Source organism: Thauera sp. SDU_THAU2, from assembly GCF_038260575.1.
Lineage (GTDB): Bacteria > Pseudomonadota > Gammaproteobacteria > Burkholderiales > Rhodocyclaceae > Thauera.
The window spans coordinates 3,042,412-3,952,036 of sequence record NZ_JBBWUN010000003.1 but is presented as its reverse complement, the minus strand read 5'-3'; the positions used below and the strand labels follow the sequence as shown (position 1 = coordinate 3,952,036).

At 66.2% G+C, this 909,625-nt stretch carries 806 protein-coding genes, 6 tRNA genes, 2 other RNA genes, 49 pseudogenes, 1 CRISPR repeat array and 3 riboswitches (2 of these 867 running past the window's edge); of the genes and pseudogenes, 496 read left to right on the top strand and 367 right to left on the bottom strand.

What is annotated here, in order from left to right:
* The 3 genes and pseudogenes from AAFL97_RS20195 to AAFL97_RS20185 form a co-directional block, all read left to right on the top strand.
* Positions 1-2,484, top strand: a pseudogene (locus AAFL97_RS20195) (efflux RND transporter permease subunit); it begins 670 nt to the left of the window's first position.
* Positions 2,485-2,497: 13 nt separating this feature from the next.
* Positions 2,498-3,916, top strand: coding sequence for an AdeC/AdeK/OprM family multidrug efflux complex outer membrane factor (gene adeC, locus AAFL97_RS20190; RefSeq protein WP_341646448.1), 1,419 nt, complete (start codon positions 2,498-2,500; stop codon positions 3,914-3,916).
* Positions 3,913-5,040: a CobW family GTP-binding protein gene (locus AAFL97_RS20185; RefSeq protein ID WP_341646447.1), complete on the top strand. Its 1,128-nt coding sequence runs from the start codon at positions 3,913-3,915 to the stop codon at positions 5,038-5,040. The genes adeC and AAFL97_RS20185 overlap by 4 nt, the downstream gene beginning before the upstream one ends.
* A gap of 37 nt (positions 5,041-5,077) precedes the next feature.
* Here AAFL97_RS20185 and AAFL97_RS20180 read toward each other — a convergent pair whose 3' ends face one another.
* The 3 genes from AAFL97_RS20180 to AAFL97_RS20170 form a co-directional block, all read right to left on the bottom strand.
* Entirely contained in the window at positions 5,078-6,004 is a 927-nt protein-coding gene (locus AAFL97_RS20180; RefSeq protein WP_341646446.1) for a ketopantoate reductase family protein, read from the bottom strand.
* A gap of 130 nt (positions 6,005-6,134) precedes the next feature.
* The gene (locus tag AAFL97_RS20175; RefSeq protein WP_341646445.1) at positions 6,135-6,608 is read right to left on the bottom strand and encodes a hypothetical protein; all 474 of its coding nucleotides are present in this window, start codon (positions 6,606-6,608) and stop codon (positions 6,135-6,137) included.
* 52 nt (positions 6,609-6,660) lie between these two features.
* A complete protein-coding gene (locus AAFL97_RS20170; protein WP_341646444.1) occupies positions 6,661-7,137 on the bottom strand; it encodes a bacteriohemerythrin in 477 nt (158 codons plus the stop codon).
* A gap of 299 nt (positions 7,138-7,436) precedes the next feature.
* Between AAFL97_RS20170 and AAFL97_RS20165 the strand changes: the two genes are divergently transcribed.
* The 3 genes from AAFL97_RS20165 (at position 7,437) to AAFL97_RS20155 (ending at position 11,544) form a co-directional block, all read left to right on the top strand.
* Positions 7,437-8,906 carry a DUF2868 domain-containing protein gene (locus AAFL97_RS20165; RefSeq protein ID WP_341646443.1) on the top strand — a complete coding sequence of 490 codons (1,470 nt, stop codon included), beginning with the start codon at positions 7,437-7,439 and terminating at the stop codon, positions 8,904-8,906.
* Entirely contained in the window at positions 8,903-10,282 is a 1,380-nt protein-coding gene (locus tag AAFL97_RS20160) for a GTPase/DUF3482 domain-containing protein (RefSeq protein ID WP_341646442.1), read from the top strand. The genes AAFL97_RS20165 and AAFL97_RS20160 overlap by 4 nt, the downstream gene beginning before the upstream one ends.
* Before the next feature lie 203 nt (positions 10,283-10,485).
* Positions 10,486-11,544: a hypothetical protein gene (locus AAFL97_RS20155; protein WP_341646441.1), complete on the top strand. Its 1,059-nt coding sequence runs from the start codon at positions 10,486-10,488 to the stop codon at positions 11,542-11,544.
* Positions 11,545-11,688: 144 nt separating this feature from the next.
* On the opposite strand, the gene AAFL97_RS20150 is transcribed toward AAFL97_RS20155, so the two are convergent.
* Entirely contained in the window at positions 11,689-13,005 is a 1,317-nt protein-coding gene (locus AAFL97_RS20150) for an enoyl ACP reductase FabMG family protein (RefSeq protein ID WP_341646440.1), read from the bottom strand.
* A 74-nt stretch (positions 13,006-13,079) separates the two neighbouring features.
* Entirely contained in the window at positions 13,080-14,732 is a 1,653-nt protein-coding gene (locus AAFL97_RS20145) for an ATP-binding domain-containing protein (protein ID WP_341646439.1), read from the bottom strand.
* A 221-nt stretch (positions 14,733-14,953) separates the two neighbouring features.
* On the opposite strand from AAFL97_RS20145, the gene AAFL97_RS20140 reads away from it, so the two are divergent.
* The 6 genes and pseudogenes from AAFL97_RS20140 (at position 14,954) to AAFL97_RS20115 (ending at position 23,317) form a co-directional block, all read left to right on the top strand.
* A complete protein-coding gene (locus AAFL97_RS20140) occupies positions 14,954-16,966 on the top strand; it encodes a TonB-dependent receptor plug domain-containing protein (protein ID WP_341646438.1) in 2,013 nt (670 codons plus the stop codon).
* Positions 16,967-16,974: 8 nt separating this feature from the next.
* Positions 16,975-17,901 carry an ABC transporter substrate-binding protein gene (locus AAFL97_RS20135; protein WP_341646437.1) on the top strand — a complete coding sequence of 309 codons (927 nt, stop codon included), beginning with the start codon at positions 16,975-16,977 and terminating at the stop codon, positions 17,899-17,901.
* The gene (locus tag AAFL97_RS20130; protein WP_341646436.1) at positions 17,898-19,220 is read left to right on the top strand and encodes a diguanylate cyclase domain-containing protein; all 1,323 of its coding nucleotides are present in this window, start codon (positions 17,898-17,900) and stop codon (positions 19,218-19,220) included. The genes AAFL97_RS20135 and AAFL97_RS20130 overlap by 4 nt, the downstream gene beginning before the upstream one ends.
* Before the next feature lie 60 nt (positions 19,221-19,280).
* Positions 19,281-22,112 (top strand): annotated as a pseudogene (gene recC / locus AAFL97_RS20125) (exodeoxyribonuclease V subunit gamma); the annotation flags it as partial.
* On the top strand, positions 22,012-22,695 hold the full coding sequence (locus tag AAFL97_RS20120; protein ID WP_341647211.1) for a hypothetical protein: 684 nt from the start codon (positions 22,012-22,014) through the stop codon (positions 22,693-22,695). The pseudogene recC and the gene AAFL97_RS20120, both read left to right, overlap by 101 nt.
* 13 nt (positions 22,696-22,708) lie before the next feature.
* On the top strand, positions 22,709-23,317 hold the full coding sequence (locus tag AAFL97_RS20115; RefSeq protein WP_341646435.1) for an IMPACT family protein: 609 nt from the start codon (positions 22,709-22,711) through the stop codon (positions 23,315-23,317).
* 83 nt (positions 23,318-23,400) lie between these two features.
* Here AAFL97_RS20115 and AAFL97_RS20110 read toward each other — a convergent pair whose 3' ends face one another.
* Positions 23,401-23,895, bottom strand: coding sequence for a Dps family protein (locus AAFL97_RS20110; RefSeq protein ID WP_263460362.1), 495 nt, complete (start codon positions 23,893-23,895; stop codon positions 23,401-23,403).
* A gap of 267 nt (positions 23,896-24,162) precedes the next feature.
* On the opposite strand from AAFL97_RS20110, the gene recB reads away from it, so the two are divergent.
* From recB to AAFL97_RS20090, 4 genes are all read left to right on the top strand, one after another.
* Entirely contained in the window at positions 24,163-27,954 is a 3,792-nt protein-coding gene (gene recB / locus AAFL97_RS20105; RefSeq protein ID WP_341646434.1) for an exodeoxyribonuclease V subunit beta, read from the top strand.
* Positions 27,951-30,050 carry an exodeoxyribonuclease V subunit alpha gene (gene recD, locus AAFL97_RS20100; RefSeq protein ID WP_341646433.1) on the top strand — a complete coding sequence of 700 codons (2,100 nt, stop codon included), beginning with the start codon at positions 27,951-27,953 and terminating at the stop codon, positions 30,048-30,050. The genes recB and recD overlap by 4 nt, the downstream gene beginning before the upstream one ends.
* Positions 30,047-31,072, top strand: coding sequence for an extracellular catalytic domain type 1 short-chain-length polyhydroxyalkanoate depolymerase (locus AAFL97_RS20095; protein WP_341646432.1), 1,026 nt, complete (start codon positions 30,047-30,049; stop codon positions 31,070-31,072). The genes recD and AAFL97_RS20095 overlap by 4 nt, the downstream gene beginning before the upstream one ends.
* A gap of 88 nt (positions 31,073-31,160) precedes the next feature.
* Positions 31,161-32,060, top strand: coding sequence for an LOG family protein (locus tag AAFL97_RS20090; RefSeq protein ID WP_341646431.1), 900 nt, complete (start codon positions 31,161-31,163; stop codon positions 32,058-32,060).
* Between the two features lie 130 nt (positions 32,061-32,190).
* Here the strand turns inward: AAFL97_RS20090 and AAFL97_RS20085 are convergent, their stop codons facing one another.
* Positions 32,191-32,556: a DUF488 domain-containing protein gene (locus tag AAFL97_RS20085; RefSeq protein WP_341646430.1), complete on the bottom strand. Its 366-nt coding sequence runs from the start codon at positions 32,554-32,556 to the stop codon at positions 32,191-32,193.
* Positions 32,557-32,664: 108 nt separating this feature from the next.
* On the opposite strand from AAFL97_RS20085, the gene AAFL97_RS20080 reads away from it, so the two are divergent.
* On the top strand, positions 32,665-33,936 hold the full coding sequence (locus AAFL97_RS20080; RefSeq protein ID WP_341646429.1) for a class I SAM-dependent methyltransferase: 1,272 nt from the start codon (positions 32,665-32,667) through the stop codon (positions 33,934-33,936).
* A 78-nt stretch (positions 33,937-34,014) separates the two neighbouring features.
* Here AAFL97_RS20080 and AAFL97_RS20075 read toward each other — a convergent pair whose 3' ends face one another.
* A complete protein-coding gene (locus tag AAFL97_RS20075; protein WP_341646428.1) occupies positions 34,015-35,424 on the bottom strand; it encodes a fused MFS/spermidine synthase in 1,410 nt (469 codons plus the stop codon).
* A gap of 57 nt (positions 35,425-35,481) precedes the next feature.
* Positions 35,482-36,903 carry an MFS transporter gene (locus AAFL97_RS20070; protein WP_341646427.1) on the bottom strand — a complete coding sequence of 474 codons (1,422 nt, stop codon included), beginning with the start codon at positions 36,901-36,903 and terminating at the stop codon, positions 35,482-35,484.
* 264 nt (positions 36,904-37,167) lie between these two features.
* On the opposite strand from AAFL97_RS20070, the gene AAFL97_RS20065 reads away from it, so the two are divergent.
* The 9 genes and pseudogenes from AAFL97_RS20065 (at position 37,168) to AAFL97_RS20030 (ending at position 47,559) form a co-directional block, all read left to right on the top strand.
* Positions 37,168-38,556 (top strand): MFS transporter, encoded by a 1,389-nt coding sequence (locus AAFL97_RS20065; RefSeq protein WP_341646426.1) that lies wholly within the window; start codon positions 37,168-37,170, stop codon positions 38,554-38,556.
* 115 nt (positions 38,557-38,671) lie between these two features.
* Complete coding sequence (locus AAFL97_RS20060; protein ID WP_341646425.1) at positions 38,672-39,652, top strand: LysR family transcriptional regulator; 981 nt, start codon at positions 38,672-38,674, stop codon at positions 39,650-39,652.
* Positions 39,645-41,048, top strand: coding sequence for an aspartate ammonia-lyase (locus AAFL97_RS20055; protein WP_341646424.1), 1,404 nt, complete (start codon positions 39,645-39,647; stop codon positions 41,046-41,048). Before AAFL97_RS20060 ends, AAFL97_RS20055 begins: the two co-directional genes overlap by 8 nt.
* Before the next feature lie 297 nt (positions 41,049-41,345).
* Positions 41,346-41,867 (top strand): YbaK/EbsC family protein, encoded by a 522-nt coding sequence (locus AAFL97_RS20050; RefSeq protein WP_341646423.1) that lies wholly within the window; start codon positions 41,346-41,348, stop codon positions 41,865-41,867.
* Between the two features lie 92 nt (positions 41,868-41,959).
* On the top strand, positions 41,960-42,193 hold the full coding sequence (locus AAFL97_RS20045; RefSeq protein ID WP_341646422.1) for a hypothetical protein: 234 nt from the start codon (positions 41,960-41,962) through the stop codon (positions 42,191-42,193).
* Between the two features lie 129 nt (positions 42,194-42,322).
* Positions 42,323-43,525, top strand: a pseudogene (locus tag AAFL97_RS20040) (sigma-54 interaction domain-containing protein); the annotation flags it as partial.
* A gap of 143 nt (positions 43,526-43,668) precedes the next feature.
* Positions 43,669-43,830, top strand: a complete 162-nt coding sequence (locus AAFL97_RS24795; RefSeq protein WP_445954514.1) for a helix-turn-helix domain-containing protein — start codon at positions 43,669-43,671, stop codon at positions 43,828-43,830.
* A 308-nt stretch (positions 43,831-44,138) separates the two neighbouring features.
* Positions 44,139-45,527: a GntP family permease gene (locus tag AAFL97_RS20035; RefSeq protein ID WP_341646420.1), complete on the top strand. Its 1,389-nt coding sequence runs from the start codon at positions 44,139-44,141 to the stop codon at positions 45,525-45,527.
* A gap of 24 nt (positions 45,528-45,551) precedes the next feature.
* Positions 45,552-47,559 (top strand): annotated as a pseudogene (locus tag AAFL97_RS20030) (acyl CoA:acetate/3-ketoacid CoA transferase).
* A gap of 96 nt (positions 47,560-47,655) precedes the next feature.
* Here AAFL97_RS20030 and AAFL97_RS20025 read toward each other — a convergent pair.
* From AAFL97_RS20025 to AAFL97_RS20015, 3 genes are read right to left on the bottom strand one after another with little or no spacing between them, the layout of a single operon-like run.
* Entirely contained in the window at positions 47,656-47,823 is a 168-nt protein-coding gene (locus AAFL97_RS20025; RefSeq protein ID WP_341646419.1) for a hypothetical protein, read from the bottom strand.
* Between the two features lie 12 nt (positions 47,824-47,835).
* Positions 47,836-49,011: a YeeE/YedE family protein gene (locus AAFL97_RS20020; RefSeq protein ID WP_341646418.1), complete on the bottom strand. Its 1,176-nt coding sequence runs from the start codon at positions 49,009-49,011 to the stop codon at positions 47,836-47,838.
* A 36-nt stretch (positions 49,012-49,047) separates the two neighbouring features.
* Positions 49,048-50,037, bottom strand: a complete 990-nt coding sequence (locus AAFL97_RS20015) for a sulfurtransferase (protein ID WP_341646417.1) — start codon at positions 50,035-50,037, stop codon at positions 49,048-49,050.
* Positions 50,038-50,277: 240 nt separating this feature from the next.
* Here AAFL97_RS20015 and AAFL97_RS20010 point away from each other — a divergent pair, with 240 nt between their 5' ends.
* Positions 50,278-50,910: an arylesterase gene (locus AAFL97_RS20010; protein WP_341646416.1), complete on the top strand. Its 633-nt coding sequence runs from the start codon at positions 50,278-50,280 to the stop codon at positions 50,908-50,910.
* A gap of 34 nt (positions 50,911-50,944) precedes the next feature.
* Here the strand turns inward: AAFL97_RS20010 and AAFL97_RS20005 are convergent, their stop codons facing one another.
* From AAFL97_RS20005 to AAFL97_RS19980, 7 genes are all read right to left on the bottom strand, one after another.
* Positions 50,945-51,652 carry an MgtC/SapB family protein gene (locus AAFL97_RS20005; protein WP_263460381.1) on the bottom strand — a complete coding sequence of 236 codons (708 nt, stop codon included), beginning with the start codon at positions 51,650-51,652 and terminating at the stop codon, positions 50,945-50,947.
* A 41-nt stretch (positions 51,653-51,693) separates the two neighbouring features.
* Positions 51,694-52,407: an ABC transporter ATP-binding protein gene (locus tag AAFL97_RS20000; RefSeq protein WP_341647210.1), complete on the bottom strand. Its 714-nt coding sequence runs from the start codon at positions 52,405-52,407 to the stop codon at positions 51,694-51,696.
* A complete protein-coding gene (locus AAFL97_RS19995) occupies positions 52,407-53,258 on the bottom strand; it encodes an ABC transporter ATP-binding protein (protein ID WP_341647209.1) in 852 nt (283 codons plus the stop codon). The genes AAFL97_RS20000 and AAFL97_RS19995 overlap by 1 nt, the downstream gene beginning before the upstream one ends.
* An 11-nt stretch (positions 53,259-53,269) precedes the next feature.
* Entirely contained in the window at positions 53,270-54,604 is a 1,335-nt protein-coding gene (gene livM, locus AAFL97_RS19990; protein ID WP_341646415.1) for a high-affinity branched-chain amino acid ABC transporter permease LivM, read from the bottom strand.
* Complete coding sequence (locus AAFL97_RS19985) at positions 54,604-55,305, bottom strand: ABC transporter permease subunit (protein ID WP_445954513.1); 702 nt, start codon at positions 55,303-55,305, stop codon at positions 54,604-54,606. Before AAFL97_RS19985 ends, livM begins: the two co-directional genes overlap by 1 nt.
* A 5-nt stretch (positions 55,306-55,310) precedes the next feature.
* Positions 55,311-55,520 (bottom strand): ABC transporter permease subunit, encoded by a 210-nt coding sequence (locus tag AAFL97_RS24790; protein WP_445954512.1) that lies wholly within the window; start codon positions 55,518-55,520, stop codon positions 55,311-55,313.
* 162 nt (positions 55,521-55,682) lie between these two features.
* The gene (locus tag AAFL97_RS19980) at positions 55,683-56,780 is read right to left on the bottom strand and encodes a branched-chain amino acid ABC transporter substrate-binding protein (protein WP_341646414.1); all 1,098 of its coding nucleotides are present in this window, start codon (positions 56,778-56,780) and stop codon (positions 55,683-55,685) included.
* Positions 56,781-57,140: 360 nt separating this feature from the next.
* Here AAFL97_RS19980 and gshA point away from each other — a divergent pair, with 360 nt between their 5' ends.
* From gshA to AAFL97_RS19955, 5 genes and pseudogenes are all read left to right on the top strand, one after another.
* Positions 57,141-58,439, top strand: a complete 1,299-nt coding sequence (gene gshA, locus AAFL97_RS19975) for a glutamate--cysteine ligase (protein ID WP_341646413.1) — start codon at positions 57,141-57,143, stop codon at positions 58,437-58,439.
* Positions 58,436-59,379, top strand: a pseudogene (gshB, locus tag AAFL97_RS19970) (glutathione synthase). The gene gshA and the pseudogene gshB overlap by 4 nt, the downstream one beginning before the upstream one ends.
* Positions 59,379-60,458, top strand: a complete 1,080-nt coding sequence (locus tag AAFL97_RS19965; RefSeq protein WP_341646412.1) for an FAD:protein FMN transferase — start codon at positions 59,379-59,381, stop codon at positions 60,456-60,458. The pseudogene gshB and the gene AAFL97_RS19965 overlap by 1 nt, the downstream one beginning before the upstream one ends.
* A 28-nt stretch (positions 60,459-60,486) precedes the next feature.
* Positions 60,487-61,269 carry a ZapG family protein gene (locus tag AAFL97_RS19960; protein WP_341646411.1) on the top strand — a complete coding sequence of 261 codons (783 nt, stop codon included), beginning with the start codon at positions 60,487-60,489 and terminating at the stop codon, positions 61,267-61,269.
* A gap of 81 nt (positions 61,270-61,350) precedes the next feature.
* Positions 61,351-62,217 carry a DUF6279 family lipoprotein gene (locus AAFL97_RS19955; protein WP_341646410.1) on the top strand — a complete coding sequence of 289 codons (867 nt, stop codon included), beginning with the start codon at positions 61,351-61,353 and terminating at the stop codon, positions 62,215-62,217.
* A gap of 48 nt (positions 62,218-62,265) precedes the next feature.
* Here AAFL97_RS19955 and eco read toward each other — a convergent pair whose 3' ends face one another.
* On the bottom strand, positions 62,266-62,748 hold the full coding sequence (gene eco / locus AAFL97_RS19950) for a serine protease inhibitor ecotin (protein WP_341646409.1): 483 nt from the start codon (positions 62,746-62,748) through the stop codon (positions 62,266-62,268).
* A 109-nt stretch (positions 62,749-62,857) separates the two neighbouring features.
* On the opposite strand from eco, the gene AAFL97_RS19945 reads away from it, so the two are divergent.
* From AAFL97_RS19945 to AAFL97_RS19935, 3 genes are all read left to right on the top strand, one after another.
* Positions 62,858-63,040 carry a hypothetical protein gene (locus AAFL97_RS19945; RefSeq protein WP_341646408.1) on the top strand — a complete coding sequence of 61 codons (183 nt, stop codon included), beginning with the start codon at positions 62,858-62,860 and terminating at the stop codon, positions 63,038-63,040.
* A gap of 102 nt (positions 63,041-63,142) precedes the next feature.
* Complete coding sequence (locus AAFL97_RS19940; protein WP_341646407.1) at positions 63,143-64,036, top strand: DMT family transporter; 894 nt, start codon at positions 63,143-63,145, stop codon at positions 64,034-64,036.
* Positions 64,037-64,100: 64 nt separating this feature from the next.
* A complete protein-coding gene (locus tag AAFL97_RS19935) occupies positions 64,101-64,709 on the top strand; it encodes a 2-hydroxychromene-2-carboxylate isomerase (protein WP_341646406.1) in 609 nt (202 codons plus the stop codon).
* A 93-nt stretch (positions 64,710-64,802) separates the two neighbouring features.
* Here the strand turns inward: AAFL97_RS19935 and AAFL97_RS19930 are convergent, their stop codons facing one another.
* Positions 64,803-65,543 (bottom strand): hypothetical protein, encoded by a 741-nt coding sequence (locus AAFL97_RS19930; RefSeq protein WP_341646405.1) that lies wholly within the window; start codon positions 65,541-65,543, stop codon positions 64,803-64,805.
* 87 nt (positions 65,544-65,630) lie between these two features.
* Here AAFL97_RS19930 and AAFL97_RS19925 point away from each other — a divergent pair, with 87 nt between their 5' ends.
* Positions 65,631-67,562, top strand: coding sequence for an ATP-binding cassette domain-containing protein (locus tag AAFL97_RS19925; RefSeq protein ID WP_341646404.1), 1,932 nt, complete (start codon positions 65,631-65,633; stop codon positions 67,560-67,562).
* A 164-nt stretch (positions 67,563-67,726) separates the two neighbouring features.
* Here the strand turns inward: AAFL97_RS19925 and AAFL97_RS19920 are convergent, their stop codons facing one another.
* Entirely contained in the window at positions 67,727-68,923 is a 1,197-nt protein-coding gene (locus tag AAFL97_RS19920) for an HD-GYP domain-containing protein (RefSeq protein ID WP_341646403.1), read from the bottom strand.
* A 185-nt stretch (positions 68,924-69,108) separates the two neighbouring features.
* Between AAFL97_RS19920 and thrH the strand changes: the two genes are divergently transcribed.
* Both thrH and purU read left to right on the top strand, forming a co-directional pair.
* Positions 69,109-69,720: a bifunctional phosphoserine phosphatase/homoserine phosphotransferase ThrH gene (thrH, locus tag AAFL97_RS19915; RefSeq protein WP_341646402.1), complete on the top strand. Its 612-nt coding sequence runs from the start codon at positions 69,109-69,111 to the stop codon at positions 69,718-69,720.
* A gap of 94 nt (positions 69,721-69,814) precedes the next feature.
* Complete coding sequence (gene purU, locus AAFL97_RS19910) at positions 69,815-70,690, top strand: formyltetrahydrofolate deformylase (protein ID WP_341646401.1); 876 nt, start codon at positions 69,815-69,817, stop codon at positions 70,688-70,690.
* 362 nt (positions 70,691-71,052) lie between these two features.
* Here purU and AAFL97_RS19905 read toward each other — a convergent pair whose 3' ends face one another.
* Genes AAFL97_RS19905 through AAFL97_RS19895 form a run of 3 tightly spaced genes read right to left on the bottom strand, consistent with a single transcriptional unit; the run spans position 71,053 to position 73,457 of the window.
* Positions 71,053-72,351 carry an ammonium transporter gene (locus tag AAFL97_RS19905; protein ID WP_341646400.1) on the bottom strand — a complete coding sequence of 433 codons (1,299 nt, stop codon included), beginning with the start codon at positions 72,349-72,351 and terminating at the stop codon, positions 71,053-71,055.
* Between the two features lie 14 nt (positions 72,352-72,365).
* Complete coding sequence (glnK, locus tag AAFL97_RS19900) at positions 72,366-72,704, bottom strand: P-II family nitrogen regulator (RefSeq protein WP_068639083.1); 339 nt, start codon at positions 72,702-72,704, stop codon at positions 72,366-72,368.
* Between the two features lie 30 nt (positions 72,705-72,734).
* The gene (locus AAFL97_RS19895) at positions 72,735-73,457 is read right to left on the bottom strand and encodes a TorF family putative porin (protein ID WP_341646399.1); all 723 of its coding nucleotides are present in this window, start codon (positions 73,455-73,457) and stop codon (positions 72,735-72,737) included.
* Between the two features lie 259 nt (positions 73,458-73,716).
* Here AAFL97_RS19895 and AAFL97_RS19890 point away from each other — a divergent pair, with 259 nt between their 5' ends.
* Entirely contained in the window at positions 73,717-73,986 is a 270-nt protein-coding gene (locus AAFL97_RS19890; protein WP_341647208.1) for an accessory factor UbiK family protein, read from the top strand.
* Positions 73,987-74,085: 99 nt separating this feature from the next.
* Complete coding sequence (locus AAFL97_RS19885; RefSeq protein WP_341646398.1) at positions 74,086-75,585, top strand: YifB family Mg chelatase-like AAA ATPase; 1,500 nt, start codon at positions 74,086-74,088, stop codon at positions 75,583-75,585.
* Positions 75,586-75,604: 19 nt separating this feature from the next.
* Here AAFL97_RS19885 and AAFL97_RS19880 read toward each other — a convergent pair whose 3' ends face one another.
* The 12 genes from AAFL97_RS19880 to cas1f form a co-directional block, all read right to left on the bottom strand.
* Complete coding sequence (locus AAFL97_RS19880) at positions 75,605-75,997, bottom strand: rhodanese-like domain-containing protein (RefSeq protein WP_263460411.1); 393 nt, start codon at positions 75,995-75,997, stop codon at positions 75,605-75,607.
* A gap of 222 nt (positions 75,998-76,219) precedes the next feature.
* Positions 76,220-76,954 carry an ABC transporter ATP-binding protein gene (locus AAFL97_RS19875; RefSeq protein ID WP_341646397.1) on the bottom strand — a complete coding sequence of 245 codons (735 nt, stop codon included), beginning with the start codon at positions 76,952-76,954 and terminating at the stop codon, positions 76,220-76,222.
* Complete coding sequence (locus tag AAFL97_RS19870; protein ID WP_263460413.1) at positions 76,944-77,717, bottom strand: ABC transporter ATP-binding protein; 774 nt, start codon at positions 77,715-77,717, stop codon at positions 76,944-76,946. The genes AAFL97_RS19875 and AAFL97_RS19870 overlap by 11 nt, the downstream gene beginning before the upstream one ends.
* Positions 77,714-78,811, bottom strand: a complete 1,098-nt coding sequence (locus AAFL97_RS19865; RefSeq protein WP_341646396.1) for an ABC transporter permease subunit — start codon at positions 78,809-78,811, stop codon at positions 77,714-77,716. Before AAFL97_RS19865 ends, AAFL97_RS19870 begins: the two co-directional genes overlap by 4 nt.
* Before the next feature lie 15 nt (positions 78,812-78,826).
* Positions 78,827-79,759: a branched-chain amino acid ABC transporter permease gene (locus AAFL97_RS19860; RefSeq protein WP_263460415.1), complete on the bottom strand. Its 933-nt coding sequence runs from the start codon at positions 79,757-79,759 to the stop codon at positions 78,827-78,829.
* Between the two features lie 76 nt (positions 79,760-79,835).
* Positions 79,836-80,951 (bottom strand): branched-chain amino acid ABC transporter substrate-binding protein, encoded by a 1,116-nt coding sequence (locus tag AAFL97_RS19855; RefSeq protein WP_341646395.1) that lies wholly within the window; start codon positions 80,949-80,951, stop codon positions 79,836-79,838.
* Positions 80,952-81,468: 517 nt separating this feature from the next.
* A CRISPR array of direct repeats spans positions 81,469-89,194; the repeat unit is 28 nt; unit sequence TTTCTAAGCTGCCTATACGGCAGTGAAG.
* Between the two features lie 130 nt (positions 89,195-89,324).
* Complete coding sequence (gene cas6f, locus AAFL97_RS19850) at positions 89,325-89,888, bottom strand: type I-F CRISPR-associated endoribonuclease Cas6/Csy4 (RefSeq protein WP_341646394.1); 564 nt, start codon at positions 89,886-89,888, stop codon at positions 89,325-89,327.
* A gap of 3 nt (positions 89,889-89,891) precedes the next feature.
* A complete protein-coding gene (gene csy3 / locus AAFL97_RS19845; protein ID WP_263460418.1) occupies positions 89,892-90,938 on the bottom strand; it encodes a type I-F CRISPR-associated protein Csy3 in 1,047 nt (348 codons plus the stop codon).
* A gap of 21 nt (positions 90,939-90,959) precedes the next feature.
* On the bottom strand, positions 90,960-91,931 hold the full coding sequence (gene csy2, locus AAFL97_RS19840) for a type I-F CRISPR-associated protein Csy2 (RefSeq protein ID WP_341646393.1): 972 nt from the start codon (positions 91,929-91,931) through the stop codon (positions 90,960-90,962).
* Positions 91,924-93,300, bottom strand: coding sequence for a type I-F CRISPR-associated protein Csy1 (csy1, locus tag AAFL97_RS19835; protein ID WP_341646392.1), 1,377 nt, complete (start codon positions 93,298-93,300; stop codon positions 91,924-91,926). Before csy1 ends, csy2 begins: the two co-directional genes overlap by 8 nt.
* 374 nt (positions 93,301-93,674) lie before the next feature.
* Complete coding sequence (cas3f, locus tag AAFL97_RS19830; RefSeq protein ID WP_341646391.1) at positions 93,675-97,088, bottom strand: type I-F CRISPR-associated helicase Cas3f; 3,414 nt, start codon at positions 97,086-97,088, stop codon at positions 93,675-93,677.
* Positions 97,085-98,041: a type I-F CRISPR-associated endonuclease Cas1f gene (gene cas1f, locus AAFL97_RS19825; RefSeq protein ID WP_341646390.1), complete on the bottom strand. Its 957-nt coding sequence runs from the start codon at positions 98,039-98,041 to the stop codon at positions 97,085-97,087. The genes cas3f and cas1f overlap by 4 nt, the downstream gene beginning before the upstream one ends.
* 270 nt (positions 98,042-98,311) lie before the next feature.
* Here cas1f and AAFL97_RS19820 point away from each other — a divergent pair, with 270 nt between their 5' ends.
* The 8 genes from AAFL97_RS19820 (at position 98,312) to AAFL97_RS19785 (ending at position 105,062) form a co-directional block, all read left to right on the top strand.
* Positions 98,312-98,989, top strand: coding sequence for a GntR family transcriptional regulator (locus AAFL97_RS19820; RefSeq protein WP_263460423.1), 678 nt, complete (start codon positions 98,312-98,314; stop codon positions 98,987-98,989).
* Positions 98,990-99,206: 217 nt separating this feature from the next.
* Complete coding sequence (locus AAFL97_RS19815) at positions 99,207-99,920, top strand: TRAP transporter substrate-binding protein (RefSeq protein ID WP_341646389.1); 714 nt, start codon at positions 99,207-99,209, stop codon at positions 99,918-99,920.
* Positions 99,895-100,206, top strand: a complete 312-nt coding sequence (locus AAFL97_RS19810; protein WP_341646388.1) for a hypothetical protein — start codon at positions 99,895-99,897, stop codon at positions 100,204-100,206. The genes AAFL97_RS19815 and AAFL97_RS19810 overlap by 26 nt, the downstream gene beginning before the upstream one ends.
* A 28-nt stretch (positions 100,207-100,234) precedes the next feature.
* Positions 100,235-100,732 (top strand): TRAP transporter small permease, encoded by a 498-nt coding sequence (locus AAFL97_RS19805; RefSeq protein WP_341646387.1) that lies wholly within the window; start codon positions 100,235-100,237, stop codon positions 100,730-100,732.
* The gene (locus AAFL97_RS19800) at positions 100,729-102,009 is read left to right on the top strand and encodes a TRAP transporter large permease (RefSeq protein WP_341646386.1); all 1,281 of its coding nucleotides are present in this window, start codon (positions 100,729-100,731) and stop codon (positions 102,007-102,009) included. Before AAFL97_RS19805 ends, AAFL97_RS19800 begins: the two co-directional genes overlap by 4 nt.
* 34 nt (positions 102,010-102,043) lie before the next feature.
* On the top strand, positions 102,044-103,489 hold the full coding sequence (gene hydA / locus AAFL97_RS19795; protein ID WP_341646385.1) for a dihydropyrimidinase: 1,446 nt from the start codon (positions 102,044-102,046) through the stop codon (positions 103,487-103,489).
* On the top strand, positions 103,486-104,256 hold the full coding sequence (locus tag AAFL97_RS19790) for a fumarylacetoacetate hydrolase family protein (RefSeq protein WP_341646384.1): 771 nt from the start codon (positions 103,486-103,488) through the stop codon (positions 104,254-104,256). The genes hydA and AAFL97_RS19790 overlap by 4 nt, the downstream gene beginning before the upstream one ends.
* Positions 104,257-104,315: 59 nt before the next feature.
* The gene (locus AAFL97_RS19785; RefSeq protein WP_341646383.1) at positions 104,316-105,062 is read left to right on the top strand and encodes an aspartate/glutamate racemase family protein; all 747 of its coding nucleotides are present in this window, start codon (positions 104,316-104,318) and stop codon (positions 105,060-105,062) included.
* A gap of 112 nt (positions 105,063-105,174) precedes the next feature.
* On the opposite strand, the gene AAFL97_RS19780 is transcribed toward AAFL97_RS19785, so the two are convergent.
* Both AAFL97_RS19780 and AAFL97_RS19775 read right to left on the bottom strand, forming a co-directional pair.
* Complete coding sequence (locus AAFL97_RS19780) at positions 105,175-105,597, bottom strand: CBS domain-containing protein (protein WP_341647207.1); 423 nt, start codon at positions 105,595-105,597, stop codon at positions 105,175-105,177.
* A gap of 180 nt (positions 105,598-105,777) precedes the next feature.
* Positions 105,778-106,890 carry a branched-chain amino acid ABC transporter substrate-binding protein gene (locus AAFL97_RS19775; RefSeq protein WP_341646382.1) on the bottom strand — a complete coding sequence of 371 codons (1,113 nt, stop codon included), beginning with the start codon at positions 106,888-106,890 and terminating at the stop codon, positions 105,778-105,780.
* 130 nt (positions 106,891-107,020) lie between these two features.
* On the opposite strand from AAFL97_RS19775, the gene AAFL97_RS19770 reads away from it, so the two are divergent.
* From AAFL97_RS19770 to trxA, 5 genes and pseudogenes are all read left to right on the top strand, one after another.
* Positions 107,021-107,512 carry a hypothetical protein gene (locus AAFL97_RS19770; RefSeq protein ID WP_341646381.1) on the top strand — a complete coding sequence of 164 codons (492 nt, stop codon included), beginning with the start codon at positions 107,021-107,023 and terminating at the stop codon, positions 107,510-107,512.
* A gap of 51 nt (positions 107,513-107,563) precedes the next feature.
* The gene (locus AAFL97_RS19765; protein WP_445954547.1) at positions 107,564-108,151 is read left to right on the top strand and encodes a hypothetical protein; all 588 of its coding nucleotides are present in this window, start codon (positions 107,564-107,566) and stop codon (positions 108,149-108,151) included.
* Between the two features lie 56 nt (positions 108,152-108,207).
* Positions 108,208-108,284, top strand: a riboswitch (S-adenosyl-L-homocysteine riboswitch).
* A gap of 77 nt (positions 108,285-108,361) precedes the next feature.
* Positions 108,362-112,085: pseudogene (metH, locus tag AAFL97_RS19760) on the top strand (methionine synthase).
* Positions 112,086-112,173: 88 nt separating this feature from the next.
* The gene (locus AAFL97_RS19755) at positions 112,174-113,994 is read left to right on the top strand and encodes an ATP-binding protein (RefSeq protein ID WP_341646380.1); all 1,821 of its coding nucleotides are present in this window, start codon (positions 112,174-112,176) and stop codon (positions 113,992-113,994) included.
* 93 nt (positions 113,995-114,087) lie between these two features.
* Entirely contained in the window at positions 114,088-114,459 is a 372-nt protein-coding gene (trxA, locus tag AAFL97_RS19750) for a thioredoxin (RefSeq protein WP_263460435.1), read from the top strand.
* Between the two features lie 101 nt (positions 114,460-114,560).
* Here trxA and AAFL97_RS19745 read toward each other — a convergent pair whose 3' ends face one another.
* The 4 genes from AAFL97_RS19745 to AAFL97_RS19730 all read right to left on the bottom strand — a co-directional run bounded on the left by AAFL97_RS19745 (position 114,561) and on the right by AAFL97_RS19730 (position 119,937).
* Positions 114,561-114,968, bottom strand: coding sequence for a YbdD/YjiX family protein (locus tag AAFL97_RS19745; protein ID WP_341646379.1), 408 nt, complete (start codon positions 114,966-114,968; stop codon positions 114,561-114,563).
* Complete coding sequence (locus tag AAFL97_RS19740) at positions 114,961-117,018, bottom strand: carbon starvation CstA family protein (protein WP_445954511.1); 2,058 nt, start codon at positions 117,016-117,018, stop codon at positions 114,961-114,963. Before AAFL97_RS19740 ends, AAFL97_RS19745 begins: the two co-directional genes overlap by 8 nt.
* 215 nt (positions 117,019-117,233) lie before the next feature.
* Entirely contained in the window at positions 117,234-118,871 is a 1,638-nt protein-coding gene (locus AAFL97_RS19735) for a methyl-accepting chemotaxis protein (RefSeq protein WP_341646378.1), read from the bottom strand.
* Between the two features lie 121 nt (positions 118,872-118,992).
* Positions 118,993-119,937, bottom strand: coding sequence for a ribose-phosphate diphosphokinase (locus AAFL97_RS19730; protein WP_341646377.1), 945 nt, complete (start codon positions 119,935-119,937; stop codon positions 118,993-118,995).
* 152 nt (positions 119,938-120,089) lie between these two features.
* Here AAFL97_RS19730 and AAFL97_RS19725 point away from each other — a divergent pair, with 152 nt between their 5' ends.
* Positions 120,090-121,820 (top strand): C13 family peptidase, encoded by a 1,731-nt coding sequence (locus AAFL97_RS19725; protein ID WP_341646376.1) that lies wholly within the window; start codon positions 120,090-120,092, stop codon positions 121,818-121,820.
* Between the two features lie 28 nt (positions 121,821-121,848).
* Here AAFL97_RS19725 and nudC read toward each other — a convergent pair whose 3' ends face one another.
* Genes nudC through AAFL97_RS19710 form a run of 3 tightly spaced genes read right to left on the bottom strand, consistent with a single transcriptional unit; the run spans position 121,849 to position 124,689 of the window.
* Positions 121,849-122,826 (bottom strand): NAD(+) diphosphatase, encoded by a 978-nt coding sequence (gene nudC, locus AAFL97_RS19720; protein WP_341646375.1) that lies wholly within the window; start codon positions 122,824-122,826, stop codon positions 121,849-121,851.
* Positions 122,827-122,836: 10 nt separating this feature from the next.
* Positions 122,837-124,057 carry an exo-beta-N-acetylmuramidase NamZ family protein gene (locus AAFL97_RS19715; protein WP_445954510.1) on the bottom strand — a complete coding sequence of 407 codons (1,221 nt, stop codon included), beginning with the start codon at positions 124,055-124,057 and terminating at the stop codon, positions 122,837-122,839.
* Complete coding sequence (locus tag AAFL97_RS19710) at positions 124,057-124,689, bottom strand: DOMON-like domain-containing protein (RefSeq protein ID WP_341646374.1); 633 nt, start codon at positions 124,687-124,689, stop codon at positions 124,057-124,059. Before AAFL97_RS19710 ends, AAFL97_RS19715 begins: the two co-directional genes overlap by 1 nt.
* 461 nt (positions 124,690-125,150) lie before the next feature.
* On the opposite strand from AAFL97_RS19710, the gene AAFL97_RS19705 reads away from it, so the two are divergent.
* The 3 genes from AAFL97_RS19705 (at position 125,151) to AAFL97_RS19695 (ending at position 126,913) form a co-directional block, all read left to right on the top strand.
* On the top strand, positions 125,151-125,894 hold the full coding sequence (locus tag AAFL97_RS19705; protein WP_341646373.1) for a HupE/UreJ family protein: 744 nt from the start codon (positions 125,151-125,153) through the stop codon (positions 125,892-125,894).
* Positions 125,895-125,917: 23 nt separating this feature from the next.
* A complete protein-coding gene (locus AAFL97_RS19700; protein ID WP_341646372.1) occupies positions 125,918-126,541 on the top strand; it encodes a transmembrane anchor protein in 624 nt (207 codons plus the stop codon).
* 108 nt (positions 126,542-126,649) lie between these two features.
* Complete coding sequence (locus AAFL97_RS19695; protein ID WP_341646371.1) at positions 126,650-126,913, top strand: hypothetical protein; 264 nt, start codon at positions 126,650-126,652, stop codon at positions 126,911-126,913.
* Between the two features lie 87 nt (positions 126,914-127,000).
* On the opposite strand, the gene AAFL97_RS19690 is transcribed toward AAFL97_RS19695, so the two are convergent.
* Entirely contained in the window at positions 127,001-127,846 is an 846-nt protein-coding gene (locus AAFL97_RS19690; protein ID WP_341646370.1) for a mechanosensitive ion channel family protein, read from the bottom strand.
* A 173-nt stretch (positions 127,847-128,019) separates the two neighbouring features.
* Here AAFL97_RS19690 and AAFL97_RS19685 point away from each other — a divergent pair, with 173 nt between their 5' ends.
* From AAFL97_RS19685 to tnpA, 7 genes and pseudogenes are all read left to right on the top strand, one after another.
* Positions 128,020-129,345, top strand: coding sequence for a tryptophan--tRNA ligase (locus tag AAFL97_RS19685; protein ID WP_341646369.1), 1,326 nt, complete (start codon positions 128,020-128,022; stop codon positions 129,343-129,345).
* A 303-nt stretch (positions 129,346-129,648) separates the two neighbouring features.
* Positions 129,649-131,829, top strand: coding sequence for a type VI secretion system Vgr family protein (locus AAFL97_RS19680; RefSeq protein WP_341646368.1), 2,181 nt, complete (start codon positions 129,649-129,651; stop codon positions 131,827-131,829).
* Between the two features lie 10 nt (positions 131,830-131,839).
* Positions 131,840-134,680 carry a DUF6531 domain-containing protein gene (locus tag AAFL97_RS19675; protein ID WP_341646367.1) on the top strand — a complete coding sequence of 947 codons (2,841 nt, stop codon included), beginning with the start codon at positions 131,840-131,842 and terminating at the stop codon, positions 134,678-134,680.
* 286 nt (positions 134,681-134,966) lie between these two features.
* Positions 134,967-135,272: pseudogene (locus tag AAFL97_RS24785) on the top strand (RHS repeat-associated core domain-containing protein); the annotation flags it as partial.
* 57 nt (positions 135,273-135,329) lie between these two features.
* Positions 135,330-135,668 (top strand): hypothetical protein, encoded by a 339-nt coding sequence (locus AAFL97_RS19665; RefSeq protein ID WP_341646365.1) that lies wholly within the window; start codon positions 135,330-135,332, stop codon positions 135,666-135,668.
* A 20-nt stretch (positions 135,669-135,688) separates the two neighbouring features.
* Positions 135,689-136,165: a hypothetical protein gene (locus tag AAFL97_RS19660; protein WP_341646364.1), complete on the top strand. Its 477-nt coding sequence runs from the start codon at positions 135,689-135,691 to the stop codon at positions 136,163-136,165.
* Between the two features lie 235 nt (positions 136,166-136,400).
* A pseudogene (gene tnpA / locus AAFL97_RS19655) lies at positions 136,401-136,840 on the top strand (IS200/IS605 family transposase).
* A gap of 314 nt (positions 136,841-137,154) precedes the next feature.
* On the opposite strand, the gene AAFL97_RS19650 reads toward tnpA, so the two are convergent.
* The 13 genes and pseudogenes from AAFL97_RS19650 to AAFL97_RS19590 form a co-directional block, all read right to left on the bottom strand.
* Complete coding sequence (locus tag AAFL97_RS19650; RefSeq protein WP_341646363.1) at positions 137,155-138,174, bottom strand: sulfate ABC transporter substrate-binding protein; 1,020 nt, start codon at positions 138,172-138,174, stop codon at positions 137,155-137,157.
* A 242-nt stretch (positions 138,175-138,416) separates the two neighbouring features.
* A complete protein-coding gene (locus AAFL97_RS19645) occupies positions 138,417-139,325 on the bottom strand; it encodes an ATP-binding cassette domain-containing protein (protein WP_341646362.1) in 909 nt (302 codons plus the stop codon).
* A gap of 37 nt (positions 139,326-139,362) precedes the next feature.
* The gene (gene ssuC, locus AAFL97_RS19640; protein WP_341646361.1) at positions 139,363-140,154 is read right to left on the bottom strand and encodes an aliphatic sulfonate ABC transporter permease SsuC; all 792 of its coding nucleotides are present in this window, start codon (positions 140,152-140,154) and stop codon (positions 139,363-139,365) included.
* A 13-nt stretch (positions 140,155-140,167) separates the two neighbouring features.
* Positions 140,168-141,343 carry an FMNH2-dependent alkanesulfonate monooxygenase gene (gene ssuD, locus AAFL97_RS19635; protein ID WP_341646360.1) on the bottom strand — a complete coding sequence of 392 codons (1,176 nt, stop codon included), beginning with the start codon at positions 141,341-141,343 and terminating at the stop codon, positions 140,168-140,170.
* Positions 141,344-141,355: 12 nt separating this feature from the next.
* Entirely contained in the window at positions 141,356-142,312 is a 957-nt protein-coding gene (locus tag AAFL97_RS19630; protein ID WP_263460450.1) for a sulfonate ABC transporter substrate-binding protein, read from the bottom strand.
* 371 nt (positions 142,313-142,683) lie between these two features.
* Positions 142,684-144,964: pseudogene (locus AAFL97_RS19625) on the bottom strand (NADP-dependent malic enzyme).
* Between the two features lie 41 nt (positions 144,965-145,005).
* Positions 145,006-146,688 carry an acyl CoA:acetate/3-ketoacid CoA transferase gene (locus tag AAFL97_RS19620; RefSeq protein ID WP_341646359.1) on the bottom strand — a complete coding sequence of 561 codons (1,683 nt, stop codon included), beginning with the start codon at positions 146,686-146,688 and terminating at the stop codon, positions 145,006-145,008.
* Between the two features lie 56 nt (positions 146,689-146,744).
* Entirely contained in the window at positions 146,745-146,996 is a 252-nt protein-coding gene (locus tag AAFL97_RS19615) for a hypothetical protein (protein WP_341646358.1), read from the bottom strand.
* A gap of 2 nt (positions 146,997-146,998) precedes the next feature.
* Positions 146,999-147,793 carry a 3-hydroxybutyrate dehydrogenase gene (locus tag AAFL97_RS19610; protein WP_268740059.1) on the bottom strand — a complete coding sequence of 265 codons (795 nt, stop codon included), beginning with the start codon at positions 147,791-147,793 and terminating at the stop codon, positions 146,999-147,001.
* Between the two features lie 26 nt (positions 147,794-147,819).
* A complete protein-coding gene (maiA, locus tag AAFL97_RS19605) occupies positions 147,820-148,467 on the bottom strand; it encodes a maleylacetoacetate isomerase (protein WP_341646357.1) in 648 nt (215 codons plus the stop codon).
* Between the two features lie 20 nt (positions 148,468-148,487).
* Positions 148,488-149,807, bottom strand: a complete 1,320-nt coding sequence (gene fahA, locus AAFL97_RS19600; protein WP_341646356.1) for a fumarylacetoacetase — start codon at positions 149,805-149,807, stop codon at positions 148,488-148,490.
* 62 nt (positions 149,808-149,869) lie between these two features.
* Positions 149,870-151,174, bottom strand: coding sequence for a homogentisate 1,2-dioxygenase (hmgA, locus tag AAFL97_RS19595; protein ID WP_341646355.1), 1,305 nt, complete (start codon positions 151,172-151,174; stop codon positions 149,870-149,872).
* A 63-nt stretch (positions 151,175-151,237) separates the two neighbouring features.
* Positions 151,238-152,596, bottom strand: a complete 1,359-nt coding sequence (locus AAFL97_RS19590; RefSeq protein WP_341646354.1) for an MFS transporter — start codon at positions 152,594-152,596, stop codon at positions 151,238-151,240.
* Positions 152,597-152,802: 206 nt separating this feature from the next.
* On the opposite strand from AAFL97_RS19590, the gene AAFL97_RS19585 reads away from it, so the two are divergent.
* From AAFL97_RS19585 to AAFL97_RS19560, 6 genes are all read left to right on the top strand, one after another.
* A complete protein-coding gene (locus tag AAFL97_RS19585; RefSeq protein ID WP_341646353.1) occupies positions 152,803-153,717 on the top strand; it encodes a LysR family transcriptional regulator in 915 nt (304 codons plus the stop codon).
* 163 nt (positions 153,718-153,880) lie between these two features.
* The gene (locus AAFL97_RS19580) at positions 153,881-154,417 is read left to right on the top strand and encodes a cytochrome b (RefSeq protein ID WP_341646352.1); all 537 of its coding nucleotides are present in this window, start codon (positions 153,881-153,883) and stop codon (positions 154,415-154,417) included.
* Positions 154,418-154,448: 31 nt separating this feature from the next.
* A complete protein-coding gene (locus AAFL97_RS19575) occupies positions 154,449-155,006 on the top strand; it encodes a YceI family protein (protein WP_341646351.1) in 558 nt (185 codons plus the stop codon).
* Positions 155,007-155,049: 43 nt separating this feature from the next.
* On the top strand, positions 155,050-155,628 hold the full coding sequence (locus AAFL97_RS19570; RefSeq protein ID WP_341646350.1) for a YceI family protein: 579 nt from the start codon (positions 155,050-155,052) through the stop codon (positions 155,626-155,628).
* A gap of 239 nt (positions 155,629-155,867) precedes the next feature.
* Positions 155,868-156,710 carry an EAL domain-containing protein gene (locus AAFL97_RS19565; protein ID WP_341646349.1) on the top strand — a complete coding sequence of 281 codons (843 nt, stop codon included), beginning with the start codon at positions 155,868-155,870 and terminating at the stop codon, positions 156,708-156,710.
* Positions 156,711-157,452: 742 nt separating this feature from the next.
* Positions 157,453-158,307 carry a hypothetical protein gene (locus AAFL97_RS19560; RefSeq protein ID WP_341646348.1) on the top strand — a complete coding sequence of 285 codons (855 nt, stop codon included), beginning with the start codon at positions 157,453-157,455 and terminating at the stop codon, positions 158,305-158,307.
* A gap of 117 nt (positions 158,308-158,424) precedes the next feature.
* Here AAFL97_RS19560 and AAFL97_RS19555 read toward each other — a convergent pair whose 3' ends face one another.
* Both AAFL97_RS19555 and AAFL97_RS19550 read right to left on the bottom strand, forming a co-directional pair.
* Positions 158,425-158,928, bottom strand: coding sequence for an EAL domain-containing protein (locus AAFL97_RS19555; RefSeq protein ID WP_341646347.1), 504 nt, complete (start codon positions 158,926-158,928; stop codon positions 158,425-158,427).
* Positions 158,929-158,936: 8 nt separating this feature from the next.
* Positions 158,937-159,305: a hypothetical protein gene (locus tag AAFL97_RS19550; RefSeq protein ID WP_341646346.1), complete on the bottom strand. Its 369-nt coding sequence runs from the start codon at positions 159,303-159,305 to the stop codon at positions 158,937-158,939.
* A gap of 191 nt (positions 159,306-159,496) precedes the next feature.
* Here AAFL97_RS19550 and AAFL97_RS19545 point away from each other — a divergent pair, with 191 nt between their 5' ends.
* The 5 genes from AAFL97_RS19545 to AAFL97_RS19525 all read left to right on the top strand — a co-directional run bounded on the left by AAFL97_RS19545 (position 159,497) and on the right by AAFL97_RS19525 (position 163,422).
* Positions 159,497-160,627, top strand: coding sequence for a trans-sulfuration enzyme family protein (locus AAFL97_RS19545; RefSeq protein WP_341646345.1), 1,131 nt, complete (start codon positions 159,497-159,499; stop codon positions 160,625-160,627).
* A gap of 133 nt (positions 160,628-160,760) precedes the next feature.
* Positions 160,761-161,564 (top strand): ABC transporter substrate-binding protein, encoded by an 804-nt coding sequence (locus AAFL97_RS19540; RefSeq protein WP_341646344.1) that lies wholly within the window; start codon positions 160,761-160,763, stop codon positions 161,562-161,564.
* A gap of 92 nt (positions 161,565-161,656) precedes the next feature.
* On the top strand, positions 161,657-162,385 hold the full coding sequence (locus AAFL97_RS19535) for an amino acid ABC transporter permease (protein WP_341646343.1): 729 nt from the start codon (positions 161,657-161,659) through the stop codon (positions 162,383-162,385).
* Between the two features lie 15 nt (positions 162,386-162,400).
* Complete coding sequence (locus AAFL97_RS19530; protein WP_341646342.1) at positions 162,401-163,087, top strand: amino acid ABC transporter permease; 687 nt, start codon at positions 162,401-162,403, stop codon at positions 163,085-163,087.
* A gap of 38 nt (positions 163,088-163,125) precedes the next feature.
* Positions 163,126-163,422, top strand: coding sequence for a HigA family addiction module antitoxin (locus tag AAFL97_RS19525; protein WP_341646341.1), 297 nt, complete (start codon positions 163,126-163,128; stop codon positions 163,420-163,422).
* A 28-nt stretch (positions 163,423-163,450) separates the two neighbouring features.
* On the opposite strand, the gene AAFL97_RS19520 is transcribed toward AAFL97_RS19525, so the two are convergent.
* From AAFL97_RS19520 to AAFL97_RS19485, 8 genes are all read right to left on the bottom strand, one after another.
* Positions 163,451-163,699, bottom strand: a complete 249-nt coding sequence (locus tag AAFL97_RS19520) for a type II toxin-antitoxin system Phd/YefM family antitoxin (protein WP_341646340.1) — start codon at positions 163,697-163,699, stop codon at positions 163,451-163,453.
* 83 nt (positions 163,700-163,782) lie between these two features.
* On the bottom strand, positions 163,783-164,925 hold the full coding sequence (ssuD, locus tag AAFL97_RS19515) for an FMNH2-dependent alkanesulfonate monooxygenase (RefSeq protein ID WP_341646339.1): 1,143 nt from the start codon (positions 164,923-164,925) through the stop codon (positions 163,783-163,785).
* 13 nt (positions 164,926-164,938) lie between these two features.
* Positions 164,939-165,523, bottom strand: coding sequence for an FMN reductase (gene msuE / locus AAFL97_RS19510; RefSeq protein WP_341646338.1), 585 nt, complete (start codon positions 165,521-165,523; stop codon positions 164,939-164,941).
* A 65-nt stretch (positions 165,524-165,588) separates the two neighbouring features.
* On the bottom strand, positions 165,589-166,740 hold the full coding sequence (locus AAFL97_RS19505) for an acyl-CoA dehydrogenase family protein (RefSeq protein ID WP_341646337.1): 1,152 nt from the start codon (positions 166,738-166,740) through the stop codon (positions 165,589-165,591).
* Between the two features lie 14 nt (positions 166,741-166,754).
* The gene (locus AAFL97_RS19500) at positions 166,755-167,225 is read right to left on the bottom strand and encodes a tetratricopeptide repeat protein (protein WP_341646336.1); all 471 of its coding nucleotides are present in this window, start codon (positions 167,223-167,225) and stop codon (positions 166,755-166,757) included.
* Positions 167,222-168,004 (bottom strand): ABC transporter ATP-binding protein, encoded by a 783-nt coding sequence (locus AAFL97_RS19495; protein WP_341646335.1) that lies wholly within the window; start codon positions 168,002-168,004, stop codon positions 167,222-167,224. Before AAFL97_RS19495 ends, AAFL97_RS19500 begins: the two co-directional genes overlap by 4 nt.
* Positions 168,005-168,053: 49 nt before the next feature.
* Positions 168,054-168,893 carry an ABC transporter permease gene (locus AAFL97_RS19490; RefSeq protein WP_341646334.1) on the bottom strand — a complete coding sequence of 280 codons (840 nt, stop codon included), beginning with the start codon at positions 168,891-168,893 and terminating at the stop codon, positions 168,054-168,056.
* 50 nt (positions 168,894-168,943) lie between these two features.
* Positions 168,944-170,035, bottom strand: a complete 1,092-nt coding sequence (locus AAFL97_RS19485) for an ABC transporter substrate-binding protein (protein ID WP_341646333.1) — start codon at positions 170,033-170,035, stop codon at positions 168,944-168,946.
* A 283-nt stretch (positions 170,036-170,318) separates the two neighbouring features.
* Between AAFL97_RS19485 and AAFL97_RS19480 the strand changes: the two genes are divergently transcribed.
* The 4 genes and pseudogenes from AAFL97_RS19480 to AAFL97_RS19460 all read left to right on the top strand — a co-directional run bounded on the left by AAFL97_RS19480 (position 170,319) and on the right by AAFL97_RS19460 (position 173,414).
* Positions 170,319-171,230, top strand: coding sequence for a hypothetical protein (locus tag AAFL97_RS19480; protein WP_445954509.1), 912 nt, complete (start codon positions 170,319-170,321; stop codon positions 171,228-171,230).
* Positions 171,170-172,299: pseudogene (locus AAFL97_RS19470) on the top strand (cytochrome-c peroxidase). Before AAFL97_RS19480 ends, AAFL97_RS19470 begins: the two are co-directional and overlap by 61 nt.
* A 170-nt stretch (positions 172,300-172,469) precedes the next feature.
* Positions 172,470-172,769, top strand: coding sequence for a DUF2325 domain-containing protein (locus AAFL97_RS19465; RefSeq protein ID WP_341646331.1), 300 nt, complete (start codon positions 172,470-172,472; stop codon positions 172,767-172,769).
* Between the two features lie 123 nt (positions 172,770-172,892).
* Positions 172,893-173,414, top strand: a complete 522-nt coding sequence (locus AAFL97_RS19460; RefSeq protein WP_341646330.1) for a hypothetical protein — start codon at positions 172,893-172,895, stop codon at positions 173,412-173,414.
* A 140-nt stretch (positions 173,415-173,554) separates the two neighbouring features.
* Here the strand turns inward: AAFL97_RS19460 and AAFL97_RS19455 are convergent, their stop codons facing one another.
* The 9 genes from AAFL97_RS19455 to AAFL97_RS19415 form a co-directional block, all read right to left on the bottom strand.
* Entirely contained in the window at positions 173,555-175,480 is a 1,926-nt protein-coding gene (locus AAFL97_RS19455; protein ID WP_341646329.1) for a family 2A encapsulin nanocompartment cargo protein cysteine desulfurase, read from the bottom strand.
* Complete coding sequence (locus AAFL97_RS19450; RefSeq protein ID WP_341646328.1) at positions 175,449-176,387, bottom strand: family 2A encapsulin nanocompartment shell protein; 939 nt, start codon at positions 176,385-176,387, stop codon at positions 175,449-175,451. Before AAFL97_RS19450 ends, AAFL97_RS19455 begins: the two co-directional genes overlap by 32 nt.
* 102 nt (positions 176,388-176,489) lie before the next feature.
* Positions 176,490-176,729 carry a helix-turn-helix domain-containing protein gene (locus AAFL97_RS19445; protein WP_341646327.1) on the bottom strand — a complete coding sequence of 80 codons (240 nt, stop codon included), beginning with the start codon at positions 176,727-176,729 and terminating at the stop codon, positions 176,490-176,492.
* Entirely contained in the window at positions 176,713-177,693 is a 981-nt protein-coding gene (epsC, locus tag AAFL97_RS19440) for a serine O-acetyltransferase EpsC (RefSeq protein WP_341646326.1), read from the bottom strand. The genes AAFL97_RS19445 and epsC overlap by 17 nt, the downstream gene beginning before the upstream one ends.
* The gene (gene cysK / locus AAFL97_RS19435) at positions 177,690-178,667 is read right to left on the bottom strand and encodes a cysteine synthase A (protein ID WP_341646325.1); all 978 of its coding nucleotides are present in this window, start codon (positions 178,665-178,667) and stop codon (positions 177,690-177,692) included. The genes epsC and cysK overlap by 4 nt, the downstream gene beginning before the upstream one ends.
* A gap of 24 nt (positions 178,668-178,691) precedes the next feature.
* Positions 178,692-179,201: a rhodanese-like domain-containing protein gene (locus AAFL97_RS19430; RefSeq protein WP_341646324.1), complete on the bottom strand. Its 510-nt coding sequence runs from the start codon at positions 179,199-179,201 to the stop codon at positions 178,692-178,694.
* Between the two features lie 179 nt (positions 179,202-179,380).
* Entirely contained in the window at positions 179,381-180,064 is a 684-nt protein-coding gene (locus AAFL97_RS19425; protein ID WP_341646323.1) for an RBBP9/YdeN family alpha/beta hydrolase, read from the bottom strand.
* A 7-nt stretch (positions 180,065-180,071) separates the two neighbouring features.
* A complete protein-coding gene (locus tag AAFL97_RS19420; protein ID WP_004338061.1) occupies positions 180,072-180,287 on the bottom strand; it encodes a TOBE domain-containing protein in 216 nt (71 codons plus the stop codon).
* A 14-nt stretch (positions 180,288-180,301) separates the two neighbouring features.
* Positions 180,302-181,333, bottom strand: a complete 1,032-nt coding sequence (locus AAFL97_RS19415; RefSeq protein ID WP_341646322.1) for a sulfate ABC transporter substrate-binding protein — start codon at positions 181,331-181,333, stop codon at positions 180,302-180,304.
* A gap of 209 nt (positions 181,334-181,542) precedes the next feature.
* Here AAFL97_RS19415 and AAFL97_RS19410 point away from each other — a divergent pair, with 209 nt between their 5' ends.
* From AAFL97_RS19410 to AAFL97_RS19390, 5 genes are all read left to right on the top strand, one after another.
* Entirely contained in the window at positions 181,543-184,632 is a 3,090-nt protein-coding gene (locus AAFL97_RS19410) for a transglycosylase domain-containing protein (protein ID WP_341646321.1), read from the top strand.
* An 82-nt stretch (positions 184,633-184,714) separates the two neighbouring features.
* Positions 184,715-184,993, top strand: a complete 279-nt coding sequence (locus tag AAFL97_RS19405) for a helix-turn-helix domain-containing protein (RefSeq protein WP_341646320.1) — start codon at positions 184,715-184,717, stop codon at positions 184,991-184,993.
* Between the two features lie 411 nt (positions 184,994-185,404).
* Entirely contained in the window at positions 185,405-186,982 is a 1,578-nt protein-coding gene (locus AAFL97_RS19400) for a methyl-accepting chemotaxis protein (protein ID WP_341646319.1), read from the top strand.
* 60 nt (positions 186,983-187,042) lie between these two features.
* The gene (gene dosP / locus AAFL97_RS19395; RefSeq protein WP_341646318.1) at positions 187,043-189,607 is read left to right on the top strand and encodes an oxygen-sensing cyclic-di-GMP phosphodiesterase DosP; all 2,565 of its coding nucleotides are present in this window, start codon (positions 187,043-187,045) and stop codon (positions 189,605-189,607) included.
* Positions 189,604-190,599, top strand: a complete 996-nt coding sequence (locus AAFL97_RS19390; protein ID WP_341646317.1) for a GGDEF domain-containing protein — start codon at positions 189,604-189,606, stop codon at positions 190,597-190,599. The genes dosP and AAFL97_RS19390 overlap by 4 nt, the downstream gene beginning before the upstream one ends.
* Here the strand turns inward: AAFL97_RS19390 and AAFL97_RS19385 are convergent.
* The 3 genes from AAFL97_RS19385 to AAFL97_RS19375 form a co-directional block, all read right to left on the bottom strand.
* Complete coding sequence (locus tag AAFL97_RS19385) at positions 190,571-191,983, bottom strand: YdgA family protein (RefSeq protein WP_341646316.1); 1,413 nt, start codon at positions 191,981-191,983, stop codon at positions 190,571-190,573. The two genes, AAFL97_RS19390 and AAFL97_RS19385, sit on opposite strands and share 29 nt — an antisense overlap.
* A gap of 158 nt (positions 191,984-192,141) precedes the next feature.
* Positions 192,142-193,521 carry an MFS transporter gene (locus AAFL97_RS19380; protein WP_341646315.1) on the bottom strand — a complete coding sequence of 460 codons (1,380 nt, stop codon included), beginning with the start codon at positions 193,519-193,521 and terminating at the stop codon, positions 192,142-192,144.
* A gap of 113 nt (positions 193,522-193,634) precedes the next feature.
* Positions 193,635-194,015: a rhodanese-like domain-containing protein gene (locus tag AAFL97_RS19375; RefSeq protein WP_341646314.1), complete on the bottom strand. Its 381-nt coding sequence runs from the start codon at positions 194,013-194,015 to the stop codon at positions 193,635-193,637.
* 287 nt (positions 194,016-194,302) lie between these two features.
* Here AAFL97_RS19375 and AAFL97_RS19370 point away from each other — a divergent pair, with 287 nt between their 5' ends.
* The 4 genes and pseudogenes from AAFL97_RS19370 (at position 194,303) to AAFL97_RS19355 (ending at position 196,897) form a co-directional block, all read left to right on the top strand.
* Positions 194,303-194,782: a PACE efflux transporter gene (locus AAFL97_RS19370; RefSeq protein WP_341646313.1), complete on the top strand. Its 480-nt coding sequence runs from the start codon at positions 194,303-194,305 to the stop codon at positions 194,780-194,782.
* A gap of 1 nt (position 194,783) precedes the next feature.
* Positions 194,784-195,826, top strand: a pseudogene (gene murB, locus AAFL97_RS19365) (UDP-N-acetylmuramate dehydrogenase).
* Positions 195,827-195,882: 56 nt separating this feature from the next.
* Positions 195,883-196,344 (top strand): methyltransferase family protein, encoded by a 462-nt coding sequence (locus AAFL97_RS19360; protein ID WP_341646312.1) that lies wholly within the window; start codon positions 195,883-195,885, stop codon positions 196,342-196,344.
* Between the two features lie 181 nt (positions 196,345-196,525).
* Positions 196,526-196,897, top strand: a complete 372-nt coding sequence (locus AAFL97_RS19355) for a RidA family protein (protein WP_341646311.1) — start codon at positions 196,526-196,528, stop codon at positions 196,895-196,897.
* Positions 196,898-196,953: 56 nt separating this feature from the next.
* Here the strand turns inward: AAFL97_RS19355 and AAFL97_RS19350 are convergent, their stop codons facing one another.
* From AAFL97_RS19350 to AAFL97_RS19325, 6 genes are all read right to left on the bottom strand, one after another.
* Entirely contained in the window at positions 196,954-198,666 is a 1,713-nt protein-coding gene (locus AAFL97_RS19350; protein WP_341646310.1) for an acyl-CoA dehydrogenase family protein, read from the bottom strand.
* Positions 198,663-199,343, bottom strand: coding sequence for a TetR/AcrR family transcriptional regulator (locus AAFL97_RS19345; RefSeq protein ID WP_341646309.1), 681 nt, complete (start codon positions 199,341-199,343; stop codon positions 198,663-198,665). Before AAFL97_RS19345 ends, AAFL97_RS19350 begins: the two co-directional genes overlap by 4 nt.
* A 254-nt stretch (positions 199,344-199,597) precedes the next feature.
* Entirely contained in the window at positions 199,598-200,089 is a 492-nt protein-coding gene (locus AAFL97_RS19340) for a RidA family protein (protein ID WP_341646308.1), read from the bottom strand.
* An 87-nt stretch (positions 200,090-200,176) separates the two neighbouring features.
* The gene (locus AAFL97_RS19335; RefSeq protein ID WP_341646307.1) at positions 200,177-201,073 is read right to left on the bottom strand and encodes an SDR family NAD(P)-dependent oxidoreductase; all 897 of its coding nucleotides are present in this window, start codon (positions 201,071-201,073) and stop codon (positions 200,177-200,179) included.
* A gap of 262 nt (positions 201,074-201,335) precedes the next feature.
* The gene (locus tag AAFL97_RS19330) at positions 201,336-201,983 is read right to left on the bottom strand and encodes a 2-hydroxychromene-2-carboxylate isomerase (protein ID WP_341646306.1); all 648 of its coding nucleotides are present in this window, start codon (positions 201,981-201,983) and stop codon (positions 201,336-201,338) included.
* 170 nt (positions 201,984-202,153) lie between these two features.
* The gene (locus AAFL97_RS19325; RefSeq protein ID WP_341646305.1) at positions 202,154-203,749 is read right to left on the bottom strand and encodes a 4-hydroxyphenylacetate 3-hydroxylase family protein; all 1,596 of its coding nucleotides are present in this window, start codon (positions 203,747-203,749) and stop codon (positions 202,154-202,156) included.
* 73 nt (positions 203,750-203,822) lie between these two features.
* On the opposite strand from AAFL97_RS19325, the gene AAFL97_RS19320 reads away from it, so the two are divergent.
* A complete protein-coding gene (locus AAFL97_RS19320) occupies positions 203,823-204,524 on the top strand; it encodes a TetR/AcrR family transcriptional regulator (RefSeq protein WP_341646304.1) in 702 nt (233 codons plus the stop codon).
* Positions 204,525-204,616: 92 nt separating this feature from the next.
* Here the strand turns inward: AAFL97_RS19320 and AAFL97_RS19315 are convergent, their stop codons facing one another.
* From AAFL97_RS19315 to AAFL97_RS19260, 12 genes are all read right to left on the bottom strand, one after another.
* Positions 204,617-206,191, bottom strand: a complete 1,575-nt coding sequence (locus AAFL97_RS19315; RefSeq protein WP_341646303.1) for an ABC1 kinase family protein — start codon at positions 206,189-206,191, stop codon at positions 204,617-204,619.
* Positions 206,188-206,361: a hypothetical protein gene (locus tag AAFL97_RS19310; protein ID WP_341646302.1), complete on the bottom strand. Its 174-nt coding sequence runs from the start codon at positions 206,359-206,361 to the stop codon at positions 206,188-206,190. Before AAFL97_RS19310 ends, AAFL97_RS19315 begins: the two co-directional genes overlap by 4 nt.
* 25 nt (positions 206,362-206,386) lie before the next feature.
* On the bottom strand, positions 206,387-206,800 hold the full coding sequence (locus AAFL97_RS19305; RefSeq protein ID WP_341646301.1) for a type II toxin-antitoxin system VapC family toxin: 414 nt from the start codon (positions 206,798-206,800) through the stop codon (positions 206,387-206,389).
* A complete protein-coding gene (locus AAFL97_RS19300) occupies positions 206,797-207,051 on the bottom strand; it encodes an AbrB/MazE/SpoVT family DNA-binding domain-containing protein (protein WP_341646300.1) in 255 nt (84 codons plus the stop codon). The genes AAFL97_RS19305 and AAFL97_RS19300 overlap by 4 nt, the downstream gene beginning before the upstream one ends.
* 197 nt (positions 207,052-207,248) lie before the next feature.
* Positions 207,249-207,941 (bottom strand): urea ABC transporter ATP-binding subunit UrtE, encoded by a 693-nt coding sequence (urtE, locus tag AAFL97_RS19295; RefSeq protein ID WP_341646299.1) that lies wholly within the window; start codon positions 207,939-207,941, stop codon positions 207,249-207,251.
* Positions 207,942-207,988: 47 nt separating this feature from the next.
* Positions 207,989-208,876 carry an urea ABC transporter ATP-binding protein UrtD gene (gene urtD, locus AAFL97_RS19290; protein ID WP_341646298.1) on the bottom strand — a complete coding sequence of 296 codons (888 nt, stop codon included), beginning with the start codon at positions 208,874-208,876 and terminating at the stop codon, positions 207,989-207,991.
* The gene (gene urtC, locus AAFL97_RS19285) at positions 208,873-210,042 is read right to left on the bottom strand and encodes an urea ABC transporter permease subunit UrtC (RefSeq protein ID WP_341646297.1); all 1,170 of its coding nucleotides are present in this window, start codon (positions 210,040-210,042) and stop codon (positions 208,873-208,875) included. The genes urtD (AAFL97_RS19290) and urtC (AAFL97_RS19285) overlap by 4 nt, the downstream gene beginning before the upstream one ends.
* A 1-nt stretch (position 210,043) precedes the next feature.
* A complete protein-coding gene (gene urtB, locus AAFL97_RS19280; protein WP_341646296.1) occupies positions 210,044-211,627 on the bottom strand; it encodes an urea ABC transporter permease subunit UrtB in 1,584 nt (527 codons plus the stop codon).
* 185 nt (positions 211,628-211,812) lie between these two features.
* Entirely contained in the window at positions 211,813-213,069 is a 1,257-nt protein-coding gene (urtA, locus tag AAFL97_RS19275) for an urea ABC transporter substrate-binding protein (RefSeq protein ID WP_341646295.1), read from the bottom strand.
* 296 nt (positions 213,070-213,365) lie between these two features.
* Positions 213,366-215,036: a nitric oxide reductase activation protein NorD gene (locus tag AAFL97_RS19270; RefSeq protein WP_341646294.1), complete on the bottom strand. Its 1,671-nt coding sequence runs from the start codon at positions 215,034-215,036 to the stop codon at positions 213,366-213,368.
* 14 nt (positions 215,037-215,050) lie between these two features.
* Complete coding sequence (locus AAFL97_RS19265) at positions 215,051-215,848, bottom strand: CbbQ/NirQ/NorQ/GpvN family protein (RefSeq protein ID WP_341646293.1); 798 nt, start codon at positions 215,846-215,848, stop codon at positions 215,051-215,053.
* Positions 215,849-215,871: 23 nt separating this feature from the next.
* Positions 215,872-216,909, bottom strand: a complete 1,038-nt coding sequence (locus AAFL97_RS19260) for an aliphatic amidase (protein ID WP_341646292.1) — start codon at positions 216,907-216,909, stop codon at positions 215,872-215,874.
* 156 nt (positions 216,910-217,065) lie between these two features.
* Here AAFL97_RS19260 and AAFL97_RS19255 point away from each other — a divergent pair, with 156 nt between their 5' ends.
* The 8 genes from AAFL97_RS19255 (at position 217,066) to AAFL97_RS19220 (ending at position 223,265) form a co-directional block, all read left to right on the top strand.
* Complete coding sequence (locus AAFL97_RS19255) at positions 217,066-217,548, top strand: putative toxin-antitoxin system toxin component, PIN family (protein ID WP_341646291.1); 483 nt, start codon at positions 217,066-217,068, stop codon at positions 217,546-217,548.
* Position 217,549: 1 nt separating this feature from the next.
* Complete coding sequence (locus AAFL97_RS19250; protein WP_341646290.1) at positions 217,550-217,774, top strand: toxin-antitoxin system HicB family antitoxin; 225 nt, start codon at positions 217,550-217,552, stop codon at positions 217,772-217,774.
* A 96-nt stretch (positions 217,775-217,870) separates the two neighbouring features.
* Positions 217,871-218,676 (top strand): IS5 family transposase gene (locus tag AAFL97_RS19245; RefSeq protein WP_341646289.1). Its coding sequence is split into 2 segments (ribosomal slippage): positions 217,871-218,219 and positions 218,219-218,676, totalling 807 coding nucleotides; the frame shifts between segments, so codons are not numbered across the junction.
* 103 nt (positions 218,677-218,779) lie between these two features.
* Positions 218,780-219,877 (top strand): hypothetical protein, encoded by a 1,098-nt coding sequence (locus AAFL97_RS19240; protein WP_341646288.1) that lies wholly within the window; start codon positions 218,780-218,782, stop codon positions 219,875-219,877.
* A 159-nt stretch (positions 219,878-220,036) separates the two neighbouring features.
* Positions 220,037-220,297 carry a helix-turn-helix domain-containing protein gene (locus AAFL97_RS19235; protein ID WP_341646287.1) on the top strand — a complete coding sequence of 87 codons (261 nt, stop codon included), beginning with the start codon at positions 220,037-220,039 and terminating at the stop codon, positions 220,295-220,297.
* 29 nt (positions 220,298-220,326) lie between these two features.
* Entirely contained in the window at positions 220,327-220,866 is a 540-nt protein-coding gene (locus tag AAFL97_RS19230; protein WP_341647202.1) for a HipA domain-containing protein, read from the top strand.
* 624 nt (positions 220,867-221,490) lie between these two features.
* Positions 221,491-221,712 (top strand): DUF262 domain-containing protein, encoded by a 222-nt coding sequence (locus AAFL97_RS19225; protein ID WP_341646286.1) that lies wholly within the window; start codon positions 221,491-221,493, stop codon positions 221,710-221,712.
* Positions 221,664-223,265: a DUF262 domain-containing protein gene (locus AAFL97_RS19220; RefSeq protein ID WP_341646285.1), complete on the top strand. Its 1,602-nt coding sequence runs from the start codon at positions 221,664-221,666 to the stop codon at positions 223,263-223,265. The genes AAFL97_RS19225 and AAFL97_RS19220 overlap by 49 nt, the downstream gene beginning before the upstream one ends.
* Positions 223,266-223,566: 301 nt before the next feature.
* On the opposite strand, the gene AAFL97_RS19215 is transcribed toward AAFL97_RS19220, so the two are convergent.
* From AAFL97_RS19215 to urtA (AAFL97_RS19185), 7 genes and pseudogenes are all read right to left on the bottom strand, one after another.
* Positions 223,567-223,911, bottom strand: a complete 345-nt coding sequence (locus AAFL97_RS19215; RefSeq protein ID WP_341646284.1) for an FmdB family zinc ribbon protein — start codon at positions 223,909-223,911, stop codon at positions 223,567-223,569.
* 58 nt (positions 223,912-223,969) lie between these two features.
* Positions 223,970-225,147, bottom strand: a pseudogene (gene fmdA / locus AAFL97_RS19210) (formamidase).
* A gap of 77 nt (positions 225,148-225,224) precedes the next feature.
* On the bottom strand, positions 225,225-225,914 hold the full coding sequence (urtE, locus tag AAFL97_RS19205) for an urea ABC transporter ATP-binding subunit UrtE (protein WP_341646283.1): 690 nt from the start codon (positions 225,912-225,914) through the stop codon (positions 225,225-225,227).
* Between the two features lie 29 nt (positions 225,915-225,943).
* Entirely contained in the window at positions 225,944-226,687 is a 744-nt protein-coding gene (gene urtD, locus AAFL97_RS19200) for an urea ABC transporter ATP-binding protein UrtD (RefSeq protein ID WP_341646282.1), read from the bottom strand.
* A gap of 21 nt (positions 226,688-226,708) precedes the next feature.
* Positions 226,709-227,950: an urea ABC transporter permease subunit UrtC gene (urtC, locus tag AAFL97_RS19195; RefSeq protein ID WP_341646281.1), complete on the bottom strand. Its 1,242-nt coding sequence runs from the start codon at positions 227,948-227,950 to the stop codon at positions 226,709-226,711.
* Between the two features lie 40 nt (positions 227,951-227,990).
* Positions 227,991-228,905 carry an urea ABC transporter permease subunit UrtB gene (gene urtB, locus AAFL97_RS19190; RefSeq protein WP_341646280.1) on the bottom strand — a complete coding sequence of 305 codons (915 nt, stop codon included), beginning with the start codon at positions 228,903-228,905 and terminating at the stop codon, positions 227,991-227,993.
* Between the two features lie 70 nt (positions 228,906-228,975).
* Positions 228,976-230,226 (bottom strand): urea ABC transporter substrate-binding protein, encoded by a 1,251-nt coding sequence (gene urtA, locus AAFL97_RS19185; RefSeq protein ID WP_341646279.1) that lies wholly within the window; start codon positions 230,224-230,226, stop codon positions 228,976-228,978.
* Between the two features lie 351 nt (positions 230,227-230,577).
* On the opposite strand from urtA (AAFL97_RS19185), the gene AAFL97_RS19180 reads away from it, so the two are divergent.
* Together AAFL97_RS19180 and AAFL97_RS19175 are read left to right on the top strand one after the other, a co-directional pair.
* Entirely contained in the window at positions 230,578-234,051 is a 3,474-nt protein-coding gene (locus AAFL97_RS19180) for an ATP-binding protein (RefSeq protein WP_341646278.1), read from the top strand.
* Complete coding sequence (locus AAFL97_RS19175) at positions 234,044-234,706, top strand: response regulator transcription factor (RefSeq protein WP_341646277.1); 663 nt, start codon at positions 234,044-234,046, stop codon at positions 234,704-234,706. The genes AAFL97_RS19180 and AAFL97_RS19175 overlap by 8 nt, the downstream gene beginning before the upstream one ends.
* Positions 234,707-234,713: 7 nt before the next feature.
* Here the strand turns inward: AAFL97_RS19175 and dksA are convergent, their stop codons facing one another.
* The gene (gene dksA, locus AAFL97_RS19170; RefSeq protein ID WP_263460558.1) at positions 234,714-235,142 is read right to left on the bottom strand and encodes an RNA polymerase-binding protein DksA; all 429 of its coding nucleotides are present in this window, start codon (positions 235,140-235,142) and stop codon (positions 234,714-234,716) included.
* Positions 235,143-235,524: 382 nt separating this feature from the next.
* On the opposite strand from dksA, the gene AAFL97_RS19165 reads away from it, so the two are divergent.
* The 11 genes from AAFL97_RS19165 (at position 235,525) to ureG (ending at position 244,214) form a co-directional block, all read left to right on the top strand.
* Positions 235,525-236,400 (top strand): outer membrane protein OmpK, encoded by an 876-nt coding sequence (locus AAFL97_RS19165; protein WP_341646276.1) that lies wholly within the window; start codon positions 235,525-235,527, stop codon positions 236,398-236,400.
* A 114-nt stretch (positions 236,401-236,514) separates the two neighbouring features.
* Positions 236,515-237,117 carry a TetR/AcrR family transcriptional regulator gene (locus AAFL97_RS19160; RefSeq protein WP_341646275.1) on the top strand — a complete coding sequence of 201 codons (603 nt, stop codon included), beginning with the start codon at positions 236,515-236,517 and terminating at the stop codon, positions 237,115-237,117.
* 119 nt (positions 237,118-237,236) lie between these two features.
* Complete coding sequence (locus AAFL97_RS19155) at positions 237,237-238,142, top strand: DMT family transporter (RefSeq protein WP_341646274.1); 906 nt, start codon at positions 237,237-237,239, stop codon at positions 238,140-238,142.
* A gap of 49 nt (positions 238,143-238,191) precedes the next feature.
* Complete coding sequence (locus AAFL97_RS19150) at positions 238,192-238,812, top strand: class I SAM-dependent methyltransferase (RefSeq protein WP_341646273.1); 621 nt, start codon at positions 238,192-238,194, stop codon at positions 238,810-238,812.
* Between the two features lie 251 nt (positions 238,813-239,063).
* Entirely contained in the window at positions 239,064-239,933 is an 870-nt protein-coding gene (locus AAFL97_RS19145) for an urease accessory protein UreD (protein WP_341646272.1), read from the top strand.
* Between the two features lie 42 nt (positions 239,934-239,975).
* Positions 239,976-240,278 carry an urease subunit gamma gene (gene ureA / locus AAFL97_RS19140; protein ID WP_341646271.1) on the top strand — a complete coding sequence of 101 codons (303 nt, stop codon included), beginning with the start codon at positions 239,976-239,978 and terminating at the stop codon, positions 240,276-240,278.
* Between the two features lie 10 nt (positions 240,279-240,288).
* Complete coding sequence (locus AAFL97_RS19135; protein WP_341646270.1) at positions 240,289-240,594, top strand: urease subunit beta; 306 nt, start codon at positions 240,289-240,291, stop codon at positions 240,592-240,594.
* Positions 240,594-242,300, top strand: coding sequence for an urease subunit alpha (gene ureC, locus AAFL97_RS19130; protein ID WP_341646269.1), 1,707 nt, complete (start codon positions 240,594-240,596; stop codon positions 242,298-242,300). Before AAFL97_RS19135 ends, ureC begins: the two co-directional genes overlap by 1 nt.
* 8 nt (positions 242,301-242,308) lie before the next feature.
* Complete coding sequence (ureE, locus tag AAFL97_RS19125; RefSeq protein ID WP_341646268.1) at positions 242,309-242,866, top strand: urease accessory protein UreE; 558 nt, start codon at positions 242,309-242,311, stop codon at positions 242,864-242,866.
* 8 nt (positions 242,867-242,874) lie between these two features.
* Entirely contained in the window at positions 242,875-243,585 is a 711-nt protein-coding gene (locus AAFL97_RS19120; protein ID WP_341646267.1) for an urease accessory protein UreF, read from the top strand.
* Positions 243,582-244,214 (top strand): urease accessory protein UreG, encoded by a 633-nt coding sequence (gene ureG, locus AAFL97_RS19115; RefSeq protein WP_263460568.1) that lies wholly within the window; start codon positions 243,582-243,584, stop codon positions 244,212-244,214. Before AAFL97_RS19120 ends, ureG begins: the two co-directional genes overlap by 4 nt.
* A 125-nt stretch (positions 244,215-244,339) precedes the next feature.
* On the opposite strand, the gene AAFL97_RS19110 is transcribed toward ureG, so the two are convergent.
* On the bottom strand, positions 244,340-244,897 hold the full coding sequence (locus AAFL97_RS19110) for a YkgJ family cysteine cluster protein (protein WP_341646266.1): 558 nt from the start codon (positions 244,895-244,897) through the stop codon (positions 244,340-244,342).
* A 283-nt stretch (positions 244,898-245,180) separates the two neighbouring features.
* Between AAFL97_RS19110 and AAFL97_RS19105 the strand changes: the two genes are divergently transcribed.
* The 3 genes from AAFL97_RS19105 (at position 245,181) to AAFL97_RS19095 (ending at position 247,247) form a co-directional block, all read left to right on the top strand.
* Positions 245,181-245,711, top strand: coding sequence for a DUF3617 domain-containing protein (locus AAFL97_RS19105; protein ID WP_341646265.1), 531 nt, complete (start codon positions 245,181-245,183; stop codon positions 245,709-245,711).
* Positions 245,712-245,878: 167 nt separating this feature from the next.
* Entirely contained in the window at positions 245,879-246,235 is a 357-nt protein-coding gene (locus AAFL97_RS19100; RefSeq protein WP_341646264.1) for a zinc ribbon domain-containing protein, read from the top strand.
* Between the two features lie 13 nt (positions 246,236-246,248).
* Entirely contained in the window at positions 246,249-247,247 is a 999-nt protein-coding gene (locus AAFL97_RS19095; RefSeq protein ID WP_341646263.1) for a TIR domain-containing protein, read from the top strand.
* Positions 247,248-247,273: 26 nt separating this feature from the next.
* Here AAFL97_RS19095 and AAFL97_RS19090 read toward each other — a convergent pair whose 3' ends face one another.
* The gene (locus AAFL97_RS19090; RefSeq protein WP_341646262.1) at positions 247,274-247,621 is read right to left on the bottom strand and encodes a DUF1840 domain-containing protein; all 348 of its coding nucleotides are present in this window, start codon (positions 247,619-247,621) and stop codon (positions 247,274-247,276) included.
* Positions 247,622-247,650: 29 nt separating this feature from the next.
* A complete protein-coding gene (locus AAFL97_RS19085) occupies positions 247,651-248,208 on the bottom strand; it encodes a hypoxanthine-guanine phosphoribosyltransferase (RefSeq protein ID WP_341646261.1) in 558 nt (185 codons plus the stop codon).
* Positions 248,209-248,372: 164 nt separating this feature from the next.
* Here AAFL97_RS19085 and upp point away from each other — a divergent pair, with 164 nt between their 5' ends.
* Positions 248,373-249,005: a uracil phosphoribosyltransferase gene (gene upp / locus AAFL97_RS19080; RefSeq protein ID WP_341646260.1), complete on the top strand. Its 633-nt coding sequence runs from the start codon at positions 248,373-248,375 to the stop codon at positions 249,003-249,005.
* 72 nt (positions 249,006-249,077) lie between these two features.
* Here upp and AAFL97_RS19075 read toward each other — a convergent pair whose 3' ends face one another.
* The 3 genes from AAFL97_RS19075 to AAFL97_RS19065 are packed head-to-tail and all read right to left on the bottom strand — an operon-like array spanning position 249,078 to position 250,151.
* Positions 249,078-249,425, bottom strand: a complete 348-nt coding sequence (locus AAFL97_RS19075; RefSeq protein ID WP_341646259.1) for a YqjK-like family protein — start codon at positions 249,423-249,425, stop codon at positions 249,078-249,080.
* A 13-nt stretch (positions 249,426-249,438) separates the two neighbouring features.
* Positions 249,439-249,831, bottom strand: coding sequence for a phage holin family protein (locus tag AAFL97_RS19070; protein ID WP_341646258.1), 393 nt, complete (start codon positions 249,829-249,831; stop codon positions 249,439-249,441).
* An 8-nt stretch (positions 249,832-249,839) separates the two neighbouring features.
* A complete protein-coding gene (locus AAFL97_RS19065) occupies positions 249,840-250,151 on the bottom strand; it encodes a DUF883 family protein (protein ID WP_263460578.1) in 312 nt (103 codons plus the stop codon).
* Positions 250,152-250,421: 270 nt separating this feature from the next.
* Here AAFL97_RS19065 and rquA point away from each other — a divergent pair, with 270 nt between their 5' ends.
* Positions 250,422-251,129 carry a rhodoquinone biosynthesis methyltransferase RquA gene (gene rquA / locus AAFL97_RS19060; RefSeq protein WP_341646257.1) on the top strand — a complete coding sequence of 236 codons (708 nt, stop codon included), beginning with the start codon at positions 250,422-250,424 and terminating at the stop codon, positions 251,127-251,129.
* A gap of 11 nt (positions 251,130-251,140) precedes the next feature.
* On the opposite strand, the gene AAFL97_RS19055 is transcribed toward rquA, so the two are convergent.
* Positions 251,141-251,923, bottom strand: a complete 783-nt coding sequence (locus AAFL97_RS19055) for an exodeoxyribonuclease III (protein ID WP_341646256.1) — start codon at positions 251,921-251,923, stop codon at positions 251,141-251,143.
* A gap of 39 nt (positions 251,924-251,962) precedes the next feature.
* Between AAFL97_RS19055 and pyrE the strand changes: the two genes are divergently transcribed.
* From pyrE to AAFL97_RS19040, 3 genes are read left to right on the top strand one after another with little or no spacing between them, the layout of a single operon-like run.
* Positions 251,963-252,607 (top strand): orotate phosphoribosyltransferase, encoded by a 645-nt coding sequence (pyrE, locus tag AAFL97_RS19050; RefSeq protein ID WP_341646255.1) that lies wholly within the window; start codon positions 251,963-251,965, stop codon positions 252,605-252,607.
* Entirely contained in the window at positions 252,588-253,268 is a 681-nt protein-coding gene (locus AAFL97_RS19045) for a hypothetical protein (protein WP_341646254.1), read from the top strand. Before pyrE ends, AAFL97_RS19045 begins: the two co-directional genes overlap by 20 nt.
* A gap of 12 nt (positions 253,269-253,280) precedes the next feature.
* Positions 253,281-254,072 carry an NAD-dependent deacylase gene (locus AAFL97_RS19040; RefSeq protein ID WP_341646253.1) on the top strand — a complete coding sequence of 264 codons (792 nt, stop codon included), beginning with the start codon at positions 253,281-253,283 and terminating at the stop codon, positions 254,070-254,072.
* Between the two features lie 112 nt (positions 254,073-254,184).
* On the opposite strand, the gene AAFL97_RS19035 is transcribed toward AAFL97_RS19040, so the two are convergent.
* Together AAFL97_RS19035 and AAFL97_RS19030 are read right to left on the bottom strand one after the other, a co-directional pair.
* The gene (locus tag AAFL97_RS19035; RefSeq protein WP_341646252.1) at positions 254,185-258,075 is read right to left on the bottom strand and encodes a DUF3683 domain-containing protein; all 3,891 of its coding nucleotides are present in this window, start codon (positions 258,073-258,075) and stop codon (positions 254,185-254,187) included.
* A gap of 134 nt (positions 258,076-258,209) precedes the next feature.
* Positions 258,210-259,100 (bottom strand): LysR family transcriptional regulator, encoded by an 891-nt coding sequence (locus AAFL97_RS19030; RefSeq protein ID WP_341646251.1) that lies wholly within the window; start codon positions 259,098-259,100, stop codon positions 258,210-258,212.
* Between the two features lie 135 nt (positions 259,101-259,235).
* Here AAFL97_RS19030 and AAFL97_RS19025 point away from each other — a divergent pair, with 135 nt between their 5' ends.
* Entirely contained in the window at positions 259,236-260,423 is a 1,188-nt protein-coding gene (locus tag AAFL97_RS19025; protein ID WP_341646250.1) for an acyl-CoA dehydrogenase, read from the top strand.
* Between the two features lie 11 nt (positions 260,424-260,434).
* Positions 260,435-261,658 (top strand): CaiB/BaiF CoA transferase family protein, encoded by a 1,224-nt coding sequence (locus AAFL97_RS19020; RefSeq protein ID WP_341646249.1) that lies wholly within the window; start codon positions 260,435-260,437, stop codon positions 261,656-261,658.
* Positions 261,659-261,683: 25 nt separating this feature from the next.
* Here the strand turns inward: AAFL97_RS19020 and AAFL97_RS19015 are convergent, their stop codons facing one another.
* Positions 261,684-262,787: an NAD(P)/FAD-dependent oxidoreductase gene (locus tag AAFL97_RS19015; RefSeq protein WP_341646248.1), complete on the bottom strand. Its 1,104-nt coding sequence runs from the start codon at positions 262,785-262,787 to the stop codon at positions 261,684-261,686.
* A gap of 334 nt (positions 262,788-263,121) precedes the next feature.
* On the opposite strand from AAFL97_RS19015, the gene AAFL97_RS19010 reads away from it, so the two are divergent.
* From AAFL97_RS19010 to AAFL97_RS18990, 5 genes are all read left to right on the top strand, one after another.
* Positions 263,122-264,072 carry a TAXI family TRAP transporter solute-binding subunit gene (locus tag AAFL97_RS19010; protein ID WP_341646247.1) on the top strand — a complete coding sequence of 317 codons (951 nt, stop codon included), beginning with the start codon at positions 263,122-263,124 and terminating at the stop codon, positions 264,070-264,072.
* A gap of 98 nt (positions 264,073-264,170) precedes the next feature.
* Positions 264,171-266,204, top strand: coding sequence for a TRAP transporter permease (locus AAFL97_RS19005; protein WP_341646246.1), 2,034 nt, complete (start codon positions 264,171-264,173; stop codon positions 266,202-266,204).
* A 6-nt stretch (positions 266,205-266,210) separates the two neighbouring features.
* Positions 266,211-266,609, top strand: a complete 399-nt coding sequence (locus AAFL97_RS19000) for a DUF1850 domain-containing protein (protein ID WP_341646245.1) — start codon at positions 266,211-266,213, stop codon at positions 266,607-266,609.
* Positions 266,596-268,398, top strand: a complete 1,803-nt coding sequence (locus tag AAFL97_RS18995; RefSeq protein ID WP_341646244.1) for a sensor histidine kinase — start codon at positions 266,596-266,598, stop codon at positions 268,396-268,398. Before AAFL97_RS19000 ends, AAFL97_RS18995 begins: the two co-directional genes overlap by 14 nt.
* Positions 268,388-269,731 carry a sigma-54-dependent transcriptional regulator gene (locus AAFL97_RS18990; protein ID WP_341646243.1) on the top strand — a complete coding sequence of 448 codons (1,344 nt, stop codon included), beginning with the start codon at positions 268,388-268,390 and terminating at the stop codon, positions 269,729-269,731. The genes AAFL97_RS18995 and AAFL97_RS18990 overlap by 11 nt, the downstream gene beginning before the upstream one ends.
* A gap of 47 nt (positions 269,732-269,778) precedes the next feature.
* Here AAFL97_RS18990 and AAFL97_RS18985 read toward each other — a convergent pair whose 3' ends face one another.
* Positions 269,779-270,183, bottom strand: a complete 405-nt coding sequence (locus AAFL97_RS18985) for a YqaA family protein (protein ID WP_341646242.1) — start codon at positions 270,181-270,183, stop codon at positions 269,779-269,781.
* A 115-nt stretch (positions 270,184-270,298) separates the two neighbouring features.
* On the opposite strand from AAFL97_RS18985, the gene AAFL97_RS18980 reads away from it, so the two are divergent.
* Entirely contained in the window at positions 270,299-270,661 is a 363-nt protein-coding gene (locus tag AAFL97_RS18980) for a PsiF family protein (protein WP_341646241.1), read from the top strand.
* 96 nt (positions 270,662-270,757) lie between these two features.
* On the opposite strand, the gene AAFL97_RS18975 is transcribed toward AAFL97_RS18980, so the two are convergent.
* From AAFL97_RS18975 to AAFL97_RS18965, 3 genes are all read right to left on the bottom strand, one after another.
* Positions 270,758-271,624: an FHA domain-containing protein gene (locus tag AAFL97_RS18975; protein ID WP_341646240.1), complete on the bottom strand. Its 867-nt coding sequence runs from the start codon at positions 271,622-271,624 to the stop codon at positions 270,758-270,760.
* Between the two features lie 96 nt (positions 271,625-271,720).
* A complete protein-coding gene (gene ttcA / locus AAFL97_RS18970; RefSeq protein WP_341646239.1) occupies positions 271,721-272,662 on the bottom strand; it encodes a tRNA 2-thiocytidine(32) synthetase TtcA in 942 nt (313 codons plus the stop codon).
* A 59-nt stretch (positions 272,663-272,721) separates the two neighbouring features.
* Entirely contained in the window at positions 272,722-273,498 is a 777-nt protein-coding gene (locus tag AAFL97_RS18965; RefSeq protein ID WP_341646238.1) for a pteridine reductase, read from the bottom strand.
* Between the two features lie 104 nt (positions 273,499-273,602).
* Between AAFL97_RS18965 and AAFL97_RS18960 the strand changes: the two genes are divergently transcribed.
* Positions 273,603-274,778, top strand: a complete 1,176-nt coding sequence (locus AAFL97_RS18960) for a class I SAM-dependent methyltransferase (protein WP_341646237.1) — start codon at positions 273,603-273,605, stop codon at positions 274,776-274,778.
* 24 nt (positions 274,779-274,802) lie between these two features.
* Here AAFL97_RS18960 and AAFL97_RS18955 read toward each other — a convergent pair whose 3' ends face one another.
* The 5 genes from AAFL97_RS18955 to AAFL97_RS18935 form a co-directional block, all read right to left on the bottom strand.
* Positions 274,803-275,606, bottom strand: coding sequence for an alpha/beta hydrolase (locus tag AAFL97_RS18955; RefSeq protein ID WP_341646236.1), 804 nt, complete (start codon positions 275,604-275,606; stop codon positions 274,803-274,805).
* Positions 275,607-275,787: 181 nt separating this feature from the next.
* On the bottom strand, positions 275,788-277,044 hold the full coding sequence (locus AAFL97_RS18950; RefSeq protein ID WP_341646235.1) for a multifunctional CCA addition/repair protein: 1,257 nt from the start codon (positions 277,042-277,044) through the stop codon (positions 275,788-275,790).
* Positions 277,044-277,688, bottom strand: a complete 645-nt coding sequence (locus AAFL97_RS18945; protein WP_341646234.1) for a glutathione S-transferase family protein — start codon at positions 277,686-277,688, stop codon at positions 277,044-277,046. Before AAFL97_RS18945 ends, AAFL97_RS18950 begins: the two co-directional genes overlap by 1 nt.
* A 49-nt stretch (positions 277,689-277,737) precedes the next feature.
* Positions 277,738-278,694 (bottom strand): complex I NDUFA9 subunit family protein, encoded by a 957-nt coding sequence (locus tag AAFL97_RS18940; protein WP_341646233.1) that lies wholly within the window; start codon positions 278,692-278,694, stop codon positions 277,738-277,740.
* Between the two features lie 25 nt (positions 278,695-278,719).
* Positions 278,720-280,666: a lytic transglycosylase domain-containing protein gene (locus tag AAFL97_RS18935; RefSeq protein WP_341646232.1), complete on the bottom strand. Its 1,947-nt coding sequence runs from the start codon at positions 280,664-280,666 to the stop codon at positions 278,720-278,722.
* Between the two features lie 37 nt (positions 280,667-280,703).
* Here AAFL97_RS18935 and AAFL97_RS18930 point away from each other — a divergent pair, with 37 nt between their 5' ends.
* Entirely contained in the window at positions 280,704-281,360 is a 657-nt protein-coding gene (locus AAFL97_RS18930) for a 5-formyltetrahydrofolate cyclo-ligase (protein ID WP_341646231.1), read from the top strand.
* Between the two features lie 39 nt (positions 281,361-281,399).
* Here the strand turns inward: AAFL97_RS18930 and ilvA are convergent, their stop codons facing one another.
* The 18 genes from ilvA to AAFL97_RS18840 form a co-directional block, all read right to left on the bottom strand.
* Positions 281,400-282,920 carry a threonine ammonia-lyase, biosynthetic gene (ilvA, locus tag AAFL97_RS18925; protein ID WP_341646230.1) on the bottom strand — a complete coding sequence of 507 codons (1,521 nt, stop codon included), beginning with the start codon at positions 282,918-282,920 and terminating at the stop codon, positions 281,400-281,402.
* A 97-nt stretch (positions 282,921-283,017) separates the two neighbouring features.
* Positions 283,018-283,965, bottom strand: a complete 948-nt coding sequence (hprK, locus tag AAFL97_RS18920; RefSeq protein ID WP_445954508.1) for an HPr(Ser) kinase/phosphatase — start codon at positions 283,963-283,965, stop codon at positions 283,018-283,020.
* The gene (ptsN, locus tag AAFL97_RS18915; protein ID WP_445954507.1) at positions 283,962-284,423 is read right to left on the bottom strand and encodes a PTS IIA-like nitrogen regulatory protein PtsN; all 462 of its coding nucleotides are present in this window, start codon (positions 284,421-284,423) and stop codon (positions 283,962-283,964) included. The genes hprK and ptsN overlap by 4 nt, the downstream gene beginning before the upstream one ends.
* Positions 284,424-284,559: 136 nt before the next feature.
* Positions 284,560-284,886: a ribosome hibernation-promoting factor, HPF/YfiA family gene (gene hpf, locus AAFL97_RS18910; RefSeq protein WP_263460600.1), complete on the bottom strand. Its 327-nt coding sequence runs from the start codon at positions 284,884-284,886 to the stop codon at positions 284,560-284,562.
* Between the two features lie 17 nt (positions 284,887-284,903).
* Positions 284,904-286,364, bottom strand: a complete 1,461-nt coding sequence (locus tag AAFL97_RS18905) for an RNA polymerase factor sigma-54 (RefSeq protein ID WP_341646229.1) — start codon at positions 286,362-286,364, stop codon at positions 284,904-284,906.
* A gap of 6 nt (positions 286,365-286,370) precedes the next feature.
* Positions 286,371-287,093, bottom strand: coding sequence for an LPS export ABC transporter ATP-binding protein (gene lptB / locus AAFL97_RS18900; RefSeq protein WP_341646228.1), 723 nt, complete (start codon positions 287,091-287,093; stop codon positions 286,371-286,373).
* Positions 287,080-287,529 (bottom strand): recombination regulator RecX, encoded by a 450-nt coding sequence (recX, locus tag AAFL97_RS18895; RefSeq protein ID WP_341646227.1) that lies wholly within the window; start codon positions 287,527-287,529, stop codon positions 287,080-287,082. Before recX ends, lptB begins: the two co-directional genes overlap by 14 nt.
* Positions 287,530-287,549: 20 nt before the next feature.
* Positions 287,550-288,590 carry a recombinase RecA gene (gene recA, locus AAFL97_RS18890; RefSeq protein WP_341646226.1) on the bottom strand — a complete coding sequence of 347 codons (1,041 nt, stop codon included), beginning with the start codon at positions 288,588-288,590 and terminating at the stop codon, positions 287,550-287,552.
* A gap of 135 nt (positions 288,591-288,725) precedes the next feature.
* A complete protein-coding gene (locus AAFL97_RS18885) occupies positions 288,726-289,223 on the bottom strand; it encodes a CinA family protein (protein WP_341646225.1) in 498 nt (165 codons plus the stop codon).
* 35 nt (positions 289,224-289,258) lie between these two features.
* The gene (locus AAFL97_RS18880; protein WP_341646224.1) at positions 289,259-289,741 is read right to left on the bottom strand and encodes a phosphatidylglycerophosphatase A family protein; all 483 of its coding nucleotides are present in this window, start codon (positions 289,739-289,741) and stop codon (positions 289,259-289,261) included.
* Positions 289,742-289,799: 58 nt separating this feature from the next.
* Entirely contained in the window at positions 289,800-290,816 is a 1,017-nt protein-coding gene (gene thiL / locus AAFL97_RS18875; protein WP_341646223.1) for a thiamine-phosphate kinase, read from the bottom strand.
* Between the two features lie 299 nt (positions 290,817-291,115).
* A complete protein-coding gene (gene ubiT, locus AAFL97_RS18870; protein ID WP_341646222.1) occupies positions 291,116-291,649 on the bottom strand; it encodes a ubiquinone anaerobic biosynthesis accessory factor UbiT in 534 nt (177 codons plus the stop codon).
* A 120-nt stretch (positions 291,650-291,769) separates the two neighbouring features.
* The gene (locus AAFL97_RS18865) at positions 291,770-292,681 is read right to left on the bottom strand and encodes a U32 family peptidase (RefSeq protein ID WP_341646221.1); all 912 of its coding nucleotides are present in this window, start codon (positions 292,679-292,681) and stop codon (positions 291,770-291,772) included.
* 14 nt (positions 292,682-292,695) lie between these two features.
* Complete coding sequence (ubiU, locus tag AAFL97_RS18860) at positions 292,696-293,712, bottom strand: ubiquinone anaerobic biosynthesis protein UbiU (protein ID WP_341647200.1); 1,017 nt, start codon at positions 293,710-293,712, stop codon at positions 292,696-292,698.
* Between the two features lie 127 nt (positions 293,713-293,839).
* Positions 293,840-295,267: a sodium:solute symporter family protein gene (locus tag AAFL97_RS18855; RefSeq protein WP_341646220.1), complete on the bottom strand. Its 1,428-nt coding sequence runs from the start codon at positions 295,265-295,267 to the stop codon at positions 293,840-293,842.
* 249 nt (positions 295,268-295,516) lie between these two features.
* On the bottom strand, positions 295,517-297,625 hold the full coding sequence (rocD, locus tag AAFL97_RS18850; RefSeq protein ID WP_341646219.1) for an ornithine--oxo-acid transaminase: 2,109 nt from the start codon (positions 297,623-297,625) through the stop codon (positions 295,517-295,519).
* A 91-nt stretch (positions 297,626-297,716) separates the two neighbouring features.
* On the bottom strand, positions 297,717-299,246 hold the full coding sequence (ubiB, locus tag AAFL97_RS18845; RefSeq protein WP_341646218.1) for a ubiquinone biosynthesis regulatory protein kinase UbiB: 1,530 nt from the start codon (positions 299,244-299,246) through the stop codon (positions 297,717-297,719).
* Between the two features lie 107 nt (positions 299,247-299,353).
* On the bottom strand, positions 299,354-299,740 hold the full coding sequence (locus tag AAFL97_RS18840; RefSeq protein WP_341646217.1) for a hypothetical protein: 387 nt from the start codon (positions 299,738-299,740) through the stop codon (positions 299,354-299,356).
* Positions 299,741-299,824: 84 nt separating this feature from the next.
* Between AAFL97_RS18840 and AAFL97_RS18835 the strand changes: the two genes are divergently transcribed.
* Complete coding sequence (locus AAFL97_RS18835) at positions 299,825-300,337, top strand: hypothetical protein (RefSeq protein WP_341646216.1); 513 nt, start codon at positions 299,825-299,827, stop codon at positions 300,335-300,337.
* A 62-nt stretch (positions 300,338-300,399) separates the two neighbouring features.
* On the opposite strand, the gene AAFL97_RS18830 is transcribed toward AAFL97_RS18835, so the two are convergent.
* Positions 300,400-302,505: a TonB-dependent receptor domain-containing protein gene (locus AAFL97_RS18830; protein ID WP_341646215.1), complete on the bottom strand. Its 2,106-nt coding sequence runs from the start codon at positions 302,503-302,505 to the stop codon at positions 300,400-300,402.
* Positions 302,506-302,656: 151 nt separating this feature from the next.
* Positions 302,657-303,106, bottom strand: coding sequence for a hypothetical protein (locus AAFL97_RS18825; RefSeq protein ID WP_341646214.1), 450 nt, complete (start codon positions 303,104-303,106; stop codon positions 302,657-302,659).
* A 155-nt stretch (positions 303,107-303,261) separates the two neighbouring features.
* Between AAFL97_RS18825 and argS the strand changes: the two are divergent.
* From argS to AAFL97_RS18800, 5 genes and pseudogenes are all read left to right on the top strand, one after another.
* Positions 303,262-305,023: pseudogene (gene argS, locus AAFL97_RS18820) on the top strand (arginine--tRNA ligase).
* A 15-nt stretch (positions 305,024-305,038) separates the two neighbouring features.
* Positions 305,039-305,668 (top strand): SPOR domain-containing protein, encoded by a 630-nt coding sequence (locus tag AAFL97_RS18815; RefSeq protein WP_068636267.1) that lies wholly within the window; start codon positions 305,039-305,041, stop codon positions 305,666-305,668.
* 82 nt (positions 305,669-305,750) lie between these two features.
* Positions 305,751-306,386, top strand: a complete 636-nt coding sequence (locus AAFL97_RS18810) for a thiol:disulfide interchange protein DsbA/DsbL (protein WP_263460616.1) — start codon at positions 305,751-305,753, stop codon at positions 306,384-306,386.
* Positions 306,383-306,823 (top strand): PilZ domain-containing protein, encoded by a 441-nt coding sequence (locus AAFL97_RS18805; protein ID WP_341646213.1) that lies wholly within the window; start codon positions 306,383-306,385, stop codon positions 306,821-306,823. Before AAFL97_RS18810 ends, AAFL97_RS18805 begins: the two co-directional genes overlap by 4 nt.
* Positions 306,824-306,834: 11 nt before the next feature.
* Positions 306,835-307,650: a helical backbone metal receptor gene (locus AAFL97_RS18800; protein WP_341646212.1), complete on the top strand. Its 816-nt coding sequence runs from the start codon at positions 306,835-306,837 to the stop codon at positions 307,648-307,650.
* Here the strand turns inward: AAFL97_RS18800 and AAFL97_RS18795 are convergent.
* From AAFL97_RS18795 to AAFL97_RS18785, 3 genes are all read right to left on the bottom strand, one after another.
* Positions 307,647-308,105, bottom strand: a complete 459-nt coding sequence (locus AAFL97_RS18795) for a putative toxin-antitoxin system toxin component, PIN family (RefSeq protein ID WP_341646211.1) — start codon at positions 308,103-308,105, stop codon at positions 307,647-307,649. The two genes, AAFL97_RS18800 and AAFL97_RS18795, sit on opposite strands and share 4 nt — an antisense overlap.
* A 76-nt stretch (positions 308,106-308,181) precedes the next feature.
* The gene (gene phaC / locus AAFL97_RS18790; RefSeq protein ID WP_341646210.1) at positions 308,182-310,008 is read right to left on the bottom strand and encodes a class I poly(R)-hydroxyalkanoic acid synthase; all 1,827 of its coding nucleotides are present in this window, start codon (positions 310,006-310,008) and stop codon (positions 308,182-308,184) included.
* A 51-nt stretch (positions 310,009-310,059) separates the two neighbouring features.
* Positions 310,060-311,082 carry an MBL fold metallo-hydrolase gene (locus AAFL97_RS18785; protein WP_341646209.1) on the bottom strand — a complete coding sequence of 341 codons (1,023 nt, stop codon included), beginning with the start codon at positions 311,080-311,082 and terminating at the stop codon, positions 310,060-310,062.
* A 173-nt stretch (positions 311,083-311,255) separates the two neighbouring features.
* Here AAFL97_RS18785 and AAFL97_RS18780 point away from each other — a divergent pair, with 173 nt between their 5' ends.
* From AAFL97_RS18780 to AAFL97_RS18710, 15 genes are all read left to right on the top strand, one after another.
* A complete protein-coding gene (locus tag AAFL97_RS18780; protein ID WP_341646208.1) occupies positions 311,256-311,714 on the top strand; it encodes a MerR family transcriptional regulator in 459 nt (152 codons plus the stop codon).
* A 121-nt stretch (positions 311,715-311,835) separates the two neighbouring features.
* A complete protein-coding gene (locus AAFL97_RS18775) occupies positions 311,836-312,318 on the top strand; it encodes a PaaI family thioesterase (protein WP_341646207.1) in 483 nt (160 codons plus the stop codon).
* Between the two features lie 25 nt (positions 312,319-312,343).
* Positions 312,344-313,486 carry a carbonate dehydratase gene (gene can / locus AAFL97_RS18770; RefSeq protein ID WP_341646206.1) on the top strand — a complete coding sequence of 381 codons (1,143 nt, stop codon included), beginning with the start codon at positions 312,344-312,346 and terminating at the stop codon, positions 313,484-313,486.
* A gap of 37 nt (positions 313,487-313,523) precedes the next feature.
* Complete coding sequence (locus tag AAFL97_RS18765; RefSeq protein ID WP_341646205.1) at positions 313,524-314,735, top strand: acetyl-CoA C-acetyltransferase; 1,212 nt, start codon at positions 313,524-313,526, stop codon at positions 314,733-314,735.
* Between the two features lie 14 nt (positions 314,736-314,749).
* Entirely contained in the window at positions 314,750-315,883 is a 1,134-nt protein-coding gene (locus AAFL97_RS18760; protein ID WP_341646204.1) for an acyl-CoA dehydrogenase, read from the top strand.
* Between the two features lie 344 nt (positions 315,884-316,227).
* Positions 316,228-317,988 (top strand): L-lactate permease, encoded by a 1,761-nt coding sequence (locus AAFL97_RS18755; RefSeq protein ID WP_341646203.1) that lies wholly within the window; start codon positions 316,228-316,230, stop codon positions 317,986-317,988.
* Positions 317,989-318,071: 83 nt separating this feature from the next.
* Complete coding sequence (lldR, locus tag AAFL97_RS18750) at positions 318,072-318,860, top strand: transcriptional regulator LldR (RefSeq protein WP_341646202.1); 789 nt, start codon at positions 318,072-318,074, stop codon at positions 318,858-318,860.
* Between the two features lie 60 nt (positions 318,861-318,920).
* The gene (gene lldD / locus AAFL97_RS18745) at positions 318,921-320,054 is read left to right on the top strand and encodes an FMN-dependent L-lactate dehydrogenase LldD (protein WP_341646201.1); all 1,134 of its coding nucleotides are present in this window, start codon (positions 318,921-318,923) and stop codon (positions 320,052-320,054) included.
* Positions 320,055-320,076: 22 nt separating this feature from the next.
* Positions 320,077-321,870 carry a D-lactate dehydrogenase gene (gene dld, locus AAFL97_RS18740; RefSeq protein WP_341646200.1) on the top strand — a complete coding sequence of 598 codons (1,794 nt, stop codon included), beginning with the start codon at positions 320,077-320,079 and terminating at the stop codon, positions 321,868-321,870.
* 141 nt (positions 321,871-322,011) lie between these two features.
* A complete protein-coding gene (locus AAFL97_RS18735; RefSeq protein WP_341646199.1) occupies positions 322,012-322,299 on the top strand; it encodes a hypothetical protein in 288 nt (95 codons plus the stop codon).
* 47 nt (positions 322,300-322,346) lie between these two features.
* On the top strand, positions 322,347-322,985 hold the full coding sequence (gene acuR, locus AAFL97_RS18730; RefSeq protein WP_341646198.1) for an acrylate utilization transcriptional regulator AcuR: 639 nt from the start codon (positions 322,347-322,349) through the stop codon (positions 322,983-322,985).
* A 47-nt stretch (positions 322,986-323,032) separates the two neighbouring features.
* Positions 323,033-324,016: an acrylyl-CoA reductase (NADPH) gene (gene acuI, locus AAFL97_RS18725; protein ID WP_341644358.1), complete on the top strand. Its 984-nt coding sequence runs from the start codon at positions 323,033-323,035 to the stop codon at positions 324,014-324,016.
* 47 nt (positions 324,017-324,063) lie between these two features.
* Complete coding sequence (locus tag AAFL97_RS18720) at positions 324,064-324,642, top strand: peroxidase-related enzyme (RefSeq protein ID WP_341644359.1); 579 nt, start codon at positions 324,064-324,066, stop codon at positions 324,640-324,642.
* A gap of 50 nt (positions 324,643-324,692) precedes the next feature.
* Positions 324,693-325,454, top strand: a complete 762-nt coding sequence (locus tag AAFL97_RS18715) for a DUF169 domain-containing protein (protein ID WP_341646197.1) — start codon at positions 324,693-324,695, stop codon at positions 325,452-325,454.
* The gene (locus tag AAFL97_RS18710; RefSeq protein ID WP_341646196.1) at positions 325,454-326,365 is read left to right on the top strand and encodes an AEC family transporter; all 912 of its coding nucleotides are present in this window, start codon (positions 325,454-325,456) and stop codon (positions 326,363-326,365) included. Before AAFL97_RS18715 ends, AAFL97_RS18710 begins: the two co-directional genes overlap by 1 nt.
* 70 nt (positions 326,366-326,435) lie before the next feature.
* Here the strand turns inward: AAFL97_RS18710 and AAFL97_RS18705 are convergent, their stop codons facing one another.
* Positions 326,436-327,173 carry a sulfite exporter TauE/SafE family protein gene (locus AAFL97_RS18705; protein WP_341646195.1) on the bottom strand — a complete coding sequence of 246 codons (738 nt, stop codon included), beginning with the start codon at positions 327,171-327,173 and terminating at the stop codon, positions 326,436-326,438.
* Positions 327,174-327,256: 83 nt separating this feature from the next.
* Here AAFL97_RS18705 and AAFL97_RS18700 point away from each other — a divergent pair, with 83 nt between their 5' ends.
* Positions 327,257-328,171, top strand: a complete 915-nt coding sequence (locus AAFL97_RS18700; protein ID WP_341646194.1) for a LysR family transcriptional regulator — start codon at positions 327,257-327,259, stop codon at positions 328,169-328,171.
* A 115-nt stretch (positions 328,172-328,286) separates the two neighbouring features.
* Here the strand turns inward: AAFL97_RS18700 and AAFL97_RS18695 are convergent, their stop codons facing one another.
* Both AAFL97_RS18695 and AAFL97_RS18690 read right to left on the bottom strand, forming a co-directional pair.
* Positions 328,287-328,913 carry a DUF5610 domain-containing protein gene (locus tag AAFL97_RS18695; protein ID WP_341646193.1) on the bottom strand — a complete coding sequence of 209 codons (627 nt, stop codon included), beginning with the start codon at positions 328,911-328,913 and terminating at the stop codon, positions 328,287-328,289.
* A 124-nt stretch (positions 328,914-329,037) separates the two neighbouring features.
* Positions 329,038-330,099, bottom strand: coding sequence for an AraC family transcriptional regulator (locus tag AAFL97_RS18690; RefSeq protein ID WP_341646192.1), 1,062 nt, complete (start codon positions 330,097-330,099; stop codon positions 329,038-329,040).
* A gap of 158 nt (positions 330,100-330,257) precedes the next feature.
* Here AAFL97_RS18690 and AAFL97_RS18685 point away from each other — a divergent pair, with 158 nt between their 5' ends.
* Positions 330,258-331,439: an isovaleryl-CoA dehydrogenase gene (locus tag AAFL97_RS18685; protein WP_341646191.1), complete on the top strand. Its 1,182-nt coding sequence runs from the start codon at positions 330,258-330,260 to the stop codon at positions 331,437-331,439.
* A 16-nt stretch (positions 331,440-331,455) separates the two neighbouring features.
* Positions 331,456-332,058, top strand: coding sequence for a 2-hydroxychromene-2-carboxylate isomerase (locus tag AAFL97_RS18680; protein ID WP_341646190.1), 603 nt, complete (start codon positions 331,456-331,458; stop codon positions 332,056-332,058).
* 3 nt (positions 332,059-332,061) lie between these two features.
* On the opposite strand, the gene AAFL97_RS18675 is transcribed toward AAFL97_RS18680, so the two are convergent.
* From AAFL97_RS18675 to AAFL97_RS18645, 7 genes are all read right to left on the bottom strand, one after another.
* Positions 332,062-332,838 (bottom strand): SDR family NAD(P)-dependent oxidoreductase, encoded by a 777-nt coding sequence (locus tag AAFL97_RS18675; protein WP_341646189.1) that lies wholly within the window; start codon positions 332,836-332,838, stop codon positions 332,062-332,064.
* Between the two features lie 18 nt (positions 332,839-332,856).
* Positions 332,857-333,162: a TRAP transporter large permease subunit gene (locus tag AAFL97_RS18670; protein ID WP_341646188.1), complete on the bottom strand. Its 306-nt coding sequence runs from the start codon at positions 333,160-333,162 to the stop codon at positions 332,857-332,859.
* 38 nt (positions 333,163-333,200) lie between these two features.
* The gene (locus AAFL97_RS18665; protein ID WP_341646187.1) at positions 333,201-334,172 is read right to left on the bottom strand and encodes a TRAP transporter large permease; all 972 of its coding nucleotides are present in this window, start codon (positions 334,170-334,172) and stop codon (positions 333,201-333,203) included.
* Positions 334,173-334,249: 77 nt separating this feature from the next.
* Positions 334,250-334,774: a TRAP transporter small permease gene (locus AAFL97_RS18660; RefSeq protein WP_341646186.1), complete on the bottom strand. Its 525-nt coding sequence runs from the start codon at positions 334,772-334,774 to the stop codon at positions 334,250-334,252.
* A gap of 2 nt (positions 334,775-334,776) precedes the next feature.
* A complete protein-coding gene (dctP, locus tag AAFL97_RS18655) occupies positions 334,777-335,859 on the bottom strand; it encodes a TRAP transporter substrate-binding protein DctP (protein ID WP_341646185.1) in 1,083 nt (360 codons plus the stop codon).
* A 46-nt stretch (positions 335,860-335,905) separates the two neighbouring features.
* Complete coding sequence (locus AAFL97_RS18650) at positions 335,906-337,411, bottom strand: class I adenylate-forming enzyme family protein (RefSeq protein WP_341646184.1); 1,506 nt, start codon at positions 337,409-337,411, stop codon at positions 335,906-335,908.
* A 7-nt stretch (positions 337,412-337,418) separates the two neighbouring features.
* Entirely contained in the window at positions 337,419-338,591 is a 1,173-nt protein-coding gene (locus tag AAFL97_RS18645; protein WP_341646183.1) for a thiolase domain-containing protein, read from the bottom strand.
* Between the two features lie 109 nt (positions 338,592-338,700).
* On the opposite strand from AAFL97_RS18645, the gene AAFL97_RS18640 reads away from it, so the two are divergent.
* From AAFL97_RS18640 to qhpG, 13 genes are all read left to right on the top strand, one after another.
* The gene (locus tag AAFL97_RS18640; RefSeq protein ID WP_341646182.1) at positions 338,701-339,267 is read left to right on the top strand and encodes a LuxR C-terminal-related transcriptional regulator; all 567 of its coding nucleotides are present in this window, start codon (positions 338,701-338,703) and stop codon (positions 339,265-339,267) included.
* A 266-nt stretch (positions 339,268-339,533) separates the two neighbouring features.
* The gene (locus tag AAFL97_RS18635) at positions 339,534-341,141 is read left to right on the top strand and encodes a carboxyl transferase domain-containing protein (RefSeq protein WP_341646181.1); all 1,608 of its coding nucleotides are present in this window, start codon (positions 339,534-339,536) and stop codon (positions 341,139-341,141) included.
* An 18-nt stretch (positions 341,142-341,159) separates the two neighbouring features.
* A complete protein-coding gene (locus tag AAFL97_RS18630; protein ID WP_341646180.1) occupies positions 341,160-341,957 on the top strand; it encodes an enoyl-CoA hydratase/isomerase family protein in 798 nt (265 codons plus the stop codon).
* 22 nt (positions 341,958-341,979) lie between these two features.
* The gene (locus AAFL97_RS18625) at positions 341,980-342,645 is read left to right on the top strand and encodes a DUF4126 domain-containing protein (protein WP_341646179.1); all 666 of its coding nucleotides are present in this window, start codon (positions 341,980-341,982) and stop codon (positions 342,643-342,645) included.
* Between the two features lie 158 nt (positions 342,646-342,803).
* Positions 342,804-344,807, top strand: coding sequence for an acetyl/propionyl/methylcrotonyl-CoA carboxylase subunit alpha (locus AAFL97_RS18620; RefSeq protein ID WP_341646178.1), 2,004 nt, complete (start codon positions 342,804-342,806; stop codon positions 344,805-344,807).
* An 84-nt stretch (positions 344,808-344,891) separates the two neighbouring features.
* Positions 344,892-346,586, top strand: coding sequence for an AMP-binding protein (locus AAFL97_RS18615; RefSeq protein WP_341646177.1), 1,695 nt, complete (start codon positions 344,892-344,894; stop codon positions 346,584-346,586).
* Positions 346,587-346,602: 16 nt separating this feature from the next.
* Positions 346,603-347,541: a hydroxymethylglutaryl-CoA lyase gene (locus tag AAFL97_RS18610; RefSeq protein ID WP_341646176.1), complete on the top strand. Its 939-nt coding sequence runs from the start codon at positions 346,603-346,605 to the stop codon at positions 347,539-347,541.
* A gap of 239 nt (positions 347,542-347,780) precedes the next feature.
* Positions 347,781-347,981 (top strand): DUF1289 domain-containing protein, encoded by a 201-nt coding sequence (locus AAFL97_RS18605; RefSeq protein WP_341646175.1) that lies wholly within the window; start codon positions 347,781-347,783, stop codon positions 347,979-347,981.
* Positions 347,978-348,175 carry a DUF1289 domain-containing protein gene (locus tag AAFL97_RS18600; RefSeq protein WP_341646174.1) on the top strand — a complete coding sequence of 66 codons (198 nt, stop codon included), beginning with the start codon at positions 347,978-347,980 and terminating at the stop codon, positions 348,173-348,175. The genes AAFL97_RS18605 and AAFL97_RS18600 overlap by 4 nt, the downstream gene beginning before the upstream one ends.
* Positions 348,172-349,092 carry an MBL fold metallo-hydrolase gene (locus AAFL97_RS18595; protein ID WP_341646173.1) on the top strand — a complete coding sequence of 307 codons (921 nt, stop codon included), beginning with the start codon at positions 348,172-348,174 and terminating at the stop codon, positions 349,090-349,092. The genes AAFL97_RS18600 and AAFL97_RS18595 overlap by 4 nt, the downstream gene beginning before the upstream one ends.
* 26 nt (positions 349,093-349,118) lie before the next feature.
* The gene (locus tag AAFL97_RS18590; protein WP_341646172.1) at positions 349,119-350,867 is read left to right on the top strand and encodes an ABC transporter ATP-binding protein; all 1,749 of its coding nucleotides are present in this window, start codon (positions 349,119-349,121) and stop codon (positions 350,865-350,867) included.
* Positions 350,868-351,575 carry a subtilisin-like serine protease QhpE gene (gene qhpE, locus AAFL97_RS18585; RefSeq protein ID WP_341646171.1) on the top strand — a complete coding sequence of 236 codons (708 nt, stop codon included), beginning with the start codon at positions 350,868-350,870 and terminating at the stop codon, positions 351,573-351,575.
* Positions 351,565-352,905: a flavin-dependent monooxygenase QhpG gene (gene qhpG, locus AAFL97_RS18580; protein WP_341646170.1), complete on the top strand. Its 1,341-nt coding sequence runs from the start codon at positions 351,565-351,567 to the stop codon at positions 352,903-352,905. The genes qhpE and qhpG overlap by 11 nt, the downstream gene beginning before the upstream one ends.
* 32 nt (positions 352,906-352,937) lie before the next feature.
* Here qhpG and AAFL97_RS18575 read toward each other — a convergent pair whose 3' ends face one another.
* The gene (locus AAFL97_RS18575) at positions 352,938-353,951 is read right to left on the bottom strand and encodes a helix-turn-helix domain-containing protein (protein WP_341646169.1); all 1,014 of its coding nucleotides are present in this window, start codon (positions 353,949-353,951) and stop codon (positions 352,938-352,940) included.
* A 596-nt stretch (positions 353,952-354,547) separates the two neighbouring features.
* Here AAFL97_RS18575 and peaA point away from each other — a divergent pair.
* From peaA to ccsA, 9 genes are all read left to right on the top strand, one after another.
* Complete coding sequence (peaA, locus tag AAFL97_RS18570; protein ID WP_341646168.1) at positions 354,548-356,137, top strand: quinohemoprotein amine dehydrogenase subunit alpha; 1,590 nt, start codon at positions 354,548-354,550, stop codon at positions 356,135-356,137.
* 69 nt (positions 356,138-356,206) lie between these two features.
* Complete coding sequence (gene peaB / locus AAFL97_RS18565; RefSeq protein ID WP_341646167.1) at positions 356,207-357,637, top strand: quinohemoprotein amine dehydrogenase maturation protein; 1,431 nt, start codon at positions 356,207-356,209, stop codon at positions 357,635-357,637.
* Positions 357,634-357,960: a quinohemoprotein amine dehydrogenase subunit gamma gene (gene qhpC, locus AAFL97_RS18560; RefSeq protein ID WP_341646166.1), complete on the top strand. Its 327-nt coding sequence runs from the start codon at positions 357,634-357,636 to the stop codon at positions 357,958-357,960. The genes peaB and qhpC overlap by 4 nt, the downstream gene beginning before the upstream one ends.
* A gap of 9 nt (positions 357,961-357,969) precedes the next feature.
* The gene (peaD, locus tag AAFL97_RS18555; protein ID WP_341646165.1) at positions 357,970-359,115 is read left to right on the top strand and encodes a quinohemoprotein amine dehydrogenase subunit beta; all 1,146 of its coding nucleotides are present in this window, start codon (positions 357,970-357,972) and stop codon (positions 359,113-359,115) included.
* A gap of 94 nt (positions 359,116-359,209) precedes the next feature.
* Complete coding sequence (locus tag AAFL97_RS18550; protein WP_341646164.1) at positions 359,210-360,529, top strand: alginate export family protein; 1,320 nt, start codon at positions 359,210-359,212, stop codon at positions 360,527-360,529.
* A gap of 57 nt (positions 360,530-360,586) precedes the next feature.
* Positions 360,587-362,089 (top strand): aldehyde dehydrogenase family protein, encoded by a 1,503-nt coding sequence (locus tag AAFL97_RS18545; RefSeq protein ID WP_341646163.1) that lies wholly within the window; start codon positions 360,587-360,589, stop codon positions 362,087-362,089.
* 91 nt (positions 362,090-362,180) lie between these two features.
* Positions 362,181-363,047: a hypothetical protein gene (locus tag AAFL97_RS18540; protein ID WP_341646162.1), complete on the top strand. Its 867-nt coding sequence runs from the start codon at positions 362,181-362,183 to the stop codon at positions 363,045-363,047.
* On the top strand, positions 363,044-364,057 hold the full coding sequence (locus AAFL97_RS18535) for a U32 family peptidase (RefSeq protein WP_341646161.1): 1,014 nt from the start codon (positions 363,044-363,046) through the stop codon (positions 364,055-364,057). Before AAFL97_RS18540 ends, AAFL97_RS18535 begins: the two co-directional genes overlap by 4 nt.
* A 1-nt stretch (position 364,058) precedes the next feature.
* Positions 364,059-366,251, top strand: a complete 2,193-nt coding sequence (gene ccsA / locus AAFL97_RS18530; protein ID WP_341646160.1) for a cytochrome c biogenesis protein CcsA — start codon at positions 364,059-364,061, stop codon at positions 366,249-366,251.
* Between the two features lie 83 nt (positions 366,252-366,334).
* Here the strand turns inward: ccsA and AAFL97_RS18525 are convergent, their stop codons facing one another.
* The 5 genes and pseudogenes from AAFL97_RS18525 to AAFL97_RS18505 form a co-directional block, all read right to left on the bottom strand.
* Positions 366,335-367,072 (bottom strand): aldehyde dehydrogenase family protein, encoded by a 738-nt coding sequence (locus AAFL97_RS18525; RefSeq protein WP_341646159.1) that lies wholly within the window; start codon positions 367,070-367,072, stop codon positions 366,335-366,337.
* 100 nt (positions 367,073-367,172) lie between these two features.
* Positions 367,173-367,859 (bottom strand): annotated as a pseudogene (locus AAFL97_RS18520) (aldehyde dehydrogenase family protein); the annotation flags it as partial.
* 69 nt (positions 367,860-367,928) lie between these two features.
* The gene (locus AAFL97_RS18515) at positions 367,929-369,722 is read right to left on the bottom strand and encodes an acyl-CoA dehydrogenase (RefSeq protein ID WP_341646158.1); all 1,794 of its coding nucleotides are present in this window, start codon (positions 369,720-369,722) and stop codon (positions 367,929-367,931) included.
* Between the two features lie 133 nt (positions 369,723-369,855).
* A pseudogene (locus AAFL97_RS18510) lies at positions 369,856-370,566 on the bottom strand (crotonase/enoyl-CoA hydratase family protein); the annotation flags it as partial.
* 41 nt (positions 370,567-370,607) lie between these two features.
* Positions 370,608-372,392 (bottom strand): long-chain-fatty-acid--CoA ligase, encoded by a 1,785-nt coding sequence (locus AAFL97_RS18505; protein WP_341646157.1) that lies wholly within the window; start codon positions 372,390-372,392, stop codon positions 370,608-370,610.
* A gap of 24 nt (positions 372,393-372,416) precedes the next feature.
* Here AAFL97_RS18505 and AAFL97_RS18500 point away from each other — a divergent pair, with 24 nt between their 5' ends.
* The 4 genes from AAFL97_RS18500 (at position 372,417) to AAFL97_RS18485 (ending at position 375,569) form a co-directional block, all read left to right on the top strand.
* Positions 372,417-373,532, top strand: coding sequence for an AraC family transcriptional regulator (locus AAFL97_RS18500; RefSeq protein WP_341646156.1), 1,116 nt, complete (start codon positions 372,417-372,419; stop codon positions 373,530-373,532).
* Between the two features lie 201 nt (positions 373,533-373,733).
* Positions 373,734-374,636, top strand: a complete 903-nt coding sequence (gene rapZ / locus AAFL97_RS18495; protein WP_341646155.1) for an RNase adapter RapZ — start codon at positions 373,734-373,736, stop codon at positions 374,634-374,636.
* On the top strand, positions 374,633-375,022 hold the full coding sequence (locus AAFL97_RS18490) for a NusG domain II-containing protein (RefSeq protein ID WP_263462024.1): 390 nt from the start codon (positions 374,633-374,635) through the stop codon (positions 375,020-375,022). Before rapZ ends, AAFL97_RS18490 begins: the two co-directional genes overlap by 4 nt.
* Positions 375,003-375,569, top strand: a complete 567-nt coding sequence (locus tag AAFL97_RS18485; protein WP_341646154.1) for a Gx transporter family protein — start codon at positions 375,003-375,005, stop codon at positions 375,567-375,569. The genes AAFL97_RS18490 and AAFL97_RS18485 overlap by 20 nt, the downstream gene beginning before the upstream one ends.
* Before the next feature lie 266 nt (positions 375,570-375,835).
* Here the strand turns inward: AAFL97_RS18485 and AAFL97_RS18480 are convergent, their stop codons facing one another.
* The 14 genes and pseudogenes from AAFL97_RS18480 to ybgC form a co-directional block, all read right to left on the bottom strand.
* Positions 375,836-376,711 (bottom strand): dienelactone hydrolase family protein, encoded by an 876-nt coding sequence (locus AAFL97_RS18480; protein ID WP_341646153.1) that lies wholly within the window; start codon positions 376,709-376,711, stop codon positions 375,836-375,838.
* Between the two features lie 169 nt (positions 376,712-376,880).
* A complete protein-coding gene (gene infA, locus AAFL97_RS18475; protein ID WP_068639481.1) occupies positions 376,881-377,147 on the bottom strand; it encodes a translation initiation factor IF-1 in 267 nt (88 codons plus the stop codon).
* Between the two features lie 550 nt (positions 377,148-377,697).
* On the bottom strand, positions 377,698-377,982 hold the full coding sequence (locus AAFL97_RS18470) for a hypothetical protein (protein ID WP_341646152.1): 285 nt from the start codon (positions 377,980-377,982) through the stop codon (positions 377,698-377,700).
* A gap of 226 nt (positions 377,983-378,208) precedes the next feature.
* Positions 378,209-378,284: transfer RNA gene (locus AAFL97_RS18465), tRNA-Lys, on the bottom strand.
* A gap of 70 nt (positions 378,285-378,354) precedes the next feature.
* Entirely contained in the window at positions 378,355-379,461 is a 1,107-nt protein-coding gene (locus tag AAFL97_RS18460; protein WP_341646151.1) for a YeeE/YedE family protein, read from the bottom strand.
* Between the two features lie 98 nt (positions 379,462-379,559).
* Complete coding sequence (gene queC / locus AAFL97_RS18455; RefSeq protein ID WP_341646150.1) at positions 379,560-380,264, bottom strand: 7-cyano-7-deazaguanine synthase QueC; 705 nt, start codon at positions 380,262-380,264, stop codon at positions 379,560-379,562.
* Positions 380,265-380,310: 46 nt separating this feature from the next.
* Positions 380,311-380,982, bottom strand: a complete 672-nt coding sequence (queE, locus tag AAFL97_RS18450; protein WP_341646149.1) for a 7-carboxy-7-deazaguanine synthase QueE — start codon at positions 380,980-380,982, stop codon at positions 380,311-380,313.
* 7 nt (positions 380,983-380,989) lie between these two features.
* Positions 380,990-381,706 (bottom strand): tol-pal system protein YbgF, encoded by a 717-nt coding sequence (gene ybgF, locus AAFL97_RS18445; RefSeq protein ID WP_341646148.1) that lies wholly within the window; start codon positions 381,704-381,706, stop codon positions 380,990-380,992.
* A 1-nt stretch (position 381,707) separates the two neighbouring features.
* The gene (gene pal / locus AAFL97_RS18440; protein WP_263462032.1) at positions 381,708-382,223 is read right to left on the bottom strand and encodes a peptidoglycan-associated lipoprotein Pal; all 516 of its coding nucleotides are present in this window, start codon (positions 382,221-382,223) and stop codon (positions 381,708-381,710) included.
* Between the two features lie 54 nt (positions 382,224-382,277).
* Entirely contained in the window at positions 382,278-383,558 is a 1,281-nt protein-coding gene (tolB, locus tag AAFL97_RS18435) for a Tol-Pal system beta propeller repeat protein TolB (RefSeq protein ID WP_341646147.1), read from the bottom strand.
* 54 nt (positions 383,559-383,612) lie between these two features.
* The gene (locus tag AAFL97_RS18430) at positions 383,613-384,512 is read right to left on the bottom strand and encodes an energy transducer TonB (RefSeq protein WP_341646146.1); all 900 of its coding nucleotides are present in this window, start codon (positions 384,510-384,512) and stop codon (positions 383,613-383,615) included.
* Entirely contained in the window at positions 384,509-384,925 is a 417-nt protein-coding gene (locus AAFL97_RS18425; RefSeq protein WP_341646145.1) for an ExbD/TolR family protein, read from the bottom strand. The genes AAFL97_RS18430 and AAFL97_RS18425 overlap by 4 nt, the downstream gene beginning before the upstream one ends.
* Positions 384,926-384,943: 18 nt before the next feature.
* Positions 384,944-385,612 carry a protein TolQ gene (gene tolQ / locus AAFL97_RS18420; RefSeq protein ID WP_341646144.1) on the bottom strand — a complete coding sequence of 223 codons (669 nt, stop codon included), beginning with the start codon at positions 385,610-385,612 and terminating at the stop codon, positions 384,944-384,946.
* Positions 385,609-386,105, bottom strand: a pseudogene (ybgC, locus tag AAFL97_RS18415) (tol-pal system-associated acyl-CoA thioesterase). Before ybgC ends, tolQ begins: the two are co-directional and overlap by 4 nt.
* A 276-nt stretch (positions 386,106-386,381) precedes the next feature.
* Here ybgC and AAFL97_RS18410 point away from each other — a divergent pair.
* The 6 genes and pseudogenes from AAFL97_RS18410 to AAFL97_RS18385 all read left to right on the top strand — a co-directional run bounded on the left by AAFL97_RS18410 (position 386,382) and on the right by AAFL97_RS18385 (position 391,966).
* The gene (locus AAFL97_RS18410) at positions 386,382-387,458 is read left to right on the top strand and encodes a sulfate transporter (RefSeq protein ID WP_341646143.1); all 1,077 of its coding nucleotides are present in this window, start codon (positions 386,382-386,384) and stop codon (positions 387,456-387,458) included.
* Between the two features lie 32 nt (positions 387,459-387,490).
* Positions 387,491-388,027: an ATP-dependent protease subunit HslV gene (hslV, locus tag AAFL97_RS18405; protein ID WP_068639493.1), complete on the top strand. Its 537-nt coding sequence runs from the start codon at positions 387,491-387,493 to the stop codon at positions 388,025-388,027.
* Between the two features lie 10 nt (positions 388,028-388,037).
* A pseudogene (gene hslU / locus AAFL97_RS18400) lies at positions 388,038-389,373 on the top strand (ATP-dependent protease ATPase subunit HslU).
* A gap of 95 nt (positions 389,374-389,468) precedes the next feature.
* On the top strand, positions 389,469-390,344 hold the full coding sequence (locus tag AAFL97_RS18395) for an AEC family transporter (RefSeq protein WP_341646142.1): 876 nt from the start codon (positions 389,469-389,471) through the stop codon (positions 390,342-390,344).
* Between the two features lies 1 nt (position 390,345).
* A complete protein-coding gene (locus tag AAFL97_RS18390) occupies positions 390,346-390,696 on the top strand; it encodes a cupin domain-containing protein (RefSeq protein WP_341646141.1) in 351 nt (116 codons plus the stop codon).
* A 130-nt stretch (positions 390,697-390,826) separates the two neighbouring features.
* Positions 390,827-391,966 (top strand): cytochrome P450, encoded by a 1,140-nt coding sequence (locus AAFL97_RS18385; RefSeq protein ID WP_341646140.1) that lies wholly within the window; start codon positions 390,827-390,829, stop codon positions 391,964-391,966.
* A 112-nt stretch (positions 391,967-392,078) separates the two neighbouring features.
* Here AAFL97_RS18385 and AAFL97_RS18380 read toward each other — a convergent pair whose 3' ends face one another.
* The 7 genes from AAFL97_RS18380 to AAFL97_RS18350 all read right to left on the bottom strand — a co-directional run bounded on the left by AAFL97_RS18380 (position 392,079) and on the right by AAFL97_RS18350 (position 398,772).
* Positions 392,079-392,480 carry an RNA-binding S4 domain-containing protein gene (locus AAFL97_RS18380; protein WP_341646139.1) on the bottom strand — a complete coding sequence of 134 codons (402 nt, stop codon included), beginning with the start codon at positions 392,478-392,480 and terminating at the stop codon, positions 392,079-392,081.
* Between the two features lie 128 nt (positions 392,481-392,608).
* Positions 392,609-393,889: a sulfate adenylyltransferase subunit CysN gene (cysN, locus tag AAFL97_RS18375; protein ID WP_341646138.1), complete on the bottom strand. Its 1,281-nt coding sequence runs from the start codon at positions 393,887-393,889 to the stop codon at positions 392,609-392,611.
* Positions 393,890-393,953: 64 nt separating this feature from the next.
* A complete protein-coding gene (cysD, locus tag AAFL97_RS18370) occupies positions 393,954-394,868 on the bottom strand; it encodes a sulfate adenylyltransferase subunit CysD (protein ID WP_263462046.1) in 915 nt (304 codons plus the stop codon).
* 60 nt (positions 394,869-394,928) lie between these two features.
* Complete coding sequence (locus AAFL97_RS18365) at positions 394,929-395,699, bottom strand: phosphoadenylyl-sulfate reductase (protein ID WP_341646137.1); 771 nt, start codon at positions 395,697-395,699, stop codon at positions 394,929-394,931.
* The gene (locus tag AAFL97_RS18360; protein ID WP_263462048.1) at positions 395,699-396,250 is read right to left on the bottom strand and encodes a DUF934 domain-containing protein; all 552 of its coding nucleotides are present in this window, start codon (positions 396,248-396,250) and stop codon (positions 395,699-395,701) included. The genes AAFL97_RS18365 and AAFL97_RS18360 overlap by 1 nt, the downstream gene beginning before the upstream one ends.
* Positions 396,243-397,931, bottom strand: coding sequence for a nitrite/sulfite reductase (locus tag AAFL97_RS18355; RefSeq protein ID WP_341646136.1), 1,689 nt, complete (start codon positions 397,929-397,931; stop codon positions 396,243-396,245). The genes AAFL97_RS18360 and AAFL97_RS18355 overlap by 8 nt, the downstream gene beginning before the upstream one ends.
* A gap of 61 nt (positions 397,932-397,992) precedes the next feature.
* On the bottom strand, positions 397,993-398,772 hold the full coding sequence (locus tag AAFL97_RS18350; RefSeq protein WP_263462050.1) for a sulfite exporter TauE/SafE family protein: 780 nt from the start codon (positions 398,770-398,772) through the stop codon (positions 397,993-397,995).
* Positions 398,773-398,879: 107 nt separating this feature from the next.
* On the opposite strand from AAFL97_RS18350, the gene AAFL97_RS18345 reads away from it, so the two are divergent.
* A complete protein-coding gene (locus tag AAFL97_RS18345) occupies positions 398,880-399,821 on the top strand; it encodes a CysB family HTH-type transcriptional regulator (RefSeq protein WP_341646135.1) in 942 nt (313 codons plus the stop codon).
* Positions 399,822-399,831: 10 nt separating this feature from the next.
* On the opposite strand, the gene AAFL97_RS18340 is transcribed toward AAFL97_RS18345, so the two are convergent.
* Positions 399,832-400,827, bottom strand: coding sequence for an asparaginase (locus tag AAFL97_RS18340; RefSeq protein ID WP_341646134.1), 996 nt, complete (start codon positions 400,825-400,827; stop codon positions 399,832-399,834).
* 231 nt (positions 400,828-401,058) lie between these two features.
* On the opposite strand from AAFL97_RS18340, the gene prsT reads away from it, so the two are divergent.
* Together prsT and AAFL97_RS18330 are read left to right on the top strand one after the other, a co-directional pair.
* Positions 401,059-403,866 (top strand): XrtA/PEP-CTERM system TPR-repeat protein PrsT, encoded by a 2,808-nt coding sequence (prsT, locus tag AAFL97_RS18335; protein ID WP_341646133.1) that lies wholly within the window; start codon positions 401,059-401,061, stop codon positions 403,864-403,866.
* A 132-nt stretch (positions 403,867-403,998) separates the two neighbouring features.
* On the top strand, positions 403,999-404,775 hold the full coding sequence (locus AAFL97_RS18330; RefSeq protein WP_341647199.1) for a PEP-CTERM sorting domain-containing protein: 777 nt from the start codon (positions 403,999-404,001) through the stop codon (positions 404,773-404,775).
* 198 nt (positions 404,776-404,973) lie between these two features.
* On the opposite strand, the gene AAFL97_RS18325 is transcribed toward AAFL97_RS18330, so the two are convergent.
* A complete protein-coding gene (locus AAFL97_RS18325; RefSeq protein WP_341646132.1) occupies positions 404,974-406,788 on the bottom strand; it encodes an ABCB family ABC transporter ATP-binding protein/permease in 1,815 nt (604 codons plus the stop codon).
* Between the two features lie 156 nt (positions 406,789-406,944).
* Here AAFL97_RS18325 and AAFL97_RS18320 point away from each other — a divergent pair, with 156 nt between their 5' ends.
* The 8 genes and pseudogenes from AAFL97_RS18320 to AAFL97_RS18285 all read left to right on the top strand — a co-directional run bounded on the left by AAFL97_RS18320 (position 406,945) and on the right by AAFL97_RS18285 (position 418,895).
* A complete protein-coding gene (locus tag AAFL97_RS18320; protein WP_263462056.1) occupies positions 406,945-407,622 on the top strand; it encodes a TetR/AcrR family transcriptional regulator in 678 nt (225 codons plus the stop codon).
* 52 nt (positions 407,623-407,674) lie between these two features.
* Entirely contained in the window at positions 407,675-410,161 is a 2,487-nt protein-coding gene (locus AAFL97_RS18315) for an acyl-CoA dehydrogenase (protein WP_341646131.1), read from the top strand.
* Positions 410,158-411,444, top strand: a complete 1,287-nt coding sequence (locus AAFL97_RS18310) for an acetyl-CoA C-acetyltransferase (RefSeq protein WP_341646130.1) — start codon at positions 410,158-410,160, stop codon at positions 411,442-411,444. The genes AAFL97_RS18315 and AAFL97_RS18310 overlap by 4 nt, the downstream gene beginning before the upstream one ends.
* Positions 411,441-413,468 carry a 3-hydroxyacyl-CoA dehydrogenase NAD-binding domain-containing protein gene (locus AAFL97_RS18305; RefSeq protein ID WP_341646129.1) on the top strand — a complete coding sequence of 676 codons (2,028 nt, stop codon included), beginning with the start codon at positions 411,441-411,443 and terminating at the stop codon, positions 413,466-413,468. Before AAFL97_RS18310 ends, AAFL97_RS18305 begins: the two co-directional genes overlap by 4 nt.
* Positions 413,469-413,876, top strand: coding sequence for an acyl-CoA thioesterase (locus AAFL97_RS18300; protein WP_263462060.1), 408 nt, complete (start codon positions 413,469-413,471; stop codon positions 413,874-413,876).
* A gap of 75 nt (positions 413,877-413,951) precedes the next feature.
* Positions 413,952-415,238 (top strand): OmpP1/FadL family transporter, encoded by a 1,287-nt coding sequence (locus AAFL97_RS18295; RefSeq protein ID WP_341646128.1) that lies wholly within the window; start codon positions 413,952-413,954, stop codon positions 415,236-415,238.
* Between the two features lie 58 nt (positions 415,239-415,296).
* Positions 415,297-417,678 (top strand): 3-hydroxyacyl-CoA dehydrogenase/enoyl-CoA hydratase family protein, encoded by a 2,382-nt coding sequence (locus AAFL97_RS18290; protein WP_341646127.1) that lies wholly within the window; start codon positions 415,297-415,299, stop codon positions 417,676-417,678.
* A 15-nt stretch (positions 417,679-417,693) separates the two neighbouring features.
* Positions 417,694-418,895 (top strand): annotated as a pseudogene (locus tag AAFL97_RS18285) (acetyl-CoA C-acyltransferase).
* Positions 418,896-418,943: 48 nt separating this feature from the next.
* On the opposite strand, the gene AAFL97_RS18280 reads toward AAFL97_RS18285, so the two are convergent.
* Positions 418,944-419,720 carry a YdcF family protein gene (locus AAFL97_RS18280; protein WP_341646126.1) on the bottom strand — a complete coding sequence of 259 codons (777 nt, stop codon included), beginning with the start codon at positions 419,718-419,720 and terminating at the stop codon, positions 418,944-418,946.
* A gap of 83 nt (positions 419,721-419,803) precedes the next feature.
* Between AAFL97_RS18280 and AAFL97_RS18275 the strand changes: the two genes are divergently transcribed.
* The 6 genes from AAFL97_RS18275 (at position 419,804) to AAFL97_RS18250 (ending at position 424,558) form a co-directional block, all read left to right on the top strand.
* Complete coding sequence (locus AAFL97_RS18275) at positions 419,804-420,475, top strand: DUF2802 domain-containing protein (RefSeq protein ID WP_341646125.1); 672 nt, start codon at positions 419,804-419,806, stop codon at positions 420,473-420,475.
* Entirely contained in the window at positions 420,472-421,044 is a 573-nt protein-coding gene (locus tag AAFL97_RS18270) for an SPOR domain-containing protein (protein WP_341646124.1), read from the top strand. The genes AAFL97_RS18275 and AAFL97_RS18270 overlap by 4 nt, the downstream gene beginning before the upstream one ends.
* A 43-nt stretch (positions 421,045-421,087) precedes the next feature.
* The gene (gene fliW, locus AAFL97_RS18265) at positions 421,088-421,531 is read left to right on the top strand and encodes a flagellar assembly protein FliW (RefSeq protein ID WP_341646123.1); all 444 of its coding nucleotides are present in this window, start codon (positions 421,088-421,090) and stop codon (positions 421,529-421,531) included.
* Positions 421,532-421,605: 74 nt separating this feature from the next.
* On the top strand, positions 421,606-421,986 hold the full coding sequence (locus AAFL97_RS18260; protein WP_341646122.1) for a RidA family protein: 381 nt from the start codon (positions 421,606-421,608) through the stop codon (positions 421,984-421,986).
* A 121-nt stretch (positions 421,987-422,107) separates the two neighbouring features.
* The gene (gene recG, locus AAFL97_RS18255) at positions 422,108-424,126 is read left to right on the top strand and encodes an ATP-dependent DNA helicase RecG (RefSeq protein WP_341646121.1); all 2,019 of its coding nucleotides are present in this window, start codon (positions 422,108-422,110) and stop codon (positions 424,124-424,126) included.
* 222 nt (positions 424,127-424,348) lie between these two features.
* On the top strand, positions 424,349-424,558 hold the full coding sequence (locus AAFL97_RS18250) for a nucleotidyltransferase family protein (RefSeq protein WP_341647198.1): 210 nt from the start codon (positions 424,349-424,351) through the stop codon (positions 424,556-424,558).
* Positions 424,559-424,697: 139 nt separating this feature from the next.
* Here the strand turns inward: AAFL97_RS18250 and AAFL97_RS18245 are convergent, their stop codons facing one another.
* Both AAFL97_RS18245 and AAFL97_RS18240 read right to left on the bottom strand, forming a co-directional pair.
* Positions 424,698-424,922: a tyrosine-type recombinase/integrase gene (locus tag AAFL97_RS18245; protein WP_341646120.1), complete on the bottom strand. Its 225-nt coding sequence runs from the start codon at positions 424,920-424,922 to the stop codon at positions 424,698-424,700.
* A 26-nt stretch (positions 424,923-424,948) separates the two neighbouring features.
* The gene (locus AAFL97_RS18240; protein WP_341646119.1) at positions 424,949-425,365 is read right to left on the bottom strand and encodes a site-specific integrase; all 417 of its coding nucleotides are present in this window, start codon (positions 425,363-425,365) and stop codon (positions 424,949-424,951) included.
* A gap of 441 nt (positions 425,366-425,806) precedes the next feature.
* Between AAFL97_RS18240 and bamE the strand changes: the two genes are divergently transcribed.
* The 8 genes from bamE to AAFL97_RS18205 all read left to right on the top strand — a co-directional run bounded on the left by bamE (position 425,807) and on the right by AAFL97_RS18205 (position 431,151).
* Positions 425,807-426,241, top strand: coding sequence for an outer membrane protein assembly factor BamE domain-containing protein (gene bamE, locus AAFL97_RS24780; RefSeq protein WP_445954506.1), 435 nt, complete (start codon positions 425,807-425,809; stop codon positions 426,239-426,241).
* Positions 426,242-426,319: 78 nt separating this feature from the next.
* Positions 426,320-426,724 carry a YybH family protein gene (locus tag AAFL97_RS18235; RefSeq protein ID WP_341646118.1) on the top strand — a complete coding sequence of 135 codons (405 nt, stop codon included), beginning with the start codon at positions 426,320-426,322 and terminating at the stop codon, positions 426,722-426,724.
* 92 nt (positions 426,725-426,816) lie between these two features.
* Positions 426,817-427,410 (top strand): DUF5343 domain-containing protein, encoded by a 594-nt coding sequence (locus AAFL97_RS18230; RefSeq protein WP_341646117.1) that lies wholly within the window; start codon positions 426,817-426,819, stop codon positions 427,408-427,410.
* Entirely contained in the window at positions 427,403-427,735 is a 333-nt protein-coding gene (locus tag AAFL97_RS18225) for a hypothetical protein (RefSeq protein ID WP_341646116.1), read from the top strand. Before AAFL97_RS18230 ends, AAFL97_RS18225 begins: the two co-directional genes overlap by 8 nt.
* 40 nt (positions 427,736-427,775) lie before the next feature.
* The gene (locus AAFL97_RS18220) at positions 427,776-428,867 is read left to right on the top strand and encodes an IS5 family transposase (protein ID WP_341643699.1); all 1,092 of its coding nucleotides are present in this window, start codon (positions 427,776-427,778) and stop codon (positions 428,865-428,867) included.
* 180 nt (positions 428,868-429,047) lie between these two features.
* Positions 429,048-429,818, top strand: a complete 771-nt coding sequence (locus AAFL97_RS18215) for a hypothetical protein (protein ID WP_341646115.1) — start codon at positions 429,048-429,050, stop codon at positions 429,816-429,818.
* A 526-nt stretch (positions 429,819-430,344) separates the two neighbouring features.
* Complete coding sequence (locus tag AAFL97_RS18210) at positions 430,345-430,599, top strand: hypothetical protein (RefSeq protein ID WP_341646114.1); 255 nt, start codon at positions 430,345-430,347, stop codon at positions 430,597-430,599.
* A gap of 90 nt (positions 430,600-430,689) precedes the next feature.
* Complete coding sequence (locus AAFL97_RS18205) at positions 430,690-431,151, top strand: GNAT family N-acetyltransferase (RefSeq protein ID WP_341646113.1); 462 nt, start codon at positions 430,690-430,692, stop codon at positions 431,149-431,151.
* Here the strand turns inward: AAFL97_RS18205 and AAFL97_RS18200 are convergent.
* Positions 431,144-431,692 (bottom strand): annotated as a pseudogene (locus tag AAFL97_RS18200) (IS3 family transposase); the annotation flags it as partial. The gene AAFL97_RS18205 and the pseudogene AAFL97_RS18200 sit on opposite strands and share 8 nt — an antisense overlap.
* A 68-nt stretch (positions 431,693-431,760) precedes the next feature.
* On the opposite strand from AAFL97_RS18200, the pseudogene AAFL97_RS18195 reads away from it, so the two are divergent.
* A pseudogene (locus AAFL97_RS18195) lies at positions 431,761-432,845 on the top strand (DDE-type integrase/transposase/recombinase); the annotation flags it as partial.
* 21 nt (positions 432,846-432,866) lie between these two features.
* Here the strand turns inward: AAFL97_RS18195 and AAFL97_RS18190 are convergent.
* A complete protein-coding gene (locus AAFL97_RS18190; RefSeq protein ID WP_341646112.1) occupies positions 432,867-433,688 on the bottom strand; it encodes an IS3 family transposase in 822 nt (273 codons plus the stop codon).
* Positions 433,685-433,999 (bottom strand): DUF1153 domain-containing protein, encoded by a 315-nt coding sequence (locus AAFL97_RS18185; protein ID WP_341646111.1) that lies wholly within the window; start codon positions 433,997-433,999, stop codon positions 433,685-433,687. The genes AAFL97_RS18190 and AAFL97_RS18185 overlap by 4 nt, the downstream gene beginning before the upstream one ends.
* A gap of 54 nt (positions 434,000-434,053) precedes the next feature.
* Between AAFL97_RS18185 and AAFL97_RS18180 the strand changes: the two are divergent.
* The 9 genes and pseudogenes from AAFL97_RS18180 to AAFL97_RS18145 form a co-directional block, all read left to right on the top strand.
* Positions 434,054-434,545 (top strand): annotated as a pseudogene (locus tag AAFL97_RS18180) (integrase core domain-containing protein); the annotation flags it as partial.
* A gap of 150 nt (positions 434,546-434,695) precedes the next feature.
* A pseudogene (locus AAFL97_RS24775) lies at positions 434,696-434,788 on the top strand (hypothetical protein); the annotation flags it as partial.
* 181 nt (positions 434,789-434,969) lie between these two features.
* On the top strand, positions 434,970-435,530 hold the full coding sequence (locus AAFL97_RS18175) for a helix-turn-helix domain-containing protein (protein WP_341646110.1): 561 nt from the start codon (positions 434,970-434,972) through the stop codon (positions 435,528-435,530).
* Between the two features lie 385 nt (positions 435,531-435,915).
* Complete coding sequence (locus tag AAFL97_RS18170; RefSeq protein WP_341646109.1) at positions 435,916-437,220, top strand: diguanylate cyclase; 1,305 nt, start codon at positions 435,916-435,918, stop codon at positions 437,218-437,220.
* Between the two features lie 67 nt (positions 437,221-437,287).
* Positions 437,288-437,857 (top strand): chorismate--pyruvate lyase family protein, encoded by a 570-nt coding sequence (locus AAFL97_RS18165; RefSeq protein ID WP_341646108.1) that lies wholly within the window; start codon positions 437,288-437,290, stop codon positions 437,855-437,857.
* Positions 437,854-438,735 (top strand): 4-hydroxybenzoate octaprenyltransferase, encoded by an 882-nt coding sequence (ubiA, locus tag AAFL97_RS18160; RefSeq protein ID WP_341646107.1) that lies wholly within the window; start codon positions 437,854-437,856, stop codon positions 438,733-438,735. Before AAFL97_RS18165 ends, ubiA begins: the two co-directional genes overlap by 4 nt.
* A 48-nt stretch (positions 438,736-438,783) precedes the next feature.
* Entirely contained in the window at positions 438,784-439,596 is an 813-nt protein-coding gene (pyrF, locus tag AAFL97_RS18155) for an orotidine-5'-phosphate decarboxylase (RefSeq protein WP_341646106.1), read from the top strand.
* Positions 439,597-439,611: 15 nt separating this feature from the next.
* Positions 439,612-441,103: pseudogene (gene ubiD, locus AAFL97_RS18150) on the top strand (4-hydroxy-3-polyprenylbenzoate decarboxylase).
* Positions 441,104-441,244: 141 nt separating this feature from the next.
* Positions 441,245-441,667, top strand: a complete 423-nt coding sequence (locus AAFL97_RS18145; RefSeq protein WP_341646105.1) for a DUF4870 family protein — start codon at positions 441,245-441,247, stop codon at positions 441,665-441,667.
* 22 nt (positions 441,668-441,689) lie between these two features.
* Here the strand turns inward: AAFL97_RS18145 and dacB are convergent, their stop codons facing one another.
* A complete protein-coding gene (dacB, locus tag AAFL97_RS18140; protein WP_445954505.1) occupies positions 441,690-443,036 on the bottom strand; it encodes a D-alanyl-D-alanine carboxypeptidase/D-alanyl-D-alanine endopeptidase in 1,347 nt (448 codons plus the stop codon).
* Positions 443,037-443,294: 258 nt separating this feature from the next.
* Here dacB and AAFL97_RS18135 point away from each other — a divergent pair, with 258 nt between their 5' ends.
* On the top strand, positions 443,295-443,636 hold the full coding sequence (locus tag AAFL97_RS18135) for a hypothetical protein (RefSeq protein WP_341646104.1): 342 nt from the start codon (positions 443,295-443,297) through the stop codon (positions 443,634-443,636).
* Between the two features lie 138 nt (positions 443,637-443,774).
* On the opposite strand, the gene lysA is transcribed toward AAFL97_RS18135, so the two are convergent.
* Positions 443,775-445,025, bottom strand: a complete 1,251-nt coding sequence (lysA, locus tag AAFL97_RS18130; RefSeq protein ID WP_341647196.1) for a diaminopimelate decarboxylase — start codon at positions 445,023-445,025, stop codon at positions 443,775-443,777.
* Positions 445,026-445,064: 39 nt separating this feature from the next.
* On the bottom strand, positions 445,065-445,256 hold the full coding sequence (lptM, locus tag AAFL97_RS18125; RefSeq protein WP_341646103.1) for an LPS translocon maturation chaperone LptM: 192 nt from the start codon (positions 445,254-445,256) through the stop codon (positions 445,065-445,067).
* A gap of 45 nt (positions 445,257-445,301) precedes the next feature.
* On the opposite strand from lptM, the gene cyaY reads away from it, so the two are divergent.
* Positions 445,302-445,628, top strand: coding sequence for an iron donor protein CyaY (gene cyaY / locus AAFL97_RS18120; protein WP_341646102.1), 327 nt, complete (start codon positions 445,302-445,304; stop codon positions 445,626-445,628).
* A gap of 3 nt (positions 445,629-445,631) precedes the next feature.
* Here the strand turns inward: cyaY and AAFL97_RS18115 are convergent, their stop codons facing one another.
* Entirely contained in the window at positions 445,632-448,040 is a 2,409-nt protein-coding gene (locus AAFL97_RS18115; RefSeq protein ID WP_341646101.1) for a penicillin-binding protein 1A, read from the bottom strand.
* 187 nt (positions 448,041-448,227) lie between these two features.
* Here AAFL97_RS18115 and AAFL97_RS18110 point away from each other — a divergent pair, with 187 nt between their 5' ends.
* The 13 genes and pseudogenes from AAFL97_RS18110 (at position 448,228) to AAFL97_RS18050 (ending at position 465,894) form a co-directional block, all read left to right on the top strand.
* Positions 448,228-449,304 carry a pilus assembly protein PilM gene (locus AAFL97_RS18110; RefSeq protein ID WP_341646100.1) on the top strand — a complete coding sequence of 359 codons (1,077 nt, stop codon included), beginning with the start codon at positions 448,228-448,230 and terminating at the stop codon, positions 449,302-449,304.
* Entirely contained in the window at positions 449,301-449,906 is a 606-nt protein-coding gene (locus AAFL97_RS18105) for a PilN domain-containing protein (RefSeq protein ID WP_341646099.1), read from the top strand. The genes AAFL97_RS18110 and AAFL97_RS18105 overlap by 4 nt, the downstream gene beginning before the upstream one ends.
* Entirely contained in the window at positions 449,903-450,586 is a 684-nt protein-coding gene (locus AAFL97_RS18100; RefSeq protein ID WP_341646098.1) for a type 4a pilus biogenesis protein PilO, read from the top strand. Before AAFL97_RS18105 ends, AAFL97_RS18100 begins: the two co-directional genes overlap by 4 nt.
* Positions 450,583-451,107: a pilus assembly protein PilP gene (locus tag AAFL97_RS18095; RefSeq protein WP_341646097.1), complete on the top strand. Its 525-nt coding sequence runs from the start codon at positions 450,583-450,585 to the stop codon at positions 451,105-451,107. Before AAFL97_RS18100 ends, AAFL97_RS18095 begins: the two co-directional genes overlap by 4 nt.
* Positions 451,107-453,279: pseudogene (gene pilQ, locus AAFL97_RS18090) on the top strand (type IV pilus secretin PilQ). The gene AAFL97_RS18095 and the pseudogene pilQ overlap by 1 nt, the downstream one beginning before the upstream one ends.
* 105 nt (positions 453,280-453,384) lie before the next feature.
* Positions 453,385-453,930 (top strand): shikimate kinase, encoded by a 546-nt coding sequence (locus AAFL97_RS18085; RefSeq protein WP_341646096.1) that lies wholly within the window; start codon positions 453,385-453,387, stop codon positions 453,928-453,930.
* Positions 453,918-455,000, top strand: a complete 1,083-nt coding sequence (gene aroB, locus AAFL97_RS18080) for a 3-dehydroquinate synthase (protein WP_341646095.1) — start codon at positions 453,918-453,920, stop codon at positions 454,998-455,000. Before AAFL97_RS18085 ends, aroB begins: the two co-directional genes overlap by 13 nt.
* 34 nt (positions 455,001-455,034) lie before the next feature.
* Positions 455,035-456,159 (top strand): deoxyguanosinetriphosphate triphosphohydrolase, encoded by a 1,125-nt coding sequence (locus tag AAFL97_RS18075; RefSeq protein WP_341646094.1) that lies wholly within the window; start codon positions 455,035-455,037, stop codon positions 456,157-456,159.
* Between the two features lie 165 nt (positions 456,160-456,324).
* Positions 456,325-456,543 (top strand): hypothetical protein, encoded by a 219-nt coding sequence (locus AAFL97_RS18070; RefSeq protein WP_341646093.1) that lies wholly within the window; start codon positions 456,325-456,327, stop codon positions 456,541-456,543.
* Between the two features lie 55 nt (positions 456,544-456,598).
* Positions 456,599-461,287, top strand: coding sequence for a glutamate synthase-related protein (locus tag AAFL97_RS18065; RefSeq protein WP_341646092.1), 4,689 nt, complete (start codon positions 456,599-456,601; stop codon positions 461,285-461,287).
* On the top strand, positions 461,288-462,751 hold the full coding sequence (locus tag AAFL97_RS18060; protein WP_341646091.1) for a glutamate synthase subunit beta: 1,464 nt from the start codon (positions 461,288-461,290) through the stop codon (positions 462,749-462,751).
* A 313-nt stretch (positions 462,752-463,064) separates the two neighbouring features.
* Complete coding sequence (locus tag AAFL97_RS18055) at positions 463,065-463,826, top strand: sulfite exporter TauE/SafE family protein (RefSeq protein WP_341646090.1); 762 nt, start codon at positions 463,065-463,067, stop codon at positions 463,824-463,826.
* A 130-nt stretch (positions 463,827-463,956) separates the two neighbouring features.
* The gene (locus AAFL97_RS18050; protein ID WP_341646089.1) at positions 463,957-465,894 is read left to right on the top strand and encodes an LTA synthase family protein; all 1,938 of its coding nucleotides are present in this window, start codon (positions 463,957-463,959) and stop codon (positions 465,892-465,894) included.
* 18 nt (positions 465,895-465,912) lie between these two features.
* Here the strand turns inward: AAFL97_RS18050 and AAFL97_RS18045 are convergent, their stop codons facing one another.
* Positions 465,913-466,716 carry an IclR family transcriptional regulator gene (locus tag AAFL97_RS18045; protein WP_341646088.1) on the bottom strand — a complete coding sequence of 268 codons (804 nt, stop codon included), beginning with the start codon at positions 466,714-466,716 and terminating at the stop codon, positions 465,913-465,915.
* Between the two features lie 255 nt (positions 466,717-466,971).
* On the opposite strand from AAFL97_RS18045, the gene xsc reads away from it, so the two are divergent.
* The 10 genes from xsc (at position 466,972) to AAFL97_RS17995 (ending at position 478,623) form a co-directional block, all read left to right on the top strand.
* A complete protein-coding gene (gene xsc / locus AAFL97_RS18040) occupies positions 466,972-468,795 on the top strand; it encodes a sulfoacetaldehyde acetyltransferase (RefSeq protein WP_341646087.1) in 1,824 nt (607 codons plus the stop codon).
* Between the two features lie 97 nt (positions 468,796-468,892).
* The gene (locus AAFL97_RS18035) at positions 468,893-469,927 is read left to right on the top strand and encodes a YeiH family protein (RefSeq protein ID WP_341646086.1); all 1,035 of its coding nucleotides are present in this window, start codon (positions 468,893-468,895) and stop codon (positions 469,925-469,927) included.
* A 40-nt stretch (positions 469,928-469,967) separates the two neighbouring features.
* Positions 469,968-470,768 (top strand): thiazole synthase, encoded by an 801-nt coding sequence (locus AAFL97_RS18030; protein WP_341646085.1) that lies wholly within the window; start codon positions 469,968-469,970, stop codon positions 470,766-470,768.
* Between the two features lie 136 nt (positions 470,769-470,904).
* Complete coding sequence (pdxR, locus tag AAFL97_RS18025; RefSeq protein WP_341646084.1) at positions 470,905-472,431, top strand: MocR-like pyridoxine biosynthesis transcription factor PdxR; 1,527 nt, start codon at positions 470,905-470,907, stop codon at positions 472,429-472,431.
* A gap of 141 nt (positions 472,432-472,572) precedes the next feature.
* Complete coding sequence (locus tag AAFL97_RS18020) at positions 472,573-472,959, top strand: nuclear transport factor 2 family protein (protein WP_341646083.1); 387 nt, start codon at positions 472,573-472,575, stop codon at positions 472,957-472,959.
* A 35-nt stretch (positions 472,960-472,994) separates the two neighbouring features.
* Complete coding sequence (locus AAFL97_RS18015) at positions 472,995-474,434, top strand: NAD(P)/FAD-dependent oxidoreductase (RefSeq protein WP_341646082.1); 1,440 nt, start codon at positions 472,995-472,997, stop codon at positions 474,432-474,434.
* 121 nt (positions 474,435-474,555) lie between these two features.
* On the top strand, positions 474,556-475,554 hold the full coding sequence (locus tag AAFL97_RS18010) for a TRAP transporter substrate-binding protein (protein ID WP_341646081.1): 999 nt from the start codon (positions 474,556-474,558) through the stop codon (positions 475,552-475,554).
* Between the two features lie 182 nt (positions 475,555-475,736).
* Positions 475,737-476,288: a TRAP transporter small permease gene (locus AAFL97_RS18005; protein WP_341646080.1), complete on the top strand. Its 552-nt coding sequence runs from the start codon at positions 475,737-475,739 to the stop codon at positions 476,286-476,288.
* 27 nt (positions 476,289-476,315) lie between these two features.
* On the top strand, positions 476,316-477,656 hold the full coding sequence (locus AAFL97_RS18000; protein ID WP_341646079.1) for a TRAP transporter large permease: 1,341 nt from the start codon (positions 476,316-476,318) through the stop codon (positions 477,654-477,656).
* Positions 477,657-477,744: 88 nt separating this feature from the next.
* A complete protein-coding gene (locus AAFL97_RS17995) occupies positions 477,745-478,623 on the top strand; it encodes a cache domain-containing protein (RefSeq protein ID WP_341646078.1) in 879 nt (292 codons plus the stop codon).
* A gap of 19 nt (positions 478,624-478,642) precedes the next feature.
* Here the strand turns inward: AAFL97_RS17995 and AAFL97_RS17990 are convergent, their stop codons facing one another.
* Complete coding sequence (locus AAFL97_RS17990; RefSeq protein WP_341646077.1) at positions 478,643-480,103, bottom strand: aminotransferase-like domain-containing protein; 1,461 nt, start codon at positions 480,101-480,103, stop codon at positions 478,643-478,645.
* 217 nt (positions 480,104-480,320) lie between these two features.
* Between AAFL97_RS17990 and AAFL97_RS17985 the strand changes: the two genes are divergently transcribed.
* A complete protein-coding gene (locus AAFL97_RS17985) occupies positions 480,321-480,839 on the top strand; it encodes a LysE family translocator (protein ID WP_341646076.1) in 519 nt (172 codons plus the stop codon).
* Position 480,840: 1 nt separating this feature from the next.
* On the opposite strand, the gene ggt is transcribed toward AAFL97_RS17985, so the two are convergent.
* From ggt to AAFL97_RS17970, 3 genes are all read right to left on the bottom strand, one after another.
* Positions 480,841-482,583 (bottom strand): gamma-glutamyltransferase, encoded by a 1,743-nt coding sequence (ggt, locus tag AAFL97_RS17980; RefSeq protein WP_341646075.1) that lies wholly within the window; start codon positions 482,581-482,583, stop codon positions 480,841-480,843.
* 161 nt (positions 482,584-482,744) lie between these two features.
* Positions 482,745-483,929: an acetate/propionate family kinase gene (locus AAFL97_RS17975; RefSeq protein ID WP_341646074.1), complete on the bottom strand. Its 1,185-nt coding sequence runs from the start codon at positions 483,927-483,929 to the stop codon at positions 482,745-482,747.
* Positions 483,926-485,329 (bottom strand): bifunctional enoyl-CoA hydratase/phosphate acetyltransferase, encoded by a 1,404-nt coding sequence (locus AAFL97_RS17970; protein ID WP_341646073.1) that lies wholly within the window; start codon positions 485,327-485,329, stop codon positions 483,926-483,928. The genes AAFL97_RS17975 and AAFL97_RS17970 overlap by 4 nt, the downstream gene beginning before the upstream one ends.
* Positions 485,330-485,551: 222 nt before the next feature.
* Between AAFL97_RS17970 and glmU the strand changes: the two genes are divergently transcribed.
* Both glmU and glmS read left to right on the top strand, forming a co-directional pair.
* A complete protein-coding gene (gene glmU, locus AAFL97_RS17965; protein ID WP_341646072.1) occupies positions 485,552-486,913 on the top strand; it encodes a bifunctional UDP-N-acetylglucosamine diphosphorylase/glucosamine-1-phosphate N-acetyltransferase GlmU in 1,362 nt (453 codons plus the stop codon).
* A gap of 48 nt (positions 486,914-486,961) precedes the next feature.
* Complete coding sequence (gene glmS, locus AAFL97_RS17960; RefSeq protein ID WP_341646071.1) at positions 486,962-488,788, top strand: glutamine--fructose-6-phosphate transaminase (isomerizing); 1,827 nt, start codon at positions 486,962-486,964, stop codon at positions 488,786-488,788.
* A gap of 22 nt (positions 488,789-488,810) precedes the next feature.
* On the opposite strand, the gene mdcH is transcribed toward glmS, so the two are convergent.
* The 9 genes from mdcH to mdcA all read right to left on the bottom strand — a co-directional run bounded on the left by mdcH (position 488,811) and on the right by mdcA (position 496,236).
* Positions 488,811-489,749, bottom strand: coding sequence for a malonate decarboxylase subunit epsilon (mdcH, locus tag AAFL97_RS17955; protein WP_341646070.1), 939 nt, complete (start codon positions 489,747-489,749; stop codon positions 488,811-488,813).
* The gene (locus tag AAFL97_RS17950) at positions 489,746-490,369 is read right to left on the bottom strand and encodes a malonate decarboxylase holo-ACP synthase (RefSeq protein ID WP_341646069.1); all 624 of its coding nucleotides are present in this window, start codon (positions 490,367-490,369) and stop codon (positions 489,746-489,748) included. The genes mdcH and AAFL97_RS17950 overlap by 4 nt, the downstream gene beginning before the upstream one ends.
* Before the next feature lie 19 nt (positions 490,370-490,388).
* On the bottom strand, positions 490,389-491,153 hold the full coding sequence (madM, locus tag AAFL97_RS17945; protein ID WP_341646068.1) for a malonate transporter subunit MadM: 765 nt from the start codon (positions 491,151-491,153) through the stop codon (positions 490,389-490,391).
* A 6-nt stretch (positions 491,154-491,159) separates the two neighbouring features.
* Positions 491,160-491,549: a malonate transporter subunit MadL gene (madL, locus tag AAFL97_RS17940; RefSeq protein ID WP_341646067.1), complete on the bottom strand. Its 390-nt coding sequence runs from the start codon at positions 491,547-491,549 to the stop codon at positions 491,160-491,162.
* Between the two features lie 111 nt (positions 491,550-491,660).
* Positions 491,661-492,527, bottom strand: coding sequence for a biotin-independent malonate decarboxylase subunit gamma (gene mdcE / locus AAFL97_RS17935; RefSeq protein WP_341646066.1), 867 nt, complete (start codon positions 492,525-492,527; stop codon positions 491,661-491,663).
* Positions 492,528-492,529: 2 nt separating this feature from the next.
* The gene (locus AAFL97_RS17930; protein WP_341646065.1) at positions 492,530-493,375 is read right to left on the bottom strand and encodes a biotin-independent malonate decarboxylase subunit beta; all 846 of its coding nucleotides are present in this window, start codon (positions 493,373-493,375) and stop codon (positions 492,530-492,532) included.
* Positions 493,372-493,680, bottom strand: a complete 309-nt coding sequence (locus AAFL97_RS17925) for a malonate decarboxylase subunit delta (protein WP_341646064.1) — start codon at positions 493,678-493,680, stop codon at positions 493,372-493,374. The genes AAFL97_RS17930 and AAFL97_RS17925 overlap by 4 nt, the downstream gene beginning before the upstream one ends.
* A 1-nt stretch (position 493,681) precedes the next feature.
* Complete coding sequence (locus tag AAFL97_RS17920; protein ID WP_341646063.1) at positions 493,682-494,575, bottom strand: triphosphoribosyl-dephospho-CoA synthase; 894 nt, start codon at positions 494,573-494,575, stop codon at positions 493,682-493,684.
* The gene (gene mdcA / locus AAFL97_RS17915; RefSeq protein WP_341646062.1) at positions 494,575-496,236 is read right to left on the bottom strand and encodes a malonate decarboxylase subunit alpha; all 1,662 of its coding nucleotides are present in this window, start codon (positions 496,234-496,236) and stop codon (positions 494,575-494,577) included. Before mdcA ends, AAFL97_RS17920 begins: the two co-directional genes overlap by 1 nt.
* A gap of 148 nt (positions 496,237-496,384) precedes the next feature.
* Here mdcA and AAFL97_RS17910 point away from each other — a divergent pair, with 148 nt between their 5' ends.
* Positions 496,385-497,302 carry a LysR family transcriptional regulator gene (locus AAFL97_RS17910; RefSeq protein ID WP_341646061.1) on the top strand — a complete coding sequence of 306 codons (918 nt, stop codon included), beginning with the start codon at positions 496,385-496,387 and terminating at the stop codon, positions 497,300-497,302.
* Positions 497,303-497,509: 207 nt separating this feature from the next.
* Here the strand turns inward: AAFL97_RS17910 and AAFL97_RS17905 are convergent, their stop codons facing one another.
* Genes AAFL97_RS17905 through AAFL97_RS17895 form a run of 3 tightly spaced genes read right to left on the bottom strand, consistent with a single transcriptional unit; the run spans position 497,510 to position 500,111 of the window.
* A complete protein-coding gene (locus tag AAFL97_RS17905) occupies positions 497,510-497,737 on the bottom strand; it encodes an HD-GYP domain-containing protein (protein ID WP_341647195.1) in 228 nt (75 codons plus the stop codon).
* Positions 497,671-498,564, bottom strand: coding sequence for a response regulator (locus AAFL97_RS17900; RefSeq protein ID WP_341646060.1), 894 nt, complete (start codon positions 498,562-498,564; stop codon positions 497,671-497,673). Before AAFL97_RS17900 ends, AAFL97_RS17905 begins: the two co-directional genes overlap by 67 nt.
* Positions 498,561-500,111 carry a PAS domain-containing hybrid sensor histidine kinase/response regulator gene (locus AAFL97_RS17895; protein WP_341646059.1) on the bottom strand — a complete coding sequence of 517 codons (1,551 nt, stop codon included), beginning with the start codon at positions 500,109-500,111 and terminating at the stop codon, positions 498,561-498,563. Before AAFL97_RS17895 ends, AAFL97_RS17900 begins: the two co-directional genes overlap by 4 nt.
* 163 nt (positions 500,112-500,274) lie before the next feature.
* Between AAFL97_RS17895 and AAFL97_RS17890 the strand changes: the two genes are divergently transcribed.
* Entirely contained in the window at positions 500,275-501,018 is a 744-nt protein-coding gene (locus tag AAFL97_RS17890; protein ID WP_341646058.1) for a hypothetical protein, read from the top strand.
* Positions 500,928-502,364: an aldehyde dehydrogenase family protein gene (locus AAFL97_RS17885; protein WP_341646057.1), complete on the top strand. Its 1,437-nt coding sequence runs from the start codon at positions 500,928-500,930 to the stop codon at positions 502,362-502,364. The genes AAFL97_RS17890 and AAFL97_RS17885 overlap by 91 nt, the downstream gene beginning before the upstream one ends.
* Positions 502,365-502,466: 102 nt before the next feature.
* On the opposite strand, the gene AAFL97_RS24770 is transcribed toward AAFL97_RS17885, so the two are convergent.
* The 8 genes and pseudogenes from AAFL97_RS24770 to AAFL97_RS17850 all read right to left on the bottom strand — a co-directional run bounded on the left by AAFL97_RS24770 (position 502,467) and on the right by AAFL97_RS17850 (position 512,524).
* The gene (locus AAFL97_RS24770) at positions 502,467-502,808 is read right to left on the bottom strand and encodes a DUF3325 domain-containing protein (protein ID WP_445954546.1); all 342 of its coding nucleotides are present in this window, start codon (positions 502,806-502,808) and stop codon (positions 502,467-502,469) included.
* A gap of 604 nt (positions 502,809-503,412) precedes the next feature.
* Positions 503,413-504,798, bottom strand: a pseudogene (locus AAFL97_RS24765) (PepSY-associated TM helix domain-containing protein); the annotation flags it as partial.
* 32 nt (positions 504,799-504,830) lie between these two features.
* Positions 504,831-505,148: a hypothetical protein gene (locus tag AAFL97_RS17875; RefSeq protein WP_341646055.1), complete on the bottom strand. Its 318-nt coding sequence runs from the start codon at positions 505,146-505,148 to the stop codon at positions 504,831-504,833.
* Positions 505,149-505,209: 61 nt separating this feature from the next.
* Positions 505,210-505,659: a hypothetical protein gene (locus AAFL97_RS17870; protein ID WP_341646054.1), complete on the bottom strand. Its 450-nt coding sequence runs from the start codon at positions 505,657-505,659 to the stop codon at positions 505,210-505,212.
* Entirely contained in the window at positions 505,641-506,699 is a 1,059-nt protein-coding gene (locus AAFL97_RS17865; protein WP_341646053.1) for a class I SAM-dependent methyltransferase, read from the bottom strand. Before AAFL97_RS17865 ends, AAFL97_RS17870 begins: the two co-directional genes overlap by 19 nt.
* Positions 506,696-507,643, bottom strand: coding sequence for an alpha/beta hydrolase (locus tag AAFL97_RS17860; RefSeq protein ID WP_341646052.1), 948 nt, complete (start codon positions 507,641-507,643; stop codon positions 506,696-506,698). Before AAFL97_RS17860 ends, AAFL97_RS17865 begins: the two co-directional genes overlap by 4 nt.
* On the bottom strand, positions 507,613-509,955 hold the full coding sequence (locus AAFL97_RS17855; protein ID WP_341646051.1) for a FepA family TonB-dependent siderophore receptor: 2,343 nt from the start codon (positions 509,953-509,955) through the stop codon (positions 507,613-507,615). The genes AAFL97_RS17860 and AAFL97_RS17855 overlap by 31 nt, the downstream gene beginning before the upstream one ends.
* Positions 509,956-510,295: 340 nt before the next feature.
* Positions 510,296-512,524 (bottom strand): FepA family TonB-dependent siderophore receptor, encoded by a 2,229-nt coding sequence (locus AAFL97_RS17850; RefSeq protein ID WP_341646050.1) that lies wholly within the window; start codon positions 512,522-512,524, stop codon positions 510,296-510,298.
* A 299-nt stretch (positions 512,525-512,823) separates the two neighbouring features.
* Between AAFL97_RS17850 and AAFL97_RS17845 the strand changes: the two genes are divergently transcribed.
* The 3 genes from AAFL97_RS17845 (at position 512,824) to AAFL97_RS17835 (ending at position 515,397) form a co-directional block, all read left to right on the top strand.
* The gene (locus AAFL97_RS17845) at positions 512,824-513,570 is read left to right on the top strand and encodes a response regulator (protein WP_341646049.1); all 747 of its coding nucleotides are present in this window, start codon (positions 512,824-512,826) and stop codon (positions 513,568-513,570) included.
* Between the two features lie 148 nt (positions 513,571-513,718).
* Positions 513,719-514,468 (top strand): electron transfer flavoprotein subunit beta/FixA family protein, encoded by a 750-nt coding sequence (locus AAFL97_RS17840; RefSeq protein WP_341646048.1) that lies wholly within the window; start codon positions 513,719-513,721, stop codon positions 514,466-514,468.
* Positions 514,468-515,397 (top strand): electron transfer flavoprotein subunit alpha/FixB family protein, encoded by a 930-nt coding sequence (locus tag AAFL97_RS17835; RefSeq protein WP_341646047.1) that lies wholly within the window; start codon positions 514,468-514,470, stop codon positions 515,395-515,397. Before AAFL97_RS17840 ends, AAFL97_RS17835 begins: the two co-directional genes overlap by 1 nt.
* A gap of 274 nt (positions 515,398-515,671) precedes the next feature.
* On the opposite strand, the gene AAFL97_RS17830 is transcribed toward AAFL97_RS17835, so the two are convergent.
* Positions 515,672-516,610, bottom strand: coding sequence for a LysR family transcriptional regulator (locus tag AAFL97_RS17830; protein WP_341646046.1), 939 nt, complete (start codon positions 516,608-516,610; stop codon positions 515,672-515,674).
* 161 nt (positions 516,611-516,771) lie between these two features.
* Between AAFL97_RS17830 and AAFL97_RS17825 the strand changes: the two genes are divergently transcribed.
* The 12 genes and pseudogenes from AAFL97_RS17825 to AAFL97_RS17770 all read left to right on the top strand — a co-directional run bounded on the left by AAFL97_RS17825 (position 516,772) and on the right by AAFL97_RS17770 (position 529,334).
* A complete protein-coding gene (locus AAFL97_RS17825; protein ID WP_341646045.1) occupies positions 516,772-517,632 on the top strand; it encodes an FAS1-like dehydratase domain-containing protein in 861 nt (286 codons plus the stop codon).
* A gap of 108 nt (positions 517,633-517,740) precedes the next feature.
* On the top strand, positions 517,741-518,907 hold the full coding sequence (locus tag AAFL97_RS17820; protein WP_341646044.1) for an acyl-CoA dehydrogenase family protein: 1,167 nt from the start codon (positions 517,741-517,743) through the stop codon (positions 518,905-518,907).
* 22 nt (positions 518,908-518,929) lie between these two features.
* Positions 518,930-520,300: an MmgE/PrpD family protein gene (locus AAFL97_RS17815; RefSeq protein ID WP_341646043.1), complete on the top strand. Its 1,371-nt coding sequence runs from the start codon at positions 518,930-518,932 to the stop codon at positions 520,298-520,300.
* Positions 520,301-520,310: 10 nt separating this feature from the next.
* Positions 520,311-521,516 carry a CaiB/BaiF CoA transferase family protein gene (locus AAFL97_RS17810; protein WP_341646042.1) on the top strand — a complete coding sequence of 402 codons (1,206 nt, stop codon included), beginning with the start codon at positions 520,311-520,313 and terminating at the stop codon, positions 521,514-521,516.
* A complete protein-coding gene (locus tag AAFL97_RS17805) occupies positions 521,516-522,358 on the top strand; it encodes an HpcH/HpaI aldolase/citrate lyase family protein (RefSeq protein ID WP_341646041.1) in 843 nt (280 codons plus the stop codon). Before AAFL97_RS17810 ends, AAFL97_RS17805 begins: the two co-directional genes overlap by 1 nt.
* Before the next feature lie 110 nt (positions 522,359-522,468).
* Positions 522,469-523,431, top strand: a complete 963-nt coding sequence (locus AAFL97_RS17800; RefSeq protein WP_341647194.1) for a TRAP transporter substrate-binding protein — start codon at positions 522,469-522,471, stop codon at positions 523,429-523,431.
* Between the two features lie 76 nt (positions 523,432-523,507).
* A complete protein-coding gene (locus tag AAFL97_RS17795; RefSeq protein WP_341645788.1) occupies positions 523,508-524,203 on the top strand; it encodes a TRAP transporter small permease in 696 nt (231 codons plus the stop codon).
* A gap of 12 nt (positions 524,204-524,215) precedes the next feature.
* On the top strand, positions 524,216-525,502 hold the full coding sequence (locus AAFL97_RS17790) for a TRAP transporter large permease (protein ID WP_341646040.1): 1,287 nt from the start codon (positions 524,216-524,218) through the stop codon (positions 525,500-525,502).
* A gap of 28 nt (positions 525,503-525,530) precedes the next feature.
* Entirely contained in the window at positions 525,531-525,920 is a 390-nt protein-coding gene (locus AAFL97_RS17785) for a VOC family protein (protein ID WP_341646039.1), read from the top strand.
* Positions 525,901-526,392 carry a PaaI family thioesterase gene (locus AAFL97_RS17780; RefSeq protein ID WP_341646038.1) on the top strand — a complete coding sequence of 164 codons (492 nt, stop codon included), beginning with the start codon at positions 525,901-525,903 and terminating at the stop codon, positions 526,390-526,392. The genes AAFL97_RS17785 and AAFL97_RS17780 overlap by 20 nt, the downstream gene beginning before the upstream one ends.
* Before the next feature lie 43 nt (positions 526,393-526,435).
* Complete coding sequence (locus tag AAFL97_RS17775) at positions 526,436-527,620, top strand: MFS transporter (protein WP_341646037.1); 1,185 nt, start codon at positions 526,436-526,438, stop codon at positions 527,618-527,620.
* 77 nt (positions 527,621-527,697) lie between these two features.
* A pseudogene (locus AAFL97_RS17770) lies at positions 527,698-529,334 on the top strand (electron transfer flavoprotein-ubiquinone oxidoreductase).
* A 120-nt stretch (positions 529,335-529,454) separates the two neighbouring features.
* On the opposite strand, the gene AAFL97_RS17765 reads toward AAFL97_RS17770, so the two are convergent.
* Positions 529,455-529,892 carry a MarR family winged helix-turn-helix transcriptional regulator gene (locus AAFL97_RS17765; RefSeq protein ID WP_341646036.1) on the bottom strand — a complete coding sequence of 146 codons (438 nt, stop codon included), beginning with the start codon at positions 529,890-529,892 and terminating at the stop codon, positions 529,455-529,457.
* Positions 529,893-529,955: 63 nt separating this feature from the next.
* Between AAFL97_RS17765 and AAFL97_RS17760 the strand changes: the two genes are divergently transcribed.
* The 3 genes from AAFL97_RS17760 (at position 529,956) to AAFL97_RS17750 (ending at position 531,966) form a co-directional block, all read left to right on the top strand.
* Positions 529,956-531,104: an aminotransferase-like domain-containing protein gene (locus AAFL97_RS17760; protein WP_341646035.1), complete on the top strand. Its 1,149-nt coding sequence runs from the start codon at positions 529,956-529,958 to the stop codon at positions 531,102-531,104.
* Positions 531,105-531,232: 128 nt separating this feature from the next.
* Positions 531,233-531,532, top strand: a complete 300-nt coding sequence (locus tag AAFL97_RS17755) for a hypothetical protein (protein WP_341646034.1) — start codon at positions 531,233-531,235, stop codon at positions 531,530-531,532.
* Entirely contained in the window at positions 531,529-531,966 is a 438-nt protein-coding gene (locus AAFL97_RS17750; protein WP_341646033.1) for a type II toxin-antitoxin system VapC family toxin, read from the top strand. Before AAFL97_RS17755 ends, AAFL97_RS17750 begins: the two co-directional genes overlap by 4 nt.
* A 216-nt stretch (positions 531,967-532,182) precedes the next feature.
* Here the strand turns inward: AAFL97_RS17750 and gcvA are convergent, their stop codons facing one another.
* Positions 532,183-533,130, bottom strand: coding sequence for a transcriptional regulator GcvA (gene gcvA, locus AAFL97_RS17745; RefSeq protein WP_341646032.1), 948 nt, complete (start codon positions 533,128-533,130; stop codon positions 532,183-532,185).
* A 145-nt stretch (positions 533,131-533,275) separates the two neighbouring features.
* Between gcvA and AAFL97_RS17740 the strand changes: the two genes are divergently transcribed.
* The 6 genes from AAFL97_RS17740 (at position 533,276) to AAFL97_RS17715 (ending at position 540,838) form a co-directional block, all read left to right on the top strand.
* Positions 533,276-534,184, top strand: coding sequence for a transketolase (locus tag AAFL97_RS17740; protein WP_341646031.1), 909 nt, complete (start codon positions 533,276-533,278; stop codon positions 534,182-534,184).
* Positions 534,181-536,043 carry an SDR family oxidoreductase gene (locus AAFL97_RS17735; RefSeq protein WP_341646030.1) on the top strand — a complete coding sequence of 621 codons (1,863 nt, stop codon included), beginning with the start codon at positions 534,181-534,183 and terminating at the stop codon, positions 536,041-536,043. Before AAFL97_RS17740 ends, AAFL97_RS17735 begins: the two co-directional genes overlap by 4 nt.
* Positions 536,044-536,175: 132 nt before the next feature.
* On the top strand, positions 536,176-537,711 hold the full coding sequence (locus tag AAFL97_RS17730; RefSeq protein ID WP_341646029.1) for a DctP family TRAP transporter solute-binding subunit: 1,536 nt from the start codon (positions 536,176-536,178) through the stop codon (positions 537,709-537,711).
* An 8-nt stretch (positions 537,712-537,719) separates the two neighbouring features.
* A complete protein-coding gene (locus tag AAFL97_RS17725) occupies positions 537,720-538,967 on the top strand; it encodes a TRAP transporter large permease (RefSeq protein WP_341646028.1) in 1,248 nt (415 codons plus the stop codon).
* A 53-nt stretch (positions 538,968-539,020) separates the two neighbouring features.
* On the top strand, positions 539,021-539,914 hold the full coding sequence (locus tag AAFL97_RS17720) for an NAD(P)-dependent oxidoreductase (RefSeq protein ID WP_341646027.1): 894 nt from the start codon (positions 539,021-539,023) through the stop codon (positions 539,912-539,914).
* A gap of 45 nt (positions 539,915-539,959) precedes the next feature.
* Complete coding sequence (locus AAFL97_RS17715) at positions 539,960-540,838, top strand: AEC family transporter (protein WP_341646026.1); 879 nt, start codon at positions 539,960-539,962, stop codon at positions 540,836-540,838.
* A 103-nt stretch (positions 540,839-540,941) separates the two neighbouring features.
* Here AAFL97_RS17715 and AAFL97_RS17710 read toward each other — a convergent pair whose 3' ends face one another.
* From AAFL97_RS17710 to AAFL97_RS17695, 4 genes are all read right to left on the bottom strand, one after another.
* Positions 540,942-541,955, bottom strand: coding sequence for a zinc-dependent alcohol dehydrogenase family protein (locus AAFL97_RS17710; RefSeq protein WP_341646025.1), 1,014 nt, complete (start codon positions 541,953-541,955; stop codon positions 540,942-540,944).
* A gap of 69 nt (positions 541,956-542,024) precedes the next feature.
* Positions 542,025-543,260 carry a ribonucleotide-diphosphate reductase subunit beta gene (locus tag AAFL97_RS17705; RefSeq protein ID WP_341646024.1) on the bottom strand — a complete coding sequence of 412 codons (1,236 nt, stop codon included), beginning with the start codon at positions 543,258-543,260 and terminating at the stop codon, positions 542,025-542,027.
* Complete coding sequence (locus AAFL97_RS17700) at positions 543,260-546,112, bottom strand: ribonucleoside-diphosphate reductase subunit alpha (protein ID WP_341646023.1); 2,853 nt, start codon at positions 546,110-546,112, stop codon at positions 543,260-543,262. Before AAFL97_RS17700 ends, AAFL97_RS17705 begins: the two co-directional genes overlap by 1 nt.
* Before the next feature lie 35 nt (positions 546,113-546,147).
* Positions 546,148-546,702 carry a GNAT family N-acetyltransferase gene (locus tag AAFL97_RS17695; protein WP_341646022.1) on the bottom strand — a complete coding sequence of 185 codons (555 nt, stop codon included), beginning with the start codon at positions 546,700-546,702 and terminating at the stop codon, positions 546,148-546,150.
* A 156-nt stretch (positions 546,703-546,858) separates the two neighbouring features.
* A riboswitch (cobalamin riboswitch) is annotated at positions 546,859-547,068 on the bottom strand.
* Between the two features lie 156 nt (positions 547,069-547,224).
* On the opposite strand from AAFL97_RS17695, the gene AAFL97_RS17690 reads away from it, so the two are divergent.
* Positions 547,225-547,659 (top strand): YeeE/YedE family protein, encoded by a 435-nt coding sequence (locus AAFL97_RS17690; protein ID WP_341646021.1) that lies wholly within the window; start codon positions 547,225-547,227, stop codon positions 547,657-547,659.
* A 9-nt stretch (positions 547,660-547,668) separates the two neighbouring features.
* On the top strand, positions 547,669-548,082 hold the full coding sequence (locus AAFL97_RS17685) for a DUF6691 family protein (RefSeq protein WP_341646020.1): 414 nt from the start codon (positions 547,669-547,671) through the stop codon (positions 548,080-548,082).
* Between the two features lie 43 nt (positions 548,083-548,125).
* On the opposite strand, the gene pdxH is transcribed toward AAFL97_RS17685, so the two are convergent.
* A complete protein-coding gene (gene pdxH / locus AAFL97_RS17680) occupies positions 548,126-548,773 on the bottom strand; it encodes a pyridoxamine 5'-phosphate oxidase (RefSeq protein WP_341646019.1) in 648 nt (215 codons plus the stop codon).
* A 168-nt stretch (positions 548,774-548,941) separates the two neighbouring features.
* Here pdxH and AAFL97_RS17675 point away from each other — a divergent pair.
* The 3 genes and pseudogenes from AAFL97_RS17675 to AAFL97_RS17665 form a co-directional block, all read left to right on the top strand.
* Positions 548,942-550,555: pseudogene (locus AAFL97_RS17675) on the top strand (PAS domain S-box protein); the annotation flags it as partial.
* 292 nt (positions 550,556-550,847) lie between these two features.
* Positions 550,848-551,984 (top strand): ATP-binding protein, encoded by a 1,137-nt coding sequence (locus tag AAFL97_RS17670; RefSeq protein ID WP_341646018.1) that lies wholly within the window; start codon positions 550,848-550,850, stop codon positions 551,982-551,984.
* Positions 551,985-552,081: 97 nt separating this feature from the next.
* A complete protein-coding gene (locus AAFL97_RS17665) occupies positions 552,082-553,044 on the top strand; it encodes a D-2-hydroxyacid dehydrogenase (RefSeq protein WP_341646017.1) in 963 nt (320 codons plus the stop codon).
* A 74-nt stretch (positions 553,045-553,118) separates the two neighbouring features.
* Here the strand turns inward: AAFL97_RS17665 and AAFL97_RS17660 are convergent, their stop codons facing one another.
* Positions 553,119-553,988: a class I SAM-dependent methyltransferase gene (locus AAFL97_RS17660; protein ID WP_341646016.1), complete on the bottom strand. Its 870-nt coding sequence runs from the start codon at positions 553,986-553,988 to the stop codon at positions 553,119-553,121.
* Between the two features lie 133 nt (positions 553,989-554,121).
* Here AAFL97_RS17660 and AAFL97_RS17655 point away from each other — a divergent pair, with 133 nt between their 5' ends.
* Complete coding sequence (locus tag AAFL97_RS17655; protein ID WP_341646015.1) at positions 554,122-554,937, top strand: enoyl-CoA hydratase/isomerase family protein; 816 nt, start codon at positions 554,122-554,124, stop codon at positions 554,935-554,937.
* A 120-nt stretch (positions 554,938-555,057) separates the two neighbouring features.
* Here AAFL97_RS17655 and AAFL97_RS17650 read toward each other — a convergent pair whose 3' ends face one another.
* A complete protein-coding gene (locus tag AAFL97_RS17650) occupies positions 555,058-555,540 on the bottom strand; it encodes a YbaK/EbsC family protein (protein ID WP_341646014.1) in 483 nt (160 codons plus the stop codon).
* 59 nt (positions 555,541-555,599) lie between these two features.
* A complete protein-coding gene (locus tag AAFL97_RS17645; protein WP_341646013.1) occupies positions 555,600-556,721 on the bottom strand; it encodes an AI-2E family transporter in 1,122 nt (373 codons plus the stop codon).
* 188 nt (positions 556,722-556,909) lie between these two features.
* Here AAFL97_RS17645 and AAFL97_RS17640 point away from each other — a divergent pair, with 188 nt between their 5' ends.
* Complete coding sequence (locus tag AAFL97_RS17640) at positions 556,910-557,680, top strand: class I SAM-dependent methyltransferase (RefSeq protein ID WP_341646012.1); 771 nt, start codon at positions 556,910-556,912, stop codon at positions 557,678-557,680.
* 27 nt (positions 557,681-557,707) lie between these two features.
* On the opposite strand, the gene AAFL97_RS17635 is transcribed toward AAFL97_RS17640, so the two are convergent.
* Complete coding sequence (locus AAFL97_RS17635) at positions 557,708-558,493, bottom strand: AraC family transcriptional regulator (protein ID WP_341646011.1); 786 nt, start codon at positions 558,491-558,493, stop codon at positions 557,708-557,710.
* 81 nt (positions 558,494-558,574) lie between these two features.
* Here AAFL97_RS17635 and AAFL97_RS24760 point away from each other — a divergent pair.
* Positions 558,575-559,616 (top strand): annotated as a pseudogene (locus AAFL97_RS24760) (bile acid:sodium symporter family protein).
* A gap of 122 nt (positions 559,617-559,738) precedes the next feature.
* Here AAFL97_RS24760 and AAFL97_RS17620 read toward each other — a convergent pair.
* From AAFL97_RS17620 to AAFL97_RS24750, 48 genes and pseudogenes are all read right to left on the bottom strand, one after another.
* A complete protein-coding gene (locus AAFL97_RS17620; protein ID WP_341646009.1) occupies positions 559,739-560,704 on the bottom strand; it encodes a hypothetical protein in 966 nt (321 codons plus the stop codon).
* A gap of 13 nt (positions 560,705-560,717) precedes the next feature.
* Complete coding sequence (locus AAFL97_RS17615) at positions 560,718-561,617, bottom strand: HNH/endonuclease VII fold toxin-2 domain-containing protein (RefSeq protein WP_341646008.1); 900 nt, start codon at positions 561,615-561,617, stop codon at positions 560,718-560,720.
* Positions 561,618-561,652: 35 nt separating this feature from the next.
* Complete coding sequence (locus AAFL97_RS17610) at positions 561,653-561,919, bottom strand: hypothetical protein (RefSeq protein WP_341646007.1); 267 nt, start codon at positions 561,917-561,919, stop codon at positions 561,653-561,655.
* On the bottom strand, positions 561,906-562,313 hold the full coding sequence (locus AAFL97_RS17605; protein ID WP_341645997.1) for a thioredoxin domain-containing protein: 408 nt from the start codon (positions 562,311-562,313) through the stop codon (positions 561,906-561,908). The genes AAFL97_RS17610 and AAFL97_RS17605 overlap by 14 nt, the downstream gene beginning before the upstream one ends.
* Positions 562,310-563,602 (bottom strand): HEAT repeat domain-containing protein, encoded by a 1,293-nt coding sequence (locus AAFL97_RS17600; RefSeq protein ID WP_341646006.1) that lies wholly within the window; start codon positions 563,600-563,602, stop codon positions 562,310-562,312. Before AAFL97_RS17600 ends, AAFL97_RS17605 begins: the two co-directional genes overlap by 4 nt.
* Before the next feature lie 117 nt (positions 563,603-563,719).
* Positions 563,720-564,799: a WD40/YVTN/BNR-like repeat-containing protein gene (locus tag AAFL97_RS17595; RefSeq protein WP_341646005.1), complete on the bottom strand. Its 1,080-nt coding sequence runs from the start codon at positions 564,797-564,799 to the stop codon at positions 563,720-563,722.
* 38 nt (positions 564,800-564,837) lie between these two features.
* Positions 564,838-565,902 (bottom strand): WD40/YVTN/BNR-like repeat-containing protein, encoded by a 1,065-nt coding sequence (locus AAFL97_RS17590; protein ID WP_341646004.1) that lies wholly within the window; start codon positions 565,900-565,902, stop codon positions 564,838-564,840.
* 11 nt (positions 565,903-565,913) lie between these two features.
* Entirely contained in the window at positions 565,914-567,161 is a 1,248-nt protein-coding gene (locus AAFL97_RS17585; RefSeq protein ID WP_341646003.1) for an HNH/endonuclease VII fold toxin-2 domain-containing protein, read from the bottom strand.
* A gap of 14 nt (positions 567,162-567,175) precedes the next feature.
* Positions 567,176-567,565: a DUF4150 domain-containing protein gene (locus AAFL97_RS17580; protein ID WP_341646002.1), complete on the bottom strand. Its 390-nt coding sequence runs from the start codon at positions 567,563-567,565 to the stop codon at positions 567,176-567,178.
* A 19-nt stretch (positions 567,566-567,584) separates the two neighbouring features.
* The gene (locus AAFL97_RS17575; protein WP_341646001.1) at positions 567,585-568,637 is read right to left on the bottom strand and encodes a hypothetical protein; all 1,053 of its coding nucleotides are present in this window, start codon (positions 568,635-568,637) and stop codon (positions 567,585-567,587) included.
* The gene (locus AAFL97_RS17570) at positions 568,634-569,740 is read right to left on the bottom strand and encodes a DUF2169 family type VI secretion system accessory protein (protein WP_341646000.1); all 1,107 of its coding nucleotides are present in this window, start codon (positions 569,738-569,740) and stop codon (positions 568,634-568,636) included. The genes AAFL97_RS17575 and AAFL97_RS17570 overlap by 4 nt, the downstream gene beginning before the upstream one ends.
* A gap of 19 nt (positions 569,741-569,759) precedes the next feature.
* Positions 569,760-570,299, bottom strand: coding sequence for a DUF6484 domain-containing protein (locus tag AAFL97_RS17565; protein ID WP_341645999.1), 540 nt, complete (start codon positions 570,297-570,299; stop codon positions 569,760-569,762).
* Entirely contained in the window at positions 570,289-571,509 is a 1,221-nt protein-coding gene (locus AAFL97_RS17560; protein ID WP_341645998.1) for a type VI secretion system Vgr family protein, read from the bottom strand. Before AAFL97_RS17560 ends, AAFL97_RS17565 begins: the two co-directional genes overlap by 11 nt.
* Positions 571,496-571,903 carry a thioredoxin domain-containing protein gene (locus tag AAFL97_RS17555; RefSeq protein WP_341645997.1) on the bottom strand — a complete coding sequence of 136 codons (408 nt, stop codon included), beginning with the start codon at positions 571,901-571,903 and terminating at the stop codon, positions 571,496-571,498. The genes AAFL97_RS17560 and AAFL97_RS17555 overlap by 14 nt, the downstream gene beginning before the upstream one ends.
* Positions 571,900-573,198, bottom strand: a complete 1,299-nt coding sequence (locus AAFL97_RS17550) for a HEAT repeat domain-containing protein (protein WP_341645996.1) — start codon at positions 573,196-573,198, stop codon at positions 571,900-571,902. Before AAFL97_RS17550 ends, AAFL97_RS17555 begins: the two co-directional genes overlap by 4 nt.
* A 7-nt stretch (positions 573,199-573,205) precedes the next feature.
* The gene (locus tag AAFL97_RS17545) at positions 573,206-573,940 is read right to left on the bottom strand and encodes a hypothetical protein (RefSeq protein WP_341645995.1); all 735 of its coding nucleotides are present in this window, start codon (positions 573,938-573,940) and stop codon (positions 573,206-573,208) included.
* Positions 573,941-573,982: 42 nt separating this feature from the next.
* Positions 573,983-574,651 (bottom strand): hypothetical protein, encoded by a 669-nt coding sequence (locus AAFL97_RS17540; protein WP_341645994.1) that lies wholly within the window; start codon positions 574,649-574,651, stop codon positions 573,983-573,985.
* Positions 574,652-574,968: 317 nt separating this feature from the next.
* Complete coding sequence (locus tag AAFL97_RS17535) at positions 574,969-576,567, bottom strand: PAAR-like domain-containing protein (RefSeq protein WP_341645993.1); 1,599 nt, start codon at positions 576,565-576,567, stop codon at positions 574,969-574,971.
* 16 nt (positions 576,568-576,583) lie between these two features.
* On the bottom strand, positions 576,584-577,270 hold the full coding sequence (locus AAFL97_RS17530; protein WP_341645992.1) for a hypothetical protein: 687 nt from the start codon (positions 577,268-577,270) through the stop codon (positions 576,584-576,586).
* Positions 577,267-577,626, bottom strand: coding sequence for a hypothetical protein (locus tag AAFL97_RS17525; protein ID WP_341645991.1), 360 nt, complete (start codon positions 577,624-577,626; stop codon positions 577,267-577,269). Before AAFL97_RS17525 ends, AAFL97_RS17530 begins: the two co-directional genes overlap by 4 nt.
* Positions 577,623-578,729 (bottom strand): DUF2169 family type VI secretion system accessory protein, encoded by a 1,107-nt coding sequence (locus tag AAFL97_RS17520; RefSeq protein ID WP_341645990.1) that lies wholly within the window; start codon positions 578,727-578,729, stop codon positions 577,623-577,625. The genes AAFL97_RS17525 and AAFL97_RS17520 overlap by 4 nt, the downstream gene beginning before the upstream one ends.
* A 19-nt stretch (positions 578,730-578,748) precedes the next feature.
* The gene (locus AAFL97_RS17515) at positions 578,749-579,288 is read right to left on the bottom strand and encodes a DUF6484 domain-containing protein (protein WP_341645989.1); all 540 of its coding nucleotides are present in this window, start codon (positions 579,286-579,288) and stop codon (positions 578,749-578,751) included.
* Positions 579,285-579,965, bottom strand: a complete 681-nt coding sequence (locus tag AAFL97_RS17510) for a phage late control D family protein (RefSeq protein ID WP_341647193.1) — start codon at positions 579,963-579,965, stop codon at positions 579,285-579,287. Before AAFL97_RS17510 ends, AAFL97_RS17515 begins: the two co-directional genes overlap by 4 nt.
* A gap of 139 nt (positions 579,966-580,104) precedes the next feature.
* Positions 580,105-581,061 carry a hypothetical protein gene (locus AAFL97_RS17505; RefSeq protein ID WP_341645988.1) on the bottom strand — a complete coding sequence of 319 codons (957 nt, stop codon included), beginning with the start codon at positions 581,059-581,061 and terminating at the stop codon, positions 580,105-580,107.
* Positions 581,058-581,558 (bottom strand): hypothetical protein, encoded by a 501-nt coding sequence (locus AAFL97_RS17500; protein WP_341645987.1) that lies wholly within the window; start codon positions 581,556-581,558, stop codon positions 581,058-581,060. The genes AAFL97_RS17505 and AAFL97_RS17500 overlap by 4 nt, the downstream gene beginning before the upstream one ends.
* A 15-nt stretch (positions 581,559-581,573) precedes the next feature.
* Positions 581,574-582,443 carry a hypothetical protein gene (locus tag AAFL97_RS17495; protein ID WP_341645986.1) on the bottom strand — a complete coding sequence of 290 codons (870 nt, stop codon included), beginning with the start codon at positions 582,441-582,443 and terminating at the stop codon, positions 581,574-581,576.
* 117 nt (positions 582,444-582,560) lie between these two features.
* Positions 582,561-583,010: a hypothetical protein gene (locus AAFL97_RS17490; RefSeq protein ID WP_341645985.1), complete on the bottom strand. Its 450-nt coding sequence runs from the start codon at positions 583,008-583,010 to the stop codon at positions 582,561-582,563.
* Positions 583,011-583,137: 127 nt separating this feature from the next.
* Entirely contained in the window at positions 583,138-583,584 is a 447-nt protein-coding gene (locus tag AAFL97_RS17485) for a hypothetical protein (RefSeq protein ID WP_341645984.1), read from the bottom strand.
* A 137-nt stretch (positions 583,585-583,721) separates the two neighbouring features.
* On the bottom strand, positions 583,722-584,678 hold the full coding sequence (locus tag AAFL97_RS17480; protein WP_341647192.1) for a PAAR-like domain-containing protein: 957 nt from the start codon (positions 584,676-584,678) through the stop codon (positions 583,722-583,724).
* 6 nt (positions 584,679-584,684) lie between these two features.
* The gene (locus tag AAFL97_RS17475) at positions 584,685-585,485 is read right to left on the bottom strand and encodes a hypothetical protein (RefSeq protein ID WP_341645983.1); all 801 of its coding nucleotides are present in this window, start codon (positions 585,483-585,485) and stop codon (positions 584,685-584,687) included.
* A 144-nt stretch (positions 585,486-585,629) separates the two neighbouring features.
* Entirely contained in the window at positions 585,630-585,875 is a 246-nt protein-coding gene (locus AAFL97_RS17470; RefSeq protein WP_341645982.1) for a hypothetical protein, read from the bottom strand.
* Position 585,876: 1 nt separating this feature from the next.
* Complete coding sequence (locus AAFL97_RS17465; protein ID WP_341645981.1) at positions 585,877-586,527, bottom strand: hypothetical protein; 651 nt, start codon at positions 586,525-586,527, stop codon at positions 585,877-585,879.
* Between the two features lie 251 nt (positions 586,528-586,778).
* Positions 586,779-587,255, bottom strand: a complete 477-nt coding sequence (locus AAFL97_RS17460) for a hypothetical protein (RefSeq protein WP_341645980.1) — start codon at positions 587,253-587,255, stop codon at positions 586,779-586,781.
* Positions 587,252-588,202 carry a DUF4150 domain-containing protein gene (locus AAFL97_RS17455; protein ID WP_341645979.1) on the bottom strand — a complete coding sequence of 317 codons (951 nt, stop codon included), beginning with the start codon at positions 588,200-588,202 and terminating at the stop codon, positions 587,252-587,254. The genes AAFL97_RS17460 and AAFL97_RS17455 overlap by 4 nt, the downstream gene beginning before the upstream one ends.
* Positions 588,192-589,466 carry a DUF2169 family type VI secretion system accessory protein gene (locus AAFL97_RS17450; protein WP_341645978.1) on the bottom strand — a complete coding sequence of 425 codons (1,275 nt, stop codon included), beginning with the start codon at positions 589,464-589,466 and terminating at the stop codon, positions 588,192-588,194. The genes AAFL97_RS17455 and AAFL97_RS17450 overlap by 11 nt, the downstream gene beginning before the upstream one ends.
* 2 nt (positions 589,467-589,468) lie before the next feature.
* A complete protein-coding gene (locus tag AAFL97_RS24755) occupies positions 589,469-589,924 on the bottom strand; it encodes a bacteriophage T4 gp5 trimerisation domain-containing protein (RefSeq protein ID WP_445954545.1) in 456 nt (151 codons plus the stop codon).
* A 141-nt stretch (positions 589,925-590,065) separates the two neighbouring features.
* Positions 590,066-591,624, bottom strand: a pseudogene (locus AAFL97_RS17445) (type VI secretion system Vgr family protein); the annotation flags it as partial.
* 8 nt (positions 591,625-591,632) lie between these two features.
* Positions 591,633-592,292 (bottom strand): OmpA family protein, encoded by a 660-nt coding sequence (locus AAFL97_RS17440; protein WP_341645977.1) that lies wholly within the window; start codon positions 592,290-592,292, stop codon positions 591,633-591,635.
* Between the two features lie 20 nt (positions 592,293-592,312).
* Positions 592,313-593,197: a hypothetical protein gene (locus tag AAFL97_RS17435; protein WP_341645976.1), complete on the bottom strand. Its 885-nt coding sequence runs from the start codon at positions 593,195-593,197 to the stop codon at positions 592,313-592,315.
* Positions 593,198-593,219: 22 nt separating this feature from the next.
* On the bottom strand, positions 593,220-593,648 hold the full coding sequence (locus AAFL97_RS17430; RefSeq protein ID WP_341645975.1) for a DUF5675 family protein: 429 nt from the start codon (positions 593,646-593,648) through the stop codon (positions 593,220-593,222).
* A gap of 34 nt (positions 593,649-593,682) precedes the next feature.
* Positions 593,683-594,291, bottom strand: coding sequence for a hypothetical protein (locus tag AAFL97_RS17425; RefSeq protein ID WP_341645974.1), 609 nt, complete (start codon positions 594,289-594,291; stop codon positions 593,683-593,685).
* A gap of 15 nt (positions 594,292-594,306) precedes the next feature.
* A complete protein-coding gene (locus tag AAFL97_RS17420) occupies positions 594,307-594,774 on the bottom strand; it encodes a hypothetical protein (protein WP_341645973.1) in 468 nt (155 codons plus the stop codon).
* Positions 594,775-594,788: 14 nt separating this feature from the next.
* A complete protein-coding gene (locus tag AAFL97_RS17415; protein WP_341645972.1) occupies positions 594,789-595,487 on the bottom strand; it encodes a hypothetical protein in 699 nt (232 codons plus the stop codon).
* Between the two features lie 121 nt (positions 595,488-595,608).
* Entirely contained in the window at positions 595,609-596,094 is a 486-nt protein-coding gene (locus tag AAFL97_RS17410; protein WP_341645971.1) for an Hcp family type VI secretion system effector, read from the bottom strand.
* 45 nt (positions 596,095-596,139) lie between these two features.
* A complete protein-coding gene (tssC, locus tag AAFL97_RS17405; protein ID WP_341645970.1) occupies positions 596,140-597,642 on the bottom strand; it encodes a type VI secretion system contractile sheath large subunit in 1,503 nt (500 codons plus the stop codon).
* Between the two features lie 6 nt (positions 597,643-597,648).
* The gene (gene tssB, locus AAFL97_RS17400) at positions 597,649-598,215 is read right to left on the bottom strand and encodes a type VI secretion system contractile sheath small subunit (RefSeq protein ID WP_341645969.1); all 567 of its coding nucleotides are present in this window, start codon (positions 598,213-598,215) and stop codon (positions 597,649-597,651) included.
* Between the two features lie 53 nt (positions 598,216-598,268).
* The gene (locus tag AAFL97_RS17395) at positions 598,269-598,583 is read right to left on the bottom strand and encodes a hypothetical protein (RefSeq protein WP_341645968.1); all 315 of its coding nucleotides are present in this window, start codon (positions 598,581-598,583) and stop codon (positions 598,269-598,271) included.
* Positions 598,584-598,983: 400 nt separating this feature from the next.
* A pseudogene (locus tag AAFL97_RS24750) lies at positions 598,984-599,223 on the bottom strand (type VI secretion system ImpA family N-terminal domain-containing protein); the annotation flags it as partial.
* A 173-nt stretch (positions 599,224-599,396) separates the two neighbouring features.
* Between AAFL97_RS24750 and tssJ (AAFL97_RS24745) the strand changes: the two are divergent.
* The 20 genes and pseudogenes from tssJ (AAFL97_RS24745) (at position 599,397) to AAFL97_RS17295 (ending at position 620,869) form a co-directional block, all read left to right on the top strand.
* Positions 599,397-599,732, top strand: coding sequence for a type VI secretion system lipoprotein TssJ (tssJ, locus tag AAFL97_RS24745; protein WP_445954504.1), 336 nt, complete (start codon positions 599,397-599,399; stop codon positions 599,730-599,732).
* A pseudogene (gene tssJ, locus AAFL97_RS17385) lies at positions 599,678-599,983 on the top strand (type VI secretion system lipoprotein TssJ); the annotation flags it as partial. The gene tssJ (AAFL97_RS24745) and the pseudogene tssJ (AAFL97_RS17385), both read left to right, overlap by 55 nt.
* A gap of 54 nt (positions 599,984-600,037) precedes the next feature.
* A complete protein-coding gene (gene tssK, locus AAFL97_RS17380) occupies positions 600,038-601,369 on the top strand; it encodes a type VI secretion system baseplate subunit TssK (protein WP_341645966.1) in 1,332 nt (443 codons plus the stop codon).
* A pseudogene (gene icmH, locus AAFL97_RS24740) lies at positions 601,366-602,092 on the top strand (type IVB secretion system protein IcmH/DotU); the annotation flags it as partial. The gene tssK and the pseudogene icmH, both read left to right, overlap by 4 nt.
* A complete protein-coding gene (gene tssL, locus AAFL97_RS24735) occupies positions 602,069-602,710 on the top strand; it encodes a type VI secretion system protein TssL, long form (RefSeq protein ID WP_445954544.1) in 642 nt (213 codons plus the stop codon). The pseudogene icmH and the gene tssL, both read left to right, overlap by 24 nt.
* A gap of 23 nt (positions 602,711-602,733) precedes the next feature.
* Positions 602,734-606,312, top strand: a complete 3,579-nt coding sequence (tssM, locus tag AAFL97_RS17365) for a type VI secretion system membrane subunit TssM (protein WP_341647191.1) — start codon at positions 602,734-602,736, stop codon at positions 606,310-606,312.
* A gap of 37 nt (positions 606,313-606,349) precedes the next feature.
* Positions 606,350-608,218, top strand: a complete 1,869-nt coding sequence (gene tssF / locus AAFL97_RS17360) for a type VI secretion system baseplate subunit TssF (protein WP_341645963.1) — start codon at positions 606,350-606,352, stop codon at positions 608,216-608,218.
* Positions 608,211-609,245, top strand: coding sequence for a type VI secretion system baseplate subunit TssG (gene tssG / locus AAFL97_RS17355; RefSeq protein ID WP_341645962.1), 1,035 nt, complete (start codon positions 608,211-608,213; stop codon positions 609,243-609,245). Before tssF ends, tssG begins: the two co-directional genes overlap by 8 nt.
* 7 nt (positions 609,246-609,252) lie before the next feature.
* Positions 609,253-612,360 (top strand): type VI secretion system ATPase TssH, encoded by a 3,108-nt coding sequence (tssH, locus tag AAFL97_RS17350; RefSeq protein ID WP_341645961.1) that lies wholly within the window; start codon positions 609,253-609,255, stop codon positions 612,358-612,360.
* A 2-nt stretch (positions 612,361-612,362) separates the two neighbouring features.
* Positions 612,363-613,610 carry a serine/threonine-protein kinase gene (locus tag AAFL97_RS17345; RefSeq protein WP_341645960.1) on the top strand — a complete coding sequence of 416 codons (1,248 nt, stop codon included), beginning with the start codon at positions 612,363-612,365 and terminating at the stop codon, positions 613,608-613,610.
* Positions 613,611-613,621: 11 nt separating this feature from the next.
* Entirely contained in the window at positions 613,622-614,413 is a 792-nt protein-coding gene (locus tag AAFL97_RS17340) for a hypothetical protein (RefSeq protein ID WP_341645959.1), read from the top strand.
* On the top strand, positions 614,394-614,963 hold the full coding sequence (locus AAFL97_RS17335; RefSeq protein ID WP_341645958.1) for a hypothetical protein: 570 nt from the start codon (positions 614,394-614,396) through the stop codon (positions 614,961-614,963). Before AAFL97_RS17340 ends, AAFL97_RS17335 begins: the two co-directional genes overlap by 20 nt.
* A gap of 23 nt (positions 614,964-614,986) precedes the next feature.
* Positions 614,987-615,142, top strand: coding sequence for a hypothetical protein (locus AAFL97_RS17330; RefSeq protein WP_341647238.1), 156 nt, complete (start codon positions 614,987-614,989; stop codon positions 615,140-615,142).
* Positions 615,112-616,773, top strand: coding sequence for a type VI secretion system-associated FHA domain protein TagH (gene tagH / locus AAFL97_RS17325; RefSeq protein WP_341647190.1), 1,662 nt, complete (start codon positions 615,112-615,114; stop codon positions 616,771-616,773). The genes AAFL97_RS17330 and tagH overlap by 31 nt, the downstream gene beginning before the upstream one ends.
* Positions 616,774-616,784: 11 nt before the next feature.
* Positions 616,785-617,591, top strand: coding sequence for a PP2C family protein-serine/threonine phosphatase (locus AAFL97_RS17320; RefSeq protein ID WP_341645957.1), 807 nt, complete (start codon positions 616,785-616,787; stop codon positions 617,589-617,591).
* On the top strand, positions 617,588-618,307 hold the full coding sequence (tagF, locus tag AAFL97_RS17315) for a type VI secretion system-associated protein TagF (protein ID WP_341645956.1): 720 nt from the start codon (positions 617,588-617,590) through the stop codon (positions 618,305-618,307). Before AAFL97_RS17320 ends, tagF begins: the two co-directional genes overlap by 4 nt.
* A 14-nt stretch (positions 618,308-618,321) precedes the next feature.
* The gene (tssE, locus tag AAFL97_RS17310; protein ID WP_341645955.1) at positions 618,322-618,792 is read left to right on the top strand and encodes a type VI secretion system baseplate subunit TssE; all 471 of its coding nucleotides are present in this window, start codon (positions 618,322-618,324) and stop codon (positions 618,790-618,792) included.
* 135 nt (positions 618,793-618,927) lie between these two features.
* Positions 618,928-619,449 (top strand): T6SS effector amidase Tae4 family protein, encoded by a 522-nt coding sequence (locus AAFL97_RS17305; protein ID WP_341645954.1) that lies wholly within the window; start codon positions 618,928-618,930, stop codon positions 619,447-619,449.
* Complete coding sequence (locus tag AAFL97_RS17300; protein ID WP_341645953.1) at positions 619,446-619,853, top strand: hypothetical protein; 408 nt, start codon at positions 619,446-619,448, stop codon at positions 619,851-619,853. The genes AAFL97_RS17305 and AAFL97_RS17300 overlap by 4 nt, the downstream gene beginning before the upstream one ends.
* 143 nt (positions 619,854-619,996) lie before the next feature.
* On the top strand, positions 619,997-620,869 hold the full coding sequence (locus AAFL97_RS17295) for an MBL fold metallo-hydrolase (RefSeq protein WP_341645952.1): 873 nt from the start codon (positions 619,997-619,999) through the stop codon (positions 620,867-620,869).
* A gap of 995 nt (positions 620,870-621,864) precedes the next feature.
* Here the strand turns inward: AAFL97_RS17295 and AAFL97_RS17290 are convergent.
* A complete protein-coding gene (locus AAFL97_RS17290) occupies positions 621,865-622,992 on the bottom strand; it encodes a tyrosine-type recombinase/integrase (RefSeq protein WP_341645951.1) in 1,128 nt (375 codons plus the stop codon).
* A 519-nt stretch (positions 622,993-623,511) separates the two neighbouring features.
* Between AAFL97_RS17290 and AAFL97_RS17285 the strand changes: the two genes are divergently transcribed.
* The 4 genes from AAFL97_RS17285 to AAFL97_RS17270 all read left to right on the top strand — a co-directional run bounded on the left by AAFL97_RS17285 (position 623,512) and on the right by AAFL97_RS17270 (position 627,890).
* Positions 623,512-624,783 (top strand): hypothetical protein, encoded by a 1,272-nt coding sequence (locus tag AAFL97_RS17285; protein WP_341645950.1) that lies wholly within the window; start codon positions 623,512-623,514, stop codon positions 624,781-624,783.
* 15 nt (positions 624,784-624,798) lie between these two features.
* Positions 624,799-625,833, top strand: coding sequence for an IS630 family transposase (locus AAFL97_RS17280; protein ID WP_048705947.1), 1,035 nt, complete (start codon positions 624,799-624,801; stop codon positions 625,831-625,833).
* A 184-nt stretch (positions 625,834-626,017) separates the two neighbouring features.
* Complete coding sequence (locus tag AAFL97_RS17275; protein WP_341645949.1) at positions 626,018-626,647, top strand: hypothetical protein; 630 nt, start codon at positions 626,018-626,020, stop codon at positions 626,645-626,647.
* A gap of 421 nt (positions 626,648-627,068) precedes the next feature.
* Entirely contained in the window at positions 627,069-627,890 is an 822-nt protein-coding gene (locus tag AAFL97_RS17270; protein WP_341645948.1) for a hypothetical protein, read from the top strand.
* Between the two features lie 345 nt (positions 627,891-628,235).
* Here AAFL97_RS17270 and AAFL97_RS17265 read toward each other — a convergent pair whose 3' ends face one another.
* From AAFL97_RS17265 to AAFL97_RS17255, 3 genes are all read right to left on the bottom strand, one after another.
* Entirely contained in the window at positions 628,236-630,230 is a 1,995-nt protein-coding gene (locus AAFL97_RS17265; protein WP_341645947.1) for a tyrosine-type recombinase/integrase, read from the bottom strand.
* Between the two features lie 209 nt (positions 630,231-630,439).
* Positions 630,440-630,949, bottom strand: coding sequence for a hypothetical protein (locus AAFL97_RS17260; RefSeq protein ID WP_341645946.1), 510 nt, complete (start codon positions 630,947-630,949; stop codon positions 630,440-630,442).
* Positions 630,950-631,059: 110 nt separating this feature from the next.
* Entirely contained in the window at positions 631,060-632,376 is a 1,317-nt protein-coding gene (locus tag AAFL97_RS17255; RefSeq protein ID WP_341645945.1) for a DNA primase family protein, read from the bottom strand.
* A 1,157-nt stretch (positions 632,377-633,533) separates the two neighbouring features.
* On the opposite strand from AAFL97_RS17255, the gene AAFL97_RS17250 reads away from it, so the two are divergent.
* Positions 633,534-634,487 carry a DUF29 family protein gene (locus AAFL97_RS17250; protein ID WP_341645944.1) on the top strand — a complete coding sequence of 318 codons (954 nt, stop codon included), beginning with the start codon at positions 633,534-633,536 and terminating at the stop codon, positions 634,485-634,487.
* A 71-nt stretch (positions 634,488-634,558) separates the two neighbouring features.
* Here AAFL97_RS17250 and repC read toward each other — a convergent pair whose 3' ends face one another.
* The 4 genes from repC to AAFL97_RS17230 all read right to left on the bottom strand — a co-directional run bounded on the left by repC (position 634,559) and on the right by AAFL97_RS17230 (position 639,601).
* Positions 634,559-635,668, bottom strand: a complete 1,110-nt coding sequence (gene repC, locus AAFL97_RS17245) for a replication protein C, IncQ-type (RefSeq protein WP_341645943.1) — start codon at positions 635,666-635,668, stop codon at positions 634,559-634,561.
* 1,125 nt (positions 635,669-636,793) lie between these two features.
* Entirely contained in the window at positions 636,794-637,648 is an 855-nt protein-coding gene (locus AAFL97_RS17240) for an IS630 family transposase (protein ID WP_341645942.1), read from the bottom strand.
* Positions 637,649-637,905: 257 nt separating this feature from the next.
* Positions 637,906-638,055 carry a hypothetical protein gene (locus AAFL97_RS17235; RefSeq protein WP_341645941.1) on the bottom strand — a complete coding sequence of 50 codons (150 nt, stop codon included), beginning with the start codon at positions 638,053-638,055 and terminating at the stop codon, positions 637,906-637,908.
* 190 nt (positions 638,056-638,245) lie between these two features.
* The gene (locus AAFL97_RS17230; RefSeq protein WP_341645940.1) at positions 638,246-639,601 is read right to left on the bottom strand and encodes an ATP-binding protein; all 1,356 of its coding nucleotides are present in this window, start codon (positions 639,599-639,601) and stop codon (positions 638,246-638,248) included.
* A gap of 74 nt (positions 639,602-639,675) precedes the next feature.
* On the opposite strand from AAFL97_RS17230, the gene AAFL97_RS17225 reads away from it, so the two are divergent.
* Genes AAFL97_RS17225 through AAFL97_RS17215 form a run of 3 tightly spaced genes read left to right on the top strand, consistent with a single transcriptional unit; the run spans position 639,676 to position 640,909 of the window.
* Positions 639,676-639,981, top strand: coding sequence for a DUF6127 family protein (locus AAFL97_RS17225; RefSeq protein WP_341645939.1), 306 nt, complete (start codon positions 639,676-639,678; stop codon positions 639,979-639,981).
* Complete coding sequence (locus AAFL97_RS17220) at positions 639,978-640,454, top strand: hypothetical protein (protein WP_341645938.1); 477 nt, start codon at positions 639,978-639,980, stop codon at positions 640,452-640,454. The genes AAFL97_RS17225 and AAFL97_RS17220 overlap by 4 nt, the downstream gene beginning before the upstream one ends.
* Positions 640,451-640,909 carry a lysozyme gene (locus AAFL97_RS17215; protein ID WP_341645937.1) on the top strand — a complete coding sequence of 153 codons (459 nt, stop codon included), beginning with the start codon at positions 640,451-640,453 and terminating at the stop codon, positions 640,907-640,909. The genes AAFL97_RS17220 and AAFL97_RS17215 overlap by 4 nt, the downstream gene beginning before the upstream one ends.
* A 223-nt stretch (positions 640,910-641,132) precedes the next feature.
* Here the strand turns inward: AAFL97_RS17215 and AAFL97_RS17210 are convergent, their stop codons facing one another.
* The 8 genes from AAFL97_RS17210 to AAFL97_RS17175 all read right to left on the bottom strand — a co-directional run bounded on the left by AAFL97_RS17210 (position 641,133) and on the right by AAFL97_RS17175 (position 652,686).
* Complete coding sequence (locus AAFL97_RS17210; RefSeq protein ID WP_341647189.1) at positions 641,133-641,948, bottom strand: SDH family Clp fold serine proteinase; 816 nt, start codon at positions 641,946-641,948, stop codon at positions 641,133-641,135.
* Positions 641,949-642,215: 267 nt separating this feature from the next.
* Positions 642,216-644,198: a helicase-related protein gene (locus AAFL97_RS17205; RefSeq protein ID WP_341645936.1), complete on the bottom strand. Its 1,983-nt coding sequence runs from the start codon at positions 644,196-644,198 to the stop codon at positions 642,216-642,218.
* Positions 644,180-645,007 (bottom strand): SNF2-related protein, encoded by an 828-nt coding sequence (locus AAFL97_RS17200; protein ID WP_341645935.1) that lies wholly within the window; start codon positions 645,005-645,007, stop codon positions 644,180-644,182. The genes AAFL97_RS17205 and AAFL97_RS17200 overlap by 19 nt, the downstream gene beginning before the upstream one ends.
* Before the next feature lie 9 nt (positions 645,008-645,016).
* The gene (locus tag AAFL97_RS17195) at positions 645,017-645,514 is read right to left on the bottom strand and encodes a hypothetical protein (RefSeq protein WP_341645934.1); all 498 of its coding nucleotides are present in this window, start codon (positions 645,512-645,514) and stop codon (positions 645,017-645,019) included.
* The gene (locus AAFL97_RS17190) at positions 645,511-647,391 is read right to left on the bottom strand and encodes a hypothetical protein (protein WP_341645933.1); all 1,881 of its coding nucleotides are present in this window, start codon (positions 647,389-647,391) and stop codon (positions 645,511-645,513) included. The genes AAFL97_RS17195 and AAFL97_RS17190 overlap by 4 nt, the downstream gene beginning before the upstream one ends.
* A gap of 1,346 nt (positions 647,392-648,737) precedes the next feature.
* Positions 648,738-649,727, bottom strand: a complete 990-nt coding sequence (locus tag AAFL97_RS17185; protein ID WP_341645932.1) for a hypothetical protein — start codon at positions 649,725-649,727, stop codon at positions 648,738-648,740.
* Positions 649,727-652,456: a DUF499 domain-containing protein gene (locus tag AAFL97_RS17180; protein WP_341645931.1), complete on the bottom strand. Its 2,730-nt coding sequence runs from the start codon at positions 652,454-652,456 to the stop codon at positions 649,727-649,729. Before AAFL97_RS17180 ends, AAFL97_RS17185 begins: the two co-directional genes overlap by 1 nt.
* Complete coding sequence (locus AAFL97_RS17175; protein WP_162078972.1) at positions 652,456-652,686, bottom strand: helix-turn-helix domain-containing protein; 231 nt, start codon at positions 652,684-652,686, stop codon at positions 652,456-652,458. Before AAFL97_RS17175 ends, AAFL97_RS17180 begins: the two co-directional genes overlap by 1 nt.
* 665 nt (positions 652,687-653,351) lie before the next feature.
* On the opposite strand from AAFL97_RS17175, the gene AAFL97_RS17170 reads away from it, so the two are divergent.
* From AAFL97_RS17170 to AAFL97_RS17155, 4 genes and pseudogenes are all read left to right on the top strand, one after another.
* Entirely contained in the window at positions 653,352-654,488 is a 1,137-nt protein-coding gene (locus AAFL97_RS17170; protein ID WP_341645930.1) for a reverse transcriptase domain-containing protein, read from the top strand.
* Between the two features lie 435 nt (positions 654,489-654,923).
* Positions 654,924-655,388 carry a helix-turn-helix domain-containing protein gene (locus tag AAFL97_RS17165; RefSeq protein ID WP_341645929.1) on the top strand — a complete coding sequence of 155 codons (465 nt, stop codon included), beginning with the start codon at positions 654,924-654,926 and terminating at the stop codon, positions 655,386-655,388.
* 652 nt (positions 655,389-656,040) lie between these two features.
* Positions 656,041-657,203 (top strand): IS3 family transposase gene (locus AAFL97_RS17160; RefSeq protein WP_445954490.1). Its coding sequence is split into 2 segments (ribosomal slippage): positions 656,041-656,299 and positions 656,299-657,203, totalling 1,164 coding nucleotides; the frame shifts between segments, so codons are not numbered across the junction.
* Between the two features lie 20 nt (positions 657,204-657,223).
* Positions 657,224-657,607: pseudogene (locus AAFL97_RS17155) on the top strand (DDE-type integrase/transposase/recombinase); the annotation flags it as partial.
* Here the strand turns inward: AAFL97_RS17155 and AAFL97_RS17150 are convergent.
* Together AAFL97_RS17150 and AAFL97_RS17145 are read right to left on the bottom strand one after the other, a co-directional pair.
* Positions 657,604-657,879 carry a helix-turn-helix domain-containing protein gene (locus AAFL97_RS17150; protein ID WP_341645928.1) on the bottom strand — a complete coding sequence of 92 codons (276 nt, stop codon included), beginning with the start codon at positions 657,877-657,879 and terminating at the stop codon, positions 657,604-657,606. The pseudogene AAFL97_RS17155 and the gene AAFL97_RS17150 overlap by 4 nt on opposite strands.
* Positions 657,880-657,888: 9 nt before the next feature.
* On the bottom strand, positions 657,889-658,371 hold the full coding sequence (locus tag AAFL97_RS17145; protein WP_341645927.1) for an H-NS histone family protein: 483 nt from the start codon (positions 658,369-658,371) through the stop codon (positions 657,889-657,891).
* Positions 658,372-658,696: 325 nt separating this feature from the next.
* On the opposite strand from AAFL97_RS17145, the gene AAFL97_RS17140 reads away from it, so the two are divergent.
* The 3 genes from AAFL97_RS17140 to tnpC all read left to right on the top strand — a co-directional run bounded on the left by AAFL97_RS17140 (position 658,697) and on the right by tnpC (position 660,967).
* Positions 658,697-659,065 carry a transposase gene (locus AAFL97_RS17140; protein WP_038011092.1) on the top strand — a complete coding sequence of 123 codons (369 nt, stop codon included), beginning with the start codon at positions 658,697-658,699 and terminating at the stop codon, positions 659,063-659,065.
* On the top strand, positions 659,062-659,391 hold the full coding sequence (gene tnpB, locus AAFL97_RS17135) for an IS66 family insertion sequence element accessory protein TnpB (protein WP_004255190.1): 330 nt from the start codon (positions 659,062-659,064) through the stop codon (positions 659,389-659,391). Before AAFL97_RS17140 ends, tnpB begins: the two co-directional genes overlap by 4 nt.
* Positions 659,392-659,452: 61 nt before the next feature.
* Positions 659,453-660,967: an IS66 family transposase gene (tnpC, locus tag AAFL97_RS17130; RefSeq protein ID WP_341645926.1), complete on the top strand. Its 1,515-nt coding sequence runs from the start codon at positions 659,453-659,455 to the stop codon at positions 660,965-660,967.
* Positions 660,968-661,258: 291 nt separating this feature from the next.
* Here the strand turns inward: tnpC and AAFL97_RS17125 are convergent, their stop codons facing one another.
* Positions 661,259-663,067, bottom strand: a complete 1,809-nt coding sequence (locus tag AAFL97_RS17125; RefSeq protein WP_341645925.1) for a site-specific integrase — start codon at positions 663,065-663,067, stop codon at positions 661,259-661,261.
* 98 nt (positions 663,068-663,165) lie between these two features.
* Positions 663,166-663,242: transfer RNA gene (locus tag AAFL97_RS17120), tRNA-Met, on the bottom strand.
* 215 nt (positions 663,243-663,457) lie between these two features.
* Here AAFL97_RS17120 and AAFL97_RS17115 point away from each other — a divergent pair.
* The 13 genes and pseudogenes from AAFL97_RS17115 to AAFL97_RS17055 all read left to right on the top strand — a co-directional run bounded on the left by AAFL97_RS17115 (position 663,458) and on the right by AAFL97_RS17055 (position 678,271).
* Positions 663,458-663,784, top strand: a complete 327-nt coding sequence (locus tag AAFL97_RS17115) for a hypothetical protein (protein WP_263462891.1) — start codon at positions 663,458-663,460, stop codon at positions 663,782-663,784.
* Between the two features lie 35 nt (positions 663,785-663,819).
* Entirely contained in the window at positions 663,820-665,172 is a 1,353-nt protein-coding gene (gene miaB, locus AAFL97_RS17110) for a tRNA (N6-isopentenyl adenosine(37)-C2)-methylthiotransferase MiaB (RefSeq protein ID WP_341645924.1), read from the top strand.
* Positions 665,173-666,198: a PhoH family protein gene (locus tag AAFL97_RS17105; protein ID WP_341645923.1), complete on the top strand. Its 1,026-nt coding sequence runs from the start codon at positions 665,173-665,175 to the stop codon at positions 666,196-666,198. It abuts the gene before it with no gap.
* Positions 666,167-666,952, top strand: coding sequence for an rRNA maturation RNase YbeY (gene ybeY / locus AAFL97_RS17100; RefSeq protein ID WP_341645922.1), 786 nt, complete (start codon positions 666,167-666,169; stop codon positions 666,950-666,952). Before AAFL97_RS17105 ends, ybeY begins: the two co-directional genes overlap by 32 nt.
* 59 nt (positions 666,953-667,011) lie before the next feature.
* Positions 667,012-667,872, top strand: coding sequence for an HlyC/CorC family transporter (locus tag AAFL97_RS17095; RefSeq protein WP_341645921.1), 861 nt, complete (start codon positions 667,012-667,014; stop codon positions 667,870-667,872).
* Positions 667,872-669,371, top strand: a complete 1,500-nt coding sequence (gene lnt / locus AAFL97_RS17090) for an apolipoprotein N-acyltransferase (RefSeq protein ID WP_341645920.1) — start codon at positions 667,872-667,874, stop codon at positions 669,369-669,371. The genes AAFL97_RS17095 and lnt overlap by 1 nt, the downstream gene beginning before the upstream one ends.
* Positions 669,372-669,445: 74 nt before the next feature.
* Entirely contained in the window at positions 669,446-670,618 is a 1,173-nt protein-coding gene (locus tag AAFL97_RS17085; RefSeq protein ID WP_341645919.1) for an efflux RND transporter periplasmic adaptor subunit, read from the top strand.
* A 12-nt stretch (positions 670,619-670,630) separates the two neighbouring features.
* Positions 670,631-671,224 (top strand): annotated as a pseudogene (locus tag AAFL97_RS17080) (efflux RND transporter permease subunit); the annotation flags it as partial.
* Between the two features lie 86 nt (positions 671,225-671,310).
* Positions 671,311-673,683 carry an efflux RND transporter permease subunit gene (locus tag AAFL97_RS17075; protein WP_341645918.1) on the top strand — a complete coding sequence of 791 codons (2,373 nt, stop codon included), beginning with the start codon at positions 671,311-671,313 and terminating at the stop codon, positions 673,681-673,683.
* Between the two features lie 196 nt (positions 673,684-673,879).
* Positions 673,880-674,794, top strand: coding sequence for a glycine--tRNA ligase subunit alpha (gene glyQ / locus AAFL97_RS17070; RefSeq protein ID WP_341645917.1), 915 nt, complete (start codon positions 673,880-673,882; stop codon positions 674,792-674,794).
* Positions 674,794-676,881, top strand: coding sequence for a glycine--tRNA ligase subunit beta (gene glyS, locus AAFL97_RS17065; RefSeq protein WP_341645916.1), 2,088 nt, complete (start codon positions 674,794-674,796; stop codon positions 676,879-676,881). The genes glyQ and glyS overlap by 1 nt, the downstream gene beginning before the upstream one ends.
* 26 nt (positions 676,882-676,907) lie before the next feature.
* On the top strand, positions 676,908-677,447 hold the full coding sequence (gene gmhB / locus AAFL97_RS17060; RefSeq protein WP_341645915.1) for a D-glycero-beta-D-manno-heptose 1,7-bisphosphate 7-phosphatase: 540 nt from the start codon (positions 676,908-676,910) through the stop codon (positions 677,445-677,447).
* Positions 677,448-677,530: 83 nt separating this feature from the next.
* Positions 677,531-678,271 (top strand): lysophospholipid acyltransferase family protein, encoded by a 741-nt coding sequence (locus tag AAFL97_RS17055; protein ID WP_341645914.1) that lies wholly within the window; start codon positions 677,531-677,533, stop codon positions 678,269-678,271.
* 332 nt (positions 678,272-678,603) lie between these two features.
* Here the strand turns inward: AAFL97_RS17055 and AAFL97_RS17050 are convergent, their stop codons facing one another.
* From AAFL97_RS17050 to AAFL97_RS16985, 14 genes are all read right to left on the bottom strand, one after another.
* Positions 678,604-679,170, bottom strand: coding sequence for a phasin family protein (locus tag AAFL97_RS17050; protein WP_263461607.1), 567 nt, complete (start codon positions 679,168-679,170; stop codon positions 678,604-678,606).
* A gap of 367 nt (positions 679,171-679,537) precedes the next feature.
* Positions 679,538-680,314 carry an enoyl-CoA hydratase gene (locus tag AAFL97_RS17045; RefSeq protein WP_263461608.1) on the bottom strand — a complete coding sequence of 259 codons (777 nt, stop codon included), beginning with the start codon at positions 680,312-680,314 and terminating at the stop codon, positions 679,538-679,540.
* Positions 680,315-680,344: 30 nt separating this feature from the next.
* The gene (lptA, locus tag AAFL97_RS17040; protein ID WP_263461609.1) at positions 680,345-680,896 is read right to left on the bottom strand and encodes a lipopolysaccharide transport periplasmic protein LptA; all 552 of its coding nucleotides are present in this window, start codon (positions 680,894-680,896) and stop codon (positions 680,345-680,347) included.
* A complete protein-coding gene (gene lptC, locus AAFL97_RS17035; RefSeq protein ID WP_263461610.1) occupies positions 680,893-681,471 on the bottom strand; it encodes an LPS export ABC transporter periplasmic protein LptC in 579 nt (192 codons plus the stop codon). The genes lptA and lptC overlap by 4 nt, the downstream gene beginning before the upstream one ends.
* Positions 681,472-682,452, bottom strand: coding sequence for a KpsF/GutQ family sugar-phosphate isomerase (locus tag AAFL97_RS17030; RefSeq protein WP_341645913.1), 981 nt, complete (start codon positions 682,450-682,452; stop codon positions 681,472-681,474).
* A gap of 165 nt (positions 682,453-682,617) precedes the next feature.
* Positions 682,618-683,256 carry a prepilin-type N-terminal cleavage/methylation domain-containing protein gene (locus AAFL97_RS17025; protein WP_341645912.1) on the bottom strand — a complete coding sequence of 213 codons (639 nt, stop codon included), beginning with the start codon at positions 683,254-683,256 and terminating at the stop codon, positions 682,618-682,620.
* A gap of 58 nt (positions 683,257-683,314) precedes the next feature.
* Positions 683,315-684,031 carry a type II secretion system protein gene (locus AAFL97_RS17020; protein WP_263461613.1) on the bottom strand — a complete coding sequence of 239 codons (717 nt, stop codon included), beginning with the start codon at positions 684,029-684,031 and terminating at the stop codon, positions 683,315-683,317.
* Complete coding sequence (locus tag AAFL97_RS17015; RefSeq protein ID WP_341645911.1) at positions 684,019-685,251, bottom strand: hypothetical protein; 1,233 nt, start codon at positions 685,249-685,251, stop codon at positions 684,019-684,021. The genes AAFL97_RS17020 and AAFL97_RS17015 overlap by 13 nt, the downstream gene beginning before the upstream one ends.
* A complete protein-coding gene (locus tag AAFL97_RS17010; protein ID WP_341645910.1) occupies positions 685,248-685,616 on the bottom strand; it encodes a hypothetical protein in 369 nt (122 codons plus the stop codon). The genes AAFL97_RS17015 and AAFL97_RS17010 overlap by 4 nt, the downstream gene beginning before the upstream one ends.
* Before the next feature lie 116 nt (positions 685,617-685,732).
* A complete protein-coding gene (locus AAFL97_RS17005; RefSeq protein WP_341645909.1) occupies positions 685,733-686,332 on the bottom strand; it encodes a hypothetical protein in 600 nt (199 codons plus the stop codon).
* A complete protein-coding gene (locus AAFL97_RS17000; RefSeq protein WP_341645908.1) occupies positions 686,329-687,726 on the bottom strand; it encodes a hypothetical protein in 1,398 nt (465 codons plus the stop codon). Before AAFL97_RS17000 ends, AAFL97_RS17005 begins: the two co-directional genes overlap by 4 nt.
* A 13-nt stretch (positions 687,727-687,739) precedes the next feature.
* Positions 687,740-688,942 carry a type II secretion system F family protein gene (locus tag AAFL97_RS16995; protein ID WP_341645907.1) on the bottom strand — a complete coding sequence of 401 codons (1,203 nt, stop codon included), beginning with the start codon at positions 688,940-688,942 and terminating at the stop codon, positions 687,740-687,742.
* Positions 688,939-690,645 (bottom strand): GspE/PulE family protein, encoded by a 1,707-nt coding sequence (locus tag AAFL97_RS16990; RefSeq protein WP_341645906.1) that lies wholly within the window; start codon positions 690,643-690,645, stop codon positions 688,939-688,941. The genes AAFL97_RS16995 and AAFL97_RS16990 overlap by 4 nt, the downstream gene beginning before the upstream one ends.
* Positions 690,642-692,270 carry a secretin N-terminal domain-containing protein gene (locus tag AAFL97_RS16985; RefSeq protein ID WP_341645905.1) on the bottom strand — a complete coding sequence of 543 codons (1,629 nt, stop codon included), beginning with the start codon at positions 692,268-692,270 and terminating at the stop codon, positions 690,642-690,644. Before AAFL97_RS16985 ends, AAFL97_RS16990 begins: the two co-directional genes overlap by 4 nt.
* A 215-nt stretch (positions 692,271-692,485) precedes the next feature.
* Between AAFL97_RS16985 and AAFL97_RS16980 the strand changes: the two genes are divergently transcribed.
* Genes AAFL97_RS16980 through murA form a run of 10 tightly spaced genes read left to right on the top strand, consistent with a single transcriptional unit; the run spans position 692,486 to position 699,591 of the window.
* A complete protein-coding gene (locus AAFL97_RS16980) occupies positions 692,486-693,340 on the top strand; it encodes an ABC transporter ATP-binding protein (RefSeq protein ID WP_341645904.1) in 855 nt (284 codons plus the stop codon).
* Positions 693,337-694,137: a lipid asymmetry maintenance ABC transporter permease subunit MlaE gene (gene mlaE, locus AAFL97_RS16975; protein ID WP_263461622.1), complete on the top strand. Its 801-nt coding sequence runs from the start codon at positions 693,337-693,339 to the stop codon at positions 694,135-694,137. Before AAFL97_RS16980 ends, mlaE begins: the two co-directional genes overlap by 4 nt.
* Before the next feature lie 2 nt (positions 694,138-694,139).
* Complete coding sequence (mlaD, locus tag AAFL97_RS16970) at positions 694,140-694,616, top strand: outer membrane lipid asymmetry maintenance protein MlaD (RefSeq protein ID WP_263461623.1); 477 nt, start codon at positions 694,140-694,142, stop codon at positions 694,614-694,616.
* A 33-nt stretch (positions 694,617-694,649) separates the two neighbouring features.
* Positions 694,650-695,381: an MlaA family lipoprotein gene (locus AAFL97_RS16965; protein ID WP_341645903.1), complete on the top strand. Its 732-nt coding sequence runs from the start codon at positions 694,650-694,652 to the stop codon at positions 695,379-695,381.
* Between the two features lie 54 nt (positions 695,382-695,435).
* Entirely contained in the window at positions 695,436-696,071 is a 636-nt protein-coding gene (locus AAFL97_RS16960) for an MlaC/ttg2D family ABC transporter substrate-binding protein (RefSeq protein WP_341645902.1), read from the top strand.
* Entirely contained in the window at positions 696,068-696,361 is a 294-nt protein-coding gene (locus AAFL97_RS16955; RefSeq protein WP_341645901.1) for an STAS domain-containing protein, read from the top strand. The genes AAFL97_RS16960 and AAFL97_RS16955 overlap by 4 nt, the downstream gene beginning before the upstream one ends.
* Entirely contained in the window at positions 696,358-697,254 is an 897-nt protein-coding gene (locus tag AAFL97_RS16950) for an ABC transporter ATP-binding protein (protein WP_263461627.1), read from the top strand. The genes AAFL97_RS16955 and AAFL97_RS16950 overlap by 4 nt, the downstream gene beginning before the upstream one ends.
* A 37-nt stretch (positions 697,255-697,291) precedes the next feature.
* A complete protein-coding gene (locus AAFL97_RS16945; RefSeq protein WP_263461747.1) occupies positions 697,292-698,065 on the top strand; it encodes an ABC transporter permease in 774 nt (257 codons plus the stop codon).
* Positions 698,066-698,075: 10 nt separating this feature from the next.
* Positions 698,076-698,333 carry a BolA family protein gene (locus AAFL97_RS16940; protein WP_263461628.1) on the top strand — a complete coding sequence of 86 codons (258 nt, stop codon included), beginning with the start codon at positions 698,076-698,078 and terminating at the stop codon, positions 698,331-698,333.
* Positions 698,334-698,340: 7 nt separating this feature from the next.
* On the top strand, positions 698,341-699,591 hold the full coding sequence (gene murA, locus AAFL97_RS16935) for a UDP-N-acetylglucosamine 1-carboxyvinyltransferase (protein WP_341645900.1): 1,251 nt from the start codon (positions 698,341-698,343) through the stop codon (positions 699,589-699,591).
* A gap of 84 nt (positions 699,592-699,675) precedes the next feature.
* On the opposite strand, the gene rnk is transcribed toward murA, so the two are convergent.
* Positions 699,676-700,083, bottom strand: coding sequence for a nucleoside diphosphate kinase regulator (gene rnk / locus AAFL97_RS16930; RefSeq protein WP_341645899.1), 408 nt, complete (start codon positions 700,081-700,083; stop codon positions 699,676-699,678).
* A 185-nt stretch (positions 700,084-700,268) separates the two neighbouring features.
* On the opposite strand from rnk, the gene hisG reads away from it, so the two are divergent.
* The 4 genes from hisG to AAFL97_RS16910 all read left to right on the top strand — a co-directional run bounded on the left by hisG (position 700,269) and on the right by AAFL97_RS16910 (position 705,935).
* Positions 700,269-700,913: an ATP phosphoribosyltransferase gene (gene hisG, locus AAFL97_RS16925; RefSeq protein WP_263461630.1), complete on the top strand. Its 645-nt coding sequence runs from the start codon at positions 700,269-700,271 to the stop codon at positions 700,911-700,913.
* A 10-nt stretch (positions 700,914-700,923) separates the two neighbouring features.
* Entirely contained in the window at positions 700,924-702,231 is a 1,308-nt protein-coding gene (gene hisD, locus AAFL97_RS16920) for a histidinol dehydrogenase (protein ID WP_341645898.1), read from the top strand.
* 250 nt (positions 702,232-702,481) lie between these two features.
* Positions 702,482-705,364 carry an HD domain-containing phosphohydrolase gene (locus AAFL97_RS16915; protein WP_341645897.1) on the top strand — a complete coding sequence of 961 codons (2,883 nt, stop codon included), beginning with the start codon at positions 702,482-702,484 and terminating at the stop codon, positions 705,362-705,364.
* Between the two features lie 61 nt (positions 705,365-705,425).
* A complete protein-coding gene (locus tag AAFL97_RS16910) occupies positions 705,426-705,935 on the top strand; it encodes a molybdopterin-dependent oxidoreductase (RefSeq protein ID WP_341645896.1) in 510 nt (169 codons plus the stop codon).
* A 242-nt stretch (positions 705,936-706,177) separates the two neighbouring features.
* On the opposite strand, the gene hisC is transcribed toward AAFL97_RS16910, so the two are convergent.
* Positions 706,178-707,251 carry a histidinol-phosphate transaminase gene (gene hisC, locus AAFL97_RS16905; RefSeq protein WP_341645895.1) on the bottom strand — a complete coding sequence of 358 codons (1,074 nt, stop codon included), beginning with the start codon at positions 707,249-707,251 and terminating at the stop codon, positions 706,178-706,180.
* A 173-nt stretch (positions 707,252-707,424) separates the two neighbouring features.
* Here hisC and hisB point away from each other — a divergent pair.
* The 10 genes and pseudogenes from hisB (at position 707,425) to tatC (ending at position 712,909) form a co-directional block, all read left to right on the top strand.
* Positions 707,425-708,014, top strand: a pseudogene (hisB, locus tag AAFL97_RS16900) (imidazoleglycerol-phosphate dehydratase HisB).
* Positions 708,015-708,075: 61 nt separating this feature from the next.
* Positions 708,076-708,714 (top strand): imidazole glycerol phosphate synthase subunit HisH, encoded by a 639-nt coding sequence (hisH, locus tag AAFL97_RS16895; RefSeq protein ID WP_341645894.1) that lies wholly within the window; start codon positions 708,076-708,078, stop codon positions 708,712-708,714.
* 50 nt (positions 708,715-708,764) lie between these two features.
* Positions 708,765-709,514, top strand: coding sequence for a 1-(5-phosphoribosyl)-5-[(5-phosphoribosylamino)methylideneamino]imidazole-4-carboxamide isomerase (gene hisA / locus AAFL97_RS16890; protein WP_263461634.1), 750 nt, complete (start codon positions 708,765-708,767; stop codon positions 709,512-709,514).
* Between the two features lie 22 nt (positions 709,515-709,536).
* Positions 709,537-710,295, top strand: a complete 759-nt coding sequence (hisF, locus tag AAFL97_RS16885; RefSeq protein ID WP_263461635.1) for an imidazole glycerol phosphate synthase subunit HisF — start codon at positions 709,537-709,539, stop codon at positions 710,293-710,295.
* Positions 710,292-710,687 carry a phosphoribosyl-AMP cyclohydrolase gene (hisI, locus tag AAFL97_RS16880; protein ID WP_263461636.1) on the top strand — a complete coding sequence of 132 codons (396 nt, stop codon included), beginning with the start codon at positions 710,292-710,294 and terminating at the stop codon, positions 710,685-710,687. The genes hisF and hisI overlap by 4 nt, the downstream gene beginning before the upstream one ends.
* Positions 710,684-711,010, top strand: coding sequence for a phosphoribosyl-ATP diphosphatase (locus tag AAFL97_RS16875; protein WP_068636971.1), 327 nt, complete (start codon positions 710,684-710,686; stop codon positions 711,008-711,010). Before hisI ends, AAFL97_RS16875 begins: the two co-directional genes overlap by 4 nt.
* Positions 711,007-711,354, top strand: coding sequence for a histidine triad nucleotide-binding protein (locus tag AAFL97_RS16870; RefSeq protein ID WP_341645893.1), 348 nt, complete (start codon positions 711,007-711,009; stop codon positions 711,352-711,354). Before AAFL97_RS16875 ends, AAFL97_RS16870 begins: the two co-directional genes overlap by 4 nt.
* Positions 711,355-711,364: 10 nt before the next feature.
* Positions 711,365-711,592 carry a Sec-independent protein translocase subunit TatA gene (tatA, locus tag AAFL97_RS16865; protein WP_341645892.1) on the top strand — a complete coding sequence of 76 codons (228 nt, stop codon included), beginning with the start codon at positions 711,365-711,367 and terminating at the stop codon, positions 711,590-711,592.
* Between the two features lie 91 nt (positions 711,593-711,683).
* On the top strand, positions 711,684-712,091 hold the full coding sequence (gene tatB, locus AAFL97_RS16860; protein WP_341645891.1) for a Sec-independent protein translocase protein TatB: 408 nt from the start codon (positions 711,684-711,686) through the stop codon (positions 712,089-712,091).
* Positions 712,088-712,909, top strand: a complete 822-nt coding sequence (tatC, locus tag AAFL97_RS16855) for a twin-arginine translocase subunit TatC (protein WP_341645890.1) — start codon at positions 712,088-712,090, stop codon at positions 712,907-712,909. Before tatB ends, tatC begins: the two co-directional genes overlap by 4 nt.
* A 114-nt stretch (positions 712,910-713,023) precedes the next feature.
* Here tatC and AAFL97_RS16850 read toward each other — a convergent pair whose 3' ends face one another.
* Complete coding sequence (locus AAFL97_RS16850) at positions 713,024-714,181, bottom strand: Do family serine endopeptidase (RefSeq protein WP_341645889.1); 1,158 nt, start codon at positions 714,179-714,181, stop codon at positions 713,024-713,026.
* Between the two features lie 74 nt (positions 714,182-714,255).
* On the opposite strand from AAFL97_RS16850, the gene AAFL97_RS16845 reads away from it, so the two are divergent.
* The 17 genes and pseudogenes from AAFL97_RS16845 to AAFL97_RS16765 all read left to right on the top strand — a co-directional run bounded on the left by AAFL97_RS16845 (position 714,256) and on the right by AAFL97_RS16765 (position 731,080).
* Positions 714,256-715,005 carry a Nif3-like dinuclear metal center hexameric protein gene (locus tag AAFL97_RS16845; RefSeq protein WP_341645888.1) on the top strand — a complete coding sequence of 250 codons (750 nt, stop codon included), beginning with the start codon at positions 714,256-714,258 and terminating at the stop codon, positions 715,003-715,005.
* A gap of 61 nt (positions 715,006-715,066) precedes the next feature.
* A complete protein-coding gene (locus AAFL97_RS16840) occupies positions 715,067-715,621 on the top strand; it encodes a DUF2889 domain-containing protein (protein ID WP_341645887.1) in 555 nt (184 codons plus the stop codon).
* Between the two features lie 223 nt (positions 715,622-715,844).
* Positions 715,845-717,005 (top strand): ADP-forming succinate--CoA ligase subunit beta, encoded by a 1,161-nt coding sequence (sucC, locus tag AAFL97_RS16835; RefSeq protein ID WP_341645886.1) that lies wholly within the window; start codon positions 715,845-715,847, stop codon positions 717,003-717,005.
* Positions 717,006-717,017: 12 nt separating this feature from the next.
* Positions 717,018-717,911 carry a succinate--CoA ligase subunit alpha gene (sucD, locus tag AAFL97_RS16830; protein WP_341645885.1) on the top strand — a complete coding sequence of 298 codons (894 nt, stop codon included), beginning with the start codon at positions 717,018-717,020 and terminating at the stop codon, positions 717,909-717,911.
* 116 nt (positions 717,912-718,027) lie between these two features.
* Positions 718,028-718,750 carry an FHA domain-containing protein gene (locus tag AAFL97_RS16825; RefSeq protein ID WP_341645884.1) on the top strand — a complete coding sequence of 241 codons (723 nt, stop codon included), beginning with the start codon at positions 718,028-718,030 and terminating at the stop codon, positions 718,748-718,750.
* A 128-nt stretch (positions 718,751-718,878) separates the two neighbouring features.
* Positions 718,879-719,646 carry a 3',5'-cyclic-nucleotide phosphodiesterase gene (locus AAFL97_RS16820; RefSeq protein WP_341645883.1) on the top strand — a complete coding sequence of 256 codons (768 nt, stop codon included), beginning with the start codon at positions 718,879-718,881 and terminating at the stop codon, positions 719,644-719,646.
* Positions 719,647-719,699: 53 nt separating this feature from the next.
* A complete protein-coding gene (rpe, locus tag AAFL97_RS16815; RefSeq protein ID WP_341645882.1) occupies positions 719,700-720,395 on the top strand; it encodes a ribulose-phosphate 3-epimerase in 696 nt (231 codons plus the stop codon).
* Positions 720,392-721,075, top strand: a complete 684-nt coding sequence (locus AAFL97_RS16810) for a phosphoglycolate phosphatase (RefSeq protein ID WP_341645881.1) — start codon at positions 720,392-720,394, stop codon at positions 721,073-721,075. Before rpe ends, AAFL97_RS16810 begins: the two co-directional genes overlap by 4 nt.
* 252 nt (positions 721,076-721,327) lie before the next feature.
* A complete protein-coding gene (trpE, locus tag AAFL97_RS16805) occupies positions 721,328-722,803 on the top strand; it encodes an anthranilate synthase component I (protein WP_341645880.1) in 1,476 nt (491 codons plus the stop codon).
* A gap of 10 nt (positions 722,804-722,813) precedes the next feature.
* The gene (locus tag AAFL97_RS16800) at positions 722,814-723,401 is read left to right on the top strand and encodes an aminodeoxychorismate/anthranilate synthase component II (RefSeq protein WP_341645879.1); all 588 of its coding nucleotides are present in this window, start codon (positions 722,814-722,816) and stop codon (positions 723,399-723,401) included.
* A 14-nt stretch (positions 723,402-723,415) separates the two neighbouring features.
* On the top strand, positions 723,416-724,459 hold the full coding sequence (gene trpD, locus AAFL97_RS16795; RefSeq protein ID WP_263461652.1) for an anthranilate phosphoribosyltransferase: 1,044 nt from the start codon (positions 723,416-723,418) through the stop codon (positions 724,457-724,459).
* Entirely contained in the window at positions 724,459-725,256 is a 798-nt protein-coding gene (gene trpC / locus AAFL97_RS16790; RefSeq protein ID WP_341645878.1) for an indole-3-glycerol phosphate synthase TrpC, read from the top strand. Before trpD ends, trpC begins: the two co-directional genes overlap by 1 nt.
* A 97-nt stretch (positions 725,257-725,353) precedes the next feature.
* Entirely contained in the window at positions 725,354-727,849 is a 2,496-nt protein-coding gene (locus tag AAFL97_RS16785; protein ID WP_341645877.1) for a hypothetical protein, read from the top strand.
* Entirely contained in the window at positions 727,831-729,552 is a 1,722-nt protein-coding gene (locus AAFL97_RS16780; RefSeq protein ID WP_341645876.1) for a translocation/assembly module TamB domain-containing protein, read from the top strand. Before AAFL97_RS16785 ends, AAFL97_RS16780 begins: the two co-directional genes overlap by 19 nt.
* A 37-nt stretch (positions 729,553-729,589) precedes the next feature.
* Positions 729,590-730,150: a peptide-methionine (S)-S-oxide reductase MsrA gene (gene msrA / locus AAFL97_RS16775; protein WP_445954503.1), complete on the top strand. Its 561-nt coding sequence runs from the start codon at positions 729,590-729,592 to the stop codon at positions 730,148-730,150.
* A 36-nt stretch (positions 730,151-730,186) separates the two neighbouring features.
* Positions 730,187-730,530, top strand: a pseudogene (locus AAFL97_RS16770) (FKBP-type peptidyl-prolyl cis-trans isomerase).
* Between the two features lie 91 nt (positions 730,531-730,621).
* Positions 730,622-731,080 carry an Lrp/AsnC family transcriptional regulator gene (locus tag AAFL97_RS16765; protein WP_341645874.1) on the top strand — a complete coding sequence of 153 codons (459 nt, stop codon included), beginning with the start codon at positions 730,622-730,624 and terminating at the stop codon, positions 731,078-731,080.
* Between the two features lie 34 nt (positions 731,081-731,114).
* Here AAFL97_RS16765 and AAFL97_RS16760 read toward each other — a convergent pair whose 3' ends face one another.
* Positions 731,115-732,461: a sodium-dependent transporter gene (locus AAFL97_RS16760; RefSeq protein ID WP_341645873.1), complete on the bottom strand. Its 1,347-nt coding sequence runs from the start codon at positions 732,459-732,461 to the stop codon at positions 731,115-731,117.
* A gap of 452 nt (positions 732,462-732,913) precedes the next feature.
* Here AAFL97_RS16760 and AAFL97_RS16755 point away from each other — a divergent pair.
* Both AAFL97_RS16755 and AAFL97_RS16750 read left to right on the top strand, forming a co-directional pair.
* Positions 732,914-736,500, top strand: a pseudogene (locus AAFL97_RS16755) (indolepyruvate ferredoxin oxidoreductase family protein).
* Between the two features lie 109 nt (positions 736,501-736,609).
* Positions 736,610-737,659, top strand: a complete 1,050-nt coding sequence (locus AAFL97_RS16750; RefSeq protein ID WP_341645872.1) for a Glu/Leu/Phe/Val dehydrogenase dimerization domain-containing protein — start codon at positions 736,610-736,612, stop codon at positions 737,657-737,659.
* Between the two features lie 51 nt (positions 737,660-737,710).
* On the opposite strand, the gene recQ is transcribed toward AAFL97_RS16750, so the two are convergent.
* Together recQ and AAFL97_RS16740 are read right to left on the bottom strand one after the other, a co-directional pair.
* Positions 737,711-739,570, bottom strand: coding sequence for a DNA helicase RecQ (gene recQ / locus AAFL97_RS16745; RefSeq protein ID WP_341645871.1), 1,860 nt, complete (start codon positions 739,568-739,570; stop codon positions 737,711-737,713).
* A 112-nt stretch (positions 739,571-739,682) separates the two neighbouring features.
* The gene (locus AAFL97_RS16740) at positions 739,683-741,398 is read right to left on the bottom strand and encodes a Na/Pi cotransporter family protein (RefSeq protein ID WP_341645870.1); all 1,716 of its coding nucleotides are present in this window, start codon (positions 741,396-741,398) and stop codon (positions 739,683-739,685) included.
* A gap of 263 nt (positions 741,399-741,661) precedes the next feature.
* Here AAFL97_RS16740 and AAFL97_RS16735 point away from each other — a divergent pair, with 263 nt between their 5' ends.
* The 8 genes from AAFL97_RS16735 (at position 741,662) to AAFL97_RS16695 (ending at position 746,924) form a co-directional block, all read left to right on the top strand.
* Entirely contained in the window at positions 741,662-741,955 is a 294-nt protein-coding gene (locus AAFL97_RS16735; protein WP_341645869.1) for a hypothetical protein, read from the top strand.
* Between the two features lie 11 nt (positions 741,956-741,966).
* Positions 741,967-742,593: a hypothetical protein gene (locus AAFL97_RS24730; protein ID WP_445954502.1), complete on the top strand. Its 627-nt coding sequence runs from the start codon at positions 741,967-741,969 to the stop codon at positions 742,591-742,593.
* Positions 742,536-744,116: a cytochrome c oxidase subunit I gene (gene ctaD / locus AAFL97_RS16720; RefSeq protein WP_263461658.1), complete on the top strand. Its 1,581-nt coding sequence runs from the start codon at positions 742,536-742,538 to the stop codon at positions 744,114-744,116. The genes AAFL97_RS24730 and ctaD overlap by 58 nt, the downstream gene beginning before the upstream one ends.
* A 92-nt stretch (positions 744,117-744,208) precedes the next feature.
* Positions 744,209-744,334, top strand: coding sequence for a cytochrome oxidase small assembly protein (locus AAFL97_RS16715; RefSeq protein ID WP_341645868.1), 126 nt, complete (start codon positions 744,209-744,211; stop codon positions 744,332-744,334).
* Positions 744,331-744,930 (top strand): cytochrome c oxidase assembly protein, encoded by a 600-nt coding sequence (locus AAFL97_RS16710; protein ID WP_341645867.1) that lies wholly within the window; start codon positions 744,331-744,333, stop codon positions 744,928-744,930. The genes AAFL97_RS16715 and AAFL97_RS16710 overlap by 4 nt, the downstream gene beginning before the upstream one ends.
* 3 nt (positions 744,931-744,933) lie before the next feature.
* Complete coding sequence (locus AAFL97_RS16705; protein WP_341645866.1) at positions 744,934-745,158, top strand: DUF2970 domain-containing protein; 225 nt, start codon at positions 744,934-744,936, stop codon at positions 745,156-745,158.
* Positions 745,159-745,192: 34 nt separating this feature from the next.
* The gene (locus AAFL97_RS16700) at positions 745,193-746,068 is read left to right on the top strand and encodes a cytochrome c oxidase subunit 3 (RefSeq protein WP_341645865.1); all 876 of its coding nucleotides are present in this window, start codon (positions 745,193-745,195) and stop codon (positions 746,066-746,068) included.
* 19 nt (positions 746,069-746,087) lie between these two features.
* A complete protein-coding gene (locus AAFL97_RS16695; protein ID WP_341645864.1) occupies positions 746,088-746,924 on the top strand; it encodes an SURF1 family protein in 837 nt (278 codons plus the stop codon).
* Between the two features lie 298 nt (positions 746,925-747,222).
* Here AAFL97_RS16695 and AAFL97_RS16690 read toward each other — a convergent pair whose 3' ends face one another.
* Positions 747,223-747,555 carry a hypothetical protein gene (locus AAFL97_RS16690; protein ID WP_341645863.1) on the bottom strand — a complete coding sequence of 111 codons (333 nt, stop codon included), beginning with the start codon at positions 747,553-747,555 and terminating at the stop codon, positions 747,223-747,225.
* Between AAFL97_RS16690 and AAFL97_RS16685 the strand changes: the two genes are divergently transcribed.
* From AAFL97_RS16685 to AAFL97_RS16675, 3 genes are all read left to right on the top strand, one after another.
* A complete protein-coding gene (locus AAFL97_RS16685; RefSeq protein WP_341645862.1) occupies positions 747,554-748,681 on the top strand; it encodes a COX15/CtaA family protein in 1,128 nt (375 codons plus the stop codon). The genes AAFL97_RS16690 and AAFL97_RS16685 overlap by 2 nt on opposite strands.
* Positions 748,678-749,574 (top strand): heme o synthase, encoded by an 897-nt coding sequence (cyoE, locus tag AAFL97_RS16680; protein WP_341645861.1) that lies wholly within the window; start codon positions 748,678-748,680, stop codon positions 749,572-749,574. Before AAFL97_RS16685 ends, cyoE begins: the two co-directional genes overlap by 4 nt.
* 98 nt (positions 749,575-749,672) lie before the next feature.
* Positions 749,673-750,275 carry an SCO family protein gene (locus tag AAFL97_RS16675; RefSeq protein WP_341645860.1) on the top strand — a complete coding sequence of 201 codons (603 nt, stop codon included), beginning with the start codon at positions 749,673-749,675 and terminating at the stop codon, positions 750,273-750,275.
* Between the two features lie 71 nt (positions 750,276-750,346).
* On the opposite strand, the gene rpoH is transcribed toward AAFL97_RS16675, so the two are convergent.
* Positions 750,347-751,198, bottom strand: coding sequence for an RNA polymerase sigma factor RpoH (gene rpoH, locus AAFL97_RS16670; protein WP_341645859.1), 852 nt, complete (start codon positions 751,196-751,198; stop codon positions 750,347-750,349).
* Positions 751,199-751,321: 123 nt separating this feature from the next.
* Positions 751,322-752,590: an OprD family porin gene (locus AAFL97_RS16665; protein ID WP_341645858.1), complete on the bottom strand. Its 1,269-nt coding sequence runs from the start codon at positions 752,588-752,590 to the stop codon at positions 751,322-751,324.
* 149 nt (positions 752,591-752,739) lie between these two features.
* On the opposite strand from AAFL97_RS16665, the gene AAFL97_RS16660 reads away from it, so the two are divergent.
* Positions 752,740-754,059 carry a DUF4160 domain-containing protein gene (locus AAFL97_RS16660; protein WP_341645857.1) on the top strand — a complete coding sequence of 440 codons (1,320 nt, stop codon included), beginning with the start codon at positions 752,740-752,742 and terminating at the stop codon, positions 754,057-754,059.
* 102 nt (positions 754,060-754,161) lie between these two features.
* On the opposite strand, the gene AAFL97_RS16655 is transcribed toward AAFL97_RS16660, so the two are convergent.
* From AAFL97_RS16655 to AAFL97_RS16645, 3 genes are all read right to left on the bottom strand, one after another.
* Positions 754,162-755,262 carry a porin gene (locus AAFL97_RS16655; protein ID WP_341645856.1) on the bottom strand — a complete coding sequence of 367 codons (1,101 nt, stop codon included), beginning with the start codon at positions 755,260-755,262 and terminating at the stop codon, positions 754,162-754,164.
* A 173-nt stretch (positions 755,263-755,435) separates the two neighbouring features.
* Entirely contained in the window at positions 755,436-755,648 is a 213-nt protein-coding gene (locus tag AAFL97_RS16650) for a hypothetical protein (RefSeq protein ID WP_341645855.1), read from the bottom strand.
* A 184-nt stretch (positions 755,649-755,832) separates the two neighbouring features.
* Positions 755,833-756,120 (bottom strand): type II toxin-antitoxin system Phd/YefM family antitoxin, encoded by a 288-nt coding sequence (locus AAFL97_RS16645; protein WP_341645854.1) that lies wholly within the window; start codon positions 756,118-756,120, stop codon positions 755,833-755,835.
* Between the two features lie 50 nt (positions 756,121-756,170).
* Between AAFL97_RS16645 and AAFL97_RS16640 the strand changes: the two are divergent.
* The 7 genes and pseudogenes from AAFL97_RS16640 to AAFL97_RS16610 form a co-directional block, all read left to right on the top strand.
* A pseudogene (locus AAFL97_RS16640) lies at positions 756,171-756,905 on the top strand (porin); the annotation flags it as partial.
* Between the two features lie 79 nt (positions 756,906-756,984).
* Positions 756,985-758,076: an IS5 family transposase gene (locus tag AAFL97_RS16635; RefSeq protein WP_341643699.1), complete on the top strand. Its 1,092-nt coding sequence runs from the start codon at positions 756,985-756,987 to the stop codon at positions 758,074-758,076.
* A 140-nt stretch (positions 758,077-758,216) separates the two neighbouring features.
* Positions 758,217-758,603 (top strand): porin, encoded by a 387-nt coding sequence (locus tag AAFL97_RS16630; RefSeq protein WP_341645852.1) that lies wholly within the window; start codon positions 758,217-758,219, stop codon positions 758,601-758,603.
* A gap of 374 nt (positions 758,604-758,977) precedes the next feature.
* Positions 758,978-759,208, top strand: coding sequence for a DUF4160 domain-containing protein (locus AAFL97_RS16625; RefSeq protein WP_341645851.1), 231 nt, complete (start codon positions 758,978-758,980; stop codon positions 759,206-759,208).
* Positions 759,196-759,651 (top strand): DUF2442 domain-containing protein, encoded by a 456-nt coding sequence (locus AAFL97_RS16620; RefSeq protein ID WP_341645850.1) that lies wholly within the window; start codon positions 759,196-759,198, stop codon positions 759,649-759,651. The genes AAFL97_RS16625 and AAFL97_RS16620 overlap by 13 nt, the downstream gene beginning before the upstream one ends.
* A 556-nt stretch (positions 759,652-760,207) precedes the next feature.
* Positions 760,208-760,480 carry a PIN domain-containing protein gene (locus tag AAFL97_RS16615; protein ID WP_341645849.1) on the top strand — a complete coding sequence of 91 codons (273 nt, stop codon included), beginning with the start codon at positions 760,208-760,210 and terminating at the stop codon, positions 760,478-760,480.
* Positions 760,481-760,617: 137 nt separating this feature from the next.
* Positions 760,618-761,414: pseudogene (locus AAFL97_RS16610) on the top strand (symmetrical bis(5'-nucleosyl)-tetraphosphatase).
* On the opposite strand, the gene AAFL97_RS16605 reads toward AAFL97_RS16610, so the two are convergent.
* Entirely contained in the window at positions 761,415-762,107 is a 693-nt protein-coding gene (locus tag AAFL97_RS16605) for a lysophospholipid acyltransferase family protein (protein ID WP_341645848.1), read from the bottom strand.
* Positions 762,108-762,288: 181 nt separating this feature from the next.
* On the bottom strand, positions 762,289-763,056 hold the full coding sequence (locus AAFL97_RS16600; RefSeq protein WP_341645847.1) for a GNAT family N-acetyltransferase: 768 nt from the start codon (positions 763,054-763,056) through the stop codon (positions 762,289-762,291).
* Between the two features lie 176 nt (positions 763,057-763,232).
* Here AAFL97_RS16600 and AAFL97_RS16595 point away from each other — a divergent pair, with 176 nt between their 5' ends.
* Both AAFL97_RS16595 and AAFL97_RS16590 read left to right on the top strand, forming a co-directional pair.
* Positions 763,233-764,168 carry a carbohydrate kinase family protein gene (locus tag AAFL97_RS16595; protein WP_341645846.1) on the top strand — a complete coding sequence of 312 codons (936 nt, stop codon included), beginning with the start codon at positions 763,233-763,235 and terminating at the stop codon, positions 764,166-764,168.
* Positions 764,162-764,635 carry a glycine zipper 2TM domain-containing protein gene (locus tag AAFL97_RS16590; RefSeq protein ID WP_341645845.1) on the top strand — a complete coding sequence of 158 codons (474 nt, stop codon included), beginning with the start codon at positions 764,162-764,164 and terminating at the stop codon, positions 764,633-764,635. Before AAFL97_RS16595 ends, AAFL97_RS16590 begins: the two co-directional genes overlap by 7 nt.
* Before the next feature lie 41 nt (positions 764,636-764,676).
* On the opposite strand, the gene AAFL97_RS16585 is transcribed toward AAFL97_RS16590, so the two are convergent.
* The 4 genes from AAFL97_RS16585 to accB are packed head-to-tail and all read right to left on the bottom strand — an operon-like array spanning position 764,677 to position 768,796.
* Positions 764,677-766,071, bottom strand: a complete 1,395-nt coding sequence (locus tag AAFL97_RS16585; protein WP_341645844.1) for a DUF3426 domain-containing protein — start codon at positions 766,069-766,071, stop codon at positions 764,677-764,679.
* Positions 766,068-766,970: a 50S ribosomal protein L11 methyltransferase gene (prmA, locus tag AAFL97_RS16580; RefSeq protein WP_263461680.1), complete on the bottom strand. Its 903-nt coding sequence runs from the start codon at positions 766,968-766,970 to the stop codon at positions 766,068-766,070. The genes AAFL97_RS16585 and prmA overlap by 4 nt, the downstream gene beginning before the upstream one ends.
* Positions 766,971-766,974: 4 nt before the next feature.
* The gene (gene accC / locus AAFL97_RS16575) at positions 766,975-768,333 is read right to left on the bottom strand and encodes an acetyl-CoA carboxylase biotin carboxylase subunit (protein WP_341645843.1); all 1,359 of its coding nucleotides are present in this window, start codon (positions 768,331-768,333) and stop codon (positions 766,975-766,977) included.
* A gap of 7 nt (positions 768,334-768,340) precedes the next feature.
* Positions 768,341-768,796: an acetyl-CoA carboxylase biotin carboxyl carrier protein gene (gene accB, locus AAFL97_RS16570; RefSeq protein ID WP_341645842.1), complete on the bottom strand. Its 456-nt coding sequence runs from the start codon at positions 768,794-768,796 to the stop codon at positions 768,341-768,343.
* An 11-nt stretch (positions 768,797-768,807) separates the two neighbouring features.
* Between accB and AAFL97_RS16565 the strand changes: the two genes are divergently transcribed.
* The gene (locus tag AAFL97_RS16565) at positions 768,808-769,107 is read left to right on the top strand and encodes a hypothetical protein (RefSeq protein ID WP_341645841.1); all 300 of its coding nucleotides are present in this window, start codon (positions 768,808-768,810) and stop codon (positions 769,105-769,107) included.
* Between the two features lie 60 nt (positions 769,108-769,167).
* On the opposite strand, the gene AAFL97_RS16560 is transcribed toward AAFL97_RS16565, so the two are convergent.
* Positions 769,168-769,713 carry a TlpA family protein disulfide reductase gene (locus AAFL97_RS16560; protein WP_341645840.1) on the bottom strand — a complete coding sequence of 182 codons (546 nt, stop codon included), beginning with the start codon at positions 769,711-769,713 and terminating at the stop codon, positions 769,168-769,170.
* A gap of 11 nt (positions 769,714-769,724) precedes the next feature.
* Complete coding sequence (locus AAFL97_RS16555) at positions 769,725-770,273, bottom strand: hypothetical protein (RefSeq protein ID WP_341647187.1); 549 nt, start codon at positions 770,271-770,273, stop codon at positions 769,725-769,727.
* Between the two features lie 143 nt (positions 770,274-770,416).
* Between AAFL97_RS16555 and mpl the strand changes: the two genes are divergently transcribed.
* Positions 770,417-771,769: a UDP-N-acetylmuramate:L-alanyl-gamma-D-glutamyl-meso-diaminopimelate ligase gene (gene mpl / locus AAFL97_RS16550; protein ID WP_341647186.1), complete on the top strand. Its 1,353-nt coding sequence runs from the start codon at positions 770,417-770,419 to the stop codon at positions 771,767-771,769.
* 30 nt (positions 771,770-771,799) lie between these two features.
* On the opposite strand, the gene AAFL97_RS16545 is transcribed toward mpl, so the two are convergent.
* Genes AAFL97_RS16545 through AAFL97_RS16535 form a run of 3 tightly spaced genes read right to left on the bottom strand, consistent with a single transcriptional unit; the run spans position 771,800 to position 773,513 of the window.
* On the bottom strand, positions 771,800-772,447 hold the full coding sequence (locus AAFL97_RS16545) for a BON domain-containing protein (RefSeq protein ID WP_341645839.1): 648 nt from the start codon (positions 772,445-772,447) through the stop codon (positions 771,800-771,802).
* Positions 772,447-773,040: an SIS domain-containing protein gene (locus tag AAFL97_RS16540; RefSeq protein ID WP_341645838.1), complete on the bottom strand. Its 594-nt coding sequence runs from the start codon at positions 773,038-773,040 to the stop codon at positions 772,447-772,449. Before AAFL97_RS16540 ends, AAFL97_RS16545 begins: the two co-directional genes overlap by 1 nt.
* Before the next feature lie 44 nt (positions 773,041-773,084).
* Positions 773,085-773,513 carry a YraN family protein gene (locus AAFL97_RS16535; protein WP_341645837.1) on the bottom strand — a complete coding sequence of 143 codons (429 nt, stop codon included), beginning with the start codon at positions 773,511-773,513 and terminating at the stop codon, positions 773,085-773,087.
* Between the two features lie 111 nt (positions 773,514-773,624).
* Between AAFL97_RS16535 and rsmI the strand changes: the two genes are divergently transcribed.
* The 21 genes and pseudogenes from rsmI (at position 773,625) to AAFL97_RS16430 (ending at position 795,405) form a co-directional block, all read left to right on the top strand.
* Positions 773,625-774,458, top strand: coding sequence for a 16S rRNA (cytidine(1402)-2'-O)-methyltransferase (gene rsmI / locus AAFL97_RS16530; protein ID WP_341647185.1), 834 nt, complete (start codon positions 773,625-773,627; stop codon positions 774,456-774,458).
* A gap of 103 nt (positions 774,459-774,561) precedes the next feature.
* Positions 774,562-775,596 (top strand): dihydroorotase, encoded by a 1,035-nt coding sequence (gene pyrC / locus AAFL97_RS16525; protein ID WP_341645836.1) that lies wholly within the window; start codon positions 774,562-774,564, stop codon positions 775,594-775,596.
* A gap of 10 nt (positions 775,597-775,606) precedes the next feature.
* Positions 775,607-776,044 carry a hypothetical protein gene (locus tag AAFL97_RS16520; protein WP_263461689.1) on the top strand — a complete coding sequence of 146 codons (438 nt, stop codon included), beginning with the start codon at positions 775,607-775,609 and terminating at the stop codon, positions 776,042-776,044.
* Between the two features lie 25 nt (positions 776,045-776,069).
* An RNA gene (rnpB, locus tag AAFL97_RS16515) (RNase P RNA component class A) lies at positions 776,070-776,514 on the top strand.
* 491 nt (positions 776,515-777,005) lie between these two features.
* Positions 777,006-777,449 carry a division/cell wall cluster transcriptional repressor MraZ gene (gene mraZ / locus AAFL97_RS16510; protein ID WP_068636004.1) on the top strand — a complete coding sequence of 148 codons (444 nt, stop codon included), beginning with the start codon at positions 777,006-777,008 and terminating at the stop codon, positions 777,447-777,449.
* An 8-nt stretch (positions 777,450-777,457) separates the two neighbouring features.
* A pseudogene (gene rsmH / locus AAFL97_RS16505) lies at positions 777,458-778,407 on the top strand (16S rRNA (cytosine(1402)-N(4))-methyltransferase RsmH).
* Complete coding sequence (gene ftsL, locus AAFL97_RS16500) at positions 778,404-778,673, top strand: cell division protein FtsL (RefSeq protein WP_263461691.1); 270 nt, start codon at positions 778,404-778,406, stop codon at positions 778,671-778,673. Before rsmH ends, ftsL begins: the two are co-directional and overlap by 4 nt.
* On the top strand, positions 778,670-780,445 hold the full coding sequence (locus AAFL97_RS16495) for a peptidoglycan D,D-transpeptidase FtsI family protein (RefSeq protein ID WP_341645835.1): 1,776 nt from the start codon (positions 778,670-778,672) through the stop codon (positions 780,443-780,445). Before ftsL ends, AAFL97_RS16495 begins: the two co-directional genes overlap by 4 nt.
* Positions 780,446-781,944 (top strand): annotated as a pseudogene (locus tag AAFL97_RS16490) (UDP-N-acetylmuramoyl-L-alanyl-D-glutamate--2,6-diaminopimelate ligase).
* Positions 781,941-783,353, top strand: a complete 1,413-nt coding sequence (locus AAFL97_RS16485) for a UDP-N-acetylmuramoyl-tripeptide--D-alanyl-D-alanine ligase (protein ID WP_341645834.1) — start codon at positions 781,941-781,943, stop codon at positions 783,351-783,353. Before AAFL97_RS16490 ends, AAFL97_RS16485 begins: the two are co-directional and overlap by 4 nt.
* Before the next feature lies 1 nt (position 783,354).
* Positions 783,355-784,443 (top strand): phospho-N-acetylmuramoyl-pentapeptide-transferase, encoded by a 1,089-nt coding sequence (gene mraY / locus AAFL97_RS16480; protein ID WP_341645833.1) that lies wholly within the window; start codon positions 783,355-783,357, stop codon positions 784,441-784,443.
* Complete coding sequence (gene murD, locus AAFL97_RS16475; RefSeq protein ID WP_341645832.1) at positions 784,440-785,870, top strand: UDP-N-acetylmuramoyl-L-alanine--D-glutamate ligase; 1,431 nt, start codon at positions 784,440-784,442, stop codon at positions 785,868-785,870. The genes mraY and murD overlap by 4 nt, the downstream gene beginning before the upstream one ends.
* The gene (gene ftsW / locus AAFL97_RS16470) at positions 785,867-787,093 is read left to right on the top strand and encodes a putative lipid II flippase FtsW (protein WP_341645831.1); all 1,227 of its coding nucleotides are present in this window, start codon (positions 785,867-785,869) and stop codon (positions 787,091-787,093) included. Before murD ends, ftsW begins: the two co-directional genes overlap by 4 nt.
* Positions 787,090-788,160 carry an undecaprenyldiphospho-muramoylpentapeptide beta-N-acetylglucosaminyltransferase gene (gene murG / locus AAFL97_RS16465; protein WP_341645830.1) on the top strand — a complete coding sequence of 357 codons (1,071 nt, stop codon included), beginning with the start codon at positions 787,090-787,092 and terminating at the stop codon, positions 788,158-788,160. Before ftsW ends, murG begins: the two co-directional genes overlap by 4 nt.
* 96 nt (positions 788,161-788,256) lie before the next feature.
* Positions 788,257-789,672: a UDP-N-acetylmuramate--L-alanine ligase gene (murC, locus tag AAFL97_RS16460; protein WP_341647184.1), complete on the top strand. Its 1,416-nt coding sequence runs from the start codon at positions 788,257-788,259 to the stop codon at positions 789,670-789,672.
* Positions 789,669-790,583 (top strand): D-alanine--D-alanine ligase, encoded by a 915-nt coding sequence (locus AAFL97_RS16455; RefSeq protein WP_341645829.1) that lies wholly within the window; start codon positions 789,669-789,671, stop codon positions 790,581-790,583. Before murC ends, AAFL97_RS16455 begins: the two co-directional genes overlap by 4 nt.
* The gene (locus AAFL97_RS16450; protein ID WP_341645828.1) at positions 790,576-791,445 is read left to right on the top strand and encodes a cell division protein FtsQ/DivIB; all 870 of its coding nucleotides are present in this window, start codon (positions 790,576-790,578) and stop codon (positions 791,443-791,445) included. The genes AAFL97_RS16455 and AAFL97_RS16450 overlap by 8 nt, the downstream gene beginning before the upstream one ends.
* A complete protein-coding gene (gene ftsA / locus AAFL97_RS16445; protein ID WP_068636015.1) occupies positions 791,445-792,674 on the top strand; it encodes a cell division protein FtsA in 1,230 nt (409 codons plus the stop codon). The genes AAFL97_RS16450 and ftsA overlap by 1 nt, the downstream gene beginning before the upstream one ends.
* 157 nt (positions 792,675-792,831) lie before the next feature.
* Positions 792,832-793,980: a cell division protein FtsZ gene (ftsZ, locus tag AAFL97_RS16440; protein WP_068636016.1), complete on the top strand. Its 1,149-nt coding sequence runs from the start codon at positions 792,832-792,834 to the stop codon at positions 793,978-793,980.
* Positions 793,981-794,261: 281 nt separating this feature from the next.
* A complete protein-coding gene (gene lpxC / locus AAFL97_RS16435; RefSeq protein ID WP_341645827.1) occupies positions 794,262-795,188 on the top strand; it encodes a UDP-3-O-acyl-N-acetylglucosamine deacetylase in 927 nt (308 codons plus the stop codon).
* Positions 795,189-795,216: 28 nt separating this feature from the next.
* Entirely contained in the window at positions 795,217-795,405 is a 189-nt protein-coding gene (locus AAFL97_RS16430; protein WP_341645826.1) for a hypothetical protein, read from the top strand.
* Positions 795,406-795,449: 44 nt separating this feature from the next.
* On the opposite strand, the gene AAFL97_RS16425 is transcribed toward AAFL97_RS16430, so the two are convergent.
* A complete protein-coding gene (locus tag AAFL97_RS16425; RefSeq protein ID WP_341645825.1) occupies positions 795,450-795,881 on the bottom strand; it encodes a DUF721 domain-containing protein in 432 nt (143 codons plus the stop codon).
* 107 nt (positions 795,882-795,988) lie between these two features.
* Between AAFL97_RS16425 and secA the strand changes: the two genes are divergently transcribed.
* The 3 genes from secA to AAFL97_RS16410 all read left to right on the top strand — a co-directional run bounded on the left by secA (position 795,989) and on the right by AAFL97_RS16410 (position 802,017).
* On the top strand, positions 795,989-798,715 hold the full coding sequence (gene secA, locus AAFL97_RS16420; protein WP_341645824.1) for a preprotein translocase subunit SecA: 2,727 nt from the start codon (positions 795,989-795,991) through the stop codon (positions 798,713-798,715).
* 586 nt (positions 798,716-799,301) lie between these two features.
* Positions 799,302-800,651: a sigma-54 dependent transcriptional regulator gene (locus AAFL97_RS16415; protein WP_341645823.1), complete on the top strand. Its 1,350-nt coding sequence runs from the start codon at positions 799,302-799,304 to the stop codon at positions 800,649-800,651.
* A 52-nt stretch (positions 800,652-800,703) separates the two neighbouring features.
* Positions 800,704-802,017 carry an acetate kinase gene (locus tag AAFL97_RS16410; protein WP_341645822.1) on the top strand — a complete coding sequence of 438 codons (1,314 nt, stop codon included), beginning with the start codon at positions 800,704-800,706 and terminating at the stop codon, positions 802,015-802,017.
* A gap of 90 nt (positions 802,018-802,107) precedes the next feature.
* Here the strand turns inward: AAFL97_RS16410 and AAFL97_RS16405 are convergent, their stop codons facing one another.
* From AAFL97_RS16405 to AAFL97_RS16390, 4 genes are read right to left on the bottom strand one after another with little or no spacing between them, the layout of a single operon-like run.
* Positions 802,108-802,674: a hypothetical protein gene (locus AAFL97_RS16405; RefSeq protein ID WP_341645821.1), complete on the bottom strand. Its 567-nt coding sequence runs from the start codon at positions 802,672-802,674 to the stop codon at positions 802,108-802,110.
* A 17-nt stretch (positions 802,675-802,691) separates the two neighbouring features.
* A complete protein-coding gene (locus AAFL97_RS16400) occupies positions 802,692-803,390 on the bottom strand; it encodes a C39 family peptidase (protein WP_341645820.1) in 699 nt (232 codons plus the stop codon).
* Between the two features lie 9 nt (positions 803,391-803,399).
* A complete protein-coding gene (locus AAFL97_RS16395) occupies positions 803,400-803,777 on the bottom strand; it encodes a hypothetical protein (RefSeq protein ID WP_341645819.1) in 378 nt (125 codons plus the stop codon).
* Between the two features lie 51 nt (positions 803,778-803,828).
* The gene (locus AAFL97_RS16390; RefSeq protein WP_341645818.1) at positions 803,829-805,604 is read right to left on the bottom strand and encodes a hypothetical protein; all 1,776 of its coding nucleotides are present in this window, start codon (positions 805,602-805,604) and stop codon (positions 803,829-803,831) included.
* 423 nt (positions 805,605-806,027) lie between these two features.
* On the opposite strand from AAFL97_RS16390, the pseudogene argJ reads away from it, so the two are divergent.
* Positions 806,028-807,265: pseudogene (gene argJ / locus AAFL97_RS16385) on the top strand (bifunctional glutamate N-acetyltransferase/amino-acid acetyltransferase ArgJ).
* Positions 807,266-807,464: 199 nt separating this feature from the next.
* Here argJ and AAFL97_RS16380 read toward each other — a convergent pair.
* Positions 807,465-808,028 (bottom strand): NUDIX hydrolase, encoded by a 564-nt coding sequence (locus tag AAFL97_RS16380; protein ID WP_341645817.1) that lies wholly within the window; start codon positions 808,026-808,028, stop codon positions 807,465-807,467.
* 47 nt (positions 808,029-808,075) lie between these two features.
* The gene (pip, locus tag AAFL97_RS16375; protein WP_341645816.1) at positions 808,076-809,041 is read right to left on the bottom strand and encodes a prolyl aminopeptidase; all 966 of its coding nucleotides are present in this window, start codon (positions 809,039-809,041) and stop codon (positions 808,076-808,078) included.
* Positions 809,042-809,238: 197 nt separating this feature from the next.
* On the opposite strand from pip, the gene pqqA reads away from it, so the two are divergent.
* The 5 genes from pqqA to pqqE are packed head-to-tail and all read left to right on the top strand — an operon-like array spanning position 809,239 to position 812,574.
* On the top strand, positions 809,239-809,313 hold the full coding sequence (gene pqqA, locus AAFL97_RS16370; protein WP_068636095.1) for a pyrroloquinoline quinone precursor peptide PqqA: 75 nt from the start codon (positions 809,239-809,241) through the stop codon (positions 809,311-809,313).
* 58 nt (positions 809,314-809,371) lie between these two features.
* Entirely contained in the window at positions 809,372-810,286 is a 915-nt protein-coding gene (gene pqqB / locus AAFL97_RS16365; RefSeq protein ID WP_341645815.1) for a pyrroloquinoline quinone biosynthesis protein PqqB, read from the top strand.
* Between the two features lie 46 nt (positions 810,287-810,332).
* Positions 810,333-811,103 (top strand): pyrroloquinoline-quinone synthase PqqC, encoded by a 771-nt coding sequence (gene pqqC, locus AAFL97_RS16360; protein ID WP_341645814.1) that lies wholly within the window; start codon positions 810,333-810,335, stop codon positions 811,101-811,103.
* Positions 811,100-811,411: a pyrroloquinoline quinone biosynthesis peptide chaperone PqqD gene (gene pqqD, locus AAFL97_RS16355; RefSeq protein ID WP_341645813.1), complete on the top strand. Its 312-nt coding sequence runs from the start codon at positions 811,100-811,102 to the stop codon at positions 811,409-811,411. The genes pqqC and pqqD overlap by 4 nt, the downstream gene beginning before the upstream one ends.
* A complete protein-coding gene (pqqE, locus tag AAFL97_RS16350) occupies positions 811,408-812,574 on the top strand; it encodes a pyrroloquinoline quinone biosynthesis protein PqqE (protein WP_341645812.1) in 1,167 nt (388 codons plus the stop codon). Before pqqD ends, pqqE begins: the two co-directional genes overlap by 4 nt.
* A 189-nt stretch (positions 812,575-812,763) precedes the next feature.
* On the opposite strand, the gene apaG is transcribed toward pqqE, so the two are convergent.
* Entirely contained in the window at positions 812,764-813,159 is a 396-nt protein-coding gene (gene apaG / locus AAFL97_RS16345; RefSeq protein WP_341645811.1) for a Co2+/Mg2+ efflux protein ApaG, read from the bottom strand.
* An 84-nt stretch (positions 813,160-813,243) separates the two neighbouring features.
* Here apaG and purB point away from each other — a divergent pair, with 84 nt between their 5' ends.
* A complete protein-coding gene (gene purB, locus AAFL97_RS16340) occupies positions 813,244-814,620 on the top strand; it encodes an adenylosuccinate lyase (RefSeq protein WP_341645810.1) in 1,377 nt (458 codons plus the stop codon).
* Positions 814,621-814,721: 101 nt separating this feature from the next.
* Positions 814,722-815,039: a DUF2322 family protein gene (locus AAFL97_RS16335; RefSeq protein WP_263461720.1), complete on the top strand. Its 318-nt coding sequence runs from the start codon at positions 814,722-814,724 to the stop codon at positions 815,037-815,039.
* Between the two features lie 35 nt (positions 815,040-815,074).
* Here AAFL97_RS16335 and AAFL97_RS16330 read toward each other — a convergent pair whose 3' ends face one another.
* A complete protein-coding gene (locus AAFL97_RS16330) occupies positions 815,075-815,842 on the bottom strand; it encodes a class I SAM-dependent methyltransferase (protein ID WP_341645809.1) in 768 nt (255 codons plus the stop codon).
* Between the two features lie 85 nt (positions 815,843-815,927).
* Between AAFL97_RS16330 and AAFL97_RS16325 the strand changes: the two genes are divergently transcribed.
* The 7 genes from AAFL97_RS16325 to AAFL97_RS16295 all read left to right on the top strand — a co-directional run bounded on the left by AAFL97_RS16325 (position 815,928) and on the right by AAFL97_RS16295 (position 823,064).
* The gene (locus AAFL97_RS16325) at positions 815,928-816,710 is read left to right on the top strand and encodes a helix-turn-helix transcriptional regulator (protein ID WP_341645808.1); all 783 of its coding nucleotides are present in this window, start codon (positions 815,928-815,930) and stop codon (positions 816,708-816,710) included.
* A gap of 225 nt (positions 816,711-816,935) precedes the next feature.
* The gene (locus tag AAFL97_RS16320; protein ID WP_341645807.1) at positions 816,936-817,697 is read left to right on the top strand and encodes a helix-turn-helix domain-containing protein; all 762 of its coding nucleotides are present in this window, start codon (positions 816,936-816,938) and stop codon (positions 817,695-817,697) included.
* A 68-nt stretch (positions 817,698-817,765) separates the two neighbouring features.
* Positions 817,766-819,544, top strand: a complete 1,779-nt coding sequence (locus tag AAFL97_RS16315) for an AMP-binding protein (RefSeq protein ID WP_341645806.1) — start codon at positions 817,766-817,768, stop codon at positions 819,542-819,544.
* Complete coding sequence (locus AAFL97_RS16310) at positions 819,480-819,920, top strand: hypothetical protein (RefSeq protein WP_341645805.1); 441 nt, start codon at positions 819,480-819,482, stop codon at positions 819,918-819,920. The genes AAFL97_RS16315 and AAFL97_RS16310 overlap by 65 nt, the downstream gene beginning before the upstream one ends.
* Entirely contained in the window at positions 819,920-821,188 is a 1,269-nt protein-coding gene (locus tag AAFL97_RS16305; protein ID WP_341645804.1) for an amidohydrolase family protein, read from the top strand. Before AAFL97_RS16310 ends, AAFL97_RS16305 begins: the two co-directional genes overlap by 1 nt.
* Complete coding sequence (locus AAFL97_RS16300; protein WP_341645803.1) at positions 821,185-821,799, top strand: MFS transporter; 615 nt, start codon at positions 821,185-821,187, stop codon at positions 821,797-821,799. Before AAFL97_RS16305 ends, AAFL97_RS16300 begins: the two co-directional genes overlap by 4 nt.
* Positions 821,796-823,064 (top strand): 1-acyl-sn-glycerol-3-phosphate acyltransferase, encoded by a 1,269-nt coding sequence (locus AAFL97_RS16295; protein ID WP_341645802.1) that lies wholly within the window; start codon positions 821,796-821,798, stop codon positions 823,062-823,064. The genes AAFL97_RS16300 and AAFL97_RS16295 overlap by 4 nt, the downstream gene beginning before the upstream one ends.
* Before the next feature lie 59 nt (positions 823,065-823,123).
* Here the strand turns inward: AAFL97_RS16295 and AAFL97_RS16290 are convergent, their stop codons facing one another.
* Positions 823,124-823,987, bottom strand: a complete 864-nt coding sequence (locus tag AAFL97_RS16290; RefSeq protein WP_341645801.1) for a LysR substrate-binding domain-containing protein — start codon at positions 823,985-823,987, stop codon at positions 823,124-823,126.
* A gap of 127 nt (positions 823,988-824,114) precedes the next feature.
* Between AAFL97_RS16290 and AAFL97_RS16285 the strand changes: the two genes are divergently transcribed.
* Together AAFL97_RS16285 and AAFL97_RS16280 are read left to right on the top strand one after the other, a co-directional pair.
* Positions 824,115-824,705: a cysteine dioxygenase family protein gene (locus AAFL97_RS16285; protein WP_341645800.1), complete on the top strand. Its 591-nt coding sequence runs from the start codon at positions 824,115-824,117 to the stop codon at positions 824,703-824,705.
* A gap of 72 nt (positions 824,706-824,777) precedes the next feature.
* Entirely contained in the window at positions 824,778-826,373 is a 1,596-nt protein-coding gene (locus tag AAFL97_RS16280) for a rhodanese-like domain-containing protein (protein ID WP_341645799.1), read from the top strand.
* 226 nt (positions 826,374-826,599) lie between these two features.
* Here the strand turns inward: AAFL97_RS16280 and secF are convergent, their stop codons facing one another.
* The 5 genes from secF to queA form a co-directional block, all read right to left on the bottom strand.
* On the bottom strand, positions 826,600-827,532 hold the full coding sequence (gene secF, locus AAFL97_RS16275; protein WP_341645798.1) for a protein translocase subunit SecF: 933 nt from the start codon (positions 827,530-827,532) through the stop codon (positions 826,600-826,602).
* 24 nt (positions 827,533-827,556) lie between these two features.
* Positions 827,557-829,422: a protein translocase subunit SecD gene (secD, locus tag AAFL97_RS16270; protein WP_341645797.1), complete on the bottom strand. Its 1,866-nt coding sequence runs from the start codon at positions 829,420-829,422 to the stop codon at positions 827,557-827,559.
* Positions 829,423-829,549: 127 nt separating this feature from the next.
* The gene (gene yajC, locus AAFL97_RS16265; protein WP_068636035.1) at positions 829,550-829,873 is read right to left on the bottom strand and encodes a preprotein translocase subunit YajC; all 324 of its coding nucleotides are present in this window, start codon (positions 829,871-829,873) and stop codon (positions 829,550-829,552) included.
* A 104-nt stretch (positions 829,874-829,977) separates the two neighbouring features.
* On the bottom strand, positions 829,978-831,090 hold the full coding sequence (tgt, locus tag AAFL97_RS16260; RefSeq protein WP_341645796.1) for a tRNA guanosine(34) transglycosylase Tgt: 1,113 nt from the start codon (positions 831,088-831,090) through the stop codon (positions 829,978-829,980).
* On the bottom strand, positions 831,080-832,138 hold the full coding sequence (gene queA / locus AAFL97_RS16255; RefSeq protein ID WP_341645795.1) for a tRNA preQ1(34) S-adenosylmethionine ribosyltransferase-isomerase QueA: 1,059 nt from the start codon (positions 832,136-832,138) through the stop codon (positions 831,080-831,082). Before queA ends, tgt begins: the two co-directional genes overlap by 11 nt.
* Positions 832,139-832,253: 115 nt before the next feature.
* Between queA and AAFL97_RS16250 the strand changes: the two genes are divergently transcribed.
* A tRNA-Leu gene (locus tag AAFL97_RS16250) sits at positions 832,254-832,339 on the top strand.
* Positions 832,340-832,501: 162 nt separating this feature from the next.
* Here AAFL97_RS16250 and AAFL97_RS16245 read toward each other — a convergent pair.
* Positions 832,502-833,397 (bottom strand): annotated as a pseudogene (locus AAFL97_RS16245) (LysR family transcriptional regulator).
* A gap of 146 nt (positions 833,398-833,543) precedes the next feature.
* Here AAFL97_RS16245 and AAFL97_RS16240 point away from each other — a divergent pair.
* The 4 genes from AAFL97_RS16240 to tilS all read left to right on the top strand — a co-directional run bounded on the left by AAFL97_RS16240 (position 833,544) and on the right by tilS (position 837,086).
* Complete coding sequence (locus AAFL97_RS16240) at positions 833,544-833,891, top strand: HPF/RaiA family ribosome-associated protein (protein ID WP_341645794.1); 348 nt, start codon at positions 833,544-833,546, stop codon at positions 833,889-833,891.
* Between the two features lie 70 nt (positions 833,892-833,961).
* Positions 833,962-834,627 (top strand): Bax inhibitor-1/YccA family protein, encoded by a 666-nt coding sequence (locus AAFL97_RS16235; protein ID WP_341645793.1) that lies wholly within the window; start codon positions 833,962-833,964, stop codon positions 834,625-834,627.
* A 166-nt stretch (positions 834,628-834,793) separates the two neighbouring features.
* Complete coding sequence (locus AAFL97_RS16230) at positions 834,794-835,759, top strand: acetyl-CoA carboxylase carboxyltransferase subunit alpha (RefSeq protein ID WP_341645792.1); 966 nt, start codon at positions 834,794-834,796, stop codon at positions 835,757-835,759.
* A 31-nt stretch (positions 835,760-835,790) separates the two neighbouring features.
* Positions 835,791-837,086: a tRNA lysidine(34) synthetase TilS gene (gene tilS / locus AAFL97_RS16225; protein WP_341645791.1), complete on the top strand. Its 1,296-nt coding sequence runs from the start codon at positions 835,791-835,793 to the stop codon at positions 837,084-837,086.
* 19 nt (positions 837,087-837,105) lie between these two features.
* Here tilS and AAFL97_RS16220 read toward each other — a convergent pair whose 3' ends face one another.
* Complete coding sequence (locus AAFL97_RS16220) at positions 837,106-837,711, bottom strand: response regulator transcription factor (protein ID WP_341645790.1); 606 nt, start codon at positions 837,709-837,711, stop codon at positions 837,106-837,108.
* Positions 837,708-839,684, bottom strand: a complete 1,977-nt coding sequence (locus AAFL97_RS16215; RefSeq protein WP_341645789.1) for a sensor histidine kinase — start codon at positions 839,682-839,684, stop codon at positions 837,708-837,710. The genes AAFL97_RS16220 and AAFL97_RS16215 overlap by 4 nt, the downstream gene beginning before the upstream one ends.
* 212 nt (positions 839,685-839,896) lie before the next feature.
* On the opposite strand from AAFL97_RS16215, the pseudogene AAFL97_RS16210 reads away from it, so the two are divergent.
* The 20 genes and pseudogenes from AAFL97_RS16210 to AAFL97_RS16115 all read left to right on the top strand — a co-directional run bounded on the left by AAFL97_RS16210 (position 839,897) and on the right by AAFL97_RS16115 (position 859,647).
* Positions 839,897-840,902: pseudogene (locus tag AAFL97_RS16210) on the top strand (TRAP transporter substrate-binding protein).
* A gap of 76 nt (positions 840,903-840,978) precedes the next feature.
* A complete protein-coding gene (locus tag AAFL97_RS16205; protein ID WP_341645788.1) occupies positions 840,979-841,674 on the top strand; it encodes a TRAP transporter small permease in 696 nt (231 codons plus the stop codon).
* A 12-nt stretch (positions 841,675-841,686) separates the two neighbouring features.
* Positions 841,687-842,973 carry a TRAP transporter large permease gene (locus AAFL97_RS16200; protein ID WP_341645787.1) on the top strand — a complete coding sequence of 429 codons (1,287 nt, stop codon included), beginning with the start codon at positions 841,687-841,689 and terminating at the stop codon, positions 842,971-842,973.
* A gap of 153 nt (positions 842,974-843,126) precedes the next feature.
* A complete protein-coding gene (locus AAFL97_RS16195; protein ID WP_263462077.1) occupies positions 843,127-843,780 on the top strand; it encodes a DedA family protein in 654 nt (217 codons plus the stop codon).
* Positions 843,781-843,919: 139 nt separating this feature from the next.
* Positions 843,920-844,345, top strand: coding sequence for a nucleoside-diphosphate kinase (gene ndk / locus AAFL97_RS16190; RefSeq protein WP_341645786.1), 426 nt, complete (start codon positions 843,920-843,922; stop codon positions 844,343-844,345).
* Positions 844,346-844,442: 97 nt separating this feature from the next.
* Complete coding sequence (rlmN, locus tag AAFL97_RS16185; RefSeq protein WP_341645785.1) at positions 844,443-845,615, top strand: 23S rRNA (adenine(2503)-C(2))-methyltransferase RlmN; 1,173 nt, start codon at positions 844,443-844,445, stop codon at positions 845,613-845,615.
* Positions 845,612-846,418, top strand: coding sequence for a type IV pilus biogenesis/stability protein PilW (pilW, locus tag AAFL97_RS16180; protein WP_341645784.1), 807 nt, complete (start codon positions 845,612-845,614; stop codon positions 846,416-846,418). The genes rlmN and pilW overlap by 4 nt, the downstream gene beginning before the upstream one ends.
* Positions 846,415-847,428 carry a RodZ domain-containing protein gene (locus tag AAFL97_RS16175; protein ID WP_341645783.1) on the top strand — a complete coding sequence of 338 codons (1,014 nt, stop codon included), beginning with the start codon at positions 846,415-846,417 and terminating at the stop codon, positions 847,426-847,428. The genes pilW and AAFL97_RS16175 overlap by 4 nt, the downstream gene beginning before the upstream one ends.
* 15 nt (positions 847,429-847,443) lie before the next feature.
* Positions 847,444-848,704: pseudogene (ispG, locus tag AAFL97_RS16170) on the top strand (flavodoxin-dependent (E)-4-hydroxy-3-methylbut-2-enyl-diphosphate synthase).
* A 96-nt stretch (positions 848,705-848,800) separates the two neighbouring features.
* Positions 848,801-850,099, top strand: coding sequence for a histidine--tRNA ligase (gene hisS, locus AAFL97_RS16165; protein ID WP_341645782.1), 1,299 nt, complete (start codon positions 848,801-848,803; stop codon positions 850,097-850,099).
* Positions 850,099-850,743 carry a YfgM family protein gene (locus tag AAFL97_RS16160; RefSeq protein WP_341647183.1) on the top strand — a complete coding sequence of 215 codons (645 nt, stop codon included), beginning with the start codon at positions 850,099-850,101 and terminating at the stop codon, positions 850,741-850,743. The genes hisS and AAFL97_RS16160 overlap by 1 nt, the downstream gene beginning before the upstream one ends.
* A 3-nt stretch (positions 850,744-850,746) precedes the next feature.
* Entirely contained in the window at positions 850,747-851,889 is a 1,143-nt protein-coding gene (gene bamB, locus AAFL97_RS16155; protein WP_341645781.1) for an outer membrane protein assembly factor BamB, read from the top strand.
* Between the two features lie 15 nt (positions 851,890-851,904).
* Positions 851,905-853,233: a ribosome biogenesis GTPase Der gene (der, locus tag AAFL97_RS16150; protein ID WP_341645780.1), complete on the top strand. Its 1,329-nt coding sequence runs from the start codon at positions 851,905-851,907 to the stop codon at positions 853,231-853,233.
* A gap of 115 nt (positions 853,234-853,348) precedes the next feature.
* Positions 853,349-853,585, top strand: a complete 237-nt coding sequence (gene hfq, locus AAFL97_RS16145) for an RNA chaperone Hfq (RefSeq protein WP_004342183.1) — start codon at positions 853,349-853,351, stop codon at positions 853,583-853,585.
* 51 nt (positions 853,586-853,636) lie between these two features.
* Positions 853,637-854,782, top strand: coding sequence for a ribosome rescue GTPase HflX (gene hflX / locus AAFL97_RS16140; RefSeq protein WP_341645779.1), 1,146 nt, complete (start codon positions 853,637-853,639; stop codon positions 854,780-854,782).
* 14 nt (positions 854,783-854,796) lie between these two features.
* On the top strand, positions 854,797-856,092 hold the full coding sequence (hflK, locus tag AAFL97_RS16135) for an FtsH protease activity modulator HflK (RefSeq protein ID WP_341645778.1): 1,296 nt from the start codon (positions 854,797-854,799) through the stop codon (positions 856,090-856,092).
* Positions 856,092-856,973 carry a protease modulator HflC gene (hflC, locus tag AAFL97_RS16130; RefSeq protein WP_263462088.1) on the top strand — a complete coding sequence of 294 codons (882 nt, stop codon included), beginning with the start codon at positions 856,092-856,094 and terminating at the stop codon, positions 856,971-856,973. Before hflK ends, hflC begins: the two co-directional genes overlap by 1 nt.
* A 7-nt stretch (positions 856,974-856,980) precedes the next feature.
* The gene (locus AAFL97_RS16125) at positions 856,981-857,166 is read left to right on the top strand and encodes a DUF2065 domain-containing protein (RefSeq protein ID WP_068636064.1); all 186 of its coding nucleotides are present in this window, start codon (positions 856,981-856,983) and stop codon (positions 857,164-857,166) included.
* A gap of 6 nt (positions 857,167-857,172) precedes the next feature.
* Positions 857,173-858,333, top strand: a complete 1,161-nt coding sequence (locus AAFL97_RS16120; RefSeq protein ID WP_341645777.1) for an ATP phosphoribosyltransferase regulatory subunit — start codon at positions 857,173-857,175, stop codon at positions 858,331-858,333.
* A gap of 3 nt (positions 858,334-858,336) precedes the next feature.
* Positions 858,337-859,647, top strand: a complete 1,311-nt coding sequence (locus AAFL97_RS16115) for an adenylosuccinate synthase (RefSeq protein WP_341645776.1) — start codon at positions 858,337-858,339, stop codon at positions 859,645-859,647.
* Between the two features lie 185 nt (positions 859,648-859,832).
* Here the strand turns inward: AAFL97_RS16115 and AAFL97_RS16110 are convergent.
* Positions 859,833-859,917, bottom strand: a tRNA-Leu gene (locus AAFL97_RS16110).
* A 173-nt stretch (positions 859,918-860,090) separates the two neighbouring features.
* Positions 860,091-860,175: transfer RNA gene (locus AAFL97_RS16105), tRNA-Leu, on the bottom strand.
* 39 nt (positions 860,176-860,214) lie between these two features.
* Between AAFL97_RS16105 and rnr the strand changes: the two genes are divergently transcribed.
* From rnr to AAFL97_RS16055, 10 genes and pseudogenes are all read left to right on the top strand, one after another.
* Positions 860,215-863,436: a ribonuclease R gene (rnr, locus tag AAFL97_RS16100; protein WP_341645775.1), complete on the top strand. Its 3,222-nt coding sequence runs from the start codon at positions 860,215-860,217 to the stop codon at positions 863,434-863,436.
* Complete coding sequence (gene rlmB / locus AAFL97_RS16095; protein WP_263462092.1) at positions 863,429-864,193, top strand: 23S rRNA (guanosine(2251)-2'-O)-methyltransferase RlmB; 765 nt, start codon at positions 863,429-863,431, stop codon at positions 864,191-864,193. Before rnr ends, rlmB begins: the two co-directional genes overlap by 8 nt.
* Positions 864,194-864,375: 182 nt before the next feature.
* Positions 864,376-864,563: riboswitch (cobalamin riboswitch) on the top strand.
* Between the two features lie 51 nt (positions 864,564-864,614).
* Complete coding sequence (gene bluB / locus AAFL97_RS16090) at positions 864,615-865,349, top strand: 5,6-dimethylbenzimidazole synthase (protein WP_341645774.1); 735 nt, start codon at positions 864,615-864,617, stop codon at positions 865,347-865,349.
* 139 nt (positions 865,350-865,488) lie between these two features.
* Entirely contained in the window at positions 865,489-866,781 is a 1,293-nt protein-coding gene (locus tag AAFL97_RS16085; RefSeq protein WP_341645773.1) for a nitrate- and nitrite sensing domain-containing protein, read from the top strand.
* Between the two features lie 297 nt (positions 866,782-867,078).
* Positions 867,079-868,338, top strand: coding sequence for a CmpA/NrtA family ABC transporter substrate-binding protein (locus AAFL97_RS16080; RefSeq protein WP_341645772.1), 1,260 nt, complete (start codon positions 867,079-867,081; stop codon positions 868,336-868,338).
* 52 nt (positions 868,339-868,390) lie between these two features.
* Positions 868,391-869,342 (top strand): annotated as a pseudogene (gene ntrB / locus AAFL97_RS16075) (nitrate ABC transporter permease).
* Positions 869,343-869,353: 11 nt separating this feature from the next.
* A complete protein-coding gene (locus tag AAFL97_RS16070) occupies positions 869,354-870,148 on the top strand; it encodes an ABC transporter ATP-binding protein (RefSeq protein ID WP_341645771.1) in 795 nt (264 codons plus the stop codon).
* An 85-nt stretch (positions 870,149-870,233) separates the two neighbouring features.
* A complete protein-coding gene (gene nirB, locus AAFL97_RS16065) occupies positions 870,234-872,798 on the top strand; it encodes a nitrite reductase large subunit NirB (RefSeq protein ID WP_341645770.1) in 2,565 nt (854 codons plus the stop codon).
* A gap of 11 nt (positions 872,799-872,809) precedes the next feature.
* Positions 872,810-873,208 carry a nitrite reductase small subunit NirD gene (gene nirD, locus AAFL97_RS16060; RefSeq protein WP_341645769.1) on the top strand — a complete coding sequence of 133 codons (399 nt, stop codon included), beginning with the start codon at positions 872,810-872,812 and terminating at the stop codon, positions 873,206-873,208.
* Between the two features lie 10 nt (positions 873,209-873,218).
* Positions 873,219-877,538, top strand: a complete 4,320-nt coding sequence (locus tag AAFL97_RS16055) for a bifunctional nitrate reductase/sulfite reductase flavoprotein subunit alpha (RefSeq protein WP_341645768.1) — start codon at positions 873,219-873,221, stop codon at positions 877,536-877,538.
* A 70-nt stretch (positions 877,539-877,608) separates the two neighbouring features.
* Here AAFL97_RS16055 and AAFL97_RS16050 read toward each other — a convergent pair whose 3' ends face one another.
* Both AAFL97_RS16050 and AAFL97_RS16045 read right to left on the bottom strand, forming a co-directional pair.
* Positions 877,609-880,365, bottom strand: a complete 2,757-nt coding sequence (locus AAFL97_RS16050) for a bifunctional diguanylate cyclase/phosphodiesterase (protein WP_341645767.1) — start codon at positions 880,363-880,365, stop codon at positions 877,609-877,611.
* A 164-nt stretch (positions 880,366-880,529) separates the two neighbouring features.
* Positions 880,530-881,354, bottom strand: coding sequence for an NADPH-dependent oxidoreductase (locus tag AAFL97_RS16045; RefSeq protein ID WP_341645766.1), 825 nt, complete (start codon positions 881,352-881,354; stop codon positions 880,530-880,532).
* A 266-nt stretch (positions 881,355-881,620) separates the two neighbouring features.
* Here AAFL97_RS16045 and AAFL97_RS16040 point away from each other — a divergent pair, with 266 nt between their 5' ends.
* Both AAFL97_RS16040 and ffs read left to right on the top strand, forming a co-directional pair.
* The gene (locus AAFL97_RS16040) at positions 881,621-883,309 is read left to right on the top strand and encodes an AMP-binding protein (protein WP_341645765.1); all 1,689 of its coding nucleotides are present in this window, start codon (positions 881,621-881,623) and stop codon (positions 883,307-883,309) included.
* Positions 883,310-883,354: 45 nt separating this feature from the next.
* An RNA gene (gene ffs / locus AAFL97_RS16035) (signal recognition particle sRNA small type) lies at positions 883,355-883,453 on the top strand.
* A 108-nt stretch (positions 883,454-883,561) separates the two neighbouring features.
* Here ffs and AAFL97_RS16030 read toward each other — a convergent pair.
* A complete protein-coding gene (locus AAFL97_RS16030) occupies positions 883,562-884,479 on the bottom strand; it encodes a ZIP family metal transporter (protein WP_341645764.1) in 918 nt (305 codons plus the stop codon).
* A 330-nt stretch (positions 884,480-884,809) separates the two neighbouring features.
* Between AAFL97_RS16030 and dnaX the strand changes: the two genes are divergently transcribed.
* The 9 genes and pseudogenes from dnaX (at position 884,810) to AAFL97_RS15985 (ending at position 892,421) form a co-directional block, all read left to right on the top strand.
* A complete protein-coding gene (dnaX, locus tag AAFL97_RS16025; protein ID WP_341645763.1) occupies positions 884,810-886,873 on the top strand; it encodes a DNA polymerase III subunit gamma/tau in 2,064 nt (687 codons plus the stop codon).
* 63 nt (positions 886,874-886,936) lie between these two features.
* Positions 886,937-887,260 carry a YbaB/EbfC family nucleoid-associated protein gene (locus tag AAFL97_RS16020; RefSeq protein WP_263462105.1) on the top strand — a complete coding sequence of 108 codons (324 nt, stop codon included), beginning with the start codon at positions 886,937-886,939 and terminating at the stop codon, positions 887,258-887,260.
* Between the two features lie 13 nt (positions 887,261-887,273).
* Positions 887,274-887,866: pseudogene (recR, locus tag AAFL97_RS16015) on the top strand (recombination mediator RecR).
* Positions 887,867-888,062: 196 nt separating this feature from the next.
* Positions 888,063-888,656, top strand: coding sequence for a ubiquinol-cytochrome c reductase iron-sulfur subunit (gene petA, locus AAFL97_RS16010; protein ID WP_341645762.1), 594 nt, complete (start codon positions 888,063-888,065; stop codon positions 888,654-888,656).
* 3 nt (positions 888,657-888,659) lie between these two features.
* Entirely contained in the window at positions 888,660-889,928 is a 1,269-nt protein-coding gene (locus AAFL97_RS16005) for a cytochrome b (RefSeq protein ID WP_263462108.1), read from the top strand.
* Positions 889,925-890,680 (top strand): cytochrome c1, encoded by a 756-nt coding sequence (locus tag AAFL97_RS16000; RefSeq protein WP_341645761.1) that lies wholly within the window; start codon positions 889,925-889,927, stop codon positions 890,678-890,680. The genes AAFL97_RS16005 and AAFL97_RS16000 overlap by 4 nt, the downstream gene beginning before the upstream one ends.
* Before the next feature lie 108 nt (positions 890,681-890,788).
* The gene (locus AAFL97_RS15995) at positions 890,789-891,385 is read left to right on the top strand and encodes a glutathione S-transferase N-terminal domain-containing protein (RefSeq protein WP_068636083.1); all 597 of its coding nucleotides are present in this window, start codon (positions 890,789-890,791) and stop codon (positions 891,383-891,385) included.
* Between the two features lie 55 nt (positions 891,386-891,440).
* Positions 891,441-891,926 (top strand): ClpXP protease specificity-enhancing factor, encoded by a 486-nt coding sequence (locus AAFL97_RS15990; protein ID WP_341645760.1) that lies wholly within the window; start codon positions 891,441-891,443, stop codon positions 891,924-891,926.
* A gap of 9 nt (positions 891,927-891,935) precedes the next feature.
* Complete coding sequence (locus AAFL97_RS15985) at positions 891,936-892,421, top strand: hemerythrin domain-containing protein (protein WP_341645759.1); 486 nt, start codon at positions 891,936-891,938, stop codon at positions 892,419-892,421.
* Positions 892,422-892,446: 25 nt separating this feature from the next.
* Here AAFL97_RS15985 and AAFL97_RS15980 read toward each other — a convergent pair whose 3' ends face one another.
* Entirely contained in the window at positions 892,447-893,700 is a 1,254-nt protein-coding gene (locus AAFL97_RS15980; RefSeq protein WP_341645758.1) for a D-amino acid dehydrogenase, read from the bottom strand.
* Between the two features lie 183 nt (positions 893,701-893,883).
* On the opposite strand from AAFL97_RS15980, the gene AAFL97_RS15975 reads away from it, so the two are divergent.
* Complete coding sequence (locus AAFL97_RS15975; RefSeq protein WP_341645757.1) at positions 893,884-894,885, top strand: class 1 fructose-bisphosphatase; 1,002 nt, start codon at positions 893,884-893,886, stop codon at positions 894,883-894,885.
* A 9-nt stretch (positions 894,886-894,894) separates the two neighbouring features.
* Complete coding sequence (locus AAFL97_RS15970) at positions 894,895-896,652, top strand: autotransporter assembly complex protein TamA (protein ID WP_341645756.1); 1,758 nt, start codon at positions 894,895-894,897, stop codon at positions 896,650-896,652.
* Positions 896,653-896,740: 88 nt separating this feature from the next.
* On the opposite strand, the gene AAFL97_RS15965 is transcribed toward AAFL97_RS15970, so the two are convergent.
* Positions 896,741-897,331, bottom strand: a complete 591-nt coding sequence (locus AAFL97_RS15965) for a DUF938 domain-containing protein (RefSeq protein WP_341645755.1) — start codon at positions 897,329-897,331, stop codon at positions 896,741-896,743.
* Positions 897,332-897,524: 193 nt separating this feature from the next.
* Entirely contained in the window at positions 897,525-898,790 is a 1,266-nt protein-coding gene (locus AAFL97_RS15960) for a glycoside hydrolase family 2 TIM barrel-domain containing protein (protein ID WP_341645754.1), read from the bottom strand.
* A gap of 277 nt (positions 898,791-899,067) precedes the next feature.
* On the opposite strand from AAFL97_RS15960, the gene groES reads away from it, so the two are divergent.
* The 11 genes and pseudogenes from groES to grxD all read left to right on the top strand — a co-directional run.
* On the top strand, positions 899,068-899,358 hold the full coding sequence (gene groES / locus AAFL97_RS15955; RefSeq protein WP_263462117.1) for a co-chaperone GroES: 291 nt from the start codon (positions 899,068-899,070) through the stop codon (positions 899,356-899,358).
* A 54-nt stretch (positions 899,359-899,412) separates the two neighbouring features.
* Positions 899,413-901,062: a chaperonin GroEL gene (gene groL / locus AAFL97_RS15950; RefSeq protein ID WP_341645753.1), complete on the top strand. Its 1,650-nt coding sequence runs from the start codon at positions 899,413-899,415 to the stop codon at positions 901,060-901,062.
* A gap of 256 nt (positions 901,063-901,318) precedes the next feature.
* Positions 901,319-902,004 (top strand): annotated as a pseudogene (locus AAFL97_RS15945) (response regulator).
* On the top strand, positions 901,979-903,463 hold the full coding sequence (locus AAFL97_RS15940; protein WP_341645752.1) for a sensor histidine kinase: 1,485 nt from the start codon (positions 901,979-901,981) through the stop codon (positions 903,461-903,463). Before AAFL97_RS15945 ends, AAFL97_RS15940 begins: the two are co-directional and overlap by 26 nt.
* Positions 903,464-903,646: 183 nt before the next feature.
* Positions 903,647-903,954, top strand: a pseudogene (locus AAFL97_RS15935) (DUF485 domain-containing protein).
* Positions 903,951-905,669 (top strand): cation acetate symporter, encoded by a 1,719-nt coding sequence (locus AAFL97_RS15930; protein WP_341645751.1) that lies wholly within the window; start codon positions 903,951-903,953, stop codon positions 905,667-905,669. The pseudogene AAFL97_RS15935 and the gene AAFL97_RS15930 overlap by 4 nt, the downstream one beginning before the upstream one ends.
* 176 nt (positions 905,670-905,845) lie before the next feature.
* A tRNA-Phe gene (locus AAFL97_RS15925) sits at positions 905,846-905,921 on the top strand.
* 199 nt (positions 905,922-906,120) lie between these two features.
* Positions 906,121-907,374 (top strand): glutamyl-tRNA reductase, encoded by a 1,254-nt coding sequence (gene hemA / locus AAFL97_RS15920; protein ID WP_341645750.1) that lies wholly within the window; start codon positions 906,121-906,123, stop codon positions 907,372-907,374.
* 55 nt (positions 907,375-907,429) lie between these two features.
* Entirely contained in the window at positions 907,430-908,509 is a 1,080-nt protein-coding gene (gene prfA, locus AAFL97_RS15915; RefSeq protein WP_341645749.1) for a peptide chain release factor 1, read from the top strand.
* Positions 908,509-909,369 (top strand): peptide chain release factor N(5)-glutamine methyltransferase, encoded by an 861-nt coding sequence (gene prmC / locus AAFL97_RS15910; protein WP_341645748.1) that lies wholly within the window; start codon positions 908,509-908,511, stop codon positions 909,367-909,369. Before prfA ends, prmC begins: the two co-directional genes overlap by 1 nt.
* Before the next feature lie 104 nt (positions 909,370-909,473).
* A protein-coding gene (grxD, locus tag AAFL97_RS15905) for a Grx4 family monothiol glutaredoxin (RefSeq protein WP_341645747.1) crosses the window boundary here: on the top strand, positions 909,474-909,625 show its beginning. The gene runs 178 nt beyond the window's last position; the window shows 152 of its 330 coding nt (coding positions 1-152); it begins with the start codon at positions 909,474-909,476; its stop codon lies beyond the right edge, outside the window.

Below are 909,625 nucleotides of genomic sequence, written 5' to 3'. Positions count from 1 at the left end.
CGGTGCCGGGCCAGGGCTTCACCGCGACCATCACCGCGCAGAGCCGGCTGCAGACCGTCGAGCAGTTCGAGAACATCCTGCTGCGCAGCAGCACGCAGGGCGGTGAAGTGCGCCTGAAGGACGTCGCGCGGGTCGAGATCGGCGCCGAGAACTACGGCACCGTGGCCCGCTTCAACGGCCAGCCCGCCGCCGGCGTCGGCATCCGCCTGGCCTCGGGCGCCAACGCGCTCGAGACCGCCACTGCGGTGCGCGAGCGGCTCGACGAGATGAAGCGCTATTTCCCGGCGGGGGTGGAATACGTCGTGCCTTACGACACCACGCCCTTCGTGAAGATTTCCATCCAGGAAGTGGTCAAGACGCTGGTCGAGGCGGTCGTGCTGGTGTTCCTGGTGATGTACCTGTTCCTGCAGAACCTGCGCGCCACGCTGATTCCGACCATTGCCGTGCCGGTGGTGCTGCTCGGCACCTTCGGCGTGATGGCGGCGTTCGGCTTCTCGATCAACACGCTGACGATGTTCGGCATCGTGCTGGCGATCGGCCTGCTGGTCGATGACGCCATCGTCGTGGTCGAGAACGTCGAGCGGGTGATGTCCGAGGAGGGCCTGCCGCCCAAGGAGGCCACCAAGCGTTCGATGGACCAGATCACCGGCGCACTGGTCGGCATCGGCTTGGTGCTGTCGGCGGTGTTCGTGCCGATGGCCTTCTTCGGCGGCTCGACCGGGGTGATCTACCGCCAGTTCTCGATCACCATCGTCTCGGCGATGGCGCTGTCGGTGCTGGTGGCCATCGTGTTCCACGCCGGCGCTGTGCGCGACCATGCTGAAGCCGGTCGAAAAGGGCCACGAGCACGGCGAGGGCGGCCTGTTCGGGCGCTTCTTCCACTGGTTCAACGACAAGTTCCAGCGCGGCACCCAGCGCTACGAAGGCGCGGTGGGTGGCATGCTCAAGCGCAGCGTGCGCTTCATGGCGATCTACGTCGCCATCGTCGTCGTGCTGGGCCTGCTGTTCGTGCGCATGCCGACCTCCTTCCTGCCGGAAGAGGACCAGGGCATCATGTTCAACCAGGTCATGCTGCCGGCCGGTGCGACCCAGGAGCGCACGCTGGAAGTGCTGGAAAAGGTCGAGCAGCATTACCTGCAGAACGAAAAGGACGCGGTGCGGGCGATCTTCACCGTGGCCGGTTTCTCGTTCGGCGGCAGCGGCCAGAACATGGGTATCGGCTTCGTCAACATGCGGCCGTGGGACGAGCGCCGCGGTGACGGGCTCGACGTGCAGTCGGTCGCCAACCGGGCGATGGGCGCGTTCTCGCAGATCCGCGAAGCGATGGTGTTCGCCTTCGTGCCGCCGGCGGTGATCGAGCTCGGCACTTCGGGCGGCTTCACGGTGCAGATGCAGGACCGCTCCGGCCTCGGCCACGAGGCCCTGCTCGCCGCGCGCAACCAGTTCCTCGGCATGGCGGCGCAGGACAAGCGCCTCGTCGGCGTGCGCCCCAACGGCCAGGAGGACATGGCCGAACTGCGGCTGGACATCGACCACGCCAAGGCGGGCGCGCTGGGCGTCAGCGTCGCCGACATCAACGAAACCCTCGCCACCGCGTGGGGCGGCAGCTACATCAACGACTTCCTCGACCGCGGCCGCATCAAGAAGGTCTACCTGCAGGGCGATGCGCATGCGCGCATGACGCCGGAAGACCTCGACAAGTGGTACGTGCGCAACAATGCCGGCGAGATGGTGCCGTTCTCGGCCTTCGCCCGCTCGTACTGGGCCTATGGCTCGCCGCGCCTGGAACGCTTCAACGGCCAGCCGTCGCGCGAGATCCTCGGCCAGGCCGCGCCGGGGCTGTCGTCCGGCGAGGCGATGCAGGCCGTCGAGGAGATCATGGCCAAGCTGCCGCCGGGTATCGGCTACGACTGGTCGGGCACTTCCTACGAGGAGCGCCGCAGCGGCTCGCAGGCACCGGCGCTGTATGCCTTGTCGTTGCTGATCGTGTTCCTGTGCCTTGCCGCACTGTACGAAAGCTGGTCGGTGCCGTTCGCGGTGATGCTGGTGGTGCCGCTGGGTGTGCTCGGCGCGCTGCTGGCGGCGACCGGGCGCGGGATGTCGAACGACATCTACTTCCAGGTGGGCCTGCTCGCCACCATCGGCCTGTCGTCGAAGAACGCGATCCTGATCGTGGAATTCGCCAAGGCGCTGATGGAGAAAGAAGGCAAGAGCCTGGTCGAGGCCACGCTCGAAGCGGTGCGCATGCGTCTGCGCCCGATCATCATGACTTCGCTCGCCTTCGGCTTCGGCGTGCTGCCGCTGGCGATCTCGACCGGCGCCGGCGCCGGCAGCCAGAACGCGATCGGTACCGGCGTGCTCGGCGGCACCATTGCCGGTACGCTGCTCGGCATCTTCTTCGTGCCGCTGTTCTACGTCGTGATCAAGCGCATCTTCCCCGACAAGCCGCGCGAGGACGCCGCGGCCGTGCAGGAGGCACGCTGACATGGAGAATTCAGTGACCCCAATTCGTACTCCAATCCGCACTCTCGTGGTCGCGGTGGCCACCACCCTGCTCGGCGCATGCTCGCTGATCCCGACCTACGAGCGGCCGGCTGCACCGGTGCCGGCGGAGTTTCCGCAGGCGATGCCGACCGAGGCATCCACCGTCGCGCCGCTGGCCGCCGACATGGCCTGGCGCGACTATTTCGCCGACGAGCGCCTGCGCCAGGTGATCGGGCTCGCGCTCGAAAACAACCGCGACCTGCGCATCGCCGCGCTCAACATCGAGCGCGCGCGGGCGCTGTACGGCATCCAGCGCGCCGACCTGTTCCCGACCATCGCCGCCAGCGGCGGCCAGAGCGCGCAGCGCGTGCCGGGCGACCTCAACGCCTCCGGCGAGTCCGCCGTCAGCCGCCAGTACAGCGCCAGCCTCGGCTTCGCGTCGTACGAACTCGACTTCTTCGGCCGCGTGCGCAGCCTGGAAGAACAGGCGCTGCAGACCTATTTCGGCACCGAGGAAGCGCGCCGCAGCGCGCAGATCAGCCTGGTCGCCGAAGTCGCCAACGCCTGGCTGCGCCTTGCCGCCGACCGCGAGCGCCTGGCGCTGGCGCGCAGCACTTTCGAGACCCGGCAGAAGTCGCATGAGCTGACGCAGCGCAGCTTCGATGCCGGCGCGGTATCGGCGCTCGACCTGCGCCAGGCCGAAACCCTGCTGCAGACTGCGCGCGCCGACATGGCGAGCTACACCGCGCTGGTGGCGCAGGACGAGAATGCGCTGGCGCTGATCGTCGGCACCGGCGTGCCGGCGGAGCTGCTGCCGGCGAGCTTGAACGAGGCGATCGCCAGCGTGCCGGTGCTGCCGGCCGGCGTGCCTTCCGAAGTGCTGGTGCGCAGGCCGGACATCCTGCAGGCGGAATACGCCCTGCGTGCCGCCAACGCCAACATCGGCGCGGCGCGCGCGGCCTTCTTCCCCAGCATCACGCTGACGGCCAGCGTCGGCAGCGCGAGCGCCTCGCTCGACGGCCTGTTCGAAGGCGGCTCGCGCACCTGGAGCTTCATGCCGCAGATCCGCCTGCCGATCTTCGAGGCCGGCCGCCTGCAGGCCAGCCTGGACGTGGCGGAAATCCAGCGCGACATCAACGTCGCGCAATATGAGAAGGTGATCCAGTCCGCCTTCCGCGAGGTTGCCGACGCGCTGGCCGAGCGCGCCACGCTGGCCGAGCAGCTCGATGCGCGGCGGGCCCTGGTCGAGGCCACGGCGAAGAGCTTCGAGCTCTCCGATGCGCGCTACAAGGGCGGCGTCGACAGCTACTTCAACCTGCTCGACGCCCAGCGCAGCCTGTACGGCGCCGAACTGGAGCTGATCGCCACTCGTCTGTCGGATGCGGCCAACCGTGTCGAACTGTACAAGGCGCTCGGCGGCGGCTGGCAATGAACCCTGCGCCCCCTGACAGCGGGGCGCAGGACCGCCGCATTCCGGTGACGGTGCTCACCGGCTTTCTCGGCGCCGGCAAGACCACGCTGCTGAACCATCTGCTGCGCCAGCCGGGCATGGAAGGCTGCGCGGTGCTGATCAACGAGTTCGGCGAAGTCGGCGTCGACCACCACCTGGTCGAGAAAGTCGACGAAACCCTGGTCGTGCTCGATTCGGGCTGCATCTGCTGCAGCGTGCAGGGCGATCTGGTGAAGGCATTGAAAGGCCTCTTCATGCGCGCGCTGCGGCGCGAGCTGAAGAGCCTGCGCCGGGTGCTGATCGAGACCACCGGCCTCGCCGATCCGGCACCGGTCGTCCATACCCTGATGTCCGAACCTTTCATCGCCGAGCGCTACCGCGTCGACGGCGTGGTGACGGCCGTCGACGTCACCCATGTCCGCGGCCAACTGGAGGCGCACGCCGAAGCCGTGCGCCAGGTGGCGATGGCCGACCGCCTGCTGCTGACCAAGTGCGATCTGGCCGGCGAAACCGAGCGCCGGGAAGTGGCCGAGCACGTCGCCCGACTGAATCCGTCCGCACGCCAGGTCGAAGTGTCGGCAGGCGCGGTGGCGCCGGATGCGCTGTTCGGCTGCGGGCTCTACGACGCCGCCGGCAAGCATCCCGACGTCGCCGCGTGGCTGGGCGAGGAAGCCGCGGCCGCTGCCGCGCGGCGTACCGCGGCGCAGGCGCCGGCTTGGCGCAAGCCGGGGGCGCGGAGCGGCACGCCGGCAGAGCCGACCCATACGCGCCATGACGCCAGCGTGCATAGCTTCGTGCTGTGCTTCGACGAACCGCTGCCCTGGTACGAATTTTCCGATGCGCTCGGCCTGATGCTGCAGCTCTACGGCGAGCACATCCTGCGCATCAAGGGTCTGCTGAACGTCGTCGGCGATCCCTTGCCGCGCGTGCTGCAATGCGTGCAGCACAGCCTGTACCCGGTGGCGAGCCTGCCGGCCTGGCCCGATGCGCCTCCTTACGACGACCGCCGCAGCCGGCTGGTGTTCATCGTGCGCCACCTGGCTGCCGCCGACATCGCGGCGCTGTTCGGCAGCTTCATCGGCCAGCAGCCCAGCATTCCGGCCTGAGCATGCCCTCAAGGCCTGCGCTGCCGGCCTCCTCGGATCACGCCGCCGCTGCCTGCGAGCGCATCGCCTCGTAGGCCTGCATGTTCGCCAGGCCGACCCGCAGCAAGGGCGCCGCCACGCCTGCCGCGCGCGCCCGGGCGAGCATGTCGCCGATGATGTGTTCATGCTCGGTCCGGCCGTTGCGCGTCATGTCGCGATACATCGACGCCGTTCCGGCGGAGTTCCGCTCGCCCAGGGAAGCGAGCATCTGCGCCCTCGCATCCGGGCGGGGTGCATGGCCGCCGGCCGCAGCGGTCGCGCTGCATTCCTGCAGCATTTCGTGGATGAGGGCTTCGCCTTCCGCGGCCGCCAGGATGGCGCCGATGGGCGCGCGCAGCAGCGTGGTCATACCGGCATAGGTGGCGAGGAAGGTGAACTTCTCCCACATCTCCTGCATGATGGCGCCGCTCAGCTCGGGGCCGAAGCCGCCGCGCGCCAGCACCGCGTGCAGTGCGCCGGCAGCCTCGGCCTGGGCCTGCATCCGTGCGCCGAGGACGAAGCGCTGCAGCGTGTTGAGGTGCTGGATTTCGCCGGCCGCATTCAGGGTCACGCCGATGTGGCACAAGCCGCCCAATACGCGATCCCGGCCGAAGCGCGCATCGAGGGCATCGAGATGGCGGATGCCGTTCAGCAGCGGCAGGATCAGCGTCGAAGGCCCGACCGCCGGCGCGATCGCCTGCATCGCGTCATCGAGGTCGTAGGCCTTGCAGGCCAGCAGCACCGCATCGAACGGTGAGTCCGCCGAGGTTTGTGTCGCGACCGGGATGCGGAGCTCGCCCAGCGGGCTGGTGATGACCAGCCCCTGCCGGGCCAGCAGCTCGGCGCGCTGTGGCCTGACCAGGAAGCGGACGTCGACGCCGGCCGCCGCCAGCCTGCCGCCGAAATAACCCCCGATTCCGCCGGCTCCGAGTACGAGTATCCGCATGCTGCGCCTCCTTCGACGTGGGCTGCGACTGCCGTTCAGTGGCCCCGGGGAAATGGCTGCGGGGGCTTCGGACGATCGCTGCCTGCGGAGTGTCGCAACGGCCGCCGCCGTGCGCAAGGCCGCCGCAGGCTCAGTCGCAGCTTGCCCGGCAGTCTCCGCCGCTGCAATCCTCCGCCTCGACCGTGCACGTGGTCTTGGTCCGATGGACCAAGCGGTGGTCGTCGTCGTAGTCGCAGATCAGGCGGGTCAGGCCGTTCTTGCGTTCGACGTGCATGCGCTTCGCCTTGGCGGCATGGATGGAGGCCGGTGTCTCATTGCACGACAGGTAGCCGCTGAAGCGGCCGTCGGCCGATTCCCACATTGCGATGTTCTTGACCTGCCGGTAGTTGTCGAAGCTGGCGCAGGTGATGACGTCGGCGCCGTAGAGGCGGGCGTTGTCGCCGCAGTAGCCCATGAAGGTGTAGCGCAGTTCCGCGTCGGTGGGGCAGGCTGCGACCTGCACCGCGTCGGCGAGGTCCGGACAGGACATCGGTTCTGCCCATGCCGGGCTGTTCGCGAGGGTGCTGCCCAGCAGCAGGGTCGGCAGCAGAAGGCTGAGTTTCATGGTGCGGTCCGTGAGTAGGTTCGTTTCGGAAGAAATCGGTGCGGCGGCCTCGTTACCAGAACTTCCACCACCACTTGCGCTTCTTCATCGCCTCCTCGACATGGTCGGACCATTGGCTGGCGCCGCCGTGGGCGAGGAAATGCGTGCCGAAGCGCTTGTCCGCCTCGTTGATGTGGCGCGTCAGCCAAACCTTGAGGAAGTGGAGCAGTTCGAAGGTGATCGCGGCTGTGCCGGAATTCAGCTTGTCCTGCAGGGTACGGACCTGGGCGATGAGGTCTTCGTGGTTCTGCTTGTGCGCGGCGAATTCCGGGTAGTTCGACACCCGCATCAGGCTTTCCTCGACAGCGAAATGGGTGCGGGTGTAATCCGCCAGCTTGTCGAGGATCCGGCGTGACGTCGCGGAACCGTGATGTTCCTGGATGGCGACGTGCAACTGGTTCAGCAGGTCGACGAGCTCCTTGTGCTGCTCGTCGATTTCCTGGATGCCGACGTCGAATTCGCTGTTCCAGTGGAATAGCTCGGTGCTCATGGATGTCCTCGTATGCCGCAGGTCTGGAGACTAAGCCTTTTTGAAAACAGGGACTTGATCGCCATCAAGGGATGTCGCGCGACGCCATCGAAACGGGATTGCCGTGCAATGACGGCAAGATAGCACCGGCTGTCGCCGTGGCGCGGCGCGATCGGGCCGCAAGCGTGACGTGCTTCCGCTCCCGCTCGTGCAGGCGGTTGCGCGGGCTCCGGGTATGGCCGAGGCGCGGTCGTTGCTATGCTGTCCACCCTTTGCCCTTCAACCCTGCCCTCGAACGGGCCGCATCGGTCCGCACAACCTTGACAGCCTCTGCCCGCAGCTCCGCCACCCTGACTCCATTCGAATCCCGCTGGCTGGCGGAGGTCGTGCGCCGTCATGAGGAGCGCCATGGCGTGCTCGAGGATCGCACGGCGGTCCGGGCGGCGCGCACGGCCGCGCCCGAGTTCGAGGCGCGCGTGCTGCGCCGGGCCCAGGAGCTCGGCCTGCGCGAAGGCTGGCACGACGCGATCCTGCGCTGGCACGGCCGGGTACGGCTGCTGCTGACGGGGGCGGCGGTGCTGGTGCTGGTGCTCGGTTTCGGCGCCGCGGCCGGCGTGCTGGGCGACGGCAGCCGTGCGGTGAATGTGGTGTGGGCGCTGGGCGGGCTGCTGGGCGTCAACTTGTTCAGCCTGCTGCTGTGGCTGCTGGCGACGCTGTTGTCACGCGGCAGCCGTGGCGCCCGGACGGGCGTGGCGGGCGGTCTGTGGTTGCGGCTGCCGTCCTTCTTCGAGCGTTCGCCGACGGCGGCAGAGCTGCCGCTGGCGCTGGGCGGGCTGCCCGGCTGGAGCCGCGCTGCGGGCTGGGGCGTCGGTGCGGCCGGCCATGCGCTGTGGGCGCTGGCCCTGCTTGGCGCCGCCGCGGGCGTGCTGGCCCTGCTCGCGATGCGCCGCTACGGCTTCGTCTGGGAAACCACCATCCTGCCCTCGGGTGTGTTCGCCTGGCTGGTCGATGCCTTGGGCGGACTGCCGGCGCTGCTGGGTTTTCCGGTGCCGGACGCGGCCACGGTCGTCGCCAGCGGCGACGCGCCGATGCTGGAGGAGGGCGGACGGCGCGCCTGGTCGGGCTGGCTGCTCGGCGCCCTGCTGGTCTATGGCGTGCTGCCGCGCGCCGTGCTGGCGCTGGTGTGCATGGTGCTGTGGCGGCGCTCGCTGCAGCGCCTGCGGCTCGACCTGAGCCGTCCCGGTTATGCGAGGCTGCGTCCATTGCTGTTGCCGGACAGCGAACGCATCGGCGTGCGCGACCCCGAGCCGGCGGTGATGCCGCGTCCCGCGCGCCATGCGGCACGGCTGGCGGGCAGCGGCGCGCCGGCGCTCGTCGCCGTCGAACTGGGCGGCGACCTCGCGTGGCCGCCGCTGGCGGGCGAGGGCGGCAGCGCAGCGGACGGGCTGGTAGTGTTCGACGCCGGCCGCCTCGATAGCCGCGAGCAGCGGCGCGAGGCGCTCGTCCGTTTCGGCGCGCAGCCGCCGTGCCGGCTGCTGGTGGCGGTCGATCCGCGCCGCACGCCGGACCGCGGCAACCTCGGCGTCATCGCCGAGCTGGCGGATCATGCCGTCGAGACGCGTGTGTGGGCGCTCGGTGCCGGCGGCAGCAGCGGTGAGACGGCGGAAAGCCGTCTGCCGCAGTGGCGCGAAGGCCTGACCCGGCTGGGCTTTGCGCCGGAGGTGCTGATCCTCGACGAGACGGCCGCGCGCGACTGGCTGGACGGCCGCGGGCTGGAGCGGATGCCATGAACGAAGTGCTGCGCGTGGCCGTCGTCGGCCACACCAATACCGGCAAGACCTCGCTGCTGCGCACGCTGGCGCGCGATGTGGGTTTCGGCGAAGTGTCCGATTCGGCCGGCACCACGCGCCACGTCGAAGGCTTGCGGCTGATGGCCGATGGCCGGCCGGCGCTGGAGCTGTTCGACACGCCGGGGATGGAGGATGCCATCGCCCTGCTCGAATTCGTCGATGCGCTGGCGGCGCCCGGCGAACGCCTCGATGGCCTCGACCGGCTCGCACGCTTTCTCGAGCGGCCCGAGGCGCACGCGCGCTTCGAGCAGGAGGCGAAAGTGCTGCGCCAGATGCTGGCGAGCGATGCGGCGCTGTACGTCGTCGATGCGCGCGACCCGGTGCTGCCCAAGCACCGCGACGAGCTGGAACTGCTCGCGGCCTGCGCCCGCCCGCTGCTGCCGGTGCTGAACTTCGTCGCCTCGAAGGATGCGAAGGTGGATGAATGGCGTGCCGCGCTGGCCCGGCTCAGCCTGCATGCGGTGGTCAGCTTCGACACCGTGGCGCCGGCGCTCGATGGCGAACGCGAGCTGTTCGACACCCTGGCGACGCTGATGCATGCCCACCGCCCCGCGCTGCAGCGCCTGATCGATGCCCGTGCGCGCGAAGCCGACGAGCGGCGGGCGACGGCACGGCGGCTGGTGGCCGAACTGCTGATCGACTTGGCGGCGCGGCGTGAGCGGTTGGAGGCCGGTGAGGACTCGGCGCAGGCGCTGCAGGCCGCGGTCGAAGCCCTGCGCGATGCGGTGCGCCGGCGCGAGCAGGATTGCGTCGAAGCCTTGCTGCGGCTGTACCGCTTCCGCCCCGGCGATGCCCGTGCCGCCGAGCTGCCGCTGACCGACGGACGCTGGGACGACGACTTGTTCAACCCCGAGACCCTGCGCCAGATGGGGCTGCGCCTGTCGACCGGCGTCGCCGCCGGTGCCGCGGCCGGCGTCGGCATCGACCTGATGACGGGCGGCCTCACGCTCGGTGCCGCCGCTGCCCTGGGGGCGATCGCCGGCGGCCTGTGGCAGACCTTCGGCCATTACGGCGAACGCATCGCCGCCAAGCTGCGCGGCCACCGCGAACTGACGGTGGACGACGTCATCCTGCGCGTCGTCGCGCTGCGCCAGCACCGGCTGCTGGCCGCGCTAGACGGCCGCGGCCATGCTGCGCTGGCGCCGATCGAGGTCGGCGAGGCCGGCGCTGCGGACGAAGTGGCCGAGCGCTGGCGCAAGGCCGATCTGCCTTACGCGCTGGACAAGGCCCGCGCCCATCCGGAATGGGCGGGCAGGCAAGGCGATGACGACGAGCGCGCAGCCGCGATCGACGAACTGGCGACGACGCTGCACTGAAGGCCGGGCGAGATGCGGCGCATGGCTTTTTTTGTCCGCCGGGCCGCCCCAAGGCAAAAAGCGCCCCCCTGGGGGGGGGGGCAGCGAGTCCGCGAAGCGGATGAGCGTGGGGGTATTTTTTGCCGCGGGTGTGACGTAGTACTCAAGTTTTCGGGGCCGCGGCCGTTAAGGGGGCATGCCGCTGACGCGCTCGAGGCCTTGCCATGAAAATCGCCGCATCCAGTATCGAACTGCAATCCTCCCGGCAGTTTTCGCAATCGACCGAGACCTTCGAGCGCCTCCAGGTATGGGGCAGGGGCGGCGCCATGTTGTCGTCCACCACGAACAACGAGACCGAGGCCGGCGCCAACGGTCCTTCCTCTTCCGGCGCGGTGCAGATCTCCGAAGCTGCGCGCCGGGCGCAACTGGCCGATGCGGCGTTTGTCGGGGCCCGACCTGCATCTGGGCCCAAGGGACTGAAACTCGACGACGATGCGACGGTGCCCATGCTGATCAAGCTCATCGAAGCCATAACCGGCCGGCCGATACCGCGTCTGAACCTGCGCGACCTGGGCCAGGCCGCGGCCGAGGCGCCGGTGCAGCAGCAACCGTCCGGCCCCGGCTTCGCCTACGACTTCAGTTCCACCTACTCCGAGTCCGAAACCACTACCTTCAGCGCTTCCGGCATGATCCGCACCGCCGATGGTGCGGAAATCAGTTTCGAACTCGGCTTCTCGATGTCGCGCAGCTACAGCGAGTCGGTGTCGGTCAGCCTGCGGGGCGGCGAGCAGCGCAGGCTGCAGGATCCGCTGGTGCTCGATTTCGGCGGCCCGGCGGCGGCGCTGTCGAACGTGCATTTCGATTTCGACCTCGACGCCGACGGTACGCTGGATAGGATGCCGCTGCTCGGCGGCAGCGGCTATCTGGCGCTGGATCGCAATGGCAACGGCCGCGTCGACGACGGCCGCGAGCTGTTCGGCCCGAACACCGGCAACGGCTTCGACGAACTGGCCGCGCTCGACGGCGACGGCAACGGCTGGATCGACGAGAACGATGCCGCCTGGTCGCAGCTGCGCATCTGGCGCCCCGATGCCCAGGGCGTGGGCACGCTGCAGACGCTGAAGGAAGCGGGCGTCGGCGCCTTCTATCTCGGCCGCGCCGACACCCGCTTCAGCCTCAACAATGCCGCCAACGAAACCCTGGGCATGGTGCGTGCCAGCAGCATCTACCTGCGCGAGGACGGCAGCGTCGGCACGGTCAGCCAGGTCGATCTGGCGGTGTAAGCGCCAGCAGCCCCTTTTTTGTCGGAATCGTAGGAGTGGCTTCAGCCGTGAAAGCAGCGTCTGAAGCAGCAACAAGGCCGTGTTCGCGGCTTGGCGCCCCTGGCTGAACCCGCTCCTACTGGTACGGCGGGGGATAGGCCGCTGTCAGGCGTGGAGCTGGTTCAGTTGCCGCGCGATGATGTCGTGGTTGAGCCACAGCACCGGCCCGGTCGGCGCCGAGGCTTCGCGCAGGATCAGCGCGCCGCTGGCTTCCAGCACCAGGCTGCTGAGCAGGTCGGTGATCAGCGCCGAGCGGTCCTTGTGCATCTGCACGATGTCTTCCGAGGTGCCGATCTGCAGGTCGGCCTGGGCCTGACTGTTGGGCTGCGGCCAGGCGGCGAAGTCGCGGAAACCCTGCATCGTTTCGCTGCCCTGGAAGTCGGCGACCTTCTGCAGCACCTCTTCGAGCGTATGGCCGTCGGCCAGCAGCGCGCGGCAGGCTTCCCACTGCGATGCCGCCCAGGCGCCGCCGCCTTCGTGCTGCAGCGCCTGCAGCAGCGAGATCAGCGGCAGCTCGACACCGGCGAAGACGTCGGTGGAGTTGGTGCGGATCTCCGGACAGTTGTACACCGTGGCCTTGACGCCCTGGTCCCAGGCGGCCTGGGCGATGCGTTCGAGCCGCATCTTGGCGTAGCCCTGGGTGTAGTTGGTGTAGGTCTGCCACTGGTAGCGGCCGTCGATGAGGATTTCGGTGCCGTGGTAGCCGTAGGCGCTGTAGCGCACCTGGCCGCCGGAGGCCTCGACGCGCGCGCGGATCGCCGCGCTGCCTTCGATCAGATGCTGGAAGGTGATCGCCGAGACTTCGTCGAAGTTCTGCAGGATCAGCTTGCCGAGGTCGCTGTCGAGCAGGGTCTGCGAGGGCATGAAGCGCTCGCCGCGGCCCTTGTAGATGCGGTTGGCGATCACCATGAAGACCTTGGCGCGCGGAATGCCGCCGGCCATGGTGTGGGCGAACAGCACGTTGCGGCCGTCGCCGATGAGGCCGTCGATCCGTGCCATGACTTCGGCCACCGCGGCCTGGAAGCGGCGGGTGCCGAGCTCGCGGCATTTCTCGATGTGCGCCCAGTCGAGCTTGTCCTGCTCCCAGCTCTTCAGCGTCATCTTGTTGAGCAGCTCGGTGGGCGTGGGCTCGCCGGCTGGCGCGTCGAGGTCGAAGCCGGCCATCAGCGGCACGTTGATGATCCTGCCGCCCAGGTTGGCTTCGGCCGCCGCCAGCTCCTCGTCGTTCAGCGGCCGCAGCGCGTTGTTCTCGTCGCGCCGGCCGACGGTGATGCCGACGATGTCCATGCCGGCCTTGCGTGCTTCATTGACGAGGCCGCTGGCATAGCCGCGGCCGAAGAGTTCGCCGAACAGCACGAACACGTCGCCCTTGCGGAAGATGTTGGTCTGCGGGAGCTGGGTCAGGGAGATGGGCTTGTTCATGGACGATGTATGCCGACGGAGCCGGCCGAAGATGAAGGACAGGCGCGATTGTACCTGCGCCGGCACGGCCGCCGTCAGGCCAGCGGCGACAGCAGCGGGGCGCTGCGTTCCGAGGCGACCATGATCAGCTTCATCGTCGCGCGGGTGGCGCCGACGAAGAGCTTGCGCATCGCCGTGTCGTCCATCGTCTCGAAGTCGATCTCGGTGAAGATGATGCAGGGCGCCGACTGGCCCTTGAAGCGGTAGACCGAGTCGATCAGCAGTTCGCCCTGTGAGTGCTCGGGTTCGCCGAGCAGGTCGTAGCGGCCGGTGAAGGCGCGCAGGCGATGCGGGCCGAGCTGTTCGAGCGGGGTGAAGCGCGAATGCTCGCGGCCGCGGAAAGTCAGCAGCACGATCGCCTCGCGGCGGAAGCCGAGGCCGAGGGCGCGGGTGATGGCGCGTTTGGTGGCGTCCATCAGGCCGGCGTCGTCGCGCCAGGCGAGCACTTCCGGGCCGCTGTCGGCCACCGGGCTGCCGGCGCGGATCGGTGTCGGCAGCGGCAGGCGGGCATTGAGCAGCGCCAGCACGTCGGCCGGCGTGCGGTAGTTGGTGTCGGCGGTGAGGCCGATCCAGCCGGGCAGGGCCACCGACGGGCGGGCGTAGAGGTTCTGCAGCGGATCTTCCAGCCACCAGGCCCGGCCGCCGGGCTTGAGCAGCGCGAGCAGGGCGTCGCGCCAGGGTTCCATGAAGTCCTGGCCTTCGTCGATGATCAGTTCGTCGAACTGCCAGTCCGGATGGGGGTGCGCGGACACAAGTGCGGCGAAATCTTCTTCCATGCGGCGGAAGGCGCCGGGCACGCCGAAGCGGGGCGGCCGGCCGGCGTCGCGCAGGCGGCGGTCGCAGAGCTGGTGGTAGGTGGCGATTTCGCCGCCGGCCGGGGCGATGCGGGCGAAGTGGTCGGCGAGCGGGCGGTTGTAGCAGACGTACAGCGGCCGGCGGCCGGCGGCGAGCGCATCGGTGTAGGCGGCGAGCGCGAGCTGGGTCTTGCCGCTGCCGGCAGTGGCGGTGATGCGCAGCCGGTGCGGTGTCGCGCTGATGCGCCGCGCCCATTCGGTGAGGCCGCCCGACAGCCGGGTGGTCAGTTCGTCGGCCTGGCTGATGTGGGCCTGCACGTCGGGCACCAGTTCCAGCAGGTCGGCGAAGAAGCGGTGCAGCGCCTGCAGCCGGGCCTCGTCGGCCGGCGGGTCGCCGTCCTGCGGCGCGGTCAGCGCGCGCACGGTGGCGGCCAGGCTGTCGCGCCGCGGCGCATCGACGATGCGCGCCGGGTCGAGGCCGGCGCTGCCGGGCTGGCGCACGGTGTGGTCGGGGCAGTAGAGCAGGGTGTCGAGCAGCGCTTCGGCACCGTCGAGCGCGGGACGCAGGCGGGCGCGCAGGGCGTCGGCGCTGCGCGCGAGTTCGTGGCTGACGATCCGCGCGCGCTTGCCCGGGCGCACCAGCCCGTCCGCGGTCTCGTCGAGAAAGCCGGCGTGCTGCTCGATCAGCAGGATGCGGCCGCCGGGGCCGAGCACGGCGAAGCTGACGTCACCGAAGATCGTCTGCGGGCCGTCGACGCGGGTCCAGTGCAGGCCGTGATAGATCGTCCAGTCCGGTGGCAGCGCGTCGGCCAGCAGTGCGAGGGTGCTGCGTTCGCGGCCGCGCGCACCGGCGGCGGGAAGCTGTCGCCAGCCTTCGGGATGGGTGCGTGCCATGGGGTTTCGTGCCCGGGGAGGGAAGGGAATGGAAAAAAGATACAAAAAGAGGATGTAACGGAATGCGCCAAGTGTCGACTCCTTCACACCGTCAGTGTATCAAGCATGCGTTATGCTCGCCGCGTTGCGCCATCGAGGCGTTTCGAGTATCGAATGGAGCCACCGTTTTGTTCTTTCGCCATCCTGTTCAGACTGCAGCCTCGGGCTTCGGCACCTTCGTCGTGTCCGTCGCCGCCAGCTGTGCATGGGCGGCGGATGCCTTCTTCGAGGACGTGCCGATCGTCCTGACCGCGTCGCGCATGGCGCAGTCGCCGGTGGATGCGCCGGTCGCGGTGACGCTGATCGATCGCGACATGATCGAAGCCTCTGGCCTCACCGAAATCCACGAACTGATGCGCCTGGTGCCGGGCTTCCTCGTCGCCGACTGGCCGGACGGCTCGCCGGTGGTGGCCAACCATGGCATGAGCGACGCCTATGATCGCCGCATCAAGGTGATGATCGACGGGCGCACCGTCAATAGCCCGGCGTGGGGCAATACCAACTGGCATGACCTGCCGCTGCGGGTCGACGACATCGAGCGCATCGAGGTCGTGCGCGGCCCCAATGGCGCGGCCTATGGCGTCAATGCCTTCGACGGGGTGATCAACATCATCACCCGCTCGCCGGCGACCGAGAGCGGCATGGCGGTGATCTCGCGGATCGGCGACGACGGTTTCCATGACCACGGTTTCCGCATCAATGGCGATGCCGACGCGGCGATCGACTGGCGGCTGTCGGGTTCGCACCGGCGCGCGGTGAATTTCCGCCCTCACCGGAACGACGATGGCGCGCTGGAGGCGCGCAAGATCATCGAGCGCTCGGTGCTCAATTTCAGCGCCACGGCGCAGTTGTCCACGCAGGACGAACTGCAGTGGATGCTGGGCCTCAGCCGCGGCAGTACCGACCGCGGGGCGCCCGGCAGCCTGGAATATCCGCTGCGCGAGGACGATACCCATGCGCACTATGTGCATGTCGGCTGGAAACGCAGCTTCGCGGTCGATTCCGAGCTGTCCGTGCAGTTCCACCATCAGCGCGAGCGTACGCGCGTGCCCTGGCAGGTCGCGGTGCCCGGGCTGGGCGTGTTGTCGGTGGACATGGACAGCGACGTGCAGCGGGAGGAGCTCGAAGTGCAGTACGGCGCGAGGCTGTCGCCGGCCTGGCGCTTCATGCTCGGTGCGGGCGTGCGCCGCGAGGCAGCGCGTTCGCGGTCGATGTTCGATACCGGCGGCACGATCAGCGGCGTCAGCAGCCAGTTGTTCGGCAGCGTGGTGTGGTCGCCGGTCGAGCGCCTGCGGATCGATCTGGGCGGTACGCTGGAAGAGCATCACTACAGCGGCTCGCTGTTCTCGCCGCGGCTGGCGCTCGGTTATGCGTTGACGCCCGATTCGGCGCTGCGCTTCTCGGCCGGGGTGTCGTACCGGACGCCTTCGCTGGTCGAGTCCCATGCGATGCAGGTGATCCGCGTCGGCCCGGAGATCAAGCGGATCGGTGCCTGGGCAGGCGCGGACACGCAGCCGGAGCGGGTGAAGCATGCCGAGCTCGGCTATGCGGCGATGTTCCGGGAACTGGGGCTGGGCGTGGATGTGCGGGCCTTCTATCAGGAATATGACGACTATATCGACGACGAGCGCTGCTGGTATCCCTTGCAGCCCTGGGAAAGGCCGCCGCGGGATTCTGCCTGGATGTGTCCGGCGCCGCCGGCGGACTTTGCCCCGATCGAATGGGACTGGCGGGCCCGCCGGGGCCCGAGTTCCTTCGTGTTCCGGAACGTCGGCAGCTTCCGCGTGACCGGCGGCGAGTTCAGCATCGACTGGCGCCGGCCCGGCTGGGGCCGGGTGGTGCTGTCGCAGGCCGTCATCGATGTCGACGTGCAGGGGGCCAGCGTTGATGAGGATTTCGAGACCAGCGCGCCGAGCTCGATCACTTCGCTGCTGCTGATCAAGGAGCTGCCGGGGCGCTGGCGCGCCAGTCTGGGCTATTACCGGCATTCGTCGATGAACTGGCTCAACGATGGCGACCGCGTGCCCGAGCAGGACCGCGTCGACCTGAAGCTGTCGCGCCGCTTCGGCGGCGCCAATTCGGCCAACGAAGTGGCTTTGGTGGCGCAGAGCGTGGGTGGGCGATACGCGGATTTCCATGCCGGACGCTATCGTCGCGAGCCCCATCTGTTCGGCAGTCTGCGCCTGACGTGGTAGTCGTGCCGATGATCCGGCGGTGGCGGTTCCGCCTGCATTTCTGCCTGCTGCTGGTGCTGCTGGCGGGGCTGGTGCCGTCCGCGCGCGCCGCGCTGGAAGTGGCATTGGTGGTGTCGCAGCGCACCGGCCCGCACGGCGTGTTCGCGCAGAATTTCAGCCGCGCCGCGGCCAGCCTGGGCCATCGCGTGGTCGATGCCGGCTCGTTGGACGAGGGCCTGGACGATGCCGCCCTCGCGCGTGCCGACCTGGTCATCGCCAGCGGTGAAGCGGCGCTGTCGGCGGTGCTGCGCCTGCATCCGCGCCCGACGCTGGCGGTCATGCTCGGCCGTGCGCGCTTCGAGAACATCCGCCGCGACCATGCCGACCGGCCTTTGTCCGCCGTCACGCTCGACCAGCCGGCGGAGCGGCAATTGCGCCTGCTCCAGGCCGTGATGCCCGATGCGCAGCGGGCGGGGATCCTGTTCGGGCCGGAACGGATGGGCGCCGCGTCCTTCGAGCGCGCGGCAGAGGCGCTGCAGATCGGCCTGGTGGACCGCGTGGTGAGCGACGAGAGCGGCCTGATGAAGCAGCTCGAAGTCGTGCTGCGCGAGTGCGACGGCCTCATCGCGCTGCCCGATGCGCTTCTCTCCACGCCTGTCTCGGTGCGTTCGATCCTGCTCACCAGCTATCGTTACCAGCGGCCGATCATCGCGTTTTCACGCGCATACGTCGAAGCGGGCGCGCTGGCCGCCATTTTCACCACACCGGAACAGGCCGCCACCGATCTCATCGCCTGGCTGCGCACCCAGAATGGTGACCGCGTCAAGCTGCCGCCGGTGAGCGGTCCGGCGTCCTTCGAAATCGCCGTCAACCGCCAGGTTGCCCGTGCGCTGGGCATCAACGTGGCGAGCGACGAGGAGCTGTTGCGTTTCATCGCCACGGGAGAACGCCGATGAACGTCGCCCGGATTCCGTTGCGCAGGCGCCTGCTGTTGACCGTGCTGTTGCCGATGTCGCTGCTCATCGCCGCGATGGCGGGCCTGTTCCTGCATCGCGGCGAGCGCATGACCCAGGATGCGATCGTCGAACGCGGCCTCGCCATCGTCAGCTTCTTTGCTCCGGCCGCCGAGTATGGCGTGATTTCGGGCAATGCCGACAACCTCAACGAACTGATGGAGGCGCTGCGCAAGTTATCGGGCGTGGCGGCCGTCGTGCTGTACGAGCGGGGTGGCGAAGTCATTGCCGCGCGCGGGACGGCGCATCTGCTCGATGCCGCGCGCATCAAGGCCGTGCACGAGCCGATGCGGCTCGAGCAATGGGGCAGCTTCAGGGGGTTTGCGGCACCGGTGATGTCGGTGCCGATGGTGGTCGATGAGGTGGGGGGCGAAGGCGAGAGGCCCAAGCCGGAGCCGGTCGGCTGGGTGTATGTCGAACTCGAGACCAGCGCGCTCGATGCCGAGTGGCGGGCGACGATGATGACCACGCTCGGCCTGGCGTTCGTGATCGTGCTGCTCACCGCGCTGCTTGCGGTGCAACTGACGAGCCAGGTCAGCCGGCCGCTGGCCCGCCTGGCCGAGGCGGTCAAGCGCATCGCCGGCGGCGAGAGCGACGTGCAGGTGTCCGATGCCGCCGGCAGCGAGGAACTGCACGAACTGCAGCAGGGCTTCAACTCGATGGCGCGCGCCATCGACAGCGCCCACCAGCACATGCAGGCCCGGATCGACGAAGCCACCGAACGCCTTGCCTACCAGGCCATGCACGATCCCTTGACGGCGCTGCCGAACCGCCGCGCCTTCGAGCTGGCGCTTGCCGAAATGGTCGCCATCTCGCGCCGGGCGGGCGACCATGGGGCGCTGTGCTTCATCGACCTGGACAACTTCAAGACCGTGAACGACACCGTCGGCCATGCCGCGGGCGACGCGCTGCTGTGCCGGATCGCCGACCTGATCCGGCACCGGCTGCGCGCGGGCGACACGGTGTGCCGCATCGGCGGCGACGAATTCGCCATGATCCTGCGCGGCTGCTCCAGCGCCGATGCCTATCGCATCGCCAACGGGGTCTGCGATGCCGTCCGCGAATTGCGCTTCGAGTGGGATGGCCGGACCTTCCGCATCGGTGCCAGCATCGGCTTCGCGATCATCGACCCTTCCGTCGACAACGTCGCGGACGTGCTCAGGGCGGCCGACCATGCCTGCTACACGGTGAAGCGCGAAGGGCGGGGCTACGCCATGGAGTACCAGCCCGAGCCGGCGGAAAACGGCAGCGCGCCCGTATAATCCGCGCTCCATCCGCGCGAGCGCCCTTTTGTTGGCGCTGCCCCGTCCGGCGGCCCCGCCATGTTCCATCTGAGTTTCTCGAACCGCTTCGAAATCCTGCTCGACAGCCTGCTCGAACGCCTCGGCGCCGAGCAGCCGGGGCCGTTCGGCCAGCGCCAGGTGGTGGTGCCGAGCAGCGCGCTGCGGCGCAAGGTCGAACTGGCGATGGCCGACCGCGAAGGCATCTGCGCCAACCTCGGTTTCGATTATCTCGCCCAGTGGCTGTGGCGGCAGATCCGCCTCGTCGTGCCGGTACCGGAACGTTCGCCCTTCGCGGTCGGGACGCTGACCTGGCGCATCCACGGCCTGCTCGATCCGGCGCATGAAGCCAATGCCTGGCTGGCCGGCCATCCACGGCTGGCGCGCTATCTCGAACGCGCCGATGCGCGCATGCGCTTCGAGCTGGCCGAACGCATCGCGCAGGTCTTCGACCATTACCTGACCTATCGTCCCCAATGGCTCGAGACCTGGGCGGGCAGGCGCGGCTCGGTGCTCGACGCCGGCGCTTCGGCGGCCGAGCGCGAGGACGAGGCCTGGCAGGCCGAGCTCTGGCGCCGCATCCACGAAAGCCTGGCGCTGGGCCAGGAACATCCGGCGCGGATCTTCCTGCGCCGCGTCACGGCGATGTCGGGCGAGGAGCTGGCCGCCGCCGGCCTGCCCGCGTCGGTGCATGTGTTCGGCCTGCCGGCGCTGCCGCCGCTTTATCTCGACATGCTGCGCGAGCTCGCGCGCGTGGTCGAGGTGCGGCTGTACGTGCTCAATCCCTGCCGAGAATTCTGGTTCGACATCGTCGATGCGCGCCGCCTGTCCTGGCTCGCCGCGCGGCAGCAGGACATGTTCTTCGAAACCGGCAACAGCCTGCTCGCGACCTGGGGCAAGCAGACGCGCGCCCACATCGGCCTGCTGTTCGAAGGCGAGCATGCGGTGGAGGAAGAAGCCGTCTTCGCGCCCCACCCCGGCCGCCACCTGCTGGCGCGGCTGCAGAACGCCATCCTCGACCTGCAGGAGCTCGAACCGGCCAGCATCCGGCTGGCGGCGACCGACCGCAGCCCTGACCGGAGTATCGAAGTGCAGGTCTGCCATTCGCGCACGCGCGAGCTCGAAGTGCTGCACGACCGCCTGCTCGGCCTGTTCAAGGCCGGCGCCGGCACGCCGGAGGCGCTGCAGCCGGCGGACGTCGTGGTGCTGACGCCCGATCTCGAAAGCACCGCGCCGCTGATCGAAGCGGTGTTCGGCACCGTGCCGCGCGAACGGCACATTCCCTGGCGCATCACCGGTCTCGGCGGCAGGCAGGACAATCCGGTCGCCAGGGTGCTCGACCGGGCGCTGCAGCTCGCGGTCGGCCGCTTTCCCGCCAGCCAGGTGTTCGATCTGCTGCAGCAGGTGCCGGTGGCAGTCCGCTTCGGCCTCGACGACGCGGCGCTGGAAACGATCCACGACTGGATGCGCGAAGCCGGCGTGCGCTGGGGGCTGGAAGCCGGCGGCAGCGACGATGGCGTGCTGCGGCCTGCCGGCCACACGCTGGAGGACGGCCTGCACCGCCTGTTCCTCGCCTGGGCGGCGGGCGATGCCGCGCAGCGCGCCACTTTCGCCGGCCATGTCGGCGCGGCGGCGCCGGAAGGCCAGGCTGCGCTCGCGCTCGGCGGCTTCTGGCGCTACGTCGACAGCCTGCGCGCGATGCGCGACGAGCTGCAGCAGGCGCATGACGGCGAAGGCTGGCGCCGGGTGCTTTATGCCGTGCTGGAGCGCCTGGTCGATGACAGCGCCGAGCACGCCGACGCCTTGCGCGAGGTCCGCGCCGCCATCGCCGCGCTGGCCGACGACATCGCCACGGCCGGCTGCGACGCCGAGCTTGCGCTCGACGTGGTGCATCCCGCCCTGGCCGCGCGGCTCGACGACCCCGCGCGCGGCGCCGTGCCCGGCGGCACGGTCACCTTCTCCGCGCTGTCGGCCTTGCGCGGCCTGCCGTATCGCGTCGTCTGCCTGATCGGCCTGGACCAGGGCGCCTTCCCCGGCAGCGACCGCCCGGCCGAGTTCGACCTGATGAGCGCCCGCCCGCAGGCCGGCGACCGCCAGCGCCGCCTCGACGACCGCAACCTCTTCCTCGATCTGGTCCTGTCGGCGCGCGAGGTGCTGCATCTGTCCCATGTCGGCCGCAGCGTGCGCGACGGCTCGGCACTGCCGCCGTCGGTGCTGGTCGATGAGCTGCTCGACACCCTGGCCGGCGCCTGCGCCGCCGAAGCCGGCAACCCTCAGGCTGTGGCGCAAGCGCGTGAGCGCCTGCTCCTTCATCATCCGCTGCAGGCCTTTGCTGCCGACTATTTCGTCGCCGCCGGGCGCAGCGATGCACGGCTGGTCAGCTTCAACGAGGACTACGCCAGGGTGCTCGCCAGCCGGCTTGAGGCCGGCATGCGTCCGGTGGCGATCGACGTGGAAGAGGCGCTGGAGCAGGGGGACGATGTCGAGGACGACGGAAACGTGGCCGCGCCCACGCCGGCCACGCCTACGCCGGCCGCACCCTTCTTCGTGTTGCCATTGCCGCCGCCCGAAGCCGCCTGGCGCGAAGTGGACCTGCAGCAACTGACGCGCTTCTTTTCCCACCCCGGGCGCTATCTGCTGCGCGAGCGGCTGGGGCTGGCGCTGCCCGAGGCCGAAGCCGAACTCGACGACGTCGAGCCGATGCTGCCCGACTGGCCGGCATCCCAGGCGCTGGCGCGGCGCCTGCTGCCGGTGCTGCTCGGGCCGGAGGAGGATGCGTGCGAAGCGTCCGCGCTGTGGGCGCTCGCCCGCGCCGGCGGTGAATATCCGGCCGGCCGCCTGGGCGAGGCTGCGCTCGAACGCGAACTCGGCAGCCTGTGTGCCTTCGCCCGCCGCCGGCGGCAAGATCCAGGCGGAGCCGGCGCTGCCGCCGTATGTTGCGCGTGTCGAGCTCAGCCTCGATGGCGAGACCTGGGCCTTGTCCGCGGCCTTTGCCGACCTGCGCCCCGACGGCCTGCTGTTCGCGCGCTACGACGACACCCGCGCCGCCGATTGTCTGGGCGCGTGGATTGCCCATCTGCTGCTGTGTGCGGATCCCGCCCCCGGCGTGGCGGCGCGCACGCGCGGCCTGTCGCGCGACGGCGGCTTCGCCTTCCGGCCTTTGGCCCGGGCGCAGGCGCGGGCGGAATTGCACGCGCTGCTCGCGCTCTACCGCGAAGGCCTGGTCCGGCCGCTGCATTTCTTCCCCAAGTCTGCCTGGGCCTGCATGAGCAGCGGCGGCAAGGACAGCGAGGCACTGAAGAAATGGGGTGGCGGCATGCGGCCGGAGTTCGGCGAAGCCAACGATCCGGCTTGGCGCCTGGTGCTCAGGGGCGAGCAGGGTCTGCCCGGCGAGCGCTTCTTCGAACTTGCGCGCCAGGTGCTGGGGCCGCTGTTCGAGCACCTCGAGGACGCCTGACCGGACCGATGCCATGCCGCTGACACTTGCCGAACCCGTCCATAGCGAACTGATCATCAAGAAGAGCCGCTTCATCGGCTGCGTGCAGCCGATGGCCGACCGCGCCAGCGCGCAGAAGGTAGTGGCCGGCCTGTGGGCCGAGCATCCGGGTGCCCGCCACGTCTGCTGGGCCTTGCTCGCGGGCGGGCAGTCGGCGGCGGTGGATGACGGCGAACCCAGCGGCACCGCCGGCCGGCCGATGCTGGACGTGCTGCGCCACCAGGATCTGGAAGGCGTGCTCGCCACCGTGGTGCGCTATTTCGGCGGTATCAAGCTGGGCGCGGGCGGGCTGGTGCGCGCCTATACCGATAGCGTCGCCCAGGCCTTGCTGACTGCGACCAAGGTGCCGATCGTGCGCCTGCGGACGCTCGGCTGCACCGTGCCCTATGCGCAGGAAGGCATGCTGCGCCGCGAGCTGGATGCGGCCGGCGCGGCCTTGCTGGATGTCGCCCACGGCCAGGCGGTGACGCTGCGCTTCAGCCTGGCCGAGGATGCCGCCGCCGGGCTCGTCAGCCGCCTGAACGAGCTGGGACAGGGGCGGCTGCTGTGGCTGGACGAGCAGGAACTGTCGGGCGGAGAGTGAGCCGGGCGTAAAAAAAGGCACTGCCCCCTGGCCGGCGGGCCGGCCAGGGGGCAGTCTTGTCCTGCTGTTGCTCGCGAGCCCGCTTATTCTTCCAGCGTGCTGCGCAGCATCCAGGCGGTCTTCTCGTGCACTTCGAGACGCTGGGTCAGCATGTCGGCGGTCGGCTGGTCGTTGGCTTCGTCGACCAGGTCGAACAGCGAGCGCGCGGTGCGGGCGGTGGCTTCCTGGGCGATGACGAGGTGGCGGACCATGTCCTCGGCCTTGGGCACGCCGTCGACCTCCTTGATCGAGGTCAGCTTGGCGAACTCCTTGTAGGTGCCCGGTGCCGGGAAGCCCAGCGCGCGGATGCGCTCGGCGATGACGTCGAGCGCGTTCCACTGCTCGGTGTACTGGTCCATGAACATCGCGTGCAGGCTGTTGAACTGCGGGCCGGTGACGTTCCAGTGGAAATTGTGCGTCATCAGGTACAGCGTGTAGCTGTCGGCCAGAAAGGCGGACAGGCCGGCGACGATCTTCTTGCGCTGATCTTCGGGAATGCCGATGTCGATCGCCGGGGTTTTCGTCTTCTTGCTTGCCATGTGCGTGATCTCCTGCATGAAAGAGGATTCGGGGCCGTTCGGCGGCGTGTCGTCCGGCCTGCGATGCAAGTCGGATGTCGCCGTAAGCGAATCGGCTGAGCGGTCAGAATACCGCTTAAACGCATCGCTGCGTTTGATTCGGGCGATTGACGCGGACAATCGGCGCACGTCGGCAGGCCGGATGGCCCGGGCACCGTGCTATCGTCGCCTGTCCCCGCCCTCGCTCTCCTGCGTGACGGCTCAATCTTCGACCGCGCCATTTTCACCATGTCCGCAGCTCCGGAACTCGACGTCTTTGATTGCCCGCTGGACGGCATCCGCCTGATCGAGGCCTCGGCCGGCACCGGCAAGACCTGGAACATCTGCGGCCTGTACCTGCGCCTGCTGCTGGAGCGGGAACTGCCGGTCGAATCCCTGCTGGTCGTCACCTTCACCAAGGCGGCGACCGCCGAACTGTCCGGCCGCATCCGCGAGCGCATCGTCGAAACCCTGCGCGTGCTCGACGGCGCGGCGGCGGGCGACGACCCCTTCGTGCCGCAACTGCTCGACACGCTGCGGGCGCGCGGCCTCGACGATGCGCGGATGAGCGTGCGCCTGCGCCACGCGCTGCAGACTTTCGACGAAGCAGCGATCTTCACCATCCACGGCTTCTGCCAGCGCGCGCTGGCCGACACGCCTTTCGCCGCCGGCCTGCCTTATGCGCTGGAACTGGTCGAGGACGACAACGCGCTGCGGCTGGAAGTGGCGCAGGACTTCTGGCGGCGCGAAGTCGCGGGCAGCGCGCTGCCGCCGCTGCTGGCGGACGAACTGCTGAACCGGGGCGACTGCCCCGCAAGCTGGGCCGGCATCCTGCAGCGCCACATGGGCCGGCCCTGCGCCCGCGCGCTGTGGGACGAGGGCACGGACGGCGGCGAAGGCGCGGCCGCGCTGACGGCGGCCGAGGCGCGGCTGCGGCAGGCCTATGCCGCAGCACGTGCGCTGGCGGCGAGGCTGGACGAAGCCGTCGCCTGCGTGAATGGCGCGCTCGACGGCCTCAACGGCACGCGCTACAAGCCGCAGGCGATCGAGACCGCGGCCGACCAATGGGCCGGCTGGCTGGCGGCGGACGATCCCTTGCAGCCGATTGCCGGCGAGCAGGGCGATAAGCTGAGGCTGTTCTCCGCCGAGGTGCTGAAGCAAGGCATCACCGCCGCCGGCAGCAGGAAGGGCATCGCCGCGCCGTGCCATCCCTTCTTCGAGGCCGCCGGCGAACTGCTGGCGGCGCGGGCGGAAGTCGATGCCCTGCTGGCGACCGCCCGACTGAGCCTGCTGCGGCGCTTCGTCGACACGGCTGCGGACGAGTTGCGCCGGCGCAAGGCCGAACGCCGCCAGATCGGCTTCGACGACATCCTGTGGAACGCCCACCAGGCCCTGCATGCGGGTGGGCAGCCCTGGCTGGCGGCGGCGCTGCACACGCGCTACCCGGTGGCGCTGATCGACGAGTTCCAGGACACCGATCCGCTGCAGTTCGGCATCTTCGACCGCATCTATCGCGGCGAAGGCCGCTACGGCAGCCTGTTCCTGGTCGGCGACCCCAAACAGGCGATCTACAGCTTCCGCAGCGCCGACCTGCACACCTATCTCGCCGCGCGCGAGCGCACCGATGCGCGCTATACGCTGCGCCACAACCAGCGCTCGGCGCCGGCGCTGATCGAAGCCTGCAACCAGCTGTTCGGCGCCAACCCGGCGGTGTTCATGATGGACGGGCTGGACTACGTCCGCGTCGGTGCCGGCAGCCGGCCGCGCAAGCCGCTGATGGATGCCACGGCGCCGGCCGGCGAAGTCCCGCCGCTGCAGCTATGGCGCATCCCGCGCGACGACACCCAGGCCGACAGCGACGAGGGCGGAGGTACCCGGCTGCCGCGCGAACAGGCGCTGCAGCGCGCCGCACGCGCCTGCGCGGCCGAGATCGCGCGCCTGCTGGCGGCCGCTGCGACCGGGCAGATCCGTATCGGCGAGCGGCCGCTGGCGCCTGCCGACATCGCCGTGCTGGTGCGCAGCCACGGCCAGGGCGCGCGCATGCGCCGCGCACTGGCGGCGGTCGGCGTCGGCAGCGTGGAGCTGTCGCAGGCCAGCGTGTTCCACACCGAAGACGCCGAGGAGCTGGAACGCGTGCTGCTGGCGATCGCCGAGCCGCTGCGCGAGCGCCGCGTCAAGGCGGCATTGGCGACGACGGCAATGGGCTTCGACGCCTCGGCGCTGGCCAGGCTGGCCGACGACGAAGGCGCGCTGCTCGACAAGCTCGACGCCTTCGTGCGCTGGCGCGAGATCTGGCTGTCGCGCGGCTTCGGCGTGATGCTGCGGCAGTGGCTGAGCGACGAGGGTGTCGCCGCCCGCCTGCTCGGCCGGCCGGATGGCGAACGCCGGCTGACCAACCTGATGCATCTGGCCGAACTGCTGCAGCAGATCGCCGGCGACGCTGCGCCCGAAGTCCTGCTGCGCACGCTGGCCACGCAGCGCCGCGAGGGCAGCGGCGGCGAAGCGGCCCAGTTGCGGCTGGAGTCCGACCGCAACCTGGTGCAGATCGTCACCATCCACCGGGCGAAAGGGCTGGAATACGGCATCGTGTTCTGTCCTTTCCTGTTCGACGGCCACGCCGGCGGCCGCAGCGAAGGCCCGATGCGCGCCTGGCACGACGACAGCGGTCAACTGGTGCTCGACTACCGCCAGGCCGCAGCGCAGGACGAAGCGATCAAGGTCCGCCTGCGCCGCGAACGCCAGGCCGAGGACCTGCGCCTGATCTACGTCGCGCTGACGCGCGCGGTGCACCGCTGCTACCTGGTGGTGGGTTGTTATGCCAAGCGCGGTAAGACCATCAGCCATACCGAGAGCGTGCGCAGCCTGCTCAACTGGATGGTGGCCGGCGCCGGCACGGCTGCCGATGCCTGGGCCGGCTACAGGTCGACGCCGATGGACATCGAAGCCCGCTGGCGCGCGCTTGCCGGCGCCTGCCTGTACGAAGGCAAGCCGGTCATGCAGTGGTCGGACCTGCCGGACGGGTACGGCGAAGCACTCGCTCCGGCTAGCGGTGCCGGCCAGCGGCCGCGTGCGCTGCGGCCGCCGGTGGTGCCGGCCGGCTGGCGCATCGGCAGCTTCAGCGCGCTGATCGCCGGCGCGGCCCGAGGCCAGGTGGTGCTGGAGCAGGCCGCGCTGGACCACGACGCCAATGCGCTGGATGGCGGCGAACTGGCCGCGTTGAGCGGCCTGGCTGCCGCCACGGATACGGTGCCGGCGCCTGCGCCGGCGGACGACGACATCCTGCGCTTTCCGCGCGGCCCGGTGGCCGGCGACTGCATGCATGCGCTGTTCGAGCTGGCCGACTTTAGCGACGACAGCGGCTGGGATGAAGCCATCGCCGCTGCGCTCGCCGCCCATCCGCAGCGTATGCCGGCCGGATCGGCGGCCCTGCCGCGGATGCTGCGCCGCTTGCTGGCGGAGGTGGTGGCCACGCCCTTGCTGATGACGGAGGCTTCGGGTGCGGGATTACGCCTGGACAGCGTGCCGCGCGCGAGCCGGCTGGTGGAGCTGGGTTTCCATCTGCCCGCGCCGCGCCTGACGGCTGCGCAGCTCGACGCCTGGCTCGCGGTGCGGGGCTATCCTGTGCCGAAGCTGTCGTTCAAGGATCTCGAGGGTTATCTGAAAGGCTTCATCGACCTGGTGTTCGAGCACGACGGCCGCTACTGGCTGCTCGACTGGAAGTCCAACCACCTCGGCGACCGTCCGCAGGACTATGCGCCCGCCGGCCTCGAAGCGGCGATGCAGGCGCACGGCTACCACCTGCAGCACCTGATCTACGGCGTGGCGCTGCACCGCCACCTCGGCCGCAGCCTGCCGGACTACGACTACGAGCGCCATTTCGGCGGCGCGCTCTACCTGTTCGTGCGCGGCGTGCGGCCGGGCTGGCAGCTCGATGGCCGGCCGGCCGGCGTGTTCCACCACCGCTGCCCGCGCAAGGTGCTCGAAGAGCTCGATGCGCTGCTGGCCGGCAGGGCCGAGGCGGCCATCGTGGAGCCGGCATGAACGATCTCGCCGAAGGCTTCGCCCGCCACCTTCTGGCCTGGGCCGATACGCTGCAGGCGCCGGCCGGGAGCCGCGCCGTGCTGGCTTCGGCCGCACGCCGGCTGGCCTTCGCCACCAGTGCCGGCCACGTCTGCATGCCGCTCGCGGCGCTTGCCGGCCCGGCGGACGGCGCATTCGCCGACGCCGAAATCAGCCTGGAGGAGCCGTCCGCGCCGATGGCGGATGCGGCCGAAGCCCGGGATGGTGTGCCGCCGGGCAGCGATGCCCCGCCCGGGGCGGAAGCCGATGCTGCCGCCCGGCTCGAACGGCTGCGTGACGCGCTGCGTGCCAGCGGCGTGGTCGCCAGCGTGGCGCAGGCGGTCGGCGGCGCATCGGCGCATCCACTGGTGCTCGACGACGAGGACCGCCTTTATCTGCGCCGCCATTTCGACCAGGAGCGCGGGCTGGCCGCGGCCCTGGTGGCGCGCGCCCGGCCCGTGGAGACGGTGGAAGCACCGAGCGCCGAACAACGGGCGCTGCTGGACAGCCTGTTTCCGCCGCGCGCCGCAGCCGCGCCCGACTGGCAGAAGCTTGCCGTCGCGCTGGCGCTGCAAGGCCGGCTGACGGTGATCAGCGGCGGGCCGGGCACCGGCAAGACCACCACCGTCGCGGCCTTGCTCGCCTGCCTGCTCGAACGCGAACCAGCCCTGCGCATCGCGCTGGCCGCGCCGACCGGCAAGGCCGCCGCGCGCATGCTCGAAGCCCTGCGCCAGCGTGCGCAGGCACTGCCGGCCGGACTCGCGGCCAGGCTGCCGACCGAGGCCTTCACCGTGCATCGCCTGCTCGGCGTCACGCCGGAAGCCGGCCGTTTCCGCCACCATGCCGGCAAGCCGCTGGCGGTGGATGTGCTGGTGGTGGACGAGGCCTCGATGCTGGACCTGGCGCTCGCCGCCCGCCTGGTGGATGCGCTGCCGCCGGCGGCACGGCTGGTGCTGCTCGGCGACAAGGACCAGCTTGCCGCCGTCGAAGCCGGCGCGGTGTTCGCCGAACTGTCGGCGCAGCGCAGCTTTTCTGCCGCCATGCGCGCCCGCCTGGCGCTGATAGATCGGGCGGTCCAGACCGCGGCGGTCGATACCGGGGCAGTCCACACCGCGGCGGCCCATACCGGGCTGGTCGACATTGCCGCAGCCGAAACCGGCCTGCAGCAGGACGAAGGCGAGGATGGCGAAGCAGGAGAGGGTACTGCTGCACTGGCCGATTGCGTCGTCTGGCTGGCGGAAAGCCACCGCTTCCGCGCCGACTCCGGCATCGGCCGGCTGGCGGCCGACATCCGCGCCGGCCGTGGTCAAGCCGCGCTCGCCTGGCTGGCGGCCGGCGGCGACGAATCGGCGTGCTGGATCGAGGATGGTGGTGAACGTCCGGGGGCCGAAGCGCTGGCGCGCATCGAAGCGGGTTATGGACCTTATTTCGCGCTGCTGCGGGCCGGCCTGGGGGCCGGTCCAGGTGAGGCTTCGGCGAAACCGGCGAGCATGGCTGCGGCTGCTCGCGCGCTCGACGTTCCTGCTTTGATGCACGCTTTCGAGCGCTTCCGCGTGCTCGTCGCGGTGCGCGACGGCAGCCGCGGCCTGGTCGCGCTGAACGCCCATCTCGAAGCCCGGCTGCGCGCCGCCCTCGGCCTGGCGCCGGACCGCAGCGCCGCCGGGCGCTGGTACCCGGGGCGGCCGGTCATCGTGCTTGCCAACGACTACCGCCTCGGCCTCTTCAACGGCGACGTCGGCCTGTGCTTGCCCGACGAGCAGGGCAGGCCGCGGGTGTTCTTCCCGGCGGCCGAAGGCGGCTTCCGCCCTGTGCCGCCGCTGCGCCTGCCGGCCCACGACACCGCTTTCGCGCTGACGGTGCACAAGAGCCAGGGTTCGGAATTCGACGAAGTGCTGCTGATGCTGCCGGCCCAGCCGCTGCGGGTGCTGACGCGCGAACTGATCTATACCGGTGTCACCCGTGCCGCGAGTCGGGTGATGGTGGCCGGCGCCGGCGAGGTCTTCGTCGCCGGCTGCGCGGCACGCACGCTGCGCGCCTCGGGATTGCGCGCGCGCATGAGGGAGGTCGTCAAGCAATGAGCCGTCGCATCCGCAAATCGCCGCTGGCCCGTGCGCTGCAGCGCGCGACGACTTCGATGACGCGCAAGGCGCTCGCCGCGGGGACGCGGGCGGTGGGCAAGGCCGTCGCGCAGACGGTCGACGCGATCGCCGCGCCGCATCGGCCGCCGCCCGGTGCGGGGGACTGGATCGCCGGCCAGGCGCTCGGTCCGGCAGGCGTGCGCCGCTTCCATCTGTTCCGGCCGCCCGGCATTCGCAATAACGAGCGCCGGCCGCTGCTGGTGATGCTGCATGGCTGCGGGCAGACGGCGGCACAGTTCGCCCACAGCACGCGGATGAACCGCATCGCCCGGCGCGAGCGCTTGCTGGTGCTGTATCCCGAGCAGGATCGCACGGCGAATCCGCAGGGCTGCTGGAACTGGTACGACACCCGCAGCCGCCACGCCAATGCCGAGGCGGCGACGCTGATGGCGGCGATCGACCAGGTCTGCCTGCTCTACCCGGCGGATCGCGGAGCCGTCGCGCTGGCCGGCATTTCGGCCGGTGCGAGCATGGCCGCGCTGCTGGCGGAGCGCCACCCCGATCGTTTCGTCGCGGTGGCCATGCACTGCGGCGTGCCGCCGGGCAGCGCCCATTCGGCCGCCACCGCGCTGGCGGCGATGGGCGGGCGGCGCACGGCGAAAGCGGAGCTGGCGCCGGATGGCGGACTGCCGCCGCTGCTGGTGATCCACGGCCAGGCCGATCGCGTGGTCGCACCGGCCAACGGACGTGCTGCGGCCGAGCTGTGGGCGGCCGCTTCGGGCGCACGGGCCGGCGAGCCGCGCCGCATGCAGCGCGGCGCGCGGCGGCCGATGACGGTCACCGACTACCGCGCAGGGCGCCGGCTCGTCGCGCAACTCGTCGAGGTCGAAGGGCTCGGCCATGCCTGGAGCGGCGGCGACGCGCGCCAGCTGTTCAGCGACCCGCAGGGGCCGGATGCGTCGGGCATGGTGTGGCGCTTCGTCGCCGCGTCCTTGAAGCGTCGGGCGGCCACGCAAGCGTGACGCGACGCACGCCGCGGCGTGCGGGCGCTCGCTTGGCGTAACCTGGGGATGCGATCATGTCGGCCCCGAATCTCATCTGGATGCCTTCATGACCGATAAGTCCCTGCTCCGCGCCCGCAACTTTCCTTCCGCCGAGGACGAAGCCCGCGCAGCGCAGCCGCACGGCCGCTACGACGGCCCCGGCAGCTCGTTCCGCATGGCTTTCACCGACACCGATTTCCTGCTGCGCGAGGAACTGCGGCCGGTGCGCCTGCAGCTCGAACTGCTGAAGCCCGAGCTGATCCAGCAGGAGCAGGGAGTGGAATCGACCGTGGTGGTGTTCGGCAGCGCCCGCTTCAAGGCGCCCGACGTGGCTGCGGCGATGCTGGTCGAGGCACGTGCCGACGGCGACCAAGAGGCGATCCGCAAGGCCGAGCAGATGGTCAGGAATGCACGCTGGTATGAGGAAGCGCGCCGCTTCGCCGAACTGGTGACGCGCGAATCCGGAGCACTCGGCGAGCCGGTCATCGTCGCCACCGGCGGCGGCCCGGGCATCATGGAAGCGGGTAACCGCGGCGCCCACGAGGCCGGCGGGCGCAGCATGGGCATGAGCATCTTCCTGCCTTTCGAGGAAGCGCCGAATCCCTACATCACGCCCGAGCTGTGCTTCCAGTTCCACTATTTCGCCATCCGCAAGATGCATTTCCTGATGCGCGCGGTGGCGCTGGTCAGCTTCCCGGGCGGGCTGGGCACGCTGGACGAGCTGTTCGAAGTGCTGACGCTGACGCAGACCGGCAAGATCCGGCGCCGGCCGATCGTGCTGATCGGGCGCGAATTCTGGCAGAAGCTGATCGATTTCGACGTGCTGGTCGAGCACGGCGTGATCAGCCCCAAGGACAAGGAGCTGTTCCACTACGCCGAGACGGCCGAAGAGGCCTGGGACGTGATCAAGGCCGCCTACCAGGGCGACAACCCCGCGCTGGTGGCGCGGCAGATGCGGGGAAATTGAGAGAGGCAGCCTGGCGGCTTCTGCCGCGAAAGCAGGCTGCAGATCTGCCCTGCTGAAGGTTACCCCTAGCGCGGCTAGGCACCCCGGCTGAGCTTGCTGGGTACGGTGATCCGGCCGGTAGCGCGCAGGTTCAGTTCGCCTTGCCGGCCAGCAATTGCTCGCGCAGCGCAACGGCGTTGTTGTGCTCGGTGTCGTGCGCGGCGTAGAGCAGTGTCAGCACCGGCTGGGCGGCGGCCAGTTCGCGCAGTGTCGCCAGCGCGTCGGCGGCTTCGCCGTGGCCAAGCTCCTCTGCGTAGCGGCGGCGGAACTCATCCCAGCGCGCCGGATCGTGGTTGAACCAGTGGCGCAGCTCGGTCGATGGCGCCAGCTCGCGCAACCAGTGGTCCAGCGCCGCGGTTTCCTTGCGCAGGCCGCGTGGCCACAGCCGATCGACCAGCACGCGGCAGCCGTCGCCGGGCGAGGGTGGTTCGTAGATTCGCTGAATGCGGATGTCCATGTCCTTGGCCTCGTACATGAAACGGAAATGGCTGATTCCTGCCCTTCAGTATAGACAGCAGCGAACTGTTCTCCCGCTCCCGCAGCCGGCTTGGTAACATCGCCGCCCATGTCAGCCGAACCCACATTCCTGCCCGCATCCGGCCAGTACGGCCTCGGTCTGCGCGACGTCGCCGCGCTCGGCCAGGTGTTCACGCCGGCACCGGTGGTGCGCGTCATGCTGGCGCTGCGCCGCAACGGCGGGCGGGTGCTGGAGCCGTCCTGCGGCGACGGCGCCTTCCTGCGCCATCTGCCCGGCGCGGTGGGGCTGGAGCTGGACCCGGATCACTGCCCGCCCGGTGCGCGGGTGCTGGATTTCTTCGCCTATCCGGTGCACGAGCAGTTCGACACCATCATCGGCAATCCGCCCTACGTTCGCTTTCAGGACATCCCCGCCGCCACGCGCGAACTGATCACGCGCGGCCACCACGGGCGCTGCCTGGACGGGCGCTCCAACCTGTACCTGTTCTTCATCGAGAAATGCCTGCGCCACCTGAAGCCGGGCGGCGAACTGATCTTCATCACGCCGCGCGACTTCCTGAAGACGACCTCGGCGGTGAAGCTGAACCGCCTGCTGGCGGAGGCGGGCAGCATCACCGATGCGATCTCGCTCGGCGATGCGCGGGTGTTCGACGATGCCTTGCCGAACTGCCTGATCTGGCGCTTCGAGCAAGGCCGCCGCGACCACGCGATGCGCTATTGCGAGATCGGCGTCGACGACGAGCTCGATGTCGCGCTCGCGGCACCGGCCTGGCAGCCGCGCCATTTCGTCGAGCGCGCAGGGCACCTGATGTTCGCCCGCGAGGACTACCCGCTGCGGCTGTCGCAAGTGGCTTTCGTCAAGGTCGGCGCGGTGTCCGGCGCGGACGAGCTGTATGCCGACGCGGAGCAGGGCAACCGCGAGTTCGTCTGTTCATCCACCGTCAGCACCGGCCGCACCCGGCGCATGATCTGGCCCGAGCCGGGCGAGCCGCCGCCTGCTGCGCTGCTGCCGCACAAGGTCCGCCTGCTGCAGCGCAAGGTGACGAACTTCGACGAGTCGAACTGGTGGATGTGGGGGCGCATGCACCACCGCAGCGAGCGCCCGCGGGTGTATGTGAATGGCCGGACGCGGGTCGCGCGGCCGTTCTTCGTCCATGACTGCAAGGACTACGACGGCGCGGTGATGGCGGTGTTTCCGCATCGCGAGGACGTCGACCTCGAGGCTTTCCGCGATGCGCTCAATGCGGTGGATTGGGCCGACCTCGGTTTCGTCTGCGACGGCCGCTTCCTGTTCACCCAGCGCAGCCTGGAGAACGCGCCGCTGCCGGCGTCCTTCGCGGCCTTTCTGCCGCAGGATTGAAGCACCCGCTCCGGATGCGCTGGCCACTTCCGGGTGGCATGCGTGTCGCCAGCGCTACCACCAGCTCCCGAGCTGCAATCACTGCGAGCGCAATACATCCAGGTCGGCGCGGTTGCGCTCGTCGGTGTAAGGCTCGCCGGCCAGCGGCGGGTTGGCGGCGTGGCACTGCACCAGCACGTTCGACAGCGGCCGGTCGCGGAACAGCACTTCGACCGCGCAGGGGCCGTACTCGGCCTGGATGCTCGCCAGCAGGTTGCGCGCATAAGGCGTGGCCAGGCGGGTGTCGAGGATCAGGTTGGCGATCAGGTGGCCGTCTTCCTTCAGCGCCTGTCGCGTGCTGCGCCAGAATTCGCGCGTCACCAGGTGGGCAGGGATGCTGGTGAGGGCGCTGTAGACGTCCACCACCACCGCATCGTAGCGCTCGGTGCTGTCGCGCACGAAGGCGCGGGCGTCGGCGACGATGAATTCGCCGCGCACCGGCTCACGCAGGAAGTCGCGCTCGGCGATGTCCTTGATCGCCGGATCGATGTCGACATAGGTGTAGTGGTTGAGCGGCTCGCGGTGCGACAGCGTGAAGCCGCCGGCACCCAGCACCAGCACGCGGCGCTCGCGGAAGGCCAGTTCGTCCAGCAGCAGCGTGCGCAGGCGCTGGATGTAGCGTGCGTATTGCGGCGGCTCGGTATTGTCGATGATCGACGCGGCCGAGTTGTTGACCCAGAACACGCGCGGATTGTCGAAGCCGTCGAGCGTGGTCGGCGCCACGCGGTAGGTGGCGTAGGCAGTCTCGGTCTGCTGCGGCAGCACCAGGTTGGCGGCGAGCGCGGCGCCGGCGACGAGGGCGGACAGCAGCATCGCGTAGTGGCGGGCGTGGCCGGCCTCGCTCAGCAGCGGCACCAGCACCAGCAGCAGGGCGGTGCAGATCAGCACGGCGGCACCCACGCCCAGCCACTGCATCACCAGCATCGACAGCGACACCGCGCCGAGGAAGGAGCCGAGCGTGGACCAGTACAGCGCCGCGCCGCTGCGTTCGCCGGCGCGCGCATGGCGCAGCAGGTTGGTCAGGATCGGCACCGTCTGGCCGAGCAGCCAGGCCACCGGGCACAGGATGCCGCCGATCAGCGCGAACCAGGCCAGCGGCGCCGGCTGCAGGTGGGTGAACAGCAGCTCGGCCACCGGCCCGGACAGCCCCACCGCGATCAGCACCGCGGCGGCGAGGAAGTTGTGCCGCACCCGCGCCAGGTAGTTGCCCGCGACGCGCCCGCCGGCCTGGTAGCCGAGCGCCAGTGCGAGCAGGAAGAAGCCGATCGTCGGCGCGGTGACGGTGATTGCGCTGCCCACGTGCGGCACCAGCCGGCGCAGGGCGACGATCTCGGCGCCGAGCGAGACGAAGCCTTCGACGAAGACCAGGGCGAACAGCAGCGCGTTGGCGAGCGGCGGTCCGCCGGCGGGATCGGGGGCGAGGTCGGATCGTTCGGCTGCAGCGGGCATCGGGCTCGTCGTGGCGGGTGGTGGAGGGATGGTAACGCTTGCGGGTATCGCGTGCGGCTACTGCCGCGTCACGATGCGCGCGGTGAAGATACCCGGCAGCACCAGCAGCGCGATGCCGAGCGTGGCGTAGCGCGCCGCATCGGCGATGGATTGGCCGCCTGCCGCCATCAGCGTGCCGCCGAGGGCGGAGGTGATCGACAGCGCGATGAGCTGCGTGGTCGAGATCGCCGCCGCGGCCTTGCCGCCTTCGGCAGCGTCCTGCGTGCTGCTCATCGCGGCGACGCCGAGCAGCGGCCAGGCGAGGCCGATGCCGGTACCGGCGACGGCGAGCAGCAGTGCCCAGGCAGCGACGGTCGACGGCCCGGCGCCGTCGGTCTGCAGCAGGCCGTAGCCGATCAGCGCCGCTGCAAGCAGCAGCGGGCCGATGCGGATGGCGCGGCGGCGGGTGGCATCGGCACGCACCGAGACGATGAACAACTGGGCACAGGTCCAGGCCAGCGACAGCACCGCGCCGAGCAGGCCGGCGAGCAGGGGGCTCAGGCCGGCCAGCCGTTGCGCGAATAGCGGAATGAAGTTTTCCATCACGACGCCGGCGCTCAGCGCCGCGACGGTCAGGTAGACCCATTTCAGCGTGTTGCCGCGCTGGTAGGCGAGGGCGGGCAGGATGGTGTGCCGAGAACGGCGCTCCACGGCGATGAAAAGCCCGAGCAGGGCGAGGCCGATGCCGATCGCGGCCAGCGCCGGCCAGCCCATCGGCACCACGGCGCTGAGGCTGATCGCGAGCGTGGCGAGGATGAGGACGAACAGCGAAACCGCAGGCACCGGCGCACGATGTCCGGAACCGGCCGAGCCGGCGAAGGAGCGCCGCACCACGGCCGCCAGTAGCAGCGCCACGGCGGCCAGCGCGGCGTAGGACGCGCGCCACAGGCCCAGCTCCGCGAACAGGCCGCCGAGCGCGGGGCCGAACAGCGTGCCCACGCCCCACATCGCGGAGACGACGCCGGCCGCCCGCGCCCAGTGCCTGGCCGGCAGCGCGGTGCGGATCACCGCGTAGCCGAGCCCGACCAGCAGGCCGCCGCCCAGGCCCTGGACCGCGCGGCTGGCGATCAGCAGCTCCATCGTCGGGCTTGCCGCATTGCCGATGGCGCCGACGAAGAAGATGCTGAAGGCGATCAGGTAGGCGGCAGCCGAGCCTTTCCAGTCGAGGATGCGGCTGACCGACAGCGAGCCGACGATGGCCGAGACCACGAAGGCCGTCGTCACCCAGGCGTAGTAGGCCTGGCCGCCGATGTCCTCGACGATCGACGGCATCAGCGCGGCGGTGAAGTAGAGGTTCATCGCGTACAGCAGCACGCCGCTCGCCATGACCAGGACGCTGGCGAGATGGCGTCCGGACAGCAGGTCGGCCCAGCCGTCGGCGTGGGCTGCGGTACTGTCGGTCAGTTCGGCCGGCTGTGCTGGTGGCGGAGATTCGTCCATCGAGGCCTGATCCCGGGAGTGTTGGTTGTGGTGCAAGACCCGCAATTCTGCCGCCGTTCGTCGCCGAGGTGGTGCGTGTGCCGTGGAGCCAATACCGATGGTTCGACCATCGCCGCCATTCCGGAGGCAGAGGAGACTCATTGATCACCCGGCCTCGCCACCTATTAAAGCTGCGGAATTCTTGGCAAGAATTAAACGAGGGATTATTTCTCTATTTAAGAGTTTATATAAGTCTCGCTAATACTGCGGTGTGCAGTATAGATCATGCTTATTGCGCTCTCTATAGTCGCTTATCAGCAGCCAGGTGTTGCTATTCAACAGGAGACAAGCGGCATGAGACAGGCAATCCCTGATAATTCAATTCCATTCGAAAGCGTGCCATTCAAACGCTTTCATCTTCATGTCGGATCATCTGCTTGCGGTGGCCAGTTCGCCGACGGCTTCGAGCTAGGCATCATAGGTCTTGCCATCGCGCTTGCAGTCGTCCCCTTGCAGCTCGATGTCGTCTGGATGGGGTTGCTGGGGGCTGCCGCCTTGACGGGGCTGTTTTTTGGCAGCCTGATTTCGGGCGTCATCGTGGATCGCTTCGGAAGGCGCAATATTTTTGCCTACGACATGCTGTTTGCGGCGGTTATTTCCGCCGCGCAATTCTTCGTCACTGAAGCATGGCAGCTATTGATTCTGCGCTTCGCACTTGGCGTGGTGCTTGGGTTCGACTATGTCGTAAGCAAGGCGCTGCTGACCGAATTGTCGCCGATCAAATTCCGGGGAAGATTGCTCAGCATCATGGCGGTTGCCTGGGTGGCGGGTTATGCCTTCTCGTACATCATCGGTTTCTTCCTGCGCGACCTGGGGCCCGATGCATGGCGCTACATGCTCGTGGTGAGTGCAGTCCCGGCTACGCTCATCTTCTTCTTCCGCCTCGGCGTACCCGAGTCTCCGCTATGGCTCATCAAGAAAGGGCGCAGAGAGGAGGCTGAGCGAATCGTCCGTGCCAAGTTCGGGGACGGCGTCGTCCTGCCGACTACGGTGACGGAAGTGCGCAAGAGGGGTGGCGAATGGGCGGAGCTTTTCTCGAGGAAGTGGAGAAAGAATACAGCCATTGGGGGCATTTTCTACGCTTGCCAGGTCATTCCCTATTTCGCGCTTGGCACGTTTCTGCCGAAGATACTCGAATCCCTCCATGTGACCGACAAGTACCTTGGCGGCCTTGCCTACAACATCTTCTTGATGATCGGCGCGGTGATCGGAGTCCTCATCGTCGACAGGATTCTCAGGCGCACATTCCTGATCGGCACGTTCATGCTTGGGGCCGGTGTCCTGGCAGTGCTGGCCGCCGGTGTTCTTGGTTCCAACGGAGTGATCATCGCCTTCGCGCTGTTTGCTCTCATCCTGTCTGCGTCGGCGAACCTGGAGTTCATCTACCCTCCCGAGCTGTTTCCTACCCATTTGCGCGGAACGGGCGTCGGCTTTGCAGTAGCGGCAAGTCGATTTGGCTCGGCTATCAGCACTTTTCTATTGCCTATCGTCGTCCAGGACTTCGGCATTCACGCAGCGCTCGGCGCATGTGTGGCAGTCATGCTGTTCGGAGCGGTAGCCTCCTATCTGTGGGCGCCGGAAACGTCGAAAGTGAAGCTCGCAGACGTACAGTGAGCCTGTGGCCAAGGCGGCAAAGCCAACTGTGGAGATCTTCGGAGGGGGGCAGGCCCCCCTTCGGGAAAGATCGAACTTGCGCACGCTTCATGCGGAGCATGGAAAAGGAGACGACATGCAGAAGAATCGCCCCATCGATATGCAAATGCTCCGTGTCTTCCTTACGACCGCTCAGGACTGCAACATGTCGAGGGCCGCGGAGCACTTGGGCATTTCACAGTCTGCCGTTTCCCAATCCATCCGGTTGCTGGAGGAAAGCTTTGGCACTCCTTTGCTCAACCGCTCCGCGCGACCTCTGACGCTTACACCTGCGGGCATTGCGCTCGTCAGTAGGGGGCAAGCCCTCCTGGAAGAGGCCTTGAACCTTCGAGGGGCAGTCATCGAAGCAAGCCAGGGTATCAAGCCTGGGCTACGTGTCGGGCTCATCGATTCTTTTGCTGCGACATGTGGCACTCCATTGATGCAGCGGCTTCTGCGTAATGCAGCCCAGCTTTCGTTGCGCACAGGATTGACGCCCAATCTGGCTGAGGCGCTGGCGCAGCGAGAGCTGGATCTGGTGATTTCCTCGCGCCCGTTGGAGTTGGACGGGATGGGTAATTACTTGCTGATGTCCGAGCGATTCTTTGTCATCACACCCAAGGGCAGCGTTCCGGTATGTCGTTCGGTTTCAGATGTGATGAGTCTGGCGCGGGTGCTGCCAATCGTACGATTCAACCAGCAATCGCATCTGGGGCAGCAGGTCGAGCGTACGTTACGTCGTGTGGGACTGAATCCACCGCGCCGCCTGGAGGTGGATACCGCGGATACCTTGACCTCGATGGTGGCGGGGGGAATTGGCTGGGCAGTTACCACTCCTCTATGCCTGTTGCAAGGAGTGCGTTCGGCTGCCTTCGTGCGCCATGATTTCGTGGCGGATATCAACGCTGAGCGAAGAATTTATTTGAATGCCCGGAAAGGAGAGTACGGATCGCTGGCAAGGGAAACATTCGAAATGGTTTGCAGCATTCTGGAGAGCCAGATCTACGGTGAATTGAAGGATATCAATCCACAACTTCTCGATCTAATCCAAATCCACCCCTGGAGTGAACATGTCTGAACAGAAGAACCATCAACGACCGGAGTCGGACTATCTCGGAACCGTCCATATTCCTGCCGATGCCCTCTACGGCGTCAATACCGTTCGAGGTGTGGACAACCTCACCGTTTCCAAACGTCCGATCGGATCCGAGCGTGAGTTCGTACGTGCCTTTGCTTTCTGCAAGTGGGCTGCAGCGCTGGCCAATCGTGATGTCGGCGTGGTCGATGGCGCTCAGTGCGACGCCATCGTGCAGGCATGCCGAGAGTTGGCGGATGGCCAGCACGATGCCTTCATGATCGTGGACTTCATGGAAGGTTCGGGCGGCACGTCATCGAACATGAATGTCAATGAGGTGATTGCCAACCGTGCGCAGCAATTATTGGGCAGCCGGCCTGGTATCTATGATCGCGTACACCCGAACGACCAGATCAACCGCTCGCAGTCGACCAATGACGTCTATCCGGCAGCCATGAAGATTGCCGCCCATGCACTGCTGGCGCCCCTGGTCGGGGAAGTCGAGTCCCTCGCAGCAAGCTTGCAGGGTAAAGCCGAGGAATTCAAGGATGTGCTGCACCTGGGCCGTACATGCCTGCAGGATGCGCAGCCGATGAGGCTGGGCCAGTTGTTCGAGGGCTATGCTGCGCTGGCCGGACGATTGAGTGCGAAACTGAAGGCAGTGCGTAGCGAGCTGGAGGCTCTGCCGCTGGGCGGTACGGCGATCGGCACCGGCTTTGGCGCCCCAAAGGGTTATAAGGTACGTGTTTATGGGTATCTGGCGGAGATTACCGGTGTCGACTACCGGCCGGCGGATAATGCCTTTGACGCAATGCAGAATCTCGACACCTTCACGCGCGTGTCGGCCGAGTTGCGTACCTGCGCAACCTCGCTGGCCAAGGTCGCGTCGGATCTGATTCTGCTGTCATCCGGGCCGAACGGCGGAATCGCCGAACTGGAGTTGCCCGCGGTGCAACCGGGTTCATCGATCATGCCGGGCAAGATCAATCCGGTCGTACCGATGAGCATGGTGCAGATCGGCTTTGCCGTTGTGGGCAACGATGTTTGCATCGCACAAGCAAATCAGGCCGGGCAGCTCGAGATCAATCACTTCGAACCAATCGTCGCCGACCGCTTGTACGACTCGATTCATCTGCTGCGCAACGGCATCCGGCTGTTCCGCGAAAAGTGCATCAATGGCATTCGCGCCAATGTGCAGGTAAACGAACGGCACCTCATGGATTCCACCGCTATTGCGACGGCCCTCATCCCGAAGCTCGGCTATGCCAAGGTCAGCGCAATGGTGCGCGAGGCGGCAGCGCAAAACCGACTGTTGCTTGAGGTATTGCAGGAACGGGGTGTGCTAAGTCGCGAGGATGCAGTCCAATTGACAAGAGATTCCACCATGCTCGATGTTTGAGCAGCTTGCTCCGGTTGCGTGGCATGTGTTCGTGCTAGCGCCGTGGCGGGAATTACGCGCGCATGCCTCTTGCCGGATGGTGTGGCGTAACATGTGGCAGCCGGGGAGTGGCATGCGGGCCGGTCGAATGTCGAAGCCATTCCTCGGATAGGAGGCATTACCCATCGACAGGCGAGGGTCTGGTCGTGAATATCGGGCGGCAGTCGGCTGTTCAGGCGTATTGCGCCATCTGAGAACATGGGAGTTTCTGGAGCACGTGTCGTGGTAGATCGTAATGAAATTTGCACACGGGAATTCTTGCTGAAATTTCTGGATGGACTGGGAGTCGATTATCGGGAAGTACGGCATCAGGCTGTGTATAGCATGGCGGGCTCGGCACATCTGGCGGCATGCTTGGAAGGTTCGCGCTGCAAGAACCTGCTCGTCCAAAGCAAGAAAGGAAAAGATCGCCTGCTGGTCGTGACACCGCCGGATGCCATGGTGGATTTGGGCGCCCTTGGCCGCAGTTTGGGACTTGGCCGTTTGTCGTTCTGTTCGCCGGTGGAAATGATGGATCTGTTGGCGGTGGAGCCGGGTGCGATGAGCCCCTTTGCCTTGTTGGCAGATCGGGATGGAAGGAAGGTGCGATTGCTGATGGATCGGTCGCTCGAGCCAGTTTCCCGATTTCTTTTCCATCCTCTGGTCAACACTGCGACAGTTTCGATTCGTCGTGAAGGACTTGCACGTTTCCTGGTGGCGATTGACCACCCTGCGGAGTTCGTGGAAATTCCATATCGTGTCGTCGAGCACGAAGTTGTAGAGCTGCGTGCGAACGGTTAGGCGCCCCAGCGCGCAACGATGGTGCCAGCCGGAGCGGAATCCGCTACCCTGCGCCCTGTCCCGATCCTCCGCGCGCATCGCGCCCGCAGCCCATGGCCCAGCCCAATCTCAAGCAACGCAAGACTTTCGCCATGATCCGCGTGATGGGCGGCATGGTTGCCGCCCTGTACCTGAGCGCTGTCGTCGTCGCCAACGTGCTGGAAGGCGTGCCGCTGGAAGGCAGCCTGTTGTTCTCCGCGCTGGTCGCGGCGGCGGGTTATGGCTATGCCGCCTGGTACCTGCGCGAGCTGTCGGCGATCGCCCGAGAGGAACGTGACGTGCGTTAGCAAGCACGCGGTAGCAGACGCGCGTTAGCGACGCGCGCTAGCTGGCGGACGCTGAACGGGCCCGCCGGCATTGCAGGGCGGGTGGGGCAGTCCCATAATCTCCTGCCTCATTCCCGCACAAGTCTGGCCATGGGTCTGTCTGCCGCCGAGCTCGACGAAAACGGCCTCAAGATCGGCATCTCCCCCGAGTATTTCCGCACGGTGGCGATGCCCTTGCTGTTCGACCATCTCGAAGCCCAGTGCGAAGGCACGGTGGCGGTCAATCGCCAGGCGCGCATCGTGTGGATGAGTGCCAAGTACGCCCGCAAGATCGGCATCGATGGCCCCCATGAAGCCCTCGGCCGCGACATCGAGGAAGTGCTGCCGGCGAGCCGGCTGCGCGAAGTGGTGGAAAGCGGCCAGCCCAGCCTGCTCGACCTGATGCCTTTCGGCGACGAGCATTTCGTCGTCACCCGGATTCCCTTGCGCGACGATGATGGGCGGGTGGTGGGGGCGCTGGGCTACGTGCTGTTCGACCGCGCCCGCCATCTCAAGCCGCTGGTGGAGAAATACGGCCGCCTGCAGGCGCGGCTGGCCGAGGCCGAGCGCGCGCTGCTGCAGGCGCGACGGGCGCGCTACACCATCGCCAACTTCATCGGCACCAGTGCGGTGGCCGGCGAGATCAAGCGCCAGGCGCGCCGTGCCGCCCAGCTCGACGCCACCGTGCTGCTGCGCGGCGAGACCGGTACCGGCAAGGAGCTGCTGGCGCAGGGCATCCACAACCTGTCGGCACGCGCCGCCGGTCCGTTCGTCGCGGTGAACATGGCGGCGATACCGGAAAACCTGGTCGAAGCCGAACTGTTCGGCACTGCGCCGGGCGCCTACACCGGCGCCGACCGCAAGGCGCGGGTCGGCAAGTTCGAGCTTGCCAATGGCGGCACGCTGTTCCTCGACGAGATCGGCGACTTGTCGCTGCCGCTGCAGGTCAAGCTGCTGCGCGTATTGCAGGAGCAGCAGGTCGAGCCGCTGGGTTCGAACCAGGTGCGCGCGCTCGACGTGCGCGTGTTCGCCGCCACGCACGTCGATCTCGAAGGGCGTGTCGCCGCCGGCGCTTTCCGCGCCGACCTGTTCTACCGCCTCAACGTGCTGAGCCTGCGCGTGCCCAGCCTGCACGAGCGCCACGAGGACATTCCGGCGCTGGTCGATTACCTGCTCGACGACATCGCCGCCCGTTCCGGCCTGCGGCGGCTGGAACTGGGCGACGATGCCCTGGCCCTGCTCGCGACCCTGCCCTGGCCGGGCAACGTGCGCCAGTTGCGCAACCTGCTCGAACGCGCCCAGCTCAGTGCCGACAGCGGTCCGCTGGGGGCGTCCGTGCTGGCCGAACTGCTCGGCGAGGGGGCGGCGAGCACGCGGCCGTTCACCGCCGCTGCCGCGCCGGCGGCAAGACGTGACGCCGAGTGCGGCGAAGCCGAAGCGGCGGGGGTGGTGACGGGATGGTCAGGCCGCTCGCCGACAGCCTGGCGAGTGCCGAGCGCGCCGCGCTGCTTGCCGCCCTGCAGGTCTGCGGAGGCAACCGGAGACTGGCTGCGAGCAGACTCGGCATCTCGCGCGCAGGCTTGTACGTGAAGCTGCAGCAACACGGCATCGTGCGCTGAAGCCCGGCGGCCGGGCAGCGCACCGGTGTCCAGAATCCTGGACTATTCAGGAGAGAGTGTCCATTTTATTGGACATGTCCATGGATAAAGACTGCTGCGCGCGCGTGAGCCGCACAGAGCCGAATCATGACGAATGGAAATAAACATATTCAATAGCACAATAATGGTGCGGTATTGAATGAACGTCATGCCCCCTTCTGGTGCGTCGGCGTGCATGTGCCCAGCGGGCTGGCACGCGTCCTGCTCAAGCAGCGGCACTGCGGCCGCGGGCGTGGTCCGCATCCAAAACTACCAGGAGGAGAAGCCCCATGGGCACCCTAGGCATTCTGTTGTCTCTCGTACTGCTGATGTATCTCGCTTACCGCGGCCTCAGCGTGCTGCTGCTCGCGCCGCTGCTGGCGCTGCTGGCCGTGCTGCTGTCGGGCGAGGCCGCGCTGCTGCTGCCGACCTACACCCAGGTCTTCATGAAGGCGATGGGCGGCTACGTGATCCAGTTCTTTCCGCTGTTCCTGCTCGGTGCGCTGTTCGGCAAGCTGATGGACGACTCCGGCTCGGCGCGAGCGATCGCCCATGCCATCGTCGCCAAGGTCGGCAGCGAGCGGGCGATCCTCGCCATCGTGCTCGCCTGCGGCATCCTGACCTATGGCGGCGTGTCCTTGTTCGTCGTCGCCTTCGCGGTCTATCCGATCGGTGCCGCGCTGTTCCGCGAAGCGGGCATTCCGAAGCGGCTGATCCCAGGAGCGATCGCGCTCGGTGCCTTCACCTTCACGATGACCGCGCTGCCGGGCACGCCGGCGATCCAGAACGCCATCCCCATCCCCTTCTTCGGCACCGACGCCTTTGCCGCGCCGATCCTCGGCCTGATCGGCGGCCTGATCATGTTCGTGCTCGGCACCTGGTGGCTGGGCGCGCAGGCACGCAAGCTGATGGCGGCCGGCGAAGGCTACGGCAACCATGCCGACGAACCCGTCGCCGACAGCGGCGGTCCGCTGCCCGGCTTCTGGCTGGCGCTGCTGCCGATCCTCGTCGTGATCGCCCTGAACTTCGTCATGGCCAAGCAGGTGCTGCCCAACATCGATACCAGCTACCTGGCCAAGCCCGAGTTCGGCGGCCTGCAGGATGCCCGCTCGCTGATCGGCATCTGGTCGATCATCGTCGCGCTCGCCGTGGCGATCATGCTGCTGGTGGCGATGCACTGGAAGCGCTGGACCGACTTGATGAAGACCGTCAACGAAGGCTCCTTCGGTTCGATGCTGCCGATCCTCAATACCGCGACCGAAGTCGGCTACGGCACCGTGATCGCCTCGCTGGCCGGTTTCGTCATCATCCGCGACCTGGTGCTGGGCATCGCCCCGGGCAATCCGCTGATTTCCGAGGCGGTGGCGGTCAACGTGCTGGCCGGCATCACCGGCTCGGCCTCGGGCGGCATGTCGATCGCGCTGAAGACGCTGGGCGCGGAGTATCTCGCCATGGCCAATGCCGCCGGCATCAGCCCGGAACTGCTGCACCGCGTCGCGGCGATGGCCTCCGGCTGCATGGACACGCTGCCGCACAACGGCGCGGTGATCTCGCTGCTCGCGATCTGCAAGCTCAACCACCGGCAGTCCTACGGCTTCATCGCCATGAACACCGTGGTGTTCCCGCTGATGGCGCTGGCGATCGTGATCGCGCTCGGCACCTTGTTCGGCAGCTTCTGAGCCCGGCCGCGGAGGAGACAGGACATGAGCATCGCTCGCCACCCCATGGCCGCGTCGCTGAACGTTTCGGACAGCGGCAAAGTGGTGTCCGCCCGCGAGGCGGTACGCCTGATCCGCTCGGGCGACACGGTCGCCACCGGCGGCTTCGTCGGCATCGGCTTTCCGGAAAGCATCGCCATCGCGCTGGAACAGCGTTTTCTCGAAAGCGAAGCGGCCGACGGCGCCGGCCACGGCGGCCCGCGCAATCTCACGCTGGTCTATGCCGCCGGCCAGGGTGACGGCAAGGAGCGCGGCCTCAACCACCTCGGCCACGAAGGCCTGGTCGGCAGCGTCGTCGGTGGCCACTGGGGGCTGGTGCCCAAGCTGCAGCGGCTCGCGGTCGACAACCGCATCGAGGCCTGGAACCTGCCCCAGGGCGTCATCTCGCACCTGTTCCGCGACATCGCCGCCGGCAAGCCCGGCACGCTGACGCGGGTCGGGCTGGGGACTTTCGTCGATCCGCGCTTCGGCGGCGGCCGGCTCAACCAGCGCACCACTGCCGAGCGCGTGCGCCTGCTCGAGATCGACGGCGAGGAATACCTGTTCTACAAGGCCTTCCCGATCCACGTCGGCATCATCCGCGGCACCACCGCCGATGCCGACGGCAACATCACGATGGAAAAGGAAGCGCTGACGCTGGAGGCGCGTGCGATCGCGATGGCCGCGCGCAATTCCGGCGGCATCGTCATCGCCCAGGTCGAGCGAGTCGCCGAGCGCGGCTCGCTGAACCCGCGCCAGGTGCAGGTGCCCGGCGTGCTGGTCGATTGCGTGGTGGTCGCGGAGCGGCCGGAGCACCACATGCAGACCTACAGCGAGCAGTACAACCCCGCGTTTTCCGGCGAGCTGCGCGTGCCGATGTCGGCGATCGCCGGCATGGGCATGAGCGAGCGCAAGATCATCGCCCGCCGCGCGGCGATGGAGCTGCAGGCCGACGCGGTGGTGAACCTGGGCATCGGCATGCCCGAAGGCGTGGCCAGCGTCGCCGCCGAGGAGCAGGTCATCGACCTGCTCACGCTCACCGCCGAGCCCGGCGTGATCGGCGGCATTCCGGCCGGCGGGCTGAGCTTCGGCGCGGCGGTCAATACCCAGGCGATCATCGACCAGCCCAGCCAGTTCGACTTCTACGACGGCGGCGGGCTGGACATCGCCTTTCTCGGCCTGGCGCAGGCCGACCGCGAAGGCAATCTCAACGTTTCGCGCTTCGGTCCGCGGCTGGCCGGCGCGGGCGGTTTCATCAACATCTCGCAGAACGCCAAGAAGGTGGTCTTCGTCGGCACCTTCACTTGCCGGTGCGCTGCAGGTGGTGGTGGAGGACGGCTGCCTGCGCATCGCGCAGGAGGGCAGCGCGAGGAAGTTCGTCGCCGAAGTCGAGCACCGCACCTTCAGCGGCCCGCAGGCGGTCAAGTGGCAGCAGGACGTGCTCTACGTCACCGAACGCTGCGTGTTCCGGCTGTGCGCGGAAGGACTGGAGCTGATCGAGATCGCGCCCGGCGTGGACCTGCAGCGCGACATCCTCGCCCACATGGACTTCGCCCCGGTCATCAAGCGCCCGCCGGCGCCGATGGATGCGCGCATCTTCGCCGACGAGGCGATGGGCCTGCGGCGGGACCTGCTCGAGATTCCGCTCGAGCAGCGCCTGTCCTACGACGCCGAGCAGGAGCTGTTCTTCGTGAACTTCGAAGGCCTGGCGGTGCGTACCGAAGCCGACATCGCCCGCATCGAGCGCGCGGTCGAGGCCGCGCTTGCCGCGGTGGGGCGGCACGTCGATGCGATCGTCAACTACGACCGCTTCTCCATCGTGCCCGAGCTCGTCGACGCCTACGTCGGCATGGTCAAGGGCCTGATGGCGCGCCACTACCGCTCGGTGACGCGCTACACCGCGAACAGCTTCCTGCGCATGAAGCTCGGCGAGGCGATGGAGAAGCACCAGATCGCGCCGCACATCTACGGCAGCGCCGCGGAGGCGCAGGACCGCGTTCGCGGCGGCAACTGAGCGCCTGCGGCCGGACGCGCTGCCGCGTGCCGGCCGGATGAAGCGCTGCCGCAGCGGCTGCCTCGATGCAGGCCGCTGCGGCAGCGTTTCCGGGCTTCAGCGTCCCGAGCAGTGCCCGCCCGAAGCCGCCTGCCCGCTGCCGAGGGCGAAGGGCGGCGGCTCCAGGCGCACGCCGCGGGTATCGAAGGTGTCCAGCGCCACCAGTGCCAGCACCCCCAGCCAGAACACCGCATTGACGAGGCGGAAGAGTTTCTTGCCGTTCATGCTTCTTCCCCCTCAGTTGGCGATGCGGCGGCGGATGCGCACGCCGATGATCGAACCGGCGAAGGCGAGCGCGAACCACACCCAGCCGTGCAGGCTGGCCGAGGCGATGCCGCCGAGGTAGGCGCCGACGTTGCAGCCGAAGGCCATGCGCGAACTGTAGCCCATCACCAGGCCGGCGACGCAGGCGGCGATCAGGCGGCGGTTCGACGGTAGCCTGACGTCCGCCGGGCCGTTCCAGCGCGACGCGGCCAGCGCGCCGTAGAGCAGGCCGAGGTTGGTCACCGAGGTGATGTCGGCCAGCAAAGGCTCGGCCAGCCGGGTGGCGTGCGGCTCGACGCCCCAGAAGGGATCGCCGACCGGGCTCCAGCCCAGCGCCGAAGCGATCTTGGCGCCCCACACGCCGATGCCGTAGACGATGCCCCAGGGTTGGCCGGCGACGACCAGGTGCAGGCCGTACAGCGCCGCCAGCAGCAGTGCGCCCAGCCACCAGCGGCGCGCCCAGCGGCTGCCGGCGCGGGCTGTTTCGGCGGCGGGGGCGAAGCTCGCCGTGCCGGCGCGCATCACCTGCCGGGCAGCATCTTGTGGCGTCGGGATCGGTGACGCCGCGGGCTGCGAGGCGGCGGATTGCGCTTGGGCGCGGCCGGCCAGCCAGGCCACCAGGCCGCAGCCGGCAACGGTCAGCGCGAGCGCGGTGGGCCAGCCCCAGGCCAGCAGATCCACCGCCGGCAGGCCGCCGAGGGCGATCCAGCCGGGCTGGTGCGAGGCGCCGACGAAGCTGCCGAGGGCGAAGGTCGGCAGCACCGCGAAGGACAGCGGCGCACCGGCGCCGGCCTTGTACAGCGTGCCCGAGCCGCAGCCGTCGGCCAGTTGCATCGCGGCGCCGAACAGGAAGGCGCCGAGCACCAGGCTGATCGTCAGCGGCGCCACCGCGCCGACCAGTTCGCCGCCGCTGCCGGCGATCAGCGGCAGGCTGACGGCGGCAGCGAGCACCATCAGCAGCATCTGCGCCCACAGTCCCTGCGGGTCGCGGCGTTCGATGAAGTCGCGCCAGCCGGTGGTGAAGCCGAAGCGGGCGCCTTGCAGCACCGCGCCGAAACCGATCCCGAGCAGGACCAGCAGGCCCTGGCGCACGCCGGCGGCGTAAGCCACCGCCAGCACGCCGGCCAGGCCGCCCGCGATCAGAAGCAAACGAAAGAACCAACGCATCGCAATCACCCCTTCCGCTTACTCGAAGGCCCGCTTGAGGTCCTGCACCAGCACGGTGAAGCGCGACGGCTGGTTTTCCATTGGCAATTCGCTCAGGCTCCAGCCGACCATCGATTCCGGGTAGAGCTTCACCGCCTCGTTGCCGACGATCTCCGATACCACGAACCAGTTCGTCGCCGCCCAGTGGCCGGTGTTGCAGAAGGACACTGCCGGCCCCGTCGCGACGCCTGCCTGCGCGGCCAGCGCCTTCAGTTCCTCGGCCGGCTTCAGCGTGGTGCCGCCCTTGACGAAGAACTGGGCGTTGTCGAAGGACTGCGCGCCGGGCAGGGTGCCGTAGCGCGCGGCGGCATCGACGCGGACTTCGCCGCTGAAGAAGCGCGGCGGGCGGGCGTCGAGCAGCAGCGGCGCCGACGAGGACTGGATCGCGCCGGCGAGTTCCTCGCGGCTGACGATCTGGTCCTGGTCGTAGCGGTACTCGAACCGGCTGGGCGCCACGTCGGGCACGGCCTTGTCGAGCGCGCCGCCGCTGCCGGCCCACAGCTTGGTGCCGCCGTCGAGGATCGACAGGCGGCTCAGGCCGCCGACTTTCAGCGTCCAGTACACCCGCGCCGCGGCGCCGAAATCCGTATGCGTGGTGCCGCCATGGACGACGACGACGTGGGTGCTGTCGTCGATGCCCGCCTTGCGCAGCAGTTCGGTCAGTTTGGCCTCGGACACGAGCTGCCCGGCATTGCTCTGCGGGCCGCGGAACGCACCGTAAGGCGTGTTGATGGCGCCGGGGATGTGGCCTTCGGCGTAGTCCTTGGGCGGGCGGATGTCGAGGATGCGCACGTCGGCCTGGCCGAGCAGGGGGCGCAGCTCCGCCGGCGTCAGCAGTGGCGTGTGGGCGTGTGCGGCGGCTGTCCGGGAAACGGTGGCCGGCTGGGTGCCGGTGTTCGTGTCGGCATGGACCGGTAGTGCGAGGATGGTGCCGGCCAGCGCCAGCAGGGCGATGGTCTTGTTCAGCATGGTGCGTCCTTGGGGTCGGGGCGGGCCCGTTCGAGCCGTGGCCTGTATGCAGGCTCTGGTGAGACAAGCGTGGATGAGGGCGAATTCTAATGGGGAGACGAATGGCAAAAAAAGATATTTGAGATTAATTATTAAGAACTCCGAGGAATTAGACGAAGCCCGTGACGGCGTGCGCTTCTGCATCGGCGGCTTTCGGGCGATAGTGGCTGCCTTGCCGGCAATGCCAAGCAATGACCTGCCATGAATCGACGACATTTCATCCTTGCCCTGGCGCTCGCCGCGCTGTCCGCCGCCTGCGGGCGCGAGATCGAGCTGCCCGCGCTGGCCGACGGCGCGCGGGTGCTCGCCTTCGGCGACAGCGTCACCTACGGCACCGGTGCGGGCGCAGACGAGGACTGGCCCGCGCTGCTGGCGGCGGCGACCGGCTGGGAGGTCGTGAACGCCGGCATCCCGGGCGACACCGCGCAGGCGGGCCGGCACAGGCTGCAGGAACTGCTCGACGAGTTCGCGCCGGCGCTGGTGCTGGTCGAGATCGGCGGCAACGATTTCCTGCGCCGCCGCAGCGAGTCCGAGGTCAAGGAGGATGCTCTGCGCCGGATCGTGCGCACGGCGCGGGCGGGCGGCGCGCAGGTGGTGCTGGTCGGCGTGCCGGCGCTGTCGTTGTCGGGCGCCGTCATCGGCCGCCTCGCCGATTCGCCGATCTACGCCGCACTGGCGCAGGAGGAAGGCGTGCCGCTGGTGCCGGACGTGTTCGCCGACGTGTTGTCGCAGGCCGAACTGCGCGCCGACCGCATCCACCCCAATGCGCAGGGCTACCGCCGGATGGCGGACGGCATCCACGCGCGGCTGCGCGAGATCGGGCTGGCGCGCTGAGCGGCGCCGCCACTGCGGCGAAGACCGGGCGGTATCAGTCGCCCGTCGGCGACAGGCGGAAGGCGCGCACCTCGTCGAGCTTGCGCAGTTCTTCCGCCAGCGTGCGCAGGTTGCCCTGCTGGCTGGTGCGGATGGTCATGCGGTATTCGAAGTACAGCCCGTCGTCCGACACGCGGTAGTTCATGTTGGCCACGGTGAAATCGTGCCGGGCGAGCAGCGCGCGCACTTCCTCCTCGTTCATCGCATGGCCGCGATCGAAGCGGATGGTGTGCTGGGCATACAGGTGCGAGGGCAGGCGGATCTCGATCCAGCGGAAGGCCGCCAGCGTACCGAGCGTGATCAGCGTGGCGAACACCGCCGGGAAGTAGAAGCCGATGCCCATCAGGATGCCGATCGCGGCCGTCATCCAGATCGAGGCCGCGGTGGTCAGCCCGCGCACGCTGAGCCCTTCCTTGAAGATCACGCCGGCACCGAGAAAGCCGATGCCGGTCATGATGCCCTGCGCCATGCGCGTCGGGTCGGTGCGCACGGTTTCCATCGGCACGCCGGGCAGCCAGGACCACTGGTACAGCGTCACCAGCATCAGCAGGCTGGAGGCGACGCAGACCAGCGAATGCGTGCGGAAGCCCGCCGGGCGGCCGTGGTAGCTGCGTTCGAGGCCGATGACGCCGCCGGCGCCGAGCGCGGCCAGCAGATGGACGGAGATGTTCGCCAGGTCGGCGTGCATGTTCGGTGGGCTCATCGGAGTCTCCTTGCCGAAGCGTTCTCGTTCTTCCTGCCGGCTCAGCCGTGGCCGCCCTCGAGATAGGCCGCCCGCACTTCCGGGCTGGCCAGCAGTTCCGCGCCCGTCCCCGCGAGCGTGATCTCGCCATGCTGCAGCACGTAGCCGCGGTGTGCAACCCGCAGCGCCTGGTTGGCGTTCTGTTCGACCAGCAGGATGGTCATGCCGTGGTCGCGGTTCAGCTCCCTGACGATCTGGAAGACCTTGCGGATGTAGATCGGCGCCAGGCCCAGCGAAGGCTCGTCGAGCAGCAGCAGCTTGGGCCGGCTCATCAGCGCGCGGGCGATCGCCAGCATCTGCTGCTCGCCGCCGGACAGCGTGCCGCCGCGCTGCGACTGGCGCTGCTCCAGGATAGGGAACATCGCGAACATGCGCGCGAGGTCGGCGTCGTAGTTCGCCGGGTCGGCGTGCGTCGCGCCCATCTGCAGGTTTTCCATCACCGTCATGCGCGGGAAGATGCGCCGGCCTTCGGGCACCAGCGCGATGCCGCGGCGGGCGATCTCGTGCGTGTGCACGCGGGTGATGTCCTCGCCGTCGAAGACGATGCGCCCGGCGCTCGCGCGCGGGTTGCCGAACAGGCTCATCATCAGCGTCGATTTGCCGGCGCCGTTGGCGCCGATCAGCGTCACGATCTCGCCGACCTGCACTTCGACGTCGATGCCGCGCAGCGCGTGGATGTGGCCGTAGTGGGCGTGCACGCCCTCCATCGTCAGCATCATGCCGTGGCTCCTCCCGTCGTCACTGCAGCGTCCTGCGCCTCTTCGTCGTCGTCCTCGCCGAGGTAGGCCTTGACCACCTCGGGGTCGTTCCTGACTTGCTCCGGCGTGCCCTCGGCGATCTTGCGGCCATAGCTGATCACGCCGATGTGGTCGGAGACGTTCATCACCACGCTCATGTCGTGCTCGATCAGCAGGATGGCGATGCCCAGCTCCCGGCACAGGTAGAGCAGCAGCGCGTTCAGCTCGGCCGATTCGCGCGGGTTGAGGCCGGCGGCGGGCTCGTCCAGGCACAGCAGCACCGGATCGACGCACAGCGCGCGGGCGATCTCGATGCGGCGCTGGATGCCGTAGGGCAGCGCGCCGGCGGCGTGGTCGGCGAGATGTTCGAGCCGCAGCCGCTTCAGCCACGTTGCCGCGCGCTCGATTGCCTCCTGCTCGGCCTGGCGGTAGCCGGGCAGGCCGAGCAGGCCGGCGATGGAGAACTTCGAGGCGCGCTGCAGCACGTTGTGCTGGGCGACGATCAGGTTCTCCAGCACCGTCATCTTTGGGAACAGGCGGATGTTCTGGAAGGTGCGCACGACCTGGGCGTCGCGCGCGACGCGGTGGCTGGGCAGCGCTTCCAGGCGCATTTCGCCGTGCTGTGGGTGGGCCAGGCGCAGGCTGCCGGTGGTCGGCCTGTAGAAACCGGTCAGGCAGTTGAACAGCGTGGTCTTGCCCGCGCCGTTGGGGCCGATGATGCCGGTGATGCTGGCGGCCGGCACGTCCAGCGACAGGTCGTCGATGGCGACCAGGCCGCCGAAGCGCATCGTCAGCTTCTGCACCGACAGCAGCGTGGCGGGCGTGTTCAGGGCGGCGGCATTCATCGTGCGGCCTCCTTCGCGGCGCCGGTCCTGCCCAGCGGGTTCAGGCGCACGGTCGGTTCGCGGTGCGACAGCAGGCCGCCCGGTTTCCAGATCATGATCAGCACCATCGCCGCGCCGAACAGCAGCATGCGGTATTCGGCGAAGTTGCGGCCGAACTCGGGGATCAGCACCAGCAGCGTCGCCGCCAGCACCACGCCCATCTGCGAACCCATGCCGCCCAGCACGACGATGGCGAGGATGATCGCCGATTCGGCGAAGGTGAAGCTTTCCGGCGAGATGAAGCCCTGGCGCGCGGCGAAGAACACACCGGCGAAGCCGCCCAGCATGGCGCCGATGGCAAAGGCCGACAGCTTGATGTTGGTGGTGTTCATGCCCATCGCGCGGCAGGCGATCTCGTCCTCGCGCAGCGCCTCCCAGGCGCGCCCGACCGGCAGCTTGCGCAGCCGCGAGACGAAGGCGTGGGTCAGCAGCGCCAGCACCAGGATCAGGTAGTAGAGGAAGATCAGCCGGTGCATCGGCGAGAAGTCCAGGCCGAAGAAGCCGGCGAAGGTCTGCTCGCCCTCGGGCGCGCTGCGGGCGAAGTCGAGGCCGAAGAAGCTCGGCCGCGGGATCGAGCTGATGCCGTTGGGGCCGCCCGAGAACTCGGTCCAGTTCACCAGGATGACGCGGATGATCTCGCCGAAGCCAAGCGTGACGATGGCCAGGTAGTCGCCGCGCAGGCGCAGGATCGGGTAGCCGAGCAGGATGCCGAAGCCGGCGGCGAGCGCGCCGGACACCGGCAGCGCTTCCCAGAAGCTCCAGCCGTACTGGGTCGACAGCAGCGCGTAGGAATAGGCGCCGACCGCGTAGAAGGCGACGTAGCCGAGGTCCAGCAGCCCGGCCAGGCCCACCACCACGTTCAGGCCCCAGCCCAGCATCACGTAGATCAGCACCGTGGTGGCGGTGTCGACCACGTAGCGGTTGTCGGAATAGAAGATCGGCAGCGCCACCGCGGCGCCGAGCGCGATCCAGCCGAGCACGGTCACCACTTTCTGCGCGCCTTGGGCGCGCTCGTCGGCGGTGGCCGGAGCGCCGGCCGCGCTGCGGGCCTGCTTGCGCTCGCGTGCCTGGTCGAGTCCCCAGCGCAGCAGCAGGCGGCCGGCGAACACCGCCGCGACGGTGGCGGCCAGCAGGCCGAAGCGGGTGTTGACCGCCAGCCGGCCGCCCACGTCCACCGTGGTCAGGCCGATCAGCGGCACGCCGAGGATGAAGCCGACGAAAGCGACCCAGCCGGCGTCGCGCAGGCGCTCGGCGGCGGTCATCGCGTGGCGGGCGAAGACGACGGTGCTCATCAGACTTTCTCCACTTCGGGCCGGCCGAGCAGGCCCGAGGGGCGCAGCATCAGCACCAGGCACAGGATGCCGAAGGTGGCGACGTCCTTGTATTCCGCCCACAGGTAGGCGGCCCAGAAGGATTCGATGAGGCCGATCAGCAGGCCGCCGAGCATCGCCCCCGGCAGCGAGCCGATGCCGCCCAGCACCGCCGCGGTGAAGGCCTTGATGCCGACCAGGAAGCCGATGAAGAAATCGACCACGCCGTAATACACCGTCACCATCACGCCGGCGACCGCGGCCAGCGCGGCGCCGAGCATGAAGGTCAGCGAGATCGTGCGGTCGACGTTGACGCCGAGCAGCGCGGCCATCGTGCGGTCCTGCTCGCAGGAGCGCTGCTGGCGGCCGAACGGCGTCTGCGTGATCATCCAGGTGAAGGCGACCATCAGCGTCACCGTGGTGACGATGATCAGCATCTGGCTCCAGCTGATCTGCACGCTGAAGGCCGGCGTGTCCCACAGCACGAGACCGCCCTCGAGGACCGGCGGGATCGGCTTGACGCGCGCGCCCTGGGTCAGTTGCACGGTGTTCTGCAGGAAGATCGACATGCCGATCGCCGAGATCAGCGGCGCCAGCCGGGTCGAGCCGCGCAGCGGGCGGTAGGCGGTGCGTTCCACTGCCCAGCCGTAGGCCGAGGTGAAGAAGATCGCCACGATCAGCACGAAGCTCAGCGCCAGCGGGATCGAAGTCCGACGTCGGCTGCCGCCAGCAGCGTGAAGGCGGTGACCGCGATGAACGCGCTCACCATGAAGATGTCGCCGTGGGCGAAGTTGATCATGCCGATGATGCCGTACACCATCGTGTAGCCGATGGCGATCAGGCCGTACATGGCGCCGAGCGTGAGCCCGTTGATCAGTTGCTGAAGTGCGTAGGCCACGATGTCTCCCGTGGAGGCACGGCGCCATCGCCCGCCGCCGGCCCGTGACGGGCGAGCGGCGGGGCGCCGTTCCTTGAAGTGGTCCCGTCCGTGCCGCTGCGAAACCGGGCGGTACGGAAGGCGGCCGGCGAGCCCAGGCGCTGCGCGGGCGGCGCCGGACCATCATTTGACGTAGTCGTACTGGCCGCCCTGCCAGCGGTAGACGACGAAGCCGGGCACGTTCAGGTCGCCCTTCGGACCGAAGGCGAGGTCGCCGATCACGGTCTTGAAGTTGCCGCCGCGCATCGCCTTCTCGAGGTCGGCGTACTTGGTGCCGTTGGCCGCGGTCGCCACCTGCTCGAACAACTGCATCGCGGCATAGGCGTACAGCACGTAGCCTTCCGGCTCGACCTTGGCGGCGCGGAACTTCTCCACCACCGGCGCGGCGTCGGGGTTCTTGCGCGCATCGGGCGAGAAGGTGAACAGCACGTTGTCGGCGGCCGGGCCGGCGGCGGTGACCAGCTCGGCATTGGTCATGGTGTCGCCGCCCATCACCGTCAACTGCAGGCCGGCGGCCTGGGCCTGGCGCAGGATCAGCGCGACTTCGGTGTGGTAGCCGCCGAAGGCCATCACGTCGACGCCGGCCTGCTTGAACTTGGCGATCAGGCTGGCGTAGTCGCGCTCGCCGGCGGTGATCGATTCGCGCAGCGCGGGCTTGAGGCCCTTGGCGCTCATCGCCTTGGCCATCTCGTCGGCCAGGCCCTTGCCGTAGGCGCTCTTGTCGTCGACCACTGCGACCTTCCGGTCCTTGAAGTGCTCGGCGAGGTAGCCGCCGGCCACCAGGCCCTGCTGGTCGTCGCGGCCCATGATGCGGAAGACGTTGGGCAGGCCGCGCTCGGTGACCTGCGGGTTGGTCGACACCGTGGCGACCAGGATGTCGGCGTCGGCATAGACGTCGGAGGCGGGGATCGTCGAGCTGGAGCACCAGTGGCCGTGCATGTAGACGATGCCCTTGTTCACCATGGTGTTGGCGACCGACACCGCCTGCTTGGGATCGCAGGCGTCGTCGCCCACTTCCAGCTTCAGCTTCTGGCCGAGCACGCCGCCGCGGGCGTTGATGTCGGCGATGGCCATTTCGGCGCCCTTGCGGATCTGGTCGCCGGCCGAAGCGTACTGGCCGCTCATCGGCCCGGCGATGGCGACCGTCAGGTCGGCCAGCGCGGCGCCGGAAAAGCCGCCGAGCGTGAGCAGGGCGGCGGCGAGCAGGGTTTGCTTCTTCATGGAACGTCTCCTTTGTTGTTTGATTCGAGCGGGTGTGAACTTCGGCCGCGGAGCCTGCGTTGATCCCGTCCCGTAAAGGTAAGCGAATTTCTCCGCCTTGCCATCCGTGGCGACCCTCAGGCCGGGGAATGCCTGCCCGCGGTGCTGGGCTCCGCGCCCCGGGGCGCTCAATGTCTCAAGTTCCGGGGCTTCTCCGCTCTGATCGGGATCAAAGCTGCATCACCGGCAGGCTGCGCGGCGGGTCTGCGACGCACTGCCGCATGCGCCGGCTGCGTGAGCGCTGCGGGCCATGGTGTAACATCCCCGCCAATCGTTTTGCCGCCGGCCGTCTGGCAGCGGCTTCTTCCGGGTAGATAATCCATGGTTCCGCACCTCACCACCGCACTCACCGGGCCGCTGCTCGAACTGGAGCGCCAGTTCCTCGACAACGCCTGCGACATCGAAAAGTGGTTCCGCACCCAGTGGCAGGACCACATGCCGCCCTTCTACGGCTCGACCGACCTGCGCAACTCGGGCTTCAAGCTCGCGCCGGTCGACCTGAACCTGTTCCCGGGCGGCTTCAACAACCTCAACGACGCCTTCATGCCACTGTGCGTGCAGGCCGCCCAGGTCGCGATCGAGCGCATCTGCCCCGACGCCGGCAAGCTGCTGCTGATCCCCGAGAACCACACCCGCAACCAGTTCTACCTGCAGAATGTGGCCAAGCTGGTGTCCATCCTGCGCCTGACCGGACTGGAAGTGCGCATCGGCAGCCTGCTGCCCGAGATCACCGAGCCGAGCGTGATCGAGCTGGCCAACGGCGCCGCGCTGACGCTGGAGCCGCTGCGGCGCAGCGGCAGCCGCGTCGGCCTGGACGGTTTCAGCCCCTGCGCGGTGCTGCTCAACAACGACCTGTCGGCGGGGATTCCGCCGGTGCTCCAGGGCCTGGACGAGCAGTGGCTGATCCCGCCGCTGCACGCAGGCTGGCATGCGCGCCGCAAGTCCAAGCACGCCGAATGCTACGACCGCGTGGCGCGCGAGTTCGCCGCCGCGATCGGCATCGACCCGTGGCGCATCAACCCCGAGTTCGGCGTCTGCGGCCAGATCAACTTCCAGGAGCGCACCGGCGAGGAATGCCTGGCGGCCCAGGTCGATTCGCTGCTGACCCGCATCCGCGCCAAGTACAAGGAATACGGCGTCAGCGACGAGCCTTTCGTCGTCGTCAAGGCCGATGCCGGCACCTACGGCATGGGCGTGATGACGGTCAAGGACGCTTCCGAGGTGGTCGGCCTGAACCGCCGCCAGCGCAACAAGATGGCGGTGGTCAAGGAAGGCCTGCAGGTGCACGAGGTCATCATCCAGGAAGGCGTGCATACCTTCGAGACGGTCGAGGACGGCGTCGCCGAGCCGGTCGTCTACATGATGGACCACTACGTCGTCGGCGGCTTCTACCGCGTGCATACCGAGCGCGGCCGCGACGAGAACCTGAACGCGCCGGGCATGCACTTCAAGCCGCTGGCCTTCGATACCTGCTGCACGCTGCCCGATGCGGGGCAGGGGCCGGACGCTCCGCCCAACCGCTTCTACGCCTACGGCGTGGTCGCGCGCCTGGCGCTGCTGGCGGCCTCGGTCGAGATCGAGGAAACCGCACCGGCCGAAGCGCTCGGAGAGGCGGCATGAAGTTCGCCTTCATCCTCGATCCGCTCGATGGGCTGAAGGCCTACAAGGACTCCAGCATCGCGATCATGCGTGCCGCCGCGGCGCGCGGCCACGCGGTGGGACCTTGCAGCGCGGCGCGCTGACCTGGCGCGACGGCGCGGTGTCTGCACGCGCGCTGCCGATCGGGCTGCCAGCCGGCGACAAACCCTGGTACGAGCCCGCCGGGCCGGAGCAGGCGCTGTCGCTGGTCGAGTTCGACGCCGTGCTGATGCGCCAGGACCCGCCCTTCGACTTCGAGTACGTCACCGCCACCTGGCTGCTGGAAGACGCGATGCAGGCCGGCGCAAGGGTATTCAACGACCCGCGCGCGATCCGCGACCACTCCGAGAAGCTCGCCATCACCGAATTCCCGCAGTTCATGGCCACCTCGCTGGTGGCGCGCGACGCGGTCGACATCCAGGCCTTCATCGACGAGATCGGCGACGTCATCCTGAAGCCGCTCGACGGCATGGGCGGCAGCCAGATTTTCCGCGTCAGGAAGGACGACCCCAACCGCAACGTCATCATCGAGACGCTGACCCAGGAAGGCGCGCGCACCATCATGGCGCAGCGCTACCTGCCGCAGATCGCCGACGGCGACAAGCGGGTACTGATCATCGGCGGTCAAGTCGTGCCGTATTCGCTGGCGCGCATTCCGCAGGCCGGCGAGACGCGCGGCAACCTCGCCGCCGGCGGCCGCGGCGTGGCGATGCCGCTGACCGAACGCGAACGCGAGATCGCCGAATACCTCGCGCCCATCCTGTGGCAGCGCGGGCTGCTGATCGTCGGCCTCGACGTCATCGGCGGCCATCTCACCGAAATCAACGTCACCAGCCCCACCTGCATGGTCGAGATCGCCACCCAGCAGGGCTTCGACGTCGCCGGCCTGGTCATCGACACGCTGGAGCGGGCCTGCGCCTGATGGGGGCGAGGCCGGACTTTTCCTCCTGCTGGCTGCGCTGCCTGGGGCTGATTGCCTGCATCCTGCTGCTGGCCGCCTGCTCGCGCGCCGAAGTCTTCCACCACGAGGCTTTCGTCTTCGGCACCCGGGTCGATGTCGCGGTGTATGGCGACGACCCGGCGGCGGCCGATGCCGCAGCCCAGGCCGTGCTGCGCGAGTTCGACCGCCTGCACCGCGCCTACCACGCCTGGGAGCCGTCCGAACTCACCGAACTGAACGCGGCCATCGCGCGCGGCGAAGCGGCGACGGTGTCCGACGAACTGGCGGCCTTGCTGAAGGACGCCCAGCGCATCGCCGCCACCAGCGACGAGCTGTTCGACCCGGCGCTGGGCGCGCTGGTGGCGCTGTGGGGCTTCCATACCGACACCTTCGTACCCGTACGCCCTGATCCGGCGAAATTGCAGGCGCTGATCGATGCCAGGCCGCGCATGGCCGACCTCGTCATCGACGGCAATCGTGTCGAGAGCCGCAACCCGGCGGTGCAGCTCGACTTCGGCGGCTATGCCAAGGGTTATGCGTTGGACCGCGCCGCCGTCATCCTGAAGCAGCAGGGCGTGGACAACGCGCTGATCAACATCGGCGGCAACGTGCTGGCGCTGGGCAAGAAGGGCGAGCAGCCGTGGCGTATCGGCGTCCAGCACCCTCGCCAACCCGCGCCGCTGGCGGTGATGCCGCTGTACGACGGCGAGGCGGTCGGCACCTCGGGCGACTACCAGCGCTATTTCGAACTCGACGGGCAACGCTACGCCCACCTGCTCGATCCGCGCACCGGCCAGCCGGCACACGGCACGCAGTCGATGACGGTGTTGGTCACGCCCGGCGTCGGCGCCAGAAATCTGGACAATGAGGGCACCGGCACCTTGTCCGATGCCGCCAGCAAGCCCGCCTACCTGGCCGGCGAGGGCTGGCGCGAACAAACACGCCGTTTCGGCATCGAACACGCGTTGCGCATCGCCGAGGACGGCCGCGTGGAAGTGACGCGGGCCTTGCGCGCGCGGCTGCAATTCATCGGGCCGGTCGAGCCCAGCGTCGTCGATTGAACTACAACAGCAACAGGGGAGAGGGGACATGATTGAAATGACTGAACAGACCGCATGGTTCGCTGCCATCGCCGCGGTGCTCATCGCTGCGCTGATCGGCTTCTTCATCGGTCGCAGCTGTGGCGGCGGCAAGGAGCGCATCCGGGAGCTGGAAGCCGAAGTCGAGCGTCAGAACTCCGAGGTCCAGCGCCAGGCGCAAGAGATCGAGGGTTATCGCAAGGAAGTGGAGACGCACTTCGACAAGACGGCGACGCTGTTCGTGTCGATGGCGGGTTCGTACAAGGAGCTGTTCGAGCATCTGTCCTCGGGCTACGAGAAACTGTCGTCCGGCTCGGCGCGCACGCTGTTCCAGCAGCGTGTCGATGCGCTGCTGGTCGGCTCCGCCCGCGATGCCGGCGAGGCGGACAAGCTGTTGGCGGGGGTGGGGGCCGCGGCGGCGATGGCTACCGTGGCAGATGCCGCTGCAGTGGAAGCTGCGGGCGCCGATGAGTCGGGTGTCGATACGCTGAGCACCACCGCGCCGGGCGCCGATGCGTCCGAGACCGAAACGCCGAGCGACGCGGCGCCGGATGCAGCCGGAACGCAGGACGCCATGGCTGCTACGGAGGAAGCCATCGCCACGCAGGCCGACGCGCTCGTGGAGAGTGCCGAGGCCGTCGCGTCCGACCACGCACCGGCGGAGGCCGTGCGCGATCTGGCCGCCGAAGCCTACCGGAACGAGGGCGCGCAGGCCGACGATCCGTTGAGCGAAGCGCTCTCCGGCGAAGGTGCCGGCCAGCACGCCGGGTCCCGCCGGGACGGCGCCGGCTGAACTGCGATGCCGCCCGGCCAGCCGTGTTTCCGCCCGGGGCGGGCGCGCACAGCCCGGCCGGCGGCGTCTGCATGCGGGTCCTTGCCGCTACGAGGTTTCGTCGTCGCGCTGCTGGCGGTACTGGTGCTCGGCGGCTGCGGCGTGCGCTTCGCGTATTCCCAGCTCGACTGGCTGGTGCCCTGGTACCTGCGCGACTATGTCACCTTCAACGCCGGCCAGCGCGAGGTGCTGGACCAGCGCCTGACGCTGCGGTTGGACTGGCACTGCCGCGCGCATCTGCCGGGTTACGTCGGTTTGCTGCGCGATGCGCGCCGTCTGCTGGCGCGCGAACGGATCGAGGCGCAGGATCTGGCGCCTTTCCTGGACCAGGGCGAAGCCTGGTTGGACGAGCTCCGCGTCGAACTGATCAACGATGCCAAGGTGCTGCTCGCAGGCCTGTCGGACGATCAGGTCGCCGAGCTGGCGGCTGCCTTCGAGCGGCGGGACAAGGAAGCGCGCGAGGAATTCCTCGGCGGCAGCACCGAGGTGCGCCGTAAGGCACAGATCGCGCGGATGGAAAAGCGCCTGCGCAACTGGTTCGGCCGCCTCACCGACGAACAGCGCGCGCTGGTCGCCGGCTGGAGCCGGGGGCTGCAGCCGACCACCGAACGCTGGCTGGACGAGCGCCGCCAATGGCAGCAGGGTGTGCTCGACGCCCTGCAGGTCCGCCGCGAGCCGCGGCTGTTCGCCGAGCGCATCGCGGCCCTGCAGGCGCCGGCGGCCGGGGTGCCGGCCGAATATCGTGAACAGGCGGCCTACAACCGCCAACTGACGCTGGCGTTGCTGGCCGGCGTCTTCAATACCGCCACCGCCCGTCAGCGGGAGCGCCTGCTGGCCGAGGTCGATGGGCTCGCGGGGCAGTTCGACAAGCTGGCTTGTGCCGCGCCGCGCATGGCCGAAGCGCGATGAGGGCCGCGGCGGGTGCCGAAGGCGTGTGCGCGCCTTCGGCGACGAGGATCAGCGCTGCGGTGCGGGCAGGCTGTCCGGTCCGGCCGCCCAGATGCGGTAGCGCACCTCGATGTCGTTCGGCGCGTAGATGACCAGCGGCAGCTGGCTGTTGTAGCGCACCAGCATGGGCTCGCCGCCGACCTGCACGAAGGCCTGTTTGCGGCTGTCGTCCGGGCAGGCCATCATCGTGCTGACGGGCGGGCCGACCTGATCCAGTTCGTAGTAGTTGTAGCCCCAGCCTTCGACGGTCTTCTCCTGCCATTGGCCGCCCATGCGGTGGTGGTTGCAGTCCACCTCCATCGTCTTGCCGGCGATCAGTTCCACCTTGCGTGCGCTTTCGTCGGCCAGCTTCGGCAGTTCGATGACGTGGCGGCTGTAGCCTTCGGCGGCGCGCGGCCAGGGCTTCAGCGCATCGTCGGCAGACGTCGTCGCGCAGGCGCTCAGCGACAGCCCCAGGGCAAGGGCGGCGAGACTGCTTTGGGTTTTCTTCATCGGAGCTCTCCTGTTGTTCTTGGGGGCGCCTTCGCGGGCGGCGGGCTCGCATTATCGGGGCAAATGCGCCCGAAGGTGCTGAAGCAGGCATGAGGGAGACCGTAAGAATATGTTGGTGAAACAGAGCATGAAAAGTGGCAATCGTGCCGGTCGCGGCCAAGCCGGGCTGCAAGTCGTCCGATTGCGCCGCCTGCGTGATTTCCGCGGAAGAATGCCGGTGGATTTTCGCTTCGGCAGGGACGACGCCGATACGCGTGCCGATCTCGGCCGGGAGCGGTCGCCGGAAGACTGAAACGGGCAGCGGCGGGCCGTGAATGCCGGGCAGTCCGTAGCGCGCTGCTGCGCGTATGATTGCGCGCGCCCTTGCCGCCGTCCCCTGTCCCCCGAGAATCCGATGCCGCCCAAGACCCAGCTCGACCGTTTCGCCATCAGCCTGATGTTGCTGTTCTGCACCTTGTGGGGCTTGCAGCAGGTGGCGATCAAGATCGCCAGCACGGGCATCTCGCCGGCATGGCAGGCCGGGCTGCGCTCGATCGGGGCGACGGTGCTGGTGTTCGGCTGGGCGCAGCTGCGCGGTATTCCGCTGTTCGGGCGCGACCGCACGCTGTGGCCGGGGCTGCTCGCGGGGGTGCTGTTCGCCGGCGAGTTCGCCTTGATCTTCCTCGGGCTCGAATTCACCACCGCGTCGCGAGGGGTGATCTTCCTGTACACCGCGCCCTTCTTCGTCGCCTTGGGGGCGAAGTGGCTGCTGCCGGACGAGCGGATGCGGCGTGCGCAATGGGCGGGGATGGCGCTGGCCTTCGCCGGAGTGCTGGCGCTGTTCGGCGAGAACCTGCTGCGGCCGTCCGGGCAGGCCTGGATCGGTGACCTGATGCTGGTCGGCGCGGCGATGCTCTGGGCCGCGACCACTTTGACGGTGAAGGCGAGCGCGCTTGCGCGCGCCTCGGCCGAGAAGATGCTGCTGTATCAGCTGGCGGTGTCGGCGCTGGTGCTGCCGGTGCTGTCGCTGGGCTTGGGCGAGGCGGGCGTGTTCGCACCCACGCCCGAGGTGTGGGCGAGCCTTGCCTTCCAGATCGTGCTGGTGGCATCGGCGAGCTACGTCGGCTGGTTCTGGCTGGTGCGCCATTATCCGGCGACGCGGCTGTCCTCGTTTTCCTTCCTGACGCCGGTGCTGGGCGTGCTGGCCGGCGGCGTGCTGCTGGGCGAGGCGCTGACGCCGGCGGTGTTCGCCGCGCTGGCGCTGGTGGGGGCCGGCATCTGGGTGGCGAACCGGCCGTCGGCCGGCTGAGCGGGCGGGGCGCGAGCCGTCCGGGAGTATAGTGCTGGCTGGCCTTGCGTCGAGGAGAATCGCCATGTCCCGTCCCGTCGTCGAGTTCTGGTACGAGTTCGCCAGTACCTATTCCTGGTTGTCGGTGATGCGCATCGAGCCGCTGGCGGAAGTGGCGGGCGTGCAGGTCGAATGGAAGCCCTTTCTGCTCGGGCCGGTGTTCATGGCGCTGGGCTGGAACGATTCGCCGTTCAACATCTATCCGCCCAAGGGCCGCTACATGTGGCGCGACCTGGAGCGCCTGGCGGCCAGGTACGGCCAGCCCTTCCGCAAGCCGAGCGGCTTTCCGCGCGACAGCCTGCTGGCGGCGCGGGTCGCGCTGGTGGGGGTGGCGGAAGGCTGGGTGGGGCCGTTTTCGCGCGCGGTGATGAGCGCCAACTTCGTCGAGGATCGCGACATCGGCCAGGCCGAGGTGATCGCGGAGATCCTGTCGCGGCAGGGGCTGGACGCCGATGCGGTGATCGGGCGCGCCTTGTCGGACGACAACAAGCAGGCTTTGCGCAGGCAGACCGAGCATGCGACCGAACTCGGCCTGTTCGGTGCGCCGAGCTTCAGGGTGGGCGAGGAACTGTTCTGGGGCAACGACCGCCTGGAAGATGCGCTCGACTGGGCGCGCGGCCTGCGGCCGCTGTAGGCGGCGGGCAGGGCTGGGCGCCGGTGTCGTGGTGGCCGGCTGCGGGATATCCGTCGCCGGCGTGCCGCCCAGCGGATCGCCGCCTGCCGCCCGCTATTTCTTCTTGTTGGCCTGGTCTTCCTCGTAGCGGCGGATGCGCTCTTCGTAGCGCGCGCGGTCGCGCTCGGCCGCGGCGGCGCGGGCGGCGGCTTCGGCTTCTGCCTCGGCACGTTTGGTGGCCAATTCCGCGTCGCGCGCAGCACGTTCGGCCTGTGCGCCGCTTGCGGCCTCGCCGGCGCTGCGGGCGCGCTCGGCACGGATGCGTTCGGCTTCGGGCGACGGGCCGACGTTCACATCAGGCGCCGGGGCCGGCGTGGCCGTGGCGCCAGGTGTCGGTACGTCGGGTGCCGGCACGCCGGGAGCGGGTTGTGCGGCCGAGCCGGCGGGTGCGTTGGTGCGCTGGGCGGCCTGGACTTCGGCGGCGGCGCGCTGGCGCTGGGCGAGCTCGATCTGACGGGCCTCGGCTTCGAGCGCACGGGCGCGCTTGATGGTGTCGAGGCGTAGCTGCCTGGCCTGGTCGATGCAGCGATTGACGAGGAATTTCTGGTAGCAGCCGGCTTCGGTGGTGACGAAGGTGGCTTCGGCTTCGTCGCGCAGTGCCTTGGCCTGGGCGTTGAGTTCGGCCTTGCGCGCATTTTCGGCGGCGGTCTGCGACGGTGCGCCGGCATCGGCCGGTGCTTGCGCAAGCGCGGCATTGGACAGCGACAGCAGGACGGCGGCCGACAGCGACAGCAGTGCGCGTGCGGGTCTGGAGGTCGAGTTCAGAGGGGCGGGGGTGAGGCTGGGGCGGGACATGCGCGCAGGATTCCGGAGACGATTCGCTTGGCGCGTAGAATAGCGCCTTTATTTCCGTTCGCGGCCGTCCGGCTGCATTTCAGCTTCGTGATCAGTCTTCGCAATCTGCGCCTCGCACGCGGCGCCAAGGTCCTCGTCGAAGGGGCCGCGCTGCAGATCCATCCCGGCTGGAAAGTCGGCCTGACCGGCGCCAACGGCAGCGGCAAATCCAGTCTGTTCGCCATGCTGCGCGACCAGCTCCATCCCGACCAGGGCGACCTCGAGATGCCGCCGGGCTGGGTGATCGCCCACGTCGCACAGGAAACCCCCGGCCTGGCGCGGCCGGCGATCGACTACGTGCTCGACGGCGATGCCGAACTGCGCGCCATCGAGGCCGAGCTGGCCACCGCCGAAGCCAGCCACGACGGCGGCCGCATCGGCGAGCTGCACGCCCGGCTGCACGAGATCGGCGGCTATGCGGCGCGTTCGCGCGCGGCGGCGCTGCTCGACGGCCTGGGCTTCCTGCAGTCGGACATCGAGCGCCCGGTGGCGGATTTTTCCGGCGGCTGGCGGATGCGGCTGAACCTGGCGCAGGCGCTGATGTGCCGCTCCGACCTGCTGCTGCTGGACGAGCCGACCAACCACCTCGACCTCGACGCGGTGATCTGGCTCGAAGCCTGGCTGCGCGACTATCGCGGCACCTTGCTGCTGATCTCGCACGACCGCGAATTCCTCGACGCCTGCACCACCCACATCGCCCACATCGAGCAGCAGCGCCTGGCGCTGTACTCCGGCGGCTATTCCGACTTCGAGCGCCAGCGCGGCGAGCGCCTGCAGCAGCAGCAGGCGATGTTCGACAAGCAGCAGCGCGAGATCGCGCACATGGAAGACTACATCCGCCGCTTCCGCGCCAAGGCCACCAAGGCGCGCCAGGCGCAGAGCCGGATCAAGGCGCTGGAGCGGATGGAGCGCATCGCCGCCGCCCACGTCGATACGCCCTTCAGCTTCGCCTTCCGCGATGCGCCGCCGGCGCCCGACCCGCTGCTGCAGATCGAGGACGGCGCGGTCGGCTACGGCGAGCGCAGGGTGCTGGAGAGGATCCTGCTGACGCTGCGCCCCGGCGAGCGCGTCGGCCTGCTCGGGCGCAACGGCGCCGGCAAGTCGACGCTGATCAAGCTGCTGGCGGGCGAGCTGCCGCTGGCCGCCGGACGCAGGCTGGAAGGCAAGGGCCTGGCGACCGGCTACTTCGCCCAGCACCAGCTCGAAACCCTGCGCCCGGACGAATCCGCGCTGCAGCACATGATGCGGCTCGATCCGCAGACGCGCGAGCAGGAATTGCGCGACTACCTCGGCGGCTTCGATTTCCGCGGAGATGGTGTGGGCGGCACTTCCACGCCGGCGACCACGCCCTGCGGCCCGTTCTCGGGCGGCGAGAAGTCGCGCCTGGCGCTGGCCCTGCTGATCTGGCGGCGGCCCAACCTGCTGCTGCTGGACGAACCGACCAACCACCTCGACCTGGAAATGCGTCACGCGCTGACGATGGCGCTGCAGGACTACGAAGGCGCGATGGTGCTGGTGTCGCACGACCGCGCGCTGCTGCGCGCCACCTGCGACCGCTTCCTGCTGGTCGATGGCGGCCGCATCCAGCCTTTCGACGGCGACCTCGACGACTACCGCGACTGGCTCGCCAGCCGCCGCGCCGAGCTTGCCGCCGCGGCCTCGGATCCCGGCCAGGCCGCCGGCAAGGCCGCGCGCAAGGCCGACCGCGCCCAGGCCGCGGCCGACCGCCAGGCGCGGCTGGCCGCGCGCCGGCCGCTGGCGAAGGAGATCGAGCAGATCGACAAGCGCCTGGCGGCATGGAACAAGGAAAAGACCGAGCTCGACGAGCGCCTGGCCGATCCGGCGCTATACACCGGACCGCAGGCCGGCGAGGTGCCGGCGCTCAACAAGCGCCAGGCGGAGCTGGCTGAGCGCATCGAGGAAGCCGAGCTGCGCTGGCTGGAACTGCACGAGGCGCTGGAAGCGATTCCGGCTGATTGAGCCGCGCGTGGCACCCCCCGCTTTCCGCAAACGGTTTTAGCCGCGACAGCAGTGGAGGGGGGCCGCGGTCGCATCGTGGCTAAGTTGCTCCTGCGGGCAAGGGGGGCCGCTGCGGATGGGTCGGGCCCCACCCCACCCGGCCGGCCGCACCTAGGCGGCCCCACCTATTCCGGCAGCCAGCGCGCCGGGTCGATCTTCCAGGCGGCGAAGTCCTCGTGGCCGACGATGCGGTCCTGCGAACGGCGCAGGTCGATGGTTTCGGGCGGCAGGTAGTGGCCGCGGGTGTGGAAGATGACTTTCACCACCGGCTGCATCATCTGCTCCTCGTTCTGCGACTGCACGACCGCCAGGCGCTGGCTTTCGAGCCGCACCAGCGAGCCGGTGGGGTAGATGCCGACGCTGCGGATGAAGGATTGCACCAGCTCCGGCTTGAAGTGGAACTTGCTCCATTCCAGCAGCTTGCGCAGCGCATCGGTGGGGGGCATGCCCTTGCGGTAGACGCGATTCGAGGTGAGCGCGTCATAGACGTCGACGATCGCCCCCATCTGGCCGTACAGGCTGATCTCCTCGCCCTTGAGCTTGTTCGGGTAGCCGGTGCCGTCGAAGCGCTCGTGGTGCTGCGCGGCGACGTCCAGCGCGATGTTGCTGATGCCGGGCGTGCTCTGCAGGATGATCTTGCTCTGCACGACGTGGTTCTTCATCTTGACGAACTCGGCGTCGGTGAGCTTGGCCGGCTTGTTGAGGATCTCGTCCGGCACCTGGGCCTTGCCGACATCGTGCAGCAGGGCGCCGATGGCGATTTCGCGGATGATCTCGCGCGGCTGGTCGAGCGCACGGGCGAACGAGACCATCAGCGCACAGACCGATACCGAGTGCTGGAAAGTGTATTCGTCGTGGTCCTTGAGCCGCGCCAGCGGCAGCAGGGCGTCCTGCCGGCTGAAGATCGAATCGACGATGCGTGCGACCAGCGGTTCGATCTGCTCCATCTCGATCTGCTTGCCCAGCCGGATGTCGCCCATCATGTTGCGCACGATCAGGTTGGCCTCGCCGTGCAGGCGACGGGCCTGCTCCAGCGTGCGGGGGGGCGGACGCCGAGGCGTCGTGCCGGCGTCGGCGGCGGCGAGGGCATGCACCGCCTCATCGACCTCGTTCTCGTCCTGCGCGGACTCATCGGCGACGTCGAGCCCGCGCTCCGTGTCGATCCAGATCTCGGGCACGCCCAGCGCACGTATCTCGGCGACGGTTTCGTCGGTGTCGACGGTGAAGCGGTTGCGCACGAAGTTGTGCTCCATCCAATCGCAGTTCAGGTCATGGACGTACATGCCTGGCCGTAGCTTGTCGATGGGAATGAGCTTGATCATATGAGAACAGGGTTTGCGGTTTGCCGGGAGTATCGGACTTGTTGTCGACATAGGCCAGAGGGACCGGTTCGACGGCGAGAAGTTGCGCACGCTACGATCCACGTGCGCGGAAGGGCGGCTCTTTGGCGAGGGGCCCGGATGCTAGAATCGCCGTCTTGCCAAAATCTTGCCTGCAGGAGCGTACGGTGCGTATCGTCTGTCTAGACCTCGAAGGTGTGCTGGTTCCCGAAATCTGGATCGAATTCGCCGAGCGCACCGGCATCCCCGAACTGCGCCGCACCACGCGCGACGAGCCGAACTACGACACGCTGATGAAGTACCGCCTCGGCATCCTGGCGGAGAAGAAGCTCGGCCTGCCCGACATCCAGGAAGTCATCGCCAGCATGGGGCCGATGGAAGGCGCGCGGCAGTTCCTCGACGAACTGCGCGACACCTACCAGGTCGTGATCCTGTCCGACACCTTCTATGAGTTCGCCAAGCCGCTGATGAAGCAGCTCGGCCTGCCGACGCTGTTCTGCCACAGCCTCGAAGCCAACGACGAAGGCGTTCTGGTCGACTACCACCTGCGCATGCCCGACCAGAAGCGCGAAGCCGTCAAGCGCTTCAAGGAGCTCAACTTCAAGGTCGTCGCCGCCGGCGATTCGTACAACGACACCGCGATGCTGGGCGAAGCCCACGGCGGCATCCTGTTCCATCCGCCGGAAAACGTCGTGCGCGAATTCCCGCAGTATCCGGTGGTGCGCGACTACGCCGGCCTGCGCGCCGAGATCGACAAGGCTTTCGCCCGCGCGGGCTGAGGTCCGCACGTATCGTCGGGCGGGCACCCGGTATGCCCGCCGCGCCGCCGTTTTCCGAATCGGCGCCTTTCACTCCGTTTTGCAGTACCTGACCATGCATCGCGAACGCTTCTATACCCTGTCCGCTTCCTGCCCCGATCGCACCGGCATCGTCGCCAAAGTGTCGAGCTTCATCGCCGAACACAAAGGCTGGATTCTCGAAACCGCGCTGCACGCCGAGCCGGCGCTGGACGCCGCCAACCGCGGCCGCTACTTCATGCGTGTCGAGATCCGCGCCGATTCGCTGCCCTTCATGCTGAGCGAGTTGCGCGAGCGCTTCCGCCCGATCGCCGAAGAGCTGCAGATGGAGTGGAAGATCACCGACAGCGCGGTCAAGAAGCGGGTCGTGATCCTGGTCTCGAAGCAGGAGCACTGCCTGTACGACCTGCTGGCGCGCTGGCAATCGAAGGAGCTGGACATCGAGATCCCCTGCGTGATCTCCAACCACGCCACTTTCCGCGGCGTCGTCGAATGGCACGGCATCCCCTTCCACCACGTGCCGGTCACGCCCGACAACAAGGCTGCCGCCTATGCCGAAGTGCAGCGCCTGTTCGAGGAGGTGCGCGGCGACACCATGGTGCTGGCGCGCTACATGCAGATCCTGTCCCCCGAGCTGTGCGCCGCCTATCCGGGCCGCATCATCAACATCCACCACAGCTTCCTGCCCAGCTTCGTCGGCGCCAAGCCCTACCACCAGGCCTACGACAAGGGCGTCAAGCTGATCGGCGCCACCTGCCACTACGTCACCGCCGACCTCGATCAGGGGCCGATCATCGAGCAGGACGTGATCCGCATCGACCACTCCGATGCCGTCGAGGACATGGTCCGCTACGGCAAGGACATCGAAAAGACCGTGCTGGCGCGCGGCCTGCGCTACCACCTGGAAGACCGGGTGCTGGTGCATGGGAACAAGACGATCGTGTTCCGCTGAGCATTGCGCGCGAACTTGCTCGGGACGCTGGTGACCAAGGCATGAACCGGTCACCTTGCCTGGAGCATGGAGAAATGAAGAAGCAGAAGCGCCTGAAGCCTCGGAATGCCCTGATTCCGATCCTGTTCAATGACTGCGGACATGCGGTTCCACAAGAACAAGCGCCGCGAGGAACGAGAGCGGCGAGCCAGGCAGGAAGTCAAAAACCATACCCGCGACACAGCGGGTATTTTTTTGGCTTCGGTGCGTGGAAATTCGATTTCTCGATAGCTGCGCAGACGAAAAAAACGGCGCCCCTCGCAGGGCGCCGGTGGAGATCGAAGCCAGGGGAGGGGCCGGCTTCGCAGGTGACAGCGGTGGTGTTACATGCGGTAGGCGGATTCGCCGTGTGCGCTGATGTCCAGGCCTTCGCGCTCTTCCTCTTCCGACACGCGCAGGCCGACCATCACGTCGATGAGCTTGTAGGCGACCAGCGAGACGACGCCGCTCCAGACGATGGTGATGATCACGCCGTAGGTCTGGATCCACAGTTGCGAGGCGATCGAGAAGTCCGCGTCGCCGGTGCCGCCCAGGCCGGGAGCTGCCAGCACGCCGGTGAGGATGGCGCCGACGATGCCGCCGATGCCATGGACGCCGAAGACGTCGAAGGCGTCATCCACCCGCAGCAGGCGCTTCAGGCCACCCACGCCCCACAGGCAGGCCAGGCCGGCGATGAGGCCGAGGACGATCGAACCCATCGGGCCGATGAAGCCGGCGGCGGGGGTCACGGCGACCAGGCCGGCGACCGCGCCCGAGGCGGCGCCCAGCATCGAGGGCTTGCCCTTCAGCACCGCTTCGCCGGTAATCCACGACACGGTCGCGGCGCCGGTGGCGAGGATGGTGTTGATGAAGGCGAGGCCGGCGATGCCGTCGGCGGCACCGGCCGAGCCGGCGTTGAAGCCGAACCAACCCACCCACAGCAGCGAGGCGCCGACCATGGTCAGGGTCAGGCTGTGCGGTGCCATCGATTCACGGCCGAAGCCGATGCGCTTTCCCACCATGTAGGCGCCCACCAGGCCGGCCACGGCGGCGTTGATGTGCACCACGGTGCCGCCGGCGAAGTCGAGCGCGCCGTCCTGGGCCAGCAGGCCGCCGCCCCACACCATGTGAGCGACCGGGATGTAGCTGAAGGTGAACCACAGCACGCTGAAGATCATCACCGCCGAGAACTTGATGCGCTCGGCGAAGGCACCGACGATCAGCGCGCAGGTGATGGCGGCGAAGGTCGATTGGAAGGAGATGAAGACGTATTCCGGAATGGTGCTCAGCGCCGAGGACATGGTGTCCGGCGTGATGCCGCTCAGGAACAGCTTGCTGAAGTCGCCGTAGAAGGTGCCTTCACCGCCGAAGGCGAGGCTGTAGCCGTAGATGGCCCACAGGATGGTGATCGTCGAGAAGATCACGAAGACCTGCATCAGTACCGACAGCATGTTCTTGGCGCGGCCGAGGCCGCCGTAGAACAGCGCGAGGCCGGGGATGACCATCAGGATGACGAGCATCGTCGAGGTCAGCATCCAGGCGGTGTCGCCGGCGCTGAGTGCCGGGGCCGCTTCGGCGGCGTCCTGGGCGAAGGCGCTGCCGGCGGCGAACAGGGCCGGCAGGAATGCGAACAGCTTTTTCATTTTGATGTGCTCCCTTACAGCGCGTCCGGGCCGGTCTCGCCGGTACGGATGCGGATGGCCTGTTCCAGATCGAAGACGAAGATCTTGCCGTCGCCGATCTTGCCGGTGGCGGCGGACTTCTCGATGGCCTCGATGGCCTGGTCGAGGATGTCGTCGGCCACGGCGGCCTCGATCTTCACCTTGGGCAGGAAATCGACGACGTATTCGGCGCCGCGATAGAGCTCGGTGTGGCCCTTCTGGCGGCCGAAGCCCTTGACCTCGGTGACGGTGATGCCTTGCACGCCGATGGCGGACAGGGCTTCGCGCACTTCGTCGAGCTTGAAGGGCTTGATGATGGCTGCGATGAATTTCATGGGTTTTCTCCAGTTCTGCGGGCTGGCCGGTCAGAAGGACTTGCTGACCGACAGGATGAAGCGCTCGTCGGCGAGGTCGGAGTGCTTGATGTCGGAATCGACGTAGTGCAGGCCGAAATCGAAGCCGCCGAATTCCTTGGTGACGCCGAGCTTCCAGTCCTCATAGTCGTCGCCGCCCTTGATGTCGTTGTAGCCGTAGTGCAGGTCGAGCTTGAAGCCGGCGCCGAGCTCGAATTCGGCGCCGAGGTCGTAGTACTGGCTGCCTTCGGAGTCGCGCAGGCCGAACAGGTCGGTGAAGGCGTAGGAATACTTGAAGGACAGGAACTCCCACGACAGGCCGAGGTAGCCTTCCAGCGTGTTCGGCTTGGTCATGCCGGTTTCCGCTTTCCACACCGAGCCGTAGCTGCCGGGGTAGTAGTACTGCAGCAGGCCGACGTCGTAGCCGATCGGGCCGGCTTCGCCCGCGTAGCCGGCGTAGAAGTCGATTTCCAGGCTGTTGCCGGACGACTTGCTGACCTCGGCGTCGTTGATCCAGGACACGTTGGTGGCCCACACGCCGGCATAGAAGCCGCTCGAATGCGTGTAGTCGAAGCCGCCCTGCAGCGCCGGGCGCTCGTCGGTCTGGCTGATGCCGCGGTAGGCGTAGTCCGAGACGATGCTCACGTTGGCCGAGAAGGGGCTGTCCTCGGCATGGGCGATGCCGGCACATGGAAGCGCGGCGATGAGGGCGGATACAGCAAGCGTCTTGTGCATGGTGCTCTCCTGGCAGAGGAAGTTGGATTTCCGACGAGCACTCTTTAGCAGGCCTCGTGCCAGCCCCCGGAGTGCCAGGATTCATGCGGGTTTCAGCCTGGAGGATGTTGTGTTGCCGGGTGTTTTTGTTGCGCCGCGCAAAGGAATCGGGCGCAACTTGGTGCGTGACGCACCAAAGTGGTGCATTTGAACCGGCGCGGTGCGCCGGCGGCCGATCGGGCGGGCGTGCTAGACTTTCACCATCCATCACCGGCCATCGATACACGCACATGTCCCTACTCCGCGCTTCCTCGACGAAATCGGCGCCAAGCTCTCCGAACTGGCCGCCAACAGCCCTGCCCGCGACATCGAAAAGAACGTCAAGGCCATGCTCGGCAGCGCCTTCGGCAAGCTCGATCTGGTCACCCGCGAGGAATTCGAAGTCCAGCGCGAAGTGCTGGCGCACGTGCGCCAGAAGCTCGCCGAACTCGAAGCCCGCGTCGCCGAGCTGGAGCGTGCGCGCGCCGGTGAGGGTGACAAGCCGGCCTGAGCGTCGCCCCGGCCGCCATCTCCTGGATGATGTCGGCTTAATCTTTTGTCATCGATGCGTTCCCGCTAGACTGGCGATCCGTCCAGTCCGGAGAACCGCATGTCTCTCGCGCTCGTGCGCAGCCGCGCGCTCGACGGCCTCGATGCCCCCGAGGTCACGGTCGAGGTGCATCTGGCCAATGGCCTGCCTGCCTTCAGCCTCGTCGGCCTGCCCGATACCGAAGTGCGCGAGGCGCGCGATCGCGTGCGCGCCGCGCTGCAGACTTCGCAGTTCGAATTCCCTCAGCGGCGGATCACCGTCAACCTGGCGCCGGCCGACCTGCCCAAGGAAGGCGGCCGCTTCGACCTGGCGATCGCGGTGGGCATCCTCGTCGCCTCCGGCCAGGTGTCCGGCAAGCTGCTCGACGGCCTGGAGTTCTGCGGCGAGCTGTCGCTGAACGGCGAACTGCGCGCGGTGCGCGGCGTACTGGCGGTGGCGCTGGCGGCCGGACGCGGGGGGCGTGCGCTGGTGGTGGCGCCGGCCAACGCGGCGGAAGCGGCGCTGGCCCGGGAGACGACGGTGCTGCCGGCGGGCAGCCTGTGCGCGGTGGCGGCTCATCTGAACGGCCACACCGCGCTGGCGCCGCAGCCGTGCAGCAGCCCGTCGCTGCAGCCTGCCCGGGGGCCGGACCTGGCCGACGTGCGCGGCCAGCTACAGGCGCGCCGCGCGCTGGAAGTGGCCGCAGCCGGTGCCCATGCGCTGCTGCTGTTCGGGCCGCCGGGCACCGGCAAGTCGATGCTGGCGCAGCGCCTGCCCGGCCTGCTGCCGCCGATGTCCGAGGCCGAGGCGCTGGAAACGGCGGCGGTGAGTTCGCTGGAAGGCCGCTTCGACGCCGCGCGCTGGGCGCAGCGGCCGATGCGCGCACCGCATCATTCCGCTTCGGCGGCGGCGCTGGTCGGCGGTGGCGCAACGCCGTGTCCGGGCGAGATTTCCCTCGCCCACAATGGCGTCTTGTACCTGGACGAACTGCCCGAGTTCGACCGCCGTGTGCTCGAATCCCTGCGCGAGCCGCTGGAAAGCGGCTGCATCAGCGTATCGCGGGCGCGGCGGCGGGCGGAGTTTCCCGCGCGCTTCCAGTTGGTGGCGGCGATGAACCCTTGTCCCTGCGGCTTTCTGGGCCATCCGCGCAAGGCCTGCCGATGCACGCCGGAGCAGATCGCACGCTACCGCGGGCGCCTGTCGGGGCCGCTGCTCGACCGCATCGACCTGGTGGTGGAAGTACCGGTGCTGGAGCACGAAGAGCTTGCTTCGGCTGCGCCCGGGCCATCGTCGATGGAAGTGCGGGCGCGGGTCGAGCAGGCGAGGGCGGTGCAGATCGAGCGCCAGGGCGTGGTCAATGCCCGGCTCGACAGCCGCGGCGTGGAGCGTTTCTGCATGCCGGACCAGGACGGTGCGGCCTTGCTGAAGCAGGCGATGAGCCGGCTGGATTTTTCCGCGCGGGCCTATCACCGCGTCCTGCGCGTGGCGCGCACGCTGGCGGACATGGCTGGTGTCGCACAGCCCGGAGCGGCGCAGATGGCCGAGGCGATCCAGTACCGCCGCAGCCTGGATGGGCGCTGAGCGCGGGCCGACCGGCCCCTCAGCACTGCTCCCACGGCAGGCCGTCGAAGCGCCAGCCGCTCACCGAGTTGCGGTGATGGTGTTCGTCGAGCTCGCCTTCGAAGCCGTGCTGCACGTTGTAGACGTCTTCGAAGCCGGCCTCGAGCAAGGCCTCGCCGGCCGTTTCCGAGCGATTGCCCGAACGGCAGATCAGCAGGATCGGACGGCCGCCGCCGTTGCCGGCCAGCTTGCGTACTTCGCCGACGAAATGCGGATTCACCTCCCATTCGGGGCCGTCGTTCCACGATACGTGGATCGCGCCGACCGGATGCCCGACGAACAGGTATTCGATTTCGCTGCGCACGTCGATCAGCAGCGCTTCCGGGTTCGCCTGCAGGAAGGCATGCGCTTCTTTGGGGGTGATCTGCTTCATGCGTCGTTCTCCTGAAGTGCAGGATTATATTCTGAACAACGAATGTACGAACGGCGGAAGCGCTCCGGGCAGGGCAGGCCGCATGAGAGCTGTATGACTTTCCCCCTTCCCCGGAAGGGAGAGGGAGGCTCGCGAAGGAGCTCCCGACCGGGGACGCCCGGTCAGGGACGCCCGGTCGGGGGCTCCCAACGCAGCGGCGCCCAGTCATGGGCGCCCCCGGTCTCAGGCGATCTCGCCCAGATAGGCTTCGCGCACCTTCGGGTCGGCCAGCAGTTCGCTGCCGGAGCCGGTCAGGGTGACCTTGCCCGACTCCATCACGTAGCCGCGCTGGGCGAATTCCAGCGCCAGGTTGGCGTTCTGCTCGACCAGCAGGATGGTGACGCCGTCGCGCGCGACCGACTGCACGACCTCGAAGATCTTCTCCACCACCAGCGGCGCCAGCCCCATCGAAGGCTCGTCCAGCAGCAGCAGCCTGGGGCGGGACAGCAGCGCGCGGCCGATCGCGACCATCTGCTGCTCGCCGCCCGACAGCGTGCCGGCGACCTGGTGCAGGCGCTCCTTGACGCGCGGCAGCATGGTGTAGACGCGCTCCAGGTCGGCCTCGATGCCGGCCTTGTCCTTGCGCGTGTAGGCGCCCATGCGCAGGTTCTCTTCCACCGTCAGGCGGGTGAAGATGCCACGGCCCTCCGGCACCAGCGCGACGCCGCGACGCAGGCGCCGGTGGGCCGGCACGGCATTGAGCTTGTCGCCCTGGTACAGGATGCTGCCGCCGGCGATCGGCAGCACGCCGGCGATGGCGTTGAGCGTGGTGGTCTTGCCGGCGCCGTTGGCGCCGATCAGGCAGACGAGCTCGCCGGCCCACAGGTCGAGGTCGATGCCCTTCACGGCCTGGATGCCGCCGTAGGAAATCTGCAGGTTCTGCAACTGCAGCAGCGGAGACGTGGGATTAGTGTGCATGCTTGCCTCCGCCCAGGTAGGCGGCGATGACCGCTTCGTTCTTCTGCACCTCGAAGGGGACGTCCTCGGCGATCTTCTTGCCGAAATCCAGCACCGCGACGCGGTCGCACAGGCCCATCACCAGTTTCACGTCGTGTTCGATCAGCATCACGGTGACGCCGTCGTGGCGGATCTGCTCGATCAGCAGCTTGAGCTGGGCGGTTTCGGTGGCGTTCATGCCGGCGGCGGGTTCGTCCAGCGCCAGCAGTTGCGGCTCGGTGGCCAGCGCGCGGGCGATCTCCAGCCGGCGCTGGTCGCCGTAGGACAGGTTCTTCGACACCACTTCGGCGAAGCGGCCGATACCGACGTAGTCGAGCAGCTCATAGGCACGCTCGGTGGTCAGGCGCTCTTCCTCGCGGGTGTGGCGGTTCTGCGTCAGGATGCCCCACACGCCCGCCTTGGTGCGGATGTGGTGGCCGGCCATGACGTTCTCGAGCGCGGTCAGGTCGCGGAACAGGCGGATGTTCTGGAAGGTGCGGGCGATGCCGCGGCCGACGATCTTGTGCGGCTTGCCGACCGGCAGTTCGCTGCCGTTGAAGACGAACTCGCCGCCGTCCGGCGTGTAGGCGCCGGTCAGCACGTTGAAGAAGGTGGTCTTGCCGGCGCCGTTGGGGCCGATCAGGCCGTAGACCTCGCCCTTGTTGATCGTCAGCGAGACGTCGGTCAGCGCCTGCAGGCCGCCGAAACGCTTGCCGATGTTGCGGGCTTCGAGCAGCGTGATCACAGCGCACCCTCCCGCTTCATGTTCTCGGGGTGGGCGTAGCGCGCGCGGGCCGGGATCATGCCGGTGGGGCGCAGCAGCATCATCAGGATCATCGCCAGCGACAGCAGCAGCATGCGCAGCACCTCGGGGTCGAGGATCACGGTGCCGAACAGCGTCTGCTGCAGCGGAATGGCGATGTCGCGCAGGATCTCGGGCAGCATCGCCAGCACGAAGGCGCCGACGATAGCGCCGGCGATGTTGCCCATGCCGCCGAACACCACCATCGTCAGCACCGCGATGGACTCCATCAGGCTGAAGCTCTCGGGGCTGACGAAGCCCTGGAAGGCGCCGAACAGCGCGCCCGCGACGCCGCCGAAGGTGGCGCCGAGCGAGAACGCCAGCAGCTTCATGTTGCGGGTGTTGATGCCGATCGCCTTGGCCGCCAGCTCGTCGTCGCGCATCGCCGCCCAGGCGCGGCCGACGCGCGAGATCTGCAGGCGCTGGATGAACACGATCGAGCCGGCCACGCACAGCAGGAAGAAGTAGTAGTACAGGAACAGCGAATTGATCGAGAAGGTCTCGGTGACCTGCAGGTTGCGTGACAGATCCCAGCCGAACAGGTTGATCGGGTCGAGCATGTTGATGCCCTGCGGCCCGTTGGTGATGTTGACCGGGTAGTTCAGGTTGAGCATGAAGATGCGGATGATCTCGCCGAAGCCCAGGGTCACGATCGCCAGATAGTCCCCTCGTAATCGGAGTACCGGGAAGCCCAGCATGATCCCCGCCAGCGCGGCGAAGGCCGCCCCCAGCGGCAATACCAGCCAGAACGGCATGTGTATGTCGAAGTGCGGCGAGGCGAGGAAGGCGAAGGTGTAGGCGCCCACCGCGTAGAAGGCGATGTAGCCCAGGTCGAGCAGGCCGGCGAAGCCCACCACCAGGTTCAGGCCCAGCGCCAGCATCATGTACAGCAGGGCGAAGTCGAGGATGCGCACCCAGCTGCGGCCGAACTGCCAGGCGATGATCGGCGCGGCCAGGGCGATGATGATGATGAGCCAGCGCGCCGCCATCGGGTTGCGCTTGCCCAGCCAGGGTACGGCGGAAACGAGTTCGTTCATGGTCGTGGGCTTCCCTTATGCACGGTCCGACACGCGTTCGCCGAGCAGGCCGGTGGGCTTGAAGATCAGCACCAGGCCCAGGATGATGAAGGCGAAGATGTCCTGGTAGGACGAGTTCAGGAAACCGAAGGTGAGGTGTTCGATGTAGCCCGCGCCGAAGGACTCGACCAAGCCCAGCATGATGCCGCCGAGCATCGCGCCGCCCAAGTTGCCGATGCCGCCCAGCACCGCGGCGGTGAAGGCCTTGAGGCCGGGCATGAAGCCCATGCCGTAGTGGGCGATGCCGTAGTTGCTGGCGTACATCACCCCGGCCACGGCGGCCAGCGCCGCGCCGACGACGAAGGTGAAGGCGATGATGGCGTTGGTGTCGACGCCCATCAGGCTGGCGACGCGGTGGTTCTCGGCGGTGGCGCGCATCGCACGGCCGATGCGGGTGCGGGTCACCAGCAGCGACAGCCCGATCATGATCGCGGCCGAAGCGACGATGATGATGACCTGCACCGGGGTGATGAACACGCCCTCGATCGGCTGCAGCGGCGTGGTCGAGATGAGCTGCGGGAAGGTGTGGTAGTTGCGGCCCCAGATGATCATCGCGATCGTCTGCAGCAGGAAGGACATGCCGATCGCGGTGATCAGCGGCGCCAGCCGCGGGGCGTTGCGCAGGCGCCGGTAGGCGAGCCGCTCCATCAGGAAACCCAGGGTCATACAGACCGGTATCGCCACCATCAGCGCGATGGTCAGCATGTAGATCGGCGACATGCCGGGCGCGACGCCCATCAGGAACATCATGGTCTGCAGGGCGGTCAGCGCACCGACCATCAGCACGTCGCCGTGGGCGAAGTTGATGAGGCCGAGGATGCCATAGACCATCGTGTAGCCCAGGGCGATCAGCGCATAGACGCTGCCGATCACCAGGCCGTTGATCAGTTGCTGGATGAGGGTTTCCATTGTCGACGGGTAGCGCTTTCAGGAAGGATTGAATGATCCTGCCCCCGCACGGCGGCGCGCGGGGGCAGGCCGTCGCTCAAAGTGCGACCCAGTCGCCGTCCTTGAACTGGTAGACGGTGACCGCGCCTTCCTTCAGGTCGCCGTTGTCGTCGAAGGAAACATTGCCGGTCACGCCGTCGAAGTTGGTGGCCTTCAGCTCGGGCAGGTACTTGGCCGGCTCGACCGAACCCGCGCGCTCCATCGCCTTGATGATCGCCATCGCCGCATCGTAGGCATAGGGCGCATAGACCTGCACGTTGCCGCCGAAACGCTTCTGGTAGTCCTCGCGGAACTTGGCGCCGCCCGGCATCTTCTCGATCGGCAGGCCGGCCATCGAGCAATACGTGGTCGAGCTGATCGCGTCGCCCGCCAGCTTGATCATCTCGGGGCTGCAGCCGCCGTCGCCGGTCATGAACTTGGCGTTGATGCCGAGCTGCTTGATCTGGCGCAGCATCGGTCCGGCCTGGGCGTCCATGCCGCCGAAGAAGATCACGTCCGGGTTGGCGGCGCGGATCTTGGTCAGGATGGCGTTGAACTCGGTCGCCTTGTCGGTGGTGAACTCACGTGCCACCACCTGGGCGCCGGCCGCCTTCACCGCCTTGTCGGTCTCGTCCGCCAGGCCCTGGCCGTAGGCGGTGCGGTCGTCGATGATCGCCACCTTGGCCGCGCCCAGCGTCTTCACGGCGAAATCGCCCAGCGCGCCGCCCTGCTGCACGTCGTTGGCGATGGTGCGGAACACGCCCTTGTAGTTCTGCAGCGTCAGCTTGGGATTGGTCGAAGCCGGCGACACCTGCGGCACACCGCCCTGGTCGTAGATGCGCGAAGCTGGAATCGAAGTGCCGGAGTTCAGATGGCCGACCACCCCCTTCACGCCCGCATCCACCAGGCGCTGGGCCACCGTGGTACCGGTACGCGGGTCGGCCTGGTCATCCTCGCCGACCAGCTCGAACTTGACCTTCTGCCCGCCGATGTCGGCGCCGCCCTGGGCATTGACCGTCTCGATCGCCATCCGGGTGCCGTTCTCCAGGTCCTTGCCCAGGTGCGAGATGGTGCCCGTCAGCGGCGCGGCATTGCCGAGCTTGACGACCTGCTGCGCATGGGCAGCGCCCAGGCCAATGCTCATGACTGCGAGTGCGACGATGGTTTTCTTCATGTTTGATCTCCTGCGAGCCCAGGTGATGACTGATGGTGTTGTCCGATGCATCCGCGAGGCCTTGTCTCCCCTCGTCGAGGCCGAAGCCTGCCCGGCCCCTGTCCCCTGCCACTGCTGCGCACGTCCGCCATGTGGCAAAAGTTTGCGTATTCTGCACAAAAACAGGGCGCAGATATGCCCCGTCGTGAGGCCTTGCGCCATCTCCCGGTGCTGCAACGCAGCGGCAAATGCCAGCGCCTTGTGTGGAGAAAGGCAAAGTTCGAGTCCTGCAAGCCTTTTGGTGCATCGGATACGGGTGGTGCGATGCACAAGTCGTGCCAGATGGTGGATTGCCCTGAGCGGGCGCGTGCTGGAAGGGGAAGGTGAGTGCTGGGAGGCGCTGGCGCATTGGAGTCTGGTGAAGCGTCGGCTGCAGATTGCTCGGGTTGCCGATGATGGCGTGGCTTTTGTTAATCAATAAGCTGTGGCTAGTCTGTGCGACAGTGCAGGGGCGCCAAGCCGGCTGTGGCGTGGTGTTTTTCTGGGCTGCCTATACGGCAGTGAAGATCACGCCATGTTGCGCGGTCGCCGCTGCTTCTTTCTAAGCTGCCTATACGGCAGTGAAGACGCCGCCAACCGTTCGCCACGAGCGCGGACATTTCTAAGCTGCCTATACGGCAGTGAAGGCCGCAGGCCGGTCCGGGATCAGCTTCATGCCTTTCTAAGCTGCCTATACGGCAGTGAAGACGATCAGTGCGGCAGGCCTGGCGCAGGCGGCTTTCTAAGCTGCCTATACGGCAGTGAAGCTCGGCAATGCCGGCGGTGCGCAGGTTGTCCATTTCTAAGCTGCCTATACGGCAGTGAAGACCTGCTTCACGACGCACGCTGGCGTCGAAGTTTTCTAAGCTGCCTATACGGCAGTGAAGGAAGCAGAACACGATATTGCCGCGTACCGTGCTTTCTAAGCTGCCTATACGGCAGTGAAGGATGATGCGGCGCTGGTAGGGCTCGCGGTAGCTTTCTAAGCTGCCTATACGGCAGTGAAGGTGACGATGGGGATGGCGATGGCGGTCACACATTTCTAAGCTGCCTATACGGCAGTGAAGACCATCAGGCCTTCGATGAAGGTGACGATTTCTTTCTAAGCTGCCTATACGGCAGTGAAGCATCGGCATGGTCCGCAAGATGTGATCTCGTTTTTCTAAGCTGCCTATACGGCAGTGAAGCTCGAGGAGTTCTTCGAACTGGTCGGCGGGGTATTTCTAAGCTGCCTATACGGCAGTGAAGCCAGGTCGTCCGGATTCGCGCTGGCGCCTGCTTTTCTAAGCTGCCTATACGGCAGTGAAGAACGAAGCTGTCACGCCGGCAGACGACCTCGAGTTTCTAAGCTGCCTATACGGCAGTGAAGTGCGCTGACGTGGTGTGCAGCTCCGGCGGCGCTTTCTAAGCTGCCTATACGGCAGTGGAGAACTCATTTCTGATTTCCCGCCCGCCGCACCTGTTTCTAAGCTGCCTATACGGCAGTGAAGTTGAGGGATACCAGGGCGACAGCGGCCGCGATTTTCTAAGCTGCCTATACGGCAGTGAAGTTCTCGTCGAAGACCCAAGACGCGGGCGGCATTTTCTAAGCTGCCTATACGGCAGTGAAGGGTAACCAGTCAGGGGAGCGGGCGAGCACAGATTTCTAAGCTGCCTATACGGCAGTGAAGGACGCAGACCGTGTTCCGCTGGCCCCCGTGCATTTCTAAGCTGCCTATACGGCAGTGAAGTCTGCGCGCGTCGACGGTAGCGGATCGGCTGTTTTCTAAGCTGCCTATACGGCAGTGAAGCCGGCACGGTGGCGGTCGTAGATGGGCTGGATTTTCTAAGCTGCCTATACGGCAGTGAAGCTTTACGGGTCGCCTGCGTAGCAGGTCGGGGTTTTCTAAGCTGCCTATACGGCAGTGAAGAAGAGCAAGGCCGACTACACCCGGGCGCGCTGTTTCTAAGCTGCCTATACGGCAGTGAAGTGACCGTTGACTTTGCCCTCATGCTGCATAACTTTCTAAGCTGCCTATACGGCAGTGAAGCCAGGTCGTCCGGATTCGCGCTGGCGCCTGCTTTTCTAAGCTGCCTATACGGCAGTGAAGAGGAACCTGAACAGGTTCAGCGGGCTTTCACCTTTCTAAGCTGCCTATACGGCAGTGAAGGGCTGCTCGGTTGTCGTCTCGGTGCTGGTGATTTTCTAAGCTGCCTATACGGCAGTGAAGAGTTTGTTGTGCCGGGTGAGCCGGTCGGGAAGTTTCTAAGCTGCCTATACGGCAGTGAAGGTGTGCAGGCAGCGTCGGATCGTATGGCACCGTTTCTAAGCTGCCTATACGGCAGTGAAGTCACCAAGGCCATGAACGAAGCCGCGCTGCACTTTCTAAGCTGCCTATACGGCAGTGAAGGTTTATGAAAAGGGCAAGCAGCTCGGCGACAATTTCTAAGCTGCCTATACGGCAGTGAAGCAAGGGTGCAGGGCGATTAGTTTGTCGATCGTTTTCTAAGCTGCCTATACGGCAGTGAAGAAACGGGTATTTGTGAATCGGATTGCGAGGCATTTCTAAGCTGCCTATACGGCAGTGAAGTCCTTCCAAGGGCCGTACTTGCCCTTGCTCTGTTTCTAAGCTGCCTATACGGCAGTGAAGCTGTCGAGTGCAGCGGCGGTCTGGAACTCGATTTTCTAAGCTGCCTATACGGCAGTGAAGGACGTGAAAAGCAAAAAACCCCGCGTCCTTTCTTTCTAAGCTGCCTATACGGCAGTGAAGCTCGACGACCGGCTGGTGAACCTGCGTGTCGTTTTCTAAGCTGCCTATACGGCAGTGAAGCTGAACGCTCTCGATGCCGCTGCTCGGGAACATTTCTAAGCTGCCTATACGGCAGTGAAGTTCCCCGCCGGCTTCAGGTTGCCGGAAAACGATTTCTAAGCTGCCTATACGGCAGTGAAGAGCATGTCCAGCACGGCGCGCTCGGATTGCTCTTTCTAAGCTGCCTATACGGCAGTGAAGATGTAGACACGGCCGCCTCCCAGCATCACCTTTTTCTAAGCTGCCTATACGGCAGTGAAGCGAACCCGGATGAGGATGCGGCCGGCACATTATTTCTAAGCTGCCTATACGGCAGTGAAGCGACAGCAGCACATCGCGCAGCACGCCTTCGTTTTCTAAGCTGCCTATACGGCAGTGAAGGACAACCGGCCCGAGAACCTACTGATCTGCACTTTCTAAGCTGCCTATACGGCAGTGAAGACTGACGCAGTCGTGGGCGCTCGGGGCGGCAATTTCTAAGCTGCCTATACGGCAGTGAAGATGACGCCGCGCATCAAAGACGGAGAATTCGTTTTCTAAGCTGCCTATACGGCAGTGAAGTCGAGGGTGACGTGGGTGGCGCTGCTCTGCGTTTTCTAAGCTGCCTATACGGCAGTGAAGCTCATGCCCTCGCCGTCTTCCTTTCTCGGCACTTTCTAAGCTGCCTATACGGCAGTGAAGGTAGCCGACAGCACGAAGGTCTCGCCCGATCATTTCTAAGCTGCCTATACGGCAGTGAAGCTGGCCGCCGCCGAAAGCGACCTTGTCTTCATTTTCTAAGCTGCCTATACGGCAGTGAAGCGAAATCGCAGCGCTCCGGGATGCTCTTGGTTTTTCTAAGCTGCCTATACGGCAGTGAAGGAGACGGCGCCATTGTGCCCCGAACATCACACCTTTCTAAGCTGCCTATACGGCAGTGAAGGCCGGCGGCGGGCTGCTCGCTGACCTCATCCTTTTTCTAAGCTGCCTATACGGCAGTGAAGCTCGAGATCGCCAACACGCCCGTTGTCGGTGATTTCTAAGCTGCCTATACGGCAGTGAAGCCGCCGGAAACCACGCGCACAGGTCAGCGCATTTTCTAAGCTGCCTATACGGCAGTGAAGCGCGATTCTTCAGCGCAGTAGGGACCTGCAGCTTTCTAAGCTGCCTATACGGCAGTGAAGACGAAGTCCATGCGGCTCGATCGCGTGAGCACTTTTCTAAGCTGCCTATACGGCAGTGAAGCGAGCGCAGCGCGGTGCAGCGCGGCACGGTCGTTTCTAAGCTGCCTATACGGCAGTGAAGGATCTGTACGACCCCGGCGGTGCGCTGTACCATTTCTAAGCTGCCTATACGGCAGTGAAGCTGACGTGCCGGAACGTCAAGCTGTCCTCAACTTTCTAAGCTGCCTATACGGCAGTGAAGGACTTCGACGGCAGGCTGCGGCTGGTCGATGATTTCTAAGCTGCCTATACGGCAGTGAAGTGCGAATCGCGCTCAAACTGCTCGGGCGCATTTTTCTAAGCTGCCTATACGGCAGTGAAGCTCGATTATGCGTGGGCTGAGAAGTGGATCCATTTCTAAGCTGCCTATACGGCAGTGAAGGCCTGCAGGAGCCGCGAACGCCAGAGCGGCAATTTCTAAGCTGCCTATACGGCAGTGAAGCGGTGCGGTCGATGCCGCGTTGCAGCCAGGCCTTTCTAAGCTGCCTATACGGCAGTGAAGGGCGATGGCTGCCTGTACCAAGGCCTGCACCATTTCTAAGCTGCCTATACGGCAGTGAAGGCGGCGGCGGCTCCGGCGGGTTTCGGCGCGGATTTCTAAGCTGCCTATACGGCAGTGAAGTTCGGCCATCGCGAGGCGTGCGCGGCGAATCATTTCTAAGCTGCCTATACGGCAGTGAAGTTCGGGGTCATCGGACTCGTAGCCCGGCAACTTTTCTAAGCTGCCTATACGGCAGTGAAGGGTCGAGGATCCTGCGGCCCGGTGAATGGCAACTTTCTAAGCTGCCTATACGGCAGTGAAGGCAATTCCTCGAGGCCCGCGCGCCGATGGCGATTTCTAAGCTGCCTATACGGCAGTGAAGCGCCGGCAGCTCGGCCAGGCCGACGCGGACATTTTCTAAGCTGCCTATACGGCAGTGAAGCCTTGCCGACGGGTGGCGATGTAAATTTCCGGTTTCTAAGCTGCCTATACGGCAGTGAAGGGCACGGCCACCAGCAGCCCCTGACCGTCGATTTTCTAAGCTGCCTATACGGCAGTGAAGATCGTTTCACCTGCCGGCAGCTCGGGCAGCTTTTTCTAAGCTGCCTATACGGCAGTGAAGAGCAGAGGGGGACGCCTACTGCGCCCGCCTGGAGTTTCTAAGCTGCCTATACGGCAGTGAAGCCGATCGGTAGGCCGAGGTGTGCCGGCTGGCTTTTCTAAGCTGCCTATACGGCAGTGAAGTCTTCGTCAGCATCGACAAGCGCGTGCTGCAATTTCTAAGCTGCCTATACGGCAGTGAAGGAATCCGATCTCGTCAAGACGGCCAGCCTGCTTTTCTAAGCTGCCTATACGGCAGTGAAGCAAGACCGAGCGGTCAAGCTGGCTGACGCACTTTTCTAAGCTGCCTATACGGCAGTGAAGCCCCCACTCGCGCACTTGGTCGGCGCCGAAGATTTCTAAGCTGCCTATACGGCAGTGAAGGCGGTGGGCACCGCTGGGGGAGAGTCGAGCGTTTTCTAAGCTGCCTATACGGCAGTGAAGGAGGAACCGCCGCCCTATTCCTTCTGCCCTTTTTTCTAAGCTGCCTATACGGCAGTGAAGCGCCCGAGGCGCCGGGCTCGGCGCATGGATCCTTTCTAAGCTGCCTATACGGCAGTGAAGGGGGCCGCCCGGGAGGCAGCGGGGGGCGTCGATTTCTAAGCTGCCTATACGGCAGTGAAGCAGGCGCTGCACGGCGCGCACGGGGTCGGTGCTTTCTAAGCTGCCTATACGGCAGTGAAGTCCTTCCCATTTATTCTCTGGTGCTTCCTGAATTTTCTAAGCTGCCTATACGGCAGTGAAGAGAGGCCCCCCCTTTTTCTCGCCGCGCTCATTTTCTAAGCTGCCTATACGGCAGTGAAGGCGTGGCTCAGGGTGGCGATGGCATTGCTGGCTTTCTAAGCTGCCTATACGGCAGTGAAGGGGCGCAGTTCGTGCGGCGTGACCTGCCAGTTTTTCTAAGCTGCCTATACGGCAGTGAAGCTCTACATCGCCCTGTGGTGCGAGGCGGATAATTTCTAAGCTGCCTATACGGCAGTGAAGTGCAGGTTGTCGAGCGAGGTGAGGGCGGCGAATTTCTAAGCTGCCTATACGGCAGTGAAGTCCGCAAGCGCCCCTTCGGGGGCGCGCATCGATTTCTAAGCTGCCTATACGGCAGTGAAGCAGGTCGAAACCGAGACCTTCAAGACCTTCCAGGTTTCTAAGCTGCCTATACGGCAGTGAAGGCAACCCCGGCGGCGCCCCCGATCGCCTGCTGTTTCTAAGCTGCCTATACGGCAGTGAAGCAGACGATGGATACACGGGGCATTGCTGCCCCGTTTCTAAGCTGCCTATACGGCAGTGAAGCTGCGCCAGGCCGTCCGGGCCCTGGCTGCAGTTTTCTAAGCTGCCTATACGGCAGGGAAGATACCAGCCCATGCCGCGCTCGCGGCTCGGGAATTTCTAAGCTGCCTATACGGCAGTGAAGACCCAAGAAAACAGGTGCCCGGCGAAGTCATATTTCTAAGCTGCCTATACGGCAGTGAAGGACGTACGCGATGACTCAGGGGCATAACTCCTTTTCTAAGCTGCCTATACGGCAGGAAGGCCGCCGCGGTCCTCGTATGTGATCGCCACCTGTTTCTAAGCTGCCTATACGGCAGTGAAGACCGCCAGGGTGGCCGGCTCATCGATGTCGGCTTTCTAAGCTGCCTATACGGCAGTGAAGCCGCAGGCCCTGCGACGGTTCCCGGCTGGGCGTTTCTAAGCTGCCTATACGGCAGTGAAGGATCTCGACAATCGGATCGCGGGACGTGGGCATTTCTAAGCTGCCTATACGGCAGTGAAGGACACCTACGGCGAAAACCTGCGGACGGTGATTTTCTAAGCTGCCTATACGGCAGTGAAGGCGCCACTTCTTCTCGCGCACCGTGAAGATCTTTTCTAAGCTGCCTATACGGCAGTGAAGTGTCGGCGGTGTATGCCTCGGTCGCATTGATCGTTTCTAAGCTGCCTATACGGCAGTGAAGTTGTACAGGTTCGCAGCGCTGGAGCCCTTGTCTTTCTAAGCTGCCTATACGGCAGTGAAGTGCGCCGGCCGTGGAGGGGTGGATCGACCTGTTTTCTAAGCTGCCTATACGGCAGTGAAGTGGCCAGCACTTGGCGTGGCGTGATCCGCAACTTTCTAAGCTGCCTATACGGCAGTGAAGGTTGAGGACTGGTGCTACGACGGCATCCGCCTTTTCTAAGCTGCCTATACGGCAGTGAAGGAGCCCTGGCAATCGACATTCCGGCACCTGTGTTTCTAAGCTGCCTATACGGCAGTGAAGAGCGCGTGATGAGGCTGGACACGTTGTCCTCTTTTTCTAAGCTGCCTATACGGCAGTGAAGGCCCAGTGATCGAAGTCGAACAGGTAGATGTTTTTCTAAGCTGCCTATACGGCAGTGAAGGTCGGCCGTCCGCCTCGGCGGCTGGCTGCCCTTTTTCTAAGCTGCCTATACGGCAGTGAAGCTCCACCGAAAGCACCGAGGGCGCCGAACGCGTTTTCTAAGCTGCCTATACGGCAGTGAAGTGCAAAAACGACAGGGCGATTCGTGCGGATGCTTTCTAAGCTGCCTATACGGCAGTGAAGTCGTGCAGTAGTCGTTTTTTGGGACCGAGGAATTTCTAAGCTGCCTATACGGCAGTGAAGGTTCTCCGGCCGACTCGGGCGCCGGCACATGCTTTCTAAGCTGCCTATACGGCAGTGAAGGTTCCGGCAATCAGCGGGCGGCGCTGGACGTCTTTCTAAGCTGCCTATACGGCAGTGAAGCGACGGTTTTGGCATCGTTTAGCGCGACTTTTTTTCTAAGCTGCCTATACGGCAGTGAAGCGGGATCTGGTATTCCGACGACGGGGTGGCATTTTCTAAGCTGCCTATACGGCAAGGAAGGTACCACCCCGGCGCCCTCGCCCTTCCATGAATTTCTAAGCTGCCTATACGGCAGTGAAGCTGCATATGCCGAACGGGGCGACCGTGCGCAATTTCTAAGCTGCCTATACGGCAGTGAAGTTCGTCCGCGTCACACTGGGGGCCGGATCTGATTTCTAAGCTGCCTATACGGCAGTGAAGCTCAGCATCCGTTCGCCAGGCATCGAGGCTGATTTCTAAGCTGCCTATACGGCAAGTGAAGCGACCCGGATTTCTCCTTGGCGTCGTCCAGTTTTTCTAAGCTGCCTATACGGCAGTGAAGTAGCTGATTTCCCCGATAAGTTGCTATTTTTTAAAGAGAAAAATTGATCCGAGTGTTTTTAACCCTTTCTTTGTCAGGCTGTGTAAGTTATTGATTTTTCAAGGCCTACACAGTTTGGCCAAAAAAAGGGTCAGAACCACGGCACGGTGGCGGTGGCACTCAGACCGTAGGCGCTGAAGGCGCCTGGTTGAGCGGAGTCTTGCAGAGGACCGTGGTGGATGAACAGGCGGAAGTGCTCGCCGCTACTGTTGCTCCGGAGGTTGACGAAGGGAAGGTCGCTGCGTTGGGCGGCACTGTCCGGAATTCGCGCCTGGGCTGCTGCTGCGTCGAGACTGTGGCGCTTCATCAGTCGGCGGCGCAGCCGTTCGGGGCTGCTGTCGACCTGTACGCGGCTTACGCAACGGTGCTTGGTCTGCTGCGGCGTGGGAGCTGTTGCACCGATGTTCAGATGATCGCGCATTCCGGTTAGCCAGTTCAGCGCCATCAACTGATTCAGCGCCTCGGCATTGCCGTGCAGACGCAGGCGGGAGCCGAGGCCGCTTCCGGCCTTTTCGACGTCCGGAAAGCTGATGCCCACATCGTTGCGGTGCAGGTCGTGCAGGCCGCGATGCAGCTTGGCGAACAAGGCGCTCATCAGTTGAGAGGCGGGGAACTCCGGATCAGGCAGCAGGGTGAGGTCGAGGTAGTGATCCATGTTTCACCCCTTGTCTGCGTCACCGAACACGCCGCCGCGAATCAGTGTTGCGATGACGAAGTGCTGTTGCTCCGATGCCGGGACTTTATCTTTGACAACCCAGCCATCGAACAGACTGTAAAAGTCCTGCTTTTCCTTCGGTTGTCGATAGGCCTTGCCTTGTGTGGTGACCGAGCCGTAGGGCTCGACGGCGATGGGACCGTTCTCGTCGGCGTTGGGATACCAGGTGTCAATGGTGCGCAGTGCATTGCCGATTTTCTGCGAATGGATGGCAGCGATCTCCTTGCCCTTCTCACCGACGGCGTACAGCGTCTTGCTCTTATCGCCGCGGCCACGATCAAGGATCAATTCCTGCGAGGGGAAAACCTCCTGACCGGCTCCGAGACGCACGAAGGCAGTAATTTGCAGCAGCACATGCGCAGCTCCGGCGAGGCCGGACTCGATCAACTTGGCAAGCGTAGCGACATCATCGGCCTCAGCCGATGGCGCAGTGAGGGTACGCATTGCGTGGTCGAGCGCTTGAAATTGCCATTCGGTTGCTGCCAGGCCATCCTGGAGGTGTGCCATTCGCACTTCAACTTGCTCCGCACCGATGCGATTGCGCCACAGGAAGCGGCCATTGGCGAGGTTGGCGGCGTAACGGTGAGCCAGTTCAACGAAGCCGTGCTGCTGGACGTAGCCATGCACCGTAGCGATGAGCTTGTTGCGATAGTCGGCGTCGTTGCAGGCGGAAGGTTCGCCAGCGCCTCCGAGCACGCGCAGGGTGAATTGAACTTTCAGAGTGTCGGCATCCAGCGGCAGTGCAGCAACGTCCACCGTTTGCAGATTGGGGCTTTCGATCGCGGCGTCGAGCTTGGCGGGGTCTTGATCCTTGGTCTTGAGGCGGTTGGAGATGGTGCCGCGCACCGATTTTTCGCGGATCTTCACGGGCTGCCATTTATCCGAGGCATCGCGGGTGGCCCAATTACCGGCAAAGAACAGGGCATCGGACGGGTCGAGCTTGCGTTCGAAGGCGAGGACGGAGGCGGTCTTGAGGGGTGTATTGGCCATGATGCAATTCCTTATGAACAATCAATCGAAGTCGAATTCGTGAACCGGTGTCGGCTGGTAGTCGTTGCGGCAGCGGTACAGCCCGCCATCGGGCTGGCTGTCGGCATACCAGAGCAGTTGTTGCGCGTTGTGCAGGCGGTGCGGACTGATCCACTGGCCGATGCCATAAAGGCTTTCGACGAAGCGGAAAGGGGTATCGCGGTCTCGGGCGTTGGTCACACTGCCAGCGGGTTGCAATTCGCCAAGGGCACCGTAGCCGAGCGGGATCGGAACGATCCAGCCGAGTCCCTTGCGGTCGTGCTGCCATTGGCTGCTGTCTTCCTGCCAGTGCCAGTTGATGCGTGACAGGGACAGCCAGGCGTCCAGGCGTGTGGCGTTTGGATGCTGCGCCCGCAAATCCTGGTGGCGCTGTTCCAGCAAGTCGTTGCGTTCTACCAGGGAGAAACCGGGCAGCAGGCGCAGCTTGAGCTGGTTGAACAGCTTTTCTCTGCCCTCGGTATCTCCGGTCAGGGACACGACATAGGGGCGCTGCCGGCTGCGAGTTGCATGCGATTGGATCACGCTGCCGCCGGCGATGCGCATCGCCGCCAGCAGATCGCGCACCTGAGCGGCGATTGCGGGTGCTGCCTGAGTGTCGAGCAATGCCTGGCTCTGTACGGCGAAGACCAGGCTGATGTCGAGATGGATACGGCCTTCTTCGACGATGGCAGCGCTGCCGCCATCTTTGTCGAGTGGATTGCGAGTCAGGCGGAAGCCGTGGACAAAACCGCTATCCGTTACTTGCTCCTGGTGCGAGTGGGCAACTACACCAACTGCATTGAACTGCAAATCCAGCCCGGCTGCCTGGCTCTTGCGTTCCAATGCCCACATCAACCCGAGAAATGCAGTGATGGACGGAAAGCCGTGGGTAAGCGGGCTGGATATGGCATTGGCGTTCTGTACCCGCAGGCGTGGCAACACCAGCAGATGCTCGAAGTGAGGGCATTCAGCCATGAGCCGCCTCCTGATTCGTTGTGCCGGTGACCGCGCGACGTTGCATCGGGGCGGGCCATTCCGCGTCGATGAGCGCCTGACGCGCCCAATGGGCGTGCTCGGCATCCCCTACGGGCAGGTCGTGTTGCAGCAGGATGGTGTTGAGCCAGTTGCCGAAGCGGTGTGCGATTTCGTCCGGCCAGTCCTTCCATTCCAGCGCTGCGTTGAATTCCTCATCTTCTGTCTTGCACTCGGCTTCTTCACGGAGCGGCAATTCGGCGCGTTCGGGATCGAGCCAGAGTTGCTCGCACAGCGGCAGGCGGCAGTCGACATCGCGTGTCCAACCCGGCTGGAACAGTTGCCGGCTGGCGAGCCCGAAGGCGGCCAGGGATTGGCCCAGGGCACGTTCGATGCGTTCGCGCTTGATGCGGGTGTGCATGGTTGGCGCGGGATTGTCTTTCAGCAGTGCCAGCAAGGCATCCAACAATTCAGTGACGCCTTCAAAGCGGCGGAAGCGTGCCAGAGCCGATTCGATGAACAGGAATTGCCGTGGCCGATCCTGATCCCAGCGAGGTGGCAGCGAGGCCAGCAGGTAGTTGAGTCCGCCGCGTTCACTATTCAGTTGGCTTACATTCTGAGGCTTCGTGCCGCCGAGTTTGCGGGTGGCCAGATTGCGGTAGTCGCGATAGGAAATGTCATGCGCCTTCTTCTCGCGTCGGGCCTGGCGGGCGGCTTTGTTGGTTTCACCGAAGCGTGCGTCGTTGATTTCCTGATGCACCGCATGGGCGAGGCTGCTGGAAAACAATGGTTGCAGCAGATGGAAGCCGTTGTTGTCGGCCGGCTCACCGGAGACGCACCAATATATCTGTTTGGCCAGGCTATGAGATGCGGGAGCACCAGGTGGGCGGATCAGTCCTTTGAAAGCGTCCGCCCATTGCCGAGCGGTTGCTTCGTCTTCGTGAAGGGCGCGCAGCAGATCGGCATCGTCAGCCTGAAACCAGTCGAGCAGACGGTGACCATCGACTTCCAGTTTGAGGAACTTGTATACGTCCAGCGCGGCGGCGTTGCCGACGATGTCGTCGATATAGTCGTTGCCCAATAGATGGGTGCCGATTTCTTCATGCCGGGGCAGGTTGTCAGGGGTGATGTGCAGGTTGGTACCGCGGGCATCTGGGTGAGTGGCCTTAAGCACATGGGTGACTGCCTGGATTTGCGTGATCCGTCGTGCAGCATCGGCCAGCCATTCTTGATAGTCGTATTTGGCGGCGATCTGAGCTGTGGCTTCGTTGCTCAGGCCTTTGAGCTTGGCATCTCGGCGATCGGTGATGAAGGTGGTGATGGTTTGCCGGAAAGCTTGAGCACGTAAGTTGCGTTCAGGTGGTTCGGTCATGTGGAGAATTCCTCGTCAATCGACTTGGCGGAAGCCAAGCCTGTAGAATCCCCACGGCAGCTTGCCGTGGGGTTGAAGCAACGAAGTCGATTCTGATGGTTACTGTCTTCTGGATCGGAGTCGTTGACTCATCTCATCCTCCTACGTCTGTGTAGGCCGGGGCCAACCGGCGGGTTGCTGTAGTTCCCTCCTGCCAGTCGTTGCAGCGATTGGCAGGATTTTTATCCATCTAAGCGGAGCTGGTATTGATCTCGACTTTTGGATGATGGCATATCCACTATCGCATAGATAGTTCAGGAAATCTACGCGGAACAGGCGTTGACTAACTTAACTGCCGAATAGGTAGCTTTAGGCCGGGAGGTTGTTGCCCGGCCCTATTTTTTCTTTCCGAACCCCAACATCGGGTGATACCGCCACCCCTGTGTGCTGTCCGGCACACTCACCGTGGTAAAGCGCTCCGCGCAACGCCGTAACGACATGCCTTGGGCTTCAGCCTGTTCGTGCAGCAGCGCCATCAGGTTGTCCTCTCCCCAGGCACCGATGCGTGGGCCGAAGTCGAGTTGCAGGTGCTCGATGCGGCTTTCGGCGCTGGTATAGATCGCCGGTTTGCCGTGGCGTGCTTCCTCGTGAATGAGGTGAAGTTCCAGGTGCTCTTCATCCTCGTCAGGCAGGAACAGCAATTCGCAGTCGCGGTTCGTGTCGTCGCGGAATGGTTGCTGCTGCGGTAGCGCCCAGGTCAGCGCGGCGCGAGGAAATTGCCAAACGCAAGCCGCATCCAAGTCGAATTCCTGTGGCTTGACGCCTCGCTGGGCTGGCAGGACTTGAGACTCTCGCGGCTTGGGCTGCATTTGCGCGAAAAGCCGGGCATGTTCCAGGTCGACCAGGCTGCGCTGGGGGTGCCAGTCCTGCCGGGGGCGCGGCTGGATGCGCGGACGGGCGGTGATTGTCCGGTATTCGTCTTCGCGCAGCAGGGTGCCGAGGCGATGGCTGGAGAGGCGGAACGGCGCGCCGGCCAGGCCGTGCTCGTCCTCGAAGCCGGGGCGTATGAAGGCTGCGCGCGGGTAGCCATCACTGCCTCGATCTGCGGAAAAGTGACGCAGATTGGTGTCGAAGATCAGGATGTTGGGCGTCTGGCAGGGCTGGTTTCGATGGCGTTGGACGCGGCCGGCAAGCTGGATGAGCGCTCGCATCGACGAGGGCTCGGCCACGGCCCAGTCCGCATCCCAATCGCGGCCGACTTCGCAGACGGGCGAAGCGAGAACGACGAAGAGATGGTTGGGCTCCGGGAAGCTTTCGATGGCTTTGCGGACGTCTTCTCGCTGATAGACCGCGCCAGGGTTGCGACGGTCGAAGCAGGCGTCCAGCCGATGTTCGATTGCCGAACGTTGCAGCATCGGAAAGCGCGCATGATAGACGCACAGATGGATGTGGTAATCCTCTGGTGCGCCCAGGCGCAGCAGCGCCTGTGCAACGTCGAACAAAGGCTCGATGTTGGCCATGCGAACCAGTCCGAAGCTGACGCGTTTGCCACTGTGCGGGCAGATTTCGGCATGGCGGTTGTGCGCCACGAGGATGGCGGCCTGCAGTGCCTCGGCAAAGGCGCGGCGTATGGCATGTTCCTGCTTTGCCTCGATACGCAGCGGCAACAGCTCACCGCAGCGCCTCGGGCCATCCCGCTCGATGGCGCGGTCGAGCGCCGCTACACGGCGCTGTACGAAATCCTGGTGTGCAAGCGCATGGGCCTGTGCATCGCTGCAAGAGGCCGTATGCACGCCGAACTCATCCGTCCATAAGCAGGCAATGTCTGGAGCGCGCGTCGATTCTCCGTCCGGGCCGCGGTTGCGCCGATAGTGGATGCGTCCGGCGCGGTAAGCCTGGAACAGGCCGTCGATCAGCGATGGGGGCAGGGTCGCGGACGATAGCAGCACCCGGCTGCCGAGAAGGCCAGCCCAATAGACCAGACGGGTCAATGCCGGCAGGTCGGCGAGATCGAAATCGTCCAATTCGTCGATCACCAGATCGCTGCTCATCAAGCGCAGCATCGGCGCGATCTGGCGTCCGGCACGTTGAGCTTCGGTGGCGGGCATCAGGTGGTCGATGGTACAGACCAGCATCGGGGCCGCGAGCAGGGAGCGCACGGTTTCGTCATGCATTGCCCTGGTCAGCAGGGGATGTTCTGCCGGCTGGCCTTCGTAGAGGACATGGCTGTCTTCTTCGAGCAATTGCTGGATCGACGCCGAGCCGCTGTTCTCGGCCTGGGCCTGGTAATACTCGAAGAGTGCCCGGCTGGCACTGCCGCCGACGCGAATGGCCAGTTCATCCTCATCCAGATGTAGGTCTTCGCGGTAACTGCGCCCGGTCTGCAAGGTCAGGGTGCGCAGGCCAAGGGCGAAGGTGGTGCGTATCCCGTGCTGCGGATCGGCCAGAGCATGGAGGATTCGGGCATTGGCCAGGGTCTTGCCGCAGCCGGTGGAGGCCATGTTGACGATGAAGGCGCCATGCCCGGCAGCTTGCTCGCGCAGGCCGCCAGCCGCATCAGCAGCCTTGTCCTGCCAGCGGAAGCGTTCGCTGGCGCTGCGCTTCTTCAGCCCCCGGTGGCGGGCAAGTCGCGGCAGATGTCGTTCGAAGCCGGGTAGCCCGTGACTGATGCTGCCGGCCAGCCGGGCTACGCCCAGCAGATGTTCGTCCAGCGGCTGCTTCAGTTGTCCGGTCTTGTCGGTATTTGCATACAGCGGCCCGGGTACGTCGCCGCGCACACGTTCGCTGGAATCCCTTGCCAGGCTGGAATAGTGGTGGTCGGCCAGCATCAGGCTCAGGCGGGCCAGATGCATGACGTAAGGGTTGTCCAGCCAGTCGTGCTTGTCAGTCTTGCTGTGTAGTGCGAGCAGACGAATGGCCAGTTTTGCCGCCTGTGCCCGCCATTTGGGCAGCAGGACGGGCAGGTCGTGGTCGAATTGCCAGTAGGGGACGATATCGGCTGCACTGGCGTTTTGCCTTATTTCGTTCCAGTCGTGGCCAATGCCGTCGAGCAGGGTCGGCAGTTGTGCGGGATTGAAAGACGGGGATTTCCTGCCCAGCCAGTCCTGAAGGCCGGTCTTGATGTCCTGCACCGGGATCATAGGCAGGCGGTGGTGGGTCAGTACCAGCCAGGCAATGGCGGCAGCCAGTGGCGGGAGATTCTTGAAAGGCGGTGAAGCTGAGTCATCCAGCCCGTCCCGGTGGTAGCGGTCGGCGGCCAACCAGCTCGCATCATCGTCGGCATCGGGTTCGGTCAGGCGCTTCAGCCAGGTGGCATCGTCGTCCTTGCCGACGAAAGCGAGGAACAGGCGCAGGGAGACCCATTCGTGACGGTAGAGATTCTTTTCCAGAGTCTGCCGCCGCAAGCGCTGCTGGAATGCCACGCTGGCCTTGCCCAAATCGTGCAGAAGACCGGCCATCTGCGCCAGCAGCTTGATGTCCTCACCACTGTGCCAGTCGTTTTCATCACCCGCGCGCAGCACATTGCGACGGGTGCTGTTGGTGGGTACCGCACCCTGCGTATTGAAGCGGCTGGCGTCGCCGACGATCCACAGCAGTTCGCTGTGATCCTTGCCGCGAATCCAGTGGCAGGCGACGGCGGTGTTCTTGCGCGCGGTCTTGCGCAACAGTTTGCGCAGGGTGTCCAGGCCGGCCTGGGTGATCGGAGTTTGCCAGGTACGGTCGCCGCGGCGTTCGGCGAACTGGTCGAGGATGCGCCGGCTTTCGGTCAGGGCGCGCTTGTCGCACTGGCTGATGAGCAGGACATTCATGCGCCGACCCGCTCGGCCACCGACTTGAGGGTGTCGATCATGAAATCGAGGGATTCGCTGCGAGTCAGGTTTTCGATGCAGGCCTGGCGGAACTCCTGCTCCTCGTCGCCGCGGACTGCGCTGATGAAAGCCTGGGGCAGGATGGTCGCATCCTTGACGAGGTCGGCGATGTCGAACACCAGCCCGCCGCGCCGGGTCTTGCCGTGCAGCACGGCAAGACCGTGGGGAATGCCGAGTACCCAGGCGGCACTGGCGCCCAGGCCATAGGCCAGGTAATTGCCGTGATCGAGGAAGCGGTTGGCCGGATCGCTGCCGGAGCCGTTCTTGGCGCGGGTGAAATCACCGTAACTCACCGCCCGTGTGGCGAGGGCAAACAGGTGTTTGCTCAGGCGCGCTTCCTCGGTGAGCAGGAAGGTGTTGTCGGGGGCGGTTTGAATCGCCTCGTAGGAAGCATCGAGTGCTCGCGTCAGGGCGCTGGCATCTACCTCGAATCCGGCGTCACGCAGGCTGCGGCTGTCCAGCCAGGACTCGCGGATGCGTTGCAGGCGGGCCGACTGGAAGGCCTTGGCCGCGTCCAGGCGCTTGCCGTCGTCGAACCAGAACTTCACCCAGCGTTGCAGGTATTCGGTGGGGCGGTATTCGCTTTGCGGCGAGAGCCATTCGACTTCGCTGGCGGCAAAGAGCGGCGTGCCACCACCGCCGCAGAAGCCGACCAGTACGCCGGCCTTGGCAAGTTCGCGCATGGCGGCCTGGGTGATGGAGGTGCCGGTACCGAGCAGCAAGGTCGTGGTGTTGGCGATCGGAATGTTCCAGTACAGCGAACGCTTGCCTTCGTCGGTAACGTATTCGACGCGGCCGCCGTTCACCAGTACCCGGCAGTGCTCCAGGTAGTAGAGATTGGCGCGCTTGGAGTGCAGGATGGTCTTGAGGTCCGCGGGCGATATTTCATTCATTCCGGATTCAGCGGTTGGAAGATGCGGTTCGCATCGCCATGGAGTATAGAGTGGCCTGGCGGACGTCTAGGGTGCAGGAATTGGCGTTGGCAAGCCGATTCGTTGCTGCCTGGCGAGGCCGCTGCGCACCATCTTCGCGCCTTGCCATGGTGCATCGCACCTCGAAATGCACAAAGATGAGGCTATTGAATACAATGTTTGGTGCAAAAATTGTGTTATCACATGATGGTGGCTGGGTACAATATCGACTGTTCACTTCAGGATCTTGCCGTGCCAGACACGCCCAAACCGGATGTCGCCGATATCGCCGAGCACATCACGGCGGCCATCATGGAGCACCGCCTGCCCCCCGGCGGCAAGCTCGCGGAAGAAAAACTGGCCACCGCTTTCGGCGTCAGCCGCACCAAGATCCGTCAGGCGCTGACCACCTTGTCGAAGGATGGCCTGGTGCGTCTGCATCCCAACCGCGGCGCCTTCGTCACCCGCCCCAGCGTGCAGGAAGCGCGCGACCTGTTTGCCACCCGGCGCCTGCTGGAGCCGGAGATCATCCGTAGCGTGATTGCGCGCGCCAGTGCGGACGATCTACGCCGGCTGCATGAGCACCTGGCGGCCGAGGACGCCATGCGCAGCCACGGCGAGCGCCGCGCGCTGATCAAGCTGACCGGTGAATTCCACATGCTGCTGGCGGAGCTGGCCGGCAACGCCTTCATCAGCAAGCTGATGAACGAGCTGTGTCCGTTTACCTGCCTGATCATCGCGCTGTACGACAGTCCCAAGACCGCCACTTGCCCCGACCACGAGCATGCGGAAATCGTCAGGGCGATCGAGGAGAAGCGCACCGACGATGCGATTCGCATCATGCTGGCGCACCTCGATCACATCGAGCGCGAACTGCAACTGGCGCAAAAGGCCAAGCAGTCCATCCCATGGACGGAAATGCTGTCGTGATTTCCGCGGATGCCGGCGGCTGCGCGCCACGCCGTGGCGGACATGGGAGATCAACCCGGCCTTGCCGGGTTTTTTTATGTCTGAGCCAGATGCGGGCGTAAACCTGGCAAGGGTTTTGCTTAAAGAAGTGCACGAAAAGTTGTTTTTATTTTTGTATGCAATCCGTTGAACATGCCCTATATTGGACATGCCTTCTCCCTCCTCAAGGAGTCTTGCCATGCTGAAGAAGATGTTCTCTCGCACCTTGCTGTGCACCACCATCGCCACCGCCGGGCTGATCGGCGCCGGCATCGCGTCGGCTGCTCAAACCTTGCGCATCGTCGGCAACTTCCCCAACGACCATACGAGTTCGGTGGCGATGGAGCAGTTCAAGGCCGAAGTGGAAAAGAACAGCAAGGGCGAATTGAAGGTCGCCGTGTTCCCGGCGATGCAACTGGGCGGTGCGCAGGAGAACGTCGACCAGGTGCGCTCCGGCGCGGTGTTCCTGACCTGGATTTCCACCGCCTACCTGTCGCGCACGGTGCCGGAACTGTCGGTGCTGTCGCTGCCGTTCCGGTTCGAGAACCGCGAACAGGCTTTCGGCGTCATCGACGGCCCGGTGGGCGAGCAGATATCCGCCAAACTGGCCGACAAGGGTTTTGCCGCGCTCGGCTACATGGAACTGGGTTCGCGCCATCTGACCAACAACGTGCGTCCGGTGAAGAGCCTGGACGACCTCAAGGGCCTGAAGATCCGCCTGCAGCCGGACGAAACGCACCTGAGCACCTTCCGCGCGATGGGCGCCAACCCGGTCACGATGGACATCAAAGAGGTGTACTCGGCGCTGCAGCAAGGGGTGCTCGACGGCCAGGAGAACCCCCTATGCCGTCACCCGCGACCGCAACTTCAACCAGGTGCAGAAGTATGTGTCGGACACCGGCCATTTCTTTGATTTCGTCGTCGTCGCCGCCAACAAGAAGAAGCTGGACGGCCTGTCGCCGGAACTGCGCCAAGTGGTGATCGACGCGATCGGCAATGCCGTCGCCTCGCAACGCGCCAACGCCGCCAGCGAAGACGCCAAGGCGCTGGCCGACCTGCAGGCGCGCGGCGTGCAGTTCGATGCGGTGACGCCGGAGTTCCGCGAGGCGATGAAGCAGGCCACCGCCGGCATCGTCGACACCGTCAAGGCCAAGGCCGGCGCCGAACTGGTCGATGCCGTGCTGAACGCGACGCGCTGAGCGCCCCGCCCCGACAGGAGAGTCCGCCATGAGCCAAGCCCTGAAGCAGGCGCTCGACGGCCTGGATGCGGTATCGCGCTGGGCCATCGTCAGCTGCATGATCGTGATGATCGGGGTGGTCTCCACCCAGGTGCTGCTGCGCTATGCGTTTTCGTATTCGCTCGACTGGGCGGAGGAGGTCTCGCGCCTGACCTTCGTCTGGTCGGTGTTCATGGCCGTCGCCCATGGCGTGAAGCTCTCCGCACACGTCGGCATCGACGTGGTCGCGCGGCGCTTTCCGGCATGGCTGCAGCGCGCGCTGCAACCGGCGGTGCGCCTCGTCAGCGGCCTGCTGATGTCGATCGTTGCGGTACAGGCGGCACTGGTCGCAGGCGATAGCTGGGACCAGATGATGCCCACGCTCGATCTGTCCACTGGCTGGTTCTATCTGGCCGTCACTGTAGGCTGCGCGCATTCCGCGCTGCACCTGTTCGACCAACTGCTGCGCTGCGCCGCGCCCGCCGCCGCCGTGGAGGAAGCCGCATGACCACCGTTGCCATTACCGGCTTCTTCCTGCTGGCGCTGCTGGGCATGCCGTTGGCGTTCGCGCTGGGCATCGCCGCCTTCGCCGGCATGAGCGCCGGCGACGTGGAGTGGGCGGTGTTCCCGCAGCGCATGATGTACGCGCTGAACTCCTTTCCGCTGCTCGCCATTCCCTGCTTCATGGTGGCCGGTGAACTGATGGTGGCCGGTGGCATCATGGAGCGCCTGATCGCGCTGGCCAATGCCGTGGTCGGCCGCGTGCGCGGCGGGTTGGCGCACGTCACCATCCTGTCGTCGGCGTCGCTGGCGGCGGTATCGGGTACCGCGGTGGCCGACGCCACCGCGCTTACCAGCACCTTGATGCCGACCATGTCCAGGCACTACGACAAGCGCTTCGGCGCGGCGCTGATCGCCTCTTCGGCCAACCTCGGCGCGATCCTGCCGCCCAGCGCCGCGATGATCGTGTATTGCTATATGGCCGGGCCGCTCGTTTCAGTCGGCGCGTTGTTCATGGCCGGCGTGGTGCCGGGGCTGCTGCTGGTCGTGATGCTGATGCTCTACGCCTCGTACTACGCGCATCGCAAGGGTTATCCGGCTACCGGCGAGGCTTTCGATCTGCGCCGCTTCCTGGCCACGCTGCGCTCGTCGCTGTTCGTCGTCGCAATGCCCTTCGTCGTCATCGGCGGCATCGTCGCCGGTGTCTTCACTGCCACCGAGGGCTCGGCAGTCGCCGTCGTGTATGCCTTGCTGATCGGCATGTTCATCACCCGCCGCATCTGTCTGAGCGATCTGCCGCGCATCATGTTCCGCGCCGCGATCACCACCGGCATCGTCGGCGCACTGATCGCCTTCGCCTCGGCGGTGACCTATCTGCTGACCATCGACATGCTGCCGATGCGCTTGGCTGAGTTCGTGCAGGCGCTGACCTCGGAGCCGATGGTGTTCATTCTGCTGGTGATGGTGCTGTTGATCGTCGCCGGCATGTTCCTGGAATCGAATGCCGCCTACATCATGCTGGTGCCGCTGCTTGCGCCGATCGCCACTGCCTACGGCATCGATCCGCTGTACTTCGGCTTCCTGTTCGTGCTCAACCTGATCATCGGCATGCTGACGCCACCAACCGGGGTATTGCTGTTCGTCGTCAGCAGTGCGGCGCGCGTGCCCATCAACCAGCTCATCGTCTCGTCGCTGCCGCTGATCGGCCTGCAGTTCCTGCTGCTGGCGCTGTGCATTGCCTTCCCGCCGCTGGTTACCGCGCTGCCGCGCGCGCTGGGCTACTGAGCATGTGGCCGGATTCCGCATGCAGGAGAACTTCATGAGCATTTTCGATCTGGTCATCCGCAACGCGCGCTGCGTCACTGCCGCCGACGTCTTCGAAGCCGACATCGGCATCCGCGACGGCCGCATCGCGGCGTTGGGCCGGGCACTCGCGGTCGGCCGCGAGGAAATCGACGCCGCCGGCCGCTGGGTGCTGCCGGGCGGTATCGACGGTCATTGCCACTTCGACCAGCCCACCGGCGACGGCACCCGCATGGCGGACGACTTCCTCACCGGCACGCGTTCGGCCGCCTGCGGCGGCACCACCACCATCATCCCGTTCGCCTGCCAGCAGCGCGGCCACAGCCTGCGCGAGGCGGTCGATGACTACCACCGCCGCGCCGACGGCAAGGCCAGCGTGGACTACGCCTTCCACCTGATCGTTTCCGACCCCACGCCGCAGGTGCTGGCCGAGGAGCTGCCGGCGCTGATCCGCGAAGGCTACAGCTCGTTCAAGATCTACATGACCTACGATGACCTGAAGCTCGACGACCGCCAGATCATCGACGTGCTGGCGGTCGCGCGCGAACACGGCGCGATGGTGATGATGCATGCCGAAAACGCCGACTGCATCGCCTGGCTCACCGAGCGTCTGCTCGCGGCCGGCCATACCGCGCCGCGCTACCATGCCGAAGCGCGGCCGATGCTGGTGGAGCGCGAGGCTACCCACCGTGCCATCAGCTACGCCCAGCTCGTCGACGTGCCGATCCTGATCGTGCATGTTTCCGGCCGCGAGGCGATGGAACAGATCCGTTGGGCGCAAGGGCGCGGCATGCGCATCTACGGTGAAACCTGCCCGCAGTACCTGTTCCTGTCCGCCGAGGACCTCGGCATCGACGACAGTGAGGCCGCGCACCGCCGCGGCAGCATGTGCATCTGCAGCCCGCCGCCGCGCGACAAGGGCAACCAGGAGGCGATCTGGGACGGCCTGGAGAATGGCGTGTTCCAGGTGTTCTCGTCGGACCACGCGCCCTTTTCCATCGACGATCCGCAGGGCAAGCAGGCCGCCGGAGCCAAGGCCAGTTTCGACAAGATCCCCAATGGCATCCCCGGTGTCGAAACCCGGCTGCCGCTGCTGTTCTCGCACGGCGTGCAAAGCGGCCGGCTGGACATCTGCCAGTTCGTCGCGCTCACCGCCACCAACGTCGCCAAGACCTACGGCCTGTATCCGCGCAAGGGCTCCATCGCGGTCGGCAGCGACGCCGATCTGGTGATCTGGGACACCCATGCGCCGCGCCCGATCCGCAACGCCGATCTGCACCATGCCGTCGATTACACGCCATACGAAGGCATCGAAGTCAGCGCCTGGCCCGCATTGACCCTGGTGCGCGGCCAGGCGGTGTGGCGCGACGGCGAATTCCTCGGCCGCCCCGGCCAGGGGCAGTTCCAGCCCTGCGGCCTGCCGGCTCCTGCACGCCCGAAGACGCGAGGCAGAAACACATGAGCACGCATCCGCTCAGCGAAGCGCTGATCACCGCCTGGCTCAGCGGCACGCCGCTCACCGAAACGCAGGCGCGCAAGCTGGCGCCTGCGGACGAGGTCAGCGCCTATCTGGTGCAGCAGCAGACCGGCAGCGCGCTGGGCTGGTTCGCCGATGGCCGTCCGCGGGCATGGAAGATCGGCGCCGGCAGCCGCAGCGCGCGCCCGACCTCGTCTCCCATTGCCGACGGTGCCATCCTGCACACCGGCGGCCTGCCTTTCCGCTTTGCAGCCGCGCGCGCGCATACCCTGATCGGCGTGGAAGTGGAACTGGCGGTGCAATTCGCCCGGCCCCTGCCGCCGGACGCCGATGCTGCGGCGGTGCGCGCGGCCATCGGCACGGTGTTCGCCGCGATCGAGATATGCGACATCCGCGCTACCGGCGAAAACCTGCCGGCCACCTTCTACCTGGCCGATCTGCAGAACAACCACTGCCTGATCCTCGGCGAACGGCGCGACGGCGGCTGGCGCGACAGCGACGACGCGGGGGAGGTCGCCATCACCCTCAACGGCGCCGAATACAAACGCCAGCACGGCGGCCATCCGCTCGGCGACCCGCTCCACCTGCTGCCCTGGCTCAACCGCCACGCGCAGCGGCAGTACGGCAGCACGCTGCAGGCCGGCGACCTCGTCACCACCGGCACCTGGACCGGCCTGTACCCTGCGCGCGCCGGCGACCGCCTGTGCGCCCGCTATGCGGACGTCGGCCGTGTCGCGATCGATGTGATCTGATCGCGGGTGGTGCGCCGCCCGTCCCGTTCCAGCCGACCCCTTTTTTCGGAGACCCGTCCATGCGCCTGCTCGTCATCAACCCCAATACCTCGCAAAGCGTCACCGACAAGATCGAAGCCGTCGCCCGCCCGGCGGCCGCGTCCGCTACCGAACTGGATTTCGTCACCGCGCCCTACGGTGTGCCCTACATCGCCACCCGCGCCGAAGCCATCATCGGCGGTCGTGTGGTGCTGGAAGTGATGGCCGAACGCGCCGGCAGCTATGACGCAGTCGTGGTCGCCGCCTTTGGCGACCCCGGTCTCGGCGGCGCGCGCGAGCTGTTCGATGTGCCGGTGGTCGGCCTGGCCGAAGCGGCGATGCTGATGGCGCTGCCGCTGGGACGGCGTTTTTCCATCGTTTCCTTCTCCAGCCGGTTGGAGCCGTGGTACCGCGAATGCGTGGAATGGCAGGGTCTGCAGGGACGGCTCGCCAGCATCCGCATGCTCGATGCCAAGGTCGCCGACGTCAGCCGCGTGCAGCAGGAGAACGAAGACCTGTTGGTGGCGCTGGCACAGCGGGCGGCAGATGAAGACGGCGCCGAGGTGGTGATCCTTGCCGGCGCGCCGCTGGCCGGGCTGGCGTCGCGCGTACACGATCGCGTCAGCGTGCCGCTGGTGGAAAGCGTCGCCGCCAGCATCAAGGTGGCCGAAGCCCTGGTCACGCTGCAGCCGCGCAAGGCCAGCAGCGGCTCCTTCTCGCTGCCGCCATCGAAACCGTCCAGTGGCCTGCCCGCCGCGCTCGAACGCGCCATCGCCCACGGTGCCTGAACCCGGGCGGCTGCCCGCGGGACACGAAAACGCCCGGCGCATTCCTGCCCGGGCGTCGATGCGGTGACCCGTTCGATGTCGGGTCAGGGCCGGATGCTGCGGCCCGCTTCGCTCAGCAAATGCACTCCCACAAGCTCTGCTGATCCTCGAACTGATCCAGCTCCAGCCCCTTGAAGTCGCTGCGCGACACGATGCCGATAACGGCACCGTCCGCGACGACCGGCAGATGGCGGTAGCCGCCGTCGCACATCAGGCGCAGCGCGTCGATTGCCTTGAGGTCTGGGGTAATGCTGTCCGGATTGGCAGTCATGACCTCCAATAGCGGCACTTCGACTGGATTGCCGCCGCGGGCGATTGCCTGCACCGCGTCGCGGCCGGTGAAGATGCCTTCCAGCCGGGCGTTTGCGTTGGTGACCAGCACCGCGCCCACGTTGCGTTCGCACATGCGTTGACAGGCCATCTGCACGGTGTCGGTCGGGCGCAGCATCAGGGGATTCTGGTCCTTGACGATGAAGGAAATGTCGCGGTTTGTCATGTCTCGCTCCCGTATCGATGTTGTGATGAGAACCTGATCACACTCTAGGCCGGAAGCCGTTTGACAATCTTGATATTTGGCAAGCATTGCACAGATGCCTGTCCGGGGCGCTCGTGGGGCTTGTAAAACGGCGGCGGGGGCGTGGATCCACGCCCCCGCCGGTTTCCATGATGGTGCCGCTTACTGCACCGGCTCCCACTTGCCGTTGGCGTAGTTGTACAGGCTGACGCCGCCTTCCTTGATATCGCCCTTGGCGTCGAAGGCGATGTGGCCGGTGACGCCCTGGAAGTCGACCTTCTGCAGGGCGGGCAGGTATTTCGCCGGATCGGTCGAGTCGGCGGCCTTCATGCCTTCGATCAGCGCGGTGGCGGCGTCGTAGGCGTAGGGGGCGTAGACCAGCACGTCGGCGTTGAAGCGCTGCCTGAAGCGGGACAGGAACTCTTCGCCGCTGGGCATCTGCGTCAGCGGGATGCCGGCCTGGGTGCAGAAGACCTTCTCGTTCATGGCGTCGCCGGCGAGCTTGAGCATTTCGCTGGTGCAGTTGCCGTCGCCGCCGAGGAAGGTGGCGGGGATGCCGAGCTGGCGCAACTGGCGCAGCATCGGTGCGCCTTGCGAATCCATGCCGCCGTAGAAGATGGCCTCGGGCGAACGGGCCTTGATCTTGGTGAGGATGGCGGTGAAGTCGGTGGCCTTGTCGTTGGTGAATTCGCGGCCGACGATTTCGCCGCCGAGCTTCTTGATGCTTTCGGCGAAGGAGTCGGCGAGGCCCTGGCCGTAGGCGGTGCGATCGTCGATGACGGCGAATTTCTTCACCTTCAGCGTCTCGATCGCGTACTTGGCCATGGCTTCGCCCTGCTGCAGGTCGTTGGCGATGACGCGGTAGGTGACCTTGTAGTTCTGCTGGGTGAGCTTCGGGCTGGTCGACGACGGCGTGATCACCGGCACGCCGGCCTGTTCATAGACGCGCGAAGCGGGAATCGAGGCGCCCGAGGTGGTGTGACCGACCACGCCCTTGACGCCGGCGTCGGTCAGGCGCTGTGCCGCGGTGGTGGCGGTGCGCGGGTCGCCCTGGTCGTCTTCGCTGAGGAGTTCGAACTTGACGGTCTGGCCGCCGATGACCAGGCCCTTGGCGTTGGCGTCTTCGAGCGCGAGGCGGGCGCCGTTCTCGCCGTCCTTGCCGAAGTGGGCGATCGGACCGGTCAGCGGGCCGGCATGGCCGATCTTGACGACGGTCTGCGCCTGGGCGGCAAAGCCGATGCCGACCAGGGCAAGTGCAAGCAGGGTCTTCTTCATGTGCGTCTCCGGAAGGTGCATAGTTTGCAAAGAGTCATTGCAGGGGCGTTGCAAATCCATGGTGGATGGCAGATTCTAGCCCAGCGGCCTGTCGTCGGCAGGCCGGGCAAACCCTTGAGGAATCGATGACATGAAACGCTTGCTTGCCTGGCTGTGCGCCGTGCTGTCGGCAATCGGCATCACTGCCTGCGATTACTTCAACCTGCGCGAACTCAAGCCTGGAGAATCGACGGCGGCGGAGGTGCGCGAACGTTTCGGCCCGCCGCAGATGGAGTGGCGCAACGACGATGGCTCGGTGACCTGGGAGTTCACCCGCCAGCCCGAAGGCACCGAGTGCTTCATGATCACGATCGGTCCGGACGAGATACTGCGCAGCGTCGAGCAGGTGCTCAACGAACAGAACTTCGCCCGCGTGGTCAACGGCATGAGCGGCGACGAAGTGCGTCGCCTGCTGGGCAAGCCGGCGCGCAGCCAGTTCTTCCGCCTGAAACGGGAAACCGTGTGGGAGTGGAAGATTTCCAACGGCCCCGATGGCACGAGCGACCCGGTGTTCTTCACCGTGTCCTTCAATACCGACGGCAGGGTCACCGGCACGGGCCGCTACACGCAATATCGACGCTGAATGGAGGCTGTCATGAGCCAGACCGCTACCCGGACTGCGACCTCGTTCCCGATGCGCTGGCTGCGCGGGATGGGGCTGCTGCTGATGTTTGCAGGGGCGCTGCAGCTTGCGGGCTGCGCGACTTTCGAGCCGCCCCGTCCCTTCACCACCGAGGCCGAGGCGCTGGCCGCCAAGGGCGAGCCGAGCCGGCGTTGGCAGAACGACGACGGCACGACCACGCTGGAGTACGCCACCCAGCCTTACGGCCATACCTGCCTGATGGTGCAGGTCGACCAGGGCGGCATGGTGTTGCGGCAGTGGGACGCGCTCGAAAGCGAGAACCTTGTGCGGGTGCAGAAGGGCATGACGCCGGAGGAGGTCGAACGCATGCTCGGCCAGCATCGCTCGGTGCAGACCTTCAAGCTGTCGGGCGAGGAAGTGTGGGACTGGAACATCCGCAACAATGGCCCGGGCGTCGCCACGCGCTTCAACGTGCATTTCATCGACGGCCAGGTGGTGCGCACCAGCCAGACCTACGTGTATCCACGTGACGGCGCCTTTTGGGGCTACGGTTGGGGGTATGGCCGGTCGTATTACGGCTACCCCTACTACCGCCATCCGTTTTTCGCGCCTTACCCTTTTCACCCGTACTGGTGGTAGCCGGGCCGAGCAGGCTGCTATTGGCAAGCGCTGTCGCGAGCCGATACAATTCCGCTCCTGCCGAGGAGCGCTGCGACCCCATCTGATTTTGTAAGGGCCAGGCTCGGCAACCGATCAACGGCGCTCACAAACCTTCTGCCGGTTTGTGGCGCCGTTTGCTTTCGTATCAGGCGTCACCCGGCGATCGTCGAACGACCGAGGTGACACCCGATGCAAGCCGACCGCACGACCGAACTCCGCCAGCTGCTCGCCGAGCGCATCCTGATCCTGGATGGCGCCATGGGCACGATGATCCAGCAGCACACGCTGGGCGAGGCGGACTACCGCGGCCAGCGCTTTCTCGACCACCCGCGCGACCTCAAGGGCAACAACGACCTGCTGGTGCTGACGCGTCCAGACGTGGTCGGTGGCATCCACCGCGCCTATCTCGATGCCGGCGCCGACATCATCGAGACCAACACCTTCAACGCCACCCGCGTGTCGCAGGCCGAATACGGCCTCGAAGCGCTCGCCTACGAGCTCAACGTCGAAGGCGCGCGCCTGGTGCGCCGGCTGTGTGACGAATACACCGCGCGCAACCCGGCCAAGCCGCGCTTCTGCGCCGGCGTCATCGGGCCGACTTCGCGCACGCTGTCGATCTCGCCCGACGTCAACGATCCGGGTTTTCGTAACATCAGTTTCGACGCGCTCGCCGACGACTACTACGAGTCGGCCAAGGCCCTGCTGGAAGGCGGCGCCGACATCCTGCTGATCGAGACGGTGTTCGACACGCTGAACGCCAAGGCGGCGGTGTTCGCCGTCGAAAAGCTGTTCGACGAGATTGAAAAAAGCGGTGGCCAGCGCACGCCGGTGATGATCTCGGGCACCATCACCGACGCCTCCGGCCGCACGCTGTCGGGCCAGACCGCCGAAGCCTTCTGGAACTCGCTGAACCATGCGCAGCCGATCAGCTTCGGCCTGAACTGCGCGCTCGGCGCCGACCAACTGCGCCAGTACGTCGAAGACCTGTCCAACGTCTGCGACACCCATGTGTCGGCCCACCCCAATGCCGGCCTGCCCAATCCGCTGTCGCCGACCGGCTACGACGAGACGCCCGAGCACCTCGCCGGCGAAATCCGCCAGTGGGCCGAGGCCGGGCTGCTGAACATCGTCGGCGGCTGTTGCGGCACCACGCCGGCGCACATCGCCGAGATCGCCCGGGTGGTGGCGGAATTCCCGCCGCGCAAGGTGCCCGAGGTCGAGAAGAAGCTGCGCCTGTCCGGCCTGGAGCCCTTCAACGTCGGCGACGACAGCCTGTTCGTCAACGTCGGCGAGCGCACCAACGTCACCGGCTCCAAGGCCTTCGCCCGCATGATCCTCGAAGGCCGCTTCGACGATGCGCTGGCGGTGGCGCGCCAGCAGGTCGAGAACGGCGCCCAGGTCATCGACATCAACATGGACGAGGCGATGCTGGATTCGGTGGCGGCGATGGAGCGCTTCTGCAAACTCATCGCCTCCGAGCCGGACATCTCGCGCGTGCCGATCATGCTCGACTCGTCGAAGTGGTCGGTGATCGAGACCGGCCTGAAGTGCATCCAGGGCAAGGGCGTGGTCAACTCGATCTCGATGAAGGAAGGCGAGGCCGAGTTCCTGCGCCAGGCGCGGCTGGCGCGCCGCTACGGCGCGGCGGTGATCGTGATGGCCTTCGACGAGGCCGGCCAGGCCGACACCTTCGCGCGCAAGACCGAGATCTGCGCGCGCGCCTACCACCTGCTGACCAGGCCGGTGGCCGAAGGCGGCGCGGGCTTCCCGCCCGAGGACATCATCTTCGACGCCAACATCTTCGCCATCGCCACCGGCATCGAGGAGCACGACAACTACGCGGTCGACTTCATCGAGGCGGTGGCCTGGATCAAGCACAAGCTGCCCTGGGCCAAGACTTCGGGCGGCGTCTCGAACGTGTCCTTCAGCTTCCGCGGCAACGACCCGGTGCGCGAGGCGATCCACACCGTCTTCCTGTACCACGCGATCAAGGCCGGCCTGTCGATGGGCATCGTCAACGCCGGCCAGCTCGGCGTGCTACGATCAGCTCGACCCGGTGCTGCGCGAGAAGGTCGAGGACGTGGTGCTGAACCGCAAGCCCTCGTCCGGCCAGAATCCGGGCGAGGTGCTGGTCGAGATGGCGCAGTCGGTGAAGGGCCAGGCCAAGGACACCGGCCCCGACCTCGCCTGGCGTGCCTGGCCGGTGGAAGAGCGCCTGTCGCACGCGCTGGTCAAGGGCATCACCGAGTTCGTTGTCGCCGACACCGAAGAGGTGCGGGCCAAGCTGGAGGCCGAAGGCCGGCCGCCGCTGGCGGTCATCGAAGGCCCGCTGATGGCGGGCATGAACGTGGTCGGCGACCTGTTCGGTGCCGGCAAGATGTTCCTGCCCCAGGTGGTGAAGTCGGCGCGGGTGATGAAGCAGGCCGTCGCCCACCTGATCCCCTACATCGAAGCCGAGAAGCTGCGCACCGGCGCCGCCAGCAAGGGCCGCATCGTCATCGCCACGGTCAAGGGCGACGTGCACGACATCGGCAAGAACATCGTCGGCGTGGTGCTGGGCTGCAACGGCTACGAGATCATCGACCTCGGCGTCATGGTGCCGGCAGCGAAGATCCTCGAAGCGGCCAAGGAACACGGCGCGCAGGCGATCGGCCTGTCCGGCCTGATCACGCCCTCGCTCGAAGAGATGGCCCACGTCGCCGCCGAGATGAAGCGCCAGGGTTTCGAGGTGCCGCTGCTGATCGGCGGCGCCACCACCAGCCGCAACCACACCGCGATCAAGATCGCGCCGCACTACGACCAGCCGGTGGTCTATGTGCCGGACGCCTCGCGCGCGGTGGGCGTGGTCACCGCGCTGCTGTCCGAAGGGCAGAGCGACGCCTTCAAGGCCGAAGTCGCCGCCGACTACGAAAAGATCCGCGCGCTGCACGCCAACAAGAAGGGCGTGCAACTGGTCGGCGTCGAAGCCGCCCGCGCCAACGCCTTCCGCATCGCGCCCGACTATCGCCCGCCGGTGCCCAACATGCGCGGCGTGCAGGCGATCGAGGTCGAGCTGGCCGACCTGGTCGATTACATCGACTGGGGCCCGTTCTTCCAGACCTGGGACCTGGCGGGCCGCTTCCCGGCGATCCTCGACGACGAGATCGTCGGCGAAACCGCGCGCAACGTGTTCAAGGACGGCCAGGCGATGCTGGCGCGGATCGTCGATGAGAACTGGCTGCAGGCCAGGGCGGTGTTCGGCCTGTTCCCGGCCAATTCGGTGGGCGACGACGTCGAGATCTACACCGGCGAGGACCGCCGCCAGCTGGCGATGGTCTGGCACGGCCTGCGCCAGCAGCACGAGCGCCCGGCGGGCAAGCCGCACTGGTGCCTGTCCGATTTCATCGCGCCGAAGGATTCCGGCGTGCCGGACTGGATCGGCGCCTTCGCCGTCACCGCCGGCCTCGGCATCGAGGGCAAGCTCGCCGAGTTCGAGGCGGTGCACGACGACTACCACAGCATCATGCTCAAGAGCCTCGCCGACCGCCTCGCCGAAGCCTGCGCCGAATGGCTGCACGAGCGCGTGCGCAAGGAATGCTGGGGTTATGCCGCCGACGAGGCGCTCGACAACGATGCGCTGATCGCCGAGCGCTACAGCGGCATCCGCCCGGCGCCGGGCTACCCCGCCTGCCCGGACCACACCGTGAAGGGGCCGCTGTTCGAGCTGCTCGGCGCCCGCGAGCGCGCCGGTATGGAACTGACCGAGAGCTACGCGATGATGCCGGCGGCGGCGGTCAGCGGCTTCTATTTCTCCCATCCGGAAAGCCATTATTTCGCCGTGCCGAAGATCGGTCGCGACCAGTTGGAGGACTGGGCGCGCCGCACCGGCATGGAAGTGGATGAGGCCGCGCGCTGGCTGGCACCCTTGTTATAAACGCGTGCCGGAGCGGAATGGGTCACGCTCCGGCCAATGCGGCCATGCTAATCTCGCCACGTTCTGATGCGTAGCGGATATATGTGCCGTGAAGTTTCCCCGCCTGACCGATGACCGGGTTGACCCCGCCTCCTGGCATCAGGCGGTCTATCTGCTGTACCGCAATTCCATTCCGGCCCAGATCTCGCTGGTGACGGTGGCCGTCATGCTGGCGGTCGGCAACATCGTCTTCGGTGCGGCGATGGCGCCGGCGCTCGGCTGGGCCGGGGCGATGGCGCTGCTGGCCTTCATCCGCGTGCTGTCGGTGCGGCGCTTCTTTGCCCGCGCGCCTTCGGTCGATGAAGTCGGCACCTGGTTCAGGCGCTACATGCTCGGCGCGCTGCTGGCCTCGACGGGCTGGGCGGCCGGGGCGGCGCTGTTCATGATCGGCGCCGGCTACGATGCGCGCTTCTTCACCGCCGGCATCATCGCCGCCACCATCGCCGGCGCGATGCCGACGCTCGCGCCTTCCCGCACCGCACTGGCCAGCTACACCGTGCTGTCGGTGCTGCCGGTCGCGCTGATCGCCGCGCTCGACTACCAGGGCATTCCGGATCTGATCCTGATCGTGCTGATCCCGGTCTTCAGCATCACCATCATCAACAGCTCGAACAACCTGAGCTCGATGCTGATCGAGTCGATCCAGCTCGGCCGCGAGCGCAGCCGCATGATCGCCGAACTCGAAGCCTCGCGCGACCAGGCGGAAATCGCCAACCGCACCAAGAGCCAGTTCCTGGCCAACATGAGCCACGAGATCCGCACGCCGATGAACGGCATCATCGGCCTCACCGAGCTTGCGCTGATGGATCCGCAGGACCCCGAGGTGCCCGAGCATCTGCGCATGATCCAGGCTTCGGCCGATTCGCTGCTGCGCATCCTCAACGACATCCTCGACTTCTCCAAGATCGAGGCCGGCAAGGTCGATATCGAACACGAGCCTTTCGATCTGCACGAGACCCTGGATCTCGCCACCCGCGTGCTGTCCGCGCCGGCCAAGTCCAAGGGGCTGGAACTGAGGCTCGAGCTGCCGCCGGACCTGCCGCGCAGGGTGCTCGGCGACGCGCTGCGGCTCAAGCAGGTGCTGACCAACCTGATCGGCAACGCGATCAAGTTCACCCAGCAGGGCGAAGTGGTGGTGTCGGCTTCGGTGAGCGGTAGGGGCGGCGGCATGGCCGACGTCGTCTTCTCGGTCAAGGACACCGGCATCGGCATCGATCCCGAGGTGCAGGCGATGGTGTTCGATGCCTTCGCCCAGGCGGATACCTCGACTTCGCGCAGGTTCGGCGGCACCGGCCTGGGGCTGTCGATCTCCTACCGCCTGGTCGAGCTGATGGGCGGCATGCTGGGCGTGGACAGCAAGCCGGGCCGGGGCAGCCGCTTCTTCTTCACGCTGCGCTTCGAATACGCGGCGCCGGATGCCGAAGCGGCCGAGGCAGCGCCCGCCGCCGATGCGCCGCCCGCGCCTGTGCTGGGCAAGGGTGCTGCCATCCTCGTGGTCGAGGACAACCCGATCAACCAGAAGCTCGCGGTGGCGCTGCTGACACGGCGCGGCTACGACCTGACGGTTGCCGAGGATGGCCTGCAGGGGCTGGAGAAAGTGGTCGGCGGCAACTTCGACCTGGTGCTGATGGACCTGCAGATGCCGGTGATGGACGGCCTGGAGGCGACGCGGCGGATTCGTGCCCACGAGCGCGAAACCGGGCGGCCGAGGATCCCGATCCTGGCCATGACGGCCAGTGCGCGCGAGGAAGATCGCCAGATCTGCCTGGCCGCGGGGATGGACGACTTCCTGACCAAGCCGCTCAACATCGGTCTACTGTACGAGCGGGTCGAAGCCGTGCTCAAGGCCGGCGGCCGGGCGGCAAGCTGAGCATCGCCGCGGGCCGTCGCCTGTGTTCCGTGCTTGGGCGGGACGCCACAGTCCGGTAGCATCGGCAGCCTCGATCCAACGGAGCCCGCCGACATGGCCACCCTCGAACTCACCGCCGACAACTTCAACGACGTGCTGGAGCAGAATCCGATCGTCTTCATCGATTTCTGGGCGGCCTGGTGCGGCCCCTGCCGCAGTTTCGCGCCGACCTACGAAGCAGCGTCCGACGAGAACCCCGACATCGTCTTCGGCAAGATCGACACCGAAGCCCAGCAGGAACTGGCGGCCACCTTCCAGATCCGCTCGATTCCGACCATCGCGGTGATCCGCGAAGGCATCATGGTGTTCCGCGAGTCGGGCGCCTTGCCGGCCAGCGCGCTCAAGCAGGTCATCGACGGCGTGCGCGGCCTCGACATGGATCAGGTGCGGGCGGAGATCGCCGAGCAGCAGAAACAGCAGGGCTGAAGCCTGCGCCGTGGGCGGCGCGCTGCCCGTGGTGCACAAGGAAACGGCGGCTCCGGAGAATGTCCGGGCCGCCGTTTCTTACGTCTCGCCGTTGCCGGTCTTCAGCAGGGGCATCGGCTGCCGCTGCGCTCGGCGCTGGGATAGCGCGCCTCCAGGCAGTAGCGGTAGAACTCCTCGCGGGTGAAGGGCGTCGCCTCCGGGTGGCGCGAGCGCATGTGGTCCAGATAGTACTCGTAGTCGTGGATGCCGATCACGAGACGGCAGGTCTGCACCACTTTGCGCGCGGCGTCGCGCAGGCCCGAAAGCCAGTTCGAACCCAGGCTGTAGCGCTCGAACTCGGCTTCGGACATCGGTACGGCGTCCGCCTGCTGCGCGCGCGTCTCGGCGACGTAGCGCGCATAGGCGTCGTCCAGCCCGGCCGCCGCTGCGGCTGCTTCCCCGGCGGCCGCGGCCGGCGCCTCGGCGGCGCCGGCCGGCTTGCGGCCGGTGAGGTAGGAAAGATCAAGCACGGGCGGGCTCGGACTGGTAGGCCGGCGCCACTTCGTTCGCCGTCGGCGTGGTGCTGGCGAGCGCCTTGCGGATGTTGATGACCACCGCCACCAGCATCACCACCGCCACGATCATGAAGAAAGCGCATAGCGCCGCGTTGATCTGGTTGTTGAAGGCGACGCGCGACATCTCCTCGATGCTCCTGGCCGGCGCCAGGATGGTGCCCTGGGCCGCAGCTTCGTTGAAGCGGTTGGCCAGCGCGAGGAAACCGACCTTCGGATCCGGGCTGAAGATCTTCAGCCAGCCGGCGGTCATCGTGGTGATCAGCAGGAACACCGTCGGCACCACCGTCACCCAGGCGTAGCGCTCCTTCTTCATTTTGAACAGCACCGCAGTGCCCAGCAGCAATGCCATTGCGGCGAGCATCTGGTTGCCGATGCCGAACAGCGGCCACAGCGTGTTGATGCCGCCCAGCGGATCGACCGTGCCCTGATAGACGAAGTAGCCCCAGCCCGAGACGGCCACCGCGGTGCCGAGCAGGTTGCCGGCCAGACTGCGGGTCTGGCTCATGCCGGGGATGAAGGTGCCGGCCAGATCCTGCACCATGAAGCGGCAGGCACGCGTGCCGGCATCGACCGCGGTGAGGATGAACAGCGCCTCGAACAGGATCGCGAAGTGATACCAGAACGCCATCATCGCCTTGCTGTTGAACAGGTCGGTGATGATCACCGCCATGCCCACGGCGAAGGTCGGCGCACCGCCCGCGCGCGACAGGATGCTGTGCTCGCCGACGTCCTTGGCCATCTGGGCGAGGATTTCCGGCGTCACCGTGAAGCCCCAGCCGTTGATCACCTGCGCCGCGGATTCGACCGTGGTGCCGATGACGGCGGCCGGCGAGTTCAGCGCGAAGTAGATGCCCGGGTCGAGGATCGTCGCGCAGATCATCGCCATGATCGCGACCAGCGACTCGCCGATCATCGCGCCGTAGCCGATCACGCGCATGTGCGACTCACGCTCGATCAGCTTGGGCGTGGTGCCCGAGGACACCAGCGCATGGAAGCCCGAGATCGCGCCGCAGGCGATGGTGATGAACAGGAAGGGGAACAGGCTGCCGGAGAACACCGGGCCGGAACCGTCGACGAACTGGGTCATCGCCGGCATCTTCAGGTCGGGCAGCGAGACCAGGATGCCGATCGCCAGGCCGATGATCACGCCCAGCTTCAGGAAGGTCGACAGGTAGTCGCGCGGCGCCAGCAGCAGCCACACCGGCAGCACCGAGGCGACGAAGCCGTAGATCACCAGCGCCAGCGTCAGCTGCGGGCCGGTCATGGTGAAGAACGGGCCCCAGTACTCGTGGTGGGCGATGTCCTCGCCGAAGATGATCGCGGCCATCATCAGTACGAAGCCGATCACCGAAATCTCGGCGATGTGCCCCGGGCGGATGAAGCGCATGTAGACGCCCATGAAGATCGCGATCGGGATCGTCGCGGCGATGGTGAAGGTGCCCCACGGGCTTTCGGCCAGCGCCTTGACCACCACCAGCGCCAGCGCCGACAGGATGATGATCATCACCCCCAGCGTGCCCAGCATGACGATCACGCCGGCGAAGGAGCCCAGCTCCTGCTTGGCCATCTCGCCCAGCGAACGGCCGTCGCGCCGCGCCGAGATGAACAGCACGAGGAAATCCTGCACCGCGCCGGCCAGCATCACGCCGACCAGGATCCAGATGGTGCCGGGCAGGTAGCCCATCTGCGCCGCCAGGATCGGGCCGACCAGCGGGCCGGCGCCGGCGATCGCGGCGAAGTGATGGCCGAACAGCACCCACTTGTTGGTCGGTACGTAGTCCAGGCCGTCGTTGCGCCGCACGGCCGGCGTCATGCGCCGGTCGTCGAGCTCGAACACCTTCTCGGCGATGAACTTGCTGTAGAAGCGATAGGCGATGGCATAGCAGGATACTGCCGCCAGGATCAGCCATGCTGCGTTCACGTGCTCGCCCCGGCTCAGGGCAAGCATGGCGAAACCCGCCGCCCCGACCAGGGCGACGAGTAACCAGACCAGTTTGGATATCATGGGAGAGTTCTCCAGATGCTGCAGCGGCACCGACTCTGCTTGCGCGCTTGCTGTGCAGGCAGACGGAGGGCGGAAGCGGCCACGGTGCTCCACTGGGGTGAGTATAGTGTTGTTTTGAGCGCCCGGATGCACCGGGCCAGCTTATTCTATGCCCAGCGGGTAGCTTTGTCTGCCGTCTCGGTCGAGAGGGGGTCTGGAGGGTTCGGTACGGCGCTTCAGAGGCTGAAGCGGCTGACGTTGCCTTGCATCTGGCGGGCCATGGCGCGCAGGCTTTCGGCCGAGCGCGAACTTGCCGAAGTGACGGTATGGATCTGCTCGGCGTTGCTGGCGATCTGCTCCACGCTGCGCGCCACCACGGTCGAGGCCTCCGATTGTTCGCGAAGGGCGATGTCGATGTCGCCGATCAGGTCGGAAACCCGGCGCGCGATCGCGAGCAGTGATTCGATGCTGCTGCCTGCGTCGCGGGCATGCACCACGCTGCGCTCGACGGCTGCAACGCCATCATCGATGCGCGTGACCACCTGGCGGGTGGATTGCTGGATGGTATCGACCATGGCGGTGATCTCGCCGGTGGATTGGGTCGTCCGTTCCGCCAGCTTGCGCACTTCGTCGGCCACGACCGCGAAGCCGCGGCCCTGCTCGCCCGCGCGGGCGGCCTCGATCGCGGCATTGAGCGCGAGCAGATTGGTCTGATCGGCAATGTCCTTGATGACATTGACGATGGCCGAGATCTTCTTCGATTCTTCGGCAAGGCTGCCGATACCGTCCGACGCCGTTCTGACGACCGCCGACACCTGGTCGATGTCCAGTTCCAGCTTGCGCAGCACTTCACGGCCCTCGCGCGCCTTGGTGTCGGAGTCCCGCGCCGCGGCACTGGCCTCGTTGGTTCGGTTCGCCACCTCGCTGATCGACACCGTGACTTCCTCGACGCTCGCGGCGATGTTCGATGCTTCCGAACTCTGGGCGTCCACGCTGGCTTCGAGCTCATTCACGCCCTTGCTGAGTTCTTCGGCGGAGGCGGACAGGTGGGACGAGGCATCACGCGTCTCGCCGATGGTCACGCGCAGCGATTCGCGCATGGCATCGATGGCGCCCAGCAGCTTGCCGATTTCGTCCTTGCCTGCAATCGACCGGTTTGCCGCGGTCTGGCCGAGACGGCCGTTGGCGATACCGTTGGCGATGTCGACCGCATGGTCGAGGCGGGTGCCGATCCGCCGCGCCAGCAGGATGGAGACCAGGGTGGCAAGCAGGGTGCCGAGCACCAGCGCACCGATTGCCATCCGTTTGGCATGGGCGGCGGCTTCGGCGCTTGCCTTGCGCTGTGCTTCGGCCTGCTCGTTAGTGTGCTTGACCAGTTCCGTGGTGGCGATGGCGACCCGGTTGCCTGCGCTGAACCACTCGGTGCGCTGCAACTGCATGGCTTCGAGTTCGCGGCCGCTCCTGACCATCGCCACTGCCTTCATCACCGTGTCGCGGTAGGCGGACACGGCCTTGGTGAAATTGTCGAGCAGGGTGCGGGACTGGGGATCGGTGGCGAGCTTGCGGTACTCCTCGATGGCGCTGCCCAGCTTGCTGTCGATATCCATCAGCGACTGTTCGGTCTTGTTCCGCTCGGCGCTGCTTGAGGCGAGCATGAATTCCAGGCTGCGGATGCGGTAACGCATCCTCCCTTCGCTCATCGCCGTGGTCTGCGTCAGCGAAGGGAGGATGTGATTGGAGACTTCGTCCGAAAGATCGTCCATCCGGTCGATCTGCACATAGCAGATCAAGATTGCTGCGATGAGCAGGCTGCTGGAGAGGACGAAATTGAAAATCAGCTTCGTCCGCAGGCTGAAGTTGTCGAACCAGTTCATGATGTTCTCGGAGGTCGGAAGAGGAGAGCGGCTGCGTCATGGGCTTATCGGCACGCTCCGCCGGATCCTGAAGGCCTGTCGAGTCAAGCCGTATGGTCCGGCCTCGGAGAACATCGTCATCTCATTCGAACAGCGCCCCCACGCTCTGGCCGCCATGGATGCGCTCGATCGCCGCGGCGAACAGCGGTGCGACGCTCAGCGAGGTGATCTTGGGCAGGCGTTTGTGCGCCGCCAGGGCGACGGTGTTGCTGACCACCACCGAGTCGATCGCCGCGTCGCGCAGGCGCTCGATCGCCGGGCCGCACAGCACGCCGTGCGTCGCGCCGGCATGCACGCTGCGCGCGCCGGCGGCGCGCAGCGTCGCGGCCGAGGACACCAGCGTGCCGCCGGTCGAGATCTCGTCCTCGAAGATCACCACGTCGCGTCCGCGCACGTCGCCGACCACTTCGCCGTGCTTGACGTCGGTGTCGCTGACGCGGCGCTTGTCGATGATTGCCATCGGAATGCCCAGCCGCTCCGAGAAGCGGCCGACGCGCTTGGCGCCGCCGGCGTCGGTCGCCACCGCGACCATGTTCGACAAGTCGTAGTGGCGGCGGAAATGCTCGGCGATGGCCGGCACCGCGGTCAGGTGGTCGACCGGCACGCTGAAGAAGCCATGCACCTGGTCGGCGTGCAGGTCCATCGTTAGCACGCGGTCGGCGCCGGCGGTCTTCAGCATGTCGGCGATCAGCCGGCCGGTGATCGAGATGCGCGGCGCGTCCTTCTTGTCCGAACGGGCGTAGGAATAGTAGGGAATCACCGCGGTGATGCGGCGGGCCGACGCGCTGCGCATGGCGTCGAGCGTGATCATCAGCTCCATGATGTGCTCGCTCACCGGCTCGGTGAAGGACTGCACCACGTACACGTCGCGTTCGCGGACGTTTTCCTGGATCTGCACGCGCAGGTTGTCGTTGGAGAAGCGGGAGATGTCGAGCCGGCCGGGGCGGATGCCGAGCCGCTGGCAGATTTCGCCGGCAAGTTCCCGGCTGGCGTTGCCGGCAAAGATCTGTAGGCCGTGGTCGATCACGGGATGTCTCGCTTGTGTGGGTGGATCGGGGCGCGGCTGCGTGTGGGCAGCATGCGTCGGCGCGCCCTCTTTTACTCCGACTCGGGTCTTGGGGGAAGGGGGCGCGGCGGGTAGGATGCCGGCTGGATCGATTTTCCAGCCAGACCTTGCCGATGTCCGTTCCGTTTGCCGCCGCCGCCTCGGCCGCTTCTCCTTCCGCTCGGCACGCGCCCTTTCGCCGTTCGGCGCTGGCCGGCCTGCTCCTTGCCGCATTGCTGTCCGCAGCCGCGCCCGCGCGCGCGGCCGACGCGGTGACGCCGGATGGCGGCGTCTATCGCGGCGGCTTGCGCGACGGCACGCTGCACGGTCAGGGCCGCATCGAGTGGCGCAACGGCGCCTATCGCGAAGGCGCTTTCGTCGAAGGGCTGTCGCATGGCACGGGGGTGGCGGCCGGCGCGTCGGGCTGGCGCTACGAAGGCGGCTTCGACAACGGCCTGATGCAGGGCAAGGGGCGAATGCGCTTCGCCGACGGCTCGGAATACGAAGGCGAATTCCGCGCCGACGAGTTCGACGGCCACGGGCGCTACGTCCGTGCCAATGGCGAAGTCTACGAAGGGGGCTTCAGGAAGGGCCGCTTCCATGGCGAAGGCCGCCTGGAGCTGGCCGACGGCCGCATCTACATCGGCCGCTTCGAGGACGACGAGCCGGTCGGCAGCATGCTGGTCATCCACGACGATCGCCGCTACGAAGGCGAGCTCGTCGACTGGGAGCCGAACGGCGAAGGCCGCTTCACCGACGCCCAGGGCAACGTCTTCGAAGGCAGTTTCGTCGCCGGTGCGCTCAGCGGCAAGGGCAGGGCGAGCATGAAGAACGGCGCCCGCTACGAGGGCGACTTCGACAACTGGCGCTTCCACGGCCAGGGCGTCTTCCGCAACGCCGACGGCGACGAATACCGCGGCGGCTTCGCCTGGGGCCTGTACGACGGTGAAGGCACGATGACGTATGCGCGGCCCAAGCCGGACGGACGCACGCGCGACAGCGGCACCTGGCGGCGCGGCAAACTGCATGATCCGGCGGCCGAGGCGCTGCGCCAGCGCAACGTCGAAACCGCGCTGTACGCCCAGTCGGCCCTGCTCGAACGCCAGCTGCAAGCCCTGCAGCCGCAGGATCCGGCGCGCATCGACCTCTACCTGCTGGCGGTGGCGGGCGACGGCCGGGAAGAAGTGTTCCGCCGCGAAGTCGAGTTCGTGCGCAGCCAGTTCGACCGCGACTTCGGCACGGCCGGCCGCTCGCTGACCCTGGTCAACAGCCGCAGCAGCGTCGATGCCGTGCCGCTGGCGACCCGGACCAGCCTGCGCCGGGCGCTGCGCGCAGTGGCGGACAGCATGGACGTGGAACAGGACATCCTGTTCCTCTTCCTGACCAGCCATGGCTCCGAAGCGCACGAACTGACTTTCAAGCTCGCCGGCGTCGACATGCCCGACCTGCCGGCCGCGGCGTTGGGCGAGATGCTGCGCGAGAGCGGCATCCGCTGGAAAGTGGTGGTGGTGTCGGCCTGCTACTCCGGCGGCTTCGTCGACGCGATCGGCGACGAAGGCACGCTGGTCATCACCTCCGCGCGCCACGACCGGACTTCGTTCGGCTGCGCCGACGACAACGACTTCACCTATTTCGGCCGTGCCTACTTCAAGGAATCGCTCGCGCCCGGCGTGTCCTTCATCGACGCCTTCGACAAGGCGCGCGGCCTGGTGGAAACCTGGGAGCGCGAGGACATCGCCGGCATCCAGGGCGAAGGCGGCGCGGGCGAGGAGCTGGCGGAAGAGGAGCACTCGCGCCCGGTGATCGCCGCGCCGGCGCCGATCCGCGAGCAGTTGCGGCGCTGGCGGGTGCAGTCGGCGGAGTAGCGAAATGGTGGCGGGGGCGGGCTGCGATCTACCGCAACAAGGCCTCGCCTTCATCCACGAAAGCCCGCATCAGGTGATGCGCAATCGCGTACGGTAGCGGCGCCGACAAGCCCTGGGCGTGGGTGCCGGCCAGCATCCCGGCGACTTCGGCGCGGCTGAACCAGCGGGCGTCGTCCAGTTCGGTGGTGTCGATGGTGATGGCCGTGCCCTGCGCCTGGGCGAAGCAGCCGATCATCAGCGACGAGGGGAAGGGCCAGGGCTGCGAGGCGAAGTAGCGCACCGTGGAACAGGGCACGCCGGCTTCTTCGAGGATTTCGCGGCGCACCGCGTCCTCGATCGTCTCGCCCGGTTCGACGAAGCCGGCCAGCGTCGAATACATGCCGGTCGCAAAGCGCGGCTGGCGGCCGAGCAGGCAGCGTTCGCCGTCGATCGCCAGCATGATCACCACCGGATCGACGCGCGGGAAATGCTGCGCCCCGCAGGCATCGCAGTCGCGCCGCCAGCCGCCCGCGACCATGCGGCTGGGCGCGCCGCACTGGGCACAGAAGCGGTGGCGGCGGTGCCAGTCGAGCACCGCCTTGGCGCCGCCGAGCTCGCCCAGCAGCGCGTGGTCCAGTTCGCCCTGCATCGCCACCGTGCGCAGGCTGCGCAGTGCCAGCCCCGGCAGGCCGGCGACGGCATCGGCCAGCCCGGCGCCGAAATCCAGCGCGAACAGCGCCGTGCCGTCCGGCAGCCGGCCGAGGAAGACTTCGCAGACCGGCTCATGCTGCCCCGGCGGCAGCGCCGCCTGCAGCGCGGCCAGTTGCGGCACGCTGAACAAGGCGTCGCAGGCCGCGTCACGCTGCATCAGCAGGGGCTCGTCGCCGCCATGGACGACGAAGCGCGTATCCGCCGCCTGCCTGGCCTGGCGGACGTAGTCTTCGTCCTGGCGCTTGTCGGACAGGCGGTCCAGCGGGTTGAAGCCGAAGCCGATGATGGCGGAGCGGTCGTATGCGTGCATGGGCATGGCGGGGCGTTCAGGCGGGATAGAGCAGGAAAGGCCGGCGGGTTTCGAGCCATGCGGCTTCGTCGGCGCGCGCCGGGCCGTCGAGGTCGGCCGGCGCGGCGGCGGGGTCGTCCACCCATTCGCGCAGCAGCGGCGAGCCGTTGATGAGATCGATCGCCAGGCGCTCGAACTCGTACTCGTAGCCGAAGTCGCGCCACAGCGGGTAGTCCGGCCACAGCCGGTGGATCGCCTTGAAGGCCAGCGCCTGCAGCCGCCACGGACGGAAGGCGGTGTGGTCGTAGTGGACCGGGTCTTCGACGTGGATCTGCACGCCGTTGCACAGCTTGCCGGCATGCTTGTGGAAAGTCGGCTCGAACCAGCAGTCGCGCAGCACGCAGCCGCGCAGCCAGTCGGGCGCGAGTGCGCGCATCTCGGCGATGATGGCGCGGGCGTCGAGCCCGGGTGCGCCGAACAGCTCCAGCGGGCGGGTGGTGCCGCGGCCTTCGGACAGCGTCGTGCCTTCCAGCATCACGGTGCCGGCATAGGCGCGTGCCATCGACAGGTTGGGGGCGTTGGGGCTGGGGTTGATCCAGCTTCGCTCGCCCAGCGGCCAGCCGTGGCCGGGGGCAGCGTCGGGCTGCCAGCCTTCCATCCCGATCACCTGGCAATCGACGTCGAGCTTCAGCGTGGCGACGAACCAGCGTGCCAGTTCGCCCATCGTCAGGCCGTGGCGCATCGGCAGCGGGCCGGCGCCGACGAAGCTCTCCCAGCCGGCGCGCAGCAGCGTGCCTTCCACCGGCCGGCCGGTGGGGTTGGGGCGGTCGAGCACCCACACCGACTTGTCGTGGCGTGCGGCTTCCTCGAGCACGTAGCGCAGCGTGGTGATGAAGGTGTAGATGCGGCAGCCGAGGTCCTGCAGATCGACCAGCAGCACGTCGAAGCCGTCCATCATCGCCGCCGTGGGCCGGCGCACCTCGCCGTACAGGCTGAACACCGGGATGCCGTGCAGCGGGTCGGTGTAGTCGGGCGACTCGACCATGTTGTCCTGCTTGTCGCCGCGCAGGCCGTGCTGCGGGCCGAAGGCGGCGGACAGGCGGAGGTCGGGCAGCGCGGCCAGCGCATCGAGCGAATGCGCCAGCCCGCGCGTCACCGAGGCGGGATGGGCGAGCAGGGCGACACGGCGGCCGGCCAGCGGGCGGCGCAGCGCGGCGTCGGTCAGCAGGCGGTCGAGGCCGAAGCGGATTGCGCCCATCAGCGCTTCCCGTGCGTGTCGGCGGCCCAGGTCTTCAGCGCCAGCACGAAGCCGTTGCGGGCATGGAAGTCGGGCTGCGGCGCGGGATGGCTCAACGCCCAGTATTCGAGTTCGCCGTCGCTGCGTTCGACGACCGCGGCCAGGCCGATTTCGAGATCGGCGCCGGGCGCTACCGCGGGCAGCGCGGCGGCGGGCACGCGCGCTTCCAGCCAGGCGGCGTCGCCGTCCCGCGCGAAGCGGATCGATGGGCCGGCGTCGGCCTGGAAGTCCACGTTGCGCTCGCGTGGGGCGTGAAAGTCGTAGATCGCCCACCGGCCGGATGGCGAAAAGTTGAATTCGCGGTAGCCCGCTTCGCCCGGGACGCCGACGAAGGCTTCGAAACAGGTGTGCTTCCACAACTCGTCCGCGGCGTCGGGTTCGGCCTCGGGCGGGATGCGGATGGCGTCGAGCCGGCTGTCTTCGAGCTTGAACTCGAACACCGCGCCGCCTTCCGGCGGGGCATACATCGTGGCCAGCAGCATGCCGACCGGCGAGGCGGAATCCGCAGGGTCGGCCGGCGTTGTCGAGGGGTGGGGGCGCAGGCCGATGGTGATGGTCGGCACGCTGGGGCGTTCGGGTGTGGGCAGGCTCACGATGGGATCGATGCGGGTGGGGTTGGAGCGGGCGGAGGCGGCGCCCCCGTTTGGTGCAGGCGCAATGGTAGCCGGTTCGCCGGGCCGGTGCAGGCTTCGAGGTGGCAGTGGATCGGCTCGAAAACCGATTGACGATCGGTTTCCCGGCAACGGATACTGCCGGGCGCTGGCCTTGACCTGGAGCCATCTGCTTGACCAATCGCAGCGTACCGGCATTGGGCGATCTGGAAATCGCCGTACTCGAAAGCGCCTGGAAACCGATTCAGGCGCCATGCCGACGCTTGGCCTCCTGCTTCGGTTTGCATCCCTGGCCGGCTTCATGCCGGCATCTCCGCATGCCCTGTTGATTGCGGCCTGTCGCCCGGCAGGCCGCACGTTCTGGCCGAATCTCCATCGTTGTTCCGGTGGATGAGGTCGCGCACGGATCCCGTTCGACCGGGGTTTCCGAAGGGTAGCGAGGCATGACGCAGATGCATGGAAGGTTTGCCGAAATGGCATCCGGTCGCCATTGGCCGGCCTGGAGCCGGGTTTTCCCCTTGCTCGCGGTTGCACTTTTCCTGCTCGTGGGCGCCGATCGGGCTTTGGCCCATGCAGTCGCCGAAGGCGACAAGGGCTACATCCAGGAGATCCTCGGCATCCATCCGGCTCCCTTCATGTATCTGGGGGCAAAGCACATGGCGACAGGGTACGACCATATTCTGTTCCTGCTCGGCGTGATCTTCTTCCTGTACCGGATGAAGGACATCGCCCTGTACGTGACCCTGTTTGCCGTCGGCCACTCGGCCACGATGCTGCTTGGCGTGTATTTCAATATCGGGATCAACAGCTACCTCATCGACGCGATCATCGGCCTTTCGGTTGTTTATAAGGCGCTCGACAACATCGGTGCGTTTCAGCGCTGGCTCGGGTTTCAACCCGACACCAGAGCCGCGACGATCGTTTTCGGACTCTTTCATGGACTCGGCCTGGCGACGAAGATCATCGAATACGACATCTCGCCGGACGGTCTGATGCCGAATCTGCTGGCATTCAATGTCGGCGTCGAGATCGGGCAGTTGCTCGCGCTCGGCGCGATTCTCATCGTAATGGGCTTCTGGCGCCGGACAGCGGGCTTCTGGCGCCATGCCTATGCCGCCAACGTCGTGCTGATGTGTGCCGGATTCGTCCTCACCGGCTACCAGCTCACCGGCTATTTCGTCGCCTGAACTGCACGCGGAGAATGCACCTCATGTACAACGTTTCCAAACCAACGCTCGACGAACTGCCCACTTCGAGGCAATTGCTGCGCTCGACGCTTGTCGCATTCGTCGCTGCGATCGCGATTCTGGTCACCATCGTTCTGCCCGCCGAATATGCGATCGATCCCACGGGGCTCGGCCGCATACTGGGGCTGACGGAGATGGGGGAGATCAAGGCGCAACTGGCCGATGAAGCCGCCGCCGACGCCGCGCGGAATGCGGCCAATGCCGCGCCAGCGGCGGGAGCTGCTGTGGCTGCGCAGCCCGGAGCGGCATCGCGGGTGGCAGACGCTTCTGCCTGGCGCGACGAGATGCAAGTGGTGCTTGCGCCCGGCCAGGGGACCGAGATAAAGCTGAGCATGCGGGCTGGCGAACAGGCGCAGTTCAGCTGGATCGCCGAGGGTGGCGTGGTGAATTTCGACCTGCATGGCGATGACGGCGGCGAACAGTCGATCAGCTACGAAAAAGGGCGCGCAGCAGCAGCGAAGGATGGCAGCATCGAGGCCGCGTTCGACGGCAACCACGGCTGGTTCTGGCGGAATCGCGGAGATGCCGATGTGACGGTGACCGTGCGCGCACGTGGCCAATACATGGAAATGAAGCGTGTTCCGTGACCCTTCTGTCGGGCACGAAGGGATTTCCGGCCCCGAGCGTATGGCAGATGGCCGAAGGCCTCCCCGGCCCGGCGCGCGAACCGGGCTTTACCACCAGGAGAGAGTGAAATGAAGATTTGTCCGTTCCTGATCGCCGCCATGGCCGGCGCATCGCTCGCGTCGCCGTTCGCCATGGCCCACCCCGGCGCGCATGACGACGATGAAAAGGAGATCCCCGAGACCTGCGAGCAATTGGCGGATACGGACCGATATGTCAGCGATGTGGCCTATCCGGAAGTAAGGAAGCTGAAAGAGCGGTGCGACGCCGAGAAGAAGCCGTCTGCAGCGGCGCAGCCTCAGGCGCCTGATCGATCGCCCGGCCGCAGGAACTGATTGTTCGAGGCTGCGGCCGGGTCCGTGCCGCCCATTTGCCGGAGGTCGCCTCGCCTGTCGGTTCGGTAGCGTCCGGCGTCCTCCTCGTCAGGCCCCCTTCGTGCCGTTGGCCGGCACCTGCACGAGGCGCTGGTGCATGTCCATCTGCGGATAGGGGATGGTGATGCCGTTTTCGTCGAAGGCGACCTTCAGTTTTTCCTTCAGGTCGCACATCGTCGCAAAGTGGTCGGCGGTGGCGACCCAGGGGCGCACGTGCAGGTTCACGCTGTGTTCGCCGAGGTCGGCCACGCCGACGAAGGGTTCGGGATCGGCCAGTATCCGCGCATCGTTCTTCAGCACCTGGCCGATGATCGCCTTGACCCGGCGGATGTCGTCGTCGTAGCTGATGCGCAGCAGCAGGTCGATGCGGCGCGTCGGGCGGGCCGAGTAGTTGGTGATCACGCCGGCGTAGATCGCGCCGTTGGGGATGATGATCTCGCGGTTGTCGACGGTGCGGAACGTGGAGCTGAAGATGTTGATCTTTTCGACCGTGCCCGAGGTGCCGCCGGCCTCGACGAAGTCGCCGGCCTTGAAGGGGCGGAACAGGATCAGCATCACGCCGGCGGCGAAGTTCTTCAGCGAGTCCTGCAGCGCCAGGCCGACCGCCAGGCCGGCCGCGCCGATCAGCGCCACCAGCGAGGTGGTGTCGATGCCGAGGCGGTTCAGTGCGGCGATGACGACGACCAGCAGCAGCACGCCCTGCAGGATCGACAGGATGAAATTCACCAGGATGCCGTCGAGGCGGGCGCGTGTCAGCAGCCTGCGCGCCACCGCGACGATGCCGCCGGCGATCCAGCGGCCGATGACGAAGGTGCCGATGGCGAGCAGCAGGTTGATGCTCCAGGGCAGGGCGTAGGTCTGGATCCAGTCGAGATGGGCCAGTCTGTCGAGCATGGGCGTGGAAGTCCTTTTTGTTATCCGGGGAGGGGTTTGCGTCTGCCTTTGGGGGTGGCAGTCTTGCCGCAGGGGCCTTACCTTATCGCAGGCTCGCGGCTGGCGCACGTTACAAGCCGTGTGCGGAAGCCGTTAAACTCGCGGTCTTTGTCCCGTTTCCGCCGGAGCGATCCATGTCCGCCAGCAAGCCTTCCGTCCAGCGCGTCCTCACCGGCATCAAGCCTTCGGGCACGCCCCACCTCGGCAACTACGCCGGCGCCATCCGCCCGGCCATCGCCGCCAGCCGCCAGGCGGGGGTGGAGAGCTTCTACTTCCTGGCCGACTACCATGCGCTGATCAGCACCACCGACCCGCTGCGTGTGCAGCGCTCGACGCTGGAGATCGCCGCCACCTGGCTCGCCGCCGGGCTCGACACCAGCCATGTGTGGTTCTACCGCCAGTCCGACATCCCCGAGATTCCCGAACTGACCTGGCTGCTGAGCTGCGTTGCCGGCAAGGGCCTGCTGAACCGTGCCCACGCCTACAAGGCGGCGGTCGACAAGAACACCGCCGAAGGCGTCGATCCGGACGCCGGCGTGAACATGGGCCTGTACATGTACCCGGTGCTGATGGCCGCCGACATCCTGATGTTCAAGGCGCACACGGTGCCGGTCGGGCGCGACCAGATCCAGCACATCGAGATGGCGCGCGACATGGCCGGCAGCTTCAACCACCTGTACGGCGAGCACTTCGTGCTGCCCGAAGCGGCCATCGACGCCTCGGTCGCCACGCTGCCGGGGCTGGACGGGCGCAAGATGAGCAAGAGCTACGACAATACGATTCCGCTGTTCTGCAGCCCGGCGGAACTGAAGAAGGTGATCTACTCCATCGTCACCGACTCGAAGGCGCCGGGCGAGCCCAAGGACGCCGACGGTTCCGCACTGTTCGAGCTCTACCAGGCTTTCTCCAGCGCCGAGGAAACGCGCGCGATGCGCACCGCGTTCGAGGAAGGCATCGCCTGGGGCGAGGCCAAGCAGGCCTTGTTCGACAAGATCGAGGCCAGCGTGGCGCCGATGCGCGAGAAATACGAGGCCCTGGTCGCCGACCCCTCGCAGATCGAAAAGCTGCTGCTCGAAGGCGCGGCCAAGGCGCGCGCGATCGCCACGCCCTTCATCAACGAGCTGCGCCACGCCGTCGGCCTGCGCAATCTGTCCGACATCGCCCGCCCGGCGGCCGCGGCGGAAAAGGCCAAGGCGGCGCTGCCGCAGTTCAAGCAATACCGCGAGGCCGACGGCCGCTTCCACTTCAAGCTGGTCGATGCCGGCGGCAGCCTGCTGCTGCAGGGCGAAGGTTTCGCCTCGCCGCGCGATGCCGGTACCGTGCTGTCGGCGCTGAAGCAGGGTGCCGCCTTCGAACTGAAGGGCGAGGCGCTGTGGCTGGATGGCGCGAAGGTCGCGGTGCTGGCCGAAGGAGTGGATGAAGCCGCGCTGCGCGCTGCGCTGGCAGCCTTCCTCGAATGAGCCCTAAGGCGGTTCGGCGCGGTGGCTGGCCGGCACCGTCCCGAACCGCCGTCCGTCGGCCTGCATGTTGTTCGCCTGACGATGGTGCCGAGCCTCCGGTCGATCACCTCGTGGCGGACAAGGGCGGTCTCGCCGCCGCCGATTTCCCCCGCAAACATCGCGTCATTCGAGGCTCCCATTTTCGAAGGACGGCAGATTTTGGGTGCGGATTAATCCATATGGAGTATGTCAATAATATTTGAATATATATTTTTCATATGTTAACGTTGTCGCTTTTCATAGATCGATACAGGAGCTACGGCCATGAACCGTCTTCTGGTCGCCCACACCCCCCTTGGCGACACGCTGTGGGCGGTAAGCGTGACGGGGCGCGAAGCCCTGTCCTCGCTGTACCGTTTCACGGTGCGCTTCAAGTCGCTTTCGGCCGACCTGGACTGCCAGGCGATGATCGGCGAACGCTGCGCGATCGAACTGGAGACCGACCGCCGCGGCCGGCGCTACCTCTCTGGCCAGATGATCGACTTTGCCGCGATCGGCCACGAAGGCCGTCACTGGGTCTATGAAGCCACCGTTGCCCCGCGGCTGTGGCACGCCTCGCGGCGCGCGGACTTTCGCATCTGGCAGAACCAGACCGTGCCCGACATCCTGTACCAGGTACTGGGCGAGAACGCGGTGCGCTTCGACATGCGGCTCAAGGCCCGCTACAAGCGCTGGACCTACCTGGTGCAGTACCGCGAGACGGACCTCTCCTTCATCTGCCGCCAGCTCGAACACGAGGGCATCTTCTTCTGGTTCGAGCACGGCGCCGACGGCGAGACCCTGGTGCTGGCCGACCACCTGTCGGCCCACCCCGAATGTCCCGGCTACGCCACCGTCTCCTACTACAGCGGCGTGCAGACGCGCCCGGACCGCGACCACTTCGATGCCTGGCGCCTGACCCGGCGCGTCGAGCCGGGCCGGCTGATCCACGCCGACTACGACTTCGAGCGCCCCTCGTCGGATCTGACCACCGAGCACGCCGACCCGCGCGGCCACCTGTTCGACCACTACACGCGCTTTCACTACCCCGGCGACTACCTCGACACCGGCGACGGCAGCCAGTACGCCGCCAACACCCTCGAGCGCCTGCAGCGCGAACAGGAAACCGTGCACCTGTCGGGCCGCGTGCGCGGCGCCGCCCCGGGCCACCGGCTCACGCTCGCCGAGCACCCGCGCGCCGACCAGAACCGTGAGCTGACGCTCATCGCCGTCAGCTACGACATCGCCGACAACGACTACGAAGGCAGCGTCGGCAGCACCGCCAGCCGCTTCCACGTCGACGTCGAAGCCATCCCCGCCGAGCGCCCCTTCCGCCCGCCGCTGGCCACACCCAAGCCGCGCACCCGCGGGGTGGAAACCGCGGTGGTGGTCGGCCCGCCGGGCGAAGAGATCCACACCGACGAATACGGCCGGGTCAAGGTGCATTTCCACTGGGACCGCTACGGTGCGCGCGACGGCACCGACACCTGCTGGATCCGGGTCGCCTCGCCCTGGGCGGGTTCGGGCTTCGGCGCGATCCACATCCCGCGCATCGGCCAGGAAGTCATCGTCGACTTCGAGCACGGCGATCCGGACCGCCCGATCATCACCGGGCGCGTCTATAACGCCGAGCAGATGCCGCCCTGGCCGCTGCCGGCCAACCAGACCCAGTCGGGCGTGCTCACCCGCTCGAGCAAGGGCGGCGCCGCCGGCGAAGGCCTGCGCGACGGCCCCGGCGACGCCAACGCGTTGCGCTTCGAAGACAAGAAGGGCCAGGAGCAGGTCTGGTTCCATGCCCAGAAGGACTACCTGACCGAAGTCGAGCACGACGAATCCAAGTGGGTCGGCAACGACCGCAGGAAAGAGATCGACCGTGACGAGTTCAACACCATCCACCGCGACCGCACCGAGATCGTCGATCGCAACGAGAAGATCAACGTCCATGGCTGGCGCACCGAGGAGGTGGATCTGGACGAAACCCTCACCGTGCACAAGAACCGCACACGTACGGTCGACCTCAACGAATCGGTCACCATCCACAAGAGCCGCACCAAGAAGGTCGACAACAACGAGACCGACCGCATCGGCAAGAACTGGTCCATCAAGGTCGGCAAGAACAAGACCGAGACCATCTCCATGGCCTACATGCAGAACGTCGGCATGGTTTCGAATGTCAACGTCGGCCTTGTTCATGCGGAAAATATCGGCGTGCTGCACAGCTCCATCGTCGCAGGTCAGCGCATCGAGATGACCGGCGCAAACAAACGTGAGCAGGTCAGCGGCAGCCGGAACACCGAGATCGGGGAGGACGATACGCTGAAGGTCTCGGGAGAATGCAAGATCGATGCAAAGCGCATCGAACTCTCGGGCAGCGAAGAAATCGTGCTCAGTTGCGGCTCCAGCACCCTACGCCTGACACCGCAACTGATCGAGATCCTGTCCTCGCTGGTCAAGATCAATTGTTGAAGGATAAGCAATGAGTGGCAAACCCGCGGCCCGCGTGTCGGACTCGGTCTCGAAGGGCGTCATCGTCACCGGTTCGGCGACGGTGCTGATCGGCGATGCAGCCGAAGGCAAGGCGGATCGCTGCCCGGTGTGCGAGCCGGCGGTCGGCGCCCCGGTCAATCCGCTGCTCGGCGTCAAATTGCTGCCGGCCGAAACCGATTTCGCCCTGTCGGCGCCGCAACCCTTCGTGTTCGCACGCAGTTATGCTTCCAACGATATGCGCGTGGGCATGCTCGGCCAGGGCTGGTCGATTCCAGGCGAAGGCGTGGGCCTGGAGCTGTCGCCTGCAGCCACGGTCGTCATCGACGGCCAGGGGCGCCGCATCACCTTCGGTGCGCTCGAGCCCGGCGAGGCACGCTTCTCGCCCAGCGAACGGCTGTGGATTCGGCGCGGCGAAACCGCATCCACGCCGTGGGAAGGCCGCTGGGCTGGCGTGCCCGAAGTCTTGCGCCGCAATCCAGAAGCGGTTTTTGTGCTGGCGGGCGGGCAGTATTTCCATTTTGCACCGGTGGCGGGCACCTATCGCTTGCACACCCAGTTCGATCGCAACCACTATGCCACGCAGTTCGGCTGGCTTCCTGATGGCCTGTTGGCGGTCGTACGCGACAGCGCCGGCCGCCATTATCGTTTTGCCTATCGCTACTTTGGCAACGAAGTGCGCCTGGCCGGCGTAGCGCTGACCGTGCCCGGCCAGCCTTGGCAAGGCTTGCTCGATGCTGATGCGCAGGCCGACTGGCTGGTACGTTACCAATACAGCGGTAAGGGCGAACTTCTCGCGCTCTTCGACCGTGCAGGGCAGCACATACGCAGTTTTGCATGGCGGCACGGTCGCCTCGTCGCCCACGGCCGTCCCGACGGACTCGAAGTGCAATACACCTGGGATGCGCAAGGTCGGGTCGTGCAGCAGCGCGAAGTGGATGGCCTGAGCCGCCAATACGCTTACCACGCCGATCACACCATCGTCACCGACAGCCTGGGACGCACCGAAACCTACCACTTCGAAGGCGAGGGGGCCGATACGCGCTGGACAGCGTATACCCGCGCCGACGGCAGCACGGAGCGCTTCGAGTACGACGGTTTTGGCCATCGTGTAGCCCGCATCGACGCACTTGAGCGCGTCACCCGCGAACGGCTCGATGGCCAGGGGCGGCTCGTGGCCCGCATCCTGCCCGATGGCAGCGCCTGGCGCTACCGTCTGGACGAGGACAGCGGCGAAGTTCTCGCCATCGAAGGTCCGGAAGGCCTTGCCTGGCATATCGAGCGCGATGAGCGCGCCAATCCGCTCATCGTGCGCGAGCCGGGTGGACACGAAACCCGCTACCGCTATGAGGATCCACGCTTGCCCGATCGCCCCACCTCGATCGTCTCCGGCGGTCGTGAACGGCGGCTCGCATGGAATGCGCTGGGCCAGCTCACGACACACACCGACTGCTCGGGGCATGCTACCCGTTTCAGCTACGACCCGGAAGGCCGGCTTGTCGGCGTCACCAACGCCCTGGGCGAGGCCACGACTTACGCTTACGATTCGATCGGGCGTCTCATCGTCCAGACAGACGCGGCCAGACAAAGCACGCGCTACAGCTACGATGCGCTCGGGCGCCTCATTACCCTCGAACGCCCCGACGGCAAGATGGAACGATTGGCCTGGGACCGCTTCGGCCGACTGAGCACCTTCATGGATGCGGGCGGGCTGACCCAGCACTATCGCTACGATCAGGCCGGGCGGCTCATCGAGCTCCAGAACGAGAACGGCGCGGTGAGCGGCTTCGCCTACGATGCGCTCGACCGTCTCGTCGCCGAGACGGGCTTCGACGGTCGCACCCAGCGCTACCGCTATAACCTCGCCGGTGAACTCATTGCCCACTGCGAAGCCAGCCTGCCGGACGAACCCGTCACCACCTACGAACATGACAAGGTTGGCCGGCCTACCCGCCGTCACCTGCCCGCCACCGCATACGCAGCGGCCATCACGGAGACCTTCCACTGGCGTGCCGACGGGCAACTGGCGAGCTTCGACAGCCCCGCTGCACAAGTGCGCCTGGGTTTCGATACGGCCGGCCGCCTCAGTCAGGAAGCCCAAACCCATGTCGACGGCTGGCAATACGCCTGCGCGCATCGCTTCGATGCCGCCGGCCGGCCAGGCACGCTCACGCTGGGCGATGCGCCCACCGTGCAGTGGCTGACCTATGGCCCTGGCCACGTGCACGGCATCCGGCTGGACGGCATGGCACTGGACATCGAACGCGATGTCCTGCATCGGGCGATCGAACGCCAGGTCCGCACCGAATCCGGTACGGATCCCGTCTTCACCGAGACCCACCGCTATGGCGAACGCGGGCAGCTCAGGGCCAGCCGCTTCGTGCCCGCCCTCGGCCCCCTTGGGAACGCAGCTATCGGTACGACGTGCTCGGCTTGCTCGTCGATCTCCACGACAATGCCAGCGGCCCGATCACCTATGCCTACGATGCCTCGGGCCGGCTCACCGCCAGCCGGCACGGGCTCCTCGAACACCACTACCGGTTCGACCCTGCCGGCAACCGGCTCGACGCTGAACACGAATCAAGGCGCCGGCCCAGCGGCGAAGAATGGACACGCATCGTGCGCGAACGCATCTATGATCCAGGGTTCAACCCCCTCATGGAGTTCGGCCCGGACGCGAGCGGCCCTGCGCGCTGCCTGGACAATCGCATCCACAGCCTGGCCGGTACGCGCAACCGCCATGATGGGGCGGGTAATCTCATCGAACAACTCCGGGCCGACGGCACCCGTCTTGAGCTGGGTTACGATGGCGCACATCGCCTGGTTCAACTGAAACGAAGCGACGCAGACGGCATGATCACCACCGTCGGCTACGCGTATGATGCGCTGTCGCGGCGCATCGCCAAGACCCTCACCGGCCCCGACGGCCACGTCCGGATCACCCGCTACGGCTGGGACGGCGAGCGACTCGTGTGCGAAGATGATGGCGAACGAACGCTCACCGTGCTGTACGAACCCGGCCGCTTCGTGCCTGTGCTCCGAATCGAACAGGGACGCGAAGCACCCGCGGACGAAGACGAAGCGGTCACCCAGACGGCACTCGATCAGGTCGCACGGCTATGCGCCGCCGAAGGTATCGAACTGCCCAAGGTGCTCCGGTCACAAGCGGCAGCGCGCATCAGTCTCTACGTGACCGATCATCTGGGTACACCCTGCGCCTGGTCGGGCAGGAGGGTGCCATCGAGTGGCAGGCCCGGCCTGACGACTGGGGCGCCGTGCGTGAACAACACGGTATTCGCCAACCCCTCCGCTTCCAGGGGCAGTGGGAGGATGAGGAGAGTGGGTTCTACTACAACCGATATCGATACTATGATCCGGCAATGGGGCGCTACGTCACGCAGGACCCGATTGGACTACAGGGCGGAAGTCACTTCTATCGTTATGCCTCCGCCAACCCCCTCCATCTGACTGACCCGCTTGGTTTGGCAACTGCCGAGGCTTGCTTTCGGCCGCTACGAGGGTTTCCTGTTGCAGTGGTTGGAAATGAAATTGATAAAAGACTTAATACCGTTATCGGCCACGAACATATTTTCTTTGAGGATGGAACGGATATTGGGTATGGGCCGGACGGGCTATTCGGCGGAGAGGATAAAAGTGAATATAGTCAATGCGTAAGTCTTGGGGCAACAAAGCAAGACGTTGAAGATAGAATAAAGAAAATAGAGCACGAATTTACCCCTGATGCCTACAGTTTGAGGCCAAGGGGGTTGGGTGGTAATAATTGCCAGGATTTTGTTGATGCAGTTAGGGGAGGGTTTTGATAGAAATGAGGGTAGCAAAATTGCTGATCGCCATCGTTGTCACCGTCTCTCTCTCGACTCTTCTGTTAATTTTTCTTGAGCGAAAATCAATATCTAGTATAGAAGCAAAAATCCCTGCTTCGCGGGAAAAGGGGTTCAGCACTGAATTTGACCTTCCATGCAACAGGTTTCACGCTCTTGAGATAGGATTTGAAATTAATCCGCCAATCAGGATTGATCGCATACAAGAGGCAAGAACAGCCATCTCTGGAAATGTTGAGTTATCCATCATTCAGGAAAAAGACAAGAGATCTGAAAAGCATATCATTGACCTAATTTATACTGGGTGGAGCTACAATCCGGGAAAAGGCTTGTGGGTGAAGGTAATTTCACGCCAGCCAGCAACTTGGAGTTTTTTTTGCAGAAAACGAAAGCTAAGAATTGAAGCGAGAGACATTAATTTTGATTTGATGTCTCATAAAGTGTCTGTTTATGTTTCTAGAGATCGGCGCCCATGAGCTTTTAATTCTTGTACGTGTTTCGGCTACAACCTCGTCTTCCGTGCCCAATCCTGAGCGCGATGCCGTTGTCCATGGCTACCTGCAGGCTGAAGATAAAAAGCAGATTGTTGCATGAAGCAAGCGATAACTCATAGAGGGTAAGCCCCCGGCTTTGCCGGGGGACTCACCAAGGTTTGACCTTTACGACGGTCAGCGTGATTTTCCGGTCTCTGCCAAGAGAAGGAAATTCACGATGAAAGAGTACCAGAGCCTGAGTCACACGAGATGGGACTGCAAGTATCACGTGGTGTTCATCCCAAAGCGGCGCAAGAAGCGGGTGTTCGGAGTGCTACGGCGTCATCTTGGTGAGCTGTTCCACGAGTTGGCGGCGCACAAGGAGTCGAAGATCGTCGAGGGGCACTTGATGGGTGATCACGTGCATATGTGCATCAACATTCCGCCGAAGTACGCGGTGTCCAATGTTGTGTTGTCGGGTACCTGAAGGGAAAGAGTGCGATCCAGATCGCACGCAGGTTTGGCGGTCGTCAAAAGAACTTCACCGGTGAGCACTTCTGGGCGAGAGGCTATTTCGTTTCGACGGTTGGACTGGACGAGAACATGGTTCGAGCGTACATCCGCAACCAGGAAGACGAGGATGAACGCTATGACCAGATGAAGCTGGAAATGGGGTAAGCCGCCAACGGCAGCTCACGGTTTCATGGGCGCCTTTGAGGCGCTCACCATCTCAAGCCACCGGCTTTGCCGGTGGTATTTGACTATTTTGGCGGGCTCCGTGCGGAGGCGAGTAAATGTTTGACGGTATCTTGGATTTCTTGCCATGGATAACCTATTCGACGCTTGGCAAGATGATATCTCGGGACACACACGGCTCCCGTTGCTGCAGATCAGCATTGCGCGCAGGGAGCCACAACACAATTCCGGTTATTTGAGATGCCCGCACTTGAGTCGGGCACTCTCTGCTTCAAGCTCCAGCCCTGCCGCAGCGTTCAGCGCTTCTCGATGATCTGATCGTAGATGCCGCCGTCGGCGAAGTGTGTCTTCTGCACCGCCGGCCAGCCGCCGAGCTTCTCATCGACGGTGAAGGTGCGGATCGGCGGGAACTTGTCCGCATTCTGCGCCAGCACCGCGGCGTCGCGCGGGCGGAAGTTGTGCTTGGCGATGATCGCCTGGCCTTCGGGGGAGAACAGGAACTCCAGATAGGCTTCGGCCGCCTTCACCGTGCCGCGCTTCTCCGTCACCGACTTCACCACCGCCACCGGCGCCGAGGCGTCGATCGACAGCGAGGGATAGACCACGTCGAACTTGTTGTCGCCGAGTTCGCGGGCGATCAGGATGGCCTCGTTCTCGAAGGTCACCAGCACGTCGCCGACGTCGCGCTGGGTGAAGGTGGTGGTGGCGCCGCGGCCGCCGCCATCGAGCACCGGCACGTTGGCGAACAGCTTGCCGACGAATTCGCGTGCGCCGGCTTCGCTGCCGCTCTTGTCGAGCGCGTAGCCCCAGGCCGCCAGGTAGGTGTAGCGGCCGTTGCCCGAGGTCTTGGGGTTGGGCACGATCACCTGCAGGCCGTCGCGGGCGAGGTCGTCCCAGTCCTTGATGTTCTTCGGGTTGCCCTTGTGCACCAGGAAGACCGAGGTGGTGGTGTAGGGCGTGGCTTCGTGCGGCAGGCGCTGGCGCCAGTCCGCCGCGACCAGGCCGCCGCGCTCGACCAGGATGTCGATGTCGGGCGACTGGTTCATCGTCACCACGTCGGCGTCGAGCCCGGCCGCCACCGACAGCGCCTGCTTGCTCGAGCCGCCGTGCGACTGGTTGACGCTGACCGCCTCGCCGCCCTGGGCCTTCCAGTGCGCGGAAAAGGCGGGGTTGATGTCCTTGTACAGCTCGCGCGAGACGTCGTAGGACACGTTCAGCAGCGTGATGTCGGCGAGCGCGGCGGATGCCGACAGCGACAGGACCAGGGTCGCCAGGAGGTGGCGGACGGCATTCGGTTGGCGGGAAGAAGTGTTCACTGCGGGCTCCGGTGGGCTGGTGATGTGCGGGCGAGTCTAGGGACGGCGCTCGCGCAGTGGAAATAATGAAACCAGCGTTGCTTATTCGATTTTCTGCTATCGGGTGTCCGGTCCCGGGGCAGCCTCCGGCAGACCAGGCGCCTCCGGCGAGGTGTGGCCGGAGGCGCCTGGTTATGCTTAGTTGATTGGGTACGGCCGGTCAGGTACGGCCGGCCAGGTGCGGCCGGCGAGGCACGGCCGGTTCAGGCCGCCCAGCGCCATTGGATGAACGGAGCTGCGGCAGCAGCGGGAGTGTGCGCCTCTTCCAGCGGCGGGTGCCGCAATACCCGCCGCAGCACCCGGTCTTCCAGTACGGTGAAGCCGGCGCCGGTCCGGTCGCGCGGGCGTTCGAGCGCAATCCGCAGGTCGAGTGCGGTGCTGCCGTCCTCGATCAGCAGCACGCGGTCGGCCAGCGCGATGGCTTCGGCGACGTCGTGCGTGACCAGCAGCGCAGTGAAACCCTGTTCGCGCCACAGGCGTTCGATCAGCGCGTGCATCTCGATGCGGGTCAGGGCATCGAGCGCGCCCAGCGGTTCGTCGAGCAGCAGCAGGCGGGGTTTGTGCACCAGGGCGCGGGCCAGGGCGACGCGCTGGCGCTGGCCGCCGGACAGGCGCACCGGCCACTCGTCGGCACGGTCGGCGAGGCCGACGTCGGCCAGCGCGGCCAGTGCCGCTTCGCGCCGTTCCCGCGCCGAACCGGGCAGGCCGAGGGCGACGTTGTCGGCCACGCTCTTCCACGGCAGCAGGCGTGCGTCCTGGAACATCAGGCGCAGCTCGTCGTGGGTGTCGCGCAGCGCCTGGCCGTCCAGCGCGATGCTGCCTTGACTCGGCGCCTCCAGCCCGGCGAGCAGCCGCAGCAGCGTGCTCTTGCCGCAGCCGCTGCGGCCGACGATGGCGACGAATTCGCCGGCGGCGACGTCGAGCTCGATCGACGACAGCACCGTGCGTGCGCCATAGGCCTTGCCCAGCCCGCGCAGCGCGATGGGCACGCCGCTGTCGCGTGGCCGACCGGAATCCGGCACAGTGCGGCTCGGCTCGGCCGGCGGCACGGGTTGGCCGAGCGCGACTTGTTCGCCGAGTTCGGCGAGTTCCTTCAGGTTGATGAAGCCCATCGGCTGTTCTCCGGATCGTGAGGATGTGAAGCGCTGTCTAGGCGCCGGCATAGGCGTTGTTCCAGCGCAGCAGGCGGCGTTCGAGCAGCCGGGCGGCGACGTCGGCCAGCTTGCCGAGCACCGCGTACAGCAGGATCGCCAGCACGACGACGTCGGTCTGCAGGAATTCGCGCGCGTTCATCGCCATGTAGCCGATGCCCGAACTGGCGGCGATGGTTTCGGCGACGATCAGCGTCAGCCACATGAAACCCAGCGAATAGCGCACGCCGACCAGGATGTTGGGCAGCGCGCCGGGCAGGATCACGTGGCGGAACAGCGCCCAGCCCGACAGGCCGTAGGAGCGGCCCATCTCCACCAGCGCGGCATCGACCGAGCGGATGCCGTGGAAGGTGTTCAGATACACCGGGAAGAACACGCCGAGCGCGACGAGGAAGAGCTTGCCGCCCTCGTCGATGCCGAACCACAGGATCACCAGCGGGATCAGCGCCAGGTGGGGCACGTTGCGCACCATCTGCAGCGTGGTGTCGAACAGGTTTTCCGCCACGCGCCAGCAGCCGTTGATCAGGCCGAAGAAAAAGCCGATGCCGCCGCCGACGGCGAAACCGATCGCGGCGCGGGCGAAGCTGGCCTGCAGATGGGTCAGCAGTTCGCCCGAGCTTGCCAGCTCCCACAGCGCGGCCAGCACGGCGGAAGGTGCCGGCAGGATGCGTGTCGACAGCCAGCCGGTCTGGGCGGCGATCTGCCAGCCGGCGAGGATCGCGGCCGGCACCAGCCAGGGGCCGATGCGGCCCGGCCAGCCGGTGCGCGAGGTGTCGTTCGAATGTGCCATGGATGTGCTCCCTTCAGCTTTGCGCCGCCTTGGGGGCCTGGGCGTAGCCGATGATCTCGCCGATCGGCGCGACGCGGCGGCGGGTTGGCTGGTGCGCGTCGTTGGCGGGGGCGTCGCGGCCGGCCACGCTCAGGTGCGGGAACACCAACTCGGCGAAGCGCCAAGCTTCTTCCAGATGCGGATAACCCGACAGCACGAAGGTGTCGGCGCCGAGCGCGGCATATTCCTCGATGCGCTCGGCGATGATCTTGCCGTCGCCCACCAGCGCGGTGCCGGCGCCGCCGCGCACCAGGCCGACGCCGGCCCACAGGTTGGGCGCGACTTCGAGCTTGCTGCGGTCGCCGCCGTGCAGTTCGCGCATGCGGCGCTGGCCTTCCGAATCCATCTTGCCGAGCGACTGCTGCGCGCTGGCGATGGTGTCGTCGTCGAGCTGGCTGATCAGTTCGTCCGCCGCCTGCCAGGCCTCGGCCTCGGTCTCGCGCGGGATCACGTGCAGCCGCATGCCGAAGCGCACCTGGCGGCCTTCCTTCTCGGCGCGCCGCCGCACGTCGGCGAACTTGCGCGCCACTTCCGACGGCGGCTCGCCCCAGGACAGGTAAAGCTCGACGTGCCTGGCCGCGGTGTCGTGCGCGCGGTTCGACGAGCCGCCGAAGTACAGCGGCGGATGCGGCTGCTGCACCGCGGGGAAGAGCAGGCGCGCGTCCTTGACCTTGACGTGCTCGCCTTCGTAATCGACCTGCTCGCCGGCCAGCAGCCGCTTCCAGACCTCGAGGAATTCGTCGGCGTGCTCGTAGCGCTCGTCATGGCCGAGGAAGATGCCGTCGGCCTCCAGGTCCGAAGTGTCGCCGCCGGCCACCAGGTTGATCAGCAGGCGGCCGTCCGACAGGCGGTCGAAAGTCGCGGCCTGGCGCGCCGCCACCGTCGGCGAAGTCGTCGCCGGGCGCAGGGCGACGAGGAATTTCAGCTTGCGGGTGACCGGAATCAGGCTGGACGCCACCACCCAGGCGTCCTCGCAGGCGCGGCCGGTGGGAATCAGCACGCCGCCGTAGCCGAGGCTGTCGGCGGCCTGCGCGATCTGCTTCAGGTAGTCGTGATCCACCGTGCGTGCACCCAGCGAGGAGCCGAGATAGCGGCCGTCGCCGTGGGTGGGGAGGAACCAGAAGATGTCGAGCGGTTTGCGTGTGCTCATGTCGGGTTTCCTTTAGTGCGCCGGGCGCCACACGACCGAAGCCACGTCGAGCTTCTTCGGGATCAGCTTCAGTTCGGCCAGGGTGTCGGCCATCTGCTGCTGGTGGCGGATCACCTCGTCGCTGAGCGGCTTCACGCCGTAGCCGTAGCGCGATATCGAGACTTCGGCGATCTCGACCGGCAGGCCGATCTGCGGCGCGACGATGGCGGCGGCTTCCTTCTGGTTCCGGCCGACCCATTCGCCGGTCTCGTTGATGGCTTCGAGCGCCGAAGCGAGCACCTGGGGATACTTCTGCGCGAAGGGCCGCGCGGCGATGTAGAAGTTGTAGTTGTTGGCGATGCCGGTGCCGTCGGCCAGGATACGGGCGTCGACCTGCGCTTCGGCGGCGGCGCCGAACGGATCCCAGATCGCCCAGGCGTCGAGCGAGCCGCGCTCGAAGGCGGCGCGGGCGTCGGCCGGCGGCAGGTAGGCGACCTCGACGTCGCTGTATTTCAGATTGGCCGACTCCAGCGCCCTGACCAGCAGGTAATGCACGTTGGAGCCCCGGTTCAATACCACGCGCTTGCCCTTGAGATCGGCCAAGGTCCTGATCGGCGAATCCTTCGGCACCAGGATCTTCTCCGCCCGCGGCGCCGGCGGTTCGTTGCCGAAATACACCAGGTCGGCCCCCGCTGCCTGCGCGAACACCGGCGGCGTTTCGCCGACCACGCCGATGTCGATGCTGCCGACGTTCAGGCCTTCGAGCATCTGCGGCCCGGCGGGGAACTCGGTCCACGTCACCTTGACGCCTTCGGCTTTCAGGCGCGCTTCGAGATTGCCGCGCGCCTTCACGATCGACAGCGTGGAGCCTTTCTGCCAGCCGATGCGGATCGCGGGTGAATCGGCAAGGGCGAGGGGAGATGACAGCGACAGGGGGATGGAGGCGGCGGCGAGCAGCCCCTTCAATGCGGAACGGCGAGTGACGATCATGGTCGGATGCCTCGGAATGGAAACAGGGTGAGAGGACGGAAAAGCCGGCATTCGCCGCCGGCTGGTGGCGCAATGAGGCCACATCGCCGTCCGATCACGAACGAAGAAAATCCGCGCTGTTTATTCGGGGCAGACTGGATTGCTTAGCGGAATTCGAGCTTTGCCGAGGCCGAAAGACGGGGCGCCGTTCGAGGGGTGTGTGCTGGTCAGCTCGCAGAGGCAGGGCTCCGGCCTTGGTTCGCCTTCTTGCCTGCGAATGCCATCGAGCTTCGGGCGGGCAGCGGCAGCTTCCGATGGACGTTCGGAAGTGCTGGCTGCCCGCCGGGCACGGCCCAGCGGGCGGGGCCGTGCCCGGTGCTGCGTTGGCCGGCTCAGCGCTCCGGCTGCGAGCCGGCGTCGACCACCGCCAGCGCAGTCATGTTGACGATGCGGCGCACCGTCGCCGACGGCGTCAGCACGTGTGCGGCGCGCGCGGCGCCGAGCAGGATGCCGCCAATCGTGATGCCGTTGCCGGCCGCCATGCGCAGCAGGTTGTAGGAGATGTTGGCCGCGTCGATGTTCGGCATCACCAGGATGTTGGCCGGTCCGGCGAAGCCGGAGTCGGGCATCTCGTTGTCCAGGATCGACGGCGACAGCGCCGCGTCGCCGCGCATCTCGCCTTCCACCACCAGTTCGGGATCGCGCGCATGCACCAGGCGGACGGCATCGCGCATCTTGCACGCCTCGGGGGCGTCGGAGCTGCCGAAGCTGGAATGCGACAGCATCGCCACCCGCGGTACCAGGCCGAAGCGGCGGACTTCCTCGGCCGCGAGCAGGGCGATTTCCGCCAGTTGCTCGGCGCTCGGATCGCGGTTGACATGCGTGTCGCAGATGAAGAGCTGGTGCTCGGGCAGCATCAGCATCTGCATCATCGCCAGTGTCGAGGCGCCGTCGCGCAGGCCGACGACCTCGCGCAGCGCCTGCAGGTGGTCCGAGGTGCGGCCGAAGGTGCCGCACAGCATCGCGTCGGCGCTGCCCTTGTGCAGCAGCATCGACGCCAGCAGCGTATTGCGGCTGCGCATCTCGGCACGTGCCATCGTGCGCGATACCCCGGCGCGCTTGTGGGTCTCGTAGTAGGTGTCCGCCGCGTCGCCGTAGATTGCGGGATCGTGCATGTCCAGCAGCGTGCAGTTCTCGCCGGGGCGCAGCCGCAGGCCGTATTCGGCGATGCGTTTCCGGATGACCTCGGGGCGGCCCAGCAGCAGCGGGCGTGCGATGCCTTCGTCGATCACCACCTGGGCGGCGCGCAGCACGCGCTCGTCCTCGCCCTCGGCATAGACCACCGATTTCGGCTTGCGCTTGGCGATCGCGAAGATCGGCTGCATCGTGTTGCCGGACTGGTACTACGAAGGTGTTGAGGTGCTGCCGGTAGGCCTCCATGTCGGCAATCGGGCGCTGCGCGACGCCGCTGTCGGCCGCCGCCTGCGCCACTGCCGGCGCTACCGCCTCGATCAGCCGCGGATCGAAGGGCTTGGGGATCAGGTAGTGGCGGCCGAAGTGCAGCCCGCTGGCGCCGTAGGCCTGCGCGACCACTTCGGGGATCTCGGCATGCGCCAGCGCGGCGATGGCGCGCACGGTGGCGAGCTTCATCTCCTCGTTGATCGTCGTCGCGCCGCAGTCCAGCGCGCCGCGGAAGATGAACGGGAAGCACAGCACGTTGTTGATCTGGTTCGGATAGTCCGAGCGCCCGGTGCCGATCACCGCGTCGGGCCGCACCGCCAGCGCCTCTTCGGGCAGGATTTCGGGCGTCGGGTTGGCCAGCGCGAAGATCAGCGGGTCGCGCGCCATGCCCTTGACCATGTCGGCTTTCAGCACGCCGCCCATCGACAGGCCGAGGAAGATGTCGGCGCCGGGCATCGCGTCGGCCAGCGTGCGCGCCTCGGTCTCGACCGCGTAGCGTTGCTTGCTTTCGTCCATCGCCACGGCGCGGCCGGCGTAGATCACGCCCTTGCTGTCGGCGACGGTGATGTTGTGCCGCTTCAGCCCCAGGCTGACCAGCAGGTCTAGGCAGGCCAGCGCCGCCGCGCCGGCGCCGGAGGCCACCAGGCGGACTTCGCCGATGTCCTTGCCGACGTGCTGCAGGCCGTTCAGGATCGCCGCCGCGGCGACGATCGCGGTGCCGTGCTGGTCGTCGTGGAAGACCGGAATCTTCATGCGCTCGCGCAGCTTCTTTTCGATGTAGAAGCATTCCGGCGCCTTAATGTCCTCGAGGTTGATGCCGCCGAAGGTCGGCTCCATGCGCGCGATGGTGTCGACCAGCGCATCGGGGTCCAACTCGTCCAGTTCGATGTCGAACACGTCGATGCCGGCGAACTTCTTGAACAGGCAGCCCTTGCCTTCCATCACCGGCTTGCCGGCCAGCGCGCCGATGTTGCCCAGGCCCAGCACCGCGGTGCCGTTGGTGACCACCGCGACGAGGTTGGCGCGTGCGGTCAGCTCGCGGGCCTGCGCCGGATCGTCGACGATCGCCATGCAGGCCTCGGCCACCCCCGGCGAATAGGCCAGCGCGAGGTCGCGCTGCGTGATCATCGCCTTGGTCGGCGTTACCGAAATCTTTCCCGGTGTCGGCAGCCGGTGGTATTCGAGTGCGGCGTCTCTCAGGTTCTCAGCCATGATGCGTCTCCATTCGATTTTGTTATTCGCTTGCCGTGGACTCAGCGTTCCGCGCTTCCCAGCCTGTGCAGATGGGCCTGGGCTTCGTCCGCGCTTTCGTAGATATGCGGGGCGACGGCGCGTTGCTCCAGTGCGTCGCCCAGCTTGGTGCGCAGAAAGGCGCTGGTAGTGTAGCGCGTCACGCTCGAATAGAAGCCCTGCATCAGGCCGCGCACCATGTCGGAATAGGCATCCAGCACCTCGGGCGCGATGGTGAAGTTGTCATAGTTGATGATCGCGCGCACGCGCCGGCCGACCCCGGCCAGATGCTTCTCGACCTGGGCCTGGATCGCCGCCACGTCGGCCGGGTTGTTGACCGCCAGGCCCTCGAAGTTGATGAAGAACAGGTTCTGCTGCGGGTCGTAGCTGAAGCGCCGCTCCAGCGGCACGGCCAGCAACTGGCGGCGCAGCTGCATCGGCTGGTCGAGGAAGATGCGCGCGTCCATCAGGCGCGGCTGGCGCACGATGGGCGCGAAGTCCATCTTGTCCAGGATGTCGCGCTGGACGTCGACGCCGGGGGCCACTTCGCTCAGTTCCAGCCCTTCGAGCGTCAGCGTGAACACGCAGCGCTCGGTGATGTACAGCACCGGCTGGCCGCGCGCGGCCGCGACCGGGCCGCTGAAGGTACGGTGTTCCACCTCGCGCACGAACTTGTGCACGGTGGCGTCCCTGCCGATCCGCACCTCGCCGTCGGCGACGCTCAACGCCATGCTGCCGGCCAGGAAGCTGCCGACGAAGACCACTTTCTTGGCGTTCTGGCTGATGTTGATGAAGCCGCCGGCGCCGGCCAGCTTGGGGCCGAACTTGCTGACGTTCAGGTTGCCCTGGGCGTCGGCCTGCGCCAGCCCGAGGAAGGTCACGTCGAGCCCGCCGCCATCGTAGAAATCGAACTGATAGGGCTGGTCGATCACCGCCTGGGTGTTGACCGCGGCGCCGAAGTCCAGGCCGCCGGCCGGGATGCCGCCGATCACGCCGGGCTCGGCGGTCAGCGTGATCAGATCGATGACTTTCTCTTCGGCGGCCACGCTGGCGATGCCTTCCGGCATGCCGATGCCCAGGTTCACCACGCTGTTGGGCCGCAGCTCCAGCGCCGCGCGGCGGGCGATGATCTTGCGCGCGCTCAGCGCCATCGGTTCGATGGCGCTGGCCGGCACGCGGATCTCGGAGGCGAAGGCCGGGCTGTAGGGCTCGGCGAAAGTCTGCCAGTGGTTCTCCGGCCGGGCCTGCACGACGCAGTCCACCAGTACGCCCGGCACTTTGACCTGGCGCGGGTTCAGCGTGTTGCGCTCGGCGATGCGCTCGACCTGGGCCAGCACGATGCCGCCGGAGTTGCGCACCGCCATTGCGATCGCCAGCGCCTCCAGCGTCAGCGCCTCCTTCTCCATCGTCAGGTTGCCGTCGGGGTCGGCGGTGGTCGCGCGGATGATGCCGACGTGGATCGGGAAGGCCTTGTAGAACAGGTATTCCTGGCCGGCGATGGCGACGCGCTCGACCAGCTCCTCGGTGGTGCGTCCGTTGAGCTTGCCGCCGCCATGCTGCGGATCGACGAAAGTGCCCATGCCGACGCGCGACAGGTGGCCCGGCCGGCCCGCGGCGATGTCGCGGAAGAGCTGGCTGATCACCCCTTGCGGCAGGTTGTAGGCTTCGACCTCGCCGCCGACCGCCAGCCGCTGCAGCTTGGGCACCAGGCCCCAGTGGCCGCCGATGACGCGCTTGACGAGGCCGGCGTGGCCGAAGTGGTTCAGGCCTTTTCCTTGCCGTCGCCCTGGCCGGCGGCGTGGACCAGCGTCAGGCCTTTCGGCTGGCTCTCGGCCAGGAACCGCTGTTCCAGCGCGATGGCCAGTTCTTCGGCGAAGCCGATGCCGACGAAGCCGCTGGTGGCGATGGTGTCGCCGTCACGGACCAGGCGCACCGCCTCCTGCGCGGAGACGATCTTGCCGCGCTCGGAAGCCTGCAGCGGGGCCGCCGGGGTTTGAAGGGCGTGCGGCTCCATGCTCAACGCGCCGTCCAGCCGCCTTCGACCGGCAGCGAGATGCCGGTGATCGACGCGCCCGCCGGCGAGCTGAGGAAGACCACCAGCGCGCCGAGTTCCTCGACCTCGACGAAGCGCTTGTTCGGCTGCGAGGCCAGGATGACCTTGCGCACGACATCGTCCTCGGACATGCCGTGCGCCTTCGCCTGGTCGGCGATCTGGCCTTCGATCAGCGGCGTCTTCACGTAGCCGGGGCAGACGGCGTTGCAGGTGATGCCGGTTTCGGCCACTTCCAGCGCCACCGCCTTGGTCAGCCCCAGCACGCCGTGCTTGGCGGCGACGTAGGCGGACTTGAACGGCGAGGCCACCAGTCCGTGGGCCGAGGCGATGTTGATGATGCGCCCGGCGTTGCGCGCCTTCATGCCCGGCAGCGCGGCCTTGATCGCATGGAAGTTCGACGACAGGTTGATCGCCAGGATCTGTTCCCACTTCTCGGCCGGGAATTCGTCGACCGGCGACACGAACTGGATGCCGGCGTTGTTGACCAGCACGTCCAGGCGGCCGAAGCGCTCTTCGGCTTCGCGCACCAGGGCGGTGACCTGTTCCGGGCTGGACATGTCGGCGCGGGCATACCGCACCTGCACGCCATGGCGCTCGGCCAGCGCGGCGCGGATGGGTTCGATGGCGGAGCCGTCGCGGCTGCCGTTGAGCATGACGTCGGCGCCGGCTTCGGCAAGCGCCGCCGCGATGCCCAGCCCGATGCCGCTGGACGAGCCGGTGACCAGTGCGGACTGGCCTTTGAGCGAGATGGTCTTCATTGTTCGGTCTCCTCCGGTTGTCGGGCTCATTCGGCGTCCGGCTGTGCCGGCGGCGCAGCAAGGCGGAATGGCTCCAGCGTCATGCAGTGTTCGGCGATGGTCCGGATGGTCGGATAAGGGGCCATCGCCACGCCAAAACGTTCGGCGTTGAAAACCTGCGGCACCAGGCAGCAGTCGGCGGTGCCGGGCGTGTCGCCGTGGCAGAAGCGGCCGGTCTGCGGTGATTCGGCCAGCATGCGTTCGAGGGCGGTGAAGCCGGTCTCGACCCAGTGCCGGTACCAGGCCTGGCGCGCCTCGGCATCCAGGCCGAGCTGCTGTTCCAGGTAGCGCAGCACGCGCAGGTTGTTCAGCGGATGGATGTCGCAGGCGATGTATTGGGCCAGCGCCCGCACGCGCGCCCGGCCGACGGCGTCGGTCGGCAGCAGCGCGGGCTGCGGGTGCCGTTCTTCCAGGTATTCGATGATCGCCAGCGACTGCGGCAGCGCCGCGTCGTCGTGCTGCAGCACCGGCACCAGCTCGCTCGGGTTCAGCGTGCTGAACCCGGCGGCGTGCTGCTGGCCGCCGTCGCGCACCAGATGCACCGGAATCGCCTCGTAGGCCAGGCCCTTGAGGTTCAGCGCGATGCGCACGCGATACGAGGCCGAACTGCGGAAGTACGTGTAGAGCTTGAACACTGGTGGGACTCCGCGGGCGATCAGGCCAGGGCCGGCAGCACGGTGGCCGCGCACTCGCCGAAGCCGATGCGCGCCGCGCCGGGCTTCTCGCACCAGCCGCGCAGCACGATGCGGTCGCCGTCGTCCAGGAAGGTGCGCTGCTCGCCGTTGGGCAGGGTCACGGGGTTCTTGCCGCCGACGGTCAGCTCGATCAGCGCGCAGGCCTGGTCGAGTGTGGGGCCCGACAGCGTGCCGGTGCCCAGCATGTCGCCCGGCTGCAGGTTGCAGCCGTTGGCGGTGTGGTGGGCGACCATCTGCCCCAGCGTCCAGTAGGCATGGCGGTAGCTGGTGGCGGTCAGGCGCGTGGGGGCGTCGCCTGCCTGGCGCATGCGCCCGGTCTGCAGCAGCACTTCGAGCTGGATGTCGAGGGCGCCTTCCGCGCGGTTGGCCGGGCTGTCGAGGTAGGGCAGCGGCTGCGGGTCGTCCGCGGGGCGCGTGGGCGGGGCCACGCGGTAGGGCGCCAGCGCCTCCAGCGTCACGATCCAGGGCGAGACGGTGGAGGCGAAGTTCTTCGACAGGAAAGGCCCCAGCGGCTGGTATTCCCAGGGCTGGATGTCGCGCGCCGACCAGTCGTTGAGCAGCGTCAGGCCGAATACGTGGGCATCGGCGTCGGTCAAGGGGATGGGGTGGCCGAGTTCGTTGCCCGTGCCGATGAAGACGGCCAGTTCCAGCTCGATGTCCATCTTCTTGCTGGGCCCGAAGACCGGCGCCGTGGCGCCCGGCGGCAGGGTCTGGCCTTTGGGGCGGTGGAAATCCCGGCCGGAGACGATGATGCTGGACGAGCGGCCGTGGTAGCCGATGGGAATCCACTTGTAGTTGGGCATCAGCGGGTTGTCGGGCCGGAACTGCCTGCCGATGTTGGTGGCGTGGTGGATCGAGGTGTAGAAGTCGGCGTAGTCGCCGATCTTCGCCGGCACCGAGTACTCGGCCTCGGCCTGCGGCACGAGGCAGGCACGCAGCGCGCCGGCCTGCGCCGCACCCTGGCGCAGCACGCGCGACAGCGCCAGCCGCAGGGCCGACCAGGCCGCCGGGCCCAGAGCCATGAAGCGGTTCAGGCTGCTGTCGCCGCAGGCCTGGGCCGCGGCCGCCGCCTCGCCCTCGAACACGCCGGCCGCATGTGCCGCCGCCAGGTCGACGATCTGGTCGCCGATGGCGACGCCGCCGCGCCAGGCTTCTGCGGTGCCGCGGCGGCGGAAGATGCCGAAGGGCAGGTTCTGGATCGGGAAGTCGCTGTCTTCCCGGTTGGCGGATTCGACCCAGCTCTTGAGCGAGGGATCGTGGGTTTCGTTCAGTGTGCTCATCTGATGTCCTTGCGGCATGAGCCGGGCGGCGCCGGCCCGGCTCCGGGGCGCCCCGTGTTTTCTTACTTGCGGTTCGGGTTGAAGTTCTTCTTCAGGTTCTGCCAGCACTGCGCGTAGCCCTGCTGCAGTTGCGGCGATTCGAGCGCCTGGCGGGTGGCGACCAGCGCGTCCTTGGTCTCGAACATGAAGGCCATCGTATCGCGGATGTAGTCCGGCTCGCTCGTGTCGGCGGTGGATGCCTTCTCGAAGGTGTCGCCATCGGGGCCGTGGCCGGTGAAGCTGTTGTGCAGGCTGCAGCCGCCCGGCGCGAAACCTTCGGCCTTGGCGTCGTAGATGCCGTGGATCAGGCCCATGAACTCGGCCGCGATGTTGCGGTGGAACCAGGGTGGACGGAAGGTGTGCTCCATCGCCAGGATGCGTGGCGGGAAAATCACGAAGTCCAGCGAGTCCACGCCGGGCACCGCCGACGGCGACTGCAGCACCAGGAAGATGCAGGGATCGGGGTGGTCGTAGCTGATCGAGCCAATCGTGTTGTAGCGGCGCAGGTCGTACTTGCACGGCAGATGGTTGCCATACCAGGCGACGACGTCGAAGGGCGAATGGCCCATCTTCGCGCGCCACAGGTTGCCGCCGAACTTGGCCACCAGTTCGTGATCGCCGTCCACGTCCTCGTACCAGGCCACCGGAATCTCGAAATGGCGCGCATTGGCCAGGCCGTTGGAACCGATCACGCCCATGTCGGGCAGGCGCAGCCCGGCGCCGAAGTTCTCGCACACGTAGCCGCGTGCGCTGCCGTCGGGCAGATCGACGCGAAAGCGGATGCCGCGCGGGATGATCACGACTTCCTGCGGCTCGGCGTCGATGAGGCCGAACTCGGTGGTGAAGCGCAGCCGTCCCTGCTGCGGCACGATCAGCATCTCGGCATCGGCGTTGTAGAACACGCGCCGGCCCATCGAGCGGTTGGCGGCGTACAGGTGGATGGCGACGTCGGCGTTGCCGGCCATCGTCACCAGGCCCTGGAGGAAATCGGTGGACTCGGCCGGAATCGGCACCGGGTTCCAGCGGAACTGGTTCGGCGAGGGCTCGACGCCGCTGAAATCGCTGACCAGCCTGCCGTTGTCGATGCGCTCGAAGGGCTGGTGCAGCGACGTGGGCCGGATGCGGTACAGCCACGAGCGCCGGTTGACGTGCCGCGGCGCGGTGAACGCGGTGCCCGAGAATTGTTCGGCATACAGGCCGTAGGGGCATTGCTGGGGCGAGTTCTGTTCCGTCGGCAGCGCACCCGGCAGGGCCTCGCTGGAGCATTCGTTGCCCCAGCCGCTCAGGTAGCTCAGCTTGCCGAACTCAGCTTCGGTCGTCACGCTCATGTTCCAACTCCTTGTAGTCAATGATGTTCCCCCGCCGACGGGCGGGGGAGCCCGGTTTGCCCGTCAGTGCGGGATATCGACGTCACCGCCGGGCCTGGACGAGGCGCCCCTGCTGGCGCCGGCGAAGAGAAGCAGCATCACGGCGGAGATCACCGCGGGAATGGCCATCGCGATGAAGATCGAAGCGTTGCTCCACTGGAGCTGGATCAGCGCGCCGCCCAGCACCGGGCCGACGATGGAGCCGAAGCGGCCGATGCCCAGGCTCCAGCCCACGCCGGTGGAGCGCAGCGTGGTCGGGTAGTAGGTCGCTGCGAGGGCATTGACCGCCGGCTGGCCGCCCATGATGCAGAAACCCGTTATCGCCACGACCACGAACAGCAGCGGCAGCGCGATCGTGGGCTGGCCGATCATCGCAATCGTGCCGCCGGCAACCACGAAGCAGGGAACGAGCACCTTGAAGAAGCCGATGCGGTCGATCACCGGGCCCATCAGCAGCGTTCCGAGCACGCCGCCGACCTGCAGCGCGGTACCCACCATCACGGCCGTGCGCGTGTCCAGCCCCGCGCTGGCAGCGATGGTCGGCAGCCAGCTCGACAGGAAATACAGGTTCAGCAGGTTCATGAAATTCACCACCCACAGGAACAGCGTCGCCCTGGCCCGGCCGTCGCGGAACAGCTCCATCACCGGCGCGCCGCCCTGCTTGGTCTCGGGCACGACGAAGCGGGTGTCGTCGTCGATGCTTAGCGTCGGATCGATCTCGCGCACGGTCTTCCTGACCTTGTCGAGCTTCTTGCCCTTGAGCACCTGGAACTGCAGCGACTCCGGGACGAAGAAGTACATCAGGATGGCCATGGCGATCGGGATGACGCCGCCGAGAACGAACACCGAGCGCCAGCCGAAGTGCGGAATCAGCCAGGCCGACACCAGGCCGCCCAGCACCGCGCCCACGGTGAAGCCGCAGGAGACCAGCATCATCAGCGTCACGCGCTTGCGCTTGGGACTGAACTCGCCGACCAGCGCGATCGCGTTGGGCATGATGGCGCCGAGACCGAGGCCGGTGATGAAGCGGATGACCTGCAACTGGAAGATGGTGTTCACATAGGCCGTGATCAGCATGCAGACGGCGAAGAACACGGTTGCCCAGATCAGCACCGGCCGGCGGCCGAGCTTGTCGGCCAGCATGCTGAGCGTCAGCGAGCCCACCAGCATGCCGAGCAGCCCGGCGCCGAACACCGGGCCGAGTTCCGCCCGGCTGATGCCCCAGTCGGCGATGATCGCCGGTGCCACGTAACCGATGGACTGCACGTCGAAGCCGTCCATGACCACGGTGATGCCCACCATGATCAGCACCCACAACTGGGTGCGGCTGAGCTTGTTGTTGTCGATGACCTCGGCGATGTTGATGGTGTTGGCGGTGCTCATGACGTGAGCCCTCCAACGAGGCCGGATGCGGCGGCATCCTCGGATCGGCGGGAAAGGCGGTGCGCTGCACGGACGGACGGCAACACACCCCGATGCGGGTGATCGAACATTCTTGTCTCCTGGTTTTTTCTTGTGTGCAGGGGATTGAACATCCAATACTCTTATCGTACAAACGGAATATTTCGATCAATTCATGGGGATTTCCGATGAACGTAACCTTGCGCCAACTGCGGGCATTCGTTGCCCTTGCGCAGTCGGGCAGCTTCACCGATGCGGCGGCCGACCTGCATATCACCCAATCGACGCTGAGCGGCCTGATCAAGGAGCTGGAGCAGGCGTTGGGCGTGCAGATCGTCCACCGCACGACGCGCAAGGTGGAGCTGTCCGGCGTGGGCAGGGAGTTCCTGCCGCTGACCGCGCGCATCCTGCAGGACCTGGATGAAGCCTTCCGCGCGATCGCCGATCTGAAGGCGTTGAAGTCCGGCGTGGTGCGGATTGCGGTGCCGCAACTGATGGCGTGTACGCTGCTGCCCGAAGTCGTGGGCGCTTTCGCCGAGGAATACCCGGGCGTCGAAGTCCGCCTGTCGGATTGCGTCGTGGAGGACGTGCTGCCCAAGGTGCATAGCGGCGAAGTCGACTTCGGCATCGGCCCGGAGCGCCCGGCGCAGCAGGACGTTGCCGCGCGCCTGCTGTTCGACATGCCCTTCATGGCGGTGCTGCCGTCGAAACACCCACTGGCGGGCTCCGGGCCCCTGGCCTGGTCGGCGCTCCTGCGCCATCCGCTCATTTCGCTGCAGGGCGAATACACGCAGATACTGCGCCATGAACTTCAGGCCGCGTCGGAGAGCCTGCACTTCGCGCCGCAGAAGGAGGTGGCCTTCATGACGACGGCGCTGAGCATGGTCGGCGCCGGCCTCGGCGTGACGGTCTCGCTGCCGTATGCCCGCTCGCTGGCGGACCTCTACGGGCTCCGGATTCAGCCCTTGTGCGCGCCCGTGGTGCGGCGCAAGTTCCACCTGCTGTCCAGGCGGGACCGCGTGATCTCGCCCGCCGCGCAGGCTTTCGCCGAGTTTCTTTCCGAATACGTGGCGCAGCAGAAATGGGGCGACATGCCGGGATGAATCCGTGGCAGGGATGAATGGGGTGGAAACAGGCTAATTGTTCCATATGGAGCAACAATGATTTGCCGATGGAGGGCTGTTTCATCACGCCCGACACGCCTAAAGTGCGAATTCCGCGGCGAACAGATTCCGCTTCCGGATGAATCCCGACATGGCTCCGAACATGAATACACATTACACCGCCACTGCCAAAGCCCTGCACTGGGGCATCGCCGTGCTGATCTTCGGCATGCTCGGTCTCGGCTTCTACATGACCGGCCTGTCGCTGTCGCCCACCAAGCTGCAGATCTATTCGTGGCACAAGTGGGCGGGCGTCACCATCTTCCTGCTGGTGTTGTTCCGCCTGGCCTGGCGTATCGGCCATCGCCCGCCGGAACTGCCGCAGCACATGGGCGCGATCGAACGTTTCGCCGCGCATGCCGGTCATCATCTGCTATACGTGCTGATGCTGGCGATTCCGCTGTCCGGCTGGCTGATGAGTTCGGCCAAGGGCATCCAGACGGTATGGTTCGGCGTGCTGCCGCTGCCCGACCTGCTGGACAAGGACAAGGCGCTGGGCGACCTGCTGCAGACCGTGCATCTGAGTCTGAACCTGATCCTGATCGCGGTGCTGCTCGGCCACATCGGGGCAGCGCTGAAGCACCATTTCTTCGACAAGGACGACGTGCTGACGCGCATGCTGCCGCGCAGTCGTTCGTGATTCCCACCCCGACTCCAGAGGATTGTCCATCATGAAACGTTTTGCACTCGCGCTGTTCTCGACCCTCGCCTTCGCCACTGCCGCCCATGCGGCCGAATACGGCAAGGTACTGCCCGAGCAGAGCCGGATCGGCTTCGGCTACCAGCAGATGGGCGTGTCGATGGACGGCAGCTTCAAGCAGTTCGACGGCCAGCTCCGCTTCGACCCCGCCGCACCGGAAGCGGCCTCGGCCGTCGTCGAGGTCGAGCTCGCCAGCATCGACACCGGCAGCGACGAAGGCGACGAGGAAGTCGCAGCCAAGACCTGGTTCAATACCGCGGCCTTCCCCAAGGCGCGCTTCGAATCCACCGGCGTCAAGGCGCTCGGCGGCAACAACTACGAAGTGGCGGGCAAGCTGACGATCAAGGGCACGACCCGCGACGTCGTCGTCCCCGCGACCTTCACCGAGCAAGGCGGCACCGGCGTGTTCGACGGTACGCTGACGATCAAGCGCGGCGACTTCTCGGTGGGCGAAGGCGCCTGGAAAGCCTTCGATATCGTTGCCAATGATGTCAGCATCAACTTCCGCATCGCTGCTGCCGCACAATGAGTTGCATGAGTTCCTGTACTTTCCAACCGAGGAGAACCCACCCATGAAGCAAATCGCCAAGCTCGCCGCCGTCCTGGCCGTTTCCGCCGCTGCCGCCACCCCGGTGCTGGCCGCACCGCAGACCTACACCATCGACAGCACGCATACTTTCCCGAGCTTCTCGTACAGCCACTTCGGCATGTCGACCCAGATCTCGAAGTTCGACAAGACCACCGGCACCGTCACGCTGGACAAGGAAGCCAAGACCGGCGCGGTCGACATCACCATCGACATGAAGTCGGTCAACACCGGCTACGAGACCTTCAACGAGCACATCCAGGACACGGATTTCTTCGATACCGCCAACCATCCGACCGCCACCTTCAAGTCGACCAAGGTCAACTTCGAAGGCGACAAGCCGGTGAGCATCGAAGGCGATCTGACGATCAAGGGCGTGACCAAGCCGGTGACGCTGCAGGTGACGCACTTCGCCAACATGCCGCACCCGATGATGAAGAAGGACGCGATCGGCGCCAACGCCACCACGGTGGTCAAGCGCAGCGAATTCAACGCCGGCAAGTACGCCCCGAACGTCAGCGACGAAGTGACGATCAGCATCAGCCTCGAAGCCGTCCAGAACTGAGTTTCGTGTCGCGGGCGCCTCTTCGACGAGGCGTCCGTGCCGTGATGGCGCTACGGCCGTTGGCCATGCCGGCATCGTGCCGCATGCATGGCGCCAATGGGCCGATTGCCCGCACATCCCGCCTTAATCGCAAGCGATGGATTTCTAAGCAGTTTTTCTTCGTTCGTTTTCTGCTCCGGATGCATGAGCATCCGACACTCGGTTCCATTCGACCGGACCGGCAGAGGACGGAGAAGGACATGCCCCAGCACAAACTTTCCCAGCGCCCGCTCGCCGAGCGGGCACGCGCGTTTCTCGACCGCCTGCCGCTCGAACGCGAGGGCGGCAAGCAATTGCGCCGTCTGGCGGAGGGCGGCGTGGTGGGGGACTGGTTCGGCTGCGAACTGTCGAGCGTGTTCCAGCCGATCGTATCGCCGCCCGGCGGCATCGTCGGCTTCGAAGCCTTCCTGCGCATCCTCGGCAGCGGCGAGCGCGCGCTGTCGCCGTGGACGCTGTTCTCGGCCAACGCCGACGACGGCCGCCTGGTCGCGCTCGACCGCCTGGCGCGCACCGTCCACGCGCTGAACTTCCTGTCCTCGGTCGAAGACGACAGCCTGCTGTTCCTCAACGTGCATGGCCGCCTGCTGGCAGCAGTCGCCGGCGACCACGGCGCGGCCTTTCGCAAGGTACTCGACGCCCTCGGCCTGCCGCCCGAGCGCGTCGTCATCGAAACCCCGCTCGAAGCCAGCAGCCAGCCCGAACTGCTGGGCTTCGTGCTGCGCAATTACCGCAACAACGGCTTCCAGGTCGCGATCAACGTCGACTCGCCGGCGCAGTGGCAATGGCTTGCCAGCCGGGTGCCGGCCCAGTTCGTCAAGATCGACAGCGCCAGGCTGCTGTTTGCCGACGACTGGCGCAGTCGCCTGGACTGGCTGGAAGGGTTGCGTGAAGGCGCCACGATCGTTGCCACCCGCCTCGAACGCAAGCTCGAAAGTGATTTGCCCGATGGTCTGCTGCTGCAGGGCTATGCCTACGGGCTGCCGGTGCGGCGTGCAGCGATCACGCACGCCGAGCGTTACGTGCTGGAAGGGTTTGCGCGTTGAACGGATTCTCTTGACGAATGAGCAATGCCGAAGCGGTGGGCTGTCCTACTCTTGTTCCTTGTAATGCCGGCAGTCAAAAGGCGACCACGTTCGACCGTGGTCAGCAGGGGAGATGTGTGCATCATCAACTGCTATTGTGGTCGGAGGATGCTTGCGCTCGCCGGCCGAGAACGGCGGGGCAGCTATGCTCATATTCCGAAACAATTATGTCAGGACAGTGGTTTACAATCCGATTCGGGTTGTAATAATTACAATAGGTAGCCAGGATTTTGGCGCAGAGCCAAGTGTCAGCTATTGGTACTTGTATTCGGTTGATTCTCTGCCAGAGTTATTTGAGGCTGCCTAGAAAATGGCGATTCGGTTATGACATTACAGCAGTCTACGCCCGGCTCTCGTACCATGTAGAAACGGCCTGAGGTGTGGAGCTAGTGCCTGACCTGCTTGGAAAACATTGTCATCATCGTGATGGCCAGTCCTATCCATGGCGTTTGACTTCATGAATCAAGGATAACATTATGGCTAATCCCATGCCTACGAACCACCAAGCCTCACCTCCATCGACTCAGGGGGGGCGTTGAACCACGCACTTGCGCAGTTCGCGGCGACGTTAGCGCCTGGTCAGTGCGTTGAATTTCCGGCCCCAAACCTAAACTCCTACGACGCTGTTGAAGGTTATTGGTTTGGCCCGACTCCTGGAGTACCGGGTGCTATTGGCCCGATGGATTCCGCCTGGGGGTCGTGCATGGACTTTGATCCAGTAACCCAGCGTATGTTCTTTGCTGGCGGACGACCGCAGGAGCAAGCCGCGCCGCAGAAAATGGTCTGGTTCGATGCTCCCCTGAATGAATGGCGATCCAAGTCAAATTGGAGCGGCATTCGTGGCGGGCATATATATCGCTCTACCTGCGTGATTCCTGAGCATCGGCGAGCAGCATACATCCCCGCGTATCTAACTGACGGGATTGTCCCGCTTTGGGACATTGACACCAACACCTATGCAGGCTCCATCCCGAGGCCGCCGAACGTGCTGTCTGGCGGAACGGCTGCGTATAGCCCGGCTACGGCGCTTGTGTGGCATCCGACATTAGGCCCACAGGGCTCTATCGTAATGGCGAACAAGTCGCTGTCTCGTGTTGCGCGATTTGATTGGGCTGCCCAGACATGGATGAGTGTCGGCAGATTTGATGCTGCTGTTGGCTGGGTCAATGTACATATGGCCGGGCATTACAATGCTCATGCCGGGGCAGCAATTGTTGGTGCTACTCGGGCAGCTGTACAGAGACGGTTGGTGATCGTGGAGCAGGATGGAAGCACTCGGATAGCAGCCCAAGGCCCCTGCGCAGTTAGCGCAACAGGTCATGGTTTGTTCGTGCCTCATCCAACTCGCAGCGCATCAGTCAGCCTGTGCCTTGATACGCAGCGGGTTTGGTCATACGAGTGGGATACGGATGTTTGGGTTGATCGTGCTCCGCTCCCACCTGTGCTTAACAGCGTCAACGTCATGCCAGCGACCATACACGAGCTTGGAGTCATCTTTGCCGCTAAGTATGGCGCGGGCGGGACATCAAAAACATATGTCTACAAACCGGATTTCTGAACGCTGAGGGTATCCTAATCGCTTACGATGATGTCTCGTTCGTCTACGATGGTTCTGGCGGGACATTTACGTGACAGTTAAAGTTGGATGGAGTGCAAGTTGGCGTTTCTCAACTGGTTATGCCGCAACCGGAATGCGGTCAGACTTGGTGCGGCTTGAGGTAGCAGCTTGTCCCATTCTGGCGATCGACTTGCAATCCGGTGTCGGCACTCCGGACAGAAAGCCCTGCAGCCAGTCCACGCCGAGCGCCTTCGCCTGCTGCGCGTGCTCGACGGTTTCGACGTGCTGGGCGGCCACCTGGATGCCGCGGCGGTGCAGTTCGGCGATGAGCTGTGCCGTGGTGCGCGCAACTTGTGATGAAGGCTGGACACGGCCGGACAGGCAGCGGTCGAGCTTGACGATGTCGGGGCCGAGGACGGCCAGACGGTCGAGATCGTTCGAATGGCGGCCGAAGTTGTCGATGGCGATGCGGTAGCCTCTTGCCTTGTATCCGGCGATGGCGGCGGCCAGCGGCGCCGGGTCGGCGAGGCCGTCGTCGGTGAGTTCGAGCACGATCCGCTCGGGCGTCAGGCCGCAGCGCGACAGCACGCTCTCGAAGATCTGCCCATGCTGCTCGGGCACGGCGCGGATCAGGCGGGGATGGACGTTGAGCCACAGCGTGCCCCCGCCTGGTCGCGCTGCAGCAGGAAGTTCAGCGCATGCAGCGTGCGGGCCAGGCGATCGAGGCGCACCAATTCCGTGTCGGTGCGTGCTTCGAGGAAGACGGCCTGCGCGGGTAGCTTCGGTGCGGCATCCGTGCAGATCCGCAGATGGGCTTCATGGCCGATCACGCGGCCGCCGGCACTGTCCTTCAGTGGCTGGAAAAGGCTATCCAGGACGTATCCGGCAAAGTGGGCGCGGGCACGCTTGCCGTCGAATTCGAGGCAGTCGGCATTGCTGTCGGCAAGTGCGAAGGGGCTGTGCTTGTTGAAATAGTGCACCAGTTCGGTCAGGGGCACGGCAGTCTCCAGGTCATGCGTGGTCCAAAAGTTCGGCGTTGCCACCATAGCGGCGGGAGCTATTCCAGCAAACGAAGATTTCATGCATTCGATATGCACGGATGCGTTGCCGAACTTGGCGTGAGCCGGACGAAGCGCTAGCCTTCCGGGTTTGCGGCCGCGTGCCGCAGCCCTACCGACAGGAACCCGACATGCGCTCACTCGAAACGCTCACCGTGCATGGCCTCGGTCAGGTCGCCGAGCCTTACCGCGACATCGTCCCGCCCATCCATCTCGCCACCACCTTCGAGCGCGCGGCCGACGGCAGCTACCCGGGCGGGCGGCTGTACGCGCGTGACGGCAGCCCGGCTTACATCGAAGCGGAAGAGGTGCTGCGTCAGCTCGAAGGCGGTACGCAGGCGCTGCTGTTCGCGTCCGGCCATGCGGCGGCGACGGCGGTGCTGCAGGCGCTGGATGCGGGTGAGCGCGTGGTCGCGCCGCATTCGATGTACTGGGCGCTGCGCAAGTGGCTGCTGGACCGGGCCGAGCACGGCCACATCCAGCTCGCCTTCTACGACAACGCCGACCTGGATGGCCTGCGCGCCCAACTCGCCGCCGCGCCGACCCGCCTGCTGTGGATCGAGACGCCGGCCAACCCGACCTGGGAGGTCACCGACATTCGTGCGGCGGTGGCGCTCGCTCGTGAGCATGGGGCGATGACGGTGGTCGATTCCACCGTGGCGACGCCGGTGCTGTGCCAGCCGCTGGCGCTCGGTGCCGACATCGTCATGCACTCGGCGACCAAGTACCTCAACGGCCACTCCGACGTCGTCGCCGGTGCGCTGGCCACGCGCGAGGATTCGCCGCTGTGGCAGCGCATCCGCGCCATGCGCAACCTCGGCGGCGGCATCCTCGGGCCGTTCGAGGCCTGGCTGCTGCTGCGCGGCATGCGCACCCTGCATCTGCGTGTGCGCGCCGCCTGCGCCAATGCGCTGCGGCTCGCCACCGAGCTCGAAGCCCACCCGGCCATCTCGCAGGTGCTTTATCCCGGGCTGCCCTCGCATCCGGGCCATGCGGTGGCCGCGGCACAGATGAGCGGCGGCTTCGGCGGCATGCTGTCGATCCGCCTGAAGGACGGCGAGGCCAAGGCCCGCGACGTTGCCGCCCGTGTGCAAGTGTTCAAGCGCGCGACCTCGCTCGGTTCGGTGGAAAGCCTCATCGAGCACCGTGCCAGTGTCGAAGGTGAGGGCACCCGCTGCCCGCCCGATCTGCTGCGGCTGTCGGTGGGCATCGAACCTGCAGACGATCTGCTGGCCGACCTGCGCCAGGCGCTGGCGGGCTGAAAGCGTCGGCGCGCATATCCATATCACTTCTTGTTCGTTGGATATCCGGAGTGCGCCGATTAATCTCGGCGCCTCTCCTCGGCCATGTACGGCCGACGGACCGAATGTTTCCACCGTATCCGGAGTCCCCGACATGAAGAAACTGCGCCTGGCGACCCTGCTCGCCCTGTCCCTGTTGTCCGGCCTCGCCCAGGCCGACCGCCTGGACGACATCAAGAAGAACGGCGTGCTGCGCGTGGCCGCCTTCGACAGCAACCCGCCTTTCGGCTTCATCGACCCGCAGACCCGCCAGATCGCCGGCCTGGACGTCGATTACGCCAAGGAACTGGCGGACCGGCTCGGCGTGAAGCTCGAACTGGTGCCGACCAACCCGGCCAACCGCATCCCGCTGCTGACCGCCAACAAGGTCGACGTCGTGCTGGCCAACTTCACCATCACCGAAGAGCGTGCCAAGCAAGTCAATTTCAGCATTCCCTATTTCGCTTCGGGCCAGCAGTTCGTCGCCCGCAAGGGCACGCTGAGTTCGCCGGAGCAGCTCGGCAGCCTGCGCATCGGCGTGGACAAGGGCACGACCAACGAGATCGTGCTGCGCGAAAAATACCCGAGCGCCAAGCTGGTCGCCTACGACGACACGCCGTTCGCCTTCACCGCGCTGCGCAACGGCAACGTGCAGGCCATCACCCAGGACGGGCCGAAGCTGGTCGGCCTGCTCGCCAACGTGCCGGACCGGGACAAGTACGAGATTCCGCCGTTCTCGATCTCCGACGACCTGATCGGCGCCGGCCTGCCCAAGGGCGAGGATCGGCTGACCGCGTTCGTCAATGATTCGCTGCGTGAGCTGGAAGCCAGCGGCCGGGCGCAGGCGATCTACGACACCTGGTTCGGCCCCGATTCCAGGACGCCGCTGACGCGCATCTTCCGTATCGGTGACAAGTAAACCGTCGTCCTTGCTGTTGCTGCCCCCGCCCGCCTCGCCGGCCGGCGGGGGTATTTCCATCGTCCGTACCCGTTTCGCCATGACTGCCGACCATGCTCGATGAACTGCTCGCACCGAAATACCTGGGCTGGCTGATCGAAGGTTTCGGCGTCACGCTGCTGCTGTCGGCGCTGGTGTCGGTCGCCGCCACCGTGCTCGGCCTCGGCCTGTGCCTGGCCCGCGTCGCGCAGTCGCCGCTGTGGTCGTGGCCGGCGCGTGCCTGGCTGTCGGTGTTCCGCAACACGCCGCTGCTGGTGCAGCTGTTCTTCTGGTACTTCGGCGCCAGTGCGCTGATGCCGGAGACGCTGCTGATCTGGCTGAACACGCCGCACGTCTGGGACCTGAAGCTGTTCGGCGTGCGCTGGCCCTCGTTCGAATACATCGCCGGCTTCTTCGGCCTGACGCTGTACACCGCGGCCTTCATCGCCGAGGAATTCCGTTCCGGCGTGCGCGGCGTGCCCGCCGGCCAGATCGCCGCCGCGCAGGCGCTGGGCTTCACGCCGCTGCAGGTGTGGCTGAACGTGGTGATGCCGCAGGCTTTCCGCATCTCGCTGCCGCCGCTGCTCGGCCAGTACATGAACGCGGTCAAGAACTCCTCGCTGACGATGGCGATCGGGCTGGCCGAGCTGTCCTACGCCTCGCGCCAGGTCGAAACCGAGACCTTCAAGACCTTCCAGGCCTTCGGCATCGCCACCACGCTGTACATCCTCACCATCATCGTCATCGAACTCGCCGGGCAGTGGCTGCAGCGCAGGAAGCCCGCGCCCGGCGCCAGTCACTGAGAGCCGTTCCGCATCATGGACTTCAGCGTCGTCGCCAACAATTTCGGCTATTTCATGCTGGGCGCCTGGCCCAACGGCCCGCTCGGCGGCGCCGCGCTGACGCTGGTGCTGAGCGTGGTGTCGGCGATCGCCTCGGGCGTGCTCGGGCTGGTGTTCGGCGTTGCGCTGGCGATGGCGCGTGGCGCCGCGCACAGCATGCTGCTGATGGGGCTGGGCTTCTTCCGCGCCATCCCGGTGATCATGCTGATCTTCTGGACCTATTTCCTGCTGCCGATCCTGTTCGGCATCGACGTGCCGGGCACCGGCACCGTGGTGGTGGCGCTGTCGCTGATCGGCGGCAGCTACCTGGCGCATTCGGTGCACGCCGGCATCGCCAGCCTGCCGCCGGGCCAGTGGCAGGCCGCCGCCGCGCTCGGCCTGAGCCGCGGCCAGGCGCTGCGCCTGGTGATCCTGCCGCAGGCGCTGCCGATCATGGTGCCGTCCTTCATCAACCAGTGGGTGGCGCTGATCAAGGACACCTCGCTCGCCTACGTCATCGGCGTCGGCGAACTGTCCTTCGTCGCCACCCAGGTCAGCAACCGCGAGATGGTCTACCCGACCGAGATCTTCCTGTTCGTCGCGTTGGTGTATTACGTCTTCTGCTCGACGCTGGAGCTGTGCGCCAATCGGGTGGCGAAGCGGTTCGGGACGGCGGAGGGGTGATTGGGTAGGATCGTCGACTACCACTGATGGAGACGAACATGGACAAATTGCCCAACATCCATCCGGGTGAAGTGCTGAAGGAAGAGTTCCTGCTGCCGATGGGCATCAGCCAATACCGGCTGGCAAAGGACATCGGCGTGCCCGAAGGACGCATTTCGCAGATCGTGGCTGGCCGTCGCGTGGTGAGTGCCGACACGGCTTTGCGCCTGGCGCGCTATTTCGGTACGACGCCGGGCTTCTGGAGCGGCTTGCAGTCCGACTACGATTTCGAGGAAGCACGCCGGGCGATGGGCGACGCGCTCGAACGCATCGGGCCGCTCGAGCTGGCAGCTTGAGCGGGTCGCAGCCGCTATCAGAGCACCATCAAGCTTTGCCATCCCGCACTTCGCGCACGACTTCTGTGGCCGAACGAGGCTGGACAGGCTGTGCTTCAAGAAAGTCGCGCAATTCATCGATCATCGGAGATTTTCCGGGTATCTCACGCTTGCGTTCGGGAATGATTCGGGCGACAGCTTGGCCGTGGCGCGTGATGACGATTTCCTCGCCTGCGATGACTTGGTCGATGACGGCGGAGAAACGAGATTTCGTTTCCGCGAGCGTGAGCGTTCGCATGATTCTGCTCCCGATGACTAAGTAGCCAAGGTAGCAGATATGGATGTGCTCGAGGCTCGCGCTTGTCCGCCGCATCGTACCTATCAGGCCGCTTCTTTCTGCACCACCTTCACCGTACTGGCGTCGAAGGGACCGCCAGTCATCACCTGGTCCTGGATCGTCACCGGCTTCTTGCCCGGCAGCAGCGGGAACACCAGTTCGGCGAAGCGCCAGGCTTCTTCCAGGTGCGGATAGCCAGACAGCACGAAGGTGTCGACGCCGAGGTCGGCGTATTCCTTCAGCCGCGCGGCGACGGTCTGCGGGTCGCCGACCAGCGCCGTGCCTGCGCCGCCGCGCACCAGGCCCACGCCCGCCCACAGGTTGGGGCTGACTTCGAGCTTGTCGCGGCGTCCGCCGTGCAGCGCGGCCATGCGGCGCTGGCCTTCGGAGTCCATCGAGGCGAAGCGGGCCTGCACCTTGGCGATGGTGTCGTCGTCCAGCCGGCTGATGAGCTTGTCGGCGGCGGCCCAGGCTTCCTCGTTGGTTTCGCGCACGATCACGTGCAGGCGCACGCCGAAGCGCAGCTTGCGCCCGCGCCGGGCGGCACGGGCGCGCACGTCGGCGATCTTCTCCGCCACCGCGGCGGGCGGTTCGCCCCAGGTCAGGTAGGCGTCGACGTGCTCGGCAGCGAGCGCGTGGGCGGCGTCCGAGGAGCCGCCGAAGTACAGCGGCGGATAGGGCTTCTGCACCGCCGGGAACAGCAGCCGGGCGCCGTGCACGCGATGGTGCTCGCCTTCATGGTCGACCGTCTCGCCTTGCAGCAGGCGGCGCCAGATGGAGAGGAATTCGTCGGCTTCGTCGTAGCGCGCATCGTGGCCGAGGAAGATGCCGTCGCCGGCCAGTTCGGACGAGTCGCCGCCCGCCACCACGTTCAGCAGCAGGCGCCCGCCGGTGGCCTGGTCGAGCGTGGCTGCCATGCGTGCGGCGGCGGCCGGCTTGGTCAGCGCGGTGCGCAGGGCCACCAGCAGCTTCAGCTTGCGCGTCGCCTGGGCGACGCTGCCCGCCACCACCCAGGGGTCGAGGCAGCCGCTGCCGGTCGGGATCAGCAGGCCGTCGTAGCCGAGATCGTCCGCCGCGGTGGCGATCTGGCGCAGGTAGTCGATGGTGACCGGCCGGCCGGAGTCGGACTTGCCGAGGTAGCGGGTGTCGCCGGAAGTCGGCAGGAACCAGAAGATGTCCGGGCTCATGGTGTGTCCTCGTTCAGGCGGCGGCGCGCACGAACTTCGGCGCCTCCGCCAGGGGGGTGGTCCGCTTGCGCAGGAAGGGTCGGGCGCGCTCGGCGGCGAGTTCGATGCGGGCGCGCAGCGAGGGACTGTCGACCTTGTAGTCGCGGATCTCGGCTTCGTTGGCATAGACGCCGATCGGCAGCGTGTGGGCCTGGAAGAAGCTGAACAGCGGCCGCAACTGGTGTTCGATGACCAGCGCATGGCGGTCGCTGCCGCCGGTGGCGGCCAGCAGCACCGGCACGTCGATCAGGGCGTGCTGGTCGACGAAGTCGAACAGGTGCTTGAACAGGCCGGTGAAGGAGGCGCGGTAGACCGGGCTCGCCACCACCAGGAAGTCGGCCGACTCGATGGCCGCGATGTCGGCCTTGATGTCGTCCGGCAGTTGCGAGGGATAGAGTGCGCCGGCCAGCCGCGGGCCGATGTTGCCGAGTTCGATCAGGCGGGTGTCGATCGGCGCCTGTTCGGCGAGTTCGTCGAGCAGTGCCTCGACCACGCTCAGGGTGCGGGACGGGCGTTGCAGGCTGCCGGATACGGCGACGACCTTGATGGGGGTACTCATGGGGGCTCCTGTTGGATCTGGGCGTTCAGGCGGTGCCGCGGCAAGGCGGCAGGAATGAAATGGATTCAGGCGTAGAGCTGCGGGTTGGGCAGGTCGCCCTTCAGCGTCCAGCGGCCGAGCATGTTGAGCTTGTAGTCGATGGGGTCGTGCAGGGTGTGGGTGCGCACGTTGCGCCAGAAGCGGTCGAAGCCCAGGCTCGCCTTGGTGCCGCGCGCGCCGGTGACGTCGAACAGTTCCTGGCTGACGAAGAGCCCGGCGCGGTGGGCGAGGATCTTCGATTCCGCGACGGCCACGGCGACGTCGGCCCGCTCGGCTGCGGTGAGCGCCTGGCCGCGGGAAAAGGCGCGGTCGACCAGTTCGGCGGCACGTTCGGCAAGTGCGCGGGCGCCGGCGATGTGCACATGCATCTCGCCGAAACGGTTCTGGGTGAAGAGGTCGTCGACCGCGTGGGCGGCGTCCGAGGCCAGCCAGGGCTGGGCCTGCGTGTGCGCGTAGTGTCTGGCTTCGGCGAGCGCCCCTTCGGCGATGCCCAGGTAGAGGTTGCTCAGCACCAGTTGGGCGAGGCAGTTGCGCAGGGTGTGGAAAGGCGTCGGCTCGCGCTCGGGCCACAGCAGCACGTTGCCTTCGGCGACCGGCACCTGCTCGAACACGACCGAGTTGCTGTCGGTCTGGCGCTGGCCGATCGGCGCCCAGTCGTCCTGGATGCGGACGCCCGGATGAGCGGTGGACACGACCGCCAGCAGCGGCCGCGGCGCGTCGCCGAGCACGGCCGACAGCGTCATGAAATGCGATCCGACCGTGCCGGAGCAGAAGGACTTGATGCCGTTCAGCAGCAGGCCGTCGCCGGTACGCTGTGCCGCCAGCCGGCGGTCGCGCGGGTTCATGCCGTTGCCCCACCAGCACTGGTGGGCGATGGTGTGGCTCAGCAGGCGCTCGGCCTGTTCGGCGTCGCCATAGATGAGCACGGTCGCCACTTGCAGGTGATGGAAGGCGAGCACGTGGCCGAGCGCGCTGTCGACCGCGGCGACCCGGCGCACGATCGCGTAGATTTCCTGCCAGCTGCGTTCCTCGCCGCCGAAGGCGCGCGGAATCGACAGCCGCAGCAGGCCGGCATCGCGCAGCAGGGCTTTTTCGGCTGCGGCATGGCCACCGCGGGCGTCGCGCTCGACGGCGGTGGCGTGCAGGCGGGCGAGGATGTCGTCCAGGGGGATGTCCATGGTTCCGGGGTTTTTCATTCAGGTGCATGGCCGGCCTGCGCCAGCGCGGCGAGCAGTTCGTCGCGTTCGAGGCAGGCGGGCGGGGCGCACAGCAGTTCCAGGTAGCGCAGGTTCTTCTGCGCCGATTCGATGTCGCCGAGGGCGATGAAGAGTTCGCCCTGGTAGGCGAGCGCGGGGCGGTGGCCGGGGTCGAAGTGCAGGGCTTCGCGGTACCAGCGGCCCGACTCCTCGTAGCGGCCGAGCCTGCGCAGGCTGAAACCGAGCAGGTTGTAGACGTCGGCATGGCGGACGCTCGCGCTCAGCGCGAGCAGTGCGGCAGTCGCGTCGTCGAACTCGCCGGCGTAGACTTGTGCGCGGATGGGGGCGAGATCCGGTAGATCGGTCGCCGGCGGAATGTCGGCCGCCCCGGCGCTGCCGCTCGAGACGAGGCCGGCCAGCAGCGCAAGCGCGGCGATGCGCCGGCGGACGAAGGCGGCGGCGATCATGCAGCCAGCGCCTCGGCGTGGATGCTGTCGCCCATCGCGGCCAGGATCTCGCCTTTCAGTTGACCGAAGGCGTGGCTGCCGCGCTCGCGCGGGTGGGCGAGCCTCGGTTCGAATTCGCGCACGATGCGTCCCGGCCCGGCATTCATCACCACCACCTTGTCGCTGAGGAAGAGCGCCTCGTCCACATCGTGGGTGACGAGGATCATGCTGACGCCCTCGGCCCGCCAGATGCGTTGCAGTTCTTCCTGCAGGCGCAGCCGGGTGAGGGCGTCGAGCGCGCCCAGCGGTTCGTCCAGCAACAGGATTTCGGGCTGGCCGACGAGGCCGCGGGCGATCGCGCCGCGCTGCGCCATGCCGCCCGACAACTGGTGCGGATAGGCTTTCTCGAAGCCGCCGAGGCCGACCAGGGCGATGTGCGAGCGCACCGCCTCGGTTCGCCTGGCTTTGCTCCAGCCCGAGTTCTCCAGGCTGAGCGCGATGTTTTCTTCGAGGGTCAGCCAGGGCAGCAGGCGGTGATCCTGGAACACGATGCCGCGCGACAGGCTGGTGCCGGAAACGCGTTCGCCGTGCAGCAGGATGTCGCCGCGGTAGTCGGTGTCCAGGCCCGCGATCAGGCGCAGCAGGGTCGATTTGCCGCAGCCGCTCGGGCCGACGATGGAGACGAAGGAGCCGGGCTCGACGGTGAGCTCGATGCCGGCCAGCACGTCCAGCCGCCGCTTGCCATTGACGTCGTAGTGCTTGGAGAGCTTGCGGATCTCCAGGCGCGAAGGTTCTGCCATTGGGGTTTTCTCCGGAATGGGGGCGATGCCTGATGGGGAGGAGGCGGGCTCAGCCTTCGAAGCCCTGCTTCCAGCGCAGCACGCGGCGTTGCAGCAGGTACATGCTGCGGTCGATCAGAAAGCCGACCACGCCGATGACGACCATGCACACCAGCAACTGATCGGTCAGCAGCAGGCCCTGGGCGCGGAAGATCAGGAATCCCAGGCCTTCCAGGCCGCTCAGCCCTTCGGCCACCACCACCAGCGCCCACGCCAGCCCGGCGGCATAGCGCAGCGACACCATGACGTTCGGAATGGCCGACGGAATGATGATCCTGCGCACCAGTTGCCAGCGCGTCAGGGTCAGCGCCTGCGCCAGTTCGATGTGGGCCTTGTCCACGTTGCGGATGCCTTGCAGGGTGTTGAGGAACACCGGGAAGAACACCGATTTGGCGATCACCAGGATCTTGGCCGGCGCACCCAGGCCGAGCCACAGCACGATCAGCGGCAGCCAGGCGATGCCGGGAATGTGGCGAATGGTGTCGAAGGTCGGGCCGAGGAAGCGCTCCACCCGCCGGGACAGGCCGGCGGCGATGCCGAGCACGACCGCGGCGAGCGAACCGTAGATGAAGGCCTGGCCGACGATGGTCACGCTGGCGAGAAAATCCAGCGCGAGATCCTGCTCCGTCAGCATCTTCCAGAAGGCGCTGGCTACCGTGCGCGGTTCGGGCAGGAAGACCGGGTCGACCCAGCCGCGCGAGGACGACAGCTGCCACACGGCCAGGATCAGCACCGGCAGGATCAGGCCGATGGGGTCGAGGCGGGCGAGAAAGGACTGGATGCGCGACAGGCGCGAAGGGCCGGCGCTGCCGGCGGCCAGCCTGCCGTCGACGACTTCTGCTGTACTCATGGGGATTACCTGTGCTCGGTTGGGGCGGGCGCGATGGCCCGCCACGCGGGTCATTGATAGATCGAGTACTGGCCGCCGACGAAGAAGCGCTCGTCGATGAAGGCGTGGATCTGCGCAGCGCTCAACTGGCGTTCGGACAGGATGTCGTCGCCGTTGGCGATGTGCCATTCCTGGAAGGTCCTGATCGCGTTGCGGGCGCGCTCGGCATTCGGCTCGCCGGCCATGAACTCCCACTGGCCTGCATGGGTGATCTGGAACTTGGCGACTTCGACCGGCACCCGGGTGTCGCGGGCGACGATCTTCGCGGCTTCATCGACGTTGTCCAGCGTCCATGCCAGCGTGCGCTCGCGTGCGGCGAGGAAGGCCTTGACCACTTCGGGGTACTTGTCGACGAAGTCGCGGCGGGCGAAGTAGGTGACACGGCCGGCATGATTGACGTACACGCCGTCGTCGGGCGAATGGCCGACGACCTTCAGCTTGCCCGACAGCCATGCGCCGGTGAATTGGGTCGCCGCCAGGTGCGCGGTGGTGGCGTCGGTGGCGCCCGATAGCACGGCCGAGATCGCCACCACGCCGTTGTCGATCGATTCGTAGCGGACACGGCCGCGCTCGGCGCGCGAATCGAGCGGCAGGCCGGCCTTGTGCAGTTGCTCGAAAGGCGAGGACCAGTAGCAACTGATGCGGCTGCTGCCGAACTTGCGCCCGTCCAGATCCGCCACCGTCTTGATGCTGTCGTCGTCGGCGCGGGTCAGGATCGGCGCGCGGTAGCGGTTGGACGGCTCGGAGGCCCAGACGACGACGCCGTCCAGTCCGTTGGCACGGTGCACCGTCGCCGGATAGATCATGCGCTGTGCGATGGCGATCGCGCCGTTGCCGACCGCAGCGGCCTCGGCGCCGAGCAGGTCGGCGGCGCCGGAAGCGATCAGGTTCACCTGCCTGGTGCCGATGCGCTCGAATTCTTCCTTGAAGAAGCCTTTTTCCCGCGCGATCACGGTCCAGGGCGAGAGCTGGAGATTGATCGCGGGCAGGGTCTCGGCGGCGGCCGTGGCCGGAACGGCCGGCAGCAGCATTGCGCCGGCCTGCGCCGCGAGGGCCAGCAGATGCCGGCGGACCGGTGTTTTGCGTTTACTGGACGTTTTCATTCTCGGTCTCCGTGGGGAATGGGGAAAAGCGGCCCTGGAACGGATTTCATCCATTCGGATTCAGGTGGGTTTTTTTGCGGCCTGCATCGATTCATGACCGGCAATGCCGATTTGTTTCCGGCTGCCGTGTCGATCGGGCTGGGGAAAGTCTAGGGATGGGCCTGGCGGCGGGGAACGAATATTTGCAGATAAGGATTCCCGTATTTCTTATTCCACAGGCCGCGCACGGAGGTGCTAATTTCGGCATGCCATGAAATGAATAGGCCTTATTCTCTGGAGTGCAATGCTATTGAATTCAAATTCCGAGCAGGATGATCCCGTATTGTCGCCGCCTTCCGGTGGAAGGCCGCCGGATCGTGGCGACCTCATTTCAGGAAAGCAGCTTACCTGGCAGCCGATTCTCGTCATGGCCCTGCTCGCCATTGCGGCCATGGCGGTGGTGATTCCCGGCGGGATACCCCGGGAGGCCAGCGCCGAGCGCCTGCCTGCCGATACCCGCCTGCGGATCGGCCTCGTCGATATCGCCCAGCCGCGCAGCGATAGCCGCGACTACACCGCGGATGGCCTTCAACCCGCGTTCGTGGAGGAGATCGGCCGCCACCTGGACGTGGTGGTCGAACTGGTGCCGCTGCCTGCAGGACAGGCACAGGCGGCGCTCGGTGGCGGCGAGGTCGATGCGCTGCTCGTGCGCGGCACGCCGGCTGAGTTGCCACCGGGTGCGAAGCTGGTCGACACCGGATTTACCTCCGGCCTCGATGTGCTGATGCGCTCCGACACCACGATCAGGCGCTGGGATCAGCTTGCCGGGCGTACGCTGTGCGTGACCAGCGCGCACGCCGAGGCGCAGGCGCTGGCCCATGTTCTTGGCGCGCAAACGCTGTCGTTCGAAGCCCCTGCGCAGGCCCTGGTGGCGATGCGAACCGGGCAGTGCGACGCCTCGCTGCACGATGCCGTGCTATTGGACGCGTTGCGCGGAAAGGACGAATGGCGCAAGTTCTCGGCGAGCTTGGGTGCGCGCCAGCCAGCGGTGCTGCGGCTGGTGCTGCCGCCGGAAAGTCCCACCGTCGAAGCCGCGCTGCGCCGGGCATTGAAGACGCTGGACGGTTCCGCACACTGGCAGCGACGGGCCGACCAATGGGCTTCCAATGTTGCTTTCGAAGTCTTTTTCGACCAGATCGGCCCCGATTGCCATTGATGGAGCGTGTTCTTGCTGCCGCATTGCTGGTGGCGCTGCTGCTGTCGTCCCTGGCCATTGCTGGCAGCTCGGACACGTCGTCTGCACTGCGCGCTGCCTATCAGCAGCCGCCCGAGCGCTGGCCGGCACCGTGGATCGATGCCGAAGTCGATTACGTCGAGCTTGGCGCGCTGGCGCTGCCGGTTGCAGGCACCAAGGCAGAACTGGGCAGGCGCCTGTTCCATGATGGCCGCCTTGCTGCGGACGGCGCGCCTGCCTGCACCGGCTGCCACCATCCGCAGCATGGCTGGAGCATTCCCGCGGCGGTGGCGCGGGGACATGGGGGAGGCTCGGCAGGCGCAATCCGCCGTCGTTATACGCCGCAGCCTGGCAAGCCCGGTTCGGCTGGGACGGCGCAGGCACCGGCCTGGCGGCCCAGGCGCTCCTGCCGCTGACGCTGGCGCACGAGATGGGCAACGACAGCCTCGAGCAGGTCCTGGCGCGCATCCGCAGCGATACCGCTTTCGTGGCCTCGTTCCGCGAGCATTTCGGCGATGGCGGCATCGGCGCGGCCGAGCTCGGCGACGCGCTCGTCGCCTTTCTGCGCTCGCTGGAAAAGCCAAGCCGTTTCGATCGTTTTGCCGCCGGCGACTTCCGGCAGTTGTCCGATCCCGAAATCGAAGGCTTGCACCTGTTCCGTACCAAGGCCCGCTGTGCCAACTGCCACTTCGGCCCTTTGCTGACCGATGGCGGCTTCCACAATCTGGGCATTGCCTTCTTCGGCGAACCGTCGGCCGATCTCGGCCGCTACCTCGTCACCGGCCGCAGGGCGGATGCCGGTGCTTTCCGCACCGCGAGCCTGCGCCATGTTGCCGAGAGCGCGCCCTACATGCACAACGGCCTGTTCCGTACCCTGGAAGGCGTCATCAACCTGTATGACCGGGGCGGCGGCGAGACGTGGGCACGCAATCCGGCTGAAGCCGCCCATCCGCTGTATATGGCTATTGCGCGTAAATCATCCCATTTACGCCCGCTGGGGCTGACCGATGCGGAAAAGGCCGCGCTGCTAGCCTTTCTGAGCGCTTTGTGAAAAGCAGGCCGCTCCGGAACATGGAAATGCAAATCAGATTAACTTGGTTCGTTGCCCGGCGTTTCTTGCTTATCTTTTCTCCACGGCATTCATGAATGTCCCTGTCAATTCCGGAATGGCAATGCACATGGACAGGTATGGATCGAAGTCCAGTATCGGCGGAGAAGAAAATGAGAGCACTCGTGGTAGGCGCGGACCGGGTGGACGCGATCAGGAACGAACTCATCAGCTCGGCGCATCTCGGCATCACCTGCGCCGAACATTGGTCGGGACGGCACGTGCATCAGAACCGCAAGCCGATCCCCATCGACACCCGCGTCGTCGTCGTGCTGTGCAACCGGGTCAGCCACGACCTGCTGTACAGCATCAAGCGCCAGGCGGCGAACCGCGACCTGGTGCTGGTGTTCTGCCGGCACTCGGTGCTGGAGCTGCGCGACAAGCTGTCGCGGGTGGCTGCTCGCGTCCATTGACGGAATCCTTCGGCGGGATGTCGCTTTGCCGCCTGGACTACGCGTGGCGCTGCTCTATGATTGCGTGGCAGAGGCGGCGCGGGCTCGGGTGAGCGAGCGCTTCGACCGGCAGGAGAGCAGATCATGACCACGCAGTCCGACGAACCCGTTTCCGGCACCGTGCAATCCGAAGCACTGGCGCTCGAGAAGATACTGGCGGTGATCGAAGTTTCGCTCCATGTTCCGGGCGAGGATTTCAGCGATGCGCAGGTCGCCGCGAGGGGTTTTCAGTATCTGCTGGCCCGGGAATTCAGGCGGCAGCAACCGGCGTTGGCACTGCTCTACGATCTCGAGTTCGTAGGGACCGGCCTGCGGCGCGGAAGCTACATCTTCGACTGGAAAGTTCTGGTCAAGGCGAAGCAGCGCGTGACCTCCGCGCTGGCCGACCCGGCGACGGCCGTCATGCTGACGGCGGTCCTGGCGCTGCCGGGTGCGATCCAGAGCTCCTTCGAGCTATGGGAGCGATTGTTCCCGCCGGTGCAGCAGCACTTGAAGGATGATTTCCCTCACGCTCCGCCGGCCGTGACCATCATCGTGATTCGCAAGCCGGATGATCGGGATATATTCACGGGCCGCGGCGGGGAGTTTGATCTCGACGATGCATGACGGCTCTCGATGGGCATGTATGCGTATGCACATTGGGCCAAGGTCGCTGACTAGTACAGCGGGATGACGCCGGCGCGCACATGTGAAAAGAGCCACAGCTTGCGCCATGACTCTTTCCTTTCGCTGCCGGCTTGCGTAACTCAGCGTAACGACCGCCTGCCCGATGCCAGCCGCTTCAGCACCGCGACCAGGGTGTCGACTTCCTCGCAGGTGTTGTAGAAGGCCAGCGAAGGCCGCACCGTCGCTTCGAGGCCGAAGCGGCGCAGGATGGGCTGGGCGCAGTGGTGGCCGGAGCGCACCGCGATGCCTTCTTCGTTGAGGGCGCGGCCGACTTCCTCGGTGGTGTAGCCGTTCAGCACGAAGGACAGCACGCTGGCCTTGTCCGCGGCGGTGCCGATCAGCCGCAGGCCGGGCACGCCGAGCAGGCCGTGAGTGGCATACACCAGCAGGTCGTGCTCGTAGCGGGCGATGTTCTCGATGCCGATGCGCTCGACGTAGTCGATCGCCGCGCCCAGGCCGACGGCGTCGGCGATGTTGCCGGTGCCGGCTTCGAAGCGGGTCGGCGGGCCGTGGTAGATCGTCTTCTCGAAAGTGACGTCGGCGATCATGTTGCCGCCGCCTTGCCAGGGCGGCATGTCCTCGAGCACTTCGCGCTTGCCATAGACCGCGCCGATGCCGGTCGGCGCAAACACCTTGTGGCCGGAAAAGACGAAGAAGTCGGCGTCGATGTCGCGCACATCGACCCGCATGTGCGACACCGACTGCGCGCCGTCGACCAGCGCCCTGGCGCCGGCGGCGTGCGCCATGGCGACGATCTGCCTGACCGGCACCACGGTGCCGAGCGCGTTCGACACCTGGGTCACCGAGACGATGCGGGTGCGCGGGTTGAGCAGCCTGGCGTATTCGTCGAGCTTCACCTGGCCGCTGTCGTCGACCGGAATCACCCGCAGCTTCGCGCCCTTGGCGGCGGCGAGCTGCTGCCAGGGCACGATGTTGGCGTGGTGTTCGAGGTGGGAGACGATGATCTCGTCGCCTTCGCCGACGTTCTGTACGCCCCAGGTCTTGGCGATCAGGTTGATGCCTTCGGTGGTACCGCGCACGAAGACGATCTCCTCCGGCGAGGCGGCGCCGATGAAGCGCGCCACCTTGCTGCGCGCGCCTTCGTAGGCGTCGGTCGCGCGCGCGGCCAGTTCGTGCGCCGCGCGGTGGATGTTGGAGTTCTCGTGCTCGTAGAAGTACGCCAGCCGGTCGATGACCGCACGCGGCTTGTGCGTGGTGGCGGCGTTGTCGAACCAGATCAGTTGCTTGCCATTGACGCGCTCCTGCAGGATGGGGAAATCCTTGCGCACCGAATGGACGTCGAAGGGTGCACGGGCGGCCGGCACGGCCGGGACCTGCTGCTCCACCGCCGGATCGAGGAAGTAGAAGCCAGGGCCGGAGGTGCTTGCCGGCGAAGGGCTGCGCTGGCCGCGGTCGAGATCGCCGAGCAGGCGTGCCAGCTCCGCCTCGCCCGGCAGGCCGAAGGAGCGCGCGGTGATGCGGTCCTCTTGCGCCGGATTGGCGTGTGCCAAGGTGCCGGGCGCCGGGCTGGCGCGCCCCGGGCCGATGTGCTCCGGAGCGCCGGGATCAGCCTGCGACGGCCAGGCACTGGCTTCGCCCAGGAAGTAGTAGGGCGTCGAGGGGGCGCCCGGCACGGTCGCCGCCGGTGGCGGCGCGAGCGGCGGCAGCGCCGCGGCATGGGCTTCGGGCATGCCGAGCACCGGATTGGCCGCCCGGCCCGCGAGTGGCGCGGCATCGACCGCTTCGTCCGGCGCAGCGTGGGGCGTGCCCGGCAGCGGCGCCAGCGCAGGCGCACGGTTGCCGAGCGCGATCTCGGTCTGTGGCGGCTGCGGCGGCTGGCCGAAGGGCAGTTGCGCGTCCGGCGCGCCGCTCGGCAGCAGGGCGAAGAATTCGCCCGCGAGCCGGCTCAGCAGCGCTTCCTCGGGCAGGCCGGGAGGCAAGCCGGGCGGGGGGCCGCCGATGGCGGCCAGCCCCTCACTTGTAGGTATCGAGTGCGGAATAGTCATGGTACTTGCCCACTTCAACGTCATCGAGCACGGCCAGCGCGTCGTCGGAATGAACCACCAGCGAGCAGTAGAGCGAGATCAGGTAGGAGGCGATCGCATTGCGGCTGATGCCCATGAAGCGCACCGACAGGCCCGGCCCCTGCTCGCCGGCGACGCCGGGCTGGAACAGGCCCGACACGCCCTGGCGCTTGTGGCCGACACGCAGCAGCAGGATCTTGGTCTTGCCGTCCTCGACCGGCACCTTGTCCGAAGGCACCAGCGGAATGCCGCGCCAGGTCAGGAACTGCGAGCCGAACAGCGACACGGTGGGGGGTGGCACGCCGCGGCGGGTGCATTCGCGGCCGAAGGCGGCGATGCCGAGCGGGTGGGTCAGGAAGAAGGCCGGTTCCTTCCACACGCGGGTCAGCAGGTCGTCGAGGTCGTCCGGCGTCGGCGCGCCGGTCAGCGTCGAGATGCGCTGCTCGTCGGCGACGTTGGCCAGCAGGCCGTAGTCCGGGTTGCTGATCAGTTCGGACTCCTGGCGCTCCTTGACCGTCTCGATGGTCAGGCGCAGCTGTTCCTTGATCTGGTCGTGCGGGCTGCTGTAGAGGTCGGAGATGCGGGTATGGACGTCCAGCACCGTGGTGACGGCGTTGAGGAAGTATTCGCGCGGCTGGTCCTCGTAGTCGACGAAGATCTCCGGCAGATCGCCTTCGTCCTCGCGCTGCGAGCACGACACGCGCACGTCCTGCGGGTTCTTGACCTTGTTCAGGCGGTAGATGCCGGCCTCGACCGGCAGCCATTCGAGGAAATGCACCAGCCAGCGCGGCGTGATGGTGGCGAGTTGGGGGACGGTCTTGGTGGCGTTGGCGAGCTGGCGGGCTGCCGTATCGCCGAGCGCGTGATGCACCTTCTCTGCTACTGCCATGGTCGACTCCTTTCTGTCAGAAACCATATGGAATGGAAAAGCGGGACGCAGCAAGTGTCCTGCCCCGGGCGGGGCCGTCTCAACCGGCTATCGCCATCAAATTCAGGAGTGGAGTGCGCTGGAGGCGTCGTGCTCGCAACACGCGATCAGCGCCGACAGCGGGGTCTGCAGCGCGGCCGCGAGCTTCTGCGCGGTGAGCAGCGAAGGCGTGACGTCGCCGCGCTCGATCTCGCCGATGTAGGTGCGGTCGAGGTCCGCGAGTTCGGCCAGGCGCTCCTGCGACCATCGCTGGCGCCGGCGCAGGCTGCGGACGACGGGGCCGAAATTAGCTGTCGGCCCCATCCCGTTCCTCCAGCCGTTCGTGGTGCAGGCCGGCCTGGGTGACGTTGCTGCCCGGCGGCACGCTGCGCGTCAGCCAGACGTTGCCGCCGATGCTCGAACCGCGTCCGATCGTGATGCGGCCGAGCACGGTGGCGCCGGCGTAGATCACGACGTCGTCCTCGACGATCGGGTGGCGCGCGCCGCCCTTGGCGAGATGGCCGTCGCTGTCGACCTCGAAGCGCCGGGCGCCGAGCGTGACGGCCTGGTACAGGCGGACGCGCTGGCCGATCACCGCGGTCTCGCCGATGACCACGCCGGTGCCGTGGTCGATGAAGAAGCCGGAGCCGATCTGCGCGCCCGGGTGGATGTCGATGCCGGTATCCGAATGCGCCAGCTCGGCCAGGATGCGCGCCACCAGCGGCACGCCGAGCTCGTACAGCGCATGGGCGAGGCGGTGGTGGATGACCGCCAGCACGCCGGGGTAGCACAGCAGCACTTCGTCCACGCTGCGTGCCGCGGGGTCGCCGTCGAAGGCGGCGAGCACGTCGGTGTCGAGCAGCGCGCGCAGCGCCGGCAGGCCGGCGGCGAAGCTGCGCACGATGCCGGCGGCGCGCTCATCGACCCGGGGCGCGAGCGTTTCGTCGTGGCGCGCCTGGCAGGCCAGCTCGAGCCTTACCTGGGCCAGCAGGCCGCTGAGGGCACGGTCCAGGGTATGGCCGACGTAGAAATCCTCGCCTTCGACGTGCAGGTCAGGCGGCCCGAGCCGCATCGGGAACAGTGCGCCGCACAGGTCGGTGGCGATGCTGCGCAGGGCGTCGCGCGACGGAAACTCGCGCGCGCCGCCTTCGCCGCCGCGCTTGCGTTGCGCGCGCCAACGGTCCCGCGCCTCGTGCAGGCCGGCGACGATGCCCCGCAGATCCAGATACGGAACCGAGGAAGGCACCACCGCCGACAGCGGCGCAAGGCTCACGGGACGGTCGCTCACGCCGGCAGCCCCGCTTCGTTGAACAGGCCTTCGAACAGCACCGAGCTGAGGTAGCGCTCGCCCGAATCCGGCAGGATCACGACGATGGTCTTGCCCGCGTTCTCCGGCTGCTTCGCCAGGCGGACGGCCGCGGCTACCGCGGCGCCGCTGGAGATGCCGGACAGGATGCCTTCCTCGCGCGCCAGGCGGCGGGCGTAGTCGACCGCATCCTCGTTGCTGACCTGCTCCACGCTGTCGACCAGTTCGAGGTCCAGCACCTTCGGCACGAAGCCGGCGCCGATGCCCTGGATCTTGTGCGGGCCGGGCTTCAGCGGCTCGCCGCTGCGAGCCTGCGTCAGCACCGGGCTGGCAGTGGGCTCGACCGCGACGGCCTGGATGGCCTTGCCCTTGGTCTGCTTGATGAAGCGCGACACGCCGGTGATGGTGCCGCCGGTGCCGACGCCCGAGACCAGGATGTCGATCGCGCCGTCGGTGTCGTCCCAGATCTCCGGGCCGGTGGTGGCCTCGTGGATGGCGGGATTGGCCGGATTGTTGAACTGCTGCAGCAGCACGTACTTGTCCGGCTCGGTGGCGGCGATTTCCTCGGCCTTGGCGATTGCGCCGGGCATGCCCTTGGCGCCTTCGGTCAGCACCAGTTTGGCGCCGAAGGTCGCCAGCAGCTTGCGCCGCTCGATGCTCATGGTCTCGGGCATCGTCAGCGTCAGCGGAATGCCCTTGGCGGCGGCGACGAAGGCCAGCGCGATGCCGGTGTTGCCGCTGGTGGGTTCGACCAGCTCCTTGCCGGGGCCGAGCAGGCCGCGCTTCTCGGCATCCTCGACCATCGCCGCGCCGATCCGGCACTTGACCGAGTAGGCCGGGTTGCGGCCTTCGATCTTGGCCAGCACGGTCGCCGGGGCGCCGTCGATGATCCGGTTCAGGCGCACCAGCGGCGTATGGCCGATGGACTGCGCGTTGTCGGTATACCAGTGCGACATGATGTGACTCCTGTTTCCGTGTGATTAGTCCTGGACCCAGGGCAGGCCGGCGTGTCGCCAGCCGTTGAAGGAGCCACGGCGCTGCTGGTCGTCCAGGTCGCCTTCGAAGCCTTCGCGGATGTTGAACACATGCTTGAAGCCTGCCCTTGCGGCGGCCTCGGCCGCCAGGGCCGAGCGCTTGCCGCTGCGACACAGTAGCAGCACGACCGCGTCCTTGCCGGTCTTGCTTTCCAGGTCGCGGACGAAGCGCGGGTTGCGTGTCAGCGAGGTGCCGGTGGCCCAGGGCACGAAGAGGGATTCCGGTACGTGGCCGACGAACTTGCGTTCCTCGCCGCTGCGCACGTCCACCAGTACGGCTTCGCCGGCCGAGACAAGTTCCCAGGCCTCGGTCGGCGTCACGCCGCCCGCATAAGGCAGGCCTTCGTCGGCCGCATGGACCAGGGCGCGCTCGAGAATGGGGTGGAGCGGCCCGGCCTGCGCCGGCTGCGAGGCGACGGGGCTGGTGGGGGTTGCGGTGCTTGCGCTGATGGCCATCTTCCTTCCTCCTGTGTCTTCGGGCGTTTTGCCCTGTGTCGATATACGCAAACCTTACGCTTGCCCCGTCCGCATCCGAACCAACAAAAATTCCAATGGATTCCCGTGCGGTGAATAAGAATCCGGCGTTCCCGGCAACCGGACGGCCGGCCTCCGGATGGCCGGTTCATGGCCGAGTTCTATGGCCGGCTCGGTACGCGGGCTTCGCCGTTGATCAGGCGCCGGGTCTGGTGGCGCAGCCGGGCCAGTGCGCCCATGCGTCCGCGCCGGGCCTGCTTGCGCGACGCGATCGCGCCGAGCGGGGTGTCGGCGGCCGCGCGCAACTGCGCCAGCAGCTCGAGCGCCTGCGGCCACGGCCCGTAGCCGGAGTCGGTATTGATGTGGCCGGCGTCGCCGACGTCGATCAGTCGGCTGCCCCAGCGCTCGGCCCAGGTACGGGCGGCAGGCATCTTCAGCCAGGGGTCGCTGCGGCTGGCGACCAGGATGCTGGGACAGTCGAACGCGGTCTGCGGCAGGTAGTCGGCGAGGCTCAGGCCTTGTCCGGCATCGGCGCGCAGGCCGAGCGGGTCGAAGCGTTCCGGGTCGGCGGGCGCCACCAGCAGCAGGCCGGCCACTTTCTGCGGCCGGTCCGCCGCGGCGACGACGCTGGCGAGGCAGCCGAAGCTGTGCGCGACGATCCACACCGCGCCGGGCGCTTCGTCGATCTCGCGCCGGACCTCGCCGGCCCAGCGCGCGAGCAGCGGATCTTCCCAGTCGATGCCGCCGACGCGGCGCGCTTCCGGCAACTCGCCTTCGAGCCAACTCTGCCAATGCCCGGCGCCGCTGCCGTGGTAGCCGGGCACGGTCAGTATCGTGTGGCGCACGGCGGGCTCAGAGCGTCGCGATCGACACTTCGGTGGATTTCACCAGCGCGACGACTTCGGAGCCGGGCTTCAGCCCCAGCTCGTCCACCGAGCGTGTGGTGATCACCGAAGTGACGATGCCCGAAGGCGTCTCGACATCGACTTCGCTGACGACGTCGCCGCGGATGATTTCCTTCACCCGCCCGCGAAACTGGTTGCGGACGTTGATTGCCTGGATTGCCATGGCGGACCTCCCGATCACTTGGCGTAGAGCTGGTCGAACACGCCGCCGTCGGCGAAGTGCTTCTTCTGCGCCGCCTGCCAGCCGCCGAGGTCGTCGATGGTGACCAGCTTGACTTCGGGGAAGCGGGCGACGTCGGCCGGATCGGCATGTTCCGGTGCGGACGGACGGTAGTAGTGCTTGGCGGCGATCTTCTGGCCGACCGGCGAATACAGGTATTCCAGGTAGGCCTGGGCGACCCTGGTGGTGCCGCGCTTGTCGGCGACGCCATCGACCACGGTGACCGGCGGTTCGGCGAGGATCGAGATCGAGGGCACGACGATCTCGAACTTGTCCGGGCCGAGCTCGTTGATCGACAGGAAGGCTTCGTTCTCCCAGGCCAGCAGCACGTCGCCGATGCCGCGCTGGACGAAGGTGTTGGTCGAGCCGCGCGCGCCCGAATCCAGCACCGGCACGTGCTTCAGCAACTGGCCGACGAATTCCTTGGCGCTGTCTTCGTTGCCGCCCGGCTGCTGCAGCGCGTAGGCCCAGGCGGCGAGGTAGTTCCAGCGCGCGCCGCCCGAGGTCTTCGGGTTGGGCGTGACGACTTCGATGCCGGGCTTCACCAGGTCGCCCCAGTCCTTGATCCCCATCGGGTTGCCCTTGCGCACCAGGAAGACGATGGTCGAGGTATAGGGCGAGCTGTTGTGCGCCAGGCGCTTCTGCCAGTCGGCGGGGATCTTGGCGGTCTGTTCGGCGATGGCGTCGATGTCGTAGGCCAGCGCCAGCGTGACGACGTCCGCTTCCAGGCCGTCGATCACCGCGCGCGCCTGCTTGCCGGCGCCGCCGTGCGATTGCTTGATGGTGACGGTTTCGCCGGTCTGTTCCTTCCAGTGCTTGGCGAATTCGGGGTTGAACTCTTGGTAAAGCTCGCGCGTCGGGTCGTAGGAGACGTTGAGCAGCGTGGTCTGGGCCTGGGCTGCGCCGGCGAAGCTGGCGGCGACCGCCAGGGCGAGCAGGCCGCGGCGAGTGGACCGAAGGGGGATTGAAGGCCATCGAGGTTTCTCCATGTAGTGTCGATTGCGATGGCGGAAATCTAGCCTTCCTGCTTCATAACCTGAACGTAGAAAAAACGGATTGCTTATTCCATTTCTGGCAGGGGCACTTCGAATCGCCGTGCCCGACTCTGTGGCGCTTCTGTAACAGTGTCATTTTCTTGCGTCGAAAAACGCATAATCGTGGCGATGCAATATCGATTCGTCCTGCCCTGCACCCTGATGTGAATTCCGAAGCCGAAGCACCCGCCGCACAAGAAGCCGATGCTCCCTCTGTCCGGCGCCGCCTGCGTCCCTGGCGTCTGTTCGGTGCCGGGCTGTTCATCCTGGTATTGGTCGTACTGGTGGCGGGCGCCGTGCTGCTCGTCCATGAACTGCACAGCTCGCGCCTGCAGGCGCGCGAGATCTCGCGTTTCGCGGCGAAGCTCGACTACCAGCGCGTCGCCGGCCGCAGCGAGGCGTTGCGCTACCCGACGCACGGCCCCTTCGACCAGCGCCTCGGCTACACCGAACTGCCGGATTTCATCGAGCGGCTGCAGGCGCGCGGCTTCGAGCTGGCGGCGCAGACCCGCTTCAGCCCCGAACTCATCGACTACGTCGATCGCGGCCTGTTTCCGCCCTACCGCGAGAAGACCCGCGCCGGCCTGGACGTGCTCGACTGCCGCGGCGGACCGCTGTACGACTTCCGCTATCCGTATCGCGGCTATGCCGACTTCGCCGCCGTGCCGCCGGTGGTGGCGCAGGCCCTGCTGTTCATCGAGAACCGCGACCTGCTCGACGACAGCCGGCCGACGCTGAACCCGGCGGTCGACTGGGTGCGCTTCGCGCGCGCGGCGGCGGCGCAACTGGGACGCATGGTCAAGGAAGACCTCGACGCCCCCGGCGGCAGCACGCTGGCGACGCAGATCGAGAAGTACCGCCACTCGCCCGATGGCATCACCGTCGATGCGCGCGAAAAGCTGCGCCAGATGGTGTCGGCCAGCGTGCGCGCCTACCGCGAAGGCGAACGGACCCTGCCGCTGCGGCAGCGGCTGGTGCTCGACTACCTGAACACCGTGCCCTTGTCGGCGGCGCCGGGGCATGGCGAAGTCAATGGCCTGGGCGACGGCCTGTGGGTGTGGTTCGGCGCCGATTTCGACCGCGTCAATGCGCTGCTGTCGGCGCCGCCGGGACAGGGCGAGATCCTGCATGAGAAAGGGCTGGCGCTGCGCCAGGTGGTGGCGCTGATGATCGCCCACCGCCGGCCGTCGTGGTACCTGGCGCGCGGCCGCGACGAACTGGTGCGCAGCACCGATGCCTACCTGCGCCTGCTCGCCGAGGCCGGCACCATCGACACCGCGCTGCGCGATGCCGCGCTGTCGCAGCGGCTGGTTTTCCGCGACCTGGCAGCCGATCCGGCGGTGCTGCCGGCCCGTCCGGGCAAGGGCACGACCGCGGTGCGCACGCGGCTGGCGGGCATGCTGGGCATTTCGCTGTACCGCCTGGACCGGCTCGATGCCGAAGTCGGCACGAGCTTGCACGGCGGCCTGCAGCAGGCGGTCGGCGACTATCTGGGCCGCCTGGCCGATGCGGATTTCGCCCGCAGCCAGGGGCTGGTCGGCGATCGCATGCTGAACCCGGCGACGCTCGGCGCCGTGCGCTACAGCTTCACCCTGGTCGAGCGCACGCCGGGCGGCAACCGCGTGCGGGTGCAGACCGACACCTCCGACCAGTTGTTCGACATCAACGAAGGCAGCAAGCTCGAACTCGGCTCCACCGCCAAATTGCGCGTGCTGGCGACCTACCTGGAAATCGTCGCCGAACTGCACGGGCAACTGGCCGAGCTGGACATGCCGGCGCTGCGCCGGGTCGACGTCGCCCGCCAGGACAACCTGACGCGCTGGGCCATCGACCACCTCGCCACCGCCAGCGACCGCAGCCTGCCGGCGATGCTGGACGCGGCGCTGGAGCGGCGCTTCTCCGCCAGCCCGGGCGAAGGCTTCTTCACCGGCGGCGGGCTGCACAGCTTCGGCAACTTCAACCGCAGCGACGATGTGCGCATGCCGACACTGCGCGAAGCGCTGCAGGCGTCGATCAACCTGCCCTTCGTGCGGCTGATGCGCGAGATCGTGCGCCACACCATGTACCAGGTGCCGGGCAGCACCGCGCAACTGCTGGAGGACGCCCAGGATCCGCGTCGAGCCGAATACCTGGCGCGCTTCGCCGACCGCGAGGGCCAGGTCTTCCTGCGCCGCTTCTGGCGCAAGTACCAGGGCCTGGGCGCGGAAGACATGCGCGCGCTGTTGCTCGACGGCCTGCGTCCCGGCGCCGAACGCCTGGCCGCGGTGTTCCGCTATCTCGAACCCGATGCGCCGCCCGAGGCGCTCGCCGCCTTCCTCGGCCAGCGCCTGGGCGAGGCGCTGCCGACCGAGTCGCGCATCGCCCAGCTCTACGGCCGCTACGCGCCGGAGGCTTTCGACCTGCCCGACCGCGGCTACGTCGCGCGCCTGCATCCGCTGGAGCTGTGGCTGGTCGGCTACCGCATGCGCAACCCGCAGGCGAGCCTGGGCGAAGCGATCGCCGCCAGCGAGGGCGAGCGCCAGGCGGTGTACCGCTGGCTGTTCCGCACCCGCTCGCGCAATGCGCAGGATTCGCGCATCTTCACGATGCTGGAAGTCGAAGCCTTCCTCGAGATCCACCGCCGCTGGGCGCGGCTGGGCTATCCCTTCGGCCATCTCGTGCCTTCGCTGGCCACCGCGCTCGGCAGTTCGGGCGACCGGCCGGCGGCGCTGGCCGAACTGATGGGCATCATCGTCAACGACGGCCTGCGCCTGCCGATGCAGCGCATCGAGCGGATCGATTTTGCCGTCGATACGCCGTACGAAACCGCTTTCACGCTGCGCGCCGAAGACGGCGAACGGGTGATGGCGCCGGAAGTGGCGGCGGCGCTGCGCAACGCGCTGTCCGACGTGGTCGAGAGCGGTACCGCGCGCCGGCTGGCGGGCAGCTTCCGCCTGGCCGACGGCAGCGAGCTGGCGCTGGGCGGCAAGACCGGCACCGGTGACAACCGCATCGTCATCGGCGGCCGTGCCGGCACCGCGCTGAACCGCACTGCGACTTTCGTCTTCTATCTCGGCCCGCGCCACTTCGGCACCCTGACCGCCTACGTCACCGGTCCCGGCGCCGCTGCCTATCGCTTCACCTCGGCGCTGCCGGTGCAGATCCTGAGGTCGATGGCGCCGGTGCTGGTGCCGCAGCTGGCGCCGGAAGCCGATGCAGGCTGCCCCCGATCCGCCGACTTCGTCCGTACCGGCTCGGTCCGCACGAGCGGATAGTTTTTCGCCGTGTCCCCAAGTTGGGTACATCAGTCTGTGCCGATAAAAGGTACAGGTGACGAAAAGTATCCACACCCCGGAAATGTCGTGTCTGAACCGCTGGCTGCGCGAGAGGCGCAAGAGCCGGGGCCTGACCATGCGCGAACTCGGCGAGCGCCTGGGCGTCGCGCATTCCTACGTGCAGAAGGTCGAGTCCGGCGAGCGCCGGCTGGATGTGGTCGAATACATCTGGTACTGCAGGGCGCTCGACGCCGAGCCCGGCGAAGGTCTGGGCCTGGTGCTGAAGTGCGCCGAGAACATGCCCGAGTGGGGCAAGGAGTGGAACTCCGCCCCCGCCGGGGATGCGTGGGACGGTAATTGAAGCCGTCGTTTTCCGCATGTCAGGGCGGCCGGGCTCCCGCCTCCGCCAGTCCCGCCCGAAATGGGTAACTCCAATCGCCCGGCAGGCGGCCCATCCCTTGCCATACGAGTAGCATCCATCCCGCAAATCACTTGATCGACGCGATCGTGCGGTTTGTCACCATGCCGGACTTTCGGTGCTGGTAATGTACCTGCAACAGGTACATTTGCAGTCCATGCAGGGTCGTGTGCATCCGATCCGGCCAAAAAAACGAGGGGGAGATGTTATGGGTACATCGCATGTCCGTGCGGAAACACCGTGCGGACCGGGGAGCAGGACGGCTGCCGCAGCATGCCGTCATTCGGGCCGCACTTCCGGGGCCATGTGCCTGTCGGTCGGCGAGCCGGCGGCGCGCCGCGGCGGGGCGCCGGCATGAGGACCAATCTGCCGGTCACCGACAAGGAGGTCACCTACCCGCGCGATGCCCACCTGATCACGACCACCGACCTGCAAGGCGTGATCACCTTCGTCAATGATGATTTCATCGCGGTGTCGGGATTCAGCCGCGAGGAGCTGGTCGGCCAGCATCACAACGTCATCCGCCATCCGGACATGCCGCCGGGCGCGTTCGCCGACCTGTGGGCGAGCATCAAGTCCGGCCGTTCGTGGAAGGGCCTGGTCAAGAATCGCTGCAAGAACGGCGACTATTACTGGGTGGATGCCTACGTGACGCCGATCGTGAAGGACGGCGAGGTCATCGAGTACCAGTCGGTACGGACCCTGCCATCGACGGCGGCGAAGGCGCGCGCCGAACGCGAGTATCGGCGCTGGCGGGCCGGCGGCACGCCCGCCGGCTCGCGGGCGCCGCTGTTGTCGCTGGTGACGAAGCTGGTGTCGGCGGCCGTCCTGCCGGGCCTGGTGGTGGCGGCGCTTGCGCTGTGGCGCGGCGAATCGGTGCTGGCTGCCGCCGCGCTGCTGATGGCCGTGGCGGCGGGCGCAGCCGCGGCGGCGCTGCTGCAGCCCTTCCGCGCCATGGTGCGCGATTTCCGCCGCACGGCCGGCCATCCGGCGCTCGTCTATCTGTACAGCGGCCGCAAGGACGAGCTGGGCACGATCATGCAGTTGCTGCAGAGCAGGGCTTCCGAGATGCGTGCGATCGTCGCCCGCCTGAACAACTCCTGCCAGCTCATTTCGAATTCCAAGCAGAGCGCCGACGCCTGCGTGGATGAGGCCAACCGGGCCGTTCAGGGGCAGGGCCAGGAAGTGGCGGAAATATCCCAGGCCATGACGCGCATGCTGGACAGCCAGCGCCAGGTCGCGGAAGCCTCGACGCACACTGCGGAAGCGGCCGAGCAGTCGCGGCGTGCGACCGCACAGGGGCGGGAGCAACTGGCGCAGATGATGGGGGCCATCGATCGCCTGGCGTCCGGGCTGCAGGAAACGCGCAATACCGTCGGCGCGCTGGCCGAGCGCAGCAGCGACATCTCCAGGGTCATCGACGTCATCACCGCGATCGCCGACCAGACGAATCTGCTGGCGCTCAATGCGGCGATCGAGGCCGCCCGCGCCGGCGAGGCGGGCCGCGGCTTCGCGGTCGTCGCCGACGAGGTGCGCAACCTGGCGCAGCGCACCCAGGATGCGACGCGCGACATTCGCGAGATCATCTCGGGGCTGGCGGATGGCACCCAGGCGTGCGTGAGCGCGATCGGCAGCGGCGTGGCGGTTTCGCAGCAGACCGTGGATATCGCCGGGCAGACCGACCGGGCTTTCGGCGTGATCCTGGAATCGGTCGACAACATCAACCGGCTGGCGGGCAACGTCGATGCCGGGATGCGGGAGCAGTCCCTGATCAGCGAGCAGACCGGCCGGCAGATGGAAGTGCTGCGCAGCAGTGCGAACCAGGCCATCGAGTCCAGCGCGACGTTCAACGCACACACCGCCAGGCTGGGCGAGCACATTGCCAATCTGCGCGTGCTCGCCAGCCATTTCGCCAGCAGCCTGAGCCGCTGAGCCGGTGTGCATGGCTGGAGAGAGCAAGGGATGAGCGTGCCGGATACGAGTGTGTACGGGATGCTGCTCCCGGCGCTCGAGCAGTCGATCATGGCGGCGGTGCTGGTCGACGAGAACAACTGCGTGCGCTATTTCAACCCCGCTGCCGAACGGCTGTGGGGTTATGCGCGCGAGGAAGTCATCGACCGGGACATGCAGCCGCTGCTGCCGAAGGCGCTGCAGGCCGTTCATGGCAACTACATGCGCAGCAACCGGGAAGGCGGCAAGCCGCGGGCCGTCGGCATGAACCGCGACCTGCTGGTGGAGCGCAAGGATGGCCGGCAGTCGTGGGTGTCGTTCTCGCTGTCGAAGATCGACCTGTCGGGCCGCATCCACTACCTGGCCTTCGCGCGCGACGTGTCGGACGAAGTGGCCCGGCGCGAGCAGAATCGCCTGTTGCTGCTGGCGGTCAACCATACCGAGCGTCCCTTGTTCGTCGTCGATGGCGAGCGCCGCATCGTGCAGATCAACCGTGCTTTCAGCGATCTGTTCGGCTATGCCGCCGACGAGGCGATCGGCTGCCTGCCGAGCGAACTGCTGATCAGCCCGCACACCGATGCCGAGACGCTGGAGCGAGTGCGCAGCAAGGCCCGGGAGGGCACGGAAGGATTCAACGAGGAGATCCTGGTCAGGAGCAAGGACGGCCGGGACATGTGGGTGAAGATCTCGGTCAACCCCGTCTTCGACGAAGACAGCGGGCAATTGCGCAACCAGGTCGTTGCCATCTCCGACATCACCGAAGCACGGCGGATCAGGGATCTCGAGCGCGACGTGCTGGAGGCCTTGACCAGCAACCTGTCCTTCGCCGGGCTGGGCAACTTCATCTGCCAGCGCATCGAGGCCATTGCGCCGGGCGTGCTGGTCTCCGTGTTCAGGGTCGTCAGGCGCAGGCTGCGGCACTGGGCCGCGCCCAGCTTCCAGGCTTCGTATGCGGCCGGCTGGGAGGGCGTGGAAATCGGCGAAGGCGTGGCAGGCTACGGTAGCTGCGCCCATCGCGGCGAGCCGGTGATGCTGGCCGACATCAAGGCCGAACCGCTGCGCTCGGCCTACTGCGGGCGGATGCCGCCGGTCGGTTGCCGGGCGTGCATGGTCTATCCGGTCAAGCGGCGCGACGGCAGCGTGATCGGTATTTTCGCCCTCCATCTCCGCCAGGATTGCCCGCAGGACGCCTATCTGAGGCGGATTGCGGACATCAGCATGTACCTGTGCGCGCTGGCGATCGAGCGCGAGGAAAGCCGGCAGCAGCTCGACCAGCTGGTCCACTACGACGCCCTGACCGGATTGCCGAACCGCAACAATCTATACCGCTACACCGACGATCTGCTGGCTTCCGGCGTCGAGCAGGAGATCGCCTTCTTCTGCATCGGGCTGGTCCGCTTCAAGGACATCAACAGCTCCCTGGGCCACAGGGTGGGCGACCAGATGCTGGTCGAGGTCGCCAATCGCCTGCGATCCCGCCTGAGCGGCGGCGCCTTTCTTGCGCGGCTCGAAGGCTGCACCTTCGTGCTGATCGTGTCCGACTGCAGCCCATCCCGCGCCGCGCAGGTGGCTTCGCAGATCCAGCAGGTCATCGGCGAACCGGTCGACATCGCCGGCGTGCTGCTGGATCTGTCGGCCTGCATCGGCGTCAGCCATTATCCGGACGAAGGCTGCCGCGACCGCGATGGACTGCTGCAGAGCGCCAAGAGCGCGATGGACGAGGTCAAGGCGTCGAATGGCGGCGGCATCCTGTTCTTCGATACCGGCATGAACGAGCTCGCGCGCGAGCGCCTGCTGCTCGGCACGGCGCTGCGCCGGGCCATCGGCGGGGCGGGCCTGCGCCTGGTGTACCAGCCGCAACTGCGCGCGGAGGACGGCGAACTGTACGGCGTGGAAGCGCTGGCGCGCTGGCACGACGACAATTTCGGCGAGATCCCGCCCGGCAGGATGATCGCGCTGGCCGAGGAGATCGGCGAGATCGAGGCCATCGGGCACTGGGCCCTGCGCGAAGCCTGCCGGCAGATGGCGGTGTGGCGCGACCAGGGCGTGCATGTGCCCGTGGTGTCGGTCAATCTGTCGCCGCGCAGCTTCCGCAGCCGCGAGCTGCCGGATTTCGTCGCCGGGCTGCTGCAGGAGTACGCGCTGAGCGGCGAACGCCTGACCATCGAGATCACCGAGAGCGCGGCGATGGTGCTGACCCCGGAAATGCTGGAGATCGTGCACGATGTCCGCGCGCTGGGGGTGGGCCTGTCGGTGGACGATTTCGGCACCGGCTTCTCCAGCCTGTCCAACCTGGCCAGCCTGCCGGTGACGGAGGTCAAGATCGACCGCAGCTTCATCGACAGATGCCTGCAGGAGAGCCGCCTGCAGGCGCTGGTGACGGCGGTCATCGGCATCGGCCGCAGCCTGAACCTGACGGTCGTTGCCGAAGGCGTGGAAACCGTGGGGCAATGCGAACTGCTCAGGCGGCAGTGCTGCCCGGTCGTCCAGGGCTACCTGTTCTCCCGCCCGCTCAGCCCGCAGGACATCCCCTCGTGGCTCGAACGCTTCCGGACGACAGCCGCTGCGCCGGAAGCCGCAGAGGCTTGCCCGGGGATGCGCGGATGAAATTCCTGCCGGATGCGCTGTTCACCCGCATTCTCGATGCGCTGCCCGTCGCCGTCGTGGTGGCCACGATGCCCGATGCCCGGATCCGCTACAGCAACCATGCTTTCGACAGCCTGCTGGGCCGCCCGTCCGGCCGCTTCAGGTCGGCGCGGCAACTGATCGCGAGTGCCTGCGTCCATGAGCGGCAGAAGGCCTTGCTGCGGCAGCACTGGGACGTGTCCCTGTGGCGCCGGGATGGTGAGGGCGTGAGCGTCGTGCCGGACATCGAGATCGACATCCGCGGTGGCGATGGCCAGGTTCGCACGGCGCTGCACTGCGGCCTGATCCTGCACGAGCAGAAGCTGGCCGTCGCCATCTGCAAGGACATCACGCGGCTGAAGCGCGACAGCCTGCTGTTCAAGGAATTCGCCTTTCTCGACCCGCTCACCGGCATCGCCAACCGGCGGGGCCTGGAGGAGCACTGGCGCGATGCGACCTCCGGTCCGCAGCAGCGGCGCCTGGCCTTCCTGATGCTGGACCTGGACGGCTTCAAGCCGATCAACGACACCCACGGCCACCTGGTGGGCGATGCCGTGCTGTGCACGGTGGCGAAGCGCCTGAAGCGGGTGGTGCGCGATTCCGACCTGGTGTGCAGGCTCGGCGGGGACGAATTCGGCCTGCTGCTCGACGTGCCGGGAAAGCTCGAGCGGATGGACGACATCTGCCAGCGCATCGTCGACCTGGTCGGCGAGCCCATCGTCCTGGCGGACCGGACGGTCCATGTCACCACGAGCATGGGTGCCTGCATTTATCCCGAGCAGGCGGCGGACTTGCATCAACTGCTGCAGCGGGCCGATCTCGCGCTGTACGAGATCAAGAAATCGCGCAAGGGGCAGTGGCGGTGGTGGGCGCCCACCCGCGAGGGCGCGGCGGGGCGGCTCGTGTCCAAGGACGGCGCGCCGTCCCGCCTGCCCGGCGTCGGCCTCAGTGCCCGCCCAGTGCCAGGGGATTGAAGGGCTTGCCGTTGACCGTCAACTGGCCCTGGCGGAAGGCCGCCTGGGTCTTGACGATGCCGCCGCTGCGCTGCAGATAGCCTTGCGCTTCCAGCGCGCCGAGCTGGGCGTCGAGTTGTGCCGCCGCGAACGCCGCTTGGTCCTCGTTTTCAGCCTCGCTGCTGCCGAAGGCCAGCAACAGGGCCTGCGGCACCGACAGGTCGGCCGCCGCCTGCAGCTTGGCGATCAGCATCATCGGATTGGCCAGTTCTTCGGGCTGCAGGCCGTCGAGCCTGAGCTGCGCCGACAGGTCGGCCTTGCCGTGCGGGCTGGTGAAGCTGACGCGGTCGATGCTGAACGCCGGGTTGTGGCCGAGCAAGGCCATCGCCGGCTCGGCCAGCGGGGCGAACACCGCCGTGGGGTCTTCGGCCTGGGCGGCAAGTGCCGCGGGGTCGGAGCCGATCTCGATCAGCTTGCGCCACAGCGTCACCAGGGTGCGTCCGTGCAGGTGCGTGAGCGAGAAGTCGTAGTGGGCGGGGCCGTAGTCGGCATCGCCGATGCGCAGCACGTCGGTGCCGATCAGCGCCTTGATGTCGACGTAGTCGCCTTCGGCCGGAACGTCGATGTCGTAGCTCATGCGTTCGAGCTGGAAGGCCATGCCGTCGAGCTCGCTGTCCTCCTTGCCGCTGACATCCATCGACGCCACCGTCGCGCGCTGCCTGCCGACATGCAGCCAGGGCTCGTCGTCGAACAGGCGGCGCTGGTCGCCGTCGAAGCTCAGCCCGGACAGCGTGATGCGCATGTTGGGGTCTTCCATCGACATGCTTTCCGCCGTGCCCTTGGTGGTGTAGCTGCGCAGGCCGGCGCTGAAGGCGACGTCCGCCTTCAGCCCGCCGAGGCCGATGCGCAGTTCGTTGCCGGTGCCGTCGGGCATGCCGAATTCCAGTGCGGGGCTGTCGACCGCCGAGCGGCCGCTGCCGTCGAACTGGAACACCGTGCGGGCCGTCAGCGGTGCCCTGCCATTCAGCGCCGCTGCCAGCCTCTCGCCCTGTTCGCCGTCGATCACGAGCTCGGTGTCCATCGTTGCCGCGGCCAGCGTCGACAAGCCCGGCAGCGGACCGTGCTCGATCCGGTTGATGGCATGCATGCGGAATGGCTCGCCCGCCTGCAGCGTGCCGTCTTCGGCGACGAACGGCATCGCCATCTCGAAGCTGACTTTCTCGGTGCTGGAGAACAGGCCGCGCTCGTAGCTGCGTTCGGCGATCTTCAGCGTGGGGTGCGACTGCATCTCGGCGTATTGCTCATCCAGGATGGTCTGGATCTTCTGGCCGGCAAACCATGCGGCGGCGGGGTAGCTCAGGGCGATCACGGCCAGCGCGGCTGCGATCTTGGTGGGGCGGTTCATCCGGGGGTTTCCTTTTTCCGGTCAAGAGGTCGTGGCGGGCCGCAGTCGGGCGCCACCGCAGGTACAGGCCATCGCGTCCATGTCATTGATGCGTCGCAAAACGGCGCACAGTATATGTGAATGGGGTGATGGCCGGGAGCAGCCGCCCGGCCGGCTGCTCAGGAATTCGGCGCGGGGGCAGTCCTGGGCGCGTCGACCGTTTCGACCAAGGGTTCGGCAGCGGTGTCCGTGGTGCCGTCCGCGGATGCGCCGAGGGGTTCGCTGGCGGCTTGGTCGCCGGCGTCGGGCTGCGCCTTCGTGCTTGCTTCCGCATCCGGTGCCACCATGTCCAGCGCCGTGGGCGAGGTGCGCAGCATCGGCGAGAAGTGCGCGGCCTCGTCGACGATCTCGTCGCTGCCGCGGCGGGCCTGCAGCAGCGCGAAGACTGCCAGCGGCGCGAAGGCGATGGCGAAATGCAGCGGCAGGCCGGCAGGGCCGGCGAAGCCGAGCAGCGCACCGGCGATCATCGGGCCGATGGCGGCGCCGACGCCATGCAGGAACAGGATGCCGGTGTTGCCGGCGAGGATGTCCTGCTGGTGCACATGGTCGATCAGGTGGGCGACGGTGACCGGATAGATGGTGAACGCGGCGCCGCCGAAGATGAAGAAGCCGGCCAGCGCGACGGCTTCGATACTGCCGGTGACGTCGCCCAGCGCCGCCATCACGGCGCCGGTGATGGCAGCCGCGGCTGCGACCAGGCCCAGTGCGCGGCGGCGGTCGCCGCTGTCCGACAGGCGGCCGATCGGCCATTGCAGCAGCGCGCCGCCCAGGATGGCGCTGCTCATCAGCATCGCGATGCCGGTCGGGTCGAGGCCGATGCGCTGGCCGTAGATCGGCCCCAGGCTCCAGAACGCACCCATGCCGATGCCCGACGACAGCGCGCCGACGAAGGCCGCCGGCGCCGCGCGCCACACCATGCGCAAGTCGAGCTTGGGCGTGTGTCCGAGCTGCGGCTGGGGCAGGCGGGTCATGGTCACCGGCAGCAGCGACAGACAGGCGAAGATGGCGGCGACCGCGAACAGGGTGAAGTTCCCCGGCCCGTCGAGCCGCAGCAACTGCTGGGCGCCGGCCAGCGCCAGCAGGTTGACCACCATGTACACCGCGAATACCTGGCCGCGCCGCTCGGACGTCGTCTGCTCGTTGAGCCAGCTTTCGATCACGGTGTAGAAACCGACCAGCGCCACGCCGGTGATCACGCGCAGCACCATCCAGAATGCCGCGTGCACGACGAGCACGTGCAGCAGCATGCAGGCGGCCACCGCGGCGCCGAAGAAGGCGAAGGCGCGGATGTGGCCCATGCGCCGGATCAGGCGCGGGGCGACGAAGGCGCCGAGGAAGAAGCCGAGGAAGTAGGTCGAGCCGATCAGGCCAAGCGTGGTGTCGGAAAAACCTTCCAGGCCGCCGCGCAGGGCGACGATGGTGTTGAGCAGGCCGGAGCCGAGCAGCAGCAGGGCGATGCCGGCGAGCAGGGAGCCGATCGGCAGCAGGGTAGGGAGCATGGGCGGAATCTCGAAGACCGGCGATGCCGGCACAAGCACGTCTTGACGACTATTCGGGCAAATAGTTTAGCCGGCGTGCGTTGTGGAACGGGAACCGTCCATGTGGCGCTTTGTTACTCGAAGGATGGCAGGCTCGGCTGCTCGACCGGCTTGCCGGCGGCCGCCCAGGCGTCGAAGCCGCCGGCGATGGAACGCACCCGGGTGTAGCCCATGTCCTGCATCGCGCAGGCGGCCAGCGCGGCGCGGCCGCTGGTCTTGCAGTAGAGCAGCACGTCGAGATCGCGTGCGCCCAGCTCCGGCGCGCCGCTGAGCCTGAACTCGAGCAGGCCGCGCGGAATGTGGGTGGCGCCCGGAATGTGGCCGGCGGCGAACTCGTCGGCTTCGCGCACGTCGATGACGAGATCGGCGCCGCGGACGGCGGCTTCGGCTTCATCGACGGTGATTTCGGCGACGCGGGCCTTGGCGGCGACGACGAGGTCATGAGCGGTTTTCATGGCGGTGCTCCTTCTCTGTGCGGGGCGGGATCAGAATCAGTGATGGCTTATATTTTAGCAGCGTGATGCCGCACCCGCCGCCGCGTGCCACGCTTGCCAGAAGTGAGGGGGATTTGCTAAAAGGTTCGCTGGTCCGCGCCAGTGGACCTCGTGTTCCGACGCGGGGACGGCCCCGCCCGCCATGCGCAATGACGCAGCGACCGTCGGTTACCCACGGGACGACCCGTGCTGACGGCAACCCCCTGGGTTCAACCCTCGGGGTCGCATCTTCATTGCAGGATTTCACCGTGTCTTCAAAACCCAAACTTCGCTCGCTGGGCGACCGGCTGCGCCAGATCACGATGTTCGAGGTCGGCGGGCTGCTGATCGTCACGCCGCCTTTCGCCTGGGGCAGCGGCGTCCCCATCACCGAATCGCTCGGCCTGCTGGCGCTGCTGGCATTGATCGCGGCGATCTGGAACGGCTGCTACAACACCAGCTTCGACTGGCTCGAAGGCCGGCTCACCGGCCGTCAGGCCGACCGCCGGCCTTTCCGTCTGCGCTGCATCCACGCGGTCGGCTTCGAGCTGGGCCTGTTCGGCATGACGCTGCCGATCATCGTCTGGTGGACCGGCATGGGCTGGATCGAGGCGGCGATCGCCGACATCTTCCTCGCCATCACCTACACGGTGTACGCGCTGCTGTTCAACATGGGCTACGACCGCCTGTTCCCCATCCCCGACACGCCTGCCGCCCCCGAGCGCGACACGGTGAGGCTGGAGCGCTGAGATGCCCGGTGCATCGCCGTGCGTCGAGGTGCAGGCCGACCTCACCGCACTCAACACCTTCGGCCTGCGCGCGCGCGCGGCGAAGCTGCTGCGCCTGCGCTCGACGGATGAACTTGCCGCTGCCATCGCCGCGCCCGGCTGGACGTCGGAACCGCGGCTGGTGCTCGGTGGCGGCAGCAATCTGGTGCTGCGCGGCGACTTCGCCGGCACCGTGCTGAAGGTGGAAATCGCCGGCCGCCGCCTGGTGCGCGAGGATATCGATGCCTGGATCGTCGAGGCCGGTGCGGGCGAGCCGTGGCACGACTTCGTGCGCTGGACGCTGCAGCAGGGTTGGCCCGGGCTGGAGAACCTGTCGCTGATTCCCGGCACCGTCGGCGCGGCGCCGATCCAGAACGTCGGCGCCTACGGCATCGAAACCGCCGACCGCTTCGACTCGCTCGACGCGATCGAGCTCGAAACCGGCGAACGCCGGGTCTTCACCCTGGTCGACTGCGCCTTCGGCTACCGCGACAGCGTGTTCAAGCGCAACCCTGGCCGCTGGCTGGTCACGGCAGTGCGCTTCCGCCTGCCTAAACCCTGGCAGGCCGTGACCCGCTACGCCGACGTCGAACGCGAGCTGGCCGCCGCCGGCATCACCGCGCCCACGCCGCTCGACATCTCCGACGCCGTCGTCGCCATCCGCCGCCGCAAGCTGCCCGACCCCGCCGAAATCGGCAACGCCGGCAGCTTCTTCAAGAACCCGGTGGTCGACGCCGCCCACTGCGCCCGCCTGCTGGCAGCGCACCCGTTGATGCCGCACTACCCGCAGCCAGCCGGCCGCGAGAAGCTCGCCGCCGGCTGGCTGATCGAACAGGCCGGCTGGAAAGGCCGCGACCTCGGCCCGGTGGGCTGCTTCGAGCGCCAGGCGCTGGTGCTGGTCAATCGGGGGGGGGCGACGGGGGGGACGTGGAGCGGATCGCGCGGGCGATCGTGGCCGACGTGGAGGGGCGCTTCGGCGTGATGCTGGAGGCGGAGCCGGTGTTTGTGGGTGGGGGCAGTCGGTAGTAAGCTGCCTCGGGTCGCCGTTGTTATGCGGCGCGACTTGAAGCCTCGTTCAAACAATGCAGTGGCTCGAGACAAAAATTCCGCCGCCGGTCGTCATGGTGCTGCTTGGTGCCGTCGTTTATGGCGCAGCACCTTTGCTGCCAGGGCTCTCCTTTGAGTTTGCGCTGCGCACCACGCTCGCGATTGCGCTGGTCCTTGCAGGCCTGGCCTTGAATATCCTTCCTGCATTCGCCTTTCTGCGCGCAGGTACCACCTTCAATCCGCTCCGGCCCGCTTCGGCCACGAGCCTGGTGACATCCGGTATTTATCGCCATACCCGCAACCCGATGTACCTCGGCGACTCCGTAATCCTGCTGGGATGGACGCTATACCTCGGCAATGCCGCGGCTTTCGTGGCCGTCCCGGCCTTCATGCTTTACATCACGCGATTCCAGATCCAGCCGGAGGAACGGCATCTGTCCGCTCGCTTCCCGGAAGCGTACGCGAGCTTCTGCAAGCGAACCCCGCGTTGGCTGTGAACCCTGATAATCGACGCATGGCAGGCAAGTAGATCACCAACGGCATCGCCGGGCCGTGTGCCATGTTTTTGTTTGATGATCGCGGTCCTGGTGTTGCTGTGCTCGTTCCCCGGCATCGCCACCTGCTCGCCCGGCAGGATGTAAGCTTGTTCGCCATTGAACCCAGTAAAGGAAACCCGCCATGTCCACACCTGAATCCGCCCTGCAACGCCGCCACGTCGGCCCGCGCCTGTCCGAAAGCGCCGTGTTCAACGGCGTGGTCTATCTGGCCGGACAGATACCGGAGAACAGCCCCGGTGCCGACATCGCCACCCAGACCCGCGAGGTGCTGGGCCACGTCGAGCGCCTGCTGGAAGAAGCCGGTTCCAGCAAGCGCAGCATCCTGCAATGCCAGATCTTCCTGGCCGACATCAGCGAGATCGGCGCGATGAACACCGTCTGGGACGAGTGGATCGTGCCCGGCCACACCCCGCCGCGCGCGACGGTGCAGGCGCAACTGGCCAATCCGGCCTACCGGATCGAGATCGTGGTGGTCGGCGCGATCGAGCGCTGACGCCCCCGCGCAGGTGGCCGGCAGCATCAATTCCTGGAAAAAGTGGCCTGCAACGCTCAACGCTTGACCCGCGCCCTCTCGACGATGATGTCCGCCTGCGCCTGAGTCACGCCCGGGCCCAGTGAGCCGAACATGGCGCCCCAGCTCATGCCGTTGCCCAGCCGGGTCTTCATGAACACGTCGATCACCTCCGGCGTCGAGTGGCGCAGCAGTTCGGCGCCCTGCAGCGAGCGGGCGATCGCTTCGGCTGCCGGGCGGGCGAGGAATTCGTCCTGCAGCATGGCGTCCAGCAGCGGCCCCATCGCGGCGACGTAGGCATCGAAGCGCGCGTCCTGGCCGCGCACGTCGGCCAGTTCGGCGAACAGGGCGTCGCGGCAGGCGGCGTTCTTCAGCATCGCGCGGCGGACGTCCATGCACATCATGTTCGCCGTGCCTTCCCAGACGCTGTTGAGCGGCGCTTCGCGGTACAGGCGGGCCATCGGGCCGTCCTCGACGAAGCCGTTGCCGCCGTGGCATTGCAGGGCCTCGTTGGCGACCGCGACGACGCGGGAGCAGTTGAAGTACTTGGCCATCGGCGTGGTCACGCGGGCGAAGGCCTTTTCCTGCGGATCGGTGTCGATATGGTCGGTCGCCCTGGCGATGCGCAGGGCCATCAGCGTCGCGGCCTCGACTTCCACCGCCATGTCGGCCAGCACGTTGGCCATCATCGGGCGCCGGGCCAGGCTGGAGCCGAAGCCGTTGCGGGTGGTGGCGTGGTTCAGCGCCAGCGTCAGCATCTGGCGCATCAGGCCGGCGGAGCCGACGGCGAAGTCCAGCCGGGTCAGGTGGGAGTGGGAGAGGATTTCCCTGAGGCCGGCGCCTTCCTCGCCGACGCGGATCGCCAGGGTGCCGCTGTATTCCACTTCGCTGCTGGCGTTGGAGCGGTTGCCGGCCTTGTCCTTGAGCCGCTGGATGAAGAAGCGGTTATGGCTGCCGTCGGGCAGCGTGCGCGGCAGGAAGAAGCAGGTGACGCCGCCATCGACCTTGGCCAGGGTGAAGAAGCCGTCGGACTGCGGCACCGAGCAGAACCACTTGTGGCCGCTCAGTTCGTACCAGTGGGCGGTGGCGCCGTGGTAGTCGGCGCTGTGCGAGAACACCGCGGTGGTCTGCGTCTCGCGCAGGTCGGAGCCGCCCTGTTTCTCGGTCATCGCGTAGCCGATCACCACCGAGGGCTTGTCGGCCACTTCGTGGCGGCTGTTCTCGTAGACGGTGCCGAGGCTTTTTTCGGCCCAGATCTTCAGCGCCGGCTCGTGGCGGAAGCCGGCGTAGGACGCATAAGCCATCCCGGTCGGGCAGCCGGTGCCTTGCTCGACCTGGTTCCACAGATAGGAAAGCACGGCGCGGGCGAAATGCGGCTGCTTCTCCTTGCTGGTCCACGACAGCGTCGGTACTTCGTGCTTCCAGGCCAGCGACATCAGCGCGTGCCAGGCGGGATGCAGCTCGACCCAGTCGATGCGGTTGCCGAAGCGGTCGTGGGTCTTCAGTTCCGGGTCGTTGCGGTTGGCCTGGCGGGCAAGCTCCTGCACCGCGTCGTCGCCTGCCAGCTTGCCGATGGCCGAGCAGCGCGACGCAGCCCACGGCGCCTCGCGTTCGATCGCGGCCTTCAGCACCACGTCGTCGTCGAAGGCGCTGAAACCAGTTGGCATCGCGGCCTGGTTCCTGACGACATGAGTGGCGTAGCGGTCGGGGGCCGGCTCGAGTGCAGTGGTCGAGGGAATCGGGGCGTTCATTTCTGTCTCCTTCGGGTGGCGTCGAATGAAGCAAGCTTGCCCTCCTGCGCGACGACGGCCGCGCAGCAGACATCGGCAATCTGGCTGGCCAGGGCATGAACAGCGTCGGGCGTCTGCTTGCCCGAGCGGTCGAAATCGGCGTTGAGGGGCGAAAGCGGGCCGATCAGGCTTTCCATGAAGCCGCCCACGATCACCGTGGCCGCGATGCTCGGGTCGAGGTCTGCACGGAAATCGCCCCGCGCCTGACCATCCTTGACGATGCGCATGATCTGCTTGCTGATGGCATGGCGATACACCAGCCGGGCTTCATCGAGCTCCCGTTCGCAGGGTTCGGCGATCAGGGCGTAGGCCAGTCGTCGGTTGCGCATCGCCCGTTCGACGAAAGTCGAAACCGCGACGTGGAGGGTCTGCCAGGGCGCATCGTCGCTCTCCGCGATGGCCTCCAGCACGTCGACTTCGCGCTGGGACACGACGGATAGCACTTCGACGAACAGATCCACCTTGGACGGGAAGTAGCGATACACCGAACCGGTCGCCACGCCGGCGGCGGAAGCGGCGTGGCTGATCTGCGCCTCGGCCCAGCCGCCCTCGGAAACCAGCCTGCGCGCGGCGTCCAGGATGCGCTGCCGGTTGTCGGCAAGGCGTGCTTCGATGCGTTCGGTCTTGCGATAGGCCATGATGGAGTGAATCGTGATTCATTGAGTGAACCATAATTCACCTCATCGCGAGAGGCAAGTTCGTCGTTCCATGTGCTGATGCCTGGAGACTGGCCGAACTGAATGAGGGAAGAGGGTGGGATGATTGTCGCAGGCCGCCGAGCGGACTCGGGAAATGCAGGCAGTCCGGCGCGAGGGTCGCGCGCCGGTGGGCCACGGGATGCCCGCTCTTTCGAGCCCGCCGCCGCTCGGAGTGCAGCGTGCCGGGCTGCTTGTCAGGGACGTACCGCGGTCACTTCCAGCTCCACCAGCCAACCGGGGTTGACCAGCGCATCGACGACCATGGCGGAGCGAACCGGCAGGTTGGGCTGTTCCGCGGTGCCGAAGAACTGCGAATAGCCGGCCATGAAACCCTTGAAGTCCACGGCCCTGCCCTCCGGGGCAACCAGGAAGGCCTGCATCTTGATGATGTCGCCGACATCCAGCTTCAGTTCCTGCAACTGGGCCTGGATCCGCTTCATGACCGATACGGTCTGCTCTTCCATGGTGCCGTAGGCCTCGACGCTGTTGATGTCGGCGTTCTTGTTGATGACGCCGGGCACGGCGCCGCTGAGATAGACGACGGTTTTACCTGCGGGTACCTCAACCGCTTGCAGGATCGGAAAGTTGGAGTTGGGCAGCGGATGGCGAATGATGTCGCCGGCCTGCACGGGCGCAACGGCGGCTGAGAACAGAGCTAATGCGGCGAAAGTGTTCTTGAACGGCATGTCGATAGTCCTTGCTGCTAGGTGTGCGAAACAGACCCTGGCATGCGCACGGTAGTTTCAAAACGCTCACCAACCCGGATGATCTTCTCAGCAATGCTCCCAGAATCGTTCATTCCATGGCCTCAGATCAAGCTCGCTGGACCATGCGCTTCGAGGCTGGTTGTGCAACGCCAGGATCGAGACGGCAATATCGTCCGGGTCCGACTGCACCTCTTCGGTTGACTCGACATCCGGCCGCCTTATGTCGGCGTCGATGAGGACATGTGCGACATGAATTTCAGCGGGCCATAATTCTCTGGACAACACTTGTGCAATCGCCCTTTGGCCGAATTTCCCGACGGCCAGGTTCAGGTGGCCGGCTCTGCCGATAATCGAGGACGTGGAGCCGACAAGAAAAATGCTTCCTTGACCACGTGGAACCATCGCTCGTGCAGCCTCCTGACTGACGAGAAACGCACCCAGGCAGTTATGCCGCCAGGCACTTTCGAATGCGGGCACTGAAACCTCGAGAACGCTTCCGGGGCCGAATTCCTGCAGCGAATAGACGACTATCGATGGCGCGCCATGCCGATGAACGACTCTTTTGAAAGTCGCCTTGACATCAGTTTCGTGAGTCACGTCCAGCCCATACGAATGAGCCTGAACGCCTAGCGCACGCAGCTCGTCACATAGCGGATGGAGCCGATCCGCATTCCTGGACAAGAGCGCCATGTCAAAGCCGTGCGATGCCAGCTTTCTTGCAAGTGAGTACCCGAAACCGCTTCCAACGCCAACGATTACGGCAGTCCCCGGCTCATCTCGCAAAGGCCTCTGCTCACTAATTGGCAAGACTGCTGGCGCGCTCTTTTGCTCGTCTCCTTGCTGGCTTAGTCTCCATGTTCCCGGAGTTACAGGAACGCTACGCTGAAAACTGGCCTGCATCGTGATAGGGCCAATGCGCAGCCTCCGCCAGATTTTGAGTTGACGCCAGAGAGCCATGATCATCTATTCTCTCCTCGAGCAATGACATGCAGCGCCTCTTCGTTGAAATATGCTGAGATCGGCGATTGATTCTGCCGAGCAGGCAACGAATCCCAGAGGGACGGTTCGTTTTATAACGGCTATCCCGTTATGTCAAATACCTGGAAACCCTATTCGGGTAGCGTCTGGTGATCCATGTTCTGGGGCCAGAAAACGGAGTGAAAGCGGAGATTGACAGATGCGAGCAGCATCTGAGCACTGCGGCACATGGCATGTGCCGCAGCGACTAGGCGCGGCGGGCGCCGAAACGGACCTTGGCTACGGCCTGCATCGCCGGCGACGTCAGCCGGGGGTCATTCCGCACATGGGCACGCAGCATCGGCAAGGCGTCCAGTCCCCAGAACAGGCGTTCGCCGACCACGATCGTCGGTACACCGAAGACGCCATCGCTGGCGGCCCGGGCCGTGCTGTCCTTGAGCCGGTTCTTCACTTCGGGTGCATCCGGATCCAGCGTGCTTGCGTCGACGCCCAGGCGATCGAGCACGTCCTGCCAGGCTTCGGCGCTCTCGGGGTCGCAGCCGGTGGTGTAGAGCGCATCGAACACCGCCGACACCACAGCGGGCGTGGCGCCCAGCGCGACGATGAGGCGCAGGTAGCGCAGGGGGTTGAACGGATGCACGGCCGGCATCACGAAGGGGAAGCCCCGTTCCTGGGCGGTCCAGGTGCACAGTTCGTAGGTGAAGCGCCGCTTGCGCTCGATTTCGGCCGGGCCTTTGTGGCCGAAGGCGTTCAGCAGCCCGGCGAACAGCACGGGGCGTCGTTCGAGCGCGACCGGCAGCGGCTCGCGGCGCAGGGCCTGGTCCATCAGGCAGGCCCAGGGCGAGATGAGGTCGAAGTAAAAGACGGCGTTGGCTGTGGGTTCGGCAGTGCTCACGATTGTTTCCTCGGTCACAGGGTGTCGGACATCTTAGATGCGGCGGGAAGGTGGACAGAGCATGTCCGGTCGCGCTGACCACCTGCTGGCCGAAGCGGACGGGCGAGTCGGAGGCGGCCGCCACGGAATGACGGCCGCCTCCCGGCACAGGCTGAAGCGGGTTCCTGCTTTCAGGCGCCCTTGCCGACCTTCGGCAGTGGCACCATCACCGGCTGGCCGGGCTGGCTGCAGCCGGCGTCGCAGCAGCGCCCGGGCTGCTTGTTCTTGCTGATCGAACGGCCGTCCTCGGCCAGCACGCCGCGTTCGAGCAGGCGCTCGACCAGCTCGACCTTGTTGCCGACTGGGTAGTTGCGCCAGATTTCCTGCTTCAGCGCGGTCGGCGAGCCGCCGCCGTGCAGGCTGATCAGGGAGTACCAGCCGCCCTGGTAGGAGGCGGTCAGGTCTTCGATGAAGCGGGATACTTCGATGCGTTTGTCGTAGGGGATGGCCGGGTTGGCGCGCAGCACTTCGGCCAGCGTCGCCGCCGTGGCCGGGTTGTGGTCCTCGTCCGGCCCCGGCAGGGCGACGATCAGGCCGCCGGAGACTTCGTGGGCGAGCCGGTGCATGTCGTAGATCTGGGTGGAGAGCAGCAGCTTGCCGATGTTCGAATACACCGGCTCGGGCATGAAGCTCTTCGAGTACGGGTCCCGCACCGAATAGACGCTCGCGGCCACGCCGCAGGCGTAGAAGCCTTCGGTGATCTTGATCAGCTCGACCATCGGGTCGCGCAGATTGGCCTTCCTGTCCGGGTCGAGGCCGTTGGCTTCGCACATCAGGGCGCCGGCGCCGATCAGCAGGTCGCCGAAACCCGCTCGCGCACCGATGCAGCTGTGGCGGTGGTGGGTGGCGTAGTTGTAGGTGACGTCGCCGGAGAATTCCCACTCGCCGGCCAGGAACACGCGCTCCCAGGGCACGAAGACCTTGTCGAAGATCACCACGCCGGTCGATTGGCCGTACTTGCGCGAGAACAGCGGCGCGCCGTGCTCGGGCTTCTCGCCGGGGCGTCCGGCCGGGCGGGCGACGATGGTGATGCCCGGCGCATCGATCGGCACCGCACAGCAGAGGGCGAAGTCCTTGTCGTCTTCGCGCATGTTGCGCGAAGGCATGACGAGGAATTCATGCACGTAGGGCGCGCCGGTAACGATGGCCTTGGTGCCGGAAATGACGATGCCCTTTCCATTGCGCTCGACGACGTGGACATAGACGTCCTGGTTCAGCTGCTGGTTGGGGCGCTTGCTGCGGTCGCCCTTGGCGTCGGTCATCGCGATGCCCAGCGTCAGGTCTTCGTCCTGCACCTTCTGCAGGTAGGCGGCGAACCTGGCGCGGTATTCGGTCGAACCCCTGGCGTCATCGAGCTTGGCCATCGCCTGGCCGATGCCGTTGAGCGCGTCGTGCGCCAGGTAGCGCTGCGCACAGCCGGTCTCCTGGCAGAGCACGCGGACCGCTTCGAGCTTGTTGAGCAGATCGCCGGCCGATTCGTTGACGTGCAGCATGCGGTTGACCGTCTTGCCCGAGGCCGTCTGCTTCGCGAGCATCAGCGGTGCCAGCGCCGGGTCGTGAGCGAAGTCGTAGGTGACGGCGAGGGCGTTGATGCCGGGCTGCAGCGAAGGAGCATCGGCGACCGATTCGATCCTTTGCCCGTCAACGTAAACGATGGGCTTGTAGCCGCGCAGGGACTCCCGATACTGCTGGCCGTCCATCAGGCCGCTGGTGTTGGTGGCAGACATGGTGGCTCCTTTCTGAGTGGCGTTGATTATATTGAACAGTGTTCAATATGTCGTGCAGTGTAGAATCCGGCTCATGCCCAAGTCAACGACTACTCGCCAGAATCCGCCCCGAGCGCGCGCCCGCGCAGCCCAAGCCGAATCGACAACAGAGTCGCGGGCGGAATCGAAGGCTCTCAGGGAGAACACCCTCAACCAGGCGCGCCGCGAACTGATCCTGGATGCGGCACGCTCGGCCTTCTTCGAGCTGGGGCTGGACGGCGCGAGCCTGCGGGAGATCGCCAAGCGGGCGGGCTACACGCCGGGCGCGATCTACAGCTACTTCGCCAACCTGGAAGAGATCTACGGCGCGCTGCTCGGCGAGTCGCTGCAGCGCTTGAACGGCGTCGTCGATGCGGCAGGGGCGGGCGCCGCCGGGCCGGTCGAGCTGCTGCGGGCCAAGGCCACCGCCTTCTACGTGTTCTACCGCGACAACCCGAAGGAGCTGGAGCTGGGCTTCTACCTGTTCGACGGCGTCAAGCCGCGGGGCCTGACGCCGGCACTGAACCAGCAGTTGAACGAACGGTTGATGGCCGCGCTGCGGCCGGTCGAGCAGCAGTTGATGGTGCTGGGCCTGGATGCCGACGAGGCGGTGGCCGAGACCACCGCGGCGTTCGCCCACATCGTCGGTGTGCTGGTGCTGAACAACACCGGGCGGATCCGGCTGTTCAGGCAGAATCCGGACCTGCTGTTCGAGCGCTACATGGATTCGCTCGTCCGGCGGCTGCCGGCGACGTAGGGGCGTGCGGCTGGCGGATGCCGCTTACATGGACCCGCGAATGCCTGCACCAGATTTGACCGCGTTGCAGGCATGCGTCGCCCCATCAGCACTCATGGCCCTTTTCCGCTGCGCAGAATGGAGAGCAGAAGCCATACGCCGCCGACCATCGCGCCGAGAAAGCCGATGAGGCCGAAGACCGGCAAGCCCAGGAGCGTCGGTCCGCCCGGCACGGTCATGACGATGGACGAGCCGACGATGAGTGCGGCGACGACGATTCCGAGTACGAGTCGGTTCGCGGCGCGATCGAGTTGATCGCCGAGCCGTTTCAGGTGGGGGACGTCGATGTGCATCTCCAGCCGGCCGCGACGGGCAAGGCGCAGCAGGCGGGAGAGATCCTGGGGCAGGCTCGCCAGCAGTGAGAACACCTCGGTTGCTGACTGTTTTCCCCGTTTGAGCAGTGCGGCCGGGGAGTAGCGTGCCTGCATGGCACGTTCCAGCAGGGGCAGGGCCTGGCTGGCGATGTCGAAACCGGGGTCGAGTTCGCGGCCCAGGCCTTCGAGGGTGACGAAGGCCTTGACCAGCAAGGCCAGATCGTTGGGCAGCACGAGATGATGCCGGCGCGGGATTGCGACCAGATCGGTCAGCATCTCACTCAGGCGCAACTGCTTCAATGGCACGCCGTGGTAGCGATCGACGAAGGACTGGATTTCCAGCAGCAGCTCCTGTTCATTTGCCGCACCGTCGTTCGCCCATTCGAGCATGACGTCGACGACGCTGCGGGCGTCGTTCTTCACCAGCCCCAGCATCAGCCGGATCAATTCGTCGCGGCGCTCCTCCGACAGCCTGCCGACCATGCCGAAGTCGATGAAGGCGATGCGATTGCCCGGCAGGTAGAACACGTTGCCCGGGTGAGGGTCGGCGTGGAACAGCCCATCCTCGACGATCATTTTCAGTACCGCATTGGCGCCGCGCCGGGCGAGAAGCTTGCGGTCCAGACCGGCTTGGTCGATGGCTTGCAGCCTGCGCCCGGAAATACCGCCGATGAATTCCTGTACGCAGACCCGCTCGCCGGTCCATTGCCAATAGACGCGGGGAATGACGATGATGGCCGGCTCACTGGCAGGATCCGGCTCCCCGCTGCCGGGAACGGCAGCAGCCGAGTCCTGGTCGGCATAACCCGCGAAGTTTCTTGCGATGCGATCGGCGTTGCGGCATTCGCCGGCGAAGTCGAGTTCGTTGCGCAGCGACCGGGCGAACTGGCGCACTATCTCCCGTGGGTGCAGGACACGCCATTCGGGGCTCTCGGCCTCGGCAAGTTCGGCCAGGCGTGCAAGCCAGCGCAGGTCGGCTTCCAGAATCGGGCGAATGCCCGGCCGCCGCACCTTGACCACGACTTCGCTGCCGTCGTCGAGGCGTGCTCGATGTACCTGTGCAATCGAGCCGGCTGCCAGCGGCTCGGGCTCGAACGCGGCGAAGACTTCCTCGGGTGGCGCACCGAGGTCTTCGCCGAGTTGCTGATGTATGGCAGTCCAGGGCGCGGGCGGCGCGCTGTCCTGCAGTTTCCCGAATTCGGCGATCCACTCGGGTTCGAGCAGATCGACCCGGGTGGCGAGTACCTGGCCGAGCTTGACGAAGGCCGGCCCCATGTCTTCCAGTGCCCGCCGCACCCGTTCGGGCGGCGTCATGTGGGCGAAGTCGGCCGCTTCACCCAGTGCAGCGCCGTCCCCGCGCGCTCCAGGGCGTTGGCCAGCCCCATCCGCCGCACGATGTCGCCGAATCCGTAACGGACCAGGATCGAGGCGATTTCGTGCAAGCGCCCCAGATCGCGCATCGTGGTCAGTGCCTGCCAGAACATCGTGTTTCCTCACACGGGAGCATCATCAGGACGAGCGAGGCTGCTCGCATGGAATGGCATCCGGCAAGCTGGACGCCCGCTTGATGAAGCGCTTGTCGAACGTCAGCAGCGCGGTGCAGGATGCGGCGCGGCTCAGATGCAGCGCGTCGGCAAAGTCCAGTCCCTGCTCGAATGCCTGCAAGGCCGCCAGCACGCGGGCACGGTCTTCGACGACGACGTTGCCATACGTGCACAGCGCGCTCAGGGCGCGGTGGATGGAAGCACGCGGCAGTTCGTAGAAGCCGCGCATCACCCATTCCAGTTCCAGCATCACCGTCACGGAAACGAACACACGGCCCCGCATGGCCTCCAGCGCGGCAGGGCGCTGGCGCGCGGCTTCCGCGTCATCCGGGTCATCCACGAAGAAGCGTGCCAGCACATTGGTGTCGACGGCTTTCATGGCTCGGCTTTGGCAAGCAGACCGGCGGCATCGAAATCCGCCAGACGCCGCGGCTTGTCCTTGGATCTAGGCTTGAGCATGCCGTAGCCGGACTCCACGTCTGCCTGGGGCGCGGGATGGGGAACGATCAGCCGGATGCCGTCCGGCTCCTCGACCAGTTCGAGCCGGCTGCCGGGGACCAGGCCAAAGTGCTGCCGCACCTCGGCGGGCAACACCAGTTGGCCTTTGGACGAAAGGATGACCGTGGTCATGGCGTACTCCGAAGTGGCCTGTCGGCCATCCTATCCATGTCTTACTGGTAAGACAAGGCGGCATCCATGCCCTCAGCCCTTTCATGTCGCGAATCGGTTCGTCGGCCTCGATTGCGCGTGGCGTGTCACCGGTGTCGGCGCGCCGCATCTCGCCTCATTGCGAGGCTTGTCCCACCCGCCGTTCGCCTACCCCGACGCTATATCGCCACCAGGCTCTGGATGTTCTTCTCCCGCATCTCGCTGCCTGGCCCATGGGCGATGACTTCGCCGCGTTCCATCACCAGGTAGGCGTCGGCCAGTTCCTCGGCGAAGTCGTAATACTGTTCGCACAGCAGCACCGCCATGCCGCGCTCCTTGGCGAGCATGCGGATCACGCGGCCGATGTCCTTGATGATGCTGGGCTGGATGCCTTCGGTCGGCTCGTCGAGGATCAGCAGCTTGGGTCCCGGCGCCAGCGCGCGGGCGATCGCCAGTTGCTGCTGCTGGCCGCCGGACAGATCGCCGCCGCGGCGGTGCAGCATCTGCTTCAGCACCGGGAAGAGTTCGTACAGGTCGGGCGGGATCGGCGTGCTGGCGCTCTTGTAGGCGAGGCCCATGCGCAGGTTGTCTTCCACCGTCAGGCGGCCGAAGATCTCGCGGCCCTGCGGCACGAAACCGATGCCGGCACGGGTGCGTTCGTAGGGCGCGCGGCCGAGCAGGGACTGGCCGTTCCATTCGATGCTGCCGTCCTTGATCGGCACCAGGCCCATCAGGCTCTTGAGCAGGGTGGTCTTGCCGACGCCGTTGCGGCCCAGCAGCACGGTGATCTGGCCCGGCTCGGCGGTGAGGCCGACCCCGCGCAGGATGTGCGAGCCGCCGTAGTACTGGTGCAGGTTGTGGACTTTGAGCATGGTTCGGTCTTTATCGCTTATCCATCGGGAGAGGGCATGCCGGGGCTTCAGCGCCCCAGATAGACCTCGATCACGCGCTCGTCGGCCTGGACCTGGTCGAGCGTGCCTTCGGCGAGCACCGAGCCGTCGCACAGCACGGTGACTTTTTCCGAGATGGCGCGGATGAAGTGCATGTCGTGCTCCACCACCATCAGCGAGTGCTTGCCCTTCAGGCGCAGGAAGAGTTCGGCGGTGCGCGCGGTTTCCTCGTCGGTCATGCCGGCGACGGGTTCGTCGAGCAGCAGCAGCTTGGGGTCCTGCATCAGCAGCATGCCGATTTCCAGCCACTGCTTCTGGCCGTGGCTCAGCTCGCCCGCCATGCGGCCGACGCTGCCGGCGAGGTGGATGGTGTGCAGCACCTCGGCAAGGCGGTCGCGCTGGGCGCTGTCGAGCTGGAAGAACATCGAGTGCTTGACGCCCTTGTGCGTCTTCAGCGCGAGCTCGAGGTTCTCGAATACGCTCAACTGCTCGAACACCGTCGGCTTCTGGAACTTGCGGCCGATGCCCAATTGGGCGATCTGCGGTTCGTTGTGGCGCAGCAGGTCGATGGTCGAGCCGAAGAACACCGTGCCTTTGTCGGGCCGGGTCTTGCCGGTGATGATGTCCATCATCGTGGTCTTGCCGGCGCCGTTGGGGCCGATGATGCAGCGCAGCTCGCCGGGGGCGATGTCCAGGTTCAGGCCGTTGATGGCCTTGAAGCCGTCGAAGCTGACATGCACGTCTTCCAGGTACAGGATGCGGCCGTGGGTGACGTCCACTTCGCCGGCCAGCGCGTGGCGGGCGTAGCCGGCGCTGCGGCCGCCCGATTCGGTGAGTGCGGTCGCGCGGCGCTGGGCTTCGCGTTCGAGGTGGCGTTCGAAGCGGGCCGTGCCCGCCTTCATCAGTTCGGGCGTCATGCGCGCTTCTCCTCGTTGGCGTCGGGCTTGGCTTCGCCGCCGCTGCGGCGCAGCTTGCGCGCCAGGCCGGCGATGCCTTGCGGCAGGAACAGCGTGACGGCGATGAACAGCGCGCCGAGGAAGTAGAGCCAGAATTCCGGCGCCACCACGGTCAGCCAGCTCTTTGCGCCGTTGACCAGGAAGGCGCCGGCGATCGGGCCGATCAGCGTGCCGCGCCCGCCCACCGCGGCCCACACCGCGATCTCGATCGAAGCGGCGGGGCTCATCTCGCCGGGGTTGATGATGCCGACCTGCGGCACGTAGAGCGCGCCGGCGACGCCGCACATCATCGCGCTGATGACCCAGATCGTCAGCTTGTAGGGCAGCGGCGAGTAGCCCGAGAACATCACCCGGCTCTCGGCGTCGCGGATCGCCTGCAGCACGCGGCCGAACTTGCTGCGCACCAGCCAGCGTGCCAGCAGGAAGAAGCCGAGCAGGGTGCAGCCGGTCAGCACGAACAGCAGCATGCGCATTTCCTGCGTCGCGAGCGGCTGGCCGAGGATGCGCTTGAAGTCGGTGAAGCCGTTGTTGCCGCCGAAGCCGGTCTCGTTGCGGAAGAACAGCAGCATCGCGGCGTAGGTCAGCGCCTGCGTGATGATGGCGAAATACACGCCTTTGATGCGCGAGCGGAAGGCGAACCAGCCGAACACGAAGGCCAGCAGCCCGGGTACGGCGACGATCAGGATCAGCGTGGCGACGAAGCTGTCGGACAGCATCCAGTGCCAGGGCAGCTCCTTCCAGTCGAGGAAGACCATGAAGTCGGGCAGCTCGCTGCCGTAGTTGCCTTCGGTGCCGATCTGGCGCATCAGGTACATGCCCATGACGTAGCCGCCGAGGGCGAAGAACAGGCCGTGGCCCAGGCTCAGGATGCCGGTGTAGCCCCAGATCAGGTCCATCGCCAGCGCGCAGATGGCGTAGCACATGATCTTGCCGAGCAGCGCCACCGCGTAGTCCGACAGGTGGAAGGCGCTGTCCGGCGGCACCCACAGGTTGAGCAGCGGGGCGAGCGCGCACACCGCCAGCAGCGCGGCGAAGAATGCGCCCCAGCCCTTGCGCGTCAGCAGCGGCCTGCGGCCCGGGAGTTGTACCGTGGGTACGGCAGGAGTCGAGGAAGTCGTAGCTTGCATGTCATGCCTCCGCGCTGCGGCCCTTCATTGCGAACAGGCCCTGCGGGCGCTTCTGGATGAAGGCGATGATGAACACCAGCACGGCGATCTTGGCGAGCACCGCACCTGTCCAGCCTTCGAGGAATTTGTTCAGGATGCCGAGGCCCAGCGCCGCATAGACCGTGCCTGCCAGCTGGCCGACGCCGCCCAGCACCACGACCATGAAGGAATCGACGATGTAGCTCTGCCCCAGGTCCGGGCCGACGTTGCCGACCTGGCTCAGCGCGCAGCCTGCCAGCCCGGCGATGCCGCTGCCGAGGGCGAAGGCCATGGTGTCGACGCGCGCGGTATTGACCCCCATGCACGAGGCGATCGGGCGGTTCTGGGTGACGCCGCGCACGAACAGGCCCATGCGGGTGCGCGAGATGATCCAGGCCACCAGCGCCAGCACCGCGAAGGCGAAGCCGATGATGATGATCCGGTTGTAGGGCAGCGTCAGGTTGGGCAGCGCCTGCCAGCCGCCGCTCATCCACGACGGGTTCTCCACCGCGACGTTCTGCGCGCCGAACACGGTGCGCACCAGTTGCATCAGGATCAGCGAGATGCCCCAGGTCGCCAGCAGGGTCTCCAGCGGGCGGCCGTACAGGAAGCGGATCACGCTGCGTTCGAGGATCGCGCCGACCAGCGCCGAGGCGAGGAAGGCGACCGGGATGGCGGCGAGTAGGTAGGCGTCGAAGGCGCCCGGGAGGTACTGCCGGAACAGGTCCTGCACCACGTAGGTGGCGTAGGCGCCGATCATCATCAGCTCGCCGTGGGCCATGTTGATGACGCCCATCAGGCCGTAGGTGATCGCCAGGCCGAGCGCCACCAGCAGCAGGATGCTGCCGAGGCTGATGCCGGTGAAGGCGACGCCCAGGCGCTCGCCCCAGGCCAGCCTGTCGTCGATCTTGCGCAGTGTGCGCTGCAGCTCGCTGCGCACCTGGTCGTCGCTTTCGGCGGCCAGACGCTCGTCGAGCAGCAGGCGGGTGGCGGGGCTGGCGTCGGCGGCCAGCGTGTCGATCGCGGCCAGCCGTGCGGCGGGCAGCTCGGCATTCAGCTGCACCGAGGCGCGGATCTGCTCCAGTGCCTGCTTCACGCGTGAATCCGTTTCCTGGGCAAGCGCCTTTTCGACCAGCGGCAGGCGCTCGGCCGATGCGCCCTGGCGCATGGCCTGCGCGGCCTTCAGGCGCTGGCCGGCGTCGGCCGCGAACAGGTCGAGCGCGGCCAGGGCGGCGCTGATCGCGCCGCGCATGCGGTTGTTGTTCATCACGCTTTCCGCGCCCGCGGGCAGCGCCAGGGTTTCGCCGCTGACGGGGTCCTGCGCCTGGCCGTTGCGCACGATCAGGGCGCGGTCGTCGGTCACCACCACTTCATTGGCGGCCAGCGCGCGCAGGAAGGCCGCGGTGCGCGCGTCGGGGTCGTCGGCGATGGCCGCCTGCATGGCGGCGATGCGGCTGTTGCTGTCGCCCTTGGCCATCGCCAGGGCGGCGTCGGGCGCCAGCGCGTGCGACAAGCCGGGCAGCGCAAGGCAGGCCAGCAGGGCCAGCTTTCGCAAGTATCCAGTCATGGGGAACACTCAAAAGAAACGGTGCGGCTTGCGCCTGGCGGTGCGCGGCGAGCGGTATGAGCCAGGCCACGAGCGGATTGCGGCGAGTGGCGCGGCACGCACCGGTGTCGGGGCACGAGGGGGCCGCGGGCACGGCGCACGCCGTGCCCGGGCGACCCGCCAGGGCGAGAGGCGGAAGAGGAGGCTTACTGCTTTTCCGGCTCGTCCTTCTTCTTGTCGTTGCCTTCGATGTACGGGCTCCAGGGCTGGGCCTTCACCGGCGCGGGTGTCTTCCATACCACGTTGAACTGGCCGTCGCCGCGGATCTCGCCGATCAGCACCGGCTTGTGCAGGTGGTGGTTCTTCGCGTCCATCGTCAGCGTGAAGCCGCTGGGTGCTTCGAAGCTCTGGCCGGCCATCGCGGCGATGACCTTGTCGGGATCGACGCTGCCGGCCTTCTCGACCGCCTGCTTCCACATGTGGATGCCGACGTAGGTGGCTTCCATCGGGTCGTTGGTCAGCGGCTTGGTCGATTGGCCGGGCAGGCGCTTGGCCTTGGCGTAGTCGCTCCACTGCTTGATCCAGGCGTCGTTGGTCGGGTTCTTGACGCTCATGAAGTAGTTCCACGCCGCCAGGTGGCCTTCCAGCGGCTTGGGATCGAGGCCGCGCAGCTCTTCCTCGCCGACGCTGAAGGCGACCACCGGCACGTCGGTGGCCTTCAGGCCGGCGTTGCCCAGTTCCTTGTAGAAGGGCACGTTGGAGTCGCCGTTGATGGTGGACACCACCGCCGTCTTGCCGCCTGCGGCGAAGCGCTTGATGTCGGCGACGATGGTCTGGTAGTCGCTGTGGCCGAAGGGCGTGTAGGTCTCCATGATGTCCTTGTCGGCCACGCCCTTGGCCTTCAGGAAGGCGCGCAGGATCTTGTTGGCCGTGCGCGGATAGACGTAGTCGGTGCCCAGCAGCACCCAGCGCTTGGCTTCGCCGCCGTCCTCGCTCATCAGGTATTCCACCGCGGGGATGGCCTGCTGGTTGGGTGCGGCGCCGGTGTAGAAGACGTTCTTGGACAGTTCCTCGCCTTCGTACTGGACGGGGTAGAACAGCAGCGCGTTGTTCTCTTCATAAACCGGCAGCACCGACTTGCGGCACACCGAAGTCCAGCAGCCGAAGGTGACGGCCACCTTGTCCTGGCCGATGAGCTGCTTGGCCTTTTCCGCCGCCAGCGGCCAGTTGGAGGCGGTATCGATGATGACCGGCTCCAGCTTCTTGCCCAGCACGCCGCCCTTGGTATTGATGTCCTCGATGGTCATCAGCGCCATGTCCTTCAGCGCGGTTTCGGAGATCGCCATCGTGCCGGAGAGCGCATGCAGCACGCCCACCTTGATGGTGTCCGCAGCCTGTGCGGAGAAGGACAGGCCGGCGACGGCAAGGGCGGCGGTGAGAGTCTTGAGGGTGAGGTGACGCATGGTGACGATGTCCTCCAAAGGGCTGGATGCCGCCGGATTGGCGGGCTCGATGACCCCTTAGCAAAGCCTGTGCCATTCGCCTGCAAGCCTTTGGCTGCGGCGGTGCGGCAGGATTCCGCGGTTCGCCTTTTCATGCTCTCGAACGGTGCATCGGGCTGAAAAAGCGCTGCGGCGCACCAATGTCGTGCGCAAAGCAGGGGCCTGTCGAGCGCGTCGGCATCAGTTGTGTGCATGGCGGCTGTCCGGGGCCTGCCAGGCCCGCTGTCGGTCAGGTTTTTCGGCACCTCCTTGGGGCGTCAGCTGCTGTCCACCACCCGCGCGCAGGTCTCGCGCAGCACGCGGGCAAGCCTGCGGGCGTCGTCGACGATGCGGTAGCCGTCGCGGCCGAAGATGCGGCGCACATAGGTTTCGGATTGGCGGCCCAGCGTCAGGCAGAAGCAGCGGATGCCCTTGCGCCTCGCTTCGCCGACGGCGAAGGCGGCGTCTTCGACGAGGTGGCGTTCATCGAAGACGTCGATGTCGGAAGGCGCGCCGTCCGACAGCAGGATCAGCACGCGGGAGTCATTGCGTTCCGTGGCCAGGCGGGATGTGGCGTGGCGGATCGCGGCGCCCATGCGCGTCGACAGGCCGCTGCGCGCATGGGCAAGGACTGCTGCCGGCTCGGCCGTAATCGGCTGGCCGAAGTCGAGCAGGCGCAGGTAGTTGACCGCCTGCCGGCCGTCGGAATCGAAGCCGGCGACTTCCAGGCGGTCGGCGCCTGTCCGCAGCGCCGTCGTCAGCATGCCGGCGGCTTCGTGTTCGAGTCCGAGCACGCTGCGGCCGTCGGCGAGGCAGTCGGCGGTCGAGGCCGACAGGTCGAGCAGCAGCAGGATGCTGGCATGGCGCGGGCTGCGGCCGGCGCGGCGGAACAGGCGTGGATCGGGGGCGAGGCCCAGGCGGCGGTCGACGAAAACTTCGGTAGCGGCGTCGAGGTCGATGTCCTCGCCTTCCCACTGGCGGCGGATGCGCTCGCGGCGGTCGAGGCGCAGGCCGCGTTTCAGGCGCAGGCTGTCGCCGATCTGTATCCCGCTTTCGTCCGGGGCGGGAGGCGGCACGGTGCGTTCGATCACAGTGCACCAGTTGTCGCGCATTCGCGCCATTTGGTAGTGCCACTCGGGATAGTCGTGGCGGGCGATTTCGGGCAGGGCGATTGCTTCAGGCGGCGGGGCCGATTTTTGCGCCGTGGCAGCGCTGCTTTCTCCGGTGGGAGGCGGCGGGCGGCGCAGCGGTGTGTCCGCCTGCTCGGCGTCGGCGGCGTGGGCCCACAGGTGGCTGTTGTCGTCGTGCCAGGGAAAGGGCGGGGCATGGGTCTGCAGGTTCATGCGCACGCGCAACTGGCCGAGATCGTTGGCGAGTACGTCGATCACCGGGCGAAAAGCTTCCGGGTCGTCCAGCCGCTCGGCCTGCTCCTCGAACAGGCTGCGGCCCTTGTATACCCAGGCATCGTCATCGTTGTCGGCGGCCGCGAGCGGATCGAGCAGCACGCGCTGCAGGCGCGCGATACGGGCATCGAAGCCGACTTGCGCCGGTTCGCCCTGGGCGCGGATCAGGTGGCGGATCAGCCGTGCGATGCCCGGATAGCGGAGCATCAGCAGGCGGTCGACGCGCACGTCCTCGATCGCCGCGGCGAGCGCCAGTCCCATCGGTTTGCGCTTGCCGGTCGGCTGCCGGCGCGGCGAATGCAGCAGGTGGCCGATGGCGTGCAGTGTGGCGGCGAGCTGGAAGTGGCCGCCGTCGCCGCGCCAGTTGCTGGGGACGGCCGGCAGCAGCAGGGTGGTGCCGTGCAGCACCGGGCGCGCCGGCGGGCCGTCCTGCGGCGGGCGCTCTAGCAACTGGACTTGGCCATCCTCGACGCCGAAGGCGTGGAGCAGGTGGCTCAGCCGGCTCAGGTGCGCGGCAAGGGCATCGCTGGTCGGCGCCGGGGGCATGGTGGCACGCCCCGTCAGAAGGTCGCTTCCAGGATCGCGTCCAGCGCGGCCTGCATGTCCGGATCGTCGGTGATCGGCGCGGTCATCGCCATGCGGCAGCTGTCGACCGGCGGCAGGCCGTCGCGGATCAGGATGCCGGCATAGATCAGCATGCGGGTGGAGATGCCTTCCTCCAGCCCGCGCTCGCGCAGCCGGCGCGACTTGACCGCGATGTCCACCAGGCGCGCGGCGAGCGCCGGGTCGATGCCGGCCTCGTGGGCGACGATGTCGGCTTCGGCCGCGGCGGCGGGATAGTCGAATTCCAGTGCGGCGAAGCGCTGGCGGGTGGATTGCTTCAGGCTCTTGCTGTGGCTCTGGTAGCCGGGGTTGTAGGACACCACGAGCTGGAAGTCGGGGTGGGCGGTGACGATCTCGCCTTTCTTGTCGAGCGGCAGGATGCGGCGGCTGTCGGTGAGCGGGTGGATGACCACGGTGGTGTCCTGCCGCGCCTCGACGACTTCGTCGAGGTAGCAGATGGCGCCGTGGCGCACCGCGGCGGTGAGCGGGCCGTCGTGCCAGCGGGTGCCGTCGGCGTCGAGCAGATAGCGGCCGACGAGGTCGGCGGCGGTCATGTCCTCGTTGCAGGCCAGTGTGATCAGCGGCCTGCCGAGACGCCAGGCCATGTACTCGATGAAGCGCGTCTTGCCGCAGCCGGTGGGGCCCTTCAGCACCAGCGGCAGGCGGTGGGCATAGGCGTGCTCGTAGAGCGCGATCTCGTGGCCGGTCGGGCGGTAGTAGGGCTCGGCGGCGATGCGGTAGGAAGAGAGATCCATGGGCGGCTCGGCAGGCGGGGCGTTCAGCGGTGCTGGCTTTCCTGGTTGGGAATGCCGTCGATCGGGCATTCCGCCGTGCCCACCGTCGAGCGGGTGATGGCTTCCACCTTCTTGCGCGTGCCTTCCGGATCGTTGATCCATTCGCCGTAGAAGCTGTAGGGGCAGGCGGCGACGCCGGCCGCATCCTCGCCGGAGTTGATCTTGCCGGTGTAGCCGCGGTGCAGCAGCTTGAACAGATGGTTCTGCGACTGCGCGTTCTTGCGGAAGTCGCGGATCAGGCTGGTGGACAGTTCGGCGTACTGGATGCCCATGTCCTCTTCGCCGCATTCGCCCAGCGTGCGGCCGTCGAAGCCGATGATGGCGGAATGGCCGAAATAGGAATACACGCCGTCGAAGCCGGTGGCATTGGCGACCGCGACGTAGCAGTTGTTCATCCAGGCCATCGCCTTCGACACCATCACCTGCTGGTCCTTGGCCGGGTACATGTAGCCCTGGCAGCGGATGACCAGCTCGGCGCCCTTCATCGCGCAGTCGCGCCAGATCTCGGGGTAGTTGCCGTCGTCGCAGATGATGAGGCTGATCTTCATGCCCTTCGGGCCGTCGGAGACGTAGGTGCAGTCGCCCGGATACCAGCCCTCGATCGGCACCCAGGGCATGATCTTGCGGTACTTCTGCACGATCTCGCCCTGGTCGTTCATCAGGATCAGCGTGTTGTAGGGCGCCTTGTTGGGATGCTCCTCATGCTGCTCGCCGGTCAGCGAGAACACGCCCCACACCTTGGCCTTGCGGCAGGCGGCGGCGAAGATTTCGGTTTCGTCGCCGGGCACCGTGGCGGCGGTGTCGTACATCTCCTTGGGGTCGTACATGATCCCGTGGGTGGAGTACTCGGGGAAGATCACCAGATCCATGCCGGGCAGGCCCTGCTTCATGCCGACCACCATGTCGGCGATCCTGCGGGCATTGTCCAGCACCTCCGCCCGGGTATGCAGGCGGGGCATCCTGTAATTGACGACGGCAACGCCCACGCAATCGGCGCTGCTGGAAATGTCTCCGTGTCTCATCGGCGGGGTCTCCGGTGGAAAGTGGGGGGCGAAAGGCCTGGAGACATTGTCGGAAGGCTTGTGCGCTGCACAAATACGTCGTTTGACGTATTGGGGGCTTCTTCCCTTGAACCCCGTCCGGCTCAGAGAGTCAATCAGATCGCCACCGGCTTGTGAGTGCTTCTTTTGCTGCTCCGCACTTTGTTGGGTGCTATCTTCGGCGCTATCATTCAGTGCATGATGCGTATGGTTGTCGATACGAATGTCTTCGTTGCGGCTTTGCGGAGTGCCGATGGCGCGGCGCGGGAAGTGCTGCGGCGCTGGTTGTCCGGCCGTTACGACGTATGCATGTCCTTGCCCTTGTTCGCCGAATACCGGGATTTGCTGGGGCGGCATGCCTTGTTTGCCACGTCGCCGCTCGACCAGGAGGAGCGGCAAGCCCTGTTCCATGCGCTGATGGCCGCAAGCCGTCTGGTCGACGTGTATTTCCTGTGGCGGCCCAATTTGCCGGATGAGGCTGACAACCATGTCCTGGAACTGGCGGTAGCTGCATCAGCCCACGCCATCGTGACGCACAACACCAGCGATTTCCGCCGTGCAGAGTTGCGTTTCCCGAATCTGGCCGTACTGACGCCGGCTGAACTCTTGAGCGAGGATTGACATGTCCGTGGTGACCCTGCGCATTCCTGATGACAAGCACGCTCGCCTGAAAGAATTGGCGGAAAGCCGAAATGTGAGCGTGAATCGGCTGTTCGACGAACTGGCTACGGTGGCGCTGGCGCAGCATGATCTGGCCATGCAGTTTCGTGCCGCCGCAGCGGCAGGCGACCCGCAGCGCGGACTGGCGCTGCTGGACAAGCTGGACAAGCATTTCGGCCCACAGTGAGTTGCTTGGCTAAGAAACCCTAACAAAATGATGAAATGGGCTGTTCACCCTTGATTTCATTTGTTAACCTCTGCCTTGTTTGTCGAGGCAGAGGAGATGGCGAAACCGATACTGGATGACGAATTGTGGGCGTTGATCGAGCCGCTGTTACCGCCACCGAAGCCGCGCCGGGAACGGTATCCCGGACGCAAGCCACTGGACGATCGCAAGGTGCTCACCGGCATCCTTTTCGTGCTGCAGTCGGGCATTCCTTGGGAGATGCTCCCCAAGGAGATGGGCTGCGGCTCAGGGATGAGCTGCTGGCGACGACTACGGACGTGGCAGGAAGCCGGCGTGTGGGACCGCCTGCACGAAGTGCTGCTTGCACGGCTGCGCGCCGCCGGCCGCATCGATTGGTCTCGCGCCATCGTCGACTCCTCGTCCATACGCGCTGTGGGGGCCGGTCAAAAACAGGACCGAACCCCACCGATCGCGCTCGTCCAGGCTCCAAGCACCATCTCATCACCGAAGCGCAGGGCATCCCGCTCGCGGTGATCCTCACCGGCGCCAACCGCAACGACGTCACCCAGCTTCTCCCCTTGGTCGAGGCGATCCCGCCCATCCGCGGCAAGCGCGGCCGACCGCTGTCGAAGCCGCGACTCGTACAGGCCGATCGCGGCTACGATCACGACAAGTACCGTCGCCCCTTGCACGCGGCGGGTATCCAAACTCAGATCGCCCGCCGCGGGCAGCCGCACGGCAGTGGGCTGGGCAAGACCCGCTGGGTCGTCGAGCGCACCATTGGCTGGTTGCACAGCTTTCGGCGACTGCGCATCCGCTTCGAGCGCTTGGCTGTCATCCACGAAGCCTTTCTCGAGATCGCCTGCTGCATCATCTGCTGGCGGCAATTGCGGAAGGCATAGCATGCATTTTGTTAGCGCTTCTAAGGCTCTCCGCGGGCTCTCTTGCTCTGTGTCCGATATGTTTCGCCCGGGGAGGTGACGGGGCAGCCTGGGAGGAGGAGTGATGGCGCGCCATTGGCTGATACATACCGGCCTGACGCTGGCAGCCGTGCTGTGCGCCGCCTGTACTTCGCTGTCCGTACCGCGTGTCCCCGGAAATCCGTTGTTGGCGACGCTGCCCTTTCAGGCCGCGGGTATCGAGGATGGCCGTGAAGCATTTGCGGCGCGCTTCTCCCGTGAGCTCGAGGCGGATGGCTACCCCGCGAATCCGTCGAACTGGCTCCATCATGTCGATGAGACGGCGGGTAAGGCATTACCTGTGGAGGCGATGTCCGGCGGGTTGAGCGTGCTGATCGTCCCCGGCATCTTCAGCGATTGCGTGGACGAGCAGTCGCTGCCCTTCAGCGATGGTATCGAGCGCGAACGGCCGGCGAATTACACCGAAGGCTACGCGCATTACCGGGCATCGCTGGGTTCGGTGCGTGCAATCCAGTTGAGCGGACGTGCGTCGTCGGCGAGCAATGCCGTGCTGATTGCCGACGAAGTGCAGGCGGAAGCCCGGCGTGCAGGCGTCGAGGCGATCGTATTGGTGGCCTATTCCAAGGGGCTGCCGGATGCGCTGCTGGCGCTGGATGTCCTGCGGGGCGAAGGCCGTCTTCCTGCGGAGCTGAAGGCCCTGGTGTCGATCTCGGGTGTGCTGCTGGGAACGCCGATCGCGGATCGCTACCAGCGCCTGCACGACAGCCTGGCGCCACTGTTTGCGCCGCTGGGATGCTCGCCGTCGGCCGGCGGAGAGGTGGCGAGCCTCACGGTACGGGAGCGCCTGCCCTGGCTCGTCGCCCGGCGCCTGCCAGAGCGCATCGCGCTCTATTCGGTGGTCGCTCATGCAGAGCGCGACGCGGTTTCGCCGGGCCTGCGCCACTTCCACGACTTGCTGGCTACGCTGGACCCGATGAACGACGGGCAGGTGATCGCCGGCTGGAGCCTGCTGCCGGGCTCGACGCTGCTGGCCGAAGTGAAGTCCGACCATTGGACTTATGTGCTGCCGCTGTCGGGACATCCCAGCCTGCTGGTTCGCACCATCGCTTCGCCAGCCGATTTTCCGCGCGCGGCATTCTTCCGTGCCGTGGTGAAGAGCGTGGCGCAGGATCTGCAGCGTTGACGCGCTCGGGCTGCCGGGCTGCGTACCCGGTTGTCTCTGGTTTCCTCATGTTTGCCGGCATGCGCGGTCAGCATCAAGTACCCCGATCTTTCTTGCTGTTCTGTGTCCCTTGGGCTACATTTTTGATGAAAACATGGAAAAAGATGCCCGAGGGCTACAATGACTGCACTTTCCGATGTTGCCCAGATGCTCAGGAGCGCTCGCCGCGAAGCGCTGCTGAGCCAGCATGAGCTGGCCCAGCGGGCAGGCGTTGCGCGCACGACTGTGGCGCGGATGGAGAACCTGTCCAAGGGGGACATGAGCGTGTCGGTTCTGGTGCGCCTGCTCGAAGCGGCGGGTTATGACCTGAAGCTGGTCAAGGCCGGTCACGTGCGCACGGTCGAGGACATCCTGGCCGAGCAGCGCCAGGATGATGCGTGATGAAACTCGACGTCTAGGTCAGCGGAAAACTGGAGCAGTTCGGCTGGCATCTGCTGCTCAACTATGTGGTGCGCAATGCCGACTGCCATGCGAAGAACATCGCGCTCCATTACACCAGCCTGGCCGACGTGGGCTATTCCCCGGTCTACGATGTTGTGACCACTCAGGCGTATCCGCGCTACGCGAACAATCCTCCGGGCCTGCCGGTCGATGGCCGCCAGACCTGGGTCGCGGGCAAGACGCTGGAGCGCTTCTTCAATACACGTTTGGGAGTGCCGCCGCGGCGCTATGCCGAAATGGTCGAGCGCCTGTGCGAGTCGGCCGTGGAGGTGGGCAACGAAGTGATCGAGGCGGCAAGGAACGAGCCGCGCTGGCATGTCGTCGCCAAGCAGATGGTGCATGCGTGGAACGAAGGCATGTCGTCCCTGCGCGACCCGAAGAAATCGGCGACGTTCAGAGGACTGGATGCGGCCATTGCCGCAGCGGGTTTCTCCGCTCCAGAGCCAGCCGAAAGCGCGCGCACGGAGATCGGTCGATCCGAATTGCTCGCGCCACGCCGGAAGCCTTGAATGTCAGGAACGACGCGAGAGGAGCATGTCTTGATGGCTGTGCATGTGGGTTAGTTAGTGAGGGCGATGGATGCTCCTTCCATGGCCGCTTGGGCGGAAAAGCTTTCGAGCTGCCGGGCGTTTCAAAGGCTTGCTGCTGCAGCAGTCGTGGCAAGGTCCGCGCTCGTGACAGGCGGCATACTCGGCGCAGGCCATTGGCGCGTTCGTTAATAGATGGGCCTGACAGTTTTTCCCGATTTCAATCCAGACGAACATGCCTGAGCACATTCAATATCGATTCTGTCTCTGCTCAGCAATAAAGGTGCTTCGCAAAAGGTTGGATAATTCACCGGCCTTGGTTTGCCAACGATCGCCGACAAGAAGGCGTTTTAAATTTTCAGGCTTATAAATCAACCTTGTATGATTTCGATGGTAGATCAGGGGGTGTCTTGACGCTTACCTTGACACGTCGTACCTTCCTTGTTGTGAGGCATTCTGAAAAAAACGGTGGAGTGCTATTCATTGAGGAGTAGGGGGCTTTGCTGCTTCGCAGGTAAGGGAAGCAGCCATATTGTTCGTCGATTTTTCGATCGAATTTCAGAATCACAGGAACTCTTTTTGAACAATTAGCAGGCTAGTCAACTGATGAAAACTGAATTGCTAACAGTGTCAAGAATTTTTACCGAGTCTTTGTATCGGATTCCGGATTATCAGCGTGGTTACGCATGGGGTCCAGACCAGCTTGCTGACTTCTGGCTCGATCTTGAACAACTCGATGGTGATGCTAAACACTATACCGGCGTCTTGACTTTGAAGATGTGCCAGAAGATACATGGCGGAGTTGGGACAAGGATTCTTGGATTATAAAATCAAGGCGTTTCAAGCCATATTTTGTTGTTGATGGACAGCAGCGATTGACTACCGTTGTGATCTTATTGACTGTAATTCTCGAACAAGGGCGCCCTGCTCATCTGAATTTCACTCCACGCGAGGATGTTCGTCGCAAGTATATATATGACTCTAAACCTGAGGATGCGGCACGATCTTATATATTTGGATATGCTAAGGATAATCCAAGTTATGAGTTCTTGAAGACGAAGATATTTCTTGAGGATTCGGAGGTTCATTCTCCGCCGGAGCAAACAATCTATACAAAGAATCTTCAGTATGCAAAAGAATTCTTTCAAGAACGTGTCAAAAAACTGAAGGATGAGGAGGTTGAGCAGCTATTTACGAAAGTCACACAGCAGTTGGTTTTTAATGCTTATGAGATTTCGTCTGAAATAGATGTTTTTGTGACTTTTGAAACGATGAATAATCGTGGGAAGCTGCTTTCCACGCTTGAGCTTTTGAAAAATAGATTGATCTATCTTTCTACTAAGATTCCTGCCCCTGAAGGGCGTGAAAGAACATTGCGTAGAGATATCAATGATGCATGGAAGTCTGCATATCATTATTTAGGAAAGAATGATGGTCGGCCGCTAAATGATGATGTTTTTCTGAAGACTCATTTGTCGCATTACTATTTGACAAGTTTGGCGAGATTGCCTGAGCACGACGATGAAGAGCGTTCCCAGTCAAAGCGGCGATATGAGATGGCTATAGAGTATTTTGGTAGATTTTTGTTGAATGATCTTTTTACACCAAAGCGCCTTAATGGGAAATATGAGAAAAAGGTGGGGCTTCCAGATTTGACACGGGAGTTTCTGTATGAATTTTCTCAGGAGATTAAGAAGAGCGTAGAGTTGTATTATAAATTGAGTACTCCAGCAGAGTCTGGGTATCCTGAGGTTGAGCAGATTTGGCTAGAGAGAATCAACAGGCTGTTAGGTTATAGTCCATCAGCTTTGTTGATGGCTGTTTATCGGAAGGAGTCAAAGTCAGATAAACGAGTGGTATTTCTTGAGAGTTTTGAACGCTACAATTTTATTGTATTGCTTGGGGCAAGGGCGCCTTATGCCTATTCGCTGCGATCCTGGGCTCCAGAGTATTTTTTGAAGTATGTGTCTGGGCATATGAGTACGGATGAACTCATTAGCCAGTTGACTAATTTGACGAGTGAGATGTTGAAGGAAAACTCACTTTCCGAGTCTTTGCACGACTGGGTAAAAGGGGGTGGAGGTTATTACGGATGGAAAACGATTAAGTATTTTCTTTTTGAGTATGAGTGTGAGCTGCTGGTGCAGAGTAAATCGGGGCGTGTAAAGATTGATTGGAGAGAGTTTTCTCAGGAGAGCTTTGAAGTCGACTACGAAACGGTTGAGCATATTTATCCTCAGCGAGCTAGGGATAAATATTGGACAGATCGTTTCTCTAGGTTCAGTCCGACACAGAAGAGGCTTCTTAGGAATTCACTTGGAAATCTTCTCCTTTGGCTCGGCCTCGCAACTCGTCTCTCGGGAACAAGGCCTTTCCTATAAAAGTAGGGGGTGAAAATTCAAAGGTTGGCTATCGTTTTGGCTCCTATAGCGAGAATGAGGTTGCTCTAAGGCCAGAATGGGATGCGCAGGAAATTCTTGATCGTGGAGTACGACTTTTGGAATTTTTGGAGAAGCGTTGGAAGCTCCACATTGGCGATATGAATCAAAAAACAAAAGCACTAGGGCTCAGCTTCCTAAAAAAATAACAATTTTTCATAAATTGAAGAGCACAAGCTGAGTGTTATTGGAGCTGATGAGTTTATTTATGCTTCGTTTGTCTTCCTCCTGGCTCTAATTTGTCTCAGTGGCTGATCATCCACGGCCGCTTGGTCGGGAAGGCTTTCGAGCCGTCGGGGGCACGCAGCGTGGCTTTCGAGGGCTTGCCGCCGCAGCAGCCGCAGCCCGGCCCGTGCTTGTGGCGGGTGGCGTATTCGGCGCTGGTCATCGGTGCGTGGGCGGCGCGTTCGTTGGTGGCGTGGGCGCTGCGGCTGGCACTGTCCAGGGTGGCCAGCGTGGGGGCGCTCAGCAGCACGCGGTAGGCGGCGGTGCCGCAGCGGGGGCAGGGGCAGGCTTCGTTGCGTGCGCTCATCGGGCGCAGCGCGGAGAAGTCGCCGCAGTCTTCGCAGAAGTATTCGTAGGTCGGCATGGTGTGCTCCCGGGACGGGCCGCCGCGTTGGGGCGGCGGTCCGTCCGGCGTGTGGTGCTCAGGTCTTGTCGTAGGCGATCGGCATGTCGACGGCGCCGTCGATGAACTTGGTCGGGCCGGCGGCACTCGGGTTGATGTCGAACTCGAAGATCTCGGTCGGCAGCCACAGCGTGGCGCAGGCGTTGGGGATGTCGACCACGCCGCTGATGTGCCCTTGCACCGGCGCGGTGCCGAGGATGGAGTAGGCCTGGGCGCCGGAGTAGCCGAACTTCTTCAGGTACTCGATGGCGTTGAGGCAGGCCTGGCGGTAGGCCACATGCACGTCGAGGTAGTGCTGCTTGCCCTGCTCATCGACCGAGATGCCTTCGAAGATGACGTAGTCCTTGTAGCTCGGCGTGATCGGGCTGGGCTTGAAGATCGGGTTCTTGATGCCGTACTTGGCCATGCCGTCCTTGATCAGGCTGACGCGCATGTGCACCCAGCCGGCCATCTCGATGGCGCCGCAGAAGGTGATCTCGCCGTCGCCCTGGGAGAAGTGCAGGTCGCCCACCGACAGGCCGGCGCCCTTGACGTAGACCGGGAAGAACACCCGCGCGCCGCGCGACAAGTCCTTGATGTCGCAGTTGCCGCCGTGTTCGCGCGGCGGCACGGTGCGGGCGCCTTCGGCGGCGGCCTTGTCGCGCGCCTCGCCCTTGAGCTTGCCCATGTGCGCGGTCCTGGGCGCCGGCGGGTTGGCCAGCGGCGGCACGCGGTCGGGCTGGGTGGCGATGAAATCCACTTCGCGCTCGTTCCAGGTGTCGAGCATCTTCTGGTCGGGCAGGCAGCCGATCAGGCCGGGGTGGATCAGGCCGGCGAAGCGCACGCCGGGGATGTGGCGGCTCTTGAGAACATGCCTTCGAAGTCCCAGATCGACTTCTGCGCGTGGGGGAAGTGCTCGGTCAGGAAGCCGCCGCCGTTGGTCTTGGAGAAGAAGCCGTTGAAGCCCCACAGGCTCTCGTCCTTGGCGCCGATGTCGAGCAGGTCGACCACCAGCAGGTCGCCGGGCTCGGCGCCTTCGACGCCGACCGGGCCGGACAGGAAATGCACCGTCGACAGGTCGACGTCGCGCACGTCGGACGCATCGTCGTCGTTCTTGATCGCGCCGCCGGTCCAGTCGTAGGTTTCGAGCACGAAGTCGTCGCCCGGCTTGACCCAGCACGCCATCGGGATGTCCGGGTGCCAGCGGTTGTGCACCATCTCGTTTTCGTAGGGGGACTGCTTCAGATCGACCTTGATCAGGGTTTCAGGCATGGCACACCTCTTTCTTGGATGGGTTACACGGAGAGGAACTGCTTGATGTGGGCTTCGTCGGTGTCTGCGCGCGCGCTTTCATGGACGAGGCGTCCGCCTTCGATGACGAACAGGCGGTCGGCCACGTCCATCGCGAAGGACAGAACCTGCTCGGACACGACGATGGTGATCTGGCGGATCTTGCGGATCTCGTTCAGCGCCTTCGCGATGTCCTTGATGATCGAGGGCTGGATTCCCTCGGTGGGCTCGTCGAGCAGCAGCACCTTGGGCTCGGTGACGAGTGCGCGGGCGATCGCCAGTTGCTGCTGCTGGCCGCCGGACAGGTTGCCGCCCTTGCGCCGGCGCATGTCCCACAGCACCGGGAACAGGGCGTAGATTTCCTCGGGCACTTTCTTGACCCTGGCGTTCTCCAGCCCGGTCTCGACGTTTTCCTGCACCGTGAGGGTGGGGAAGATCATCCGGCCCTGCGGCACGTAGGCGATGCCCTTGGCGACGCGGCGGTAGCTTTCGTCCTTGCCGACTTCGACGCCGTCGACCTCGACGCTGCCGGACCTGAGCGGCAGCACGCCCATCAGCGACTTGAACAAGGTGGTCTTGCCCATGCCGTTGCGGCCCATGATGGCGACGGCTTCATTGCGTTGCGCGGCGAACGAGATGCCGTGCAGGGCCTCGCTCTGGCCGTAGTTGACGACGAGGTTGGATACCTTGAGCATGGTGTTCTCCAGTGGGGGCGTGGCCGCAATCAGTGGCCCAGGTAGACGTCGATGACCTTGGGATCGGCCTGCACCTTGTCCATCGGCCCTTCGGCGAGGATCCTGCCCTGGTGCATGACCGTGACCTTGTGGGCGATGCGGGCGACGAATTCCATGTCGTGCTCGATGACGATCACCGAGCGGTTCCGGCAGATGCGGTTCAGCAGCTCGGCGGTCAGTTCGCGCTCGCGCGCGCTCATGCCGGCGATCGGCTCGTCGAGCATCAGCAGCTCGGGGTCCTGCATCAGCAGCATGCCGATCTCCAGCCACTGCTTCTGGCCGTGCGACAGCAGGCCGGCTTCCAGGTCCAGGCGGTCGGCGAGGCCGATCATGGCGGCGATCTCGTCGACCTTGGCCTTCACTTCCTCGTCGCACTTGAAGCCGAGCGCGCCGAACACGCCGCGGCCGCGTGGGTAGGACACTTCCAGGTTCTTGAACACGCTGAGGTTTTCGTAGATCGACGGGGTCTGGAACTTCCGCCCGATGCCGGCGCGCACGATCATGTGCTCGGGTAGCCGGGTCATCTCCTGGTTCTTGAACTTGATGCTGCCGGCCGAGGCCTTGGTCTTGCCGCAGATGAGGTCGAGCAGCGTGGTCTTGCCGGCGCCGTTGGGGCCGATGACCACGCGCAGCTCGCCGCGATCGACGTAGAGGTTGAGGCTGTCGATGGCCTTGAAGCCGTCGAAGGAGACCGTCAGGTCTTCCACCGCGAGGACGAAGTCGGTGTTGCTCATGATGTCTGTCTCCCTGTGCCGTCAGGCCGACTGGCCGCTGACCTTGGTGCCGATGCCCAGGCCGGGGTCGGCGGCGACCGCGGGCGTGGAATGTGAGGCCGCGGGCGATGCGATCGGGGCGGCAGCCTGCTGGCCGGCTTCGCCCGGCGTGCCGGCCGGCGGTTCGCCGGCCTCGGCGGCACCGCCCTTGCGCCGCGCCAGCCAGGGCTTGACGTGGCTCTCGTACAGGCCGGCGAGGCCGTTGGGGAAGGCCATGACGACGCCGATGAACAGCGCGGCCATCAGGAACAGCCACAGGTCGGGGAAGGTCTCGGAGAAATAGGTCTTGCCGAAATTGACCAGCAGCGCGCCATACACCGCGCCGACCAGGCTCATGCGCCCGCCGACCGCGGCGAAGATCACCATCTCGATCGAGGGCACGATGCCGATCAGCGTCGGCGACATGAAGCCGACCTGCAGCGTGAACATCGCGCCGCCGATCGCCGACAGCGCCGCCGCCAGGCAGAAGGCGAAGACCTTGAACATCGACACGTCGTAGCCCGAGAAGCGCACGCGGTCTTCCTTGTCGCGCATCGCCAGCAGCAGCGTGCCGAGCTTGCTGAGCTGGATCCAGCGGCACAGCAGCACGGCGGCGAGCAGCAGCGCGGTCGTGACGAAATACAGCACGGTCTTGGCTTCGTCGCTGCGGATGTCCCAGCCGAGCAGGGTCTTGAGGTCGGTCATGCCGTTGACGCCGCCGGTGTAGCCCTGCTGGCCGATGATCAGCACGGTCAGGATCAGCGCCACCGCCTGGGTGATGATGGCGAAATACACCCCGCCGACGCGGCGCTTGAACATCGCGTAGCTGATGACGAAGGCCAGCAGCACCGGCACCGCCACCACCGCGAACAGCGTGAAGCCGAAGGAGTTGAACGGCTCCCACCACAGCGGCAGTGCGGTGAGCTGGTTCCAGTCCATGAAGTCGGGGATGCCCGGCGTCGACTGGATGGCGGTGCTTTGCGGGTCGGACGCTTCCAGCTTCAGGAACATCGCCATCGCGTAGCCGCCGAGGCCGAAGAACACGCCCTGGCCCAGGCTCAGCACGCCGCCGTAGCCCCACAGCATCACCAGGCCGATGGCGACGAAGCCGTAGGTCAGGTACTTGCCGACCAGGTTCAGGCGGAAGCTGTCCATCGCCAGCGGGAACACCACCAGCAGCAGGACGGCGAGGATCGCGATGCTGGCGAGGCCGCTGCGATCCAGCCGGGTTTTGAGTGCATCCATGATTGGCTCTCCGTGGGTTCTCGTGTGTCGGGGCGCCGGATCAGCGGCGCACCTTGGATGCGAACAGGCCTTGCGGGCGCAGCATCAGGATGGTCACGATCAGCAGCAGGGTCAGCACCTTGGCCATCGAGCCGGACAGGAAGAACTCCGAGATCGACTGGGTCTGGGCGATGCCGAAGGCCGACACCACGGTGCCCCACAGGCTGGCGGCGCCGCCGAAGGTCACCACCAGGAAGGCATCGACGATGTACAGCGAGCCGCTGGTCGGGCCGGTCGAGCCGATGGTGGTGAAGGCCGCGCCGGCGACGCCGGCGATGCCGCAGCCGATGGCGAAGGTGACGCGGTCGGTGCGCGTGGTGTTGATGCCGGTGGCGTTGGCCATGGCGCGGTTGGCGACGGTGGCGCGCACGCGCAGGCCCCAGCGCGACTTGTACAGCGCCAGCAGCACGCCGCCGGTGACGAGCACGGTGAGGGCGAGCACGAACATGCCGTTGATCGGGATGTCGAGGCCTTCGGTGACTTCCCACGAACCCATCAGCCAGTCGGGCAGCGTGGGGCTGACTTCCTTCGGCCCGATCAGGGTGCGGAAGGCCTGCTGCATCGCCAGCGACAGGCCCCAGGTGGCGAGCAGGGTGTCGAGCGGGCGCTTGTACAGGTGCCGGATCAGCGCCCATTCCGCCAGCCAGCCGAAGATGAAGGCGACGATGAAGGCGCAGACGATGGCGAAGGGGAAATAGGCCTGCATCAGTCCCGGCGCGTAGCTTTCGGTCAGCGTCGACAGCAGGAAGATGGTGTAGGCGCCGATGGTCATGAACTCGCCGTGCGCCATGTTGATGACGCCCATCTGGCCGAAGATGATCGCCAGGCCCAGCCCCATCAGCAGCAGCACCGCGAACAGGCTCAGGCCGGCAAAACCCTGCATCAGGGTGATGTTGTAGATTTCGTCGAAGGACATGGCGCTTCTCCGGGGAAAGTCGGACGGGGCAGCGCCGCCGCGCCGTGAGCGGCGCGGCGGCCGGCGGGGCTTACTGGTAGCCCTTGGGGAAGGGGTCCGGCACCATCAGCTCGGGCGATTCCGCCACCACCTTGAAGCTGCCGTCGGGCTGGCCTTCGGCGATGCGGGCCTTGCTGTACAGGTGGTGGTTCTCGTGGATCTTCACGTAGCCTTCGGGCGCGGTCGGCAGCTCGATGCCCGGCGAGGCGGCGACGACCTTGTCGACGTCGAAGCTGCCCGCCTTCTCGACCGCCGCCTTCCACAGCCAGGGGCCGAGATAGGCGGCCTGGGTGACGTCGCCGATCACCGCCTTCGGCCCGTAGGCCTTCTTGAAGGCTTCGACGAAGGCCTTGTTGTTGGCGTTGTCGAGCGACTGGAAGTACTTCATCGAGGAATAGAAGCCGGCGAAGTTTTCGCCGCCGACGCCCAGCATCTCGTCCTCGGTCACCGACAGCGTCAGCAGGAACTGCTTCGCGCCGGTGATGCCGGCCGCCTTCAGCTGCTTGTAGAAGGCCACGTTCGAACCGCCCACCACCGCGGCGAAGATGCAGTCCGGCTTGGCGATCTTGATCTTGTTGATCAGTGAGTTGAAGTTGGTGTGGCCGAGCGGGTAGTACTCCTCGCCGACGATCTTGCCGCCCTGGAAGGCCTCGACGTGCTTGCGCGCGATCTTCATCGAGGTGCGCGGCCAGATGTAGTCGGAGCCGATCAGGAAGAAGGTCTTGGCTCTCTTTTCCTGCTTGGCCCAGTCGAGGCCGTAGAGGATCTGCTGGGTGGCTTCCTGGCCGGTGTAGATGACGTTCTTCGACTGCTCCAGGCCTTCGTAGAAGGTCGGGTAGTAGAGCAGGCCGTTTTCCTTCTCGAAGATCGGCAGCACCGCCTTGCGCGAGGCCGAGGTCCAGCAGCCGAACACGGTGGCGACCTTGTCGTTGACCAGCAGCTTGCGCGACTTCTCGGCGAAGGTCGGCCAGTCGGAGGCGCCGTCTTCCTTGATGACGCGGATCTTGCGGCCGAGGATGCCGCCCATCGCGTTGATCTGGTCGATGGCGAGCTGTTCGGCCTGGATCGAGCCGGTCTCGGAGATCGCCATGGTGCCGGTGGCCGAGTGCAGCTGGCCGACCACGACTTCGGTGTCGGTGATGGCCAGGCCGGTGGTGTTGACCTGGGCGGTGGGCAGCGCGGCGGCATGGCCGATGCGAGACATCGCCAGGGCGAGCGGGAGGGCTGCGGCGCCGAGCATGAACTTGCGGCGCGGGGAGGAGGGCAGGTGCTGGTCGGACATGGATCGCTCCTTGATGGGTGGGCGGCGGTGCGGGAGGCGGGACGGATCAGCGTCTCGCTGCGGTGCACAAACTACCCATCGGGCGCGATGCGGCGAATACGTCAAACGACGTATGGGGATGCGCAGGCGGCGGCGCTATGGTTTTGTGCAGCGCACAGGCGCCGCGCGAGCATTCATCTCCCATGCTGGTGCGTGGGCACGGGCTGGATGCGCCGACACGGTGCGAACCGGCGCGCGCTGCGAACCGTGGAGGGCCGCGGTGCCGTCCCCGGGGCCCGTGTGCCGTACGGGAACGCCTTTTGCTGAACCCCGGGATTGTCCCGATCTTTTTTTCACTCGCCGCCTATCGCCGTGACCGCTCCCGCCACCCAGCGCATTCTCCCCATCCGCCGCGAGTACAACGCCTGGGTCGCGGACGAGACGCTGGAGGACTACGCCCTGCGTTATGCGCCGCTCGGCTTCCGCAAGTGGTCGTTCTCGCGCATCGCCAATACCGCGCTCGGCGCGGTGTCCTTCCTCGCGCTGGAGGCGATCGGCGGCACCATCGCGCTGAACTGGGGCTTCACCAACGCGGTATGGGCGATCGGCCTGGTGGCGCTGGTGATCTTCCTCACCGGCCTGCCGATCAGCTACTACGCCGCGCGCGAGGCGCTGGACATGGACCTGCTGACGCGCGGCGCCGGCTTCGGCTATATCGGTTCGACCATCACCTCGCTGATCTACGCTTCCTTCACCTTCATCTTCTTCGCCATCGAGGCGGCGATCATGGCGCTAGCGCTGGAACTGTGGTTCGGCCTGCCGCTGCAGTGGGGCTATCTGCTCAGTTCGCTGGTGGTGATTCCGCTGGTGACGCACGGCATCACCTGGATCAGCCGCCTGCAGGCGTGGACCCAGCCGGTGTTCGTCGTGCTGCTGCTGACGCCCTTCTTCTTCATGCTGGTGCGCGAGCCCGAGCTGTACGCGGCCTTCACCGAATTCGGCGGCCGCCACGGCAACAGCTTCGACTGGCTGGCGGTCGGGGCCGGCTGTACCGTGGCGGTGGCGCTGATCTCGCAGATCGGCGAGCAGGTCGACTTCCTGCGCTTCCTGCCGCCGCCGGGCAGGCGCAACACGCTGCGCTGGTGGGCGTCGGTGATCGCCGCCGGGCCGGGCTGGATCATCCCCGGCGCGCTGAAGATGCTGGGCGGCGCTTTCCTCGCCTTCGTCGCGCTGCAGGCGATGGTGCCGCCGGACAAGGCCTTGCAGCCGACGCAGATGTACCTGGCCGGCTTCGGCCACGTCGTGGACGATCCGCGCGCCGCGGTGGCGCTGGCCTGCATCTTCGTCATCATCTGCCAGGTCAAGATCAACGTCACCAATGCCTATGCCGGTTCGCTGGCCTGGTCGAACTTCTTCTCGCGCCTGACCCACAGCCATCCCGGGCGGGTGGTATGGCTGATCTTCAACGTGCTGATCGCTTTGATGCTGATGCTGCTGGGGGTGTTCGAGGCGCTGGAGCAGGTGCTCGGCGTGTATGCCAGCGTGGCGGTGGCCTGGATCGGCGCGGTGGTGGCGGACCTCGTCGTCAACAAGCCGCTCGGCCTGTCGCCGCGCCACATCGAGTTCAAGCGCGCCTACCTGTACGACATCAATCCGGTGGGCGTCGGTTCGATGCTGGCCGGTTCGGTGCTCGGCATCGTCGCCTTCGGCGGCCATCTGGGCGCCGCGGCGCAGGCTTTCGCGCCCTTCATCTCGCTCGGCACCGCCTTCGTGCTGGCGCCGCTGATCGCCTGGGCCACCGGCGGCCGTTATTACCTCGCCCGGCCGCGCGAAACGCAGTGGCGGCCGGCGCAGCAACTGCGCTGCGTGGTGTGCGAAAACCGCTTCGAGTCCGAGGACATGGCGCAGTGCCCGGCCTACGGCGGCGCGATCTGCTCGCTGTGCTGCACGCTGGATGCGCGCTGCCGCGACCGCTGCAAGCCGGCACCTGGCTTGTTCGGGCGCCTGGCGGCGCGGATGGCAGGCTGGATGCCGTCGCCGGCTTCGGCGCGGGTGGCGCGGCGGGTGGGGCAGTTCCTGCTGGTGTTCTCGGTCTGCAGCTTGGTGCTGGCCGCGGTGGTGGCGCTGGTCTACCAGCAGGAGCTGATCGCCGCCGAGGCCGGCGAAACCGATCTCGGCATCGCCTTCGTGCGCATCTTCGCGGTGCTGGTGTTGCTCGCCGCGCTGGGCATCTGGTGGCTGGTGCTGGTCAATGAGAGCCGGCGGGTGGCGCAGGAGGAGTCCGAGCGCCAGAACCAGTTGCTGCTGCGCGAGATCGAGGCCCACCGCGACACCGACGCCAAGCTGCAGCAGGCCAAGGAAGACGCCGAGGCCGCCAATGCGGCCAAGAGCCGCTACGTGCGCGGCATCAGCCACGAGCTGCGCACGCCGCTCAATACCATTCTCGGCTACTGCCAGATCATGCTGCGCGACACCGACCTGCCGCGCCGGCGGCGCGACGCGATCTCCACCATCCAGCGCAGCGGCGAACACCTGCTGGGGCTGATCGACGGCCTGCTCGACATCGCCAGCATCGAGGCCGGCCGCCTGCAGTTCAGGCGCGAGGAGATCCGCTTCGGCGAATTCCTCGCCCACATCGAAAAGATGTTCCGCCTCGAAGCGGTAAGGAAGGGGCTGGATTTCCGCTCCGAGTTCAGCGACGGCATGCCCGAAGTGGTGCAGGGCGACACCGGCCGCTTGCGCCAGATCCTGATCAACCTGCTGGCAAACGCGGTGCGCTACACCGAGCGCGGCGAAGTGCGGCTGAAGATCGCCTGGCGAAGCGAGACCGCGGTGTTCGAGATCTGCGACACCGGCTGCGGCATCGCGCAGGAGGACATGGAGCGCATCTTCCTGCCCTTCGAGCGTGGCGCCGGTGCTGGCGTGGCCAGCGTACCCGGCACGGGCCTGGGGCTGACGATCACCCGCCTGCTGGTCGAACTCGCCGGCGGCCATCTCACCGTCAGCAGCACGCCGGGGCGCGGCAGCGTGTTCCGCGTCAAGCTTCACCTGCCGCGCGTTGCCCGGCCGAAGCTGGCGCTGCGGCCCGAGCGCGAGATCCGCGGCTATGCCGGCCGCCGCCGCTGCCTGCTGGTGGTGGATGACCAGCCCGGCCAGAGCCGGCTGATCGCCGACATGCTGCGGCCGCGCGGCTTCCTGGTGCATGAATGCCGGCATCCGGACGAAGTGCCGGGCCTGCTCGGCAGCTTGCAGCCCGACTTGGTCTTCCTCGATGTGTCGATGCCGGCGCTCGATGGCTGGACGCTGTGCCGCCGGCTGCGCGATACCGGTCACGGCATGCCGATCGTGATGGTGTCGGCCAATGCCTACGAGAACCTGCCGCAGCGGCGCGAGGCGGCAGGCTGCGATGACTTCATCGTCAAGCCGGTGCTGGAAACCGAACTCTTTGCATGCCTGAGCGCCTGGCTGGGGCTGAACTGGATCTATGCGGACGCCCAGGCGGGCGGAGAGGCCGGCGCGGGCGTCGGGCATACCTTGCCGGTGCCTTCGCCGGTGCCGCATGCACTGCAGCGGAGCATGGGAGTGGCCGGCGATGCCTTGCTGGCGGTCACTGGTCTCCTCTCTGCGGCACCTGACTCCGGGCTGTCGGGACTGTCCGCACGCGTCCGTGCCGAGCTGCGCGACCTGGCCGATCTGGGCCACCTGCAGGGCTTGGTCCGCCGCCTCGACGAACTCGAGGTGCTGCATCCGGAGCTGCAGGTGCCGCTGGCCTCGCTGCGCGAGATGACGATGGCGCTGCGCTTCGATTCCCTGCTTCGAGTGCTGGATGAGGCTGCCGATGACTGAGACGAATGCCATTGCGCGTGAGCGCGCGGTCGTGCTGCTGATCGACGATGCGCCCGACACCGTGCGCATGATCGCCGAGGCGCTCGACGATGCCGGCTACACCGTGCTGGTGGCGACCGACGGCGCCACTGCGCTGAAGCGGGTCGAGCGCGTGATCCCCGACGCGGTGCTGCTCGATGCCTGCATGCCGGGCATGGATGGTTTCGAGACCTGCCGCCGGCTCAAGCAGGTATCGGGCATGCGCACCGTGCCGGTGATCTTCATGACCGGGCTGGCGGAAACCGAGCGCCTGGTCGAAGGCCTGTCGGCCGGCGGCATCGACTACCTGGTGAAGCCTGTGGTACCCGACGAGCTGGTCGCCCGGCTACGGGCCCATCTGCGTGTCGCACGAGAAATGAATGCCGCGATCAGCGCCCGCGGCAGCGAGGCGCCGGCGGAAAGTGCGTCACCGGGCCTGCTGCCGAATCCGCTGACTCCGCGCGAAATGGACGTGCTGGAGTGGGTGGCGCGCGGCAAGACCAACCGCGACGTGGCGGAAATCCTCGACATGAGCCCGCGCACCGTCAACAAGCATCTCGAGCACATCTACGAGAAGCTCGGGGTGGAAACGCGGACCGCCGCGGTTGCCCAGTTCGCGCGGCTGGCACGTCCCTGAGCGGTCTTCAGCCACCCTGCATCTTGCGCCGTGCCTCGTGGATTTCCTGCGCCTCGACGCTCAGCGTGGCGGTCGGCCGCGCCAGCAGGCGGGGAATGCCGATCGGTTCGCCGGTGTCCTCGCACCAGCCGTAGCTGCCGTTGTCGATGCGGGCCAGGGCCTCGTCGATCTTGTGCAGCAGCTTGCGTTCGCGGTCGCGCACGCGCAGTTCCAGGGTGTGGTCTTCTTCGAGCGAGGCGCGGTCGGACGGGTCGGGCGTGCTCTCGAACTCCTGCAGGTGCAGGGTGGTGCGGTGGGCGGACTCCAGCAGCGCGTCGCGCTCGCGTTCGAGCAGGGCGCGGAAGAAAGCCAGTTGCCGGGCGGACATGTAGTCGTCGGCGGGGGCCTGGCGAATCTCGGCTTCGCTCGGCAGGGAGTCGGCGGCGGTCGCATTCATGGTGTTTCCTCCTTATGGCTGCGCTGCGTTCCGAACCTGGGTTCGCGCGCCTTGCGGTCGAAAAAGCCCCGACACCATACACGTCTATCGAGTTGCGTGGCTGTGGGAAATTCCCTCGACAGGGGTGCTTCGTCCTGTGGGTGGCAGTACAAGCGCATACTGCATGTGCGATTGGCATGATTTGTGCATCGCAGCAGGATGCACGGTATCAGGCAAGTCTGATGCGCGCTATCACGGCTGTGTGATTTCCGTACGCGAAGTGTGCTGTTAACTTGAAAAAAGCGCACGCAAAGTCGTTCGCCGGCCTGTTTGCCATCGATTTGCCCGATATCCCGTTCCGCTTCTTTTTCCTGCCACCCGCAGCTTTCCCCGGAGCCAAAAAATGATAAAGAGACACCCTCGCGGCAAGACGCTCGCCATCGTCTGTGCCTTCGCCGCCCTGCCGGCCGTCGCCCAGGCGGCGACCTGGAGCGACACCTTCATCGGCTATCGCTACGGTACCGACTTCCGCGAGCCCAACAACACCGAGAAGGTGCGCAAGCATGTGCTGCAGCTCACCCATGCCAGCGGCCATTCGATCGGGCAGCATTTCGTGAACCTCGACGTCTTCCAGTCCGACGACAAGGATCCGACGACGCGCAACGGCAGCAACGGCGCCACCGAGTTCTACCTGACCTACCGTCACCAGTTCCATCTGAGCAAGATCTTCGACCGGAGCCTCGCCTTCGGCCCGGTCAAGGAAGTCGCGCTGACCGCCGGTTTCGACCTCAACACCAAGAACACCACCTTCGCGCCGCGCAAGCGCCTGCTGGTCATCGGCCCGACGCTGAAGTTCGACGTGCCGGGCTTCCTCGACGTCAGCCTGCTGTACGGCAAGGAATGGAACCACTGCGGCCTCGGCTCGCCGGCCTGCCCGAAGAGCGACATCACTTTCGACCCGCAATGGATCCTGAGCGCGGCCTGGGGCATCCCCTTCAACGCCGGTCCGGTGCCGCTGAAGTTCCAGGGCTTCATCAACGTCAACAGCGAAAAGGGCAAGGACTACGCCGGCGTCGAGACCAAGACCGAAACCTTGATGCGCACTTCGCTGATGGTCGACGTCGGCCAGATGGCCTGGGGCAAGAAGAACACTTTCCTGATGGGCGTGGGTTACGAATACTGGCGCAACAAGTTCGGCAACCATGCCTTCGCCAATGGCGACCAGAAGCCGGGCATCAAGACCACGGCGCCGATGTTCCAGATGGAACTGCACTTCTGAGAGGTTCGCAGGAGCACTTGATCGGAAACGGGGCGCTCGCCCCGTTTTGTTTGCCTTGATTGCCTATCAACTAGTAGGTAGTATCGCGCCGACCAATCCGATACGACGCATCCGATGAGCGCTCCCGGCACCCGCGAATCCCTGCTGCAGACGGCCGAGTCGCTGCTGCGGTCCAAGGGCTATGCGGCCTTCAGTTATGCCGACCTTGCGCAGGCGATCGGCATCCGCAAGGCAAGCATCCACTACCACTTTCCCACCAAGGAGGATCTGGGTGTGGCGGTGGTGGAGGCCTATGTCGAAGGCGTCGTGCAGACCTTCGCCGGCATCGAGGCCGAATTCGCTGCGGTTGCGGATCGCCTGGAGGCTTTTGCCGGTGTGTTCAAGGTTGGCAAGCAGGAGGGCCAGTTGCCGCTGTGCGGCGCGCTGGCGGCAGAGATGGCCGTGCTGCCGGAGCGGCTGCAGGTGCTGACCCGGCGTTTCTTCCAGCTCCAGATCGACTGGTTGACGAAGGTGCTGGACGAGGGCGTGAAGCGCAGCGAGATCCCTTCGGGCATCGACACCAGGACCCGTGCGCACCAGCTTCTCAGCCAGATGGAAGGGGCGAGCTTCGTCGATTGGGTGCTGCAAGGCGATGGCCGTTTCGACGCCGGCATCCTGCTGCGCATCGCGGGTGTGGATGAATCCGCGCGGCCTCATGAGCGGCCGCCGCCGGGCTGAGCGCCGTATCCCGAACTTCGCCGGACGATCGGTACCGCGGCCGCAGGACGAGGCCGGCGGGCGAGGTCGCCGACATGAGGCAGTCCTCCGGGGCCGCCCGCTTTGAGGAGACATCATCGATGAATGGAAACGAGACCGCGGCATCGCAGGATGCCGCCGGGGCGGAAAGGCATGGCTTGCTCATCGTCCTGCTGACGGCCGCCACCATGCTGGCCTTTGCGGCCAACTCGCTGCTCACCCGGCTGGCCTTGCAGACGACATCCATCGACCCGACATCCTTCATCGTCGTCCGTCTCGCCTCGGGGGCGGCGATGCTGGCGCTGATCGTGCTGTTCCAGCGCCTCAGGCTGCCGTCGCTGCAGAAATCCTGGCCGTCCGCCGTGCTGCTGTTCATCTATGCGGTGGCTTTTTCCTTTGCCTACCGCGGCATCGACACCGGTGCGGGGGCGCTGCTGCTGTTCGCCAGCGCGCAACTGACGATGATTGCCTACGGCTATGCCCGCGGCGAGCGTGCCAGCCTGCCGGGCGTGCTGCTGGCACTCGCCGGCCTGGTGGCTTTCCTGGCGCCGGGCGCGTCGGCGCCGGCATTGCTGCCCGCCGGGCTGATGACGATCGCCGGCATCGCCTGGGGCGGCTTCTCGCTGCTCGGGCGCTTCAGCCAGGACACGCCGGTGGGCAACACCGCCAGCAGCTTCATCTGGGCTTTGCCGCTGGCGCTCGGCCTGATGTTCCTGCAGCGCGACGCCATCCGGATGGATGGTGTTGGCGTCGCCTACGCGCTGCTGTCCGGCGCCGTGATGTCGGGGCTGGGTTATGCGGTGTGGTACTGGGTCCGGGTGCGGATGACTGCGATCGCCGCCGGTTCGGTGCAACTGAGCGTGCCGGTGCTCAGTGCCCTGCTCGGCATGATGATGCTCGGCGAGCACCTGGGCGCGGAGCGCTGGCTGGCGGGCGCGGCGGTGCTGGCCGGCGTCGCGATCACCACCTTGTCGGCGGCCAGGCGTGCCCGGCAGCGCAAGGGCTGACGCCTCTCCGCCGGCATCTGCCGTCTGCCCGGTGTGTCGCGGCGCCGACGTGCGCTCTTTCATGCGCGTCGAAGGGCGGGATTACCTGCGCTGCGGAAGCTGCGAGGCGACTTTCCTGCTGCCCGCGCAGCGCCCGCCGGCGGCGGCCGAGCGGGCGGAGTACGAACTGCACTGCAACGATGCCGCCGATCCAGCCTATCGCCGCTTTCTCGGCCGCCTGGCCACGCCGCTGCTGGCCCGGCTGGCGCCGGCGAGCGAGGGGCTGGACTACGGCTGCGGCCCCGGCCCGGCACTGGCCGGCATGCTGCGCGCAGCCGGACATGCGGTGGCGCTGTACGACCCCTTCTTCGCGCCGGATGCCGCCGCGCTGGCGCGAAGCTACGACTTCATCACCTGCACCGAGGTCGCGGAGCATTTCCATGATCCGGCAGCCGAATTCGCCCGCCTCGACGGCTTGCTGCGGCCCGGCGGCTGGCTGGCGGTGATGACCTGCTTCCAGACCGACGATGTCCGCTTCGCCGGCTGGCATTACCGCCGCGATCCGACGCACGTGGTGTTCTACCGCGAGGCGAGCTTCCGCTGGCTGGCGGACCGTTTCGGCTGGCTGTGCGAAGTGCCGTGCAAGGACGTGGTGCTGATGAGGAAAGCGCAGGGCGGCGAAACGCCCTAGGGCAGGGCGCCGGCCGCTGTGGCTTCGGCCTGCGCGCTTGGGACACGGCAGCAGGTTCGATGCACTTGGCGGCCTTGCCTCGCGGCGCCGATCGAGTTCATGCACCGAGATGGTGCAAGTCTTCGGCCGCAGACCGTCCGACTTCCTGCCATCGACCGTTCCGGTGCTGGAGTGGTGCTGAAATTTCCTTGATCGACAAGCAGATACGGCCGTCCTGCCAGTGCTGGAACGCCGTTTGCTTATCGTCCGGCATGAACGCCGTAAGCACGCCCGAAACCCATGCCCTGGCCGAGCAGCCCGCCGGCCGCGGCTGGCGGGCCGAATTGCGCCTTGGCTATGCGCGGCGCGGCGGGCGGACGGTGCTGGCGCGCCGCGAACATGTCGGACCGCTGGTGGTGCAGCGGCCGCTGTATCCCGAAGGAGAGGCGGTATGCCACACCATTTTGGTGCATCCGCCGGCGGGAATTGCGGGCGGCGACCGCCTGAGCGTTCATCTCGACGTCGGTCCGGGCGCGCATGTGCTGGTGACTACCCCAGGCGCGGGCAAGTGGTACCGCAGCGGGGGGCAGACGGGCTTGCTGGCGCAGCGCATCGAAGTCGCTGCCGGCGGCGTCTGCGAATGGTTGCCGCAGGAGAGCATCGTCTTCGATAGCGCGCTGGGTGAGCTGTCCACCGCAGTGCGCCTGCATGGCGACGCCTGCTTCGTCGGCAGCGAGATGCTGTGCTTCGGGCGCACCGCGTCCGGCGAGCGCTTCAACCATGGCGAACTGGCGATGCGCACCCGGATCGAGCGCGACGGCCGTCCGCTGTGGCTCGAACGTGGTGTGCTGGCGGGCGGCAGCGCCTTGCTCGGCGCGGCGGTGGGCATGCAGGGGAAGCCGGTCGGCGGCAGCTTCGTCGTCGCCTCGCCGCACTGTGATGGTGCATTGCTCGAATGCTGGCGCGGCATCGAAGCCGAGGCGGGTCAGGGCGCGGTGACGCTGCTGCCCGGCCTGCTGCTGGCGCGCTGGCTGGGGCCGGTCTGCGAGCCGGGGCGGGCGTGGTTCGCGCGCCTGTGGGCGGCGGCGCGGCCGGTGGTGGCGGGGCGGGCGGCGCAGCCCCCGCGCATCTGGAATACCTGATCAATTGTGTTGCAGGCGGCGCCGGGCGCCGCGGAGAGGACGATGGAACTGACGCCACGCGAGAAGGACAAGCTGCTGATCTTCACCGCCGGCCTGCTGGCCGAGCGGCGGCGCGCACGGGGCTTGAAGCTGAATTACCCGGAGGCCGTGGCCTTGATCACCTGCGCGATCCTGGAAGGTGCGCGGGATGGGCGCACGGTGGCCGAGCTGATGAGCTACGGCGCGACACTGCTGGCACGCGAGGACGTGATGGAAGGGGTGCCGGAGATGATCCCGGACATCCAGGTCGAAGCGACGTTTCCGGACGGTACCAAGCTGGTGACCGTGCATGAACCGATCGTGTGAGGAGAAGACGATGATCCCCGGAGAATTCTTCGTCGCCGACGGCGACATCGAGCTCAATACCGGCCGTGCCACGCTGAGCCTGGCGGTGAGCAATACCGGCGACCGCCCGATCCAGGTCGGTTCGCACTACCACTTCGCCGAGACCAATGAGGCGCTGGCCTTCGACCGCGCGGCGGCGCGCGGCTTTCGGCTGAACATCGCGGCGGGAACGGCGGTGCGTTTCGAGCCGGGGCAGTCGCGCACCGTCGAGCTGGTGGCGCTGGCCGGCGAGCGTGAGGTGTATGGCTTCAACGGCCAGGTGATGGGAGCGCTGTGATGGCGAAGATCTCGCGCCGCGCCTACGCGGAAATGTTCGGCCCGACGGTGGGCGACCGCGTGCGGCTGGCGGACACCGAGCTCGTGATCGAGGTCGAGAAGGACTGGACGATCTACGGCGAGGAGGTGAAGTTCGGCGGCGGCAAGGTGATCCGCGACGGCATGGGCCAGGGCCAGGACGTGTCGGCCAGCGTCGCCGACACCCTCATCACCAATGCGCTGATCGTCGATGCGGTGACCGGCATCGTCAAGGCCGACGTCGGCCTCAAGGACGGGCGCATCTGGCGCATCGGCAAGGGCGGCAACCCGGACATCCAGCCGGGGGTGACGATTCCGGTCGGTGCCGGTACCGAGGTCATCGCCGGCGAAGGCATGATCCTGACCGCCGGCGGCATCGACAGCCACATCCACTGGATCTGCCCGCAGCAGATCGAGGAGGCGCTGACCAGCGGCGTCACCACCATGCTGGGCGGCGGCACCGGGCCGGCGACCGGCACTTTCGCCACCACCTGCACGCCGGGGCCGTGGCACATCCATCGCATGCTCGAAGCGGCCGATGCCTTTCCGATGAACATGGGCTTCTTCGGCAAGGGCAACGCCAGCCTGCCGGCACCGCTGAAGGAGCAGGTGGTGGCCGGTGCGATCGGCCTGAAGCTGCACGAGGACTGGGGCACGACGCCGGCGGCGATCGACAACTGCCTGACGGTGGCCGACGAGATGGACGTGCAGGTGGCGATCCACTCCGACACGCTCAACGAGTCCGGCTTCGTCGAGACCACGCTGGCGGCGTTCAAGGATCGCACCATCCACACCTTCCATACCGAAGGTGCGGGCGGCGGCCATGCGCCGGATATCATCAAGGCGATCAGCCGTCCGAACGTGCTGCCGTCGTCCACCAACCCGACGCGTCCCTACACGGTCAACACCATCGACGAGCATCTCGACATGCTGATGGTGTGCCACCACCTCGACCCGGCGATCGCCGAGGACGTCGCGTTCGCCGAGTCGCGCATCCGGCGCGAGACCATCGCCGCCGAGGACATCCTGCACGACACCGGCGCGTTCTCGATGATGTCGTCGGATTCGCAGGCGATGGGCCGGGTCGGCGAAGTGGTGATCCGCACCTGGCAGACCGCGCACAAGATGAAGCTGCAGCGTGGCGCCCTGCCGGAGGACGAGGGCCGCGGCAACGACAACTTCCGCGTGCGCCGCTACATCGCCAAATACACCATCAACCCGGCGATCACGCACGGCATCGGACACGTCGTCGGCTCGATCGAGGAAGGCAAGCTAGCCGACCTGGTGCTGTGGCGGCCGGCTTTCTTCGGCGTCAAGCCGAGCCTGGTGCTGAAAGGCGGCATGATCGCGGCGGCGGCGATGGGCGACCCCAATGCCTCGATCCCGACGCCGCAGCCGGTGCATTACCGGCCGATGTTCGGCGCCTTCGGCAAGGCGCTGGCGACGTCGGTGACCTTCGTGTCGCAGGCCGCGCTGGCCAATCCGGCGGTGGCGGCGCTCGGCCTGGGCAAGCCGCTGGTCGCGGTCAAAGGCTGCCGCACGGTGCAGAAGCGCGACATGGTGCTCAACGACGCCACGCCGGAGATCGACGTCGATCCCGAAACCTATGTCGTCCGCGCCGATGGCGAGCACCTGGTGTGCGAGCCGGCGGACACGCTGCCGATGGCGCAGCGCTATTTCCTGTTCTGAATCCAGCCATGACGACGACCCTGACTCCAGACTCCGGTGCGCCGGCCAACGATACCCCGGCCGAAACCGCCGCGGTGCTGCTGATCGAATCGCTTTACGAAGGCAGCGAAGCGGCGGCCGAGGTGCTCGAACTCGACTTCAACTACCGCACCAAGAGCCGGCTGCGCGCGAAGCTGGTGTCGGGCGCCGAGGCCGGGCTGTTCCTGCCGCGCGGCACCATCCTGCGCGGCGGGCAGAAGCTGCAGGCCAGGGACGGCCGCATCGTCGAAGTCCGCGCCGCGCCGGAAGAACTGATCGAAGCCCGCTGCGCCTCGCCGGTCGAACTCGCGCGTGCGGCCTACCACCTCGGCAACCGCCACGTCGCGGTGCAGGTCGGCAGCGACGCCGGCGGCGACTGGCTGCGCATCCAGGCCGACCATGTGCTCGAAGGCATGCTTGCCGGCCTGGGCGCGCAACTGGTGAAACTGGATGCGCCGTTCGAACCCGAAGCCGGCGCCTACGCCCACGGCCACCAGCATCCCGGCGACGGCAGCGGCGCACGCATCCATATGATGGCGGGGCGTTGAGCGTGGACATGTCCGCCGGTCCGCTGCTGAACGGCGGCCTGCTGCCGCTGCTGCGCCTGCTGCAATTGAGCAGTCCGGCGCTGCCGGTGGGTGCCTACACCTATTCGCAAGGCCTGGAATGGGCGGTGGAAAGCGGTGTCGTGAGCAAGGAGGCGGATGCCGCGGCATGGATCGGCGACCTGCTCGAATGGAGCCTGGCGCGTTTCGAGGCGCCGCTGCTGGCCTGCCAGATCGGTGCCTGGGCGCGGGGCGACGATGCCGAGGTCGTGCGTCTCAACGACGATTTCCTCGCCAGCCGCGAGAGCGCCGAACTGCGCGCCGAAACCGTGCAGATGGGCTGGTCGCTGGTGCGCCTGCTGGCCGAGCTCGATGCCTTCGCGACGCTGCCCGGCTGGCGCGAACGCCTGCTCGCCATCGACACGCCGGCCTTCCCGACCGCCTGGTCGGCGGCGGCCGCGGCCTGGCAGGTGCCGGCCGCGCAGGCGCTGGCCGCCTACCTGTGGGCCTGGGCCGAGAACCAGGTGATGGCGGCGGTGAAATGCGTGCCGCTGGGTCAGAGCGCCGGCCAGCGCCTGCTCGCCGCGCTGGGCGAGCGCATCGTGCCGCTGGTGGAGGTGGCGCTGTGCCTGCCCGAGGCGCGCTGGAGCAACTACACCCCCGGCCTGGCGATCGCCAGCAGTCGGCATGAAACCCAATACACGAGGCTTTTCAGATCATGAACATGCATGTCCCCAATCGGCGCGGCCCCTTGCGCGTCGGCATCGGCGGCCCGGTCGGTTCGGGCAAGACCGCGCTGACGCTGGCGCTGTGCCTGACGCTGCGCGACAAGTACGACATCGCCGTCGTCACCAACGACATCTACACCGCCGAGGACGCCCAGTTCCTGGTGCGCAACGAGGCGCTGGCGCCGGAGCGCATCATCGGCGTCGAGACCGGCGGCTGTCCGCATACTGCGATCCGCGAGGACGCCTCGATCAACCTGGAGGCGGTGGATCGCCTCAATGCCCGTTTTCCGGGGCTGGACATCATCTTCGTCGAATCCGGCGGCGACAATCTGGCGGCGACCTTCTCGCCGGAACTGTCCGACCTGACGATCTACGTCATCGACGTTTCCGCCGGCGACAAGATCCCGCGCAAGGGCGGGCCGGGCATCACCCGCAGCGACCTGCTGGTCATCAACAAGATCGACCTCGCGCCGCTGGTGGGCGCATCGCTGGACGTCATGGAACGGGACGCGTGCAAGATGCGCGGCCCGCGCCCCTTCGTCTTCTCCAATCAGAAGACGGGGCAGGGGCTGGTCGAGATCATCGGCTTCATCGAGCGCCAGGGCATGCTGGTCGCAGGTTGAGCTGGCGGTTCCCGGCGGCCGGCTGCGGGCGACCGGCTGCGGGCTGCCGCCCGGCCGCGAAGGGAGGTTCCGGTCCGGGGAGGCCCTCGCGCAGCGGCGGCTTCCGGAAGTGGCGATCCTGTCGGTCAGGTCTTGGCGGAGGAACCCGGCACGTTTTGCCCGGCATCCTCGACCCCTGGCGTGTCCCGCGCAAACCATTCCGTCAGCGGCCGCAGTTCGCCGAGCGCGCCGAGGGCGTGGTCGACAGCGTCGTGGTTGCCCCACACCACGTCGGCCAGTTCGCCACCGGCGGCGCGTTGCTCGATGCCGCCGCAATACAGGCCGAGTTCGCGCTGGACGTAGAAGCCGTAAGTCCGGCAGGCGACCGGGCGCTGGGCGTAGACCGGACAGGCGCCTTCGATTTCGTCCAGCATCGGGCACACGATGGGGCGTGAGGGCGCGGCGGCAAGCCGGGCGAGTTTGTCGCCGATCCCGGCCAGGCGCGACGGCGGCAGGGTGGCGAGGCCTTGTTTCAGCAAGGCCCATTCGGCCGCGCTCAGCCGCGGGACATCGGCCAACTGCCGGCAACAGGTGGCGCAGCCGCGCGCGCACTGCCAGTCGGGATGGGATTGACGGATGGCCGCGACACGTGCGTCGATGTCGGCGTGGAGGCGGTGGAGCGGGGCGGAGGTGGCGTCGGGCATCTTCGGCGTGTTCAGGGTTGTCGTGCCGCACGGGCGGCGGCGCAGGGCTCGCAGCCTGTGCAGGAAGTCGTCGATCGGGCGAGTCCGGGAGAATACGCCCAACGCGGCCGGCAGCGACCAGGACCGGTCCGGCAGTGGCCGCCGGCGTGGAGCGCTTCGGCGGACAACTTTGCTCACCAACGGAAGGTGCGCGTGCATGGAACGCGCTGCCCCTGCCGGAGATAATTCCATCGTTTCGATCGTCTGCGGCCCATAACCGAGCCCACACCACAGGACACCGTTCATGCTCTCCCGTCGCCCCGCTGCATCCGCCGCATTCGTGCTGGCCCTGGCCGGCCTTTCGCTCCCCGCCCACGCGGTCGACGACATCCGCCCCGGCCTGTGGGAGTTCCGTTCCACCCACCTGAGCCTGGGCGGCCTGCCCGACATGTCGTCGCAGATGGCCCAACTGCAGCAGCAGCTCAAGCTCCTGCCCGCCGAAACCCGCCGCATGCTCGAACAGGAGATGGCGCAGCGCGGCGTGAGCCTTGGCCAGGACGGTTCCGTCCGTACTTGCATCACGCCCGAGCAGGCGCGCCAGGACACGATCTATTCGGGCAAGGTGGAAGGCAACTGCACGCTGAGCGATGTCGCGAAGGCCGGCAATACGGTCACCGGCACGCTGAAGTGTACCGGGCCGGACGCGACCGGTCGGTTCAGGGCCCAGGTCGACAGCCCCGAGCGCTTCACCACGCGGGTGACGATGCGCTCCACGCAAGGCGATCTCGACGTCGAAACCGCGGCGCGCTGGCTCGCTGCGAGTTGTGGTAATTGACTGCGGTGGCGACTGACTGCGGCGGCGATTGACCTCCGCAATCCGGCGGGGCAGGCGAGCGCGGCGCTCCAGCGGGCACCCGGCGCCCGATCGCCTGGCTGCGCACCGGCTCACGAACCGGCTTCCTTGGCTATACTGGAACCGACCCCAGCGCGGAGGATGCCATCATGTTCTGCCCCCAGTGCGGTAAGGAGAACGAGGCGGGCGCACGTTTCTGCGGCCATTGCGGCGCAGCCGTCGGCGAACCTGCGCCCGAGCCCCCGCCGGCGCCGGGACGCCCTGTCGCGCCTGGCGAGCCTGTGCGCATCGTCGATCTCAGCCGCGCCGGCCCCGCTGTCTCGCCGGGACTCAAGTGGGGCGTGATCGCCGCCAGCGTGGTGTTCCCGATCGTCGGCATGGGCATGGGGCTGTATTACTGGATGCGCGCCGAGTCGCCGGAGAAGCTGGCGCTCGGCAAGACCTGGTTCTTCGTCGGCCTCGGCATCACCGTTTTCTACTTTTTGCTCGGTACCGAGCAGTATTGAGGAGCCCGGACTCGTGAGTGCCCCGCTGGCCGCCATTGAACTCACCCGCCCGCGCGCGGCGGTGAACGTGCTGCGCAGCTACGGCGTGCTCATCGACGGCCGCAAGGTGGACAGCCTCGAAGCGGGTGCTACGCGGCGCTATGCCTTGCCGGTCGGCGCCCACGAGATCGGCGTGGAGATGGATTTCTACAAGAGCCCGCCGCTGATGCTCGAATTGCGCGCGGGCCAGACCGTGCGCCTGGAATGCGGCGAAAGAGCGCCCTTGCTCGGCCAGAGTGGCCTGTCCTTGCGCGGGCTGGGTGCAGCGTTCGGCTCGATGCTGTCGCCGGGCGACTATTTCTACCTGAGCGTCGTTGGCACCGAAGTGGCCGAGGCGCCTGCGGTCGGCGCCGGCTCCGCGGCCGCGGACCGCAGCACGCCTCCGCCGCGCCTGCAGGCGAGCGCCGAGCCGATGATCTTCCTGTCCTACCGCCGCGACGACACCGAGCACATCACCGGCCGCATCCGCGACCGGCTCGGCATGTGCTTCGGCGAACACGCGATCTTCCGCGACGTCGATTCGATCCCGGCCGGCATGGACTTCGTGCGCAAGGTCGAGGAGACGATCCGGGTCGCGCATGCGATGGTGGCGATCATCGGCCCGCAGTGGGCCGAGGCCACCGATCGCCAGGGTCGCCGCCGCCTCGATCAGGTCGACGATCCGGTGCGCTTCGAGCTCGAGACTGCGCTCGGCCTGGCGCTGCCGCTGGTGCCGGTGCTCGTCAAGCAGGCCAGGATGCCCGCGCGCGAGGACTTGCCGGCCTCGCTCGCGGCGCTGCCCTCGATCAATGCCGTGATCATCCCGCCCGAGCCCTACTTCGCCGACGGCGTCAAGCGTCTGGCAGCAGCGATCGAGGCCTTGGTGGCGCCCGCCGCGCCGCCTACACCCGCGCGGCCGCAGTTCTGCGTCGCCTGCGGCCACCGGATTGCGCCTGGCCAGGTTTTCTGCACCCGCTGCGGGCAGCGGGTCTGATGCCGCGGTACCGCACGCGCGCCGGCTCAAGCTCCCCAGGTTACCGGCACTGCTTCCTTCTGCGCGGTTTCGAGCATGTCGAGCAGCGGCCAGGCGCGCTGTGCGAGCCCGACCGGCGCCGCCATGCCGGTGCGGCCGGCTTCGCGGTCGGCGGCAACATCCTGTTCGGTGCGCTGGCGTTCGAGCTCGGCCTGGCGCGCGCGGTCTTCCTCGATCGCGGTGCGCAGGCGGACGATCGCCTCCGGCAACTGTTCGACCGTGACGATGCCCTGGCTGTCGGCAGCGTCCTTGCCCATGATGGCGATGAGCTTCTTCGCCGAGTCGCCCAGCATCAGCACGTCGGCGCTGGCGGAAGACTTGAAGGTGTAGAGCATGGCGATTCTCCTGGTGGTCAGGGTCGGTCTTACAGGCCTTTGACGGCGTAGATGCCCGGCGCGTTGCGCCAGTAGCCCTTGTAGTCCATGCCGCAGCCGAACAGGAAGCGGTCGGCGACGTCGAGGCCGCTGAAATCGGCACGCATGCCGGGGCTGGCCTTGCGCTCGTGCAGCTTGTGCACCAGCACCGCGGACAGCACTTCGGTGGCGCCTTCTTCCTTCAGGTGCTCGATGATGGCCTTCAGCGTGTGGCCTTCGTCGAGGATGTCGTCCAGCACCAGCACGCTGCGGCCGCGCAGGTCCTGGGTCGGGCGCACGCGCCAGTCGAGCTGGGTGCCCTGCAGCGCATGGCCGTAGCGGGTGGCGTGCAGGTAGGCGACTTCGAGCGGGAACAGCAGGCGCGGTAGGATGCGCCCGGCGAGGATGAGGCCGCCGTTCATCACCGTATAGACCAGCGGATTGCGATCGGCCAGGCGCGCGGTGATCTCCGCTGCCATGCGGTCGAGCGCCGCTTCCACGGTGGCGCCGTCGGCGAGACAGTCCGCTTCCTCGCGGGCGCGTTTGATTTCTTCCAGATCTGCTTGCATGTCGATGGGCCGCGGGGTCGTGCCGGGGAATGTTCGGGCTCGTCATTCTAGCGCCGAACCGGAGGCGCCGCCGGTCTCGGCCGCATCTGGTGCCGCGTGTCCTTGTGTGTGCTTCGGCGGCGCGGTAAAAGAAGCGGATCTTTGCCCTGCTGCCCGGAGCCGCCATGCCCATCCACGAAATCCGCCACCCGCTCGTGCGTCACAAGATCGGCCTGATGCGCGAAGGCGATATCAGCACCAAGAAATTCCGCGAACTCACGGCCGAAATCGCACGGCTACTGGCTTACGAGGCCTGCAAGGATTTCCCGCTGGAAACGGTCGAGATCCAGGGCTGGGCGGGACCGGTCCGGATCGAGCGCATCAAGGGCAAGAAAGTCACCGTGGTGCCCATCCTGCGCGCGGGACTGGGGATGCTCGACGGGGTGCTCGACATGGTGCCGAGCGCCAAGGTCAGCGTGGCCGGCATCGCGCGCGACGAGGAAACCCTGCAGCCGGTGCCCTACTTCGAGAAATTCGTCGGCCAGCTCGACGAGCGGATGGCGCTGATCATCGACCCGATGCTGGCCACCGGCGGCTCGATGGCGGCGACGGTCGATATGCTCAAGCGCAAGGGCTGCAGGCAGGTTCGCGCGCTGGTATTGGTGGCGGCGCCCGAGGGCATCGCGCTGATGAACACGCGGCATCCGGATGTCGACATCTTCACGGCCAGCATCGACAGCCACCTGGATGAGCAGGGCTACATCATTCCCGGGCTCGGCGATGCGGGCGACAAGATCTTCGGCACCCGCCACGACTGATCTGAGGCGTACCGCGGCGAGCCTTTCTTTCGGGCAATGAGGCCGCCGGCCGGCGGCGAGCGATGGCGCCGTTCAGGCCGACAGCGCGCGCTTCAGCGAGCGCAGCAGGCGCCGCAGCACCGGGACGGCGAACGGCAGCAGACGGCTGCCGCGCGCCTGGCGCAGCAGCAGCCAGCCCAGCCAGGCGCGCCGGGCCAGGCGCAAGGTGAGGCGTGGCTTGAACAGCAGCACGGTGATCAGACCGACCGACAGCAGCGGCACTTTTTCCTTCGCCCACGACAACTGGTCGCGCACGGCATCGAGGCGCGACAGGCCGGCTTCGATGCCGGCCAGGCGTGCCGTCATGTCTTCGCGCTGGGCCTCGGCGCGAAGCTGCAGGCGCTGCTTGCGCAGGGCGATGTCGACGAGTCGCGGGTCCATGGCGGAAAGCCGTTCAGTTGTCGTCGTCGGGCGCGCGCAGGGCATCCCGGTCGCGGGCGAGTTCGGCGAGACTGGTCGCGAACAGCCGGCTGCCCTGCTTGAATTCGCGCGCCACGTTGGTCGCGGTGAATAGTGCGCCGCCGAGGCAGATCGCGGTCGACAGGCCGAGTGCGAGCAGGCGGTACTCCTCCCAGAACAGCACGGTCAGGAACACCATCAGGAAGACCAGGCCGAAGCCCAGCAGCAGCCCGCACAGCACGATGTTGATCGCGAGGCGGGTGAGGCGCAGTTTTTCTTCCTGCGCCTCGAGCGCCAGCAGTTCGAGCCGCGTCTGCAGCGTCTGCAGCGCGGCATCGGCGATGCCGCGCAGGCGCCCGGCCAGGCGCGGCTTGCGGGCCTGCTCCATCTTCGGTGTCAGCGGCGGCTGGCGAGCAGGCCGAGCAGGAAGGCGACGCCGGCAGCGACGCCCAGCGACTGCCAGGGGTGCTCATGTACGTAGTCGTCGGTGGCGCGGGCGGCTTTCTTGCTCGAATCGATCAGCGCGGCTTCGGCGTCGGACAGCTTGTCCTTGGCCGCGGCGAGGCGTTCGGTGATGCGGCCGCGCAGGTCGCCCAGCTTGTCGCCGGTCTGGTCGGCGGTCAGGGCAAGCAGATCCTCGGCGTCGGTGATGATGGCCTTGAGATCATCGACGAGCTTGTCTTTCGAGGGGATTGCAGCTTTGGCCATGGTATCTCTCCTTGTTCATCCGTCATGAATGATCGCGCTTCTGCGCGCCCAGCAACAGGCTAACGCTGCCGGGATGCGAAGGCAATGCAGCAGCCGGTAACAAATATGAGAGCAGGCACTGAAGTGGGCGCCAGTGCTGGAGGGAGAGGGTTTGTGCGGCGCAAAAAACGCGTATAGTCCAGGGAACACCAACAGTCTGGCGGCATTGCCCGGCTACGCCATGCGCGTGCTGCGGCGACCAGTCAGGCAGCGACCCCTTTCTCCTGTCCGATGAGCATACGTACCGAATCCGTGCCGCTTGCCGGCGCCAAAGCGTCCGGCGCGAAACTGCCGGAATACTTGAGCCGTACCTATACCTGGGCTTACCTGAGCCCGCGCACCATGCCCTGGCTGGACCGGGCGCCGGTGGTGTCGGCGATCCTGTGGGGCAACGCCGGCCGCCTGATGCGCTGGGCGGCGGCGCAGTTCGCGCCGGGCGAGCACGTCTTGCAGGCCGCCTGCGTGTATGGCGATTTCTCGCCGATGCTGGCGCGGCGCGTCGGCCCGCAGGGGCGCCTGTCGATCCGCGACGTGGCGCCGATCCAGATCGACAACGTGCGGCGCAAGCTCGCCGGCCTGCCGCAGGCCGACGCCGAAGTGGCCGACCTCGTCGATCCCCTGCCCACGCGCCATGACGCCGTGTGCTGTTTCTTCCTGCTCCACGAAGTACCCGAGGCCGAGCGGCGGCGCATCGTCGCCAACCTGCTCGCGGCGGTGAAGCCCGGCGGCCGCGCGGTGTTCGTCGATTACCACCGGCCGCGCGCCTGGCATCCGCTGGCGCCGGTGATGGCGGGCGTGTTCCGCTGGCTCGAGCCCTTCGCCGAATCCCTGCTCGACGTGCCGCTGGAGACGCTCGCCGACGAGGCGGGCGACTTCGAGTGGCACAAGGAGACCCGCTTCGGCGGCCTCTACCAGCTCGTGGTCGCGCGCCGCCGCTGAAACGGTGCGCCCTACGGCGCCCAGTCGTAGTCGACAGTCAGCGGCGCGTGGTCGGAGAAGCGCTGCTCCTTGTAGACGGCGGTACTTTGCGCCGTGGCGGCGACGCCGGGCGTGGCGATCTGGTAGTCCAGCCGCCAGCCGACGTTCTTCGCCCAGGCCTGGCCGCGGTTCGACCACCACGTGTAACAGGCGTCGGTGGCCTCGGGATGCAGCCGGCGATAGACGTCGATCCAGCCCTGCTCGTCGAACAGGCGGCTGAGCCAGGCGCGCTCCTCGGGCAGGAAGCCCGAGTTCTTCTGGTTCGATTTCCAGTTCTTCAGGTCGATCTCGCGGTGGGCGATGTTCCAGTCGCCGCACACCACGACTTCCTGTCCGCTGGCGGCGAGCGCGGCCATGTGCGGCAGGAACCGGTCCATGAAGCCGAACTTGATCTGCAGCCGCTCTTCCGAGCTGGAGCCCGACGGCAGGTACAGCGACACTACCGAGAGCTTGCCGAAATCGAGCTGCAGGAAACGGCCCTCGGCGTCGATGTCGGCGATGCCCAGGCCTTCGACGACGCGGTCCGGCTCGATGCGGCTGTAGATGCCGACGCCGCTGTAGCCCTTCTTCTCGGCGTGATGGAACCAGCCCTTCATGCCTGCCGGCGCGCGCATGTCCGGGCTCAGGTCGCCGGCCTGCGCCTTCAGCTCCTGCATGCAGACGATGTCGGCCTGCTGGCGGGGCAGCCAGTCCAGGTAACCCTTGGTGACTGCGGAGCGGATGCCGTTGAGGTTGAGGGAGATGATGCGTAACATGGATGCTTTCCAGAAATGCTGCACAGCAGCCGGACAGCCGTGGATTTTAGCCGGGATTTCATCGCGCTTGCCTGTCGCAAGGGGGTGCTGCGCTTCGGCGCCTTCGTGACCAAGGCGGGGCGCAACTCGCCGTATTTCTTCAATGCCGGTCTGTTCGACGACGGTGCCTCCTTCCGCGAACTGTGCGGCTATTACGCGCGGGCGATCCGTGCTTCGGGCGTGGCCTGCGACATGCTCTTCGGCCCGGCCTACAAGGGCATCCCGCTGGTCGCCGGCACGGCGATCCGCCTCGCCGAAGAAGGCATCGACCTGCCTTTCGCCTTCAACCGCAAGGAAGCCAAGGACCATGGCGAAGGCGGCACCCTGATCGGCGCGCCGCTGAAGGGCGGCGTGCTGATCCTCGACGACGTGATCTCGGCCGGCACTTCGGTGCGCGAGTCGGTGGAGATCATTCGTGCCGCGGGCGCGACGCCGGCGGGCGTGGTGATCGCCCTCGATCGCATGGAGCGCGGCAAGGGGGCGCTGTCGGCGGTGCAGGAAGTACGCGAGCAGTTCGGCATTCCGGTGATCGCGGTGGCGACGCTCGAAGACCTGATCGCCTACCTGGCCGACAGTCCCGAGCTTGCGGCGAACCTGGGCGCAGTGCAGGCCTACCGCGAACAATATGGCATTGCGTCGAACTGAGCAGTCGTCCGGCAGGGGCGTGCTGGCGGGCGTGCTGGCCGCTGCGGCGCTGATGGCGGCCGATGGGGCGCTGGCCCAGGCGCAAGGCGGGCGCGTGATCTATTGCTGCGACGTCGGCAGCCAGCCGGTCTGCGGCGACATCCTGCCGCCGGTGTGCTACGGCCGAGCCTATCGCGAGATGAACCCATCGGGGACCGTGCGCCGCATCGTGCCGGCACCCTTGACCACCGAGGAAATCGCCCGGCGCAATGCGCTGGAACGGGAGCGCCGCGCCCAGGAGGCGGCCCGCCTGAAGCAGCTGCGCATGGACGAGGCCCTGCTCGAAACCTATCGCAGCCTGGAGCATCTCGACGAGCGGCGCGACCGGGAAATCGGTTCGCTGGACAAATCCATCCAGATCCTGCGCCAGCGCGAGGCCGAACTGATCGAGCGCCAGCACGAACTGATCCAGGAGGCTGCCCAGGCCGGCGAGGGCAAGGCCGATCCGGTGGTCGAGGAGAACATCCGCAGCCTGGACAGCGAGATCGTCGCCCAGCGCAGCGTGATCGATGCCAAGATGCGCGAGCGTTCGGCGATACTCGACCGCTTCGACGAAGACCGGCAGCGCTACATCGAGCTGACCTCGCCGGCCTCTTCCGCCTCGCAGCCCAGGGAGCATTGAGTTCCTCGAGCCATGTACCGTGATTATCCGGATCCCGAACTGGACCGCGTCGCCGCGCTGCTGGCCCGGGCGCAGCGCATTCTCTTCATCACCGGCGCAGGCATCTCGGCCGACTCCGGCCTGCCCACCTACCGCGGCATCGGCGGCCTGTACCACGAGCGCCTGACGGCCGAAGGGCTGACGATCGAGGAGGCGCTGTCGGGCGAGATGATGGCGCTGCGGCCCGAGGTCTCGTGGAAATACATCGCCGAGATCGAAGCCAACTGCCGCGGCGCCCGCCCCAATACCGCGCACCGCCTGATCGCCGCGCTCGAGCAGGAAAAGCCGATGGTCTGCGTGCTGACGCAGAACGTCGATGGCCTGCATGCCGATGCCGGCTCGCGCAACTTGATCGAGATGCACGGCACGGTGCACCGCCTGCGCTGCGACGACTGCATGAATGCGCGCCGGGTGGCCGACTATGCAGGGCTGCAGATTCCGCCCGAATGCCCGCGCTGCGGCGGCATCATGCGGCCGGACATCGTGCTGTTCGGCGAGCAACTGCCGCAGCGTGCGCTGGAGCGCCTCGAGCACGTGCTGCAGCAGGGGCTCGATCTGGTGGTCTCGATCGGCACCACCAGCGTCTTTCCCTACATCGCCGGGCCCGTCGTATGGGCGGCGCAGGACGGCGTGCCGACGGTGGAGGTCAACCCGGGCGATACCGAGGTCAGCAGCATCGTCCGCCACCGCCTGCGCATGACCGCGAGCGAAGCGCTGCGTGCGCTGTGGGACCGCACCCACCCCAGCGAAGCTGCCGAAGGCTGAAGCTGCGCTGCCCGGCGCGATGGCCGGGTCGTCCAGCCTTGTTGTAGCGGAGTCGAATGCAAAGGGCCGGGGTCGCAAGACCCCGGCCCTTGTTTTGCTGCGTCGCCTCCGCCTACAGCAGCACGCGCTCGATGCCGCCGTTGTTGGCCTTGCCGACGTAGTCGGGCAGCCAGTTTTCGCCGAGCAGGTGGCGGGCGAGTTCGACCACGATGTAGTCGGGCTCGACGCCGCCGGCGTCGTTGGCGTAGCGGTGCATGCCCTGCAGGCAGCTCGGGCAGGAGGTCAGCAGCTTGATGCGGGCGTTGGGATCGTCCTCGCGCAGCCTGGCCGCGCCCTTCTCGATCTCTTCCTGCTTGCGGAAGCGAACCTGGGTCGAGATGTCGGGGCGGGCGACCGCGAGCGTGCCGGATTCGCCGCAGCAGCGGTCGGACAGGTCGACGCGCGTGCCCATCAGCTCGTTGGCCACCTTGATGCCGGAATGCACCTTCATCGGCGTGTGGCAGGGCTCGTGGTACATGTACTTCACGCCCTGCACGCCGTCGAGCTTGACGCCCTTTTCCATCAGGTACTCGTGGATGTCGAGCAGCCGGCAGCCGGGGAAGATCTTCTCGAACTCGTACTTCTGCAACTGATCCATGCAGGTGCCGCAGGACACGATCACGGTCTTGATGTCGAGATAGTTCAGCGTGTTGGCGACGCGGTGGAACAGCACGCGGTTGTCGGTGGTGATCTTCTGGCCCTTTTCGTCTTCGCCGGCGGCGGTCTGCGGGTAGCCGCAGCACAGGTAGCCCGGCGGCAGCACGGTCTGGGCGCCGACGTGGTAGAGCATGGCCTGGGTGGCCAGGCCGACCTGGCTGAACAGGCGCTCGGAGCCGCAGCCGGGGAAGTAGAACACGGCGTCGCCGTTGTATTCCGGGCCGTTGACCTTGCGCGGGTCGCGGATCACCGGGATGACCTTGTCGTCCTCGATGTCGAGCAACGCGCGGCTGGTGCGCTTGGGCAGGTTGCCGGGCATCGGCTTGTTGATGAAATGGATCACCTGGGCCTTGACCGGCGGCTTGCCGAGCGTCGCCGGCGGCGCCTTCAACTGCGGCTGGATCAGGCCGAACTTCTTCGCCATGTCGTGTGCCCAGCGCTGGGCTTTGTAGCCCCAGCCCATCATGCCGACGCGCATCGCCTTGATCGTCGCCGGATCCTTGATGGTCAGGAAGGCCATCGCCGCCGCCTTGCCCGGGTTGAAGGACTTCTTGCCCTGCTTGCGCAGCAGGTTGCGCATCTTGATCGACACGTCGCCGAAGTCGATGTCCACCGGACAGGGCTTCTCGCACTTGTGGCAGATCGTGCAGTGGTCGGCGACGTCCTCGAACTCGGCCCAGTGCGCCAGCGACACGCCGCGGCGGGTCTGTTCCTCGTACAGGAAGGCCTCGATCAGCAGCGAGGTCGACAGGATCTTGTTGCGCGGGCTGTACAGCAGGTTGGCGCGCGGCACGTGGGTCGAGCACACCGGCTTGCACTTGCCGCAGCGCAGGCAGTCCTTGATGTCGTGGGCGATGTCGCCGACGTCGGTCTGCTCCATGATGATGGATTCGTGCCCCATCAGGTTGAAGCTGGGCGTGTAGGCGTTGTCGAGGTTGCCCTTGATCGGCCCCTTGCGCATCAGCTTGCCGCGGTTGAAGCGGCCCTCGGGGTCGACCTTTTGCTTGTAGGCCCAGAAGCTCGCCATCTCCTCGTCGGTGAGGTAGTCGAGCTTGGTGATGCCGATGCCGTGCTCGCCCGAGATCACGCCGTCCAGGCTGCGCGCCAGCGCCATGATGCGGTCGACCGCGCGGTTGGCGGTCTGCAGCATCTCGTAGTGGTCGGAGTTGACCGGCAGGTTGGTGTGCACGTTGCCGTCGCCGGCGTGCATGTGCAGCGCGACGAAGACGCGGCCGCGCAGCACTTCGCGGTGGATGTCGGCGATGCGGGCCAGGATGCGGGCGAACAGCGCGCCGTCGAAGACCTGTTCGAGCAGCGGGCGCAGCTCGGTCTTCCACGACACCCGGATGGAGTAGTCCTGCAGGCGGTGGAACAGCACCGGATCGGCGGCGCGGTTGCTGAGCTCGCCGGCGTCGATGCCGTAGTCGGCGAACTGCGGCTCGGCTTCGGCCAGCGGCAGGTCGAGGTTGTCGAGCAGCCACTGCCAGCGCCGCCGCACCGCGGCGACGTAGGCCAGCGCCTGGGCGCGGTGGTCGGCGATCAGCGTCTCGCGGTCGACGATCTCGTCCTTGACCTCGAGCGGCAGTTCGCCGCGCAGGAAGGTTTCCAGCGTGTCGCATAGCTCGATCTTGTTCTGCAGCGACAGCTCGATGTTGATGCGCTCGATGCCGTCGCAGTACTCGCCCATGCGCGGCAGCGGGATGACCACGTCCTCGTTGATCTTGAAGGCGTTGGTGTGGCGCGAGATCGCCGCGGTGCGGCTGCGTTCGAGCCAGAAGCGCTTGCGCTGCTCGGGGCTGACGGCGATGAAGCCTTCGGCGCCGCGGCTGTTGGTCATGCGCACGACTTCGGAGGCGGCCTGCATCACCGCGTTCTCGTCGAAGCCGACGATGTCGCCGATCAGCACCATCTTCGGCCGGCCGTGGCGCTTGGCCTTGGTGGCATAGCCGACCGCCTTCACGTAGCGCTCGTCGAGATGTTCGAGGCCGGCCAGCAGCACGCCGGCGAGGTTGCCGGCGCCGCCCGGCTTGAACCAGTCGGTGATCTCGACGATCGCCGGCACCGCCTCGCGCACCTGGCCGAAGAACTCCAGGCACACGGTGCGGGTGATCGGCGGCATCTTGTGCAGCACCCAGCGCGCGGCGACGATCAGGCCGTCCGTGCCTTCCTTCTGCACGCCCGGGATGCCGCCGAGGAACTTGTCGGTGACGTCCTTGCCCAGGCCGTCCTTGCGGCAGTGGGCGCCGGGCATCGACAGCACTTCCTCGCCCAGCGGCGCATAGGTGAAGCCGTCGAAGCGGCGCAGGCGGAAGCGCGCGATGTGCTGCTCGTGGATCTTGCCGAAGTTGTGGTCGAGGCGCTCGACTTCCAGCCAGTTGCCGTCCGGCGTGACCATCTTCCACCACGCCAGGTTGTCGAGCGCGGTGCCCCACAGCACGGCCTTCTTGCCGCCGGCGTTCATCGCGATGTTGCCGCCCACACAGGAGGCGCTGGCCGAAGTCGGGTCGACCGCGAACACGCGGCCGGCCAGCGATGCCGCTTCGGACACGCGCTCGGTGACGACGCCGGCGCCGGTGCGGATCGTGGCGTAGGGCGAATCCATCGGCTTGCCTTCGGCATCGGGCAGCACCATGTCCTCGACTGTGCCGATGGAGATCAGCTTCTCGGTGTTGATCACCACCGAGTTGGCATCCAGCGGCACCGCGCCGCCGGTGTAGCCGGTGCCGCCGCCGCGCGGGATGATGGTGAGGCCGAGCGTGATGCACTCGCGCACCAGCGGCGCCATCTCTTCCTCGGTGTCGGGGTAGAGCACGACGAAGGGGTATTCGACGCGCCAGTCGGTGGCGTCGGTGACGTGCGACACACGGGCATGGCCGTCGAAGCAGATGTTGTCGCGCCGGGTGTGGCGCGACAGCGCCTTGAGCACCGACTTGCGCCGCCGCGCGGTGCTGTCGAACCAGCTTTCGAAGCTGCCGATCGCCTCGCGGGTGCGCGCGATCAGCAGGGTCACGCGGTCGTTGCCCTGGCGGCGCTTCTCGATCTCGTTGAGGCGGTGGTTCAGCGCGCCGATCAGCGCCTCGCGCCGCTCGCGGCTGTCGAGCAGGTCGTCCTCGAGATAGGGGTTGCGGCGCACCACCCAGATGTCGCCGAGGACTTCGTACAGCATGCGCGCCGAGCGGCCGGTGACGCGCTCCGCGCGCAATTCGTCGAGCACCGCCCAGGCTTCGCTGCCGAGCAGGCGCATGACGATCTCGCGATCCGAGAACGAAGTGTAGTTGTACGGAATTTCGCGCAGGCGTTGGGTCATCGGGGTACCGGGGTGGCTGCTGCTGGGAAACGTGCCATTTTAGCCGACCGCAGTGCACCATGCAGCAAAAAACAAGACCTTACCGGGAGCGTGGGCAGGTCCCGGCTCCAAAGGGACGGTTCGGTCAGGCGTGTCTAGGGGGCGGTCGCGCTTTCGATCAGCCAGTTGCGGAAGGCGTCCAGGTCGCGGCGTTCCGCCTTGTGCTCCGGCATGATCAGGTAGTAGGCGCGCTGGCTGGCAAAGCTGCGGTCGCAGGGAATCATCAGCCGGCCGGCACGCAGTTCCTGCTCGATCAGGAAGGGCGGGATCAGCGCCACGCCCATGCGTTCGATCGCCGCCTGGGCGAGCATCGAGAACAGCTCCAGGCGCATGCCGGCCATGTCCCGCGGCGCGCTGACGCCGGCGGCCTCGAACCACTGGCGCCAGGCGTAGGGGCGGGTGGTCTGCTGCAGCAGCGGCAGGCCGGCGATGGCATCCGGCTCCATTTCAGCGTGTACCCCCGACAGCGTGGGGCTGCACACCGGCACCGGAAACTCGTGCATCAGGAAATGCGCCTCGGTGCCCGGCCAGCCGGCCTCGCCGAAATAGATCGCGGCATCGAATTCGGTCTGGTCGAACAGGAAGGGTCGGGTCTGGGTGCTCATGTTGATCTGCACCTCGGGATGGCGGGCGCGGAAATCCGCCAGCCGTGGCATCAGCCAGCGGGTGGCGAAGGTGGGCACCACCGCGAGTTCGATGGTGCTGCCGCTGCCATGCTGCGCCATCACCGCCAGGGTGTCGCGCTCGATCGCGTCCAGGCGCGGCGCGAGCTGGCGCGCATAGCGCATGCCGGCTTCGGTCAGCTGCACGCCGCGCCGGGTGCGGCGGAACAGCGCGACGCCGAGGAAATCCTCCAGGCCGGCAACCTGGCGGCAGATTGCGCTCTGGGTCAGCGCCAGTTCGTCGGCGGCGCGGGTGAAGCTCTCGTGCCGGGCGGCTGCTTCGAAGGCCATCAATGCCGCGGTGCTGGGGATCTTCTTGCGCATGGCAAGGCTACGGAGTGAGTGAAGCGCACAGATTACTGCGGAAATAGCGTTTGAATCCGCACTCCGTGCTTTCTAAGATGCGAACCAGGCACAGATCGACAAACTCTGCCCATTACAGACCGCGAGGAGGAAGGCATGGCATCGAACAAGGCGAGCTTCAATCGGGATGATCCGTTTCTGCTGGACCAGCAATTGAGCGAGGTCGAGCGCATGGTGCGCGACAGCGCCCATGCCTATTGCCAGGAGAAGCTGCTGCCGCGCGTGCAGGAAGCCTTCCGCCATGAACGCACCGACCGCAGCATCTTCAACGAGATGGGCGAGCTCGGCCTGCTCGGCGCGACCATTCCGGAGCAGTATGGCGGTGCCGGCATGAACTACGTCTGCTACGGCCTGATCGCGCGCGAAGTCGAGCGCGTCGATTCCGGCTACCGTTCGATGATGAGCGTGCAGAGCTCGCTGGTGATGGTGCCGATCAACGAATTCGGTACCGAGGCGCAAAAGCAGAAATATCTGCCCAAGCTTGCCACCGGCGAATGGGTGGGCTGCTTCGGCCTGACCGAGCCCAATTTCGGCTCCGACCCGGGCGGCATGATCACCCGGGCGCGCAAGGTCGCTGGTGGCTACAGCCTGTCGGGCAACAAGATGTGGATCACCAACAGCCCGATCGCCGACGTTTTCGTGGTCTGGGCCAAGGACGACGAAGGCCAGATCCGCGGCTTCATCCTCGAAAAGGGCTGGAAGGGCCTGTCGGCACCGGTGATCCACGGCAAGGTCGGCCTGCGCGCCTCGATCACCGGCGAGATCGTTCTGGACGAGGTCTTCGTGCCGGAAGAGAACGCCTTCCCCGAGGTGCGCGGGCTCAAGGGCCCCTTCACCTGCCTGAACTCGGCCCGCTTCGGCATCGCCTGGGGTGCGCTCGGCGCGGCCGAGGCCTGCTACGAGACCGCGCGCCAATACACCCTGGACCGCAAGCAGTTCGGCCGTCCGCTCGCCGCCAACCAACTGGTGCAGAAGAAGCTGGCCGACATGCTGAGCGAAATCACCCTGGGCCTGCAGAGCGTGCTGCGCGTGGGCCGCATGAAGGACGAAGGCATCGCGCCGGTGGAGATCACCTCGATCATCAAGCGCAACAGCTGCGGCAAGGCGCTGGAGATCGCCCGCACGGCGCGCGACATGCTGGGCGGCAACGGCATCTCGGACGAGTTCTGCGTCGCCCGCCACCTGGTCAACCTGGAGGTGGTCAACACCTACGAAGGCACCCACGACGTGCATGCGCTGATCCTCGGCCGCGCGATCACCGGCATCGCCGCGTTCAGCAACTGAGGAGCCAAGCCATGGCCGGCGCCCTGTCGCACATCCGCGTGCTCGATCTCTCGCGCATCCTCGCCGGTCCCTGGGCCGGCCAGATGCTGGCCGATCTCGGCGCCGACGTCATCAAGGTCGAACGCCCGGGTGCCGGCGACGACACTCGCAGCTGGGGGCCGCCGTGGCTGAAGGACGGGCAGGGCGCCGATACCGATATTGCGGCCTACTACCTGTGCGCCAACCGCAACAAGCGCTCGGTCACCATCGACATCACCCGGCCGGAAGGCCAGCAACTGGTGCGGGCGCTCGCCGCGCAGTCCGACGTGGTGCTGGAGAACTTCAAGGTCGGCGGCCTCGAGCAGTACGGCCTGGACTACGCCAGCCTGAAGGCGGTCAATCCGCGCCTGGTGTATTGCTCGATCACCGGCTTCGGCCAGGACGGGCCTTATGCGCCGCGTGCCGGCTACGACTTCCTGATCCAGGGCCTGGGCGGCATGATGAGCCTGACCGGGCTGCCGGACGGCGAGCCCGGCGGCGGGCCGATGAAGGTCGGCGTCGCGCTGACCGACATCCTGACCGGCCTGTATGCCGCCAACGCGGTGCTGGCGGCGCTCGCCTGGCGCGAGCGCAGCGGCGAAGGCCAGCACATCGACATGGCCCTGCTCGACGTCCAGGTCGCCTGCCTGGCCAACCAGGCCTCGAACTACCTCGCCGCCGGGCGCAATCCCGCGCGGCTCGGCAATGCCCACCCCAGCATCGTGCCTTACCAGGACTTTCCCACCGCCGACGGCTACATGATCCTGGCGGTCGGCAACGACGGCCAGTTCGCCCGCTTCTGCGCCGAAGCCGGCCAGCCGGCGCTGGCGGAGGACGCGCGCTTCGCCACCAATCGCGCCCGGGTGGAGAACCGCGCGGTGCTGATCCCCATGCTGAAGAAGCTGACGGTCGAGCGCACGACGGCCGACTGGGTCGCCGCGCTCGAAGCCCGGGCCGTGCCCTGCGGGCCGATCAACAGCCTGGCCGACGTGTTTGCCGATCCGCAGGTGTTGGCGCGCGGCCTGAAGGTGACGATGCCGCATCCGGTGGCCGGCGAAGTGCCGCTGGTCGCCAGCCCGATGCGGCTGTCGGCGACGCCGGTGGACTACCGCCTGCCGCCGCCGATGCTGGGCGAGCATACCGACGAGGTGCTGGCGACGACGCTCGGGCTGGATGCCGGCGAAATCGCCCGCCTGCGCGAGTCGGGCGTGCTCTGAACGCTGCGCGGCTGGCGAGCGGGGGTCAGCCGCTCACCAGCTCCGCCACCTGGGCGCCGATCGCCAGCGAGGCGGTCAGCCCGGGCGATTCGATGCCGTACAGGTGGATCAGCCCGGCCACGCCGTGCCGGTCCGGGCCGTCGATGCGGAAATCCGCGTCGGCCTCGCCGGGGCCGACGATCTTGGGGCGTACGCCGGCGTAGCCGGGCTGCAGGCGCTCGGCGTCGAGCGCCGGCCACCAGTTGCGGATCGCTGCGGCGAAGCGCGCGGCCCGGGCCGGATCGACGTGGTAGTCGGGGCGCTCGATCCACTCCACGTCGGGGCCGAACTTGGCCTGGCCGCCCAGATCCAGGGTCAGATGCACGCCCAGCCCGCCCGGTTCGGGAATCGGATAGATCAGGCGCGAGAACGGCGCCTTGCCGCTGTAGCTGAAATACACGCCGCGGGCGAAATGGGCCTGGGGCGCCTGCGCCGACGCGGCGCTGCGGATCGCGCCGCCGAGCGCCACCGCGTCCAGGCCGGCGGCGTTGATCACCCATCGTGCCCGCAGCGTCATCGGCGTTTCGCCGCCGACTTCCAGCACCACGCCGTCGCCGTCGGCGCTGCCGCCGGTCACCGGGCTGCCGAGCGCCAGCATCGCGCTGTGGCGCTCGGCGTCGCCGAGCAGGGCCAGCATCAGGCCGTGGCTGTCGACGATGCCGGTCGAGGGCGACAGCAGCGCGGCGTGGGCATCGAGCGCCGGTTCGAGTCCGGCGACCTCGGCATGGTCGAGCAGGCGCAGGTCGTCCACGCCGTTCCGGCGTGCGCGCTCGGCGATCGCCTGCAGCGCGTCGAGCTGGCTGCTGCGGCTGGCGACCACCAGCTTGCCGCAGCGGGCATGGGCCACGCCGCGCTGCTCGCAGTAGGTGTACAGGCGCTGGCGGCCTTCCACGCACAGCCGCGCCTTCAGCGAGCCGGGCGGGTAGTAGAGGCCGGCGTGGATCACTTCGCTGTTGCGGGCGCTGATGCCGCTGCCGAAGCAGTCCTCGCGCTCCACGATCAGCACGTCGCGGCCGGCTTCGGCCAGCGCGCGGGCGCAGGCGAGGCCGACCACGCCGGCGCCGATCACGATGACGTCCACGCTCTCCATGCGGGGTTCTCCTGTCTGTTGCGCGGCGGCGATGTCCGCAGACGGCGTTGTAGCAGAAGCCGGGGCGGGGGAGAAAGCCCACTGCCGCCGGGACGTCGCTGGCGCGGCGGGAATGCTGCGTTGCAGTGTGCGGATGGTCCGACAATGCGTGCGGGCATATTCCGGAATTTCGCCGCGCCTGCAGTGCAGCGGAACCGGGCAAAGTCGGTAAGTCCTTGAATCGGGAAAACTACGGCTTGTCTTCGAGTGGGCGGAAGAATTGGCACCGTCTTTGCTGGAGAAGATGGCATGCTTATGGCTGCATCACCCATATTAATCAAAGAGGAGACTCCCGATGAAATCCCTGATTCGCAAATGTGCCGTCGGTGGCATGGTGCTGGCCCTGAGTACGGCGGCTTCGGCCGCGACCTTCGTCAACGTGCTGACCGGCGGCACCAGCGGCGTCTATTACCCGCTCGGCGTGACCCTGTCGCAGATCTACGGCGAGAAGATTCCCGACAGCAAGGTGCAGGTGCAGGCGACCAAGGCCTCGGCCGAGAACCTCAACCTGCTGCAGGCCGGGCGCGGCGAAATCGGCTTCTCGCTCGGCGACTCGGTGTCCGACGCATGGAAGGGCAATGCCGAAGCCGGTTTCGCCAAGCCGCTCGACAGGCTGCGCGCGATCGCGTCGATCTACCCCAACTACATCCAGATCGTCGCCCTGGCCGACGCCAACATCAAGTCGCTGGCCGACCTGAAGGGCAAGCGCATCTCGGTCGGCGCGCCGCGTTCGGGCACCGAGCTCAACGCCCGCGCCATCCTGAAGGCGGCCGGGCTGGCCTACAGCGACTTCGCCAAGGTCGAATACCTGCCCTTCGGCGAGTCGGTCGAACTGATGAAGAACCGCCAGATCGATGTCACGCTGCAGTCCGCCGGTCTCGGTGTCGCCGCGCTGCGCGACCTGTCCTCCGCGGTCAAGGTGAACTTCGTGCCGGTGCCGGCCGACGTCGTCGCCAAGGTGGGCGATGCCGCCTATCAGCCTTCGGTCATTCCGGCCAACATTTATGAAGGCCAGAGCGCGGAAGTGCCGACGGTGGCGATCAACAATCTGCTCGTCACCCACGAGAAGGTTTCCGACGAAGTGGCCTATGAGATGACCAAGGGCATTTTCGAGAACCTCGAGCGCCTGGGCAATTCGCATTCCGCCGCGCGCCAGATCAAGCTCGACACTGCGGCCAGCGATCTGCCGATTCCGCTGCACCCCGGCGCCGAGAAGTACTACCGTGAAAAAGGCCTGATCAAGTAAGGGATGTCGTACCACCCGGGGCGCGCATCGGCGCAGCCCCGGTCCAGTATCGATCGGCCGGCCTCGCTGCCGTTCCGCTCGTCTGATCCGGAGCCACCATGATCCAAGCTGCCGATTCGCCCGCCGTGGATGTGGGCAAGCGGATGCTGCGCGTCGTCTTCTTCAGCGCAATCCTGTTTTCCGCCTTCCAGCTCGTCTCCTCCGCCTTCAGCCCGCTGCCGAGTACCGTCGTGCGCGCGCTGCACGTCGGTTTCCTGCTGCTGCTGACCTTCCTGCTGTACCCGGTGCGCGGCGGCCAGGGTGCGACCAGCATCCTCACCAAGCTCGTCGGCTTCGGCGCGCTGGCGCTGGCGACCTACCACTGGATCTTCGAAGCCGAGCTCGTTGCCCGCGCGGGAGAACTGACCGATGCCGACATGGTGGTGGGGGTCGTCACCATCGCCCTGGTGTTCGAGGCCGCGCGCCGGGTCATGGGCCCGGCGCTGCCGCTGATCTGCCTCGCCTTCCTCGGCTATGCACTGTTCGGCGAGCATCTGCCCGGCGCGCTCGCGCACCGCGGCTACGGCGTCGATCAGGTGGTCGGCCAGCTGGCCTTCGGCACCGAAGGCATCTACGGCACGCCGACCTACGTGTCGTCGAGCTACATCTTCCTGTTCATCCTGTTCGGCGCCTTCCTCGAGCAGGCGGGCATGATCACGCTGTTCACCGACTTCGCGCTCGGCACCGTCGGCCATACCAAGGGCGGGCCGGCCAAGGTGTCGGTGGTGTCGTCCGGCCTGATGGGCACGATCAACGGCTCGGGGGTGGCCAACGTCGTGACCACCGGCCAGTTCACCATCCCGCTGATGAAGAAGTTCGGCTACAAGCCGGCCTTCGCCGGCGCGGTCGAGGCGACCAGTTCGATGGGCGGGCAGATCATGCCGCCGGTGATGGGCGCGGTGGCCTTCATCATGGCCGAGACCATCAACGTGCCCTATGTCGAGATCGCCAAGGCGGCGGCGATTCCGGCGCTGCTGTACTTCTTCACCGTGTTCTGGATGGTCCATCTGGAAGCCGGCCGCGCCGGCCTCAAGGGCCTGCCGAAGGAAGAGTGCCCCAATCCCTGGACCGCGGTGCGCCAGCGCTGGTACCTGCTGCTGCCGCTGATCGGCCTGGTCTATCTGCTGTTCGCCGGCTTCACGCCGATGTTCGCCGGCATGGTCGGCCTGGCGCTGACCGTGGTGCTGATCTTCGGCGCTTCGCTGGCGCGGCGGCTCAACGGCACCTCGCTGCGGCTGATCTTCTGGATCGCGCTCGGCCTGGCCTGCTCGGCCTTCGCCAAGGTCGGCATCATCTCGGTGGTGGTCGTCGTCGCGGTGCTGGCGGTACTGCTGGCGATGCGCCGCGAGGGGCGCGACACGCTGAAGGTCGCGGTGACGGCGCTGGTCGAAGGGGCGCTGCATGCGTTGCCGGTGGGTATTGCCTGCGCGCTGGTCGGCGTCATCATCGGTTCGCTGACCCTGACCGGCGGCGCGACCACCTTTGCCGGCTACATCATCCAGATCGGCGACAGCAACCTGCTGCTGTCGCTGGTGCTGACGATGCTGACCTGCCTGGTGCTGGGCATGGGCATCCCGACGATTCCCAACTACATCATCACCAGTTCGATCGCGGCGCCGGCGCTGCTCGAACTCGGGGTGCCGCTGATCGTCTCGCACATGTTCGTGTTCTATTTCGGCATCATGGCCGACCTGACGCCGCCGGTGGCGCTGGCGGCCTTCGCCGCGGCGCCGATCGCCAAGGAAACCGGCCTGAAGATCGGCGTACGCGCCGTGCAGATCGCGATCGCCGGCTTCATCGTGCCCTATATGGCGGTCTATTCGCCGGAGCTGATGCTGCAGGGCGACAAGGGGCTGGATGCCACCGTGTACGTGGTGTTCAAGGCCTTGCTCGCGGTCACGCTGTGGGGTGTCGCCGTCGTCGGCTACCTCCGTTCGCCGATGAACGTCCTCGAGCGCGTGCTGGCCTTCGTTGCCGCCTGCTTCCTGGTACTGGCAATGCCGATTTCCGACGAGATCGGTTTCGTCCTCGCCGCGTGCGTGCTCGGCTGGCACATCTGGCGCTCGCGCACGGCGCAGGCGCTGACTATCTAGCCGGCCATGGCGATCTGCCTGAGCACGGCCGCCGCCACCGTGGCGGTGGCCGTGCAGGCCTTCACCCTGGGCTGGACGCATTCGATCGAGAAAGTGCGCTGGGAGGAAGACTGGCGGGTGGATCGGCAGGCCGGAGGCGGCCAACTGGTGCTCGAGGCGGTGCGGGTGCGGGGCCACGGCGCCGGCATGGAACCGCCCGCTGACGCCGTCTTGCGCGACGGCGTGTGGCAATGGCACCCTCGCAGCGTGCATGCCGAACTGCGACTGACCCGTTCCGAACATACCGCCGATTACGACTGGTGCGTGGCCGGCGAGGCCTGCCTGCCGCTGTCCGCCATCCTGCCGTCGGATGGCGGCGTGACCCTCGTCCGGCCCTGCAGGCAGGAATCCGATGGCGAACGCTGAGCGGCCTGCTGCGCGCCTGCGGCACGTCATGGTGCTGCTGCTGGTGCTGCCGATGCTGTGGGCCGCCTATGCTTATCGGCTGAAGGTCGAGATCGATGCGATGGAAGGGCATGCGCAACAGCGGCTCGCGCTGCTGTCGGCCAGCCTGGATGCCGCCTTGCTGCGTTTCGAAAGCCTGCCGGTGGTGCTCGCCCAGCATCCCCAGTTGAAGTCCTTGCTGCTCGAGCCGGTGGATGGCGCGCGGATCGACCGGACCAACCGCCTGCTCGAGAGCGTCAATGACCGCACCGGCGCCAGCGTGCTCTACCTGATCGGCCCCGACGGCAACACGTTGGCGGCCAGCAACTGGCGCCGACCGGAGTCCTTCGTCGGTGAGAATTACGCTTTCCGGCCCTATTTCCAGCAGGCGATCGACGGCGGCGTCGGCCAGTTCTTTGCCGTCGGCGCCACCACCCGGGTGCCGGGCTTCTTCATCGCCCATCCGGTGCGCGACGGTGGCCGGGTGTTGGGCGTGATCGTGGTCAAGATCGAGCTCGATCCGATCGAGAACACCTGGGCGGACGGCGGCGAGTCGGTCTTGGTGGTCGACCGCCATGGCGTGGTCGCGCTGTCGTCGGTGGCGGCTTGGCGCTTCTCCGCGCTGGCGCCGCTGGAGGAGCGTTCGCGCGAAATCCTGGCGCAGACGCGCCAGTACTACACTGCGGCGCTGGCGCCGCTGCCGCTCGAATGGCTCGATGAGCGCCGCCTCGGCCTGTCCGGCAGGGAATTTCTCGCCGTTGCCCGGCCGCTGCCCTGGGCAGACTGGGAAATGTTGATGCTCAACGACACTGCTCCAGCACGCGGCGCGGCCTGGAGCACGGTGGTGGCCGTCGGCCTCGTGCTGAGCGTGCTGCTGGTGGCCGCGCTGTATCTGAAGCTGCGTGCGCGGCGCCTGCGCGAGCGCCTGGCGGAGCAGGGCGTGCTCGAACGCACGGTGGCCGAACGCACGGCCGACCTGGCCGACAGCAACGCCCGCCTGACGCGCGAGATCGCCGAGCGGGTCGGCGCCGAACAGAAGCTGCGCGGCGCCCAGCGCGCGCTGATCGAGGCCGACCGCCTGGCCGCGCTCGGTCAGATGGCGGCCGGCGTCGCCCACGAACTGAACCAGCCGCTGGCCGCGCTGCGCACCTTTGCCGGCAATGGCCTGGTCCTGCTCGAGCGGAACAGGACCGAGGCCTTGCGCGAGAACCTGCAGCAGATGATCGGCCTGGTCGAGCGCATGGCGCGGCTGACCTCGCAGCTCAAGGTGTTCGCGTCGCGCCGGCAGTCCGCAGGGGGCCAGGCGTCGGCATGGGCCGCGACCCAGGTGGTGGCGGGATGGCTGGCCGAGCGCCTGGAGCGTGCCGGCATCGTGCTCGCGTTTCTGGGTGAGGATTGCGCTTTCCCCTTGCAGCCGCAGGCGCTGGAGCAGGTGCTGTCGAACCTGGTGGGCAATGCGGCGGATGCGCTCGAAGGCCGCGCCGACGGTCGCATCCAGGTGCGCACGGCCAGCCGCGACGGCCGGGTATGGCTCGCAGTGGAAGACAATGGCCCCGGCATTGATCCAGCGGTACGGGATCGCATCCTGCAGCCTTTCTTCTCCACCAAGCCGCTCGGCCACGGTCTGGGCCTGGGGCTGCCCATCGTCAGCGACCTGGTGGGAGGTTCGGGCGGACGGCTCGAAGTCGATGCGGGCGAAGGGGGCGGCACGGTGGTACGGATGTCGTGGGAGGCGGCGATGCCGCAGCGGGAAGAGGTGGATGATGAGTGAACAGCCGGTCCAGGTCGTGCTGGTCGAGGACGACGATGTGCTGCGCATCGCGGCGAAGCAGACTTTCATGCTGGCCGACGTGCCGGTGGCGGATTTCCCCCGTGCCGAGCCTGCGCTGGCCATGCTGGCGGCGGGCAGCGCGGCGGTGGTGGTGACCGACGTGCGGCTGCCCGGCATGGATGGCATGGAGTTGCTGCAGCAGGTGCATGCGATCGATGCCGATCTGCCGGTGATCCTGGTCACCGGCCATGGCGACGTGCGCATGGCGGTCGAGGCGATGCGGCTGGGCGCCTACGATTTCGTCGAGAAGCCGTTCGCGCCGGAACGCCTGCTCGAGGTCGTCCGGCGTGCGGTCGACAAGCGCCGCCTGGTGCTCGAGAACCGGGCGCTGAAGGCACGGCTGGCGAGCAGCGACGAAGTCGCGGCGATCATCGGCGACAGTGCGCCGATGCGCGAGCTGCGCCGGCTGGTGACCGAACTCGGCGATACCGACGTCGACGTGCTGGTGTGCGGCGAGACCGGCACCGGCAAGGAGCGGGTCGCACGCGGCCTGCATGCCGCCGGGCGCCGGCACAAGGGCAACTTCGTCGCGATCAACTGCGCGGCGCTGCCCGAGAGCGTGTTCGAGAGCGAGATGTTCGGCGTCGAACCCGGCGCCTACACCGGCGCCACCCGCAGCCGCGCCGGCAAGATCGAACACGCCAGCGGCGGCACCCTGTTCCTCGACGAGATCGAGGGCATGGCCCTGCCGCTGCAGGCCAAGCTGCTGCGGGTGCTGCAGGAGCGGGTGGTCGAGCGCCTCGGCTCCAACCGCCTGATCCCGGTCGATTGCCGCGTCGTCGCCGCGACCAAGCTCGATCTCGCTGCCGAGGCCACGGCCGGCCGCTTCCGCGCCGACCTCTACTACCGCCTCAACGTGGTGTCGATCGCGCTGCCGCCGCTGCGCGAACGGAGCGAGGACATTCCCCGGCTTTTCGCCGCCTTCTGCCAGCAGGCCGCCGAGCGCTACAGCCGCCCCTTGCCGGAGCTGTCGGTCGAGCTCTTCGACTGGCTGATGGCGCAGGACTGGCCGGGCAACGTGCGCGAGCTGCAGCACGCCGCGGACCGCTTCGTGCTCGGCCTGTGGCGGGTCAACACCGAGATTGCCGGCAGCGGGCCGAACAGCCTGGCGCAGCGCGTGGCGGGTTTCGAACTGTCGCTGATCGAAGGCGCGCTGCGCCGCAGCGGCGGCGACGTCGCTGCCGCTGCCGAAGCGCTCGGCCTGCCGCGCAAGACGCTGTACGACAAGCTGGCGAGATATCAGGTGGATGTCGAGCGTTATCGCGCGGGGTGAGTGGAACCGAAAGGCTGGGATGCGCCGCGGGAGCGCCACTCCCTCCTTCACGCCATCAGCCAGGCGATCGCGCCGTAGCGCAAACCTTTCCCCAAGGTCATCCAGGCCATGCAGGCGAACCAGTTCAGGCGCAGCACGCCGGCTGCGGCGCACAGCGCGTCGCCGATCAGCGGCACCCAGGACAGCAGCAGGATCAGGCTGCCGTGGCGGCGCACCAGTTCGAGCCGCGGCGGCAGTTCCTTGCGCGGCAGCAGGCGGCCGAGGGCGTAGGTGCTCATGCCGCCCGCGGTGTTGCCGAGGGTCGCCAGCGCGAGCGCGGGCAGGCTCAGGTCCGGCCGAAGGGCGACGAGGCCGGCGAACACCGCTTCCGAGCCGCCGGGCAGCAGCGTTGCGGCGAGGAAGGCGGCAAGCGTCAGCGAGCCGAGCAGGGCGAGATCGGTGTCAGTGCCCATGGCGGGGATGGCAGTGCGGCACGATGAATGACATTCGGCTCAAATTATTTGACATATGAATATGACAAAAGCAGAATCTGGCCGCAGCCATGCTGCGCAAACCAGAGGAGATTCGATGATGAAGAACACATTGCATGCTCTTGTCGCCAGCCTTGCCGTCCTGATGCTGGCCCCTGCCGATGCACTGGCCAATCCGCAGCACGAGCGCATGAGGAACTGCAATGCCGAAGCCAAGGCGCAGGAGCTGAAGGGCGATGAGCGGAAAGCGTTCATGAGCACTTGCCTGAAGGGCAAGCACGTTGCGGCGGAAACGGGGGCCGCAGCTGCTGTGCCGGTCGCCGACGAGCAGCCGGTTTCCCGGGCTGCGGTGCCGGATGACGGTGTCGACAAGAAGAAGGCTTGCAACCAGGCGGCGACCGAGCAGTCGCTGACCGGCGCCAAGCGCAAGGCCTTCATTGCCGAGTGCACCAAGGCCTGACGGGTTTTTCTCGGCATGCGCCGCCGACTCGCCAAGGGCGGGAAGGCGGCGCAATGCTTCGTGGGCGCCGGGAGATGGCGTGGCGGGGGCGCGGCCTCAGACGATGTCGAAGAACACCAGGTCGCGCTCGATTTCATCGGCGGAGAAGCCACAGCCGATCCGGCCAGGGCCGCGCAGCACCAGCTTGTCGTGACGGATGCGGCGTTCCTCGCCGCCTTCGATCGATACGAAAGTGCCGTTGGTGCTTTCGTCGATGAGGGTGAAGCCCTCGCGCTGCCGCTCGATGCGCGCATGCTGGCGCGAAGCGCGAGGGTCCATGATCACGATGTCGTTGCCCAGCTCGCGGCCCAGCAGCAGCACTGGACGCTGCTCCTCGACGAACACGACGTCCTGCTGGTGGCGCAGGCGCAGGCGTTGCGACAGCCGCGCGGTGGGCGGGATCGAAGTCACCGTGCCCATGCGTTGGCCGATGGCGTAGATCGGCCAGTCGAAGGCCTGCAGGGCCGGTGCCTGCAGCGGATGGGCGCTTGCGGTATGGCGGGCGGCGGGCGTCAGCAGCAGCACCGCGGTGCTGCTGGCCAGCGCCTGTTCCGGTTCGGCCTGGGCGGCGATGCGCTGGGCGATGTCGATGCCTTCTCCCGATCCCTGCGACGGATCGACGATGCCGTAGTGCAGGCCGATCCGCACCGGCTGGCGCAGCCCGTTCATGCTCGGCAGGTTCCTGATCCGCTCGAGCATGTCGCTCGCCGCGAGCACGCCGGTGTCGCAGCGCTCGAAGGCCGCGACGATCGAGCGGCCCTGCTGCTGCAGCATCCGGCCGCCGTGTGCAGCGATCGCGCGCTCGATGCGGTTCAGGCAGCGTTCGGCCGCATGGCTGGCTTCCGTGCTGCCGAGGCGTGCGACGAAGCTGTCGTCGGCAAGCGCATTGGCGGCGAGCACGCAGAGGTTCTTGCGGTCGGGCATGGCTTCGAGGTCGTCTGGATGCAGGGAGCGTGCGTGGCAGCGCCCAATGATGTTGAAATGCGGCCTGTTGCGCAAGCCCTCGCCGGGGCAGCGGCTTCAGTCCGCATCCTGCAGCCGCGACACGATCCGGACGGCCTGCGGCGCCAGGCGCGGCAGTTCGGGCGGGTCGAAGGCAGTGTCGCCTTCCTCCACTTCCGTCTGCTGCGTGAGACCGGTGAAATCGAACAGGCGCTGATCGGCCAGGTGCGAGGGCACGACGTTCTTCAGCGAGGTCGCCAGCGATTCGATGCGGCCGGGAAAGTCGCGCGCCCAGCCCTGCAGCATCGCCTTGATCTGCTTGCGCTGGGCGTTCTCCTGCGAGCCGCACAGGTTGCACGGGATGATGGGGAAGTCCATCGCGCGGGCGAAGCGGGCGATCTCGGCTTCGGTGCAATAGGCCAGCGGCCGGATCACGACGTGGTTGCCGTCGTCGCTGACGAGCTTGGGCGGCATGGCCTTGATCTTGCCGCCGAAGAACATGTTCAGGAACAGGGTTTCCAGAATGTCGTCGCGATGGTGGCCGAGTGCGATGCGGGTGGCGCCGATCTCCTTCGCGGTGCGGTAGATGATGCCGCGGCGCAGGCGCGAGCACAGCGAGCAGGTGGTCTTGCCTTCCGGGATCTTGTCCTTGACGATGGAATAGGTGTCCTCGGTGACGATGCGGTATTCGACGCCGATCGATTCGAAATAGGCCGGCAGGATGTGGTCGGGGAAGCCGGGCTGCTTCTGGTCGAGGTTCATCGCGACGATGCGGAAGTCGACCGGCGCGCGTTCGCGCAGCGCCAGCAGGCAGGACAGCAGCGTGTAGGAATCCTTGCCGCCCGAGATGCAGACCATCACGGTATCGCCGTCGCCGATCATGTCGTAGTCGCCGATCGCTTCGCCGACGCTGCGTTCGAGCTTCTTCTTCAGGCGCAGGAAGGTGTTCGAATGGCGGGCTTCCGGCCCGGCATCGACGGCGGGGGCGAGGGTTTCAAGCGGGGCGGTGGCTGCACTCACGGGTCGGCTCGGTCGGCGAAAAAAGCGAAGAATTATACACTTGGCGCCGCCCGGCTGGCCTACAGGTGGGCGCTGCGGCCGCCATCGACGGCGATGATCTGGCCGGTGACGTAGGGCGCATCGAAGATCAGGAAGCGCACCGTGCGGGCGATGTCCGCCGCCGAGCCGATGCGCTTGAGCAGGGTGTCGTCGATGATCCGCCGGCGTTCATCGGCAGAGAACTGGCCGTCTTCCGGCCACTCGATCGGCCCCGGCGAGATGCCGTTGACGCGCGCTTCGGGCGCCAGCTCGATCGCCAGCGCGCGGGTCAGGCCGGCCAGGCCGGCCTTGGCCGCGCTGTATACCGGGTAGTGCGGCAGCGGCCGTTCGGCGTGGATGTCGACGATGTTGACGACGGCGCCGTGCCGGCACCGGATCTCGGGCGCCAGCGCCTGCGATAGGAACAGCGGACCCATCAGGTTCGAGCCGACCAGTTCGTCCCAGGCGGCGCGGTCGATGCGGCCGAGCGGCGTGGGGAAGAAGCTGGAGGCGTTGTTCACCAGTCCGTCGATGCGGCCGAAGCGGGCGAGGGCGGCGGCGGCGACTTCGTCGGCGGTACCGAAACGGGCGAGATCGCCGCCGACGGTGGCGGCCGAGCCCGCACGTTGCCTGTTCAGTTCCGCCGCGAGCCCTTCGGCCTCGTCGCCGCTGTTGCGGTAGTGCAGCACGACGCGGGCGCCGGCAGCGTGCAGCTGGCGGGCGATCTCGGCACCGACACGGCGGGCGGCGCCGGTGACGAGGACGACGGGCGCGCTGCCGGTGGCGGGTGCGTTCGGATCGGGATCGAAAAGCGTCATGTCGGATCGAGCTGTCGAAGGTTTTGGTCTGCCCACGGCATGAGCATGGACGATCGGGCTTGCCGGTACAATCCCGCACTTCCGTTTCGCTGCCTGCCGCGCCCATGTCCTCATTGCCCCAGCCCTCCGCCGATGCGCTCGACCAGAGCTCCCGCCTGCTCCGACTCGTCGAGGCCGACATCGATGCGGCCGGCGGCTGGCTGCCGTTTTCCCGCTACATGGAGCGGGTGCTGTACGCACCGGGCCTGGGCTATTACAGCGGCGGTGCGCGAAAGTTCGGCCCCGGCGGTGATTTCATCACCGCGCCCGAACTCACGCCGCTGTTCGGCCAGGCGCTGGCCGCCCAGGTCGAACAGGTGATGCGGGCGAGCGCGCCGCAGGTGATCGAAGTCGGCGCCGGCACCGGCCTGCTCGCCACCGACCTGCTGCTCGAACTGGAGCGCCGCGGCTGCCTGCCCGAGCACTACGGCATTCTCGAACTGTCGGGCGAACTGCGCGAGCGCCAGTTCGATACCCTGGCGCAGAAGGCGCCGCATCTGGCCGCGCGCGTGCGCTGGCTGGACGAACTGCCTGAGCGTTTCAGCGGCGCGGTGGTGGCGAACGAAGTGCTGGACGTGATGCCGGTGCATCTGCTGGCTTCGCGCGCGGACGGCCTGTTCGAGCGCGGCGTGGGGCTTGCCGACGACAGTGCCGGCGGGCGGCGCCTGTGCTGGGCCGACGTGCCGGCGGCAGGCGCGGTGCGCGATGCCGCGCAGGCGCTGGAGTTGCCCGCACCCGCCAGCGGCGAATACGTGACCGAGCTGAATCTGGCCGGAGGCGCCTGGGTGGCGGCCTGGGCCGAGCGGCTGGAGCGCGGGGCGATGCTGCTGATCGACTACGGCTACCCGCGCGCCGAGTACTACCTGCCTTCGCGTTCCGGCGGCACCTTGCTGTGCTACTACCGCCATCATGCCCACGGCGATCCCTTCCTGTGGCCGGGGCTGAACGACATCACGACCTTCGTCGATTTCACCGCGGTGGCGGAAGCGGGCTTCGCGGCGGGGCTGGACGTGCTGGGCTACACCTCCCAGGCCCATTTCCTGTTCAACTGCGGCGTGCTCGATTGCCTGGCGCGGCGCGGCCCGCAGGAAAGCACCGACTACATCCGCGCCGCGCGGGCGGTGCAGCGCCTGACGGCGCCGCAGGAAATGGGCGAACTGTTCAAGGTGCTGGCGCTCGGCCGCGGCATCGACGGACCGCTGCAGGGCTTCGTCCGCGGCGACCGGCTGCATACCCTGTAGGCGCGCAGCCGGCGGCACGCCGCTTCAGCAGCGCTGTTCCTGCAGCCAGGCAGCGATGCGTTCGGCGACTTTTTCCCAGTCGTGCTCGAGCATCAGGCCGTGCCCCATGCCGGGGAAGATTTCCGCCTGGCGGCCGTAGGTCAGGGCGGTCATCCGCACCTGGTCGGGCGGGATCAGGGCGTCGTGCTCGGCGCCGAGGATCAGCATCGGCACCTTGCGCACCTGCATCGGGTTGGGCAGGTTGAACAGCGTCATGTCCCAGATCGCGCGGTGCGATTCGGGCTGGCACAGGGTGTAGTAGCGCTGCAGGTCGCGGGCGTCCACCGGCTGGTGGAACAGCGCCTCGCGCAGGCTGCTGATGTCGATGTCGTTGCCGGCCATGATGCGGTTGAGGTCGCTCATCAGCGTGGGGCGCTGCATCATCAGGCCGAGCGCCGAACTCATCAGGCCTTGCGGCGGCACCGAGGACATCAGCACGGCTGCGGGCGCGTCGTGCCGCTCGAGATATTTCTGCACCACCAGACCGCCCATCGAATGGCCGATCAGCACCGGCGGCGCCGGCAGCGACGCGGCCACTTCGGCGACGTCGCGTACGTAGTCGTCGATGGAGTAGGTGTCGAGATGCTCCCGCTGCCGGCTGAAGCCGTGGCCGGACAGCGACACCGCGTAGGACGTCCAGCCGCGCGAGGCGAACCAGGGCTGGAAGTGCTCTTCCCAACACCAGGCCGAGACGTAGGCGCCGTGCACGAACAGCAGCGGCGTCGAGTGGACCGGGGTGGCGGGCGAGTGGCAGAGGACTTCGAGGTCACCGAAGCGGCGAGTGTTCATTTGGGCTCCTGGGGAAGAGGGCAGCAGGCACGGCGCGGGGTCGCTCGTGCCCGGCGGAGAAGAGGCGTGATGCGCTTTTGTTCTTGAGGGGTGTCGTATCCGCTGTGGTGTCTGCGCTGTTGCGCCTGAAATCGCAGGCCGATTCTTGCACGCAGCTGGCCGCGGCGCCAAGCCGAGTGGTTCACGTTCGCGTGCTGTCTGCCGGATTCGGGCTGGCGGCGGAAGCGCGGAGGCCGAGCGCGCGCACCGCGTCGACCCGGGCGGCGTGGATCGCCTGCGGTATCCGTTCCTTGTTGGCGCAGCTGCGCGCGATCGCGCCGGCGTCGAGGCTGCGCACCGCGTCCAGCGCCGCCAGCCAGGCCGCGCGCGGCGCCCATTGCGGCCGCGGGCCGCCGCCGCGGCCGAAGTGATCGCAAGCCGCCGCATCGAGCGCGAGCGCGAAGCGTTCGGGGCGCCGCAGGGCGTCGCAGCGCTCCAGCACCTTGACCATGGTTTCGGGCCGCAGGATCGCCGCCTGGCCGAAGATGCCGTGCTCGCGCGCGACCATTTCGGCCAGGTCGCGGCAGTCGGCCGGCGCTTTAAGCCGCATCGACACTTCGCGCGCGCGCCGCGCGCTGGCCTGCTCGTGGCCGTAATGGTGCGGCAGGATGTCGGCCGGCGTGTCGCCCTTGCCGAGATCGTGCAGCAGGCAGGCCCAGCGCACGGCGAGCGGCTGCCGGGTGGCGGCGGCATGGTCGATGACCATCATCACATGCTCGCCGGTGTCGATCTCGGGGTGGTGCTGGGCGGGCTGGGGTACGCCGAACAGCTTGTCGACTTCGGGCAGGATGTGGGCGAGGGCACCGCAGTCGCGCAGGCTGCGGATCAGGCGCGAAGGCTTGTCCTCCATCAGGCCGCGGGCGAACTCCTGCCACACGCGTTCGGCGACGAGGTGGTCGACTTCGCCGGCCTCGACCATCCGGCGCATCAGCGCGAGCGTTTCCGGCGCGGTGTCGAAGTCGGCGTAGCGTGCGGCGAAGCGCGCCACCCGCAGGATGCGCAGCGGGTCCTCGGCGAAGGCCGGCGAGACGTGGCGGAACAGCCGGGCTTCGAGATCGCGGACGCCGCCGTAGGGGTCGATCAGGCTGCCGTCGGCGTCGCGCGCGATGGCGTTGATCGTCAGGTCGCGGCGCAGCAGATCCTCTTCGAGCGTGACCTCGGGCGAGGCGTGGCAGACGAAGCCGGCATAGCCCTTGCCCGATTTGCGCTCGGTGCGGGCGAGGGCGTATTCCTCCTGGGTCTGCGGATGCAGGAAGACCGGGAAATCCTTGCCCACCGGGCGGAAGCCCCGGGCCAGCATGTCCTCGGGGGTGGCACCGACCACCACCCAGTCATGGTCCGCGACCGGCAGTCCGAGCAGGGCGTCGCGTACCGCGCCGCCCACCACGTAGCACTGCATCAGTCGTACAGGTCCTCGGCCGGGATCGATTCGGTCTCGGCGCGTGCCGCCGCCGCCCAGTCCTGCATGTGCGGGTTGGCCAGCATCGTGGCGAGGTATTCGCCGGCGGCGCCGTCTGGCTGCACGCCATAGGTCTGGAAGCGGAAGCAGACCGGCGCGAAGGCGGCGTCGGCGAGGCTGAAGCGGCCGAACAGGTAGGGGCCGCCCTGGCCGAAGCGGGCGCGGCAGTCGTTCCAGATCGCGGTGATGCGGGCGATGTCGGCATCGACTTCCGGCGTGTGGCCGAAGCCGCGGTAGTCCTTGCGGATGTTCATCGGCATCTTGCTGCGCAGGGCCTGGAAGCCGGAGTGCATTTCCGCGGTGACGGCACGGGCGGTGGCACGCGCGGCCGCGTCGGTCGGCAGCAGTGCGGGCTGCTTCTCGGCGAGGTATTCGCCGATCGCCAGCGAATCCCATACCAGCACGCCGTTGTCGTTGAGGCAGGGCACCTTGCCCGAGGGCGAATGCGCCAGGATGCGCTCGCGGCTGCCCGGGATGAACAGCGGGATGTCGATTTCCCCGAAGCTGAAGCCGCCTTCGCGCGCGGCGAGCCAGGCGCGCAGGGACCAGGACGAGTAGTTCTTGTTGCCGATGATGAGCTTCATGGCCGACTCCGGGTGATGATGGGATTGCGGATATGGGGTGCGATGCGCATCAGCGACGCGCATGGCGACGGAAGGGATAGTAGCGCGAGCGGACGGTTCCATCGCCCAGCCAGCTCGGCACCACCGCTTCGATGGCGGTCGGCTGCAGGCCGAAAGGCAGCGGCGTGCCGTCGGTGACGTTGTCGACACGCATCGAGCGGACGTTGTCGCGGCTCATCAGCGGCTGGGGGGCGAGCTCCAGCAGGCTGGCCTGCAGCATCGCCAGGCCTTCCGGCAGGCCGATCACCGGGCGCGGCTTGCCGATCTGGGCGGAAACGTATTCGACGAGCTGGCGCAGGGTGTAGACCCGGGGGCCGGCGACGTCGAAGATCTGGCCGGCCGCGCCCGGCGTGTCCAGGCTGCGCCAGACGACTTCGGCGACGTCCTCGACGTAGACCGGCTGGAAGCGGGTATCGGCGCCGGCCAGCGGCAGTATCGGGAAAGTCGAGGCGAGATCGGCGAACAGGTTGAGGAAGCGGTCGTCGCGGCCGAAGATCACCGAGGGCCGCAGGATGACCCAGTCGAGGTCGGCGCCGGTGCTGCGAATCGCCGCTTCGCCCGCGGCCTTCGAGCGCTGGTAGCCGGACGGGCCGTCGGCGCTGGCGCCGAGCGCGCTGATGTGCACCAGCCGGCGCACGCCGGTGTTGCGACAGGCGGTGACGATCTTCTTCGGCAGTTCGACGTGGGCCTGGGCGAAATCGGCGCCATAAGGTTCGCCGCCGCGCGAGTGCAGGATGCCGACCAGATTGACCACCGCGTCGGCGCCGGCGAGCAGGCGTTCCAGCGTGGCGGGATCATGCACATTGGCGTCGACGGCCTCGACCGTCGGCAGCAGCACGACGTGGCCGGCACGGCTGCGGCGGCGGGTGGGGACGACGACCTGGACGCCGGCTTCGACGAGGCGGTTGGCGACGGCATGACCGACGAAGCCGGTGCCGCCGATGAGGACGACGCGTTTGATGTTCATGGCAGGGACTCCGGAAAAACTGTGTTCATTCGCTGGCCGGACGCGGGCCGATCACGCCCAGTCGTGTTTTCAGCGACTGGGGCCGGTGCTCGAACATCGCGCCGTAGATGACTGCATTGACCATCACCTTCTTGACGTAGTCGCGCGTCTCGTTGAACGGAATGGTCTCGATGTAGATGGCCGCTTCGAGCGGCTTGTCGTCGCGCCAGCGGCGGGCCCGCCCCGGGCCGGCGTTGTAGCCGGCGCTGGCCAGCACCGGATGATCGTCCAGGTCGTTCAGGATCAGGCGCATGTAGCTGGTGCCGAGCAGCACGTTGGTGTTGGGGTCGTTCAACTGGCGGGGATGGTAGCCGCGCAGGCCGATCTTGTTCGCGACCCATTTCCCGGTCGCCGGCATCACCTGCATCAGGCCCTGGGCGCCGGCGCTGGAGCGGGCCGGGACGACGAAGCGGCTTTCCTGCCGCATCAGGCCGTACACCCAGCCCAGGTCGAGTCCCTGCATATGTACCTGCGGCTCGATCAGCTCGCGGTAGGGGGCCAGGAAGCGCAGCGCATAGTTTGCGCGCGGATTGGACAGTTCGGCGCTGTTGATGGCGCGGTCGTAGAGCTCGTTGCGCAGCGCGAGGTGGGCGGCGGCAAGGCGGAAGCTTTCGTCGCGGCCGCGCAGGGCCCAGCTCCATTCGCGGGTCGCTTCGGTGCGCAGGCCGAGCCGGTACAGCGCGAGGGCGCGGCGCAGGGCGGGATCGTTCTCGGCCTCGTCGAGCGGGGGCACGGCAAGCGAGTCGCCGCTCGCCGGAAGCGCAAAGGGCCGGCCGAGTTCCTCGGCGGCGAGGATGCCGTAGAAATGCGGTTCGGCGGCAATATGGCTGAACAGCGCCTCGGCGTCGCCGGCGCGGCCGGCAGCGGCATGCGCGCGCCCGAGCCAGTAGGTCCATTCGGGCTGCTGGCGCTCGGATTCCGGCAGCGCTTCGATGGCCGTGCGGACGGCGGCCCAGTCTCCGGCCCGCAGCGCGGCGCGCACGCGCCAGGCACGCTGCAGCGGCGTCAACTCGGCATTGCCCACCGCACGGTAGAAGGCCATCGCCTCGGGCATCTGGTCGATGGCGGCATGCATGGCGATGACGGCCTGGATGTCGCCGCGCTCCTCGCTGCCGAGGCGGTCCTGCAGCTGCAGCAGGCGGGCATGGGCGAGGCGGGCGTCCTGCCAGGCGATGCGCGTCAGCGCGGCGAGGACGAGCTCCCGGCCGGCGCGGGTGACGGCGAAATTGGCCGGCAGGCGGTCGAGCCAGGCGGCGGAAGAGCGCAAGGCCTGTTCGGCATCGGCGGCGGCCGGCGCGATTTCGGCGGGCAGCCAGTTCCAGCTTAGCAGCGCATCGTCGGGTTTGCGCGTGTCGGCCTGACGGCGCGCACGGCGCCAGAGCGCGTCGTCATCGACCCGGCCGGTGGCATGGGTGGCGCGCAGCGCGGTGTCGCAGGCCGCCGGCGCATTGTCCAGCGTGCGCCATTCCAGCGCGACTTCGTCGAGCGCGCGGGTATCGCCGGTCATCAGGCGGGCGGTCCAGGCCGTGCAGCGCATTTCGCGGTCGGGGTTCTGCAGGCCCGGGTAGAGCGCCGCGAAGCCTGTCCAGTCGCCGTCCGTCGCCAGGCGGCGCAGCCATTCGGCACGCAGGCGCTCGGCCAGCACGGTGCCGGCTTCCCGCTGCAGGAAGGCGTCGAGCTCCTGCGCCGGGGGAGGCAGTTCGGGGCGCGCCAGCACATTGACGAAGCGCCAGTAGCGGACGTAGGCATCCAGTACGTGCGGGCTGGACTCGGCGGCGAGCACGTCGAGCGTGTCGCGGTCCCCCTTGCGCACGGCCTCGTGAGCGGCGACGATGCGGTCGTCGCCGAAAGCCCGCGGCACCTGGGCCGGCGCCGCTGTCGGCAGCAACATCCCGGCCACGCAGAGCGCGGCCGCCATCAAGCCCGTTTTCATACTTCCCCTGCTCTCCATTGCAAGCAACCATACCACAGTGACGAAGCCTGTTTCCGGCCCCGCCGATGACATCGAGAAACGCCGCAGATTCCTGCGGCAGCAGGCAATCCAGGCGCGCGAGGCGCTGGACGAGGCGCAGCGGGCACGGCTCACCGTGCGCCTGGCAGGCCATCTCGGCGGCGTGATCGACGAACTGGCGCCGCGTACGCTGGCTTTCTGCTGGCCTTTCCGTGCCGAGCCCGATCTCAGGGACTGGGTCCGGGACTGGCTGGCGGGCGATGCGCAGCGCGTGGCGGCCTTGCCGGTGGTCGTCGCGGCCGGGACGGCGATGCATTTCCGCCGCTGGACGCCGGGGGCCGGGATGGTGCTCGACCGCCATGGCATCCCGCATCCGGCGACGCCGGAAGAGGTGGCGCCCGAAGTCGTGCTCGTGCCGCTGAACGCCTTCGATGCGGCCGGCTACCGCCTGGGCTACGGCGGCGGCTACTTCGACCGCACGCTGGCGGGGATGGACGTGATTGCCGTCGGCGCCGGCTTCGAGCTGGGCCGGGTGCCGAGCGTGCTGCCGCAGCCGCATGACCGGCCGATGGACTGGATCGTCACGGAGGCTGGGGCAGCCCGTGCTGGCGCGGTGCATACCGGGGCGGCCCATGCCGGTTCGGCCTGCGACGGCGCGGAGCGCGCCGTCCGCTGAGACGCGTGCAGTACGCCGCCGGGAACCCGGCGGAAGGGCTCAGGCCGCGAGGAACAGCCGATAGGCGGGGTTGTGTGTCTCGGCCACGTACTCGTAGCCGAGCCGCTGCAGGAAGTCCTCGAAGGCTTGCGTGTCCTCGGGTGGAACCTGCATGCCGATCAGCACGCGGCCGTAGTCCGAACCGTGGTTGCGGTAGTGGAACAGCGAGATGTTCCAGTCCGAATGCAGCTTGGAGAGGAAATTCATCAGCGCGCCCGGCCGTTCGGGGAAGACGAAGCGGTAGAGCACCTCGTTCTCGGCCTGCGGCGAGCGGCCGCCGACCATGTAGCGGCCATGGGTCTTCGCGAGTTCGTCGTCGGTCAGGTCGATCGCCGGCAGTTCGTGGCGTTCGAGCATGTCCACCAGGCGGCCGACTTCGTTGCGGTTATGCACGGTGACGCCAACGAAGATGTGGGCCTGCTCGGGGTCGGCGTAGCGATAGTTGAACTCGGTGATGTTGCGGTTGCCCAGCAGGCTGATGAACTTGCGGAAGGCGCCCGGCCGCTCCGGAATCGTCACCGCCAGCACGGCTTCGCGCTGTTCGCCGAGCTCGGCGCGTTCGGCGACGAAGCGCAGGCGGTCGAAGTTCATGTTGGCACCGGAGGCGACGGCGACCAGGTTCTTGTCGCGCAGCTTGTGGCGCTTGGCATATTCCTTGGCGCCGGCGATGGCGAGCGCACCCGAGGGTTCGAGGATCGAGCGGGTGTCCTCGAAGACGTCCTTGATCGCGGCGCAGATGGCGTCGTTGTCGACGACGATCATCTCGTCCACGTACTGCTGGCACAGGCGGAAGGTCTCGGCGCCGACCTGCTTGACTGCGGTGCCGTCGGCGAACAGGCCGACCTGCTCCAGCGCCACGCGCTTGCCGGTGGCGAGCGACTGCGTCATCGCGTCGGCGTCGACGGTCTCGACGCCGATGATCTTCGTCTCCGGCCGCACCCGCTTGACGTAGGCCGCCACGCCGGCGAGCAGCCCGCCGCCGCCGACCGCACAGAAGATGGCATGGATGGGCTTGGCATGGGCGCGCAGGATCTCCATGCCGATCGTGCCCTGGCCGGCGATGACGTCCGGGTCGTCGTAGGGGTGGACGAAAGTCAGCTTCTCGCTCTTTTCCAGTTCCTGCGCATGGGCGTAGGCGTCGGAATAGGATTCGCCGGCGAGCACGACTTCGCCGCCGCGCGCCTTGACCGCGTCGATCTTGATCTGGGGTGTGGTGCTGGGCATCACGATGACGGCGCGCGTGCCGAGTTTGGCGGCCGACAGCGCGACGCCCTGGGCGTGGTTGCCGGCCGAGGCGCAGATCACGCCGCGCTTCAGGGCCTGCGGCGACAGCCGCGCCATCTTGTTGTAGGCGCCGCGGATCTTGAAGCTGAACACCGGCTGCATGTCCTCGCGCTTGAGATGGATGCGGTTGTGCACGCGCGCGGACAGGTTGGTGGCGAGGTCGAGCGGCGTCTCGACGGCGACGTCGTAGACGTGGGCGTTGAGAATGCGCTCGAGGTAATCCGTGGGGGTGCTCATCGAAGGCTCGCGGGGCAGCAAAGCCGTCGAGGGTAGCAGCCGATGCGGCACTGCGGCAATAGCACCGCTGGCGGGCTGCTTGCCGGCGGGGGCGTGCTTACGCCGCGCCGTCGCCGTCGGCGGCGCTCATCGCCTGCATCTGGCGGTCGATGAACTCCTGCATCGCGTCGATGCCGCGCAGCTGCAGGATGGTCGAGCGCACGGCGGCTTCGAGCAGCACTGCGAGGTTGCGGCCCGCGGCGACGGGCAGCACCACGCGGGTGACCTTGACGCCGAGGATGTCCTTCACTTCCTGCTGCACCGGCAGCCGGCTCGGGTCGCCGTCGCCGGGCTGGCGGCGTTCGAGGTGGCAGACCAGGCGCAGGCGCATCTTCCGGCGGCAGGCGGTCTCGCCGAAGATGGTGCGGATGTTGAGGATGCCGAGGCCGCGGACTTCGATGAAATCCTGCAGCATCGGCGGGCAGCGGCCTTCCAGCACGGTCGGGGCGATGCGCGCGAACTCGACGACGTCGTCGGCGACCAGGCCGTGGCCGCGCGAGATCAGTTCGAGCGCGAGCTCGGACTTGCCGGCGCCGGAGTCGCCGGTGATCAGTACGCCGACGCCGAGCACGTCCATGAAAACGCCGTGCAGCGAGGCTTTCTCGGCCAGTTCGCGCGACAGGTAGAGCCGCAGCTGGTCGATGACGCTGGCCGATGGCTGGGGTGTGGTGAATAGCGCGACGTCGTGCGCTTCGCAGACGCCGCGGATGATGTTCGATACCGTGCAGCCGTCGGCGACGATGATCGCCGGCGGCTGGCTGGACAGGATCTCGTTGAGGTGGTGGGTGACCTTGTCGGTGGTCTGGCGCTGGGCCCAGGCCAGTTCGGCGGCGCCGACGATCTGCAGGCGGGTGGGGTGGATCAGGTTCAGGTGGCCGACGAGGTCGGCCGGCCAGATCCGCTCCTCGGCCACGGCCAGCACGGCATCCAGCCGTCCGCTGACATGGCTGAGCTGAAGGAGCTCCCGTTCAGCCTCGAACAGCCGCGCGACGCTGGTCTGCCTCATTCATCGGCGCCCCAGTTCCCGAACAGCTTGTGGATGTGCGCGGCGTCGGGCGCATCGAGCAGGGCTTCGCGGAACTCGCGGTCGCTGAACATCTGCGCCAGTTCGGACAGCAGCTGCAGGTGGGTCTCGTTGGCCTGCTCGGGCACGAGCAGCACGAACAGCAGATTGACCGGTTTGCCGTCGGGCGAGTCGAACTGCACCGGTGCCGCCAGGCGGAGGAAGGCGCCTGCCGCGTCCTTGAGGCCCTTGATGCGGCCGTGGGGAATCGCGATACCCTGGCCGAGGCCGGTGGAACCGAGCCGTTCGCGGGCGAACAGGCTGTCGAACACCAGGCTCTGGGCGATGCCCTGGTTGTTCTCGAACAGCAGGCCCGCTTGTTCGAAGACGCGCTTCTTGCTGCTGGCGTCCAGATCGACCACCACGTTCGACAGTGGCAGGAGTTGAGATATCAGGCTCATTCGCTATGGAGCTTGCGCAGCGCCGTTACCGCTGGCGCCACGCTGGGCGACGGGGTTGGACCGGGGTGCGTTGAAGCCGCGTCTTGAAAACGCGCGCATTATAACCACACCCCGGACATAAAACCGCAATGGGCGATCAGGCCTCGGGCGGCGCCTGGTGCTTCAGGGCTTCGTGGTTGTGGTCGGTCATTTTCTGCTTGTACTTCTGGACCTGGCGGTCGAGCTTGTCGGCCATCGCGTCGATGGCGGCGTACAGGTCGGTATCCTCGCTTTCGACGAAGATGTCCTTGCCGCGCACGTGCAGCGTGACTTCGGCCTTCTGTTGCAGCTTCTCGACGGAGAGGATCACCGCCACGCTGGTGACGTTGTCGAAGTGGCGGATGACGCGGTCGAGCTTGGCGCCGACGTAGTCGCGAATGGCCGGCGTGACTTCGACGTGGCGCCCGGTGATGTTGAGATTCATGCTAACTCCTGTTGTTGTCAGATCGATTTGCGCAAACTGACCGGCGGGATATTGAGTGATTCGCGGTATTTCGCGATGGTGCGACGTGCGACCACGATACCCTGCTGGCCCAGAACTTCTGCAATTCGTGCGTCGGACAGGGGCTTCTTCCTGTCCTCTGCGTCCACCAGCTGGCGGATCAGTGCGCGGATTGCCGTTGAGGAAGCTGCTCCGCCGGTGTCGGTGGAAACGTGGCTGCCGAAGAAATACTTGAGTTCGAAGACGCCACGCGGTGTCGCCATGTACTTCTGCGTCGTGACGCGCGATACGGTGGATTCGTGCAGTTCGAGCTGGTCTGCGATCTCCCGGAGGGTCAGTGGCCTCATCGCCACATCACCATGATCGAAGAACTGTCTTTGCTGGTCAACGATGGCCTGGGACACGCGCAGGATGGTGTCGAAGCGCTGCTGCACGTTCTTGATCAGCCAGCGCGCTTCCTGCAGTTGGCCGGTGAGCCCGCCGCCCTGTCCCCTGTTCTGCTGCAGCAGGCTGGCGTACAGACGATTGACGCGCAGGCGCGGCATCGCTTCCTGGTTCAGGCTGACGGTCCAGCGGCCGCGGACCTTGCGCACGATGACGTCGGGCAGCACGTAGCGCGTCTCGGAAGCCGAGTGGCGCAGGCCGGGGTGCGGGTCCAGGCTGCAGATCAGGGCGTGCGCGGCGCGCAGTTCGTCGTCGTTGCAGCCGGTCAGCTTCTTCAGGCGGACGAAGTTGCGTTCGGCCAGCAGTTCGAGGTGCGCATCGACGATCTCGAGCGCCAGCATCTGGATCGAGCTTTCGGGCATCGCGCGCAACTGCAGCGCCAGGCATTCCTGCGGCGTGCGGGCGCCGATGCCTGCCGGATCGAGGTGCTGCACGTGGCGCAGTGCGATCGACAGGTCGTCGAGGTCGATCTCGAGCTCGGCCGGTAGCAGTTCGAGCAGCTCTTCGAGCGGCTGGTACAGGTAGCCGTCGTCGTCGAGCGCTTCGATGATGAAGCGCACCAGCGCACGGTCGAGATCGTTCAGCGGCGACAGCGCGACCTGCTGGTCGAGGTGTTCGCGCAGCGACAGCTCGGCGGCCTGGATTTCCTGGAAGTCGACGTCGTCGTCATCGTCGCGCTTGGCCGACGCGCCGGTGCCGACGTTCGACCAGTCGATGCCTTCTTCGCCGCCTTCGCGCTCGGCTGCGCCACCGGCGTCGCCGTCGCCGCCCGCGTCGGTGTCGGCTTCGCGCTGCTGTTCGCGCTCGCGCTCGGCCGGCGAGGTGCTGGTCGAGGGCTCGAGCCTGGGCGGTGGTTCGTCGAACTCCTCGCGCTCCAGCATCGGGTTCTCGAGCAGGAAGCGTTCGATCTCCTGGTTCAGCTCGATCGTCGACAACTGCAGCAGCTTGATCGACTGTTGCAGTTGCGGCGTCAGCGTGAGGTGCTGGGAGAGCTTGAGCTGGAGACTGGGTTTCATCCTGGACTAGAGGCGGAAATGTTCGCCGAGGTAGACCTGGCGGACTTTTTCGTTGGCGATGATCTCGCCCGGCTGGCCGCTTGCGAGCACGCGGCCTTCGCTGATGATGTAGGCGCGGTCGCAGATGCCGAGCGTCTCGCGGACGTTGTGATCGGTGATCAGCACGCCGATGCCGCGTTCCTTGAGGAAGCGGATGATCTTCTGGATGTCGATCACCGCGATCGGATCGACACCGGCGAAAGGCTCGTCGAGCAGGATCAGGCGCGGGTCGGTGGCCAGTGCGCGGGCGATCTCGCAGCGGCGGCGTTCGCCGCCCGACAGCGAGATGGCGGTGTTGTCGCGCAGATGGCCGATGCTGAGCTCTTCGAGCAGCTCCTGCAGGCGCTCGTCCACCTGGCGGTTCTCCAGCCCCTGAAGCTCCAGCACGGCGCGGATGTTCTCGGCCACCGTGAGCTTGCGGAACACGCTCATTTCCTGCGGCAGGTAGGACAGGCCCAGCCGCGCCCGGGCGTGGATCGGCAGGTGGGTCAGGTCCTTGCCGTCGAGGCCGATCTGGCCGCCGTCGGCGCGCACCAGGCCGACGATCATGTAGAAGCAGGTGGTCTTGCCCGCGCCGTTGGGGCCGAGCAGGCCGACGACCTCGCCCGAGCCGACTTCGAAGCCGACGTCATGTACAACGGTGCGTGCCTTGTAGCGCTTTTGCAGGCCAGCGACCTTAAGCAGACTCATCGTAGGGCTCTTTCAGCAGCTTGCGGATCAGGTCGGGTGCGAAGCCGCGGGTTTGCAGGAAGCGCGCCTGCCGCGCCCATTCGCGGGCATCGGCGGGCGGCGTGGTGAAGCGGCTGCGCAGCACGCTGCGCGCACGCTCTGATTCCGATTCTGCACATTCGCTGGCGATTGCCTCGTCGACCAGGTCACGGTCGAGGCCACGCCGGGCCATTTCGCTGCGCAGGCGGCCGGCGCCGAAGCGCGCCGCCTTGCTGCGCACGAAAGCCTGGGCGAAGCGCTCGTCGGACTGCAGGCCGAGCTCGCCCATGCGTTCGATCACCGCCCGGATCTCGTCCTCGTCGCCGTGGGCCGCGAGCTTCTTCGCCAGTTCGGCGCGAGAGTGGTCGCGGCGGGCGAGGTGGCGCAGGGCGCGTTCGCGCAGGCTCGGTTCGGCCATGGCAGCCGCTGGCGTCCCGATCAGGCCTCGTCCGCCGCGACGGCCGGGGCTGCGCCGCCCGACGGCATCTCGGGCAGGCTGACGGCGGCACGGACCTTGTTCTCGATCTCGCGCGCCAGCGCCGGGTTGTTGCGCAGGAACTCGCGCGAGTTGTCCTTGCCCTGGCCGATCTTGTCGCCGTTGTAGGAATACCAGGCGCCGGACTTGTCGACGATCTTGTGCACCACGCCGAGGTCGATGATCTCGCCTTCGCGCGAAATGCCTTCGCCGTACAGGATGTCGAAGTGCGCTTCCTTGAACGGCGGCGAGACCTTGTTCTTGACGACCTTGACGCGGGTCTCGGAGCCGACCACTTCGTCGCCCTTCTTGATCGTGCCGGTGCGGCGGATGTCCATGCGCACCGAGGCGTAGAACTTCAGCGCGTTGCCGCCGGTGGTGGTCTCGGGGCTGCCGAACATGACGCCGATCTTCATGCGGATCTGGTTGATGAAGATCACCAGCGTGTTGGTGCGCTTGATGTTGGCGGTCAGCTTGCGCAGCGCCTGCGACATCAGGCGGGCCTGCAGGCCGGGCAACTGGTCGCCCATCTCGCCCTCGATTTCGGCCTTCGGCGTCAGCGCGGCGACCGAGTCGATGACGACGATGTCGACGCCGCCCGAGCGCACCAGCATGTCGGCGATCTCGAGCGCCTGTTCGCCGGTGTCGGGCTGCGAGATCAGCAGGTCCTCGATGTTGACGCCGAGCTTCTCGGCATAGCCGACGTCGAGCGCGTGCTCGGCGTCGATGAAGGCGGCGGTGCCGCCGAGCTTCTGCATTTCGGCGATGACCTGCAGCGTCAGCGTGGTCTTGCCGGAGGATTCAGGACCGTAGATCTCGACCACGCGGCCGCGCGGCAGGCCGCCGAGGCCGAGCGCGATGTCGAGGCCGAGCGAGCCGGTGGAGACGGTCTGGATGTCGCGCTCGACGTTGCCGTCGCCCATGCGCATGATCGAACCCTTGCCGAACTGCTTTTCGATCTGCGAGAGCGCGGCGGCGAGTGCCTTGGCCTTGTTGTCGTCCATGAAAACTTTTCCTGAGTGATGGGCTGATTATGGCACAGAGCTTGCAGGGATTTTCGGCGGCGAACTGCCGCAGCCGTGAGAACAAGGTCTCTGACAGCGTCAGCTTAGCATCTGTATTTATATACAGCAAATATGTCACGCAATATCCGCGCCAGCCAGTGCGATCAAGCGGCGCAGCGCCTGGATGACGGTCTGGCGCCGCACTGCCTCGCGGTCGCCGGCCAGTTGCAGCGTCTGCACCAGCGTGGCCGCGCCGCGCCGCGCCCAGGCCACGCACACCATGCCGACGGGCTTTGCCGGCGTGCCGCCGCCGGGGCCGGCGACGCCGGACACGGCGATCGCGACGTCTGCCGTGCTGCGGGCCAGCGCGCCTTCCGCCATTTCGGTGACGGTCGCCTCGCTGACGGCGCCGTGCGTTTCGAGCGTCTTGGTGCGGACCCCCAGCATGTCGGTCTTGGCCGCGTTGGAATAGGTGATGAAGCCGCGGTCGAACCAGGCCGAGCTGCCGCTGGTGGCGGTGACGGTCGCCGCGATCCAGCCGCCGGTGCAGGATTCCGCGGTGGCCAGCAGCCAGCCCCGCGCGGCCAGCGCGGCACCGGCCGTGGCCGAGAGTTCGTTCAGTTCGCTATCCATCGTTCGCATGTGTGCTGAAGGGGGGCTGGGGCCGGTCAGCGGCCGAACAGCTGGACCAGGATGGCCAGCACGAGCAGGGTGTAGCCGGCGGCGATGATGTCGTCGAACATCACGCCGAAGCCGCCCTTGAAGCTGCGGTCGGCCCAGCGTACCGGCGGCGGCTTGACGATGTCGAAGAAGCGGAACAGGGCCACCGCGGCTGCCTGCCAGCCCAGCGTCGCCGGCGTGAACGCCAGCACCAGCCAGATCGCCACCATCTCGTCCCAGACGATGCCGCCGTGGTCGGGCACGCCGAGCGCGCGGCCGGTGCGTTCGGCGGCGAGCACGCCGGCGATGAACAGGCTGGCGAGCAGGGCCAGGAAGACGAATTCCGACAGCGGCGCGCTGAGCAGCGGATACAGCGCCCAGCCCAGCAGCGTACCCACCGTGCCCGGCGCCCATGGCGACAGGCCGGAGCCGAAGCCGAGCGAGATGAAGTGGGCGGGGTGGCTCATCATCAGTTTCAGAGTGGGGCGCATCGGCTCGCTCCGGAAGATGGGGTGTGCAGAAGAACGGACGTGACGGCGGCAGCGATGTTCATGCGAAGTGATCGTAGCCGTTCGGGTGCAGGATCTGCTCCTCGCCGTCGGCCGTGCGCAGCAGGCATTCGCCCGCCCGGTCGGTGATCCGGCCGATGCGGTGCAGCGGCAGCGCGAGCCGGCGCGACAGCGCGTCGATGTCGGTGCGCGCGGCGGCCGCTGCGGTGAATAGCAGTTCGTAGTCGTCGCCGCCCGCCAGCAGGCAGGCGCGGGCCTTGTCCGCGGGCGCGCCGGCCGCGAGCAGCGCCGCCAGCGGCAGGGCCGCGCTATCGACGACGGCGCCGGCGCCCGACTGCGCCAGGATGTGGGCCAGGTCGCCGAGCAGGCCGTCGGAGACGTCGAGCATCGCGCCGGCCAGCCCGCGCAGGGCCAGCCCCAGCGCCACGCGCGGCTGCGGGCGCTGCAGCGCGGCGATGCAGCCTGGGCGGTTGGGCTGGTTCAGATCGACTTCGCCGCGCAGCGCAGCGAGGCCGAGCGCAGCCAGGCCGGGCTGGCCCGAAACCCACAAGTCGTCGCCGGCGCGGGCGCCGGCGCGGCCGATCGCTGCGCCCGCCGGCACTTCGCCGATGATCGTGACGGACAGGTTCAGCGGCCCGCGGGTGGTGTCGCCGCCGGCCAGGTCCACGCCGAAAGCGTCGGCGCAGGCGTAAAAGCCGCGCGCGAAGGCGGCGATCCAGTCCTCGTCGGCCGCCGGCAGCGCCAGCGCGAGGAAGGCCCAGCGCGGTTCCGCGCCCATCGCGGCGAGGTCGGACACATTGACCGCCAGCGTCTTCCAGCCGAGGTCCTGCGGGTCGGTGTCGGCGAAGAAGTGCGTGCCGGACACCAGCATGTCGGTCGACACGGCCAGTTGCATGCCCGGCCGTGCGCGCAGCAGCGCCGCATCGTCGCCGCCGGCGAGATCGGTATGCCGCGTGCCGCGGCTGAAATGCCGCCGGATCAGGTCGAACTCGGATGGCGGCGCAGATGCGGGCCGTGAAGAGGTGGCGGGCGGGGTGGATTCGGGCGGGCGGGGCATGGCGCGGGCGCGGCAGCGAAGCGGGGGGCGCAAGCTTAACGCAGATGCTGCCGGCTCGCCTGCCACCCCAATCGCCGCCGCCGTTTGCGAGAGGCCATCATCGATTCGTGGATCACCAGGCATCCTCGCCGACAGCCGAGTTTTCGGCAGGCGCGACTTCAGTCGCGAATGGGTGCGACAGCGCCCTTTCCCAAACGGGGCCGGTCTGCGGCCCGCTTGCGCGGCTCGGCGCCCCCCGCTCGGCGCCCCCGGCTCGGCGCCCCCGGCTGAAGTCGCGGTTATGGATGCTCGTCGGTGCGTCAGCGACCGAGGCCCAGCTTCGCCTTCAGCGCGTCCCAGTCGACCGCATCGAGCGTGTTCTTGACCAGCAGGCCCAGCTCGGTATCGCCTTCCATGCGCAGGCGGCGGCTGAAGAACAGCGTGTCGGGGTCTTCCTCGCGCAGGGCCAGGGCGATGAAGTCGCGCGTGGTGGCGGAGATGACCAGATCGGGCTTGCCGTCGCCGGCAGCCGGCGCGGCGCGTTGGAAGCCTTTGTCGGCCAGCGTGAAATCGAGCCTGAGGCCGGCATCGAGCACACGCATCTGCAGGTGGCGGCCGCTCAGCGGCGCCAGCGTATCGCGCGGCAGGATGCGGTCGAGTGCGAGGTTCAGCGCCAGCGTCAATGCCAGGGTGGGCGGCTGCTGCGGCAGGCGCCCGGCCAGTTTCGCCAGCGGCGCGGGCACGGTGAAATCCGGCACGCGGAAGTGCGCCAGGCGCTCGCCGATGCGGCGGCGCAGGCTGCCGGGCAGCAGCACGGATGGCGGCGGGAAGGGCAGGGAAGGCAGGGCGGGCATGTTCGGACTCCGGATGGGCGAAACGAGAATGGCGTCAGGCGAGCGAGGCGGTTTCCGCTTGCGCGGGAGCCGCGGGCCCGGTGCGGCAATTCCTCGACAGGAGGCTGGCCATCGAGGGGCTCAGGCCGCCACGTACTGCTCGGCGCCGGCGCGGCCGTGCCAGAAGCCGTTGCACGGGGCTTCCACCATCAGTTCGCGGCTGGCGGCGAGCGCGGCGGCCGGTGTCTGTGTGCCGTCGAGGGCGGCGCGGAACAGCTCGACGATGCGGCGGGTGTCCGTGCCTTGCGGGCTGATGCGCAGCACTTCGGCGTTCTGCCGTACCGCCGGCAGGTCGCCGAGCAGGTTGTGCACGCGGGCGGACTGGGTCTGCACGCCGTTCAGGGTCAGGAAGGGCTCGCCCTCGCGAGTGCGCAGCGTGATGCCGTCCATGATGGCCAGGCAGCGAAATTCGCAGGTGTCCTTCTGCAGGTTGAAGTGGCGCGCGGTGAAGCAGCGTGCCGAATGCGCCAGCGGCAGGCGGCCGTAGGCGAAGACTTCGGTCTCGATCGCTGCGGCGAGCGCGGCGCGCACGGCGGCGAGCGCAGCCCCCGACATCTCGGGCGCGACCGCCCAGCGCGTGGCGCCGGCGTCGATCATCAACTGCAGCGTCGCCGGGTTGAAGATGTTCAGCGTCGGGCCGGCGACCCAATCAGTGGCGCCGGCTTCGCCGAGCAGTCGTACCGCGCCGATGTCGTTGGCTTCGACGCGGAAGCCGGGCCGGTCTTCGGCGCTTTGGCGGACGATGCGGCGCAGCACCTTGAGGTCGGATTCGGATTCGATCAGGCCCTGGGTGCTGATGACCACCTCCTTGCCGGCGGTGGCCAGCATGTCGCCGACTTCGAGCCAGTCGTCGAGGCGCAGTTCGTGGCGGCGCGAGCAGACGGTTTCGCCGAGATAGACGCTGTCGACCGGACTGTCGGCGATGTCGGCGTAGAAGTCGAGCACGCTCTGGCGCGGCCAGTAGTAGAGCAGGGGGCCGAGGGCGAGTTTCATCGGGCGGGTTTCCATCATTTCCACGGACGGTAGTAGGCGCCGAGCGTGTGGCTCTGGCCTTCGGATACCTTGTTGAGTTCGGCCATCCAGCCCGGCAGCACGCTGAAGGCGTCGGCGCCGCCGGCGGCGAGTCTGTCGAGCGCGGCGCGCCACACCTGGGTGACCTGGGCGACGTAGGCCGGGCTGCGCTGGCGGCCTTCGATCTTGATCGCGCGGATGCCGATGCGCGCCAGCTCGGGCAGCAGTTCCAGCGTGTTGAGGCTGGTCGGCTCCTCGAGCGCGTAGTAGGTCTCGTCGTTGACCTCGAAGCGGCCCTTGCACAGCGTCGGGTAGCCGGCGCGCTCGCCGTCGGCGAAGCGGTCGATCAGGATGCCGTTGAGGCGGGTTTCCATGCCTTTCGGGGTCTCTTCCCAGCGCACGTGCTTGCCGGGCGAGCAGGCGCCGTTGCAGTTGGGCGATTCGCCGGTGGCGTAGGCCGACAGCGCGCAGCGGCCTTCGACCATCACGCACAGGCCGCCGAAGCCGAAGACTTCGATCTCTACCGGCGTGTTGGCGACGACGTGGGCGACCTGGGCCAGCGACAGCACCCGCGGCAGCACCGCGCGGCGGATGCCGAAGCGCTCGTGATACCAGTTGACCGCCTCGTAGCTGGTGGCCGAGCCCTGCACCGACAGGTGCAGGCGTAGTTGCGGATGGGTGCGGGTGGCGTAGTCCATCAGCCCGGGATCGGCCAGGATCAGCGCGTCGACGCCGAACTCGGCGGCGCGGTCGATGGCCAGGGTCCAGCTCGGCCAGTTGTCCGCCTGCGGGTAGGTATTGAGCGCCAGCAACACCTTGCGGCCGCGGGCGTGGGCATAGGCGACGCCTTCGCGCATCTGCGGCGGGTCGAAGTTCAGGCCGGTGAAGTTGCGCGCGTTGGTCGCATCCTTGAAGCCGAGATAGACGCAGTCGGCACCGTGGTCGACGGCGGTCTTGAGGGCCGGCAGGCTGCCGGCGGGGCAGACGAGCTCGATCGGGGCAGGCACGATGATGGTGTCCGGAACGGGAAAAACTCCGCCACCTTAGACGAGGGGGCGGGCCGTTCGTTGATCACCATCAAAGCCGGGCGCCGGCAGCGCCGGCGAGGGGGCGCCGTTCCCGCGCTGCCCGCGGTTTCGCTCAGTGCGTGGCGCGATGCACGCCGGGCGCCGGGCGCGGGCCGACATGGCCGCCGATCAGCATGCCGAGGGCGCTGGCGAACAGGCCGTAGAGCTGCGGTTCGATGTCGCCTTCGGCGACGAAGATCTCGCACAGGATCCAGGTGCCCAGGCCGAAGCCGATCGCCAGCGCCGCGCCGAGGTTGTTGGCCCGCTTCCAGAACAGGCCGGCGGCCAGCGGCACGAAGGCGCCGGCCAGCGTCACGCGATAGGCGTTCTCGACCATGTGATGGATCGATGCGTCGGTGCTGGTCGCGTACCAGGTCACCAGCGCGGCGAATACGGTGATGGTGATGCGGGTGCTCCACAGGAACTGGTGGTCCTTCATGCCCGGGATGAAGCCGCGCAGCACGTTCTCGGTGAAGGTCACCGACGGCGCCAGCAGCGTGCCGGAAGCCGTGCTCATGATCACCGACAGCAGCGCGCCGAAGAAGATCACCTGGGCGTAGAAGGGCATGTACTGCAGCACCAGGGTCGGCAAAATGAGCTGGGAATCCTGCTCCATCAGGCGTTCGACCATCGCCGGGTCGATGATGTTGGCGGTGTAGGCCAGGAACAGCGGCACCGCGGCGAAGAAGAAATAGCCGGCACCGCCTAGCGTGGTGGCCCAGACCGCGACGAACTCGTTCTTCGACGAGTTCACGCGCTGGAACACGTCCTGCTGCGGGATCGAGCCCAGCGCCATGGTGACGAAGGCGGCGATCCAGCCGATGATGTCGAGCATGTCCAGCGTCGGCAGGAAGTCGAGCTTGCCTTCGGCGGCTGCCTGCGACACCACGACCTCGAAGCCGCCCGCCATGTCGCCGGCGAGCCAGGTGACGTAGAGCAGGCCGAGGACGATGACGATCATCTGCACGAAAGTGGTCACCGCCACCGACCACATGCCGCCGAACAAGGTGTAGAGCAGCACCACCGAGGCGCCGATCAGCATGCCCTGGTTCATCGATACGGCGTCCGCCGACAGCACGTTGAACACCAGCCCCAGCGCGGTGATCTGCGCCGCGACCCAGCCCAGGTAGGACAGCACGATGCAGATCGACAGCACCAACTCGGTCGTGCGGTTGTAGCGCATGCGGAAGAAGTCGCCCAGCGTCAGCAGGTTCAGCCGGTACAGCGGGCGGGCGAAGACGAGGCCGAACAGCATCAGGCACACCGAGGCGCCGAGCGGGTCGGAGATCAGGCCGCGAAAGCCTTCCTCGAGAAAGGTGGCCGAGATGCCGAGCACCGTTTCGGCGCCGAACCAGGTCGCGAACACCATCGCCAGCACCACCACCATCGGCAGGTTGCGGCCGGCGGTGACGTAGTCCCGGGTGTTGTGTACCCGGGTGGCGGCGACGAGCCCGATCGCGATGGACACGACCAGGTAGGCGACAACGAGCCAGAGCATCATGTTGGGCGTCTCCAGGCGGCGGGTAGAGGGGCCAGGGGCAAGGGGGCGACGACGGCGAAGCCGGCGGATTCTAGCAACGAATCGGGCGCATGTTGCAGTGCAATTTTGCACTGTTCCGGTTGTCGTGCAGCAGCGCCCCGCAAGGGGCGGGACGGGATGCGCCGAAGGTGGCGCGGAGACGCTCCCGGAACGGCCTCGCAACGGGGGCCGGCACTGCTGTGCCGGACCCGCATGGCCGCGCCGGCCTCGTCAACCCGGCAGGCCGGCCAGCGTGTCGATGACGACGTTCGCGCCTTCGCGCAGCACCGCTTCGTCGATGACCAGCGGCGGCGCCAGCCGCAGCACGTTGCGGTTGGTGTCGCGGGTGGCGATGCCGCGTGCCAGCAGGCATTCGGCCGCATGGGCGGCGCTGAACCCGGGGTCGAGCTCGATGCCGACCAGCAGGCCGCGGCCGCGCACTTCATGCACGCAGGGCAGGGCGGCGGCACGCAGTTGCGTGCGCAGTGCCTCGCCCAGCCGTTCGGCCGCCTCCCAGGGGCGGGTTTCGGCCAGCAGCGCGAGTACCTCGGTGCCGACTGCCGCCGCCAGCGGGTTGCCGCCGAAAGTCGAGCCGTGGTCGCCGGGGCGGAACACGTCCATCACCGCGTTATCGGCGAGGAAGGCCGAGACCGGCAGCAGGCCGCCGCCGAGCGCCTTGCCCAGGATCAGGCCGTCGGGCCGCAGGCCTTCGTGTTCGCAGGCCAGCAAGCGGCCGCTGCGGCCGAGTCCGGTCTGGACTTCGTCGGCGATCAGCAGCACGCCGTGGCGGCGGCAGATCTCGGCGCAGCGCGCCAGGTAACCGGCCGGCGGCACGACGATGCCGCCTTCGCCCTGGATCGGCTCGACCAGGAAAGCCGCGGTGCGCGGCGTGATCGCCGCTTCCAGCGCATCCGCGTCGCCGTAGGGGATGCGGCGCAGGCCGGGCGGGAAGGGGCCGAAGCCGTCGCGGTACTGGTGATGAGAGGAAAAGCCGACGATGGTGATCGAACGGCCGTGGAAATTGCCGTCGCAGGCGATGATCTCGGCTTCGTCCTCGGCGATGCCCTTGACCTTGTAGCCCCATTTGCGCGCCGCCTTCAGCGCCGTCTCGACGGCTTCCAGGCCGGTATTGACCGGCAGCGCACGCTCGTAGCCGAAGGTGGCGCACAGGCGTTCGAGGAAGACCGGCAGGCGGTCGCTGGAAAAGGCGCGCGAAGTCAGCGCCAGGCGCTGCGCCTGCTCGGTCAGCGCGCGCAGCAGGCGCGGCTGGCCGTGGCCGAAGCTGACCGCCGAATAGGCGCTCATCATGTCGAGGTAGCGCCGTCCTTCCACGTCCCACAGCCACACGCCCTCGCCGCGCTGGAACACCACCGGCAGCGGCGCATAGTTGGCGGCGCCATGACGCCGTTCGCGCTCGCGCAGATCGCTGCCGTCCGGGCCCAGCGCCGCCGCGGCGAATTCGAGCGCCCAGCGCGCGCTGCGGCCGTCGGCATCGAGATCGGGGCGGTATTCGACGATCTCGAGGGCGAGGAAGTCGTCGCAGCCGCGCAGCGCCAGCAGGGCGTCGGCAAGTTCGCGGGGGTCGAGGCCGCCGGCTTCCGGGCAGGTCACGGCGGGCACGGCCCGCGGCTCGAGGGCGTCGAGGTCGAGGCTGAGGCCGAAACCTCCGCCGCCCGCGCGCGCGATCGTCAGTGCGTCGCGGAACACCGCCGCCAGGCCGCGCCGCCGGATCTCGGCGATGTCGAAGATGCGCACGCCGAGCCGCTGCAGCAACTGCAGTTCCTCCACCTCCCAGGCCCGCGCGCCGACGATGCAGACCCGTGCCGGCTCGAGCCGCGGGCCGGGGATGCCGGCCAGGGCCGGATCGCCTTCGCCCAGCAGCGCCGCCAGCGGCATGCCGTGGATGTTGCCGGAATGGGTGGTGGCGGCGGTATGGCTGTCGAGATGGGCATCGACCCAGATCAGGCCGGGCGCATGCCCGGCGCGCCGGGCGATGCCGCGCCAGGTGCCGGTGGCGACGGCGTGGTCGCCGCCGACCACCAGCGCGGTGGCATCGGCCGGCAGCGCCGCGACCTGGTCGGCGAGGCGGCGGGCGAAGTCGCCGTTGGCCTGCAGGCGCGCCGCCATGCCGGCAGCGGCCGACGCGGAGGCGGGCGCTTCGAGCGTCGTGTTCCATTCGACGCTGAGCCCGATCGAGGCCAGGCGTTCGGCCAGCCCGCCCTGGCGCAATGCTTCGGGCGCGGCGGCGCTGCCGGGGTGGGGGGCGCCGAGCGCAGAGCCGGCGCCGATGATCTTCAGTGGGGAACGCGGCGCGGACGGCCGCAGCGCTGTCTTCTCCATTGCACACCTCCCGTCCCGCTTTGGCGCGGGCGCCGCTGGATTGTTCTGGCAGGCCGCTTTGCGAAATTGGACGGGGGCGAGGGGGATTCGTTCAGCCGAACAGGCGGTACAGCTCCAGGCCGAGCAGAGCCGCGGCCAGTGCGCCGATCACGGCCAGCATGCGGCCCTGCAGGCGCTGGCCGGCGGCGAGCTGGTCGAGGCGCTGCTGCTGGGCGGCCTGCTGCCTGCCGGCTTCGCTCAGGTTCTGGTGGATCAGGCGCGGCAGCTGCGGCAGCGCGCCGGCCCAGGCGGGCGCTTCTTCCTTGACGCCGTGCACCAGGGCGCGCCAGCCCATGCGCTCGTCCATCCAGCGTTCGAGGAAGGGCTTGGCGGTCTTCCACAGGTCCAGCTCCGGGTCGAGCTGGCGGCCCAGGCCTTCGATGTTGAGCAGGGTCTTCTGCAGCAGCACCAGTTGCGGCTGCACTTCCATCTCGAAGCGGCGCGCGGTCTGGAACAGGCGCAGCAGGGTCTTGCCGAAGGAGATGTCCTTCAGCGGCTTGTCGAAGATCGGTTCGCAGACGGTGCGGATCGCCGCCTCGAACTCATCCACCCGGGTTTTCGCCGGCACCCAGCCGGCTTCGATGTGGGCCAGCGCCACGCGCCGGTAGTCGCGCTTGAAGAAGGCCAGGAAGTTCTGCGCGAGGTAGTTCTTGTCCACCTCGTTGAGCGTGCCCATGATGCCGAAGTCGAGCGCGATGTAGCGGCCGTCCCGGTGCACGAAGATGTTGCCCGGGTGCATGTCGGCATGGAAGAAGCCGTCGCGGAACACCTGGGTGAAGAAGATCTCGACGCCGGCGCGCGACAGCGCCTTCAGGTCGTTGCCCTGGGCGATCAGCGCCGGCGTCTGCGAGATCGGCACGCCGTGCATCCGCTCCATCACCATGACCCGACTGCCGCACCAGTCCCAGTGCACTTCCGGCACCAGCAGCAGCGAGGAGTCCTTGAAGTTGCGCCGCAGCTGCGAGCAGTTGGCCGCTTCGCGCATCAGGTCGAGCTCGTCGTGCAGGTGCTTGTCGAACTCGGCCACGACTTCGCGCGGCTTCAGCCGCCGGCCTTCCGGCCAGATCTTTTCCAGCAGCATCGCCGCCGCTTCGAGCAGGGCGAGGTCGTGGGCGATGACGCGGTCGATGCCCGGCCGCAGCACCTTGACCGCCACTTCGGTGCCGTCCGGCAGGCAGGCGAAATGCACCTGCGCCACCGAGGCCGACGCCACCGGCGTGCGCTCGAAGTTGCGGAACACCTCGTCGATCGGCCGGCCGTAGAAGCCTTCCAGCACGCCGAGCGCCTGCTCGATCGGGATCGGCGGCACGCGGTCCTGCAGCAGCGCCAGTTCGTCGGCGAGGTCGGGCGGCAGCAGGTCGCGGCGGGTGGACAGCATCTGGCCGAACTTGACGAAGATCGGCCCGAGCGACTCCAGCGCCTGGCGCAGCCGCACGCCGCGCGGTTCGGCAAAGCTGCGCCAGAAGAACACGGCCTGCCAGACGCGAGCCAGCCGGCCGCTGCTGTCGGCGTCGAGGATCAGGCGGTCGAGGCCGAAGCGCAGGCTGACGGAAACGATCTTGATGAGGCGGAAGAGGCGCACGGCGGGAGGGGAAACGGCGGCAAAGGCCGGACTTTAGCCGGAAAGCGCCGGGCGGGGAACGGGTGGGGATGGGCGCGGGTGCAGCGCAGGCGCGCGACGGCCGTGTTCTAGCGGGTTTCCGCCAGGTGCAGCGACTTGACCAGATCCCTGACGACCTGCTGATGGGCGTCGCTGAGCGCGGCGATGTCGCGCATCAACTGGTAGTCGAACACGGCTTCCGCTTCCCTGGCGGCGAAAGCCGCGTTTCCCGCGCCGAAGCGCAGCCATTCGGCGCTGACGCCGAGCCAGTCGGCCAGTACGCGCAGCTTGTCCTGGGCCGGGATGGCATCGCCGCTCAACCACTTGCGGGTGGCATGCAGCGTCACCGGCTCTCCGGCGTAGCGGCGGTTGAATTCCCGGGCCAATGCCGTCGGCCGTGCGGCATCGGGCGCGACGCGCGCGAGGGCTTCCCGCAGGCGGGTGCTGAAGGCATCGCGTTCGAGGTAGGGTTGCATGAACGCAACGCTAGCAATCACGGTGCCGTCTGAAGGTATATGTTTTTCCGTCGACCGGAAGTATAGTTCGGCCGCATATGCATAATGCGTGATCACGGCAGCGCCGCGACGGGCGCGGATGTCAAGGAAGCGGCGACGATGGCAGGCAAGCAGCGGCCCCCCTATTTCAGGGTGGTTTTCCGGGGGGCGGTGAGGACCGTCACGGAGGAGATGGCATGGGAAGGGCGCTGGCGCCGCCGGACCTATCTCGATTTCGGGCGGTACCGCCTGAAGGACGTCGTGACTTGCTCGCGGATGGATCGTGCGCTCGACGAGTGCGGCGGCGACCCCGACGCGGTCGTCAGGCTCGGGCACTTCCTGCTCTGGCGCTGGGTGTTGTCGGTGAGCAGCGGCGGACGGGTCGAGCGCCAGGCGTTCCCGCTCTTCGCCCTCGGCCTGCTGGCCATCTCTGCCGCGTTCGCGGGCGGCGGCTTCGTGTGCCTGCTCATCAGCATCGGTGTGCTGGAGACGGTCGATGGCACCTTGCCGGGCCTGGCGCTCGCCGTGCTGTGGGCGATGCACATGGCGATGAATCTCAGGGCCTGGCTGGGCACCTGAGCGGCGCGGGCGGCGGAGGAAGACGGTCACCCGCCGCCCGTGAGCGGCGGGCCGTGCGGCGGTCAGAAGTCCAGCTTGACGCCGACCGTGACGTTGCGCCCCATCAGCGGCGCGACGTGCTTGATGAAGGAGCTGTGGTTGTAGGCGAGCTTGTCGGTCAGGTTGTTGGCCTTGACGTAGAGCAGCCAGGGCATGCCTTCGTATTTGCCGCGGTAGCTGGCGCCGAGGTTCAGCATCGTGTAGCCGGCGGTTTCGCTCTCGAACTCGGCGACCTTGTTCTGGCGGCCGACGCGGTAGATCTCGGCTTCGCCGCTCCAGGCGTTCCAGTCGGCGTCCAGCCGCAGGCCGATGCGGTGGGCGGGAATGCGCGGCAGGTCGCGGTTGCCGCCGCTGTCGAGGCGGGCGCGGACATGGTCGCCGAACACGGTGGCGCCGAAGATCGGGTTCAACTGCTGGCGAAGCTGGCCTTCGATGCCGGTGAAGCGGGCGTCGCGCTGGGCGTACTCGATCAACTGGAAGCCTTCGTGCACGTCCAGGGTGTTGGCGTAGATGTAGTCCTTGACCCGGTTGTGGAAGATACCGACCGAGAAGGTGGTGGCGCCTTCGGTCTTGCGCAGCGACAGGTCGATGTTGCGCGACGTCTCCGCCTTCAGGTCGGGGTTGCCCACTTCCCAGGTATTGGTCGCCAGGTGGATGCCGTTGGCGTAGAGCTCCTCGGCGCTCGGCAGCCGCTGGGTGCGCGACAGCGACAGGCCCAGCGCGTACTGCGGGGCGAAGTTCCACACTGCGCCGAGCGACAGCGAATTGCCGCGGTGGCTGCGGTCGCGCTGGGCCGAGTCGACGTCGATGTCCTGCCATTCGTGGCGCAGGCCGGCTTCGAAGCGCCAGTCGCCGAGTGCGTATTCCTCGACCAGGAAGACGGCGTGCTTCTTCGTCAGCGTCGGCGGGACATAGGCTTCTTCGCCATTGGCGCTGAAGTCGCGGCGCGAGGTCTGCAGGCCGACGACGCCGCGCCAGCCGGCGAGCGGCGCGTGTTCGAGCTCGAGGCGGCCGTCGTGCGCCTTGCTGCGGAAGCGGGTCGAGACGTGGCGCTCGCCGTCTTCCTTCTCGATCTCGTCATGCACGTAGTCGGTGTGCGCGGCGCGCAGCCGCAGCCGCGTGAAGCCGGGCAGCGGGTCGAACAGCTCGCCGCGCAGGTCCCAGCGCTTGCTGTCGAGCTCGACGTAGGGAATGCCGTGCGCGTGCTCATGGTCGTGGTCATGTCCATGGTCATCGTCGTCGTGGCCGTGCCCGTGTCCGCCGCAATGCAGGTGGTCGCCGTGCGGGTGGCAGTCCTCGTATTCGTGGCTGTGGCCGGGCAGGCCGTATTCGTTGCGCTGGCGGCTCCAGGCGACGCCGAGGTAGCCGCGCTCGCCGACCCAGGACAGGCCCAGGCTGCCGCTGTCGGTGGTGTTGTAGCTGCCGTCGACGCGGCGGCCGTCGTGCCAGCCGTCGCCAACGCGGTATTCGTTGGCGTTGCGCTTCAGGCCCTCGGCGTGGACGGCGATGTTGCCCGATCCGGCGGTGATCGCGAAGGCGCCGGCGCCCTCGCGGGCAGCGCTGCCGGCGCGCAGCTCGATGCTGCCTTCGACGCCTTTTTCCGGCACCGCGGTCGGCACCCGGTCGTCGAGCACATTGACCACGCCGCCGATGGCGCCACCGCCGTAGGCGAGCGCCGACGGGCCGCGCAACACCTCGATCTGGCGGCTCAGCATCGGCTCCAGCGCGACGGCATGGTCGGGGCTGATGCTGGAGGCATCCATGATCTCGGCGCCGTCGGACAGCACCTTGACGCGCGGGCCGTCCATGCCGCGGATGATCGGCCGGCTGGCGCCGGCGCCGAAGTGGCTGGCGGCGATGCCGGGTTCGCCGGCGAGGGTGTCGCCCAGCGTGGCGCCGCGGCGCAGCACGAGGGCGTCGCCTGCGAGCACGCTGGCCGGCGTGCTCATGGCGTCGGTGCCGAGCGCGAGCGCGCTGGCGGAGACGGTGACCGGTGCGAGCGTGGTGCTGCCGTCGCGCGCCTCGTCGGCGAAGACCGGCGCCTGGGCGAAGGCGAGCAGCAGGCCGGCGGCGAGGGGGCGGCGGGCGGGGAAAGCGGAGCGGGGCTTGGGATGAAGCGTGGTGGACATCGGAGTTCCCTTGTGGTCCGGGCGGGGCGTGCGCCGGCGCCGGAGGGGGCCGGCGGGCGGCAGCGAACCCCACCGGCCGGCGGTGCCGGCAGTGGAAATGCCGCGGCCCGGCGGTATGCAGGCGCGGCGGGCGTTCAAGCGGAGTGGCGGTTCAAGCCAGCAGGTCGGACGGGGACGATGTCGGCGGGGCGCGGCAGCGCGGCCGGAGCGGGGAGGCGTCGGGGACGGGGAGTGCTGCGGCTTCCGGTGGCCGCAGCATCGCGGCGTGATGGGTGCGGGCGGGAGAAGAGCTGCCCAGCGGCATGTCGATGCCGCTCAGCGCCAGGCATTCGAGGCAGGCGCCGGCGACGTGCCCGCCGTCGCTTTCGGCCTCGCCGGATGCGTCGGGCATGCTGTCGGCGTTCCCGCCTTGCAGCAGTTCTCCGGCATGGCCGACGAGGTGGATCCGGGCCTCGCCTTGCACCGCAAGCAGGGCCAGCGCCAATGCCAGTGCCCATGTCAGCCGGGCCATGACGCTGCCCGCGCATGCCCACGAAGCGGCACTGCGCGGTGGTGCGGCGGCGCGGCGGATGTGGGGTGGAACGGCCGAGGCGGGGAGCATGGCCGGATTCTATGGGGACTGCGCCTTATCCGCAACATTGTTGCGATAGTGGCGAATCATGCTTCCGGCGTCTTGTAATTCGCGCTCACATGCCTGCCGCGGAGCGTGGAGGGCGATCCGCTATAATCCAAGGTTTAGATTTCCAGCCGAGTGCCATGAGCGCCGACCCCAAAATCCTGCTGACCGACCTGCTGAAAACCGCGCTGAAGAGCGTGGCACCGGATCACGCCGACACCCCCATCCTGCTGGAGCGCCCGAAACAGGCGAACCACGGCGACTTCGCCACCAATCTCGCGCTGCAGCTCGCCAAGCCGCTGAAGCGCAACCCGCGCGATCTGGCGGCGCTGCTGCTGGCCGAACTGCCGGCGTCGAAGCTGGTGGCCAAGTCCGAAGTGGCGGGCGCGGGCTTCATCAACTTCACTCGCCGCCGATGCCAAGACCGCGGTCGTCGCCGAGGTGCTGGCCAGGGGCGCGGACTTCGGCCGCGGCGCGGCCAAGGGCGTGAAGGTGCAGGTGGAGTTCGTCTCCGCCAACCCGACCGGGCCGCTGCACGTCGGCCACGGCCGCGGCGCGGCCTACGGCGCCTCGCTGTCGGACGTGCTGGCCTTCGCCGGCTTCGACGTCACGCGCGAGTACTACGTCAATGACGCCGGCCGCCAGATGGACATCCTGGCGCTGTCGACCTGGCTGCGCTACCTGGCGCTGTTCGGCATCGAGATCGCCTTTCCGCCCAATGCCTACCAGGGCGACTACGTCACCGGAATGGGCCGCGACATGCGCGATGCCCATCAGGACCGTTTTGCCCGCGTGAGCGCCGCACAGGTGCTGGCCGGCACGCCGGGCCTGCCGCCCGCCGAGCGTAACGACGACGACGCCAAGCAGCAGCGCGAGGAGCACCTCGACGCGCTGATCGCCAACGCCAAGCGCCTGCTCGGCGACGACTACGCCTGGGTGCATGGCTTCGCCCTGAACGAACAGCTCGGCGACGGCCGCGACGACCTCGGCGAGTTCGGCGTGCGTTTCGACAAGTGGTTCTCCGAGCAGAGCCTGTTCGACACCGGCCTGGTCGAGCGCGCCGTCGAGCAGCTCGAGAAGCAGGGCCACATCTACGTCCAGGACGGCGCCAAGTGGTTCCGCTCCAGCGCCTTCGGCGACGAGAAGGACCGCGTCGTGCAGCGCGAGAACGGGCTGTACACCTATTTCGCTTCCGACATCGCCTACCACCTCAACAAGTACGAGCGCGGCTTCGACCGCATCATCGACATCTGGGGCGCCGACCATCACGGCTACATCCCGCGCGTGAAGGGCGCCATCGCCGCGCTCGGCCTGCCGCCGGAAAAGCTGGAAGTCGCGCTGGTGCAGTTCGCGGTGCTGTACCGCAACGGCCAGAAGACCTCGATGTCGACCCGCTCGGGCGAGTTCGTCACCTTGCGCGAGCTGCGCCAGGAAGTCGGCAACGACGCCTGCCGCTTCTTCTACGTGCTGCGCAAGTCGGACCAGCATCTGGACTTCGACCTCGACCTGGCCAAGAGCCAGAGCAACGAGAACCCGGTCTATTACGTGCAGTACGCCCACGCCCGCGTGTGCTCGGTGCTGAACCAATGGGGCGGCGAAGCGTCCGAGCTGGCAGGTGCCGACCTCGGCCTGCTGCAGCACGAACGCGAGCTGGCGCTGTGCGCGCGCCTGGCGGCTTTCCCCGAACTGGTGCAGAACGCCGCCGCCGACCATGCGCCGCATCAGGTGGCTTTTTATCTGAAGGATCTCGCCGCCGATTTCCACGGCTGGTACAACGCCGAACGCATGCTGGTCGAGGACGAGGCGCTCAAGCTCGCCCGCCTGGCGCTTGCCGGGGCGGTGCGCCAGGTGCTGGCCAGCGGCCTCGCGCTGCTCGGCGTGTCGGCGCCGGAATCGATGTGAGTTTCGGAGAGTTTCGTGAGTCGTGATCGCAAATCTGCCCGCAAGCCTGCGCGCGCACCGTCGCGCAGCGGCGGCAGCACCCTGATCGGCATCTTCATCGGCCTGGTGTTCGGCGCGCTGATCGCCGCCGGTGCGGCCTGGTATTTCACCCGCGCCAATCCCTTCCAGTCGGCTCCGACGGCTTCGCGCATGCCGCCCAGCGAGCGCCAGGCGCCGGCCGCACTGCCCGGCAAGCCGGGCGACCGCCCGGTGGCGAAGCAGGATTTCGAGTTCTACAAGATCCTGCCCGACGGCGACAACGTGCCCGCCCCGGCCGAGCCGCCGGCGCGCCCGCAGCGGCCGCCGGTGGTGAACGTGCCTGCGCAGCAGGCGCCGGCGCCGGTGCAGGAAGTGTCGGTGAAGCCGGCCGAGCGCCTGTACCTGCAGGTGGGTGCGTTCGAGAACCCGGGCGAGGCCGACAACCTGAAGGCGCGCCTGGCGCTGGCCGGCATCGAAGCCAGCGCCCAGCGCGCGCAATTGGCCGACGGCCGGGTCGTGCATCGGGTGCGCATCGGCCCGTTCTCGCGGCCCGAGGACATGAACCCGACCCGCGCGCGGCTGGCCGAAGCCGGCTTCAATGCCTCGGTGAGCCGCAGTGCACCGTGATGCCCGATACTTTCCGGATCGCCGGGAACGCGAAAGCGTTGCCGGCGTCTGAAGGCCGTTATCGAACCTGGAGTGAGCCTGAATGAACCGTCGTGATGTCCTGAAGCAGCTTGCCGCCGTGTCCGCAGCCCTGCCGCTCGCCAATCTCGCCTGGGCCAAGGATCCGTTCGTGGTCCTGAATCCGGCTCAGCCGACCGACGATCCGTCGAAGATCGAGATCATCGAGTTCTTCCACTACGGCTGCCCGCACTGCCGCGACTTCGATCCGCTGGTCGCGGCCTGGAGCAGGAAGCTGCCGGCGGACGTCAGCTTCCGCCACGTGCCGGCGATCTGGAACAACCCGCAGCTCGCCGCGCTGGCGCGGCTGTTCTACGCCGCCGAAGCCTCGGGCGACCTGAAGACGCTGCATGAAAAGGTGTTCGTCGCGGTCCAGGACGAGCGCCGGCCGCTGCATACCGAGGACGGCGTGCGCGAGTGGATCGACGGCAAGGTGGCCGATCCGGCCAAGTTCATGGAGGCCTACAAGTCCTTCGGCGTCAATTCCAAGCTGCAGCGCGCCGACCAGCTCGCGCGCGCGATGAAGATCCAGGGCGTGCCGACGGTGGCCGTCGATGGCCGCTTCCTGACCTCGGCCTCGATGGCGGGCAGCCACGACGGTGCGCTGCAGGTCGTCGACCAACTGGTCGAGCGGATCCGCAAGGAGCGCGGCGGGAAATGAGCGAGACGCGCGCCGCACCGGTGCCGCCCCGGGGCGACGAGGCTCCGGCCGAGCGCCGGGGCTGCCAGCGCTTCGTCGCCCGGCGCCGGGGCGAGCCCTGCTTCTGGGTGGTGATGGACGGGGTGCGCATCCCGCTCAACGATCTGTCCGCCGACGGTTTCTCGTATCCGTCGGCAACGCCGCCCGCCAGTGGCGAGGTTTTCGATTTCGTGCTGCAACGCGAAGGCGTGCCGGACGAAATCCGCGGCCGCGCCGTGGTCGTGAACTTCCTCGCGGCGTCGGCGCAGGTCGGCTGCTCCTTCACCAGCCTCGACGGCGACGGCGACGGTGCCGAGCGCCTGCGCGACTGGCTGATCGCCCACGTGCTGATGACCGCGACGGTCCGCATCACCGAAAAGGATGCGGCCGCGATCGTGTCGGGACCGTCGCTGATCTAGGCGGGGCAGGGGTGGCTACTCGCCAAGCGAACGTCGATGCCCTCGGCCGGGCGCACCCGCCGGCGGGGCCCGATGCCCGCATCGTCTCGCTGGTGCCGTCGCTGACGGAGCTGATCTTCGACCTGGGCCTGGGCGAGCGGCTGGTGGGCCGCACCGGCTTCTGCATCCATCCCCGCGAAGCCTTGCGCGCGGTGCCCAAGGTCGGCGGCACCAAGGACGTGAAGCTCGACGTGCTGAAGGCGCTCGCGCCGACGCACCTGATCGTCAATATCGACGAGAACCGCAGGGAAACGGTCGATGAGCTGGCGGCATTCGTGCCGCATGTGATCGTCACGCATCCGTGCACGCCGGCCGACAACCTCCAGCTCTACCGCCTGTTCGGCGGCATGTTCGATCGCGACGCCGAGGCGGCAAGGCTGTGCACGGCACTGCAGTCCGCGCTGGACGATGCCGCCGCGCTGCGTGCAGGCCTGGCCGACGAGGCGGTGCTGTACCTGATCTGGCGGCAGCCGTGGATGACGGTGGCGCGCGACACCTACATCGCGGCGATGCTCGAGACGGTCGGCTGGCGCAGCTTGCCGGAGAAGGCGCAGAAACGCTATCCGGAGTTCGAGTGGGCGCTGGCGGAGCAGGCTGCGCGGGTCTTCCTGTCGTCCGAGCCCTACCACTTCAACGACAGCCATCTGGCGGAAGTCGAGGCGCTCGGCAAGCGCCCCGCGACGCTGATCGACGGCGAGATGGTGTCGTGGTACGGCAGCCGGGCGGTCGCCGGGCTGCGCTACCTGATCGCGCTGCGCCGTCGCCTGGCCGGCCTGGCGACCGGCTAACGCTCCGGCGGCGCTGCCGGGGCGAGCGTTTCGGCGCTGAAGCGCTCGGGCGTCGTCACCCGGTAGCGGCCGCTCAGCAGGCGGTGCCGTCCGGCCCGCAGCAGCAGCTTGTCGCGCGTCAGCAGGTGGCTGGCGCCGGCGTCGAAGGCGATTTCGAGGAATTTCTGGTCGTCGCCGTCGCGGCAGACGGGGAGCGCGCGCGCTTCGCCCGCGGCCGTCTCCGGCAGGATCTCGACCCGGCTGCGATAGTCCGCCAGCAGCGCATGCTGCGCATCCTCGCCGAGCCTGAACTGGGAATAGGCGAGCACGTGCCGCAACTCGGTCAGCGCGTCCTCGCGCGACACGAGCGTGCAGGCGCCGCCTTCGATCCAGTCACGCAGCGAAGCGAGGCGGGGATCGCGAAACATCCACAGCGCGAGGATGGTGTTGGTGTCGAGGACGAGCCGGGGGGGCATGGAAGGCATGGGGGGGCGGCAACGAAAAACGGGGAGGGTCGCCCCTCCCCGCTCGTTTCCGGCCGCTTCGCCGCGATCAGGCCGCTTGCGTGGCGTCGATGCGCATCTTGACGAAGGAGCCCGGGGCGTCTTCCAGCACCTTCAGCTTGCCCTTGGCCGGGTCGCGCGGATCGGCCTGCTCGCTGTCCATGGCGGTCAGCCACGCCTGCCAGTCGGTCCACCACGAACCCGGGTGCTGCTGCGCACCGGCCAGCCAGTCGTCGGCGCTGCCGGGCAGCTTGGCGGCCGGGTTGATCCAGTAGCCGTACTTGTTGGCCGCCGGCGGATTGACGATGCCGGCGATGTGGCCCGAGCCGCCCAGCACGAAGCGGACCGGACCGCCGAAGTTGCGCGCACCCATGTAGGTGCTCTTCCACGGCGCGATGTGGTCTTCGATGGTCGAGATGAAGTAGCACGGCGTCTTGATCTTGCCGAGGTCGATCGGCACGCCGTCGACGTTGATGCCGCCCGGCTCGACGAGGCGGTTTTCCATGTACAGCTTGCGCAGGTAGAAGCTGTGCATCTTGGCCGGCATGCGGGTGGAGTCCGAGTTCCAGTACAGCAGGTCGAACGGGAACGGATCCTTGCCGAGCAGGTAGTTGTTGACCACGAAGGACCAGATCAGGTCGTTGGCGCGCAGCATGTTGAAGGTGCCGGCCATTTCCGAGCCTTCCAGGTAGCCGCGCTCGAACATCTTCTTCTCGAGGCTGGAGATTTGGCCTTCGTCGATGAAGACGCCGAGTTCGCCCGGATCGGAGAAGTCGGTCATCGTGGTGAAGAAGGTCGCGGCCGAGATCCGGCTGGACTGCTTCTTGGCGGCCAGGTAGGCCAGCGTGGTGGCGAGCAGGGTGCCGCCCAGGCAGTAGCCGGCGGCGTTGACCGACTTCTCGCCGGTCTGCTGCTCGATGGCGTCGAGCGCGGCGAGCGTGCCTTCGAGCAGGTAGGAATCGAACAGCTTGTCCACATGGCGTTCGTCCGGGTTCACCCACGAGATGACGAACACGGTGTGGCCCTGGTCGACACACCACTTGATGTAGGAATTCTTCTCGCGCAGGTCGAGGATGTAGAACTTGTTGATCCAGGGCGGCACGATCAGCAGCGGCTTCTTCAGCACCTTGTCGGTGCTCGGCGTGTACTGGACCAGCTGCATCATGTCGGTCTGGAACACGACCTTGCCCGGCGTCGTGGCGACGTTCTTGCCCAGCTCGAAGGCCGTGGTGTCGGTCATCTTGACGCGCAGCTGGCCGCCGCCGTCCTCGACGTCGCGCAGCAGGTTGTTCAGGCCCTTCAGCAGGTTCTGGCCGCCGCTCTTGACGGTTTCGCGGAAGACTTCGGGGTTGGTGACGGCGAAGTTCGACGGCGACAGCGCGTCGATGTACTGGCGGGTATAGAAGTTGACCTTCTTTTGGGTCTGCTCGTCCAGGCCGTCGACGCAGCACACGGTGTCATGGATGTGGCGGGCGGCGATCAGGTAGGACTGCTTGATGAAGTCGAACAGGAAGTGCTGCTCCCATTCCTCGTCCTTGAAGCGCTTGTCGGTCTTCTCGGGGGCGGCGATCGGCGAGGCGTTGAGGCCGGCGAAGCGCATCATCGAGTGCTGCCACAGCGAGAAGTAGTCCCACACCAGGTTCATCTGGGCCTGGGCGAGCTTGTACGGGTTCGACAGCAGCTTGGCCATCATGTCCATGAAGGCCTGGGCGATGCCCAGTTCGTCGGCGGGGGCGGTGATGCCCTTCTTCAACTGGCGATTCACGTGATCGCTGATCAGGTGCGAGGCACGGCGGGCAACGTCGGCGTAGGTCTTGGCGACCTCCTGCGGATCGGGCAATTCGGCGCGAGGGGTTTCGGTGGAAGGTGCAGCCATCTTAGTTTGAACTCCTGGTTGGCGACCGGAATGTCTCTCCGGCTGGTTTCTTCATTGTTTGCTGTCGATGAAACGGATCAGGCCGTCCGCGCCGACTTCCCGGCGGAGCTCTCCCCGCTCCTCCAGGTAGTTGAGGTGGGCAATGGCCTCCCCCATGGCGAACATGACCTGATGGGTGTCCAACTCGCGCGGAAACAGCGTCGCCAGCACTTCGCCCGCCGTTCGTGCGCTGCGGCATTCGGCCCGCAATGCTGCGCAGCGCTCGCGGTGGTGGGCGACGAGTTGCTCCACTCTTGACCGGATACCCTTGAAAGGCCTGCCGTGCGATGGTAGCACGAGCGTGTCATCGGGCAAGTTGCAAAGTTCCTGAATCGAGTCGAGAAAGTAGCCGAGGGCGTCATCATGCGGCGTTGCAGCATGGACGCTGACGTTGGTCGAAATGCGCGGCAGCAGCATGTCGCCGGAGATGAGCACGCCGAGCTCGGCGCAGTACAGGCTGGCGTGCTCGGGAGCGTGGCCGTAGCCGACGACGACGCGCCATTCCCGGCCGTCGATCTGCAGGGTGCTGCCGTGGCGCAGGCGCTCGTAGCGCGAAGGCAGCTCGGGGATGCCGCGGCGGTAGGCGTTGCCGCGCGTTGCCAAAGCCGTCGCCGGGGCATCGTCGAGGCCGTGGGCGCGGAACTGGGCCACCATGTCCTGCACGTTGTATCCCGGCAACTGGTGCCAGATCGCATGGCCGAGGAGATACTCCCCCAGCGTCATGTGTATGCTGGCGCCATTGCGCGCGGCCAGCCAGGTCGCCAGGCCGATGTGATCCGGATGGTGATGGGTGACGACGACGCGCGTGACCGGGCGCGGATCGGCATCGAGCACGCCGCTCCAGGCCTGGCGCGTGTCGTCGGAGCCGTAGCCGCAGTCGACGATCACGCGTTCGTCGCCGTCGTCCAGCAGCCACAGGTTGATGTGGTCGAGCGCGAAGGGCAGGGGCATCCGCACCCAGTGCACGCCGGGGGCGACTTCGGTGGCATGGGCGGCGGCAGGGAGGTCGGGAAAGGGGTAGTGCAGTGGGGACATCGGTCTGTCTTCCTGTTGGGCTCGTGCTGTAGCGGCTTGCGGCGGCCTGGCGTTGCTCAAACTGCCGAAATCTGCTTAACTCTCGCTGTTTTGTATAATTTTTGGTTTATAAAACAATATCTTGCTGTTTGTGCCGCGCCTCATGCGGTGTCAGCGGCCATCCCGGACGACCCATGGGCGACGAACAAACCTACACCATCACCGAGCTCGCACGCGAATTCGACATCACACCCCGTGCGATCCGCTTCTACGAAGACCAGGGGCTGCTGGCCCCGGCCCGCGCCGGGCGAGCCCGCATCTACACCAAGGCCGACCGCACCCGCCTCAAGCTCACGCTGCGCGGCAAGCGCCTGGGCCTGTCGCTCGCCGAGATCCGCGAACTGCTCGACATGTACGGCGGCGTACACAATTCCGCTTCGCAGCTCGAACTCTTCCTCGACGTGCTGAAGGAGCGCCGTGCGGCGCTGGCACAGCAGCGGCTCGACATCGAGGCCGTGCTGCTCGAGATCGACATGCTCGAACAGCAATGCCACGCCCTGCTCGGCCACAATGCCGCAGGTGCCGCGGCGGCAAGGGCGAAGCTGGTGAAGCACATCGACGGTGTCGGTACCGACCGGGTCGACGCCGACTGAGTGGCGCGCCGCGGTGCCGCTCCATCGAGCTTAATATTACGTTGACGTAAACGTAAAAACAAAGAAAATACGCGCCGGAACACAAGAATCCCCCCAGCACGCGCCCGCCGAGGAGACCGCCATGCGCCCGGAAATGCCGCAGTTTCAGCCCAAGGACCCCGGCTACGCCGCCCGCGTGCGGGCGAGTTTCGAGCTGCAGCAGGCGATGGCCCTGATCGGTGCGCAACTGGCGGTGATCGAGCCGGGCTATACCGAGATCCACCTGGCCAACAAGCCGGAAATCACCCAGCAGCACGGCTACATCCACGGCGGCGTGGTCGGCATGATCGCGGATTCCGCCGCCGGCTATGCGGCCAACACGCTCACGCCCGCCGACACCAGCGTGCTGACGGTGGAGTACAAGCTCAACCTCGTCGCCCCGGCCGACGGCCAGCGCCTGGTGGCGCGCGGCGAAGTCATCAAGCCCGGCCGCACGCTGATCATCACCAAGGCCGAAGTGTTCGCGATCCGCGACGAGCGCTGGACGCTGTGCGCGATCATGCAGCAGACCATCATGGCCATGCAGGGCAAGAACGAGCGCCAGGGCCGAGGGTCCGAAGACTGATGCCATCACGAGCCGAGGAACTCACATGTCTCTGAACCTGCGCGCATTGACGCCGTCCGACACGGCCGAACTGGAGCAGGTGCGCCAGTTCTTCCGCAACTACGCCGCCTGGCTGGGCGTCGATCTCAGCTACCAGGGCTTCGCCGACGAAGTCGCCAACCTGCCGGGTGCCTACGGCGAGGCCGACGGGCGCCTGTTCTTCGCCGAACTGGACGGCCGTCCGGCCGGCTGCGTCGGCGTGCGGCGCTTTTCCGAAGGCGTCTGCGAGATGAAGCGGCTCTACGTCGATCCCGACGTGCGCGGCCACGGGGTGGGCCGCAAGCTGGCGCTGGCGGCGATCAAGGCGGCGCAGGCGCTGGGTTACCGCCGCATCCTGCTCGACACCCTGCCGGCGATGCGCATCGCCGTGAAGCTGTACCGCGAGTTGGGTTTCACCGAGGCGCCGGCTTATTACCCCAGCCCGATCGAAGGCACGATCTTCCTGACGCTCGACCTCGCGCAGTGGTCCGAGGAGCAGGTGAACAACGAAAGCCTGCTGCACCTGTTCGACTACAACCAGGCCTGGTCGCGCCAGATGCAGCAGCTCGATCCGAGCTTCTTCGAGAAGCTGTCCCATCTGCAGAGCCCGGACTACCTGTGGATCGGCTGTTCCGATTCGCGCGTGCCGGCCAACCAGATCGTCGGCCTGCTGCCGGGCGAAGTCTTCGTCCACCGCAATGTCGCCAACGTCGTCGTGCATACCGACCTGAACTGCCTGGCGGTGATCCAGTACGCGGTGGATGTGCTGAAGGTCAAGCACATCATGGTGGTCGGCCACTACGGCTGCGGCGGCGTCAAGGCGGCGCTCGACCGCGCCCGCGTCGGCCTCGTCGACCTGTGGCTGCGCCACGTGCAGGACGTGCATGTGCGCCACCTGCAGGCGGTCGATACGCTGCCGCCCGAATTGCGCCACGACCGCCTGTGCGAACTGAACGTGCTCGAACAGGTGGTCAACGTCGCCCAGACCGTGGTCGTGCAGGACGCCTGGCACAAGGGCCAGCCGCTCACCGTGCATGGCTGGATCTACGGCCTGAAGAACGGCCTGATCCGCGATCTCGGCCTCAACGTCAGCCGCCCGCAGGATCTGATGCCGCGCTACGTGGCGGCGCTCGACGCGCTCGGCCACTGAATGCGGCCAACAAGCAAACATCAATGAGGAGAACAGCATGTCCGATCCCGTCGTCGTCGTTTCCGTCGCCCGCACGCCGCTGGGCGGTTTCCAGGGCGATCTGTCCGGCCTGAGCGCACCGCAGCTCGGCGCCGTCGCCATCAGCTCGGCAGTCGCGCGCGCCGGCCTGGCGCCGGAGCAGGTGCAGGAAGTGATCATGGGCTGCGTGCTGCCCGCCGGCCTCGGCCAGGCGCCGGCCCGCCAGGCCGCGCTCGGCGCCGGCCTGCCGCTGTCGGCCGGCTGCACCACGATCAACAAGGTGTGCGGCTCGGGCATGAAGGCCACGATGCTGGCGCACGACCTGATCCTCGCCGGCACCAACGAGGTGATGGTCGCGGGCGGCATGGAGTCGATGTCCAACGCCCCTTACCTGCTGCCCAAGGCGCGCGCCGGCTACCGCCTCGGCCACGGCCAGACGCTGGACCACATGTTCCTCGACGGCCTGGAAGACAGCTATTCGAAGGAAAACAAGGGCCGCCTGATGGGCACTTTCGCCGAGGACTGCGCCGGCCATTTCGGCTTCAGCCGCCAGGCGCAGGACGAATTCGCCGTCGCCTCGACCACCCGTGCCCAGGCCGCGATCAACAACGGCGACTTCAACTGGGAAGTGGTGCCGGTGACGGTGTCCGGGCGCAAGGGCGAGGTCGTCGTCGACAAGGACGAGCAGCCGCTGAAGGCGCAGATCGACAAGATTGCGTCGCTGAAGCCGGCTTTCCGCAAGGACGGCACGGTCACGCCGGCCAACTCCAGCTCGATCTCGGACGGCGCCGCGGCGCTGGTGCTGATGCGCAGATCGACCGCCGACCGGCTCGGCCTGAAGCCGGTCGCCACCATCGTCGGCCATGCCACCCATGCGCAGGAACCGGCCTGGTTCACCACCGCGCCGGTGGGCGCGATGCAGAAAGTGCTGGACAAGGCCGGCTGGCGCAGCGACGAAATCGACCTGTGGGAAATCAACGAAGCCTTCGCCGTGGTGACGATGGCGGCGATGCACGAGATGAAGCTGCCGCACGACAGGGTCAACGTCAATGGCGGCGCCTGCGCGCTGGGCCACCCGATCGGCGCGTCCGGCGCCCGCATCCTGGTGACGCTGATCGGCGCGCTGCGCAAGCGCGGGCTGAAGCGCGGTATCGCCAGCCTGTGCATCGGCGGCGGCGAGGCGACGGCGGTGGCGATCGAAGTCGACGCGGCCGTCGGCTGCGGCGGCTGAAAGGAGCATCGACCATGATTCTGACCCAGGAACAGGAACTCGTCCGCGACTCGATGCGCGCCTTTGCCCAGGAGCGCCTGGCGCCTTTCGCTGCCGAATGGGACCGCAAGCACACCTTCCCGCGCGAGGCGCTGAAGGAGCTGGCCGAACTCGGCGCGCTCGGCATGGTGGTGCCGGAGGAGTGGGGCGGCGCCGGCATGGACTACATGAGCCTGGTGCTGACGCTGGAGGAAGTCGCCGCTGGCGACGGCGCCACCTCGACCATCCTCAGTGTGCAGAACTCGCTGCCCTGCGGCATCCTCAACCGCTTCGGCACCGAGGCGCAGAAGGAAGCCTGGCTCAGGCCGCTGGCCCGCGGCGAGAAGCTGGGCTGCTTCTGCCTCACCGAGCCGCACGTCGGTTCCGACGCCGCCGCCATCCGCACGACCGCGGTGCGGGAAGGGGATGAATGGGTGCTGAACGGCGTCAAGCAGTTCATCACCACCGGCAAGCACGCCGACGTCGCCATCGTCTTCGCCGTCACCGACAAGGCGGCGGGCAAGAAAGGCATCACCTGCTTCCTGGTGCCGGCCGATGCGCCGGGTTATCAGGTCGGGCGCATCGAGGAGAAGATGGGCCAGCGGGCCTCGGACACCACGCAGATCCTGTTCGAGAACTGCCGCATCCCGGCCGGCTCGGTGATCGGCGCCGAAGGAGAAGGTTACAGGATTGCCCTGTCCAATCTGGAAGCCGGCCGCATCGGCATCGCCGCCCAGTGTCTCGGCATGGCGCGGGCCGCGCTGGAAGCGGCGATCAAGTACGCGCAGGAGCGCGAGACCTTCGGCAAGCCGATCTTCGAGCACCAGGCAGTCAACTTCCGCCTCGCCGACATGGCGACGCAACTGGAAGCGGCGCGCCAACTGGTATGGCATGCCGCCAGCCTGAAGGACGCCGGCCGGCCCTGCCTCAAGGAGGCCTCGATGGCCAAGCTGTTCGCTTCGGAAATGGCCGAGCGGGTGTGCTCCGATGCCATCCAGGTGCATGGCGGCTACGGCTACGTCACCGACTTTCCGGTCGAGCGCATCTACCGCGACGTGCGGGTGTGCCAGATTTACGAAGGCGCCAGCGACATCCAGCGCCTGGTGATCGGGCGCGCGCTGGCGGGCTGAACACCCGCGCTCGGCTTCTCCGCCAGCTTTTCGATGAGGGCCGGCCCGCTCGGGATGAGCGGGCCGGCCCTCGTTTTTTGTTCCGACATGAGGTGAATGTTTCCGCACGTCTCAACTGGTCATACCAGTGCCATGATAATGGTTTGCTGATGTTGCGCTACAGAAGTGAGTTTTTCGGGTTTTACCCAGGCATTTCCGGGAAAAGTTAATAAGTATAATTGTGCCCTGCATCAGTAGTTTTAAATTGGTAATACCAGTTCAAGGGTATTCCAGACCGGTGTACAAAACGAAGGCGCGGGCCTGCCGCAATGGCCGCGTAAAGACATTTTCTGGAGATATGACGCATGAGCCTCGGATATACGCTTCTGGCCCTTGCACCAATTGCAGTGGTTTTTCTCTTGATGGTGGTACTGGGGCGCTCGGCCAAGCTCTCCATGGGCTCGGCCTATCTGGTCACCGCCTTGCTGGCGCTGTTCGTCTGGCAGGCCCCGGGCGCGATGGTGGCGGCAGCCACGGTCAATGGTGTGGTGACTGCCCTCACTCTGTTGTTCATCGTCTTCGGCGCCATCCTGCTGCTCGCCACGCTCAAGGAGAGCGGCGCATTGCGGGCGATTCGGCAGGGCTTCATGGACATCTCGCCCGACCGCCGGGTCCAGGTCATCATCGTCGCCTGGCTGTTCGGCTCGCTGATCGAAGGCTCGTCCGGCTTCGGCACGCCGTCGGCCGTCGGGGCGCCGCTGCTGCTGGCGCTGGGCTTCCCGGCGATGGCCTCGGTGATGGCGGTGCTGGTGATCCAATCGACGCCGGTGTCCTTCGGCGCGGTAGGCACGCCGATGCTGGTGGGGGTGCGCTCGGGCATCGACAACAAGGCCGACATCGCGGAGCTGATTGCACCGATGCAGCCGATGGACTACCTGCTGGACATCGTCACCAACGTCGCTTTCCTGCATGCGACGGTCGGCTTCGTCATTCCGCTGATCCTGTGCGGCATGCTCACCCGCTTCTTCGGTGCCAAGCAGTCGTTCACCGAGGGGCTGAAGGCAGCGCCTTTCGCCATCTTCGCCGGTATCGCCTTCACGCTGCCCTACTACCTGATCGCCAAGATACTGGGGCCGGAGTTCCCGTCGATGGTCGGCGCGCTGGTCGGTCTGGTCATCGTGGTCACCGCTGCCAAGAAGGGCTTCCTGGTACCCAAGGAAAACTTCGACTTCCCGCCGCGCGCGGCCTGGGAGGAGAAATGGCTGGGCACCGTGACCTCCGACGATTCGGTGCAGGGTGCTTCCAGGTTCTCCGTGCTGCGCGCCTTCTCGCCCTACGTGCTGGTCGTGGCGCTGCTGATCCTCACCCGCACCATCGCGCCGCTCAAGGCTTTCCTGACCGGACCGCTGACGACGTTCAAGATCCCCGCGCTGTTCGGTACCAGCATTTCGCCGTCGGTGCAGCTGTTCTATTCGCCCGGCTTCATCCTGATCCTGGTGTCGCTCGCCTGCATCGTCATCTTCAGCATGACCGGGCGGCAGTTCATGCGCGGGGTCAAGTATTCGGCCATCACCATGGTGGAAGCCGCGCCGGCGCTGCTGCTGGCCGTGCCGATGGTGCAGGTGTTCATCAACTCGGCAGCGGCCGACGGCTCGATGCTCAGCATGCCGCTGGTGCTGGCGCAGGGCGCTGCCGCCATGGCGGGCGACGCCTGGCCCAACGTCTCGCCGTGGGTGGGCAGCCTGGGGGCGTTCATCGCCGGCTCGAACACCGTCAGCAACATGATGTTCTCGTACTTCCAGTTCTCCACCGCACAGCAGATCGGCTTGAACATCGACCAGTCGGCCGTCGTCGTGGCGCTGCAGGCGATCGGCGGTGCGGCGGGCAACATGATCTGCGTGCACAACGTCGTGGCTGCGGGCGCAGTGGTGGGGATGCTCAACCGCGAAGGCGAGATCATCCGCAAGACCCTGGTGCCGATGAGCTACTACTGCATCCAGGGCGGCCTGATCGGCCAGGCGCTCATCACCGGCAACGTGATGTGGTGGGCGGCGGCGGTGGTGTGGCTGGCGCTGGTGCTGGGCGTGTTTTCCGCGCTCAAGGGCAAGCCGTTGGCGGTACAGTGACGACTTCCGAAGCCTGAGCCGCACGCGGGGCATCCTTGGGGATGCCCCGCGTGCGGCTCGCCTTGAACGCCGGTACGACCTGCATGCGACTATCCGACAAAGTGACCGAGCAGTTGCACGCGCTCGTGCGAAAGGGACAATGGCAGCCCGGCCAGCGCCTACCCGGCGAGCGGCAGCTCGCGGTGGAGCTCGGCGTCTCGCGCACCTCCCTGCGCGAAGCCATCCAGCGGCTGATCAGCCAGGGCGTGCTGTACAGTCGGCATGGCGACGGTACCTACGTGCAGAGCCCCGGGCATTCCTTTCTGTCGCCCGGCCCGCTGGAGCCGCTCGCCACGCTGCTGAGCCAGGATCCCGAGTATCGCTACGACGTGCTGGAGGCCAGGGCCGCGCTCGAGAGCAGCACGGCCTGGTATGCGGCGCTGCGGGCCACGCCCGAGGACAAGGCGCGCATTCGCCGCTGCTTCGACGTCATGGTGCACCACCAGCAAAGCGGCGACTACGAGCTGTCGGCCCGTGCCGACGCGCAGTTCCATCTCGCCATCGCCGAGGCGGCACACAACGTGGTGCTGCTGCGGGTGATGTACAGCCTGTTCGATCTGGTGTTTTCTACCGTGATGCAAAGCCGGCACACGATGTTCACACTTGCATCGTCGGAAGGTACGCTCGAAGCGCTGACCGAGCAGCACCAGGAACTGATGCAGGCCATTCTGGAGGGTGATCCGGCGCGCGCGCGCGCCGCCATCGAATCTCACCTGATCTATGTGCGCGACACCGTACGCCGCCTCGACGACGACGATGCCCGCCGTGCCCGCTACGGGCGACTGCCCGAATCCCTCAAAGCGCCATCGGTCATTCCGGATGGCGTCCGTTGATCTTCACGGCCCCATGCCCTTGCCGGGCATGGGCGCTGCCTTAACAAAGGAAGCCCTGTCATGATCATTTCTTCTGCCAGCGATTACCGAGTTGCCGCGCAAAAGCGCCTGCCGCCCTTCCTGTTCCATTACCTCGATGGCGGCGCCTACGCCGAGAAGACCTTGCGCCGCAACGTCGAAGACCTGGCCGAGGTCGCGCTGCGCCAGCGCGTGCTCAAGGACATGAGCCAGCTCGACACCAGCATCGAACTGTTCGGCGAGAAACTCTCCATCCCCGTGGCCCTGTCGCCGGTCGGCCTCACCGGCATGTATGCGCGCCGCGGCGAAGTGCAGGCCGCGATGGCCGCCGACAAGAAGGGCATCCCCTTCACCATGTCCACCGTGTCGGTGTGTCCGATCGAGGAAGTCGTACCCAGGCTGAGCCGGCCGATGTGGTTCCAGCTCTATGTGCTCAAGGACCGCGGCTTCATGCAGAACGTCCTGGAGCGTGCCCAGGCGGCCGGCTGCTCGACCCTGGTGTTCACCGTCGACATGCCGGTGCCCGGCGCTCGCTACCGCGACGCGCACTCCGGCATGAGCGGCCCCAACGCCGCCATGCGCCGCTACATCCAGGCCGCGCTGCATCCGCAATGGGCCATCGACGTCGGTCTCAACGGCAAGCCGCATACGCTGGGCAACATCTCCACCTACATGGGCAAGAACGTCAACCTGGAAGACTACATGGGCTACCTGGGGGCCAACTTCGACCCCTCGATCTCGTGGAAGGACCTGGAATGGATCCGTGAATTCTGGAAGGGCCCGATGGTGATCAAGGGCATCCTCGACCCCGAGGACGCCAAGGACGCGGTGCGCTTCGGCGCCGACGGCATCGTCGTCTCCAACCACGGCGGCCGCCAGCTCGACGGCGTGCTGTCGTCGGCGCGCGCCATGCCGGCCATTGCCGACGCGGTGAAGGGCCAGATCAAGATCCTGGTCGATTCCGGCATCCGCAACGGCCTGGACGTGGTGCGCATGCTTGCCCTCGGTGCCGACTGCACCATGATCGGCCGTGCCTTCATCTACGCCCTGGCTGCCCAGGGTCAGACCGGCGTGTCCAATCTGCTCGACCTGCTGGAAAAGGAAATGCGTGTCGCCATGACGCTGACCAGCGTCAAGAACGTTGCCGAAATCACCGGCGATCTGCTGGTCCAATAAGTCTGACCAGGAGGGTCGAACAATGACCACGGCCGCCGCAATACCTGCAGCCTCCACATCCGTGACCAGCGAGGCACTGCTGGCACAATTGCGCCAACTGGTGGGCGATGCGCATGTGCTCACCGACGAGCAGAGTACGCGGCGCTTCCGCAAGGGCATCCGCACCGGCGAGGGGCCGGTGCTGGCGGTGCTGCGGCCGGGCACGCTGCTGGAGCAATGGCAGGTGCTGCAGGCGGTGGTGGCGGCCGGCCGCATCGTCATCATGCAGGCCGCCAACACCGGCCTGACCGGCGGCTCCACGCCCGATGGCGATGCCTACGACCGCGAGATCGTGCTCATCAGCACGCTGCGCATCGACGGCATCCGGGTCATCAACGACGGCGCGCAAGTCGTCTGCCTGCCCGGTGCCACGCTGGACCGGCTCGAGCAGACCCTGGCGCCATTCGGCCGCGAACCGCATTCGGTGATCGGCTCTTCCTGCATCGGCGCCTCGGTGCTGGGCGGGATCTGCAACAACTCCGGCGGCGCGCTGGTGCGGCGCGGCCCGGCCTACACCGAACTGGCGCTGTATGCGCGCGTGGCCGAGGACGGCCGGGTCGAGCTGGTCAACCACCTGGGCATCGCGCTGGGCGACACGCCCGAGCAGATCCTCACCCGCTTGCAGAAGGGCGAATACGGGGCGGAGGACATCGCCAACGATCCGGCCCGCGCCGCCTCCGACGCGGGTTATGGCACGCACGTGCGCGACGTCGATGCCGACACGCCGGCGCGCTTCAACGCCGACCCGTCGCGGCTGTTCGAAGCCTCCGGCTCGGCCGGCAAGCTCTGCCTGTTCGCGGTACGGCTGGACACCTTCCCGAAGGAGCCCAGCACCGTGTTCTACATCGGCAGCAACGATCCCGACGACCTGACCGCCGTGCGCCGGCACCTGTTGACGGCGCTGCCGCGGCTGCCGATCGCCGGCGAATACATCCACCGCACCGCCTACGACATCGGCGAGAAGTACGGCAAGGATACCTTCCTGTTCATCGACAGATTCGGCACCGTCAAGGTGCCGAAGATGTTCGCGCTCAAGAGCCGTGTCGATGGCTTCTTCGAGCGCCTCGGCCTGCGCGGCATCTCCGACCGCGTGATCCAGGCCTGCATGAATCTGCTGCCCAGCCACTTGCCGCCGCGCATGCGCGAATGGCGCCAGCGCTTCGAGCACCATTTGCTGGTGCGTGTCTCCGACGACACCGCCGACGCCACGCGCGCCTTTCTGGCCGAGTATTTCAATGGCCGGGCTTCCGGGGCGTATTTCGAATGCGATGCCGATGAAGGGCGCAAGGCCTTCCTGCACCGCTTCGCCATCGCCGGCGCGGCGATCCGCTACCGCGAGGCGCACCCCGGCAGCGTGGGCGGCATCGTCCCGCTCGACGTCGCGCTGCGCCGCAACGACCGCGACTGGGTCGAGCGACTGCCCGCCGACATGGAGGACGACATCCTCCACAAACTCTACTACGGGCACTTCTTCTGCCACGTCTTCCACCAGGACTACATCGTCAGGAAGGGCGTCGATCCGCTGGCGATGGAACACCGCATGTGGGAGTTGCTGGACGTGCGCCGCGCCGAATACCCGGCGGAACACAATGTCGGCCATCTGTATGTGGCCAAGCCCGCGCTGGCGGGTTTTTACCGCAAGCTCGATCCCACCAATACCCTCAATCCCGGGATCGGCCACACCAGCAAGTATCGCGGCTGGGGCGAATGCTGCGGACATGGCCCGGCGCGGGCGGCAGGCTGTCGCGCAGCCGATGCTCCAGGAAGGCCTGCATGAGTCCTGCGGCAAGCCTAGGGATGCCGTCCGCATGGATGGGGCGAGCCGGAGGCGGCACCCATCACTTGGCGTGCCCCCCGCCATCGGGCCGGCGCCGGAAGCCATGCAGGTCGATGAATCCGATCCCGTCCAGGCAATCGCATGAACAAGACACAGGCAGACGCCGCCGCCCGTGCGGTGCTGGAGCCGGGCATTCGCGCCCAGCAGGAAGCCCGCCGCAAACGCCGCGAGCAGGAGTTCATCGAGGCACGGCGGCGCCAGGTCGGCCGGTTTGCCTTTGCCGGTTTTGGCATTGGCGCGGCGCTTGCCTGTTTCCATTTCGGGGACGAATATCCTCTGGTCGTCGGTAGTGCGCTGATGGGCAGCCTTGCCGGCACCGTTCTCGGCTGGATCGTGGTCTGGTGGCGTGGCAGGTCGCGTGCGGCCTGACGATCTTTCCGCTTGATTTTACGAGACGATCGGTTCAATATCTCCGCATGGACGTCGAACAACACACCCCTCGTCGTCGCGGCAGGCCGCCGCGGCAGCGTGAGAACCTGACCGAGACGCGCGAACTGCTGCTGCGCGCGGGTCTGGAAGTGCTCACCGAGAAGGGTTTTTCCGCCACCGGCATCGAGGAAATCCTCGGCCGCGTCGGCGTGCCGAAAGGCTCCTTCTATCACTACTTCGGCAGCAAGGAAGCGTTCGGCCTCGACCTCATCAAGCGCTACGGGCTGTTCTTCGCCCGCAAGCTGGATCGCCATTTCGGTAATTCATCGCTTGCGCCGCTGGACCGCCTGCGTTCCTTCGTGGCCGATGCAACGGACGGCATGGCTCGCTACGAGTTCCGCCGCGGCTGCCTGATCGGCAATCTCGGCCAGGAGATGGGTGCGCTGCCGGAGAGCTTCCGCGAGCGACTCAAGGAAACCTTCGAGGATTGGCAGGCGCGTCTGGCGGCCTGCCTTCGCGAAGCGCAGCAGGCCGGGGAGATCGCCCCGGCTGCCGACACCGAACAGCTCGCGGTCGTGTTCTGGATCGGCTGGGAGGGCGCGGTGCTGCGTGCCAAGCTCGAGCGCAGCGCGACGCCGCTCGAAGTGTTTGCAGGGTTTTTCTTCGCCAGCCTGGCAGCAGGCTGATTTTTTTGACCATCACTAGACAGTCGGTCTAAATGGAGGAGGATGACATGTTCAAGGGCATCTTGATCGAGCGGGACGAAGCCGGTTATCGCGCCGGCGTGAAGGACATCGACGAAGCGCAACTGCCCGAGGGCAACGTCACGGTGCGGGTCAGCCATTCGACGATCAACTACAAGGACGGCCTGGCGATCACCGGCAAGGGGCCGGTGGTGCGCAAGTTCCCGATGGTGCCGGGCATCGACCTGGCGGGGGTGGTCGAGGACAGCCGCCACCCGGACTACCAGGCCGGCGATGCGGTGGTGCTCAATGGCTGGGGGGTCGGTGAAACGCACTGGGGCGGGCTGGCGCAGAAGGCGCGGCTGAACGGCGACTGGCTGGTGCCGCTGCCCGCGGCCTTCACGCCGCAGCAGGCGATGGCGATCGGCACCGCGGGTTATACCGCGATGCTGTGCGTGCTGGCGCTGGAGCGGCACGGCGTGAAGCCGGCGGACGGCGAGATCCTCGTCACCGGCGCGGCGGGCGGCGTCGGCAGCGTCGCCGTCGCGGTGCTGGCGAAGCTGGGCTACACGGTGGTGGCGATGACCGGCCGGCCGAACGATGCCGACTACCTGAAGGCGCTCGGTGCAAGCGAGGTGATCGATCGGGCCGACTATGCCGCGCCCGGCAAGCCGCTGGGCCGCGAGCGCTGGGCCGGCGCGGTCGACGTTGCCGGCAGCCATGTGCTGGCCAACGTCTGCGCGACGACGAAGTACCGCGGTGTGGTGGCGGCCTGCGGCCTGGCGGCGGGCATGGACCTGCCGGCGAGCGTCGCGCCCTTCATCCTGCGCGGCGTGACCCTGGCGGGCGTCGACAGCGTGATGTGCCCGCGTGCCGACCGCCTGGTGGCATGGCAGCGCCTGGGCAGCGACCTGGACGTGAGCAAGCTCGGCCGGATCAGCCGTGAAGTCGGCCTCGCCGAAGCGATCCCGCTGGCCGCCAGCATCCTGAAGGGCGAAGTGCGCGGCCGCGTCGTCGTGGACGTCAATCGATAAAAACCTGCAGCGCCCGAAAGCTGCCTCATCACTCGAAGGAGAAGAACATGACTCAAGCACAACAGGCCGCCGTGAGCCGTTTCCCGGTCCCCGCACTGGAGGACATGCCCGAGGACATCCGCGAGCGGATCGTTGCCGTCCAGGAAAAAGCCGGTTTCGTTCCCAACGTGTTCCTGACGCTGGCCCACCGCCCGGACGAGTTCCGCGCTTTCTTCGCCTACCACGATGCCTTGATGGAAAAGCCCGGCAACCTGAGCAAGGCCGAGCGGGAAATGATCGTGGTGGCGACCAGCGCGGTGAACCAGTGCCAGTACTGCGTGATCGCGCACGGCGCCATCCTGCGTGTCCGTGCGAAGAACCCGCTGATCGCCGACCAGGTTGCCACCAACTACCGCAAGGCCGACATCAGCGAGCGGCAGAAGGCGATGCTCGACTTCGGCATGAAGGTGTCGCAGGCGGCCCAGCAGGTGGGCGAGGCCGACTTCGAGGCCTTGAAGGCGCACGGCTTCACCGACGACGATATCTGGGACATCGCGGGTATCGCGGCTTTCTTCGGCATGTCCAACCGCATCGCCAACGTCACCAGCATGCGGCCCAATGCAGAGTTCTACTCGATGGGGCGCTAAACTCCGGGGCCGGCGCGTTCAGCGCCGGTCATCGTTTTTGGGGAAACAGGATGAGCGTCGATTGGAAAGAGAGGTCGCAGGCGCTGGAGCAGTTGCTCAAGCTCCGCAGCTTCGTCTTCGGCATGAAGCTGTACGAGAGCAGAGCCGACATGGAGGCCATCCCGAAGATCCGGCGCCCCGATTCCGTGCACAATCTCGATCAGCTCGTCGCCCAGGCCGCCAGGCTGGGATGGACGGTCGGTGTCACCGCGGAGAACCTCTACGGGCCGCAATGCCGTTCGGTCGTCGGCCTGGGCAATGCGAAGGATGCCGAATGGCGCAGCGGCGAGTTCATGGTCGGCCACTGGTTCAAGACCGCCGACGATGCTGCCGCACACCAGGCAGCGATGCACTGCGTGGAGGACGGCAAGTACGAGGCGCTGGCGATTTCGCCGCTTGCCAGCGGCCGGCTCGATCCGCCCGACATCGTGCTGTTCTATGCCACGCCGGGGGCGATGATGTATTTCATCAATGGCCTGCAGTGGAGCGGCTACAAGAAGTTCGACTGGTCGGTGGTGGGGGAATCTGCCTGTGCGGACTCCTGGGGGCGTGCGCTGAGAACCCGCGAACCGAGCCTGTCGATTCCCTGTTTCGCCGAGCGGCGCTACGGCGGCGTGCTGGACGATGAAATGCTGATGGCGTTGCCGCCGGATCATCTGGACAAGGCCGTCGAGGGCATGAAGGCGCTTGCGCGCAACGGCTTCCGCTATCCGTTCCCGCAGTACGGGATCCAGCAGGACGTGCGAGCCGGCATGGGAGCGAGTTACGCCTGATGAGCCACATTCTGATTTCGCTTTGGCCGCTCTTCGTCCTGATCGTGGCCGGCCATGTCATGCAGCGCACGGGTTTCCCGGGAGCGGGATTCTGGCCGGGCGCGGAGCGCTTCAACTACTTCGTGCTGTTTCCCGCGCTGCTGTTCAGCAGCCTCAGTACCGCTCCGCTGGACAGCCCCGCGCTGCCGCGCCTGCTCGCCGCGGCGATGATCGTGCTGGGCGTGGTCACGGCCGGGCTGCTCGTCGCCCGCCGGATCAAGGGGTGGCCGGCTGCCCGCTTCGGTGTCCAGCTCCAGGGCCTGCTTCGCTTCAACACCTATCTGGGGCTTGCCGCCGTCAGCGGCTTGTACGGCAAGGAAGGCATGGCTTACGCCGCGGTGATTCTCGCAGTGCTGGTGCCGGCCATGAACGTGTTGTCGGTGCTGGCGCTGACGGCCGACAGAAGCAAGAGTGTCGCGGCGCTGATCATGCCGCTGGCAAGGAATCCGCTGATCCTGTCCTGCCTGGCAGGCGCGCTCTTCAACCTTTCCGGGCTCGAGCTGAAATGGGGCACGGACAAGCTGCTGAGCCTGCTGGCGACGACCAGTCTGCCGCTGGGCCTGCTGTGCGTGGGGGCGGCGCTGAAGCTCGACGAGCTACAGGGGCAGGGCAGCGCGCTGGTCGGGAACAGCCTGATCCGGCTGCTCGTGGTGCCGGTGATCGCGTTTCTGAGCGCCTGGATTCTGGCGCTGCCCACCATCGAAACCGCTGTCCTGGTGCTGTTCTTCGCCCTGCCGACCGCGCCCACGGCTTACGTGCTCACGCGGCAGCTGGGCGGCGACAGCCATCTGATGGCCGGCCTCATCACCTTCCAGACCTTGCTGTCCGCGATCAGCCTGCTGCTGGTGATGGCGGCGCTTGCGAAAATGTAGGGAGCAGCCGCCATGAACGAACACCCGTCGCCGGCGCCCTTGCGCCGCCGTGGCCATGGCCTGGCGGCCCTCACATCGACCGTCCGGCCATGATCAGGCCGAGCAGCAGGAAGATGCCGTAGAGCGTGCGCTGAAACTGTGCAGGGTCCAGTCGCCCGCGTAGCCGCGCCCCGGCCCAGAGACCCGGGAAGGCGGCGAACAGGGCTGCCGCACATGCCGGACCGTTGGCGACCCAGTCGCCCACGTCCGAACTCCCCAGCCGCAGCGCCAAGGCCACCGTCGCGATCATGAAGCTGATGCCCAGCCCCTGGATGAAAACGTCCTTGGGCAGCTTCAGCGCCTGCAGATAAGGCACCATGGGAATCACGAAAACGCCGGTCGCCGCGGTCACCAGTCCTGTCGCCGACCCGGCGATGCCGCCGGCGAACAGGGCGTGGCGGCCGAAGCCGGGGAGCGCAGGCCGGGCAAGTCCCCAGATGCCGTAAACCGCCAGTACCAGCCCGAGGACCAGCGAAGCGCGTCCTTCAGGGGCATCGATGGCCGGAATCGGGCTGAACAGGACGGCCAGCACCAGGCCGGTCCACATCGGCCACAACGCCCTGGCAAGCATTGCCCAGTGCGGGCCGATGCATTGAGCGAAGTTCGTCGCCAGCGAGGGCAGCACCATCAGCATCGCCGCTTCGGCCGGCGGCATCAGCAGCCCGAGCAGCGCCATCGAGACCGTGGGCAGCCCCATGCCCGAAACGCCCTTGACCGCGCCGGCCGCCAGGAACACCGCGGCAACGATGATGAGAGATGTGCTTTCCATGAGGTGATGATCGGCGGCGCACGGCCCGCTGTCGATCACGCATCGGCGATGGTATCTTTCGCCAAAATCGAAGGATGGGATCGATGATGAAGCGAAGTGCCGTGACTCCCTATCGCATTTCCACGTTTGATCTTCATCTGTTCGCCGCTGTCGTCGAGGCGGGGTCGATCACGCGCGGCGCCGACGCCATGCATCTTTCGCTGGCGGCGGCCAGCGCGCGCCTGCAGAAGCTGGAACATGCCCTGGGTACCGCCTTGCTGCATCGTTCCAAGCTCGGCATCCGGATGACCGATGCAGGGCGCACCCTGTTGCGGCATGCAGGCCGTCTCGAGCGCGAACTGGAGATACTGCATGCGGAGATGGCCGCCCATGCGCACGGCATCCGCAGCACGATACGGCTGGTTTGCAACACCGCGGCGATGACCGAGTATCTGCCGCCGCTCATCGGGCGCTTTCTCGCCGGGCACGCGGACGTGGATATCGACCTGCGCGAACTCGGCAGCCAGGATGTGCTGCTGGTCATGCGGCAGGAGCAGGCCGACATCGGCATCGTCGCCGATTACGTCCAAACCGAAGGGCTGCATACCCGCATGTTCGTAAAGGACGACCTGGTTGCCGTCTTTTCGTCGGCTGCATCCTGGCCGGCGGGTGCCGACGTGCATTTCGCCGATCTGCTCGAACATCCTTTCGTCGGCCTGCCGGCCGAGAGTGGCTTGAGCCGCTTCCTGCAGGGACGAGCGCTGCAGTACGGCCGGGGGCTTCACTATCGGGTCCGCGTGCGCAGTTTCGAAGCGGCGCTCAGCCTGGTCGCGGACGGTGTCGGCATCGCCATCGTGCCGGCCGCTGCCGCTCGGCGCCTGGCTCATGCCCGCATCGGAATGGCGCGGATTGCGGACGCCTGGGCGGCCAGAAGCTTGCTCCTATGTACCGCGGGCGGAACGAAACCCGAAGGGCGGGCGGCGCAACTGTTCGACTTCCTCGCCCGGCACGGCGGTTGACGGCGGCTGCGCGGATTGCAGCGGATTCGTCCTGCTATGCTGCCGCCGGCCGGCAGCGCTGGCGGGCGGCCGCTGATGCCCGCGACGCGGTGTCGAGGGCCTCGTCAAAGCGTGTTCAAGCCTTGGGTGCCGGCTTCGCGGCCTCATCCGTTTGCTGCTGCGCTCCGGTTTCGGCAGCCGGCTTCAGCCTGGCGGCGAGGAAGTCGTCGAAGCCCTTCGAGACCAGTTCGTAGGTCTTCATGATGCCGTTCTCGATGTCGCTGCCGCCGAGCACACCCAGCCCGTCGAGGATGTCGCGCGCTTCCTTGAAGCCCTTTTCGAAGCCGCCCCGCACCAGGTCGGTGAAGTTGCGGGCGAGTTCTTCGGGGTCCTTGCCGGGGTGCTGCGCCGCGTAGGCGTCGAAGAAGCCGGTGGCGAAGCTCAGGATGCGTTCGGCAGTGGCTTCGGGCGAGTTGTCCTGTTCCATCGCCTGACCGATGACGTCCACGTCCTGCCCCGGCGCCAGCACTTCGTTCAGGTGGTCGATGGCCGAGCGGTAGAGCAGGGCGAGCGAGTCGTTGCCGGCCTTGATCGAGACCTGCAGCGAGGCGGTGATGATCGCGGCGTTCTGTTCGTGGCGCACTGTTTCGGTAGTCGACATGCGGCTGCCGGCTTCGCTGCGCTGCGTGTTCTTCGTCGGCTGCGCAGCTTGTGTAGCGGTGCCCGCTGTCGTCTGGTTGATGCCGTTGCCTGCCATTGCCATGGTGTTCTCCTTGGTCCGCTTGCTCGCGGCGCGATTCCGGCCGTCGTCGGATAAGGGTTTAACGGCCGGACCGGGGAAAACTTGATGGGGAATGTGCAATATTCGGCTGGTTATTGCACGGATTTCATGCCAGCCCTTCCGGCGCCTCCGTCCTGAATGCGCTCGGCGCTGCCCCCGTCCAGGTCCGGAAAGCCCGCGCAAAGCTCTTTTCGCTGTCGAAACCGACCGCGGCAGCGATCTGCTTGATCGGCTTCTTCGTCTGCAGCAGCAGGCGGACGGCGTGCTCGCGGCGGGCTTCGTTCTTCAGCCGCTGCAGCGACACGCCTTCGTCCTTCAGTTGCCGGTGCAGGGTGCGCACCGACAGGTTGAGCCGGGCGGCGACGTCCTCGGCGGTATGGGCGGCGCCGGGCGCGGCGTTCAGGATCTGTGCGACGCTGTGCACCAGCAGGCGGTCGCGGCGGTATTGCAGCACGGTGAGCGGCAGCGCGCGCTGCAGCATGGCCTGCAAGGCGCGCTCGTCGCGGCGTACCGGCAGCGACAGGTAGCGGGCGTCGAAACCGAAGCCGGCGGTGTCGGCGTCGAAATGCAGTTGGCAGGGGAAGAGGTGGGGATAGGCGTCGGCATGGCGCGGCGCCGGGAAGGGGAAGCGGGTTTCCGTCAGCGCGATGCGCGAGTCGATCAGCCAGCTCGCGTAGCCCAGCAGGTAGCGCAGCGTGGTGACCAGGCAGAATTCGCGCAGTTCGCCGAGTTCCACGTTCTCGACGACGCGGACCGTCGCGGTGCCGCGCTGCTGGCTGCCCGTCTGGCTGAATTCGAACACGATGTCCTCGGTCAGCAGGCGGTGGTGGCGGCACCAGCGCTTGAGCGCCACTTCCAGCGTGGGCGAACTCAGCGAGGCACGGCACAGCATGCCGTAGCTGCCCCAGGGCAGGCGGCGCGAGAACCAGCCCAGCGCTTCGTCGTCCAGCGCCTGCATGGCGATGCCCGAGATGGTTTCCATCTGCGCGGCGGTGACACGCGCATCGGGGTCGTCGAGCAGACCGGCGGGAATCTGCGCCTGGCGCAGTGCGCTGGCCGGATCCATCCCCCGGCGCCGGTACGCGGTGACGATCGCGCGGATGAAGGCGATCGGTGTGGCGGCACGGCCCAGCGTAAGCTCGGCGGGCGAGGGGGTGATGATCTTCATGATTGGAAATACTAGACAAGGTGGCAGGATCTGCAACCCTGATGGCAGTTGTCGGGCATCGCGAGGGGCTAATCTCGCTTCATCTTCAGGCGTTCGCCGTCCATCATTGGAACCTGCGGCCAGCCCTGGCGCCAGGACAAATCGAGAAGGAGACACCCATGAACGTGCCCAGCCTTAACTTCAACCTCGGCGAGACCATCGACGCGCTGCGCGACACGCTGCAGGCTTTCTGTGCGGCCGAGATCGTCCCGCGGGCGGCCGAGATCGACCGCGTCAACGAGTTCCCCGCCGAGCTGTGGAAGAAACTCGGCGACCTCGGCGTGCACGGCATGACGGTCGGCGAGGAGTACGGCGGCACCGACATGGGTTATCTCGCCCATATCGTCGCGATGGAGGAAATCTCGCGTGCGTCGGCCTCGGTGGGGCTGTCCTACGGTGCGCACTCCAACCTGTGCATCAACCAGATCCGCCGCAACGGCACCGAGGAGCAGAAGCAGAAGTATCTGCCCAAGCTGATTTCCGGCGAGCACGTCGGTGCGCTGGCGATGTCCGAGCCCAATGCCGGCTCCGACGTGGTGTCGATGAAGCTGCGTGCCGATCGCAAGGGCGACCGCTTCATCCTCAACGGCAGCAAGATGTGGATCACCAACGGCGGCGATGCCGACACCCTGGTGGTCTATGCCAAGACCGACGTCAATGCCGGCCCGAAGGGCATCACCGCCTTCATCGTCGAGAAGGACATGAAGGGCTTCTCGTGCGGCACCCACCTCGACAAGCTCGGCATGCGCGGCTCCAACACCTTCCCGCTGTTCTTCGACGACGTCGAAGTGCCGCTCGACAACGTGCTCGGCGGCGAGGCCAACATCGGCCGCGGCGTGCAGGTGCTGATGTCCGGCCTCGACTACGAGCGCGCGGTGCTGTCGGGCGGCCCGCTCGGCATCATGGCGGCGTGCATGGACGAGGTCGTGCCCTACATGCACGAACGCAAGCAGTTCGACACGCCGATCGGCGAGTTCCAGCTGATGCAGGGCAAGATCGCCGACATGTATTCCACCTGGTCGGCCTGCCGCGCCTACGCCTACGCCGTCGGCCAGGCCTGCGACCGCGCCGACCACGCCCGCACGCTGCGCAAGGATGCGGCCGGCGTGATCCTCTACACCGCCGAGAAAGCCACCTGGATGGCGGGCGAGGCGATCCAGGCGCTGGGCGGTGTCGGCTACACCAACGAATACGCCGTCGGCCGCCTGTGGCGCGACGCCAAGCTGTACGAGATCGGCGCCGGCACCAGCGAGATCCGCCGCATGCTGATCGGCCGCGAACTGTTCGGCGAAACGCGCTGATAGGGAGGGCCGGAACATGGCTGAGCCGATCGATTTCTACTTCGACTTCTCCTCGCCCTACGGCTATTTCATGGCCGAGCAGATCGACGCCCTGGCGGCTGCCCATGGCCGCAGCGTGCGCTGGCGGCCTTTCCTGCTGGGGGCGGTATACAAGGTCACGGGTGACACGCCCCTGCCTTCGAAACCGCTCAAGGGCGATTACTCGAAGCACGACTTCGAGCGCTCGGCCCGCTTCCTCGGTCTGGCCTGCCGCATTCCCGATGTCTTTCCGATCGGCACCCAGATCGCCGCGCGTGCCTTCTACTGGCTGGAAGACCGTGATGCCGCCGAGGCCCGCCGCTTCGCTCTCGCAGCTTTGCGCGCCTATTTCGTGGACGGACGCGACATCTCGCAGCAGGATGCGGTGCTGGACATCGCTGCCGCCCACGGCGCCGACCGAGCGGCGCTGGCCGAGGCACTCGCCGGCGACGAGATCCGCGACCGCCTGAAGGACGAGTGCGCGCAAGCCATTGCCCGTGGCGTGTTCGGCTCGCCCTTCGTCATCATCGACGGCGAGCCCTTCTGGGGAGTGGATCGCGTGCCGCAGATAGTGCGCTGGTTGGAAACGGGCGGGTTCTGACGCTCAGATGCGCATCCTGCCGGTCTGTGTCATGCCGGCTGCCATGTAGCCGCCGTCGACGGTGAGTGTTTCGCCGTTGACGTAGGATGCTGCGGGTGATGCTAGGTAAGCGATGGCCTCGGCAATGTCCTGGGGCGTGCCGCGACGGCGTATGGGCACCATCGCCAGGATGTTTTCCCAGGTTTCCTCCGAATAGGTGCCGAGCGTCATGGGTGTCTCGATCGCGCCGGGCGCGACCGCGTTCACTGTCACGCCAAGCGGGCCGAGTTCGAGTGCGAACTGGCGGGTCAAGCCGATGAGGGCGGCTTTGGAGGTGCCATAGGCGGTGCGCCCGACGCCGGCGCGCAAGCCGGAAACCGATGTGAGGTTGATGATCCGGCCATAGCCGCGTTCGGCCATGCCGCGCGCAGCACGCTGGCTGGCAACAAAGGTGCCGGTGACATTGACGCGCATGACCCTGTCCCAGCTCTCCGGGGAGAAGTCCAGCAGTGGCTCCACCAGCATCAGCCCCGCACTGTTGATCAGGATGTCGATGCCGCCGAGTGCAGCCTCGACGTAATCGAAGCCGGCGGCGATCGAGGCCGCGTCGCCGACGTCCATTGCCAAACCGACTGCCCTGGTGCCGGTGGCGGCGATTTCCCGCGCAACCGTGCTGGCCTTGTCCGCGTCCAGGTCGGTCACGGCGAGTTGTGCGCCGCGCCGGGCAAGCGCCAGCGCGGCCGCTCGCCCGATGCCCGACCCGCCTCCGGTCACGAGGACCGTACCGTAGTGCTCGCGCATGTTCGTCATCCTCCTGTCTCAGCGGCCCATCATGGTGTCGGGCAGCCAGGTCGTGATCGCGGGGAATGCGAACAGGATGGCCACAGTGAACAATTCCATGGCGACGAACCATTGCGCGCCACGGAAGATGTCCGTCAGGGAGGTGCTGCGGTCGATGCCGGCAATGACGAAGCAGTTGAGGCCCACAGGCGGTGTCATCAGGCCGATTTCACACATCTTCACGCACAGGATGCCGAACCAGATCGGATCGAAGCCGAGGCCGGAAACCGTCGGAAACACGATGGGCAGCGTGATGACCATCATGGAAAAGGCGTCGAGGAACATGCCGAGCGGGATATAGGCCAGCAACAGGACGGCAACGATCAGCGCAGGGGGATCCCGCTTTGCACGATGGTTTCCGCGATTGCTTGCGGAATCTGCACCAGTGTCAGAAAGTAGCTGAAGATGCCGGCGCCGATCATCGTAAACAAGATCATGACCGTGGTCGTCGCCGTGCTGCGGAAGCTGTCGAGCAATCGTGTGCCGAGCGTTGCGCGGGCGACGCGGGAAAAGAGCAGCATCAGCAATGCGGCGAATGCCCCGATTGCCCCCGCCTCGGTCGGTGTGATGATGCCAAGGTAGATGCCGCCGAGCACGAGCAGAAAAAGCACCAGCACTTGCCAGGCTTGTCCAGTCGCCCGGACCCGCTCGCCCCATGGTGAGCGCGGGCTGCGTGCCTGCTCGTTCATGCCGCGCCGGCCGATTATCGCGACGCCGGCCATGAATACGAGCGTGGTCAGGAGCCCGGGAACGAAGCCGGCAATCAGCATCTTGCCTGCAGAGACTTCAGTCAGCGCGGCGTAGAAGATCAAAAGTACCGACGGCGGAATCAATACGCCGAGAACACCACCCGCGGCGACCGAGCCTGCCGAGAGGCGCGGATCGTAGCCCGCCTTCTTCATCTCGGGGATGGCCACGGCACCGACGGTGGCGGCAGTGGCGACCGATGATCCCGAAGTGGCGGCAAAGCCTGCGGAAGTGAGAATGCTGGCCATGGCGAGCCCTCCCGGCAGGTGGCCGACCCATTTGCGTGCGACGTCGAAGAGCCGTTTGCCGACCTGGGCGTGGTGGGCGAAAGCCCCCATCAGGATGAAGAGAGGGATGACGGTCAGGGTGTAGCTTGCCGTGGTCGAGAATGGAAAGGATTTCAGTCTGTTGAGAAGAAAGTCGAGGTTCTCGACCATGACGATGCCGAAGGCGCCCGACAGGGCGAGTGCGGCAAATACCGGCGTGCCGAGGGCCATGAGCAGAAAGATCAGCCCTACGGCGAGGATGGTGATGAGGGTGACGTCCATGGAGGTTCCTGGATTTCTTGATGCCGCCGAAAGGTGATGCAGCGGGCGCTGGACCGTTGAGGTCCGGCGCCCGCCGTTCAATGCGTGGCAGAAGTGGCGCCGATGCGGCGTTGCTCGGGCAGGCGGTCGCGTGCGACGAGGACGGCGTGGATAAGCGCCTGCAGCGCGGCAAACCAGAGGCCGACGGCAACGAGGACCTTGGCCCACCATACGGGCATCTGCACTGCGCCCCAGCGGAACTCGAAGATCGATACCGAGTACGCAGCTTCCTTCGTCGCTGGCCAGGCGAGCAGGAAGAAGGTCAGTCCCGCGAAGATCCAGCCGAGCGCGGTGCAGTAGCGGCCGACGGGTTTCGGCAGCCGGTCGGTCAGCAGCGTCACGCGGATATGCCCGTCGTCGAGCAGCGTTGCGCCCAGCCCCATGAAGACGACCATCGCCATCGACATCTCCGACAGTTCGAAGAGGCCGGGAACCGCGCGCCCGCTGAAGGCGCGCGCAAAGACGTCGATGGTGATGGCCAGCATCATGAAAGCAAGGAAGGCGAGCGCCACCCAGCTCATCGCATGCGCGATGCGCGTCAGCAGGCGGTCGAACGCGGACATGTTTACAGGCTCGCCGCGATTTCGATCGGCCGCTTGAGCTTGCCTGAAGGCGCATGCCTGGCGATCGCCTGCTCGATCACGTCCTGCATGGCCTTGCCATCGATGCGATTGGGCTTGGCAACCTCGTCGACCCACTTGTCGACCTGGGCAGGCTGGACGATGGTTCGCGCGCGCTCTTTCTCGGCATCGGGGAGCGAAGTGAACTTCACCCCTTCGGCAAGCGCCTTCTTGACGTAATCGGCCAGCACGCCTTCATAGATCTCGGCGAACTTGCCGGCGTAGAGCTCGTTGGCGAGATCGGTGCAGATCTGCTGGTTGGCCGGGGACAGCTTCTCCCATGTCCGCTTGTTCATTACCGTGAGCGCAGGGGCATGAGCGCCGTCGCCGATGTCGTAGAAGTTGGGCGCGATTTCATGCAGCTTGTACGCCACTGCAGTGACGAAATCGAAACCGTAAACGCCGTCGAGCACGCCGCGCTCGAGCGATTGGTAAACCTCGCCTGCGGTCATCGGCACCGCAATGCCGCCGAGCCGCTCGATGACGTCGGTGGCAACGCCGTAGGCGCGGATCTTCTTGCCCTTCAGGTCGGCCAGCGACGAAATCGGCCTGCGCATCACCAGTGGTGCATAGTTCCAGTTGGTCCAGTACAGCACCTTGCAGTTGTGACGCTGTTCCCATTCCTGCCGCAGCGGCTCGAAGTTGTCGTAGGTGTCGCGGCAGACCTGTTGCAGGGTATCGGCGCGATCGACGCGGAAGTACCATTCGAGGCCGCGCGTCACCGGCATTTCGGCCTGGTAGTAGCCCGGCGAGATGATGGTGATCTCCGAGGTGCCGTCGCGGACCGCCCCGAGATGCTCGCCGGCCTTGTTGAGGCTGCCGGCCCAGTAATATCTCACCGCGACATCGCCGTTGGAGCGCTTCTGGAGTTCGTCGAGAAACCAGCGGTCGATCCACGAAGGGCCTGCGCTCTCGGTGACGTAGCTGTCGAACTTCATCGAGACACGGGCCTGGGCCAGGCCCGGCAGGCCCAGCATGCCGGCGCCGGCAAGCGCGCTGCTGGTCTTCAGAAAATCACGTCTTTTCATTGTCTCCTCCTTGGTTTTCAGTGCGGGGCTTTCCCGTCGGTCGTTTTCAACGTGTGGTGCGAAGGGTCGCGTGCCGCAGTTCGGTCTTCAGGATCTTGCCGTAGCTGTTCTTGGGCAGTTCCGTGGCGAAGACGTAGCGCTTCGGCCGCTTGAACGAAGCGATCTGCTGTCGGCACCAGCTATCCAGCTCCGCTTCGCTAACCTGCTTGTTCGGCTGCACTACGACGTAGGCGACCACCTGCTCTCCCCATTCCGGCTCCGGTTCGCCGATCACGGCGACTTCGAAGACCGCTGGATGGCGCAGGAGTGCTTCTTCCACTTCGCGCGGATAGATGTTGGTGCCGCCGGAGATGATCAGATCCTTGGAACGGTCGGTCAGGTACAGGAAGCCGTCTTCGTCGAAATGGCCGAGGTCGCCGGTGTGCAGCCAGCCGCCTTGCAGGGTTTCCGCGCTCGCTTCGGCGTTCTGCCAGTAGCCGAGCATTACCGTCGGTCCCTGCACGCAGATTTCGCCGGTATGGCCCGCAGGCAGTTCGGCGCCGTCCGGGCCGAGGATCGCGAGCCTCACGCAGCCTGCGGCATGGCCCACGGAGTTCCGGCGGGCGCGCCAGCGCGAATGGCTCTGATCCGCGACCAGCTTGCGCGGCAGGACCGAGATCGTCATCGGGCTTTCGCCCTGGCCGTAGATCTGCACGAAACGCGGCCCGAACAGCTCCAGCGCCTCGTCGATGTCATTGGCGTACATCGGGCCACCGCCGTAGGTGATCGTGCGGATGCCCGAGCCGTCGTAACCCGTCGCCCGGGCCGCGGCGATGAGGCGCTTGATCATGGTGGGCGCGGCGAAGAATACGAGATTGCCCTTGCTCTGGGCGAGCTGGATGATCTCGGCGCAATCGAAACCCCGCGATGTGGGCACCAGATGGGCGCCGGCCGCGCGGATCTGCGCGAACATGTAGAGCCCCGCGCCGTGCGACATCGGCGCGGCATAGAGCATGTGGTCGCCTGTGGCTGGCGTGTCGACGTCCATGCAATAACACAACGTCATGTTTCGCAGGTTCTCATGGCTGAGCATGACGCCCTTGGGCTTGCCCGTCGTGCCCGAGGTATAGAACAGCCAGGCGATGTCCCTGTCGTCGGCCGGGCGCGGCGCCGTCATCGGCGCGCCTTTGGCGACGGGGGCCGATAGCGCCTCCTCGACGAAACCGGACGGGCCGGAAAAGACATTGCCCTGGTCGGTGAGGACGAGACGTGCGCCCGAGTTGGAGATGATCCATTCCGCCTCGGCCGGGTGCAACTTGTAATTAACCGGCACGACGACCGCGCCGATCCACCAGCAGGCGTGCAGCACCTCGATGTATTCCGGAGTGTTCGGGCTGAAGAACGCGATCCTGTCCCCGGGGCCGATACTGTGCTGCTCGGCAAAATGGCGCGCGCGGTCGCACACCGCCTTGAGCAGCCCTGCATAGTTGTGAGTCAGGCGGGTGCCGTCGAAGATCGCGGGGTTGTTCGGCCAGGCAAGCGCTGCTTGATGAAGCCAGTTGGCGATGTTCATGTGTGCCTCAGGCGCGATCGGCATTCAACAGCGAGACGTAGTTCGCGACCGCCGTGCCGCCCATGTTGAAGGCCAGGCCCCATTGCGCGCCCTTGCGCTGCATGGCGCCGGCCTGCCCGGTGAGCTGGCGGAAGGCGAGGGCGTGCATCGACACCCCTGTGGCGCCTACCGGATGTCCCTTGGCCTTCAGCCCTCCCGACAGGTTCACCGGGGTCCGGCCGTCGGCGTACACCGTGCCCTCTTCGAGCGCCCGTGCGCCCTGTCCTTGCGGCGCGAGGCCCATGGCTTCGTACGTCAGCAGTTCGGCAGGGGTGAAGCAATCGTGCACTTCGGCGAAATCGAGATCGCTCACGCCGATGCCTGCTGCGGCGTAGGCTTGTGCGATCGCGCGCCGGGGACCTTCGAAGGCGACGAAGTCGCGCAGCGACATCGGCAGGAAGTCCGAGACGTGTTCGGCAGCTGCGATGCGCACACGGCGCTTCGTGCTCGCCGCCGCATCGGCGGAAGACAGTACGATCGCTGCCGCACCGTCCGAAATCAGCGAGCAGTCGGACATCCGCAAGGGTGGTGCGATGAGTGGGTTCTTGTCGCTCACTTCGCGGCAGAATTCGTAGGATACGGCCTTGCGCATCTGCGCAAGGGGATTGTTCAGTGCGTTGGCGTGATTCTTTACCGAGATGCGCGCCATGGCGTCGAGCGGGTTGCAGTAGCGCTCGGCGTAGGCTTTTGCGGCGATGGCGAAAACCTGCGGGAAGCTCAGGGCGGCTTCCACCGGGTCATTCTGGTAGCCGGCGCCAGCCAGTGCCGTGGTGACGTCGCCGGTCGAGCGGTGAGTCATCTTCTCGGCGCCGACGACGAGGACCTGCCGCGCCCGGCCGGAGCGGATCATGTTCAGGCCGGCATGGATTGCTGCCGAACCCGAGGCGCAGGCGTTTTCGCAGCGCATGGCAGGCGTGAAGCGCAGCGCCGGATCGGCCTGGTGAATCAGCGATGAGGCGAAGCCGTCGGGCACCAGCCCGGAATTGAAGTGGCCCAGGAAAACCGCGTCGATTTCCGATGCATCGATTGCGGCCTCCGAGATGGCCTCCCGTGCGGCCTCGACGATCAGTTCTTCAAGTGTCTGTTCCAGCCGGCCGAAACGGGTGTGGCCCGAGCCGGTGATATAGATATTCGATGTCATGTCTGCTCCTCCTGCCAAACAGTTTGGCTTTTGCGAGGGGCTGGCGCCTATGCGTCAAACTACGTAGATTTATACGTAGAAATTACTTAGATGCGCGGTGGAGCAGGGTATGAGCTACAACAATCTTCCGGACGAAGCCCTGAATCTGACCGGCTTCATGGATGCGCCGGTTGCAATCATGGTGACGTCCAACCGAACCATCCTGAAGGTGAACACCGAGATCGAACTGCTGTTCGGCTGGAACCGGGTGGATCTCGAAGGGCAATCGACCCGCCTGCTGTACCCTTCGCACATCGACTTCGAGAAGACCGGTTCACGCTGGAGCCGCTGGCTCCTTAACTGCCCGCGCTACGAAGACGAACGCTTCATGCAGCGCAAGAACGGCGAGATCATCTGGGTTCGCGCGCGCGGCCGCACGCTGGTGGCGGCAGAGCCGTTCCTGCTGATGGTGTGGACCTTTGAGCACCTGAAGGACCGGGCCCCGAGTTCTTCGGCCTTGACGCCGAAGGAACGCGAGGTCGCGCGCCATATCGTCAATGGCCATACGAGCAAGGAGATCGGACTGGCGATGGGGATATCTCCACGGACGGTCGAGGTGCACCGTGCGGCGATCATGCGCAAGCTGGGGGTTCATAATGCTGCTGAACTGGTGACGCGGATGATCATCGCCCGCTAGGCAGATCCGTGGCCGGATCGATTCCCCGCGCGGCTCGCCTGTCGGCGGTCGGATTCATGTGCGCAGGCGTGGCGTTGCAAAGGCCGCGAGCGGAGCGGGCGGCGCTGGTCGCCGGATTTCCGCAATGCATTGCTCCGCCCAGTGATGGCATGAATTGCGACCTTCTTGGCACTCGCGGCACAGCCTGCGGCGCTAGTCTTGCGCAGTGTGCTGGCTGCGGCGTCTGATAGATAAATAAGATAGACAAGACATGAGGACGAGGGGACATGAGTACGATCAAATCTGCCATCAACGTGCGCAGTGAAGAATTCCAGGCCAATGCGGCCAGTCTGCGCGGCCTGGTCGATGATCTGCACGCCAAGGCGGCGCAGGTCGGCCTGGGCGGCGGCGAGGCTGCGCGCGCCAAGCACACCGCGCGCGGCAAGCTGCTGCCGCGCGACCGCGTCGGCCACCTGCTCGATCCCGGCACGCCCTTCCTCGAAGTCGGCCAGATGGCGGCCTGGGGTATGTACGGCGACGAGGCGCCCAGCGCCGGCGTCATCACCGGCATCGGCCGCGTGCAGGGCGTCGAATGCATGATCGTGGCCAACGACGCCACCGTGAAGGGCGGCACCTACTACCCGATGACGGTCAAGAAGCACCTGCGCGCGCAGGAGATCGCCGAGCAGAACAACCTGCCGTGCATCTACCTGGTCGATTCGGGCGGCGCCTTCCTGCCGAAGCAGGACGAAGTCTTCCCCGACCGCGACCACTTCGGCCGCATCTTCTACAACCAGGCCAACATGTCGGCCAAGGGCATTCCGCAGATCGCGGTGGTGATGGGTTCGTGCACCGCCGGCGGCGCCTACGTGCCGGCGATGAGCGACGAGACCGTCATCGTCAAGAACCAGGGCACGATCTTCCTCGGCGGTCCGCCGCTGGTGAAGGCGGCCACCGGCGAAGTCGTCAGCGCCGAAGACCTCGGCGGCGGCGATGTGCACACCCGGCTGTCGGGCGTTGCCGACCATCTGGCCGAGAACGACGCCCATGCGCTCTACCTGGCGCGCCGCATCGTCTCCAACCTGAACCGGACCAAGCCGATGGGTGTGGCGCTGGGCCAGGGCGAAGAGCCCGCCTACGACCCGGAAGAGATCTACGGCATCATCCCCACCGACACGCGCAAGCCCTTCGACGTGCGCGAGATCATCGCCCGCGTGGTCGATGGGTCGCGCTTCGACGAATTCAAGGCTCGCTACGGCAGCACGCTGGTGTGCGGCTTCGCCCAGCTCTACGGCTATCCGGTCGGCATCGTCGCCAACAACGGCATCCTGTTCGGCGAGTCGGCGCAGAAGGGCGCCCACTTCATCGAGCTGTGCGGCCAGCGCGGCATTCCGCTGCTGTTCCTGCAGAACATCACCGGCTTCATGGTCGGCCGCAAGTACGAGAACGGCGGCATCGCCAAGGACGGCGCCAAGATGGTCACCGCGGTGGCCACCGTGCAGGTGCCCAAGATCACCGCGCTGATCGGCGGCAGCTTCGGCGCCGGCAACTACGGCATGTGCGGCCGCGCCTACAGCCCCCGCTTCCTGTGGATGTGGCCCAATGCGCGGATCAGCGTGATGGGCGGCGAGCAGGCCGCGAGCGTGCTGTCCACCGTGCGCCGCGACGGCATCGAGGCCAAGGGCGGCAACTGGAGCGCCGAGGAAGAGGAGGCCTTCAAGGCGCCGATCCGCGAGCAGTACGAGTTCCAGGGCCACCCCTACTACGCCACCGCGCGCATGTGGGACGATGGCGTGGTCGATCCGGCCCAGACCCGCCGCGTGCTCGGCCTGTCGTTGTCGGCGGCGCTCAATGCACCGATCCAGCAGACGCGCTTCGGCGTGTTCCGCATGTAAGCAACGGGGGCCAGAAAGATGGACTACGAAACCCTGGAGATCCAGCGCGACGGCGGCGTGGCGACGATCTGGATGAACCGCCCGGACGTGCATAACGCCTTCAACGCCCGATTGATCGCCGATCTCACCGCGGCCTGCCAGGTGCTGGACGCCGACGAGGCGGTGCGCGTGGTGGTGCTGGCCGGACGCGGCAAGAGCTTTTCCGCCGGTGCCGACCTGAACTGGATGAAGGCCGCCGGCGAGGCGAGCGAAGCGGACAACTTCGCCGACGCGATGAAGCTGGCCGGCATGCTGCGCACGCTGGCCGGCATGGCCAAGCCGACCATCGCCCGCGTGCATGGCGCGGCGCTGGGCGGCGGCATGGGGCTGGCGAGCGCCTGCGACATCTGCATCGCCGGCGACAAGGCGGTGTTCGCCACCTCCGAAGTCCGCTTCGGCATCATCCCGTCGGCGATCAGCCCTTACGTGATCCGCGCCATCGGCGAGCGCCAGGCCTATCGCTACTTCCAGACCGCCGAGCGCATCGATGCCCGGCGCGCGGCCGAGTTGGGGCTGGCGCACGAGGCGGTGGCGACCGACGAACTGGATGCGAAAGTGCAGGCCATCGTTACCGCGCTGCTGCAGGGCGGACCGAAATCGCAGGCCGCGGGCAAGGATCCGATCCGCGCGGTGGCGAACAAGCCGGTGGATGATGCGGTGGTGCAGGATACCGCACGCCGCATCGCCGGCCTGCGCGCCACGCCGGAAGCGCGCGAAGGCCTGGACGCCTTCCTGTCCAAGCGGCCGGCGGCCTGGGTGCCGCCAGCGCAGGACTGAATCGCGCCTGAGGGCGATGAACATGGATACCCTGGCCGAATGGTTCGCCGGGCTGGGCAGCCTGACGCCGCTGCTGGACTGGAGCGGGCTGCCGCTGGACCTCGCCTCGCTGGCGGTGCTGGCGGCCGGTGTGGGCTGGGCGAGCGGTCTGCGGCTCTATGCGCTGGTGTTCGTGCTGGGCGCGCTGGGCCGCTGGGGCGGCGTGCATCTGCCGGGCGGGCTGGAAGTGCTGACCAATCCCTGGGTGCTCGGCCTGTCCGGACTGATGCTGTTCACCGAGTTCTTCGCCGACAAGTTGCCCTGGCTCGATTCGCTGTGGGATTCGCTGCACACCTTCATCCGCATTCCGGCCGGCGCGGCGCTGGCCGCCGGCGTGATGGGCGACCAGGGTGCGGGGCTGCAGCTTGCCGGTGCCTTGCTGGGCGGTTCGCTGGCGGCCAGCACCCATTTCGCCAAGGCGGGTGCGCGGGCGGCGCTCAACACTTCGCCGGAGCCGGTGAGCAACCTGCTGGCGTCCTTCGGCGAGGACGGGATTTTCATCGGCGGCCTGTGGCTGATGTTCAACCATCCGCTGTGGTTCGCCTTCGGCCTGGTGGTGTTCGTGCTGTGCGCCATCGTGCTCATCGTGCTGCTGTGGCGCTTCCTCAAACGCATTTTCCGGCCGCGTCCGCGACCGACCGCAGTGTGACCGAACGCGACAAGATTGACCCAAACCTGGGGGAGACAAGATGTTCGACAAGATTCTGATCGCAAATAGAGGTGACCAGCCGCGTAGCGGCGCAGCGACGAAGTCAAATCGCTTTGCATGCGTAGCATGCTTGGGCGATTTCACCGCGGAGAGCACCCATGTTTGACAAGATACTTATCGCCAACCGCGGTGAAATCGCCTGCCGGGTGATCAAGACCGCCCGCCGCATGGGCATCAAGACCGTCGCGGTCTATTCCGAGGCCGATGCCAATGCCCGCCATGTGCGCCTGGCCGACGAGGCGGTGCTGATCGGTCCGGCGGCAGTGCGCGAGAGTTATCTCGTGATCGACCGCATCATCGCCGCAGCCAAGCAGACCGGCGCCCAGGCGATCCATCCGGGCTACGGCTTCCTGTCCGAGAACGAGGATTTCTGTGAGGCCTGCGAGCGCGAAGGCATCGTCTTCATCGGCCCGCCGGTGTCGGCGATCCGCGCGATGGGCTCCAAGTCCGAAGCCAAGAAGCTGATGGAAGCGGCCGGCGTGCCGCTGACGCCCGGCTACCACGGCGACGACCAGACCCCCGAGCTGCTGCACCGGCAGGCCGAAGCCATCGGCTACCCGGTGCTGATCAAGGCGGCGGCCGGCGGCGGCGGCAAGGGCATGCGCCTGGTCGAGAAGTCGGAAGATTTCCTCGACCTGCTGGCGTCCTGCAAGCGCGAGGCGATTTCCAGCTTCGGCGACGACCACGTGCTGGTGGAGAAATACATCACCAGGCCGCGCCACATCGAGATCCAGGTGTTCGGCGACACCCACGGCAACGTGGTCTATCTGTTCGAGCGCGACTGCTCGGTGCAGCGCCGCCACCAGAAGGTGCTGGAAGAAGCGCCGGCGCCCGGCATGACGCCCGAGCGCCGCGCGGCGATGGGCAAGGCGGCGGTCGATGCGGCCAAGGCGGTGGGCTACGTCGGCGCCGGCACGGTGGAGTTCATCGCCAACCAGGACGGCTCCTTCTACTTCATGGAGATGAACACCCGCCTGCAGGTCGAGCATCCGGTCACCGAGATGATCACCGGGCTGGACCTGGTCGAATGGCAGTTGCGCGTCGCCTCCGGCGAGCCGCTGCCGCTGGCCCAGGAGCAGCTGCAGATCCGCGGCCATGCGCTGGAAGCGCGCATCTACGCCGAAGATCCGGCCAAGGGCTTCCTGCCTTCCACCGGCAGGCTGGTGCACCTGGCGCCGCCGGCCGAGGGCCTGCACGTGCGCGTCGATACCGGCGTCGAGGAGGGCGACGAGATCAGCCCGCACTACGACCCGATGATCGCCAAGCTGATCGTCTGGGACATCAACCGCGACCGCGCGCTGGCCCGCCTGCTGCAGGCGCTGGCCGACTACCGCGTGGTGGGTGTGGCCAACAACATCGAGTTCCTGTCGCGGCTGGCGGCCTGCCCGGCGTTTGCCGGTGCCGACCTCGACACCGGGCTGATCGAGCGCGAAAAGGACTACCTGTTCCCCGACGACGTCAAGCTGCCTGACGAAGTGCTGCAGATCGCCGCGCTGGCCGAACTGCTGCGCGAGGCGGCGCTGGCCGACAAGCGTGCGCAGCGCAGCGCCGACGCGCATTCGCCCTGGCATGCGCGCGACGGCTGGCGCATGAACGCCACCGCGCGCCGCACATTGCTGTTCCGCCACGGCGAGACCGACCATGCAGTCGAGGTCGCTTACCTGCCGGGCGCCTGGCGGCTCACCGTCGAAGGCCGCAGCGTCGAGGCGCGTGGCGAACTGAATCCGCGCGGGCTGCTGCGCGTCGAACTGGACGGCACCCGCATGGATGCCACCGTGATCGCCGCCGCCGGCCGCCGCCACGTCTTTGCCCGCGGCCGCGCCTGGCAACTCGCCGCGATCGATCCGCTGCATCACAGTGGCGAAGGCGGCGGTGCCGAAGGCGGGCTGCTGGCGCCGATGCCGGGCAAGGTCATCGCGCTGGTCGCGAGCGAAGGGGCGAAAGTGGAGAAGGGCACGCCGCTGCTGATTCTGGAGGCGATGAAGATGGAGCACACCATCACCGCGCCTGCGGCCGGCACCGTCAAGGCCTTCCGCTTCGCGGTCGGCGATCAGGTGGGCGATGGCGCCGAGCTGGTCGACTTCGAGGCCGCGGCAGCCTGAGATTCTGAAACCAGGGGAGTATCGAGCGCTGCCAGCCGGCCGTCCAAGAGCCGGCTCAGCCGCGAGGATGCAAAGGAGACGAAGATGTCGAGCAATATCCCGAGTTACGTGCACGGTTCGACCGGCAAGGAACTGATCGGCCTGCCGATCGGCCGCTATTTCGATGAAGCCTGCGCCCGCCACGCCGAGCGCGAGGCGCTGGTGGTGCGCCACCAGAACGTACGCCTCACCTACGCGCAGCTGCGCGGCCGCGTCGATGCGCTGGCCTGCAGCCTGAGGCGGCTCGGCCTCGCGCCGGGCGAGCGCATCGGCATCTGGTCGCAGAACAACGTGGAATGGGCGCTGACCCAGTTCGCCACCGCCAAGGCCGGCCTGACGCTGGTCAACATCAACCCTGCCTACCGCCGCTCCGAACTGGAGTACGCGCTGAACAAGGTCGGCTGCCGCGCGCTGATCCTGGCGCCGGCGTTCAAGACCAGCAACTACCTGGAGATGATCACCGACCTCGCGCCCGAATTGGGCCACTGCGAGCCGGGCCTGCTGCGCAGCCATCGTCTTTCGTCGCTGGAGATGGTGATCCGCATGGGCGGCGACAAGTCTGCCGGCATGATCAACTTCGACGATCTGCTGACGCAGCCGACCAAGGAGGAACTGGGCGAGCTGGAACTGCTGGGCGAGCGGCTGCAGTTCGACGATCCGATCAACATCCAGTTCACCTCGGGCACCACCGGCCGTCCCAAGGGTGCGACGCTGTCGCACCACAACATCCTCAACAACGGCTTCTTCATCGGCGAGACGATCAGGCTCGTGCCCGGTGACCGTATCTGCATTCCGGTGCCGCTGTACCACTGCTTCGGCATGGTGATCGGCAATCTCGCCTGCCTGACGCACGGCGCCACGATGGTATATCCGGCCGAGGCCTTCGAGCCGCTGGCGGTGCTGGAAACGGTCGCCGAAGAGAAATGCACCGCCCTTTACGGCGTGCCGACGATGTTCATCGCCGAACTCGACCATCCGCGCTTCGCCGAATTCGACCTCTCCAGCCTGCGCACCGGCATCATGGCCGGCAGCCCCTGCCCGATCGAGGTCATGAAGCGGGTGATCGACAGAATGAACATGGGCGAGGTGACGATCGCCTACGGCATGACCGAGACCTCGCCGGTGAGCTTCCAGAGCGGCCCCGACGACCCGATCGACCGCCGCGTGTCCACCGTCGGCCGCATCATGCCGCACCTGGAAGTGAAGATCGTCGATACCGAAGGCCGTATCGTGCCGCGCGGCACGCGGGGCGAGCTATGCACCCGCGGCTACTCGGTGATGCTCGGCTACTGGGACGACGAGACCAAGACCCGCGAGGCGATCGACGCCGCCGGCTGGATGCACACCGGCGACCTGGCGGTGATCGACGACGAGGGTTTCTGCAACATCGTCGGCCGCATCAAGGACCTGGTGATCCGCGGCGGCGAGAACATCTACCCGCGCGAGATCGAAGAGTTCCTCTACTCCCATCCGAAGATCCTCGACGTCCAGGTGGTTGGCGTGCCCGACAAGAAATACGGCGAGGAACTGTGCGCCTGGATCATCCTGCGCGAGGAAGGCTCGATCACCGAGGACGACGTGCGTGCCTTCTGCCAGGGCCAGATCGCGCACTACAAGATCCCGCGCTACATCCAGTTCGTCGACAGTTTCCCGATGACGGTGACGGGCAAGATCCAGAAATTCCTGATCCGCCAGAAGGTGACCGAAGCGCTCGGACTCGAGGAAGCGAAAACCGCCTGAACGGACGGAGTGATCCATGACGACCAGCAAGACCCTGCCTGCCGCCGTCCGCATCGTCGAGATGGGGCCGCGCGACGGGCTGCAGAACGAAAAGCGGCTGGTGTCCACCGACACCAAGGTCGAACTCGTCCGCCGCCTGGAGGCGGCCGGACTGAAGGCGATCGAGACGACCTCCTTCGTATCGCCCAAGTGGGTGCCGCAGATGGGCGACAACACCGAGGTGCTGGGCCGCGTGCTGGCTGCCGCCGCGCCGGGCGTCGCCTATCCGGTGCTGACGCCCAACCTGAAGGGCTTCGAGGCCGCGCTGGCCGCCGGCGCGACCGAAGTCGCGGTGTTCGGCGCGGCCTCCGAATCCTTCAGCCGCAAGAACATCAACTGCTCGATCGCCGAGTCGCTCGAGCGCTTCCGCCCCGTTACCGAGGCGGCGCGGGCGGCGGGTGTCAGGGTGCGCGGCTACGTCTCCTGCGTGGCCGGCTGCCCCTATGAAGGCGAGGTGGCGCCGCAGGCGGTGGCCGAGGTGGCGGCGACGCTGATCGAGATGGGCTGCTACGAGATCTCGCTGGGCGACACCATCGGCACCGGCAACCCGGCCAGCATCTCGCGCATGCTCGAAGCGGTGATGCGGCGGGTGCCGGCCGAGCGCCTGGCGGGCCACTACCACGACACCTACGGCATGGCGATCGCCAACATCCACGCCTCGCTGCAGATGGGCGTGGCGGTGTTCGATGCCTCGGTCGGCGGCCTGGGCGGCTGCCCGTATGCGGCGGGCGCGTCGGGGAACGTCGCCACCGAGGACGTGGTCTGGCTGTTGAACGGGCTGGGCGTCGCGACCGGCATCGACCTCGATGCGCTGGTGGATGTGGCGGCCTGGATCAGCGCGCAACTGGAGCGCGAGCCGGCCTCGCGGGTGGCGCGTGCGGTGCTGGCCAAGCGGGCGAAGGCCGGCTGCATGTAGCACGTGGCAGCACGCCCCCGCCCCCTGTGGGAGAGGGCGTCCGGTGAGGGGCGGCGGCTCAGGGATGCCCGGTCAGGAGCGCCCGGGATACCCGATGCAGAGGCATCCGTTCAGCGCCGGGGGAAGGGGGCCGCGACGGCGTTTCGGCCCGGCCTGCGCCGACTCGGTCATAATCCGGCCTGCCACCAACGAGACGGTGCACACGCATGCGCCGTCCGCGCCCCACCGAGAGAGCCGCCATGAATCCTGCTTCGCCCTGTATCAACGTCTGCCGCATGAGTCCGGAAACGGGCTGGTGCGAAGGCTGCCAGCGCACGATCGAGGAGATCGCGCGCTGGGGCAGTACGACGGATGAGGACCGCCGGTCCATTCTCGCCGCCGTGGCCGAGCGCCGCGTCTGGCTGGAGGAGGCCGGCCAGCCGGTGGAGGTGCGCGAATGAGTGGCGATGCACTGTGTGTCGGCGTCTGCATGATCGACTGGGAGTCGGGCGTCTGCCTGGGCTGCGGCCGCACGGCCGACGAGATCTACGGTACGACGGATGCGCCTGAAGTTGCGCCGGACGCTGAGGTGCCGGCAAGCGGAGAAGCCGCTGCGTCCGATGATGGCGCGAAAGAAGGGAAGGACGAGGCTTGAGCACACCGCCGCGCCTGCCCGACACGCTGCGTGTGCTCGAACGCGGCTGGCTGTCGGCCAACAACGTGCTGCTGTTCGACGGCGGCGAAGCCACGCTGGTCGATAGCGGCTACGTCACGCACGCGGAACAGACCGTGGCGCTGCTGCATGCCGCGCTCGAAGGGCGCCATCTCGGCAGCCTGATCAACACCCATTCGCACTCCGACCACATCGGCGGCAATGCCGCCGTGCAGCGCGCTTTCGGCTGCAGCATCACGGTGCCGAAGGGCATGGCGCAGGCGGTGGCGGACTGGGACGAGACCGCGCTGCTGCTCAGCGTCATCGACCAGGCCGGCGAGCCTTTCCGGGCCGATGCCACGCTCGATGCCGGCGACCGCTTCGTCGCCGGCGAGCTGGAATGGCAGGCCATCGCCACGCCCGGCCACGACATGGACGCGCTGGCCTACTACAACGCCGAGCGCCGCATCCTGATGTCGGGCGATGCGCTGTGGCGCGACGGCTTCGGCATCCTGTTCGGCGACGTGCTCGGCACCGGCGATGCGCTCGGCGAGGCCCGCCGCACGCTCGAAACCATCGGCCGCCTGGCGGTGGACGTGGTCCTTCCCGGCCACGGCGCGCCCTTTGCCGAATTCGACGATGCGCTCGAACGCGCTTTTGCCCGCCTGCGTGCCTTCGAGGCCGACGGCGCGCGCATGGCGCGCAACGCGATCCGCGCCTGCATCACCTTCAGGCTGCTCGACGTGCGCAGCATGGCGCTCGACGAGCTGCCGCGCCACCTCGACGAAACGCCGCTGTACCGCGCGGCCAACCAGCGCTTCCTCGGCCTCGATCCCGATGCGCTGGCCGCCTGGCTGGTCAAGGAGCTGGAGCGGGCCGGCGTGGCGCGGCGGGAGCACGGCGCGCTGGTCGCAAGCTGAATCATGCGGCGGCTTGAGGGCGTTCCGTGCTGAGCCGCCTGGTCCATAGCGAGCGGCCGGACGAACTGCGCCGCGGTCTGCGCTGGCTGTACGGCTTCGTGCGGCCGCAGCGGCGTGCGATCGCCGGGCTGCTGTCCCTTTCGCTGTGTGCCACCCTGCTGGTGCTGCTGCAGCCGTGGCTGACCAAGATGCTGATCGACGACGGCCTGATCGCGCGCGATTACCCGACCCTGGTGGCGGTCGCCTGCGGCATGATCCTGGCCGGCATCACCGGCACCGTGCTGGCGGGCGTCAACCGGCAGCTGCACACGCGCCTGTCCGGCCGCATCCTGTTCGCGCTGCGCAGCGATCTCTACCGCCACCTGCAGACCCTGTCGCCGGCTTTCTACGGCCGCCAGCGCATGGGCGACCTGATGTCGCGGCTCGACGGCGACGTGGCGGAGATCCAGCGCTTCGCCGTCGATAGCCTGTTCGCCGCGGTCAGCAGCGTCATCGGCCTGGTCGGCGCGCTGGTGCTGATGCTGAGCCTGTCCTGGCAGTTGTCGCTGCTGGTGCTGGTATTGGTGCCGCTCGAGGCGGCCTGGCTGCGCTGGATGCGGCGCAAGGTGGAAGCGCGCACGCGCACGGTGCGCGAGCGCGCGGCGGACGTGTCGAGCTTCCTGGTCGAGACGCTGCCGGCGATGAAGTTCATCCAGGCCTCGCGGCGCGAAGCCGACGAGCGCGCGCGCCTCGACCGCCTGGGCGAGCGCTACCTCGGCGACCTGCTGCGGCTGCAGCGCACCGAGTTCTTCACCCAGGCCGTGCCATCGACGCTGACCTCGCTGACGCGTGCCGCGGCTTTCCTGATCGGCGGCTGGTGGGTGATCGAAGGCAGCTGGCAGCTCGGCGCGCTGATCGCGTTCTCCACTTACCTGGGCATGGCGACCGGCCCGGTCAACAGCCTGCTCGGGCTGTACGTCGCCATCCAGCGCATGAGCGTGAGCCTGATGCGGGTCAGCGAGCTGCGCGAGGCCTTGGCCGAGGTTGTGGACGAGGGCGATGAAGGCGCCGCCGAGCCGCGGCCCGCCGTGCAGCCGGCACCGCGCTCATGGCGCGGCGCGATCGAATTCGACGAGGTGGTGTTCCGCCATGCGGAGCGGGCCGACGCGGTGCTCGACGGCGCCAGCCTGTTGATCCCGGCCGGCGCGAAAGTGGCGCTGACCGGCGCCTCGGGCGCCGGCAAATCGACGCTGATCGACCTGCTGCACCGGCACTACGATCCGGGCGCAGGCGCGATCCGGCTCGACGGCACCGATCTGCGCCGGATCGGGCTCGGTGAATTGCGGCGCGAGGTGGCGGTGGTCAGCCAGGACATCGTGCTGTTCCGCGGCACCCTCGCCGACAACATCCGCTACGCCGCGCCGCAGGCCGACGATGCGGCGGTGCGCGAGGCCGCGCAGCGGGCGCGGCTGGACGAACTCGTCGAACGCCTGCCGCAGGGGCTCGACACGCCGCTGGGCGAGCGCGGCCAGCAGCTTTCCGGCGGCCAGCGCCAGCGCATCGCGATCGCCCGCGCGCTGCTGCAGCAGCCCTGTGTGCTGGTGCTCGACGAAGCCACGTCGGCCGTCGATGAGGCGACCGAGGCCGGCATCATCGCCGAGGTGGATGCGCTGTTCGCCGGCCGTACCCGCATCCTCATCAGTCATCGCCCGGCGACACTGGCCGGCTGTGATCTGCGAGTGTGCTTGCAGGCAGGGCGATTGAGCGTGCTGCCGGACAGTGGAGAGGCCGTCTAGATGAGCGCGCGGATACGCATCGGGGTGGTCGATAGCGGACATGCGGCCGCGCAGGCGCCGCATGTGGCATCGTCCGCTGCCTTCGTCCTCGACGATGGCGAGCTGCGCTGCGTGCCTGCCGAAGCCGACCGCCTCGGGCACGGCAGCCGCGTCGCCGAAGCCCTGCTGCATTGCCTGCCGCAGGCCGAGCTACTGGTCGCCCAGGTGTTCCGCGACCGCCCGGCGACGTCTGCCGCGCAGGTGGCGGCAGCGATCGACTGGCTGGTGGACGAGGATGCGCGGCTGATCAACCTGAGCCTGGGCCTGCGCGAGCCGCGCCCGGTGCTGGCGGCCGCCTGTGCGCGTGCGCTGGCGGCGGGCGTGGTGCTGTGCGCGTCGGCGCCGGCGCGTGGCCAGCCGGTCTATCCTTCCGGTTTTCCCGGCGTGCTGCGGGTGACGGGCGATGCGCGCTGTGCCGCAGCCGGCGAGATCGCCGCGCTCGGCGCCGCGCATGCCGATTACGGCGCCTACGTGCGGCCGCTGGACGGCAGCCTGGACGGTGCGGGGGCCAGCATGGCCTGTGCCTGGCTCAGCGGCATGGCCGCAAGCCATCTGGCGGCCGGCGGCAGCGCGGCCTCGCTGCCCGGCTGGCTGGCGGCGCAGGCGCGCCATCACGGCGTGGAAGACCTGGAGAGCCTGAAACGGGAGAAGCTGAGGCATGGCCGCTGACGGAATCGTCGTGATCGGTGCCGGGCCGGCGGCCGCGGCGGCGGCAATCGGGCTGGCACGCATGGGCGAGCCGGTCACGCTGGTGGGCGAGCCGCGCCGTTTCGCTGCGGTGGAAGGTGTGTCGGCGCGTGTGCTCGGAGCCTTGCACGGGCTGGGGCTGGAGCAGGCCATGGGCGCGTTCGCGCCGCCGTCGCCGCGCCGCGTGCGCTGGAACGGCATGCCGTCCGAGGCCAATCGGGAGAGCCTCGTCGACCGCCAGCTTTTCGACCGCGGCGTGCTGGACGACCTCGAGCGCCTGGGCGTGAAGGTGGTGCGCGGCCACGTCGCCGAAGTCGCTTCCGCGCCGGGCTGCCACGAGATCCGGGTCGAGACGCCAGGCGGCATGCAGACCTTGGCGGCGGATTTCATCGTCGAGGCCCGCGGCCGCGCGGCGCCGGGCGGTGGACTGCCGCGCGTGCGCGGCGCCGAAACGGTGTCGCTGCTGCAGTACTGGCAGGGGCCGTCCGGCAGCGCGCACTCGGCGGTGCAGAGCTGTGAGGACGGCTGGGCGTGGATGGCGGCGCTGGCCGATGGCCGGCGCTACCTGCAACTGACGCTGGACGTGCGCAGTGCCGCGCTGCCGCCGAAGAAGGCGCTGGCCGGCTATTGCACTGCGCGTTTGCGCGACATCGATGCTGCCCTTCCCTTTCTGCGTGGCGCCGAGCCGGTCGGCGAGCCCCATGCGCGCACCAGTACGCCGGTGCTCAACGAAGTGCTGGCCGGCGACGACTGGATTCGTGTCGGCGATGCGGCGATGGCCGTCGACCCCCTGTCGGGCAACGGCATCTTCCAGGCCTTGTCGTCGGCGCTGCAGGCGCCGGCGGTGGTGGCGACGCTGCGCCACGACCCTGCGCGCGCGGCCCTGGCGCGCCGCTTCCACCAGCAGCGCATCGAGCACCTGTTCTACCGTTTCGCCCGTATTGGGCGTGATTTTTATGCCCAGGAAACAGCGTGGGCGGACCGGCCGTTCTGGCAGCTGCGCCGCGGCTGGCCGGATGCCGAACCCCTGCATCGCAGCGTGATACCGGCCGAGGTCACGGTGGCGCGGCGTCCGGTACTGCATCGTGACCGGATCGTGGAGGCCGATGTGGTGCTGACGCCGGATCAGCCGCAGGGTATCTGGCACCTCGACGGCGTGCCGCTGGCGTCTGCCTTGCTGGCCGTGCGTGCCGCGCTTCCGGGCCAGCCGGTGCGCGAGGCGCTGGCAGCGGCATTGAATTTACCGATAGAGCGTGCTGCTGGGCTCATCGAATGGATGCATCGGCAGGGCTGGATTGCCGATTTGGGATGACGCTGTGCACCATGATGGCGCACCCGGGGCCTTCAGCGTGCCGGCGGCGGCAGGAGAAGCGCCGGATCGCGGGCGCGGCGCAGGGTGTCGGATGGGAGTTCGGCGAACATTTCGCGGTAATCGGCGGCGAAGTGCGACAGATGCCAGAAGCCCCAGCGTGCGGCGATGTCGGCGACCGTGTCGTGCTGCGGGTCGGCCTGCTTGAGTGCTCTGCGTGCGCCGTTGAGGCGTAATGCGCGCAGGAACTTCACCGGGTTCATGTCCAGCACGTCCTGGAAGCTGTATTGCAGTGTGCGCCGCGATACGCGCAGCTGGATACAGAGATCGGCGACGGAAATCGGTTCGTCGATGTGCTCGTGCATCAGGGTGCGCGCCCGTTCGACGATGATCCGGCGGGCCCGGCTGGATGGCGTCTGGCGGGGCTCCGGGGCGCTGGCGATCGATTCGAGAATGGTGGCGTAGACGGCTTGCTCGAGGGCCTTGCGGATCTGCTCGTGCGCCAGCATCTGCGGTGTCGCGCGCAGGCTGGCAAGGACGGTGACGAGAAACGAGCGCAGTTTCGCCGCATGTTCCGCGCTGTTGGCGATCGGGCAGAGGTTTTTCAGTTCGATGCCGAGATCGCGGTGTTCGACCTGGAGTGCGTAGTCGTTCAGCTTGTTGATGTCGATGGTGGCGGCCACCAGTTCGTGCCGCCTGGGGGTGCGGAAATCCAGCGCTTCGCCGCCTTTCAGCGTGATGATCGAGTCATAGCTGAAGTCTTCGCCGCAGAACCAGCCGTTGTTGTCGAGCGAGGTGGCCACGCCCACCACCAGCGAGCCCTGCCAGGGCATGCCGCTCTCGTGGATGGACTGGTTGGCCTCCTCGCGGAAGATCTGCACGTTGCCGAAACAGAACTCTTCGAAGGTGCCGCCGAAGGTGCCCGCGGACAGTTGATCGTAGCGCTGCCCCCATTCCCGCAGACAGGCGGCATGCTCGTCGATGTCGCCGGTTTCGTGCAGATGCTTGATGAATGGCGCATTGGCCTGCGCCAGGGCCTGGGTAATCATGAGGAACCCCTCACCGGAACGATGATGACCGGTGTTTGCAAGCAAGGCGCGCACCAACTCCGTTCCATGCTCGCAATCCCTTGACGGACGGTGTCTTGCCGCTCGGCGGCATGCGACCGGGGTGCCGGCGCGCCCCGACCTGGCGCACGCCGGCCCGGCGACGCCCTTGTGCCGGGCATGGCGTCGGACAGGAGATGGGGTGGAAGGTCGGGTGTGCCGCGGGTGAGACGCGCGCGCGTGAACATGCGCACGCTGCAGGGCAGGGGCGGTTCATTTCTGTCTGTCTCCTGTTCGCCTTCCTTTCGATGGAAAGGAAGGCCCTTGTCGTTTTCGTTCTCCTTTTTATGGTTATGCCGTGATCGAGGCGGTGTCAAGGACTGATTGGCTGGGGCCTCGTCGGGCGGGTGCTCGGCATGGTGCATGGGCGCGCAGTTGGAAGCTGGTGGCCTTGCCGGTTTCGGATAACGCCTGCCCTGCCGCCCGGCCTAGCATTTGCCGACATCGCCGCTTCGGCCGAGTCGTCGCGGTGTGGTGGGTACGGGCGCCATCGTCCTGCCTGGAATCGATGCTCATGACCAAGAACGGGAGTACCGACCTTGAACGAGAAACTGATCGCCCAAACATTGCGCGGCGCGCTGGCGGCCCTGGCAGTGCTGCTGCCTGGCCACGGCGCGCTTGCCGCCGCTTCCGGCGAAGCCCTGATGCGTGCAAAGTGCCAGGCCTGTCACGAAACCGATGCGGGCTTCAGCCGCATCGGTGACCAGCGCAAATCGCCCGAAGGCTGGCTGATGTCGGTTGCCCGCATGCAGATCGTGCATGGCCTGAAGATCACCGACGAAGAGCGCCGCGCGGTCGTCAAGCATCTGGCCGATACCCAGGGGCTGGCGCCGTCCGAGACCGAGGGCTCGCGCTATGCGCTCGAACGCCGCCTGAACACCATGGAGTCCTTCGAGTCGCAGCAATTCACCGAGATGTGCGCGCGCTGCCACTCCGGCGCGCGAGTGCTGCTGCAGCGCCGGCCGGCGTCGGAATGGGAGCACCTGGTGCATTTCCACCTCGGCCAGTACCCCACCACCGAGTTCCAGGCTTTCAGCCGCGACCGCGACTGGCTGGGCATCGCGCTCAAGGAGATGGTGCCCGAGCTTGCCAGCAAGCTGCCGCTGGAATCGGAAGCCTGGAAAGCCTGGCAGGCGCGCGCGCCGCAGGCGGTCAACGGCGAATGGAGCCTGAGCGGCCACATGACCGGGCGCGGCGGCTTCTCCGGCGTCATGAAGGTGTCGGCCGGCAAGGGCGAGGATCTCCATGCGCTGAGCTTCGAAGGCCGCTGGGACGACGGCAAGCCGATGGCAGGCAAGGGCCAGGCGCTGATCTACACCGGTTACGAATGGCGCGGCGATCTGGTCGTCGATGGTACGCCGATGCGCCAGGTGTTCGCGCTCGAGGACGGCGTGCTGCGCGGCCGGATGTTCCTGCGCGACCACGACGAAGTGGGTGGCGACGTCGTCGCCAGCCTGCAGCGTGACGGCAATACGCGCGTGCTGGCGGTGCATCCCGCCTACCTGAAGGCGGGCGAGGAAGGGGAGCTGCGCATCGTCGGCTCGAAGCTCGAGGGCGAGGTCGTGCTGCCGCAAGGTGTGAGCCTGCTGGAAACCGTCAAGCGCTCGGCCAGCGAAGTGGTGCTGCGCGTGCGTGCGGAGACGGCCGCGCGCGGCACGCATCCGGTGACGGTGGGCACGGCCAGCGGCGGCAGCCTGGCGGTGTATGAGCGCATCGGCGAACTCAAGGTGCTGCCTGCCTACGCGGTGGCCCGCATCGGCGGTAACGGCACGCCTACCGCCAAGGTCGAAGCCCGCTTCGATGCCGAGGCCTGGGATGTGGGGCCGGACGGCCAGGCCGGTACCAGCGACGACTTCCGCATCGGCGTGGTGCCGGCCCGGTGGTCGGTGGAGCCGTTCGACGAGGTTGCGGCACGCGACGAGGACGTGAAGTTCGCCGGCCTGATGGACGAGGCTTCGGGCGTCTTCGTGCCCGGCGGTGCAGGCCCCAATCCCTTGCGGCGGATGTCGGCCAACAACGTCGGCAACCTGAAGGTGGTGGCCGAGGTGGAGCAGGGCGGCGAGCCGCTGCGCGGCGAAGGCCAGTTGATCATTGCGCCGCCGCGCTGGAACAACCCGCCGCTTCCCTGACCGGCTGCGTCCGACGTCCCGGCGGGCGATGTCCCGCCACCCGCGATCCCGATGATTGAGGAGGCTCCGATGGGTGCCGTCTTGAACCTGGTGCAGCACAACCTGCACGAGTTGCGCGTCGACGACACGCGCATGCTGTTCCACATTCCGAGCAGTTCGCTGTTCGCGCTCGATCCGCTGACCGAGGCGCTGATCGACCGCATCCGCCGCCAGAGCCTGACCGCCGAGGCGCTGATCGACGGCCTGCGCACCGAGTTCGACGCCGACGACGTCGCCGGTGCGATCCGCGACCTGGTGGCGCTCGAGCTGGTCGACGACGGCCACCCGGCCGGCAGCGCGGCGGCCGCGCACGTGTTCGAGCGCTTTCCGCTGACGACGGTGGTGCTCAACGTCAATACCGGCTGCAACCTGAGCTGCACCTATTGCTACAAGGAGGATCTCGACAAGCCCTCGGCCGGCCGCAAGATGGCTTTCGACACCGCGCGCGATTCGATCGAGCTGCTGCTGCGCGAGTCGCCCGACGAGTCGCGCTACAACGTGGTGTTCTTCGGCGGCGAGCCGCTCAGCAACCTGCCGCTGATCAAGGACGTGGTGGCCTACTGCGAGGAGCGTTTCGCCGGCCTGGGCAAGCAGGTCGATTTCGTCATGACGACGAACGCCACGCTGCTCTCCAACGACACCATCGACTGGCTCAACGAGCACCGCTTCGGCCTGTCGATCAGCATCGACGGCCCGAAGGCGATCCACGACCGCAACCGGCTCACGGTCGGCGGCCAGGGCACCTACGAAACCGTGCGGCGCAAGGCCGAGCGGCTGCTGTCGCGCTATACCGCGCGGCCGGTCGGCGCACGGGTGACGCTGACCCACGGCACGACCGAGGTCGAGCGCATCTGGGACCACCTGTTCAACGAGCTGGGCTTCGCCGAAGTCGGCTTCGCGCCGGTGACCTCGGGCGACATCAGCAGCTTCAACCTGAGCAACGAGGAAGTGGCCGAGGTCTTCGCCGGCATGAAGCGGCTCGGCCGGCGCTACCTGGAGGCGGCGCTGGAAGGGCGCAACATCGGCTTCTCGAACATGCACCAGTTGATCACCGACATGCACGAGGGCCACAAGAAGCTGCTGCCCTGCGGCGCCGGGCTGAAGATGCTGGCGGTCGACCACAAGGGCGAACTGAACCTGTGCCACCGCTTCACCGGCTCCGAGCTGCCGACCTTCGGCAACGTCAAGGACGGCATCGAGCGCGAGCAACTGGGCGATTTCCTGTCGCAGCGCCTGGACCGCAGCGGTACCGGCTGCGCGAGCTGCCGCATCCGCAACCTGTGTTCGGGCGGCTGCTACCACGAGAGCTATGCGCGCTACGGCGACGCCACCCACCCCACCTACCACTACTGCGATCTGATGCGCGACTGGGTGGATTTCGGCATCGAAGTTTACAGCCGCATCATGGCCGGCAACCCGGCCTTCATCGAACAGCACATTTCCCCGAGGAGGGCGTCATGAAACATCTGAAGGCAATCAACAACAAGGCGAAGCTGCTGGAGCAGGCCGTCGGTGAGGATCGCGTCGAGGAAGTGGTGGCGATGAGCGCACTCGCCGGCTGCACGGCGACGGTCGACCCCGGTTGGGAAGTCGATGTCTTCGGTGGCGTGGCCGGGCTGTGCCAGCCGATGGAAGCCGACCTCTACGGCTGCGCCGACCCCTGCTGGTGGCCGGCCCAGGTGCCCGACACGATGATCACCTATCCGGACTGGAACAAGGACGCGACGAACTCCCGCGAAGACTGGCGCAACCTCGACTCGGTGTTCCCGGGCGACAAGCTGTAAGGGGCAGACATGAAGAACACGACGATTGGCGGCGCCCTGCGCCGCAGTGCACGCGCCGCCGCCGTGGCTGCCTGTGTCGCCGGCAGCGCGCTGCCGGCCGCCGCGGCCAACGAGTCGCTGGCGCTGAAAGCGGGCAGCGAGTACCTGATGGTGGCGAACTACCCGAACAACCTGAACGTGGTCGATGTGACGGCCGCCAGCGTCTACAAGACTTGCACGCTGCCCGACGCCTTCGGTCCGGGCCTGACGCAGATCTCGCCCGACCGGCGCATCGCCTACATCCTGAACAACCGCTTCGGCACCATCTACGGGGTGGAACTCGACACCTGCAAGGTGGTTTTCCGCGCCGAGATGTCGCTGGCCGACAACGAGCGGGCGAAGTCCTTCGCGTCCTTCACCGTCAGTGCCGACGGCAAGGAGGTGTACGCGGTGCAGAACCCGACGACGATCAACCGCGACCATTACCGCGTCGGCGAACCGCGCTTTGCCGTCTATGACACCAGCGCCGGGCTCGAGGCCCGTCCGGTGCGCATGTTCCCCGCGCCGCGCCAGTCCACCATCATGCAGGCGGCGCCCGACGGCACGCTCTACCTCGCCGGGCAGAACGTGTACGAGGTCGATGTGAAGACCGGCGAGATGAAGGTGAAGCTGCCGATCCGCGAGTGGAACCGCAGCACCCATGCGCCGCTGGACGTGCTGTACGTGTGGCCGGTGCAGACGCCGCAGCGGGACTTCACCATCCTCTACACCACGGCGAAATACCAGGACGACAAGCAGGACATGGCGACGGCCGAGTTCCAGTACGGCTATCTCAACGTCAATCTGCTGACGGGCGAGGCCGAGGCGCGCGAGTTCGGGCCGCTGACCGAGATCTACTTCACCGGACTGCGTTCGCCGAAGGACCGCAACATCATCTACGGCCTGCTGCACCGGCTGACCAAGTACGACATTGCCGAGAGCAAGCTGGTGCAGGCGGTGGAACTGGAGCATACCTACTACACCTTGCTGACCAATCACGATGGCAGCCGGCTCTATCTCACCGGCACCCTCAACGACATCGCCATCTACGACGCCGACTCGCTGACCAAGCTGGGCAACGTGCAACTGCCGGGCGGCGACATGTCCCTCGGCACCGGCCAGGTCTTCGTGCGCTGAGGCGGGGCCCCTGTTCCATCGGCGGAGCAGGGGCTCGCGCGGCCGGAAGGCCGCATGGATGCATCACTGAAAAAATCATCGGGGAGATGGCGCAATGCGTATTCGAACGAAGGTGGCGGCCGCACTGGCTGTCGGGCTGACGTGTCTGGGGCCGGCGCATGCGCTGGATCTTTATCAGAGCGAGCGGGCTTCGCTGGGATTGAGCGTGGACGGCATGGCGGGGGCTTTTTCCACCCGTGAGGACTATCTGGGCGAAGGCGGCAAGAAGTGGCGGGAAGCTTTCATCCACGGTGTGCTGACCGGCAGCCTCCGTGCCGGCGAAGGCGAACTGTACGGCGGCCTGGGGGCGATCGCGCAGGGCACCTGGGGGGACGGTGATGCCGCAGGCTACACGAACGGACGTGAGCGCGACGTCGACCTCGAAGATGCCTATCTCGGCTGGCGCAGCGCGGGCGGCGTGTTCGATTTCTCCTTTGGCCGCCAGCAGTTCCAGCTCGGCGACGGCTTCCTGATCGCCGCCGACCGCGTCAACCTCGGCAAGGGGCTCGATGTGCTCGGTGTCGACGTCGACCGCGGCGGCGCCTATTACATCGCGGCGAAGAAGAGCTTCGGCAACACCGCGATCCTGCGCATCGACCCCGCCGGGCCGTGGCGCGGCGACGTGTTCTGGCTCAAGTCGAACAATCCCTACCAGCAGGACACCGAACTGGGCGGGCTGAACCTGGAGTACGTGTCCGAAACCTACGGCACGCTCGGCCTGAGCTGGATGAAGGTGCTCGGTGTCGACAAGGGCGCCGGGCTGGGCATCTTCGATAGCCGCGACGGCATGCGCATCGCCAACCTGCGCGGCCAGGGCAGCCTGGGCGTCGACAACCTGTTCGTGGCCTTCGAGTACGTCGACCAGCGCGGCGGCGACACCGCGGTGAAGAACGACGCCGACGCCTGGTTCGTCGAAGGCGGCTGGACCTTCGCCGACGTCGCCTGGAGCCCGACGCTGAACTACCGCCATGCGCGCTTCTCGGCCGACAAGGCCTCGACCACCCGCAACGAGGCTTTCGATCCGTTGTTCTTCGGCCTCAGCCGCGGCCTGGGGACCTGGTTCCAGGGCGAAGTCGCCGCCAACTACGCCGGGCCGGCCAACAGCGGCAACAAGGTCGACCGGCTGGAGCTGACGCTGACGCCGCGCGAGGATCTGGCGGTCACGCTGCAGTACTGGGACATCCGCTCGATCGGCGATGCGGCCGATCTGGACGGACGCGAGATCGACCTGTTCGCCTTCTGGCAGATCAACGACAAGTTCACCTTCGTACCGCTTGTTGGCATCTACGAGCCGCGCGGCAAGGACGTGAAGAGCCTGCAGGGCAACGACAGGCGCAACGTCTATCTGCAGGCGGTGCTGCTGTTCAATTTCTGAGGCCACTGTTTCGGCTGGATTTTACCGATACCCAATGCACATATACGGAGACAGGACATGGATGCACATACGAGTGCACTGCTGAATGAGAACACCCGCCGCTTCGTGAGCAAGCCGCACCGGATGCTGATCGGCGGCGCTTGGGAGGAGGCGAGCGACGGCGGCACGCTGGACGTGTTCGACCCGGCCACCGGCCAGGCCTTCGCCAAGGTACCGGCCGGCGGCAAGGCCGACATCGACCGCGCGGTGGCCGCCGCACGCAAGGCCTTCGACGGCGGCGACTGGGCGCTCATGCGTCCGGTCGACCGCGAGCGCCTGCTGATGAAGCTGGCCGACCTGGTGGAGGCCAACGCCCAGGAACTGGCCGAGCTCGAAGCGCTGGACAACGGCAAGCCGGTGACGGTGGCGCGCTTCGCCGACGTTGCGCTGGTAGTCGATTCGCTGCGCTACATGGCCGGCTGGGCGACCAAAATCGGCGGCGAGACCATGCAGCCCTCGGTGCCGATCGTCCGCGAGCGCGAGTTCTGGGGCTTCACCCGGCGCGAGCCGGTCGGCGTGGTCGGCGCCATCATCCCGTGGAACTTCCCGCTGCTGATGGCGGCGTGGAAGATGGGGCCGGCGCTGGCCAGCGGCTGCACGATGGTGCTGAAGCCGGCCGAGGAGACGCCGCTGAGCGCGCTGCGCCTGGCCGAACTGGTGCAGGAAGCGGGCTACCCGGCCGGGGTGTTCAACGTCGTCACCGGCCTGGGCCACACCGCCGGCGCCGCGCTGTCCTCGCACCCGCACATCGACAAGCTCGCCTTCACCGGCTCGACCGAGATCGGCAAGCTGGTGGGCAAGGCCGCGCTCGACAACATGACGCGCATCTCGCTCGAGCTGGGCGGCAAGAGCCCGATGATCGTGCTCGAGGACGCCGACGTCGACGCGGTGGCGGCCGGCGCGGCGCACGGCATCTTCTTCAACTCCGGCCAGGTGTGCACTGCCGGCTCGCGCCTGTTCGTGCACAAGAAGAAGTTCGACCAGGTGGTCGAAGGGCTGTCGAACATCGCCGCCGGCATGAAGGTCGGCGCCGGGCTCGAGCCCGACACCCAGCTCGGCCCGCTGGTGTCGGCGGTGCAGCAGGAACGGGTGATGGGCTACATCCGCAGCGGCTTCGATGAAGGGGCGCGTGCCGCGGTGGGCGGCGAGGCGGGTGCGGGCGGCGGCTACTTCGTCAAGCCGACGGTGCTGGTCGATGCGCGCGACGACATGCGGGTGGTGCGCGAGGAGATCTTCGGCCCGGTGGTGGTGGCGATGCCGTACGACGACCTGGACGAAGTCGCCCGCCGCGCCAACGACACGCCCTACGGGCTGGCGGCGAGCATCTGGTCGAACGACCTGACGCGGGTGCATCGGCTGATTCCGCGGATCAAGGCCGGCACGGTGTGGGTGAACTGCCATACGGTGCTGGACAACTCGATGCCGTTCGGCGGCTTCAAGCAGTCGGGCATCGGCCGCGAGATGGGGCGCGCGGTGTTCGACCAATACACCGAACTCAAGTCGGTGCTGATGGCTTTGTGAGTGCCGTGCGCGCTGCTGCAGGCCGGCAGCGCGCCGGTTCTTTCTGCCGGTGCGGTCTGTGTGCGGCCCGGGGCCGCAAGGACGGAACGGAATGGATACCCCCGAGCTGGCGGTGACGGCAACCCGTCCCATCGCCCTCGACTGGACCACCGCAGTGCCCGCCGTGCGCGAGCACCACTGGCGGCGCGTCCATGGCGATGCGTCGCTGGCCGCCTGGCTCGCCCCGCTGGCGCCGACGCATCTGCACTTCGGCAGCGAGTTCTGCGAGCATCTGCTGCCGTCGCCGCGTGTCTTGCGCGAGGCCGTGCGCCAGGCCGGTGAGCACGGCCTGCGTTTCGCCCTGCTCACGCCGGTCGCTTCGCCCGGCGTGATCGGGCGGCTCGATGTCTTGTTGCCGCTGCTGCCGGACGGCATGGAGGTGGTGGCCAACGACTGGGGCGTGGCCCACCGGGTGGCGACGCGCTTTCCGTCCCTCGGGCTGGTGGCGGGCCGGGTGCTGTGCCGCATGACCAAGGACCCGCGCCTCGACGCGGGCTGGGCCGGCCGCTGCGGCCATGCGCTGGCGGCGCCGGCGATGCGTGCGCTGTTCGAGCACCTCGGCATCCGCCGGCTGGAGCTCGACATGCCGGTCTTCCCCGACGAGGAAGCGCTCGACGGCCTGCCGCTGCCGGCAGGCGTGCATCTGCCCTTCGTGTATGTGGCCAAGGGGAGGATGTGCCGGGTCGGGAGCCTGTCGATGACGGGGCCGGAGCGCTTCGCCGTCGGCCGCCGCTGCAAGAAGGAGTGCCTGCGCATGTCGGCGGCGGCTTCGCGGCCGGGGCGGGAGGATGCCTGCAGCGCGGTGCAGCTCGGCAACACCTTGTTCAGCCGTCATTCCGATGCGATGGCGCATTCCCTGAGGCATGCGGCCGGCATGGGCCGGATCGCGCGCCTGGTCGTTGCGGGAGAGCCCTTGTGAGAATCGTCGCTCCGGTGTCCCGCTTGTCCGAGATCGGCCTGCTGGCGCAGGCCGGCGCCAGCGAGTTCTATTGCGGCCTGGTGCCGCCGGAATGGCTCGGCCGCTTCCATGCCCTGAGCGCCAACCGGCGGCCGTCCGGCAACCTGAAGAGCTACGAGGATCTGGCCGCTGCGGTCGAGCTGGCCCACGCCCACGGCGCCATGCTGTCGCTGGTGCTGAACGCGCAGAACTACCCGGCCGCACAGGCCGAGGCGGCGGTGGAGATCGCGCAGCGCTTCGCCGGCGTCGGCGGCGACGCGCTGATCGTCAGCGATCTCGGCCTGGTCCATGTGCTTGCGGCGCGTTTTCCCGCCCTGCGCGTGCATGTCAGCTCGGTGGCGACCTGCCGCAACGCGGCAGCGGCGCGCTTGTGCCTCGAGCTGGGCGCGCGCCGGCTGATCCTGCCGCGCGACGTGACCATCGACGAAGCCGCCGGCATCGCCGCCGAAGTGCCGGATATCGAGATCGAGGCTTTCGTCCTCAACGACGGCTGCGTCTTCGAGGAGGGTGCCTGCCATACGATCCATCTGCCGGGGCAGATGGGCGGGCCGATCTGCCTCGACCGCTACCGCTACAGCTACCGCCGCCGCGATGGCGGCGAACTGCCGCCGCATCTGGCGGCGCGCCTGCGGGAGAACGACGAGGCCTACGAGCGCTGGCTCTGGTACCGCTTCTCCTGCGGTTTCAGCACCACGCCGGAAGGCCTGCCTTACGGGCCTTGCGGCCTGTGTGCCATCCCCGCGCTGCGGCGCGGCCGGGTGGCGGCGATCAAGATCGCCGGGCGCGAGGCGCCGACGGCTCGCAAGCTGGCGAGCGTGCGCATGGTGAAGTCGGTTGTCGACCGTGTGCGCGGCGGCGCGGACGATGCGGCGGTGCGGGATTTCGCCATGGCCTTGAGACCCTCCGAAGCGCACTGCGCCACCGGCTTCATGTGCTACTACCCGGAAGTGCTGCGGGCGGAGGCGAACTGAAATGGGCGCCTCATTCCATGCCGTGCCGGCCTGGGCGGCCGCTGTGGCTGCCGCAGCGTTGGCGGCCGGCTGGGCGGCGGCGGGGCAGGCCATGCTCGTGGCCGCGGCCGTGCTGGCGCTGCATGCGGCGTTCAGGCCGGCCGGGCGTCCATACCTGCTGTCGCTGGCCGCGGCGCTGGCCTGGGGTTGCGTGCTGGCGCTGGGCTGGCATTTCGCCGCGGACGGCTTCGCGTTGCGCTACGTCTGGCTGTACAGCAGCGCCGAGCTGCCGCTGCATCTGAAGCTGGCCAATGTCTGGGGGGGCGATGAAGGCACGACGCTGCTGCTCGCGGCCTGCTGCCTGAGCCTGGCCGCGAGCGGCGCGCGCGCCGGGGCGGATGCGGGCCGCGGGTCCGTCGCCGCGGCGATCGCCGCCTGGTATGCGCTGACCGCGGTGTGGCTGGCGCCGTTCGCGGCGACGCCGGCCGAATGGCTGGCGCAAGCGCCGTCGCAGGGCATGAACGCCCACCTGATGAAGATCTGGATGCTGTTCCATGCGCCGCTGGTGGTGCTGGCCTATGCCTGGACGCTGTCGCTGGCGGCGCCCGCGCTGGCCGCCCTGCGCGGCGCGCAGCCGGCCTGGCCCGGGCTCGCCCGCGCACGGGCGCGGCGGGCCTGGGCGGTGCTGACCGCCGGCATCGGCTTCGGCATGGTGTGGGCCTTCGAGGATGCGATGTACGGCCAGGTGTGGCACTGGGACCCGGTGCAGACCGCGGCCTTCTGCCTGTGGTGCTTCCTCAGCGCCCATCTGCATGGCGTCGCCGGCTGGGCGCCCGGGCGCACGCGCGGCTGGGCCGTGCCCTGGGCGGCCTTGCTTGCCGCGCTGATGGCGCCGCTGGCGATGGCGGTGACGCGCAATCCGATGCTCGCCAGCTCGCACCGCTACGTGGGGGCGGATTCGTGGATCGTCCATCTCGTGCTCGGCGTGGTGTTGCTGCTGGCCGGGCTGGGGTGTGCGCTGGCCCGGCGCGACCGTAGAAACCTGCCGGCGCGGCCGGCATCGGGCATCGGCTTGTGGCTGGCACAGCTCGGTTTCCTGGCGGCCGGCGTCGCGGCGCTGGGGCAGCTGGCTTTCGCCTTCGGTGCAGAGGCCTGGGGGCTGCCGCGCCCGGACGAATACAAGCCTTTTCTCGCCATGCTGGTCAACCTGATGCCGGGCGGCAGCGAGCTGGACGCCTTGCGCCGGGCCTTCGATCAATGGGACGTGGATGGCTACGTGCTGGCCCGCCTGCTGCTGGTCCCGCTGGTGGTGCTCGGCGGGGTCGGTGGCTGGTATTTCTTCCGCCGGCTGTCGAAGCGTGCGGGCTGGGTGTCGCTGGTGCTGGCGGCAGCACTCGCGGTGCTGGGGGCCGAGGCCGGCGGCCTGCTGACGCGTGGTTATGCGGGCAGGGGCATTCTGTCGCAGAACATCGTCGCACTGCTGCCGCTGCTCGATGCCTGCCTGGTCGCGGGGGCCTACCTGGCAGCAGGCTGCCTCATCTGGGCCGGCGTGACGGCATGGCGCCTGGGCTGGAAAGGCGTGTCGGTGTCGGCGCCGCTGGCGGCGATCCATGCCGGCGTGGTGCTGATGCTGTGGGGCGGCATGATGGCGATCGCGCTCAACAGCTATTCGCAGCACGAGCTGGTGCCGGAGGGAAGTCTGGAAGAGACGAGTACCGGCTGGGTGAAGGACAGGCATGGTTATACCTTCCGCCTGGCGGGTATCGAGGTCGGCGATGCCGACGACGGTGCCCGGCACGGCGAGGCCGGCATCCGTGCCGTGACGAGGGTGGAAGTGCGCGGCGCCCGCGGCGAGATCATGGACGGGCAGACGCTCTATCGCGACAGCCGCAGCCTGCCGGAGCGCTACGACGGGCCGATGCGGCAGATCTGCGAACTGCTGGATTATCGCTATGCCCGCCATGTCACGACGCCGGGCTACCTGCTCGACCCTCTGATCGACCACGGCTGGGGCCGCAGCGTGCAGTTCTGGATCTCGCCCGCGGCGCTGCTGGAGGCGGATGCGGCAAATGGCGAGCCGCCGGCCGTGGTCGCCGTGGTCAAGGTCTTCCCGTTCGTGTCGCTGCTGTGGACGGGCCTGGTGCTGGCGGCGCTGGGCGGTGCCTGGCTGGCCCTGCTGCCGCAGCGTGAGGCGAGGGCGGCACGGGCTGGCTGACCCGGATCCCTTTCCGCGTACCGTGCCCAGGTGCGCTCTGCAGTGGGAGCAAGTCCCGGCGCAGGGCCGCGCCGGGGCATTTTTTACTTCGCCGTCGGCATGGCGAATTCAGCGCCCTTGCCGATGCTCTCCGGCCAGCGCTGCATGATCGACTTCTGCCTGGTGTAGAAGCGCACGCCTTCTTCCCCATAGGCATGCATGTCGCCGAACAGGCTCTTCTTCCAGCCACCGAAGCCGTGCCAGGCCATCGGCACCGGAATCGGCACGTTGATGCCCACCATGCCGACCTCGATGCGCCGCGCGAACTCGCGCGCCACATGGCCGTCGCGGGTGAAGCAGGCGACGCCGTTGCCGAACTCGTGCTCGTTGATCAGATTCACCGCCGCGGCGAGATCGGGCACCCGCACGCACGACAGCACCGGCCCGAAGATTTCTTCCCGATAGATGCTCATGTCGGTGCCGACGTGATCGAACAGCGTGCCGCCGAGCCAGAATCCCTGTTCGCAGCCTTCACCGGCGGACGAACCCTGGAAATCGCGGCCATCGACGAGCAACCGGGCGCCGGCAGCGATACCCTGCTCGATGTAGCCGGTGATGCGCGCATGCGCGGCAGGCGTCACGATGGGGCCCATTTCGGCCGCCGGATTGCTGCCGTCGAGCACCTTCAAGGCCTTCGTGCGCTCCACCAGCTTCGGCACGATCCTGTCCGCCACGTCGCCCACCAGCACTGCCACCGAAATCGCCATGCAGCGCTCGCCGGCCGAACCGTAGCCTGCGCCGATCAGGGCATCGACGGCCTGGTCGATGTCGGCATCCGGCATCACCACCATGTGGTTCTTGGCGCCGCCGAGCGCCTGCAGTACGCTTGCCGTGCCGTGCGCCGGTCTCGTAGATGTAGTTGGCGATCGGCGTGGAGCCGACGAAGGAGAGGGCCTTCACGTCCGGATGTTCCAGCAGCGCATCGACGGCTTCCTTGTCGCCCTGCACCACGTTGAACACGCCGTCGGGCAGGCCGGCCTCCTTCAGCAGATCGGCGATGAACAGGCTGGGGCTGGGGTCGATGGGGCTGGGCTTGAGCACGAAGCAGTTGCCGGCCGCGAGGGCCACCGGGAACATCCACATCGGCACCATCACCGGGAAGTTGAACGGCGTGACGCCGGCGACCACACCGAGCGGCTGGCGCATCGTCCAGTTGTCCATGCCGGTGCTGACCTGGTCGGTGAAATCGCCTTTCAGCAACTGCGGAATGCCGCAGGCGAACTCGACGATGTCGATGCCGCGGGCGACTTCCCCCTGGGCGTCGGTGAACACCTTGCCATGCTCGGCGGTGATGAGCGCGGCCAGTTCGTCCTTGTGCCGGTTCAGCAACTCGAGGAAGCGGAACATCACGCGCGCGCGCCGGATCGGCGGCGTGTCCGCCCAGGCGGGAAAGGCCGCACGGGCAGCGGCCACCGCGGCTGCCACGTCCTCCCGGCTGCCGAGCCGCACCTGGCGGCTGAGCGCGCCGGTGGCGGGGTTGTAGACGGGCTGCGTGCGGGTGCCGCTGCCGGCCGTGCGTGCACCGCCGATGTACTGGGCGATCTCGGTATTGCTGCTGCTCTGCGTCATGGTGGAACTCCTTGTGGGGCGCGGATGGGTTTTCCGGGTTGAAATGCCCGCGGCGGGGCTGACTGTCGTTCAGTAGTGCTCGGGTGCCAGGACCATCGTGCTGTTCCCCCCTTCGATGGCGGCATCGCGGAGCGAAGGCACTCGGGTGAGCACGTGATCGGCATAGAAATGTGCCGTGACGGTCTTCGCATGCAGGAAGACCGGATCGCCCTGGCCGCGCATCAGCATTTCCTCCGCGCGCAGCAGCGCACGGGCCATCTGCCAGCCGGCAACCGTGATGCCGGCCAGCATCAGGTATGGCACCGAGCCGGCATGGACTTCGTTCGGCCGTTGCCCGGCGTGCTCGACCACGAAGCCGATCACCTGCTCGAAAGCCTCCCGCGCCGCACGCAGGCGCTTGTGCATGGCCCGCGCCGCGGCACTGTCCAGGGCGGCGAGTTCGGCTTCGGTGGCGGCAATCTGCGCGGCGACGGCGCGTGCCGTGCGTCCGCCGTCGCGCACCGTCTTGCGCCCCACCAGGTCGTTGGCCTGGATCGCGGTCGTGCCTTCGTAGATGGGCAGGATTCTGGCATCGCGGTAATGCTGTGCCGCGCCGGTCTCCTCGATGAAGCCCATGCCGCCATGCACCTGCACGCCGAGCGAGGTGGCTTCGAGGCTCATTTCGGTGCTGTAGCCCTTGACCAGCGGCACCAGGAATTCGTGGAAGGTGGCGCTTTCCCTGCGCGTGGCGGCATCGGGATGGTGGTGTGCCGCGTCGTATGCGGCTGCCGCCACCGTGGCCATGGCCCGGCAGGCCTGCGTGCTGGCACGCATGGCCATGAGCATGCGGCGCACGTCGGGATGCAGGATGATCGGTGCGCTGCCCGCCGTGGAGCCGTCCACGGGACGGCTTTGCACCCGCTCCTTCGCGTAGGCCGCGGCCTGCTGATAGGCTCGTTCGGCAATGGCGATGCCTTGTACGCCGACCGCGTATCTCGCCGCGTTCATCATGATGAACATGTATTCGAGGCCGCGATTCTCCTCGCCCACCAGATGGCCCACTGCGCCCCCCTCGTCGCCGAACTGCAGCACGGCCGTCGGCGACGCCTTGATGCCGAGCTTGTGCTCGATGGAAACGCAATGCACGTCGTTGCGCGCCCCTGGTTTGCCGGCCTGATCGACCAGGAACTTGGGCACCACGAACAGGCTGATGCCCTTGACGCCTTCAGGCGCGCCGGGCACGCGGGCCAGTACCAGGTGGACGATGTTGTCCGCCATGTCGTGCTCGCCGTAGGTGATGAAGATCTTGGTGCCGAACAGCCTGTAGCTGCCATCGGCCTGCGGCTCGGCGCGCGTGCGCACGAGCGAAAGGTCCGAGCCGGCCTGAGGCTCGGTGAGATTCATCGTCCCGGTCCATTCGCCCGTCACCAGCTTGTCGAGATAGATCGCCTTGAGCTCGTCGCTGCCTGCCGTCAGCAGCGCTTCGATCGCGCCATCGGTCAGCAGCGGGCACAGCGCGAAGCTCAGGTTGGCGCTGTTGAACATCTCGGCGCAGGCCGCGCCGATGGTCCTGGGCAGGCCTTGCCCGCCGAAATTCGGTGGGTGCTGCAAGCCCTGCCAGCCACCCTCGACGAACTGGCGGTAGGCGCTCCTGAAACCGGGCGCCGTCCTTACCTGCCCAGCCTTCCAGATCGAGGGCTCCCTGTCGCCCACGGCATTGAGCGGCGCCACCACCCCCTGGCTGAACCTGGCGCACTCTTCCAGCACGGCAGCAGCGGTGTCCGGCCCCGCTTCCTCGAAGCCCGGCCACTGCGCGGTCTGCGCCAGTCCGGCGAGCTCCTGCATGCAGAACAGCATGTCGTCGATCGGCGCCCGGTAGCTCATGTCTTTTTCTCTCCTGTATATGCGTCTGCAGCCACACGCCGACGGCGGTCAGCTGTTCGGCCGGACCTTGTAGGCCTTCTTGTTCCACGAATTCGCCCAGGCGCGACTGGACGTCGTGTCCGGTCTGCACCACTGCGGCCATCAGGCCCTCGGCGAACAAGCCTTCGGTCGCGGCCATGTCGGAGATGCGGTCGATGGAGGTGACGATGGCGTAGTTCGAGAGCACGGCGTTGCTCGCGATCCTGCGTGCCAGTTCCAGGCCGAGGTCGTAGGCCGACCGGGGATTGGCTTCGGTGTTGCAGACGTAGTGGGCGAGGCCCAGGCGTTCGCCTTCCACGGCATCCAGCACGCGTCCGGTCAGCATCAGCTCCACCATCCGGTTGGGCGAGATGATCTTCGCGGTGCGGACCGTCGCGCCGCCGCCGGTGAAGATGCCGCGCGTGCCTTCGGGCAGGGCGAAGAAGGTGCTCTTGTCGGCGACGCGCACATGGGCCGCGCTGGCAAGCTCCAGACCGCCGCCGACCACTGCACCCTGCAGGCAGGCGATGACCGGAATGCCGCCGTGCTGGATCTTGTCGAAAGCACGGTGCCAGCCCTGGCACACACGCAGGAAATCGACTGCGGTGCGCTCCTTGTCGTGGTGTTCCCTGAGATCCAGGCCGGCGCAGAAGTGATCCCCCTCCGCCGTCATCAGGATGGCGCGGATGTGGCGGGGCACGTTGGAAAAGTAGGCATCGATCTCGGCGATCGCACATTCGTCCAGCGCATTGCGTCTATGCGCCTTGTTCAGGGTGATGATGCCGATGTTGTCCAGCTCGGAAATCTTCAGGAAGGTTTCGGACATGAATGTTCTCCTCTCTAGGGGTTGCGGCTTGGGTGCTTGAACTATTGATCCCGGGTGGCGCGCATGACGAGCGCGCGAAGCGCGGCTTTCTGGATCTTTCCCGTCGCGGTCATCGGCATGTGCTCGATGAACACGACCTTGTCGGGAATCGACCACTTCGCCATGCGCCCCTGGTAACGGGCGAGAATCCGCTCGGCGGATGGGCGGGTGTCGGGCTTGGGGACGATGAAGAGCAGCGGACGCTCGCCCCATTGCTCGTTCGCTTCGGCGATGCATGCGGCCAGTTCGACGCCGGGGTCTTCCATGGCGATGTTTTCGATCTCGATCGACGAAATCCACTCGCCGCCGGATTTGATGACGTCCTTGCTGCGATCCGTGATACGCAGATAGCCCTCCGCGTCGATGCTGCCGACATCGCCGGTGCGGAACCAGCCGTCCTCGGTGGCGGGTTCCGCCTTGCCGTAATAGCGGGAGACGACCCAGTTGCCCTGCACCATGAGATGCCCCGTGGCCATACCATCGTGCGGCAATCGCCTGCCGTCGTCGTCGATCAGCTTGAAGCGGACCCCGAACAGGGGGCGCCCCTGCGATGCCAGCACTTGCAGCACGCCATCGGCGGGCATCTCCGCATGCTTGGGCAGCAGTTGGCAGACAGTGCCCAGTGGGGATACTTCCGTCATGCCCCAAGCGTGGCGGACGGTGACATTGCGCGCACCGAAGGCGGCGATCATGTGCGGCGGGCAGGCGGCACCGCCGATGACGATGCGCTGCAGCGTGCTGAACTCCAGGCCCTGGCTTTCGACGTGATTCAGTACGCCTTTCCATACCGTGGGCACGCCGGCCGACAAGGTCACGCCCGCCTGTTCGCACAAGGCGTAAATCCGCTCGCCCTGCATGTTCGAACCCGGCAGCACGATCCTGGCGCCCGACATCAGCGCGGAGTACGGCAGGCCCCAGGCGTTGACGTGGAACATCGGCACCAGCGGCATGACCGCGTCGCTGCCCGCAATCGCCAGCGCGTTCGGATGGCAGGACGCATAGGCGTGCAGCAGGGTCGAGCGGTGCGAATACAGCACGCCTTTCGGCGCGCCGGTGGTGCCGGAGGTGTAGCAGAGACCGCAGGCCGTGTTCTCGTCGAAGGTCGGCCACGCGAAATTCCGGGTGTCAGCGCCCAGCCAGTCGGCGTAGATCGCCCCCTCCGCGTGTCCGCCGGCGCTTTCATCGAGCAGCACCCAATGCTCCACTGACGGGCACCGTTCCCGCAGGTACTCGATGAGTTCGGCGAAATGCACATCGTAGAACACCGCCGCGTCCCGAGCATCGTTGATGATGAATTCGATCTGTTCGTGGGTCAGGCGCGGATTGACCGTATGGCAGATGGCGCCGATGCCCGCAGTGGCATAGTAGATTTCCAGATGGCGGTAGGTATTCCATGCCAAAGTCGCCACACGAGCCCCCGGGGCCACGCCACGGCGTGCCAAACCGACGGCCAGCTCCTTGACCCTGCGAGCGAACTCCCGATAGGAGTAGCGGTGCAGGCTGCCGTCATCGAGGGCGGTCACGATCTGCTGATCTGCGCTCGTTTCAAGGGCATGTTCGAGGATCGAACTGATGAGCAAGGGCATGCACATCATGTTTCCGGGCTGCTCCATTTCGCTGTCTCCTGGTTTTTGTGCGCCCAGAGTAAACAGCCCGAACGGGCATCCCAATTGCCGACGGCGACAATGAATATGCAAAAACTGACAATCGCCTGAATGCCGAAAGCCGCTTCGATACACTGCTCGAAAGGCTGTGACATGGGGTCGTCGGCCCTGGGAAACGAGCATCAGGCAGGTCGAATCGGAGCATCAATGCGCAAAGCAGGCGTCAGTGCCATGGACGGTTTGGAAGCTTCCGCCCGAACGGGCAGGATCGGCGCCATCGCCGACACGGCCTCCACCGCAACCGTCTCCTTCCACTTCGTGCAGGACTTGTTGCAGAGCCTTCGTTCGATATGTGCGGAGCCCGTCCTGGACCGTTGCTTGAAGCAGGCCGGCATTGCCAAGGAGTTCATCGAGCACCCTGGTTCCCGCCTGACGCACGATCAACTCGTCCGGCTGTATCAGGAAAGCGCATCGGCCACGGGTGACGAGATGATGGGCTTGTGGAGCCGCCCGATTCGCGCAGGCGCATTGAAGTACATCATCCGGGCGGTGATGGATGCGTCGACGATCAGTGTCGCACTGCATCGTTTCACGCAGGTCTGGAACCTGCTGTTGGATGACTACCGCCTGCATCTGTCCCAGGCGGACAACGCCATCAGCCTGGCACTGCTGCCCAGATCGCCGAAAGCGGTCATGAACCGGTTCGGTCATGCGCTGATGCTGAAGCTCACGCATGGCATCGTTTCCTGGCTCGTCGGCCATGAAGTGCCGCTCCAGCGAGTGTCGTTCGTGTTCCCGCGTCCGCTCTTCGCTGCCGATTATTCGATTCTCTTTCCTGCGCCCATCGATTTCGAAGGGCCTTTCTCGCAGATCATCTTCGATGCGGAGCTCGGGAGCATCCGGGCTGAACGCAATGCAGGCGATGTGCGCATGTTCCTGCAGCGTGCCCCTCGCGACTGGATCTTCACTTCGTACCATGAACACACGATGCGGCTGAAGGTGCGCGAATTGCTGTACGCGGACCTCGGGCGGACGCTGGAAGACGTGTCGGGCAAACTCCACATGTCCTCGCGTACCCTGATCCGCAGATTGCAGGACGAGGGACTGTCCTTTCAGGGCATCAAGGACGAGCTGCGCAGGGATCTGGCCATCCTGAACCTCGCTCACCAGGACGTTTCGCTGGCCGAGATATCCTACTCGCTGGGCTTCAGTTCGCCAGCCGTTTTCCATCGCGCTTTTCGGTACTGGACAGGCATGACGCCGGGCGTCTATCGGGTTGCCCAGCAGAAACTGCGTGGTTCCGATTTGGAGCCTCGGGGATAAAGCGCAACAAGCAGATACAATCGTGGTTCCCGGATCGGCAAGAATGCGCCGGAAATGGATCCGCGCGGAACGAAGTTCGTTCGTGCGCGGCAGGCACCCATCCCGGCTGGCGCCTGCTGCCGGATCGAAACGCTGATCCGCCGGTCGAAGGGCTTGAAGCGCGCCTGTATCTTGCGCGCCGTTTCCAGATCAAGAGGGACCATGCAGATCGTACTCATCAGCGGCTTGTCGGGATCGGGCAAGAGCATTGCACTCAACGTGCTGGAGGATGCCGGCTACTACGTCGTGGATAACCTGCCGGCGGCGCTGCTGCCGCAACTGGTGACGCACCTGCGTGGCGCAGGCTGGGCGCGGGCGGCGATCGCGGTCGACGTGCGCTCGGGCGCGAGCATCGCGGCCTTGCCGAGCCAGGTCGAGCAACTGCGCGATACGGTCTCGGACCTGCGCTTCATCTTCCTCGACGCGCGCGACGAGACGCTGATCGCACGCTTCTCCGAGACGCGCCGCCGCCACCCGCTGGCGGGCGACGGTGTCACCGTGGAAGAGGCGATCAAGCGCGAGCGCGATGCGCTGGCGCGCATCGCCGAACTGGCCCATCGCATCGACACCAGCGATCTGCACCCGAACACGCTGCGCGCCTGGGTCAAGGATTTCATCCGGGTCGAGGAAAGCCAGGGGCTGACGCTGATGTTCGAATCCTTCGGCTTCAAGTACGGCATCCCGCTGGACGCCGACCTGGTGTTCGACGTCCGCTGCCTGCCCAACCCGTACTACGATCCGCGCCTGCGGCCGCTGACCGGATGCGACGAGCCGGTCAAGGACTTCCTGCGCAAGATCCCCGAAGTCACCCGCATGAGCGAGGACATCCGCCGCTTCATCGCCAACTGGCTGCCGGCCTACATGCGTGACAACCGCAGCTACCTGACGGTGGCGATCGGTTGCACCGGCGGCCAGCACCGCTCGGTCTATATCGCCGAATGGCTGGCGGACCGCTTCCGCGACCAGCTCAGCGTCATCGTCCGCCACCGCTCCGCGGCGCGGCGGGCGGCGGATCGCGGCGCCGCGGCGGTGCATGCGCCGGCGGCCGAAGAAAAGCAGTCGTGAGTTTTCCGTTTGCCGCCTGGCGGGCGCTGCTGCGGCCGGGCGACGTGCTGATCGCGGCCGCCGGCCTGGCTCTCTGCGTCCATGCCGCGGCGCTGCTGTGGCAGGGCGGGCGGCCGGAGACTGCGGTCGTGCGCGCCGGCGGCAAGGTCGTGGCCGAGATCGCGCTGTCGGCGCCGCGGATGCTCGATGTGGCAGGGCCGCTCGGCACCACGCGCATCGAGATCCAGCCCGGCCGCGCACGCGTCGCCGCGGACCCCGGTCCGCGGCAGTATTGCGTGCGCCAGGGCTGGCTGACCCAGGCCGGCGCGGTGGCGATCTGCGCACCGAACGAAGTCAGCCTCAGCCTGACCGGCCGTGGGGCCGACTATGACTCACTCAACTATTGAACTCCTTCCTTCGCCGAAGGACCGCCGCATCGCGCGCCATGCGGCGGCGGCGATCGTGCTGACCGTGGCCGAGGCGGCGATCCCGCTGCCGCTGCCGGGCGTCAAGCCCGGGCTGGCGAACATCGTCACGCTGATCGTGCTGGCGCGCTGGGGCTGGCGCGAGGCCGTATGGGTGGCGCTGCTGCGGGTCTTTGCCGGCAGCCTGCTGCTGGGCCAGTTCCTTGCGCCGGGGTTTTTCCTGAGCCTGTCCGGCGCGCTCGCCAGCCTGGTGGTGCTGGGGCTGGCCATGCATCTGCCGCGGCGCTGGTTTGGCCCGGTCAGCCACAGCATCCTTGCGGCGTTCGCGCATATCGGCGCGCAACTGGTGGTGGCGCGGCTGTGGCTGGTGCCGCACGACGGGGTGTTCTACCTCGTGCCGGTGTTTGCGCTGGCCGCGGTGGTGTTCGGCCTGGTCAATGGCCTGGTGGCGGCACGCCTGCTGGAGGAGCTTGGCGGCGGCGGGACGTCGGGAGACGGCAAGGGCAAGGAGGCCGTGCGGCCTTCTTGAGTCGGGAAGCCGGCGTTCCGGCCGCCGGAACGCCGGTCCCTGGAACGTCCGGGCACCTGCCTGCGTCCAATCCGCATTGCGAAGTGCCGTGAGCGGTTGGGGCGAAGCATGAAGGGGCGCTGGAGGAAATACCTGTCGGCCTTGCTGGCGGCGATCTGCGGCATTGCCTTCGGCTGGTTTGCCGGCCTCGGCGTGGCGCGCGCCGAGGCCGGCCGTGTGACGGCGGGCGCCCCAGCCATCCATGCGGCCGGGGCGCCCGCCGGCGATCACAGCTTGGCCGAGAACCACTCCAGCAGGCGTTTCCAGCCGTCTTCCGCTTCAGTCTGGCGATAGCTCGGCCGATAGTCGGCATGGAAGGCGTGGGGTGCGTCGGGATAGACGACGATCTCGCTCGGCTTGCCGGCCGCATCGATGGCGGCGCGCATGGCCTCGACGTCGTCGAGCGGGATGCCCTGGTCCTGGCCGCCGTAGAGGCCGAGCACCGGCGCGTGGAGCTGCGCGGCGACGTCGATCGGATGCGCAGGTTGATTGTCCGAAGGAGCGCCGTCCAGCCGGCCATACCAGGCGACGCCGGCCTTGAGCTTCGGGTTGTGCGCGGCATACAGCCAGGTGATGCGGCCGCCCCAGCAGAAACCCGTGATCGCCAGCCGCGACGCATCGCCGCCCTTGGTCGAGGCCCACTCGGCGCAGGCATCGAGATCGGCCATGACCTGGGCGTCCGCCACCTTGGGCACGATGGACGACAGGATGTCGGCGACGTTTTCGAGCCTGGATGGGTCGCCCTGGCGGAAGAACAGCTCCGGCGCGATGGCCAGGTAGCCTTGCTTGGCCAGGCGGCGGCAGACGTCGCGGATGTGCTCGTGCACGCCGAAGATTTCCTGTACCACCAGCACCACCGGCAGTTTGTCGCTTCCGGCGGCACGGGCGAAGTACACCGGCAATTCGCCGTCGGCGGTCTGGACGGTGCTCGTGCCGGCGTCCAGGCCTCGTGCATCGGTGCTGATCACCGTGCTTGCCTGGACCGGGAGCACGGCAAGGGCGAAGCCGGTGGCGGCGATCGTCGTGACGAAGCCGCGGCGGTCCACCCGCGCGGCAGGCAGCAGGCTGTCGAACTCGGTCGTCGAGGTGTCGTGTGCATCCATCTTCATCTCCATCCGTAAGGGTGTGATTCGTGTGCAGCCCTGTGGTGACATCCGCAGCGAGGGTGATGTTCCCATGTCGTTCGATACAGGTACAGGCCGCTGCGAGCGGATGCCGGCGTCAACGAAAAAGCCCCTGCCGATCCGACAGGGGCTTCGAAGGGCTGAATGCTCAGCGGCGGCGGGGCGGCGGGGCCGACGCGGTGCCGGCCGGACGGCCCGGCAAGTGGCGGAAAGTGATGCGGCCCTTGCTCAGGTCGTAGGGCGACATTTCGAGCGAGACGTTGTCGCCGGCGATGATGCGGATGTGGTGCTTGCGCATCTTGCCGCCGGAGTAGGCGATGAGGTTGTGACCGTTGTCCAGGGTGACGCGGTAGCGTCCATCCGGCAGGACTTCGGTAACGGATCCGTGCATTTCGATGAGTTCTTCCTTGGCCATGTTCGGGCTCCTTGTCATTGTGCCGGAGCGCATGCCTCGGGCGCGCAGCGGCGATTTGCCCACCTCCGCCGGGGAAGGGCATCGGGCCGGGGGCTTGTGCGTGTGGCGCAAGGGGCGGACCGGCCGGGCCTGCGCAAAAGTGACAGGCCGCTTCAAAGCTGGGGCGATTGCACACCCGCATCATTCCGAACGGGTGCGAGCCGTGCGCCGGAAAGCTGGCGCGCAGCGTGAGAGCGGTCCGGAACGCTTGTCGGGCGCGAAGACCACATCGGCCTGCGGCACACGGGTGCCGCAGCTTGTGTCTCGGAAAAACCGGGCGAACCCGCCAAGGGCTCACCGGACGACACGATCGGTCATTGAAGGGGAAGGGCCGCCCCTCGTATGCGCCACGGCGTCATCCAGGCCATGGGCGGGTGAGGCGGCCATCGGCTCGATGTTTCCGCGGCCACGGCAACAGCGGCGCTGTGGGGACGGAAGCGGCTTCGCCAATCTTCAGTGGCGGGCATGATACCTGCTTCTCTGCCGGCCTGTCCAATCGGGAGTGTTGTAATCAAGTGCGGCGGGCAGGTGCCCGGTGTGCTCCGCCGCCGTCATCGCAATGGAAGCGGCAGTCGCTGCGGTGCCGGGCGGCACGCCTGTCGCCTCGCTCCTTCGGCGTTCTCCCGCTGTCGGCGGTGACGACGACTTCCGGCAGCAGCCATTCCGTTTCGGCGGCCTGCATCACGAGCAGCCCTTCCTGAAAAACCTCGCCGCGGGGTTGGATGGTGGCCGCAAAACCCAGCGCGTGCACTGCGATGACGCCCGTGGCGACCAGTGCCTTCGTCCATGTCTTCATGTGTCTGCTCCTCGGATCGGAGACCCGCCGTTCGGGCCGTGCTGCCATTTGAACAGGCGGATGTATCCCGGATTTTTCCGGGGCGGACGGATTTGCAGAGGCATGTATCCCGATGCGGATTGGACAATTCGGGATACATGCCGGGGCTTGGGGTGGCCGGTGCTGCGGGGGAGGCGAAAAAAACAAAACGCCAATCCTTTGGCAGGATTGGCGTTTCATTTGAATTTGGTAGGCCGTGCAGGATTCGAACCTGCGACCAACGGATTAAAAGTCCGCTGCTCTACCAGCTGAGCTAACGACCCAAAAGAGAGGCAGAATTTTAGAAGCTGGGGGCAGCCACGTCAACAACGCACCGCCGCCTCCCGGTCTGGCTCATGCTTCCCGCATCAGCAGCCAGTACTGGATCTTCATCGCGATGGCGCAGCCTGTGATGATGGCGGCGGTGGTGATGAAGGAGCCGACGGCCAGGGTGGACAGGCCGGTGATGCCCTGGCCGATGGTGCAGCCCAGCGCCGTCACGCCGCCGAAGCCCATCAGGATGCCGCCGATCATGTGGCGGGCGAGGTCGGGGGCGTCGCGGAAGCCTTCGAGGCGGAAGCTCTTCGACAGCACGGCGTAGAGGGCCGAGCCGGTAATGACGCCGAGCACGCTGGCGATGCCGAAGGTGACGATGCGGCTGGTGTCGCTCCAGAACATCAGCAGCTCGAGCGTGAAGGCCAGCGGTCCGACGAAGGTGAGGGATTCGGCGCGGCCGCTGTTGGTGGCGATGAAGGCTTCTTCCAGGGTTTCCGGGTGTTCGGCGACATAGCCGATGTGGCCGGAGACGTACCAGCCGGCGACCACGGTGGCGCCGACGATCACGCCGCCGAGCCAGACGTCGACAGTGCGCGCATCGCGGTCGGCGACGGCCCACAGCAGCAGGATGATGCCGATCAGGCCGGCGGCGATCGCCAGTGCGCTGGCCGGCTCGATGCCGGCGGCAGCGATGAAGGCGGGAATGTCCTGGGTATGCGGCAGCTCTGCGGCGACGGTATCGAGGACGTTGACGCGCCAGACCGCGAACAGGCCGCGCAGCGTCATGTAAGCGCTGATGGCGAGGAAGACGAAGACCACCAGCGACTTGAGATTGCCGCCGCCGATGCGGATCAGGGTCTTGCTGCCGCAGCCCGAGGCCAGCGTCATGCCGACGCCGAAGGCGAGGCCGCCGACGATGTGCGATAGCCAGGTCAGTTTGCTGCCGGTGTAGATCGAGCGGGTGACGTCGATGAGTCCGGCCAGTTGCAATGCGGCGGTGCCGAGGATGGCGACCGCGATGGCAACGACCCACATGCGCATGCGGCTCCAGTCGCCCATGTTGATGATGTCGGACACCGCACCCATGGTGCAGAAGTTGGTCCGATTGGCGACGAAGCCGAACACCGTGCTGACGGCGAAAGCGAGCCAGGCGATGGTGGAGGCGGAGACGATCGTTTCTTCCATGGTGCAGCCGGCAACGGGATGGCCGGCCATTCTAGGCGAAAACCCCGGCAGCGTTGAGCCGAAGGCTGCCGGGAGGGACGGGGTGCCCTGTGGCCGGCTCAGGCGTTGCGCAGCTGGTAGGGCGTGGGGTCTGCCACGCCTGCGCCGGCGAAGCCTGCGGCGCGCAGGCGGCAGGCTTCGCAGCGGCCACAGGCGCGGCCGGCCTCGTCGGCCTGGTAGCAGGTGACGGTGATGCCGTAATCGACGCCGAGCGCGGTGCCGCGGCGGATGATGTCGGCCTTGCTGAGGTCGATCAGCGGCGCGTGGATGCGCAGGCGGGCGCCTTCGACGCCTGCCCGGGTGGCCAGGTTGGCCATTGTCTCGAAAGCCTGGATGAAGGCCGGGCGGCAGTCGGGGTAGCCGGAATAGTCCACCGCATTGACGCCGATGAAGATGTCGTTGGCGCCGAGGACTTCGGCCCAGGCCATGGCGATCGACAGCATCACGGTGTTGCGGGCGGGCACGTAGGTGACGGGGATGCCGGTGCTCTCGCCGTCTGCGGGCATGTCCTCGGGCACTTCGATGGACGGGTCGGTCAGCGCGGAGCCGCCGAACTGGCCGAGGTCGATGCGCGCGAGCCGATGCTCGCGGGCGCCCAGCGCCTGGGCGACGCGCAGCGAGGCCGTCAGCTCTGCGGTGTGGCGCTGGCCGTAGGCGACCGACAGGGCATAGGCGTCGAAGCCCTGGTCGCGGGCGATGGCGAGGCAGGTTGCGGAGTCGAGGCCGCCTGACAGCAGGACGACGGCGCGTTTGGCTTGAGTCATCGGGAAAGCTTCCGATCTGTGGTGCCGGGGACGGCGGTGCCGCGGCTCAGCGGCCGCGGGCGTCGTTCCACAGCACTTTGTGCAGTTGCAGTTGAAAACGGACCGGCAGGCGGTCGCGCACGACCCATTCCGCCAACTGCGCGGGGTCGAGCGAACCGGCGACCGGCGACAGCAGCACGGTACAGCGCTCGGCGATGCGGTGTTCGGCGATCTGGCGCTTGGCCCATTCGTAGTCCGCTTCGTCGGCCAGCACGATCTTGACTTCGTCGTCGGGCGTGAGCAGGGCGATGTTGGCGTACAGATTGCGTTCGACTTCGCCCGAGCCGGGCGCCTTGAGGTCGACGACGCGCGACACGCGCGGATCGACCTTGCCGATGTCGAGCGCACCGCTGGTTTCGAGCGATACCGAGTAGCCGGCGTCGCACAGTGCGTGCATCAGCGCCAGGCAGTTCTTCTGCGACAGCGGTTCGCCGCCGGAGACGCAGACGTGCTTGAGGCCGTGGCTTGCGACCTCGTCCATGATGTCGTCGAGGCTGCGCGACTCGCCGCCGGTGAAGGCATAGGCGGTGTCGCACCAGGTACAGCGCAGCGGACAGCCGGTGAGGCGCACGAACACCGTCGGCAGGCCGACGCGGGTCGATTCGCCCTGCACCGAGGCGAAGATCTCGGTGATGCGCAGTTTGACGGCCGTCGCCGTCGCTGTTTCGTTAACCGTCACGCCGGCCTCAGCGCTGGCCGAGGCGCTGCTTGGCGACCTGGGCGGCGTTGCTCTGCGGATAGCGTTCGACCAGCGTCTGCAGCGTGCGGCGCGACGTGGCCGCGTCGCCGATCGACTGCTGGCTGTTGGCCAGGCCGAGCAGGGCGTCGGGGGCGACGTTCTCGTTGGGCCACTTGGTCAGCACGGTGTTGAAGTGCTTGGTGGCGGCGTTGATGTCCTTGGCCTGCAGCGCGGCATTGCCTGCCCAGAAATGGGCGCCGGCGCTGAAATTGCCCGTGGGGTACCTGGCGACGAAGGCATCGAAGGCGGTCAGCGCCTCGCGATGCTTGCCTTCCTTGAGCAGGTTCAGCGCTGCTTCGTAGTCGGCGGATTCGGCGGCAGGGTCGCCGCCGGTGGCGGCACCCGCACCTGCGCCACCCGTTTCGATCTGGCGCAGACGGGTGTCGAGGTCGACGTAGAAATCCCGCTGCCGCTGCTTGAGGGTTTCCACCTCGTTGACCAGCAGTTCGATCTGGCCGCGCAGGCGGGCGACTTCGGCACGCAGCTGTTCGTTCTGGTTGGCGAGCTCGAGCTGGCCGCGGCTGGTGGTTTCCAGCCGGCCCTCGATGTCCTGGCGCATGTCGGTGATCTGCCGGCGGGCCTCGTTGTCACCGAACAAAGCCGCTTGCGCGGCTCCGGCCGATGACAGGACGAGGATCACCGCCAGCGGCAGCAGGCGCTTCATCTCAGAACTCGCCCGAGTAGAGCATGTCGCCGCGGCGGTTCTCGGCGAAGCACGCTTCGGTGGGCGCGTCGCAGCGCGGCTTTTCCTCGCCCAGGCTGACGGACTCGATCTGCGATTCGCGGGCGCCCAGCAGCAGCAGCGCCTGCTTGACCACGTCGGCGCGCTTCTGGCCCAGTGCGAGGTTGTACTCGCGGCTGCCGCGCTCGTCGGTGTTGCCCTGGATCAGCATCTTCATCTGCGGATTCTGCACCAGGAAGCGGGCGTGGGCTTCGATCAGCGGCTTGGCTTCCGGCTGGATGACGTAGCTGTCGAAGTCGAAGAACACGCTGCGCTTGGACAGGATGTTGTTCGGGTCGGTCAGTGCGGCGATGCCCGAGCCGGCGGCGCTGTCGGCTGTGACGGTGGCGACGCCGGTGCCCGAGCGGTCTTCGACCTGGGCTGCAGTATCGGTGGGGCCGGTGCTCGAGCACGCGGCCAGGATCAGCGACAGCAGGGCGGGGATTGCAAGCTTCTTCATGTGTGATGCTCCGGTATGTCTGGTTTTGAGACAGCAGTGGTTGTTACAGCTTTGTTATTGCCGTGGCTGCGGACCCCAGGCGGGTTCGCGGACATCGGCGGCCTTCACCGTCAGGCGCTGCTTGATCCGCCCATCCGACGACACCGCCGACAGCACGCCCCGTCCGCCGCTTTCGGTGGCGTAGAGGATCATGCGGCCGTTGGGGGCGAAGCTGGGCGATTCGTCGCGTGCCGAATCGGTGAGGATCGTTGTCTGGCGGGAGGCGAGGTCCTGCACGGCCACCTGGAAGCGGCCGCCGTTGCGGGTGATGAAGGCAAGCAGCTTGCCGTCCGCCGACAGGCGCGGACTGACGTTGTAGTTGCCGTCGAAAGTCACCCGCTGGGCGCTGCCGCCGCCAGCGGAGATACGGTAGATCTGCGGACTGCCGCCGCGATCGGAAGTGAAGTAGATGTTGTTGTCCCGGCCCCAGAAGGGCTCGGTGTCGATGCCGGACGAACTGGCCAGGCGGCGCACGCCCGAACCGTCGGCGTTGAGCACGTAGAGCTGCGACTGGCCGTCCTTGGTCAGCACCACCGCAAGCTGGCTGCCGTCGGGCGACCAGGTGGGGGCGGAGTTGGAGCCCTTGAAGTTGGAGACGACACGGCGCTGGCCGGTGGCGAGCGTGTGCACGTAGATGATCGGCTTCTTCTGCTCGAACGAGACGTAGGCCAGGCGCTGACCGTCCGGCGACCAGGCGGGCGAGATGATGGGTTCGCGCGAGCGCAGCGCGGTGGCCGCGTTCATGCCGTCGGCGTCGGCGACCTGCAGCTCGAAGTTGGGGCCGCTCTTGACCACGTAGGCGATGCGGGTGGAGAAGTAGCCGGGCTGGCCGGTGAGCTTTTCGTAGACGAAGTCGGCGATGCGGTGGCCGACGAGGCGATTCTGCGAGGCCGTCATCGGCAGCGCCATGGCGCCGAGCTCGAGCTGGGTCTGGGTGTCGAACAGGCGGAAGCGCACTTCGTAGCGGCCGCTGCCCTGGGCGATGACGCTGCCGGTCAGCACCGCGTCGGCGCCGCGGCCGCGCATCGCCGGCAGATCGGGCATGACGGATTCCGGCAGTGCCAGCGGGCCGAGGTCGACCAGGCTGAACAGCCCGCTGCGATCGAGGTCGGCGCGCACCACGTCGGTGACGCTGTTGGGCAACTGGCCCTCGTGCTCGAAGATCGGAATGATCACCGGAAAGCGCGAGGCGCCGGCGCCGGTGATCTCGATCGAAAGCTGCGCGCGCGCGCCCAGCGCGAAGCCGGCCAGCATGATGGCCAGCAAGAATCGGAAGAGGGTCAGGGTTCGTGTCATGTGAGGCTGCTCCAGCCGCAGATTATATCGATGGATTAAATAGATAAAGCGTGCTTAGTTGTCGGCCAGCGGTCGGAATCTGAGTTCGAGCGTGCGCTGGAACAGAGCCGGGTTCGAAGGCGTGGGCAAGGGATCCGAGGCCAGGATCGCGCGCTCGATGGCCTGGTCCAGCGCGGGTACGCCGGATGAGCGCTTGAGCCGCACGGCGAGCACGACGCCGGTCGGAGTCTGATCGACCTCGAAAACCGCTTCCGGGTTTCCCGACAGCCCCGGCGGCGGCAACAGCTTGCCGCGTACCTTGGTGCGGATCGCATTCACGTACTTGTCCATGTCGCCCTGCGCGCCGGCGCGGGCGGCTTCCTGCCGCAGCATGCCTTCGAGCCGGGCGTCCTGCGCGGCCTGCGTTTCCTTTGCCAGCAATTCCTTCATGTAGTCGTCCTGCGCAGGCTTGGGCTGAGGCTTGGCCGGAGGTTTCGGCTCCGGTTTCGGCTGAGGCTTGGGCTCCGGCTTCGGTGCGGGCTTCGGCTCCGGTTTGGGTTCCGGTTTCTTCGGTTCGGGTTTCGGGGCCGGTTTCGGTTCCGGTTTCGGTGGCTCCGGTTTTTTCTCCGGCGCCTTGGTGGCGATCTCGGGCGCGGGTGCCGGCTTGGGCGGTTCGGGCTTCGGCGCCGGTTTCGGTTCGGGCTTGGGAGGCGGCGGTTCCGGCTTGGGCTCGGGTTTCGGTTCCGGCTTGGGTTCGGGCTTCGGCGCCGGTTCGGGCTTCGGTGCCGGCTTCGGCGCGGGCGCGGCCATTTCGGGCGCGCTGACGAGCCCGACTTCGAGCCCGGCCGGCGGCGGGCTTTGCCAGCGGATGCCGAAGAACAGGAACAGGAACAAGCCCAGATGGACCGCGACGGTCAGTCCGAGCGACCGCCATTTGCCCGGTGCCTTGCGGGGCGGTACGACGCGATCCCTCATTTCTGTGGCGCGCTGCTCTGGGTGATCAGGCTGATCCGGCGCACGCCGGCGCCGCGGGCGACTTCGAGCACGTCGATCACCTTCTGGTAGTTCAGCGTGTTGTGGGCGGCGACGAGGAAGGCCTGCTCGGGGTTCTTCTCCAGCGCTTCCAGCAGCGCGGGCTGGAGCTGGTCGTTGCGCAGGGCGCGGGAGCTGCCGCTGATGCTGGCGCGCAGCGCGAGCTGACCCTCGGCGTCCACTTCGATGACGAGCGCTTCGGCCTGCGGCGGCGGGGTGCCCGCGCCGGCCGACGGCACTTCGATGGTGCCGTGCTGGATCATCGGCGCCGTGACCATGAAGATCACCAGCAGCACCAGCATCACGTCGATGTAGGGGACGACGTTGATCTGGTTCATCAGGCGGCGTTGACGCATGGTGGTCCTCCGTGTCCGTCAGCGCAGGTTGCGCTGCAGGATGTTGGAAAACTCCTCGATGAAGCTCTCGAAGCGGATGCCCAGGCGGTCGATGTCGTGCGCGAAGCGGTTGTAGGCGACGACGGCCGGAATCGCCGCGAACAGGCCGATCGCGGTCGCCACCAGCGCTTCGGCAATGCCGGGGGCGACCTGGGCGAGCGTGGCCGAGCCGACGCTGGACAGCCCGCGGAAGGAATTCATGATGCCCCACACGGTGCCGAGCAGGCCGATGTAGGGCGACACCGAGCCGACCGAGGCGAGGAAGGCGAGGTGGGCTTCGAGGTCATCGACCTCGCGCTGGTAGGTCGCGCGCATCGCCCGCCGCGCGCCGTCGAGGATGGCCGGGTGGTCGTGGCCCTTGGCCCGCAGCTTGGTGTATTCGCGGTAGCCCGACTCGAAGATGCGTTCCATGCCGCCGTTTTCGTTGCGGGTGGCGGCGTCGAACAAGGTGTTGAGATCGCCGCCGCTCCAGAAGTCGCGCTCGAACTCGTCGGTCTCGGTGCGGGCGGCGCGAATCTGGAACCATTTGCGGAAGATCCAGTACCAGGACATCAGCGACAGTGTCGCGAGCAAGGCCATGACGAGCTGGACGAGGACGCTGGCCTGGCTGATGAGGCTGAGGATGGAGAGGTCGTGGGTGACGGTCATGCTAGGCTTTCGAAGTGGGCATGGAGATTGGCGTACAGCGGGGCCGGAATCTGCACCGGCTTCTGCCGGCGCTGGTCGATGCAGGCGATTAGGACTTGGGCGGTGAACAGAGTTGCCCGCCGCGCCGGATTTCCTGGTCGAACACCAGGCTGGCGCGGCGCAGGGTGGCGATGCGGCTGACGACCTGCAGGACGTCGTCGAGGCGGGCGGGCTGCAGATAGTCCGCCTTGACCGAGCGCACGACGAAGGCGATGCCCGCCGAATCCAGCAGCGCCTGCTGCTCGACGCCGAGTGCGCGCAGCCATTCGGTGCGCGCCCGTTCGCAGAAGCGCAGGTAGTTGGCGTAGTAGACGACGCCGCCGGCGTCGGTGTCCTCGTAATAGACGCGCACCGGCAGGGCGAACGAAGCCGCCGTGGACGGCAGGCCCCGTGGCAGGCGATCCTGCGGCAGGCGATCCTGCGGTGGCGAGGCGGCGGCAATTTCTGGTTGCATCGCAGCATTCTATCCGAGCCTGTGGGGCCGTCCAGTGGCGCGTGAAGATGCGGACATTTACAAAACGTAATCCCTGCGAATGGCCGTGCGCGGGCCGGTTTCCGCAGGCGGATTGCGGGAAATGCTATCCTCCGAAAGGGTTCCTGGAGCCCGTGGTCAATACTTGGGACGAAGCACAGCGTGGCACTTTCCTTTTTCGGCCGGAAACGGCCGGGCGGTGAGCGGCAGACCGGGCTGGCCGAGGATCTCGGCGAAACCGGGCGTCCGCCACCGACCGTGCTGTCCGAACTCGATTTCAGCGGCACCGGGGCCGAGCGCGGCCTCTCCGTGGCCGCGGGCGGGGTCGAGGTCCAGGAGGTCGGGACCGGCATCGGTGCGGCGTTCGAAGAGGCGGCGATCCTCTACGCCAACGGCAGCGTGGCCGAGGCCGAGCAGGTGCTGACGGCGACGCTCGACGATCCGAAGGCGACGACGGGCGAGGGGCTGTGGATGATGCTGCTGGATCTGTATCGCCTGACCGGCCAGCGTGAGCGCTTCGAGGCGCGCGTGCTCGACTACGCCATGCGCTTCGAGCGTTCGCCGCCGCCGTGGGTGGATCTGTCGCCCCGGGGAGGGCGTACGGGCGGGGAGCGCATGCCGGCGGTCGGCTTGTCCGGCGACCTGGGCGGCCAGGGCGAAACCCAGTTGAAGCAGATCGCAGCCGTTGCGCGGCGCAGTGGGGCCGTGCGCATCGATGTCGGCAAGCTGCGCAAGGTATCGGACGCCGGCTGTGCTGCCTTGCTGGGGCTGCTCGAGGCCCTGCTGGCCGAGCGGATCAAGCTCAGCCTGTCGAGCGTCGAACCGTTCATCGAGGATCTGGCGCGGCGGGCCGTCGTCGGCCAGGCGGAAGGGCGCGATACCTGGCTGTTGCTGCTCGAATTGTTGCAATTCACCGGCGACCAGGAACGCTTCGAGAACCTCGCCATCGATTACGCGGTGACCTTCGAGGAGTCGCCGCCATCATGGAAAGGGATCGCGGTGGCGGTGCCGAAACGCGCCGAGGCCGATACCGATGCGGCCCTGGAGGGCGATGTGCCCCGCTTGTGCGGCGAACTGTGCGGGGCCTCGAACGAGTCGCTGAAACGGCTCGCCGGCCTCGCCGCGGACCGCAAGGAACTGAAGGTGGATTGCGCCGGGCTGCTCCGGGTCGATTTCGTCTGCGCGGGCCTGCTGTTCAACATTCTCGCCACGGTCAAGGCACAAGGTAAAACTCGTGACCCTTTTCAACGTCAATGCCATGGTGGCGGCGCTGCTGCGCGTCATGAGCGTCGACCAGGTCGCGCACGTCACGCTGCGCCACTGAAATCTATCTAGCAACGCCGGCCGCGAGCCGGCGGGGAATCGTCATGGAACAATATCGCGGTACAACCATCCTGTCGGTGCGGCGCGGCAATCGCGTCGCCCTCGGCGGCGACGGCCAGGTCACGCTGGGCAACATCGTCATCAAGGCTTCGGCGCGCAAGGTGCGCACGCTGTACGACGGCCAGATCCTGGCCGGCTTCGCCGGCGGCACGGCCGACGCCTTCACGCTGTTCGAACGCTTCGAAGCCAAGCTCGACAAGCACCAGGGCAACCTGCTGCGCTCGGCGGTGGAACTGGCCAAGGACTGGCGCACCGACCGCATGCTGCGCCGGCTGGAAGCGATGCTGGCGGTCGCCGACCGCGACCACTCGCTGATCATCACCGGCAACGGTGACGTGCTCGAGCCCGAGCAGGGCATCGTCGCCATCGGCAGCGGCGGCGCCTATGCGCAGTCGGCGGCGCGCGCGCTGATCGAGAACACCGAACTGGCACCGGCCGAAGTCGTCTCCAAGGCGCTCGGCATCGCCGCCGACCTGTGCATCTACACCAATCACCATCACACCATCGAAGTGCTGGATTGAGAGCGAACGCATGACCCAGATGACCCCGCCGGAGATCGTCTCCGAACTCGACAAGCACATCGTCGGCCAGGACAAGGCCAAGAAGGCCGTCGCCATCGCCCTGCGCAACCGCTGGCGCCGCGCCCAGGTGGAGGAGCCGCTGCGCAGCGAGATCACGCCCAAGAACATCCTGATGATCGGCCCCACCGGCGTCGGCAAGACCGAGATCGCCCGCCGCCTGGCGCGCCTGGCGAACGCACCCTTCATCAAGATCGAGGCGACCAAGTTCACCGAAGTGGGCTACGTCGGCCGCGACGTGGACACCATCATCCGCGACCTGATGGAAATCGCCATCAAGGACGGCCGCGAGCGGGCGATGAAGCGGGTGCGCGACCGCGCCCTCGACGCCGCCGAGGACCGTGTGCTCGACGCCCTGCTGCCGCCGGCGCGGGCGATGGGCTTCAATGCCGAACCCGAGCCGGTGCAGGATACGGCGACGCGGCAGAAATTCCGCAAGAAGCTGCGCGAAGGCGAACTCGACGACAAGGAGATCGAGATCGAAGTGGCGGCGCCGTCGATGCAGGCCGAGATCTTCGCGCCGCCGGGCATGGAGGAACTGACCCAGCAGATCCAGGGCATGTTCCAGAACCTGGGCGGCGGCCGCAAGAAGCAGCGCAAGCTGAAGATCCGCGAAGCGCTGAAGCTGCTCGCCGACGAGGAGGCCGCGCGCATGATCAACGACGAAGAGGTCAAGCTCGAAGCGGTGCGCTCGGTGGAGCAGAACGGCATCGTCTTCCTCGACGAAGTCGACAAGATCGCCGCGCGCAGCGATGCCCATGGCGCCGACGTGTCGCGCCAGGGCGTGCAGCGCGACCTGCTGCCGCTGGTCGAAGGCACGACGATCTCGACCAAGTACGGCATGATCAAGACCGACCACGTCCTGTTCATCGCCAGCGGCGCCTTCCACCTGTCGAAGCCGAGCGACCTGATCCCGGAATTGCAGGGCCGCTTCCCGATCCGCGTCGAACTCGAATCGCTGTCGGTCGGCGATTTCGAGCGCATCCTCACCAGCACCGACGCCTGCCTGACGCGCCAGTACGAAGCCTTGCTGGCGACCGACGGCGTCGAACTGGCGTTCACGCCCGACGGCATCCGCCGGCTGGCGGAAATCGCCTACCAGGTGAATGAAAAGACCGAGAACATCGGCGCCCGCCGCCTGTAGCACGGTGATGGAGAAGCTGCTCGAAGAGCTGTCCTTCGAAGCCGGCAAGGCCACGCTCGGCAAGGTCGTGATCGATGCGGCCTACGTCGACGGCCGGCTCGACATGCTGGCTCAGCGGGAAGACCTGGCGCGCTACGTGCTCTGAGCGAATCCTTCGCTGCGTGCGCCCCGGAAGCGGATGAGATCCGCTGCCCGGGGCGTTCCCGTTCATGGACGTGGCTTCCTTTCTGCGAATTTCCCATGCTGATCCGAATCGTCGAAATTCTCTTCCCGCTCTTCGCGATCACCGCGCTGGGCTATTTCGTCGGCCGCCGCGTCAAGCCGGACCTGTCGCACGCCAACAAGCTGAACATGGACGTGTTCGTGCCGGCGCTGGTGTTCGCGGCGCTCGCCAACAAGGCTTTCGACGTCAGCGCCTACCTGCCGCTGATCCTTGCCACCACGCTGATGGTGGTCGGCTCCGGCCTGGTTGCCTGGGCCGTGGCGCGGGTGGCCGGCATCGAGCCGAAGACCCTGGTGCCACCGATCATGTTCAACAACTGCGGCAACCTCGGCCTGCCGCTGGCCGTGCTGGCCTTCGGCGAAGCCGCGCTGGCGCCGATGGTGGTCCTGTTCATGGTCTCGAACCTGATCCACTTCTCGTTCGGCGCCTGGCTATTCGACCATCGCGTCAATGTGTTCCCGGTCTGGAAAGTGCCGTCGGTGATGGCGACCTTCCTGGGCATCGCCGTCAGCCTGACCCAGTTCGAAGTCTGGCCGCCGCTGCTGACCGCGATCCGCATGCTCGGCGAAATCTCGATTCCGCTGATGCTGTTCGGCCTCGGCGTGCGCCTGGCGGGTTCGCGCATCGACTCGATCGGCTTCGGGCTTTTCGGCGCCGTGCTGCGCCCGGTCGTCGGCATGGCGCTGGCGTGGGCGATCATGCTGGTGATCGAGCTGCCGCCGCGCGAGCAGGCGCTGCTGCTGGTATTCGGTGCGCTGCCGCCGGCGGTCCTCAACTACATGTTCGCCGAGCGCTACGGCCAGGAGCCGGACAAGGTGGCCTCGATGGTGCTGATCGGCAACGTCGCCGCCGTGCTGTTCCTGTCGATCGCGCTGGCCATGGTGCTGGACTGACGTGAGCACCCTCCGGCCCAGGCGGGGCAATCTTTACGCGCCGCTGCCCGCGGCGGGAGCCGACGAGGATTTCCACACCTTGTTCGCCGGCGCAGCCTGCCGGGTCGAGCGCATCGTGTCGCACGGCCACGCCAGCCCGCCGGGCTTCTGGTACGACCAGGCCGAAGACGAATGGGTCGTGCTGTTGCAGGGCGAGGCCGAACTCGGTTTTGCCGACGGCCAGCGCATCGGATTGCTGCCGGGAGACTGGGTGGAACTCCCCGCCGGCTGCCGGCACCGGGTGGAGTCGACCGCGCCGGCCACCGTGTGGCTGGCCGTGCATTGCACACGCGGTACGAACCGATCGGGCTGACCGGCGAAGCGCCGGATCAGGGCAGGAGCCGGCTGGCGCCACGAGCCTGTTCGGTCAGTACCTGCAGTACCATGATGGCCCGGGTAGCGGCCCTGCCGGAGGCAAAGGGGGAATGAGGATGAGCGATCACATGCCTGACGACCTGTCTGCTGCGGGCAGGGACTTGAGAGCCTTCACCGATACCTTGCGCCCCCTGCATGGCGTGGTGCGCAACGTCCAAGGCGAGTGGGTGCTGCTGAGGCACGGATTGGTGGTGGAGGCGGCGCTGGACGATGAGCGCTTCTCCAACGCGGTGTCGAACCATCTGCAGATTCCGAACGGCCTGGATGGGGCCGAGCACACGGCATACCGGCAGGCCCTCGACGGCTTCCTCACCCCGGAGGCGCTGGCCCCCTTCCACGATGCATTCCGGCGGGTGGCGGCCGAACTGGTGGCGTCGCTGCCGAGGGGTGTTGCGATCGATGCGGTGTCCGAGGTGGGCGTGCGCTTTGCCGTGCGGGCGCAAAGCGCGTGGCTGGGCTGGCCGGCCGATCTCGAGGATCGCCTGGTGGATTGGGTTGCCGAGAACCATGCTGCGACGCGTTCGGGCGACAAGGCGTGGACGCGGAAGGTGGCGGAGGCCTTCGACGACCTGATCCGCTGCGTGCTGGCGCCGCGCCGCGGAACCGGGCGCGAGGACGGCGTCGAGGATGTCACCACCCGCCTGATGCGGACCGAAGTGAACGGCCGGCCTTTGACCGACGCCGAGATCGTGTCGGTGCTGCGGAACTGGACGGGCGGGGACCTGGGTTCGATCGCGCAGTGTGTCGGCGTGCTGGTCCATTACCTGGCGACGCACCCCGCGCTGCAGGAGCGCCTGCGCTCGGGCATTCCCGAGGCCGAGACCGATGCCGTCATCGACGAGATCCTTCGGATCGACGATCCCTTCGTGTCCAATCGCCGGGTGACGACCTGTCCCGTGACGATCGCTGGCGTGGCGCTGCCGCAAGGCGCGCGCGTGAAGCTGAACTGGACCTCCGCGAACCGCGACGAAGCGGTTTTCGGCGATCCGGACGCCCTGGACCCGGTGCGCAACGCCAGCCGCAACCTGGTGTACGGCATCGGCAGGCACGTGTGCCCCGGACGCTTGCTGGCAACGCTGGAGCTGCGCATCGCCTTGCAGGAATTGCTGACCGCAAGCTCGTCGATCGTGCTCGATCCGCGGCAAGCCGCCGAACGGGCGGTGTCTCCGGTCGGCGGCTGGCGCACGGTGCCGGTGGTGTTGGCCTAGGCTGGTTTCGGCCTTGGGCAACCGGGTGGAATGGGACAGGCACTCAGGCCGTCGTCCAGTTGCATGATTCATGGCCGCCCGGATTCATGATCGGGCCGGCTGGTTCGAGCCTCTAGAAGCTGCTGAAACGGTCGATCCGGCGGCGGTCGCGCTTGGTTGGGCGGCCGTGCAGGTCGGCGCCCGGCGTGGCGGCGAGCTTGCGCAGCTCGCGCGCCTTTTCGCGCTGTTCGGCGCTTTCCGGTGTTTCTTCGTACAAGGTCTGTGCGATCGCCGCGGAGCCGCGCTTGTCGGCGATCGCCCGCACGACGACGGTACGTGTTTCCTCGCCGATCGTGATATCGATGCGGTCGCCGGGCTTGACCTCGCGTGCAGGCTTGGCCGCGAGGCCGTTGAGCCTGACCTTGCCGCCATCCACCGCTTCCGTCGCTGCGGTGCGGTGCTTGAAGAAACGGGCGGCCCACAGCCATTTGTCCAGGCGGGTGCGGGCGGTGTCGGCGGCGGGACGGTCGGGCATGGCGGTTGCGGAGATCTGAAAAAGGACACGGGGCCACCGACATTATCGATGGCCCCGTGCATGGGGGCAAAGGCTCAAGCGCTGCAGTGCTACGCGGCCCGGCCCGGCCTGGCCTGGCGCGGCCCGACTTATCCGATCATCCCGGCGCCGACGGTGTTGTTGGTGCTTTCGTCGATGATGATGAAGGCGCCGGTGGCGCGGTTGTCCGCATAGCGGTCGGCGACGATGGGCTGGGCGAGCTTGAGCGTGACGCGGGCGATGTCGTTCATCGCCAGGCCGGTCGCGGCTTCGTGTTCCAGCGTGTTCACGTCCAGGCGGTAGTCGATCTTGGCGAGTTTGGCCTTCACTTCACGCGTGGTGTGGCGCACGAGATAGGTGCGCGCCGGCGACAGCGGCGCTTCGGCCAGCCAGCAGACGGTGGCGTCGATCTGCTTGACCGGCTCGGGCGCTTCGGCGGACTTGACGATGAGGTCGCCGCGCGAGATGTCGATCTCGTCTTCCAGCAGCAGCGCCACCGACTGTTCGTGGATCGCGCGCTCCAGCGGCACGCCGCCGATCTCGATCCGCCTGACCTTGCTGGTGGCGCCCGAAGGCAGCACCGTGACGGCGTCGCCGACGGCGATCTCGCCCGACTCCACCCGGCCCATGAAGCCACGGTAGTCGTGCAGTTCGGGATTGGCCGAGTCCTGCGGGCGGCAGACGAACTGCACCGGGAAGCGGAAGTCCTCGGCCTGTTCGGTGTGGGCTGCAGGGGCGTTCTCGAGGATGTCGAGCAGCGTGGGGCCGTCGTACCAGGACAGGCGATCGCCGCGGTCGACGATCATGTCGCCGGCCAGCGCCGAGATCGGGATGAAGCGCACGTCCTTGATGCCGAGCTTGTCGGCGAAGGCGAGGTAGTCGGCCTTGATGCGCTCGAACACGGCCTGGTCGTAGTCGACCAGGTCCATCTTGTTGACCGCGACCAGCAGGTGCGGGATGCCGACCAGGCTGGCGAGGTAGGAGTGGCGGCGGGTCTGGGTCAGCACGCCCTTGCGTGCATCGACCAGGATGATGGCCAGGTTGGCGGTGGAGGCCGCGGTGACCATGTTGCGGGTGTACTGCTCGTGGCCCGGTGCGTCGGCGATGATGTACTTGCGCCGGCCGGTGGAGAAATAGCGGTAGGCGACGTCGATGGTGATGCCCTGCTCGCGCTCGGCCTGCAGGCCGTCGGTGAGCAGCGACAGGTCGACCGCGCTCATGCCGCGCTTGGCCGAGGTCTTCTCGATGGCGTTGAGGGTGTCGGCGAGGATGGTCTTGCTGTCGAACAGCAGGCGGCCGATCAGGGTGCTCTTGCCGTCATCGACGCTGCCGCAGGTCAGGAAGCGCAGCAGGCCGTTGTCGATCTCGGGCAGTTGTTCGGGGGCGGACATGGTCATGATTCCTTCAAGCTTTCTTCAGATTCGGTAGCAGTGCGCAGTGGGCGGTGCTGCTCGTTCAGAAATACCCTTCCTTCTTGCGCTGCTCCATCGAGGCTTCGGAGGTCTGGTCGTCCATCCGCGTCGCGCCGCGCTCGGTGATCGTCGTCGTCGCCGTCTCGGCCAGGATCTTCTCCACCGTGTCGGCATCCGACTCGACCGGCGCCGTGCAGGTGATGTCGCCGACGGTGCGGAAGCGCACCTGGACGTCTTCGACCTTGTCGCCCGGCCTGGCCGGCGTCAGTTCGGTCACCGGCTGCAGCAGGCCGTTCTTGCGCACCACCGGGCGGACGTGGGCGAAATAGATCGACGGCAGCTCCAGCTGCTCGCGCTGGATGTACTGCCACACGTCCAGCTCCGTCCAGTTGCTGATCGGGAAGGCGCGGATGTTCTCGCCCTTGTGGCTGCGGGCGTTGTACAGGTTCCACAGCTCCGGGCGTTGGTTCTTCGGGTCCCATTGGCCGAACTCGTCGCGGAAGCTCATGATCCGCTCCTTGGCGCGCGCCTTCTCCTCGTCGCGGCGGGCGCCGCCGATGCAGGCGTCGAAACCGAATTCCTCGATCGCTTCCAGCAGCGTCACCGACTGGTGCTTGTTGCGCGACTCGTCGGCATGCTTCAGCACCACGGTGCCGCGCGCCATCGAATCCTCCACCGAACGCACGATCAGGCGCTCGCCCAGCTCGGCGGCGCGCTTGTCGCGGAAGTCGGTCACTTCCTTGTAGTTGTGGCCGGTGTCGATGTGCATCAGCGGGAAGGGAAAGCGGCCCGGGCGGAAGGCCTTCTCGGCCAGGCGCAGCAGGCAGATCGAATCCTTGCCGCCGGAGAACAGCAGCACCGGGTTCGAGCACTGGCCGGCGACTTCGCGCAGGATGTGTATGGCTTCGGCTTCGAGCCAGTCGAGATGGGAAAGCGTCTGTTTGGTCAGCGTCGACATGATGTGATTACCGTTGCGAATGCGTGTTCGGGGGCGCGAGGGAGTGTACGGGAACAGGCTTCAGCCTTTCTTGGCGTGAAGGCCGCATTCCTTGGTTTCGGGATCTTCCCACCACCAGCGTCCGGCGCGGACGTCCTCGCCCAGGGCGATGGCGCGCGTACAGGGGGCACAGCCGATGCTGGGATAGAACTGGTCGTGCAGCGCGTTGTAGGGCACCTCGTTGATGCGGATGTAGGCCCACACCTCGGTCTCGCTCCAGTCCGACAGCGGGTTGAGCTTTTCCAGGCCGTTGCCCTGGTCGAACTCGCGCAAGGGCAGGCCGCTGCGGGTCACCGACTGGGCGGCGCGCAGGCCGGTGATCCAGGCTTTCTTGCCGGCCAGGGCGCGGCGCAGGGGCTCCATCTTGCGCACGCCGCAACAGCCCTTGCGCAGCTCGATCGAGTCGTAGAAGGCATTGATGCCGTGGCTGCGGACGAAGTTTTCCACCGACGCGGAGTCGGGGAAGAAGACTTTCAGCCTGGTGCCGTAGCGCTGCTCGACTTCGCCCATCAGCGTGTAGGTCTCCGCCGGCAGGCGGCCGGTATCGAGCGAGAAGACTTCGATCGGCAGCGCGTTCGACAGGATCAGGTCGGTCAGCACCATGTCCTCGGCGCCGAAGCTGTTGGCGAAGGTGAGCTCGCCGGCCGTGCCGAACTCCGCCACCGACTCGCGCAGCAGGGCGAGCGCGGCAGCGGCCTTGGCGCCGACCGTGGCGCGCAGGGCGTCGCTCAGCTCGGGCCGGGTCGCCGGATTGCCGGGGGGCGGACGCAGCAGGGAGACGCTGGCGTTCATCAGGCGGCGTCCTTCTGCAGCGGGGTGCGCGTCTGGCGGCGGAACAGCGGCTCGGGCACGTCGACGGCGCCCTGGTAGGGATTGCTGAAAGCCTTCAGGCTGGTCAGCGCGGCTTCGAGCTGGGCGGTGGTGTATTTGCCTTCGCTCGGCTGCAGCACGCTGAAGCCGCAGCGCAGCATGAAGAAGAACTGGTCGCGCAGCACGTCGCCGATCGCGCGCAGCTCGCCGCCATAGCCGAGGCGGGTGCGCAGCAGCGTGGCGATCGAATAGCCGCGGCCGTCGGCGAACTTGGGGAAGTCCACCGCGACCAGCTGCAGCGCCGGCAGGTCGGCTTCGAGGGCGAAGGGGTCTTCGTCGCCCGCCAGCCAGACGCCGAGCACGCCGGCTTCGGCCTTCGGCAGCAGTTCGTCGCGGCGCGCCTGCCACACGGCCAGCGGCACGATGATGCGGCCGGCGGGCAGCGCGACGTCGGCCGCGGCCTCGCCTTCGGCCAGGCGCAGCACCTGCCAGTCGTCGGGCTGGATGAGGCCGTTCTTGATGATGTCAGACATTGGCGGTCTCCCGGGCTTCGATGCGTGCAGTGCGCTCGGCATAGACGCGGGTCTTGAACGAGTCGATGCCGATGCGGCGCACGGTGTCGATGAAGCGTTCGTCTTCGTGGCGGTTGTCGATGTAGTTGTTGATCAGCGAAGTGATCACGTCCGGCATTTCGGCGGCGGCGAAGGACGGGCCGATCACCTTGCCCAGCGAGGCCTGGTTGCCCTGCGAGCCGCCGATCGTCACCTGGTAGAACTCCTGGCCGTTCTTGTCGACGCCGAGAATGCCGATGTGGCCGACGTGGTGGTGGCCACAGGCGTTCATGCAGCCGGAGATGTTCAGTTCGAGCTCGCCGAGGTCGTACAGGTAGTCGAGGTCGGTGAAGCGGTCCTGGATCGCGTTGGCGATCGGGATCGACTTGGCGTTGGCCAGTGCACAGAAGTCGCCGCCGGGGCAGGAGATGATGTCCGTCAGCAGGCCGACGTTCGGCGTCGCCAGGCCCAGCTCGCGCGCCTGCTGCCAGACCTCGAACAGGTCGGCTTCGCGCACGCTGGCGAGCAGCACGTTCTGTTCGTGGGTGTTGCGCACTTCGCCGAAGGCATGGCGGTCGGCGAGGTCGGCGATGGCATCGAACTGCTCGGCGGTGAGGTCGCCCGGCGCCACGCCATAGGGCTTCAGCGACAGCACCACGCTGGCATAGCCCTGCACCTGGTGGGCGCGCACGTTGCGCCGTGCCCAGGCGGCGAAGGCCTTGTTCTCCGCCAGCTGGGCGCGATAGCCGGTGTCCTGCGGCAGCGGCGCCAGCACCGGATCGTCGAAGCGGCCGGCGACACGGTCGATCTCGGCCTGCGTCAGCGTCGACGGGCCGTCCTTCAGATGGACGAACTCGGCCTCGACCTGGCGGGCGAATTCTTCCACGCCCAGGGCCTTCACCAGGATCTTGATGCGCGCCTTGTAGGCGTTGTCGCGGCGGCCGTGCAGGTTATAGACGCGCAGGACGGCGCTGCAATAGTTGAGGATCTGCTGCCAGGGCACGAAGGCGGAGACTTCCGCGCCGATGATCGGCGTACGGCCCAGGCCGCCACCCACCAGCACGCGGAAGCCCAGTTCGCCGGCCTCGTTGTACACCAGGTCCAGGCCGATGTCGTGCGCCTGGATCAGCGCGCGGTCCTGCTTGGCGCCATTCACCGCGATCTTGAACTTGCGCGGTAGGAAGGCGAATTCCGGATGGAAGGTGCTCCACTGGCGCAGGATCTCGCACCACGGGCGCGGATCGGCGATCTCGTCGGCGGCGACGCCGGCGAAGGGGTCGGAGGTGACGTTGCGGATGCAGTTGCCCGAAGTCTGGATGGCGTGCATCTGCACGCTGGAGAGCAGGCCGAGGATCTCGGGCACGTCTTCCAGCTTGGGCCAGTTGAACTGGATGTTGTGGCGCGTGGTGACGTGGGCGTAGCCGTGGTCGTAGCGGCGGGCGATGTGGCCCAGCATGCGCAGCTGCCTGGAATCCAGGTTGCCGTAGGGCACGGCGATGCGCAGCATCGGCGCATGGCGCTGGATGTAGATGCCGTTCTGCAGCCGCAGCGGACGGAACTCGTCCTCGCTCAGTTCGCCGGCGAAGTAGCGCCGGGTCTGATCGGCGAACTGGGCGACGCGCTCGTCGACGATGCGCTGGTCGTATTCGTCGTATCTGTACATGGGGTTCGTCTCTCTGGGTTCGGGGATTCGTTGGCGCAGGCCACATGCCTGCGCCGTGGTGTCAGTGGGCGATCAGCTTGGCGCCGACCAGCACCAGCATGGTGGCCAGGATCGGGCGCAGGAAGTGGTCGGGCACCTTGGTCGAGATGTGGCTGCCGAGCCAGATGCCGGGCAGCGAGCCGACCAGCAGGCTGCCCAGCAGCAGCCAGTCGACGCTGCCCAGCATCCAGTGGCCGATGCCGGCGACGGCGGTCAGCGGCACGGCGTGGGCGATGTCCGAGCCGACGATGCGCAGCGCGGGCATCGTCGGGTACAGGAAGAACAGCGCGGTGACGCCGAGCGCGCCGGCGCCCACCGACGAGATCGACACCAGCACGCCCAGGATTGCGCCGGTCACGATGGTGAGGCGCGCGGTGCGCGCCGGATCGGGCTCACCGCCGAAGCGGGCGAGGGCGAAAGCCTGGATGCGCTTGCGGAAGATCAGGGCGACGGCGGTCAGCACCAGGGCGACACCGAGCGCCACCTTGATCAGGCTGGCGGCGCCTTCGATGCCGCCCGGCGCGTAGCGGCCGACCAGGATCAGCGTGATCGCCGCGGCCGGGATGCTGCCGGTGGCCAGCAGCCGGGTGATCTTCCAGTCCACCGTGCCCTTGAGGCCGTGGGCGAGCGTACCCCCCGCCTTGGTGATGGCGGCGTACAGCAGGTCGGTGCCGACCGCGACCGACGGATGGATGCCGAACATCAACACCAGCAGCGGCGTCATCAGCGAGCCGCCGCCGACGCCGGTCAGGCCGACGATGGCGCCCACGGCGAATCCGGCAAGGGTGTACGCAAAATCCATGAAGGGCATCCTGTGAAGTGCGCGGATCGTAGAGGTTTGGCTTAGCCATATAAAGCGGTTTGCGGTTAGACTTTTAGAATTGAAAGTTATATGTAGCAGAATGGACAATGAATCTACAGCAGCTTCGCTATATCCATGAGGTTGCGCGCCGTGGGCTCAACGTCACGGAAGCCGCCGAGGCATTGTTTACTTCCCAGCCGGGTGTCTCGAAGCAGATCCGGCAGTTCGAGGCCGAGCTGGGCATCGAGATCTTCGAACGCCACGGCAAGCGCCTGGTGGCGGTCACCGAGCCGGGGCGGGCGGTGCTGGCGATCGCCGAACGGGTGCTGCGCGACCTCGACGACCTGCAGCAGGTCGGCAGCGAGTTCGCCAACGAGACGGTGGGCAGCCTGAGCATCGCTACCACCCACACCCAGGCGCGCTACGTGCTGCCGGCCGTGGTGCGCGACTTCATGCGCCGCTACCCGCAGGTCAAGCTGTCGCTGCACCAGGGCAACCCGCGCCAGGTGTGCGAAATGGTGCTGGATGGCGCCGCCGACATCGGCATCGCCACCGAGGCCATCGCCGATTACGACGACCTCGTGATGCTGCCGTGCTACCAGTGGAACCGCTGCGTGGTCGCCACGCCGCGCCACCCCATCCTGCACGAATCGCCGCTGACGCTGGAGGCGATCGCCCGCTATCCGATCATCACCTACGACGACGCCTTCACCGGCCGCAGCCTGATCAACAAGGCCTTCCTCGGGCGCGGCCTGAAACCCAACGTGGTGCTGTCGGCGATCGACTCCGACGTGATCAAGAAATACGTGGAAATGGACCTGGGCATCGGCATCCTGGCGCGCATGGCCTACGACGCCGAGGAGGACCGGCGGCTGGGCATGGCGGATGCGTCGCACCTGTTCGAGTCCAGCACGACCCGCATCGGCCTGCGCAAGCGGGCCTGGCTCAGGACTTACGTCTTTGCCTTCATCGAGGGCTTCGCGCCCCACCTGACGCGGCGCATCGTCGAAAGCGCGCTGATCGGCGGCGGCAGCGACCCGGGTCTCTGAGCGGCGGGTTTCAGACGCGCTCGAACCAGCGCTTCAGGCGGGCGCCGCGCAGTCCGGCGCCGAGGCCGGCGATCAGGCGGACGCGCGCCTTCAGCGGATCGAGCGTGCGGCATTGCAGCCAGTTGCCCGGCCGATCGGCGCGATGTGCGGTCGCGCCGGCGCCGCAGCGGCTGGCCAGCACGACCGGCACCGCAGCCGGCAGGTCTTCGGCGAGCACCGTTTCCCAGCTTGCGGGCAGGCTGGCGTTGCCCGGCAGCGCCAGCACCAGGCCGGCGCGCCCGGCCGCCTGGCTGGCGCGGGCCAGCGCACGCACCACGGCCGAGGCCAGTGCGGGGGAACTGCCTGCGCTCACCGTCAGCAGTTCGACCGGCGGCAGCGCCTGCACGCCGTCGGGCAGGTCGATGCGGTGGTGACGGGGAGACGGAAGGGCCTGCAGCTGGGTGTCGCCGGCGTCGATGGTCAGCGCGCCGGGCGAACTGAAGGCGTCGATCGCGGACGGGTGGCGCTTGGCGAGATGGGCCGCAGGCAGGATGCGGTCGCCGAGCACCGCGAGCACGCCGGCGCGGCCCGCCGCCGGACGGCAGGCGAGCTGTACCGCCTGGTAGAGGTTCAGCGGGCCGTCGGCGGACAGCGCGGTGGCCGGGCGCATCGCCGCGGTCATCACCACCGGCTTGGCGGTGGCGAGCGCGATATGGAGGAAATAAGCGGTTTCCTCCAGCGTGTCGGTGCCGTGGGTGACGACGATGCCGTCGATGTCGCCGTCGTCGGCCAGTGCCTGCAGGCGCCGCAGCAGCGGCAGCCAGTGGGTCGGGCCCATGTCCTTGCTGTCGATGTTGAACAATTGCTCGGCATGCACTTCGGCCAGCGCGGACAGCTGCGGCACGGCGCCGAGCAGCTCGGCGGCGCCCAACTGGCCGGCGGTGTAGCCGGTGGTGTCGGTTGCCGAGGCGGCGGTGCCGGCGATGGTGCCGCCGGTGGCGACGAGGGCGATGCGGGGTCTGCGCATGTTCGAGCTGCGGGCCTGGGCGAATCCTGAATATATATGGGAGCCGGTGGGATGGGGCTTGCCGGCCTGCCCGCGATTCTACGGGATGGTGCGTGCGCCGGTGTGGCGTCGAGCACGCGGTGAATATGTCATCGATGTCGTTTGCGTCGACAATGACGAATTCCACGGAGCCATTCCGATGTCCCCCCATATACTCGCTCCACCCTCCCGGAACCGGATGAACCCTTGCCCATGAAACGCCCTGCCCGACTGCTGGCCCGTATGCTCGCCACCGGTGCCGTCTCGCTGCTCCTGTCCGTGCCTGCGCTGGCCGACCCGGCGGCTGCCAGCCGTTATTACGAGGATGGGCTGAAGCGTTTCGAGGCACGGGATGTGGCGGGGGCGATCATCCAGCTCAAGAACGCCTTGCAGCAGGACCGCAACATGCTGGCCGCGCACCTGCTGCTGGCGCGCGCCTACCTCAGCGATGGCGATGTCGGTCCGGCGGAAGTCGAATTCCGTGAAGCGCTCCGGCTCGGCGTGAGCCGTGCCGAGGTGGCGGTGCCGATGGCGCGCATCTACCTGTTGCAGGGCCGGCCGGCGGTGTTGCTGCAATCGGTTCCGGCGGAAGGCCTGCCGGCCGGCGTCCGTGTTGACGTTCTGAGCTTGCGCGGCGTGGCCCATGCCGCGCTGGGACAGCGTGCCGAGGCCGAGCGCAGCTTTGCCGAAGCGCGTGCGCTCGATCCGGCTTCGCCCGTGCCGCTCGCGGCGGAAGTGCCGATGCTGATCGGGCGGGGAGACCTGGTTCGCGCCCGGCAGCTTGCGGAGCAGGCGGTGGAGCGCGGCCCGGAATACGCGATGGCGTTCAATGCGCGTGCTTCGGTGGCGCATGCCACCGGCGAGCTGGCGACTGCGCTGATGGACTACGAGCGCGCGCTTGCCCTCGATCCTGGTCTGATCGATGCCGCCGTCGCACGCGCCGGCATCCTCGTCGACCTGGGGCGCGATGACGACGCGCGGGCCGCACTGGCAGCCATCGGGGCGGGGCCGGTCGAGCCGCGCGCGTCCTACCTGCTTGCCCTGCTCGCCGAGAAGCAGGGCAAGCGTGCGGAGGCGGCGCGCCATCTGGCGGAGGCGGGCGGCCTGGTCGATACCCTGTCCGCGGAATGGGTGGCCGGCCACGAGCAGTTGCTGATGGTCGGTGCCTTGGCGCATCACGCTGGACGGCAGCTCGAGAAGGCCAAGAAGTATCTCGAAACGACGGTTTCCCGCTACCCGAACAATATCGGCGCGCGCAAGTTGCTGGCCTCGGTCTATCTGGACATGAACGATTACGCACGGGCAACCGGCATGCTCGAGCATGTGCTCCGGCTGCAGCCGGAAGACCCGCAGGCGCTGCAGTTGCTGGGGCGCGTCAACCTCGCCCAGCGGCGCTACGGCAAGGCGAGCGAACTGCTCGAAAAGGCCGCGCAGAGCGGGGACGCAGGGGCGCAGGCCGCCTTGGGATTCAGCCGCCTGGGCGGTGGCGATACCGCGGCTGCGATCGAAAGCCTGCAGGCCGTGTTCGACAGGACGCCGGGCGACTTCGTCGTCGCCAACGCGCTTGCGAACACCTTGATGCGACAAGGCGAAGACAAGGCCGCGCTGGCCGTCGCCCAGCGTGCCGCCGAAGCCGCGCCGGGCAATCCTGCGGCCTTGAATCTGCTGGGCGCCATCCAGGTCGCCAGCGGAAATCCGGCCGAAGGGCGCAAGGCTTATGCGGCGGCACTGGCGAAGGATGCGGGCTTCGTGCCGGCGCGCCTGAACATGGCGCGTCTCGACGTTGCGGAAGGGCGTCTCGACGAGGCGCGCCGCACCTATGCCGCGATGCTGAAGCAGAACCGCAACGACATCGTCGCCATGTATGAGTCGGGCATGCTCGAGCAGGGGGCCGGCAATATCGGCGAGGCGATTCGCTGGTTCGAGAAGGCCGTGGCCGAGCGCCCCAGGGACCCGCGCTTCGGTGTGGCACTAGTCAAGGCCAGGGCGGCGGCCGGCGACAAGGCGGGCGCCCTCGACGCGGCGAAGGCCCTGGCGCCGCAGTGGGGTTCCGACCTGTCGGTGCTGGCCACGCTGGCCGAAGCGCAGATCGACGTCGGCGACAACAAGGCTGCCCAGCAGACCTTGCGTGAAATGACCGTGCTTGCCGAGTACAACGTATCGCGGCTGGTGGGCATCGGTTATCTCCAGCTTCGGGCGGGCAACCCGTCGGGTGCGGCTTATGCCGCGCAGAAGGCGCTGCAGGGCAGGCCCGGGGATGAGGCCGCGATGGTGCTGGAGACGGAAGCGGCCCTCGCCGATCCGGGCGTGGAGCCGGCGACGATCGACGACCTGGTGGCGGCGCTGCGCCGGGCCCACCCGGCCAGTGCCAGCGGCCTGCGCCTGGCGGGAGACCTCGCCGTGCGCCGCAAGCACTTCGCCGAAGCGGCGCAGCTGTACCGCGATGCCTTCGAACTTCAGCCTTCGTTCGATCTGCTCCAGCGCCGCGCCAGCCTTGCGGTACTGCAAGGCGAGCCGAAATCGGCCATGCCGGTGCTGAGGCGCTGGCTGGAGGAGGAGCGGGGCGAGGACGCGCGGGTGCGGGAAATGCTGGCCGAACTCTGGATGCGCGACGGCAACTGGAAGGCTGCGCGGGAGGAGTACGAGCGCCTGGTCGCCGAGGACCGGGCCGGGGCAAACGTTCTCAACAACCTTGCAAACGTGCTGCTGATGCTGGGTGACGGCGACCCGGTGCGTCTGGCGGAACAGGCCCTGGCCCTGGAGCCGGGAAACGTCGGCATCGTCGACACCCTCGGCTGGTCGCTGGCGCGTGCCGGCCGCTTCGACGAAGCCATGCGCCACTTGCGCGATGCCCGCCTGCGCGCGCCGGAAGACCCCGAGATCCGCTGGCATCTCGGCTATGTGCTGGCAAAGCTGGGGCGGGCGCAGGAAGCCCGGGCCGAGCTGCAGTTCGCGCTGGGCGCGTCTCCGTCCGCCCCCTGGGCAGAAGAGGCCAGGAAGCTGCTCGATCAGCCCGGATAGTGTCGAAAAAATTGACGCACAGGCTGCGAGCCGCCCAGCTGAAATATGTAACTAATTGATAAATCTGGTGTGCAAGAGGCTGGCCTGTTTTTTGCTAAAAATTTAAAAAACAGGTTAATTGAAGGAATAGCCATGAAAACGACAATTTTGAAGTCCACTCTTGCCGTCGCGCTGTGTGCCGCTTCGCTTTCCGCGATGGCCGCGACCAACTGGAATCTGACCAATTCCGCTGCCAACGAGCCCCAGGTGACCGGCTGGAAGGCGAGCAACAACGGCTCGGACATCTACAAGACCTCGGTCGGGTACTGGGCGGGCAATGGCATCGGCGTCGGCGGGGAGACCTCGGGCAATCAGCATGCGCTCGACAACCAGGCTGGATTCGAGGTCGCGCTGCTGAGCTTCGACGACGCAGTTCGGCTGGAAAGCGTCAGGGCGGGCTTCACCGCCACCGATTCCGACATCTTCGTCATGGCGTTTACCGGCGCCGGCTCGCTGACGGCGACCCAGGCCCTCGATGGCGGCACGTTTGCCAATCTCACCAGCCGCGGCTGGACGCTGATCGGCAACTACGCGAACATCGGCACCGCCACCAAGGATCTGGGCACGACCTCGGGGGCGTTCGAGAATGTTTATTCGAGCTTCTGGCTGATCGGCGTGGGCGGCTATGCGGCCGGCTCCGGGGTGAATTCGGGAGACTTCAGAAATGGCTCTGCGGTCGGCTTCGATCAGTGCTCCGGCAGTGGCGGCAACAGGGTTTGCGGGAGATACGACTATCTGAAGCTCGCCAGCGTCGGCGGTACGATCAAGCCCCCCAGCAGCGGCAACGTGCCCGAGCCCGGTTCGCTGGCGTTGGCCGGCATCGCCCTGCTCGGCATGGTCGGCATGCGCCGCCGGAAGAATACGGCCTGAAGCCCGGGCGGATCTTTTGCCAGCTGTGGCGGCGCCGAAAGGCGCCGTTTTTTTTCGCCGGGCCGCCCCAACGCAACAAGTGCCCCTTCGGGGGGAGCAGGGCGTTCGCGGAGCATGGCTCCGCGCCTGCGAAACGGGCCGGCTGGGCAAAGCTGGCCCTCCTGCGACCCGCGCAGCGGTGGAGCGTGGGGGCTTCTCTCAGCCGGGCAGGGCGTCCGTGGCGGCCTCTTCCTGCTGCAGCAGCCACATCTGCGCGTAGGCGCCGCCGCTTGCCAGCAGCGCGCCGTGCCGTCCGCGTTCGACGATGCGGCCGCCGTCGAGCACGATGATCTCGTCCGCATCCATGATCGTCGATAGCCGGTGGGCGATGACGAGCGCGGTGCGGCCTTCGGCGGCGCGTTCGATCTGGGCCTGGATGGCTTTCTCGGTCCGGGAGTCCAGTGCCGAGGTGGCCTCGTCGAAGATCAGGATCGCGGGGTTCTTCAGCAGTGCGCGGGCGATCGCGACGCGCTGCTTCTCGCCGCCCGACAGTTTCAGGCCGCGCTCGCCGACACGGGTTTCGTAGCCGTCCGGCAACTGGCGGATGAAGTTCTCCAATTGGGCAGCGCGCGCGGCGGCTTCGACTTCCTCCCGGCTCGCGCTCGGGCGGCCGTACTGGATGTTGTAGAACAAGGTGTCGTTGAACAGCACCGTATCCTGCGGCACGATGCCGATCGCCGCGCGCAGGCTGTCCTGCGACAGCTGGCGGATGTCGTGGCCATTGATCCGGATCGCGCCCTGCTGCACGTCGTAGAAGCGGTACAGCAGGCGCGCCAGGGTCGATTTGCCCGAGCCCGAATGGCCGACGACTGCGACCGTGCTGCCGGCGGGAATGTCGAAGCCGAGGTCGAACAGGATCGGCCGCTTGGCATCGTAGGCGAAGCCGACGCCATCGAAGCGCACGCTGGCCGGGCCGGCGGGCAGGCTGAGCGCGTCCGGTGCGTCGGCGATCTCGCGGTGCTGGTTCATCAGCCCGAACATGCGCTCGATGTCGGTCAGCGACTGGCGGATCTCGCGGTAGATCACGCCGAGGAAGTTCAGCGGCGCGTACAGCTGGATCAGGAAGGCGTTGACCAGCACGATGTCGCCGATCGTCATCTCGCCGCTGGCCACCCGGATTGCGGCCTGCCACATCATCGCCGTGACGGCGACCGCGACGATTACCGCCTGGCCGATGTTGAGGCCGGACAGCGAATACTGGTTGGTGATCTGGGCCTGCATCCACTTGCCGAGCTGTTCGTCGTAGCGGCGCGCCTCGAATTCCTCGTTGTTGAAGTACTTGACCGTCTCGAAGTTGATCAGGCTGTCGATCGCGCGCGCGTTGGCGGCGGAGTCGAGTTCGTTGGTGCGCCGGCGCAGCACCGTGCGCCAGTTGGTGACCTTGACCGTGAAGGCGATGTAGGCCACCAGCGCCGCCAGCGTGATCAGCGCGAACACCGGGTCGTACTGCACCAGCAGGATGCCGATGACCAGGCCGATCTCGATCAGCGTCGGCAGGATCGAATACAGCGTGTAGCTGATCAGCGAGCCGATCGAGCGGGTGCCGCGCTCGATGTCGCGCGTCAGGCCGCCGGTCTGGCGCTCCAGGTGGAAGCGCAGCGACAGCGCGTGCAGGTGGCGGAACACCCGCAGCGAAATCTCGCGTACCGCCTGCTGGGTGACACGGGCGAAGACGATCTCGCGCAGTTCGGTGAACAGCGAGGTCGAGAAGCGGAACACGCCATAGGCGAGCAGCAGCGAAGCGGGTACGACGATGAAGGCCTGTTCGCGCGTGATGCTCAGGTCGTCGATCAGGTGCTTGAAGACGATCGGCACCGTCACGTTGGCGCCCTTGGCCGCCAGCAGACAGCCGAGCGCGAAGATCACCCTGCCCTTGTAGGCCCAGATGAAGGGAAGCAGGCTTTTCAGCGTCTGCCAGTCGTGGCGCTCGGTGGGTTCGGGGCCGGGCAGGGCGGTGGCGGAGGAGCGTCTCATGATTTCGTCGGGATGGGCGGCAAGCGGCGGACGGCAAGCGCGCGATTCTGTTGCCGGGGCCGTGGCGAGTCAAACCGCAAGTCTTTTGATCGATCATGCTTGACAGGAAATAAATTGAACGTATGATTCAAACAAACGTTTGAATTGAGAGTACCGATGCCCGTCGAGCCACGCCTGCCGCAGTCCGAAACGCGCGATCGCATCCTCGATGCCGCCGAACGGCTGTTCATGGAGCACGGTTTCGAAGGCACGTCGATGCGCATGATCACCGGTGCGGCGAATGCCAACCTGGCTGCGGTGAATTACCACTTCGGCAGCAAGGACGCGCTGATCCAGGCCGTGTTCCGCCGCCGCCTGACGGCATTGAACGAAACCCGGCTGGCGGCGCTCGATCGTCTGGAGGCGGAAGCCGGCGGCGAGGCGATCAAGCCCAGCCGCATCGTCGAGGCCTTCTTCGGCACGGCGCTGGAACTGGCCGCGGACACCGAGCATGGCGGCAACACCTTCATGCGCCTGCTCAGCCGCACCTACAACGAACCCAACGCCTTCGTGCGCCAGTTCCTCGCCGAGGAATACGCCGAGGTGATGGACCGCTTCCTGGGGGCGCTCTTCCGCGCGCTGCCGGGGGTGCCGCGCGACGAGATCATGTGGCGCTTCCACTACATGATGGGGGCGATGTCGTTTGCGATCGCGGGTATCGAAAGCGTGTATGCGATGGCGGGCCTGCCCTGCGAGAAGGAGCCGCCGTCGCGGATGCTGCCGCGGCTGATGAGCTTCCTGCTCGGCGGCCTGCGCGCGCCGCTGCCGGATTTCGGCGCGGCGGCAACGGATTGACGGCGATTGACTCGAGAACGGCCGGGGCGGCGCCCGGCATGAGGAGAATGTGATGGTCTGGTTGCTACTGGTTTGCCTCCCTCCCTTGGCAGGTGCGCTCGCCTACGGGCGAGCGCCACTTTTTGCCTGGCTGCTGGCGGGGCTGGTGTGGATCGCGGCATTGGGCTGGGCGGGCGACTGGCCGGCGCTGCTGACCTTCCTGGTGCTGGCGCTCTATGCGGGGGCGATGAGCGTCTTCCTGGTCGATTCGCTGCGCCGCCAGCGGGTGACGGCGCCAATCTTCAAGGCTTTCCGCAATGCCCTGCCGACGATGTCGCAGACCGAGAAGGATGCGCTCGAAGCCGGCACGGTGTGGTGGGAGGGCGAGCTTTTCAAGGGCAACCCGGACTGGCGCAAGCTGGACGGCTATCCCTGGCCCAGGCTGAGCGAGGAGGAGCAGGCCTTCCTCGACAACGAAGTCGAGGAACTGTGCCGCCTGACCAATGACTGGGATTGCACCCAGCGGCAGGACATGCCGCTCGAAGTGTGGCAGCACATCAAGGACAAGGGCTTCCTCGGGATGATCATTCCCAGGGAGTATGGCGGCAAGGGCTTCTCGGCCTACGCCCACTCGCAGGTCATCACCAAGCTGTCGACCCGCTCGTCGGCGCCCGCGGTGACGGTGATGGTGCCGAACTCGCTCGGCCCGGCCGAACTGCTGCTGCACTACGGCACGCCCGAGCAGAAGCAGCACTACCTGCCCGGCCTCGCCAGCGGGCGGGAGATTCCGGCCTTCGCGCTGACCAGCCCGTGGGCGGGTTCCGACGCGGCTTCGATTCCCGATGCCGGCGTGGTGTGCAAGGGCATGTGGCAGGGCGAGGAAGTGCTCGGCATGCGCGTCAGCTTCGACAAGCGCTACATCACGCTGGCGCCGGTGTGCACCGTGTTCGGCCTCGCCTTCCGCCTGTACGACCCGGACGGGCTGCTCGGCGGCGAGCAGGACATCGGCATCACCTGCGCACTGGTGCCGCACGACCACCCGGGCGTGGACATCGGCCGCCGCCACTTCCCGCTCAACGCGGTGTGGATGAACGGCCCGGTGCGCGGCAAGGACGTGTTCATGCCGCTGGACTTCATCATCGGCGGTCCGGCGATGGCCGGCCAGGGCTGGCGGATGCTGATGGAGTGCCTGGCGGCCGGACGCTCGATCTCGCTGCCGGGCTCCAACGTCGGCATGCAGAAGCTCACCGCGCGCACCGTGGGTGCCTACGCCCGCGTCCGCTACCAGTTCAGGACCCAGATCGGCCGCTTCGAAGGGGTCGAGGAGGCGTTGACCCGGATCGGCGCCAACACCTATCTGTGCGACGCGGCACGCACGATGACCGCCGGCGCGGTCGATCTCGGCGAGAAACCCGCGGTGGTGTCGGCCATCGTCAAGTACCACGTCACCGAACGCGCGCGCCAGGTGGTCAATGACGGCATGGACGTGATCGGCGGCAAGGGCATCTGCCTCGGGCCGCAGAACTTCCTCGGCCGCGCCTACCAGCAGATTCCGGTCGGCATTACGGTCGAAGGCGCCAACATCCTGACGCGCAGCCTGATCCTGTTCGGCCAGGGGGCGATCCGCTGCCATCCCTTCGTGCTCGCCGAAATGGATGCGGCGCAGCGCAACGACGAAGGCGGTTTCGACCATATCCTGCGCGAGCACGTCGCCTTCACCGTCAACAATGCCGGCCGCGCCTTCGTCATGGGGCTGACCGGCTCGCATTTCGTCAAGCTGCCGGTCGACGTCGCGCCCGAGACGCGCCGCTACTACCAGCAGCTCACCCGCTTCTCCGCCGCCTTCGCCTTCATCGCCGACATTTCGATGGGCACGCTGGGCGGCGCGCTGAAGCGCAAGGAAAAGCTGTCGGCGCGGCTGGGCGACATCCTGTCGCTGATGTATCTCGCCACCGCCACGCTCAAGCGCTACGAGGCCGAAGGCCGCCAGCCCGCCGATGCGCCGCTGATGCACTGGGCGATCTGGGATTGCATGTTCCGCATCCAGCTCGCCTTCGAAGGCGTGATCGCCAACTTCCCGAACAAGCTGTTCGCCTTCCTGCTGCGCCGTCTCGTCGTGTTCCCGCTCGGCCGCCCCTACGTGGTGCCGTCCGACCGCCTGGGCCACGACGTCGCTGCCCTGCTGATCGGGCCGTCGGCCACGCGTGACCGCCTCACCGCCGACGTCCATCTGCCGGAAGACGTCGAGGAGCCGGTCGGCGCGCTCGAGGCGGCGCTGCTGGCGACGATCGCGGTCGAGCCGATCGAGGACAAGCTCAAGCAGGCGCAGCGTTCCGGCGCCTTCCAGCCGGGCCTGATGACGGGGGGCGACGTCGATGAAGTCTGGCGCCGCGCACGCGACGCCGGCGTGATCACCGACGACGAATACCTGCTCGTCGAGCGCCGCAACATGCTGCGCGACAAGGTCATCCGCGTGGACGACTTCCCCTACGACTTCGATCAGCGCGCGGCGGTGGAAACCATGCCGGCGGCGTCGCCGGCACGCGGGGAGGCTGCATGAGCAGGGATGTGTTCGTCGTCGATGGTGCGCGCACGCCCTTCCTGAAGGCGCGCACCGGGCCCGGTCCCTTCACCGCCGCCGACCTGGCGACGGCGGCCGGCACGGCGCTGCTGATGCGCCAGCCCTTCGGTCCCGGGCAGCTCGACGAAGTGATCCTGGGCTGCGCCAGCCCTTCGGCCGACGAGGTCAACATCGGCCGCGTGGTGGCGCTGCGCATGGGCTGCGGTCATGCCGTGCCCGGCTGGACGGTGATGCGCAACTGCGCCTCCGGCATGCAGGCGCTGGATTCCGCGATCGCGAACATCCAGTGCGGCCGATCCGGCCTGGTGCTGGCGGGCGGCGTCGATGCGCTGTCGCATGCGCCGCTGCTGTTCTCCGACAAGATGGTGCGCTGGCTGGCGAACTGGTACGCGGCGAAGACGCCCGGCCAGAAGCTGGCGGCGCTGAAGGATTTCCGCCCCGGCAACCTGGCGCCGGTGATCGGCATCATGAAAGGGCTCACCGACCCGATCGTCGGCCAGTTGATGGGGCAGACCGCCGAGAACCTCGCGTTCGCCTTCGGCATCAGCCGCGAGGAGATGGATGCCTTCGCGCTCGAGAGCCATCGCCGCGTCGCGGCGGCGCAGGACGCCGGGCATTTCGCCGCCGAACTTGCGCCGCTGATCGGCCGCGACGGCAGCGTCTACGGCGCCGACGACGGCGTGCGGCGCGATGCGTCGATGGCGGGGCTGGCCAAGCTGAAACCCTTCTTCGACAAGAAATACGGCCGGGTCACGCCCGGCAACAGCTCGCAGATCAGCGACGGCGCCGCATGGCTGCTGCTGGCTTCGGCCGAAGCGGTCGAGCGCCACGGCCTGAGACCGCTCGGGCGCATCGTCGACAGCCAGTGGGCAGGGCTGGCGCCGGATCAGATGGGCCTCGGCCCGGTGCATGCGACGCTGCCGATCCTGCAGCGCCATGGCCTGAGCCCGGCCGACATCGACGCCTGGGAACTGAACGAGGCGTTTGCCGCGCAGGTGATCGCCTGCCTGCGCGCATTCGCCGACGACGCCTACTGCCGCACCCACTTCGGCCTCGATGCCGCGCCGGGTGCGCCGGTCGAAGCGAAGCTCAACATCGACGGCGGCGCGGTGGCGCTGGGCCATCCGGTCGGCGCCAGCGGCGCGCGCATCGTGCTGCATCTGCTGCAGGTGCTGCGCCGCAGCGGCGGCAGGCGCGGGCTGGCGTCGATCTGCATCGGTGGTGGTCAAGGAGGAGCGATGCTGGTGGAGGCCGTGCAATGAGCCAACGGAACTGGATGCACTGGACTTTGCGCCGCGAGGCGGACGGCCTGGCCTGGCTGGAAATCGACTGCGCCGGCGCCGCGGCCAACACCTTGTCGGCCGAAGTGATGGCCGAGTTCTCGCAGGTGCTCGACGAGCTCGACCGCCAGCCGCCGGCGGCGCTGGTGATCGCTTCGGCCAAGCCGGCCGGCTTCATCGCCGGCGCCGACATCGAGGAATTCTCGCGGCTGGACTCGCCGGCAGCGGCGCGTGCGCTGGTCGAGCGCGGCTGGAGCCTGTTCAACCGCCTGGCGGCGGTGCGCTACCCCACGCTGGCGCTGATCCGCGGCCACTGCCTGGGCGGCGGCCTGGAGCTTGCGCTCGCCTGCCGCTACCGGCTGGCGATCGATGAGCCGTCGACCAAGCTCGCGCTGCCGGAAGTCATGCTCGGCATCGTGCCGGGCTGGGGCGGCATACTGCGCCTGCCTGAGGCGATCGGCCCGGCTGCGGCGCTGGACATGATGCTGACCGGCAAAAGTGTCGATGCGCGCAAGGCGAAGCGCCTGGGCCTGGTCGACGACTGCGTGCCGCCGCGGGTGATGGCGTCCGCCGCGCGCATCGTCGCGCTGTCCGGCGCGCCGGCGCGCAAGCCCGCGCTGAAAGAGCGCCTGCTGCGCAAGCTCATGGACGGCCCGCTGCGCAGCAAGGTGGCGGAGAAGGCGCGCAAGCAGACCGAGGCCAAGGTCTCGCGCGACAACTATCCGGCGCCTTTCGCCATCATCGAGATCTGGGAAAAGCATCAGGGCAACGCCTTGGCGGTGCCGGCGGGCGATCCCGCCTCGCTGGAGGCCATCTTCGCCTCGCCGACGACCAAGAACCTGGTGCGGGTGTTCTTCCTGCAGGAGCGGCTGAAGGCCTTCGGCAAGGGCATCGACTTCGCGCCGCGGCACGTCCATGTGGTCGGTGCCGGCGTCATGGGCGGCGACATCGCCGCGGTGTGCGCACTGCGCGGCATGCGGGTGACGCTGCAGGACCAGTCGGTCGAGCGCATCGCACCGACGATCAAGCGTGCAGCCAAGCTGTTCGAACGCCGTTGCAAGGGCGACGCACGCGCGGCGCGCTTCGCCCTCGACCGCCTGATCCCGGATCCGCAGGGCCATGGCGCGGCCCATGCCGACCTGATCATCGAAGCCATCTTCGAGAACCTGGAGGCCAAGCGCAGCTTGTTCGCCGAGCTCGAAGGCCGCGCCAGGCCGGATGCGGTGCTGGCGACCAACACCTCCAGCCTTCGCCTGGAAGACATCGCCACGGCGCTGCAGGTACCGTCGCGGCTGGTCGGCATCCATTTCTTCAACCCGGTGCCGCAACTGCCGCTGGTCGAAGTGGTGCAGGGCGAAGCCAGCGACGAAGAAATGCTGCGCCGTGCGATCGGCTTCGTGCGAGCGATCGACAAGCTGCCGCTGCCGGTCAAGAGCGCGCCGGGCTTCCTGGTCAACGCGGTGCTCGGCCCCTACATGCTCGAAGCGCTGCGCTGCGTCGAGGAAGGGCGCTCGCCGGAGACCGTGGATGCGGCGCTGCTGCGTTTCGGCATGCCGATCGGGCCGGTGGAGCTGGTCGATACCGTGGGCCTGGACATCGCCCTGGCGGCCGGCGAGGCCCTGACCGGCGATGCCGCGTCCGGCCAGCCTGTGGCGCCGCCGCAACGCCTGCTGCAACTGGTCGAGGCCGGCAAGCTGGGCCGCAAGAGCGGCGAAGGTTATTACCGCTGGGTCGATGGCAAGGCGCAGAAGGGCGAGGCGGGTGCCTTCGATGCCGCGCTGGTGGAGCGCATCCTGGCGCCGCTGCTGGCCGCCGCCGAGCGCTGCGTGCGCGACGGCGTGGTCGCCGATGCCGAGCTCGCCGATGCCGGCGTGATTTTCGGCACCGGCTTCGCGCCGCACACCGGCGGCCCGCTCAATTATGCCGCCGGCCTGGGGAAAACCCGGATTGGCGAGGCTCCGGCAGTGGCCGAACGTGCTGACCAGAACACCGGACAGGAGAGCTAGATGAACGATTTCGCCGATGTCCTCAGCACATTGCCGCACGACAAGCAGCCCGCGCTGCGCGTGATGCCGATGCCGGCCGATCTCAACCCCGCAGGCGACGTGTTCGGCGGCTGGGTGATGTCGATGGTGGACATCGCCGGCGCGATCCCGGCGGTGCGCAGGGCGCGCTCGCGGGTGGCGACGGTGGCGGTCAACTCCTTCGTCTTCAAGCAGCCGGTTTCGGTGGGCGATCTCGTCAGCTTCTATGCCGAGGTGATCGCGGTCGGGCGGACCTCGATCACCGTGGATGTCGAGGTTTTCGCCGAACGCGACCCGGAAAACCCGGTCGTGGTCAAGGTCACGGAGGCGCAACTGACCTATGTTGCGCTGGATGACAAGGGGCGCAAGCGGCCGCTGCCGGCCGCTTAGGTATTGGTTGGGGAGCAATCCTTTTTCAGCAGCGCGGGTCGGACCCGCAAATCATAAAAGGTGAGGGGACACGATATGCAACTCAAGCGTTTGACGATCAAGGTCGCAGCGGCGACCGCCATGCTGGCGGCGGGCAACGCGATGGCTGCGGGTTTCATGCTGCAGAACCAGAACGGGGCCGGCACGGGCTACGCCTACGCCGGCTCGGCTGCGGTGGCAGAGGATGCGAGCACCATCTTCTTCAACCCGGCGGGCATGCTCTATCTGAGCGAAGGGCATCACGTCTCGGGCGCGCTGACGGTGCTCGACCGCAAGCTCGAGTTTTCCGACCGGGGTTCGAATGCGCTGCGCGTCGCTGCGCCGCCCGTGCCGGGTTATCCCTTGGGGAACGATGGCGGCGACGCCGGCGGCTCCTCCCTGGTGCCGGCCGTGTATTGGGCCATGTCCTTGAGCAAGGATCTTCGCCTCGGCCTGGGCATCTCGCCGACCTTCGGCAATGCGACGGAATGGGACGATGCCTTCATCGGCCGCTACCAGGGCGCCTATTCGGAGATCAAGGCGATCAACATCAATCCGAGCGTCGCGTACAGGGTCAATGACATGGTTTCCCTGGGCTTCGGCCTGAATTACGTGAAGTTCGAGGCCGACCTGCGGGGCATGCAGCCCATCACCGCGCTGCTGCCCAATACCGTGGACATCGAAAGCAAGCTGTCGGGCGACGATACCGGCTGGGGCTGGAACGCCGGCGTGATCTTCCAGTTGAATCCGGCGCTGCGCGTGGGGCTCACCTACCGCTCGAAGATCGACCTGGATGTCGAAGGCAAGGTCGAGGCAGGGCCGACGTCGACGCCGGCCAAGGTGTCCATCGAGCTGCCGGACATGGCTTCGCTGGCACTGGCCTACCAGGCCAGCGACAAGCTGCAGATCCTCGCCGACTACACCTGGACCGGCTGGAGCTCCATCCCGCGGCTGAAGGTCCAGCATCGCAACTTCGGCGTGGTGCTGACCGACGAATACCTCGGCTTCAAGGACAGCTATCGTGTCGGCATCGGCATGCAGTACCAGTACACCGATGCGCTGCGCCTGCGTGCGGGCGTGGCCTACGACCAGTCGCCCATCCGCAAGGCCGAGGACCGCACCGTGCGCCTGCCCGACTCCGACCGTACCTGGCTCGCGGTCGGCTTCAACTACAAGCTGAACAAGCAGACCTCGATCGATGCCGGTTATGCCCGCCTGTTCTTCGACAAGGAGAAGATCGACCGTCGTACCGTGCTCGGCACCAATGCGACCGGCCAGTTCGTCCGCGGCTCGTTCGACACCTCGGTGAACATCTTCTCGGTCCAGCTCAATCACGCTTTCTGACCGCCGCAGAGGGTGGCGACCGGCCCCTTGGCCGGTCGCCCAGCATCCGGAGAACCTCATGAGTCGTCTCATCATCCGCAAGGTTGCCGTGCTCGGTGCCGGCGTCATGGGCGCGCAGATCGCCGCCCATTGCGCCAATGCCGACCTGCCGGTGATCCTGTTCGATCTTCCCGCCGGCGAAGGCGACGCCAACGGCGTCGTCACCAAGGCGCTTGCCGCGATGAAGAAGCTCGATCCCGCGCCGTTCGCGGCCAAGGATCGCGGCCGCTTCGTCGAAGCGGCGAACTACGCCAGCGATCTGGCCCGCCTGGGCGAGTGCGACCTCGTCATCGAGGCCATCGCCGAGAAGATTGAGTGGAAGCTCGACCTGTATGCCAAGGTCGCGCCGCACCTGAAGCCGGGCGTGGTGTTCGCGTCCAATACCTCGGGCCTGTCGATCCACGCCCTCGCCGCCGGCATGCCGGAAGGCCTGCGCAGCCGCTTCTGCGGCATCCATTTCTTCAATCCGCCGCGCTACATGCCGCTGGTGGAGCTGATCCCGGCCGCCGAGACCGATCCGGCGATGCTCGATGCGCTGGAAGCGTGGCTGACCACCCGCCTGGGCAAGAGCATCGTGCGCGCCAGGGACACGCCGAACTTCGTCGCCAACCGCGTCGGCGTGTTCTCGATCCTGGCCGTGCTGCACCACACCGCCCGGCTCGGGCTGGCCTTCGACGAGGTCGACCTGCTGACCGGGCCGCGCATCGGCCGGCCCAAGAGCGCGACCTTCCGCACCGCGGACGTGGTCGGCCTGGACACCCTGGCGCACGTCGTCGGCACCATGCAGGCGACGCTGCCCAACGATCCCTGGCACGCTTATTTCGAATCGCCCGAATGGCTGCGGGCGCTGATCGCCAAGGGCGCCTTGGGGCAGAAGACCCGCGGCGGCATCTACCGCAAGCAGGGCAAGCAGATCCAGGTGCTGGATCTCGGCCTGCAGGACTACCGCGACAGCGGCGGCGAGGTCTTCCCCGACGTCGATGCGATCCTGAAGCTGAAGAACCCGGCCGAGAAGTTCGCCCAGCTTGCCGCCCATCCGCACCCGCAGGCGCAGTTCCTGTGGTCCATCTTCCGCGACGTGTTCCACTACTGCGCAGTGCATCTGGGCGACATCGCCGACAATGCGCGCGACGTCGACCTGGCGATGCGCTGGGGCTTCGGCTGGGCGCAGGGGCCGTTCGAGACCTGGCAGGCCGCCGGCTGGGGCGAGGTGGCGAAGATGATCGACGACGACATCCGCCACGGCCGCGCGATGTCGAACGTGCCGCTGCCGCCCTGGGTGTTCGAGCGCGACGGCGTGCATGCGCCGGAAGGCTCCTGGAGCGCGGCGCAGGGCGCGCTGAGGCCGCGCGCGAGCCTGCCGGTGTACCAGCGCCAGCTCTACCCGGATCGCGTGTTCGGCGAAGCGCCGGACGATCGCGGTGAAACCCTGTGGGAGAACGCCGGCGTGCGGCTGTGGCGGCGCGCCGACCAGGATGCACGCATCGGCATCGTCTCGATCACGTCCAAGATGCACTCCATCGGCGAGGAAGTCATGGACGGCATGCTGGAGGCCATCGCCCGTGCCGAAACCGATCTCGACGGCCTGGTGATCTGGCATCCGGCGCCGTTCGCGGTCGGCGCCAACCTGCAGCAGGTGGGCGAAGCCTGCCGCGCCGGCCAGTTCGAGCTGCTGGAAAGGATGGTGGCGAAGTTCCAGCAGACCTCGATGGCGATCAAGCATGCGCAGATACCGGTCGTGGCCGCGGTGCAGGGCATGGCGCTGGGCGGCGGCTGCGAGTTCGCGATGCATGCGGCGCACCGGGTGCTGGCACTGGAAAGCTACGTCGGCCTGGTCGAAGCCGGTGTGGGCCTGATTCCGGCGGGTGGCGGCAGCAAGGAGTTCGCGCTGCAGGCGCACACGATGGCCAGGCGTACCGCGGGCGGCGACGTCTTCCCGTTCATCCAGACCGCGTTCCAGACCATTGCCATGGCAACGGTGGCGAAGAGCGCGATCGAGGCCGTCGAGCTCGGCTTCGCCCGCGCCTCGGACGACGTCGTCTTCAACGCCGCCGAACTGCTCCATGCGGCCATCCGTCGCGCCCGGGCGCTGGCCGAATCGGCTTGGCGGCCGGCGCTGATCGATTCCGCGGTCAAGGTGGCGGGGCGCGACGGCATCGCCACCTGCGAACTGATGCTGGTGAACATGGCCGAAGGCGGCTTCATCTCGGCGCACGACTACCGCGTCGCCAAGGCTGCCGCGACGGCTTTGTGCGGCGGTGAAGTGAACAGCAACAGCCGGGTGGGCGAGCAATGGATTCTCGACGTCGAGCGTGCGCAGTTCGTCGAACTGCTGAAGACCGAAAAGACCCAGCAGCGCATCGCGCACATGCTCGAAACGGGCAAGCCGCTGCGCAATTGACGGAGAACGGACGGAATGAGCAAACAGATTCAGGACGCCTACATCGTCGCCGCGGTGCGTACGCCGGTGGCCAGGCGCAACGGTGCCTTCCGCCATGTGCGGCCCGACGACATGCTGGCTGCGGTGCTGCGCGAACTGGTGGCCCGCGTGCCCAATCTCGACGGCAACGAGATCGGCGACGTCATCACCGGCTGCGCGATGCCGGAGGCCGAGCAGGGCATGAACGTGTCGCGCATCGGCCTGCTGCTGGCCGGTCTGCCGGATGCGGTGCCCGGCATCACGGTCAACCGCTTCTGCGCCTCGGGCCTGCAGGCGGTGGCGGATGCCGCCAATCGCATCCGGCTCGGCGAGGCCGACGTGATGATCGCCGCCGGCACCGAGAGCATGAGCGCGATGCCGCAGATCATGGGCAACAAGGTCAGCCTCAACCCGGAGATCTTCGCCCACGCCGAGAACGTCGACATCGCCTACGGCATGGGCCTGACCGCCGAGCGCGTCGCCGCACAATGGTCGGTGAGCCGTGAGGACCAGGATGCCTTCGCGGCCGAATCCCATCGCCGCGCCTGCGCCGCGATCGCGGCCGGGCAGTTCGATGCCGAAGTCATGCCTTATGCGGTGAAGTCCTGGCTGCCGGGCGAAGGCGGCACGGTGCGCATCGCCGAGCGCGTGCTGTCGCACGACGAGGGGCCGCGGCCGGATTCGACGGCGGCAACGCTGGCGAAGCTGCGGCCGGTGTTCGCCGCGCGCGGCTCGGTGACGGCGGGCAACAGCTCGCAGATGTCCGATGGCGCTGCCGCCGTGCTGCTGATGAGCGAGGTCGCGATCAAGCGCTACAACCTGGCGCCGATCGCCCGCTTCGCATCCTACGCGGTGGCCGGCGTACCGCCCGAGGTGATGGGGATCGGCCCGGTGGAGGCCATTCCGCGCGCGCGCTGCGGCGGGCCGGGCTGGGCATCGACGACATCGGCTGGACCGAGCTCAACGAAGCCTTCGCCGCTCAGGCGCTGGCGGTGATGCGCCAGCTCGACCTGGATCCGGCGAAGGTGAATCCGCTCGGCGGCGCGATCGCGCTCGGCCATCCGCTGGGAGCAACCGGCGCGATCCGCACCGCGACGCTGATGGCTGCGATGCAGCGCGATCCGGGGCTGCGCCACGGCATGATCAGCATGTGCATCGGCACCGGCATGGGGGCGGCGGGCATCTTCGAGCGGGTCTGATGGCTTTCCTCCAACGGCGGCGGGAGCCGCCTCGGGGGAAACGCCTGTTCAGCGCGACAGGCGATAGGCGAGCCGCCCCAGCGCTTCATGCAGAGCAAACCAGCCGGCGTAGGCGCTGTTCTGGTTGGGCAGTTTCGCCAGCATGCTGTGTTCGGCTGCCTGTTTGTCATGGTCGACAAGCCAGGCGGTCGGCGCCGGCTGCACGATCAGTCCCGCCGCTTCGAATTCGGCCTGGGCACGCGGCATGTGGGCGGCGTGGGTCACCAGCAGGATGCGCCGCATGCCGGTCGTGTCGAGAATCGCACTGGCGTAGCGGGCATTCTCCCGGGTGTCGCGCGAGCGCTCTTCCACCCACCGCACCGCCAGACCGAAATCCTCTTCCAGCGCAGCTTTCATCAGCACCGCTTCCGGCGTCTCGCCGGCGGCACTGCCGCCGCTCACCAGGATGGGCAGCCCGGTCGCACGCGCCAGGTGCGCGCCATAACGCAGGCGTTCGAGCGCCAGGCGGTTCACCGTTTCGCCGCCGAATTCGGGTGCATAGGAGCGCCGGCCGGCGCCGAGGATCACGATGGCGTCGGCATTGCGGGCGGCGTCGGGCGGCAGCGGCGCGGGGTCTTCGACCTGCGCTGCCAGCCAGTTCACACTTGCAGGCGTGCTCAGCAACAGGCCGAGGGCCAGGCCACTCCAGCCCAGGGTTCGCCCCAGGCGTGGAAAGCGGCCGAGCATGGCCAGGCCGAGGGCAATCGGCAGCAGCGGCAGCAGTGGTGGCAACGCGAATGCGGCAGCCAGCTTCTTGAGCGAGAAGAGCAGCAGGGAAAGATCCATCGGGCTTCGGGTTCCTGGGTTCGTGCCTGGGTTTGTGGTCGGCAGAGGCGGGCAGTATTATCGGGCGAATTCCGTCCCGGGCCGTGTTTGCCGATGATGTCTTTACTGCCGATGCCAGCATGTACCGCATGCCTGCCCGATTTCGGTGCTGCCGATGCGGTCGATCCGATGCCGCGGCCGGGCAGGAGGGCTGCCGGATGAGTTTGCGGCAAGCCCTGTGGATTCTCGTCCTTCTGCTGCTGGTGCTCGCCGGTTGGCAGTTCCTGCGTGCGGTGTGGCTCAGCCGTGATCCGATGTCCCCGCCCGAGGCCACGGCTGCTTCGGCCACTGCTCCCGGGCAGCAGGTGATGGCTGCTGCTGCGGCAGGCGAGGAGGAGGACGGCGAGGGTTTCGACTACGCGCCAAGACTGAATCCGGCCACTGCCGATAATGCTGCCGGGGATGAGCCGGAAGCATTCCGTTCGACATTGGAAACACAGCGCTTGCGGCACTTGCTCGACGGTCAGCAGGCGCTGGTCGATCAGCAGCGTGCCGAGATCGAGACACTGCAGGCCGAAGTCGCCGGGCTGCGGCAGCAGCTTGAAGAGTCTCTGCATGCGCAGCCGCCGCAATCGGCGGCTTCGCCCGAATACGCCGAAGCCACGCGCCTGGCCGAGCAGGGTCTGGACGCCGAAGAGATTGCGGCCCGCTGCGGCATCAGCATTGCCGAAGCGGGCTTGCTGGTGTCCCTTGCACGCAGTGGAGGCCACCGGTGACGGCAGCGCGGCGAAGCCGGCGCAATGCCGCGCTGCGCATGGCTGGCGCTGCCCTGCTGGCGGCGATTGTCGCCCTGCTTGCAGCGCTGTCGCTCGAACAGCGTCGGCCTGACGATGGCCTCCGCCCGATGGCGGATGCTGTCGCACCGGCGCCTTCGCTCGGCAGCGGCTTGTTCGCACCGATGGAGGCGGGTATCGCCGCGGCAGGCGATTCAGCCACCGTCCGCGGGGCCGCTCCGGAGCCGGTGCAGACGCCTGTGGAGACGGTCGTGCCCGTGCCGTCGCCCGCAAGCAGCCCGGCAGCCGAAGCCGCGGTGCCGGTGCTGGCCGACGCGCCGCCGGCGCCGGCGGAGGGATACCGGATCCAGCTCGGCGTGTTCGGCGATCCGGCCAATGCGCTTGCGCTGCAGCGGACGCTTGCCGCCCAGGGTTTGCAGGCCGGCATCCAGAGCCGCGTCGTGCTCGGCCCCTTCGCCGACCGCGAGGCCGCGCAAAAAGCCCAGGCCGCACTGCGCTCGGCGGGGGTCGAGGCGGGTATGCTATTGGCACCAGAGAAGAAAAGGCGCTGAGGCCCGATATCTGGCCCGATCCATTCCATCCAGGGGAGCATCCATGCAAATCAGGAGTCCGGAGTTCGGTACCGTCGAGGTTGCCGACGATCGCATCATCGAGTTTCCCGCCGGCCTGCCCGGTTTCGAGCAATGCCGCCGCTTCGCGCTGGTGCACGAAGAAGGGCGCGAGGCAGAGGTCTTCCTGCTGCAGTCGGTGGACGAACCCGATGTGGCATTCTCGATCACCGCACCGATGCGGCTCGGCGTGAATCTCGAATTCGCCCTGAGCGACGAGGACGTGGCCTTGCTGGAGCTCGAAGGCATCGACGACGTCGCGGTGGCGATCATCGTGCGCTCTCAAAGCGCTGAAGAAGCCGGGCCGGCCAGCGCCGGGCTGAGCGCCAACTTCATGGCGCCGCTCGTCTTCAATACTCGGGCCCGCAAGGGGATGCAGAAAGTGATCAACCGCCTCGGCTGCGAGGTCACGCTGCGCCAGCAGGACTGAACGAAGCGCCGGCCGGCCTGCGGGAGACTGGCCTGCGGTTTAGAATGTGGGCCTTTGTCCAACGAGGTTGAACCATGGCCCGCACCATCATCTCCACGCCCAACGCGCCTGCCGCCATCGGCCCCTATTCGCAGGCCGTCAAGGTCGGCAACCAACTCTTCCTGTCCGGCCAGATCGGCCTCGATCCCGCCAGCATGCAGATGGTCGAAGGCATCGAAGCCCAGGCCGTGCGGGTGTTCGAGAACCTGAAAGCGGTGGCCGAAGCGGCCGGCACCTCGTTCGCCGCCGTCGCCAAGATCACCATCTATCTGACCGACCTGGCCAATTTCGGTGTCGTCAATGAAGTGATGACGCGCTATTTCACCGAGCCCTATCCGGCCCGTGCCACCGTCGGCGTGCGCGAGCTGCCGCGCGGTGCCCTGGTCGAGGCCGATCTGACCATCGTGCTCGACTGATACCGGCTCTGCAGTGGCCCGCGCGAAGCAAGCCGCCGCCCGGACCGATGCCGCCGATGCAAAGCCCGGCCGGGAGGCATCATCTCCCGCCCGGCCCCCTGCGCCGCAGCCGTGGCCGGGCGTGGGAGCGCAGCTCGCCGGACTGCTGGCCAAGCTCGACATCCGCGGCCCGCGGGATCTGCTGCTGCACCTGCCGCTGCGCTACGAGGACGAAACCCGGCTGACGCCGATTGCCGACGCCCGGCCGGGTTTCCTCGCCCAGGTCGAAGGCGAGGTGGCGTCGTGCGAAGTGGTTCTGCGCCCTCGGCGGCAGCTCGTCGCCCGCATTCGCGATGCTTCGGGCGTGCTGGTGGCACGCTGGCTCAATTTTTACCCCTCGCAGCAGAAGCAGCTTGCCGTGGGGCGCCGGGTGCGCCTGTTCGGCGAGCCGCGCGTCGGCTTCTTCGGCGTCGAGATGGTGCACCCCCGCGTGCGGCCGGTGGAAGAGGGCGAGCCGCTGCCCGAAGCCTTGACGCCGGTCTATCCGGCTACCGCCGGGGTGGGCCAGGCGACGCTGCGCAAGCTGATCGACCGTGCGCTGACAAGCGAGCCGCTCGACGATCCGCTGCCGCCGGACGTACTGCGCGCACTGCGCCTGCCGGGCTTTGCCGAAGCCTTGCGCGCGCTGCATCATCCGGCGCCCGATGCCGACCCGGCGGCGCTCGAGCTGCGCGAACACCCCGCCTGGCGCCGCATCAAGTTCGAGGAACTGCTGGTGCAGCAGATGTCGCTGCGGCGCGCCTACAACGCCCGCCGCGCGCGCCGCGCCGTGCCGCTGCCGGTGCAGGATCGCTTGCCGCGCGCGCTGCTCGAAAACCTGCCTTTCCGGCCCACCGGCGCACAGCGCCGCGCAGTGGCCGAGATCGCCGTCGACCTCGCCGCGCCGCATCCGATGCAGCGCCTGCTGCAGGGCGACGTCGGCAGCGGCAAGACCCTGGTCGCCGCGCTGGCGATGCTGCAGGCGGTGGATAACGGCTGGCAGGCGGCGATGATGGCGCCCACCGAGATCCTCGCCGAACAGCACTGGCGCAAGCTGTCGGATTGGCTCGCGCCGCTCGGCCTCGAAGTTGCCTGGCTGTCGGGCAGCCGCAGGAAGCGCGAGCGCGAAGCCATGCTCGAACGCCTGCACAGCGGCGAGTTGCTGCTCGCCGTCGGCACCCATGCGCTGATCGAGGATCCGGTGACGATGCCGCGGCTGGCGCTGGCGGTGGTCGACGAGCAGCACCGCTTCGGCGTGCGCCAGCGCCTGGCGTTGCGCGAGAAAGGCGAGGAAAACCGCCGCCCGCACATGCTGATGATGTCGGCGACGCCGATTCCGCGCACGCTGGCGATGACGCACTACGCCGACCTCGACGTCTCGGTGCTGGACGAACTGCCGCCCGGGCGCACGCCAATCCGCACCAAGCTCGCATCCGACGCCCGCCGCGACGAAGTGGTCGAACGCGTGCGCCAGGCCTGCCTCGGCGGCCGCCAGGCCTATTGGGTGTGTCCGCTGATCGAGGAATCCGAAGCTCTTCAATTGCAGACGGCGGTCGAGACTTTCGAGGCCCTGGCCGAAGCGCTGCCCGAACTGCGCGTCGGCCTGGTGCACGGCCGGCTCAAGGCGGACGAAAAGTCGGCGGCGATGAAAGCCTTCTCCGCAGGCGAAATCGACGTGCTGGTCGCCACCACCGTCATCGAGGTCGGTGTCGACGTGCCCAATGCCAGCCTGATGGTCATCGAGCACGCCGAACGCTTCGGCCTTGCTCAACTGCACCAGTTGCGCGGCCGTGTCGGCCGCGGCAGCGCCGAATCGGTCTGCATCCTGATCTACGCCCAGCCGCTGTCGCAGACCGGCCGCGAACGCCTGAAAGTGATCTACGAGAACACCGATGGCTTCGAGATCGCCCGCGCCGACCTGCGCATCCGCGGCCCCGGCGAATTCGTCGGCGCCCGCCAGAGCGGCCTGCCGCTGCTGCGCTACGCGAGCCTGGAGAACGACACCGACCTGATCGAGCCCGCGCGCGAACTCGCCGAGCGCATGCTGCGCGACATGCCGGAAGCGGCCGAACGTCTGATGCAGCGCTGGCTGGGTGGGCGCGAGGCGCTGCTACGGGCGTAGCCGGAAAAGCGTACCGGGATCTGCCCCTCGAAACCTGTCCAGCGGACTCACCACGCCAGGCCCGCCGCCATTGCGCGAGGCATGCAGGCGGGCTCCAGTTTCACTACACTTCGGGCATGGAAAGCTCTGGAGCGAAGCCATGACGACACTCGAACGGCTGGCCGATCAACGCGAAAAACTGCTGCACGCAACCGCCGCGCATCGGGGGCGTAATCTGCGCGTATTTGGCTCCGTCGCCCGCGGCGAGGATGGCCCCCCGGCTCCGATATCGACTTTCTGGTCGAATTCGACCCTCAAGCTTCGCTGCTCGATCTCATCGGCCTCAAGCAAGACCTCGAAGCCATCGTCGGCAGACGGGCCGACGTCGTCACGCCGAACAGCATCAGTCCCTTTCTGCGTGAGCGGATCCTCAACGAGGCTCGTCCGCTGTGAGCCGTGACGCGCGCGTTTTTCTGAATCACATCCTGCTCTGTCTGGAGCGTATCCAGGCATATACCGGCGAGGGACGAGAGGCATTTCTTTCCGATTCGAAGACTCAACTGACGGCAAGGAGACTGCCCGAGAGCGCCCCTCAAACTCTGTCCAGCGGACTCACCACCCCCATTCCGCCGCGGTTGAGCACATGGGTGTAGATCATCGTCGTCTTCACATCGGCATGGCCGAGCAATTCCTGCACGGTACGAATGTCGTAGCCACCTTCCAGCATGTGGGTGGCAAAACTGTGGCGCAAGGCATGGCAGCTCACCGGCTTGTCGATGCCCGCCGCCTTCGCCGCAGCATGAACCGCCTTCTGCAAGCTGCTCTCATGCAGATGATGACGCCTCACCGTGCCGTCCGCGGGTCGGCCGCCAGCAGTCGCCTCACCTCGTCCGCCGTCAACACCACCGGCAAGCGCTGCGGACGCTTCGCGCGCGCAAAAGCGCCCAGCTCGCCCAAGGGCTGTTCCAGCACCTGAGCGTAAAAGAACACCAGCGCATTGAGCGCCTGATTCTGCGTATTGGCCGCCACTTGCCCCTGCACTGCGAGAGCTTGCAGAAAAGCCTTCACCTGTGCCGCCCCCGCCTGCACTGAGTCGCGACCGCCGATAAAGCGCAGATAGCGCTCAAGCCATCCAAGATAGGCTTGCTCAGTGCGAATCGAATAATTGCGCTGTCGGATCACCGCTACCAGGCGGTCACCCGGTGTAGGCCGCGAACCGCCATCGTCATTTCCCGTGGGCAAGGACGGCGGACTGGTCATTGCGCGTGCAATCGTTGGATGGCTTGCCCCCAGGGTACGGACCCCCTTCGCTCCAGAACGCCCAATCCACCTCGGTCGCTGCAGGCGCCCCCACCATTGCCAACAAGTGGCGCACCGCATCCACCGGCTGCGTAAACTGCCACGCCGGCATTCCGTCTACCCTGCCCAGCTTGTCCAGCCAGGACTTCACGATGGCCGCCGAGTGAGTGGCGATGCGCTGTCCGTCGGCCGCCTTGACATAGGCCGCGGCGTGGCAGGCGTATCACTGCAGCGCCGCCGGTTTCACACCGGATTTAGCGAGTGAAAACCGGTACTTACGCCAGAATCGAGCTACCGTGTCAGAGTGGTTTGACAAGGTCATGGGCCTGGACTAACGTCATCGTCGATGCAGTTGGAAGTTGTAGGCGTAAAATGCTAAACAAATAATTTGGGGCGGGCAATATGTGGATTCCGTCTCTCATCCGCCGGCCCGTTCCGTCTACTACACTGTTAGGCCCTATGAGAGTCGGTAAAGCACTTGGTTTCGTGACATCTTTGGCAGCAGCCTGTGCGATAGCGGTTGGCATCTATTGGTACGTAGCACTAAGTCCGACAGAATTCGATCGCGCTATATGGCTGCAAGGTGAGAGTGCTACTGATTACCCACGCCTCCGTATGGCTGACGGCCTGTTGAGGTCGGAGGTTCTGCTGGGCAAGTCCAAAGCAGAGATTGAGGCTATGCTCGGCCCGCCAACCACTACGGACAAGTTCAGAGACTCAGGCTTGGTCTACTGGCTGGGCCCTATCCGTGGATTCATTCGCATTGATAGTGAGTGGCTGACGCTAAATTTTGATCAGGCTGGCAAAGTCCATGATGCTCAGATTGTCATGGACTAGGGCCTAACAATTCATTCAAGCCGACGCCACTTCGTGGCGCGGCTTAACTCAAGCGTTAGGCGGCATTGGGAGATCATCATGAGCGACGAGAAAGAAATCAGAAATCTCGTGCAGAATTGGATGGCTGCAACAAAAGCCGGTGATTCTGCGACTGTGCTTAGCCTAATGACGGACGACGTGGTGTTCCTGGTTCCGGGTCAAGAACCTTTTGGCAAGTCCGTATTTGAAAAGGCATCGGAAGCCCAAGCCGAATCGTCAGTTGAGTTCGACGGTCATAGTGAAATCCTAGAGGTGAAAGTTCTAGGTGACTGGGCTTACATGCTCACAAAAATCAAAGTCGTCGCCACTCTGCCTGACAAAGAGAAACCCATGGTTCGCGCCGGTCACACACTTACCATTCTGCGCAAAGAGTCCGGGGTGTGGAAAATTGCTCGTGATGCGAACTTGCTTGCACCAGTCAATGAGTCCAGCGATGGCGCCTAACAATTCATTCAAGCCGACGCCGCTTCGCGGCGCGGCTTAACTCAGGCGTTAGCAATCAAGGGGAAAGAATGTCACTCCCGAATGTATACAGCATGAGCTATGGGCAGCTTGGTGACTTTTTGGCGAAGATCCAGGACGGCCAAGCGCCCGAAAACTTTACCCAACAGCACTTGAAAGACATTGGGTTCGGCTCGTCAAATCACCGCACCTACATTCCTCTCCTTAAAGCTATTGGCTTCCTAACGCCTAGCGGAGTTCCTACTGAACGCTACCACGCGTACCGAGATACGTCGCAGGCGCGGGCAGTGCTGGGAGCGGCACTGAAGGATGCGTACAGCGACCTTTTCGTTATCAAAGCGAACCCGACCGAAAGAGACCGCGACCTCATCCAAGGGAAGTTTAAGAGCACGCACAACACAAGCGACCGGGTGGCCGAGCTTATGGCAAAGACCTTTTTCGGCCTGCTCAAGCAGGCCGACATCGACCATGTGCTATCCAAACCTAAAGCCGCAACAGTTCAAGAGGAAACGCCTGCCCTTGCGCCCGCAGCGCCGACACCTCAACCCACCGTACACGTTAAGGCCCCGGGTCTGCACTACAACATTCAGATCCACTTACCTGCCACCAAAGACGTCGAGGTGTATAACGCAATCTTTAAGTCGCTGAAGGAGCACCTCCTTGGCTGACTCGCACAAAGACATGAGGGACTTCCTTTTCCGGGGTCTCATGTTCGAGTCGGAGGCTGCGCAATTCCAGAGAGCGGGCATTCAGATCGGCGCTAGCGACGCGGCATCGGAAGAAGCGCTTCTACAGGAAGTTTTGGCACCATTTGGCGTTGTGCGCCGGAACGAGGCGCTCGAAATGTCGCGTCTGTACGCTCTCTTATTCTGCTTCGAGAATGAAGTGCGCGAACTGATCCGCGAAACATTGGAGGAGAAGGAAGGCGCAGATTGGTGGAAGAACCTGCCTAACAGGTTGATGCATAACCTAGTGAACGATCCTGCGAGTTGATAGTCATAAATCCGTTCCTCAATCCCTTGTCCTGACAGCGATGCGCGGCCCACTCGATCCCCAGTCCTCGATGTTCCATTATTTCTCGCCGGAATCGCGCGTACCGGCCGATCATCCCCTGCGAAGGGTGAAGCAATTGGCCGATCGGGCGCTGAGTGCCATTTCGGCGGACCTGGATGCGCTGTACTCGAGTACCGGCCGCCCGTCGATTCCGCCTGAGCGCCTGCTCAAGGGGCAATTGCTGATCGCGCTGTACTCGATCCGGTCTGACCGGCAGTTCTGCGAACAACTGAACTACAACATCCTCTTTCGCTGGTTCCTCGACATGGACCTGGAGAGCGCAGGCCTGGACCAGTCGAATTTCAGCCGCCTGCGCGAACGCCTGGTGGCGACTGATATCGCCCGCCGCTTCTTTGACGAGGTGGTGAGCCTGGCGCGCCGGCAACATTTGCTGTCCTCGGATCACTTCACTGTCGACGGCACGCTCATCGAAGCCTGGGCCTCGTTCAAGAGTTTCAAGCGCAAGGACGGCGAGCCGCCGAAAGACGGTGGTGATGGCACGGGGATGGTCAATTTCAAAGGTGAGAAGCGTTCGAACGCCACACACCAGAGCAGCACTGATCCTGACGCACGGCTCATGCGAAAGGGTAACGGCCAGCCTGCCAGGCTCAGCTACGGCGGGCATGTGCTCATGGAGAACCGTCATGGCCTGTGTGTCGACATCCTGATCACGGAATCGACGCAGGCCGAGCACCGTGCTGCACGCACGATGCTCACCCGCGCCCGCCGACGGCGTATCCACCCCAAGAGTCTGGCGGCCGACAAGGGTTACCACATCAAGGATTTCGTGGCGCACCTGCGCGCGCATCGTATCCGGCCGCACATTGCTCGAATCGACCATCGCTGCACGCCTGGACTCGATGGGCGCACGACGCGAACCGAGGGCTATCGGATCAGCCAACGCAAGCGAAAGCGGGTGGAGGAAATCTTCGGCTGGCTCAAGACGGTCGGTGGGTTGCGCAAGACGCGATTCATCGGGCAGGCGAAGACGCAAATGGCGGCCTTCATTTCTGGCGCAGCCTACAACTTGTTGAGAATCGCGAAATTGGGAAATGCGGGAGGAACGGCGTGAGTCGGGCAAACGAACCAGGGGCTGATCGGTCTCGGAACGTCCATGCCGGCAATGTGGGTCGCATTGAAAGCCCCATTCTCTCGACGAAGTCCCTGTGAAGATCAATTTGAACCCCTGGGTTAGTCCGGTGTTCAGCTCTTTTGCATCAGCCTGTTAGGGCTCAAGACAGAAGGGAGGCTCGTGAGCGAGAATCAAGAATCAGAATTTGATTATGAGGGGTATGCGAAGGCGCTTGAGCGTTCTTTGGCGCTAGCCGAAAAGGACTACTGGACGCAGTACGTGAACATCAATCGACATCAGGTTAATGTTTCAAAGACTTATCTTTGGGTTGCAGTTGCACTACTTGGCGTATACGCGGGCATTATCGGAAAGTACCCTACTCATTTCATTTTGAGTGGATGTGCAGTGCTGTTTGCCGTTGCAGCAATTCTGTCAGCAGTCGTAGCATTCGGTATTTGCTTATACGCAATGCCAGCAAGAGGCGGTTACAAAGCGATTCCGGATATTAGCTGGGGTGAATTCCCTATGCTCGCCAACGAGCAACTAAAAAGAAAGGAAAAAAACCTATATGTGAGGATGCTTACCACGCTAGGTGATAAGGTGGATAAGGCAAATCACCACAATGTAGCAACAAATCAAAATCGCGCTTCCTTGTTGAGAAAGACTTCTTGGGTTCTTGTCGCATCGTTCGTGTTCGCGCTGCTTACGGGGATCAGTGTTGCAGTTCCGTTTCTCCTTAACTCAAACCACAACGTGGAGGTAGTCATGCCAGAAGACACGCAAAACCAGCCCCAAAACCAGAGTTCAGAGTCCGCTCCGGACGTTCCAACCCCAGCAGGCCCAATCTCCGGCGGAAATCCTGATATGTCCACTCATAGTGCCCAGCCTGCTAGGGCAGGGACTATCCGCATTACGGAAAGCGACAACAGTGGGTCGATAGAGGAGAAGTAGTTACCCGAACATCCCGCTCGAGTCGACCGCGAGGACGCTGGCGTGCCCTCGCATCGGCTCAGCGAAGCGTTAGGCGTCACCATGCCACCTAGTCATTGCGTCCTACTGCGGGAGTGAATTCGACCCAGACTCTCAGTCGACTTTTTCCGCTTTCAACTGCTCCTTTCACCCGATGCATCCGAGAAGCATTGGGAACACCGGTCCTCGTGGCGACTATGCAGAACTCTGGGTCTTTCCTTGCTGCGGCAAGGGTCACGCCGGCGCGATCGACGGCGCTGGGTCCGATGTCATCCGCCCCGTGCTGTCGCCTGCGCAGGCCACGAACACATTCTTTGCCAGATCCACTCCAATCGTCGTAGCATTCATTTGGATTTCTCCTTTTGCGTCTTTAGATTGAACCTCAGCAATTCAATCTTGGCACTTCGATGCCGGGCCGAGCAGGCCAGCAGCGGAAGTGGGAAGCCCCTTTATAGTCATTCAAGTCCACGTTGCTTTGCAATGCGGCTTAATTTAGATATCAGCAAGCATGTCTGCCAAAACCTCACTTGTTCGTTGGCTGCGTATCCTGTGCGCCTTGATTGCTCTTGCCTTTGGGGTGCTTGCATTTGCATCCGGTTTCGTCGGTAGCGATCCCATCAGTTTTGGCGGCTCAGGGAACCAGTACTATCGCATTTTTGCCGCACACTCTCCATATTTTTGGCTGTGGGGCTTGCTGGGTTTTTCGGCTGGTGCAGCTCTTTTACTTTTCCCATGGCTTCGTCGCCATAAAGAGGCGCTGTGACCTTCATAACTCGCTCAACTTTGCTCCCTTCGGTCGCTGGGCGCTTGGCGATAAAGCCGCGCAGCGCTAGTTAGCTCTACGTTAGCCGGCATGGAAAATTTCACTATCGACTGTAACGAGATTTTGGATGAGGCGGATGGCGTGAATATTGATTTCAAGTGGTCTCGGCTGGACTCTCTTACAGCGCTGGAGCTATACGGGATCATCGGCGCCCGTGAATCAGTTTTTGTTGTCGAGCAAAATTGCCCCTATCAGGAAACCGATGGGATGGATCTCCATGCTTGGCATTTGTCCGCTTTCATGGATGGCGAGCTGGCTGCTTATGCCAGGGTTGTTGACCCTGGGATCAAGTACAGCGAACCCTCAATCGGCCGCGTCATGACTATCAAGAAGTTCAGGGGACTGAAGGTTGGCCGCCGGTTGCTGGAGGAGGCCATAAAGTTCACAGAGGCAACTTTCCCGATGAGCGGGATCAAGATTGGCGCACAGGTGTATCTGAAAAGATGTCGTGGTCAAGTTTTAGTGGACACCGGGATAGGGGATTTCAGGTAGAGGCTTTCTCGTAGTCGGCTGGTGATTGGTATCCGAGCGTGGAGTGCAGCCGGTGGGTGTTGTAAAAGCCGACGATGTAATGGGTAACGTCGGCGCTGGCCTCGGCGGGGTTGGCGTAGTTTCGTTGCCAGACCCGTTCCATCTTGAGGTTCAAGAAGAAGCGCTCCATCACCGCATTGTCCCAGCAGTTACCCTTGCGGCTCATGCTGGCAACCAGGCCGTGACGGGCCAGCAGGTCGCGGTGGGCCTGGCTGGCGTACTGGCTGCCGCGATCGGTATGCACGATCAATCCCGGCTTTGGCTGTCGCAGGACGATGGCCATCTGCAAGGCCGTGCACACCAGTTCGGCGGGCATGTTGGGCGCTGTCGCCCAGCCCACGATCTTGCGTGAGTACAGGTCCAGCACGGCGGCCAGATACAGCCATCCGCGCCCGGTGCGGATGTACGTGATGTCGGCCACCCAGGCTTGATCGGGGGCGCTGGGATTGAAGCGCCGCTCCAGCAGGTTGGCCGCCACCGGCAAGTCATGCCGGCTGTCGGTCCCCCGGAGTCAGAATAGTTGTCGCCTCGTTAGAATCTAACCCTCGGGGGCGATAACGGAAGAACGAAGTGGCCAGATACGGACAAACATTCAAAGACAAAGCGGTCGCCCGGTTGTTGCCGCCGGAGAGCGCTGCGGTGGAGGTGGTTTCGCGTGAGTTGAGCATTTCAACGGCGACGTTGGAGCGATGGCGTGCGGATGCGCTGTCCAGGCCCGCTCGCGAGCGGGCCTGGACAGCGCCGGCCCGATTCGAGGCGGTGCTGGCGACAGCGGCCCTGGACGAGGCCAGCAAGAGCGCCTGGTGCCGTGAGAACGGCGTGTATCCGCAAGAGCTTGAGCAATGGCGCATGGCGGCTACGCAGGCGCTTGCCGAGCCTGAAGATGCGCGTGCAAGCCACCGCGAAACGAAGGCGGATCGGCGGCGCATCAAGGAACTCGAGCGCGAACTGCGCCGCAAGGACAAGGCGCTGGCTGAAGCGGCGGCCTTGTTGGTGTTGTCAAAAAAACTCGAGGCGATCTTTCCGAAGGACAGGGACGAGGACGCATGATCGGCCTGGAAGATCGCCAAGTGAGGGTCCGTCATATCGAGACCGCCCACGCTGCCGGTGCGCGCCTGCGCGCTGCGTGCGAGGTGGCCGGCATCACGGTCAGGACGCTGCAGCGCTGGCGGGCTGGACATGGCCTGATCGGCGGAGATCGGCGCCCGGTGGCTGAACGCCCGATACCTGCACATGCGCTGAGCGCCGAAGAACGTGCCTGCATCCTGGCGGTGGCCAATGAGCCGCGCTTCGCGGCACTGCCGCCGGCGCGGATCGTGCCGATGCTCGCTGACGAGAACGTTTATATCGCCAGCGAATCGAGCTTCCAGCGGGTGCTGCGCGCCCATGGTCAGAACCACCATCGTGGGCGCAGCCGAGCACCCCAGCCCGCTCGCGCGCCGAGCACCCATGTGGCAACGGCCCCCGGCCAGGTGTGGTGCTGGGACATGACCTACCTGCCCACCGAGGTGCAGGGCCAATGGGTCTATCTCTACCTGATCCTCGATTTGTACAGCCGCAAGATCGTCGGTTGGGAGATCCACGAACACGATGACGCCGATCATGCCGTGCATCTGCTCAAGCGCACCGCGCTCGCAGAGGGTATCCATGTACTGACCCAGCAGAACCTGCACAGGTCAGGCCGCTAATGCAAATGTCTCAGCGGGAGTCTTCATGCCCAGCGCTTGGTGCGGGCGCCGGTGGTTGTAGAAGTGAATCCAGTCCCCGATCAGGCGACTGGCATGCTGCAGGGATTCGAAGCGGTGGCGATGCACGCATTGCTCTTTGAGCGTGCGGATCACCCGCTCGACCAGGCCGTTCTGCTCTGGACTATGCGGCGTGATGAACTCCTGGCGCAGTCCGTAGCTCCTGACCAGCGCCGTGAAGCTGCGGCTGGTGAAGACCAAGCCATTGTCCGAGCGCAGCAGGAACGGTTCGGGCACACGGCCCAATGTGCCAAACCGCGCAATCAGGGCCTGCTCCAGTGCCGACTCCGCCGTCTTGGACTTCCCGCTGCGCGACAGGTGCCAGCCCAGCAGTTCGCGGCTGTGGCAGTCGATCACCAGGGCCATCGTCGTCCAGCCATCGCGCCCTGCCCAAACCCGGCACATGTCCGTGGCCCAGCGTTCATTGGGCGCCTTGGCCACCGAGGGCAGAGCCTGGATCCGTGGCCTGAAGCCCACGGGGCGCCTGCGTACCTGCCAACCCTTGAGTTGGAAGATGCGCTGCACCGTGTTCTTGTTGGATCCCAGCAGATGCGCCACCGTCCGGTATCCAAACGACGGGTTCTCCTCAATCATGGCCTTGATCGGCGCCACGAAGCGCTCCTGCAGCGTCGGTACGCCCTTCACCGGCCGGTAGTACACGCTGCGACGCGGCACTTCGAACCACCGGCACAGTTTGCTGATCGAGACGGTGATGCCCTCGGCCTGCAGTCCCTGGCGGATCGTCTCGATCATTTCTCGTCCTCGCCCAGCAGGGACTGCAATTTTTTTCGGGCGCGTAGCTCCAGCATCGCTTCGCCGTAGGCTTCCTGGAGTTCCTTGAGCTGCCGCTCGTACTGCTCACGCACGTCCTGCGGATTGGCCTTCAGGGCGTTCTCCATGCCCTTGCGGCCGTCTTCCATCCAGCCCTCAATCTCAGAGGGCGGCAAGTCATAAGCTCTGCTGGCCTCCGACACGCTGGTCTTGCCCTGGATGATCTCCAGCACCAGTGCCGTCTTGCGCTTGGCCGTCCAGCGCTTGATCTCTTCGTCCATCAACGTACTCATAGTGTTTTCCTCTCACAGTAACACCTGAGCAGGTTTTCACTGGGTCAGTACATCCACGCAAAGCCAACCAAACCCGTTCTGCACGGGGATAACGGCAGCACGCTCAAGGCCACCACCGTGCTCGCGATGCTCCACTGGCTGGGGGTCAAACCGTCGTACTCGCGCCCACGCGTCTCGGACGACAATGCCTTCGTCGAATCCTTGTTCAAAACCGCCAAATACCGGCCAGAATTCCCCGCGCGCGGTTTCGCCTGCCTTCAGCAGGCCCGGGCCTGGGGATACGACTTCGTGCACTGGTACAACTTCGAACATCGACATAGCGCCATCCGCTACGTCACGCCCGCGCAGCGCCATGCCGGTGAGGATCAGGCAATTCTCGAAGCACGTCATCAGACCTATCTTCAGGCCCGCGAACGCCATCCAGCACGCTGGTCAGGCCCAACACGCAACTGGTCGCCGATCGGCGCCGTCACGCTCAATCCTGAACGCGACGCAGTCGTTCTCCACCACCTGCACTCTGAAGACAAAAAGCAATTGGTCGCATGAATCAGGCGACAACTAGCTTGACTCGCTCCGGCAGCTTGAAGGCGGCATCGAAGGTTCTACGGATACGGGTCATGTTTGGCGGGGCTCTCGTTGGGAAGGATCATCCCCTATCGAGGTGGCTACGAGAATTAGACCAGGACAAGATTCTATGAGTCGCTCGGATTCCGCTCAGTGGGGGAGGTGTACGAAGAAGACGGCATACCTCATGTTGATATGATCAGGTCAGAAAATTGTGCTGCGTAACAAGTCGTTCAAGCCGATGCTGCTTTTGGGACGAGCGTTATGCGGCAAAGACGTGTATCGCCTGCTTATGAGACCCTGAATTCGGCGAGGGTTGTAAATCAGGTGGCGTGCTCCCGTCGTGGCGGCGCGTTTGTGCTGGTGCTACCGTGGCCTTGATCCGCATAACATTAGGAGCATTGCCATGCCCATCGCAGTCAATCGAGCCCGTCTCAAATCGGAACGCCGCAAGCGCGGCTGGTCGCAGGATCATCTTGCAGCGGCAAGCGGGGTAAGCACGCGCACTGTGCAGCGCTTGGAACGAGGCGACAAGGCGACCCTGTCCTCGCTTACGGCTCTTGCGTCCGTATTCGCCCTTTCCGTGGATGCGCTCACGGTCTCCAGCAGCCCTGTCCGACGCACCACACCATTGACCATCCTGGCCGATATCGCGCCTAGCCTCGATCGATTTCGCCGCATGGGTTTCGGCGTGATCGAAACAGACAACGTCGGCTGCGTGGGCGTAGTGGCAGGCAGCAGTTATCACATTCTGTGCTCCCAGACCTTCATGGCTTGCCACTACCCTGCGGACATCATCGAGCCGCTCGTAGGGAGAACGATTTCCTACATCTGGGTTTCCTCGCTGGAGACCGCCAGCCATGTTTGGGGCCAAGTCGTCCATCGGGCAGTCACTTCCGGTGGCATACGCGAAGCTCTGGTGGAAGCCGGCGATCAATGGGCCATTCTGGCCGAAACAACCGACTGAGATAGTTACGCGCACATTGCATCGACGGAAGCCTTTTGGATGAGCCCGTTTTGAGCGCGAACCCGGCAGTTAGGCCTGTTTATGACGTCTGCAATTTTCTCATGACCCACCATTCGAGCGGATCTGCGCGAAAAGCCGCGCGGTCCGCCCATTGCTACGTTATGCCATGGGAGATGCCGTGACTCGACGATTTTTCCCTGCATACTCGCGTGGTAGCGACATCCGGCAATGGATGCATCTTTGATTCAGGGTGGGTGTGACCTGCTGGGGAGTGCCTGCCAGAGCGCGGATGCGGGCTTCATCGATTCTTCGTAGAATCGCGAGACCCCAACCTGAAGAGCTCCCGCAGTGCAAGGCTGCCGGACAGCAGAGAGAAATCACAAGAATGATAATTGATTATCCGGCGCATCGCCCCGAGGGCAGCGCCAGCATGCGCGTGCTCACAAGCGGCATCGAGGCGGTCGAGCTGCCGGATCTTCGTTTCGATCTGCTGTGCGACATGGCTTGCCGCATGTTCGGCATGGCTGCGGCGACCATCCGGGTCCAGGGTACAAGCAAGGTCTGGCATGCCGTCGGATCGGCATCCGCCGCATATGCGGAGCTGGCAGCTGTGATTGATGCGGGGGACGGCAGCCCGGTCGCTTCCATTCCGTTCGGTGACGGCGGCGTCGGCCGGTTTTCCCTGTTCGGACCTTCGTCCAGGGCGTTCGGCGCAGACGATCGGCGCCAGTTCGAGCAGTTCGCCGCGCTTGCGGAGGAACAGCTTCGGCTGTTCGAGCTGGCGCAGCGGGCGCTGCGCCGGGAAAGCGATTTCAGATTGCTGGCGGAGGCGTCGACCGACACGATCATACGGGGCGATCTCGATGGCGTCCGGCTGTACGTATCGCCCGCGGTCGAGGAACTGCTGGGTTATGCGCCGGAAGAGCTCATCGGGCGCAGGGCCATCGAATTGACCCATCCCGATGATGTGCCGGCGTTCATGGCGCTGATGCAGGAGGTACGGGCCGGCCGCCTGCGGGGCGGCCGCAGCGAGCAGCGCCAGCGCCACAAGGATGGCTCCTGGGTATGGCTCGAAGCCTTCATCAGGCTGACGCTGGATCGCAACACCGGCCAGGCGGACGGCTACGTCGTCTCGGTGCGTGGCATCGGGCATCGCAAGCAGTTGGAGGCGCAGTTGAAGCATCTGGCCGAGGTGGATGATCTGACCGGGCTCCCGAACCGGGCCGCCTTTTCCGCCTGTCTGGATCTGGCCATCGCACGGGCGCGCCAGGAAGGTGGGAAATTCGTGCTGTTCTACATGGATCTGGATGGTTTCAAACAGGTCAATGACACGTTCGGGCATGCGGCGGGCGATGCGGTGCTGCGTGAAACCGCCGTGCGCTTGCAGGCTTCCCTGCGTGAATCGGATCGTGTGTTCCGCCTTGGTGGGGACGAGTTCACGGTTCTGTCCGACGGCCGGGGCGGCATGGATAGCATTGCGCAGGCGCAGCGGCTGATTGCGGAAATCGCGCGGCCGTTCGTCGTCGATGCGGCCCGCATCTCCATCGGGCTGAGTGTCGGCGTCGCGTGCGGGCCGGAGCATGGGCTGGAAGCCGGCCGGCTGCTGGAATGCGCCGACCGGGCGCTGTACTGCGCAAAAAAGGCCGGCAAGAACACGGTCCGCCTCCACGACGCCGGCGCGGGGGCGTGATCCAGGCAAGGAACCGGTGTTCGCGGGCAATGGGATTAGAATGCCGTCTGTTCCCGCAAGAGATTCCATGCTTTCCTGTCCTCATCGCGAAACTTGGTCGTCGACGCCGCCGCGTGCCACGGTTCCGCCCGTACTGATCCCCTGGCTCACCGATCCTTCGTCGCTCACTGCCCGCATCCGCCGGCGCTGTGGGCGTTTCGGCGTCGAGGTGCTGTACCAGGGGCTGGGGCAGGCCGTGAGGGACGAAGCCGTGCTGCTCGGCCTGCGTGCGGGCGAGCGGGTGTGGGCGAGGGAGGTTCTGCTGATTGCCGACGGTGTGCCGGTGGTGTTCGCCCGCTCCCTGCTGCCGCGCCGCAATGTGCGCGGGGCATGGAACCTCTTCCACGGTTTCGGTGCACGTCCGCTCGGCGCCGCGCTGTTCGCCGACCCGGCGATCGAACGCGCGCCGCTGGCCTGCACCCGGCTCGATGCGCGCGATGCGCGTTATCATCGGGCCCGTGCCGCACTGTCGGCGCGGCAGCCGCCGATGGCGATGGAGCGCGAGCTGTGGGGACGCCGCTCGCTGTTCCTGCGCCATGGCCGCGCGCTGATGGTGAGCGAGTTCTTCCTGCCTGCGATTTTCGAGCTGCCCCGATGACCGAGACCATGCGTTTCAGCGACAAGCTTCCCCATTACGCCCGCCTGATGCGGATCGACAAGCCGATCGGCACGCTGCTGCTGCTGTGGCCGACGCTGTGGGCGCTGTGGTTCGCCGCCGAGGGCTGGCCGCCGCTGCACATCCTGGTGATCTTCGTCATCGGCACCTTCCTGATGCGTTCGGCCGGCTGCGTCATGAACGACTACGCCGACCGCGACTTCGACGGCCACGTCGAGCGCACCCGCGAGCGCCCGCTGGCGACCGGCATGGTCAGTACCCGCGAAGCGCTGCTGCTCGCGGGCGGCCTGTCGCTGCTCGCCTTCCTGCTGATCCTGCCGCTGAATTCGCTGGTTCTCTGGCTCTCGCTGCCGGCGCTTTTCCTCGCTGCCAGCTATCCCTTCACCAAGCGCTTCCTCGCCATTCCGCAGGGTTATCTCGGCATTGCCTTCGGCTTCGGCATTCCGATGGGCTTTGCCGCGATCCTCGGCGAAGTGCCGGCCATCGCCTGGGCCATGCTGCTCGCCAACGTCTTCTGGGCCATCGCCTACGACACCGAGTACGCGATGGTCGACCGGCCCGACGATCTGAAGATCGGCATCAAGTCTTCGGCCATCACCTTCGGCCGCTTCGACGTCGCCGCGGTGATGCTGTGCTATGCGGCCATGCTCGGCCTGCTCGCCGCCGTCGGTGTCGCCGCCGGGCGAGGGCCGGCCTGGTTCATCGGCCTGCTGGTTGCGGCGGCGATCGCCGGCTATCACTACACCTTGATCCGCGATCGCGACCGCGCCGGCTGCTTCAAGGCCTTCCGCCACAACAACTGGCTGGGCGCGGCGGTGTTCGCCGGCCTGCTGATCGACGACCTGCTGCGCCGTGCCTGAGCACGGCCGGTCCGCACCCCTCCGAACCTCTCGTCCCTGGATGCCGACATGCATTTCATGACCGCCCTGAAAGCCGCCTGGCAGCAGCGCAACAGCCTGCTGTGCGTCGGCCTCGACCCCGATCCGGCCCGCTTTCCCGCCCACCTGCAGGGACGGCCGGATGCGATCCTCGAGTTCTGCAGGCAGATCGTCGATGCCACCGCCGACCTGGTGTGCTGCTTCAAGCCGCAGATCGCCTACTTCGCCGCGCGCCGCGCCGAGGACCAGCTCGAAGCCCTGATCGAACACATCCATGCCCGCCATCCGGGCACGCCGGTGGTGCTCGATGCCAAGCGCGGCGACATCGGCAGCACCGCCGAGCAATACGCCGTCGAAGCCTTCGAGCGTTTCAAGGCCGACGCGATCACGGTCAATCCCTACATGGGTCGCGACTCGGTCGATCCTTATCTCGCTTACCCCGACAAGGGTGTGATCCTGCTGTGCCGCACGTCCAATCCGGGCGGCTCCGACCTGCAGTTCCTCGACGTCGGCGGCATCAAGCTGTACGAACACGTCGCCCGGCTGGTGGCGCAGGACTGGAATGCCAGCGGCAACTGCGGCCTTGTGGTGGGGGCCACTTTCCCCGCCGAGATCGCCCGCGTGCGCGAACTGACCGGCGACATGCCGCTGCTGGTGCCCGGCATCGGCGCCCAGGGCGGCGACATCGCCGCGACCATGGCGGCGGGGCGCAGTGCGGACGGCAGCGGGCTGATGATCAATTCCTCGCGCGCGATCCTGTACGCCGGCAAGGGCGAGGATTTCGCCGCTGCTGCACGCCAGGTCGCGCTCGATACCCGCGACGCGATCAACGCGCATCGCTGATCCTGGGGCAACTGCATGAAATACGACGACCTGCGCGACTTCATCAGCCAGCTCGAAGCCCGCGGCGAACTCAAGCGCATCACGCTGCCGGTCGACACCCATCTGGAAATGACCGAGATCGCCGACCGCGTGCTGCGCGCCGGCGGCCCGGCGCTGCTGTTCGAGAAGCCGCTGACGCGCGGTGTGCCGCAGGCCATTCCGGTGCTCGCCAACCTGTTCGGCACGCCGGAGCGGGTGGCGATGGGCATGGGCGAGGACGTTGCCGACGGCGACTGGAGCGCGCCGCTGCGCGAAGTCGGCAAGCTGCTCGCCTACCTGAAGGAGCCGGAGCCGCCCAAGGGCCTGAAGGATGCCTGGGACAAGCTGCCGGTGCTGAAGCAGGTGCTCAACATGGCGCCGAAGGAAGTCCGCTCGGCGCCTTGCCAGCAGGTGGTGTGGGAAGGCGATGAAGTCGACCTGGCGAAGCTGCCGATCCAGCACTGCTGGCCGGGCGATGCCGCGCCGCTGATCACCTGGGGCCTGGTGGTGACGCGGGGGCCGCACAAGAAGCGCCAGAACCTGGGCATCTACCGCCAGCAGGTGATCGGCCGCAACCGCGTGATCATGCGCTGGCTGGCCCACCGCGGCGGCGCGCTGGATTTCCTCGAGCACCAGCGCGCGCATCCGGGCGAGCCTTTCCCGGTGTCGGTAGTGCTGGGTTGCGACCCGGCGACCATCCTCGGCGCGGTGACGCCGGTGCCGGACACGATCTCCGAATACCAGTTCGCCGGCCTGCTGCGCGGTGCCAAGACCGAGCTGGTGAACTGCCTCGGCAACGATCTCCAGGTGCCGGCATCGGCCGAGATCGTGCTCGAAGGCGTGATCCACCCCGGCGACATGGCGCCGGAAGGCCCTTACGGCGACCACACCGGCTACTACAACGAAGTCTCCGAATTCCCGGTGTTCCACGATCGAGCGCATCACCATGCGGCGCGATCCGATCTACCACAGCACCTACACCGGCAAGCCGCCCGACGAGCCGGCGATGCTGGGCCTGGCGCTGAACGAGGTCTTCGTGCCGCTGCTGCAGAAGCAGTTTCCCGAGATCGTCGATTTCTACCTGCCGCCCGAAGGCTGCTCCTACCGCCTGGCGGTGGTCAGCATCCGCAAGCAGTATCCCGGCCACGCCAAGCGGGTGATGTTCGGCATCTGGAGCTTCTTGCGCCAGTTCATGTATACCAAGTTCATCATCGTGGTGGACGACGACGTCAGCATCCGCGACTGGAAGGAGCTGATCTGGGCCATGACCACGCGCGTGGACGCGACCCGCGACACCACGCTGGTCGACAATACGCCGATCGACTACCTCGATTTCGCCAGCCCGGTCGCGGGCCTGGGCAGCAAGATGGGGCTGGACGCGACCAACAAGTGGCCGGGCGAAACCAGCCGCGAATGGGGCACGCCGATCGCCATGGATACCGAGGTCAAGGCGAAGGTCGATGCGATGTGGGGCGAACTCGGCCTGTGAGGGCAGGCGCGAACCGCGGCGGCGGAACACCCGCTTACGTTTGATGTTGCCCCAGTGCCGAACGCCGAGGCGGCGAGGGGGTCGAAGTCGCCGTCACGGATGCCGCCAATCCCGTGCGGCACCTGCAACCGAGGAGAATCGATGAGCAATCCCGTTCCCGCCCCGCTGCCGATCGGCCAGCCGTCCGAGAACATGGTCACCGTCACGCACCTGGTCTATGCGCTGCATGCGTTCGCGGTGTTTTCCGCCGTCGTCGGTTCGGCGACGATCATCTTCAGCTTCATCGCCAGCCTGCCGTCGATCGCGGCGGTGATCCTGAACTACTGGAACCAGACGGCGGTGCGCGGCACCTGGCTCGAAAGCCATTTCCGCTGGCAGATCCGCACCTTCTGGTTCGCGGTGCTGTGGGTGGTGATCGCGGCATTGATGGCCGTGACCGTCATCGGCCTGCCGTTCGCGTTCGCGGTGATTCTGCTTGCCGGGCTGTGGATTCTCTACCGCATCGTGCGCGGCTGGTGGGTGCTGATCCAGCGCGCGCCGCTGCCGATGCCGCCGCAAGGCTGACCGCAGCAAACCGGCCAGCCCTTCAGGGCTGGCCGGCCCAGACCCATTCCAGCAGCGCGTCCTGCGCTGCGGCACTGGCGGCCGCTTCGGGGTGGTTCACCATCATCACCAGCACATGGCGTCGCCCGTTGCGATCCAGCAGGTAGCCGCCGATTGCACGCACGCCGTTCAGCGTGCCGGTCTTGATGTGGGCCTGGCCGCCGGCCGGGCTGTTGCGCAGGCGGTTGCGCGCCGTGCCGTCGAGGCCGGCGACCGGCAGCGCCGAGATGAACTCCGGCATCCACGGCCGCTGCCAGGCCAGCAGCAGCATCTTGCCCAGGGTGTCGGCGCGGATGCGCTCGATGCGCGACAGGCCTGAGCCGTTTTCGATCACTAGGCCATCGACATCGAGGCCGGCGGCAGCGAGCTGCGCGGTGGTGGCGCGGGCGCCGGCGGCGACCATGTCCGGCGCATCGCTGGCCGGGCCGGCGAGGAAGGCGCCGAGATCGGCCAGCAACTGGCGGGCGATGACGTTGCTCGACCATTTGTTCATGTCGCGCACGATGTCGGCGAGCGGCGGCGATTCGTGGCTCAGCAGGGTGCGCACGCCGGGTGGGGCGATGCCGTCGCGTACCTGGCCGTCGAGCCGGCCGCCGGCTTCCGACCACAGCGTGGCGACCAGCGCGGCGCCGTATTCGGCCGGCGGCAGCGGTGCCGCGCTCCAGGTGCGCGGGCCGCAGGCTGCCGGCAGGCTGCCGCTGAGCACGAGGCGGCGGCCGGGCTCGATCCGCGCTTCGAGATCGCGGTACCAGACATCGCAGTTGCTGCCGGAAGTCTGCAGACGGTTGTCGATGACGACACCGGCCAGCGGCGGCTCGGCGACCACGGTCACCGACTCATTGTTGCCGTTGCCGGGGAAGAGCGCGAGCTGCAGGGTGTTGTAGTGCATCAGCAGGCCGTGCGGGCCGCTGTTGTAGGGGCGCAGGCCGCGGCCGTCGAAGGCGTCCGGGTCGTGCGGCGGCAGCTTCAGCACGGAGGCGTCGAGCACGATGTCGCCGCCGATCCGGTCGATGCCGAGCCCGCGCAGGCGCCGCAGCAGCTTCGCGATCCGCTCCTGGTCGAGCACCGGGTCGCCGCTGCCGACGACGTACAGGTCGCCGTCCAGCACGCCCCCGGCGACGGTGGCGTTGCTGGCGAGCCGGGTCGTCCAGGTCCAGGCGGGGCCGAGCCGGTCGAGCGCGGCAAAGGCGGTGACGAGCTTCATCACCGAGGCCGGATTCATCGCCTTGCCGGCATTGAAGGCCATGCCGGGCCGTACCGCGTCCACCGGCTGTACCCAGACCGATACCGCATCCTCGCCGATCCGGGCGCGTTCGAGCGCCAGTTTCACCGGCGGCGGAAGCCCGCCGGCAGCGAAGACGGGGGGAGCGAACAGGATCAGCGCGCTGCAAAGCAGGCCCAGGTAGTGGCAGAATCGCTGGGGTAGTGCACTGCAGCACGGTGAGCGCCGGAGAGGGCGGAGGTGCGCTGCTGCACGACGATAGAATGGGGCCGATGGAGACAATGATGAAAACCGGATACGCCTGTGGGATTTCATGGGTACAGGTGCCGGGAGCATGTGCTCCGGCCTGATTGCTGAGTATCGAGAATGAGTGGATTCGGACATTATGCGCGCACGGCCGACGAGCTTGAGCGCGAAATCTACAAGCGCGGCCTGGCGCTGGGGCTGGACTGGGACGATCAGGGCCGGATGCGGGAACTGGCCCGCCAGGCGCTGAGCACCGAGCCGGGAGGCGTGATGAAGCTCCTGCGCAGCCCGGTCCGCCAGGACAAGCTCACGGGCGAACTGTTCGCCCTGGCCGATCTGATGCTCGACACCATGCGCCAGAGTGCGCAGATCGGCGTGCATACCAGCGGCGGCAAGGCCTGGAAGGCTTTCGGCCGGGCGCTCTATCAGGAGTCCGAGCGTCTTGGCGATGGGAGCGCCTGAAGAGGGCTGCTGAAAGAGGCCCCGGGGCCGGTCGTAGCGTCTTGGGCGCCGGCATCCTTTGGATGATCGCGCCGGCAGTCCCGGCTTCAGCCGCGAAAACGGCCTTGTTGCAACCCGTCCGATCGCTCGATGAACGGCTCAGAGCAGCGGCTTCTCATCCGCGAACAATGCGGCGACGGTTTCGCGTGCGCGCACCAGATGAGCCTGTTCGCCATCGACGATGACTTCGGCGGCGCGCGGCCGGGTGTTGTAATTGGAGCTCATCGTCATGCCGTAGGCGCCGGCCGACAGGATGGCGAGGAGGTCGCCTTCGGCCACGGCGAGCCGGCGTTCGCGGGCCAGGAAGTCGCCGCTTTCGCAGATCGGGCCGACGATGTCGTAGATCTGCGAATCGGCGCAGGGGGCCGCGACTTCGACGACCTCGTGCCAGGCGTCGTACAGCGCCGGGCGGGCGAGGTCGTTCATGGCGGCGTCGACGATGGCGAAGTTCTTCGTCTCGCCGGGCTTCAGGTATTCGACGCGGGTCAGCAGCAGGCCGGCGTTGCCGACCAGCGAGCGGCCGGGCTCGAAGCACAGTTCCTCGCTGCGGCCTTCGAACACCTTCAGCAGCGGCGCCAGGTAGTCGGCCACCACCGGCGGCGCTTCGTCGCGATAGCGGATGCCGAGGCCGCCGCCGAGGTCGATGTGGTCGAGCGTGATGCCGTCGCCGGCGAGGCGATCGACCAGAGCGGCGACTTTCTGCGCCGCTTCGGCCATCGGCACCGGGTCGAGCAGTTGCGAGCCGATGTGGCAGGCGACGCCGGTGATGCGCAGGTTCGGCAGCGCCGCGGCGCGGCGATAGAGCGTCTGCGCGTCGGCGAAGGCGACGCCGAACTTGTTGCCCTTGAGCCCGGTGGAGATGTAGGGGTGGGTTTTCGGATCGACGTCCGGATTGACGCGCAAGGCCACCGGCGCCAGCACGTCCAGTTCGCCGGCGATCGCGTCGAGGCGCTCGAGTTCGGTGGCGGATTCGACGTTGAAGCAGCGGATGCCGGCTTTCAGCGCCTGGCGCATTTCGTCGCGGGTCTTGCCCACGCCGGAGAACACCACCTTGCTCGCCTGGCCGCCGGCGGCCAGCACGCGCGCCAGTTCGCCGCCGGAGACGATGTCGAAGCCCGCGCCCAGGCGGGCGAACACCGACAGGATGCCCAGGTTGGAGTTGGCCTTCACCGCGTAGCAGATCAGCGAGCGGTGGCCGGACAGTGCCTGCTGCCAGGCTTCGAAGGCGGCGGTCAGCGCGGCTTTCGAATAGACGTAGGTCGGCGTGCCGAACTTTTCGGCGAGCTGCGCCAGCGAGCACCCTTCGAGGGTGAGGATGCCGTCCCGGGCGTGCAGGGTCGGCGTCGGCAGAAGACTGAGGGGGCGTTCGAGGTGCTCATCGCGTCGGGCTCACTGGATCGGCGTGTATTGGCCCGGCTGTTCGTCCTGGGCCGGCGGCTGGGAGGGTTTGCTATGATCGGCGCCCTGCGCGGGCTGGCCGGAGGCGCCGGTCCTGGGCGCGGGCAGGTAGAGCGGGCCCTTGATGCCACAGGCCGACAGCAGCGCGCAGGCTAGCGCGATCGCGGTAAGTTTGGCTCGCATCGCCATCATTCACGAAAAACCGGAATGCTATCAGAAGGAATCCGCATGGAAGAGTCCGCATTCAACATGTTGGCCGAGGCCGAGCTGGCGCGCATCGAGAACGCCTTCGATGCCTGTGGCGCCGACATCGACATCGAACCCAAGCCCGGCGGCGTGCTCGAGATCGAATTCGACAACGGCAGCAAGATGATCATCAACCGCCATACCGCCGCCCGCGAGATCTGGGTCGCAGCCAGGTCGGGCGGCTTTCATTTCCGTCCGCTGGAGGGCGCCTGGCGCAACACCCGCGATGACGGCGAGTTGTGGGCGATGCTGGCTGCGCTGGCGAGCGAGCAGGCCGGCGAAACCGTCACCCTGGTCCGCCCGTACTGAAACTCAGCGCCGGATCGGCACCGGCATGCGGTCTTCGACCGGAGCAGGGGCCTGCGCGGCGGGGATGGGCTGCGGCGGCGGGGCGACCGGCGGGATGGCCTCTTCAGGCGCTTCCAGCGCCGGCCCCTGGTCCGACGCGAACATCTCCAGCAGCCAGTTGGGCGCGACCGGCGGTTCGGGCGGATCGTATTCGGCGTACTGGTAATCCATGCGGCTGCCGTCGCCGGCCTCGATCTGGATCAGGCCGCCGGGGCGGGGGCGCTGGATTTCCGGCGTACCCGCGAGCGCAGTGCGCATGTAGTCGATCCAGATCGGCAATGCCGCCGCGCCGCCGGTCTCGCCCCGGCCCAGATTGCGCGGCTGGCTGAAGCCGACCCAGGACACGGCCACCAGGTCGGGGTTGTAGCCACAGAACCAGGCGTCCAGATAGTCGTTGGTGGTGCCGGTCTTGCCGGCGAGGTCGTTGCGCTTGAGGCTGCGGGCACGCGCGGCGGTGCCGCGCGACACCACGTCCTGCAGCATCGAATCCATCAGCCAGGCATTGCGCGGATCCAGCACGCGCGGTGCGCTCTCGCTCGCGACCGGCGGATCGGTGCGCGCGATCAGCTTGCCGTTGCCGTCGTAGATTTCCTTGACCACGTAGGGATCGACGCGGAAGCCGCCATTGGCGAATACGGCGTAGCCGCCGGCCAGCTCCCAGGGCGTGACGCTGCCCGCGCCCAGCGCCATCGGCAGGTAGGGCGGGTTCTTGGCCGAGTCGAAGCCGAAGCGGCCGATGTAGTCCTGGGCGTAGCGCGGCGTGATGTCCTGCAGGATGCGGATCGACACCATGTTCTTGGAGCGGACGAGGGCGTCGCGGATCGTCATCGGTCCGGCGTACTTGGCATCGTAGTTCTTCGGCTCCCAGGCCTGGCTGCCGGTGACGCCGGGGGGGAAGTACAGCGGCTCGTCCTCGACGATGTGGCCCGGACCGTAGCCGCGTTCGAGCGCGGCGGAGTAGATGAAGGGTTTGAAGCTGGAACCCGGCTGGCGCTGGCCCTGGGTGACGTGGTTGAACTTGCTGCGGTTGAAGTCGAAGCCGCCGACCAGCGCGCGCACCGCGCCGTCGCGCGGATCGATCGCCACCAGGGCCGATTGCACTTCGGGAACCTGGCTGATTTCCCAGCCGTTCTTGCCGGTATCGCGGATGCGGACGATGGCGCCGCGGCGGATGCGCCGCGTCTGCGGTGCCTTGTCGGCAAGCATCGGCGCGGCGAAGCGCAGGCCGTTGCCGCTGATCTCGATCTCTTCGCCACGGCGATAGACCGTGACCTGCTTGGTCGAGGCCTGCAGCACCACCGCGGCGAGGAGCTCGTCGTAGTCGCTGCGGCCTGCCAGCAGTTCGTCGAGCTGTTCGGGCGCGGCATCGTTCGGCGGCAGCTCGGCGAAGGCTTCCGGGCCGCGGTAGCCGTGGCGCCGGTCGTAGTCCATGACGCCCTTGCGCAGTGCGGCGTAGGCGGCTTCCTGATCCTTGCGGGTGACGGTGGTGAAGATGCGGATGCCCAGTTCGTAGGCCTTGTCGCCGAATTGCTCGACGGCGATCTGGCGTGCCATTTCGGCGACGTAGTCGCCATGGATGCTGCTTTCCTGCGGCTTGCGTGCGGCGGTATCGCGCTGGCTGCGGGTCGGCGTGGCGGCGGCGATGGCGTTTTCGTAGTCGCTCGGCGTGATGATGCCGGTCTCGACCATGCGGCGCAGCACGTACTGTTGGCGCAGCGCGGCGCGCGCAGGATTGACGACGGGATTGAAGGCGGACGGCGCTTTCGGCAGCCCGGCCAGCATCGCCGCCTCGGGCAGGGTCAACTGGTCCAGGGTCTTGCCGTAGTAGGTACGTGCCGCCGCGGCAAAACCGTAGGCACGCTGGCCCAGGTAGATCTGGTTGATATAGAGCTCGAGGATCTGGTCCTTGCTCAGTTCGTGTTCGATCTTGAACGAGAGCAGGATTTCATAGAGCTTGCGGTTGTAGGTCTTCTCGCGCGTCAGGAAGAAGTTCCGCGCCACCTGCATGGTGATCGTCGAGGCACCCTGGCCGCGGCCGCCGGTGGTCAGGTTGGACAACGCAGCGCGGGCGAGGCCCATCGGGTCGACGCCGGCATGCTCGTAGAAGCGTTCGTCCTCCGCGGCCAGGATTGCATGCTTGAGTAGCGCCGGAACCTCGGCAATGCGAACCACATCACGGCGCTCCTCACCGAACTCGCCCAGGAGGTAGCCATCCGATGTATATACTCGCAACGGGACGCGGGGCTGGTAGTCGGTCAGGGACTCCAGCGAAGGGAGATTGGGCCAGGCGAACAGCGCCATCGCTGCCAGCGTGGCGAGGCCGAGAACCACCAGCGCCAGCAGCGCCGCGATCGGATAGAGGACCCAGCGCATCAGCAGTCCAGGAAACGTCGTTTGGGGTGCGCATTATACGAGATGGCCCCGAGGCTGGCGGTTTCCAGCAGTTTCCTGGTGTGAAGCGTGATGCAGTTTGCTTTACATATACTGAAACTTATTGATACGATTTCACGGCAAGCATCATGTTTTGCTCGTAACATGAAGAAATGTAAGGACTTTCTTTGTGATTGAACTCCCCTTTTTCGGCTCCGCCGCCAATCAGCTGGCAGGGCTCGATATTTCATCTTCATCGGTCAAGCTCGTCGAGCTGTCCGGGGGGGACAAGGAAGCTTACAAAGTCGAGCGCTATGCCATCGAGCCCTTGCCGCGCGACGCCGTCGTGGACGGCAACATCGCCAACCTCGAAGCGGTCGGCGAAGCGGTGCGCCGCGCGCTCAGGCGCTTCGGCGCCGGCGTCAAGAATGTCGCGATGGCGCTGCCGGCCTCATCCGTCATCACCAAGCGGGTCATCCTGCCCGCTGGTCTGCGCGAGCAGGAGATGGAGGTCGCGGTCGAATCCGAGGCCAATCAATACATTCCGTTCGCGATCGACGAGGTCAATCTCGATTTCCAGGTCATCGGTCCGGCGGCAGGCAGCCCGGGTGAACTCGAAGTGCTGGTCGCCGCATCGCGCAAGGACAAGGTCGAGGACCGTGTCGCCGTCGCCCAGGCCGCCGGCGTGAAGGCCACGGTGATCGACGTCGAGTCGTTCGCGATCGAGGCGGCGCTCGAACTGGTCAGCCGGCAGTTGCCGAATGCCGGCCAGGACAAGGTGATCGGCCTCATCGACGCCGGTGCGAACGTGATGAACGTCAGCGTGTTCCGCAACCGGCAGCAGATCTACGTGCGGGAGCAGGCCTTCGGCGGCAGCCAACTGACACAGGACATCGCGCGGCAGTACGGCATGAGCCTCGATGAGGCCGAGGCGGCCAAGCGTGCGGACTCGCTGCCCGACACCTATCGCCGGGACCTGATGCGCCCCTTCCTCGACAGCCTGGCGCTCGAAGTCTCGCGCGCGCTGCAGTTCTTCTTCACCTCCACGCAGTACAACCACGTGGACCACCTCGTGCTGGCAGGCGGCTGCGCGCTGATGCCGGGCCTAGCCGACGTCGTCACTGCGCGCACCCAGGTCGAGACCATCGTCGGCAATCCCTTCGCCGGCATGACCGTCTCGTCCAAGGTGAGGCCGAAGAATCTGCTGGCCGACGCGCCGTGTCTGATGGTCGCCTGCGGGCTGGCCCTGCGGAGGTTCGACCAATGATCCGTATCAACCTGCTGCCGCATCGCGCAGAGAAGCGCAAGCAGCGTCGCACGCAGTTCTACGTGCTGTCGGCGGCGATGATCGTGCTGGGTGTGCTGATCGGTTTGCTGGTGCATTCGATCTACGCCGGCTACATCGAGCGGCAGGAGTCGCGCAACGTTTTCCTGAAGGCCGAGATCGCCAGGCTCGACCAGCAGATCGCCGAGATCCGCCGCCTGAAGGAGCAGATCGACGCCTTGCTGGTGCGCAAGAAGGTCATCGAGGATCTGCAGAGCACGCGCGCGGAGTCGGTCCATCTGCTCAACGAACTGGCCAGGGGCGTCCCCGAGGGCGTGTATCTGAAATCGGTCAAGCAGACGGGCAGCCGCATCACCCTGGTCGGTTATGCCCAGTCCAATGCGCGCGTATCGCATCTGATGCGCAACCTCGAGGACTCTCCCTTCCTCGAGCGGCCGACACTGGGCGAGACCAAGGCGGCGACGGTCGATGAGCGGCGCGTCAGCGAATTCAGCCTCGGTATCGGGATCGAGCGGCCCAAGCTTGCAGAGCCGGCTGCCGAGGCCACCAGCAATGCCGCGCCGGCAAAGAGGGGGCGGAAATGAAAGCGGCTGGCACGCTCAAGAGTGCGCGGAAGATCGATTTCAAGCGGCTGGCGCAGGATTTCAAGGGACTCGACCCGAACGATCCGGGCATGTGGCCGCTGGTGCCGAGGGCGGCCGTCATGGTCGGGCTGCTCGCAGCGGTGCTCGGCGCTTTCTGGTGGTTCGACTGGCAGGAGCAGGCGGACACCCTGGCCCAGCGCGAACAGGAGGAAGTGCAGCTGCGCGACAGCTGGGCGGCCAAGAAGCGCCAGGCCGTCAATCTCGACGAACACCGCCGTCAGTTGGCCGAGATCGACCGGCAGTTCGGCGCCCTGCTGAAGCAGTTGCCGAATCGGGCCGAAATGGATTCGCTGCTGTCCGACATCAACCAGGCGGGGCTGGGCCGCGGCCTGCAATTCGAGTTGTTCAAGCCGGGCAGCAACGTGGTCAAGGAGTTCTACGCCGAGATGCCGATCGACATCCGCGTCACCGGCAACTATCACGAGCTTGGCGAGTTCGCCAGCGATGTCGCCCGCATGCCGCGCATCGTCACGCTGAACAACCTCGCGATCAACACCGACAAGGACGGCCGGCTCAAGCTCGAGGCCAAGGCGATCACCTATCGCTATCTGGACGAGGATGAGATCGCCAAGCAGCGCCAGGATGCCAAGGCTGCGGCAGCCAAGGGGAAGAGACGATGAAGCGTGCGTTGGTCCTCGCCTGCGCCGCCGCCATGCTCGCGGCGTGTGGCAGTGGTGAGCAGGAGGATATCCGCGCCTGGATGGACGAACAGGCCAGGGGCATGCGCGGCTCGGTCAAGGCGCTGCCGGAGATCAAGCCGTTTCCGATCGTCGAGTACGTCGGCAGCGCTGCCGACGACCCCTTCTCCAAGGGACGCATGGAGGTCGAGAAGCGGGTGGTCAATGCTTCGCTGCGGCCCGATCTGAATCGCCGCAAGGAGCCGCTCGAAGCCTATCCGCTCGAATCGCTGCGCATGGTCGGTGTGCTGTCGCAGGGCAAGAGCAACCGCGCCCTCGTGCTCGCGGGCAAGAACCTGCATCAGATCAAGGTCGGGAATTACATGGGACAGAACTTCGGCGTGGTCACGAGCATCGGCGAAAGCGAGATGACCCTGAAGGAACTCGTCGAGGACGCGCAGGGCGACTGGGTCGAGCGGATCAGCACGCTGACCCTGCAGGAGCGGCAGGAGGCCGGGAGATGATGAAACACATTCGAGTTTGGGTGCTGGCCACGGCCTTTGCGGGACTCTCGCCGATGCCCGCCGCATTGGCCCAGGACGCGGTACAGGCCCGGAGCCAGACGAACCAGATCGAAGCGCTGGACGTCGCGCAGCACGACGATGGGATCTATCTGCGCCTGACGATGAAGGAAGCGCTGGCAAGCCCGCCGCCGAGCTTCAGCGTTGCCAGCCCCGCCCGCATCGCCTTCGATTTCCGCGATACCGGCAATGCGCTGGGGCGCAGCGTGCAGAGCATCGAGCAGGGCGATCTGCGCAGCGCCAACATCGTCCAGGCCGGCGACCGCACGCGGCTGGTGCTGAATCTGGTCAAGCTCAGTCCGTACGAGACGCGGATCGACGGCCGCAAGCTCATCATCGCCATCCGCCAGGGCAAGGCGCAGGAAGCGCGCGGCTCCGTCGTCGAGCAGGCGCAGGGCAACTTCGCCGAATCCCGGGTCGCGGCCGGCAGCGGCATGGCCGTGCGCGACATCAACTTCCGCCGCGGCGCCGAAGGCGAGGGGCGGGTCGTCGTCGACCTGTCGAACCCGGATGCGGGCATCGACATCCGCCAGCAAGGCGGCAACCTGGTCGTCGATTTCCTAAAGACCTCGCTGCCCGAGCATCTGCGCCGCCGCTCCGACGTACTGGACTTCGGCACGCCGGTGACGTCGATGACTGCGCAGCAGTCGGGCGACAATGTGCGCCTGACGGTGGTGCCGAATGGTTTGTGGGAACACAACGCCTACCAGAGCGACAACCGCTTCGTGCTCGAAATTAAGCGCATGCTCGAGGATCCGAATAAGCTGGTTCAAGGGGCGAAGGAAAAATTCGGCGGCGAAAAATTGTCGCTGAACTTCCAGAACATCGACGTACGCTCGGTGCTGCAGGTCATCGCCGACTTCACCGACTTCAACATCATCACTTCCGATTCGGTACAGGGCAACCTGACGCTGCGCCTCAAGGACGTACCCTGGGACCAGGCGCTGGACATCATCCTGCAGGCCAAGGGCCTGGACATGCGCAAGAATGGCAATGTGATCTGGATCGCCCCAGGTGACGAACTGGCGACGCGCGAGAAGCTGCAACTCGAAGCCAAGGCCCAGATCATCGATCTGGAGCCGCTGGCGACCGAGAGCTTCCAGATCAACTACCACAAGGCCAAGGAAATCTTCGATTTCCTCAAGAGCAAGGATCAGACCGTCCTGTCCAAGCGCGGCAGTGTGGTGGTCGATGAGCGCAGCAACAAGCTCTTCGTGACCGATGTCGGCACTCGCTTGCAGGCCTTGCGCCGGCTGGTGCAGGAGATCGATTTCGCGCCGCGCCAGGTCATGATCGAAGCTCGTATCGTCGAGGCCAGCAAGACCTTCTCGCGTGATCTGGGTGTGCGCATGGGCTTGGGCAGCCTGGGGTTCGCGTCAGTTGGCCGGTTGGGGAAAGTCGGCTTCGGCAAGGGGGTGTTCGGCGAAACGACGGTCGACGAAAATGGCGTGGCGACATTCGAACCCGCTACGGGCAGCGGGGATGCCATCAACTCTATCGGCCGGCTCCTGAATCCTGGTGGCGACGCAAACAGCGGGCCAGGCGGTGTTACCAGCGGTTTTGGCAATCTGAACCTGACGCTGTTCAACAACAAATTCACTCGATTCCTGAACCTGGAACTCCATGCCCAGGAGTCGGACGGCCGCCTTCGCCTGGTGTCCAGTCCGCGCGTACTGACCGCGAACCAGGTCGAAGCGTTGATCGAGCAGGGCACAGAGATTCCTTATCAGGAGGCGAGCAGCTCTGGCGCCACCAGCGTGTCGTTCAAGAAGGCCGTGCTGTCGTTGAAAGTGACGCCGCAGATTACGCCCGATGGCCGGATGCGATTGACGATCGAGGTAAAACAAGGATTCACGCGGCCAGGTGACCAATGGCATTCCGTCGATCGACACCAAGAAGGTCAAGAGTGAAGTCCTGATCGAGAACGGCGGCACGGTCGTGATCGGCGGCATCTATGAAGAGGTTGATTCGAACGACATTCAGCAAGTGCCATTGCTGGGCGATATCCCGGTACTGGGGAATCTGTTCAAGACTCGGCAGAAAGTGGCCGACAGCCGTGAGTTGCTGGTCTTCATCACTCCGCGCATCGTCGCCGATGAACTGACGCTGCGGTAAGCCGCTGCGCTGCTGATACAATACCGGGGCGGGCATCCTGCGTGGATGCCCGCCTTTTTTACCTTTTGTGTTTCCCTTTCCATTTCGACTTCCGGCGAATCGCGCGTGAGCTGCTTGATACTGATCGGCATGATGGGAGCCGGCAAGACCACGGTCGGCAAGGAGCTTGCGCGCCGGCGCAAGGTCCGCTTTGCCGATTGCGACCACGAGATCATCGCCCGTACCGGCGTGAGCATTCCGACCATCTTCGAGATCGAGGGCGAGGAAGGCTTCCGCCGCCGCGAGACGCAAATGATGGACGAGTTGTCGCAGGAGCCGGACATCGTCATCGCCACCGGCGGCGGTGTCGTCACCACGCCGGCCAATCGCGGCCTGATGCGCGAGCGCGGCGTGGTGGTCTATCTCGACGTGCCGCCGGCCGTGCTGTACGAGCGCACCCGCCACGACCGCAACCGCCCGCTGCTGCAGGTCGAGAACCCGCGCCAGCGCATCGAGGAGCTGTATCGCGCGCGCGATCCGCTTTACCGCGAGGTGGCGCACCTGATCGTCGAAGGGGGCCGCGGCAACCCCGGCACGATGGTGCGCATGATCGAGAATGGCGTGCAGAAACTCGCCCAGCAGAAACTGAAGAACTCACCATGCGAACCCTGAACGTCGCTCTGGGCGATCGTGCCTACCCGATCCACATCGGCCGCGGCCTGCTCGACCGCGCCGAGCTGATCCTGCCGCACCTGAAGACGAAGCGCGTCGCGATCGTCACCAACGACGTCGTCGGGCCGCTGTATCTCGGCCGCCTGCAGGCCGCGCTGGAAGCAGCCGGCGTGCGCGTCGCCGCGGTCGTGCTGCCCGACGGCGAGGCGCACAAGGACTGGCCGACGCTGAACCGCATCTTCGACATGCTGCTGCAAGAGCGCTGCGAGCGTTCGACCACGCTGGTCGCGCTCGGCGGCGGAGTGGTCGGCGACATGGGCGGCTTTGCTGCTGCCTGCTACCAGCGCGGCATGCCTTTCATCCAGATCCCCACCACGCTGCTGGCGCAGGTCGATTCCTCGGTGGGCGGCAAGACCGCGATCAACCACCCGCTGGGCAAGAACATGGTCGGCGCCTTCTACCAGCCGAAGCTGGTGCTCGCCGACATCGACACGCTGACGACGCTGCCGGCGCGCGAGCTGTCCGCCGGCCTGGCCGAAGTGATCAAGTACGGCCTGATCCGCGACCCCGCCTTCCTCGACTGGCTGGAGCAGAACCTCGAGCGCCTGATGGCGCGTGAGCCCGAAGCCCTGGCCCACGCGATCGAAGTCTCCTGCCGCAACAAGGCCGAAGTGGTCGCCGCCGACGAGACCGAGCAGGGTGAACGCGCGCTGCTGAACCTCGGCCATACGTTCGGCCATGCGATCGAGACCGGGCTGGGCTACGGCGAGTGGCTGCACGGCGAAGCGGTGGCCGCCGGCACCATGATGGCCGCCGAGCTGTCGCGTCGCCTGGGTTGGCTGGACGAGGCGGCTGTCGCCCGCATCGCCGCCCTGTTCGAACGTGCGGCGCTGCCGGTGCGCGGGCCCGAACTGGGTGCGGAGCGCTACCTGGAACTGATGGCGCACGACAAGAAGGTCGAAGCCGGCAAGCTGCGCCTGGTCCTGCTGCGCGCGCTCGGCAAGGGCGTGATCCACGGCGAAGCCCCGCAGGCCGACATCGCCGCGGCGATCGAGGCCTGCTGCGGCTGAGTGCCACGGGTTTTTCCGAATCGAGGATGAAGCGATGCTGCAGCTTGCGCCCTATGCAGTCACCGAAGGCAATTCCCGCGGCCGCGTCCATGACGAGCCGGCGCCGGTGGCGCGGGGCAACTTCCAGCGCGACCGCGACCGCATCGTCCATTCCACCGCCTTCCGGCGCCTGGAGTACAAGACCCAGGTCTTCGTCAATCACGAAGGCGACCTGTTCCGCACCCGCCTGACGCACAGCATCGAGGTCGCCCAGATCACCCGCGGCATCGCCCGCGAGCTCGGCCTCAACGAGGACCTCGCCGAAGCGATCGCGCTTGCCCACGACCTCGGCCACACGCCGTTCGGCCACGCCGGCCAGGATGCGCTGAACGCCTGCATGAAGGCGCATGGCGGCTTCGAGCACAACCTGCAGTCGCTGCGCACCGTCGATGTGCTCGAAGACCGCTATGCCGGCTTCGACGGCCTGAACCTGATGTTCGAGACGCGCGAGGGCATCCTCAAGCACTGCTCGCGCACCAATGCGGAGCGCCTGGGCGAGCTCGGCCGGCGCTTTCTCGACGGCACCCAGCCTTCGCTCGAAGCGCAGCTCACCAACCTGGCCGACGAGATCGCCTACAACAACCACGACGTGGACGACGGCCTGCGCTCGGGCCTGATCACGCTCGAACAGCTCGACGAAGTGCCGCTGTTCGCCGAGCAGCGGCGCGCGGCCGAGGCGCGCTGGCCCGGACTGTCCGGGCGCCGGCTGATCAACGAGACCGTGCGCCGCATGATCCACCTGATGGTGATCGACCTGCTGGAGCAGACCCGCGCCAACATCGCCGCCGCCGGTGTGGCCTCGCTGGACGACGTGCGCGCCGCGCCGCGGCTGGTGGCCTACTCCGAGGCGCTGCAGCCCCGCCTGCGCGAGCTGAAGCTGTTCCTGCGCGAACAGCTCTACCGCCATTACCAGGTACTGCGCATGACCAACAAGGCGCGGCGCATCATCGGCGAACTGTTCGCCGCCTTCATGGACGACCCCCACATCCTGCCGCCGCAGTACCAGGTCATGGCGCGCGAGGACAAGCCGCGGGCCATCGCCGACTACATCGCCGGCATGACCGACCGCTACGCGATGAAGGAGCATCGGCGGCTGTTCGCCGTCGGCGAGATCCACTGAAATCGTGCGTAGGCGCCGATGTCCCTTTTGAACCGTGGAATGAGCCGGGCCGCGCAGCTTGGGGGCAGCGAAATTCATCGGGCGTGGCTCCGCCGCTGCCGGGCGAGCAAGGCTGTTGCTCCAGAAGAGTGCCTTTTTCTGGCTCGATTCCTGCTTTAGAAGGGCATGTCGCAGCGCAAAAAAATTCTTGAAGCCAGTGTTTCCGGGGCGTATAGTTTTTTTGTCAAGCGGATTTTCGCTACTGATTACCAAAATGGTGCATGCAATGGTTCCATTGTGGTGCATCGGTCGATAAAACTAGGGTTTTTGCACCAATTTGGTGCGGGACATGAAGCCGGTGCGCATGCGCCCGGCTTTTTTGTGCGCGTTCGGTTTGTCTGCTGAACTTCGAATGAGAGGCCAGCGCGTGATTTCTTCTGTCGTTTTTGAGGAAAAGAAGATGGAACTGCCCCAAAAGCAGGGTCTGTACGATCCAGCCAACGAACATGATGCCTGTGGCGTGGGTTTCATCGCCCACATCAAGGGCAGGAAAACCCACGAGATCGTGCTCCAGGGCCTCGAGATCCTGAAGAACCTCGATCACCGCGGCGCCGTCGGTGCCGATCCGCTGCAGGGCGACGGCGCCGGCATCCTGATCCAGATCCCCGACCAGCTCTACCGCGAGGAAATGGCGAAGCAGGGCGTGACGCTGCCGCTGTCCGGCGAATACGGCGTCGGCATGGTCTTCATGCCCAAGGAAGCCGCTTCGCGCCTGGCCTGTGAGGAAGAGATCGAGCGCGCCGTGGTCGCCGAAGGCCAGGTCGTGCTCGGCTGGCGCGACGTGCCGGTCAACCCCGAGATGCCGATGTCGCCGACGGTGAAGGCCAAGGAACCGGTGATCCGCCAGATCTTCATCGGCCGCGGCGCCGACGTGATGGTCACCGAAGCGCTCGAACGCAAGCTCTACGTCGTCCGCCGCCGCGCCGCCAACGCCATCGGCGCCCTTGCCCTGAAGCACGGCAAGGAGTTCTACATGGTGTCGATGTCGGCGCGCACGGTGAACTACAAGGGCCTGCTGCTGGCCAACCAGGTCGGCGAGTACTACCTCGACCTGGTCGATCCGCGCACCGTGTCGGCGCTGTCGCTGGTGCACCAGCGCTTCTCCACCAACACCTTCCCGAAGTGGGACCTCGCCCACCCCTTCCGCTACATCGCCCACAACGGTGAGATCAACACCCTGCGCGGCAACTACAACTGGATGCGCGCGCGCGAGAAGGGCGTGCATTCGCCGCTGCTGGGCGAGGACCTGCAGAAGATCTGGCCGCTGATCTACCCCGGCCAGTCCGACTCGGCCTCCTTCGACAACGCCCTCGAACTGCTGGTGATGAGCGGCTATTCGCTCGCCCACGCGATGATGATGATGATTCCCGAAGCCTGGGAATCGCATGCGCAGATGGACGAGAAGCGCCGCGCCTTCTACGAATACCATGCGGCGATGATGGAGCCGTGGGACGGTCCGGCTGCCGTGGCCTTCACCGACGGCCGCCAGATCGGCGCCACGCTCGACCGCAACGGCCTGCGCCCGGCGCGCTACCTCGTCACCGACGACGATCTCGTCGTCATGGCCTCCGAATCCGGCGTGCTGCCGATCCCCGACAGCAAGATCGTCAAGAAGTGGCGCCTGCAGCCGGGCAAGATGTTCCTGATCGACATGGAGCAGGGCCGCATCATCGGCGACCAGGAACTCAAGGAGTCGCTGGCCAACGCCCGTCCCTATGCCGACTGGCTGCGCCGCATCAACATCAAGCTCGACACCCTGGCCGCGCCGGTCAATGGCGGCAGCGTGTCCGACGCCGAAGGCGGCCGCGTCGCGCCGCTGCTCGATCGCCAGCAGGCCTTCGGCTACACCCAGGAAGACATCAAGTTCATCCTCGAGCCGATGGGCAAGGCGGGTGAGGAAGCGACCGGCTCGATGGGCAACGACTCGCCGCTGGCGGTGCTGTCGAGCAAGAACAAGCCGCTGTTCAACTACTTCCGCCAGCTCTTCGCCCAGGTCACCAACCCGCCGATCGACCCGATCCGCGAGCAGATGGTGATGTCGCTGGTGTCCTTCATCGGCCCCAAGCCCAACCTGCTCGAGATCAACGAGATCAACCCGCCGTTCCGCCTCGAGGTGAGCCAGCCGGTGCTGGACTTCGACGGCATGGCCAAGATCCGCAACATCGCGCGCTACACGCAGAACAAGTTCCGCTCGGCCGAGCTGGACATCTGCTACCCGGTCGAATGGGGCAAGGCGGGCGTCGAAGCGCGCCTGGCCTCGCTCTGTGCCGACGCCGAGAACGCGGTGCTGGGCGGCTACAACATCCTGATCGTGTCCGACCGCAAGCTGACCGCCGAGCGCGTCGCCATTCCGGCACTGCTGGCGCTGTCGGCGATCCACCAGCACCTGGTGGCGAAGGGCCTGCGCACCCGCGCCGGCCTGGTGGTCGAGACCGGTTCGGCGCGCGAAGTGCATCACTTCGCAGTGCTGGCCGGCTACGGCGCCGAGGCGGTGCACCCCTACCTGGCGCTGGAAACCCTGCAGCACCTCGCCGGTGACGCCGAATCGGCGGCCAAGTACGTCAAGCACTTCGTCAAGGCGATCGGCAAGGGCCTGATGAAGGTCATGTCCAAGATGGGCATCTCGACCTACATGTCCTATACCGGCGCGCAGATCTTCGAAGCCGTCGGCCTGCAGCAGGCGCTGCTCGACAAGTACTTCACCGGCACCACCAGCCAGGTCGAGGGCATCGGCCTGTTCGAGGTCATGGAAGAGGCGATCCGCCAGCACAAGGCCGCCTTCGGTACCGACCCGGTGCTGCACGACATGCTCGACGCCGGCGGCGAATACGCCTTCCGCATCCGCGGCGAAGAGCACATGTGGACGCCGGACGCGATCGCCAAGCTGCAGCATTCGACGCGCTCGGGCAAGTTCGACACCTTCAAGGAATACGCCCGCATCATCAACGACCAGAGCAAGCGCCACATGACGCTGCGCGGCCTGTTCGAGCTGAAGGCCGCCACCACTCCGGTGCCGCTGGAAGAAGTCGAGCCGGCCAAGGAAATCGTCAAGCGCTTCGCCACCGGTGCGATGTCGCTCGGCTCGATCTCGACCGAGGCCCACACCACGCTGGCGGTGGCGATGAACCGCATCGGCGGCAAGTCGAACACCGGCGAAGGCGGCGAGGACCCGATGCGCTTCAAGCCGCTGACCGCGGCGATCAAGCTGTCGCAGGTGATCGGCGAGAAGCGCATCGCGCGCGACCTCGACCTGCAGGCCGGCGATTCGCTGCGCTCGGCGATCAAGCAGGTCGCCTCGGGCCGCTTCGGCGTCACTACCGAATACCTGGTCAACGCCGACCAGATTCAGATCAAGATGGCCCAGGGCGCCAAGCCCGGCGAAGGCGGCCAGCTGCCCGGCCACAAGGTGTCGGAATACATCGGCTTCCTGCGCCATTCGGTACCGGGTGTCGGCCTGATCTCGCCGCCGCCGCATCACGACATCTACTCGATCGAGGATCTGGCCCAACTGATCCACGACCTCAAGAACACCAACCCGGTGGCCAGCATCTCGGTGAAGCTGGTGTCCGAGATCGGCATCGGCACAGTGGCGGCCGGCGTGGCCAAGGCCAAGGCCGACCACATCGTCGTCGCCGGCCATGACGGCGGCACTGGCGCCTCGCCGTGGAGCTCGATCAAGCACGCCGGTTCGCCGTGGGAGCTCGGCCTCGCCGAAACCCAGCAGACCCTGGTGCTGAACCGCCTGCGCTCGCGCATCCGCCTGCAGGTCGACGGCCAGATCAAGACCGGCCGCGACGTCGTCATCGGTGCGCTGCTGGGCGCCGACGAATTCGGCTTCGCCACCGCGCCGCTGGTCGTCGAAGGCTGCATCATGATGCGCAAGTGCCACCTCAACACCTGCCCGGTGGGCGTGGCGACGCAGGACCCCGAGCTGCGCAAGCGCTTCTCCGGCCAGCCCGAGCACGTGGTCAACTTCTTCTTCTTCATCGCCGAGGAAGTGCGCGAACTGATGGCGCAGCTCGGCGTGCGCAGGTTCGACGAACTGATCGGCCGTGCCGACCTGCTCGACATGAAAGCCGGCATTTCGCACTGGAAGGCGCGCGGCCTGGACTACTCGCGCATCTTCTACCTGCCGCCGGTGCCGGCCGAAGTGCCGCGCATGCATACCGAAGGCCAGGACCACGGCCTGGACGGCGCACTCGACCAGCAGCTCATCGCGCTGGCCAAGCCGGCGCTGGAGAAGGGCGAGAAGGTCAACATCGACCTGCCGGTGCGCAACATCAACCGCACCGTCGGCGCCATGCTGTCGGGCAAGGTCGCGGCGGCCTGGGGCCATGCCGGCTTGCCGAACGACACCATCCACATCCGCCTCAACGGCACCGCCGGCCAGAGCTTCGGCGCCTTCCTCGCGCGCGGCATCACGCTCGAGCTGGTGGGCGAGGGCAACGACTACGTCGGCAAGGGCTTGTCGGGCGGCCGCATCGTGGTCAAGCCGAAGGCCGAGTTCCGCGGCGAGACGGGCAGCAACATCATCGTCGGCAATACCGTGCTGTACGGTGCCACCGAGGGCGAGGTGTATTTCGCCGGCGTCGCCGGCGAGCGCTTCGCGGTGCGCAACTCCGGCGCCACTGCGGTGGTGGAAGGCGTGGGCGACCACGGCTGCGAATACATGACCGGCGGCACCGTGGTGGTGCTCGGCGAGACCGGCCGCAACTTCGCCGCCGGCATGTCGGGCGGCGTCGCCTACGTGCTGGACGAGGACGGCAGCTTCGAGCAGCGCTGCAACATGGCGCAGGTCTCGCTGGAGCCGCTGCCGGACGAGATCGCCGCGCGCCAGGGCTCGGAGTCGGGCGACGAGCTCGAATCCCACGGCCGGGTCGACATCGACCACCTGACGATGGGCGACGAGCTGATCCTCAAAGGCCTGATCGAGCGCCACGTCCGCTTCGCCGGCAGCGTCCGCGCCCGCGAGATCCTGAACAACTGGGCCGTCTGGCGGAAGAAGTTCGTCAAGGTGTTCCCGCATGAGTACCGTCGCGCGCTGTCCGAGATGGCGGAGCAGCGCGAAGCTGAGAAGGAGGCCGCATAAATGGGCAAGCCAACCGGATTCATCGAATATCAGCGTCTGTCCGAGGCCTACGCGCCGGTCGACAAGCGGCTGAAGAACTACAAGGAGTTCGTTCTCCGCCTGACCGACGAGCAGGCCGCGATCCAGGGCGCGCGCTGCATGGACTGCGGCGTGCCGTTCTGCAACAACGGCTGCCCGGTCAACAACATCATTCCGGACTGGAACGACCTCGTGTATCGCAACCATTGGCGCGAAGCGATCGAGGTGCTGCATTCGACCAACAACTTCCCCGAGTTCACCGGCCGCATCTGCCCCGCGCCCTGCGAGGCCGCGTGCACGCTGAACATCAACACCGATCCGGTCGGCATCAAGTCGATCGAGCATGCGATCATCGACAAGGCCTGGGAAGAAGGCTGGGTCGTGCCGCAACCGGCCGAGGAGAAGACCGGCAGGAAGGTGGCGGTGGTCGGCTCCGGCCCCGCGGGCCTGGCCGCTGCCCAGCAACTGGCACGCGCCGGCCATGACGTCACCGTGTTCGAGAAGAACGACCGCGTCGGCGGCCTGCTGCGCTACGGCATCCCCGACTTCAAGATGGAGAAGTGGCTGATCGACCGCCGCGTCGAGCAGATGCAGGCCGAAGGCGTGCGCTTCCGCACCGGCGTGCTGGTGGGCGCGAAGGACATGCCGGCCGGCATCGTCAACGACGCCACCGAGGTGATCAGCGCCGAACGGCTGCAGCAGGACTTCGACGCCGTCGTGCTGAGCGGCGGCGCCGAAGTGCCGCGCGACCTGCCGGTGCCGGGGCGCGAGCTCGGCGGCGTGCATTTCGCCCTCGAGTTCCTGATCCCGCAGAACAAGCAGGTCGCCGGCGACAAGCCCAACCCGATCTCGGCCAAGGGCAAGCACGTGGTCGTGATCGGCGGCGGCGACACCGGTTCGGACTGCGTCGGCACCTCCAACCGCCACGGAGCGGCGAGCGTGACCCAGTTCGAACTGATGCCGATGCCGCCGGTGCAGGAGAACAAGCCGCTGACCTGGCCGTACTGGCCGACCAAGCTGCGCACCTCGTCCTCGCACGACGAAGGCTGCGAGCGCGATTTCGCCGTCGCCACCAAGGAGTTCATCGGCAAGAACGGCAAGGTCAAGGCGCTGAAAGCCTGTCGCCTCGAATGGCAGGACGGCAGGATGGTCGAGGTGCCGGGCTCGGAATTCGAGATCAAGGCCGACCTGGTGCTGTTCGCGATGGGCTTCACCAACCCGGTGGGCGGCGTGCTCGAGGCCTTCGGCGTGACCAAGGACGCACGCGGCAACGCCAGCGCCGCCACCGACGGTCAAGGCTGCTACGCCACCAACGTGCCCAAGGTCTTTGCCGCCGGCGACATGCGCCGCGGCCAGTCGCTGGTCGTGTGGGCGATTCGCGAAGGTCGGCAGTGCGCACGTGCTGTTGACGAGTTTCTGATGGGTGAAAGCCTGTTGCCGCGATGACGGAATCGCCCGCAGGGGGAGTTGACGATTGCGGGCCGGCTGGCCCGCAAGGCGCGAAGGCCGTCAGTGCGCGCGTGCTGTCGACGAGTTTTTGATGGGCGAAAGCCTGTTGCCGCGGTGACGGAATCGCCCGCGGGGGAGTTGACGATTGCGGGCCGGCTGGCCCGCAAGGCGCGAAGGCCGGCGGTGCATGCCTGTTGTCGGCGGCTTCCTGATGGGCGAAAGCCTGCTGCCGCGCTAAGATTCGGCGCTCATCTGTGATTGCGAGGCGGTCTGCGGACCGCCTCGCTGCTTTTTTGGGGGCGGTACAGGCATGAACATGGGCATGGACGCTGCCGGCTGGATCGTCACCGCGATCGCGATCCTGCTCACCGGCATCTCGAAAGCCGGGCTGGGCGGCGCGCTCGGTGGTCTGGCCGTGCCTTTCATGTCGATGTGGATCTCGCCGCGGGATGCGGTGGCGGTGGTGTTGCCGATCCTGATCGTCATGGACATGGCCGGCATCCGCGCATGGCGCGGCAAAGCGGACTGGGGCGATCTGCGCATGCTGATCCCCGCCGCACTGCTCGGCATCGGTCTTGGCACGCTGGCTTTCGGCGTGCTGTCGGATCGCATGGTCAAGATCGTGCTGGGGCTGATCGCGATCGGTTTCACCGCCGACCGCCTGCTGCGCGGCGGCAAGGCGGGCGGGGACGGCGCGCGCCCCAGTTCGCGCGGCTTCGCCTGGTTGTGCGGCGCCGGCTCGGGCTTCACCAGCACGCTGGCCCATGCCGGCGGGCCGCCGATCATGGCCTACCTGCTCGGCCGCCGCTTGCCCAAGGAAAGCTTCGTCGCCACCTCGGTGTTTTTCTTCACCGTCATCAACCTGGCCAAGCTGCCTTTTTATCTGTCGATCGGGCTGTTTTCCCGCGACACCCTGCTGATGTCGGCCATGCTGCTGCCGCTGGTGCCGGTGGGCGTGTGGCTCGGCCTGCGGCTGATCCGCCGCGTGCCCGAACGGCCGTTCTATCTGTTCGCCACGCTGGCGCTCGGCCTGTCGGGGGTGAAGCTGCTGTGGGACGGCATCGTGGCTTGAACGGGCCCCGGCCGTGTAATGCATTGTCGCAATTGAAGGTGTTGCGTCGCCGCAGGCGCGGGCCGGATTCCGGTTCTGGCGTGATGTTACAGCGGTATTATTGCCGGCCATCCAGCCCGGGAGTATCGCTGTGTCCCGTTCCGCCCTGTCCCATTCCATCACGCCGCCGCCTGCCCGTTCGTTCGCGATGCTGCGCGAATGGGCCTGCGCGATGGGCATCGTGGTGGCATGGTACCTGGCTGCCCAGGCCGGTATCGCCTTTGCCATCGGCGTATCGCCGGCGCAGGATGCCTGGCTGCGCGACCTGCTTGCCCATCTGCTGGCGGGGACGGCGCTGTTCCTGATGGCACGCAGCCTGAAGCGCTTTGCGCTGGCGATGGCGATCGTGTTTTCGGCCTTCACCGTGTCCAACGCGATCAAGCTCGCGGTGCTCGGCGGGCCGGTGATGCCGGACGATTTCATTGCCGCAAAGAATCTCTTTTTGTTGCTCGAAGGCTGGCAGCTGTGGGGCAGCGTCGCCATGCTGGCGGTGCCGCTGGCGGGCCTGCTGTGGATGTTCGCCTGGCGGCAGCCGCGGGCCTGGCTGGCGCTGGCCGGGGTGGTGCTGGCGGTGATGGCGGTGGTGCGGCATCCGGCGCCGGTCGTGAGCTGGATGGACGCCCGTTTCGGCGACTGGGTGTGGAACCAGCGCGGCAACTACGAGATGCGCGGCCTGCCCATCCACCTTGCCCAGGAGGCCGCACGCAATCTGTCGCGCCGCCTGCCGCCGCCGCAGGCCGACGAAGTCGATGAGGCGCTGGCTCGGCTGGGGGCCAAGCCGCCCAGCGGTTTCTTCAAGGCGGCGCAGCAGTCGAGCGGCGGTGCCGGCCGCAACGTGCACATGATCGTGCTCGAATCCTTCTGGGATCCGACGCCGCTGAAGGCGGCCGGCCTGTCGGCCGACCCGCTCGACCCGGCTTTCCGCAAGCTGTGGAAGGCCACCGGCAATGCCAAGGCGCTGTCGCCGGTGTTCGGCGGCTATACCGCCAATGCCGAGTTCGAGGCCTTGTGCGGCTTCCCGGTGCGGGCCGACGCGGTGTTCTTCGAAGGCGGCTTGCGCCGCGACGTGCCTTGCCTGCCGCGCCATCTGGGCGAAGCGGGCTACCGCAGCATCGCCTCCCATCCCAATTCCGCGCCGTTCTGGAACCGCATCAACGCCTACAGCCGGCTCGGCTTCGGGCAATACTGGTCCGACCGCGATTTCGTCCTCGACGACATGAACCGCGAGTTCCTCAGCGACGCCTCGCTCTATCGCCAGGTGCTGGAGCGCATCGGCCCGGATCTGGAGAACGGCCAGCCGCTGTTCAACTACGTGCTGACCTATTTCGGCCATCTCGACTATCCGCTCAACGAAGCGCGTCCGCCGGTCATCGAAGCCCGCAGCGAGAACGAGCTGGTGGCGGCGTATGCCAATACCGTCTACTACAAGTCGCGCGAGCTGATGGCCTTCCTGCGCGAACTGCGTGAGCGCGACCCCGAGGCCATCATCGTGCTGTTCGGCGACCATCTGCCGTCGCTGGGCTGGAATCACGGCGGTTATGCCGAATCGGGCCTGCTCGCCGCCAGCCGCAGCGAGTTCGACGACGCCATGTTCCGTACGCTGGTCGCCACGCCGCTGGTCGTCATCGACGGCCGCCGCGGCCCGGTGCGTACCGGCGATCTGCCGCTCTATGCCTTGCCCGCGCTGATCCTGGATCTGCTCGGCGACGAGCGCGACAGCATGCTGCGCTTCGTCGCCCAGGCCGACGACGAGATCCGTGTGCGGCCGCTGCCGGGCATGCATTTCACGCTGGAGGGGAAGGCGCTGACGGTCTGCCGCCAGGGCGAGGACAAGCCGGCCTGCGAAGCGTCGAATGCCTGGGTCGAGGCCGTTGCGGTGCTCGAGCGCGATATCTTCAGCGGCGCGCAGCATGCCTTGCGGACGCCGCTGCGTACGGACATGCTGCAGACCGTCGAACTCGAGCTGGACGACATCGGCGGCGGGCTGCTGTCCGATGTGCTGGCGGCCGACAGCGACAACGACGTGTGATCGCGGCCCGCCGGCGCTTCAGGCCGGCGCGGGCAGGCCGGCGTTTTCGGCCTCGATGGCGGCCAGGGCATCGACTGCCCGCCGCAGCGCGGGCAACGAGTCGAGGGCGTTGTGCTCGGTCATCCGCATGATCGGCGCCTGGATCGCGATCCCCATGTTCGAGCGGCCGGTGGACGAGGGCACCAGCATGGCGATGCAGAACAGCCCGGGCAGGAATTCCTCGTTGTCGAAAGCGTAGCCGACGCGGCTGACATGCTCGATTTCCGCTTCCAGCGCATCGATTTCCACCAGCGTGCGCGGCGTGTATTGCATCAAGGGGGCGTGCGCCAGCAGGCGGCGGCGCTGAGCGGGGCTCATCTGCGCCAGGAAGAGCTTGCCGCTCGCCGAGCAATGGACCGGGACGCGCGATCCCGGGTGCAGGTAGAAGCGTAGCGGGGCGGCCGTCTCGACCCGGTCGAGGTAGAGCACTTCGCTGCCCGACAGCGCGGTGAGATTGCAGCTTTCGCCGATCTCCTCGACGAGCTGGCGCAGCACGGTGTGGCGTGCGCCGTGCAGCGTGTCGTTGAGCAGCAGGTTCTCGGCCAGGCGGCGCAGGCGTGCGCCGGTGCCGTACTGGCGTCCGTCGCTGTCGCGCTGGAGCATGCCGGCCGCTTCGAGCTGCTGCAGCATCCGATGGACGGTCGGTTTCGGCAAACCGGTCTCCTCGACCAGCCCCTGCAGCGTCACCAGTTGATCCTTCGCGGCGATCACTTCAAGCAGCGCAAGCAGGCGCATCGTCGGCGTGTCGCCGTCGAGCCTGGCGTGTCCGGGACGCTCGTTCATGTCGATGCCTTCATTCCGTTCCATCAAAGGGTACGCATCGTACCGTTTTTTGGCTCGAGACCGCAGCATGCCCGCTTCGGCAGAGGCTTGTGCAGCATGTTTTACCGCTGATCAATAAATATCGGTACGGTTGGTATCGTTTTCTGTATTTTTTTGTTGACTCGCCGTTTTTCATTGTCTAGAGTTCGATTGAGTTTCTGATATCGGAACATTTTGTTCCGTTTGTTTGATAAATAGATCGAGGAGACGCTAGAGATGACCGAGACGCATACCCTTTCCGATGGCCGCAGTATCCCGAGCGGCCCGACCCGGATGACGCCGTCGGAGGCGTTCGTGGAGACGCTGGTGTCGAACGGCGTGACCGACATGTTCGGGATCATGGGTTCGGCGTTCATGGACGCGATGGACATTTTCGCGCCGGCGGGGATCCGTCTGATTCCGGTGGTGCACGAGCAGGGCGCGGGCCACATGGCCGACGGCTACTCGCGGGTGTCGGGCCGCCACGGGGTGGTGATCGGTCAGAACGGCCCGGGGATCAGCAACTGCGTGACGGCGATCGGCGCGGCGTACTGGGCGCACAGCCCGGTGGTGATCATCACGCCGGAGACGGGGACGATGACGATGGGGCTGGGCGGGTTCCAGGAATGCAAGCAGCTGCCGATGTTCCAGGAGTTCCTGAAGTACCAGGGCCACGTCACGCACCCGGCGCGGATGGCCGAGTACACGGGGCGCTGCTTCGACCGTGCGATGAGCGAAATGGGCCCGACGCAGCTGAACATCCCGCGCGACTACTTCTACGGCGAGATCAGCTGCGAGATTCCGAAGCCGCAGCGTCTGGAGCGCGGCGCTGGCGGCGAGCAGAGCCTGAACGAAGCGGCGGAGCTGCTGGCGAAGGCGAAGTTCCCGGTGATCATCTCGGGCGGCGGCGTGGTGATGGCCGACGCGGTCGAGGAATGCAAGGCGTTGGCCGAGCGTCTGGGGGCGCCGGTGGTCAACAGCTACCTGCACAACGACTCGTTCCCGGCGAGCCACCCGCTGTGGTGCGGCCCGCTGGGCTACCAGGGCTCGAAGGCGGCGATGAAGCTGATGAGCCAGGCCGACGTGGTGGTGGCGCTGGGTTCGCGGCTGGGCCCGTTCGGCACGCTGCCGCAGCACGGCATGGACTACTGGCCGAAGAACGCGAAGATCATCCAGATCGACGCGGACAACAAGATGCTGGGCCTGGTGAAGAAGATCTCGGTGGGGATCTGCGGCGACGCCAAGGCGGCGGCGGTGGCGCTGACGCAGCGGCTGGCCGGTCGCACGCTCGAGTGCGACGCGACCAAGGGCGAGCGCGCGGCCAAGGTGGCGGCCGAGAAGGCGGCGTGGGAAAAGGAGCTGGACGAATGGACGCACGAGCGCGACCCGTTCAGCCTGGACATGATCGAAGAGAACGCGAAGGAAAAGCCGTTCTCGGGCGGAGAATACCTGCACCCGCGCCAGGTGCTGCGCGAGCTGGAAAAGGCGATGCCCGAAGACGTGATGGTGTCGACGGACATCGGCAACATCAACTCGGTGGCCAACAGCTACCTTCGGTTCGAGAAGCCGCGGAGCTTCTTTGCGGCGATGAGCTTCGGCAACTGCGGCTACGCGTTCCCGACGATCATCGGCGCGAAGGTGGCGGCGCCGCACCGTCCGGCGGTGTCGTACGCGGGCGACGGTGCGTGGGGCATGAGCCTGATGGAGACGATGACCTGCGTGCGTCACAACATCCCGGTGACGGCGGTGGTGTTCCATAATCGGCAGTGGGGCGCGGAGAAGAAGAACCAGGTGGACTTCTACAACCGTCGCTTCGTCGCGGGCGAGCTGGACAACCAGAGCTTTGCGGAGATTGCGCGGGCGATGGGCGCGGAAGGGATCACGGTGGATCGGCTGGAGGACGTGGGTCCGGCGCTGAAGAAGGCGATCGACCTGCAGATGAACCACGGCAAGACGACGATCATCGAGATCATGTGCACGCGCGAGCTGGGTGATCCGTTCCGTCGTGATGCGCTCTCCAAGCCGGTGCGCTTCCTCGACAAGTACAAGGACTACGTCTGAGCGGCAACACGCCGTGAAACAGGCCCCGCCCGAAAGGGCGGGGTATTTTCCCCGGACCACGCACAGAGGGACGAGCGCGCTCGCGCGCCTTTGCATCATGACCGCCCAGACCAATGCCATGCCTGCCTCGATGTTCGCCGACGCGCGCAAGCTGCTGCCCGGCTTCATGCTGTGCACGGTGATCGCGATCACCGCCGCCTTCGTCTCCGACCACTACGGCGGCCCCAAATTCCTGTACGCGCTGCTGCTCGGCATCGCCTTCCATTTCCTCTCGGACAACGACAAGTGCATTCCCGGGATCGAGTTCTCGGCGAAGAAGCTGGTGCGCATCGGCGTCGCGCTGCTGGGCGCGCGCATCGCCTTCAGCGACGTCGCCGACCTCGGCCTGGCCGGTGTCGGCGCGCTGGCCGGCGCGGTCGTGCTGACGATCGGCTTCGGCATGCTGATGGCGCGCATGCTCGGCCTGCCTTCCATGCTCGGCCTGATCTCGGGCGGCGCGACCGGCATCTGCGGCATCTCGGCGGCGATGGCGATCTCCGCCACGCTGCCGCAGACCAAGGAGAACGAGCACTACACCCTGCTGACGGCGATCGGCGTGGCGACTTTCTCGACCGCGGCGATGATCCTCTATCCGCTGGTGGTGTCCGCCGGCGGGCTTTCGGTGGGCGAGGCCGGCATGTTCCTCGGCGGCTCGATCCACGACGTCGCCCAGGTGGTCGGCGCCGCCTTCATGATCTCGCCGGCGGTCGGCGATGCGGCGACGCTGGCGAAGATGTTCCGCGTCGCCATGCTGGTGCCGGTGGTGATGGTGCTCGCGTTCGGCTTCCGCGCCCAGTCCGCCCAGGCGGCCGGCGGCAAGAAGGCGCCGCTGCTGCCCTTCTTCCTGATCGCCTTCGCCGCGCTGGTGGGGGTCAACAGCCTGGGCTGGATTCCGGCCCAGGTGGTCGAGGTGAGTTCGGACGTGTCGCGCTGGTGCCTGGTGATCTCGATCTCCGCGCTGGGCGTCAAGACTTCGTTCGAGAAGCTGGCCGCGCTGGGCTGGAAGCCGATCGCGCTGCTGTCGAGCGAAACCCTGTTCATCGCCTTCTACATGATGGCCGTCGTGATGCTGATGCGCCTGCTGTCGGCCTGAGTCCGCGGGCCGGCACGACAAGCAGAAAGAGGAGACAGACATGCAGGATCCCTTGATCATCGCCGGCAGGCCCTACACGTCCCGCCTGCTGGTGGGTACCGGCAAGTACAAGGATTTCGACGAAACGCGGCTGGCGATGGAGGCGAGCGGGGCGGAGATCGTCACCGTCGCCATCCGCCGCACCAACATCGGCCAGAGCGCGGGCGAGCCGAGCCTGCTCGACTACCTGCCGCCGTCGCGCTACACCTATCTGCCGAATACCGCCGGCTGCTACACCGCCGAGGATGCGGTGCGCACGCTGCGCCTGGCGCGCGAACTGCTCGATGGCCACGCGCTGGTCAAGCTCGAAGTGCTGGGCGATCCGAGCAACCTCTACCCCAACATGCCCGAGACGCTGAAGGCGGCGCGGACGCTGGTGAACGAAGGCTTCGACGTCATGGTCTATTGTTCGGACGATCCGATCCAGGCCCGCATGCTGGAAGACATCGGCTGCGTCGCGGTGATGCCGCTGGCCTCGATCATCGGCTCGGGCATGGGCATCCTGAACCCGTGGAACCTGCGCCTGATCATCGACAAGGCCAAGGTGCCGGTGCTGGTCGATGCCGGCGTCGGCACGGCCTCGGATGCGGCGATCGCGATGGAACTGGGCTGTGACGCGGTGCTGATGAATTCCGCCATCGCCCATGCGCGCGATCCGGTGCTGATGGCGGGCGCGATGCGCCATGCGGTGCGCGCCGGGCGCGAGGCCTTCCTCGCCGGGCGCATGCCGCGCAAGCTCTACATGGCGGAAGCATCGTCGCCGGCCACCGGCATGATTTCCCCGCTCGGCAGGGCGGCCTGAGCCCGTACCCCAAACGTTCCCGGGAGTGATACCCTCGCGCCTCTTTTTTGCCCCAGGGTAAAAGCGTCCTGCCGAGGGGCGGCAGCAAGCCTTGCTGGGCCGCGCCCGGACACGATCGAAAGGAATGATTCCGGCGATGAGCGTCAAACTGACCGGTACGATGTGGCAGCAGTTCTTCCAGCGTTCGACGTCTCCGGGTTTGAGCTTGCAGGGGCAGATACGGGAAATGCTGGTGAGCGCCATCCTCGATGGCCAACTGCCGCTCGATGCACCGATACCGTCCAGCCGCGAACTGTCGGCGCAACTGGGCGTCGCCCGCAACACCGTGGTCATCGCCTACCAGCAGCTGGCCGACGAAGGCTATCTGGTATCGCACGAGCGCAAGGGGCATTTCGTCAATCCGGCGATGCTCGAAGGGCGGGCGCAGCCCGCCGGCGCCACGCCGCCGCCGGCCGAAACGGCGCCCACGCCGAGTGCGCGCTCGCCGGAGTGGGGCCGGCGCTTCCGCTTCCGCCCGTCCCTGCAGCGCAACATCGCCAAGCGCGCCGACTGGCAGAGCTATCCCTATCCCTTCCTGTACGGCCAGTTCGATCCCTCGCTGTTCCCGACCTCGGACTGGCGCGAGTGCTGCATGAAGACGCTGAGCGCGCTGGAGATCGGCGAGTGGGCGCAGGACCGCATCCTGCGCGACGACGAATCGCTGGTGCGCCAGATCCGCACCCGCGTGCTGCCGCGCCGCGGCGTGTGGGCCTCGGACGACGAGATCGTCGTCACCGTCGGCGCGCAGCAGGCGCTCTATCTGCTCGCCGACCTGCTGGTGGGCACGGACACGCCGGTGGGCATCGAGAATCCCGGCTATCCCGATGCGCGCAACATCTTCAGCAGCCGCAGCTCGCGCATCGTCGACCTCGACGTCGATGCCGACGGCCTGGTCGCGAATGCCTTGCTGCGGACCTGCGACTACGTCTATGTCACGCCCAGCCACCAGTGCCCGACCACGGTGACGATGCCGGTGGCGCGGCGCGAAGCCCTGCTGGACATGGCCGAGGAGGCGGACTTCGTCCTGATCGAGGACGACTACGACAGCGAGAATCCGTTCGAGGGCGAGCCGGTGCCGGCGCTGAAGAGCCTGGACCGGCACGACCGCGTGATCTACGTCGGCAGCCTGTCGAAGAGCCTCGCACCCGGCCTGCGCATCGGCTACATCGTCGGCCCGGCCGAACTGATCCGCGAGATACGCGGCATCCGCCGCCTCAACCTGCGCCACCCGACCGCCTTCATGCAGCGCGCCTTCGCGCTGTTCCTGTCGCTCGGCCACCACGATGCCCTGCTGCGCCGGCTGTCGGCGGCGCACCACGAGCGTGCGGCATGCCTGATGCAGGCGCTCGACCGCCATCTGCCGGAGTTCAGCTACCGGCCGGTGTCGGGCGGTTCGGCCTGCTGGGTCGAAGGCCCGCCCTGGCTCGATGCCGCCGAGCTGGCGCGCGAAGCCGAGGCCGAGGGCGTGCTGATCGAGCCGGGCAGCGTGTTCTTCAATGTCGATTCGCCGCCGGCCAACTGCTTCCGCCTGGGTTTCTCGTCCATCTCCGCCGGCGACGTCGAACCCGGCATCCGCCGGCTCGCCACGGCTTTCCAGCGCCTGGAGCCAGCCGGCCGGGCCTGAGCGGCCTCGCTGGCCCAAACGATTGTTGCCAACTGGTTCTACGCAGCACTTCGACGGTTTTCTAATCTTGAGCCTCGACACCGCTGCGGCCCGGCGCCGGCGGCGGCCGACAACAGACGAGCCAAGATAAAGGAGACCCCCATGACCCAGCCTACCGTCGAGTTCCTGCAAGCCTTCAGCGATGCCTGGAACCGCCACGACATCGACGCCTTGATGAGCTTCATGGCCGACGACTGCTCCTTCCATGCCGTGGCCGGCCCCGACCTGCTCGGCCGCAGCTTCGTCGGCCGCGACGCGGTGCGCGAAGGTTTCCAGCTCGCCTGGCAGACCTTCCCGGATGCGGCCTGGCTCGACGCCGACCACTTCATTGTCGGCGACCGCGGCGTCAGCGAATCCACCTTCTCCGGCACCAAGGCCGACGGCACGCGGATCGAGGCGCGCATGGTCGATGTCTTCACTTTCCACAACGGCAAGATCGCGGTGAAGAACGCCTACCGCAAGGATCGTCCGCCGGTCGCCGCCGCCTGATTCGGATACGGCCCCCACCGATACGGAGTCCGAACATGGATGCAGCAGTCTTCAATCAATCTGGCGGAGCAGGGCGGGCCACGGCGCCGTCGGCACCCTACGATCCGGCCTACGACCCGCTGGTCTCGCCCACGCCCGGGCATGGGCGAGACTACGCGCCGACCTACTGGATCGGCACCGCTGGCGAACCACCGGAGGACGATGGCCCGATCACCCAGGACATCGACGTCGACGTCGCCATCATCGGCTCCGGCTTCACCGGCCTGACCACGGCGATCTTCCTGGCCCAGGAGTACGGCATCAAGGCCACGGTGCTGGAAGCCAACCGCAGTGCCTGGGGCTGCAGCGTGCGCAACGGCGGCCAGGCGCAATGCGCTTCCGGACGGCTGAAGCGTTCGCAGTGGATCCAGCGCTGGGGCCTGGACACGGCGAAGAAGATGCACCAGGAATGCCTCGATGGCATGGAGAACTTCAAGGAGCTGATCAAGGACATCGACTGCGATCCGCAGCCCGGCGGCCACCTGTACATCGCCCACCGCGACAAGGTGATGCCGGGGCTGGAGAAGGAAGCCCGCCTGCTGCGCGAGACCTTCGGCTACAACGCCCGCATCCTCGACGCCGAGACGGTCAAGCGCGAGTACGTCGACGACAAGGAAGCCTGCGGCGCCATGCACGAGCCGGAAGGCATCGGCATCCACGCCGGCAAGCTCGCCTTCGGCTATCTCCGCAAGGCGCGCGCACTGGGCGCCACGGTACATCCGGCCAGCCCGGTGCAGGGCTGGGAGACGCGCAACGGCGTGCATCACCTGCGCACGCCGGGCGGCATCGTGCGCGCCCGCGCGGTGGGCATCGCCACCGGCGGCTACACCTCGAACAACCTGCATCCGGAGCTGAAGAACCGGCTGCTGCCGATCCTGTCGAACTCCATCGTCACGCGTCCGCTGACGGCGGCCGAGATCGAGGCGTGCAACTTCCGCACCACCCAGGTCATCACCGATACGCGCGTGCTGCGCCACTACTACCGGCTGATGCCCGACAACCGCGTGCAGATCGGCAGCCGCAGCGCCATCAGCGGCAAGGATGCGCCACAGCAGAAGTACGAGGACTTCCTGATCCGCGACCTGCACCGCAAGTTCCCGGCGCTGGAAGGCATCCAGATCGACTACTCGTGGTGGGGCTGGGTGGATGTCAGCCACGACATGATGCCGCGCATCTACCAGCCCGATCCGGCGCAGACGATCTACTACGCGCTGGGCTACGGCGGCAACGGCGTGATGTATTCGGCCCAGGCCGGGCGCCGGCTGGCGCAATGGATCGCGGGCCGCGGCCGGGAGCTGGAGCTGCCGATCTTCAAGTCCAGGCTGCCTTTCCCGAACGTGCGCGAAATGGTCGAAGCCGAGATGTTTGCGCCTTTCCGCCGTTTCGGCCAGTGGTGGCTGTACCGCTGGTATCACCTGAAGGACGAGGTTCTCTGAAAACAGGGAGAAAGACGGGACGCGAGGGGTCCGCTGCGCCCCGGAGCCCGCATGGCGTGAGCAGTGTCTGCAGCACCTTTTCAAACCTATAAGCCCGCTTCAAGGGCCCGAGGAGACAATCATGAAAATCCGCAAGAACGTATTGATGCCCGTACTGGCCGCCGCCAGCCTGCTGCTGGCGGCGCCGGCGACGATGGCCGCGACCTTCAAGATGGCGATCGGCGACGCCGCCGGCGGTACGCAGTGGGAGCTCGGCACCAGCTTCGCCAAGAGCTTCGGCGACAGGACCGGCGGCAAGCACAAGGTGGACCTCTTCCCCAACGGCCAGCTCGGCGACGAGCAGGACACGGTGAACAACGCCGCCATGGGGCTGCTCGACTTTTCCATCCTCGCCATCAACAACATCACGCCGTTTTCGCCGACGGTTGGCGTGCTGACGCTGCCCTACGTGATCCAGAGCGCCGAGGAAGCGAAGACCCTGACGCAGGGCGACGTCGGCAAGGAGCTGGTCGAGAACACCATCCGCGATGCCGGCGTGCGCATCATCGGCTGGTCCTATTCCGGGTTCCGCGTGCTGACCAACTCCAAGCGTCCGATCCGGACTCTGGACGACCTCAAGGGCGTGGTGGTCCGCGTGCCGAAGAACGAGATCATGATCGCCACCTACCAGGCCTGGGGCATCAACCCGACGCCGATGGCCTGGACCGAAACCTTCACCGCGCTGCAGCAGCGCGTGGTGGATGGCCAGGACAACCCCTACATCACCGTGTCGGCGATGAAGTTCAACGAGGTGCAGAAGTACATCACCAACATCCGCTACCTGTTCTCGCTCGAACCGCTGATCGTCAGCGAGCAGGTGTTCCAGTCGCAGGACCCGGACGTGCAGCAGGCGATCCTGGAGGCCGGCCGCGAGGCCACCGAGCACAGCTTCAAGTACCTGCTCGAGACCGAGGAGAAGATCCGTGCCGAGCTGACGGCCAAGGGCATGGAAATCACCGATCCGGCCGATGGCGAGAAGGAATGGATCGAGAAGGCCACGACCACCGTGTGGCCGAAGTTCCACAAGAGCATCGGCGGCAAGGACAAGCTCGATGCCGCACTGAAGGCGCTGGGCCGCTGAGCGTGATGCACTCCGCGCAGGCGGCGCCGGTGCGCCCGCCTGCGCGCTGACCCGGCCAGCCGCGCCGGGTGCGCATTCTTCCCTCCCCAACCTCAGCCCGCGCCGGCGCGCGCAGCCGTCCGACCGCCATCCCGGCGGCGGCCGCCGGCGCGTGCCCGGCACATCAGCCAGGGAAAGCCGTCATGTCCATCAAAAAAGCCACCCTCAAGCTGCTCTCGAATATCGAGGAGTACGTCTGCGAAGCGCTGCTGGCCTTCTTCGTCGTGCTGCTCTTCGTGCAGATCCTGCTGCGCCAGTTCTTCGGTTACACCATTCCATGGGGTGAGGAACTGGCGACCTACATGTTCGTCTGGTTCGCCTATCTCGGCGCCGTGGTCGCGGCCAAGATGTCGGCGCACAACCGCGTGTCCTTCCATTTCCGCTACTTCCCGCCGATCGTCAAGAAGGTCAGCGAGGCGATCGCCGATCTGCTGTGGGTGGGCTTCAACCTCTACATGGCCTGGTTGAGCTACGACTTCGTCTTCAACCGCATGAACCTGTTCTGGAAGTCCCAGACCATCGGCCTGCCGATGAAGTACTTCTACATGATCCTGCCGGTCGTCTTCGTGCTGATGTCGATCCGCATCCTGTGGAACAACTACCTGACCCTGGTCAAGGGCGTCGAGATCCTCGATCCGGAAGCGGAAGAGATCGAGAACATCAAACGCGCGGCCGCGGCGGCCGAGAAGGGCTGATTTCCGCCACGCGGAGGAGACACAACGATGGAAGAGTATCTGTTAACAATCCTGTTCGGCAGCTTCCTGGGCCTGATGCTGCTGGGGGCGCCGATCACGGTGTCGCTCGCCGGTTCGGCGATGCTCGCCTTCCTGGCGCTGGACAAGAACCCGATCGCCTTCGTGCAGATCGCCTTCACTTCGGTCGGCAGTTTTCCGCTGATGGCCTTGCCGGCCTTCGTGCTGGCCGGCGCGCTGATGGAGGCGGCGGGCATTTCGAAGCGCCTGGTCGACCTGGCCGAAACCCTGGCCGGACCGATTACCGGCGGGCTGGGCGCGGCCACGGTGCTGGCCTGCCTGTTCTTCGGCGCGATCTCCGGCTCCGGCCCGGCGACCACTGCCGCGGTCGGCATGCTGATGATTCCGGCGATGGCCAAGCGCAATTACGAGAAGAGCTACGCTTCGGCAGTGACGGCGGCTTCCGGCGGGCTGGGCATCATCATCCCGCCATCGATCCCGATGGTGATCTTCGGCATCTCGGCACTGGGCATGGCGCCGCCGGCCGATGCGATCGCGAAGTTCGGCCAGTTCGATTCGGTGTCGATTCCCAAGCTGTTCGTCGCCGGCGTGGTGCCGGGGCTGCTGATGGCGTCCAGCCTGATCTTCATGAACTACTTCATCTCGAAGAAGCGCGGCTATCGCGGCCTGACCGAGAACTGGTCGTTCAAGGAGATCGGCCTGGCCGTGCGCCGCGGCGTGTGGTCGCTGCTGGCGCCGCTGATCATCCTCGGCGGCATCTACACCGGCTTGTTCACCCCGACCGAGTCGGCCATCGTGGCGATCTTCTACACGCTGTTCGTCGGCTTCTTCCTGCACCGCGAGCTGAAGTTCTCGACGCTGCTGGGCTCGCTGCGCACCACGACCTGGATCACCGGCCGCGTGCTGCTGATCCTGTTCGCGGCCACGGTGTTCGGCCGGCTGATGGTCGAGCAGCGCATCCCGGCCACGATCGCGTCCTCGCTGCTGGATCTGACCGACAACATGTACCTGATCTGGTCCATCCTGATCGTGTTCCTGCTGTTCATCGGCATGTTCATGGAAACGCTGGCGGCGATCATGATCCTGGTACCGGTGCTGCTGCCGATGATGTACATGCTCGGCGCGGACCCGACCCACGTCGGCATCGTCGTCATCTGCGCATTGTCGATCGGCTTCATGACCCCGCCGCTGGGAGAGAACCTGTTCGTCGCCTCGGGGATCGGCGGTTCGAAGGTGGAGGAAATCGTCGCCCGCATTCCGCCCTTCGTCTTCGCGCAGACCTTCGCCCTGTTCGTGATCGCCTTCTTCCCGGCGATCAGCCTGTGGCTGCCGCGGCTGATGGGCTATTGAGGCGAACGCGAACGGAACGCCGTGCCTGCCCGGGATGGGCGGGCACGCCGTTTTCCGGCAGAAATCGATCCTTGTGAGGGAGAACATCATGAAATCGTTTGGCGCCTACCTGAAGTCCCTGGTCATCGGGGCCGTGCTCGCCACCGTCGCCGCGCCGCTGCCCCTGCTGGCGGAGGAAGCGGACGCCCCGATCGCCGCGAATGCGCTGCAGGCGCGCGCGGAAGCCCTGCTCGACATCGCCGCCCGGCACGTCGCCGAGAAGGGCGAGGCCGGCGCGCTGGACTTCGCCCGCCAGTCGGCCTTCGTCGACCGCGACCTCTATGCCTACGCGCTGCGAACCGACGGCGTCTTCCTCGCCAGCGGCGGCTCGTCCGCGGCACTGGTCGGCGACAACGTGCTCGACTACACCGATACCGACGGCAAGGCCTTCTTCCGCGAGATGATCGAGATCGCCGGGCGGGATGGCCAGGGCAGCGTCGAGTACCGCTGGTTCAATCCCGCCGACAGCCGGGGCGAGCCGAAGACGACGCTGTTCCGCAAGGTCGGCGAAGTGATCGTGGCGGTGGGCTACTACCCGCCGCGTGCGACCGCGCTGGAAGCCAGGGCGATGCTGCGCACCGCGCTGCGGGCGCTCGATGGCGGCAAGGATGCGGCGCTCGCGGAATTCCAGGACCTGAACGGCCGCTTCGTGCGCAACGACCTGTACGTCTTCGTCGTCGATGCCGAAAGCGGCCGCTTCCTCGCCCATGGCGCGACGCCGGCGATGGTGGGCACCGACGGCTTCGAACTGCAGGATCCGCGCGGCCAGTACATCATCCGCCAGATGCTGGAAATCGCCAGAAAGGACGGCAGCGGCGAGCTGGATTACTTCTGGCGCAACCCGACCACCGGCAAGGTGGAGAGCAAGCACACCCTGTTCCGCTTGAGCCAGGGTCTGCTGGTGGCGGTCGGCAGCTACAACCGGTGAGAGCCGGCCGGCGGGCCGTTCAGCGCAACTGCCCGCCGGCCAGTTCACCCAGCGTCATCAGTGCATGCACGTGACGGTCGCTGAAGGGATAGCAGCCCGACAGGCGCAGGTGGCGGTCGTAGCGGCCCGAAGGTGAATAGAGCTTGCCCGGCGTCATGCCGATGCCGCGGCGCAGGGCGAGGTCGAACAGGCGGTTGGTGTCGCAGCCTTCGGGCAGCTCGACCCACACCAGGAAGCCGCCGCCGGGCCGGGTGGCGCGCGTGCCCGCGGGAAAGGCGTCGTGGATCAGGCCGCGCAGGCGCTCGGTCTGGGCGGCATAGGTGCGGCGCAGGCGGCGCATGTGCTGGGCGTAGCCGCCGCTCTCGAGGAAGCGGCCGATCGCCTCGCACAGCAGCGCCGGCTGCGCCACCGAGGCGCAGAACTTGAGTTCGGCCAGTTCGCGGCCGAAGCGGCCGCCTTCCATCCAGCCCACCCGCATGCCGGGCGCCAGCGTCTTGGTGTAGGACGCGCAGACGATGATCCAGCCGTCCCGGTCGAAGGCCTTGGCCGTCGGCTGCAGCGGCGTGCTGAACTGCAGTTCGGCGTACAGCGCGTCCTCGATCACCGGCACGCGCCAGTCGTGTGCCAGTCCGGCCAGGCGGCGCTTGTTGGCCGGGCTCATGCTGGTGCCGAGCGGATTGTGCACCGTCGGCATCGTCACCACCGCCTGCAGGCGCTTTTCCGACAGCAGCAGTTCGAGCGCGTCCAGCGACAGCCCGCCTTCCGGGTGGGTGGGAATCTCGATCGCCTTCAGGCCCAGGCGGTCGAGCAGCGGAATCAGGTTGAAATAGGTCGGCGATTCCAGCCCCACGGTGTCGCCGGGCCGGGTGGTGGCGCGCAGCGCCAGTTGCAGCGCTTCCATGCAGCCGTTGGTCAGCAGGATGGCGTCGGGCTGCAATTGCATGCCCAGCTCGGTGGCGTGGCGGCAGATTTCCCGGCGCAGCAGCAGCGAGCCGGGCGGCAGCGAATAATCGGTGAGCAGTTGCGGGTGGCGGCGGGTCAGCTCGGCGACGATGCGGCCGAGCTTTTCGCCCGGGTAGAAATCGCTGCCCTTGGGGCAGGCCAGCGACAGGTCGATGGTGTCCGCGCGGGTCTGCGCCGCCAGTACCGCGGCGATGCGGCTCAGCACGGTGCTCTCGGCCGCCATCGCCGAACTCGGTTCGGCCGCCGCGGCCTGCGGCGCGGGTGGCACGGCGAGCCGGGCGCGGACGAAATAACCGGCTTGCGGCCGTGCGTCGACCAGCCCCTGGGCTTCGAGCTGGCGGTAGGCGGCGAGCACGGTGTTGATGCTGATGCCGCGGCTGGCGGCGGCTTCGCGCACCGAGGGCAGGCGCGCGCCGGCGGCGAGGCGGCCGTCGCGGATGGCTTCGCGCAGTTCCTCGGTCAGCGCCTGGTAGAGCGGCGGGGGCGGGAGGTCCGGAGAATGGAGGCCAGGGGGCACAGTAAGCGCAGCCTTTGATGGATACAGTTGGTGCGGAGATTAAGCTGTGACCACTATAAATCCATTTTCCTGGCTCTGTAACCATCAGGCGCCGATTCGTATAGTTCTTCCTCGATGCCCATCAGGAGAACGCCATGATCGACCTGCCGCTGATGACCTACGTGGCCACGATGTCGGTGACGCCGGGGCCGAACAACATCATGCTCGCCGCCAGCGGGTGAACTTCGGCTTTCGCCGCACGCTGCCGCACATGCTCGGCGTCAGCGTCGGCAGCAGCCTGCAGATGCTGATCGTCGCCAGCGGCCTGGCCTGGGCCATGGCCTGGCTGGACGCGCTGCGGCCGCCGCTGGTGGTCGTGGGCTGCGGCTACCTGCTGTGGCTGGCCGTGCGCCAGGCCCGTGCCGGCCAGCCGGGCCGCGGCGGGCGGGCAAGGCCGCTCGGTTTCCTGGGCGCTGCGATGTTCCAGTGGGTCAACCCGAAGGCGTGGATGATGGGGCTCAACGCCGCGATCCTGTTCCTGCCGCCGAACGCGGGCTGGCAGGCCGCGGCCGGTCTGGCGCTGGTCTGCCTGGTGGTCAATCTGCCCTGCATCGCGCTGTGGGCAGGTGCGGGGGCGCGCCTGCGCGAATGGCTGCAGCAGCCGGCGGCGCTGCGCAGCTTCAATTACACGATGGCGGTGCTGCTCGCCGCGACCGCGGCATGGATCGCCGCGGACGAGGTGGGCATGTTCGCCTGAGTCACTGCTTCTGCACGATGGCGCTGCCGCCGCCGTGGCGCAGTGGCTCGCTGACGGCGGTGACGGTGCCGTCGGCGTTGAAGCGGATGCCGCTGGCGGCGCCGATCTGATCGGTTTCGCTCCAGGCGTGGCCTTTCGCTTCCAGTGCCCTGGCCTGTGCGCTGCCGGGGAAGTTCAGCAGCGTCTCGACTTCGGTGGTGCCGGCGTTGCGCTGGCTCATGCGCGGCGCGGCGAGCGCATCGGCCAGGCTCATGCCGAGGTCGATGTGGTTGACGATGGTCTGCAGCACGGTGGTGATGATGGTCGAGCCGCCGGGCGAGCCGATGGTGAAGGCGGGGGCGCCGTCCTTCAGCACGATGGTCGGGCTCATGCTGGAGCGCGGCCGCTTGTGGGCTTCGGGCACGTTGGGGTGCGGGCCGCTGAAGTCGAAGTCGGTCATTTCGTTGTTGAGGATGAAGCCGCGCCCCGGCACCACGATGCCGCTGCCGCCCCAGGATTCGATGGTGAAGGTGTAGGCGACGACGTTGCCTTCGCGGTCGGACACCGTGAGGTGGGTGGTGTGCATCGACTCGTGTGCGAGCGGCTGTGCCGCCGGACGCAGCGGCACCGACAGGTCGTGCTGGAACGGGTAGGGATCGCCTGCCGCGACCTTGCCCGCCGCAGCAGCGGCGCCGATGGCCCCGGCGCGTTCACGCGCATAGTCCTTGGACAGCAGGCCGTCGCGTGGGACGTCGATGAAGGCCTCGTCGGCGACGTAGGCGTTGCGGTCGGCAAAGGCCAGGCGCGAAGCTTCGAGGTAGAGGTGCTCGACCTCGGCACGCGGCAGGCGGGAGAGATCGAAGGTCTCCAGCATGTTCAGCGCCTGGGCGATGGCGATGCCGCCGCTGGACGGCGTCGGCATGCCGTGGATCTCGTAGCCGCGATAGCTGGAGCGGATCGGCTGGCGGACGCGGGCTTCGTAGTCGGCGAGGTCGGCCATGCCGAGGTGGCCGGGAATGACGCTGACGCCCGGGTTGGCCGGCGGGTAGTTGACCGCGGCGACGATGCTGGCGCCGATCGGCCCTTCGTAGAAGGCCTTGACGCCGCCGCGGGCGATGTCGCGGTAGGTTTGTGCCAGGTCCGGGTTGCGGAAATGGGTGCCGACCGGCAGCGCCTTGCCGTCCTTCAGGTAGAGCGCGGCGGTACTGGAAAAGCGCGCGAACTTCGCTTCGTTGCCCCGGTTGAGGCGATGGAAGTTGTCGTCGATGGCGAAGCCTTGCTCGGCGACGCGGATCGCCGGCGCGAGCACCTGCCCGAAGTCCATCGTGCCGTAGCGCGCCAGCGCGTCGTGCCAGCCGCGCACGGTGCCGGGCACGCCGACCGACAGGCCGTTGGGGACCGCGGCCTCCCATTCCATTTCGCTGCCGTCGGCATTCAGGAAGACCTCGGGATGGAAGCGGGCGGGGGCCGTTTCGCGGTGGTCGAGCGCGATCACGCGCTTGTCCCGCGCCGAGTAGATCAGCATGAAGCCGCCGCCGCCGATGCCGCAACTGAAGGGGTCGGTGACGCCGAGCGTGGCGGCGGCCGCGACTGCGGCGTCGATGGCGTTGCCGCCGGCATCGAGGATCTGCATCGCCGCCTGGCTGGCGTGGTGCGAGATGGTGGCGACGGCGCCGCCGTGGCCGGTGTCGACAGCCTGTTTCGCCCAGGCGCCGAAGGCGGCCATCATCAGGGCGGTGGCGAGAAGCTTGCGGGCGGGGATCATGTCCTTACTCCATCGTGCTGGAGCAATGACATTAGCACCCGGCGGAAAGCCGCCTCAAGGCGGGAGAACCCCAAGCGGGCAGCTCGGGGCGGGCAACTCCGGGCGGGGAAAAAGGCGCAAGGCGCCGGGGCGCGGCCTGCCCGGCCGCGCCCGCGCTGCGATCACAGCCTCAGGGCTTCGGCCGTGTAGCGCGCGATCATGCGCTCTTCGTTGGTCGGCACCACCGCCACGGCGACGCGGCTGTCGGCGGCATCGATGCGGCGGGCATGGTCGGCATTGGCCGCGGCGTCGATCTTCACGCCCATCCAGGCCGCCAGTTCGGCCACCTTCTGGCGGACCGGCGCGGCGTGCTCACCGATACCGCCGGTGAACACCAGCGCGTCCAGGCCGCCGGCCGCCGCCGCCAGCGAGCCCAGCTCGCGGGCGATGCGGTAGCAGAACAGGTCCACCGCTTCCTTCGCCTCCGGGGCGTCGGAGGCGAGCAGAGTGCGCATGTCCTGGCTGATGCCGGAGACGCCGAGCAGGCCCGACTCCTTGTACAGCAGGCGGGTCAGCGCGCGCGCGTCCATGCCTTTTTCTTCCATCAGGTAGAGCAGTACGCCGGGGTCGATGCTGCCGGTGCGCGTCCCCATCATCAGGCCATCGACGGCGGTGAAGCCCATCGTCGACGCCACGCTCTTGCCGTCGCATAGCGCCGTCATCGAGGCGCCGTTACCGAGGTGAGCGACGACGACCGCGCCCTTGGCGCGCTCGCCGATGACTTCCGGCAACTGGCGGGAGACGTAATCGTAGGACAGGCCGTGGAAGCCGTAGCGCTTGATGCCGCCCTGGGTCAGGCGGCGCGGCAGCGCGAAGGCCTGGGCGATGGCGGGCTGGGTGCGGTGAAAAGCGGTGTCGAAGCAGCCCACCTGCGGAATGGACGGCATCAGCGCCATCACCGCATGCACCGCCCGCAGGTTGTGCGGCTGATGCAGCGGCGCGAGCGGGATGAAATCTTCCAGTTCGTCGATCAGCTCGGCGTCCAGCACCACCGGCGCGCTGTAGCGGTCGCCGCCATGCACGATGCGATGGCCGGCGGCAACGATTTCGAGGCTGGGGTTGTGCGTCGCCAGCAGCTTGAAGACGTGGTCGAGGGCGTCGCGGTGCTGTTCACCCTGGCTGCCCGTGGTGTTCACCGCTTCCTGGATGCGCTGGCCGTCGGCCGTCTTCAGCGTGATCTCGGGCGTGGCGCCGATGCCTTCGACCTGGCCGGAGACGGCAGGCGCCGCGGCGACTTCGCCGTTGATGGCGTAGAGCGCGAACTTCAGGCTGCTGGAGCCCGCATTGAGGACGAGGACGGCTTTCATGCTTTCAACATCTCCCGTTTCTTGTGCACCATCAATTGGACCACGGCGCACGAGGCCGCGCGAGTTTCGGCGGTGTCGGCACGGCTGGTCAGCACGATGGGCACGCGTGCGCCCAGCACCACGCCGGCCATCAGCGCATTGGCGAGGTATTCGAGCTGCTTGGCGACCATGTTGCCGGATTCGAGGTCGGGCACGACGAGGATGTCGGCATTGCCGGCGACCACCGACTTGATGCCCTTGGTCTTGGCCGCGACCAGCGACACCGCGTTGTCGAAGGCGAGCGGGCCGTCGAGCAGGCCGCCCTTGATCTGGCCGCGATCGGCCATCTTGCACAGCGCGGCCGCTTCGATGGTGGAGCGGATCTTGGAAGTGACGGTCTCGACTGCCGACAGGATCGCGACCTTGGGTTCGGGCAGACCGAGCATGTGGGCCAGTTCGATCGCGTTCTGGATGATGTCGACTTTGTCTTCCAGCGTCGGCTCGATCATGATCGCCGCGTCGGTGATCATCAGCGGATGCGGGTAGGTCGGTACGTCGGCGAGGAAGACGTGGCTGATGCGGCGGCCGGTGCGCAGGTTCTTGACCACCTGGCTCATCATCTCGTCGGTGTGCAGCGAACCCTTCATCAGCGCTTCGGCCTCGCCGTCGCGGCACATCGCGACGGCCTTCTCTGCCGAGGCGTGGCTGTGCTCGGTGTCGATGATGCGGAAACCCTTGATGTCGATGCCGTGTTCCTCGGCCACCGAGCGGATCTTGTTCTCGGGGCCGACCAGGATCGGGTCGACCAGGCCGGCCTTGGCCGCCTGCACCGGACCGGACAGCGATTCCTTGTCGCAGGGATGCGTCACCGCGATCGGGATCGGCGACAGGCCGGCCGACACCGACAGCAGGTGGCGGTAGCGCAGCTCGCGGTCGGAGATCGTGACTTCGGGCAGCACGATGCGGGTGCGCTTGATCTTCTGCGTCGGCGCCATGACTTCGGCGATGCCGTCGATGACCTTCAGCCCATCCTGGTTGACCGCCAGGCAGTCGAAGATGATGTGGTGATTGTGCTCGAACTTTTCCTTGCAGGTGACGGTGATCGTCAGCGTGTCGCCGATCGTGATCGGACGCCAGAAGTTGAGTCCCTGCGAAACGTACACCGTGCCCGGGCCGGGGAATTCGGTGCCGAGCACGGTCGAGATCAGCGTGCTGCCCCACATGCTGTGGCCGACCACTTCACGGAACTGGCTGGAACGGGCGTACTCGACATCGACGTGGGTCGGGTTGACGTCGCCCGACATGGCGGCGAACAGATGGATGTCTTCCGGGCGCAGGGTGCGCACCAGCTGGGCGAAGTCGCCGACCTGGATCTCGTCGAAGGTGCGGTTCTGGATGAACTGGGTGTCGGAATGTTCCATGGCGGATCCCTGGTTTGTGTGTGCAGTGCAGCATACGATTCTAGCTGCTGCCCGTGACGAATATAAGCGGAAAAGCGCGACATTTGTGCAATGCGTCAATTTGTGCGGGATTTGTTGATGCCCGGCCATGGTTTTCACGCATTCGCCATGCATTCGCTCACATTTGATGGTGTGTCGCAGTGGTACACTCCGCGCCACTCATCAACCTGCTGGAAGATTTCCATGGAAGTCGTCGTTCTCGCCGCCGGCCAGGGCAAGCGCATGCGCTCCGTCCTGCCCAAGGTTCTGCAACCCATCGCCGGCAAGCCGATGCTGGCCCATGTGCTCGATGCCGCCCGCACCCTCGATGCCCGGCGCATCTGCGTGGTCTATGGCCACGGCGGTGAGGTGGTGCGCGAACAGCTCGACGCTCCCGACCTGGCCTGGGCGCGCCAGCAGCCCCAGCTCGGCACCGGCCATGCCGTGCAGCAGGCCCTGCCGCACCTGAGCGACGGCGACATGGCGCTGGTGCTGTACGGCGACGTGCCGCTGATCGGCGTGCCCACGCTGCGCCGCCTGGCCGCCGCTGCCGGCGGCGAGCGCCTGGCACTGCTGACGGTGAAGATGGACGACCCGACCGGCTACGGCCGCATCCTGCGCGACGAGACCGGCCGGATCACCCGCATCGTCGAGGAAAAGGACGCCAGCGACGAAGAGCGCAAGGTGCGGGAAGTCAACACCGGCATCCTGGTCGCCCCGGTCGCCCGGCTGCGTGGCTGGCTCGGCCGCATCGGCAACGACAACGCCCAGGGCGAGTACTACCTGACCGACATCATCGGCCTCGCCGTGGCCGACGGCGTCGAAGTCGTCAGCGAGCAGCCCGACGCCTTCGCCGAGACGCTGGGCGTCAACAACAAGATGCAGCTCGCCGAGCTGGAGCGCATCCACCAGGGCAACATCGCCCGCCGCCTGATGGAAGAGGGCGCGACGCTGATCGATCCCGCGCGCATCGACGTGCGCGGCAGCCTGAGCATCGGCCGCGACGTCGAGATCGACGCCAACTGCGTGTTCGAAGGCACGGTGGAACTCGGCGACAAGGTCCGCATCGGCCCCAACTGCGTGATCCGCAACGCGCGCATCGGCGCCGGCTCGCGCATCGAAGCCTTCAGCCATGTCGACAGCACCACGATGGGCCAGGCCTGCGTGATCGGCCCCTACGCCCGCACCCGCCCGGGCACCGTGCTCGGCAGCGACGTGCATCTGGGCAACTTCGTCGAGATCAAGAACAGCGTCATCGCCGACCATTCCAAGGCCAACCACCTGGCCTACGTCGGCGACGCCGACGTAGGCAGCAAGGTCAACATCGGCGCCGGCACCATCACCTGCAACTACGACGGTGCCAACAAGCACCGCACCATCATCGAGGACGAGGTCTTCATCGGCTCCGACAGCCAGCTCGTCGCGCCGGTGCGCATCGGCCGCGGCGCCACGCTGGGCGCCGGCACCACGCTGACCAAGGATGCACCGCCGGGGCAGCTCACCGTCACCCGCGTCCGCCAGATCAGCCTCGAGCACTGGAAGCGCCCGGTGAAGCAGCCGCGCTGAGCGCCTGCCGCCAACGCCAACGAATCACACTTTCAAGGAAGCTCCGCCATGTGTGGCATCGTCACCGCCATTGCAACGAACAACGTCGTTCCCGTCCTGCTGGAAGGTCTGCGCAAACTCGAATACCGCGGTTATGACTCGGCCGGCCTCGCCGTGCTGGCGGGCGAACTGACCCGCCTGCGCTCCGCCGGCCGCGTCGCCGAACTCGCCGCGCTGGCCGACGACAGCAAGCTTTCCGCCAACATCGGCATCGCCCACACCCGCTGGGCCACCCATGGCGTGCCGTCCGAGCGCAACGCCCACCCGCACATCTCCGACGGCCTGGCGGTGGTGCATAACGGCATCATCGAGAACTTCGAGAGCATCAAGGCCGAGCTGCAGGCACGCGGCTACGTGTTCACTTCCGACACCGACACCGAAGCCATCGCCCACCTTCTGCACAGCAAGCTGCAGAGCACGCCCGACCTGTTCGAGGCGGTGCGCCTGACCACCAACGAACTGATCGGCGCCTACGCCATCGGCGTGCTCGCCGAAAACGAGCCCGACCGCGCCATCGTCGCCCGTCGCGGCTCGCCGCTGCTGCTGGGCGTGGGCGAGGACGGCATGTATGCCGCTTCCGACACCGCCGCGCTGCTGCAGGTCACGCGCAAGGTCGTGTATCTGGAGGACGGCGACCTGGCCGAACTGCGCCGCGACAGCTATCGCGTGGTGCTGGCCGACGGTACGCCGGTCGAGCGCCAGGTGCACCTGTCCAGCCTGTCGGCCGACGCGGTCGAACTGGGCCAGTTCCGCCATTACATGCAGAAGGAAATCTTCGAGCAGCCGCAGGCGCTGGGCAACACGCTGGAAATGATCGCCGGCGGCGGCGGCGTCGCACCCCAGCATTTCGGCGCGCGTGCGGCCGAAATCTTCGACGGCGTGCGCCGCGTTCTGATCCTCGCGTGTGGAACCAGCTACCACGCCGGCTTCGTCGCGCGCTACTGGATCGAGGCCATCGCCAAGCTGCCGGTCACGGTCGAGATCGCCAGCGAATACCGCTACCGCGAATCCGTGCCCGACGCCGACACCCTGGTCGTCGTCATCTCGCAGTCGGGCGAGACCGCCGACACCCTGGCCGCGCTCAAGCACGCCAAGTCGCTCGGCATGGAGCGCACGCTGGCGATCTGCAACGTGCCGGAATCCGCCATCGTGCGCGAAACCGCGCTGCGCTTCATCACCCGCGCCGGCCCCGAGATCGGTGTCGCGTCGACCAAGGCCTTCACCACCCAGCTCGCCGCTTTCGCGCTGCTGACGCTGGCGCTGGCCAAGATCAAGGGCCGCCTGTCCGCAGAGGACGAGGAACGCCACCTCACCGCGCTGCGCCACCTGCCGGTCGCGGTGCAGAAGGTGCTGGAGCTCGAACCGGAGATCGAGAAATGGGCGCAGCGCTTCGCCGGCAAGGAGCACGCGCTCTTCCTCGGCCGCGGCAGCCATTGGCCGATCGCGATGGAAGGCGCGCTCAAGCTCAAGGAAATCTCCTACATCCACGCCGAAGCCTATGCTGCCGGCGAGCTCAAGCACGGCCCGCTGGCGCTGGTGGACAAGGACATGCCGGTCATCGCCGTGTCGCCCGCCGACGAGTTGCTGGAAAAGCTCAAGTCCAACCTGCAGGAAGTCCGCGCCCGCGGCGGCGAGCTCTACGTCTTCGCCGACGCCGGCAGCGAAATCCCCGAGTCCGAAGGCGTGCACATCCTGCACATGCCCGAGCACTACGGCATGCTGTCGCCGGTGCTGCACGTCATCCCGCTGCAATTGCTGTCCTACCACGCGGCGCTGGTCAAGGGCACGGACGTGGATAAGCCGCGGAATCTGGCGAAGTCGGTGACGGTGGAGTGATCGTAGTCCCAGGCCGGAATCGTCACCTCGTCCGGCCTTCCTGTTCGCGCCGGATGAGCGCGCAGACCGTATCCACGCGATTGTTCTCGCAGCAGAGCGCGCGCCCTTCAGTGAAGGCGGCATGCGTGAGTCCGGTGAGGACTTCGCGGCTCGGCATCTCGACGGCCAGCCGGGCGCCCCGCTCCCAGGCGAGCTTGGCGGTGTCGAGCCAGTTCACCTGTATGGCGACGTTGCCGGCGAGATCGTCGGCGATGCGGGCGGGGTCCCAGAGCACCCGCGCGGCGCTGCTGCTGAGGAAATGAATGCGGGGCCGCTTCGCGGCGACGCCGGTGAACGCATTCTTCATCGCATGCGCGACGGGTGCCAGCAACTCGCAGTGCGAGGGAACGCCGACCGCCAGGCGCTCGCAGCGCGTTGCTCCCTGTTCGAGCGCGGCATCGGCGACCGCCTCCATTGCCGCATCGGCGCCGGCGACGATGATCTGCCGTTCCGCGTTCAGGTTGGCGATGAAGACCGGCTGCGATGGCGAATGGATCCGGGCGACGATCCGCTCCAGTTGGGAGGGCTCGAGACCGATCACCGCCGTCATGCCGTAGCCGGCCGGGAAAGCCTCTTCCATCAGGCGGCCCCGCAGCGCGACGAGGCGCAGCGCATCCTCGTAGTCGAGCACGCCGGCGACGACTGCCGCCGGATAGGCGCCCACCGACATGCCGGCGACCATGTCCGGCCCGGCGCCGCGGGCGATCAGTAGCCGCGCCATTGCCACGCCGGCGATCAGCAGGGCAAGCTGCACGGCCACCGTGGAGCGAAGCGATGCCTCGGTATCCAGCTCGCCGGGATCGCGGCCGAGCACTGCGCGAGCCTGTGCGAAGGTACGCTCGACTTCGGCGTCCGCGGGTAGCCGCGACAGCATGCCCGGCGACTGCGAGCCCTGGCCCGGGAAGGTGAACAGCACGCTCATGATCGATCCTCGTCTGTCTGGGCCTGCCATGGGTCGCTGACGAGCCGCGGGCCGTCCGGGGTTTTCAGCAGCACCGTGCGGCGTCCGGCCAGCCATTCGTCAAGGACGAAGCCGCCCCGGCCGGTGTCGATCTGCATGTCGAGCCGGCAGCCTGCGTGGACCTTCAGGGATTTCAGCAAGGCGATTTCGGCCTCGCCGAGCGGGCAGACTGCCCGTACCAGCAGGTCGAGATCGCTTGCCGGGTGCAGGACGGCCGCGCCGCAGGCGAGCGCGAATCCCACGGCGCCGGTCGGCCCCCAGGTCAGCCCGGCCTGCTCGAGCAGTGGAGCGATGCGGGCGAGCGTGTCGAGGCAGGCGAAGCCGCCGTCCGTGTATCGCGCCCATCCGCGTTCTGCTGCCAGCGTTTCCGGTGTGAGGCAACGCGCCACCAGCGCTGGCGCCACCCATGCAGCATGGCGCTGATTGCGGAGCCGGCCGCGCAGCCCGACCGGAATCAGGCCCCGCCCGGCCCGCGGCGCACGCCGGACGACGACCGGCCAGCCCGGCTCGGCCCAGTCGGGCAGGGACGCGCCGTCGGCCCAGGCGCCGGGATGCAGCCATAGCAGATCGTGCGCTTGCATGGGGCATCCTTCCCGGTTGTCAGCCGACCAGCGCCTGGGTGGCGAGGAACAGCAGCGACGGTCCCAGCAGGCAGCCCAGGCCGGTATAGAAGGTCGAGGTCATCGCGCCGTAGGGGACGAGCTTGGGGTCGATCGCCGCGAGTGCGCCGCAGACGCCGCTGGTCGTGCCCATCATGCCGCCGAAGACCATTGCCGTGCGGGGGTTGTCGAGCCCGATGCGCGGCGCGAAGAAGGGGCTGGCGATCATGACCAGGATGGCTTTCACCAGTCCGGCGGCGATCGAGAGCGCCATGACCTCCGAGCTTGCGCCGATCGCCGCGCCCGTCACCGGGCCGACGATATAGGTCACCGCGCCGGCGCCGATCGTCGTCATGCTCACCGCGTCGGTGTAGCCGAACGCCGCTGCCACCGCAGCACCCACCGCGAAGGACAGCGACACGCCCACCAGCAGCGACACCACGCCGCTCGTCCCCGCCTTGCGGATTTCCTGCATCTGCACGCCGAAGGCAGTGGCGGTGATGGCGAAATCGCGGATCATCGCTCCGCCCAGCATGCCGACGCCGGCGAGCAGCGGCACGTCGGCCACGCCTTTCTGGCCGCCGGTGAAGAGCCCGCTGACGTACGCGAGCGCCAGCCCGAGCATGATCGCGATCGCCGACCCGTGCAGCTTGCCGCGGGTGAAGCGGCGCGACAGCCAGTAGGAAACCACCATGGTCAAGCCGATGACGGCGAAGCCGGTGAGCAGTCCGTTCTTGGTCAGGACGTCGAGTAGGATCTTTTCCATGTCGGCTTACTCCCCGGAGGCCGTTGCATCGGCGACGGCTTCCTTGTTGCCGATACGCACGATGAAGGGAATGGCTGCGAAGCAGACGGCGGTGGCGAGCGCACCGGCGAGAATCGCGGCCGGTCCGCCTTTCACTGCGCCGACCACGTTCTGCTGGGCAGCCATGGCAACGACGACGGGGATGTAGATCGCGCTCCAGAAATGCACGCCCTCCTTGGTCGGCGTGGGCAGCAGGTCGCGCTTGCGCAGGTATTCCGAAGCGAAGATGAGCAGCAGCATCGAGAAGCCGACGCCGCCGACGTTGGCTTTGACGCCGATCGCCGAGCCGAGGACGTCGCCGATGAAAAGTCCGATGAGGACGCAGGCCGCCAGCAAGGCGGTTCCGTAGATGGCCATGGTGTTGTCTCCTTGGTGTTCCGGCCGCTGTGTGCAGCCGTGTTCGTATCGCCGGGCGGCGAACGGCGTCTTTCCCGCCATCGCCGCCCGGGAGGATCGGTCAGATGCTCGTCATTCCTCCCATCCTGCCCGCAGGCGTTGCCGTACTTCGAGCGAGAGGCGGCGGGCGGGCTGCCCCAGCCGGCTCGAAAGGTCGCGGCGCTCGTCCGCACGGATGTCGTCCAGGGCCTCGGCGAGGCAGCGCTCGACGCGGTCGATGTCCGCCGCGTCGGGCGCGTCCGGCCGGGCGACCGGGAGCAGCCGCCACAGCAGGCCGAGTTTGGCGAAGCTGGCGATGTCGTAGGCCATCGGCGGTATCTTCCCGGCCAGCGCCTCCAGTTGCTCGACCGTGCGCAGCGTCACCCGTGCCGCGGCCGCCTTGCCCATCGCGTGGACCATGACCTCCGGATCGTCGAGGGCGATCAGCCGGTTGGCCTGGTAGCCGTGTGCGAGCAGTGCACCGGACATCGCCTTGCCGACGATCAACCCGATCACCGGATGCCCGGCAAGGCGTGCGTCGGCGTAGGCGGCGGCGGCGCTGGCAAGCGCCTGGTGGATGCCGTAGGCTTCCTCGCGCCGGCCGTAGGCCTGGCTGGCCACGTCGATGACCGCCACGATCGGCCGGCGCTTCGGCGCGCCGGCATCGGCGGCGACGGCTTCGCGCACCGCGCGCGCGAGCGCCCAGCCTTCGACCAGGCCGACTTCGCCCCGGCGGGCGCGCGGGAAGGGGTTCCGGGGGTCCGGCACCACCGCGATGAATCGTGCCGGTTCGCCGGCCAGCGCGGCATCCATCACCCGTACCGAGGCGGGATATCCCTCGACGGGCGCCGGGCCACCGGGCGCCGGGCCGCCGGTCGCCGCGCCGCCGAGCGCAGCACCATGCCGTGCGAGTGCGGCGAGCCAGGTCGCGCCGCGGCTGATTTCGGTTTCATGTGCCATGTTTACAGTCCCTTCTGGTAGATGGCGCGCACCGTCTCGGGCCGCGCCTGTTCGGCGGCATCCACATGCTCCATGCAGGCGAGGAAATCCGCTTCGCGGTCGCTGCGATGCCGTGCCGGAACGCCCATGCGGATGAATTCGTGGACACTGGCGCGCATGCTTCCGACGTCGTCTTCGAGGTAGGCATCGACGAGCTTCGAGGCGAAGCGCTGCTCGCCGCCCGTCATGCTCCAGATGAAGGGGCGGTCCCGCGAGTCGTATTCCTCGATGCCCGCTTCCTGCTCGATGACCTGCGGCCCGTTGAGGCCGAGGCGGGCTTCGCGGGTGACGACGAGATAGCTGCACAGGCCGGCGGCGATCGACATGCCGCCGAAGCAGCCGACGGTGCCCGCGACGATGCCGATCACCGGCTGGTGGCGGCGCAGGTCGGCGATCGCGGCGTGGATCTCGGCGATCGCGGCGAGGCCGAGATTCGCTTCCTGCAGCCGCACGCCGCCGGTCTCGAACAGGACCACCGCGCAGGTCGGAATGCCGCGGCGGTTGTCTGCGGCCGCCAGTTCGAGGGCTCCGGCGATCTTCGCGCCGCCCACCTCGCCCATGCTGCCGCCCTGGTATGCGCCTTCGATGGCGAGCACCACCGCGGGCTGGCCGGCAATGCGGCCGCGGGCGACCACCACGCCGTCGTCGGCCTGGGTGACCACGCCTTGTGCGGCCAGCCAGGGCGAGGTCAGCCGGTCGAAGGGGCCGATCAGCTCGCGGAAGCTGCCGGGATCGAGCAGCGCGCGGGCACGTTCCCGCGCCCCGAGCTCGATGAAGCTCTCGCGCTTCAGCAGGTCTGCGGTATTCATCGTCCTTCCCTCCCGCTGAGTTCCTCGAAAGCCTGCTCGATGCGCATGCGCACCACGCCGGGGGTCGCGCCGAAATCGTTGATCTCGATCTTCGTGGCGGGCAGCGGCGTCGCCGCGAGAACCCGGCTGAGCACCGCCTCCCAGACGCGGCCCATGCCGGTCACCGAGGTCGTGACCGAAACGGTGGTCGTCCCCGCGGCGTTGGGCTCGACGAGCACTTCCAGGTCGCCCGAGCCGACCACGCCGGCCAGTGCCCTGCCGGATGCCGGGGCCAGGGCAGGGAAGGCAAAATTCAGTTGTTCCATCCTAGTTCTCCGTCTGTTGAATGGGGTCTTCCGTCTCGAACCGATCGAGGAACAGCGCCGCGGCGAGCAGATCGGCCGCGCCTCCCGGCGAAACGTTCCGTGCGATCAGCTCGCGCTCCAGCGCGTGCAGCGCCGCACGGCCCGCGAAGGTGCCCGCGCCGCCGGACTCCAGCACGGCCTGGGCGCCTGCCTGCACGCAGGCGAGTGCCGCCGGGCCGCCGCGCGACAGCACGCAGGTGTCGTCGAGTTCGGCCATGGCGGCGAGCAGCGCATCGAGGCGCGCGGCGTTTTCCGCCGCACCCGCGGCCCGCGCATGGCGCAGCATGGGCAGCGCGGCATGGACGACATGCGGAAAGCCGGCATGCGCCTGTCCGCGGGCACCGCCGACGCCGTAGGCGTGGCAGGCCAGTTCGCCCTTGTTGCCGGTGAAGCCGGGCGCACCGCGATCGGGCAGGCGGGCGAGGGCGCCTGCGCGGGCGGCGACGCGGGCGGGTGCCCGTTCCGACGGCGCCATCGCCGCCGCGGTGACGAGCAGCCCCAGGGCCCAGATCGCGCCCCGGTGCGTATTCACGCCGCCGGTCGCCGCCAGCATCGCCGCCTCGCCTTCGCGGCCGATGGTGCCGATGGATTCACGCAGTCCCGGGCTCGCGGCGGCACCGGCGCCGGCTTCGGCCAGCGCGGCGAAAGTCGGCCGCAGCGTGCGCGCCGAATGGCACATCAGCGCCCAGTCGAGGTCGCGATGCGCGCCCCGGCTGCGGATATCCACCAGCCCCGGCTTGGGCGTCAGGGTGACTTCGTCGATGAGGGCGGCCACCGCCAGGTCGGCCAGGCGCTCGGCCATGCCGGGCCGGTGCTGCCGGCATGTTTCGCCCCGGGGAATCAGCACCGGGTCCATCACCAGCTCCTGAACTTGGCGGGCGGGTTGTAGAGGCCGCCCGACCAGGCGACCAGGTCGGCGACGCTTTTCGCGGCGAGCAGCGAGCGGGTCGCCTCGCCCCGATGCACGCCGAGGTCTTCGGGCAGCGCCACCAGGCCGTCGCGGCGCAGTACCTCGGTCCTGCGCGGGTCGTGGGTGAGCCCGATCGGCGTCACGCCGGAAACCGCGGCGATCATCGCCTTGCGTTCCTCGACCGAGCGCGCCTTGTACAGGTAGGCGATGCCTTCCTCGGTGAGCACGTGGGTGACGTCGTCGCCGTAGATCATCACCGGCGCCAGCGGCATGCCGCTGCCCTTGCCGACCTCGACCGCGTCGAGCGACTCGACGATGCAGGGCTTGCCGCCGGCCTGGAAGGTCTCGACGATCTGCACGACGAGCTTGCGGCCGCGGGCGAGCGGATCGTCCGCCTCGACCAGGTCGAGCCAGGCCGGCGTCGGATGCCTGCGCCCGTGCGGGTCATGGCCCATGTTGGGCGCGCCGCCGAAGCCGGTGAGCCGGCCGCGGGTGACGGTGGAGGAATTGCCCAGCCCGTCCATCTGCAGGGTCGAGCCGATGAAGAGATCCACCGCATACTGGCCGGCGAGCTGGCACAGCGCGCGATTCGAGCGCATGGAGCCGTCGCGGCCGGTGAAGAACACGTCGGGCCGGGCGGCGACGTAGTCTTCCATGCCGAGTTCGCCGCCGAAGCAGTGCACGCTTTCGACCCAGCCCGATTCGATCGCCGGGATCAGGGTCGGATGGGGGTTCAGCGTCCAGTTGCGGCAGATCTTGCCCTTCAGGCCGAGGCGTTCGCCGTAGGTCGGCAGGAGCAGCTCGATGGCCGCGGTATTGAAGCCGATGCCGTGGTTGAGCGACTGTACCTGGTGGCGCTCATACACGCCGCGGATCGCCATCATCGCCATCAGTACCTGCATCGGCGTGATCAGGCGCGGATCGCGGGTGAACAAGGGTTCGATGAAGAAGGGCTTGTCCGCCTGGACGACGAAGTCGATCCAGGCGCCGGGGATGTCCACCCGGGGCAGTTCGCTCGCATCATCGACGATCTCGTTGACCTGGGCGATGACGATGCCGTCGTGGAAGGCCGCGGCCTCGACGAGGGTGGGGGTGTCCTCGGTGCTCGGGCCGGTGTAGAGATTGCCCTGGCGGTCGGCGGTGTAGCCTGCGACCAGCACGACGTTCGGAATCAGATCCACGAACAGCCGGGCGTAGAGTTCGATGTAGGTGTGGATCGCGCCGACTTCGAGCAGTCCGTCCTGAAGGAACTGCGAGATGCGCAGGCTCTGGCCGCCGGCGTAGGCGAAGTCCAGCCGGCGGGCGATGCCGCGCTCGAAGACGTCGAGATGTTCCGGGAGGCTCACGCTCGGCATGATCAGGTTGATGCCGTGGACCCGCTCCGGATCCACCCGGGCGAGCGCGCGGGCGAGAAAATCGGCCTGCTTCTGGTTGTTGCCTTCGAGCACGACCCGGTCGCCCGGGCCGATCAGCCGCTCGAGCACCTCGACGATCGAGCTTGTCCCGAGCACGACGCCGTCGGCGAATTCCCGAACCTGGGCGAGGCGGCGCTGCTTCTCGGTCCGGCGCCGGGTCCAGCGCGGGTCTGGTTGAGCCTTGGCTTGCATGTTCCCTCCGTCAGTTGAGACCTGGTGGAGGCAAGATAGGCGCGCGCCTGCAGCGCTTCAATCAAGCAAAACGTCTGTTTATTACTCCATGAGTAATAATGATGGGCGTGAGGATCACGGCGGCCGGCGGCCAAAGGGGGAGCAGGGCATGCAGATCGATGAGCAGATCACTTTCCGCAAACTGGAAGTCTTTCTCAGCTTCATCGAACTGGGCAGCATGGCGCGGGTCGCCGAGGCGCTCGACCAGAGCACGGTCAGCGTGCATCGCGCCCTGCATTCGCTCGAGGACGGGCTGCGCTGTCCGCTGTTCCGCCGCGACGGCCGCAAGCTGATTCCGCTGGCGGCGGCCTACGTGTTCGCCGAGCATGCGAGGCGCTCGGTGGTGGAATGCACCGTCGGCATCCAGAAGGCCCGCGAAGCCGCCGGTTTCGGCGCGGCGCGGCTGCGGATCGGCACGCTGTACTCGCTCACCGTGCGTACCATCCCGCGCCTGCTGATCGGGCTCAAGACCCGCCGCTCCGAACTCGATGTCGACCTGACCATGGGCTCCAACCGGGATCTGCTGCACAAGCTCGACGACGGCCGGCTCGATGCGATCGTGATCGCGGTCGACGAGGAGCCGCTGCATCCGGAGCTGCTCATGGTGCCGATGTTCACCGACGAAATCCTCTTCGCCGCGCCGCTTCAGTCACCCTATGCGGCGTGCAGGATGATCGATCTGAGGGATCTGCAGGACGAGAGCTTCGTCAGCCTGAGCGACGATTTTGCGACCTACCGCGACTTCAGCCGGGCGTTCGAGCTGGCTGGTTTCAAGCCTCGCATCGCGATGCGGGTCGGCGACATCTTCTCCCTGATGAACCTGGTCAGCGGTGGCGTCGGCTATTCGCTGCTGCCCGGCCGCGTCGCCGATTTCAATCCCCAGGTCCAGTTGATCCCGATCGTGGAACCCTATGTCGTGACCCAGCGGATCGCCCTTCTCCTTCCCCGCAACCGCGAGCGCGATCCCAATCTGCTGGCGCTGATGGCTGAATGCAGGATGTTCAAGCGCAAGCCATCGCCGGGCTGAATGTCGGCGCATCGCGCGCGACAGAGGGTTCCGACTTCGCTGCCACTAGCCGGCATTGATTGGCCGTCGATGTCCGACGGCCGGTGAGCGCGAATCGGGCCTGGTCCCTGCGCGCCTCTCGCCGTCCACGGCCACCGATATGTGGCTGGACTGGCAGAAGGCCGGACCGGGGGAGAAACATCGGCTCCGGGCTGAGGCAGGCTTGCTTCAGCAGGGCTCCCGGTAGCGCTTGCGGATACCCAGGATGTCGTCCAGGCTGGACAGGAAGATCGCGACGATTTCGGGATCGAAATGGCGTCCCGACTGTTCCTGCATGTAGGCGACCGCGCGCTCGATGCTCCATGCTTCCTTGTAGGGGCGGGCCGAGGTCAGCGCGTCGAAGACATCGGCCACCGCGGCAATTCGCGCCGACTGCGGAATGGCGGTGCCGGCCAGGCCGTCGGGGTAGCCGCTGCCATCCCATTTCTCGTGGTGGCCGAGGGCGATTTCCTTGCCATGCGGAACAGGCTGGAATCGTCGCCGACAAGCAGTTCGGCGCCGATCACCGCATGCCGCTTCATGATCTTCCATTCCTCGTCGTCCAGCTTTCCGGGCTTGAGCAGCACGGCGTCGGGGATGCCGATCTTGCCGATGTCGTGCATCGGGCTGGCGTGCAGCATCAGCTCGACCTCGGTCTGGTCCCAGCCCAGCCGGCCGGCGAGGAGCGCCGAGGTGTGGCTCATGCGCAGGATGTGCTGGCCGGTTTCGTTGTCGCGGTACTCTGCGGCCCGCCCCAGGCGCTGGACGATCTGCAGGCGGGTGGCGACCACCTCCTCGGTGCGCAGGCGGACCATCTCTTCGAGGATCGCCTTCTGTTCGTGGGTGCTGCGGTGGGCGCGCCGCGCATCGAGCAGGTTGCGCACGCGCACCAGGAGCTCGGTGCGGTCGAAAGGCTTGCTCAGATAGTCGCGGGCGCCGGACGCGAGCGCCCTGATCAGGTGCTCGCGGCCGCGTTCGGCGGTCAGGATGAGGATGGGCGGCAGCAGCGGGTCGTTCAGCGTACGCAACTGCTCCATGACCTGGTAGCCGTCCAGGTGGGGCATGTTGATGTCGAGCAGGATCAGGTCGGGGCGCCGGCGGCTGTAGAGCGGCAGCACTTCGCGTGGATCCTCGATGCAGGTCAGCCCGGTGTAGCCCTGTCCGGTGAGCAGCTTGTTCAGCAGCTTGAGGTTGGCCGGTTCGTCGTCGACGATCAGGATGGGCGAATTGTCGGTAAGGGTCATTGCGGCGCGCTCTTGGTGATGTGCCGGTCGATGCTGGCAAGGAAGCGTCCGACGTCCAGCGGTTTGGTCAGATAGTCGGCGAATCCGGCCGCGATGCCGCGTTCGATGTCCTTCGGCATCGCGTTGGCGGACACGGCGAGGACCGGAACATGGCGGAGCTGCAGGTCGGCCTGCAGCACCTGCAGCACGCCGTAGCCATCCATGCCCGGCAGGTTGATGTCGAGCAGGATCAGGTCGGGCTTGCTCGCCAGCGCCAGTTCGATGCCCAGCTCCGGCTCATGCGCGGTGACCAGATCGATGTCGCGCAGCATGCTCAGGATCTGCGTCACCAGTTTCAGGTTGACCGGGTTGTCGTCGATGTAGAGGATGTGCCGCTGCGGGCCGCCGGCGCCGGAGTCTGCCGGCAGGGACCGTCTGGCGATGGCAAGTGCTGCCGGTGCGGCATCCGCCTGCGGCAGCTCGATCCAGAAGCGGCTCCCCTGGCCGGGCGTGCTGTCGACGCCGATGCTGCCGCCCATGGCCTCGATCATCCGGCGCGAGATCGCCAGGCCGATGCCGGTGCCTTCGACTGGTCCATGCTCCGCGTCCAGCCGGTTGAAGGGCTGGAACAGCTTGGCCAGATTGTCGGCGGTGATTCCGGGACCGGTATCGGCGACCGTGATGCGCACACGCGCTCCGGTTGTCTCCACCGTCAGCCGGACCTCGCTCTGCGCGTGGCTGTACTTGATGGCATTCGACAGCAGGTTGAGCAGCACCTGCTTGAGCCTCACCATGTCTGCCCGCACTGCGGCCGGCGGGTCGCACTGCATGCACAGGGTGATCTGCCGTTCGGCGGCCAGCGGCCGCAGCAATTGCTCGCATTCGTCGGCCACGGTGGCCAGATGCACGGTTTCGATGGACAGCGCGATGCGGCCGGACTCGATCTTGGCGAGATCGAGCACTTCGTTGATCAAGCCCAGCAGGTGGCGTGCCGCCTTGAGGATCTCGTGCACGCTGTCGTGCTGATCCTCGTTCAGGCGCTTGTCGAATTCGAGGATCTGGGCGAAGCCGAAGATGGCGTTCATCGGCGTGCGGAGTTCGTGGCTCATGCTCGACAGGAACTCGGATTTCGCCTGGTTAGCGCGCTCGGCCTCGATCTTTGCCGCCTGCACGGCGAGTTCGTTCTCCTTCTGCCGCGAGATGTCGAGAATGGTGGTCAGGCGCAGCTCGCGGCCGCCGAACTCCAGGTTGCGCCCGCGCACGACGGCAGGGAAGGTCGTGCCGTCATGGCGCAGCATCACGGATTCGTAGGACTCGGCCCACTTCGCTCCGATCAGTTGCAGCGCCATCGGCACCGCGCTCGGCGCGGTGAAGGACATCACCGGCTGGCCGAGCGCATCCTCGCGCTGGCAGTGGAACAGCTCGAGCCAGCGGTCGCTGGCGTCGACGATGATCCCCTGGTCGCACACGACCACGCCTTCCTCGACGTTGTCGGCAAAGAACTTGTGCCGCCTGCTCAGCGCATCGAGCTCCTGGCGCTGCAGCTCCAACTGGCGCCGGTGCAGCATCCTCGCGCCAGATACGGGCGCGCACGGCGCGGGCCAGCGGGCGGAGCAGGGCGGTGAGTTGGCCGGTGACTGCGGGCATGGCCAGCCAGAATTCGCTGCCTGCCATCTCCGGCGGCGGCGGCCAGGCGCTTGGCGGTGCAAGGAAGACCAGCGGCAGTCGGCGATGGGCAGCGGCCCCGCGTGCCGCATCGATGAGGCCTTGCGCATCCGTCGCCGCTGCGAGCTCGACGATCAGCACCGCGGCCTCCGGCATGCCGGACAGGGCCGGCAGTGCATCTGCCGCCAGGAAGTGTGCGCTGCAGCCAGCGGCTTCCAGCTCCCGCGTGCGCGCTGCTTCGTTCGCGGCCGGGCAGGCGAGTACGGCGGCGGGCGCCGGCCCGCCGCACACGTCGTCACGGATGCCACCGACCAGCACGGCCACATCCATGGCCTCGGCCGGCGCATGCAGGATACGGCGTGCAGGCGGCTGCGGCGAGCCGTCGCGGGCGCCGAGCACGATCAGGGCTGCTGCTTCGGCCAGGCCGGCCGATGGCGCGCCGTGCCGGGCCAGCCAGGCGGCATCGGCCACGACGACGTCCGCAGCGCCCGCGCCTGCCGCTGGAAGGGCCTCGGCGAAGCGGAAGGGCTTGCCGGCGAGCAGGTCGCGGAGCGCCGTCCGCAGCGGCTGCGGAAGGCCGAGCAGGATCAACTGCATCGGTTCCGGTGCGCAGTCGTCTGGCATGCTCGTGCCTTTTTGCAAACTCATCGGGAGAGGCGGGTACAGGCGCTAAAGCGCTATGATGCAAGGGTGAAATTCAGCCGTAAAGGAAAAATGTCATGCCCGTTTCCCGCGCCTTGTCCGGAGATCGTTTTCCCACCCTGCGCCTGGGCGACGAGCATGTCCGCACGATGCGGAGCCGGCCCGTGATCAACCCGGCGACCGGTGCTGCATGCGCCAGTGTCCCGGTGGCCGAACCGGCGCACCTCGACGCTGCCGTCGCCGCTGCACGATCCGCCCTGCCGGCCTGGCGCGCCCTGTCTTGGGACGAACGCCAGGCGCGGCTGGATGGCCTGGCCGAACGCATGGCGCAGGCGCGCGACGAGCTCGCCGACCTGCTGACGCTGGAACAGGGCAAGCCACGCCATTCAGCCGCGGCCGCCGAAGTCGATTACGCCATCGGCTGGCTGCGCGACGTCGCCAGGCGGCGTCTGGTGGACGAAGTGCTGGAAGACACGCCGCGCCATCTGGTCGAGAAGTCCCATGTTCCGCTCGGCGTGGCGGGCCTCATCGTGCCGTGGAATTTTCCGCTCTGCCTCGCGCTGTGGAAGCTGGCGCCGGCCCTGATCACCGGCAACACGGCCATTCTCAAACCCTCGCCCTACACGCCGCTGACTGCGCTGAGGCTGGCTGAGCTGGCGGCGGACGTGCTGCCGCCGGGCGTGTTGACGGTGCTCACTGGCGACGACGAACTGGGCCGCTGGATGGTCGATCACCCGGGCATCGCCAAGATCAGCTTCACCGGCTCGGTGGCCACCGGCCGCCGTGTCATGGCCGGTGCCGCCGCCGGGCTCAAGCGCCTGACGCTGGAACTGGGCGGCAACGACCCGGCCATCGTGCTGCCCGACGCCGACCTCGACGCCATCGTCCCCAGCCTGTTCTGGGGGGCTTTCGGCAATTCCGGGCAATGGTGCGTCGGCATCAAGCGGCTTTACGTGCATGACGACATCTACCCGCGCCTGTTCGACAGGCTGCTTGCCTACGCCCGCGGCGTCCATATGGGCGATGGCATGGATCCGGCCAGCCAGCTCGGGCCGCTGCAGAATGCGCGGCAGTACGCGAAGGTGCTCGACCTGCTGGCCGACTGCGCCGCCCGGGGCCAGCGCTTTGCGCTTGGCGGCCGGGTTGTCGGCGGCCCCGGCTATTTCGTCCCGGTCACGATCGTCGACAACCCGTCCGACGACAGCCCGGTGGTCAGGGAGGAGGCTTTCGGGCCGGTGCTGCCGGTGCTGCGCTACGATGATTTCGACGACGTCGTGCGCCGTGCCAACGATACCGAATACGGCCTCGGCGCCTCGGTCTGGGGGCGCGATCGGGCATTCGCGCGCATGCTCGCCGGGCGCCTGGAGGCCGGCACCGTGTGGATCAACGAGGTCTATGTCCACGGCGTCGATTTTCCGTTCGGCGGCCACAAGCTGTCAGGACTGGGCGTCGAGCACGGCGCCGAGGGGCTGGCTGCTTACACCGACATCAGGATTCGCATGACTTCACGCTGAGCGCGGCCGTCGCGGTTCGGCAGGTGGCCCTGCGGGGCCCCGTGCCCCGGATCGAAGCAGGCGGACTTGCCGTCGGCAAGCCCCGCGCGGCCATGGGCGCCGTCAGCGCCCGGCCACGCCCCATGCCAGCACTGCCAGCCCCAGCAGTGCCGGTGCGGCGAAGCGCAGGGGGCGCGGCCGGTAGCTCAGCATCAGGCCGATGGTGACGCTGGCCGCCGATAGATAGCCCAGCCAGGCCAGGCTGCCGATGGAAGGGCCGCGCGCGGCGAGCGCAGGGACGATCGATGCCAGCAGCAGCACCCAGCCAGCGGTGGTCAGCGTGTGGCGCACCGTCGATGCGGGCTGCCGACCGAAAACCTGTTTGGCGTGTCGTTCGGTGCCCAGGGCGATGGCGCTGAAGGCGGCGAAAGCCAGCGCGAAGGAGAGAAGGTCGAGAGTCGGCATGTTCATCCGGCATGCTCCGCGGTGCGCAGCGCCGGAGCTGCAGCAGGGGTGGAAGGAAGGGCGCCGGGTGTGGCGGCATCCGTCGTGGTTGCGGCGGGCGCAGGGGTTTTGCCGGGCGCGCCTTGTTCGGGCGTGCGCGCGGCACGTGGCGGATCACGCCGCGGGCGGCGAAGAACAGCAGCAGGCCGCAGGCGAGCGCCGTGAGGTCGAAGCCGGCCACCTGCCACTGGCCGTTCGCCAGGCTGTAGCCCAGGTGCATGCCGCCGCTGAGGGCGTTGAGCAGGGGCAGGGCGGCGAACAGTGCGCCGGCGGCAACGAGTTGCTCGATCCAGGCTCGCTTGTGGCGGCGCAGCAGGGCGTGGATCAGCGTCAGTCCCCAGACGCTGAAGAACGTGCGGATTTCCCACAGGTTGCGCTCGGCCTGTTCGACCGGAACCAGGCGGTTGGCCCAGAAGTAGGCGGCGATGGCGATCATCAGTCCGGCGACGGCGGCAATGTTGAGCACCTGCACCAGGCGGTGGCCGCGCGGAATGGCGGCAACTGAGGAGGCAACCGAGGTCTCGGCCGAAGGCGCGTCCTTGGCGCGCGACACGACCCACAGCACCAGGCCGCTGGCGACCATCAGCGAACCGAGCACACCCGACAGGAACAGCAGCCAGCGCGGCAGCGGCGAGGCGAAGCGGCCCAGGTGGACGGCGCTGAGCACGTTCTGGATCGCCCGCACGGCGGAAGGCTCGGTCACCGGCGGTGCATCGAGCAGTTCGCCGCTGACGCCGTTGAACAGCAGGCGCTCGGTGGCGCCGCGGTTGGCGAGGCCGTCGCCGCGCGCCTGGCGCAGCTCGATGATGGCGCCGGCATCGCCGGGGTGGGTGATGGAGATGCTGCCGACGCCGGCCTCCGGCCAGCGCCGCTGACCTTCGGCCAGCAGCGGGGCGATCGCTGTGAGCGGCGCCGCCTGGCCGGTGGCGCGGGGAGCCGGAGCGGCGTTGCCCATGCCGCGCAGTTCGCGGCCGTAGGCGGCACTGTCCTCGGGATAGGCGGACGACACGGCCGAGGGCATCAGCATCGAGCCCAGCAACACCAGGCCGGAAAAGGTGATGACGAGGTGGAAGGGCAGCGACAGCACGCCGCTGGCGTTGTGTGCATCCAGCCAGGAACGCTTGCCCTTGGCCGGGCGGAAGGTGAAGAAGTCGCGGAAGATCTGGCGATGGACGATGACGCCGGTGATCAGCGCCACGAACATCGCCATCGTGGCGATGCCGACGATCCAGCGCCCCCAGACCCGATCCATGCCGTAGAGCTCGAAATGGAAGCGGTAGAGGAAGTTGCCGCCGGCGGTCTGGCGGGCCTCGATCAACTCGCCGGTGGCAGGGTCCATGATCGCGCGGTGCAGGCCGGGCTGCTGGCGTCCGCCGCCGCCACCGGCTTGCGCTGCAGCGGCTTGTGGAGCGGGGGTTTGCGTATTGGCAGCGGGCCGGGCTGCCGGTGCCGCAGGCGCCTCGCCTCCGCCATCCTCATCCGCTGCTCCGTCTGCGCCGCGACCCGTACGGCGGCTGCCGTCGGCGGCGCGCGGGCCACTTCGTTCGCCCTGTGCGCGTGCGGCGCCGGGGCCGGTTTCCGCCGCAGCGCGCATGGCCGGGGGCCGGCCGTCCGCACGTGCGCCGCTGCCCTGGGCGTTTTCGCTGCGCGCGTCGGCGCCACGGCCTTGGGCGCCTTGCGCCTGCGCAGGCTGGGCTTCGCGCCAGCTCAGGTTGACCACGTTGCTGCGGGGGCTGGGCAGCGAAATCGTCCATTGCTGGGCGCCGCTGCCGACGCGCTCCAGGGTGCGCAAGGCATTGGCGGCGGCATGGCCGTCGTCATGGGCGCGGTGCAGCTCGGGCTGCATCCACAGCGTGATCTCGTTGCGGAAGAAGGACAGGGTGCCGGTCACGAATACCGCGAACAGCAGCCAGCCGAGCAGCAGCCCAGCCCAGGTGTGCACCCAGGACATGGACTGGCGGAGGGTGCGTGGCTTGTCGAATCTCATGCTGCACCTCCGGGCGCGGCCAGCCATTGCCAGGCGGCGAAGGCGCCTGCGCCGATCGCCAGGCCGGCGGCCGAGCGCAGCAGCGTGGCGGCGGCGAAGACCCAGATCACCGCCAGGGTGTAGACCAGGAAGGCGAGCATGATGGCGGCCATCACCGAGTCGGTGCGCGGCAGCGGCAGGCCGACCGCGAATGCGGCGGCAGCCAGCGCGGCGACGCCGTAGCCGCCGAAGACGGCCATGATCGAGCGCAGGGTGATGTTGAGGCCGGGCCGGTGGTCGGCGAAACACGTGGAATAGGGCGTGTCGGATTTCATTGTTGTTTTCTCTGTCTGGTCGATATGGGTGTATGGCGAGGCGCCGGGGCGGGGATGTGTGTCAGCTCGAGTTGGCCAGCACGCCCAGCCGCTGCCATGCGGGCAGCGATTCGCGTTCGAAGGCGGCGAGGTGGCCTGCGTCCGCGGCTTCGGGGTCGAGGGCACGGACCGCGGCCAGCAGCGCTTCGCCGCGCAGCGAAGGGTCGAGATCGAGCGCGTGCGCGGCCAGCATGGCAGGCCGTGCCGCCGGCAGGCCGGAGCCGAGGGCGGGCGCGGCCAGCCAGCCGTAGTCGTGGCCAGCGGCGGCGGCGCGCCACAATGCACGGTTGAGCGCCTGAGCCGGCGCCGCAGCCGTCGCCGGCAGGCAGGGGTGGAGGTGTCCCGCCCACAGCAGCATCTGGCAGGCCTGGTTGAGCATGCCGCCGTGGCCGGCATAGGCGGGCAGGGCCAGCAGGCTGCCGAAGGAGGTTGGCCGGCCGCTGGACAGGGCCTTCAGCAAGGGCGAAAACATTGGCGCGGGTCCGTCGACCGGGCCGATGCGGGTATCGAAGCGCAATTTGCCGCCGGCGGGCGCGCCCGGCAGGGCGGCGAATTGCTGTGTCTGCAGCGCCTGGCGATGTTCGGCCGGGTGAGCGGCCTCGGTTCGCGCTGGTAGATGTCGCGGCGCAGGGTCTGGTTGCGGGCGATGTCCTTGGCCGTTTCGCGCAGCGCCGTATCGCTCAGGGCGCCGATCGTCGCCTGCGTGCCGCCGGGCAGCGAGACCGCGTCGATGTTCTCCAGCGGGGTGGCGCTGCCGATGAAGCTGCAGCCCGCCTGCTCCGCCGCGGCCAGCATGTCGGCCACGTGCAGCGGTTCCCAGTGGCCGCCCAGAAATTCGTGGGCCAGATGGCCAGGTGGATGCATCATGACCTGGTCGAGCTGCGCACCCAGCTCCGGCACCACGGCGAACTGGCCGGCGCCGCCGTCGCGCAGCTTGCGCATCAATGCCAGCCCCGAGGCCAGGCCTGTCGTGGCGCCGGTGATTTCCGCGCTGCGCCGCAGGATGCGCTGCATCGCCATCATCGGCGCGCTGCCTGGCTGGGTCATGTAGCCCAGGCAGGCGATGCCGCCGGGCTTGAGCCAGCGTTCGACGATGCGCATCACCGCGCGCCGGTTGTCGGGCGAGATCCACGACAGCACGCCGTGCATGACGATGAGGTCCAGCGGCGGCAGCGCGCTGTCCTCGGCTTCGGCGAGCTCGGCGAAGCTGTGCTGAAGGAAACGGACGTTGCCCAGTTCAGCCTGCGCGGCCAGCCCGCGGGCGTGCGCGATCGCGGCCGGGTCGAAGTCCACGCCGTGGAAGGTCCCGCCGGGATTGGCCGCGGCCGACAGCAGCGTCGTCAGGCCGGGACCACAGCCCAGTTCGCACCAGGCGTAGGGCGCGGCGGGATCCGGTGCGCGATGGCCCAGCGCGGTGAGGACAGCGTGCAGCCAGGCCGGCGTCAGCTCGCGATGGAAGAATGCCGGATAGGCGAGATCGGCATGATAGCCGTCGCTCCAGGCGGGTTTCATCGTTCTGCCCCCGCCATCCAGCGCAGCGCGTGGCCGAGCGACGCCGGCAGCATGGGGCCGTGCTCCAGGTCCGGCAGTTCGCGGTATTGCGCGTCGAGCCCGGTCACGTTGTCCAGACGGGAGACGAGGGCTGGCACGGCGTCGGCGGGCACGGCGGCCGTTGCGCGCTCGCGCTCGGCCAGGCGTGCCGCGGAAGGGGCAGGACGCGTGCGGCGGCCTTCGGCGCCGCCGCGCAGTACCAGCAGGTGGGCGTGATGGCCGGCGAAGCTGCGGCCGAACGCTTCCTCGAGTGTCAGCAGGTGGCCGTCGCGCCACCACAGTGCGGGGCTGGCGGCAGCATAGTGGCTGAATGCGGCGGGCTGCGTCAGCAGGGTGTGGAGCACGAACAGGCCGCCGTAGGAGTGCCCCCACACCCCCTGGCGCTCGGCGTCGAGCGGGACGCGCGCGGCGAGCTCGGGTTTGACCCGGGTCTGGATGAAATCGAGAAAGCGCACAGCGCCGCCGTTCGTCCGCGTGGGATCGAGCGGGTCGGTCTGCGGCCCGCCGCCGGGCAGCGGCGGCGTGTAGTCGTAGGCACGGGCGACGACGTCGAAACGCAGCGGCGTGTCGTAGCCGATGGCGACGATCACCGGCGGATTGGCCGCGGCCAGTTCGCCCAGCAGCTCGTCGTCGAGCGCCTCGATCGCAGCATTGCCGTCGAGCAGGAAAATGGCCGGATAGCCTGCTGCCGGCGGCGCCAGTCGCGGCTGCGCGATCTGGATGCGGTAGCGGCGCTCGCTGCCGGGTGCGTCCAGCATCAGGGTCTCGAAGCGGTAATGGACCGAACCCCGCTCCGTGATGTCCGGCCCGGGGCCGCGTTCGAGGCTGGGCTGGGCGATGGCCGTGCCGCCGCACAGGGCCAGGACGGTGGAGATCAGGACGAGGACGAAGCGCGTCGCATGCATGCGTGGTTGCCGAAAATCGAAAAGCGCCCGGCTTCCGCCGGACGCGGGACAGCGCAACGCCGCGGGCGCTGCGGCTGCCGGTTCAGAACGAGGCCGTCAGCGTTGCGTAATAGGCGCGGCCGGGCTCGTTGTAGGTGTTCGCGCCGGCGGAACTGCCGTTGCCTTCGCGGTACAGGCGCTTGTCGAACAGGTTGCTGATGCCGACGCGGCCCTTCAGGGTCTTGCTGAAGGCGTAGCCGGCGCTGATGCCCCACAGGCTGTAGGCTTCGCGCTCGTTCAGCGAATTGCCGGTGACTTCCCCCCGTGCTGATGTTGGTGGTGCGGGGCTTCTGCTTGCCGTAGAAGGTGCCGGTGACGACGAAGGAAAGCTTGTCGGTAGCCTGCCAGTCCATCGTCGTATTGACGGTGTATTTCGGAATGATGGACAGCGGCTGGCCGTTCTTGTCGTGGTGCTTGTCCATGTAGGTGAAGTTGTTGATCCAGTTGATGTTGTGCGCGACCGGGATCAGCAGGTTGCCTTCGACACCGGCGATGGTGGCGTCGGTGGCGTTTTCCCACTTCAGCACCGAGCCGGTGACGAGCCCGCCGGTGTTGTAGTTGATCTCGCCGGAGGTGATCTTGTTCTTGTACTTGTTGTGGAAATAGGTCAGGCCCGCGTTCCAGCCGTTGGCGGTGTAGTTGATGCCGATTTCCTTGTTGACGCTGACCTCCGGATCGAGATCGGGGTTGCCCAGTACGTAGCACGGACCGGTCATGCCTACCGGGCAGCCGTTGCCCATCGTGTTGTACAGATAGTTGGGGTTGATCTGGTACAGGTTGGGCGCCTTGAAGGCGCGGGCGATACCGCCCTTCAGGGTGAACTCCGGGGTCATCATCCACGACGCATTCAGGGAGGGGCTCCAGTTGTTGCCGAACTCGCTGTGGTGGTCGAAGCGCAGGCCGGGGGTCAGGATGACGTCCTGTGTGAGCTCGATGTTGTCCTCGACGAAGACCGAGGTCAGCGTGGCCTTGGATTCGGTGTCGCGCTGGTCGGCGGGAAGGACGCCGGGCCAGTTGATGCCGCCGGAGACTGCGTTCTGCACCGAGCGCGGATCGTCCAGCGTCGAGCGGCTCCATTCGGCGCCGGCGGTCAGCACGTGGTTGACGCCGAGCTTGAAGGGCACGTCCACCTGGCCGTTGAGGGTGAGGTTGTCGAGTTCGCTGGTGAATTTCTGGTCGGTGTTGATGTTGCCTTCGCCGCCGCCCGCCGAGCCTTCGCCGAGACGGCTGTTGCGCGTGTTCTCGTACTGGATGTAGCCGCTGGACTTGCCGAAAACCCAGTCGCCCTTGTGCGTGATCGCATAGGTGCGGCGGGTCATGGTGTTGGTTTCCTTGCCGAGGAAGGTCGCCGGGTTGGTGCCGGTGGCCTGGCCCGGGTCGGTGGCGCTCGAGCCGAGGTTGGTGTCGCCGGCGTAGATGTTGCCCTGGCGGGAATAGCCGTAGTCGAAGTCGATCATCTGGCCCTGCACCGGCTTCCAGCGCAGCGTGGTCTTGATGTCCTTGTTCCTCACCCCTTCGCGGCCGGCGGCAGTGCTGCCGACGGTCTCGTCGAGGTTGATGTCGGGCGCATCGGCATCGGTCTTGTTGTAGTTGCCATGGACGCGGAAACCGAACTGGTCGTTGATCGGGCCGCTGGCGTTGAAGTTGATGCGCCGGGTATCGCCTTCGTCGGAATCCTCCGGCTGGTTGGTGTACAGCGACACCGAACCGCGCAGCTTTTCCGGAATGCCCTTGGTGATGATGTTGACCACGCCGCCGGCCGCGCCGCTGCCGTAGCGCGCTGCCGCCGGGCCGCGGATGACTTCGATGCTCTCGACTTCCTCGGCCGGCACCCAGTTGCTGTCGCCGCGCGTGTCACGTTCGCCGTTGCGGCTGTAGCGCACCGAGTTGCGCGACGTGACCGGCTTGCCGTCGATCAGGATCAGGGTGTTTTCCGGCCCCATGCCGCGCAGGTCGATCTGGCGGTTGTTGCCCCGTGCGCCGCTGGCGGCGTTGCCGGTGAGATTGACGCCCGGCATGCGGCGGATGATGTCGGACAGGTCGTTGGCCGGCGGACGCTTCTCGATGTCCTCGGCGGTGATGACGGATACCCCCGGCGCCTGCTTCAGCGTTTCCTCGGCGGTGCCGAGCACCTGGACTTCGGCGAGCGTGGCGTCGGCTGCTCCCGTCTGCTGGGCGAATGCACCGTGCGTGGGAAGGCAGACGAGGCCGATGGCCGCGACCAGCGGCTTGAGACGAAACGTGGTGAAGGGACTGGGAGAGGAGCGGCGCATCGTATTCTCGCGAGGCAGGATTGAAGAAAGTGCCGGACACCGATTCTGCTTGCATGGCTGCAGCCGGAATCGCGCTGATGGATAAACAAAATAATGAGAATCATATCCATTCATTATTTTCATATTTTGTCTAAATGCGTCAAAACTGTGTCAGGCTGGCTTGACATTCCTGCAGGGACGAGGCAACCCGGCCAGGCGCTTTCCATGCCCGCTCGTCGATATCGCCACGGCCGTTCGTTGGGCGGGATGTCCGACCCCGGGTCGGCCGCGCGATGAAAATCGGGCCCGGCGAAAACCGGGCCCGAGACGGTGCAAGGCGGATCGGGTTTGCCGTGCCGCTTCAGAACGAAGCGGTCAGCGTCGCGTAATAGGTGCGGCCGGGTTCGTTGTAGGTGTTGGCGCCCTGGCCGGAGCCCGACGATGCGCGATAGAGGCGCTTGTCGAACAGGTTATTGACGCCTGCGCGCAGGTTGAAGGTCTTGTTGAACTGGTAGCCCGCGCTGAGACCGTACAGCGCGTAAGCGCCGCGCACCTTCAGGCCGTCGCCGGTGACGGTGGTGTTGTTGGCCGGGTTGCGGTCACGTGGCTCCTGCTTGCCGTAGAAGGTGGCGGTGGCGAGCACCGAGAGTTTCTCCGTGGCCTGCCAGTCCAGCATGCTGTTGATCGTGTAGCGCGGAATCACCGACAGCGGCTGGCCGGTGTTCTTGTTCTTGCTCTCGATCATGTAGGTGAAGTTGTTGCGCAGCATCAGGCTGCGGCCGAGATCGCTCGACAGCGGGATGTCCAGGTTGCCCTCGAAGCCGCGGATGATGGCCTTGCCGGTGTTGACCCACTGGAAGGGGCGTGCCAGCGAGCCGCCGATGTCGATGAAGTCGGGGATGTCCTGGTCGCCCATGTCGGCGATGATCTTGTTCTTGTAGTCGTTGTGGAAGTAGGTCAGGCCCGCGCCCCAGCCGGCACGGTTCCAGGCCACGCCCAGTTCCTTGTTGATGCTGATCTCGGGGTCGAGATCCTCGTTGCCGAAGATGTAGCAGGGGCCTTGCACGCGGGTGCCGTCGGGCAGGTAGGGGCAGCCGTTGCCGCCGGTCACGTACAGGTAGTTGGGGTTGGACTGGTAGAGGTTGGGCGCCTTGAACACGCGCGCGATGCCGCCCTTGACGGTGATTTCCGGGGTGACTTCCCACGATGCGTTCAGGCTGGGACTCCAGTTGAGGCCGAACTTGTCGTGGTCGTCCAGGCGCAGGCCGGGCGTGACCACCCAGTTGCCCAGCGCGATGTTGTTCTCGACGAACACGGCCCGCGTATCGGATTTGCTGATCGACGTCGGGTTGTTGTTGATGGTCTGGCCGCGAGCGGTGGCGTAGGGGTCTTCGAGCTTCTCCTTGCGGTATTCGAAGCCGGCGGTCAGCATCTGCCGGATGCCGCCGATCTCCAGCGGCGTATTGAACTCGCCGTTCAGGAAGTATTGGTCGAGCTGGTTCTCGGAGGGTTGTGCGGTGGCGCTGATCGAACCTTCGGCGCCGCCCGCCAGGCCTTCGTTCAGGCGGCGGTTGGTCGTGCCTTCGTAGGCCAGCGTGACGCGCGAGGTGCGGCCTTCGCCATAGTCGCCGCGGTGGGTGACGCTGCCGGTGCGGCGGTACATGGTGTTGGTCTCGGCACCGGAGTTGGCCAACTCCTGCATCGCGGCGTTGCTGCTGTCGAACAGGCGGTCGCCTGCGTAGATGTTGCCCTGGCGGGAGAAGCCGGCCTCGAATTCGAGCACATGGCCTTCGGTCAGGTCCCAGCGCAGCAGGCCGTTGATGTCGCGGTTGCGCACGCCTTCGCGCCCGGCGGGCGGTGTCGCGTTGGGATCGACGACCGAGGCGTTGATGTCGGGTTCGTCGGCATCGGTCTTGGCGACGTTGCCGTACAGGCGGAAGGAGAACTTCTCGGCCAGCGGGCCGGCGAGGTTGAAGCCGAGGCGCTGGGTGCTGGAGAAGTCCTTGTCCTGCGGCACCAGGGTGTAGGCGGTGACCGAACCGCTGAGCGTGTCGCTCGGGCGCTTGGTGATGATGTTGATCACGCCGCCGGCGGCGCCTGAGCCGTAGCGGGCGGCGGCGGGGCCGCGCAGCACCTCGATGCGCTCGACGGCGCTGGCGGGCACCCAGTTGGAGTCGCCGCGCGTGTTGCGCTCGCCGTTGCGGCCCATGCGCACCGAGTTGCGCGAGCTGACCGGCTTGCCGTCGATCAGGATCATGGTGTTTTCCGGCCCCATGCCGCGCAGGTCGATCTGGCGGTTGTTGCCATAGGCGCCGGACGAGCTGTTGCCCGTCAGGTTGACGCCGGGCATGGTGCGGATCAGTTCGGACAAGTCGTTGGCCGGCGGCCGCTCGGCGATGTCTTCCTCGGTGATGACGGAAACGCCGGGTGCCTGGCGCAGTTGTTCTTCGGCGGTTCCGAGCACCTGCACCTCGGCGAGCGTGGCGTCTTGGGCGAATGCGCTGTGCGCGGGCAGGCAGGCGAGGCCGATGGCCGCGACCAGTGGCCTGAGGCGGCGTGAGGTGAGAGGGCTGGAGGAAGAGCGAGGCATCGGTGTTCTCGTTGGGCAGGAGTTAAAAAAACGTCGCACGGCAACGCCACCGGCATGACTGCAGGTAGAATCGCGTGTTTGGATGAGCAATAAAATAAGAATCATAATCATTAACAATTGTAATTGTTTGTCGAAATATGGAAAATGTGTGGCATGCCCGTGCCATTTCACGATGGGACGCCTATCCGAGGGCAGGGTGTCGGGCAAGCTATCCGCGAATACCCATGAACAACCCCATTTCCCCGCTCGTCCGCGCTTTCCCGCAACCGGCCGTGGCGCGGCATTCCGGATGAATCATCGTGCCGACCGACGCTCCCCGCATCCTGCTCATCGATGACGACCCCGAAATCCGCGCTTCGCTGACCACCTACCTGAGCCGCTACGGCATGGAGGTGAGCACCGCCGCCGATGCGGGCAGCGGTCGCAGCCTGCTGGCGCGAGAGCGCTTCGACCTGGCGCTCGCCGAGGTCATGCTGCCGGACGAGGACGGGCTGTCGTTGTGCCGCTACCTGTACGAGCACCTGAAGCTGCCGGTCATCCTGCTGTCGGTGCTGGCCGATCCGGCCGACTGTGTGGCGGCGCTGGAGCTGGGGGCCGACGACTACATCATCAAGCCCTTCGATCCGCGCGAACTCGTCGCCCGCATCAAGACCGTGCTGCGCCGGATGCGTAATGCGATGCGTGGTGCGGAGGCCGCTGCGCCTGCAGTGATGGGCGAGGCGCGCTATCTGAGCTTCGAGGCCTGGACGCTGGATATCGGTCAGCGTGCGCTGTCGCATCGGAACGGCCGCATCGTCGAGTTGAGCGCGGTCGAGTTCCGCCTGCTGCTCGCCCTGGCCGAGCATCCCAACACCGTGCTGAGCCGCGAACGCCTGCTCGATCTCACCCACCGCGACGAACACGGCGCCTTCGACCGCAGCATCGATACCCAGGTCAGCCGCCTGCGCAAGAAGATCGAGGAAGATCCCCGCCGTCCGCGTCTGCTGCGTACCGCCTGGGGCGACGGCTACCTGCTGTCGGCCGAGGTGACGCGCCAGGGGGCGTGAAACCCGCCTGCACCGTTGCCGGGGCCGTCTGCCGCTTCGAGCCTGCTGAAGCGGGTGTTCGGAAATGATGAATCTGCCGCCGGCGCGATAAAACTAAACTGCTTCCGTTCGGGGCACATGCCCGGACGCCAAAACAAGGAGGATGACATTGAAGATCCTGGTACCCGTGAAACGCGTTGTCGACTACAACGTGAAGGTTCGCGTCAAGGCTGACGGCAGCGGCGTGGATATAGCGAACGTCAAGATGAGCATGAACCCGTTCGACGAGATTGCGGTGGAAGAGGCGGTGCGGCTGAAGGAAGCGGGCGTGGCCACGGAGGTGGTGGCGGTGAGCTGCGGCGTGGGCGCGTGCCAGGAGACGCTGCGCGCGGCGCTGGCGATCGGCGCCGACCGCGCGATCCTGGTCGAGACCGATGCCGAGCTGCAGCCGCTGGCGGTGGCCAAGCTGCTGAAGGCGGTGGCGGACAAGGAGCAGCCGACGCTGGTGATCGGCGGCAAGCAGGCGATCGACGACGACGCCAACCAGACCGGGCAGATGCTGGCGGCGCTGGCGGGCTGGCCGCAGGCGACGTTTGCCTCGAAGCTGGTGATCGCCGACGGCAAGGCGCAGGTCACGCGCGAGATCGATGGCGGGCTGGAGACGCTGTCGATTTCGCTGCCGGCGGTGGTGACGACGGACCTGCGGCTCAACGAGCCGCGCTACGCGACGCTGCCCAACATCATGAAGGCGAAGAAGAAGCCGCTCGACACGCTGAAGCCCGAAGAGCTGGGCGTGGATGTGGCGCCGCGGCTGCAGACGCTGAAAGTGGCCGAGCCGCCCAAGCGTAGCGCAGGTGAGCGGGTGGCGGACGTCGCCCAGCTGGTCGACAAACTCAAGAACGTTGCGAAGGTGATCTGATGACCATTCTCGTCATTGCCGAACACGACAACCAATCGCTCAAGGCCGCCACGCTCAACACCGTGACCGCGGCGACCAAGCTGGGCGGCGACATCCATGTGCTGGTGGCCGGCGCCGGCTGCGGCGCGGCGGCCGAGGCGGCGGCGAAGATCGCCGGCGTGGCCAAGGTGCTGGTGTGCGATGCACCGCACTACGAAGCGCAGACGGCGGAGAACGTCGCCGAACTGGTCAAGGGCCTCGCGCCGAACTACAGCCACGTGCTGGCGCCGGCGACGCCGAACGGCAAGAACATGCTGCCGCGGGTGGCGGCGCTGCTGGACGTGGCGCAGATCAGCGACATCGTCGCGGTGGAAGCGGCCGACACCTTCGTGCGCCCGATCTACGCCGGCAACGCGCTGGCGACGGTCAAGAGCGCCGATGCGATCAAGGTCATCACGGTGCGCACCACCGCCTTCGATGCGGCCGCAGAAGGCGGTGCCGCCCCGCTCGAAGCGCTGGCGGCGGGGGCCGACCTGGGCGTGGCGGCGCTGGTCGGCCGCGAGCTGACCAAGAGCGAGCGCCCGGAGCTGGGTGCGGCCAAGGTCATCGTCTCGGGCGGCCGGGGCGTGGGCAGCGGGGAGAACTACCACACGCTGCTCGAGCCGCTGGCGGACAAGCTGGGGGCGGCGCTGGGCGCGAGCCGTGCGGCGGTCGATGCGGGCTACGTGCCGAACGACTACCAGGTGGGCCAGACGGGCAAGATCGTCGCGCCGCAGCTGTACATCGCGGTGGGCATCTCGGGGGCGATCCAGCACCTGGCGGGGATGAAGGACTCGAAGGTGATCGTGGCGATCAACAAGGATCCGGAGGCGCCGATCTTCCAGGTGGCCGACTACGGCCTGGTGGGCGATCTGTTCGAGGTCGTGCCGGAACTGACCGCCGCCGTCTGAGCGCGGCAACCGGTTGCGTCGGGCGGGCTCCCGGCCCGCTCCGGCGCTTCTTTCCTCGCCGGGAAAATCCGTCTCTCCCTCCTCCGGATTTTCGTGGCGAGCTGTGGCTCGGCGATGCATGGCTCGCCGGGCTTTTTTTGTCCGCCGGGCCGCCCCAAGGCAAAAAGCGCCCCCTTGGGGGGCAGCGAGCCCGCGAAGCGGATGAGCGTGGGGGCATTTTTTGTATCGCAAAAGGGGTGCCGCAGCCGGCGCGGACCGGAGCTGGCGTGGCGGCTCAGGAAGCTCCGCCGGAGGGCGGGAGAATGCCTGCCCGGCTCTCCGCATGGCCGGGGTAGTCCATGATGCTTTCGATCAGCGCCAGCGTATGGCTCGGCAGCGAATCGCCGCAGCGCGACAGCACGTGGCGCTCGCGCAGCGCCCAGTCCTCGTCGAGCGTCTTGATCGAGATCGCCATGGTCTTGCTGTTTCGCCGCGCGGCGGACTCCGGGACGATGCCGACGCCGACGCCGGCTTCGACCATCCGGCAGACCGATTCGAAGTTGCTCACCTGGACCCGGATGTGCAGCCGCTTGCGCGCGTTCTGCATCAACTGGTCGACGAAGGCCTGCAGGGTGCTGCCCTGGTGCAGGCCGATGTAGTCGTAGTCGATGACGTCGGCGAAACGGACCTTGTCCAGCGCTTCCAGCGGATGCCCGGGGGCGATCGCCAGCACCAGGCGGTCGGTGCTGAAGGTATGGAGCTCGACGCCGTCGGCGGTGACCGGGCCGGAGGTGATGCCCAGGTCGGTGGTGCCGTCCAGCACGCCGCGGATGATTTCCGAAGTGGGGCGCTCCTGCAGATTGACGTCCACCTTGGGATGGGCGGCGAGGAAGGTGGCGAGCACTTCGGGCATGAACTCGGTGACGGCCGTGGTGTTGGCGAAGATCCGGATGCTGCCCTGCACTCCTTCGCCGAAGCGCTGCAGTTCCGATTTCATGTGCTCGATCTCGCTCAGCACCGTGCGCGCATGCCGCAGCAGGCTCTGGCCGGCCGGCGTCAGCGCGACGCCGCGCGGCGTGCGGTACAGCAATCGCACGCCGGCATTGCCTTCCAGGTTCTTGACGCGTGCGCTGACCGCAGGGAGCGACAGGTAGTTTCGTTCCGCTGCTTTCGTCAGGCTCTTGGTTTCGGCGATGAGACTGAAAAGGGTCAGGTCGCGCAGATCGATGTTCATGCCGTCGTTCCGGTCGTTATCCCCTCGAATGTTATGGCTTCGATGGACTTTCGGGGCTTCGATTGTCGTTAAGGCAGGGTAAAGGAATGGCGAATTGTGATCGTCCGGCGCCGGGCGGATCATGTCCCGCAGAAAAACATATGTACCTAAAAGGAGGGTTTATGGAGACTGGGGCCAACAGCACGAACGCCGATCTGGCAGCGTGGGTGGGGCGGGAGGAAGTTCGCAGCGACCGCGTCGATCTGCGTATCGCCCAGGCGCTGGCCGCCACGTTCGACCATGAGCCGTCGGCCATCGCCGACGGTGATGCGCTGCCGCCGCTGTGGCACTGGGTGTATTTCACGCCCAATGCGCGCGCCAGCGAGATCGGCCCCGACGGCCACCCCCGGCGCGGCGGCTTCCTGCCGCCGGTCGAGCTGCCCAACCGGATGTGGGCGGGCGGGCGACTGCGCTTCGAGCGGCCTCTGCGCGTGGGCGAAAGCCTGCGCCGGGTGTCCCGCATCCTGAGCTGCGAGCGCAAGTCGGGCCGCAGCGGCGACCTCGTCTTCGTCACCGTCGAGCACACCATCTCGGGCGCCGACGGCGCCGCCGCGCTGGTCGAGGAGCACGACATCGTCTATCGCAACGCTTCACCCGGCGGCGGCAAGCTGACGGGCGAGGCGGTGCCGCCGGAATGCGGCTTCCGCCGCAGCATCGATCCCGATCCCGTGCTGCTGTTCCGCTATTCGGCGCTGACCTTCAACGGCCACCGCATCCACTACGACCATCCCTACGTGACCCGGGTCGAGGGCTATCCGGGCCTGATCGTCCATGGGCCGCTGACGGCGACCCTGCTGCTCGAGGCCTTCCGCGAAGCCCATCCGGACAAGCGCATCACCCGTTTCTCGTTCCGCGCCGTCGGGCCGCTGTTCGACATCCATCGCTTCGACGTCTGCGGCCGCATCACCGGGCCGGACTGCGCCGAGCTCTGGACCGACGAGAACGGGCGCCTGACGATGAAGGCCACTGTCGGCTTCGAGTAGGCCCGTTTTTCTTCCATTCCCGTTTCACCGACCGATGCGCTTCGGCAACGAAGCGCGGGGGCTCGCCATGGCCGCGATTTCCCCGCTCACCCACCGCAGGAGACAAGCATGTCCACTCTGAACGCCCCCGACCAGCACCAGGACATCCGCGACGCCGTCCGCAGCCTGTGCGCGGAATTCCCCGACGAATACTTCCGCAAGATCGACGAGCAGCGCGGCTATCCCGAAGCCTTCGTCGATGCCCTGATCGGCGCCGGCTGGCTGTCGGCGATGATTCCGGAGGAATACGGCGGCTCCGGCCTCGGCCTCACCGCGGCCTCGGTGATCATGGAAGAGATCAACCGCTCGGGCGGCAACTCCGGCGCGGTGCATGGCCAGATGTACAACATGGGCACGCTGCTGCGCAACGGCAGCAAGGCGCAGAAGGAGAAGTACCTGCCCGACATCGCCGCCGGCAAGCTGCGCATCCAGTCGATGGCGGTCACCGAGCCGACCACCGGCACCGACACCACCAAGATCAAGACCGTGGCGGTGAAGAAGGACGGCCGCTACGTGGTCAATGGCCAGAAGGTGTGGATCTCCCGCGTGCAGCATTCGGACCTGATGATCCTGCTGGCGCGCACCACGCCGCTGGCCGAGGTGAAGAAGAAGTCCGAAGGCATGTCGATCTTCATCGTCGAGCTGAAGGACGCCGTTGGCAAGGGCCTGACCGTCAGGCCGATCCCCAACCTGGTCAACCACGAGACCAACGAGCTGTTCTTCGACAACCTCGAAATACCCGAGGAAAACCTGATCGGCGAAGAAGGCAAGGGCTTCAAGTACATCCTCGACGGCCTGAACGCCGAGCGCACGCTGATCGCCGCCGAATGCATCGGCGACGGCTACTGGTTCATCGAGCGCGCGGTGAAGTACGCCAACGAGCGCGTCGTCTTCGACCGCCCGATCGGCAAGAACCAGGGCGTGCAGTTCCCGATCGCCGATGCCTTCATCGAGATCGAGGCCGCCAACCTGATGCGCTTCAAGGCCTGCGAGCTGTTCGACGCCCACCAGCCCTGCGGCGCCCAGGCCAACATGGCCAAGTACCTCGCCGCCAAGGCCTCGTGGGAAGCGGCCAACGTCTGCATGCAGACCCACGGCGGTTTCGGCTTCGCCAACGAGTACGACATCGAGCGCAAGTTCCGCGAGACCCGCCTGTACCAGGTGGCGCCGATCTCGACCAACCTGATCTTCTCCTACGTCGCCGAGCACCTGCTCGGGCTGCCGCGTTCGTTCTGAGTCCAGCCGGGGAGTTCGCACGATGATCGATCAGAACACGCCGGCCGATGCGCTGTGCGCCTTCGTCGCCGGCCTGCGCTACGAGCAGTTGCCCGCGCCGGTGGTGGAGCGCTGCGAAGAGCTGTTCCTCGACTGGCTCGCTTCGGCGCTGGCGGCGAAGGGCATGCATCCGCTGCCGCAGTTCGAAGCCTTTGCCCGCGCCATGGGCCCAGCCGACGGGCCGGCGGAAGTGCTGGCCAGCCGCGGCCGGACTTCGCCCTACTTCGCCGCCTGGGTGAATGCTGCGTCCTCGCACCTGGTGGAGCAGGACGACCTGCACAACAGTTCGGTGCTGCATCCGGCGACGGTGGTGTTTCCCGCCGCGCTGGCGGCGGCGCAGGACGCGGGCGCCTCGGGCGAAGAGTTCATCGCTGCCTGCGTGGCCGGCTACGAGGCGGGCATCCGCATCGGCGAATTCCTCGGCCGCTCGCACTACCGCATCTTCCATACCACCGCCACGGTCGGCACGCTGGCCGCCGCCGTTGCCGCCGGGCACGTGCTGAAGCTGTCGCCCGCGCAGATGAGCAACGCCATCGGCTCGGCCGGCACCCAGGCGGCGGGGCTGTGGGAATTCCTGCGCGACGCCGCCGATTCCAAGCAGCTCCACACCGCGCACGCGGCGGCGAGCGGCTTGGCCGCAGCCTATCTGGCGCGCGGCGGGGTGACCGCGGCGCGGCGCATCCTCGACGGCGAGAAAGGCATGGCCGCCGGCATGTCCTCCGATGCCGATCCGGCACGCCTCGGCGACCGGCTCGGCAGCCGCTGGGCCTTGCTCGAAACCTCGTTCAAGTTCCATGCCTCCTGCCGCCACACCCACCCGGCGGCGGATGCGCTGCAGGCCGTGATGCAGCGCGAAGGCCTGGCGCCCGACGACATCGAGTCGGTGCTGACGCGGGTGCATAAGGGTGCGATCGACGTGCTCGGCGTCGTCGATGTGCCGACGACCGTGCATCAGGCCAAGTTCTCGATGGGCACGGTGCTGGGCCTGCTCGCGGTGCATGGCGATGCCGGCCTCGAGAGCTTCCGCGACCACGCGCTGACCGACCCCGCGGTCGCCGCTTTCCGCGACAAGGTCGGCATGACGCTCGACGACGAGGTCGATGCCGCCTATCCCAATCGCTGGCTGGGGCGGGTCGAGGTCAGGACCCGATCCGGCGCCTGCTTCCAGGGCGCGATCGACGACCCCAAGGGCGATCCGGGCAACACCTTGTCGCGCGCCGAACTGGCCGACAAGGCGCGGCGCCTGGCGGCTTTCTCCGGTGCCGCCAGCCGGGCCGAGATCGACGCCCTGATCGAGCGCGTGTGGCAACTGCATGCTGCGCCCCGTGTCGGTGCGCTTCTTCCATCTGCCTGAGAGTGTGACCATGACCGATACCCCCAAGCCGCAAGCCGGCTCGCTGCCACTCGAAGGCGTGACCGTCGTCTCGCTCGAGCATGCCGTCGCCGCGCCCTTCGCCACCCGCCACCTGGCCGACCTCGGCGCCCGCGTGATCAAGATCGAACGCCCCGGCGTCGGCGACTTCGCCCGCGCCTACGATCATCGTGTCGATGGCGAGGCATCCTATTTCGTCTGGGCCAACCGCTCCAAGGAAAGCCTGACGCTGGACGTCAAGCAGCCCGAGGCGCAGGAAATCCTGCACAAGCTGCTGGCCAAGGCCGACGTGCTGGTGCAGAACCTCGCGCCGGGTGCGGCCGCGCGCCTGGGTTTGTCCTACGAGGCGCTGGCGCCGAAGAATCCCGGCCTCATCGTCTGCGACATCTCCGGCTACGGCGAAGGCGGCCCCTACACCGAGAAGAAGGCCTACGACCTGCTGATCCAGAGCGAGTCGGGTTTCCTGTCCGTCACCGGCTCGCCCGAGGAGCAGGCCAAGGCCGGCATCTCGATCGCCGACATCGCCGCCGGCATGTATGCCTACACCAACATCCTCGGCGCCCTGATCCAGCGCGGCAGGACCGGCCGCGGCCGCCGCATCGAGATCGCGATGATCGACGCCATGGTCGAGTTGATGGGCTTCCCGATGTACTACGCCTACAAGGACCAGGAGCCGCCCAGGCGCTGCGGCGCGGCGCACGCGACGATCTATCCCTATGGCCCGTTCCGCTCGGGAGACGGCCGCACCGTGATGCTCGGCCTGCAGAACGAGCGCGAATGGGCGGTGTTCTGCGACAAGGTGCTGAAGGATTCCGCCGTCGCGGCCGACGCGCGCTTCGCCAGCAATGCGCAGCGTGTGGCCAACCGTGACGCGCTGCGGACCTTGATCGAACAGAGCTTTGCCAGCCTCAGCGCCGACGAGGTGCTGGCCCGGCTCGACGAAGCAGGCATCGCCAATGCCAACGTCAACACCATGCGCGACATCTGGACCCATCCGCAGCTCCAGGCGCGCAAGCGCTGGACCACGGTGGATTCGCCGGTCGGCCCGCTGCCCGCGCTGCAGCCGCCGGGCATGGGCGGCGAGCATCCGGCGCGCATGGACCCGGTGCCCGCGCTCGGCGCCCATACCGATGCGATCCTCGCCGAGCTCGGTTATGGCGACCACGTTGTCGATCTGCATGCAAGGAAGGTGGTGTGATGGAAAAGAAACCTGATCTGGCGCGGGCGCGGACCTTCCTGTTCGTGCCGGCCAGCCGCCCCGAGCGCATTGCCAAGGCTTTCGCCACCGGCACCGACGTCGTCATCGTCGACCTGGAGGACGCCGTCGCGCCCGCCGACAAGCCGGCCGCGCGCCAGGCGCTGGTGGCCTGGCTGGACGCCAATCCGAGCGCCGCGGTGGTGGTGCGCATCAACGCCGCCGGCACCGCCTGGCATGAGGACGACCTGCTGGCCTGCCGCCATGCGGGCGTGGCCGGCGTGATGCTGCCCAAGGCCGACAGCGCGGTCCAGATGCAGCATGCCCACGGCAGCAGCGGCAAACCGGTGCTGGCGATCATCGAGACCGCGCTCGGCCTGGATGCGCTGCGCGGGATCGCCGGCGCCGAAGGCTGTGCCCGCCTGGTGTTCGGCAAGCTCGACCTCGCCGTCGAGCTGGACCTGGTGCCGGACGAAGCCGATGCCGAGGAGCTCGTCTTCCTGCCCTGGCGCGCGATGCTGGTGCTCGCCAGCCAGCGCGCCGGCCTGCCGGCGCCGGTCGATGGCGTGTTCACCGTGATCGGCGACGAACAGGCGCTGCAGCGCTATGCCGGGCGCGCACGCCGGCACGGCTTCGGCGGGCAGTTGCTGATCCATCCCACCCAGGTGGAGGCGGCGGCTTCCGCCTTTACCCCTTCGGCCAGCGAAATCCAGTGGGCGCGTGCGGTGCAGCAGGCCGCCGCGGCCGCGGGGGGCGCTGCGGTGGTCGAGGGGCGGATGATCGACGCCCCCGTCATCGCCCGCGCCGAGCGTGTATTGGCCGTCGCCGCCAGCTTCGGCCTTTGATGTCCAGTGTTTGCAGTCGTTTTTACAACAAGCAGGAGGAGACCATGAGCAAAATTTCCCAACTTCGCCGTACCCTGATCGGCAGCGCCTTGGCGCTGGCGCTGGCACCCATGTCGACGCTCGCCGTCGCCGCGGATCCGATCGTCATCAAGTTCAGCCACGTCGTCGCGCAGGACACGCCCAAGGGCAAGGGCGCCGACAAGTTCAAGGAGCTGGCCGAGAAATACACCGATGGCGCGGTCAAGGTCGAGGTGTACGCCAACAGCACCTTGTACAAGGACAAGGAGGAACTGGAAGCGCTGCAGCTCGGCGCGGTGCAGATGCTCGCGCCCTCGCTGTCGAAGTTCGGTCCGCTGGGCGTGCGCGAGTTCGAAGTCTTCGATCTGCCCTACATCTTCAAGGACTATCAAGCCCTGCATACGGTCACCAAGGGGCCGGTGGGCAAGCAGATGCTCGACAAGCTGGATGCGCGCGGCATCAAGGGCCTGGCCTACTGGGACAACGGCTTCAAGGCGCTGAGTGCGAACTCCCCGATCCACAAGCCCGAGGATCTGCGCGGCAAGAAGATGCGCATCCAGTCGTCCAAGGTGCTCGAAGAGCAGTTCCGCGAAGTGAAGGCGCTGCCGCAGGTGATGGCCTTCTCCGAGGTCTACCAGGCGTTGCAGACCGGCGTCGTCGATGGCACCGAGAACACGCTCTCGAACTACTTCACCCAGAAGGTCCACGAGGTGCAGAAGCACATGACGATATCCGATCATGGCTACATCGGCTACGCGGTGATCACCAACAAGAAGTTCTGGGACGGCCTGCCCGCCGACGTGCGCGGCCAGCTGGAGAAGGCGATGGACGAGGCCACCGACTACGCCAACCAGATCGCCAAGGAAGAGAACGACCAGATGCTGGAAGCGGTGCGCGCCTCGGGCAGGACCGAAGTCCATGTGCTGAGCGAAGCCGAACGCGCAGCCTTCATCAAGGCGCTGGTGCCGGTGCATAAGAAGATGGCATCGCGCGTGGGTGCCGACACCATCAAATCGATCTACGAAGCGACCGGATTCGATCCGTCCAAGCTGTAATCGGACATGAGCTGAGCCCCTGCACGCCCGTCATGCACCTGGTGCGGACGGGCGTTTCTTTGGGAGAGAACAAGACATGAACAAGCTTCTGGATCGACTGGAAGAGTTCATCATCGCCTCGCTGATGGCGGTGGCGACGGTGGTGATCTTCGTATCGGTGGTGCACCGCTACCTGTCGGGCTACGAGATTCCGGGCCTGCAGGACTGGCTGCTGGACATGAACTTCGGCTGGGCGCAGGAATTCTGCATCATCCTGTTCGTGTGGATGGCCAAGTTCGGCGCGGCCTACGGGGTGCGCACGGGCATTCACGTGGGCGTGGACATCCTGATCAACAAGCTCACGGGCAGCTCGCGCGCGGCGCTGATCAGCATCGGGCTGATCTGCGGCATCGTCTTCACCGGGCTGATCGGGCTGTTCGGCGCGTTCTTCGTGTGGGAGAACGGCATGGCCTACGAGACGCTGACGCTGCTGGGCGGCGACGTGGGCGAGTACTACGAAGGGCCGACGACGCCGGACCTGGACTGGCCGACGTGGATGGTGTATTCGGCGGTGCCGCTGGGCTCGTTCCTGATGTGCTACCGCTTCGTGCAGGTGCTGATCAGCTTCGGGCGCACGGGCGAGCTGCCGACGCACGACCACGGCCACGTCGAAGGGCTGGACGAAGAGCAGGACGAGAACGTGCTGCTCGAAGGCGAAGCGATCTCGATCGCCGAGGACATCGAGCACGCCGAGCGCCTGGCCGAAGAAGCGCGGCGCAGGCAGGGCAAGTGAGGAGATGAGATCATGACCAATACGATTGCAATCTTCGGCCTGCTCGTCGTCCTGATGGCGATCGGCATGCCGGTGGGGGTGGCGCTCGGGCTGACGGTGCTGAGCTTCATGTTCCTGTTTACCGATGTGCCGCTCGAGTCGGTGGCGCTCAAGATGTTCACCGGCATCGAGAAGTTCGAGATCATGGCGATCCCGTTCTTCATCCTGGCGGGCAACTTTCTGACGCACGGCGGGGTGGCGCGGCGGATGATCAACTTCGCCACGGCGATGGTGGGCCACCTGCGCGGCGGGCTGGGGATGAGTGCGGTGCTGGCCTGCGCGCTGTTCGCGGCGGTGTCGGGTTCGAGCCCGGCGACGGTGGTGGCGATCGGCTCGATCCTGATCCCGGCGATGATCAAGCAAGGCTACCCGCTGCGCTTCGGCGCCGGGGTGGTGGCCTCGGCCGGTGGGCTGGGGATTCTGATCCCGCCCTCGATCGTCATGGTGATGTACTCGGTGACGACCAACACCTCGGTGGGGGCGCTGTTCATGGCGGGGGTCATTCCGGGGCTGCTGCTGGCGTTCATGCTGGGGCTGTGCACCTGGTACGTGGCGCAGAAGAACAACTACCCGACGCTGGCGCGCACGAGCTGGGCCGACCGCATGAAGCACTTTCGCAAGGCCTTCTGGGGGCTGATGCTGATCGTGGTGGTGATGGGCGGCATCTACTCGGGGATGTTCACGCCGACCGAGGCGGCGGCGATGAGCGCGGTGTACGCGTTCTTCATCGCGGTGTTCGTGTACAAGGACCTGACCTTCAGGCAGATCCCGCGGGTGCTGCTGGACTCGGCCAACATGAGCGCGATGCTGCTGTTCATCATTGCCAGCGCGGTGCTGTTCTCGTTCATCCTGACCAGCGAGCAGATCCCGCAGCGCATGGCCGACGCGATCGTGGCCAGCGGCATGGGGCCGATCGGCTTTCTGATCGTGGTCAACATCCTGCTGCTGGTGGCCGGTGCGCTGATGGAGCCGTCCTCGATCATCCTGATCCTGGCGCCGATCCTGTTCCCGGTGGCGGTGGCGCTGGGGATCGACCCGATCCACTTCGGGGTGATGATCGTGGTGAACATGGAGATCGGCATGATCACGCCGCCGGTGGGGCTGAACCTGTTCGTGGCCAGCGGCATCACCAAGGCGGGGCTGACCGAGATGAGCAAGGCGGTGATGCCCTGGTTGTGGACCATGCTCATCTTCCTGATGATGATCACCTACATCCCGAGCATCTCAACCTTCCTGCCGAAAGCGCTCGGAATGATGTAAAGAAGCCGGTTCGACAGGAGACCACTCGATGAAGATCGATTCACTGGACCATCTGGTCCTCACGGTGGCGGACATCGACGCCACGATCGCCTTCTATGCCCGTGTGCTGGGCATGGAGGCGGTCACGTTCGGCGAAGGCCGGCGGGCGCTCTCGTTCGGCTGCCAGAAGATCAACCTCCACCCCGCCAGCGCGCCGATCAGGCCCCATGCGCGCACGCCGCAGGCGGGGTCGGCGGATCTTTGCTTCCTGACCGCCGTGCCGCTGGACGAAGTGATCGCTCATCTGCGCGCCTGCGGCGTGGCGATCGAGGAGGGGCCGGTACCGCGCACCGGCGCGACCGGGCCGATCCGCTCCGTTTATTGCCGCGATCCCGACGGCAATCTGATCGAGGTGGCCAATGTCCGGCACGCCGCCTGAGCAGGCCTCCCCGTCCGGCGATGCCGCCGTGCAGCCCGGGGCCGAGCCGATGCTGGCGCCGCCCAGCTTCCACAACCCCTTCCTGGACCTGCTCGGCGCCGTCGATGACGGCGTCGGGCCGGGCTGGGCGCGCGTCGCGCTCGACCCGCGGCCGGAGCTGACCAACATGCACGGCAAGGTCCACGGCGGTGTGCTGATGACCTTGCTCGACACCACGATGGCGCGGGCGGCTATGGCACGCCAGGGTTTCCGCCTGTCGGTGGTGTCGATCGGCGTCACCACCAGCTTTCTCCGTCCGGGCAGCGGCCGGCTGCTGGTCCAGGCGCGCGCCATCGGCGGCGGCCGCTCCACCTGCTTCTGCGAAGCCGAGATACTCGACGTCGAGGGGCGGATCGTCGCCAAGGGCGTCGGCACCTTCAGATACCGCAAGCCTCCGCAAGGCGGCATGACTGCGCCGGAATCCATCGAATGAACGGCCGAGCCTTTCCGGTCGATCACGCGACAGGGAGGCGGCGATGTTCGTCTCTCTGAGCATCACGCTCGCGATCCAGATCCTGGCGACCATGTCCGCGCTGACCGTACCCGTGCTGGCGCCGGAAGCGGCGCGCACGACCGGCTTGCCGGGCGCACTGGTGGGCGTGTTCATCGCCCTGGTCTATGTCGGCGCGATGCTGTCGTCGCTGGCGAGCGGCGCGCTCGTCGGCCGCTACGGCGCGATCCGCGTCAGCCAGGCCTGCCTGCTGCTGTCCGGCGTGGGGCTGGCTTTCGCCGCCGGCGGCACGGTGTGGTCGATGACCGTCAGCGCGCTGCTGATCGGTTTCGGCTACGGGCCGATCACGCCGTCGAGCTCCCACATCCTCGCCCGCAGCACGCCGGCGCACCGCATGGGCTTCCTGTTCTCGGTCAAGCAGACCGGCGTTCCGCTCGGCGGCGCGCTGGCCGGCCTGGCGGTGCCGCCGCTGGTGCTGCTGTCGAACTGGCAGGGCGCCGCGCTCGCGGTGGGCGCCGCCTGCGCAGTCATGGCGCTGATCGCCCAGGCGGTGCGCACGGAATTCGACGCCGATCGCGATCCCGGGCGCAAGGTTTCGCTGGGCGGCGTGATGCGTCCGCTGGCCCAGGTCTTCGCCCACCGCGACATCCGCAACCTGGCGTTCTGCACTTTCTTCCTCAGTGCGATGCAGTTGTGCCTGACCACTTACCTGGTGACCTACCTGACCGTGGAATACGGCGCTTCGCTGCTCACTGCCGGCTTCGTGCTGTCGCTGTCCCAGTTCGCCGGCGCGGCTGGGCGCCTGCTGTGGGGCTACGCCGCCGACCGCTGGAAGGCGCCGAACCTGGTGCTGTGCCTGCTCGCGTTCGCGATGGCGGCAGCTTCCTTGATCACCGCGCTGTTCGAACCGGACTGGCCGCTTCTCGTCGTCATCGTCGTCAGCATGGTGTTCGGTGCCACCGCGATCGGCTGGAACGGCGTCTACCTGGCTCGCGTCGCCCAGCTTTCGCCGCCGGGCCAGGCCGGCACGCTGACCGGCGGCACCCTGTTCTTCACCTATTTCGGCGTCGTGCTCGGCCCACCGGCCTTTGCCGCGCTGGTCGGTCTCACCGGCTCGTTCGCTGCCGGCTACGCGGGGATCGGCACGGTGATCCTGCTGGTCGGCGTGGTGCTGCTGTATGCCGAGATGAAGGGGAAGGGCGCCCAATGAATGGACGTGCGCGATGCGGCGGTCTTGCACGAACCCGCTCGTGCTGCTGTGAATGGCTTTGGTAACAGGAGAACAGGATGGAACGCGACTCGATGGATTTCGACGTACTGATCGTGGGCGGGGGCCCGGCGGGGCTGTCGTCGGCGATCCGGCTCAAGCAACTGGCGTCGGCGCAGGGCCGGGAACTGTCGGTGTGCCTGATCGAGAAGGCGGCCGAACTCGGCGCCCACATCCTGTCGGGCGCGGTGATGGACCCGCGCGCACTCACCGAACTGATTCCGGACTGGAAGGAACGGGGCGCCCCGCTCAGGACGGCCGTCACCGAGGACAAGGTGCTGTTCCTTTCCGAGACCGGTGCCCGGCAAACGCCCAACGGGCTGCTGCCGGACTGTTTCGTCAACCACGGCAACTACATCGTGCGCCTGGGCAACGTGGTCAAGTGGCTCGGCGAGCAGGCCGAGGCGCTGGGGGTGGAAGTCTATCCGGGCTTCGCCGCTGCCGAGATCCTGTACGACGAGGCCGGTGCGGTGAAGGGCGTCGCCACCGGCGACATGGGCCTGAACCGCGACGGCACGCCGGGTCCGCAGCACCAGCCGGGCATGGAGCTGCACGCCAGATACACCTTGTTCGCCGAAGGCTGTCGCGGCCACCTGGGCAAGCAGCTCGAAGCGAAGTACGACTTGCGCGACGGCGCCGACCCGCAGACCTACGGCATCGGCATCAAGGAACTGTGGGAAGTCAAACCCGAGCACCACCGCCCCGGCCTGGTCGTGCACACCGCCGGCTGGCCGATGGACAGCGCCACCTACGGCGGCGGCTTCGTCTATCACCTCGAGGACAACCTGGTCGCGGTCGGCTACGTCGTCGGCCTGAACTACAGCAACCCGCACCTGTCGCCCTTCGAGGAGATGCAGCGCTACAAGACCCACCCCGAGATCCGCAAATACCTCGAAGGCGGCAAGCGGCTGCAGTACGGCGCCCGTGCCATCGCCGCGGGCGGGCTGCAGAGCCTGCCGCGGCTGATCTTCCCGGGCGGCGCGCTGATCGGCGACGACGCCGGCTTCCTCAACGCGGCGCGCATCAAGGGCAGCCATGCGGCGATCAAGTCGGGCATGCTCGCGGCCGACGCGGCCTTCGACGCCCTGGCACAGGAACGCCAGCGCGATGCGCTGACCGCCTACCCGGCGGCCTTCCAGGACTCCTGGCTGCACGCCGAGCTGCACAAGACGCGCAACTTCAAGCCCTACATGAAGAAGGGCCTGTACCTGGGTTCGCTGCTGTTCGGCATCGACCAGGTGCTGTTCAAGGGCAAGGTGCCGTGGACGCTGCACAACACGGCGGACCACACCGCGCTCAAGCCGGCGGCCGAGTGCGCGAAGATCGACTACCCGAAGCCGGACGGCGTGCTCACTTCGATCGGCTCTCCTCGGTGTTCCTGTCCAACACCAACCACGAGGAAGAGCAGCCCTGCCACCTGCGGCTGAAGGACGCCACGGTGCCGATCGCGATCAACCTGGCCAGGTACGATGCGCCCGAGCAGCGCTACTGCCCGGCCGGGGTGTATGAGATCGTGCAGGAAGCGGCCGGGCCGCGGCTGCAGATCAACGCGCAGAACTGTGTGCACTGCAAGACCTGCGACATCAAGGATCCGACGCAGAACATCGAGTGGGTCGTGCCCCAGGGCGGCGAGGGGCCGATTTACCAGGGGATGTGATCAACTCGGGCTCGGGGGCCGGGAATGCCCAGGCGGCGGGTCACACCGACCCGTCGCCGGGGCGTTCCGCTTTGGAGTGCGTGCCGGTATCCTGGTCCGGTGGGGCCTGATCCGGCCGGATCAATACTGCATGCGGGTGCTCAGGGCGCGCATCACCGCGCGCCATCCTTCCGCGGCTGCTTCGTCGTTGGCGGCGAACACTTCGGTCAGCAGCTTCACCTGCGTTTCCGTCAGTTGCCGTTCCAGCTCGGCGCCATCGGCGCTCAGGCTCAATTGCTTGACGCGGCGGTCGTGGGCGGCCGTCGAAGCGTCGATCAAGCCCATCTCGACCAGTTGGCGCAAGGGCGTGTTCATCGCCTGCTTGGAAACGCCCAGGGTTTCCCGCAAGGCATTCACCGCGATGCCCGGATTGCGGCCGACGAAATAGAGCAGCCGGTGATGCACGCGCCCAAGCCCGCGTTCGGCGAGGATGCGGTCCGGGTGCGAGGTGAAGGCGCGGTAGGCAAAGTAGAACAGCTCGATGGGTTCGAGCGGTCCGGGGGTTTTTAGGTCAACCATGTTGACATGCTAGCGAGGCCTGCTTAGGCTGTCGATAGGTCAACTAAATTGACGTAATTTGCCATGAAGCCTTCTTCCTCGCCGCGCTATTCCCGCCGTGTCGCCGACCTGCATGCCTCGCCCATCCGTGAAATGCTCGCGGTCATCGACCGGCCGGGCATGATTTCCTTTGCCGGCGGCCTGCCCGCCGCGGACAGTTTTCCGAGCCTGACGCCCGGTGCCGCGCCGCCCGGCTGCCTGCAGTACGGCGCGAGCGAGGGCGATGGATTCCTGCGCGAGCAGGTGGCGGGCGAACTGCGCGCGCTCGGCCTGGATTGCGCCACCGAGCAGGTGCTGATCGTGTCCGGTTCGCAGCAGGGGCTGGATCTGGTCGCCAAGCTCTTCATCGACGAAGGCACGGCGGTGGCGGTGGAGTCGCCGACCTATCTCGCGGCGCTGCAGGTGTTCCGCTTTTTCGGCGCGAGATTCCAGTCCTTTTCCGCCGCCCGGCCCGAGGCCATCGCCGAGGGTGGCGGCAAGCCGGCCTTCGCCTATGCGATCCCGACTTTCCAGAATCCGTCCGGCCATTGCTACAGCCGGACCGAACGCCAGGCGCTGGCCAGCGTCTGCGACGAAGCCGGGATTCCGCTGTTCGAGGACGATCCCTACCGCGACCTGGCCTACGATGCCTGCGAGCGCACCCCCGTGAGCAGCCTGCTGAAAACGGCGCCGTGGATCTACCAGGGTTCGTTCTCCAAGAGCCTCGCGCCCGGCCTGCGCCTCGGCTACCTGGCGGCATCTCCCGAATTGATGCCCTTGCTGGTGCGCCTGAAGCAGGCTGCGGATCTGCACAGCAACCGGATCAGCCAATGGCTGGTCGGCGAGCAACTGGCGGCGCCGACGCGCGGCGAGCGGCTGGCGGCCTTGCGTGCAGGCTACCGGAAGAAGCGCGATCTCTTCGACGCCACGCTGCGCCGCCATTTCAACGGGCTGGCCGACTGGCAACTGCCGCTTGGCGGGCTGTTCTTCTGGCTGCGACTGCGCCGGCCGGTCGATACGCGCACGCTGCTGGCGGAAGCGATCAGCCGCGGCGTCATCTTCATGCCCGGGGAGAACTTCCATGCCGACGGCGGCGAAGGCATCGGCACCCTGCGGCTGAACTTCAGCCTGGCCAGCGAAGAGGAAATGGAAGCCGGGCTGGCCCGGCTGGCGGAGCTGTTCCGGCGGGGGTAACAGATCGCTTTGCTTGGCCGGCATCACGCACTGCGACTGGTTTGTGCTCAGACCATGTCCGTGGGCTGTGCCTTGGCAATCAATATATTACTGGCTATATTTCCTGTAATTGCCTTGGGGAGCAGACGATGGAAAACTCGCAGAGACGTGCCGTCCAGAGTTACCGTACTCGCCTTGGCGAGCGTGGCTTGGCACGCTTCGAAGTGTTGGGACGGGATACGGATCGTGACCTGATTCGTGCGCTGGCGCGCCGTCTTGCCGAGGATAGTGCCGAGGCGTCCAGACTGCGTGCGACCGTTGGCCAGGCTCTTACCGGCGAGTGTCCGCGGAAGGGAGGCATTCTTGCAGCTCTGCGCAGATCGCCATTGGTCGGGGCCGATCTCGATTTCGAGCGTTCTCGTGAAGACGGACGTGAGGTCGATCTGTGACGCGCTACCTGCTCGATACCAACATCATCAGCAGTGTAGTCAAGCCGCAACCGTCGGAGTCTCTGCTGGCGTGGATGGCAAGCCGGCGCGACGAGGATCTGTTCATCGCATCACTGACCGTGGCGGAAATCAGGCGGGGCATCCTGGAAAAACCGGGTGGCAAGAAGCGCGAGGCACTCGACGCCTGGTTTACCGGGCCGGAAGGCCCCCAGGCCCTGTTCTCCGGACGCATCCTCCCTTTTGACGACAAGGCCGGCCTGGTCTGGGCTGGCCTGATGGCCGAGGGGAAATCCTCCGGCCAGCCACGCAGCGGGCTCGACATGATCATTGCGGCCGTTGCCATTGCCAATGAGTGCGTGGTGGTGACGGACAATGAACGGGATTTTGCCGGAATCCGGAGCATCAATCCCTTGCGTGGAGGCGCCGGCCGCTGAGTGCCGGCAGTGCGCGCTCCGCTACAGGCCTGGCTTGGCCATTACCTTCCATGCCGATGGCGGCGAGGGCATTGGTGCCTACTTCAGTTTGGCCACTGAAGAGGAAATGGAAGCCGGGCTGGCCCGGCTGGCGGAGTTGTTCCGGCGGGGGTGAGTGGATGCTTTCCCTTGGCCGGCATCATGCCCGTAGGGTGCAATTTCCGGTTGGCGAAATTCTCAGACTCGAAAAGACTTGCGGCCGCGTCGCGGCGGACCGGCGGCTTCGTTCGTACCTTGCCTGAGTTCTTCGAAAAGCCATTTCTGGAAACTGCTCACTTTTGGCAGTTCGGCCCGTGATTTCAGCAGATTGAACGTATAGGCCTGTACCTTCTGGCCATCGAGACCCAAGGGGGCTACCAGCCGGCCTGTTTCGAGCTCCCGCTGTGCAAGCAGCAGGCTTTCCAGACAGACGCCCAGGCCATCGACCGCCGCGCTGATTGCCATGAATGAACGGTCGAAACGTAGGCCGCGCCTGAGATCGAGTTTGACCTTGCGATGCTGCTGGAGCCAGTCGCGCCAGTTCACCAGGCAGACTTCGCTGTGAATCAGAGAGTGGCGGCTCAAATCCTCCGGAGTGAGGATGGGGTGCGAACCCTGCGCCAGTGATGGTGCGCAGAGCGGCACGATAGTTTCCGGTGGAAATGCCAAAGTCATGGTTCCTGCAGGCTGGAGCCGCGGGACACCGTGTCGAATCTCGATATCGACGCCCTGTGACAAGAGATCTGCAGGTGGCGGGTAGGACGCATTCAAGTGGACATCGACGGATGGGTGCTGCGAACTGAACCTCGCCAGCCTCGGCATCAGCCATTGGGTGGCGAAGCTCGGTGGCGAGAGCACTGTCAGGATGTCGCTTTTCTTTGTCTGGCCGAGTTCTTTCGCCGCCCGCTCGATACGGGAAAACGCCGCTGATACTTCTTCCGCATAGCGTCGCCCGGCGTCGGTCAGGATGACTGCACGATGCACACGGTGAAAGAGCTGCACTGCGAATTGCTCCTCGAGCAGCTTGACTTGGTGGCTGATTGCCGACGGAGTCACGAACAACTCCTCTGCTGCAAGTGCAAAAGACGATAGGCGTGCGGCAGCCTCGAAAGCCTGTATTGCCCGGAGGGAGATGCGATTGTGCATTGCGGAATTCACATGAGTTCAATTCACCTATGCCGCTATAAATATTCGTTTGAGCCAGAAAAATCAAGGGAATAAGATTCCTGCCACTCGCTGGATGCCTTGTCCGGAGTCTGGCGACGGAAGAGACCATCATCCATCCGGACGCGTGAATCGATCCTGTTCGACGTTCGGCAGAGGTCGGATCCATACAAAGGAGAACCGTGTGAACACAAGTCTTTCACAGGCCCATGCCCGGGTTGCCGAAAGCGCCTACCGTATCCGCCGCTTCGCGCTGCGGATGGGCGAGGTACAGGGCCAGGGATATGTCGGCCAGGCTCTGGGATATGCTGATGTTCTTGCAACGGCTTATTCCCATGCGATGAACTATCGGGCCGAAGAGCCGGAGTGGGAAGGCCGGGATCGTTTCCTGCTGTCCCATGGCCACTATGCGATTGCCTTCTACGCCGCGTTGATCGAGGGCGGGATCATTGCCGAGGATGAACTGGAAACCTACGGTAGTGATGACAGCCGCTTGCCGATGTCGGGCATGGCCACTTACACCCCCGGCATGGAAATGTCCGGCGGTTCGCTCGGCCAGGGGCTGCCGATCGCGGTGGGCATGGCGCTGGGCCTGCGCCTGAAGGGCAATCCGGCCTTCGTTTACAACTCGATGTCCGATGGCGAACTCGACGAGGGGTCGACCTGGGAGGCGGCGATGGGTGCTGCGCACCACGGGCTGTCGAACCTGATCTGCCTGGTCGATATCAACAACCAGCAGGCCGATGGGCCCTCGAGCAAGGTGCTGGGCTTCGAGCCGCTCGCCGACAAATGGGCTGCCTTCGGCTGGCATGTGCAGCGTGTCAACGGCAACGACCTGGCGGCCGTCATTGCCGCTTTCGACACTGCGCGCAACCTCGCCGATGCCAAACCGCGCGTGATTCTTTTCGACACCCTGATGGGCAAGGGCGTGCCCTTCCTGGAAACGCGCGAAAAGAACCACTTCATTCGCGTCGATCCGCCCGAATGGCAGCAAGCCATCGAGATTCTCGACCAAGCCCAGGGAGCCGCACGATGAGCAACGCCACCGTCAAGAAGCCGCGTCTGACCACGTCGGCAATGATCGCCTCGATCGCGTCCGAAGGCCAGCGCGTCAAGGCTGCGCCGTTCGGCAAGGCTCTCGTCGAACTCGCCGCGCAGCGCCCGGAGATCGTCGGCCTCACTGCCGATCTCGCCAAATACACCGACCTGCACTTGTTCGCCCAGGCCTACCCGGAGCGTTTCTTCCAGATGGGCATGGCCGAGCAGTTGCTGATGGCCTCGGCCGGCGGCATGGCGAAAGAGGGTTTCGTGCCCTTCGCCACCACCTATGCGGTATTCGGTACCCGTCGTGCCTTCGATTTCGTGCATCAGGTGATTGCCGAGGAAAACCTCAACGTCAAGATGTGCTGCGCGCTGCCCGGGCTCACCACCGGCTACGGTCCCAGCCACCAGGCCACCGAAGACATCGCGCTGATGCGCGGCGTGCCGGGCATGACGATCGTCGATCCCTGCGATGCGCTCGACATCGAGCAGGCCGTGCCGCAGATCGCCGCCCACGATGGCCCGGTGTACATGCGCCTGCTGCGCGGCAACGTGCCGCTGGTGCTCGACGAGTACGACTACAGTTTCGAACTCGGCAAGGCCAAGATGCTGCGCGACGGCCGCGACGTGCTGGTGATCTCGTCCGGCATCCTGACCATGCGCGCGCTCGAGGTCGCCAAGACGCTGGAGGCGGACAAGGTCGATGTCGGCGTGCTGCACGTGCCCACGATCAAGCCGCTCGACACCGAGACCATCCTGCGCGAAGCGGGCCGTTCCGGCCGGCTGGTGGTGGTGGCGGAAAACCATACCACGGTGGGCGGTCTTGGCGAGGCGGTTGCCACGGCGCTGCTGACGGCGGGTGTCACCCGGCCTTCCGCCAGATCGCATTGCCCGATGCCTTCCTCGATGCCGGTGCGCTACCGACGCTGCACGACCGCTACGGGATTTCGGCCGAGGCCATGTCGGCGACGATCAAGGGCTGGCTCGGTTGAAGCAAGCCGCCGCGCCGTGCGCAGGGATGGCGCAGCGAGGCGTGCCTATCCACAGAATGCAACGCGCCCGCAGGGCGCTCGTAACAGGGGTTCTCAAATGAATAACTCTCTTCTTCTCGATGGCAAGATCGTGATGATCTCGGGTGCGGCATCGCCGCGCGGGATCGGGCTCGCAACCGCACGTCTTGCCGCCAGGCATGGCGCCAGGGTGGCGATCCTCGATCTCGACGAGGCTGCTGCGGTCGAGGCCGCTGCGTCCATCGGGCCGGAGCATCGCGGCTACGGCTGCAACGTCGTCGACAAGGATGCCTGCCTGAAAGCCACGGCACAGGCCATTGCCGAGTTCGGCCGCATCGACGTGCTGATCAACAATGCCGGCATCACCCAGCCGGTCAAGACGCTGGACATCGATCCGGCGAGCTGGGACCGCATCCTGGACGTGAATCTGCGCGGCGTGCTCTACCTCTCGCAGGCGGTCATCCCGCACATGAAGCAGCAGGGCGGCGGCTCGATCGCGTGCATGTCGTCGGTATCCGCCCAGCGCGGCGGCGGCATCCTCGGCGGACCCCACTACTCCGCGGCCAAGGCGGGGGTGCTGGGCCTGGCCAAGGCGATGGCGCGCGAGTTCGGCCCGGACAACATCCGCGTCAACTGCGTCACCCCCGGCCTCATCCAGACCGACATCAGCTCGGGCAAGCTGAGCGACGAGCAGAAGGCCTCGATTGCAGCCAGCATCCCGCTGAATCGCCTGGGCAATGCCGATGAGGTCGCCGGAGCCTACGTGTTCCTGGCCTCGGATCTGTCGTCCTACATCACGGGCGCGGTCATCGACGTCAATGGCGGCATGCTCATTCACGGTTGATCGGATCGCCAGGCACTCTTGAAGTGCGAGCCTGCTTGCTGGCGGGCCCGCACAAAAGACAGGTGCTGCATTGGGGACAGTGCGACAAGGCAGCACCAAAATCACATTGATAGGAAATGGAAGGAGATACTCATGAACAAGATCCTGATTGCGTTTGCGGCGACTCTTGCGTTGACCGCCTCGACGACTTGGGCACAGCAGGTTCTGCGTCTTTCCCACAACGCTGCGCCGGGCAACCCGAAGGCGGTTGCATCGCAAAAATTTGCCGAACTCGTGGCACAGAAGACCAATGGCCGCATCAAGGTCGAAGTGGGCGGCAGCGCCCAGTTCGGTGATGACGTCGAGTCGCTCACCAACATGCGTCTCGGCTCGCTCGCTTTCAGTACCAACTCGCAGGGCAGCACTGCTGGCGTGGTGCCGGAATTCAACCTGGTCGGCCTGCCTTTCCTGTTCCGGGACCTGGAGCACGCCTACAAGGTGGTCGACGGCCCCGTCGGCGCAAAGCTCGATGAGGCGGCCAATGCCAAAGGGCTGATCGTGCTGGCACTGTGGGACAACGGCATCCGCCATACCAGCAACAACAAGCGTCCGATCGTCAAGCCGGAGGATCTCGAAGGCATCAAGGTACGTACGCCGCCTGACGCGATGACGATCGACATCTTCAAGGCACTGGGCGCCAATCCGGGGCCGCTGGCCTTCTCCGAGCTGTACATCGCGCTGCAGCAGGGGGTGTTCGATGGGCAGGAGAATCCGCTGATGAACATCTACTCGTCCAAGCTGTACGAGGTACAGAAGTACATCTCGCTGACCGGCCACAAGTACGAAACCACGCCGCTGCTTGCCAGCAAGATGATCTGGGCCGGCCTGTCGAAGGCCGACCAGCAGGCAATCAAGGAGGCCGCGGTCGAGGCGGGGAAGCTCAACCGCGAGATGTCCATCGAGGCAGACGTGGAGCTGCGAACCAAGCTTGCCGCCGCAGGAGTGGAGATCAACGAGGTCGACCAGGCGCCGTTCGCCGCCAGGAGCAAGCCGGTCTATGACAAATGGTCGGCTCAGTATCCCGATCTCGTCAAGCTGATCGTTTCGGAAGCGGGTAAAACAGTGATGAGCACCCATCCCTCCACCAAGACAACGGCGCAGGCCGGTGTCCTGACTCCAGTGGTGATATGGGTGGACAAGCTGATCGTGGCCACCGGTGTGGTGGCTGCGGTTGGCGCCATGGTCGTCATGTTCGTTTCCCTGATGGCCGAAGTGGTGGTTCGCTACCTCACCAACCAGGGCATGGGCTGGCCGACCGAGATGCCCAATATCCTGTTCCCGTGGCTGGTCATGGGCGGCATCGTGCTTGCCGCCCAGCGTGGCCAGCACATCGCGGTGACCGCCATCCAGGGGCTGATCGGACGCCGCGGCAATCGGGTGTTGCTGATCGCACATCAACTGCTCATTGCCGTTGCTTTCTTCTATCTCGCCTGGGTCGGTTTGGACGTGATCGAGATCACCGGCAGCGAGACCTACCCCGTCACCGGCATCGCAGCGAAATGGGCTTACCTGGCGATGATCGCCGGTTTCGTCGGCCTTGGCATCACCGCGCTGACCACATTGGTTCGTCTGCTGCATGCCAGCGATCCATTCGCCGTTCGCGCTCACCATATCGAGGAGGATGTATGACTCTCACGATGCTTCTCATATTCGCGGTCTTGCTGGTGCTGGCGCTGCCGGTTGGTTATGCGCTGGTGATCAGTTCGGGCGTGGCGGCGGTGGCGGTCGGCGGCATGCCCAGCGTGGCAGCGGTGGTGAAGATCTTTCAGCCCACGCAAAGCTTTCCGTTGCTGGCCATTCCGTTCTTCATGCTGTCGGGCAGTCTGATGATGGGCGGCACGCTGGGCAAGCGCTTGATCCACTTTGCCACCATGCTGGTCGGCCGCTTTCACGGCGGCCTCGGCCAGGTCACGGTGGTGGGGTCGACGGTGTTCGGCGGCGTGTCGGGCTCGGCGGTGGCGGAAGCCTCCGCGCTCGGTTCGATGCTGATCCCCTGGCAGAAGCGCGAGGGGTATCCGGGGGCGTTCGCCGCTGCGGCCACGGCTTCGTCGGCGACCATTGCGGGTCTGATCCCTCCGTCGATCCCGCTGATTCTGTTCGCAGCCGTGTCCAACCAGTCGATCGCCTCGCTGTTCCTTGCCGGCATCCTGCCCGGCCTGATGCTGGCTGCCGGCTTCATGCTCACCTGCTATCTGTCCGGACGCCTGCGCGGTTTCAAGCGCCTGACCGACGAGGTCACGCTGAAAAGTGTGCTTCGTGCCACGGTCTCGGCAGCGCCTGCGCTCGCGATGCCGGCCTTCATCGTCGTTCTGCTGCGGGCGGGGATTGCAACCCCGACCGAGGTCAGCGTGCTGGCGGTGTTCTACGGCCTGGTCGTGAGCATGCTGGTATACCGGGACCTGACACTGCGCCGGCTCTACGATGCGCTCGTGCACACTGCGGTGACGACCGGGGTGGTGATGCTCGTGATTGCCGCTTCCAACCTGGTGGGCTATGTCCTGACCGTCGAAGCGATACCGACCGCGGTGGCCGACTGGACGGCGGAAACCCTGAAGTCGCCGTGGATGGTCATCCTGATGCTGAACCTGATCATGGTGGCCGTCGGCATGTTCCTCGATCTGCCCGCTGCGATTCTTCTGCTCGGCCCCACTTTCGTCGCCATCGGCAATGCGATCGGCCTCGACCTGATCCAGCTCGGCATCATGATGGCGGTGAATCTGAGCATCGGCCTCTTCACTCCACCGGTCGGTACCACCTTGTTCATTGCGGCAGCGATTTCTCGCGAGAAGGTCGGTGCCGTCGTGCGTGAGCTGTGGCCGTTCTATCTGGTGGCCATCACCGTGCTGGGCCTGATTTCCTACGTGCCCGCTTTCACACTCTACTGATCTGCGCTGGCCCCTGCGTTTGCAGGGGCCGTGCGATCGACAAAGGATTTCTCATGAAGACGATTGCTTTTGCCGGGCTCGGTGCGATGGGCCTGCCGATGGCGAAGAATCTGCTTGTCGCGGGGTACCGCGTGCGTGGCATCGATCTGAACCCGACTGCGCTTGCCGAGCTGACGGTTGCCGGAGCCGAGCCGGCAGCCAGTGCGTCCGAGGCGGCCTCCGGCGCCGGCATGCTGATCCTGATGGTGGTCAACGCAGCCCAGGCTGAGCAAGTGCTGTTCGGCAACGGTGCCCTGCAGGCCCTTGACGAAGGCGGGATCGTCTGCCTGATGGCAACCTGCCCGCCGGCCACGGTCGAGCGTATTGCCGCTCGAGTCGTTGCGGCCGGCCGTCGCTTCGTCGATGCACCGGTGTCGGGCGGCACAGCTGGCGCCATCGCAGGCTCGCTGACCATCATGGCAGCCTGCGAGCGGGCTAGCTTCGACGCCGTGCAGCCGGTGTTCCAGGCCATCGGCCAGCGTATCTTCCACGTTGGCGAGCGTGCCGGCCAGGGCGCCACGGTGAAGACCGTCAACCAGCTGCTGTGCGGCGTACATATCGCCGTCGTCGCCGAAGCCTTCGCGCTCGCGGCCAAGGTGGGCGTGGATCTGGACGTGCTGCTCGAGATCATGAGTGGTTCGGCCGCGTCGAGCTGGATGCTCAAGGATCGCGGCCCGCGCATGCTGCAGGCCGAGCCGGAGGTCAGCAGCGCGGTCGACATCTTCGTCAAGGATCTCGGCATCGTCCTCGAAGCCGGGCGCGACGCCGGTGCTGCGCTGCCGATTGCCGCCGTCGCCCATCAGCTCTTCCTGGCCACCTCCGGACGCGGTGACGGGCGTGTCGACGACAGCCAGGTCATCCGCAGCTATTACGCCTTGAACGGCACCATGGCGGCATCGCGGCCCTGATCCGCGGGCGCGGACCCATCTCCCATCCTGCAAAGAGAATCTTCAATGTTCGTCCAGATCGTGAGCATCGTCTTCCCGGTGTTCACCGTGATCGCGGTCGGCTACCTGTATGGCCGCAAGCACCGTCCCGACATGATCGCCACCAATCAGGTCAATATGGGCATCTTCGTGCCCGCATTGATTTTTTCCGCGCTTGCGGGGAAGTCGGTGGATCTGGCCGACGTGAAGATGATTGCGATCGGCGGCCTGCTCATCGTCCTCGGTTCGGGGCTGCTGGGGTGGCCGATCGCCCGTCGGATGGGCTACGCGCCGAAGACGCTGCTGCCGCCGATGATGTTCAAGAACGCGGGCAACATGGGGCTGCCCCTTACGTTGTTTGCATTCGGGGAGAAAGCGCTTCCCGCCGCAGTCGTCCTGTTCCTGGTCGAAAACGTCCTGCACTTTGCGATCGCCACCTGCTGGCTCGGCCGGAATGCGAAGCTATGGCTCATCTTCCGCGAGCCGGTGGTGCTTGCGGGAATTGCGGGCGTGATGGTCAGTCTTTCGGAGCTTGCGCTGTGGCCCCCGTTTCTGTCGGCGATCAAGATCATTGCGGACGTCTCGACCGGGCTGATGCTGTTCTCGCTCGGTGTCCGGCTGACCACCGCGCCGTTTGCACAGTGGCGTATCGGAGTCGTGGGAGCGGTGGCGACACCGCTCGCCGGAATGCTGATCGCCTATGTTTTCTGCCTTGCATTCGGCTTGTCCGCCCACGAGACGAGCATGCTGCTGATATTCGGCGCGCTGCCGCCCGCCATTCTCAACTTCATGTTCGCCGAGCGTTATTCCCAGGAGCCCGAAAAGGTGGCGGCGATCGTGATTCTCGGCAATCTCTTCGCACCGCTTTCGATTTCACTGGCGCTGGCATTCAGCCTGGCATCCTGACTGCGGCTGGCCACAAGTTGAAGAGGAGGGAGCGGAGCAGGTGCTCCGCTCCCTTCGTATTTTCTTCCGCAACTCGTCCGGGGCCATGCCTGGCCAATGGCATTTACCACTCCACGCAGATCTTGCCGAAATGCTGCCCGCTCTGCTGGTGGGCGAAAGCCGCGGCGAGGTCCGTGTATGAAAACACCTGGTCGATGACCGGCCGCGCCTCCATCAGCTCGAGCGCGCGGACGAAGTCCTGCTGGTCCTGCCGGCTGCCGACGATCAGGCCTTCGATGCGGGCATGTTTGGCGAGCGCCAGCAGGATCGGCAGGTTGGCGTCGATGCCGGACAGCAGGCCGATCATGGCGACGTGGCCGCCGACCTTGAGCGCGGCGAGGGATTGCGCCAGCGTCGCCGGGCCGCCGACCTCGATGACGTGATCGACGCCGAAGCCGCCGGTGAGTTCGAGCGCCTTTTTGCCCCATTCCGGTTCGCGCCGGTAGTTGATCGTCAGGTCGGCGCCGAGCGCGGCCACTTTCGACAGCTTCTCGTCGGACGACGAGGTGGCGATCACGCGCGCGCCCATCGCCTTGGCGAGCTGCAGCGCGGCGATCGAGACGCCACCGGTGCCCTGCACGAGCACGGTGTCGCCGGCCTTCAGCCTGCCGTTGACGACCAGCGCCCGCCATGCGGTGAGGCCCGAGGTGGTGATGGTCGCCGCTTCGCGGTGCGTCCAGCCGCGCGGCGCGCGGGTGAAGGCGCTGGCGGGGCGCACGACGTATTCGCAGGCCATGCCCTGGATGCCGTCGCCCGGGGTGTGCATGAAGCCGCCCACCTGCGGCGTTGCCGGTCCGGCGGGCCAGACCGGGAAGAAGGTCGACACCACCGCGTCGCCGGGCCTGAATTCCGTCACGCCCTCGCCGACTTCTTCCACGGTGCCGGCGCCGTCCGACAGCAGGATGCGGCCGTCCTCGGTGGGAACGGCGGCGCAGGCGACGAGCAGGTCGTGGTAGTTCAGCGAGCCGGCCTTGATCGCGACGCGGATTTCGCCCTTGCCGGGCCGGCCCGGATCGGCGACCTCGGCCGCGGTGATGTTGGCCAGGCCGCCCGGGGACTTGAGCGTGATTGCCTTCATGTCTTCCTCGCAAGCGTGAAGTAAGAAGGCAAGCTTAGCAGCAGAGCATGGCCGTGCACCGCCTGAGCGTCACTCCCAGGCCAGCGCGCCGCCGGTCTGGTATTCGGTGACGCGGGTCTCGAAGAAGTTCTTCTCCTTGCGCAGGTTGGCCTGCTCGTCCAGCCAGGGCAGCACGTTCTCGGCGCCGGGGAAGGGCTCGGCGAGGCCGAGCTGGCGGGCGCGGCGGTTGGCGATGTAGCGGAACTGGCCCATGTGCTGGGTCGCGGAGTAGCCCAGCATCGGCTCGCGCAGCAGGTAGCCGGAATAGGCGGCTTCGGCCGCTTCCGCTTCCTGCCACAGCAGCGAGACTGCCTGGGGATCGAGTTCCAGCTCTTCCTCGGCGATCAGCGTGCGCACGGCGCGGATGCCGAAGGCGCAGTGCAGCACCTCGTCGCGCATGATGTACTGCAGTTGCTCGGCCGTGCCCTTCATCAGCCCGCGCCGCTGCAGCGCGAAGATCGGCGAGAAGCCGTTGTAGAACCAGCAGCCCTCGAAGATCGCGGCGAAGAACAGGTAGGAGAGGGCGAATTCGTGCAGGTTGTCGCGGTTGCGGAGGTCGCAGGCCCCGCCAGGCCCACTATCGGCGCGCATCACCCGCTCCAGGCGGCGGTTGGCGAGCGCGATCTTGCCGTGGATTTCGGGCACGACGCGGTAGCGGTTGTAGATCTCCTGCTGGTCGAGGCCGAGGCTTTCGATGCAGTGCTGGTAGGTCCAGGTGTGCAGGGCTTCTTCATAGACCTGGCGGGCCTGGTAGATCTGCAGCTCGGGCGCGGTCATCTTCTCCATCACCGCCAGGCCGATGTTGCGCATCGCCAGGATGTCCGAGGTCGTGAGATAGGACAGCACGTTCTCGAACAGGTGGCGCTCGGCCGGCGTCAGGCGGTGGTGGTAGTCGTGGACGTCCTGCGCCATCGAGATTTCCAGCGGCGTCCAGTGGTTCTTGTTGGCGTTGAGGAAGAATTCCCAGGCCCACGGATACTTGAAGGGCGCGAGCTGGTTGATGTCGCCCTGGCCGTTGACGATGCGCTTGTCGGGCACGCGCGCCGGCGCCAGTGCGCCCGGCCGCGCCTCGGGCGCGAGCATCGCGGGGTTGCGCGCGGCGTTGGCATCCAGGCCGGGGCGTGGCTCCGGGGCTGCAGCCGTCGCCGCGGTAGCTGCTGCTGTCGTCGTTGTCGCAGCAGCCGATGTGGGTGCCGCACCTGCGGGCGCGGACGACGGCGTGCGCGGAGCGGGCGTGTCCCAATCGTTGAAGTTGAATGCGCTCATTATTGGCAGGCCTCGCAGTCGGGATCGAGGATGGAGCAGGCCCTGGGCGCGGTGCTGCCGTAACTGGCGACCGGCGCGGCTTCCGGCTGGGCTGCGGCGCTGCTGGCGCCGGTGCCGGTCTTCTCCATCGCCGTGGCGCCCAGGGTGCGCAGGTAGTAGGTGGTCTTGAGGCCGCGTTGCCAGGCCAGGCGGTAGAGTTCGTCGAGCTTGCGGCCCGATGCGCCGGCGACGTAGAGGTTCAGCGACTGCGCCTGGTCGATCCACTTCTGGCGGCGCGAGGCGGCTTCGACCAGCCACTCCGGTGCGATCTCGAAGGCGGTGGCGTAGCGCGTCTTGATGTCGGCCGGGATGCGCTCGATCGGCGCCAGCGAGCCGTCGAAATACTTCAGATCGGACGCCATCACCGGGTCCCACAGGCCGAGCGCCTTCAGCTCGCGCACCAGGTGGGCATTGACCACGGTGAATTCGCCCGACAGGTTGGATTTGACGTACAGGTTCTGGTAGTCCGGCTCGATCGAGGCCGACACGCCGACGATGTTGGAGATGGTGGCGGTCGGCGCGATGGCGACGCAGTTGGAGTTGCGCATGCCGTAGCGGGCGATGCGTTCGCGCAGCGGGCCCCAGTCGAGCGAGGACGAGCGATCCACTTCGAGCAGCGCGCCGCCTTCGCCGGCGCGGCCGCGCGCTTCGGCGAGCAGGGCGAGGCTGTCCTGCGGCAGGATGCCGCGATCCCACAGGCTGCCGCGGAAGCTGGAGTAGCGGCCGCGTTCCTCGGCCAGCTCGGTCGAGGCCCAGTAGGCGGCATGGCAGACCTGCTCCATCGAGCGGTCGGCGAATTCGACCGCGGCGTCGGAGGCATAGGCCAGCCCCATCACGTGCAGCGCGTCGGCGAAACCCATGATGCCCATGCCCACCGGGCGGTGGCGCATATTGGCGGCGCGGGCCTTGGGCGTGGCGTAGTAGTTGAGGTCGACGACGTTGTCGAGCAGGCGCATCGCGGTGCGCACGGTGCGCTGCAGCTTGTCGCTGTCGAGTTGCCATTCACCTTCGGCGTTGCGCGCCAGGTGGGCCGGCAGGTTGACCGAGCCGAGGTTGCACACCGCGGTCTCGTCGTCCGAGGTGTTCAGCGTGATCTCGGTGCACAGGTTGGAGCTGTGCACCACGCCGACGTGCTGCTGCGGCGAGCGCAGGTTGCAGGCGTCCTTGAAGGTGATCCAGGGATGGCCGGTCTCGAACAGCATCGTCAGCATCTTGCGCCACAGTTGCACCGCCGGCAGCTTCTTGCTCAGGCGGATCTCGCCGGAGGCGGCGCGCGCTTCGGCGGCGACGTAGGCGGCCTCGAATGCCTGGCCGTACAGGTCGTGCAGCTCGGGCACGTCGGCAGGCGAGAACAGCGTCCATTCGGCGTTGTCGAGCACGCGCTTCATGAACAGGTCCGGAATCCAGTTGGCGGTGTTCATGTCGTGGGTGCGGCGGCGCTCGTCGCCGGTGTTCTTGCGCAGTTCGAGGAATTCCTCGATGTCGAGGTGCCAGGTTTCCAGGTAGGCGCACACCGCGCCCTTGCGCTTGCCGCCCTGGTTGACCGCCACCGCGGTGTCGTTGACCACCTTCAGGAAGGGGATCACGCCCTGGCTCTGGCCGTTGGTGCCCTTGATGCGGCTGCCCAGCGCGCGCACCGGCGTCCAGTCGTTGCCCAGGCCGCCGGCGAACTTCTGCAGCATGGCGTTTTCCTTGATCGACTGGTAGATGCCTTCCAGGCTGTCGGCGACCGTGGTCAGGTAGCACGACGACAGCTGTGAATGGCGGGTGCCGCTGTTGAACAGCGTCGGTGTGCTGCTCATGAAGTCGAAGGAGGACAGCAGCAGGTAGAACTCGATCGCGCGCGCCTCGCGGTCGATCTCGTTCAGCGCCAGGCCCATCGCCACGCGCATGAAGAAGGTCTGCGGCAGTTCGATGCGGCGGCCTTCCACGTGCAGGAAGTAGCGGTCGTACAGCGTCTGCAGGCCGAGGTAGTCGAATTGCAGGTCGCGCTCGGGCTTCAGTGCCGCCGCCAGCCGGCTCAGGTCGAAGTCGGCCAGCCGCGGGTCGAGCAGCTCGGCATCGATGCCGAGCTGGATTGCTTGCGGGAAATAACCGACGTAGCCGCCTGAAGGGGCGGCCATGTCGGCCTGCGAGGCTTCGTGGCCCAGCACCTCGACGCGCACCGCCGACAGCAGCAGACGCGCGGCGACGTGGGTGTAGTCGGGCTCGCGCTCGATCAGCGTGCGCGCGGCCAGCACCAGCGACTGGCGCACGGCGGCGACCGGCACGCCGTCGTAGAGGTTGTGCAGCGCATGTTCGAGCACGGTGTCGGCGGACACGTCGGCCAAGCCTTCGCAAGCTTCGCGGCAGGTCGCCAGCAGCGCGGCGCGGTCGAGCGGACGGCGCTGCTCGCCATCGACGACGTGCAGCACCGGTGCGTCGCCCGCGGTGTCCAGACCGGCGGCCTTCTGCGCGGCGCGTTCGGCGGCGCGGCGCTCGCGGTAGAGCACGTAGGCGCGGGCGACGTCGTGTTCGCCCGAGCGCATCAGCGCCAGTTCGACCTGGTCCTGGATGTCCTCGATGTGCAGCATGCCGCCGTCGGGCAGGCGGCGGGTCAGCGCGCCGACCACGGCTTCGGTCAGGCGGGCGACCAGATCGCGCACGCGCGAGGAGTCCGCGCCCTGGCGGCCCTCGACGGCGAGGAAGGCCTTGCTCATGGCGACGGCGATCTTGCTCGGGTCGAAGGCGACCACCGCGCCGTTGCGGCGGATGACTTCGAAAGCGGCCAGTTGCGGGTCGATGCGATGGAGGGAGTCGGGAAGTCGGTCCACGGGATGTCCTGTCTGAAAAGGAGTGAGAGGAGTGTTCAGGCGCAGGCTGGTTCGGCGTGCGTGCGGGTTTCGGTTCCGGCGGAAAGCGGCAGGGTCAGTGGTGCAGTGAGCTTGCCGCCAAGGCGGCGAAAGCCATGGAGGATGGCCATGTGGTGCACCGCGGGGCTGATGCTGTGGCAGACGACGCAGGCGGCGCCGGACGACTTCGCCAGCTCGATGACGTGGCCGAACAGCCTGTGGCCCAGGCCGCGGCCGCGATGCGCGAGGGTGACGCTGAGGCCGAAGTCGGTTTCGCCGTCGCGGATGCCGACATGGGCGAGGGCGATGATTTCGCCGCTGGCTGCACACAGGCCGTGCAGATGGTCGCGGGCGAAGTCCAGGCGGGCGACGTAGCCGGCGATGCCTTCGTCGCGGATGCCGTAGCCGAAGCGCAGCATGCGGTCGTCGGCGTTCAGCATGAGCAGATGGGCGAGGATGCGCGGCGCGTCGGCCGGAACGAAGCGGGGCAGCGTCTCCATGGCGATGTCCTCGTGGAGACGGCCGCTGCGGACTGTTTCGGCAAGGGATTCAGGTCCGGCGATGTCTGGCATGGCGGCGATCCGGTGCGGGCGGGGCGGATCGCCGGCCGGCGGAGGCGAGCGCCAGCCGTGCGGCAGCGCCGCACGGTGTTGTCGGTCCGTCAGGAAAGCGAGCAAGCGAAATGGTCTGAGCCATGCCTCTTGTCAGGGACACCCCGCCCCAAACTGTTGAAGTGGATGCGCATGGCAGGTCTTCTGGCTCTCGGGTCCTCGTCTTGCGCCAGCCTTCCCGGAATCCATCCAGTGGCATGGGGGGCGCAGGACTCGCCGATTACAGCTGCGGGGGCAGCTCCGGAATTCGCGCGCAGGGGCGCGGCACCGGATTCCCTTTTTCATACCCGCCGACGTCGGCAGGCAACCATGGGCGGGTAGGATTATCTGCCTTCGCCGCCTCGGCGGCAAGGTGGATGCGGACAAGCCGGGCGGGCTTGAATAAATCAGTATTTACTAATATATTCGCGCCCTGAATGCCCGTCCGGTTGTACGCCGGCGGGTGCTTTCCTCGACCCGTTCATCCGAGCTGTTTTCGACGCCATGACCATCGACTGGGCAAACTTCACTCCGGGCACGGCGCTCGCCGGTGGCGCGCTGCTCGGCTTCGCGGCAGTGCTGCTGCTGGTGTTCAACGGCCGCATCGCCGGCATCAGCGGCATTGCGGGCGGCTTGCTGCAAGCTGGCGCGCGCGGCGACAGGGCCTGGCGGCTGGCCTTCGTGCTGGGCCTGGTTGCCGCGCCGGTGCTGTACCGGGTGTTTGCCGCGCTGCCCGAGATCAGCATCGAGGCCGACTGGCTGGTGCTGGTGGTCGCAGGGCTGCTGGTCGGCTTCGGTTCGCGCTACGGCTCGGGCTGCACCAGCGGCCACGGCGTATGCGGCCTGTCGCGGCTGTCGCCGCGTTCGCTGGCGGCGACGCTGACTTTCATGGCGGCCGGCTTTGCCGCGGTGTACGTCGTCCGCCACCTGCTGGCCTGAGAGGGGGTGATGAAAACGATCGTCGCTTTCCTCGTCGGCCTGCTGTTCGGCATCGGCCTGATCGTCGCCGGCATGAGCAACCCGGCCAAGGTGCTGGGTTTCCTCGATCTGGCCGGGGCCTGGGATCCGTCGCTGGCGCTGGTGATGGGCGCTGCGGTGGCGGTGGGCATGGCGGGTTTCGCCGTGGCGCGCAGGCGCAAGGTTTCGCTGCTCGGTGAACCGATGCGGATTCCCGCCGGCCGCGCCATCGACCGTCCGCTGGTGGTCGGCAGTGCGCTGTTCGGCATCGGCTGGGGGCTGGCCGGCATCTGCCCGGGGCCGGCGCTGACGCTGCTGGGCATGGGCGCGCCCAAGGGCGTGGTCTTCGTGCTGGCGATGTTCGCCGGCATGGCGCTGTTCTCGCTGCTTCAGCGCCGGAACTGATCGGTGCCCGCCCGGTGGCGGGCAATGGGTGCCAAGGCGGGCTTCAGGGCGCCAGCCGCTGCCGCTGCCAGCTGCCGTCGTCCTGCAGGCGGTAGGCGATGCGGTCGTGCAGGCGCGATGCGCGGCCCTGCCAGAATTCCCAGTAGTCGGGCACCAAGCGGTAGCCGCCCCAGTGCGGCGGGCGGGGCGGATTGAGGCCGAACTTGAGCCCGTAGTCGGCTGCGCGTGCCACGATCACGCCGCGCCCGTCGATGACCTCGCTCTGCGGCGAGGCCCAGGCGCCGATCCGGCTGCCGAGTGGCCGGCTGGCGAAATAGCGGTCGGATTCCTCGTCCGAAACCTTTTCCACCCGGCCTTCGATGCGCACCACGCGCTCCATCTCCACCCAGTGGAACTGCAGCGCGGCAAAGGGGTGGGCCTCCAGCTCGCGGCCCTTGCGGCTGCGGTAGTTGGTGTACCAGACGATGCCGCGCGCGTCGTAGTCCTTGATCAGCACGATGCGCGTCGACGGGCGGCCGTTTTCGCCCACGGTGGCGACGGTCATCGCGTTGGGTTCGGGTACGCCGCGGGCGAGGGCTTCCGACAGCCAGCTCTCGAATTGCCGCAGGGGTTCGCTGGCCGATTCGTGCTCGTCCAACGCGCCCTGCTCGTAATTCTTGCGCAGGTCCGACAGGGGGATTTGACTGCTCATGCCCGATCTCCGAGCTCGTGAATGAAGCCGGGCCGGCCATGGGGGCCGCCGGAAGGGCGGGATTGTACGCCGGAGCGGGCGTGCCGCCGCCCGAATGCTGGATAATCGCCCCTCTTCAGACCAGACAGGCGCCATCCGGCCGCGCAGGCCGGATGGCATCCACCGCGCATGACTCCTGCCATCGCCGCCTCTTCGCCCGCAGCCGCCGGCCGCGCGCGCCGCCAGTGGCTGCGCTTCGTATTGCCGCTGCTCGCGCTGTCGGTGCTGATCGGTGCCATCGGTGCCGTCGGCTACCGCTATCTGGGCGACGAAATCCGGCGCGAGACGCACCGCACGCTGGCCGTCATCGCCGAACAGAAGCGCCAGCACATCGAAGACTGGCTGCACAAGGCGCAGATCGATGCCGAGCTTTACTTTTCCGGCCATTCGCAGCTCGAAACCCTGTTCGGCCGCTGGCTGGACGGCGGGCGCCGGGACGGCGAGGCGCTGGCGCGCATGCAGGAACTGATGCGGGAAGCGATCGGGGCGCGGGGCTGGGCAGGCGTCGCGCTGATCGACGCCGATGGCGAGCAGGCTTTCGCTGTCGGCGATGCCGACGCCCGGACCCATGCCGAGGCCATCCGCGAGGTGCTGCGGGCACCGCGCGTGGTGCTGGTCGACCTCTATCTGAATGCGCAGGGCGAGGCCCGCTATGGCGTGCTGGCGCCGGTCGGCCGGTCCGGTACGGCGCCGCGCGGCGTGGCCTATCTGACCTGGCGCGCCGACGAGACGCTGTTTCCGATGGTCGAGGCCTGGCCGGTGCCGACTCGATCGGCCGAAACCTATCTGGTGCGCCGGGACGGCGCCGGCGTGCGCTTCCTGACGCCGCTGCGCCACCAGAAGGATGCGGCACTGGTGCTGACCTTGCCGCTGGGCGATGCCGGCGTGCCGGCGGTGCGGGCGGCACAGGGGGAGGCGGGCATCCTCGCCGGCGGGCGCGACTACCGCGGGGTGCCGGTGCTGGCCTATGCCGCCGCGGTCGGCGGCACGCCCTGGCTGATGCTGGCCGAGATTGACGAGCGCGAGGCCTATGCCGGCATCCGCACCATGAGCTGGGCCACCGCGCTGGTGACGGCGCTGGGCCTGCTGCTGGTGTATTCGGCGGGCTACCTGCTGTGGCGGCGCGACCTGCAGCGGCAGGAACTGGCCGCGCTGCATGCGCAGCGCGCCGCCGAGGCGCGTTTCCGCGTGGTCTTCGAACAGGCGCCGCTGGGCGTGGTGCTGCTCGATTCGCTGAGCGGCCGCATTACCGAGGCGAACCAGCGCTTTGCCGACATCGTCGGCCGCAGTCCGGCGGAACTGGCCGGTGTCAGTCCGATTGCGCTCACGCATCCCGACGACATCGAGCAGAGCACGACTCAGCTCGCCCGCCTGACCGCCGGCGAGATTTCCGGCTACAGCCTGATCAAGCGCTATCTGCGTCCCGATGGCTCGGTGGTGTGGGTGAGCCTGAGCTTCGTGCCGGTGCAGGTCGAGAACGAGCAGGCGCCGCGCCATCTCGGCATGGTCGAGGACATCACCGCACGCAAGGAAATGGAAGAGCGGCTGCGCATCAGCGAGGCGCGCCATCGCCAACTGGCGGACGAGGCGGCCGCCGCCAACGCTGCCAAGAGCGAGTTCCTCGCCCACATGAGCCATGAGATCCGCACGCCGATGAACGCGGTGCTCGGCCTCGCCCAGGTGCTGGCGCGCGAGCCGCTGTCGGACAACCAGCGCGACATGGTGGAGCGGATCCGCTGCGCCGGCCAGTCGCTGCTCGCCATCCTCAACGACGTGCTCGATCTGTCGAAGATCGAGGCCGGCCAGTTGCGCATCGAGCCGCGCGCCTTCGATCTCGCCGCGCTGCTGGCGAACCTGGACAGCCTGATGGGCCTGGAAGCGCACCGCAAGGGGCTGGCGCTGCGGGTGCAGATGCCCTCGCCGCCGCCCGGCCTGCTGCGGGGCGATGGCCTGAGGCTGGAGCAGGTGCTGTTCAACCTGGTCGGCAATGCGGTCAAGTTCCACCGAGCGCGGCGAAGTCGCGCTGAAGGTGGGCGTGCTCGAGGCCGATGCGGAACGGCTGCGTCTGCGCTTCGAAGTGCGCGACACCGGCATCGGCATCGCCCCCGAGGCGATCGGGCGGCTGTTCGCGCCGTTCAGCCAGGCCGACGCCGGCATCGGGCGGCGCTTCGGCGGCACCGGCCTGGGGCTGTCGATCTGCAAGCGCCTGGTCGAACTGATGGGCGGTACGCTCGGCGTCGATAGCCAGCCGGGCATCGGCAGCACCTTCTGGTTCGAACTGCCGCTGCAGCGGGCGGCCGAAGGCGAAGCGCCGGCATCCGACGGGACACGGCCGATGCCGTCCACCGGACCGCGCTTGCAGGGTGCGCACGTGCTGGTGGTGGACGACAGCGCGATGAACCGTGACCTGGCCGAGCGGGCGCTGGCGCTGGAGGGCGCCACCGCCACGCTGGCCGCCGACGGCCAGCAGGCGCTGCAGTTGCTGCAGGCCCGGCCCGATGGTTTCGACGCGGTGCTGATGGACGTGCAGATGCCGGTGCTGGACGGCCTCAGCGCGATGCGCGCGATCCGGGGCGAGCTGGGCCTCGGTGCTCTGCCGCTGATTGCCTTCACCGCCGGCGTCAACGATGCGCAGCAGGCGGCGGCGCTCGACGCCGGCGCCGACGATGTCCTGGCCAAGCCGATGGACCTGGATGAGATGGCGCTGCTGCTGGCGCGCTGGATCGGCCCGAAGCCGGCTCGAACGGGGGCGGCCTGCCCGTCCCCCGGTGGGCGCCCGCTGCCGGAGCCTGCGGTGGGGGAGGCCGACATGGACGTGGCTGCGGAAGCCTTCCCTGCCATTCCGGGCATCGACCGCGAACGTGCCGCGCAGCGCCTGGGACGCGACCGGTCGGTGTTCATCGGCCTGCTCGAACTCTTCATCGAGGACAATGCCGACGCCGCTGAACGGGCGCGCCGGGAACTGGCCGCGGGCGAACGCGAGGCCGCCGCCCGGCGCATGCACACGCTGCGCAGCAATGCCGGCTTCATCTGTGCGATGGAGCTGATGGAGGACGCGGGGGCGCTGGAGAAGGCGATCGAGCGGGGCGACGAGCCCGACGTCGATGCACGGCTGGCGGCACTGGGCGAACGCATCGCGGCGCTGATCGAGGCCTGCGCGCCCTGGCGCTGAACCCGTTGGCCGCCGGAGCGCCGACCGGTACGCATCCGGGGGCGACTCGCGGATAATGGCCGTCCCCGACCCATTTTCTTCCCAGCAGGAGCCGACCATGGAAAAGATCGTCTTTCTCGACCGCGACACGCTGGCACCGCAGATCCGCGTGCGCCGCCCCGGCTTCGCCCACGACTACGTGGAACATGCGCGCACGACGCCCGCCGAACTCGCCGAGCGCCTGAACGGGGCGACGATCGCGATCACCAACAAGGTGCCGCTGCCCGGCGAGGTGCTCGAGCAACTGCCCTCGCTGCGCATGGTCGCGGTGGCGGCGACCGGCACCGACCAGGTCGACAAGGCTGCCTGCCAGCGCCTCGGCATCGCGGTGGCGAACATCCGCGGCTACTCGGTGAATTCGGTGCCCGAGCACACTTTCGCGCTGCTGCTGGCGCTGCGGCGCAACCTGGTGGCCTACCGCGACGACGTGCTGGCGGGGGAATGGCAGAAATCCGGCCAGTTCTGCTTCTTCAACCACCCGATCCACGACCTCAACGGTGCCCGCCTGGGCATCATCGGCGAAGGCGACCTGGGCCAGCGCGTCGCCGGCATCGCGCGCGCCTTCGGCATGCAGCCGCTGTTCGCCGCCCGCAAGGGCAGGACGGGCCACGGCAGGCTGTACACGTCGTGGGAGGAAGTGCTGGCGAGCAGCGACATCATCACGCTGCACTGCCCGCTGACACCGGCGACGCGCGGCATGATCGGGCTTGAGGAGTTCCGCGCGATGAGGCGCAAGCCGCTGCTGATCAACACCGCGCGCGGCGGCCTGGTGGACGAGCACGCGCTGGCGCAGGCGCTGGACGAAGGCCTGATCAGCGGCGCGGGTTTCGACGTCGCCGACGGCGAACCGCCGGCGGCGGACAGCCCGATGATGCAGATCGCCGGCCGTCCCAACGTGATCCTGACCCCGCACGTGGCCTGGGCATCGGACGAGGCGCAGCAGACGCTGGCCGACCAGTTGATCGACAACATCGAGAACTTCGTCGCCGGCAAGCCGAGCAACCTGGTGCAGGCAGTCTGAGCGCCTGCCGCGTCCCCGCCCGGCGCCGCGACTCCCGAAAGTCGATCCTCGGCGGCGGATGCGGCTGCGGGATTTCAGCGCTCGTCGTCGGGGGAGCCGTGGCCGGCGGCCGTGTCGCCGGCAAAGAAGCGTCCGCTCAGTTCTTCCAGGCCGAGCATCTGCAGCATCTCGCGCAGGCGCGCGGCGGCACGGGGCTGGGGAGAGCCCTTGCGGCTGGCGATGATCAACTCGTTCTTCATCGAGTGCTCCCAGCCCACCAGTTCGGTGACGCTGAGCTGGTAGCCGTGCGATTCGAGCTGCAGGCAGCGCAGCACGTTGGTGGCGTGGCTGCCGAACTCGCGCGTGTGGATGGGGTGGCGCCAGAGTTCTGCAAGCGGGTTCCGCAGCGCCTGCTGCTTGTTCCTGCGCAGCACGGCGGCGACTTCGGCCTGGCAGCAGGGCACCAGCACGATGAAGCGGGCCTGCTTTTCCAGCGCGAAGCGGATCGCGTCGTCGGTGGCGGTGTTGCAGGCGTGCAGCGCGGTGACGATGTCGATCCGGCCGGGCAGGCGCTCCGAGCCGATCGATTCGGCCACGCTCAGGTTGTGGAAGCGCATGCCGCCGGAAAAGCCCAGCTTGTCGGCCAGCCGGCGCGAGCTCATGACCAGTTCGTCGCGCGTCTCGATGCCGTGGATGCGGCCGGCCGGCGCGTGCTGCTTGAAGAACAGGTCGTACAGGATGAAGCCGAGGTAGGACTTGCCCGCGCCGTGGTCGACGAGCTGGATGTCGGGCCGCTCGACCAGCGCTTCGGTAAGCAGCGGCTCGATGAACTGGTACAGGTGATAGACCTGCTTGAGCTTGCGCCGGCTGTCCTGGTTCAGCTTGCCGTCGCGGGTCAGGATGTGGAGCTGCTTGAGCAGTTCGATCGACTGTTCCGGGCGGATTTCGGGGTGTTGGACGCTCATGGGCGGACTGGGGCGGTCGAGACGGTGGATGGGAAGGGATTATGCCCCCGACGATGGCGGCGGTACCGCGGGGTATGGGTTATAAATGGGGCCCGCAACCAGATCGATGCAATCTACCGAGGAGATGCCGCCGATGTCTGAACACGAGCAAGCCAGTACCGTCCGTCTCGAGCGCGAAGGAAGCATTGCCTTCATCACCCTCGATCGCCCGGCCTCGCGCAACAGCCTGGATCTGCCGATGGGGCGTGCGTTGCGTGACGCGGCGCGGGCGCTGGCTGCCGAGCCGCCGCGGGTGGCCGTGCTGCGCAGCAGCAGCGCGCACTTCATGGTCGGCGGCGACGTTCGCCGCTTCGATAGCTTGCTCGAGCAGTCGCAGGCGGCCTGCGCCGAGGAGATCGGCCAACTGATCGATGCCGTGCATGAGACCGTCACTCTCCTGACCCGGCTGCCCTGCCCGGTGCTGGGGCTGGTGGGCGGCTCCGCGGCAGGCTTCGGCATGTCGCTGGCCATGGCCTGCGATCTGCTGGTGGCGGCCGAGGATGCGCGCTTCGTGCTGGCCTACAGCGCCATCGGCACCACGCCGGACGGTGGCGCGAGCTGGCATCTGCCGCGCCGCGTCGGCCTGCAGCGCGCGCTGGCGATCGCGCTGCTGAATCCTCAGGTCGATGCGGCGCAGGCGAAGGAGATCGGCCTGGCGGCCGAAGTGGTGCCGGTGGCGCAACTGGCCGAGGCCGGGCTGGCGCTGGCGCGCCGGCTGGCCGAAGGGCCGGCCGCGGCCCAGGCCGGCATCAAGCGCCTGCTGCGCGAAGGGCTCGACACCGACCTGGCGACGGCGCTCGATGCCGAGAAGGCGAGCTTCCTGGCGATGTCGGCGACGCCGGATTTCGCCGAGGGCGTGCGCGCCTTCTGCGAGCGCCGGCCGGCGAATTTCGGCCGGACTCCCGGCTGAGGATGTTCAGCCGCGCCTGCCGGGTGGGTTTGCGCCCGGCACGGATGGCTTCGAATTTCGGCCCCGAGACATCGCTTCATGGCTGCCCGCGGCCAAGGCCGGGGACGCGCCGCAGTCTGCTCACTGCCTGATGTCGCTCCATTCGGCCGCGGTCAGTGCCTGCAGTTGCGCCGGACTCAGCGGGAACACCGAGAAAGGCGTGCCGGCGGCGGCCCACAGCCGGGTGAAGCGCTGCAGCTCCGTGTCGAGCAGCAGCTTCACCGGCCGGGCATGGCCGACCGGCGAGACGCCGCCGATGGCGTAGCCGGTGGCTTTGCGCACGAAATCGGCGTCGGCGCGGCCGATCTTCTCGCCGACCAGGGCCGCGACCTTGGCTTCGCTGACGCGGTTGTCGCCGCTGGCGACGACGACGACTGCCTGGCCACTTTCCTTGCCGCGGAACACCACCGACTTGGCGATCTCGGCCACGCTGCAGCCGATCGCCGCGGCGGCTTCGGCGCTGCTGCGGGTGGGCTGCTCGAATTCGACGACCTGCGTCGTCACGCCGGCATCGGCGAGGTATTGCTGGGTGCGGAGGGCTGTGGGGTGCTGGGCGGGCTTCATGTAATGCGCAGGGAGTGATTGGCGAAAGCGTGCAAGGATAAGGCGAAACGCCACGCCTTTCAGCCGCCTGGCCGATCGGCGTGCGCCGCATCCTGCTTTTGCGCGTCCGGCCGGCGTTCTCGATCGCCCAGGTCGGAATCCTCGATCCATTCGCGCCACACGGCCATCAGCACCGCCAGCACCACCGGCCCGAGGAACAGGCCGACGAGGCCGAAGGCGGCGAGGCCGCCGAGCACGCCGAACATCACCAGCACGAAGGGGATGCGGGTGGCGTTGCTGATCACCAGCGGGCGCACCAGGTTGTCGACCCAGCTCACCACCAGCGCGCCCCACAGCAGCAGGCCGATGCCGGCCACGGTGTCGCCGCTGATCAGCAGCCAGACGCCGATCGAACCCCATGCGACCGGCGTGCCGAAGGGAATCATCGCGATCAGCGCGGTGACCGCGCCGAGCAGCACCGGCGCCGACACCCCCGCCCACCAGTAGCCCAGGCCGGCGACGAAGCCCTGTGCCAGCGCGGTGGCGACCAGGCCCCAGACGACCGCCTTGGTCATCGAACCCACCGCCGCCAGGTAGTCGTCCACCCGTGCGCCGAGGAAGCGCTGCAGCACCTGATGCACCTGCTGCAACAGGCGTTCGCCGTCGCGATAGAGGAAGAATACGGTGATCAGCGCGAAGCCGAGCTTGGCCGCGTTGCGGCCAACGTCGCCGATCAGCGCCACGGCCTTGTCGGCGCCCTGGCGCACCCAGTCGGTCAACTGGGTGCGAAAAGCTTCGGGATCGTGCGTCAGCTCGTCGAGCATCTGCTGGAGACTGTCGCCGATCCACGGCAGGTTGAGGACGAAGTCGGGCAGGGCCAGCGTGCCGTGGCGGATTTCGGCGGTGATGGCGGCGATCGCCAGCCCGAGTTCGTTGCGCAGCAGGCTGGCCAGCCACAATACCGGCAGCACCACCGCGGTGCTCAGCAGCAGGCTCATCAACAGCGCGGCCAGGGCCGGCCGGCGCGGCATGCGCCGCTGCAGCCGGCGGTGCAGCGGCCAGGTCGCGTAGGCGATGATCACCGCCCAGGCGACCGGCACGATGAAGGGCTGCAGTACCGCATAACCGAGCACCAGCAGCCCGCCGAGCAGCAGGCCGAGGATGATGCGGCGGACGATTTTCTCGGCGACCTGGTCGATCATCTGGATTCCATGAAAAGCTCGATCGTGAAGGGGCGACCGGCGCGTGCAGCGCTGGCCGTCGTCCTTGCCGTCTCCGGACGAGGGTCGGATGATGCGGAGACAATTGCGACATTACATGCTTCCCGCGGTACCCGCATCCGCGCTGCCGGGGGAAGGCGAAGGGCATCGGCAGGGACGAAAGGAGAACGATGATGGCGGGTGTGCCGATGGATTCGGGCAGGCATTCCAGGAACTGGTTCGCGCAGGGGGGCGAAGCCTATGCGCGCTTCAGGCCGACCTACCCGCCGGAACTCGCGTGCTTTCTGGCAGGCCTCGTTCCGGGCCGGCAACTGGCAGTCGATGTCGGCTGCGGCAGCGGGCAACTGACCGGCCTGCTCGGCGAGCATTTCGGCAAGGTGCTGGGCCTCGACCCCAGCGCGGCGCAGCTCGCCCATGCGGCACCGCATCCGCGGGTCGAATATGTCTGCGCGCCCGCCGAGCGCCTGCCGGTCGCCGACGGCAGCGCAAGCCTGATCACCGTGGCGCAGGCGGCGCACTGGTTCGATCTGCCGCGCTTTTATGCCGAAGTGCGCCGGATCGCTGCCCCGGGCGCCGTCCTGGCGCTGATCAGCTACGGTGTGCCGTGCCTGGACGAGGAACTGAACGCGCGTTTCGGGCGCTTCTACGCGGATGAAATCGGCCCGTTCTGGCCGGCCGAGCGCAAGCTGGTCGACGGCGGGTACGCGGATCTGCCTTTCCCTTTCGACGAACAGGCCGCGCCAGCGATGGAGATCCGCGCGGCCTGGACGCTGGAAGAACTGCTCGGCTACCTCTCGACCTGGTCCGCCGTCCGCAAGGCGCGCGAAGCCGGGCACGAGAAGCTGCTGGGCACGTTCGCCGCCGATCTTGCCGCGCTGTGGGGAGATCCGGCGCGGCGTCGGGACATTCGCTGGCCGATCAACATGCGCTTGGGGAGGTAGCAGTCCGGATGCTTGCCGCCATTGAAGTCATCCAGTGTTTCCTGCCACAAACTCCCCCGGCGTCGCGCCGAAATGCTCGCGGAAGCTGGCGATGAAGGCCGACACCGAGTCGTAGCCGCAGGCGATGGCGACATCGGTGACCCGCTCGCCGGTCTCCAGCATCGGCAAGGCGCTGATCAGGCGCAGGCGCTGCCGCCAGCGGCGGAAGCTCAGGCCGGTGTGGGTGCGGAACAGCCTTGCCAGCGTGCGCTCCGAACACCCCAGCCGCCGCGCCCAGGCGGCCAGTCCGTCGCGTGAGTCGGGTTCCGCCTCGAAGGCTTCGCATATTCGGCGCAAGCGTGGTTCCTGCGGCAGTGGCAGCATCAGGCCGAGCACGGGAGCGCTTGCGACCTGATCGAGCAGGACGGCCGCGAGCCGTCCGCCAGGGCCGTCTTCTTCGTATTCGGCCGGCAATTCACCGAAGGCGCAAACCAGTTCGCGCAGCAGCGGGCTGACCGCCAGCACTCGGCAGCCGCCTTGCGGGTTCGGCAGGACGGAGGGTTCGATGTAGAGGCTGCGGATCACGGTGTCCGCCGAGCCGCGCACCTGGTGCACGACCCCGGCGGGAATCCACACGGCACGCTGCGGCGGCGCGATGAAGCGGCCCGCGTCGGTGCGCACGTCGAGCACACCGGCCGTGGCATGGGCGAACTGGATCCACGGATGGGCGTGAGGGTAGCCGAGCGCGCGATTGGTCAATGATTCGGCATGGCCATAGATCGGCCGCGGCAGGCAGGCGAGTGCGGCAAGGTCTTCCTGAGGGCAGGGGGGCATGTCCGGTCGGCGATATTAAGCGTTCGATTGGCGTTAGTCGGCAGTATCGCCAGCCATTAAGCTTGCACGCAAGCAGGCCGCATGTCCGATCCCGGGCCTGCTGCCCCCCGACCCCGCCGCCCTTCAGAACAAAAAATGAAATTCCTGCAACAGCTGTTCGATCGCTTCACCCTCATTCTCATCGCCGTCGTCGCGCTCGCCACGATCCTGCCGCCGCAGGGCCGCTACGTCGCTTTCTTCGATGGCCTGACGCACGCCGGGATCGCGCTGCTGTTCTTCCTGCACGGCGCGCGCCTGTCGCGCCGCGCGATCATCGACGGCGCGATGCACTGGCGCCTGCACCTGCTGGTCTTCCTATGCACCTTCGCGCTCTTCCCGCTGCTTGGCCTGGCGCTGCAGCCATTGATGAAGCCGCTGCTGGGCGACGCGCTGTGGCTCGGCATGCTCTACCTGTGCCTGCTGCCGGGCACGGTGCAGTCGGCGATCGCCTTCACCTCGATCGCGCGCGGCAACCTGCCGGCCGCTGTGTGCGGCATCGGCATCGAGCCTGGTGGGCATCGTGGTCACGCCGCTGCTGGCCGGCCTGGTGCTCGGCAGCACCGGCGCCGGCATGCCGCTGGGCGAGTCGATCCTGAAGATCGGCGTCCAACTGCTGCTGCCTTTCGTTGCCGGGCATGCGCTGCGGCCGTGGATCGGCGCCTGGGTGGCGCAGCAGCAGCGCTGGCTGCGCTACGTCGATCAGGGTTCGATCCTGCTGGTGGTGTATACCGCTTTCGGCGCGGCGGTGCTGGAAGGGCTGTGGCGCACCGTCCCGGCCTCCGCCCTGGCGCTGCTGGCGGGGTGCTGCATCGTGCTGCTCGTACTGATCCTCGCCACCACCACCTGGCTTGCCCGCCGCCTGGGTTTCAATACCGAGGACGAGATCACGATCGTCTTCTGCGGCTCGAAGAAGAGCATGGCGACCGGCGTGCCGATGGCCCAGGTCCTGTTCGCCAGTTCGACCGTGGGCCTGGCGATCCTGCCGCTGATGGTGTTCCACCAGATCCAGTTGATGGTGTGCGCGGTGATGGCGCGGCGCTATGCGGAGCGTGATGGGGGCAAGGTGGTGGTCGTAGCGCGCTGACCAGAGGGGTTTTACGCTGGATGGAGTACCGCGTCAGTGGTTTCCAGTCGCTCATGCGGTCAACGGGCGTTTGGTGTCCACGGGCAGATGATGGGGGTATGAGCGTCGATTCCGAGCTTGGGTCAATCCAGATAAGGCGCCACAAGGGTTCTCCACTCCTTGCCGTCATAGGCTTTGACGACCTCGGGGCTGGCGATGACAAGCAGGCCGTCGTGGGCGTCCATATGACCGTAGATCGGTACTTGCTGGCCGTCGTGAGTGATGGGTCGGAGTTGCTTGCCGTCCCAGATGCGTGCCTGATAGTCGGAGGCGAGCCAGAGCTTGCCGTCGAACCACAGCACATCATTCCACAGGATGGTGGAGCCGCCTTGATAAATGCGCTCCCATGTGGACAGTTTTCCGCGCCACAGGCTGCCGCCTTCACCGGAAATGTAAACATGGCCGTCTCCGGCGCAGGTGACCGTAGCCAGTTGTACGTTGCTGGGGAAGCCTTGCTGGGTCCAGACTTTGCCGTCGAAGTGCCAGACATCGCCGTGGCCGCCGACGGCATACATGTCTGTTTCGCTGAAGGCATCCATGTCGTTGAAACCTTGGGCGGTATCGGCCTCGACTGCGGGAAGGCCAGCGTCGATCTTGATCCATTTGCCGATATCCTCCCGCTTATAGATCGCTCTTCCCCCTCCGACTGAATAAGCATAGTCGTTGATGCACTTCACCCGTGCGGTCATCGGGACTTTGCCGGGGGCAATGAACTCGTCAGGCTGATTTCTTCCCCCACCAAAAACGCTTACCTGGCCGTCATTGTTGCGAGCAACAAGCAAGCTTTGAGCGCGAGGTTCGCGAGATACACCTAGGCGTGGCTTGTTGTAGCCTTCAAGTGTCCTAACCCCGTACTGATCGTCGGGTGTATCAAGGTACAGTGCGAACTGTTTGGACAGGATATCGTGATCCCACATCAGTGAAGCTTCTTTATCTGGAAGGTTCTGTCTCATACAAAAATAGACAATATTTTTGTCTCGAACTGCGCAATCGACGATTGCGTAGCCTTTAAAGTATTCGCTCCAGATTTCTTTCTTTAAATATGTCATTTTTTATCCCTTGTTAGCGTCCGCCGCCATCGCCGCCATCGGATTCATGCGGGTTTCCATTCTTATCTACTGCTTTAAGTCTACTGCCTTTGCACATTTGTGAGTAGTAGGATTCTAGTTGTGCTTTGATGCATTTCTTTGAGCACTTGGAAAGTGGGAACGCTTCGGCGTGAGAGTTCGCGACAGCGTTTATTGCGTCGTCCACACTCATGGTGCCGTCGGCTGAGACTTTACCGTTTCTTGCCAGAGTACCGACCTGTCTATCCATTGCGTCATGCACACGCCCATGGCTGCCAAAATTCTGGCTGGCACCTTCCACGCAGACCGTTGGAGCTACACTGTGGTCGTAATTGGGGCATGCGCCGCGGGCCATGGCCCCATAGATCAGATGGTGTCCCGTTTGCCCTTTGCAGCATCCGCCGCCTCTCGCGGATTCGACGCCAGAACGTCTTTTGCCACCAACCGGGTTGCCGGCACCGTCAGCGCTATAGGGTACGAGGCTGCACTTTCGGGCGCGAGTGCAGGCATTCAGCGTGGCAAGCATGTCCTGTCCCGCAGTGGCAATTTCTTGTGCTTTGGACAGTTGCTCGGCCGGGGGCAGGTTCTTCAAGTTCTTGAAGTCGTCCGCCAAGGACTGCAGCTCGTTGCCTTTTTGCCGCAGAACGTCCAACTGCTCCAATGCTTCGTTGGCTGCGGCCCTTATTTCAGCGACGTCGCCGATTGCAATAGCGGCGTCTACGGCGCTCCAGACGCCCATGGCTGCGTTACCCAGGACCGGCAAGGAGGAGCCTGCCAGTTGTTTGACCGCAGCTTTGGCCGCTACTTTGGCGGCTGCTCTTGTCGCTGCATTGACTGCCAAATCCGTCAGGACGGATTCCAACTCGCGAAGCCGCTTCACGTCGGCTGGATCCATATCGGGCTCCTCGCCTCGTGGCGAGGGCCATTCTCTCAACTTATCCCTGGTCCGAAAATCACGGGCAGGTCAGGGATGGCTTCGACGTCCACGTGGAAGCGGCTGGCGGTGCTGCCGACGCTGCCTTCGTAGTCGTAGTCGTTGTCGGTGATGTCGTAGCGGACGGCGATGAGCGTCAGTTCGCGGTTCTGGTCGGCGCGCGGGTGTTCGCGGCGGGTCTGGCGCCAGGCGTGCCGCAGTCGCGGGGCGGCGGTGGTTTCATGGACCCAGTGCCGGCCAGAGAGCCATTCAAGACTTTCCAACACACCAATCCCGTTGCATCAGCAAGTCGGCGATCTGTGGCACGACCTCCGCTGGGAACTGCTGCTCCGGCGCAGCCAGTAAGGCTTCGAAGTGACGGACATCTTCCAGAACGGCGCGTTGAACCAGCTCCGTGTTTCGGTAGATCAACAGCTCCGGCAGATCCTGCGGCAGATAGCCGCCAAGGAAATCGGCGTGGTCTTCGAGATCGAGCCAGACCAGCAGATCCTTCGGCGGTGCATGCCGTGCGGCTTGTTCGAACACCGGTTTGAAGTCCCGGCACTTGCTGCACCAGGCTTCAGCGCCCAGCACGACGACAAGGCGGTTCAGCGGCGATCTGCCTCGCGCAGCCAGCAGCGCCGCATCGTCCCAGGGATCGTAGAGCCGATTGTTCATGCTGTTGCCTCGGTTGACATGCTGTCCAGCCAGGCACGCTGTGTTCTGGCACATGCCCGGATGTTCATGACGCTCCCACCGTTGCCCGATGCCATGCGCCGGGCAGCATTCCAGCGCAGTACCTGGGGGGCGTGTGCCAGCAATGCCATCTGTTGTGCTCGGTCGAGCGGTTTGCCAAGCAAGGCAGGGGCCGCCGGTAGTGCCACAGGATACGCCGCGATCTTCTGCATATCGGGCAAGGGCAGGCCCGGGTCGAGATCGTCGGTTGCTGTAGTGGGTGTATCCGGTGCAATCTGCCGGGTCAGCCCGTTCTGATGCAGGTCGATGCCGGTGATGGATTGCCATACCCAGCCGGCCAGACGGGCACATGTCGCATCTTCCATCTGCCCAGTCACCCAGGGCAGATGCGCCGGATCGGCATGGTGCAGGGCGAAGCGCAGCCCGAGACGGGGCGGCAGGGCGTCCAGCAGGCGAGGCACCTCGGGAATGCCTGTCGGCACAAGCAATGCCAGATGCTGTACCCAGCGCAGCAGTCTGCGCTCGGCCAGTGTCCTGGCGAGTCCGCCCGCCGGCATGGTCTGGAGCAGCTTCCAGACACTTTGCCAAAGTGTCGATGTGCCGTTGAGCAAGCCGATACTGGCCAAGGCGATGGCTGCTTCTGCAGCGACGGCAGGATGTTCGTCCTGAAGACTCGAAAGCAGCGCTTCGGCTTGTCCGAACATCGCAGCCGCACGGCAGGCCGCTGCGCGTACAACAGGCTTGGTGTGTCGCATCGCGATGACGAGGCGCTGGGCAAGGTGCGGTTTCGCGGCCAGTGCCGATGAGCGGGCGACGGCTCGCCAGGCAGCGACCTGCTGGATGATCGGCGCATCCGGCGCCGTCCAGGTGTCGATGACCGGTATTACATGGTGAGTGTCACACCACAAAAGCGCACTGATCAGCCCCCGCAGCATGCGTTCGGGTCTGTGTCCGACCTGTTCCAGGATCTGATCCAGGCGTCCGGAGTCTGCCCTGCGCAGCGCCAGCACGGCGCCGACAAAAACCTCGCCCGGTCCCTGCCAACGCACCAGTGCATCCCAAGCCAGGGCCCAGCCTGCATCCCCTGCGACCGCGATGCCGTCGAGATGCGCCTGAGGCAGCCGGTCGAAATGGAGCAGGCCGCTGAGATCGATCAGAGCGGACGTGGCGGATTGGTCGTGTTGCAGCCAGTAGAAGGCGGCATCGCCGACATGGCGTTCCACGAGAGGACGAATGACGACGATGCCGGCTTGTTGTTTTATCGGGAGCACAAAAAATCCAGAAAACCGTTACGGGCGCAGGAGTCCAAACTGTGTGCGGGCATGCCGGAGTGCTTGAGCTCGGTACTACGGCATCCATATCATCCATGGTTCATGAAGGGAAATCCTTCATTGCCCTGCGAGTTGCTGTTCCATCTGGTAGTAGTTGAAAATCAGCTGCCATTTCTCCCCATCATGGAATGCGGCGCCGTTGGTGCCTGCCATCAGCATCACGCCATCCGCAGCCGACAGATTACCGGCGCAGACCATGATTTCAGATGGAATCTCCTCGACCCGCCTTATATCGTCGCTCGACAGTGTCCACAGTCCATAGTCGTTGGTGCACCAGAGCTGGCCCGCATGCCAGACCATGTCTTTGAATGGCAGGGTCAGGTCGCCGCGATGAATCATCTTCCACTTGTCACCACGACCGCGGAATACCGTGCCGGACTGAGCTCCGATGTACACGTAGCCGTCTCCAGCGCAGCAAACCGATTCGAGATACATGTTGGACGGAAAAGAAATTTGTTTCCACGTCTTGCCTTGCAGGTTCCATACGACACCTTGGCCTGCCACCACGTACATGTCTTCATCGCTGAAGCCATCGATGTCTACAAAAGCCATGTTTTCGGAACGCACTTCGTCCTCGTGATCAGCGCGGCTACCGAGGGGAAGGTTGAAGCAGAAGGACTCCCAGTCATTGACTCCTCTGCGCCGACATACCGTGTGACCTGTCCCCACTGCGTACAGCAGGCCATTGATCATCCGCACTCGGCGAATAGCGCCTCGCCGGGGACCATCCTCGCCTATAGAAATAGGTTGTTCCATACCCTTATGCTGACTGTTCTTTGAAAAAACCTGCCCGCTTGAGTCTATAAATAAGACAGAGTTCACTTCCCTTCGATTCTCAGCACCAACATGGGTCCGTTCGAAATTATAAAAATCTCTGGAGCCGATCTTTTGGCCAACGGGTTCGTCATTATAGAATCCTATTTCTCGTTTGGTGACCTTCTGTTCTGACATGACGCCCGCTTTCTCTCCCTCCTTAATGTTTCGTCCAACAAAATGAAAGTAGTCACGGTTTCGGGCGACGCAATCCGTGATCTGATATCCGTCAATGCAGTCAGTAAATTCTTCTAGGGTAATCATGCCTTGATGAGCATCGCCGAAAATATAACGGAAGCAAGTGGCATTGTAGGCGCTGAGCACGCTACAATTTTATATAGTCTGCGCAGGATAGAGGTGGTCTATTGGCTTCTATCCAGTTTGACCAGTTGCTCCATCGCAGAGAATGAAATGATTGGCTCCCATTGTCCATTTTCCATGAAGGTGGCGCCCCCCATTCCGGCTAGAAGCAGAACCCCGTCTCCTACGGCCAGATGCCCTGAGCAGGCACTCACTTCGGGCGGTACGTCGGCTGGCCTCACGCGGCCATCGGTGATGGTCCACAGGCCGTAGTCGCTGGTGCACCAGACTTTGCCGTCGTGCCAGACCATGTCCCGGAAGCCGAGTGAAATCCCGCCGTCGTGGATCTTCTTCCAGCGGTTTTCACGCCCCATGAAGGTGATGCCTTCGTAGCCGGATATGTAGACGTTGCCATCTCCGCCGCAGCATACAGAACGAAGTGACTCGTTACTGGGGAAGGGAATCTGACGCCAGTTCTTGCCATCGAAATGCCATACGTCGCCGTGACCGCCTACCGCGTAAATATCGTTCTCGCCGTATGCATCGAAGTCTTCGAAACCTTCAGCGCCAAGCTTTTCTGAAAAAGTACCCGGCAATTGAGGGATGTCTTGCGTAAAGGATTGCCAAGCGCCTTTGTCCAGACGTTTGGCAAACGAACGACCGCCTCCGCAGGCGTAGAGCCAGCCGTCTATATTTTTGAGTCGTGTAATTCCTCCACGCCTCCAGTTGTTGGGCTCCTTACTGCCGGCGCTGTGAATGGGAGTATCTTCATAGGCGGGGCCGCTGCCGGTGACATAGCTGCGGTTGCGCATGGTCGGAAAGACTGCAAACTGTTCCACACTCACCGACTGGTTCAGGGGCTTTTGGGCAGCGCCAATAATGGTGCTTTCCCAGCCTTCAAGGCCACTCCAGCCCCATTGAGTGCCGACAGCTTGATCGCGGAATAAACTTGCAACTTGCTTTGGCCGAAGAGAAGGGTTATAGCCATCACGTTCTTCCTGTTCGACCTCTTCGTCGGTATACACCATGTCAGTTATGAAGACGAAGATGTTTCGGTCGCGAATGGCGCAATCCCTGAAAAATCGTCGTTGTAGAAATTTTTTGTACTCATTAAGAGTGATGATCATCGTTTAATTCCTTATCGACCTTGGTCATTGTTAGGCTCAGATTTCGGTATATATGGGCCTGTGCCATCAGTGGGCGTGAGCGAATTGTTTTTGCATTTGTCGTAGTATTCATCGAGTTGCGCTCGCAGGCAGGCTGGATCACACTGGCGTGCGGCGGTTTCACGAACAGCCGCAATGCCTGCATCGGCCATGTCGCTGTAACTGATGACATTCGGAGATAGTCCTGCCAAAGTCCTCATGTCCTGATAATTAATCATGCCTAGTTTTAACTGTTGATGAGCGGTCCCGTGACTACCCCATCCTTCGGCATTTTTTGTTCCTTCGAGACATATCACCGGCGCATCATTCGCGTTATATCCAGCGCAGCCTGCGTCCTTGATGGCCGAATCGGGAATGATGTGATGGCCTGTCTGACCCGGACAACATCCGTCGCCATGCCTGGCTTGCGCGATGGCCTTGGTCGGATTGCCGGTGGTTTTCTTGTAAGGAACGAGTAAACACTTGCGTGCGCGAATGCAAGGGTCGAGCTTGGCCATCAAGGTCATCAGGTTGGTCATTGCCTTCGCTGGCTCTTTGACCAGTTGATCCGCAATTTTCTTGGCCTCATCCCCGATGTCGTAGATCGACTTGAATGCCTCAAGCGCGGCCTTGCCCTTGTCTCCTGCCAGCTCTGCCAATGTAGTTGCGGTGTCGTAGAGATCGTAGGCTGTCCAGAGCGCCATGGCGATGGGGGCGGCGACCGTTTCGGCGCCGAGAACTCCTACTCCGCCTTTGATGGCCGTCTTGGCGCCCAACTTGAACATGATGTCGTCGACTATCGAAGGGTCGATTACCTCACGCGCAATATCGGCAATATCCTTTACCGCATCTTTTAGCATGCCGACCTTGTCGAGTACGCCCATGTCGAGTTTGTCGCCAATCTCCTTCATCAAGTCTTGAATATCTGTCGTAACGCCATCGTTGCCACGGGGAGGCGTAATCCACAACCCAGAGCAGTGCTCGTCCATCCAGGCATTGCCATTGAATGCGCTGGTGCTGCGGTCTCTGTTGTAGCCAGCGGTCTTCTTGGCCGCTTCATCGAGCTTATCCGTGATATTTGCTACTTTTCCAGAGAGCCCTGATTTACGTGTGGGCTTTCCGTCATTCTTCGGCGGTGTAGGTTTACATTTTTTATCGATGAGTTTGAGCTCGGTACTGCAGGCCCTTTTGGTCGCTGCAGTGTCCATATAGTAGTTTGTAGGCGTATTGGGTACGGTCATGTGAGACTGTCCACTCAGGCATGATTGTGCGTCATCGGGTCAGTGTGGCGGCACACATTCAGACCTTCGACTTTGACGTCGGGCGACCAGTCGGTGAAATATGCCTTACCGGTGATGACGTGGCTGTTGTAGCCCTGCCCGAAACACCAGGTTGCAGCTTCGTTTCCGGTGCTGTTTGCAAGATAGGAGACATCTTTCTTTGCGACAGGCGTGCCGCATACGAACACCGTGGAGGTCCCGTTTTGCAGATTGCGCGCAAAGGCGGTGTTGGAGTAGTTGACGAGCCTCGGGCCTTTGTCGGGTGGTGGAGGGCTCCAGCATGGGTCGGGTGACGCCGCCCGCGAGACACCATCTGCTGCGCGGGAGCAGAACTCGTTGTCGTTGGCGTATACATGGGTTTCCATGGAATGCTTTCCTGTGCTTTTACCGCTGTTGCCGGACGATGATCGCCGCGCGCTCGCCTGTGTCGTTGGCCAGGTGAATCAGTCCCGATTCACCTGGCGCATCGTGGTGGGAGAGCAGGTTGTGCAACCACGCCAGCATCAATGGACCGGTCGCTGCACCGATTTCACCGGTGCAATCCGCTGTGGTGAGTACGGAAGGCAGGTTTCCGCCCGGCGTACTGACTCGGGTGAGTGCATTGGCTGCTTCGCGTGCGAAGAAGGATTCGCCGTTCTGGTCGCTGACGCGGAAGGAGAGAGCGGTAGTGTCGTAATTGGCCTGCTGCATGGCCTGCCGTATTGCGTGGCTCAGCCCTTGAGCGCGGCAGGGAACACTACCGTCGGGGCGCCCTGGCTCCATACCTTGCCCGATTCCAAGGATGTACAGACCCGGGGCACGAGTGTTTTCGGCAAGCTCCAGTAGGACCGCTGCAGCGCCTTCGCCTGGGATGAAGCCGTCACTGTTACCCGCCACAAGCAGTCGTTCCTGATGAAGGAAGTTGGTAATGGTCGCAGCATTGAGCAGGCTGTCGAGGCCAACGACCAGAACCCGGGTCGCTTGTTTGCTGGTCAACAAGCCAGATGCGTAAATCAGTCCCTGAGCCAAATCGGCGTGCCCGCCCTGAAACAGCCTGGAGTGAGGAGCGAAGCGTGTTTCAAGTGCCTCCTGGGCCGCTTGGGCCGTTTCGAATGCGGCCTGCTCCGGGGTGCGTGGGTGATCCGGTAGGGGGGTGATCAGAACCGTCGGAATCTGTGTTCGTTGTGCTGCTGGCACGAACTCCAGGCATTCTTCGATTGCGTAACGGGCCCACAAGGCGAGCCGCGCAGGTCCCCATGTCTCGTCTTCGTCCAGGCGCGCCACCCGGATGGGAGAGCCATCGGAGGTAATGAAGTTGCTTTCCTGGAAGTGATCCATGCCTGCGCGCAGGGCACAACTGGCTGCCTGGGCGTGGTAGCCGACCGCGCAGCAAATGCCACTGTCTGCAACACGCAAGGGCATGAATCGCGGCTCATTGGCCTGCGAGGTGAGGCTCATGCGGCCTCCTGTGTCTGTCCGCAGCCCGGGCAGCCCGCGCCGTCCAGCCCCAGGCGGCGGGCGTTCCACCAGGCCGGATCGACGTTGCCGACCGCGATGGTGTCGAACTCATGGATGCGACGGCGTATGGGGGTGCTGGCACGCCAGACGGCCGAGAAGCGGCCCGCCTCGGTTTCGAAGAACAGCGTGTCGACCGGAGGCGAGAGCGTTTCGGTGCTGTAATCGGTGCGCAGGATGCGTACCTTGAGCGCGTCGAAGCGAGGCAGCGTGAAGCTCAAGGTGGGGTGCTCGGGCAGCAGATGGGTGAGCGTGACCGTCTCGCCGCCCACCGGGTAAGGAATCTGTTGATCGGCGGGGGCGCACTGGAAGAACTGCTCATCGAAGTCCTCTGGCAGAAACGGGGCAATCTCGCGTTTCCAGGCGTCGTCATAGGTTCCCCCATACTGGATGCGGGGAGCCCAGTGGCGGGCGACGGCACTGAGTGCGGTCGGCATCAGCGCATCGTCGTTGGGCTTCCTGATGGGTTTGCCCGGGGCGTGGAGGTTTGCAACCGGCTCCCCGACCAGGGTGTGCCATGTCTTCCGTCCTCCCCAGCCGATGCCGGCGAGGTTGTGTTCGAAGGCTTCGCAGCGGGCGTGTTTGCCGTCCTGATAGTGGCGCATGCCGCCGAAAGCATGCCCATGGTGCAGCGGCAGTGTAGTGAACGGTGCGGGCTCGGAAGGCGTCAGGCCGAGCAAACCCCGCTGCCACTGGCGGTTTCCGGTGACGCAGACGGTCTTGTGCCAGGTGCCGATGCGCACTTCGGCCTCGAGATATTTGAGCGGTCGTTGCCCGGGTGCATGCGCGCAGGCATCGAAGAGCAGGTCGCAGCGGGCTTTGTAGCGTACGAAGTCATCGCCATAGCGCATCGCGCTCTCGCCCGGAGCACCGTAGTACTCGTCGCTGACGACCAGCGGGCATGGCGGCAGGGGGCGCGGACGCTGGCCCGGCCCTGGAATGCGCCAGGTGGCCTTGGCAACGACGACCAGGTGTTCGCGGCCGGTGACGTCGAGCGCGGTCGACAGCGCGACCTCGAGGTGCTTGGAAAGGCAGACGAGTTCCATGGAAGGTGGAGCGCGCTGCTCAGTTGATCTGCACGGAGCCGCCGCGGATGCGCTGGCCTGCTTCGGCGTGGCTGGTGATGTAGCGGCCGCGCAATTGGATGCGGCCATCGGCCTGCAGCAGGATCACGGCTTCTCCGCAACGCAGTTCGAGTTCTTCGTCGGCCTGCAGGACGATCCGGCGTGGAGACGGTTCGGTGCCGACATTCGCCGGCTCGGGGGCAGGGGCCTCACCGGCAGGCGGCACCCAGACCCGCCCCAGGATCACGGGCTTGCGGGGGTTGCCGTCCTGAAAGCCCAGCACGAATCGTGCGGTTCCGACATCCTCCTGCTTGAGCGGAACCATGGAGAGTGCCGGAAAGGGGCCTTCCTTGAAGTTGTCCGGTTGTACCTGTGCATGGCCTGCTTCATCGATGTGGTGCAGGGTACCGATCATCAGCCCATCGACCTGACCCGGCAGCTTGTGCCGGGGGCTTTCACGTTCCAGCAGCACTTGCAGTGTGCTGTCGGGAGGCGTCGCGGCAGGCATCGGCGAGGTTTCAGGATGCGGATCAGTTTTCAAGGATCTTGGCTCCTTTCATCGTGATGTTGCCATCGGCCTTGACGACTTGTTCGCCCGTCATCGTGATCGTGCAGTCGTGCCCGTTGAGCGTGATGGTGCCGTCGGCTTTCATGACGAGGGTGGAGGCGCCGACCTTGAGGGTGATGGACTCGCCCGCTTGCAGGGTGATGTTTTTGCCCACATTGGTGGTCTTGTTCATGCCGACCTGGGTGCTCTGATTGACGCCGACCAGGGTGTTCATCATCAGGCCGACGTTCAGGCTGTAGCCCATGCCGACGTTTTCCATGCGCCCGAGGCCGACGTTCTGCATGTAGGCCATGGAGATGGTCTCGGTCTTGTTCTTGCCGACCTTGATGGACCAGTTCTTGCCGATGCGGTCGGTCTCGTTGTTGTCGACCTTCTTGCTGCGGCTCTTGTGGATGGTGAGCGATTCGTTGAGGTCGACCGTACGTGTGCGGTTCTTGTGCACGGTGAGGGTTTCGTCCAGATCCACCTCCTCGGTGCGCCAGCCGTGGACGTTGATCTTCTCGTTGCGATCGACGATCTCGGTGCGGTCGCGGTGGATGGTGTTGAACTCGTCACGGTCGATCTCTTTCCTGCGGTCGTTGCCGACCCACTTCGATTCGTCGTGCTCGACTTCGGTCAGGTAGTCCTTCTGGGCATGGAACCAGACCTGTTCCTGGCCCTTCTTGTCTTCGAAGCGCAACGCGTTGGCGTCGCCGGGGCCGTCGCGCAGGCCTTCGCCGGCGGCACCACCCTTGCTCGAGCGGGTGAGCACGCCCGACTGGGTCTGGTTGGCCGGCAGCGGCCAGGGCGGCATCTGCTCGGCGTTATAGACGCGCCCGGTGATGATCGGGCGGTCCGGATCGCCGTGCTCGAAGTCGACGATGACTTCCTGGCCGATGCGCGGGATGTGGATCGCGCCGAAGCCCGAACCCGCCCAGGGCGAGGCGACCCGGATCCAGCAGGTGTCGGTGCCGTCGCGCGCACCGTAGCGGTCCCAGTGGAAATGCACCTTGACCCGGCCGTATTCGTCGGTGTGGATCTCTTCGCCCGGCGGGCCGACCACCACGGCGGTCTCGACGCCGCGGGTGCGCGGCTTGGGTGTGGCCAGCGGCGGACGGAAGGGGCGGTCGGCGTGCCGCAGTCGCGGGGCGGCGGTGGCTTCATGGACCCAGTGCCGGCCAGAGAGCCATTCAAGACTTTCCAACACACCAATCCCGTTGCATCAGCAAGTCGGCGATCTGTGGCACGACCTCCGCTGGGAACTGCTGCTCCGGCGCAGCCAGTAAGGCTTCGAAGTGACGGACATCTTCCAGAACGGCGCGTTGAACCAGCTCCGTGTTTCGGTAGATCAACAGCTCCGGCAGATCCTGCGGCAGATAGCCGCCAAGGAAATCGGCGTGGTCTTCGAGATCGAGCCAGACCAGCAGATCCTTCGGCGGTGCATGCCGTGCGGCTTGTTCGAACACCGGTTTGAAGTCCCGGCATTTGCTGCACCAGGCCTCAGCGCCCAGCACGACGACCAGGCGGTTCAGCGGCGATCTGCCTCGCGCAGCCAGCAGCGCCGCATCGTCCCAGGGATCGTAGAGCCGATTGTTCATGCTGTTGCCTCGATCAACATGCTGTCCAGCACGGCGCGCTGTGTTCTGGCACGTGCCCGGATGTTCATGACGCTCTCGCCGTTGCCCGATGCCATGCGCTGGGCAACATTCCAGCGCAGTACCTGGGGGGCGTGTGCCAGCAATGCCATCTGTTGTGCTCGGTCGAGCGGTTTGCCAAGCAGGGCAGGGGCTGCCGATAGTGCCACAGGATACGCCGCTATCTTCTGCGCATCGGGCAAGGGCAGGCCCGGGTCGAGATCGTCGATTGCTGCGGTGGATGTATCCGGTGAAACGTGCCGGGTCAGCCCGTTCTGATGCAGGTCGATGCCGGTGATGGACTGCCATACCCAGCCGGCCAGGCGGGCACATGTCGCATCTTCCATACGCTTTGCCACCCAGGGCAGATGCGCCGGATCGGCATGATGCAGGGCGAAGCGCAGCCCGAGACGGGGCGGCAGGGCGTCCAGCAGGCGAGGCGCCTCGGGAATGCCTGTCGGCACAAGCAATGCCAGATGCTGTATCCAGCGCAGCAGTCTGCGCTCGGCCAGTGTCCTGGCAAGCCCGCCCGCCGGCATGGTCTGGAGCAGCTTCCAGACACTTTGCCAAAGTGTCGATGTGCCGTTGAGCGAGCCGATACTGGCCAAAGCAATGGCGGCTTCTGCCGCGACGGCAGGGTGCTCGTCCTGAAGACTCGAAAGCAGCGCTTCGGATTGTCCGAACATCGCAGCCGCACGGCAGGCCGCTGCGCGTACAACAGGCTCGGTGTGCCGCATTGCGATGACGAGGCGCTGGGCAAGGTGCGGGTTTGTGGCCAATGTCGATGAGCGGGCGACGGCTCGCCAGGCAGCGACCTGCTGGATGATCGGCGCATCCGGCGCCGTCCAGGTGTCGATGACCGGCACAACGTGGCGGGCGTCACACCACAAAAGCGCACTGATCAGCCCCCGCAGCATGCGTTCGGGCTTGTGTCCGACCTGTTCCAGGGTCGGATCCAGGCGTCCGGAGTCTGCACCGCGATGCAGAGCCAGCACGGCGCAGACAAAAACCTCGCCTGGCCCCTGCCAGCGCACCAGCGCATCCCAGGCCAATGTCCAGCCTGCATCACCCGCGACCGTGATGCCGTCGAGATGCGCCTGAAGCAGCCGGTCGAAATGGAGCAGGCCGCTGAGATCGATCAGCGCGGACGTGGCGGATTGGTCGTGTTGCAGCCAGTAGAAGGCGGCATCGCCGACATGGCGCTCGATGAGCGGGGGGATAGGTGAAACGCTGAGGGCTTCCGATAGATTTTGGCTCATCGGTGAATTATCGCCAGATGGGCTTTCCCTGAAGAGAGCGTTCGATCAAGGCTGCGCCGCCCGAAGGAGTATGGATATCGTCGGGGACGCCATCGTAAGCAGCAATGGCTTCGGGCAGCAGGACTTCTGCGATTTTGTCCTCATCCCAGTTGATCGCAACCAAGTCGAGAGTTTTAGCGTTGATACGCCCTGCGATCTGATGCAGCTCCTGAAACTCGGGAAGAAAATGATAGGGTTCGATCCGCTTGATGTATCCATTGTCAGCGTTGAGGTCGCCGCCAACGAAGAGTGGCCCGTCGTTATATTCTCCAACGATGAGTCCGCTGGCAGTGACATCGCCGCCAATGAAGCACGCCATGCCGCCGCGCATCCAGTTTCTCACTTTCAGATCGCCGGTGACGACAAGCATCGGGCCTGACGAAATGTCGCTGTTCCACAAATCCCCATCAATGGTCAAGGAGCCTTTGCAGTAAATCAACTGAATGCCAAAACCTTCATCTGGCCACAGCTCCAGAGAGTCATGAATGACAGTGTCGCCAATGACCAACGAAGTGTATTTTTTACCTTTCTCTACTTCACCCATTAAGTGGCGCTGCATTAATTCGAGAAGCTCTCTGCCATCGGGCGGTACTTGAACTGGCAAGGGTGTTTCGAGTTTACCAATATCTGTCAAGGCTTGCTGGCCTGGGCACAGTCTGTCCAGGTTGTCTTTGAAAGACCAGGAAAAATACTTTCTGTTCATTGTGACTGCTCGGTTTGTTTGGAATACGGACGCCTGATAGAGTCAATCCAGATAAGGCGCCACAAGGGTTCTCCACTCCTTGCCGTCATAGGCTTTGACGACCTCGGGGCTGGCGATGACAAGCAGGCCGTCGTGGGCGTCCATATGACCGTAGATCGGTACTTGCTGGCCGTCGTGAGTGATGGGTCGGAGTTGCTTGCCGTCCCAGATGCGTGCCTGATAGTCGGAGGCGAGCCAGAGCTTGCCGTCGAACCACAGCACATCATTCCACAGGATGGTGGAGCCGCCTTGATAAATGCGCTCCCATGTGGACAGTTTTCCGCGCCACAGGCTGCCGCCTTCACCGGAAATGTAAACATGGCCGTCTCCGGCGCAGGTGACCGTAGCCAGTTGTACGTTGCTGGGGAAGCCTTGCTGGGTCCAGACTTTGCCGTCGAAGTGCCAGACATCGCCGTGGCCGCCGACGGCATACATGTCTGTTTCGCTGAAGGCATCCATGTCGTTGAAACCTTGGGCGGTATCGGCCTCGACTGCGGGAAGGCCAGCGTCGATCTTGATCCATTTGCCGATATCCTCCCGCTTATAGATCGCTCTTCCCCCTCCGACTGAATAAGCATAGTCGTTGATGCACTTCACCCGTGCGGTCATCGGGACTTTGCCGGGGGCAATGAATTCATCAGCAGTATCAACGCCGCCACCCATAATATTCACTTGGCCATCATTGTTACGCGAAACGAGCAGGCCTTGAGGAAGTGGTTTGCGGGAAACGCCGACTCTGGGCTTATTGTAACCTTCGAGTGTGGTGGCTCCGAACCTATCCCCTGTTGGAGAGGATAGGCTGAGCACGAATAGTTTTACTTCTTATGTCATGATCAAAAATTAATGACGCTTCCTCAGGAGGCGTTTTTTTTCTGAGGCAAAAATAGACGACGCTTTTTTCGCGAACTGCGCAGTCAGTGATGTGCCATGACTGGAAATGTTTAGCCCACAAATCTCTCTTTATGTATATCATATTTGTCTCGATGGGATTAAATCGATCCGCCGCTTCCGTCTGTCTCAACGGGGTTTCCATTCTTATCTACTGCTTTAAGTCCACTGCCTCTACACATTTGAGAATAGTATGATTCCAATTGTGCTTTGATGCATTTCTTTGAGCACTTGGAAAGTGGAAACGCTTCGGCATGAGAGTTCGCGGCAGCGTTTATTGCGTCGTCCACACTCATGGTGCCGTCGGCTGAGACTTTACCGTTTCTTGCCAGAGTACCGACCTGTCTATCCATTGCGTCATGCACACGCCCATGGCTGCCAAAATTCTGGCTGGTACCTTCCACGCAGACCGTTGGGGCTACACTGTGGTCGTAATTGGGGCATGCGCCGCGGGCCATGGCCCCATAGATCAGATGGTGTCCCGTTTGCCCTTTGCAGCATCCGCCGCCTCTCGCGGATTCGACGTCAGAACGTCTTTTGCCACCAACCGGGTTGCCGGCACCGTCAGCGCTATAGGGTACGAGGTTGCACTTTCGGGCACGCGTGCAGGCATTCAGCGTGGCAAGCATGTCCTGTCCCGCAGTGGCAATTTCTTGTGCTTTGGACAGTTGCTCGGCCGGGGGCAGGTTCTTCAAGTTCTTGAAGTCGTCCGCCAAGGACTGCAGCTCGTTGCCTTTTTGCCGCAGAACGTCCAGCTGCTCCAATGCTTCGTTGGCTGCGGCCCTTATTTCAGCGACGTCGCCGATTGCAATAGCGGCGTCCACGGCGCTCCAGACGCCCATGGCTGCGTTACCCAGGACCGGCAAGGAGGAGCCTGCCAGTTGTTTGACCGCAGCTTTGGCCGCTACTTTGGCGGCTGCTCTTGTCGCTGCATTGACTGCCAAATCCATGAGGACGGATTCCAGCGCGCTCATTGCGCTCAGCTCGTCGGGCAGCGCAAGGAAAAGGTCAGCCAGTTGATCCGCGTACTCTTTGGCCTTTTCAATTGAATCCAGGCTGACTTCCAGTCCGGCGCAATGGTCGTCTGTCCAGTGCCAGCCACTACTATCCCGGCGCCCAACGCCACTGCGTCCCTTGCGGCTTTGAAGAAGCCTCGCGATCTTGCTTTTTCCTTGGAGCTCTTTCTTTGTGTCGGAGTTGTCTTTGTCGGGGGCACAAGCACGTTTGATACGCTTTTCTTCTTGCTCGCAGTCGTGCCCCCCAAACCAGCCTCGTGAAATATAGGGAAAAAGCGGTGTGTTCGATGGCATGGACCCATGATTATGGCTGACCATATCGGTATGCCGATCCACACCCAACCCTTCGAATACAACATCCAGCGACCAGGATCTGAAATAGGCTTTCCCCTTGATGACGCTGGTTTTGTCGCCTTTGGCGAATGCTTCGGTGGCAGGCTCGTTGCCTGTACTGGTGGCAAAGTAGGCTTTGTCCTCGATCGCTACCGTCTCGCCTGCGATGAATACCGTGCAGGTGCCGTTGGTGATGTCCGGTGCGAAGGCGGTGTTGCCGTAGGGGATGAGTATCGGCCCGCCTTTGGGAGGAGGTGGACTCCAGCACGGATCGGGAAAGGCGGTGGTTGCCACGCCGTCGGTCGATTTCCAGGCGATTTCCAGGTCGTTGGCGTAAACGTGCGTGCCCATGGCGCGTCACTTCCTTTTAGCGGTGATGGATGGCCAGAGCAGCACGCTGCCCGTTGTCGTTGGCAAGGTGCAGCAAACCCCGAGCGCCGAGATCATCGGGCGTCATTTCAGCGCCGATCCAGGACAAGATCAGCGGGCCAAAGGCCGCACCGATTTCGCCAACCGACTGAGCGACGATTCTATGGGGGAAATGCGGCACTTTCCGTGTCATGACTCTGTCCATGGCGAGTGCGGCCTCTTTGAAGTACCACTGCTCGCCGCCAATGGCACTGGCGTGGAACAGGAGATCATCAGCATTCCAGTTCGCGCTCTGTAATGCGTTACGCAGTGCCCTCGTCAGGCCCGTGGCGCGCAGCGGCGTCGCTTCATCAAAGGGGCTGGCCGGCTCATGGGCGGTGCCGACGCCTTCGATCCAGAGGGCGTGCTCGCCTGCCTGCCGAGTCGTCAGTGCAATGGCGGCCGCAGCTTCTCCGGGAATGAACCCATCCGGATTGGTCGAACAACGGATGCGTCCCTGTGTCAGAAGGTGCTCGATGCTTGCTGCATCCAGGAAGCTGTCGACACCAACGATGATGACGTATTCAGGCGCTGCTTCTCCCGCAAACATCTTGCTGGCCCCGAGGAGCGCATCTGCAATGCCGGCTTTGCCCAAGCAGCCGAGGATGGTACGGGGGTCGTAATCCTCCTCTGGGCGATTGTTCACCAGGAGGTCGATGATGTCGCGATGAAACCGGATTCCGCGCTCTCTCTCCGCACCGACGAGAATGATGGGGGAAGCTGTTCAGAAGTTAAAGGCAAGCCGGCCAGACATTCGGTCATGGCGGAGCGGTACATGTGCTGCAGGCGCGACTGCCCCCAGGTGGGCACGTCATAAAGCATTGCAACATTGATCGGTTCACCTGCCGTATCGATGAAGCCGCCTTGGCGGAAGTGGTTCAGGCGCGCCCTGATGGCGGTTGACGTCGACGCCGAGTCATTGCCGACCGAGCAGCAAACGCCGGTCGAGGCAACACGCAAGGGCATGAATCGCGGCTCATTGGCTTGAGGAGTGACGTTCATGCGGCCTCCTGTGTCTGTCCGCAGCCCGGGCAGCCCGCGCCGTCCAGCCCCAGGCGGCGGGCGTCCCACCAGGCGGGATCGACGTTGCCGACCGCGATGGTGTCGAACTCATGGATGCGGCGGCGTATGGGGGTGCTGGCACGCCAGACGGCCGAGAAGCGGCCCGCCTCGGTTTCGAAGAACAGCGTATCGACGGGGGGCGAGAGCGTTTCGGTGCTGTAATCGGTGCGCAGGATGCGCACCTTGAGCGCATCGAAGCGGGGCAGCGTGAAGCTCAAGGTGGGGTGCCGGGGCAGCAGATGGGTGAGCGTGACCGTCTCGCCGCCCGCCGGGTAAGGAATCTGTTGATCGACGGGGGCGCACTGGAAGAATTGCTCATCGAAGTCTTCCGGCAGAAACGGGGCAATCTCGCGCTTCCAGGCGTCGTCGTAGGTTCCCCCATACTGGTTGCGGGGGGCCCAGTGCCGGGCGACGGCACTGAGCGCAGTCGGCATCAGTGCATCATCATTGGGTTTCTTGATGGGTTTGCCCGGGGCGTGGAGATTTGCAACCGGCTCGCCGGCCAGGGTATGCCATGTCTTCGGTCCGCCCCAGCCGAGGCCGGCGGGGTTGTGCTCGAAGGCTTCGCAGCGGGCTTGTTTGCCGTCCTGGTAATGGCGCATGCCGCCGAAAGCGTGCCCGTAGTGAAGCGGCAGCTTCGTGAAAGGGGCGGGCTCGGAAGGCGTCAGGCCGAGAACTCCCCGTTGCCACTGGCGGTTTCCGGTGACACAGATGGTCTTGTGCCAGGTGCCGATGCGCGCTTCGGCTTCGAGATATTTGAGCGGCTGCTGCCCGGGTGTATGGGCGCAGGCGTCGAAGAGCAGATCGCAGCGGGCTTTGTGCCGTACGAAGTCGTCGCCGTAGCGCATCGCACTCTCGCCCGGGGCGCCGTAGTACTCGTCGCTGACGACGAGCGGGCATGGCGGCAGGGGGCGCGGGCGTTGCCCGGGTTCGGGAATGCGCCAGGTGGCCTTGGCAACGACGACCAGGTGTTCGCGGCCGGTGACGTCGAGCGCGGTCGACAGCGCGACCTCGAGGTGCTTGGAAAGGCAGACGAGTTCCATGGAAGGTGGAGCGCGCTGCTCAGTTGATCTGCACGGAGCCGCCGCGGATGCGCTGGCCTGCTTCGGCGTGGCTGGTGATGTAGCGGCCGCGCAACTGGATGCGGCCATCGGCCTGCAGCAGGATCACGGCTTCTCCGCAACGCAGTTCGAGTTCCTCGTCGGCCTGCAGGACGATCCGGCGTGAAGGTGATTCGGTACTGGCTTCCGATGCCTCGGGGACGATGGGCGCATCGGCAGGCGGCACCCAGACCCGTCCCAGGATCACGGGCTTGCGGGGGTTGCCGTCCTGAAAGCCCAGCACGAATCGTGCGGTTCCGACATCCTCCTGCTTGAGCGGAACCATGGAGAGTGCCGGAAAGGGGCCTTCCTTGACGTTGTCCGGTTGTACCTGCGCATGGCCTGCTTCATCGATATGGTGCAGCGTACCGATCATCAGCCCATCGACCTGACCCGGCAGCTTGTGCCGGGGGCTTTCACGTTCCAGCAGCACTTGCAGTGTGCTGTCGGGAGGCGTCACGGCAGGCATCGGCGAGGTTTCAGGATGCGGATCAGTTTTCAAGCGATCTTGGCTCCTTTCATCGTGATCGTGCAGTCGTGCCCGTTGAGCGTGACGGTGCCATCGGCTTTCATGCCGAGGGTGCCTTCGTAGTCGTTGTCGGTGATGTCATAGCTGACGGCAACCAGCGTCAGCTCGAGGTTCTGGTCGGCGCGCGGGTCGGCGTATTCGGTGGTCAGATCCGACGAGGGGCGCTCGAAGTCGTAGTCGGCGTGGATCAGCCGGCCCGGCTCGACGCGCCGGGTTAGGCGCCAGGCATCGAAGTGGTCGCGGTCCGGGCGCGTCTGCACGCCGCTGTAGTAGGAGACGGTGGCGTAGCCGGGACATTCGGGGTGGGCCGACAGGTGGTCGGCCAGCACCAGGGTCTCGCCGTCGGCGCCGTGCTCGAACCAGAAGAAGATGCCTTCGTGTTCGAGCTGGCGGCAGATGAAGGAGAGGTCCGTCTCGCGGTACTGCACCAGGTAGGTCCAGCGCTTGTAGCGGGCCTTGAGCCGCATGTCGAAGCGCACCGCGTTCTCGCCCAGTACCTGGTACAGGATGTCGGGCACCGTCTGGTTCTGCCAGATGCGAAAGTCCGCGCGCCGCGAGGCATGCCATAGCCGCGGCGCGACGGTGGCTTCATAGACCCAGTGACGGCCTTCGTGGCCGATCGCGGCAAAGTCGATCATCTGGCCAGACAGGTAGAGGTAGCGATGGGCTGCAGATCAGGCTAAAAAACGAAATCCTCGCTCGTAGCTACGGCGAGCGAGGATCTTGGAAACCATCCAGATTGATAAAGAAGTCAGAGCGGCGCACAGCGCCGGATGCCCATGTACAAACTCAGTAATCCTCAATCGGTTTCCAAGCGCCGGGTGCAATCAATTTTATTCTCATCAGGCGGTTGTCAACACAGCTGTAAAGTACGTGCAGCGTGTAGTCAGGAAAGTTCCAGACAGCATGTCCGGTGATGTTTCCTTGCGATGTGCTCACCGGCTGTTTCCGGATTTTCTGGAACAGGATGTCCGGGCTATCCTCAAAATCCAGTCCTTGTGGCAAATGACCTCGCCACCCTACGGAATCGGCTTCGCGATTACTATGTAGGGAGATGGCCCTCAACAGAGGGGCGCCATTATCTGACTCAATATGCAAGGTTGCGCCAAAACTATCGGTTAGATCGATCTCTCCGCTATCAACACCTTGCCTGACTGCATCATTATCCAGCCGATGACTCCATAGCGCCCGCCAGTCGGTTTGCGCTACTGAATCTCCCCAGTGAACGATAATCTGGTCAAGAGTTGGAGGAGCCACTGGCTGAGATGGACGAAGTAGTATGGGAACCTGTTGGCAAACCATTCGCTCGGCATGTATTGGATTACCGCCGTAGGTAACAGTTAACCGATAGCCTTCGGGTACATCCCAGGTATCGCTGATGGAACTGCTGTGCAATGTGTTTGCCGCTGGGATCATGCGGCTGCGTACATTTTCTCGGCTGTCCTCCCAGCTCAGGCCGTACGGCAGCGGAGTTTCGCAGCGTTCAACATCATCGAATCCAGCATAGTAATAAACTTGGGCGAAGAGGAGCCGCCCCGTGCCCCAGAGGTGTTTCGCCTTGCCGAGGTGATAGTTTTCCTCCACGAAACCCAACTCGACGCCTTGGCGGCGCACCAGCACCCAATCGTAAAAGGCGTATGGATCGTCATCCGGTAGCTGCGGACGTTTCAGTGTGTTGAGCTGGCGAAATATCTCTTCCATTCGCGGAGAGTCAGCCACTTCGCCGAAATCTGCCGTTAGGTTCATGCTTGGTCGAGTGGGAGTTGAATAGATATGTTTGAGATCAAGCCATCCTCATTGAAGGTAAAGAAAACGCAATGATCAGCCCGGTCCCAGCGCATTTTCCATTCACTCTCTCCGAGAGGAAGTTCCTCTTTGTCCGAATAGAACTTACGAGAGTTCGGAGCGCCGAAGGTGTGAAGTACGTCTAATCTTGTTGAGCCCAAAGTGATGCCTGGAAAAATACATCTACTGTAGGCGCCATACCCGGGATTGTTCTTCCCGTAAAACCGGATGTTCGAAAGCACTAGGGCACCTTCAGGAAACTGCTTTCCTGAGATTTGTACTGAGCGCTCTTCATCGAAGCATAGCTCGACCCCTTTCGTTTTTGCTGATAAGTAAGTGGTCATGTCGCCTCTCGCGAGTTTCGGTGCTTTGGCTAGATCCAATTCAGCCAAGAGTGGTTGCAAGGGCGCTTCGCCATAGTACAGCCCCAAATATTTCACATAATCAAAAATTGTCATGACGACCTCTTATTTCTATTTAAGCAGTTTTTCCAGCTCTCTTGCGTAATCTGCGTTGGTCATGTCTGTGATTTTTTTACTTGCTTGCTTGTACGCTTTCTTACATCCACCGTCCGCATCATACTCATCGATGTGCTCCAGTATTGTATCCACATCACGCTTAGCGGCGGACGCTAGATCTTTAGCATCTGCTGCTGGATTGTTCCTTCCTCCGTAGGTAGGGCTGTATTGTTGATGCGCTTCTCTAGGAATGGCGATTGCATCCCCCCAGTCAGTGATTGCTTTTGTCTGTGCAGGAGTTAATTTTTCGCCATCATTCAGTTGCCTGGCACGTTCAAGTAGTGCTGCTTTTGACGGAATGTGATCTCTGTCAAATCTGCCATCGCCGGACTGTTTTTTTAAGTCACCATATGAGCCGCGCTGGCCACATTTTAATTTCTCTTTTGGCTTCCCCTTATCTTTGCCGCCCCCGCTACCCTGAGCCTTCTTGGTTCCCCGTTCAGCAGCGGCCTCGCCAGCTTCCTTCTTTCCGGCATGCTCTGCCGTTTCCCGCCCGCCTTTGATGGCGCCTTCGACGGCGGTGCCAGCCTTTTTGGCATATTTTGCCCCCGTTGCCGCCATGCCGGCGCCGGGAATCATCGCCGCTGCGCTCAGGGCGGCGTTGACCGTGTCGCCCTCGGCCAGATAGATCAGCGCATTGGCGCCGTCGGCCACCTCCCCGACGACAGGAATGAGGCCGACGACGTCGAGCACCCCGTGTGCGACGGCGCTGCCCCAGCGTCCCCACCAGCCCGTTTCCTTGGCCGTGGCCTGGATGGGCGGTGCGCTGTTGCCGTGCGGATTCGGCCCGGTATCGGGAACGATGATCCCTTGTGTATTGCCCATCGGTCCCGGGGACGGATAGTTATTGGGATGTACCTTGGCCGCTTGCGTGGAGGAGGAGCCGGTGTTGGGTGGTTTGGGCCGAGTTGCCATGAGGCTGATGTGATGAGTCTGCTGATGTCAGGTGGTTTGCAGTGCAATGCTCGCCAAACAATCCGGGACGCTCCACTTGAACCCCAGGGTCAATTGTCGGTCGCCCAACCTGGCTTCACGTGTGATAGGGGCGTTGGGGACCGGGTTGGAAGGCGGTACGGGCGGTGTAAGATCACTCACATGGTTACGAAGCTCGTTCACCGTGATGCAGGTTCCGCCCAAATCTCGTAGCACGATGAAGGGAGGGCTTGCCAGTTGCTTTGATTGGCGGACTTCGAGGGTACCGACCACGATACCGTGATCCAGCGATAAGGTCTGATCGCTTTCGTAGAATCGCGTGCACTCGTTTTCCTTGACCAGTTTGAGCTCGACGCCCGCGACTGCAGCGATGCTGCTGGATTCGACATTGGGGTGTGCAGCGACGCTAGAAAGCGCCTGTACCAAGGCCCAAATCGTTTGCATGAGCTGCTCCTTCATTTCTTGCTCGCGTAATTTGCATCGTACCAATCGCCGTAGTAATCAGCGTAGGGTTGGTCGTAGACGTGATCTCGCCATCACCAAATTTCGTGCCGATGACTTGCCGTGCTGTCATCGCGTTGTCGTTTTACATTCTGCTGAAACGCATCCCTATGGATGAAAGGCAATCAGGATTGTCATTGCGAAAACCGAAGCCGACCTCAATGCCGTTTATCTCTATTCTCCACGTCGTTCTTGCTCTAGGGGCGGGATTGTTGGGCGGATAGGGGAAGCCCAGATGCCCGAATTTTTCCCTGAGTGCTTCCCGCGAAATGCAAGTTCCGCTTATGTCGTCCAGAGTGATCGATGGAGGCTTGGGGTCTTTCTTGGGGGTTGCGTAATTAACTCTGTTGATTCTGACTCCATTTCCAAGTTCCAGAGGGTCGTTTATTCCCCAGAATCGGTAATAATCATTCTCCTTCTTTAAAACTATCTGCGCTTGCAAGGCTTCTTCCAGTTGCTGAGCGGTCCCGGGCTGGATGGTTGTCAATGCCTCGATGAGAGAGAAGAGTGCATGCATTGCGATGCCTTTCATTTTGTCGCGCCGTATGTTTCGTCGTACCACGATCCGTAGTAGTCGGAGTAGGTCTGGCCGGTTGTGGATGTTTGCTCGCCGCTGCCGAAGATATTGCCGATGCTTTGTCGCGCAGCGGAAGCGTCGCCCGTCTTCAGTTAAGCATCGTAGGCAGCGTTGTAGCCAGCATGGTTGGCTGGGGTGCCGGCGATGCCGATGTCTGGCCCGCCGTTGGCCAGGATTTCCCGCTGGATCTGGATGTTCTTCATGGTGGCTGCACCCTCGCCAGCCAGGGCGCCATTGACGTAGGCGGCGTTGGAACTGTAATCGGGGGTATAGGTGTAGGTGGCATGTCCCACTTCATGGGGCAGCACTTGTACAGCCTGTTCCGGATCGCCTTTGAGGTTGCCGTCTAGAACGATGAGAGGAGGATCTCCTTCCCGCCAGGCATAGCTGCCTTTCCCTGGTGCCCCATATTCAATTTCCCAGCCGCTCTCCTTGAGCTTCTCGATATCTGCCTCAAGCGTTGGCGACTTGCCCACCAAGTCATCAACAGACTCACCCAGGCCGGTGGAGACTGGCGTCTTGGGGCTCGGTGCCGCAGGCCCCATGCTCTTCCAGTTCATCCACATCGAATCGCCAGTGCGTACGATGGGTCTGCCATTGACATAGACATTGCTGCTCTTGTCGATGTTGTGGCTGATGGTGGTGTGCGTGCCCGAAACGACGCCTTTGCCCGCTCCGGGCTCGTCGCCCTTGACGTTATCGACGAAGCTCTCGTTGTGCAGATAGACCGCCTTGCCCTGCAGGAAGACGTTCGGCGAGCACTGTTGGCTCTGATCCATCGTGTGGGTAATGGGATAGGTCCAGCGCTTGTAGCGGGCCTTGAGCCGCATGTCGAAGCGCACGGCGTTCTCGCCCAGCACCTGGTACAGGATGTCGGGCACGGTCTGGTTCTGCCAGATGCGAAAGTCCGCACGGCGCGAGGCGTGCCACAGCCGCGGGGCGAGGGGGGCTTCATAGACCCAGTGCCGGCCTTCGTGGCCGACGGCGGCGAAGTCGATCATCTGGCCGGAGAGGTAGCGACGGCCGCGGCGGTCGGTTTCGAGTTCGATGCTCGATTACCGGGGTGACACCCAGCCGGGGAAGCTGTCAGGGAACTCCTGTCGGAACTTGGCAATGACCTGGTCGAGCAGCGGGGTGGCCGGCACGTCCAGCGGCACAGGCCCTGGCAGTTGTGCCAGCGGCTGCTGCATCAAGGGGTGATCAAAGCGCTTGGGGTTCTCCAAGCCAGCCCATTCACGAAGGCGCAGCCAGCAGAGTATTTCGTAGGGAAACAGCATGACGTCTTCAGCATCGAACTCGTTGATTTCGTCATGAGCGGTATTGCGGGTCTCCTGGAGATGGAAGTCGGCCATGGCGCATACCCAGTCGTGCACCTTGTTCAGATCGGTGGTGAGCCAGTCGTTGAGCACGGTCGCGTACGGGCTCATGTCGGGAGGGTAGGAGTAAAGAGAGATGTCGAATTTCTGCCCTCCCGCTTGGGCATAGAGGTGCAGGATGAACCAGAAGTGGCGGTAAACCTCCCCCGCGCGGTGCCGGTCCGTATGCTGCAAATCGAGCAAGGAGGTGTCGAGGCCGCGAATCAAGGTCCGACCGATCCGGATTGCAGCATCTTTCCAGCCGGCTATGACGGCCAAGGAGAAATAGAGTACGGCATTATTTTGGAGCACTGATCCACCTCTGTTCGCCTCCGCCTGGGCCGCCGCGATATGGAGGCAAGCCTCCGCATGACGCACGGCCAAGGCCAGGTGTTCACGGCTGCCACTGCCTTCGTTCAGCAGCGCGTGCTCGTAGTGGACAAGGTGCCAAAAGTGAATTTGCGCGGCTTTTCTTCCGAGATGCGCGATTCCCCTCTTCACCGGCCAGGTATGCTTCAAATAACGCTGGTGGCTTATCCCTGAAATTTCGGATCAGTGTTGGATTGCCGATCCACTCCGTGAGCCATTTGCTGACCTTTTTCTTTAACTTGACGACTTCTTGCTTGCTGTCCATGTATCAATTCCTTATTCCTTAACAAGCCAGGGTTTGGAGCGGGAAGGCTTGTTCGGATTCTTGGCGCATCCCTTCGAAATATCATCGATGAAGACTTCGCGCTTTTCGTAGGCGACCGACTTGCCAATATCTTTTGCACTATCTATCCAGCCTAGCGCTTTTTCTGCATTTTCCATCGCTTCAGGAATTTTTCCATAATTACCTCTGCCATTCGAAGCCCGCTCCAAGCGGTCATTCGTATATTTTTCCCCGCCCATATTAGCCTGATCTCGGGAGAGAAGGTGCGCTGCTTCCCTCAGTAGTCTTCACCTCCCAGACCTTGACTTCGCCTGTCTTGCTGTTGCGCCCGATCATGTCAACACCGTGACCGGAGTTGTTCTGCACAGTTACAACCTCGTCAAAGCCCTCCTGCATCATGTCTTGCTTGGCAAGCCATTCGCCGCACTTCCCTTTCTCACCGGTTTTCTTTGGCTTCCCCTTATCTTTGCCGCCCCCGCTACCCTGAGCCTTCTTGGTTCCCCGTTCAGCAGCGGCCTCGCCAGCTTCCTTCTTTCCGGCATGCTCTGCCGTTTCCCGCCCGCCTTTGATGGCGCCTTCGACGGCGGTGCCAGCCTTTTTGGCATATTTTGCCCCCGTTGCCGCCATGCCGGCGCCGGGAATCATCGCCGCTGCGCTCAGGGCGGCGTTGACCGTGTCGCCCTCGGCCAGATAGATCAGCGCATTGGCGCCGTCGGCCACCTCCCCGACGACAGGAATGAGGCCGACGACGTCGAGCACCCCGTGTGCGACGGCGCTGCCCCAGCGTCCCCACCAGCCCGTTTCCTTGGCCGTGGCCTGGATGGGCGGTGCGCTGTTGCCGTGCGGATTCGGCCCGGTATCGGGAACGATGATCCCTTGTGTATTGCCCATCGGTCCCGGGGACGGATAGTTATTGGGATGTACCTTGGCCGCTTGCGTGGAGGAGGAGCCGGTGTTGGGTGGTTTGGGCCGAGTTGCCATGAGGCTGATGTGATGAGTCTGCTGATGTCAGGTGGTTTGCAGTGCAATGCTCGCCAAACAATCCGGGACGCTCCACTTGAACCCCAGGGTCAATTGTCGGTCGCCCAACCTGGCTTCACGCGTGATAGGAGCGTTGGGTAGCGTTTCAGGAGCGCTGGGGCTCATCGTGTGGATCTTCTATAAGGTTCGTAGTCCGCTATGTTTTTCCGAAAGTTTACGCCCAAACCGCTGAGGCAATCAGGGGATGAGTTCTTGAAGGAAAATAAAAAAACCTTGTTATTTATCTCTTTTCCAAAGTACGTGACCGCACCAAGGGCTGGGCTTCTTGGCGGAATAATCAACGAGAAGTCCCCGATCTGAGACTCTATTTCTGATCTGGTTATGCATTGGCCGGATAGCGTCACTGTTACGGATTTCAGGTGATCATCCATTTCGTACAAAACTGACATCTCGCCTTGCAGTTTTTTGTTTTCCGTTATTTCAATTTTGGATGTGTATTCCAGTTCTGAATGTTTTTTTTCATTTTTTATTAGCTCTATATCCATTTTTTCAGATATGTCGCTAATTCTTGTGCTTGGATTGAACTGAGAAATTGTCTCGATGAGTGTCCATAGCAGCATAATTGAAAGTCCTTTCATTTTTCTGTGCCGTATGTCTTGTCGTACCACGATCCGTAGTAGTCGGAGTAGGTCTGGCCGGTTGTGGATGTTTGCTCGCCGCTGCCGAAGATATTGCCGATGCTTTGTCGCGCAGCGGAAGCGTCGCCCGTCTTCAGATAAGCATCGTAGGCAGCGTTGTAGCCAGCATGGTTGGCTGGGGTGCCGGCGATGCCGATGTCTGGCCCGCCGTTGGCCAGGATTTCCCGCTGGACCTGGATGTTCTTCATGGTGGCTGCACCCTCGTCAGCCAGGGCGCCATTGACATAGGCGGCCTTGGAGCTGAAATCGGGAGCATAAGTGTAGGTGGCATGTCCCACTTCATGGGACAGCACTTGTACAGCCTGTTCCGGATCGCCTTTGAGGTTGCCATCTAGGATGATTTGCGGTCCACTCGGATTTGCTGGATCAGCATAGCTGCCTTCCCCTGGCGGTCCATATTCAATTTTCCAGCCGCTCTCCTTGAGCTTCTCGATATCTGCCTCAAGCGTTGGCGACTTGCCCACCAAGTCATCAACAGACTCACCCAGGCCGGTGGAGACTGGCGTCTTGGGGCTCGGTGCCGCAGGCCCCATGCTCTTCCAGTTCATCCACATCGAATCGCCAGTGCGTACGATGGGTCTGCCATTGACATAGACATTGCTGCTCTTGTCGATGTTGTGGCTGATGGTGGTGTGCGTGCCCGAAACGACGCCTTTGCCCGCTCCGGGCTCGTCGCCCTTGACGTTATCGACGAAGCTCTCGTTGTGCAGATAGACCGCCTTGCCCTGCAGGAAGACGTTCGGCGAGCACTGTTGGCTCTGATCCATCGTGTGAGTGATGGGATAGGGTACCGGAGAGCCTTTCTTGCTGGGGGTGATGCACACGTCGGGCGCCAGGCTGACCAGACGGAAGCGTGCATCCTTGGAGACGATGTTCTCATCGGCCATGAGCCGTCTCCGGTGTGTAGTGTGCTTGCGTCCCAGGCGGCCAGGTGCCGAGTTCGAGCGCACGTACTTCGGTGCGTGCGCTGACCGTGGCACGGCGCACCACCGAAAGCGTGGCGGCTGTCGGATCGATGATGACCGTGTCGATGTGCATCGGCGCGAACAGCAGTGGGCCAGCCTGCAGGCGAAGCAGTAACTGGAGATCCTGCTGCGGCAGGGCGAAGCGGATGCCGCCGCCGTTGGCGGGTGGGTCCGGCGTCAGATTGGCCAGCGCAATGATTTCGCCGCCCTTGGGATAGTCGATCTGTTGATCCTGAGGGGCGCAGTTCCAGTAGCGGTAGTCGTGGTCGCGTGGCGACTTCGGCCACTGCGTGGCTTTCCAGGCCTCGTCGTGTGTGCCGGCCAGTTTGAGACGGGGCTGCCACCAGCGGCCAATCGGCCCCAGTCCCAGGGTCGGGTAGTCGTCCTGGCCCTTGAACGCTTGATCGGGTACTTCGATCTGCGGTGCGATGTGCAGGGCTGCTTCGACTTGTTCCCAAGCGGGAGCGGATGGATGCTGCACGTCGCGGACCATGCCGACCGCCTCGAGTGCTTGCGCTGGAGCACGGCCGCAGCCGATGGGATTGATCGAATCGTAGGCCGGCATGCGTGCCAGGGCCCGGGCAACCTTGTCCCTGTCCGCCGCACTCAGCTCAGGGGCTTGCTCGAGCCGTTCCAGAACGTTCTGGAGGGCGATGGAGTTTGGGCCGCCGTAGGCCAGTTCGTAGAGGATCGGAACCTGTGTGGCGGGTTCGGGCGCGGTGGGCGACCAACCAAGCATCCCCTTTTTCTGGTTGCGTGGGCCGGTGACCTGGATGACCTTGTAAATCGCATCGCCGAAGGCAAAGCCGACCGCCCAGCGATCCCTGGGTTTGCCGCCCGGGCTGTAGGCGTGTGCGTTGACCACGAGGACATCGCACTTGGGTTTGTAGGGTGCGTAGTCGCTTTCCTGAATCAGGCTCGAGGTGTTGACGCCAAGGCGGAACTGGTCGGATTCGCACAGCGGAGCCTGTTCCTCGGGAGGAAGCAGTTCCGGCACGGGGACGGTCCGCGTGCGGTTGTCCAGCGTGCGCAGGCTGTAGGTCATCCGGCACACCATGACGTGGAAGATTTCGCCCTGCGGGTCTACATGCTGGAAGTACTGACTGGGCCATGGCGTGTGGTTGACCACTTCCGGCAGCGGGGCTGCCGTCAAGGGGGCGGGAAGCGTATTGTCCGGGCCGTTCATGGTCAGTTGAGATCGATGCGCTCGGATTCGAGGCCGACGTGTTCGCTGCCGACGACGTCGATGTTCTTGCCGTTGAGCGTGATGGTGCCGTCGGCTTTCATGACGAGGGTGGAGGCGCCGACCTTGAGGGTGATGGACTCGCCCGCTTGCAGGGTGATGTTTTTGCCCACATTGGTGGTCTTGTTCATGCCGACCTGGGTGCTCTGATTGACGCCGACCAGGGTGTTCATCATCAGGCCGACGTTCAGGCTGTAGCCCATGCCGACGTTTTCCATGCGCCCGAGGCCGACGTTCTGCATGTAGGCCATGGAGATGGTCTCGGTCTTGTTCTTGCCGACCTTGATCGACCAGTTCTTGCCGATGCGGTCGGTCTCGTTGTTGTCGACCTTCTTGCTGCGGCTCTTGTGGATGGTGACCGATTCGTTGAGGTCGACCGTACGTGTGCGGTTCTTGTGCACGGTGAGGGTTTCGTCCAGATCCACCTCCTCGGTGCGCCAGCCATGGACGTTGATCTTCTCGTTGCGGTCGACCACCTCGGTGCGGTCGCGGTGGATGGTGTTGAACTCGTCACGGTCGATCTCTTTCCTGCGGTCGTTGCCGACCCACTTCGATTCGTCGTGCTCGACTTCGGTCAGGTAGTCCTTCTGGGCATGGAACCAGACCTGCTCCTGGCCCTTCCTGTCTTCGAAGCGCAACGCGTTGGCGTCGCCGGGGCCGTCGCGCAGGCCTTCGCCGGCGGCACCGCCCTTGCTCGAGCGGGTGAGCACGCCCGACTGGGTCTGGTTGGCCGGCAGCGGCCAGGGCGGCATCTGCTCGGCGTTATAGACGCGCCCGGTGATGATCGGGCGGTCCGGGTCGCCGTGCTCGAAGTCGACGATGACTTCCTGGCCGATGCGCGGGATGTGGATCGCGCCGAAGCCCGAACCCGCCCAGGGCGAGGCGACCCGGATCCAGCAGGTGTCGGTGCCGTCGCGCGCACCGTAGCGGTCCCAGTGGAAATGCACCTTGACCCGGCCGTATTCGTCGGTGTGGATCTCTTCGCCCGGCGGGCCGACCACCACGGCGGTTTCCACCCCGCGGGTGCGCGGCTTGGGCGTGGCCAGCGGCGGACGGAAGGGGCGGTCGGCGGGGATGGCTTCGACGTCCACGTGGAAGCGGCTGGTGGTGCTGCCGACGCTGCCTTCGTAGTCGTTGTCGGCGATGTCGTAGCTGACGGCGATGAGGGTCAGTTCGCGGTTCTGGTCGGCGCGCGGGTGCTCGGCGAGCGTGAGCCGGTGGCCCGGCGCGGCACCGCGCACGCGGCCCGACAGGTGCACGGTTTCCTGTTCGCGCTGCAGCCGTTCGAGGGTGTTGGCGGCGTACTGGCTGCCGTCGCCGGTGTCGAGGTAGTCGCCGGGGTAGTGAAAGCGCGTGTAGTGGTCGAACAGGTGGCCGCGCGGGTCGGCGTGCTCGGTGGTCAGATCCGACGAGGGGCGCTCGAAGTCGTAGTCGGCGTGGATCAGCCGGCCCGGCTCGACGCGCCGGGTCAGGCGCCAGGCATCGAAGTGGTCGCGGTCCGGGCGCGTCTGCACGCCGCTGTAGTAGGAGACGGTGGCGTAGCCGGGACATTCGGGGTGGGCCGACAGGTGGTCGGCCAGCACCAGGGTCTCGCCGTCGGCGCCGTGCTCGAACCAGAAGAAGATGCCTTCGTGTTCGAGCTGGCGGCAGATGAAGGAGAGGTCCGTCTCGCGGTACTGCACCAGGTAGGTCCAGCGCTTGTAGCGGGCCTTGAGCCGCATGTCGAAGCGCACCGCGTTCTCGCCCAGTACCTGGTACAGGATGTCGGGCACCGTCTGGTTCTGCCAGATGCGAAAGTCCGCGCGCCGCGAGGCGTGCCATGCCGCGGCGCGACCGTGGCTTCATAGACCCAGTGCCGGCCTTCGTGGCCGATCGCGGCAAAGTCGATCATCTGGCCAGACAGGTAGCGCCGGCCGCGGCGGTCGGTCTCCAGTTCGATCGCGCAGCGCTCGCCGATCATCGCCTGGCAGTCCAGGTCGGCCGAAAGCGACTTGAAGCGCACCGTGAAGCGGTACAGCGAGGACAGGGCTTCGCGCCCCGTCACGCTGACCGCCCACAGCGTGTCGCCAAGGGGGGTGTGAGCTACCAGGAGACGATTCATGGCTTGGCTTATTGGCTGTCGGTTTCGGTTGCGGCTTCGACTGCATCGCCAGCCGCTTCGGTGTGTTCAGCGTGCTGAGCGTGAGCTGCGTCGTCTGGCTGGTGGGCCGAGATCAGCAGATCGACGCGGCGGTTGACGGCGCGTCCTTCGCGGGAGGTGTTGGGTGCGATCGGTTCCGCGTCGCCACGGCCTTCGAACGAAACCCGGCTCTCATCGAGTCCCAGCGACACCAGTTCGTTACGCACGCTTTCGGCGCGACGAGAGGAGAGCGCCAGGTTCTGTTCCGAGTCGCCGACGTTGTCGGTGTATCCGATGGCACGTACGGCCAACCGGGGATGGGCGCTGAGCGTCGAGGCGATGTGCTCGAACACCGGGCGCATTTTCGTGCTGATCTTGGTGCTGGACGTTCTGAAAATGTCGCCGGAACGGACCCGGACGATGACGGTGCCGTCCTCTTGTTCGGTGACGCTGAGGTGGGGGTTCTGACGCAGTTGCTGGATGGCCTGATTGCGCTGCTCGAGCCAGGCATTGTGTTCCTGGGCCGCATGCATTTCGGCAATGGCCTCTGCCGATGGTTCTGCAGGCTGTTCAGGCAGGGTGGTACAAGCGCCGAGCGTGAGCAGCAGCGCCAGAATCGGCAGGGGACGGAAGGGGGCGCGCGAAGACATCGTGTGTTCCTGAAGGGGGGTTAGTTGACAGGGGTAAGGTGTTGTAGCGGAAGGTAGCCATCTGTCGAATCGCTTGATGGCATGGGATGTGGCGGGGTTCCATCGCGACGAGTACGAACTTGAACCCATTTGTCGTTGATGGTTTGCAGTTTCAGGACAGGCTGTCCGGTGTCCAGTACGGTAATGCCGGGGGCATGTTCATCCGGTTGAGCCTTGAGCTCGGCTCGCCCGGCTTCGCTGCTGACTTGGTAATACTCCAAGTATGGCAGGACATCGCCGCAGTCGGCCGCAGCTGCGGCTGATGAGATGTCCTTGTGGAGTTGCGCAGGGTCTCGTCGGGTGGATGACGGTTCCATTGCCGCGAAATCGCCAAAGAACAGGCGTTTGTCGCATTCGATGAGGGCAGACAGGTGCTCCATGCGCAAGGTGACGGCGGCCACTGCGTCGCCCTCCTTGTAGCGGAAGAAGTTCGGCGGTATGTGCGGAAACAGGCGGTCGAGCAGCGGAATGGCTGTTTCGAGCGGGAACTCGGTGGCAAAGGTGCCGTCTGCCAACGGTGTGCCGTGGTAGAGCTGGATGCTGGCGGGCTGGCTGGGGGGACCACCTGCTTCTTCGATACGAGGCAAGACAGGTAGCGATCGCGCGTCAGGGAAGAAACGCATGAACAGGGTACGCTGCTCGGTGCTGCCATCCGGCCATGAGGGAACCCAGTACGCTTGAAGTACGCCCGAAAGCGTGATCTTTCCCGCATATTCGAGGCGCTGTGTCTGGGATGCTCTTTCGGCATCTGGAGCCAAACCAACGGTGCCGGATTGTGCAAAAGCCGGAGGAGCAAGCAGCGTGGCGGCGATGCCAAGATGCAGCAGGTAGGCAAGTAGGCGGTGCGTCGGTGTCGGATGTGTCATTGCATTCCAGAAAGCGGAAGAGCTATTCGTAGTCGGAAGAGATTTCGAGGAATACGTTGTCGATGCCTGTGTCGTTCAGGTGAGCCTTGAGCTTGCGTAGCATCGAGACACTGGAGTTCACCACGTTGCTGCCCTTTGTTTCACCAACGAGAAGGCATCCATCGGTGTTGGACGGGTAGTTGCCATTGTGGATCAGGATGTAGCGACCTTCCGAAACCGTGCTGTTGTATAGCAGCGGCACCGGGTTGTATGGCTTGACCGAGGGGATGTTGCTGTTGTGCCATTTGAGCCGGTACGTGCCTTCCGGGATGCGCAGCCGTAGCCCCGACCGTGTGGTGTCCGGGCCTGGACGTTCGAGCACGTAGCCTTTCAGGATGCCGTTGTTGCTGCTGAGTTCCGAGATTGTGGACGCGTCGCTCTGCCATTTTCGTATGATCTGGATTTTGCTCATGACTTTATTCGATTGGACCCTTTAGACTGTCGAATTAGTGTTCCGCTGGGGGATGTGACGATAAGCGGCTAAGGAAAACGTAACTCGCCCTGGTGGCTGGAGTGAGGTTCCCGGTGGCCGCTGTATGGTTTTCAGTCCTTCTCGTTTGGCGATCTTTCGTGGGGGGGCTGTTTTCCGTTGGTTGACGGACTGTCACCCGATCGCCGTTCACCGAGATATGAATATCGATCTGCTTTGCTGAGCTCTTGAGGCTTGGATTATTTTTCAGGGCGTCCGGCGTGTAATCGTCGACCTTCAATGAAAGCCAGGCTGTATCCGTAGCCTCGCTCGCTTTCCATTCGACAGCTTTGATTTTGCCGACATGGCTCAATCGAACGGTGTTGAAGAGCGGAGCTTCATCGAAGGTCGAAACACTGAGGGTGTACTCGTAGCGACACACGCCGGAAGTTTCGATGAAGCAGTCGTTTACGGAAATATGTATGTGGTCGTTGTGTCCGCTCACGTTGTAGTTGCTACCGGTTTTCTTCTGCATGAATGGGCTGAATTTTTCGCGCCGGTGTGGGTAGTTTTCAAATTCGAGCTGGACCGCTTCGACGATGGATTTGACTGTGGCATCCGAGGGGTGGTGCACCGACATTTTCATTCCGTTTATCCTGAGTCAGTGGGGTTCTCGGCGGGGGGTTCCGGTAATCGCAAAGCGCCGTTTGAAGCCCAGCGGGCGGTGTACGCCTGCCGGTTCGGAAAGAAACGGTATGCGGAACCCCGGCTTCTGCAGTACCTGAACTGTCCAGGTCGTATCTCCTATGAACCGGAACGATACTTTGTCAGGTTGCTGCATCTGCAGTTTCTCGAAACGCCCTGTGGAGTACATGCCGCCAATGCGTGCGCTATCCTCCAGTGCGCCGGAAAAGCCGACAAGATGGATGTTCAGTGAATCCTCATGAGGAATGTCGTCAGTCAAAAAAAGAAGGTAGCCGGCATCGCATTTGAGTGCGGCTTCCAGTATGCATCCTTCGAGGCGTTGGCCTGTCGGCTTGCCACCGATGACCAGTTCACAGCTCGGCGGTGTCGTGTCAGAGGCGTGGAGTGGGGCACAAGTGGCTATGCTTTCGGCTTCTTGTAGCATTGGTATTCCTTGGGCTACCAGAGCCAAGACACTCCAAAGGCTGCCAGCGCTCCTCCAATGAACGCTCCTGCTGTGACGCAGATTGGGGCGCCTGGACCGCAGGCCAGTCCCGCAAGAGCTCCACCAGCGAAGCCACCGCCGATACCCGCGCCGGTAATGCTTGCCTCACGGACTGCGGTCTGGGTTTTGTCTTCAGCAACAGATACGTTGTATACAGACAAAGCCACGGAAAGCACGATCAGACCTCTGCCCGCCTGGCCCAGGCGCTGCATGGCTGCCGTTACTCCAGGATTCGATCGACCCGAGGACGCCACGATTTCCGCGTAAATCGTATTACGCTCCAAGGTCGAGAGCTGATCGAATCGAGCACTGCGACCGTGTATTTGCTCGACTTTGCGGGCAATCAATTCATTCAGCGTCCTTCCCTCGGATTTCATTCGTTGGGCGAGGGACAGGCCTACTGGCGTGCTTCGGTGCCGTATGATGTCCATGACGGCATTGCGGGCATCCTGTGCTTTTTTTGCCGCATCGGACCATGTGATTACATTCGATTCGGCTTGCCTGGCCAATTCCTGGGACATCTTTCGAATTTCTCTGGCGTAGGCGGCCCGCGCTTCTGCATCGATGTGCAGGTGGACCCCTGCGCTGGCAATCTCCGCTTCGAACGCTCGAATGATGTCATGGAATAGCTTTTGTTCATCGGCTTGAGGCATGCCGGGGTGCTCCGAGAACTAAGTTGAGCTTTATTTTCTGAAGTGAACGGCTAGCGCGCTGACTTTAATATTGCGCCAGCAACAAGATGTGCTGCCGGCGCAATATCGGGATGCTTGTTTATTAGGCCTTGTTCTGCTTGACGTCCCAGGTGCCGGTCACGGCAGCACCCATGGAACCGTTGGCGTTCTGCTCCTTCACCTCGACCTTGATCTTGGAGTAGGAAATGCCGACGGTTTCCTTGACGCGGGCATCATCGGTGGAGCCGGAGGGGCCGGCGTGGGTGATGAGGCAGTCGGTGAGGGTGATGCGCATGTATTCCTGCGAGCCGTCGCCGACTTTGCAGCACGACACTTCGACCGTGCCGATATGCTTGCCGGACGCGCAGTACTGCATCAGGTTCGGCGTGGCCTTGTCGACGTAGTGGGTGAACGACAGTGCATCGAAACTGGCCTTGCCGACCCCGCCGCCGCCGCCGGTGAAGGTCGAGGAGGACTGGGAAACGCCGTAGTTGAAGGACAGGACGTCGATCCAGCCGGCGTGCTTCGAGTCCTTGGACTCACCGTCGATGCCAGCGATCTTGATGAAGAAGTCTTGTAGGGATGCCATTGATATCTACCTTCCTATGTGTTGAAAAAACAAGTGGTTTCACCGTCAGGATGCGGCGCCTTCCTTGACCGACGGCAACTTGGAAACCAGACGAAGGCTCATGGTCAGGCCCTCGAGCTGGTAGTGGGGACGCAAGAAGAATTTGGCCGAGTAGTAACCGGGGTTGTCCGCGATTTCTTCGACGACGACTTCCGCGGCAGCAAGCGGCTTGCGGGCCTTGGTCTCCTGGCTGGAGTTGGCCGGGTCGCCGTCGACGTAGTTCATGATCCAGTCGTTGAGCCAGCGCTCGACGTCGTCGCGTTCCTTGAAGCTACCGATCTTGTCCCGCACGATGCACTTGAGATAGTGGGCGAAGCGGCAGCAAGCGAAGAGGTAGGGGAGGCGCGCGGCCAATTGGGCGTTGGCGCTCGCGTCCGGGTCGTGATATTCGGTGGGTTTCTGGAGGCTCTGTGCACCGATGAAGGCGGCCGTGTCGGTGTTCTTGCGGTGGATCAGCGGCATGAAGCCGTTCTTGGCAAGTTCGGCTTCACGCCGGTCCGAGATGGCGATTTCGGTGGGACACTTCATGTCCACGCCGCCATCGTCGGTGGGGAAGGTGTGGCAAGGCAGCCCTTCGACGACGCCGCCGGATTCGACACCGCGAATGGAGGTTGCCCAGCCGTAGTGCTTGAAGCTCCGATTGACGTTGACGGCCATGGCATAGGCGGCGTTGACCCACAGGTAGCGGTGATGGTCGGTGCCGTTGGTGCTTTCCTCGAAATCGAAATCGTCGACCGGATTGGTCTGGGCGCCATAGGGCAGGCGGCCAAGGAAGCGGGGCATGGCGAGGCCGATGTAGCGCGAGTCGTCCGAGTCGCGCAGGCTGCGCCATGGCGCGTATTCGGTGTTCTCGAAGATCTTGGTCAGATCGCGCGGATTGGCCAATTCCTGCCAGGAGTTCATCTGCATGACGCCTGGGTCGGCGCCGCCGATGAAGGGGCAGTGTGCGGCTGCGGCGATCTTGGCCATTTCGCCGAGCAGTTCGACGTCGGGGGCGGTGTGGTCGAAGTAATAGTCGCCGACGAGGCAGGCGTAGGGGGCGCCGCCCAGTTGGCCGTATTCTTCTTCGTAGATGCGGCGGAAGATCGGGCTCTGGTCCCAGCCGACGCCCTTGTGCCGGCGCAGGGTGCGATGCAGGTCTTTCTTCGACAGGTTCATGACCCGAATCTTCAGCATCTCGTCCGATTCGGTGTTGTTCACCAGGTAGTGGAGGCCGCGCCAGGTCGATTCCACCTGCTGGAAGTCGGGGTGGTGGATGATGTGCTCGATCTGCTCGGAGAGCTTGCGGTCGATTTCACCGATGATGGCCTGGATCGACCGGTAGGCGTCGCCGGAAAAGTTGAGGCTGGATTCGAGCGCCTGTTCTGCGAGCGTGCGTACGGCGGATTCGACCGCACTGCGCTGTTCGTCGGTTCGGGGCTTGAATTCCTTTGCCAGCAGGCCGGCGAACTCCGAGCCTTCGGTCGTTGCAAGGGCGGACTCGGCGAGCTGTGACGATTGTGTATTCATGTCGGGTCAGACCTCCTGGTTGGGGGTGCTGGGAGTTTCACCCTGCTGCCGGGTCTCGCCGGCTTTGGGCTGCGATGCCAGGGCCTTGAGGATGCTTGGGTCGCGCAGGACCTCGGCCAACAGATTTTCCGCGCCGCTCTTGCCATCCATGTAGCTGAGCAGGTTGTTGAGCTGGGTGCGGGCTTCGAGCAGGTGGCGCAAGGGCTCGACCTTGTCGGCGATCGCACCGGGGCTGAATTCGTCGATGCTGTCGAAGCTCATGTCGACAGGCAGTTCGCCTTCCCCGGTAAGCGTGTTGGGTACCGTGAATGCCACTCGTGGTTTTACGGCCTTCATGCGTTCATCGAAATTGTCGATGTCGATCTCGAGGAACTTGCGTTCGGCAACCGGCGGCAGAGGTTCGGCGGGTTTTCCGGACAGATCGGCCATGACGCCCATGACGAAAGGCAATTGCACCTTCTTGTCCGAGCCGTACAACTCGACGTCGTATTCGATCTGGACGCGCGGTGCGCGATTGCGGGCAATGAATTTCTGGCCACTTTTGCCCTTCGGTACGTCGTTTCGGGTTGCCAATTCAGGACTCCTTGCTTGGTCAGGTGGATGGATCGGGGTGCGGATGTTTCAAGTCAGGTGGAGATTTGTTCGCCTGCGATCTGTCTGAGCTGGCCGAGCCCGTCGGGGGTCAGCTCGGAGATGATTTCCGCAAAACTGAGGCCTTCGAGCTTTTCGATGCGCTGGATCAGGAGCGGCGCAGGATGGGAAGGTTCGTTGTGTTCGAAGTACTGGCGGGCAAGCGCCAAGGCGCGGAATGCATCGCGTCGGTTGGCCACGGCGTCGGGCAGGACCGGGGCAGGCAAGCCGGCCTGACGGACTGCCGGGTACGTGCTCTGCCGCGAGGCTGGTTCCGCGTCGGCGTCGTGCGGCTGCGAGCCGGCGACCATGCCTTGGATTGGGGGAGTGGCCAGATCGGCGAGCCGGTCCAGAAGATCCCCGCAAGCCGTCGAATTCTGGCCAGTACTCGGCCTCCAGCCTGCTTTTCCAGAGTGACTCGATCTTTTGCAATAGTGTGGCGGCTTCGCTCAGCGATGCGAACGTTTCCGCATTACGTTCGCGTTCGTCGGCGATCAGGCGGGCCAGTTGCTCGGGTGTGGTGACCACTGCAGCGTTGCCGACGGTACGTCCTTTGATGATGTTCTCCGCATCACCGACATGCAGGACGCCCACGCGGCTCTCCAGCAGGCGAGCTTGCCTGACTGCACTGAGGCAGCCGTGGGGCGCGTACAAGTAGGACAGGGCGTTCGTCCTCATCAAGGGGTCGTACTCGCCATCCAGCGTGAGTGCCGGATGCAGTGCCTCCCAGTGCGCCGAGAGCCAATCGAGAATCAGCGCCAAGCCGTCGGCAAGGCCGCGCAAGCCATGGATCTGGGTGGCCGCATGCGTCAAGACGACCGCGATTCTCAGGTCGCGGGTCTCGTCTGCGAGCGCCATGCCGGATTTCAGAACACTGCGCCAGTCGGGCGCCTGAGCAGGAATGATGGCGTCACCGAGTTGCTGTTCTTCCTTGCCTTTTGCACTCGTCATGAAGTCGAGGAAGCGCGGCGCGTATTCGAGGTCAGGCCCGCATGGACCGCCTGCAAGCGTCGGTGATTCGGCCATCAAGGTGGAGAACAAGGATGGTGCTGATGGCATTTATTCTTGATCTTCAAGGCATTAGGGGGCGATGGATTGCTTGATGAGTGTTACCTACAGAGGTTATGCTTGTCAAGTATGCTATATTTTGCATCTTGCTGAAGTCATTGCATGAATTGTCAGGGGCATGTTTTTTCATGGTGCGTGCTTGTGTGATGGCGGGGTGGGTGGGCTTGGCCGCTGCTTTGTCGGTGGGTGGCTGCTCGTTGCCGGCCAGGCAGGAATTGCCTGTTCCCGTGGAGATCTCGATTGCAGCCTCGGAATCGCTCAACCCGACCGAACAAGGGCGTCCGTCGCCCGTGCTCCTGAGGATCTATGAGCTCTCGGGGCGAACTTTTTCCAGTCGGCCGATTTCTTCACCCTGTTGGGCGAGATGGAGAGTGCACGGCACGCGGAGGTGATCGAGATACACGAGTTCGTGCTGATGCCTGGCGAGGTCCGGGTGATGCGCCGCCGTACCGAACTGGGGACCCAGTTCTTGGGCGTGGCTGCTGCCTACCGCGACCTGCAGGGGAGTTCGTGGCGCTCGCTGGCTTCGGTGCCGCCGCCGCATCGCGCGGGGCGTTTGTGGTCTTCCGAGACTTCACCGGAGCGGCGATATCGCGTCGTCGTGGGTGAAAGAAGCGTTGCAATTGACGAAGTGGGGCGATGAAGTGCCGAACGTTGAGCGTCGAGACCGCATGCAGGCGGGCTGTGGGGAATTTGCATGAGCGGTGAGCGCAAGGTTGTCTGGTCGGAGGGCATGTTCCTGCGGCCTCAGCATTTCCAGCAGCAGGAGCGTTATCTCGAATCATTCGTCCAGCGGCGGATCGCCTACGCGGATGAGCTGTGTTGGGGCTTTCATTCGCTCGAGTTCGACGAGGATGCGTTTTCGCTTGGCAGCGTGGTGCTCAAGTCGACGCGGGGTGTGATGCCGGATGGCACGCCGTTTTCGATTCCTGGAGACTGCCCCGGCGGGCTGTCGCTGGATGTGCCGGCCGAGGCTAGAGATGCCTTGGTGTGCTTGGCGCTGCCGACGCCGCGAAGCGGTTTGAATAGCGTCATCTTCGAGGAAGACCGGCGGAGTGCGGCGCGCTGGATCAGCACCGCGGAAGAGGTGCGGGACGTCAATGCGATCGGTTCGGTCCCGGCGGAAGTGCAATTGGGGGAACTGCGGCTGCGTTTGTTTCTGCAGCAGGACGTGCCTGCCGGCTGGCGTTCGCTCGGTGTCGTGAGGGTGAGGGAACGTCAGGCGAATCAACGCCTGATCCTGGATGGCGGTTATGTTCCGCCGGTGCTTTCCTGCAAGGGGAGCGTCGTGCTCAGCGGCTACTTGCGCGAGCTCGCGGGTTTGCTGGGGCAGCGTGCCGATGCGTTGGTCGAGCGAATGTCCGGCGGTGGACGCGGAGGCGTGTCGGATGTTGCGGATTTTCTGCTGCTCAAACTGGTAAACCACTGGTTGCCGGTGTTGCAGCATCTGGAGCATCGCCAGGTTGTCCATCCCGAACGGCTGTATTCCGAGCTGTTGGCGCTGGTCGGCGAACTGGCGGTATTCTCGAGCCATCGGCGAGCCAAGGTGTATCCGCCCTATCAGCATGATGACCTGCAGGCGACGTTCGCTCCGGTCATGATCGATCTCAGACAGGCACTGACGGTCGTAATGAACCAGGCGGCCATCCGCATCGACCTCGAAGAGCGCAAGTATGGCATTCGCATGGCGATGGTGCCCGACCGACAATTGCTGCGGACCGCATCCTTCGTGCTGGCCGCCCAGTCCAATCTGTCGCCTGAACAGTTGCAATCCCAGTTCCCGACCCAGGTCAAGATCGGGCCAGTCGAGAAAATCCGTGATCTGGTGAATCTGCACCTGCCCGGCGTCAAACTCAAACCCCTGCCGGTTGCGCCGCGCGAGCTGCCGTATCACGCGGGGTATCAGTATTTCGAGCTGGATAGTCACCATGAGCTGTGGCACGAGATGGATCGCAGTGCGGGCGTCGCGATCCACATCGCCGGGGATTTCCCTCAGCTTGAACTCGAGTGCTGGGCGATCAGACGATGAATCAGGGATCAGGGGTAAATGCCATGTCGGGACACATGGCGGGATTCGATCTGCTTGCGGGTTTGAACGGTGAGGCTGGCGGGCAGGCGGACGGTGCGCGGGTGCCGCCGAAGAAGGAGGCTCTGCAGCCCTTGCCGTCCTGCAGCGACAACCCGCTCGTCAAGGCCGCGACACGGCTGCTGAATCTGATTCCGCGCATTCGTATGACGAGCGCGATCGGTGACCCGGCGGATCTGCGCAGTTCGTTGATCGACGAGATCCGTTTTTTTGAAGAGCAGGCCCTCGCGGCGAACGTGTCGCGCGATGAAATCGTCGGGGCTCGCTATTGCCTGTACCGCGCTCGATGAGGCTGCGGGGCAGACGCCGTGGGGTGGCAACGGCGTGTGGGCACGCCACAGCCTGTTGGTGACCTTCCACAATGAAACCTGGGGAGGTGAAAAGTATTATCAACTGCTTGCGCGGTTGGCGCAGTATCCGGAGCGCCATCGTCAACTGATCGAACTGCTGTATTACTGCAACATGCTCGGTTTCGAGGGCAAGTTCCGCATCGCCGAGAACGGCCATGCCCAGTTGGAGATTCTCAAGCGGCGCATCGCGACATTGCTCAATACCGCGCGTAGCGGCTACGAAGGGCGGTTGTCGTCACACTGGCGAGGCGAGGAGACCAAGCGCGAGGCCTGGCGAATGATTCCGCCCTGGGTGGTGGCGGCTTCCTGCGCGCTGATTGCCTTTGCGATCTACGTTTCGCTGAGCTTTTCGCTGGGACCGGAGTCCGACAAGGTCTTCCGTCGCCTGGTGTCGCTCGAGCCGCCCAGCCCGGTGGTCGTCGAACAGAGGCCTCGTCCGGTGGAGCCGCGCCTGCGGCGCTTCCTCGAGCCCGAGATGCGTGCCGGGCTGCTGGAAGTGCGCGATCTTTCCGATCGAAGCATCATCGTCCTGAAGGGCGATGGCTTGTTCGATTCGGGTAGTGCCGAAATCCGTGCAAATTACCTTGGCGTGCTCAACCGTATCGCGCATGGCCTCGATGAAATCGACGGTAGCGTGGTGGTAACCGGTTATACCGACAGCGTGCCGATGCGTAGTGCGCGCTTCCCCTCGAACTGGCATCTTTCGGAAGCACGTGCGCGTGCCGTTGCCGCGTTGGTGTCGGGACAGATGCAGCGCCATGACCGTGTGCGGGCCGAAGGACGGGGAGAAGCGGAGCCGGTGGCCGGGAACGATACCGCCGAAGGGCGGGCACGCAACAGGCGTGTCGAGATTACGCTGATGCTGTCCGGGGACGAAATCCTGCGTCAGTTGAATCCGTCGGCAGCTCGGCAGACGAGGGAGGTCCGGCAATGATCTCGTCCTTCCTGCGGCGTGTGATGGACACGCTGTTTTCGCGTGCCTTCTGGGTTTGTGTCGGCTTTCTGATCATCGCCGTGCTGATCTGGTTCGTCGGGCCGCTGTTCGCGATCGGCGACAGCAGGCCGCTGGTGTCGGTCGGCGCGAGGCTGTGGACGATTGCTGCACTGGCGGTTTTTCTGCTGGTGCGTGCGTTGTGGCGCCGCTGGCGCCGTGGCTCGGCCAATGCCGGGGTAACGGAGCGCCTGCGTGAGCTGCTGCAGACGAACTCGCGTGGCGGCGAAACCGAAGAGGTCAAACTGCTGCGCTCGCGCTTCGGCGAAGCGCTCGAAATACTGCGCCGTGCGCGTTTCGGCACGGGCGCGCGCGGCCTGACGAGGCTGTTTTCGAGAGGCCGCTATCTCTACGAGCTGCCGTGGTACATCATCATCGGTGCGCCGGGCGCGGGCAAGACGACCGCGCTGCTGAATTCCGGGCTGGATTTCCCGTTGGCGAAGTCGCTTGGCAAGGGCGCAGTCAAAGGAGTTGGCGGCACGCGGAATTGCGACTGGTGGTTCACCAATCAGGCGGTGCTGATCGACACCGCCGGCCGCTATACCACCCACGACAGCGACGCCGAAGGAGACCGTGCGGAATGGCGCGGCTTCATGGGGCTGTTGCGCAAGAGCCGCAGCCTGCAGCCGATCAACGGCGTGCTGCTGACGGTCTCCGTCACCGAACTGCTCGACAGCACTCCCGAAGAGCGCCGCCGCCATGCCGAAACCCTGCGCCACCGGCTCGATGAATTGCGGGAGGATCTGGGGGTCCGTTTCCCGGTTTATCTGCTGATCAACAAGTGCGACTTGCTGTCCGGCTTCGACGAGTACTTCGCATCGCTCGACCGTGCCGGACGGGAGCAAGTATGGGGTTTCACTCTGCCTTGGACGCCTGATGGCGGAAACGGTTATGCCGACGATGGGGTCGAGCGCGAACTGGCGCTGCTGCGTCAGCGCATCCATGCCGGGCTCCCGGATGTCCTGTTGTCCGAGCCGGAGCTGGCGCGACGCGCGCTGATCCATTCCTTTCCGCAGCAATTCGCTTTGCTGTGCGAGGCCTTGCGGGAAGTCGGCGCGCAGTTGTTTGCCGATTCGCGCTTTTCTTCCGCGCCCTTGCTGCGGGGCATGTACTTCACCAGCGCGACGCAGGAGGGCACGCCGCTCGATCGCGTCATCCGCGCGATGGATGCACCGCAAGGGGTACGCGCACCTGCGCTGCAGCGCGGCACCGCGAAAAGCTATTTCCTCAACGAGTTGCTGGCCAAGGTCGTGTTTGCCGAGGCGCATCTGGTCGGGCACAACAGCAGTGCGGATCGGCGTGTCCGCATGCTGCATCTGGCTGCTTACGCAGTGAGCGCGCTGTTGCTCGTAGGCGGGGTGACTGCCTGGGTGACCAGCTATCGCAACAACGAGACCTATCTGACCGAGGTCGACGGCAAGGTGGATCGGCTGGCGCGCAAGCTGGATGAACTGCCGCCGATGGTCGATGGAAATGTATACCCCCTGCTCGCGCCGCTGACCGAAGCGGAAACCGTGTCGGACAGCGTGCATTTCCGTGCGGCCGATCCAATGCGGGCATGGACTTTCGGGCTGTATCAGGGCGACAAGCTGATGGCGGGATCGCGGCCTCTTTACGAGAATCTGCTGCGCACCCGGCTCGCGCCGGCGATCGAGGCTCGTCTGGAGTGGCTGCTGCGGACCGTGGCGGTGGAGGATCTGGAATTTTCGTATGAGATTCTGAAGGCCTATCTGATGCTGCACGAACGGGCGCGTTTCGATGGAGAGGCGTTCAAGGCTTTCGTACTGGCCGACTGGGACTACAACATGCCGGCTGGCGCGGCACGCCAGGAGCGCGATGCACTCGAGCGCCACACCGAGGCGCTGATCGGGATCGGCGGCATGCAGGCGTCCAAGCCGGTCGATAACACCCTGGTGGATGCGACCCGTGCCAGGTTGACGCAGTTTTCGTTTGCACAGCGCACGTACCGCAGACTGGTGAGGGCGCTCGAGCATAACAACCTGCCGGATTTTTCCATCGGTGCCGTCGTCGGCCCGAGTGCGCCGGCCGTCTTCAAGCGCTCGAGTGGTCAGCCGCTCACGGATGGCGTCAGCGCCTTGTATACCTATCGCGGCTATCACGAGCTGTTCGCGCCGGAAGTGGATAACGTCGTGCGGTATGTCGGGCGTGATGACTCCTGGGTGCTGGGCAGCTCCGACGTTTCGGCGCGCGAGCAGGCCCAGGCGATTGCAACCGGCGAACTGGCGCTGGAAGTCAAGCGGCTGTACATGCGGGACTACGTGGCGGCGTGGGAGCGATTCATCGACGATATCGACCTGATTGCGCCGCGTTCGCTGGCGGAGGCGGCCGAACTGGTCAAGGGCTTGTCGTCGGTGGATTCGCCGCTGGCAAGGCTGATGAAGGCGGTGGTCGAGGAGACGACCTTGCTGAAGTCCGCGCCGGGTGGCAACGCGAATGATGCATCGCTGCTGGAGCGGGTGAGGCGTTCGGCTCGTGCGACACAGGACGATGTGACGCGGATGATCGGACCCAGCGCCTTGCCTAGCCGCCTCGGTCCGGACGAGAAACCGGAACTGATCGTGGATCGGAGATTCGAGGCTCTGCGGCGTTCGGTTGGCAGTGGTGAAAGCGGTGCTCCGCTGGCGGGCACGCTGCAGTCGCTGTCGGAATTGCATCTGCTGCTGAGTTCGGTCGAGGCGGCTCGCGCAGGCGGGTATCCGCCGCCTTCCAGCGACTTGCCTGCGCGCCTGAAGGCGGAGGCCGGCCGTCTGCCGTCGCCGAGCAGGCGCCTGCTCGAAACGCTGGCTACCACGGGCGGCACGCTGGTGGCGCGGGAGGCGCGAGCGGCCAAGAGTGTGCAGATGGTCGGTACGGTCACCCGAGCGTGCCGGGAAACGATCGAAGGCCGCTATCCCTTCAGGCCCGGTGCAACGCGAGAAGTGGCGAGCGAGGATTTCGCGAGGATGTTCGGTCCGGGCGGTATCGCCGACAGTTACTTCCAGCGGGAACTGGCTGCGGTGGTGGATACTTCGGCGAGTCCGTGGCGCTTGATCCCGGGAGCACGTGGCGGACTTGGGGACGGTGGCGTTCTGGGACAGTTCGAGCGTGCGGCGGTGATCAAGGATGTGTTCTTCCGCAGCGGCGGCGGGGCCCCAGCGGTTACGGTGCTGATCAAACCCCTCGAAATGGATGCCACGATCACCCAGATGCAGCTCGACATCGATGGCCAGGTGGTCCGTTACCAGCATGGCCCGCAGGTTGGCCATACGGTGCGCTGGCCGGGTACTCGCGGCAGCGGGCAGGTCCGCTTGTCACTGGAGCCGGCGCTGGGCGCAGGCACCGATGGCCTGGTGCTGGAAGGGCCGTGGGCACTGCATCGCTTGTTCGACAAGGCGCGTATCGCGCCGGGCAACAGCCCGGAGCGTTTCCAAGCAACGCTGGACGTTGGCGGACGCAAGGTGAGCTTCGAGGTGGTGGCCGGCAGCGTGAAGAATCCCTTCGCGCTCAAGGAAATGAGGGAGTTTGCATGTCCCGCGGGTCTGTGAGCCGATATGGAACGGCGGCACCGGTGGGGGAAGCGTGATGGACGAGCGCTTTCTGGATTACTACAACCGCGAGCTTGCCTACCTGCGGGAGCTGGGAGGCGAGTTCGCGGTTGCGTTTCCGAAAGTGGCCGGTCGCCTCGGCATGCAGGGCGAGACGGTGGCGGATCCTTATGTGGAACGCCTGGTGGAGAGCTTCGCTTTCCTCGCCGCCCGGATTCACGTCAAGATCGATGCCGAATTCCCGCGCTTTTCGCAGCGTCTGCTCGAAGTCGTCTATCCGCACTATCTGGCGCCGACTCCCGCCATGGCGATCGCCTGCCTCGATGGTGCAGGCCTGGATGGCGGCAGTGCCGATGGCGGTGCCGGAAGACTGCCGCGCGGCACGCGCATGACGTCCAATGCCGTGGCGGGCGGACGGACGGAATGCAGCTTCGTGACGGCGCACGACATTGATGTGTGGCCGCTGGAAATTCTGGAAGTGCGAACCGATCTGCCGGGAGATCGATTGCCGCTCGGCGCCCTGGCCGGAAAGAAGGCAGTCAAGGGTGTGCTGCGCATCCGCTTGAGGTTCACCCGTCCCGAGGCCGCGCTCGGGCCCTTGCCGGATCGCCTGTGCTTCCATATCGCGGCTGACGAGCCTGATGCGGGCCTGCTCTACGAGGCTGTGCTGGGGCACGGGATCGGGGCGGTGATCAGCGAGCTTGACGGTAGTGGGGCCCAACTGCTCGCTGCACCGGACACCTTGCGCGCCGAGGGCTTCGATGCAGCACAAGCCTTGCTGCCGACGGATGCACGCGTGTTCCAGGGCTACCGCTTGTTGCACGAGTACTTCGCATTTCCGGCGCGCTACCTGTTCTTCAGCATAGGCGGTGTTGGTACGGTGCTGTCGTGCCTTGAAGCGGAGAGCTTCGAAATCGCCATTCTGCTCGATTGCGATCCTGCGGCGGTCGCTCCAGTGGTGGGCAATCGCTGCCTGCTGCTCAATTGTGTGCCGATCATCAACCTCTTTCCGTCTTCCGGCAAACGCTTGCCGGTGGATCCGGGGGCGCTCGAGCATCACATCGTGCCGGATCGAACCCGTCCGCTGGACTATGAGGTTTATCAGGTGTTCGGCATCGATGGCTTTGATCGCAGCAACAACGCCGTGCGCTCCTTTTCGCCGTTCTACAAGCACGTTGGTGAAACGACTCGCGCTTCGGAGGCCTTCTTTTCGGCACGCCGTGAGCCGCGCCGACTTTCGGAAGTTGGTGGGAGAGATGGCGGCCGCTCGGGTTATCGCGGCTCGGAGGTATTCGTGTCGCTGGTGGATACACGCGAGGCACCCTGGCCCGAGCATGTCGAGCAGATTGCCGTCGATATGCTGCTGACGAACCGGGATCTGCCGTTGTTTCTGCCTTCGGGCGCCTCCTTGCGTGTCGATACCCGCCTGCCGCTGCGCGGCGCCACGATCGTGAAAGGGCCATCCCGTCCCCGCCCACAGGTTGCCGAGCGGGAGATGACGTGGCGGCTGATCAGCCATCTTTCGATCAACTACCTTGCGCTGCGGGACATGGATGCTGGCAGTGGCGCGGCATTGTTGCGTGAATTGCTCGGCTTGTACGCCGCGCTGGCCGATCCGGTGGTGGCACGGCATGCGGAATCCATCGTTGCAACCCATGCCCGCGCGGTGAACCGCCGCCTGCCGGTCGCCGGCCCGCTGGTTTTCGGGCGTGGGGTCGCGGTGGACGTGACGGTCGACGAGCGGCCTTTTGCTGGCGGGAGCCCCTATTTGTTCGGTGCCGTGCTCGAGCAGTTCCTGTCGCGTCATGTTTCGATGAACATGTTCTGCGAGTTGAACCTGCACAGCACCACGCGCGGCAAGCTGGCCGCCTGGCCGCCGCGCTGGGGAGGGCGCCCGGATGCGTGATGCGACTGTCGTACCGCTGCGCGAATTGCTCGAAGGATCGCCCTGGGAGGTCGATTGGTTCAACGCCCTGCGCTGGTTCGAGGCCAGGAACCCGCAGGCTCCACGCCTGGGCAGGGCGATGCGCGCGAGTGAGGAGGTGCTGCGGGTCAGCCAGCCGCCGTCGATGCGCTTTGCGCCTGCCGCGCTGGCAAGCTACGACGAGGATCGTTGCGGGCGCCCGCGCCTGGGTCAATTGGGCTTCGGCCTTTTCGGCCCGAACGGCCCCTTACCCTTGCACCTGACCGAGTATGTGCATAACGCGGTGCATATCGACAAGGACGAGGGGCTTCAGGCCTTCTTCGATATTTTCCAGCATCGCGCGGCGCTGCTGTTTTATCGGGCATGGTCCAGCGCACAGGCGGCCACCAGCCTGGATCGCCCTGACGACGACGCCTTCAGCCGCTACATCGGTAGTCTCACTGGTTATGGCGAGGTGTGCAACGAGGGACTGGATCGCGTGCCGGGTCATGCGCGACACCATATGGCGGGCCATCTGGTACGGCTGACACGCAACCCTGAGGGCCTGACCGCGATCCTGGCCAGTTTCTTCGGCTGGACGTTCCGAATCGAAGAGTGGGTCATGAACTGGCTGGAGCTGTCGCCGGAGGATCGCAGCGAGCTGGGCGGCCATGGAGATGCATCGCGCCTCGGCGTCGGCGCGGTGTGCGGCGTCGCGGTGCCGGACCGTCTTCATCGTTTCCGCATTCATGCGGGGCCGCTGGATCTCACCACTTATGAACGTTTCCTACCGGGGGGTGACTGGCACGGCGTACTGCGTGACTGGGTCAGGAATTACACCGGGTTCGAACTGGCCTGGGATGTCCGCCTGATTCTGCGTGCCGACCAGGTTCCTGCCGTGCAACTGGGTGGGCAGTCCCGCCTGGGCTGGACGAGCTGGCTCGGCACGTCGGCGCAGGCGGTGGATCGTGGCGACCTGATCCTGGACTGCGAGCTGCAGTCGGCCAACCCACACCATTCTCAAGCATGAGGTCATCATGAGTACGATCAGCCGGGTGTCGTTGTTCGGCAAGCTCAATCCGACGTTGTACAAAAGCATCGAGGGCGCGACTGTCTTCGCCAAGCTGCGCGGCAATCCGATTGTCGAGCTGTGCCATTGGCTCTATCAACTGCTGCAACTCGACGACAGCGACATCCATCGCATCCTGCGCGATGCCGATGTGGAGCAGGGGCGCCTCGTCGCCGAGTTGCAGCGTGCGCTGGAACGTTTGCCCAATGGCGCAAATGGCATCGAAGACCTGTCGTCCGACATCGACACTGCGGTCGAGCGGGCCTGGATGCAGGCCTCGGTGAACTTCGGTGCCGCGACAGTGCGCAGTGGGCATCTGCTGCTCGCCGCACTGGCCGACAAGCGCCTGCGCGCCGTGGTGCTGAAAGCCGCGCCGCAACTGGAGCGCGTCGATGTCGATGGCTTGGGGGCGGAATTGGGCAAGTTGCTGGCCGACAGCCCTGAGGCCGCGTCGGAAACGGCTGCCAGTGCCTATGGCGATGCGCTCGCGGCGCCAGGGGAAAGCTCCGGCGCGATGAGCCCGGCGGCGCTGGGCAAGGCTGAGGCGCTGAAAAAATACACCGTCGACCTGACGGCGCGCGCACGTGCGGGCGAAATCGACCCGGTGACCGGGCGTGACGACGAGATCCGCCAGATCATCGACATCCTGATGCGCCGGCGGCAGAACAATCCGATCCTGACCGGTGAGGCAGGGGTCGGCAAGACCGCGGTGGTGGAAGGTTTCGCCTTGCGCATTGCCGTGGGCGAGGTGCCGCCCAGCCTGGCGCAGGTCGAGCTGCGCAGCCTCGACATCGGCTTGCTGCAGGCCGGTGCCAGCATGAAGGGCGAGTTCGAGCAGCGGCTGCGGCAGTTGATCGACGAGGTGCAGCACGCGGCCAAACCGGTGGTCCTGTTCATCGACGAGATCCACACCCTGGTCGGCGCGGGCGGCGCAACCGGTACCGGGGATGCGGCCAACCTGCTCAAGCCGGCGCTGGCACGCGGCACCTTGCGCACGGTGGGGGCGACGACCTGGAGCGAGTACAAGAAGTACATCGAAAAGGATCCCGCGCTGACACGCCGCTTCCAGGTGATCCAGGTTCATGAGCCGGACGAGGCGCGTGCCATCGACATGCTGCGCGGGATCGTCGCACCGCTGGAGCGACACCACGGCGTGAGCATTCTCGACGATGCCGTGCGCGCTGCCGTGAGCCTGTCGCACCGCTACATTCCTGCCCGCCAGTTGCCCGACAAGGCAGTGGCGCTGCTGGACACGGCCGCGGCCCGGGTTGCGATCAGCCAGCACACGACGCCCGGGGAACTGGAGGATCTGCGGCGCCGGATGGCCTTGCATCAGGATGAGCGAACGCTGTTGCTGCGCGAGCAGGCGGCAGGGCAGTCGCACGAGGCGCGCATAACCAGGCTCGATGAGGAAATCGTCGAACTGGAGGCTCGGGTGGCGGAGCTGGAGGCGCGCTGGGAAGAAGAGCGTGCACTGGTCGCGCAGATCGTCGAGTTGCGTGATGTCTTGTTCAAGGACGCGGCCGGGCCGAGTGCCGAAGAGAGCGACTGCGATGCCGATGAGCAGGCGGAGGCCGCGGAAAGCGCCGAGGCCAGGCGGGCGTGTCTGGTCGAACTGGAGCAGTGTCTGCAGCAGTGCCGCGGTGAGCAACCCTTGGTGACGGCGGCAGTCGATGAGAACGTGGTTGCTGCGGTGGTTGCCGACTGGACGGGTATTCCGGTAGGCAGGATGGTGCGTGACGAGGCCCGTGCCGTGATCGAACTGGCCGACAGCCTCGGGCGCCGCGTCATCGGCCAGTGCGAGGGTCTGGAGACGATTGCGCGCCGCATCCAGACTGCGCGGGCGAAGCTGTCGGACCCGGGCAAGCCGGTCGGCGTGTTCATGCTGTGCGGCCCTTCCGGCGTCGGCAAGACCGAGACGGCGCTGGCGCTGGCGGAGAACCTGTACGGTGGTGAGCAGAATCTGATCACCATCAACATGAGCGAGTTCCAGGAGGCGCATACCGTATCGACGCTCAAGGGTGCGCCGCCGGGTTATGTCGGCTATGGCGAAGGCGGTGTGCTGACCGAGGCGGTTCGCCGCCGTCCCTACAGCGTGGTCTTGCTCGATGAAATCGAGAAAGCACATCCGGATGTCCACGAGATATTCTTCCAGGTGTTCGACAAGGGGCGGATGGAGGATGGCGAGGGGCGGGAGATCGACTTCCGCAACACCGTGATCCTGCTGACCTCGAACGTCGGCACCGAGATCATCGACCATCTGTGCGCGAACGGGCCGCAGCCCCCCAGCGCCGAGGCACTGGATGAGGCGCTCCGGCCGGCGCTGCTGGAGGTGTTTCCGCCTGCCTTGCTGGGGCGCCTGGTGGTGGTGCCCTATGTGCCGCTGGCAGCGGAAACCTTGTCGGCGATCGTCCGCCTGCAACTGGAGCGGGTACGCGCGCGCATCGAGCGCAATCACGGCGCGACGCTGGAGTATGACGACGAAGCGATCCGCTGCGTGCTCGAGCGCTGCCACGTCAGTGATTCGGGCGGACGGATGATCGATGCGGTATTGACCAATACCGTGCTGCCCGAGATCAGCCGGCATGCGCTCGAGGCGATGATTTCCGGCCGTGCGCTCGAACACGTGCGCCTGTCGGCCGAGGGGGCGCATTCGTGGTCGATGTTCGTACGCGGCCAGCCCAGGGGAGTACTGCATTGCAAAATGCTCCTTCGGAGGTGGAGACGGGGTCATCGGAAGCCGCGATATTTGATGCAATGGAAGATTGAAATGCTGGCCTTTGAAAGAGGTTTCATGTTCTTGTGGCTGGTGTTTTTCAGTATTGCATTTGCGGCAGTCTGGCTGAGGACGCCTTCGCTTTGGTTCATTACCAGCCTGGATTCTGCGTGGAATTTTTTGGCAGATTTCCTGGGCACAGATTGTTGTGAAAGTACAGCGGATCTGGAAGTTGCCGTTGGTCTCGGTTTGGGGCTCGTCCTGGCGAGCATTATTCTTGCAATGGTTCTTTTCATCAGAAATGGAATGAAGAGGCCAACAGATTCCAGCGGATTGCCTCCGGCCTCCGTCAGGCGTTGAATATGGATACGATACAGTCGAGTGGCGCCGCTCAGCGCCTGGCTCCGGTAAACGCGCTGCCGGTCGGCGCGCGTGTGCAGGAGTACGAGATCAGGTCGGTGATCGGCGAAGGCGGATTCGGCATCGTGTACCGGGCCTATGACACCTTGCTCGAGCGCGAGGTCGCGATCAAGGAGTACCTGCCGGTCAGCCATGCCACGCGCCGGGATGATGGGCTGGTGGTTGCCAGCTCTGAGCGCCAGCGTGAGACCTTCGAGAAGGGCTTGCGCTGCTTCGTCTCGGAGGCGCGCATGCTGGCGCGTTTCAAGCATCCTGCGCTGGTCGAGATCCTGCGTTTCTGGGAAGAGCAGGGTACGGCCTACATGGTGATGCCGTTCTACCTTGGGCGGCCGCTGAGCGAACTGATCCAGGAAGGCTTCCGCATCGAGGACAGTGCCGGCCTGGAAGCATTCCTGATGCCGCTGCTGGATGGCCTGGCGCAGTTGCACGGTTCGAACTGCTATCACCGCGACATTTCCACCGACAACATCCTGATGCTCGAAAACGGCCAGCCCTTGCTGCTGGATTTCGGTGCGGCGCGCAGCATCCTGGTCGACAAGTCGGATGTTTCCACGGTCATCCTGAAGCCGGGGTTTGCGCCGATCGAGCAATACAGCGAGGACCACAAGATTGCGCCACAGGGTGCCTGGACGGATTTGTATGCACTGTCTGCCGTCGCCTACCAGGTCGTCACCGGGATCATGCCTACCGTATCGGTCGCACGCATCATCCGCGATCCGCTGGTCTCTTTGGCGAAAAATGCACCGCCAGGAATCTCGCCTGCCTTACTGGCTGCGATCGATTTGGGCTTGCGAGTCTCGCCCGATCAGCGTCCGCAGTCGGTACAGGCCTTCCTCGAGCTGATGCATGCTGCCGAGCCCGCCGCCGACGAGCGCATGCTGGCGCTGGAGGCGGTCATGCCTGCCGAGGAGGACGCCATCCTCCCCGCTTCTGGTGACGCGGGGGTGGGGCAGCAGGCCGAGGATCGCGAGAGCGATGTGCTTGCCGGTCTCATTCCGTTGCCGGGGGGGCACTGCAGGAGCCCGGGAAGGAGGTGGAGCAGGCCGCGCCGGTTTCCCGGACAGAGGAACAGCCGGACAAGCGGACGCCTGCCAGTGATGTCCTTGAGCCAGCGCCCGCTGCGTCCACCTCTTCCCCCGTCGGCGAGCCGAAATCTGAGGCGCCGGCACGTAAGCGTAACGGGCTGCTGATCGGCGTGCCCTTGCTCTTTGCTGCGCTCATCGGGATGTATTTGTTCACTCAATCTGGTGATGACGATCTGCATGGGCTGGAGCCGGCAGCCAGCCCGGCGGCGTCGGCACAAACAGCGGCAAGCGATTCTCCACCGGCCGGTATGCCATTCGCGCTTGGCGGCAAGGAGAGCAGGAAGGCTCCGCAAGCCGTTTCGGCTGCGCCAGCCTTGCCGGAGGCGGAAGTGCTCCACGACGAGGAGCAACATGCTGACGCACGGATGGCGAGTGACGGCCCGCCTGCCATGCCGTTGCAGGCGGCCGAGGCGCCGGAGGTGGTGGAAGCTCCTTCCTTGTCACAGGCCGGTGAAGCCCATCATGGCGCTGGCGGCGAGGGTGTCGACGTGGGGCACGAGCCCTCGATGGCGGCAGCGTCTGCCTCCGATCCGCCGATGATCATGGATCAGCCAATGATTGCCGGTCAGCCTATGGCTACGGATCCGCCGATTCCCACCGTGGTGGCTGATGCCGGCGGGGATGAACATGGGATCGCTCAGGCCTCCAGCGCTCAGAATGCCGTGCCGGAAACCCCGGTGGTTGCCGAGCAGCAGCAAGGCACCGTCGATGTCCGCGTCGAGCCATGGGGCAATGTGTTCGTCAATGGAGAACTGGTCGGTGTCACGCCACCGCGGGTCCGTTTCCAGGCCGATCCGGGCCAGATCGAAATCGAGATACGCAACGAAACCCATCCTGCAAAGCATGTCACGCTGGACATAGAGGCCGGTCGTACCTACCGGATCAGGCATGTCTTTGGAAACGATTGAAGCGCGGACGCCGTCCAGGCCGGCATATGCCCGGTGTCTTCTGTCGTGCTTGTATGGCGCAGTGATGCTTGGTGCGGCGAGTGCATGTTCGACCCTGTTCGACGCGCCGTCATTCGAGCGTGCCGCTTCCGGGCAGGTGGATCAGGTGCTCGAAGAGGCTGTGCGGGAGCGGATCGAGGCGTTGCAGCAGCAGGGCAGGGAGCGAATCGGCGATTGGTCGATGGCCGGCAAGGAGGCGTTGCAGCGCGTCATTGTTTTTCCGAGACCCAGTGGAGCAGTCGGCATAAGCGACCGTGGCTGGCCGGTGATGCGTATCGATAAGGTGGCGGCTCAGAGGCAACCGCAGTTGGTCCTGGAAGCTCCGGTGCGCGGTGTCGTATTTCTGGATGAACGTGAAATTGGCTTGGTACAGGATGGTAGTGCACGCATCGTCACACTGGTACCGGGAGAGCACCAGATCCGAATCGAACATCCTCTTACGCCTCCCATGATGGCGCAGTTCTATATCGAAACGGGCGAGCGCATCACCTTGCGCTGGGAGTCGCGCTGAATACGGCGTTGTGGAGAAAGATCATGCTTGAAGTAGCCGCTATCAAATACAACGATATTGCTCCGGTGTTTCCGATCATCCGCCAACTGCCGGAGGGGGCGGCAGTGTCGGGCGCGGTGATGACAGCGCCGTGGTGCTTCCCGACCCCATGCGCTTGCTGTCCAGGCGGCATCTCATGATCGAGCCGGATCAGCATGGAACTTACCTGCTGACGAACGTCAGCGCTTCCAACCCGGCGCTGTTGAATGACGTTCCCGTTGCCCCGGGAGAAAGCAGGACCTTGAACCATGGCGACCAGATCTGTATCGGGGGTTATTTGCTCGAGGTGCGGATCACCGCGCAGCGGGAACAGGGTGCCCGTCCGGAAACGGCTGCGAACTTGCCGGGAGGTGAAACGCAGGATCCGCATGCAGCGGATATCAATGCCATTCTCGACAAGGGGAGCACGCGTCCGCTGATGTCCGACGATCCACTCGGCCTTGCATCCATCAGGAGCACGATCAGGCTTTCCGATCTTGCGGGGAGCGGCAAGCAACTGCTGGACGGTCTTGACCAGGAAAGCCGGTCAGGGCAACTGGCGCATGAGTTGACCAAGGACCCGTTGTCGGAAAGCGGCAACCCGTTGTTGGAGGAGGGGGCGCTGGATCCGCTGGCGATTTTTGGCGGTGAGGAAGAGGCTGTGGAGGACTTGTTTGGTGTGCCGGGCGATGGAAACGCAGAGCCCGGCGGCGCGACTCCTGCTCGCCCTGTCAGCGAATTGCATTCGCCCTTTTCTCTGGATTCGCTCAGTACCGATAGGCCTGAAATGGCTTCCTCGGAGGCCGGGCCTGACGCTCCCGCCATGGAAAGCGAGCGAGTTCTCGGGGAGGAAGGACATGTGGTGGAAGCCGAAAATACTCTCCTGATCCCTGAGGATTTCGCCCTGGACGAACTGCTGGGTGATCGGAGTACCCCGCCGCCGAGTTCTGATGCGCCGGACATGGGCATGTCGTCGCAGCATGATGATGGGCATCAGGACAGGGGGGCTGCCGTTTCGCCGATTTCCGAAGAGGCAATCGAGCCGCAAAGCTTTCAAACGCCTTCTCCCGTGCCGGAAGCCGAATCAGATCCAGCTCCTTCTGGTGTTCATACGCAGCAGAGTGTGGCTGCGCACCCAGTTGGGGCAGGGGCGGCAGCCGAGGCGGGTGATGCGGTGAGCCGAGAGGTGGCTGCATTGCATGCAGCGCTGCTGGAGGGGCTCGAACTGAATGATTTGCCGGAACATCGGAAGCTCGATGCCGACTTCATGCGCATGCTGGGTGTGCTGCTACGGACGTCGATCGACGGCGCGATTCGGCTCATGGCCGCACGGGCAACCGTCAAGCGCGAAGTGCGCGCCAATGTCACGGTGATATCTCCCGATCGTAACAATCCGCTGAAATTCTCCCCGGATGCCGATGTTGCATTGATGTATCTGCTCGGCCGTGAGTATCCGGGCTTCATGGGGGCAGAGGATGCGGTGCATGAAGCTTTCGCCGATCTGCTGAGCCACCAGATCGGTGTGGTTTCAGGTATGCGGTCTGCACTTTCTCTGGTGCTGGAGCGTTTCGATCCGGAGACGATCACACGCAATGCCGATACCCATGGCATGATCGACAATCTGCTGTCGATGGGGCGCAAGGCGCGGCTGTGGGACGCTTACGGGCGCTATTTCGAGAACACGCGGGAACAGGCGGGGGATCGCTTCCAGGAGTTTTTCGGTGCCGCATTCGTGGACGCCTATGAGGAGAATGCCCGGGCAGGCGGAAAGCAAAAACGTGAGGCGCCCTGATGAAAGGTCCCATGATGCACTTGTCTATCGCTCACTGCACGGAACTGGGTAGTCGAGAGAACAATCAGGATTTCATCGGTTTTTGCGCCAATGAACATATTGGTTGCTTTGCTCTGGCGGATGGTGCGGGTGGCTACGAGGGCGGGGCTGAAGCGTCTCGGGCGGTAGTGAGCGAAGTGCTGCGCTGCTTCCAAGCTGCGCCCGCCGCTCGCTGCATGGATGCGGCCTGGCCGATCGCGGTTGCACGTGGTGCACTTGCAACGGCGCGTGAGTGTCATCCCGGTTGTGGTGAGATGAATACCACGGTGGCAACGCTTTTGATCAGTACCGAGACAGGGCGTGCAACCTGGTGCCAGTTGGGTGATAGCCGCATTTATCTGTTCCGAAACGGCAGAGCGCACAAACTGTCGCACGACCACAGCGTATTGCAGGCGATGATCGATGCCGGGTTCGTGCGGGGAGATCTGCGTGGACGACAGGAGCGCAATGCACTTTATGCTGCCGTGGGGTCGCCGGAGACGCCACCGACAGCCGTTTGCGATTCGCCGCTACAGGTATTGCAAGGCGATGTCTTCCTGCTTTGCAGCGATGGGTTTTGGGACGCATTGCCTGAAGCGGTTATGGAAGAGGAACTGAGAGGAGCAGCGACTCCCGAAGAATGGGTGAAACGCATGCTGTCGCGTATCAAGCGGCCAGCGCGCGAGTCGGACATGGATAACTTCAGTGCTTTGGCCGTCTGGGTAGGGAAGCGCATCGAAGTCACTCGCATCCTGGACTTGGGAGAGAAGGACGTGGGACGGGTCGCATGGCGGGCATGAGCTTTTCTTCGATGCGCTGGGGCAAGCCCCCGCTGGTGGGCTGGTTTGGCAAACTGCCTGTGCTCGGAGATTTTGCGGGGCGAGGATTGCCACTGGCGCTTCGCGAGCATGTACATGCATGGTGTGCGGAGGGGATGGGGCGCTTGACGGAGAGGCATGGGGAGGCTTGGAAAGCCGCATACCAACTGGCCCCGGTGTGGCACTTCGCCATGAATGCACATATCTGGGATGCGCGCCCATTGGTGGGTTGTGTCGCGCCCAGCGTGGATCGAATCGGCCGTTGCTCGCCGGTGCTGGCTCTGCGCTCGGTCGACGGAGCAAGGATGAAGGAGCACCTGCCGCCCCAGAGCCGTTGGCTGTTCGAGGTGGAGGCCTTGTTGAGGCAAGTCATTCGAGGCGATTTGAGTGTCGATGCGATCCAATCCGAACTGGAGGCAGCTTTGGAGACAGACGGCACCCAGAGGCGGGAAGGGGACTCTGCCGGCGACATCCTGGCCGACCTGGGGATTGCGGCGGGCGCCAATCCGAACTGGTTTTCCTGGCCGGATCTGGCCGAACGTTTCACCGAGCGTAAAGGGCGCAGCTTCTGGTGGGCGGAGCCTTCGCCCCGTCAGCCGCCCCGCCAGATCATCCATAACGGCGCTCCGGATGAGGATTTGTTCGAACTGTTGATGGCTGGCTGGGCCGAAAGGCCAAGACAGCATCAGGCGGACTGAGAGTAAGGCCCCGGATGAGCCGTAGCGATCGCTTCTTGCCGACATTGCTCGACCGTCTAGTCGAATCGCCTGACAACGAAAAAGGGGGGATGTCCAGGCAGGCGTATCAACAGTCGGTGCTGCGGGACTTGCAGTGGCTGCTGTGCAGCGTGGCGCCCAGGGAGCAAACGTCGTTCGCCAAGCATGCCGAGGCCAGTCGTTCCGTGCTGAACTATGGCATCCCCTGCAGTACCGGTATGACGCTGACCGAGCGGGAGTTGACGAAGTTGGCTCAGGACATCGAGAAGGCAATCCTCACATACGAACCGAGAGTGCTGCCTGAAAGCCTGTCGGTGACTTTGCTGGCGGATAGCGAACAAGCCGTTCGGAGCCAATTGGTATTTCGAATCCGGCTGGCGTTCTGGTTCGAGCCGTATCCGCTGGAGCTATCCGTGCGCGCGCAGTGGGATATCGAAAACGGCCTGGTTTCGCTGAGTGGGGAGTAGGGATGGGGCATGTGCCGTGCCTGGGGGCAGGCTGCTTCATCAGGCATTCCCCTGATTTAAGACTGCTTGGGCGCGAATGGTGGAGCCTGATTGAGTTTGCAATGAGTCGGAAGTCATGAGTGAATAAGGAGGGTTATGGTGAAGCCAGATTTTCATAGACTGTGGATCGAGTTTCCGGATCACATCAAGTATCCAACCATGAAAGATCTCTACACCGCCCTTGGAGGTGCTGCCGAGAACAATATCGACAAACCGGGGTTCGGAGAGAACGGAAATACTTGCGCGAGCCGTCTGAGCGTGGCTTTCAACAACGCAGGCGCGCCGATCAACAGGGCCCTGGCCGACGCCGTCAATGCGCGCACGCTGGGGACGGCCGATGGGTCCAGAATCATTTATGGCGTGGCCGACTTCCGAAGGTATCTTCTCAGGCTGCTGGGCAGCCCTACCGTTGACAATGCCAGTCCGTACGATGATTCGTTTGCAGGCCGCAAGGGCATCATAGCCTTCAGTGTGAATTGGGCGGGCGCAACAGGGCATATCGCCCTGTGGAACGGATCGACCTACCGTGAGCCGGCTTACGACAATTATTCCACTTATGTGCATCCGACCTACCCTGACATAAAAGCGTCACGCGGCGAGTTTTGGGAGCTGCCATGAGGGGAGTCGTCTTCCCGCTGCTGTGTTTGGCCGTGATGGGGTGTGCGGCCAAAATGCAGTCCATCGGCGCCTCGCGCCCGGAAGTGCTGCGCGACGTCGAAGGCTACGCGATAGCCAGTTGCCTCGCGAGTCAGAGCGACCCGTATCTCAAGGATCAAGGCGATGCATGGGCGTCTGTCATCATTCAGCGCATGAAGGGTGATGTCGAGGTTCTGGATGACGTTCTTGACCAGGTAAAGCACGAAAACGCGAAAGGTGACATGGCCGTGATCCGTGACGAAACGGGCCTGGGCAAGGACAAGGCGTTGCCCATGCTTTACTGCGTGGAGATTATTGATGAATCGTCTGTTCGTGCTGCAATTCAAAAGGCGGTGGCGGTGCTCAATTCAGCCTACGAACAATGATGTCCGTCTGTCGATGCATCGGCAGCCCACCAATCACGCCGGCGTGCAAGACGCACCTGTCGGCTGAACGCGACACTGCTTGACGTTTCGATGGGCTGCAGCTGCCTTTCAACAACCCTTCATGCCGGATCGGCCCCCTTCCCATGTTCCCCAACAGAAAAAACCGACTGTTCCATACTCTGTTTTTTGCGCTGCTGGCCTTGTCCGTCACAGGCTGCGCCCATCTCTTCGGTGATCACGGTTCGGCCCGGGGAGCAGCAACGTCGATCGACGATAGCGCCGCTACCCCGGACAGGCATAGCCAGGCGCCCGGTTATTTCAGAATGCGGCTGGGACGGTTCACGCTGACAGCACTGTACGATGGCAGCATTGAAATCCCCAGCACCCAGCTCAAGGGGGCGTCTCGGGCCGCCATCGATCGGGCCCTGCGCATCGTCAAGCAGCCTGCAAGCGTGTCGACAGCGGTCAATGCATTTCTGGTCGACGATGGCGAGCGCGTTATCCTGATCGATTCTGGTGCGGGTGCCATGCAGGGCAATACGCTTGGCAAGCTCCAAGCCAACCTTGCCGCCTCCGGTTACGCGCCCGAAGACGTGACGGCCGTGCTTCTGACGCACCTCCACCCCGATCATGCCGGGGGCCTCATTACTGAGCATGGGCTGGCCTTTCCCAATGCGGAGTTCTACGTAGCCCAGGCTGAAGCCGATTTCTGGCTTTCCGACGACCGCCTCAACACCGACCAGCCCTACGACCAAGGGCTGCGACGGATCATCGCCGAATACCAGGCCCGTGGCAGCTTCCATACTTTCGCAGGCGGCACTCCACCCATCGAAGGCATCGAAAGCGTCGTATTGCGGGGCCATACGCCCGGCCATACCGGCTATTTCATCAACGCGGATGGTGAAATGCTGCTGTTCTGGGGAGACATCGTGCACAGCCCCGGTACCCAGTTTGCCAATCCCAATATCACGGTCGCCTTCGATGTGAGACCAGAAGGCCGCGCGCGTCACCCGTAGCAAGCTTTTGCGTGGCGCGGCTCAGACTGGTATCTGGGTCGCAGGCGCCCACATGCCGTTTCCTGGCATCGGACGTATCCTAGCGGTAAGCAACACCAGCTACCGCTGGCTGCCGGTCGATTATTCGCAGGCGCTGGCTGGGCCTGCCCAGCGTCAGGCTACAGGGCGCTGATCCCAGGGGTGTTTCTTTAAATAAAGTGTTTCGATGAACAATCTCCGGAATTTTCCCCGGATGAGCCCTTGATGGCGAGAACCCGCAAATCACTGCCGCAGCAGCTTGACATCGCGCACCTGATCAGCGCTGGCGAGCTGCCGACCTACGGGTCATGAATTTTCCGGATTTCCCCCAGGTCGGTGCCAACTATTCGAAAATCGTCAGAAAGAACAGTTGCTTGCGCACATGTGCTCGCTGTCGATTACGTTCGATGGTACCGACTTCTGACAGAACAGTGCCAGACGCCGCGTCAGACTACAAATGCATGCCGCGCAGGATTCATCCTGCTCGGCCAATACGTTGCGGGGCGAGTCTCGGGGGCCAGAGCGGTCGCTTGCGAGGCAGGCTTATCCTTACTGGCATGGATTTCGTGAGGATGAAGGAGGTTCTCATGTCACTCGGGACACTCACCAGCAAAAGGGCAGGTGGCCATCCCCATCAGTTTCGAGCGCGCAATCTTGCGCCCGGAGTCGCCCTGGCGCCGGATCACCTCAAGGAGGCCCGGGATTTCAACCTGTTGGCACTTTGTCGTCGCAGAAACGACCAAGGCCGGCATGAGCCGGCCTTGAGTCATCGATTCGTTGGTGGTGATGGGCGGAAACTATGGCTTGATTAAAAACACATAAAAAACAAGCGGATAATTTAGATCTTGCTCCTTCTGAGCCACAGCCAAGCGGCCAGGTTGAGCCACAGAGAACCACAATGCTCCTCGCAGTTTAGCCTATCTTTGTCCGAGCTACCGTCACTGAGTGGTTGTCCACGAGCGCAGTCAGTCCTATCGTCATGACAGCCTCCCTGTCGCGGCGGCGGAGGTCCCGGGCCACGGCAGGGCCATTTCGACAAGACGGCTGCCGTCGAGCTTGGCGTAGATCAGCGTCGTGTTCAGCGAGCGGTGCCGCAGCATGTTGGCCACCTCCTTGAGCGAGGAACCGCCGGTCAGCAGACGGCTAGCCATCGTGTGGCGCAACAGGTGCGAACGCGTATGCGCAAGATCGGCCCGTGCGTAGGCCTGGCGGATAGTCTTGCGCACGAGGTCCGGCCCGATGGGTCGCTCGCGCGGCGTCATATGCCGAGCGAAGACCATCTGGTGCTGGGGCTTGGGCCGCTCGCCGCGCAGATACAGGGCGATGGCTCGCCCTGTTGCTTCAGGCAAGGGCATTACGTCTTCACGTCGGCCCTTGGTGCGGCGCAGTGTGATCGTGCCGCCTTCCCAATCGATGTCGTCCAGGTTCAAGTGCGCAATCTCGCTGCTTCGCAGGCCCTGGTCGAGCGGGCAGCTCGCAATCGCGTCGGCGCGCAGCGTCGACGGGCCGCTCTGGCCAAGGTCGGCCTCGAGTTGTTCGACCTCTGCCGGCTCCAGCGACTTGGGCAACGATGCCAACTGCCAGTTGGCCGGGTAGGCCAGAGCACCAACCAGCGCATGGGTACGGTCGCTCAGCGACGCGCGCCAGCGGAAGTAGCCGCGCAGGTAGGCGACCACCGCGCCCTGGCTCGACGGTGTGCTGTAGTTCTTGGCCTGCAAGGCGAAGAAGTGTCGTACGTGCTCTGCCGTGAGGACCTCGAACTGGATGTCGCCATCACCGAAGTGCTTGCGAAGAAGGGCCCCGATTAGGCGAAGCGCGCCCTCGCGGGTCTTAGGGGCAAGTCCTCGGACCTGTGTCATGTACTGGTCGTAGCGACGCAGCTCCTCCCCGACTGTCGTCTCGTCCCGTGGCTTGGGCCTGATAGCACCGGCTTCGCGCAGCACGACCAGAGGGTGCGCCAATGCAGCGCGCACGCAAGCTGGATTACAGGCACTCGTCTCGCAGTTGCATTGGGGAAGATGGCCCTTGAGAAACTCGACCACGAGCGTCACATCGACGTCGGCCAGACCCAGGTTGGTCTGGTGTGTCCAAATCGAAAGGTGCATCACGGCCGCTTCGCAGCTGCGCACATAGCCGACGGCGTTGCCGCGACCGAGCAGGTACTCGCGGTATGCCGGAACATGCCGCTCCAGCTGAGTACAGCCGCGCGTGCGGACAGAGGATTCGGATCGCGAAGAAAGGGGGAGCGCATGGCAGTCTCCAGGTAGTGGAGCCGCCAGTGAACCTGGGCTGCAAAACTATGTGTAGCTGCTTACACCCGAGCGCGCAGCTTCCCCGCGTAATCGCTGATCAAATGCCATCCCGCCAGCTGCGACTAAACATAGTTGAGAGCTATGCATAGGGGTCGGGTTGAGACGCTTGGGGGCGGTCGGCCTTGCCGCATCACTGGTGAAGGTCTCAGTCCGGCCAAGACCGGCCGTTCGCTCGCGACCCCGATCCGTCCGCCGGACGGCAACTTCACACACAGAGATGACACCCGCTAACCTATGGCCTGTATGGTCGTCAGTCTCATATGGAGCCAGCCGGAAAGCCCGGTCAGAATTGACCAATATGGACGTATTTCAATGCACGAGACATTCAAAGATCGAATCAGGAAGCGCACGGTAAAGTGGCCGACTCAAAGAGGATTCAAACTCTCGGATTGGGATTCGGCATGGAATTCGCTCAAGATGGCCAGTTCTGCCGATGAGCCGATCTATCGTGCGGGAAGAATAATCCATTCGATCCTGGCCGAAATACGGACAGCGCGAGATACCATTTATAAAGAACTTGCTCCAAGTGTAACCAATGAGAGCCTGCTGCGATTGTATTGCGCAATGTCCAATCGTGACAGGGCGATCATTAACAAGACCCAGTCAATTGGGCCAAGCACTCCGGCCAACCTGTCGTGCTTGACCACTAGCAATAATATGGTTGGAAACGAAGTAACGCTACAAGAAGTGGCGGACGGCTGCGTTGACGGACTTAGAAACGCTATCCATTTCTGCGTCGCAAGGATAAACGACAGAACGGAGATGCGAGCTGGAAGTGTGCCGCTTGCCGAAATGGATTTCGTGACTAGAGAGGCGCACCTGTCACAGCTATATGGCCTTTACGAGGATCTATGGCATGCGCTTGTTTGGAGTGACTATGATTTTGTCCATCACATCACTGAGGACGTCTATGAAATCGTCCAGCGGAAGACTGATCGTGAGGTTGCTCGGCTTGTCAGTCATCTTCGAAAATCACGACTGGCTGCGCAGTCGGCGGGCGTGATCGTCCAAAGTCGCATCACGGAGTGGTACGCAGCGGAAAAGTACGTGCTTATCTGCGGGTCCGGAAAACGCAAGACTCTTCGAGTCCGGGTGATGCGAGAGGCCGACGAGCACTTGCAGGCCATCAATGCTCATTTTCACGCAGAAATATTGTTCCTTCGGGATGAATTTCCTGATGACTTCTTCGTGCAGGAGTATAACAAGAGCGGCTTTTGTATATCCGATGTGCTGAGTGTATTCAGGCTGCTCATGCTCTTGTCAAATCAATATTTTGACAGATTTCCAGCTGATGATAGCTTTACGAAACTGAAGAAGCTTCAGGAGTTCTGCCCAAGTTTGAAGAGGCAGGACTTGGTCCGGGCCATTGCGAACGCCTCTGGGCTGGATTACTCCAAAGCTTCAAAGATCATCGCGTTTTTGACTTATAGTACAAAAATAAACGATGATTTATGGTGTAGCCCAGTTCTTGAGCCATCGCCAAGCGAGATTATTCTCTTGGTTAGCGCATTGGCTACTCCCGTCGTGGGGAGGGTTGTCGAGCACTGGTTAGTTACTAACGTTCCCGTAAGTAGTGTCATGTGAGCGATAATATGCCCCATGAAATGCAAACGACCTTCCGACGGCCGTGCCCTCGATCATCACACCTTGCAGGTGATGCGGCAGCAGGCTGTCAAAGCAGTGCGTGAGGGGCAGACAGTGCAAAGCGTCGCGGCGGCGTATGGCGTGAATGAGCGCAGCGTTTTCCGGTGGCTCGCCGACTTTGCCAATGGCGGGCAGAACGCATTGCTGGCCAAGCCGATTCCGGGGCGCCCCAGCAAACTCAGCGCCGAGGAGTTGTCGTGGATCGCCAATGCCGTTCGTGACCATAACCCGCAGCAGTTCAAGTTCGAGTTCGGCTTGTGGACGCTGTCGCTGATCCGTCACCTGATCAAGCGCCAGTTCAAGAAGGAGTTGTCGGTCTCCTCGGTCCACCGTCTCATGAAGATCCTGGGCTTCAGCGCCCAGAAGCCGCTCTACCAGGCGTGGCAGCAAGACCCGGTGCTGGTGCGCACGTGGGAGACGGAGACCTACCCCACGATCCGCGCCGAAGCCAAGCGGGTCGGCGCAACGATCTACTTTGGCGACGAGTCGGGTATCCGCTCGGATTACCACACCGGCACGACCTGGGCGCCGCAGGGCCAGACGCCGGTGGTGCAGGCGACGGGCCGGCGCTTCTCGCTGAACATGATCTCGGCGGTTAGCACGCAGGGCGAGTTTCGATTCATGTTGCATGAAGGCTCGGTTGGCGCGAAGGTGTTCGTCGAGTTCCTCAAGCGCTTGATGGTCAATGCCGAGAAGCCGGTGTTTCTGATCGTCGATGGTCATCCGATCCACAAGGCAAAGATGGTCAAGAGCTACGTCGAGGGCTTGGACGGCAAGCTCAAACTCTTCTACCTGCCGCCGTACTCGCCGCATCTGAACCCCGATGAAACGGTCTGGGCTCATGTGAAGCGCAAGGTTTCGCGCCAGTTGGTCGAGAGTGCCGAGGAGATGAAGCGACTCGCACTCGGTGCATTGCGCAGCATCCAGAAGCTCCCTGAACTCGTGAAGTCATTTTTCAGGCAGCCAGAGTGCCGCTATATCCTGGAATGACTCTACTTATTGAAAAGTTAGTAAACTCGATGCAGATCTGCAAGCGAAGGGGCAGCGCTATGAGCAGAGCATTGTTGACCAACTTAATCTCAAACTATCGTGCAATTCTCTTCTTTCAGATTTTGATTGTGTCAATCCGCGTAAGCTGAGGATTGAAAAAAATGAGGAAGAGGTTGATCTATTGTTGAGAATAGGCAATACAATATTAATTGGCGAGATAAAATCAATTGTTGCTACAGATTCCCCAATTTCGCACTACCGGACCCTAGAAACCCTTGAGTTTGCCGCACGGCAGGTTAAACGGAAGGGCCAATTTATTGTTGAAAATTTGGAGGCGGTATTTAAGCTCCTTGACTGGAATTTTCAAGCAGTTTCGGATTACACGATATTGCCTGTTGTCGTCAGCAGCAATAGGATGCATGCGGGTTTTGGTGTCTTGGATGTTCCCGTGTGCGACGATAAGATCCTCTATGCTTACTTTGAAAATAACACCTTCCCATTGTTCAGTACTGTGAGTCGGGGGAGGGCGGAACATTTGGTTTGGCTCAAGCTATACAGCAATCTTGAAGAAGGACAACGAAATCTCAATCAGTATCTGCGCACGCCACCGCAGGTGCACAATCAGGCATACACATTTGAGTACAGCCGTTCAATTGTTCCGTGCATTAGCGAAAAATCGTATCGGGTCGTGCATTCACGCCTGATGCCGCGGGAGGTGAGTATTCATGAGATTATTCGTCGAGTGCACCCGTTTCCGCTTGAGACAGTGCCCAATATTGACGAGCGGCTGCGTGAAGTTGATGTTGTTATTTAGCCGTGGCCTGGCGGTGTTTAGGAGTTGGCGGTTCGCTGTGCGTATAGAGGCGTGCAGAAAGCGCACGGTGCAAGTAGGGTGTTGATTGCACGAGCGGAGCACTCAAGAATAGATATTACGTCGGAGCGTTGATCCGCTTGGGCCGAAATTCTTGCCTCCGTCTCGTCCTCACGAACATCCGCCCCACGCCGGAACTTGTCGTCCAGCCGGCGAAGGAGCGAAGGGCCGGAGTGGGTCGGCCTGAGACGGTCGTGGGTGGCCTTCAGAGGTGCTGAGTGGGTTCGGCGCGGGAGATCTCAGTCCGGCCAAGCCCGGCCTCCCTCTCTGGAAATGGATCTTTGCTCACGAGACTGGAGTCGGGTCGTTAGGCCAACTCATCGAGTTGGTGACGTCGGCATCAGCCCTTGAAGCGGACTAATCCGTGCAACAACTCCCTAAATCTGAACCGGCTTCGCAAGTCGGCAAAATTCAGGCGTTGAGCATCACCATGAACACTCGAAAGTTTTACCTCCAGCATGTTCTGCCGTCCCTGAAAAGGTTCTTACAGGGATACACCGTTCGCGAAACTGGTCTGCTGCACGATCTTGACCGTGGAGCACATGTTGCCGCGCAGTTGCTGAGCCTCTCAGATTTCGCCTACATCGATCCAGCTGCAGAAGTCCTGCGCGAAGAGTTCAAGAACTCGCGTGAATACCGGGAGAAGAGCGCATGGAAGCGCGAACCACTCTACGAAGTCTCCTGTGATCTGGCCAATGCATGGAAGCACGGCAAGGTGTCACGAGACCGTAGAACGATAAGTGGCCTCGGTGACATTATAGAAATTTGCGCCATTTGCCGGTTTGAAGACGGGGCTGGGGTTTACTACAGAACACAGAAGTTCACGATGCTTAAGATGACCAACGGGTTCCGCTCTGATCTTCGTCGGGTCATCCTGGCTTCTGCAAGATTCTGGGCAGAGGAACTGATACGACTGAACCTCGTGGCTGGAACACCACCAGGACTGCTGACTCTCTCAGAGTACGTTGCACGTAATGACTCCCAGACTCAATTGCCTTTGACGATTCACGGGGTTGCAGGAGAGCCAATGCATGTACAGATGCGGTGCTTCGAGTTTGACGCCAGTAGGGGACTTGTTGTGGATGCAAGGCCTGAAACTAAATTCGATGGAACCGCGAACCTGGAATTCAAGATCCATAAAAACTATTCAGATGCGCCCGCTTCGTTAGTACTGCCAGTGCGATGACGAAGTTCGATTTAGTCAAAGTGCGTCCCATCCGTATTTAACGTTCAAGACATATCGAATCGAGTATCGCAGTGATTGTAAAACGGACATCCCATATCCCGGTCTTGAACAATTTAAGAATGTCGGGCTCAACAGCGTGTTTATTGTTGTGAACAACCTGCTACCCAATGAATGGCTCCAGGGGTCATGCTACAGACGGCACGGCTCTGAACCCCGAAGCTGAACGACAGCTTCTTTGGGCTACCTAGTGGCCGCTTGGGGTCGAAAGCGGCCATTTCTGATCGCCGGGGGCGCGACTCTACTCCCAGTGCGCGTGGCGCCCCCCACTTCCGAATCCTGCTACTTCTAGATCTTGCTCCTCTGACAGAGACCCTCAAGATACTTGTGGTGCAAGACGAATGAATCGTCTCGTTGCAGATGTACATAACTGCGCATTACAACCTCCAAGCTGTCGTTCAAGAGCACCGCTGCCGTAACGAATGCATTCGGGCAACGCTTGAGTAAGTCTGTTGCGACAAGATGACGGAACGCGTGCAGACTGAATCCACGTGTTCCAGCGACATGCCTTTGTGTCAATCTGCGGACATGTCGACTCATATCCTTCCACGGTTTGCCCCGCTTGTTGCTCACGAAGAAGTACGGGCTCTTGGCGTTTTCCAGCATCGTCGCGCGGTACTCTTCGATGTACTCGTCGATCATCTCCCCCACCCAGTCAGATACAGCCACGTCGTAGTTCTTTCCCGCTTTTCCTCGCCCGTTTTTCAGCATTGACCGGCTTAAACGAACCCGCCATCCTTCGCTCGTCTTGTACACAGACCCGGTGTTGTCGGGTGACCATGTCAGTGACTGCAAGCTGCGTAACCGGAGTGGATTTGAGATAACGAATGCAAGGAGCAGGGCGTCGCGTTTGTGACGTGCTTGTCCGATGCTTCCGGGCATTGCTTTCGCAGCCTCGCAGTGGAGGCGTTCGATGCCTGAGATCACCGGCTCCAGTGGATGCTCTAGGGCTAGCAGAGATGCGATGGGTGTATCCGGATTTCTACTCATTTCGGTTGCGCGCTGAATCCACAGCTTTGCGATTTTGTGAGCGCTATCGCACATCTGTTCCCATTCTTCCGTGGTTTCCGGTCGAACCTCCGCTGGGAGAGATCTCCGAAGCTCTGGCCTTTGGCGAAGGTATCCTGTTTTGGGGCGCACAAGTGAAGCTACAAGCCGCGCGAAAGTCTGTTGTCCTGAATGCACAAGACCGTCAGACCGCTCTGTTAAGAATTCCAGGTAGCCGGTAGTTGCGCTTGGCACCGCAAGCCAGGCCATTGTCTCCAAACATTCCGAGGGGATCCCCTGTCCGCCTTGGTCAGCTGGCCGGCGGAGGTAACCCAGTAGTGCGCGGATGCGATCAAGGGCGATCTTGGCAGTTGGGCAGACCATCCGACCGACTTTAAGAAGTGGCGAGTCAATCGTAGCGTCGCTTTCCGGAATGCATCGCCACACGCCCCTTGCTGAACGGTCCAAAGTCGGTGTGATTGCGGTTTTATAGCTCAAGAATTGGCGCCATTCGTTCTCTAGCGCTTTGGGTATCTCTTCAACGGGTAAGAAGTACTTGTCAGCACACCGCTGACTGAGCCGTTTGCCGTACTCACATTTCTGAGAGTCTTTGCACTCCTTAACGGTGTCGTTATTTACTAGCGCCGTCAGACTATTCCGCTCAAGTCCAAGTGCAGCCTCAAGCCGCCGCAGACCCGGAATTCCCCGGATGTTCGGTGTCGCGCCTGACAAGTATCGCTGAACAGCTGATGGGCTGACGTTAATAGATCGCGCGAGAGTTTTTGGAGCAACGCCTTTTCGGGCGATAGCTTCCCGAAGGGACTCGCTAAGTGCTGTTCTGTTTACAGGTTTCTGAGTCGACTTGCCTTGTTGTGCAGAGAAAATCTCGCGATACCGATTCATGTGGGAACGTCGGTCTCGCTTTGTTGACTCTGCAACATCGAGGAGTGTGATGTAGTGGCTCAGGCACTCATCGAATCTTGTTGTGAGCTCTGCGCCGACGCGTGAGTCTGTCGTTTTCCCGACAGAAGCCAGGAAGCCGTTCAACGTAGAGCGAAAGTTGCGCAACTGTTGAATTGCGGTTTTGTTAGACGCAACTTGCTCGTCTGTCAGGCCGAGGTAATCCTGTAGCCCTGCATCAAGTTCGTAGTAGGTGGGGTTCAAATCAGGTGGCTCCAGTTTGGAGCTCACGGCGACGCTGTAGTGTTTGATCTCAAAAGGGCTGTCGTTACAGTAAGTCGTTATCGAATAACGATGGTTTTCCAAGCCACTGATTATATGTTGAATTTCCTTCATCTCCGGACCCCTTGCTCCCAAAGCAGAGGGTGCGGATAACGTTATCGTGAGCTAGTTGTTACAGCACATGCTGTACAGACGTATAGCTCGATGGAGCGATTGGATGGGAAGGGAGAAGTTGATGCTGAGTCAGGAGATTCTGAGAGCGGAGGAGCCTGCGCGTGTAATGTGCCCGCCGTGGTGGGGGCACGGCGGGCAGAGGTTTGCTCTTAGTCGATCACGTTGTTAAGTCGGTCCTTTAAATACTCAAGCGGTGACAGTGCGCGTTGGCGCCATGCGCACTCGATCAGGTCTACGAGTGCGTCTTGTTGGCGTGGGCACAGCTCTCTGAGCTTGTGAAGAACTTCATGTGCGGTGCTCGATTCGTCCTCATGATCTGGCAGGGAAAGTTCAATGAACAGTTCTTCAAGGTTAAGCGGGGCGTAGGCATCCCAGCTCGGATGAGCTCTGCAATAGAGAAGGTGCGCAAGTTCAGCTTCTGTGAATCTGTCAAAGAGATCGTCTTTAGCTCCGTTTATCAAGAAGAAATATCGTGCGAGGCAGATTTCTGTAACCATCTCCTCTTTGAACGAATCGTGCGCCCTCTTGTCGATCTCGTCGTTCAAGAAATCTTGGATGACTGCGGATTTTTCACTCCAGCGGTCCAGCTCGTAATGCGTGTGATGCCGAGCGGACCTAAAAAGGATGCCGCGCTCATTCATGGGAAGTGTGGTTTGCATGGTTAGCTCCTGGTCGTTGATGATGACAGGCGGAATTGCCTGCCGATCTATGCTTAATCCGGTTGAATTTTTCGTTTGTGCGGGGCTGAGGCCGGCTGCCCGCTGGAGTATCAGGCCGCGACCGAAAACTGGTCGCAATTCGCCGCAAACTCAATCTCTGGCAGTGGCTTGAGGACAATCGTGCATGCGTTCTGTGTGTAGCCGCCCGGTATCCGAACCTTCTTCGCTGTCATGTCTGTACGGCAGCGCTTCAGTTTCAGCCAGAATCCTTGAGTCGGTCGGGGCACGAAGTCGTTATCAGTGCACCAGCGGTGGTAGTCGCTGTAGATATCGGCCTTCTTTGTTGCTAACGGTCCGGTGACAGTTTGAACACGATCTGAAAGCCATCCCGTGACATCGTCAGCGACAAGCTTTGCGGACTTCAGGACTTCCTCCATCGCTGCCGGACGAGCAGGGTCGAAGCCATTCCGCTTCAACAGTCGCTGGAGGCCAGCGAGAGCCCAGTTTAGGACCCCAGCCAGCTCCTGCTCGATGATTTTCTCCGCGAGCTTCGGGTCTCGTTGCTCAAGTGGAATCGTGGTCTTGAACGGTATGACTTCCCACCTTCGCCAGAAACCGTCGGATGCATCATCGACACTGGGAAAGTTGTTTCCCAGCACGAGCAGTTTGCCGCGCACTCGTGTCGTGATAGGTTCTTGCCCCTTAATGTCGATGAAAACCGGCTCGCCGGCCGTGATCGACTTGAGCCGTCCCTCGTCGAGTTTCCCCGGCGGTAGTTCGTCAGCAACGATCAGGCTGGCGTTGTAGAGCCCGGAGAGTCCGAAGCGCGACTTGTTGTCGAGCTGGATTGCAGCCACGTCACTGTGAAGCGCCTGCACGATGTTGCTCAAGACACCCTTTCCGTTTGCTCCTGCACCCAGCCACATCGCGGCACGCTGGAACCGGTGATCTGGCAAGAGTGTGTACCCGACGAACTCCTGCACTCGTTGCCGAAGCTGTTCGTCCGGCAGCACTTGCTCAAGGAATGCGTTGAAGAGCGGGGTGGGGGCGTCTGGCACATAGGGGCATGCGAGAGAGTATGTGCAGTAGTACTCTTTTGCGGGTTCAACAGCGGAGATCTCGCCCGCATCGCTAACGATCACGTACGTTCCATCGCACGGAATGACGATGCCTTGGGGTTTGATCTTTTTTTTCTGACTCAATAGGTCGAGCTTCAGGGTGGTCCATGCGGTTCGCGCAAGGTTCTTAGAGATGCTGTCCAGTGCCTTCGATTTCATCCAGGCGAATGCGAACGCCTCGCCATACTTGTCTTTTAGAACTTGCCAGTTGTTTCCGGTCCATTCGTAGAAAATTTCGTCGATGCAAACGTGATTCTCGAATTTCTCTACGTACCGCAGGAACTCATTCATGTTGAAGTCGTTGCTCATCTGCTTTCTCCAATTCTTTACTTTCAATAGACGTGCGAAAGCCCTGGAGCGGATTAGCGTTCCAGTGTTCCGGTGTTGTTTGCGTGAAGCGATTAGTGTGTGAGCCGGCGATGCTCTGGCTAGGCCAGGCGAGGTTAGGCCGGTCGAAGGGGTCGATGCAAAGACGCGGTGGTGATGCGTATGCGCGGCGGGCATTGCTGCCGCTGCTAGCGATGCATAAGGACGCGGTTCATCACGGTGCTACCGGAACAGCGGAACATGCATGCTCGGGCCGAGGCGAGCCCGCGATGCAGCGGGTAAAACTCCGAGTTTTTAAAGAGTAAAAGCTTGGTCTGGGAAAGTTGATGAGCCTGAGCGAGAAACGCTTGGCTTCGCGGCCTTGGGCCGCCAACTCCCGAACTGCACAATGCCTTCGTCGTGAGGACGAGCGAATCCTGAAGCGCAGAACGCTTTTCGGAGCCTGGGCATCGGCAACTCGAGTCCGCGAGGACTGGTTCGAGAGCGATATGCTGACTTTCTTTGTCAGCCGCTGAGCTTTGCACTCAGCGAGGTAGGAAATTAGCGGCTATCACGGCTAGAAGCAAGGGGGCTCAGGCGCGGGATTGTGAATTAATTCACGAACGTTATGCCGCATACTCGCGTGTCCCGGCTTCTGTCGCCGTATCCGCTGCGTGTCTTGGTCCGGTCGTTTCTGAGCTCGCTTGGCGCCGCGCAAGAGCAGTGAGCTGTTAAGTGGTGCTACATGGCGCTCGCGCTGGGCCTGGCCATGACTACCCCCGCGACCAGGGAGTAGTTGCCGGCGCCGGAGGACGGTAGGTTGTTTCTGACGAAGAATTGGCCGCAGCTAGACTTACAATGTGTGACATAGCATGCGCCGAGCTGAGCGTCCTGCGGCAAGCGGGACGTTGTGCGTGTCCCGCTTACTCCCCCGCTCCGTGCTCGACAGCTTGCTGACAGTCGCCGGTGCGCGGAAGGGTTGCCGCTGGAGGTCCTGCGCGCCAACCCCATTGTTGGTGGGATCGCGGCGGCGGCCCCGAGCTCACAAGGACAAACAGGGTGGTTCTATGTCGCCTGAAGACCCGCTGTCGCATAGAAAACACGTCATCGCGGAGTTGCTCGCGCGAACTGACTGGACGCCTTGGCAAGCTGTCAGATACATGCGTGCCGAACTCGGGCTCGCGGTCGACGAGCTTGCCAAGCTCTCGGGCGTCCCCGAAGTGGTTCTTGAGACTATCGACCGAGGGGAGGCAACGGGGACAGTAGAAGAGCTCGACAACTTGCTCGGTGTTTTGGGGTTGAAACTGGGTGTCGTGCAGTCCCCGCTTGCTTCACAACTCGACGTTGTCGCTGTGGAAGCGTTGCCTGACTACACGCTGCGTGTCACGTTCAGTAATAGTGAGACTGGCCTGTTCGAGATGGCCGGTCTTGTGGGGCTTTCCGAGGGCATTTTCGCAGCGCTGAGAGAACCGGCGCTCTTTGGGCAGGCGTTTGTCGCATCCGGAACGGTCTGCTGGCCAGGCGACATTCGCTTGGACCCCGGGCTGATTTACCGGCGGTCGGTTCCAGCGTCCCGCGACACCAGCCGGCGGATTGGTGTTGCGAAGGGAGCGTTTGAAGTTCCGTCGGAAGGTTTGCCCTACCCGTACGACGCGGAGTGGGGTGCGATGCCCGACGTGGGACGTGAAGCATGGCCGGTCTATGCGAATGACGTTGCGGCATGGGCTGTGGATCAAGCCCAGGCGCTTCGAAGCCGTGCGGTAGCGAGGGTGGACTGGGACAATCTGGCAGACGAGATTCTCGATGTTGCCAAGGCGGAGCGGCGGGAACTTCGCAAGCGTGTCTCGGCGCTCATGTCGAGTCTGTGTCGGTACGACGCAGCTCCAGGCGCTTCCGCTGCAAGGCTGGTGCGCGAGCACCAAAAACTCGTGTTGCTGCAATTGTCGGAGTGTCCAAGCCTCGAGAGATGCCTGTCGGACCCGAGATGGCTATCGCACTGCTGGGTGGATGCGGTGTCTGGCCTGGGGGCCGAAGGGTTCGCTGTTGAGGAGCTGCCAGAGGACAGTCCATGGGATGTCCTGAAGTTGCTGCACAAGACTACCCCCGAGGTCTGATCGTCGAAGTCACCTGTTGTAAGTACGAGAAAAAATGATGGGCCGCTAAAGCTTCATGAGTCAAGGCGGGCTCAATATGAACAGCGACCCCGCCGCACGTGGATGACAGTCTTCATTACATCTATGGCAGCTGCGCGACGTGCGGCGCTGCACGATTTATTGTGCTTCTGCTCAGCCCGGCTTTGCTCGTAATCCGTCATGATCGGGTCAGGAACGAACGGTGCGTCGCTGGCGAGGTGGACTGACCAGCCAGGGAGGGTTGCCAGTACATTCATCGCAGACTGCATCTCGCGTAGCTGCAATACTTTCGTCTTCTTTTCCGACTGCTTCGCGAGCTTCGGGTGTGCCGCCGCAAGCTGCGCTGCAAGGGCTGCTCCTTCAGCGTCTGTGGGGTACAAGTAGCCGACCAAAGTCTCGTAGGTTACGGGTCGCGTAGTTCCCTCATTGATCCACGCGCACAACCGCTGATGAAGTATTCTGGCCGCCTGGTTCTTGCCAAGTTTTCGAGTCTCGTTCAGGCCAATCCGCGTATGTCTTGACGTCTCGTCTGAGATGATTTCCGAGAGCCTCGGATTCAGTGCTGCATGTGTTCGGTTCCAGCGCGCAGACTCGCCGCGTATGCTGAGTACAGAAATCAGCCTGAAACACTGTATTTTTTGGGGCTCGTCTGTTGGGAAAATGGACAGGACGCACGTAGCTAAGCGCTTCAGGCAGTCCTGTACAAGGGCGCGATTCTCCCCGCATGCAGGCCAGCCGATGAGCTCCAGAAGTGCTGAAACGCTGAATTGCAAGTGCAGCACTTTCTCCCTCATCGGCTGTTGCTTACCTTGGGAGCTGTCAGGTGCCAGTAAATTGTCTATCAGCACTTGCTCATGACTTGTCAGTAGTTCGGGGCGAGCAGGGTCGAGTGTATTACCACTCGTCGCGAGTGCGACAATCGCTTGCAGGACTGATAGGTCGTTGCCGTTCAGAAGGTAAGGGTTGCTTAGTTCAACAGTCAGCGGACCGTGTGTTGCAGCCAGCGCCAGAGGGATGTTGATGTCTTTGCGAGACTTCTCGTCGAGCACGCGAAACATGCCTGGGAGTAAGCACAGGATAGGGTCATGTTTTGCAAACGGAACAGCGTCGAGCTCGATGCGGTTTGGGGTGTTCGTCGGAAGTGGTGTTAGTTCTAGGGGCATCTTACTTATCCGTCAGCGGTAGCTAGTATAGCTGGCGATGATGATGTCACTAAGCGGAGTAGCTTGTCGTCGGAAGAACGCTTAGGGGATAGCGGAAGGAGGTTTTAGGGTTAGCGGAACTATCAAAACGGCTATCGGCATGAAACACGAGGCATGACGGAAGAAAAGACGTTACCCTGGATCTGAGGGGCGAAAAACGCCGTGTGATACTTTGCGAATTTTCCGGTAAGCCGCCGCCGTATGAAACATCTAGAAGAGAGGAATCTATGCTTCTCTAGATCTCTCTTCATCTACGACCGGCGACACGCCGGCCGCCAGTAAAGGCTCGGCGCACCTCGTTTTCTGCTCAGCATTGGCCTATCCGGGTAGTTGTGACGCTAATTGCTTCAAAGAACGGATAGGCCCGAACCTGTCAACGCGACACTCTCTCTTTTGTAGCCTACAGTCTAATCCGACTGATCCTGGGATACAGAGAACTGGATTCAATCCTACAAAGACAGGTTTTCGATCTGTCCTTGTTGTGCTGTAGCACCGGTGGCAATGCACGATTTTGCGATATCGATGGCGCAAAAAAAGACTTTTGATAAATATGGACTCGATGTTTGTGCGCCTGCGGCGCTTTATTGCCAGGGTCGAGAGTCTGGCTGCTTGCTGCGCCATCGGTTGGTTATGCGTTCCCTCGTAACGCCCTTGTTTTATCTGATGTCTCTGGTGGAGCTCAGGGCAAAGAAATGACGAAAGGGTTAATGACGCTTTTCGTTCCGGCGAGCATTCTACCAACGAAAAATCTTCCTCGCCCGCCGTATAAATCAGCGCGGCGTTGCGCGTACGCGCCTTTGGCGCGTCATTGCCAAGGTCGTTAGCCTACCCGCCTGGACTGGATACGTTCCTGTTCTGCAGAGCTGACGGCCGCGTAAGCGGACCTGGCGATTCTGGCGCTTTCGTCGCTGGTGCTAGGGGCGTGACGACTCAAGGTCGAGAGGTATCACTGTCTGCGTCCGCATCTGGGCGTCGGTAGGCACACCGTCCCTTGCGGTCTTGGCGCATCTGAAAGGTCACCGAATCATGGCAAAAGCTACTACCCCGGCAATCAACTAGCTAAGTTACTGAGCGTACCGGACGTGCTCATGGCTCAAATACGACCGCACTCGATCCGGCATCCCAGCGGTGCGCTCCATACAGGCGCGCGCCTTCTCGAGAAGTGCGGCGGCGGGTTTTGTCACTCGGCCCGGAGCGTATCGTCGTCTTCAGATCCCGGTTCAGATGCTCGTCGGGGTTGAGTTCCGGCGCGTACGGCGGCAGGTAAAACAGCTTGATCTTCTCGGTGTTTCTCGGTGTTTTCGGCAGCCACTCGCGGACACGGTTGGCGCGGTGCACACGCAGGTTGCCGACGATCAGGAACAGCTTACGCTGTGCATCCTGAATCAAGTCCTCCAAGAACGCGATGAAGCGTTCGGCATCGATGGCGCCCTCGAAGAACGAGAAGCGCACCAAGCCTTGGTTGGTGCTCGCCGAGATCATCGACGTCGATCCATGGCGACCAGCCGGCAGTCCAAGCTTAGGCGTCAGCCCCGCCATCGAGTAGCCGTGCACCCAGTGCGAGTCCTGGCGAATGGCGGTCTCGTCCCCCCAGTAGATCTCGGCATCCTCAGTCTTGGCGCGCGCAACGATGTTCGGATACTTGTCCTCGAGCCAGGCCTTGAGCCGGGCCGGGTCCCGCTCGAGCGCGCGCTTGACCGGCCGCTGCGGCGTGAGGCACCACCGCCGAAGATACTCACCGTCGGTGCGAATGGGCATGTCGATGCCAAAGAGCGACTTGATCGCGAGCATGACCGCGCGACGATTCCACAGTGCAAACTCGAGCTGCAGTTGAGCGGGGTTCGAGGCGATGAAACGCGTTCTGGTTAACCACAGGGTCGAGCGCGGGCTTGAGTCAACGGCAGCTTGCACAAATGTTGAGCGAACCTTGGACTCTTTCACAGGTGGCGGCCCCTTCGGTCACTGTTGAGCTTCGGGCCGAATTAGCCACAGTGCGTAGCCGCGGCAGCCCTGGCCTCCACCTGGAGTGCGGACGCATTTTCCGTGCGGGCAAGTCAGCAGTGAGCGCAGGTGTGTCGCTCACCCTGATCAAACACCAAAAAGTGGCTATCGGATTCGCGCAGAGCGGCGAGAGCTATGTCCTGACCACTGGTACCGGTTCTGGCAAGTCGTCAGCCCTTTTTCGCCGACCAGCAGGTTCAGTTGCAGAAGCACTGCACCGTGCGCAGCCTGCCAACGTACCTCAGTGTGTTCTGGTGGAACACCTCGGCGTAACGCAAGAGGTCGAGGTCCTTCAGAACCTGCATGCTCTCGCCCAGCTTCTTCAGACAGCCACGGAACGAGCGCACGGTAGCGGCCGAAATGGATCACGTGAGTCCGTTGCGTGAACTGTCCGAGTCCGCCAGAGATGCTGATGCTTCCGCCGCTGGCATTTCGCTCTCTGCCGTCGCCGGAACCGTGCCGCCAACTATCAGACCTGCCACGAGAACGCCGAGCAATTGAGGGTGTTGCACGCGCGGGTCAGGGAGATGCAAATGACTACGAAGTGACCTCGCTGCTGTCAATGCGCAGCAACCATTCGACTTGTCGTCGCGCAGAAGCAATCACTTGACTGAAGATTCGAGCGTCCACGTTTGGTTCTCGATTTTCTTTGGGAAAATCAGGTGATAGGCGGCCTCCAATCAGAATCACCCGAATCGGCGAGGTGATGTGCTTGGAGAAATCGTGCCGATACTCAATGGCTTGCTTGTAGTCATCGTAATTCAAACTGTGGTCGGGGCGCTTAAACTCGATCAGCAGATATTCGCCACTGAGATTCTCGTTCAGCAGCAAGTCCGGACGCTTGTCGGCGTTTTTCCCTTTGTATGTCGTGTTGAGGGCATCCTCAATCTGCCTCTTCAAGGTTATGTTGGAGCTAAAGAGTGAATATTCTGGCCCGAACACCCACAGACTCAACTCCAGCGATTTGTGCATCGCCGCTTCGGTCGTAGCGGGATCGCGCGCCAATTCCTCCAGTTGGTCGAGAAATGTCTGTCGCGCAGCTGCTTGCGCGACAAGAAACGCCATTTCAGCCAACCCGAAGTCGTTCAAGCGATCTGCAATAGTCGCCACGTCACCCTGCGATGCATCGGCTATGTGTTCCAGCAGGATGCGGTAGTCGGATCGCTCCAGTGCATCCAGCAACACGCCGACGATTGGTTCAATCTTGTTCGGCGGCTCGTCGTAGTAGCGTTCGAGAATCTTCTTGATCGACTTGTCGGCGAAACTCCGCTTGTGTTCTGGCAAGCTTGCCAAGCGTTGCTGAATGGCCTTCTGCATTCGCGCTTGCGCGAGCTGGAGCTCCATGCCGTACTTCTCTTTCGCCGCTGAAATGAGGATCGGCTGAACGAAGGCTTCCACCGCCTTCAGTTTTTCGCTGTTCTCTACCAGTGAATCCCATCCGGCGGTGACATGGTCGAGCAGTCCGTCCGCATCCACTTCACCGTACATCTTCTTCAACAGCTTCGGCGGAAAATACTTGTGCCCCTCCAGACCAAAGAAGCTGTGCGAGCCGACCGCTTTTCCACCGACGCGAAGCGTGACTCCCGGCTGGCGCAAGCCCGCTTTGCCGTCGAAGATCGATAGACGCAGTTTGACATCACCAACGTCAGGCAGCGTCGTCTGGTGTTCCGAGTAGCTCCCTTGCACGTCATCAACATCGAGCCTCTTCTCATCCACGATCACTGCGAAGTCGTCGTGCCTTCCGTAGTCCTGCAACAGGACCTGACGCAAGCGATTTGGGTCGGGATAAGCCAACCCTTGATGCAGATCGCTCAGAGTGATTACCGTGCCGTGGATGCCCGGATCGCAATCCTCTGTGTGAAGGGCGATATCGAGATGTTCTATATCCTCCACGTTGCCTAAGGCATCCAGGCGCAGGGCGATGCGGCAGAGTTTCCCCCGCGGGTTTCGCGTTTCTGGAGACCGCAATGACCGAACCCGAACAACAACAGCCTGCGCTCGTCGAGAACATGCTCCTTTTGCGCCGCGAGGACTTCGACGAACTGCTGGACCGTGCCGCCGAACGCGGAGCCGAGCGTTGTCTTGCCCATCTCGGGCTGGAGAACGGCAGCGCCGCGAAGGACATCCGCGAACTGCGCGATCTGCTGGAGGCGTGGCGCGATGCCCGCCGAACGGCTTGGCAGACCACCATCAAGGTCGTGACCACCGGCATCCTGGCCGCGCTGCTGGTGGGGGCCGCCATCAAGTTGAAGCTGATGGGAGGCGTGCAATGATCGAAACCCTGCTTGGAGGTCTCCTCGGTGGAGCCTTTCGTCTGGCTCCTGAAGTCCTGAAGTGGCTCGACCGGAAGGGAGAGCGTGGCCATGAACTGGCGATGCAGGACAAGGCGCTGGAATTTGAGAAGCTGCGGGGTGCGCAGCGGATGGCAGAAATTGGCGCAGGTGCAGAGGCGGCGTGGAACGTAGGGGCCATCCAGACGCTACGCGAGGCCGTCGCCGCCCAAGGGCAACGCTCCGGCGTGCGCTGGTCTGATGCCTTGTCGATCAGCGTGCGCCCCGTCATCACCTACTGGTTCATGGCGCTCTACTGCGCTGCGAAGACGGCAGCGTTCGCCGCCGCCGTGACAGCTGGCGCTGGCTGGGGCACTGCTGTCCTGCACGCCTGGACGGAAGCCGATCAGGCGTTGTGGGCTGGGGTGCTGAACTTCTGGTTCCTCGGGCGCGTGTTTGACCGGGTGCGGCCGTGATCGAGGTGCCTCAGGCGGCCATCGAGCTGGCCAAGCGCTTTGAGGGATTCGAGCGCAAGGTGAAGCGCGGAATCGAGATCACCGCCATTCCCTACATCTGCCCGGCTGGTTTCTGGACGATTGGGTACGGCCATCTCTGCGATTCCAAACACCAGCCGATCACCGAGACGGAAGCCGAGGTCTATCTGGCGCGCGATCTGCAGACGGCATTGGCGGCGACGCTGCGCTACTGCCCGGTGCTGGTAACCGAACCGGAGGGGCGACTAGCGGCTATCGTGGACTTCACGTTCAACCTCGGGGCGGGGCGCTTGCAGACTTCGACGCTGCGGCGACGGGTTAACCAGCTAGATTGGGTTGCGGCCAGTCAGGCGTTGCGCCGGTGGGTCTATGGCGGAGGAAGAATGCTGCCTGGGTTGGTCGCTAGACGCGCGGCAGAGGCAGCATTCCTCTCCTGAGCGATTATTTCTTAGCCTTCGGCTGCGTTTGTGCTGGTGCCTTGCCTAGGCTCTGCGCAGGTAGTGGGCTTGCGCGGGCTAGGAATGTTCACCCGAACCACGGTGGCATTTCTCATTAGATCACTCAAATTTCCGGAAACAGCCGTGCTGGTGAGCGAAGCGTTACCCGCTGACGAATTGGATTGAAAAAATCCGCGAGCATCTGCAGTGGGTTGAAAGTAGTTCATGATGTCTTTCTCCAGCCTTCGAATTTTCGATTGTCATTGATCATGTCTTGCATGAAAGGCCCAGCTGGCCCAACTTGCTGGGTGACCGTTTTGGTCAGTGTGCCTTCCGATAGAAACTTGTGACTACCCGTCTTGACGCTTTCGATGGCCGCTCGCGGAAGTGCATAGTCAGTAGTCTGGTTTGCGCCCAGCAGACTGTATGGGTCGTATGGCTCCAACAGCTTAAGCTCATCCACATAGCTGAGATGCAGCTTCCTCAATAGGCCATAAAGCCCGTCAGACGGATTCTCGATATTCAGACCAAGATCGCGCGCCTCTCTTCGATTGATAGTGTAGTCATGGCTCCCGGACTCAGCGCAAAGAAAATCAATGATTTCTCTGGTCTTTTGTTCGTCTTCAACTTGACGCTTCAGGAGCTTCTTGGCCAAAAATCTAATTTGCTCCCGAGATCGGAATATTTGACCAAGGACGAGTGGGTGAACTTTATTTGATAGGTCAACAAGGATTTGAGTGAGGCTGGATGCATCCTTGATGCCAAGCTCCGTTGCTGCATCCAAATAGCCTCTGATCGCCTCCACGCTAACTGGGGCCTTCACATGAGGCGCATTGGGTATCAACGGATTGAGAGGGTGATTAATGCTTGGGTCAATCGGGCCGAGAGCTGCTTGCTTCGTCATAACAATCTTATTTGCCCCGAGCGAAATCAACGTTCCAGCACTTAAAGCCTTCGCGGTAATTATCACTTCGAGTTCGTCACAGAATGTATGAAGCAAGTTCCACAAGACGCCAAGCAGCGGCCGTATCCCCTCCATTCGTATGAAGAAGTAGCGATATCTTTTTCGTTGGGCCGATGTCGTCGAGATGCTCAACAAATAGATCTATGATCTCGGGTGAGATTTGGGTTTCCAGCTGCCGCCTATCCCCGGTTACATATGAGATAACCGCAGATTCTCTGCTTTCCGCAATGGCTTTCAGCGTTGCTTTTCTTGACTTATAGCTCGACACCGGACTATCCCTTCATTTTGTTTCTTGGCATCTGCGAAACACAGATCAGTACTGAGCTGTACATAGTACCAACGCTATGAGGCGCTTGTACCAGTTTCATCTCGCAAAATTTCGATGTACCCGATCAGCTCCGCCGAATAGCTGCCATCGCCATTCGCGGCCCCCTTGTGCTTCAGTTCTCGCTGCAGGGTCGGCTCAACGGCATGGGTGAACAGGTCGCTCCGCTGCTCAGGCCGGAACATCGGTGTGGCAGGCGGTGCTTGGAGGAACTTCTCGCACAGGCGCTCGACCGCTGGAACGCGCGTGCCGTCCTGCTTGACGGCGATGGGCTGCACCACCACGCGGCGCTCGCCCTTGCCAGCTGATGCTTCAACCATCCACAGCGACAGCAGCACCGGCTCGTCGACGTCGCCGGACACTGCGATGCCGACTTCCTCCGGCGGCACGCTGCGCCAGCGGCCCAACTCGTCCTGCACCAAGGGGTGATCCAAGCCCATCAGCTGCAGATCGTCCTGATTGGTCGCGGCTTCGCGGCTCAGTGTGAAGCGGGCGCGGTGCGTGCCTTCGGCGGTGACGAGGTCGTAGGTCGCATCGTCCACCTTGATCAGCCTCTGTTGGCGATCCACGACCGCCGCCGAGAGGAAGCGCACCAACCGATCCAGACTGGACGACACGTCCGAGAAGGGCTTGTAGTCGTCGAGGCTGAATCCGTCGAGGTCTTGGAACAGGTCGAATACCACCTGCCGCGCCTCGCGGGAGTTCGAGAGCGCCGCCTCCAGCTCCACCTGCGTGCGCTTCAGCTCCGGGTCGGACAGCGCCTCCTGATACAGCCGGTCGTAGTTCAAGCGTTCCGACAACTGGCCCAGAATCTGCGCGCGCAGGTCTTCGGCCACATTGCCCTGCTCATCCACCTTGCCGACCGTGCGCGCGATCTCGGTCAGCTTCTCGTCGAGCAGCAGGAAGATGCGGCCTTCGATGGTGTCCGAAAGCACGAGGTTGTAGACCTGCGCGGTATGGCTCTGGCCGTAGCGATGGATGCGCCCGATGCGCTGCTCCATATCCATCGGATTCCACGGCAGGTCGAAATTGAACAGGACGCGCGCGAACTGCAGGTTGATGCCTTCACGCCCCGCCGCCGTGCACACCAGCACGCGCGGGCCATCTTTCAGGCGGAAGCGCCGCTCCGCCGCCACCTTCGCGCCGTGGTCGCCACCCCGTAGCACGGCAACCCCCTGACCGGGGAAGGTCTGCTCGATTTCGCGGGCGATCATGTCCACCGTGCCGAGGTAGGTGGCGAAGATCACGATCTTCTCGTTGGCGTTCTGACGCCACAGCGTGCCCAAGCCGTCGAGCAGCTTTTGCATCTTGGTTTCGCGCTCTGCCGGGAACACCCGCAGCAGGTCGCCGATGCGCAGACGCTCCTCCGGCAGATGCAGATCCACCACCGCCGACGCGGCTTCTTCCGCGTGCGAGGACGAATATTCGCTGGCGTAAGGGTCGGAGGCCATCTCCAGCGCCTCTTCGTCCAGCTTCTTAACCAGCCGGTACTTCAGATCGGCAAGCACACGATCCACCTCACTGCGCCCGATGCTGTCGCGCGGCAGTCCGAATTCCCCGTGAATCAGTTCGCGCGCCTCCTCGGTCAGGCGCTCACGACCTTCAATGTCCAGTTCCTTGTCGCGCAGTAACGCCTCGTGCAGCGTCAGTATCAGCAGGCGGCGCTTGAGCGTGCGGCGCACGGCAGCAAAGCTCGATGCCGCGATCTTCTGGAAAATGGCCATCAGGAAGCCCAGCGCACGCCCCTGGTTGCCTTGTCGGCGCGCGAGGTCGAAGCCGTCCTCCAGGTACTCGCGCAGCTTCTCGTAGAACAGCCGCTCGGCCTGGTTCATCACGAAGGATTCGGTGTGAACCCAGCGCCGCGCGAACAGCGGCGAGCCATCGGGCTGACAGGCGTCTGCCTTGGTGCGGCGGAACATGACCGTGTTGAGGCGGTGCCGCTCCTCCAACATCTCCTCGGGGCTGCGGAACAGCGTCGGGTTCAGCAGTTGCGCCAGCATCCAGAACTGGAAGTGATTGCCCTGGTGTGGCGTAGCCGACAGCAGCACGAGGTCGCGGGGTGATCCTTCAGCGCCTCCGCCAGCTTGTAGTTCTCGGTCTTGCGCACCTTGCCGCCGGTCTTGTAGGCCGTGAGGTGATGCGCTTCATCGAACACCACCAGATCCCAGCGCGGCGCATCCAGCAGGCGCTTGATGCGCGCCGGGCGCTTCAGTGTGTCGATGCTGGCGATCAGCCGGTCGTGCTTGGCGAAGGCATTGGTCTTGCGGTCGGTGATGTCGCCTTCGGAGCCGAACACCTCGAAGTCGAGGTTGAACACCTCGTTCAGCTCGCGGTGCCAGTTGTTCACGAGGCCCGCAGGCACCACCATCAGGGCACGGGTCAATTCGCCCCGGCTGGCCAGCTCGCGCAGGATCAGCGCGGTTTCGATGGTCTTGCCCAAGCCCACCTCGTCGGCGATCAGGTAGCGCCGGGGTGATGCGGTGGCGATGCGGTGGGTCAGCACCACCTGATGCGGCAGCAGGTCGATCTTGGCTGAAGTCAGCGCCGAGGCGCTTTCCATCACCGGCAGCGCGTGTGCCTCGTAGGACAGCCACGCCTTGCGCGACCGCTCCGCGCCACCATCGACGGCGCGCAGGATGCGCTCGGTGCGCGTGAGTTCGCGCCGCAGCGATCCAACCGGCACCCGGCGCTCGCCCACGCCGAAGAAGGCACGCAGGTAACCATCGCGCGCTGGGTCAAGAACAACACCTTGGCCGTACTCGTGGTGGGTGATGCGCTCGCCGGGTTGGAACTGAATCTCTGCCGTCACGCGTCGCCCTCAGGTAATCCGCAGGTGGAACAGGCCAGCGGGCTTGGCACCCTCACGTAGCAGGATTTCCTGCGGGTACTCGTTAGCTTGGCCCCACAGGATGCGACCGAGGTCGATCTGGTGCCCGTGAGGTGCGTGACACAGCCAACCCACCTCATCAGTGGCTGGGTGCGCTCTGACACGGTTTTGGCCGCCGGGCAGCCAGAACACCAGCGCGCCATCGCTTCCCCACTCATCTTGAAACGACAGGATGGCGGGCTTGATCGCATCGCCCAGCCACGCTTCGGCATCGCCCGGCGTCAGCAGATCGAGGCTGCCATCCAGCCCGGCCACCACCAGCGTCCTGCCGCCATTGCTGGGCAGATCGTCCGGCCAATTTGCTTTCGCACGGAGAAACTGGCGCAGGCTCCACACCTCGCTGGCTGCGCAGATCTGGTTGCGGGCCTCTTCATCCCACACCCAACTGGTGCCTCGCACCTGCCAGACCGGGTCGCGCAGTTGTCTCATTGTTCGTACTCCCCATCGTCATCGAACAAGGAACCCTGCGCGGGCTGGGGTGTCTGGCTCGCGTGCCATGCGTTGTAGATGGACACCGCACGCGAGGCTGCGTTGCGGGAGGTCTGATCCGGGCCGTTGCGATGCAGCCATTCCAGCAGCGGTTTCAGCGCCACGTGCGGCTTGAAGTTCTCGTTCTTCAGCGTGTCCGAGGCATTGATGCCACTACCGTCGAAGCAAGCGCCGATCAGCACCAGTGCTTGATCCAGATCCGACTTGAGATTGCGGCGATGTTTACCCGACCACTCGCGTGCGAACTCCAGCGGATTGGTGCGGGTGAACACCTTGTTCTTCTCCGAGCACCAGCCCCGCTGCACGAACTCGTCCGGCGTCGTGATCGAGCCCTTGAGGAACTTCTGCAACTGGTCTCGCTTCAGCTCGGGCGCGCTGCCGAAGGTGCGCAGGAACTGGCGCGTGATCGGCTCGGCGTTGACCGGCGGCGCTTCCTTTCCCTTGTCGGCGTCTTCGTCGATGAGCTGGTTGATGCCCACCAGCGCATCGCGCACGGAGATGGTGCGGCCTTCATCCACGTAGACCTTGCCGTAGTGACGCGAGAAATACTCCAGCGCCTTGCCGCGCCGGATCACCTGGATGTCCGCGGCGGGCAGACCTTCCTTGGCGTGGTTTTCAAGCATCGCCTGCAACTGGCGTACATCGGCCATCACCTCGCGGCGCATCCGGCCCCAGCTCACGGGCTTCGGTTCTTCGGTGCGCTTACGGCAGACGTGGATGATGTCGTACTCGATGGTCTTGGAGCCGAACTCGCCTTCGCCCTTGGTTTCGTCCGAGCGGATGGGGTAAGTGGCCTCAAGGTAGTAACCCGCATTGAACAGCGATTCCAGCACCGCCACCCACGGCTCGTCCTCGCTGTGGTGGAAGGTGAAGGCCAGGATGCCGCTGGGCTTCAGAGCACGATGTGCCTCGCGCCAGCACTGCGTGAGCAGGCGCTGGTAGAAGCCGTCGGGGTCTTCAGGCTCACGTGCACGGTTGGCGACCGCCTCAAGAGACTTGGGTGTGTAGTCGGCGGTGAAGTAGTCGGGGTACTTGTCCTTCAGCGCTAGGCGCAGCCAGACGTAGAAAAAGTCGGATAGCTCCGAGTAATGCAGCAGGCCGCCGAAGGGAGGATCGGTGATGACCAGATCGATTGAACCGTCAGAAACTTGATTTAGTTCTGTCGACGATCCGCAATAGATTTCTTGCCGACCAAGAGGTGGATCAGTACACGGGATCTTTTCTGTATTACCGACTTTCCCGCTCTGAACATCAATTTCCTTGTCGAGCCTAGCCAACTCCCAAGGGGACTCCTTCCACTCAATCGCCTTAAAAAGAGGCTTGATTGCTGAAGTCCACGGCCCATAGCCGAGAGGGGAAAAAACGCCCGTTTCAACAACCGTTGATTTCGGATGGAAGTTGCTGTTCGATAAAGCAGGGGCGAGCGTATCCAGCTTCGTATGCCAGAACGCGAACATGCTCTGATTACGAAGATAGTTCTGAAAGGCTCCGAGGATATATTCGCGAACCTCCCAGTCATAGTTGCCAATATTCACAATCGCCTTCATAAGTTGCGTGTGAACAAGCAACTGCCGTGGATTAAACATCGTCCACCAATGCGTAAAGCCGTGGCCCTCTCGGATGTCGCCATTGGCCATCCCCGTCATAAAGCCGAAAGGCACACTTGAACGCGGCCAATAGTCCTTCAGGTCAGTATCTTTGCGCTCGTTCCACTCGTTGGCTGCCGCGTCGTACTGACGTTGCAGAATGCCATCGAAGGCAGAAAAAAACGACCGTTGTAGGGCTTGCCCATCGCGTCGCGTTTTGGCGAGTAACACTGTGAGGCGTAGGCGGCCATTGCCCCTGTTTTGCCACTAGCCTTCACCGTTGCAAGCACGTCCTGCACCGTCCCACAGGACCCGCAGGCAAAGTTGGAGCGTTTCGGTACAGTCCCTTTCACGGGCGAAAAGGTTTCGCCAGATTCTGGGTCAATCACTTCATCCGGCAACGCCCCGCGTACCTCCAGAAGGCGGATTTTCGCTGCCCGTGCCGCATCCCATCGCGTGGTCGCCGCAACGTCGTCCTGCGCCGAACCGCCGTATGGTTGCCCGTTTGCATCCTGCTTGGCTTCGCCCGCCAGCCATTGCGGATGCACCAGCAGGCTCAGTTCCACCTTTTTGTTCTTGCCCTTGCCGAGGTTCACCATTGCAGTGTGGCTGCAGTGGGGGCAGATCACGCCCTTCTTGCGGTCAAGCACGGAGTACGCGGGCTCACTTGGTGCGACGTAGAACGGTGCATCGGGTGCCATTCGCGCGGCTTCTTCCTCCACGTCGAAGGCTTCCCCACACTTGCCGCAGGTATGTTCCCAATGCTTGACGGTGAGTGTCTTCACCGCCATCACGGGGCTTGTCATGATCGGCGTGCGATGGCCGCAGCCCGTCACCTGACAGGGACCGTGCTTGGCCCAGAAGGTGTAAATGATCTCCGGGCCTTCGTACCTGTAATCCTTACGCTGCTCGCGCGGAATGGTGAGCGGGTCGAAATCGGCGGGCATCACCTTTTTGGTCGGCAGGTGCGTCCACGTTCCCTTTTCACCTTCCGGCCCGTCGCAGTAGTAGTAGGGCATGATCTGTGGCTTGACCTCGGCCTCGATGTCGGCGAGGAGCTTCTTCACTTGCTCCAAATCGACATTGGCGAGTTCCTGCTTGACCACGAACCACGCGACCGGATTGAGGTCGTTGCCGACCATCTGCATCCCAAGGCGCGAGCCTTCCACCAACGTGGTGCCACCGCCCATGAAGATGTCCGCCACCTTCAGGTGCTTGAACGCACCCTTCTTCTGATGATTGGCGTAGTAGTTGTCCCAGACCAGTTTGGCCGCGTGCGACGGATCGTCCGGCGCTTTGGTTGCCGCCGCTAGCAGCAAGGATCGAAACACAGATGACGGCCTTCTGGCCCAGTACTTCGACATCTGATAGATGGGCTTGGTTGTCACACCAGCATGTGCTTCCATCTTTGCGATGCTATTGATTGGCAGAAGCGGGAAATCAACTTCGAGGCAAGTCTTTGGACGGTTCGGATCATTGAAGTCAACCGTTTCCAGTGCGACGACCTTGCCAGCGCCGACAGCTTTGGCGATTTCTTGTTGTAGCAGTTCTTTTTTCGTGGCCATCAGGCGCAATCCTTACTTAGTTAGCTCGACGAAGGGCGACAACACTTCCAACAACGAAAGTCCGCCATGCGTCAGCGTCGGGTAGCCGCCCTGGCTGCGCCATTTCCTGCGGCCCAGGGCCAACAGGTGCGCGCCGTGGGAGCTGTTGATCTGCAATGCCACGGGCGGCACGAAGGGGCCGGTGTCTCCGGTTCCCGCCTTGCTGCGCGAGCTTCCAAACGTCTGCTTGAGAAACTGGCCGACCTCGCCATCGGCATCGGGGAAGTAGCCGGTGGCCGCGTAGCCGTGATCGGAGGTGATGACCAGCCGCCGCCCGGTTGCGAGGCGCTCGACGAAGGCCCAGAAGTCATCGCTGGACAACTGCTCGGCCACGTCCTTGGTCAGCGGCTCCAGCCCCTGGCCTGCGCCGGAGCCGTCGTGGAGCTTGGCGTCGGGCCAGTGGTGCCAGAAGATCTGGTTCGGCGCGCTGTTGATCAGCGCTTCGCAGTCCTTCCACGGCAAGTCCACGGTTTCGGTGCTGGCGGCTTGCAGCTTGTGCGCAAGACCGCCGCCGTTGTTCTGCAGCTTGCTGCGGCTGGCGAAGCCGAGCGCGCGGGCAAACTCATCGGTTTCGCCGGGCAGCTCGGAGGCGCAGGCAGCGACCTCGTGCGTGGTGAAGCCGCGTTCCTTCGCCCCCTTCAACAGCCACGGTAGCTCGCGCAGGGAAAGGCCGTCGAGGATCAGCACCGCCTTGGCGCTGAAGGGTTCGGCCCACCAGCGCGTCAGGCGATCCGAGGTGCGTTCGACGCTGTCGCCGAAGGCTGGCCACAAGTCCCAGCCGCTGGAGGAGAGAAACAGATCAAGTGCGCCGATTTCGCGGTCGCGCCGGACGACCTCGCTGGGCGCATTGCCTGCGGCCAGCGGCTTTTTGGCGATCTCAATAGCCTGATCGACGATGACGCGCCAAGCATCGGCGTCGGAGCCTTGGGTCAGGGCCTGCAAGGCGCTGGCGGTCAGTGCCATCAATCGTCCTCCTTTTCAAGATTCAGCTCGAAGGTCATCCCTTCGGGCAGCTTCTTGAGCAGTTCCTTGAGCTGCGCGCCGGTGGCGGCGGACACCTTGATGGACACCTCCGCGACCTTGGTGGCCGGGCCAATTCCCCAGCCTTCGATCTTGCCGATCAGGTTGAGCGGCGACGTGGCGGGGTTCGACAGAGGCGTGCGCGGCTTGGTGGTGCCGCCGTCGCCGCCGAAGATGCCGCCCGGCGTGGGGGATGGCGTGGGTGCGGGCGAACCGCCCGGGGCTGGCCCAGCCACGCCCGGCGTAGGGGCCGCGCCACCAACTGGCGGGACACCGCTTGGCGGCGGCGCGGGCGGTGTGGAACCTCCTGTTGCGGGCACTGCCGAGGGCAGCATCACGAACACGTCGTCGAGATGGCGGCCCGTGAGCGACAGCTTGGGGCGCAGACGCTTCCAAGCGGTGTCTTCGTCCTCGCCCGGATTCGTTTGCAGGTACTCCATACCACGCACGTTGATGGCGACCTTGCCCTTGGCGCACAGACGCAGGAGGCGTTCCTTCATGGCCGTTTCGCTCAGCCAGGGAATGCAGTCCTGCCCAGCAGGGCGCGGCTCTTGCAGCTCGCGCAGCAGCTTGCCGACCGATTCGTTGTTGCTGGCGTATTCGAGCACCAGATCCTCAAAGTCTTCTGGCACGAACAGGTCGCCGATCAACGCCTCCTCGATGGCCTCGGGAATCTGCGAGCCCTGCTTGTCGAGACGTTCAACACTGAACTTGCATTGCGCCGGATCGGCGAAGTTCCAACGTTGAAGCACGGCGAAGCGGTCAAAGCGCTTCTTCAGGTTGTCGCGCAGGGTGTTCTCGAACTCCTTGTGCAGTTTCTTGTATTCGGGGTTCTGGCTGCCCCACTCCTGCGCCTTCATCTCCGCGCGGGCGAGGATGAGCAAGTCACGATCCATGAATGCATTGGTGCTGCCCGCGCGCGGCAGTAGGAAGCGCACGGTGTTGCGGCGCTTCTGCAACTGGTCTTTGAGCCAGCGGCCCAGCGTGGCGTCGAGCTTGTCGGCTTCCTCGGGCAGTACGAGGATGGGCAGACGATCATCCCATTTGTCGGGCTGCTCGGCTTCATCAAGCGCCGTCCACGGATCGTTGACCCACGACTTGGGCAGGGCGATCACGCGGAAGGTCTTGGCGACCTCGTCGCTGCCGCCGATGACGTAGCGCACCTGCTTGGCGAGCTGCGCCTGATCCGCGCCGTCGGCGAACAGCTTGTCGTTGCGCGCGTAGGCCATGAGCTTGGCGCGCGGGTTCTCTTCCTCGCGGAACAGCAGTTTGGTGCCGTCCTGATGGATGTTGAAGCTGTTCTCGACGATGGTTGCCAGCTCGACCTGGAAGGCGTTGTCGTCCACCGGCTTGCCACGGGTGATGTCCAGTTGCAGCGTGGCGGGATCGGCTCCGGCGAGGTTGCCCACGGCAATCGAGCGCAGCCACAGTGCGCCGATGATTTCCTGCAGGTGCGGCGCGACGCTGGCGTGGTCGTGCCGCGCCTCCTGCACCGAGATGATGTTCTGCTGCGCCTTCTCGCGCAGAGTGCGATGGTGCTGGTTGGCGACGGCTTCGAGCAACGCGCCGATGCCCGAGGTGTCGTCGTCCAGCCGGAAGTCGGCGGCGGTGAGCACGGGCACGGCCTCGCCACGGCTCTTGTAGAGGTTGGCGAGAATGCGGATCAGGTCGCGCGTTTCCTGCGCGTCGGTGGCGATGAGCACCTGTTCTTCGAGCAGGCGCAGCAGGTGCGGCGCGTAGGGCCACGATTCGATGAACTCCCGGCGCTTGCGTTCCTGCTCGGCGGACGGCACGTCGAGCAAGCGGAAGGATTCGGCGACGTGCTGCGCGACCAGCGATTCGATGGTGCCGCTGGCAATCTGCAGGCGGTTGTCGAACAGGCGGTGCAACAGCATCCGGCGGCGATCCAGTTGGATGCGCTCGGCGCTGCCGCCCGCCTTGAAGTCGATGGCGATTGGGTTGACGCGATGCACCTGCTGGTAGGCGTCGCTGCCGCCGTTGCGCACCGAGATCACCAGCACCAGCAGGTCGGGGCGCTCCTTGGCGATCTCCGAAAGAATCTGGATGAAGTTGAACGCCCAGTTCTTCCACGGGTACTGCTTGGTGTTGGTGAGGCCGTCGTACCACGTCTGGAACTCGTCCAGCAGCAGCATCGTCGGCTTGTTCTCCAGCAACTCGATGATGAGCTTGTCAGACGGGATTTCGGTCTTGGACGCGCCCTGGCCGTCCCACTTGCCCTTGATGAAGGTGCCGTGGGGATGGTTCTCGAACAGAACGTCCCACAGGAACTTGTAGCGGTGGCGATGCAGGCTTTCGCCGATGACGTGCATCCCGTCTCGCAGGGCGATCTTGCCGATGCTGGCGTCGGCCAACGTGGTTGCCCAGGCATTGAGCCACGAGCCTGTCGAGATTGGGTCGGTGACTGCGTGGTACAGCGCGGCCATCAAGTGCGACTTACCGAGGCCGCGTTCGCCGATCACGACCACGGGGCGTCCCTGGCTGGGGCCGACGGCCTCGATGCCTTTCAGCAGGTCGTGTGTGGGATAAGTGATCTCCAGGAACTGCTGTGCCGCGATCTGGGTCGCGCCTGTGTTCTGGTCGTTGGACAGCTCGATGGCTGTGCCCTTGAGGCGCTTGCCCCGGAATTCTTCTCGTAGCGTCAGTCCAAGCATTACTTCCGATCCCCCTTGTTCGATGCCTTGCTCGCGGCGCGTTCGGGACTGCCCGCCGATTGCTCCTTGATCCAGCTCTCGATGTCGCTGCGCGAGAACCGCCAAGTTCCGCCGAGCTTGAAAGCAGGGATCTCCCCGCTTGCTGCGAGCCGATAGATCGTGCGCTTGCCCGCCTTCAGGTAGGCCGCGACCTCGTCCAAAGTCAGGATGTCGCCATCAGGCTCTGCCATTGCCGTTCCTATGCAGACGTTGAATTTCGATTGCCAAGTCTTGCAGATTCTCCCATAGAACCGCGACGCCGGCCAGCCAGAGCTGCGCTCACGGTAGAGAGTCCTGGGGGAGGTGCGTGAGGATCAGTCACGCGGTCGCGGCCATCTTGATATGGCCAATTCGTCGAATCCACGCCCTCAAGGCCAAGGCGTTACTATCCGGTTCGGATTACGGACGCTGGTTCGGTTCCGTGTTCCGCCACCATCTTCCAAAGGCCAGAGAGCAATGTCTGGCCTTTTTCACGTGTGCGCCCAGCATGGGCGCATTCCTGCGGGTGCAAGTCCCGCCGTAAGTTGATCACAGCGAACGAAGTGAAGCGCAACTGCGTGAGGGCGACCGAGCGTGGGAGGGAAGCGTGGAACGTAAGCTGCGAGCCGATGGACAAGAACTGGATAGGAGGCGCTGCAGAGCAGTGCGAGCGGGCAAGAAGCCGCGAAGCTCTCGTGATCAAGGCGAAGCGGCGTAAATCCGGCGGTTGTGCAGCGAAGGAGTGCGTCCTTACCTGGGGAGATCTCGCCTTGTGCCTGAAAGGGCGACGGCGCTGAGCCGGAACGAGAAGTCAGCAGAGGCCATAGTAGCCGTTGGTTTTGGGCGAAGGGCCGAACGAGTAGGAGGGCCGAAGGCCGTGTCGCTCGGACGTGCAGTGCATCAGAAACCCGGGAGTCCGGGGCGCAACGCGGGAGGGCGAGGTGAAGCCGATCCTGAAGTGGTGCGTGATGAAGCACGGACGGCGCGGGATGAAGCCGGAAGCCCATGGCGGGACGGCCTGCTTGCGCAGGCGCTCGCGAGAGCGAACATGGAGGCGGCGTGGAAACGCGTCAAATCCAAATCGCGGCAGTGCTGGGGTGGATGGGTTGTCGATTGCCGAGACGGCGGACTACCTGAGAACGCACTGGCCCCGGATTCGGGAATCTTTGCAGGATGGCAACTACCGGCCCCTGCCGGTGCGCCGGGGCCAGATCCCGAAGCCCGATGGCGGCGTGCGCACGACGCGGTGCTCGATGCACAGCGCTACGTGCAGGACGGCTACCGGGTGGTGGTCGATGTGGATCTGGAGAAGTTCTTCGACCGGGTCAATCACGACATCCTGATGGAACGCCTGCCAAGTCGAATCGACGACAAGGCCGTGCTGCGGCTGATCCGTCGTTACCTCGTGGCCGGGATCATGGATGGCGAGGTGGTCATGGCGCGATACAAGGGGACGCCGCAAGGCGGGCCGCTGTCGCCGCTCTTGGCCAATGTGCTGCTCGACGAGGTGGATCGGGAACTGGAGCGAAGAGGGTACCGCTTCGTGCGCTATGCCGACGACTGCAATGTATATGTGCGCAGTCCCCGTGCAGGCGAACTGGTGTTGGCGTGCCTGACCAAGCTCTACGGGCGACTCCGCCTGAAGGCGAACGACGCCAAGACGGCCGTCGCGCCGGCCTCGCGCCGCAACTTTCTGGGCTATGCCTTCTTGTGCGGCCGAGGCGGACAGGTCAAGTGCAGGGTGGCCGACAAGGCGCTCAAGACCTTCAAGCAACGCATCCGGCAACTCACACGTCGCTCGGGTGTCGGCTTTAAAACTGAGGCGGTCACATCCTGCGGCAACTCAGATTTCGCTGATTGCTCGTCTCTTTGCTGCGGTCAGCCCTCGGTCGATAGCTGCCTCGAAGATATAGATGGCATCTTCTCGCGTCCCGCGGAGCGTGCCGCTAATGTCAAGATGGTCATTGTAGATTTGCGCCTCAATCGATTCGCAGGGAAGTTGATCGGCAATTGACTGCGCGATCTCTGGCGCCGTGAGTCTCGGTGGTATGAAGATCTTCCGTGTCAGAGCATGAGCGCACTCATCTGAAGACTGTAGATGTGCGAGGAGCTGCAGCAGAAGCTCTCTTGTTTTTTGCGAGCTCGCCGACTCAAGAGATAAATGCACGGAACGCATTAAGTTGCTGTGCCAGTCGCCATCGTACGGTCCCAGTGCGGCGACTGACCGTGCCAACGGACTGATCGGCCGTCGCCAAAAAGTAGCCTTCGATAAGCAGTGATCCATTTGGTAGGTCATCGTACTGTTCAAACGAATCGTTAGGTTAAATCTTTTTGTGAGGCTCTCCAAAAAATTAGCCATCAGCAAAGGTTTTTTGCTGATGGCTAATCTGAGGTGAGGGTGGGTGTTTTAGCTATACGTAACTGTGAATAAAAGTTACGAGGACGCTAAATGATTGAGCTAGATAGTGGGCGGGTATTGGCGAGCCGTCTGAGAGAAAGAATGTATCAGCAGGATCAAAAAGTGAAAGACGTTGCTGAGATTTTTGCGATCAGTCCTGCATACTTTTCACAATTGCTGGCTGGCGACAGGAGCTTCTCTTCAGTGAGTGATCAGCTCATCAGGCGTATCGCAGATTATCTTCGATTGCCGCCGATAACTTGCTTTGTTCTCGCGGGTAGGTTCAAAGCAGATGATTTTCTGGTCTCGGATGCTGAATCTGATCGTCTGTTCTCGCGCGCGTTGCGCTTTGTATCTGATTCGTCATTCGCTGTCGAAGCGCGAGTAGATTATCAGATGCTGCAGCGCGCTCCAGTTGAGCTTCAGCGTCTCGTGTTGTCGCTTTATCAGACAGCAACGAACGCCAAACTTATACCCGTCGCGGAAAAATGGCATTATTCGGAGCGTAAGTTCTGAGTTGCCTGGTCTTTGATGTCAAGAGGCAAAATCTTCTCTCGCCCCTCTCCTCCCTTCTCTGATGGGGAGAGGGGTTTGCGTTGATCAGAGACACCGGAACACCGGAACACCGGAACACCGGAACACCGGAACACCGGAACACCGGAACACCGGAACACCGGAACACCGGAACACCGGAACACCGGAACACCGGAACACCGGAACTTTGTTGCGAAGTGCCTCGCTGAGTTCCGATGTTCTAGTGTTGTGCGTTAAGGGTGCGAGCGCTGGCGTTCGGCTGAGTTGCGTTTGAATGATCTCTAAAGAAATCTCGCTTTATTGCGAGCCTTCTTGTATCGAGCGCTCAGAGGGTATTCAGATCAGCGCCGTCGGCTGATTTTTTACCTAGAGGGCGTCTTAATTGTGTTTTAACTCATTGCAATACGCATTCGTTCCTCACGATCTGCGTCGAGTGTAGTTTGCCGAACTTCCTTACGGTTGGGCCTCTTTATTAGGAAGGTCACACGTTTTGTGTCAGCGTCAACGAAAACGCGGAGGTCGTCCCGTTGAATAATCTTGCTGCCCAGTACTGCAGGGGTTGCGGGGATCTCTGAATCGCCCCGGGTTTCCTAGACACCCTTTTGCCTCACAATGAGGCGTTACGGAGGTGTCGATGGAAACGAAGAAGGCGCAGCAGCGCTTCACCGAAGAGTTCAAGATCGAAGCGGTCAAGCAGGTGACCGACCGGGGACATCCGGTCGCTGAGGTGGCCGTGCGGCTTGGCGTCAGCGCCCACAGTCTCTACACCTGGATCAAGCGTTACGGCGTTCCGGCGGAGCAGCGTGCCGAGCGCGACAGCCAGGCGGACGAGATCCGGCGCCTGAAGGCGGAGTTGCGGCGCGTGACCGAGGAGCGCGACATCCTAAAAAAGGCCGCCGCGTACTTTGCCAAGCAGTCCGGGTGAGGTACGCCTTCATCGACGCCCACGTGGTGCAGTATCCGGTGCGTCGGCTGTGTTCGACGCTGGCGGTCCATCCGAGCGGTTACTACGCGTGGAAGCAGCAACCCGTTTCCGAGCGCTCGGCTAATGACCAGCGCATCGGAGCGCTGATTACGCAATGCTGGGAGGCCAGCGGGCGTATCTATGGCTATCGCAAGATCCGTAACGATCTGCACGACTTGGGCGAAGCGTGTGGCAAGCATCGCGTGGCGCGGCTGATGCGCTTGGCGGGCCTGCGCTCGCACACCGGCTATGGACGCCGCCCCGGTCGCTACGGTGGGCGGCCGGCGGTGGTTGCGCCAAATCTGCTCGAGCGCCAGTTTGCCCCGACAGCGCCGAACAAGAGCTGGGTGACCGACATCACTTACATCCGAACCCACGAGGGGTGGCTGTACCTGTGTGCGGTGCTCGATCTGTTCTCCCGTCAGGTTGTAGGTTGGTCGATGGGCGAGCGGATGACCAAGGAACTGGCGTTGAACGCCTTGCTGATGGCGGTGTGGCGGCGCAAACCGACTGAGGAGGTGCTGGTGCATTCAGATCAGGGTAGCCAGTTCAGCAGCCACGACTGGCAAGACTTCCTGAAGTCGCACCGACTGGTGCCGAGCATGAGCCGGCGTGGCAACTGCCACGACAACGCGGTAGCGGAAAGCTTCTTCCAACTGCTCAAGCGCGAGCGGATCAAGCGAAAGATCTACACGGATCGGGCGCAGGCTCGCTCCGATGTGTTCGATTACATCGAGCTCTTCTACAACCCACGGCGACGCCACGGTTTCACCAACCAGCTCTCGCCGGTAGAGTTCGAGCGGCAGTATTTTTTGAAGAACGGGACCGTCTAGGAAACCCGGGGCGATTCAAGCGGATGACCAAGGAACTGGCGTTGAACGCCTTGCTGATGGCGGTGTGGCGGCGCAAACCGACTGAGGAGGTGCTGGTGCATTCAGATCAGGGTAGCCAGTTCAGCAGCCACGACTGGCAAGACTTCCTGAAGTCGCACCGACTGGTGCCGAGCATGAGCCGGCGTGGCAACTGCCACGACAACGCGGTAGCGGAAAGCTTCTTCCAACTGCTCAAGCGCGAGCGGATCAAGCGAAAGATCTACACGGATCGGGCGCAGGCTCGCTCCGATGTGTTCGATTACATCGAGCTCTTCTACAACCCACGGCGACGCCACGGTTTCACCAACCAGCTCTCGCCGGTAGAGTTCGAGCGGCAGTATTTTTTGAAGAACGGGACCGTCTAGGAAACCCGGGGCGATTCACGCAGCCAGGTCAGCAATTTGTGCGACTCTTTCTCTGTTCCGTATGCCAGGTGGAGAAGCAACTGCACAGGCTTTGGGATGTTCCGCCCTGATTCATAGCGCGACCCGCCTGACTGCGTTACGTTGATACGGCTCCAAAACTCAGATTGGTTCAGTCCGAGCTTCTTGCGATGCGCTTGGACGTCTGCGCCTGCTTTGAAGAGGAGGGCGGGCTGCTTTTTGCGCGCGCTTACGGTTGTCGTGGTTTCGGTCATTCGCTCACCTCACTCAACAGTAAGTGTATCCGCGGGCGAAGCTGTGGAGGCTTCAGTCTTGTCGGTAGCAGGCGCTGCTGCAGAACTGGGCGCTGCGACGGGTTTCTTGCGCGCTCTGCTTTGTGCCGCGTTCTCTAGGGCATCAAGGCTGCCACCATTGTTGACCCATGCCTCAAACCAACCGGGTTTGCGGCCGCGGCCTGACCAGCCCTGAGAAAGGTTGTTTGGATTACGGTACTTGATGGGAAGAGCGGCTCTCTGCGGCGCAAAGCTCGGCGATTGCTTTGTGGTCTTCGCGCCTTTGGATGGCGCTGTCGGCTTTGCTGCCATGTCGAGCAGCTCCTCCAGCTCGATGCCCTCTTCTCGCGCAAGTTTTCGCAGCTGCTTGAGTAGAACCGTCTTTTTCTCGCTCTCGCGTTTGTCTATTTCTTTCGCGACGCGCGCCTTCAGCTGCTTCAGTTGCGACAGGTTGTATTGGGTAAAGTCAGCCATTGGGTGTTCCAGTTGCGAGGAAGTGGTTCCGAGCGATGATGCCACGGCAGTCGTGGCGAAGGTAATTGACGTCCAGTGCCCCGGTGATCGCTAACCTGGATACTGAAAGTTGATGCGAAAGAGATGCTGCGGGCGTTGCTGGTCACGGTGTGTCGTTGATGTATCGAGCGCCTCAACTAGCCTTGGTTGCGAGCAGTCCCTTCTTGGCTCGCACTGAATGAAGCCTGATCGCATCTTGCTGCTTGGTAAGCACCCGGCGAACCCACCTTCCCCCATCCGCCTAGCCCATTGAAGATCATGTCCACTAGTTCTGATGGTGGGCACTATGGATGTCGTCATCCCGCGCCGGACTCGGCGCACGCACAGCGAAGCCTTCAAACAATCGGTGATCTCGGCTTGCCGTGAGCCTGGCGTCTCGGTGGCGGGCGTGGCTCTGGCCAACGGCCTGAACGCCAACCAGGTCCATCGCTGGATGCGCGAGCGCGGGATCGCGCCGCCGAGCCGGCGCAAGCCGCTCGGCGCTGAGCTCACGACGCTGTCTGAGCCAGGCTTTGTGCCGGTGCGGGTTGCATCCGCAGCCGAGGCGCCGGTGATCCGTCTTGAAGCGCAGCGTGGCAACGCCCGCGTCAAGCTCGAGTGGCCGATCCAGGCGGCCGATGCCTGTGGCGCGTGGTTGCGCGAGTGGCTGGCATGATCCGCATCGAGGCGCTGTGGCTGTCGGCGGCGCCTTTGGACATGCGTGCAGGCATGGACACGTTGCTCGCGCAGGTGGTGCGCGTGTTCGGCGAAGCCCAGCCGCATCACGCCTACCTCTTCAGCAACCGGCGCGGCACGCGCTTGAAGGTGCTGGTCCATGACGGTTTCGGGGTGTGGCTGGCGTGCCGGCGCCTGAACCAGGGCCGCTTTCACTGGACCGAGGGCCAGGGCGGTGTCGCACTCACCCGGACGCAGTTCGATGCGCTGGTGCTCGGGCTGCCGTGGCAACGGCTGGGCGATGGCGGTGTGATCCGGACACTCTGAGTCCGCGCTATCGGCGGATGCCCCGATGGCGGCGGAGGCGTGCATCGGACATGATCGATCCATGCCGCTGCCCGCCGACCTCGATCAACTGGATGCCGACGCCTTGCGTCGCCTGCTCATCGAGCAGGAGCGCGAACTCGTGTGGCGCCAGACCAAGATCGAGCGGCTCACGCATGAGCTGGCGCTGCACAAGCGTCATCGCTTCGGCGTGAAGGCCGAGCGTCTGTCTAGCGAGCAGGTGCAACTCTTCGAGGAGACCGCCGAGGCCGATCTTGCGGCGATGAGCGAAGAGCTCGAGCAACTCCAGCCCAGTGTCGGCACGTCGACGCCCAAGGGCCAGGCCCGACGCAAGCCGCTGCCGCCCGAGCTGCCGCGCACCGAGATCCGTCACGAGCCCGACTCGACCACCTGCGCCTGCGGCTGCCCGATGCGCCGCATCGGCGAGGACGTCGCCGAGAAGCTCGACTACACCCCGGGCCGCTTCACCGTCGAGCGCCACATCCGGGGCAAGTGGGCGTGCGCGGCGTGCGAAACCCTCGTGCAGGCGCCGGTGCCGGCGCACATCATCGACAAGGGCATCCCGACCGCCGGCTTGCTCGCCCAAGTGCTGGTGGCCAAGTATCAGGACCATCTGCCGCTCTACCGGCAGGAAGGCATCTTCGGCCGAGCGGGGCTGGCGATCCCGCAATCGACGCTGGCTCAGTGGGTGGGCCAGAGCGGCGTGCACCTGCAGCCGCTGGTCGATGCGCTCAAGGCCGACCTGCTGGCGCACCCCGTGCTGCACGCGGACGAGACCCCGGTGGCGATGCTCGATCCGGGTGCGGGCAAGACGCACCGCGCCTACCTGTGGTCCTACAGCGTCGGCGCGTTCGATCCGATCAAGGCGGTGGTCTACGACTTCGCCGACAGCCGCGCGGGCCGTCATGCCCAGGCGTTTCTGGGCGAGTGGCGCGGCACGCTGATCTGCGATGACTACGCCGGCTACAAGACGCTGATCGCGCAGGGCGTAACCGAAGCCGGCTGCATGGCGCACGCGCGGCGCAAGTTCTTCGATCTCGCTGCCCAGGGCCAGAGCCAGATCGCCAGCGAGGCACTCGAGGTCATTGGCCAACTCTACGGCGTCGAACGCGAATCGGCTGAACTCGACATCGATGCCCGGCAGCGCTTACGACAAGCGAAGGCCCGCCCCATCCTTGAGCGTCTGCATGCGTGGCTCTTGCAGCGGCGCACCCAGGTTCCCAACGGCTCGGGCATTGCCCGCGCTATCGATTACAGCCTCAAGCGCTGGGCCGCGCTCACGCACTACGTGGGTGATGGTCGCGTGCCCATCGACAACAACTGGATCGAGAACCAGATCCGGCCGATTGCGCTCGGGCGCAAGAACTGGCTGTTCGCGGGTAGCCTGCGGGCGGGCCAGCGTGCCGCTGCGGTCATGAGCCTGATTCAGTCCGCGCGGCTCAACGGCCATGAGCCCTTCGCGTATCTGAAGGATGTGCTCGAAAGACTGCCGACCCAGCCCTACAGCAAGATCGGGGAGTTGCTGCCGCATCGTTGGCAGCCGAGCGACTGCGCCTGAGCGAAACGGCAAGACGGGTTTGCCGGGCGCTTACGCTGCTTGAGCTCATCCGGGGTTACGTCTGGGGCAGCCAGGAACTTGATTGGGTATTGTATTTTCGAGAGTTCCTCGAGAAGGGTTTGGCGTGCTGCAGGACCACCGTAGTCAGCAGCTGAGCCGGTCTCGATGCGTCGGCCTGTCATGTATCGCGCTGCAGATGAGTCTAGTCTCGCGTTTGGCAGACAAAGTGGGATGCGGCGTCGGCTCAGCTTCGACGCCCGGCTCCTTGGCGCCGCTCGCTGGATGGGGGGCTTAGGTGGCGGCACGGCCGCGGGAGGGTTTCCGATGCTGCGGCGTCGCGTCTCGCATCGACTGCTGGGTCGTCTTTTGCTGGCGGCGCAGGCGCGCAGTCTCCATAGCCGTGGTATCGACAAACTTGGGGTGCGTCAGTCCGAAGTCCGCTTTCGCCAGTACCTTCAGAGACTTCTTCGCATCGAATTCCGATTGGTCATAGACGTCGAAGTGGACGCCCTTGAACTTGCTGTCGCCGTCGCCAACTGTATGCCCCAGCAGCTGGATGCGCGTGTAGTCGTCAGTCTTTCGACGAATGAGTTCAGACACGAGGGTGCTTCGGAACGAGTGGAATACTTTCGTGCTGCGGCCGTCTGTGGTGCCGACCCCAACGCTCCGACGATAGTTGACGAAGTCCGTGGTGGCTCGCTTCGCGGGCCCGTCTCGCTGCGCCTCTCCAAGCTCCGGAAAGATGCGCTCGTGACCTTCGTTAGCGACCGTTTTCCAGTGCTCCAGGAAGCCGGCCTTCAGAACTTGGGGATGAAGCGGAATCCATCGAGGGGCGTACTGGTTCTTGCCACCCTTGTTTGCCTTGATGCTGCTGACAAAGTAGCACCAGACCCCGTCAATCTCTCGGACGTGATCGACCCGCAGGCTCGCCAGCTCATCGATTCGCGCGCCGGTGTAAAGCCCGAGGATGGGCAGCCAATACTCCGAAGCTTTCTTGAAGGTACCCTTCTCATATGCTGCCGAGTGGAAGAGTGCCTTGAGGTCGTCGGCCGTGAACCGCTCGTAAGAGTTGTGCGTCTTCTTATAAGAGGCGTTGATTTCCAAGGGGCCGGTGATGTTCGGAATCGAGTGCTTCTTGCCGCCGTAGTTGAGCAAAGCCTTCACGCGCGAGAAGTTGCGCTTCTTGGTGCCAAGCGAGATGTCCTCCCGGCCCATCATGTACTCGAAATATTTCTCACCGTCTTTGAAGTTGAGTCTGTGGGCCTCTTTGTCGCCGACGACCTTGATGAACTCGCGCACTACTGGGCCGTACTCGCGCGCGTCTTGCACTTCTGGGTTCTTCCATGAGCCAGTCTGTGTCTTGTAGGTCCTGAACTTCTCGTACAGTACTGAAAGAGTTAAGGGTTCGCGGCCTTGTTCTGACTCAGGGGTCGGCACGTGCTGCGCCTGTCGCCGCTTCTCCATCGCATCGACGAATCGGCGGAACGCATCCGCAAAAGGAATCAGCTCAGGCGCCGGCCCAGCAACGACCTTGTGCGCTACTTGGGCCAGGTAGAAGTTGAGCGTGGGCATGATCTGCTTGAGCAACTGCGCCTGTCCCCTCAGACCAACGGGAGGGAGGTCGCTCGCAGACCACAGGTACCTGTCGGGTTCTCGTATCTCGGGCTCATCGTCCATCGAGGCAAACGCGTCTTCCGAGGCAAGGGCCGCTAGGCCTTCAAAGTACGTTTGCTCATCAGCAGCTAGGAGGTCCGCGTACATCGACGCAGCGGCACGCTGAATCTGGGCCGATGTAAGCTCCGATGCTTCGACGAGAGTGGGCTGAGTGCGGCTGGACTGAGGTCTGCGCGCGTGTGCTTGCGGCGCCTCGCGAGCGTGGCCCGCGCCTTCGGCTGCCTCATCAAGCAGATGCGCATACTTGCGCGCGAGCCTGCTAGCTTCCCGGGCGTCCGACGTACGTAATGAAAATTTGACGTAGCCGTTCTTACCTATACTGATAGGTTGACCGTCTAAATCTAAGGTGTCGCGAGGGGAGAGTGGCTTGGGGGCCCGCCTTTTGAACCAGTAGACGGAGCCCCGCAGTTCGGTGTACTTGGGCAACTTAGACTCTGTTTGAGCCACAGTTTGAGCCACACCTCTGAGCCTAGAATCGCTGCTGTTATTGGACTTTTTCGCCATAACAACAGTTTAAAGGAGGTTGGTGGTGATGGGCGGAATCGAACCGCCGACCTACGGGTTATGAATCCGTCGCTCTAACCGTCTGAGCTACATCACCAACAGAGCGCGCAAATATAGCGGGTCGAGCGGGAGGGCGTCAATAGGCGTAGTCTGCGCGATCGTGGGCCGCGACGGCGTCCGTGTCGTGCCGCCGTACCTTTCCCGTCTGCGTAGCGGTTGATTTATAAAGGGTTTTGCGTTGACATGGCGCTCTCCATGGGTGAAAATCCCAAGCTTGTTCACGTAGCCTGCCGGTCATTACCGGCTGACGTTTTGCGCAAGATTCCCTTTTCACTTCTGCTGCTGTCGCTGGCTGGGGCGCCCGGTTCGGCGGCGCACGCCGCGCCATCGCGGGCGTTTCCGGAAGATGCCCGCAAGACCACGATGACTTTCGCCTCCGCGGGCACCGTGCTGGTCGACGACCAGCCGGCCGCGCTGAGCCCGGGCGCGCAGATCCGCAACACCTACAACCGCATCGTGCTGCCTTCGCACATCCGGGGCGAATACAAGGTACGCGTCAAGTTCGACAAGCATGGGCAGGTGCATCGGGTGTGGATCCTCACGCCCGAAGAGGCTGCCGTTCCCGACCCCAAGCGCTAGCGTCATCGCAGTGACGCCGTGACTGAATTTTCTCGATGAAGAAACTCTACATCCGCACCTTCGGGTGCCAGATGAACGAGTACGACTCCGACAAGATGGCGGACGTGCTCGCGGCCGGCGAAGAGCTGGTCAAGACCGACAACCCCGAAGAAGCGGATGTGATCCTGTTCAACACCTGCTCGGTGCGCGAGAAGGCGCAGGAGCGGGTGTTCCACGATCTCGGCCGGGTGCGGCTGCTGAAGCAGACGCGGCCCGACCTGATCATCGGCGTGGGCGGCTGTGTGGCGAGCCAGGAAGGCGAGGCCATCGTCAAGCGCGCGCCCTATGTGGACGTGGTGTTCGGCCCGCAGACCCTGCACCGGCTGCCGAAGCTGATCGAGGCGCGCCGCCGCACCGGCCGCTCGCAGGTCGATATTTCCTTCCCCGAGATCGAGAAGTTCGACGCCATGCCGCCGGCGCGGGTCGAAGGCGCCAGCGCCTTCGTGTCGATCATGGAAGGCTGTTCCAAGTACTGCACCTTCTGTGTCGTGCCCTATACCCGCGGCGAGGAAGTGTCGCGCCCGCTCGACGACATCCTGACCGAGATCGCCGGCCTGACCGCGCAGGGCGTCAAGGAAGTGACCCTGCTCGGCCAGAACGTCAATGCCTGGCGCGGCGAACTGGTGCGCGAAGCGGGCGAGGAGGGCGACTTCGCCTTCTTGCTCGAGTGCGTGGCGGAAATGCCCGGCATCGAGCGCATCCGCTATACCACCTCGCACCCGCGCGAGATGACGCAGCGCCTGATCGACTGCTACGCCACCATCCCCAAGCTGGTGTCGCAACTGCATCTGCCGGTGCAGTCGGGTTCGGACCGCGTGCTGGCGGCGATGAAGCGCGGTTACTCGGTGCTGGAGTTCAAGTCGGTGGTGCGCAAGCTGCGCGCGGCGCGGCCGGACCTGTCGCTGACTTCGGACTTCATCGTCGGCTTCCCCGGTGAGACCGAGGCGGATTTCGACAAGACCATGAAGCTGATCGACGACATCGGCTTCGACGGTTCCTTCAGCTTCGTCTACAGCGCCCGCCCGGGCACGCCGGCGGCCGACCTCGAAGGCACGGTGCCGCAGGAGACCAAGCTCGCCTGGCTGGCTCGCCTGCAGAAGTGCATCGACGAGCAGTACCAGGCCAACAGCCAAGCCATGGTCGGCAGCGTGCAGCGCATCCTGGTCGAAGGCGCGGCGCGCAAGAACGCCGACGAGGAGCTGATGGGCCGCACCGACAACAATCGCGTGGTCAACTTCGCCGCGCCTTCGCTGAACCGCGGCCGCCTGATCAACCAGTTCATCGACGTGCGCATCACCGCCGCCCTGCCGCACAGCCTGCGCGGCGAGATCATCACCCGGGAATCCTGAATGGCGAAAACCCTGGATGTCTTCTTCGAGCCGGCGGACAACGCCCGGCTCGCCAAGCTTTGCGGCGCGCTCGACGAGAACCTGCGCCAGATCGAGAACGCCTTCGACATCACCATCGTCCGCCGCGGCGAGCAGTTCACCCTGAACGGCCATCCGGCCCAGGTGCTGCGCGGCGAGATGGCGCTGAAGCATTTCTACGAGCGGACCGAAAACGATCTGTCCTTCGACGAAGTCCAGCTCGGCCTGGTCGAGATCGCCAACCGCGGCGAAGCCACCGCGGCTTCGCCGGTGCTGATGACCCGCCGCAACGAACTGCACGGCCGTACGCCGCGCCAGGTGGAGTACCTGCGCAACATCCAGGAGCACGACATCACCTTCGGCATCGGCCCTGCCGGCACCGGCAAGACCTATCTGGCGGTGGCCTGCGCGGTCGATGCCTTCGAGCGCGAACTGGTCGAGCGCATCGTGCTGACCCGCCCGGCGGTCGAGGCCGGCGAGCGCCTGGGTTTCCTGCCCGGCGACCTGGCGCAGAAGGTCGATCCCTACCTGCGGCCGCTGTACGACGCGCTCTACGACCTGATGGGCTTCGAGCGTGTCGGCAAGCTGTTCGAGCGCAGCCTGATCGAGATCGCGCCGCTGGCCTTCATGCGCGGGCGCACGCTCAACAACGCCTTCATCATCCTCGACGAGGCGCAGAACACCACGCCCGAGCAGATGAAGATGTTCCTCACCCGCATCGGCTTCGGCGCCAAGGCGGTGGTCACCGGCGACCTCACCCAGGTCGACCTGGTGCGCGGCCAGCGCAGCGGCCTGAAGGAAGCCCAGCAGGTGCTGGCCGGCGTGCGTGGCATCGCGTTCACCGAATTCTGCAAGGAAGACGTCGTCCGTCATCCGCTTGTCGCACGCATCGTCGAAGCTTACGACAATGAGGCTGCCCGCCTGGAGCGCGCGAAGGCGGCGGCCGATGCCCAAGCCAAGGACGAGGAAGACAAGGATGCCGAAAGCGGCGAGCGAAAAAATGGGTAGGGCCAGGATTCTTGCGGTCGACGCCGACGGCAGGACGACGCGGATCAAGGCCGAGCGCCTGGAGATCGAGCTGGGCGACGGCCGCCGCCTGCTGCTGAGCCTGCCCGGGCAGCCCTGGGGCGACCTGGAGATCGAAGCCGACTGCGCCGGCGAGGATGCCGTGCCGCTGCTGTCGCTGCAGCCCGCCGCCTGCAATGTGCTGACGCTGCGCGTCGATCTGCAGCACGACCTGCTGCCGGTCGAGGAAGCCGAACCGATCGATCTGCCGCAAGGCGACAGTCCGCCGGTGCTGAAGCTGGCCGTGCAGAAGGCGGTCGAAGGCGTCGACAAGGCCAACGCACCCAAGAAGCACGCCATCCGCCGCTGGGCGCAGGCCGCCCTGCTGCGCGACGCCGAAGTCACCGTGCGGCTGGTGGGCGAGGCCGAAGGGCGCGAACTGAATCGCGGTTTCCGCGGCAAGGACTACGCCACCAACGTGCTCACCTTCGTCTATGGTGAAGGTGAAGCGATGCCCGCTGCGGGCGCGGGCGGCGATGGGCCGCTGACCGGCGACCTGGTGCTGTGCGTGCCGGTGGTGGTGCGCGAGGCAGCCGAGCAGGGCAAGACGCTGGAAGCGCATTTCGCCCATCTGGTGGTGCATGGTATGTTGCACCTTCAGGGCCACGACCACGAGATCGAGGTCGATGCCCTGGAAATGGAAAAACTCGAGACGGATATCCTCGGTGGTCTCGGCTACGCCGATCCCTATGCCTGACTGCATGCCGGGCGATGGCGGGTCGGCAGGCGCCGCCCGCGGAACCGCCATCCACCGACATGGATAGTCCTGGAAAACCTTCATTCATCGAGCGCGTCGCCGCGCTGCTGTCGCGTGAGCCGGAAGACCGCGACGACCTCTTCGCCCTGCTGCAAGCCGCTTTCGAGCGCGACCTGCTCGACGCCGACGCCTTGTCGATCATCGAAGGTGCGCTGCAGGTTGCCGACATGCAGGCCCACGACGTCATGGTGCCGCGCGCGCAGATGGACTGCGTGTGCCTCGACAGCCCGGTCGAAGAAATCGCCGGCTTCGTCGTCGATACCGGGCATTCGCGCTTTCCGGTGATCGGCGGCGGCAAGGACGACATCGTCGGCATCCTGCTGGCCAAGGACCTGCTGCGCCATTTCGCCGGACGCGAGTTCGACCTGCCCGGCCTGCTGCGGCCGGCGGTCTTCATCCCCGAATCCAAGCGCCTCAACGTGCTGCTGCGCGAATTCCGCGCCAGCCACAACCACATGGCGATCGTCGTCGATGAATACGGCGGCGTTGCCGGCCTGGTGACGATCGAGGACGTGCTGGAACAGATCGTCGGCGAGATCGAGGACGAGCACGATCTCGACGATAGCGGCGACAACATCCGCCTGGCCTACAACGGCCGCTACCGCGTCAAGGCCACCACCGCCATCGAGGACTTCAACAAGGCGTTCTCGACGGTGTTCTGCGACGACGAATACGAGACCGTCGGCGGTCTGCTGATGCGCCGCTTCGGCCGCCTGCCGCAGCGCGGCGACACCGTCGAACTGGCGGGGCTGCGCTTCCAGGTGCTGCGCGCTGACACCCGGCGGCTGCACTCGGTGCTGGTCGAAGTGTTGCCGCCGCCGCCTTCGTCATCGCCAGAAGCCGGAGCGACGGACGCCTGATGCGGACTCGCCTGGTATTCGCCCTGCTGGCGGGCGCGGCCAGCGTGCTGGCGTTCGAGCCGTTCGGCTGGTTTCCGCTGATGTTCGCCAGCCTTGCCGTGCTGGCGGGCTTGCTGGCACGCGCCGGGCGGACGCGCGACGGCTTCCTGATCGGCTTCGCCTGGGGCTGGGGCGCTTTCATCGCCGGCGTGTCCTGGCTGTATGTCGCGCTCGAGCGCTACGGCGGCATGCCGGCGCCGCTGGCCGGGCTGGCGATCGCGCTGTTCTGCGCCTATCTCGCGCTGTACCCGGCGCTGGTGGGAGCGCTGTTCGTGCGGCTGCGCGGCCCGGCAGCGCTTTCCGCCGCGGCCGTGTTCGGCGCGCTCTGGCTGCTCGCCGAATGGCTGCGCGGCGTTGCCCTGACCGGTTTTCCCTGGCTGGCCGTCGCTTATTCGCAGACGCCGCCCAGCCCGCTGGCGGGCTGGCTGCCGGTGCTCGGCATCTACGGCGTCGGCGGACTGCTGGCTTTCCTGTCCGCGCTGGCGGCGTTGACCGATTGGCGGAAGGCGGCCCGGTGGCAGCGGCTCGGTGCCCTGGCCGTGGTGGTGGTCCTGCTGGCAGCCGGTGCAGGCCTGCGTGGCCAGGCCTGGACCACGGCTGCCGGCCAGCCTGTGGCCATCGCGCTGGCGCAGACCAATTTCGACCAGAGCCTGAAATGGGATGCCGAACGCTTCACCGACGTGCTGCGCGACAATTTCGCCCTGGTGCGCGACGAGTTCACCCGCCCGGATCCGCCCGCCATCCTGGTGCTGCCCGAAACCACGCTGCCGACCCTGCTCGACCTGCTGCCCGAAGGCTATCTGGAAGCGCTGGCCGGCTTCGCCGCCGGTGCGGGCGGCGACCTGGTGCTCGGTGCCTTCCGCCGCGACGAGGCCGGCCGCATCTACAACGCCGCGCTCAGCCTCGGCAGTGCGCCGGTGCAGCACTACGCCAAGCAGCATCTGGTGCCTTTCGGCGAATACTCGCCACCGCTGTTCGGCTGGTTCTACCGTCTGGCCAGCATCCCGATGTCCGACCAGACCCGCGGCGCGTCCGACCAGCCGCCGATGGCGCTCGGCGGGCAGCGCATCGCGCTCAACATCTGCTACGAAGACCTGTTCGGCGCCGAGATCATCCGCACGCTGCCGCAGGCGACGCTGATGCTCAACATCTCCAACCTCGCCTGGTACGGCGACTCCTTCGCCCAGCCCCAGCATCTGCAGATCGCCCGCGCGCGCGCGCTGGAAACCGGCCGCCCCATGCTGCGCTCGACCAACACCGGCATGACCGCGCTGGTGCAGCCCGATGGCCGCGTGACGGACGTGCTGCCCGCGTTCGAGCGCGGCGTGCTGCGTGTCAGCGTGCAGGGCTACGAGGGCACGACGCCTTACGTCCGCTTCGGCAACGCTCCGGCGCTGCTCGCCGGCGTGCTGCTGCTGGCGCTGGCAATGTTGCGGCGTGCCGGATCCTTGCGCAGGTGATGGAGCTGCGGCTGATGTCATAATCTCGGCCTGCACATGACATTCCTCGCCGGCGCCGGCGCGCCGCCATCCAGATGAACGACAAATCCATCCGTATCGCCCTGTCCGTGGCCGCACTGGCCGCGATGCTGGCCGTGCCGCCGTCCGGCGTTTCGGCTGCCGATGCCGGCGACCAGGCGTCCGCGCCGCGTCCGGCGCTGACGGTGAGCGTGGCCCGGCCCGAGCGCATGCAACTGCCGCAGCGGCTGGTGGCCAACGGCGACGTCGCCGCCTGGCAGGAAGCCAGCGTCGGTGCGGCGATCGGCGGGCAGCGCCTGCTCGAAGTGCGGGCGGACGTGGGCGACGTGGTGCGTGCCGGCCAGGTGCTGGCGGTGTTCGACGACGAGATGCCGCGTGCCGAAGCCGAACAGGCGCGCGCGGCGCTGCTCGAAGCGGAAGCCGGTGCGGCGGAGGCCGCCGCCAATGCCGGACGTGCCCGTGCGCTGCGCGACAGCGGTGCGATGAGCGAACAGCAGGTGATGCAGTTCCTGACTGCCGAAAAGACCTCCACCGCCCGTATTGCTTCGGCGCGCGCGACGCTGGCGGCGCGCGAGCTGAACCTGCGCCACACCCGTGTGCTGGCGCCGGACGACGGCGTGATCTCGGCCCGCAGCGCGACCGTGGGCGCGGTGCTGGGCAATGGCACCGAACTGTTCCGCATGGTGCGCAAGAGCAGGCTGGAATGGCGCGCGCGGCTGACCGAGGCCGAGATCGGCCGCGTCCGTGCCGGCCAGACCGTGGCGCTGACGCTGGCCGACGGCAGCCGGCTGCACGGCAAGCTGCGTATGGTGGCACCGACGGTCGATGCGCAGACGCGCTTCGGCCTCGTTTATGTCGATCTGCCGACACGTGGCGCCGAGGCCGGGCTGGCGAAGGCGGGCATGTTCGCGCGCGGCGAGTTCGAGCTGGGCCGGGCCGAGGCGCTGACCGTGCCGCAGCAGGCCGTGGTGGTGCGCGAGGCCTTCAGCTACGTGTTCAGCGTCGGCGAGGACAGCCGCGTCGCGCAATTGAAGGTAAGCACCGGCCGGCGTGCCGGCGACCGGGTCGAGATCCTGGACGGCCTGGCGGACGAGGCGAGGGTGGTGGTGGCCGGCGCGGGCTTCCTGAACGATGGTGATCTGGTGCGCGTGGCCGACTCTGCCGGCGCTCCGCCAGCCGGTGCGGCGGCGGCCGCCACCCCGGTGCTCGGCACCCCGGCGGCGCGCTGAGGATCGCGGGCGATGAACGTCTCGGCGTGGTCCATCCGCAATCCGATTCCGGCGGCGATGCTGTTCGTGCTGCTCAGCTTTGCCGGCCTGCTGTCCTTCGGCGCGATGAAGATCCAGAACTTCCCCGACATCGACCTGCCGTCGGTGACGGTGTCGGCGGTGCTGCCGGGGGCGACGCCGTCGCAACTGGAGAACGACGTCGCGCGCAAGATCGAGGATTCGATCGCGACCCAGTCCGGGCTCAAGCACATCTACACCAAGGTGCAGGACGGCAGCGTGCTGATCACCGCCGAGTTCCGCCTGGAAAAGCCGGTGCAGGAGGCGGTGGACGACGTGCGTTCGGCGGTCGCCAGCGTGCGCGCCGACCTGCCGGGCGACCTGCGCGACCCGGTGGTGAACAAGGTCGATCTCGCCGGCACGCCGGTGCTGGCCTTCACCATCCGCTCGCCGCGCATGGACGACGAGGCGCTGTCGTGGTTCGTCGATCACGAGGTGTCGCGCAAGCTGCTGGCGGTGCGCGGCGTGGGTGCGGTCAACCGTGTCGGCGGCGTGACGCGCGAGATGCGCGTCACGCTCGACCCGCTGCGCCTCGAAGCACTGGGCGTGACCGCGGCGGAAGTGTCGCAGACGCTGCGTGACGTGCAGGTGGAGAGCGCGGGGGGCGCGCCGACCTGGGCAGCGGCGAGCAGCCGGTGCGCACGCTGGCGACGGTCGCCGACGCCGAGGCGCTGGGCGACATCGAGCTCGCGCTCGCCGGCGGCCGCACGCTGCGCCTGCGCGAAGTGGCGAAGGTGGAGGACACCGTGGCCGAACGGCGCTCGGCAGCCCTGCTCGACGGCAAGCCGGTGGTCGGCTTCGAAGTCGCGCGCAGCCGCGGCGAGAGCGAGGTCGAAGTCGGCGCCGCGGTGCAGGCGGCGCTGGCCGAACTGCGCCAGGCCCATCCGGACGTCGAGATCACCGAAGCCTTCAACTTCGTCGCGCCGGTGGAAGAGGAATACCACGGCTCGCTGAAGCTGCTGTACGAAGGTGCGGCGCTGGCGGTGATCGTGGTGTGGCTGTTCCTGCGCGACTGGCGGGCGACGCTGGTGTCGGCGGTGGCCCTGCCGCTGTCGGTGATCCCGGCCTTCCTCGGCATGTACCTGCTCGGCTTCTCGATCAACGTCGTCACGCTGCTGGCGCTGTCGCTGGTGGTCGGCATCCTGGTGGATGACGCCATCGTCGAAGTCGAGAACATCGTGCGCCACCTGCGCATGGGCAAGACGCCCTACCAGGCGGCGATGGAGGCGGCCGACGAGATCGGCCTGGCGGTGATCGCCACCACCTTCACGCTGATCGCGGTGTTCCTGCCCACCGCCTTCATGAGCGGCGTCGCGGGCAAGTTCTTCAAGCAGTTCGGCTGGACCGCGTCGCTGGCGGTGTTCGCTTCGCTGGTGGTGGCGCGGGTGCTGACGCCGATGATGGCGGCTTACCTGCTCAAGCCCATCGTCGGCAAGCACGACGAGCCGCGCTGGCTGGTCTGGTATTCGCGCTGGGCCGAGCGCTGCCTGCGCCATCGCGCGCTGACCATGCTGGCCGCGGCGGCCTTCTTCATCGGCTCGGTGATGCTGATCCCGCTGTTGCCGACCGGCTTCATTCCGCCCGACGACAACTCGCAGACCCAGGTCTATCTGGAGCTGCCGCCGGGCGTGACGCTGGCGCAGACGCTGGAGGTGGCCGAGCAGGCGCGTCTGCTGGTCGGTGGTGTCGCGCACGTGCGCAGCATCTACACCACCATCGGCGGCGGCAGCGCCGGCGGCGATCCGTTCGCGCCCAAGAGCGCCGCCGAGGTGCGCCAGGCCACGCTGACGGTATTGCTGTCGCCACGCGCCGAGCGGCCGGTCAAGCAGGTCATCGAGCAGGAAATCCGCGCCGCGCTGGAAACGCTGCCCGGTGTGCGCAGCAAGGTCGGGCTGGGCGGTTCCGGCGAAAAATACATCCTCGTGCTGGCGGGCGAAGACCCTGCCGCACTGCAGTCGGCGGCGCTGGCGGTCGAGCGCGACCTGCGCACGATCCCTGGCCTGGGCAGCATCGCCTCGACTGCCAGCCTGATCCGTCCCGAGATCGCGGTAAGGCCGGACTTCGCCCGTGCCGCCGACCTGGGCGTGACCAGCCGCGCCATCGGCGATACGCTGCGTGTCGCCACCATCGGCGACTACGACATGGCGCTGGCCAAGCTCAACCTGTCGCAGCGCCAGGTGCCCATCCTGGTGCGGCTGGACGAATCCGCGCGCGAGGATCTCGCTCTGCTCGAACGTCTCGCCGTGCCGGGCGCGCGCGGGCCGGTGATGCTCGGCCAGGTGGCGACGCTGGAAGTGGCCGGCGGCCCGGCGGTGATCGACCGCTACGACCGCTCGCGCAACATCAATTTCGAGATCGAGCTGTCGGGCACGCCGCTGGGCGAAGTCACCGCGGCGGTGGCGCAACTGCCGTCGGTGCGCAAGCTGCCGCCGGGTGTCAGGATCATCGCGGTCGGCGACGCCGAAGTCATGGGCGAGCTGTTCACCAGCTTCGGCCTGGCGATGCTGACCGGCGTGCTGTGCATCTACACGGTGCTGGTGCTGCTGTTCAAGGATCTGCTGCATCCGATCACGATCCTGGTCGCGCTGCCGCTGTCGCTCGGCGGCGCCTTCGTCGCGCTGCTGGCGGCGCAGAAGAGTTTCTCGATGCCTTCGCTGATCGGCCTGATCATGCTGATGGGCATCGCCACCAAGAACTCCATCCTGCTCGTCGAGTACGCCATCGTCGCCTACCGCGACCACGGCCTGTCGCGTGCCGAGGCGCTGATCGACGCCTGCCGCAAGCGCGCCCGTCCGATCGTCATGACGACGATCGCGATGGGTGCCGGCATGATGCCGATCGCGATCGGCTCCAGCGCCACCGACGGCAGCTTCCGCTCGCCGATGGCGATCGCGGTCATCGGCGGGCTGATCACCTCGACCGTGCTCAGTTTGCTCGTGGTGCCGGTGGTCTACACCTACGTCGAGGACTTCAAGCTGCGGGTGGCGCGGCTCTGGCGGCGGTCCTGAACGAGCACGCTGGTTGCCGCCGCGCGGCCCCCTGGGGCAAGAAACCCCAGGGGCCGCGGCGGCGTGGAGCGGGCAGATGCCGGGGGCTTTTCTGCGCGTGCATGCGGGCAAGTACGCCGCGAGCGCCGAATCCCAGTAAAATCCCGGACTTTGCGTTCGCAGTGCGGCTCCGGGCCGCCCCACCGACCAAGGCGCCATGTCCGTTCAGAAACCCACCTTCCAGCAAGTCATTCTCACGCTCCAGCATTTCTGGGGCGAACGCGGCTGCGTGCTGCTGCAGCCCTACGACCTCGAAGTCGGCGCCGGCACCAGCCATACGGCGACCTTCCTGCGCGCGATCGGTCCGGAGCCGTGGAATGCCGCTTACGTGCAGCCTTCGCGCCGGCCCAAGGACGGCCGCTACGGCGAGAACCCCAACCGCCTGCAGCACTACTACCAGTTCCAGGTGGTGCTGAAGCCGTCGCCGCTGGACATCCAGGAGCTGTACCTGGATTCGCTGCGTGCGCTGGGCATCGACCCGATGGTGCACGACATCCGCTTCGTCGAGGACGACTGGGAGAACCCCACGCTGGGTGCCTGGGGGCTGGGCTGGGAAGTGTGGCTGGACGGCATGGAAGTCACCCAGTTCACCTATTTCCAGCAGGTCGGCGGGCTGGACTGCAAGCCGGTGCTGGGCGAGATCACCTACGGCATCGAGCGCCTGGCGATGTACCTGCAAGGCGTCGAGAACGTCTATGACCTGGTGTGGTCGATCGCGCCCGACGGCCGCAAGGTGACCTACGGCGACGTCTACCATCAGAACGAAGTGGAGCAATCCACCTTCAATTTCGAGCACAGCAACGTCGACTTCCTGTTCTCGCTGTTCGCCAACTACGAATCCGAAGCCAAGCGCGTGATGGAAGTCGGCCTGGCGTTGCCGGCCTACGAGATGGTGCTGAAGGCTGCCCACACCTTCAACCTGCTCGATGCCCGCGGCGCCATTTCCGTTACCGAGCGCGCCGCCTACATCGGCCGCATCCGCAACCTGTCGCGCGCCGTGGCGCAGGCTTATTTCGAATCCCGTGAAGCCCTCGGCTTCCCGATGCTGAACGCCGGCAAGGAGGGCGTGTGATGACCAGCGCGACCCTGCTCGTTGAACTGCTGACCGAAGAATTGCCGCCCAAGGCCCTGCCGCGCCTGGGCGAGACCTTTGCCGGCAAGATCGCCGAAGGCCTGAAGGCCAAGGGCCTGGCGCCGGCAGACGCCGCTTTCCACGCCTTCGCCAGCCCGCGCCGCCTTGCCGTGACGGTGGCGAACGTGGCCGCCGAAGCGGCGGCGAAGGAAGTCACCGAGAAGCTGATGCCGGTGTCCGTCGCGCTCGACGCCGACGGCAAGCCGACGCCGGCGCTGCTGAAGAAGATGGAAGCCAAGGGCATCCCGGCCGAGGTCGTGGCCGGCTTCGAGCGCCGCATGGACGGCAAGGCCGAGGCGCTGTTCCACACCGCCACGGTGCCGGGCGCGAAGCTCGCCGAGGTGCTGTCCGCCATCGTGCAGGATGCGATCAAGGCGCTGCCGATCCCGAAGGTGATGCACTGGGGCGACGGCGACGCCACCTTCGTGCGCCCGGTGCACAAGCTGACGATGCTGCACGGCGCCGAGGTCGTGCCGGGCCGCGTGCTCGACCTGGAGTCGGGCCGTACCACGCGCGGCCACCGCTTCATGAGCCGCGGCGACATCGACATCGCCACTGCCGATGCCTACGAGCCGACGCTGCTGGCCGAAGGCAAGGTGATTCCGCGCTTCGCCGAGCGCCGCGACGACATCGAGCGCCAGTTGCTCGCCGAGGCGGCCAAGCAGGGCGCACTGCTCGGCGAATACGCCGACCTGCTGGACGAGGTCGCGGCGCTGGTCGAGCACCCGACCGTGTATGTCGGCGAGTTCGAAGCCGAATTCCTCGCCGTGCCGCAGGAATGCCTGATCCTGACGATGCGTGCCAACCAGAAGTATTTCCCGCTGTTCGACGGCGCCGGCAAGCTGCTGAACCGCTTCCTGATCGTCTCCAACATGCGGGTGGCCGATCCGTCGAACATCGTCAGCGGCAATGCTCGCGTGGTGCGCCCGCGGCTGTCGGATGCACGCTTCTTCTTCGAGCAGGACAAGAAGCAGCCGCTGGCCGCCCGCCTGGCGAGGCTGGCGCCGGTGGTGTATCACAACAAGCTCGGCAGCGTGCTGGAGCGCGTCGAGCGCCTCGAAGCGCTGGCCGGCGCGATCGCCGCGCAACTGAAGGCCGACGTGTCCGCGGCGAAGCGTGCCGCGCGCCTGGCGAAGGCCGATCTCGTCACCGACATGGTCGGCGAGTTCCCCGAGCTGCAAGGCATCATGGGCCGTTATTACGCGCTGGCCGACGGTGAGGGTGAAGTCGTTGCCGACGCCATCCAGGCCCATTACCAGCCGCGCTTCGCCGGCGATGCGCTGCCGGCCGGCAACGTCGCCGCCGCCGTGGCGCTGGCCGACAAGCTCGACGCGCTGGTCGGCTTCTTCGGCATCGGCATGGTGCCGACCGGCGACCGCGATCCCTTCGCGCTGCGTCGCGCCGCGCTCGGCGTGCTGCGCATCCTGATGGAAACGCCGCTGCCGCTCGAGCTGCCCTGGCTCATCGACACCGCCGCCGCCGGCTTCAAGCCCGGCCTGCTCGGCGCCGAAGGCTTCGCCGCGCAGTTGCAGGACTTCATGTTCGAACGGCTGAAGAACCTGCTGCGCGAGCGCGGCCGCGACGGCGCGGTGATCGACGCCGTGCTGGCGCTCCGGCCGGCCCGCATCGACCTGGTGCCGGCCAAGCTGGCGGCGGTGGAGTCCTTCCGCGCGCTGTCCGAAGCCGAGGCGCTGGCTGCCGCCAACAAGCGCATCGTCAACATCCTGAAGAAGGCCGGAGGCGAGCTGGGCGAGCCCGACATCGCGTTGCTGCAGGAAGAGGCCGAGAAGGCGCTGTTCCATCGCGTCGTCGAAGTTGCGCCGCTGGTGCGTTCGCACGTTGCCAACGAGGACTACACCGACGCGCTGTGCGTGCTCGCCGGCTTGCGCGGCGCGGTCGACCGGTTCTTCGAGGATGTCATGGTGATGGCCGAAGAGCCGCTGACGCGCCAGAACCGCCTGGCCCTGCTGGCCCAGCTTGCCGGCTTGATGAACCAGGTGGCCGACATTTCGCGTCTGTCCGCCTGACGCCGCTGGGACCGCCCGCCATGCCGATGAAGCTCATCATTCTCGACCGAGACGGCGTCATCAACGTCGACTCGGACCAGTTCATCAAATCGCCCGAGGAGTGGAAGCCGATCCCGGGCTCGCTCGAAGCCATCGCCCGCCTCAACCAATGGGGCTGGCGGGTGGTCGTGGCCTCGAACCAGTCCGGCGTCGGCCGCGGCCTGTTCGGCATGGACACGCTCAACGCGATCAACGACAAGATGGTGCGCAGCCTGGCCCAGGTGGGCGGGCGCCTGGATGCGATCTTCTTCTGCCCCCACGCCGCCGATTCGACCTGCGACTGCCGCAAGCCGAAATCCGGCCTGTTCCAGCAGATCGCCGAGCGCTTCAACGTTGACCTGAACGGCGTGCCCTGCGTGGGCGACAGCCTGCGCGACCTGCAGGCGGGCGTGCGCCTGGGCTGCGAGCCCTATCTGGTGCTGACCGGCAAGGGCGAAGCGACGCGCGAGAGCCCGGAGCTGCCGCCCGGCACCCGGATCTTCCCGGATCTCGATGCGGTCGCCACGGTGCTGACGGCCTCGCGCTGAAGTTTTCGTAGCGGTGCTCTGCGCACCTTTCCGATCTGCCCGCCGGCGCGCCGTCCGGCGGGGCCATTTCCAGAGTCCCGACCGTGCCCCTGATCCGCTCCTCCGTCTTCGCCGTCCTGCTTGCCCTGGTCACGATCCCGTACGCGCTCTTCGCCATCCTGATCTTCTGGCTGCCGCCGATGACGCGACACCGCCTGATCACGACCTGGGTGCCGATCATGATGTGGATCATCAAGCACGTGCTGGGTATCCGCTACCGCATCGTCGGCGCCGAGAACATGCCGGCCGGGCCGGCGGTGGTGCTGTCCAAGCACCAGTCGGCGTGGGAGACGATCGCGCTGCAGCAGATCTTTCCGCCGCTGTGCTACGTACTGAAGAAGGAAGTGCTGAAAGTGCCGTTCTTCGGCTGGGGCATGGCGAGCATTCCCGGCATCGCCATCGACCGTGCGGCGGGCAAGGATGCGCTGGCCCAGGTCGTGGAGCAGGGACGCGAGCGCCTGAAGGAAGGGCTGTGGGTCGTGGTGTTCCCCGAAGGCACGCGCACGGCACCGGGAAAGACGGGCCGCTACAAGCCGGGCGGGGCGATTCTGGCCAAGCGCGCCGGTGTGCCGGTGGTGCCGGTGGCGCACAACGCCGGCGAGTTCTGGGCCCGCAACGCCTTCATCAAGCGTCCGGGCGAGATCATCGTCAGCATCGGTCCGGTGATCGAGGTCAAGGGCGTCAAGGCCGACGAGGTCAACAAGCAGGCCGAGGCCTGGATCGAAGCCGAGATGCAGCGGCTGTTCCCGTATCACTATGCCGATGAGCGTGCCCCTGAACAGTGAGCTTTGGAAGTGGCATCTGTATCGACGGCTGTACGCAGGAACATATCTCCTGATTTGATTCTCGACGGCCGCTCTGCTTTTCATAGGGGCGGCTAGCCGCGAAACGACCTTTGTTCCCCAAGCACCCGGATGTATCCGCAGGTGCTCCCCTATCAGCAGCGCAACGGTGCCGGGGACGCATTGTAGGATGCCAAGGTAGGCCTGATTCGTGGCTAAAGCTGGGCCCTCCATCGTCGGTGCCGTCAGACGCCATTGCGCACAAGAAGCCACCTTAAACGCAAAACGGCCCCGCATCGCGGGGCCGTTTCGTTGCAGCTTTCTACCGAAGAAGCTTAGGCAGCCTTCTTGGAAGCGGTCTTGGCGGAGGTGCTCACGGCCTTGACGGTGGCGTTGGTCGCGGCAGCCACGTTGGCTTCGGCGATTTCGGCGACTTGCTTGGCAGCCTTGCTCATGCTGTCGTAGGCGCTGTTGGCGGCGGCGATGGCCGACTTGACGGCGGCGACGGCAACGTCCGAACCGGCGGGAGCCGACTTGGCAGCCTTGTCCAGGGCGGAAGCGACACCCTTGTTCAGCTCGGCGACCTGGCCTTCGAAGACCTTCGACACTTCTTCCTGGCTCTGCGAGGTGATCTCGTAGACGCTGCGGGCGTAGGCGACGGCCTTCTCGACGATCGGCTGGGCCAGCGAAGCTTGCAGGTTGACCAGCTCTTGCACGTCCTTGACGGCCAGCAGAGCCTTGGTGTTGGCAACGCCGTCTTCCAGGATCGAACGGGCGGTGTTCAGGTTCAGGGCGGCCAGGCGCTCGGCGCTGGCGAAAGCGGCGTTGGCCAGGGTCAGCAGGGTTTCGACGTTGGCTTTGTTGGTGGCGGCGAACTGCTCGGGGGTGACGAAGGCGGACATGGATATCTCCTGATAAAAATAAGGTCATGCAGAAACATCGGACTTTCTTGCTTGCCGCGATGTTGCGTTGCAGCATGGACTGAATTATAGGGATGCCATTTCCGCTGTCAAGAAGTATTTTGTGCATTGCACAATGGCGATGCGATTATTTCCGTCTATCGCCATCGATGGCTATCCGTCCATCGGTCGTTCCGGGATATGGCAGACGGCATCATGCCTCGGAGAGTTTGCGTGAGCATGACGGCGGGCGGCGGGAGCCACGCAGGCAGCCATTCCTTGGCTGCAGCAGGGCCGGGGCAGGCCATGAACGTGAAACGACCGCCGGGGGGCGGTCGCATGTTCTGCTGCATCGCGGCCGGAAGGGGCTTCAGTCGTGCCTGAAGCTGGGCTTGCGCTTGCCGACGAAAGCGGCCATGCCTTCCTTCTGGTCGTTGAGCGCGAAGGAGGAATGGAACACGCGGCGCTCGAACAGCAGGCCTTCGTTGAGGCTGCTCTCGAAGGCGCGGTTGACCGATTCCTTGATCATCATGACGACGGGCAGCGAGAAGCCGGCGATGGTCTCGGCGGCGGCCAGGGCTTCCTCCAGCAGCTTGTCGGCAGGAACGACGCGGGACACCAGGCCGGCCTTTTCGGCTTCGGCCGCATCCATGAAGCGCGCGGTCAGGCACAGGTCCATCGCCTTGGCCTTGCCGACCGCGCGCGGCAGGCGCTGGGTACCGCCGGCGCCGGGCAGGATGCCGAGCTTGACTTCGGGCTGGCCGAAGCGGGCGCTGTCGGCGGCGATGATGATGTCGCAGGTCATCGCCAGCTCGCAGCCGCCGCCCAGGGCAAAGCCGGCGACCGCGGCGATGATCGGCTTGCGGCAGGTCTTGACGCGTTCCCAGTTGCGCGTGATGTAGTCACCCTTGTAGGCGTCCATGTACGAGTAGTCCGCCATCGCGCCGATGTCGGCGCCGGCAGCGAAAGCCTTGTCGGAGCCGGTGATGACGATGGCGCCGATGCCTTCGTCGGCCTCGAAGCCGTCGAGCGCCGCGCCGATTTCGTCCATCACCTGGTCGTTCAGCGCATTCAGCGCCTTGGGCCGGTTCAGGGTGATCAGGCCGACGCGGCCGCGGGTTTCGGTGAGGATGAGTTCGTAGTCCATGCTGTCTCCGGGCAGGTGGAAGGAGTCGGCTTACGGCTGCGTGGCCGGCTTGTTGTCGCTCTTGGGCTGGATGACCGCGCGAACGCGCCCGTCGCCGCTCGGTTTGCCGCCCGGTGCGTTCTTGGCGAGGTAGTTCTCGGTGATCGCGTCGTACTCGATGTAGGCGCCGCGGACTTCGTCGCCGCCGCTGGTGACGCGTGCGCGATTGAACAGCCGTGCCTTCTCGTTGCGGCTGTCGTACTCGATGCGTTCGGCTTCGCCGTCGACGTATTCGTTGGTGCCTTCGCGCTTCTGGCGGAAGGTGGCGAGCTTGCTGCCTTCGGCGGTGGCGACGCCGTTCTGGAAGCCGGCGGCGTCCTGGGTGACGACGAGCTTGTCGCCCTTGATCAGCAGGCTGCCCTGGGTCAGGACGACGTTGCCCTCGAACACGTGCACCTTGTTGCGATCGTCGACCGTCATGCGGTCGGCTTCGATGTTGACCGGTTGCTGGCGGTCGGCGCTTTCGGCGAGCGCGGGCCGGGCGATGGCGCTGAGGGCGAGGAAGAGCAGCGGAACCAGTGAGCGGAGGGTCGGAGCGTTCATGAAGCGGATCCTTGGCGGCGAGGCATGTTGACGTGTACCTGGCCGATGAGTTCGAGCGTGCCGAACAGGTTGTCGGCGCGCATGCCCTGCGCATCCGCGCGGGTGCTGCCGCGCGTCAGCTGCACGGGCGAATCGGTGTGCGCCCGATGGGTGTCGGGCCATATGGTGAGGGTCTCGGAGTCGAGCGCCAGGGCGGGGTCGTCCGCCACCGCAGGACGGCGCACGCGCACCTCGCCCTGCATGTCGACCTGTTCGCCGCCCGGCGAGACTTCGGCGTGTCGGGCGGTGATGTGCGTTTCCCGGCCTTCGTTGATCATGCGCAGGCGCGGCATGTCGAGCCGGGTGATGTCGCCCTGCGGAAAGTGGGTGAGGCGGTCGGCGAACAGTTCGTAGCGCTGCGCGCCGTTTGCGCCGTAGCCGACCACGCGGGTGTGCTCGGCGATGAAGTCCGGCCCGGTCTGCTCCGCGGCTTCGGCGGCAGGCTCATCGACGCGGGTGATGCGTTCCAGCCACACCGAGGCGCCGGCCAGCAGCGCGAGCATGATGATGGGGTAGAGGCGATAGCTGTTGACCACTCAGATTACCTTGGCCTGCATCAGGTCGTGGGTGGTGAGCGCGCCGACGAGGCCGCCGTCCGCGTCGAGCACCAGCAACTGGCTGATCCGCATGCGCTCCATCAGTTCCGCTGCTTCGGCGGCGAGCGCTTCCGGGCCGATCGAGCGCGGGTTGCGCGTCATCACCTCGGTCAGCTTGGTGCTGCGGACGTCGCAGCCCTTTTCCAGTGCGCGGCGCAGGTCGCCGTCGGTGAAGATGCCGATCGGGCGCGAATCCGCGCCGCATACCGCGGTCATGCCCATGCCGCCTGCGGTCATCGCCAGCAGGGCCTGGGTCAGCGGCGCATCGCTTGCGACCATCGGCACGGCTTCGGCCGGGCGCATGACGTCGCCGACGTGGGTCAGCAGGCGGCGGCCGAGGGCGCCGCCCGGATGGGAGCGGGCGAAGTCGTCGGCACCGAAGCCGCGGGCGTCGAGCAGGGCCACGGCCAGCGCGTCGCCCAGCGCCAGCGCGGCGGTGGTGCTGGCGGTGGGGGCGAGGTTGAGCGGACAGGCTTCCTCGGCGACGATGGCTTCGAGATGGATGTCGGCCTGCTGCGCCAGCGGTGACTCCGGCCGGCCGGTGATCGAGATCAGTTGCGCGCCCTGGCGCTTGACCAGCGGCACGATGGTCAGCACTTCCTCGCTGGTGCCCGAGTTCGACAGCGCGATCACGACGTCTTCGGGCGTGATCATGCCCATGTCGCCATGCGCGGCTTCGGCGGCATGGACGAAGTAGGCGGGGGTGCCGGTACTGGCGAGCGTGGCGGCGAGCTTGCGTGCGATGTGCCCCGATTTGCCGATGCCGGTGACGATGACGCGTCCGCGCCGCTGCAGGATGAGCTGGACCGCGCGCTCGAATGCCGTGCCGAGGCGGTCGGCGAGCGCGGCGACGGCGGCGGCTTCGATTCGGAGCACGCGGCGGGCAAGCGCGAGCGTGGGGCTGTCGGCGGCTGGAGTCATCGGGAGATCGGGAAGCCTGGGTCGGTTGCGGATTCCGCCGGCACGGTGCCGTGCCGGCAGAGACTCGCAATTGTATAACAGTCGGTGCGCCACCCGATGGGCGTGGCGGCGCGCCCGGAAGTCCGGGCCGGGCGCGCCGTTCGGTGCGGATTCCCGCTGCCGGGGCTACAGGCTCGCGCACACGGTATAGCTGATGCCGTCGTCCAGCGGAGCCGAACTGGAGACCGGTGTGAGCGAGCCGGTGCCGCTGTCGAGGCCGGCCCGCATCGAGCCCGTCGCCGGATCACCGTCGTCCAGTGCCAGGTCGAGCTGGCGCACGAGCTTGCCCAGGATGCCGCCCGAGCAGGTCAGGACGCTGCCGCGAAGGCCGAGCAGGCTGCCGCTCTGCACGCCGAGACGGCCGCCGACCGTGTTGCGCGGCAGGTAGCCGGCATTGCTAGTGTCGCTGCTGCCGGTGGCGAGGCCGGCGAGGCGCACGTGCTGCCAGAAGCGGAATGCGTCGCTGTCGGTCTCGTCGTTCCAGTTGCCGTCGATCGTGCCGTTGCCGTTGCCCGCGCTGGTGCAGTCGTCGCCGCTCGGGCACAGGTGCAGGCGGGCACGGGCATCGTCGCCCGGCAGCGCGCGGAAGCGGTCCTGGTAGGCGTGGGCCAGGGCCGGCAGGCTGCGGAAATCCTGGGCCAGATTCTTGACCTTGGCGCTGTCGATCAGCTCCTGGCCCTTGAGCACGCCGCCCAGCAGCAGACTGACGATCAGCAGGACGACGGCGATTTCCACGAGGGTGAAGCCTTGTTGATGGGGTTTCATCGGTATTGCCTCCTTGTTGCGTGGGTGGAAAAAGTGGGGACGGCCATCCGGGGCCGCCTCACAGGCGGCCCGCCTGGGCAAGGCGGGCGATCAGCAGCGGACGCCCGATCCAGACCAGGATGTCGTCGAAGTCGGCGGTCGGTTCGCCGGCCTGATAGGTCGGGCCGGTGGCGGAGTAGGTGGCGTTGAGGCCGTCGGCGCGGCGATTGGCGCCGGTCGAGAACACGATCGCGACGGCCTGGGAGTCGCTGACCGTGATGCGGCGGCCGTCGTGCGCGTGGATCTGGAGATTGCTGGCCGGCACGCTCGCGGCGGTGATGAGCTGGTCGCTGAAGCTGCGGTCGACCCGATAGCGCCAGTGGCCTTGCCAGGGGGCGTCGGCGCTGACGCGCGTGCTGCCCCAGGCGTCGGTGGCGGGCATGCCCAGCGTGCGCCAGGGCAGCAGGCCTTCGGTGGCGGTGTTGCAGGGCGGCGGCGCTTCCTGGCCGTAGTCCGGATGGGCCGGGTCCGCTTCGATGCTGGGGCAGGGCAGGCGGCCGTGGATGATGGCGAAACCGGTCAACGCCTGCTGGATGTCGCGCAGGCGGTCCAGCGTCGCCTGGCGGTCGCGGGCTTCGATGCGGCTGGCGAGCGGGACCAGCATGCTGCCGGACAGCAGCGCGAGGATGATCAGCACGACGGCGAGTTCGGCCAGCGTGAAGCCGCTCTGGCGGCACGGGGGCGGTGGGCGCATGCCGGCGGCGGCGAAGCGGGTTGGGGGGCTCAGTTCAGGCATCGGACGACATCCTGGCTGGCGGGGCGATGCGGATCGGTGATGCGGAATCCGGCAGTGCCGTGGAATTCCGCGATGCCGAGCACGAAATGGCGGGGGTTGTCGCCTTCGAGGTATTGCGCGACATCGGCCCGTTCGGCCGCCGTGCCGCGCCGCTGGCGCCCGTCGCCGCTGCGGATCCGTTCGCCGCCGAACAGCAGTACCGCGCGGCAGCTTGCGGTGTGCGGCAGCTCCGGATCGATCACGGTGATGCAGTCGCTGCCGTCCTTGCACAGGGCGACCTGGAACTGGTCGCGCCAGTTGTCGTGGGCGCTGCCGGCGGGCGCGGCGATTCCGAGTTCCGAGGCGGCGGCGAGCCCGCCCGTCAGCAACTGGCCATGCGGCGTCTCGTGCAGATGGCGGGCGACGAAATCCGCGTCGGTGAGCCGCGAGGCCAGATGCAGCGCGGCAGTCTCGCCGATGTGGTCGATGCGCGGGGCGAAGTCGCTGCGCCGGCGCAGCGCGTCGTAGATGTCGTCGATGCCCAGCCAGGTGATCAGGTCGTTGCGGGTGGTGCTGCCGACCTGGCCCTGATGGATGTCCGATATCGCGATGGATGGCAGATCGCTGCCGGCCTCGATGAAATCTCCGGCCTCGTTCAGGGTGGTGCCGGCCGTGCAAGGCGCGTGGTCGGCGCCGTGGCGATGCTGGCCGGCGAGCGCGGGGCCGGGGGCGAACACGACGGCGATGGCAAGGCCGTCCGGCGAAGCGGCAGGCAGGCTGTGGCCGTCGCCGCGCCACAGCCTGAACTGCCCCGGGCTGTCCCAGTTGAGTGCGAGCGGCTTCGGGTTGTGCTTGACGCTGCCGGACACCGCATACCACAGGCATTCGCCCCAGCCGTCCTGCAGTTGCGACAGGGCCAGGGTCCGCCATGGCAGCCGGCCGGCGGCGGCGACGCCGCGGGGGCCGCAGGCACCGAGTGCCGTCGAGCCGGTGTTGCCGGTGTCCGGGCAGGGCAGGTAGCCCTGGCCCTGGCCTTCGTGGCTTTCGTCATAGCTGATCGCATAGCCGAGCAGGGCTTCGCGCGCCTGCGAAAGCGCCGCGATGCTGCGGGCCTGGGCACGGGTGCGGAAGCGGGCATCGAGTTCGCCGTGGGCGAGCAATCCGCCGGCGCCGAGCAGGATGGCGAGTGCAAGAGCGGCGACCAGGCCGTGGCCGGCGGTTTTCACGCGGGCGGGCTTCATTCCGGTCGCCCCGGAGAAGTGTCCGGCACCGCCTGCCAGCTGTCGCCGGTGCGCAGGCGCTGGCGAGGGGCGTGCACCGGGATCAGTTCCAGCGCCGGGAAGGGCGCGGCACGCAGGCCCGCCGGCAGGGGGCCGGGCACACCGTCCAGCCACAGCGTCGTGTCGCCGTTCGAATGGCGCAGGAAGCCGTCGATGCGCCGGGGCGCTGCGCTCGGGGGGCTCGCCGGCATGGCGGCTTTGGGGGGAGGCGCCGGCGGCGGAGGCTGATCCAGCGCGTGGCGCTCGCCGGGCGTGAAGAACAGGCGGCCGAACGCGGCATCGGCGGGCTGGGCGATCGCTGGTGGATTGCCGCGGGTCTGCGCCATGCCCGGGGCCGCTGCCGCCAGCGTGCAGGCGAGCAGCGCAAGCAGACCGCCCCGTGACCGCTGTGCGGCGCATGCGCACGGCGTGGGGCGAAGCAGGGCGGGTGTCCTGGCCGGCATCATCTTGCGCCCGTGCCGGACGGCAGCGAAATCGTCAGCCAGTCGAGCCGGCAGCGTGCGTGCACGCGTCCGGTCGTGCTGCCGTCGCGGCGGCTCAGCGTGCAGCTGCGCGGCAGCACGAGCGCGCCGGGGACGGCGGCCAGGGTGGCGATCAGCATCGGCAGCCGGCCTTCGTGCTGCAGCGGGGTGTCGATCTCCAGGGTGTGGACGAGAATGCGCGGCGCATCCGGATCCGCCCCGTCGGCCGCCGGCCGAGGCGGCGTGAAGTGCAGTTCCTTGCCGGCGAGGCCTTGTCGTTCGAGGCTGCGGGCGGCTTGGGCGGCCCATGCCGTGGCGGCGGGCGGCTGCATCGCGCCGAGTGCGGCGAGAGCGTTCCAGTGTTCGAGCGCGGCATCCAGCGCGGGCTGCTGCAGTCGCAGCGCGTCCAGCTCGGTGGCGAGGCGGGCGTGCTGGCGCTGTGCTGCCGCCAGCCTTGCCAGGGCTTCGTCGCGCGCGCCGGTCGAGGCGACGAGAGCGCCGATGCCGCCTGCGGCAAACCCTGCGGCAAGCAGCAGCGCGGCGATACTGCGGGTGTCGATGGCGAGCGGCATGGCTTTCATCGCGGCTGCACCTGGACGGGCTTCGGTGTCAGCAGCAGTTCGAGCTGCGTATCGCCGCCGGCATCGGCGCGTGTATCGATGAGCCGCGCACCGCGCCTGGCGAGATGGGCGACGATGGCTTCGATTGCTGCGTACGCGTTGGCGCCGGCAGCGGACGAGAGATTCATCCTGACGCGGACGAGCGCAGGCTCGGCGCCTGCAGGGGCAGGCGACCATTCCAGGGCCTGCAGCGCGAGCCCGGGCGCGTGCTCCAGGCTGTCCGCGATCGGGCGAAGAACGTCCAGCGGCATGATGGCCGTGCCGCTTTCGTGCGCGACCAGCCGGATGGTGTCGATGATGCGGGCGGGCGGCGCATCGAGTCCGGCGTGGGCGGCCGTCAGCTCCGTCAGCTCGTGCTGCAGGCGGGCGGTTTCGCGTTGCAGCGCGGCACGGCTTTCCTCGGCGCCTCGCGCCGCCTGCCAGTGCATGGCGGCGATGCCGGTGCCGCCGGCGAACAGCAGCACGCCGGCGCCGAGGGCCAGCTTGCGGACGTGGCGCAGCGGAAATGCCGCGTCCGGCGAGGGGCCGGGCCAGCCGAGCTTGCGCGGGGCGCGTGCCAGCCAGGCCAGCAGTAGCTCGCTGCTGTCGGTGATGTGAATGGAATCGGCCCCGAGCGGATCGAGGGGGTGTAGCTGGACCTCGGTCGCGTGGGCGGGGCCGGCGGTGAGCAGGGCGACCTGGAGGTGCCCGCCGGGATCTTCGGTGGCAGCTTCGCCTGCCTGCAGTTGCAGCTTGTTCGCGTACTGCAGCGTGCGTTCGATCTCGTGCTGCCACTCGGCGCGGGTGGGGTCGTCATCGGCACCGGAGCCGATGTGTTCCAGCAGCCGTGACAGCCGCGCGGCATGCCCGGCCACCAGCGTCAGACGCATGCCGGCGCGGCTGCGGCAAACGATCAGCCGGGCCGGGCCGGGCAGCGCATGGGCGATCAGTTCGCTGGCCGGCACCAGCCGCTCGCAACTGCATCCCGCGCGGCTCAGGGCGCTCGCCCAGACATCGACGCCGGCTGGCCGGGCGAGGCCGCTGAACAGGATCTGCTCGGTATCGGCCTTGCGGTCGATGGCCAGGGTGTCGGCCCTGGCATAGCAGGCTTGCGGATACCAGGCGGCGAGGTGGCGGCCGAGCAGGGCGCGGCGGTCGGCGCCGCGGGTGCGCGGCAGGGTTTCGGTTTCGTGGCATTCGTCGGCCAGGTCCACCAGCATGCGGTAGCGGGTCTTGCCGGGCTGGCCGCGGAGCCAGTCGATGAATGCGCCCTGCTCGCCGGTGGCGAAGCCGGCGAGGCGGGCCAGCGGGTGCTTGCCGGCCTGGAATGCTTCGAGGCCGAGAGCGTCGATGCGGAGCAGGATGGTGTTCGGCATGGCGGGCTCCGCGTCAGGTCGGGAGGCGGGTGATGATGTCGTAGATGGGGCCGAGCACCGCACTGGCGATCCACAGCAGCAGCGCGCCCATGGCCAGCGTCAGCAAGGGTTCGATGGCGGCTTGCAGGCGAGCGGTGGCGTTGGCGACGTCGCGCCGGTAGAGCGCGGCGACGTTGCCGAGGGCGCGATCCAGCCCGCCGGTCTGTTCGCCCACCCTGAGCATGCGTTCGACCAGCGGCGGGAACAGGCCGGTCGCTTCGAAGGCGGCCGATACCGCGTGGCCTTGCTCGATACGCCCGGTGGCCGTGTGCAGGGCCTTGCGCAGGGCCAGATTGCCGGTGATGTCCTGGGTGATGCGCAGCGCGTCGATGATCGTGATGCCGGCGGCGTAGAGTGTCGCCAGCACGCTGGCGAAGCGGGCGAGCGTGAGCTTGGTGAGGATTTCGCCGGCGACGGGGAGCCGCAGCAGCAGGTGGTGCAGGCGGGTGCGGGCAGCATCGGAGCGCGCCAGCAACCAGCGCACGCCGGCCAGCCCGATGGCGATGCCGGCCGGCAGCAGCCAGCCGGCCTGCGTCACCGCATGCGACAGGCCGATCAGCAGACGGGTCTGCAGCGGCAGGGTCTGGCCGCTGCTGTGGAACAGCTTCTCCAGTTCGGGGACGACGTGGACCAGGGCGACGACCACCGCGAGCAGCATCAGGCTGGCGACGATGGCCGGATAGATGGCGATGCGGCGGGCGTAATTGGCCAGTTCGTCTTCGTGTTCGAGCGCCGCGCCGATGTCGCGGATGGTCTCGGGCAGGCGGCCGGCCTGTTCGCCGGCGCGCAGCAGGGCGACGGTGGCGGGCGGAAACACGCCGGGCTGGCGGGCGGCGGCAGCGGACAGCGGCTGGCCGCGCTCGATGTCGGCAAGCAGGGTGATGACCGCCGTGCGCATGCGCGGATGGGTGGTGGCGTCGCGCAATGCGGCGAGGCTCTCGAAAGGCGGTACCCCGGCGGCCAGCAATTGTTCGAGGTGGAAGCAGAAGTGGATCAGCTCACGGCGCGGTACCCGTTTGCTGCCCGGCAGGCTCAGGCTGAGTCTGGCTTCGCCGTTGATGAAGGCGAGGCCTTGTTCCCGCAGCCGGTTTTCCAGGTCGGCGAGGTCGGCCGCATCCAGCCGGCCGCGCAGCAGGCGGCCGTCGGCGCTCATGGCCCGGTAGCTGTAGGTCTTCATCCGGCGTGCTCCGCTTGGGTGGCGAGGCCGTCGAGAGCGACGACGCGGGCCAGTTCGGCCAGCGAGGTGCTGCCGTCCAGCACCCGGCGCAGGCCGTCGTCGGCGAGGCCGGCATGGCCGCGGCGGCGCAGCAGAGGCCGCAGCACGCCGGGGCGGGCACCGGCGCCGATCTGCTCGTCGAGCTCTTCGTCGATGTGCAGCAATTCCATGATCGCGATGCGGCCGCGGTAGCCGCGGAACTCGCATTCGGCGCAGCCGCAGGGCGAGAACAGTGCCGGTGGCCGCTCGGCAGGCAGGCCGAGCAGGTGGCATTCGGCCGGCGATGCGGGGGCCTCGATCCGGCAGTGCGGGCACAGCCGCCGCACCAGGCGCTGGGCGATGATGCCCGACAGGTTGCCGGCCAGCAGATCGGCGCGCAGGCCGATGTCGAGCAGGCGCGGGATGGCGCCGAGCGCGGAGTTGGCGTGCAGCGTGGCGAACACCTGGTGGCCGGTGAGCGCGGCGCGCAGCGCCATCTGCGCGGTATCGGCGTCGCGGATCTCGCCGATCAGCAGGATGTCCGGATCCTGGCGCAGCAGCGCGCGGACACCGTCGGCGAAGCCGAGGCGGCTGGCGTCGCCGATCGGGGTCTGGCGGATCTGGGCGAGCGGGTATTCCACCGGATCCTCCAGCGTCATGATGTTGACGGCTTCGGTGTTGAGGTGGTTGAGGACCGAATACAGCGTCGTCGTCTTGCCGCTGCCGGTGGGGCCGGTGACGAGGATCAGGCCTTCCGGGCGTGCCAGCATGCGCTCGAGCGTGTCGCGTTGCATGTCGCCGAGGCCGAGCGCATCGAGCGGGACGATGCCTTTCTCGCGGTCTAGGATGCGCAGCACGATGTTCTCGCCGTGCAGCGTGGGCTGGGTGGCGACGCGGAAGTCGATCGGCCGCCCGGCGACGGCCAGCGAGATGCGGCCGTCCTGCGGGCAGCGCGATTCGGCGATGTCGAGCCCGGCCATGACCTTGAGGCGTACCGCCAGTTCGGGCCAGAAGGATTTGTGCAGGGCACGGACCTGGCGCAGCGTGCCGTCGATGCGCAGGCGGATGCGCAGATAGCCGGCTTCGGGTTCGAAATGGAGGTCGGAGGCACGGCTGGCGACGGCCTCGGCCAGCATCGCGTCGACCAGGCGGACCACGGCCGGGCCGTCTTCGCGGCTGCCTGCGGGGGCATTGCCGGAGCTGCGCTGCTCGATCTCGCGGACGATGTCGTCAATGGTGACGGCCTGGCCGTAATGGCGCTCGATGGCGCGTTCGAGCTGGACGTCGGCGGCGACCCGCAGTTCGACGCGGGTGCCGGGACCGAGTTCGGCATGCAGGCGGTCGAGGGCGACGACGTTGCCGGCGTCGGCGATGGCGACGACCAGGGTGCGCTCGGCAACGCGGTATTCCAGCGGCAGCAGTCTGTGGCGCCTGGCGAGCGCCTGGGGCACGAGCGACAGTGCGGCGGGGTCGGCCAGGGTGTTGGCGAGATCGACGCTGGGGTGGCCGCAATGGGCAGCGAGAGTGTCGCGCAGCGCGGTATCGCTGACGAAGCCGAGTTCGACCAGTACCTGGCCGAGCGGGCGTTTGCGCTGCTGCTGTTCGTGCAGCGCGATGCGCAACTGGTCGGCGCCGATCAGGCGGGCGTCGAGCAGGAGCTGGCCGATCGGCAGGGCGGCATTCATGGGCGGTGCTCCGTTTCGCTGGCGTCGTGGCTCGGCACCAGCAGCGGGCGCATCGGCATCGACGGGAAGTTGCGCCGGCCGGGCGAGGGCCGGGAGACGAGGAAGTCCGGCCCGGGAAGCTGGTCGGCATAGCCGGCGTAGTCGCCGCGGGTGCTCGGGTCGTCGATCAGCAGCGGCCTCAGGAAGATCAGCAACTCGGTGCGGCGCACGGTGTTGTCGCGGCGGGTGAACAGCTCGCCCAGCACCGGGATGTCGCCCAGCAGCGGAATGCGGCCGGTGTCGTGGTCCACGCGGTCTTCCATCAGGCCGCCGAGCACGGCGATCTCGCCGCTGCGCAGGCGCAGCATCGATTCGATCTCGCGGGTGCGGATCTGCGGCACGCGGTTGGGGATGTCGCGCAGCGAAGGATTGGGGTCGTCGCGGAAACCGGAAATCCCGGAGACCGTCGGCCGCACGTTCAGCGTGATTTCGCCGCTGGCGCTGATCTGCGGCGTCACCGACATCACCATGCCGACCGAGACCGACTGGGGCGTCGTCGTCGCGGTGACCTTCTCGCGCTCGCTGTCGCCGTATTCGGTGGTGGTGGCATCGACGAGGAAGTAAACGTATTCCTCGACCACCTTGAGCATCGCGGTTTGATTGTTGAGCACCGACAGGCGTGGGCTCGAGAGCACCTTGACGGTGCCGAAGGTTTCCAGCAGCTCGAGCCTGAAGTCGGTGTTGGCCGAAGCGTAGCTCAGGGTCGGCGCGCCGCTGCCGGCGCTGCTGCGCGGGCTGATGTTCCAGCCGGGCAGGCCGAGGCGGCTCCAGTCGATGCCCTGGACGTAGCCGTCGGCCAGCGTGACTTCGACGATGGTGGCTTCGATCATGACCTGCCGGCGGGCGGCGCGCTGGACCTGATCGATGAAGGCGGCGAGCTGTTCGTGCTGGCGGGCCGTGGCCCGCACCATGACGATGCCGCTCTCCCTGTTGACCATGATGTCGCCGTCGCGGCAGTCGTCGCCCTTGCCGGCGCAGCGGGACGGGCCTGTTGCGCCGTCGTCGAGGATGGCGCGGATGTTGGCCTGGATCGATTGCCAGAAATCGTTGCTCGAACGGGTTTCGATCTGGGTCACCGAAGTGTTGCCGGCGGCGTCGCCATGACTGCCCGCGCTGCTGGAACTGGTGGAGATCTGCGTGCTGGTGGCGACGGTGCCGCGCATGCTGCGGCTCAGGTTGACGTAGTCGAGCGTGTAGCTGCGCAGGAAAGGCGTATCCGGCCGCACGCTGAGATGGTTGCCGGCGATTTCGTAGCGGATCGGCGCCTGACGTGCGATGCGGGCGAGGATCTCGCCGAGCGGCTGGTCGACGGCGTTGAGGGTGACGCGGCCGTCGATGCCGCCGTGCAGGTCGAGGTCGAGCCGGGCGTCGCGGCCGACCGCCAGCAGCAACTGGTGGACGGGGATGTCGTGTACCGAGATCGAATAGGTTTTTCGCGCCTGGCCGGCACAGCCGGTGCCGGCGCTTCGGCAGATGCGGGGAGCGGAGGCTCGGCAACTGCGGGCGGCGGGTCCGCGCTCACCGCCGGCGGTTGCGGGGCGGAGAGGTGGCCGGCCGGCGCCCGGTGAACGCCGAGCTGCGTGCATGCGCCCAGCAGCACGGTGAATGCAAGTGACATTGACGGGAGGGCGATGGGGGCTCGGCGGCTCATGCATTCATGCTAGATGAATTTATGACATAAGAAAATACTCCTATGACATTTTTCGATGCCGCCGCGGGAGCGCGATCGCGGGCCCGGCATGGGGTAACGGACTGTTGCATTGCGACAAATTGCCGGGAAGTGGTGCCCGCCTCTGCTAGAATGCGCGGTTCTCGAACAAAAGAATCTGCTTTCGTGGCCCCTGCAGCCGAGCGCGATGCGCCTCTCGTTTCCCTTCGCGACGTCCGTTTCGCCTATGGCGAGCGGTCGGTGCTGCGCGGCATCGACCTGGAGGTGCATCGCGGCCAGGTGGTGGCGATCATGGGCGGCAGCGGTTGCGGCAAGACCACCTTGCTGAGGCTGATCGGCGGCCAGTTGAAGGCGAATGCGGGGGCGGTGGAAGTCGCCGGCCATGAAGTCGGCAAGCTCGGCGGAGCCGAGCTCTATGCGATGCGCCGGCGCATGGGCATGCTGTTCCAGTTCGGCGCGCTGTTCACCGACATGAGCGTGTTCGACAACGTCGCCTTTCCGTTGCGCGAGCACACCGACCTGCCGCCAGGCATGATTCGCGACCTGGTGCTGATGAAGCTGCAGGCGGTGGGGCTGCGTGGCGCGGCCGCGCTGCGGCCGGGCGAGCTGTCGGGCGGCATGGCGCGGCGGGTGGCGCTGGCGCGCGCGGTGGCACTCGACCCGATGCTGATCCTCTACGACGAGCCTTTCGCCGGGCTGGACCCGATCTCGCTCGGCATCATCGGCCAGTTGATCCGGCGCCTGAACGATGCGCTCGGCGCCAGTTCGGTGATGGTCACGCACGACGTGCATGAATCGCTGGAGATCGTGGACTACATCTACTTCGTGTCGGAAGGGCGCATCGTCGCGCAAGGCACGCCGGACGAGATCCGCGCCTCGACCGACCCCTTCGTCCACCAGTTCGTCAATGCCGAGGCCGACGGCCCCGTGCCCTTCCATTATCCGGCGCCGCCGATCGACAGCCTGCTGGGCGGGAGGAGCGCATGAACGGCCTGTTCGCCGGCCTCGTCGCCGGGCTGCGCCACGTCGGCAAGCTGACGATAGACGGCATCTGGCGCCTGGGTTTCGCCACCCGCTTCATGTTCGCGGTGCTGCTGGCCTCGGGGCAGTCGCTGACCCGCATCCATCTGACGATCCGCGAGCTGTACTTCAGCGGCGTGCTGTCGCTGCTGATCATCACCGTGTCCGGCCTGTTCGTCGGTCTGGTGCTCGGCCTGCAGGGCTACGACATCCTGCAGCGCTACGGCTCGGCCGATGCGGTGGGGGTGATGGTGGCGCTGTCGCTGCTGCGCGAGCTTGGGCCGGTGATTGCGGCGCTGCTGTTCGCCAGCCGCGCGGGTTCGGCGATCACTGCCGAGATCGGCCTGATGAAGACCACCGAGCAGTTGAAGGCGATGGACATGATGGCGGTCAACCCGATCGCGCGCGTGGTGGCGCCGCGCTTCTGGGGTGGCGTGCTGTCGATGCCGCTGCTCGCGGCGCTGTTCTCGGCGATGGGCGTGTTCGGCGGCTGGCTGATCACCGTCGTCGTCATCGGTGTCGATGACGGCGCGTTCTGGTCGCAGATGCAGGCGGCGGTCGAGTTCGACCACGACGTGCTGAACGGGGTCATCAAATCCTTTGTCTTCGGTACCGTGGTGTCGCTGATCGCCGTGTTCGAGGGTTACGATTGCGAGCCCACCGCCGAAGGCGTGTCGCGCGCGATCACCCGTACCGTCGTGACCTCGGCGCTGGCCATCCTGGCGCTCGATTTCGTGCTTACCTCTTTCATGTTCCGGGGTTGATGATGAGTCGCACCGCACTCGACCTGTGGGTCGGCATTTTCGTTGCCATCGGCTTCGCCGCGCTGGTCTTCCTGGCGATGAAGGTCGGCAATTTTTCCGGCATCAACGGCAGCGAGAGCTATCGCGTGGAGGCCGCCTTCGACAACATCGGTGGGCTGAAGGTGCGCGCACCGGTCAAGAGCGCCGGCGTGCTGGTCGGCCGCGTGCAGGGCATCCGCTTCGACACCGACAGCTATCGCGCGGTCGTGCAGCTGGATATCGACAGGCGCTTCGAATTTCCCGCCGACACTTCGGCGTCGATCCTGACTTCCGGCCTGCTCGGCGAGCAGTACGTCGGCCTCGAGGCGGGCGCCGACGTCGAGCCGCTGAAGGAGGGCGATCGCCTGATGATCACGCAATCCGCCGTGGTGCTGGAGAAGCTGATCGGCCAGTTCCTGTTCGACAAGGCCGCCGAACCGGCTGCACCGGCGGCGCAGTGAAGAACGTAGTGGACATCGCTGGAGAACAATGACATGAACGCCAGAATCCCCAACTTCCCTGCCACGCTGCGCCGGCCGCTGGCGGTCGCCACCCTGTCGGCGCTGCTGCTCGGGGGCTGTGCCACGGCCGGCAACCCCGATCCGCTCGAAGGCTACAACCGGGCGATGTTCAGCTTCAACGAGCAGGTCGACAAGGCGGTCGTCAAGCCGGTGGCGCAGGCTTACGAGTTCGTGCTGCCGGACGTCGCCCGGACCGGTTTCGGCAACTTCATCGCCAACCTCGAAGACCCCTGGATCGCCATCAACAACCTGCTGCAGGGCAAGCCGGCCGACGCCTTGTCCGACTTGATGCGCTTTGCCTTCAACTCGACGTTCGGCCTGCTCGGCCTGATCGACATCGCCACGCCGATGGGGTTGCCCAAGCATGACGAGGACCTGGGCCAGACGCTCGGGAGCTGGGGCGTGGGCGAAGGCGCCTACATCGTGCTGCCCTTCTTCGGGCCGCGCACCGTGCGCGATACCGCCGCGCTGCCGGCCGATTACCTGGGCCAGAATCCGTGGCAGATCGACCACGTTCCGACGCGCAACAGTTACACCGCATTGCGCTTCACGCACATCCGCTCGACCTTCCTCGGCACCGAGAAGACGGTGGATGAGGCGACGACCGACAAATATGCCTACATCCGCGATTTCTACCTTGAACAACGCCGTTACAAGGTTTCGGATGGAAACGTGACGCGCGAGTACGAAGATTTCGAGGATTGAACGAGCGTGACGGTGATCGTCCCGCCAGTGTGCAACCCCATACGGAAACGCGACATGAACTTCTTCAACAAGCTACTCACCCTGTTCTGCCTTCTCGCCGCCGGGCTGATGCCGGTGGCCCAGGCTGCGGCCCAGCAGGGTCCGGACGTGCTGGTGCGCGACGTCACCAACGAAGTGCTGGAGATCGTGCGTACCGACAAGGCGATCCAGGCCGGCGATCCGCAGCGGATCATGGCGCTGGTGGATGCCAAGGTGCTGCCGCACTTCGATTTCCGCCGCATGACCATGCTGGCGGTCGGCCCCGACTGGCGCAGTGCGTCGGCCGAGCAGCAGACGCGCCTGACCGATGCCTTCCGCACCCTGCTGGTGCGCACGTATTCCAATGCGCTGACGCAGTATCGCGACCAGACGATCGACTTCAAGCCGACCCGCTTCGGCGAAGCCGACAAGCGCGTGCAGGTCCGCACCGAAGTGCGCCAGACCGGCGCCCAGCCGATCGGCATCGACTACATGCTGGAAAAATCCGACGCGGGCTGGAAAGTGTTCGACGTCATCGTCGCCGGCGTCAGCCTGGTCACGAACTATCGCAGCAGCTTCGCCCAGGACGTGCGCAGCGGCGGCATCGACGGCCTGATCAAGTCGCTCGAAGCGAAGAATCGCGCACTCGAAGCGGAGCAGCAGCGTTCATGAGCGATGCAGGTGCGGTGGCGGTGTTCGCGCCGCAGGGGCCGTTGACCATGCACAGCGCCGCGTCGGTGCTGGAAGAGGGGCGGCGGCTGGCCAGGGCCGGTTCCCTGGTGGTCGACATGGCGGCGGTGCCGACGGCCGATTCGGCGGCGCTGGCGCTGGTCCTCGACTGGCTGCGCACCGCGCGCGAGGCTGGTCACGACATCGTGTTGCGCAGCCTGCCGCCGGGGCTCGCCAGCCTTGCCGCGCTCTACGACATCGACGCCTTGCTGCCGCTGGAGCGCGGTGCATGACGGTGCCGGCCATCAGGGTCAGCGCCGTCACCAAGCAGTACGGAACGCTGAAGGCGCTGGGCGGCGTCGATCTCGAAATCGGCCAGGGCGAATTCTTCGGCCTGCTCGGGCCGAACGGCGCCGGCAAGACCACGCTGATCTCGGCGCTGGCCGGGCTGGTACGGCCCGACGGCGGTTCGCTCGAGATCATGGGCCACGACGTCGTGCGCGACTACCGCAATGCGCGGCGCAATCTCGGCGTGGTGCCGCAGGAGCTGGTGTTCGATCCCTTCTTCTCGGTGCGCGAGCTGCTGCGCATCCAGTCGGGCTATTTCGGCATCCGCGGCAATGACGACTGGATCGACGAGATCCTCGCCAGCCTGGACCTGACGCACAAGGCCGATGACAACATGCGCATGCTGTCCGGCGGCATGAAGCGGCGCGTGCTGGTGGCACAGGCGCTGGTGCACCGGCCGCCGGTGATCGTGCTCGACGAGCCCACCGCCGGCGTCGACGTCGAGCTGCGCCAGGGCCTGTGGCAGTTCGTGCGCAAGCTCAACCGCGACGGCCATACCATCGTGCTGACCACGCATTATCTCGAAGAGGCGGAAACGCTCTGTGGCCGCATCGCGATGCTCAAGGCCGGCAAGGTCGTCGCCCTCGACACCACCGAGAACCTGCTGCACCGCTTCGCCACCCACAGCCTGCGCGTCAGCGTGGACAGGGCCGAGGCGGCCGTCGCACTCGGCGGGGTGGCGGTCGAGGACGGCTGGGTGGAGTTCGCCTTCGAGGGCTACGACAAGCTCGAGACGCTGCTGGCGCGTCTGCGCGAGGCCGGTGCCGGGCTGCGCGAGATCCAGCTGGGAGAGCCGGATCTCGAAAGAGTCTTCGTGGAGGTCATGCATCGTGCCTGAAACGCGCCGCGGCGCGACGCCGCCGCGCATCGAGCCGATGGCCGCCGATGCGCCGCTGACGGGTTTTCGTACCCTGCTGTACAAGGAAGTGCTGCGCTTCTGGAAAGTGGCTTTCCAGACCGTCGCCGCACCGGTGCTCAATGCGCTGCTGTTCCTGCTGATCTTCTCGCACGTGCTCGACCGTCACGTCACCGTGTATGGCGACGTCGCCTACACCAGCTTCCTGGTGCCCGGCCTGGTGATGATGTCGGTGCTGCAGAACGCCTTCGCCAACAGCTCGTCGTCGCTGATCCAGAGCAAGATCACCGGCAACATCATCTTCGTGCTGCTGCCGCCGCTGTCCTATCGCGAGTTCTATGCCGCCTACGTCATCGCCGCGACGCTGCGCGGGCTGTTCGTCGGCTGCGGCGTGCTGCTGGTGGCGATGCCCTTCGTCGATCTGGATATCGCCAGCCCGCTGTGGGTGCTGGCGTTCGCCGTGATGGGCGGGGCGATCCTGGGCTCCTTCGGCGTCATCGCCGGCATCTGGGCCGACAAGTTCGACCAGCTCGCCGCTTTCCAGAACTTCCTGATCCTGCCGCTGACGATGCTGTCCGGCGTGTTCTACTCGATCCATTCGCTGCCGCGCTTTTGGCAGGATGTATCGCATTTCAACCCGTTCTTCTTCATGATCGACGGGTTCCGTTATGGCTTCTTCGGCCAGTCGGACACTTCGCCCTGGCTGTCGCTCGCGGTGGTGTCCGGCTGTTTCGTATTGCTCGCGGCGCTGACCCTGGCCTTGCTCGGACGGGGCTACAAGCTGCGCTCCTAAAGGATGAATCATGTTTGAAGCTAGCGAAATCAAGCGCCTGATCGAACAGGGCATGCCCTGCGAGTTCGTCGCCATCGAAGGCGACGACGGGGTGCATTTCACCGGCATCGTCGTCAGCCCGGCCTTCGAGGGCAAGCCGCGCGTACGCCAGCACCAGGCGGTGTATGCCACGCTCGGCCGCCTGATGGGCAACGAGATCCATGCGCTGCAGCTGCAGACCTTCACTCCCGCGCAATGGGAAGAAGGCCGCGGCGACCTGGGCATGTGAGACCGCGATGGACAAACTGCTGATCGAAGGCGGCAGCCGCCTGTCGGGCGAGGTCGCCATCTCCGGTGCCAAGAACGCCGCGCTGCCCATCCTGTGCGCGGCGCTGCTGACGGCCGAACCGGTGAGCTTCACCAACGTGCCGCAACTGAAGGACATCGGCACCCTGCTGGCGCTGCTGGCGCAGATGGGTGTCAAGGTGGCGCGTGATGGCGACACCGTCACGCTCGACGCATCGGGCTTGAACAAGCCGCTCGCGCCCTACGAGATGGTCAAGACGATGCGGGCGTCGATCCTGGTGCTCGGCCCGCTGGTGGCCCGCTGCGGCGAGGCGCAGGTGTCGCTGCCCGGCGGCTGTGCGATCGGCGCCCGGCCGGTGGATCAGCACATCAAGGGCCTGCAGGCGATGGGGGCGGACGTGCGCGTCGAGCATGGCTACGTCCATGCCAGGGTGCCGCGGCTGAAGGGCGCGCGCCTGTTCACCGACATGGTCACCGTGACCGGCACCGAGAACCTGATGATGGCTGCGGTGCTGGCCGACGGCGAAACCGTGATCGAGAACGCCGCGCGCGAGCCCGAGATCGTCGATCTGGCGAACTGCCTGGTGTCGATGGGCGCACGGGTGTCGGGCGCCGGTTCGGACGTGATCCGCATCCAGGGCGTGGACCGGCTGCATGGCGCGACCCACCGCATCATGCCCGACCGCATCGAGACCGGCACCTATCTGTGCGCCGCCGCCGCCACCGGCGGCTCGGTGAGGCTGACCGGCACCAGTTCGTGCTATCTCGATGCCGTCATCGACAAGCTGATGGATGCCGGCTGCGAAGTCGTTTCCGAACGCGATGCGATCCGCCTCGAGGCGCCGGCCCGGCTCAATGCCGTCAGCCTGCGCACCGCGCCCTATCCGGCCTTCCCGACCGACATGCAGGCCCAGTTCATGGCGATCAACTGCGTCGCCAAGGGCGTCGCGATGATCCGCGAGACCATCTTCGAGAACCGCTTCATGCACGCGGTCGAGCTTCAGCGCCTGGGCGCGGACATCCGCATCGACGGCAACACCGCGGTCGTCCAGGGCGTGGACAGGCTGCAGGGCGCGACCGTGATGGCGACCGATCTGCGTGCTTCGGCCAGCCTGGTGGTGGCCGGCCTGGTGGCCGAGGGCGAGACGGTGATCGAGCGCATCTACCATCTCGATCGCGGCTACGAAGGGCTGGAAGCGAAACTGGCCGCGCTCGGCGCCAAGGTGCGGCGCCTGGTCTGAGTGGGCAGGCGCCTGCAGCGGCGACCGAACGCCGCTGATGGGGTGCTCAGCGATCGAGGCGCTTGGAGAGCACCCGGAGATCGCTCAGAGATCGAACTGGCCGTTGGCTTCGGGCTGCCAGGTCACTTCCAGCACCTTCAGGTGCAGCTCCTTGCCGTCCGGCGTGGTCCAGTCGATCGACTGGCCGGTGGACAGGCCGAGCAGGGCGCTGCCGGCCGGCGAGAAGATCGATACCCGGCGCGCTTCGGCGTTGGCGTCCTTGGGGTAGGCCAGGGTCAGTTCGTATTCGCGGCCGGTGCCCTCTTCCAGGAAGCGGGCGCGGCTGTTCATCGTGATGACGTCGGCCGGCATCTCCTCGGGCTCGCGTACGTCGGCCCGTTCGAGCTCTTCGCGCAGGCCGTCGAGGTCGCTGCGGCTGCGGAAGGCGGGGAGGGTCAGCAGACCCTCGAGGCGTTCGAGGTCGCTGCTGGAAACGATGATTGGCGGCTTCATGATGTCGTCCTGCGTGACGTCCTGCGCTGAAGACCTTGCGGGCCGCGCGGACATGCAAAAGAAAAGGCCGAACTGCCGCTCGCAGTTCAGCCCATCGGGTTTGCCCTTGGGGCCACCCTTTGGCCGAAGGTTAACAGAAGCGGTGCCGGGTTACAATGTCGGCCCGTTCGACCAAGGCTTTTCACGTGTCCAGCATCACGCTCGCCCTGTCCAAGGGGCGCATCTTCGAAGAGACGCTGCCGCTGCTCGCGGCCGCCGGCATCGTGCCGACCGACAACCCCGAATCCTCGCGCAAGCTCATCATCGGCACCAACCGGCCGGACGTGCGCCTGGTCATCGTGCGGGCCACCGACACGCCGACCTACGTGCAGTACGGTGCGGCCGACCTCGGCATCGCCGGCAAGGACGTGCTGCTCGAACACGGTGGCGCCGGCCTGTACCAGCCGCTGGACCTGGACATCGCCCGCTGCCGCCTGTGCGTGGCGGTGCAGAAAGGCTTCGACTACGCTGCCGCCACCCGTCCCGGCGGGCGCATCCGCGTCGCCACCAAGTACATCAATGCCGCCAAGGCGCATTTCGCCGGCAAGGGCATGCACGTCGACCTGATCAAGCTCTACGGTTCGATGGAACTGGCACCGCTGGTCGGCCTGGCCGATGCGATCGTCGACCTGGTGTCGACCGGCGGCACGCTGCGCGCCAACAACCTCGAGGAAGTCGAGGACATCATGCCGATCAGCTCGCGCCTGATCGTCAACCAGGCCTCGCTGAAGCTCAAGCGCGAACTGCTGCAGCCGGTGCTCGATGCCTTCGCCGGCGCGATCAAGTCCTGAGGAACCGATCATGAGCCAGACGCCCATCCGCCGCCTCGACGTGCGCGAGCCCGAATTCCTGTCCACGCTGGATGCCCTGCTGGCCTTCGAGGCCGAAGCCGACGAGCGCATCGACGGCGCGGTGACTGAGATCCTGCGTGCGGTGCGCACCACCGGCGATGCCGCGGTGGTCGAATACACCCGCCGCTTCGACGGCCTCGAGGTGGCTTCGATGGCGGCGCTGGAACTGCCGAAGGCCGAACTGCACGCCGCGCTCGACGGCCTGCCGTCGGCGCAGCGTGAGGCGCTGACCATCGCCGCCGACCGCGTGCGCATCTACCACGAGCGCCAGAAGGGCGAGTCCTGGGAGTTCGAAGAAGCCGACGGCACCCGCCTGGGGCAGAAGGTCACGCCGCTCGATCGCGTCGGCCTCTACGTGCCGGGTGGGCGGGCGTCCTATCCGAGCTCGGTGCTGATGAACGCGATCCCGGCCAAGGTCGCCGGCGTCGGCGAACTGATCATGGTGGTGCCGACGCCGCGCGGCGAGAAGAACCCGCTGGTGCTGGCGGCTGCAGCGATCACCGGCGTCGACCGGGTATTCACCATCGGCGGCGCACAGGCGGTGGCGGCACTGGCCTACGGGACGCAGACCATTCCGCAGGTGGACAAGATCGTCGGCCCCGGCAACGCCTACGTCGCCGAAGCCAAGCGCCGGGTGTTCGGCACCGTCGGCATCGACATGGTGGCGGGGCCGTCCGAAGTGCTGATCATCGCCGACGGTTCCGGCCACGCCGACTGGGTGGCGATGGACCTGTTCGCCCAGGCCGAGCACGACGAACTGGCGCAGTCCATCCTGCTGTGCACCGATGCGGGTTTCATCGATGCGGTGCACGAGGCGATCGACCGCCTGCTGCCGACGATGCCGCGGCGCGAGACCATCGCCAAGTCGCTGGCCAATCGCGGCGCGCTGATCCGCGTCGACAGCATCGAGCAGGCCTGCGCGCTGGCCAACCGCATCGCGCCCGAGCACCTGGAGCTGTCGCTGGAGGATGCCGAAGCCTGGATCGACCATATCCGCCATGCCGGCGCGATCTTCGTCGGCCACTGGGCGGTGGAGGCGCTGGGCGACTACTGCGCCGGGCCGAACCACGTGCTGCCGACGATGCGCAGCGCGCGTTTCTCGTCGCCGCTGGGCACCTACGATTTCCAGAAGCGCACCAGCATCGTCAACATTTCGCAGGCGGGTGCCCAGCACCTGGGCAAGGTCGCGTCCATCCTGGCACATGGCGAGGGCCTGCAGGCCCATGCACGCTCGGCGGAGATGCGCCTGAAGGCCTGACGGCTTTCCCTCTGAAGGCGTTTGTGACGCTAAGGGCATTCAGGGGGGCTTGCCGCTGACTGGCGATGCGCGGGGTGCTTCCTTGGCGATCGCGCGATATGACGACATCTCTTGTTACGAATGGGCTGAAACTGTACTCTCGCACACGAGACAGGTCGCCATCTCGTAGAAAGATGGCATCGGGAAATGGGGGCGCGCTCTAAGTACTGCGGGTCCGCGCCGGTTTCCGCAGCGAGAAATGGAGAGATGCGTGCCACGAGTGCCTCGTGTGATCGGTGCGCTGCCGGTGCGGCTCGTCATCGCCGGCATGATAGTGGCTGCCATGGCGCTCATCGCCGTGGCGCTGATCACGCTTGGCTGGTACGGTTCGCGGGCCATCCTGTTGGACATGGCTGCGGTGGTGGCGCGTGATACGAGTCAGATCGTCGCCGAACGTTCGCGTCGGATCGTCGAACCCGGTTCGATGTCGCTGCATACGCTGGCGTTTGATCCCATAACCGATGCAGTGAAACTCGAGGAACGGTTGGCGAGGCGCGGCGCCTTGGCAACCGAGCTGATCGCGAATCCGCTGGTGTCGGCGATCCACGTCGGTTATGAGAACGGCGATTTCCTGCTCATGCGGGCGCTGGACCGGCGCGACCTTCGCGAACGTTTCCAGGCGCCGCCCCAGGCCAACTACCTTGTGCAGGTGGTGGAGCGCGGCGACGATGGCGATCGGCACGGGCAGTACCTGTTCTACGATGCCCAGCATAAGCTGGTGATGCGCCGGCCCGTGCCCGATTACCGGTTCGATCCGCGCGAGCGGCCGTGGTACATCGGTGCAATGGACACGGTGGCCACCGTCACCTCCGGGCCCTACGTCTTCTTTTCCACCCGTCAGGTGGGCATCACGCTGTCGCGCCTGTCGCACTCGGGGAAGGCCATCGTGGCCGTGGACGTGACCCTGGAAGACCTGGGCGAGGCGCTGGGCAGCCTGCGCATGACGCCCAGCACTGCGCTGGCGCTGGTAGAGGTGGGCGGCGCGGTGATCGGCTACCGCGACATGCAGGCGCTGCTGGTGCGCAAGCCCGATTCGGACGACTTCACCGTACGCTCGCTGGATACCCTGGGAATCGACGCCCTCGCGCAATTGCGGCGCGCCGTCGATGGCGATGGTCGGGTCGTCTCCTATGAATCCGAAGGACGCGAGTGGTTCGGGGTGGCGCTGCCCTTCGACGGCATCGATGGCGTGGATATGCGGCTGCTGGTCGCTGCGCCCACCGATGAACTGCTGGGTGCGTTGGCGCTCAACCGCACGCGCATGATCCTGCTGTCGGTCGCGCTGATCGTGCTGTTCCTGCCCTTCGGCTGGCAGGTCGGCAGCGCCGTGGGGCGTGCGCTGGAGGGCATGGCGGCGCAGGCGCTGCGCATGTCGCGGTTCGATTTCCGCCGCCGCAAGGAACGTCCCGCTTCGGCGCTGTGCGAGGTGGAGGCGCTCGATGGCGTGATGGACAAGGTGGCGGGCTCGATGGAGTCGCTGCTCGCGATCAGCCGAGTGCTGGGGACCGAACCGCGCATCGAGACCATGCTTGCGCAGGTGCTGGAAAAATTCGTCCATGCCACGCGCTGCGAAGGTGGCGCGGTCTATCTGTTCGATCGCGAGCGCCGCGGCCTGGTCCGCGCCGCCGCGTTTGGCGAGCAAGGCGCACTGCGGGATTCGATGAGTGAGGAGGAGGGCGATGCGGCCCTTGCCGGCGTTCCGGACCATGGGCGCCGTCGCATCGCCTTCGCATTGCATGGCCGCCACAGCCAGCCGGCGGGGCTGCTCGTGCTGGCGCACGACGAGGACCTCGATCACGCCGCCCCCGAATTCCTGGCCTTCACCGATCGCCTGACGGGCATGCTGGCCGTGGCCATCGAGACGCGCCAGCTCATCGAGGCGCAGCGCAGGCTGTTCGAGTCCGTGACCCGCATCGTGGCCGATGCCATCGATGCCAAGAGCCCCTACACCAGCGGGCACTGCGAACGGGTGCCGCAACTGGCCACCCTGCTGGCCGACCGCATGGAAGCCGAGACCAGCGGGCCGTACGCGGACTTCCGTCTCGACGAGGACGAGCGCCAGGCCTTCCGTCTCGGGGCGTGGCTGCACGATTGCGGCAAGGTGACGAGTCCCGAGCACATCATGGACAAGGCCACCAAGCTGGAAGTCGTCCACAACCGCATCCATGAGGTCCGCATGCGCTTCGAAGCGCTCTGGCGCGATGCCGAGATCGACTGCCTGCAGGCCCGGCTGCGCGGCGAGGACGCCCACGTCGCAGAGGCCCGGCGTGATGCGCGCCACGCGCAGTTGGGCGAGGACTTTCGCTTCGTCGCCGCATGCAATATCGGCGGGGAATTCCTGTCCGACGAAGCCATCGAACGCCTGCATGCGATCGGGGCTCAGACCTGGCAGCGCCACTTCGACGACACGCTGGGCCTGGATGCGCAGGAAAGCCGCCGCCTGGCCGGCAGTCGTGCCGAGCCGCCCGCGCTGCCCGCCGTCGAGCGCCTGCTGGCCGATCGGCCGCAGCACGTCGTGCCCTGGGACGATGCGCGACGGCCCGCCGTGGAGCGCGACGATCCGCGCAATACATGGGGTTTCGACATGAAGCTGCCCGGGCACCGGCAGAACATGGGCGAGTTGCACAACCTGGCGATCCGGCGCGGCACGCTCACCGAAGAAGACCGCTTCGCCATCAACGACCATATCGTGCAGACTTTCATCATGCTCAAGCGCCTGCCTTGGCCGCCGCATCTCGAGCGGGTGCCCGACATCGCGGCCAACCACCACGAGCGCATGGACGGCAAGGGCTACCCCCGCCGCCTGTGCGGCGAGCAACTGGGTATCACCGAGCGGATCATGGCGCTGGTGGACGTGTTCGAGGCGCTGACGGCGGCCGATCGCCCCTACAAGCCGTCCAAGACCCTGTCCGAATCGCTGGGCATCATGGCCACCATGTGCAGGAACGGGCACCTGGACCCCGAGCTGTACCAGTACTTCGTGCACAGCCGCGTGTGGCTGGATTATGCGCGGGTCTTCATGCACTCCGCGCAGATCGACGATGTGGATGTCGAGGTGCTCGCACGTGCCGCGTGCCAGGAGGGATCGGCATGACGGCTTTCCCGCACCAGAACCGCAAGACAGGCGTGCGCGGCGCCGTACGGACAGACTTCTCATGCTGCTCGGGGCGCTTTGGCTGGCCTTGCTCATGGCCGTGGCAGTGCTTGTCGCGGTGTCCATCCATCCGCGGGACATCGTGGTGTCGATACAACCGGCATTCATCGGCAAGAGCGTGCTGGTGGTGGAAAGCCAGGGTCGTCGGACACCGTTCGACATGCATGCGCTGGAGGCCCTGCCACAGCGGACGTACACAGTGGTGACGCCCTGGTACTTGCGCAGCGTGTCGTTCCAGGGGCCGCTGCTGCGGGACGTGCTGGCCAGCGCCGGCGCCAGCGGCACCCGCATCGAGGCCATCGCGGTGAACGATTTCACGGCCGAAATCCCTTTCGATCACGCCGAGGCGCACGACATGATCGTCGCGCTGCGCATGGACGGCAAACCCATGTCGGCTCGCGACAAGGGGCCGCTGTTCCTGATCTATCCTTATGACCGTCTGCCAGTGGAAGAGCGCGAAGCATATTTCGGCCGATCGGTCTGGCAACTGGATGTGCTCAGAGTGAAGTGAGGGATCAGCCGCAGCCTGCAGCGCGAATTCCCCGCGCAGCGCCGGTGGGTCGAAGGCACTGCCGCTTCGTCGTCGTTTTCGGACGATCTTTCTTCCAGCTAGCTTGTGCTGTGGTCCGCCCGGGGCATCCCTTCCGGGGCTGCGGAACACGCCCCGCCAGGGGCCCCGGACGCTTCGGGCTGCCTGGGTGCGGATTTCGGGGCTGATGCCGCGCTCTCGTTTCCGGTGGCGGCTGACCCAATTCAGCTTCCGAGAATTTCCTTCAGCGCTTCGACCAGGACGGCGCACTGCTCGTCCGTTCCCACCGTGATGCGCAGGAACTGATCGATGCGCGGCGCCTTGAAATGGCGCACGATGATCGCGCGCTTGCGCAGTTCGGTGGCCAGTTCGGCGCCGTCGCGCTGCGGATGGCGGGCGAAGATGAAGTTCGCTGCCGAGGGCAGCACTTCGAAACCCAGGGCCTGCATCCGGCCGACCAGGGTTTCGCGGCTTGTCATCACCTTGCGGCAGCTTTCCCGGAAGAACGCCTCGTCCTCGACCGAAGCCACCGCGCCGGCCAGCGCCAGGCGGTCGAGCGGATAGGAGTTGAAGCTGTTCTTGACCCGTTCCAGCCCCTCGATCAGCTCGGCGTGGCCGGCGGCGAAGCCGATGCGCAGGCCGGCGAGCGAGCGGCTCTTGGAGAAGGTGTGCACGACCAGCAGGTTGGGGTACCTGTCGACCAGCGTGATCGCGCTGTCGCCGCCGAAGTCGATGTAGGCTTCATCGACCAGCACCACGGCGTCCGGGTTGCCGGCGACGATGCGCTCGACCTCGGCAAGGCTCAGCAGGCGGCCGGTGGGGGCGTTGGGATTGGGGAAGATGATCGCGCCGGGCTGCCCGCCGTTTTGCGGCAGGTAGTCGTCGACGCGGATCGAGAAATCGTCGGCCAGCGGCACCGCGCGATGCTCGATGCCGTACAGGCCGCAATACACCGGGTAGAAGCTGTAGGTGATGTCCGGAAACCACAGCGGCCGGTCGTGCTTCAGCAGGGCCATGAAGGCGTGCGCCAGCACTTCGTCCGAGCCGTTGCCGACGAAGATCTGCGACGGCTGAAGGCCGTGGCGGCGGGCCAGCGCAGCCTTCAGCGCATCGGCGTTCGGGTCCGGGTAGAGCCGCAGGCTGTCGTCGGTGGCGGCGCGGATCGCGGCCAGGGCCTTGGGCGAGGGGCCGTAGGGGTGTTCGTTGGTGTTGAGCTTGACCAGCTTGTCGAGCTTGGGCTGTTCGCCCGGAACGTAGGGGGTCAGGCCGTGGACGACGGCGCTCCAGAAGCGGCTCATGTTCTGTCTGCTGTGCGGGGTTCGAGGGCAGGGCGGAAACGTCTCGCGCCGTGGCTGTCCACGCCGTGAGCCGTGCTTGACTGGCAGCCCGATGAACGGTCATTCGAAGCGGCCATTTTGCCGGGCGATGTTATCATGGCCCGAACCTGCAACTCTTGAGCCTCACAGCAGCCATGCGGCAAGCCGAAGTCACTCGCAATACCCTCGAAACGAAGATCAGCGTGCGCATCGACCTCGATGGCACGGGCAAGGGACACAACTGGATACCGGCGTCCCCTTCTTCGATCACATGCTCGACCAGATCGTGCGCCACGGCCTGATCGACCTCGACATCCACTGTGAGGGCGATACCCACATCGACGACCACCACACGGTCGAGGACGTCGGCATCACGCTGGGGCAGGCCTTCGCCAAGGCCGTCGGCGACAAGAAGGGGCTGCGCCGCTACGGCCATGCCTACGTGCCGCTCGACGAGGCGCTGTCGCGCGTCGTGGTGGATTTCTCCGGCCGGCCCGGCCTGCATTATTTCGTCGATTACACCCGCGCCCGCATCGGCAACTTCGATGTCGACCTGGCGCGCGAATTCTTCCAGGGTTTCGTCAATCACGCCGGCGTCACGCTGCACATCGACAACCTGCGCGGCGACAATGCCCACCACCAGTGCGAGACCGTGTTCAAGGCCTTCGCCCGCGCGCTGCGCATGGCGGCCGAGGTCGACGAGCGCGCGGCAGGGACGATTCCTTCCACCAAGGGCGCGCTCTGAGCCAGAACCTTCCGCGGCCGTGCGCAACGGCCGCCATCCTGTACGAAAGCGAGTTCAGCCGATGACCACCGTGGCCATCATCGATTACGGCATGGGCAATCTGCGCTCGGTCGCCAAGGCGATCGAACACGTGGCGCCCGGCCACGAAGTCTTCGTCACCTCCGATCCTGCGTGTGTTGCCGCCGCCGAGCGGGTCGTCTTTCCGGGGCAGGGGGCGATGCCCGACTGCATGCGCGAACTGGACGGCCGCGGCCTGCGCCAAGCGGTGCTGGATGCGGCGGCGAGCAAGCCTTTCCTCGGGATCTGCATCGGCCAGCAGATGCTGTTCGAGCACAGCGCCGAAGGCGACGTGCCCGGCCTCGGCATCCTGCCGGGCGAAGTCACGCGCTTCCCCGAGTCCGCGATGCTGGCAGCGGACGGCAGCCGCCTGAAGGTGCCGCACATGGGCTGGAACGAAGTGTGGCAGCGCGGCCCGCATCCGATGTGGGACGGCATCCCGGACGGCGAGCGCTTCTATTTCGTGCACAGCTACTTCGTCGTGCCGGCCGATGCTGCGCTGACCGCGGCGGACACCGACTACGGGGTTCGCTTTACCAGTGCGGTAGCGCGGGCTAATATCTTCGCGGCCCAGTTCCACCCCGAGAAAAGTGCTGCGGCCGGCCTGCGCCTGCTGGCGAACTTCATCCGCTGGCAGCCCTGAGCACCGGCCCAGTCTGCCTCTTCCATAGTCCCATCCATTCCAGAACCGGTATGCTGCTCATTCCCGCCATCGACCTCAAGGACGGTCACTGTGTTCGCCTGAAGCAGGGCGAAATGGACGACGCCACGGTGTTTTCCGAAGATCCCGGTGCCATGGCGCGCCACTGGCTCGACGCCGGCGCCCGCCGCCTGCACCTGGTCGACCTCAACGGCGCCTTTGCCGGCAAGCCGAAGAACGGCGCCGCGATCCGCGCGATCACCGACGAAGTCGGCGAGGACATCCCGGTACAGCTCGGCGGCGGCATCCGCGACCTCGACACCATCGAGCATTACCTCGACAACGGCATCAGCTACGTCATCATCGGCACCGCGGCGGTGAAGAACCCCGGTTTCCTGCACGATGCCTGCGGCGCCTTCCCCGGCCACATCATCGTCGGCCTCGATGCCAAGGACGGCAAGGTGGCGGTGGACGGCTGGTCCAAGCTGACCGGGCACGACGTCGTCGATCTGGCGAAGAAGTTCGAGGACTACGGCGTCGAAGGCGTCATCTACACCGACATCGGCCGCGACGGCATGCTGTCCGGCGTCAATATCGAAGCCACCGTGCGGCTGGCGCAGGCGCTGCGCATTCCCGTCATCGCCAGCGGCGGCATCACCGACCTGCGCGACATCGACGCGCTGTGCGCGGTCGAGGACGAAGGCATCATGGGTGCGATCACCGGCCGTGCGATCTACGAAGGCACGCTCGACTTCGCCGCTGCCCAGGCCCGTGCCGACGAACTGCGCGGTACCACCGAATGATTTTCTCCGCCGAGTACCGCTGATGCTGGCCAAGCGCATCATCCCCTGTCTGGACGTGAGCGCCGGACGCGTGGTCAAGGGCGTCAATTTCGTCGAACTGCGCGATGCCGGCGATCCGGTCGAGGTCGCCCGCCGCTACGACGAGCAGGGCGCCGACGAACTGACTTTTCTGGACATCACCGCGAGTTCCGACGACCGCGACATCATCCTGCACGTCGTCGAGCACGTTGCCGAGCAGGTCTTCATCCCGCTGACCGTCGGTGGCGGCGTGCGCGCGGTCGAGGACGTGCGCCGCCTGCTCAATGCCGGTGCCGACAAGGTCAGCATGAACACCGCGGCGGTGAATAACCCGCAACTGGTGCACGACGCCTCGAGCAAGGTCGGCAGCCAGTGCATCGTGGTGGCGATCGACGCCAAGCAGACCGCGCCGGGCAAGTGGGAAGTCTTCACCCACGGCGGGCGGCGCAACACCGGGCTGGACGCCATCGAGTGGGCGCGCAGGATCGAAGCGCTGGGCGCGGGCGAGATCCTGCTGACCAGCATGGACCGCGACGGCACCAAGAGCGGCTTCGACCTGGCGCTGACGCGCGCGGTGTCGGACGCGGTGCGCATCCCGGTGATCGCCAGCGGCGGCGTCGGCACGCTCGATCACCTGGCCGACGGCGTCTCCGAAGGCCGCGCCGATGCGGTGCTGGCGGCGAGCATCTTCCATTTCGGCGAACACACGGTGCGCGAAGCCAAGGAGCTGATGCGCGCACGCGGAATCGAGGTGAGACTGTGAGCGCGAATGCGGCCTGGCTGGACGAGATCGAGTGGGACGACAACGGCCTGGTGCCGGTGATCGCGCAGGAAGCGTCCAGCGGCGACGTGCTGATGTTCGCCTGGATGAACCGCGACGCGCTGCAGCGCACGGCGGAAACCGGCGAAGCCATCTATTGGTCACGTTCGCGGCGCAAACTGTGGCACAAGGGCGAGGAGTCCGGCCATGTGCAGAAGGTGCTCGACATCCGCATCGACTGCGACAACGACGTCGTGCTGCTGAAGATCGAGCAGGTCGGCGGCATCGCCTGCCACACCGGACGCCACAGCTGCTTCTTCCAGAAATATTTTGCCGACGGCCGCTGGGAAGCCGTCGAACCGGTTTTGAAAGACCCGAAGGAGATCTACAAGTGATCGATATCGAAGTGCTGCGCCGTGTTTCCGATACCCTGGTCGCGCGCAAGAAGGCGGACCCCGACGCCTCCTACGTCTCCAGCCTGTACGCCAAGGGTACGGACGAGATCTGCAAGAAGGTCGCCGAGGAGGCCGCCGAGACCATCATGGCGGCCAAGGACCAGGACAGGCTGCACCTGGTGTGGGAAGTCACCGACCTGTGGTTTCACTCGCTGGTGCTGCTGGCCCACCACGGCCTGTCGGTCGAGGACGTGCTGGCCGAGTTCCGCCGCCGCGAAGGCGTGTCGGGCATCGACGAGAAGAAGTCGCGGACGGCGCAATGAGCGAGTGCATCTTCTGTCGCATCGCCCGCGGCGAGATTCCGTCGAAGAAGGTCTATGAGGACGAGCACGTCTTCGCCTTCCACGACATCAATCCCGCGGCGCCGGTGCATGTGCTGGTGATCCCCAAGGTCCACGTCGATTCGATGGCGCAGCTCGGTGAGGAACACGAGGCGGCGATGGGGCGTCTGATGGTTGCGGCGGGGCGCATTGCGCGCGAGCAGGGCTGCACCGACGGCTTCCGGGCCATCGTCAACACCGGAAGGGTGGGACTGCAGGAGGTGTATCATCTGCACCTTCATATTCTGGGTGGCCCCAATCCCCTGCCGCCCATGTTGAAGCATTGAGGAGAGCGGTATGGGTTCATTGAGCATCTGGCACTGGCTGATCGTGCTGGTCATCGTCCTGCTGGTGTTCGGGACGAAGAAGCTGCGCAACATCGGCTCCGACCTGGGTGGCGCGGTCAAGGGCTTCAAGGAAGGCATGAAGGAAGGCGATGCCGAAGCCGCCGCGCAGCAGAAGATCGCCGAAGGGCAGACGATCGAAGGCGAGGCGCGGGAAAAGGTCGACAAGTCCGCTTCCTGAGCCTTGCGTCTGGATGGAGGGGGCGCCCATCAGGGAGCGCCCCTTTGTTTTCGTGCGGCACATGCATGATGTGCCTCCATAGCGGCGAAACATGTTCGATTTCGGCTTTTCTGAACTCGTTGTGATCGGGGTGGTGCTCCTGATCGTGGTCGGCCCCGAGCGCCTGCCCAAGGTCGCGCGTACGGCCGGGCACCTGCTGGGACGGCTGCAGCGCTACGTGTCGGACGTCAAGTCCGACATCCAGCGCGAGATGCAGCTCGAGGAACTGAAGAAGCTGCAGGAGCAGGTCAAGCAGCAGGCGCAGGAGCTCGAGAGTTCGGTGCGCACCGGCGTCGCCGGCGTCGAGAACCAGATCGGCAGCACGGTCGATGAACTGCGCTCCACGCTGCCGGATGCGGCGGCCCTGAATCCTTCGACCGACTCTGCAACGGAAAAGCAGCTTGATCTCGGGCTCGATGCCAAACCGCAGGCCAGTACGGCGGACAAGACCCAGGCATGAGCACCCAACAAGAAACTTTCATCTCCCACCTGATCGAGCTGCGTGACCGCCTGATCCGCGCGCTGCTCGCGCTGGTGATCGTGTTCGTCTGCCTGATGCCGTGGGCGGGCGACATCTACGACATCCTCGCCAAGCCGATGATGGACACCTTGCCGGCGGGCACGAACATGATCGCCACCGGCGTGGTGACGCCGTTCTTCGTGCCGGTCAAGGTCACGATGATGGTCGCCTTCGTGCTGTGCCTGCCCTGGGTGCTGTACCAGGCCTGGGCCTTCATCGCGCCGGGGCTGTATGCGCACGAGAAGCGCCTGGCGCTGCCGCTGGTGGCCGGCAGCACGCTGCTGTTCATCGCCGGCATGGCCTTCTGCTATTTCTTCGTGTTCGGCATGGTGTTCAAGTTCATCGCCGAATTCGCCCCCAAGAGCATCGTGCCGGCGCCGGACATCGAGCAGTACCTGTCCTTCGTGATGTCGATGTTCCTCGCGTTCGGCATCACCTTCGAAGTGCCGGTGGTGGTGATCGTGCTGGCCAAGGCCGGCATCGTCAGCGTGGCGAAGCTGCGCGAGGCGCGCCCCTACGTCATCGTCGGTGCCTTCGTGGTTGCCGCCATCGTCACGCCGCCGGACGTCGTCTCGCAGCTGATGCTGGCGATTCCGATGTGCCTGCTCTACGAGCTGGGCATCATCCTCGCCAACTGGATGGCGAAACAGGCACCTGCCGCCGCCTCTGCGGAGGAGCGCTACGTGCCGCCGTCCATCGAGGACATGGACAAGGAACTGGATCGCATCGAAGCGGGCGAGGGCGCCGACAAGCGCTGAGTGCGCGGCCACCGATCAGGTGGTGCCGACACCGATTCGTCGCCGGGCAGCACGGAGATAGCGGAGCTTCCGCCGCGAACAAGCTTGTTCGCCGGCGCCCCGCTTACAGAAAGTTCAGCGATTGGCAGGAGTGGGGCGGCGGCCGACCGCCACTTCCAGCTCCACTTCCTTGTCGCCGCGCAGAACGCGGAAGCTGGCGGTGTGCCCGGGCGGCAATGCGGCGATCATGTCGAGCATCGCACGCGGATCGCGGACGCTGGTGCCATCGACCGCGATCAGCACGTCGCCCGGCCGGATGCCGGCGCGGTCGGCCGGGCTGGCGCGCAGCACGCCGGCGATCAGCGCGCCCTGCGTGCCGCGCAGGCCGAAGGATTCCGCCAGTTCGGGGGTGATGTCCTGGATCTCGACGCCGACCCAGCCGCGCGTGACCTCGCCGGTGGCGACGATCTGTTCGAGCACGTTGCGGGCGATGGAGACCGGGATGGCGAAGCCGATGCCGAGCGAGCCGCCGGAGCGCGAGTAGATCGCGGTGTTGATGCCCACCAGGTTGCCGGCGCTGTCGACCAGCGCGCCGCCCGAGTTGCCGGGGTTGATCGCGGCATCGGTCTGGATGTAGTTCTCGAAGGTGTTGATGCCCAGCTGGCTGCGTCCCAGCGCGGAGACGATGCCCATCGTCACGGTCTGGCCGACGCCGAAGGGATTGCCGATCGCCAGCACGACATCGCCCACGCTCAGGGCCTCGCCGCTGGCCAGGGTGATGACCGGCAACTGGTCGTCGGTGTCGATCTTCAGCACCGCCAGATCCGTCTCGGGGTCGCGTCCGATCTGGCGTGCGCTGAACTTGCGTCCGTCGTTGAGCGCGATCTCGATCTGATCCGCGGTCTCGATGACGTGGTTGTTGGTGACGATGTAGCCGTCGGGGCTGACGATCACGCCCGAACCCAGGCCAGAGGGGCGCTGGCTGGGGCCGCTGTTCGGGCGTTCGCCGAAGAAGTGGCGGAACATCGGGTCGTCGAACAGCGGATGGCGGGTGCCGGCGCCGGCCTTGCTGGTGAAGATATGGACGACCGCGGGCATCGAGCGCTGTGCGGCGGTGGCGTAGGAGCCGGACGCCGGTGCGCGCGCGCCGCTGTCGGCTGGCGCCTCCAGGATGGCGACGACCGAAGCGGGCGCGCTGTCGCGCAGCCACTCGGGCTTGAGTGTGCTGAGGACGAACAGGCCGGCGACGCTGATGGTCACGGCCTGGGCGAAGATGAGCCACAGACGGCGCATAATGTGATGGGTTCGAAAGAAGGTGGAGCCTGGCGGGCGGGTGCCCGGCCAGGCCGGAACGACAGGAGGCCGCCATGCAACTCGGTGAGCTCACGGCGCGTCTGGACGCACTGCTCGACGCTCCGCGCTTCAAGGATTATTGCCCAAACGGTCTGCAAGTGGAAGGACGCGCCGACGTGGCGCGGGTGCTGTGTGGAGTGACCGCCAGCCAGGCGCTCGTCGATCTCGCAGTGTCCGGCGGTTATGACGCCGTGTTCGTCCATCACGGCTATTTCTGGAAGGGCGAGGACGGGCGCATCACCGGCATCCGCCGGCAACGGCTGAAGAGCCTGCTGGCGAACGACATCAGCCTGCTCGCCTACCATCTGCCGCTGGATGCCCATGCCGAGCACGGCAACAACGCCCAGCTCGGCAAGCTGATGGATTGGGCGCCGGAAGGGCGTTTCGCCGATCAGGATCTCGGCTGGTTCGGCCGTCCGGCCAGGCCGGGCGAGCCAGCCGGGCAGATCGCCTGTGCGCTGGCCGAGCGGCTGCAGCGCGAGCCGCTGCTGGTGGGAGATGCGTCGCGGCCGGTGCGGCGGGTGGCGTGGTGCACCGGCGGCGCCCAGGGCTACTTCGAGCAGGCGATCGCGGCAGGCGCGGACCTCTTCGTCTCCGGCGAGATTTCCGAACAGACGGTGCATCTGGCGCGCGAGACAGGCATCCCGTACATCGCCGCCGGCCATCATGCGACCGAGCGCTACGGCGCGAAGTCGATCGCGGCCTGGCTCGCGGGTGAACTCGGGCTGGCGGCGGATTTCGTCGATCTGCCCAATCCGGTCTGAGTCTTCCCTTTGCGATTGGTTAGAATCCGTCTCTCCATACGCCCGCGTACGCAAACAGAAGATGCCACTGCCTGACAGCACCGCGCCCCGCCGGCGCGTCCACACCCGCCGCATCGAGCTCGAAGGCTTTCTCCGCGAGGACGGCCTGTACGAGCTCGACGCTTCGCTGACCGACGTCAAGGACGTCGATTATCCGATTGCCTCCGGCCTTCGCCCGGCAGGCGTGCCGGTCCACCTGATGCGGCTGAGGATCACCTTCGATGCGGCCTTCAACATCCGTGATGCGGTGGCCTGTTCGGACGGCGTGCCCTATCCCGGCTACTGCGACACCATCGGGCCGGCGTACCGGCAGTTGATCGGGCTGAATCTGGTGCGCGGCTTCCGCCGCACCATCGGCGAGATGTTCGCCGATGTCCGCGGCTGTTCGCACATGACGGAAATGCTCAACTCGCTGCCGACGGCGGCGATCCAGACGATCGCCACCTTCATGCGGGACAACGAGGACACCGGCGAGAAGCCCTTCCAGCTCGATCGCTGCCATGCCCTGGATACGTCGGCGGAAGCCGTGCGCCGCTACTATCCCAAGTGGTACCGGAAGCCCGGCGCGGCCGGCTGATCCGCACCCGCAGTGCACTGCGCAAAACTGGTTATAATTACGGAGTCTTGCGGCAGGCGAGCGCTCGCGCGTGCATGTCACGAGGCTGGGCCGGCTCCGCTGGCCGAAGGCGGCGGGTGGCGGTCGAGGGAGACGACGCCTGCCGTGGAGCGGGACGCTCCGAAGCATGCCATCAACCTGTTTGCGACGGGCCTGCCGTCGTGACTTCGAACGAAGGGCAACCATGAAGATTCATGAGTATCAGGCAAAAGAAGTTCTAAGAAAGTTCGGCGTCGTGACGCCCCGTGGCATCCATTGCACCAGCGTAGAGGGCGCGGTGAAGGCTGCCGAAGAGCTCGGCGGCAATTTCTGGGTGGTCAAGGCCCAGATCCACGCCGGCGGCCGCGGCAAGGGCGGCGGCGTCAAGCTCGCCAAGTCGCTCGACGATGTCCGCAAGTACGCAGGCGAAATTCTCGGCATGCAGCTGATCACCCACCAGACCGGCCCCGAAGGCCAGAAGGTGCGCAACCTGCTGATCGAGGAAGGCGCCGACATCCAGCACGAGTACTACGTTGCCGCGCTGACCGACCGTGCCACCCAGAAGGTCGCCATGATGGCTTCGTCCGAAGGCGGCATGGACATCGAGGAAGTCGCGCACAATACCCCCGAGAAGATCATCAAGGTCTTCGTCGATCCCGCCGTCGGCCTGACCGACGAGCAGGCCACCGAACTGGCCAAGGGCATCGGCATGCCGGCCAACTCGATGGCCCAGGCGGTCGATACGCTGAAGAAGCTCTACACCTGCTACATGGAAACCGATGCCTCGCTGGCGGAGATCAACCCGCTGATCCACGAGAGCAACGGCACCGTGAAGGCCCTCGACGCCAAGTTCAACTTCGATTCCAACGCGCTCTACCGCCATCCCGAGATCGTCGCCTACCGCGACCTCGACGAAGAGGATGCCGACGAGATCGAGGCTTCCAAGTTCGATCTGGCCTACATCAGCCTCGACGGCAACATCGGTTGCCTGGTGAACGGCGCCGGCCTGGCGATGGCCACGATGGACACGATCAAGCTGTTCGGCGCCGAGCCGGCCAACTTCCTCGACGTCGGCGGCGGCGCCACCACCGAGAAGGTCACCGAAGCCTTCAAGATCATGCTCAAGAACCCCAAGGTCAAGGGCATCCTGGTCAACATCTTCGGCGGCATCATGCGCTGCGACACCATCGCCACCGGCGTCGTCGCCGCGGCCAAGGAAGTGCATCTCTCCGTCCCGCTGGTGGTGCGCATGAAGGGCACCAACGAAGATCTCGGCAAGAAGATCCTCGCCGAGTCGGGCCTGCCGATCATCACCGCCGACACCATGGCGGAAGCCGCGACCAAGATCGTCGCTGCGGTCAAGTAAGGAGCGTTGCGAATGTCCATCCTGATCAACAAAGACACCAAGATCATCACCCAGGGGATCACCGGCAAGACCGGCCAGTTCCACACCGAGAAGTGCATCGAGTACGCCAACGGCAAGAACTGCTTCGTCGCCGGCGTGAACCCGAAGAAGGCCGGCGAGAAGATCTTCGACGTGCCCATCTACGCTTCGGTCAAGGAAGCTGCGGCCGACACCGGCGCCACCGTGTCGGTCATCTACGTGCCGCCGGCAGGTGCCGCCGACGCCATCTGGGAAGCCTGCGAAGCCGACCTCGACCTGGCGATCTGCATCACCGAAGGCATCCCGGTGCGCGACATGCTGGTGGTGCGCAACAAGATGAAGGCCAAGGTTGCCGCCGGCGGCAAGGAAACCCTGCTGCTCGGCCCCAACTGCCCCGGCCTGATCACGCCGGACGAAGTCAAGATCGGCATCATGCCCGGCCACATCCACCGCAAGGGCCGCATCGGCGTGGTGTCGCGCTCCGGCACGCTGACTTATGAAGCCGTGGCGCAGCTGACCGAAATCGGCCTGGGCCAGTCCTCGGCGGTCGGTATCGGCGGCGACCCGATCAACGGCCTCAAGCACATCGACGTGATGCGCATGTTCAACGACGATCCGGACACCGACGCGGTGATCATGATCGGCGAGATCGGCGGTCCCGACGAAGCCGAAGCCGCGCAGTGGTGCAAGGCCAACATGAAGAAGCCGATCGTCGGCTTCATCGCCGGCGTCACCGCGCCGGCCGGCAAGCGCATGGGCCACGCCGGCGCGCTGATCTCGGGCGGTGCCGACACCGCCGATGCCAAGCTCGCCATCATGGAAGAGTGCGGCTTCAAGGTCACGCGCGATCCGTCGGAAATGGGCAAGCTGCTGAAGGCGATGCTCTGACCGCCTGATCCGTCCGACCCCGAAAACGCCGGCCTGTCCGGCGTTTTTTTTGCTTTAGAATGTCTCCGGACGGCCGGCGGAATTGCGGGCCACGAACATCAGAGCGGGTACAGGCAATGCCGAAGTTGATCCTCAGCATGGACGGACTCGTCCTCAAGGAGATCGAGCTCGACAGGGAGCGGATTTCGATCGGGCGCAAGCCGGACAATGACATCCAGATCGACAATCTGGCAATCAGCGGTCACCACGCGGTGATCACCTGCATCCTCAACGACGCCTTTCTCGAGGACCAGAACAGCACCAACGGCACCTACGTCAATGGCCAGCCGGTGAAGAAGCACGTGCTGCACCACAACGACGTCGTCGAGCTCGGCAAGTACCGGATCAAGTATCTCGTCAGCGCGCCGCCGGCCGGACAGGCGGCTGCCGAAATGATCGATACCGCTGCGCTGAAGGCCTTCGAACTGCCGCCGGCCGACGCCGCTGCCGAGCCCAGGCCCGGTCCCAGCGAAACGCAGATCGTCGCCGCCGGCGCCCTCGAGCGTGCGGAAAAGGCCGCTGCCGCCGGTGCCGGCCGCGTCGGCGTGATCCAGGTGCTGAGCGGCGCCAACAGCGGGCGCGAACTGGAGCTGACCAAATCCCTGACCACGCTGGGGAAGCCGGGCAGGCAGGTGGCGGTCATCACCCGCCGTCCGCACGGCTACTTCATCACCCATGTCGAAGGCGCCTCCTTTCCCAAGGTCAATGGCAAGTCGATCGATGCCCAGGCGCATCCGCTCAAGGATCACGACATCATCGATCTGGCCGGCGTGAAGATGGAATTCTTCCTGCGTTCCTGAGCCCGGCAGGCGGCCGGGAGGCGTGATTTTTTGCCTATCGATGCCCCTGGTGGAGGATAAGGTTCCCTCCGACGACACAACTGGGAATCGTAACGGCATGCGCCCTGGGCGGCGCGCCGCGATCGGGCATGAAACTGACGGTGCTGGGATGCAGTGGCGGTATTGGCGGGGCGCAATCGCGCACCACCGCGCTGCTCGTGGACGATGACATTCTCATCGATTGCGGCACCGGCGTGGGGGATCTGTCGTTCGAGGCCTTGTGCAGGATCGATCATGTCTTCATCACCCACGCCCACCTCGACCACATCGCCTCGCTGCCGCTGCTGATCGACTCCGTCGGCGAACTGCGGACCACGCCGCTGATCGTGCATGCGCTGCCGGAGACCATCCGCATCCTGCGCTCGCACATCTTCAACTGGCTGGTGTGGCCGGATTTCTCGGCGATACCGGACAGGAATCACCCCTTCATGCGCTTCCAGCCCCTGAAGGTGGGGGAAACCACCCGGCTCGGCGCACGCGCCGTCACCGCCTTGCCGGCCCAGCATACCGTGCCGATGGCTGCCTTCTGCCTCGACAGCGGCGAAGGGCAACTGGTGTTCTCGGGCGATACCGCCTACTGCCCCGAACTCATTGCCGCCATCAACGCCCAGCCGGCGCTGCGCCACCTGATCATCGAGACCGCCTTCGCCGACGAGCAGCAGGGGCTTGCGCTCGCTTCGCGCCACCTCTGCCCGAGCATGCTGCTCGAAGTGCTGGCGGAGCTGACCGGGCAGCCGGAAGTGCATGTCACCCACCTCAAGCCGGGCGTGGACGATCGCATCATGGCCCAGATCGAAGCGGGCGATGCAGCGCTCAAACCCCGCCGTCTGCTGCAGGGCCAGGTGCTGAACTTCTGAGAGCTGCGGCTGGCGGTTAGAATCCCGGTTTGAAAGCCTTCCCGGAGATTCCCATGTACCGCATCGCCCCCAGTCTGTTGTCCGCGGATTTCGCCTGCCTCGGCGACGAAGTCCGCAAGGTCCTTGCATCGGGCGCCGACTGGATCCACTTCGATGTGATGGACAACCACTACGTGCCCAACCTGACCATCGGGCCGCTGGTCTGCGAAGCCATCCGCCCCCATACCAGCGCGCCGATCGACGTCCATCTGATGGTCAAGCCGGTCGACCGCATCATTCCCGACTTCGCCAAGGCCGGCGCCAACATCATCACCTTCCACCCCGAAGCGTCCGAGCACATCGACCGCAGCCTCGGCCTGATCCGCGATTCCGGCTGTCAGGCCGGCCTGGTGTTCAACCCGGCCACGCCGCTGCACCACATGGACCACGTCATGGACAAGCTCGACGTGGTGCTGCTGATGAGCGTCAACCCCGGCTTCGGCGGGCAGAAGTTCATCCCCGAGACGCTCAACAAGCTGCGTGCCGCGCGCGACAGGATCGACGCCTACGCGGCACGCAGCGGGCGGCGCATCCTGCTCGAGATCGACGGCGGCGTGAAGACCGACAACATCGCCGAAATCGCCCGTGCTGGCGCCGACACCTTCGTCGCCGGTTCGGCCGTGTTCGGCGCCGGCAGGGACGAGGACCCCAACCGCTACGACTCGATCATCGGCGCGCTGCGCGGCGAACTGGCCAGGGTGGCGGCATGAGCGGGGCGGCGCGCTTTTCGCCGCGGGCGGTGCTGTTCGACCTCGACGGCACCTTGCTCGACACCATCGGCGATCTGGCCGATGCCGCCAACCTGATGCTGGCCGAGCTGGGCCGGCCGCAGCGCCCCCAGGACGAGATCCACCGCTTCGTCGGCAAGGGCATCCCGAACCTGGTGCGGCGCTGCATGACCGAAGGCACGACTGCGGGCGAGACCGAGATCGACGCCGCCGTCGACGTCTTCCGCCGCCACTACGCGGTGGTCAACGGCAGGCGCGCCAGCATCTATCACGGCATCGAAGAGGTGCTGCGAACGCTCGACGCCCGCGCCATCCCGCTCGCCGTGGTGACCAACAAGGCCGAAGCGTTTACGCTGCCGCTGCTCGAACGCATGGGCATCGCCGGCTATTTCGGCACCGTGGTCAGCGGCGACACGCTGCCGGTCAAGAAACCCGATCCGGCCATGGTACGGCTGGCCTGCGAGCGCCTCGGCGTCGCCCCGGCCGAAGCCCTGATGATCGGCGACTCCGCCAACGATGCGCTGTCGGCGCAGGGCGCCGGCATGCCGGTGCTGCTCGTCAGCTACGGCTACAGCGAAGGCGTGCCGGTGGACACCATCGAATGCGATGGGCTACTATCGGACGCGCTTCAATTGCTGGATCGCATCGTTCCGGCACAGTAGCCGGCCCGGGCTTCCGATGGGCCGGTCCAGACGAGTTTCGCCAGGCACTCCACTTTTACTCGACATCGTGATGCTCGCACTCCGGGATCGCTTCCTCGCCGCTTCCGCAACCGTCCAGCAGGGCTGGCGCGGCGGCTGGCGTTGGCCTTTGGGCCACTGACGCGACCTCCCCCGCGGGGTGTCGGCTGCGCCTTGCGCACCACCCCGCCTGCTGCAGCACCTTCCGATCGAATCGACTTACGTGGAGCCCCCATGCTCGAACAGGAATTCAACGCCCTTGCCTCGCAGGGCTACAACCGCATCCCGGTCACGCTCGAGACCTTCGCCGACCTCGACACGCCGCTGTCCATCTACCTGAAGCTCGCCAACGAGCCCTACACCTACCTGCTCGAATCGGTGCAGGGCGGCGAGCGCTTCGGCCGCTATTCCTTCATCGGCCTGTCCTCGCCGACCCGCATCGAAGTCTATGGCCGTTCCGCGCTGCTGCTCACCGGCAACCGCCTGGTCGAGCGCCGCGACTACGGCGACCCGCTGAACTTCGTCGCCGAGTTCATGAACCGCATCAAGGTGCCGCCGCGCGAGCACCTGCCGCGCTTCGCCGGCGGCCTGGTCGGCTACTTCGGCTACGACACCGTGCGCTACATCGAGCCGAAGCTGGCGCAGACCGAGAAGACCGATACCATCGGCACACCCGACATCCTGCTGCTGCTGTCCGAGGAAGTCGCCATCGTCGACAACCTCAGCGGCAAGCTGACCCTGGTCGTCTATGCCGAACCGGAAGTGCCCGGCGCCTTCAAGCGCGCACAGAAGCGCCTGCGGGAACTGCTGGCGCGGCTGCGGGCGCCGGTGCGGATTCCCGAGGAATGCCGCGCCGAGCCGGCAGAGGCGGTGTCGAGCTTCGGCGAAGATGCCTTCAAGGACGCGGTGCGCCGCGCCAAGCAGTACATCGTCGACGGCGACGTCATGCAGGTCGTGCTGTCGCAGCGCATGAGCAAGCCCTACGCAGCCAGCCCGATGGCGCTGTACCGCGCGATCCGCTCGCTGAACCCGTCGCCCTACATGTTCTATTTCAACCTCGAGGACTTCCACGTCGTCGGCGCCTCGCCCGAGATCCTGACCCGGCTCGAGGACGAGGTCGTCACCGTGCGCCCGATCGCCGGCACGCGCAAGCGCGGCGCCACGGTGGCCGAGGACCTCGCGCTCGAGAAGGAACTGCTGGCCGACGCCAAGGAAATCGCCGAGCACGTGCAACTGCTCGACCTCGGCCGCAACGATGCCGGCCGGGTGTCGCAGACCGGCACGGTCAAGGTCACCGAGCGCTTCAGCATCGAGCGCTACTCCCACGTGATGCACATCGTCTCCAACGTCGAAGGCCGGCTCAAGGACGGGCTCAATGCGCTCGCCGTGCTGCGTGCGACCTTCCCGGCAGGCACGGTGTCGGGGGCGCCCAAGGTGAGGGCGATGGAGATCATCGACGAGCTCGAACCGGTCAAGCGCGGCATCTACGCCGGCTCGGTCGGCTACCTCGGCTTCCATGGCGACATGGACCTCGCCATCGCGATCCGCACCGCGGTCGTCAAGGACGGCCAGATCCACGTCCAGGCGGGCGCCGGCATCGTCGCCGATTCCAATCCCGATTCCGAATGGGAGGAAACCCGGAACAAGGCGCGCGCGATGCTGCGCGCCGCCGAGATGGCCGAAGGCGGGCTGGACACCCAGGTGCAGTGAGGAGCGCGAAATGCTATTGATGATCGACAACTACGACAGCTTCACCTACAACCTGGTGCAGTACTTCGGTGAGTTGGGGGCCCGGGTCGAGGTCTACCGCAACGACGAGGTCACTCTCGACCAGATCGCGGCGATGAAGCCCGATCAGCTCGTGATCTCGCCCGGACCGTGTTCGCCGGCCGAAGCCGGCATCTCGGTGCCGGCGATCAAGGCCTTCGCCGGCAAGCTGCCCATCCTCGGCGTCTGCCTCGGCCACCAGAGCATCGGCGCGGCTTTCGGCGGCCGCATCGTGCATGCCCGGCAGCTCATGCACGGCAAGACTTCGCCGGTGCGCCACCAGGGCGCCGGCGTGTTCCGCGGCCTGCCCGATCCGCTGGTGTGCACGCGTTATCACTCGCTCGCGATTGAACGCGACAGCCTACCCGATTGTCTGGAAGTGACCGCCTGGACCGAAGACGGTGAAATCATGGGCGTGCGCCACCGGACGCTGGACGTCGAAGGCGTGCAGTTCCATCCCGAATCGATCCTGACCGAGTGCGGCCACGAACTGCTGCGCAATTTCCTCGACCGCAGCGCGCCCGTGCCCGCTGCTGCCTGATGCCGAACGAGACGATGCCCGACATGATCACGCCCCAGCAAGCCCTGCAACGCACGATCGAACACCGCGAAATCTTCTTCGACGAAATGCTGTCGCTGATGCGCCAGATCATGGCCGGCGAGGTCTCGCCGGTCATGACCGCCGCCATCCTCACCGGCCTGCGGGTCAAGAAGGAGACCATCGGCGAGATCGCCGCCGCCGCCATCGTCATGCGCGAGATGTCGACCAAGGTCGAGGTCAAGCCGCCGCACGAGCACTTCCTCGACGTCGTCGGCACCGGCGGCGACGGCGCCAACACCTTCAACATTTCCACCACCACCATCTTCGTCGCCGCGGCGGCGGGCGCACGCGTCGCCAAGCACGGCGGGCGCGGCGTGTCGTCGAAGTCGGGTGCTGCCGACGTCATCGAAGCGCTCGGCGTCAATCTGGACCTGACGCCGGCCCAGGTCGCCGACTGCATCGAGGCCACCGGCATCGGCTTCATGTACGCGCCGGCCCACCACAGCGCGATGAAGAACGTCGCCCCGGTGCGGCGCGAGATGGGGGTGCGCACGCTGTTCAACATCCTCGGTCCGCTGACCAACCCGGCGAGCGCGCCCAACACCCTGATGGGCGTGTTCCACCCCGACCTGGTCGGCATCCAGGCGCGCGTCATGGAGCGCCTCGGCGCCAACCATGTGCTGGTCGTGCATGGCATGGACGGCATGGACGAAGTCAGCCTCGGCGGCGCGACCCTGGTCGGCGAGCTCAAGGACGGCAAGGTCAGCGAATACGAGATCCACCCCGAGGACTTCGACATCCCGATGGCCAGCAGCCGCAACCTGCGCGTCGCCGACGCCGACGAGTCGCGCCAGGTGCTGCTCGGCGTGCTCGACAACCGCCCCGGCCCGGCCCGCGACATCGTCGTCTTCAATGCCGGCGTGGCGCTGTACACCGCCAACATCGCCGATTCGATCGGTGCCGGCATCGCCCTTGCGCGCGAAACCATCGCCAGCGGCGCGGCGCGCGCCAGGCTGGACGACTTCGTGCGTTTCACCCAGCAATTCCGGAGCGCCTGATGAGCGACATCCTCAACAAGATCTGCGCGGTCAAGGTCGAAGAGGTCGCCGCCGCCCGCGCGCTCGAGCCGCTCGAAACCATCCGCGCCGAAGCCGGGGCCCAGCCCGCCGCACGCGATTTCGTCGGCGCCATCCGTGCCCGCCATGCCGCCGGACGGCCGGCGGTGATCGCCGAGATCAAGAAGGCCAGCCCGTCCAAGGGCGTGATCCGCGCCGACTTCCGTCCCGCCGACATCGCCCGCTCGTACGAGCAGGCCGGTGCCGCCTGCCTGTCGGTGCTGACCGACCGCGAGTTCTTCCAGGGCGCGCCCGAGTACCTGCAGGCCGCGCGCGCCGCCTGCGCGCTGCCGGCGCTGCGCAAGGATTTCCTCGTCGATGCCTGGCAGGTATATGAAGCCCGTGCGATGGGCGCCGACGCCATCCTGCTGATCGCCGCCTGCCTCGATCTGGCGCAGATGCGCGACATGGAAGCGATCGCCGGCGAACTCGGCATGGCGGTGCTGGTCGAGGTACACGATGCGGACGAACTGGAAAGCGCCCTGCAGTTGCGGACACCGCTGATCGGCATCAACAACCGCAACCTGCGTACTTTCGAAGTCTCGCTGCAGACCACGCTGGACCTGCTGCCGCGCATCGCCAGCGCAGGCGCCGGCCGCATCGTCGTCACCGAGTCGGGCATCCTGAAGCCCGAGGACGTCGCACTGATGTGCGGCAACGCGGTGCAGACCTTCCTCGTCGGCGAGGCCTTCATGCGCGTCGACGAGCCGGGCGAAGGCCTGCGCGACCTGTTCGGCTGAACCGCCTCATGCCGTCGCCTTCGCCGGCGATTCATCGCCGGCCCGAGGCCAGGGCAGCGACGGCATCGGCCTCATGAACTCCTCAGCCTGATGACGCATGGACAAACTGGAACAGCCTTCGACGAACGAGCAAGCGAACCACTCCCCGGCGGCCAGGCGCCGGCTTGACCTGCGCGGCTGGCTGGTCGGCGGGCTGATCGCCGTACTCGTCGCCGTCGCGCTGGTGCTGGGCGCGGCCGCCTGGCTGTTCGGCACGCGCTCGGGGCTGGACGCCGCGATCGCCGTCGGCCAGCGGGCGACGGACGGCGCGCTGTGGATCGAAGGTGCGCAGGGCCGGCTGCTGGGGCCGCTGAAGATCGACGCGCTGCATTACCACACGGAGGACCTGCGCCTGGACCTGCAGACGCTGGAGCTGGCCTGGCAGCCCGCGGCCCTGTTCGGGCGCAAGCTGGTCGTCGATCGCCTTGCCGTCGAACGCATCGATTTCGCCCAGCGTGGTGAGGAGAAGGACGAGGCCGAGCGCGAGCCGCTGGTGGCGCCCGAGGACTTGCAGATTCCGCTCGAAATCGAACTGAGCCGGCTGGAGCTGGGACGTTTCGAACTGCACGAGTGGGCGCCGGAGCCGGACGATGCGCCGCCTGCGGCAGGCTTCTGGGTCGCCGGCCTGAGCGCTGCGCTCGGCAGCGACGGCAGGCACCACCAGGTGCGTGAACTGGCGCTCGAATTGCCGCAGGGCCGGGTCATGCTCGAAGCCGCGCTCGACGGCCTCAAGCCTTTCGCGCTGACGGGCGACATCCGTTTCGATGGCCTCATCGAAGAGCGTCCGCTCGAGGCCAGGCTTTCCGCTTCCGGCACGCTGCTCGCACCGCATGCCGAGCTCACGGCCGCTGCCGAGGGTTTGAACGCCCATGTGGTGGCGGAAGCCGCGCCTTTCGAGCCGATGCCGCTGCGCGCGCTGAAGCTGGAGGCGGGCGAAATCGATCCTTCGGCTTTTGCCGAAGGCTTGCCGCACGCCGCGCTTCGGCTCGAAGCCGAACTCGCGGCTGTCGCCGAGGACGGCAGTCTGCCGGCCGAGCCGCAATCGGCAGGGCCGAACCTGGCCAGTCCGAACCTGGCCGGGCCGAACCTGGTTGGACCGTTCCGCCTGCTGAATCGCCAGCCGGCAGCCGTGGATGCGGGCGGCATTCCCGTCGCTTCCGTGTCCGGCCGGCTGGACCTGAAACCCACCGCGATCAACGTCGACGAGCTCGACATCCGCCTGCCGGGCGATGGCCGCATCGGCGGCCGGCTTGCCTGGCAGCCACCGGCCGCCAGTGATGCGGGCGCGGAGACGGATCGAGCAGGGCAGTCCAAGGTGGCGGACATCGGGCAGCTCGTTGCCGTGCTCGAGCTTGCCGGCATCGATACCCGCGCCCTCGATACCCGCCTGCCCAGGCAGCGCCTGGCGGGCCGCATCGACGCCGAGGCGGATGCGCAGCGCCAGCAGGCGGAGCTGGCGCTGACGCTCGGCGCAGCCAGAATCGATGCGCGAGCCGAACTGCTTGCGCAGGCGGCAGGAGAAGCTGCGGCCGGCGATCCGGCGGTCGACGCTTCGGCGGCCGGCAAACCTGCGGCCGGCGGCGACGCTCCGGCCGCAGGTGAAACCGTGGCCGCTGCGCCCCCGCGGCGTTTTTCGGTCAACGCCCGCTTGCGCGAAGTCGACCCGCGCGCGCTGCTCCCGGAAGCGCCGAAGGCGCGCCTCAATCTCGATCTCGATGCTTCCGGCGAGCTGCCGGAAGCCGGCCTGCCGCAGGCGGTGCAAGTCGTCTTCCAGATTCCCGACAGCCGCCTCGAAGATCTCGCGCTCGGCGGCAAGGGCCGCTTGAGGCTGGAGGGCGAGCGTCTGCCCGAAGTGGCGCTCGATCTGAACATCGCCGGCAACTCTCTGGTGGCCGAAGGCGCCTGGGGCGCCCCCGGCGATGTGCTCAAGTTCGCCCTCGACGCCTTGAAGCTCGACGCGCTCGGCCACGGCCTGGCCGGCAAGGCCAGTGCCAGCGGACGACTGAGCGGCACGCTGGAGCTGCCGTCGGGCGAACTGCAGTTCTTCGGCGAGGCGCTGCGGCTGCCGGGCGGCGTGCGCCTGCTCGGCGTCAACGGCGTCGGCCGGCTCGATGCCGGCGCCGATGGCCCGTTCCAGCTGTCGATGGGGCTGTCCGGGCTGGGGCCGACCGCAAGGGACGCCGATGGCAGGGTGCAGCCCGACTGGCTGGCCAATGCCCGCCTGTCCGCCTCGGGCACCCGGGCGCGCCACGACATCGAGCTCGATCTCGCCACGCCGGAGCTGGACGGTGCCGGCGACACGCTGAAGCTGAGCCTGAAGGGCGGCTTGCAGGCGCCGACCGCGCAGCGGCCCGGCCCGCGCTGGCTGGGCGAACTGAGCGCCCTGGAGAGCGCCGGCCGCTTTGCCGCCCGGTTGCTGGCGCCGGCACGGCTCGATCTGTCGCCGGAAGCCGCCAGCATCGGCGAGGCACGGCTCGATCTGGGCGAAAAGGACGCCTGCACCTGCAGGAAACCGCCTGGTCGCCGCAGCGGAGCGTGGCGCGCGGGACCTTGACCGGCCTCGCCTTCGGCCCCTTGACCCGCGCCGATGGCCAGCCGAGGCGGGGGCCCGGCCCGCTGGTGCTCGGCGCCGACTGGAACCTGAGCGTCGGCACGACACTGGACGGCCAGGCGCGTCTGTTCCGTGAATCGGGCGACATCACCATCGAAGGCGAAACCCGCACCCGGCTCGGCCTGGAGACGCTGGAGGCGGTGCTGAAGGCCAGCGGCAACCGCCTGAGCCTGACGGCCCAGGCGCGTGGCAGCGAGATCGGCAGCCTGCAGGCCAATGCCGGGCTGCAGGCGCAGCGCGGCGCGGACGGTTTGTGGTCGGTGCCGCCGGATGCTGCGCTGGCGGGCGCGGCCGAGCTCGACGTACCGTCGATCGGCTGGCTGGGCCGCCTGGTGCCCGAGAGCATCGAAGCGGGCGGCAGCCTGAAGGGCAAGGTCGAGCTGGGCGGCACGCTGGCCGCGCCACGCGCTTCCGGCCGCGTCAGCGGCCGCACGCTGGAGATTGCGCTGGTCGATCAGGGGCTGCACCTGTCCGGCGGCGAATTCGATGCCAGCTTCGACAACGATCGCGTGCGTCTCGAGCGGCTGAGCTTCGTGTCGCCGAATCGCGTGCGTCCGCGCGAGAGCCGCATTCCCTTCGATCGCCTGACCGCGACGCCGGGCACCTTCACCGCCAGCGGCGAAGTGAAGCTCGACAGCGGCGACGGCGATTTCAGCTTCCGCGCCGACCGCCTGCCGCTGCTGCAGCGCGACGACCGCTGGATGCTGCTGTCGGGCGAGGGCACGGCGCGCAGCACCTGGACCTCGCTGGTGCTGAATGCGGATTTCCGTACCGATGCCGGCTACATCGAGTTTGCCGAAACGCCGCCGCCCAGCCTGTCGGACGACGTCGTCGTGCTCGGCCGCGACGAGGAGCCGGCCGAGGGCGGCTTCGCACTCACTGCCGATATCGGCGTCAATCTGGGCAATGCGCTCTACCTGTCGGCGATGGGGCTGGAGACCCGGCTGGCGGGCGAACTGAAGCTGCGCATGCGCCCCGGCCTGCCGATGTCGGCGATCGGCAGCATCGCCACCGTCGGCGGCTCCTACCGCGGCTACGGCCAGAGCCTCGTCATCGACCGCGGCGTGGTCAACTTCCAGGGGCCGCTCGATGCGCCGGGGCTGGACATCGTCGCCCTGCGCAAGGGCCTGGCGGTCGAGGCGGGCGTGGCCGTCAGCGGCAGCGCCAAGCGGCCGCAGATACGGCTGGTGTCCGAACCGAACGTGCCCGACCCCGACAAACTGTCGTGGATCGTGCTCGGCCGCGCGCCCGATTCCGGTTCCGGTGCCGACCTCGGCCTGCTGCTGCCGGCTGCGCAGGCCCTGCTCGGCGGCCCGGGCGGCGGCATGACCGAGGAGTTGTCGCGCAGCCTGGGCTTCGACAGCTTCTCGATCGGCCAGGGCGAGCTCAACAGCACTTCGCGCGCAGCCAGCAGCCGGGTGCTCGGCAGCGGCTCGACCGTCGCCAGCGACCCGTCGGTGGCCGGCCAGGTGCTGAGCCTGGGCAAGCGCCTGAGTCCCGACCTGTTCCTGTCCTTCGAGCAGAGCCTGGGCGGTGCCGAAACCCTGGTCAAGCTCAGCTATCAACTGTCGCGGCGGCTGTCGATGGTGGCGCGCGGCGGCACCGATACTTCGCTGGATCTCCATTACGGTTTTTCCTTCCGCTGAGCGTGCCGGCGGATCTGCCAAGCAAGGGAGCATGGTCATGAACACTGAAACGAATGCAGGTCCAGAGCTCGAAACCGCCATTTTCGGTGGCGGCTGCTTCTGGTGCCTGGAGGCGGTCTTCCTCGAAGTCGAAGGCGTCCATGCGGTGATGTCCGGCTATTGCGGCGGCCATGTCGACTCGCCGAGTTACCGCCAGGTCTGCACCGGCACCACCGGACATGCCGAAGTGGTGAAGATCGACTTCGACCCCGCAGTGATCACTTACCGTGAGCTGCTGGATGTCTTCTTTGCCATCCACGATCCGACCACGCCGGACCGCCAGGGCAACGACCGCGGCCCGCAGTACCGCTCGGCGATCTTCGCCACCAGCGCAGCGCAGCGCCAGGCCGCGCTGGCGATGATTGCCGAACTGGAAGCGGAGCAGGTCTTCGCCGGGCCGATCGTCACCACGGTGGAAGCCGCGCCTGCATTCTGGCCGGCCGAAGTCGAGCACCACGACTACTTCGCCCGCAACGGCGAGCAGCCGTACTGCCAGATGGTGGTGGCGCCCAAGCTGGCGAAGTTCCGCGCCCGGTTCGCCGGCCGCCGCGGCAGGTAGAATCCCAGCCTTTATCCCCCGGAGCAGGAGAAGCACATGACCCAGACCACCACCGCCAGCGGCCTCGTCATCGACGACATCGAAACCGGCAGCGGCGAAACCGCCGTCAAGGGCAAGATGGTGTCGGTGCATTACACCGGCTGGCTGACCGACGGCCGCAAGTTCGATTCGTCGAAGGATCGCAACGATCCGTTCAACTTCCCGCTCGGTGCCGGCCACGTCATCCGCGGCTGGGACGAAGGCGTGCAGGGCATGCAGGAAGGCGGCAAGCGCAAGCTGACGATTCCGCCGGAACTGGGTTATGGCGCCCGCGGCGCCGGCGGCGTGATCCCCCCAATGCCACGCTGGTGTTCGAAGTGGAATTGCTGAAGGTGCTGTGATTCCCGTCGGTAGCCAGGGCGCCGGTGCCGGCCGACACTGGTTCTACGGTATGGACCAGGGCCGGCCGGCGTAGCGGGAAGGACAAGAGACATGAAACTCGACCAGGCTCAGCGTCAGATTCTGACCCTGCTGCAGAAGGATTCGACCCTCAGCACCCAGGCATTGGCCGAGAAGATCGGCATGTCGCCTACGCCATGCTGGCGGCGAGTGAAGGAGCTGGAAGAAGCCGGGCTGATCCGCGGTTATGTCGCGCTCGTCGATCGGCAGAAAGCGGGGCTGGGCACCTGTGTGTGGGTCAGGGTCAAGCTCAAGCAGCACGGAGCCGATGTGCTCGACCGATTCGAGCGGGTGGTCAAGGCCTGTGACGAGGTGGTCGAATGCTACGAACTGCTGGGCGAGACGGACTGTCTGCTCAAGCTCTACCTGCCCAGCCTGGAAGCGCTGTCAGCCTTCATGCACAACTTCCTGCTGAAGATTCCCGAGATCGACGTCACCCATTCCAGCGTGGCGCTGCGCGAGATCAAGAACGAAACAGCCCTGCCGCTGTGAGGCGGGCAGGGCTGCGCGAGCATCGTTAGACCCGTCAGAGGTTGTGCCAGAACACGAACAGCACGGCGATCGGCGCGACATAGCGTGACAGCAGCTTCCAGACCGCGAAGCCGCCGGTGCCGAGCCGTAGTTCCTTGCGCACGCCTTCCTGTTCCAGTTTCCAGGCGACGAACACGATCGCCCCGAGACCGGCGACCGGCAGCATGAACTTGCTGGTGATGTAGTCGAGCAGGTCGAAGATGTTCAGGCCGGCGAACTTGACGTCGCTCCACAGGTTGAACGACAGCAGTGCGGCGATGCCCAGCGCCCAGATCGTCAGGCCGGCAACCACGGTCGCACCGACGCGCTTGAGCGGCGTGCGCTCTTCCAGTAGCTCCACCACGGGCTCCAGCAGCGAGATCGACGACGTCAGTGCGGCGAAGGTCAGCAACAGGAAGAACAGGGCGCCCAGTACCAGACCGCCGGAGATGTTGCCGAAGGCCAGCGGCAGCGTGACGAACACCAGGCCGGGCCCGGCGGCCGGATCCAGACCGTTGGCGAACACGATCGGGAAGATCGCCAGGCCGGCGCACAGGGCGAAAGTGGTGTCCAGAAGCACCACGGTGCGGGCGGCGCGCAGCAGGTTGACCTCTTCGCCGAGATACGAACCGTAGGCCATCATCACACCCATGCCCAGCGACAGCGTGAAGAAGGCGTGGCCCAGCGCGGCAAGCAGTACCTTGCCGTCGAGCTTGGTCCAGTCGGGATTGAACAGATAGGCCACGGCCTCGCCGAAACCGCCGGTGGTGATGCCGTAGCCCACGAGTACGATCAGGATCAGGCCCAGCGCCGGCATCATCAGCTTGGAGCCGCGCTCCAGGCCGCCGGTGACGCCCAGCGCGACCACACCGATGGTCAGCAGCATGAACAGCGAATGCCAGGCGAGCAGTTCCCCCGGGCGGGCGAGGAAGGCGTCGAAGGCGGCGCCGATCGCGGCCTTGTCGAGGCCGCTGAAGCCGCCGAGGACCGCATCGCGGATGTAGGCCAGCGCCCAGCCGCCGATCACGCTGTAGAAGGACAGGATCAGGAAGGCGCCGAGTACGCCGATCGCTCCCACCAGCGCCCAGTTGCGATGGTGGCCGTGCTTGCGGGCCAGGGTCGACATGGTGTTGATCGGATTCTTCTGCCCGCGGCGGCCGAGCAGCCATTCCGAGACCAGGATGGGAACGCCGATGAAGGCGATGCAGGCGAGATAGACGAGCACGAAGGCCGCGCCGCCGCTCTGCCCGACCATGTAGGGAAATTTCCAGATGTTGCCCAAGCCGACGGCGGAGCCGGTAGCCGCGAGTATGAAGCCCAGCCGCGAAGACCATTGGGCGTGGGGAAGTGTTGTTGTCGCCATGTCATCGCCCCCGCGTCGGGCTGGTGGAACAGGATGGGCGGGGCCTTCCGGATGGCCGGCAGGAATGGGCGGCAATGGGAATCATGGTGGTCTCCTCGTTTTATTGATGGCGCTTGTGGCGCGAAGCGGTCAGGGCCGAGTGATTTCCTGCGCCGGTACGGCGCCGGGAGCCGGGTGGTGTGAGCCCATGCCCTGTTCCGGGGCCTTCCCGGCCGCAGGTGGCGTGGCCGGGAAGGTGTTGAATAGTAGTTGTGATGAGTGAAAAGTTTTTCTTATGGATCAGGTTTTGACTGCAATTTAGAAAAACTTTTCTTTGCTGCTCCGTAGCATGCAGAACTGGCGTTCGGTGCTGCGAACGTGCCAGACCAACCATTCATCAAGGAGACAACGCCGGCAGGCCGCTTGCGTACGCCATCAGCGTGGCGCACAAGCCTGCGGCGGTTCACGCCACCATGTCGAACACACTGCCCCCCGTCACCCTCGACGACAAGTACTCCCTCGGCGCCGGCCGCGCCTACATGACCGGCATCCAGGCGCTGGTGCGCCTGCCGATGATGCAGCGCATGCGCGACCAGGCCGCGGGGCTGAACACCGCCGGCTTCGTCACCGGCTACCGCGGTTCGCCGCTGGGCAACGTCGACCAGGAATTCTGGAAGGCGAAGAAGTTCCTCGAGCCGATGCACATCCGCTTCCAGCCCGGGCTGAACGAAGACCTGGCGGCGACCGCGGTGTGGGGGACGCAGCAGGTCGATCTCGACCCCGATGCGCTGTACGACGGCGTGTTCTCGATCTGGTACGGCAAGGGGCCGGGCGTGGACCGCAGCGGCGACGTGTTCCGCCACGCCAACGCCGCGGGCACGTCGAAGCACGGCGGCGTGCTGGTGATCGCGGGCGACGACCACGCGGCGAAATCCTCCACGTTGCCGCACCAGACCGAGCACGTGTTCAAGGCGCTGATGATGCCGGTGCTGGCGCCGGCCGGCATCCAGGAATACCTGGAATACGGCCTGCACGGCTTCGCGCTGTCGCGCTATTCGGGCTGCTGGGTGGCGTTCAAGGCGCTGACCGACACGGTGGAGACCTCCGCCTCGGTCGACGTCGACCCCTTCCGCGTGCAGACCGTGATCCCGAACGCCGAGGAATTCCCGCTGCCGGCCGACGGCCTCAACCTGCGCTGGCCCGATCCGCCGCTGGTGCAGGAGAAGCGCCTGCTGCACCACAAGCTGTACGCCGCGCTGGCCTACTGCCGCGCCAACGGCCTGAACCGCAGCGTGATCGACAGCCCCAACGCCCGGCTCGGCATCATCACCAGCGGCAAGAGCTACCTCGACGTGCGCCAGGCGCTAGAAGACCTCGGCATCGACGACGCGGTGGCCGCCGACATCGGCCTGCGCGTCTACAAGGCCGGCATGGTGTGGCCGCTGGAAGCCGAAGGCGTGCGCCGCTTTGCCGACGGCCTGGAAGAGATCCTCGTCATCGAGGAAAAGCGCCAGTTCCTCGAATACCAGCTGAAGGAAGAGCTGTACAACTGGAAGGAGGGCGTGCGCCCGCGCGTGATCGGCAAGTTCGACGAGAAGGGCGAATGGGGGCTGCCGCACGGCGACTGGCTGCTGCCGGCCGCCGGCGAGCTGACGCCAGCGATGGTGGCGCGCGCGATCGCCGCGCGCATCGCCCGCTTCCACACTTCCGACCGCATCAAGGCGCGGCTCGCCTTCCTCGAAGCCAAGGAAGCCGCGCTGGCCAAGCCGCGGCTGTCGATCCAGCGCGTGCCGCACTACTGTTCCGGCTGTCCGCACAATACTTCGACCAAGGTGCCGCAGGGCTCGCGCGCCATCGCCGGCATCGGCTGCCACTACATGGCGACCTGGCTGTCGCCCGAATCCACCCAGACCTTCTGCCAGATGGGCGGCGAAGGCGTGCCCTGGGTCGGCCAGGCGCCTTTCACCAAGACGCCGCACGTGTTCGCCAACCTGGGCGACGGCACCTACATGCACTCGGGCATCCTCGCCATCCGCGCCGCGGTGGCGGCGAAGGTGAACATCACCTACAAGATCCTCTACAACGACGCCGTGGCGATGACCGGCGGCCAGCCGCACGACGGCACGCTGTCGGTGCCGATCATCGCCCGCCAACTGCTCGCCGAGGGCGTGGGCAGCGTCGTCGTGGTCAATGACGGCACCGCGCGCGCCTACGGCCCGGCCGACCTGCCGCATGGCGTGCCGATCCGCCACCGCGACGAGATGGACACGGTGCAGCGCGAACTGCGCACCGTGCCGGGCGCCACCGCGATCATCTACGACCAGACCTGCGCCGCCGAGAAGCGCCGCCGCAGGAAGCGCGGCAAGTTCCCCGATCCGGCCAGGCGCGTGGTCATCAACGACCTCGTGTGCGAAGGCTGCGGCGACTGCAGCGAGAAGTCCAACTGCATGTCGGTGGCCGCGGTGGAGACCGAGTTCGGCCGCAAGCGCAGCATCGACCAGTCCTCGTGCAACAAGGACTATTCCTGCGTGAAGGGCTTCTGCCCGAGCTTCGTCACCGTCGAAGGCGGCAAGCTCCGAAGGGCAAGGCCGTCGGCGCCGCCGCGGCTGCGTTCGCCGAACTGCCGCCGCCCGTGCTGCTGGACACCGCCGCGCCGTGGGGCATCCTCGTCACCGGCGTCGGCGGCACCGGCGTGGTCACCATCGGCGCGCTGCTGGGCATGGCCGCGCACCTGCAAGGCAAGGGCGTGTCGGTGCTCGACATGGCCGGGCTGGCGCAGAAGGGCGGCGCGGTGTGGTCGCACGTGCGCATCGCCGACACGCCGGAACAGCTCTACGCCGCCCGCGTCGCCGCCGGTGAGGCCAATGCGGTGATCGGCTGCGACCTCGTGGTGGCGGCGAGCGACGAGTCGCTGGCGAAGATGCAGCACGGCCTCACCCGCGTCGTCATCAACCGCGACCAGACCATGACCAGCGAGTTCGTGCGCGGCTTCGCCGCCCAGTCGCGCAGCGGCGACGTCGGCGCCAACCCCGACCCGCAGTTCCCCGCGCATTCGATGGAAGCGCAGATCGTCGACGCCGTCGGCGCCGGCCATGCCGAATTCCTCGACGCCACCAACATCGCTACCGCGCTGCTGGGCGATTCCATCGCCACCAACCTGTTCATGCTCGGCTACGCCTGGCAGAAGGGACTGGTGCCGCTGAGCGGCGAAGCCATCCTGCGCGCCATCGAGATCAACGGCGCCGCGGTCGAGGCCAACAAGGCCGCCTTCCAATGGGGCCGCCGCGCCGCGGTGGACCCGCAGGCCGTCGCCGAGGCCGCGAAGCCGCAGCACGGCACGCCAGCGCACCACCGGCTGTCGACCAGCGTCGACGAGGTGATCGCGCGGCGCAAGGCGCACCTGGCCGACTACCAGGACGCCGCCTACGCCGAACGTTACGCCCGCCTGGTCGCGCGCGTGCAGACGGCCGAAGCGCGCGTGAATCCCGGCATCACGCTGCTCACCGAGGCGGTGGCGCGCGGCTACCACAAGCTGCTCGCCTACAAGGACGAATACGAGGTGGCGCGGCTCTACACCGACAGCGACTTCCTCGCGCGCGTCGACGAGCAGTTCGAAGGCGACTACAAGCTCGTCTTCCACCTCGCCCCGCCGACGCTGGCCGACAAGGACCCGCAGACCGGCGAGTTGAAGAAGAAGGCCTACGGCCCGTGGATGCTGAAGGCGATGCGCGTGCTGGCGAAGTTCCGCCGCCTGCGCGGCTCGGTGCTCGACCCCTTCGCCCGCAGCCACGACCGCAAGCTGGACCGCGAGCTGATCGCCGACTACGAGCGCGTGGTCGACGAGATCCTCGCCGGGCTGGAGCCGGCCAACCACGAAACCGCGGTGGCGCTGGCTTCCCTGCCCGAGCAGATCCGCGGCTTCGGCCACGTCCGCGAACGCTACCTGGCCGGCGCACGCAAGCGCCAGGCGGCGCTGCTCGACGCCTTCCGGCGCCGCCAGCCGGCCGCCGGATCGGCGGTGGCCGTCGGCCGCAAGGTCATTCCGGTGCTCGCCGGCTGAGCCGGCCTGCCATTCACCGATTCAAACCGCTGGCCGCTGCCGGCAACCGCCACGAGCGGTGCCGGCGCGGGCGGCACATTTCGACGTTCCCAAAAGGAAGGAGACAAGCATGGCTGTTTTTTCACTGAGCGATTTCGCCGACCACGAGCAGGTCGTATTCGTCAGCGACGACAAGAGCGGACTGAAGGCGATCATCGCCGTCCACAATTCCAACCTCGGCCCCGCGCTGGGCGGCTGCCGCATGTGGCCCTATGCCACCGAGGAGGAGGCGATCCGCGACGTGCTCCGCCTGTCGCGCGGCATGACCTACAAGTCGGCGATGGCCAACCTGAAACTGGGCGGCGGCAAGTCGGTGATCATCGGCAACCCGCGTACGCAGAAGACGCCCGAACTGCTCGCCGCCTTCGCCCGCGCGCTGCAGCAACTCAACGGCCGCTACATCGCCGCCGAAGACTCCGGCACCAGCGTCGACGACATGAAGTACATGGCGCAATTCACGCCGCACGTCGCCGGCATCGTCGACAAGCCTTCCGATGAAGGCACGCGCAGCGGCGACCCGTCGCCGGCCACCGCCTACGGCACTTTCATCGGCATCAAGGCCGCGGCCAGGGAGCGGCTCGGCCGCGACTCGCTGGAAGGGCTGCGCGTGGCGGTGCAGGGCGTGGGCAACGTCGGCTTCGACCTTGCCCGCCAGTTGAAGGACGCCGGCGCCAGCCTGTGGGTGACCGACATCCACCGCGATTCGCTGACCCGCGCGGCGAAGGAACTCGGCGCCACCGTGGTCGCGCCGGAGGAGATCTTCGGCCTCGACGTCGATGTCTTCGCCCCGTGCGCGCTGGGTGCCGTGCTCAACGACCAGACCATTCCGCAACTGAAGGCGAGCATCGTCGCCGGCGCCGCCAACAACCAGCTCGCCGAAGTTCGCCACGGCACCGAACTGATGAAGCGCGGCATCCTCTACGCGCCCGACTACGTCATCAACGCCGGCGGCATCATCGACGTCTACCACGAGCGCATCGGCTTCGACCGCAAGGCCCTGCTCAGGCACATCGAAGGCATCCACGACAACCTGATGGAAGTCTTCGAGCGCGCCGGCAGGGAAGAGCGTCCCACCGGCGAAGTGGCCGACGCGATCGCAGAGGAACGCTTCCGGCGCTGATCGTGTTCGTTTCGCATGCTGCTGCGGATGGCAGCTGCCGGCCGTTGACGCTCAGGCTGTTTCAGCCACGAGTTCGAGGATGGCCTCGCCGTAGGCTTCCAGCTTGCGGTCGCCGACGCCGCTGATGCCGGCCAGTTCGGCCAGCGATTGCGGCCGGGTGATGGCGATCTCGCGCAGCGTGGCGTCCTGGAAGACGACGTAGGCCGGCACGTTGCGTTCCTTGGCGGTCGCAGCCCGCCAGGCGCGCAGACGGTCGAACAGCGTGGTCGGGATGCCGCCCGGGATGTCGAGCGGCGCTGCGCTGCGGCGCTTGCCGCGGCTGCGGCTCTTTTCGCGCTCCAGCCGCAGGTGGAATTCGGCTTCGCCGCGCAGCAGCGGACGCGCGGCATCGGTCAGGCGCAGCGCGTTGTAGCGCTCGTGGTCCACGGCGACGAATTCGCGCGCGACCAGTTGGCGGAAGATCGTGCGCCAGCGCTTTTCGTCCAGGTCGCTGCCGATGCCGAAAGTGGTGATGTCCTGGTGGCCGCGTTCGACGACCTTGTCGGTCAGTTCGCCGCGCAGCACGTCGATCAGGTGCCCTGCGCCGTAGCGCTGGCCGGTGCGGTAGACGCAGCTCAGCGCCTTGCGCGCGGCTTCGGTCGCATCCCAGGTCTGCGGCGGATTCAGGCAGTTGTCGCAGTTGCCGCAGGGGCCGGAGTCCTCGCCGAAGTAGGCCAGCAGGTGCTGGCGGCGGCAGGTGGTGGCCTCGACCAGGCCGACCAGCACGTCGAGCCGGTTGCGCGCCAGGCGCTTGAATTCCTCGCCGGCCTCAGACTCGTCGATCATGCGGCGCTGCTGCACCACGTCCTGCGCGCCCCAGGCCATCCAGGCCTGCGCCGGCAGGCCGTCGCGGCCGGCGCGGCCGGTTTCCTGGTAATAGCCTTCGATCGAGCGCGGCAGGTCGAGGTGGGCGACGAAGCGCACGTCCGGCTTGTCGATGCCCATGCCGAAGGCGATCGTCGCCACCATGATCAGGCCGTCCTCGCGCAGGAAGCGGGTCTGGTGTTCGGCGCGTATTTCCTGCGTCATGCCCGCGTGATAGGGCAGGGCTTTCAGCCCCTGTTCCTGCAGCCAGGCGGCGGTTTCCTCCACCTTGCGCCGCGACAGGCAATACACGATGCCGGCCTCGGCCGCGCATTCCTCGCGGATGAAGTGCAGCAACTGGCGGCGCGGATCGTCCTTGTCGACGATGGTGTAGCGGATGTTGGGGCGGTCGAAGCTGGAGACGAAGCGGCGTGCGTGCTGCAGGTTCAGCCGCTGGGCGATCTCCTCGCGGGTCTGGCGGTCGGCGGTGGCGGTCAGCGCGATGCGCGGGATCGACGGGTAGCGCTCCGGCAGGATCGACAACTGCAGGTATTCGGGGCGGAAGTCGTGCCCCCATTGCGAGACGCAGTGCGCTTCGTCGATGGCGAACAGCGCCAGCCGGCCGGTGTCGCGCAGGTGGTCGAGCAGGTCGAGGAAGCGCGGCGTCATCAGGCGCTCGGGCGCGACGTAGAGCAGCTCGAGCTCACCGGCGTACAGCGCGCGCTCGACCGTACGCGCGGCCTCCATGTCCTGGCTGGAGTTCAGGAAGGCGGCGCCGACGCCGGCTTCGACCAGGGCGCTGACCTGGTCCTGCATCAGCGCGATCAGCGGCGACACCACGATCGCCGTGCCTTCGCGCAGCAGGGCGGGGATCTGGAAGCACAGCGACTTGCCGCCGCCGGTGGGCATCAGTACCAGTGCGTCGCCGCCCGCCGCGACGTGCTCGACGATGGCCTGCTGCTCGCCGCGGAAGGCGGCGTAGCCGAAGACGTGTTCGAGAATGTGCAAGGCACCGCCGGCGTGGGCAGGTAAGCGGGGTGCCGGGGAAGGGGCGAACGCGGTGTCCATGGCGCGTATTGTACCGGCTTCGCGGTCCTGGCATGGTGGTGGGAGTACGTCGATTGCATGACGTATGCAAGGCCTCCCGCAACCAAGGGCCACGCAGGAGCATGCGCCCGGCTCAGTCCGTGCCTTCTTCGGCCTCCGTGCTCTGCGCTGCTTCTGCAGCCGAGCTGCCTTCTTCCAGGGCCGCGATCATGCGTGCGGCTTTGGCGAGCTGCCGCGCGGCGCGGCGGGTGAGGCTGGCGAGTCGCAACCAGTCCTGCATCGTGCGGATGTCCAGGCGGGCATGCGCGCCGGCGAGGAACAGGGCTTCCTTCAGGGCCTGGTAAGACGTCTCCATTTCGTCGAGGCGCACCGATACCGCGCCTGGGCTGAAACCGTCGTGCAGGGGGACGGCAGCATCGGCCAGATTGGTGAGGGCGTGGCGGAAGGCTTCGATCTCGGTACGGAAACCCGGCACCGTCGAGTCCGGGAGATCCAGCTCTCCGGCCAGGCCGGCTGCCTCCTGCAGCAGCACCACGGCGGTCTCCTGGTAGCGCAGCGTGCGCAGGCTGTGGGCGAGTTGTTCGACGAGTGCGGGCGGAAGCCGTGCGCCGCTGAGCCGATGGGCATAGTCGCTGATCGCCGGCGCCAGGGCCTGCAAGGACGCGGTTTCGCGCCTGACGCCCGCCTCGTCCGGCGGCTGGTGCGTAATCGCCGTCAGCCCGGCGATGGCGAGTTCCTGCGAGCGCGACAACTCCAGGCGCAGCGCGCGCATGGCGAGATCGGGGATCGTCAGCGAGTTCGCATCCAGATGCCGTGGCCGGGCCGCCTCTTCTTCACGCGTACGGAACAGGCGTTCGAGCAGGCGCGGCATGCCGGGCGCCAAGGGTACCATCAGCAGCACCCCGAGCACGTTGAAGGTGGTGTGGAACAGCACGATCATCAGCGCCGGCGTCGCCGGTTGTTCGAGCACGCCGCGCAGCCAGTCGGCCACGCCGATCAGCACCGGCAGCAGCAGCAGCGCTGCGATACCGGTCACCACGTTGAACAGTACGTGCGCTGCCGCCAGCCGGCGTGCTGCGGCGGTGGCGCCGATGGCCGCCAGCACGGCGGTGGAGGTGGTGCCGATGTTGGTGCCGATCACGATCGCGCAGGCCGCCTCCACCGACAGCAGGCCACCTTGCGCCGCCGTGATGACGATGGCGATGACTGCCGCCGAAGTCTGCATCAGGACGGTGAGCAGCGTGCCGATGCCGATCAGTATCAGCCAGCCGGCAAGGCCCGGGGCGATGAAATCCTGCAGGTCCACCATGCTGCCGATGTTGGAGAAACCATCCTTGAGTACGCCGATGCCGAGGAACAGGATGCCGAAGCCGGCCAGCGCCTGCCCCAGCGAACGCGCGCGCAGTGTCCGGCCGGCCAGCATCAGCATGGCGCCGATACCGGCGAAAGGCAGGGAGAAGGTGTCGATCTTGAAGCCGAAGCCGAGTATTGCCACCAGCCACGCGTTCATCGTCGAGCCCAGATTCGAGCCGAATATGACCCACAAGGCATTCTTCAGCGGCAGCAGGCCGGTGTTGACGAAGCCGATGCTGGCAATGGTGACGGCGGTGGACGACTGCACCAGTGCCGTGATCAGGTAGCCGGCCGCCAGGCCGCGCGGAGCAGTGGCGGTGCCGCGCTGGAGCAGGCCTTCCAGCGCGCGGCCGGCGGCCAGCTTCAGACCCTCGGTCATCATGTTCATGCCGATCAGGAACAGGCCGATGCCGCCGATGAGTGCGGCGAACAGCGCAAAGGGCGTGGCGGCGGCGGTTTCCAGGACGGTTCTCCGGCATGGCTTGCGGACGGCCAAGCGTAATACCGATGCCGGCTGCCGCAAAGCGAGCCCGGTATCGCGAAGGCGGGCGCACATAGCCGTGGCGTATTGTTGCGTCGCGAGAAACGGCCCTATGGGAAAACCCCGAAGTCGTGGCTGAAGCGCAGGCACTTCACGGCATTTAGCAGATACCGCAATGCAATAAATTGATTTTTATCATAACCCCGTGTTGCGAATATGATTTTTGCTATGGCACCATCAATCGCACAGACCAAAACTGCGGTGTGTAGGGGGTGGTCATGGAACGTGTCAGTCGCATCACGGGTGCTCTGCTAGCCGTTGGCCTGTCCTGTCCTGCATTTGCGCAGGACGCTCCTGCGCGCTACAACCTCCAGGCGCCGGTCACCGGCGTTGCCGAGCAGATCCACGACATGCATACCCTGATGCTGTTGATCTGTCTGGTCATTTTCATCGGTGTGTTCAGCGTGATGTTCTGGGCGGTGCTCCGCCACCGCAAGTCCAGGGTGCGGTCGCTGCCAATTTCCATGAGAACACCGCGGTCGAGATCGCCTGGACCGTCATTCCCATCCTGATCCTGCTCGGCATGGCCTGGCCCGCGACCCGGACCGTGATCGAGATGAAGGACACCTCCAACCCCGACATCACGGTCAAGGCCACCGGCTACCAGTGGAAATGGGGTTACGACTACCTGCAGGGCGAAGGCGAAGGCATCCGCTTCCTGTCCAGCCTGTCCACGCCGCGCGAGCAGATCGAAGGCGGCGCACCCAAGGGCGAAGCCTATCTGCTGGAGGTCGACCGGCCGCTGGTGGTGCCGGTGGGCAAGAAGGTGCGGGTGCTGCTGACGGCCAACGACGTCATCCATTCGTGGTGGGTGCCGGCTTTCGGTGTCAAGCAGGACGCGATTCCCGGCTTCATCCGCGACACCTGGTTCCGTGCCGACAAGGAAGGCGTCCTACCGGGGCAACTGTGCCGAGCTGTGCGGCCGCGATCACGGCTTCATGCCGATCGAGGTCCATGTGCTGTCGGCCGAGAAGTACACCGAGTGGGTACAGCAGCAGGCAGCGGCGGCGGGTGCGGAGCAGGTATCGCTGGCGCCGCAGTCGCCGGCCCTGTAATCGCTACTCCGCCGCAGTTTGACAGGAGGACCTCCGCATGGCCGCCGTCACACATGATCAGCTTCAGGAGCACCACCACGGTCCGACCGGCCTGATGCGCTGGCTCACGACGACCAATCACAAAGACATCGGCACGATGTACATGATCTTCAGTTTCATCATGTTCCTGTCCGGGGGAGTGATGGCGCTGACGATCCGCACCGAGCTGTTCCAGCCCGGCCTGCAGGTCGTGGAGCCGGAGTTCTTCAACCAGCTCACGACCATGCACGGCCTGGTGATGGTATTCGGCGCCATCATGCCGGCCTTCGTCGGCTTCGCGAACTGGATGATCCCGTTGATGATCGGCGCCAGCGACATGGCCTTCGCGCGCATGAACAACTGGAGCTTCTGGCTGCTGCCGCCGGCCGCACTCCTGCTGCTCGGCTCCTTCTTCGTGCCCGGCGGTGCCTCGGCCGCGGGGTGGACGCTGTATGCGCCGCTGTCGGTGCAGATGGGCATGGGCATGGACATGGCGATCTTCGCCATCCACATCATGGGTGTCAGCTCGATCATGGGCGCGATCAACATCGTCGTCACGGTGCTCAACATGCGTGCGCCCGGCATGACCCTGATGAAGATGCCGCTGTTCTGCTGGACCTGGCTGATCACCGCCTACCTGCTGATCGCGGTGATGCCGGTGCTGGCCGGCGCCGTGACGATGATCCTGACCGACCGTCATTTCGGTACCAGCTTCTTCAACGCCGCGGGCGGCGGCGACCCGGTCATGTACCAGCACATCTTCTGGTTCTTCGGCCACCCGGAGGTCTACATCATGATCCTCCCGGCCTTCGGCATCGTCAGCCAGATCATTCCCGCCTTCGCGCGCAAGCCGCTGTTCGGCTACGCCTCGATGGTCTATGCCACGGCTTCCATCGCCATCCTGTCCTTCGTCGTGTGGGCGCACCACATGTTCGCCACCGGCATGCCGGCCGCAGGCCAGCTCTTCTTCATGTACGCGACGATGCTGATCGCGGTGCCCACCGGCGTGAAGGTGTTCAACTGGGTGGCGACGATGTGGCGCGGTTCGATGACTTTCGAGACGCCGATGCTGTGGGCCACCGGCTTCATCTTCGTGTTCACGATCGGCGGCTTCACCGGCCTGATCTGCGCCATCGCGCCGATCGACATCCAGGTACAGGACACCTATTACGTCGTCGCGCACTTCCATTACGTACTGGTGGCCGGTTCGCTGTTCGCGCTGTTCGCCGGCGCCTACTACTGGCTGCCCAAGTGGACCGGCCGCATGCCCAGTGAGAGTCTCGGCAAGCTGCATTTCTGGTGTTCGATGGTGTTCTTCAACATCACCTTCTTTCCGATGCACTTCCTCGGCCTCGCCGGCATGCCGCGCCGCATTCCCGACTATGCGCTGCAGTTCGCCGATTTCAATGCCATGGCTACGATCGGTGCGTTCGGTTTCGGCCTGTCGCAGCTGATCTTCATCGCCGTGGTGGTCAAGTGCGCGCGCGGCAGCGGCGAGCGTGCGGCAGCGCGTGCCTGGGAAGGTGCCGAGGGCCTGGAATGGACGGTGCCTTCGCCGGCGCCGCATCACACCTTCGAGGAGGCGCCGGTCGTGAAGTGAGCCGGTGCAGGGTTCGGGGTGAGCGGGGAGCAAGGGTGGAGACGATCGGGAGAGGGAGGCTTGCTCTCCGCCTCACCGCCAGCAAAACGAGGATGGACGAGATGACGCGCAGCGACGACCGCAGGGCAGCCAACCGGCGTACCGGCCTGGTGCTGGCCGCGGTCGCTTTCGCCTTCTTCGTCTTCGTGATCCTCAAGTACAAGGTGTTCGGCCAATGACTGCGCATGCGAAGCATCGCCTCGCCGCGGACAACCGCCGCCTGTTGCTGCGCCTGGCCGTATCGGCGGTGGCGATGTTCGGTTTCGGTTTCCTGCTCGTGCCCTTCTACGAAAAGATCTGCGAAGTCACCGGCATCAACAACTTCCTGCGTCCGGAGGCGGAGCAGGGCGCGCGTGCGGTGGGCAATACGCAGGTCGATGCCAGCCGCAGCATCCTGGTCCAGTTCGATGCCAATCTGCACGATCTGCCGTGGCGCTTCCAGCCGCTGCAGCGCTCGATCGAGGTGCATCCGGGCGAACTGGTCCAGGTCGAATACGAAGTGTCGAACACGCGCGACGTGCCGGTCACCGGCCAGGCGGTGCCGAGCTACGGTCCGCAGGTCGCCGGGCGCCACTTCAACAAGCTGGATTGTTTCTGCTTCGCGCAGCAGACGCTGGCGCCGGGAGAGCGCCGCGTCATGCCGGTGGTGTTCGTCATCGACCCCGCGCTGCCGGAGGACGTCACGGTCATCACGCTGTCGTACACCTTCTTCGAGCTGCAGGGGCGCAACACGGCGGCTGCGGCGACGGTTGCTGCGCCGGTGTCGGGAGGCTGAGCGGTGGGCACGGGGCGTGACGAAGCCACGCCTGGAGCGCCGCGCCAGGCCGGCTTCTGGGCGACGATGCGTGCCGTGCTGTGGTCCTTCTTCGGCGTGCGCAAGCGGCAGGCCTATCTGGACGACGCCGGATCGCTGAATCCGCTTGCAGTGGTCGCCGCCGGTGTGCTGGCGGGGGCGATCTTCATCATCACCATCGTCATCGTGGTTCAGGTGGTGCTCGCCTAGCGGCACCGAACGGGGACCGAACAGGGAGAAAGCCATGAGTCAGACAACAGCCGCTCGGGGGTTCGACCACTACTTCGTGCCCGAACCGTCGACCTATCCCATCTTCGGCTCCATCGCGCTGCTGCTGTTCGGTGCCGGGGCCGCGCTGTGGCTCAACGACGTGCCGGCCGGGCCGTGGTTGTTCTTTGCCGGCGTGGCGGTCCTGATCTACATGCTGTTCGGCTGGTTCGGCCAGGTGGTGCGGGAATCCGAATCCGGCAGCTACGGCAGCCGGGTGGGGCTGTCCTTCCGCTGGTCGATGGGCTGGTTCATCTTCTCGGAAGTGATGTTCTTCGCCGCCTTCTTCGGTGCGCTGTTCTACGCCCGCGTGCTGTCCGTGCCCTGGCTGGCCTCGGGCGACAACGAGACGCTGCTGTGGCAGGGTTTCAGCAGTGTCTGGCCCACCGCCGGGCCTTACACGCCGAGCGGCGCAGAGGCCTTCACGCCGATGGGCGCCTGGGGCATCCCGGCGATCAACACGCTGATCCTGCTGACTTCGGGTGTCACGCTGACCTGGGCGCACCATGGCCTGCGCGCCGAGCGGCGCGGCCAGCTCAAGGCGGGGCTGCTGGCCACCATCGTGCTCGGCCTGCTCTTCCTCAGCCTGCAGATCTATGAATACGGGCATGCCTATGCCGAACTCAATCTGCGGCTCGACAGCGGCATCTATGGCGCGACCTTCTACCTGCTCACCGGCTTCCACGGTCTGCACGTCACCATCGGCGTGATCATGCTGACGGTGATGCTGGCGCGCGCGCTGGCAGGCCATTTCAGTCCGCAGCACCACTTCGGTTTCGAGGCTGCGGCCTGGTACTGGCATTTCGTCGATGTGGTATGGCTGATCCTGTTCGTCGTCGTCTACCTGCTATAGCCGCCCGGGAGCCGATGCGATGCCTGCCGCTGCCCGCTTCCGCCTGTTGCTGCCCTTGCTGGCAGGCGCGCTGGTGGCCGCCGTCACGCTGGCGCTCGGCAACTGGCAACTGCGCCGCGCCGAGGAAAAGCAGGCGCTGCAGGCAGTGCTCGACGCCGCCGCGCGGCGTCCGGCGCTGGCGCTCGACAGCCTGGCGGAAGGCGCAGAGCCGCTGCCCGGCCAGCGCCTGAGGTTCGAAGGCGAATGGCTGCCGGCGGCTGGCATCTTCCTCGACAACCGTACCCATGCCGGCCGCGCCGGCTACCAGGTGCTGATGCCGCTGCGCCTGGCCGACGCCTCCGGCGTGGTGCTGGTCAATCGGGGCTGGGTGCCGGCCGGCGCCGATCGCGCGATCCTGCCCACGGTGCCGACCGAGCCGGGGCGAGTGACGCTGGAAGGGCGGATGCAGAGACCGGAAGCAGGGGCTTTCACGCTGGCGCGGGACGGCGAGCTTGCACAGGGCCGCTTGTGGCAGGTGCTGGACATTGCGCAACTGGCCGCGCGGACGGACATCGGCGGCGGCGTGGCAGGGCAGACGGGGCGCCCGGGCTTGCCGCTCTGCAGCGCGCGGGCGGGGGAGAGGGAACACGCGGGTGCATGCTTCGCCACCTGGCTGGTGCTGCAGACCTCCGCATCGGCCGATGGCCTGGTGCGCGACTGGCCGGCGCCGTCGGCCGGCATCGAACGCCATCATGGCTACGCTTTTCAGTGGTATGCGCTGGCTGCGCTCGCCACCGTGCTGAGCTGCGCCCATGCCTGGCGCCTTTTCCTGCGGAGACCCGACGATGAACGGAAGCCTCGCCTCGCCGGACGCTGAACACGGCCGCTCCGCGCTTGCACCCAAGGAGCGAAGCAGGGCGCGCCGCACCCTGCTGCTGCTCGCGCTGGTCTGTGTGCTGCCGGTGCTCGCGTCCTACCTGATGTTCTACGTCTGGCAGCCGGAGGGGCGGGTGAACAACGGCATCCTGCTCGAACCCGTGCCGCTGCCGGATTCCCGCCTGCCGGGCATCGGCGGCCAGCCGGAGCTGAGCCGCGCTGACCTGCAGGGGCACTGGACCTTGCTGCTCGCGGCGCCCTCGATCTGCGACAGCGCCTGTGCCCGCGCGCTCTACGTGTCACGCCAGGCACGCCTGGCGCAGGCCCGCGAGATGGATCGCGTCGCCCGCGTATGGCTGCTGACCGACGGCGGCAAGCCGGCCGAGGGGCAGTTGCCCGGTGCTTCGCTGGCCGATGCGCTGCACATCGCCCGTGCCGATGCCGGCTGGCTGGCTGCGCTGCCGCCACCGGCGTCCGGCAGCCTGACGGGGACGATCTACCTCGTCGATCCGCTGGGCAACGTGATGATGCGTTTCGACGACCGGCTCGACGTCACCGAAGCGGCGCGTGCGCTGACCAAGGATCTGCAGCGCCTGCTGAAGTACTCGGCGCTGGGCAGGGGGAGCGGCCATGACGCCGATGCTCGCCTGGTATCGCCGGCTGGCGCTCGGCGCGCTGCTGTTGACCTTCGTCGTCGTCGTCTTCGGCGCCTACGTCCGTCTGGCCGATGCCGGTCTCGGCTGTCCGGACTGGCCGGGCTGCTATGGCAAGCTCACGCCGGCGCATGCGGCCGATGTCATCCGCGATGTGCATGCCGCCGAGCCCCACGGACCGGTCAGCCTGCCGAAGGCGTGGAAGGAGATGATCCACCGCTATCTGGCCGCCAGCCTCGGCCTGCTCATCCTTGCCATCGCCGTGCTGGCATGGCGCCTGCGCGACCATCCGCGCGCCGCGCCCGGCGTGGCGCTGGCGCTGGTCGGCGTGGTGGTGTTCCAGGGCCTGCTCGGCAAATGGACCGTGACGCTGCTGCTGAAGCCGGCCATCGTCACTGCACACCTGCTCGGCGGGCTGACCACGCTGGCGCTGCTGGCCTGGCTGGCGCTGCGCGCCTGTGGCGCGAGGCAAGCCCATGCAAGGGCGAGCCGGGAAGGTTCGGGACGCGACGGGCCGGGACGCGTCGGCTCGCGGGGCGATAGCCTGCGATCTACGTCAATGCTGGCGGCCGGGGCGCGGTTGGCCTTCGTGCTGCTGGTCGTCCAGATTGCCCTCGGCGGCTGGACCAGCACGAATTACGCCGCGCTCGCCTGCACGGACTTCCCGGCCTGCCACGGCAGCTTTTCACCCGAGGCCGACTACGCCAATGCCTTCCACGTCGTGCGCGAGCTGGGCATGACGGCCGATGGCGAGCTGCTGTCGAACGCCGCGCTCACCGCCATCCACTGGTCGCATCGCGTCGGCGCGCTGGTGGCGGGCGGGGCCCTGCTGCTGCTGGGCTGGACGCTGTGCCGGCGACGCGACACTTTCGATACCGGCGTGGCGCTGCTGGCGACATTGGCGCTGCAGATCGGGCTGGGCATCGCCAATGTGCTGCTGTCGCTGCCCCTGCCGCTGGCGGCGGCGCACAACGCGGGTGCCGCCCTGCTGGTCGGCGTCATGGTGTGGGTGAATTTCCGGCTGGCAGTGCCGAGTGCCGTGGCGCTGCCAGCGCGGCGGCGTCATGGCACGCTGCCGGTCGTGTTCGAGGAGGGGAGGCCATGAAGACATTTGCCCTGGGAGCGGCGCGTGCCGGCCGTCTGCGCGCTTTCTATGTGCTGACCAAACCCAAGGTGAACACGCTGATCGTGTTCTGTGCGGTGATCGGCATGTTCCTCGCAGTGCCCGCGGGGCTGCCGGATGCGCTGACCGTGTTTGCCGCCACGCTCGGCATCGCCTGCGTGGCCGGCGCCGCGGCGGCGATGAACTGCCTGATCGAACGCCAGATCGATGCCCGCATGGCGCGGACCCGGGGCCGCCCCCTGCCGCGCGGCGATCTGGCGCCCGCCGAGGTGCTGCTGTTCGCCGGCATGCTGGGCGGCTTCGGCCTGATGGTGCTGCACCAGGCGGTCAATCCACTGACGATGTGGCTGACGCTGACCACTTTCATCGGCTACGCGGTGGTGTATACGGTGCTGCTCAAGCCCCATACGCCGCAGAACATCGTCATCGGCGGCGCGTCGGGCGCGATGCCGCCGGTGCTGGGCTGGGCCGCGGTGTCGGGCGAAGTCAATGCCGATGCACTGCTGCTGTTCCTCATCATCTTCGCGTGGACGCCGCCCCATTTCTGGGCGCTGGCGCTGTATCGCACTGCCGACTACGCGCGTGCCGGGCTGCCGATGCTGCCGGTGACGCACGGTGCCGAATTCACCCGGCTGTCGGTGCTGCTGTATACGCTGATCCTGTTCGGCGTCACGCTGCTGCCCTTTGCCACGCGCATGAGCGGCGCGCTCTATCTCGGTGTGGCGGTGGGGCTCGGCCTGCGTTTCATCCTGTATGCGTGGCGCTTGTACCGCGATTACAGCGATGCCCTGGCGCGGCGCACCTTCCGCTTTTCCATCGTCTACCTGTTCGGGCTGTTCGCGGCGCTGCTGGTGGATCATTACCTGCCCTGGTGATGCGTCCGGGTGCGGCAGCTTGACGCACGGGCCGTGCCCGACTCGCCACGAACGTCTATCATCGGGCGCTGACCGAACAAGCAGCATCAAGGTGCCCGATGTCTTTTTCCCTTGCCCGTTTCCTGCGTCCGCTGGCCGCGCCCCTGCTCGCGCTCGGCCTGCTCGCCGCCTGCGCGCCTCCTGCGCCCGTCTTCCACAGCACCGACATCACCGGCGCGGAGTACGGCCAGAAGCTGCGGCTCACCGACCATCATGGCCGGGAGCGCATGCTGTCGGACTTCAAGGGCAAGGTCGTGACGATCTTCTTCGGCTACACCCAGTGCCCGGATGTCTGTCCGACTGCGCTGTCCGACATGAGCATGGTGATGCAGCAACTCGGCGCCGATGGCGACAAGGTCCAGGTGCTGTTCGTCACCGTCGACCCCGAACGCGACACACCGGCGCTGCTGGCGGAATACGTGCCGGTGTTCGACCCGCGCTTCCTCGGGCTGTACGGCACGCCGGAGCAGATCGCCGAAGTTGCCAAGGATTTCCGCGTCTTCTACCGCAAGAGCGGCGATCTCGACGGCCATTACACCGTCGACCACTCGGCCGGCACCTACGTGTTCGACCCGCAGGGCCGGCTGCGCCTGTACATGAAGCACGGAGCGGAGCCAGCCGAGGTCACGGCCGACATTGCGGCGCTGCTGGCGGGGAAATGAGCCAGCGAATGCGCTAAACGAGAAACGGCGACTCAAGGTCGCCGTTTCCATTGATGCACCGAGAATGCAATTCAGACAGCGTCGGCCAGCATGCCGCGCATCTTCTGCATCGCCTTGGCCTCGATCTGGCGGATGCGCTCGGCGGAGACGCCGTATTCCGCTGCCAGTTCGTGCAGCGTGGCGCTGTCGCCTTCGCTCAGCCAGCGGCGCTGGACGATGTTGCGGCTACGGTCGTCGAGGCTGGCCAGGGCATTGCGCAGGCCGACGTCCTGCATGTGGGCGAGCTGCGTGCGGGCCAGCACTTCGGACGGTTCGGCGTGCGGATCGGGCAGGTAGGCGATCGGCGCAAAGCGTTCGTCCTCGTCGTCGCCGCTGCCTTCCAGCGGGATGTCGCGGCCGCCGAGACGGGTTTCCATCTCGACCACCTCCTCGGGCTTGACACCGAGCTGGGTGGCGATCGCATCGACTTCGACCGGGTTCAGCGTGCCGGCGTCCTGCTTCAGGCTGCGCAGGTTGAAGAACAGCTTGCGCTGGGCCTTGGTGGTGGCGATCTTCACCAGCCGCCAGTTCTTCAGCACGTATTCGTGGATTTCGGCCTTGATCCAGTGCATCGCGAACGAAACCAGACGCACGCCGCGCGTGGGGTCGAAGCGCTTCACCGCCTTCATCAGGCCGACGTTGCCTTCCTGGATCAGGTCGGCGTGCGGCAGGCCGTAGCCCAGGTAACCGCGTGCGATCGCGACCACCACCCGCAGGTGCGACATCACCAGCTGGCGCGCCGCGTCGACGTCCCCCTGCTCGCGCAGGCGCGTTGCCAGTTCCACTTCCTGCTGCTCGCTGAGCATGGGCATGCGATTGACGCTCTGGATGTACTGGTCCAGGCTGCCGGCGGCGGGAACGGGAAACGACAGGGCTTGAGACATAGGCTTGTGTCCTCCTTGTGTGCTCGATTTTAGCACTCGCGGTTTGAGAGTGCTAAATGCGGGAGGAGTTCCGTGCTGTTCTTGGCAGGGCACCGATCATCCGGCACCCTGCCGCCGTGTCGATCAGAACAGGTTCATCGGATAGTCGACGAACACGCGGATCTCGTTGCCTTCGCTGTTATAGGCGCGGGCGTCCTCCGAAACGCGCAGGAAGGACGCGCGCAGGCGGATGCTCAGGTCCTTGGCCGCGCCGCTCTGCACCTTGTAGCTCAACTGGTTGAACCATTCGCGTTCCTTGCCGCGGCTCGGCGCGCCGGCGTCGATGTTGTCGCCGCGGACGTAGGCGACGACGTAGCTCAGGCCGGGCACGCCGTATTCGGTGAAGTCCACCGCATAGCTCAGCTGCCAGGAGCGCTCGTCCTTGGCGTTGAAATCGGACCAGAAGGAGTTGGCGAGGAAGATCGTGCTGCCGCCGTTGCCCACCCAGCCTTCGTCCTGGTAGAAGCCGTAGTTGAAGCCGACGTCGCCGCTGCTGCGCTGGTGTGCCACGGTGAAGGCGTGCGGGCCGGTGGCGTAGGTCGCGGCCAGGCTCCAGATGCGGTTCTTGCCTTCGTCGGCGTCGAACTTCCTGTCCTGCTTGGTGTTGTAGCCGTTGAAGTCGAGCGTGAGCGAATCGCCCTGCGCCAGCGGGCGCACGTAGTTCAGGTTGATGTACTGGCGCTTCAGCACGTCCTCGATGTCCGATGCATACAGCGCGCCGCTGAACACTTCGTTGAACTGGTAGCGGCCGCCGATCAGGTCGATGGCCTTCAAGCCGCCGCCGTCGCGGCTCTCGTCGCTCTTGCGCGCTTCGGCGTGGAAGCGGCCGGCGTGCAGCGTCAGGCCTTCGATTTCGTTCGAGGTGATCATCGTGCCGGTGAAGCTTTCCGGCATCAGGCGCGAGGCGTCGTGGTTCAGCACCGGCAGCGTCGGCCGCAGATCGCCGTAGGCGAGCACGGTGTTGGAGAAGCGTAGCTTGATCGAGGCGCCGGCCCGGGCGACATCGCGCTCGACGTCGCCATTGTTGTCCACGCGGAAGAAGTCGATGCCCGCCGCGCCCGCCCGGCCGCGGCCGCTGTCGAGGCGGACGGCATACAGACCGAAGGCATCGACGCCGAAACCGACCGTGCCCCGGGTGAAGCCCGAGCTGAAGTTCAGCACTGCGCCCTGGCCCCATTCGGCCTTGTCCTGCCTGCCCTGCTTGTAATCGCGGCTGATGTAGGCATTGCGCAGGAACAGATCCAGCGAGCTGTCCTCGATGAAGCCGCGCGCTTCGGATTGGCCTGCGCCCATTGCCGGGGCGGTGGCCGCCAGGCTGAGGGCGATCGAACACGCCCATTTCTTCGACGTCATTGTCTTGTCCTTGATGTTGTTTGCTTTGTGGCGGATGCGTTGCATGAAATACAGCCGCGATCTCCCCGGCGGCGATTTTCGCATGCCTCACCGTTGGTGGAACGGATGTTTAGCCTCCCGGCCTTCTTTGACGACGCCAGGAGCATGAAATGGAGAACATGGACACGAGGCAATGCCACGTGATCGAGCAATCGCCGGCCGCAACGGCTGCTACCGACGCCTATGCACTGCTGTTCGAACTGTGGCAGCGCTCGTCACCTGGCCGCCGGGCAGCGACGGTCGCCAAGTACCGCAAGGTTCTCGATGCCTTTGCCGCCTTCACCGGTGGGATGCCGCTTGCGGATGTGCGCCGCAGGAATCTGCTGGTCTTCCGCGACCATCTGCTCGCATCGCGCCAGAGCCCGGTCACCGTCAGGCACAAGCTGGGCATCATCAGGACCCTGCTCGGCACGGCGGTCGATCATGAACTGGCAGCGTCGAATCCGGCTGCCGAGCTCAGAATGCAGGAAGCGGTGCCACGCAAGGCCTGCATCGCATTCACCGCGGACGATCTGAACCGCCTGTTCCGCGCTGAAATCCACGTGGCAGGCAAGCGCCCGAAAGGCGGCGGCAGGGAGGCCGCGTTCTGGCTGCCGCTGCTGGCCCTGTTTACCGGTGCGCGGGTCGAGGAACTGGCGCAACTGCTGGTCAGCGACGTGCGCCATGCCCAGGGCCTGGGCCACTACTTGCAGATCAGCGACGATGCCGCGCACGCACAGCTCAAGAACCCGGCTTCGCGCAGGCGGATTCCGCTCCATGCGACGCTGCTGGATTGCGGCTTCCTGGACTACCTTGCCGGTCTGCAGGGGGCAGGGCTCCTGTTCCCCGACCTCCGGCCGAATCCGCACGGCAAGCTCGGCGGCTACTTCAGCACCTTCTTTTCAGGCTATCTGCGCAGAAAGGTCGGCATCGGCGACGGCCGCAAGGTCTTCCACTCCTTCCGCCATACGTTCAAGGATGCCTGCCGCGCCGTGGGCATGGAGGAGGAAGTGCATGACGCGCTGACCGGCCATGCCGCACCGCGGGCGAGCCGCCGCTACGGCAACGAGCAGTATCCGCTCGAACCCCTGTTCGAGGCCATTGCCCGCTTCGACATCCCCGGCCTCGACATCGCGCACCTCTACACCAGGGCACCCGCGCAGCCGCGCTACGGTGCCGCGCTGCGCCCGGTCTCGGCCTATTACGGCATCGTCATCGCCTTTGCGCCGCCCAGGCTGAGGCAGGACATTACGCCTTTCGTGCTCGCCATCTGGCAGGGACTGGAAGCGGGTTTCGACATCGCGTCGAATCAGCTTCTGTTCGGCGAATTGCCGCGGAACAAGCGGGTGCTCGTCGATGCATGGATCGAGATTCACCGGGAGGAACTGATCGCCAACTGGCATCTCGGCAGGCAGACCGGCGAGTACTTCAGGCTCGATCCGCTGAGATGAGGGAGAGATGGAATGGAGAAGGGGGCGTGGACGAAAAAACGGGCGCCGAAGCGCCCGTTTTGCTTTCAAACCTGTCGGAAGGACCCGGTCGGGCCAGACAGATTAGAAGGTGTGGCGGATACCGATGCCCAGCAGGTCGGCGTTTTCGCCGCCGTAGTTGGCGTCGTTAGGACCGTAGCCGTGCTTCGAGCCGTAGCCGACCAGACCCATGGCTGCACCCTTGTCGTTGTCGGTACGGTTGTAGGCGACGTAAGCGGTGGTGCGCTTCGACAGAGCGTGGGTGTAGGCCAGGGTGTAGGACTTGACTTCCGGATCGCGGCCCGGACGGTCGTACTCGAGTTCAGCATAGGCCAGGTGGACGCTGCCGGCTGCGCCGACCGGAACGGCCAGACCGACGGTCCAGAGGTCCGCATCGCGATCCTTCGCGCCTTGCAGGTTGTCAGCCGACTGGTAGGAACCGCTCAGCGCCACGACGCCGAAGTCGTAGCTGGCACCCACACCCCATTCCTTTTGCTTCTCATCGGCATTAGCAACGCCGACATAATCGTACTTGACGACCTGATAGACGCCGCCGACCTTCAGCGGGCCGTTGGCATAGGTCAGGCCCACGCCGTAGGCATCGTCTTCGCTCGGCTTGAGGTTGTTTTCACCGGCATTGCCCGGACGGCCGTTGAAGTCGCTACCGGTCGAGTAGATGACGCTGGCGGTCAGGCCGGAGAAGGTGCCGCTGTAGGCCACCGAGTTGCTCCAGCGAGCGTTGCTGGTCGGCGAAATGGTCATGCCGGCACCGCCGGACAGGACGGACTGCGGACCGACCGAAGCACCGGCCAGGCTGTCGTAGTTCAGGAAGTAGCCCGGAGCGTATTGGCGGCCGAGGCTGATGTTGCCGAAGGCGCCGCCCAGACCGACGAACGCTTGGCGCGAGTTCGACTTGCCAGCGATTTGGTCGTTGCCGGTGCCGATGTCGAAACCCTGCTCCAGCACGAAGACAGCCTTCAGGCCATTACCCAGGTCTTCGGTGCCGCGGAAACCCAAACGGCTACCCGACAGGCCACCGTCACCAACGCCGCGGAAATCAGCGTCGCCGTGCTTGCCGAAGCCGACGAAGGCATCCGCCACACCGTAGATGGTGACGTTGGACTGAGCGAAGACCGGGGCCGAAACCAGGCCGGCGATGGCCAGCGCGATCAGTTTCTTCTGCATTTGTTTCTCCTCAAATTGAAGTTGAGACCTTGGCATCTGCCTTGGCCCTACTCACCTCTCTGGCGAGAAGTTGGTGCGATTCTGCAAATCTGCCGCTGCCCTTGCAAGCCTCGCAGCGCGAAAACACCACATTCGGGGCAAGTCTGTTGCGGACATGCAACAAGGCTAGCCGATCAGCGCCGCGCATCCAGGCGAGGCAGGGGCGATTGCCAGGCCAGCAGCTTTTCGTCGGCAGTCATCAGGGTAGCGTTGCGTGCCATCGCAGATGCAGCAATGAAAGGGTCGGCCGGGTCACGGTGCAAGTCAAAGAAACCCGCGGCAAGCAAGCCGACGCGCCCGTCGAGCGGATCTCGACTAAGCCCGCTGCCAGAAATTCCGCTCGCCATACTTCGATTGCAACGGGTAGCACGATCCGTCCTCGTTGCTCCAACAGCGCACATTCCCAGAAACTGATCGCGCTGACGGCGACGCGACCAGAGCGCCATTCCTCGGAGATGCGTTGTCGTGCCTGAGGGCCGAGAGCGGGGTCGTCCGCATCCATCCAGATCAGGGCGTGAGTGTCCAGAACGATCAAGCCAGCGCCTCCCAGTCATCTGCGGCAAGCGGCGACATGATGTCACCCTGGATGCGCAGACCAGGGTGAAGGCCGAAAGGAGAACTTCTGTTCTCGCCCGCGTACGGGTGGAGTTCGGCAACAGGCTTGCCGTTCTTGGTTACGACGATGATCTCGCCCGACTCGGCGACCTGATCCATGATGGCAAGGCAGCGAGCCTTGAACTCGGAAGCCTGAATGGTCTGCATGGAGAGCTCTCCTGGCGGGAAATGAATGACCATGACCATGGTCAGATTGATGGTCAAGTCATGACGAAACCTTTGATTTGCCCAGAAATCGGTTTTCTGGACGTTTCATGCAGAAGAAACTGATCGCGCTGGCCATCGCCGGCCTGGTTTCGGCCCCGATCTTCGCTCAGTCCAACGTCACCATCTATGGTGTGGCGGATGCTTTCGTCGGTATCGGCAAGCATGGCGAAAACGACTTCCGTGGCGTCAATTCTGGTGGCCTGTCGGGCAGCCGACTGGGTTTCCGCGGCACCGAAGATCTGGGCAATGGTCTGAAAGCTGTCTTCGTGCTGGAGCAAGGCTTCAATATCGACACCGGCGAGCAGGCTCTGATGGGAGGCAATAGCGACAACAGCGACATCGATCCGGACAACGATAGGTACAACGACAGCTTCTCGCGCCAAGCCTATGTAGGCCTGAGTGGCGCATTCGGCACCGTGGCTCTGGGTCGTCAATATGCTCCCGGCTTCTTCTTTGCCTATGATGGTACCGCCGCTGCCACCGTTGGTCCGCACTCCATCCTGTCGGGCCAGTCGGGCATGACCATCACCCCGAACAGCGCCGCCCGTTGGAACAATTCGGTGACCTACACCGGCAGCTTCTCCGGTCTGACTGCTCGTGTCATCTATTCAGCCCAAGGTGTTGAAACCTCCGAGAAGCCGAGCGACGACGACGCCTACGGCCTGGGTCTGGAGTACGCCAATGGCCCGCTGAAGGTCGGTGGCGTGTATCAAGTCGTGAAGAACGATAACGATGCCGTTGGCTCCGATGAAAAGCAGAAGGAATGGGGCCTGGGGTCTAGCAGGTTGATGCATAACCTAGTGAACGATCCTGCGAGTTGATAGTCATAAATCCGTTCCTCAATCCCTTGTCCTGACAGCGATGCGCGGCCCACTCGATCCCCAGTCCTCGATGTTCCATTATTTCTCGCCGGAATCGCGCGTACCGGCCGATCATCCCCTGCGAAGGGTGAAGCAATTGGCCGATCGGGCGCTGAGTGCCATTTCGGCGGACCTGGATGCGCTGTACTCGAGTACCGGCCGCCCGTCGATTCCGCCTGAGCGCCTGCTCAAGGGGCAATTGCTGATCGCGCTGTACTCGATCCGGTCTGACCGGCAGTTCTGCGAACAACTGAACTACAACATCCTCTTTCGCTGGTTCCTCGACATGGACCTGGAGAGCGCAGGCCTGGACCAGTCGAATTTCAGCCGCCTGCGCGAACGCCTGGTGGCGACTGATATCGCCCGCCGCTTCTTTGACGAGGTGGTGAGCCTGGCGCGCCGGCAACATTTGCTGTCCTCGGATCACTTCACTGTCGACGGCACGCTCATCGAAGCCTGGGCCTCGTTCAAGAGTTTCAAGCGCAAGGACGGCGAGCCGCCGAAAGACGGTGGTGATGGCACGGGGATGGTCAATTTCAAAGGTGAGAAGCGTTCGAACGCCACACACCAGAGCAGCACTGATCCTGACGCACGGCTCATGCGAAAGGGTAACGGCCAGCCTGCCAGGCTCAGCTACGGCGGGCATGTGCTCATGGAGAACCGTCATGGCCTGTGTGTCGACATCCTGATCACGGAATCGACGCAGGCCGAGCACCGTGCTGCACGCACGATGCTCACCCGCGCCCGCCGACGGCGTATCCACCCCAAGAGTCTGGCGGCCGACAAGGGTTACCACATCAAGGATTTCGTGGCGCACCTGCGCGCGCATCGTATCCGGCCGCACATTGCTCGAATCGACCATCGCTGCACGCCTGGACTCGATGGGCGCACGACGCGAACCGAGGGCTATCGGATCAGCCAACGCAAGCGAAAGCGGGTGGAGGAAATCTTCGGCTGGCTCAAGACGGTCGGTGGGTTGCGCAAGACGCGATTCATCGGGCAGGCGAAGACGCAAATGGCGGCCTTCATTTCTGGCGCAGCCTACAACTTGTTGAGAATCGCGAAATTGGGAAATGCGGGAGGAACGGCGTGAGTCGGGCAAACGAACCAGGGGCTGATCGGTCTCGGAACGTCCATGCCGGCAATGTGGGTCGCATTGAAAGCCCCATTCTCTCGACGAAGTCCCTGTGAAGATCAATTTGAACCCCTGGGTTAGTCCGGTGTTCAGCTCTTTTGCATCAGCCTGCTAGCTACGACTTCGGCGTCGTGGCGCTGAGCGCCTCTTACCAGTCGGCTGACAATCTGCGTGGTGTTAAGGACAACGACGCTGACCTCTGGACTGTCGGTCTGGGTGTTCCGGTCGGCGCTGCCGGCACTGTCCACCTGGCCTATGCCCAGCTCGAATACGACCGTCCGGGCCGCGATCCGGAAGTCAAGTCCTACACCCTGGCCTACACCCACGCTCTGTCGAAGCGCACCACCGCTTACGTCGCCTACAACCGTACCGACAATGACGACGGCGCGACCATGGGTCTGGTCGGCTACGGCCACAAGGCTGGCTCGACCGTCGGCGGCGAAAACGCCGACCTGTTGGGCGTTGGTATCCGCCACACCTTCTAATCTGTCTGGCCCGACCGGGTCCTTCAGGCAGGTTTGAAAGCAAAACGGGCGCTTCGGCGCCCGTTTTGCCGTGTACAGCCAGTCAGTCGATCAACGATGTGCATTTAGGAGAGGAGGAGAGGCAGGGGCATCGGTGTCACTTTGCCAGAACGGGGATCGAGCAGCGCATCTCCGATGGAATCGTCGAGCAGTCGATCGGACATAAGCCGATCATCTGCGGCCGGGTGGCTGATACTTACAAAACGGGCGCCGATGGAAGCCGGCGCCAGCCCTGACGGCTGCTTGCTTACCCACCGGGCTGCTCACGGATTCCAGGGATGCCGGCACGGCCGCCCGCTGTTTTCATAGAAATTATTTCTATATATAATCACGCCATGACCACGAAGCACCGCTTCCGCAACAACAAGTACCGGCTGGAGATTCGCGAACGCGATCACGGGCCGGCGCATTGCCACTTGGTCGGTGGAAACGTGGACGTGATCATCGAGCTGGCAACGCTGGAAAGCGACGGGCAGTGGCCTCGAGGCCTGAAGGCCGAGGTGATGGCCTGGGTCGAGGACCACCTGAATGAACTGTGGACGGAGTGGAAGAAATGGCACAGATGAAGCGCCCTCGTCTGGCGCGCGTTGAACCCTTGGCCGGCTTGCAACTGCGGCTGGTGTTCGTCGATGGCAGTGAGGCGGTCGTCGACTTCAATCCCCTGCTCGAAGAGTCGCCGGGGCTGGTGCCCTTGCGTGACGAGGAGGCATTCGCCGGCGCTACGCTGGTGGCGGGCGAAGGGTGGGCCGTGACCTGGCCAGCGCTGGACATCCAGATCGGCGCGGATACGTTGTGGCTCGATGCCCAGGCGCAGAGCGCCACCGATGAGAACAGCCGCGTGTTTGCGCAGTGGCGAGCGCGCAACGGACTGTCGCTGTCAGCCGCGGCCAAGGCGCTGGGCATGACGCCGCGTACCATCAGTGCCTATGGCACGGGCGCACGTCCTGTTCCGCGCTATGTGGCGCTTGCGTGCAAGGGGTGGGAGGCGGAACGGCGCTTGAGCGCCTGAGCCAAACGGCTCGCCACACGGTGTCGTTACCCTGGGACAGGCTCGTTCCTGGCGGAAAATGAATGACCGTATGTCCTCTTGTCAGGCATCCTCGAAACGCTGCCCGGTCTTCGGCTGGCTTTCATATTTGGCTCGTTTGCCGATGGTTAACCGGGTCCCGACGGTGATGTCGATATCGCAGTTCTGTATCGTGAAACATTGGAGTGAGTCAATGGAAGCCACTGTCAGGGATTTGCGCTTGCACACGGCCGAAGTGCTTGCTGCAGCGGATCGCGGAGAGCGAGTACTCACATTACGCTTCGCGGGCAGCCCCGCGCGGTGTTGACGCGCTGCGATGCGCCTGAGGGTATTCGGCGCCCGGAGCGTAATCCCGCGTTCGGACTCTGGGCCGATCAAAATGAGGATGTGGATGCACTGGTGCGCCGCTTGCGGCAGGGCAGGGCCTTGCCGTAATGCTGGTCGATACCGACTCCTGATCTGGAACCTGCGTGGCAACAGCCGGGCTGCCGACCGTCTCGATGCAATGCCGGGGTTCTGCATTGCTGCCGTTTCCTACATGGAGCTCGTCCAGGGAGTTCGCGACAAGAATGAATTGCGCCTGCTCAGGCAGGCGCTGGCTTACTGGTCGGCACGGGTCATCCAGATCGATGGGGCAATATCCGCACGTGCCTGCTTTTTGATCGAGCAGTACGCGCTTTCGCATTCGATGCAGCTGGCCGATGCCTTGATCGCGGCAACGGCGCTGGAGCATGGCCTCGAACTGATCACCGCGAACGATCGCCATTACCGGCATATCGATGGCCTTGGCATCGAGGTTTTTCGGCTGTGAGCCTTTGCCTGCATGGATCGGCTGATCGCCGAAACAATAGCCAGATGCATTGAGCGATCGAAGGATTCGATCCTTTACAATCCCGCTCTTTGACTCTTTCGCCGCGCAGCCGATGCGGCGAGCATCCATCTTCCAGTATGTCGACTTATGCCATCGGCGACATCCAGGGCTGCTACGCGCAACTGGCGCGCATGCTCGAGCGGGTTGCCTTCGATTCTTCGTCCGACCGCCTGTGGCTGGTCGGCGATCTCGTCAATCGCGGCCCCGATTCCTTGCGGGTGCTGCGTCTGCTGCGCGAGCTGGGGAGGCGGTGGACGTGGTGCTGGGCAACCACGATCTCTACCTGCTGATGGTGGCGGCCGGCTTCAAGCGGCGCGGCAGCGACGACACGCTGCGCCAGGTGCTGGAAGCGCCCGACCGCGACGAACTGCTGCGTTGGCTTGCGCGCCAGCCCCTGGTGAGGCTGGAAGGCGAGCATGTACTGGTGCATGCGGGCCTGCTGCCGGGCTGGACGGTGGAGCAGGCGAAAGCTCTGTCCGACGAAGTGAGCGCGGTACTGGCCGGGCCGCAGGCGCGCAAGTTCCTGCTCGAACTGGCGGGCAACCAGCCGGATCGCTGGAACGACAAACTCAAGGGCTGGGACCGCCTGCGGGTAATCGTGAATGCCTGCTCGCGAATGCGCTTCTGCACCGCCGATGGCCGCATGGTGTTGCGTGCCAAGGGGCCGCCGACGCAGGCGCCGGCCGGCACCCTGCCGTGGTTCCGTGCGCCTGGCCGGCTCAGCCGGACGCATACCGTTGTGTGCGGGCACTGGTCCGCGCTGGGCTTTCATCGCGAGCCGGGGCTGCTTGCGCTCGATTCGGGCTGCGTGTGGGGCGGCAAGCTGACCGCGGTGCGGATCGAGGATGGCGCGGTGTTCCAGGAACAGGGCTGATCAGCCCCGTTCGTCATCCGCGCAGCCGATGCTGCGCATGATCGCGGTGCGCGCGGCATGTGCGAGGCTGCGGCGGTCGATGCCATTGCGGGTTTCGACCGGCGGCGCGGCGCTGACACAGGCGATGGTTTCGCGTTCGGCGACGATGTTGGCAAGGCACTGGCCGAGCGTCAGTTCGCCGTCGTAGGCGGGAGCGCGGCTGTAGCTGCCGTCCGCCTGGCGATAGCTCAGCGCCAGCGGCTGCACGGCGTGGCCGCAGGCGATGGCGGGCTGCAGCAGCGCGGCATGGAAATGGAGAACGTGGCTGCCGTCGGTGGTCGTGCCTTCCGGGAAGATCGCGACGTTGTCGCCGGCATCGAGCAGCGCGGCGATCTCGGCATTGATGATGCGGGCGTGGCCGCGGCTGCCGCGACGCAGGAAGATGGTGTCGCTCCTGGCCGAGAGCCACCCGATCACCGGCCAGTTGCGTACTTCGGCCTTGCTGACGAAGGCGGATGGCGCGACGGCATTGATGACGAAGATGTCCACCCAGGAAATGTGGTTGGCGACCAGCATCGTACCCGGCGCGATCGCTGCGCCCTGGAGCTGCAGGCGCAGGCCGAGGATGCCGAGCAGGCGCCGCGACCAGCGCTGGCGCAGGCCGAGCCGGGCGGGGCGGGTGCAGAAGGGGGCGGTCAGCAGCAGCGTCAGCACGCCGACCAGCAGGTGCAGGGCCAGGCGCAGGTAGCGCCAGGCGCGCAGCGCGGCAGGGGCGGGGGCTGCGCCCTGCTTGCGGCCCGGGCGGGAGCGAGAGGCGGGGCGAAAGGATCGAGGGCCTGCCCCCTGCAGCCACCGGGATGACTGGCATGTTCCACGGCCTGCCCCGATCGATCCATCAGTCCTTGCGTTCCATGAAGTGCCGCGCGTAGCGGTCGTCGACCTTGCTCATCGGCATCAGGATGGGCAGGTCGGCGGTGTTGAAGTCGGGGTCCCACGCCGGAGCGCCGCAGATCCACGCGCCGGCGCGCAGATAGCCCTTGATCAGCGGCGGCGCTTCGGCGGCGAGGTCGGCGCGCAATGCCGCCAGCGGCAGCGGGCAGCGCGGGAAGACGTGATATTCCGCCGGCGCCAGGTGCTGTTCGCGCAGGCGATTATACAGGCTGGCCGCGGCGTGCCCGCCGTCGGCCATGCTGATCGAGGCGCAGCCGACGAGGTAGTCGTAGCCGTTGTCCTTCATGTAGCGTGCCAGGCCGCCCCAGAGCAGGGCGATGACGGCGCCGCTGCGGTATTCCGCGTCGATGCACGAGCGGCCGATCTCCACCAGACGGGGGCGCAGGTGCTGCAGGCGGGTGAGGTCGAATTCGTTTTCGGAGTAGTAGCCGCCGACCCTGCGCGCGGCGCTCGGCGACAGGATGCGATAGGTGCCGACGATGCGGCCGGCGTCTTCGTCGCGGACGATGAGGTGTTCGCAGAAGGGGTCGTAGAGGTCGCGATCGACGCCGGGGCTGCGGGTGGCCAGGCGAGCGCCCATTTCGTCGGCGAAGACGCGATAGCGCAGTTTCTGCGCTTCGAGGATCTCGGTTTCGCAACTGGCGAGGCCGACGTGGAGCCTGCGGTTCTTGCGGGCGGCGGCTTCCTGGCGTGGCTGGCGATTCTCGAGCATGGTCTGGCTCCGTTCCGTTGGGACGGGAGCATTCTCGAAACTCCGTGTTGCGCTGCGGTGAAGGACGGGTTACGGCCGTGTGACCGGGCACTGCAGGGCAGGATGAAAGGCCGCGGCCGGGGAATGGCGGCCTCGTATAATGGCGGCCTTTCCCCTTCCTTGTCGGGCCATTCCCTATGTCCATTCTCGTCTGCGGGTCGATCGCCTACGACTCGATCATGGTGTTCCCGGATCGTTTCAAGAACCACATCCTACCCGAGCAGATCCACATCCTGAACGTGTCCTTCCTGGTGCCCGACATGCGCCGGGAGTTCGGCGGCTGCGCCGGCAACATCGCCTATTCGCTGAAGCTGCTGGGCGGCGATCCGCTGATCATGGCGACCGTGGGCGAGGATGCTGCGCCTTACCGCTACCAGTTGCAGAAGCTCGGCTTGCGCCAGGACCACGTGCGCGAGGTGCCGGACACCTTCACCGCCCAGTGCTTCATCACCACCGACCTGGACGACAACCAGATCACCGCCTTCCATCCGGGGGCGATGCTGCATTCGCATCTGAACGACGTCGGCGACGCCGAGGGGGTGAAGCTGGGCATCGTCTCGCCCGACGGACCCGAGGGCATGCTGCGCCATGCGCGGGGCTTTGCCCGGCTCGGCGTGCCCTTCGTCTTCGATCCGGGCCAGGCCTTGCCCGTGCTCGGTAGCGAAGCGTTACTGGAATGCCTGCAACTGGCTCGCTACTGCACGGTCAATGACTACGAGGCCCGCCTGATGTGCGACAAGACCGGCCGCAGCGAGGCCGAACTGGCGGCGATGGTTGAAAGCTTCGTCGTCACGCTGGGTGCGGAGGGTTCGCGCATCCACCGCGGCGGCGAAGTGCAAAACCTGCCGGCGGTGGAGCCCGACGCGATCGTCGACCCCACCGGCTGCGGAGATGCCTACCGCGCCGGCTTGCTGTACGGACTGGCGAATGGCTGGGACATGCTGAAGGCGGGCCGCCTTGCCGCGGTGATGGGCGCATTCAAGATCGCGCATCGCGGCGGACAGAATCACGTGCCGACACGCGACGACATCGCCGCGCGCTATCGGCAGGCATTCGGAGAAGATGCATGGTGAATGGGAAGTCGATGAGTCTGCGTGCCGTCACCGCTGCGCTCGCCGCATTGCTGCTGCTGGGCGGCTGCGCCCAGGGGCTGGGTGGCGGGGCGTATTCGCGCACCGAGGCGCGGCGGGCGATGACCGTGCAGTTTGGCACCGTCGAGTCGGTGCGCGCGGTGCAGCTCGAAGGCACCAAGACGCCGATCGGCTCGGTGGCCGGCGCGGCGGTCGGCGGCATTGCCGGCAGCTCGGTCGGCGGTGGCCGCGGCGCCGCTGCGGCGGCGGTCATCGGCGCAGTGGCCGGCGGCGTCGCCGGTGCGGCGATCGAGGAAGGCGCGACGCGGACGCGCGGCGTGGAAGTGACCGTGCGGCTCGACAACGGCCAGTTCCTGGCGGTCGTGCAGGCCGATGAAGGCGAGGCTTTCCGTGCGGGTGAGCGGGTGCGCGTACTGCGCGACGCCGGCACGGTGCGGGTGTCGCGCTAGGCGCCGGTTTTGGTGTGGCCAGCTTCGGCGCGGCTGGACGATCAGGGGTAGAACACACCGACCCGATAGCCCGTCGGGGCGAGATCGGGGGCGGCGAAAGCGATGCGGGAATTGACCGCGCGGCGGCTGGCGAAAGTGTCGCCATGCTGTGCGGGCGGAATCCATTCGTGGGGAGCGAGCACGCGGCGCGCGACCGGCGTGTCGCGTGCGTCGGTCAGCGTCAGTTCAAAATGGGGCCACGCCTGTGCGTATTCGGCGCGGTTGCTGATCGTGGCATACAGGATGTACTGGCCGGGCTTGCCGGGTTCCGACTGTAGATCCGAGAGGTCGACGCTGATCAGTTCCACGTCGCGCGGAAAGGGGACCGTGCACTTGAGTGCGGCGCACGCCGTCTCCAGCAGCGGGCGCAGCCCCGGCAGATCACGCGCGATTTCCATGCGGTAGAGATAGACGCACTGCGCAGCCAGCAGGCCGCCGAGCAGGCCGACCGTCAGGCTGGCCAGGGCGCGCTGGCGCAGGCTGGCGGGTGCCTTGGGGCGGCCGTATTTCGCATCGAGCTGTTCGATGTCGATGTGGGCCGCTTCGGGGGCTTCTCTGGCGGCTGCCCGATGGGCCGGCTGAGACGCGGCCGGCCTGAGCAGCGAGGTGTCGTCCTGCTCGCCGGTGCCTGTGTTGGTGGTTCCGGTGGTGTCCGAGGTCGGCGTGCTCGAGGCAGGGCGCTCAGCTTCAGGCCGCTCCGCATCGTCGGAAGCGGCGCCGATATTGGCGCTGCCCCCAGTGGCGTGTGAACCGGCGAAGCTGTCTTCCTGGCCGGGCTGCGAGAGGCTGGGCCGGGTATCGGGCGCCGCGTCGGCTGCTGCTCGCCGGCCGCTTCGAAGCACTTCGGGCAGTACCGGAGGCACGTCTTCCGCTGTCGCCTCCTCCTCGGTCGTGTCCGAACCGTGGGGCATGGGCAGGGGGGCAGGGGGAGGAAGTTCGTGCGGATCGTCGAGGACTGGATCTTCGGCGGCCGGCGCTGCCGCCGACTTTTCTTCCAGCACGATGAAGCCGGTGTCTTGCGGGAGGCCGCCCCGCGGATGGTCATCCGCCGGGAGCCCGTCCTGAAGATCGGCCTCCTGAGGGGCGACCTCCTGGGGTTCTGCCTCTCGCGGCCCGGCAAGACCATGAGCGGCCGAACCATGCGGGGCCTGAGGCGGCTCGGGCTCCGGCGTGGCCTGATGCGGCCAAGCCCGGTATGAAGCAGGCGATGGTGCCGGATATGCGTCCTGCGTCACCCGGGCTGCGTGAGCGGTGCTGGAGGGCGGGACGATCTCGTGTTCGAGTGCGTTGAAGGGGTGGAAGCAATGGCCGCAGCGGACTTCGCCCTGGCGCGCGCGCAGTTGCTCCGGGCCGAGCCGGAACGTCGTCTGGCAGGCGGGGCAGCGTGTCAGCATCATGCTGCGGAGCGTTGCCCCTCCAGCCGGATCCAGCCGTCGTGCGTCGCACCGACCTGCAGCGCGATGAACGGCGCCCAGGCTTCGATGACCTGGCCGGCCTGGGTTTCGAGCACGCCGGACAGGGCCACACGGCCGCCCGGCGCGACGCGTGCGGCGATGGCGGGGGCAAGCACGCACAGCGGGTTGGTCAGGATGTTGGCGACGACGAGGTCGAAGGTGTCGCCCAGCGGCACGCCGGAGTGCTGCAGGCGGATTGCCACGGCGTTGCGCTCGGCATTGTCGCGCGCGGCGTCGACGGCCTTGTCGTCGATGTCGATGCCCAGCACTTCGGCCGCGCCCAGCTTGGCGGCGGCGATGGCGAGGATGCCGGAGCCACAGCCGTAGTCGAGCAGGCTGCAGCCGGGGGTGACGGCGTCGCACAGCCATTCCAGGCACAGCCGGGTGGTCGGGTGCGAGCCGGTGCCGAAAGCCATGCCGGGGTCGAGCTCGATGTTGATCGCGCCGCCGTCCGGCGCCTGGTGCCACGAGGGCACGATCCACAGCCGCTCGGTGATGCGGATGGGGTCGAACTGGCTCTGCGTGAGCTGGACCCAGTTCTGCTCGGCGACTTCCTCGACGGTATACGGCGGGACGCCGTCCAGCCCCGCGGCCTGCGCGGCTTCGGCCAGCAGCGACTCGAGCGCGTCGCCGCCGGTGCTGCCGTCGATCAGCGCGATCACCCGGCTGTGGTCCCACAGCGCGGTCGGCAGGTGGCCCGGCTCGCCGAACTGCGGTGTTTCCGCGTCGGTGCCGGCGTCGGCGTCCTCGATCGACACCGACAGGGCGCCGGCCTCCATCAGGGCGTCGGACAGGGCCTCGGCGCGGGCGGCGTCAGCCTGCAGGGTGACCGAGATCCACATCGGCTCAGCTCTTCACTTCGTTGCGGTAGGCCAGCTTGTGTTCCAGGTAGTGGATGCTGGTGCCGCCTTCGATGAAGCGCGGGTCGAGCATCAGGGTCTGGTGCAGCGGCACGTTGGTCTTGATGCCTTCGACCATCATCTCGGACAGGGCGATGCGCATGCGGCGGATGGCCTGGTCGCGAGTGTCGCCGTAGGCGATCAGCTTGCCGATCATCGAGTCGTAGTGCGGCGGCACGGTGTAGCCGTTATAGACGTGCGAATCGACGCGGATGCCGGGGCCGCCGGGCGTATGCCAGTTGGTGATGCGGCCGGGCGAGGGGGCGAACTTGAACGGATCCTCGGCGTTGATGCGGCATTCGATGGCGTGGCCGCGGAAGCTGATGTCGCGCTGGCCGAACCACAGCTTCTCGCCGGCGGCGACGCGAATTTGCGCCTGCACCAGGTCGATGCCGGTGATGTATTCGGTGACCGGGTGCTCGACCTGCAGGCGGGTGTTCATCTCGATGAAGTAGAACTCGCCGTTCTCGTAGAGGAATTCGAAGGTGCCGGCGCCGCGGTAGCCGATCTTGCGGCAGGCTTCGGCGCAGCGTTCGCCGATCTTGGCGATCAGCTTGCGGTCGATGCCGGGCGCAGGCGCTTCCTCGATGACCTTCTGGTGGCGGCGCTGCATCGAGCAGTCGCGCTCGCCCAGATAGACCGCGTTGCCGTGCTGGTCGGCGAGAACCTGGATTTCGACGTGGCGCGGATTCTCGAGGTACTTCTCCATGTACACCACCGGGTTGCCGAAAGCCGCCTGGGCTTCGGCGCGGGTGGTGGTGACGGCGTTGAGCAGCGCGGCTTCGGTATGCACCACGCGCATGCCGCGCCCGCCGCCGCCGCCGGCGGCCTTGATGATGATCGGATAGCCGATGGCGCGCGCGATCCTGATGATTTCCTTCGGCTCTTCGGGCAGCGCACCGTCGGAGCCGGGCACGCAGGGTACGCCGGCGGCCTTCATCGCGTCCTTGGCGGAGACCTTGTCGCCCATCAGGCGAATGGTCTCGGGGCGCGGGCCGATGAAGACGAAACCCGACTGCTCGACGCGCTCGGCGAAGTCGGCGTTCTCGGACAGGAAGCCGTAGCCGGGGTGGATGGCCTCGGCATCGGTGACTTCGGCGGCCGAGATGATCGCCGGCACGTTGAGGTAGCTCAGCGTGGATGAGGCGGGACCGATGCAGACCGATTCGTCGGCGAGGCGGACGTACTTGGCTTCGGTGTCGGCCTCGGAATGCACCGCGACCGTCTTGATGCCCAGTTCGCGGCAGGCGCGCAGGATGCGGAGGGCGATCTCTCCGCGGTTGGCGATGAGGATCTTCTCGAACATGGCGCGATCAGCCGATGACGAATAGCGGTTGGCCGTATTCGACCGGCTGGCCATTCTCGACCAGGATGGCCTTGACCACGCCGGAGAACTCCGACTCGATCTCGTTCATCAGCTTCATCGCTTCGATGATGCACAGGCGGTCGCCTTCGGCGACGGTCTGGCCGATGTCGACCAGGGGCTTGGCGCCGGGCGCCGAGGCGCGGTAGAAGGTGCCGACCATCGGCGACTTGACGATGTCGCCTTCGGGCAGCGCGTCCGCTGCGGCTTCGGCCGCTGCCGGCGCAGGGGCCGCGGCGACCGGCGCCTGCGCGACAACCGGGGCGGGGGCGACGTAGGTGGCCGGCGCGGCCACGCCCATGTGTTTGGCGATGCGGACCTTCTCCTCGCCTTCGGTGACTTCCAGCTCGGAAATTCCGGACTCCTGGACGAGGTCGATGAGTTTCTTCAGCTTGCGCAGATCCATGCTATTTCTCCATGCTTGACGATGCCGCCCCGTGGGCGGTGCTCGTCGGCGTCAATGTTCTCGTTTCCGCAGGCATGCGCGGGCCGCTGGGCCGGCAGGCTGCGGTGCTTCGATGGGGCGAGGATGGTGCAAGGGCGCGCCTTGCGAATGTGGTGGCGCAGCGGACGGACGGGCAGAGGGGCCTGGCCGGCACGGCAAAACGGGGCCGCAGCGGCCGCTCAGACGCTTTGGAAGTGGTGCAGCGGGTGCTTGCAGACAGTCGCCTGCGGGGCCGCGAAGTGCCGTGGGACCGCGTTTTCTGCGCTTCATGACGGCAAGTTTGCAGCAAATCGATGCAAATTGTCCACATCGACGTTGGCCCGGCCGCTGTCTCAGGATGACAGCAGTGCGCGGATTCTGCTCTCGAGTTCGTCCCGTTTCAAGGTGCCCAGCTTGATGTGGCGGGCCTTGCCGTCGCGATCGATGATGATGGTGAAGGGCAGCGCACGGGCAGTGTTGCCGAAGTCCTTCGCCAGGCTGAGGGTTTCGGGGCCGGCGATCAGCAGCGGGTAGGGGACGTCGAATTCCTCACCGAAGGCGCGAACCTTGTCGAGGCTGTCGATGCTGATGCCGACGAACTGGACCGGCTGGCCGGCAAACGCCTGGCTGGCGGCGGCGAAGTCCGGAATCTCCTCGCGGCAGGGCGGACACCACGTCGCCCAGAAATTGGCGACGACGACCTTGCCGCGCCACTGTTCCAGCGCCTGCGGCCGTTCTTCGGTGTCCGGCAGCGTGAGCGCGAACAGGGCATCGATCGCCGCGTCGGGCACGACATGGGTCTGGCCGGCGGGGGAGGCGCCGCGATTGGCGAAGTAGCCGGCGACGCCGGCGAGGATGGCGACGGCGAGGATCAGCAGGGTCTGGAAAGTGCGGCTCATCGGCGTGTCCTTCAGGCGTCCGTGGCGGGAGGGGTGCCCTCGTCCTCGGCTTCGAGCAGGGCTTCGACCTGGGCCAGCCGCGCCCGTTCCTGGCCGCGCCGGCCGTTGCGTTCGGCGCCGGCCGGGTAGATCGACAGCCGCACCGGGACTTCGTCCCAGTCGAAGCTCAGTATCGCTTCAGGGCTGTTCGGCGCCGGGCGGCGCGGTTCGCGGTGCTCGTAGTGGAAGTCCTGGTTGAGGAAGAAGATCTCGACTTCCTTGGCGCTTTCGGGGAAGAGTTCGATCTCCAGCTCGGAATAGCGCCCTGCGGTGCCGTCCAGCGCGCCGCCGGTCAGATAGGGGCGGAAATCGGCCAGCAGGCGCATGACCTCGACCGCGGCGCTGCGCATTTCATGCAGGCGCTCGGGCTGCTCCTCGTCCTGGTACAGCGCCTGCCAGGCACGCAGTTCGGCCTCGATCTCGGCATTGGTCGGCAGGGCGTCGGAGTCGGCGCCGCCGAGCTGCTTGGCTGCCTTGCGCTTGGCGAAGCCGAAGTCGCTGATGCCGTCTTCGGCCATCATGCGGGCTGCCAGCGCGGCGATCTCGCGCCGCAGGGTGCCGTTGGGGGTCGCGTGTGAGTGCATGATGGGGGTCGGGTAGAATGCGGGCCCATTCTACACGGGCCGGTTTCATCCGGATGACGGCCTCCCGGAGCTTCTTCGTCATGCACATCCACATCCTCGGCATCTGCGGCACTTTCATGGGCGGCGTGGCGCTGCTCGCGCGCGCGGCCGGCCACGTCGTCACCGGCTGCGATGCCAACGTCTATCCGCCGATGAGCACCCAGCTCGAAGAGCAGGGCATCCGCCTGGTCGAAGGCTACGATGCTGCGCAGCTCGATCTGGCGCCGGACGTGTTCGTCGTCGGCAATGCGGTGTCGCGCGGCAACCCCCTGCTCGAAGCGATCCTGGATCGCGGCCTGCCCTATGTGTCGGGGCCGCAGTGGCTGGCCGAGCACGTGCTGGCGGGGCGCTGGGTGCTGGCGGTGGCGGGCACCCACGGCAAGACCACGACGACCTCGCTGCTGGCCTGGATGCTGGAGGATGCCGGCCTGAACCCCGGCTTCCTGGTCGGCGGCGTGCCGCAGAACTTCGGCGTGTCGGCGCGGCTGACCGAGTCGCCGTTCTTCGTCATCGAGGCCGACGAGTACGACACCGCCTTCTGCGACAAGCGCTCGAAGTTCGTCCATTACCGGCCGCGCACCGCGATCCTGAACAACCTCGAATTCGACCATGCCGATATCTTTGCCGACCTGGCGGCGATCGAGACGCAGTTCCACCACCTGGTGCGCACGATCCCGGCCAGCGGCAGGGTGATCGCCAACGGCCGTGAGGACAGCCTGAGGCGGGTGATCGAGCGCGGCTGCTGGTCCGAGCTGGAATGGTTCAACGACGCCGCGCAATGGCAGGCCGACGCGGGTATGTCGGAGGCCGAGGCAGTGTTCAGCCTGGGCGGCAAGGAACTGGGCCGGGCGGAGATGCCGCTGGCGGGCAGCCACAACCGCGAGAACGCGCTGGCGGCGATCGCGGCGGCGCGCCACGTCGGCGTCACGCCGGCGCAGGCGATCGCCAGCCTGGCGCGCTTCGGCGGCATCAAGCGCAGGCTGGAGCTGCGCGGTACGGAACGAGGGGTCCGTGTCTATGACGATTTCGCCCACCACCCGACGGCGATCGCGCTGACCGTGGGCGGCCTGCGGCGGCGGGAGCCGCAGGGGCGCATCCTGGCGGTGCTGGAGCCGCGCTCGAACACGATGAAGCTGGGCGTGATGAAGACGCAACTGCCGGCCAGCCTGGCCGAGGCCGACGCGGTGTTCTGCTATGCGGGCAATCTGGGCTGGGATGCAGTAGAGGCGCTGTCGCCGCTGGGCGAGCGGGCGCGGGTGCATGAATCGCTGGATCGCCTGGTGGCGGACGTGGCTGCGGCCGCTCGGCCGGGCGATCACGTGCTGGTGATGAGCAACGGCGGCTTCGGCGGCGTGCACCAGAAACTGCTGGATGCGCTTGCCGCCGCTGCCTGAAGGAACTGTCCGCGGGGTTGCCCGGAGGGCTTACTTGCGTGCGTTGGTCGGATTGTCGAGCCGGCGCGCTTCTTCGTCGCTGATGTACTCGAACACGCGAACCACCTTGCTGACGCCCTTGCTGGTGCGGGCGATCTCAGCGGCGGCGTCGGCTTCGGCGCGGGTGACGATGCCGAGCAGGAAAACGACGTTGGCTTCGGTCACGACCTTGATGTTGTGCGCCGAGAAACGCCCGGCGTCGAGGAAGCGCGCCTTGACGTTGGACGTGATCAGGGTGTCGTTGCCGCGCGCGGTCAGCGTCGAGTTGGGGCCGACCGCCACTTCGTTGATCACGCCGCGGACGTTCTCGACGCCGGCGACGACACCGTCGAGCTGGCTGCGCACGGCCTCGTTCGGGGCTTCGCCCGTCAGCAGCACGTTGCGGTTGTAGGACGTGACGTTGATATGGACGGTGTCGCCGAAGCGTTCGCGGATGCGGCTGGCGACTTTCCATTCGATGCCCTCGTCCTCGACGTAGGCGCCGCTGGTGCGCCGGTCGGCGACCATCGCGGCGCCGGCGCCGACGCCGGTGGCGACCACCGGGAAGCAGCCTTGCAGCAAGGGCAGGGTGCCCGCAGCGGCGAGGCCGAGCAGGAGACGGCGGCGGGACGGGCTGGGGGTGTCATGCGTAGGGCGCATCAGTCTTCCACTCCAAGTAATAGACAATCGATGCCGTCGCACAGGCAATGCAGGATCAGCAGATGCAGTTCCTGAATGCGCGCCGTGCGCTCGGCGGGGGCGCAAAGGTGGATGTCTTCGGGGCCGAGAAGTTCGGCCGTGGCGCTGCTGTCGGCACCGGTCAGGGCGATGATCCGCATGTCGCGCTCGTGCGCGGCGCCGACGGCTTCGAGAATGCGGGGCGAATCGCCGTGCGCCGACAGCGTCAGCAGGATGTCGCCGGGCTGGCCGAGGGCGAGGATCTGGCGCGACAGCAAGCCTTCGGGCGAGGGGTCGCCGGCGATGGGGGCCAGCGTCGAGGCGTCGGCGCTGAGCGCGAACGCGGCCAGCGAGGGGCGTTCGAGTTCGAAGCCATTGACCAGTTGGGCGGCGAAGCGCCGTGCGTCGCCGGACGAGCCGCTGCCGCCGCAGACCAGGATCTTGCCGTTGTCGAGCAGGCTGGTGGTGATGATCTCGATCGCGCCGGCGATCGGCGCGGCCAGCATTTCGAGCGCATCGAGCGTGCTGCGTGTGTTGTCCTGGAACTGGCGTGAGATGCGCGCGATGAGATCCATGTCGCAAGAGTCGTCCGCTGGGCTGGGAAGTCTAGCATGCTGGCTCAACCGGCATCGAAGGCGCCGCGCAGCCAGGTGATGCGGGCTTCGTCGAGGTCGTCGAGCAGCACGGCGTCGAAGCGGCAGGGGGCGGTCTGGAAGCGGCGGCCCGGACCGTTGAGCCACCAGCGCGCCGCCAGCAGCACGCGGCGCTGCTTGGCGGCGGTGATGCTCTCGCCGGCGCCGCCGAATCTGGCGTTGGTGCGCAGCCGCACTTCGACGAAGACGATGCTGCCGCGCTCCAGGCAGATCAGGTCCACCTCGCCGCCGCGGCAGCGGACGTTGCGGGCGAGGATGCGCAGGCCCTGCGCTTCGAGATGACGTGCGGCCAGTTCCTCTGCGAGCCGGCCGCGCGCTTGCGCCGGTGTCGCGCGGGCGCCGACAATGTCGTCCGTCGTGGCGGGCGCGCGGCTCGTGCGACTGCCCGCCGTCATTCCGGAGTCCTCGCCAGGCGGCGCTCGCGCGCCGCAGCCATCGCCATGAATACCATCATTCCCCGCTCCAGCGTCGCGCTGCCCGAAAGTCCGCTGTCCAGTACGCCGTCATTGTATGTGGTGGCGACGCCGCTCGGGAGCATCGGCGACATCGGCCTGCGCGCGATTGCCGTGCTGAAGGCGGTCGACCTCATCGCCGCCGAGGATACCCGCCACAGCCAGCGCCTGCTCGATGCCTTCGGCGTGGATACGCGCATGCTCGCGGTGCATCAGCACAACGAGCAGGAGGCGGCCGGGCGCCTGATCGCGCTGCTCGAGGCCGGGCAGCAGGTGGCATTCATCACCGACGCCGGCACGCCGGCGGTGTCCGATCCCGGCGCGCGGCTGGTGGCGCGGGTGCGCGAGGCGGGCTTTCCGGTGGTGCCGGTGCCGGGGGCCTGTGCGGCGATCGCGGCGCTGTCGGTGGCGGGGCTGGCCGAAGGCGGTTTTCGCTTCGTCGGCTTCCTGCCGGCGAAGTCGGCGGCGCGGCAGGCGGTCTTGCAGCCGCTGCGCGACGAGGCTGCGGCGATGGTGTTCTACGAAGCGCCGCATCGCATCGCCGAATGCGTGGCCGACTTCGGGAAGATCTTCGGCGGTGAGCGCGAGCTGCTGATCGCGCGGGAGATGACCAAGCTGCACGAGCAGATCGTGCGCATGCCGCTGGCCGAAACCGCGGCATGGTTCGCCGCCGATCCGAACCGCAGCCGCGGCGAGTTCGTGCTGGTGCTGGCAGGCAAGCCGCCGGGCGCGGAGCTGGACGCCGAAGCCGAGCGGGTGCTGGCGCTGCTGCTCGGCGAACTGCCGCTGAAGCGCGCCGCCCGGCTTGCCGCCGACATCACCGGAGCATCGAGGAATGCGCTGTATGCGCGGGCGCTGGCCATGCGCGAAGGGAGCGGAAACGAATAATCGGCGGCGCAGCGTGACGCATGGCCGCAGCATGCGATTCCACCCGCGCCCAAGCCTGATGCGAGAGCCTATAATCGGCGCTCCGGCTTCAAGGATTCGCACAATGCAATCGATCACCCTGGTTCGTCCCGATGACTGGCATCTCCACGTGCGCGACGACGCGGCGCTTACCGCCGTGGTTCCGCATACGGCCGAGCGCTTCGGCCGGGCGCTGATCATGCCGAACCTGAAGCCGCCGGTGACGACCACCGAGCAGGCCCTGGCCTATCGAGAGCGCATCCTCGCCGCAGCGTCCGGCACGCGCTTCGATCCGCTGATGAGCCTGTACCTGACCGACAACCTGCCGCCCGACGAGATCGACCGCGCCGTCGCGTCCGGCCATGTCGTCGCCGCCAAGCTCTATCCGGCCGGCGCCACGACCAACTCCGACGCCGGCGTGACCGCGGTCGACAAGATCTATCCGGTGCTCGAGCGCATGGAAAAGCGCGGCCTGGTGCTGTGCGTGCATGGCGAGGCGACCGGCGCCGACGTCGATGTGTTCGACCGCGAACGGGTCTTCATCGAGCGCACGCTGTCGCCGCTGGTGCGGCGCTTCCCGGGGCTGAAGATCGTCTTCGAGCACATCACCACCGCCGAGGCGGCGCAGTTCGTGCGTGCGGCGGGCAGCCACGTCGCCGCCACCGTCACCGCGCACCACCTGCTGCTCAATCGCAACGCCATCTTCCAGGGCGGCATCCGTCCGCACCACTACTGCCTGCCGGTGCTCAAGCGCGAATCCCACCGCGAGGCGCTGCTCGCGGCCGTCACTTCGGGCAGCGCGCGCTTCTTCCTCGGCACCGATTCGGCGCCGCATGCGCGCAGCGCCAAGGAAAACGCCTGTGGCTGCGCGGGCTGCTATACCGCCCACGCCGGCATCGAGCTTTATGCCGAAGCGTTCGATGCGGTCGGCGCGCTCGACAAGCTGGAGGCCTTCGCCAGCCTCAACGGCCCGGCCTTCTACGGCCTGCCGGCCAATGCCGACACCATCACGCTGCAGCGCGAGGACTGGGCGGTGCCGGCGTCCTACCCCTATCTCGGCGAAGATCCGCTGGTGCCGCTGCGCGCCGGCGAGACGATCGCGTGGAAACTGCTTGCCTGAGGGAGCATTCATGGTGACGCGTATCGCCCGATTCGGCCGAGCGCTGGCTGTGCTCGGCGTGCTGCCGGTGCTGGCGGCTTGCGAGAACAGCGCGACCGCCTACATGATCGACGGCAAGGATCATGCGCTGATCCTGGTGCGGGAGCAGAAATTCTTCTGGGACGACGAGCTCAAGCAGGCGGTGATCGCCTCGCGCCTGCCCAAGTGCCAGAAGCGCGTGTCCATCCACCCGGGTTCGACCACGCTGGTCGAGATGCGGGTGTATGAGGCGGGCGACCAGTTGTGGGCGCTGCAGCAGGGGCCGCGCTGGTATCTCGCCAGCACCGAAGTGTGCCGGGTGCAGGACTGGGACAACGCCGACGGCAAGCCGCCGGGTCCCTGGGTCGGCAGTTTCGTGCTCAAGGACGGCGCACCGGCTTTCGTTGCCGCGCCGGCCGGCCAGGACTGAAGACCCGGCGTATAATCCGCCGCGGGAAGTTCGCCAGGCAGTCGCTGCGCACCTCGTCGTGCGTGGAGGAAAGTCCGGGCCCCGCAGAGCAGGATGCCGGCTAACGGCCGGGCGCCGTGAGGCGACGGAAAGTGCAACAGAGAACAGACCGCCGATGGCGCATGCCGGGGAGCTTGCTCTTCGACGGCGCACAGGCAAGGGTGAAACGGTGCCATGGCCCGCGCAAGCGGGCTGCGGGCCGATGCGAAAGCGTCGGCGGGTAAGAGCCCACCGCAGGACTGGCAACAGGACTGGCACGGCAAACCCCATCCGGGGCAAGGCCAAATAGGGGAGCATCGGCGTGGCTCGCGTCGCTCCCGGGTAGGCTGCTAGAGCGCCATGGCAACGTGGCGCCCAGAGGAATGACTGCCCGACGCCACCGGCTTGCCGGCGGCGTTCGACAGAACCCGGCTTATCGGCGAACTTCCCTTTCCCTTTTTTCCTTTCGTTCCCCGATTCGGGCAGGCACGGCCACGGCTCGAATACAAGCTCCGCCATTCATGGCGGAGTCGGCGAGGCGAGCGTCCCTGGAACCGAAGGCTCCACAGGCTCGTGGCGAGGAAGCCCTGGCCTGACTCAGATGCCTGGCAGGCAGCGTCGCCGCAGCGCCTGCCTCTTTCTCGCTCGCGGGCGTGTCCGCAGGGCCCGTCCGGCCTTTGCCGCGGACGTTCTTCCCCACTTTCTCCCACTTGTCCCCGGTCCGGGCACGAGTTCACCCGTTTTCGCATGTCGATACATGATCTTCCTTGATTTTTCAGGGTTTATCCGATCTTTGCAGATGCGGCATAAGTCATTGTGTCACAAAGAAATTCCTGATCCGTCAGCTTGACCGGGTAGAGCCTTTCCACTAAAGTGGGGTTAAGTGGAAAAAAGTGGGGAAAAGTGTCGATCAGGCGCTGCCCCAATCCAGTCAGGGGGGTCAATGTTCCAGGGAGCCGCTGCGCTCAATCTCGATGCCAAGGGTCGCCTCGCGATCCCTGCCCGGCATCGTGATGCCCTGGCCGTCGAAAACGGCCAGGTGGTGCTGACCGCCCATCCCCATGGCTGCCTGCTCGTCTACCCGGTGCCCGCCTGGGTGCCGATCCGCGACACGGTGCTGGCCGCGCCCGGCCTGGATCCGACTTCCGCCATGCTCAAACGCCTGCTCGTGGGCTTCGCCCAGGAGGAGTCCCTCGATGCCGCCGGCCGCGTGCTGGTGGCGCCGTCGCTGCGCCAGTTCGCCAAGCTCGACAAGCAGGTCTGGCTGGTGGGCCAGGGCAGCCACTTCGAACTGTGGTCCGACGAAGGCTGGCAGAAGCAGCAGGAAGCCATGCTGGCGCTGATGAACGCGGGCCTGCCGCCCGGCTTCGAGAGTCTGGCGCTGTGAGTACCGCGATGCATGCCGCCGAAGCGCCGGCTGTCGTTCACGTCACCGTGCTGCTGAAAGAGGCGGTCGATGCGCTCGACGTCAAGCCGGGCGGGGTGTACGTCGACGGCACTTTCGGCCGTGGCGGACATAGCCGCGCCGTGCTCGAACGTCTCGGGCCGGAGGGGCGGCTGATCGCCTTCGACCGCGATCCGGCGGCGATCGCGGCGGGCCGGGCACTGGGCGATGCGCGGCTGACGCTGGTGCATGAGGCTTTCAGCTCGCTGGACGAAGTGCTGGACGAGCTGGGTGTGGTGCAGGTGGATGGGGTGTTGCTGGATCTCGGGGTGTCTTCACCCCAGCTCGACGAGGCGGCGCGAGGCATGAGCTTTCGCTTCGATGCGCCGCTGGACATGCGTATGGATACCAGCCGCGGGCAGACCGTGGCGGACTGGCTGGCGGAAGCGTCCGTCGGCCAGATGACGGAGGTGATCAGGGATTATGGCGAGGAACGGTTTGCTCATGCGATTGCAAAGGCGATTGCAACTGCTCGGACAGGGGGGCTGTTGCAACCACTGGACAACTTGCCGCGATCGTGGAAAAAGCGGTCCGTACACGCGAGCCGGGGCAGCACCCGGCGACACGCACCTTCCAGGCTCTACGGATTTTCATCAATCAGGAGCTCGAGGAGCTGACGCGCGTGCTGCCGGCCTGCGTGAACCGTCTCGGTACGGGCGGCCGGCTGGTGGTGATCAGCTTCCATTCCCTCGAAGACCGCATCGTCAAGCGTTTCATGCGTGACGAATCCCGTCCGCCGGTGCTGCCGGCCCGGCTGCCGATCCGTGCCGCCGAACTGCCGCCGCCCCGCCTGCGCCTGGTTGGCAAGGCGCTGCGGCCGGCTGCCGCGGAAGTGGCGGCCAACCCCCGTTCGCGCAGCGCGGTGATGCGGGTGGCCGAACGCGCCGGGAGCGAAGCATGAAGATGCGCTTCGATGCCGTGCTGGTGGCGCTGACGGTGGCGAGTGCGCTGGGGGTGATCTCTGCCCAGCATCAGGCTCGCAAGCTGTATGCCGAGTTCGAGCGCGAGCAGGCGCGGGCGCACAGCCTCGAAGTGGAATGGGGTCAATTGCAACTTGAACAAAGCACCTGGGCCGCGCATGCCCGGGTGGAAAAGCTCGCGCGGGAAAGGCTGGGCATGCGCCCGCCCGTGCCGGGCCAGGTCCTGGTGGTGGAGCCGTCATCATGAAGAAGAGCCAGCGTGCGGTCACCTTCAATCACAACCCCTTGCTCAAGCGCGAGCTGCCGATGTGGCGCCCGCGCTTTCTGCTGCTCGCGCTGCTGGCGGGATCGATGACGCTGGCCGGGCGCGCCCTGTATCTGCAAGGCGTCAATAACGATTTCCTCCAGGCCAAGGGCGAGTCGCGCTACGCGCGCACGATCGAGATTCCGGCCACGCGCGGCCGTATCACCGACCGCCACGGCGACATGCTGGCGGTCAGCACGCCGGTGCGCTCGGTGTGGGCGATGCCGGCCGATGCCAAGCTCGAGCCCGCGCAGGCGCGCGAACTGGCGCGGATGCTGGAAATGGACGTGCGCGAGCTCAACGAGAAGCTCGCCAGCCAGCGCGATTTCGTCTACCTGAAGCGCCAACTGTCGCCGGAAGCGGCCCAGCGCATCGCCGATCTCGAGCTGCCCGGCATTCACCAGCAGCGCGAGTTCCGCCGCTACTACCCGGGCGGCGAGGTGATGGCGCACATTCTCGGTTTCACCAACGTCGAGGACCGCGGCCAGGAAGGCATCGAACTGGCCTTCGACAAGCAGCTCGCCGGTGAGCCCGGTCTGCGCCGCGTGATCAAGGACCGCCGCGGCCAGATCATCGAAGGTGCCGAGGCGGTCCGCCCGCCGCGCGAAGGCGAGGAGGTGGCGCTGTCGGTCGACGGCAAGATCCAGTACCTCGCCTGGTCGGCGCTGCGTGACACGATGAAGGAGCACAAGGCCAAGGCGGGCGCGGCGGTGGTCATCGATTCGCGCAGCGGCGAGATCCTCGCGATGGTGAATGCGCCGACCTTCAACCCCAACAACCGCCGCAACCTGACCGGCGAGCAGTTGCGCAACCGGGTGTTCACCGACAGTTTCGAGCCGGGCTCGGTGATGAAGCCCTTCATCGCCGGGCTCGCGCTCGATCGCGGCAAGGTCAGGCCGACGACGATGATCGATGCGACTTCGGGCCGCATGACCATCGGCACGGCGACGATTTCGGATTCGCACCGCCACGACAAGCCGATGACGGTCGCCGAAGTCATCCAGAAATCCTCCAACATCGGCACGGTCAAGCTCGCCCAGCATTTCACGCCGACCGAGATGTGGCAGCTGTTCGACGACCTGGGCTTCGGCAAGCCGCTCAACCTGGGCTTCCCGGGCGAAAGCGGCGGACGGCTGCGGCCGGCCAAGAGCTGGAAGCCGATCGAGCAGGCGACGATGTCCTACGGCCACGGCATTTCGGTCAGCCTGATCCAGATGGCGCGCGCCTATCTCGCCTTCGCGCGCGATGGCGAACTCGTGCCCCTGTCGCTGACCCGTCTCGAAGGCACGCCCAGCAATGGACGGCGGATCTTCTCGATCGAGACTGCCCGGGTGATGCGCACGATGCTCGAGTCGGTGACCCAGACCGGCGGTACCGCGACCAAGGCCCAGGTGGCCGGCTACCGCGTCGCCGGCAAGACCGGCACCGCGCTGAAGATCGAGAACGGCCGCTACGTCAAGCGCTACATCGCCTCCTTCGTCGGTTTCGCGCCGGTGTCGAACCCGCGCCTCGTCGTCGCCGTGATGATCGACGAGCCGGGTGCCGGCAGCTACTACGCCGGCACCGTGGTCGGGCCGCTGTTCTCGCGCATCATGGAAGGCTCGTTGCGCTCGCTGGGCGTGGCGCCGGACGCACCGCTGACGCCGCTGCATCTCGCGCGCCGGCAGAGTGAAGAAGTCGAAGCCGCCACCGGCGCGGTGCGGGAGAGCATGTAAATGGGCAAGGTCGCCTCGATCCTGGCCTGCCTGCGTGCGGCGGGCGTGCAGCCTGCCGGCATCACCGCCGATTCGCGCAAGCTCGGCGCCGGCGAGGTGTTCGCGGCATGGCCGGGTTTCCGTACCGACGGCCGCCGCTACCTGGCTTCGGCGATCGAGGGGGGGCTGCGGCCGTGCTGTGGGAAAGCGCCGATGGCTTCAACCCGGGGCACTTGCCGGTGCCGTCGATGCCGGTCGAAGGTCTGCGCGAGCTTGCCGGGCATCTCGCCCATGAGATCTACGGCCATCCGTCCGAGAAGCTCTGGCTGGCGGGCGTGACCGGGACCAACGGCAAGACCACGGTGAGCCAGATGCTCGCTGCCGCGCTGCAGGGCCTGGGAACGCGCTGCGGCATCGTCGGCACCCTCGGCAACGGCTTTCCGGGGGAATTGGAGAGCGCGCTCAACACCACGCCCGATGCGCTGGAACTGCATCGGCTGCTGGCCGGCTTCGTTGCCGCCGGCGCGGGCGCGGCAGTAATGGAAGTGTCGTCGATCGGCCTCGACCAGGGCAGGGTGAACGGCGCCTGCTTCGACGCGGTGATCTTCACCAATCTGAGCCGCGACCACCTCGACTACCACGGCTCGATGGAAGTCTATGGCGACGCGAAGGCCCGCCTGTTCGCGCTCGGCAGCAGCGCGACCGCGATCATCAACATCGACGATCCGTTCGGGCTGATGCTGGCGCGGCGCCTGGCCGGCGAAGGCCGCGAGGTGATCGCCTGCACGCTGTACCAGGCCAATGTCGATGCCGTACCCGGCGCGCGCGTGCTGTTCGCCGACCGGCTGCAGTCGTCCGCCACCGGCTTCCGCTTCGCGCTGCACTGGGATGGGCGCACTGCGGACGTCCAGGTGCGCGTGGTCGGGCATTTCAACGTCTCCAACCTGCTGCTGGTCGCCGCGGCGCTGCTCGTCCACGGTCTTCCGTTCGACGAACTGGCGCCCCATCTGGCGCGCCTGCAGCCGCCGGAAGGACGCATGCAACTGGTGGGCGGCGTCTGCGAACCGCTGATCGTGATCGACTATGCGCACACGCCGGATGCGCTCGCCCAGGTGCTCGAATCCCTGCGGCCGACGGTGAAGTCGCGCCAGGGCAGGCTGGTCTGCGTGTTCGGCTGCGGCGGTGATCGTGACCCCGGCAAGCGGCCGTTGATGGGCGAGGTGGCACGCCAGTTGGCCGATCGCGTCATCGTCACCAGCGACAATCCGCGCACCGAGGACCCGCAGAAGATCCTCGAAGCGGTCGCGGCCGGAGCCGGGCCGACGGCCGAGCACATCGTCGATCGCGCCCGGGCGATCGGCTTCGCCGTCGCCGAGGCGGCAGCGGACGACGTTGTGGTGATCGCCGGCAAGGGCCACGAGCCCTACCAGGAAATCCACGGCCGGCGCCTGCCGTTCTCCGATCTCGAACAGGCCGATCTTGCCCTGCGCGCCTGGCATGCCCGAGGTGCGCAGCGATGATGAGCCTGCAGGACGCGGCCCGCGCGCTCGCCGCACACGGCGCGCACGCCACCGCTACGGTGCGCTTCGGCAGCGTCGGTTCCGACAGCCGGGCGCTGGTGCCGGGCCAGCTGTTCGTCGCCCTGCGCGGCGACCGCTTCGACGGCCATGCTTTCGTCGGCACCGCGGCCGAGGCCGGCGCCGCGGCGGCGCTGGTGGATGCGCGCTGGTTCGCCGAAAACCCCGCACCGGTGCTGCCGGTGGTGGTGGTCGACGACACCCGGCGCGCGCTCGGCACGCTGGCCGCGGCCTGGCGCGCGCGCTTCGCGCTGCCGCTGATCGGCATCACCGGCAGCAACGGCAAAACCACGGTCAAGGAGATGTGCGCCGTCATCCTGCGCGCCCAGGCCCGCCGCGAAGGCTTCGGCGACGAGTCGGTGCTGGCGACGCAGGGCAATCTGAACAACGACATCGGCCTGCCGCTGACCCTGCTCGGCCTGCGCGATTTCCACCGCGCCGCAGTGATCGAGATGGGCATGAACCAGCCGGGCGAGATCGCCTATCTCACCGGCCTGGCGCAGCCGACGGTGGCGATCGTCAACAACGCCCAGCGGGCGCACCTGCAGGGCATGGGCACGCTGGACGAAGTCGCGCAGGAGAAGGGCGCGATCTACGGCGGGCTCGGTGCGGCCGGCGCCGCCGTGATCAATGCCGACGATCCGCATGCGGACGGCTGGCGCCGCCTCAATGCCGGGCGCCGGATTGTGACATTCGGTATCGACCGGACTGCCGACGTGCGCGGACAAGCTACCCTTCGCGGCCTCGGCTCGCGGGTGGAACTCGACACGCCGCAGGGCCGCATCGAATTCGCGCTGCAGGTGCCCGGCCTGCACAACGTGCGCAACGCCGTCGGCGCCGCCGCGGCCTGCCTGGCGGCGGGGGCGACGCTCGAAGCGGTGGCCGAAGGCCTGGCTGCCTTCGCCGGCAGCCGCGGCCGCCTGCAGCGGCGCGAGGGCGTGAACGGCGCGGTGATCCTGGACGATTCCTACAACGCCAATCCCGACTCGGTGCGTGCCGGGATCGACGTGCTGGCGGCGATGCCGGGCCATACCTGGCTGGTGCTGGGCGACATGGGCGAAGTGGGTGAAACCAGCGCCCAGGTGCACGACGAGATCGGCGGCTACGCCAAGAGCAAGGGCATCGACGGCCTGTTCGGACTGGGCGAGATGACGGCGGTGGCGGTGCGCAATTTCGGCGAGGGCGGGCGTCACTTCAACTCGCCCGAAGCGCTGCTGCGGGCGCTGTCGGCGCGGCTCGATGCGGACTCGGTGGTGTTGGTGAAAGGCTCGCGCTTCATGCGCATGGAAAGAGTGGCGGATGCGCTTGCGGCAGTGCACAATCCCGCCCCTTTGAACGGAACCGTCTCCTGACATGCTGTTGGAAATCGCTCTCTGGCTCAGCCAGGACATTCGTGGCTTCAACGTCTTCGGCTACATCACGCTGAGGACGGTGCTGGCCGCGCTGACCGCGCTGGCGATCTCGCTGATCGCCGGCCCCGGCGTCATCCGCTGGCTGGCGGCCAAGAAGATCGGCCAGGCGGTGCGCGACGACGGCCCCAAGTCGCACCTGACCAAGGCCGGCACGCCGACCATGGGCGGCGCGCTGATCCTGATCTCGATCGGCATCACCGTGCTGCTGTGGGGCGATCTGAAGAACGGCTACGTGTGGGTGACGCTGCTCGTCACCCTCGGTTTCGGTGCCGTCGGCTGGGTGGATGACTGGCGCAAGGTCGTGCACCGCGATCCCAAGGGGCTGGCGAGCCGCTGGAAGTATCTGTGGACTTCGGCGATCGCGCTGGCGGCGGCGATCTACCTCGGCCTCAGCGCCGACACGCCGGCGCAGACCGAGCTGATCGTGCCCTTCTTCAAGGCCGTGGCCTATCCGCTGGGCATCTTCGGCTTCATCGCGCTGACCTATTTCGTCATCAACGGCACCAGCCACGCGGTCAACCTGACCGACGGTCTCGACGGCCTGGCGATCATGCCGACGGTGATGGTGGCCGGCGCGCTCGCCATCTTCGCCTACGTCGCCGGCCACGCCGGCTTCTCGAACTACCTCGGCGTGCCCTACATCGCCGGCGCCGGCGAGCTGGCGGTGTTCTGCGGTGCGATCTGCGGCGCCGGGCTCGGTTTTCTGTGGTTCAACGCCTACCCGGCGGAAGTGTTCATGGGCGACGTCGGTGCGCTGGCGCTGGGCGCGGCGCTGGGCACCATCGCCGTCATCGTGCGCCAGGAAATCGTGCTCTTCATCATGGGTGGGCTGTTCGTCGCCGAGACCCTGTCGGTGATGGTGCAGGTGCTGTACTTCAAGGCCAGCGGCGGCAAGCGCATCTTCCGCATGGCGCCGCTGCACCACCATTACGAGCTGGGCGGCTGGAAGGAAACGCAGGTGGTGGTCCGCTTCTGGATCATCACCATCATGCTGGTGCTGTTCGGGTTGTCGACGCTGAAACTGAGATGAGCGAGCTGACGGGCAAACACGTTCTGGTGCTCGGGCTCGGCGAATCGGGCCTGGCGATGGCGCGCTGGTGCGCACTGCGCGGCGCGCGCCTGCGCGTCGCCGACAGCCGCGCCGTGCCGCCCGGCCTCGAGGCGCTGCGCGAGGACGCGCCGCTGGCCGAAATCGTCAGCGGCAGCTTCGGCGCCGACGTGCTCGATGGCATCGATCTCGTCGCCCTCAGCCCCGGGCTCGATCCGCGCACCGGCATCGCCGCCGAAGCCTACCGCCGCGGCCTGCCCGTCACCGGCGAGATGAGCCTGCTGGCGCAGGCGCTGGCCGAACTCGGCGTGCGCGAGCGTTGCCGCATCCTCGCCATCACCGGCACCAACGGCAAGACCACCACCACCGCGCTGACCGCCGCGCTGGCGCAGTCGGTCGGCATCGACGCGGTCGCCGCCGGCAACATCAGCCCGGCCGCGCTCGACGTGTTGATGGAGCGCCTGGAACTGGGCATCGAGCTGCCGGCCTGCTGGGTGCTGGAGCTGTCCAGTTTCCAGCTCGAGACCCTGGACGGCCTGGATGCCGAGGCGGCGACGGTGCTGAACGTCAGCGACGACCACCTCGACCGCTATGCCGACGTCGAGGCCTATGCCGCGACCAAGGCCGCGGTCTTCCGGGGGCAGGGCGTGCAGGTGATCAACCGCCAGGATGCGCGCGTCGAGGCGATGGCACTGCCGGGCCGCCGGGTGATCCGCTTCGGTGTTGACGCTCCGGGCGCCGTCGCGTCGGGCGCCGCTGCGCACTGCGCCGAGGCCGATTACGGCATCGCCCGCCACGACGGCGCCGATTGGCTGGTGCGCGGCAGCCAGCCGCTGCTCGCGCTGGCCGAACTGCCGCTGGCCGGACGCCACAACGCCGCCAACGCGCTGGCCGCGCTGGCGCTGTGCGAAGCCGGGCTGGGCATCGAGCCTGCGCAACTGATTGCCGGCCTGCGCGCCTTCCGTGGCCTGCCGCACCGCGTCGAACTGGTTGCCGAGCGCGCCGACGGCGTGCGCTTCTACGACGACTCCAAAGGCACCAACGTCGGCGCGACGGTCGCCGCGCTGGACGGCTTCGACCGTCCGGTGGTGCTGATCGCCGGCGGCGACGGCAAGGGCCAGGATTTCTCGCCGCTCGCGCCTGCGGTTGCCGGTGGGGCGCGCGCGGTGGTGCTGATCGGCCGCGATGCGGCGCGCATCGAAGCTGCGCTGGCCGGCGCCGGCGTGCCGCTGGAGCATGCGGCCGATCTGGATGCCGCGGTCGGCCGCGCCGCCGAACTGGCGCAGCAAGGGGATGCGGTGCTGCTGTCTCCCGCCTGCGCCAGCTTCGACATGTTCCGCGGTTATGCCCATCGCGCCGAAGTGTTCATTGCCGCGGTGCGGCGCCTGCCGGAGGTCGATGCGCGATGAAGCTCGGTTCCAGCCTGACGAACATGTTCGCCACCGTCTCGGGCAAGTCCGCGGCACCGAGGGTGGGCGATCGCTTCGCGCGCGGCGGCAGCTTCATGCGCGAACTCGATCCGCTGCTGATCTGGTCGGCCGTCGGCCTGCTGCTGCTCGGACTGGTGATGGTGTATTCGGCTTCGATTGCGATCGCCGAAGGCAGCCGTTTCACCAACTACCAGCCTTATTACTTCGTCGCGCGCCACGCGGTGTTCATGGCCATCGGCGTCGGCTGCGGGCTGCTCGCCTTCCAGCTGCCGATGGCGCGCTGGCAGCAGCTGGCGATGCCCTTGTTCGTCGCCGGCGTGGTGCTGCTGATCGTGGTGCTGATTCCGGGCGTGGGGCGCGAAGTCAATGGCGCGCAGCGCTGGCTGTCGCTCGGGCCGGTCAACCTGCAGCCGTCGGAGCTGATGAAGATCTTCGCCGCGCTGTATGCCGCCGACTACACGGTGCGCAAGCTCGACGCCATGAGCAGCTTCAAGCGCGGCTTCCTGCCGATGATGGCGGTGATCCTGTTCGTCGGCTTCCTGCTGCTGCGCGAGCCGGACTTCGGCGCCTTCGTCGTCATCACCACGATCGCCTTCGGCGTGCTCTTCCTCGGCGGCGTCAATGGCCGGGTGTTCGCGCTGCTGGCGATCGCCGCGGTGATCGGTTTCGTCACCCTGATCCTGATTTCGCCCTATCGCCTGGAGCGTGTGCTCGGCTTCATGGACCCGTGGAAGGATGCCTTCGGCAAGGGCTACCAGCTGTCGCACGCGCTGATCGCCTTCGGCCGCGGCGAATGGTTCGGCGTCGGCCTGGGGGCGAGCGTGGAGAAACTGTTCTACCTGCCCGAGGCGCATACCGATTTCCTGCTCGCGGTCATCGCCGAGGAGCTCGGCTTCGTCGGCATCATCGCCGTCATCGCCATGTTCGCGCTGCTGGTGCAGCGCGCCTTCGTGATCGGCCGCGAGGCGATCCGGCTCGAACGCTACTTCGCCGGCCTGGTGGCGCAGGGCATCGGCCTGTGGATCGGCGTGCAGTCCTTCATCAACATGGGCGTCAACATGGGCCTGCTGCCGACCAAGGGCCTGACCCTGCCGCTGATGAGCTTCGGCGGCTCGAGCATCGTCGCCAACTGCATCGCGCTGGCGATCCTGCTGCGCTGCGATTGGGAAGTGCGGCAGCTGAAGCGCGGGGTCCAGCCATGAAGACGCTGATGGTCATGGCCGGCGGCACCGGCGGCCACATCTTCCCCGGCATCGCGGTGGCCGAAGCCCTGCGCGAGCACGGCTGGCGCATCGTCTGGATGGGCAACCCGGACGGCATGGAAGCCCGCATCGTGCCAGCGCGCGGCTACGACACCGCCTGGGTGCGCTTCGGCGCGCTGCGCGGCAAGGGCCTGGTGCGCAAGCTGATGCTGCCGCTGAACCTGCTGTCCGGCTTCTGGCAGGCGCTGCGCGCGCTGCGCCGCAGCCGGCCCGACGTGGTGCTGGGCATGGGCGGCTACATCACCTTCCCCGGCGGCATGATGGCGGCGCTGCTCGGCCGTCCGCTGGTGCTGCACGAGCAGAACTCGGTGGCGGGGCTGGCCAACCGCGTGCTCGCCGGCGTCGCCGAGCGGGTGCTGACGGGCTTTCCCGAGGTGCTGGAGAAAAGCCGCTGGATCGGCAATCCGGTGCGTGCCGAGATCGCCGCCGTGGCGCCGCCGGGCGAGCGTTTCGCCGGCCGCGAAGGGCCGCTGAAGCTGCTTGTCGTCGGCGGCAGCCTCGGCGCGGCGGCGCTCAACGATGCGGTGCCGGCGGCACTCGCCCGCCTGCCGGCCGAGGGCCGGCCGCAGGTGCTGCACCAGGCGGGCGAGAAGCAGATCGAGGCTCTGCGTACCGCCTATGCGCGCGCGCAGGTGGAGGGCGAGCTGCGTCCCTTCATCGACGACATGGCGAGCGCCTACGCGGAGGCCGACCTGGTGATCTGCCGCGCCGGCGCGCTGACGGTGTCCGAACTCGCCGCGGTGGGGGCGGCCAGCCTGCTGGTGCCTTTCCCGCACGCGGTGGACGATCACCAGACCGGCAACGCCCGCTTCCTCGCCGATCGCGGCGCGGCCTATCTGCTGCCGCAAACCGAACTCAATGCCGAACGGCTGGCCGGCATCCTCGCCAGCATCGACCGCCCGCGCCTGCTGCAGATGGCGGAGAACGCCCGTGCCCTGGCCCGGCCGCAGGCGGCTGCCGAAGTGGCGCGCGTCTGCGAGGAACTGGCCGGCGGAGACAGGAAATGAAGCACAAGCTCAGGAACATCGATTTCGTCGGAGTGCTGGCTCACAACGCCAAGGCCTTGTTCGGGGCGCCGCTCGATCGCCATGAGGGCAATGACCGTGAAGCATAAGGTCAGGAACATCCACTTCGTCGGCATCGGCGGCTCCGGCATGAGCGGCATCGCCGAAGTGCTGGTGAACCAGGGTTATGCGGTGAGCGGCTCCGATCTCGGCGACAACGCCGCGACGCGCCGGCTGCAGAAGATGGGCGCCCGTGTGATGCGCGGCCATTCGGCCGACAACGTCGCCGGCGCCGACGTGCTGGTGGCGTCCACCGCGGTCAAGGCGGACAACCCGGAAGTGGTGGCGGCGCGCGAACGCAACATCCCGATCGTGCCGCGCGCGCTGATGCTGGCCGAGCTGATGCGCTTCAAGCAGGGCATCGCCATCGCCGGCACCCACGGCAAGACCACCACCACCTCGCTGGTGGCGAGCATCCTCGCCGAAGGCGGCATCGATCCGACCTTCGTCATCGGCGGCCGGCTCAACGCCGCCGGCGCCAACGCGCGCCTCGGCAAGGGCGAATACCTGGTGGCCGAGGCCGACGAGTCCGATGCCTCCTTCCTGCTGCTGAGCCCGATGGTCGCGGTCGTCACCAACATCGACGCCGACCACATGGACACCTACGGCCACGATTTCGGCCGGGTCAAGCAGGCTTTCGTCGATTTCCTGCAGCGGCTGCCGTTCTACGGCGTCGCCGTGCTGTGCGAGGACGACGCCAACGTGCGCGAGATCATGCCCCAGGTGTCGAAGCAGATCGTGCGCTACGGCCTGTCGCCGAGCGCCAACATCCGCGCCGAGAACGTGCGTGCCGACGGCGGCCGGATGCTGTTCGACTGCGTACGGGTCAATGGCACGACCACGCGCCTGCCGATCGCGCTGAACCTGCCCGGCATGCACAACGTGCTCAATGCGCTGGCGGCGATCGCGGTGGCGACCGAAGTACAGGTGCCGGACGAGGCCATCGTCAAGGCGCTGGCGGATTTCAGCGGCGTCGGCCGCCGCTTCCAGCGCTACGGCGAAGTGCAACTGGTCGATCTGGACGGCGACGAGGCCGGCAGCTTCACGCTGGTGGACGACTACGGCCATCACCCGGTGGAAATGGCGGCGACGATCGCCGCGGCACGCGGCGCTTTCCCGGACCGGCGCCTGGTGCTGGCCTTCCAGCCCCATCGCTACACCCGCACGCGCGACTGCTTCGAGGACTTCGTCAAGGTGCTGTCCTCGGTCGACGGCCTGCTGCTGGCCGAAGTCTATGCCGCCGGCGAGGCGCCGATCGTCGCCGCCGACGGGCGCTCGCTGGCGCGTGCGATACGCGTCGCCGGCAGCGTCGAGCCGGTGTTCGTCGAGGACATCGCCGACATGCCGAAGATGATTCTGTCCACCGCGCGCGATGGCGACGTGGTGATCACCATGGGCGCGGGCAGCATCGGCGCGGTGCCGGGCAAGCTCGCATCGATCGAGGACGTGACGTGAAGGCGCGGTTCGGCAAGGTGGCGGTGTTGTTCGGCGGAACGTCGGCCGAGCGCGAGGTGTCGTTGATGTCCGGCCGGGCGGTGCTGGCCGCGCTGCAGGGCGCCGGCGTGGATGCGCATGCCTTCGATCCGGCCGAGCGCGACCTGCACGCGCTGAAGGACGAAGGCTTCGAGCGCGCCTTCATCGCCCTGCACGGCCGCGGCGGCGAGGACGGCACGGTACAGGGGGCGCTGGAGCTGATGGGCATTCCCTACACCGGCAGCGGCGTGATGGCTTCGGCGCTGTCGATGGACAAGTGGCGCACCAAGATGGTGTGGCTGGCCTGCGGCCTGCCGACGCCGCGCTACGCGATTCTGGACGCCGGCACCGACTGGGATGCGGTGGTGGCCGAACTCGGCCTGCCGATCTACGTCAAGCCGGTGCATGAAGGCTCGAGCATGGGCGCGACCAAGGTCGTCGCCGCGGAGCAGTTGCAGGCGGCCTGGGAACTGGCGGCGCGCTACGACAGCCTGGTGATCGCCGAGGAGTTCATCGAGGGCCAGGAGCTGACCGCGCCCTTCCTCGAAGACCAGGCGCTGCCGCTGGTGCGCATCGTCGCGCCGGACGGCAACTACGACTATCAGCACAAGTATTTCACCGACGACACCCGCTACGACTGCCCCTGCGGCCTGCCGGCCGGGCAGGAGGCCGAACTGCGGGCACTGGTGATGAAGTCCGCGCGCGTGCTCGGCTGCCGCGGCTGGGGCCGCGGCGACCTGATCCTGACTGCCGAAGGCAAGCCCTACCTGCTGGAAATGAACACTTCGCCCGGCATGACCAGCCATTCGCTGGTGCCGATGTCGGCGCGCGTGGCCGGGCTGGAGTTCGATGCCCTGTGCCTGAAGATTCTCGAAGGAGCCCGCCTTGGCTGAAGTCGGTGCCCGGCCCGCGGCCGTTCGTCCTGCTGCCATCCGTTCCGCCCGACCGGCGGCGCGGGCGGCCGCGGCGCGCGACGGCAAGGGGCTGTGGCACAGGCCGGCGCTGCTGAACCTGATCTCCGACCTGCTGACCCTGCTGGGGGCGGTCGGCCTGGGCTGGGCGCTGGTGATCTGGTTCGTGTCGCGGCCGCTGTTTCCGATCGGCGAGGTCGTGGTGCTGACGCCGCCGACGCAGGTCACCGAGGAGCAACTGGAATACGCCGCGCGTACCGCGATCGACGGCAACTTCTTCACCGTCGATCTGGAGGCGGTGAAGGGGACTTTCGAGAAGCTTCCCTGGGTGCGCAAGGCCGAAGTGCGCCGGCGCTGGCCCGATGCGCTCGAACTGCGCATCGAGGAGCATCAAGCGGTGGCCTACTGGACGGTGTCCGACAGCGGCGATGCGCGGCTGGTGAATGCACAGGGCGAAGTCTTCGTTGCCGCCAGCGACGCCGACATGCCGCATTTCGACGGCCCACAGGGCACGTCGGGCTGGCTGCTGGCACGTTACGGCGAATTTTCCGAACTGCTGCAGCCGATGGGCGTGCAACTGGTCGGACTGGTGCTGTCGGCGCGTCAAGCCTGGCAGCTCAAGCTCGACAACGGCCTGGTGATCATGCTCGGCCGCGAGCAGGAAAGGTCTCTACTCGCCGACCGGCTCAAGCGCTTCATCGCGGTGTGGCCGCGGGTGCGCGAGCAGGTCGACATCGACATCAAGGTAGCGGATCTGCGCTACCCGAGCGGATTTGCGCTGACGCCGGCCGACGGTACGGTGCTGCTGCAGGCCGCGCCGCAAAGTGGCAGAAAGGGCAGGTAATGAGCAAGGAATACAAGGAACTGATCGTCGGACTCGACATCGGCACGACCAAGGTGACCTGCATGGTCGCCGAGGTGCGGCCCGACGGCCGGCTCAACGTCGTCGGTCTGGGCACCCAGCCCACCAACGGCCTCAAGCGCGGCGTGGTGGTCAATATCGAAGCCACGGTGGATGCGATCTCGCGCGTGCTGCAGGAGGTCGAGCTGATGGCCGAATGCAAGATCCACGACGTCTATACCGGCATCGCCGGCAGCCACATCAAGAGCTTCAACTCCAGCGGCACGGTGGCGATCAAGGAGAAGGAAGTCACGCCGACCGACGTCGATCGGGTGATCGAGGTCGCGCGGGCGATGCCGATTCCGGCCGAGCAGCAGATCCTGCACATCCTGACCCAGGAATTCATCATCGACGGCCAGGGCGGCGTGCGCGAGCCGATCGGTATGAGCGGCGTGCGCCTGGAAGTGAAGGTGCACATCGTCACCGGCGCGGTGTCGGCGGCGCAGAACGTGATCAAGTGCGTGCGCCGCTGCGGCCTGGAAGTCATGGACCTGAGCCTGCAGCCGCTTGCTTCCAGCTATGCGGTGCTGACCGAGGACGAGAAGGAACTCGGGGTGTGCATGGTGGACATCGGCGGCGGCACGACCGACATCGCGGTGTTCACCCAGGGCGCGATCCGGCACACCGCGGTGATTCCGGTGGCGGGCGATCAGATCACCAACGACATCGCCATGGCGCTGCGCACGCCGACCGCCGAGGCCGAGGAAATCAAGATCCGCCACGGCGTGGCGATGCACCAGATGGCCGACCCGGAAGAAATGATCGAAGTGCCCGGGGTGGGCGACCGGCCGCCGCGCAAGCTGTCGCGCCAGGCGCTGGCCGACGTCATCGAGCCGCGCGTGTCCGAGCTGTTCGAACTGGTCCAGGCCGAGCTGCGCCGCAGCGGCTACGAGGAATTGCTGTCGTCCGGCATCGTGCTGACCGGCGGTTCGGCGGTGATGCGCGGCATGGCCGAGCTGGGCGAGGACGTGTTCCACATGCCGGTGCGCGTGGGCGCGCCGCAGTACGACGGCGGCCTGGCGGACGTGGTCTGCCAGCCGCGCTACTCCACCGCGATGGGCCTGGTCATGGAAGGCGCGGCGCAGCGCCGGCGGGGTTTCCAGGCGCGCGACACGCGCAGCGTGAAACAGTTCTTCGGCCGCATGAAGTCATGGTTCGAACGCAATTTCTGAACGGATGCGAAAAGTCCAGGAATTTTGTCATGGTGTCATTTTGTATTAAGGCCGATTTGGCAGCCCGTATTTAGTATTACACTTTCCGGAATTTACTAGATGCAGGCGGATCGGTATTCGTTGTTGAGCAGGGCCGTTAATTCAGGAGGCGAGGCAAATGTTTGAAATCGTTGAGAAGGAACCGTCCGGTACGGTCATCAAGGTGATCGGTGTCGGTGGCGCCGGTGGCAATGCCGTCGACCACATGATCCGTGAAGGGGTGAAGGGGGTGCATTTCATCACCGCCAACACCGACGCGCAGGCGCTGAACCGCTGCCTGGCGTCGCACAAGGTCCAGCTCGGCAGCACCGGCCTCGGCGCCGGCTCCAAGCCGGAAGCCGGACGCGCCGCGGCGCAGGAGTCGCGCGAGGAGATCGCCGCCGCGCTGGAAGGTGCGCACATGGTGTTCATCACCGGCGGCATGGGCGGCGGCACCGGCACCGGCGCTGCGCCGGTGGTGGCCGAGATCGCCAAGGAGATGGGCATCCTGACCGTCGCCGTGGTGACCAAGCCCTTCGACTTCGAGAACCGCATCCGCGTCGCCGAAAGCGGCGTCGAGGAGCTGACCCGCCACGTCGATTCGCTGATCGTCGTGCTCAACGACAAGCTGCTCGACGTCTATGGCGACGATGCCGGCTTCGAGGAGTGCTTCCGTTCGGCCGACAACGTGCTGCGCTCGGCGGTCGGCGGCATTGCCGAGATCATCAACGTGCCCGGCCTGGTCAACGTCGACTTCCAGGACGTGCGCACCGCGATGGCCGAAATGGGCCGCGCGATGATGGGGTCGGCCGAAGCCGCCGGCATGGACCGCGCCCGCATCGCCGCCGAACAGGCCGCGGTGTCGCCGCTGCTCGAAGGCACCGAGCTGTCGGGCGCGCGCTGCGTGCTGATCAACATCACCGCCAGCAAGTCGCTGAAGATGTCCGAAGTGCGCGACGCGGTGAAGACCGTGCAGGCCTTCGCCGCGCCGGAAGCCTTCGTCAAGTACGGCACGGTGTTCGAAGAGAGCATGGAAGACCGCATCCGCATCACCGTCGTCGCCACCGGCCTCGGCGCGCCGCGCTCGGCCCGCCAGCCGATCATGGAAGTGGTGAAGGGCACCGGTACCTACGGCCCGGCGATGGGCGGCAGCGGCGCGGTCGACATGAACAGCCTCGACGTGCCGGCGGTGATGCGCACCGGCCGCCGCACCACGGTCGAAGCGATGAGCACCAGCGGCGTCGGCACCTACGACATCCCGGCTTTCCTGCGCCGCCAGGCCGACTGAGCGCCGTCTGTGCCGGTGCCGGGCGCTGCTCTGCTGCGTCCGGCGTCCGACGGGCATCTGCCGCGAACCGCCGCCTCCGGTTCGCGGCAGATGCCCGTTTCGTCTTGGGGCGGCAGGTGGTCGCATGCCTGTTCCCCGTTTCCGCAGCCCATCCCGCGAGCGGGGGAGAGGCGCTGAACGGCGGCAGGTATGTCCATGCAACAGCTTTGCTGCATTGCACCCATAGTCCGTACCGTCGGCGGGTGCGTGCTAAACTGCTGGCCGATATAAGGAATTTAACAATGATCAGGCAGCGCACCCTCAAATCCATCGTCAAGGCCACCGGCGTCGGTCTGCACGGCGGGCGCAAGGTGACGCTGGTGCTGCGTCCGGCGGCACCGGACACCGGCATCGTCTTCCACCGCGTCGACCTCGAACCGCCGCTGACCCTGCCGGCCGATCCCTATGCCGTCTGCGACACGCGGATGTGCTCGGGCCTGGAAAAGAACGGCGAGAAGGTCGGCACCGTCGAGCACCTGATGTCGGCGCTGGCCGGCCTCGGCATCGACAACCTGCACGTCGACGTCGATGCGCCCGAGATTCCCATCCTCGACGGCAGCTCCGCGCCCTTCGTGTTCCTGCTGCAGTCGGCGGGCATCGAGGAGCAGAAGGCGCCGAAGAAGTTCCTGCGGGTGAAGAAACCGGTCGAATACCGCGAAGGCGACAAGTGGGTGCGCCTGGACCCCTACGATGGCTTCAGCCTCGAATTCTCCATCGTCTTCGATCATCCCGCGATCGACCGCACGGCGACTTCGGTCAAGGTCGATTTCGCCACCCATTCCTACATCCGCGACGTCGCCCGCGCGCGCACCTTCGGCTTCATGCAGGACGTCGAGTTCATGCAGTCCAACGGCCTCGCGCTCGGCGGCAGCCTCGACAACGCGATCGTGATGGACGAGTACCGCGTGCTCAACGCCGAGGGCCTGCGCTACGCCGACGAGTTCGTCAAGCACAAGGTGCTCGATGCCATCGGCGACCTCTACCTGTGTGGCCATCCGCTGCTGGCCTCCTATGCGGCACACAAGGCCGGCCACGCCCTGAACAACCAGATCCTGCGCGTGCTGCTCGAAGACCGCGAAGCCTGGGAGATCGTCAGCTTCGAGCAGCCCAAGGCCACGCCGCCGGCCGTCGTCCACCAGTTCGGCGACGTCCTGCCGGCCCAGGCCTGATGCCGGCCACGATCACGGAGCAGCGCCGATGCTGATCATGCGTCTGCTGCTGTTGCTGGCGGTGCTCGCCATCGGCGGCTCGGTGATCCTGTGGCTGCTCACCGGCAATCCGCGCTACAAGCTGTGGGCGTGGAAGGCTTTCCGCATCGTCGTCGTGCTGCTGTTGGCCGTGCTGGCGCTGTTCGCCATCGAGCGCGTGCTGGTGCCGATGATCTGAACGGCCTGGGCCGCCTGTTTTCGCACCCGCCACTTTTCCCGCTGCTACTCGCGCCCGCGCCTGACCAGGCGCTCGAGAGATTCGCGCAAGGGTGAATCCGGCGGCAGCGAGGCGGCGAATTCCGACAGGCCGGCCTTGGCGTCGGCCGATATGTGACGCTCCGTCGCCGGCGGACGCCAGGTCCGCTGCTCGGGCGTCCCGACCTTGACCCTGATCGTGCCCAGCGCGTGGCCGGCACGCAGGAAGTGCTCCTGCAGGCTGGGCAGCATCTGCTTGAGCCGTACCGCGGTGGCGCCGTTGCGCGTGGTGATGACCAGCACGTCGTCCTTCAGGTTGGCGACGTGGCACTGTTCGGCCAGTTGCAGGGGCAGCGCGGCGTCCAGCGTGCCCTGCAGCCGCCGCAGGCGGGCGGCGTGGTCCTGCAGGCGGGCGAGGGATTCGACACTGCCGAGAAAACGATGAAGGGGGCGGCTCATGGGGCGTGGGAAAGAGGAATGCGGGAGGTCGTGCCGTGGTGCGCAGTGGGGCGCCCTGTGCGGCATGATAAACTCGCGCCTTTGCCGAATCGACGTCCACCTCCAACATGATCTCCGGCCTGCTCAAGAAAATCTTCGGTAGTCGCAACGACCGCCTCGTCCGCCAGTATTCCCAGACCGTGCGCAAGATCAACGCGCTCGAGCCGGAAATCTCCGCGTTGTCCGATGAAGAACTGCGCGGCAAGACCGCCGAGTTCAAGCAGCGCGTGGCGAACGGCGAGGCGCTCGACATGCTGCTGCCCGAGGCTTTCGCGGTAGTGCGGGAGGCCGGCAAGCGCGTGCATGGCATGCGCCACTTCGACGTCCAGCTGGTCGGCGGCATGGTGCTGCACAACGGCAAGATCGCCGAAATGCGCACCGGCGAGGGCAAGACCCTGGTCGCCACGCTGCCCGCCTACCTGAACGCGCTGTCCGGCAAGGGCGTGCATGTGATCACGGTGAACGATTACCTCGCCAGCCGCGACGCCGAGTGGATGGGACGGATCTACGGCTTCCTCGGCCTGAGCACGGGCTGCAACCTTTCGCGCATGTCGCACGCCGAGAAGCAGGCGGCCTACGCGGCCGACATCACCTACGGCACCAACAACGAGTTCGGCTTCGACTACCTGCGCGACAACATGGTCTATGCGGCCAGCGAGCGCGTGCAGCGCACGCTGAACTTCGCCATCGTCGACGAGGTGGACTCCATCCTGATCGACGAGGCGCGCACGCCGCTGATCATCTCCGGCCAGGCCGAGGACCACACCGAGCTCTACCTGAAGATGAACCAGGTCGCGCCGCTGCTGAAAAGGCAGGAAGGCGAAGGCGACAACATCACCGAGCCGGGCGACTACACGGTCGACCTGAAGTCGCACCAGGTGCTGCTGACCGAGGACGGCCACGAGAACGCCGAGCAGATCCTGATGCGCATGGGCCTGCTGGCCGAAGGCACCAGCCTCTACGATCCGGGCAACATCCTGCTGGTGCATCACCTGTACGCGTCGCTGCGCGCGCATGCGCTGTACCACAAGGACCAGCACTACGTGGTGCAGAACGGCGAAGTGGTCATCGTCGACGAATTCACCGGCCGCCTGATGGCCGGCCGGCGCTGGTCCGACGGCCTGCACCAGGCGGTCGAGGCCAAGGAAGGCGTGCGCATCCAGGCCGAGAACCAGACCCTGGCCTCGATCACCTTCCAGAACTACTTCCGCATGTACGGCAAGCTGGCCGGCATGACCGGTACCGCCGATACCGAAGCCTTCGAGTTCCACTCGATCTACGGCCTCGAAACGGTGGTGATCCCGACCAACAAGCCCACCCAGCGCAGGGACGAGAACGACAAGGTCTATCGCACCGCGAAGGAGAAATGGGACGCGGTGATCGAGGACATCCGCGACTGCGTGCAGCGCGGCCAGCCGGTGCTGGTGGGCACGACCTCGATCGAGACCAACGAATTCCTCTCCGGCCTGCTGAAGAAGGCCAAGATCGAGCACCAACTGCTCAACGCCAAGCAGCACGACAGCGAAGCGCAGATCGTCGCCCAGGCGGGCCGCCCGGGGGTGGTGACGATCGCCACCAACATGGCCGGCCGCGGTACCGACATCGTGCTCGGCGGCAACATCGAGCGCCCCGTCGCCGCGGTCCGCGACGACGACGGGCTGCCGGCCGAGGAAAAGGAAGCGAAGATCGTCGCGATGCGCGAGGACTGGGCCAAGGTGCACGAGCAGGTGATCGCCGCCGGCGGCCTGCACATCATCGGCACCGAGCGCCACGAGTCGCGCCGCATCGACAACCAGCTGCGCGGCCGTTCGGGCCGCCAGGGCGACCCGGGTTCCAGCCGCTTCTACCTGTCGCTGGAAGACCCGCTGATGAAGATCTTCGCCGGTGAGCGCCTGAACGCGATCATGGTGCGGCTGAAGATGCCCGAAGGCGAGGCGATCGAGCACGGCATGGTCACCCGCTCGCTCGAATCGGCGCAGCGCAAGGTCGAGCAGCGCAACTTCGACATCCGCAAGCAACTGCTGGAATACGACGACGTCGCCAACGACCAGCGCAAGGTCATCTACCAGCAGCGCAACGAGCTGCTCGAGACCGAGGACATCTCCGACACCGTCAAGGCGATGCGCCAGGGCGTGCTGGGCGACGTCTTCCGCCGCTACGTACCGCAGGACAGCGTCGAGGAGCAATGGGACATCCCCGCCCTGGAGATGGCGCTGGCTTCCGAGCTGGCGCTGAAGCTGCCGGTGGGCGAGTGGATCAAGGCCGAGCCGAGCCTGGACGACGAGCAGATGCTCGAACGCATCGTCGCCGCGGGCGAGGAGGCCTACGCCGCCAAGACCTCGCTGGTGGATATCTCGGCCTGGCATCAGTTCGAACGCAACGTGATGCTGCAGAGCCTGGATACTCATTGGCGCGAGCACCTCGCCGCGCTCGACCACCTGCGCCAGGGCATCCACCTGCGCGGCTATGCGCAGAAGAACCCCAAGCAGGAATACAAGCGCGAGGCCTTCGAGCTGTTCGAGACCCTGCTCGATGCGATCCGCGCCGACGTCACCAAGATCCTGATGACGGTCCAGGTGCGCACCGAAGCCCAGCTCGACGAGGCCGAAAAGCCGCCTGCAGTGGAGAACGTGCAGTACCACCACGCCGACCAGGACGAAGTGCTGGCTGCCGCCAATGCCGCGCAGGCGGCGAAGGCGCAGCCTGCACAGGCCGGGCCGCGTGTCGGCCGCAACGATCCCTGCCCCTGCGGCTCGGGCAAGAAGTACAAGCATTGTCACGGCCAGTTGAACTGAGCACGGGTCGAGCGCAAGCCCTGCCATTCATGGCGGGGTCGGCGAGCCAAGCGTCCGTGGAGCCGAAGGCGCCACAAGCCCGCGACGAGGAAGCCCCGGTTTTCGGGCTGGGGTGACTCACATGCACGCGACTGCAAGTGCGGCGGGCATGGTGTTCCCCGCCCGTCGTCCTTGATGTCGAGGCGGCTGCAGGGGCTTTGTGTCGGATTCTTTTACGTTTTCGCCGCCGCCGGCTTCAATGCAAAGAAAAACAAATATGAGAATCAGCGGCTTGTATGATCTGGCCTGCTGATTGCTTGACGCTCTCCATCACGATATTCCATAACTGAATTGCAAGATGGCATGAGACGGATCCGGCTTCAGGTTCGTCGGACGGCTGTGGGCGCAAGGCCCGGGCCTGCCGTCTTGTCGCCCTATGCCCGCCCCATGCATGAGGGCGGGACGTGATGCCTTACCCGGCGAATTCGGTGCGATGGCGTCATGAGCTGTGCGGGGCGGGCGAGTGTGTGTCACGGCCGTGAATCTCGATTCGGGAGAGACAGATGGCGGAGCATGCTGTTCGATCTGGCGCGATGGAAGGGCGGGCATGTCCGACAGGGCGTGCGTAAAGGCCTCGAGGCGGGCGATCGTGCTCGACCGTACTGGCTATGCCATCGCCGAACTCGAAGCGCTTCACCTGTCCGGCTGGATCTTCCAGCGCGTGGCGACGATGGATGCCGCACGCAAGGCCCTGAGCTGCGATCCGCCACCGATCGGCCTCGTGGCTTTCGATTCCGAGCGGCCCTGGTCCCTCGGTGAGCTGGAGAGCGTGCTCCGGCGCCCCGACATCGAATGGATCGCGCTGCTCGGCCCGGACCTGCTGAACAGCGACCGGCTGGGGCCGGAGCTGCTGCGCAGTTTCCATGATTTCCACTCCCGGCCCCTGGACAGGGAGCGGCTGTCGTGCACGCTGGGCCATGCCCATGGCAAGGTCGAGCTGTGCCGGCATGCCTTGGCACCCCGCCGCGAGTGCGGCGCATACGGCATGACCGGGACGAGCTCCGGAATGCGCCAGCTGTATCGCCAGATCGACAAGATCCTGACGGTCGATGCACCGGTATTGATCGGCGGCGAATCCGGCACCGGCAAGGAGCTGGTTGCGCATGCCATTCATCAGTATTCGGTGCGCGCACGGGGGCCCTTCATCGCCATGAACTGCGGGGCGATCGCGCCCAGCCTGATCCAGTCCGAACTGTTCGGCCACGAGCGGGGTGCGTTCACCGGTGCCGCCCAGCGCAAGATCGGCAACATCGAGGCGGCCAACGGCGGGATTCTGTTTCTCGACGAGATCGGCGATCTGCCGCTGGAAATGCAGGCGAATCTGCTGCGTTTCCTGCAGGAGAAATGCATCACCCGGGTCGGCTCGACCGAGCGGGTGAAAGTCGATGTCCGGGTCATCGCGGCGACGCATGTCGACCTGGTGCGCGCGGTCACCCAAGGCCGTTTCCGCGAGGATCTGTACTATCGCCTCAATGTCCTGCATCTCGGGCTGCCCGCCTTGCGCGAACGGCGCGAGGACATTCCCCTGCTTGCCGAGTGCATCTTCGCCGAGCACCGGGAGCAGGCGGCTCCCCAGGTGCGCGGCTTCAGCAGCGCGGCGCTCCAGGCCATGATGCGCTACGACTGGCCCGGCAACGTCAGGGAGCTGGTCAACCGGGTTCAGCGCGCGATGATCATGACCGAGAGCCGCCTGATCGGTGCGGCCGACCTCGGGCTGTCGTCGGAACCGGAGCAGGGCATGCCGACGTTGGACGAAATCCGCACCAGGGTCGAGCGCGAACTGATCGAAACCAGCCTGAAGACGCACGGCAACAACGTTTCGGAGACGGCTCGCCGTCTGGGTATTTCCCGGGTCACCTTGTACCGCATGATCGACCGTCTGAAGATCGTCCTCTAGCCGGCCCGTGGGCGGAGGTCTCGACGCAGTAGTTTTACTGGGAGCAACTGCGATGAAGAAGACACAGTCGTACCGAAGCAGATTTGCCCGTCCACTTCTCGGCGTGTTCGTCGCCGTGCTGGGGCAGCCGGTGCTTGCCGAGGATGCGGAAGAGGACGTCGGCAGCATCGCCGAGCGCTTCGAAGCCCAGCTCCAGCAGATCGAGACCCTGAAGCGCGAGCTGGCCAGGCAGGAGGCGGCACTCAAGGCCCTGCGCCGGGAAGTCGATCTGCGGCAGCGAGGTCGAGGGCAGGAGGGGGCACCTGCCCGGGCGGCGCCGATTGCCGTCGCCCAGGCCGATGCAGCGCCGGTGGAGCCTGTCGGACAAGCGCCGGAGGCGCCCGAGCGGCCGCCGGAGGTCGCGCCCATCTTCGAGCAGCCCGGAGTGCTGACACCGCCCGGAAAATGGATCGTCGAGCCCTCGCTGCAGTACTCGTACTCGTCCAGCGACAGGATCGCCCTGGTCGGCTACACGATCATTCCGGCGATCCTGATCGGCTTGATCGACGTGCGCAACGTCAAATCGAACTCCTTCACGGCGACGCTTTCGGTGCGCCGGGGCATCACCAACCGTTTCGAGCTCGAGGCGCGTATTCCATATGTTTACCGCTACGACAATACGCGCGGGCGGGAGATCCTGGATCCCGAACGGGTGCGCGAGTTCTATTCCGACCAGAAAGGGCGGGGGATCGGCGACGTCGAACTGATCGGCCGCTACCAGCTCAACGACGGCGGCAGCGATTCGCCGTATTACATCGCGTCGCTGCGCTTCAAGGCCCGCACCGGCAAGGATCCCTTCGAGGTGCCGACCAGCCTGACGGTCGACCCGTCCGACCCGAATACCGGCGCGAGGACGGGCATGCAACGCGATCTGCCGACCGGTTCCGGCTTCTACTCGCTGACACCCGGGCTGACCGTGCTCATTCCGTCCGACCCGGCCGTGTTCTTCGGCGGGATCAGCTACCAGTACAGTTTCAAGCGCAAGAACGTGACGCCGAACCTGGTCGGCGATGTCGATCCGGCCGATTATGCCTACTCCTCGATCAAGCCCGGCGGCGTGCTCGGCTTCAACTTCGGCATGGGGCTGGCGCTGAACGAACGTTCGTCGTTCAGCATCGGCTACGACCATCTGTCGGTCGGCAAGACCGACGCCAGGTATGCCGACGGCCAGCGCGCCGAAGGCGTGCGCGTCCAGCTCGGCACGCTGCTGCTGGGGTATTCCTACAAGCTCGATTCGATGCGGACCGTCAACCTGTCGCTCGGCGTCGGCGTCACACGCGACACGCCCGACGTGCAGATGACGCTGCGCATGCCTTTCTCGCTGTAGGCCGCAAGCGGAACGGGCCGGCTCATCGGGCATGAGCCGGCCCGTGCGCCGGCAGGGCAGGCCTCGTCCGGTCGGCCTGGAACGGCGAAATCAGCGCATCTGCGCCGCGCGCGTCACGGCTTCCTGCATCGCCTGCTCCATGCGCACGCCCTGCATGACTTCCAGGCTATTGACCGTTGCACTGATCGTCGTGATGGTCTGCAGTTTCTGGTTGTCGAGCGAATTCTGGACGATCGTGGCCAGCGAGTTGGCCGGCAGAAGGTGTGAAATGTTGTTCGGCCCGCTCTGTATCAGTGCCAGAGCGCTGCCGGGCGACAAGGGGATGCCGGCGGCGGGCTGGCCGCCGGCCGGATTCGGGCCGTCCAGGCGCAGGCTCGTGGTGCTGTGCAGGACGCCGTTGATCAGCACGACGCGTTCGATGCCGAAACGCATCTGCAGGCCGCCGGGGGTTTCGAAGCCGCCGCGCAGGGTATCGAGGCGGGCGTCGGCGATCGTCGCCGCGGCCAGCAGATGATCCAGCCGGTCCTGCCGCGCCGCGGACCCCGTTGTGGCGAAATCCGCTCCGCTGGCGGGCAGGCTCGCCGCGTACGCGCACAGGCCGGCAGCGATCATGGCCAGCAGGGGCGTTCGTGTGTGGTGGAGGGGCCGGCTGGGCATGGTGTGTGCTCCGTCGCTCAGAAATCCACCATGCTGGGCCGGGTCAGGCTGTGCCGCACGATGTTGTCCTGATGGGAGCGCACCGGAGCGTGCGGCCGGACGCTCCAGTCGTCTGCGTGGTTGAAGCGCGCCAACTCCATGTGACTGGTCACGACCAGCAGGATGCCGTTGGTCCAGTGGCGCTCGAAGTCGGTGCGTGCGACCACGCGCGTACCCATCGCCGGGTCGCCGAGCAGGACGTCGCCGTCGCGCACGCCCTTGATGACGACGAAGTGGGCGTAGCCGTTTTCGTTGATCAGGGCAATCGCGGGAATGCCCACGCCGGCGAGCTCGTCCAGGCTCGCCTCGACGCCGTTGGTCTCGAAGCCGCGGCTGTCGAGATAGCGCTTCATGTCCAGCATCGAGAAGCCGTCGTGGCGGATCTTCTCCTGGTCGCCGTGCTCGAACATGATCTGGAAGACGGACGATTCATCGACCTCCCAGTCGTAGTGATGCGTCAGCAGCGTGGCAACGGCCGCCGAGCCGCAACTGAAATCGTATTGCTGGCGAAGCGTCGCGAGAAAGCGGCTGCCCTTCATGCTCACGGTGGGGACCGAAAGCGTCCCGCCCAGCGGCGCCGTCATCTGCAGGCGTTCGGCATGGCCCGAGGTGCTGCCGAGCAGAACCACCAGCACGGCGCAGGGCACGAGCACATTGCGCAGCGAGCCGGTGAACATGGCGGAGCCTCACTGCACCTGGACGTTGAGGATCACGGCGTTCTGGATCAGTACGCCGTTGCCGGAGTTCTGGATCACCATCGGCAATCCGGCCGCGCCCGCGAGTGCATTGTCGGAGACGATGTTGTGGCCGGTGACGAGGTCGTACGCCTGGACTTCGCTGACCGAACCGGCAGCATGGATTTCACTCAGATGCAGGTCGCTGCCGCCGCGCTGGGTTTCCAGCACTTCGGCATCGATGATGCGTCCGAAGCCGGATACGGGCGTGACGAGGCCTGCTGCGGCTCGCCGGCGTGTGCATTGCTGGACTCCGTGCAGGAAAACACCAGTGCGACGCTCAGCGCAACCATCATTTGGAAAGCGGATTGCATGATGCTGCCCCTCCATGAAGTGTGCAGCAGGGATTGGCGGCGATGCCGCCGCCAATCCCTCTCTCGCTTACCGGAGCGTCATGTTCGCCTGCACATTGACGCTCTGCTGCACCAGCGCACCGATGCCCGTGTTCTGGGCTGCGACGGTGATGCCCGCAGAGTTGGCGAGGGCGCTGCCCGCGATGGTGTTGGACATGTCGAAAGTCCCGGCATTGACCGCCACGGAGCCGCCCGCGCCGCCGGCGCCGCCGCTGCCGCCCATGCCCGAGCCGCCGGTGCCCGCACCGGCATAGGCCGCACCACCGGCACCGCCGGCACCGCCCTGGCCACCCTGGCCGGAGCCGCCTGCACCGCCCGCGCCGGCCGTGGCCGCGCCGCCGCTCGAATCGCCGCTCGACGCGGTGCTGGTGGAGTCGCCGGCACTGCCGCTACCCGCAGTCGCCGTGCCGCCGGCTGCCGTACCGCCGGCGCCGCCGCTGGCCGAACCGGCGCTCGCCGCGCCGCTGGTCGCCGTGCCGCCATTGCCGCCGTAGCCGGCGGTGTTGGTGGCCGAACCGGCCTGGCCGCCATTGGCCGCGCTGTTGCCGGCCGCTGCGCTGGCACCGCCGGACGTACCCGCGCCGCCCGTGCCGCTGCCTTCGCCGCCGGCCACCGAGACGGCTCCGGTCATGCCGCCAGACGAAGTGGCACTTCCGCCCGAACCGCCTGCTCCACCCGCGGCGCTGGCGCTGTTCGAGGCATTGGCCGCATCGTGGCCGCGGCCATTCGCCGCAGCTGTGGCCGAACCGGCCTTGGCGAAGCTGCCGGCGCCATCGGCGCTGCCTCCGCTCGCGCCGCTGCCGCCTGCCGAGCTGCCGCCCCTGGCACTGCCGCCGGCGCCGAAGGCTTCGCCGCCGCTGGCGCTGTCGTACGCCTTGGCGCTGCCGCCGTTCGACTGTGCGTCGCCGCCGCCGCCCGCCAGCGCGCCCCGGGCGCCGCCGCCGTCACCGCCGTTTGCACCACGGGCGCCGCCGCTTCCGGCATCGCCGCCGACGCCCTTGCCGCCGCCGCCGGCGATGGCCGCGCCGTTGCCGGCGTCGCCGCCGCTACCCCTGCCGCCGGCGGATACGGAGCCGGCATCGCCGCCGATGGACCCGCCGCCATAGGCATTGCCGCCGCTGGCGCCGCTGCCGCCGTTGCCACCGAAGGCCTTGCCGCCGTCGCCGCCGGCCGCGCCCCTGGCATTGCCGCCGAGGCCTGCGCCGCCGTCGCCGCCATAAGCCTTGCCGCCACTGCCGCCATTGGCGCTGCCGAAGTTGCCGGCGCTATTGCCGAGGCCATGCACGCTGATCCGGGTCACCGCGCCATCGAGCTTGGACAGCGCCACGACCGAGGTCTTGTTGAAGGAGTCGGCCAGATTCGACGTCGCATTGCCGATGCCCGCCGCGGCCGAGCCGGCTGCGTTGGCCATCGCCTTGGCGGCAGTGTCGCTTCTGTTGATGTTGGTGCTCCTGCTGCTGCTCTTCGAGATGGAGGTCGTGCTGTTGTCGGACTTGTCGATCGAGGTGTTCCTGACCCGGTTGTCCGACTGGTCCCTGCTGTCCGAATTGCTGATCGAGACGTTCTTGACCCGGTTGTCGGAGTTGTTGCTGTTGTCCGAATTGTTGCTGTTGTCGGTCGACCATGTGGCACTCGAGTACTCGTTGGCGAGTGCGCCGCTGCCGCCGCTCTGGTTCGAATGTGCTTCGGCGTTCTGCTGCACGTCGCCGTCGTGTTGCGCCAGGTTGTTGGTGGGGTTCGCCATGGCTGGCGAGGAAAGACCGAATGCGAGAGCGATCGCACTTGCGAGCAGACTGTGTTTCATGGCGTCCTCCACTGGTTGTCGGCAGGGCCCGTGCATGATGCAGAACCCCTGCAGAGTGGTGTCAGCAAACGCTGTGCCAGGCATGCCAAAGTGGCTGGATGCGAGATGTACGGAGTTGTTTCGGCGAACGGGCGGTGCAGGCGGGAGGCCTGCGGGAGGGGCCGATTGTCCATTTTCTGTACAGCGGTGCCGGACGGTGCCGCATGGTCCGACCGCCGGAACGCGGGTCGTGGCGCGGCTTGCGGCCTTGAAAGGGGCGAAAGGGCCGGAGTCCGTTGCTGTAACGCTGGCGATACACGCCAGGGATATCGTCCTGGGCCTGCGTGCCAGGCTGCGACAGCGTCGATGAAGGGCTGATCCGCTATCATTCGACCTTATTTCGCGTCGGGCACCTCTGCCCGGCAAGCCTGCAAGGAGCCTCGCGTGGCCGTCAATCTGAATACTCCGAATCCCGTCGATCTGCTGCCGGTTGCCGGCGTCCGTCTGGGTGTTGCCGAAGCCGGCATCCGCAAGGCCGCCCGCCGCGACCTGACCGTGATCGAACTCGCCGAAGGCAGCCGCGCGGCGGGCGTGTTCACCCGCAACCGCTTCTGCGCGGCCCCGGTGCAGGTGTGCCATGAACATCTGCCATCCGGGGCGATCCGGGCGATGGTGATCAACACCGGCAACGCCAATGCCGGTACCGGCGAGCCCGGCCTGGCCGCGGCGCGCAGTACCTGCGCGGCGCTGGCGAAGGAAATGGACATCGCTGCCGGGCAGGTGCTGCCGTTCTCGACCGGCGTGATCCTGGAACCGCTGCCGGTCGACCGGCTGATCGCCGCCCTGCCGCGCGCGCTCGCCGATCTGCGGACCGACGGCTGGTTCGATGCCGCGCACGCGATCATGACCACCGACACGCTGGCCAAGGCGGTGTCGAAGCAGGTGCAGGTCGGCGGCAGCACCGTGACGCTGACCGGCATCAGCAAGGGCGCCGGCATGATCCGGCCGAACATGGCGACGATGCTCGGCTTCCTCGCCTGCGATGCCGCCGTCGCGCAGCCGGTGCTCGATGCGCTGGTCCGGGAAGCGGCCGATCTGTCCTTCAACAGCATCACGGTCGACGGCGACACCTCGACCAACGATTCCTTCATCCTGATCGCCACCGGCCGGGCCGGCAACGCCGAAATCACCGCCGCCGGCGGCGCCGACTACCAGGCGCTGCGCGATGCGGTGGTCGAGGTGTCGATCGCGCTGGCGCAGGCCATCGTGCGCGACGGCGAGGGCGCGACCAAGTTCATGACGGTCGCGGTCGAAGGCGGCAGGGATCGCGACGAGTGCCGCAAGGTCGGCTATGCGGTGGCGCATTCGCCGCTGGTGAAGACGGCCTTCTTTGCCTCGATCCCAACCTCGGCCGCATCCTGGCCGCGATCGGCTATGCCGGCATCGACGACCTGGAGGTGTCGAAGCTGCGCGTGTGGCTCGGCAATCCGGACGAAGCCGTGCTGGTCGCCGAGCACGGCGGCCGGGCGGCGTCCTATGTCGAAGAGGCGGGCGCGCGCATCATGGAGCACGCCGAACTGACGGTGCGCATCGACCTCGCCCGCGGCCAGGCTGCCGCGACGGTGTGGACCTGCGACTTCTCGTACGACTACGTCAGGATCAACGCGGATTACCGCTCCTGAGTGGGCGGGGGCCGCGCAGAGCCAGCAAAGCGGAATCCATCGATCGCGCTGGCCTGCCTCGATGAGGCGGGTTTCGCCTGCGGCGCTGTCTTCGCGGCCCGACTCACGCTGCCGGCTGCGGCTCGCAGCGTGAGCCGCGCGACGATTTCCTTGGCGGTCCCGGCAGCACCGGCGTCGACGATGCCGAGGGCATTGGCACCTACTCCCGTGCGATTTCCTGCTCGAAAACGACTGCTGCCTGGCGTGCCACTCGCGCGACATCGAGGCTGAGCGCGAGTCCTGATTCATCCAGCTCGTCGAGCTCGAACCACCTTGCTTCGAGTGCGTCGTCTCCGGCGATCGGCTGGCCCGACCGCCACTTGCACAGCACTGCAATCAGGATGAAGTGCCGGCGCAGCCCGCCGTCGCCATCGCGGTCGAAGACATCGACCGCGGTGAAGACCCGATGCGCTTCGGCGTGAACGCCGGTTTCTTCGAGCAGTTCGCGGACCGCCGCATTCTCGATCGTCTCTCCGGCGTCGATCTTGCCGCCCGGGAAACCCCAGCGTCCGGCATCGGGCGGATTGGCTCGCCGCACCAGGAGTATGCGGCCGTCGAGAAACACCGCGGCGATGGTCGCTGCGATCGGCCGGGGCGGCGGCTCGGCGGGATGTGAAGGGGAGGTTCTTTCCGGCATGGCATGCTCCCGGGATGAGGCCGGCAAACAGGCGGTATTCCAGTGCTCGGCCGGCGTGGAAACGATGGCTCGGGCTTCCGGCCGCAAGGCATCCGATTATGCCGGTTCCGCCCGTGCCTGGCGGCGGCAGCGATTCATCCGAAGCTCGCGCAGGCATCGCGCAGGGCCGCTCGCATCGCCGGTTCGAAAGGATCGTGCCCTGCGTTGTCCACCCACGCCAGTCGGCTGCCGGGCAGGTGCCGGTGCAGCGCGAGCGCGCCTTCCGGGCGGCAGACCGCATCCCGGCGGCCGTGCAGCAGGACGATCGGCAGGCCGGCGAGCGCGGCCGTCTGCCGCCGCCATTCGCCCTCGGCCAGGAAGCAGTCGTGGCGGAGGTAGTGGGCCTGCATCCGGTACTTGTCCAGCATGCGTGTGGCGCTTGCCTCGTCGAGTTGCGGCAGCGGCGTCGGCCGGCCGCGGGTGAGACTGTCTTCCCATTGCATCCAGTGGCGGACGACGTCCAGCGCCAGGTCATGGTCGTTCCCGAGCACCGCGTCGCAGGTCCGTTCCGCCAGCCGCCCATTGCCCGGCACGCAGGCGGCGAGCCGGGCATGCGCCGTCGGCTGCAGCGCGGCCGCGCCGTCGAAGAACCAGTCGATGTCGCTGCGGCGGGCGAGGAAGATGCCGCGCAGTACGGCGCCGAGGCAGGCGACGCGATGCTGTGCGCTCCAGGCCATTGCCAGCGTCGAACCCCATGAGCCGCCGCTGACCAGCCAGCGCTCGATGCCGAGATGGCGGCGCAGGCGCTCGATGTCGGCCACCAGGTCGGCCGTGGTATTGGCGGCCAGCGCGCCGCGCGGCGTGCTGCGGCCGCAGCCGCGCTGGTCGAACATCACGATGCGGAAGCGCTTGGCGTCGAACAGGGCGGGATGGCGCGGGCTGCAGCCGCTGCCCGGGCCGCCGTGCAGGAACAGCAGCGGCGCACCGTCCGGGTTGCCGTATTGCCCGAACCAGATCGCGTGGCCGTCGCCGACCTCCAGCATGCCCTGCTGCCAGGGCTGCGAGTGGTCGGCGAAAGAGGCTCCGGAGCGGACTTCGTCGGGGGCAGGACTGTCGTTCATGGCGGTCATGCTACTGCTGCACGGCGAGGCCCGCGCCGGCGGCACAGCAGCTTCATGAAAATCTTGAGGCCGGCTTCAGGGCTTTGCCGATGCCCGCGATCGCGGGCAGGCGCAGGCTATGCACCGTGCTCCGGACGCTTCGTCCCGCACCGCGCCGGGCGAACCGGCAAACCCCCGACCACGACAGGAGACACACCATGAAATGGGAAACCCCGACTGCCACCGACATGCGTTTCGGCTTCGAAATCACCATGTACATCGCGAACCGCTGATGCCGTCGCCCGGGAGCTGCGCGGCAGCTCCCGGCCAGGCAGGGATGGAGGGCTGCAGGTGAAAGTACGTGTTCTCGGCTCGGCCGCCGGCGGCGGATTCCCGCAGTGGAACTGCAACTGCCGCAACTGCGACGGCCTGCGCCGCGGCAGCGTGCGTGCCCGTGCCCGCACCCAGTCGTCGATCGCGGCGAGCGGCGACGGCGAGAACTGGGTGCTGTTCAATGCCTCGCCCGACATCCTGCAGCAGTTGCGCGAGACGCCGGAGCTGCAGCCGGCACGTTCGCTGCGCGACACCGCGATCCGCGCCATCGTGCTGATCGATGCGCAGATCGACCATACCACCGGCCTGCTGATGCTGCGCGAGCACCGCCAGCCGCAGGTGCTGTGGTGTACCGCGCCGGTGCGCGAGGACCTGAGCACCGGCAACCCGCTGTTCGGCGTGCTCGGCCATTACTGCGGGCTGGACCTGCACGAGATTCCGCTGCAGGGCGGCTTCACCATTCCCAGAGTGCCGGGCATCGGTTTCGCCGCGCTGCCGATCAGCAGCAATGCGCCGCCGTATTCGCCGCGGCGCGACCGGCCGCAGCCGGGCGACAACATCGGCGTCACGCTGAATTGTACGGACAGTGGCCGCCGCCTGTTCTACGCGCCCGGCCTAGGCGAGATGACGCCGGATGTCTGGGCGGCGATGCAGGCCGCCGACTGCGTGCTGGTCGATGGCACCTTGTGGACCGACGACGAGATGATCCGCCTCGGCGCTTCCGGCAAGACCTCACGCTCGATGGGGCACCTGCCGCAGAGCGGCCCCGGCGGCATGCTGGAGTGGCTGGAGCAACTGCCGGCCGCCACCCGCAAGATCCTGATTCACATCAACAATACCAATCCGATCCTGGACGAGGACAGTCCCGAGCGTGCCGAGCTGGATGCACGCGGCGTGGAAGTCGCCTGGGACGGCATGGTGATCGAACTCTGAGCGGCTGTGCTGCAGCCTGCCGAGGATTGCCCGATGGGAGCGACCGATGGAAGCTGAACTGATTGCCCCGCCGCCTGCCGCCCCTGCCGTCGATGGCGGGGAGGCGCCGCTGTCGCGCGAGGAATTCGAAGCGCGGCTGCGCGGCAAGAGCACGCGTTACCACATCCATCATCCCTTCCACGTGATGATGGCCGAAGGGCGGCTGACGCCGGCGCAGCTTCGCGGCTGGGTCGCCAACCGCTTCTACTACCAGGTGTCGATCCCGCTGAAGGACGCCGCCATTCTCGCCAACTGCCCGGAGCGCGAGATCCGCCGCGAGTGGATCCAGCGCATCCTCGACCATGACGGCTGCGGCGCCGACGACCCCGGTGGCATCGAAGCCTGGATCCGGCTCGGCGAAGCGGTCGGGCTGACGAGGGAGGATGTCACCTCGCTGCGCCTGGTGGCGCCGGCGGCGCGCTTCGCGGTCGATGCCTACGTCAATTTCGCCCGCCGGCAGCCCTGGGAGGAAGCGGTCGCGTCCAGCCTCACCGAGCTGTTCGCGCCGCACATCCACCAGCAGCGCATCGACACCTGGCCGCAGGTCTATCCCTGGGTCGATCCGGCGGGGCTGCAGTATTTCCGCAAGCGCCTCACCCAGGCCCGGCGCGACGTCGACCACGGCCTGCGCTTCACGCTCGGGCACTTCAGCCGCAGCCGCGCCTTGCAGCAGCGCGCGCTGGAAATCCTTCAGTTCAAGCTCGACGTGCTGTGGGCGCTGGCCGACGCGATCATGCTCGACCAGTGCGAGATCGAGATCCGGGGGGCGAAGGCATGAACCGGGAAAACATCGCGGAAGCTGCCGCGCCGCTCGCCGGCGCCTGCCCGAAGGTGTCGCGCCGTTTCCGCCTGCAGTGGGAAGAAGCGCAGCAGTCCTGGGTGCTGCTCTACCCGGAAGGCATGGTCAGGCTCAACCGGAGCGCCGGCGAGATCCTGCGGCGCTGCGACGGCACGCGCACGCTGGAAACCATCGTCGGCGAGCTGGAGCAGAGCTTCGGTGCCAGCGACCTGAGCGCCGACGTCGGTGCCTTCATCGACATGGCGCGCCAGCAGCAGTGGCTCGAAGCCGGGGCAGGCCGGCCATGAACGCGCCGCTGCCAGCTACGCCGGTTGCCACGCCCGGCCCGCCGCTGTGGCTGCTGGCCGAGCTGACCTATCGCTGCCCGCTGCATTGCGCTTTCTGCTACAACCCGGTCGATTTCGCCCGCCACGACGGCGAGCTGGCCACCGAGGGCTGGCTGAGGGTGCTGCGCGAAGCGCGCGCCGCCGGCAGCGTGCAGTGCGGCTTTTCCGGCGGCGAGCCGCTGATGCGCGACGATCTCGAAATCCTGGTGGCGGAAGCGCACCGCCTCGGCTTCTACACCAACCTGCTGACTTCGGGCGTCGGCCTCGATGCCAGGCGCGCCCAGGCGCTGCGCGAAGCCGGACTGGACCACATCCAGTTGTCCTTCCAGGACTCGACCCGCGAACTCAACGATTTCCTCTCGCACACCCGCACTTTCGACCTCAAGCAGCGCGTTGCCGGCCTGATCAAGGCCAACGGCTGGCCGATGGTGATGAACTGCGTGATCCACCGCCTGAACATCGACTACGTCGAGAACATCATCGATATGGCGGTCGAGCTCGGCGCCGAATACCTGGAGCTCGCCAACAGCCAGTACTACTCCTGGGCGCTGCTCAACCGCGACCAGTTGATGCCCTCGCGCGCCCAGCTCGAGCGCGCCGAGCGTATCGTCAACGACTGCCGGCAGCGCCTCGGCGACCGCATCCGCATCTTCTTCGTCGTGCCCGACTACTACGAGACGCGGCCCAAGAAGTGCATGAACGGCTGGGGCGAAGTCTTCCTGACGGTGACGCCGGACGGCACGGCCTTGCCCTGCCATACCGCGCGCATGCTGCCCGGGCTGGATTTTCCCAACGTCCGCGACATGGACGTGAAGTCGATCTGGTACGGCTCGGAAGGCTTCAACCGCTATCGCGGCGATGCCTGGATGAAGGAGCCGTGCCGAAGTTGTCCCGACAAGGAAAAGGATAGAGGCGGCTGCCGCTGCCAGGCCTACATGCTGGCCGGCGATCCGGCCGCGGCCGATCCGGTCTGCGACAAGTCACCTCACCACGGCAAGGTCGTGCAGGTGGTGGAACGGGCCAGCGATCCGGGTTGGAAGGGCGGTGCGAAGCCGCTGATCTTCCGCGATCCGCGCCGCTCGCGGGAGCTCGGGGCGGTAGAAAAGAGTGCGGCGGGCGCCTGAGCCGCCGCCGATGCCGTCTTCGACCGATTCGGTCCGACGCTGTACGTGCCGTATCCGTAGGGGCGCCTCAGCCGGGGGCGCCTGGCCGCGAAAGCAGCCGTGGAAGCACAGCGCAGCCCCGTTCGCGGCCAGGCACCCCGGGCCAGGCCGCTCCTGCAATGGCCGGGTCGTCGGTAAGGTGTCATGGCTTCAATGCAGCACATGCGGCATCGCCAGCATGAAGGGCGGAATCGCCGCATCGAAGCGATGGCCGTCGCCTGCCACCATCTGGTAGCTGCCGTGCATCGTGCCGACCGGCGTTTCCAGCACACAGCCGCTGGTGTAGCCGAAGCTCTCGCCGGGCGCCAGCAGCGGCTGCTCGCCGACCACGCCCTTGCCGCGCACGTCCTGCACCTTGCTGTTGCCGTCGGTGATGATCCAGTGCCGGCTGATCAACTGCGCGGGCAGGCTGCCGGTGTTGCGCAGGCTGATGTGGTAGGCGAACACGTAATGCCCTTCGTCCGGGCGGGATTGCGCGGCGATGTATTCGGCCCTGGCCGATATCTCGATGCGATAGGGGGGCGCTGGGGTGTCTGGTGTGTTCACGGTCTCGGCCTCTCCTTGGTCTTGTTGTGCTCTGTTTCGCCGGGGCGAAGCGGTAAAATAGCACTTTTGCCCGGAACCGCCGCCATGTCCCAAGCCGTACCGTCCCCGCTCACCGCCCTGTCTCCGCTCGATGGCCGCTACCACGGCAAGGTCGCGGGCCTGCGCGAGCACTTCTCCGAACACGGCCTGATCCGCAATCGCGTGAGGGTGGAGGTCGAATGGCTGAAGGCGCTGGCCGCCGAGCCGGCACTGGCGGAGATCGCGCCCTTCTCGCCGGCCACGATTGTTGAACTGGACGGTGTTGTCGCCGCCTTCTCGACCGCGGACGGCGAAGCGGTGAAGGCGATCGAGGCCACCACCAACCACGACGTCAAGGCGATGGAGTACTGGCTGAAGAAGCGCCTCGGCCACAACGCCGAGCTGATGAAGGTGTCGGAATTCATCCACTTCGCCTGCACCTCGGAAGACATCAACAACACTTCGCACGCGCTGATGCTGGCCGAAGGCCGCGACCGGGTGCTGCTGCCGGCGCTCGATGCCGTCATCGCCCGCTTCCGCGAACTGGCCCATGCGCTGGCCGATCTGCCGATGCTGTCGCGCACCCACGGCCAGCCCGCCAGCCCGACCACGCTGGGCAAGGAAATGGCCAACATCGCCGCGCGCCTGATGCGCGCCCGCGCGGCGATCGCCGGCGTGGCGATGTGCGCCAAGTTCAACGGCGCGGTGGGCAACTACAACGCCCACCTGTCCGCCTGGCCGGCCTTCGACTGGGAAGGCTTCAACCGCCGCTTCATCGAGTCGCTCGGCCTCGCCTTCAACGAATACACCATCCAGATCGAACCGCACGACGCCATGGCCGAGCTGTTCGACGCCGTTGCCCGCGCCAACACGATGCTGATCGACGCCTGCCGCGACATCTGGATGTACATCTCGCTCGGCTACTTCAAGCAGAAGCTGAAGGAAGGCGAAGTCGGTTCGTCGACGATGCCGCACAAGGTCAACCCGATCGACTTCGAGAACGCCGAAGGCAACTTCGGCATCGCCAACGCGGTGCTGAAGCACTTCTCCGAGAAACTGCCGATCTCGCGCATGCAGCGCGACCTGACCGACTCCACCGTGCTGCGCAACATGGGCGTCGGCTTCGGCCACACCGTGCTGGCGCTGGACAGCTGCCTGCGCGGCCTGGGCAAGCTCGAAGCCGACCCGGCCCGCCTCGCGACCGACCTCGACGAATGCTGGGAAGTGCTGGCCGAGCCGGTGCAGACGGTGATGCGCCGCTTCGGCATCGAGAACCCCTACGAGCAGTTGAAGGCGATGACGCGCGGCAAGGGCATCACCCGCGAAGCGCTGCAGGACTTCATCCGCACGCTGGCGATTCCCGCCGAAGAGCGCGAGCGCCTGCTGGTCATGACGCCGGCCAGCTACGTCGGCAAGGCCGCCGAACTGGCGCGCCGCATCTGAGCAGCCGCAGGACAGTGGCCGGCTGTCTGCCGGCTTTGTCCCGGCAATGAAAACGAACGCCACCCGAGGGTGGCGTTTTGCCTTGATCGAGGAGCAAGCACATGGCTTTTGCCGACAACCTGAAAGCGATGCCCGGCGTGTCGCATCTTTCCGCCCTGAACCTGATCGACGCTGCCGACAGCACGGTCGCCACCATCGAGAACAAGCCGGGCCAGGCGGGCTCGCTGGTGGTCTACAACCACCTCGCCCAGCTCTACGGCGCGATCACCCCCGAAGCGGCGAAGAAAGGCCTGGAGCTCTACGCCGAGCACACCGAGGACGCCCGTACCAGTCCCGGCAAGCATCCCAACATCGACCGCCTGATCGGGCTGATGGAGCGGGGCGAGACCCTGCGCGTGAAGCAGGTGTTCGCCGTCTGATCGCCTGTGGCCCTCGCCTGCGGGCGAGGGCGTGCTCAGGCTTTCCGGGCGAGGAAGAAGGCGGTATCCACGGTGAAACTGCCGTCTTCCTCGATCTCGAAGTATTCCTTCACGGCAGGCGCAGCCCGATCCTGCAGCGAGCGGATCGCGGCGACGTGCGGTGCCGGCGTGTTCATGCGCGCGACCCAGGTGGGAAAGGCGAGGCGCAGGCGGAAGGTCCGGCATTCCTCGATGGCGAAGTCCGCGCGCGCCAGTGCCGCCAGCCATTCGGCGGTCGAGGCGTTGCGCACGTGGGAAGGGTCGCGCAGCAGTTCGAGGCTTTGCAGCCAGGTGTCGAGCAGGAAGCTGCCGGGCGACACCACGTCCATGAAGACGGCCGTGCCGCCGGACTCGAGGACGCGCTGCATTTCGGCCAGGCCGCCGTCGAAGGCGTGCCAATGATGGGCGCTGAAGCGTGTCGCCACGAGGTCGAACGCAGCATCGTCGAAGGGGAGCGCATCGGCGCTGGCCTGGCGGGTTTCCAGGTTGCCGAGTCCGCGTACGCGGGCTTCTTCGCGCACCGCGGCAAGCATCGCTTCTGACAGGTCGCAGGCGACGACCTTGCCGACCAGCGGCGCAAGCCGGTACGAGACATGCCCGCCGCCACAGCCGAGATCGAGCGCGACTGCATCCGGCCGGCTGCCGACCACGGCGGCGAGCCGTTCGAGATCTTCGCCTGCGGCATGCACGGCGCTGTTCACGTAGGCGGCTGCGCGGGGTTCGTATTGCTTGAGGACGACGGAGTTGTGGCTGGCGGTATCCATGTTCGGCTCCAGGGGACGGAAACGCAGTCTCACGCAGGCAAACTACGGGTACAAGGAGCCTGGTTATCCTGGTATAAATTCCGCCATGATCGAATCTGATTCGCGCCGCCTGCTCGGTGCCTTCATTCGCGCTCATCGCGAGCGCCTGCCGCCGCCGAAGACCGGCGGACGGCGGCGCACGCCGGGCCTGCGGCGGGAGGAACTGGCGGAAGCCGCCGGCCTGGGCGTGACCTGGATCACCTGGCTGGAGCAGGGCAGGCAGGTCAGTGCCTCGGTGCCGGCGCTGTGCCGCCTGGCAGAGGCACTGGCGCTGGCGCCGGCCGAACGGGCCTCGCTGTTCGATCTGGCCGGCAAGCGCGATCCGGTGCGAAGCCAGGACGAGGCCGAGGAACTGCCGGCCGAGTTGCTGGCGATGCCTTCCCGGTTCTCGGCACCTGCCTATCTGCTCGACGGCAGCTTCACTGCGATCGCCTGGAACGAGCCTGCGGCCGAATTGTTCGTCGGCTGGCTGGATGAAGGCGCGTCGTCGCGCAACCTGCTCGAATACGTGCTGCTGGCGGATGCGGCGCGAGGCTTGCTGGTCGACCGGGCCGAGCGCGTCCGCCGCCTGGTCGCCGAATTCCGCGCCGATTTCAATCGGCGTCCGACGGATGCACGCATGCAGGCGCTGGTCGAGCGGCTGTCCGGGCTCAGTACCGAGTTCGCGCACTGGTGGCAATGCCAGGACGTGCTCAACCGCGAAGGTGGGGAGCGGCTGTTCTCGCATCCGGTGCGGGGGAAGCTGAAGTTCTTCCAGGCGAGCTTCCTGCTCGCGTCGCATCCGGAGGTGAAGCTGAGCTGCCTGACGCCTTGCCTTGCCCCTGCCTGAAGAAGCGCCTGGCATCAGCGGCGACAGCCGCGCCTGAGCCAGGCGTACGGAAAGGGCCGTGGGAGGCCCGAAGGTTCGGAGCCGAAAGCACGGCCGGTTCAGCAAGGTGTGCTGTGCAGCGCACTCGAAAGCATCTCCATGCGGTACTTTTTATCAAGGTGAAGATGGAAAGTGTGTTCAGGACTATGCTGCGAACCCTGTCATCACTTCCCGAATTTCTACGCCATGAGCACTTCCGCCGATCTCGTCGCCGCGCTGAAAGCTGAACTGCGCGAGGCCCGCATCACCTATGCCGAACTGGCCGAGCGCATCGGCCTGGCCGAATCCAGTATCAAGCGGATGTTCGCCCGGGGCGGCGACATGCCTTTGTCGCGCGTCGATGAGATCTGCCGCGTGCTGCGGCTGGACTTTGCCGATCTCGCCCGCCGCGTGGCGGAGCGCCAGCCGCTGCTTGCCGAACTGACGCTGGAACAGGAACAGGCGGTGGTGGCCGATCGGCGCCTGCTGCTGGTGGCGACCTGCTGCATGAGCCAGTGGAGCGCCGAGCAGATCGTCGCCACCTACCGCATCGACGCGGCCGAATGCACTGCCCATCTGCTGCGGCTGGACCGCCTCGGCATCATCGAGCTGCGGCCGCTCAACCGCTATCGCCTGCGCGTGGCGAAAGGCTTTCGCTGGCGTCCGCACGGCCCGGTCATGAGTTATTTCCGCAGCGAAGTGCTGGACGAGTATTTCGCCGGTGGCTTCGACGGCGAAGCCGAGATGCTGAGCGTGGTCCATGGCCAGCTCGATGTCGGCGTGGCCGAAGGCTTCCGCGAGCGGCTGATGCGCATCGGCGAGGATTTTTCCCGCCAGCACGTCGCCGACCAGAAGCTGCCGCCCGCCCGGCGGCGCCCCTACACCCTGGTGATCGCGATGCGCTCCTGGCTGATGTCGGCATTCCGCGACCTCAAGCGCGACGACGTCGCCTGGCCGGATGCCGGTTGAGGCGTTTCCTGCCTGACTCCCGTCGTCCCTGCCCGTTCTCCCCGTTCCGTCATCCGGGATCCGACATCATGTTCTGCTCCCTGCTCAAGACCGTGCTGCGCGCCGCCGCACGTCTGCTGTTCCGCGTCCGCGTCGAAGGCCGCCTGCCTGCGCAGCCGTCGCGATTGCTGGTCATCGCCAACCACGAGTCCTTTCTCGACGGCCTGCTGCTCGCGCTGTTCCTGCCCTACGACCCGGTGTTCGTCGTCAATACCCGGATCGCCGAGCATCCCTTCTTCCGCCTGCTGCTGGCACTGGTCGATCACCTGAAAGTCGATCCGGGCAGCCCGATGGCGATGAGGCAGGTGGTGCGCCTGATCGAATCCGGCCGCCCGGTGGCGATCTTCCCGGAAGGGCGCATCACCACCACCGGCAGCCTGATGAAGACCTACGACGGCCCCGCCTTCGTCGCCGCCCGTACCGGTGCCACCTTGTTGCCGGTGCGCATCGACGGTGCTGCGCGTACCTATTTCTCGCGCCTGGGCGGACGTTACCCGCGCCGCCTGTTGCCGCAGATCAGCCTGTATGTGCAGCCCACCACGCACATCGACATGCCGTCGGCGCCGACCGCACGCGAACGCCGGCGCAAGGCGGGCGAGGCAATGCGCAGGGTGATGCAGCAGATGATCTTCGCCAGCCGGCCGCGCCAGACCTTGTTCGAGGCGCTGCTCGACGCCAGCGCCATTCACGGCGTCCGCCGGCCGGTGGTGGAAGACGTCAAGCAGCAGGAATACAGCTACGGCGAAGTGCTGCGCATGGCGCTCGGCCTGGGCCGGCTGGTGTCGCGCCATACCGGAACGGGCGAGAACGTCGGCGTGTTGCTGCCCAATCTCGCGCCCACGCTGGCGCTGGTGTTCGGCCTGAGCGCGCAGCGCCGCGTGCCGGCGATGCTGAACTACACCGCCGGCGTGGATGGCATGCAGGCCGCCTGCACCGCCGCCGGCATCCGCACCGTGCTGACCGCCCGCGCCTTCGTCGACCAGGCCAGGCTGGGCGACAAGCTGGCGGCGCTGCAAGGCGTGCGCGTGCTCTACCTGGAAGACCTGCGTGCAGGCATGTCGCTGGCCGACAAGTTGTGGCTGGTGCTGTGGGGTGCGCGCTTCCCGCGCCTGGCCAGCCACATCGGCGATGCCGAGGATCCGGCGGTGATCCTGTTCACCTCCGGCTCCGAAGGCAGGCCCAAGGGTGTGGTGCTGTCGCACCGCGCGCTGCTCGCCAACATCGCCCAGATCCGCGCGGTGGTCGATTTCTCGGTGGATGACAGGATCCTGGATGCGCTGCCGCTGTTCCACTCCTTCGGCCTGACGGCCGGCGGCCTGCTGCCGGTGCTGTGCGGTGCGCGGGTGTTCCTGTACCCGAGCCCGCTGCACTACCGGGTGATTCCGGAACTGGCCTACGATCGGGGCTGCACCGCGCTGCTGGGCACCTCGACCTTTCTCGGCAACTATGCGAAGCACGCCCACCCCTACGATTTCCATCGCCTGCGCTACGTCATCGCCGGCGCCGAGAAGCTGGCCGAGCCGGTGCGGGAGGCCTGGTTCGACAAGTTCGGCATCCGTATCTTCGAAGGCTATGGCGCCACCGAGACCGCGCCGGTGATCGCGGTGAATACGCCGATGGCCTTCCGCCGCGGCACCGTCGGCCAGCATCCTGCCCGGCCTGCATGCGAAGCTGGTGCCGGTGGCGGGCATCGACGATCTCGACGGCCGGCGCGGCATGCTGCACGTGCAGGGGCCGAACCTGATGAGCGGCTACCTGCGCGCCGAGGCGCCGGGTCTGCTGCAGCCGCCGGTGTCGGAACTGGGTGAAGGCTGGTATGAGACCGGCGACGTGGTGGAGATCGACGACGAAGGCTTCGTGCGCATCGTCGGCCGGGTCAAGCGTTTCGCCAAGCTTGCCGGCGAGATGGTCAGCCTGGAAGTGGTGGAAAAGATCGCTGCGCTGGCTTCGCCCGGCGCCCAGCATGCCGCCAGCAGCCGTGCCGACGCCGCGCGCGGCGAGGCGCTGGTGCTGTTCAGCACCGACCCGGCGCTGGGCCGCGAGGCGCTCGCCGCCGCGGCGCAGAAAGCCGGTATGGCCGAGCTGGCGGTGCCGCGCATCATCGTGCCGGTGGATTCGCTGCCGCTGCTTGGCACCGGCAAGATCGACTACGTCACCCTGAAGAAACAGGCGGAGGCCGTGTGATGAAACCTGCTTCGAACATTGCTTCACCCGCGCGCCGACGCTGGCTGCGCGCAGGCCTGGCTGCCGGTGTGCTGGCCGTGGGGGGCGGCGTGGCTGCCAGGCTGGCCCAGTCCCGGCTGCTGAATCCCTGCCTTGCGGCATTGCCGCCGGAATGGGCCGAACATCCGCTGGTGGCGGCTGCATGGCAAGGGCTGGACCCGGCACAGGTGTGGGACTGCCATGTGCATCTGGCCGGCACCGGCGATGGCGGCCACGGCATCGAGATGTCGCCGGACATGCTGAGCCCGCTGAACCCGCTGCAATACCTGCAGCGCCTGTTCTACCTCAATGCCGGCTGCGTGCATCAGGCGCCGGGCCGGGTGGACGACAGCTATGTCGAGCGCCTGCTGAACCTGAGCGACGGCATGGCGCCCGGCTACAAGAGCATGCTGTTCGCCTTCGACCGCGCCCATGCCGCCGACGGCACGCCGATGCCCGAGCGCAGCGCGCTCTACGTGCCGGACGCCTATGCCCGCAAGCTGGCGCAGGCGATGCCGGAGCGTTTCGAATGGGTGTGCTCGGTGCATCCCTACCGCGCCGATGCCGGGGACGCCTTGCAGCAGGCGGCGGCGCAGGGTGCCCGTGCGGTGAAGTGGCTGCCGCCGGCGATGGGCATCGACCCCGCCGATCCGGCCTGCGACCGTGTCTACCGGACGCTGGCGCGGCTGGGGCTGCCGCTGATCACCCACGTGGGCGAGGAAAAGGCGGTGCATGGCGTCGGCCGGCCGGAATGGGGCAATCCGCTGCGCCTGCGCCGCGCGCTGGACCTGGGGGTGCGGGTGGTGATGGCGCATTGCGCGACGGTGGGCGAGGATGTCGATCTGGACCAGGGTGAGAACGGCCCGCGTGTGCCGAGCTTTGCATTGTTCGAGCGTTTGATGGCGGAACCGGCCTGGCGGAGCCTGCTGTTCGGCGACATCTCCGCCGTCGTGCTGCGTAATCGTGAGCCCGGACGCCTGCGTGTGCTGATCGAGCGCGAGGACTGGCATCCGCGCCTGCTGTACGGCACCGACTACCCGCTGCCCGGCATCCTGCCGCTGATCTCGCCTGCCGCGCTGGCGCGCGAGGACATGTTGGACGAGGACGCCGTACCCTTGCTCGAAACGATTCGCGAGCACAATCCGCTGCTGTTCAGTTTCGTGCTGAAGCGCCTGCTGCACAGCAAGGGCAGCCGTTTTTCGGCAGCAGTGTTCGAAACCCGCCGTTTCTTCGACCGGAATCCTGTATGAGCAGCCAGTTCAAGCTGATGGAGCAGCGCCGCTTCCTGCCTTTCTTCCTGACCCAGTTCCTCGGCGCCTTCAACGACAATTTCTACAAGAATGCGCTGGTGGTGCTGATCACTTTCCAGGCTGCCCGGCTCACCGAACTGTCGCCCGGCGTGCTGGTGAATCTGGCGGCGGGGCTGTTCATCCTGCCTTTCCTGCTGTTTTCCGCGATTGCCGGGCAATTCGCCGACAAGTTCGAGAAGAGCCGGCTGATCCGCTGGACCAAGCTGCTGGAAATCGGCCTGATGCTGCTCGCCGCGCTCGGCTTCGCGCTGATGTCGCTGCCGCTGCTGTTGGCGACGCTGTTCCTGATGGGCACGCAGTCGGCGATCTTCGGCCCGGTGAAGTACGCCATCCTGCCGCAGATGCTGGACGAAACCGAACTGGTGGGCGGCAATGCGCTGGTGGAATCGGGCACTTTCCTGGCGATCCTGCTCGGCACCATCGCCGGCGGCCTGCTGATCGAGGCGCCGAACGGCGCGGCCTGGGTGTCGGCCGGCACGCTGGCGGTGGCGGTGCTGGGCTACCTGGGCAGCCGTGCGATTCCCCTGCGGCAGCGGTCGATCCGCAGATGAAGATAGCCTGGAGCCCGGTCCGCCAGACCTGGCAGATGATCCGCTTCGCCGCCGACGAGCGCACGGTGTTCCTGTCCATCCTCGGCATCTCGTGGTTCTGGTTCTACGGCGCGATGTTCCTGTCGCAGTTTCCCGGTTTCGCCGCCACCGTGCTGGGCGGCGACGAAAAGGCGGTCACCTTGCTGCTGGCGGTGTTCTCGCTCGGCATCGCACTCGGCTCGCTGCTGTGCGAGCGGCTGTCGGGCAAGCAGGTCGAGATCGGCCTGGTGCCTTTCGGTTCGATCGGCCTGACCCTGTTCGGCCTGGATCTGTGGTGGGCGAGCGCGGGGCTGGAGGCCGGCGCGGCGATGCGTCCGCTCGCCGAACTGCTGGCCGAGCCGGTGGTGTGGCGCATCCTGTTCGATCTGGTGATGCTGTCGCTGTGCGGTGGCTTCTACATCGTGCCGCTGTACGCGCTGGTGCAGAGCCGCTCCGCGCCCTCGCACCGTTCGCGCATCATCGCCGCCAACAACATCCTCAATTCGCTGTTCATGGTCGCGGCGGCAGGCCTGGGCGCAGGGTTGCTGGCGGCCGGTGCCAGCGTGCCGCAGCTGTTCCTGGTGACGGCGCTGCTCAATGCCGCGGTGGCGATCTACATCTACACCCTGGTGCCGGAGTTCCTGCTGCGCTTCATCGTCTGGCTGCTGGTGCATACGGTGTACCGGCTGCGCGTCGAGGGCATCGAGCAGGTGCCGGAGAAGGGCGGCGCGGTCATCGTCGCCAACCACGTCAGCTTCGTCGATGCGCTGATCATCATGGCGGCCTGCCGGCGGCCGATCCGCTTCGTCATGGATCATCGCATCTTCCGCTGGCCGATCCTGTCCTTCATTTTCCGCACCAGCCGCGCGATCCCGATCGCGCCGGCCAGCGAAGACCGGGCGATGATGGAGCGCGCCTTCGACGAAGTGGCGCGGGCGCTGGAAGCCGGTGAACTGGTGGGCCTGTTTCCGGAAGGGAAGATCACCGCCGACGGCGAGATGTCGCCTTTCCGCCCCGGCATCGCGCGCATCGTCGCCCGCACGCCGGTGCCGGTGGTGCCGATGGCCTTGCGCGGGCTGTGGGGCAGCTTCTTCAGCCGCAAGGGCGGCGCGGCGATGACGCGGCCTTTCCGCCGTGGCGCCTTCAGCCGCATCGAGCTGGTGGCGGATGCGCCGATCGAAGCCGCCGAGGTTTCGCCCGAAGCCTTGTACCGGCGGGTGGCGGCCCTGCGCGGCGATCGGGCTTGAGGTGGCGGGCCGACTGAGGGGGCTGATGAACTGGCCGTCGAGCGACGGCGAGTGCGGCATCAGGGCTCGCCGGCCCAATGCAGCCGCGTCCTGATCTGCTCGAAGACCTGGCGCGTCAGCGGATTGACCACGTGGCGGCGCACATAGAGGCGATAGACGAGGTCCGGCAGCGGAGGCAGCCCCTCCGCCGGACCCAGCACGCGCAGGCCGCTGTCCAGTTGTTCCACGCCCCGTGCCGTTACGCCGAGGCCGGCACGCAGCGCGGCGCGGATGCCGATCAGGCTGCTGGAGGTGTAGCGGGTGGTCCAGGACAGGCCGGCGTTGTCGAGCGCTTCCTGCGCCAGGCGGCGGAAGATGCTCGGGCCGTCGGCCATGATCATCGGGATGGGCCGGGACGGATCGTGCACATAGCCCGCACCGCATAGCCATACCGTGGGCGAAGTACGCAGCACCACGCCTTCGAGCTCGGCGTCGGGGCGGTTGGAGATCGCCATGTCGATCTCACCACGCTTCAGCGAGTCCATCAGGAAGGGGCTGCGGCCGACGTGGATGTCCAGTTGCAGCATCGGCGAGCTGCGAACCACCTCCGACAGCAGGCTGGGCAGCATGGTGTCGGCGACGTCGTGCGGCGCGCCGATGCGAAGCGTGCCTTCCAGTCGTCCCTGCTGCAGCTGGCGTAATGCTTCGTCGTTGATCGCCAGCATGTGGCGGGCATAGGCCAGCAACCTTTCGCCGTGTTCGGTCAGCCGCTTCTGGCGCCCGCGCTTCTCGAACAGCGGATGGCCGATGTGTGCCTCCAGCCGCTGCATCTGCTGCGTGACGGCCGATTGTGTCCTGCCCAGCTGCACCGCCGCCGCGGCGAAACTCTCGTGCTTGACGATTGCCGCCAGGGTACGCAGTTGCTCGAGGTCGAGTGTGCTCATTCATTAATGATACTGATGTTTTTTGCTCCGGAATGGCGTTGTTTCGACATGGCGCTGCCATTAGAGTGGCGCTGAGGCGTGCCGATCATCCCATCCCCGCATCGGTGCCGGAGACAAGGAGATTGCTGTGAATACTGTAAGTGAGCAACGCCAGCAGGCCGTCGGTGAGGCCATTGCCCGGATGAAACATGCCATCGGCGATGCCGGGACCACGCGCGCGGCCCTCGCCACCGTGCTGGCTTCGCTGGAGGCGATCGCCGCCAGGGCCGAGCTGTGGCAGGCCGCCGACTTTCCCCCGCCCGAGGCCGGCGAACACCAGGCCCGCTATCTGATCGCCGAGGATCCGGACCAGAGCTATGCGCTCTACTTGAACGTGATGCGCCCGGGCAAGAAGATCGTGCCGCACAACCACACGACCTGGGCCTGTATCGCGGCGGTCGAGGGCACCGAGGTCAATCGTCTTTACGAGCGTATCGACGACGGCTCCGTACCGGGCGTGGGCAGGCTGCGCGAGACGGAGCGCATCCTGGTGGAGCCCGGCCATGGCGTTGCCTTGATGCCCGACGACATCCATTCGGTGCAGATCGAGGGCGAACAGATCATCCGCCACCTGCACATGTACGGCCGCGCGCTGGAGACCCTGGATCAACGCACCGCCTACGACCTGGAGCAGGGGACTTGCCAGACCATGGGCATCGGCGTGCAGACCCGCCGCTGATTGGCCTACGCCGAATCTTCCTCCTTTGCGCACCGACGGCAACCCTGCCGAGCACTTCCGACCCCGCCCTTCATGACCATCGAATGCATAAGCCCCTCCCTGCTCAAGACCTGGCTGCACGACGGCGGCGAGATCGCCGTGCTCGACGTCCGGGAGCACGGCCTGTACGGCGAGGCCCATCTTTTCCACGCCACGCCGCTGCCCTACAGCCGGCTGGAGCTGGAAGTCCGGCGCCTGGTGCCGCGGCTGGATGTGCGGGTCGTGGTGTATGACGACGGTGGCGAGGAAGGCCACGGCGTCGCCTCGAGCGCAGCGGCACGGCTGGCGGCGCTGGGTTATCGCCGCGTCTGCGTGCTGGATGGCGGCACTCGCGCCTGGTTGGCTGCCGGCCATGTGCTGTTCGCCGGCGTCAACCTGCCTTCCAAGACATTCGGCGAACTGGCCGAGAAGGTCTATCACACCCCCCGGGTGACGGCGCAGCAACTGGCGGCAATGATCGCCGGCCCTTCGCCGGTGGTGGTGCTGGACGGCCGCCCCGTCTCGGAGTTCTGCAAGATGAACATCCCGACGGCCATCTGCTGCCCCAACGGCGAACTGGCCTATCGGGTGCGATCCATCATGCCCGACGACAGTACGCCAATCGTGATCAACTGCGCCGGCCGTACCCGCTCGATCATCGGCGCACAAACGCTGATCAACCTCGGCATTCCCAATCCCGTCTATGCGCTGGAGAACGGCACCCAGGGCTGGTTCCTCGCCGACCAGACGCTGGAGCACGGCGGCAGCCGGCGTTACCCCGACGATTCCGGCAGTCCGGCCCTGCGCGATGCGGCGCACCGGCTGGCCGCGCGCTTCGAGGTGCCGAGCGTGAACGCCTCGACCGTGCGGGCCTGGGCTGCGGACACGGACCGGACGCTGTTTCTGTGCGACGTGCGCACGCCGGAGGAATTCGCCCGCGGCAGCCTGCCCGGTGCGCAGCACACCCCGGGCGGCCAGTTGATGCAGGCTTTCGATCAGTACGTCGGTGTGCGCGGTGCCCGGCTGGTGCTGTTCGACGACGACGGCGTGCGGGCGCCCACGGTCGCCGGCTGGCTGCGCCAGATGGGGCACGACGCCTGCGTGCTCGAGGGCGGCCTGTCCAGCGGCCTGTCGTTGCAAACCCCTGCCGCGCCTGTGCCGCCCATGCTGGGAAGCATCTCCGTGCAGGCCCTGGCGGAACGTCTGGAAGGTGGCGAAATCGCCGTCGTGGACCTCCGCCCCGGCATGGCTTACCGGGCTGGACACATCGACGGTGCCCGCTGGTCCATCCGGCCCCGGCTGGCGGCCGATCTCGCCGGAGAAGGGCGCCAGGTCGTGCTGGTCGCCGACGAGCCCGCACTGGCGGCCTGGGCAGTGTCGGAATGCCAGTTGGCGCAGCCGGCGCTGTTGCTGGAAGGCGGCATGGCCGCCTGGCGTGCAGCGGGCTTGGCCGAGGTGGCCACGCCCGACCTTCCCGGCGACACGGAATGCATCGACCATCTTTTCTTCGTGCATGATCGGCACGACGGCAACAAGGAAGCCGCGCGGCGCTACCTGGCCTGGGAGACGGGGCTGGTCGGCCAGCTCGACGCGCAGGAGCTGGCGTCTTTCCGTCTGCCTGCCGACCCTGCTGCTTCGCATAACGCCTGATTGGAGGGCTGCGCCATATCCGGGCGTTTCGCCGCGGTGACGAGCCTGCCATGCCGGGATTCGGCGCAGTCCGGTGCCGGAATCCCGATGAAATGAAAAATAACCCCCACGCTCCCCCACTGCGTGCGGTCGCTGCCCCCCAAGGGGGCGCTTTTCATCTTGGGGCGGCCCGGCGATGAAAAGGCGCCCGCGTGGGGCGCCTTTTCTTCGGCGTGGCCGGGCCGTATCAGACCACGGCTTCTTCCTTTTCCTTCTTCACCTTCACGAACTGCTCGCGCTTCATGCCGAGCCAGATCGCCAGCGGGCTGGCGACGAGCACCGAGGAGTAGATGCCGAAGCAGATGCCGATAGTCAGTGCGAGGGCGAAGTAGAACAGCGTCTCGCCGCCGAAGATCAGCATCGACAGCACCATCATCTGCGTGCTGCCGTGGGTGATGATGGTGCGCGAGATGGTGCTGGTGATGGCGTGGTCGACCACCTGCTCGGTGGTGTAGCCGCGTTTCTTGCGGAAGGTTTCGCGTACGCGGTCGAAGATCACCACCGATTCATTCACCGAGTAGCCCAGCACCGCCAGCGTCGCTGCCAGCACCGCCAGCGAGAACTCCCACTGGAAGAAGGCGAAGAAGCCCAGGATGATGATGACGTCGTGCAGGTTGGCGATGATGGTGGCGACGCCCAGGCGCCATTCGAAACGCAGCGCCAGATAGAGGATGATGCCGATGATCACCAGCAGCAGCGCCATCGCGCCGTCGCTGGCGAGTTCCTTGCCCACCTGCGGGCCGACGAACTCGACGCGGCGCAGTTCCGGTGCCGGGGCATCCATCTTGTGCAGCGTGGCCATGACGCGGTCGGCAACGCCGTTGCTGTCGATGTCGTCGCGGTTGGGCAGGCGGATCATGACGTCGCGGGCGCTGCCGAAGTGCTGCACCAGGATGTCGGAGTGGCCATCGGCCGCGAGCGCGCTGCGGATCGGTTCCAGTTCCTGGGCTTCGGTATAGGCGACTTCGACCAGCGTGCCGCCGGTGAACTCCACCGACAGGTGCAGGCCGCGGGTGGCGATGAAGAACACCGCGAGCAGGAAGGTGATGAAGGAGATCGCGTTGAACACCAGCGAGTGGCGCATGAACGGGATGTCTTTCTTGATGCGGAAGAATTCCATGGTTGCGTTTTCCTTGTTCCGCGCTCAGTTGCTGTCCGGCTTCCAGACCTGGCCGATGGACAGGCTGTCGATCTTGCGCCGGCGGCCGTAGATGAAGTTGATCAGCATGCGCGACACCAGGATGGCGCTGAACATCGAGGTCAGGATGCCGAGGCAGTGCACCACCGCGAAGCCGCGCACCGGGCCGGAGCCGAACACCAGCAGCGCGATGCCGGCGATCAGGCTGGTGACGTTGGAGTCGAGAATGGTGCCCCAGGCGCGGTCATAGCCGGCGGCGATCGCGGCCTGCGGGCTCGAGCCGTTGCGCAGTTCCTCGCGGATGCGTTCGTTGATCAGCACGTTGGCGTCGATCGCCATGCCCAGCGTCAGCGCCATCGCGGCGATGCCGGGCAGCGTCAGCGTGGCCTGCAGCAGCGACAGCAGCGCCACCAGCAGCAGCAGGTTGGCGGCCAGCGCGATCGTTGATACGACGCCGAACAGTGCGTAGTACAGGCACATGAACGCGGCGATGGCGATGAAGCCCCACAGCGTCGAGTGGAAGCCCTTGGAGATGTTGTCGGCGCCGAGGCTGGGGCCGACGGTGCGCTCCTCGATGATCTCCATCGGCGCGGCGAGCGAGCCGGCGCGCAGCAGCAGGGCGACGTCGTTGGCTTCGGTGGTGGTCATGCGGCCGGAGATCTGCACGCGGCCGCCGCCGATCTCGGTGCGGATCACCGGCGCGGTGACGACCTCGCCCTTGCCTTTCTCGATCAGCAGGATGGCCATGCGCTTGCCGATGCTCTCGCGCGTGACGTCGCGGAAGATGCGGGCGCCGGCAGCGTCCAGGGTCAGGTGCACCGCGGGCTCGTTGGTCTGGCCGTCGAAGCCGGGCTGGGCGTCGGTGAGGCGGTCGCCGGTCAGCACGACCTGCTTCCTGACCAGCAGCGGGCCGCCGCCGCGCTCGGAATACAGCTCGGTGCCGAAGGGGATGCTGCCGCCCAGCGCGGCTTCGAGTGCGCCGGGGGTGTCATCCACCATGCGCACTTCCAGCGTCGCGGTGCGGCCGAGGATGTCCTTGGCCTTGGCCACGTCCTGCACCCCCGGCAACTGCACGACGATGCGATCGGCGCCCTGTTGCTGGATCACCGGCTCGGCGACGCCGAGTTCGTTGATGCGGTTGTGCAGCGTGGTGATGTTCTGCTTGATGGCGAAGTCGCGCATCGTCTGCTGGGCCTGCGGCGTCAGCGTGGCGACCAGGCGGAGGTCGTCGGCAGCGGCGTCGCGGTCGCTCAACTGCAGGTCGTTGGTGCTGTCCTGGATGGCGCGGCGGCCGGCGTCGCGCTGGGCCGCGTCGCGGAAGCGGATGACGACGGTGTTGCCTTCGCGGGCGATGCCGGCGTGGCGGACGTTCTTGTCGCGCATCAGCGTGCGCAGGTCGCCGGTGGTGGAGTCGAGGCGCTTGGTCAGCGCGCCCGGCATGTCCACTTCGAGCAGGAAATGCACGCCGCCGCGCAGGTCGAGGCCGAGGTACATCGGCAGCGCGTGGATCGCGGTCAGCCAGGCGGGCGAGGCCGGCAGCAGGTTGAGTGCGACGACGTAGGAAGGGTCTTCGGCATCCGGGTTGAAGGCGCGCTCGATGACGTCCTTGGCGCGCAGCTGGATGTCGGTGCTGGCGAAGCGGGCACGCACGCTGCCGGCGTCGGAGAAGATGCCGCCGTGTTCGATGCCGGCGTCCTTCAGCGCATTGGCGACGCGATCGGAGGCGGAGGCAGGGTCGAGCTTGAGCGTGGCCTTGGCACTGGACACCTGGACCGCGGGGACCTCGCCGTAGAAGTTGGGCAAGGTGTAGATCAGACCCCACAGCAGCACGAGGCCGATCATGAGGTTCTTCCAGAGGGGGTAGCGATTCATCGTCGGCGGCAGACAGTATGGTGCCGGGCCACGATCGCTGCCTGGGGCAGCGGCGGGCAGGGCAGCCGGGATTGCGCAAAGCCGGGCGATCTCCAGGGGAGATTGCCCGGCTCCACGGCAGATGGGATCAAAGGGACTTCAGCGTGCCCTTGGGCAGCACGGAGGCGACGGCCTGCTTCTGCACCGCGATCACGGTGTTGGCAGCCACTTCGACCTGCACGAAGCTGTCGCCGACTTCGGTCACGCGGCCGGCGATGCCGCCGCCGGTGATGACTTCGTCGCCCTTGGCCAGGGCTTCGACCATGGCCTTGTGTTCCTTCGCGCGCTTCATCTGCGGGCGGATCATCAGGAACCACAGCACCACGAACATCAGGATCAGGGGCAGCAGGCCCATCAGGCCGCCGGTCGGGTCGCTGCCCGCAGCTTGGGCATAGGCATTGGAAATCAGCACGTTGGTTACTCCGGGTTAGCGAAAAAGCGCTCGATTATAGCAGTTGCCGGCGAGTGCTCCGGCCGGGTGAGACGTTGCGCGGCAGTTCGGGTTCAATGATGAGGTCAATGTGCGCCGGTCGCGCGCTCCTCGCGGAAGCGGCGCACGTAGGCTTCGAAAGCCTGGCCGGCGATGGCTTCGCGCAGTTCGGCCGTCAGGGTCTGGTAGTAGCGCAGGTTGTGCACGGTGTTGAGCATGCTGCCGAGGATCTCGCCGGTACGGTGCAGGTGGTGCAGATAGGCGCGGCTGAAGTTGCGGCAGGTATAGCAGTCGCAGGACGGATCGAGCGGGCGGGTGTCGGCCTTGTGCACCGCGTTCTTGATCTTGATGTCGCCGTAGCGGGTGAACAGCCAGCCGTTGCGCGCGTTGCGGGTCGGCATCACGCAGTCGAACATGTCGATGCCGGCGGCCACGCCTTCGACGATGTCCTCGGGTGTGCCGACGCCCATCAGGTAGCGCGGCTTGTGCTGCGGCAGGCGCGGCGCGGTGTGGGCGAGGATGCGCGCCATGTCTTCCTTGGGTTCGCCGACCGACAGCCCGCCGATGGCGAAGCCGTGGAAGCCGATCTCTTCCAGCGCGCCGAGCGATTCGTCGCGCAGGTCCTCGTACATGCCGCCCTGGACGATGCCGAACAGGGCGTTGGCGTTCTCCAGGCGGTCAAACTCGTCGCGCGAGCGGCGCGCCCAGCGCTGCGACAGCCGCATCGACTTTGCCGCTTCGTCGCGGCTGGCGGGGTAGGGTGTGCATTCGTCGAAGATCATGACGATGTCCGAGTTCAGCACGGCCTGGATCTGCATCGAGATCTCGGGCGTCAGGAACAGCCGGGCGCCGTCGATCGGGCTGGCGAACTTGACCCCTTCCTCGCTGATCTTGCGCAGCGCGCCCAGGCTGAAGACCTGGAAGCCGCCCGAGTCGGTGAGGATGGGCTTGTCCCAGGCCATGAAGCGGTGCAGGCCTTCGTGGGCGCGGATGATGTCCAGCCCCGGGCGCAGCCACAGGTGGAAGGTGTTGCCCAGGCAGATCTGCGCGCCGATGCCGGCGAGCATGTCCGGTGTCATCGCCTTGACCGTGCCATAGGTGCCGACCGGCATGAAGACCGGCGTCTCGACCGTGCCGTGGTTCAGCGTCAGGCGGCCGCGGCGGGCGCCGCCGTCGGTGGTGAGGAGTTCAAACTGCATCGTGTTCGGCGTTTTCGTTGCGGGTGAGGAACATCGCGTCGCCGTAGCTGAAGAAGCGGTAGCGCTGGGCGATGGCGTGGGCGTAGGCGCGGCGGATCTCGTCCATGCCGGCGAAGGCGGAGACGAGCATCAGCAGCGTGGATCTGGGCAGGTGGAAGTTGGTGACCAGCGCATCGACGACCTGGAAGCGGAAGCCGGGCAGGATGAAGATCTCGGTCTCGCCGCTGCCGGCGGCGAGCGGGCCGTCCTGGGCGGCGGCTTCCAGCGCCCGCATGCTGGTGGTGCCGACGGCGATGACGCGGCCGCCGGCGGCGCGGGTGGTCGCGATGGCATCGACCGTCTGCTGCGGGATCACGTAGCGCTCGCGGTGCATGCGATGTTCACCGAGGTCGTCGACCCGCACCGGCTGGAAGGTGCCGGCGCCGACGTGCAGCGTCAGCCAGGCGCAGCGCGCGCCTTTTGCCGCGAGGCGGGCGAGGGTGGCCTCGTCGAAATGCAGGCCGGCAGTCGGCGCGGCGACCGAGCCGGGCTCGCGCGCGAACACGGTCTGGTAGCGGCTTTCGTCGTCGTCGCCGGCGGCGCGCTGGATGTAGGGCGGCAGCGGCAGCTTGCCGTGGCGCTCCAGCAGCGCGAACAGGTCTTCGCCGGCCGGAAAGCGCAGGTGGTAGAACTCGCCGGCGCGGCCGAGCACCTCGACCTCGAAGGCATCGGCCAGGCGCAGCATGCTGCCGGTCCTGGGCGACTTGCTCGCGCGCACCTGGGCGAGCGCTTCGTGCGGGCCGACGGCACGCTCGATCAGCACTTCGACCTGGCCGCCGCTGGCCTTGACGCCGTGCAGGCGGGCGTGGATCACGCGGGTGTCGTTGAACACCAGCAGGTCGTTCGGGCCGATCAGTTCGGGCAGATCGGCAAAGTGGCGGTCGAGCAGGGCGCCGTCCCCGTCTGCCGGCACGACCAGCAGGCGGCTTGCACTGCGTTCGGCGAGCGGCGCCTGGGCGATCAGCTCCGGCGGCAGGGGATAGTCGAAATCGTTCAGCGTGAGCTGCATGTAATCAGGTGAAGAATGGAGTTGGGTGGATGGAAGCAGGCACGGCCCGTCGGCATGCCCTGGGTGTCCTGCTTGCCGCGGCGAGCGGTATTCGTGGATAATGCGCGGCTTCCCAGCCGGGATGGCGGAATCGGTGAGACGCAGCGGATTCAAAATCCGCCGCCGCAAGGTGTGTGGGTTCGAGTCCCACTCCCGGCACCAGCGCACTGTCTGCGCACTCTTTCCGGGTTTTCCCCTGCGCACTTGCGCATCGCTGCGCCACGCAAGGGCGGGATTCTGGCGCATCGCCGGGGGCGATGGCAAATCCGCGTTTTTCTCCCACGGCGTCCGTCCGTGCTGCGGGTGACCGCTTTCGGCTCCGGCTCAATCCGGCTGCCGGCGCTCGTTCGCCGCGGCGCTGATCGCACGTACCGCGGGGTGGGTCAGCCTGCGCTCCACCGAGATCGCGTAATAGGTTTCGACGACGTCTTCCGCAGTGCCGAGGTGCACCATCGCATCCTGGCGGCAGAGCTGTTCGCCGACCGCCAGGGCGCTGGGGAAGATGCCGGCACCGGCTTCGGCGAAGGCGCGCATCAGCGCGCTGTCGTCGAATTCGCCGACGATGTGCGGCTTCAGCCCGGCGGCGTCGAGCCAGCGCAGCAGCGGGCCGCGCACTGCGGCTTCGCTGCCCGGCAGCAGCAGCGGTGCGCCGTTCAGGTTGTGCGGAAAGTCGTTGCTCAGGGCTGCAGCCAGGCTGGGCGCGGCGAAGAAGCCGATGGTCGATTCGCTCAGCTTGTGGCTGTAGCCGCGCACGTCCATGTTCGGCGGCATCGGGCCGTCGGCGAGCACGACGTCGAGCTTGTGGATCGCCAGCTCTCCGAGCAGGGCATCGAACTTGCCTTCGCGGCAGACGATGCGCATCGGCTCGGCCAGCGTCATCGACGGCGCCAGCAGCAGCCAGGCGATCGTCTTCGGCACCACGTCGGCGACGCCGACGCGAAAAGGACGGCGCGACCGCTGGCGCGGCTGCGGATCGCTTCTTCCAGTTCGTCACCGAGGCGGAAAATTTCTTCGGCATAATCGAGGGCGACGCGCCCGGTATCGGTCAGCGCCAGCCCGCGCCCCTGGCGTTTGAACAGGCTGACGCCGAGTTCGGCTTCGAGCGTGGCGATCTGGCCCGACAAGGTTTGTGGTGCGAGTCCGGAACGTTCTGCGCCGCGCACGATCCCACCTGCTCGGGCGACGGTCCAGAAATGATGCAGCTGCTTGTAGTTGATCATGGCCCGCTCCCGGCTAGGATTGATACTTCGAAAAAATCGGATGCATATTCTGTTGAACCGAGATTCTATCGAAGCGTCTGAGGTTTAGTATCCGGCAGGCGTCCAGCCTGGCGGTGATGCGCAACTACCAATAAAGGAGACTCGAGATGCGAATCGATCTGCATTGTGAGGGCGTCGAAGCCGCGCCCGTCCTGCGTGATTACGTGACCCGCCGGATGGGCTTCGCAATCGGACGTTTTCGTGACCACATCCAGTGGGCGCGCGTGAAAGTGGCCGACGTCAACGGCCCGCGCGGCGGCCAGGACAAGCGTTGCGTGGTACAACTGCGCCTGCGCAACCTGCCCGACGTGGTTTTCGCGATCACCCAGATCGACGTCCGCGCTGCGGTGGACCAGGCTGCCGAACGTGTCGCCCGCGTGCTTGCCCAGCGCGTGCGCCGTGTCCAGCGCCCGAACCGGGCTCGCATCGGCTCGATGCAGGTGCAGCCGGCCTGACGTCAGAGTGCTGGCGCCGGGGCAATTCGATACCCCAAAACAAAACCCCCTGACCGGAGGAAGCAAGACCATGGAAAACCGCCTTTCGACGACGACTCGCTCCGAAGCATCGGTGCTGTCGACCAACAAGGTCATCCGCAACACCTACATGCTGCTGTCGCTGACGCTGGCCTTCTCCGCACTGACGGCCGGGCTGTCGATGGCGATGGGGCTGCCGCACCCGGGGCTGATCATCACCCTGGTCGGCTATTTCGGCCTGCTGTTCCTGACGACGAAGTTCCGCAACAGCGGCCTGGGCATCCTGTTCGTGTTCGCGCTGACGGGCTTCATGGGCTTCACGCTCGGCCCGATCATCTCGGCCTACATGTCGCTGCCCAACGGCGACACCATCGTGATGCAGGCGATGGCCGGTACCGCGGCGATCTTCCTCGGCCTGTCGGCCTACGCGGTGACGACCAGGAAGGATTTCTCCTTCATGGGCGGCTTCCTGATGGTCGGCATCCTGGTGGCCTTCCTGGCCGGCCTGGGCGCGATCTTCTTCGAGATTCCGGCGCTGTCGCTGACCGTGTCCGCCGCCTTCGTGCTGCTGATGTCGGGCCTGATCCTGTACGAGACCAGCAACATCATCCATGGCGGCGAGACCAACTACGTGATGGCGACGGTGACGCTGTTCGTGTCGATCTTCAACCTCTTCACCAGCCTGCTGCACCTGCTGGGCTTCATGAACAACGACTGATCGGCGGTTCGCCGCAATCGTGTGCGGGGTGGTTGCCGAAAGGCGGCCACCCCGCTTGTTTATGGCCGTGTAGCAGGTTTTCCGGGCATGTTTGTCCGAATGCGATGGGTCCGGGGCGGCCCGTGTGGCGTTACAATGGCGCACATTTCTCAGTGGGAACGGTTGGATGAAGACCACTTTTCTGGATTTCGAACAGGCGGTTGCCGAACTGGAAGCGAAGATCGACCAGTTGCGTTTCGTGGCGGACGACCCCGCCGTGGACATCTCCGAGGAGATCGCCCGCCTCGAAGCCAAGAGCCAGTCGCTGACCAAGGACATCTACGCCAAGCTGACACCGTGGCAGATCGCCCAGGTCGCGCGCCACCCGCAGCGGCCCTACACGCTCGACTACGCCCAGCACATCTTCACCGACTTCGAGGAACTGCACGGCGACCGCGCCTTTGCCGACGACAAGGCCATCGTCGGCGGCCTGGCGCGTTTCAACGGCGAGAGCTGTGTCGTCATCGGCCACCAGAAGGGCCGTGACACCAAGGAAAAGATCGCGCGCAACTTCGGCATGCCGCGGCCCGAGGGCTATCGCAAGGCAATGCGGCTGATGAAGCTGGCCGAGAAGTTCGGCCTGCCGGTGTTCACCTTCGTCGACACGCCGGGCGCCTATCCCGGCATCGGTGCCGAGGAGCGCGGCCAGTCCGAAGCCATCGGCCACAGCCTCTACCTGATGGCCGAACTGCGCGTGCCCATCATCGCCACCATCATCGGCGAAGGCGGTTCCGGCGGCGCGCTGGCGATCGCGGTCGGCGACCAGGTGCTGATGCTGCAATATTCCACTTATTCGGTGATCTCGCCCGAAGGCTGCGCGTCGATCCTGTGGAAGAGTGCCGACAAGGCGGCCGAGGCGGCCGAGACCATGGGCATCACCGCGGCGAGGCTGAAGTCGCTCGGCCTGGTCGACAAGGTCGTCAATGAACCGATCGGCGGTGCCCACCGCGATCATCGCACGATGGCGGCGTCGCTGAAGCTGGCGCTGGCCGAGTCGCTGCGCCAGCTGGAGCATCTGTCGCCCTCCGAACTCGTGGCGCAACGCTACGAGAAGCTGATGAGCTACGGCCGCTTCAAGGAACAGGCGGCCTGAAGCCATGTTGCCGGAGGCCGCTTCCCGCAGCTTGAAGGCAGCGGGAGTCGGCCCGGGTGCGCGCCTGTGCTGTGCGCTGTCGGGCGGCGTCGATTCGGTCGTGCTGCTGCATGTGCTGCATGCCCTGGCGCCGCGCCTGGGGTTTTCGCTCAGGGCGGCCCACGTTCATCATGGCCTCAGCCCGAACGCGGATGCGTGGGCCGAGGCTTGCGGGCGGCGCTGCGCCCGGTTGCAGATTCCCTTCTCCCTGTTCCGCGTGACCGTGCCGCGCGACGATGCCGCCGGGCTCGAAGCCGCTGCCCGGCGCGTGCGCCATGCGGCGCTCGATGGCGTCGATTGCGACTGGCTGGCGCTCGGCCATCACCTCGACGATCAGGCCGAAACCCTGCTGTTCCGGCTGCTGCGGGGCAGCGGCGTGCGCGGCGCGGCGGCGATGGCGGCGTTCGAACCGCCGCAGGCCGGCCGGCCGGGGCGCTTGCGGCCGCTGCTCGACTGCCGCCGTGCCGGGATCGAAGCCTGGGCGCGAAACCACGGGCTGAGCTGGGTCGAGGACGAAAGCAACGCGGTGCTGGACCACCGCCGCAATCATCTGCGCCATCGCGTGCTGCCGGCGCTCGGTGAGCGTTTTCCGGCGGCGGCCGTGACGCTGGCGCGGGCGGCAGGGCATTTCCGCGAGGCAGGCGATCTGCTCGACCAGCTTGCCGAACTGGATCATGCCGCCTGCGGCGGGCAAGCGCTGAAAAGTGAGCGCCTGCTGGCCTTGCCCGATACCCGCATCGCCAATCTGCTGCGCTGGCTGGCGCGGCGGCAGGGCTTCCGCGCACCCGGCCAGGCACGGCTGGGCGAGGCGCTGCGCCAGATGCGCGCGGTGCCGGCTTCCCATCCACTGCGCCTCGAACTGGGCGATCTGGCCTGCTGCATCTACCGGGGCGAACTGTGGCTGGAGTCGAGTCTCGCCGAACGCCCGCGGCCGCAGCCCTGGCAAGGCGGCGCCCGCCTGCCGTGGGGGGCGGGCAGCGTCGATTTCCGTCCCACCGTCGGCGCAGGCATCGCCCGTGCCGCAATCGACGGCCTGGCGCCGGTCGTGCTGGATGCGTATCGGCCCGGCCTGAAAATGCGCCTGGGCGTGGGGCGGCCGCGGCGCAGCTTCAGGAAGCTGTGCCAGGAAGCGGGGATTCCGGCCTGGATGCGCGAACGCCTGCCCGTGCTGTGGATCGGCGGCGAAGCGGCCTGGATCGGCGGCATCGGCGTCGCCGCGGACTTTGCCTGCGAGGCGGGCAGCGCCGGTCTGGTGCCGGAGTGGAGGCCGGGGGGAGAAAGCCGGTGACGACCGGCCCGCAGCAGCTTCAGCCGCGCAGGTCGGTCAGGATCTGCGCCAGTTCCACCGCCGAGCGAACGGCCATCTTGTCGAAGATGCGGGAGCGGTGCGCTTCGACGGTGCGCATCGAGATCGACAGCTCGTCGGCGATGACCTTGTTGTACTTGCCTTCCAGGATCAGCTCCATGACTTCGCGTTCGCGCTGCGTCAGCGTCGCCAGCCGGGCTTCGATCGCTTCGCGGCCGGCCGCGGCGCGCTGGCGTTCGGCATCGAGGGCGAGCGCCTTTTCCACCAGTTCGACCAGGTCGTGGTCGTTGAAGGGCTTTTCGATGAAATGGAAAGCGCCTTTCTTCAGCGCCGCCACCGCCATCGGCACGTCGCCATGGCCGGTGATGAAGATCACCGGCAGCCGGCAGCCGCGCGCCAGCAAGGTGTCGAAGCATTCGAGCCCGCTCATGCCCGCCATGCGGATGTCGAGAACGATGCAACCCTGCCACTCCGGCTGCCATGCGGCGAGGAATTGTTCGCCGCCTTCCCAGACCTGGCAGGCGACGCCGCGTGTCTTGAACAGCCACTGGAGGGCGTCGCGGATGGCGTCGTCGTCGTCGATGATGTGCGCGCAGGGCGGATTCATGCGTTTTCCACGGGAAGCGTCAGGGTGAAGATGGTACCGCCGCCGGGTGCCGCGTCGAAAGCGAGGCGGCCGTGGTGGAGTTCGGCGATGGAACGGCAGATGTTGAGCCCCATGCCCATGCCTTCGCGCTTGGTGGTGAAGAAGGGTTCGAACAGGCGGGCGGCGGTATCGGCCGGAATGCCGCAGCCGTGGTCGGTGACCCGGACGGCGACGGCCTGGCCTTCGAGCCGGGTGGCGACGAGAATCTTTCTGTCGGCGGGCGGCGTGTCGCGCATTGCGTCCATGCCGTTGCGTACCAGGTTGACGACGATCTGCTCGATCATCACGGCATCGGCCCTGACGGGCGGAAGCCCGGGGGCCAGGTCGAGGACGAGCTGCATCCGCCGTTTGCGGACGTCTGCTTCGATCAGGCCGGCAGCGTCGCGGACGACGGCATTGAGATCGATCTGATCCAGCCGGGGCTCCGAGCGGCGCACGAAGTCGTGCACCCGGCGGATGATCTCGCCCGCGCGGCGGGCCTGGCGCCCGATCTTGCGCTGGATGTCGAGCAGGTCGTTGCGCTCGGTGTCGGTGCTCTGCAGGTGATGCAGGCAGCCGTCGGCATAACTTGCGATGGCCGTCAGGGGCTGGTTGAGCTCATGCGCCAGGGTCGAGGCCATTTCGCCCATCGTCACCAGCCTCGACGTGGCCTGCAGCCGTTCTTCCTGTTGCTGGGCCAGTTCGCGGGCGCGTTTCTGCTCGGTGATGTCGAGCACCGAGCCCATCCAGCCGGTCTGGCGGCCACGGGCGTCGATCAGCGGTGCTTCGAACAGCAGCACGTCGACCAGCTCGCCATTCTTGCGGCGGAAGCGCAGCTCGATGCCGTCCGGGGTCGAGCCGGTGTCCTCGAGGCGGTCGAGCAGCTCCTGGCGCTGTTCGATGTGGTTCGGCAGCCAGTAGGGCAGCGGGGGCTCGAGGCCGATCAGTTCGTCGGCGCTGTAGCCGGTGATGCGGCAGAAGGCGGAGTTCACATAGGTCAGGCGGCCATCGAGGTCGCGGGCGCGCATGCCGGTCAGCATCGAATCTTCCATCGCCTTGCGGAAGGCCGATTCGGCCCGTAGCGCGATCTCGGCCTGCTGGCGGCGGGCAAGCTGGCGGCGGAGCTGGGTCACGCTCCAGACGATGGCGCCGCCGAGGAGCACGATGGAGGCGGTCAGCAGCAGCGGAATCCAGCGCGCCTCCGGCCTGTAGGCGGTGATCTGCAGGCTCAGGCCATGGCCGGGCGGTTCCAGGGGAATCTGATAATCGAGCTGCGACGACAGCGGTGCGACCTTCGATTTGGCGGCGATCTCGTTTCCGTCGCTGTCGAGCACCGCGACCCGGTAGCGTGTCGAAAACCACCAGGGCAGATCGCGGACGACGATGTCGTTCAGCGAATAAATCCCGGTCACCATGCCTTTCAGCGCATTGTCGGACCAGACCGGGATATGTACCTCGAAGCGATGCTTGCCGTTGCTCCCCGGATAGGGCGGGCCGTAAGTGGGGCGGCCGATGTTGCGTGCGAGCTGGAAAGGCGTATCGACGAGGGAAAGGTCGGCCGCCTCGTCCGTATCCGGGGCGGGCAGCGGCGGCATGGCGCCGGCCAGGGTGCCGTCGGGCGCGCGCCAGAGGATGCGCACCAGCCCCCGCCCCTGGGTCAGCAGGTGTGCCAGGCGGGCTTCGGTCTGCTGCTGCAGCCGGGGGGCGAACAGATCCGGGCCGAGCTGCTGGAGGTCCGCTTCGTTGCGGTCGAGCTCGAAGCGAAGGTTCTGCTCCATCCACAGCACATCGCTGATCAGCGTGGATCGCTGTTCGTCGGCGTCGTACTGGCGCGTCAGCCAGACGAGCGCGGCGATCGCCGCGAGGAACAGCGGCAGGGCGAAGTAGGAGACCCGGCCCACCCAGCGGGCGCGTCCGGGCGCGACCTGGAGGGGCGGAGTGTCGGCAGGAGGCATGAAGTCGGTGTGCAGGCGCGACAGGAGTGTGTGCGGATGGTACCCGGCTGGGACTGCGGATTTCCACAATAGAACCGATCGACGGCTACAAAGGATACTGATGGTGCTGTGCAGAAAATTTATCGGTGCAGTCAGCTCCGCCGGTCGCTGCCGTCCGGCGGAGCACGCAAACATCAATATATGAACGCCGTTCATTCGGAGGGGAGAAATCCATGAAGATCCGTGCACTTCTGGTGGGTTTGGTCGCTGTAGGCCTGTCGGCGGCTGCTGTCGCTGCCGATCCGATCATCATCAAGTTCAGCCACGTCGTCGCGCAGGACACGCCCAAGGGCAAGGCTGCCGACAGGTTCAAGGAGCTGGCCGAGAAATACACCGATGGCGCGGTCAAGGTCGAGGTGTACGCCAACAGCACCTTGTACAAGGACAAGGAAGAGATGGAGGCGCTGCAGCTGGGCGCGGTGCAGATGCTCGCCCCCTCGCTGGCCAAGTTCGGTCCGCTGGGCGTGCGCGAATTCGAGGCCTTCGACCTGCCCTACATCTTCGATGGCTACGAGGCCCTGAACAAGGTGACCAAGGGTCCGGTGGGCGAGCAACTGCTGGCCAAGCTGGAGCCGCGCGGCATCAGGGGCCTGGCCTACTGGGACAACGGCTTCAAGTCCTTCTCGGCCAACACCCCGATCCACAAACCCGAGGACCTGCGCGGCAAGAAGATGCGCATCCAGTCGTCCAAGGTGCTTGAAGAGCAGATGCGCGAAGTGCGTTCCCTGCCGCAGGTGATGGCCTTCTCCGAGGTCCTACCAGGCGCTGCAGACCGGCGTCGTCGATGGCACCGAGAACCCGCACTCCAACCTGTACACCCAGAAGATGCACGAAGTGCAGAAGCACATGACGCTGACCGACCATGGTTACCTGGGCTACGCGGTGATCACCAACAAGAAGTTCTGGGACGGCCTGCCCGCCGACGTGCGCGGCCAGTTGGAGAAGGCGCTGGTCGAGGCCACCGACTATGCCAACCAGATCGCCAAGGAAGAGAACGACAAGTCGCTGGAAGCGGTGCGCGCCTCGGGCAAGACCGAGATCTACACGCCGACCGACGAGGAAAAGGCAGCGTTCAAGAAGGCCTTCGTTCCGGTGCACAAGAAGATGGAGTCGCGCGTCGGCGCCGCGACGCTGAAGTCGATCTACGAAGCGACCGGATTCGATCCGTCCAAGCTGTAATCGGACATGAGCTGAGCCCCTGCACGCCCGTCATGCACCTGGTGCGGACGGGCGTTTCTTTGGGAGAGAACAAGACATGAACAAGCTTCTGGATCGACTGGAAGAGTTCATCATCGCCTCGCTGATGGCGGTGGCGACGGTGGTGATCTTCGTATCGGTGGTGCACCGCTACCTGTCGGGCTACGAGATTCCGGGCCTGCAGGACTGGCTGCTGGACATGAACTTCGGCTGGGCGCAGGAATTCTGCATCATCCTGTTCGTGTGGATGGCCAAGTTCGGCGCGGCCTACGGGGTGCGCACGGGCATTCACGTGGGCGTGGACATCCTGATCAACAAGCTCACGGGCAGCTCGCGCGCGGCGCTGATCAGCATCGGGCTGATCTGCGGCATCGTCTTCACCGGGCTGATCGGGCTGTTCGGCGCGTTCTTCGTGTGGGAGAACGGCATGGCCTACGAGACGCTGACGCTGCTGGGCGGCGACGTGGGCGAGTACTACGAAGGGCCGACGACGCCGGACCTGGACTGGCCGACGTGGATGGTGTATTCGGCGGTGCCGCTGGGCTCGTTCCTGATGTGCTACCGCTTCGTGCAGGTGCTGATCAGCTTCGGGCGCACGGGCGAGCTGCCGACGCACGACCACGGCCACGTCGAAGGGCTGGACGAAGAGCAGGACGAGAACGTGCTGCTCGAAGGCGAAGCGATCTCGATCGCCGAGGACATCGAGCACGCCGAGCGCCTGGCCGAAGAAGCGCGGCGCAGGCAGGGCAAGTGAGGAGATGAGATCATGACCAATACGATTGCAATCTTCGGCCTGCTCGTCGTCCTGATGGCGATCGGCATGCCGGTGGGGGTGGCGCTCGGGCTGACGGTGCTGAGCTTCATGTTCCTGTTTACCGATGTGCCGCTCGAGTCGGTGGCGCTCAAGATGTTCACCGGCATCGAGAAGTTCGAGATCATGGCGATCCCGTTCTTCATCCTGGCGGGCAACTTTCTGACGCACGGCGGGGTGGCGCGGCGGATGATCAACTTCGCCACGGCGATGGTGGGCCACCTGCGCGGCGGGCTGGGGATGAGTGCGGTGCTGGCCTGCGCGCTGTTCGCGGCGGTGTCGGGTTCGAGCCCGGCGACGGTGGTGGCGATCGGCTCGATCCTGATCCCGGCGATGATCAAGCAAGGCTACCCGCTGCGCTTCGGCGCCGGGGTGGTGGCCTCGGCCGGTGGGCTGGGGATTCTGATCCCGCCCTCGATCGTCATGGTGATGTACTCGGTGACGACCAACACCTCGGTGGGGGCGCTGTTCATGGCGGGGGTCATTCCGGGGCTGCTGCTGGCGTTCATGCTGGGGCTGTGCACCTGGTACGTGGCGCAGAAGAACAACTACCCGACGCTGGCGCGCACGAGCTGGGCCGACCGCATGAAGCACTTTCGCAAGGCCTTCTGGGGGCTGATGCTGATCGTGGTGGTGATGGGTGGCATCTACTCGGGAATGTTCACGCCGACCGAGGCGGCGGCGATGAGCGCGGTGTACGCGTTCTTCATCGCGGTGTTCGTGTACAAGGACCTGACGTTCAAGCAGATCCCGCGGGTGCTGCTGGACTCGGCCAACATGAGCGCGATGCTGCTGTTCATCATCGCCAGCGCGGTGCTGTTCTCGTTCATCCTGACCAGCGAGCAGATCCCGCAGCGCATGGCCGACGCGATCGTGGCCAGCGGCATGGGGCCGATCGGCTTCCTGATCGTGGTCAACATCCTGCTGCTGGTGGCCGGTGCGCTGATGGAGCCGTCCTCGATCATCCTGATCCTGGCGCCGATCCTGTTCCCGGTGGCGGTGGCGCTGGGGATCGATCCGATCCACTTCGGGGTGATGATCGTGGTGAACATGGAGATCGGCATGATCACGCCGCCGGTGGGGCTGAACCTGTTCGTGGCCAGCGGCATCACCAAGGCGGGGCTGACCGAGATGAGCAAGGCGGTGATGCCCTGGTTGTGGACCATGCTCATCTTCCTGATGATGATCACCTACATCCCGAGCATCTCCACCTTCCTGCCGAAAGCGCTCGGAATGATGTAAGCGCCTGAGCGGCAAGCGAAGCACGAAGCCCGGTCCGTCGCCGGGCTTCGTGCATTCTGCCGCCCGCCGCGAGTGTTTCATCGTGCATCCTGCAACATGCAGGCGCGCTCGCTCGGGGTAGAATCTCGCGCGCCCCGCCCGCTCGGAAACCTCATGGAATATCTTGCCCTGCTGGTCGACCTGCTGCTGCACGTCGACCGCCACCTTGCCGCCTTGCTGGCCGAATACGGCAACTGGATCTACGCGATCCTGTTCCTGATCGTGTTCTGCGAGACCGGCCTCGTCGTCACGCCCTTCCTGCCCGGCGATTCGCTGCTGTTCGTGGCCGGCGCGCTGGCCGCCGGCGGCGGCATGGATCCGGCGATCCTGATCGGCGTGCTGTTCGTCGCCGCGGTGCTGGGCGATTCGGTCAATTACTCGATCGGCAGGCATTTCGGCGGGCGCATCTCGCAATGGCCGGACAGCCGCTTCTTCAACCGCCGCGCGCTGGAGTACACCCGCACTTTCTACGAGCGCCATGGCGGCAAGACGATCATCATCGCCCGCTTCATGCCGCTGATCCGCACTTTCGCCCCCTTCGTCGCCGGCATGGCGCCGATGGACTACCGCCGCTTCGTCGCCTTCAACGTGCTCGGCGCTGCGCTGTGGGTCGGCCCGCTGGTGATGCTCGGCTACTGGTTCGGCAACCTGCCGGTGATCCAGAACAACCTGACACTGGTGATCCTGGGCATCATCGCGCTGTCGCTGATGCCGCTGTTCATCGGCTGGCTGCGCCATCGCGCCGGGGCGGCGCGCGCGCGCGCCTGAGCCCGAAGCCGGGCCTCGGCCGTTCCGCGCCGGCAGTACGGCGGCTGCGGCTGATGTCCCGTGTTCAGCCTTGTCTCCGAGCCGGCTTGGAAACCTGCTAAAATTCCCTGTTTTTTTCAAACACCGCTTGGAGCTTTTCATGGCAATCGAACGCACCCTTTCCATCATCAAGCCCGACGCCGTGGCGAAGAACGTCATCGGCCAGGTCTATGCCCGCTTCGAAGCCGCCGGGCTGAAGATCATCGCTGCCAGGATGGTGCACCTGTCCGAACAGGAAGCCGGCCAGTTCTACGCCGTGCACAAGGAGCGTCCGTTCTTCAAGGATCTGGTGTCCTTCATGACCTCCGGCCCGGTGATGATCCAGTGCCTCGAAGGCGAGAACGCGATTGCCAAGAACCGCGAGCTGATGGGTGCCACCGATCCGAAGAAGGCCGACAAGGGCACGATCCGCGCCGATTTCGCCGACTCGATCGACGCCAACGCGGTGCATGGCTCCGATGCGCCGGAAACCGCTGCCGTGGAAGTGGCTTTCTTCTTCCCCGGAATGAACGTTTACTCGCGCTGAGCGGTCCGTTCCCACGGCCCGTCGCGCACGCCGCGGTGCTCCGGCGCCGCGCGCGGCGTGGTCGGGCCGTTTGCATTACAGGACTGAAGTTTCAGGCATGAGCATTTCCCAGCCGCCATCCCGGTCGATATCCAAGCCGGTCAATCTGCTCGATTTCGACGTCGACGGTCTCGTCGCCTGGTTCGCCGGGCTGGGCGAGAAGCCGTTCCGCGCCCGCCAGGTGATGCGCTGGATGCATCGCGAAGGCTGCGCCGACTTCGACGCGATGACCGACGTCGCCAAGGCCTTGCGCGCCAGGCTCAAGGAGTCGGCGGTGATCGCCCCGCCGGTGCCGGTGCGCGACTCGGTGTCGGCCGACGGCACGCGCAAGTGGCTGCTCGACGTCGGCAATGCCAACGCGGTCGAGACCGTGTTCATCCCTGAAACCCACCGCGGCACGCTGTGCGTGTCCTCGCAGGCCGGCTGCGCGCTCGACTGCGCGTTCTGCTCGACCGGCAAGCAGGGCTTCAACCGCAACCTGTCGGCGGCCGAGATCATCGGCCAGCTGTGGCTGGCCAACACCTTGCTCGGCGCGGCGCGGGACGAGGGGCAGGTCGGGGGGCAGGACCTCGAAGCCGGCGAGAAGGACAACGGCCGCATCATCAGCAACGTGGTGATGATGGGCATGGGCGAGCCGCTGGCCAACTTCGACAACGTCGTCACCGCCTTGCGCCTGATGCTCGACGATCACGCCTACGGCCTGTCGCGCCGCCGCGTCACGGTATCGACTTCGGGCATCGTGCCGGCGATGGACCGGCTGCGCGACGAATGCCCGGTGGCGCTGGCGGTGTCGCTGCACGCCTCCAACGATGCCTTGCGCGACAAGCTGGTGCCGATCAACCAGAAATACCCCTTGCGCGAGCTGATGGCTGCCTGCCGGCGCTACCTGGAGCGGGCGCCGCGCGACTTCGTCACCTTCGAGTACGTGATGCTCGACGGCGTCAACGACAGCGAGGCCCATGCGCGCGAACTCGTCGCGCTGGTGCGCGACACGCCGTGCAAGTTCAACCTGATTCCGTTCAACCCCTTTCCGAATTCGGGCTTCCTGCGCTCGCCGGCGGAACGCATCCGCCGCTTTGCCGCTATCCTGATCGACGCCGGCATCGTCACCACCACGCGCAAGACGCGCGGCGACGACGTGGATGCGGCCTGTGGCCAGCTTGCCGGCCAGGTCCAGGACCGGACCCGGCGCACGGTGCGCCTGAAGCAGGCAACGGAGGAACGTTCATGAAGCAAAACCTTGCGCTGGCCGGTATGCTGCTTGCGGCCGCGCTCGCGGCAGGCTGCGCCACGGCGCCCGGAACGCGGGGGACGGGCGATCCGGCGGTCAGCCGGCCGATGTCCGACATCTCGCCTTCGACGCCGGCCGAAACCCGTGCCCGCGTGCATGTCGATCTCGGCATGGCCTACTTCGAAATCGGGCGCAACGACGTGGCGCTGGACGAAGCGCGCATCGCGCTCAACGACAGCCCCGGCTATGCGCCTGCCTACCATCTGCTCGGGCTGGCCTACATGATGATCGAGGAGAACGGTCTGGCGCGGCAGAATTTCGAACTGGCGCTGCGCCATGCACCGGGCGATCCCGAGTTCAACAACAGCTACGGCTGGTTCCTGTGCACCCAGGGCGAAGAGGCGCGCGGACTGGAGCGGCTTGCCCAGGCGGCCCGCAATCCCTATTACCGGCATGCGACGCGCCCCTATACCAATGCGGGGCTGTGCCACCTGCGGCTCGGCGACCTTGCCGCGGCCGAAACCCAGTTCCTCGCCGCCGTGCAGGCGGAGCCGTCGAACAACCAGGCGCTGTACCAACTGGCGGACATCGCCTATCGTGGCGGGCGCTACGATCAGGCCAGTGCCTTCCTGATCCGCCTGCATCGGCAGAGCAACCCGACCGCGGCCTCGGCCTGGCTCGGCCTGCGCACGGAGCGCCGCCTGGGCAACCGGGATGCCGAGGCCAGCTATGCCGCGCAGCTCGAGAGCCGCTTCGGTTCGTCCGAGGAATACCAGAAGATGACGCAAGGGAAGTACGAGTGAGCAGCATTCAATCCCAGGCTTCCGCCACGCCGGAGGTCGAGTCCGCCGCGATCTCTCCCGGCAGCCGTCTGCGCCAGGCGCGTGAGCGGCGCGGCGAGTCGGTGAGCGAGGTCGCGTTCGCGCTGAAGCTGAATCCGCGCCAGGTGGCGGCGCTGGAGTCGGACGACTTCGCCGCGCTGCCGGGCATGGCCTTCGTTCGCGGCTTCATGCGCAACTATGCGCGCTATCTCGGGCTCGATCCCGCGCCGCTGCTCGATGAGGTGCGGCGCCTGAGCGGCGGCGGCGCGGTCGATCTGACGCCGATCCGCAACGCCGAAGGGGAAATGCCGAACGGCAGCGGCTCGAAAGTGCGCACGGCGCCGATCGGCTGGATCGTGCTGGCGCTGCTGCTGATGGTGCTGGTCGGCTGGTACTTCGACTGGTTCCAGACCGAGCCCTCGGTCGCCGAGACCACGCTCGAAGCGCCGGTGATGGGCGGCGTCCGCGTCGAGCCGGCGCTGCCGCCGGCAACGATGGCACCGTCGGCCGTCACGCCGCCCACGGCAGCCGAGCCGGCTCCGGCCGCGGCCAGCGAGGTTCCGGCGACTGGCGATCCGGCGGCCGGCGATCCGGCGACCGCCGTCCCGGCGGGCTCTCCGGCCGCCGATGCAGCACCGTCGGAGCCCGCTCCGCCAGCCGCAGGTGCTGCGGACGCGAGCGTGGCCCAGACCGATTCCAGCGCAAGCGAAGCGGGCTCGGCCGGTGCCGAGCCTGCCCCCGTGCCCTCGGCCGGCAACGGGGTGCTCGCTTTCCGCTTCAATGGCGAATCCTGGATCGAAGTGCGCGATGCCGGTGGAAGCGTCGTCTATTCGGGCATCAATCGTGCCGGTGCCACGCGCAACGTCCAGGGCAGGCCGCCGTTCGCGCTCGTCGTCGGCAATGCGGCCAACGTGAGCCTCGAATTCGATGGCAGGCCGGTCGATCTGGCTGCCCACACCAAGGTTTCGGTGGCGCGCCTCACCGTCCAGTAAACGATGTCGATCAACATGATCCAAGACGATAAGCCTTTCTCAGCCGCTGCCGGGCCGCGTGGCCGGCATCCGACGCGCCAGGTGGCGATCGGCCGCGTACGCGTCGGCGGTGATGCGCCGGTGGTGGTGCAGTCCATGACCAATACCGATACCGCGGACGTGCTCGGCACCGCGATGCAGGTCGCCGAACTGGCGCGGGCCGGTTCGGAACTGGTCCGGATCACGGTGAACAACGAAGCCGCGGCCAGGGCCGTGCCCCACATCCGCGACCGCCTGCTGGCGCTGAACATGGACGTGCCGCTGGTCGGCGACTTCCACTACAACGGTCACAAGCTGCTGACCGACTTTCCGGCCTGTGCCGAAGCGCTGGCCAAGTTCCGCATCAACCCCGGCAACGTCGGTACCGGCGCCAAGCGCGATCCGCAGTTCGCCGCCATCGTCGAGCTCGCCTGCCGCTACGGCAAGCCGGTGCGGATCGGCGTCAACTGGGGCAGCCTCGACCAGTCGGTGCTGGCGCGGATCATGGACGAGAACGCCCGCCGTGCCGAGCCGAGCGACGCCGGCGCGGTGATGCGCGAGGCGCTGGTGGTGTCGGCGCTCGAATCCGCCGCCAAGGCCGAGGAATACGGCCTGGCCGGCGACCGCATCATCCTGTCGGCCAAGGTCTCGAGCGTGCAGGACCTGATCGGCGTCTATCGCGATCTCGCCCGCCGCAGCGACTATGCGCTGCATCTGGGCCTGACCGAGGCCGGCATGGGCAGCAAGGGCATCGTCGCGTCCTACTGCGGCGCTGTCGGTGCTGCTGCAGGAAGGCATCGGCGACACCATCCGCATCTCGCTGACGCCGGAGCCCGGCGGCAGCCGCACGCAGGAAGTCGTGGTCGCGCAGGAGATCCTGCAGACCATGGGTCTGCGCGCGTTCACGCCGATGGTCACGGCCTGCCCGGGCTGCGGCCGCACCACCAGCACCTTCTTCCAGGAACTGGCGTCCAGCATCCAGGACTACGTGCGGGCGCAGATGCCGGTGTGGCGGGACCAGTACGACGGTGTCGAGAACATGACGCTGGCAGTGATGGGCTGCGTGGTCAATGGGCCGGGCGAGTCCAAGCATGCCAACATCGGCATTTCGCTGCCCGGCACCGGCGAATCGCCGGCCGCGCCGGTCTATATCGACGGCCAGAAGGCCGTCACGCTGCGCGGCGACAACATCGCCGCCGAATTCAAGGCCATCGTCGATGACTACGTGGTCAGCCATTACGTGAAGAAGGGCGTCTGAGCCTGCGGCGCCCGGCCGTGCCGGGCGTCAGGTAATCTCGCAAATCCAGCCAGCAACGACAACGCCTCCGGGCGACACCGACAAGACCAAGCACCCATGAGCCAGACCCTGCAAGCCGTGCGCGGGATGAACGACATCCTGCCCGACGACGCCGAAACCTGGGAATACTTCGAAGACATCGTGCGCGACTGGCTGCAAAGCTACGGCTATCGCCCGATCCGCATGCCCATCGTCGAACCCACGCCGCTGTTCAAGCGTGCGATCGGCGAAGTGACCGACATCGTCGAGAAGGAGATGTATTCCTTCGAGGACGCGCTGAACGGCGAACACCTGACGCTGCGCCCCGAAGGCACGGCCTCCTGCGTGCGCGCGGCGATCCAGCACAATCTCGTCGCCTCGGGCGGCCCCCAGCGGCTGTACTACTACGGCCCGATGTTCCGCCACGAGCGCCCGCAGAAAGGGCGCTACCGCCAGTTCCACCAGATCGGCGTCGAGGCGCTGGGTTTCGCCGGCCCCGAGACCGATGCCGAGCTGATCCTGATGTGCGCCCGGCTGTGGGAAGACCTCGGCCTCGAGGACGTCGCCCTCGAGATCAATTCGCTGGGTGCGCCGGAAGAGCGTGCCCGGCATCGTGCCGCGCTGATCGCCTACCTGGAGCAGCACCAGGACAAGCTGGACGAGGACGGCAAGCGGCGCCTGTACACCAATCCGCTGCGCATCCTCGACACCAAGAATCCGGATCTGCAGCCGATCGTCGAGGCCGCGCCCAGGCTGGCGGACTACCTCGGCGAGGAGTCGAAGGCGCATTTCGAGGCGGTGCAGGTCTTCCTGAAGGATGCCGGCATTCCGTTCCGCATCAATCATCGCCTGGTGCGCGGCCTCGACTACTACAACCGCACGGTGTTCGAGTGGGTGACGACGCGGCTGGGCGCGCAGGGTACGATCTGCGCAGGCGGGCGCTACGACGGCCTGGTCGAACAGCTCGGCGGCAAGCCCCAGCCTGCGGCGGGCTTCGCCATCGGCATCGAGCGCCTGCTGCTGCTGTGGAAGGACTGCGGCGGCGAGCCCGAGCGGCCGGCGGTCGACGCCTACGTCGTGCATATGGGCGATGCCGCGGCGCGGCTGGCCTTTCGCGCCGCCGAAGCTTTGCGTGCGCATGGCTTTGCCGCAATCCTGCATTGCGGCGGCGGCAGCTTCAAGTCGCAGATGAAGAAGGCCGATGCCAGCCGCGCGCCGGTGGCGCTGGTGATCGGCGAGGATGAAGCCGCCGCCGCAGAAGTGGGCCTGAAGCCGATGCGCGGCCCGGGTGCACAGCAGCGCGTGGCGCTCGATGCGCTGCCCGAGGCGATGGCGGAGCTGCTGTATGGCGGTGATGACGAAGAAGGGGCTGAATGATGGCGGTATATGATCTCGAGGAACAGGAACAGATTTCCGAACTGAAAGCCTGGTGGGCGCAGTACGGCAATCTGGTGGCGACGATCGCGGCACTGGCGGCGCTGGCCTCGGTCGGCTGGCAGGGCTGGCAGTGGTACCAGAACCGCAATGCCGCCGAGGCCGGCGCGCTGTACCACGTCGTGCAGAAGGCGGCGGACGGCCAGGAGGCGCAGCAGGCGCGTGATGCCGCCGGCCGCCTGATCGGCGACTACCCGGGCACGACCTATGCGCAACTGGGCGCGCTGCTGTCGGCAGGCACCCAGTTCAGGGCCGGCGAGCTGGACAATGCGCAGGCGCAGCTCGAATGGGCGGTGGACAAGGGCCAGGACCCGGCACTGCGCGATCTGGCCCGCCTGCGCCTGGCCACGGTGCTGCTGCAGAAGGGCGAGCTCGACGCCGCGCTGGCCCGCCTGCAGGCGGCGCCGGTGGATGCGTATGCCGCGCGCTTCGCCGACCTGCGCGGCGACGTGCTCGCCGCGCAGGGCAAGGCGGCGGAGGCCCGCAATGCCTATCAGGCCGCGATCGACACGCTCGCCCGCGAAGGCGAGCAGGCCGTGACCCTGCGCGAAGTGGTGCGCGTGAAACTCGAATCCCTGGAAGGCTGACCGATGAAGCTTGCTTCCCTGCGTCTCGTACCGCTCGTCGCCGCGGCCGTGCTGGCTGCCGGCTGCTCGTCCCTCAACCCCTTCGCCAGCGACAAGCCGAAGCCGGCGCCGCTGGCCGAGTTCAAGCCGAACGCCGAACTGGTCCAGTTGTGGCGTGCCGACATCGGTGAATCCGGCCCCTATCTGTTCGAGCCCGCGGTGGTCGGCGACAGCGTCTATGCCGCCGGCGAGGACGGCGACGTCGCCCGCTTCGAAGGCGGCCGCGCGGTGTGGCGGGTGGATGCCGACACCCGGCTGTCCGCGGGCGTCGGCGCCAGCCGCAGCCTCGCCGTGGTGGTGACCGCGAGCGGCACCGCGATCGCCTACGACGCCAACGACGGCAGCGAGCGCTGGCGTTCGAGCATCGGCGCCGAGGTGCTGGCGCAGCCGGCGGTCGATGGCGAGCTGGTCGTGCTGCGCGCCTCGGACAACCGCCTGATCGCATTGAACGCACGCGACGGCAGCCGGCGCTGGATCTATCAGCGCGCCAATCCGCCGCTGGCGCTGCGCAACTTCTCGGGCGTTCTGCTCGAAGGCAACGTCGTGCTCGCCGGCTTCCCGGGCGGCAAGCTGGTCGTGATCAATTCGGTCAACGGCGGTGCGATCACCGAGCTGTCGGTGGCGAATCCGCGCGGTTCGACCGAGCTCGAACGGGTTGCCGACGTCGCCGGCACGCCGGTCGCGGGCCGCCGCGAAGTGTGCGCGGTGACCTATCAGGGGCGCATGGTCTGCTTCGACACCAGCAACGGCAATGCGCTGTGGGCGCGCGACTTTTCCAGCAGCGTCGGCATGGACCGCGATGCGCGCTTTGCCGTCGCCACCGACGACCGCGATGCCGTGCATGCGCTCGACGTCTATAGCGGCGCCAGCGTGTGGAAGCAGGATGCGCTGGCGCGGCGCGCGGTGTCGCGGCCGCTGATCGTCGGCGACCACATCGTCGTCGGCGACATCGAGGGCTATGTCCATGCGCTGGATCGCGATACGGGCGCTTTCGCCGCGCGCAGCCGCGCCGGCGACGGCCCCTTGTCGGCGGCGCCGCGGCCCTTCGGGCGCGGTTTCGTCGTGCAGGGGCGCGACGGCACGGTCGCGGCCTATGAACTGCGTTGAGGCGGGCGCCCTGAAGTGAAACCTACCATCGTTCTGGTCGGCCGGCCCAACGTCGGCAAGTCGACCCTGTTCAATCGCCTCACGCGCACGCGCGACGCCCTGGTGGCGGACCAGCCGGGCCTGACGCGCGACCGCCACTACGGCGTCGGCCGGGTGGGGGAGCGCGACTACCTGGTCGTCGATACCGCCGGCTTCGATCCCGTCGCCAAGGACGGCATCATGCACGAGATGGCACGGCAGGCCGAGCAGGCCATCGCCGAAGCCGACGTGCTGCTGTTCCTCGTCGATGGCCGCGCCGGCCGCACGCCGCACGACGAGCAGATCGCCGCCCGCCTGCGCCGCGCCGGCCGGCCGGTGCATCTGGTGGTCAACAAGGCCGAAGGCCTGGACCGCGCGATCGTCGCCGCCGATTTCCATGCCCTCGGCCTGGGCGATCCGCTGCCGGTGTCGGCAGCGCACGGCGACGGTATCAAGCAGCTCGTCGAGATCGTGCTGGCGCCGTTTCCGCTCGACGACGAAGCGGAGGCCGCCGAGGACAGCGGCCCCAAGGTCGCGATCGTCGGCCGCCCCAACGTCGGCAAATCGACCCTGGTCAATACCCTGCTCGGCGAGGAGCGGGTGATCGCCTTCGACCTGCCGGGCACCACGCGCGACGCCATCGCGATTCCGTTCGAGCGCGGCGGCAAGCGCTACACCCTGATCGACACCGCCGGCCTGCGCCGCCGCGGCAAGGTCTTCGAGGCGGTCGAGAAGTTCTCGGTGATCAAGACCCTGCAGGCGATCCAGGAGGCGAACGTGATCGTCCTCGTGCTCGACGCCGCGCAGGACATCTCCGACCAGGATGCGCACATCGCCGGCTTCGCGCTCGAAGCCGGGCGCGCGCTGGTGGTCGGCATCAACAAATGGGATGCGGTCGACGACTACCAGCGCGATCGCCTCAAGCTGGACATCGCGCGCAAGCTGGCCTTTCTGGGCTTCGCCCGCTTCCACCAGATCTCGGCGCTCAAGTCGCAGGGCATCGGCGGTCTGCTGAAGTCGGTCGATGCCGCTTATGCCGCGGCGACCTCCAACCTGGCGACGCCGCGGCTGACGCGCACGCTGCAGCAGGCCGTGGCCCGCCAGGCGCCGCCGCGCCATGGCCTGTCGCGGCCGAAGATGCGCTACGCCCACCAGGGCGGCATGAACCCGCCGGTGATCGTGATCCACGGTACCGCGCTGGAGGCCATTCCCGCCTCCTACGTGCGCTATCTGGAGCGCTGCTTCATGGAAGCCTTCAAGCTGCAGGGCACGCCCTTGCGCATCCAGTTCCGCACCACGCACAATCCGTACGCCGCGCGGGACTGAGCGCGTGGACGACAAGAACCTGTTTCCACACCCGGATTTCGATGCATACTGCCATGTGGCGGTGCAACATCAAATCCATTACATTCATACAAACAGAAAATAAAGAGGTTCATACATGAGTAACAAAGGGCAACTTCTACAAGACCCGTTCCTGAACACGCTGCGCCGGGAGCACATCCCGGTGTCGATCTACCTGGTCAACGGCATCAAGCTGCAGGGCCAGGTCGAGTCCTTCGACCAGTACGTCGTGCTGCTGAAGAACACCGTCACCCAGATGGTCTACAAGCACGCCATCTCCACCGTCGTGCCGGCCCGTCCGGTCGTCATCCAGCAGCAGGAAGAAGGCAACTGAGCATCGTAGCCATCGTTCGCAGCCGGGGGAGAGCGGCTGCCGGGAGTGCTCATGTTTGAGCGTCCTGCAGCGGGAGAGCGTGCCGTCCTCGTCCAGCTCGACCTCGGCCAGGGACTCATCGACGAACGCCTGTCCGAACTGAAGCTGCTGGTCGGCAGCGCGGGCGCATCGATCGAGGCCGTGGTCCAGGGCCGGCGCCAGGCGCCCGATCCGAAGCTGTTCGCCGGCAGCGGCAAAGTGCAGGAGATCGGCGAGGCGCTGCGCGCGCATTCGGCCGACATCGTGATCTTCAATCACGCGCTGTCGCCCGGCCAGCAGCGCAACCTCGAACGCGAGCTGCAGTGCATGGTCATCGACCGCACGGCGCTGATCCTCGACATCTTCGCCCAGCGCGCGCGCAGCCATGAAGGCAAGCTGCAGGTCGAACTGGCCCAGCTCGAGCACCTGTCCACCCGGCTGGTGCGGGGCTGGACCCACCTCGAGCGGCAGAAGGGCGGCATCGGCCTGCGCGGCCCCGGCGAGAAGCAGCTCGAAACCGACCGCCGCCTGCTCGGCAACCGGGTCAAGATGCTGAAGTCGCGCCTGGTCCAGATCGAGAAGCAGCGCAAGGTTCGCCGCCGCGCCCGGGAACGCCGGGAGGTACTGTCTGTCTCTCTGGTCGGTTACACCAATGCGGGCAAATCGACGCTGTTCAATGCGCTGACGAAGGCGGGCGCCTATGCGGCCGACCAGCTTTTCGCCACGCTCGACACCACCTCGCGCCGGCTCTACGTCGGCGGTGCCAACGTGGTGCTGTCGGACACCGTCGGTTTCATCCGCGACCTGCCCCATGCGCTCGTTGCCGCGTTCCGCGCGACACTCGAGGAAACGGTGCAGGCCGACCTGCTGCTGCACGTCGTCGATTCGGCAAGCGAGGACCGCGATGCGCAGATCGCCGCGGTGAATGAGGTCCTTGCCGAGATCGGCGCGGCGGACGTGCCGCAGGTGCTGGTCTGGAACAAGATCGACCTCACGCATGCCGTGCCGGCGGTCGAACGGAGTGACTGTGGTAACATTCGGCGCGTTTTTTTGAGCGCCAGAACGGGCGAAGGTCTTGATCTGCTTCGCGAAGTGCTCGCGGAAGTGGCTCAGCAGGCCTTTCATGAAGATGCCGACCGGGAGTCCGGTACGGTGGAAGAGCTTCCTATTCAATCGTGATTACGGGCATTCTCATGTCACTTAACGACCCCCGCTGGGGCGGCCAGGGCGGCGACGATGATCGCGACCGCGACGATGGGCGGCGCGGCAACGACAATCGCGGCGGTAACGACAATCGTGGCGGCAACCAGGGGCCGCCCGACCTCGAGGAGGTCTGGCGCGACTTCAACCAGCGCCTGTCCGGCATGTTCGGCGGCAAGCGGCAGAACCGCGGCTCCTCGGGCGGCGGAGGCGGTGGCGGCGGCAGGCCGCAACTGCCCGAGTTCTCGTTCAAGCAGTTCGGCGGCGGCCTGGGTGCGCTTGCCGCGCTCGTCGCCGTGGTGTGGGCCGCGAGCGGCTTCTACACTGTCGATGCCAACCAGCGCGGCGTGGTGCTGCGGCTGGGCGAGTACGTCCAGACCACCGAGCCCGGTCTGCGCTGGCGCCTGCCGTATCCGTTCGAATCGCACGAGATCGTCGACCTGACCGGCGTGCGCACCGTCGAGGTGGGCTACCGCGGCTCCGAGCGCAACAAGGTGCTGCGCGAGTCGCTGATGCTGACCGACGACGAGAACATCATCAACATCCAGTTCGCGGTGCAGTACGTGCTGAACAGCCCGGAGAACTACATCTTCAACAACCGCTATCCGGACGAGTCGGTGGCGCAGGTGGCCGAAACCGCGATGCGCGAGATCGTCGGCAAGAGCCGCATGGACTTCGTGCTCTACGAAGGGCGCGAGGAGATCGCCGCGACCGCGCACGAGCTGATGCAGCGCATCCTCGACCGCTACCAGACCGGCATCCAGATCAGCCGCGTGACGATGCAGAACGCCCAGCCGCCGGAGCAGGTGCAGGCGGCGTTCGACGACGCGGTGAAGGCCGGCCAGGACCGCGAGCGGCAGAAGAACGAAGGCGAGGCCTACGCCAACGACGTCATCCCGCGGGCACGCGGTGCCGCGTCGCGCCTGATCGAGGAAGCGAACGCCTACCGCGAACGCGTCGTCGCCAACGCCGAAGGTGAGGCGAGCCGCTTCGACCAGGTGTTCGCCGAGTACCAGCGTGCGCCCGACGTGACGCGCGAGCGCCTGTACATCGAGACCATGCAGCAGGTGATGTCCAACACGTCCAAGGTGATGATCGATGCGCAGGGCAACGGCAATCTGCTGATGCTGCCGCTCGACAAGCTGATGCAGCAGGCCGGCGCAGCGCCGCGGGCGGCTGCGGGAGCCGCGCCCGCCCAGTCGGCGGCCGGATCGAATGCATCCACGCTGGCATCGGATCCGCGCAACAGCCGCGACCTGATGCGCAGCCGTGAGCGGGGAGAACGTTGATGCGTGACAAGCTGTCTCTGATCGGCGGCATCATTCTGGTCGCCATTGTGATCGCCTCGGCGTCGCTGTTCACCGTCGACCAGCGCCAGTATGCGATCGTCTTCCAGCTGGGCGAAGTCAGGGAGGTCATCTCCGAGCCCGGCCTCAACTTCAAGCTGCCGCTGATCCAGAACGTGCGTTATTTCGACAAGCGCATCCTGACCCTGGATACGCCCGAGCCCGAGCGCTTCATCACTTCCGAGAAGATGAACGTGCTGGTGGATCACTTCGTCAAGTGGCGCATCGTCGATCCGCGGCTCTACTACGAGTCGGTGGCCGGCGACGAGGCGCGTGCGCGCACCCGCCTGACGCAGACGGTCAATTCCGGCCTGCGCGAGGAATTCGGCCGCCGCACCATGCACGACGTGGTGTCCGGCGAGCGCGACCGCATCATGGACCAGATGCGCGAGCGTGCCGACCGCGACGCCCGCAGCATCGGCGTGCAGATCGTCGACGTGCGCCTGAAGCGGGTCGACCTGCCGAACGAAGTGTCGGAATCGGTGTTCCGCCGCATGGAAGCCGAACGTACCCGGGTGGCGAACGAGCTGCGTTCGCAGGGTGCCGCCGAAGCCGAGAAGATCCGCGCCGACGCCGAGCGCCAGCGCGAGGTCATCATCGCCGAGGCCTACCGGACCGCACAGCAGCTCCAGGGTGAAGGCGACGCCAAGGCCACCGCGATCTATGCCGAAGCCTTCGGCAAGAGCCCGGATTTCTACGCCTTCTACCGCAGCCTCGAAGCCTACCGGGCCAGCTTTGCCGGCAAGGATGACGTGATGGTGGTCGATCCGAGCTCGGATTTCTTCCGCTTCATGAAGGACATCGGGGGCGCACCGCGCAATTGAGAGCCTGATGGGCGCCTCCCTGCTGACCGCCTTCGCGCTGATGCTGATCATCGAAGGCATCCTTCCCTTCGTCGCGCCAGCCGCCTGGCGCGAAACTTTTTTGCGCCTCGCCAGCATGGCCGATGGCCAGATCCGCTTCGTCGGACTGACCTCGATGCTGGGCGGTGTGCTGCTCCTTTTCGTCCTGAACTGAACGCTCATGCGCTGGGTATTGCCCGACCACATCCAGGACGCGCTGCCGTCCGAAGCCCACCAGCTCGAGACGCTGCGCCGCCGGCTGCTCGACGCCTTCCGCGTTCGCGGCTACCAGCTGGTGATGCCGCCGCTGCTCGAATATCTCGACTCGCTGACCACCGGCGCGGGGCAGGACCTCAAGCTGCGCACCTTCCAGCTCGTCGACCAGTTGTCGGGGCGGACCATGGGCGTGCGCGCCGACATGACGCCGCAGGTCACCCGCATCGACGCGCACCTGCTGAATCACCGCGGCGTGTCGCGGCTGTGCTACTGCGGCAGCGTGCTGCACACCCTGCCGTCGACGCTGACGGCGACGCGCGAGCCGCTGCAGCTCGGTGCCGAACTGTACGGCCACGCCGGCATCGAGGCCGACGTCGAGATCCTGCACCTGCTGGCCGAAGTGATGCGCCTGGCCGAAGTACCGGCTTCGCGCATCGACATCAGCCACGTCGGCCTGTTCCATGCGCTGGCGGCCCGCGCCGGCCTGGTGCCGGGGCGCGAGGAAGAGCTGTTCGATCTGCTGCAGGCCAAGGACGTGCCGGCGCTGCAGGCCATGCTGGCCGATGTCGCCGAGCCGGTGCGCGCCGCCCTGCTCGCGCTGCCCGGTCTCTATGGCGGGCCGGAAGTCCTCGACCGTGCCGCGGCCTGTCTGCCGCGGGACGAAGAAATCACGGCGCTGCTGGACGAGCTGCGCCAGCTGGCCGGCGCGCTGGCCGATCTGCCGATCAGCTTCGACCTGTCCGACCTGCGCGGCTATCACTATCACAGCGGCATCGTCTTTGCCGCCTATGGCGCCGAGTCGCCGGCGGCGCTGGCGCTCGGCGGGCGCTACGACCGCGTCGGCGAGGCCTTCGGCCGCGCGCGGCCGGCGGTCGGCTTCAGCCTCGACCTGCGCGAACTGGTGTGGCACCTGCCGGCGCCGCTGGCGCATCCGGGTGCGGTGCTGGCGCCCTGGGCGGGCGACGATGCCGAGCTGGCTGCCGAAGTGGCGGCGCTGCGCGCGCGCGGCGAGATCGTCGTCACGGCATTGCCCGGGCATCAAGGAACTTGGAACGAGGCCGGTTGCGACCGGCAACTGGTCAGGCGGGACGGTCGCTGGGCGATCGTGCCGTTACAGGGAGAGTAGAAAATGGCAAAGAACGTCGTCGTCGTCGGCACCCAGTGGGGTGACGAAGGCAAGGGCAAGATCGTCGATTGGCTGACCGACCACGCCAAGGGGGTCGTCCGCTTCCAGGGCGGCCACAACGCCGGCCACACGCTGGTGATCGGCCAGACCGAATACAAGCTGAACCTCGTGCCCTCGGGCATCGTGCGCGAAGGCGTGGCCTGCTTCATCGGCAACGGCGTGGTGCTCGACGCCCATCACCTGCTGTCGGAAATCCGCACGCTCGAAGCCGGCGGCATCGAGGTCCGCGACCGCCTGCGCATCAGCCCGGGCTGCCCGCTGATCCTCGGTTATCACAGCGCGCTCGACCGCGCGCGCGAAGCGGCGAAGTCCGCCGGCGACAAGATCGGCACCACCGGCAAGGGCATCGGCCCCACCTACGAGGACAAGGTCGCCCGCCGCGCGCTGCGCGTTTATGACCTGTTCGACCGCGAGCGCTTCGCCGCCAAGCTCAAGGCCAACCTCGAATATCACAACTTCGTGCTGACCCAGCATCTGGGCGCCGAAGCGGTCGATTTCCAGACCGTGTTCGACGAAGCGATGGCCGATGCCGAAGAGCTGCTGCCGATGGTGGCGGACGTCTCGGCCGAGCTGTACGCGATCAACAAGTCGGGCGGCTCGCTGCTGTTCGAAGGCGCGCAGGGCACCCTGCTCGACATCGACCACGGCACCTATCCCTTCGTCACCTCGAGCAACTGTGTCGCTGGCCAGGCAGCGGCGGGCTCCGGCGTCGGCCCCAGCCGCCTGCACTATGTGCTGGGCATCACCAAGGCCTATTGCACCCGCGTCGGCGGCGGCCCCTTCCCGACCGAGCTCGACATCGACACCAAGGGCGTGCCCGGCGAGCAGATGTCGACCAAGGGCCGCGAATTCGGCACCGTCACCGGCCGCAAGCGCCGCTGCGGCTGGTTGGACCTGGCCGCGCTGAAGCGCTCGATCATCATCAACGGCGTCACCGGGCTGTGCATCACCAAGCTCGATGTCCTCGACGGCCTGGCAGAGCTGAAGCTGTGCACCGGCTACATGCTGGACGGCAAGCGCATCGACCTGCTGCCGATGGGTTCCGAAGAAGTGACGCGCTGCGAGCCGATCTACGAGACCATGAAGGGCTGGAGCGGCACCACCTTCGGTGCACAGAGCTGGGATGCGCTGCCGCAGGAGGCGCGTGCCTACCTGCACCGCATCGAGGAGATCTGCGAGATTCCGATCGACGTGATCTCGACCGGCCCCGAACGCGACGAAACGATTCTGCGTCGCCATCCGTTTGGTGCCTGAGCGCAAGCTGCAGGCGGCGAAGGCGCCATACGGCCGTTTTCGCCTGCAAGCCGGAAAGACGGTGCTGTCCGTATCTCCGGCCACCTCGTGTGGCCGTGGCGCGGGCGGCGCCGTTTTCTTTTGGGCAGGCACGGCTGGCGATGTAAACGAAAAAAGCCGGCTCAAAGCCGGCTTTTCCCTGCAACTGGTGCCCAGAAGAGGACTCGAACCTCCACGCCTCGCAGCGCTAGTACCTGAAACTAGTGCGTCTACCAATTCCGCCATCTGGGCAGGGAGGCGCATAATAGCAAAGGCTCCGGCATTTGCAAAGTTTTCCCCCATTTTTTCTTTTTTCCCGCAAGCTGTTGCCGGATTGCCCAGGGCTACCCGGGCGGGAGGAGAGCAGCAAGGCAAGCGGCACGAAAACAAAAAAGCCGCTCCGAAGAGCGGCTTTCCTGTGAAACTGGTGCCCAGAAGAGGACTCGAACCTCCACGCCTCGCGGCGCTAGTACCTGAAACTAGTGCGTCTACCAATTCCGCCATCTGGGCAAGAAGACGCGCATTATAAGCACTCGAAGAAAACTGTCAATGACTCGCAGAACAAAAAACACCACCACAAGAAACACTCAAACACGCGCAAATACCCCGGCAGGTTCGCGTTCCCGCAACACCACGGCCCAGGGGGCTGCGGCCGGCAGGCCGCAAGCAGGCGGCCGTGCTGCTGCACCGACGGCCGGCCGCAGCCGTGCCGCGCGCAAGGGCGCAGCCCGGCAGAACGCTGCCCGGCAGAGCGCCATCCGCCTGGCGGATCCTTTCCATGAGCGCGAAGCGCAGAAATACGAACAACCGCTGCCCAGCCGCGAATACGTGCTGCAGGTGCTGGCCGAGCGCGGCGTGCCGATGCCTTTCGACGAACTGGCGACTGCGCTCGACATCCAGGCTTTCGAGCGCGAGCACTTCGACCGCCGCCTGCGTGCGATGGAGCGCGAAGGCCAGGTCGTGCGCAATCGCCGCGATGCCTATCTGCTGCCCGACAAGGCGGACCTGATCAAGGGCCGCGTCGAAGGGCATGCCGACGGCTTCGGTTTCCTGCGCCGCGATGATGGCGGGCCCGATGTCTTCCTGTCGCCGAAGGAAATGCGCGAACTGCTGCACGGCGACCGCATCCTGGCCCGCATTGCCGGCCAGGACCGCCGCGGCCGCCCCGAAGGCCGGCTGGTCGAAGTGCTGGAGCGCGCCAACAGCCGCGTCGTCGGCCGTGTCATCGAAGAACATGGCGTGATGATCGTGGTGCCGGAGAACCGCCGCCTGGCGCAGGACATCCTGATCGCACCGGGCGGGCGCAAGAAGCCCGAGCCGGGCCAGATCGTCACCGTCGAGCTGGTCGAGCAGCCGACCAAGTTCGCCCAGCCGATCGGCCGTATCGTCGAAGTGCTCGGCAACTATGCCGACCCCGGCATGGAGATCGAGATCGCGCTGCGCAAGCACGACCTGCCGTTCGAGTTCTCCGCCGAAGCCAAGGCCGAGACGCGCAAGCTGCCGGCTGCCGTGCGCAAGAAGGACTGGGCGGGCCGCGAGGACCTGACCAAACTGCCGCTGGTGACGATCGACGGCGAGACCGCCAAGGATTTCGACGACGCGGTGTATTGCGAGCGTCAGGGCAAGGGCTACCGCCTGATCGTGGCGATCGCCGACGTGTCGCACTACGTCGAGGCCGGCAACGGGCTGGACAAGGACGCCTACGATCGCGGCAACTCGGTGTATTTCCCGCGGCGGGTGATCCCGATGCTGCCGGAAAAGCTGTCCAACGGGCTGTGCTCGCTGAACCCGGAAGTCGAGCGCCTGGCGATGGTGGCCGACATGAACATCACCGCCACCGGCGAGATCAAGACCTACCGCTTCTATCCGGCGGTGATCTGGTCGCATGCGCGCCTGACCTACACCCGGGTGGCGGCGGCGCTGTACGAACAGGATGCGGCGGAACGCAAGGCGCTCGGCAAGCTGCTGCCGCATCTCGAGAACCTCGACCAGCTCTTCCGCGTGCTGCTGAAGGCACGTGCCAAGCGCGGCGCGATCGACTTCGAGACCACCGAGACGCGCATGATCTTCGACGACAACGGCAAGATCGCGCAGATCGTGCCCGAGGTGCGCAACGACGCCCACCGCCTGATCGAGGAATGCATGCTGGCGGCCAACGTCTGCGCCTCGGATTTCCTCGCCAAGCACGAACATCCGACGCTGTACCGCGTGCATGACTCGCCGTCCGAGGAGAAGCTGGCCAAGCTGCGCGAGTTCCTGAAGGAATTCGGCCTGGGCATCGGCGGCGGCGACGAGCCGCGCGCCGGCGATTACGCGGCGCTGCTCGCGCAGATCAAGGACCGCCCGGACGCCCAACTGCTGCAGACCGTGATGCTGCGCTCGCTGAAGCAGGCGATGTACAGCCCCGACAACGTCGGCCACTTCGGCCTGGCCTACGAAAGTTATACCCACTTCACGTCGCCGATCCGGCGTTATCCCGATCTGCTGGTCCACCGCGCGATCAAGGCGGTGCTGGCGGGCGGGCAGTACAAGCCGGGCGACTGGGAGCAGATCGGCCTGCACTGCTCGGCGACCGAGCGCCGTGCCGACGAGGCCACGCGCGACGTCGTCGCCTTCCTGAAGTGCTACTTCATGCAGGATCGCGTCGGCGAGACCTTCACCGGCAGCGTCTCGGCGGTCGTGCCTTTCGGCCTGTTCGTCGCCCTCGACGACATCTTCATCGAAGGCCTGCTGCATGTCTCGGACCTCGGTACCGACTACTTCCATTACGACGAGACCCGCCATGCAATGCTCGGTGAGCGCAGCGGCAAGCAGTTCCGCCTGTCCGACCGGGTCAAGGTGCAACTGGTGCGCGTCGACATGGCGACCAACAAGATCGATTTCCGTCTGATCGAAGGTCCGCTGCCCGTCGAGAAACCCCAGCCTGCTGCCGTCGTTGCACCTGCCGAGGCCGTCGTGGCGGCACCGGTTGCCGAGCCGGCGGCAGCCGATGCTGCGGCAGCCGACGCTGCGGCGGACGAAGTCGCGGCACCTGCGGAGAAGGTGAGACGCACCCGCACGCGCAAGGCGAAGCCCGTGGCCGAAGCTTCGGCAGCCGAAGCTGCGCCGGCCGCTGCCGCACCGGCCGCTGCCGCACCGGCCGTTGCCGAGGCATCGCAGGCAGCCGAAACTTCCGCTGTGGCCGAAGTTGCTGCTGCGTCCGTGCCGAAGCCTGTTGCTGCACCGAGGCGGCGTTCGCGCGCCAGCGCCTCCGCTACCCCGAAAGCAGTGGCGTCTCCTGCAGCCGAGGCGGAGGCCCGCCCGGCACCGGCCAAGGCCGCCCGCGCCGGGACCCGCGTGCTCGACGATATCCGGCAGAAGGTGGTCGACCAGGAGGCTGCGGCGGTCAAGCTGGCTGCCGAAGAGGCAGCGGCCATCAAGGCGCGCAAGACTGCCGCCGGCAAGGATGGCAAGGCGGAGAAGAAGAAGGAGAAGGCCGGCAAGAAGGACAAGGACGCTGCGGACAAGGGCAAGAAAGCCAAGGCAGTGAAGGCGAAGGCCAAGGCCGGCAAGGCCAAATCGGCCGAGAAGGCAGAGAAGAAGGCGAAGAAGGCCGGCAAGAAGGAGAAGGCGGAAAAGGCCGGGAAAGCGAAACCGGCCAAGCCGGCGAAGCTTGCCAAAGCGGCCAAGGCCGCGCCTGCAGCCGCTGCCGAGCCGGTAGAATCGCGCGCCTCGAAACCGGCCGCGCGTTCTGGCGGCAAGACCTCCGCGAAGGAAAAACGCCGTGCCTAAGACGACCGCAAACACGAACGCCAGCGCCGCCAGCCGGCTGATCTACGGTTTCCATGCCGTGTCGGCCAAGCTGCGGCATGCGCCGGACTCGGTGCTGGAAGTCCATCTATCGGCCGACCGCAAGGACGCACGGGTGAAGAAGTTCGTCGCCCAGGCCGAGGCTGCCGGCGTCCGCATGCTGTATTGCGAAGGCGACAAGCTCGATGCCATGGTCGGCACCCGCCGGCACCAGGGCGTAGTGGCGAAGGTCGATGCGACGCGGCGCGACATCAAGCTCGCCGACGTGCTCGACAGCCTGGAAGAGAACGCGCTGATCCTGGTGCTGGACGGCGTGCAGGATCCGCACAACCTCGGCGCCTGCCTGCGCGTCGCCGACGCGGCCGGTGCGCATGCGGTGGTCGCGCCCAAGGACCGCGCGGTCGGCCTCAACGCCACCGCGGTCAAGGTCGCCAGCGGTGCGGCCGACACCGTGCCCTACATCACCGTCACCAACCTGGCGCGCGCGCTGCGCGAGATGCAGGAGGCCGGCGTATGGGTGGTCGGTGCCGCCGGCGAGGCGGAGAAGTCGCTGTACGACATCGACCAGAAAGCGCCGGTGGCCTGGGTGCTGGGCGCCGAAGGCGACGGCCTGCGCCGGCTGACGCGCGAGACTTGCGACGAGCTGGCGCGGATTCCGATGCTCGGCAGCGTCGAGAGCCTGAACGTGTCGGTGGCGAGCGGCATCTGCCTGTTCGAGGCGCGCCGCCAGCGCGGATGAGCGGTGGCGGCCGTGGGGAGCCTGCGCTGCGGGAAGGTGGAACGGGCTGCGCGGAGCCGAGGGCGAAACTCATCACCCCCGGCGTGTGCCGCCGTCGATGGGTTTCGCCGCCTTCCACATCCGGCTCGCCGAGCGGTGGCAGCGTACCTTGCCAGCCGCAGCGCGATTCAATACGCTTCACGTCTTTCGAGCTTCGGGGTGCCCGCGCCTGCGCGGGAGAATCGGGAAAGCGGTGCAAATCCGCTGCGTGCCCAGCGCCGTGAAGGGGACCGTCCGGGCAAGGTTTGCCCAGCCACTGGCCTGCAAATGCCGGGAAGGCGCCCGGACGGGATGATCCTCAGCCGGAAGACCGGCCCCGGAAGCGTTCAACAGCCGTCTGGTCGGCGCGCTGTCCACTGCTTCACGACAAGGGGACGACTCCGTGAGCAGCCATGCGCAAACCATCCAGACCGATCCATCCTTCAGCGCTGCCGAGCGCGCCGCCGTCTACCGCGCGATCCATACCCGGCGCGACGTGCGCGGGCAGTTCCTGCCCGATCCCATTGCCGACGAGGTGCTGGCGCGCGTGCTGACCGCCGCCCATCACGCGCCTTCGGTCGGCTTCATGCAGCCCTGGGACTTCGTCATCGTGCGTTCGCGTCAGGTGCGCGAGCGGATCCATCGCGATTTCCTCGCCGCCCATGCCGAAGCCGAGCAGATGTTCGAGACCGGCAAGCGGGGCACGTACCGCAAGCTGAAGCTGGAAGGCATCCTTGAAGCGCCGCTCAACCTGTGCATCACCTGCGATCGCAGCCGCAACGGCCCGGTGGTGCTCGGCCGCACCCACATGCCGGAGATGGACATCTACAGCGCGGTCTGCGCGGTGCAGAACCTGTGGCTGGCGGCGCGTGCCGAAGGGCTGGGGGTGGGCTGGGTCAGCATCCTGCACCCGCAGGCGCTGCGCGAGACGCTCGGCATCCCGGACGGAATCGTGCCGATCGCCTATCTCTGCATCGGCCATGTCAGCCATTTCCATCAGCGCCCGGAGCTGGAGTCGGCCGGCTGGCTCAAGCGCATGCCGCTGACCGAGCTGCTGCATTTCGATCGTTGGCAGGGCGAGGCGGACGAAGCGGGCGAGCGTTTCGCCGACGCCGTCTCGCGCGTCATGCCGGCATAACCGGGCCACCATTCCGCTTTTTCGGCCTTCGCGCAGCCGCCGCTCGGTGTGGCGCGCACAGGCTTGCACGGCAATTGCTTGTTGCTGTGGCCACGGTCATTCCGGCCGAGGCCATGGCAACGAGGATTCCGGAGAGAGGATGAAGACGGCGCTCGCATTTCTGCTCGCAGCGCGCCGCTGCGAAATCGACGATCTCGAACGGCTCGCGCTCAGTTGCGAACTGGTGCAGGCGGTCAGTGAACTCGTCCACCAGCTCCAGCGGGAACGCGGCGCTTCCAACGTCTTTCTCGGCTCGGAAGGCGCCCGCTTCGGCCCCCAGCGCGAAGCGCAACTGCTTGCCAGCCGGGCCGCGGAGGCCGAGGTCCGGAGCTGGCTCAAGCGCCCGGAACTGGGCGGCGAGAAGTCGGGCGGCGCGGTGCATGGCGGCTCGCGCCTGCTGACGCGCATCGCGCTTGCGCTGCATGCGCTGGATGCCTTGCCCGGGCTGCGCGGCGACATTGCCGCCCGGCGCTGCCGGCCCGATGTGTCGACCGCGCGCTACAGCGAGATCATCGCGGCCTTGCTCGCGCTGGTGTTCGAGGCTGCCGACGTGGCGGTCGATCCCGGGGTTTCGCGGCTGCTGGTCGCGCTGTTCAACCTGATGCAGGGCAAGGAGTTCGCCGGCCAGGAGCGCGCGCTGGGCGCGGCGCTGTTCGCCGCGGGCCATCCGGCGCCCGAGCGCGTGCAGTCCATCCTGCACCTGATCGATGCGCAGGCGCAGTGCTTCCGGCGCTTCGAAGGTTTCTGCGGCGACGAGGTGCTGCGCCAGTGGCGGGCGCTGCAGTCCGTCATGCCGCTGGCCGAACTCGAACGCCTGCGCCGGATACTGCTGGCGTCGACGCTGGGTTCGGCGCTCGATCCCGCGCTGGCCGAGGCCTGGTTCGACTGCTGCTCGCAGCGCCTCGACCAGATGCACGAAGCCGAGGTGGCGCTCGCCCGCGGCCTGGGCGAATCCTGCGCGCGGCGGATCGCCTCGGCGCGGACCGAGGCGCAGGACCAGGCGGCCTTGCTCGAAGCCTTGTCCGCGGCGCCGGAGATCCGGGCGCCGCTCGACATGCTGATCGGTGCCGAGATGGCCGGGGAGGGGGCGCCGGCAGAGCCTGCCCAGGGCGATGAGCCTTTCGGTCCGCAACTGCGGCGTTCGATCGTCGATCTGCTCCATGCCCAGTCGCAGCGCCTGCAGGCGATGAGCGACGAACTCGACGCGGCGCGCGCGGCGCTGGACGAGCGCAAGCTGATCGAGCGCGCGAAAGGCCTACTGATGGCCTGCCGCGGCCTTTCCGAGGACGAGGCCTACCGCCTGCTGCGCCAGACCGCGATGAGCCAGGGGAGGCGCCTGGCCGAAGTCGCCGCGGCGACGCTGGCGCTGGCCCCGGTGCTGGGCAGGCACTAGGCGGGGCGGCGCACCAGGGATGTGCAGGCAACTGCCGATGCTGCACTGCAGCAGTGCATCCGGCCTCGCCGCGTCGTCATGCAGCCGGCTGGCAAACCGATGAAATGCAAGGGAAACGAGTCGATCCTGCAAACTGGCACGCTTGCTGCATAGGCTAGGGCAAGGCTGGGCCAACGGCGGTCCGGCATTCGATCTCCCGACTCGAACACAGGACAACGGCGTCCATTCCCCTTCGCGCTGCGCGAAGTGAGGGATGGGCGCCTTTTCGTTTTTGCCATGCTTTCCAAGGAGCACATCATGAAGACGCTCAAGACCGAAACCACGGTGCTGTCGCGCCGCGGCTTCATCAAGGCGGGGGCCGCGGCCGGCACGGCCGCGCTGCTGCCGGGCCTGTTTCCCGGCGGCGCCTGGGCCGCCGGCTCCGATGCGCCGGAAAAGAAGGAGATCAAGGTCGGCTTCATCCCGCTGACCGACTGTGCCTCGGTGGTGATGGCGGCGGTGAGGAAGTTCGACGAGAAGTACGGCATCAGGATCGTGCCGAGCAAGGAAGCGAACTGGGCCTCGGTGCGCGACAAGCTGCTGTCGGGCGAGCTGGACGCCGCGCACGTGCTGTACGGCCTCGTTTATGGCGTGCATATGGGCGTCGGCGGGCCGAAGCGGGACATGGCGGTGCTGATGACGCTGAACAACAACGGCCAGGCCATCACGCTCGCGTCCCAGTTGAAGGAGAAGGGCGTGGTCGATGGCGCCTCGCTGAAGAAGCTGGTGGCGACGAGCGAACCCGGCAGCTACACCTTCGCCCAGACCTTCCCGACCGGCACCCATGCGATGTGGCTGTACTACTGGCTGGCGGCGCACGACATCCATCCGTTCAAGGACGTCAAGAGCATCGTCGTGCCGCCGCCGCAGATGGTGGCCAACGCCCGCGTCGGCAACATGCACGGCTACTGCGTCGGCGAGCCCTGGAACCAGCGCGCGGTCATCGACGGCATCGGCTTCACCGCCGTCACCACCCAGGACATCTGGACCGACCACCCGGAGAAGGTGCTCGGCACGAGCGCCGCCTGGGTGGACAAGCATCCCAACGCGGCGCGGGCGCTGACCGCCGCGGTGCTCGACGCTTCGCGCTGGATCGACGCCTCGGAGGCCAACCGCAAGGAGACGGCCAAGGTCATCGCCGCGCGCTCCTACGTCAATACCGACGTCGACGTCATCGAAGGCCGGATCCTCGGCCAATACGACAACGGCCTCGGCCGCAAGTGGCAAGACGCCAACGCGATGAAGTTCTTCCGCGACGGCGCCGCGACCTTCCCCTGGCTCTCCGACGGCATGTGGTTCCTGACCCAGCACCGGCGCTGGGGCCTGCTCGGCAGCGACGTCGATTACCTGGCGGCCGCCCGCGCGATCAATCGCCTCGACATCTACCGCCAGGCGGCGACCGCGGCCGGCGTCGCCCTGCCCGCGGGCGAGATGCGCAGCAGCACGCTGATCGACGGCGTGGTGTGGGACGGCACGGAGCCGGCGAAGTATGCCGGCAGCTTCAAGCTCAAGGCCTGAACCGGAGGACGGAAACATGACTGCAGCAATGATCGCGGCGCGGCCGGGAAACATGAGCGGAACCGACGCCACCGAAGCCGATGCCGGCAGGACGGCGGTGCCGATCGACGAGACAGGGAACGAGCTGCCGGCGACGGCGGGCGCAGCCGAGGCGGAAGACGGCGTGAAGGAAAAGGCGGAAAAAAGCGCCAGCCTGCCGGCCGAACCGCTGGCCGGCCGGATCGGCGAGTGGGCCAGGGCCGCACTGCGCACGGTGCTGCCGCCGCTGGCCGGGCTGGCGCTGCTGATCGGCATCTGGCATCTCGCCACCTTCGGCGGTGGCGGCATTCCCGGCCCGGGCCAGACCTGGGATGCGGCGGTGGCGCTGTTCTCCGATCCTTTCTATATCGATGGACCGAACGACCAGGGCATCGGCTGGAACGTGCTCGCCTCGCTCGAACGGGTCGGCATCGGCTTCGGCATCGCCGCGCTGGTCGGCATTCCGGCGGGTTTCCTGCTCGGCCGCTTCGCGCTGCTGTCGCAGATGCTGAACCCGATCATCAGCCTGCTACGCCCGGTGTCGCCGCTGGCCTGGCTGCCGATCGGCCTGCTGGTGTTCCAGCGCGCCGATCCGGCGGCGACCTGGACCATCTTCATCTGCTCGATCTGGCCGATGATCCTCAACACCGCCCAGGGCGTCACCCGCGTGCCGCAGGACTACCTCAACGTCGCACGCGTGCTGAACCTGTCGGAGTGGAAGGTGTTCCACGAAGATCCTGTTCCCGGCGGTGCTGCCCTACATGCTGACCGGCATCCGCCTGTCGATCGGCACTGCCTGGCTGGTCATCGTCGCCGCCGAGATGCTCACCGGCGGCGTCGGCATCGGCTTCTGGGTGTGGGACGAATGGAACAACCTCAAGGTCGAGCACATCATCATCGCGATCTTCGTCATCGGCATCGTCGGCCTGATCCTCGAGCAGATGCTGATGCTGGTCGCCCGCCGTTTCAGTTACGAGAACCGTTGAGGAGACCCACCATGACGAAGAAAATCGTCCAGATCGAGAATGTCGGCCAGAGTTTCGACACCAAGAAAGGCAGGTTCGTCGCCCTGCGCGACATCGATCTCGACATCCACGAAGGCGAGAGCATCGCGCTGATCGGCCACTCCGGCTGCGGCAAGTCGACGCTGCTGAACCTGATCGCCGGCCTGACCCGGCCGAGCAGCGGCGTGATGCTGTGCGGCGGACGCGAGATCGCCGGTCCGGGGCCGGAGCGCGCGGTGGTGTTCCAGAACCACTCGCTGCTGCCCTGGCTGACCTGCTTCGACAACGTCTATCTCGCCGTCGAGCGCGTGTTCGCGGCCAAGGAGGGCAAGGCCAGCCTGAAGCGGCGCACCCACGAGGCGCTCGAACTGGTCGGCCTGGCCCATGCCGAGACCAAGTTCCCGCACGAGATCTCGGGCGGCATGAAGCAGCGCGTCGGCATCGCCCGTGCGCTGTCGATGCAGCCGCGCATCCTGCTGATGGACGAGCCGTTCGGCGCCCTCGACGCGCTGACCCGGGCCAACCTGCAGGACGAGCTGATGAAAATCCTCGCCGCCACCAAGGCGACGATGGTGATGGTGACCCACGACGTCGACGAGGCGGTGCTGCTGTCGGATCGCGTGGTGATGCTGACCAACGGCCCGGCAGCGACCATCGGCGAGATCCTCGAGGTCGGCATCGAGCGGCCGCGCGACCGGCTGGCCCTGGCGCATGACGCCCAGTTCGGCGAATGCCGCGCGGCGATCATGGAATTCCTCTACCACAAGCAGTTGAAGCGCGCCGCCTAGGCGCGGCAGACGGCCACGGCTTGCACGGCTGCCGCAACGCGGCAGGCCGCTGCATTCCCGTGCCCATCGCCTGAAGGAGAACCTCATGCATCAGCAAAGACTCGTGGTGGTCGGCAACGGCATGGTCGGCCACCGCTTCGTGCAGGAACTGCTCGCGCTGCACCCCGACCTGCCGGCCGCTGGCTTGGCCGTCACCGTGCTCGGCGAGGAGCCGCGCCCGGCCTACGACCGCGTGCATCTGTCCAGCTTCTTTTCCGGCACCCGCGCCGAGGAACTGTCGCTGGTCGAGCCCGGCTTCTATGAGCGGCCGGGACTGACGCTGCGCCTGAACGCGCGCGTCGCCGGCATCGAACGACGCAACAACACCCTGCAGCTGGCCGACGGCGAAGTGCTGGCCTACGACAAGCTGGTGCTGGCCACCGGCTCCTACCCCTTCGTGCCGCCGGTGCCGGGCCGCGACCGCGACGCCTGCCACGTCTATCGCACCATCGAGGACCTGGAAGCGATGCAGGCCAGCGGCGCCCGTTCCACCAGCGGCGTGGTGGTCGGCGGCGGCCTGCTCGGGCTGGAATGCGCCAAGGCGCTGCGCGACATGGGACTGCGCACGCACGTGGTCGAATTCGCCCCACGGCTGATGGTGGTGCAGGTCGACGACGGCGGCGGGCGCGTCCTGCGCAGCCGGATCGAGGACCTGGGCGTGCAGGTGCATACCGAGCGCAACACGGTGGAGATCATCGACGGTCGCCAGGCACGCCACCGCATGGTGTTCGCCGACGGCAGCTGGCTGGAGACCGACATGATCGTGTTCTCCGCCGGCATCCGTGCCCGCGACGAACTGGCGCGCCAATGCCTGCTCGCGGTCGGTCCGCGCGGCGGCGTGGTGATCGACGACCACTGCCGCAGCAGCGATCCGGACATCTACGCGATCGGCGAGTGCGCGTCGTGGAAGGAGCAGATCTTCGGTCTCGTCGCGCCCGGCTACGACATGGCACGGGTGGCAGCCCGGCATGTCGGCGGCGCCGCCGATGCCGCTTTCGCCGGCGCCGACATGAGCACCAAGCTCAAGCTCATGGGCGTGGATGTCGCCAGCATCGGCGATGCCCAGGGCAGGACGCGGGGCGCGCTGTCCTGCGTGTTCACCGACGAGCTCAAGCAGATCTACAAGAAGCTGGTGGTCAGCGCCGACCGCAAGCGGCTGCTGGGTGCGGTACTGGTGGGTGACGCGGCAGAATACGGCACGCTGCTGCAGATGATGCTGAACGGCATCGCCCTGCCCGAAGCGCCCGAGCAGATGATCCTGCCCGCCGCCGACGGCACGGCCAAGGCCGGCCTCGGCGTGGATGCGCTGCCCGATGGCGCGGTGCTGTGCTCGTGCAACAACGTCACCAAGGGCCAGCTGTGCGCAGCGGTGGCCGATGGCGCGCACAGCATCGGCGAACTCAAGTCCGCGACCCGCGCCGGCACCTCCTGCGGCGGCTGCGTGCCGCTGGTGACCCAGGTGCTCAATGCCGAGCTGAAGCGCCAGGGCGTCGAAGTCACCAACCACCTGTGCGAGCACTTTGCGTATTCGCGCCAGGAGCTGTACCACCTGGTGCGGGTGGGCGGGATCCGCAGTTTCGCCGAACTGCTGCAGCGCCACGGCAAGGGCCGCGGCTGCGACATCTGCAAGCCGGTCGCGGCCAGCATCCTGGCGAGCTGCTGGAACGACTTCATCCTGAACCGCGACCAGGCGCGGCTGCAGGATTCGAACGACTACTTCCTCGGCAACATCCAGAAGGACGGCAGCTACTCGGTGGTGCCGCGCGTCGCCGCCGGTGAGATCACGCCGGAGCAGTTGATCGCGATCGGTTCCATCGCCAGCAAGTACGGGCTGTACACCAAGATCACCGGCGGCCAGCGCATCGACCTGTTCGGCGCCCAGGTGCACGAGCTGCCGCTGATCTGGCGCGAGCTGGTCGATGCCGGCTTCGAGAGCGGCCATGCCTACGGCAAGTCGCTGCGTACGGTGAAGAGCTGTGTCGGTTCGACCTGGTGCCGCTACGGCGTGCAGGACTCGGTGGGCATGGCGATCCGGCTCGAGAACCGCTACAAGGGCCTGCGCGCGCCGCACAAGATCAAGTTCGGCGTCTCCGGCTGCACCCGCGAATGCGCCGAGGCGCAGGGCAAGGACGTCGGCGTGATCGCCACCGAGCGCGGCTGGAACCTCTACGTCTGCGGCAACGGCGGCATGAAGCCGCGCCACGCCGAGCTGCTCGCCAGCGACCTCGACGAGGCCGCGCTGGTGCGCACGATCGACCGCTTCCTGATGTTCTACATCCGCACTGCCGAGCGCCTGCAGCGCACCAGCACCTGGCGCGACAACCTCGAAGGCGGGCTGGACTATCTCAAGGCGGTGATCCTGGAGGACAGCCTCGGACTGGCTGCCGAACTGGAAGCCGAGATGGCCCAGGTCGTCGACAGCTACGCCTGCGAATGGAAGAAGGCCATCGAAGACCCGGCGGTGCTGCGGCGCATGCGCACTTTCGTCAACAGCGACGCGGCCGACGACAACATCGTCTTCGTGCGCGAACGCGGCCAGATCCGCCCGGCCACCGAGGCCGAGAAGCGCGAGCGCTTCAAGGGCATTCCGGTCGTCGCCGAAACCGTCTGAAGGAGCATGCCATGACCGTCATGACCGCCCCCGCCGCCGCCGTGGCGGCACCCGTTCCCGCGGCAGCGCCTGCCGTTGCCGCTGCAGGGCCGGCCTGGCAGCCGGTCTGCGCGCTGGACGACATCTGGCCCGACACCGGCGTGTGCGCGCTGCTGGGCGGCCGCCAGATCGCCGTCTTCCGACTGACCGACGACAGCCTCTACGCCATCGACAACCACGACCCCAACAGCGGTGCCAACGTGCTGTGGCGCGGCATCGTCGGCGACCTCGGCGGCGAGCCGGTGGTGGCCTCGCCGATCTACAAGCAGCACTACCGGCTGCGCGACGGCGGCTGCATCGAGAACCCGGACACGCCGCTCGCCACCTGGGCCGTCGAACTGCGCGGCGGCACGGTATGGGTCGAAGCCTGAGGCCGAGACCATGATGCCGGCGGCCAGCGTGGTGAAATCCGTCTGCCCCTACTGCGGCGTGGGCTGCGGCCTGCGCATGGAGGTGGCGGACGGCAAGGTGGTGAAGGTCAGCGGCGACAAGTCGCACCCGAGCAATTTCGGCCGCCTGTGCACCAAGGGCAGCACCTGCGCCCAGCCGATCGACGATCCGGGGCGGCTGAGCCACGCCTACCTGCGCAGCCGGCGCGAGCAGGACCCGGTGCCGGCCGCGATCGACCAGGCCATCGCCGAAACCGCCGGCCGCCTGCGCCGCATCGTGGAGCGCGACGGGCCGGACGCCATCGCGCTCTACGTCTCCGGCCAGATGTCGCTGGAAGCGCAGTACCTCGCCAACAAGCTCGCCAAGGGCTGGATCGGCACCCGCAACATCGAGTCGAATTCGCGCCTGTGCATGGCCGGCGCCGGCAGCGGCTACAAGCTCTCGCTGGGCTCGGACGGCCCGCCCGGCTCCTACCAGGACTTCGACCGCGCCGAGCTGTTCTTCGTCATCGGCGCCAACATGGCCGACTGCCACCCGATCCTGTTCCTGCGCATGATGGACAGGGTCAAGGCCGGCGCGCGGCTGATCGTCGTCGATCCGCGGCGCAGCGCGACGGCGGAGAAGGCCGACCTGTTCCTGCAGATCACGCCGGGCACCGACCTGGCCCTGCTCAACGGCCTGCTGCACCTGCTGGTCGCCAACGGCCGCATCGACCAAGCCTTCATCGCCGAATTCACCGAGGGCTGGGAGGCGATGCCCGGTTTCCTCGCCGACTATCCGCCGGCGACCGTCGCCCGCATCACCGGGCTTGCCGAGGACGACATCCGCAAGGCCGCCGACTGGATCGGCCAGGCGCCGGAGTGGATGAGCTGCTGGACCATGGGCCTGAACCAGAGCACGCGCGGCACCTGGCATACCAATGCCCTCTGCAACCTGCACCTGGCCACCGGCGCGATCTGCCGCCCGGGCAGCGGACCGTTCTCGCTGACCGGCCAGCCCAATGCGATGGGCGGGCGCGAGATGGGCTACATGGGGCCGGGCCTGCCGGGCCAGCGCTCGGTCCTGTCGGCGCCCGACCGTGCCTTCGTCGAGCAGGCCTGGAAGCTGCCCGCCGGCAGGCTGCGCGCGGAAGCGGGCGGCGGCACGGTGGCGATGTTCGAGGACATGGCTGCCGGCCGGATCAAGGCCTGCTGGATCATCTGCACCAACCCGGTGGCCACCGTGCCCGACCGCGGCAAGGTGATCGCCGGCCTGCAGGCGGCCGAATTGGTGATCACCCAGGACGCCTTCCTCGACACCGAGACCAACCGCTACGCCGACATCCTGCTGCCGGGTGCGCTGTGGGCCGAAGCCGACGGCGTGATGATCAACTCCGAACGCAGCATGACGCTGGCGCAGCAGGCCGTGGCGCCGCCCGGCGAGGCGCTGCCGGACTGGCAGATCATCGCCCGCGTGGCCTGTGCGATGGGCTACGGCGACGGCTTCGGCTACGCCTCGGCGGCCGAAGTGTTCGAGGAGATCAAAGGCTTCTGGAACCCGAAGACGGGTTACGACATCCGCGGCGCCAGCCACGAACGCCTGCGCCAGGGCCCGCTGCAATGGCCTTGCTCGCCGGACGACGGACAGGACCGCCATCCGCTGCGCTACATCAACGACGGCGTGAGCCAGGCGCTGAGGCTGGCGCCGGACGGGCAGCGGCCGCGGCTGGCCTTCGCCACCGACAGCGGCAGGGCCGTCTTCTTCGCCCGGCCGTGGCTGCCGCCTGCCGAACTGCCGGACGAGGATTTCCCCTTCGTCCTCAACACCGGCCGCCTGCAGCACCAGTGGCACACGCTGACCAAGACCGGCAGGATCGCCACGCTCAACAAGCTCAATCCCGGCCCCTTCCTCGAGCTTCATCCCGAAGACGCGAAGCGGCTCGGCATCGCGGCCGGAGACCGGGTGGAAGTGCGTTCGCGCCGCGGCTGTGCCGTGCTGCCGGCCAGCATCAGCGAGCGGGTGCGTGCGGGCAACTGCTTCGCTCCTTTCCACTGGAACGACGTGTTCGGCGACAGGCTGGCGATCAACGCGCTGACCAGCGACGCGGTGGATGAGATCTCGCTGCAGCCCGAACTCAAGTTCTGTGCCGTTTCGCTGCTGCGCGTGACGAGGGAAGCGGCGGCAGGTACTGCCGCTGCCGGCGGCTGGCGCGAGACCCGGGCCGTGCCGCAGGCGGCGGCAACTGCAACCATGCTTGCAGGCGCGGCTGCGCCCGGGCAAGCCATCGAGGAACTGGACATGCAGCACATCGACGCCCTGGCCGGGCTGCTCGGCCTCGACGGCGCTCCGCCGCCCACCCTGGACGCTCATGAGCGCCTCTACCTGCAAGGCTATCTCGCGGCACTGCGCACCGAGGCCGCGCGCAGCGCCGGCGGTGTTCCGGTACTGCCGCCCAGTGCTCCACTGGAAGCATCGAAGCGCCTGTTTCTCGACGGCATGCTGGCCGGGCTCTTCGCCCGCAGCCGGATCGGCGAGGCTTTGCCGGCGCCGGCGGCTGCGGGCGGCGGTGCCGGCGATGTTGCTGCACGCCAACCGGTACTGGTCCTGTGGGCATCGCAGACCGGCAATGCCGAGGCCTGGGCGGTGCGATGCGCCGAGCGCCTGGAACAGGCAGGCCATGCCGTCACCGTGCTCGGCATGGATGCCGTCGGTCCGGAGCGGCTGGCTGCAGCACCGCGTGTGCTGCTGCTGGCCAGCACCTTCGGCGACGGCGATCCGCCCGACAACGGCGGCGCGCTGTGGGAGGTGCTGTGTGCCGATAGGGCGCCCCGGCTGGCCGGCACCGAGTTTGCCGTGCTGGCGTTCGGCGACTCCAGCTACGACCAGTTCTGCGGCTTCGGCCGCAAGCTCGATGCCCGCCTGGAGGCGCTCGGCGCGCACCGGCTGCTGCCGCGCGTCGACTGCGAGCCGGACGACGAAGGCAAGGCGACGGCCTGGCTGGAAGGCGTCGTCGAGGCCTGGGCCGAGGTGGCTGAGCCGGCTGCCTTGCACGCAGCCGAACCCGCCGCTGTATTCGCCGGAGTGGCGGATGCCGGCGAGCCGGCGGGGTTGCCGGCTGCGCTCCAGCCGGCAGCCGCGCCGGCTCCGCAGCCCGGTCGCACCGCGTCAGGCCATGCAGCACCCGGCCTGACGCGGCCCGGCCGGGACTCACCGCAGCCCGTCCGCCTGAAGCTCAACCGCCTGCTCAGCGGCGCCGGCGCGGGCAAGGAGGTGCGGCAGTTCGTGTTCGATGTGTCCGGCTCCGACCTGGCGCGGCCCGGCCTAGCGCGGCCCGGCCTGGATTACGAGGCCGGCGATGCGCTGGGCGTGTGGCCGAGCAATTGTCCGGAGCGCGTCGCGGAGTTGCTGGCGGTGCTGAAGCTGCCGGCCTCGGCGCCGGTGAGCGTCGACGGCCGCGGCGAGATGGCGCTGGCCGACGCGCTGGTGCGCCACTTCGACATCACGCGCATCACGCCGGATCTGCTGCGCTTCGTCTGCGAGCGCTCGGCCAGTGCGGAACTCGCCCGCCTGCTCGGCGACGAGGCGCTGAAGGAGTGGCTGCGGGGCCGGCAGATCACCGATCTGCTGCTGCAGTTCCCGATCGAGGTGGAGGCCGGTCAATGGCTGTCGCTGCTGAAGCGGCTGCAGCCGCGGCTGTATTCGATTTCATCCAGCCCCAAGGCCTGCCCCGGCGAGGTGCATCTGACGGTCTCGACCGTGCGCTACGCCTGCGCGGGCCGGCCGCGCGGCGGTGTGTGCTCGACCTTCCTCGCCGACCGTGCGCAGCACACCGAGGTGCCGGTCTTCGTGCAGCGCTCGGCCCATTTCCGCCCGCCGCAGGATCCCGCCGCGCCGATGATCATGGTCGGCCCCGGCACCGGCATCGCGCCCTTCCGCGCCTTCCTGCAGGAGCGCCGTGCCATCGGTGCCGGCGGGCGCAACTGGCTACTGTTCGGCGAGCAGCATGCGGCGACCGACTTCTACTACCGCGACGAGCTCGAAGCCATGCTGCGCGACGGCAGCCTGCACCGGCTCGACACCGCCTTCTCGCGCGACCAGGCGGAAAAGATCTACGTCCAGCAGCGCATGATCGAGCACGGTGCGCAGCTGTGGGCATGGCTGCAGGAGGGGGCTCATTTCTACGTCTGCGGCGACGCCGCACGCATGGCGCGCGACGTCGATGCCGCGCTGAAGCAGGTGGTGGCCAGCCACGGCGGCATGAGCGCCGAGCGCGCTGCCGAATGGGTGGGAAGCCTGGGCCGGGAAAGGCGTTATCTGCGTGACGTGTATTGAGCACGAGCGGCGCGGACCTGTCGTTCGCGTGCGCTTCCGGCCGCAGCAGAAACGTCTTCGTGGCAGCGCGCTAGACCATCGCCAGGAAGTCCTGCCATTCCTCGATCGGCAAGGGCTTGCCGAACAGGTAGCCCTGAAAGAAATCACAGCCGTGCAGGCGCAGGAATTCGCGCTGGATCGGTGTTTCGACGCCTTCGGCGACCACTTCCAGGTTCAGGGCGTGGCTCATCGACAGGATGGCGAGCACGATGGCCTCGCTGCCTTCGTCCCTGGCCATGTCGTGGATGAAGGACTTGTCGATCTTCAACTGGGCGAAGGGCAGGCGCTTGAGATAGGACAGCGAGGAGTAGCCGGTGCCGAAATCGTCCAGTGCGAACTGGATGCCGAATTCGCGCAGCTGGTTCATGCGGGTGATGCTCTGGTCGAGATCGTCGAGAATCGCGCTCTCGGTCAGCTCGAGCTTCAGCCGGGACGGGTCGGCGCCCGCTCTCTCGACCGCGCTGCGCACGAGGTTGACGAAATCCGCCTGGCGGAACTGCCGCGCGCAGACGTTGACCGAAATCGACAGGTGGCGGGTCGCCGCCGACTGCTGCCAATGCGCGAGTTGCGCGCAGGCGGTGTCGAGCACCCACTGTCCGATCTGCACGATCAAGCCGGTGTCCTCGGCGAGCGGAATGAACTCGGCCGGCGAGATGATCGTTCCGTCCGGGCCGGACCAGCGGATCAGGGCTTCGGCGCCGGCGGGCCGGCCCTGGCGATCGACCTGGGGCTGGTAGAGCAGGTGGAAGCCGCCGTTGTCGAGCGCCGCGCGCAGGCCGATCTCCATGCGCGTGTGCGCATCGACCACGGCCTGCATCGCCGGGTTGAAGAAGCGGATGGCGTTGCGGCCGTCTTCCTTCGCCGAGTAGAGCGCGACTTCGGCCTGCTTCAGCAGTGTTTCGGGTGAGGAGGCGTGGCCGCGGAAGAGGCTGATGCCGACGCTCAGCGTCGCATAGTAGGGGCCTTTCTGCGTGCCGCCCAGCTGGTAGGGGGCATCCAGTTCCTTGTGCAGTTTCTTGGCGATCAGTTCGGCACGGGCAATGGCGTCGGCCTCGCTGGCGCCGATGTTCTCGATGATGATGGCGAAATCGTCGTCGCCGTGGCGGGCGACGGTGTCGTCCTCGCGCACGGCTGCCTGCAGCCGCTCGCTGAGCGCCTTCAGCAACTGGTCGCCGCTGCTGTGGCCGAGGGAGTCGTTGAGCTTGCGGAAGCGGTCGATGTCCAGCAACAGCAGCATGCCCCAGACTTCGTTGCGGCTGCTGACGCGGATCGCCTGCTCGAGGCGGTCGCGCAGCAGCGCGCGGTTGGGCAGTCCGGTCAGCGCATCGTAGTAGGCGAGGCGATGCAGCAGGGCTTCGGACTGCTTGCGCTGGGTGATGTCTTCCTTGACCGCGACGTAGTGCGTGATCGTGCCGTCGGCCTGCTTGATCGGCGCGATCGTGGCCAGTTCGAGATAGCCTGAACCGTCCTTGCGGGAGTTGTGGAATTCGCCGCGCCAGACTTCGCCGCGGGTCAGCGTGTCCCACAGCTCCGTGTAGGTTTCCCGCGGTGTTCTGCCGGTATTGAGGATGCGCGGATTGCGGCCGATGACTTCTTCGCGGCCGTAGCCGGTGATGCGCAGGAAGGCGTCGTTGACGTATTCGATGCGGGCGTTGGTGTCGGTGATGACGACGCATTCCGGGCTTTGCTCGATGGCCATCGACAGCCGGCGCAGTTCGGCGTCGCGCCGCTGGATTTCCGCGGCCATGTGGTCGATGCCGGCGCTGACGTCGTCCAGTTCCTCGACTTTCGCGCCATGGCCGATGCGGGTGTCCAGTTCGCCGGCGGCAATCCGTGCCACCGCGATGCGGATGCGCGAAGTCCATACTTCGATCAACTGATAGATGTACAGACGGGCCACCAGTGCCGACAGCAGGGCGACGGCGGCGAAGATCGCCAGATGGATCTGGAAGCGCCGGTCGACTGCGCTGAGCGAGCGCTCGAGCGGGGCGCCGATCGCGATGAGATCGTTCGCCGAGGTGAAGCCGGGAGAGGTGACGCCGTACAGCCGGCGCTTGCCGTCGGGGCCGGTCAGTTCGGCGATGCCGCCTGCCGTCGTCTGCGTGTGACGCAGATGCGCCAGTTCGTCCGCCGTGAGGACATGGTCCTGCCATTGCTCGGGGTTGGGATAGTGCGCCAGGATATGGCCGCGCTGGTCGACCATGCTGGCTTCCCAGCCCGGCGGCAGCTTGAAGTCCTCGATCAGGCTGTTGAGCCAGTTCAGTGACAGCGTCGCGAATACGAGGCCGGTCGTCTTGCCTTCGGGGCCGCGCAGCGGGTAGCCGAACATGAGTACGGGTTTGTTCGAGATGCGGCCGATGTAGGATTCGCCGTGGGAGATGCCCTCGCCGTTGAGCGTGGCCTGGAACCAGGCGCGGTCGGCGATGTTCACGTTCTTGCGTCCGGGCAGTGCGCTGCAGAAGATCTGACCGTCCGAGTGGGCCGCACCGATGTTCATGACGTCTTCCATCGATGCAAGCACGCGCTGGGCGACATCTTCGCAGGCGGCGCCGTCGAGCGAGCTCAAGTCGTTCGAGCGGGCCATCAGCTGAAGCGCGAGGCCCACGTTCTGGTGGGCCTTGTCGGCCTCCCTGCGGGCGGCGGACAGATACTGGAAGATTTCCTCGTGCGCACGTTCGATGGTTCGCGTGCGCTGCTGGTGGTAGTCGGCCAGCACGAACATCAGCACTGGTGCCAGGGCGAGGCCGATCGTCAGCCACAGCCGCAGACGCAGTGAATTGCGGATCATCTTGCCTCTTGGGGAAACGTTGGTCGGCAGGCGGGGGCATTGTCCGTCGTAGAGCTGCGCAATATGCCCCAAAATGGGTAGCCCTGTCCTGTCGGGACTGCCCGGGGCTGCCGAGTACGTCACGGTCTGTGGGCGCTCGGCGTGTTATTCCCCGCCTCGTCCCCCTACTTGAGCCGGAAGCCGCGTGTGCGCAGCGCCTCGACCAGGCGGTCGCGGCCGGACAGGGTCTGCGGCCCGGCGATGCGCTTGGTCGAATGCACGGCCCAGGTGCCGCGCACGTTCATGCGCTGTTCGTCGTAGAAGCGGGCCATCGCGGCGTTGTAGGCTTCGATGCCGCTGTCCTGTGCCGCCAGCGAGTACTTTTCATGGTGCAGCACGACCGATTGCGGCGGGCGCGGCTTGACCGCCGCGTGATGTGCCGGATCGGGGTGGCCGACGCACATGCCGAACACCGCGACCACGCGCTGGGGCAGGGCCAGCAGCTCCGCGACCTTCTCGGGCTGGTTGCGCATGCCGCCGATATAGACCGTGCCGAGCCCCAGCGACTCGGCAGCGGCGGCGGCGTTCTGTGCCGCGAGCGCGGCATCGATGACACCGACGAGGAACATCTCGGTGTAGTCGAGGGCTTCGGCCGGGCGTCCGGCGGCTTCGGCGACATGGGCCAGGCGGGCGAGGTCGGCGAGCCACACCAGTTGCAGCGGCGCGTCGCGGACGTGGGCCTGGTCGCCGGCGCATTCGGCCAGGGCGGCGCGCGTGGCCGGATCGCGCACGGCGATGACGCTCCAGGCCTGCAGATTGGACGAGCTGGCGGCCGACTGCGCGGCGGCGATGATGGCGGTCAGCATGTCGTCGCCGACGGGGTCGGGCAGGTAGCCGCGCACCGAGCGGTGGTCGAGAAGCTGTTCGATCAGAGGGGTGCAAGCCATCTCGGGGGTGGCGCTCGCGTCGTTGCCGTAGCGGGCGCGAAGGCGCTGCTGGACGAGGGACATCGGTTACTCCGGTCGTTGTCGCAAGGCCGCAAGTATGGCGCCGCGGCGGCGCTTCGGCGAGCCGTCGGGCAGGTCTCTTCGACAAGCCATTCGGCAAGCCTCTTCGAAAGTGCGGGGGAAGGATGGCGTCCGCCGTGGCCCCACCCTGCGCTGTGGTTTGATTTCAGGTTTGTATTACGTTAACGTCAACGTAATAAATGATAAGAGCAGACATGCGATCGCATGATTGCCGGCAGCTTTCGACGACAACGAGGAGGAGAGGCACCATGAGTGCTGCTGAATTCATCGCCGCGCGCGATTTCCTGCTGCGACACCGCAGCGACTACGCCACCGCCTACGCCGGCTTCAAGTGGCCGAAGCTGACGGCGTTCAACTGGGCACTGGATCACTTCGATGTGCTCGCCCGCGGCAACAACGATCCGGCGCTGTGGATCGTCGAGGAGGATGGCCGCGAGTCGAAGCTGAGCTTTGCCGAGATGTCGGCGCGTTCGAACCGCGTCGCCAACTGGCTGCGCGGGCAGGGCGTCGAGCGCGGCGACCGCATCCTGATCATGCTCGGCAACGAAGTGCCGCTGTGGGAAACCATGCTGGCGGCGATCAAGCTCGGCGCGGTGGTGATTCCCGCCACCACGCTGCTGACACCGGACGACCTGGTCGACCGGCTGGAGCGCGGCCAGGTCAGGCACGTGGTCATCGGCTCGGCTCATACCGACAAGTTCGAGAAGCTGGCGGGTGCGTTCACCCGCATCGCCGTGGGCGGCGCGCCGGCCGGCTGGAAGGCCTTCGAGGATGCCGCCGCCGAGTCCGAGGTCTTCACCCCGGAGGGCGTCACCCGCGCGGACGATCCGCTGCTGCTGTACTTCACCTCGGGCACCACGTCCAAGCCCAAGCTCGTGCTGCACACCCACCAGTCCTACCCGGTCGGCCACCTATCGACGATGTACTGGATCGGCCTCAAGCCCAACGACCGCCACATGAACATCTCCTCGCCGGGCTGGGCCAAGCATGCCTGGAGCTGCTTCTTCGCCCCCTGGAATGCCGGCGCCTGCGTGTTCCTGTACAACTACGGCCGCTTCGACGCCCGGGCGCTGCTCGACGTGCTGGTGAAGTACGAAGTCTCCACGATGTGCGCCCCGCCGACCGTATGGCGCATGCTGATCCAGCAGGATCTCGCCGCGGTGAAGACCCGCCTGCGCGAGCTGATCGGTGCCGGCGAGCCGCTGAACCCCGAGGTCATCGAGCAGGTGAAGAAAGCCTGGGGCATCACCATCCGCGACGGCTACGGCCAGACCGAGACGACGGCGCAGATCGGCAACACGCCCGGTCAGCCGCTCAAGCCCGGCTCGATGGGCCGGCCGCTGCCCGGCTACAGGATTGCGCTGCTCGACGCCGACGGCAATCCGGTCGACGAAGGCGAGATTTCGCTGGTGACGGGCGAGCACCGACCGACCGGGCTGATGGTGGGTTATGCGGGCGACGAGGCCAAGACCGCCGAAGTGATGCGCGATGGCCACTACCGCACCGGCGATGTCGCCAGCATCGATGCCGATGGCTACATCACCTACGTCGGCCGTGCCGACGACGTGTTCAAGGCTTCCGACTACCGGATCAGCCCGTTCGAGCTGGAAAGCGTGCTGATCGAGCATCCGGCGGTGGCCGAGGCCGCGGTGGTGCCGAGCCCCGATCCGCTGCGCCTGGCCGTGCCCAAGGCCTTCGTGATCCTGGTCGGCGGGCAGCAGCCGAGCAGGGAACTGGCCAGGGACATCTTCGCCTTCACCCGCGAGCGGCTGGCACCGTACAAGCGCATCCGCCGCCTGTCCTTCGCCGACCTGCCCAAGACGATCTCGGGCAAGATCCGCCGTGTCGAATTGCGCAAGGCCGAAGAGGCCCGCGATCAGGAGGCCCGCGGCGAACTCGAGTTCTTCGAGGAGGATTTCCCCGAGCTCAAAGGCTGAGCATCGGGCCCCACATGGCCGGCATGCTGCTACAATGCCGGCCGTGGCGGGTCTCCCCGCATTGCAGCGCGGTGAATCTGGTCAGGGCCGGAAGGCAGCAGCCACAGCCGTTCCCTGCGAGTGCCGGGGGTCGGGCTCGCCACCCCGAATCCGCAAAGCCGAGGATGCTCCGTCGTGGAGCGCCTCGGCTTTTTCACGTTCCGGACGGGCAGCCTGGGAATCGCGCCCGGCGCCGCCGTGAGGGCCCGGTTTTCAGCCGAGCAGGCCGTCCAGCAGCATCATCGTGACGAAACCGAGGATCAGCCCGCCGGTTGCCAGGGTTTCGCGGCCCCGGCGATGCGATTCCGGAATGATTTCGTGGCTGACGACGAACAGCATCGCCCCTGCCGCCGCTGCCAGCCCCCATGGCAGGATCTCCGCGGAAGCGGAAACCGCCATCGAACCGGTGATCGCGGCAATCGGCTCGATCAGGCCGGATGCGGTGGCGACGACGAAGGCGAACATGCGGCTGTAGCCGGCTGCGGCGAGGGCGATGGCGACGATCAGGCCTTCGGGCACGTTCTGCAGCGAGATGCCTGTGGCGACGGCGCTGCCGCTACCGGCCTGCAGTTCGCCGAGTCCGGATGCCACGCCGATGGCCAGGCCTTCGGGGATGTTATGTACCGCGATCGCGAACACGAACAGCCATGCCGAGCTACCGTTGCGCACGTCGCTGGGTCCTGCCCGGGAGGGCGTGTGGGAGTGGGGCAGCAGACGGTCCATTGCCAGCAACAGCAGGGCGCCGGTCAGCAGTCCGGTTGCCACCAGCATGCCGGCGCCGGATGGTCCCAGGCCTTGCGCCTGCGCCGCCTCGAAAGCCGGCAGCAGCAGCGAGAACAGGCTGGCGGCCAGCATCACGCCGGCGCCGAAGCCGAGCAGCATGGCTTGCATGCCGGCGCCGATCTTGCGCAGCGTCAGCACCGGCAGCGCGCCCAGCGCCGTGGCGCCCGCCGCCATCGCACCGCCGGACAGCGCAGCGGCGAGCGGCAGCTCGAAACCGTCGATGCCGCGCAGCGCCTGGGCCGCCAGGACGGCAAGGCCGGTGAGCGTGATCATCCAGCCGGCGAGCGCACGCGCGACGCCGGCGGGGCTGGCGGGCTGGAGGTGCAGACGGGCGACTTCGGCAACCATGGACGGATTCCTTCTGATCGATGCGCTGGGTGGAAACGGTGCGGCCGGCGAGGTGCGGCCGGCGAGGCGCTAGAGCGTCTGCGCAAATTCGGCGCACACCTGGCAGAACAGTTCGAACAAGGCGTCGATGTCAGAGCGGAATGGGTTCATGGGGTTCATGGCCGGTTCCTCCTGGATTCCTTGGACTCGATACAAGGATAGGATCGGGAGCTTGATAGTTCAAATTGATAAGAAAAATGATGGCGATCCTTGTTGGCTATCGATCGGCATTTCGGCCGCTCGCATGATCGGCACCGGACGGGGCGTCCTGCTCTGCTAGAATCGGGCGCCATGAGCTATCAGGTCCTTGCGCGCAAGTGGCGGCCGAAGTCCTTCGGCACGCTGGTCGGTCAGGAGCACGTCGTGCGGGCGCTGACGCATGCGCTCGCCACCGGCAGGCTGCACCATGCCTGGCTGTTCACCGGCACGCGCGGCGTCGGCAAGACCACCATCAGCCGCATCCTGGCCAAGGCGCTGAACTGCGAGACCGGCATCACCGCCGAGCCCTGCGGCGAATGCGAGGCCTGTAAGGCGATCGATGCCGACCGCTTCCCCGATTACGTCGAGATGGATGCCGCGTCCAACCGCGGTGTCGATGACATGGCGGCGCTGCTGGACAAGGCGGTGTATGCGCCGGTGCAGGGCCGCTACAAGGTCTACATGATCGACGAAGTGCACATGCTGACCGGCCACGCCTTCAACGCCATGCTGAAGACGCTGGAAGAGCCGCCCGAGCACGTCAAGTTCATCCTCGCCACTACCGATCCGCAGAAGATTCCGGTCACGGTGCTGTCGCGCTGCCTGCAGTTCAACCTCAAGCAGATGCCGCCCGGCCACATCGTCGATCACCTCACGCGCATCCTGCAGGCCGAGGCCGTGCCGTTCGAGCCGGGCGCGCTGCGCCACCTCGCCAAGGCGGCCAACGGCTCGATGCGCGATGCGCTGTCGCTGCTGGACCAGTCGATCGCGCACGGCGCCGGCAAGGTCGAGGAGGAGCAGGTCACGCACATGCTCGGCACGGTCGGCGACGATCACCTGTATGCGGTGCTCGATGCGCTGGCAGCCGGCAGCGTGGCCGGCCTGATGGCGGTGGCGGACGGCATGGAGGCGCGCAGCCTGTCCTTCGATGCGGCGCTGCAGTCGCTGGCGAGCCTGTTCCATCGCATCGCGCTTGCGCAACATGCGCCGGAGGCCATCGCGGACGAAGTGGAACGTGCCCGCATCGTCGCCTACGTCGGCGCTTTCGATGCCGAATTCCTGCAACTGGCCTACCAGATCGCCATCCACGGCCGCGACGAACTGCCCTTGGCACCGGACGAATACACCGGCTTCGCGATGACGCTGCTGCGCCTGCATGCCTTCCGCCCGGAGCAACCGGCCGCACTCGGCGGCCCCGGCGTGGCGCCTGCGGGCAGCGGCCAGGCCCGCGGCCCGGTGCCGGCTGCCGTCCAGGCGCCGGCGGCATCGCCCGGTGCGCCGGCTGGCGGCACTGCCGCTGCCGCGAATCCGCCTGCTGCACAGGCGTCGCCGTCGCCATCGGCAGGCGCGGCGCCCGGGGCCGGAAGACAGGGCGAGGCCGCCGCGTCGCCGCGCCCCGCCGCAAGCGGCGCTGCCGCATCGCCGTCGCTGGCGAGCTCGCCGACCGCAGGCGCGCCTTCCCGACCGCCTGCAGCGGCGCCCCGGCACGCCGAGGCCGTCGCGCCCAAGCCCGCGGCAGCGGAGACGCCGCAGGGGGACCACGACGTGCCGCCCTGGGAGGATCTGCCGCCGGAAGCCTATGCCGGGGATTATTCCGCTTTCGCCGCGGCGCCCCAGGACGGACCTGCCGCTTCGGCGCCCGACCGCCCGGTGCCGCCGCGCGTCGAAGCGGAGCTGCGGCAAGTGCCTGCGGACGCAGCGCCGCGCGCGGCCGAACCCGATCCGGCGGCGAGCCGGCCGCAGGCAGCCGGTGGCGACGTGGCCGCCTTGCTGGCGATGGGTGACTGGCGCGGCCTGATCAGGGCGCTCGGCCTGAGCGGCCTGATGCGCGAGCTCGCGCAGCATTGCGAATGGCTCGATTTCGACGATGGCGAGTTGCGCCTGCGGCTGTCGAACGCGCATCGCCACCTGTTCGACATGAACCGCGCGGCGGCGGAGCGGCTGCAGGACATGCTCGGCAATGCGGCCGGGCGGGCGCTGCGGGTGCGCATCGAAGTCGGCGACATCGCCGGCGAGACGCCGGCCCAGCGCGACGAGGCCGAGCGCCGTGTGCGCCATGCCGATGCGGTCGCGGCGCTCGAGGCCGACCCCTTCGTGCGCGAACTGATCGAGCGCTTCGATGCGACGCTGGTCGAGAACAGCGTGAAACCCTTGTGAGTGGCGGTGGCTTGCCGCCTTCCTTCCCTCGTTTGAACGATCAATTCCATTGGAGTAGCCAGCATGATGAAAGGCGGAATCGCCGGGCTGATGAAGCAGGCCCAGCAGATGCAGGAAAACATGAAGAAGATGCAGGAGCAGCTCGCTTCGGTCGAAGTCGAGGGGCAGTCCGGCGCCGGCATGGTCAAGGTGCAGATGACCTGCAAGTACGACGTGCGCCGTGTCTCGATCGATGATTCGGTGATGGACGACAAGGAGATGCTGGAGGATCTGGTCGCTGCCGCGCTGAACGACGCGGTGCGCAAGGTCGAAGCCACCACCCAGGAAAAGATGTCGGGCTTCACCGCCGGCCTGAATCTGCCGCCGGGCATGAAGCTGCCGTTCTGAGCGGAGCGGGCGGATGTCGCCTTCCAGCCTCGACGAGCTGATCGAAGCCCTGCGCTGCCTGCCCGGCGTCGGGCCGAAGTCGGCGCAGCGCATGGCCTACCACCTGCTGCAGCGCGATCAGCGCGGCGCCGCGCGGCTGGCCGGCGCGCTCGCCCATGCGCTCGACGTGCTGCGCCACTGCGAGCGCTGCAACACCTTCAGCGAGGAGGCGGTCTGTGCGCGCTGCGCCAACCCGCGCCGCGACGCGTCCCTGCTGTGCGTGGTCGAGATGCCGGCCGATCTGGCGATGATCGAGCAGACGCAGTCCTACAGCGGGCTGTACTACGTGCTGATGGGGCGGCTGTCGCCGCTCGACGGCATCGGGCCGAGGAGTTGCGGCTCGACAAGCTGATCGCGCGCGCGAGCGACGGCAAGGTCCGGGAAGTCATCCTCGCCACCAACTTCACCAACGAAGGCGAGGCGACCGCCCACACCGTCGCTAGCCTGCTGTCGGCGCGCGGGCTGCAAGTCAGCCGCCTGTCGCGCGGCGTGCCGGTCGGCGGCGAGCTCGAGCATACCGACACCGGTACGATCGCCCAGGCGCTGATCGAGCGGCGCGCGGTCTGAGGCATGTGGAGCGAACGGGTTTTGCAATGCAGCAAAAATGCCGTCGGCGATGCTCTGGCGTCGCATCGATGCCACGCGGAAAGCCTTGTTCCGACTGGCGATCCGGCCTTTGCGCTTTCTCTGCTGCGACGACTTCGCTATAATCCCGAAGTTATTTGTATCCGGGTCTTTCGTTTTCCTTTCAGGGAAGAGGGTCATGAGCGTTGATCAAAAGATGGACAGCAGCCGCCGCACCCTGCTGCTGGCGACGTCCGCCGCGGGCGGTGCCGCCGCCGTGGCAACAGCGGTGCCGTTCGTTGCCAGCCTGACGCCGTCCGAGCGTGCCAAGGCAGCCGGTGCGCCGGTCGAAGTGGATGTGGGTAAGCTCGCTCCGGGCGAGATGATGACGGTGGAGTGGCGCGGCAAGCCGGTGTGGATCCTGCGCCGTACCGAGGAGATGCTGGCCTCGCTCGACAAGACCGACGAGAAGGTCAGCGACCCCGCGTCCGACAAGCCGATGCAGCCGGAGTACGCCAAGAACAAGCACCGCTCGATCAAGCCGGAATACCTGATCGCGGTCGGCATCTGTACCCACCTGGGCTGTTCCCCGTCCGAGAAATTCAAGATGGGCGCCGAGAGCGGCATGGGCGCGGACTGGCCCGGCGGTTTCCTGTGCCCCTGCCACGGCTCGATCTTCGACCTGGCCGGCCGCGTGTATAGCAGCATGCCGGCGCCGGACAATCTCGAAATTCCGCCGCATCAGTATCTCGCGGACACCACCATTCTTGTTGGCGAAGACGGGAAGGCATAAGCGATGACGACCAAATCCCAGGCTGTGCTGAACTGGATCGACGAGCGTTTCCCGCTGACGTCGTCCATCAAGGGGCACCTCACCGAATACTACGCCCCGAAAAACTTCAACTTCTGGTACTTCTTCGGCTCGCTGGCGCTGCTGGTGCTGGTGATCCAGATCCTGACCGGCATCTTCCTGGTCATGCACTACAAGCCGGATGCGTCGCTGAACGCCGCCGGTGTGCCGGTGGCCTTCGCCAGCGTCGAGTACATCATGCGCGAGGTGCCGGGCGGCTGGCTGATCCGCTACCTGCACTCGACCGGTGCCTCGGCCTTCTTCATCGTCGTCTATCTGCACATGTTCCGCGGCCTGCTCTACGGTTCCTACCGCAAGCCGCGCGAGCTGATCTGGATCTTCGGCACGCTGATCTTCCTGGTGCTGATGGCCGAAGCCTTCATGGGTTATCTGCTGCCCTGGGGCCAGATGTCCTTCTGGGGCGCGCAGGTCATCGTCAACCTGTTCTCGGCGATCCCGGTCATCGGTCCGGACCTGTCGCTGGTCATCCGTGGTGACTACGTGGTGTCCGATGCCACGCTGAACCGCTTCTTCTCCTTCCACGTCATCGCCGTGCCGCTGGTGCTGATCGGCCTCGTCGCTGCGCACATCATCGCGCTGCACGAAGTCGGCTCCAACAACCCGGACGGTGTCGAGATCAAGAAGAAGAAGGACGCCAACGGCATCCCGCTGGACGGCATCCCCTTCCACCCCTACTACACCGTCAAGGACATCGTCGGCGTCGTCGCCTTCCTGTTCTTCTTCAGTGCAGTGGTGTTCTTCGCGCCGGAAGGCGGCGGCTACTTCCTGGAGTTCAACAACTTCATTCCGGCCGACCCGCTGAAGACCCCGCCGCACATCGCGCCGGTGTGGTACTTCACGCCCTTCTACTCGATCCTGCGCGCGGTGACCTACCCGCTGTTCGGCCTCGATGCGAAGTTCTGGGGCGTGGTGGCGATGGGCGCGTCGGTGGTGATCATCGCCTTCCTGCCCTGGCTGGACCGCAGCCCGGTGAAGTCGATCCGCTACAAGGGTCCGATCTTCAAGATCGCCGTGGTCATCTTCGTCATCTGCTTCTTCATCCTGGGCTACCTGGGCGTGCTGCCCCCGACCCCGGGTCGTACGCTGGTGTCGCAGATCTGCTCGGTGCTGTATTTCGCGTTCTTCCTGCTGATGCCGTGGTACAGCAAGCTCGACAAGTGCAAGGCCGAACCGGAAAGGGTGAACTTCAAATGAAAATGCGCGTGATCAATTTCGTCAAGCGTGCAGCAGCCGTGCTGCTGTTCGCCCCGGCGCTTACGCTGGCGGCCGACGTCTCGGTCAACCTCGACAAGGCGCCGGTGAGCACCGAGCCGGCCGCGCTGCAGCATGGCGCCAAGCTGTTCGTCAATTACTGTCTGAACTGTCACGGCGCGTCCTACGTGCGCTACAACCAGCTGGAGAACATCGGCCTGTCCGAGCAGATGATCCGCGACAACCTGCTGTTCACCGGCGAGAAGGTCGGCGATCTGATGAAGATCAGCATGAGCCGCGCCGACGGCACGACCTGGTTCGGCGCAGCGCCGCCGGATCTGTCGGTGATCGCGCGTTCGCGCGCTTCCGGCGACGGCAGCGGTGCGGACTGGCTCTACACCTATCTGCGCCAGTTCTACCGCGACGCCGAGCGCCCCACCGGCTGGAACAACGTGATCTTCGAAAACGTCGGCATGCCGCACGTGCTGTGGGAGCTGCAGGGCGAGCAGGTGGCCAAGATCAGCGATGACGGCCATGGCGGCAAGCACGTCGAGCTGACGCTGGCCAAGCCCGGCAAGCTGTCGGTCGAGGAGTACGACAAGGCCGTGGCCGATCTGGTCTCCTTCCTCGTGTGGATGGGCGAGCCGGTGGCCGAGAAGCGCAAGGCGATCGGCACCGTCGTGCTGATCTTCCTGGCAGGTTTCTTCGTGCTGGCCTATGCCCTGAAGAAGAACTACTGGAAGGACATTCATTGATCGGAACCGCGGCAGGCCGGGAGGCCTGTTGATCTAGTCCCAACCCAGACGCACCACGCGATATCGCGTGGTGCGCTTTTGCTTTTGCATCCCCGGAGTGGCAACACCATGATGAATCTGTATTCCGGCACGACCGATCCTTTCAGCCACCGCTGCCGGATCGTCCTGTTCGAGAAGGGCATGGACTTCGAAGTCATCGACGTCGATCTCTACAACAAGCCCGAAGACATTGCCGTCATCAATCCATACAACCGCGTGCCGGTGCTGGTGGATCGCGATCTCGTGCTGTACGAGTCGAACATCATCAACGAGTACATCGACGAGCGCTTCCCGCATCCGCAGCTGATGCCGCCCGACCCGATCATGCGTGCCCGCGCGCGCCAGCTGCTGCACACTTTCGAGCACGAACTGTTCTCGCACCTCGAAGCGCTGGAGGCCAACCAGAAGGGAGTGGACAAGGTGCGTGCCCACGTCCGCGACCATCTCACCCAGCTGGCGCCGATCTTCACCAAGCAGAAGTTCATGCTCGGCGAGGAGTTCTCGATGCTGGACGTCGCCATCGCACCGCTGCTGTGGCGCCTGGAACATTACGGCATCGAGCTGCCCAAGGCGGCGGCGCCGCTGATGAAGTACGCCGAGCGCATCTTCAGCCGCCAGGGCTTCATCGACGCGCTGACGCCTTCCGAGAAGGTGATGCGCCGCTGACCGTTCGACCCGCGATGCCCCGCCGCCGGCGTGGGCATCGCCTGATGGAAAGGCCATGAGCACAATATCGACCAAGCCTTATCTGCTGCGTGCCATCTGGGAATGGTGCGTCGACCAGGGATTCACGCCTTACCTCGCCGCCATCGTCGATGGGCAGACGCGCGTGCCGCCCGGCTATGCCCGCGACGGCCAGATCGTGCTCAATCTGTCGTCCGAGGCCACCGGCCACCTGCAGATGGCCAACGACTACATCAGCTTCCAGGCCCGCTTCGGCGGTGTCGCGCATTCGCTGGTGATTCCGGTCGCCAACGTGATCGCGATCTATGCCCGCGAGAACGGGCAGGGCATGGCTTTCGAGCCCGAACTCGAGGAAGGGGACGAGAGCGCTCCCGCGCTGGTATCCCGGGACGGCGAGGCCCGGGAACCGGAAGCGGCCGAAGACATGGGCGAGGCGGCAGCAAAGGCGCGCGAGGATGCGGCGAAACCCGGCGATGGCTCGCCGCGGCGCCCGCGCCCTTCGCACCTGACCGTGGTCAAGTAAGGAGACACGATGTCCAGTCTGGAATGGAGCGAAAAGCTCGAGAACGGTCTTGCGCGCATGGACGACACCCATCGCGAGTTCGTCGAGCTGTATACCGCCGTGGCGAGCGCCGCGCCGGAGAACTTCCTCGCCGCCTACGACGCCTTCGTCGCCCATACCGAAGCGCACTTCGCTCAGGAGAACCGCTGGATGGAAGCGGTGGATTTCCCGGGCTGCCACCGTGCCGAGCATGAGCGCGTGCTCGCCGTGCTGCACGACGTCCGCAAGCGCGTGGCCAATGGCGACATGTTCTTCGCCAGGCGCCTGATCCAGGAACTGCCGGCGTGGTTCGAGAACCACACCAACGGCATGGATGCGGCGCTCGCCTTCCATCTCAACAGCGTCGGCTACGACGTCGAGGCGGAAGGTTTCGTGCCGGGTGAGGAAGGTGGCGAGAAAGCTGCAGGCTGCGCCTGTGCCACGCTGACGGCCGATAACAAGACCGCCTGCGCCTGAGATCCTTTCCGGCGCCGCCGGCCGATCAAGTACGGAAAGGGTAGGCGACCGGCGGTTGTTCGCCGCGCATCAAGGCCACCAGCGCGCTGGCCGAGCCGCAGGCGAGCGTCCAGCCCAGCGTGCCATGGCCGGTGTTCAGCCATAGATTCGTGCTCGTGCTCCTGCCGATCAGCGGCAGGTTGCCCGGCGTGGCCGGGCGCAGGCCTGCCCAGGGCTGGACGCTGGCCTCGTCGATGGCGCCGGGGAAGTGCTGCCGGGTCCAGTCCAGCAGCGGGCGGATGCGTTCGGGCCGGATGCGGGTATCGAACCCCGCCAGCTCGGCCGTTCCGGCAACGCGCAGGCGCTCTCCCAGGCGGGAGCAGACGATCCGCCGCGACTCGTCGGTCAGGCTGACTTCGGGCGCCCTGGCGGGCTCCGTCAATGCGGCGGTGATCGAATACCCCTTGACCGGATAGATCGGCAGCCGCATGCCGGTCGGTGCCAGCAGTTCCGCGCTGTGGCTGCCGAGGCAGACCACGTATGCATCGGCGATCAGCGCGCCTCTGCGGCCGATTCCGTCCTCGATGTCGATGTTGTTGATCGTGCCGTTGCCGTGATTCAACTGCAGTACCTGGGTGTTCCAGTGGAAGCGCACGCCCGCCTGCTCCAGCCTTTCGGCCAGCGCCCGGGTGAACAGGTGCGCATTGCCCGATTCGTCTCCCGGTGCATGGATGCCGCCGGCCAGCGGGCTTTGCCGGGCCGCCAGCGCAGGTTCGATGGCGACGCATTCGGCAGGCTGGCAGACGCGTGCCTCGATGCCGAAATGCGCCAGCTCCGCTACCCGGCGAGGTGCGCGGGCGAATTCCCGGGGCGTGTTGAACAGGTGCAGGATGCCGCGCTTGCGCTGTTCGTATTCCAGCCCGGTTTCGTCCCGCAGCCTGGCCAGGCAGTGCCCGCTCCAGACCGCGAGCGCGGCGATCGCCGCCGTATTGCGGCGCGTGCGCCAGGGCAGGCATTCGTGCAGGAAGGCGAGTACCCAGCGCCACTGGGCCGGGTCGGCGGCCGGGCGGATCTTCAGCGGCGCGTCGGCGCGGCCGAGCCAGCGCAGGGCGAGCCAGGGCGCCGAGGGATTGGCCCAGGGCTCGGGATGGCTGATGGAAATCTGGCCGCCGTTGGCGAAGCTCGTTTCCATGCCTGCGCCCGCCTGACGATCGACGAGACTGACTTCGAATCCCGCCTGTCGCAGATACCAGGCGGTCGTGACACCGGTGACGCCGGCGCCGAGAACCATGACGTGCATAAAGGATGGAGGTGCTGAAAGACGGTGGCGCGGAGCGGGGATTCGAATCACCGTGCCTGGGCCAAGGCAGGGATGATAGCCATGCATCCGGAGAGCGGTGAAACTTTTTTTGCCGTGCGCTGAGCGCAAGGAACCGGGATAATCCGTCGCTGTCAGCATCAATCGCATCCACGGAGTCCCTTCATGCGTCGTGTCACCCTCACCCAGTTCCTGATCGAGCAGCAGCGTGCTGGTCGCATCACCGCCGACCTGCGTCTGTTGATCGAGGTCGTCGCCCGTGCCGTCAAGGCCATCAGCGTCAATGTCTCCAAGGGCGCGCTTGCGGGAGTGCTGGGCGAGGCAGGCACCGACAACGTCCAGGGTGAAGCGCAGAAGAAGCTCGACGTCATCGCCAACGAGATCCTGCTGCAGGCCAACGAATGGGGCGGCCATCTGGCGGCGATGGCTTCGGAAGAGGTCGAGACCGTGCACCAGATTCCCTTCGATTATCCGAAAGGCGGTTTCCTGCTGTTGTTCGATCCGCTCGATGGTTCGTCGAACATCGACGTCAATGTGTCGGTGGGCACCATCTTCTCGGTGCTGCGCATGCCGCCGGGCGGCGCGCCGGCGACCGAGGAGAGCTTCATGCAGCCCGGACGGGAGCAGGCTGCAGCAGGCTATGCGATCTACGGTCCTTCGACCCAGCTGGTGCTGACCGTCGGCAACGGCGTGCATGGCTTCACGCTCGACCGCGAGATGGGCAGCTTCATCTACACCCATCCGTTCATGACGATTCCCGAGGAAACGCGCGAGTACGCCATCAACGCCTCGAATGCGCGCTTCTGGGAAGCGCCGGTGCAGCGCTACGTCGAGGAACTGCAGCAAGGGGCGGCCGGCCCGCGTGGCGTGGATTTCAACATGCGCTGGGTGGCGTCGATGGTGTCGGACGTGCATCGCATCGTGACGCGCGGCGGCATCTTCATGTATCCGATGGACGAGAAGTGCCGCGCCAAGGGCGGCAAGCTGCGCCTGATGTACGAGGCGAACCCGATGGCGATGCTGGTCGAGCAGGCCGGTGGCGCCGCGAGCACCGGACGGGAGCGGATTCTCGACGTGCTGCCGACCGAACTGCATCAGCGCGTGCCGGTGATCCTCGGCTCGAAGGCCGAGGTGGAGCGCGTCGTCGAATACCACCGGGCGCACTGATCGTCTCGCATGCGGGTCTGCCGGCGTTTCATCGTTTCGCTGCTGCTGGGCGTGTCACTGCAGCTTGCCCTGCCTGCCGCTGCCCAGCAGGCGCTGGATGTCAGCCTGGAGGCGCCGGGCGAGGTGCGCGAGCTGCTCGAGCGCCATGTCCGCCTGCTGCGCAAGGGGGAGCAGGTGCTGCCCGAGGCCACGGCCGATCGCATCGCCCTGTCGCGCCGCGCGCGGCGCGAGGTGGAACAGCTGCTGGCGACCGAAGGCTATTTTTCGCCATCGGTCCGCATCGACCGCAGTGAAACGGGTCGCTGGCTGCTGAAGGTCGAACCGGGGCAGCGGACGACCGTCGGGCAGGTATCGATCGCTTTCGAAGGCGAGGTCGCGACGGCGCAGGGCGACCCGGAGGCGGGAGGGGAGGCTTATCTCGAGGCCTTGCGCGGCCGCTGGAGCCTGCCGCAGGGTGCGCCTTTCCGCCAGGCCGACTGGGATGCCGCCAAGCAGGCGCTGCTCGATGCCGTCGCCGCCCGTCGTTATGCGGCCGCCCGCATCGTCGCCAGCCGCGCCGAGATCGATCCCGACACGGCGTCGGCGCGCCTGAACGTGACGCTCGACAGCGGCCCCGCGTTCTACCTCGGCGCCCTCGACGTCAGCGGCCTGCAGGAACTGCCTGCCGATCTGGTGCAGCGCTACAGCCGCCTGAAGGAAGGCGAACCCTACGATCGCGAAGCCTTGCTGGCGTTCCAGACCGGCTTGCAGAACACGCCGCATTTCGCCTCGGTGATCGTCGCCATCGATCGTGACCCGGCCTTGGCCAAGGCCGTCCCGGTCAGAGTGCAGGTGACCGAGGCGAGGCCCAAGTACCTCGGTTTCGGTGTGGGGGTGTCGAGCAACACGGGTTTCCGCGTCGAGGCCAGCTATCGCGATTCCAACCTGTTTCGCCGCGCCTGGGAATTGTCGACCGGCCTGCGCATCGAGCAGCGCCGCCAGTCGGCCTATGCCGACATCTTCCTGCCGCCTTCGGGGCGGCATCGCGACAGTTTCGGTGCGCTGATCGATCGCAGCGATCTCGAAGGGCTCAAGATCAGCTCGCAGGCCATCGGCGCGACGCGCAGCACGGTGCGGGGCGACATCGAGACTCAGCTCGCGCTGCGGCTGCAGCACGAGCGCATCCAGCCCAGCGGCGCGGAAGCGAGTTCGCAGAACACGCTGACGCTCAACTGGACCTGGCTCCGGCGGGCCGTCGATGATCTGCTCGACCCGACACGCGGCTACGTGCTGGAGTTCCAGGTCGGCGGCGGTGCGGCGGTGGCGCTGGCCGACCAGGATTTCGTCCGTCTGTATGGCCGCGCGGTGCGCTACCAGCCCGTCGGTGAACGCGATGTGTTCATCCTGCGCGGCGAGGCCGGCGTGACGCTGGCCGATTCGCGGGAAGGCATTCCGCAGGATTTCCTGTTCCGCACCGGCGGTGCGCAATCGGTGCGCGGCTACGCCTACCAGAGCCTCGGGGTCCGTGAGGGCAGGGCGACCGTCGGCGGGCGCTACCTCGGCACCATGAGCGCGGAATACGTGCGCTGGTTCGAGCCGCAATGGGGGGCGGCGGTGTTCGTCGATGCGGGCGATGCGGCCGATACGCGCGACGATTTCGATCTGCGCACGGGCTACGGCGTCGGCGCCCGCTGGCGCAGCCCGGCCGGACCGCTTGCGGTCGATCTCGCCTGGGGGCACGACGAACGCAAGCTGCGGCTGCACTTCGGCGTCGCCGTCGCGTTTTGAGTGGCCGTCATTGCGGTGGCAGCCGGGGCTGTGGCCGCCATTGCGGCGGCCGCCGCGAGCCCGGCTCAGGGTCTCCGGTACTCCGGTTTCAGGCTTCGCGCCGGAAGATCAGGCTGAAGTTGTTGGCCGGCATCTCGATGACTTCATCGAGCAGGAAGCCATGTTCGCGGGCTTCGGCCTCGACCGCTTCCAGGTCGCGCACGCCGAAGCGGGGATCGATGCCGTGCAGCCATTCGTCGAATGCGGCATTGGACGGCGCCGTATGCGCGCCGTTGCGGCGATAGGGGCCGTAGCAGTAGACGATGCCGCCTTTCGGCAGCATGCGGGCTGCGCCGCGGAACAGCGCCGCCGTGCTCGACCATGGCGAGTAATGCAGTACGTTGATTGCCACCACCGCATCGGCATGCTGGACCGGCCAGGCTTCGCTGTTCAATTCCAGTTCGAGCGGTGCCTCGATGTTGCTCAGGCCGGAATGCGAGATCCAGGCGGTGATGGAGTCGATCGCGGCCGGATCGCCTTCGGTCGGCTGCCAGTGGAGCCCGGGCATGTGGGCACAGAAATATACGGCGTGTTCGCCGGTGCCGCTGCCCACCTCCAGTACCGAGGCCGTGTCGGGCAGGGCACGCTGCAGAATCGGCAGGATGTGGCAGCGATTGCGCTCGGTGGACGGGGAGAACATGCGTCGATCGTTGGACATGGGGCGGGGGAGGCTGACTTATCGGATCGTTGGACTGTTTAGCGCGGAGTGTGATCCAGACCGCAGTGCCGAGCGAGCATCGACAGCCGTCGACCATGAACTTTTCCCCGTTCTAGGGTATGTCCGGATTGTTGAGTCGGCGCATGAGATGGCCCGCGCCCGGAAACGGGGGCCTTCAGCGCACCAGAAACGGAAGGTTGGCCGTTGCCGCTTTGCCGTGGCGATCGCGTGTCGTGATGAACAGGCGATAGGCTCCCGGCTCGGCAGGCGCCAGCAGGCGCACGCTGGCGGCATCGGCGTGCAGGACGCGCGTGGCGACGCGCGCGGGCGGGGATTCGTGGTCGCCGCCTTTGCGCAGGTCGGTGGCTTCGGCAAGAATCTTCCATTCCGTTTCCAGCGCCGTGCCGTCGGCGCTGACGGCATCGATGCCGGCCGAAATCTCCGCTCCGGGGGCGAACACGTCGGCGGCGATGCCGATGCCGCGCACGGCCGGTGCGGGCCTCTCCACCGGCCGGCCCCAGAACGAGGCCAGCGCATCGCTCATCGCGGTGCCGCTGCCGTCGGCCAGCAACAGGCCGTGCCAGGTTTCGGTCTGCTCCTGTTTGGCGCCCCACAGGAAGGGGAAGGCGCCGCGAATCTGCGGCTGGCGTGCGAGATAGTCGAGGGCCTCGGTGAAGAAGCGGGCTTTTTCGCTGCTGGTCGGCTCCACCGGCGCTCCCCAGGGTTTGCGACCGGCCTGCCACTGGCCGAGCGGTCCCAGTTCGGTGACGACGACCGGCTTGCCGATGCCCGCGTCGCGCAGCCGCCGAGGCAGATCGAACACCGCGCCGGCATAGACGTTGATGCCCAGCAGATCGACGTTCGGGCAGCAGTCCGCCAGGCTGTGAAAAGCGTCCATGCCGGTATCGGCGACGACCATCAGCGTCGGGTGGGCCGGATCGATCCGCTTGATCGCCGCAGCGAGGCGATCGACCTCGCGCCATAGCGGCAGCGGGTTTTCCACCGCGGTCTCGATTTCGTTGCCGACGCCCCAGGCGAGCAGGGCGGGGTGCCCTCGGTGGCGCTCGACGAAGTCGAGGATGGCCTGCTCCTGTGCCCGCACGGCCTGCTCGTCGTCATAGCTGAAGCCGTGGCGCGGATGCTCCAGCCATAAGCCCATGAGCACCTTCAAACCGAGCCGTTGCGCTTCGTCCAGCACCCAGGCATCGGCCTGCCGATAGACGCGTACCACTTGGGCGCCGGCGGCGGCCAGGCGTGCGAGGCCGGCCGCATCGCCTTCGAAGGCGGCACCCTGCCACTGCGGGCCTGGTGCCGCCTGGCTGATGCCCGAGGACAGGGCACCGGTGCAGACGAAGAGAGCGAAAAGGATGTGCCGGAAGGCTGCGGCAAGAATATTCATTTCGATCCACTGTTCGGCGCGGTGGCCGTGCTGCGAGGCCATGCTCCATCCCTCAAGGACTTGTCTTGCCTTGGGGCGACCCAGCGGTGGAAAAGTTCAGTGCTCGATGACGCCTTGTACGGAAGGGCAGCGCAGAAATCACGCCGGTCGCTCTTGAAATCCAGGAACCCCGTCCCTATTATTAGCACTCGTTGGCAGTGAGTGCTAACAAACCCGGTGCGGCAGCGGAGCTGCTGCATTCGGGTCACTGCGAATTTTCCGCGGGCCAATCCGCAAGCCATCAACCCAAACAGTCGAACCGAAGATAGGAGTGAACTCGATGAAGATTCGTCCTCTGCACGATCGCGTGATCGTCAAGCGTCTGGAAGCCGAGCGCAAGACCGCCAGCGGCATCGTGATCCCGGACAGCGCAGGCGAGAAGCCCGATCAGGGCGAAGTCCTGGCCGTCGGCAACGGCAAGATCCTCGACGACGGCAACGTGCGTCCGATGGCCGTCAAGGCGGGCGACAAGGTGCTGTTCGGCAAGTATGCCGGCCAGGCCGTCAAGGTCGAAGGCGAAGAGCTCCTCGTGATGCGCGAGGAAGACATCATGGGCGTGGTCGAAGGCTGAGCCTTGCCGCATTCCTGAAGCGCTAATCCCTGAAAAATTCCGGAGTTCTTAAGAATGGCAGCTAAAGAAGTCAAGTTTGGTGATTCCGCCCGCGAACGCATGGTCGCCGGCATCAACATCCTCGCCAACGCGGTCAAGGTGACCCTGGGCCCGAAGGGCCGCAACGTGGTGCTGGAGCGCTCGTTCGGCGCCCCGACCGTGACCAAGGACGGCGTCTCGGTGGCCAAGGAGATCGAACTGAAGGACAAGTTCGAGAACATGGGCGCGCAGATGGTCAAGGAAGTCGCTTCCAAGACCTCGGACATCGCCGGTGACGGCACCACCACCGCCACCGTGCTGGCCCAGTCGATCGTGCGCGAAGGCATGAAGTACGTTGCCGCCGGCATGAACCCGATGGATCTGAAGCGCGGCATCGACAAGGCCGTCGCCGCCACCATCGAAGAGCTGAAGAAGCTGTCCAAGCCCTGCTCGACCAACAAGGAAATCGCCCAGGTCGGTTCGATCTCGGCCAACTCCGACAGCGACATCGGCGACATCATCGCCAAGGCGATGGACAAGGTCGGCAAGGAAGGCGTGATCACCGTCGAAGACGGCAAGTCGCTGAACAACGAGCTGGACGTCGTCGAAGGCATGCAGTTCGACCGTGGCTACCTGTCGCCCTACTTCATCAACAACCCGGACAAGCAGGTCGCCGTGCTGGACGATCCCTTCGTCCTGCTGTTCGACAAGAAGATCGCCAACATCCGTGACCTGCTGCCGGTGCTGGAGCAAGTCGCCAAGGCCGGCCGCCCGCTGCTGATCATCGCCGAGGACGTCGAAGGCGAAGCCCTGGCCACCCTGGTGGTGAACAACATCCGCGGCATCCTGAAGACCTGCGCCGTCAAGGCTCCGGGCTTCGGCGACCGCCGCAAGGCCATGCTGGAAGACATCGCCATCCTGACCGGCGGCCAGGTCATCGCCGAGGAAGTCGGCCTGACGCTGGAAAAGGCCACCCTGGACGATCTGGGCCAGGCCAAGCGCATCGAGATCGGCAAGGAAAACACCATCATCATCGACGGTGCCGGCCAGGCCGATCGCATCGAAGCCCGCGTCAAGCAGATCCGCGTGCAGATCGAGGAAGCGACTTCCGACTACGACCGTGAAAAGCTGCAGGAACGCGTGGCCAAGCTGGCCGGCGGTGTTGCGGTGATCAAGGTCGGTGCCGCCACCGAAGTCGAGATGAAGGAGAAGAAGGCCCGCGTCGAGGACGCCCTGCACGCCACCCGCGCTGCGGTGGAAGAAGGCATCGTCCCGGGCGGCGGTGTCGCGCTGTTGCGTGCCCGTGCCAGCCTGAGCGGCCTGAAGGGCGACAACCACGACCAGGACGCCGGCATCAAGATCGTGCTGCGCGCGATGGAGCAGCCGCTGCGCGAGATCGTCGCCAACGCCGGCGACGAGCCGAGCGTGGTGGTGAACAAGGTCGTCGAAGGTTCGGGCAACTACGGCTTCAACGCCGCCACCGGCGAGTACGGCGACATGGTCGAGATGGGCGTGCTGGATCCGACCAAGGTGACCCGTACCGCGCTGCAGAACGCCGCTTCGGTTGCCGGCCTGATGCTGACTACCGACTGCATGGTCGGCGAACTGGCCGAGGACAAGCCGGCCGGCGGCATGCCCGACATGGGCGGCATGGGTGGTATGGGCGGCATGGGCATGGGCATGTAATGTCCTGATGCCCGGGCCCCGGTTCGCCGGGGGCTGATGCTGCTTTGGAAAGGCCTCGCGGAAGCGAGGCCTTTCTGCATCCGGACGATGGACTGTACCCTGGCCTTGCCGGCTTGCGGCGGGCTCCATGGCAGAGGCTTACGACCTTGCTGCCAGTGTGGTCAAAATCCGTGGGATAATTGGCCGCTTCCGCTGTACCCAGCGACCGAGCCAAGGCAGTGCATTCGCTCACGCGTAACTCACACCCCGGAATTCCATGCGTATCCTGCTGGCAGAAGATGATCCCGTGATTGCCGACGGCATCGGCCGCGCCTTGAGGCGCAATGGATATGCCGTCGATCATGTCGACAACGGCATCGACGCCGACGTGGCGCTGGCGTCCCAGCCATACGACCTGCTCATTCTCGATCTCGGCCTGCCGCGGCTGCCGGGCATCGAGGTGCTCAAGCGGCTGAGAGCGCGCAAGTCGGCGCTGCCAGTGCTGATCCTGACGGCGCAGGACGGCGTCGATGACCGCGTGCGCGGGCTCGACGCGGGTGCGGACGACTACATGGCCAAACCGTTCGCCCTGCCCGAACTGGAGGCGCGCGTGCGCGCTCTGACGCGCCGCGGCACCGGCCAGGCGCGCTGCCTCGAACTGGGGCGCCTGTCCTACGACCAGGCCGACCGCGTGGTCAAGGTGGACGGCCAGGTGCTCGAACTGTCGGCACGCGAAATCGGCCTGCTGGAAGTGTTCCTGCTGCGCGTCGGGCGGCTGGTGAGCAAGGATCAACTGGTGGATCACCTGTGCGGCTGGGGGAGGAAGTCTCCAGCAATGCCATCGAAGTCTACGTACATCGTCTGCGCAAGAAGCTGGAGGACAGCGGCGTGCGCATCGTGACCGCTCGCGGGCTGGGCTATTGCCTGGAGAACTCGGATGCGGCGCCGGCGGCGAAAGTCTGACAGGGCAGCATCGAGTACGAAGCGCCCGGGGCCGCCGAATTCGCTGTTCGGCGAAATCCTCGACTGGCTGCTGGCGCCCTTGCTGTTCCTGTGGCCGATCTCGATCATCATCACGCACAACGTTGCCGACAGCATCGCCAACCAGCCCTACGACCTTGCGCTGGCCGATGGTGTCCGTACCTTGTCCCGCATGGTTGCGCATGAGGATGGCCGGGTCGTCGTGCGCTTTCCCGCTCCGCCCCGCGCCCTGTTCCGCGCGGATCAGGATGACGTGCTGTATTTCCAGGTGGCGGACGAGCATGGCGTGATCGTGGCCGGTGATGCGGACATTCCCAGGCCGCAGGGCTTGCAGCCGCCGGCAGGAGAGGACGTGCTGTTCCGCGACGAAACCATCCATGGCGAAGAGACACGGATCGCCTACCAGTTGCTGAGGCCGGGGGCGGGTGAAGATTCTCCGCTGGTCTGGGTTCAACTGGCCGAGACCCGCAACAAGCGCGGCGATCTGGCGTCGCGCGTGGTCACCGGGGTGCTGCTGCCGCAGTTCGCCATCATCCCGCTGGCCGTGCTGCTCGTCTGGGTCGGGCTGTCGCGAGGCATCACGCCGCTCAACCGCCTGCAGAGCCTGATCCGCCGACGGCGGCCGACCGATCTATCGCCGGTCCAGCCGGCGAGCGTGCCGGAAGAAGTGAGGCCGCTGATCGTCGCCTTCAACGACATGATGGAGCGCCTCGAAGAGAATCTGCAGGCCCAGCAGCGTTTCATTGCCGATGCCGCCCACCAGATGCGCACACCGCTGACCGGGCTGAAGATGCAGACCGACCTCGCCCTGCACGAGACCGATCCCGAGCAACTGCGCCAGTCGCTGGCCCATATCGCCGAAAGCACCGATCGTGCGGCCCACCTCATCAATCAGCTGTTGTCGCTGGCGCGGGCCGAGGCGAGCTTCGAGAAGATGTATGCCGTCGAGCCGGTGAATCTGGGCATGATCGTGCGCGAAGTGGCGCTGGAACTGTTCCCGCGCGCGCAGGCGAAAGAGATCGATCTTGGTGCGGAAGGCGGTGACGGCGAATTGCTGGTCGAGGGCAACGCGGTGCTGCTGCGCGAAATGGTCAAGAATCTGGTGGATAACGCGATCAAGTACACGCCTCGTGCGGGGCGCGTGACGGTGCGAACGCGCTTTGCCGGTTCGCCGATCCTCGAAGTCGAGGATACCGGTTCGGGTATTCCCGAGGCGGATCGGGAGCGTGTGTTCGAGCGCTTCTATCGCGTGCTGGGAAGCGGTGCGGACGGTTCCGGCCTGGGCTTGCCGATCGTGCGCGAAATCGCCGAGCTGCACCGTGCCATCGTCACGCTCGACGCCAATCCGGCGGGGCAGGGGACGTTGGCGCGCGTGGTCTTTCCGCGCAGCCATCTCCATGCTCCGCCACCGGTGCAGGGCGATGTTTATCCCCTTGGCTAGGTACGGGGCTCAGGTTTCACATGGACTCTGCCGACGGATTGTTTGATCTGAGTCAATAAACATTAAAAAACCACAGATAAGTAAAATCTTTTATCCTCTTGTAAGTGCAGCGTAAGCGTCGCCACATACTTTGGGCGCCGCCGATCGATGTGCGGCTTTTCAAACAACAAGCAGGAGGGAGAGATGGAAAGCAATACAGTGGCGAAAGTCGTCGCCAACCCCAAGTATCAGAAGCTGGTCAGCACGCGCACCCGCTTCGGCTGGACGCTGACGATCATCATGTTGGTCGTGTACTACGGCTACACCGCGATCATCGCTTTCGACAAGGAGCTGTTCCACCAGCGCCTGGGCGAAGGGGTGATGACGCTTGGCGTGCCGGTCGGTTTCGGGTGATCATCTTCACGATCGTCATCACCGGCATCTACGTGCGTCGCGCCAACTCGGAGTTCGACGCCCTGACCGCGGAAATCGTCAAGGAGAGCGGTAAATGAGCGGCCGTTACGCACGTCTGGGCGGCGGACTCGCCCTTGCCCTCCTGTCCGCTGCCGCATTGGCAGCCGGTGGCGATCTCGGCCAGGCCGAGAAGCAGGCCACCAACTGGACCGCGATCATCATGTTCGGCGCCTTCGTTGCCGGCACCATGTTCATCACCAAGTGGGCCGCATCGAAGACCAAGTCGGCGGCCGATTTCTATACCGCCGGCGGCGGCATCACCGGTTTCCAGAACGGCCTGGCCATCGCCGGCGACTACATGTCGGCGGCGTCCTTCCTCGGTATTTCCGCCGCGGTCATGGTCAGCGGCTACGACGGCCTGATCTACTCGATCGGCTTCCTCGTCGGCTGGCCGATCATCACCTTCCTGATGGCGGAAAAACTGCGCAACCTCGGCAAGTTCACCTTCGCCGACGTGGCTGCCTACCGTTTCGAGCAGACCCCGATCCGCGCATTCGCCGCGTCGGGCACGCTGGTTGTCGTGGCCTTCTACCTGATCGCCCAGATGGTCGGCGCCGGCCAGCTCATCAAGCTGCTGTTCGGCCTCGACTACTGGATGGCGGTGGTGATCGTCGGCGCGCTGATGATGGTCTACGTGCTGTTCGGCGGCATGACCGCGACCACCTGGGTGCAGATCATCAAGGCGGTGCTGCTGTTGTCGGGCGCGTCCTTCATGGCCTTCATGGTGATGATGAACTACGGTTTCTCGCCCGAGCAGCTGTTCGCCGCATCGGTGAAGGTCAAGGCCGATGCCGCGATCGCAGTCGGCAAGTCGCCGGAAGAGGCCAGCGCGCTCGCCCAATTGATCATGGGGCCGGGGTCCTTCATCAAGGATCCGATCTCGGCGATCTCCTTCGGCATGGCGCTGATGTTCGGTACCGCAGGCCTGCCGCACATCCTGATGCGCTTCTTCACCGTGCCGGATGCCAAGGAAGCACGCAAGTCGGTGTTCTGGGCCACGACCTGGATCGGCTACTTCTACGTCCTGACCTTCATCATCGGCTTCGGCGCGATCGTGCTGGTGTCCAACAATCCGGAGTTCCTCGACGCCAACGGCGTGCTGAAGGGCGGCGGCAACATGGCGGCGATCCACCTCGCCAATGCGGTCGGCGGCAACGTCTTCCTCGGCTTCATGTCGGCGGTGGCTTTCGCGACCATTCTCGCGGTGGTGGCGGGCCTGACGCTGTCGGGCGCTTCGGCGGTGTCGCACGACCTCTACGCCACGGTGTTCAAGAAGGGCAATGCCGATTCCGCTTCCGAGCTGCGCGTGTCGCGCATCACCACCATCGTGCTGGGCGTCATCGCGGTGATTCTGGGCATCGCATTCGAGAAGCAGAACATCGCCTTCATGGTGTCGCTGGCCTTCGCCATCGCGGCCTCGGCAAACTTCCCGGTACTGTTCATGTCGGTGCTGTGGAAGGATTGCACCACCCGTGGCGCAACCATCGGCGGCTTCATCGGCCTGGTCTCCGCCGTGGGTCTGACCGTGGTGTCGCCGTCGGTGTGGGAAGCAACGCTCGGCAACCCGGCGGGTTCGGCGCTGTTCCCCTACACGTCGCCGGCCCTGTTCTCGATGACTGCCGGTTTCCTCGGCATCTGGCTGTTCTCGATCCTCGACAACAGTGCCCGCGCCAAGGCCGATCGCGCCGGCTACCTGGCCCAGCGCGTGCGGTCCGAGACCGGGATCGGTGCCGCGGCGGCCTCGAGCCACTAAACCTCGGCCCAGCCCTTCCCCCTCGGGAAGGGCTGCCGATGGCAATACGACAGGCGGCGGGCTCGGGCTCGCCGCCTGTCGTTTTTGGCGAGCTGATTCGGATAGAGGAAAAAGAAAGGCAGGTAACAGGCAATGCTTGACCTCGAATGAATTCAGGCTATAATGCACACCTCTTCGGCCAGGTAGCTCAGTTGGTAGAGCAGCGGATTGAAAATCCGCGTGTCGGCGGTTCGATTCCGTCCCTGGCCACCAAGGAATTCTTCAAGCAAAAAGCCCGGTCCTATCGATCGGGCTTTTTGCTTTCAAAGCGGCCTCCAGGCCCTCATGCAGACGATGCAGGCGTTGCCGGCGGAGCAAGGAAACTGGCTGATTCCGCTCAATTTTTGCCCGTAGACCTGGGTGCTATAATGCGCACCTCTCCATCGAAGCGTGCTGAACAGCCCGATCCCGAATGCAGCTTTACGCCCTTGGCCTGAACCACCACACAGCGCCGCTTGCGATTCGCGAGCGCGTTGCGTTTCAGCCGGAAAGGCTGGGCCAGGCGCTGCACGATCTGGCCCATGCGGATTCGGTGCGGGAGGCGGCGATCCTGTCGACCTGCAACCGTACCGAGCTGTATTTCGCCGCCGAGCAGCCCCAGCATGCGGCGGACTGGCTGGCGCGCTTCCACCAGGTGGCGCTCAACGACGTTTCACCCTATCTGTACGCCTATCCGCAGCGCGACGCGATCCGCCACGTGTTCCGCGTCGCCAGCGGCCTCGATTCGATGGTCATCGGCGAGCCCCAGATTCTCGGCCAGGTCAAGGATGCCGCGCGCCGCGCCGAAGAGGCGGGCACGCTGGGCACGCTGCTGCACAAGCTGTTCCAGAACACCTTCGCGGTGGCCAAGGAGGTGCGTTCCACCACCGCGATCGGTGCCAATACGGTGTCGATGGCGGCGGCGGCGGTGCATCTGACAGAGCGGATCTTCGAGAGCGTGAGCGATCAGCACGTGCTGTTCATCGGCGCGGGCGAGATGATCGAGCTGTGCGCAGCGCATTTCGCCGGTGCGCAGCCGAAATCCATGACGGTGGCCAACCGCACGGAAGAGCGTGCGCTGGCGCTGGCTTCCCGCTTCGGCGCGCAGACCATGCGCATCGACCAGATCGGCGACATGCTGTCGCGCTTCGACGTGGTCGTCTCCTGTACCGCGGCGCCCTTGCCCATCGTCGGCCTGGGCATGGTCGAGCGGGCCGTGAAGGCGCGCCGCCACCGCCCGATGGTGATGGTCGACCTTGCCGTGCCGCGCGATATCGAGCCGGAGATCGCCGGGCTCGACGACATCTTCCTGTATACCGTCGACGATCTCGCCCAAGTGGTCGATGCCGGCATGGAGTCGCGCCAGCAGGCGGTGATCGAGGCCGAGCAGATCATCAACACGCGCGTGGATGGCTTTCTGCACTGGATGTCGGCGCGCGAAACCGTGCCGGCGATTCGTGCGCTGCGCGAACATGCCGAGAGCCTGCGCCAGGCCGAACTGGAGCGTGCGGTGCGCCTGCTGGCCAAGGGCGACGATCCACAGAAGGTGCTTGAGGCGCTGTCGCATGGTCTGACCAACAAGCTGATGCATGGCCCGACCCGTTATCTGAACCAGGCGGAAGTCGCGCACAAGGCCGAGGCCGGCCAGTTCGTACGCCAGCTTTTCAATCTCCCCCACCAGGGCTAGCGCAGTACACCTGCGTTCAGGCCTGCAACTGCGGGCCGACAGCCCTCATCCAGCCATGAAACAGAGCATCCGCGACAAACTCGAACATCTTGCAGCACGCCTGCAGGAACTGGACCGTGCCCTGGCGGCCGAGGATGGCGCGCACGACATGAATGCCTTCCGCGACCTGTCGCGGGAGCGCGCCGAGATCGAGCCGGTGGTCGCGCTGTATGCGTCTTACGTGCAGGCCGAAGCGGACCGGGACACCGCGCGCGAACTGCTGGCCGATCCCGAAATGCGCGAGCTCGGGGAACTGGAACTGGAAGCCGGCGAAGCACGCATCGCGACGCTCGAAGACGAGCTGCAGCGTGCCTTGCTGCCGCGCGATCCCAACGACGAACGCAACCTCTTCCTCGAGATCCGCGCCGGCACCGGCGGCGACGAGGCGGCGCTGTTCGCCGGCGACCTGCTGCGCATGTATTCGCGTTATGCCGAGCGCCAGCGCTGGAAAGTCGAGATCGTGTCGGCGAGCGAATCCGATCTGGGCGGCTACAAGGAAGTGATCGCCCGCATCGCCGGCAACGGTGCGTTCTCGAAACTGAAGTTCGAGTCCGGCGGACATCGTGTGCAGCGCGTACCGGTGACCGAAACCCAGGGGCGCATCCATACCTCGGCGTGCACCGTGGCCGTGCTGCCCGAGGCGGACGAGGTCGCGGCGATCGAGATCAACCCGGCCGATCTGCGCATCGATACTTTCCGGGCTTCCGGGGCAGGCGGGCAGCACATCAACAAGACCGACTCCGCCGTCCGCATCACGCACATTCCGACCGGCATCGTCGTCGAATGCCAGGACGACCGCTCCCAGCATCGCAACAAGGCCCAGGCCATGTCGGTGCTGGCGGCGCGCCTCCACGATGCCAAGGTGCGCGCCCAGCAGAGCGCGGAGGCGGCACAGCGCAAGAGCCTGATCGGCAGCGGCGACCGTTCCGAGCGCATCCGTACCTACAACTTTCCGCAGGGCAGGGTGACGGACCATCGCATCAACCTCACGCTGTACAAGCTGGAAGCGGTCATGCAGGGGGAACTCGACGAACTGGTCGATGCGCTGACGCTCGAGCATCAGGCCGAACTGCTTGCCGCCCTGGCTGAAGAGTGATGACGGCGAGCAAGCCGGGCTCCGCCCCCGATCGAACCGACATCGCCGGCGCCCTGGCGTGGGCGAGGATGCGTATCGATCTGATGGATGCGCGCGTGCTGCTGCGCCACGTGCTGCAGTGCCCGGCGGCACGGCTGGTGGCCTGGCCGGAGCAGATGCTGGATGGAGAAGACTGGGCAGCGTATCGCGCACTGGTCGAGCGCCGTGTGATCGGTGAGCCGGTTGCCTATCTCGTCGGCATGCGCGAGTTCTTCGGCCGCGAGTTCATGGTCACGCCTGCGGTGCTGATCCCTCGCCCGGATACCGAATTGCTGGTCGAATTGGCGATCGCATATTTTTCCGACCGCAAGGCTGCCCGTGTGCTGGACATGGGCACGGGCAGCGGAGCGCTGGCGATCACGCTGGCGCTCGAACTCGACGAGGCCGATGTCAGCGCGATCGACCGCTCACGCGAAGCCCTGTGGGTGGCGATGGCCAATGCCGCCCGTCTCGGCGCCAGCGTCTCATTCGTCCAGAGCGACTGGTTCACGTCCCTCGGCGACGAGCGCTTCGACCTCATCGTCGCCAATCCGCCCTACGTCGCTGCGGGCGACCCGCATCTGGAGCAGGGCGACGTGCGCTTCGAGCCGCCGGGCGCCTTGGCGGCAGGCCCTGCCGGGCTCGACGATCTGCAGGAAATCGTCATGCAGGCGCCTGTCCGCCTGGCGGCCGGCGGCCGCCTGTTCCTCGAACATGGCCATGATCAGGCTGCGGCCGTGCGCAGTCTGCTGGCAGATGCCGGCTTCGCGGAAATCGCCTCGTGGAAGGACATCGCCGGCATCGAGCGGGTCTCGGGCGGCCGCTGGCTGGGGCGTGACTGAATCCACGAAGTGCTGCGGCATGCCCATTGTGGGTGCATTGACGCTGAACACCACCCATCCTAAAATTACCCGACTATTAAACTCAACTTTTGATGGCCCCAATCATGAGCATTCAAGACGTCATTCGCGACCAGGTCACCAACAACGACGTGGTTCTCTACATGAAGGGTTCGCCGCAGTTTCCGCAGTGCGGCTTCTCGTCGGCCGCCGTCCAGATCCTGAAGGCCTGTGGTGTGAAGGAAGTGCTGGCGGTCAA

Excerpts from the sequence above, each read along its gene's own strand:
- AAFL97_RS20185 (WP_341646447.1), top strand. The coding sequence starts at position 3,913 with ATGAACCCTGCGCCCCCTGACAGCGGGGCGCAGGACCGCCGCATTCCG.
- AAFL97_RS20180 (WP_341646446.1), bottom strand. The coding sequence starts at position 6,004 with ATGCGGATACTCGTACTCGGAGCCGGCGGAATCGGGGGTTATTTCGGC.
- AAFL97_RS20175 (WP_341646445.1), bottom strand. The coding sequence starts at position 6,608 with ATGAAACTCAGCCTTCTGCTGCCGACCCTGCTGCTGGGCAGCACCCTC.
- AAFL97_RS20170 (WP_341646444.1), bottom strand. The coding sequence starts at position 7,137 with ATGAGCACCGAGCTATTCCACTGGAACAGCGAATTCGACGTCGGCATC.
- AAFL97_RS20160 (WP_341646442.1), top strand. The coding sequence starts at position 8,903 with ATGAACGAAGTGCTGCGCGTGGCCGTCGTCGGCCACACCAATACCGGC.
- AAFL97_RS20155 (WP_341646441.1), top strand. The coding sequence starts at position 10,486 with ATGAAAATCGCCGCATCCAGTATCGAACTGCAATCCTCCCGGCAGTTT.
- AAFL97_RS20150 (WP_341646440.1), bottom strand. The coding sequence starts at position 13,005 with ATGAACAAGCCCATCTCCCTGACCCAGCTCCCGCAGACCAACATCTTC.
- AAFL97_RS20145 (WP_341646439.1), bottom strand. The coding sequence starts at position 14,732 with ATGGCACGCACCCATCCCGAAGGCTGGCGACAGCTTCCCGCCGCCGGT.
- AAFL97_RS20135 (WP_341646437.1), top strand. The coding sequence starts at position 16,975 with ATGATCCGGCGGTGGCGGTTCCGCCTGCATTTCTGCCTGCTGCTGGTG.
- AAFL97_RS20130 (WP_341646436.1), top strand. The coding sequence starts at position 17,898 with ATGAACGTCGCCCGGATTCCGTTGCGCAGGCGCCTGCTGTTGACCGTG.
- AAFL97_RS20120 (WP_341647211.1), top strand. The coding sequence starts at position 22,012 with ATGCGTGCGAAGCGTCCGCGCTGTGGGCGCTCGCCCGCGCCGGCGGTG.
- AAFL97_RS20115 (WP_341646435.1), top strand. The coding sequence starts at position 22,709 with ATGCCGCTGACACTTGCCGAACCCGTCCATAGCGAACTGATCATCAAG.
- AAFL97_RS20110 (WP_263460362.1), bottom strand. The coding sequence starts at position 23,895 with ATGGCAAGCAAGAAGACGAAAACCCCGGCGATCGACATCGGCATTCCC.
- recB (WP_341646434.1), top strand. The coding sequence starts at position 24,163 with ATGTCCGCAGCTCCGGAACTCGACGTCTTTGATTGCCCGCTGGACGGC.
- recD (WP_341646433.1), top strand. The coding sequence starts at position 27,951 with ATGAACGATCTCGCCGAAGGCTTCGCCCGCCACCTTCTGGCCTGGGCC.
- AAFL97_RS20095 (WP_341646432.1), top strand. The coding sequence starts at position 30,047 with ATGAGCCGTCGCATCCGCAAATCGCCGCTGGCCCGTGCGCTGCAGCGC.
- AAFL97_RS20090 (WP_341646431.1), top strand. The coding sequence starts at position 31,161 with ATGACCGATAAGTCCCTGCTCCGCGCCCGCAACTTTCCTTCCGCCGAG.
- AAFL97_RS20085 (WP_341646430.1), bottom strand. The coding sequence starts at position 32,556 with ATGGACATCCGCATTCAGCGAATCTACGAACCACCCTCGCCCGGCGAC.
- AAFL97_RS20080 (WP_341646429.1), top strand. The coding sequence starts at position 32,665 with ATGTCAGCCGAACCCACATTCCTGCCCGCATCCGGCCAGTACGGCCTC.
- AAFL97_RS20075 (WP_341646428.1), bottom strand. The coding sequence starts at position 35,424 with ATGCCCGCTGCAGCCGAACGATCCGACCTCGCCCCCGATCCCGCCGGC.
- AAFL97_RS20070 (WP_341646427.1), bottom strand. The coding sequence starts at position 36,903 with ATGGACGAATCTCCGCCACCAGCACAGCCGGCCGAACTGACCGACAGT.
- AAFL97_RS20065 (WP_341646426.1), top strand. The coding sequence starts at position 37,168 with ATGCTTATTGCGCTCTCTATAGTCGCTTATCAGCAGCCAGGTGTTGCT.
- AAFL97_RS20060 (WP_341646425.1), top strand. The coding sequence starts at position 38,672 with ATGCAGAAGAATCGCCCCATCGATATGCAAATGCTCCGTGTCTTCCTT.
- AAFL97_RS20055 (WP_341646424.1), top strand. The coding sequence starts at position 39,645 with ATGTCTGAACAGAAGAACCATCAACGACCGGAGTCGGACTATCTCGGA.
- AAFL97_RS20045 (WP_341646422.1), top strand. The coding sequence starts at position 41,960 with ATGGCCCAGCCCAATCTCAAGCAACGCAAGACTTTCGCCATGATCCGC.
- AAFL97_RS24795 (WP_445954514.1), top strand. The coding sequence starts at position 43,669 with ATGGTCAGGCCGCTCGCCGACAGCCTGGCGAGTGCCGAGCGCGCCGCG.
- AAFL97_RS20035 (WP_341646420.1), top strand. The coding sequence starts at position 44,139 with ATGGGCACCCTAGGCATTCTGTTGTCTCTCGTACTGCTGATGTATCTC.
- AAFL97_RS20025 (WP_341646419.1), bottom strand. The coding sequence starts at position 47,823 with ATGAACGGCAAGAAACTCTTCCGCCTCGTCAATGCGGTGTTCTGGCTG.
- AAFL97_RS20015 (WP_341646417.1), bottom strand. The coding sequence starts at position 50,037 with ATGCTGAACAAGACCATCGCCCTGCTGGCGCTGGCCGGCACCATCCTC.
- AAFL97_RS20010 (WP_341646416.1), top strand. The coding sequence starts at position 50,278 with ATGAATCGACGACATTTCATCCTTGCCCTGGCGCTCGCCGCGCTGTCC.
- AAFL97_RS20005 (WP_263460381.1), bottom strand. The coding sequence starts at position 51,652 with ATGAGCCCACCGAACATGCACGCCGACCTGGCGAACATCTCCGTCCAT.
- AAFL97_RS20000 (WP_341647210.1), bottom strand. The coding sequence starts at position 52,407 with ATGCTGACGATGGAGGGCGTGCACGCCCACTACGGCCACATCCACGCG.
- livM (WP_341646415.1), bottom strand. The coding sequence starts at position 54,604 with ATGAGCACCGTCGTCTTCGCCCGCCACGCGATGACCGCCGCCGAGCGC.
- AAFL97_RS19980 (WP_341646414.1), bottom strand. The coding sequence starts at position 56,780 with ATGAAGAAGCAAACCCTGCTCGCCGCCGCCCTGCTCACGCTCGGCGGC.
- gshA (WP_341646413.1), top strand. The coding sequence starts at position 57,141 with ATGGTTCCGCACCTCACCACCGCACTCACCGGGCCGCTGCTCGAACTG.
- AAFL97_RS19965 (WP_341646412.1), top strand. The coding sequence starts at position 59,379 with ATGGGGGCGAGGCCGGACTTTTCCTCCTGCTGGCTGCGCTGCCTGGGG.
- AAFL97_RS19960 (WP_341646411.1), top strand. The coding sequence starts at position 60,487 with ATGATTGAAATGACTGAACAGACCGCATGGTTCGCTGCCATCGCCGCG.
- eco (WP_341646409.1), bottom strand. The coding sequence starts at position 62,748 with ATGAAGAAAACCCAAAGCAGTCTCGCCGCCCTTGCCCTGGGGCTGTCG.
- AAFL97_RS19945 (WP_341646408.1), top strand. The coding sequence starts at position 62,858 with ATGTTGGTGAAACAGAGCATGAAAAGTGGCAATCGTGCCGGTCGCGGC.
- AAFL97_RS19940 (WP_341646407.1), top strand. The coding sequence starts at position 63,143 with ATGCCGCCCAAGACCCAGCTCGACCGTTTCGCCATCAGCCTGATGTTG.
- AAFL97_RS19935 (WP_341646406.1), top strand. The coding sequence starts at position 64,101 with ATGTCCCGTCCCGTCGTCGAGTTCTGGTACGAGTTCGCCAGTACCTAT.
- AAFL97_RS19930 (WP_341646405.1), bottom strand. The coding sequence starts at position 65,543 with ATGTCCCGCCCCAGCCTCACCCCCGCCCCTCTGAACTCGACCTCCAGA.
- AAFL97_RS19920 (WP_341646403.1), bottom strand. The coding sequence starts at position 68,923 with ATGATCAAGCTCATTCCCATCGACAAGCTACGGCCAGGCATGTACGTC.
- purU (WP_341646401.1), top strand. The coding sequence starts at position 69,815 with ATGCATCGCGAACGCTTCTATACCCTGTCCGCTTCCTGCCCCGATCGC.
- AAFL97_RS19905 (WP_341646400.1), bottom strand. The coding sequence starts at position 72,351 with ATGAAAAAGCTGTTCGCATTCCTGCCGGCCCTGTTCGCCGCCGGCAGC.
- glnK (WP_068639083.1), bottom strand. The coding sequence starts at position 72,704 with ATGAAATTCATCGCAGCCATCATCAAGCCCTTCAAGCTCGACGAAGTG.
- AAFL97_RS19895 (WP_341646399.1), bottom strand. The coding sequence starts at position 73,457 with ATGCACAAGACGCTTGCTGTATCCGCCCTCATCGCCGCGCTTCCATGT.
- AAFL97_RS19885 (WP_341646398.1), top strand. The coding sequence starts at position 74,086 with ATGTCTCTCGCGCTCGTGCGCAGCCGCGCGCTCGACGGCCTCGATGCC.
- AAFL97_RS19880 (WP_263460411.1), bottom strand. The coding sequence starts at position 75,997 with ATGAAGCAGATCACCCCCAAAGAAGCGCATGCCTTCCTGCAGGCGAAC.
- AAFL97_RS19875 (WP_341646397.1), bottom strand. The coding sequence starts at position 76,954 with ATGCACACTAATCCCACGTCTCCGCTGCTGCAGTTGCAGAACCTGCAG.
- AAFL97_RS19865 (WP_341646396.1), bottom strand. The coding sequence starts at position 78,811 with ATGAACGAACTCGTTTCCGCCGTACCCTGGCTGGGCAAGCGCAACCCG.
- AAFL97_RS19860 (WP_263460415.1), bottom strand. The coding sequence starts at position 79,759 with ATGGAAACCCTCATCCAGCAACTGATCAACGGCCTGGTGATCGGCAGC.
- AAFL97_RS19855 (WP_341646395.1), bottom strand. The coding sequence starts at position 80,951 with ATGAAGAAAACCATCGTCGCACTCGCAGTCATGAGCATTGGCCTGGGC.
- cas6f (WP_341646394.1), bottom strand. The coding sequence starts at position 89,888 with ATGGATCACTACCTCGACCTCACCCTGCTGCCTGATCCGGAGTTCCCC.
- csy3 (WP_263460418.1), bottom strand. The coding sequence starts at position 90,938 with ATGGCCAATACACCCCTCAAGACCGCCTCCGTCCTCGCCTTCGAACGC.
- csy2 (WP_341646393.1), bottom strand. The coding sequence starts at position 91,931 with ATGGCTGAATGCCCTCACTTCGAGCATCTGCTGGTGTTGCCACGCCTG.
- csy1 (WP_341646392.1), bottom strand. The coding sequence starts at position 93,300 with ATGACCGAACCACCTGAACGCAACTTACGTGCTCAAGCTTTCCGGCAA.
- cas3f (WP_341646391.1), bottom strand. The coding sequence starts at position 97,088 with ATGAATGTCCTGCTCATCAGCCAGTGCGACAAGCGCGCCCTGACCGAA.
- cas1f (WP_341646390.1), bottom strand. The coding sequence starts at position 98,041 with ATGAATGAAATATCGCCCGCGGACCTCAAGACCATCCTGCACTCCAAG.
- AAFL97_RS19815 (WP_341646389.1), top strand. The coding sequence starts at position 99,207 with ATGCTGAAGAAGATGTTCTCTCGCACCTTGCTGTGCACCACCATCGCC.
- AAFL97_RS19805 (WP_341646387.1), top strand. The coding sequence starts at position 100,235 with ATGAGCCAAGCCCTGAAGCAGGCGCTCGACGGCCTGGATGCGGTATCG.
- AAFL97_RS19800 (WP_341646386.1), top strand. The coding sequence starts at position 100,729 with ATGACCACCGTTGCCATTACCGGCTTCTTCCTGCTGGCGCTGCTGGGC.
- hydA (WP_341646385.1), top strand. The coding sequence starts at position 102,044 with ATGAGCATTTTCGATCTGGTCATCCGCAACGCGCGCTGCGTCACTGCC.
- AAFL97_RS19790 (WP_341646384.1), top strand. The coding sequence starts at position 103,486 with ATGAGCACGCATCCGCTCAGCGAAGCGCTGATCACCGCCTGGCTCAGC.
- AAFL97_RS19785 (WP_341646383.1), top strand. The coding sequence starts at position 104,316 with ATGCGCCTGCTCGTCATCAACCCCAATACCTCGCAAAGCGTCACCGAC.
- AAFL97_RS19780 (WP_341647207.1), bottom strand. The coding sequence starts at position 105,597 with ATGACAAACCGCGACATTTCCTTCATCGTCAAGGACCAGAATCCCCTG.
- AAFL97_RS19775 (WP_341646382.1), bottom strand. The coding sequence starts at position 106,890 with ATGAAGAAGACCCTGCTTGCACTTGCCCTGGTCGGCATCGGCTTTGCC.
- AAFL97_RS19770 (WP_341646381.1), top strand. The coding sequence starts at position 107,021 with ATGAAACGCTTGCTTGCCTGGCTGTGCGCCGTGCTGTCGGCAATCGGC.
- AAFL97_RS19765 (WP_445954547.1), top strand. The coding sequence starts at position 107,564 with ATGCGCTGGCTGCGCGGGATGGGGCTGCTGCTGATGTTTGCAGGGGCG.
- trxA (WP_263460435.1), top strand. The coding sequence starts at position 114,088 with ATGGCCACCCTCGAACTCACCGCCGACAACTTCAACGACGTGCTGGAG.
- AAFL97_RS19740 (WP_445954511.1), bottom strand. The coding sequence starts at position 117,018 with ATGATATCCAAACTGGTCTGGTTACTCGTCGCCCTGGTCGGGGCGGCG.
- AAFL97_RS19735 (WP_341646378.1), bottom strand. The coding sequence starts at position 118,871 with ATGAACTGGTTCGACAACTTCAGCCTGCGGACGAAGCTGATTTTCAAT.
- AAFL97_RS19725 (WP_341646376.1), top strand. The coding sequence starts at position 120,090 with ATGTCCGTTCCGTTTGCCGCCGCCGCCTCGGCCGCTTCTCCTTCCGCT.
- nudC (WP_341646375.1), bottom strand. The coding sequence starts at position 122,826 with ATGCCCATGCACGCATACGACCGCTCCGCCATCATCGGCTTCGGCTTC.
- AAFL97_RS19715 (WP_445954510.1), bottom strand. The coding sequence starts at position 124,057 with ATGGGCGCAATCCGCTTCGGCCTCGACCGCCTGCTGACCGACGCCGCG.
- AAFL97_RS19705 (WP_341646373.1), top strand. The coding sequence starts at position 125,151 with ATGACGCAGATGCATGGAAGGTTTGCCGAAATGGCATCCGGTCGCCAT.
- AAFL97_RS19700 (WP_341646372.1), top strand. The coding sequence starts at position 125,918 with ATGTACAACGTTTCCAAACCAACGCTCGACGAACTGCCCACTTCGAGG.
- AAFL97_RS19695 (WP_341646371.1), top strand. The coding sequence starts at position 126,650 with ATGAAGATTTGTCCGTTCCTGATCGCCGCCATGGCCGGCGCATCGCTC.
- AAFL97_RS19690 (WP_341646370.1), bottom strand. The coding sequence starts at position 127,846 with ATGCTCGACAGACTGGCCCATCTCGACTGGATCCAGACCTACGCCCTG.
- AAFL97_RS19685 (WP_341646369.1), top strand. The coding sequence starts at position 128,020 with ATGTCCGCCAGCAAGCCTTCCGTCCAGCGCGTCCTCACCGGCATCAAG.
- AAFL97_RS19680 (WP_341646368.1), top strand. The coding sequence starts at position 129,649 with ATGAACCGTCTTCTGGTCGCCCACACCCCCCTTGGCGACACGCTGTGG.
- AAFL97_RS19675 (WP_341646367.1), top strand. The coding sequence starts at position 131,840 with ATGAGTGGCAAACCCGCGGCCCGCGTGTCGGACTCGGTCTCGAAGGGC.
- AAFL97_RS19645 (WP_341646362.1), bottom strand. The coding sequence starts at position 139,325 with ATGGGCTTCATCAACCTGAAGGAACTCGCCGAACTCGGCGAACAAGTC.
- ssuC (WP_341646361.1), bottom strand. The coding sequence starts at position 140,154 with ATGGCACATTCGAACGACACCTCGCGCACCGGCTGGCCGGGCCGCATC.
- ssuD (WP_341646360.1), bottom strand. The coding sequence starts at position 141,343 with ATGAGCACACGCAAACCGCTCGACATCTTCTGGTTCCTCCCCACCCAC.
- AAFL97_RS19630 (WP_263460450.1), bottom strand. The coding sequence starts at position 142,312 with ATGATCGTCACTCGCCGTTCCGCATTGAAGGGGCTGCTCGCCGCCGCC.
- AAFL97_RS19615 (WP_341646358.1), bottom strand. The coding sequence starts at position 146,996 with ATGGAGCCGCACGCCCTTCAAACCCCGGCGGCCCCGCTGCAGGCTTCC.
- AAFL97_RS19610 (WP_268740059.1), bottom strand. The coding sequence starts at position 147,793 with ATGAAGACCATCTCGCTCAAAGGCCAGTCCGCACTGGTCACCGGCTCG.
- fahA (WP_341646356.1), bottom strand. The coding sequence starts at position 149,807 with ATGAGCACACTGAACGAAACCCACGATCCCTCGCTCAAGAGCTGGGTC.
- hmgA (WP_341646355.1), bottom strand. The coding sequence starts at position 151,174 with ATGAGCGTGACGACCGAAGCTGAGTTCGGCAAGCTGAGCTACCTGAGC.
- AAFL97_RS19590 (WP_341646354.1), bottom strand. The coding sequence starts at position 152,596 with ATGAGCACCGCCAACACCATCAACATCGCCGAGGTCATCGACAACAAC.
- AAFL97_RS19585 (WP_341646353.1), top strand. The coding sequence starts at position 152,803 with ATGAACGTAACCTTGCGCCAACTGCGGGCATTCGTTGCCCTTGCGCAG.
- AAFL97_RS19580 (WP_341646352.1), top strand. The coding sequence starts at position 153,881 with ATGAATACACATTACACCGCCACTGCCAAAGCCCTGCACTGGGGCATC.
- AAFL97_RS19575 (WP_341646351.1), top strand. The coding sequence starts at position 154,449 with ATGAAACGTTTTGCACTCGCGCTGTTCTCGACCCTCGCCTTCGCCACT.
- AAFL97_RS19570 (WP_341646350.1), top strand. The coding sequence starts at position 155,050 with ATGAAGCAAATCGCCAAGCTCGCCGCCGTCCTGGCCGTTTCCGCCGCT.
- AAFL97_RS19565 (WP_341646349.1), top strand. The coding sequence starts at position 155,868 with ATGCCCCAGCACAAACTTTCCCAGCGCCCGCTCGCCGAGCGGGCACGC.
- AAFL97_RS19560 (WP_341646348.1), top strand. The coding sequence starts at position 157,453 with ATGGACTTTGATCCAGTAACCCAGCGTATGTTCTTTGCTGGCGGACGA.
- AAFL97_RS19545 (WP_341646345.1), top strand. The coding sequence starts at position 159,497 with ATGCGCTCACTCGAAACGCTCACCGTGCATGGCCTCGGTCAGGTCGCC.
- AAFL97_RS19540 (WP_341646344.1), top strand. The coding sequence starts at position 160,761 with ATGAAGAAACTGCGCCTGGCGACCCTGCTCGCCCTGTCCCTGTTGTCC.
- AAFL97_RS19535 (WP_341646343.1), top strand. The coding sequence starts at position 161,657 with ATGCTCGATGAACTGCTCGCACCGAAATACCTGGGCTGGCTGATCGAA.
- AAFL97_RS19530 (WP_341646342.1), top strand. The coding sequence starts at position 162,401 with ATGGACTTCAGCGTCGTCGCCAACAATTTCGGCTATTTCATGCTGGGC.
- AAFL97_RS19525 (WP_341646341.1), top strand. The coding sequence starts at position 163,126 with ATGGACAAATTGCCCAACATCCATCCGGGTGAAGTGCTGAAGGAAGAG.
- AAFL97_RS19520 (WP_341646340.1), bottom strand. The coding sequence starts at position 163,699 with ATGCGAACGCTCACGCTCGCGGAAACGAAATCTCGTTTCTCCGCCGTC.
- ssuD (WP_341646339.1), bottom strand. The coding sequence starts at position 164,925 with ATGAGCCCGGACATCTTCTGGTTCCTGCCGACTTCCGGCGACACCCGC.
- msuE (WP_341646338.1), bottom strand. The coding sequence starts at position 165,523 with ATGAGTACCCCCATCAAGGTCGTCGCCGTATCCGGCAGCCTGCAACGC.
- AAFL97_RS19505 (WP_341646337.1), bottom strand. The coding sequence starts at position 166,740 with ATGGACATCCCCCTGGACGACATCCTCGCCCGCCTGCACGCCACCGCC.
- AAFL97_RS19500 (WP_341646336.1), bottom strand. The coding sequence starts at position 167,225 with ATGATCGCCGCCGCCTTCGTCCGCCGGCGCATCGCCGCGCTTGCGCTG.
- AAFL97_RS19495 (WP_341646335.1), bottom strand. The coding sequence starts at position 168,004 with ATGGCAGAACCTTCGCGCCTGGAGATCCGCAAGCTCTCCAAGCACTAC.
- AAFL97_RS19490 (WP_341646334.1), bottom strand. The coding sequence starts at position 168,893 with ATGAGTACAGCAGAAGTCGTCGACGGCAGGCTGGCCGCCGGCAGCGCC.
- AAFL97_RS19485 (WP_341646333.1), bottom strand. The coding sequence starts at position 170,035 with ATGAAAACGTCCAGTAAACGCAAAACACCGGTCCGCCGGCATCTGCTG.
- AAFL97_RS19480 (WP_445954509.1), top strand. The coding sequence starts at position 170,319 with ATGCTATTGAATTCAAATTCCGAGCAGGATGATCCCGTATTGTCGCCG.
- AAFL97_RS19465 (WP_341646331.1), top strand. The coding sequence starts at position 172,470 with ATGAGAGCACTCGTGGTAGGCGCGGACCGGGTGGACGCGATCAGGAAC.
- AAFL97_RS19460 (WP_341646330.1), top strand. The coding sequence starts at position 172,893 with ATGACCACGCAGTCCGACGAACCCGTTTCCGGCACCGTGCAATCCGAA.
- AAFL97_RS19455 (WP_341646329.1), bottom strand. The coding sequence starts at position 175,480 with ATGACTATTCCGCACTCGATACCTACAAGTGAGGGGCTGGCCGCCATC.
- AAFL97_RS19450 (WP_341646328.1), bottom strand. The coding sequence starts at position 176,387 with ATGGCAGTAGCAGAGAAGGTGCATCACGCGCTCGGCGATACGGCAGCC.
- AAFL97_RS19445 (WP_341646327.1), bottom strand. The coding sequence starts at position 176,729 with ATGGGGCCGACAGCTAATTTCGGCCCCGTCGTCCGCAGCCTGCGCCGG.
- cysK (WP_341646325.1), bottom strand. The coding sequence starts at position 178,667 with ATGTCGCACTGGTATACCGACAACGCGCAGTCCATCGGCCATACGCCG.
- AAFL97_RS19430 (WP_341646324.1), bottom strand. The coding sequence starts at position 179,201 with ATGGCCATCAGCGCAAGCACCGCAACCCCCACCAGCCCCGTCGCCTCG.
- AAFL97_RS19420 (WP_004338061.1), bottom strand. The coding sequence starts at position 180,287 with ATGGCAATCCAGGCAATCAACGTCCGCAACCAGTTTCGCGGGCGGGTG.
- AAFL97_RS19415 (WP_341646322.1), bottom strand. The coding sequence starts at position 181,333 with ATGGAGAAACCTCGATGGCCTTCAATCCCCCTTCGGTCCACTCGCCGC.
- AAFL97_RS19405 (WP_341646320.1), top strand. The coding sequence starts at position 184,715 with ATGTCGTGTCTGAACCGCTGGCTGCGCGAGAGGCGCAAGAGCCGGGGC.
- AAFL97_RS19400 (WP_341646319.1), top strand. The coding sequence starts at position 185,405 with ATGAGGACCAATCTGCCGGTCACCGACAAGGAGGTCACCTACCCGCGC.
- dosP (WP_341646318.1), top strand. The coding sequence starts at position 187,043 with ATGCTGCTCCCGGCGCTCGAGCAGTCGATCATGGCGGCGGTGCTGGTC.
- AAFL97_RS19390 (WP_341646317.1), top strand. The coding sequence starts at position 189,604 with ATGAAATTCCTGCCGGATGCGCTGTTCACCCGCATTCTCGATGCGCTG.
- AAFL97_RS19385 (WP_341646316.1), bottom strand. The coding sequence starts at position 191,983 with ATGAACCGCCCCACCAAGATCGCAGCCGCGCTGGCCGTGATCGCCCTG.
- AAFL97_RS19380 (WP_341646315.1), bottom strand. The coding sequence starts at position 193,521 with ATGCTCCCTACCCTGCTGCCGATCGGCTCCCTGCTCGCCGGCATCGCC.
- AAFL97_RS19375 (WP_341646314.1), bottom strand. The coding sequence starts at position 194,015 with ATGAAAACCGCTCATGACCTCGTCGTCGCCGCCAAGGCCCGCGTCGCC.
- AAFL97_RS19360 (WP_341646312.1), top strand. The coding sequence starts at position 195,883 with ATGCAGTGGCTCGAGACAAAAATTCCGCCGCCGGTCGTCATGGTGCTG.
- AAFL97_RS19355 (WP_341646311.1), top strand. The coding sequence starts at position 196,526 with ATGTCCACACCTGAATCCGCCCTGCAACGCCGCCACGTCGGCCCGCGC.
- AAFL97_RS19350 (WP_341646310.1), bottom strand. The coding sequence starts at position 198,666 with ATGAACGCCCCGATTCCCTCGACCACTGCACTCGAGCCGGCCCCCGAC.
- AAFL97_RS19345 (WP_341646309.1), bottom strand. The coding sequence starts at position 199,343 with ATGGCCTATCGCAAGACCGAACGCATCGAAGCACGCCTTGCCGACAAC.
- AAFL97_RS19340 (WP_341646308.1), bottom strand. The coding sequence starts at position 200,089 with ATGCCGTTCAAGAACACTTTCGCCGCATTAGCTCTGTTCTCAGCCGCC.
- AAFL97_RS19335 (WP_341646307.1), bottom strand. The coding sequence starts at position 201,073 with ATGATCATGGCTCTCTGGCGTCAACTCAAAATCTGGCGGAGGCTGCGC.
- AAFL97_RS19325 (WP_341646305.1), bottom strand. The coding sequence starts at position 203,749 with ATGTCTGCCACCAACACCAGCGGCCTGATGGACGGCCAGCAGTATCGG.
- AAFL97_RS19320 (WP_341646304.1), top strand. The coding sequence starts at position 203,823 with ATGCCCAAGTCAACGACTACTCGCCAGAATCCGCCCCGAGCGCGCGCC.
- AAFL97_RS19315 (WP_341646303.1), bottom strand. The coding sequence starts at position 206,191 with ATGACGCCGCCCGAACGGGTGCGGCGGGCACTGGAAGACATGGGGCCG.
- AAFL97_RS19310 (WP_341646302.1), bottom strand. The coding sequence starts at position 206,361 with ATGTTCTGGCAGGCACTGACCACGATGCGCGATCTGGGGCGCTTGCAC.
- AAFL97_RS19305 (WP_341646301.1), bottom strand. The coding sequence starts at position 206,800 with ATGAAAGCCGTCGACACCAATGTGCTGGCACGCTTCTTCGTGGATGAC.
- AAFL97_RS19300 (WP_341646300.1), bottom strand. The coding sequence starts at position 207,051 with ATGACCACGGTCATCCTTTCGTCCAAAGGCCAACTGGTGTTGCCCGCC.
- urtE (WP_341646299.1), bottom strand. The coding sequence starts at position 207,941 with ATGCTCAAAGTCCACAACCTGCACCAGTACTACGGCGGCTCGCACATC.
- urtD (WP_341646298.1), bottom strand. The coding sequence starts at position 208,876 with ATGACGCCCGAACTGATGAAGGCGGGCACGGCCCGCTTCGAACGCCAC.
- urtC (WP_341646297.1), bottom strand. The coding sequence starts at position 210,042 with ATGCAAGCTACGACTTCCTCGACTCCTGCCGTACCCACGGTACAACTC.
- urtB (WP_341646296.1), bottom strand. The coding sequence starts at position 211,627 with ATGACTGGATACTTGCGAAAGCTGGCCCTGCTGGCCTGCCTTGCGCTG.
- urtA (WP_341646295.1), bottom strand. The coding sequence starts at position 213,069 with ATGCGTCACCTCACCCTCAAGACTCTCACCGCCGCCCTTGCCGTCGCC.
- AAFL97_RS19270 (WP_341646294.1), bottom strand. The coding sequence starts at position 215,036 with ATGCCCCCGGCGCCGACCAGCGATGCCCTTGCCGCGCACCTGAGCCGG.
- AAFL97_RS19265 (WP_341646293.1), bottom strand. The coding sequence starts at position 215,848 with ATGGATCTCTCTTCCTACCGCATCGCCGCCGAGCCCTACTACCGCCCG.
- AAFL97_RS19260 (WP_341646292.1), bottom strand. The coding sequence starts at position 216,909 with ATGAGACACGGAGACATTTCCAGCAGCGCCGATTGCGTGGGCGTTGCC.
- AAFL97_RS19250 (WP_341646290.1), top strand. The coding sequence starts at position 217,550 with ATGTCCGTGGTGACCCTGCGCATTCCTGATGACAAGCACGCTCGCCTG.
- AAFL97_RS19240 (WP_341646288.1), top strand. The coding sequence starts at position 218,780 with ATGGCGCGCCATTGGCTGATACATACCGGCCTGACGCTGGCAGCCGTG.
- AAFL97_RS19235 (WP_341646287.1), top strand. The coding sequence starts at position 220,037 with ATGACTGCACTTTCCGATGTTGCCCAGATGCTCAGGAGCGCTCGCCGC.
- AAFL97_RS19225 (WP_341646286.1), top strand. The coding sequence starts at position 221,491 with ATGAAAACTGAATTGCTAACAGTGTCAAGAATTTTTACCGAGTCTTTG.
- AAFL97_RS19215 (WP_341646284.1), bottom strand. The coding sequence starts at position 223,911 with ATGCCGACCTACGAATACTTCTGCGAAGACTGCGGCGACTTCTCCGCG.
- urtE (WP_341646283.1), bottom strand. The coding sequence starts at position 225,914 with ATGCTCAAGGTATCCAACCTCGTCGTCAACTACGGCCAGAGCGAGGCC.
- urtD (WP_341646282.1), bottom strand. The coding sequence starts at position 226,687 with ATGAGCAACACCGACTTCGTCCTCGCGGTGGAAGACCTGACGGTCTCC.
- urtC (WP_341646281.1), bottom strand. The coding sequence starts at position 227,950 with ATGGATGCACTCAAAACCCGGCTGGATCGCAGCGGCCTCGCCAGCATC.
- urtB (WP_341646280.1), bottom strand. The coding sequence starts at position 228,905 with ATGTCCTTCGACGAAATCTACAACATCACCCTGATGCAGGGTTTTGCC.
- urtA (WP_341646279.1), bottom strand. The coding sequence starts at position 230,226 with ATGTCCGACCAGCACCTGCCCTCCTCCCCGCGCCGCAAGTTCATGCTC.
- AAFL97_RS19175 (WP_341646277.1), top strand. The coding sequence starts at position 234,044 with ATGACTGAGACGAATGCCATTGCGCGTGAGCGCGCGGTCGTGCTGCTG.
- dksA (WP_263460558.1), bottom strand. The coding sequence starts at position 235,142 with ATGAATGCGACCGCCGCCGACTCCCTGCCGAGCGAAGCCGAGATTCGC.
- AAFL97_RS19165 (WP_341646276.1), top strand. The coding sequence starts at position 235,525 with ATGATAAAGAGACACCCTCGCGGCAAGACGCTCGCCATCGTCTGTGCC.
- AAFL97_RS19160 (WP_341646275.1), top strand. The coding sequence starts at position 236,515 with ATGAGCGCTCCCGGCACCCGCGAATCCCTGCTGCAGACGGCCGAGTCG.
- AAFL97_RS19155 (WP_341646274.1), top strand. The coding sequence starts at position 237,237 with ATGAATGGAAACGAGACCGCGGCATCGCAGGATGCCGCCGGGGCGGAA.
- AAFL97_RS19145 (WP_341646272.1), top strand. The coding sequence starts at position 239,064 with ATGAACGCCGTAAGCACGCCCGAAACCCATGCCCTGGCCGAGCAGCCC.
- ureA (WP_341646271.1), top strand. The coding sequence starts at position 239,976 with ATGGAACTGACGCCACGCGAGAAGGACAAGCTGCTGATCTTCACCGCC.
- AAFL97_RS19135 (WP_341646270.1), top strand. The coding sequence starts at position 240,289 with ATGATCCCCGGAGAATTCTTCGTCGCCGACGGCGACATCGAGCTCAAT.
- ureC (WP_341646269.1), top strand. The coding sequence starts at position 240,594 with ATGGCGAAGATCTCGCGCCGCGCCTACGCGGAAATGTTCGGCCCGACG.
- ureE (WP_341646268.1), top strand. The coding sequence starts at position 242,309 with ATGACGACGACCCTGACTCCAGACTCCGGTGCGCCGGCCAACGATACC.
- AAFL97_RS19120 (WP_341646267.1), top strand. The coding sequence starts at position 242,875 with ATGTCCGCCGGTCCGCTGCTGAACGGCGGCCTGCTGCCGCTGCTGCGC.
- ureG (WP_263460568.1), top strand. The coding sequence starts at position 243,582 with ATGAACATGCATGTCCCCAATCGGCGCGGCCCCTTGCGCGTCGGCATC.
- AAFL97_RS19110 (WP_341646266.1), bottom strand. The coding sequence starts at position 244,897 with ATGCCCGACGCCACCTCCGCCCCGCTCCACCGCCTCCACGCCGACATC.
- AAFL97_RS19105 (WP_341646265.1), top strand. The coding sequence starts at position 245,181 with ATGCTCTCCCGTCGCCCCGCTGCATCCGCCGCATTCGTGCTGGCCCTG.
- AAFL97_RS19100 (WP_341646264.1), top strand. The coding sequence starts at position 245,879 with ATGTTCTGCCCCCAGTGCGGTAAGGAGAACGAGGCGGGCGCACGTTTC.
- AAFL97_RS19090 (WP_341646262.1), bottom strand. The coding sequence starts at position 247,621 with ATGCTCTACACCTTCAAGTCTTCCGCCAGCGCCGACGTGCTGATGCTG.
- AAFL97_RS19085 (WP_341646261.1), bottom strand. The coding sequence starts at position 248,208 with ATGCAAGCAGATCTGGAAGAAATCAAACGCGCCCGCGAGGAAGCGGAC.
- upp (WP_341646260.1), top strand. The coding sequence starts at position 248,373 with ATGCCCATCCACGAAATCCGCCACCCGCTCGTGCGTCACAAGATCGGC.
- AAFL97_RS19075 (WP_341646259.1), bottom strand. The coding sequence starts at position 249,425 with ATGGACCCGCGACTCGTCGACATCGCCCTGCGCAAGCAGCGCCTGCAG.
- AAFL97_RS19070 (WP_341646258.1), bottom strand. The coding sequence starts at position 249,831 with ATGGAGCAGGCCCGCAAGCCGCGCCTGGCCGGGCGCCTGCGCGGCATC.
- AAFL97_RS19065 (WP_263460578.1), bottom strand. The coding sequence starts at position 250,151 with ATGGCCAAAGCTGCAATCCCCTCGAAAGACAAGCTCGTCGATGATCTC.
- rquA (WP_341646257.1), top strand. The coding sequence starts at position 250,422 with ATGAGCATACGTACCGAATCCGTGCCGCTTGCCGGCGCCAAAGCGTCC.
- AAFL97_RS19055 (WP_341646256.1), bottom strand. The coding sequence starts at position 251,923 with ATGTTACGCATCATCTCCCTCAACCTCAACGGCATCCGCTCCGCAGTC.
- AAFL97_RS19045 (WP_341646254.1), top strand. The coding sequence starts at position 252,588 with ATGGCATTGCGTCGAACTGAGCAGTCGTCCGGCAGGGGCGTGCTGGCG.
- AAFL97_RS19040 (WP_341646253.1), top strand. The coding sequence starts at position 253,281 with ATGTACCGTGATTATCCGGATCCCGAACTGGACCGCGTCGCCGCGCTG.
- AAFL97_RS19035 (WP_341646252.1), bottom strand. The coding sequence starts at position 258,075 with ATGACCCAACGCCTGCGCGAAATTCCGTACAACTACACTTCGTTCTCG.
- AAFL97_RS19030 (WP_341646251.1), bottom strand. The coding sequence starts at position 259,100 with ATGCGCAAGAAGATCCCCAGCACCGCGGCATTGATGGCCTTCGAAGCA.
- AAFL97_RS19025 (WP_341646250.1), top strand. The coding sequence starts at position 259,236 with ATGGCATCGAACAAGGCGAGCTTCAATCGGGATGATCCGTTTCTGCTG.
- AAFL97_RS19020 (WP_341646249.1), top strand. The coding sequence starts at position 260,435 with ATGGCCGGCGCCCTGTCGCACATCCGCGTGCTCGATCTCTCGCGCATC.
- AAFL97_RS19015 (WP_341646248.1), bottom strand. The coding sequence starts at position 262,787 with ATGGAGAGCGTGGACGTCATCGTGATCGGCGCCGGCGTGGTCGGCCTC.
- AAFL97_RS19010 (WP_341646247.1), top strand. The coding sequence starts at position 263,122 with ATGAAATCCCTGATTCGCAAATGTGCCGTCGGTGGCATGGTGCTGGCC.
- AAFL97_RS19005 (WP_341646246.1), top strand. The coding sequence starts at position 264,171 with ATGATCCAAGCTGCCGATTCGCCCGCCGTGGATGTGGGCAAGCGGATG.
- AAFL97_RS19000 (WP_341646245.1), top strand. The coding sequence starts at position 266,211 with ATGGCGATCTGCCTGAGCACGGCCGCCGCCACCGTGGCGGTGGCCGTG.
- AAFL97_RS18995 (WP_341646244.1), top strand. The coding sequence starts at position 266,596 with ATGGCGAACGCTGAGCGGCCTGCTGCGCGCCTGCGGCACGTCATGGTG.
- AAFL97_RS18990 (WP_341646243.1), top strand. The coding sequence starts at position 268,388 with ATGATGAGTGAACAGCCGGTCCAGGTCGTGCTGGTCGAGGACGACGAT.
- AAFL97_RS18985 (WP_341646242.1), bottom strand. The coding sequence starts at position 270,183 with ATGGGCACTGACACCGATCTCGCCCTGCTCGGCTCGCTGACGCTTGCC.
- AAFL97_RS18980 (WP_341646241.1), top strand. The coding sequence starts at position 270,299 with ATGATGAAGAACACATTGCATGCTCTTGTCGCCAGCCTTGCCGTCCTG.
- AAFL97_RS18975 (WP_341646240.1), bottom strand. The coding sequence starts at position 271,624 with ATGCCCGACCGCAAGAACCTCTGCGTGCTCGCCGCCAATGCGCTTGCC.
- AAFL97_RS18965 (WP_341646238.1), bottom strand. The coding sequence starts at position 273,498 with ATGACGCTTTTCGATCCCGATCCGAACGCACCCGCCACCGGCAGCGCG.
- AAFL97_RS18960 (WP_341646237.1), top strand. The coding sequence starts at position 273,603 with ATGTCCTCATTGCCCCAGCCCTCCGCCGATGCGCTCGACCAGAGCTCC.
- AAFL97_RS18955 (WP_341646236.1), bottom strand. The coding sequence starts at position 275,606 with ATGAACACTCGCCGCTTCGGTGACCTCGAAGTCCTCTGCCACTCGCCC.
- AAFL97_RS18950 (WP_341646235.1), bottom strand. The coding sequence starts at position 277,044 with ATGCAGTGCTACGTGGTGGGCGGCGCGGTACGCGACGCCCTGCTCGGA.
- AAFL97_RS18945 (WP_341646234.1), bottom strand. The coding sequence starts at position 277,688 with ATGAAGCTCATCATCGGCAACAAGAACTACTCGTCCTGGTCCCTGCGC.
- AAFL97_RS18940 (WP_341646233.1), bottom strand. The coding sequence starts at position 278,694 with ATGAACATCAAACGCGTCGTCCTCATCGGCGGCACCGGCTTCGTCGGT.
- AAFL97_RS18935 (WP_341646232.1), bottom strand. The coding sequence starts at position 280,666 with ATGAAAACGGGCTTGATGGCGGCCGCGCTCTGCGTGGCCGGGATGTTG.
- ilvA (WP_341646230.1), bottom strand. The coding sequence starts at position 282,920 with ATGAGCACCCCCACGGATTACCTCGAGCGCATTCTCAACGCCCACGTC.
- hprK (WP_445954508.1), bottom strand. The coding sequence starts at position 283,965 with ATGAGGCAGACCAGCGTCGCGCGGCTGTTCGAGGCTGAACGGGAGCTC.
- ptsN (WP_445954507.1), bottom strand. The coding sequence starts at position 284,423 with ATGAGCCTGATATCTCAACTCCTGCCACTGTCGAACGTGGTGGTCGAT.
- hpf (WP_263460600.1), bottom strand. The coding sequence starts at position 284,886 with ATGAATCTCAACATCACCGGGCGCCACGTCGAAGTCACGCCGGCCATT.
- AAFL97_RS18905 (WP_341646229.1), bottom strand. The coding sequence starts at position 286,364 with ATGAAACCCAGTCTCCAGCTCAAGCTCTCCCAGCACCTCACGCTGACG.
- lptB (WP_341646228.1), bottom strand. The coding sequence starts at position 287,093 with ATGAGTCTGCTTAAGGTCGCTGGCCTGCAAAAGCGCTACAAGGCACGC.
- recX (WP_341646227.1), bottom strand. The coding sequence starts at position 287,529 with ATGGCCGAACCGAGCCTGCGCGAACGCGCCCTGCGCCACCTCGCCCGC.
- recA (WP_341646226.1), bottom strand. The coding sequence starts at position 288,590 with ATGGACGACAACAAGGCCAAGGCACTCGCCGCCGCGCTCTCGCAGATC.
- AAFL97_RS18885 (WP_341646225.1), bottom strand. The coding sequence starts at position 289,223 with ATGGATAGCGAACTGAACGAACTCTCGGCCACGGCCGGTGCCGCGCTG.
- AAFL97_RS18880 (WP_341646224.1), bottom strand. The coding sequence starts at position 289,741 with ATGCGCCCCACTCTGAAACTGATGATGAGCCACCCCGCCCACTTCATC.
- thiL (WP_341646223.1), bottom strand. The coding sequence starts at position 290,816 with ATGCCCCGCCCGCCCGAATCCACCCCGCCCGCCACCTCTTCACGGCCC.
- ubiT (WP_341646222.1), bottom strand. The coding sequence starts at position 291,649 with ATGCCCGCCCTGCCTTCCCTGCCCTTCCCGCCGCCATCCGTGCTGCTG.
- AAFL97_RS18865 (WP_341646221.1), bottom strand. The coding sequence starts at position 292,681 with ATGAAACTCGCCCTCGGCCCCCTGCTCTACTACTGGCCGCGCCAGAGC.
- AAFL97_RS18855 (WP_341646220.1), bottom strand. The coding sequence starts at position 295,267 with ATGATGCTCTGGCTCGTTGTCGCCTACCTGGTCGTGTCCATCGCGATC.
- rocD (WP_341646219.1), bottom strand. The coding sequence starts at position 297,625 with ATGGAGAAGACAGCGCTGCGGCCGTCCGCGCCGCGTTCCCCACTGAAG.
- AAFL97_RS18840 (WP_341646217.1), bottom strand. The coding sequence starts at position 299,740 with ATGCAACCCTACCTCGAACGCGATGCCTTCAGCACCCGCCTGCGGGAA.
- AAFL97_RS18835 (WP_341646216.1), top strand. The coding sequence starts at position 299,825 with ATGCGTGATCACGGCAGCGCCGCGACGGGCGCGGATGTCAAGGAAGCG.
- AAFL97_RS18830 (WP_341646215.1), bottom strand. The coding sequence starts at position 302,505 with ATGTCCACCACGCTTCATCCCAAGCCCCGCTCCGCTTTCCCCGCCCGC.
- AAFL97_RS18825 (WP_341646214.1), bottom strand. The coding sequence starts at position 303,106 with ATGCTCCCCGCCTCGGCCGTTCCACCCCACATCCGCCGCGCCGCCGCA.
- AAFL97_RS18810 (WP_263460616.1), top strand. The coding sequence starts at position 305,751 with ATGAACCGTCGTGATGTCCTGAAGCAGCTTGCCGCCGTGTCCGCAGCC.
- AAFL97_RS18805 (WP_341646213.1), top strand. The coding sequence starts at position 306,383 with ATGAGCGAGACGCGCGCCGCACCGGTGCCGCCCCGGGGCGACGAGGCT.
- AAFL97_RS18795 (WP_341646211.1), bottom strand. The coding sequence starts at position 308,105 with ATGCCCCCCCGGCTCGTCCTCGACACCAACACCATCCTCGCGCTGTGG.
- phaC (WP_341646210.1), bottom strand. The coding sequence starts at position 310,008 with ATGGCTGCACCTTCCACCGAAACCCCTCGCGCCGAATTGCCCGATCCG.
- AAFL97_RS18785 (WP_341646209.1), bottom strand. The coding sequence starts at position 311,082 with ATGTCCCCACTGCACTACCCCTTTCCCGACCTCCCTGCCGCCGCCCAT.
- AAFL97_RS18780 (WP_341646208.1), top strand. The coding sequence starts at position 311,256 with ATGGGCGACGAACAAACCTACACCATCACCGAGCTCGCACGCGAATTC.
- AAFL97_RS18775 (WP_341646207.1), top strand. The coding sequence starts at position 311,836 with ATGCGCCCGGAAATGCCGCAGTTTCAGCCCAAGGACCCCGGCTACGCC.
- can (WP_341646206.1), top strand. The coding sequence starts at position 312,344 with ATGTCTCTGAACCTGCGCGCATTGACGCCGTCCGACACGGCCGAACTG.
- AAFL97_RS18765 (WP_341646205.1), top strand. The coding sequence starts at position 313,524 with ATGTCCGATCCCGTCGTCGTCGTTTCCGTCGCCCGCACGCCGCTGGGC.
- AAFL97_RS18760 (WP_341646204.1), top strand. The coding sequence starts at position 314,750 with ATGATTCTGACCCAGGAACAGGAACTCGTCCGCGACTCGATGCGCGCC.
- AAFL97_RS18755 (WP_341646203.1), top strand. The coding sequence starts at position 316,228 with ATGAGCCTCGGATATACGCTTCTGGCCCTTGCACCAATTGCAGTGGTT.
- lldR (WP_341646202.1), top strand. The coding sequence starts at position 318,072 with ATGCGACTATCCGACAAAGTGACCGAGCAGTTGCACGCGCTCGTGCGA.
- lldD (WP_341646201.1), top strand. The coding sequence starts at position 318,921 with ATGATCATTTCTTCTGCCAGCGATTACCGAGTTGCCGCGCAAAAGCGC.
- dld (WP_341646200.1), top strand. The coding sequence starts at position 320,077 with ATGACCACGGCCGCCGCAATACCTGCAGCCTCCACATCCGTGACCAGC.
- AAFL97_RS18735 (WP_341646199.1), top strand. The coding sequence starts at position 322,012 with ATGAACAAGACACAGGCAGACGCCGCCGCCCGTGCGGTGCTGGAGCCG.
- acuR (WP_341646198.1), top strand. The coding sequence starts at position 322,347 with ATGGACGTCGAACAACACACCCCTCGTCGTCGCGGCAGGCCGCCGCGG.
- acuI (WP_341644358.1), top strand. The coding sequence starts at position 323,033 with ATGTTCAAGGGCATCTTGATCGAGCGGGACGAAGCCGGTTATCGCGCC.
- AAFL97_RS18720 (WP_341644359.1), top strand. The coding sequence starts at position 324,064 with ATGACTCAAGCACAACAGGCCGCCGTGAGCCGTTTCCCGGTCCCCGCA.
- AAFL97_RS18715 (WP_341646197.1), top strand. The coding sequence starts at position 324,693 with ATGAGCGTCGATTGGAAAGAGAGGTCGCAGGCGCTGGAGCAGTTGCTC.
- AAFL97_RS18710 (WP_341646196.1), top strand. The coding sequence starts at position 325,454 with ATGAGCCACATTCTGATTTCGCTTTGGCCGCTCTTCGTCCTGATCGTG.
- AAFL97_RS18705 (WP_341646195.1), bottom strand. The coding sequence starts at position 327,173 with ATGGAAAGCACATCTCTCATCATCGTTGCCGCGGTGTTCCTGGCGGCC.
- AAFL97_RS18700 (WP_341646194.1), top strand. The coding sequence starts at position 327,257 with ATGATGAAGCGAAGTGCCGTGACTCCCTATCGCATTTCCACGTTTGAT.
- AAFL97_RS18695 (WP_341646193.1), bottom strand. The coding sequence starts at position 328,913 with ATGGCAATGGCAGGCAACGGCATCAACCAGACGACAGCGGGCACCGCT.
- AAFL97_RS18690 (WP_341646192.1), bottom strand. The coding sequence starts at position 330,099 with ATGAAGATCATCACCCCCTCGCCCGCCGAGCTTACGCTGGGCCGTGCC.
- AAFL97_RS18685 (WP_341646191.1), top strand. The coding sequence starts at position 330,258 with ATGAACGTGCCCAGCCTTAACTTCAACCTCGGCGAGACCATCGACGCG.
- AAFL97_RS18680 (WP_341646190.1), top strand. The coding sequence starts at position 331,456 with ATGGCTGAGCCGATCGATTTCTACTTCGACTTCTCCTCGCCCTACGGC.
- AAFL97_RS18675 (WP_341646189.1), bottom strand. The coding sequence starts at position 332,838 with ATGCGCGAGCACTACGGTACGGTCCTCGTGACCGGAGGCGGGTCGGGC.
- AAFL97_RS18670 (WP_341646188.1), bottom strand. The coding sequence starts at position 333,162 with ATGTTCCTCGACGCCTTTTCCATGATGGTCATCACGCTGCCCATCGTG.
- AAFL97_RS18665 (WP_341646187.1), bottom strand. The coding sequence starts at position 334,172 with ATGGACGTCACCCTCATCACCATCCTCGCCGTAGGGCTGATCTTTCTG.
- AAFL97_RS18660 (WP_341646186.1), bottom strand. The coding sequence starts at position 334,774 with ATGTCCGCGTTCGACCGCCTGCTGACGCGCATCGCGCATGCGATGAGC.
- dctP (WP_341646185.1), bottom strand. The coding sequence starts at position 335,859 with ATGAAAAGACGTGATTTTCTGAAGACCAGCAGCGCGCTTGCCGGCGCC.
- AAFL97_RS18650 (WP_341646184.1), bottom strand. The coding sequence starts at position 337,411 with ATGAACATCGCCAACTGGCTTCATCAAGCAGCGCTTGCCTGGCCGAAC.
- AAFL97_RS18645 (WP_341646183.1), bottom strand. The coding sequence starts at position 338,591 with ATGACATCGAATATCTATATCACCGGCTCGGGCCACACCCGTTTCGGC.
- AAFL97_RS18640 (WP_341646182.1), top strand. The coding sequence starts at position 338,701 with ATGAGCTACAACAATCTTCCGGACGAAGCCCTGAATCTGACCGGCTTC.
- AAFL97_RS18635 (WP_341646181.1), top strand. The coding sequence starts at position 339,534 with ATGAGTACGATCAAATCTGCCATCAACGTGCGCAGTGAAGAATTCCAG.
- AAFL97_RS18630 (WP_341646180.1), top strand. The coding sequence starts at position 341,160 with ATGGACTACGAAACCCTGGAGATCCAGCGCGACGGCGGCGTGGCGACG.
- AAFL97_RS18625 (WP_341646179.1), top strand. The coding sequence starts at position 341,980 with ATGGATACCCTGGCCGAATGGTTCGCCGGGCTGGGCAGCCTGACGCCG.
- AAFL97_RS18620 (WP_341646178.1), top strand. The coding sequence starts at position 342,804 with ATGTTTGACAAGATACTTATCGCCAACCGCGGTGAAATCGCCTGCCGG.
- AAFL97_RS18615 (WP_341646177.1), top strand. The coding sequence starts at position 344,892 with ATGTCGAGCAATATCCCGAGTTACGTGCACGGTTCGACCGGCAAGGAA.
- AAFL97_RS18610 (WP_341646176.1), top strand. The coding sequence starts at position 346,603 with ATGACGACCAGCAAGACCCTGCCTGCCGCCGTCCGCATCGTCGAGATG.
- AAFL97_RS18605 (WP_341646175.1), top strand. The coding sequence starts at position 347,781 with ATGAATCCTGCTTCGCCCTGTATCAACGTCTGCCGCATGAGTCCGGAA.
- AAFL97_RS18600 (WP_341646174.1), top strand. The coding sequence starts at position 347,978 with ATGAGTGGCGATGCACTGTGTGTCGGCGTCTGCATGATCGACTGGGAG.
- qhpE (WP_341646171.1), top strand. The coding sequence starts at position 350,868 with ATGAGCGCGCGGATACGCATCGGGGTGGTCGATAGCGGACATGCGGCC.
- qhpG (WP_341646170.1), top strand. The coding sequence starts at position 351,565 with ATGGCCGCTGACGGAATCGTCGTGATCGGTGCCGGGCCGGCGGCCGCG.
- AAFL97_RS18575 (WP_341646169.1), bottom strand. The coding sequence starts at position 353,951 with ATGATTACCCAGGCCCTGGCGCAGGCCAATGCGCCATTCATCAAGCAT.
- peaB (WP_341646167.1), top strand. The coding sequence starts at position 356,207 with ATGGGTGCCGTCTTGAACCTGGTGCAGCACAACCTGCACGAGTTGCGC.
- qhpC (WP_341646166.1), top strand. The coding sequence starts at position 357,634 with ATGAAACATCTGAAGGCAATCAACAACAAGGCGAAGCTGCTGGAGCAG.
- peaD (WP_341646165.1), top strand. The coding sequence starts at position 357,970 with ATGAAGAACACGACGATTGGCGGCGCCCTGCGCCGCAGTGCACGCGCC.
- AAFL97_RS18550 (WP_341646164.1), top strand. The coding sequence starts at position 359,210 with ATGCGTATTCGAACGAAGGTGGCGGCCGCACTGGCTGTCGGGCTGACG.
- AAFL97_RS18545 (WP_341646163.1), top strand. The coding sequence starts at position 360,587 with ATGGATGCACATACGAGTGCACTGCTGAATGAGAACACCCGCCGCTTC.
- AAFL97_RS18540 (WP_341646162.1), top strand. The coding sequence starts at position 362,181 with ATGGATACCCCCGAGCTGGCGGTGACGGCAACCCGTCCCATCGCCCTC.
- ccsA (WP_341646160.1), top strand. The coding sequence starts at position 364,059 with ATGGGCGCCTCATTCCATGCCGTGCCGGCCTGGGCGGCCGCTGTGGCT.
- AAFL97_RS18525 (WP_341646159.1), bottom strand. The coding sequence starts at position 367,072 with ATGCCGGATGCCGACATCGACCAGGCCGTCGATGCCCTGATCGGCGCA.
- AAFL97_RS18515 (WP_341646158.1), bottom strand. The coding sequence starts at position 369,722 with ATGAGCTACCGGGCGCCGATCGACGACATGCTGTTCTGCATGCAGGAG.
- AAFL97_RS18505 (WP_341646157.1), bottom strand. The coding sequence starts at position 372,392 with ATGCTCGTTTCCCAGGGCCGACGACCCCATGTCACAGCCTTTCGAGCA.
- AAFL97_RS18500 (WP_341646156.1), top strand. The coding sequence starts at position 372,417 with ATGCGCAAAGCAGGCGTCAGTGCCATGGACGGTTTGGAAGCTTCCGCC.
- rapZ (WP_341646155.1), top strand. The coding sequence starts at position 373,734 with ATGCAGATCGTACTCATCAGCGGCTTGTCGGGATCGGGCAAGAGCATT.
- AAFL97_RS18485 (WP_341646154.1), top strand. The coding sequence starts at position 375,003 with ATGACTCACTCAACTATTGAACTCCTTCCTTCGCCGAAGGACCGCCGC.
- AAFL97_RS18480 (WP_341646153.1), bottom strand. The coding sequence starts at position 376,711 with ATGGATGCACACGACACCTCGACGACCGAGTTCGACAGCCTGCTGCCT.
- infA (WP_068639481.1), bottom strand. The coding sequence starts at position 377,147 with ATGGCCAAGGAAGAACTCATCGAAATGCACGGATCCGTTACCGAAGTC.
- AAFL97_RS18470 (WP_341646152.1), bottom strand. The coding sequence starts at position 377,982 with ATGAAGACATGGACGAAGGCACTGGTCGCCACGGGCGTCATCGCAGTG.
- AAFL97_RS18460 (WP_341646151.1), bottom strand. The coding sequence starts at position 379,461 with ATGGAAGAAACGATCGTCTCCGCCTCCACCATCGCCTGGCTCGCTTTC.
- queC (WP_341646150.1), bottom strand. The coding sequence starts at position 380,264 with ATGACTCAAGCCAAACGCGCCGTCGTCCTGCTGTCAGGCGGCCTCGAC.
- ybgF (WP_341646148.1), bottom strand. The coding sequence starts at position 381,706 with ATGAAGCGCCTGCTGCCGCTGGCGGTGATCCTCGTCCTGTCATCGGCC.
- pal (WP_263462032.1), bottom strand. The coding sequence starts at position 382,223 with ATGAAGAAGCTTGCAATCCCCGCCCTGCTGTCGCTGATCCTGGCCGCG.
- tolB (WP_341646147.1), bottom strand. The coding sequence starts at position 383,558 with ATGACACGAACCCTGACCCTCTTCCGATTCTTGCTGGCCATCATGCTG.
- AAFL97_RS18430 (WP_341646146.1), bottom strand. The coding sequence starts at position 384,512 with ATGAGGGATCGCGTCGTACCGCCCCGCAAGGCACCGGGCAAATGGCGG.
- AAFL97_RS18425 (WP_341646145.1), bottom strand. The coding sequence starts at position 384,925 with ATGCGTCAACGCCGCCTGATGAACCAGATCAACGTCGTCCCCTACATC.
- tolQ (WP_341646144.1), bottom strand. The coding sequence starts at position 385,612 with ATGACCGTCACCCACGACCTCTCCATCCTCAGCCTCATCAGCCAGGCC.
- hslV (WP_068639493.1), top strand. The coding sequence starts at position 387,491 with ATGGAACAATATCGCGGTACAACCATCCTGTCGGTGCGGCGCGGCAAT.
- AAFL97_RS18395 (WP_341646142.1), top strand. The coding sequence starts at position 389,469 with ATGCTGATCCGAATCGTCGAAATTCTCTTCCCGCTCTTCGCGATCACC.
- AAFL97_RS18385 (WP_341646140.1), top strand. The coding sequence starts at position 390,827 with ATGCCTGACGACCTGTCTGCTGCGGGCAGGGACTTGAGAGCCTTCACC.
- AAFL97_RS18380 (WP_341646139.1), bottom strand. The coding sequence starts at position 392,480 with ATGCCCGACCGTCCCGCCGCCGACACCGCCCGCACCCGCCTGGACAAA.
- cysN (WP_341646138.1), bottom strand. The coding sequence starts at position 393,889 with ATGTCCGCCCCCGAACAACTGCCCGAGATCGACAACGGCCTGCTGCGC.
- cysD (WP_263462046.1), bottom strand. The coding sequence starts at position 394,868 with ATGTCGACGCTGACCAAACAGACGCTTTCCCATCTCGACTGGCTCGAA.
- AAFL97_RS18365 (WP_341646137.1), bottom strand. The coding sequence starts at position 395,699 with ATGAACGCCAGCGTCTCCCTGCTGCGTCCGCCCCCCGGCAATCCGGCG.
- AAFL97_RS18360 (WP_263462048.1), bottom strand. The coding sequence starts at position 396,250 with ATGTCTGACATCATCAAGAACGGCCTCATCCAGCCCGACGACTGGCAG.
- AAFL97_RS18355 (WP_341646136.1), bottom strand. The coding sequence starts at position 397,931 with ATGTACAGATACGACGAATACGACCAGCGCATCGTCGACGAGCGCGTC.
- AAFL97_RS18350 (WP_263462050.1), bottom strand. The coding sequence starts at position 398,772 with ATGGATTTTGCGTACACCCTTGCCGGATTCGCCGTGGGCGCCATCGTC.
- AAFL97_RS18345 (WP_341646135.1), top strand. The coding sequence starts at position 398,880 with ATGAATCTACAGCAGCTTCGCTATATCCATGAGGTTGCGCGCCGTGGG.
- AAFL97_RS18340 (WP_341646134.1), bottom strand. The coding sequence starts at position 400,827 with ATGCGCAGACCCCGCATCGCCCTCGTCGCCACCGGCGGCACCATCGCC.
- prsT (WP_341646133.1), top strand. The coding sequence starts at position 401,059 with ATGAAACGCCCTGCCCGACTGCTGGCCCGTATGCTCGCCACCGGTGCC.
- AAFL97_RS18330 (WP_341647199.1), top strand. The coding sequence starts at position 403,999 with ATGAAAACGACAATTTTGAAGTCCACTCTTGCCGTCGCGCTGTGTGCC.
- AAFL97_RS18325 (WP_341646132.1), bottom strand. The coding sequence starts at position 406,788 with ATGAGACGCTCCTCCGCCACCGCCCTGCCCGGCCCCGAACCCACCGAG.
- AAFL97_RS18320 (WP_263462056.1), top strand. The coding sequence starts at position 406,945 with ATGCCCGTCGAGCCACGCCTGCCGCAGTCCGAAACGCGCGATCGCATC.
- AAFL97_RS18315 (WP_341646131.1), top strand. The coding sequence starts at position 407,675 with ATGGTCTGGTTGCTACTGGTTTGCCTCCCTCCCTTGGCAGGTGCGCTC.
- AAFL97_RS18310 (WP_341646130.1), top strand. The coding sequence starts at position 410,158 with ATGAGCAGGGATGTGTTCGTCGTCGATGGTGCGCGCACGCCCTTCCTG.
- AAFL97_RS18305 (WP_341646129.1), top strand. The coding sequence starts at position 411,441 with ATGAGCCAACGGAACTGGATGCACTGGACTTTGCGCCGCGAGGCGGAC.
- AAFL97_RS18300 (WP_263462060.1), top strand. The coding sequence starts at position 413,469 with ATGAACGATTTCGCCGATGTCCTCAGCACATTGCCGCACGACAAGCAG.
- AAFL97_RS18295 (WP_341646128.1), top strand. The coding sequence starts at position 413,952 with ATGCAACTCAAGCGTTTGACGATCAAGGTCGCAGCGGCGACCGCCATG.
- AAFL97_RS18290 (WP_341646127.1), top strand. The coding sequence starts at position 415,297 with ATGAGTCGTCTCATCATCCGCAAGGTTGCCGTGCTCGGTGCCGGCGTC.
- AAFL97_RS18280 (WP_341646126.1), bottom strand. The coding sequence starts at position 419,720 with ATGGATCTTTCCCTGCTGCTCTTCTCGCTCAAGAAGCTGGCTGCCGCA.
- fliW (WP_341646123.1), top strand. The coding sequence starts at position 421,088 with ATGCAAATCAGGAGTCCGGAGTTCGGTACCGTCGAGGTTGCCGACGAT.
- AAFL97_RS18260 (WP_341646122.1), top strand. The coding sequence starts at position 421,606 with ATGGCCCGCACCATCATCTCCACGCCCAACGCGCCTGCCGCCATCGGC.
- AAFL97_RS18240 (WP_341646119.1), bottom strand. The coding sequence starts at position 425,365 with ATGACCAGTCCGCCGTCCTTGCCCACGGGAAATGACGATGGCGGTTCG.
- bamE (WP_445954506.1), top strand. The coding sequence starts at position 425,807 with ATGTGGATTCCGTCTCTCATCCGCCGGCCCGTTCCGTCTACTACACTG.
- AAFL97_RS18235 (WP_341646118.1), top strand. The coding sequence starts at position 426,320 with ATGAGCGACGAGAAAGAAATCAGAAATCTCGTGCAGAATTGGATGGCT.
- AAFL97_RS18230 (WP_341646117.1), top strand. The coding sequence starts at position 426,817 with ATGAGCTATGGGCAGCTTGGTGACTTTTTGGCGAAGATCCAGGACGGC.
- AAFL97_RS18220 (WP_341643699.1), top strand. The coding sequence starts at position 427,776 with ATGCGCGGCCCACTCGATCCCCAGTCCTCGATGTTCCATTATTTCTCG.
- AAFL97_RS18210 (WP_341646114.1), top strand. The coding sequence starts at position 430,345 with ATGTCTGCCAAAACCTCACTTGTTCGTTGGCTGCGTATCCTGTGCGCC.
- AAFL97_RS18205 (WP_341646113.1), top strand. The coding sequence starts at position 430,690 with ATGGAAAATTTCACTATCGACTGTAACGAGATTTTGGATGAGGCGGAT.
- AAFL97_RS18190 (WP_341646112.1), bottom strand. The coding sequence starts at position 433,688 with ATGATCGAGACGATCCGCCAGGGACTGCAGGCCGAGGGCATCACCGTC.
- AAFL97_RS18185 (WP_341646111.1), bottom strand. The coding sequence starts at position 433,999 with ATGAGTACGTTGATGGACGAAGAGATCAAGCGCTGGACGGCCAAGCGC.
- AAFL97_RS18175 (WP_341646110.1), top strand. The coding sequence starts at position 434,970 with ATGCCCATCGCAGTCAATCGAGCCCGTCTCAAATCGGAACGCCGCAAG.
- AAFL97_RS18170 (WP_341646109.1), top strand. The coding sequence starts at position 435,916 with ATGATAATTGATTATCCGGCGCATCGCCCCGAGGGCAGCGCCAGCATG.
- AAFL97_RS18165 (WP_341646108.1), top strand. The coding sequence starts at position 437,288 with ATGCTTTCCTGTCCTCATCGCGAAACTTGGTCGTCGACGCCGCCGCGT.
- ubiA (WP_341646107.1), top strand. The coding sequence starts at position 437,854 with ATGACCGAGACCATGCGTTTCAGCGACAAGCTTCCCCATTACGCCCGC.
- pyrF (WP_341646106.1), top strand. The coding sequence starts at position 438,784 with ATGCATTTCATGACCGCCCTGAAAGCCGCCTGGCAGCAGCGCAACAGC.
- AAFL97_RS18145 (WP_341646105.1), top strand. The coding sequence starts at position 441,245 with ATGAGCAATCCCGTTCCCGCCCCGCTGCCGATCGGCCAGCCGTCCGAG.
- AAFL97_RS18135 (WP_341646104.1), top strand. The coding sequence starts at position 443,295 with ATGAGTGGATTCGGACATTATGCGCGCACGGCCGACGAGCTTGAGCGC.
- lptM (WP_341646103.1), bottom strand. The coding sequence starts at position 445,256 with ATGCGAGCCAAACTTACCGCGATCGCGCTAGCCTGCGCGCTGCTGTCG.
- cyaY (WP_341646102.1), top strand. The coding sequence starts at position 445,302 with ATGGAAGAGTCCGCATTCAACATGTTGGCCGAGGCCGAGCTGGCGCGC.
- AAFL97_RS18115 (WP_341646101.1), bottom strand. The coding sequence starts at position 448,040 with ATGCGCTGGGTCCTCTATCCGATCGCGGCGCTGCTGGCGCTGGTGGTT.
- AAFL97_RS18105 (WP_341646099.1), top strand. The coding sequence starts at position 449,301 with ATGATCCGTATCAACCTGCTGCCGCATCGCGCAGAGAAGCGCAAGCAG.
- AAFL97_RS18100 (WP_341646098.1), top strand. The coding sequence starts at position 449,903 with ATGAAAGCGGCTGGCACGCTCAAGAGTGCGCGGAAGATCGATTTCAAG.
- AAFL97_RS18095 (WP_341646097.1), top strand. The coding sequence starts at position 450,583 with ATGAAGCGTGCGTTGGTCCTCGCCTGCGCCGCCGCCATGCTCGCGGCG.
- aroB (WP_341646095.1), top strand. The coding sequence starts at position 453,918 with ATGCGAACCCTGAACGTCGCTCTGGGCGATCGTGCCTACCCGATCCAC.
- AAFL97_RS18075 (WP_341646094.1), top strand. The coding sequence starts at position 455,035 with ATGCTGCAGCTTGCGCCCTATGCAGTCACCGAAGGCAATTCCCGCGGC.
- AAFL97_RS18070 (WP_341646093.1), top strand. The coding sequence starts at position 456,325 with ATGTCGCAGCGCAAAAAAATTCTTGAAGCCAGTGTTTCCGGGGCGTAT.
- AAFL97_RS18065 (WP_341646092.1), top strand. The coding sequence starts at position 456,599 with ATGGAACTGCCCCAAAAGCAGGGTCTGTACGATCCAGCCAACGAACAT.
- AAFL97_RS18060 (WP_341646091.1), top strand. The coding sequence starts at position 461,288 with ATGGGCAAGCCAACCGGATTCATCGAATATCAGCGTCTGTCCGAGGCC.
- AAFL97_RS18055 (WP_341646090.1), top strand. The coding sequence starts at position 463,065 with ATGAACATGGGCATGGACGCTGCCGGCTGGATCGTCACCGCGATCGCG.
- AAFL97_RS18045 (WP_341646088.1), bottom strand. The coding sequence starts at position 466,716 with ATGAACGAGCGTCCCGGACACGCCAGGCTCGACGGCGACACGCCGACG.
- xsc (WP_341646087.1), top strand. The coding sequence starts at position 466,972 with ATGACCGAGACGCATACCCTTTCCGATGGCCGCAGTATCCCGAGCGGC.
- AAFL97_RS18035 (WP_341646086.1), top strand. The coding sequence starts at position 468,893 with ATGACCGCCCAGACCAATGCCATGCCTGCCTCGATGTTCGCCGACGCG.
- AAFL97_RS18030 (WP_341646085.1), top strand. The coding sequence starts at position 469,968 with ATGCAGGATCCCTTGATCATCGCCGGCAGGCCCTACACGTCCCGCCTG.
- pdxR (WP_341646084.1), top strand. The coding sequence starts at position 470,905 with ATGAGCGTCAAACTGACCGGTACGATGTGGCAGCAGTTCTTCCAGCGT.
- AAFL97_RS18020 (WP_341646083.1), top strand. The coding sequence starts at position 472,573 with ATGACCCAGCCTACCGTCGAGTTCCTGCAAGCCTTCAGCGATGCCTGG.
- AAFL97_RS18015 (WP_341646082.1), top strand. The coding sequence starts at position 472,995 with ATGGATGCAGCAGTCTTCAATCAATCTGGCGGAGCAGGGCGGGCCACG.
- AAFL97_RS18010 (WP_341646081.1), top strand. The coding sequence starts at position 474,556 with ATGAAAATCCGCAAGAACGTATTGATGCCCGTACTGGCCGCCGCCAGC.
- AAFL97_RS18005 (WP_341646080.1), top strand. The coding sequence starts at position 475,737 with ATGTCCATCAAAAAAGCCACCCTCAAGCTGCTCTCGAATATCGAGGAG.
- AAFL97_RS18000 (WP_341646079.1), top strand. The coding sequence starts at position 476,316 with ATGGAAGAGTATCTGTTAACAATCCTGTTCGGCAGCTTCCTGGGCCTG.
- AAFL97_RS17995 (WP_341646078.1), top strand. The coding sequence starts at position 477,745 with ATGAAATCGTTTGGCGCCTACCTGAAGTCCCTGGTCATCGGGGCCGTG.
- ggt (WP_341646075.1), bottom strand. The coding sequence starts at position 482,583 with ATGATCCCCGCCCGCAAGCTTCTCGCCACCGCCCTGATGATGGCCGCC.
- AAFL97_RS17975 (WP_341646074.1), bottom strand. The coding sequence starts at position 483,929 with ATGAAAGCCGTCCTCGTCCTCAATGCGGGCTCCAGCAGCCTGAAGTTC.
- AAFL97_RS17970 (WP_341646073.1), bottom strand. The coding sequence starts at position 485,329 with ATGGAACATTCCGACACCCAGTTCATCCAGAACCGCACCTTCGACGAG.
- glmU (WP_341646072.1), top strand. The coding sequence starts at position 485,552 with ATGGAAGTCGTCGTTCTCGCCGCCGGCCAGGGCAAGCGCATGCGCTCC.
- glmS (WP_341646071.1), top strand. The coding sequence starts at position 486,962 with ATGTGTGGCATCGTCACCGCCATTGCAACGAACAACGTCGTTCCCGTC.
- mdcH (WP_341646070.1), bottom strand. The coding sequence starts at position 489,749 with ATGAGCGTGCTGTTCACCTTCCCGGGCCAGGGCTCGCAGTCGCCGGGC.
- AAFL97_RS17950 (WP_341646069.1), bottom strand. The coding sequence starts at position 490,369 with ATGCAAGCGCACGATCTGCTATGGCTGCATCCCGGCGCCTGGGCCGAC.
- madM (WP_341646068.1), bottom strand. The coding sequence starts at position 491,153 with ATGGAAAAGATCCTACTCGACGTCCTGACCAAGAACGGACTGCTCACC.
- madL (WP_341646067.1), bottom strand. The coding sequence starts at position 491,549 with ATGGCCATCTACGGAACCGCCTTGCTGGCGGCCTGCGTCCTCATCGGA.
- mdcE (WP_341646066.1), bottom strand. The coding sequence starts at position 492,527 with ATGGCACATGAAACCGAAATCAGCCGCGGCGCGACCTGGCTCGCCGCA.
- AAFL97_RS17930 (WP_341646065.1), bottom strand. The coding sequence starts at position 493,375 with ATGAATACCGCAGACCTGCTGAAGCGCGAGAGCTTCATCGAGCTCGGG.
- AAFL97_RS17925 (WP_341646064.1), bottom strand. The coding sequence starts at position 493,680 with ATGGAACAACTGAATTTTGCCTTCCCTGCCCTGGCCCCGGCATCCGGC.
- AAFL97_RS17920 (WP_341646063.1), bottom strand. The coding sequence starts at position 494,575 with ATGGACCCGGTGCTGATTCCCCGGGGCGAAACATGCCGGCAGCACCGG.
- mdcA (WP_341646062.1), bottom strand. The coding sequence starts at position 496,236 with ATGCAAGCCAAGGCTCAACCAGACCCGCGCTGGACCCGGCGCCGGACC.
- AAFL97_RS17910 (WP_341646061.1), top strand. The coding sequence starts at position 496,385 with ATGCAGATCGATGAGCAGATCACTTTCCGCAAACTGGAAGTCTTTCTC.
- AAFL97_RS17900 (WP_341646060.1), bottom strand. The coding sequence starts at position 498,564 with ATGACCCTTACCGACAATTCGCCCATCCTGATCGTCGACGACGAACCG.
- AAFL97_RS17895 (WP_341646059.1), bottom strand. The coding sequence starts at position 500,111 with ATGCTGCACCGGCGCCAGTTGGAGCTGCAGCGCCAGGAGCTCGATGCG.
- AAFL97_RS17890 (WP_341646058.1), top strand. The coding sequence starts at position 500,275 with ATGGGCAGCGGCCCCGCGTGCCGCATCGATGAGGCCTTGCGCATCCGT.
- AAFL97_RS17885 (WP_341646057.1), top strand. The coding sequence starts at position 500,928 with ATGCCCGTTTCCCGCGCCTTGTCCGGAGATCGTTTTCCCACCCTGCGC.
- AAFL97_RS24770 (WP_445954546.1), bottom strand. The coding sequence starts at position 502,808 with ATGCCGACTCTCGACCTTCTCTCCTTCGCGCTGGCTTTCGCCGCCTTC.
- AAFL97_RS17875 (WP_341646055.1), bottom strand. The coding sequence starts at position 505,148 with ATGAAATCCGACACGCCCTATTCCACGTGTTTCGCCGACCACCGGCCC.
- AAFL97_RS17870 (WP_341646054.1), bottom strand. The coding sequence starts at position 505,659 with ATGTTTTCGCCCTTGCTGAAGGCCCTGTCCAGCGGCCGGCCAACCTCC.
- AAFL97_RS17865 (WP_341646053.1), bottom strand. The coding sequence starts at position 506,699 with ATGAAACCCGCCTGGAGCGACGGCTATCATGCCGATCTCGCCTATCCG.
- AAFL97_RS17860 (WP_341646052.1), bottom strand. The coding sequence starts at position 507,643 with ATGCATGCGACGCGCTTCGTCCTCGTCCTGATCTCCACCGTCCTGGCC.
- AAFL97_RS17855 (WP_341646051.1), bottom strand. The coding sequence starts at position 509,955 with ATGCGCCGCTCCTCTCCCAGTCCCTTCACCACGTTTCGTCTCAAGCCG.
- AAFL97_RS17850 (WP_341646050.1), bottom strand. The coding sequence starts at position 512,524 with ATGCCTCGCTCTTCCTCCAGCCCTCTCACCTCACGCCGCCTCAGGCCA.
- AAFL97_RS17835 (WP_341646047.1), top strand. The coding sequence starts at position 514,468 with ATGACCATTCTCGTCATTGCCGAACACGACAACCAATCGCTCAAGGCC.
- AAFL97_RS17830 (WP_341646046.1), bottom strand. The coding sequence starts at position 516,610 with ATGAACATCGATCTGCGCGACCTGACCCTTTTCAGTCTCATCGCCGAA.
- AAFL97_RS17825 (WP_341646045.1), top strand. The coding sequence starts at position 516,772 with ATGGAGACTGGGGCCAACAGCACGAACGCCGATCTGGCAGCGTGGGTG.
- AAFL97_RS17820 (WP_341646044.1), top strand. The coding sequence starts at position 517,741 with ATGTCCACTCTGAACGCCCCCGACCAGCACCAGGACATCCGCGACGCC.
- AAFL97_RS17815 (WP_341646043.1), top strand. The coding sequence starts at position 518,930 with ATGATCGATCAGAACACGCCGGCCGATGCGCTGTGCGCCTTCGTCGCC.
- AAFL97_RS17810 (WP_341646042.1), top strand. The coding sequence starts at position 520,311 with ATGACCGATACCCCCAAGCCGCAAGCCGGCTCGCTGCCACTCGAAGGC.
- AAFL97_RS17805 (WP_341646041.1), top strand. The coding sequence starts at position 521,516 with ATGGAAAAGAAACCTGATCTGGCGCGGGCGCGGACCTTCCTGTTCGTG.
- AAFL97_RS17800 (WP_341647194.1), top strand. The coding sequence starts at position 522,469 with ATGTCGACGCTCGCCGTCGCCGCGGATCCGATCGTCATCAAGTTCAGC.
- AAFL97_RS17795 (WP_341645788.1), top strand. The coding sequence starts at position 523,508 with ATGAACAAGCTTCTGGATCGACTGGAAGAGTTCATCATCGCCTCGCTG.
- AAFL97_RS17790 (WP_341646040.1), top strand. The coding sequence starts at position 524,216 with ATGACCAATACGATTGCAATCTTCGGCCTGCTCGTCGTCCTGATGGCG.
- AAFL97_RS17785 (WP_341646039.1), top strand. The coding sequence starts at position 525,531 with ATGAAGATCGATTCACTGGACCATCTGGTCCTCACGGTGGCGGACATC.
- AAFL97_RS17780 (WP_341646038.1), top strand. The coding sequence starts at position 525,901 with ATGTCCGGCACGCCGCCTGAGCAGGCCTCCCCGTCCGGCGATGCCGCC.
- AAFL97_RS17775 (WP_341646037.1), top strand. The coding sequence starts at position 526,436 with ATGTTCGTCTCTCTGAGCATCACGCTCGCGATCCAGATCCTGGCGACC.
- AAFL97_RS17765 (WP_341646036.1), bottom strand. The coding sequence starts at position 529,892 with ATGGTTGACCTAAAAACCCCCGGACCGCTCGAACCCATCGAGCTGTTC.
- AAFL97_RS17760 (WP_341646035.1), top strand. The coding sequence starts at position 529,956 with ATGAAGCCTTCTTCCTCGCCGCGCTATTCCCGCCGTGTCGCCGACCTG.
- AAFL97_RS17755 (WP_341646034.1), top strand. The coding sequence starts at position 531,233 with ATGGAAAACTCGCAGAGACGTGCCGTCCAGAGTTACCGTACTCGCCTT.
- gcvA (WP_341646032.1), bottom strand. The coding sequence starts at position 533,130 with ATGCACAATCGCATCTCCCTCCGGGCAATACAGGCTTTCGAGGCTGCC.
- AAFL97_RS17735 (WP_341646030.1), top strand. The coding sequence starts at position 534,181 with ATGAGCAACGCCACCGTCAAGAAGCCGCGTCTGACCACGTCGGCAATG.
- AAFL97_RS17730 (WP_341646029.1), top strand. The coding sequence starts at position 536,176 with ATGAACAAGATCCTGATTGCGTTTGCGGCGACTCTTGCGTTGACCGCC.
- AAFL97_RS17725 (WP_341646028.1), top strand. The coding sequence starts at position 537,720 with ATGCTTCTCATATTCGCGGTCTTGCTGGTGCTGGCGCTGCCGGTTGGT.
- AAFL97_RS17720 (WP_341646027.1), top strand. The coding sequence starts at position 539,021 with ATGAAGACGATTGCTTTTGCCGGGCTCGGTGCGATGGGCCTGCCGATG.
- AAFL97_RS17715 (WP_341646026.1), top strand. The coding sequence starts at position 539,960 with ATGTTCGTCCAGATCGTGAGCATCGTCTTCCCGGTGTTCACCGTGATC.
- AAFL97_RS17710 (WP_341646025.1), bottom strand. The coding sequence starts at position 541,955 with ATGAAGGCAATCACGCTCAAGTCCCCGGGCGGCCTGGCCAACATCACC.
- AAFL97_RS17705 (WP_341646024.1), bottom strand. The coding sequence starts at position 543,260 with ATGAGCGCATTCAACTTCAACGATTGGGACACGCCCGCTCCGCGCACG.
- AAFL97_RS17695 (WP_341646022.1), bottom strand. The coding sequence starts at position 546,702 with ATGCCAGACATCGCCGGACCTGAATCCCTTGCCGAAACAGTCCGCAGC.
- AAFL97_RS17690 (WP_341646021.1), top strand. The coding sequence starts at position 547,225 with ATGACCATCGACTGGGCAAACTTCACTCCGGGCACGGCGCTCGCCGGT.
- AAFL97_RS17685 (WP_341646020.1), top strand. The coding sequence starts at position 547,669 with ATGAAAACGATCGTCGCTTTCCTCGTCGGCCTGCTGTTCGGCATCGGC.
- pdxH (WP_341646019.1), bottom strand. The coding sequence starts at position 548,773 with ATGAGCAGTCAAATCCCCCTGTCGGACCTGCGCAAGAATTACGAGCAG.
- AAFL97_RS17665 (WP_341646017.1), top strand. The coding sequence starts at position 552,082 with ATGGAAAAGATCGTCTTTCTCGACCGCGACACGCTGGCACCGCAGATC.
- AAFL97_RS17660 (WP_341646016.1), bottom strand. The coding sequence starts at position 553,988 with ATGAGCGTCCAACACCCCGAAATCCGCCCGGAACAGTCGATCGAACTG.
- AAFL97_RS17655 (WP_341646015.1), top strand. The coding sequence starts at position 554,122 with ATGTCTGAACACGAGCAAGCCAGTACCGTCCGTCTCGAGCGCGAAGGA.
- AAFL97_RS17650 (WP_341646014.1), bottom strand. The coding sequence starts at position 555,540 with ATGAAGCCCGCCCAGCACCCCACAGCCCTCCGCACCCAGCAATACCTC.
- AAFL97_RS17645 (WP_341646013.1), bottom strand. The coding sequence starts at position 556,721 with ATGATCGACCAGGTCGCCGAGAAAATCGTCCGCCGCATCATCCTCGGC.
- AAFL97_RS17640 (WP_341646012.1), top strand. The coding sequence starts at position 556,910 with ATGATGGCGGGTGTGCCGATGGATTCGGGCAGGCATTCCAGGAACTGG.
- AAFL97_RS17635 (WP_341646011.1), bottom strand. The coding sequence starts at position 558,493 with ATGCCCCCCTGCCCTCAGGAAGACCTTGCCGCACTCGCCTGCCTGCCG.
- AAFL97_RS17620 (WP_341646009.1), bottom strand. The coding sequence starts at position 560,704 with ATGACATATTTAAAGAAAGAAATCTGGAGCGAATACTTTAAAGGCTAC.
- AAFL97_RS17615 (WP_341646008.1), bottom strand. The coding sequence starts at position 561,617 with ATGGATCCAGCCGACGTGAAGCGGCTTCGCGAGTTGGAATCCGTCCTG.
- AAFL97_RS17605 (WP_341645997.1), bottom strand. The coding sequence starts at position 562,313 with ATGAACAATCGGCTCTACGATCCCTGGGACGATGCGGCGCTGCTGGCT.
- AAFL97_RS17590 (WP_341646004.1), bottom strand. The coding sequence starts at position 565,902 with ATGATCATCACTCTTAATGAGTACAAAAAATTTCTACAACGACGATTT.
- AAFL97_RS17585 (WP_341646003.1), bottom strand. The coding sequence starts at position 567,161 with ATGACCGTACCCAATACGCCTACAAACTACTATATGGACACTGCAGCG.
- AAFL97_RS17580 (WP_341646002.1), bottom strand. The coding sequence starts at position 567,565 with ATGGAAACCCATGTATACGCCAACGACAACGAGTTCTGCTCCCGCGCA.
- AAFL97_RS17575 (WP_341646001.1), bottom strand. The coding sequence starts at position 568,637 with ATGAGCCTCACCTCGCAGGCCAATGAGCCGCGATTCATGCCCTTGCGT.
- AAFL97_RS17570 (WP_341646000.1), bottom strand. The coding sequence starts at position 569,740 with ATGGAACTCGTCTGCCTTTCCAAGCACCTCGAGGTCGCGCTGTCGACC.
- AAFL97_RS17555 (WP_341645997.1), bottom strand. The coding sequence starts at position 571,903 with ATGAACAATCGGCTCTACGATCCCTGGGACGATGCGGCGCTGCTGGCT.
- AAFL97_RS17550 (WP_341645996.1), bottom strand. The coding sequence starts at position 573,198 with ATGAGCCAAAATCTATCGGAAGCCCTCAGCGTTTCACCTATCCCCCCG.
- AAFL97_RS17545 (WP_341645995.1), bottom strand. The coding sequence starts at position 573,940 with ATGAACAGAAAGTATTTTTCCTGGTCTTTCAAAGACAACCTGGACAGA.
- AAFL97_RS17535 (WP_341645993.1), bottom strand. The coding sequence starts at position 576,567 with ATGGGCACGCACGTTTACGCCAACGACCTGGAAATCGCCTGGAAATCG.
- AAFL97_RS17525 (WP_341645991.1), bottom strand. The coding sequence starts at position 577,626 with ATGAACGTCACTCCTCAAGCCAATGAGCCGCGATTCATGCCCTTGCGT.
- AAFL97_RS17520 (WP_341645990.1), bottom strand. The coding sequence starts at position 578,729 with ATGGAACTCGTCTGCCTTTCCAAGCACCTCGAGGTCGCGCTGTCGACC.
- AAFL97_RS17505 (WP_341645988.1), bottom strand. The coding sequence starts at position 581,061 with ATGAACCTAACGGCAGATTTCGGCGAAGTGGCTGACTCTCCGCGAATG.
- AAFL97_RS17500 (WP_341645987.1), bottom strand. The coding sequence starts at position 581,558 with ATGACAATTTTTGATTATGTGAAATATTTGGGGCTGTACTATGGCGAA.
- AAFL97_RS17495 (WP_341645986.1), bottom strand. The coding sequence starts at position 582,443 with ATGGGCAATACACAAGGGATCATCGTTCCCGATACCGGGCCGAATCCG.
- AAFL97_RS17490 (WP_341645985.1), bottom strand. The coding sequence starts at position 583,010 with ATGAAGGAGCAGCTCATGCAAACGATTTGGGCCTTGGTACAGGCGCTT.
- AAFL97_RS17485 (WP_341645984.1), bottom strand. The coding sequence starts at position 583,584 with ATGAAAGGCATCGCAATGCATGCACTCTTCTCTCTCATCGAGGCATTG.
- AAFL97_RS17470 (WP_341645982.1), bottom strand. The coding sequence starts at position 585,875 with ATGGGCGGGGAAAAATATACGAATGACCGCTTGGAGCGGGCTTCGAAT.
- AAFL97_RS17465 (WP_341645981.1), bottom strand. The coding sequence starts at position 586,527 with ATGGGCAATACACAAGGGATCATCGTTCCCGATACCGGGCCGAATCCG.
- AAFL97_RS17460 (WP_341645980.1), bottom strand. The coding sequence starts at position 587,255 with ATGAAAGGACTTTCAATTATGCTGCTATGGACACTCATCGAGACAATT.
- AAFL97_RS17455 (WP_341645979.1), bottom strand. The coding sequence starts at position 588,202 with ATGGCCGATGAGAACATCGTCTCCAAGGATGCACGCTTCCGTCTGGTC.
- AAFL97_RS17450 (WP_341645978.1), bottom strand. The coding sequence starts at position 589,466 with ATGAACGGCCCGGACAATACGCTTCCCGCCCCCTTGACGGCAGCCCCG.
- AAFL97_RS17440 (WP_341645977.1), bottom strand. The coding sequence starts at position 592,292 with ATGTCTTCGCGCGCCCCCTTCCGTCCCCTGCCGATTCTGGCGCTGCTG.
- AAFL97_RS17435 (WP_341645976.1), bottom strand. The coding sequence starts at position 593,197 with ATGACACATCCGACACCGACGCACCGCCTACTTGCCTACCTGCTGCAT.
- AAFL97_RS17430 (WP_341645975.1), bottom strand. The coding sequence starts at position 593,648 with ATGAGCAAAATCCAGATCATACGAAAATGGCAGAGCGACGCGTCCACA.
- AAFL97_RS17425 (WP_341645974.1), bottom strand. The coding sequence starts at position 594,291 with ATGAAAATGTCGGTGCACCACCCCTCGGATGCCACAGTCAAATCCATC.
- AAFL97_RS17420 (WP_341645973.1), bottom strand. The coding sequence starts at position 594,774 with ATGCTACAAGAAGCCGAAAGCATAGCCACTTGTGCCCCACTCCACGCC.
- AAFL97_RS17415 (WP_341645972.1), bottom strand. The coding sequence starts at position 595,487 with ATGCCTCAAGCCGATGAACAAAAGCTATTCCATGACATCATTCGAGCG.
- AAFL97_RS17410 (WP_341645971.1), bottom strand. The coding sequence starts at position 596,094 with ATGGCATCCCTACAAGACTTCTTCATCAAGATCGCTGGCATCGACGGT.
- tssC (WP_341645970.1), bottom strand. The coding sequence starts at position 597,642 with ATGAATACACAATCGTCACAGCTCGCCGAGTCCGCCCTTGCAACGACC.
- AAFL97_RS17395 (WP_341645968.1), bottom strand. The coding sequence starts at position 598,583 with ATGGTCGCCGGCTCGCAGCCGCACGACGCCGACGCGGAACCAGCCTCG.
- tssJ (WP_445954504.1), top strand. The coding sequence starts at position 599,397 with ATGCTTGTCAAGTATGCTATATTTTGCATCTTGCTGAAGTCATTGCAT.
- tssK (WP_341645966.1), top strand. The coding sequence starts at position 600,038 with ATGAGCGGTGAGCGCAAGGTTGTCTGGTCGGAGGGCATGTTCCTGCGG.
- tssM (WP_341647191.1), top strand. The coding sequence starts at position 602,734 with ATGGACACGCTGTTTTCGCGTGCCTTCTGGGTTTGTGTCGGCTTTCTG.
- tssF (WP_341645963.1), top strand. The coding sequence starts at position 606,350 with ATGGACGAGCGCTTTCTGGATTACTACAACCGCGAGCTTGCCTACCTG.
- tssG (WP_341645962.1), top strand. The coding sequence starts at position 608,211 with ATGCGTGATGCGACTGTCGTACCGCTGCGCGAATTGCTCGAAGGATCG.
- tssH (WP_341645961.1), top strand. The coding sequence starts at position 609,253 with ATGAGTACGATCAGCCGGGTGTCGTTGTTCGGCAAGCTCAATCCGACG.
- AAFL97_RS17345 (WP_341645960.1), top strand. The coding sequence starts at position 612,363 with ATGGATACGATACAGTCGAGTGGCGCCGCTCAGCGCCTGGCTCCGGTA.
- AAFL97_RS17335 (WP_341645958.1), top strand. The coding sequence starts at position 614,394 with ATGTCTTTGGAAACGATTGAAGCGCGGACGCCGTCCAGGCCGGCATAT.
- AAFL97_RS17330 (WP_341647238.1), top strand. The coding sequence starts at position 614,987 with ATGCTTGAAGTAGCCGCTATCAAATACAACGATATTGCTCCGGTGTTT.
- tagH (WP_341647190.1), top strand. The coding sequence starts at position 615,112 with ATGCGCTTGCTGTCCAGGCGGCATCTCATGATCGAGCCGGATCAGCAT.
- AAFL97_RS17320 (WP_341645957.1), top strand. The coding sequence starts at position 616,785 with ATGATGCACTTGTCTATCGCTCACTGCACGGAACTGGGTAGTCGAGAG.
- tagF (WP_341645956.1), top strand. The coding sequence starts at position 617,588 with ATGAGCTTTTCTTCGATGCGCTGGGGCAAGCCCCCGCTGGTGGGCTGG.
- tssE (WP_341645955.1), top strand. The coding sequence starts at position 618,322 with ATGAGCCGTAGCGATCGCTTCTTGCCGACATTGCTCGACCGTCTAGTC.
- AAFL97_RS17305 (WP_341645954.1), top strand. The coding sequence starts at position 618,928 with ATGGTGAAGCCAGATTTTCATAGACTGTGGATCGAGTTTCCGGATCAC.
- AAFL97_RS17300 (WP_341645953.1), top strand. The coding sequence starts at position 619,446 with ATGAGGGGAGTCGTCTTCCCGCTGCTGTGTTTGGCCGTGATGGGGTGT.
- AAFL97_RS17295 (WP_341645952.1), top strand. The coding sequence starts at position 619,997 with ATGTTCCCCAACAGAAAAAACCGACTGTTCCATACTCTGTTTTTTGCG.
- AAFL97_RS17290 (WP_341645951.1), bottom strand. The coding sequence starts at position 622,992 with ATGCACCTTTCGATTTGGACACACCAGACCAACCTGGGTCTGGCCGAC.
- AAFL97_RS17285 (WP_341645950.1), top strand. The coding sequence starts at position 623,512 with ATGCACGAGACATTCAAAGATCGAATCAGGAAGCGCACGGTAAAGTGG.
- AAFL97_RS17280 (WP_048705947.1), top strand. The coding sequence starts at position 624,799 with ATGAAATGCAAACGACCTTCCGACGGCCGTGCCCTCGATCATCACACC.
- AAFL97_RS17265 (WP_341645947.1), bottom strand. The coding sequence starts at position 630,230 with ATGAAGGAAATTCAACATATAATCAGTGGCTTGGAAAACCATCGTTAT.
- AAFL97_RS17260 (WP_341645946.1), bottom strand. The coding sequence starts at position 630,949 with ATGCAAACCACACTTCCCATGAATGAGCGCGGCATCCTTTTTAGGTCC.
- AAFL97_RS17255 (WP_341645945.1), bottom strand. The coding sequence starts at position 632,376 with ATGAGCAACGACTTCAACATGAATGAGTTCCTGCGGTACGTAGAGAAA.
- AAFL97_RS17250 (WP_341645944.1), top strand. The coding sequence starts at position 633,534 with ATGCGTGCCGAACTCGGGCTCGCGGTCGACGAGCTTGCCAAGCTCTCG.
- repC (WP_341645943.1), bottom strand. The coding sequence starts at position 635,668 with ATGCCCCTAGAACTAACACCACTTCCGACGAACACCCCAAACCGCATC.
- AAFL97_RS17225 (WP_341645939.1), top strand. The coding sequence starts at position 639,676 with ATGACCGAACCCGAACAACAACAGCCTGCGCTCGTCGAGAACATGCTC.
- AAFL97_RS17220 (WP_341645938.1), top strand. The coding sequence starts at position 639,978 with ATGATCGAAACCCTGCTTGGAGGTCTCCTCGGTGGAGCCTTTCGTCTG.
- AAFL97_RS17210 (WP_341647189.1), bottom strand. The coding sequence starts at position 641,948 with ATGGAGGGGATACGGCCGCTGCTTGGCGTCTTGTGGAACTTGCTTCAT.
- AAFL97_RS17205 (WP_341645936.1), bottom strand. The coding sequence starts at position 644,198 with ATGCTGGCGCAACTGCTGAACCCGACGCTGTTCCGCAGCCCCGAGGAG.
- AAFL97_RS17195 (WP_341645934.1), bottom strand. The coding sequence starts at position 645,514 with ATGAGACAACTGCGCGACCCGGTCTGGCAGGTGCGAGGCACCAGTTGG.
- AAFL97_RS17185 (WP_341645932.1), bottom strand. The coding sequence starts at position 649,727 with ATGGCACTGACCGCCAGCGCCTTGCAGGCCCTGACCCAAGGCTCCGAC.
- AAFL97_RS17180 (WP_341645931.1), bottom strand. The coding sequence starts at position 652,456 with ATGCTTGGACTGACGCTACGAGAAGAATTCCGGGGCAAGCGCCTCAAG.
- AAFL97_RS17175 (WP_162078972.1), bottom strand. The coding sequence starts at position 652,686 with ATGGCAGAGCCTGATGGCGACATCCTGACTTTGGACGAGGTCGCGGCC.
- AAFL97_RS17165 (WP_341645929.1), top strand. The coding sequence starts at position 654,924 with ATGATTGAGCTAGATAGTGGGCGGGTATTGGCGAGCCGTCTGAGAGAA.
- AAFL97_RS17150 (WP_341645928.1), bottom strand. The coding sequence starts at position 657,879 with ATGACCGAAACCACGACAACCGTAAGCGCGCGCAAAAAGCAGCCCGCC.
- AAFL97_RS17145 (WP_341645927.1), bottom strand. The coding sequence starts at position 658,371 with ATGGCTGACTTTACCCAATACAACCTGTCGCAACTGAAGCAGCTGAAG.
- AAFL97_RS17140 (WP_038011092.1), top strand. The coding sequence starts at position 658,697 with ATGGATGTCGTCATCCCGCGCCGGACTCGGCGCACGCACAGCGAAGCC.
- tnpB (WP_004255190.1), top strand. The coding sequence starts at position 659,062 with ATGATCCGCATCGAGGCGCTGTGGCTGTCGGCGGCGCCTTTGGACATG.
- tnpC (WP_341645926.1), top strand. The coding sequence starts at position 659,453 with ATGCCGCTGCCCGCCGACCTCGATCAACTGGATGCCGACGCCTTGCGT.
- miaB (WP_341645924.1), top strand. The coding sequence starts at position 663,820 with ATGAAGAAACTCTACATCCGCACCTTCGGGTGCCAGATGAACGAGTAC.
- AAFL97_RS17105 (WP_341645923.1), top strand. The coding sequence starts at position 665,173 with ATGGCGAAAACCCTGGATGTCTTCTTCGAGCCGGCGGACAACGCCCGG.
- ybeY (WP_341645922.1), top strand. The coding sequence starts at position 666,167 with ATGCCGAAAGCGGCGAGCGAAAAAATGGGTAGGGCCAGGATTCTTGCG.
- AAFL97_RS17095 (WP_341645921.1), top strand. The coding sequence starts at position 667,012 with ATGGATAGTCCTGGAAAACCTTCATTCATCGAGCGCGTCGCCGCGCTG.
- lnt (WP_341645920.1), top strand. The coding sequence starts at position 667,872 with ATGCGGACTCGCCTGGTATTCGCCCTGCTGGCGGGCGCGGCCAGCGTG.
- AAFL97_RS17085 (WP_341645919.1), top strand. The coding sequence starts at position 669,446 with ATGAACGACAAATCCATCCGTATCGCCCTGTCCGTGGCCGCACTGGCC.
- glyQ (WP_341645917.1), top strand. The coding sequence starts at position 673,880 with ATGTCCGTTCAGAAACCCACCTTCCAGCAAGTCATTCTCACGCTCCAG.
- glyS (WP_341645916.1), top strand. The coding sequence starts at position 674,794 with ATGACCAGCGCGACCCTGCTCGTTGAACTGCTGACCGAAGAATTGCCG.
- gmhB (WP_341645915.1), top strand. The coding sequence starts at position 676,908 with ATGAAGCTCATCATTCTCGACCGAGACGGCGTCATCAACGTCGACTCG.
- AAFL97_RS17050 (WP_263461607.1), bottom strand. The coding sequence starts at position 679,170 with ATGTCCGCCTTCGTCACCCCCGAGCAGTTCGCCGCCACCAACAAAGCC.
- AAFL97_RS17045 (WP_263461608.1), bottom strand. The coding sequence starts at position 680,314 with ATGGACTACGAACTCATCCTCACCGAAACCCGCGGCCGCGTCGGCCTG.
- lptA (WP_263461609.1), bottom strand. The coding sequence starts at position 680,896 with ATGAACGCTCCGACCCTCCGCTCACTGGTTCCGCTGCTCTTCCTCGCC.
- AAFL97_RS17030 (WP_341645913.1), bottom strand. The coding sequence starts at position 682,452 with ATGACTCCAGCCGCCGACAGCCCCACGCTCGCGCTTGCCCGCCGCGTG.
- AAFL97_RS17025 (WP_341645912.1), bottom strand. The coding sequence starts at position 683,256 with ATGAAACCCCATCAACAAGGCTTCACCCTCGTGGAAATCGCCGTCGTC.
- AAFL97_RS17020 (WP_263461613.1), bottom strand. The coding sequence starts at position 684,031 with ATGCCTGAACTGAGCCCCCCAACCCGCTTCGCCGCCGCCGGCATGCGC.
- AAFL97_RS17015 (WP_341645911.1), bottom strand. The coding sequence starts at position 685,251 with ATGAAGCCCGCCCGCGTGAAAACCGCCGGCCACGGCCTGGTCGCCGCT.
- AAFL97_RS17010 (WP_341645910.1), bottom strand. The coding sequence starts at position 685,616 with ATGGCGCAGACCCGCGGCAATCCACCAGCGATCGCCCAGCCCGCCGAT.
- AAFL97_RS17005 (WP_341645909.1), bottom strand. The coding sequence starts at position 686,332 with ATGAAAGCCATGCCGCTCGCCATCGACACCCGCAGTATCGCCGCGCTG.
- AAFL97_RS17000 (WP_341645908.1), bottom strand. The coding sequence starts at position 687,726 with ATGCCGAACACCATCCTGCTCCGCATCGACGCTCTCGGCCTCGAAGCA.
- AAFL97_RS16995 (WP_341645907.1), bottom strand. The coding sequence starts at position 688,942 with ATGAAGACCTACAGCTACCGGGCCATGAGCGCCGACGGCCGCCTGCTG.
- AAFL97_RS16990 (WP_341645906.1), bottom strand. The coding sequence starts at position 690,645 with ATGAATGCCGCCCTGCCGATCGGCCAGCTCCTGCTCGACGCCCGCCTG.
- AAFL97_RS16985 (WP_341645905.1), bottom strand. The coding sequence starts at position 692,270 with ATGCACGCAGCTCGGCGTTCACCGGGCGCCGGCCGGCCACCTCTCCGC.
- AAFL97_RS16980 (WP_341645904.1), top strand. The coding sequence starts at position 692,486 with ATGCGCGGTTCTCGAACAAAAGAATCTGCTTTCGTGGCCCCTGCAGCC.
- mlaE (WP_263461622.1), top strand. The coding sequence starts at position 693,337 with ATGAACGGCCTGTTCGCCGGCCTCGTCGCCGGGCTGCGCCACGTCGGC.
- mlaD (WP_263461623.1), top strand. The coding sequence starts at position 694,140 with ATGAGTCGCACCGCACTCGACCTGTGGGTCGGCATTTTCGTTGCCATC.
- AAFL97_RS16965 (WP_341645903.1), top strand. The coding sequence starts at position 694,650 with ATGAACGCCAGAATCCCCAACTTCCCTGCCACGCTGCGCCGGCCGCTG.
- AAFL97_RS16960 (WP_341645902.1), top strand. The coding sequence starts at position 695,436 with ATGAACTTCTTCAACAAGCTACTCACCCTGTTCTGCCTTCTCGCCGCC.
- AAFL97_RS16955 (WP_341645901.1), top strand. The coding sequence starts at position 696,068 with ATGAGCGATGCAGGTGCGGTGGCGGTGTTCGCGCCGCAGGGGCCGTTG.
- AAFL97_RS16950 (WP_263461627.1), top strand. The coding sequence starts at position 696,358 with ATGACGGTGCCGGCCATCAGGGTCAGCGCCGTCACCAAGCAGTACGGA.
- AAFL97_RS16945 (WP_263461747.1), top strand. The coding sequence starts at position 697,292 with ATGGCCGCCGATGCGCCGCTGACGGGTTTTCGTACCCTGCTGTACAAG.
- AAFL97_RS16940 (WP_263461628.1), top strand. The coding sequence starts at position 698,076 with ATGTTTGAAGCTAGCGAAATCAAGCGCCTGATCGAACAGGGCATGCCC.
- murA (WP_341645900.1), top strand. The coding sequence starts at position 698,341 with ATGGACAAACTGCTGATCGAAGGCGGCAGCCGCCTGTCGGGCGAGGTC.
- rnk (WP_341645899.1), bottom strand. The coding sequence starts at position 700,083 with ATGAAGCCGCCAATCATCGTTTCCAGCAGCGACCTCGAACGCCTCGAG.
- hisD (WP_341645898.1), top strand. The coding sequence starts at position 700,924 with ATGAGCCAGACGCCCATCCGCCGCCTCGACGTGCGCGAGCCCGAATTC.
- AAFL97_RS16910 (WP_341645896.1), top strand. The coding sequence starts at position 705,426 with ATGCTGCTCGGGGCGCTTTGGCTGGCCTTGCTCATGGCCGTGGCAGTG.
- hisC (WP_341645895.1), bottom strand. The coding sequence starts at position 707,251 with ATGAGCCGCTTCTGGAGCGCCGTCGTCCACGGCCTGACCCCCTACGTT.
- hisH (WP_341645894.1), top strand. The coding sequence starts at position 708,076 with ATGACCACCGTGGCCATCATCGATTACGGCATGGGCAATCTGCGCTCG.
- hisA (WP_263461634.1), top strand. The coding sequence starts at position 708,765 with ATGCTGCTCATTCCCGCCATCGACCTCAAGGACGGTCACTGTGTTCGC.
- hisF (WP_263461635.1), top strand. The coding sequence starts at position 709,537 with ATGCTGGCCAAGCGCATCATCCCCTGTCTGGACGTGAGCGCCGGACGC.
- AAFL97_RS16870 (WP_341645893.1), top strand. The coding sequence starts at position 711,007 with ATGAGCGAGTGCATCTTCTGTCGCATCGCCCGCGGCGAGATTCCGTCG.
- tatA (WP_341645892.1), top strand. The coding sequence starts at position 711,365 with ATGGGTTCATTGAGCATCTGGCACTGGCTGATCGTGCTGGTCATCGTC.
- tatB (WP_341645891.1), top strand. The coding sequence starts at position 711,684 with ATGTTCGATTTCGGCTTTTCTGAACTCGTTGTGATCGGGGTGGTGCTC.
- tatC (WP_341645890.1), top strand. The coding sequence starts at position 712,088 with ATGAGCACCCAACAAGAAACTTTCATCTCCCACCTGATCGAGCTGCGT.
- AAFL97_RS16850 (WP_341645889.1), bottom strand. The coding sequence starts at position 714,181 with ATGCGCCGTCTGTGGCTCATCTTCGCCCAGGCCGTGACCATCAGCGTC.
- AAFL97_RS16845 (WP_341645888.1), top strand. The coding sequence starts at position 714,256 with ATGCAACTCGGTGAGCTCACGGCGCGTCTGGACGCACTGCTCGACGCT.
- AAFL97_RS16840 (WP_341645887.1), top strand. The coding sequence starts at position 715,067 with ATGCCACTGCCTGACAGCACCGCGCCCCGCCGGCGCGTCCACACCCGC.
- sucC (WP_341645886.1), top strand. The coding sequence starts at position 715,845 with ATGAAGATTCATGAGTATCAGGCAAAAGAAGTTCTAAGAAAGTTCGGC.
- sucD (WP_341645885.1), top strand. The coding sequence starts at position 717,018 with ATGTCCATCCTGATCAACAAAGACACCAAGATCATCACCCAGGGGATC.
- AAFL97_RS16825 (WP_341645884.1), top strand. The coding sequence starts at position 718,028 with ATGCCGAAGTTGATCCTCAGCATGGACGGACTCGTCCTCAAGGAGATC.
- AAFL97_RS16820 (WP_341645883.1), top strand. The coding sequence starts at position 718,879 with ATGAAACTGACGGTGCTGGGATGCAGTGGCGGTATTGGCGGGGCGCAA.
- rpe (WP_341645882.1), top strand. The coding sequence starts at position 719,700 with ATGTACCGCATCGCCCCCAGTCTGTTGTCCGCGGATTTCGCCTGCCTC.
- AAFL97_RS16810 (WP_341645881.1), top strand. The coding sequence starts at position 720,392 with ATGAGCGGGGCGGCGCGCTTTTCGCCGCGGGCGGTGCTGTTCGACCTC.
- trpE (WP_341645880.1), top strand. The coding sequence starts at position 721,328 with ATGCTCGAACAGGAATTCAACGCCCTTGCCTCGCAGGGCTACAACCGC.
- AAFL97_RS16800 (WP_341645879.1), top strand. The coding sequence starts at position 722,814 with ATGCTATTGATGATCGACAACTACGACAGCTTCACCTACAACCTGGTG.
- trpD (WP_263461652.1), top strand. The coding sequence starts at position 723,416 with ATGCCCGACATGATCACGCCCCAGCAAGCCCTGCAACGCACGATCGAA.
- trpC (WP_341645878.1), top strand. The coding sequence starts at position 724,459 with ATGAGCGACATCCTCAACAAGATCTGCGCGGTCAAGGTCGAAGAGGTC.
- AAFL97_RS16785 (WP_341645877.1), top strand. The coding sequence starts at position 725,354 with ATGGACAAACTGGAACAGCCTTCGACGAACGAGCAAGCGAACCACTCC.
- msrA (WP_445954503.1), top strand. The coding sequence starts at position 729,590 with ATGAACACTGAAACGAATGCAGGTCCAGAGCTCGAAACCGCCATTTTC.
- AAFL97_RS16765 (WP_341645874.1), top strand. The coding sequence starts at position 730,622 with ATGAAACTCGACCAGGCTCAGCGTCAGATTCTGACCCTGCTGCAGAAG.
- AAFL97_RS16760 (WP_341645873.1), bottom strand. The coding sequence starts at position 732,461 with ATGGCGACAACAACACTTCCCCACGCCCAATGGTCTTCGCGGCTGGGC.
- AAFL97_RS16750 (WP_341645872.1), top strand. The coding sequence starts at position 736,610 with ATGGCTGTTTTTTCACTGAGCGATTTCGCCGACCACGAGCAGGTCGTA.
- recQ (WP_341645871.1), bottom strand. The coding sequence starts at position 739,570 with ATGGACACCGCGTTCGCCCCTTCCCCGGCACCCCGCTTACCTGCCCAC.
- AAFL97_RS16735 (WP_341645869.1), top strand. The coding sequence starts at position 741,662 with ATGGAACGTGTCAGTCGCATCACGGGTGCTCTGCTAGCCGTTGGCCTG.
- AAFL97_RS24730 (WP_445954502.1), top strand. The coding sequence starts at position 741,967 with ATGGCCTGGCCCGCGACCCGGACCGTGATCGAGATGAAGGACACCTCC.
- ctaD (WP_263461658.1), top strand. The coding sequence starts at position 742,536 with ATGGCCGCCGTCACACATGATCAGCTTCAGGAGCACCACCACGGTCCG.
- AAFL97_RS16715 (WP_341645868.1), top strand. The coding sequence starts at position 744,209 with ATGGACGAGATGACGCGCAGCGACGACCGCAGGGCAGCCAACCGGCGT.
- AAFL97_RS16710 (WP_341645867.1), top strand. The coding sequence starts at position 744,331 with ATGACTGCGCATGCGAAGCATCGCCTCGCCGCGGACAACCGCCGCCTG.
- AAFL97_RS16700 (WP_341645865.1), top strand. The coding sequence starts at position 745,193 with ATGAGTCAGACAACAGCCGCTCGGGGGTTCGACCACTACTTCGTGCCC.
- AAFL97_RS16695 (WP_341645864.1), top strand. The coding sequence starts at position 746,088 with ATGCCTGCCGCTGCCCGCTTCCGCCTGTTGCTGCCCTTGCTGGCAGGC.
- AAFL97_RS16685 (WP_341645862.1), top strand. The coding sequence starts at position 747,554 with ATGACGCCGATGCTCGCCTGGTATCGCCGGCTGGCGCTCGGCGCGCTG.
- AAFL97_RS16690 (WP_341645863.1), bottom strand. The coding sequence starts at position 747,555 with ATGGCCGCTCCCCCTGCCCAGCGCCGAGTACTTCAGCAGGCGCTGCAG.
- cyoE (WP_341645861.1), top strand. The coding sequence starts at position 748,678 with ATGAAGACATTTGCCCTGGGAGCGGCGCGTGCCGGCCGTCTGCGCGCT.
- AAFL97_RS16675 (WP_341645860.1), top strand. The coding sequence starts at position 749,673 with ATGTCTTTTTCCCTTGCCCGTTTCCTGCGTCCGCTGGCCGCGCCCCTG.
- rpoH (WP_341645859.1), bottom strand. The coding sequence starts at position 751,198 with ATGTCTCAAGCCCTGTCGTTTCCCGTTCCCGCCGCCGGCAGCCTGGAC.
- AAFL97_RS16665 (WP_341645858.1), bottom strand. The coding sequence starts at position 752,590 with ATGACGTCGAAGAAATGGGCGTGTTCGATCGCCCTCAGCCTGGCGGCC.
- AAFL97_RS16660 (WP_341645857.1), top strand. The coding sequence starts at position 752,740 with ATGGAGAACATGGACACGAGGCAATGCCACGTGATCGAGCAATCGCCG.
- AAFL97_RS16655 (WP_341645856.1), bottom strand. The coding sequence starts at position 755,262 with ATGCAGAAGAAACTGATCGCGCTGGCCATCGCCGGCCTGGTTTCGGCC.
- AAFL97_RS16650 (WP_341645855.1), bottom strand. The coding sequence starts at position 755,648 with ATGGCGAGCGGAATTTCTGGCAGCGGGCTTAGTCGAGATCCGCTCGAC.
- AAFL97_RS16635 (WP_341643699.1), top strand. The coding sequence starts at position 756,985 with ATGCGCGGCCCACTCGATCCCCAGTCCTCGATGTTCCATTATTTCTCG.
- AAFL97_RS16625 (WP_341645851.1), top strand. The coding sequence starts at position 758,978 with ATGACCACGAAGCACCGCTTCCGCAACAACAAGTACCGGCTGGAGATT.
- AAFL97_RS16620 (WP_341645850.1), top strand. The coding sequence starts at position 759,196 with ATGGCACAGATGAAGCGCCCTCGTCTGGCGCGCGTTGAACCCTTGGCC.
- AAFL97_RS16615 (WP_341645849.1), top strand. The coding sequence starts at position 760,208 with ATGGAGCTCGTCCAGGGAGTTCGCGACAAGAATGAATTGCGCCTGCTC.
- AAFL97_RS16600 (WP_341645847.1), bottom strand. The coding sequence starts at position 763,056 with ATGCTCGAGAATCGCCAGCCACGCCAGGAAGCCGCCGCCCGCAAGAAC.
- AAFL97_RS16595 (WP_341645846.1), top strand. The coding sequence starts at position 763,233 with ATGTCCATTCTCGTCTGCGGGTCGATCGCCTACGACTCGATCATGGTG.
- AAFL97_RS16590 (WP_341645845.1), top strand. The coding sequence starts at position 764,162 with ATGGTGAATGGGAAGTCGATGAGTCTGCGTGCCGTCACCGCTGCGCTC.
- AAFL97_RS16585 (WP_341645844.1), bottom strand. The coding sequence starts at position 766,071 with ATGATGCTGACACGCTGCCCCGCCTGCCAGACGACGTTCCGGCTCGGC.
- prmA (WP_263461680.1), bottom strand. The coding sequence starts at position 766,970 with ATGTGGATCTCGGTCACCCTGCAGGCTGACGCCGCCCGCGCCGAGGCC.
- accC (WP_341645843.1), bottom strand. The coding sequence starts at position 768,333 with ATGTTCGAGAAGATCCTCATCGCCAACCGCGGAGAGATCGCCCTCCGC.
- accB (WP_341645842.1), bottom strand. The coding sequence starts at position 768,796 with ATGGATCTGCGCAAGCTGAAGAAACTCATCGACCTCGTCCAGGAGTCC.
- AAFL97_RS16565 (WP_341645841.1), top strand. The coding sequence starts at position 768,808 with ATGCTTGACGATGCCGCCCCGTGGGCGGTGCTCGTCGGCGTCAATGTT.
- AAFL97_RS16560 (WP_341645840.1), bottom strand. The coding sequence starts at position 769,713 with ATGAGCCGCACTTTCCAGACCCTGCTGATCCTCGCCGTCGCCATCCTC.
- AAFL97_RS16555 (WP_341647187.1), bottom strand. The coding sequence starts at position 770,273 with ATGATGGCCGAAGACGGCATCAGCGACTTCGGCTTCGCCAAGCGCAAG.
- mpl (WP_341647186.1), top strand. The coding sequence starts at position 770,417 with ATGCACATCCACATCCTCGGCATCTGCGGCACTTTCATGGGCGGCGTG.
- AAFL97_RS16545 (WP_341645839.1), bottom strand. The coding sequence starts at position 772,447 with ATGCGCCCTACGCATGACACCCCCAGCCCGTCCCGCCGCCGTCTCCTG.
- AAFL97_RS16540 (WP_341645838.1), bottom strand. The coding sequence starts at position 773,040 with ATGGATCTCATCGCGCGCATCTCACGCCAGTTCCAGGACAACACACGC.
- AAFL97_RS16535 (WP_341645837.1), bottom strand. The coding sequence starts at position 773,513 with ATGACGGCGGGCAGTCGCACGAGCCGCGCGCCCGCCACGACGGACGAC.
- pyrC (WP_341645836.1), top strand. The coding sequence starts at position 774,562 with ATGCAATCGATCACCCTGGTTCGTCCCGATGACTGGCATCTCCACGTG.
- AAFL97_RS16520 (WP_263461689.1), top strand. The coding sequence starts at position 775,607 with ATGGTGACGCGTATCGCCCGATTCGGCCGAGCGCTGGCTGTGCTCGGC.
- mraZ (WP_068636004.1), top strand. The coding sequence starts at position 777,006 with ATGTTCCAGGGAGCCGCTGCGCTCAATCTCGATGCCAAGGGTCGCCTC.
- ftsL (WP_263461691.1), top strand. The coding sequence starts at position 778,404 with ATGAAGATGCGCTTCGATGCCGTGCTGGTGGCGCTGACGGTGGCGAGT.
- AAFL97_RS16495 (WP_341645835.1), top strand. The coding sequence starts at position 778,670 with ATGAAGAAGAGCCAGCGTGCGGTCACCTTCAATCACAACCCCTTGCTC.
- AAFL97_RS16485 (WP_341645834.1), top strand. The coding sequence starts at position 781,941 with ATGATGAGCCTGCAGGACGCGGCCCGCGCGCTCGCCGCACACGGCGCG.
- mraY (WP_341645833.1), top strand. The coding sequence starts at position 783,355 with ATGCTGTTGGAAATCGCTCTCTGGCTCAGCCAGGACATTCGTGGCTTC.
- murD (WP_341645832.1), top strand. The coding sequence starts at position 784,440 with ATGAGCGAGCTGACGGGCAAACACGTTCTGGTGCTCGGGCTCGGCGAA.
- ftsW (WP_341645831.1), top strand. The coding sequence starts at position 785,867 with ATGAAGCTCGGTTCCAGCCTGACGAACATGTTCGCCACCGTCTCGGGC.
- murG (WP_341645830.1), top strand. The coding sequence starts at position 787,090 with ATGAAGACGCTGATGGTCATGGCCGGCGGCACCGGCGGCCACATCTTC.
- ftsA (WP_068636015.1), top strand. The coding sequence starts at position 791,445 with ATGAGCAAGGAATACAAGGAACTGATCGTCGGACTCGACATCGGCACG.
- ftsZ (WP_068636016.1), top strand. The coding sequence starts at position 792,832 with ATGTTTGAAATCGTTGAGAAGGAACCGTCCGGTACGGTCATCAAGGTG.
- lpxC (WP_341645827.1), top strand. The coding sequence starts at position 794,262 with ATGATCAGGCAGCGCACCCTCAAATCCATCGTCAAGGCCACCGGCGTC.
- AAFL97_RS16430 (WP_341645826.1), top strand. The coding sequence starts at position 795,217 with ATGCTGATCATGCGTCTGCTGCTGTTGCTGGCGGTGCTCGCCATCGGC.
- AAFL97_RS16425 (WP_341645825.1), bottom strand. The coding sequence starts at position 795,881 with ATGAGCCGCCCCCTTCATCGTTTTCTCGGCAGTGTCGAATCCCTCGCC.
- secA (WP_341645824.1), top strand. The coding sequence starts at position 795,989 with ATGATCTCCGGCCTGCTCAAGAAAATCTTCGGTAGTCGCAACGACCGC.
- AAFL97_RS16415 (WP_341645823.1), top strand. The coding sequence starts at position 799,302 with ATGTCCGACAGGGCGTGCGTAAAGGCCTCGAGGCGGGCGATCGTGCTC.
- AAFL97_RS16410 (WP_341645822.1), top strand. The coding sequence starts at position 800,704 with ATGAAGAAGACACAGTCGTACCGAAGCAGATTTGCCCGTCCACTTCTC.
- AAFL97_RS16405 (WP_341645821.1), bottom strand. The coding sequence starts at position 802,674 with ATGCCCAGCCGGCCCCTCCACCACACACGAACGCCCCTGCTGGCCATG.
- AAFL97_RS16400 (WP_341645820.1), bottom strand. The coding sequence starts at position 803,390 with ATGTTCACCGGCTCGCTGCGCAATGTGCTCGTGCCCTGCGCCGTGCTG.
- AAFL97_RS16395 (WP_341645819.1), bottom strand. The coding sequence starts at position 803,777 with ATGGAGGGGCAGCATCATGCAATCCGCTTTCCAAATGATGGTTGCGCT.
- AAFL97_RS16390 (WP_341645818.1), bottom strand. The coding sequence starts at position 805,604 with ATGAAACACAGTCTGCTCGCAAGTGCGATCGCTCTCGCATTCGGTCTT.
- pip (WP_341645816.1), bottom strand. The coding sequence starts at position 809,041 with ATGAACGACAGTCCTGCCCCCGACGAAGTCCGCTCCGGAGCCTCTTTC.
- pqqC (WP_341645814.1), top strand. The coding sequence starts at position 810,333 with ATGGAAGCTGAACTGATTGCCCCGCCGCCTGCCGCCCCTGCCGTCGAT.
- pqqD (WP_341645813.1), top strand. The coding sequence starts at position 811,100 with ATGAACCGGGAAAACATCGCGGAAGCTGCCGCGCCGCTCGCCGGCGCC.
- pqqE (WP_341645812.1), top strand. The coding sequence starts at position 811,408 with ATGAACGCGCCGCTGCCAGCTACGCCGGTTGCCACGCCCGGCCCGCCG.
- purB (WP_341645810.1), top strand. The coding sequence starts at position 813,244 with ATGTCCCAAGCCGTACCGTCCCCGCTCACCGCCCTGTCTCCGCTCGAT.
- AAFL97_RS16335 (WP_263461720.1), top strand. The coding sequence starts at position 814,722 with ATGGCTTTTGCCGACAACCTGAAAGCGATGCCCGGCGTGTCGCATCTT.
- AAFL97_RS16330 (WP_341645809.1), bottom strand. The coding sequence starts at position 815,842 with ATGGATACCGCCAGCCACAACTCCGTCGTCCTCAAGCAATACGAACCC.
- AAFL97_RS16325 (WP_341645808.1), top strand. The coding sequence starts at position 815,928 with ATGATCGAATCTGATTCGCGCCGCCTGCTCGGTGCCTTCATTCGCGCT.
- AAFL97_RS16320 (WP_341645807.1), top strand. The coding sequence starts at position 816,936 with ATGAGCACTTCCGCCGATCTCGTCGCCGCGCTGAAAGCTGAACTGCGC.
- AAFL97_RS16315 (WP_341645806.1), top strand. The coding sequence starts at position 817,766 with ATGTTCTGCTCCCTGCTCAAGACCGTGCTGCGCGCCGCCGCACGTCTG.
- AAFL97_RS16310 (WP_341645805.1), top strand. The coding sequence starts at position 819,480 with ATGAGCGGCTACCTGCGCGCCGAGGCGCCGGGTCTGCTGCAGCCGCCG.
- AAFL97_RS16305 (WP_341645804.1), top strand. The coding sequence starts at position 819,920 with ATGAAACCTGCTTCGAACATTGCTTCACCCGCGCGCCGACGCTGGCTG.
- AAFL97_RS16300 (WP_341645803.1), top strand. The coding sequence starts at position 821,185 with ATGAGCAGCCAGTTCAAGCTGATGGAGCAGCGCCGCTTCCTGCCTTTC.
- AAFL97_RS16295 (WP_341645802.1), top strand. The coding sequence starts at position 821,796 with ATGAAGATAGCCTGGAGCCCGGTCCGCCAGACCTGGCAGATGATCCGC.
- AAFL97_RS16290 (WP_341645801.1), bottom strand. The coding sequence starts at position 823,987 with ATGAGCACACTCGACCTCGAGCAACTGCGTACCCTGGCGGCAATCGTC.
- AAFL97_RS16280 (WP_341645799.1), top strand. The coding sequence starts at position 824,778 with ATGACCATCGAATGCATAAGCCCCTCCCTGCTCAAGACCTGGCTGCAC.
- secF (WP_341645798.1), bottom strand. The coding sequence starts at position 827,532 with ATGGAATTCTTCCGCATCAAGAAAGACATCCCGTTCATGCGCCACTCG.
- secD (WP_341645797.1), bottom strand. The coding sequence starts at position 829,422 with ATGAATCGCTACCCCCTCTGGAAGAACCTCATGATCGGCCTCGTGCTG.
- tgt (WP_341645796.1), bottom strand. The coding sequence starts at position 831,090 with ATGCAGTTTGAACTCCTCACCACCGACGGCGGCGCCCGCCGCGGCCGC.
- queA (WP_341645795.1), bottom strand. The coding sequence starts at position 832,138 with ATGCAGCTCACGCTGAACGATTTCGACTATCCCCTGCCGCCGGAGCTG.
- AAFL97_RS16240 (WP_341645794.1), top strand. The coding sequence starts at position 833,544 with ATGCGAATCGATCTGCATTGTGAGGGCGTCGAAGCCGCGCCCGTCCTG.
- AAFL97_RS16235 (WP_341645793.1), top strand. The coding sequence starts at position 833,962 with ATGGAAAACCGCCTTTCGACGACGACTCGCTCCGAAGCATCGGTGCTG.
- AAFL97_RS16230 (WP_341645792.1), top strand. The coding sequence starts at position 834,794 with ATGAAGACCACTTTTCTGGATTTCGAACAGGCGGTTGCCGAACTGGAA.
- AAFL97_RS16220 (WP_341645790.1), bottom strand. The coding sequence starts at position 837,711 with ATGAATCCGCCCTGCGCGCACATCATCGACGACGACGACGCCATCCGC.
- AAFL97_RS16215 (WP_341645789.1), bottom strand. The coding sequence starts at position 839,684 with ATGCCTCCTGCCGACACTCCGCCCCTCCAGGTCGCGCCCGGACGCGCC.
- AAFL97_RS16205 (WP_341645788.1), top strand. The coding sequence starts at position 840,979 with ATGAACAAGCTTCTGGATCGACTGGAAGAGTTCATCATCGCCTCGCTG.
- AAFL97_RS16200 (WP_341645787.1), top strand. The coding sequence starts at position 841,687 with ATGACCAATACGATTGCAATCTTCGGCCTGCTCGTCGTCCTGATGGCG.
- AAFL97_RS16195 (WP_263462077.1), top strand. The coding sequence starts at position 843,127 with ATGGAATATCTTGCCCTGCTGGTCGACCTGCTGCTGCACGTCGACCGC.
- ndk (WP_341645786.1), top strand. The coding sequence starts at position 843,920 with ATGGCAATCGAACGCACCCTTTCCATCATCAAGCCCGACGCCGTGGCG.
- rlmN (WP_341645785.1), top strand. The coding sequence starts at position 844,443 with ATGAGCATTTCCCAGCCGCCATCCCGGTCGATATCCAAGCCGGTCAAT.
- pilW (WP_341645784.1), top strand. The coding sequence starts at position 845,612 with ATGAAGCAAAACCTTGCGCTGGCCGGTATGCTGCTTGCGGCCGCGCTC.
- hisS (WP_341645782.1), top strand. The coding sequence starts at position 848,801 with ATGAGCCAGACCCTGCAAGCCGTGCGCGGGATGAACGACATCCTGCCC.
- AAFL97_RS16160 (WP_341647183.1), top strand. The coding sequence starts at position 850,099 with ATGGCGGTATATGATCTCGAGGAACAGGAACAGATTTCCGAACTGAAA.
- bamB (WP_341645781.1), top strand. The coding sequence starts at position 850,747 with ATGAAGCTTGCTTCCCTGCGTCTCGTACCGCTCGTCGCCGCGGCCGTG.
- hfq (WP_004342183.1), top strand. The coding sequence starts at position 853,349 with ATGAGTAACAAAGGGCAACTTCTACAAGACCCGTTCCTGAACACGCTG.
- hflX (WP_341645779.1), top strand. The coding sequence starts at position 853,637 with ATGTTTGAGCGTCCTGCAGCGGGAGAGCGTGCCGTCCTCGTCCAGCTC.
- hflK (WP_341645778.1), top strand. The coding sequence starts at position 854,797 with ATGTCACTTAACGACCCCCGCTGGGGCGGCCAGGGCGGCGACGATGAT.
- hflC (WP_263462088.1), top strand. The coding sequence starts at position 856,092 with ATGCGTGACAAGCTGTCTCTGATCGGCGGCATCATTCTGGTCGCCATT.
- AAFL97_RS16125 (WP_068636064.1), top strand. The coding sequence starts at position 856,981 with ATGGGCGCCTCCCTGCTGACCGCCTTCGCGCTGATGCTGATCATCGAA.
- AAFL97_RS16120 (WP_341645777.1), top strand. The coding sequence starts at position 857,173 with ATGCGCTGGGTATTGCCCGACCACATCCAGGACGCGCTGCCGTCCGAA.
- AAFL97_RS16115 (WP_341645776.1), top strand. The coding sequence starts at position 858,337 with ATGGCAAAGAACGTCGTCGTCGTCGGCACCCAGTGGGGTGACGAAGGC.
- rnr (WP_341645775.1), top strand. The coding sequence starts at position 860,215 with ATGACTCGCAGAACAAAAAACACCACCACAAGAAACACTCAAACACGC.
- AAFL97_RS16085 (WP_341645773.1), top strand. The coding sequence starts at position 865,489 with ATGAAGACGGCGCTCGCATTTCTGCTCGCAGCGCGCCGCTGCGAAATC.
- AAFL97_RS16080 (WP_341645772.1), top strand. The coding sequence starts at position 867,079 with ATGAAGACGCTCAAGACCGAAACCACGGTGCTGTCGCGCCGCGGCTTC.
- AAFL97_RS16070 (WP_341645771.1), top strand. The coding sequence starts at position 869,354 with ATGACGAAGAAAATCGTCCAGATCGAGAATGTCGGCCAGAGTTTCGAC.
- nirB (WP_341645770.1), top strand. The coding sequence starts at position 870,234 with ATGCATCAGCAAAGACTCGTGGTGGTCGGCAACGGCATGGTCGGCCAC.
- nirD (WP_341645769.1), top strand. The coding sequence starts at position 872,810 with ATGACCGTCATGACCGCCCCCGCCGCCGCCGTGGCGGCACCCGTTCCC.
- AAFL97_RS16055 (WP_341645768.1), top strand. The coding sequence starts at position 873,219 with ATGATGCCGGCGGCCAGCGTGGTGAAATCCGTCTGCCCCTACTGCGGC.
- AAFL97_RS16050 (WP_341645767.1), bottom strand. The coding sequence starts at position 880,365 with ATGATCCGCAATTCACTGCGTCTGCGGCTGTGGCTGACGATCGGCCTC.
- AAFL97_RS16045 (WP_341645766.1), bottom strand. The coding sequence starts at position 881,354 with ATGTCCCTCGTCCAGCAGCGCCTTCGCGCCCGCTACGGCAACGACGCG.
- AAFL97_RS16040 (WP_341645765.1), top strand. The coding sequence starts at position 881,621 with ATGAGTGCTGCTGAATTCATCGCCGCGCGCGATTTCCTGCTGCGACAC.
- AAFL97_RS16030 (WP_341645764.1), bottom strand. The coding sequence starts at position 884,479 with ATGGTTGCCGAAGTCGCCCGTCTGCACCTCCAGCCCGCCAGCCCCGCC.
- dnaX (WP_341645763.1), top strand. The coding sequence starts at position 884,810 with ATGAGCTATCAGGTCCTTGCGCGCAAGTGGCGGCCGAAGTCCTTCGGC.
- AAFL97_RS16020 (WP_263462105.1), top strand. The coding sequence starts at position 886,937 with ATGATGAAAGGCGGAATCGCCGGGCTGATGAAGCAGGCCCAGCAGATG.
- petA (WP_341645762.1), top strand. The coding sequence starts at position 888,063 with ATGAGCGTTGATCAAAAGATGGACAGCAGCCGCCGCACCCTGCTGCTG.
- AAFL97_RS16005 (WP_263462108.1), top strand. The coding sequence starts at position 888,660 with ATGACGACCAAATCCCAGGCTGTGCTGAACTGGATCGACGAGCGTTTC.
- AAFL97_RS16000 (WP_341645761.1), top strand. The coding sequence starts at position 889,925 with ATGAAAATGCGCGTGATCAATTTCGTCAAGCGTGCAGCAGCCGTGCTG.
- AAFL97_RS15995 (WP_068636083.1), top strand. The coding sequence starts at position 890,789 with ATGATGAATCTGTATTCCGGCACGACCGATCCTTTCAGCCACCGCTGC.
- AAFL97_RS15990 (WP_341645760.1), top strand. The coding sequence starts at position 891,441 with ATGAGCACAATATCGACCAAGCCTTATCTGCTGCGTGCCATCTGGGAA.
- AAFL97_RS15985 (WP_341645759.1), top strand. The coding sequence starts at position 891,936 with ATGTCCAGTCTGGAATGGAGCGAAAAGCTCGAGAACGGTCTTGCGCGC.
- AAFL97_RS15980 (WP_341645758.1), bottom strand. The coding sequence starts at position 893,700 with ATGCACGTCATGGTTCTCGGCGCCGGCGTCACCGGTGTCACGACCGCC.
- AAFL97_RS15975 (WP_341645757.1), top strand. The coding sequence starts at position 893,884 with ATGCGTCGTGTCACCCTCACCCAGTTCCTGATCGAGCAGCAGCGTGCT.
- AAFL97_RS15970 (WP_341645756.1), top strand. The coding sequence starts at position 894,895 with ATGCGGGTCTGCCGGCGTTTCATCGTTTCGCTGCTGCTGGGCGTGTCA.
- AAFL97_RS15965 (WP_341645755.1), bottom strand. The coding sequence starts at position 897,331 with ATGTTCTCCCCGTCCACCGAGCGCAATCGCTGCCACATCCTGCCGATT.
- AAFL97_RS15960 (WP_341645754.1), bottom strand. The coding sequence starts at position 898,790 with ATGGCCTCGCAGCACGGCCACCGCGCCGAACAGTGGATCGAAATGAAT.
- groES (WP_263462117.1), top strand. The coding sequence starts at position 899,068 with ATGAAGATTCGTCCTCTGCACGATCGCGTGATCGTCAAGCGTCTGGAA.
- groL (WP_341645753.1), top strand. The coding sequence starts at position 899,413 with ATGGCAGCTAAAGAAGTCAAGTTTGGTGATTCCGCCCGCGAACGCATG.
- AAFL97_RS15940 (WP_341645752.1), top strand. The coding sequence starts at position 901,979 with ATGCGGCGCCGGCGGCGAAAGTCTGACAGGGCAGCATCGAGTACGAAG.
- AAFL97_RS15930 (WP_341645751.1), top strand. The coding sequence starts at position 903,951 with ATGAGCGGCCGTTACGCACGTCTGGGCGGCGGACTCGCCCTTGCCCTC.
- hemA (WP_341645750.1), top strand. The coding sequence starts at position 906,121 with ATGCAGCTTTACGCCCTTGGCCTGAACCACCACACAGCGCCGCTTGCG.
- prfA (WP_341645749.1), top strand. The coding sequence starts at position 907,430 with ATGAAACAGAGCATCCGCGACAAACTCGAACATCTTGCAGCACGCCTG.
- prmC (WP_341645748.1), top strand. The coding sequence starts at position 908,509 with ATGACGGCGAGCAAGCCGGGCTCCGCCCCCGATCGAACCGACATCGCC.